Below are 848,088 nucleotides of genomic sequence, written 5' to 3'. Positions count from 1 at the left end.
GGGCGGGCGCGGGCGCGGCGGCCGGCGCGCTGGACTGCGCCTGCTCGGCGAGCGCGCTGCCCCAGTCGTCGAGCTCGGCCGCGGGCTGCGCTTTGCTGTCTTCACTCATGGTCTTTTCCCTTGCTGGAGTCGCTGTCCTGGTGGTGGATCATTTTTTCCACGCGCAGGGCATAGTGGTTGTTGGAGGTGCCGTAGCCGCATTCCATGACGGGCACGCCGTTGACCTTGCCGATGATGGTGTCCGGGATCTCGACGGGCAGCACGTCGCCGGCCTGCAGCTTGAGCAGCTGGCCTATGCTGGACTGCAGGGTCAGGAAGTGGGCGCGCAGCTCGACCTCGGCGCTCTGCACCTGCTGCGACAGCTGCTTGACCCAGCGCTTGTCGATCTCGATCGCGTCCTGCAGCGGGTTGGCCAGCAGGTCGCGTATCGGCTCTATCATGGAATAGGGAATGCAGACGTTGAGCGCCCCGCCCAGGGGGCCGAACTCGATCTGGAAGGTGGTGTTGACCACCACCTCGTTGGGCGCGACGATGTTGGCCAGCTTGGCATGCATCTCGGCGCGCACGTATTCGAACTCCAGCGGGTAGACCGGCTGCCAGGCGCCGCCGTAGCTCTCCAGCGTGAGGTTGAGCAGGCGCTTGATGATGCGCTGCTCGGTCTGCGTGAAGTCGCGCCCCTCGATGCGCACGTGGTAGCGGCCGTCGCTGCCGAACAGGTTGTCCACGACCAGGAAGACCAGCTTGGGGTCGAACACGAACAGGGCCGTGCCGCGCAGCGGCTTCATGTGCATCAGGTTGATGTTGGCCGGCACCGGCAGGTGGCGTATGAAGTCGCCGTATTTCTGGATCTGCACCGAGCCGACCGAGATGTCGGCGCTGCGCCGCATGAAGGTCAGCAGCGCGCCGCGCAAATGGCGCGCGAAACGCTCGTTGATGACCTCCAGCGTGTGCATGCGGCCGCGCACGATGCGCTCGTCCGTGCCGAGCTTGTAGGTCGGCGGGCCGGCGGGCGCGGCCGGCCGCGGGGCCGCCGCGCCGGCGTCGCCGGTGACGCCCTGCAGCAGCGCATCGACCTCGTCCTGCGAGAGCTGTGCTTCATAAGCCATGGGCGGATTCGGGTTGCATCGGCCGCTTTACTGCAGCATGAAGGTGGTGAACATCACGCTGGAGATCTTCAGCGAGGGCAGGTTGGCTACCAGGGGCTGGTTCAGCGCCGCCATGATTTCGGTGGCGAGCTTGGCTTTTTCCTCGGGCGTGATCAGCGCGTCGGAGGCACGGTTGGACAGCACCGTGAGCAGCCGGCTGCGCACTTCAGGCAGGTACTGGGTGACCAGGGCCTGGGATTTGGCGTCAGGCACTTTCAGCGTGACGGCCGCGTGCAAAAAACGGCTGCGGCCGCCGGGCTGCAGGTTGACGGTCATGGGCTCCAGCGCCACAAACAGCGGGGCGGCCGGCAAGGGGTTGGCGGCGGGCGCGGCTTCGGCACTGCGGCGGTTGCTCAGGTAATAGGTGGCGCCCGCGGCCGCGGCGGCGGCCACGACCGACAGGGCGATCAACAGGGCGATAAGCCGGGGTGAGGGTGAGGGCTGGCGCGTGCTCAATGTCTTCGCAGGGAGTGTGCTGGTAGCCATGGCTGTAGGGGAGTGGATGGGTCAATGGATTGTTGGGGAAAAGGCCCGCAGGGCATCGCTGGAGCAGCAGGGGGAAAACGCTTCAACTTCGGCATTTGCCGGGCGCGTCCGCCTGCCTTGCGCGCGCTCAGGCGTAGGTGTCCACCTTGCCGCGGCGGGGCGTGGGCGCCGTGGCTGCGGGGGACTGGGCTTGCGCATCGGCGGCCGGGTAAGCCGGCCGGCCTTGCTGGCCCGACGGCCCGGGTTGGCCGCCCTGGCCCTGGTGGCCCTGCGCAAAGGCCGGCTGCTGCTGGCCGCCGGAATCCACCGAGGTATTGCCCAGGCTGATGCCGCTGTCGGCCAGCGTGCTGCGCAGCTGCGGCAGGGCGGCTTCGACGGCGGCGCGCACCGAGGAATGCGCCGACACAAAAAACGCCTGGACCTGGTTGTCGTTCATGCTGAGCGTGACCTTGAGCGGGCCCAGGCCGGGCGGGTTGAGCTGCAGCTCGGCCACCTGCTCGCCGGCCTTGCCCATGTGCAGCATCTGCCGGCCCAGGGCCTGGCCCCATTCGCCGCTGCCGACTTCGGGTGTGAGCACTGCCTGGCTTGGGGCGGCCGCTGCGGCGGGGCTGGCGGGTACGGCATGGGTGTGGGCCGTGGGGGCTGTGGTGCTGAGGCTGATGCCGGGGCTGGCGGCCTGCGTACCGGTTTCGGGCTGGCTTGCGCCGGGGGCTAAAGCCTGGGTCGCGCTGCCGGTGACTTCAGCGGCTGCGTCCTTGGCCGCTGTGGTGGCGGGCGCTTTGGCGGCTACGGGTTTTTGTTCATCGCGCGTGTCCGTGCCCAGGACTTCGCGCGCTTCATCACCGGGCCGTTGTCCTTGCCCTGAAGATGTTTGCGACGGGTTCTCGTGAGTCGCACCGGCCGGGATGGTCATTGCCCCGGCGGGCAGGGCAAGGGCTGCCTTGTCGCCTGCGGCCGGGGGCGCGGTGGGTTCGGAGGCTTCCCGGCTTCTTGCGGGTCCAGCGGGCATAGCGGGCGCGGTGGGCACATCTGAGGCGATCAGGGTTTGCGGCGTGGGTGTTGGTTCATCGCCGGCGCTGGCGGCCGTGGCCGCTACCGCGGTGGATGCACCGGGGTCCGCGGGCAGTTGCGTCGAAGGCACGGCGCCAAGGGCCGAAGCCGTGGGGGCGGCGGTAGCGCTGTCGGCACCGGCCGCTTTGGCAATACGCGTTTGCAGCGGCACAAAAAGCAGGGCCGCGGTGCTGGCGATGTCAGCCGCTTCGGTTTTGTCCTCGGCAAGGCGTTTGGCGGGACCAGGGGCTGCTGCTTTGCCACCGGGTTTGGCGGGCACTTCGCCCGAAGCCGCAAGCGAGCGCGACAGCACCTCGCCAAAACTTTCGCTATCGCCCTGGCTGCCTTCATCGCCGCGCGCGGAGACTGTGGAAGAAACGCCGCTGCCGGGAGCCGGAGCGGGAGTGGCAGAGGAGAGCGAAGGGGGTAACAGGGACATGGCGGTTTCCAGTCTTGAATCTAGTGGCCCTGCAGGCCGGCGCGCAGGTGGAAAAACTGGCGCGCGCTGCGTTCGTCGCTGTCGCGCTGCTCGCGTTTGTGCTGCACGGCGATTTCCTGCAGGCGCACGCGGCCGGCCAGGGTGTCGAAGGAGTTGAGGCGGCGCTGGCTGCTTTGCCAGTCGCCGCGCCCGGTCGCGAGCCGGGTGTCGGCCTGCGCGGTGATGGCGCGCTGCTGCTCGATGGCGCTGTCCAGCGTGCTGATGAAGTGGTTGAAATTGCGCATTTGCGCCGCCGGCACGCCCTCGCCCATGCGCGCCTGCAGCTGGTCCAGGTATTCCTGGCGGTAGCGCTGCAGCATCTCGAGTTTGTCGGCGGCGCTGGTGCGCGCGGCCTGCAGCTGGCCGAGGCGGCGTGTGGCTTCGTCGGTTTTGTTCTGCGCCAGTTCAATCAGCGTGGCGAGCGGCAGTCTGGTGGCCATGGGGAGATTCCTGGGGTTGGGGTTCTGGAGAAAGACGAGGGGGGCGGCAAGAGGGGGGTCAAGCCTGGAAGATGGCGTTGAGCTGGTCGGTGGCCTCGCCATGGCCCACGCGCTCTTCCATGGTCTGCTGCAAAAAAGCTTCCATGCGCGGATACAGCGCGATGGCCTGGTCCAGCTGCGCGTCGTGGCCGGGAGCGTAAGCGCCCACGCTGATCAGGTCGCGGTTGCGCTGGTAGCGCGAGAGGGCCTGCTTGAAGCTGCGCACGGCCTGGAACTGCGTGGGCGTGATCAGCGCCGTCATGGCGCGGCTGATGGAAGCCTCGATGTCTATCGCCGGGTAGTGGCCCGATTCGGCCAGGCTGCGCGAGAGCACCACATGGCCGTCGAGGATGGCGCGCGCCGAGTCGGCAATCGGGTCCTGCTGGTCGTCGCCCTCGGCCAGCACGGTGTAGAAGGCGGTGATCGATCCGCCGCGGCCCTCGGCGTCGCGCGCGCCGTTGCCGGCGCGCTCCACCAGCGCGGGCAGCTTGGCGAAGACCGAGGGCGGGTAGCCCTTGGTGGCCGGCGGTTCGCCCACGGCCAGCGCGATCTCGCGCTGCGCCATCGCGTAACGCGTCAGCGAGTCCATGATGAGCAGCACGTTTTGGCCCTCGTCGCGGAAATATTCGGCCAGGCAGGTGGCATAGGCCGCGCCTTGCAGGCGCAGCAGCGGCGAGGTGTCGGCCGGCGCCGCGACCAGCACGGCGCGCGCCATGCCTTCCTCGCCCAGGGTGTTTTCGATGAAGTCCTTGACCTCGCGGCCGCGCTCGCCGATCAGGCCGACGACGATGACGTCGGCACTGGTGTAGCGCGCCATCATGCCCAGCAGCACGCTTTTGCCGACGCCGGAGCCGGCGAACAGGCCCATGCGCTGGCCGCGCCCCACGGTCAGCAGCGCGTTGATGGCGCGCACGCCGACGTCGAGCACGCTGTCGATGGGCGCGCGGGTCAGCGGGTTGATGGGCTTGGCGGCCAGCGGCACCTCGCGCGAAAAATCCAGCGGGCCGCGCCCGTCCAGCGGCCGGCCGGCGGCATCGACCACGCGGCCCAGCATGCCGGCGCCCACCGGCAGCCGTTTGGTGCGCGGGCCGAGTCCGCCGGCGTGGCCGGTGGGCGAATCCAGCGCATAGACGCGCGCGCCGGGCAGCAGGCCGTCGACCTCGCTTTGCGGCATCAGGAAAATCCGGTCGCCGGCAAAACCCACGACCTCGGCCTCGGCGGTCTTTTGCGGGTAGCCGGGCGGCAGCTCGATCAGGCAGTCGCTGCCGACCGGCAGGCGCAGGCCGACAGCTTCGAGCACCAGCCCGACGGCGCGCGTGAGCCGGCCGTAGCTGCGTACCGGCACGCTTTGCGCGACCGCGCTGCGCGCCTCGTCCAGCGCACCGTGCCAGGCGCGCAGCGGGCTGGCGGCAGGAGTATCGGCAGGAGCGGCTTGCTCAGGCATGGACCACGGCCGGGCTGTGCATGGCGGTTTTGACCAGGGCCGCGGTGACGCGCTCCCAGCGGCCCGGCAGGCTGGCGTCCTGCTCGCCGCTGGCCGCCAGCACGCGGCAGCCGCCGCGCTGGCAGTTCACGTCGCTACGGATGCGCCAGCCGGCGGCCTGTAAATCTTCGGCCAGGTGCTGCTGCACCAGGGCCGCGTCGTCGGGGTGCAGCACCAGCTGCGGCGAGCCGCTGAGCGCCGGTTCGGCCTGCAGCAGTTCGCGCACCACCGGCAGGATGGCGCCGCTGTCGAGTGCCAGGGCCTGGCCCAGCACCTGGCGCGCGATGTCCAGCGCCAGCGCCAGCAAGTTGTCGGCGATTTCGGCCTGGGCGCCGCGCAGCGCGTCGGGCAAGGTTTGCGCCAGCGCGCGCAGCTGCCGCGCCTCGGCCTGGACTTCGGCGATGGCCTGCTCGCGGCCCTGCGCCTGGCCCTGGGCGAAGCCCTGGCGAAAGCCTTCGGCCTCGCCGCTGCGCAGGGCCTGCAGGCGCAGCTGGGCCAGCTCGACGTCGTTGATCAGCACTTCGGGCTTGAGCGGCGCGACCACGGGCGCGGGTTTGGGTTCGGGGGCAAGGTCGGGCGCGGGGTCTTGCGCGATGGCCGTCATTTCCCAGCGCTCCCAGGCGGTGAGCGCTTCCTTGGCGCCGTTGGCGCGGCGCGCGAAGGGCGGCCCGGCGCGCGGTGTGTTGGCGGGCTTGTTATACATAGGAGTCGTTGCCCTGGCCGCCGAGCACGATCTCGCCGGCATCGGCCAGGCGGCGCACGATCTGCAGGATGCCCTTTTGTTCGGCCTCGACCTGTGAGACGCGCACCGGGCCGCGCATCTCGATGTCCTCGCGCAGCATCTCGGCGGCGCGCTGCGACATGTTCTTGAGGAATTTGTCGCGCAGCTCCAGCGGCGCGCCCTTGAGCGCGATGATCAGCGACTCCGACTCGACCTCCTTGAGCAGCAGCTGCACGCTGCGGTCCTCGAGCTCGAGCAGGTTCTCGAACAGGAACATCTCGTCGATCATCTTCTGCGCCAGCGCCTCGTCGTGCTCGCGCACATGCTTGATGACGCTTTCCTCCTGGGCGCTGCTCATCATGTTGACGATCTCGGCGGCCGCGCGTATGCCGCCCAGGCGGCTGCGCTTGACGCCTTCGCCCGACAGCATGTCGGTGAGCACGTCGGTCAGCTCCTTGAGGGCGGCCGGCTGCACGCCGCCGAAGGTGGCCACGCGCAGCACGGCGTCGTGGCGCACGCGCTCGGGCAGCTGCTCGAGCACGTCGGCGGCCTTGTCGCGGTCCAGGTGCACCAGCAGGGTGGCGATGATCTGCGGGTGTTCGTCGCGTATCAGCTCGACGACCTCGGTCGCCTCCAGCTGGTTCAGGCGGTCTATGCCGCTGGTCGAGCTGTCGGGCTGGGAAATACTCTCCAGCAGGTCGGCCGCGCGGGTGTTGCCCAGGGCCTTGTTGAGCACGGCGCGCAGGTAGCTGCCGGCGTCCACATGCGTGGCCGAGTACTGCTCGGTTTCCTCGCGGAACTCGCGCAGCACCTCGCTGACCTCGTCGCGCCTGACCTGGGCCAGGCCGGCCATGGCCTTGCCCAGGGTTTGCACCACATGCTGGGGCAGGTGCTGCAGCACGCTGCCGGCGCCGGCCTCACCCAGCGACATCAACAGGATGGCGCTTTTGCGCATGCCTTCATCCGCCATTTTTTTCCGTCCAGTGTTTGATCAGCATGGCCACCATGGCCGGCTCCTTGGCCGCCATGTCCTGCGCATACTGGAGGTTGGCCTGGTGCCGCTGCTCGCGGCGTTCGCGCTGTTCCTTCTCCAGGGCCTGCGCCTGCGCGCTGGCCGCTTCAACCGGCTTGGCATCAATGTCCGCGTCCGCAGCGAACGCCGCCGCCGGCGCGGGCTGCAGGTGTTTGCGCAGCAGCGGCCGCAGCACGGCCAGCCACAGATAAAGCGCCAGCAAGCCCAGCAGCAGGTATTTGCCCGAGGACTTGGCGATCTCGATGTTCTCGGGCTGGCGCCACAGCGGCAGCTCGGGGGTTTCGGTGTCGGCGGCAAAGGGGCTGTTGACCACGTTGAGCGAGTCGCCGCGCTCGGCGCTGAAACCCATGGCCTGGCGCGCCAGGTTGCGGATCTGCTCGAGTTCGGCCGCCGTCAGGGCCGCTCGTTTGCCGGCGCCCGTGCCCCCGCGGTAATTGACCACCACCGCGACCGACAGGCGCTTGATGCCGCCCGCGCCCTGCTGTGTGTGGCGTATGGAGCGGTCCACTTCGTAATTGGTGGTGACGTCCCTGCGCGAGTTGCCGCCCGTGCCCGCGGCGCGCGGCGCCGCGCCGGCCGAGCCGAGTTCGGCGCTCATCTTGAGCTGGGCCCCGGGGGCCGTACCGGGTGGCGTGCCGGCGGGTGTGCCCGGCTTGATCTGCGAAGGCGCGGTGATGGGTGCGACCGGGTCCGGCGGCGGCTGGTTGGTCAATGCGCCGGGCACGCCCGTGGCCGGACCGCCGCCCCCCTGGCCGGACTCGCTGGACTGCTGGCTGCGTATGGCGGCGGTGCCGGGTTCCTGGTTGGGGCGGAATTTTTCGTCGGTGTTCTCGACGACTGAAAAGTCGATGTCGGCGGCCACCTGCGCATGCACATTGCCCGCGCCCAGGATGGGCTGCAGGATGGCTTCGATGCGGCGGATGTAGCCCTGCTCGATTTCCTGGGTGTATTTGAGCTGGCTCACGTCCAGGCCGCGCGTGCCGGCGTTGGCCGCCGAGAGCAGGTTGCCGGCCTGGTCGACCACGGTGATGCTTTTGGCCGAGAGCTCGGGCACGCTGCTGGAGATCAGATGCACGATGGCGCTGACCTGGCCTTCGTCGATGCTGCGGCCGCGGTGCAGGCTCAGCACCACGGAGGCGCTGGGTTTTTTCTGGTCGCGCACGAACAGCGAGGGCTTGGGCAGCGCCAGGTGCACGCGCGCCGACTCGACGGCGGAAATGGAATTGATGGAGCGCGCAAGCTCGCCTTCGAGGGCGCGCTGGTAGTTGACCTGCTCGGCGAACTGGCTGGTGCCGAATTTCTGCGCGTCCATCAGTTCAAAGCCGACGGTGCCGCCCTTGGGCAGGCCCTGGGCGGCCAGGCGCAGGCGTGCCTCGGGCACCTTGTTGGCCGCCACCAGCAGCGCGCCGCCGCCCTCGGTGAACTTGTAGGGGATGTTCATCTGCTGCAGCGACGCGATGATGGCGCCGCCGTCGCGGTCGGACAGGTTGCTGTAGAGCACGCCGTAGTCGGGCGCGCGGCTCCACAGCCACAGCGCGGCGACGGCGGCCACCGCGGCGGACGCGCCCAGCATCAGCGGCAGGCGCGGGTTGGCGCGCAGCTGCGCCAGCCATGGCGGTGCTTTGGGCAGGGCCGTGTCGGCGCCCAGTGCGGCGGAGTTCACGCGCTCACCCGGCCGCCGTCAACGCGCCGCGGGAAGGCGCGGCGATGAAGCGGAGGCTGCGTGGTGGCCGTGCGGCCGGAACAACAGTTGGCATACAACAGGTCTTATTCAATGACTGAGGCGATGAAGCGAAGAGGCGACCGGCATCCGCGCACGGGAGGGGTGCCGGGCGGGTCCTTGTGAAGAATTGTCAGAGCCGCTCGGGCTTCCCGATCCGCCGAATAGCCGGGGCTTTTGCCGTCTTTTGGCCTGATGCGCGCGCCGGCCCCGCCGCTACGCTTCATGCCGTCATCCAACCCAGGGGCGCGCACGCGCCTGAAAGAAACACCATGGCTATTTCTTCGATCGAGTCCGTGCTGCAGCAAATGCGCGCGCTGGCCCAGGCTTCGGCCCCTTCAGCGGCGCAAGGCGGCGAGGCCGCTGGCGGCGGCTTCGCGGGCGAGCTCAAAAAATCGCTGGACCGCATCAGCGAGACCCAGCAGAACGCCTACAGCCAGGCCGAGGCCTTCGAGCTGGGCAAGCCCGGCGTGGCGCTCAACGACGTGATGGTCGACATGCAAAAGGCCAACATCGGTTTCCAGATGGGCCTGCAGGTGCGCAACCGCGTGGTCGCGGCCTACCAGGAAATCATGAACATGCCGGCGTGATGAGGGGCGGGCGCGAATTATTTTCGGCCGCCCGCTAAAGGTTTGAATCGGCCCGGCCGATAAGCTGGACAACGGTGGCTTGCAGACTGTCATGGCAGGCAAGGCCAGCGTGACGGCAAGTTAGCCGGAGTCCACAACCTATGTAATCAGGAGTCCCTCATGGCCCAAGTCATCAATACCAACTCGCTTTCCCTGCTCACGCAGAACAACCTCAACAAGTCGCAGTCTTCGCTGAACACGGCGATCCAGCGCCTGTCCTCGGGCCTGCGCATCAACAGCGCCAAGGACGACGCGGCCGGCCAGGCCATCGCCAACCGCTTCACGGCCAACATCAAGGGCCTGGCTGTCGCGCAGCGCAATGCCAACGACGGCATCTCGCTGGCGCAGACCACTGAAGGCGCGTTGACCGAAATCAACAGCAACCTGCAGCGCATCCGCGAACTGGCCGTGCAGTCGGCCAACGGTTCCAACTCGGTGGCCGACAAGGCTTCGATCCAGGCTGAAATCACCCAGCGCCTGGAAGAAATCGACCGCACCTCGGCACAGACCGACTTCAACGGCGTGAAAGTGCTGGCCGCCAACAACAAGCTGAGCATCCAGGTCGGCGCGAACGACGGCGAAACCATCGACATCAACCTCAAGCAGATCGACTCCGCCAGCCTGAAGATGACCGGCTTCTCGGTCGCCAGCAACGCGCTGAACGTCAGCGCGGCAGCCCTCACGGTCGACCCAGGCGCCGGCGCACCCGTTGCCACCGACCTGAGCGCCGTCGCCACGGCCCTGACCGCAGCCACCGGCTCCACGGTCAACGCTGCCGACCTGTCCCTGCACAACGTGCTGACCGCCGCCGGCGCCCCCACGGCGAACTGGGTGGTCAAGAGCGGTGACGACTTCTACGCGGCTTCCGTGGCGCCCGCCACCGGCGCCGTGACGCTGAACACGGCCACGGTCGATTTCACCGATCCCGCCAACGGCGTCGCGGCCGCCGTGACCCTGACGACCCAGCCCGTCAAGGTCGGCACCGATGCCGCCGGCACCGTGACCGCCTTCGTCTCCATCCAGGGCAAGAACTACGGCCTGGCCGGCATCCAGGCCGCGCTGACCGACACCGGCGCAGCCGGCAGCAACACGGTTGACGGCACCGACATCGTGCTGAGCGGCGCAACGCCCACGGCCGAATTCGCCGGCGCCGCCACCGGCAACGCGCTCAAGAAGATCGACGCCGCCCTGAAGGTGGTGGACGACCTGCGCGGTTCTTTGGGCGCGGTGCAAAACCGTTTTGACTCGGTGATCTCCAACCTGGGCACCACGGTGACCAACCTGTCTTCCTCGCGCTCGCGCATCGAAGACGCGGACTACGCGACCGAAGTGTCCAACATGACGCGCGCCAACATCCTGCAACAGGCCGGTACCTCCGTGCTGGCCCAGGCCAACCAGACGACCCAGGGCGTTCTGTCCCTGCTGCGTTAATCGCGCAAGGCGCGCCTTTTTCGGAAGGCGCGCCCTCGCCGTGTGCAAGCCAGGCGGCTTCGGCCGCCTGCGCTACGCACTCCCGCTTGGGGCACCAGGCGGGAGTGCCTAGCGATTTTCCGAGGAGAGCCCCGCATGACTATTTCCGCCAACGCCGCCAATGCCGCCACGACCGCGACGGCCGCCGCGTGGCGCGATGCCGCGCCGCTGCCGCCCGCCCCTTCAGCCCGCGCCGGCGCGGCCCGCGAGCTGCCGGCCGAACCCCCGCCCAAGGCGCAGCCCGAACGCGAACGCAGCGCGCTGGCCGAGATCAACGAGTCCTTGCGCATGTCCTCCATCGGCGTGCAGTTCGAGTTCGACAAGGAGGCCGACACCATGGTCGTCAAGGTGGTCGACGTGGAGAGTGGCGAGCTGATCCGGCAGATGCCTTCGGAAGAGGTGGTGCGGATTTCGCGCGCGCTCGGCAAGCTACAGGGCCTGCTGGTCCACCAGGCCGTTTAGTGCCGCTCAAAAACCCTCCCGGCGTTGTTGCGTCGCCTTGCCGTGCTGCTGCACTGTCTGCGGCGACGCGCCTGGCCAGGACCGCTTCGCTGGGTTGTGTGGGCAGCACTTTCATTCAAGAAGATTGAGGAATATTTCATGGCATCGATTTCAAGCCTGGGCGTCGGGTCCAACCTGAACCTGAACGACCTGCTCACCGACCTCACCAAGGCGGAAAGCCAGCCGCTGGTGCTGCTGCAAAAGCAGCAGATCAGCTACACCGCGAAGCTGTCGGCCTACGGCACGCTCAAGAACGCGCTCAGCACCCTGCAGACAGCGGCGGCCAAGCTGTCCGACGCCAATTTGTTCCAGGGCATCAAGGCCACTTCGAGCGCGAGCGACGTGCTCTCGGCCACGGGCCAGGCCTCGGCCACCGCCGGCATTTACACGGTGGACGTGAGCCGGCTGGCCAGCGCGCAGTCGCTGGCCGCGGCCGGTGTCTCCAGCACCAAGGCCGCGGTGGGCAAGGGCACCGTCACCATTGATTTCGGCAGCATCTCGGGCGGCACGTTCAGTGAGGCCAGCGGCACCTACAGCGGCGCGAGCTTCACGCCGGACGCCGCGCGCGCCGCGAAGTCCATCGTGATCGACGACAGCAATAACTCGCTGGAGGGCTTGCGCGACGCGATCAACAAGAGCACCGACATCGGCGTGACGGCCAGCATCGTCAATGACGGCGGCGCGTCGCCCTACCGCCTGGTGCTGACCTCCAAGGAAACCGGCGAAGCTTCGAGCATGCGCATTTCCGTCGCCGGCGACGCCAGCCTGCAGGGCTTGCTCAATCACGACGCTTCGGGCGCGCAGGCCCTGCGGCAGACGGCGGCGGCCGGCAATGCGGCGCTCAAGGTCAACGGCATCCCGGTGACCTCCAAGACCAACACGGTGGTCGATGCCGCGCCCGGCGTGACCATGACGCTGGCGAAAACCGGCACCAGCACGCTGACGGTGAGCCGGGACACCTCGGCGGTGGAGGCGGCCATCACCGGCTTCGTCACGGCCTACAACAGCCTGCAGACCACGGCGGCGCAGCTGACCAAATACGACACCGAAAAACAGACCGGCGCGGCCCTGGTCGGCGACTCCACGCTGCGCACCATACAGACGCGCATACGCGCGGCGCTCAACACGCCGCAGGCCGGCGAGCTCAAGGTGCTGTCGCGGGTCGGCGTGAGCTTCCAGAAGGACGGCACCCTGGCCTTCGACGCGTCCAAGCTCAAGGCCGCGTTCGCGGACAAGCAGGGCGCGGTGGCCGAGCTGTTCGCCGGCAACGGAACGACGGGCGGCATAGCCAAGCAGGTGTCCTCGCTGCTGGACGGCTTCACCAGCAGCACCGGCATGATCAGCGCGGCCGCGACCGGCGTGGAGACCACGCTGAAGTCGCTGGACAGCCAGTACACCGCGACCCAGAGCCGGGTGGACGCGACGATCGCGCGCTACAAGGCGCAGTTCACCCAGCTGGACCTGCTGGTCTCGCGCATGAACTCCACCGCCAGCTACCTGACCCAGCAATTCGCCAACATGAGCTCGAGCAATTCGAGCAAATAAGCCAGCCGGCCGTTACTCCCGATGCACACCCAGCCCCACACCCAACCCTATAGCTACCACCCGGGCGCCAGCGCCTATGCCAAGGTCGGCACCGAGAGCGCGGCCATGAGCGCCTCGCCGCACCAGCTGATCACCATGCTGTTCGACGGCGCCAAGACGGCCATCGCGATGGCGCGCCACCACATGGCGAACAAGGACATCGGCGCCAAGGGCCAGGCCATTTCCAAGGCCATCAACATCGTCGACAACGGCCTGAAGGCCAGCCTGGATGCGGACGCCGCGGGCGCGGCCGGCGCCCAGCTGGTGGCGGACCTGTCGGCGTTTTACGCCTATGTCACGCAACGCCTGCTGTATGCCAACCTGCGCAACGACCCGGCGCTGCTGGACGAGGCCGACCGGCTGCTGGACAGCGTGAGCTCGGCCTGGCGCGAGATCGATCCGCAGCGGCCGCGGCCGCCGCAGGTGCCGGCCGCGCCCGCGGTGTCGCGTTTTTCCACGGGGGCTTGAGGCATGGGATCACAAAGTGAAGTGATGCACTGCTACGAGCAGATCGCCCCGCTGACCGAGCGCATGCTGGTGCTGGCGCGCGCCAAGCAGTGGGGCGAGCTGCCCCGGCTGGAAGGGCAGTGCAGCAGCATGGTGGAGCGCCTGAAGGACATAGAGCCGCTGAGCACGCTGGACGAGGCGCAGTCGGCGCGCAAATATGTGCTGCTGGGCCGCATCAGCGCCAACTCGAGTGAAATCGTCAACATGATCATGCCCCAGCTGTCCAAGCTGGTCGGCGTCATGAAAAGCCTGGACCGGCAGCGCAGCCTGCACAGGGCCTACGGCCAGCCGGACGACGCCTACCTGCCATGAGCGGCGTGACGCCTCTGGTGGACACCTTGCTGGCCACGCGGCTGGGGCAGCGCGTGGACCTGGTACCGCTGAAGGCGCAGGCAGAAATCGCCGGCCCGGGCGCTGTGGCGAATGTGCAGAAGGTGGACAACGACATCCGCCTGCCTTCGCGCGGGGCATTGCAGCGCGAGCTGGGCGTGGGTCTTGTCGCTCGCAGCGGCATCCCGGCAAGCCCGGCCCCTGCCAGGGCCGAAGCCGCCGTCACCCTAAGCGCGGCCGCGCGCACGGTCAGCGCGCTGCTGGAGCTCCCGGTGGGCAGCACGCCCGCCGTGCGCGGCCAGGCGGCGCTGCAGCCCGACATGCGGGCCTCCGCGGTGCYGGTGCTGGCGGCCGCGCTGGCGCGCACGGTGGCCGAATCCGGCCTTTTTTACGAATCGCATCTGCAGCAATTCACGGCCGGCCAGCGTACGCTGGCGCAGCTGGCACGCGAGCCGCAGGCCGGCCTGGCTTTGCCGGCCGCCGCTGCGCAGCAGGCGGATGTGAGCACCCCCTCACAGCTTGGTGCCGTCGGTTCCACGCTGGTCTCTCTCGCGTTGCTGCTGGAAGAGATGGCGGCGTTGCCGCCCGTCCCGCCTGTTTCACCTGCTACGCCCGATGCCGGGCCGGTGCTGCAAACTCCGGGGACGCTGGAAAAACCGGAAGCGGCCGCACCGCCGGCCACCTCTTTTTTGGCGGCGTCCTTGGGCAAAACCGGCCCGGCCGTGACCTACGGACCCAGCGGCTTGCCGGAGCCGGCGCCGCCCAACCCGCACGATTTTTCACTGCCCGAGGCCGACCTGCCCGTTTCCAGCGTTGCTTCCGTGGACAGCGCGCGCGCCGGCCATCCCGCGGCGGCGATACATCCCGACGCCCTGGGCCTGGTGCGCCAGCAGCTCGAGATGCTGGCGCAGCCGGTGTTCCGCTGGAGCGGCGAGGGCTGGCCCGGCGTACCCATGGACTGGGAGATATGTCAGGAACGCCAGGAGCCCGAGCCAGGCCGCGAGCGCCAGGCCGGCGAAGGCGGCGCGGAAAGCGCGCCAGCCGCCTGGGTCACGCGCATGACGCTCCAGTTGCCCCGGCTGGGAACGCTGGACGTGCGCCTGGGGCTTAACGGCGCAGCGCTGCAGCTGCGCCTGGACGCCTCGCGGGACGGTACGGCGGCCGTGCTCAAGCAGGCCGGCGACCAGCTGTCGCGGCGCCTGCAAGGCGTGGGGCTGGCGCTCACGGACTTGCGCGTAGGCGGCGCGGCCGGTATGGCCGATTCCGCAGATTTGGCGGATTCAGGGGGAAATGGCGATGCCTGACAGGTCGTCCGATGAGGGGGAAGCCGACCGGGCCGGCAGCCCGCGGGGCCCCCGCGCCGAAGCCGTGGCGCTGTCCCTGGGCGCCGCCGGCGAGGCGCCAACCGTGGTGGCCAAGGGCTATGGCGCGGTCGCCGAAGCCATTGTCCAGCGCGCAAAAGACAGCGGCCTTTACGTTCACGCCTCCCTGGAATTGGTGAAATTGTTAATGCATGTAGATCTGGATAGCAGAATTCCGCCAAATTTGTACCTCGCTGTTGCAGAAATGCTCACATGGGTCCATCAATTAGAAAATGAAGAAACGAGTACTTAAACACTAGTCAATCGATTTTCTATCAGCCTGAAATACCCATATTTTCATTAAATTCTTCGGTTCGTTACTAAATTTTCTTGTTTTGACGCTTAAATGTTACTTAATTGATAAATTTGATTTGTTCATGTAATTGTCAGTTTAATGTGTTAAAAATTGCAATTGAGGGGAAGTCGTACGACAAGCCGCTCAATCAATCTGTGACAGGTGACGAAATTGACTGTGATGGATGACTCGTTCACCGCTCTACATGCAAATTTTGAAAGAACAGGAACGCAACGTGATTGACACTGGTACCGCCAACGACATTGGCGACTTGAATTTGGCCTACCTGCTGCTCGCCAAGCGGCTGGTGACGGAGGACATTGCGCTGGCGATGTACCGGCTCGGCATGAGCCGGGAGCTGGCTGACCTGCTGGGCAGCCTGTCGCTTTCCCAGATTGTGAAATTGGCGGGCTCCAGCCTGCTGCTGTGCCGTTTCCGCTTCGACGACCATCCCATGCTGTCGGCGCTGACCCTGGAAGGCAAGAACCCGGCGCTGCAGCAGGCGCATGCCGCGATCCTGCTGTCGGGCCAGCAGCTTGAGGCGGTCCGGTGATGTCCCGCGTTTCGGCTTCAAGCCGCTTTTTGCCCGGAAACCGCCATGGCCGGTAAAAGCGTCATCGTGGAGGCCAGGGAAATCCACCTGGCCATGGACCTGATCAAGCTGGGCGCCCGCCTGCAGTTCCTGGAGGCCGAAACCAGCCTGAGCCGGGACCGCCTGATCAAGCTCTACAAGGAGCTCAAGGGGACCTCGCCGCCCAAGGGCCTGCTGCCCTTTTCCACGGACTGGTTCATGACCTGGCTGTCCAACATCCACTCGTCGATGTTCTACAACATCTACCGCTTCATGGTGGTCCATGGCGGCTGCACGCGCATCAACGCCATCATCAAGAGCTACCGCCTGTACATCGAGCAGGTGCAGCAGCAGGGCGGCGAGCCGGTGCTGGACTTCACGCGGGCCTGGACGCTGGTGCGTTTTTTCGACAGCGACATGCTACAGCTGAGCACCTGCACGCGCTGCACGGGCCTGTTTGTCGCCCACGCCCATGACTCGCAGAGCAACTATGTGTGCGTGCTGTGCCGCCCGCCTTCGCGCGCCGGCAAGACCCGCCCCTCGGGCGCCAAGCGCGACGAGGCCGAAGGCGGCAGCCCCGCGGCCGCCGGCGGCACGCCCGCGATCTCCTCGTCGCAGTGGCTCGCCAATGTGATGAACAGTTCGCGCACCGCCTGAGGGCGGGGCGGCTTTTCTTTTTCAGATCCGCAGGAGAACCCCATGCTTGTCATCATCGGCTACCTTGTCGTCGTCGCCTCCGTCTTTGGCGGCTACGCCATGATGGGCGGGCATTTCGGGGTGCTGTACCAGCCGCTGGAGCTGCTCATCATCGGCGGGGCCGCCGTGGGCGCCTTCGTCGCGGGCAACGACGGCCGCACCATACGCGCCACCCTCAAGGAATTGCCCAAGCTGCTGGCCAGCTCGAAAAAACACGACAAGGCGCTCTACATGGAGCTGCTGGCCCTGCTCTACGTGCTGCTGTCCAAGGGCCGCAAGGACGGCATGATGGCGCTGGAGTCCGAGATCGACGACCCGCACAACAGCCCGCTGTTCGCGCCCTACACCGTGATCCTGGGTGACGCGCGGGTGCTGGAGTTCCTGACCGACTACCTGCGCCTGATCGTGAGCGGCAACACCGACCCCTTCGAGATCGAGCAGCTCATGGAGCACGAACTCGAAACCTACAAGCACGAGGCGGAGGTCCCGGCCCACAGCCTGGCGCGCGTGGGTGACGCGCTGCCGGCCCTGGGCATCGTGGCGGCCGTGCTGGGCGTGGTGCACGCGCTGGCCTCGGCCGACCTGCCGCCGGCCGAGATGGGCCAGCTGATCGCGCATGCCATGGTCGGCACCTTCCTGGGCATCCTGCTGGCCTACGGTTTTGTGTCGCCGCTGGCCACGCTCATCGAGCACAAGGTGGCGGAGTCGCTCAAGGCCTACCAGTGCATCAAGGTCACGCTGATGGCCAGCCTCAACGGCTATGCGCCGCAGCTCGCGGTGGAGTTCGGCCGCAAGATTTTGTACTCGACCGAGCGGCCGTCCTTCACCGAGCTGGACGGCCATGTGCGCGAGGTCAAGGCGCGCTGAGGCGGCCGGCCAACGCAATCCGGCGACATTGCCATGAGCGAGACCGCGCGAAGAATCATCGTCATACGGCGCCCCGTGAAAGCGGCCGCCCACCATGGCGGCGCCTGGAAGATCGCCTTCGCCGATTTCATGACGGCCATGTTCGCCTTCTTCCTGGTGCTGTGGATTTTGAGCATCTCCTCGCCCAGGCAGCTCGAGGGCATCGCCGACCAGTTCAAGATGCCGCTGCGGGTCGCCCTGGCCGGGGGCAAAAAAAGCAGCACCAGCACCAACGTGATTCCCGGCGGCGGCGCCGACCCCAGCCATGCGGACGGCGAAGTCCGGCAGGCGGCCGCTGACAGCGGCAAGGACCCGGACGACGGCCAGCGCCTGGAAGCGCTCAAGGAGCGGCTGGACAACATGATCGAGTCCAGCCCGGTGCTCAGGCAGTTCCGGCCCCAGCTGCTGATCGACATCACGCCCGAGGGCTTGCGCATCCAGATCGTGGACAGCAACAACCGGCCCATGTTCGACCGCTCCAGCGCCGTGGTGGTGAGCTATATGCGCAGCATCCTGCGCGAGATAGGCCCGGTGCTCAACGAGCAGCCCAACAAGCTCACGCTGTCCGGCCACACCGACGCCACCGTGTACTCGCAGGGCGGCAAGTCCTACAGCAACTGGGAGCTGTCGGCCGACCGGGCCAATGCCTCGCGGCGCGAGCTGGTGGCCGGCGGCATGCAGGACGGCAAGATCCTGCGCGTCATGGGCGTCTCGTCCAGCGTGCACCTGAACAACGACGATCCTTACGCGGCGGTCAACCGGCGCATCAGCATCCTGGTGCTCAACAAGCGCGCGCAGGCCGACATCGAAAACGGCAATGCCGCGACCGCCAGCGCGCCTTTCCTGGCGGCCGGCAAGGGCGCGCGGGCCGCCAACAGCGCCGGTGCCGGGATCAAGCCGGCCGGCGCGCCGCGGGCGCTGAACCCCGGCCCCGCCCAACCTGAAAGCCGGACCTGATGCACAAAAAAACCATCCTGGTGGTCGACGACTCGGCCGTGATGCGCCACCTTAATTCCGCCGTCCTCGAAGAGGGCGGCTACCAGGTGCTGCTGGCCGGCGACGGCCAGGCCGCGCTGGAGCGGATTGTGGACACCCCCGTGGACCTGGTGCTGACCGACTGGACCATGGTCCCCATGGACGGCTGCGAGCTCACGCGCCGGCTGCGCGCGCGGCCGGCCTCCGCGGCCCTACCCATCCTGGTGCTCAGCACCCTGAGCAACGAGGCCAGCAAGGCCGACGCGCGGCAGGCCGGCGCCACCGGCTGGCTGTGCAAACCGATAGAGCCCGACACGCTGCTGGCCGTGGTGGGCAGCCTGATGAACCCGGCGCGGGCCTGAGGCCGGCGCGGCAGCCAACAAGAGAAACCTTTCCCCTATGGACATCACCCAGTTCTACCAGACATTTTTTGAAGAAGCCGACGAGTTGCTGGCCGAGATGGAACAGCTGTTCCTGGGCCTGGACCTGGAGGCGCCCGACGGCGAACACCTCAACGCGGTGTTTCGCGCCGCGCATTCCATCAAGGGCGGTGCGGCCACCTTCGGTTTTGTCGCGCTGACCGACACCACCCACCTGCTGGAAAACCTGCTGGACCGGGCGCGCCACGGCGAGCTCAAACTCAATACCAAGATGATGGATGCCTTTCTGGAGACCAAGGACGTGTTGCAAAAACAATTGAGCGCCTACAGGGCCGGCACCGAGCCCGAAGCCGGCATGGTGGCCGAGATCTGCGCGGTGCTGCAGCAGCTCGCGCTGGAAGCCGGTGGAACGCCGCCCGCGCCGCCCGTTGTGGCCGCGCCGCCGGCGCCGGCACCCGTGGCCCAGCCGCAGGCAGAGCCCGTGGCTGCGGCCGAGCGGACCCTGAAGGTGCGCTTTTCCAAGGTGTCGGAGAACGACTGCAAGCTGCTCAGCGAAGAGATGGCCAACCTGGGCCAGGTGACGGCGCAGACCCAGGAAGAAGGCAGCCTGACGATCTGGCTCAAGACCGGCTGCGACGGCAACGACGTGATTGCGGTCTGCTGTTTCATCATCGAGGCCGAGCAGATCGATATCCGCGAGGAGGGCGCGCCCGCTGCGCCAGCCCAGCCGGTGGAGGCGCAGCAAGTTGAAGCGGCCGCGCCGCAGCCTGCAAGCCAGTCCGCGCCCGCCGCCGCAAACGCGCCGGCCGCCGCCGCGGTGCAGAACAAGGAATCGAGCTCGATACGCGTGGACGTCGAAAAAGTCGACCAGATCATCAACCTGGTCGGCGAGCTGGTGATCACCCAGTCCATGCTGACGCAGACCGCCTCCCTGCTGGACCCGGTGGTGCATGAGCGCCTGCTCAGCGGCATGGGCCACCTGGAGCGCAATGCGCGCGACCTGCAGGAGTCCGTCATGTCCATACGCATGATGCCCATGGACTATGTGTTCAGCCGCTTCCCGCGCCTGATCCGCGACCTCTCGGCCAAGCTCGGCAAGCAGGTGCAGCTGGTCACGGTCGGCAAGGAAACCGAACTCGACAAAAGCCTGATCGAGCGCATCATCGACCCCATCACCCACCTGGTGCGCAACAGCCTGGACCACGGCATCGAAGGCCCGGAGCGCCGCGCCTATGCCGGCAAGGACCCGGTGGGCCGGCTGACGCTGTCGGCCCAGCACCAGGGCGGCAGCATCGTGATCGAGGTCAAGGACGACGGCGGCGGCCTGGTGCGCGAAAAAATCCTGGCCAAGGCGCTGCAGCAGGGCATGCCGGTCAGCGAATCCATGCCGGACGAGGACGTCTGGCAGCTGATCTTCGCGCCGGGTTTTTCCACCGCCGAGGCGGTTACCGACGTGTCGGGCCGCGGCGTCGGCATGGACGTGGTCAAGCGCAACATCCATGAAATGGGCGGCCATGTGGAGATCGCCTCCGTCCAGGGCAAGGGCACGACGATTCGCATCGTGCTGCCGCTGACGCTGGCCATCCTCAATGGCATGTCGGTCAAGGTCGGCGAGGAGGTCTACATCCTGCCGCTGAACTACGTCATCGAGTCGCTGCAGCCGCTGGACAAGGACGTGCACTCCATCACCGCCGACGAGCACGTCATGCATGTGCGCGGCGAATACCTGGCCCTGCTCGAACTGCACAAACTCTTCGACGTGGCCGGCGCGGTGCGTGTGCCCACCCAGGGCATCGCTGTCATTGTGCAGGCCGAGGGCACGCGCTTCGCGCTGCTGGTCGACCAGCTCGTGGGCCAGCACCAGGTCGTGGTGAAAAACCTGGAGACCAATTACCGCAAGGTGCCCGGCATTTCGGGCGCGACCATCCTGGGCGACGGCAATGTTGCGCTCATCATCGACGTGGCGGCAGTGCAACGCGCCAACCGCGACAAGGCGGCCCAGCGCGGCCAGGCGCGCCCGGCGCTGGTGGCGGCCGCGGCCGCCGCCGCGTCGCGCGCGCTGGAGGTGGCGATGGCGGCCTGAAGCCCCCGGTGGTGCCCGGGCCACGCCGGACGCCGGGATGGTCAAATTTTGGGCATCCGGCGGCGCGCCAATGCCGGCGCGGCTCCGCGGGCCTGTGCAAAGGTTTATCCACAGGGTAGCCCACAGCAACTGAGGGTAAGTTTTGTGTGCCGTGGGGCGGCCGCTGCAGGCGCGCCAGGCGGGACCGGCCACGGTTTTGTATGCCTGTGTATCCGCGCCGGCCGCGGATACAGCCGCATGCCATGAGGCGGTGCGGGCGACACAGCGCGGATACGCAAAGGCGGTTCAATCACGGGGTGCCCACTCCTGAAACCGCCCAGCCATGAGCTTTCTCATCCTTGCCTTTGCCGCCGGTGTGCTGACCATCGTCAGCCCCTGCATTCTTCCGGTCCTGCCTTTTGTGCTGGCGCGCGCCGGTAAGCCTTTCCTGCGCAACGGCCTGCCCATGCTGCTGGGCATGGCGCTGGCCTTTACCTCGGTGGCCACGCTGGCCGCCGTGGGCGGCGGCTGGGCGGTACAGGCCAATGAATACGGGCGCATCGCGGCGCTGGGACTGCTGGCCGTGTTTGCGCTGACCTTGCTGTTTCCGCAACTGGCCGACCGCCTGGCCCGGCCGCTGGTGGCGCTGGGCGCGCGCATCGCCTCTTCCGGTGAAGGCGGCGAAGGCGGGAACCCTTCGCTGCTGTCTTCGCTGGTGCTGGGCGTGGCCACCGGTTTGCTGTGGGCGCCCTGCGCGGGGCCGGTGCTGGGCCTGATCCTCACGGGCGCGGCGATCCAGGGCGCGAACGCGGGCACCTCCTTGCTGCTGTTGGCCTATGCCGGCGGCGCGGCGACTTCACTGGCGCTGTCGCTGCTGGTGGGTGGGCGCGTGTATGCGCTGCTGCGGCGTTCCCTGGGCATCAGTCAATGGGCCAGGCGCGCCATGGGCGCGGCAGTGCTGGCCGGTGTGGCGCTGATCGCCACGGGGCTGGATACCGGGCTCTTGAGCCGGCTGTCATTGGGCAGCACCTCAAGGATTGAGCAAACGCTGATCAATGTCTTTCAGGCGCAGGCGCCGCGCGATGGGCAAATGACGGTGGCCGATGCCATCCCGCTCGCCGCCGCAAAAGCCGAAACTGCGCCCGTACCTGCATCCATACCCACAGCCTGGCAGGACAGCACCTTCGCGCCGCTGGCCGGCGCCACCGGCTGGATCAACACGACGCCGCTGGCCGGCGCCGACCTGCGCGGCAAGGTGGTGCTGGTTGATTTCTGGACTTACTCGTGCATCAACTGCCTGCGCACGCTGCCCTATATCCGCGCCTGGGCCGACAAATACCGCGAGGCCGGCCTGGTCGTGCTCGGCGTGCATTCGCCGGAGTTCGCGTTTGAAAAAAACGAGGGCAATGTACGCAGGGCCGTCAAGGACCTGGGCATCCAATACCCCGTCGCCATCGACAGCCGGCATGCGATCTGGCGCGGCTTCGAGAACCAGGCCTGGCCGGCGCTGTATTTTGTCGATGCCCAGGGCAGGGTGCGCCACCAGGTGTTTGGCGAAGGGCAGTACGAAGCCTCCGAGCGCCTGATCCAGAAACTGCTGGCCGAAAGAAGCGGCCAGGGCATGCGCGATGCCGGCCTGGTCGCCGTGCGGGGCGAGGGCGTGCAGGCCGCACCCGGCGAGCGGGTGCTGTCGGGCGAGACCTATGTGGGCCATGAGCGCGCGGTGAACTTTGTGCCCGCCGGCGGCCTGCAGGCCGACCGCGCGCAGCGTTACGAAGCGGCCGCGAGCGTGGCGCTGAACCACTGGACCTTGGGCGGGCAATGGCTGGTGGAAGCCGAACGCGCCGTCGCGCTACAGGCCGGCGCGCGCCTGGCTTACCGCTTTCGCGCACGCGACCTGCACCTGGTGCTGGGCCGTGATGCCGGCGCGGCGCCGGTGCGCTTTCGTGTGCTTGTCGACGGCAAGCCGCCGGCCCAAAGCCACGGCAGCGACATCGCGGCGGACGGCAGCGGCGTGATTGACGCGCATCGGCTCTACCAGCTGGTCAGGCTGCCGGCCTCGGCCGGCGACCATTTGTTCGAGATCGAGTTCCTGGACCCTGGTGCGCAGGTGTATGCCTTCACCTTTGGCTGAGCATCATGAAAAAACTCTGGATGGCCTTGACGTTTTTGGTGGGCGGCTTTGCGCATGAGCTGCGCAACCCGCTCACTTGCCAGTGCATCAGTTCCCGGCCTGCGGTCGTGTGGCGTGCGCGCCGCGGGCCAGGCTGATCGCCGCGCAACGGGTGCGGGAGATTTGTACCGCAGAGTGTCCAGCGGCCGCGTGCGTACACAACATTGCGCTTCTGAGATATCGACGATACGAGAAAACCTTTTAATCCACAGATGACGCAGATTTACGCAGATTAAGAAAGGCATTTGCATTCAGGGCCTCGCCTCCTCAAACGCCGGCGCCATGACTGCGCATCACGATTTTTGTCTGCATTCATCTGTGTAAATCTGCGAAATCTGCGGATAAGAATTTCTTCAACCCTCCAAAAGGAAAACACCATGACCACCATCAACCATCTCGACAAAGTCCTGTACACGGGCAAGACCCACACCACCGGCGGGCGCAACGGGGAATCCCGCAGCGCCGACGGCCGCCTGGACATCAAGCTCTCTCCACCCGGCAGCGCCGGCCAGGGCACCAACCCCGAGCAGCTGTTCGCCGCGGGCTGGTCGGCCTGCTTTATAGGCGCCATGGGCCGTGCCGCCGCCGCGCAAAAAGTCAGCCTGCCGGCCGGCGTGGCCGTCGATGCCGAGGTGGACCTGGGTACGGCCGGCGAGGCCTTCTTCCTGCAGGCACGCCTGAACGTCCTCCTGCCGGGCCTGGACAGCGCGACGGCGCGCGCCATTGTGGATGCGGCCCACCAGCTGTGCCCTTACTCCAAGGCCACGCGCGGCAATATCGATGTGGAGATCAACCTGGTCTAAGAGCCGCTCTAAGCCTGCAGACCGCGCACGGCCAAGCCGGCCTGCCCGAGTGATCGGGCAGGCCGGCTTTTTTGATGTCAGGGTTCAGCGGGCGAAGAAGCGGGCAGCACCAGCCTCGCCGCCAGCCCGCCGCCACTGCGGTTGGCCAGGCTCAGGCGGGCACCTATGGATGCGGCCAGCTGCTGCGCGATGGCCAGGCCCAGGCCGGTGCCGCCGGTATCGCGGTTCCTGGAGCTTTCCACGCGGTAAAAGGGCTGCAGCACCGCCTCGAGTTCGGCTTCGGGAATGCCGGGCCCGCGGTCCAGCACCGAGATCTCTATGGCCTGGCCGGCATTGACTTGCACGGCCAGCTCGACCTCCTTGCCGAACTTGAGCGCGTTGTCGCTGAGGTTGCTCAGGATGCGGCGCAGTGCCAGCGGCCGGCTCATCACGGGGCTGCCGACCCGCCCGCTCACCGTGACTTGCTTGCCGGCGTCCTCGTAGTCGCAGCGCAAGGTGTCCAGCAGGGCGTCGAGGTCCACCCTGCGCGGCGCCTCGTCGGCGCCGTGCAGGCTGCGCGCATAGGCCAGCGCCTCGCGCACCAGGGCCACCATTTCATCAAGGTCGTGCTGCAGCTTGCCGCGCTGTTCTTCGTCGTCCATCAGGTCGGTGCGCAGCCGCATGCGCGTGATGGGCGTCTGCAGGTCGTGCGAAATGGCGGCCAGGATTTGCGTGCGCTCGGCCAGGTAGCCGGCAATGCGCCGCTGCATGGCGTTGAAGGCGCTGGAGGCGCGCGCCACCTCGGTCGGCCCGCCTTCGGGCAGCGCCGTGCCCTTGAGGTCGGGGCCCAGCGCGTCGGCCGCATGGGCCAGGCGCCGCAGCGGCTGGGTCGCGATGCGCACCGCAAAAAAAGCGCAGACGGCCAGCAGCGACAGCTGCAGCAGCAGCAGCGCCGGCAGCCAGGGCGAGATCGGCGTGGCCGCGGCCCAGAGGTTGATGGTCACCGGCGAACCGTCGCTCAGAAGCAGGTGGATGTGCACACGCTTGGGGTCGCCGGGAATCGCATTGACCGTGACCTGGTAGCGCTTGTCCACCGCGTGGGCGATCGATGCGCTGACGCGCGCGGCGATCTCGTTGTCGCCGCCCTGATCGGTGATGCCGCCGTCCAGCTGGTAGCGGTAATTCTTGCGGTCTATCAGCGGCAGCCAGTTGGGGCGCTCGGCCGGCGGCACGCGGTCCAGGATGGCGACGGAACTCGTGATGTCTTTTTCGAGGTTGTCCAGCATCAGGTCGCGGCCCACCAGGCCGCGCTCATACATCACCAGCAGGTAAGACATGGCCTGGGCCGCCAGTATGCCCAGCAGCAGGATCAGCATCAGCCGCGCGAACAGGCTGTGCGGCCAGCCGCGCGGACGTGTCGCCGTCATGCGGCCTCCGGCCGGCCCTGCACCGCGGCGCTGAACACATAACCCTCGCTGCGCACCGTCTTGATGTAGCGCGGCTCGCGCGCCTCGTCACCCAGGCGCTGGCGCAGCCGGCTCACCAGCAGGTCGATGGAGCGCTCGAACAATTCGGCGTCGCGCCCCTGCGTGAGGTTGAGCAGCTGGTCGCGATTCAGCACGCGCTGCGGGTGGTCCAGGAAGACGCGCAGCAGCCGGTACTCGGCGCCGCTGAGCGGCACCAGCGTGCCGCTGGCGTCCAGCAGGTGGCGGCCCGTGGTGTCGAGCTGCCAGTCGCCGAAGCTCAGCAGGTGGGAGCTTTCCTCCACCTGCAGATTCGGCGGCAGCATGCGCGTGCGGCGCAGCACCGAGCGTATGCGCGCCAGCAGCTCGCGCGCCGCGAAAGGCTTGGCCAGGTAGTCGTCCGCGCCCATCTCCAGGCCCAGGATGCGGTCGGCCTCCTCGTTGCGCGCGGTCAGCATCAGGATGGGAATGGCCTTGTGCTTGCCGGCGCGCAGGTCGCGGCACAAGGTCAGGCCGTCCTCGCCGGGCAGCATCAGGTCCAGCACGATGAGGTCCACCGCCGCGTTCTCCAGCGCCGCGCGCATGTGCCGGCCCGATTCCACCTTGGTCACGCGCAAGCCATTTTTCTCGAGGTAGCTGCCCAGCAGCTCCCGGATCTCGCGGTCGTCGTCAACAATGAGGATGTGGTCGGGCTGCTGCTGCATGGCTGTCCTGGAAAAATGCGTGACCCCGGCATTTTGCCCCGGGGCCGGCCTTATTGGGCCAGCAAAGCCTGTAGGGCCTTCTCGGTCTCGGCGTAGCGCCCCTCGCCGAAGTGGCTGTAGACAATCATGCCCTTCTTGTCGACCAGGTAAATCGCGGGCCAGTAGTTGTTGCTGAAGGCGCGCCAGGTGGCATAGCTGTTGTCCTGGGCCACGGCATGCTGTATGCCCAGGCGCTCCATCGCGGCCTTGACGTTCTTCGTCGATTTTTCATACGCGAACTCCGGCGTGTGCACACCCACCGTCACCAGGCCCTGGCTTTTGTACTTCTCATGCCAGGACTTCACGGCCGGCAGGTGGTTCAGGCAGTTGATGCAGGTATAGGTCCAGAAATCGACCAGCACCACCTTGCCCTGAAGATCCGCCATGCGCAGCGGCGCCGAGTTGAGCCAGGTCTCTATGCCCGCGAACTCAGGTGCGGCCGTGGGCGCGCGGCCCAGCGAAAAAAAAGCCGAGGCATCAGGCATGGCAAAGGCGGCGGCTGTGGCGGCGGCAGCGGTGGCCAGGAATTGGCGGCGAGCGGTCATGGTCGGGTCCTTGTGGTGAGGGGATGAAACGCGGCGCCGGGGAAAGCAGCCGCCCATGCAGGCATTGGAAGGCCGCGAGGTATCCCGGGTGTGTCCTGCCAAGGGCGATGCGTATGGGCTGGTATCGCAGGAGTGCGTGGACACAGTGGCATACAAAAAACCGCTCACCCACCCGGTTGCGCTGTATTTTGCTGAGCCCTCTTACTAATTAAGTGTGGTTTCCCGATAAAACCAACACCAACCGCTCGGAAAAAGACGAAGTTACAGCTTTCTTGTTACTAAAAAATTACACTTGCTTGCATGTCCGGCAAAGGGCCCGGCAATAAAAAAACGGAATCAGGGAGAGCGTGATTGGCCAAGCCACACGATGACTTGGGTAGATCACTCGAGGCGGTGCCGCAGCGCACCCAACAATCTGTCAAACCACACAGCGGCGCGCGCAAACTCTGCGCCGGCCTGGCCATGGCCGTCCTGGCCGGCCATGCCTGGGCCCAGCCCGCGCCGCTCAGCAGCGCCGACCAGGAACAGCGCCGTGCCCAGGAACGTGAGCGCTTGCTGCGCGAGCAGCAGGAGAGGGCGCCCGATGTGCGCCTTCCCCCCGCGCCGCAGGCCGAAGCCGACAGGCTGCCGTCCGCCGAGTCGCCCTGCCTGCCGATTCGCGAGCTGAAACTGCGAAGCGTTTCGGGCGAGCCGGCCGCACTGGCTTCGCAATTCGCCTGGGCGCTGGATGCGGCGGCCGGCCCCGATGCCGGCGATGCGCCGCTGGGCCGTTGCCTGGGCACCCAGGGCATCGCCATCGTGATGAAGCGCCTGCAGAACGCCGTGATCGCCCGCGGCTATGTGACCACCCGCATCCTGGCCGAACCGCAGGACCTGAACACCGGCGTGCTCACGCTCACGCTGCTTCCGGGCCGCATACGCGCGATACGGTTTTCAGAAGGCAGCGACGCGCGCGGTAACGCCTGGACGGCCATGCCCGTCAAGCCGGGCGAGTTGCTGAACCTGCGCGACATTGAGCAGGCCCTGGAAAACTTCAAGCGCGTGCCCACGGCCGAGGCCGACATCCAGATCGAAGAGGCCAAGGGCAACGACGCCAAACCCGGCCAGAGCGACCTGGTCATCAGCTACCGCCAGGGTTTCCCTTTGCGCGTTTCCGTCTTCGCAGACGACAGCGGCTCCAAAGCCACCGGCAAATACCAGGGCGGCATCACGCTGTCTTACGACAACTGGTGGACGCTCAACGACCTGTTTTATGTCTCGCTCAACACCGACCTGGGCGGCGGCGAGCCCGGCAGCCGCGGCACACGCGGCAGCACCGTGCATTACTCGCTGCCCCTGGGCTACTGGACGCTGGGCGCCACCGTCAGCGACAGCCGCTACTTCCAGAGCGTGGCCGGCGCCACCCAGGACTATGTCTACCGCGGCACCAGCAGCAATGCCGAGCTCAAGCTCTCGCGCCTGGTGTATCGCGACGCCAGCCGCAAGAGCACCGTCAGCCTGAAGGCCTTCCAGCGCCGCTCGAACAACTTCATCGACGACACCGAGGTCGAGGTGCAGCGCCGCGTGGTCGGCGGCTGGGAATTCGGCATCGGCCACAAGGAGTTCATAGGCCAGGCCACACTCGAAGGCAACCTCGCCTACAAGCGCGGCACCGGCGCTTTCGGCTCGCTGCCCGCGCCCGAGGAAGCTTTTGGCGAGGGCACTTCGCGTTTTGCGCTCATCAACGCCGATGCCAACCTGCAGCTGCCCTTCAAGCTGGCCGGCATAGGCCTGCGCTACAACGCCGCCTGGCGCCTGCAGCTCAACCGCACGCCGCTGACGCCGCAAGACCGCTTCTCCATCGCCGGGCGCTACACCGTGCGCGGCTTTGACGGCGAATCCTCGCTGAGCGCCGAGCGCGGCTGGCTGCTGCGCAATGAACTCAGCACGCTGCTGGGCGAGACCGGCCAGGAGCTCTACATCGGCCTGGACCACGGCGAAGTCGGCGGCCCCGGCAGCGAGCTGCTGGTCGGCAAGCGCCTGACGGGCGCCGTCATCGGCCTGCGCGGCAGCTTCAAGAAGCTGCAGTACGACTTCTTCATAGGCGCGCCCGTCAAAAAGCCCGAACTCTTCCGCACCGCCGGCAGCACTTTGGGCGTGAGCCTGAGCGCCAGTTTTTAGTCATTCGTTTTTATTTCAATCGGAGTCTTCTTTATGCCCGTTTTTTCCAAGACCAGTACCTGCGCAGTTGTCATCGCCAACCTCATGGCTTGGGGTCCCGGCGCATTCGCGCAGCAGGCTGCAGCGCCGGACGCGGCCGCACCCACGGCCACACCGGCAACTGCGTCCCAGGCGGCGGAAGTACGCACACCCTCACCGGATGCATCCGTGGCGGCCGTTCCGCCGGCCCTGCCGGCGGTCGGCACGTCCACATCCGGCGACGCCGTTGCGCCTGTCGCCACCACCACGCCGCTGCCTGGAACAGCGGCTACACCCGTGGCAACGGCCCCGACACAGTTGGCGGTGAGCTACTCCCGTTTTGGACCCGACAACGTGGCCGTCAAGGAGGTGATGGATGAGTTGCGCGTGGTGCGTCCGCAGGCCACCCACAACGCCGTCGGCCAGCAGGTCGTCCTCAATGTGGCGATGATGCTTCTGAGCGGCGGTCGTGCGCTCAGCTTCCAGGGCGTCAGCAAGGACAACTTTGCCGGCATCTCGCCCGAAGGCGCCGTGAACACCGCACGGCTGACCAATCCGGCACGCACTTTGCTGCCCGGAGAACTGCAGCAGCGTGTGAGTGCCTGGCTTGCCGGCCAGGACAAGACCCGCGACATGAAATTCGCCGGCAACCTGGTCGTCAATTCCGCGACCTGGCGGCTGGTCTACAACAGCCTTGACCCCGCCGACACAAGCTATCGCTTGCGCCTGGAAACCGAGATATTCAAGGTGCGCGAGTCTTCCGCCTTCTTCATGCCCAAAGTCCGCGCCGGGAAGTCCTGCAAATACGAAAGCGACGCTCGTCCCATGAGCGAGTGGCAGGCAGGCGATTACCAGGCCGTGGTGGACCTCGCGCCCGTGGCGGTAAACCAATGCGCCACGGAGTTTGCGGCGCAGCTTGCCGACCTGCTCGAACTCAACTGATCCGCCACGTCGCTCCACGCCCCGCCTTTGGGGCCTGCATTGTCCCGTTCCATTTCTTTTTCCCTGTGAGTCTGTCGTGAACAAAAACCGTCACCGCATTGTTTTCAACGCCAAACGCGGCCAGTTGATGGCTGTCAGCGAGACCGCCAGCGCACAGGGTAAAACGGCGGACGGCCAAGGCACGGGGCCGGGCAGCACAAGCATCACCTTCACGGCGCAGTTGCGCCCGCTGCGCTTTGCCATGCTGGCCGCGCTGGGCATGGTCCTGTGTTGGCAGCCAGGCCTGCACGCGCAGATCGTTGCAGCCCCCGGCGCGCCCGCCAGCCAGCGCCCCACGGTGCTGCAAACCGCCAACGGCCTGCCGCAGGTCAACATCCAGACGCCGTCGGCCGCCGGCGTGAGCCGCAACACCTACCAGCAGTTCGACGTCCAGCCAAACGGCGCCATCCTCAACAACAGCCGCACCAATGTGCAAACGCAGCTGGGCGGTTTTGTGGGCGCCAACCCCTGGCTGGCCACCGGCCCGGCGCGTGTCATCCTCAATGAGGTGAACTCCGGCAACCCCAGCCAGCTGCGCGGCTATGTCGAGGTCGCCGGCCAGCGCGCCGAAGTCATCATTGCCAACCCGGCCGGCATCAACGTCAACGGCGGCGGTTTCCTCAACGCCAACCGCGTCACGCTGACCACCGGCACGCCGGTGCTCAACGGCGGCGCGCTCGAAGGCTTTCGGGTGCAGGGCGGCAGCGTCAGCGTGGGCGGCGCCGGCCTGGACACCAGCACGGCCGACTACACCGCCATCCTGGCGCGCGCGGTGCAGCTCAATGCCGGCGTCTGGGCCAGGGAGCTGCGCGTGGCCACGGGTGCCAACGAGATCAGTGCGGACCACACCAGCACCACGCCCATCGCCGGCACGGGCCCCGCGCCCAGCTACGCCGTCGACGTCGCCCAACTGGGCGGCATGTATGCCGGCAAGATTTACCTGATAGGCACGGAAACCGGCCTGGGCGTGCGCAACGCCGGTGTCATAGGCGCCAGCGGCGGCGACCTGGTGTTGCAGGCCAACGGCTGGCTGACCAACACCGGCAGCATCCAGGCTGCGGGTCATGTGCAGCTCACCACAACCGGCGCCATTACCAACAGCGGCGCCGGCGCGGTCATCAGCGCCCAGGGCAACAGCAGCCTCACCACGGGCGCCGGCCTCGCCAACGAAGCGGGTGCCATGATCGTGGCCACCGGCACCCTGGCCATCAACGCCGCAGGCGCGCTGCAAAACACGCAAGCCACGCTGGCGGGCAACGGCGCGGTCACCGTCAATGCCGCCAGCCTGTCGAATGCGTCCGGCACCATCGCCTCGGTGGGCGGTGACCTTGCCGTCACGACCCCAGGCGTCACCAGCAACACCGTGGCCGGCGGCGCCGCGCAGGGCGGGCGCCTGAGCGCCGGCGGCAATGTCACCTTGAGCAACACGGGCCTGGTCAACACCGGCAGCAGCCTTACCGGCGCTGCCATCACCGTTGACACCCACCTGCAGGCTTTCAACAACACCGGCGGCACCGTCTCCGCCAGCGGTGCCACCACCCTCAACAGCGGCGCGCTGACCAACACCGCCGGCCTGATTCAATCCACCGGCGCTTTGACACTGGACACCCACGGCCAGACGCTGACCAACACAAATGCCGCGGGCTACAGCGGCGGCGCGGGCGGCGTCACGTCCCAGGGCGCCGTCACGCTGTTGACCGGTGACCTGAACAACACAGCGGGCTCCATCGGCGCAAAGGGTGCGTTGACCGCCAGCGCGGCCAACGTCAGCAACGCAGGCGGGCAGATCGTCAGCGAATCCACCGCGGGCTTGACCACCACCGGCTTCAACAACAGCGGCGGCCAGCTGCAAGCCGTGGGCAATGTCTCTGTGGCCGCAGGGCCTGGCGCCATCAGCAACACAGGCGGCCTGGTCCGCAGCGGCGAGACCGTCACCCTGGCCGCTGCCAGCGTCGTCAACAGCAACACCTCCGGCGCCAGCCAGGGCCTGGAGGGCAAGAACATCGCCATCACAGCCGCCACAGTCGCCAACGATTCGGGCGCGATACGCACCAGCAACAACGCCACCCTCACCAGCTCCGGCAGCATCAATAACGATGCCGGCCTGATCAGCGCGGGCAACACGGCCACCTTACAAGACACCGCCGTTGCCAAGACGCTGGCCGTCACCAATGCGGGCGGCACCGTCATTGCCGGCCTCTCGCTGGCGGCCACCGCGGCCAGCCTGGGCGGCAACGGGAGTTTGCTGTCGCAGCAGGATGTGTCTCTCACGCTGACCAGCGACTTCAGCAACACCGGTGAGCTCATCGCCAACCGCGACGTCACGCTTTCGACCACCGGCAACCTCAGCAACAGTGGCAAGCTGCAGGCCGGGCGCAGCCTGGCCGCTTCGGCCGCCAACGTGAACAATGCCGCCACCGGCGTCATCAGCGGCGTCAATACCACGGTGAGCGCCGCCAACACGCTGACCAACCGCGGCCTGATCGATGGTACCGAGACCCGCTTGAACGCCGCCACGCTGACCAACATCGGCACCGGCCGCATCTACGGCGACCATGTCGCCATTGCCGCTACCACCGTCAACAACAGCACCGAGACCGTGAACGGCACGCGCGCTGACGCCGTCATCGCCGCCAGAGCGCGGCTTGACATCGGCACGCAGACCTTGAACAACGGCGAAGGCGCGCTGCTCTTCAGCGGCGGCACTGCGGCTGACGCGCTCAATATAGGCGGCAGCCTGGACGCCGGCGGCCGTGCCACCGGCCAGGCTTTGGCCGTCAACAACAGCGGCGGCACCATCGAGTCCCTGGGCGGCCTGGCGATCACCGCCGGGCAGATCAACAACACCAATCCCAATTTCGCCTACACCGTACAGACGGGCAGCGCCAGCGGCGGCAGCGTCAGGGAGTACATCACGGCGCAAGGCAATTACTCGCCGAACGACGTGGGTTGGGTGGTCAGTGCCGAGACTTACAAGGCGGGTGTCGGCGGCGGCTACGCCTACTGGGACACGACGGGCCTGCAGCAAATTTACGGCGGTCCCGGACGCTGGGCGTCGGAAGACGGCATACCGCCCTACACCGGCCACCTTAATGTTGACGGCAAGGGCCGTCTGCTTCTGAAGGGCGCCCCTTATTCGGACCCCAAGTACGCACCGTACTTCCTCGGCCCCAACGCCTACGTTCAAGCGCATTACCTGTTGACGGGCGCCCGGGACGGCCTGGTGTCAACGCCCGTCGCGGCGTTTTTCGGCTATGACGCCAGCAGCCCGGTGTGGGATGTTTTTGGGGTGGCCCGGCCGCAGGCCTCGTCGGATGTGGACCCCGCTCCCTGGATCGCGCTGCAGGCGCAGATTGACGCGATGCGCATGACCGTCGTTGCCAACGCCGTCGCCGTCGAGGGCTTTCGCGACTACACCTCGTCGCCGCAAACGCCCGTCGTCACCCAAAGCGCCCCAGGCCGGATACTGAGCGCCGGCGCCATGACGCTGCATGCGGCGACCGCTCTCGTCAACGACCAGAGCCAGATCATCGCGGGCGGCGCCCTCAACATCACCGGCCAGGCCGTCGACAACCGGGGCCGCACCGTCAGCGTGAACGCCCAGCGCAATGGCACTGCCTATTTCTGGAGCAACTACAACGAAGGCTGCGGCGGCTTTGACGGCTGCGACTACAACTACAACGCCTATCGCGACGGTCCCTACACACAGGACGTGCCGCAAACCGTCACGCTCAATGCCTTCCAAAGCCGCAGCTTCAGCGCACCCGCCGGCACCGGCACACGGGTGGCCGCAGCCACCGGCGCCAGCATCGGCGGCAGCCCCAGCGCGCCCGGCGCGCTCAGCGCGGCCGGCGTGCGCACCGTGCCCGTCAACCTCAGCGTCCCCACCACCAGCCTGTTTCGTCTCAATCCCAATCCGGCCGGCGGCTTCCTGATTGAGACCGACCCGCGTTTTGCCAACTACCGAAACTGGCTGGGCAGCGACTACATGCTGGGCCAGCTCGCGCTGGATCCCAGCGTCACGCAAAAGCGGCTGGGCGATGGTTTTTACGAGCAGCGCCTGATCAACGAACAAGTGGCCCAGCTTACCGGCCAACGCTTCCTGGGCAACTACACCAGCGACGAAGCCCAGTACAAAGCCTTGATGGACGCCGGCATCGCCTATGCCCGGCAATACCAGCTGCGCCCCGGTATCGCCCTGAGCGCCATCCAGATGGCCCAGCTCACCAGCGACATCGTCTGGCTGGTCGAGCAGGAAATCACGCTGGCCGATGGCAGCAAAACCCGCGCCCTGGTGCCCCAGGTCTATGTGCAGGTCAAGGACGGCGACCTCGCGCCCACAGGCGCCTTGCTGGCCGGCAAGAGTGTCAACATCAACCTGGCCGGCGACATGGGCAACACCGGCACCGTGGCCGGCCGCACCGTCGTCAACCTGACTGCCGAGAACGTGCAGAACCTGGGCGGGCGCATCACCGGTGATGCGCTCACCGTGGCCGCCCGCAATGATTTGAACAACATCGGCGGGCAAATCATCGCCGCCGCCAGCCTCAACGCCAGTGCCGGGCGGGACCTGAATGTGGTCACCACCACCAGCAGCGCCGGCAACCAGACCGGCGGCACCAGTTCCAACAGCTTCAGCCTGACGGGGATAGACCGTGTGGCGGGCCTCTATGTCAGCAACCCGGGCGGCACCCTGGTGGCCAGTGCCGGGCGCGACGCCAATATCATCGCGGGCGTCATCTCCAACAGCGGCGCCAACGGCAGCACCGTGATCAGCGCCGGCAACAGCATCAACCTGGGAACCGTCGCCACCGCCAGCAGCAGCCTGCAGTCGCGCGGTGAAGACCACTTCCTGCGCGACAGCCAGACCGCCGACGTGGGCAGCCAGCTGCAAACCACCGGCAACCTGAGCCTGATTGCCGGCAAGGACCTCAACGCCAAAGCCGCCAACGTGCAGGCCGGCGGCGACCTGACCGCCAGCGCGGGCAACAACGTCAATATCACCGAAGGCCGGAAGACCAACAGCTTCGGCTTTGCGTTGACCACCGCCGAAAGCGACCTCTTCAGCTCCAGCAGTACCACGGAGCGCCGCAGCAGCGAGCAGGACAAGGCCGTGGGCTCCAGCCTGGGCGGTAAAACGGTCACCATCGTCAGCGGCAAAGACATCAACGTCAAAGGCTCCAGCATCGTCAGCGACGCGGGTACCACACTGGCCGCCGGCCGCAATATCGCCATCGAGGCTGCGCAGAACACCAGCAGCTCCACCTCCTTCTACGAAAAGAAAGAGTCCGGCCTGCTCGATGGCGAAGGTGCCGGCATCACCGTCGGCACGCGCGAACAATCCACCGACCAGAAGAACCGCGGCACCACCGCCGCCGCCAGCACTGTGGGCAGCATCGCCGGCAACGTCACCCTGGTGGCTAACGAGGCTTACAAACAGGTCGGCAGCGACGTGATGGCCCCGGGCGGAGACGTCACCATCGTCGCCAAAAAGGTTGACATCGTCGAAGCCCGCGAGACCAGTCGCAGCGAGACCGAGCAGAAGTTCAAGCAGACTGGCCTGACGCTGGAAATCACCTCGCCTGTCATCAGCGCCATGCAAACCATCGACAAGATGAGCGACGCGGCCGGCGACACCAAAGACAGCCGCATGCAAGGCCTGGCAGTCGCCAACGCGGCCTTCGCCGCCAAAAACGCCTACAACGCCGTCCAGGCCGGGCAACTCCCCAAACCGACCGGCGGCAACAACCCCAGCGCCAACACCGATGCAGAGCCCAGTGCCGCAGACAAAGCCGGCGGCATCAACATCGCCATCAGCATAGGCAGCAGCGAAAGCCAGAGCAACTCGGTCAGCCAAAGCAACACAGCCAATGGCAGCATAGTCACCGCTGGCGGCACCATCACCATCGCCGCTACCGGCGCAGGGCAGGACAGCAACCTGACCATACAGGGCAGCAACGTGGAAGCCGGCCGTGCCGTGCAGCTGCTGGCCGACAACCAGGTCAAGCTGCTGGCCGCGCAGAACACCGCAAGCCAGAACAGCAGCAACAGCAACAGCTCCGGCAGCCTGGGTGTCAGCTTCGGCACCGACGGCCTGCTATTCAACGCCAGCGCCAGCGGCGGCAAAGGCAAGGCCGACGGCACGGACACGGCCTACACCAACACCCAGGTCAAGGCCGGCCAGCAGGTCAGCATCACCAGCGGCGGCGATACCACGCTGCAAGGCGCTGTGGTTAAGGCCGAGCAAGTCAAGGCCGACGTGGGCGGCAACCTCAATATTGCCTCGCTGCAAGACACCAGCACCTACACCAGCGAACAAAAAAGCATGGGCGGCTCACTGAGCGTTGGCTTCGGCAAGATGAGCGGCAGCTTCAACGCCAGCAAAAGCAACATCGACAGCAACTTCAACAGCGTCGGCCAGCAAAGCGGCATCAAGGCCGGCGACGGCGGCTTCCAGGTCAATGTGGGTGGTAACACCACCCTCAACGGCAGCGTGATTGCGAGCAACCAGACTGCGGTAGAGCAGGGCAAGAACAGCTTCCAGACCGGCGGAACGCTCAATATCAGCGACATTCAGAACAGCGCGAGCTATGACGCCAAGTCGGTCAGCATCAGCGTGGGGACAAGCCAGCAGCCGACGGGGAAAATCGGCATGAGCGGCCTGGGCTTGGGCCTTGGCAGTGAGAAAGGCAATGCCAGCAGCACCAGTAGCGCGGGTATCAGCGGCATTGCGGGCAATACCGCCGTCAGAAGCACGGATGCGGAAACCGGGCTGGCGAAAATCTTTGATGCCGACAAGGTGCAGCGTGAGATCAATGCGCAGATGCAGATCACGCAGGCGTTTACGAGGGAGGCACCGAAGGCGGTAGCGAGCTTCGCCGCTAGTCAGGCGGCTGAACTGCGGAGTCAAAACAACGAAACCGAAGCCAAAAAATGGGATGAGGGCGGCATCTACCGGATCGCGCTTCATACCGTCGTTGGTGCTTTGGGTGGAGGCTTTGACGGCGCGGCGGGAGCGGCAGCCAGTGCCAGCTCCGCAAACCTGATGAACGCCTTGCAAGATGGAATTCAACAAGGACTGGTAGATGCGGGTCTGAGCGATAGCGCGGCCAAGGCGCTGGCGCAAACCGTGGCGACACTCACTGCGGCGGGCATTGGTGCTGCCGTGGGTGGCGCGCAAGGAGCGGCTACTGCTGCGACTGTGGATGCCAATAACCGGCAGCTGCATTACACCGAAACCCAAAAACTTGCTGTGGCAAAAGCAGGAAAGACGGTTGAAGAGAAGCGTCGACTGGATGCGGCGGCGTGCGCTTTGGTCAGGTGTGCGGACGGCATTCCCGACAGCGATCCAAACTGGATCAAACTCAATGACATGCAGCGTCAGGGAGACACCTACACAGCCGAGAAGGCCATTCTTCAGAAAACGGGTGAATTCGTTTATGAGTCTTTGGACTCGGTACGAGACGGGCTAACTCGAAACGGGGAGGCGGTCACTCGAGTGGGTGGTGCCATCAATATGGGAGCTGGCGCTGTGGGAGTGGTGGGTGGAGGCGTGATTGCCACAGGGGGCGCGGTGTCATGCGCTGAAACATTAGGCCTTGGCTGCCTGGCCGTGCCGATTGGGGCTGGCATTGCCGGTGTGTCGAACCAGCAAATGCAACAAGGAAATTCGGCATTTTCGGGACCCTATCAATCCAGTGAAGGCCAGCGCGTGCTGGATTCATTTAATCTGGCGACGTACCCTGGCGAGCGTGATCCGCTTATGCTGATTGGTATTGACGCCGCCAAGCTTGGACTTGCCTACCTGGGAGGGAAATACATTCCCAAGGCGCTGGCTAAGGCCGAGGGGTTGGGGCCGAGCACGGGAGGAAGGGGAACGGTTGCAGGAAATGGTGAAGGAGCAAATGGAGGCGGTGTGACAACGGTCATCACGCCAGAGATGGAGGCCAAAATCCTATTTGGTGAACGAGTCACTAATGCAAGTGGAGTGCCGACAAATCGATTAATTGGCGCACACGGCGGCGAAATCTCCAATTCCAATACGAAATACGCTGTCGAGGTGCTTTCCGTGAATGCAGACGGAACACGAAACGCGAAGTTAGTAACGCAGTTCAGTGATGGCAATGTTTCAAATATCAAATCAAGTACGTTGTTTCCAGAGGGCTGGACATCCACTCAAAGTATTGGTGCTGTTAAGCAAGTCGGAGATACGTTGCCGGTTGCTACGCGTGCTGATGGAGCGACTCTTTATCAGTCGACCATAAACGGGGTCAAGATTGAGGTCATTAAGATGGGCAACAATGTGACCGCTGGCTACCCTGTCGGATCACGTGGATTTCAAACCACGACATATTTTTTAACGGGCAAGAACTGACATGTTTGCAAAATATGAAGAGTATTTGGATGGAGTCAAAGAATTCGATAATTACTGGTCAGATATCGGCATTTCGGAAGCAGTTGCAATGCTCGAAGGTTTTTCTGCCAATGACTGGAGAATTTTTGACGAAAAAATCCCGACCAAATCGAAACTATGGCTTGTATCGTGTGCGGAGACTCTAGGCGATGATGCCGGCGGAGTTGCTTCATTTAATCTCCTTCTCAAATTGCTTTCTTCAGAAAATGATGAAGTCAAGATTGCTGCTCTCGATTCGTTAAATAGCCGGCTGTCCTTGGGCTATGTAGTCGGTGAGAGTGCTGAGAGAATCCGTTCTGCTATCGATTCAGCCAGAGGATCGGCGGGGACCGTGGTTTCTATGATGCTAGATTCTTTAGAGAAAAAACTGCCGTAATTGACACGGATTCGCTCGCCAGCAACCGAGCTGGTGGCATCAATAGTGGCGACGTTTGGCAGGCGTGGGCTCGACAGTTTCGCCGGCATAGATTGCGTGGCCGGGCTCTACATCACCAATGCCGGCGGCACCCTGGTCGCCAGCGCCGGGCTCGACGCCAATATCGTGGCCGGCGTTATCCAGAGCCAGGGCAGCGCCCAGCTACAGGCCGGCAACAACATCAACCTGAACACGGCCACCAAAACCGACAGCGTGGACGCCACCCGCGACGAGCGCAACTACACCCGCTTCTCTCAGACCCAAGACGTGGGCAGCCAGGTCAGCGCCACCGGCAATGTCAGCCTGACGGCCGGCAAAGACATCAACGCCACGGCTGCCAGCGTGACGAGCCAGCAGGGAGCACTCACAGCCAGCGCCGGTAGCTAGCGAGCAAGTTAAAGGATTGGTGAATTATTTGACTTCCAGCGGTTCTCACCCAGTCATGACATTGCTTCAAAGTCCAGGCTCCTCCGTGACGAAAGTGGGACACTGGGTAATGGTCGAAGGAATCAATTCTGCTGGCAACGTCATTATTCGAGATCCAGCAGGATGGTGTTGAGTTCCGTCGAAATCTGACCCGGTTAGGACAGTCATTTCCACCCTAGCGGGATCCACGTAGGCCCCACCCACTCCCTCACGTTGAGTACGGGTCAAAATTTGATAGAAAAACTGGGTCAGGCTTCGGCGAAATTCAACACCACGTAGGCCCACCCACTCCTTCACCTGGAGCACGGGTCAAAATTTGATGGAAAAAACTGGGTCGAGCTTCGGCGAAATTCAACAGCGACAGCACCAATAGCACCAAGGCAATAAATATGCTGCTAAAAATTCAATTTCCGGACAACCTGGTTGTGCAGGATTTGCTTGAGCAAAAGGACATCCCATGCTTCTGTCGAGTTAACGGCCTTTCGTTTCAGCTGCTGTTTCAGGACCCCTTGCCGCAAGCTACGGGAGATGTGGAGGGCTGGACTCAAAAAATGATTGATGAACGCGCACCGGCAGGCGCAGGCGGCGCATACACGCATTACTCCTTCGGCATGGTCACGCTTAGGAGAGCGGGAGAGCATGTTTTTGATATTGTGGATTTATCTTTTTTCGAAAGTACGATTGGCTGGTGCCCAATCATGGCGGGTGGCGAATTGTGTGAGGTCAGGCAATGGAATACGCCAGAAGAGCTTGAATTTGAGGCAAGCTTCAAGAATAAGAAGCGGAATAAAAAGCAGCAAAGAGTCATGGATGCACTTGCTCAGGCCGGATTTGCCGATAGGTCTAATGATTGAGTTTCGTCGCTGAAAGGTTAGATGGATGTCTGCAGGACAATAAGATCTATAACAAAGTCCTGGATCCTGTTCCCATCCACAGCCGCTCATTGGCGACTGAATGTTTAACGCGATATCTGCGCACCAAGGCGCGGGGATTTGTGACATTAAGTTAGCGCACCTGCTCCAAGTGAAGCGCCGATTGAGGTCCTTCAATATGGCTCTGTCCTGAAGCTCCGCCCCAGTTCAAGCCAGCATACGCCGCACAAAGGCCGGTTCATGATGGCCCCTACCCCTCTATTTGGAGGAGACACCCCGGCGCCCCACCCACCTGACAAACGTCACAAACTGTTCAAGCCTGGCCGCGGCCCCCAAAGCCAGTATCAATCACCTTGTCAAAGCCATTAGCGTGGCGTATCTTGCAAAGCAAACAAGCACCGCAGGGGGACATCGGTGATCAAGATACCGAGCTTTCACGCCAGGTCGATTCGCGCCCACCTGTTCTGGACCTATGCCGCGCTGGTGACGGTGCTGGTGGTCGCGCTGATGGCGCTGGCGGAGCTGGCGGCCAGCCGCATCGTTTTTGACGGCGCGCAGCGCGAGCTCGAACAGCTGGGCCGGCGCACGCAGGAGCAGCTGCTGCGCTTCCAGGAGCCGGCGCGTGCCTGGCTGGAGGCGACCGCCAACGACCCGCACGCGGGGCTGGAGGGCGACAACGACATTTCGGTGCTGCGCATGCAGATGTCCATGCAGCAGCGCTATCCGCAGATCGGCTCGCTGGTGTTCGGCTACCCGGACGGCAGCTTCGTGCAAAACATGGTGCTGCGCAGCGCGCGCGACCGGGCCTGGGCCAAGTCGCTGCCGGAGGCGCGTTACGCGCAGCAGATCATCCGGGTGGACGAGCGGCAAAAGCGTGTCGAAGAATGGGTGTTTTACGACCAGCAGATGACGGCGATCGCGAGCCAGCGGCGGCCCTGGGGCGAGCGCTACGACCCGCGCGAACGCCCGTGGTACCAGGGCGCGAGCGACCTGAACCTGGGCACTTTCCAGGCGACCGATCCCTTTGTGCTGAAGGTGCCGGAGGAGTTCGGTATGGCGCTGTCGCGCCCGCTCAGCGGCGCGCGGGGCGGGGTCGCGGCGGCGATGTTCACGGTGGGCGGCCTGTCGGATTTCTTGCATGCGCGCGGCGAGGAAAGCCATGCCGAGCTGATTTTGTTCGACGCGCAGGGCCGTGTCTGGGGATGGTCGCAGGCGGACAGGCTGCGCCGCCTGCTGGGTTCAGGCACGCCGCTCAGCCTTTCTTCCCTGAGCGATCCGCTGTACGGCTCGCTGCACAAGCTGGTGGAACAGGGGGCGGCGCAGGAGATGCCCATCCACTCGGTCGAGGGCGCGGGGGGCCAGCGCTTCGCGGCGGTGGTGATGCCGATGGAGGGGGTGTTCAGCCACAAGGCTTATGTGGCGCTGGTGTCGGACCAGAACCTGTTGCTGGCGCAGGTGCGGCGCATGCGCTGGATGCTGCTGGGGGTGGGCGTGGCCGGGCTGCTGATGCTGCTGCCCATGCTGTTCTGGATGGCCAACCGGCTGGCGACGCCTTTGAAGAACCTGGTGCGTTCGGCCAAGCACATCCGCGAGTTTGAGTTCGACAGCGACATTCCGCAGGACAGCGATATTTCGGAAGTGCGGCGCCTGCAGGAGTCGCTGGCGATGGCGCGCATCGCGCTGCAGGGTTTCTCGCGTTATGTGCCGCGGCCGCTGGTGAAACATTTCATCGCCAACCGGCTGACGCCGCAGGCCGGCGTGGAGCAGCGCGAGCTGGCGGTGCTGTGCGCCGCGCTGGACGAGCAGCACGCCACGGCGGTGAGCTGGTCGCCGCATGCCGATCACTACTTGCAGATATTCGCGGTGGAAGTTGCTCAGGGCAAGGGCATGATGGACCGCTATGAAAGCTGCACGGCGGTGGCGCTGTGGAACACGCCGCTGAATGTCTCCAACCCCGCGGGTTATGCCTGCGAGGCGGCGCTGCGCGCGGTGGACGCGATGCAGGCGCTGGCCCAGGGGCTGAACACATCCGTGAAGCCGCCGTGCTTCGGCCTGGATTTCGGCGGCGCCACGGTGGGCAATTTCGGCACCTGGGACCACCTGACCTTCACCGCGGTGGGCGCGCCGCTGGACAATGCGCGCGCGCTGGCGCGGCAGGCGAACGCGCTGGGGCTGAACGTCGCGGCCAGCCGCTCGGTGGCGCTGGCGGCGGCGCGTTACTTCCGCTTCCGGCTGGCGGCCACGGTGCCGCTGGGCCCGCGCGGCGAGCTGCATGAGGTGTATGAACTGGTGGAGCGGATCGTGCACGAAGCCGATGCGAAACACGTCCGGGCGAGCGAGCCGGCGACGGTGGGCTAGGCTTCACAGCCGGTCCTCACCAGGCTGAAAGAGAGGTTGTCATGAACAGCGTACCGATATTGACACGCAGGCGCTGGCTGCGCCGGGGCGCGGGCCTGGCCGCCTCGCTCGGGCTTGCCGGTATGGCGCGCGCGCAGGCCGGCAGGCCCTTCACCATGTCCTACGGCTGGGTTCCGTGGGCGGCGGGCAATTCGCCGGTCACGCAACACATGATCAGCAAGCGGCTGATTGAGAAGCACGCGGCGGAGTTCGGCTACGACCTGACCATGGACTACCGGACTTACCCCGCGGCCGCGCCGCAGGTGGAGGCCCTGGCCGCGGGCCAGCTCGACATGGCGATGTGGGGCAACACGCCGACGATACGCGCCATCGTGGCGCAGCATCCTTTCAGCCTGGTGTCGGTGGCGGAAGGGCGGCTGCGCTTTTTGCTGTGCACGCGCAAGGATTCGACTATCCGCAACGTGCAGGACCTCAAGGGCAAGACGGTGGGCACGCTGATGGGCGCGGACCCGTACAACGCGTTCACGCAAATCCTGCGTTATGAGCTGGGCAACCCGGACCCGGCCGCCCACGGCATACGCATGGTGCACCTGCCGACCCTGCCCGAGGCGGCGCAGGTGCCGGCCGGCATGGATGCCACGCTGGCCGTCTACCCGGCCTTCCTGAAGGCGCAGGCGACCGGCACGGTGGCCATCATGAATTCCTACGGCTACACGGAGGGCCATTACGACGGGCCGGAAGGCAAGGGCGCGGGCATCCTGCTGCCCTCGGTGAAGAACTCGCCTTTTTATCCGGACGGCTACTACCTGCACCGGTCTTTTCGCATCGTGCACAACAGCCTGGTGGAAAAGCACCCCAACCTGGTGCTGGCCTTTCTGCTGGCGCAGCAGGAAGCCGTGGCCGTGCTCAGCGAGTCGGACCCCGGCGTGGTGTCGCAGCTGGTCAAGTCCTATTGGGGCCTGTCACCGGCGGAGGGCGCCAAGGTGGTGCGCGACGAGGTGGTGTTTCGCCGCGGCTGGGCCTGGTCGACCGAAGGCGACGCGCTGTCCCTGCTCGCGACCTCCAAAATGATTGCCGGCGCCAGGATCATTCCCGAGCCGCTCAACTGGGCGCAGGTCAAAAGTGTGTTCGTCAAGACCGCACCCGTGGTCAAGCTGGCCTATGACAGGCTGGGCGCGAAACCGGCGCTCGCGGAATTCCAGAGCGCCCGGGTCGGCGACTTGCGCGGCCTGCCCTCGTGGGAAATGCAGCGCTGGAAGGACAGGGCCTAGCCGGGCCGCTGTTCGGCCGCTGGTTCATTCAGGCGCCCAAAAAAAAGCCCCTGCAGTAGAGGTCACTGCAGGGGGCTTGAACTGCTTGACAGCAGCCTTGTCTGGGATGAGAACAAGGAACGCCGGAGCGTCGTGGCCATTGTAAAAATCGTGCCGGCATGGGAAAGCCGACAATGTGTTTCTGCGGACATTTGTTGTTGATCAGCGGAAATTCTTGCGGACACCCGGCCCCCGAAAGCCCGCAGTGCGCACATAAATAGTTGTTTTTTCCGGCAAGCATTGCCCGTGCACAGACAAAGTCCCCTGTACATCCCGGCGTTCTCGCAGACACTGCGGCGACGCTGACCGGGTGGTGCCGCCCAGATCCTCTTAGTAAATCCGCACCAGGCCTCGGGAAGCAGGGGATGCTTATGAGTGCCAGAGACTCTTTTGAATTCAATACCTTGCGCAAAGGCATGGGGGTTCGCGTGCTGCTGGTGGAGTTCCACGAACTCGCCGTCGAGGATTTCCAAAGCCGCCTGCAAATGTTGTCCGCCTCGAGGCTGATCACGCGCATAGACGCCACGCCGCTGACGGGCGCGCCATGGATGTTCGAGACCTTCCGGCATTGTGTGGTGTTTGTGCGCCTGCGCGAGCAGCATATGCGCGGCGACCGCAGCCCGGCGATGAAGGCCTTCCTGGCGCAGCTGGCGGCGTCTCGCGCCGTCACCGTCATACCCGTCACTTGCCGGCGCGCGCTCATCGAGCACTTCCATCGCCATCTCTGCGGCGTCAGCCCGATGTACCTGGGCACGTCCTTTGTGCAGGAAGACCTTCTGCATATCCTGGGCGCCTGCGTTTTCTCCAAACCGGTCCGGCGCAGGATCGACAGGGTGGACGCTCCCGCGGAGCCGAGCATCGCGGGGCTCTGAGGCCAGGGCGCGGCCGCGCCCAGGTCCGCCCCCACCGGCGGACATTCCGGCGATTCCGCAAATTCACCTTCCAAGCGCAAAAAAGGCGGCTTGGCAAGCTGCTTGATACCCTGTAAAGTCAATTTAAATATCTCTTTAATATATTTAAATGCAACAAAATTTAATTCCTTTGTTTTAGGAATCATCCTTGATTCCTTCCCGCGCCCGGGGTCTTGCCGGGCCGTCATCCACCCGGCGCCAGGCGTCCGCCACGGCTTGCGGTGCCGGTGCTTTGCCCGGCTGAAGAAGTAAGCTCAGCACCGAACCCACCCTCAGACTTGCACCATGAAGCGAATCAAAATAATCGACTCCCACACCGGCGGCGAACCGACGCGCCTTGTGATTGATGGTTTTCCCGATCTGGGCCATGGCAGCATGGCCGAGCGCCGCGCGCTGCTGGCGCGGGAGCACGACGACTGGCGGGCCGCCGCCGTGCTGGAGCCGCGCGGCAGCGACGTGGTGGTGGGCGCCTTGCTGTGCAAGCCGGTGGACCCGGCCAGCGCCGCGGGCGTGATCTTTTTCAACAACACCGGCTACCTGGGCATGTGCGGGCACGGCACCATAGGGCTGGTGGCCTCGCTGGCCTATATGGGTTTGGTCAGGCCCGGCGAACACCGCATCGAGACCCCGGTCGGCACCGTCACGGCCACGCTGCACGGCGACGGTTCGGTGAGCGTGCGCAATGTGCCCGCCTGGCGGCACCTGCACCAGGTGGCCGTCGAGGTGCCGGGTTACGGCACGGTACGCGGCGACGTGGCCTGGGGCGGCAACTGGTTTTTCCTGGCGAGCGAGCACGGCCAGCGCGTGGCCAGCGACAAGCTGGAGGCCCTGACCGCGTATAGCGTGTCGCTGCGTGAGGCACTGGCCGCCCAGGGCATCACCGGCGCCGGCGGCGCGGAGATAGACCATATCGAGCTCTTCGCGGACGACGACGGTGGCGCGGACAGCCGCAACTTCGTGCTGTGCCCCGGCAAGGCCTACGACCGCTCGCCTTGCGGCACCGGCACCAGCGCCAAGATCGCCTGCCTGGCCGCCGACGGCAAGCTTGCGCCCGGCGAGGTCTGGCACCAGGCGAGCATCATCGGCAGCCGCTTCGAGGCCAGCTATGCCGTGGAGGAAGGCCAGGTCATCCCGACCTTGCGCGGGCGCGCCCACATGAGCGCCGAGGCGACCTTGCTGATCGAGGAGGGCGATCCCTTCGCCTGGGGCATACGCCTGTGAATGCCGACGTGATCGTGATAGGCGCCGGCATCGTGGGCGCGGCCTGCGCGCATGAACTCGCGCGCGCGGGGCTCGACGTGCTGGTGCTGGACGCCGGCCTGGGCGGCGCCACGCAGGCCGGCATGGGCCACCTGGTGGTGATGGACGACAACCCGGCGGAGCTGACGCTCAGCCATGAATCGCTGAAGATCTGGCATGACTGGGCGCCGCGCATGAATGCCGATTGCGCCTTCGCCGCCTGTGGCACGCTGTGGCTGGCCGCCAATGACGCCGAAATGGCGGTCGCCGAAGACAAGCGGCGCTGCCTGCAGGCCCATGGCGTCGCCTGCGAACTGCTGGGTGCCGCAGCGCTGGCCGCGGCGGAGCCGGTGCTGCGCCCGGGCCTGGCGGGGGCGCTCAAGGTCAGCGGCGACAGCGTGGTGTATGCGCCCAATGTTGCGCGCTGGCTGCTTGCGCAGGCGCCGCGCGCCATCGCTTTTGAGCAGGCTGAGGTGGCCGCCATCGAGGGATCGCGCGTGCGCCTGGCGGACGGCAGCTGGCGCAGCGCCGGCGCCGTGCTGCTGGCCGCGGGCATAGAGGCCAGCCGCCTTTGTCCCGACTTGCCGATACGTCCCAAGAAGGGCCACCTCGCGATCACCGACCGCTACCCCGGCACGGTGCACCACCAGCTGGTCGAGCTCGGCTACATCAGCAGCGCGCATCACAGCGACGGCGCGTCGGTGGCCTTCAATGTGCAGCCGCGCCCGACCGGCCAGCTGCTGATAGGCTCCTCGCGCCAGTTCGACACCACCGACCCGGCGGTGGAGGCGCCCATGCTCGCGCGCATGCTGCGCCGCGCGCTGGACTACCTGCCGGCGCTGGCCGGCCTCAACACCGTGCGCACCTGGACGGGATTTCGCGCCGCCACGCCGGATGGCCTGCCCATCATCGGCCGCCATCCGCGCCAGCCTGGCCTGTGGCTGGCCGTGGGCCATGAAGGCCTGGGCGTGACCACGGCCCCGGCCACGGCGCGTTTGCTGGCGGCGCAGCTCACCGGCGGGGCGCTGCCCTTCGAGGCTGCGCCCTACGGCATGCAGCGCTTTCCGGCGGCCGCATGATGGCGGCATCGAGCCGGCCCGCAAGCTGCCGCGTATCGTCGTGATGGCCGCACATTCGCCAGAGCCTCGACCCGGCATGTCGACGGCCAGTTCCGCGACACCAGCCCATGGATCGCGCCGTCGCGTGTCTGCTCCGCGGCACCGGCGATGCCTTGGGCCGCATGCCAATTTTCAAAAAAGCACCGAGATTGCCTTCGTGCGGACAATGTTGCGCCCAATTGCTCTTGAGCGGCCTATGCTTGGTTCATCGCTTCCCGGCGACCGCCATCGATGCCCATCGATGGCAGGACATGAACCTGCTCAGCCATTCAAGGGGACAACCATCATGATGTACTTTATCGAACTCAGCCAGTTCCTGGCGGAGGATGACGCGGTGCTGCAGTCATTCAGGGCGCAGATGGGGCGCGACAAAGGCAAAGCCGTGCATTGGGCCGAGTGGCGGGCCGATGGCTCCAACGGCCGGTCCTGCCCCGACGTGACGCTCATCAACGCGGCACGCCTGGACTGGAGGCAACTGAAGTCCCTGGTCGACGGATGCGGCGCCGAGACCATTGTGCTCACGGGGCGGCGGGATTCCGTGCTTTCCTTGCCGGTGCTGCCTGATGCAGCCGCGTTGAATGATCTGCTGCGCTTCATGCCCGGCCGGCCGACGGCACTGCCGCAAAAAGACCGCAACTCCCCGTACCGGCCAGGTGTGTGGGTCGACACGACGCCCATGCCTTTCATGCCGGTCAAGGCTTTGTCCTGATCCGCGTTCCGTGTGAAATCAAAAAAAACGGAAGTGCTTGCCAGTGCTTTCCGATGTTAAGGGGATAGGGATGTCTGGCGCATACATTTATCAGTTGCTGACGGGTTTGGGAATCGGCGAGCGCTCGGCGCTGCAAATGCTGTCCCGCGTGAAGATGACGGCCTTCGATGCCGGCGACGTCATCTGGCCCAAGGGCGGCCAGGTGGCCGCCTGGACCTACATCGTCTCCGGCCTGGTGGGCGCCAGCGTGCCCCTGCAAGAGGGCGGCTGCATCCAGGTCAACATCTACGGCCCGCGCACCTGGTTTGGCGAAGAGCCCTTGCTCAATCGTTATCCCTCATGCCTGGACTATGTGTGCCTGGCCCCCGTCCGCGCGGTGTGTGTGCCGGCCACCGACGCGCTGGCGGCATTCCAGGATGAGCCGGAATTTTCCCGCTACATCGCCCTGCTGATGGCCTGGCGCAGCCGGCAGCATTCGGAAATGATCGTGCTCATGAAGCAGGGCAGCCCGCCGCTGCGGGTGGTCATGGGCCTGGCGCTGTTCGCCGAGGCGCTCTACTACAACTCATCGCGGCCGCCCACGCACGGGCTCGAAGGCACGTCCGTGGAGATTCCCGTCAAACAAACCGTCATCGCGTCCGTCTGCGGGGTGTCGCGCAGTGTTTTCTCGGAGGCCGTGCATCACCTCGTTGCGGCCGGCTGGTTGCGCGTGAACTACGGCATGCTGGAATTGCGCTCGCTGGAAACCTGGCTGCGCTTTTCCCGCAAACACCGGCAAGCCCGCATGAATATCACCAAGCCCACGCTGGAAGAACTCATCGTGCTGATGCAGGACGCCGCGCTGCCTTGACGCCGGCCGGGGCGGTGTCCAGATAAATCGCCCACACATTGTCTGCACAAAGACAAAGTCCTTCGCTGCGCCCCGTCCGCAAACCTATGCTCGATCCCCATGTCGTGTACTGCCAAAGTGGTGCCGCATAAAAGCGCCTTATCGGCTTGCCGTAGACAACACACGGCACGCTCGTAAGGCAGAAGTGCTGCATGCGGGTACACCGGGGCGTTTGCCGCCGCGGACCTGCATGGAAGAGGCGGCGTAAGGGGGAGGGAGTAGCGGATGGTCATGAATACAGTGGTGCCGGTCTTGCCGCGGGGCAATTCGCGCGCCCAATCCTCGGCAGCACAGCCGGCGCCCGACGCGGTGCCGGACAGCGGGCTCGCCTGCCTTGTGATGCTCTCGCAGTTCCACGCGGTTGCCGCGGACCCTGAAAAGCTGCGGCACGAATTCAGCCGTGACGGCCAGGCCATGGATGTCATCGACATCCTCAATGCCGCCAAAAGCCTGGGACTGGTGGCCGCGCGCAGACGGCCGTCGCGCGCGCGGCTGGCGCTGGCGGCGCTGCCGGCCATTGCCCTCGGCACGGACGGCGGGTTTTTTATCCTCGCGCGGGTTGACCAGGACAAGGCCCTGGTCCAGGAGCCGGGTGTATCGGGCCCGCAGGTGCTGGAGCTGGCGGCGTTTCATGAGCGCTGGTCGGGTGAGCTGATCCAGATCACCTCGCGCGCGTCGCTGGCGGGCGACATGGCCAGGTTCGACTTCAGCTGGTTCATCCCCGCAGTCGTCAAGTACCGCCGGCCCCTGGTCGAGGTATTGCTGGTATCCCTCGTGCTCCAGTTCTTCATGCTGGTCACGCCGCTGTTCTTCCAGGTCGTGATGGACAAGGTGCTGGTGCACAACGGCCTCACCACGCTGCACGTCGTCTGCATAGGCCTGCTGGTCATCTCGGTGTTCGACGTGGTGCTCACCGGCCTGCGCAGCTACGTCTTTGCCCACACCTCCAGCCGTATCGACGTGGAACTGGGCGCGCGGCTGTTTCGCCACCTGCTGGGCCTTCCCATGGCCTACTTCACGGCGCGGCGCGTGGGCGATTCGGTGGCCCGCATCCGCGAACTGGAGACCATACGTTCTTTCCTGACCGGCAACGCCATCACCGTGGTGCTTGACCTGCTGTTTTCCGTGGTCTTCCTCGCGGTGATGCTTTATTACAGCGTCTGGCTGACGCTGATCGTGGTGGTGTCGCTGCCCTGCTATGCGCTGCTCTCGGTGCTGTTCACGCCGGTCCTGCGCGCGCGGCTCAACGAAAAATTCAACCGCGGCGCCGAAAACCAGGCTTTCCTGGTCGAAACCATAGGCGGCATAGACACCGTCAAGTCGATGGCGGTGCAACCGCAATGGGCGCAGAAGTGGGACAACCAGCTTGCCGCCTATGTCGCCGCCGGCTTTCGCACCACCACGCTGGGCACCCTGGCCAACAACGGCGTCTCGCTGGTCAGCAAGCTGGTCACTGTGGCCACCATCTGGCTGGGCGCTCAATTGGTGGTCGAAGGCAAGTTGTCCGTGGGGCAGCTGATCGCCTTCAATATGCTCGCCGGCTACGTCGCGGCCCCCGTGATCCGCCTGGCGCAGCTGTGGACGGAGTTCCAGCAGGTCGGCATTTCCATGCAGCGCCTGGGCGACATCCTGAACACCCGGCCCGAGATCGCCGGCAACAAGAGCGCCATGCCCCAGATCGAGGGCCGCATCGAGTTTGACGCGGTGAACTTCCGCTACCGGCCCGACGCACCGCAGGTCTTGCGCGGCATCAGTTTTGAGGTCGCCGCGGGTGAGGTCATCGGCATCGTGGGCCGGTCCGGCTCCGGCAAGAGCACGCTGACCAAGCTGGTGCAGCGCATGTACATCCCCGACCAGGGACGCGTGCTGATAGACGGCGTCGACCTTGCCACCACCGACGCCACCACGGTGCGGCGCCAGCTCGGCGTGGTGCTGCAGGAGAACATGCTGTTCAACCGCAGCATCCGCGACAACATCGCGCTGGTCAATACCGCAATGCCGCTGGAGGCGGTCATCGCCGCCGCCAAGCTGGCCGGCGCCCATGAATTCATCATCGAACTTCCCGAGGCCTATGACACCCTGGTGGGTGAACACGGCGCCACCCTGTCGGGCGGCCAGCGCCAGCGCATCGCCATCGCGCGCGCGCTGATCGGCAATCCGCGCATCCTGATATTCGATGAGGCCACGAGCGCGCTGGACTACGAGTCCGAGCGCATCCTCAAGGACAACATGAAGTCCATCTGCGCCGGGCGCACGGTCCTCATCATCGCGCACCGGCTCTCCACGGTCAGGGATGCGAACCGCATCGTGGTTGTCGACAAGGGCCAGATTGTCGAGCAGGGCACACACGAGGAACTGCTGGGCCTGCCGGGCGGGCAGTACGCGCACCTGTATGCGATGCAGGGAGCATGACGATGGACAGCTTCAAACAACGCCTGGGCGCGATGCGCGAACTGCTGGAGCGCTACAAGGCCGTCTTCACCCTGGCCTGGGACAGCCGCCGGCACACCGACACGCGCGGCTACAAGGCCGCCGAGGCACAATTTTTGCCCGCCGTGCTCGCGGTGCAGGAGACGCCCGTGCCTGCCGCGCCCCGCGTCTTCATGTGGCTGCTTATCGTGTTCGCCCTCATCGCCGTCACCTGGAGCGTGTTTGGAAAGATCGATATCGTCGCGGTTGCCAGCGGCAAAATTGTTCCCAGCGGCTATACCAAGGTGGTGCAGCCGCTGGGCGCGGCGGTGGTCAAGGCCATCCATGTGAGAGACGGGCAAGCCGTCAAGGCCGGCGACCTGCTGGTGGAACTCGACGCCACCACCGAGGCTGCCGACATCGAGCGCTCACGCGCCGAACTTGAAGCCGCCCTGCTGCAGGCCGCGCGCGCGGGCGCCCTGCTGGATGCAATGGCCCGCGCAAAGGCCCCGGTTCTGCCGCAGCTGTCCCAGGTCTCGGCTGAGCAGCACCGCGAAGCGGCGCGCATGCTCGACGGGCAGTACGGCGAGTACCTTGCCAAGCTCGCGCGCAGCGAGGCGGAAATCACCACCCGCCAGGCCGAGCTGCGCGCCAGCCGGGAACAGGTGGCCAAACTGCAAGCCACTTTGCCCATGATGCGGCAGCGTGCCTCCGACCTGGACAAGCTGGCCGGGGACGGCTATGTGGCCCAGCACACTTTTCTGGAGCGCCAGCAGGCCTATCTTGAGCAGTCAGGCGAGTTGTCGGTGCAGCGCGAGCGCGTTCAGCAGCTGCAGGCCTCCGTCGCCGAGAGCCGCCGCCAAAGCGAGGCTTTCAAGGCGGAGATCCGCCGCGCAACCCTCGACAGCCTCAAGGAAGGCCAGCAGCGTGCGGCCACGCTGGAGCAGGAACTGAGCAAGGCCCAGGGGCGCGGCAGCCTGACCCGGCTGGTTGCGCCGGTGGCCGGCAGCGTGCAGCAACTGGCGTTGCATACCGTGGGTGGCGTCGTCACACCGGCACAGCAGTTGATGGTCATCGTGCCCGGGGAACATCCGCTCGAAGTGGAGGCCATGCTGGAAAACAAGGACATCGGTTTTGTGCGCGCCGGCCAGGAAGTCGCCGTCAAGCTCGAAACCTTTCCCTACACCACCTACGGCGCCATACCCGGCGTGGTGCTTGACGTCTCGCGCGATGCCATTGCCGACGAGAAGCGCGGCCTGCTCTATGCCGTGCGCGTGCAGCTGGCGCGCACCCGCATCGCCGTCGACGGCGCCGACGTGCCGCTGGGCTTTGGCATGGTGGCCCATGTCGAGATCAAGACCGGGCAGCGCCGGGTGATCTCATTCTTCCTCAGCCCGTTGGTGCAGGCCGCGCAGGAAGGCTTGCGCGAGCGCTAGCCGGGCCGCCCGGCCCTGTTGATGTATCAGGTAGCCGGTCGACGGCCCGCCAGTCAGGGGGCCGGCAATGACCGTTGCGCGCCAGGATGCGCTGCCCCAGCCCTACCTCGCCCGCGGGCTTCTGTTTCAAATGAAAAGTGGAACCCGACAAACATTGTCCGCAGAAAGACTATCTCTAAAAAACCGCGTAACAGATATCGATAAGCTGAAACCAGCTCTTTCCTTCGCTCCAGCGGTCTTCAACACTACACGTTTTTTCATGGCCAGACTCATTCATTCCTGTCTTGCAACCGCGCACGGAAGCAAAGAGATTGCGGCTCGTGAACTGGTGCGTGCCGCGCCCGCCAAGGCCTTCAACGTCCCTCGCCAACACGGCCGCGCCGGGCAGGGTTCACGCCGTGCGCGTCCCGTGCCAAGCCGTTAACCAGCGGCACCGCGTCCCCATGAAAGCATTGATCGTTCTCGCGCTGCTGTTTTTAGGCCCCTGCGGCGCTGCACAGGCACAAAGCGAAAACGGGGCCTCGGCATCCGCCTCGGGTGAGTTTGCCGGCGTGCGGCTTGCCCTGACAGCGCAATGCGTGACCTGCAGTGCGCTGCACGCCCAGGCCGGCCAGGCGGCCCCTGGTCCCCAAGCCAGTACGAGCCTGGGCCTGCGGCAGCTGCTGCAGATGGCCGTCGAGACCCACCCCACCATCGCCAGCGCGCGGTTCGACCAGCAGTCCGCGCAAAGCATGATCGAAGCCGCGCGCATGCAGTTCTGGCCCGCTCCCGGCGTGCAGACCGATTCGCTGCACGGGCGCAGCGCCACCGTTTTTCGCCTGACCCAGCCGCTCTGGACAGGCGGCAGGCTGACCGCCGACCTGCGCCTGTCCGAACTGCGCGAGTTGCGCGCCCGCGAGGCTATTTCAGACACGCAGATCACGTTGGCGACGCGCGTGGCCACCACCGCCCAGTCCTACCTGCTGAACGCCGGCCGCCGCATCGCCCAGGAGCGCAACGTCGCGACGTTGCGCGAATTGCTGCGCATGATCGAACGGCGCAGCCAGGCGGAGGTGTCCGCCACGGCTGACGTCAATATGGTGCGGACACGGCTCGCGCAGGCCCAGGCCGACCTCGAGGCCTTCCGCGCGCTCGAGCACTCCGCCCTGGCACAGCTGGGCAGTGCGATTGGCCGGCCCCTGCAGCCCGGCGAGCTCGAGCTGCCCGCCTCCCCGCCGCGTCCTCCCATGCTCGCGCGCCTGCTCGAGCGCGCGATGGAGGACAACCCCCACCTGCGCCTTGCCGAAATCGACGCACGGCTGGCCGCCGTCGAAATCGACCGCACGCGTGCCGCCATGTGGCCCACCGTCTCCTTGCGGCTGGAGCGCCAGGTCGGCGAGTTCCTGGGTTCCGCCGCGGCCGGCAACCGGGTCTATGTGTCCATGCAGTACGCGCCGGGTTCGGGCCTGTCGCTGGCCTCCCAGATCGAAGCCGCTGAGCGGCACCTGTCGGCGACCCAACGCACGGCGGAGGCCGGCCGCCGCGATGTCAGCGAGCGTGTCGAGTCCGAATGGCGTGACCTGGAGTCCGCACTGCGGCGCCTGCCCGAATTGCAGCGCAGCAGCGAAGGCGCCGCCGAGGTGCTGGCCTCCAACCGGCGCCTTTTTGTCAGCGGCCGCCGCAGCTGGATTGACCTGCTCAATTCCGTGCGCGAGATCTCCCAGGCCGAGCAGGCCGAGGCCGAGGCCCGCGCCGGCAGTGTCGGCGCCTATTACCGCCTGGGCCTGCTCCTCGGCATACCCATGTGGTCTCCAGAAAGCGAGCTTCCGTGAACAATTCCCCCGCCCAGAACGCGCCGTCCTCCGTCACGCTCAGCGTGCTGTGGCTGGCCCGCCGCCTGCCCGACATCGTCAAGGACTTGCGGCCCATGCAGTCCCACATGATGGCCGAACTCGAAGGCCGGCTGGCGGCCTTGCAGGAAAAGAGTGTCACCCGGGATGGCCTGCGGGACTGTGTCGACCACGCATTCCGCTCCATGGGCGTGCGCTCGCAATCCTGGGTTGAAGGCCACGCGGCGGCCAAGCTGCCCGCCGCGGCCATTCACCCCGAGACCGGCGCCTTCATCCTGCACCAGCACACACCGGCCGGAGGCTGGCTGCTGGAAGACGCCTCCGGCCGCAGGCACGTCACCGTGCTGCCCCAGGGCGCGCTTTATACCGAGATCCACGCAACCCAGGCCGAAAGCCTCAGCTTCTACCGGACGGCGGGCGAGCTGTTCCGCGGCGCGCTGCGCGACAACCGGCGCTACTTTGTCCATGCGGCCATTGCTTCGATCGTGATCAACCTGTTCGGTTTGCTGACCTCCCTCTACAGCATGCAGGTCTACGACCGCGTGATCCCCACGCAAGGCCTGTCCACCCTCTACGCACTGACGGCCGGTATCGCCGTCGGCATCCTGCTCGAGCTGATCGCCAAGTTCGCGCGCGCCGCCATCACCGAGCATTCGATCCGGTCCATGGACCTTGAGCTCTCGCACAACATCTTCGAGCGCCTGCTGCGTGTGCGCATGGACCAGTTCCCCGCCAGCGTCGGCACCTTGTCGGCCCAGTTGCGCAGCTACGAAATGATCCGTTCCTTCGCCTCGTCGGTCACGCTCTACCTGCTGGTCGACACGCCGTTCGCGCTGATCTTCCTGGCGGTCATCTACCTCTTGGGAGGACCCGTGGTTGCGGCGGTTCCGGTCGCGTTTTTCATCGTCGCGCTGGGGGTCGGTTTCCTTTTTCGCAGCGGCATGGAGCGCCACGCGCTCTCCGGCCAGGCCGCCGCCAACCGCAAGCTGGGCCTGCTGGTCGAGGCGGTGGAGGGCGCCGAATCCATCAAGGCCAGCGGCGCCGGCTGGCAATTCCTGGCGCGCTGGAACGGCCTGACCCGCACCAACGTCGACGAAGACATGCGCCTGCGGCACCTGGGCGAATCGGCCAGCTATTACGCCGGTTTCCTGCAGCAGATCAGCTACGTGCTGCTGGTTGCCACAGGCGCTTACGTCGCCTCCACCTCCACCTCGCTCACGGCTGGCGGCATCATCGCCTGCTCCATCATCTCCGGCCGCGTCCTCACGCCGGCCGGCATGCTGCCCGGCCTCATGGTCCAGTGGGCCAACGCCAAATCGGCGATGCGCAGCCTCTCGCATATCTTCACGCTTGAGCAGGACAACCATGCCGTCGAGCGCCCGCTGGTCATCGACCGCCTGCGCGGCGAGGTGGCGGTGCAGAAACTCGAGTTCGGTTACCGCGGCCACGCCACGGTACTGCAGGTGGAAAACCTGCACATCACCGCCGGAGAAAAAGTCGGCCTGCTTGGCCCGGTCGGCAGCGGAAAAAGCACCCTGCTCAAGCTGCTGTCCGGCATGTACATGCCCTCCAAAGGCCGTGTGTCGCTGGACGGCATCGACATGCAACACATCTCGCGCGCCCACCTGAGCGACCGCCTGGGCTATCTTCCCCAGGACGTGCGCCTGTTCGCCGGCACCTTGCGCGACAACCTCACGACCGGCGTCGTCGGAAAAACCGAGCAGAACCTGCTCGCCGCCTGCGAGCTCACCGGCCTGAGGCAGGTTATTGCCGCGCACCCCAAGGGCCTGGACATGCCCATCGCCGAGGGCGGCACTGGCGTATCGGGCGGCCAAAAGCAGCTGATCGCCCTGACGCGGATGGTGCTGGCCGCGCCCGACGTGTGGCTGCTCGACGAACCCACGGCGTCCATGGACGAGCCTCTCGAAAATCGCACCATCGCCGCGTTGCGTGCCAGCGTGCAGGTCGACCAGACGCTGATCCTGGTCACGCACAAACCCGCTTTGCTGCAGCTGGTGGACCGGCTGGTCATCCTGTCGCCCACCGGTGTCGTGCTGGACGGACCCAAGGCGCAAGTGCTGCAGCAGCTTGCCGCCCGGTCCCGCCCGGCATCCGCCGCGCGTCCCGGCGCCCCCCTGGAGGCCGTCGCATGAAGAAATCCCTGTCCTCCACACCGCCGGCCTTGCGCTCGGCACAACGCATCATCGCCTTGCTCATCCTCATCATCGGGTGTTTTGTAGGGTGGAGCCTGTGGTTCGACGTCGAGCAGATCGCACGCAGCACCGGCCAGGTGATTGCCAGTTCGCGCACCCAGCTGGTACAGGCCGCCAACGACGGTGTCAATGAAAAATTCCTGGTGCGTGAAGGCAGCCGTGTCAAGAAAGGCGAAGTTCTTGTCATGCTTGAACGCGAGCAGGGACAGGCTTCGCTCAGCGACAGCCGTGCCAAGGTCGCCGCGCTCAAGGCCGCGCTGGTACGCCTGCATGCCGAAGTCCTGGGCCGGCCATTGGTGTTTCCTCCCGAGGTTCAGCAGTTCCCGGCTTTCGTCAGCAACCAGACGGAGCTGTTTCAACGCCGCCAGCGTGCCGTCAACCAGGAGGCCGCCGCGCTACAGTCCATGCTGGCGTCCACACGCGATGAGCTTTCCATCAGCGAGCCGCTTCTCAAGAGCGGCGACATCTCCCGCGTCGAAATCATCCGCCTGCAAAAGCAGGTCGCTGAGCTCGAAGGCCAGATCACCAACCGGCGCAACAAATATTTCCAGGACGCGCAGGCCGAGATGACCAAGGCCGAGGAAGACCTGGCCACGCAGGAGCAGGTGCTGGCCGACCGGATCACGACCTTTGAGCGTACCGAAATCCGCGCCCCCGCCGACGCCACCGTGCGCAACATCCGCTTCACCACCCTCGGCTCCCGCGTCAAGGCCGGTGATGTGGTCATGGAGCTCACGCCCGCCGGCAGCGACCTTGTGGTCGAAGGCAAATTCAAACCCGCCGACATCGCCAGCATCCGTGTGGGCCAGCCCGCGGCCGTCAAGCTCGACGCCTACGACTATTCCATCTACGGCGTGCTGTCGGGCACCGTGAAGTACGTCAGCGCCGACGCCCTCACGGAAGACACACGCGCGGGTGAAAACATCTATTACCGCGTGCAGGTGCAGCTTGACCCGGTGCAGCAACGTCACGCCGCCGGACACAAGCCGATCGAGATCCAGCCCGGTATGACGGCCAGCATAGACATCCGCGGTGTGAGCCACTCCATTTTCCGTTACCTCACCAAGCCCATCACCAAAACTTTTTCCGAAGCCTTTTCCGAGCGTTGAGTTTTCCGATTTTCTTTTCTTTTTAATCCAGGAGATTTGCAATGAACCAGCTGCCCCACCAAGCCGATACCTCCAACGTCATCCGTGCAGTTCCGGCGCATGCAGAATTACCGGTGGTCGTCGCCGCCGCGCAGCCGATTCCTGTCCAGGCTGCCGCCGACAAAGCACCCATTGCCTCCAAGCCCGCGATAGCCGCCAAGCCGCCCATGGCCGCCGCCGCGATCCAGATGGAACAGGAGGCCGCCTCCAGCCAGGCCCGCCAGGCTGCCGACAAGCTCTTGCGCAAGAAGCACCTGGGCGAATCCGAGGGTGAGCCCAGCGCCGAGTCTGCGCTTGATAGCGCATATGAAGTTGCCGCCGCCAACACCAGCGAGCCTGCTGCGCCTGCGCAGCCTGCAGCCGAAACGGCCGGCGGTTCCACGACCGCCGCTTCGGGCGGCGGCCTGCCCTGGCTTCCCGTCGCCGGCGCGGGGCTGGGCCTGGCGGCCGTTGGTGGCGGCGGCGGCACCGCTGCTGCCGCTGCCGCAGTGGCTGCCCCAAGCACCTTTGCCGTCAGTATTGGCGCGGTGGCCGGCCCGGTGACGGCGTCCCTCAACTACAAAATCTACGACGCACAAGGCAACCTGGTGGCCTCGGGCGTTACCGACGCCACCGGCAAGGTCACCGTCAATCTGGCCGCTACCTACGCCGGCCAGGCTTTGCTGATCACCATCGCCGATGCCAACGGCAGCGCCGCCGACTTCCGCGACGAAGCCAGCAATGGGGCGGCAAACCTGGGCAGCACCGTGTTGCGTGCCGCCTTTGTCGCCACGGGTGGCAGCCAAAGTATCTCCGTCACGCCCGTTACCGAAGTGGCCGTGCAAAAAATGGGTATCACCACCAATGCCGCCACCGCCTCCGCCGCAACCGTGGCCGCGACCAATGCCTCCGTCGGTACCGATGTCGGCGTGAGCGACATCCTGGGCCCCGTCACCACCGTGCTGAGCGCCGACTACAACGAGGCCAACGGCCTCAGCGCCGCCGAAGTCTACGCGCGGGTGCTGGCCAAGCTTTCCGGCCTGGACCAGGCCAACGGCAGCATGAGCGCCACCTTCACCGCCCTGCTGAACGCCTTGAACGTCAGCAATTCCACGCTCAAGGCTTCCACCCTGCTCACCCTGCTTAACGAAGGCGCGGCCAGTTTCGAGGCCGGCCCCAACGCCGCGAACGCGACCCTGGCCCTGACCCCCACGCTGACCATCACCGACAGCATTGCCGCGGTTTCAGGCATCGCCGCAGGGCCGGTCACCTACACCTTCACGTTCAGCGAGGCCGTCAGCGGATTCGACGCGGCCGACATCACGGTGACCAATGGCACCAAGGGCACCTTCACCGCGACCAGCGCAACCCAGTACACCCTGGAAGTGACCCCCACCAGCAATGCCCAAGGCGCGGACATAGGCGTGAGCGTCAATTCCGGGACGGGAGGCATTACCTACCAGTCCACCTTGACGACCACCATCGTCAAGTCCGCGGCTGCCCAGGCCTATGACACAGCGGCCCCCACGGCCACCATCGCTTCGGCCAGCTTCTCGAACGACATCGGCAGCTCCAACAGCGACTTCGTCACCGCCACAGCCGCGCAGAACATCTCCGGCACGCTGAGCGCCAACATGGTGGCCGGTGAGCTTGTGGAAGTTTCCCTGGACAACGGCGCAACCTGGGCCACGGCCAGCGCCCCGGTGGGAGGCAATGCCTGGACTTTGGCCGCCACACTCGCCGCCAGCAACACCCTGAAAGTGCGCGTCAGCGACCTCGCGGGCAACCATGGGGCTGTGTTTTCCCAGGCCTATGTGCTGGACACCACGGTGCCCACGGTGGCCAGCGTGGCGCTGACCAGCGCCACCTTGATCCAGAACAGCACCCTGAACGCGGGTGACACCGTGACGGCCAGACCTATGACGTCTACCAGTACCAGCACGGCGGGCACAGCATCAACCTGCTGATCAATACCTTGCTGACGACCACGGTGGTGTGAGATGGGTGAAGCGCGGCAGCTTGTTTCCCCGGTGCCGGACACGCCGCTGCGCGCGGCCAACCGTGCTTATGCCGACAAGCGCTGGGACGATTGCGAGCGCCTGCTGCGGCAGGTGCTGGCGGCGCAGCCCGAGTCGGTGCAGGCCTGGCGGCTGATGGGGGCGCTGGCCTTTCAGGCCGGCCGGCTGGCAGAGGCCCAGGCGGCGTTTGAAAAAGTGCTGGCACTGGTGCAGGCGTCCGGCGGTGAAGGCGGCGCGGACGACTGGTTCAACCTGGGTTCCGCGCTGGACCAGCCGCGGCGGCCCGAGCTGGCCGGTCGGACAGAAGCGGCTTACCGCAAGGCGCTGGCGCTGGGGCCTACGGACAAGGAAGCCGTGCTGCGCCAGCTGGCGGCCTTGCTGCGTGCGCAATACCGCTTTGCCGAGGCGCGCATGCTGTGGCAGCCCGAACTCGACATCGCCCTGGCCACCGGCGATCGCGCGGCGCAGGCGCGGGCCTACACCGCGCTGGGGGCGGTGGCACTGGAGCAGTCGCGCTGGCCCGCCGCCAAACCTTTGGTGGAGGCGGCCTGCGAGGTGGACCCGGGCTATGCCGAGGCGCAGTTCAACCGCGCGCTGGGCTTGCTGGCCGAAGGCGATTTTGAAGCCGGCTGGCCCGCGCACGAATGGCGCTGGAAAGTGTCGCAGGCCCAGGGCAGCTGGCGCGACTACGGCCCGGCCTGGACGGGTGATGCATTGGGCGAGCGCATTTTGCTGGTCTGGGCCGAGCAGGGCCTGGGCGACGCCATGCAGTTCGCGCGCTTTCTGCCGCGGCTGCGGGCCGCGCACCCGCAAGCGGGCTTGCTGCTGGTGTGCCGCCGCGCCTTGCACCCGGTGCTGGCCGGCATGGCCGCGCGTGAGCGCATCACGCTGATGCCGGCGGAAGACGCCCTGCCGGGCCGCGTGCAGGGCCACGATGTGCATGTGCCCTTGCTGAGCCTGCCGCTGCACCTGGGCTGCACGCTGGCGCAGCTGCCGCCGCCGGCCCCGCTGTCGGCCAGCCCGCAGAGCATCGCGCTCTGGCATGAACGCATGAGGCGCTTTTGTTATGCGGCCATGCCGCGCTCCGCCAAGGGCGTTGTCCGGGGCCGCGCGATGCGGCAGCTGGGCCTGGTCTGGAGCGGCTCCGGCGCGCAAACCATGGCGCAGCGCCGCAATATGTGCCTGGCCGAGCTTGAGCCCCTGCTGTCGGTGCGCGGCGTGCAATGGCACAGCCTGCAGCTGGGGCCGGCCGCAGCCGACATCGCCACCTCGGCCTGGCAGGGCGGCATCGTCGACTGGAGCCACCACCTCGCCGATTTCGGCGACACGGCCGCCTTGATGAGCTGCCTGGACGGCGTGGTCAGCGTGGACACGGCCTGTGTTCACCTGGCGGCCAGCCTGGGCCGCCCGACCTGGATGCTGTCGCGCTTCGATGCCTGCTGGCGCTGGATGGCGCCGCGCGAGGACAGCCCCTGGTACCCGGGCCTGAAAATCTTCAGCCAGAAGACTCCGGGCGAGTGGTCGCCGGTGGTGCGGGCCCTGGGCGCCGATTTGAGCGCGGCAGGCTGAAGGAGGCTGTGTGAGGGAGGCGAGCAAGGCCTTGATGCGGCGCCTGGGTGACGCCAGGTTCGCCACCCGTTATTTTGTGGGCAATGGCATAGACATCGGTTGCGGCCCCGACCCTGTGTCCCTGTACGCCGAGCTGTTCCCGCGCATGGAGCAGGTCAGGCAGTGGGACCTGCCCGACGGCGACGCGCAGTACCTGCACGGGGTGCCCGATGCCAGTTTCGGCTTTGTGCATTCTTCCCATTGCCTGGAACACATGCAGGACCCGCAAGAGGCGCTGCGCCACTGGTTCCGTGTGTTGAAGCCGGGCGGGCACCTGGTGTGCGTGGTGCCGGACGAGGACCTGTATGAACAGGGCTGTTTCCCGTCCACCTTCAACAGCGACCACAAATGGACCTTTACCTTGTGGAAGGACAAGTCCTGGAGCGGGCGCTCCCTCAATGTCATGGATCTTTTGCGCACCCTGGGCGGGGCCGCCCAGCCGCTCAAGGTGGAGCTGCTGGACGCCAGCTTTCGCTACGGCTTGCCGCGTTTCGACCAGACCCTGACGCCGGTCGGCGAATCGGCGATCGAGTTTGTGCTTCGCAAGCGCACGGAGGCGGAACTGGGCAAGGGCGGCCGCCTGCCGGACCCGCAAAAGCAACTGACGGCCCAGGGCTTCACCCTGCTGACGGGTTTGTCCGCCGATGGCCGCTGAACCAGGCCCGCCGGGTCAGGGCATCGATTTTTTGAGACCCGGACCTGAGGACTTATGACGCGCGCGCAAGCCTTGCCTTTTCATGTCGACGTTTTCCAGTCCGCCCTTGCCGCCCACACCCAAGGGCGGCTCGACGATGCCAAAGCCGGCTACCTGCGGGTGCTGCAGGCGGACGGCGGCCATGTGGATGCCTTGCATATGCTGGGTGTGGTGCACCTGCAGAAAAGAGAGCTTGCCGAGGCCGAGGAGCGGATCCGCCAGGCGCTGGCGCTGGAGGAAAGAGCCGCTTTTTTCGCCAACCTGGGCAATGTGCTGAAGGGCAAGCGGCGCCCGGGCGAGGCGGAGGCGGCGTTTCGCCGCGCGCTGGCGCTGGACCCGGCCGATGCGGCAAGCCATAACAACTTCGGCATCTTCCTGAAGGAGCGCGGCCGGCCTGAGGAGGCCGAAGCGGCCTACCGGCGCGCGCTGGAGATCCGGCCGGACTATCCGCAAGCGCTCAACAACATCGGCAACCTGCTGAAAAAACGCGGGCAACTGGACGAGGCGGAGGCGGCCTTCCGCCGTGCGCTGGAACTCAGGCCCGGTTATGCCGAGGCGCTGAACAACCTCGGCGCGCTGCTGAAAAGCAGCCGGCGCCCGCGTGAAGCAATGGCGGCGCAGCGCGGCGCGCCAAGTTCCGCACCCGCCGATGCCAGGGTCCTCAATGAGCTGGGCAACCGGCACCAGCACCAGCGGCGCAGCGCCGAGGCCGAAGCGGCCTACCGGCGCGCGCTGGCGCTGTGCCCGGACTACGCCGAGGCGCACAACAACCTGGGGGTGCTGCTCAAGAGCGAGGGGCGCCTGGCCGACGCGGAGGCGGCCTATCGCCGCGCACTGTCGCTGCGGCCCGGTTATGTGGACGCCCATAACAACCTGGGCAACCTGCTGCAGCTGGCCCGGCGCCTGCCGGAGGCGGAGGCGTCTTACCGGCAGGCCCTGGCGCTCAAGCCGGAGCACGCCGAGGCCTGGAACAACCTGGGCATGCTGCTGCGGGCCGGCCAGCGTCCGGGCGAGGCGGAGGCGGCTTACCGGCGCGCCACGGACCTCCGGCCGGATTACGCCGACGCCCACCACAACCTGGGCAACCTGCTCAAGGAAAGCGAGCGCCCCGTCGAGGCGGAAGCGGCGTACCGCCGCGCGCTGGCGCTCAAGCCCGACTATGCCGAGGCGCACAACAACCTCGGCATATTGCTCAAGCGCGACGGCCGCCTGGCCGAGGCGGAAGCGACCTACCGGCGGGCGCTGGCGCTCCAGCCTGACCGCGCGGAGATTCAGAACAACCTGGGCATCATGCTGAAGGCCAACCAGCGGCTGGGGGAGGCAGAGGCGGCGCACAGGCGTGCGCTGGAACTCATGCCCGATTACGTGGAGGCCCGCCTCAGCCTGTGCCTGCTGCTGCTGACGCAGGGGCGCTACGCCGAAGCCTGGCCCTTGTATGAATCGCGTTATGCGCCCGAGCGCAAGACCATCGCGGTTCCCCTGCCTTCGCTGCCCTGGCCGCAGTGGCAGGGCGAATCGCTGGCGGGCAAGTCCTTGCTGATCTGGCCTGAGCAGGGTTTTGGCGACTACATCCAGTTTGTGCGTTATGCCCCCCTGCTCAAGGCGCGTGGTGTTGCCCGCCTGACCCTGTTGTGCCGCGCGCCGCTGGTTCCGCTGCTGGAAACCGTGGAAGGGGTGGATGCGGTGGTCACCGACGAGGATGCCCTGGCCGCGCATGACCGCTGGTGTTTTGTGCTGAGCCTGCCGCTGCATTTTTCGGTGACGGCAGAAACCATAGGCGAGGCGGCCCTGCCCTATGTGCGCGCATTGCCGGCGCGCGTGGCGCGCTGGCGTGAGCGCCTGCCTGCCGCGGGGCGCAAGGTCGGCCTGGTCTGGCGGGGCAGCCCGGGGCACGGCAACGACGGCAACCGCTCGCTGCCCGGGCTGGCCAGCCTGGCGCCACTCTGGGCTGTGCCTGGCGTGGCCTTTGTGAGCCTGCAAAAAGGCCAGGGTGAGGAAGAAGCCGAGGAGCCGCCGGCCGGCCAGCCGCTGCTGGCCCTGGGGACTCAGATGGAGGACTTCGCGGACACGGCCGCCATCGTGAACCAGCTGGACCTCGTCATTTGCGTGGACACCGCCATCGCCCACCTCGCCGGCGCCCTGGGCAAACCCTGCTGGGTGCTGCTGCCCGCCATAGACACGGACTGGCGCTGGCTGCTTGAGCGGACGGACTCACCCTGGTACCCCAGCCTGCGGCTGTTCAGGCAGGCCGAAGGGGAAGACTGGGGCCGCGTGATCGACGAGGTGGCGGCCGCGCTGGCCGCCTGGACACGCCCGCCTGCAAAGCAGCCGCCCCGCAAGGCGCGCGCTTCGCGGCCTTCGGCCAACAAAAACCAGCCATCAAAAAGGGGGTAGTCATGGGCAAGGTCGACAGCGAGGACAGCTGGCTTCTTTTTGTGGCCGTGGTGGCGCTGGCCGCTTTTGTCGCCTGGAAATTTTCAGCCTACCTGGGCCTGGACATGGCTGCGGGAGGTTCTGTGCTGGCGCGCCTGGCCGTGCTGGTCGTGCTCACGGGGCTTTCATGGAAGATGAGGGATGATTTTCCCCGGCTGGCTCCGCGGGCGGTCTGGCCCGTCCTGCTGTCGCTGCTGTGGCTGTGCTGGTGGCCGGCCCTGGACTTCTGGGCCGCCGAAGACCTGCCGCCATCCCCGCTTGGCGAGGGCATCCCGCCCTGGTGGGCCGCCTGGTACACCAAATGGGGCGTTCTGCTGGGCATTGCCGCCCTCGGCTACCTGGGCAAGAAGATGTTTGGCCGCAACTGAGGCCCAGGGCGCGGCCGGCCGCGATGGCCGGCATGGGCTTGAGCCCGGGCTTACCGTTTGAGGAACATCTCGTCAAACCTTTTTTTGTGCAGGGCCCGTTGCTCCCGCTTCCAGCGCAGGCGGATTTTCTCGGCCTGGATCTCGAACTCGGCGGCCCGCAGGCGGTGGGACCTGGCGAGGCTGTCCAGCTTGATGTAGCAGGCTTGCCAGTAAACGGCTCTCTGGGCCTTGCATTTGCGCTGCCATTTCATCAGCCGCCAGCCGATGACGGCGACAACGACATACAGCGCGAGAGGCAGATAAATTGACATTGCATGGCTTGCATTGATGGCTTCCATGTCATTCACCCTGTTGTGGTTTCCCTGGCGCCGTGACTGCCGGCGGCGGGGGTTGACTTTCGCCTGGTTTGTGCATCGAAGCGGGTAGCGGCGATACACATGGGGTCCACATGGTTTGGGACGCCGCAAGAGGCCCATGCGCCACGGGTTTTGCCCTCAAATTCGCACGCACGGCTTTGGCTTGCTGTAACTTGAATGATCTCGCAATGTCGCCAGAAAGACATTGTTTTAGCCATGCTTTTTTTGCATTGCTTGTTTTGTTGCTTGCATTTCCCCGTCAGGGCGGCCCGGACATCGCCGCGTCACAAAGCCCGGTGAAGCTGTTTTTCTCCTCCTATTGGAGGATTGATCAGGTCAATCCGGCTGCGCACAATGCCTGCTGGCCTGAGCCTCACCACACGGAGGAATTCCATGGACATCCTGAGCAGCCAGAACAGCTACAGCAGCCTTTCCGTGCGCGACCTGCTGGACGCGCGCAACCAGTTCCACGTGCACATGCTCAACAAGCGCAACGTGGTGGGCACGGCGGTGGGTTTGTACCTGATACGGCGCAGCGATCCCTGGCCCGACGCAAAAAACCCGGTCAAAAAATCCACAGGCAAAAAAAAGGTGGAACGCACTTTCGCCAATTCCGAGGTGCGGCCCTATTCCTGGCCCTGCATGCTGGTGATGGTCGATGAATGGGTGGAGGAAAAATCCTTTGCCAGCAGCAAGCTGCACCCGCAGGACATGGTGCCCAAGATGCTTTATCTGCCCGACGGCCGCGTGGTGCCGGTCTGTGTCGTCAAGGTCGAGCCGCAGGCCCCGGCCCGCAAGCCGCTGCCCTCCTGGATCTGGCCCGAGGCGGCCATAGGCGGCGGCTTTCCGCTGCTGATCCGCAACCAGGGCCTGCTGCGCAGTGCCAGCGCCGGCTGCCTGGTCAGCGACGGCCACACGATTTATGCGCTGACCAACCGCCATGTCTGCGGCGAACCCGGCGAGCCCGTCCATGCGCGGCTGCGCGGCGAGGAGGTCGAAATCGGCCATGCCTCAGAGCGCCAGCTCACGCGTCTACCCTTTACGGAGGTCTATCCCTCTTTTGCCGGCAAGCAGACCTATCTGAACCTGGACGTCGGCCTGGTCGAGGTCGACGACGCCCGGGACTGGACCAGCAGCGTCTACGGCATAGGCGAGGTCGGCGCGCTGGCCGACCTTAACGAGCAGAACCTGGGGCTGCAGCTGATAGACCACCCGGTGTCGGCCTTCGGCGCGGCCTCCGGCCACCTGGAGGGGCGCATCAAGGCGCTGTTTTACCGCTACAAATCGGTGGGTGGCTATGACTACGTGGCCGATCTGCTGATCGCGCCGCAGGACCCGGCCCACCAGACCCAGCCCGGCGACTCCGGCACGGTCTGGCACCTCAAGGTCGAAGAGAGTAAAGACAGCAAGGAGCCGAGCGGCAAGCCCAGCTACCGCCCGCTCGCGGTGGAATGGGGCGCGCAGACCTTCAGCGTAGCCGGCGGCGCCTACAACTTCGCGCTGGCGACCAACCTCAGCAACGTCTGCAAGCTGCTGGACGTGGAACTGGTCTCGGCCCACAACACGGCGGCCCAGCCCTATTGGGGCGCGACCGGCCACTACAGCATAGGCAATGTCGCGGTCGGCCAGGTCAAGGACAAAAAACTCGCCAAGCTGCTGGCGGCCAATGCGCTGCGCATCAGCTTTGACCGCGCCGACATCGCGCCCGGCAAGATCAACGAGGCGCTCAAGGACACGACGGGTTTTATCGCCCTGGCCGACGTGCCCGACGTGATCTGGAAAAAGCAGCCCGGCAAGGTCAAGGGAGGGCGCGACACCGGCTTTAACAGCGGGCCGGAACACCCCACGCACTATGCCGACATCGACGTGCCCGGCCCCGGCGACGGGCCCAGCCTGCGCGAGCTGTGCATGCAGGACACGGACAGGGTAGCGGTGGAATACTGGCAGGGTTTTTACGACAGCGTGGGCTCCACGGCCTCCAAGTCGCGCGGCTGCCTGCCTTTTCGGGTCTGGCAGTTCTACGAGGCCATGGTCGGCTACGTCGAAAAGAAGGACTATGCGAGTTATGTGGCCGCGGCGGGCCTGCTGGCGCACTATGTGGGCGACGCCTGCCAGCCGCTGCACGGCTCCTTCCTGGCCGACGGCTACCAGGACCAGGCCACCGAAGGCGTCACCAGCACCGGCAAGCCGAAGAAAGACTGGCCGGCCAAGGGCGTGCATTCCATCTACGAAACCAAGATGATTGACGCCAAGGCCGAAGAGCTGTTCGAGGCCATCGACAAGCTGCTGGCCAAGCCGGCCGCCGCGCTGGCCAAGATTGACGAAGGCCGCAAGGCCGCGGTCGCCACCGTCAAGCTCATGGACGACGTCGCCCGGCTGATCCCGCCCACGGAAATCTGCGATGCCTACATCGAGCTCGGCGAAGGCGCCTCGCGCGCGGTGATAGACGGGCTGTGGGAGCAGTTCGGCGGCAACACCGCCAAGGTCATGGCCCTGGGCATACGCAACCTGGCCCATATCTGGGAAAGCGCCTGGATCGCCGGCGGCGGCGACAGCGCCAAAAGCGCGGACATGGTGGAGTTCTCCGAAGCCGACATCCGCAAGCGCTATATCAATCCCAAGTTTGTTCCTTCGCTGGACCTGGACCAGCTGGCCGCGGTGCTCTAGCGATCAAGCAGCCGAAAGCCGCGGCTCCTGCGTCAGGCTGTAGCAGGTGAACACGCGATTCAGCGCCGGCAGGGGCGCGACTTCCATCTCGCCGGCGGCGGGCTCCATGATGACCATGGCCACCGAGGCCGAGAGGTTGTCATGGCTGCCCAGGCGCGGCGGGCGGCAGACGGAATAAGGCAGGCCGAAGTCGTCAAAAAAGGCGTTCTTCAAATCCTGGCGGCTCAGCTTGTCCTTGGCATTGAGCAATTTGCGCACGCGCCAGTCGCGGTAATGGCTGTCGGGCGACTGGGAGATGCCCATATCCACGAGTTTGCTGAGCGCGACCGGGCTCATCCAGTGGTTGGCGTGCACGATGAGGTTGTCGGCGCCGGGGTAAATCGGAAACGATTCGTTGGTCGTGCATTCGAAGTCGATGCCGAAACCCTGCGCCATGCCCAGCATGAGGTTGTTGGAGCAGGACTTGGGCGTGGCCGCCACGGCCTTCATGGCCAGCGAAAAAATCTCCTGCTCCAGTACCTTGCGGCGTATCAGCGACAGCGGCACGCCCAGCTGGGTGAAGTCGCGGTCCGACTCGAGGTAGTTGGCGGTGATGGACACACCCGCGCTGTTAAAGCCGCTGCGGGCCAGCCCGCCGGCCTCGACAAAGGTCAGGAAGTCGGGGCCGTGGTCGTTGCGCACGCGCAGCACGACGGCGGTTTCGACGCATTCGGCGCGCCAGTCCCAGTTCTGGCCGTGCAGCAGGTTGCCGTTGGCCGAACGCTCGGGCAGTATCAGCGCGCCGGTGCAGCCGTCGCCGGGCTCCTTGTCGGCCTGCTGGACTTTCTCGGCGCGCGCCTTGGCCAGCACTTCGGTGCGGGCATTGATCATCACGATGTCCTGGAAGTCCACGCCCGCGCCCTCGGCGATGCCGCGCATCTCGTCGATGTAGTGCGGCGCGAAATCGCCGATCTCCTTGGCGAAGAAGTCGATCAGCCGCGTGCGTGCCTGCTCGCTATAGCCCAGGTTGACCAGGGTCTGGCCGTAGAGGCGGGCGCTGCCGCGCACCCGGCTGGCGGCCTGGCGGCCGTATTGCAGGCCGCGTTCGCGCGGGCTGCCGGAAACCGAGATAAAGGGAAATTGTTCGATGTTTGCCATGTTGTGCTGCCGAAAAAAAGACCTGACAGGGGAATGACGGCCGCCGCAAGGCGTGCCTGTCCCTGCCTTGTGCGCTGCCCGCGCATCAAGGCGATGGAGAAATGGGGAATACTGGAACGCTTACTTGGCGGCCAGCTTGGTGTTCCAGAGCAGCGGCTTGCCTTCCCACACCGTGAAGCCGGACACGCGCTTGCGCACGGCCCAGGAGTCGGTCACGTTGTAGAGGATGACCAGCGGCGTCTTGGCGAGCATCATGGTGTGCAGCTGGTCGAACAAAGCTTGGCGCTTTTTCGGGTCGGCTTCGGCAAAGCTCTGGTCTATGAGTTTTTGCGCGGCCGGGTCGTCCCAGACCTTGCGCGGCTGCTTGGCCTTGTTGCCCGAGAACTGCTCATAGCTCAGGGCCGGGTCCAGGCGCGAGGAATAGGTGAAGGAGCTCAGCTGGTAGTTGCCGCTGTTGTAGCGGTCCAGCTGGGTCGCCCATTCGAGCACCTCGATCTGCGCATTGATGCCCACGGCCTGCATCATGGCCTGGCTCATCACCGCCACCGAGAAGCTGGGCACATGGGCGCGCTTGTTGGCCTGGATCACGATGGGCTGGCCCTTGTAGCCGGCCTCCTTCAGCAGCTGTTTGGCCCTGGCCGGGTCGTAGCGGTAGCCTTTTTTCTGGGCCGCGCTGTAGAAGGCCGAAGTTCCCTGGATGGCCGAGTTGTTGACCTTGGCCAGGCCTTCGGACGAGGCCGCGACCAGCTGGTTCATGTCCAGCGACAGCGCAATCGCCTGGCGTATGCGTTCGTCCTTGAGCAGCGGGTCGTTGGTCTGCATCAGCAGCGTGTTCTTGCCGGCATCGACGGCGCCGACCACCGTGAGGTTTTTATTCGCCTTGAGTTCCTGCACGTCGGAAGAGGTGATCTGGCCGGCGTCTATGGCGCCGGACTGCAGGCCGGCCTTGGAGGTCGACATATCGGGCACGGTCAGGAACTTGACCTGCTCGACCAGCGGCTTCTTCAGGCCCAGGTAGCCGTCGGGTTTGGTTCCGGGCGGCGACTGGTAGTCGGCAAAGGCGCTCAGGGTCACGTATTCGCCGCGCTTCCATTCCTCGAATTTGAAGGGGCCGGTGCCTATGGGTTTGTCCCAGCTGCCGTCTTCCTTGACGGATTTTTTGTTCAGCACGGCCGTCATGCCGCAGTCGGTGCGCGCCAGGTTGTCCAGGAAGACGGCCGAGGGTTTGTCCAGCTGCATGACCACGGTCTGCGCGTCGGGCGCCGTGACCGAGGTGACTTTGACACCGGAGCGGCCGTCGAACTCGCTGAGGCAGCGCCAGTCGGTTTTCGGATCCATGTAGCGCTTCCAGCTCCACAGCACGTCGGCCGAGCTCATGGGCTCGCCATTGTGAAACTTCACGTTGGTGCGCAGCTTGAAGATATAGGTCAGGCCGTCGGGGCTGGTGACGATGGAGCGCGCCAGCAGCGGGCCTATGGTGCCGTTCTCGTGGTGGGCGACCAGGCCTTCAACGATGTTGAGCACCACGCCGTCGGTGGTGTTGTCGCGGTTCACGCCGGGGTTGGTCGAGCGTATATCGGCCGGCTGCGCGACCACGATTTGCGCGGGCGCCTGGGCCTGGGCCGCGGCGCAGGCCGCCAGCACGGCGGCGCCCAGAAAATTCAATCGCAGGGAAAGCATCAAAAGCTCCTTAAAAATCAGGCCGGAAGGGGATGGGGGTGTAGGGGGGCAGTCGCATCGGCGTCATCAAAACGCCACCTGAGCTGCATGCCGCCCTGGCCGGTGGGTGTCAGCGCGGGAATCGCGGAAAGCAGCTTGCGGGTGTAGGCATGCTGCGGATGGTCGAAGACCTCGTCGCGGCTGCCTTGCTCGATGATGCGGCCGGCCTGCATCACGACCACGCGGTCGGCCACCTGCTCGACCACGCCCAGGTCGTGGCTGATAAACAGGCAGGCAAAGCCGTGGCGCTCCTGCAGCTCGGCCAGCAGCGCCAGCACCTGGGCGCGCACCGTGACGTCCAGCGCCGACACCGGCTCGTCGGCGATCACAAAAGCCGGCTCGCGTATCAGCGCGCGGGCTATCGCCACGCGCTGGCGCTGGCCGCCCGAGAGTTCATGCGCATAGCGCGCCGCATGCTGCGGCTGCAGCCCGACTTCATCGAGCATCTTGGCGACGCGTGCCTGCTTCTCGGCTGAGGACAGGCCGGGCACCAGGCGCAGGCCTTCGCCGACCAGCTGGCCTATGTTCATGCGCGGGTTGAGGGACGAGTACGGGTCCTGGAACACCATCTGGCAATTGAGCCGGTAGTCCAGCCAGCCCGCGTCGCGGCGGGTGATGCCATGGCCGCGGAAACGGATGTCGCCCTCGGTGGGCTTGAGCAGGCCGGCAATCGCGCGGCCCAAGGTGGTCTTGCCCGAGCCCGAGCCGCCCACCACCGCGACGATCTCGCGCGGGCGCACCACCAGGTCTATGCCGTGCAGCACCCGCTTGGCGGCCGACCTGGCGAACAGGCTGCGCTTGCCGGGATAGTCGATGACAAGACTGCGTACCTCGATGACGGGCTGTTCATCGGCAATCGTGCGCGCGGCCTGCCGGCGCGGAATGGCTTCGAGCAGCTTGCGCGTGTAGTCCTGTTGCGGGCCGGCCAGCATGGCGGCCGTGTCGCCGGCTTCAACGACTTCACCCTGCTGCATGACGATCATGCGCTGGGTGTAGCGCGCCACCATGGGCAGGTCGTGGCTGATCAGCAGCACGGCGGTGTTGTGTTCGCGCGTGAGCCCGACCATGAGCTCCAGCACGTCGCGCTGCACCAGCGCGTCCAGCGCCGTGGTCGGCTCGTCGGCAATCAGCAGCGCGGGCTCCAGCAGCATGACCGAGGCCAGCATCATGCGCTGGCGCATGCCGCCCGAAAATTCATGCGGCCAGGCGCTGAGTGCGGCCTGCGGGTCGCCGATGCCGACGCGCGCGAGCATGGCCAGCGCTTTTTCGCGTCGCGCGGCCGGCGACAGCTCGGGCCGGTGCAGGGCCAGGCCTTCGTCGAGCTGGCGGCCAATCGTCATCGAGGGGTTGAGCGAGGTCATGGGTTCCTGGAACACCATGCCTATGCGCGCGCCGCGCAGCTTGCGCAAACGCGCGTCGCCCACAGCTGCCATGTCTTCGCCTTCAAAAAGAATGCGGCCCGCACTGCGCACCAGGGGCGGTGGCGTCAGGCCCATGATGGCGCGCGCCGCCTGGGTTTTGCCGCTGCCTGATTCACCGACGATGCCGACGATTTCGCCGGGCGCGACGGTGAACGACACATTGCGCACGATTTCGCGGCCGCCCTTGCCCACGGACAAGCTCAGGCCGGAGACATCCACCAGCTGCGTCATTCGATGCCCCTCATGCGCGGGTCCAGCAGGTCGCGCACCGCGTCGCCCAGGAAATTGATGCCCAGCAGCGTGAGCGCGATGCACAGGCCCGGGAAGATGGAAAGGTAAGTCGCCTGCGCCATGAAGGGCCGGGCCGCGGCCAGCATATTGCCCCAGGTCGGCGCTGGCGGCGGCACGCCCAGGCCCAGGAAGGACAGCGCGCTTTCCGCGAGGATGACCCAGCCGAACATCGAGGTGGCCAGCACCGTGAGCGGCGCCACGCAGTTGGGCAGCACGTGGCGGAACATGGTGTAGAGCTCCGAGTTGCCGAGCACGCGCGAGGATTCGATGAACTCTTTTTCGCGCAGCGACATCACCGTGCCGCGCACGATGCGCGTGACGGAGGGCGTGTAGGCCAGGCCCAGCGCCAGGATGATGCCGTACTTGTTGGCGCCGAACACCGCCAGCAGCGCCAGCGCCAGCAGCAGGCCGGGGAAGGCCAGCAGGGCGTTGATGAAGGCCATGATGATGCGGTCGGTCCAGCCGCGCACAAAGCCGGTCAGAACGCCGATGGCCGTGCCCACGGTGATGGAAAACAGCACCGTGAGAAAGCTGATCCACATGCTGTTGGAGGCGCCTGCCATCAGGCGCGAGAGCTCGTCGCGGCCGAACTCGTCGGTGCCCAGCCAGTAAGTGCCGCTGGGCGGCTTCAGGCGCGCCATGAAATTGATCTTGAGCGGCTCATGCGGCGTCCAGAAGAAGGCCAGCACGGCCGCCGCGAGGATCAGCCCGATGATGAGCAAACCGATCAGGGCCTGCGGGGTGAGAAACTTTTTCATTCCGCGAGCACCCTGGGGTCGAAGATCGGATAGCAGAGGTCAATCACCAGGTTGGTGACCACATAGATCACGGCCACCAGCAGCAGGCAGCCCTGGATCACCGGGTAGTCGCGCGCGAAGATCGCGTCGACCAGCAGGCGGCCCAGGCCGGGAATCGTGAAGACGGTCTCGACCACGGCCACGCCGCCCAGCAGGTTGCCCAGCACCAGGCCTATCAAGGTCCAGGTCGGGCCGAAGGAGTTGCGAAAAGCGTGGTGCACCAGCACGGCGCGCTCGGACAGGCCCTTGGCGCGCGCATGGGTGATGTAGTCCAGCCGCAGCACTTCCAGCGTGCTGGCCCTGGCCATGCGGATCAGCACGCCGATTTCATGCAGGAACAGCGTGAGGATGGGCATCAAGAGGTAAAGCAGGCCGGACTTCCAGTCGTTCATGACCGAGACATAACCGACCACCGGCAGCCATTCGAGCTTGAGGCCGAAAAACAGCAGCAGCAACAGGCCCAGCCAGAAGGTGGGGATAGACACCAGCAGCGTCGCCGCGCCGACCAGCACCAGGTCGGGCAGGCGGTTTTGTTTCCAGGCGGCGATCATGCCGGCCGGCACCGCGACCAGGGTGGCGAAGAACACCGCCACCAGCACGATTTGCGCACTGACCACAAAGCGGCTCAGCACCAGCTGCAGCACCGGCTCGCCGGTGGTGATGGACACGCCCAGGTCGCCGCCCAGCACATGGCGGCCCCAGATGCCGAACTGCACCGGCCAGCTTTTGTCCAGGCCGAGCTGGGCGCGCAGGTCGGCCAGGCGCACCGGGTCGGCCAGGTCGCCCAGCAGCAGCTGGGCCGGGTCGCCGGGAATCAGCCGTATCAGCACAAAGACCGCGACCGCCACGATCAGCAGGGTCGGTATCGCCATCACCAGGCGGGCCAGCGCAAAACGTAGCATGGTCAGGCCTTGGGCGCCTTGCTGCGCATGTTGCTGAGCACGCCTGCGAAGAAGTCCTGCACCGTGTCTACGCAGGCAAGGCCATTGTGGGGAACGTTGTCGACCAGGTCCAGGGTGACGTTCACACCGGCCTTCGCGAAGGACTGGCGCAAAGTCTCCAGCCGTTCGGGGCGTGTACGCCCCGCGGCGTTGGCGCCGGCCATGAAGAATTTGCCGCCTTCGCGGTGGGTGATCTCCCAGGTCTCCATGTCGGCCTTGCCGACCACCATGTGCACCGGCAATGCCTTGAGCGCGGCCAGGTTCAGGGCTTTGCCGAAGCGTTTTTCAAAGTCGCGCACGCCGACCCACCAATCCTGGTCAGGGTCTATCAGCGTGACCGAGCCCGGTGCGCCTATGGACAGGGCCCAGAGGCGTTCGGGGTGCAGCAGGCCGAAGCGGTTGACGAACTGGCCGCCGCCGGAATAACCGAAGAGCGCGAATTTGGAGAAATCACAGCCGAACTTCACCGCCACCTCGTCGACCATGCTCAGCAGGATCTGGTCGTAGCGGATGTCGGCCTCGCGCAGGTGCTTGAAGCCGTCGCGGTTGCCGTCGCCCTGCGGGCCGGCCGGGAACAGCGGGCACAGCACGATGCAGTCGTTCCACTTGGCGAAAGCGGCAAAGGCGTCGCGGTACTCGGTGAAGGCGCGGCCCGTGCCGTGCACCACCACCACCAGCTGCATGGGCTGCTTGGCCTCGTGCAGATGCGGCGGCGCATAGGTGCAATAGGAAAAGCGCGGGTCGGTGCGCGACGCAAAAATCGTGCTGTGGCCCAGGTCGTAGATCGCCGCCGCCCGTTTTTCACCGAAGGACAGGGTTGAAGCCGTTGCGGCATTCGCTGGGAGCACTTCAGGCATACGCATCATCACCCACAAATAGGACTCGAAAGCGGCCGGTTGCAGGCCGCGCTGCAAGCGTGGGTGGGTAAGACATCGGTCCGTCACACAAGCCTGTTAAGGCGGATTGTTCTCCATCCAGTTTAAAAAATATATCTATATTATGTTTTGAGATGCTAAAGTTATTCTTTTGTATTGAAGCCCATTCCGCGTGAGCACCATACGTTTCCTGAGGACCTTTCTGGTCGTGGCGCACGGCGGCTCTTTCGCCGCGGCGGCCGACCGGGTCGCGCTGACGCAGGCGGCGGTCGGGGTGCAGATGCGCGCGCTGGAGACCGAGCTCAAGACCGTGCTGTTCGAGCGTTCCGGGCGCGGCGTGGTGCTCTCGGACGCCGGCCGCGCGCTGGTCGCGCATGCCGAAAAAATCATCGGCTACTACGACCAGATGCGCGAGGGCCTGGAGGGCGAGGGCGAGATCGCCGGCACGGTGACGGTGGGCTCCATCGTCACGGCCATGGGGCTGCTGTCCAACACCGTGGTGCGCATGAAACCGCTGTATCCGCGCCTCAATGTGCGCCTGGTCATGCAGGAGTCCAGCGGCCTGGCGCGCAGCGTGCAAAGCGGCGAGCTCGACGCCGCCATCTTTGTCGACGACTCGCCGCTGGAGCGCAAGGGCATGCGCTGGACGCCGCTGTACACCGAGCCGCTGACGGTGGTCGCGAGTTCGCAGGTCGCGCCGCCGGGCAGCGACTTCAAGAAACTGCTGCGCGAGCAACCCTTTTTGCGCTTTGACAGGCGCACCCCCAGCGGCATTCGCATAGAGCAGACCTTGCGCAAGCTGGGCCTGGCCCCGCAGGATTTCCTGGAACTCAGCTCGCTGTCGGCCATCATCGAGCTGGTGCGCCAGAACGTGGGCGTCACCATCGTGCCGCATGTCAAGAACGCCGACTGGGCCAATGACGCGCTGCTGCGTGTGCTGCCGCTGCCGGGCCGGCCCCCGACGCGGCTGATCGGCATGCTGGAGCAGGGCAAGCGCGAGCACATCACTTCGGTGATACGCCAGCACCTGGTGCAGCTGCTGGCCGAAAAAAGCGCGGTGCCCGCCGCACGCTGAGGCGGCTGGGAACTTTCTGACTCGCCCGCTGAACTTTTTCACCGCGCCCCCGTCACACATCCTTTTAACGGAGGATTCCCATGGCGTTTGCCAACAACAACCCACAACTCACGTCGCGCGCGCTGTCGGTGCTTCGCATTGTTTCGGCTTATTTGCTTATTCAGCATGGCACGGCCAAGCTGCTGGGCTTTCCCCACGTGGCCTATTTCGACGGGCTGCAGGTGCTGTCGCTGATCGGCTTTGCCGGCATCCTGGAACTCTTTGGCGGCGCGCTGCTGTTGGTCGGCCTGTTCACGCGGCCCGTGGCCTTTGTCTTGTCGGGCCTGCTGGCCTTTGCCTATTTCATCGGCCATGCATCCAAGGGTTTTGTGCTCTCGCCCATGCTCAACGGCGGCGAGTCGGCCGTGCTGTTCTGCTTTGTCTTCCTGTTCATGGCCGCTGCGGGCGGCGGCGCATGGGGCCTTGACGCGCTGCGCGGCAAAAAATAGGCGGCCTTTTTGATGCCAGCGGGTGGGCTGTCTGGGGCGCAGCCGCGGCACGTGTTGTTACAGCGCCGGGCCGGAGCCGGCGTAGTCGCCGCGGCCTGCTGAGGCGTTGTGCAGGGATGGGCTGCCGTTGTTGGCCGCTATGACAAGACCCGTGACCTATGACCCAGCACCCCCTCTACCGATTTTCCCCCCGCAGCCTGGCCTGCCTGGCTCTGGCCCTGACGCTGGCCGGTTGCGCGGCGCCCGGCGCGGATACATCGGATAAAGGCCGGCAAGTTGCCACAGCTGACGGCTACCTGTGGGTCAACCGCGTGACCTGGGGGGCCTCTCCTTCGTCGGTGGAGCAGATCGCCCCCAAAGGGTTTGACGCCTACCTGGCTGAGCAGCTTCATCCCGGCGCGGCGAAGCTGCCCGAGGCGGTGGCGGCGCAGATCGGCGCCATGACGATCAGCCAGCGGCCCGTGGTCGCGCTGGTGCAGGAGCTGGAGCAGCGCAACAAGGAGGCCAATGCGCTGGCCAATGATGAGGAAAAAAAAGCGGCCCAGCAGGGCTTCCAGGTCGAGATGAACCGCCTGGGGCGTGAGGCCGCCACGCGGCATGTGCTGCGGGCCTTGTATTCCAGCAACCAGGTGCAGGAGCAGATGACCTGGTTCTGGATGAACCACTTCAGCGTTCACCTTTACAAGAGCAACATCCGTCCCATGCTGGGCGACTACGAGGAGACGGCGGTGCGGCCCAGGGCGCTGGGCAAGTTCAGCGAACTGCTGCGCGCGGTGGTGTACCACCCGGTGATGCTGCGCTACCTGGACAATGAGCAGAACGCCGCCGGCCGCATCAACGAAAACTTCGCGCGCGAGCTGATGGAGCTGCACACACTGGGTGTGGACGGGGGGTACAGCCAGCACGACGTGCAGGAGCTGGCCCGCGTGCTGACGGGGGTGGGCATCAACCTGCAGGCAAACAACCCAACGCTGAAACCCGAACTGCAGGCGTTTTATGTACGCCGCGGGCTGTTCGAGTTCAACCCGGCGCGGCATGATTTCGGCGCCAAGCAGTTGCTGGGAAAGCCCATCACCGCCAAAGGCCTGCCAGAGGTGGACGAAGCCATCGACCGCCTCGCCCGCAGCCCGGCCACGGCCCGCTACATCAGCCGCAAGCTGGCGCAGTACTGGCTGGCGGATGTGCCGCCGCCGGCGCTGGTGGATCGCATGAGCCAGACCTTCCAGCGCAGCGACGGGGACATCGCCGCCACGCTCAAAACGCTGCTGGGCTCCAGCGAGTTCGCGCAGGGCGCCGGCCGCAAGTTCAAAGACCCCATGCATTACGTGATTTCCGCCGTGCGCATGGCCTATGACGACAAGCCCATCCTCAATGCCGGGCCCATCATGAACTGGCTCAATCGCATGGGCGAGCCGCTGTATGGCCGCCAGACCCCCGACGGCTACTCCCTGGCTGAATCGGCCTGGGCCAGCCCGGGCCAGATGGCCACGCGCTTTGAGATTGCCAAGGCGATCGGCTCGGGCAACGCCGGGCTCTTCAAGACCGAGGGGCCGCAGCCGGTGGAGCGCGCGGCCTTTCCGCAGCTTGCCAATGCGTTGTATTACCAGTCGGTGGCCAAAACCCTGAGCCCGGCCACACGCAAGGCGCTGGAGCAGGCCGCTTCGCCGCAGGAATGGAACACTTTTTTGCTGTCGTCTCCCGAGATGATGAACCGCTGAAAGGAATTGCCCCATGAACAGACGCGATCTTGTCAAAGCCGCGGGCGCCGGCGCCATGTCGCTGGCGGGCGGCCGCCTGTTTGCCGCGGGCAGCGGCCAGCCGCGCTTTCTGCTGGTGTTTTTGCGCGGCGGCTATGACGCGGCCAGCCTGCTGGTGCCGGTAAGCAGCAGCTTTTATTACGAGGCGCGGCGTGACATCGCGATCCCCAAGCCGTCGGCCGAGCAGAACACCGCGTTGCCCCTTGACGGCGACTGGGGCCTGCATCCGGCCTTGCGTGAGAGCATTTACCCGATGTTCCAGAAAGGCGAGGCGGCGTTCATCCCGTTTGCCGGCACGCCCGACACCTCTCGCAGCCACTTTGAAACACAGGACAGCATAGAGCTGGGCCAGCCGCTGGACCAGAGCAGGAACTACCGCTCGGGTTTCCTGAACCGGCTGGCCGCCACCTTGCGCGGCGCCGAACCCATGGCTTTTACCGACCAGTTGCCGCTGGTGTTCCAGGGCACGGCGCGCGTGCCCAACACGGCGCTCAAGGCCATCGCCAGGCCCTCACTCGATGTGCGCCAAAGCCAGATCATTTCCGCCATGTACCAGAACACCGCGCTGGCGTCGGCGGTGAACGAAGGATTCACGGTGCGCGACGAGGTGATGCGCGAGATGTCCGTTGAAATGGACGCGGCCAACCGCAACGCGATCTCCGCCAAGGGGTTTGAGCTGGAGTCCCGGCGCATCGCGCGGCTGATGAAAGAGCGCTACAGCATCGGCTTTGTCGACGTGGGCGGCTGGGACACGCATGTAAACCAGGGCGCGGGCACCGGTTACCTGGCCGGGCGTTTTGACGAACTCGGCCGCGGCCTGGCGGCCTATGCCAGTGAAATGGGTGCGATGTGGAAAGACACGACGGTGGTGGTGCTCAGCGAGTTCGGCCGCACCTTCCGCCAGAACGGCAACCGCGGCACCGACCACGGCCATGGCACGGTGTACTGGGTTCTGGGCGGCGGCCTGCGCGGCGGCAAGATCGCCGGCGAACAGCTCAAGGTTGATGCGCCTTCGCTGTTTCAGAACCGCGACTTCCAGGTGCTGAACGACTACCGTGCGGTGCTGGGAGGGCTGATGGCGCGCCTGTACGGGCTGGGTCCGGCGCAGACCGAGCAGATCTTTTCCGGCATCAAGTCCAGGGACCTGGGGCTGGTTTGACGCGCCCGGCCGTGGGCACCCTAGGCCACGGCCTCGGGCCCGAAGGCCAGGCCGTCGAGCTTGTCGGGGTTGCGCATGATGTAGATGTTGGTGGCCTTGCCTTCCTCGTTGTAGGCGAAGGTGATGGCCGCGGCGATCTCGCCGTTGTTCGCGCGCAGCAGGATGGCGTGGCCGCCGTTGATCTCGCAGGGCAGCCATTCGTAGGCGGCCCAGTAGCGCGCCAGCTGGGTGCTGATGAGCGTGAGCACACTGCCCTTGCCCTGAAAAACGCCTTCGATGGAGCTGACCTTGCCGCCGCTGTCGGCGCAGACGGCGATGTCGTCCGAGAGCAGGCTGGCGAGCGCCTCGGTGCTGCCCGCGGTGATGGCCTCGCGAAAGGCGTTGAGCAGGCCGTCCTGCACCTGGGGCGGCGTCACGTGCCGCACCTTGCCCTGAGCGATGTTGACGCTGGCGCGCGAGACCAGCTTGCGGCAGGCGGCCTCTTCCATGTCCAGCATCTCCGCGATCTGCGGGTAGGGCGTGTCAAAAATCTCGTAGAGCAGGTAGGCGGCGCGCTCCTTGGGCGTGAGCCGCTCCAGCAGCAGCAAAAAAGCCATGCTCAGGGATGAAGCCAGCAGCGCATGCGTTTCCGGCGTTTCGTCGGTGCGGGTCTGGATCGGTTCGGGCAGCCAGGTGCCCACATAGTCGACCCGGCTGCGCTGGGCGTCGCGCAGCATGTCTATGCAGTGCCGCGTGCAGAGGGTGGTGAGCCAGGCGGCCGGCGTCGCGATGCTGGCATGGTCGGCCGCCAGCCATTTGATGAAAACGTCTTGCACGGCGTCTTCGGCATCGGCCCGCGAACCGAGGATGCGGTAGGCCAGGCCGAACAAATGCCTGCGCCTTTCTTCAAACACGGCGGTCGGGTCGATGTGAGAAGCCATGATGAACCTTAGTGAGCCGAAACCTGGATGCGGTTCCAGAGGTTGATCATGCCAATGGTAGCGGTCAGCGCGCCGATTTCCCTGTCGCTGAAGAAGGCGCGCAGGCGGCCGCGCAGGCTGGCGTAGTCGGTCTTGTGGTCGAGCTCGGTCAGCGCTTCGGTCCAGGCCAGCGCGGCTTTTTCGGCTTCGCTGAAGTCGCTCACATGGGCCCAGACGACGAGGCGGTCCAGCCTGTCCTGGGTTTCGCCGTCTTCACGGGCTTCGCGCAGGTGCATCTTCACGCAGAAGGCGCAGCCGTTGATCTGCGAGGCGCGCAGGTGGATCAGGTGGTGCAGCTTTTTGTCCAGGCCCAGGCTGCCTATGGTTTCACTGGCCTTGAGCAGGGCGGGGAAAACCTCGGGAATGGCGAGGTCGATACGGACGGGGGCGGTGTTGGCGGTGGTGGTTGCAGTGGTGGCAGTCATGGTGTTTTCCTTTAAAGAAGTTTAAAAATTGGGTGTCACACCGTATTGACGATCCTGCCTTGCCGTTTGTGACGCCTGGCCCTCAAAAAAAAGCCCCCTCAATGAAAAATCGCCTGAACCCCGGGGGATTCAGGCGATGGCGGTGGGGATGGCGCCTGGAATCAGCGGTCGGTCGCCAGCAGGGCGTTCATCGCCGAATAGTCGAGCTTGGGGCCCAGCAGCGGCGACAGGTCTTGTTTAAGCAAGGCCTCGACGCTGGTTTTGGCATGTTCATACGCCACCTGGAAGGGGCTCGGGCCCACGCTGAGGCGCCGCACGCCGGCCGCCTGCAGCGCGGCAATCGTAGGCAGGCCGGGCATGGCCATCACATTCAGCGGCATGTTGACGGCCGCGCTGATCTCCTGCGCTTCGGGCAGGGCTGTGAGGCCGGGCACAAAAGCGCCGTCGGCGCCGGCAGCCTGGTAAAGCTTGAGGCGCTCAATACTGGCCTGGGCCGGGCTGCCTTCGACCTTGAGCCGGCGCAGGTAGACGTCGGTGCGCGCGTTGATGAACAGCGGTTTGCCTTTGAGTGCGGCGCGTATGGCGCCTATCTTGCCCGCCAGCAGCGCGGGTGCATCGCTGCCGTCCTCGATGTTGATGCCCACGGCGCCTTTGCCCGCAAGTTCGGCGGCCAGCCGGCCCACTTCAGCCGGGTCGGCGCTGTAGCCGTCTTCCATGTCCACGGTCAGCGGCACTTTCAGCACGCGTGTGATGTTGCCGACGGCGTGCAGCAATTCTTCAGGCGGCAGCGCGCCGCCGTCGGCATAACCGCTGGCCCAGGCCAGCGAGGCGCTGCTGGTCGCGACGGCGCTGGCGCCGGATGCCTCAAAAATCTTCGCGCTGGCGGCATCCCAGGCATTGGGCAACAGCAGCAAGCTGCCGGCCTGGTGGAGTTGGAGGAATTGCTGGTGATGTTGGGCTTGCATGGGCGGTCTCCGCTGGAAAAGAGTAAACCGCCAGCTTAGCAAGGCGCAGCGTCCAGGCCGGCCATTTCCTGCCCTATATACCCAGCACCTTGGGGAAAGCGCTTAGCCCCTGCGGAATTCCAGCTCAAAACGGGCCAGGCCCGCGTAGTCGAACTTCAGGGGTTGGCCGACCGGCACCGTGAGCACACCGGCATAGGAACCGGTGATGACGGCCTGGCCGGCCTGCAAGCCCAGGCCGCGTTCGCGCAGAAAATTCGCCAGCCAGTAAAGCGGCGCGCGCGGGTCGCCGTTGGGGTGCCGGGCCTGGGCGGTTTGCCGGGGCTCATCGCCGGCCTGCCAGCCCAGTTCAAAGGCCGCGGCCTCGGGTGCCACCAGCTCAGGCCCTAGCCACAGGCCGTTGTTGACCAGGCCGTCGGCCAGCATTTCAGGAAAGGGCAAGCCTGCCGAATCGGCATAGCGGCTCGCGCAGATCTCGAGCGCGGCATGCACGCTGCCCACAGCCGCGTCGATGTCGGCCTCGGTGTAAGGCTGCTCACGTGCGGGCAGATCTTTCGCCAGCACAAAGGCCAGCTCGGGTTCGACCTTCACGCTGCCCAGGTCTCGGTCCGCCGGAAAAACCACGCTGCACAGCGCGGCGCGGCTGATGGCGGGCTGGTAAATCGGCGCCACCACCAGCTTGCCGGGGCTGGGCGGCGAGGCCTTCCAGCTGCCCACGGCCTGGCCCAGGCTGCGGGTGACGGCAAGCTGCACCTGCCAGGCGTCTTCGAGTTCCAGCGGGCGGCAGCTTTCGGGCAGGCGGGCGCCGGGTTTGCCGCTGTTGCGCCGGGCGGCCAGTTCCGTGGCGGCTTGCGTGATCTGTTCAGGGGTGAGGGGCATGGCTGTCGGGTAGAGGAGGGAGTGGGCGGCCTGCGGCGGCACGGGCATTTCAGTGTAGCGGCGCCGGCGGCTGCCCATCTCTTTGCAGTCCCTGTAGTATTGGCGGCTTCAGCCCGGTTTTTGGGCGCACTTCTTCTCTTACCACCATGAAAAACTCCCTGAGCCTTGCTTCCGCCTTGCCTGTTGATGCCGCCGGCGCCTTGCTGGTGGGGCGCGTATGGGTGGAGGGCACGGGGCCGGTGCTGGCACTGGTCACGCCCGAGTCCGTGTTCGACCTGTCCAGCGTGGCGCCCACGGCCAGCCAGTTGCTCGAACTGCCCGGCGTGGCCAAGGCCGTGCGCGCAGCCGCACCTTCGCTCCCGCGCCTGGCAGGCACGGCCGAGGTCCTGGCCAATTCGGCGGCCGATGCGCGCAAGCCCGTGCTGCCCTGGTTGCTGGCGCCCTGCGACCTGCAGGCGCTCAAGGCGGCCGGCGTGACCTTTGTGGCGTCGATGCTGGAACGTGTGATCGAGGAGCAGGCGCGCGGCGACGCCAGCAAGGCCGAGGCGGTGCGCAAGGCGGTGGTCGGCGTGATCGGCGACAACCTCAGCAGCATCAGGCCCGGCTCGCCCGAAGCCGACAAGCTCAAGGAGGTGCTGATCGCCCAGGGCGTGTGGTCGCAGTACCTGGAAGTGGGCATAGGCCCCGACGCCGAAATTTTCACCAAGAGCCAGCCGCTGAGCGCGGTGGGCACGGGCGCCGAAGTGGGCATACACCCGCACAGCCACTGGAACAACCCCGAACCCGAGATCGTGCTGGCCGTCAATTCGCGCGGCGAGACGGTGGGCGCGGCGCTGGGCAATGACGTCAACCTGCGCGACTTCGAGGGCCGCAGCGCCTTGCTGCTGGGCAAGGCCAAGGACAACAACGCCTCCTGCGCCATAGGCCCTTTCATCCGCCTGTTCGACGACAAATTCAACATTGAGCATGTGCGCCGCAGCGACCTGAACATGACGGTCACCGGCACCGAGGGCTTTGAGATGAAAGGCGGCAGCTCGCTGAGCAAGATCAGCCGCGACCCGCTGGACCTGGTGGCCCAGGCCATAGGCGCCAACCACCAGTACCCCGACGGCTTCATGCTCTTTTTGGGCACCATGTTCGCGCCCACGCAGGACCGCCACGGCCCCGGCCAGGGCTTTACCCATGTGGTGGGCGACCTGGTGACGGTGGCCACGCCGCAGCTGGGCAGCCTGGTCAACCGCGTGACCACCTCCGACAAGGCCGCACCCTGGACCTTCGGCATCTCGGCGCTGATGCAAAGCCTGGCGAAGCGAAAACTGATCTAAGCGCGGCAAGGAGGTAACCAGCATGCATACATCCGCACTTGTGCTGTTTTCCGGCGGGCAGGATTCCACCACCTGCCTGGCCCTGGCGCTGTCCAAATACGAACGTGTCGAAACCGTGGCTTTTGACTACGGCCAGCGCCACAAGGTGGAGCTGGAGGCGCGCCTGAATGTGCTGCGTGAAATCAAGGCGCAGTTTCCGCAGTGGGCCCACAAGCTTGGCGAAGACCATTTGCTGGACCTGGCGGTGCTGGGCCAGGTCAGCGACACCTCGCTGACCCGCGACGTGGCCTTCAAGATGGAAAGCTCGGGCCTGCCCAACACCTTTGTGCCGGGGCGCAATCTGCTGTTCCTCACGCTGGCGGCGGCGCTGGCCTACCGGCGCGACTTGCAGGTGCTGGTCACCGGCGTCTGCGAAACCGATTTTTCGGGCTACCCCGATTGCCGCGACGACACCATCAAGGCCATGCAGCTGGCGCTGTCGCTGGGCATGGACAAGCGCTTCCTGATCGAAACCCCGCTGATGTGGATAGACAAGGCCGACACCTGGCGGCTGGCGCACGACATCGGCGAAAAGTCAGGCCAGCCGCAAGGCGGCGAGGCGCTGGTGAAGCTGATCGTGGAGCACACCCACACCTGCTACCTGGGCGACCGGGTGCACCGGCATGCCTGGGGTTATGGCTGTGGGACTTGCCCGGCCTGTGAGCTCCGCGCCCGTGGGTTTGACCGCTACGTAGCGGCTGGCTGAATTGTTTTGCTCCTTCCCCCTCTGGGGGAAGGCTGGGCTGGGGGCTCTTTGATCTGGCTGAGACGGTGATATGCGCACGCCGCCGGCTCCCATCCCCACCTTCCCCCAAAGGGGGAAGGAGTCAGATCCTCAGAGGCTGTCTATCACGCAGCGTGTGACTACCGGCGGCTCCTCGCCGATATGAAAAGCCAGCTTGCGCTCCCGCAGCACCACGTCGCTGGCGGTAACGCGGTCGAAGCGGCGCAGGTGCTCGGTCCATGATTCGTCGACGATCTGCTCGACAAAGCGTCCCGGCTTGTTCACGTCGCGCAGCAATTCCCATTCGAGCGCGCCCTGGCGCAAACGGCTGCGCCGGCTTTCCTGCATCAGCGCGCGGAAGTCGTCGGCGCGCGCCGGGTCTATCAGGTATTCAATCGTCACCACCACATTGCCCACGCCGGGCGGCTCCTCGGCCACGGGCGCCTTGAACTGGCGCGAGGGCGTCATGTCCTCCTCGATGCTGAGGTCGGACACCAGGCGCTGCGCCACCAGCATCACCACCGTGCCGCTGGCGGCGGCGATCAGCAGGCCGGTGGAGACGCTGCTCAGGGTGGACACATGGCCCCACAGCGCGGCGCCGGCGGCGCTGGCACCCATGATGGCCATCTGGTACATGGACATGCCGCGAGCGCGCACCCAGTCAGGCAGGGCGAGCTGGGCCGACACGCTGAGCGAATTCGCGCAGGTGATCCAGGCCATGCCGTTGAGCACCATGGCCGGTACCGCCACCCAGGCATTGGGCGCAAACGCCATGGCGGCCATGGAGGCCGACTGCAGCAGCGTGGCGCGCATCACCAGCACGTCGCGCGGCATCATCTGGCGCAGCCGCGGCAGGTTGAGCGCGGCCACGATGGCACCCGCGCCCATGGAGGCCAGCAGCAAGGTGAAGGTGCCGGCGTCGCCGCCGTGCAGGCCGCGCGCCACCAGCGGCAGCAGCGCCAGCAGGGCGGTGGAATGGAAAAAGAAAATGGCGATGCGCAGCAGCACCGAACGCAGGCGCGCCGACTGGCCGACGAACTGCAGGCCCACGCGCATCGCGCTGACCAGGCGCTCGCGCCCCAGCGGGCTGGGCGCGTGGTCGCGCCGCCAGCGCATGATGACAAAACCCGAGATCACCGACAGCACGGCGTTGAGCACAAAGACGTATTCGGTGCCGGCGCCGGCGATCAGCGCGCCGGCCACCAGCGGGCCGACGATGCGCGAGGCGTTCATGGACACGCCGTTGAGCGCCAGCGCGGCGGGCAGCTGCACGCGCGGCACGAGTTCGGGCACGATGGCGGCGAACACCGGCCAGCGCATCGCCAGGCCCACGCCGTTGGCAAAAGTCAGCGCCAGCAGCAGCGGCGGTGTCATCACGCCCGAGATCACGGTGATGGACAGCAGCGTGGCCACCACGGCCACCCAGAACTGCGTCATGATGAAGTAGCGCCGCCTGTCCAGGATGTCGGCCAGCGCGCCGCTGGGCAGGCCCAGCAGGAACACCGGCAAGGTGGAGGCCGACTGCACCAGCGCCACCCAGATCGGTGAGGTGGTCATGGAAGTCATCATCCAGGCGGCCGCAACGTCGTTCATCCACATGCAGATGTTGGCGACCAGCCAGGTGCTCCACAGCATGCGGAACACCGGGCGCTTGATGGGCGCCCAGGCGGAGAGGTCGGCGGGCTCCGGCGCGGGCGGCCTGGACATTTCCTCAGGCATGCGCGGCGCTTCCTTGGGGGAGCTGGCTGGCCGTCAGGGTGTACAGGGCATTTGAACCCGGCGGCTGTTTCTCCAGCGTCCACTGCCTGTCGTGGAAGGCCGCCACGTTGGGCCGGTGGGCAATGGAGATGATGGCGCCGCCCGACGATTTGACGAGCGCGAGCAAACGTTCATACAGCGTCTTTTCGGCGGCTTCGTCGAGTGCGCTGGTGGCTTCATCGGCGAAGATCCATTTGGGCTTTTTCAGCAGCACGCGTGCGATCGCCAGGCGCTGCTGCTCGCCGCCGGAAAGCTTCTGGCTCCAGGCGTCTTCCTGGTCAAGCCGCGCCGCCAGGTCGGGCAGCAGGGCCTCCTCAAGCGCCTGCCTGAGGGCGTCATCGCTGTAGGCTGTGGCGGGTTCCGGATAAGCCAGCGCATCGCGCAGCGAGCCATTGGGGAAATAGGGGCGCTGCGGGATGAACATGGCGTTGCCGGGTTTGGCGATGTTGCCGCTGGCAAAAGGCCAGATGCCGGCGAAGGCGCGGAACAAGGTGGACTTGCCGCTGCCCGAGGGGCCTTTCAGAAGGATGTGGTCGCCGGTGTGCGCCTTCAACGAGGTCTGCGCCAGCAGCACGGCGCCTGTGGGCAGCGCCAGTTTGAGGCCTGTGGACTCAAGCTCGGTGGATGGGGTGGTGACCAGCGCCTCATTGTCCTGTGTCTGCGCGATCATGCTGTCTTCGAAACTGGTCAGGCGATCTGTTGTCGCACGCCAGCTGGCGAGGTTGTCGTAGTTGTCCACAAACCAGCTGAGCGAGTCCTGAACCTTGCCGAATGTCGAGGAAATCTGAATCAGCTGGCCGAGCTGGATCGCGCCGCTGAAGAAGCGGGGTGCCGCGACCAGGAAGGGAAAGATCAGAGCCGCCTGGCCGAAGAAGCTCTGGAACCAGATGAGTTTTTTGTTGGCGCGTATCAGGTTCAGGTAGTTCGCAAGGACTGTCGTGAAGCGCCCGTCGAGCTGGCCGCGCTCCACCGCCTCGCCGTGGTCGAGCGCGATGGATTCGCTGTACTCGCGCACCCGCACCAGGTGGTGGCGAAGGTTGGCCTCGTAGCGCTGCTGCATGAAGTTGAGTTTGATCAGTGGCCGCCCGACGTAATGCGCCAGCACGCTGCCGACCAGGCAGTAGGCCACTGCGGCCCAGACCATGTAACCCGGGATGGAGTAGCTGCTACCGCCCAGGCTGAAGGCCAGCGGGCCCGACTGAACCCAGAGGAGGCCGACAAAACTGACCAGCGTCACGACCGCATTGAGCAGGCCCATGCTCAGTGTGATCGTGGAGGTGGTGAACGAGTGCACGTCTTCCTGGATACGCTGGTCCGGGTTGTCGGGACTGGCGTTGATGTCGGTGGCCGCGGAATAGCGCGCCAGTTCCATCTTGTAGAAGGCATGGTGAGACAGCCAGCGGCGCAGGTAGTCGCGTGTCATCCAGGCGCGCCAGCGCATTTGCAGCAACTGGGTCAGGTAGAACTTGTAGACGGCGATGATGATCGCTCCGAAAGCGAGATAGGTGAACCGGCCCATCTGCTGCCAGAAGACAAGCTGGTCGCGCTTTTCAAGTGCGTCGTAAAACACGCGGTACCAGTCATTGAACTGCACTGCCATATAGACCGTGCCCAAATTGAGCAGCACGATGGCCACCAGCAGCAGGCGAGCCTTCCATTTTTCTTCGGACCGGAAATAGGGCGCGGCGAGTGCACCTATGCGGCCTGCAAAACGCCAGAAATTGTTGAATTTGGCAAAAAGGCTGGATGGATTCATGAAGGCTCTTTCGCGGCTCAGGAAATCTGGTTGGACACACCGCTGGCCACATGGCCCGAGGGCACATGCTGGGCGGCGGAATTCACGTGGCCGGTCTGGTCGTCAAAGAAGAAGTCGGGCTCGAATTCGCGAAGGAATTCGCCCTTGGCCAGGCCGCCCAGGAACATGGCCTCGTCGACCTCGATGTTCCATTCCATCAGCGTGCGGATGGCGCGCTCGTGCGCCGGGGCGCTGCGCGCGGTGACCAGCGCGGTGCGTATGCGCATGCGCGAGGTGCCGGCCTGCTGCAGCCGATGCAGCGCTTCGAGCAGGGGCTTGAAGGGGCCAGCCAGCAGCGGCTGGGAAGCCTTGTCGCGCTCGTGTTGCTGGAAGGCGGACAGGCCCTGGGCCTGGAACACACGCTCGGCTTCGTCCGAGAACAGCACCGCGTCGCCGTCGAAGGCAATGCGCACTTCGTTGGGATGGGCATCGCTGGCGCGCACCGAATGCGGGTAGACCTGCGCGGCCGGCACGCCCGCGGCCAGCGCGTCGCGCACGTCGCTCAGGTGGGCCGACAAAAACAGGTTGGCGTGCAGCGGCTTGAGGTAGCGCCAGGGCGCCTCGCCGCGGTTGAAGGTACCGCGCTCAATCTTGAGGCCGTAGTGCTGGGCCGAGCGGAACACGCGCATGCCGGATACCGGGTCGTTGCGCGAGAGGATCACGACTTCCACACGCTGCGCGGGCGCCGCCGGGCTGGCGGCCTCCCCGGCGCTTTCGGGCGCGTCGTTGAAGGCCAGCAGCTTCTTGACCAGCGAGAAGGCCACGCCGGGCTTGGCCGGCACGTCCAGGCGCTCGAGCTGCAGCTTCATATAGGCCGCGTCTTTTTTGACGCCGGGGGGTGGCGCGGCCGCCATGCCGCTTTCAAAGACCTGGTTTTCTTCCTCAAAATCAAACAGCGCGCGTGACGAGATCGCCACCACGAGCTGACCATCCAGGGTTGCTGCCATTTTTTGTGCCTTGTCTGGGTTTTAGGAAGGGGGTGTTAGTTCGAGTGTGCACCATTGGCCGTAGGCCGGTGCTTCTACTGGCCAATCGCTGGCTTGCTTGATCTGACGCACACCACGCGCAATCAGTTCCGCAGCGCGTATGACACCGGCGTGGGTGATCCATAGCGTGTCGGGCCGGCCCTGCAATTCGTCAAAGGCGGAGGCGACACGCGCCATGAACTGGCTGGTGCTTTCGCCGCTGCCGCCCGCGGCGTAGTTGGCAAAGCCGTCGGTCCAGGCCTGCAGTTCGGCGGGGGCAATGTCATTCCAGGCGCGGCCTTCCCAGGCGCCGAAGTCCATCTCCTGCAGCCGCGGGTCGCTGGTGCAGGCCAGGTCGGGCCGCAGTCCAGACAAGGCTTGCGCCAGTTGCGCGCAGCGCTGCAAAGGGGAATGGACGACGCGGATGCCGGCTGGAAGCAACTGTGCCAGCGCCTGCGCGCATTCGGCGGTCGCCGCGGTGTCGGCCGCCACGTCCCGCCTGCCGTAGCAGATGCCGGCGTCAACCAGCGGCGTTGCGTGGCGGGCCAGCCAGAGCTTCATGGCTTGCTGGCTGCCTTGGTCATGGAGGGAAGTGATGCGGTGGTCATGGAAAGGGGCTGCTGCTATGGCTGGGGCGTGAGGCAGTGCGTGCCGTGCGATGGGGCCCGCCATGCCCCATGGCCTATTCTAGAGCGGCACTGGCACGGCAAGCCCCCCGCGCCGCTGCGAGGCCAGCCGTGGACTGCCATCCCTCGCAGAACCGGCCGTGCTGTTCAAGCGCTAAGCCGCGTGCTGCAGCATCAGGTCAAGGTTTTGCACGGCCGCACCCGAGGCGCCTTTGCCCAGGTTGTCGAACACGGCGGCCAGCAGTACCTGGCCATGCTGCGGGTTGGCGAAAACGGCCAGCCGTAGCTGGTTGGTGCCGTTGAGCGCCTGCGGGTCCAGGTGCTGCGTGGCTTCAGCATCTTTTTGCGCCATCACCTCCACGTGCACGGCGCCTTCGTAGTGCTGCCGCAGGCAGGCTTGCAGCTGGTCGGCGGTAACGCCCGCCGACAACTGCCGCAGCAGCAAGGGGATGGTGAGCACGATGCCCTGGCGAAACGAGCCGTAGGCCGGCAGGAAGAAAGGCCGCTGTGCCAGGCCTGCGTGCTCCTGGATCTCGGGGACGTGCTTGTGGGCCAGCTCCAGGCCGTAGACCTGGAACATGGCCGCATGCGACGCACCCGTGCCTTCATGCGCGTCCACCCGCGCGCGGCCGCCGCCGGAATAGCCCGACACCGCGTGGATCGCCAGCGGATGGTCGGCGGGCACCAGGCCGGCCTTCACCAGCGGCAGCAGCAGGGCGATGGCGCCCGTGGGGTAGCAGCCGGGGTTGCTGACGCGCCGCGCGCTGGCGATGAGCCGGGACTGCTCCGTGCTCATTTCCGGGAACCCATAGACCCACTGCGGATCGGTGCGGTGCGCGGAGCTGGCATCAATCACACGCACGGCCGGGTTCACGATGGAGGCCGCCGCTTCGCGCGCGGGCCCGTCGGGCAGGCACAGCAGCGCGATGTCGCAGGCATTGATGGCCTGCGCACGGCGCGCGGGGTTCTTGCGGTCCTGCTCGGGCAGCGTGAGCAGGCTCAGGTCGTTTCGGCCCTGCAGGCGTTCATGGATCTGCAGGCCGGTGGTGCCTTGGTCGCCGTCGATGAAAACAAGGGGTGCGCCCATGTGTTGCTCCTGGTGGGGTGGATGGCTCAAGCCAAAGAAAGAAGGCGAATCTTCCGCGACCCCGTAGAATTTGAAAAGTTGAATTTCACAAACACCAACATCAGATTTACTGAACATCATGCGCGAACTCAACCTGGACCGGCTGCGCACGCTGGTCACCATCGCAGAACTGGGCTCGTTCGCCGAAGCCGCGCGTGTGCTGCACCTGGCCGCGCCCACGGTGAGCCTGCACATCGCCGACCTGGAAGCGCTGTGCGGCGCGCCCCTGCTGGTGCGCAAGCGCGGCGAAGTGCGCCCCTCGGGCGTGGGCGAGGCGCTGGTCGAGCGGGCGCGGCGCCTGCTGGCCGATGCGGACGAGGCCATGGAGGTGGTGCAGCGGCAGGTGCAGGGGCTGGCGGGCCGGGTACGGCTGGGCGCCTCCACGGGGGCGATTGCCCACTTGCTGCCGCAGGCCCTGGAGGGGCTGGGAGGGAACCATCCCGGCATCGACGTGCAGGTGGCCGTGCTTACTTCGCAGGACACCATGGCGCGGCTGGCGAACGGGTCGCTAGACGTGGGCCTGGTGGCGCTGCCGCAGGCGACGGTGCAAGGGGTGAAGGTAGTGCCCTGGCGGCGGGATCCGGTGATGGCCTTCGTGCCGTCGTCCTGGGCGGCACCCCAGCGCGCCACGCCGAAGTGGCTGGCGGCCCAGCCGCTGATCCTCAACGATGTGGGCACCAGCCTGTCGCGGCTGGGCGCTGAGTGGTTCGCGCTGGCGGGGGAGAACCCCAAGGCGCGCATCCAGCTCAACTACAACGACGCGATCAAGAGCCTGGTGGCTGCCGGCTACGGCGCCACGCTGCTGCCGCACGAGGCATCTTCCACCACGCCGCTGGACCCGCGCGTGCGCATGCTGCCCTTGCGCCCCGCGCTGTGGCGGTCGCTGGGCATTGCGCACCGGGCCGGCCCGGTGGAACGCGCGACGCAGCACGTGCTGGACGTGCTGTGGCAGCAGCGCCAGTCAGGGTCATAGGCTGATGGCCAGGCCGAAATAAAAAGCGATCTCGCAGACCTGCTGGGTCGCGCCCAGGCAGTCGCCGGTAAAACCCTGCAGCCGGCGCTTGAACATCCGCCCCATCCACAGCAAGGCCAGGAGGGCAAAGCTGCAGGCGACGATGAGGTTCAGGGCGTCCAATGCCAGGGCGGCCAGGGCCAGCGCGACGAAACACCAGGCAAAGCCGATCAGCAAGGCGCCCGGCGCAATCTGGTCGGCCAGCGGCTTGGATTTGGAGGCGGCGGTATCGCCCACATGCGGCAGCAGGTAAATCAGCAGCAGCGGCAGGCCGCGCGAGACGACGTGGCCCGTCCACAGCGCGGCGCAGATGTACCAGCCGGCAAAGGGCGCTTCCTCCCAGCCGGTGGGCGCGCCTTCGACCGAGCCGAGTATGGCCAGCAGGGACACCTTGGCGAACACGGCCAGCACCAGCGCCATGGCGCCGAAAGCGCCCACGCGCGAGTCTTTCATGATCTGCAGCGCGTGCTCCCGGTCGTGGCCGCCACCCAGGCCGTCGGCCGTGTCGGCCAGGCCGTCCTCATGAAAGCCCCCGGTCAGCAGCACGGTGGCGGCGGTGGACAGCACGGCGGCCACCAGCGGCGTGAAGGTGGTGTCGGGCAACAGGGCCTGCACCAGGGCGTACACGGCCGCGGCCACGGCGCCGGCGAGTATGCCTATGCCCGGGAAGTGCCCCGCGCTGGCGCGCAGCATCTCAGGGCTGTAGCCCACCCATTCGGCCAGCCGCCCGGTGATGGGGATGCGGGTGAAGAACTGCACGGCGAGCAAGTACTCGCGCACGAACTGGGCAATGGCGGTCATACGGCGCCCATGGCGGTTTACGCGCCTTCCTTGCCGCTCACGCCGGCGGACTCAAAGCTGGCCATCTCGCCCAGGAAGTTGCCCGCCGACTGCAGCAGCGGCCAGGCCAGCAGCGCGCCCGTGCCTTCGCCCAGGCGCAGGCCCAGGTCCAGCAGCGGGCTGGCCTTCAGGTGGGCCAGCAGCAGGCGGTGGCCGTGTTCGTCCCCGCGGTGGCAAAACACCATGTAGTCCTGCGCGGCGGGCGCCAGGGTTCGGGCCGCCAGCGCGGCGGCGCCGGCGATAAAACCGTCAACCAGCACCACGCGGCGCTCGCTCGCGGCCTTCAGCATGGCGCCGGCCATCATGGCGATTTCAAAGCCGCCCAGGGCGGCCAGCGCGGCCAGAGGATCGGTGGCGCCGGCGTGGCAGGCCAGGACATCCGCCAACACCCGGCGTTTGTGCGCGAGCTGGGCGTCGTCAAGCCCGGTGCCGCGGCCCGTGGCGTCTTCAATGCCGACGCCCGCCAGGCGTGCGAACAGCAGGGCAGCGGCAGAGGTGTTGGCAATGCCCATCTCACCGAAGGCGACGACATTGCCGGGCAGCTGGCCCACGATGTCCATGCCGGCCTGCAGGGCGGCGCGCACCTGCGCGGCCGTCATGGCGGGTTCCTGGCGGCTGTTGCGCGTGCCGTGCGCGATCTTGCGCGGCAGCAGCTGCGGGTGCGGTGCGAGTTCGGCCGCGACGCCGGCGTCCACCACCCGCAGGGCAAAACCATGCTGGCGGGCGAAGACATTGATGGCGGCGCCGCCGGCCAGCATGTTGCCGACCATCTGCACGGTGACGGCCTGCGGGTAGGCCGAAACGCCTTCGGCGGCGATGCCGTGGTCGGCCGCGAACACCACCATTTGCGGTTCGCGCAGTGTGATGTTTTCACTTTGCTGGATCAGCCCCAACTGCAGCGCCAGGTCTTCAAGCCGGCCAAGGGCGCCCAGCGGCTTGGTCTTGTGGGCTATCTTGTGCCGCAGCCTGGCCTCGAGCGAGGCGTCGGCGACGGGCTCAATCGCGGGCAGGGGCAGGATTGGAGAGTCGGGTGCGTTCATCGGTGATCAGCTTGAGGCAGGCGGGGCAGTAGCAGGATGGCGCGCTGCCTTCGGGTGACGGGGCGCGTTCGCCGGGAACCGGCATGACATGGGGCAGCTTGACGCACCAGCATTCGGCGTCTCCGGCCACCATGCCGCAGCGCAGGCCGGCGCCGCAGCGCGGGCACACCGAGGTGTTGGCCGATGCGGGCCTTGCCGAGGGTGCGCCTTGCGGGTTCATGGCGGCGTGGCCTAGCTTTGCAGGAAGAGCCGGTAAACCGGGTTGGCGGTTTCTTCGACGTGGGGGTAGCCCAGGGTGTCGAGGAATTCCTTGAAGGCCTTGTTGTCGGCCTTGGGCACCTGCAGGCCCACCAGGATGCGGCCGTAGTCGGCGCCCTGGTTGCGGTAGTGGAACAGGCTGATGTTCCAGCCCGGCCGCATGCTGGAGAGAAACTTCATCAGCGCGCCGGGCCGCTCGGGAAAGATGAAGCGCAGCAGGCGTTCGTCCTTGGAGAGGGCACTGTGCCCGCCCACCATGTGGCGGATGTGCTCCTTGGCGAGATCGTCGTGCGTGAGGTCCAGGGTCTTGAAGCCGTGGCGCGAGAAATTGGCGGCGATCCTGCCGCTCTCGCCCTTGGCCGAGGTGGTCAGGCCCACGAAGACATGGGCCTTGGCGTCGTCGCTGATGCGGTAGTTGAACTCGGTCACGCTGCGCGGCCCGCCGGGCAGCTCGCCTATGACCTCGCAAAAGCGGCGGAAGCTGCCGCGCTCTTCGGGAATGGTTACGGCGAACAGGGCTTCGCGCTCTTCGCCGACCTCGGCGCGCTCGGCGACAAAGCGCAGGCGGTCGAAGTTCATGTTGGCGCCGCACAGGATCGCCGCGTAGGTCTCGCCCTTGGTCTTGTGGGTGGCCACGTACTGCTTGACGGCGGCCACGGCCATCGCCCCCGAGGGCTCGACGATGCTGCGCGTGTCGACAAACACGTCCTTGATGGCGGCGCAGACCGCGTCGGTGTCGACGGTGATGAATTCATCGACCAGATCGCGGCTGATGCGGAAGGTTTCTTCGCCCACCAGCTTGACGGCCGTGCCGTCGGCGAACAGGCCGACATCGCTGAGGGTGACGCGTTTTTTCGCGTCGACGGACTGCCGCATGGCATCGGAGTCGTTGGTCTGCACGCCTATGACCTTGATCTCGGGGCGCACGGCCTTGATGTAATTGGCCACGCCGGAGATCAACCCGCCGCCGCCTATGGCCACGAACACGGCATCCAGCCGGCTGGAGCCCAGGCTTTGCAGCTGCATGAGGATTTCCATCGCGATCGTGCCCTGGCCGGCGATGACGTCGGGGTCGTCGAAAGGATGGACAAAGGTCAGGCCCTGCTTTTTCTCCAGCACCACGGCGTGGCCGTAGGCGTCCGAATAGCTGTCGCCGTGCAGCACGACCTCGCCGCCCCAGGCCCTGACCGCGTCGACCTTGAGCTGCGGCGTGGTGGTGGGCATGACAATGACCGCGCGCGTGCCCAGCTTTTGCGCGCTGAGGGCCACGCCCTGCGCGTGGTTGCCGGCCGAGGCGCAGATCACGCCTTTCTTGAGCTGCGCCGGGCTCAGGTGGGCCATCTTGTTGTAGGCGCCGCGCAGCTTGAAGCTGAACACCGGCTGCTGGTCCTCGCGCTTGAGCAGCACGGTGTTTTTCAGGCGCAGGCCCAGGTTCCTGGCGGGCTCGAGGCTGGACTCCACGGCCACGTCGTAGACGCGCGCCGTGAGAATCTTTTTCAGGTAGTCGGCGGGGCTGAGCGGCTTGCCGGGCTTGGCAGACGGGGCGGTTTTGGAGCGGGATGAGGCGGGTTTGGTCGGGGTGGGCATGTTTTTCTCGCAGCCTGACATCATAGTGGGGCGAGAAACCAGCGAAGAAGCGCCGCAAGAAGCCGTGCCGGCAAGAAAAAAGGCCCAGACCTTGCGGTCTGGGCCTGTAAATCCACCCTTAGAGGAGGTGGAGGAGACAACCAGTGCACAAAATACCTTGTGATGCCCGGGGCATCGGTATTGGTGCGATGATTTCAGTATAGCGGAGCAATGTTGCGCTGCACAATCTCTTGTGGCACAAACTCCACATTTTTCACGGTTTCAGTTATAAATTTTATGCATAAGGAGCGGGGTTTATGGAATGCACGGTGAGCTGGACGGGCAACAGCACTATCACGGGGTCTCGCTCCAACATGAGCTTTCTCGCCGAAACCGGCAGCGGCCACACCCTGGTGATGGACGGCGCGCCCGACGCGGACAAGCCCGAAAACGGCGGCGCCAACCTGGCGCCCCGGCCCATGGAAACGGTGCTGGCCGGCACCGGCGGCTGCACGGCCTATGACGTGGTGCTGATCCTCAAGCGCGGCCGCCAGGACGTGCGCGGCTGCTCGGTCAAGCTCAGCGCTGACAGGGCGCCGGTGGACCCCAAGGTGTTCACCAAGATCCACATGCACTTCGTGGTGACGGGTAAAGGCCTGTCCGCCAGCGCCGTGGAGCGCGCCGTGGCCATGAGCCACGACAAATACTGCTCGGCCACCATCATGCTGGCGAAAACCGCGGAGATCACCACCAGCTTCGAAGTGCTGGAGGTTTAAGCAAGCCGGACGGGGCGCTGCCGTTTCAGAGGTAGTGCGCCGTCGTGGTCATGACGCGCGCGGCCGAGCGCATCAGCGCCTTGACCGGCTCGGGCAGCTGCAGGGCGCCGGCCTGTTCGGCCTCAAGCGCATGCAGGGCCTCGTCGTCCTTCATCTGCGCCACGATGGCGCGAGACTCATGGTCGCCTTGCGGCAGGCGTTCCAGGTGGCCGGCCAGGTGGGCTTCGACCTGGCGTTCGGTCTCGACGACAAAACCCAGGCTCAGGCGGTCGCCCAGCCGGCTGGCGACCAGCCCCAGGCCGAAGGCGCCGGCATACCAGAGGGGGTTGAGCAGGGAGGGACGCGCGCCCAGTTCGTCCAAGCGAGCCTTGGTCCAGGCCAGGTGGTCGCCTTCCTCGCGGCTGGCCTGCAGAAAATGCTCACGCAGCGCCGGGTCGCGGGTGCCCAGCGCCTGCGCCGCGTACAGGGCCTGCGCGCAGACCTCTCCCACATGGTTGACCCGCATCAGCGCGCCCGACAAGGCCTTGTCCTGCAGCGCCAGCTCGGTTTTTTCACCGGGCACGGTGGGACAGGCGCGGCTGGCGCGGGGGGCGGCGAAAAGGGTGCGCAATGCGCCGTCGGCGGCATTCAGCGCGGTGTCGAGTGCGGTGGTCATGGCGCCATGTTAGCGCCGGGCCCCGGCTATGGCGAATGCCCATAAAAAAAGCCTCCGTGAGGAGGCTTTTTTGCGTAACCGGCCCGGTTTGAATCGGGCAGCGGGGTTCGGTTTAGAACGTGTGGCGGATGCCCAGGGCGATGTTGGTGGAGCCCACGCCGGCCGACGAGGTCACGCCGCCGAGGAAGCCGTTGCCGCCGGGTGCAACCTGGCCCTGGCCCTTGTTGTTGAAGCGGGTCAGCACGGCATTCAGGTTGGTGCGCTTGGACAGTGCGTAGGTGTAGGTGAAACCGTAGGAATCGGTATCGGCATTGACCGTGCGCTTGTCATCCAGGCGGTTGAAGGCCACCACCCAGGTGTGTGGGCCGGTGGTAAGGCGATAGCCGATGTGCATCAGACGGGCGTCCTGGCGGAAAGCGGCGTTGTAGGCATTCTGGAATGCCGAGCCGACGACCGCGCTGCCCGTGGAGGCTGTGACCGAAGCGCCAATTGTGGAGATGCCGGTTGGGTTGTCGTCCTTGATGGTGGCGTACTGGCCGTACAAGGTGCCGGGGCCAACGTCGACCGTGGCGCCGATGAGGTCGTTGGTCAGGGACTTCTGGCCCAGCTCGTTGTTCTTGCCGTTGTGGCCATAGCCCACCGAGAAGCCGTCGCCCTTGTAAGTGACCATGCCACCCCAGAACCGGCCTGCGGAGTTGCTTCCGGCAACTTCACCCGCACCGTACATCAGCAATGCGGTGACGCCGCCGGTCTGGATCGCGTATTGCAGGGTGTTGCTCAGGCGGATGTCAAATGCGGCGGGCAGGCTGGCGACCTGGCCGGCGGCCAGGCTGGACTGGGTTTGCGAAGCGTCAAACTGTGCGGCCACCAAATAACCGGGCGTGTACTGGCGGCCCAGCGTGAAGGCGCCGATGGGGGTCACCATGCCGACATAGGCCTGGCGGTCAAACAGGTTGCCGGCCAGGTTCACGCCGAATGCGCCGGTCGCGAGCGTGGTGTTCACGCTGGTGATGATCGCGTCGCGGGTTGCGACAGGAATCGGAAGGCCCGCGACACCGGCGGCCACCGAGGTGGCGACGCGGTCAGGCATCTGGGTGCCGGAGTTCGGGCGGTTCGTCACGGAACCGGTGTCCAGTTCCAGGCGGTTTTCGAGGGTGAAGATGGCCTTGTAGCCGCCGCCGATGTCTTCCGAGCCGCGAAGGCCGAAGCGCGAACCTTCCATGATGCCGCTGGCAATCGTGCTGACGGAGCCTTGGCGCAGGCCGCTCACGTGGTTATAGCCTGCGTCAAGAATGCCGTAGACGGTCACGGTGCTTTGCGCCATGGCGGCCGAGGTGGACAAAAGTCCCATGATCGCAGTTGCAACGAGGGTCAGTTTTTTCATGGAGTCTCCAGGAGTTTTATTGAATAAAAAATCGGTGATTGGCGGGAAAATCTTGACGCCCGTCCTTACCCTGCAGGCCGTCTTTGTGAAGGAAAGATTAATGGCGATGGGGTGAACCGTAAAGAGTGCCACTACGGGGGGTATCACTTTCGCGACAGGGGAAAACCCGAGGTTTTTGCCGGCCCGGCAAAGCTCAAAAAAAAGCCGGGCAACGCCCTCATTTCCGGTTCATTCCCTCTGTGGCTGCGGCTTCCGCGTCCGGCCGGGGGCTGGTTCGGCGCCCTGTCGGCGGATGCCCCGAATGCGGCTTAGGGCGTGGGCTCTATTTTGGCCGGCCCGTGGTAAGTGAGCCACATTCCGGCGAATCACCGCGGCGGTTCGGCGAGAACCGCTTGCCGCGGTGTCTTCGGGATTGCTATGGAAGACCGGAAATCGAACGCAAGCTGTTGCTTGCTGCCGGGCTTTCACCAAAACGATGCATGCCGCGAAAAAAGCGCCATTTTGGTGTGTTCGCGCAGCATCAAAAGGCATATCGAGCCAAAGTGACGCCCTGCTGAAAGGCGCAACACCCGATGTGTCGCGAGACACCAACAATCGGGCGTGAAAGTTGCTAATAGAGCGACAAGGGCTTTGTGTGATTTGTGACAGATCGATTTAAATCGACCTGGGGTAGTCAGAAAGCCCTTTAAATGTTCGCAATTTTTATGTGTTCATGTGTTCCCCACCTTTTTGGAGATTTTTAATGATGAAGAAAAGCCTAGTCGCCTTGGCAGTGCTGGCCGTTTCCGGCGTGGCATCCGCCCAGTCCACCGTGACCATCTACGGTCTGGTGGACGCATGGGTCGGTACCGTGAAGGACAACAACATCAGCCAGTCCGGCGTGAACGTCCCACATCCTTTCTCCGGCAGCGGCGGTGGTCTGCAGACCAGCCGTTTCGGCCTGAAGGGCTCTGAAGACCTCGGTGGCGGCCTGAAAGCCAACTTCCTGCTGGAAGCCGGCTTCGACCCCAGCACCGGTGCTGCCAACAACTACACCAACCCCTACACCAACGCAGTTTCCACCGCGGTCTTCGGCCGTCAGGCATGGGTTGGCGTTTCCGGCGGCTTCGGTGAACTGAAGCTCGGCAAGATGTGGACCCCTTACGACATGGTCAAGGGTTCTGGCGCCGCTGGCTTTGACTCGCTGCTGTTCGCACCTTCCACCAGCGTGTGGGCCAGCAACAACTACTCGGACCGTCCCGGCAACTCGATCTACTACCAGACCCCGGACATCAGCGGTTTCTCCGCCGCCGGTATGTACAGCTTCGGTGAAAACAAGACCGCCGCTGTCGGCGCCGGCAAAATCATCAGCTTTAACGTTGCTTACGCAAACGGCCCCATCGGCGCTTCGCTGGCTTACCAGAGCGAAAAAGCCAATGCCGCTGCCACCGCAGTCAAGTACACGCAGTTGAACGGTTCCTATGACTTCGGCGTGGTCAAGCTGCTCGGCGCTTACGGCAACGTGAAGAACGGCGTCAGCCCCGTGACCGCCCTGGCAACGGACAAGACCAAGGAATACCAGATCGGCCTGGATTTCCCTGTTTCCAGCACCTTCACGCTGTCCGGCGGTTATGCCCGCTCCAAGAGCACCCGCCTGGCTGGCGCTCCTGACCTGAAGCGCACCGGCTACGGTGTGGCAGGCCTGTATGCACTGTCCAAGCGTTCGAACCTGTACGCTGGCGTGCAGACCGGCAAGGAAACCAATTCCGGCGTGGCTGATCGCAAGACCACCACCTACGGCGTTGGCATCCGCCACACGTTCTGATCCAGGTTTGACCTGAGCCTTAAGCTCAACCCCGCCCTGGCGCGGGGTTGCGTGGAAAGCCGCTTCCTTGAAGCGGCTTTTTTTGTTGGTTTGGCCGAAGCCAGCCAAAAAACCGGGTTTTGGCGGGCCGGAATCCCCGGTTTGCGCGGGCGTTGTTTCTTTTCCACTGTCAGCCCTTTGTTTGTGGTTTGAGCACAACGGCTTGCCTGTTTTTTCGGGCATTCCTTTGCGAATTGAAGCCCAGTCTGGTGCAATAGAGCCAACTTCCCGAAAGGGGGTTGGCCCGGGTCTCTGGTGGAGCCATGAAGACGCAAGTCCGAAATGGTCCCCGTGCCGGAGCCCTATGTTTAACCTTGGAGAAACTCTCAATGAAAAAGACCCTTATCGCTTTGGCCGCACTCGGCGCGATGGCTGGTGCAGCACAAGCTCAGTCGACCGTGACCATCTATGGTCTGCTCGACGCCAACATCGGCAGCTACAAGACCAACCAGGTCAACGGCGCCGCAATCTCCGGCCTGAGCCAGGCCAAAATTGACTCCGGCGGCCTGAACGGTTCGCGTTGGGGCATTCGCGTCAGCGAAGACATCGGCGGCGGCATGGCTGTCATCGGTAACCTCGAAAGCGGCTTCAACATCGACGCCGGCTCTTCCGCTCAAGGCGGCCTGCTGTTCGGCCGTCGCGCCAACGTGGGTATCTCCAGCGGCTTCGGTACCGTGACCATCGGTCGCAACTCCAGCTCCTACGACGACGTGTCTGGTGACCACGCCATGATGGGCGCTACGCTGTTCGATCCTTCGAACACCAACAACGGCTTCAGCACCGCTCAAGCTGCTGCCATCGGTACCCTGGCTGGCAATGCTGTTCTGCTGAACCACGGCGGCAACGGCTCTGGCGCTCACGTGACCTGGGTTGGTTACAACACCCGCTTCAACAACAGCGTCAAGTACGTTTCGCCTAACTTCGGTGGCTTCACCGGCTCGTTCATGTACGCCTTCGGCGAAGACAAGACCGCAGCTGTCAGCGCAAGCAACACGGTTTCCGCTTACCTGAAGTACGCAAATGGTCCTCTGCTGATTTCCGGCGGCTACCAGTCTGAAGGCGCTGCTCGCACCGCCACGACCAAGCCTGCTCTGACCAACACGCTGCTGAACGTTTCCTATGACTTCGGCGTCGCTAAAGTCGGCTTCGGTGCCAACCGCGCCAAGTTCAAGGACGTCATCACCACGTTCAGCCCAACTGGCGTTGCAGTTGCTGCCCACGAACTGGCTGCACAGAAGGAATACAGCCTGAGCGTTGCAGTGCCTCTGGGCGCAACGACCCTGAGCGCTGGCTATGCACGTTCCAAGGGTGACGATCTGGGTTCCAGCACCGGCTGGGGCGTCCAAGCTCTGTACTCTTTGAGCAAGCGCACCACCCTGTACACGGGTGCCGTCAGCACGAAGAACTACTCGAACGTTGCTGCCAACACGATGATCATTGCTCCTACCAGCAGCATCACCCGTACCACCACGTACGCAGCTGGCATTCGCCACACGTTCTAATTTGAAGCTGGCGTAAGCCAGTTTCTTATGAGAATCCAAAAGCCGCCTCGGGGAAACCCGAGGCGGCTTTTTTTATGGAAAAAGCCGTACGGGTTTTTGAAACTTTTCCACGCCCGCCGCGTTGAGTTATCTGGTTCCTTGCTTTTTCATGTGCATCAAGGCCGCAAGCCTGGCAGCCTCCCCGATTGCCCGCCATTTTTTTCATGACCACATCGCCGCCTTTTTTCTTCTTGAGCACGCTGCGCACCCTTATGGTCATCAGCTGCCTGTTTTTGCTGGCCGCCTGCGCGGGAATAGAAACAAGCGTGCCCGCAACCAGCCAGGATGTGCAGTGGACCTCGGCGTCGCCCTTGAATTCCAATGCAAGCCCTCTTTTAAACCCCGAAACGGTGAAATGGCAGCACTGCGCATTTCCGGGTAAAAAATCCACGCGTTACCGGGCGGTTCGCCTGGACGGACGCGATGCCGTCCTCAGTGAGTCAGACAGCGCCGCCAGCATGCTGCGGCAACATTTGCGGGTCGAGCCTTCGGAGCTGGGCAAACTGGGCTTCTCCTGGAAGGTGCCCACGATGATTTCCGGCGCCGACATGACGCAGCGCGACAGCGACGACTCTCCGGTGCGTGTGCTGCTGGCCTTCGAGGGCGACCGTTCCAAGTTCTCCGCCAAAAACGCCATGCTGTCCGAGCTGGCATTGGCCTTGACCGGTGAGCCTATGCCCTATGCGACCCTCATGTATGTGTGGGGTACCCACAGCGCGCCGGAAAGCGTGCTCATCAATCCGCGTACCGACCGCATCCGCAAGCTGGTGCTGGAGTCCGGGCCCGCGCGGCTGGGCCGCTGGCTCGACTACGAGCGCGACATCCGCGCCGATTATGAGAAAGCCTTCGGCGAAGCACCGGGTGCGCTGGTCGGCATTGCCATCATGACGGACAGCGACAACACGCGGCAAAAGGCCTCGGCATGGTATGGCCCTGTCAGATTGATGAGCAAGCCCTTGAACGCCACAGCCGTCCCCGGCATGACTGCCGCATCGGCCAGGGCTTCACAAAACCCTGTGTTTGCACCGCCATCCCTTCAAGACTAGTATTCAAACCGCTGAACTCGGAACCTCACTGACATGCGCGCTCCGGCCACCCTTCCAAGCCTTCCAGCTGCCTCCTCCCTCCCATCCACCGCGGCAGACAGCCCCGATAACGCTGATAGTTCCGACCGGCCGCCCCAACTGCGCGCCAGCGGCCGTGCCTTCGCGCAGATCGTGCAGTACCACCCCGAACTGACGGCCTTCCGGCGCGACCTGCATGCCCATCCCGAACTCGGCTTCGAAGAGGTCTATACCTCCAGCCGCGTTGTGCATGCGCTCAAGCTGTGCGGGGTTGACGAGGTGCACACCGGCATCGGCAAGACCGGTGTGGTGGCTGTCATCAAGGGCCAGCAGCCCGCCAAGGCTGGCGCAAGGCCCATGGTGGGCCTGCGCGCCGACATGGACGCGCTGCCCATGACCGAGCACAACGAGTTCGGCTGGAAGTCTTCCAAGGCCGGCCTGATGCACGGCTGCGGCCACGACGGCCACACCACCATGCTGGTGGGTGCCGCCCGCTACCTGGCTGAGACGCGCAACTTCGCTGGCGACGCCGTGCTGGTGTTCCAGCCCGCGGAAGAGGGGCGCGGCGGGGCCGACGCGATGATCAAGGACGGCCTGTTCGAGCGCTTTCCGGTGCAAGCGATCTACGCCATGCACAACTGGCCCGCGATGCGGCCCGGCACCATAGGCATCAACCCCGGTCCCATGATGGCCGCGGCCGACCGCATCACCATCGAGGTCACCGGCAAGGGCGGCCACGGTGCACACGCTTACCTGACGGTGGATCCGGTGCTGGTGGCCGCTCACATCATCACAGCGGTGCAAAGCATTGTGTCGCGCAACGTCAAGGCCATGGACAACGCCGTGATCAGCATTTGCGCCGTGCAGGCGGGCGACCTGGGCGCCATGAGCGTGGTGCCCGAAACGGCCATGCTGGTGGGCACGGTGCGCACTTTCAAGCCCGAGGTGCAGAACCTGGTCGAGCGCCGCCTCAAGGAATTGTGCGCGGCCGTGGCCCAGGGCTTCGGCGCCACGGCTACCGTGAAGTACGAACGCATTTACCCGGCCACCATCAATTCGCCGGCCGAGTACGCGCTGGCCACCGCCGTGGCGGACCAGCTTGTGGGTGCCGAAAACGTGGTGAGCAATCTTGAACCCAGCATGGGCTCGGAGGACTTTTCCTTCATGCTGCGCGTCAAGCCCGGCGCCTACCTGCGCCTGGGCCAGGGCGAACAGCTGCCCGACGGCAAGGGCGGCACCACCGGCGGCGTGGGCAGCCGCTTTCTGCACAACAGCTGCTATGACTTCAACGACAGCGTGCTGCCGCTGGGCTCGGCGCTGTTCGCGGGCATTGTGGAGCGTTCGCTGCCGCTGGCCTGAGCTCAGGCGTAGCGCTTGTTGCGCAGGTTGTTCTTCATTTCCTTGAGCAGTGGTTGCAGTTTGCTGCCTATGCGCAGCGCCACGCAGGTCGCCAGGATGTCGACGATCATCAGGTGCATGAGGCGCGACACCATGGGGCTGTAGCGGTCATAACCCTCGGGGTGGTCGGCCGCCAGGTGGATGTTGCCGGCCGCCGCCAGCGGTGAACCGGTGACGGTGATGACGATGGTGGTGGCGCCGTTTTTCCGCGCGATGTCGCAGGCGTCCATCAGGTCGCGCGTGCGGCCCGAGTTGGAAATCACCACCACGCAGTCGCCCGGGCCCAGCAGCGAGGCGCTCATGACCTGCATGTGGCCGTCGCTGTAGGCGATGCTGGTGATGCCCAGGCGAAAGAACTTGTGCTGCGCATCCTGCGCCACGATGCCCGAGTTGCCCACGCCGAAAAACTCGATGCGTTTGCCGGTGTTGTAGGTCGCCAGCAAGGCGTCGGCGGCCCTTTCCACGGCCACCGAACTCGCATCGTTGCGGTACTTCAAAAACGCCGCCACGGTGTTGTCTATCACCTTGACCATCACGTCGGCGGTCTTGTCGTCGGCGTCCACGCTCCGGTGGATGAAGGGTACGCCCTCACTCACACTGCCAGCCAGCTTGAGCTTGAAGTCCGACAGGCCGTCATAACCCATGCTGCGGCAAAAGCGCACCACGGTGGGCTTGCTCACATGCGAGCGGCCGGCCAGCTCGGTGATCGGCAGGTTGGCAAAGGCCCGCGGGTCGGACAGCACAAGGCGGCCCACGCGTTGTTCGGCGGGGGCTAAGGAGGAAAGAGACGCCTTGATTCGGTCGAGCATGCTCAGCACTCCTCAGACCAGCAATATCCGTCTCTGGCGATCATCGCGCTCGCCGCGCTAGGCCCCCAGCTGCCGGCGGCATAGGGCCTCGGCGCGCCGGAATCGTTGCTCCAGCTGTCCAGGATGGGCTCCACCCAGCGCCAGGCTTCTTCCTGTTCGTCGCTGCGCACAAAAAGGTTGAGCCGCCCGTCGATCACATCCAGCAACAGCCGCTCATAGGCGCCCACGCGTTCGGAGCCGAAACGTTTGTCGAAATCCAGGTCCAGCTGCACAGGCGCCAGCGAGGGCGTGCCACGGCGCTGGTCGGCACCCTGGGCCAGCAGGTGCAGCTCCAGGCCGTCCTTGGGCTGCAGGTTGATGACCAGCCGGTTGGCCACGTTGGAGCCGGAGGTGGAGGCCTTGAAAATCGCGTGCGGTGCCGGCCGGAAGTTGACCTCGATGTGCGCATCGCGTCCGGCCAGGCGCTTGCCGGTGCGGATGTAAAAGGGCACGCCGGCCCAGCGCCAGTTGGCGATCTCGGTGCGCAGGGCGACAAAGGTTTCGGTCCGGCTATCGGGGGGTACGCCTTTTTCGTCGCGGTAGCCCGGCACGGCCTCGCCGTCGATGTTGCCGGCCGCGTACTGGCCGCGCACCACGTGCTGGCCCAGTGTTTCCGGCGTCCAGGGCTTGAGCGAGCGCAGCACCTTGAGCTTTTCGTCGCGGATGGCGTCGGCGTGCGAGTTGATGGGTGGCTCCATGCCGATGGCGCACAGCAGCTGCAGCGCGTGGTTTTGCACCATGTCGCGCAGCGCGCCCGTGCTGTCGTAGAAGGCCCCGCGTTTTTCCACGCCCAGGTCCTCGGCGATCGTGATCTGGATGTTGGCGATGGTCTCGCGGCGCCACAGCGGCTCGAACAGCGAATTGCCGAAGCGCAGTGCGAACAGGTTTTGCACCGAGGGCTTGCCCAGGTAGTGGTCAATGCGAAAGATCTGTTGCTCGCTGAGCACGCCGCGTACCGTCTTGTTGATGGCGCGGTTCGAGGCCAGGTCATGGCCCAGCGGTTTTTCCAGCACCACGCGGGTCTGCGGGCCGTTCAGGCCGGCGGCGGCGATCTGCTCGCACACCGTGGTGAACAGGCTGGGCGCCGTCGCCACATACATCACCACCACATCGGCCGGCCGCTGCTGCAGCCTGGCGGCCAGCCCCGCGTAATCCGCCGGGTTGGACAAATCCATGCGCAGGTAGCCCAGCAGCGCGGCAAAGCGCGAGAATTCCTCCTCGCTGGGGCGCTTGGCCAGCTCGACGTTGTCAAAGCGGGACTTGATCAGCGCCCGGTACTGGTCGTCGGACAGATCGTCGCGCGCCACACCCACAATGCGCCCGCCGGCCGGCAGTGAGCCATGGCGAAAGGCCTGGAACAGGGCCGGCATGATCTTGCGCCACACCAGGTCGCCGGTGCCGCCGAAAAGGATGAGGTCAAAACTCATGGTAAAAAAGTGTCTTGGTAATTAAGTTTCATATTCTATGGGCATAATGGTAACTCGACCCTGAACCCGCGCGATGCACGCCTCCAGGTGCTCCCGCGGTGTTTCATCCGGACCACTTTCGCGTTTTTGCCCAGCATCCCTGCCATGACCCAACTTGACGCCCTCAAACAGTTCACCACCGTGGTTGCCGACACCGGTGATTTCAAGCAACTGGGGCAGTTCAAGCCGCAGGACGCCACCACCAACCCCTCGCTGATCCTCAAGGCGGTGCAAAAGGCCGACTACCAGCCCTTGCTCAAGGACACCGTGGCCCGCTTCAAGGGGCGCGCGCTCGACGAAACCATGGACCGCCTGCTGGTGCGCTTCGGCTGCGAAATCCTCTCCATCATTCCGGGCCGCGTCTCGACCGAAGTCGATGCGCGCCTGAGCTTTGACGCCAATGCCACCTACACGCGAGGCGAGCGCATCGTCGAGCTCTACCAGGCCGAGGGCGTACACATAGACCGCGTGCTGATCAAGGTCGCCGCCACCTGGGAGGGTATACAGGCGGCCGAAAAGCTCGAACAGCGCGGCATCCACACCAACCTCACCCTGCTGTTCTCATTCGCCCAGGCGGTGGCCTGCGGCCAGGCCAAGGTGCAGCTGATCTCGCCCTTCGTCGGCCGCATCTACGACTGGTACAAAAAATCCGCCGGCGCGGCCTGGGACGAGGCTGCGATGGCCGGCGCCAATGACCCCGGCGTCAAGTCGGTGCGCGAGATCTACAACCATTACAAACACTTCGGCATCGCCACCGAGGTGATGGGCGCGAGTTTTCGCAACGTGGGCCAGATCACCGCGCTGGCCGGCTGCGACCTGCTGACCATCAGCCCCGAGCTGCTGGGCCAATTGGCGGCTTCCGACGCGCTGCTGCCCTGCGCGCTGGACGCCAAGGCGGCCGCCGCGCTGGACCTGCCCGCCGTCAACTACGACGAAGCGGGTTTTCGCTACGCGCTCAATGAAGACGCCATGGCCACCGAAAAGCTGGCCGAGGGCATACGCGCCTTCGCGGTCGACGCCGTGAAGCTCGAACAGCTGATGCTGGCGGCCTGAGGCATGGCCGTGCAGCCAAGACCCCGCTGCGACCGCACGCCGGCCTGGGCCGCGCTGCAGGGCTGCTTCGACACCCAGGGAAAATCCTTTGACCTGCGCCGGGCCTTCGCGGCCGACGCGGGGCGCTTTGCGCATTTCAGCCAGGAAGCGCCGCATGTTTTTGCCGATCTCTCCAAAAACCTGATCGACACGACCAGCGAGACTCTGCTTCTGGATCTGGCCGCGCAATGCCGGCTCGAGCAGCACCGCGATGCCATGTTTGCCGGCGAGCTGATCAATGGCACCGAGCAGCGCGCCGTCAAGCATTTTTTATTGCGGAGCCCGGCCGCCGCCGGCATGGACGGCGACCTCGCGCGGGTGCATGAAACCCTGGACGCCATGCTGGCCTATGCCGAGCAACTGCGCGCCGACGCGGCCATCACCGACATCGTCAACATCGGCATAGGCGGCTCCGACCTCGGCCCGCAGATGGCGGTGCTGGCGCTGGCTGAATTCGCCATCCCCGGCAAGCGGTTGCACTTTGTCTCCAACGTCGACGGCGGTGAGCTGGCCGGCGTGCTGCAGGGGCTCAAGCCGCAAAACACGCTGTTCCTGGTGGCGTCCAAGACCTTCACCACCACCGAGACCATGACCAATGCGCATTCGGCCAGGCGCTGGTTTGAATCGCAGGGCGGCACGGATGTTGGCCGGCATTTCGCGGCCCTCACGACCAATGTCGCGGCGGCCCATGCTTTCGGCATCAAGACTAGCTTCGGCTTCTGGGACTGGGTGGGCGGGCGCTATTCGCTCTGGTCGGCCATAGGTTTGCCGATTGCCATCGCCATAGGCGCGGCCGGCTTTCGCGAGCTGCTGGCCGGCGCGCATGCCATGGACGAACACTTCCGCACGGCGCCGCTGGCGCGCAACCTGCCGGTGCGCCTGGGCTTGCTCGACGTCTGGTATCGCAATTTCTACGGCTTCAGCAGCCGCAGCATCGCGCCCTACAGCAGTGCCTTGCGGCGCCTGCCGGCCTATTTGCAGCAGCTTGAAATGGAAAGCAACGGCAAGCGTGTCGATGCCGACGGTCGGGCCTTGCCTTTTGCCACCTCGCCCGTGCTGTGGGGCGAGCCCGGCACCAACGGCCAGCACGCTTATTTCCAGATGCTGCACCAGGGCAGCTCGGTGGTGCCGGTGGAATTCGTCGCCGTCAAACAGGCCGGCCATAGCCTGCCCGGCCATCACGCCACTTTGCTGGCCAATGTGCTGGCCCAGGCGCAGGCCTTGATGCAGGGAAAGGACGATGTGGGTGGCCACAAACATTTTCCCGGCAACCGGCCCAGCACCTTCTTGCTGCTGGAGCGGCTCACGCCCGCCAGCCTGGGGGCGCTGGTCGCGCTGCAGGAGCACCGCGTGTTTGTCAGCGGCGCGATCTGGGGCATCAACAGCTTCGACCAGTGGGGCGTCGAGCTCGGCAAGGTGCTGGCCAGGGACATAGAGCCGCGCCTGCAAAGCGGTGACCTGTCCGGCCTTGACGGCTCGACGGCGGGCCTGTTGCGCAAGATTTCCGGCTGATTCGCGCAAAACCGTGCTTTTTTCCCTGACGGGAGCGCGCGGTTTCGTGGTCAACTTGCCGCTTCGCTGATTTTTTCGATGATTTCGCATGATGTCTTTACCCGTCACGCCTTGCCGAGTTTTTCCCCGTTTTTCGATGTTCGCCGCGGCGCTGCTCACGGCAGCGCTGGCCGCCGGCTGCGCGACGCGCGCCCTTGATGCTGAGGACGCCGACACCGACGAGCCCGTCAGCCAGGGCGGCACCGTGGGTGTGGCCGAAGGGGTGACCGGCACGGCCTGGGCCGAGATGTCGGCACCGCCCAAAGCCGGGGAGCTCAAGCCCGACGACCTTCGGTGGGAGATCTTCCGCGTGCCCGGCAAGCAGCCGGCCAGCTACAGCTATGTGCGCCATGAAGGCCGCGACGCGGTGCTCGCGAAGGCCGAGGCCTCCGGCAGCATCCTGCGCCATCGCCACCGCATTGAGCCGGACCAGCTGGGCCTTGTGCGCTTTTCCTGGAACGTGCCCAACGCGGGCGCGGGTGCCAACGCCGCGCTGCCGCAGCTCGAGGATGTGCCGGTGCGGGTGGTGCTCGCTTTCGAAGGCGACCGCTCGCGGCTGTCGATGAAAAACGCCATGCTGTCGGAGCTGAGCCGCCTGCTGACCGGCGAGGAAATGCCGTTCGCGACCCTGGTCTATTCGTGGTCGCGGGTCAAGCAGCCCGGTGAGGTCGTCGTCAATGATCGCACCGACCGCATCCGCAAGATCGTGGTCGATTCGGGTGACCACGGTTACAACGAATGGCGCAGCTACGAGCGCGACATCCGCGCCGACTACCGCAAGGCTTTTGGCGAAGACCCGGGCGCCTTGCTGAGCTTCGCGGTCTTTACCGAAGGTGAAAGGGACGAAGGCCAGCTGCAGGCCTTCTACGGGCCGCTCAAGCTCATACCCGCTTCGGCTTCGGCCGTCGCGAGCAAGTAGCGCCGCGTCAGCGCCCGCTCAACGCGGGGCGGCGGCCCTGCTCAAAACTTGTAGCCCAGTTGCAGGGTGAAGCAGTTGGGATCGAGCACCACGTCAATCGTCTGGCCCGTGCTCAGCGTGCCGCGGGTTTTCAGCAGCGTCTTGGTGTAGCTGCCTTCCACAAACCATTTGTCATTGAGGTTGTAGACGCCTCCGACCTGGAAGGAGGGGGCCAGCTTGGATTTGAAGGACACGCCGGTGGGCGGGCCGCCGGGGTTGGTCAGCGCGGTCAGCAGGGCGCTACCCTGCTCCTTGTAAAAGCGTACATACGACAGGCCGGCGCCCAGGTAGGGCCGGAACCGGGCTTCGGCCTCGAAAAAGCGGTACTGGCCTATCAGCGTGACCGGCAGCGCCCGGGTGTCGGCCACCTTGCCGAAACCCGCGAGCGTGCCGTCGCCGGTGACGTCATGCCGGAAACCCAAGCCCAGCGGCAGGTGCAGGTTGAGGTGCTCGGTGGCCATGTAGTTGATCGCGCCCGTCACCCGGGTGTCGTTGCTGACGCCCACACGCACGTTGGGTATGTTGCCCGTCAGGGTGCCGCTGTCCACGGAAGGCCTGATGCGCGTGACGCCGGCCGACAAAGACCAGGTGCCGGCCTGTTGCGCGAAAGCGGGGAATGTGGACGAGGCCATGATGGCCGCGGCAATCAGGTGTTGTCTGGAAAAGGGCATGGCGAGTCCGGTGATGTGGCTGGGTGACTGTTTTAAGGTGTTGGAGGTTCATCCAGGGGATCGGTGTCAATGTCATGGTAGCGGCAAGCGCCGGTGCGCGCTGGCTTGCATGGGGGTTTTGTCCCGGCGATGAAGCGCAGACGCAACGGCTTTTGTCGATTGAAAACGTTCTTCGTACAAGGTTTATACGGATGCGTGCAATGTGGTTTTGTCCCGCCAAATCGACTGCAGCGCCAGCCCCCGGCCGTCGCGGTAGCCCCGCGAGGCGCGCCGCATTATCATGCGGCAGGGAATTCACCCTGTTAACACCTTGCGAGGAGGACTACTGTCATGAATTTTGGCCAAGCCATCTCTACCTGTTTTTCCAAGTACGTCACGTTTACCGGACGGGCATCGCGTCCGGAATTCTGGTGGTTTTTCCTGTTCCAGATCATCGTCCTGATCGTCACCGGCATGATCAGCAACATCCTGTACGGCATCGCCGCCCTGGCCATGCTGCTGCCGGGAATCGCGGTGGGTGTGCGCCGCCTGCATGACATCGGCAAGACCGGCTGGTTGCTGCTGATCGGCCTGATCCCGTTGGTCAACCTGTTGCTGCTGTACTGGTGCGTTCAGCCTTCGGAAGGTCCCAACCAGTATGACGAAGGCGCCGCGCCGGCTGTGCCTGCCGCCGGCCCGACGGGCGAGCAATAGAAAGCAAGCATAAAAAAAGGGCCGCGAAAGCGGCCCTTTTTGATGGAGCGAGAAGCTCAGGCGGGCATTACATGCCCATGTCGCCCATGCCGCCCATACCACCCATGCCGCCTGGCATGCCGCCGCCGGCAGCTGCTTCGTCCTTTGGAGACTCGGCCACCATGGCTTCGGTCGTCAGCATCAGCGATGCCACGGAAGCGGCGTTCTGCAGTGCGGTGCGGGTGACCTTGGTGGGATCCAGGATACCCATTTCGATCATGTCGCCGTAGGTGTCGTTGGCCGCATTGAAGCCGTAATTGCCCTTGCCGCCGAGAACCGCATTGACCACCACGGAGGCTTCGCCGCCTGCGTTGTAGACGATTTCGCGCAGGGGGGCTTCAATGGCGCGCAGCACCAGCTTGATACCGGCGTCCTGGTCGGCGTTGTCGCCCTTGATGGCGCCAGCAGCCTGCTTGGCGCGCAGCAGCGCGACGCCGCCGCCGGCCACAATGCCTTCTTCCACGGCAGCGCGGGTGGCGTGCAGCGCGTCTTCCACGCGAGCCTTCTTTTCCTTCATTTCGACTTCGGTGGCTGCGCCGACCTTGATCACGGCAACACCGCCGGCCAGCTTGGCCACGCGCTCTTGCAGTTTTTCGCGGTCGTAGTCGCTGGTCGCTTCCTCGATCTGGACGCGCACTTGCTTGACGCGTGCTTCGATGTCGGCGGCGGCGCCGGCGCCGTCGATGATGATGGTGTTTTCCTTGCCCACTTCGATGCGCTTGGCCTGGCCGAGGTCGGCCAGCGTCACTTTTTCGAGCGACATGCCGACTTCTTCAGCGATGACCTTGCCGCCGGTCAGGACAGCGATGTCTTCCAGCATGGCCTTGCGGCGGTCGCCGAAGCCGGGAGCCTTGACAGCCACGACCTTCAGGATGCCGCGCAGGGTGTTCACCACCAGGGTTGCCAGGGCTTCGCCCTCGACTTCTTCGGCGATGATCAGCAGTGGACGGCCGGCCTTGGCGACTTGCTCCAGGGTGGGCAGCAGGTCGCGGATGTTGCTGATCTTCTTGTCGTAGAGCAGCACAAAGGGGTTGTCCAGCAGCGCGGACTGCTTTTCAGGGTTGTTGATGAAGTAAGGGGAGAGGTAGCCGCGGTCGAACTGCATGCCTTCGACGACGTCGAGTTCGTTTTGCAGGGACTTGCCGTCTTCCACGGTGATCACGCCTTCCTTGCCAACCTTGTCCATCGCGTCGGCAATGATCTTGCCGATGGATTCGTCGGAGTTGGCGGAAATCGAGCCGACCTGGGCGATTTCCTTGGAGGTGGTGGTGGGCTTGGAGGCCTTCTTGAGCTCTTCGGTCAGGGCCAGCACGGCCTTGTCGATACCGCGCTTCAAGTCCATGGGGTTCATGCCGGCGGCAACGTACTTCATGCCTTCGCGGACGATGGCTTGTGCCAGGACGGTGGCGGTGGTGGTGCCGTCGCCGGCGTTGTCGGAGGTCTTGGAAGCGACTTCCTTGACCATCTGCGCGCCCATGTTCTGCAGCTTGTCCTTCAGTTCGATTTCCTTGGCGACGGACACACCGTCCTTGGTCACCGTGGGGGCGCCGAACGAGCGCTCCAGAACCACGTTACGGCCTTTGGGGCCCAGGGTTACCTTGACGGCGTTGGCCAGGATGTTCACACCCTCGACCATGCGTGCGCGGGCTTCGCCGCCGAAAATGACGTCTTTTGCTGCCATGTTTAATTCTCCAGAATTCAGTTAATAAGGGGTTTGTGGTGAAGATTTACTTTTGTCTCCGGCCGGGCCTTTCGGCCCTTAACTTCGCTTCGCAAAGTTAGCCTCGACGAAAATAATTCGCATTGCGAATTATTTTTCAACCACTGCAAACAGGTCTTCTTCTTTCATGACGAGCAGTTCGTCGCCGTCGACCTTGACGGTCTGGCCGCTGTATTTGCCGAACAGCACGCGGTCGCCCACTTTGACGCCCACGGGGCTCAGTTCGCCCTTGTCGTTCTTTTTGCCGGGGCCAACGGCCAGCACTTCGCCTTGATCAGGCTTTTCAGCGGCGCTGTCGGGAATGACGATGCCGGAAGCGGTTTTGGTTTCGTTTTCCACGCGTTTGACGATCACGCGGTCGTGCAAAGGACGAAGTTTCATGAGAGCTCCTTGTTTGAGAACACTGGGTTTGGGGAATCAAAAAGCACCCGCGTAAAGTGGGTGCTTGTTAACTTTGGTGGATTGATGAGGCCTTGTTAGCACTCAATACCATCGAGTGCTAATCATAGGGGCAATTCGGGGCGTTTTCAAGGCGACGCGCTGGAAAATCCTGTTTTCAAGTGTGCAGCGGGACGCTGTGGCGTGGGCTGGGCCCCCGTTGCCACCCGGCGCCAAGGGATTGGCCTGGATGCCGGGCGTGCGCCCGATCCGAGCTTGTCCTACACCGAATTCCTCTGCCGCTGACGACCTGCCACCCATGCCGGCCCCTAAAGTCAAATCCTCTTCATTCAGGGGCCGGACCCGGCATCACCATGTTTTTAGACAGTTTTCCACGCGAAGAAGCCCAGGACAGCCGCGCCATGCGCCCGGCGCGGGAGCCTGCGGCCGAGCCGGTCCGCTCGCGCCATCCCTGGCCTTTTCCGGTGTCCGGCAAGGATTTCGGCCTGCCGGTGGTATCGGCAAAGCCTCAGGCGGCGGGTGGGCCCGGCTGCGCCACAAGCTGCAGCAGTTTTGTCACCTGATGGATTCCGGCGGACGGGCGATGAAATCTAAAACCAGCGCCACGCCGGAAAGCCCTCGTGCCGGCGGCACAAAAATTCCCGCGAGCCGGCCCAAAAAGACCCCCTCCGATGACTTCGGCCGGGAAGGCACCAACAAAACCATCCCCGAACCCAAGGCCGATGGCCAGCCCTCCGAGGAACTGGGCCATACCCCGCATGTCGGGAAGACGCCTTACACGCGCGGCTGAGGCGGGCCTTCAGTCGCGCCGCCCGCCACATGCGCCGCCGCGGTCCGGCGCACCAGCAGCGGCAGCGTGGCCGAAATGGTCGTGCCCTGGGTTGTGTTGATCTCCAGGTGGCCGCCCGAGGCCTCCACCCGGTGGCGCATGCCCTGCAGGCCGTGGCTGGATGCCTGCACGGCTTGCGGATCGAAGCCCCGGCCGTCGTCGTGCACGGTCACGATGATGTAGTCCTTGTAGCTCAGCAGGTTGATTTCCACGTTCTGCGCCTGCGCATAGCGGGCAATATTGGTCAGGGCCTCCTGGGCCAGCCGGTAGACCGTCAGCTGTACGGTTTCGTCCAGTTCCGCCGGCTCCAGGTTGGTGACGATGCTCAAGCCCGAACGTTGGGCGAACTCGCGCGTCAGGATTTCCAGGGCCGGCAGCAGCCCGAGGTTGGACAGCGAGGAAGGGCGAAGGTCCTCGATGATGCGCCGCTTCAGGGCGATGCCGCTGTTGAGCGTTTCAATCAGGTGCTCGATGCGGGCCGGCAAGTCGCCGTTTTCGCCGGACAGCCTGGCTTTGATGCGCGTGATGTCGAGCTTCGCGGCCGTGAGCAGCGCGCCGAGCTCGTCGTGGAGTTCGCGCGCCAGGTGCTCTCTTTCCTGTTCCCGCACCTGCTGCAGGTGGGTGGCCAGCTCGGCCAGCCGACTGGTGCGCTCCTTGACCTGGACGTTCAGCAGGTCGCGCTCGGCCTGCAATGCCAGTTGCTGGCGCTGCCCAGCCTGGTCCAGGGCGGCGGTCTGGCGCAAATACAGCCAGAAGGCCACAAAGGCGACGGTCGCCACCAGGGTGATGCCTATGCGCGTGAGCAGCAGCGAACGCCGGACCTCCGCGTAGCCCCTGGCGGTGTCCTGGTTGGTTTCTTCGATGAGCCGGCCGGCGCTGTTGCGTATGGCGTCCATTTGCTCCTTGCCCACCTCCGTGGTCAGGACAAAACGCCAGGCCTCGTCCTTGCCTTCGTTCTTCATGCGGATGGACAGGTCCATCTCCGCCAGCTTGCGCTGCACCGTGCGTCCCAGCAGCGACAGCGTGCCGGCCAGATCCTGGCGGGTGGCGAGCAGCTCGCGCAGCTGGTCCTGCGTCTGGCCGATGTCCGCGATGGCGGCCTTGTAGGGCTCCAGGTACATGGTGTCGCCGGTCAGCAGGTAGCCGCGCTGCCCGGTCTCCGCATCGAGCACGTCGCGCAGCAGCCGCTGGACATGGCTGCGTGTGAGGTGGGCCTGCGCCACCTCGTCCATCGCATCCATGGATTTGTCATACGACAGCTCGCTGATGCCGATCAGGGTGAGCACGGCGATCAAGGCGCAGGCGACGTTGACGGCCATTTTGTGGAGGGTGCTTCGCATCGGAGCTTTCGTGATGGCGTTCTCGAAATGGTGCCGCCGGCCGGGCGCAACCTGCCCGAAATTCTAGAAACCGGCCCTTCGGCCAGGCATGAAAAAGCCACCCGAAGGTGGCTCTATGTTGCTGGCGTTTGGTCAGCTGCAGCGTAGGACGCCGCCTTGCCCGGCGGCCTTACAGGCCGGCTGCAGCGCGAAGCGCAGCAGCTTTATCGGTTCTTTAGCTTCGGCACGGGCCTTTGGCCCTTAACTTCGCTGCGCGAAGTGAGCCTGCGCTGAAAGCCGGACAAGCTCGCTTCGCTCGGGGCCTTACAGGCCCGCAGCTGCGCGAAGCGCAGCGGCCTTGTCCGTCTTTTCCCACGTGAATTCCGGTTCGTCGCGGCCGAAGTGGCCGTAGGCTGCCGTCTTTTCGTAGATGGGGCGCAGCAGGTCCAGCATCTGGATGATGCCCTTGGGGCGCAGGTCGAAGTGTTCGTTGACCAGGGCCGAGAGCTTTTCGTCGGAGATCACGCCCGTGCCTTCGGTATAGACCGTGACGTTCATGGGCTTGGCGACGCCGATGGCGTAAGCCACCTGGATCTGGCATTGGCGGGCCAGGCCGGCCGCCACGATGTTCTTGGCGACGTAGCGGGCGGCGTAGGCGGCCGAGCGGTCCACCTTGCTGGGGTCCTTGCCGCTGAAGGCGCCGCCGCCATGCGGGCAGGCGCCGCCGTAGGTGTCGACGATGATCTTGCGGCCGGTCAGGCCGCAGTCGCCTTGCGGGCCGCCGATGACGAAGCGGCCGGTCGGGTTGATCAGGTAACGGGTGTCCTTGGTCAGCATGCCCTTGGGCAGCACCGGCTTGATGATTTCCTCGATGATGGCTTCGTTGAAAGAGGCCTTCATCTTGTGCGGGGTTTCGCTCTGGTCGGGGCTGTGCTGGGTGGACAGCACCACGGTGTCAATGCTGTGCGGCTTGCCGTCCACGTAGCGCATGGTCACCTGGCTTTTTGCGTCGGGGCGCAGGAACGGCAGGCGGCCGTCCTTGCGCAGCTGGGCCTGGCGCTCGACCAGGCGGTGCGCGTAGTAAATCGGCGCGGGCATCAGTTCGGGCGTTTCATCGCAGGCATAACCGAACATCAGACCCTGGTCGCCGGCGCCTATGTTCAGGTGGTCGTCGGAGGCGTGGTCCACGCCCTGGGCGATGTCGTTGGACTGCTTGTCGTAGCAGACCATGACGGCGCAACCCTTGTAGTCGATGCCGTATTCGGTGTTGTCGTAGCCGATGCGCTTGATGGTGTCGCGTGCGACCTGGATGTAGTCAACGTGGGCGTTGGTGGTGATCTCGCCGGCCAGCACGACCAGGCCGGTATTGGTCAGTGTTTCGGCGGCGACGCGGCTGCGCGGGTCCTGCTTGAAGATCGCATCGAGAATCGCGTCGGAAATCTGGTCGGCGACCTTGTCGGGATGGCCTTCGGAGACGGATTCGGATGTAAAGAGAAAATCGTTCGCCATTGCGTACACTCCATGAAGTTTGTCGGCGCGTTGCCGGCTGGGGTGCTTCGGCGAACGCTTTAGCAGTTTGGTTTAATGTCGCCCTGCAAGTTGTTCAATAACTCGGCGACAGCACTCATTATAAGACAGCCCTTTTTCGGCTGGATTGACCCATCAATACCCCTTTTGCCTGATCAATGCCCTGGTTGTTCCGATTTTTCGCCCTCTGGCCGCTGGCCGCCCTGCATGCGTTGGGCGCCGGGCTGGGCTGGCTGGTCTGGGCGCTGAGCCCGCGCTACCGCGCGCAGTTCCGCGCCCATGTGGCGCAGGCCGGCCTGCCCTTTGAGCTGGCCCGCCCGGCGATCGCCGAGGCCGGGCGCTTTATCGCCGAACTGCCCAAGCTGTGGATGCGGCCCGCCACGGAATCCTGCCTGGGCAATGTGCGCGTGGAGGGTCAGGCCCATGCCGAAAGCGCTTTCGCGCAAGGCCGCGGTGTGATTTTTTTCGGCCCGCACTGCGGCAGCTTTGAGCTGGGCCCGCAGGCGCTGGCCGAGCTGTACGGCCCCATCACCGCGATCTACCGGCCCGCGCGCAAGGCCTGGCTGGCGCGGCTGGAGCGCCTGGCGCGCGACCGCGCCAACCTCACGGTGGTCCCGGCCTCCCTGAGCGGCATACGCCTGATGCACAAAACCCTCAAGGCCAACCAGGCTGTCGCGCTGCTGACCGACCAGGTGCCGCCGGAGGGCTTGGGTGTCTGGGCGCCTTTTTTCGGCAGGCCGGCTTACACCATGACCCTGGCGGCGCGGCTGGCGCTGCAAAGCGGGGCGGTGCTGCTGCCGGTGAGCTGCGAGCGCCTGCCGCATGGCAGCGGCTACTTCCTCAAGATATGGCCGGCGGTCCAAGGGGTTCAACCCGACGATGCCGGCAAGCCGCGCGCTGAGCTGCTGCAGGCCGTGACGCAGATCAACCGCGCGATTGAAGCCATCGTGCTGAGCCAGCCCGGCCAGTACCTGTGGGGCTATGCGCGCTACAAGACTCCACGCAAGGAAGCACCGCTGTGAAGACTGTCCGCCAGATGGCCAGCCGGCTCGTAACCCGCGGCGGCATTCTTTTTATGCAGCTGCTGGCCCTGGTGCCGCTTTCCTGGACACGCGGCCTGGGCGTGCTGCTCGGCTGGGTGTTGTATGCCGCGGTGGGCGCGCGCCGGCGTGTGGTGGACACCAACTTGGCCCTGTGTTTCCCGGCGCTTTCCACCGAAGAGCGGCGCCGCCTGAATGTGCGGACCTTTGTGTACTTCGCCCAGGCCTGGCTGGACCGCGCCTGGCTGTGGCACGCACCCAAAGCCTGGGTGCAGCGCCGCGTGCACCTGACGGGCGCGGTTGAGGAACTCGCGGGCAACGCGCCCACGGTGATTTTCCTGCCGCATTTTGTGGGCCTGGACGCGGCCTGGACCGCGGTGGCGCTGCAGATGCCGCGGCCTTCCACCACGATTTACACCGACCAGTCCAACAAGCTGGTGGACCGCTGGATACTGCGCGGGCGCCGGCGCTTCGGCAACCTGCGGCTGTTCGGCCGCGCGGCCGGTGTCAAGCCCATCGTCGCGGCGTTGCGCGAAGGCCAGCCCCTCTATTTGCTGCCGGACATGGATTTCGGTGCCGACGATTCGGTGTTTGTGCCGTTTTTCGGCGTGCCCACCGCCACCGTGCCTTCGCTCTCGCGCTTTGCCAGGCTGGGCCGCGCCAAGGTGTTGCCGCTGCTGCCACGCATCACCGCCACAGGTTACGAGGTGCAGGTGCTGCCGGCTTGGGGCGATTTCCCTAGCGAAGACCCGGTGGCCGACACTGCGCTCATGAACGCGCGGCTGCGCGACTACATCGAAACCATGCCGGCACAGTATTACTGGGTGCACAAGCGCTTCAAGACCCGGCCCGAGGGCGACCCTTCGATGTATTGAGCTGGCGGGCCCGCGGCCGCTAGCGCAAAAAATCCCGCAGATAGGCCGTCACCAAGGCCGGTTGCTCGTGGAGGATCCAGTGGGTCGCGCCAGCGATGCGCTGCAATGTCATTTGCGGCACGTAGTCTTCGAGGCCGTCCAGCAGGGCCGCCGGCAGGGCGATGTCGTCCATGGCCCAGAGCACCAGGGTGGGCAGGTGAACTTCCAGCATCTCGCGCGGAATCGTCACGGCGGCCGCGGCCGGGTCGTTGTGCGGCGGGCCCGGCCGGGGAGGGCGCAGCGGCGAGGCGCGGTAGTAGTTGCAGGGGCCGGTCAGGCCCTGGCGCCAGATGCCTCGGTATTGTTCGCGCAGCGCAGCGGTGAGCCAGGCGTGCGGGCCGTCGGCCGCGCCCATGTGGGTGAAAAACTCCCAGAGGCGGCGAAAGTCGTCCTCGGCCAGCAGCGCCTCGGCATCAGGGCGGATCAGGAAATTCATGTAGGCGCTGGCGGCCTGCTGCGCCGGCGAATGCTGCAGCTCGCGCAAAAAAGTGCCGGGATGCGGCGAGTTGATGATGGCCAGTTTTTTCATCAGGGCCGGATGGCCGGCCGCCAGGTTCCAGGCCACGGCGCCACCCCAGTCATGGGCCACCAGGCATTCGAGCTGGCCACCCTCCAGTGCGATCAGTGCCGCGATGTCCTGCACCAGGTGCTTGGGCCGGTAGGCGGCGGCCTCGGCGGGCGCGCTGGATTGTTCAAAGCCGCGCAGATTGGGCGCGATGCAGCGAAAGCCGCCGTTTTCAGGCCGGGCAAAGTGTTCGAGCAAGCCGTCCCAGACAAAAGCGGCTTCGGGAAAGCCGTGCAGGAACATCAGCACGGGCCGGCCTTTGGCGCCGCTGGTGCGGCAGGACAGGGTGATGCCGTGGGGCAGGGCCTGCAAACGGGTTTCAATCATGGCGCTAGGCTTTCTATCCGTGGGCCGAAAGCGCCGGCCGGCCTCAATCGTTGATTTCAGGCAAGTCGTCGGGCGCATCCTTGGCGGGCCTGCCCGGTTTTTCATGGTCGGCCGGGTGCGCCCAGTCCCACAAATGCTGGGCGACTTCCTCGACGCCCTGGCGCTTCAGCGAAGAAAAGAGTTTGACGTCTCCGCCGCCGGCCTGCAGTCGCACAATGGACAGCGCCTTGGCCGCCTCGGTCTTGTTGAGCTTGTCCGACTTGGTCAGCAGCACCAGGAATTTCAGGCCTTCCTCGACGCGCGGCCGGATCACGTCAAGCAGGATTTCGTCGAGCTCGGTCAAGCCCAGGCGCGGGTCGCACAGCAGCACCACGGCCTTGAGGTTGTCGCGCGTCTGCAAATAGTTGCCCATCACCTGCTGCCAGCGGTACTTGGCTTCCTTGGGCACGGCCGCGTAGCCGTAACCCGGCAGGTCGGCCAGCACCGCGTCCATCACGCCCTGCTTGCCCAGGCTGAACAGGTTGATGCTTTGTGTGCGCCCGGGTGTCTTGGAGGCAAAAGCCAGCCTGTGCTGCTGCGTCAGCGTGTTGATGCAGGTGGATTTGCCCGCGTTGGAGCGGCCCACAAAAGCGATTTCGGGCACGTCGACGCGCGGCAGGTGCTTGAGTTCGGGCGCGGTGGTGAGGAACTTGGCCGTGTGCAGCCAGCCCATGGCGATCTTGGGATCGGGGGCGCCAGGTGCGGCGGGAGCTGGTTTGGGCGGCGGTGCGGAGGTCATGGTCGGGCGGTCCCTGAAGGTCGTTTGCATGCCGGCGGCATGCGTTGAAAGGGGCCAAAGCCCCTGTGGGCGGGGCTTGGGAGGCCGTCAACCGGCAGGGAACTCCTGGCGGCTTGCCGCGGCAAGACCCCGAATAATCGGGGGTGCCCTGAAGCCATTGTAAAATCAGAAAGTTATACGTTTTGTGCGCCAACCAATTAAAACCCCCGATATGAAGCTGTTCGTTACTTCCCTCCTGGCCGCTTTGCTGGCCGTGCCCGCCGTATCGTCCTTCGCCGCCGGCGAAGCCGCCGCACCCGCGCACGATGCCGCCCCGGCCGCCGCAGCGGCTCCGGCCAAGGTTGCCAAACCCGACCTGGTCAAGGGCGAGGCCAGCTTCACCGCCGTGTGCGCGAGCTGCCACGGCGCCGACGGCAATTCCGGTACGCCGGCCAACCCCAAGCTGGCGCAGCAGCACCCCGAATACCTGGTCAAGCAGCTGCAGGAGTTCAAATCCGGCAAGCGCAAAAACCCCATCATGCAGGGCTTCGCCTCGGCGCTGTCCGACGATGACATGAAAAACATCGCCTACTGGGCCACCTCGAAAAAAGCCAAGACCGGCTTCGCCAAGGACAAGGAACTGGTCGCCCTCGGTGAGCGCATCTACCGCGGCGGCGTGCAGGACCGCCAGATCGCCGCCTGCGCGGGCTGCCACAGCCCGACCGGCGCCGGCATCCCTTCGCAGTACCCGCGCCTGAGCGGCCAGCACTCCGACTACACCGTGACACAGCTGACGGCTTTCCGTGACGGCGGCCGCAAGAACAGCATCCCCATGACCCAGGTCGCCGCCAAGCTCAACGACCGCGAAATCCGCGCGCTGGCCGACTACATTGCCGGCTTGCGCTGAGCCGGTGCCCGCCAGGAGGCGGGCTTTTTTGCCGAAAATACACGCAGGCCGACTGCAGTATTGAACCCAAGCCGCTAAAACCAATCACACCAAGGCGGGTCTTTCTAATGAAGGCCCGCCTTTTTCTTTTTCCCTTGCAGGCTGCCGCCAGCCGATCCGGTTCCACTTAAAGCATGACAGTTTCCACCCAGGGTTTGAAGGTCAATTGGGGCTCCCGCAGCTTGCGGGCGTCGGTGGAACTGTTGTCGTCCATGCGGTTTTCCATTTCGCTGCTGACGGTGATTTGCATCGCGTCCATCATCGGCACGGTGCTCAAGCAGGCGGAGCCGCTGGGCAACTACGTGAACCAGTTCGGCCCGTTCTGGGCCCAGGCCTTCAGCCTGCTGAGCCTGAACACCGTCTACAGCGCCTGGTGGTTTTTGCTGATCCTGGCCTTTCTGGTCATTTCCACCTCGCTGTGCATCGCGCGCAACACGCCCAAAATCCTGGCGGACCTGAGCCAGCTCAAGGAGAACGTCCGCGAGCAAAGCCTCAAGGCCTTCGGCCACCGCGCCGAAGCCGCGCTGGCCGAAGCGCCCGAAGCCGCCGCGCGCCGCATCGGCCAGACGCTGGTGCAAAGCGGCTGGAAGGTCAAGCTGCAGCAGCGCCGCACGCCCGAAGGCGGCGGCTGGATGGTGGCCGCCAAGAAGGGCGCGGCCAACAAGCTGGGCTACATCGCGGCGCACAGCGCCATCGTGCTGGTGTGCGTGGGCGGCCTGCTGGACGGCGACATGATCGTGCGCGCGCAGATGTGGCTCAACGGAAAGTCCATCTACACCGGCGGCGGCCTGATCGCCGACGTGCCGGCGAAATACCGCCTGAGCGACAGCAACCCGACCTTTCGCGCCAACCTGCTGGTGGCCGAGGGCACGCAGTCCGGCACCGCCATCCTGAACCAGCCCGGCGGCGTGCTGCTGCAGGAGCTGCCGTTTTCCATCGAGCTGAAAAAATTCATCGTCGAGTACTACTCGACCGGCATGCCCAAGCTGTTCGCCAGCGACATCATCATCCACGACAAGGAAACCGGCGAGAAGATTCCGGCGCGCGTGGAAGTCAACCACCCGGCGCGCCATCGCGGCATCGAGATTTACCAGTCCAGCTTTGACGACGGCGGCTCCAGCGTCACGCTCAAGGCCATTCCCATGGCGGCGGCCACCAAGCCGTTTGAAATCCAGGGCACGATAGGCGGCACCAGCAGCCTGAGCAACGGCCAGGGCGAGGGCGCCGAAAAACTGACGCTCGAGTACACCGCGCTGCGCGTCATCAACGTCGAAAACTTCGCCTCGGGCGGCAGCATGGCCGGCTCGGGCGCCGACGTGCGCAAGGTCGACCTGCACCAGGCCATCGATTCGCGGCTGGGCGCGGCCAACAAGACGGTCACGCAAAAAGAGCTGCGCAACGTCGGGCCCAGCGTGAGCTACAAGCTGCGCGACGCCGCCGGCCAGGCCCGCGAGTTCCACAACTACATGCTGCCGGTCAAGACCGACCCCGGCGAAAACAGCCCGGCGGTCTACCTGCTGGGCGTGCGCGAGACGCCCTCGGCCCCCTTCCAGTACCTGCGCATCCCGGTCGATGCCGAAGGCGGCATGGACACCTTCTTGCGCCTGCGCGCCGCGCTGGCCAATCCGGCCCAGCGCGAGCTGGCCGTCAAGCGCTATGCCAGCCAGGCCATAGGCCGTGATCGGCCCGAACTGGCGCAGCAGCTTGCGGCCTCGGCTTCGCGCGCGCTGGCGCTGTTTGCCGGCAGCGGCCCCGATGCGGCCAACGGCAATGGAAAGACCACGGCCGGCCTGCAGGCGATTTCCGATTTCATGGAAGCCAATGTGCCCGAGGCCGAGCGCAACCGCGCCGGCGAGGTCCTGGTGCGCATCCTCAACGGCGCGCTGTTCGAGCTGGCCCAGATGACGCGCGAGCAGGCCGGGCTCAAGCCCATGGCGCAGGACGAAAAAACCCTGGGCTTTATGTCGCAGATGGTGCTGAGCCTGTCGGACGCCCATTTCTATCCCGCGCCCATGGCTTTTGAGCTCAAGGATTTCACCCAGGTCCAGGCCAGCGTGTTCCAGGTGGCGCGCGCCCCGGGCAAAACCATTGTCTACCTGGGCTGCGCCTTGCTCATCCTGGGCGTGTTCGCCATGCTCTATGTGCGCGAGCGCCGCGTCTGGGTCTGGCTGGCGCCGGGCGGCAAAGACGGTGCCCAGGTCGAGGGTGGCAATGGCGTGGGTTCAGTGCCAGAATCAGCTGTAAGCAGCCAGGCCACCATGGCCTTGTCCACCAACCGCAAAACGATGGATGGCGACAAGGAGTTCGAGATGTTGAAAACGAAACTGTTGCAGGCTCCCCAATGAATACCTCCACCATCAACACCACGGCGGTGAACACCACCACGCTGAAGGCCGGCGGCGACAACACGCTCAGCCTCAACGAAGGCTATTTCGCCCGGCGCAATGTGCTGGACTGGGTGTTCGCCGCGCTGGTTGCCGGGGGTTTTCTCTACGCCTTCGCGCGCTACGGCGCGTTCATGGACGTCTACGAAAAAGGCATCCTGCTGGCGGCCATTCCGGCGGCCGTCGCGATGGGCTGGTTCTGGCGGCCGCTGCGGGTGCTCATGGTGGTGGTGAGCGCTTTCGCCCTGCTGGGCATTGCGTCCTACCAGGGCGATCTCGCGCGGGCCGACCAGGTGTTCTGGCTCAAGTACTTCCTCTCCAGCCAGTCGGCCATCCTGTGGATGAGCGTGCTGTTTTTCATGAGCACGATTTTTTACTGGCTGGGGATGTTCGCCAAAGGCCAAAGCGGCACGCTGGAGTCGCTGGGTTCCAAAATCGCCTGGGTGGCCGTCGGCATGGCGCTGATCGGCACGCTGGTGCGCTGGTATGAGAGCTACCTGATCGGTGCCGACGTCGGGCACATTCCCGTGAGCAACCTGTATGAAGTCTTCGTGCTGTTTTGCTGGATGACGGCGGCCTTCTACCTCTACTTTGAGTCGCAGTACAACACGCGCGCGCTGGGCGCGTTCGTGATGCTGGTGGTCAGCGCCGCGGTCGGCTTTCTGCTCTGGTACACCGTGGTGCGCGAAGCCCATGAAATCCAGCCGCTGGTGCCCGCCCTCAAAAGCTGGTGGATGAAGCTGCATGTGCCGGCCAACTTCATCGGCTACGGCATGTTCTCGCTGGCCGCCATGGTGTCGCTGTCTTACCTGATCAAGCAGCAGGCCGACGAAAAGCAGTGGTACCGGCTTACGCCGCTGTGGCTGCTGGGTGTCGTGCTGTGTTTTGTGCCCATCGTGTTTCGCAGCAAGTCGCCGGCCGAAGTGGGCGGCAGCTACTACTGGGTTGGTTACCTGGCGGTGTCGGGGCTGATCGCCGCCGGCATCCTGCTGGGCCGCAAGCGCATCGCCGCGCGCCTGCCCAGCTTTGAGATTCTGGACGACGTGATGTACAAGGCGATTGCCGTCGGCTTTGCCTTCTTCACCATCGCCACGGTGCTGGGCGCCCTGTGGGCCGCCGAGGCCTGGGGCGGCTACTGGAGCTGGGACCCCAAGGAAACCTGGGCGCTGATTGTGTGGCTCAACTACGCGGCCTGGCTGCACATGCGGCTCATGAAGGGCTTGCGCGGCACGGTTGCCGCCTGGTGGGCCCTGGTGGGGCTGGCGGTCACCTCGTTTGCCTTCCTGGGCGTCAATATGTTCCTCTCGGGCCTGCACAGCTACGGAACCTTGTAGCCGGTCGGGAGTCTTTGATAAAGCCCCGGCTGAATCCGTGTAAGAACCTGACGCGTATTCAGACTAAGCCATAACGGATCTATCAAGGACGCTCCATGCTCATCAAAACCCACGCCAGCGGCTTCGACCACCCTGTTCCCAGCGAGATCACGCCGCAGGGCATTTACCACGGCCGCCGCGACCTGATCAAGCTCATGGCCACGGGCGCCGCGGGTGCGGCCATGGCCAGCTGGGCGGGGCGCCAGGCGATGGCGCAGACGGTGCAAAAACCCGGCAAGCTCGCGGCCTTGCCCGGCGGCAAGTCGGCGGTGGCCGGCGCGGTGACCCTGGAAAAAATCACCGACTACAAGGACGCCTCCAGCTACAACAATTACTACGAGTTCGGCACCGACAAGGCCGACCCGGCCCGAAACGCCCACACGCTGGTGACCAAACCCTGGTCGGTGGCCGTCGAAGGCCTGGTCAAGCAGCCCAAGACCTTCACACTGGAAGACCTGATCAAGCTGGCCCCGCAGGAAGAGCGTATTTACCGCCTGCGCTGCGTCGAGGGCTGGTCCATGGTGATTCCCTGGGTCGGCTATTCGTTGTCCGAGCTGATCAAGAAGGTCGAACCCCTGGGCAGCGCCAAATACGTCGAGTTCATCACCCTGGCCGATCCCAAGACCATGCCTTTTGTGGGCTCGCGCGTGCTCGACTGGCCTTATGTGGAAGCCCTGCGCATGGATGAAGCCATGCACCCGCTGGCGCTGCTGGCCTTCGGCATGTACGGTGAAGTGCTGCCCAACCAGAACGGCGCGCCGGTGCGCATGGTGCTGCCCTGGAAGTACGGTTTCAAGAGCGGCAAAAGCATCGTCAAGATCCGCTTTACCGACAAGGAGCCGCGCACGGCCTGGAACAAGGCCGCGGCGCAGGAGTACGGCTTTTACTCGAACGTGAACCCCGACGTGGATCACCCGCGCTGGAGCCAGGCCACCGAACGCCGCATCGGTGAAGACGGCCTGTTCGCCAAGAAGCGCAAAACACTCATGTTCAACGGCTACGAAGCCCAGGTGGGCCAGCTGTATGCCGGCATGGACCTCAAGAAGAATTTCTGATGGCCACCCTGTTGGCATCGCGGCAAAAATGGTTGCTGCATCCTGCCGCAAAACCCATTCTCTTCGTCGCCTGCCTGCTGCCTTTTGCCTGGCTGTTCTACGGCGCCTTTACCAACCAGCTGGGCGCCAACCCGGCCGAAGCGCTGATACGCGCCACCGGCGACTGGACGCTGCGGTTTATCTGCATCGTCCTGGCGGTCACGCCGCTTCGGGTCATCAGCGGCACGCCGGCGCTGGCGCGTTTCAGGCGCATGCTGGGGCTGTTCGCCTACTTCTATGTCGTCGTTCACCTGCTGAGCTACAGCTGGTTCGACATGGGCTTTGACTTTGCCGACATCGCCAAGGACATCGCCAAGCGGCCTTTCATCCTGGTGGGCTTTTCGGCCTTTGTGTTGCTGACACCGCTGGCGGCCACGTCTTTCAACGCCGCCATCAAGGCCATGGGTGCCAAGCGCTGGCAGTGGCTGCACAAGCTGGTTTACCTGATAGCCGGCCTGGGGCTGCTGCATTTCTTCTGGATGCGCGCGGGCAAGAACAATTTCGCCGAGGTGTTTGTCTACGCCGCGATCATCGCGGTACTGCTGGGCTGGCGCGTGCAGCAGTTCCTCAGGAAAAAGAAGCCGCAGCCCGCCTACGGCGTGCGCGGCAAGCTGTCCTAGCGACAGCTGCCCTAGCCGCCGGCCTTCAGCCGGCCACCAGCTGTTCCTGCCGCATCTGGTCTTGCACGCTTTCGCGGCGGCGTATCAGGTGTGCCTTGTCGCCATCCACCAGCAGCTCGGCCGCGCGGCCCCGCGTGTTGTAGTTGCTGGCCATGCTCATGCAGTAGGCGCCGGCCGACATCACGGCCAGCGGGTCGCCCGCCGTCACGGCGAGCGCGCGGTCCCGGCCTATCCAGTCGCCGCTTTCGCAGACCGGCCCGACCACGTCGTACGTCATTTCGGGTGCGCCTTGGGCGGCGGCCGATAGCGGGACGATGGCGTGGAAAGCCTGGTACATGGCGGGGCGCGGCAGGTCGTTCATGGCCGCGTCGATGATGCAGAAGTTTTTGTGCTCGCCGGGCTTGAGGTACAGCACCTGCGTCAGGCACACGCCGGCATTGCCGACCAGCGAACGGCCGGGTTCGATCATGAGTTTTTTGCCGCCGTAGCCGCGCGCGTCGAGCCTGGCCAGCAACTGCCGCCACAAGGTATCTGCCTCGGGCGGGGTGTCGTTGTTGTAGTTGATGCCCAGGCCGCCGCCGAAATCGATGTGTTCCAGCGGGATGCCGGCGGCTTCGATGGAGGCCACCAGGTCCAGCACCCGGTCCATGGCGTCGAGGTAGGGCGTGGCCTCGGTGATCTGCGAGCCGATGTGGCAGTCGATGCCGACCACGCGCAGGCCCTTGAGCGAAGCCGCATGCCGGTAGATGCGCAGCGCCTCTTCATGCGCCACGCCGAATTTGTTGTCTTTCAGGCCGGTGGAAATATAGGGATGGGTCTTGGGGTCCACATTGGGATTGACGCGTATGCTGACGGGCGCGCGCAGGCCCTGGGCCAGCGCCACCTCGGACAGCACGTCCAGTTCGGCCTCGCTCTCGACATTGAAGCAGCCTATGCCGGCGGCCAGCGCCTGGCGCATCTCGGCGCGGGTTTTGCCGACGCCCGAAAAAATGATCTTGCCGGCCTCGCCGCCGGCGGCCAGCACGCGGTCCAGTTCGCCGCCCGAGACGATGTCGAAGCCGCAGCCGGCGCGGGCGAAGACCTGCAGCACGCCCAGCGAGGAGTTGGCCTTCATGGCGTAGCAGATCTGCGCATCGCGGCCGGCAAAACCGCGCTGGTAGGCGGCCAGCGCCGACAGCATGGCGGCCTTGGAATACACGAAGAGCGGTGTGCCGTGCGCGGCGGCAAGCTCTCGCAGGCTGAGGTTTTCGACAAAAAGCTCGCCTTCGCGGTAGGCGAAATGCGGATGGCCGGGGAGGGATGGACGGGTCATGGGAGTGGGTGGACTGTGAGGGTTCGGGGTATCTTAAGGAGAGCGCGGCCTGCGCGCCATGACCGATTCAAGGTGAATTTCAGCCGCCGCCTTGGATTTGAAGGTTCAGGCCGGTGGCGGCCTGGAGCCTGGCGGCGCGGGCGGGCCAATACGGGCGGGTGGCTTAGCGGGCGGCGGAAGCCGGCAAGGCCGGTGTAGTCGCCGTGACCGGCGCCTCGGGAAGCGTTGTGGTGGACTGGGGCTGGACAGGACGGGCTGCGGCCGGAACCTTGGGCGGCACCGGGAGGTACAGCGGGCCTTTCTGGCCGCAACCGGCCAGCAGGGCGGCGCCGGCCACAATGGCGGCAAGGCCATACCGTAAGGCGGGATTGCGGCGGCGACCTAAAATTTGAGCTGAAGAAACCATGACGGGATTGTAATGACGGACCTTGAATACCAGGATATGGCCGAACGCGCGCTCCAGGCGGTGGAAGCGGCCTGCGACCGGATCAACGATGAAACCAATGCGGACATCGACAACCAGCGCACCGGCGGCATGGTCACGCTGACCTTTTCCAACCGCAGCCAGATCGTGATCAACCTGCAAAAGCCCCTGCAGGAAATCTGGATGGCGGCCAAGGCCGGCGGGTTTCACTATAAATACAGGGAAGGGCGCTGGGCCGATACCAAGGATTCCAGCGAATTCTTCGCCAATTTGTCGCGTTATGCCAGCGAGCAGGCGGGCCAGCCGCTGGTGTTCAGGGCACAGGACTGAGGTTCCGGAAGTTTCGCCGGAAATAAAAAACGGCCCCATGAGGGCCGCTTTTTCATGCGGGCCGCGCCGCCTGCTTAGTTCTTGAACAGATCCAGGATGCGCTTTTTCTCGTCCGAAGGCGGCAAGACCTGGATCGGGCCGCCCGGCGCACCCGGGGCGGCCGGCTGGCCGGCATTGGCGGCCGCCGGGTCCTGCTGGACGCCCACGGTGCTGACGCCCGAGCCCCGGGCGTACTCGCTGTAATACCACTCGTTGCCCACATTGACGACGCCTTCGGGCGGCGGGTATTCGGCGACCGGCACGCCCTTGAGGGCGTATTCCATGTAATTGATCCAGATCGGCAGGCTCAGGCCGCCGCCGGTTTCCCGGTCGCCCAGCTTTTTGGGCGTGTCGTAGCCCATCCAGACCGCCGCCGCCAGCGTGGGCTGGAAACCCACGAACCAGGTGTCTATGGAGTCGTTGGTCGTGCCGGTTTTGCCGTAGAGGTCGGGCCGCTTGAGTGTGGCTTGCGCCCTGGCTGCCGTGCCCGAGCGTGCGACTTCCTGCAGCAGGCTGTCCATGATGAAGGCATTGCGCGCGTCTATGCCGCGGGCCGACTCGTCCAGCGCGGGAGGCTTGGTCTCCAGCAGCACCTTGCCGCGCTGGTCGGTGATCTTGGTGACCAGGTAGGGATTGATGCGGTAGCCGCCATTGGCGAACACGGAGTAGGCGGTCACCATCTGCATGGGTGTGACCGAGCCGGCGCCCAGTGCCATGGTCAGGTAGGCCGGGTGTTTTTCCGCCTCAAAGCCGAAATGGGTGATCCAGTCCTGGGCGTAGGGCGCGCCTATGGCCTGCAGGATGCGGATGGAAATCATGTTCTTGGATTTTTTCAGGCCGGTGCGCAGGCTCATGGGGCCGTCGAAGGTGCCGTCGTAGTTTTTCGGCTCCCAGGGCTGGCCGCCGGTCACGCCGGCATCGAAGAACAGGGGGGCATCATTGACCACGGTGGCCGGGGTGAAGCCTTTTTCCAGCGCGGCCGAGTAGATAAAGGGCTTGAAGCTGGAGCCGGGCTGGCGCCAGGCCTGGGTGACGTGGTTGAACTTGTTTTTCTCGAAGTCAAAGCCGCCCACCAGCGCGCGTATGGAGCCGTCGCGCGGGTCCAGCGCCACGAATGCGCCCTCGACCTCGGGCAGCTGGGTGATTTCCCAGGTGTTTTTCGGCGTTTTCGCCACGCGGATCAGGGCGCCGCGGCGTATCTTGATATTCGGGCCGGCCTTCTCGGCCAGGCCGGACTGCGCGGGTTTGAGGCCGTCGCCGGTGATTTCGACGGTTTCGCTGTTCTGGCGCATGGCCAGGATGCGCTTGGGATTGGCCTCCAGCACCACGGCCGACATCACGTCGCCGTTGTCGGGGTTGTCGGTCAGCGCGTCGTCAATGGCGTCCTCGGTTTCCTGGGGATTGACGGGCAGGTCTATGAATTTCTCGGGGCCGCGGTAGATCTGGCGGCGCTCGTAATCCATGATGCCTTTGCGCAGCGCCTTGTAGGCCACGGTCTGGTCGGTGGCGCGCAGCGTGGTGTAGACGTTCAGGCCGCGGGTGTAGGTTTCGTCGCCGTACTGGTTGTAGACCAGCTGGCGCACGGTCTCGGCCACGTACTCGGCATGCACCCGGCCGGCGTCGGGCCCGGTCCTGACCTTCAGGGGCTCTTCCTTGGCGACTTTGGCCTGCTCGGCCGTGATGAAGCCGTTTTCCTCCATGCGCTCGATGATGTAGAGCTGGCGAGCCCGGGCGCGTTTGGGGTTGATGATGGGGTTGTAGGCCGACGGCGCCTTGGGCAGGCCGGCCAGCATGGCCGCTTCGGAAATGGAAATGTTCTTGAGCGGCTTGCCGAAATAGGCCTCCGAGGCCGCGGCAAAGCCGTAAGCCCGGTTGCCCAGGAAGATCTGGTTCATATAGATCTCAAGGATCTGGTCCTTGCTCAGCATGTGCTCCAGCTTGAAGGTCAGCAGGATTTCATAGATCTTGCGGGTATAGCTTTTTTCCGCCGAGAGGTAGACATTGCGGGCCACCTGCATGGTGATGGTGGAGGCGCCTTGGGCTTTAGCACGGCCGACGTTCGCAAGTCCTGCCCGGATCACGCCGAGGTAGTCGACGCCGCCGTGGGAGAAAAAGCGCGCGTCCTCGATGGCCAGCACGGCATCCTTCATGACCTGGGGGATGTCCTGGATGGGGGTCAGGCTGCGCCGTTCCTCGCCGAACTCGCCGATCACCACGCCGTCGGCGGAATAAACGCGCAGCGGCAGCTTGGGCCGGTAGTCCACCAGGTCCGAGATGTCGGGCAGGTTGGGGTAGGCGACCGACAGGGCCACGGCCACGAACAGCAGGACGCTGACGACGCCCGCCAGCAACAGGCCCGTGCTCCACAACAGGAACTTGACCAGCCAGCGCGGCAGCCAGGACTTGCCGGAGGAGCTTGGTTTGGCCGGGCCGGAGTTTGAATCAGGAGAGGTGGGCGTGGAGGGCATGTAGGCAATCGTAAAGTCGCGTCACTATTATAAAAATCCTGGAAACCGGGGTATATCGGGCTGCTTGCGAAGCGTCACACTTTTACGTTTGCAGACATCGTTTTGGCCCCGCCGACGAGCTTGCACTCAGTTACAAGCGTCGGCTTTTGACAACGTTCTGGATGCGCAGAACAGGAAAAATCCTTACTGCACAAAGAGCTTACTGCTACTATTCAAGTGATTTCTTAAGTATGCAGGGCTACATATTAGCCGTCATTTGGGGACTGCCTTGATCTCTCTGGGATCGTTATTCAACCGCCAACAACCCGCTTTGCTGGGTTTGGATATCAGTTCGTCCAGCGTCAAGCTGGTGGAGTTGAGCCGTGACAAGGCCGGTAACCTGGTGCTGGATCGCTGCGCGATCGAGCCCCTGGAGCGCGGCTGGATCACGGACGGCAACGTCGAGAAATTCGACGAAGTCGCCGACGCCGTGCGCCGCCTGGTCAAAAAGAGCGGAACCCGCACCAAAAACGTCGCCATGGCGCTGCCCGCTTCCGCGGTCATCACCAAAAAAATCATCCTCCCCGGAGGCATGACGGACGCGGAGCTCGAAACCCAGGTCGAGTCCGAAGCCAACCAATATATTCCCTTCTCCCTGGATGAGGTCAGCCTGGACTTCTGCGTGGTGGGGCCCAGCGCCACCTCCACCGGCGACGTCGAGGTGCTGATTGCCGCTTCCCGCAAGGAAAAGGTCCAGGACCGGGAAGGCCTGGCGGAAGCCGCGGGCCTCAAGCCCATCGTGGTCGACGTTGAGTCCTACGCCTCGCGCCTGGCAACCGCCCGCCTGATCGAAAACCTGCCTAACAAGGGGGTGGACACCATGGTCGCCCTGTTTGAGGTCGGCGCCCTGACCACCAGCATGCAGGTCATCAAGAACGACGAAGTCCTGTACGAGCGCGACCAGGCCTTCGGCGGCGCCCAGCTGACGCAGCTGATCGTGCGCCAGTACGGGTTTTCGCCTGAAGAGGCCGAAAGCAAGAAGCGCAGCGGCGATTTGCCTGAAGACTACGGCTCCGGCGTCCTGAAACCCTTTGTGGAAAGCATGGCCCAGGAAATCGGCCGCGCCCTGCAGTTCTTCTTTACCAGCACCCCGCACAACAAGGTGGACTACGTCATGCTGGCCGGCGGCTCCTCCGCCCTGCCCGGCTTGACCGATTCCGTCACGCAGCAGACCTCGTTCGCCTGCCTCCTGGCCAACCCCTTTGAGGGCATGGAACTCGGCGATGGCGTGCGGGAGAAGAAAATGCGCCGCGAGGCATCGTCTTACCTGACCTCCTGCGGTCTGGCTTTGCGGAGGTTCCTGCAGTGATTCTGGTCAATCTGCTCCCGCACCGCGAAGCCGCGCGCAAGCGCAGGCGCGAAACCTTTTTCGCAACCCTTGGCGTCGCTGCCTTGATCGGCGGCCTGATTTGCGGCGCCGTGTACTCCTGGTACCTGGCCCAGATCGAAAGCCAGCGCAGCAAGAACAACTTCCTGAAAACCGAGATCACGCGCCTGGAAAACCAGATCAAGGAAATTTCCACCCTGCAGGCGGAAATCGCCGCCCTGAGGGCGCGCCAGAACGCGGTGGAAGACCTGCAAGGCAACCGCAACCTGCCGGTCTACCTGCTCAGCGAGCTGGTCAAGCAGCTGCCTGACGGTGTGTACATCAACAGCATGAAGCAGGACAACCAGACGGTGTTCATCACCGGCGTGGCCCAGTCCAACGAGCGGGTTTCCGAACTGCTGCGCAACCTGGCCAACAACAGCCCCTGGCTGACCCGGCCGGAACTGGTTGAAATCACCGCCAGCACGGTGTCGCTGACCCCGCGCGACGTGCGGCGTGTGTCCAATTTCTCCATGCGTGTCGGGCTCAAGCGCGCCAACGCGCCCAAGGCGCCCGGTTCCGCGCCGGCCGGCTCGGCGCCTGGCGCCGCACCGGCGGCCGCGGCGATCCCGGCCAAGGCCTGAAGCAGGTTGAACGATCATGGCAAAAACTCCAAAAATCTCCGTCGATTTCTCGGCGATCCAAAACAGCCTGAAGGCGCAGTTCTCCGGGCTTGATCCCAATGACCCGCCTTCATGGCCGGCGTTGCCGCGCTACCTCCTCTGCATCGGCGTCACGGTCCTTGTGGTGGTCGCGCTGTGGTTTGTCTGGTTGAGCTCCTCTGACGAGGAACTGACGGCCGAGCAGGCCAAGGAAGTCCAGCTCAGGGAAGACTACAAGAAGAAGCTGGTGCAGGCGGTGAATCTTGATGCACTGAAAAAGCAGCGCGAACAGGTGCAGCAGTATGTGACCCAGCTGGAAAAGCAACTGCCCAGCAAGGCTGAAATGGATGCCTTGCTGTCCGACATCAACCAGGCGGGCCTGGGCCGCAGCCTGCAGTTCGAGCTGTTCCGGCCGGGGCAAGTGAGTGTCAAGGAGTACTACGCCGAATTGCCCATCGCGGTGCGCGTCACGGGCCGTTACCACGATATCGGCGCTTTTGCCGCGGACATCGCCAATCTCTCCCGTATCGTGACTTTGAACAACCTGGCCCTGTTGCCCACCAAGGACGGCAACCTCGTCATGGACACCACGGCCAAAACATTCCGCTACCTCGATCCCGAGGAAGTGGCCCTGCAGCGCAAGAGCGCCCCGGGAGCCAAAAAATGAGACTTAACCGCTATGTGCTGACAGGCAGTTTGGTGTTGACGCTGCTGGCCCTGGCCGGTTGCGGTTCGTCCGAGCAGGAAGAGTTGCAGCAATGGATGACGGAGCAGCGCAACGCCACCCGGCCCAAGGTCGATCCGCTGCCCGAGCCCACCAAGTTCTCGCCGCAGGCCTATAACCAGGAAGGCTCCACCGAGCCTTTCAGCAACCAGAAATTGACACAGGCGCTCAAGCGCGACGCCAACCAGGCGACGGCCAATGCGGGCCTGATCGCGCCGGAGTTGAGCCGGCGCAAGGAACCCCTGGAGGCCTACCCCCTGGACGCGACCTTCATGGTCGGAAGCCTGATCAAGGTAGGCCAGCCGGTGGCGCTGGTCAAGGTCGACAACCTGATTTACCAGGTCCGGGTCGGCAACTACCTTGGGCAGAACTACGGCCGCATCACGCAGGTGGGTGAAACAAGCCTTTCCCTGCGTGAGATCGTGCAGGACGCTGCGGGCGAATGGATTGAGCGGACGGCGACTTTACAGCTATTAGAGGGATCAAAATGAACAAGCAAACATGGGCATTAGAGGCAGAAGGTATGGGAGGCGGCCTGAAGCGTTTGCTTGAACGTGTGTTGCGCGGCGCTTCGTTCGGCATTGCCTTGTCGCTGATGGTGGCAACGCTGCCGCAGGCCGCACAGGCCCAGAATTCGATTCAATCGGTGACCGGTTCGGTCCAGGGCAGCTCCGAAATCATCCGCATAGATCTGGCCGAGCCACTGACCGCCATTCCGACCGGCTTCACCATCCAGTCGCCCGCCCGCATCGCCCTGGACTTCCCCGGCGTCAGCAATGGCATGGGACGGTCCGCGGTGGACATGAACCTGGGAAACCTGCGTTCGGCGAACGTGGTGCAGGCCGGCGAGCGGACCCGCGTGGTACTCAACCTCAAGGCACCGTCGACCTACAAGGCTGATATCCAGGGCAAGTCGCTGGTGATCACGCTGGATTCCACTGCCGCCAGCGCGGCGGCGGCCGCCGCACCGGCACAGGTATTTGCGGAAAGCCGCAACCGTGACATCCTTCCGCTCAAGGACGTGGACTTCCGCCGTGGAACCGACAGCGCCGGCCGCATCGTCGTGGGCCTGTCCAACAACGAGGTGGGCGTTGACATACGCCAGCAGGGCCAGACCCTGGTGGTCGAGTTCCTGAAGACAACCCTGCCCGAAGGCTTGCGCCGCCGGCTGGACGTGGGCGATTTCGGCACGCCGGTGCAAACCGTCACGACCTTCCAGACCGGCGACAAGGTCCGGATGGTGGTGGAACCCAAAGGCGCCTGGGAGCACAGCGCTTACCAGAGCGACAACCAGTTTGTGCTGGAAGTCCGCCCCCAAAAGGTCGACCCGACCAAATTGACGCAGGGCCCGGGCTATACCGGCGAGAAGCTTTCCCTGAACTTCCAGAACATTGAAATCCGCTCTCTGTTGCAGGTGATCGCCGACTTCACGAACTTCAACATCGTCACCTCCGATTCCGTGACGGGCAGCGTCACGCTGAGGCTCAAGGACGTGCCTTGGGACCAGGCGCTGGACATCATTCTCCAGTCCAAGGGCCTGGGCATGCGCAAAAACGGCAACGTGCTGGTGATTGCACCCAAGGACGAGCTGGCGGCCAAGGACAAACTCGACCTGGAATCGCGAAATGCCATCCAGAGCCTGGAGCCTGTCCGCACCCAGTCCTTCCAGATCAATTACGCCAAGGCCGCGGATCTCGCGACGCAGATCACCGCCGGCGGCAGCGGTCCGGCCAGTGCCCGTATCCTGTCCCAGCGCGGCAGTGTCATTGCCGAACCCCGGACCAACCTGCTGTTCGTGACCGACATCCCCTCCAGGCTGGAGGCGGTCCAGGCCCTGATCACCAAGCTGGACGTGGCGGTTCGCCAGGTGCTGATCGAGGCGCGCATCGTCGAGGCTTCGGATACCTTCGGGAAGTCGCTGGGCGTGCGGCTGGGCGGCCAGCCCTTCAACCAGAATACCAACACGGCATTCGGCGGCACCTACAGCGCGACGACGGCCGGCACCAACGCCGGTGAGTTCCTGAGCCTGCCGGCTGTGGGCCAGAACGGTTTCTCGGCCGCGACCTTCGCCGTCTCCCTGTTCAATGCCGCAAAAACGCGATTCTTGAACCTCGAGATTTCCGCTTCCGAAGCCGACGGCAAGACCAAGATCGTCTCCAGCCCCAGGGTTGTCACGGCCGACCAGGTCAAGGCGCTGATTGAACAGGGTACGGAACTCCCCTACCAGCAGGCGACTTCCAGCGGTGCCACGTCCATCAGCTTCCGCAAAGCCAACCTGAAGCTCGAGGTCACGCCGCAGATCACGCCCGAGGGCAACATCATCCTGAACGTCGACGTGAACAAGGACAGCGTGGGCCGCGAAACGGCCAACGGCTTTGCGATCGACACCAAGCACATCCAGACGCAGGTGCTGGTGGAAAACGGCGGAACCGTGGTGATAGGCGGTATTTTTGAGCAGAACGACCGCGACAACGAGACCAAGGTTCCCTTCCTGGGCGACCTGCCAGGCGTCGGCAATCTCTTCAAACAGAAGACGCGCTCGGCCACGAAATCCGAATTGCTGGTGTTCATCACCCCCAAGATGCTGACCAACGGCTCAGCGCTGCGCTGAGCCCCGCGGAGCCGGCTGCCGCGAGGCGGGGCCGGTTTGGTGGGAAAATGCAGGTAACGGCGGGCCCTTTGGGGCCTGTCGCGTTTGTGAAACCGGCCCATTTTCCACCCTGTCTCTATTCACGCATCCCGGGGCGAACGCCTCCAGACTCCATTGAATGCAAACCCGTTGAGAATCGCCTGCGTGGGCCTGCCGGGTTCGGGGAAGTCCACTGTCGGCCGGCACCTGGCCCGCAAGATGGGGCTGCGCTTCATTGATTCGGACCAGGTGATCGAGCAGCGCATCGGCTGCTCGATCCGGGAGTTTTTCGAACGCGAGGGCGAGAATGCCTTCCGCGACATAGAGCAGCAGGTCATCGACGAGCTGACCCAGGGCCAATCCTGCGTGCTGTCCAGCGGCGGCGGGACCGTGCTGCGTCCCGCCAACCGCCGGCACCTTCGCGAGCGCGCGCAGGTGGTGTACCTGCATTCCATTCCCGAAGAAGTGTTTCGCCGCTTGCGGCACGACCAGAACCGGCCCCTGCTCCAGGTCGCCGACCCGCTGGCCAGGCTCAGGGACCTCTACACGGCCCGCGATCCCCTGTACCGGGAAACCGCTCACTTCGTCATCGAGACAGGGCGCCCCTCGGTGTCTACCCTGGTCAACATGATCCTTATGCAACTGGAGCTGGCGGGATTGCTGCCCGCGCCCTGAGCGCTTGCGTCGTTTTGCCTTGCAAGCCGCCGCACCCAAGGCGGGCGAGTGCCTCTACACTCCCACTTATGCACGCAAATTCCCCTTCCGCGGCGGCGCGGGTCCAGATCGAGCTGGGCGAACGCAGCTACCCGATCGCCATCGGCAACAGCCTTCTCGGCAATGCGCTGACTTACCAGGATCTCCCGAAAGCCGCCACCGCGCTGGTGGTGTCGAACACCACGGTGGCTCCCCTGTATGCGGCGCAATTGAGCCAGGCGCTGCGCCAGCGTTATGGCAAGGTGCTGCTGGTGACCTTGCCCGACGGCGAAGCCCACAAGGACTGGCCTACGCTGCAGCTGATTTTTGACGCCTTGCTCGAGAACGGCTGCGACCGCAAGACGGTGATGTTCGCGCTGGGCGGCGGCGTGGTGGGCGACATGACCGGCTTTGCCGCGGCCAGCTATATGCGCGGCGTGCCCTTTGTGCAGGTGCCCACGACCTTGCTGGCGCAAGTGGACTCCTCGGTGGGCGGCAAGACCGCGATCAACCACCCGCTGGGCAAGAACATGATAGGCGCCTTCTACCAGCCCCTGCTGGTGGTCTGCGACCTCGATGCGCTGCAGACCTTGCCCGCGCGCGAGCTCAGCGCGGGCCTGGCCGAAATCATCAAATACGGCCCGATTGCCGACATGGCCTTCCTGGAATGGATAGAGGCCAATCTTGAAGGCCTGCTGGCCAGGGAGCCCGCGGCCATGGCCCACGCCATCAAGCGCAGCTGCGAGATCAAGGCCTGGGTGGTGGGGCAGGACGAACGTGAGGCCGGGCTGCGGGCCATCCTGAATTTCGGCCATACCTTCGGCCACGCGATTGAATCCGGCCTCGGTTACGGCGAATGGCTGCACGGCGAAGGCGTGGGCTGCGGCATGGTGATGGCCGCGCATTTGTCCGCTCGCCTGGGCCTGGTTGACATGCCTTTTGTCGAGCGGCTGACGCGGCTTATCCAGCGTGCCGGCTTGCCGGTCAAGGCGCCGGTGCTGTCGGCCGCGGACAATGCGGGCCGCTACCTGGAACTGATGCGTGTCGACAAAAAATCAGAGGCCGGCGAAATCCGCTTTATCGTGATCGACGGCCCGGGCAAAGCGGCGCTTCGCAGCGCGCCCGACGCGCTGGTGCGCGAAGTGATAGACCTGTGCTGCGCTTAACGCCTGGAGAGCGTGAACCATGACCCTGGCGCCCTATGCCTGTGATCCCGCGCTGTCGCGCGGCCGCCGCTACACGGAGCCGGTGGCGCCTACGCGCTCCGACTTCCAGCGCGACCGCGACCGCATCGTGCATTCAACAGCCTTTCGCCGCCTGGTCTACAAGACCCAGGTGTTCCTCAACCACGAGGGCGACCTGTTCCGCACCCGCCTGACCCACTCGCTGGAAGTCGCGCAGCTGGGGCGCTCCATCGCCCGCACGCTGCAGCTCAACGAGGACCTCGTGGAAGCCATCGCGCTGGCGCACGACCTGGGCCACACGCCTTTCGGCCACGCCGGCCAGGATGCCCTGAACGCCTGCCTCAAGGCCGGCCACCCCGAGAGCGCGGGCTTCGAGCACAACCTGCAAAGCCTGCGCGTCGTGGATGTGCTGGAAGAGCGCTACCCGGCCTACAACGGCCTGAACCTCAGCTTCGAGACGCGCGAGGGCATCCTCAAGCATTGCTCAAAGCGCAATGCGCGGCGCATCGAGTCGCGCGAGCCGGGCGGGGTGGCGCGCCGTTTTGTGGACCAGCCCGCCGAAGGCCCGCGCTGGCAGCAGCCCAGCCTGGAAGCGCAGCTCGCCAACCTGGCCGACGAGATCGCCTACAACGCGCACGACATCGACGACGGTGTGCGCTCGGGCCTGCTGACGCTGGAGCAGCTCGAGGACGTGGAGCTCTTCAGCCAGTACTGCCGCGAGACGCGGCTGGCCCATCCCGGTCTGCAAGGGCGCCGGCTGCTGTTTGAAACCATACGCCGCATGCTCAGCGCCCAGGTCTACAACGTGATGGACGCGACGTGGGCGGCCATCCACAAGGCGGCGCCCGCCAGTGCCGACGAGGTGCGCCAGCAGCCGGCGCTGGTCTGCTTTACGCCGGAGATGGCGCAGCAGTCCGCGTCGCTCAAGCGCTTCCTGCTGAAAAACCTCTACCGCCACCCCAAGGTGGTGGAAACCACGCAGGCGGCCAAGCAGGTGGTCGGCGAGCTGTTCGAGGCCTATATGGCCGACCCGGCGCAGATGCCGCAGGCCCACAGCGAGCGTTTTGACGGCGTCGACGCGCCGCATGCCGCGGGCGCCAAGCCCGAGCGGGTCGTGGCCGACTACATCGCCGGCATGACCGACCGCTTCGCCGCCAAAGAGCATGAGCGCCTCAAGGGACGGGCCGCTTTCGCGGCTTGACCCGCCTCTTTTGCTTCGCGCCGTGTGACTGAGGCCAAGCCGGATACCGCCGCCAGCGCGCGCGCCGCCTGGTGCGTGATCGCGGCCGGCGTGGTGGCCGCGCTGCATGTGGGCAAGCTTCCGCCGGCCTTGCCCGTGCTGGGCCAGGTGCTCGGCGTTTCGCTGCTGCAGGCCGGCTTCCTGCTCTCGCTCGTCCAGCTGGCCGGTATGACCCTGGGCCTGGTGACCGGGCTGGCCGTGCAGCGCGTGGGGCTCAAGCGCAGCATGCTGGCCGGCCTATGGGTGCTGGCGTCGGCCAGCGCCCTGGGCGCCATGGCGCCCGGCGTTCATGGCTTGCTGGCGACACGCGTCCTGGAGGGTTTGGGGTTTTTGTGGGTGGTGTTGCCGGCGCCGGCCCTGGTACGCCGCCTGGTGCCGCCGGAAAAATTGAGCGGCATGCTCGGTATGTGGGGCGCCTACATGCCTTTGGGGGCATCGCTGGCCTTGCTGGCCGGGCCTCTTGTCATCGCCTGGGCCGGCCCGCAGTGGGGCTGGCGCATCTTGTGGTGGCTGCTGGCCGCGCTGGCCGCGGCGCTGGCCCTGCTGCTTGCGTGGCGTGTGCCGGGGGAGCCGCCTGAGGCTGCTGCGCCCGTGGGCCGGCCGCGCAACCGCCAGCTCATCGCGACGACCTTGCGTTCGCGCGCCGCCTGGCTTATGGCCCTGGCTTTTGCGACCTATTCCGGGCAATGGCTCGCCGTGGTGGGTTTCCTGCCGTCCATCTATGCGCAGGCCGGTGTGGCTGGCGGCTGGGCTGGGCCGCTGACGGCGCTGGCCGCGGCCGTCAACATCATCGGCAACGTTGCCGCCGGGCGGCTGCTGGGCCGCGGCCTGCCGCCGCTGGCCTTGCTGGCTGCGGGTTTCCTGGCGATGGCGGGCGGCGCCTTGCTGTCGTTTTCGGGCGTGCCGCCCGCGCTGCAATACGCGGCGATCCTGGGTTTTTCCATGCTGGGCGGCCTGGTTCCCGCCACCCTGTTCAGCTTGGCCATCCGGCTGGCGCCCAGCACCGATACCGTGTCCTCCACGGTGGGCTGGATGCAGCAGTGGTCGGCGCTGGGCCAGTTCGCCGGGCCTCCGCTGGTGGCCTGGGTGGCGGCCGAAGCAGGGGGCTGGCAATGGACGGGCTGGGTCACGGCGGCCAGCTCCGCTCTGGGCCTGGTTCTGGCGCTACGGCTGCACCGTTTGGTGGTTTTGCGCACGCCCCGGCCCTAGTTCGAGACGCGAAACCAGGCGAAGCCGTCATCGGCAGCCTCAAGGGCGGCGCATAGGCTTATGACGTGTCGGCATTTTTCCTGCTGTCTTTTCGGTCCCGCACGGATTACGCTTGGGACTTGCGCACACTTTGTGACGTTTTTTTGGAACAGTAAGCGCATGCTGCAGTTGCGGGCATCAAACCTGCTTTGGCTATTCGTATCTCAAAAGGTGTTGTCATGGGCTTCAATCGGCGTCAGTTAATTCTCGGTGGTGTATCCGCAGGCGCCGTGGTGGCAAGCCCCGCGCTGTGGGCGCAGGGCAGGGCCGGGCGAAAAATCGTCGTCGGGCAATCCGTTCCGCTGACCGGCGCCGCCGACCAGATCGGCCTGGCCTACCTCAACGGCGCCAAGATTTATTTTGACGCGATCAACGCAAAAAACGGCGCGGGCGGTTACAAGATCGAAGTCAAAGCCCTCGATGACGGCTACGTTCCGGCGAAGGCCGCCGGCAACGCCAAGCAGTTGATCGACGACGACGTGGACGCGCTTTTCGGTTTTACCGGCACCGCCAGCTGCGACGCGGCCTTCGCCGCGGCAAAAGCTTCCAACACCCTGTTCTTCGCGCCGTTTGCCGCGTCGGACGCGCTGCATGATCCCTCGCTCAGCAATGTGTTCCACGTGCGTCCCGCGCTGGCCGATGAAGCCTACAAAATCGCGCGCCACTGCGCGACGCTGAACCAGGACCGCATCGCGGTGTTTGCCGAAGACGATGCCATGGGGCGCGGCGGCCTGGCGGCCGTCAACCAGGCCCTGGTCGACCTGAAGCGGCCGGCCATCGTCGGCAGCGCCCTGTCGCCGGTCAACAGCGACAAGGTTGACGCGGCCGTGGCCTCCCTGATGAAGGTGCAGCCCCAGGCGGTTATCCAGGTCAGCCTGTTCAATTCATCGGCTGCCTTCATCCGCAAGATGCGCCAGGCCGGCTATGGCGGGCAATTCCTGAATTTTTCCGTCGTCGGTATTGACCCGCTTTTCAGCGCCCTGGGCAAGGAAATCGGCGGCGTCGTGATTTCCCAGGTCGTGCCCTCGCCGCGCAGCACCGGCATGCCGATCATCAAGGAATACCTTGATGTGCTGAACCAGACCGACCAGACGCCCAGCTATGAAAGCGTGGAAGGCTATATCGCCGCCAAGACCTTTGCCGAGGGCGTGCGCCGCAGCGCGGCAGGCAGCGGAAAGCCCGACCGGGCCGGCCTGCAAAAAGCCTTTGAAGCCATGACGGACTATGACGTGGGCGGCTTTCGCGTCAACCTGCGGGCCAAGAAATACGAATCGGTGCGTGCGATCGACCTCGTCACCATCACGCCTGACGGCAAAGTCGTTCGCTGAGCAACAGCGGCTCCATGCTTCTTCAAAGAGGCGAGGGGGATCGCGGGAAATTAGGGTCGGATTCCAATATCATGGTGCCAACTCCAGGTATTGCATCCCATGGCCCGCCTTCCTCGTCTGACGCTTCCCGGTTTCCCCCATCACATCATCCAGCGCGGCAATAACCGGCAAGCCGTCTTTTCTAGCGCCGCCGATCACCAGATGCTGCTGCGGCTGCTCGATGAAAGCGCGCGCAAATTCGGCGTGGCCCTGCATGCTTATGTGCTGATGGACAACCACTTCCACCTGCTGGCCACGCCCAGCACGGCGGACGGCCTGCCGCAGATGATGCAGGCTGCCGGACGGCGTTATGTGCGCTACTTCAACGACAGCCAGGGGCGTTCCGGCACCCTCTGGGAAGGGCGTTACCGCGCCACCGTGATCGAAGCCGAGCGCTATTTGCTGGCCTGCATGGCCTATATCGACCTGAACCCGGTTCGCGCGGGGCTGGTGGCTGAGGCCAGGGACTATCCGTGGTCCAGCCACGGCCACTATGCGGGTTTGCGGGTCGACAGCCTGCTGACGCCGCATCCCCTGGTCTGGGCGCTGGGCAACACCCCCTTTGCCCGCGAGGCGGCCTACGCCTCATTGGTGCGCGCCGGCATCACACTGGAGCAGCAGGAGCTGCTGACCCGCTCGGCCCTCAGCGGCTGGGCGCTGGGTGGGGATGAATTCCTGGCCGAGCTGCAAAAGCGCACCGAGCGCCGTGTGACCAAAAACCAGGCGGGTCGGCCGGCCATGGCCGCCAAAGAGGACTTGCCACCGGCTTGAACCATGCCGTTCATGGCTTTTTGCGTTTGAATTTAATATGTCCCCAATTAAATGTTGATTAAATTTATCGATTTTTAATTGGAATCTGACCCTATTTAAACTTCTTGGCATTGTTGTTGCACTGCACTATGCTCCCCATTCCCTGCGAAAAATCATGAAACTGCGGATGGGTGCGTTGCGGTCCTTTCCAACAGGACGCGTTCAGCGCCCCCATCCCACCCCCGACGAGGAATTGCCATGACCACGGCTGCTGAAATCAAGCATTTTGAAGAAAACGGTTTGTACGCCGGAGCCAACGAACACGATGCCTGCGGCGTCGGTTTCGTGGCGCACATCAAGGGGCATAAAAGCCACGCCATCGTCCAGCAAGGCCTCAAGATCCTCGAAAACCTGGACCACCGGGGCGCAGTGGGCGCAGACAAGCTCATGGGCGACGGCGCCGGCATCCTGATCCAGCTACCCGACGCCTTGTACCGTGAAGAAATGGCCGCGCAGGGCGTGCAGCTGCCGCCGCCCGGCGAATACGGCGTCGGCATGGTGTTTTTGCCCAAGGAGCACGCCTCCCGCCTGGCCTGCGAGCAGGCGCTGGAACGCGCCGTCAAGGCCGAGGGCCAGGTGCTGCTGGGCTGGCGCGACGTGCCGGTCAACCGCGACATGCCCATGTCGCCCACCGTGCGCAAAAAAGAACCCATCCTGCGGCAGATCTTTATCGGCCGCGGCAACGACGTGATCGTGCAGGACGCGCTGGAACGCAAGCTCTACGTGATCCGCAAGACCGCCAGCGCGGCCATCCAGAACCTGCGCCTGACGCACAGCAAAGAATATTACGTGCCCAGCATGTCCAGCCGCACGGTGGTCTACAAAGGCCTGCTGCTGGCCGACCAGGTGGGCACTTACTACCGCGACCTGACCGACACGCGCTGCGTCTCGGCGCTGGGCCTGGTGCACCAGCGTTTTTCCACCAACACCTTCCCCGAGTGGCCGCTGGCCCACCCCTACCGTTATGTCGCGCACAACGGCGAGATCAACACCGTCAAGGGCAACTACAACTGGATGAAGGCGCGCGAAGGCGTGATGTCCTCGCCGGTGCTGGGCGCCGACCTGCAAAAGCTCTACCCGATCAGCTTTGCCAGCCAGTCCGACACCGCCACCTTCGACAACTGCCTGGAACTGCTGACGATGGCCGGCTATCCCATCAGCCAGGCCGTGATGATGATGATTCCCGAACCCTGGGAACAGCACACCACCATGGACGAGCGCCGCAAGGCCTTTTATGAATACCATGCCGCCATGCTGGAGCCCTGGGACGGCCCGGCCTCCATCGTCTTCACCGACGGCCGCCAGATAGGCGCCACGCTGGACCGCAACGGCCTGCGCCCCTCGCGCTACTGCGTCACCGACGACGACCTGGTCATCATGGCCTCGGAATCGGGCGTGCTGCCCATCCCCGAGCACAAGATCGTGCGCAAATGGCGCCTTCAGCCCGGCAAGATGTTCCTGATCGACCTGGAACAGGGGCGCATGGTCGATGACGAGGAAATCAAGGCCACGCTGGCGCACAGCAAGCCCTACAAGCAGTGGATTGAAAACCTGCGCATCAAGCTCGACGACGTGGCCGGCAAAACCGCGAAAACGGCCAAGCCCGCCGCGACCGCCGCGCCTGTCTCCGACATTCCGCTGCTCGATCGCCAGCAGGCTTTCGGCTACACCCAGGAAGACATCAAGTTCCTGATGTCCCCCATGGCCGCCAACGGCGAGGAAGCCACAGGCTCCATGGGCAACGACAGCCCGCTGGCCGTGCTGTCCAACAAGGACAAGCCGCTCTACAACTACTTCAAGCAGCTGTTCGCGCAGGTGACCAACCCGCCTATCGACCCGATACGCGAAGCCATCGTGATGTCGCTGGTGTCCTTCATCGGCCCCAAGCCCAACCTGCTGGACATCAACCAGGTCAACCCGCCCATGCGGCTGGAAGTCAGCCAGCCGGTGCTCAACGTGGCCGACATGCAAAAGCTGCGCGACATCGAGGCGCACACCCAGGGCAAGTTCAAGAGCTACACGCTGGACATCACCTACCCGCTGGCCTGGGGCCACGAAGGCGTGGAGGCCAAGCTGGCCTCGCTGTGCGCCGAGGCGGTTGACGCGATCAAGGACGGCAAAAACATCCTGATCGTCAGCGACCGCGGCATCAGCGCCACGCAGGTCGCCATCCCGGCCCTGCTGGCCCTGTCGGCCATCCACCAGCACCTGGTCAAGGAAGGCCTGCGCACCACGGCCGGCCTGGTGGTGGAAACCGGCTCAGCCCGCGAGGTGCACCACTTCGCCGTGCTGGCCGGCTACGGCGCCGAGGCCGTCCACCCCTACCTCGCCATGGAAACCCTGGCCGAACTGTCCAAAGGCTTGCCGGGCGATCTCAGCACCGACAAGGCCGTGTACAACTACACCAAGGCCATCGGCAAAGGCCTGTCCAAGATCATGTCCAAGATGGGCGTATCGACCTATATGAGCTACTGCGGCGCCCAGCTGTTCGAGGCCATAGGCCTGAACCGCGACACCGTGGCCAAGTTCTTCACCGGCACGGCCAGCCAGGTCGAGGGCATGGGCGTCTTCGAGATCGCCGAGGAAGCGCTGCGCATGCACCGCGCCGCTTTCGGCAACGACCCGGTGCTGGCCAACATGCTGGATGCCGGCGGTGAATACGCCTGGCGTGTGCGCGGCGAAGACCATATGTGGACGCCCGACGCCATCGCCAAGCTGCAGCATTCCACGCGCTCCAACAACTGGAACACCTACAAGGAATACGCCCAGCTGATCAACGACCAGAACCGCCGCCACATGACGCTGCGCGGCCTGTTCGAGTTCAAGATCGACCCGTCCAAGGCGATTCCCATCGACGAGGTCGAGCCGGCCAAGGACATCGTCAAGCGTTTTGCCACCGGCGCCATGTCGCTGGGCTCCATCAGCACCGAGGCCCACGCCACCCTGGCCGTGGCCATGAACCGCATAGGCGGCAAGAGCAACACGGGCGAGGGCGGTGAAGACCCGAACCGTTACCGGCAAGAGCTCAAGGGCATCCCGATCAAGAAAGGCGAGACGCTGAAAAGCGTGATCGGCCCGAAACAGGTCGAGGTTGACCTGCCGCTGCAGGACGGCGACTCGCTGCGCTCGCGCATCAAGCAGGTCGCGTCGGGCCGCTTCGGCGTCACGGCCGAATACCTGGTGTCGGCCGACCAGATCCAGATCAAGATGGCGCAGGGCGCCAAGCCCGGCGAGGGCGGCCAGCTGCCCGGCGGCAAGGTCAGCGAATACATCGGCCAGCTGCGCTACTCGGTGCCGGGCGTGGGCCTGATCTCGCCGCCGCCGCACCACGATATTTATTCGATCGAAGACCTGGCCCAGCTGATCCACGACCTGAAGAACGTGAACCCGCGCGCCAGCATCAGCGTCAAGCTGGTCAGCGAAGTCGGTGTCGGCACCATCGCGGCCGGCGTGGCCAAGGCCAAGTCCGACCACGTGGTGATCGCCGGCCATGACGGCGGCACGGGCGCTTCGCCCTGGTCGTCCATCAAGCATGCCGGCTCGCCCTGGGAAATTGGTCTCGCCGAAACCCAGCAGACCCTGGTGCTCAACCGCCTGCGCGGCCGCATCCGTGTGCAGGCCGACGGCCAGATGAAAACCGGCCGCGACGTCATCATAGGCGCGCTGCTGGGCGCCGACGAGTTCGGCTTCGCCACCGCGCCGCTGGTGGTGGAGGGCTGCATCATGATGCGCAAATGCCACCTCAACACCTGCCCCGTCGGCGTGGCCACGCAGGACCCGGTGCTGCGCCAGAAATTCAGCGGCAAGCCTGAGCATGTCGTCAATTACTTCTTCTTCGTCGCCGAAGAGGCGCGCCAGCTCATGGCGCAGCTCGGCGTGCGCAAGTTCGACGACCTGATCGGCCGCGCCGACCTGCTGGACACGCAAAAAGGCATTGAACACTGGAAGGCCCGCGGCCTGGATTTCAGCCGCCTGTTCTACCAGCCCAATGTGCCCGCCGACGTGCCGCGCCTGCACGTGATGGAGCAGGACCACGCGCTGGAAAAAGCGCTGGACGTGCGCCTGATCGAAAAATCCAAGGCCGCGATTGAAAAGGGCGAAAAAGTCCAGTTCATCGAAGTCGCGCGCAACGTCAACCGCACCGTGGGTGCCATGCTGTCGGGCGAGCTGACGCGCCACCACCCGCAGGGCCTGCCTGACGACACGCTGCGCATACAGCTTGAAGGCACGGGCGGCCAGTCCTTCGGCGCCTTCCTGGCCAAGGGCATCACCATGTACCTGATCGGTGACGCCAACGACTACACCGGCAAGGGCCTGTCGGGCGGGCGCATCGTGGTGCGCCCCAGCATAGACTTCCGCGGCGACGCGGTGAAGAACACCATCGTCGGCAACACCGTGCTCTACGGCGCGACCACCGGCGAGGCCTTCTTCAGCGGCGTGGCCGGCGAACGTTTTGCCGTGCGCCTGTCGGGCGCCACGGCGGTCGTCGAAGGCACGGGCGACCACGGCTGCGAATACATGACGGGCGGCACCGTCGCGGTGCTGGGCAAGACCGGCCGCAACTTCGCCGCCGGCATGAGCGGCGGCGTGGCCTATGTATACGACGAAGATGGTCTCTTCGCCACGCGCTGCAACACCTCCATGGTCTCCATGGACCGCATCGTCACCACGACCGAACAGCACACCCACGACAAGGCCGACTGGCACGCCGGCGAAAGCGATGAGGAACTGCTCAAGCGCCTGCTGCAGGACCACAACCGCTGGACCGGCAGCAAGCGCGCGCGCGAACTGCTGGACAACTGGAGCGAGTCGCGCCTGAAGTTCGTCAAGGTCTTCCCGAATGAGTACAAGCGGGCCCTGATCGAGCGCAAGGAGCGCCGGCTCGAGGCCGCGACGGAAACCACCCGGGCCCAGGTCGCCACCAACCAGGAAGCGGTGGCCGCCAAGTAGGCCGCCCACCCCACGCTTGCATTGAACCGGAACTGCCAGCGCCCGTGATGACGGGCCGGCAGCCGGAAAAGCTTAAAAAAGAATCGCACAGGACCTCATCATGGGAAAAATCACCGGCTTCATGGAATACGAGCGCATCGAGGAGGGCTACAAGCCCGTGCCGGAGCGCCTGAAGAACTACCGCGAATTTGTCATCGGGCTGGACGACGCGCAGGCCAACAAGCAGGCGGCGCGCTGCATGGACTGCGGCACGCCGTTCTGCAACAACGGCTGCCCGGTCAACAACATCATTCCCGACTTCAACGACATGGTGTTTCGCGCCGACTGGAAAAACGCGATCGACACGCTGCACAGCACCAACAACTTCCCCGAGTTCACCGGCCGCATCTGCCCGGCGCCCTGTGAGGCCGCCTGCACGCTGAACGTGAACGACGACGCCGTCGGCATCAAGTCCATCGAGCACGCCATCATCGACCGCGCCTGGTCCGAAGGCTGGGTCAAGCCGGTCATGCCCAAACACAAGACCGGCAAGAAGGTCGCCGTCGTCGGCTCCGGCCCCGCCGGTATGGCCGCGGCCCAGCAGCTGGCGCGCGCCGGCCACGAGGTCACCCTGTTCGAGAAGAACGACCGCATTGGCGGCCTGCTGCGCTACGGCATCCCTGACTTCAAGATGGAAAAAGTCCACATCGACCGCCGCGTCGAGCAGATGAAGGCCGAAGGCGTGATATTCCGCACCGGCGTGATGGTGGGCAGCTTGCCCAAGGACTCCAAGGTCACCAACTGGGCCAAGGAAAGCATCAGCCCCGAGCAGCTGCAAAAAGACTTTGATGCCGTGATGCTGACCGGCGGCGCCGAGCAGTCGCGCGACCTGCCCGTGCCCGGCCGCGACCTGGACGGCGTGCATTTCGCGATGGAATTTTTGCCCCAGCAGAACAAGGTCAACGCCGGCGACAAGGTCAAAGGCCAGCTGCGCGCCGACGGCAAGCACGTCATCGTGATAGGCGGCGGCGACACCGGCTCCGACTGCGTGGGTACCAGCAACCGCCACGGCGCCGTCAGCGTCACGCAGTTTGAACTGATGCCCCAGCCGCCCGAAGAGGAAAACCGCCCCCTGACCTGGCCTTACTGGCCCATCAAGCTGCGCACCTCTTCCTCGCACGAGGAAGGCTGCGAGCGCGAGTTCGCCATCTCCACCAAGGAACTGATCGGTGAAAAAGGCAAGGTCACGGGCCTGAAGACCGTTCGCGTCGAGTGGAAAGACGGCAAGATGGCCGAGGTGCCCGGCTCCGAGCAGACCCTCAAGGCCGACCTGGTGCTGCTGGCCATGGGCTTTGTCTCGCCGGTGGCTTCCGTGCTGGATGCTTTCGGCGTTGAAAAAGACAACCGCGGCAACGCCAAGGCGGGCACCGACTTCACCGGCGGCTATGCCACCAATGTGCCCAAGGTGTTTGCCGCCGGCGACATCCGCCGCGGCCAAAGCCTGGTCGTATGGGCGATTCGCGAAGGCCGCCAAGCTGCGCGTGCCGTCGACGAATTTTTGATGGGCTATAGCGACCTGCCTCGCTAGCGCCGCCAGGCCGCGCGCGCGGTCGACGAGCTTTTGATGGGTTACAGCGACCTGCCTTGCTGAACCAGACGACTGAGGAAACCCCAGGCTGTGCCTGGGTGCGACGGCCTGCGCTGCAAGCGGCGTGACGGAAACCCCACGGTATTACTGCCTGGTATTACTTCCCGGGATGGGTGCGGCCAAACCCCGTATCATTAGGGCATTCCCCTAGTTCGCCGGCGCGCTTGTCGGCCCTTCTTTTTCTCCATGGCCGACACCCTCGCTTCTTCACTGGTTGAATTCAAGGATGTGACCTTCTCCTACCCGGGTTCCGCGGGCGACCGCGTCATTCTGGACCGGGTCACCCTGTCCGTGCCGCGCGGCAAGGTCACCGCGTTGATGGGTGCCTCGGGCGGCGGCAAGACCACCGTGCTGCGCCTGATAGGCGGCCAGCAAAAAGCCACCGGCGGCGCCGTGCTGTTTGACGGCCAGGACGTGGGCCGGCTGGTGCAGCAGGAGCTGTACGCCGCACGCCGGCGCATGGGCATGCTGTTCCAGTTCGGCGCGCTGTTCACCGACTTGAGCGTGTTCGACAACGTCGCCTTCCCGCTGCGCGAGCACACCGCGCTGAATGAACGCCTGATCCGCGACATCGTGCTGATGAAACTCAACGCCGTGGGCCTGCGCGGCGCGCGCGACCTGATGCCCAGTGAAATCTCCGGCGGCATGGCCAGGCGCGTGGCGCTGGCCCGCGCCATCGTGCTGGACCCCGAACTCATCATGTACGACGAGCCCTTTTCCGGGCTGGACCCTATCTCGCTGGGCACCGCCGCGCAGCTCATACGTCAGCTCAATGACACGCTGGGCATCACCAGCATCGTCGTCTCGCACGACCTCGAGGAAACCTTCCGCATCGCCGACAAAGTCATCATCCTGGCCAACGGCAGCATCGCGGCCCAGGGAACGCCCGATGAAGTCAGGCGCTCCACCGACCCGCTGGTGCACCAGTTCGTCAATGCCGAGAGCGAGGGCCCGGTGAAATTCCATTACCCCGGGCCGGGCGTGGAGGCCGATTTCGGCAACGCGGACGCCGCCAAAAAGGAGCGCGCATGAGCCGCTACAGTCCCGTCACCCTGGTGTCCGACCTCGGTTTTGCGGTGCGCAGGCAGCTGGCCGACGTTGGCTATGCCGCGCGGCTCATGTCGCGCCTGGTCGCCCTGAGCGGGCCGGCCCTGGCCCGTTTTGGCCTGGTGCGCGACCAGATTTTCTTTTTGGGCAACTATTCGCTGGCCATCATCGCGGTATCCGGCCTCTTTGTGGGCTTTGTGCTGGGCCTGCAGGGCTACTACACGCTGCAGCGCTACGGTTCGGCCGAGGCGCTGGGCCTGCTGGTGGCTCTCAGCCTGGTGCGCGAGCTCGGGCCGGTGGTCACGGCGCTGCTGTTCGCCGGCCGCGCCGGCACGGCCCTGACCGCCGAAATCGGCCTGATGAAAGCCGGCGAGCAGCTGTCGGCCATGGAGATGATGGCGGTGGACCCGATACGCCGCATCCTGGCGCCGCGTTTTTGGGGCGGCATCATCGCCATGCCCTTGCTGGCCGCGGTGTTCAGCGCCGTGGGCATCCTGGGCGGCTGGCTGGTCGGCGTGGTCATGATAGGCATAGACGCCGGCTCCTTCTGGAGCCAGATGCAGTCCGGCGTGGATGTCTGGCGCGACGTGGGCAACGGCATCATCAAGAGTTTTGTGTTCGGCGTGACCGTCACCTTTGTCGCCCTGCACCAGGGCTTTGAAGCCCAGCCCACGCCCGAGGGCGTCTCGCGCGCCACCACGCGCACCGTGGTGGTGGCCTCGCTGGCCGTGCTGGGGCTGGACTTCCTGCTGACCGCGTCCATGTTCAGCCTGTAGCTTGTAGCCGTATAACCGCCTTCAAACATTTTTAATTTGTCCATGAGAAAATCCGCCATTCCAGTGTCTGCCTTGAAGGGATGGCGCAAGGCCCAAGCCGCGGCTTCCTTGCCGGGCCACTGAAAGAAAACAATGCAACGCTCCAAAAATGATCTCTGGGTTGGCCTGTTTGTCCTGATCGGGGGCCTGGCCATCCTGTTCCTGGCGCTGAAGTCCGCCAACCTTCTCTCACTGAATTTCGACACTTCTTACAGGATCACGGCGAAATTCGACAATATTGGCGGCCTGAAGCCGCGTGCCGCGGTCAAAAGCGCGGGTGTGGTGGTCGGGCGGGTTGAAAACATCACTTTCGACGACAAGTCCTACCAGGCCAGCGTGAGCCTGGCCATGGAGAGCCGTTATGTGTTTCCCAAGGACAGCTCGCTGAAGATATTGACCAGCGGCCTGCTCGGCGAGCAGTACATCGGCGTGGAGGCCGGCGGGGACGAGAAAAATTTCGCCGCGGGGGATGTGACCAAAAACACGCAGTCCGCCGTGGTGCTTGAGAATCTGATCAGCCAGTTTTTATACAGTAAAGCGGCGGACAGCAGTTCCGGATCAGGGTCTGCGCCGCCACCAGCGACGACAGAAAAAAAATGACGAACAACAACACAATGAAAAAATCAACAGGGTGGGCCGGTGCCGTTCTCGCAGTGGCGCTGCTCCAGGGATGCGCAACCGGCCCGGGCGCCAATCCGTCCGATCCGCTGGAGCCGTTTAACCGGGCCATGTTCGGCTTCAACGAGGGCCTGGACCGCGCCGTCCTCAAGCCCGTGGCCACCGCTTACCGCGACGTCACGCCCCAGCCGGTGCGCACCGGCGTCACCAGCTTCTTCGGCAACATTTCCGACGTCTGGTCCATGGTCAACAACCTGCTGCAGGGCAAGGGCGAAGCCGCCGCCGACAGCCTGTTCCGCGTCACCACCAACACCCTCTGGGGCCTGGGCGGCATTTTTGACGTGGCCAGTGAAATGAAAATCCAGAAGCACTCGGAAGACTTCGGCCAGACCCTGGGTGTCTGGGGCGTGGGCTCGGGTCCTTACCTGGTGCTGCCGGTGTTGGGCCCTTCCTCGGTGCGCGACACAGCCGGCCTGGTGGTGGATTACCAGCTGGACGCGGTCAGCCAGGCCAAGAACGTCCGTGTCCGCAACAGCCTGACGACACTGCGCGCGGTCAATGTGCGCGCCAACCTGCTGGGCGCCGGCGATGTGCTGGACCAGGCGGCCCTGGACAAATACAGCTTTACCCGCGATATCTACCAGCAGCGCCGCAACAGCCTGATCGGCAACACGCCGGTGGAAAAGGAAGAACGCTTCGACCTGCCTGAAGGCGCGCAGCCTAAGCCGGCAGCCAAGTAAGCAGTTGAAACAGGCTTTTACAGGGGCAAACCCGGTCTTGTGAGAGCCCGGCAGTGCCAATATTTACAAGACTGCCGAATAACTTCATCCCCAGTCCGGAAACCATCCCGCAAAATACCCTCGAAGCACCGGTTTTCAGCGCGCCGTGCATCAACCCGATGCCCGCGACACTGAGCCCCATGTTTCGATATGAAGGAGCATCATGAAACGCAGAACCCTTGGCCACTTGTTGACCGCCACCCTCAGCCTCGCCTTGCTGGGCGCCGCGCCTTTTGTGCGCGCCGCCGATGAGGCCCCCGACGCCCTGATCAAACGCGTGTCGGCCGAAGTGCTGGACAACATCAAGACCGACAAGGCGGTGAAAGCCGGCGACCTGACCAAAGTGCTGTCCCTGGTCGACAGCAAAATCATGCCCAATGTGAACTTCACGCGCATGACGGCTGCCGCCGTGGGCCGCAACTGGCGCCAGGCCACGCCCGAGCAGCAAAAGAAGCTGCAGGAAGAATTCAAGATCCTGCTGATCCGCACCTATTCCGGTGCCCTGGCGCAGGTCAGCGACCAGACGGTCAGCGTCAAGCCGCTGCGCGCGGAGGCCGCCGACACCGAAGTGGTGGTGCGCACCGAAGTCCTGGGCCGGGGTGACCCCGTCCAGCTGGATTACCGCATGGAAAAAACCCCCTCGGGCTGGAAGATTTATGACCTCAATGTGCTGGGCGTGTGGCTGGTGGAAACCTACCGCACCCAGTTTGCCCAGGAAATCAGCGCCAAGGGCGTGGACGGCCTGATCGCCTCGCTGGTGCAGCGCAACCAGTCCAACAGCGGCTCGGTGGCCAAGAAGTCCTGAGCGGGCGAGTTGCCGGTGCTCACGCTTCCCCCCGTCCTCACGCACGCCGAGGCCGCAGGTTTTGCGCTCGGCCTGAAGCAGGCCGTGCTGTCCCAGCCCGCTGGCGTGGTGGCGGACGCCGGCGCGCTCAGGGAGTTTGATTCCTCCGCCCTGGCGGTGCTGCTGGAGTGCCGGCGTGAAGCGCTGGCCGCCGGCAAGGAGTTTGCCGTGGCGGGCTTGCCGCCCCGGCTACGCCAGCTGGCGGGCCTGTACGGCGTGGCGGAATTGATTCCGGCCGCCGCAGCCTGAGCCGCCGCCACGGGGCATTCCACGGCCCGGCCCGGCCAAAGCGGCATCCGCCCTTAAAATGGCGGGCTCATGCCAGCGATCTCATTCCAGTCCGTCTCCAAAACCTATTCCTCCGCGCGAAATCAAACGGGTCCGGTCGTCAAGGCGCTTGACGACGTCAGTTTCGATATCCGGCAGGGCGAATTTTTTGGCCTGCTGGGCCCCAACGGCGCTGGAAAAACCACCCTCATCAGCATACTGGCCGGCCTCTCGCGCGCCAGCAGCGGCACCGTCAAGGTCCACGGTAGCGACGTGTTGGCCGACTACGCCAGCGCCCGCCGAAAGCTCGGCGTGGTGCCGCAGGAGCTGGTGTTCGATCCCTTTTTCTCGGTGCGCGAGGCGCTGCGCATCCAGTCCGGCTATTTCGGCATCAAGCGCAATGACGACTGGATAGACGAACTGCTGGTCAGCCTGGGCTTGGCCGACAAAGCCAACGCCAATATGCGCCAGCTCTCCGGGGGCATGAAGCGCCGCGTGCTGGTGGCGCAGGCCCTGGTGCACAAGCCGCAGGTCATCGTGCTGGACGAGCCCACCGCCGGTGTCGACGTGGAGCTGCGCCAGACCCTCTGGCAGTTCATCGCCAAACTCAACAAGCAGGGCAGCACGGTGTTGCTGACCACGCATTACCTCGAAGAAGCCGAAGCCCTGTGCAGCCGCATCGCCATGCTCAAGCAGGGGCGGGTGGTGGCGCTGGCGCAAACCTCCGAGCTGCTCAAGGCGGCGTCTTCCAACGTGCTGCGCTTCAAGATCGACAGCGAACTGCCCGTGCACCTGGCGGTGCAGGCCCGCATCACCGGCCGCATCGTGCAGTTCCCGGCGCACAACGCCCATGAGATCGAGCAATACCTCGCGGCGATCCGCGAGGCGGGCCTGGTGGCCGAGGACGTTGAAATCCGCAAGGCCGACCTCGAAGACGTCTTTCTCGACGTCATGAACAAAAAGCCCGCCGGCGAAACCCCGGCCGTGGCGGTAGATCTCGCGAAAGTAGCAACATGACAGGCTGGCAAACCCTTTTGTACAAGGAAACCCTGCGCTTCTGGAAGGTAGGCTTCCAGACCGTGGGCGCGCCGGTGCTGACCGCCGTGCTCTACATGCTGATCTTCGGCCATGTGCTGCAGGACCAGGTCAAGGTATACGACCAGGTCAGCTACACCGCCTTCCTGGTGCCCGGCCTGGTGATGATGAGCGTGCTGCAGAACGCTTTTGCCAACAGCTCCTCCTCGCTGATCCAGAGCAAGATCATGGGCAGCCTGGTGTTTGTGCTGCTCACGCCGCTGTCGCACTGGCACTGGTTCTTCGCCTATGTCGGCTCCTCGGTCGCGCGCGGCCTGCTGGTGGGCGTGGGCGTGTTTGCCGTCACCGCGTTTTTCGGTCAACCCTCATTCATGGCACCGTTGTGGATTGTGCTGTTCGCGGTGCTGGGCGCCGCCATGCTGGGCGCGCTGGGCGTGATCGCAGGGCTGTGGTCCGAGAAATTCGACCAGATGGCGGCCTTCCAGAACTTCGTCATCATGCCCATGACGTTTCTGAGCGGCGTGTTTTACTCCATCCACTCGCTGCCGCCCTTCTGGCAGAAGGTCAGCCACCTGAACCCCTTTTTCTACATGATCGACGGTTTCCGCTACGGCTTTTTCGGCGTCAGCGACGTCTCGCCCTGGCTGAGCCTGGGCATTGTCGCGACGGCCTTGCTGGCCGTCAGCGCGGTGGCCGTCAACCTGCTGCGCACCGGCTACAAAATAAGACACTAGACATGACCAGCGAAGAACTGCAATCCATCATCGCCGCGGGCCTGCCCTGCGAGCACATCGAGCTGTCGGGCGACGGCCGGCACTGGTATGCCACCGTGGTGTCCAGCGCCTTTGAAGGCCAGCGCCTGATCCAGCGCCACCAGAAGGTCTACGCCACGCTGGGCGGCCGCATGCAGACCGACGAGGTGCATGCGCTGTCGATGAAAACCTACACGCCCACCGAATGGGCCACTACCAACAACGGCAACGCGAACTGAAAAGAACATGGACAAACTACTCATCAAGGGCGGCAAGCCGCTGGCCGGCACGGTCGAAATTTCCGGCGCCAAGAATGCCGCGCTGCCCGAGCTCTGTGCCGCGCTGCTGACAGCCGACGAGGTGACGCTGCGTAATGTCCCGCGCCTGCAGGACGTGGCCACCATGCTCAAGCTGATCCGCAACATGGGCGTGGAAGCCGAGCGCGGCGACGACGGCACGGTGCGCATCAATGCCGGGCCGCTGAGCTCGCCCGAGGCGCCCTACGAGCTGGTCAAGACCATGCGAGCTTCCGTACTGGCCCTGGGCCCATTGCTGGCGCGCTTCGGCGAGGCCACGGTGTCGCTGCCGGGCGGCTGCGCCATCGGTTCGCGCCCGGTGGACCAGCACATCAAGGGACTGCAGGCCATGGGCGCCGAGATCGTGGTCGAGCACGGCTACATGATCGCCAAGCTGCCGGCCGGCCAGAAGAGGCTCAAGGGCGCCAGCATCACCACCGACATGGTGACCGTCACCGGCACCGAAAACTTCCTGATGGCCGCCAGCCTGGCCGAAGGCGAGACCATCCTGGAAAACGCCGCCCAGGAACCCGAGATCGGCGACCTGGCTGAAATGCTCATCAAGATGGGCGCGAAGATTGAAGGCCACGGCACGCGCCGCATCCGCATCCAGGGCGTGGACCGCTTGCACGGCTGCACCCACCAGGTGGTGGCCGACCGCATAGAGACCGGCACCTTTTTGTGCGCGGTCGCCGCCGCCGGCGGCGATGTGGTGCTCAAGCACGGCCGCGCCGACCACCTCGACGCCGTGATCGACAAGCTGCGCGAAGCCGGCGCGGTGGTGACGGCTGGCGAGGGCTTTATCCGCATCCAGGCCAGCGGCCGCATGAAGGCGCAATCCTTCCGCACCACCGAGTACCCCGGCTTCCCGACCGACATGCAAGCCCAGTTCATGGCGCTCAATGCCATCGCGCTGGGCAGCAGCACCGTGACCGAGACGATTTTTGAGAACCGCTTCATGCACGTCAACGAGATGGTGCGCCTGGGCGCCAAGATCCAGATCGACGGCAAGATCGCCGTCATGGAAGGCGTCGAAAAGTTGTCTGGCGCCACCGTCATGGCCACCGACTTGCGCGCCTCCGCCAGCCTGGTGATCGCCGGCCTGGTGGCCGAAGGCGAAACCCTGGTGGACCGCATCTACCACCTGGACCGCGGCTACGACCAGATGGAGGCCAAGCTGCGCGGAATCGGCGCCGATATCGAACGGGTGAAAGCATGATCACGCTCGCACTCTCCAAGGGCCGCATCTTCGACGACATCCTGCCGCTGCTCAAAAGCGCCGGCATCGAGGTGCTGGACGATCCCGAAAAATCCCGCAAGCTGATCCTGGACACCAACCAGCCCGGCGTGCGCGTGGTGCTGGTGCGCGCCACCGATGTGCCCACCTATGTGCAGTATGGCGGCGCCGACCTCGGCGTGGTCGGCAAGGACACCTTGCTCGAATCCGGCAGCCAGGGCCTCTACCAGCCGCTCGATTTGCAGATCGCCAAATGCCGCATCAGCGTGGCCGTGCGCGAAGGCTTTGACTACGCCGCAGCCGTGCGCCAGGGCTCGCGCCTGAAAGTCGCCACCAAGTACGTGGCCATCGCGCGCGACTTTTTCGCCACCAAGGGCGTGCACGTCGACCTGATCAAGCTCTACGGCAGCATGGAGCTCGCGCCGCTCACCGGCCTGGCCGACGCCATCGTCGACCTGGTATCCACCGGCAGCACGCTCAGGGCCAACCACCTGGTCGAAGTCGAGCGCATCATGGACATCAGCTCGCACCTGGTGGTGAACCAGACCGCGCTCAAGCTCAAGCAGGCGCCCATACGCCAATTAATAGATGCCCTTTCGGCCGCCACGGCCTCCTCGCGAAAATCCTGAGCCATGAAACTGACCGCCGCGCCCGCCCGCCTATCCACGGTTTCCGCCGCATTTGAGGCCGAATTCAAGGCGCGCCTGCATTGGTCCGCCGACACCGACGCAGCCATCGAGCAGCGCGTGGCCGACATCCTCGCTGATGTGCAGCAGCGCGGCGATGCGGCGGTGCTCGAATACACGGCGCGCTTTGACGGGCTCAACGTTGCCGCCATGGGGGAGCTGGAGCTCACCCAGGCCGAGTTGAAGGCCGCGTTTGACACCATTCCCGCGGCCCAGCGCGATGCGCTCGAAGCCGCCGCGCGCCGCGTGCGCAGCTACCACGAGGCCCAGAAGAAGGCCAGCGGCGAAAGCTGGAGCTACCGCGACGAGGACGGCACCCTGCTGGGCCAGAAGGTCACGCCGCTGGACCGCGTCGGCATCTATGTGCCCGGCGGCAAGGCGGCCTACCCGTCTTCGGTGTTGATGAACGCCATCCCCGCCCATGTGGCAGGTGTCGGCGAAATCATCATGGTCGTGCCCACGCCCAAAGGCGAAAAAAACGCCCTGGTGCTGGCCGCCGCCTATGTGGCCGGCGTGACCCGCGCCTTCACGATTGGCGGCGCTCAGGCCGTGGCCGCGCTGGCCTACGGCACGCAGACCGTGCCCAAGGTCGACAAGATCACCGGCCCCGGCAATGCCTATGTCGCCAGCGCCAAGAAGCGCGTTTTCGGCACGGTGGGCATAGACATGATCGCCGGCCCCTCGGAAATCCTGGTGCTGGCCGACGGCAGCACACCGGCCGACTGGGTGGCCATGGATTTGTTCAGCCAGGCCGAGCACGACGAACTCGCGCAAAGCATTTTGCTGTGTCCCGACGCCGCCTATATCGACCAGGTGCAGGCCGCCATAGACCGCCTGCTGCCCGACATGCCGCGCGCCGAGATTATCGCCAAATCCCTGAGCGGCCGCGGCGCGCTGATCCACACGCGCAGCATGGAAGAAGCCTGCGAGATCAGCAACCGCATCGCGCCCGAACACCTGGAAGTCTCCAGCCGCGAGCCGCACAAGTGGGAGCCGCTGCTCAAGCACGCCGGCGCCATCTTCCTGGGCGCCTACACCAGCGAATCGCTGGGCGACTACTGCGCCGGCCCCAACCACGTGCTGCCCACCAGCGGCACGGCACGCTTTTCGAGCCCGCTGGGCGTCTACGACTTCCAGAAGCGCTCCAGCCTGATCGAGGTCAGCGAAGCCGGCGCCCAGGTGCTGGGCAAGATTGCCGCTGAACTGGCTTATGGCGAGGGTTTGCAGGCGCATGCGCGGGCGGCCGAGATGCGGCTGAAATAAGGCCTTAAATCACACGAATTTCGTGCAACACGAAATTCGTGTAAACTTCAGGCCATGAAGAACGTGACCATCACCATGGACGATGCCGCCCTGGAATGGGTGCGCATCGAGGCGGCGCGGCGCAATACCAGCGTCTCGCGCCTGGTGGGCGAGATGCTGGCCGAGAAGATGCAGCGCACCGATGCCTACCAGCGCGCCCTGCACGACTGGCAAAACAAGGACAGGCTCTGGGTGTCCAACGGGCAGCCCTATCCCACACGCCTTGAACTCGACGAGCGCGGCGCATGAGCGAGGCTTCTACCGGCGTTTTTGTGGACGCCAGCATCCTGCTGCATAGCGAAGACGGTGCTGACCGGGCCAAACAGCAGGCCGCCCTGGCCTGGCTGACCGTGCTGTGGCGGCGCGGGCTGGGCCGCACCAGCACCCAGGTGCTCAATGAGTTTTACCTGCTGGCCACGCGCAAGATCCAGCCGCCCATGCCGGCCGGCGATGCGCGCGCCGAGGTGCGCCGCTATGAGCTCTGGCAGCCCTGGTTAACCGACCACGCGACCGTCGAATCCGCCTGGGCGGTGGAAAGCCGCTACGGCCTGCACTACCGCGACAGCCTGGTCGTCGCCGCGGCCCAGCACCTGGGCTGCCGTTACCTGCTCAGCGAAGGCCTGGCGCATGAGCAGCACTACGGCGGTGTCCAGGTGATCAACCCTTTTAAAACCGGCATTGAACTGCTGGAGAACCTTCCATGACCCTGCCTGCCCCCTCTCTGGATCCCAAATTCAAAAAGCTGATACGCCAGGACGTGCAGTCCATGCACGCCTATGCCATCCAGGACTCGGCCGGCATGGTCAAGCTCGATGCCATGGAGAACCCGCACCGCCTGCCCATGGCGCTGCAGGCCAAGCTGGGCCAGCGCCTGGGCGCGCTGGCGCTGAACCGTTACCCTGACGGCCGGGTCAATGAGCTGCGCCGTGCGCTGGCCGACTATGCGCAGATGCCCGAAGGCTTCGACATCATGCTGGGCAACGGCTCGGACGAGCTGATTTCGTTGTTGGCCATGGCTTGTGACGTGGAGGGCGGCTCCATCCTGGCGCCGCTGCCGGGTTTTGTGATGTACGCCATGAGCGCGCAGCTGCAGGGCCTCAAATTCATCGGCGTGCCGCTGACGGCCGACTTTGAACTCGACGAAGCCGCCATGCTGTCCGCGATCGAAGAGCACCAGCCTTCCATCATCTACCTTGCCTACCCCAACAACCCCACGGCCAACCTGTGGGACGACGCGGTGATCGAAAAAATCATCGAGGCGGCGCCCGGGCTGGTGGTGATGGACGAGGCCTACCAGCCGTTTTCAAGCAAAAGTTATATAGACCGCATTGCCAGGCACGGCCATGTGCTGCTGATGCGCACCCTGAGCAAGTTCGGCCTGGCCGGTGTGCGCCTCGGTTACATGATGGGCCCCAGGGCCTTGATCGCCGAGGTCGACAAGGTGCGCCCGCCCTACAACATCAGCGTGCTCAATTACGAGTGCGCGCTGTTCGCGCTGGAGCACCAGGCCGAATTCGCCGCCCAGGCCGGCGAGCTGGTGGCCCAGCGTGCCGTGCTGATGGACGCGCTGGCCGGCATGGCGGCCAAGGGCGTCAAGGCCTGGAAAAGCGATGCCAACATGATCCTGGTGCGCGTGCCCGATGCGGCCAAAACCTTTGAGGGCATGAAATCCCACAAGGTGCTGGTCAAAAACGTTTCTAAAATGCATCCATTGCTGGCCAATTGTTTGCGCCTGACGGTCGGCACCGCGGACGAGAACGCGCAAATGCTGGCGGCGCTTGAAAAATCCCTATGACTACCCCAACCCTCGCTCCCCGCATCGCCGAGGTCTCGCGCAACACCGCCGAGACCCAGATCACCGTCAAGCTCAACCTCGACGGCACCGGCAAGGCCAGCCTGTCCACGGGCATAGGCTTTTTCGACCACATGCTGGACCAGATCGCCCGCCACGGGCTGATAGACCTGGACATCCAGGCCAAGGGCGACCTGCACATCGACGGCCACCACACGGTGGAAGATGTGGGCATCACGCTGGGCCAGGCCGTGGCCAAGGCCGTGGGCGACAAAAAAGGCCTGCGCCGCTACGGCCATGCCTATGTGCCGCTGGACGAAGCGCTGTCGCGCGTGGTGGTCGACTTCTCGGGCCGCCCGGGGCTGGAAATGCATGTGCCCTTCAAGAGCGGCATGATCGGTACCTTCGACAGCCAGCTCGCCTACGAATTCTTTCAGGGCTTTGTAAATCACGCCTTCGTGACCTTGCACATCGACAACCTCAAGGGTGAAAACGCCCACCACCAGGCCGAGACCGTGTTCAAGGCTTTTGCCCGCGCGCTGCGCATGGCGCTGGAGATAGACCCGCGCGCGGCCGGCGTGATTCCCTCGACCAAAGGCTCGCTCTAAGCCACCCTCCAAAAGTTGCCGCGCCGGGTTCCACCCCGTTTTTCTGGCGTAGCCCCCTACAAATGGGCGCCGGCAGCCCCTAAATTCACAGTCAACCCTTCTTGAACCCCTGATGGCAAAACCCAAAACAGTGGCCGTGGTCGACTACGGCATGGGCAACCTGCATTCCGTGTCGCAGGCTGTGCGCCATGTGGCGGCGGGCAGCGGCTTTGAAGTGCTCGTGACCTCCAAGGCCGAGGACGTCATGCAGGCCGAGCGCATCGTGTTGCCCGGCCAGGGCGCGATTGCCGACTGCATGCGCGAACTGGCCGATTCCGGCATGCTGGAATCGGTGCTGCACGCGGCGGCCCACAAGCCGCTGTTCGGCGTCTGCGTGGGCATGCAGATGCTGCTGAGCCACAGCGACGAAGGCCAGCCCGGCGACGGCGGCGCCGGCACCAACGGCCTGGGGCTGATTCCCGGCGAGGTCGTCAAGTTCGAACTGGCGGGCAGGACGCAGCCCGACGGCAGCCGCTACAAGGTGCCGCAGATGGGCTGGAACCAGGTCTACCAAAATGGTGCGGGCACGGCGAAAGCCCACCCGGTCTGGGACGGCGTGCCCGACGGCGCGTACTTTTATTTTGTGCACAGCTTTTATGCCCACCCGTCGGACGCGCGCCACATCGCCGGCGAAGCCGACTACGGCGCGCGCTTTGCGGCGGCGATTGCACGCGATAATATTTTTGCCACCCAGTTCCATCCCGAGAAAAGCGCCGAGCACGGACTGGCCCTGTACCGCAACTTCCTGCACTGGAATCCCTAGCAGCCGGCAGCGCCTTGGGTCAGACCCGGTACCGGGACACCGGACTTTTTGTTACCCTGAGCACCCGTTTTCTTTTTTTACCGTCTTTTTTACCGCCACATGCTACTTATCCCCGCGATTGACCTGAAAGACGGTCACTGCGTTCGCCTCAAACAGGGCGACATGGATCAATCCACCATCTTCAGCGAAGACCCGGCCGCCATGGCGCGCAACTGGGTCGACAAGGGCGCGCGCCGCCTGCACCTGGTGGACTTGAACGGCGCCTTCGCGGGCAAGCCCCGCAACGAGCAGGCCATCAAGCAGATCCTGGCCGAAGTGGGCAGTGAAATCGACGTGCAACTGGGCGGCGGCATCCGCGACCTGGACACGATTGAGCGCTACCTGGATGCCGGCCTGCGCTACGTCATCATCGGCACCGCCGCCGTGAAGAACCCCGGCTTCCTGCAGGACGCCTGCACGGCCTTCGGCGGCCACATCATCGTCGGCCTGGACGCCAAGGACGGCAAGGTCGCCACCGACGGCTGGAGCAAGATGACGGGGCACGAGGTCATAGACCTGGGCAAGAAATTCCAGGACTACGGCGTCGAGTCCATCATCTACACCGACATTGGCCGCGACGGCATGCTGACCGGCATCAACATCGACGCCACCGTCAAGCTGGCCCAGGCCCTGACCATTCCCGTGATCGCCTCCGGCGGCCTCTCGAACATGGCCGACATCGAAAAGCTCTGCGAAGTCGAGGAAGAGGGCGTGGAAGGCGTGATCTGCGGCCGCTCTATCTACAGCGGCGACCTGGATTTTGAGAAGGCTCAGGCCAGGGCAGATGAGTTGAATGGATAAAAAGGGTCAGAAGAAAGACCTGGGCCCCTCTTGGCCATATCTTTTAGGCTTGTTTTGGCTGATTGCCTGGTTTGGTGTTCTGATCCACTACTGCAATCTGCCTCCTGGTGAATACCTTGGCTTCTTCGCCTGGTTTATTCTTTCCGTGCCGGTGATTGCGTTTATAGCTTTCTTCTTTTCCTAACCATGCTCGCCAAACGAATCATTCCCTGCCTTGACGTCACCGGCGGCCGCGTCGTGAAGGGCGTTAACTTCACCCAGCTGCGTGATGCCGGCGACCCGGTGGAAATCGCCGCTCGCTACAACGAGCAGGGCGCCGATGAGCTCACCTTCCTCGACATCACTGCCACCAGCGACGGTCGCGACCTGATCCTGCCCATCATCGAGGCGGTAGCTTCGCAAGTCTTCATCCCCCTCACGGTGGGTGGTGGTGTTCGCACGGTGGAGGACGTTCGCCGCCTGCTCAATTCCGGGGCCGACAAGACCAGCTTCAACTCGGCCGCCATTGCTAATCCGCAGGTGATCGCCGATGCGTCCGCCAAATACGGCTCGCAGTGCATCGTGGTGGCGATAGACGCCAAGCGCCGCAGCGAGGAAGACGCCAAAACCCGCGGCCCGGGCTGGGACGTCTACAGCCACGGCGGGCGCAAAAACACCGGCATGGACGCCGTGGCCTGGGCCGCCGAAATGGCGCGGCGCGGCGCCGGCGAGATTTTGCTGACCAGCATGGACCGCGACGGCACCAAGTCGGGTTTTGACCTGGCCCTGACCCGCGCGGTGAGCGACGCCGTCAGCGTGCCGGTGATCGCCTCGGGCGGCGTCGGCAATCTTGAGCACCTTGCCGACGGCATACAGACCGGCGGCGCCGATGCGGTGCTGGCCGCCAGCATCTTCCATTACGGCGAATACACGGTGCAGCAGGCCAAGCAGCATATGGCCGAACGAGGCATCCCCGTTCGAATGACGTAACCCCCGTCGGCTTCGCTGCGCTACGCCTTCCCCCCTGCTGGGGCGGCATCTGCGGCCCGGCAAAGCCGGTTCCGCGATACCCTTGGTTTTAAGAGCTTCTGTAACCGAACCCAAATCCCGGACAATACACACCATGAACTGGTTAGACGAGATTAGCTGGGACGACAAGGGCCTGATCCCCGTCATTGCGCAGGAAGCCTCCAGCGGCGATGTGCTCATGTTCGCCTGGATGAACCGCGAGGCGCTGCAAAAAACCGCCGAGCTGGGCCAGGCGGTTTACTACAGCCGCTCGCGCGGCCGCCTCTGGCACAAGGGCGAGGAATCCGGAAACCAGCAAACGGTGCATGAAATCCGCCTGGATTGCGACAACGATGTGATCCTGCTCAAGGTGACGCAGTTGGGCCACACGCCGGGCATCGCCTGCCACACGGGCCGCCACAGCTGCTTTTTCAGTGTGTATAAAGACGGCCAGTGGGTAGTGACCGAGCCGGTCCTGAAAGACCCGACAAGCATGTACAAACAGACTCCCGGCAAACATGACCACGAATGACTCCCTCCAGCGCCTGGCGCAAATCATCGAAAGCCGCAAGGCGGCCAATGGTGGCGACCCGGACACAAGTTATGTGGCGCGCCTGCTGCACAAGGGCCCGGACGCCTTCCTGAAAAAAATCGGCGAGGAGGCCACCGAAACCGTGATGGCCGCCAAGGACATTGATTGCGCGCTGGCCCAGGGCGGCGCGACGGCCGGGCTCAAGGGCAAGCTGGTCGGCGAGGTCGCCGACCTGTGGTTCCACAGCCTGATCGCACTGGCGCATTACGGCCTGAGCCCGGCCGACGTGATTGCCGAGCTGGAGCGCCGCGAAGGCACCAGCGGCATCGAGGAAAAAGCGCTGCGCAAGGCCCAGCACCGCGACGCAGCCGAAAAACCGTGAGCGCGCCGGCCATCGATTTCATTTTGACTTGACTGTGACAGGAAGCTGACCCCCCATGGAAACCGATCTGGCCGAATTCGAGGGCAAAAACCCCAACGACCGTCTTGTGATGCACGTGCTGTACGCACTGCACACGCTGGCCTGGTTCAGCGGCGGCGTGTTCGCGGTGATTGCCGTGATCGTCAACTACATACGCCGTGCCGACGAATCCGACGCGCTTTACATCGACCACCACAACTACATGATCCGCACCTTCTGGTGGACGCTGGGCTGGCTGGTGCTGCTGTCGCCGCTGTGGCTGCTGTTTGTGCTCCCGGGCTTTGTCGCCTACGGTATCGTGTGGCTCTGGTATTTGTATCGCTGCGTGCGCGGCTGGATGCGTTTTAACAGCCACCGCCCGACCTAAGCTCCCTCAAACCGACCAAGCCATGAGCCATTCCGACAACTGCATTTTCTGCAAGATCGCCGCGGGCGCCATTCCGAGCCGCAAGGTGTATGAGGACGACGAATTGTTCGCCTTCCACGACATCAATCCCTGGGCGCCGGTGCATTTTTTGATCATCCCCAAGGCACATATCCCGTCCATGGCACAGGTGGGCCCCGAGCACGCCGCGCTGATGGGCCGCATGATGGTGCTGGCGCCCAAGCTGGCGATGGAGCAGGGCTGCAACCCCTACCCGGCGGGCGGTTACCGCATCGTGACCAACACCGGCGCCGAAGGCGGGCAGGAAGTGCATCACCTGCACTTTCACGTGATCGGCGGGCCGCGGCCCTGGTTGAAGGGTTAGCAAGGCGCCGGGAACCCCGGGCTGCGCTGGCACACTAACCCGGTAGGCCAATGTGTGTAATCGGCGCCCCGGCGGGTACTGGCCTTTAGAATCAAGGCAATTGCGTGCAAGCCGACCCAAAACCGGCAATAGTGCATTTACAGCGGTATTTACAGATTAGGAGCAAATCATGGGTTCATTTTCCATTTGGCACTGGCTGATCGTGCTGTTGATCGTGGTCATGGTGTTCGGCACCAAAAAGCTCAAGAACATGGGCAGCGACCTCGGCAGCGCGGTCAAAGGCTTCAAGGACGGCATGAAGGACGGCGGACAGCCTCCCGCCGACACGCCTGTGCCGCCTGCCAGCGTCACGAACGCACAAGCTTCGGACAAAACGACGATCGACGTCGAAGCCCGCCAGAAGTCGTAATTCAGGCCTGACTCAGTGATTGACCTCGGCATTTCCAAAATGGCGCTGATAGGCGCCGTGGCGCTGATCGTGATCGGCCCGGAAAAGCTGCCGCGCGTGGCGCGCACCGTGGGCACCTTGCTGGGCAAGGCGCAGCGCTATGTGGCCGACGTCAAAAATGAGGTCAACCGCTCCATGGAGCTGGACGAACTCAAGAAGATGAAGGAATCCGTCGAGGGCGCGGCCCGCGACGTCGAGAATTCCATCCAGACCAACGCCAGCGATTTTGAAAAATCCTGGGCCGAGGCCACCGGCGAGTCGTCCTCTGGCGCCTTGCCGGGCATGGAAATCTTCCCCGAATACAAGCACCCGAAAAAGAAGTGGCGCCTCAAGCAGGGCGCAACGCCCCAGTGGTACAAGGCCCGTACCGGCGTGCGCACCCGCGCGCAGTCGGGGGCCGCCCGTGTGGCACGCTTCCGTCCGCAGCCGGGCCGCCTGTCTTGAGCCTTGCTGCCGATCTCCTGTTTTTTGCGCATCTTCCGGCGCCACCCCTACAGCGCAAACTTCCTTCATGAGCGATCCCAACACCGACAAGCCCGACGAACTCGCGGGCACTGAGCAGCCTTTTGTGCAGCACCTCATGGAGCTGCGCGACCGGATGATCAAGGCGGTGATCGCCATTGGCATCGCGGCAGCCGTGCTGGCTTTTTATCCGGGCGCCAGTGCCCTGTATGACCTGATGGCCGCGCCGCTGGTGGCAACCCTGCCCCAGGGCTCCAAACTGATCGCCATCAGCGTGATCACCCCTTTTGTGGTGCCGATCAAGATACTGTTCATGGCGGCCTTCATGATCGCGCTGCCGGTGGTGCTTTACCAGGTCTGGGCTTTTGTCGCGCCGGGCCTGTATTCGCACGAGAAAAAACTCGTCATGCCGCTGGTGGTCTCCAGCACCGTGCTGTTTTTTGTCGGCGTGGCTTTCTGCTATTTCGTGGTGTTCGGCCAGGTGTTTCATTTCATCCAGAGCTTTGCGCCCAAGTCCATCATCGCCACGCCGGATATCGAGGAATACCTGAGTTTCGTGCTTGGCATGTTCCTGGCCTTCGGGCTGGCCTTTGAGGTGCCGATCGCGGTGATCCTGCTGGTGCGCATGGGCGTGCTCAGCGTGGCCCAGCTGCGCGAATACCGCGGCTACTTCTGGGTGGCCGCGGCCGTCGGCACCGCATTGGTGACGCCGCCCGACGCGGGCTCCATGATCATGCTGCTGGGTGTTGTCGGCGGCCTCTATGAGGTGGGCATCGTCGCCGCGCAGCTGTTCGTCAAGCACACCAAAAAGCCCGAAGACGACAGCGAGGCCGAAGCGGCCAAGCCCTGAGCCCCGGCTGCCCGGCTCCTAGCGCTGCTGTGCCTTGGGCCGCTGGCGCTTGCCGGGTGTGACGGCGATCTCGGTCTGCTTGTCCTTGCGCAGCACCGTCAGCGGTGCGGGGGTGCCGGGCTTGAGGGCCGCCACGGCGGTCAGCAACTGGCTCACATTGCGCACGCCCTTGCCGTCCACCGCGGTGATCACGTCGCCGGGCTGTATGCCGGCCTGCGCGGCCGGACCGTTTTGCAGCACGCCGGTGATGATGACGCCGCCGTCCTTGGCCGCGGCGGGCTTGAGGCCGAAGGTTTCGGCCAGTTCGGGATTCAAGTCCTGCGGCTCCACGCCTATCCAGCCGCGCGTGACCTGGCCGTCCTTCACGATGCCTTCAAGCACCTGCTTGGCCGTGGACACCGGAATCGCGAAACCTATGCCCATGGAGCCGCCCGAGCGCGAGTAGATCGCGGTGTTGATGCCCATCAGGTGGCCGTTCACGTCGACCAGGGCGCCGCCCGAGTTGCCGGGGTTGATGGCCGCGTCGGTCTGGATGAAGTTTTCAAAGGTGTTGATGCCCAGCTGGTTGCGTCCCAGCGCGCTGACGATGCCGCCGGTGACGGTCTGGCCCACGCCGAAAGGGTTGCCGATGGCCATCACCGGGTCGCCCACCTGCAGCGCGTCGGAATTGCCCAGCACGATGACGGGCAGCTTGTCCAGGTCGATCTTGAGAATGGCCAGGTCGGTATCGGGGTCCGTGCCTATGACCTGGGCCTTGGCCTTGCGCGTGTCGTTGAGGATGACCTCGATGTCGTCGGCGCCCTCGACCACATGGTTGTTGGTCAGGATGTAGCCGCTGGCGCTGATGATGACGCCGCTGCCCAACCCGCCCTGCGGTTCGTTGGGGCTCTGGTCGCCGAAGAAAAACTTGAACCAGGGGTCTTCTGCATGCGGGTTCCTGGCGGCGGCCTTGCTGGTGTTGATGCTGACAACGGCCGCGGAAGCCAGCTTGGCGGCCGAGGCAAAACCGCCGGCGGCGCCCGGGCTGCGCGGCGCGCTGCCCGCCGGCGCCTCGATCACGGAGACGCCGGGCGCGTTGCCGCGGTCCAGCCATTGGGGCTTGAGCGTGGCCACGACGAAGTAAGCCGCCAGCAGGACGGTGACGGCTTGGGAAAACAGGAGCCAGGTACGCTTCATGAATGAGGGGGTGTCAGCAAAAAATGTCAAAAACCGCGCGGGAGCTTGCGCCGCAAGCCCCTATTGTCCCTCAGCTCCCCCGGGTGCCCAAGGCAAGGGCTTTTACCCCGGGTGCCCGCCTGAGACAATCCCCCCATGAGCACCACACGACAGGACTTGCTGCAGGCCTTTGACGCGCTTTTGCAGCCCGCGCGCTTCAAGGACTACGGCCCCAACGGCCTGCAGGTCGAGGGCCGGCCCGAGGTTCGCAAAATCGTCTCCGGCGTCACCGCCAGCCTGGCCCTGATTGAGGCGGCGGTTGCCGCCCGGGCCGACGCCATTTTTGTGCACCACGGCCTGTTCTGGCGCGGCCAGGACGGCCGCGTCACGGGCTGGATGAAGCAGCGCCTGGCGCTGCTGCTGGCGCAGGACATCAACCTCTTCGCCTACCACCTGCCGCTGGACGCGCATCCCGAGCTGGGCAACAACGCGCAGCTGGGCCTGCAGCTGGGCCTGGTTGCCGGCGCGCGTTTTGGCGAGCAGGACCTGGGCTTTATCGGCGGGCGCAGCGATGGCGGCGGTTTCGCCGACGCCGGCGTGCTGGCGGCCCATGTGCAGCAGGTGCTGAAGCGGCCCGTGGTCCAGGCCGGTCCGTCGCAAAAGCCCATCCGGAACATCGCCTGGTGCACGGGCGGTGCGCAGGGCTACTTCGAGTCGGCGATCGCCGCCGGCGCCGATGCCTTCATCACGGGTGAGATTTCCGAGCCGCAAGCCCATTACGCGCGCGAGATGGGTGTGGCCTTTATCGCCTGCGGCCACCATGCTTCCGAGCGCTACGGCGCGCCGGCGGTGGCGGGGCAGATCGCGGCCCAGCTGGGCCTGGCCCACGAATTCATCGACATCGACAACCCGGCCTGAGGCGAGCTGACCCTGGTGGGCCGCACCGGTTCAGGCCGGCTTGTGGCGCGGCCGGCCCGTGCGGGGCGTTTTGCCGGCGCTTTTCGGGGTTTTCGGATTTTTGGACCGCGAAGGTGCTTCCGGCACGGCGTCGCGCAGTGCGCGCCAGCTGGAGCCCAGGTCCGCATGCTCGACCGGCACGGCGGTGTGGCTTTCCGGGTCCAGCATCGCCGCGCGGGAGCGCATCGCGCGCGCGGCTTGCGCCACCGACTGCGCCTCATGCAGCAGCTGGTCCACGTCCTTGCCCGCGGCCGACAGGTGGACGATGCCGACGGCGATGTCGGGCGTGACCCGTATGCGCCGTCCGTCCAGTGAGCGCAAATCCAGCGGCCGGCGCAGGCTGGAGGCCACACGCAGGCCCAGTGTGCGTATCCAGCGCGGCGAATGCATGGTTTCCAGCAGCACCATAAAACAGCGGTCGTAATAGCGGCCGGCCGGGTTGACGGCGCCGGTGTGGCGCTGCATGCGGCGCGCCAGCTGGATGTAGAGGTCGTTGAGGCCGGCCTGGCCGATCAGCGGCAAAAGGCGTTCGGGTTCGAACAGCAGCACGGCCATCAGCGCGCCGTCGCGCCGGGTGCGCTGGCGGCGCTGCTGCGCCCCTATGATTTTCCGCACCATGGCCACGCCGTCGTAGAGCTGGGTGATGGGGTCGCGGCGCGAGACCTCGCCCTGCCGCATCTGCCGGATGTGGTGGTTGCGCAGCCACAGCATCGCGGCGGTGATGACCACACTGAGCAGCGCCGCCAGCGCCACGCCGGCCTGCAGCAGCAGCGGCGGCCGGCTGGTGTTCAGCGCCAGCCCGTAGAGGCCGATCTGCGCCGGCAGGGTCAGCAGGCAGCCCAGGGCCAGGCCCCAGGCCATCCTGTCGCCCAGCTGCGTGGCGCGCACCGAAAGCCACAGCACCACCGACAGGTTGGCGATGGCCAGCGCCCCGGAAACCGGCAGGCGCCATTCAGGGGCGAGCAGCAGGCACAGCGGCACGCCCGCCAGGCACACCAGGGTCATCGCCAGCAGGCTGACTTGCATCAGGTGGTCGCGCTGGTGGGCCGACAACCATTTGCTGGCGCCGTAGCTGCCCATGGCCGCGCACAGCGGCCCGGCCAGAAACTGCGCCGTGGCCAGCTCGTCACTCGCGCCCGGCCAGACGGCGGCGGGCAGCCCGCTCAGCAGCAGCACCACCGCCCAGCACAGCGTCAAGTAGGCCAGTGTTTGCGAAGCGGCGCGCGTGCGGCTGTAAAAGGCGTCGGCCAGGGCCAGCAGGACCACCAATCCCAGCGCGCCGGCGGCCGCGCTCCACAGCATCATGTCCGCGTCGGGCATCAGGGGGTGGAGGATATTCATGGCTGGCTCAGCGCTGCGCAAGGGCCCGCCGGCCGCCACGCTGTGGTTTGCGCCAAAATACCCCAAGAATGCATCTGCCCGAACCCCTCGTGTTTTTTGCCCTGTCGCGGTCTCATGCCGAGCGCGGGCCTACCCATTTTTTCGCGATTATGGTCCCACCGTCCGCAAAATGCACTTTGCCGCTTGAATTTGCCCTGTTGCGGCGAGGGCTGCGTTGTGGCTAAGCCGCTGCTCATCACCATGGGCGATGCGGCCGGCATAGGTCCGGAAATCATCGCCAGGGCTTTTCGCGAAGCGCCCGCCGAGCTGGCCGGCTGCGCCGTGGTGGGGGATGTGGCCACCTTGCGCCGCGCCGCCGCGCTGGTGGCTTCCCCGCCGGCATTGCCGGTGGCGCAACTGGCCAGCCTGGCCGGGCTGCACGGCGTGCCCCCGCGGTGCATTCCGGTGCTGCAGCAATGCGCGCTGCCGGGCCTGGTGCCTTATGGACAGGTCAGCGGCGTTGCCGGCCAGGCCGCGGCCGATTGCATCGTCTGGGCGGCCCGCCACGTGCTGGCCGGCGAGGCCGCCGCGCTGGTGACCGCGCCCATCCACAAGGAGGCCCTGGCCGCCGCCGGCGGCTGGGCGGCCCAATTTCCGGGCCACACGGAAATGCTGCAGGCCGAAGCGGCCGCTTTTCTGGGCAAGCCCGCGGGCGAAGTGCCGGTGCGAATGATGCTGGCCAATGAGGAGCTACGCACCGTGCTGGTGAGCATTCACATGTCGCTCAGGCAGGCCATCGAGGCCGTGACTTTCGACAACGTGCTGCAAACCCTGCGCATCACGCACGCCGCCGTGGGCGCCGGCTTGGGACGCACGCCGCGCATCGCGGTGGCGGGGCTCAATCCCCATGCCGGCGAAGGCGGGCTGTTCGGCAGCGAAGAGCAGGCCATCATCGCGCCGGCCATTGCCGCGGGCCGTGCGGAAGGTCTGGATGTGAGCGGCCCCTTCGCGCCCGATACGGTGTTCATGCGGGCGCGCCAGGCCGCCGGCAAGCCCGGCGAGTTTGACGTTGTGGTCGCGATGTACCACGACCAGGGGCTGATCCCGGTCAAGTACCTGGGTGTGGAGCATGGCGTGAACGTCACGCTGGGCTTGCCGCTGGTGCGCACCAGCCCCGACCACGGGACGGCCTTCGACATCGCCGGCAGCGGGCGCGCCGACGCTTCAAGCCTGCTGGCCGCCGTGCGCATGGCGCGCCGGCTTGCGGCGCGGTGAAGGGCGCGAGAATTTAAGCGAAATCGGCCCTGGCTGCTATTAATTAAATAGCAATCGGCCATGCGTTTGCAAGCGGGGGCCGCGGTCTGGCTTTGCCAGCCGCCAGGCGCCGTCCCCTGCAGGGGAGAGGCCTGCTACACGAAGTGAGCGGGCAACAGGGGGGTGCTTATTTCTTGAGGCTGTCGCGGATCTCGCGCAGCAGCGCGATGTCCTCAGGCGGCGCGGCCGGGGCGGGCGCCGGCTGGTCGCGCTTGAGCCGGTTGATCTGCTTGACCATCAGGAAAATGATGAAAGCCAGGATGATGAAGTTGACCGCGACGGTGATGAAGTTGCCGTAGGCGAAGACCGGCACGCCCGCCTTCTTCAGCGCGTCCAGCGTGGTGGCCGTGCCCGGCGGCACTGTCCCCAACACTACAAAGAGGTTGGAAAAATCCAGCTTGCCGAAGAGGGCGCCGACCAGGGGAAGGATCAGGTCGCTGACGACCGAGTCCACGATCTTGCCGAAAGCCGCGCCAATGATCACGCCGACCGCCAGGTCGATCACATTGCCCTTGACGGCGAATTCCTTGAATTCCTGCATCATTCCCATGAAGTTTCTCCTCTTGTTTTGGACAAAACATTATCAAGGCTGGGCCTGCCGGCGCGGCCCGCGTGCGGGTCCGGCTTGAAACAAAGTATGTGCAATCCGGCTTGTGCTTAAAAAACAGGCAAGTCCCCGGCCTTGGGGATGGCCCGGGCCACCCGGATGCGGCCCCTCGCCTTGAAAAACGACGTTGCGCTCCGCTACAATCGCGGGTTGACCCCACTATGCCTATTTCAAGCCAGTTCTTGAAGGACTCTCATGACCCAAGCAAGCGAAGCAAGCGTGAATGGCGCGCCCCACGGCGCTCCCGTAGATAAAGATAAAAGAAACTGGCTGGTGACCACCTGCGCGGTGGGCGGCGCAGGCGCCATCGCCACCGCTGTTCCCTTTGTCAGCACCTTCCAACCCTCCGAAAAAGCGAAAGCCGCCGGCGCCGCCGTCGAAGTCGATATTTCCGACGTCAAGCCCGGCGAGAAAATCACGGTGGAATGGCGCGGCAAGCCGGTCTGGATCATCAAGCGCACGCCCGCGCAGCTCGCCGAGCTCCCCAAGGTCGATGCCCTGCTGGCCGACCCCAAGTCCGAGCGCAAGCCCGACGAACTGACCCCTGTTTACGCCCGCAACGAAAACCGCTCCATCAAGCCCGAAACGCTGGTGGTGGTCGGCATCTGCTCGCACCTGGGCTGCTCGCCTTCCGACAAGTTCCAGCCTGGCGCGCAGCCTTCGCTGCCCGACAACTGGGCCGGCGGTTTCCTGTGCCCCTGCCACGGCTCGACCTTCGACATGGCCGGCCGCGTTTACAAGAACAAGCCAGCACCCGACAACCTCGAAGTTCCGCCGCACATGTACCTGTCAGACACCCGGTTGCTGATTGGTGAAGACAAGAAGGCCTGAAGGCGCTTCAAACCCCGAGCTCCTTCACAAGACCCTGTAGCCAGCGCCAGATACAAGCCGTTCAGACGCACGTATCCGGCGCTTGCCAAAGAACCCCACCGAACCAGGATCAGTTATGGCTGAATTCAAAGAAATTTCCCCCGATGCCCCGATCGCCGCCAAGGCGATGAACTGGGTCGACAACCGGTTTCCCGCCAGCAAGCTCTACAAAGAGCACATGAGCGAGTACTACGCACCGAAGAACTTCAACTTCTGGTACATCTTCGGCTCGCTGGCCATGCTGGTGCTGGTCATCCAGATCGTGACCGGTATTTTCCTGACGATGAACTACAAGCCCGATGCCGCCCTGGCTTTCGGCTCCGTTGAGTACATCATGCGCGACGTGCCCTGGGGCTGGCTGATCCGCTACATGCACTCCACCGGCGCCTCGGCCTTCTTCGTCGTGGTCTACCTGCACATGTTCCGCGGCCTGCTCTACGGCAGCTACCGCAAGCCGCGCGAGCTGGTCTGGATTTTCGGCTGCGCGATTTTCCTGTGCCTGATGGCCGAGGCCTTCATGGGCTACCTGCTGCCATGGGGCCAGATGAGCTACTGGGGCGCCCAGGTGATCGTCAACCTGTTCGCGGCGATTCCCTTCATCGGCCCCGACCTGGCGCTGCTGATTCGCGGCGACTACGTGGTGGGCGACGCCACGCTGAACCGCTTCTTCGCCTTCCACGTGATCGCCGTGCCGCTGGTGCTGCTGGGCCTGGTGGCCGCGCACATCATCGCGCTGCATGAAGTCGGCTCCAACAACCCCGACGGCGTCGAGATCAAGGGCCCGAACGCGCCCAAGGATGCGCAAGGCCACCCGCTGGACGGCATTCCCTTCCACCCGTACTACACGGTGCATGACATTTTCGGCGTGAGCGTCTTCCTGATGATCTTCTCGGCGATCATCTTCTTCGCTCCCGAGTTCGGCGGCTACTTCCTCGAATACAACAACTTCATCCCGGCCGATCCGCTGAAGACGCCGGCGCACATCGCCCCGGTCTGGTACTTCACGCCTTACTACTCGATGCTGCGCGCCATCACCAGCGAGATGATCTATGCGCTGATCGCCTGCGTGGTCGGTGCCGCGGCCTTCAGCGTCTGGAAGTTCCGCATGCCGGTGCTGCTGAAGGCCGCCATCGTCGGCGCCGCCGTCGTGGGCTCGGCTCTGCTGCTGTCCATCGACGCCAAGTTCTGGGGTGTGGTCGTGATGGGCGGCGCCGTGATCATCCTGTTCTTCCTGCCCTGGCTGGACCTCAGCCCGGTCAAGTCGATCCGCTACCGCCCCGATTGGCACAAATACCTCTACGGCATTTTTGTCATCAACTTCCTGGTGCTGGGCTACCTTGGCGTACAGCCGCCGTCGCCCATCGGTGAGCGCGTCTCCCAGGTCGGCACGCTGTTTTACTTTGGCTTCTTCATCCTGATGCCGTGGTGGAGCCGCGTGGGCACCCCCAAAACACCGCCTGACCGCCCTGTTTTCCACGGTCACTGAGAGTTGGAGATAAAAACGATGAAAAAAATTATTTTTGCCCTGATTACCGCCTTTGGCCTCGCGGCCGGCGCACAGGCCTCCGAAGGCGGCATTGCCTGGGACAAAGCTCCCGACCGGACCAACGACCTGGGCTCCCTGCAAAACGGCGCCAAGCTGTTCGTCAACTATTGCCTGAACTGCCATTCCGCTTCCTTCATGCGCTTCAACCGCCTGAAAGACATCGGCCTGACTGAAAAGGAAATCAAGGACAACCTGCTGTTCACCACTGAAAAAGTGGGCGACACCATGAAAGCCGCGATCGACCCCAAACAGGCCAAGGAATGGTTCGGCGGCAATCCCCCCGACCTCACCGTGATCGCGCGCTCGCGCTCCGGCCACGGCGGCACCGGTGCCGACTACCTCTACACCTACCTGCGCACCTACTACCGCGACGAAACCAAGGCAACGGGCTGGAACAACCTGGCTTTCCCCAGCGTTGCCATGCCGCACGTGCTCTGGGAACTGCAGGGCACGCGCACGCCGGTGTACGAGGAAAAGGAAGAGCACGGCCACAAGGTCGCGGTCTTCAAGGGCTGGCAGCAGCTCACGCCCGGCGCCATGACGCCGCTGCAGTACGACCAGGCCATCGGTGACCTCGTGGGTTACCTGCAGTGGATGGGCGAGCCGGCCCAGAACACCCGCATCCGTGTCGGCGTCTGGGTGCTGATTTTCCTTCTCGGCTTGACTTTCGTCGCCTGGCGCCTGAATGCGGCGTTCTGGAAAGACGTCAAGTAATTTTTTCGCCGGGGCCTTGTTCCCGGCACCTTCTGGAGTGGATGCTTTTTATATGTATCCACTCCTTTGCATTTAGGAGTTCCGCACCATGATGGTCCTTTATTCAGGCACAACCTGCCCCTTCTCGCACCGCTGCCGCTTTGTGCTGTTTGAAAAAGGTATGGACTTCGAAATCCGCGACGTCGACCTGTACAACAAGCCCGAAGACATCAATGTGATGAATCCCTACGGCCAGGTGCCCATCCTGGTCGAGCGCGACCTGATCCTGTATGAGTCGAACATCATCAACGAGTACATCGACGAGCGCTTTCCGCACCCGCAACTGATGCCCGGCGACCCGGTCGACCGCGCGCGCGTTCGCCTGTTTTTGCTGAACTTCGAAAAAGAACTGTTCGTCCATGTCAGCACGCTGGAATCGCGCGCGTCCAAGGGCAATGAAAAGGCGCTGGAAAAGGCCCGCTCGCACATCCGTGACCGCCTGACGCAGCTCGCGCCCATCTTCCTGAAGAACAAGTTCATGCTGGGCGACAACTTCTCCATGCTGGACGTGGCGATCGCTCCCTTGCTGTGGCGCCTGGATTACTACGACATCGACCTGTCGAAGAATGCCGCGCCGCTGCTCAAGTACGCGGAACGCATTTTCTCGCGCCCGGCCTATATCGAAGCGCTGACGCCGTCCGAAAAAGTGATGCGCAAATAATATGGCCCCCACGCTTGTCGCTTCGCGTACTGCGCTGCCCCCCGAGGGGGCCGCTGCGCCTGCGGCCCGGCAAAGCCGGTTCCGCGGCCCCTGCTGGAGCGGAGCGCCTCGCCTCACCTCGCATGGCTGAATTCATGAATGCCCTGGACGCCACGTCGACGCGACCCTACCTGATAAGGGCGCTCTATGAATGGTGCACCGACAACGGCTTCACGCCTTACGTGGCCGTGTCGGTGGATGAGACCGTACAGGTGCCGCGCGAGTACGTGAAAAACAATGAGATCGTGCTCAACATCAGCTTTGACGCGACCTCGTCGCTCAAGCTGGGCAATGATTTCATTGAGTTCAAGGCCCGTTTTGCCGGCAGCGCCCGGGAAATCATGGTGCCCATCAGCCATGTGATCGCCATCTATGCCCGTGAAAACGGGCAGGGTATGGCGTTTCCCATGGCCGCGCCCGCTACAGGCCCCGTTTCCGGCGCCGAAGGGGGCAGTGACGCCGGCCTGACGGCTCCCGCCGTGTCGCCGGCTCCCGCTCCGGCGCAGCACAACCCGGCGGACGGACCCGAAAGCAAGATCATGCAACTGGTGCCGGACAGCGCGCCCGATGCGCAAGATGGCGGCCCCGACAACCCTGAACCCCCCAAGCCTCCGCGTGCGCGGCCTTCGCTGAAACGGGTCAAGTAAAATCCCCTTGTGCCGCTTTAGCTCAGTTGGTAGAGCAACCGCCTTGTAAGCGGTAGGTCGTCAGTTCGATTCCGACAAGCGGCACCATTTTTCCGGCATCCTTGCCTTCCCCATGCAACATGGGTACCATACGCTACCAATTTTGTAGCGAGCCATCAGGCAGGGCTTTATCTTGCATGCCTTCCTGCCGTTATGTGAAGAGGCTGGTTTACTACTTTTTGCTTATTAGGATCTTGAGTCGGATTGAGGTAACCTTCCAACCTTTGCCTATAAGGCGGGCTTGGATCAAGGGGAGTAACTGGCGGATCTTGGCGGCGGCGGCGTTGCCGCTGACCAGCAGGCACCAGGTTTCGCCGTCTATGGGGCCGGCCTGAACCGCGGGGCGCAGGGCTTCGGGCAGCAGCGGCTCAATGGCCTTGAGCCTGTCGCTGGATTCCCGGACGAGTTCGGTCAGCCGCGCCAGGGAGGGCGAATTCCCGGCGGCCTGGTAAGCGGAGAGCGCCTGCGGAAGGCGCCGGTCGGAAGTCATGATGAACGGTGCGCGGCCTGATGAGCGCAAGCTTTTAAAGAGGTAGACAAGTGCATTTGATTATCACGGATGCGTGGCTGGCGAAAAGCCGGGCCATTTACTTAAGCGGGACAAAACTGGTTCTTGCGGGTTTTGTCGCCGCGCTGGCGCTGATGCTTGTGGCCGCGGGCCTCTACCACTGGGTGTTTCTCAAGGGGGCCCGCGAAGGCTGGCCGGTCGTCGGCTCGCTGGTCAAGCTCATGGTCAAGGACGAATTCGACCAGCGCGACCGCTTTATGCGCGAAAACCTCGACGTGATGGCCAAGCGGGTCGGCGAAATGCAGGCCAAGATGATGCAGCTCGAGGCGCTCGGCGAGCGGGTGTCGGGCCTGGCCGGCGTCAATCCCAACGACATCAAGGTCACGCCCGGCCGCGGCGGCGCGCTGGTGGCCGGCCCTTCGCTCACCATGCAGGAGCTGCAGGCCACGCTGGCGGACCTGGACAAACTCACCGACCAGCGGGTCGACCTCATGACCGTGATGGAGTCGCGCCTGTTCGACCAGAAGATCAAAAAAATGATGGTTCCCACCCAGGAGCCGGTCGCCGGGGGCAACCTCGGTTCGCCTTTCGGCTGGCGCATAGACCCGATGAACGGCCGCTCCGCGCTGCACACCGGGCTCGATTTCCCCTCCGAACCGGGCACGGCCATCCTGGCCGCCGCGGGTGGTGTTGTCGTCACGCAGGAGTACCACCCGGCCTACGGCAATATGGTGGAAGTCGACCACGGCAATGAGCTCGTCACGCGTTATGCCCACGCTTCGCGCGTGCTGGTCAAAAAGGGCGACCTGGTCAAACGCGGCCAGAAGATCGCCGAAGTCGGCACCACCGGCCGGTCCACAGGCCCGCACCTGCATTTCGAGGTACTGGTGCAGGGCGTTTTCCAGGATCCGCAGAAATTCCTGACCGCGGGGCAAAAACTGCCCGGGCCCATGGTGGCATCGGCCGGCGCACGGTCTCCGCTCCCGGCGCCTGCACAGCTGCCACGCCCTCACTAGGCGGCGCGCGCCTGCCGCGCGTGCGGGCATGGCTTTTCATTCCTGATGACGGTTTTCTCCCGGACGGCCGTGCGGCTCCCTTGGCGGCGCTAAAATCAGAGGTTTGGGCCCAGTTGAACTCACTGATGGCGCCCACACCTAGGTTCCGTACTCAATAAGGGATTTCGGCCGCATTGCCAGCTCATGGGGAGCGGTCAAGGCGGCCTCGCATTTATGGCTTCCAACATCCTGACCAAAATTTTCGGCAGCCGCAACGACAGGCTGCTCAAAACCTACCGCAAAACCGTAGAACGCATCAATGCGCTGGAGACCCAGTACGAAAAGCTTGACGACGACCAGCTTCGCGCCAAAACCCAGGAGTTCAAGGACCGGGTAGCCGCCGGCGAAGAGCTCGATGCGATTCTTCCCGAGGCTTTCGCGGTAGTGCGGGAAGGCAGCAAGCGTGTCATGAAGATGCGCCACTTCGACGTGCAGATGCTGGGCGGCATGTCGCTGCACAACGGCAAGATTTCCGAAATGCGCACCGGCGAGGGCAAGACCCTGACCGCCACGCTGCCGGTCTACCTCAATGCCTTGACCGGCAAGGGCGTCCACGTGGTGACGGTCAATGACTACCTGGCCAGCCGCGACGCGCGCTGGATGGGCAAGCTCTACAACTTCCTGGGTCTGACGGTGGGCATCAACCTGCCCAACATGTCGCGCGAGGAAAAGCAGGCCGCCTACGGTTCCGACATCACCTACGGCACCAACAACGAATACGGTTTCGACTACCTGCGCGACAACATGGTCTACGAGGTGGCGGACCGCGTGCAGCGCGGCCTGAACTACGCCATCGTCGACGAGGTGGACTCCATCCTGATCGACGAGGCGCGCACGCCGCTCATCATCAGCGGCCAGGCTGAAGACCACACCGAGATGTACCTGGCGATGAACAAGGTCGTCCCGATGCTGACGCGCCAGGAGGGCGAAGCCGATCCGCGCACCGGCGAGGGCGTGACCAAGCCGGGCGACTTCACCATCGACGAGAAGAGCCACCAGGTGTTCCTGACCGAGCAGGGCCACGAGAACGCCGAGCGCCTGCTGTTCAACCTGGGCCTGATCCCCGAAGGCGCCACGTTGTACGACCCGGCCAACATCTCGCTGATGCACCACCTGTATGCGGCGCTGCGCGCCAACCTGCTGTACCACCGCGACCAGCATTACGTGGTGCAGGACGGCGAAGTCGTGATCGTCGATGAGTTCACCGGCCGCCTGATGTCGGGCCGCCGCTGGAGCGACGGGCTGCACCAGGCCGTCGAAGCCAAGGAAGGCGTGCAAATCCAGGCCGAGAACCAGACCCTGGCGTCCATCACCTTCCAGAACTATTTCCGCCTTTACACCAAGCTGGCCGGCATGACCGGAACCGCCGACACCGAGGCCTACGAATTCCAGGAGATTTACGGCCTCGAAACCACGGTGATTCCGCCCAACCGCGTGAGCCGCCGTGACGACCAGCTCGACCGCGTTTACAAAACAACGCGCGAAAAATACGAAGCCGCTATCAAGGACATCCGCGAGTGCTATGAGCGCGGCCAGCCCGTGCTGGTCGGTACGACCTCGATCGAAAACTCCGAGATCATCGACCAGTTGCTGGTCAAGGAAGACCTGCCGCACCAGGTGCTCAATGCCAAGCAGCATGCCCGCGAGGCCGACATCATCGCGCAGGCGGGGCGCCCGAAGATGATCACCATCGCCACCAACATGGCCGGCCGCGGCACCGACATCGTGCTGGGCGGCAATGTTGAAAAGCTGATCGAAGCGGTTGAAGCGGACGAAGCCATGGATGCTGCCGCCAAAGAAGCGGAAATTTCCCGCCTGCGCGCGGTGTGGAAGCAGGAGCACGAACAGGTCACCGGATTGGGCGGCCTGCGCATCATCGCGACCGAGCGCCACGAGTCGCGCCGTATCGACAACCAGTTGCGCGGCCGCTCCGGCCGCCAGGGCGACCCCGGCTCGTCGCGCTTCTACCTGAGCCTGGACGACCCGCTGATGCGCATCTTCGCGGGCGACCGTGTCAAGGCCATCATGGAGCGCTTGAAGATGCCCGACGGCGAGGCCATCGAGGCGGGCATCGTCACCCGCAGCATCGAGTCGGCCCAGCGCAAGGTCGAGGCGCGCAACTTCGACATCCGCAAACAGCTGCTCGAATACGACGACGTCGCCAACGACCAGCGCAAGGTGATCTACCAGCAGCGCAACGACATCATGGACGCCGGTAGCCTGCAGGCGCAGATCGCCTCGCTGCGCGAAGGCTGCTTCACCGACCTGGCACGGCAGTATGTGCCGGCTGAAAGCGTCGAGGAACAATGGGACGTGGCGGGCCTTGAAAATGTGCTGCGCGAGGAGTGGCAGATCGAGCTGCCGCTGCGCCAGGAACTGGAATCCGCCACCGCCATCACCGATGAAGAGGTGGTCGAAAAAGTCATAGCGGCCGCCAATGCCGCCTTTGCCGACAAGGTCCAGAAAATCGGTGAAGAAAACTTCACGCAGTTCGAGCGCGTGGTCCTGCTGCAAAGCATAGACAGCCACTGGCGCGAGCACCTGAGCGCCCTCGACTACCTGCGCCAGGGCATACACCTGCGCGGCTATGCGCAAAAGCAACCCAAGCAGGAGTACAAGCGCGAAGCCTTTGAACTGTTCGGCCAGCTGCTCGACAGCGTGAAGAACGAAGTCACCAAAGTCCTGATGACGGTCAAGATCCAGTCGGGCGAGCAGCTCGAACAGGCGGCCGAGGAAATGGAGAGCCGCGCTGAAAACATCGCCAACGTCACCTACACCGCGCCCACCGAAACCGGCGGGGTGGAAACCACGGTGGACGAGGAATCGCAGCGCCGCGCGCCGGCCGTGCCGGCCGGCGATGTGCCCCGCGTGGGCCGCAACGACCCTTGCCCTTGCGGCTCGGGGAAAAAATACAAGAACTGCCACGGCCAGCTGAACTGAGCGCCGGCGCCGGCTGAACGTCTTCCAACCCCCACTGGTTTTCCGGAGTCAACCATGCCCGTCAATCTGGTCGCCACGCCCGCTGCGGACCTTTACCCCGTGCCCGGCGTACGCTGGGGCATCACCGAAGCAGGCATACGCAAAGCCAACCGCAAGGACCTTTCCGTGCTGCTGCTCGATGAGGGTGCCTCGGTAGGCGCGGTCTTCACGCAAAACCGCTTTTGCGCCGCGCCCGTGCAGATCTGCCGTGAGCACCTCGCAAAAAATGGCGGCAAGACGGCGGGCATACGCGCAATGGTCATCAACACCGGCAACGCCAATGCCGGCACCGGCGACGACGGCCTGAGCCGTGCCCATGCCAGCTGCATCGCGCTGGCTCGCCTGCTGGATATCGCGCCCGAACAGGTGTTGCCGTTTTCCACCGGGGTCATCATGGAGTCCCTGCCCAACGACCGCATCGCGGCGGGCCTGCCGGCCGCGCTGGCCGACGCGAAGGAAAACAACTGGGGCAACGCGGCCGAAGCCATCATGACCACCGACACCGTGGCCAAGGCATTTTCCAAACGCATCAAGATCGCGGGTGCCGACGTCACCATCACCGGCATCAGCAAGGGCGCCGGCATGATACGGCCGAATATGGCCACCATGCTGGGTTTCCTGGCAACGGATGCCTGTGTGGCCCAGCCGCTCATGGCCCAGCTGGCCCGGGAACTGGCCGAGGGATCGTTCAACCGCGTGACGGTGGACGGCGACACCTCGACCAACGACTCCTTTGTGGTGGTCGCCACCAACAAGGCCGCCCACGCGCCCGTGGCTTCGCTGGACAGCGCTGAAGGCCAGGCCTTGCGCGCCGCCATGCTGGACATCGCCCGGCAGCTGGCGCAGGCCATCGTGCGCGACGGCGAGGGCGCCACCAAGTTCATGACCATCCAGGTCGAAGGCGGCAAGACCGGCGAGGAATGCCGCAAGGTGGCTTACGCGATCGCTCATTCGCCCCTGGTCAAAACCGCCTTCTTTGCCAGTGACCCCAACCTCGGCCGCATCCTGGCGGCCGTAGGTTATGCCGGCATCGAGGACCTGGACCAGACCAGGATTGACCTGTACCTTGATGAGGTACTGGTGGCCAAAAACGGCGGCCGCCATCCCGGCTACGTCGAGGCCGACGGCCAGCGCGTGATGAAACAAAGCGAGATCACGGTGCGCGTGGTGCTGGGCCGCGGCACGGCGAGCGACACCGTCTGGACCTGTGATTTTTCCTACGACTACGTCAAGATCAACGCCGACTACAGAAGTTGAGCCCGTATGAACGAGCAGTTTGAGCGCCTGATCGCCCGCGTCGAATCCCTGATGGCGCGGATCGAGTCCGTGCTGCCGCAGCCATTGGCCCCGCCGGACTGGACTGCCTCGATCGCCTACCGCTACCGCAAGCGCAGTTCCGGCCACGGCTCGCTGGAGCCGGTGCGGCACATCGGCAATATGCGCCTGGGTGACCTCAAGGAAATCGAGGACCAGAAGGAAAAGATCAAGCGCAACACCGAGCAGTTCGTGCTGGGCAAGCCCGCCAATAACGTGCTGCTGACGGGCGCGCGCGGCACCGGCAAGTCTTCGCTGATCAAGGCCTGCCTCAATGAATATTCCTCGCGCGGCCTGCGCCTGATTGAAGTAGACAAGACCGACCTAACCGACTTGCCGGACATCGTCGACGTGGTGTCCGGCCTGCCTGAAAAATTCATTGTCTTTTGCGACGACCTGAGTTTTGAGGAAGGCGAGCCGGGCTACAAGGCGCTCAAGTCCATCCTGGACGGATCCGTCGCGGCGGCTACGCCCAATGTGCTGATCTACGCCACCAGCAACCGGCGCCACCTGCTGCCCGAGTACATGACGGAGAACCTCACCTATACCCACGGGGACGACGGTGAAGTACATCCCGGAGAGGTGGTCGAAGAGAAGATTTCGCTGTCAGAACGCTTCGGTCTCTGGGTCAGCTTTTATCCCTTTAGCCAGGACGAATACCTGAGCATCGTCGCGCAGTGGCTGTCGTCCTTCGGCGTGGGCCAGGATGCGATTGCCGCGGCAAAACCGGCGTCCCTGGTCTGGGCGCTGGAGCGCGGCTCGCGCAGCGGCCGGGTGGCCTACCAGTTTGCCCGCGATTACGCCGGCCGCGACACGGCCAGCCGGCCTGTGGCGGCGGCGCCTATCGCGGCCTACGAGCGGCCGGGCGCTGCCGCCACCGCGTCGCCTGAGCAGGCCGACCAAGCGCCTGACCATTCGACATGAGCGTGCTGGTTGCCGACGGTGAAAGGCCACGCGAGGGCGGCGCGGACCGCAAGGTGGTCGATGTCGCGGTGGGCGTTTTGATCCGCCCCGATGGCGACTTCTTGCTGACCTCCCGCCCGCCGGGCAAGGTCTACGAAGGCTACTGGGAATTTCCGGGCGGCAAGCTGGAGCGGGGCGAAAGCGTCGAAGCCGCGCTGCGCCGCGAGCTGCAGGAAGAAATCGGTGTGACCATAGGCGCGGTCCATCCCTGGAAGGTCGAGATGGTCGACTACCCGCACGCGCTGGTGCGCCTGAATTTTTGCAAGGTGTTCGAATGGGCCGGCGAGCTGCAGATGCATGAGGGCCAGTCTTTCGCCTGGCAGTCGCTGCCGGTCAGTGTGGAGCCTGTCTTGCCCGGTACGGTGCCGGTGCTCGCCTGGTTTGCCGAAGAGCGGGGCTTTGCCGGCGCGACCTGCTGAGCTTTTTCTGCGCTTCGTCAGGGCCGCTCAGCGGCAAACACCCAATTCTTGCTGGCACCCAGCACCGCATCGGGGTAAGGTGATTTGCCGCGTGAGCCGTTGTAGCGTCCCAACCCCATGAAGAGGTCGCCGCGCTCCCTGTCCAGGTAGTGGCGCAGGATCACGCAGCCAAAGCGCAGGTTGGTCTGCATGTGAAAGAGCTTGCCTGGGTCGCCGTCCCCGATTACGCGTGTCCAGAAGGGCATGACCTGCATGTAGCCGCGCGCGCCCACATTGCTGACCGCGAACTTGCGAAAGTTGCTCTCGACCTGGATCAGGCCCAACACCAGCGTGGTGTCCAGCCCGGCACGTTTGCTTTCGTACCAGACGGTTTGCAAAAATTCCTTGCGGACCTGAAATTCGGGTTTTTTCTTCTTGAGCCGGTCGCTCATGGCGCCCAGCCAGCGCAGGTAGGCCAGGCGGCTTTCCGTGTCCTTGAATTCGGGCACGGGAGGCGCCTGGTTGGCGATGGCTGAGCTCAGCGCGGTGCGCACCGAGTCGACCAGCGGCTCTTCAACTTGCGCGCCGGCATGCGCCCGTCCGGCCAACAGCAGGGGGCTGCAGGCCAGGGGCAAAGCCAGGCAGTTTCGCCGGGAGAGCCCTTGCGCCTTTGCCGGGGCACCGCCGGATGCGGACATGGTCAATGGGCGCACGGGAACCATGGAAAACTCAAAGCGCCAGCTTTCCCTTGAGGAAGTCGAAGGCGGTTGCCACGTCGATCTTGCTGGAAGCCGCATCGCGGCGGTGCTGGTACTCAAGCTGGCCGTCCTTGAGGCCGCGGTCGCCTATGGTGACGCGGTGCGGCACGCCTATCAATTCCCAGTCGGCGAACATGGCGCCGGGCCGCTCGCCGCGGTCATCCAGGATCACGTCCACGCCGGCCGCGAGCAACTCGCCATACAGTTTGTTCGCGGCGGCTTCGACCTCGGGGAAGCGGTCGGGGCTGATGGGGCACAGCACCACGGTGAAAGGCGCGATGGCGTCGGGCCAGATGATGCCGCGCTCGTCGTGGTTCTGCTCGATGGCCGCGGCCGGCAGGCGCGTGATGCCTATGCCGTAGCAGCCCATCTCCATGAACTGGGGCTTGCCGTTCTCGCCCAGGAAGGTGGCGTTCATGGCCCGGCTGTATTTGGTGCCGAGGTAGAACACATGGCCGATCTCGATGCCGCGCTCTATGGCCAGTGCGCCTTTGCCGTCCGGCGACGGGTCGCCGGCCACCACGTTTCGCAGGTCCAACACCAGCTCGGGTTCGGGTAGGTCGCGGCCCCAGTTGACGCCAGTCATGTGGAAATCGACTTCATTGGCGCCGCACACCCAGTCGGCGAGTGCCGCGGCTTCGCGGTCCACCACCAGCTTGACGGGCTTTTTCAGGTTCAGCGGGCCGAGGTAACCCGGCTTGCAGCCGAAATGGTCCTCGATCTCGGGCAGGGTCGCGAAGCGGAAATCCGCCAGGCCCGGCACCTTTCCGACCTTGACTTCGTTCATGTCGTGGTCGCCGCGCAGCAGCAGCAGCCAGACCTGTGATTTGACGGGCTTGCCCGCCTCGTCGAGTTCGTCGGTGGCCAGCACCAGCGACTTGACGGTGGTGTTCAGCGGGATGCCCAGCAGCTCGGCCACGTCGGCGCAGGTGGCCTTGCCCGGGGTCGGTGTTTTGGCCATGGCCTGCGATGCCGGCTTGCGCGCGCCCTGGGGCGGCAACGCCTCGGCTTTTTCCATGTTGGCGGCATAGTCGCTGCCGGGGCAGTAGACGATGGCGTCCTCGCCTGTCGCGGCGATCACCTGGAATTCCTCGCTGAGGTCGCCGCCTATGGCGCCGCTGTCGGCGGCCACCGCCCGGTAGCTCAGGCCGAAGCGGTCAAAAATCCTGCGGTAGGCGGCCGCCATGGCCTGGTAGCTGGCCTTGGCGCCGGCCTGGTCGCGGTCGAAGCTGTAGGCGTCCTTCATGATGAACTCGCGCCCGCGCATCAGGCCAAAGCGCGGCCGGCGTTCGTCGCGGAACTTGGTCTGGATCTGGTACAGGTTCTTGGGCAGCTGCTTGTAGCTCTTGATGTCCTGGCGCATCACGTCGGTGACGACTTCTTCGCTGGTCGGCTGGACCACGAAGTCGCGGCCGTGGCGGTCCTTGATGCGTAGCAGCTCGGGGCCCATTTTTTCAAAACGGCCGGTTTCCTGCCAGAGCTCGGCCGGCTGGATCACCGGCATGGTCATTTCCACGGCGCCGGCGCGGTTCATTTCCTCACGCACGATGGCTTCGACCTTGCGGATTACGCGCAGGCCCATGGGCATGTAGTTGTAAACGCCGGCGCCCAGTTTCTTGATCATGCCGGCCCGCATCATGAGCTGGTGGCTGACGACTTCCGCGTCGGCAGGGGCTTCCTTGAGGGTGGAAATGAAGAACTGGGAGGCTTTCATGGGCGGTTTTCGGGGATTCCGGGGTTGGAAATGGGGGAAAAGGTGCTGCAGCCCGCCGTGCGCTTGGCGCTGGGGCCTTCGCTGTGCATAATGGACTCAGTTTAAAAAATTTGAGGTTTGATTATGCTTGACCGGGACGGCTTTAGGCCCAACGTCGGCATCATCTTGCTCAACCAGAGAAGTCAGGTATTTTGGGGCAAACGTATCCGTACCCACTCGTGGCAGTTTCCGCAGGGTGGCATTGATCGGGGCGAAAATCCCGAGCAGGCCATGTACCGCGAGTTGCATGAAGAAGTGGGGCTGTTGCCGCAGCATGTGAATGTGCTGGCCCGAACCCGAGACTGGTTGCGCTATGAGGTGCCTGACCGGTTCATCCGCCGGGATGCGCGCGGACATTACAAAGGCCAGAAGCAAATCTGGTTTCTCCTTCAACTGGTTGGCCACGACTGGGACTTGAACCTGCGCGCCACCGACCATCCCGAATTCGATGCCTGGCGCTGGAACGACTACTGGGTGCCGCTGGACGTGGTGGTCGAATTCAAGCGCGGTGTCTATGAAATGGCGTTGACTGAGCTCGCCAGGTTTGTCCCGCGCGTGGACAACCGGGCCGAGCCGCGTCCCGATCATCGCAACCGCTACCTGCGCGGCGGCCTGCACCAGCGCGACCACGCGGGCCCGTCCGGCGACGCCGGATTCCACGCCCCGGGCGAGTCTTTTCACGCCCAGATCAGGCCGGGCGCCTCTTTTGAATTGCCGCCGGGCGCCACCTTTGAACCTGATCCGCAAACCAGCCTGGGCGCGGATCCCACCAACACAAAACCATGAAATTCAAATCGGCCTTTCTGGCCACGTTCTTCCTGATGGCGCTTAACGCCTCGGGTCCGGCGCAAGCCCAGGTATACGCGTTCGAGGACCCCGCCGACTGGAAGGAAATCGAGACGCCGCCGCCACCGGCGTTCGACGTCAAGAAGCTGATCACACTCGAGGTCTCGCCCAATTCCCAGCTGGTCTATGGCGTGGACCCGGCGACCATCAGCATCTCCCAGAAAGACGGGATCGTGCGCTATGTCATGGTGGCTTCAAATGCCAGCGGAGCCAGCAATGTGATGTACGAAGGCATACGCTGCACGACCGGCGAATTCAAGACCTATGCCCGCTATTCATCGGACGGAAAGTGGACCCATGTGAGCAAGCCGGAATGGCGTTCAATGTTTGAAAACATGCCGTCCAAACATGCACTGCGCTTCGCCCGGGCCGGCGCCTGCGACAGCGCGGCGCCCGCGACTTCGGTTGATACGCTGGTCAGGCGCCTGAAGAACCAGAACTTCAGGATGGTTGAATAAGCCGGCCGGCCCCCGCTGAACACCCAAGAGGGATTAGCGGGTCAATACGAGGTTGGTGCGGTGAACCATTTCGGGTTCACCCGTATACCCCAGCAGCCTCTCGAATTCGGTAGAGGCCTTGCGGCAGATCAGCCGGGCTTCGGCGCTGGAGTAGTTGGCGAGTCCGCGCGCGATCTCCGTGCCTTCGGGGCTACGTATGGCGATGACGTCGCCGCGCGAAAACTCACCCTGGACCGCCGTCATGCCTATGGGCAGCAGGCTTTTGCCCTCGCCCTGTACCTTGACCACCGCGCCCGCGTCCACGGTGACCGAGCCGCGCATCTGAAGGTGATCGGCCATCCATTGCTTGCGCGCCTGCAGTTTCTGGGTCTGCGCCACCAGCAGGGTGCCTATGGGCTCGCCCTGTACCAGCCGGATCAGCGCCTGCGGCTCACGGCCCCAGGCAATCACGGTGGAGGCGCCCGATCCCGCCGCTCGCTTGGCGGCCAGTATCTTGGTGATCATGCCGCCCTTGCCGATGCTGGAGCCAGCGCCCCCCGCCATGGCTTCCAGCGCCGGGTCGCCGGCTTTGGCTTCGTGCACAAACTGCGCCGCCGGGTCCTTGCGCGGGTCGGCGGTGTACAGGCCCTTCTGGTCCGTGAGGATGACCAGTGCGTCGGCTTCCACCAGATTGGCCACCAATGCGCCCAGCGTGTCGTTGTCGCCGAACTTGATTTCGTCGTTGACCACCGTGTCGTTTTCGTTGATGACGGGCACGACGCCCAGCTGCAGCAGGGCCAGCAGGGTAGAGCGGGCGTTGATGTAGCGCTCGCGGTCGGCCAGGTCGGCATGCGTGAGCAGGACCTGTGCGCTGCCTATGCCGTTTTCGCGCAGTTTGGTCTCGTAGACCTGGACCAGGCCCATCTGGCCCACCGCGGCTGCCGCCTGCAGTTCATGGATGGCCTTGGGGCGGCTGCTCCAGTTCAGGCGTTTCATGCCCTCGGCAATGGCGCCGCTGCTCACCATGATCACCTCGCGCCCGTCCTTGACGAGGGCCGCCAGCTGTTCGCACCATTGGCCGATAGCGGTCGCATCCAGCCCGCGGCCCTCATTGGTGACCAGGCTGGAACCCACCTTGACCACAATGCGTCTGGCGTTGCGCAGGACGGTGGAGCCGGGTTTGTCTTGCATGTTCTGTACTTCTCGGGCTGCGGTCCCGTCGATACGGGCGTCAGCAGCGATTGTTGTTGGGTGGCAAGTGCAGCCCTGCACCTGCCTGGGTGCCGGAAACGAGGGGTCAGGACGATTCCGGCGGTTCAGGGGGCAGCGGGGCAAAGCGCGGGTCGATTTCTTCCACGGGTTGTTCGCTTTTCTGAACCTGCTTGACGTGCTGGTAGATCGTCTTGATCAGGTGCTCGCAGCCCTCGCGCGTCAGCGCCGAAATCTCGAACACCGGGCCCTTGAATTTGAAACGCTTGACGAAATCCTTGACGATGGCGGCGCGCTTGTCGCCGTCCACCATGTCCAGTTTGTTGAGAACCAGCCAGCGTGGCTTTTCATACAGCGCTTCGTCGTATTTCTTGAGCTCGCCGACGATGGCCTTGGCCTGCGCCACCGGGTCCACGCCCTCGTCGAAGGGCGCCAGGTCCACGATGTGCAGCAGCAGGCGGGTGCGCTGCAGGTGCCGCAGGAAGAGATGGCCCAGGCCCGCGCCTTCGGAAGCGCCTTCGATCAGGCCGGGCAGGTCGGCCACCACAAAACTTTGCTCGGGGCCCACCCGCACCACGCCCAGGTTGGGGTGAAGTGTGGTGAAAGGGTAGTCGGCGATGCGGGGGCGGGCATTGGAGACCGCCGAGATGAAGGTGGACTTGCCGGCATTGGGCATGCCGAGCAGGCCGACGTCCGCCAGAACCTTGAGTTCCAGCTTGAGGCTTTTGCGCTCGCCGGGCCAGCCGGGCGTCTTGCTGCGCGGCGCGCGGTTGGTCGAGCTCTTGAAACGCAGGTTGCCGAAACCGCCGTCGCCGCCTTTGGCGATCAGGACCTGTTCGCCGGGAACCAGCAGCTCAAAGAGAACCTCGCCGGTCTCGGCGTCGGTCAGGATGGTGCCCACCGGCATCTTGAGGATGATGTCGTCGCCCTTGGCGCCGAACATGTCCGAGCCCATGCCGTGCTGTCCGTTGCGGGCCTCGTGGCGGCGCGAAAACCGGAAGTCCACCAGGGTGTTCAGGTTGATGTCGGCCACCGCGTACACATGGCCGCCGCGCCCGCCGTCGCCACCGTTGGGGCCGCCGAATTCTTTGTATTTTTCGTGGCTGAACGAGACGCAGCCACTCCCGCCATCGCCTGCGGCAATGTCAATAAAGGCTTCGTCAACAAATTTCATGATGGGAGTGCCGCGGTTAAAACAGGGACGGTGGGAGCCGGATCAAGTTTACAAACAAAAAAGCCCCGACAGGTCGGGGCTTCGTTTCAGTCGAAGTGACTTATCGAAGTGATCAGCTTACGCCGGGGTCACGTCCACGGTGTGCTTGTTCAGCGCGCCCTTGACGGAAAACGAGACCGAACCGTCGACCAGTGCAAACAGGGTGTGGTCCTTGCCGATGCCGACATTGACGCCTGGATGGAACTTGGTGCCGCGCTGGCGCACGATGATGCTGCCTGCGTTGATGACTTCACCGCCAAATTTCTTGACGCCCAGCATTTTGGGCTGTGAATCACGCCCGTTTCGCGTAGAGCCGCCGCCTTTTTTCTGTGCCATTTTTCGTTACTCCTGGTACGTCCCTGCTCAGCCGGCGATGGCGCCGATTTGCAGTTCCGTGTAGTTTTGCCGGTGGCCCTGGCGCTTTTGGTAGTGCTTGCGACGGCGCATTTTGAAAATGCGAACCTTGTCGTGCCTACCTTGCGAAAGGACAGTGACTGTAACAGTGGCGCCGGACACCAAGGGCGTACCAACCGTGATCGAGCTGCCGGTGCCGACAGCCAATACCTGGTCAATAACGATCTCTTGGCCTACGTCCGCAGCAATCTGTTCTACTTTAATTTTTTCTCCGGTAGCAACCTTGTATTGTTTGCCACCGGTTTTTATGACCGCGTACATGTAAGACCTCGTAAATTGAGTTCTGCAGACGGATTTCCGCAGAGCCGGCTATTCTAGCATGGCAGGCCGGAATTGGCCAGCGGGGCGGTTTTGCGGGTTTTTAGGCTGGTTTACCGGGCCGGCCGGGCCGGGGCGGGTAGGGCGGCTTCCTATAATCGGCCAAACTTAACGTCTGGATCGCCTTTTGTCTGCCAATTCTTCAAGCACCGCCGCCGCCCTCGCCCTGATTGCCGACGACATGCGCGGGATGGACATGGTGATCGAGCGCCGACTGAAGTCCGAGGTGCCGCTGGTCAGCCAGGTTTCCAGCTACATCGTGGCGGCCGGCGGAAAGCGGCTACGCCCCGCCCTTTTGCTGCTGATGTGCGGCGCGCTGGGCTACCAGGGGGACCAGCGTTACAACCTCGCGGCTGTCGTGGAGTTCATCCACACGGCGACCCTGCTGCATGACGACGTGGTGGATGAATCCACCTTGCGCCGCGGCCGCGCGACCGCCAACGAGGCCTTTGGCAACCCGGCGAGCGTGCTGGTCGGCGATTTTCTGTACTCCCGGGCTTTTCAGATGATGGTGGAGGCCGGGGACATGCGCGTCATGCAAACCCTGGCCGAAGCCACCAATGTGATTGCGGAAGGCGAGGTGCTGCAGCTCATGAATATGCATGACGCGGCGCTGTCCGAGGAGGGCTATCTCAGGGTGATCCGCTCCAAAACGGCCAAGCTGTTCGAGGCAAGCGCCCGCCTGGCAGCCTTGCTGGCGCAGTCGTCGCCCGCTATCGAGCAAAGCTGCGCCGACTACGGGCAGGCGCTGGGTACGGCATTCCAGGTGATCGACGACGTGCTTGATTACGACGGCGATGTGTCGGAAATGGGGAAAAATCTGGGAGATGACCTGCGGGAAGGCAAGGCAACCCTTCCCTTGATCATTGCGATGCAGCGCGGCAGCGAGGCGGAGCGAGCCACCATCCGGCGGGCCATTGAAACCGGCGGGACCGATCAGATGGCGCGGATCATCGAGATCGTGCACCATACGGGCGCCTTAACGGCAACCCGGGATGCCGCGGCCCTGGAGGCCCAGCGTGCGCTGAATGCCTTGCAGATGTTGCCGCAAAACATTTACAGTAATGCCTTGACGCAGCTGGCCTCCCAATTGCTGGAGAGGCGTTCCTGATTGTTTGTATGACGGCGGGGTGTAGCTTAGCCTGGTAGAGCGCTACGTTCGGGACGTAGAGGCCGGAGGTTCGAATCCTCTCACCCCGACCAGGCCTGTGTTCTTTCTTCTTAAGTGTGCGTTTCTTCGCATAGTTCCAACGCCGCCCGGGGCGGTCAGGGTGTTTTCGATTTACACCCGGGAATCTATAAGCGATGATACATATTTGAGCTAAACCCGAGAACCATGGCCGCTGTCGACACCGCAATCAACCAATCGCCTTCCATGGCCTTGCCCGGCCTGGGGCGGGCCCTGGTGGTGGCGGGAAAACTGGGTCAAAAGGCCGCCGAAGACATTTTTCGCAAGGCCCAAAGCGGACGCACCAGCTTTATCGCCGAGTTGACGGGGTCTGGCGCAGTTTCCGCGTTCGACCTGGCTCATACCATGTCCACGGCTTTTGCCGCGCCCTTGCTGGATCTGGAAGCCATTGACGCCCAGCGTTTGCCCAAGGGCCTGCTTGATCCCAAGATCTGCACCACCTACCGCATTGTTGTCCTGAGCAAGCGCAACAACCGTTTGATCGTCGCGACGGCCGACCCGTCCGATCAGGAGGCTGCGGAAAAAATCAAGTTCTCCACCCAGATGGGGGTGGACTGGGTGATCGCCGAATACGACAAGCTTTCCAAGCTGGTGGAGGCTTCCAACACCTCCGCGACCGAGGCAATGGAAAGCATCATCGGCGACGATTTCGAGTTTGACGAATCCAGCACCGACGCGACGGCCGAGGACAGCGAGGCCAGCGTCTCCGAGGTCGAAGATGCCCCGGTTGTCAAATTCCTGCAGAAAATGCTGCTCGATGCCTTCAGCATGCGGGCTTCCGATCTGCATTTCGAGCCGTTTGAGCACACTTATCGCGTGCGTTTTCGTGTTGACGGCGAATTGCGCGAAATCGCCTCGCCGCCCGTGGCCATCAAGGAGAAGCTGGCTGCGCGCATCAAGGTCATCTCCAAGCTCGACATCTCCGAAAAGCGTGTGCCGCAAGACGGCAAGATGAAGCTCAAAATCGGCCCGGACCGCGTCATCGACTTCCGGGTCAGCACCCTGCCCACCATGTATGGCGAAAAAATCGTCATCCGTATTCTTGACCCGAGCAGCGCCAAGCTGGGCATTGATGCCCTGGGCTATGAGCCCGCGGAGAAGGAGCGCCTGCTGCACGCCATCCAGAGGCCGTACGGCATGGTTCTCGTGACCGGTCCCACCGGTTCGGGCAAGACCGTTTCGCTCTACACCTGCCTGAACATCCTCAACAAGCCCGGTGTCAACATCGCGACGGCCGAAGATCCCGCCGAAATCACCTTGCCGGGCGTCAACCAGGTCAGCATGAACGACAAGGCGGGCATGACCTTTTCGGTCGCGCTCAAGGCATTCCTGCGGCAGGATCCCGACATCATCATGGTCGGTGAGATCCGGGACCTCGAAACCGCCGATATCGCGATCAAGGCCGCGCAGACCGGCCACATGGTCATGTCGACGCTGCACACCAACGATGCGCCGACCACACTGACGCGTATGCGCAACATGGGCATTGCACCCTTCAACATCGCTTCCAGCGTGATTCTGATCACCGCGCAGCGGCTGGCGCGGCGCCTGTGCCCCAACTGCAAAGCCCCTGCGGACATCCCGCGCGAGACCCTGCTGGACGCGGGTTTCACCGAAGACGATGTGGACGGCTCCTGGACGCCTTACCGGCCGGTCGGTTGCTCCATGTGTACGAATGGTTACAAAGGCCGCGTCGGTGTTTATCAGGTTATGCCCATTTCCGAAGAGATTCAGCGTATCGTCCTTCGCGACGGCAGCGCCCTGGAAATCGCGGCCCAGGCGGAGGCGGAGGGAGTCAAAAGCTTGCGCGCGTCGGGGTTGTCCAAAGTCAAGCTCGGCATGACTTCGCTGGAAGAAATTCTGGGCTGCACCAATGTTTAAGCAGCTGCGTTCAAACGCCGCCACCCGGCGGTGTGACCGTGGCGACAGGGCGGTCTGAGACTGTCGATACAACGAGAAAGCATCATGGCAACTGCAGTATCCAAGGGCATCAAGGAATTTGTCTTCGAATGGGAAGGCAAGGACCGTGGCGGCAAGCAGGTCCGCGGAGAAATCCGGGCCGCTGGCGAAAATCAGGTCAAGTCCTCGCTGCGCCGCCAGGGCGTCTTGCCCACCAAAATCAAGAAGCGCAAGATGCGCTCAGGCAAGGCCATTGCCCCCAAGGACATTGCCATTTTTACCCGCCAGCTGGCCACCATGATGAAGGCCGGCGTACCACTGCTGCAGTCGTTTGACATCGTGGGCCGCGGCAATCCCAACGCCAGCGTCACCAAGCTGCTCAATGATGTGCGCACAGACGTGGAAACGGGCACCTCCCTGAGCGCCGCGTTTCGCAAATACCCGCTGTATTTCAATGCGCTCTATTGCAACCTGGTCGAGGCCGGCGAGGCCGCCGGTATCCTGGAATCCCTGCTGGACCGCCTTGCGACCTACATGGAAAAAACCGAGGCCATCAAGTCCAAGATCAAGTCGGCCCTGATGTACCCCATCTCCGTGGTGGTGGTGGCCTTTGTGGTGGTGGCCGTCATCATGATTTTTGTGATTCCGGCGTTCAAAACCGTGTTTTCCTCATTCGGCGCGGATTTGCCGGCGCCCACGCTGATCGTTATTGCGATCAGCGAGTTTTTTGTGGCTTACTGGTGGCTGATTTTCGGCGGCATAGGCGGTGGGCTTTACTTCTTCTTCCAGGCCTGGAAGCGTAACGAGAAAATGCAGAAGTTCATGGACAGGGTTTTGCTCAAGATTCCCGTCTTCGGCGCCCTGATCGAAAAATCCTGTATCGCCCGCTGGACCCGCACGCTTTCGACCATGTTCGCCGCAGGCGTGCCGCTGGTGGAGGCGCTGGATTCCGTCGGCGGTGCTTCCGGCAATTCGCTGTTTGCCGATGCCACCGAGAAAATCCAGCAGGAAGTTTCCACCGGTACCAGCCTGACGGCGGCCATGACGAATGCCAATTTGTTTCCGTCCATGGTGCTGCAGATGTGCTCGATCGGCGAAGAATCCGGCTCCATCGACCACATGCTGGGCAAGGCCGCCGACTTTTACGAGGCTGAGGTCGATGAAATGGTGGCGGGCCTTTCCAGCCTGATGGAGCCCATCATCATTGTGTTCCTGGGCACCCTGATTGGCGGCATTGTGGTCTCCATGTATCTGCCTATTTTCAAGCTGGGTCAAGTCGTTTGATGGGGATCGGTCTGGGGCCGGCGTTCGATGCTTTGCTGGCCGGTTTTCTGGGCCTTCTGATCGGCAGTTTTCTCAACGTCGTCATCTACCGCCTGCCCAAAATCATGGAGCGGCAGTGGGCACGGGAATGCGCCGAACTGAGCGAAACGCCCCAGGAGCCCACCGAAAAATTCAATTTGCTGGTGCCGCGTTCGCGCTGCTCCAGCTGCGGCCATGTCATACGCTGGTATGAAAACATTCCGGTCGCCAGTTACCTGTTCCTTCGAGGCAAATGCTCGGTGTGCGGCACGCCCTACGGCTTGCGCTATCCCATGGTGGAAGCGGTGACGGGCGCGCTCTTCTTCTTTTGCGTGTCGCGCTGGGGCTGGTCGCTGACCGCCCTGGCCTGGTGCGGTTTTTCCGCCGCGCTGCTGACCCTTGCCGTCATCGACTGGGACACCACACTGCTGCCGGACGACATCACCTTGCCTTTGCTATGGGCCGGCCTGATCGCCGCCGCCCTGCAGTGGAACCCGTCGGTCAACCTGCCGACGGCCTTGTGGGGAGCTGTGGCCGGGTATCTCAGTCTGTGGCTGGTGTACTGGGCCTTCAAACTTGCGACCGGCAAGGAAGGCATGGGCTACGGCGACTTCAAGCTTTTCGCCGCGCTCGGCGCCTGGTTCGGTTGGCCGGCGCTGGTGCCCATGATCCTGATGGCTTCCGTGATTGGCGCTGTCGTTGGCATCGTGATGAAGTTTTCCAGCGGATTGCGTGAAGGCGGCTATGTGCCTTTCGGCCCGTTCCTGGCTGGGGCGGGCTTCACGGCCATGCTCTTCGGGCCCCAATCCATCCTGCGGTTTATCGGCCTGTGATGCCATGCGCCGTGCAGCTTTGCGCATCGGACTGACCGGCGGCATAGGCAGCGGAAAAAGCACGGTTGCCCGCACCCTGGTAGCTTGCGGTGCGGCGCTGGTGGATGCCGACGCAATCTCCCGCGCGGTCACGGCGGCCGGCGGCGCTGCCGTCAAGGAGATCGCCGCGCAGTTCGGCGCCCAGATGGTCACGGCCGAAGGCGCCATGGACCGGGACCGGATGCGCCAGCTGGCCTTTGACGATCCGTCCGCCAGGCGGCGGCTGGAGTCCATTGTCCACCCCCTGGTCAGCCGGGAGACCTTGCGGCAATACGAGCAGGCCGCCGCCGCCGGCTGCGCCTGCGTGGTGTTCGACGTCCCCCTGTTAGTCGAATCCGGCCGCTGGCGGCAGCAGTTGGACCGGGTGCTGGTCGTGGACTGCGGCGAAACCACGCAGGTCAGCCGGGTGATGTCCCGCAACGGCTGGCCCCGGGAGGCGGTGGAAAAAGTCATTGCCGGCCAGGCCAGCCGCGCGCAGCGCCTGTCGGCCGCCGACATATGCCTGCACAATGATGGCTTGCCGCTGGAGGCCCTGGACGCCGAGGTGCGGCGGCTTGCCGCGCGCTTCGGGCTATGATGCGCAAACAAACCTCCTCATTGATGCCGACGAAAACATAGCGCTGTGATCCTTTACGAGTACCCTTTTCACGAACGCATACGCACGTATTTGCGACTTGAACACCTGTTCCGCCGCCTTGGCGAACTGGTGGAACGGGACAGCCCGACGGACCACCACTACGCCATCACGACCATCTTTGAAATCATGGACGTGGGCGCCCGGGCCGACCTCAAGACCGATGTGCTTAAGGACCTTGAGAAACAGAAACACGTACTCAACGGCTATCGCGGCAACCCTGCCATTTCGGAGGCCGTTCTTGACGAGGTGACCGGCCAGCTCGAAAGCTGCTTTTCCGCCCTGAACAGCCTGCCCGGCAAGGCCGGCCAATCGCTGACCGAAAACGACTGGCTCATGAGCATCCGCAGCCGCGTCGGCATTCCGGGCGGCACCTGCGAATTTGACCTGCCGGCCTATTACGCATGGCAGCACCTGCAGACCGAGGTACGCAAGCAGGACTTGCAGCGCTGGATCACCCCGCTGGTGCCCCTGGCCGAGTCCATACGCGTGCTGCTGACCTTGCTGCGCGACTCCGGGGCGCCGCAAAAAGTGGTGGCGCCGGGCGGCCAATACCAACAGACGCTGCCGCAAGGGCGCACCTTCCAGCTCCTGCGCCTGCGGATAGATCCCACCCTAGGGCTGATCCCCGAAATCAGCGGCAATCGCCTGATTGTGTCGGTGCGCCTCATGCGCCACGGTGACGACGACCGGCTGCACGCCAGCACCGAAGATTCGGCGTTTGAACTGACGCTCTGTTCCTGACCCGGGGCCTTGCCAACCATAGGCCGCATTGCCCGATGGTTCCCCAGACTTGTCCTGAAACATGCCTGCGATGAAAAAAGAATCCCCACCCGTCAAACTGGTCGTATGCCCCGGCTGCGGCGGTGAAAGTGTTTATGCGCCCAGCAACCCGTTTCGCCCCTTTTGCAGCGAGCGCTGCAAAAACATAGACTTGGGCGCCTGGGCCAGCGAGGGTTTCCGCCTGCCGGCTGATACACCGCCCGATGACGAAGTTTTCGGTGATCCCAAGCTGCAATAAAATTTGCCGAGGCACGCGGTGTCACCCGCGTTTCGTGAGAGAGCAAAAAAGCAAAAAAAGAGAGGGAGCGAAAAATGAGCAAGAAGTCTTTGATGGCGCCATTCCTGGCCGCGATCATGGTGGCCGCCCTGGCGGCAAGCCAGGCCCGGGCGCAAACCCAGCCGGCGCCGGAGGGCGACAAGCCCGCCAAGTCCAAATCCAAAAAAGCCGCGGCCAAATCCGCGACGGGCGGCAAGGCCAAATTCATCAATGGCTCCGGCGAAACGCCCGCCCAGCGCACCGCCCGCCTCAAGCGCGAATGCAAGGGCGGTGTGGACGCGGGCGCCTGCTCGGGCTACACGCGCTGACCGGTATTTGACCCGGTAGGGGAGGCGGCCCGCAGGGGGCTGCCTATGCCTTCAGGCTGCCGGCGTGCCCAGCACCTGCTGGAGTTCGCCGCTCTGGTACATCTCCATCATGATGTCCGAGCCGCCTATGAACTCGCCCTTCACATACAGCTGGGGGATGGTGGGCCAGTTGCTGAATTCCTTGATGCCCTGGCGAATTTCCTCGTCCTCCAGCACATTCACCGTGGCGGGCTTGTTCACGCCGCAGGCCTTGAGGACCTGGATGGCGCGGCCGGAGAAACCGCACATGGGGAACTGGGCCGTGCCCTTCATGAAAAGGACCACATCGCTGGATTTGACGATTTCGGCGATGCGTTGCTGGGTGGGGTCTGTGCTGCTCATGGTGAAAATCCTTTGGGAATCCTTGGGAGGGCCTGGCGCCCGTGCCCGGCCCCGGATCGGGGACAGGCAATGTTAGTTAGATGGAATCTGGCAAGCAGAATTCAACAGCCCGATTATCCCGCCGTTTGGCATCCCGCGTAGCCGGCTCACCCGCCAGCCCACAATCCACCCGAGCAGCGCGCGATGCCGGCCAGGTCCAGCCGGCTTTGAACCTGGTCAAAACCGGCCTGGGCCAGCAGGGCGCACACCGCCTCGGCCTGGTCGTAACCATGCTCCAGCAGCAGCCAGCCGCCCGGCAGCAGGTGGCCGGGCGCCTGCTGGACGATCTCGCGGATGTCGTCCAGCCCGTCCGCGCCGGCGGCCAGCGCAGCCAGGGGTTCGTGGGCCAGGGCCTCCAGGTGGTGGTCCGTGCTGGCGATATACGGCGGATTGCTGACGATCAAATGAAAGTGTCCGCCAACTTCCTCAAGCCAGTGGCTTTGGATGAAGTCCAGCTTCAGCCCCAGGCGCGCGGCATTGCCACGGGCCACCTCCAGCGCATCGGCGCTGGCATCCACGGCCGCGACCTTGCCCTGGCGGCCGTCGGCCTGCAGGCTGTGCGCGATGGCCAGCGCGATCGCGCCGCTGCCCGTGCCCAGGTCCAGCACAGAGGGGGCCGCCGGCACGCCGGGTGCCCGCAGGCGTTCGAGCGCCCACTCCACCAGGGTTTCGGTGTCGGGCCGTGGCACCAGCACACGGGCATCCACCCGCAGCGCCAGGCCGAAAAACTCCTTTTCCCCGACGATGTAGGCCAGGGGCTCTCCGGCGACCCGGCGCAGGCACATGGCACGGAAATCTTGCGCCGCCTGCTCCGGCAGCACGTCGGTGTCGTGCGCCAGCAGCCAGGCCCGCGCGTCGCCGGGCTTGCCCAGGGCGTGCAGCAGCAGCAGCTGGGCGTCCAGCCGGTCCAGCCCCAGGGTCTGGGCGGCGGCCAGGGCCTGGGCGCAGTTGGGCGCGTTCATGGCGGGGATGCCTCAGAGCGCGCTGTTGGCGGTTTCGAGTTCGGCCAGCTGCTCGGCGCCGCGCGCCACCTGCAGCGCGGTGATCACGTCGCCCAGGTCGCCTTCCATGATGGCCAGCAGCTTGTACAGCGTCAGGTTGATCCGGTGGTCGGTCAGCCGCCCCTGCGGGAAGTTGTAGGTGCGGATGCGGTCGCTGCGGTCGCCCGTGCCGACCAGGCCCTTGCGCAGGGCCGCGTCCTTGGCGGCGCGCTCCGCGCGGTCTTTTTCATGGATGCGCGCTGTCAGCACCTTGAGCGCCTGGGCCTTGTTGCTGTGCTGGCTGCGGCCCTCCTGGCATTCGGCGACGATGCCGGTCGGGATGTGCGTGATGCGCACCGCCGAGTCGGTTTTGTTGATGTGCTGGCCGCCGGCGCCGCTGGCGCGGTAGGTGTCTATGCGCAGGTCGGCCGGGTTGATCTGGATGGCCACGGCCTCGTCGGGTTCGGGCATCACGGCCACGGTGCAGGCGCTGGTGTGGATGCGGCCCTGGGTTTCGGTGGCGGGCACGCGTTGCACGCGGTGGCCGCCTGATTCAAAGCGCAGCTTGCCGTAGACGCCCACGCCCATGGCGTCGGCGGCGCCCTCGATGCGCAGCACCACCTCCTTGTAGCCCCCCAGCTCGCTCGGCGACTCGCTGATGATTTCGACCTGCCAGCGGTTGCGCTCGGCAAAGCGGGTGTACATGCGGAACAGGTCGCCCGCAAACAGCGCCGACTCGTCGCCGCCCGTGCCCGCGCGGATTTCCACAAAGGCCGGCCGCACGTCGTCCGGGTCCTTGGGAATCAGCATCAGCTGCAGGGCTTCGTCGATCTGCGCGATGTCGGCCTTGGCCGCGGCGATCTCTTCCTCGGCCATGGCGGCCATCTCGGGATCGTCTTTGGCTTCGGCCAGCATGCTTTCGGCGCCGGCCAGGTCGGCCTCGCGGCCGGTCAGCCGCATGTACTGCTCGGCCACCACGCTGGCCTCGGCATGTTCGCGGGTCAGGGCGCGAAAACGGTCCAGGTCGCTGACCACGTCGCTGGCGGACAGCAGCGCGTCCAGCTCGTGCAGCCGCAAAAGCTGGCGGTCCAGGGTTTGGCGAAGAAAGGGTTTCATGGATGTGGGGGCGGGAAAGCCGAAAGAGCCGAAGAGGAGGCCGCAAGGCCGTCAATAAAGCTGCCGGCTGGCAGCCGGCGCGAGGCATTAGCGCAGGGACGTGCGCTAACGCTCTTTGTCGTCGGGCTGGATTTTGGGCAGCTGGCCGCGCAAAAACAGCCTGGAGACGGCCTGCGCCGTGGCTTCACGGCTGCTGGCGTCGCCCGCATGCAGCTCGGCCAGCGTGCCGTGCAGCATTTTCTGGGTCAGGCCGCGGGTCAAGGCTTCCAGCACCGTGTCTATGGGCTCGCCCTTGGCCAACAGCTTTTTGGCCCGCACGATTTCGGCGGCGCGCCATTCGTCGGTCTGCGCATTGAGCTGCTGGATCAGCGGCACGCTGCGGCGCTGGCCCAGCCAGTGCATGAAATTCTGCACGCCGGCGTCGATGATGACCTCGGCCTGCGCCACGGCGGCCTTGCGGCTGTCCTTGCCGGTCTGCACCACGTGCGCCAGGTCGTCCACCGTGTAGAGGTAGATGTCGGGCAGGGCCTTGACTTCGGGCTCGATGTCGCGCGGCACGGCCAGGTCGACCATGAACATGGGGCGGTGCTTGCGCAGCTTGACGGCGCGCTCCACGGCGCCCAGGCCGATGATGGGCAGCGTGCTGGCGGTGCAGCTGATCACCGCGTCGAATTCGTGCAGGCGGCTGGGCAAATCGGCCAGGCGCATGACTTCGGCACCAAAGCGGCCAGCCAGCTTTTCGCCGCGCTCCAGCGTGCGGTTGGCAATCGCCATGGCCTTGGGGTTTTTGGCGGCAAAGTGGGTGGCCGCCAGGTCGATCATCTCGCCGGCGCCGACAAACAGCACCTTGATATCACTCAGGTTCTCAAACAGCTGGCCCGCCAGGCGCACGCTGGCCGCCGCCATGCTGATGCTGTGCGCGCCGATTTCGGTGCTGCTGCGCACTTCCTTGGCCACGGCGAAGGAACGCTGGAACAGCTGGTGCAGTGTGGTGCCCATGGCGCCGGCATCTTCGGCGGCGCGCACCGCGTCTTTCATCTGCCCCAGGATTTGTGGCTCGCCCAGCACCATGGAATCCAGGCCGCTGGCCACGCGAAAGGCATGGCGCGCGACCTGGTCGCCCTGCAACGTGTAGGCATGCGAGCGCAGCAGGGCGGGCGAGACGCCGCCGTTGTGCGCCAGCCACTCCAGCGTGTGGTCAAGGTCGGTCTTGTCGCCGGCGCAGTAGATTTCGGTGCGGTTGCAGGTCGAGAGCAGCGTCGCCTCGGGCTGGCGCGCCAGCGAGGCGCGCAGGCCGCGCAAAGTGGGCGCTATCTGGTCCAGGGCGTAGGCGAATCGCCCGCGCAAATCGAGCGGTGCGGTGTTATGGTTTAGCCCAAGGGCCCAGACTGACATTCCTGGATTATAAAATTGAAGCGGCCGGGCCGGCGGGAAGCCCTGACAATCGCCCTGATAGCCCTTTTGAGGGCCTGTTTTGGTGCCTTCCCGGCATCTCCAACCATCGCAAGCGCATGACTTTCTACCTGCTGGCCAATCACCTGCTCAATTTTGTCCTGCCGGCCGCCGCCGTCGCGCTGTTGCTGGTGCTGTCCAGCCGTGTCTTTGGCGGCGTATTCCGGTCAAGCCGGCCCGTGGCCGCCACCTGGTGGGCGCAGACGGCGATTGTTTTCGCCGCGAATGTGGCGGTGCTGGTCGCCGGCCTGGTGTTTTTCGGCCGCGACGGGAAGATGATGACCTACGCGGCCATGGTGGCCAGCGCTGCCGTCTGCCAGTGGATATTGCTAGGTGCCTGGCGGGCCTGAAAGCCTAGTCGGGCTTGAACACGTCCACCGCGTCCGTGATGATGCCGTCGGTGCCCAGGGCCAGCAGCCGCTGCACGTTTGCCTCGTCGTTCACCGTGTAACTCAGCAGCCTGAAGCCGGCTTTTTTGGCCTGCGCCACGGTGTCGGCGTTCCAGAGCTTGTGGTTGCAGACAATGGCCACGCAGCCCAGCCGGGCCGCTGTATCCAGCCAGTCGGCGGGCAGTTCGTCGAGCAGCAGGCCGCGCGGCAGCTGCGGCTGGGCGGCGCGGGCTGCCTCCAGCGACGCCGGCTGGAAGGACGTCAGCAGCGGCGGAACCGCCGTTCCCTGCCACAGCCGGGCCGCTTCGTTGGCCACGACGGTGCCGGTACGCGCCTCCGCGCCCGGCGTGGGCTTGATCTCGATATTCAGGAAATAGGCCTTGTCCAGGCAAAAGCGGGCGATGCGCTCAAAGCTGGCCAGGCCTTCGGCGGCAAAGGCTGGCGAATGCCAGCTCCCCGCGTCCAGCTTTGCCAGCGCTTCCCAGCTCAACTCGCCGGCCACGCCCTTGCCGTTGCTGGTGCGCTCCAGCGTCGCGTCGTGCAGCAAAAACGGGATGCCGTCGGCGCTGAGCTTCACATCGCACTCGAACATGCGGTAGCCGTGGCGGGCGCCCAGCATGAAGGAGGCCAGGGTGTTTTCAGGCGCCAGCTTGCCGGCACCGCGGTGCGCCACCCAGCGGGGATAAGGCCAATTGGCGGCGGTCACGGGATTCGTCATGGTCTTCTCGGGAACTGCTAAATCTGCGGAAACTGAAAGATTACAGGCGTTTTCCGGTGTCGGCGTCAAACCAGTGCAGGCGGTCGGCGCGCGGCGTGACGTGGATGGTCGCGCCGATTTCGGGCGCCGTCGACAGGCTTTCATCGGTGCGCACGATGAGGGCTTCGCCGCCCATGCGGCAATACACTAGCCGCTCGGCGCCCAGCATTTCAATCGTGTCGACCTGCACGGCCCAGCCGGTGGCGCCTACCGTCAGGTGCTCGGGCCGTATGCCCAGGATGGCGCCCGGCTTGCCGCCGAAATCGGCATTCGGCGCCTGCTTGAGCAGGTTCATGGGCGGCGAGCCCATGAAACTCGCCACAAAGGTGGTGGCGGGGCGGTTGTAGACCTCTTCGGGCGTGCCGAACTGCTCCATGCGGCCCGCGTTCATCACCATCATGCGCTGCGCCAGCGTCATGGCCTCGACCTGGTCGTGGGTGACGAAGAGCGAGGTGATGCCGAGCTCGCGGTGCAGCTTCTGGATTTCCAGGCGCGTCTGCACGCGCAGCTTGGCGTCCAGGTTGGACAGCGGCTCGTCGAACAGAAACACCTGCGGCTGGCGCACGATGGCCCGGCCCATGGCTACGCGCTGGCGTTGGCCGCCCGAAAGCGCACGGGGCTTGCGGTCCAGCAGGTGGCCCAGTTCCAGGATCTTGGCGGCCTTGTCGACGCGGGTCTTGATCTCGTCCTTGGGCACCTTGGCGATCTTCAGGCCGTAGGCCATGTTGTCGAAGACGCTCATGTGCGGGTAAAGCGCGTAGTTCTGGAACACCATGGCGATGTCCCGCTCGGAGGGTTCGAGCTGGTTGACGACCTTGCCCCCTATGGAGATTTGCCCGTCGCTGACCTCTTCCAGGCCGGCCACCATGCGCAGCAGGGTGGATTTTCCGCAGCCCGAGGGCCCGACGATGACGATGAATTCGTGGTCGGCGATGTCGGCGTTCACGCCGTGCAGCACCTGCAGCGCGTCCTTGCCGGAGCCGTAGCGCTTGATGACGTTGTTGAATGAAAGGGATGCCATAGTGATGTTCCGTCTTGTCTTGTAGGTTTCTTTTATTTCTCGGTGTCGACCAGGCCCTTGACGAACCATTTCTGCATCAGCACCACCACCAGGGCGGGCGGCAGCATCGCCAGGATGGCGGTCGCCATGACCACGTTCCATTCGTTCTGGCCGTCGCCGCCGGCGATCATGCGCTTGATGCCCACAACCACCGGGTACATGTCTTCACTGGTCGTGGCCAGCAGCGGCCAGAGGTACTGGTTCCAGCCGTAGATGAACTGGATGACAAACAGCGCCGCGATCGAGGTCTTGGACAGCGGCAGCAGCACGTCGAAGAAAAAGCGCATCGGGCTGGCGCCGTCCATGCGCGAGGCCTCGGTCAGTTCTTCGGGCACCGTCAGGAAGAACTGGCGGAACAGGAAAGTCGCCGTCGCCGAGGCGATCAGCGGCACGGTGAGGCCCGCGTAGGTGTTGAGCATGTTCAGGTCCGACAGCACCTTGTAGGTGGGCAGGATGCGCACCTCCACCGGCAGCATCAGGGTGATGAAGATGGCCCAGAAGCAGGTCTTCTTGAAGGGGAAGCGGAAGTACACGATGGCAAAGGCCGACAGCAGCGAGATGGCGATCTTGCCGATGGCGATCACCAGCGCCGTGACCAGGCTGACCCACATCATGTGCGCCACCGGCGCGTTGGAGCCGGCCGCGGACTCGCGCCCGAACAGCGCCGCCTTGTAGCTGTCGAGCATATTGGTGCCCGGCAGCAGCGGCATGGGCGCCTGCACGATTTCCTGCGCCGTGTGGGTTGAGGCCACGAAAGCGAGATAGAGCGGGAAGGCGACGATGAAGACACCCAGTATGACCACCACATGGGCCAGGATGCCGTGGGTGCCGCGTTTTTCAACCATGGTGGGCTCCCGTCGTATTTTTCGTTTTCATCAGTATTGAACTTTCTTCTCGACGTAACGGAACTGGATGACCGTCAAGGCCACCACGATCACCATCAAGACGACGGACTGCGCGGCCGAGCCGCCCAGGTCCATGGCCTTGAAGCCGTCGTAATACACCTTGTAGACCAGGATAGCCGTGTCCTTGCCGGGCCCGCCCTGGGTGGCGGCGTCGACGATGGCGAAGGTGTCGAAGAAGGCGTAGACCACGTTGATGACCAGCAGGAAGAAGGTGGTGGGCGACAGCAGCGGGAACTGGATGGTCCAGAAACGGCGCCATGGGCGGGCGCCGTCGATCGCAGCCGCCTCGATCAATGATTTGGGAATCGACTGCAGGCCCGCCAGGAAGAACAGGAAGTTGTAGGAAATCTGCTTCCAGACCGAGGCCATCACGATCAGCGTCATGGCGTGGCCGGAGTCCAGCAGGTGGTTCCAGTTGATGCCGATCTTGCCCAGGGCATAGGCCACCACGCCCAGCGAGGGCGAGAACATGAAGACCCACAGCACGGCCGCCACGGCGGGCGCCACCGCGTAGGGCAGCACCAGCATGGTCTTGTAGAACATGCCGCCGCGTGTGATGCGGTCGGCGAAAACCGCCAGCACCAGCGACAGGCTGATGCCTATGCCGGCCACCATCACCGAGAAAAACGCGGTCGTCTTGAAGGACTCCACATAGCTCGGGTCGTCCAGCAGCTGGCGGAAATTGGCCAGGCCGACGAATTCGATGGAAGTGCCGAAGGGGTCCTGCTGCTGCAGCGACTGCAGCAGGGCCTGGCCCGCGGGCCAGAAGAAGAACACCAGGATGACCGCCATTTGCGGCAGCAGCAGCAGCCAGGGCAGCCAGCTGGATCGGAAGACAACGCGTTTTTCCATAAGGCCTTCTAGTGGGCAGAAACTTGGGAGCGCTTAAACAATAAAACCCGCCTGGCCTTCCCTTATTCGGGGAGAGGGGATCAGGCGGGCCGAGTGTAGCCCGGCTGGCGGGCTTGCTCTGTCTCTTGCGTGATCAGCCTTTGTTGGCTTTCTGGAAGCGCTCAAGCTGCTCATTGCCGCGCTTGACGATGGAGTCCAGCGCTTCCTTGGCCGTCTTTTTGCCGTTCCAGACCTGTTCGAGTTCTTCGTCCTCGATCGCGCGCACCTGCACGTAGTTGCCCAGGCGGATGCCGCGGCTCTTGTCGGTCACCTTGCGGATCATCTGCGTCACGGCAACGTCGGTGCCCGGGTTCTGCGTGTAGAAGCCCGATTTTTCGGTCAGTTGGTAAGCCGCGGTGGTCACCGGCAGGTAGCCCGTGCGCTTGTGGCTGGCCGACTGCACCTCAGGCGTGGAGATGAAGCTGAAGAACTTGGCCACGCCCTTGTATTCGGCGGGTTTTTTGCCCGACATGACCCAGAGGCTGGCGCCGCCTATCACGGTGTTCTGCGGCGCGCCGGGAACGTCCTGGTAATAAGGCAGCGGGGCCAGGCCGTAGGCGAACTTGGCATTCTTGGCCACATTGCCGTAAAAGCCCGACGAGGTGTTGATCATGGCGCACTCACCCGACACAAAGCTGGCTTCCGGCACATTGCCGCGGCCCTTGTAGACGAAGAGGCCCTGCTTGGCCATGTTGGCCAGGTTCTCGATATGGCGTTGGTGCAGCGGCGAGTTGATCTTCATGCGCGCATCAAGCCCGGCCAGGCCATTGCTTTTGGTCGCGAATTCGACGTTGTGCCAGGCCGAGAAACTCTCCAGCTGGGTCCAGCCCTGCCAGGCCGTGGTGAAGGGGCATTTGTGGCCCGCGGCCTTGAGCTTGGCGGCGGCGTTCACCACTTCGGGCCAGGTCACCGGGGCCTTGTCGGTGGGCAGGCCGGCGGCCTTGAAGGCGTCCTTGTTGAAGTAGAAGATGGTGGTCGAGCTGTTGAAGGGGAAGCTCAGCATCTGGCCGTTGGGCGCCGTGTAGTAACCGGCCACGGCCGAAATGTAGGCGCTGGGGTCGAATTTCTCGCCGGCGTCCTTCATGAGCTGGCCGACGGGAATGGCCGCTCCCTTGCTGGCCATCATGGTGGCGGTGCCGACTTCGAACACCTGCAGGATGTGGGGCGCGTTGCCGGCGCGGAAGGCTGCGATGGAGGCGGTCATGGATTCGTCGTAGGTGCCCTTGAAGGTGGGCACCACCTTGTATTCCTTCTGGCTTTCATTGAACTGCTTGGCCAGGTCATTGACCCATTCGCCGTTGACGGCCGTCATGGAGTGCCACCACTGGATCTCGGTCTGCGCCTGGCCGGCCAAAGGCACGCAAAGGCCTAAGGCCGCAAAAGCGAAGGCGGAAAGACGGTTTTTCATTAAAACTCCTGGGATTGGGCGCGAACAGGCGCGCCAAGTTAAACGGGACAGTCTAGAAACTGTTTATGACACACGGATTTAAGCGATTTGGGAGACGCCCGACAAGCGGGATTTCCATAAGACGACTTAGGACCGGTGCGGGCAGGGCCCCAAATGGTGCGCTGCGGTAATATAGGGCAACAGCGCTGGACACGGGTCTGAAGCCGCTGGCTTTTCACGATGAACGCCCCTACTACACTCCAAGAACTCCATGTCTTTGCCGGCGACGCAAAGGCCGGCGAAGCCCGCATCCGCGAAATTCCCTATAACTACACCTCGTTTTCCGACCGCGAGGTGGTGATACGCCTGCTCGGCGAACGTGCCTGGGACCTGCTGAACCGGCTTCGCGACGAGCGCCGCACAGGCCGCTCCGCGCGCATGCTGTATGAAGTGCTGGGCGACATCTGGGTGGTCCAGCGCAACCCCTATTTACAGGACGACCTGCTGGACAACCCCAAGCGCCGCAAGCTGTTGGTCGATGCGCTGCAGCACCGGCTGGCCGAGGTGGAAAAGCGCCGCACGCCGGACGCCGACCCGCAGCGCGACGCCATCGTGGGCGAGCTGCTGGACGCCGCCCGCGCGGCGGTCACCCGTTTTTACACCTCCTTCAGCGAGATCTACGACCTGCGCCGGCTGGCTGAACGCAAGCTGCGCAAGCTGACCCGCCACGACAACATCAAGTTTGACGGCCTCTCCCGGGTCTCGCACGTCACCGACGCGACCGACTGGCGCGTCGAATACCCCTTTGTGGTCCTCACGCCCGACACCGAAGTGGAAATGGCCGGGCTGGTCAAGGCCTGCATCGAGCTGGGCCTGACCATAGTCCCGCGCGGCGGCGGCACCGGCTACACCGGCGGGGCGATCCCGCTGACCTGGAAGTCGGCCGTCATCAACACCGAAAAACTCGAGGCCATGACCGAGGTCGAAATGGTCGCGCTGCCCGGCCTTGAGCAGCCGGTCGCCACCATCTGGACGGAAGCCGGCGTGGTCACCCAGCGTGTGGCCGATGCGGCCGAGCGCGGCGGCTTTGTGTTCGCGGTCGACCCGACCTCGGCCGAAGCCTCCTGCATAGGCGGCAACATCGCGATGAATGCGGGCGGCAAAAAGGCCGTGCTCTGGGGCACCGCCCTGGACAACCTGGCCTCCTGGCGCATGGTCACGCCCGAAGCGACCTGGCTGGAGGTCACGCGCGTGGGCCACAACCTGGGCAAGATCCACGACGCCGACATGGCCAGCTTCGAGCTGCAGTATTTCGAGGCTGACGGCAAGACGCCGCTGCGCCGCGAGCGGCTGGACATTCCCGGCAAGTCCTTTCGCAAGGAAGGCCTGGGCAAGGACGTCACCGACAAGTTCCTCAGCGGCCTGCCGGGCATCCAGAAAGAAGGCTGTGACGGCCTGATCACCAGCGCGCGCTGGATCGTGCACCGCATGCCGGCGCACACGCGCACCGTCTGCATGGAATTCTTCGGCAACGCCAAGGACGCGGTGCCCAGCATCGTCGAGATCAAGGACTTCATGTTCGCCGAGCAAAAGCGCGGCGGCGCCATCCTGGCCGGCCTGGAGCACCTGGACGACCGCTACCTGCGCGCCGTCGGCTATGCCACCAAGTCCAAGCGCGGCGGCCTGCCCAAGATGGTGCTGATCGGCGACATCGCCGGCGACGACGCCGACGTGGTGGCCCGCGCCACCAGCGAGATCGTGCGCATCGCCAACTCGCGCAGCGGCGAAGGTTTTATCGCCATCAGCGCCGAAGCGCGCAAGAAGTTCTGGCTGGACCGCAAGCGCACGGCGGCCATTTCCAAACACACCAACGCCTTCAAGATCAACGAGGACGTCGTCATTCCGCTGCCGCGCATGGCCGAGTACACCGACGGCATCGAGCAGATCAACATTGAGCTGAGCCTGCGCAACAAGATCAAGCTGTGCGACGAGCTCGAGGCCTTTTTCCTCCAGGGCAGCCTGCCCCTGGGCAAATCGGACGACGCCAACGACATTCCGTCGGCCGAACTGCTCGAAGACCGCGTCGCCCAGGCGCTGGCGCTGGTGGCCGAGGTGCGCGCGCTCTGGTCCGGCTGGCTGGAGGGCGTGGCCACCTTGTTCCCGCAGCTGCAGGACCATTCGCTGCGCGCCAGCTGGAAAACCCAGATTCGCGCTCCGCTGCAGGCGATCTTTTCGGGCGGCGCGTTCCTGCCCATCCTGGAAGAATGCACGGCCATCCACAAGCGCGTGCTCAAGGGCCGCGTCTGGGCGGCGCTGCACATGCACGCCGGCGACGGCAATGTGCACACCAATCTGCCGGTCAACAGCGACGACTACGAGATGCTGCAGACCGCGCACGAAGCCGTGGCGCGCATCATGGTGCTGGCCCGCTCGCTGGACGGCGTGATTTCCGGCGAGCACGGCATAGGCATCACCAAGCTCGAGTTCCTGACCGACGAGGAACTGCGGCCCTTCACCGAATACAAGCAGAAGGTCGACCCGCAAGGGCGCTTCAACAAGGGCAAGCTGCTACGGGACCAAGGGCACCTCGGCAACGAAGGGCAAGCGCTCCAGGCCAACCTGACCAACGCCTACACGCCCAGCTTCGGCCTGATGGGGCACGAGTCGCTGATCATGCAGCAGTCCGACATAGGCGCTATCGCCGACAGCGTGAAGGACTGCCTGCGCTGCGGCAAATGCAAGCCGGTGTGCGCCACCCACGTGCCGCGCGCCAACCTGCTCTACAGCCCGCGCAACAAGATCCTGGCGACCTCGCTGCTGGTGGAGGCCTTCCTGTATGAAGAGCAGACCCGGCGCGGCGTGAGCATCAAGCACTGGGAAGAGTTCGAGGACGTGGCCGACCACTGCACGGTCTGCCACAAGTGCCTGACCCCCTGCCCGGTGGACATCGACTTCGGCGAAGTGTCGATGAACATGCGCAACCTGCTGCGCAAGATGGGGCAGAAGTCCTTCCGGCCCGGGAACGCCGCCGCCATGTTCTTCCTGAACGCGACCAACCCGCAGACCATCAAATTCATGCGCGGCGCCATGGTGGACGTGGGCTTCAAGGCCCAGCGCCTGGCCAACGACCTGCTGCGCCGGCTGGCGCGCAAGCAGACGGCGCTGCCGCCGGCCACGGTCGGCAAGGCGCCCGTGAAAGAGCAGGTGATCCATTTCATCAACAAGAAGATGCCGGGCGGCCTGCCCAAGAAGACCGCGCGCGCGCTGCTGGACATCGAGGACAAGGACTACGTCCCCATCATCCGCAACCCGAAAAGCACCACCTCCGAAACCGAAGCCGTGTTCTATTTCCCGGGTTGCGGCTCCGAGCGGCTGTTCAGCCAGGTGGGCCTGGCGACGCAGGCCATGCTCTGGCACGCGGGCGTGCAGACCGTGCTGCCGCCGGGTTACCTGTGCTGCGGCTACCCGCAGCGCGGCAGCGGCCAGTTCGACAAGGCCGAAAAAATCATCACCGACAACCGGGTGCTGTTCCACCGCGTGGCCAACACGCTGAACTACCTGGACATCAAGACCGTGGTGGTCAGCTGCGGCACCTGCTATGACCAGCTGCAGGGCTATGAGTTCGAGAAAATCTTCCCGGGCTGCCGCATCATCGACATCCACGAGTACCTGCTCGAAAAAGGCATCACCCTGCGCACCGGCCAGCCCGGTGCGGGTTACCTTTACCACGACCCCTGCCACAGCCCCATGAAGCTGCAGGAGCCCATGAAAACCGTCAAGGCGCTGATGGGCGACAACGTGCTCAAGAACGAGCGTTGCTGCGGTGAGTCGGGCACCTTGGGCGTCACCCGCCCCGACATCTCCACGCAGATCCGCTTTCGCAAGGAAGAGGAATTGCGCAAGGGTGAAGCCGCCCTGCGGGCGTCCGGCGCGGTCGCTGAAAGCGCCAATGTGAAGATACTCACCAGCTGCCCGAGCTGCCTGCAGGGGCTCTCGCGCTACGGCGATGACCTGCAGAACGGCCTGCTCGAGGCGGACTACATCGTCGTCGAAATGGCCAACCAGATCCTGGGCAAGGAGTGGCTGCCGGCCTATGTGGAGGCGGCCAACCACGGCGGCATCGAGCGCGTGCTGGTCTAGTACCGCCCCGCCCGGATGTCAACAGAGATATTGCCAAAACCATGACGGCCGGCCAATCCGGCCCGTCCCTTTCAGAAAGCAGTTCCCCATGGCAGGCCTTCAACCCGGCTCCCCGACGCCCACGGCGCTGACGGTTCACAGCCAGTCGCGCGTGCTTGAAATCGCGTTTTCCGATGGCGCCGAGTTCCGGATTCCGTTTGAACTCATGCGCATCTATTCCCCGTCCGCCGAGGTGCAGGGCCATGGCCCGGGCCAGGAGATCTTGCAGACCGGCAAACGCGAGGTGACGGTGGTCGAGCTCGAGCCCATAGGCAACTACGCGGTCAAGCCGGTGTTTTCGGACGGCCATGAGAGCGGGATTTTTTCCTGGGACTACCTCTACCACCTGGGCGCCGAGCAAAACCGCCTCTGGGACGACTACCAGCGTCGCCTGCAAGCCGCCGGTGTGGACCGCGATGCGCCCATGCCCCAGGCCGGCGGGCACGGCTGCGCCAGCCACTGATGGCGCGAGCCGCGCGAGGCCCTTCGCCGCGCCGCGCCGGGTGGTCAAAGCCCGCATCGCGGCACTGTTGTTTTTCCAGCATAAAAGCCTGCAATAAGCCCGCAATGTCCCGCGTCAGCCCAGGGTTGTCGCGGCCATTGCCCGCTTTGCCCTCTAGCATTGACCTATGAGCAGTACCCATTTCGGTTTTGAATCCGTCGACGAGCAGGACAAGGCGCGCCGCGTGCGCGGCGTTTTTGATTCCGTGGCGCCCAAATACGACGTGATGAACGACCTGATGTCCATGGGCCTGCACCGCGCCTGGAAGGCATACACCGTGCTGGTGGCCAACGTCAAGGAGGGCTACCAGGTGCTGGACATCGCCGGCGGCACGGGCGACCTGGCGCTGGCCTTTGCCCCCAAGGTGGGCAGTACCGGGCGTGTGGTGCACACCGACATCAACGAGGCCATGCTGCGCGAGGGCCGCAACCGGCTGCTGGACGCCGGCGTGAACCTGCCGACGCTGGTCTGCGACGCCGAACACCTGCCTTTCCCCGATGCGAGTTTCGACGTGGTGACCGTGGCCTTCGGCCTGCGCAACATGACGCACAAGGAAGACGCGCTGCGCGAGATGAACCGCGTGCTCAAGCCCGGCGGCAAGCTGCTGGTGCTCGAATTCTCCAAAGTGGCCAGGCCGCTGGAAAAAATCTACGACTGGTATTCCTTCAAGGTCCTGCCCCGGCTGGGCAAGCTGGTGGCCAATGACGACTCAAGCTACCAGTACCTCGCCGAGTCCATTCGCATGCACCCGGGCCAGGAAGAACTTAAAGCCCTGATGCGTAAAGGTGGTTTCGGCCATGTGGACTATCACAACATGACCGGCGGCGTAGTGGCATTGCATGTTGGAATCAAGTGCTGAAGTGTTGAAGTGTGATTAAGGAGACGATATGAAGATCTGGTCCGCAATTCTTTCCACCGTGCTGGTCACGGCCATGGCCCTGGCAGGCACGTCGGCCGAGGCCAAGCGCCTGGGCGGCGGCAAGTCGTTCGGCAAGCAGTCGTCCAATGTCACGCAACGCGAGGCGGCGCCCGCCGGCGCCGGCTCCGCCACGAATTCCGCCGCCAAGCCGGCAACGCCCGCCGCGGCGCCCGCGCAGGCGCCCAAGCGTCCCTGGGGCGCGATGCTGGGCGGCCTGGCCGCCGGCCTGGGCCTGGCCTGGCTGGCTTCCTCGCTGGGCCTGGGTGGCGCCTTCGGCCAGATCATGCTGTTCGCCCTGCTGGCGCTGGTGGTCATGCTGGTGATCGGCTTTGTCATGCGCAGGCTCAAGGGCGGGGCGGCCAATGCGCCCGGCGCGGCCTCCGGCCAGGCGCCTTTCGCCTTCCAGGGTGCGGGCAATGCCACCACCCCCAAGAACTACAGCCCCGAAAACGTCGGCAACGACGCCTCCGCGCGCCCCTGGGAGCGCAGCAGCATGGCTTTCGACGCCAACAAATACGACGCGGCCGCGCCCGCCGCGGGCGGCTCCATGATCGGCTCGGCCCTGCTGGGCTCGCAGTCCTGGGGTGTTCCGGCCGGCTTTGACGCCGAAGGCTTCCTCAAGGCCAGCAAGGCCAACTTCGTGACGCTGCAGGATGCCTGGGACCGCTCCGACATCCAGAGCCTGCGCGCCATGATGACCGACGACATGCTCGAGCAGATCAAGACCCAGCTTGCCGACCGCGAATCGCACACCGGCGGCCAGGTCAACAAGACCGAGGTCGTAATGCTGGACGCCCAGCTGCTGGGCATCGAGGAACTCAGCGACGTCTACATGGCCAGCGTGGAGTTCTCCGGCATGATCCGCGAAGACGCCTCCGCCGGCGCCAGCCCCTTCCGCGAAGTCTGGAACATGACCAAACCCCGTAATGGCGGCAGCGGCTGGCTGGTGGCCGGCGTCCAAGCACTTCAGTAAACACCCCCGTCCGGGCTCACTTCGTGTAGCCCGTTCCCCCCTCAAGGGGGCGGCGCCTGCGGTCTGGCAAAGCCAGTCCCGCGGCGCCTGCTGGTAGATAAATGGGTTGCTTACCTTGTTGGGTGTTTTATCCTGCAAAATCGGGGACGTATGAATACCAACACGTCCCCTTTTTCATTCCTGGAATCCATCGCCACCCGCTTTCAGCCTCCCGCCTGGGTGGTGGACGAGGGGCAGCAGCGGCTGGTGCTGTTCCTGAACCATGTCCTGATGCAGGAAAAGCAGGCCCAGGACCGTCTGTTGCGGCAAAAGGGGCGCGTGGTGCACCTGCGCTGGGGGCTTTTTTCGATTGACCTGGTGGTCACGCCCGCGGGCTTGGTGGACCGGGCGGCGCCCGGCGCCAGGCCGGACCTCACACTGGCCGTCGCCACCGAATCTCCCCTTACCGTCGTGCAATCCGTCCTGGCCGGCAAGCCGCCGCCGGTGAAGATCGAAGGCGACGTGCAACTGGCCGCCGAGCTGGGCTGGCTGGCCGAAAACCTGCGCTGGGATGCCGAGGAAGACCTGTCGCGCCTGATTGGCGACGCACCCGCCCACGCGGTGGCCGACGCCGGGCGTCGGCTGTTTGAAGGACTCAAGCAGTTCCTCGCCAGGACACCGCTGGCTCCGGCGCCCGCTTCATCCGGGGTTGCCACGCAGGCGGCGCCCGCAAGCCCCGCGGCGGGTGAGGGCGCCCCGACCGCGAAGGCTTCTGCATGACCCGGCTTTTCCGGGGCGTCTTCATCGTCTGGACCGTGCTGCGGTTCGGGCTGGATGAGCTGGTGCTCTCCAGTTTCCAGCGCCCGGGCGTGCGCCTGCTGACGCGCATCGTTTCCGTCGGCCGCAACCTCAAGGCGCCGCGCGGCGAGCGCCTGCGTGAAGCCCTCGAAAGCCTGGGCCCCATCTTCGTCAAGTTCGGCCAGGTGATGTCCACCCGCCGCGACCTGCTGCCGCCCGACATCGCCGACGAGCTGGCCCGCCTGCAGGACAGGGTGCCGCCGTTTGACTCCGCCGTGGCCGTCGCCATCATCGAAAAAGCCTTCGGCCGGCCGCTGGACCGTATTTTTGCAAGCTTCGAGCACACGCCGGTCGCCAGCGCCTCCATCGCCCAGGTGCACTTCGCCACCCTGCCGAATGGGCGCGAGGTGGCCGTCAAGGTGCTCAGGCCCAATATGCTGCCCGCCATCGAGAAAGACCTGGCGCTGATGCACATGATGGCCGGCTGGGTGGAGGGCGCCTCGGCCGACGGCAAGCGCCTCAAACCGCGCGAGGTGGTTGCCGAGTTCGACAAATACCTGCACGACGAGCTGGACCTGCTGCGCGAGGCGGCCAATGCGGCCCAGCTGCGCCGCAACATGCAGGACCTCGACCTGGTCATGATTCCCGAAATGGTCTGGGACTTCTGCATGCCCGACGTGATGGTGATGGAGCGCATGAAGGGCGTTCCCATCAGCCAGGTGCAGCGCCTGCTGGATGCCGGCGTGGACATGAAAAAACTGGCACGGGACGGCGTCACCATCTTCTTCACCCAGGTCTTTCGCGACGGTTTTTTCCACGCCGACATGCACCCGGGCAATATCCAGGTGAGCCTGGCGCCGGAAACTTTCGGCCGTTACATCTCGCTGGACTTCGGCATCGTGGGCACGCTGACCGAGGTCGACAAGGAATACCTGGCGCAGAACTTCAGCGCCTTTTTCCAGCGCGACTACAAGCGGGTGGCCGAGCTGCACCTCGAATCCGGCTGGGTGCCCCCCGAAACCCGCGTCGACGAGCTGGAGGCCGCCATACGCGCCTGCTGCGAACCCTATTTCGACCGGCCGCTGCGGGAAATCTCGCTGGGACTGGTGCTGATGCGGCTGTTCCAGACATCGCGGCGCTTTCACGTCGAAATCCAGCCCCAGCTGGTGCTGCTGCAAAAAACCCTGCTCAACATCGAAGGCCTGGGGCGGGAACTGGACCCCGACCTGGACCTCTGGAGTACCGCCAAGCCCTTTCTCGAGAAATGGATGCTGGAGCAGGTGGGGCCCGAAAAACTGCTGGCGCAGCTCAAGGCCGAGGCCCCGGCCTATGCCAAGCTGCTGCCGGGCCTGCCGCGCCTCTTGTCCCAGTACCTGAAATCTCCCCCCGGCATCAGCCGGCGCGAGCTTGAAGAATTGCTGCAGGAACAAAAACACACCAACAAGCTGTTGCAAGGCCTGATTTATGGCGGCCTGGGCTTTGTTTTGGGACTGATCGTGGTGCAGGTCATCCTGCGCGTGCGGCTCTTCTAAAGCCGCCGGGAAGGGCCTCAACGGCCTATAATTGAAGGCTTTGCACCCGGGTTACCTTTCCCGGGCAAATTCCCCGGGTATTCCTGGGAATACCCCCTCAAAGCCTTAAGCACTATGCCAATCTACGCCTACAAATGCGAGTCCTGCGGGCATGCCAAGGACGTTCTGCAAAAAATCTCCGATGCGCCGCTCACCGTGTGCCCGAACTGCGGCGCGCCCGCGTTCAAAAAGCAGGTCACGGCCGCGGGTTTCCAGCTCAAGGGTTCGGGCTGGTATGTGACGGATTTTCGCGGCGGCAACAGCACGGGCGTGGCCGCCCCCAAGACTGAGGGCGGCGATGCCGGCACGGCCAACGGCAAGGGCGCGGACAGCAAGCCGGCCGATTCCACTGCCGCCGCGCCGGCAAGCACCGCGGCCGCTCCGGCCCCCGCAGCAGCCACACCCGCCAAGGCTTCGGCCGGCGATGCTTCTTCCAAGTCTTCCTCGTGATGGCTTCCATTCGCCGATGGCTTCTGGCCGGACTGCTGGTGCTGGTGCCCCTGGCGATCACGCTGTGGGTGCTCGACTGGATCGTCGGCACGCTGGACCAGACGCTGTTGATCCTGCCGGGCGCCTGGCACCCCGACAAGCTGCTGGGTTTTCACATCCCCGGTTTCGGCGTGCTGCTCATGCTGTTGATCGTGCTGCTGATGGGCGCCTTTGCCAGCAATTTTTTCGGCAAGAAACTGGTGCGCTGGGGCAATTCATTCCTGAGCCGCATCCCCATCGTCCGCTCCATCTATTCGAGCGTGAAGCAGGTCTCCGATACGGTGTTCTCGGAAAACGGCAACGCTTTTCGCAAGGCCCTGCTGGTGCAATGGCCGCGTGAGGGCGTCTGGACCATAGGCTTTCTCACCGGCACGCCCGGCGGCGACGTGGTCAACCACCTGCAGGGCGACTACCTGAGCGTTTACGTCCCGACCACGCCCAACCCCACCGGCGGCTACTTCGTGATGCTGAAAAAAAGCGACTGCATCGAGCTCAAGATGAGCGTCGATGAAGCCCTGACCTACGTGATTTCCATGGGTGTTGTGGTGCCCGCCGCCAAGCCCGCGCCCCTGCCCGCGACCCTGCCCCTGACCCCTCCCCTTTAAACGGCGACAACTGCCCCAAAAGCGCTGAAAGTTCGAGTATTTTTATGGCCATCGTTTCCCAAATGCGTTCCAACTATTGCGGTCTGGTGACCGAGAGCCTCATGGGCCAGACCGTGAGCCTGTGCGGCTGGGTCAACCGCCGGCGCGACCACGGCGGCGTGATCTTCATCGACCTGCGCGACCGCGAAGGCTATGTGCAGGTGGTCTGCGACCCGGACCGCGCCGACATGTTCAAGACCGCCGAAGGCGTGCGCAACGAGTTCTGCGTCCAGGTCAAAGGCGTGGTGCGGGCCCGTCCCGAGGGCACGACCAACGACAACCTCAAGAGCGGCAAGATCGAGGTGCTGTGCCACGAGCTGATCGTGCTGAACCCCAGCGTGACGCCGCCCTTCCAGCTCGACGACGACAACCTGTCGGAGACGACGCGCCTCACGCACCGCGTGCTGGACCTGCGCCGCCCCTACATGCAGAACAACCTGATGCTGCGCTACCGCGTGGCCATGGAAACGCGCAAGTTCCTCGACGCCAACGGCTTCATCGACATCGAAACGCCGATGCTGACCAAAAGCACGCCCGAAGGCGCGCGCGACTACCTGGTGCCCAGCCGCGTCAATGAAGGCATGTTCTTCGCACTGCCGCAAAGCCCGCAGCTGTTCAAGCAGCTGCTCATGGTGTCCGGCTTCGACCGCTACTACCAGATCACCAAGTGCTTCCGCGACGAAGACCTGCGCGCCGACCGCCAGCCCGAATTCACGCAGATCGATATTGAGACCTCCTTCATGGGCGAGCAGGACATCCGCGACCTGTTCCAGGGCATGATCAGCAGCATCTTCAAGACCGTGCTGAACACCGACCTCGGCGAGTTCCCCGTCATGGCCTATGCCGACGCCATGCACCGCTTCGGCTCCGACAAGCCCGACCTGCGCGTGAACCTCGAGTTCACCGAACTGACCGACGTCATGGCCGACGTGGACTTCAAGGTCTTCAGCGCGCCGGCCACGACGGCGGGCGGCCGCGTGGTGGCCCTGCGCGTGCCCGGCGGCTCCGAGATGAGCCGCGGCGAAATCGACGGCTACACCGAATTCGTCAAGATCTATGGCGCCAAGGGCCTGGCCTGGATCAAGGTCAACGACGCCGCCAAGGGCCGCGAGGGCCTGCAAAGCCCCATCGTCAAGAACATCCACGATGCCGCCATTGCCGAAATCCTCAAGCGCACGGGCGCGCAGAACGGCGACATCATTTTCTTCGGAGCCGACAAGGCCAAGATCGTCAACGACAGCATAGGCGCGTTGCGCCTGAAGATCGGCCACAGCGACTTCGGCAAAAAGACCGGCCTGTTCACCAAGGGCTGGAAGCCGCTGTGGGTGGTGGACTTCCCGATGTTCGAATTCGACGAGGACGGCCAGCGCTGGAGCGCCGTGCACCACCCCTTCACCGCGCCCAAGGACGGCCATGAAGACTGGATGGACACCGACCCGGGCCGCTGCATCGCCAAGGCCTACGACATGGTGCTCAACGGCTGGGAACTGGGCGGCGGCTCGGTGCGTATCCACCGCGCCGAGGTGCAGAGCAAGGTGTTCAGCGCGCTGAAGATCGGCCCTGAAGAAGCCCAGCAGAAGTTCGGCTTCCTGCTGGACGCGCTGCAGTACGGCGCGCCGCCGCACGGCGGCCTGGCCTTCGGCCTGGACCGCATCGTCACCATGATGACCGGCGCCGAGTCGATCCGCGACGTGATCGCCTTCCCGAAAACCCAGCGCGCGCAGGACTTGCTCACGCATGCGCCCAGCCCGGTGGACGAAAAGCAGTTGCGCGAGCTGCACATCCGCCTGCGCAACCCGGTCTAAACGGCGCGCCGCACGGCCAGCGCGAAAGGGGATGCCTTGAAGCCGTTCAAGATCCCCGAGTCGGTGCTGGTCGTCATCCACACGCCGCAGCGCGAGGTGCTGCTGATAGAGCGCGCCGGCAATCCCGGCTTCTGGCAAAGCGTGACGGGGTCCAAGGACAGGGTGGACGAACCCTTGCTGGAGACCGCCATGCGCGAGGTGCTTGAGGAGACGGGCATTGCGGCCCTGCCGGCGCAGTTTCGCGACTGGGGCCTTGCCAACGTCTACGAGATCTACCCGGTCTGGCGCCATCGTTATGCGCCCGGCGTGACCCGCAATACCGAGCACGTTTTCAGCCTGTGCCTGCCCGAGGCCTGCGATGTCAGGCTCAACCCGAAAGAGCACACCGCCTGGCAATGGCTGCCGCTCCACGCGGCGGCCGACCTGTGCTTTTCGCCCTCGAATGCCGAGGCGGTGCTGTTGCTGCCGCAATTCATGGCCTGAGCCGTGAGGGCCGCGCGCAGGCGCAACACTTTGTGAGTTGGCGTTTCACGGGATTGGCAAACACCGGCCGCTCGGTTTAAATGGGACGGACCCCACGCCCATCTCCTCATTCGCACAGGGACGAACGCCACCGCCCATGCTGTATCCCCTCCACAAGACCGGCGCGCTGCAGCTGCTCCAGGGCGGGCGGGACTTTTTCCCCGCCTTGGTCCAGGCGCTGGACGCGGCGCATAGCTGGGTCCAGCTGGAGTCCTATATTTTCGATTTCCATGGTGCCGGGGCGCAGGTGGCCGAGGCGCTGGTGCGCGCCGCCGGCCGCGGCGTGACGGTGCAGGTGCTGGTGGACGGCATAGGCACCAGCCCGCTGCCGGCCGAATGGCGCGAAAAATTCGTGCAGGCCAAAGTCGACTGGTGCGTCTATTCTCCCCTGGGCACGGGTCTGAGCGGCCTGGGCCTGCTGGTGCCGGAGCGCTGGCGCCGCCTGCACCGCAAGCTGTGCGTCGTCGACCAGCACACGGTGTTTTGCGGCGGTATCAATGTGCTCGACGATTTTTACGATCCCAACCATGGCGAGCTCCAGGCGCCGCGCCTCGATTTCGCCGTGGCCGCCACCGGGCCGCTGGCGCTGGAAGCCGCCGATGCCATGGCGCTGCTGTGGTGGCGCGTGCAGGCGGGCTACAGCGCGCGGCAGCGGCACATGAACGCGGCGTGGGAGAAGTTCAAGGCGGCGGGTTACGGCGGGCGCACCGGCGCCACGCCGCCGGCCGCGGGCAGCGGCGCTGGCCCCAGGGCGGCGCTGGTGCTGCGCGACAACCTGCGCAACCGCAGCAGCATAGAGCGCGCCTACCGCAAGGCCATAGGCAAGGCGCACCGCGAGATCATCATTGCCAATGCCTACTTCCTGCCGGGGCGCAAGCTGCGGCGCGCCCTGATAGCGGCCGCGCGGCGCGGCGTGCGCGTCACCTTGCTGCTGCAGGGCCGCTACGAGTACTTCATGCAGTACCACGCGGCCCGGCCCGTCTACGGCGTCCTGCTGGCGGCGGGTGTGGAGATCCATGAATACGAGGCCGGCTTTCTGCATGCCAAGGTGGCCGTGGTGGACGGGCACTGGGCCACCGTGGGCTCGTCCAACCTGGATCCCTTGAGCCTGCTGCTGGCCCGTGAAGCCAATGTGGTGGTCGAGGACAAGGCCTTCGCCGAAGGCCTGGCGGGCATTTTGCGCGATGCCATGGCCAAGCAGGGACGGCGCATGGACCCGGCCGCCCACAGCCACCGTCCCCTGGGCCAGCGCCTGCGGGGCTGGGGGGCTTATGCCCTGGTGCGGCTGGCGCTGCTGGTGGCGGGCCAGCGCTATTGAGGCCCCGAAGCCCCAATTTGATCAGGTCGCTATTAAATTAATAGCGGCTTGCGCCCGTGCGGAAAGGGTAAAAGACCAAAGACCCTGTCAAATTCCGGACAAGACGGCGCCGGGGCGGGCTGGTAATATCTGGCATGCTTATGAAATCCGACACGCCCCCCCAGGACGCGACCGGCGAGGGTACGCCCGTTTCCGTCAAGATCCGCGAACGGCTGGCCCTGGCGCGCAAGCGCTTTCACGCCAATGACAACATCGCCCAGTTCATCCAGCCCGGAGAGCTCGAAAAGCTGCTGGACGAAGTCGAGGGCAAGATGCAAGGCGTGCTCGACAGCCTGGTGATAGACACCGCCGGCGACCACAACACCAACAACACCGCGCGCCGCGTGGCCAAGATGTACCTCAACGAGGTATTCAAGGGCCGCTACGTGGCCTCGCCCACCATCACCGAATTCCCCAACGCCGAGCACCTCAACGAGCTCATGATCGTCGGGCCCATCACGGTGCGCAGCGCCTGTTCCCACCATTTCTGCCCGGTCATTGGCAAGATCTGGATAGGCGTGCTGCCCAATGAGCACACCAATGTGATCGGCCTGTCCAAATACGCGCGCCTGGCCGAATGGGTCATGGGCCGCCCGCAAATCCAGGAAGAGGCCGTGGTGCAGCTGGCCGACCTCATCATGGAAAAAACCCAGCCCGACGGCCTGGCCATCGTGATGGAGGCCAGCCACTACTGCATGGCCTGGCGCGGCGTGAAAGACATGGACAGCAAGATGATCAACTCGGTAATGCGCGGCGTGTTCCTGAAAGACTCGACCTTGCGCCGCGAATTCCTCGCACTGATTCCGCAAAAAGGCTAAGCATGCTCGTACGTTTACTTTACGCAAGCCGCGCGGTCGACACCAGCCCCGAAGCCATCGAGGGCATCCTGTCGCAGTCGCGCCAGCACAACCCGGCCACCGGCATCACCGGCATCCTCTGCTACGGCGGCGGCATCTTCCTGCAGGCCATCGAAGGCGGGCGCATGGCGGTCAGCGACCTGTTCGGCCACATCCAGCAGGACGCCCGCCACAAGGACGTGGTGCTGCTGCACTTCGAGGAAATCTCCGAGCGGCGCTTCGGCGGCTGGACCATGGGGCAGGTCAACCTCTCCAAGCTCAACCATTCCATCCTGCTGAAGTATTCCGAGAAGGCCGAGCTCGATCCCTATTCCGTCTCCGGCAAGGTGTCCTACGCGCTGCTCGAAGACCTGATGGCCACCGCCTCCATCTGCGGGCGCGTTTGAATAGATGACCCCCACGCTCCGGCGCTTCGAGCCTGCGGCAGTCGTTGCCCCTGGCTTCGAGGAAGAGGGGCCGCTGCGCCTTGCGGCGTGCTTTTATACGCCAGCTTGACCGGTGCCGCTTTCCGCCCTTGCCCTGATTGTTCTCGCCGGCCTGATTCACGCCAGCTGGAACATTGCCGCCAAAAAGGCGGGAGGCGATGCCCGTTTTGCCTTTTTCACCAGCGTGATGATGATGTTGATCTGGGCGCCGGTTGGCCTGTGGGCCAGCTGGGGGGTGTTGCCCCGCTGGGGCTGGACCGAGTGGATCGTTGTTGCGGTCAGCGGTGTGCTGCACGTGCTGTATTACGTGGTTTTGCTGCGCGGCTACCGAAAAGCCGATCTGACTGTGGTTTACCCGCTGGCGCGCGGCTCCGGGCCCCTGTTGTCCTCGCTGGTGGCCATCACCTTGTTGGGCGAGCAGATTTCCGCCGTAGGCGTGGCCGGCATTGTCGGTGTGGTGGGCGGCGTGTTCCTGATTGCGGGCGGGCCTGGCCTGCTGCGTGCGGCGCATGACCCGGCGCAGCGCCGCCGCGTGCACAAAGGCATGGTTTACGGCCTGCTCACAGGCGCCTTCATTGCCAGCTACACCGTGGTGGATGGGTACGGCGTGAGGTTCTTGCTGATGTCGCCCATCCTGATTGATTATCTGGGCAATTTTGTGCGGGTGGCTGTGCTCGCGCCTGCTGTGCTGCGTGACCGGCCAGCTGCAGCCACGCTGTGGCGCCGGCAGTGGAAGTACGCGCTGATGGTCGGCGCCATCAGCCCGGTCTCTTATGTGCTGGTGCTGTATGCCATGCAGGTGGCGCCGCTGTCGCATGTGGCGCCGGCGCGTGAAGTTTCCATGCTGTTTGCCGCACTGATCGGCGGGCATTTGCTCGGCGAAGGCGACCGCCTGCAGCGGCTGCTGGGTGCTGCCCTGATTGCCGCGGGCGTGATGGCACTTGCGTTGGGTTGACAGCAAAATACCGCCATGCCGCTTGAGACGCCGTTACTGGTTGGGTGCGACTTTTCCAGCGTTCCGACGCGCAGGAAACCCATTGTCCTGGCCTGCGGAACCAGTGCAAACGGGCGCGTCCAGCTGGCGAAACTGGAGCGCTTTGAATCGCTGGACGCTTTTGAGGTTTGGCTGCGCCAGACTGCCGGCTGGCTGGGCGCTTTCGATTTTCCCTTCGGCCTGCCGCGTGAACTGGTGGCGCATCTCGGCTGGCCCCTTGCCTGGCCCGCGCTGATGGCGCATTACGCCGTGCTGAGCCGCGCCGATATCCGGCAAGCCTTTGCCGCGTTTTGTGATGCGCGCCCCGCCGGCGCGAAGTTTGCCCATCGCGCCACCGACGGGCCGGCCGGCTCCAGCCCCTCGATGAAATGGGTCAACCCGCCGGTGGCCTATATGCTGCATGCGGGTGTGCCGCGGCTGCTGGCGGCCGGCGTGCACCTGCCCGGCCTGCACGACGGCGACATTCGCCGCGTCGCGCTCGAGGGCTACCCGGGGCTGCTGGCGCGCGAAGTGCTAGGCGGCCGCTCTTACAAAAGCGACGACAAGGCCAAGCAGACGCCGGAACGGCTGATCGCGCGCAAGGACCTGATCACCGCGCTGGAAAACGGGCAAACCCGGCTGGGGCTGCGCCTCAAAGTCAGCCATGCCCAGCGCGACGCGCTGGCCGACGACGCCAGCGGCGACAGCCTGGATGCCGTGCTGTGCCTGATGCAGGCGGCCTGGGCGCAGCGGCAGGGCGCGCCGCGCTACGGTCTGCCGCTGGAGATGGACCCGCTGGAAGGCTGGATTGTCACGGCCTGACCGCTCTCTTTACGCGATGGTTTTCTTTTCCAGAACTCTCGTGATGGCCGCGCTGCTGGGCGCGTGGCTTCCCGTGCAGGCATCTTCCCAAGCCAAGTCCACACCAAGCGCCTGGTCCGGCGTGGTGACTTATGTGGTCGACGGCGACACCGTGAGGGTGCGGCCGCCCGGCGGCGGCAAGCCGATCAGCGTTCGCATCAGCGGCATAGACGCGCCTGAAATCTGCCAGGCCGGCGGCACCGCCTCGCGCGACGCGCTGATGCGCAAGCTGCTGGGCCAGCGTGTGGCTGTGCACGGGCGGCAGCATGACGACTATGGCCGCCTGCTGGCGAAGATCAGCTTCAAAGGCGAAGACACGGGCCGCTGGATGGTGGCGCAGGGCCTGGCCTGGTCTTACCGCAACCGGGGCAACGCCGGCCCCTACGCCGCGCAGCAGCGGCAGGCCAGGGCCGCGGGGCTGGGAATTTTCTCGCCGTCGCACGCCGCGCCGCCGGTGTATCCCGCGCAATTCCGCAAACGGCACGGCAGCTGCCGCTAACAAGGGCGCTGCCCCTTGTCCTACGGCTGTTTCAGCCGGTACCGATGTGCGGCAACGGGCCATCTGGCTAGAGTGAATGTGCGCGAACGCCGCTTCGCCGCTTTCTTGCGCCCGGCCGTTCAGGCCGGGCCCCTCACATCCCGATAAGGAGCCACCATGATTTCCATCCTTCTGAATCCCTCGCATGCGAGCCATGCCCTGCGGCCGCTGGCCGTCCTGGTCGCGGCATCCCTGGCGCTGGCCTTGTCGGCCTGCAACAAGCAGGACGAGGGAAAAACCGCCGGCCAGCAACTCGACTCGGCCATTGCGAAAACCGAAGATGCCGCCGCCCGGGCCAAAGCCAAGGCCGAGAGCGAGATGGCCAGTGTCGGCGCCGCGGTGAAAAACGCGACCCAGAGCGCCGAGTCTTCCGGCAAGGACATGGCCGCCAAGGCCGGTGAGAAAATCGACGACCTCACCATCACCACCACCGTCACCGCGGGCTTCGCGAAAGATCCCGATCTGAGCGTGCTCAAGATCAATGTGGACACCCGTGACGGCGCCGTGACCCTCAAGGGCTCCGCGCCCACGTCGGCCGCCCGCGACAAGGCCGCCGACCTGGCCAAGGCGGTCAAGGGCGTCAAATCGGTGGACAACAAACTCGAGGTCAAGGCTGCCGGCTAGAGGCCGTAGAGGCCGCGAGCCCGGACGTGAAAAAGGCAGGCCATGGGAAATCCCATGCCTGCCTTTTTGCAGCCACCTTGCGGTGGCATAGGGGCTACCCGTTTACGGGCGAACGACGATGTCGTTGCGAACGGCCTTGACGTTCTTCACGTTGCGGGCGATGTTTTCAGCCTGGGCTTTTTCCGCGGCGGATTTGGCGAAGCCGGACAGCTGGACGGTGCCGTTGAGCGTTTCCACCTTGATGGAGGATGCCGCCACGGTTTTGTCCTCGACGAATTTCGCCTTCACGGACGTCGTGATGGCGGCATCGTCGACATAGGCGCCGGCAGTTTCCTGGCCACGCCCGACAGCGCAGCCGCTGCCAATGATGGTGATGCCTGCCAGGGCGGCGAATGCAATTGCGCGAGCGTATTTCATATTGTTTCCTCTTGTGTTGGTTTCATGGTTTTGGTGCAAGGTTGAAAAAGCCTGCCTGTGGACGGCACCACGCCCACAGGCCTGCGGTCATCGTTTATTTTTCGAGCCAGTCCTTGAGCTCGTCGGCATGTTCTTCCTCGTCGGCAAGAACGTCCTCGAGCATGCGCCGCGTCGTCGGGTCCTTGTCGCCGATCAGCGCGATCATCTGGCGGTAGGTCTCCACCGCGATGCGCTCGGCGACCAGGTTGACGCGCACCATGGTCTTGAGGTCGTTCGACTCGTCGTAGTCGGCATGGCTGCGCTGCTGCAGCGTGCCGGGCGAAAAATCAGGCTCGCCGCCCAGTTGCACGATGCGCCGGGCGATGCGGTCCGCATGCCCGGATTCTTCGTTCGCGTGCACCAGGAATTCATCCGCGATGGCGGGTGAGGACAGGCCGCTGGCCATGAAATAGTGGCGTTTGTAGCGCAGCACGCAGACCAGCTCGGTGGCCAACGCGTCGTTGAGCAGCTTGACGATGGCATCGCGGTGCGGCCCGTAGGCCGGTGTGATGGCGCCGTCGGCCAGGCTCTTGCGGGCCGCGTCCAGGCCGGTTTCGTCAAGCACCAGTTCGCCGGAGGTTGCGGTGGGGCGTTTGGAAATGGCGGGGGTGTTCATGGTGTCCTCTGTGTCTGTTCGTTGTCCTGCGCCGGGTGGGAAAGCATGGACAGCAGGGCGCCGGAGATCTCCGACGACTTGAGCGTGGCCAGCAGCACACTGCCCAGGGACACCAGCCGCCAGGGCTTGAAGGCCACGGCCGCGGCGCCCGCCACGGCGGCGATGCCCAGCAGCTGCAGCGGTTTTTCCCTGGCGTATTGGTCCAGGACCGGCCGCGCCAGGCTGAACGCGGCGCTCACGGGGTGGTGCTGCCACCAGGCGCCCAGCGCGTGCTTGATGAAGCTCCAGGTTCCGCCCTCGGCATGCTGCGGGCCTTCTTCACCATGCCGCGCGGACTGTTCCTGCTCATCATGGGACAGCTTGTCGCGGTTCATATGCCTGACGATGGCCTTGCGGCTGCTGGCCAGCCTTTCCTGCGGCGTGGGCTGGGTGAGTTGGGAGAGAGCGGTCATGGTGTGGTCTGGGTGGCGCTGTTCAGGCGGCCATGCGCAAGGCATTGGCGTCACTGTCGATCTGCGCCTTCAGTTCGGGAAAGCGCTCCGAGGAAAGAGGCTTGCGCGCCCGCAGCATGGCAATGGCCAGGATGGCCAGCGCAATGCCCGGCACCACCACCAGTGCCCAGTGAAACTGGTTATGCAGCATCCCCAGCATCACGGCCGTGCCCGCCAGGCCCAGGAAGACGGCGGCCGCCACGACGGCCACCGCCCAAGCCACGGCACGCGCCAGCAATTCGGAGCCGGCCTCGGAAGCTTCTTCCTGGAACAGCGCCGCATAGGCCGACAAGTGGTCCACGACCAGGTCGGGCCGCTGCACGATGGTGGAGAAAAGGGGATGGAGCATGGCGGGGTGCTTGTGTTGGCCTGTGTCGCGGTGGCTCAGTAGCGGTTCTGCTGGCGGTGGTGGCGTGCCGAGGAAATCAGCAGCGCGACGCCCGCGCCTACCGCCGCGGCGATCAGCACCGAGCGCAGGGGCTGGTCGGCGACATAGCGCGAGGTTGCGCCCGCGGCGTTGGACAGTGAGCGCTGTGCGCGGTCCTTGGCTTCGGCTGCGATGTCCAGGCTCTGGCGTGCCAGGTGCTGGGCCTTGGAGGCCAGCATGTCGACCACGGGGTCGACGCTGCCCCGCAGGTCGCGCACCTTGCTTTCTGCTTTGTCGAGGGCTTCGTTGGCATAGCTGCGGGTGCTGCCCACGGCTTTCTCGGCGGTCTGCAGCAGTTCATCGGAGGCTTGGCGTGCGGTGTTGGCGGCGGTCTGGGGGGTCATGGCGGTCCTTGGTGGGTTGAGGGGAAGCGTTGAAAAGAAGAGGGGAAAACAAAAGCCGGGTCACCGGGTGACGCGGCTCATGCGGGAGGCCTTCGGAGAAACGCGAGGCCGTCAGTTCTTGCGCAACAGGCTGATGACAAAACTCACGACGGCCATCACGGCAAAAATGAAGAACAGGATCTTGGCGATCTCGACGGCGCCGGCCGCGATGCCGCCGAAACCGAACACGGCGGCGATCAGCGCGATCACGAGAAAAACGACGGAATAGTGCAACATCTGAGGCTCCTTGCTCCGGGGTGGATGGCCCTTGCTTCGATTGAAGCGGCCTTGAGCCAAGCTTAGAGAGCGTCCCGGGATGGCCTCATCGGCTGCGGACGTGTGCCTGTGTCAGTTCGAATGGCCACGCCCTGTAGGAGGGGGCCGACATTTTGTTACGCCGCTCGCGAGGCGCACGCGCATCTCAGCGCGTCTTCGGCAGCACGGCGGAAATGCGCGTGCCCTCGCCCTCGGCGCTGGTGACCGTGAGGCGGCCGCCCGCGGCTTCCACGCGGTGCCGCATGCCGGCCAGCCCATGGCTGCCCGCGCCCACGCTGCCGACCTTGAAACCCTTGCCGTCGTCCTTGACCTCGACGGTGATGTAGCTGTCGAAGTTATGCAGGCTGATCTCGGCCTGCTTGGCTTCCGCGTATTTGCCGATGTTGGTCAGCGACTCCTGCACCAGGCGGTAGACGGTCAGTTGCGCGGAGCCGCCGATTTCGACGGGCTCCAGGTCGGTGGTGATGGTCAGGCCCGAGCGTTCCTCGAACTCGCGCCCCAGGATTTCCAGCGAGGCCACCAGGCCCAGGTGCGACAGCGAGGACGGGCGCAGGTCTTCCACGATGCGCCGCTTGAGCGCGATGCCGCTGTTGAGCGTGTTGGTCAGGTGCGTGAGCCTCTCCACCGCTTCCGGCATGCTGCCCGCCAGGCGCGACTTCAAACGCGCCACGTCGAGTTTGGCCGCGGTCAGCAGCGCGCCCAGCTCGTCGTGCAGTTCGCGCGCCAGGTGGCCGCGTTCGTCCTCGCGCACATTCTGCAGGTGGGTGGCCAGCTCGGCCAGGTTGGCGGTGCGCTCACGCACCTGCACCTCGAGGAAGTCCCGCTCGCGCTGCAGGGATTCCTGCTCGCGCCGGCCGGAAGCCAGCAAGGCCTTGGTCTGCAGCAGGTACATGTAGAAGGCCAGCAAACCCGCCAGCGCCACGGTGGCCACCCCGATGCGCGACAGCTGCAGCGAGCGCCGGATCTGGTCCTGCCCCTGCTCCATTTTGCTGACGCTGCTGGCAGCCAGCCTGGCGGACTGCTCGCGGATGGCCTCCATGTGCTCCTTGCCGACGTCCGTGGTCAGCACGAACTTCCAGGCATCCTCATTGCCCTCCTTGCGCATGCGAACGCTCAGGTCCATTTCGGCCAGCTTGCGGGAAACGTGCCGCGACATCTGGCCGAACTCCGCGAGCTGCTCCCGATAAGGCGTGAACAGCTGGCGCAGCGTGTCCAGGTTGTGGTCGATGTCGGCCAGCGCGGCGTTGTAGGGCTCCAGGTAGCGCGCGTCGCCCGTCAGCAGGTAGCCCCGCTGGCCGGTTTCCGCGTCCAGCATGTGCTGCAGCAGCTTGTTGATGGCGCCGCGGGTCTGCTGCGCCTCTTCAATGCTGGCCGCCGCTTCGGTAGACTTGCGGAAACTCGCCTCATTGATGAAGATGAGGAAGGCGGCGGCCAGCACCGCCAAAGGCAGGCTGATGGCCATTCTGGGTATCGCAAATGCTTTCACGGCAAACTCCGTTTGGTACTTCGGTGAAGAATTCGTCAATAATGGGTGCTGAAAATTAAAGCAGGCGCCAGTTCAAGGCTTCTCTTTTCACGGCGTTGCCGGCTTGCAGCTTTATAGGAAGACAGCGACATGATCAAAATCGGAATTGTGGACGACCACGCCATTGTGCGTTCGGGGCTCAAGCAGTTTTTCTCGGACCAGGTCGACTTGCGCGTCGTCGGCGAGGCCGGCAGCGGCCGCGAGGCCATTGACCTGGTTCGCAATGTCGAACTCGACATCCTCGTCATGGATTTGTCCATGCCGGGCCAAAGCGGCATCGACGCGCTGGCCATGATCCGCGCGAAGGCGCCCGATGTCGGCATTCTCATTCTCAGCGGCTACCCCGAGGAGCACTATGCCGTCAACCTGATCCGCCAGGGCGCCAGCGGCTACCTCAACAAGGAGTGCGACCCTTCCGAGATTGTCGACGCGATCCGCGTGATCTCGCTGGGCAAGCGCTACATCACCCCGGCGGTGGCGGAGCTGCTGGCGCAGCAACTGAACCGGCCCAACGACGTGGCTTCGCACGAGCAGTTGTCCGAGCGGGAGTTCCAGGTTTTCCTGAAACTGGCCAAGGGCGAGACGGCGGGCGACATTGCCAAGGCGCTGTCGCTGAGCGTGAAAACGGTGAGCACCTACCGCACCCGCGTGATGGAAAAGATGAGCCTTTCCTCGAATAGCGACCTGACCTACTACGCGCTCAAGAACAAGCTGATTGATTGAGTTCAATCGGCGGCGGCGCTCTGCTGGATGCAATAGTCCACCAGGGCGTCGATCTCGTTGGATTTGTCGAACACCGCGTCGACGCCGAGTTGCGTGCAGCGCTGGCGGATGTCGGCGGTGGCATAGTTGCTCAGGACTACGACTTTCTGCCGTGAAGGGCGGTCCCTGCAGGCGGCCAGCACGCCCAGCCCGCTTCCTTGTTTGAGAAACAGGTCAACAATCGCCAGGTCCCAGTCCTCGCTGTTTTCCGCCAGCCAGGCCTTGCCTTCGTTTTCGGTTTCTGCGGTTCCCACGGCATCAATGCGTGCCAACTCCTCCAGCGTTCCGATCAGATTTTCGCGAATGGTCGGATTGTCTTCTACGATGTACGTTTTCAGTCTCACTGCTCAGGTCCAGGTGGGAGGCCGCGTGGCTTTCGAAGTATTACGAAAGTCCCAAAAATGCGAATGTCTCTTGTTTCCTAATGTATCTTCAACCCAGGCCCATTCTGCCAGCGGCCAAGGCCAGCACTTGTAGGAGGCCGCCTACGGCTGCATTGCATGTGCGCCGCAGCCACACTACGCGGGCTGTAGGCACATGCCCACAGTGTGTCATGGTGCCTGCCGACTGCCCGATGCGGCGATCCGGCCGATAGTGGAATGCAGGGCTAAACGGAGCCCCGCGCCCTTGCAGGCGCAAGCATGACGCCATAACGCAGGGAGACACATGCATGCTAGCCAGTGCTTCCAGCGCCTTCCCGGCCATTGCGCGGCCAACCTGGTGCCTTGCGCTTTCTTGACGCGGGCCTGATCTTCCATGCCATCCATGAACACACCCCAGTCCGCGCCGGTTCTCTGGCGACGGTGGCTTGCCGGTATCGCCGCCGTGCTGCTGGCCCTGGTGCTGGTACTGGTGTTTTTCCCATGGGATATGCTGCGCGGCCCCATCAACCGCCATATTTCCGACCAGTTGGGACGGCGCTTTGAAATCACCCGGCATCTGTCGGTGCACCTGGGGCGCACCGTCACGGTCAGGGCCGACGGTGTGGAGTTTGCCAACCCCGAGTGGGCCAGCAAACCTTACCTGGTCAAGGCGGAGGCGGCCGAATTCGACATCAGGCTGCTGCCGCTGTTGCTGGGCAAGGTCGTGTTGCCGCGCATCGCGCTGACGGCACCGGAAATAGGGCTGCAGATGGAGCCCGATGGGCGCCGGACCTGGGCGCTTGCGCGCGACACCTCCGATGAGGGGGCCATTCCGCGCATCGATGCCTTGCTGATCGACGGCGGCAGCGTGGACTACCGGGCGGCGGCGCAGGGCGCCAACATCCACGTGGATTTTTCACTCGCCCAGGAAAGCACCGGCCAGCTGCCTCTCAGCTACAAGGCGACAGGCAAATGGCAAAACGAAGCCTTCAGCGCCAATGGGCGCACCGGCGGCGTGCTGCAGCTGAGCAAGGACCTTGAAGCGCCTTTTCCCATCGAGGTCAATGCGGTGGCCGGCAAGACCAGCCTGAAGGCCAAGGGCAGCATCGCCAACCTCGCGGACCTTGCCGGGGTGGATGCCAGCTTTGACCTGCAGGGCCGCAACCTCGAGGAACTCTACAAGCTGCTGGGCGTGGTGCTGCCGTCCACGCCGCCTTACAAATTGCGCGGCAAACTCGCCAAGCACGGCAAGGTCTGGGCCGCCAGCCAGATTCAGGGCCGCCTGGGCAGCTCGGACCTCAGCGGCGCGCTCAGTTTTGACCCCTCCGCGCCGGTGCCCTTGCTGACCGGCAAGGTGCAGTCAAAACTGCTGGACTTCGCTGACCTGGCGCCGGTGATCGGGCTGGCCCCGCCGGCAGGGCCCACTCCCACCAATGCCGTGACCGCCAAGGCCGAGCCCGCGCCGGTCAAGACAGGCAAAACGGGCAACGCCTCGCGCAAAGTTTTGCCCGTCGCGACACTGGACATTACCCGGCTTAAAGCCATGAATGCCGACGTCGTGTATTCCGCAGCCGACATCCGGCACGTGCAGGTGCTGCCGCTGGACAAGGGCAGCGTGCACGTCAAGCTGACGGGCGGCGTCCTGCAACTCGAGCCTATATCGCTGGGCATCGCGGGCGGCACGGTGGCCGGCGGCATACGCATAGATTCGAATGAGGTACCGGCGCTTTTTGCGGCGCGGCTGGACCTGCGTGGTGTGCAACTCAACCAGCTTTTCCCCGCGGTGCAAACCACCAAAAGCAGCCTGGGCAAAATCAGCGGCCAGTTCGACTTGAAGGGGCGCGGCAATTCGCTGGCGCAGATGCTGGGCACGTCTTCCGGTGATGTGGCCGTCCTGATGGGCAAAGGCGAGATCAGCAACATCCTGCTCGAATTCATGGGCCTGGATGGCGGCGAGATCATCAAGTTCCTGGTGCGCGGCGACCGCAATGTGCAGCTGCGCTGCGCGGCTGTCGCCTTTGAGGTCAAGCAGGGGCTGATGAGCAGCAAAACCATCGTGCTGGACACTTCCGACACGGTGATCAACGGACACGGCAACATCAGCCTGGCCGATGAAACCCTGGACCTGGTCCTGGAGCCGGCTCCCAAGGACCACAGCATCCTGAGCTTGCGGTCGCCCTTGAAAATCGGCGGCACTTTCGCGGCCCCGTCGGCCGGTCCCGACAAGGGCGCGCTGGTCGGGCGGGCCGGCATCGCGCTCGCGCTGGGTGTGATCAATCCTTTGCTGGCCCTGGCCGCCACCATAGAAACCGGGCCGGGCCAGGACGAAAACTGCGCGGCAATCCTGAAACAGGCCGCCGCATCGAGCGCCGGCTCGCGCATTCCGGCGGCCGCCGTCAAATAAAAGATCAGCGGTGAAGGCCGCCGCAGACCGCGCAAGCGGTATTGCGCGTCAGTTTCATCTCGCTCCACTCCATGCGCCTGCCGTCCAGCATCAACAGGCGCCCGGTGAGCGCCTCGCCCACGCCGCATATCAGCTTCAGGGCTTCGGCCGCCTGCGTGCTGCCGATGATGCCGACCAGCGGCGCGAACACGCCCATGGTGGCGCACAAGGCTTCTTCCATCAGCTCCGATTCGGGGAACACGCAGGCATAGCAGGGCGACCGCGCATTGCGCGTGTCGAACACCGCGACCTGGCCGTCAAAGCGGATGGCCGCGCCTGAAACCAGCGGCTTGCGGTGTCTCACGCAGGCGCGGTTGATCGCGTGGCGGGTCGCGAAGTTGTCGGTGCAGTCGAGCACCAGGTCGGCCTGGGCTACCAGGTCATCCAGCAACGCGCCCTCGGCCCGCTGCGTGACGGGCGTGACCGTCACGTCGGGATTGATCGCCGCGATGGCCTGCCGGGCGGATTCGGCCTTGAATTGGCCGATGCGGCCCAGGGTGTGGGCGACTTGCCGCTGCAGGTTGGTGGCCTCGACGCGGTCATGGTCGGCGATGGTGATGTGGCCGACGCCGGCGCTGCCCAGGTAAAGCGCGACCGGCGAGCCCAGGCCGCCGGCCCCGACGATCAGCACATGCGCCTTCAGGAGCTTGTCCTGGCCTTCGATGCCGATGTCGTCGAGCAGGATGTGCCGGGAATAACGAAGCAGCTGGTCGTCGTTCATGGAAAGAAAGGAGTCCGCCGCAGGGGGAGGGCGGCCTCGGTGGAACAGGGGCGCGGGAAAGCAGCCTGGAAGACCGGGAAAGGCCGGTGATCCCGGCGCTATCCCGTCACGGCCTCAGTTTTCCTTTTTCTCGTTCTTGGGTTCCACCACGGCGGTCTTGCTGACCAGCACGGGACGGCCCTTGAGCTGGTTGATCGCCTGGGCCAGCTGGAAGTCCTTGTCGCTGCCCAGTTCGGGCGGGCGGCGCTGCTCCGGCGTCTTCTTGGCTTCTTCCTCGAGGCGTTTGAGTGCTATCTCACGGGCTTTTTCGCGGTTGGCATCCTTGACCTCGGCGCCCTGGCCGCTGTTGAGGTGTTTCTCCAGGTCGGCTTCGCGGGTGCGCAGGGCGGCAAACGGGCTGCCTTCGGCGGTTTCGTCCACCATCACGTCGGGCACGATGCCGCGTGCCTGGATGGATTTGCCGCTGGGGGTGTAGTAGCGCGCCGTGGTGAGCTTCAGGCCCGTGTCAGGGCCCAGCGGCCGCACGGTTTGCACCGAGCCCTTGCCGAAGGTCTGCGTGCCCATGATGGTGGCGCGCTTGTAGTCCTGCAGCGCACCGGCGACGATTTCGCTGGCCGAGGCCGAGCCTTCATTGACCAGCACCACGAGCGGCACGTTCTTGAGGGCCGCGGGCAGGCGCTTGAGCGGGTCGGCGCCGTTGCGGCGCTGGTAGAACTCGGGCGAGGCCTTGTAGGTGAACTTGCTTTCGGCGAGCTGGCCGTTGGTCGACACCACGGTGACGTTGTCAGGCAGGAAAACGGCCGACACGGCGACGGCAGCGTCCAGCAGGCCGCCCGGGTCGTTGCGCAAATCGAGCACCAGGCCCTTGAGGTTGGGTTCCTGCTTGTAGATCTGCTCGAGCTTGGTCACGAAGTCCTCGACCGTGCGCTCCTGGAACTGGCTCAGGCGTACCCAGGCATAACCGGGCTCCACCACCTTGCTGCGAACCGACTGGGTGCGGATTTCCTCGCGCGTGATGGTGACCGGGAAGGTGCGGTTTTCGTCCTTGCGGAAGATCGTCAGCAACACCTTGGTCTTGGGCTCGCCGCGCATCTTCTTGACGGCTTCATTGAGCGTCAGGCCCTTGACGGCGGTGTCGTCGATGCGGGTGATCAGGTCGTTGGGCTTGAGGCCGGCGCGGTCGGCGGGTGAGCCTTCGATGGGCGAGACCACCTTGACCAGGCCGTCTTCCTGGCTGATTTCGATGCCGACACCGACAAAGCGGCCCGTCGTGCCTTCGCGGAATTCCTTGTAGGACTTCTTGTCGAAGTAGACCGAGTGCGGGTCCAGGCTGCCCACCATGCCGGAGATGGCGTCGGTGATGAGCTTTTTCTCGTCCACCGGCTCGACGTAATCGCTCTTGACCATGCCGAAAACCGCGGCCAGCTGCTGCAGCTCCTCGAGTGGCAGGGGGGCGATGCCCGCGCGGGCCACCGCCTGCAGCTGTACCGTGGTGAGAGCCCCCGCCACGGCGCCGATTGAAATCCAGCCTGCTATCTTGAGCTTTTGACCCATAAAAAATACCTTCGTAAGCCGTTGGGAAACCCTTGTTCCCCCCGTGGGAAGCAATATACACCTTGGAGAAAGGCCGGGGCCCCCGGTTCCCCCCTAGTCAAGGCGCGGCGCGAAAAAAGAAGCGAAACGGGCGGCTATTTACAGGACTTTTACAAAATCCGGGCGGCTAAGCCCTTGCGCGGGATCAGGCTTTTCCCTGAGCGCCCACCGCAGCGGCGGCCCTGGCCGCGGCCTCGCTGTCGCCCAGGTAGTAGTGGCGCAGGGGTTTGAGCCCGGCGTCCAGCTCATAGACCAGCGGAATGCCATTGGGGATGTTGAGCCCCACGATGTCGCTGTCGGAGATGTTGTCCAGGTATTTCACCAGCGCGCGTATGGAATTGCCGTGCGCCGCGACCACGATGCGCTTGCCGGCCTTGATGGCGGGCGCCATGGACTCATTCCAGAAGGGCAGCACGCGCTCCACGGTGTCCTTGAGGCATTCGGTCAGCGGCACCTGGCCGGGCTGCAGCCTGGCGTAGCGCGGGTCATCGCGTTCGCCGCGCGGGTCGTTCGCCTCCAGCGGCGGCGGCGGGGTGTCGTAGCTGCGGCGCCAGACCAGCACCTGCTCGTCACCGAATTTTTTCGCGGTTTCGGCCTTGTTCAGCCCCTGCAGGGCGCCATAGTGCCGCTCGTTGAGGCGCCAGCTGTGCACCACGGGCAGCCAGGTGCGGTCCATTTCGTCCAGCGTGTGCCAGAGCGTGCGGGTCGCCCGCTTGAGCACGCTGGTGTAGGCCAGGTCGAACTCGTAGCCCTCGCTTTTGAGCAGCCTGCCGGCGTTTTTGGCCTGTTCGATGCCGGTTGCCGTGAGGTCCACGTCGGTCCAGCCGGTAAAGCGGTTTTCAAGGTTCCAGGTCGATTCGCCGTGGCGTATGAGTACGAGTTTGTACATGGTCAGGAAGGGTGGGGAGTGGAAAAAAGGGGAAATAAAGGGAATTGGGAGGCTGCCCGGCGGGGCGCTTTCTCCCTCCATTCTAAAATCACGGGTTAGCTGAAAAATACACAAAGGGTTTACCGTGAAATTTCTGATCGATAACTGGATGCTGATTTCGATAGCACTCGCCTCGGGCGGCATGCTGGTTTGGCCCATGATTTCCGGCGCGATGAACGCTGGCGCGCTGACCGCCAGCGGCGCGGTGCAGCTGATCAACCGCGAAAAGGCGGTGGTCGTGGATGTCAGCGAAGCCGATGAATTTGCCGCCGGTCACGTCACAGGCGCCAAAAACGTGCCTTTCAGCGAACTGGAAGAGAAATTGCCCCTGGCGGTCAAGAACAAAGGCCTGCCCCTGATCCTGGTGTGCGCCACCGGCGCGCGCGCCGGCCGTGCCGTCGCCGTGGCCAAAAAGCTCGGTTACGAGCAAGCCCAATCGCTGGGCGGCGGGCTCAAAGCCTGGAAAGAGGCTAACCTTCCGCTGGAAAAGGCCTGAACGGGGCTGGGCCGGGCAAAGCAGGCATGAAACCTGCCTTACCCGGCAAGTCCTGATTCATCCACTTTTCCCGCGCCGCGCCCCCGCCGGCGCGATCCGGAGACACCATGCAAACCGTCAAGATCTATACCACCGGCACCTGCCCTTACTGCATCCAGGCCAAACAGCTGCTCAAACAGCGCGGCGTCACCGAACTCGATGAAATCCGCGTCGACATGGTGCCCGGCGAACGCCAGAAGATGATGGACATCACCGGCCGGCGCACGGTGCCGCAGATTTTCATCGGCGAGACCCATGTGGGCGGCTGTGACGACCTGATGGCTCTCGACGGCCGCGGCGGCCTGATGCCTCTCTTGAATAATCCAGCCTGAATTTTTGAGGCAGGAATTGCCTGAGATAATGCGCGCTGGCCGCCGGCCCGCCGGCGCATCGATTCCCTCCCAGCACCCGAAAGAACACCATGGCTGAAGCCAATCTTGACCCCGTATTCCAGATCCAGCGCGTTTACCTCAAGGACGTGTCGCTGGAGCAGCCCAACTCCCCCGAAATCCTGCTGAACCAGGAACAGCCCAGCGTGGACATCCAGCTGGGCGTGGGTGCCACCCCTATCGCCGAAGGCCTGTTCGAAGTCGCCGTGACGGCCACCGTGCAGACCAAGATCGCCGACAAGACGGTGTTCCTGGTGGAGGCCAAGCAGGCCGGCATCTTTGAAATCCGCAACGTGCCGCCCGAACAGCTGGGCGCCATCCTGGGCATCGCCTGCCCGCAAATCGTTTACCCCTACCTGCGCGGCAACGTGGCCGACGTGATCCAGCGCGGCGGTTTCCCGCCCGTGCACATGGCCGAAATCAACTTCCAGGCCATGTACGAGCAGCAGCAGGCGGAAGCCGCTGCGGCCACGCCGGCCCCGTCCCAGATCATCGTCTGAGGGCCCGCCGGGATGCTCCCGGCCGCCTCATGATGTCCGCGTGACACCCTCATGAAAATACTGGTCATAGGCGCGGGCGCCTGGGGCACGGCGCTGGCCGTTAGCAGCGCCTCGCGCCACCAGGTCACCCTGTGGGCGCGCGATGCCGCCCAGCTTGCCGGCCTGCGGTCCGGGCGCGTCAATGCCCGTTACCTGCCCGGCATCGCCTTGCCGCCTGCCCTGGCGTTGCAGGGCGGCGACGCGCCGCTGTCCCAGGCCCTGGCCGGGCAAGACCTCATCATCCTCGCGACGCCGGTGTCGGCCGCCCGCGGCATGCTGCACAGCCTGCGGGATGCCGGCGCGCCCGTGGCCTGGCTTAGCAAGGGCTTTGAAGCACCGGTAGAGGCGGCGGCTTCGCCCTTTGGGCTGATGGTCCACGAAATACGCGCGCAGGCCGCCCCCGGTTTAAGGGCCGGCGTGCTCAGCGGCCCCAGCTTTGCGCTCGAAGTCGCGCGCGGCCAGCCGACGGCGCTGGTTGCGGCCAGCGAACATGCCGAGGTGCGCGACGCGCTGGTCGCCGCCTTCCACGGTGCCACGCTGCGCGTTTACGCCAATGACGACGTTGTGGGCGTGGAAGTGGGCGGCGCCGTCAAGAACGTGCTGGCCATCGCCACCGGCCTGTGTGACGGCCTGCAGCTGGGCCTCAACGCCCGCGCGGCCCTCATCACGCGAGGCCTGGCCGAAATGACACGCCTGGGCGTGTCCCTGGGCGCGCGCGCCGAAACCTTTACCGGCCTGTCGGGCCTGGGCGACCTGGTGCTCACGGCCACCGGCGATTTGAGCCGCAACCGCAAGGTCGGCCTGCTGCTGGCCCAGGGCCAGACCCTGGCGCAGGCAGTAGCCTCGCTGGGCCATGTCGCCGAAGGCGTGTACTGCGCCCGCACCGTGGTGCAGCGCGCCGCCGGCCTGGGCGTGGAGATGCCGATCGCCCAGAGCGTGGTGGCTTTGCTGGATGGCAAGCTCCAGCCCGCCGAGGCGGTGGCGATGCTGATGGGCCGCGGGCCTACGGCCGAGCTGGCCTGAATTCCCGCGTCGCGCCGGGGCGCGCTACTTGCGTAAATGCAGCGTCACCAGCAGCGACGAGTCCCGCACCGCCGTGAGCCCATGCGGCACGCCGCCGGCCAGCCAGAGCAACTGGCCGGCTTTCATGGGCTGGGTCTGGCCGTTCGCGGTGAAAGCCACCTCGCCTTCCAGGCACTGTACGGTGATCTCGCCCTTGACCTGGTGCGAAGGCACGCTCTTGCCGGCCGGCACGATAAGGCGCATGACCTCCAGCTCCTCGCTCTTGAACAGCGCGACGGTGCGGCCCTCGGAGAGCTTGCCCGCCAGCGGCTGGACGTCAACGAGCTGCCCGGATGCGGCGTGGGGAATGGCCATGGCGGAACTCCTGGGAACGTGGGGGACTGTGGAACTTTATACCCCAAGGCGGGCCTTGCCCGTCCGCGCGTTTGACCTGATCAGGCCGGCACAACCGTCCCGGGAATTGCCTTGTTGTAGTACAGAAAGACCTCGTCGCGCACCCAGCCCAGGGATTCATACAAGGCCTGCGCCTTGTGGTTGGTCCTGGCGGTGCTGAGGTCCAGCCGCGCGAAGCCGTTTTGCTGCGCGTGCGCATGGGCCGCCTGCATCAGCGCGCGGCCGGCGCCGGTCTGGCGCGCTTGGGGCGCCACATAGAGGTCGTAAAGCGTGCAGATCGGCTGGGCGATCACCGAGCAGAAACTGGGGTAGAGCTGGCAGAAACCCACGAGGGTGCCCGCGGCTTGCGCGACCAGGATCACCGATTCCTGCCTGCGCATGCGCTCGCCTATGAAGTGCAGCGCCAGCCCAGCATCGGCGGGCTGTTCGTAAAACTGCCGGTAGGCGTCAAACAACGCGGCCACCGCCGCCAGGTCTGGCAAAGCGGCCAGGCGAATAGAGACCCCGCTCACGTCAGCGGCTTTTCCATAAAAACGCTCAGGGGGTCGGGCGCATAGGCGCCAAACGGTTCCCGCGCCACATAACCGAGCTTGGCATAAAGGCCCAGCGCTTCGGGCTGGTGGATGCCGGTTTCCAGCCGGGCCAGGCCCACGCCGCCGGCCTTGAGGTGGGATTCCAGTGTCTGCATGATGGCTTTGGACAGTCCCTTGCCGCGGTGCGCATCCAGCACAAAGACGCGCTTGATTTCGCCGTAGGTCCCGTCGTCGTCCAGCGTCTTGACCGCGCCGCAGCCCACCAGCGCGCCGTCGAGGTGGGCGCCCACAAACAGCACATGGGGCCGGCGCAGCGCCTGCGCGCTTTCCAGGTGGTTGCTTTCGGCCGGGTAGAGCGCCGCCATATAGGCGTCGGATTGCGCGATCAGCGCTTGCGCTTCGGGCGACAGCGGGTCTATGGGTTTGATCTGCATCGACGGCCTAGATTTCGAGGTTGTCGATCAGCCGCGTGCTGCCCAGCTTGGCGGCACCCAGCACCACCAGCTGCTCACCGGCCAGCGGGCCTTGCGGCGCCAGCAGGTCGGCGCGGCGGCGCACGGTGAGGTAGTCGGGTTTCCAGCCGCGGCGCGCCAGCGCCTGCATGGCCTGGGCCTCCAGCGCGGGCAGGTCGGGCGTGCCGGCGGCGCGGGCGGCTTCGCCCAGCGCGCGTATGGCCTTGGACAGCTCCACGGCCTCGGCGCGTTCGGCCGCACTCAGGTAGCCGTTGCGCGAGGACAGCGCCAGGCCGTCCTCGGCGCGCTGGGTTTCGCCGGCCAGGATTTCGATGGGCAGCGCGAACTGCTGCACCATGCGGCGCACCACCATGACCTGCTGGTAGTCCTTCTTGCCGAAAGCCGCCACGCCCGTGGGCATGCCCGCGAACACGCAGGAAAACAGCTTGAGCACCACGGTGCTGACACCGATGAAAAAGCCGGGCCGGAAGTGGCCTTCCAGGATGTCGCTCAAGTCCGTGGCCGGGTGCACCTTGTAGGTCTGCGGCTCGGGGTACAGGTGTTTTTCGAGCGGCGCGAACAGCACGTTGCAGCCGGCGGCTTTCAGGCGTTCGGCGTCGGCGTCCAGGGTGCGCGGGTAGCTGTCGAAATCCTCATGCGGGGCGAACTGCAGGCGGTTCACGAAGATGCTGGAGACGCTCACGTCGCCCAGCGGCTTGGCCTGCCTGACGAGCGCGATGTGGCCGTCGTGCAGGTTGCCCATGGTGGGCACAAAGGCCGGGCGCTTGTAGGGGCTCAGGGCCTCGCGCAGTTCGGGGATGGTGTGGACGATCTGCATCATGTCTCCAGAAAGGGGGGCGCAAGGACGAGGGGCTCACCAGGCGTGGGTGGCGTTCACCGGAAAACTGCCGTCCTTGACGGCGCGCACATAGGCTTCCATGGCGCCGCGCACGCTGGCGGTCTTGTTGTCGGCGCCTTCCATGAAGTTGCGCACGAACTTCGGCATCTTGCCCAGGTTCATGCCCAGCATGTCGTGCAGCACCAGCACCTGGCCGGCCGTGCCGCTGCCCGCGCCTATGCCTATGGTGGCGCAGTGCGTCAGCTCTTTTGTCAGTTCGGCCGACAGGGCCGCGGGCACCATCTCCAGCACCATCATCGCGGCGCCGGCGTCCTGCAGCTCGTGGGCCTGGCGCTTGAGCGTGGCGGCGGCTTCCTCGCCCTTGCCTTGCACGCGGTAACCGCCCAGGGCATGCACGGTCTGCGGTGTGAGGCCCAGGTGGGCGCAGACGGGAATGCCGCGCTCGACCAGGAAGCGCACGGTCTCGGCCGTCCAGCCGCCGCCCTCGAGCTTGACCATGTGGGCGCCGGCCTGCATCAGCACCACGGCGCTGCGCAGCGCCTGCTCTTTCGATTCGTGGTAGCTGCCGAAGGGCAGGTCGCCGATCAGCCAGGCCGTGGCCTGCGAACGGCGCAGGCCGTTGGCCACACATTCGGTGTGGTGGCGCATGGTTTCCAGCGTCACGCCGACGGTGCTGGTCAGGCCCTGGCAGACCATGCCCAGCGAATCGCCCACCAGTATGCATTCCACACCCGCCGCGTCGGCCACGGCCGCGAAGGTCGCGTCGTAGGCGGTCAGCATGGTGATTTTTTCGCCATGCGCCTGCATCTCGCGCAGGCGCGGCAGGCTGATCGGCTTGCGCGTTGAGGGCGTGGAGGAGGGCGGCAGCGTGCCGTAGGGCGTGACCGAGGTATTGGCAGGAGATGTCATGGGTGCATCCGGAATTTAGCGAGAGTCTAACCAGCTTCACCGTGCTTTTGGGGCCACGGATTAGAGAACCCAGACAAGGCGTGCGGTTAGCGTGTTTCAGGCGCGGATCGGCTCATGCCCAGGCGCTCCAGCAGCTTCACGTCGGCCTCGGTGTCGGGGTTGCCGGTGGTCAGCAGCTTGTCGCCGTAGAAGATCGAATTGGCGCCGGCCAGGAAACACAGGGCCTGCACGCCGTCGCCCATTTGCTGGCGGCCGGCCGACAGGCGCACGCGCGCGGTCGGCATGGTGATGCGCGCCACGGCAATCGTGCGCACGAACTCAAACGGGTCCAGGTCGGCCTGGTTCGCCAGCGGCGTGCCTTCGACCTTCACCAGGTTGTTGATGGGCACCGACTCCGGGTAGGGCGTGAGGTTGGCGAGTTCGGCCACCAGGCCGGCGCGCTGGCGGCGCGTCTCGCCCATGCCGACAATGCCGCCGCAGCAGACCTTGACGCCCGCGCTGCGCACCCGTGCCAGCGTGTCCAGGCGGTCCTGGTAGTCGCGCGTGGTGATGATGTCGCCGTAAAAATCGGGCGCGCTGTCCAGGTTGTGGTTGTAGTAGTCCAGGCCCGCGCTTTGCAGGGTCTGCGCATGGCCGTCTTCCAGCATGCCCAGGGTGGCGCAGGTTTCCAGGCCCAGCGCCTTCACCGTGCGCACCAGTTCGGCGACTTTTTCGATGTCGCGGTCCTTGGGCGAGCGCCAGGCCGCGCCCATGCAAAAGCGCGTGGCGCCCGCCGCCTGGGCCCGCTGCGCGGCGGCCAGCACTTCGGCCGGCTCCATGAGCTTGCTGGCTTCCACACCGGTGTCGTAGCGGGCGGCCTGCGGGCAATAGCCGCAGTCTTCAGCGCAGCCGCCGGTCTTGACCGACAGCAGGGTGGCGAACTCGACGCGCGTGGGGTCGAAGTTTTCACGGTGCACGGTTTGCGCGCGGTGCATCAATTCCGGGAAGGGCAGGTTGAACAGCGCCTCGATGGCGTCCACGCTCCATCGCTGGTCACTGGCGGGGGCCGGCTCAGCCTTGGGCCGGGGGCGGTGCAAGGTAACGGTTTGTTCTGCAACGTGGGACATGGTTCTTCCTTCCAGGGGATGGTTTTGGAGTCTAGCTGAAGAGATTTTGGAGTGATTAAGCGGCCTGCCTGGCCAGCGCGGCCAGGGCCACAAGCAGCTGGTCGACGTCGGCTTCGCTGTGCGCGACTGACAGCGCGATGCGCAGTCTCGCCGTGCCTTCGGGCACGGTGGGCGGGCGTATCGCCGGCACCCAGATGCCGCGCGCGCGCAGGCCTTCCATCACGGCCAGGGCCTGGTCGTTGGCGCCTATCAGCAGCGGCTGGATGGCGGTCTGCGAGGCGGATAGCTGCCAGCCGCTGCCCTCAAGGCCTGTTGCCAGGCCGCTGCGCAGGCGCGCGATCAGGCGCTGCAGGTGCGCACGCCGCCACTCGTCCTGCTCAATGACCATCAGGCTGGCGCGTAACGCACTGGCCAGCAGCGCGGGCGCGGCGGTGGCAAAAATATAGCTGCGGGTTTTTTGCAGCAGCCATTCGACCAGCGCCTCGTCGCCCGCCACAAAGGCGCCGGCCACGCCGGCGGCCTTGCCCAGCGTGGCCATGTAGAGCACGCGGCGCGAGGCCTGCGCGCCAGACAGGCCGGCCGCGGCCAGGCTGCCGCGGCCCTGCGGCCCCAGCACGCCGAAGCCATGGGCGTCGTCCAGCAGCAGCAGGGCGTCGTGGCGTTCGCACAGCGCCAGCAGCGCGGGGATGTCGGCGCTGTCGCCGTCCATGCTGAAGACGGCGTCGCTGATCACCAGCTTGCGCGGCGCCTCGCTGCGCGCGAGTTCGTTTTCTAGCGCGTTGAGGTCGGCATGGGCGTAGCGGTGTATCTGCGCGCGCGACAGCCGCGCGCCGTCTATCAGGCAGGCGTGGTTGAGTGCATCCGAAAAAATCGCGTCGCCGGCACCCACCAGGGCCGGCACGATGCCGATATTGGTGGCGTAGCCCGCATAAAAATACAGCGCGCGCGGCAGGCCCACAAAGGCGGCGAGTTCACGCTCCAGCGCCGCGTTGGCCTCGCTGTGGCCGCTGACCAGCGGTGAGGCGCCGGCCCCCACGCCATACGTTTGCGCGCCTTCGCAGGCGGCCTGCACCAGGACCGGGTGCGTGGCCAGGCCCAGGTAGTCGTTGCTGCAAAAAGCCAGCATGCTCCGGCCGTCCACCGCCAGGCGCGCGCCGCTTTCGGGCCGCACCGCGCGGCGCTGGCGGCGCAGGTGGGCATCATCCAGTTCGGCCAGGCGCGCCGGGAATTCATCAAGCCAGGAAGCGGTCATTGTCATTGCCATGTGGAGGGGAGCTCAAAGTGGATGGCGCGCGGGTCGGGCGCGGCCTGGTAGGGGATGGTGGCCAGCAGCGGCGCCTGCAGTTTTTTCCGCAGGAAGGCGATGTTGTCCTCTTGTGCCAGCATGCCGGCATCAACGTGGTTGGCCACCCAGCCGGCCAGCGTGAGGCCGCGCGCGCGTATCGCCTCGGCACTGAGCAGCGCATGGTTCAGGCAGCCCAGGCGCAGGCCCACCACCAGCAGCACCGGCAGGTCCAGGGCCTGGGCCAGGTCGGCGCCGGTTTCGCTGTCCGACAGCGGCACCAGGAAACCGCCCGCGCCTTCCACCACCACGGCGTCGGCCAACTGCGCGAGGCGGCGCTGGCAGGCCACCAAGTGGGCGATGTCAATCCGTGTATTGGCGCGCGCCGCCGCGATGTGCGGCGACACCGGGTCGGGCAGCAGCACCGGGTTGTCGAGATCGGGCGGCACGCGGTAATTGGAGGCGGCGCGCAGCGCAAGCACGTCCTCATTGACATCTTCGCCATCGACCTGGACGGTGCCCGCCGCCACCGGCTTCATGCCGATCACGCGCACATGGTGGCGCGCCAGCGCATGCAGCAGCCCGGCGCTGGCCAGGGTCTTGCCCACACCGGTGTCGGTGCCGGTCACAAACAGCGAGAGCTTGCGTGTGGCCTCAGCCATGGGCGCCGCCTTCCTCGGCCAGCGTGGCCTCCAGCGCCGCCAGCGCGCCGCGCGCCAGGTGCTGGGCGGATTCCGCATCCATCACGTAGGGCGGCATGGCGTAAATTGTCTGGCCTATGGGGCGCAGCAGCACGCCGTTGGCCATGGCGTGCTGCGTGTAGCGGCGCGCGAAATGGGGAAGGCTGCCGGGCTCCACATCCCAGGCCCAGATCATGCCCAGCCGGCGCGCGTTCCGAACGGCGCGGTGCTGCGTGAGGGGCGCGAAGGCCGCATCCAGCAGCCGGGCTGTTTCGGTGTTGCGCGCAAGGGCATCGGTCTGCTCAAACAGCTCCAGCGTGGCCAGCGCCGCGCGGCAGGCCAGCGGGTTGCCGGTATAGGAATGTGAATGCAAAAAACCGCGCGCCACCTCGTCGTCGTAAAAGGCCTCGTAGACCGCGTCGGTGGCCAGCACGGCCGACAGCGGCAGCGTGCCGCCGGTCAGCCCTTTCGAGAGGCAGATGAAGTCCGGCCGTATGCCGGCCTGCTGGTGGGCGAACATGGTGCCGGTGCGGCCGAAGCCGGTGGCGATCTCGTCGGCGATCAAATGCACCTGATAGCGGTCGCACAGCGCGCGCGCTTCCTGCAGGTAGGCCGCGTCGTGCATGGCCATGCCGGCGGCGCACTGCACCAGGGGCTCGACGATGAGCGCGGCGGTTTGCGCATGATGCTGTTCTAGCCAGGCCTGCAGTCCCGCGGCGGCGCGGCGCGCCGTGTCCGCCGGGCTTTCGCCGGCCTGGGCGCCGCGCGCGTCGGGGCTGGGCACGGTGGCGGCCAGGCGCACCAGCGGCGCATAGGCTTCGCGAAAGAGTGCGATGTCGGTCACCGCCAGCGCGCCCACGGTTTCGCCGTGGTAGCCGCCGGCGAGACCAATGAAGTGGCTTTTTTCGGGCCGGCCGCTGTTGCGCCAGTAGTGCGCACTCATCTTGAGCGCGATCTCGGTGGCGCTGGCGCCGTCGCTGCCGTAAAAGGCATGGCCCAGGCCGGTCAGCGCGCCCAGGCGTTCGGAGAGTTCCACGACGGGCTGGTGGGTAAAGCCGGCCAGCATGACGTGGTCCAGCGTGTCGAGCTGATCCCGCAGCGCCGCCTTGATGTGCGGATGGCCGTGGCCGAACAGGTTGACCCACCAGGAGCTCACGCCGTCCAGGTAGCGCCTGCCTTCAAAGTCGTAAAGCCAGACGCCTTCGGCACGCGCGATGGGCACGGGCGGCTGGGCCTCATGCAGCTTCATCTGCGTGCAGGGGTGCCACACGTGGCGCAGGCTGCGCCGGATCATCGCTGCGTTGTCCATGGAGCCTTGTGTGAAGGAGGCGGGGAAAGGCCTGAAACGGCTCAGGGCTGCTGCACCGGGATGGTGGAGCGCTCTTCCTTGATGCGGTTGTCGGGGTTCACGAACACCAGCTTGGGGCGGAAGCCCGCGACGTGGTCTTCGTGCACCTGCGCGAAGGCGGCGATGATGACCAGGTCGCCCACGGCGGCGCGGCGCGCGGCCGAGCCGTTGACCGAGATGATGCGGCTGCCGCGTTCGGCGCGTATCGCATAGGTGATGAAGCGCTCGCCGTTGTTGATGTTCCAGATATGCACCTGCTCGTTCTCGGCCAGGTTGGCGGCGTCCAGCAGGTCTTCGTCGATGGCGCAGGAGCCCTCGTAGTTGAGTTCGCAGTGCGTCACCGCGGCGCGGTGGATTTTCGATTTAAGCAGGGTTCTGAACATGGTGATGGGCGTGGATGAAAATGGGGGCAAGGGGAAGGCGTTATGGTGGGCGGGCAGCTCGCGGCCTTCAGGCCTCTGGCCGGTCGCTGTAACATTCGCGACAGTTTTTGGCTCTATTTAATAGTTTAGTGCACGGTATGCAGAGGTTTCTTTCTTAGATTGCTCATGAAAAAGTCATTTGATTTCTCCCGCCAGGCGCTCGCCGACCTGGCCCAGGCCGACGCGGCGCGCGCGCTGGCCGAGGACATTGGCGCCGGCGACCTGACCGCCGGCCTGATCGATGCGGCCCGCCAGGCGCGGGCCCAGGTGCTGGCGCGCGAAAGTGCCGTGGTCTGCGGCAGCGCCTGGGTGGAGGCCACGGTGCGGCAACTCGACCCGCAGGCCCAGTTGCTCTGGCATGTGAAGGACGGTGAGCGCTGCGAAGCCGGCCAGGTGGTGTTCGAGGTGCGCGGCCACGCCCGCGCCCTGCTGTCGGCCGAACGCACGGCGCTCAATTTTCTGCAGCTGCTCAGCGCCGTGGCCACCAAGACGGCGGTCTATGTCGATATCGTGAAGGGCACGCGCGCGCAGATTGTGGACACGCGCAAGACCCTGCCCGGCCTGCGGCTCGCGCAGAAATACGCCGTGGTCACGGGCGGCGGCACCAACCACCGGGTCGGTTTGTACGACGCGGTGCTGATCAAGGAAAACCATATCGCGGCGGCCGGCGGCATCGCGCAGGTGCTGGCGCGCGCGGCCGAGGTCGCCGCGCAGGCCGATTTTGTGCAGATTGAAGTCGAGAACCTGGGCGAGCTGGCCCAGGCCCTGGATGCCGGCGCGCGCATGATCCTGCTGGACAACATGAGCCTGCCCGACCTGAAAGAGGCCGTGCGCATCAACGCCGGGCGCGCCGTGCTGGAGATTTCCGGCGGTGTCACCCTGGACGGCCTGCGCACCCTGGCCGAAACCGGCGTGGACCGTATTTCCATAGGCACGCTGACCAAGGACGTGCGGGCGATTGATTTTTCCATGCGCTTTGACGCGCAGGCGGTGTGAACATGCAAACAGCCGTGCCGATCCGCGTCGATTACGAGCAGCCCGAGGCGGCCGGCGCCTGCAGCACGCACCAGGCCTGGGCCCGCGTGCCGGCCGAGCCCACGCAGGCCGAGCGCGCGGGGCTCAAAACCCGCATCCGCGAACTGCTCAAGGCGCGCAACGCCGTCATGGTGTCGCACTATTACGTGCATCCCGATTTGCAGGACCTGGCCGAAGAAACCGGCGGCCTGGTCTCGGACTCGCTGGAGATGGCGCGTTTCGGCCGCGACCACGCGGCGCAGACCCTGGTGGTGTCCGGCGTGCGCTTCATGGGCGAGACGGCCAAAATCCTGTCGCCCGAAAAGCGCGTGCTCATGCCCGACCTGGACGCGACCTGCTCGCTGGACCTGGGCTGCCCGGCCGCTGAATTCAGCGCCTTTTGCGATGCCCACCCGGACCGCACGGTCGTGGTCTACGCCAACACCAGCGCCGCCGTGAAGGCGCGCGCCGACTGGCTGGTGACCTCGAGCTGCGCGCTGGATATCGTGCGTGCGCTCAAAGACCGGGGCCAGAAAATCCTCTGGGCACCCGACCGCCACCTGGGCGGCTACATCCAGCGCGAGACCGGTGCCGACATGGTGTTCTGGAACGGCGCCTGCATCGTGCATGACGAGTTCAAGGCCTTTGAGCTGCAGGCCCTGAAGGCCGAACACCCCGGTGCCAAAGTGCTGGTGCATCCCGAATCGCCCGCCGACGTGGTGGCGCTGGCCGATGCCGTGGGCTCCACCTCCGGCATCCTGAAAGCCGCGCGCGAGATGGATGCCAAAGAATTTATCGTCGCCACCGACAACGGCATGATGCACAAGCTGCGCACGCTGAACCCGGGCAAGGTGTTTATCGAGGCGCCTACCGCCGGCAACAGCGCCACCTGCAAGAGCTGCGCCCACTGCCCCTGGATGGCCATGAACGGCCTGGCCGGGCTGGCGCAGGTGCTGGAAACCGGAACGAACGAAATCAAGGTCGATGCGGCGCTGGGCCAACGCGCGCGTTTGCCCATAGACCGCATGCTGGCCTTCACCGAAGCCTTGAAGGCAGGGCGGCCGGTCACGGGCCTGGTGCCTAACATAGGCGCGGCCTGACGGGCGCCCAGCACGTGGCGCACGCGGTTTCAGCGCTCATCGATTTCACCGACCCCCACCAGCCCGAGGGGCCGCGTTTGCGCCAGGCCTTTGGCACAGCCCGCGAAGTACTGGTGGCGCGGCGGCCCGAGGAGGTGCGCGCGGTGCTGGATGCCGCGCAGGCCGCGGCACGGCAGGGCGCCTGGTGCGTGGGCTATTTGCGTTATGAGGCCGCGCCTGCTTTTGATGCCGCGCTGGCCGTGCACCCGGCTGATGGGCCTTTGGCCTGGTTTGCCGTGCATGACGCGGCGCTGCCCTGGCCTGGTCCCGTACAAGAAGCATCACCGCAGCTTCAGTGGCAGGAGGCGATGACGCGCACCGCGTTTGAGGCCGCGCTGGCCGAATTGCAACGCGCGATTGCCGATGGCGAGTACTACCAGGTCAATTTCACGGCGCAGATGCGGGCCGCGCTGGACGGCGATTCGCACAGCGCGCCGGCCCTGTTCCAGGCCCTGCAGCGCGCCCAACCGGGCGGCTATGCGGCTTTTCTGGACACGGGCGAGGAGCAACTGCTGTCGGTGTCGCCCGAGCTGTTCTTCGACTGGCACGAAGGTTTGCTCCTTACGCGGCCCATGAAAGGCACGGCGCCGCGCGGCGCCAATCCCGGGGACGATGCCGCGCAAGCCGAGGCCCTGCGCAACTCGCCCAAGGAGCGCGCCGAAAACGTGATGATCGTGGACCTGCTGCGCAACGACCTGTCGCGCATCGCCCAACCCTTCAGCGTGCGCGTGCCGCGCCTGTTCCACACCGAGGCCCTGCCCGCGGTCTGGCAGATGACCTCGGACGTGGAGGCGCGCACGCGGCCCGGCTGCAGCCTGGCCGATGTGTTTGCCGCGCTGTTTCCCTGCGGCTCCATCACCGGCGCGCCCAAGGTGCGCGCCATGCGGGCGATTCGCGCGCTGGAGCCGGAGCCGCGCGGTGTGTATTGCGGGGCCATGGGTGTGCTACGGCCCGGCGGCGCGGCGACTTTTAATGTGCCGATTCGCACCGTGAGCCTGCGCGGCAAGGAAGCCCGCTGCGGCATCGGCAGCGGTATCACCTCGGGTGCGACGGCCGATGGCGAGTGGCGTGAATGGGGCCTTAAGCAGGCCTTTGTGCAACGCGCCAGCGCGCCCTTCGAGTTGCTGGAAACGCTGGGTCTGGCAGACGGTCAATTACGCGACGACTATGCCCACCTGGCGCGCATGGCCCAAGCCGCGCAGCACTTTGGCTACCCGTGGGATGCGCGGCATGTGCAGGGCGCATTGCAGTCAGTGGCCGATGCACACACCCAGGGCGCGTGGCGGGTCCGTTTGTTGCTGGACGCACGGGGTCGTGCGCGCGCCGAGGCCTATGCCTTACCGGCTTCACTTGCGCGTGTGCGCTTGCAACTGGCGAATCGTGCGTTGGATGAAGCACACGGCGAATTCGTCCGCTGCAAGACCACCCGGCGCGCCCATTACGACGCCTTCACGCCCGCGCAGCCCGATGTGTTCGACACGCTGCTCTGGAACGCCGACGGCGAACTGACGGAATGCACGCGCGGCAATGTGGCTTTTCTGCTGGACGGCCGCTGGGTCACGCCGCCGCTGCGCTGCGGCTTGCTGGCCGGTGTGGGGCGCGCCCGTGCGTTGCAGGACGGCCACATTCAGGAAGAAGCCGTGGTGCGTGTGGAGGACCTGCCGCGCGTGGAGGCGCTGGCTTTTGTTAACAGCCTGCGGGGCTGGATACCGGCGGATCTGGAGCAGCTTGCCTAGGTAAAGGTAAAGCCCTCAGGGCTTGGCAATCGCCAGGACGGGGAGACAATGTGCCACGATGGCGTGAACATTGGATTGAGAGGCAAGCCGTGCTGGAAGAACTGAAAATCTTGTTGGGCGGGGAACCCCCCGCAGGGCCCCAGGAAGTAGCCGCCAAAAGGCAAGGCGACCAGCACCTGAACCTGGGCCAATTCGACGAGGCCGTTGCGTGCTACCAGCAGGCGGTGTCGCTCAACCCGCGCTTTGCCGCTGCCTGTGTCGGCCTGGGATTTGCTTTGGTTGAACAGCAGAAGTTCGCGGAAGCTGCCGTGGCACTCGAACGTGCCCTGGCGATAGACACTTCGCTTGCCGACGCGCACTATCTGCTGGGCAAGGCGGCAAAGGCTCTTGACGACCACCCTGAATCAGTCCGGCATTTCACACAAGCGCTGGCACTCAAGCCGGACTTTGAATTTGCGTATCGCGATCTCTTCGATCTTTTGCTTGGAGCCGGCAAGACCGAGGACGCCAAAGCCGTCGTCAGAAGAGCCATTCTTGCCTTGCCCAACTCAGCGGAATTCCGCTTTTTGCTGGGTAACCTGCTGTTCCACGAGCGGGATTTTGCAGGCGCCATTTCCTGCCATGGCAAGGCGGTGGCGCTGGAGCCCACTGCGGTGGTCTCTCACAAGATGATGGGCGACGCCTATGGGTATCTCGGCCAACACACAAAGGCCGCCGAGTGTTATGAAAAGGCGATTGCCATAGCCCCCGACAACGCCGACATCCATGCAGCCCTTGGCAATGTCATGAGTGCGTCGGGACAAGGCGAGAAAGCCATGGCGTGTTATCGGCGCGCGATTGAGCTCACGCCTGAACATGTCGCCGCGCATCGACTCCTTGGAAACATTCTTCTGGAGCGCGGGGATAAAGAAGGTGCGATCGCCTGCTACCGGCGGGTTGTCGAACTACAGCCCGACAGCCCGGTGACGCATCTGGTGGCCGCTCTGTCAGGAGAGCACCGGGACAGCACGCCCAGCGGCTACGTTGCACAGCTGTTTGATGAGTATGCGCAAACTTTTGACTCGCATCTGGTTCAAACACTGCATTACGACGCGCCGGAAAAACTGATGGATCTTGTCCGCGAGGTCTCCACTCCGGCGGCGAGGCAATGGTCTGTGCTGGATCTGGGTTGCGGCACAGGCTTGTCGGGCCTGGCCATTTCCCCTTATGCCAAAGAGCTGGTGGGGGTTGACCTCTCCGCCAACATGCTGGTGAAGGCTGAGGCGCGGGGCATTTACTCCCGGCTTGAACACATGGATTTGCTCGCCATGATGCGAAAGGAGGCGGCCTCCAGCTATGACGTCCTGATCTCCACGGATGTCTTTATCTATGTCGGAAGGCTGGACGGATTGTTCAGCGATGCGCAAAGATTGCTGCGCGCGGGCGGACTGTTCGCGTTTTCCGTGGAATCGCTTGACGCAGCCAACGAGGAGGCGCCGGACTCGCCGGATGCTCGCGATTTTCGCCTGAATACCACGGGCCGCTACACGCATTCCCTCGATTATTTGACCCGCATCGCTTTGCACAATGGTTTCGAGATGCTGCGCATGAAGGAAATACAGGTCCGTGTGGAGGGCGCCAAGGCTGTGCCGGGCTATCTGATGCTGTGGCGCCAGCGGGACGGCGGGGCGCCACTGCTGGCTTAAAGCTTTTCCTTGACGTAGGACGCGCGGTCCATGTTCACCATCTCCACGCTCAGCTGCACCATCAAACCCGCCGGCCGCGGCGTCAGGCGGCGCAGCACCTGGGCGATGCGCTCGCCCAGGTCCTTCTTGGCTTCGGGTGTGCGGCCCGACAGCAGGCGCAGCTGGGCATGCACAAAAGCGCGTGAGGCCGGCGCGGTACCGATTTCAAAACTGTCCAGCGCGACCAGCCGGGTTTTCAGGTCGGCTTCGTCCTTGATTTCAGGGCTGGCGGTGAGAGTCTTGTTCAGCGCCTGCAGCACTTCGGCTTTGGGGAAGCCGGTGAGATTGTTCGAATATTCAACGATCAAATGAGGCATAGGGGCTCCAGATAAAGATGGCGGGGGAAAGAATGGGGAGGAATCAGCTTGCGGGCGGCACCAGCACGGTGGGAACGGCCTGTTCGGCGATGCCGGGGTAGTCGCGGCTGAAGTGCAGGCCGCGGCTTTCATGCCGGCCGTGGGCCGAACGCACGATCAGGTCGGCCACCTGCACCAGGTTGCGCAGCTCCAGCAGGTCGCGTGTGACGCGGAAGTTGGCATAAAACTCCTGGATCTCGGCGTCGAGCAGGGCGATGCGGTGCGCCGCGCGCTCCAGCCGCTTGGTGGTGCGCACAATGCCCACGTAGTTCCACATAAAGCGGCGCAGCTCGTCCCAGTTGTGCGAGATCACCACGGTCTCGTCGGCATCGGTGACCTGGCTTTCGTCCCAGGCCGGCAGGGCCGGTGTTTCGGCGGCGGCCTCGGCAGCGATGGCGGTTGCGGCGGCGCGCGCCAGCACCACACATTCGACCAGCGAGTTGCTGGCCAGGCGGTTGGCGCCGTGCAGGCCGGTGCAGGCGGTCTCGCCTATCGCATACAGGCCGGCGACGTCGCTGCGGCCCTGCAGGTCGGTCATCACACCGCCGCAGGTGTAGTGCGCGGCCGGCACCACCGGGATCGGCTGGCGCGTGATGTCTATGCCGAGCTCCAGGCAGCGCTGGAGGATGTTGGGGAAGTGTTCCCGCAAAAACGCCGGGCTTTGGTGCGAGATGTCCAGGTAGACGCAGTCCAGCCCGTGCTTTTTCATTTCAAAGTCGATGGCGCGCGCCACCACGTCGCGCGGCGCAAGCTCGGCGCGTTCGTCGTGTGCCGGCATAAAGCGCCCGCCGCCGGCCGAGGGCGGCAGCAGCAGCTTGCCGCCTTCGCCGCGCACCGCCTCGGTGATCAAGAATGATTTGGCTTCGGGGTGGTAGAGGCAGGTCGGGTGGAACTGGATGAACTCCATATTGCCGACGCGGCAGCCCGCACGCCAGGCGGCGGCAATGCCGTCGCCGGTGGCGGTGTCGGGGTTGGTGGAATACAGATAGACCTTGCCGGCACCGCCGGTCGCCAGGATGGTCTGGCCGGCGCTGAAGGTCAGCACCTGGCCGCTCAGGGTGTCCAGCACATAGGCGCCGTGGCAGCGCTTGCCGGGCCGCTTGAGTCGCCGGTCGGTGATCAGGTCGACCAGCATATGGTGCTCGAACAGCGTGATGCCCGGCGTGGCGCGCACCTTTTCGATCAGCGTGCGCTGCACGGCGGCGCCGGTGGCATCGGCCGCGTGCACGATGCGGCGCTGGCTGTGGCCGCCTTCGCGGGTCAGGTGCAGCTCGCCCGGGTGTTCGCCGTCTTCCGAAAACGCCACGCCCAATTGGCGCAGCCAGGCGATGGCCTCGGGTGCGCCCTGCACCACGGCCTGCGTGGCCGGCAGGTCGCACAGGCCCGCGCCCGCGACCAGGGTGTCCGCCACGTGCTGCGCCAGCGTGTCGCCCTCGGCCAGCACGGCGGCCATGCCGCCCTGGGCCCAGGCGCTGGAGCCGTCGTTGAGTTCACGTTTGGTGACCACCGCCACGCGCCGGCCCGGGGCGAGCAGCAACGCGGAGGCCAGGCCCGCCAGGCCGCTGCCGATGATGAGGACGTCAAAGGCGTGCTCGTGGTGGGGATGGGAAATAGGGTTCATGCGAAGACGGGGCGCCTTTTGCCCGGTCGATGGACGCGGAATCTGCTGCGCACACAGCCGATTATCAGGCAGGCCTGCGGCGGGCCGGGTACCGGCTAACCCGCGCCCTGTGCCGGCGCCGGCCCATCCACGTCGTAGGACTTGAAGACCTCGCGTGCCGGGCGTGTTTCCGGCAGTATGTAGACGATGCCGTTGGTGCCGGTGAAGGCCGGGCTGACCACCTTGTCGTAGAACTTCGCGGGCACATTGATGCAGCCGTAGGAAATCCGGTTGTCCGCGCTGGTGGCGCTTTCCAGGCGCTGGGCGCGTCGTTCACCCGCCACGGTCACGACGCGGTGAAGCGAGATGGCGGTGTCGTAGTCGACCCAGAGCATTTCCACGCCATGGAGGTCGTGGTCCAGCGATGCCACGAAGCGGCCCGCTGGCGTGGTGCGCTCTTCGGGGCGTATGGTGGACAGCTTGCGTTCGCCGATGCCGGGTGTGGAGTCGTCGCCGTGCGCCAGGCCCAGCAGGACAGGCGCGGCGCCGCTCAGGTTTCCCAGGGCATCAAAGACAAAAACCCTGGCGTTCACCTTGTCGATGATGAGGAAAGGCAGGCCCTGGTTGTCCCCGGAGGCGACAACCCAGTGGGCGACGTGCAGGGTCTCCTTTGATGCGTGTTCACGGCCGAAGTCGGCGTGGCGAGGCCGTTTTCCATCAACGGCGCTTGTGCTGCCGGGCCCCGCGGGCGCCGGGTTGGCATCATCTGTTGCCGCCGCGGTCGCGGCGTGTACGGCAAGACCGGCTGCCAGCAGAACGAGGCCCAGGCCCAGAACCTTGACGATGGCCGCCTTGCGGCGGCGATGCGGGATTTCCCCCGGGAAGTGGAACATGACGGTGACTTCCTGTACCTGTCAGTTGCGCGGCTGCCTGGGCAAATAGCGCGGAGCAACATATTTCCTGCGCGGTATCTCGATGGGCTCCACAACTTCAGCCATCCGCTCTCCCGGCACAAAAATATCGCCTTCGGAGGTCGCATAGGTGGCGGGCATGAAGCCCTCTGAATAAGCGGCAAAACTCGCGAATGCCGCGACGCTGGCGTATGAAGGCAGCCGGGTTTCCGGTGTGATGTTTGCGGTGGTTTTTCCCGCGATGGGCCCGCAGCATGAGGAGGCCAGGGCATATTGGGCGGCGTTCGGGCCGCCGAGTCGGTAACCGGTGAATGACACGGTCTTGCCTGTGCCCGGATCCATACTGTCGAAGGTGGCGGTACTGCCGGGGTCGGCGATCAGCGTGACGCCGGCGGGGTTGCCTTTCAGGCCCGTGAGGACGGCACTGGCCGTGCCGTCGTAGGATTTGCTTGCCTCGGGAAACACCAGCATGTGTTGCGTCAGCGTGGCGCCTCCAGTCAAGGTGAAGCGGGGCGAATAGTCGGTGGGCACGGTGTAGGAAACGGGGTTGTAGAAGATGTCGACCGGCGCGTTGGGCCCGGTCACCGTCACCATGGGCGCCAGCGGGTTGATGACCACCGTGCCGCCGATCCGGCCGGGTCCGGTTCCGTCACTGTCGGCGCGCAGCGTCAGGCCCGGCGCCAGGCCCAGGCTGCGCGTCGGGTCGGAACTGCCGCGCGTCAGCGTGATGGCGCTGTTGATGCTGACATCGTTGGCCGCGCACATGGCGAGGTTGCCGTCGGTGACCGTGATGGCCGCATTCTGGTTCAGGTTGCGTCCGGCGCCGAGCAGCACGCTGCCGCGGGTCGCCGTGACGGCCGCGTTCACATTGATGTCCCGGCCGCAGCAGACCGAAAAATTCGCGTCGACAGCCGTGACCGCTGCGTTGATGTTCACGTCACGTGCACCGTTCAGGGTCAAGGTGGTGGGCGCTCCGGCGGCCGTCCAGCTCACTGCATCGTTCACGAAGATATCGCCGTTGCCGGCGCTGGGTGCGTTGACGATGGTGATGTTGTTGGTCACCAGCTGGGCGGACAGCGTGGCGCCGGAGATGTTGCCGCCGACGCCGATGATGAAGTCCTGCGGGTCTATGAGCCAGTGGCCTGTCAGGCCCGCCGCGGCTGCGGTGGTGACGCGCGCGCCGTCCAGCACGTTGACGCGCGCCGCCGAGGTCTCGATGAAACCGCCGTTGCCGCCGTTGGGCGCGCTGGCGTCCAGCGTGCCGGCCACGTTCAGGGTGCCGGTCTCCATGTCGCCGAGCAGCATGATTTTTCCGTTGCGGCTGGCAATGGTTTGCGCCTGGATCACGCCGGTGTTGTTCACCACGGTCTGCAGCAGGTGGCCCGCGCCCTGGGCCGTCAGCAGCACGCTGCCGCCGGCGGCGCTGATCATGCCGCCGTTTTCAATCAGCGCGTTCACGCTGCCCTGCGCCACCGACACGTTGAGCAGGCCGTCGCCCGCCACGTCCAGCGTGATGGCGCTGCCCGCGGCCAGGACCACGGTGCCCAGCCTGGCTGAAATCACGCCCTGGTTGCTGACGTTGCGGCCCAACAGGGCGACATAACCGCCGTCGGCGGCGGTGATCGTTCCCTGGTTGACGACCGCACCGCCGCCGGGATTGGACAAGGCGTATTGCCCGGCCATGAAGTTCGCGTCGCTGATGCCGAGCGTGGAAGCGACCAGCCCGCCCACGTTGACCGATGCACCGCTGCCGAACAGGATGCCGTTGGGGTTGAGCAGGAACACCTTGCCGTTCGACGACAGGCTTCCCATGATGCTGGAGGGGTCCGCGCCCAGCACGCGGTTCAGCGCCACCGAGCCCGTGCCGGGCTGCACGAACTGCACGCTCTGGCCGGCACCTATGCCGAAGCTCTGCCAGTTGATCACGGCGCTCTGGCTGGACTGCGTGATGGTCGTGCTCGCCGCGCCGCTGGCGATGCTGGCGCTGCCGGCCGCCACCACGCCGCCCTGGGGCAGGGCGTGGGCGGAAATCCCGAAGGCCAGCAGCAGGCAAGCCGGCAGCGCCCTGAGCGCAAAGCGCGTGTTGCCGGCGCTTGCCGTGTCATTCTTCAAAGAGGGGGCTATGCGGTTCATGGTGAATCCTTGTGGGTTGCAATACCTGTTCGGCCTGTGTTTGCCGTTCGCCGCGTCAGAAATATTTCACCGCCTGTATCCAGAACCGGCCTGATTTGTCCGGGGCGGAGGTGGCTGTTTCGCTTCCGATCTTGCGGGCGTAGTAAGCCCGCACCATGAAGTTGCCGGTTTCGCTCCAGGTCAGGCCCACGCCGGCGGCGCTCAGGCTTCTGTGGTTTTGTCCGGCCGCCCAGGGGTTTTTGTTGATGGTGACGCTGCCGTGGTCGACAAAGCCGATCAGGTGCACCTGTCCCGGCAGGTTCTCGGGAAATTTGGGCAGCAGCAGCCGTGCTTCCAGCGTCATCAGGTAACCCTGGTCGGCGGGTGCTTCGCCTTGGGGGTAGGCGCGCACGCCGTTCATGCCGCCCAGCTCCATCTTTTCCGAGGAATCGAGATTTTTAGAGGCAAGCTGGCCGCTGACCGCCCCATAGAGCGACACCGTATCGGTGACGCGCTGCAGCCGCATCAGGTTGAAGCCGAGCTTGCCGTAGCTGCCGTTGCTGCGCGCGCTGGCCGCGTCTGCGGCGAGCGCCGCGGGTGTCTGTATGTCCAGCTTGCCCGCCGAGAAGGACAGCGCATAGGCGCTGACGCCCCCGCCGCCCAGGTTGTCGCGGTGGTTGCCATAGAGGCTGGTGGTCAGGACGCCGGCCTTTTTGTCCGTCACGGAAGGAATGGCGTCCACCCTGTCCTGGAAGGTTTTGGCGTCGTAGCCCAGGCGGATGTAGAGATTGTTGTCGCGCGAACGGATCAGCGGGTAGCTGCCGAAAATGCTGGCCACCTCGGCCGTGCCGTTGGCGCGCAGGCTGGCAAATTCCTCGCCCAGGACGTAGTGGAGCTTGCTGTAGGAGACGCCGGCGCGTCCCTTGCCGACCTGCAACTGGTAGGACGCGATCACGTAGTTCAGGCCCGAGCCGGAAGTCACCGCGCGCAGGCTGGCGACGTCGCCCAGGCCCAGGGGGTTGTTGAGGTTCACCGTGGCGCCCAGGCGATATTCGCCGGTGTAATGGTTGCCGGCGTTGTCGGCGTCGACGCTGCCGCTGACGCGCGGAGCCGGCGTGATGTCCACCAGCAGGTCCGAACTGCCCGCCGCGGCGCCTGGAACCAGCGTCGAATGGACCTTGACGCCGGGGACGTCCGACAGCAGCAGCAGCCGGCTTTCCAGCGGCGCGGCGGTGATGGCGTCGCCGCTGTTGAGCCCGGACAGGAGGCTGTCGGCGATGCCGCCGGAGAGATTGGTCTGGTTGCGCACAACGATCTGGCCGTATTCGCCCTCGCGCACGGCGATGGTGACGGTCTTGTCGGCGATCTCCTGCGCGGGCAGGTAGGCCTGGGCCACGAAGTAGCCGTTTTTCGCGTAGTGCGCCGTGATTCTCGCCGCCATGGCGCGCAGTTCGGCCAGCGTCAATTCCTTGCCCGGCGTGAAGCCGGCCACGGCCAGCAACTGGGCTTCCGTGTATGCCCGGGCGCCGGTGATACGCAGGCTGTCGACGGGGATCTTCGCTTCCTCGGTCACGCGGACCGGCACCGGCTTGCCCGGCTCGACGCGAATTTCAGGCGGTGCGGGTTGCGGCGCCGGGACCGAGGGGAGCTGCTGCAACTGGCTGCCCGCGCCGGGCAGGGTCTGGGCCTGCAGATGGGGGCCCACGGCCAGCAGTGCCAGCGGGAGTAGTTTGAGGTTCACGGAAGCCCTTTCGGCATGAATGACATTGCTTCCGGCCGCATGGATGCGGTTGCGGGCAGCGGGGTGCAGGAGACCCCTTCATGCGCGCGGGCCTCGAAATCACAGGGGGGAAATCGGGTGCGTGCACGCTTTCATGTCCGATAGGCCTTGAGTCCTGCCCTGAGCATGGGTGTAAAAACGGTAAAGAGGTGTAGGACGTCGCGCTGACGCAGGCGTGTCGTTGTCGCGCGCGGGCGCAGGCCGGGGAGGCGCCGCGCCAGGGCGCTTGCAAGGCGAAGGTCCGTGGTGCGGCGCTTGCCGCCCGGGCGCCGCGGCGCGCTCAGGCCGGCGTGTAAGCCAGGCGCACGTAAATAGGCGCGAAGGCCTCGGCCTGCGTGACTTCCAGCAGGCCTTCCTTGGAAAGCTCAAGCAGCGCGATAAAGGTCACGACCAGCACCGGCATGCCGCGCGCGGCGTCGAACAGCTCCTCAAACTCCAGGAACTTGCGGCCCTGCAGCTTGCGCAGCACGATGCTCATGTGCTCGCGCACCGAGAGCTCTTCGCGGCTGATGACGTGGTGCTGCACCAGGCGGGCGCGCTTGACGATGTCGCGCCAGGCTTCCTGCAGGTCGACCACGTTGACGTCCGGGAAACGCGGCTGCAGCGACTGCTCGACATAGACCTGGGCGCGCAGGAAGTCGCGGCCGAACTGCGGCACCTCGTTGAGCTTGTGGGCGGCCAGCTTGATCTGCTCGTACTCGAGCAGGCGGCGCACCAGTTCGGCGCGCGGGTCCTCGGGCTCCTGGCCCTCGGCCACCTTCTTGGGCGGCAGCAGCATGCGCGACTTGATCTCGATCAGCATGGCCGCCATCAGCAGGTATTCGGCCGCCAGCTCCAGGTTGGTGGCGCGGATCTCGTCGACATAAGTCAGGTACTGGCGCGTGACCGCCGCCATCGGGATGTCGAGGATGTTGAAGTTCTGCTTGCGGATCAGGTAGAGCAGCAAGTCCAGCGGGCCTTCAAAGGCCTCGAGGAAGACCTGCAGCGCATCGGGCGGGATGTACAGGTCGTGCGGCATCGCGAACAGCGGCTCGCCGTACAGGCGCGCCAGCGCGACCTGGTCTATCACTTCGGGCATGTCCGTGCCCACCACGGGCTGCGCCTGGCCGGCGGCCGGTGGCAGTTCCTGGGGTTCGGGCGGGAAATGGGGCTGGGACATGAAAAAAGCAGCGGCTGCGGGTGTCGCGAAGGGCTGGGGCCCTTATTTGCCGTTGGGGTGGCTGCTGGTGCCGTAGACGTAGGGCTGCTGGGGCACGCGGGCTTCGCTGTACTCGGCCTGCTCGCTGCGGTTCAGGTTTTTATCCCACAACAGGGCGCGCCCGGCGCGCTGCTCGGCTTCCAGCGTGGGCTTTTTGGCCTTGAGCTGGTCGATGAACTGCGTCGTGTCGGAGGTGTAGTCGGAGCGGCGGAAGATGTTGAGGAGGGCCATGGGGTCTAAACTGCCTGAAACGTATAGTGGGCTGATTTTACCGGGGTCTGCCATGCCTTCCTTGTTTTCACCCTTTTCGCCCTCTTTGCCGGCCCAAAAGGGGTTGTCGCCCGCTTTTTCATCAAGAAGGATGTTTGCCTGTATGGGTCTGCTCTCATTTGTCCTGGGCCTGGTGGGCTGCGACCCGCAGCGCATCGCCGAGCTTGAAGAAGGCGTGGCCACCGAAGCCGATGTGCGCGCCCGCTTCGGCGAACCCGAAAAAATCTGGGATGCCACTGACATGGCCGACACGCCCCTGCCCGGCGCGGCCGCGGCGCCCGGCGCCCGCACCTTTGAATACAACCGCCAACCGCAGGGCCAGGCCAACTACATGATCACCATAGGCGCGGACGGCAAGATGAGCGCGCTCCGGCAAGTGCTGACGCCGCAGAACTTCGAGAAAGTGCTGCCCGGCATGCGCATGGAACAGGTGCGCAAGATGCTCGGCAAGCCCATGAAGGTCACGCCTTATGCGCTCAGGCAGGAAACCCACTACGACTGGCGCTACCTGAACCCGCCCAGTACCGCGCGCATTTTCACGGTGGTGTTCGACGCCGACCTCAAGGTCAAGGGCACGGGATCGGTCGACGAAGAGAGCATCAGCCCCAGCGGTGGTACCCGCTAGACCGTCTCCACCTTTGCCAGGAAGCCCGAGCGCTCCATCACGGCCAGCGGCTGGGCATTGAGCCCGGCCACCACCAGCCGGCCGCCGCGCAGCACGATGGCCTTGTGCAGTTGCTCCAGCACGTCCAGCCCCGAGGTGTCCAGCGATTGCAGCGACTGAACGTCCAGCCGCACCACCAGGCCCTTGGGCGCGCTTTCCACCACGTTCAGGATGGGATCGAGCTTGGCCACCGCGCCGAAGAACAGCGAGCCATAGAGCTGGAAACTCGCCGAGTCCGCATCGCGCGAGACCTCGACCACCTGGAACAGGCTGCTCATGCGCCGCACGAAGAGCACACAGGCCAGGATCAGCCCGACCTGCAGCGCCACCGTGAGGTCAAACACCACCGTCAGGAAAAACGTGCCCAGCATGATGAGGCGGTAATGGCTGCTGGCCTGGGGCAGGCGGGCGAACTCGCGCCATTCGCCCATGTTCCAGGCCACGTAAAGCAAGATGCCCGAGAGCACGGCCAGCGGCACGTGCACCGCCAGCGGCGCGGCCGCCAGCACGATGAGGACCAGCGTGAGCGCATGCACCAGGCCCGAGATTGGCGAGCTGGCGCCGGAGCGCACATTGGTCACGGTGCGGGCGATGGTGCCGGTGGCCGGCATGCCGCCGAAAAAGGGCACGACGAAGTTGGCCACGCCCTGGGCCATCAGTTCCTGGTTGGGGTCGTGGCGCGGCAGGCCCGAGACCTGGTCGGCCACGCGCGCGCACAGCAGCGACTCCACCGCGCCCAGCATCGCGATGGTGATGGTGGGCGCCACCAGCAGGCGCACTGTCTCCCATGAAAAATCAGGCAGGGCAAACGCGGGCAGGGCGCGCGGAATGCCGTGAAAGCGCGTGCCTATGGTTTCCACCGGCAGGGCCAGGAAATAGGCAAAAGCCGTCAGCGTGACCAGCGCCACGATGGGGCCGGGCATGCGCGAGGCCATGCGCGTGGCGCGCTTGAGCTGCACGCCCTCGACCGCCTGCATGAGCCGGATCAGGCGCATGGTGAAAAAACCGCCCGCGGCGCGCGCCTGCGTGTCGAACAGCCGGGGCCAGACGAACAGGCCCAGCAGGCAGATCAGGCCCAGGCCCAGCGCATAAGGGTTGAAGCTGTCCAGGTGGCTGCCCAGGACCTTGATCTGCGAGAAAAAGTCGGCCGGCATCTTGGGCACGACCAGGCCCAGCAAGTCCTTGGCCTGCGACAGCGCGATCAGCACCGCGATGCCGTTGGTAAAGCCCACCACGATGCTGACCGGCACATAACGCACCAGCGTGCCCAGCTTGAACAGGCCCAGCAGGAACAGCAGCACGCCCGCGCAGGCGGTGGCGATCAGCAGGTTGGCCAGGCCGTAGCGCTCCAGGATGCCGTAGACAATCACGATGAAGGCGCCGGCGGGGCCGCCTATCTGCACCGCCGAGCCGCCCAGCGCCGAGATCAGCGCGCCGGCGATGATGGCGGTCCAGATGCCGGCCTCGGGTTTCAGGCCGGAGGCGATGGCAAAGGCCATGGCCAGCGGCAAGGCCACGATGCCGACGGTGACGCCTGCTCCGGCGTCTTTCAAGAACCGTTCACGCGTGTAGCCGGCGAGTGCTGAAAACAGGCGGGGGCGAAACGGCGCAAGGTAAGCGGGCAGGTGCATGGGCTTTGATTGTGGTGCCAGGCATGTGCCGGCGAGAAGTCCTGGACGTGACATTTTTCCATTGCCGGCCATGGAGAGGCTGGTTAAAGTGAATAGATCTATTAGGTCAAAATACTTACTTTTACAGCCTTTCGCGGACTGGATAAGCTTTGGGGCTTCACGGCGCCTGGTTCCGGACTGTCCCAGCGTGCTTTTCCTGGAGAAGTGATTGCCCGGTTTTTTCGGTTTTTCGTGGATGCCCGGATGGCGCCTGCCGCGGCGGGCGGCCGCTTTGGCGGCGCTGTTGCTGGCACACGCCATGGCTGTGGCGCAAGAACTCCCTGCTTCCCCGGCGGGGGAGCTTTCCCCCGTCGAGAATTTCGCCGCAAGCCCTGCGGCCGTGGTGCCAGCCCCCTTCAAGGCCGGGCGCGGCGTGCTGGGCGAGGGCCAGGTGCTGGTCGACAGCGCGGGCACCCTCACTTTCGAGCAGGTACGCAGCAAGTTTGATGCCGGCGAAGGGCGTGCCGTGCAGCCCAGCGAGATCATGCCCACCGGGGGCGGGGCGGCACTGTGGTACCGCCTGGCCCTGCCGGCGGTCGCCGCGCCCACGCCGCTGATGCTCACCATTCCCCATCCCAATATGGACAGCGTGGACCTGTACCGCCCGGCGCCCGGCGGCCTGTGGCAAATGGAGCGCTCCGGCGACGCGGTACCTGTCGCGCAGTGGCCGGTACGCCACCTGACCCCGGCCTTCGAGCTCCTGCTGCAGCCCGGCGAAAGGCCCAGCTACCTGCGGGTGGCGCACAACTATCCCATCAGCGTGCCCTGGGAACTGTCCGACCCGGCCAGCTTTCATGAGCAGTCCAAGGAGTCGCATTTGCTGCTGGGCGTGTACATCGGGCTGGTCCTGCTGATCGCGCTGATGAGCACGCTGCACGCCGCGTCCGGGCGCGACAGCATCCATCTTTTTTTCGCCGGCTACGTGCTGGTGGTGGCCGCGGGCCAGCTGTCGCTGACCGGGCTGGCCGGTGAGTTTCTCTGGCCGGGCAACGCCTGGTGGAATGATTGCGCGCCGGTGGCCCTGACGCTGGCCACCGCCGCGCTGCTGCACCTGTTTTTGCGCCAGATGGTGGTCGACCGCGACGCGCCCTGGCTGTCGCGCGGCCTGCTGCTGATGACCGTGCTGGGCGCGGGCATCCTGACGGCTTTCCTGGTGATGGGCAACAAGTCTTCCTTCAACCTGGCCACCCCTTATTACCTGGGCAGCATGGCCGTCTACCTCAGCGTGGCCGGCTGGTATGTCTGGCGCCGGCCCATGGTCGGCCTGTGGGTGCTGGCCGCCATGGTCTGCCTGACGGTGGGTTCGATTTTCCCCATCCTGCGCACCCAGGCCATGCTGCCGCTGGGCACCGCCACGCAGTACGGCGCACAGATAGGCGCGGCCTTCGAGATCCTGCTGCTGCTTGTGGCCCTGTACCTGCGCAGCCGCGAAAAGCGCGACAACCAGGCCCGCGTCGGCGCCCTCACACGTGTCGACCCCTTGACCGGGCTGGGCAACCACCGCGTGCTGCTGCAGCGGCTGGACGCCCTGCTGGTGCGCCAGCGGCGCGACCCCGGTGCGGGTGCGGTGATGCGCGTGCGGCTGGGCAATGCCATCGACATCCGCCAGGACTACGGCATGGAAGCGGCGCAAAGCGCGGTGGTGCAGGCCGGGTCCTGCGTGGCCGGCGTGGCGAGCGACGGCGACACCGTCGCGCGCCACCGCGACGGCGATTTTTTGCTGATACTGCAGGGCCACCTCACGCGCGACGAGCTCACGCAGATCGCGCAGCGCCTGATCGCCCGGGGCCTGGCCGACAGCCCCAGCCTGCCGCCCGGCACCATGATGCAGTTCAGGATCGCCGTGGCCGAGGCGCCCTTCAACGCGCCCGATGCCGAGCAGCTGCTGCACGCCATGGGCCATGTGCTCAGGGAGCTGTCGGGCCGCTCCGGCACCGGCCTGCGTTTTATCAACGCGGCGGCCGGCTGAGGCCGGGTGGCGGCCAGGCCTGCCGTATGTGGCTCAGTGGATGCGCATGCCCGGCGTGGCGCCCGGCAGGGGTTCCAGCACATAAATGCCGGGCTGGGTTTTTTCATCGGCATGGCTGGCGGCCAGCACCATGCCCTCGCTGATGCCGAACTTCATTTTTCGCGGTGCCAGGTTGGCCACCAGCACCGTCAGCTTGCCGACCAGGTCCTCGGGTTTGTAGGCCGAGGCGATGCCGCTGAACACATTGCGCATGCGGCCCTCGCCGGCATCCAGCGTCAGGCGCAGCAGCTTGGTCGAGCCCTCCACCGCTTCGCAGCTGACGATCTTGGCAATGCGCAGATCGACCTTGGCGAAGTCGTCGATCGTGATGGCGGGGGCGATCGCCTCGCCGCCCGGCAGGTCCGCGGGCGCGGTCGGCGCGGTTTCGGCCTGGGGCGGCGGCTCGAACAGCGCCTCGAGCTGCTTGACGTCAACGCGCTGCATCAGGTGTTTGTAGTCGCCGATCACATGGCCCTTGCCCAGCATGGCACCGGCGTGCGTAAAGTTCAGCGCTTCCACTTTCAGGAAGTCCTCGACCTGCGCGGCCAGGGCGGGCAGCACGGGCTTCAAATAAATCGTCAGCAGGCGGAAGGCCTCGATGCAGACCGTGCAGACGTCCTGCAGGCGTGCGTCCATGCCGGCCTGCTTGGCGAGCTCCCAGGGCTTGTTCTGGTCCACATAGGCGTTGACGCGGTCCGTCAGCAGCATGGTTTCGCGCAAGGCCTTGGCGAATTCGCGGCTTTCATAGAGCGGCGCGATCACGTCCCTGGCCGCGCGCAGCGCCTCCAGCAGCGCCGCGCCGTCGGCCGATACCTCGCCGAGCTGGCCGGCAAAACGTTTGCTGATAAAGCCCGCGGCGCGGCTCGCGATATTGATGTACTTGCCCACCAGGTCGCTGTTGACGCGCGCCATGAAGTCGTCGGCGTTGAAGTCGATGTCCTCGTTGCGCGCATTGAGCTTGGCGGCCAGGTAGTAGCGCAGCCATTCGGGGTTCATGCCCAGGCTCAGGTACTTGAGCGGATCCAGGCCGGTGCCGCGGCTCTTGCTCATCTTCTCGCCGTTGTTCACCGTCAGGAAGCCGTGCACAAACACGTTGTCGGGCGTCTTGCGGCCGCTGAAGTGCAACATGGCCGGCCAGAACAGGGTGTGGAAGGTGACGATGTCCTTGCCGATGAAGTGGTACTGCTCCAGCCCGGGCGTGGCCATGTAGGCGTCGTAGTTCTCGCCGCGCTTTTCAAGCAGGTTTTTCAGCGAAGCCAGGTAGCCGACCGGCGCGTCCAGCCAGACATAAAAATACTTGCCCGGCGCATCGGGGATTTCAATGCCGAAGTAGGGCGCGTCTCTGGAGATGTCCCAGTCGCCCAGGCCTTCGCTCTTGGTGCCGTCGGCGTTCTCGCGCACCGAGAACCATTCCTTGACCTTGTTGGCCACCTCGGGCTGCAGCTTGCCGTCCTGCGTCCATTTTTCGAGGAACTCCACGCAGCGCGGGTCGGACAGCGTGAAGAAAAAATGCTCGGAGCTTTTGAGCACCGGCTTGGCGCCCGACAGGGCCGAGTAGGGGTTGATCAGGTCGGTGGGCGCATACACCGCGCCGCAGACCTCGCAGTTGTCGCCGTACTGGTCTTTCGAGTGGCAATTCGGGCATTCGCCCTTGATGAAGCGGTCTGGCAGGAACATGCTCTTCTCGGCGTCGAAGAACTGCTCAATCGTCTTGGTCGCGATCAGCCCGGCCTTTTTGAGGTCCAGGTAGATCTGCTGCGCGAGCTGGTGGTTTTCCGGGCCGTCGGTCGAATGCCAGTTGTCAAAGCTGATGTGAAAGCCGTCCAGGTAGGGCTTGCGGCCCGCGGCGATGTCGGCCACGAACTGCTGCGGTGTCTTGCCGGCCTTTTCGGCGGCGATCATGATGGGCGCGCCGTGGGCGTCGTCGGCGCCCACAAAATTCACCGCATGGCCCTGCATGCGCTGGAAACGCACCCAGATGTCGGCCTGGATGTATTCCATGATGTGGCCGATATGGAAATTGCCGTTGGCATAGGGCAGGGCGGTGGTGACAAACAGGCGGCGCTGGGACATAGGGATCTTTTTGGCTTAATGAGGGTAGAACCTGTGCACGGTCTAAACGGGGCCGCGCAAGCACCTTCTCGGGATGGGATGCAAGGCGCGGTGCGCTGCCCATAGCATAGCTATGGGTTAGCGCCGCAACGCCGCAGACCGCCCGAGAAGGCGCTTGCCCTCCGGGTTGGGGTGAAATCGGGCGATTGAGCCACCCGGTCTCTTGCATGGGCATTAGCCCATGCGGCACGCCCGGTCGGCCCACTCATCCCGATTGCACCCCAACGCGGCCCCGTTTAGACCGTGCACAGGTTCGAACCCGCGATTTTAAGTCGCCCGGGCTGAGGCTTGCCCCGCCAAGTCCCCATGACCCCAGTGGGCGCCGCCACAGCGTTAGACTTCAGCCCAACCCCCGCCGCCGCCAGAGCGCCGCCCCATTTGACAGATTCAACGGAGTATTTCCCCATGTCCCTGGACCAACAGGCCGTCCTGAACGCCGTGCAAGCCGTGCTGGATCCCAATACCGGCAAAGACTTTGTCAGCACCAAGGCCCTGAAAAACCTGCAGATCAGCGGCAGCGACGTGTCTTTCGACATTGAACTCGGCTACCCGGCCAAAAGCCAGGTCGCCGGCCTGCGCAAAAGCCTGATCGCCGCCGTCAAGGCCGTGCCCGGCGCCGGCAACGTCTCGGTCAATGTCGCGGTCAAGATCGCCAGCCATGCCGTGCAGCGCGGCGTGCAGCTGCTGCCCAACGTCAAAAACATCATCGCCGTCGCCTCCGGCAAGGGCGGCGTGGGCAAAAGCACCACGGCTGTCAACCTGGCCCTGGCCCTGGCGGCTGAAGGCGCCAGCGTGGGCCTGCTCGACGCCGACATCTACGGCCCCAGCCAGCCCATGATGATGGGCATAGAGGGCCGGCCTGAGAGCGTGGACGGCAAGAACATGGAGCCCATGGAGAACTACGGCATCCAGGTGATGTCCATAGGCTTCCTGGTGGCCCAGGACGAAGCCATGATCTGGCGCGGCCCCATGGCCACCCAGGCGCTGGAGCAGCTGCTGCGCCAGACCAACTGGAAAGACCTGGACTACCTGATCGTCGACATGCCGCCCGGTACCGGCGACATCCAGCTCACGCTGTCCCAGCGCGTGCCCATGACGGGCGCCGTCATCGTCACCACGCCGCAGGACATCGCGCTGCTGGACGCCAAAAAGGGCATCAAGATGTTCGAGAAGGTCGGCGTGCCCATCCTGGGCATTGTCGAAAACATGGCGGTGCACATCTGCAGCAACTGCGGCCATGCCGAGCACATCTTCGGCGAGGGCGGCGGCAAAAAAATGGCGGCCGACTACAAGATGGACTACCTGGGCGCGCTGCCGCTGGACATGCAGATACGCCTGCAGGCCGACAACGGCCGGCCCACCGTGGTGGCCGACCCGGACGGCGAGGTCGCAGGCATCTACAAGGCCGTGGCGCGCAAGATGGCCGTCACCGTGGCGGCCAAGTCCAAGGACTTCTCCGCCAAGTTCCCGACCATCACCATCAGCAAGAACACCTGAAACAGCCCAGGCGCGGCGCCCCATGAACCTGCTGGCATCCCTGCGTTACCTGGCCGCGCTCGACGAGCACAAACATTTCGGCCGCGCGGCCCAGGCCTGCCACATCACGCAGCCGGCGCTGTCCAATGCGCTGCGCGCGCTGGAGCGGGAGTTCGGCACCGTCATCGTGCGGCGCGGGCGCAACTTTGAAGGCTTCACGCCTGAAGGCGAGCGCGTGCTGCTCAGCGCCCAGCGCATGCTGCATGAGCGCGAGCTGCTGCAGCAGGAGCTCGACAGCGGCATCGGCAAACCGCAGGGCAGCCTGGCCATAGGGGCCGTGCCCACCGCCATGCCGGTGGCCGCGCGCTTTTGCGCGCTGCTGCAGGCGCGCTACCCGGGCATCTCGCCGACGGTGCGCTCCATGAGCTCCAACGAGCTGGAGGCCGGCCTGGAAAGCCTGGCGCTGGACATGGGCCTGGGCTACACCGACCGGCTGCGCGCCAACGGGCCCAGCCTGCGCCAGATCAAGCAGTACACCGAGCACTATTTTTTCGTACGCCGCGCCGCCAAGGCCAGCCAGGACGTCATGCAAATCGGCCCCAAGATCAGCTGGGCCGAAGCCGCGAAACACCCGCTGTGCCTGCTCACGCGCGACATGCACAACCGCACCATTGTCGACAAGGCCTTCCAGGAAGCCGGCGAGGCCTGCGAGCCCGTCATCCAGACCAACTCCATCCTCACGCTGGCGCTCTCGGTGGCCGAGGGCAATGTCTGCACCGTCATGCCAGGCGCGCTGGTCGGCGCGGTGCGCGGCTACCGCGAACTCGAAGCCCTGCCCCTGGTCAGCCCCGAGGTGCGCACCACCATAGGCTTTATGGCCCAGGGCGGCGACCCCTCGCGGACCCTGGAAGCCGCCCTGGCCCTGGCCCAGGACGCAGGCTGGCTGCGCCACGCAGCAGCCCATAGCGGCTTGCTGAGCGTCTAGCTCCACACCCCAGCGGAGTCCTTCCTAGACCAGCCGGGGCCGCGGAACCGGCTTTGCCGGGCCGCAGGCGCAGCACCCCCTTGGGGGGCAGCGTATTACACGAAGTGAAAAGCGTGGGGGCTCTATTGATTTAGTTTTTGAATCGATGCATGTCTCGATTCAATTTGACCGTGTTGCTGTGCGGCCGCGACACTTCGCGCACTCGTTCAGGGTGGGAAATACCAATAAGCCATAACACGGAGATAAGAAGACATGTCTGGATTCCTCGATAAAGAGCGCATCATTGCCGGCCCCGGCTTCAACCGCTGGCTGGTGCCTCCCGCCGCCCTGGCGATCCACCTGTGCATAGGCATGGCCTATGGTTTTTCGGTGTTCTGGCTGCCGTTGTCCAAGGCGCTGGGCATCAAGGAATCCATCAAGTGCGGCCCTGAGGTCGGCTTTATCGCCGAGCTGTTCACCACCAGCTGCGACTGGAAAATCTCCACCCTGGGCTGGATGTACACCCTGTTCTTTGTGCTGCTGGGTATTTCCGCGGCCACCTGGGGCGGCTGGCTGGAGCGTGCCGGCCCGCGCAAGGCCGGCGTGGTGTCGGCCGTCTGCTGGTGCGGCGGCATGTTGATCTCGGCACTGGGCATTTATTTGCACCAGTTCTGGTTGATGATCCTGGGCTCCGGCGTGATTGGCGGCATAGGCCTGGGCCTGGGCTATATCTCCCCGGTCTCCACGCTGATCAAATGGTTCCCGGACCGCCGCGGCATGGCCACCGGCATGGCCATCATGGGCTTTGGCGGCGGCGCGATGATTGGTTCGCCCCTCGCCGCCGACCTCATGAAATATTTCGCCTCGCCGACCAGCGTGGGTGTGATGCAGACCTTTGTGGTCATGGCCGTCGTGTACTTCGTCTTCATGATGGCCGGCGCCTTCGGCTACCGCGTGCCTGAAACTGGCTGGAAACCCGAAGGCTGGACGCCGCCGCCCGCCGCCACCAACACCATGATCACGCAGCGCCATGTGCACGTGAAAAAAGTCTGGGGCATTCCCCAGTTCTGGCTGATCTGGATGGTGCTGTGCATGAACGTGAGCGCCGGCATCGGCGTGATCGGCATGGCCTCGCCCATGCTGCAGGAAGTCTTTGGCGGCCACCTGATCGGCCTGAACCAGAAATTCGGCGAGCTCGACAAGGCCCAGCTGGCGGCCATCGCCACCGTGGCGGCCGGCTTTACCGCGCTGCTGAGCCTGTTCAACATCGGCGGCCGCTTCTTCTGGGCCAGCCTTTCCGACAAGCTGGGCCGCAAGCTGACCTATGTGGTCTTCTTCGTGCTGGGCGGCATTCTGTACGCCAGCATTCCGGGCAGCGCGGCAGCCGGCAGCATCGTGCTGTTTGTGGGAGCCGTCTGCGTCATCCTGAGCATGTACGGCGGCGGCTTTGCCACCGTGCCGGCTTACCTGGCCGACATCTTCGGCACCCAGATGGTGGGCGCCATCCACGGCCGCCTGCTGACGGCCTGGGCCACGGCGGGCATCCTGGGCCCGGTGGTGGTGAACTACATGCGCGAATACCAGCTCGGCCTTGGCATCCCCCGTGAACAGGTCTATAACCAGACCATGTACATCCTGGTGGGCATGCTGGTGGTGGGCCTGGTCTGCAACCTGCTGGTGCGCCCGCTGAACCCCAAGTGGTTCATGACCGACAGCGAGCTCGCGGAAGAAAAACGCCTGGCTCACGAAAAAGCCGCGGCCTCGGAGCTGCACCGCACCAATGGCGGCAACGGCGGCACGGTCAGCCCGGCCGTGGTGGTGCTGGCCTGGCTCGCGGTCGGCATCCCCCTGGCCTGGGGCATTTACCGCACGCTGCAAAGCGTGGCCAAGTTTTTCGCCTGATTCATTGTTGTTATTGATTCATTGACCTTTCCGTTTCAAGCCAAGCCGTTCCCGCGCCGTGCGCGGGGACGCCGGCCCAGCCACTCATGAACCATCCTGGTCGCAGTCCCGAAGTCAAGGCCGTTGCCGTCGCCACGGTTGACGAAATGCGCGAGCGCATACGCCGCAAGAGCAAACTCAAGGGGCGCCAGGCCGACGATGCATCGCTGGACGAGGTGCGCGCCCTGATAGGCGCTAGGCCCGAGGCGGGCCACAGGCGCGACCTGCTGATCGAGCACCTGCACGCGCTCAACGACGCGTACCGCTGCCTGCACGACAGGCACCTGGTGGCGCTGGCCAAGGAGATGAACATCCCCATGGCCGAGGTCTATGAGGTCGCGACTTTTTATCACCACTTTGAAGTGATTCGCGGCGACGGCAAAGCCCCCGGCCTCACGGTGCGGGTCTGCGACGGGCTGGCCTGCGAGCTGGCCGGCGCACAGGACTTGCTGGCGCGCTTGCCGGCGCTGCTGGGCGCGCAGGATGTGCGTGTGGTCGCCGCGCCCTGCATAGGGCGCTGCGAGCAGGCGCCCGCCGTCGCGGTGCACCAGCAGGCTGTGCCTTTTGCGACGGTGGAGGCCGTGGTCTCGGCGGTTGGAGAGGCATCGGCCTCGGCAGGTACGGCGCAGGCTGTAGCTCCTTTTGTCGCCGCCGATTTCGCGGAGCACAGCGTGACCGGTGCCGGCACGGGCGCCGTGCCGGCTTACACCGGCTATGCGCTGTACCGCGAACACGGCGGTTATGCGCTGGCTGCCGCGGTGGTCAACGGCGAGGAAGACGCCGAACGCATCATCAAGGCCATGGAAGACTCCGGCCTGCGCGGCCTGGGCGGCGCGGGTTTCCCGGCCGGCCGCAAATGGCGCATCGTGCGCGAACAGCCGGCGCCGCGCCTGATGGCCGTCAACATCGACGAAGGCGAGCCCGGCACCTTCAAGGACCGCACTTATCTTGAGCGCGACCCGCATCGCTTCCTCGAAGGCCTGCTCATCGCGGCCCAGGTGGTGGGCGTGGAAGCCTGCTACATCTACCTGCGCGACGAATACCACGACTGCCGCGCCATCCTGCAGACCGAACTCGACAAGCTGCGCGCCGATCCGCCCTGCGAGCTGCCGCTGATTGAGCTGCGGCGCGGTGCGGGCGCCTACATCTGCGGCGAAGAGTCGGCCATGATCGAAAGCATAGAAGGCAAACGCGGCGAGCCCCGCATGCGCCCGCCCTACATCGCGCAGGTGGGCCTCTTTGGCCGGCCCACGCTGGAGCACAACTTCGAGACGCTGTACTGGGTGCGCGACATCGTCGAAAAAGGCCCGCAGTGGTTCAGCGGCTTCGGCCGCAACGGCCGCAAGGGCCTGCGCAGCTTCAGCGTGAGCGGGCGTGTGAAGCATCCCGGCGTCAAGCTGGCGCCGGCCGGCATCACGGTGCGCGAACTGATAGCCGAATACTGCGGCGGCATGGCTGAGGGCCATGAGTTCTATGCCTATCTGCCGGGCGGCGCCTCGGGCGGGATTTTGCCGGCCGCTATGGGTGACATTCCGCTGGACTTCGACACCCTGCAGCCTTATGGCTGTTTCATCGGCTCGGCCGCCGTCATGGTGCTGGGCCACCAGGATCGCGCGCGCGACGCCGCCCTCAACATGATGAAGTTCTTTGAACACGAAAGCTGCGGCCAGTGCACGCCCTGCCGCGTCGGCACGGCCAAGGCCGCGCAGCTGATGCAGGCCGAGCACTGGGACGGCGACACGCTGGAAGACCTCAACATCGTGATGACCGACGCCTCCATCTGCGGCCTGGGCCAGGCTGCGCCCAACCCGGTGCGCAGCATCCAGAAATATTTCCCGCATGAGATCGGAGCCACAGCATGAACGCCCCCGCCAAACTCGCCGAGGTCATGCCGCAAACCGTCGAGTTCAAGCTCGACGGCAAGACCGTCCACGCTTACGAAGGCGAAACCATCTTCAAGACCGCCGCGCGCCACGGTGTGGACATTCCCCACCTTTGCTACAAGGACGGGCTGCGGCCCGACGGCAACTGCCGCGCCTGCGTGGTGGAGGTCAAGGGCGAGCGCACGCTGGCCCCCAGTTGCTGCCGCAGCGCCACGGCCGGCATGGAGGTGCAGGCGCACAGCGAACGCGCGCTCAAGAGCCAGAAGATGGTGCTGGAAATGCTGCTGTCGGACATGCCTGACGTCGGCTACAAGTGGAATGAAAAAGACGAGTCGCTGCAGCACGGCGAACTCAGCGAATGGGCGGGCCGCATGGCGGTGCAGGTGCGCCCGGCACTCAAGGCCCTGCGCCGCGAGCAGCCAAAGGCCGACGTCTCGCACCCCGCCATGGCGGTCAACCTCGATGCCTGCATCCAGTGCAACCGCTGCGTGCGCGCCTGCCGCGAAGAGCAGGTCAACGACGTGATCGGCTACGCCATGCGCGGCTCGCACAGCGAGATCGTGTTCGACCTGGACGACCCCATGGGCGACAGCACCTGCGTGGCCTGCGGCGAATGTGTGCAGGCCTGCCCCACGGGCGCGCTCATGCCCAAATCGCAGGTCGGCTCGCAAGTGGTCGACAAAAAGGTCGACTCGGTCTGCCCCTTCTGCGGCGTCGGCTGCCTGCTGACCTACAACGTCAAGGACAACAAGATCGTCAGCGTGGACGGGCGCGACGGCCCGGCCAACCATTCGCGCCTGTGCGTCAAGGGCCGCTTCGGTTTTGACTATGCGCACAGCCCGCAGCGCCTGACGGTGCCGCTGATACGCAAGGCCGGCGTGGGCAAAGACCCTGAGGCGCTGCAAAACCTCAACCGCGACAGCGCCGACTGGTCCGAGGTGTTCCGCGAGGCCACATGGGAAGAAGCGCTGGCGCTCTCCGCCGGCAGTCTCAAGGGCCTGCGCGACACGCACGGTAAAAAAGCCCTGGCCGGTTTCGGCTCGGCCAAGGGCAGCAATGAAGAGGCCTATTTGTTCCAGAAGCTGGTGCGCACCGGCTTTGGTTCCAACAATGTGGACCACTGCACACGCCTGTGCCATGCCTCCAGCGTCGCGGCCCTGCTTGAGGGCGTGGGCTCGGGCGCGGTCAGCAACCAGGTCAACGACGTGGAGCATTCGGACCTGATATTTGTGATCGGCTCCAACCCCACCGCCAACCATCCGGTGGCCGCCACCTGGATGAAGAACGCCGCCAAGAACGGCGCAAAAATCGTGCTGGCCGACCCGCGCGTCACCGACATCGGCAAGCACGCCTGGCGCACCTTGCAGTTCAAGGCCGACACCGACGTGGCCATGCTCAATGCACTGATCCACACCGTGATCGACGAAGGCCTGGCCGACCAGGACTTCATCAGCAAACGCGCCAGCAACTACGAAGCGCTCAAGGAAAACGTCAAGGGCTACAGCCCCGAGGCCATGGAGCCCATCTGCGGCATCCCGGCGCAAACCCTGCGTGAGGTGGCGCGCGAATTCGCCAAGGCCAAGGGTGCGATGATTTTGTGGGGCATGGGCATCAGCCAGCACGTGCACGGCACCGACAACGCGCGCTGCCTGATCGCGCTGGTCACGGTGACCGGCCAGATCGGCAAGCCCGGCTCAGGCCTGCACCCGCTGCGCGGCCAGAACAATGTGCAGGGCGCCAGCGACGCGGGCCTGATCCCCATGATGTTCCCCAACTACCAGCGCGTGGACAACGCCGGCGCGCATGCCTGGTTCGAGAAATTCTGGGACACCCCGCTGGACGAAAAGCCCGGCTACACCGTGGTCGAGATCATGCACAAGGCGCTCGCCCCCGACAGCGATCCGCACAAGATACGCGGCATGTACATCATGGGCGAGAACCCGGCCATGAGCGACCCCGACCTCAACCACGCGCGCCATGCGCTGGCCAGCCTGGAACACCTGGTGGTGCAGGACATCTTCATGACCGAAACCGCCTGGCTGGCCGACGTGGTGCTGCCGGCCACCGCCTGGCCCGAAAAAACCGGCACGGTCAGCAACACCGACCGCATGGTGCAGCTGGGCAAGCAGGCCATCACACCGCCCGGCGAGGCCAAACCCGACCTCTGGATCATCCAGCAGATCGCGCAGCGCATGGGCCTCAACTGGAACTATGCCGGCGAGCACTCGGGCGTGGCGGCCGTTTATGAGGAAATGCGCCAGGCCATGCACGCGGCGATCTCGGGCATCAGCTGGGAGCGCCTGCAGCGCGAGTCCAGCGTGACCTATCCCTGCCTCACCGAAGACGATCCCGGCGCGCCCACCGTCTTCATAGACCGCTTCGCCACCAATGACGGGCGCGTGCACCTGGTGCCCGCCGACATCATCCCGGCCAATGAACGGCCCGACGCGGACTTCCCCTTTGTGCTGATCACCGGGCGGCAGCTCGAGCATTGGCACACCGGCAGCATGACGCGGCGCGCCACGGTGCTCGATGCGATCGAACCCATGGCCACGGCCTCGCTGTGCGGCGACGACCTCGCGGAACTCGGGCTGCAGGCCGGCGACGTGATCACCGTGCAGTCGCGGCGCGGCCAGGTCGCCATCCATGTGCGGCGCGACGACGGCACGCCACACGGCGCGGTTTTCATCCCCTTTGCCTATTACGAGGCGGCCGCCAACCTGATGACCAATGCCGCGCTGGACCCCTTCGGCAAGATCCCGGAGTTCAAGTACTGCGCCGTCGCGATACGCCGCGGCGGCCAGGTGTCGGCCACCCAGGGCTATGGCGAAGGGGCAGGCGCGCGCTAGGGTCTTTCCTCCTCCGGCGGAAGCCCGCCGTACACTGCGGGCATGCCCGACTTCCAGCTGCGTTCCCCCGAAACAGACGCCGGCGTGCAGCGGCCCTGCACGGCGGCGGCCGTTGTCATGCGCCGCGAACACATCAACAACCGCTGGCAGCCCTGGCGCTGGGTGCTGGCCGACGTGGTGCCCCATGAAGACGGCTTTGGCGCCGCGCCGCGGCTGCTGCTCAAAGACGAGCGCGAGGAGCGCTGGCTGCACCCGGGCTTTGCGGTCGAGCTGTTCACCGACGACGCCGAAGGTTATTACCTCAACGCCAGCACCGCCCAGCCCTGCTTCTGGGTGCTGTGGCGCATGGAGGAAGAGGCCTTGCTGGCCGACGAGCCGGTTGCCGTGCCCCAGACCGTGACCCTGAGCTACCACGATGCCGGCCGCTGGCTGGACGCGCAGGAAACCGTGGAGCAGGTGCCCGCGCCGCCCGAGGTCGTGGCCTGGCTGCGCGAGTTCGTCGACAAACACCATGTGGCTGAGCCCAAGCGGCGGCAGCGCCCGCAAAGCTTCAAGTCCCTGACCGACCGCTTCGGCAACCCCGCCAGCGTGAGCACGGGCAAAAAAACCGGTGGGGGCGGCGATGGCGGATGAACCCACGGGCTTCCTGGGCCGCTGGGCGCGCCGCAAGGAAGAGGCGCGCCAGGGCAAGGTTCTGGACGAGCCGGCGGCGGCTCCTGTCCCCGGCTCGGCCGCACCCCTTGCGCCAGTGGCACCCACACAGGCGGAGCCGGTAGCGCAAGCGCCTTTGCCTGATGCCGCGCCGCCCAAAGCGCTGACACTGGACGACGCCAGGCTGCTGACCCGCGATTCCGACTTCAAGCCTTTTATGGCCGGCAATGTGAGCCCCGAGGTGCGCAACGCGGCCATGAAAAAACTCTTTGCCGACCCGCACTTCAATGTGATGGATGGGCTGGACACGTACATCGACGACTATTCCAAGTTCGAGCCGATTCCCGAGTCCATGCTGCGGCAGATGGCCAGCGCGAAGTTCCTCAAGCTGTTTGACGAAGAGGAAGAAAAGGAAAAGAACGAAGACAAGAAGGGCGCCGCGCAGGACGCCGCGGCCCCGCCACGGGAAAGCGCGAATAACCCCACGGATGAAACCGTGGCACAGTCCTCCTATGAAAACCCGGACATAGCTCCTCCCGAGCCGGCCGGGCCCGCACAGACCAGCCAAGCCGAGCCACCCGCGGCCGGTAGCCAACCAGACCATGCCCACACTGATTTGCGACTGCAACCAGACCATGCCGCTCCAGCCCCAGGCGCTGGGCGAGGCCCTCAATGAGAGCCTGACGCTGCATTCGGCGCTGTGCCGGCGCGAAGCCGGGGCTTTCCAGAAGGCCGTGCAATCGGGCGACGACGTGGTTGTGGCCTGCACCCAGGAAAAACGCCTGTTCGCCGAGGTCGGCGCGCAAACCCAGGGCGCGACATCGGTCGTCAAGTTCGTCAATATCCGCGAGACCGGCGGCTGGAGCAAGGACGCTTCCAGCGCCGGCCCCAAGATCGCGGCGCTGCTGGCCGCGGCCCAGCTGCCCGATGCCGAACCCGTGGCCACCGTGACATACAAGAGCGCCGGCCGACTGCTGATCGTCGGCTCGGTGGACCATGCCGAGCAGGTGGCCGCATTGCTGGCCGACACGCTGGAAGTCACGATTTTCGCGCAGGGTGTTTCCGCTGGCGCGCAGGCCGGCCTTCCTGGCAGTCTTCCCGCGCAGGAGCGCCAATACCCGGTGATCAGCGGCGAGCGGCTCGCGCTCAAGGGCTGGCTGGGCGCGTTTGAAGCGAGCTGGGATAAAACCAATCCCATAGACCTGGACCTGTGCACACGCTGCAATGCCTGTGTGGCCGTGTGCCCCGAAGGCGCCATAGACCTGAGCTACCAGGTCGACAGCGCCAAATGCACATCGCACCGCGACTGCACGGCCGTTTGCAAGGTGGCCGGCGCGATCGACTTCAACCGCGCGCCGCAAAGCCTGACCGAAGCCTTTGACCTGGTGCTGGACCTGGGCGCCAAACCGCTGTTCACGTTGCATGCACCGCCGCAAGGCTATTTCGCGCAGGACGCCTCCGCCGGCCTGGCCTCGCCCGGCCTGCCGGCCACCGTGCTCAAGCTGCGCGACATGGTGGGTGAATTTGAAAAGCCCAAGTTTTTTGCCTACAAACAAAAACTCTGCGCCCACAGCCGCAATGACACCGTGGGCTGCAATGCCTGCGTGGACATCTGTTCGGCCGGCGCCGTCAGCAGCGAGAAAAAGCGCCAGCAGATCGTCGTCAATCCCAACCTCTGCGTCGGCTGCGGCGCCTGCACCACGGTGTGCCCGACGGGGGCGCTCACTTACGCTTATCCGCGTGCGAGCGAGCAGGGTGTGCGCTTCAAGACCTTGCTGTCGGCCTATGCAAAAGCCGGTGGTACGCAGCCGGTCTTGCTGTTCCACAGCCAGGGCAGCGGCCAGCAGGCCGTCGAGGCCCTGGGCCGCGCCGCACGCCTGCAAAAAAACGTGCGCGGCGTGCCGGCCAATGTCATCCCGCAGGCGCTGTGGCACACGGCCAGCCTGGGCCTGGACCTCTGGCTCAGTGCCGTCGCCTTTGGCGCCTCGCAGGTCGCGGTGCTGGTGACAGATGAAGAAGCGCCGGCTTATCTCGAAGGACTCACGCAGCAGATGCGCGTGGCACAAGCGCTTTTAAATGGCCTGGGCTATGCGGGTGTTCACTTCCATTTGCTGCGCGCGCAAGCCGGCGACGTCGCCGGCCTGGACAACGGCCTGCAGGCCCTGGCCCGCAACCGGCCCGCCGTGCCCGCCGCCCCGGCGCGCTTTGCCGTCGCCCAGGAAAAGCGCAGCACGCTGGACATGGCGCTGGACCACCTGATCCAGCAGGCGCCCGCTGTGCCGCCCGAGGCGATTGCGCTGCCCGCCCAGGGCTCGCCCTTTGGCAGCCTGGTGGTCAATGCCGACAGCTGCACCCTGTGCCTGAGCTGCGTGAGCGCCTGCCCGGCCAGCGCGCTGCAGGACAACCCGGATCGCCCGCAGCTCAAGTTCATCGAGAAAAACTGCGTGCAGTGCGGCCTGTGCGCCACCACCTGCCCCGAGGACGCGATCACGCTGCAGCCGCGATTGCTGCTGGGCCCGCAGCGCAAGGAGGCCAGGGTGCTCAACGAAAGCCCGCCCTTCCACTGCATACGCTGCGCCAAGCCCTTCGGCACGCTCAAGGCCATAGAGTCCATGCTGGGCAAGCTGGCCGGCCATGCGATGTTCCAGGGCGCCGCGGCCGACCGCCTCAAGATGTGCGGCGACTGCCGCGTGATCGACCTGTATTCCGCCGAGAACGAAGTCAAGATCACCGACATCCGCTAGAACAAGACATAAGACGCCACGCATGACGCCAGCCTCCCTCACCGCCACCACCCTGGACGAAGAAACCGCGCGCGCCGAGGTCTACGGCCTGCTGGCCGCGCTGTACTACGCCGCGCCCTCGGCCGAGCTTTATGACAACCTGCGCGTCGCCGTGACGGCCGCGCCCGCCGAAGGCGCGCTGCTCGAAAGTTCCTGGGGTGAACTGGTGGCCGCGGCGCGTGCGCAAAGCCGGGAGGCTACCGCCCAGGAGCACGACGCGCTGTTCGGCGGCGTGGGCAAGCCCGAGCTGTACCTCTTTGGTTCTCATTACCTCAGCGGTTTCCTCAATGAAAAACCGCTGGCCGCCCTGCGCACCGAACTCGCGGCGCTGGGCCTGGCGCGCGACGAGGCCATGCCCGAGACCGAAGACCATGTGGCCTACCTTTGCGAAGTCATGCGCTACCTGATCGCCGGCGACGACGTGGCCGTGGCCAACCTCACGCGGCAGCGCGAGTTTTTCGCGCGCCACCTGCAGCCCTGGCTGCCGCTGATGTGCGAGGCCATCACGCAACACCCCAAGGCGCGCTTTTACGCGGCGCTGGCGGCCTTCACGCAGGTTTTCATGAGCGTCGAGGCACAAGGCTTCGACATGCTGGCCTGAAGGTGTGCCGCTCGCAGGGGCGAATGTTTTCTCAATATGAGACAGCCCGTGGCGGCGCGATCATAAGATAGCCTATCGTTTTCCCTAGCCCCCCGGATTGAGTCGGACAATCCATTGTGGCGCGGGGCCCTCTGACGTACAGTACTATGCAAACGGTTGCATACCGAGCAAGCCTTCCCCTGGAGAACACCATGCAGGACAGCCAGCCAAAACCCTCGCGACGGGGATTCTTTTTCGGTGCCGCCGCCACGGGCGCGGCCGCAGCGGCCGTCGTGGCCCTGCCTGGCGCGCCAGCCCTTCAAGCCGAGCTCCCGGCGCCCAAGCCGGCCCCTGAAAAAGGCGGCGGCTACAGCCTCTCGGAACACGTCCAGCGCTACTACAAGACCACCCGCGTCTAGCCCGTTCGACCGCCAGCGCCTCGCCCGGTTTCACTTTCCCACGGAGAGCTTCATGCTGCTCACGAAAAAAACTTCCGAAGTCCATCCCGCGCACCGCGCCTCCACGCGTTTTGTGCACAGTCTGTCGCGGGGCCTGTCCAACGCCCTGCCCACCATGGACCGCCGCGCCTTTTTGCGCCGCTCCGGCCTGGGTGTCGGCGTGGGCCTGGCCGCGACGCAGCTGAGCCTGGTCAAAAAAGCCGAGGCCGCCACGCCCGGCGCCACCGAGGCCGGCGGCAAGATAGAAGTCAAGCGCACGGTGTGCGGCCATTGCTCGGTCGGCTGCGCGGTCGATGCCGTGGTCGAAAACGGCGTCTGGGTGCGCCAGGAGCCGGTGTTCGACTCGCCCATCAACCTGGGCGCCCACTGCGCCAAGGGCGCCGCGCTGCGCGAGCACGGCCACGGCGAGTACCGCCTGCGCTACCCCATGAAGCTGGTGAACGGCAAGTACGAGCGCATCAGCTGGGACACGGCGCTGAACGAAATCAGCGCCAGGCTGCTCGAGCTGCGCAAGGAAAGCGGCCCCGACTCGGTCTACTGGGTGGGCTCGTCGAAGCACAACAACGAGCAGGCCTATTTGATGCGCAAGTTCGTGAGTTTCTGGGGCAGCAACAACTGCGACCACCAGGCCCGTATCTGCCACTCGACCACGGTGGCCGGCGTCGCCAACACCTGGGGCTACGGCGCCATGACCAATTCCTACAACGACATGCAGAACAGCAAGTGCGCGTTGTACATAGGCTCGAATGCGGCCGAGGCCCATCCGGTCAGCATGCTGCACATGCTGCACGCCAAGGAAACCGGCTGCAAGCTGATCGTGGTGGACCCGCGCTTCACGCGCACGGCCGCCAAAGCCGACGACTACGTGCGCATACGCTCGGGCTCGGACATTCCCTTTCTCTTCGGCGTGCTGTACCACATCTTCAAGAACGGCTGGGAAGACAAGAAGTACATCAACGACCGCGTCTACGGCATGGACAAGGTCAAGGCCGACGTGATGGCCAAGTGGACGCCCGACAAGGTGCTGGAAGCCTGCGGCGTGGACGAGGCCACCACGCTCAAGGTGGCCACCATGATGAGCCAGAACCGCCCCAGCACCATCGTCTGGTGCATGGGCCAGACCCAGCACACCATAGGCAACGCCATCGTGCGCGCCTCCTGCATCCTGCAGCTGGCGCTGGGCAATGTCGGCAAGTCCGGCGGCGGAACGAATATTTTCCGCGGCCACGACAACGTGCAGGGCGCGACCGACGTCGGCCCCAACCCCGACTCGCTGCCCGGCTATTACGGCCTGGCTGAGGGCTCGTGGAAGCATTTCGCCAAGATCTGGGGCGTGGACTTCGACTGGATCAAGGGCCGCTACGCCTCGGCCGCCATGATGGGCAAGCCCGGCATCACGGTGTCGCGCTGGATAGACGGCGTGCTCGAGAAAAACGAGCTGATAGACCAGGAGTCCAACCTGCGCGGCGTGTTTTTCTGGGGCCATGCGCCCAACTCGCAGACGCGCGGGCTCGAGATGAAGCGGGCCATGGACAAGCTGGACCTGCTGGTGGTGGTGGACCCGTACCCCTCGGCCACCGCGGCCATGGCCGCCATGCCCGGCAAGGCCGAAGACCAGAACCCCAAGCGCGCGGTCTACCTGCTGCCGGCCGCCACGCAGTTCGAGACCAGCGGCTCGGTGACCGCCTCCAACCGCTCGCTGCAATGGCGCGAGAAAGTCATAGAGCCGCTGTGGGAAAGCCGCAGCGACCACATGATCATGCACCAGTTCGCTGAAAAACTCGGCTTCGCCAAGGAGCTGTCCAAGAACTACAAGATGCAAAAGGTCAAGGGCATGGACGAGCCCGTGCCCGAGGACATCCTGCGCGAGATCAACAAGACCTGCTGGACCATAGGCTATACCGGCCAGAGCCCGGAGCGCCTGAAAGCGCACATGCGCAATATGCACCTGTTCGACGTCAAGACCCTCAAGTCCAAAGGCGGCAAGGACAAGGAGACCGGCTACGACACCACGGGCGACTATTTCGGCCTGCCCTGGCCGTGCTACGGCACCCCGGAGCTCAAGCACCCGGGCTCGCCCAATCTTTATGACACCTCCAAACACGTCATGGACGGCGGCGGCAACTTCCGCGCCAACTTCGGCGTCGAAAAAGACGGCGTCAACCTGCTGGCCGAAGACGGTTCGTGCTCCCTGGGCGCCGAGATCAACACAGGCTACCCCGAGTTCGACCACCTGCTGCTCAAAAAACTCGGCTGGTGGGACGACCTGACCGACGCCGAAAAAACCGCGGCCGAAGGCAAGAACTGGAAGACCGACTCTTCCGGCGGCATCATCCGCGTCACCATGAAGCTGCACGGCTGCCATGTGTTCGGCAACGCCAAGGCGCGCGCCGTGGTCTGGAACTTCCCCGACGCGATCCCGCAGCACCGCGAGCCGCTGTACGGCAACCGCGCCGACCTGCAGGCCAAGTACCCCACGCATGATGACAAGAAAGCCTTCTGGCGCATGCCCACGCTGTACAAGACCATCCAGCAGAAAAACATCGCCGACAAGGTGCACGAGAAATTCCCGCTGGTCATGACCTCGGGCCGGCTCGTCGAATACGAAGGCGGCGGCGAGGAAACCCGCTCCAACCCCTGGCTGGCCGAGCTGCAGCAGGAGATGTTCATCGAGATCAATCCCAAGGTGGCCGCCGAAAAAGGCATACGCAACGGCGAACGCGCCTGGGTCAGCACCCCCACGGGCGCGCGCCTGAACGTGCAGGCCATGGTGACCGAGCGCGTGGGCCCCGACACGGTGTTCATGCCCTTCCACTTCTCGGGCCGCTGGCAGGGCGCCGACATGCTGGCCTACTACCCCAACGGCGCGGCGCCCGTGGTGCGCGGCGAAGCTATCAACACGGCGACGACTTACGGTTACGACAGCGTCACGATGATGCAAGAGACAAAAACAACCGTCTGCAACGTCGAACGAGCATAAGGAATCACCATGGCACGCATGAAATTTGTCTGTGACGCCGAGCGCTGCATCGAATGCAACGGCTGCGTCACCGCCTGCAAGAACGAAAACGAGGTCCCCTGGGGCGTGAACCGCCGCCGCGTGGTGACGCTCAATGACGGTGTTCCCGGCGAAAAATCCATCTCGGTGGCCTGCATGCACTGCAGCGATGCGCCCTGCATGGCTGTCTGCCCGGTCAACTGCTTTTACCGCACCGACGAGGGCGTGGTGCTGCACGACAAGGACATCTGCATAGGCTGCGGCTACTGTTCCTATGCCTGCCCCTTCGGCGCGCCGCAGTTCCCGGCGGCGGGCACTTTTGGCGTGCGCGGCAAGATGGACAAGTGCACCTTCTGCGCCGGCGGCCCGGAAGTCAACGGCAGCCAGGCCGAGTTTGAGAAATACGGCCGCAACCGCCTGGCCGAAGGCAAGCTGCCGGCCTGCGCCGAAATGTGCTCGACCAAGGCCTTGCTGGCCGGCGATGGCGATGTGGTCGCCGACATCTTCCGCAACCGCGTGGTGCAGCGCGGCAAGGGCGCCGAGGTCTGGGGCTGGGGCACGGCCTATGGGTCCAAACAAGCGGGCCAGCCGCCCGCGGGAGCCAAATCATGAAGCGCCTCGCGATACTGGTTTGCGTCACGGCGGCTTTCACCGTCTTGAGCGCTTGCGGCGAAAAACCGCAAACCCTGGGTAGCGGCGCGCGAAGCGACACCGCGGCCTTCCAGGGCACCGACAATGCCTTCGCGGCGCCCGGCTGGACCAAGGGCGACAAGGCCAGCTGGGAGCAGGGCCTCAAGGCCCGGGCCCAGAACAGCCAGAACGAATACACCAAGACGGGCACGTCGAAATAGCGAGCGGAGGCCTTATGTTTCTTGCGCGACCCGTTCTCTTTCTGCTGGCAGCCGGCCTGGCCGGGCTGGCGGCCGCGCAGGCCCCCGCGCCGGCAGCCGCACCGCAGGCCCAGGGCGTTGTCGCTCCTGCCGCCGCGCCGGCGGCCACCAGCGGCATCCAGGGCCAGAACATTTTTGAGGTCAAGCCCGACGCCAGCGCCGACCCCAATTACGCCAAGCAAAGCAACGGCGAACGCGCCAAGGTCCAGCCCGGCAACAACGCGCCCATGTGGCGCCAGGTGGGCGAGGGCGTCACCGGCTACAGCAGCCTGCCCAAAAGCGAAGCGCCCGAAGCCGGCAACCTGATCCAGCCCTTTGTGCAGTACCCCGGCTCGCGCCTGACCAATGCCGGCGAGGCCTGGCGCCAGGTGCGCAACAACTGGATCATTCCCTACGGCGGTTCCCTGTTCCTGATCGTGCTGCTGGCGATCGCGATTTTTTACTTCAGCAAGGGTTCCATCAAGACCCATGGCGCCGACACCGGCCGCAAGATAGAGCGCTTCACGCCTTTTGAGCGTGCCGCGCACTGGTCCAACGCGATCGCGTTTTCCATCCTGGCGATCTCCGGCCTGGTGATGGCCTTCGGCAAGTTCTTCCTGCAGCCTGTCATTGGCGGGGCGCTCTTCGGCTGGCTGACCTGGGTGCTCAAGACGATGCACAACTTCGCCGGCCCGCTGTTCGCGGTGTCGCTGGTGATCGTGTTCTTCACCTTTTTGCGCGACAACTGGCCGCAAAAGGGCGACCTGCGCTGGCTGGCCAAGGGCGGTGGTTTGATCACAGGCGGCGAGCCGCCGTCCAACCGCTTTAACGCGGGCGAAAAACTCATCTTCTGGGGTGGCGTGTTCCTGCTCGGCATCGTGGTCGTGTCCTCGGGTTTTGTGCTCGACAAGCTGCTGCCCGGCCTGGTTTACGAGCGCGCCACCATGCAGGTCGCGCACATGGTGCATGCCGTGGCCACCGTGCTCATGATGTGCCTGTTCCTCGGCCACATTTACCTGGGCACCATCGGCATGCAGGGCGCCTACCAGGCCATGCGAACCGGTTATGTCGACGAGACCTGGGCCAGGGAGCACCATGAATACTGGTACGACGAGGTCAAGGCCGGCAACATCCCGGCCCAGCGCAGCACGCCGCCGGCTGAGCCGCCGGGCCAGATCGCACAAGCTTGAACACGTAGTGAGGACGCCATGAAAAAACTCCTGACCCTGGGCCTGCTGGCCGCCGCGTCGGCCGCGGTGCTGGCCAAGCTGCCGCCGCTGAGCGACGAAGCCAAGGCCAAGGCCGCGGAAGCCGCCGCCAAGACGGCCTGGACCGGCAAGCTCGAGGCCTACCAGTTGTGCAAAGCGCAGGACAAGGTGGTGGCCGCTTACTACAAATCGGCCAAGGCGGCTGGCAAAGAGACCAAGCCGCCGACGCCTGCGCCGGCCTGCGCCGACCCCGGCCCCTTTGCCTACACCCCGCCTGAAGCCAAGCCGCTGGAAGCCGCCGGCGCGCATTCACCGGCCGGCAATGCCACCAGCCCGCCCAGCACCAAACAACCGGACGCGGTCGGCAACCCCGCCAAGAAGTCCTGATTCCTTCCCGCTCTTCAAAAAGCCGACTCTGAAGAACCTGTTCGCGGCCTAAACGGGGCCGCGCAAGCACCTTCTCGGGATGGGATGCAAGGCGCGGTGCGCCAGCCCATAGCACAGCTATGGGCCAGCGCCGCAACGCCGCAGACCGCCCGAGAAGGCGCTTGCCCTCCGGGTTGGGGTGAAATCGGGCGAGTGAACCACCCGGGCCCTTGCATGGGCATGAGCCCATGCGGCGTGCCCGGGCGGCCCACTCATCCCGATTGCACCCCAACGCGGCCCCGTTTAGACCGTGAACAGGTTCTAAGGGCCGGCTTTTTTGTTGTAGTCTTGCCGCATGCCTTCGCCATCACCTTTGCCCCGCCTGACAAACGCCAGGGCGCCCCTGACCTGCGAGGTCCAGACCGTCAACGAATACGGCGAAACGCAGCAGGTCTCCATCCCGGCCGAGCGTGCGCTCACGGTGTATGTCGACAAGCGTGAACTCGTGACCTTGATGACGCTGGGCGCCCATCCCGAGTTGCTGGTGCTGGGCTATTTGCGCAACCAGCGCCTGGTCAAGGATGTGGCCGACATTGACTCCATCACCGTGGACTGGGAGGTGGGCGCTGCCGCCGTCAAGACCCGCCACGGCATTGAGGACATCGAGGAAAAAACCGCGCGCCGCGTGGTCACCACGGGCTGCGGCCAGGGCAGCGTGTTCGGCGGCCTGATGGACGAGGTGGACGGCATCGTGCTGCCCGCCGATGCGCGCATCAGCCAGGGCCAGCTCTACGCCCTGGTCAACACCATACGGCTCAAGGAAACGACTTACAAATCCGCCGGCTCGGTCCATGCCTGCGCGCTGTTCGCGATGACGGACGGCGACCCCGAGATGCTGCTGTTTGTCGAAGACGTGGGTCGCCACAACGCCATAGACACCATCGCCGGCTGGATCTGGATGCAGGACAGCCCTGTCGTGAGCAAATCGGACAAGGTGTTTTATACGACGGGCCGCCTCACCAGCGAAATGGTCATCAAGTCCGCGCAGATGGGTGTGCCCATTGTGGTCTCGCGCAGCGGCATCACGCAGATGGGCCACCAGGTGGCGCAGACGGTCGGCCTGTGCGCCATTGGCCGCGCCACCCACAAACGTTTTGTCTGCTATGCCCATCCGCAGCGGCTTACGCTGCAGCCCGAGCTCGCGGGCGCCAGGCCGCCTGCTGTTTCATCTTCTCCCACGGCCGCTTCATGACCGACACTTCCCCCAGCGCCGGCCCCGACACGGCGATCCACCCCGCGGTACCGCCGGAAGAGGCCGCAGCCCCGGCCGCGCGTCTTTCCCTTTGGCGCTGGTGCGTCGAAGGCCTGCGCGCTGGCATTTTTCTGAAGCCCCGGGTCGCCGGCCGCACACCGACGCCGCCGCAGGCGCTTGTGCTGACCGCGCTGGTGATGGCCATTGAAGCCGCCCTGTTCCGGCTCGAGATCGCGGGCCCCGCGCGCCTGGACGTCCAGGCCTGGCTGTCGGCCTGGTGGACGGCCGGACTGTTTATCGGCCTGGCCTGGTGGGCCTTTCCTGCAGCAGGGGCAGCGCTGACCGGCGGTGAAGCCGCCCGGCGCCCCGCGGGTGTGGGTGCCGCTTTTGTGCTGTGGGTGCTTGCTTCGCTTCCGAATACGCTGGTGTACCAGTGCCTGATAGGCGCGATCTCGCATGGCTGGCTCGCGGGTGCGGTGTTTTCGCAGGCCTGGCTTTACTGGGTGTTTTATGCGGTGTTCACCGCCTGGTCTTTGGGCGCGGCCATTGTGCTGGTGCTGCGCTTCACCGGCCTGACGGCGCGGGCCGCGGTGTTTGCCTCCGCCCTGGCGGCCGCGACCGGCCTCGCTGCCTGGCAGTTCGATGCCCGCGCCTGGCAGCAGGACTATGAACGCGATGCCGTGGCGGACAGCAAACCCCGACTGCAGCTGAGCCAGCAGACCTTTGAGGAGCAGCAGGCGCTGTGGGAAAAAACCATGGCCGCCATCGCGCACGAGCGGCCTGGCGTGACCGACGTCTACGCCCTGGTGTTCGCCCCCTATGCCGCGGAAGACGTCTTCCTGCGCGAAAGCTCCATGGTCAGCCGGGTGCTGGCCGAGCGCTTTGACGCCGAGGGCCGTGTGGTGCACCTGGTCAACCACGCCAGCACCGCGCAGACCCACCTCTGGGCCACCGCGATCAACATGGAGCGCGCCATCGACGCGATCGCCCAGCGCATGGACCGCAACAACGACCTGCTGGTGGTCTACATGACCTCGCACGGCGCCAGCGACTTCAAGCTGGCCGCCGCCCACTGGCCGCTGCAGGTGCCGCCCGTGAGCCCCGATGAACTGCGCGAGGCGCTGGACAGGTCGGGCATACGCCACCGCGTGATCGCGATCTCGGCCTGTTATTCGGGCGGCTGGGCCGACGCGCTGGCCGGCGACACCACCCTGGTCATGACGGCGGCCGACGCCACTCACACCTCTTACGGCTGCGGCCGCCGCTCCGAGCTGACCTTTTTCGGCCGGGCCCTGTTTGACGAGCAGCTGCGCAAGACCCACTCCTTCGAGCAGGCTTTTGCGCGGGCCGTGCCGCTGATCAAGCAGCGCGAGATCGACGCCGGCAAGGAAGACGGCTTTTCCAACCCGCAGATCCGCGTGGGCGCCGGCATCGCACCGGTGCTGCGCGCACTCGAAAAACGCCTGGACGCGCTGCCGCCGGCCGCCGCCGTGCCCGTGGCCGCCGCCAGCGCCGCCAGGCCATAACACCCGATACCCCGGCTCCAAACCCGGCCATCGCGCGGAGCCCCGGACTTTGCGTTATGGTCTGCGCATGAACACCCTTTTCCTCAAGCTCGGCTGGAAAACCATGCTGCGCGACCTGCGCGCGGGCGAGTTGCGCCTGCTGATCGTGGCCGTCACCCTGGCCGTCGCGGCGCTCACCGCCGTCGGCTTTTTTGCCGACCGCCTCAAGGGCGGCCTGCAGCGCGATGCGCGGCAGCTGCTGGGCGGCGACGCCGTGATCCGCAGCGACGGCCTGACGCCGGCCGCCTTTATCGCCAAGGCGCGAGAACTGGGCCTGCAGGGCATTTCCACCGTCACCTTTCCTACCATGGGCCGCGCCGGCGAGGCCGACGGCGGCGCCAGCAAGCTGGTGGCCTTCAAGGCCGTGCCCCAGGGCTATCCCTTGCGCGGCAGCATGAAGGTGGCCGCCGGCCTGGATGAGCCCGGCGCGGACACGCGCGAGGTGCCGGCCCCCGGCACGGCCTGGGCCGATGCCTCGCTGCTCGACGCGCTGGGCCTCAAGCTGGGCCAGACCCTGCTGCTGGGCGACGCCGGTTTCAAGCTCACGCGCATCATCGTGCAGGAGCCGGACCGCGGCGCGGGCTTCATCAGCTTTTCGCCGCGCGTGATGGTCAACCAGGCCGATGTGGCGGCCACCAACCTGATACAGCCCGCCAGCCGCACCAACTACCGTTTTGCCGTCGCCGGTGATGACAAGGCGGTCAAGGCCTATGTGAAATGGGCCGATGCTGAAATCAAAAAACCTTTCGAACAATCGGGCGTGCGCGGCGTGCGCCTGGAGTCGCTCGAATCGGGCAGCCCCGAGATGCGCCAGACCCTGGACCGCGCCGAGAAATTCCTGAACCTGGTGGCGCTGCTGGCGGCGCTGCTGAGCGCCGTGGCGGTGGCGATTGTGGCGCGCGGCTTCGCGGCCAAGCACCTGGACGACTGTGCCATGCTGCGCGTGCTGGGCCAGCCGCAGCGCACCATCGCGCTGGCCTACACCTTTGAGTTTGTGCTGGCGGGCCTGTTCGCCAGCGCCCTGGGCGTGGCCCTGGGTTTTGCCGTGCATTACGGTTTTGTGCTGCTGCTGGCCGGTTTGGTGGAAACCGCGTTGCCGGCCGCCACCTTCTGGCCCGTGCTGTTCGGCATGGGCATGGGCCTCACGCTGCTGCTGGCCTTCGGCCTGCCGCCCGTGCTGCAGCTGGCCCAGGTGCCGCCGCTGCGCGTGATACGCCGCGACGTCGGCAACCTCAAACCCGCCTCGCTCGCGGTGCTGGGCGTGGGCGTGGCCGGTTTCGCGGCCTTGCTGGTGGCCGCCAGCAGCGACCTGAAGCTGGGCCTGATCGCCGTGGGCGGCTTTGCCGGCGCGGTGGCGGTGTTTGCGGTCGCCAGTTTTGCCGCCGTCAAGCTGCTGCGCGCCAGCGTGCATGAGGCGACCGCGCCGCGCTGGCTGGTGCTGGCCACGCGCCAGCTCTCGGCCCGGCCGGTGTACGCCGTGGTGCAGACCAGCGCGCTGGCCGTGGGCCTGCTGGCGCTGATGCTGCTGGTGCTGCTGCGCACCGACCTCATCAGCAGCTGGCGCAGGGCCACGCCGCCCGACGCGCCCAACCGTTTTGTCATCAACGTGCAGCCCGAGCAGGGCGAGGCCTTCCAGCAGGCCCTGCGCGACGGCGGCGTGAAAAAATTCGACTGGTACCCCATGATCCGCGGCCGCCTGATTGCGGTCAACGGCAAGCCCGTCACGCCCGACGACTTTGAGGACGACCGCGCCAAGCGCCTGGTGGACCGCGAGTTCAACCTCTCCAACAGCGCGGACATGCCCTCGCACAACCAGCTCAGCGGCGGGCGCTGGACGGCCGGCGAACAAGACGCCGTCAGCGTCGAGGACGGCCTGGCCAAGACCCTGGGCCTCAAGCTCGGCGACAGCCTGCGCTTTGACATAGGCGGGCAGGCCAGCGAAGCCAAAATCACCAGCCTGCGCAAGGTCGACTGGGGTTCCATGCGCGTCAACTTTTTTGTGATGTACCCGGTCGCCAAACTGCCGGCCGACGTGCCTGTCTCTTTTATCAGCGCCTTCCGCGCGCCCGAACCCGTGGCCGCCGTGGCCGGCCAGCCGCGCCCGCAAAGCTTTGACAACACCCTGGTCAAGGCTTTTCCCAACATCACGAATGTCGACATGAGCAGCACGCTGGCCCAGGTGCAGCGCGTGCTCGACCAGGTGATACGCGCGGTGGAGTTCTTGTTCGGCTTCACGCTCGCGGCCGGCCTGGTCGTGCTGTTCGCCGCCATCACCGCCACCCGCGAAGAACGCGCCAAGGAATTCGCCATCATGCGGGCGGTAGGGGCGCGAGCGTCCTTGCTGCGCCAGGTGCAACGCGCCGAGCTGGCCGGCGTCGGCCTGCTGGCCGGCTTCCTCGCGTCCATCGTTGCTTTGGCGGTGGGCTGGGGCTTGGCGCGGTTTGTGTTTGATTTCAGCTGGAGTGGGTCTTGGACTGTGCCTTTGCTGGGCAGCCTGGCGGGGGCTGTGCTCGCTTTGGCTGCGGGGTGGTGGGGGTTGAGGTCGGTTTTGAATACGCCTGTAGTGGAGACCTTGCGGAAGGCGCAGTGACGGGCGCCTTCCTAACGCCGTTTGGGATGGGTTTGTTGTTGTTCTTAGTGCGTGCTGTTTGCTCAGTTCTGCTGGCCGGGGTTGCCCGGCGGCAAGTAACTTTCTTTTGCTTCGCCAAAAGAAAGTCACCAAAGAAAAGGCGACCCTGGTTCCTGCGTCCCTTCGCTTCGCTACGGGCAACCTGCGGTGCTCGGTCCAGCCGGGGTCAAAAACAACTCGCTTCGCTCAAACAAGTTTTTGCCCTTATCCGTCTGGCCCTGCGCTCCTCGGCGCATCCACAAGGGTTGGGAGAAGGAATACCGAACAGCCAAATACCGAACGGCCGAAGACAGGAGACTTTTGGATTAGCCCTAAGTCCGAATCAGATTGCCACTCCTTCGATAATCAGCCCATGCAGATAGAAGAGCGCCCACCCGGAAATCCCCCTTTCGAAACTCCCTTTGCCTGGATAGGCGGCGAGGAGCGCGTCAAGGCGCTGGTTGAGCGCTTTTATGACTTGATGGACCTGGAGCCGGGTTACACAGCCCTGCGTGCCGCGCATGGCAGCACGCTGGACAATGCGCGCCAGCGGCTGTTCTGGTTTTTGTGCGGCTGGCTGGGCGGGCCGCAGTACTACACCGACCGTTTCGGCCATCCGCGCCTGCGCATGCGCCACATGCCGCAGCAGACCGGCGGCGGCTCCATCGGGATTGCCGAGCGTGACCAGTGGCTGGCCTGTATGGACCAGGCCATGCGCGAAACCGGTGTGGACGAGGGCTTGCGCGTTCGGCTCAATGCGTCGTTTTTCCAGACTGCGGACTGGATGCGTAACCGGGGCGAATGACGCTTTTTGAGCGCTACTTCTCCGTGGGCCTGGAGCATCCAGATGCGCAGGGGACCAAATCCGGGGTTCGCTTGATTCCCACTGCGCCGATGTAATCCGACTTGAGCCCTCTTGTATAGGTGATGTGCATTTCCTTGCCATGAGGCGGCTCGCCGAAGTCCCAGGCCCAGTAGGTCCTGTCGTTGGTGTTAAACAAAAAGAACTGACCCACGCCGGGTAGCGAAATGTCTTTGTTGAGCTGCTGGCCCAGCACCTGGCTTTGCTGCGCCAGTGCGCGCCTTAAGCGGTCGTGCTGCTGGCCTGGAAGCACTTGAGGGTTCTTTCTGTCTTCGCTCGTCGCCCTTTGCCCAGCCGGTACAAGGGGCGCCTCGTCTCCCAGCCCCAGCACGTTCCAGTAGATGTGCTGGTTCGCGTAGCCTTCGCGGCCGAATTTCCAGATACGCGCCGGCAGCTTGGTGTTGTCAAAGTCACTCGCTTCACCGTTTTCATCAAAGAACACGGAAAGGCCTGCCGGGGAAAAGTATTTGTGCGGCCATTCAACTTGAACAAACGGGGCGTTCGTGCTGGGGTTAGCGATCTCGGCCGCCAGGGCCTTGCAGGCAGGGTGGCGGCATTTGGTGATCGGGGCCAGACGAACCGTTGTGCTGCAGACAGTCCGCAGGTCATAGCGGCCTGAAGCGACTTTCTCCAGGCGCTGGACTACCAGGCTTTCCAGGTCGCCCTCGTCCGCAACCAGGTAATTCACGCCTGCGTATTTGACAAACCGTGGGTCGCTCAAGGTGCCAATATTGCCCAGGTTCGCTTTCAGCCGCAGTTTGTCTGATGGTCGACTGGCCGCCATGTTGATGTCGTAGACCTCGGCATAGGTAAATCGCCCCGAGCCTTGAATATTCCAGACAAAGAGATCATCAACGCCGTCGTTATCAGCATCAACAATTTGGCTTCCCTGCGAATAATCATTAAAGCCAAGAATTTCCAGTTTTGCATCGTCAAGGGCCGTGGTCTCAGCCTTCGTCAGCGATCGGGCGGGGTTGACGAAGCGGCCGGCAGCCTTGGCGTCAACCAGGCCGGAAAGTCCGGCGCACACCTCGTTGGCGGGAGCCGCCAACGTTCCTGTATGAAAGGACGCCAGCAAGCTCAAGGTGAGGCAGATTCTTAACCGAAGCATTTTTAGTCTCTCCATCCGTTCGACGCTGTGCCTCAGCCCTGCGCCAGCAACACCACCAGCGCCCCGGCGCCGCCCTCGGCTGGCCTGGCCTGCACAAAGGCCAGCACTTCCTGCTTCTGAATCAGCCAGCTCTGTACCTTGCCCTTGAGCACCGGCGTCTTGCCCGGTGAGCCCAAACCTTTGCCGTGCACCACGCGCACGCAGCGCCAGCCCATCTTGTGGGCGTCCTTGATGAAATCCGCCAGCGCCTCGCGCGCGTCCTCGCGGCGCAGGCCGTGCAGGTCGAGCTGGCCCTGTATGCTCCAGCCGCCGCGGCGCAGCTTGCGCACCACGTCGGGCCCCATGCCGGGCCGCCTGAAACTCAGCGCCTCGTCGGTGTCCAGCAGGGTTTCCACGTCAAACTCGTCGGAGATCGCCTCGCGCATCACCGCGAGTTCGTCGCGCTGCTGCTGCACCGGGATGGGCGCGGCCTGTTGCACCGGCAGCGCGGCCTTGTGGCCGGGCAGGTGTTTGGCGGGCAGGGACTTGACGGCGCCGACGGCGCGCGAAAACAGTTCTTTTTCGGCCTTGGCTCTGGCCGCGGCGGCGGCCTTCGCGGCGGCGGCTTCTTTCTCCAGCCGGGCCCGGGTTTCGATCGCCTGCTTGACGGCCTTGAGGTCCTGCAGGCTTTTGAGGGCGGGGGATTTCATGGACTTACCTTACAGCATTCCCAGCTCGGCCATGGACACCGCCTGGGTGCTGGTCACCACGAAGTGGTCCAGCACGCGCACGTCCACCAGCGCCAGCGCCGCCTTGAGGTTGTGCGTGAGCGCCTCGTCGGCGCGCGAGGGCTGGGCCCAGCCGCTGGGGTGGTTGTGGGCCAGCACCACGCTGGCGGCGTTCAGGGCCAGGGCGCGTATGACGACCTCGCGCGGGTAGACCGAGGTCTGGGTCAGCGTGCCGCGAAACAGCTCCTCGAGCACGATCAGCCGGTTCTGGCTGTCCAGGAACAGCATGGCGAAGACCTCGTGCGGCCGGCTGCCCAGCTGCAGCTGCAGGTAGTCGCGCACGGCCTGGGGCGTGTCGAACAGGGTTTTCTGGCTGAGGTTTTCGGCCAGCGCGCGGCGGGCCAGTTCCAGCACGGCGACCAGCTGCGAGCGCTTGGCGCCGCCCAGTCCCTTGATGCGCTGCAGGTCCGCGGCCGTGGCGTGCAGCAGGCCGGCCACGCCGCCGAAGGTATCCAGCAGTTCCTGGCCCATCTGCAGCACGTTTTTGCCGGGGATGCCGGTGCGCAGCAGCAGGGCCAGCAGTTCGGCGTTGCTGAGCGCGCCGGGGCCGCGGGCCAGCAGTTTTTCGCGGGGGCGGCTGTCTTGGGGCAGGTCTTTCAGGATCATGGATCGATCTCTTGTTGTGGGCTGGCAGGGAGCGGCCAGGGAGGCCACCGCGCAAAAAAGGCCAAAAAACCGGGTTTGGCCCGGCCGGGCCGTCCTTTCTACAATAGAGGCAGTTTACAAACACTGGCCCGCCGTTCCGGCCGGCCCCGAAAGCCCCAGCCTTATGTCCACCGTGGAACTCTCCGCAGCCCCCCTGATCCAGCAGGGCTCCTTCCTGACCCTGCACTACCGCATGGCCGGGCCTTCGGTGGACGGCAAGCCGGGCGCCGACATCATCAACACCTTTGAAGGCAAACCCGCCACGCTGAGCCTGGGCACGGGCGAGCTGTCGCCGGCCATAGAGCAGCGCCTGCTGGGCCTGCCCGAAGGCACGCGCACCACCTTCGAGCTGCCGGCCGGCGAGGCCTTCGGCGAGCGCAACCCCGAGCTCGTGCAGTGGGTGGCACGCAAGCTGCTCAATGAACTGGGCGACCCGGACGAGCAGTACAAGGTCGGCGACGTGGTGCAGTTCCCCACGCCCGACGGCATGGGCCAGTACGCCGGCGCGGTGCAGCAGGTCAAAGAGGGCGGCGATGCGGTGCAGTTCGACTTCAACCACCCGCTGGCCGGCCAGCCCGTGGTGTTTGAAGTGCAAGTGATCGGCATCCTATGACTGAATCGAAAAAACTCCCGCAAGAAATCCTGCTGGCCGAGCCGCGCGGCTTTTGCGCCGGCGTCGACCGCGCCATTGAAATCGTCGAGCGTGCGCTGACGAAATTCGGCGCGCCGATTTATGTGCGCCATGAAATCGTGCACAACACCTACGTCGTCAACGACCTCAAGGAAAAAGGCGCGATCTTTATTGAAGAGCTGGACGACGTGCCGCCGGGCGCCACGCTGGTGTTCAGCGCCCATGGCGTGAGCCAGGCCATCCAGAAGGAGGCCGAGCGCCGCGGCTTCCAGATTTTCGACGCCACCTGCCCGTTGGTGACCAAGGTGCATGTGGAAGTCGCCAAGCTGCACAAGGAAGGCTACGAGTTCATCATGATCGGCCACAAGGGCCATCCCGAGGTCGAAGGCACCATGGGCCAGCTTGAGAGCGGCATCCACCTGGTGGAGGACGCGGCCGACGTCTGGCGCATCACCCCGGCCCAGACCGAGCGCCTGGCCGTGGTCACGCAGACCACGCTGAGCGTGGACGACGCGGCCGAGATCAGCGCCGCCGTGAAACAGCGTTTTCCGCAGGTGCGCGAGCCCAAGCAGCAGGACATCTGCTACGCCACGCAGAACCGGCAGGACGCCGTCAAGGTGCTGAGCCCGCAGGTCGACATCCTCATCGTGGTCGGCAGCCCGACCAGCTCCAACAGCAACCGCCTGCGCGAACTGGCCGCCAAGCTGGGCACCGAAGCCTATATGGTCGACGATGCCAGCGAACTCAAGGAGTCCTGGTTCGAGGGCAAGGGCCGGGTGGGCCTGACGGCCGGCGCCTCGGCCCCCGAAATCCTCGTCAAGCAGGTGATAGACCGCATCAAGGCGCTGGGCGCGGTGTCGGTGCGCAAGATGGACGGCATCGAGGAAACCATCAAGTTCCCGCTGCCCAAGGGCCTGAAGCTGGACGCGCAGGGCCACATGCTGGAAGTCAACGACAGCCAGCTCCACCAACTCACCTGATCCCCTTACTCATGACCGATCGCGATCACATCGAGCGCTGCCTGCGCGCGTTCAAGGCCGGCTACAGCCACTTCATCCGCCAGACCCCGCTGTGGCAGCTGCCCGGCAAGGCGCTGGGCGTGGAGTGCGGCGAGGTCTGGCTCAAGCTGGAGCACCTGCAGACCGGCGGCAGCTTCAAGGCGCGCGGCATGCTCAATCGCCTGCTGTCCAATCCCATCCCGGCGAGCGGCGTGATCGTCGCCTCGGGCGGCAATGCCGGCATCGCCACCGCGGCCGCGGCCCGTGAGCTGGGTGTGCGCTGCGAGGTGTTTGTGCCCGAGGTCTCGCCCCCCGCCAAGCGCGCCAAGCTGGCCGCGCTGGGCGCCGAGGTGGTGGTGACGGGCGCGGCCTACGCCGATGCGCTCAAGGCCTGCCTGGCGCGCCAGCAGGAAAGCGGCGCGCTGCTCACCCATGCCTACGACCAGCCCGAAGTGCTGGCCGGCGCCGGCACCATGGCCGCGGAAATCGAGCAGCAGGGCGGTGTGCCCGACTCGGTGCTGGTCAGCGTGGGCGGCGGCGGCCTGATAGGCGGCGTGGCCGGCTGGTTCGGGCAGCGCAGCCGCGTGGTCGCCCTGGAGCCCGAACTCGCGCCCACACTCTTCAAGGCCCGCGAGGCCGGCGAACCGGTGGATGTCGCCGTCGGCGGCATCGCCGCCGATTCGCTGGGCGCCCGGCGAATCGGCAGCCTGGCCTGGGAAGTCACCCAGGCCCATGTGCGCGACGCGCTGCTGCTGACGGACGAATCCATACGCGCGGCGCAGCTCTGGCTCTGGAAAGAGCTCAAACTGGCCGTCGAGCCCGCCGCGGCCCTGCCGCTGGCCGCGCTGCAAAGCGGCCGCTACCGCCCGCGCGCCGACGAAAAAATCTGCCTCATCATCTGCGGCGCCAACCTGGACCCGGCCAGCCTGAACTGAAGAATCAGGCGGGCGGGCCGCACAAAATACAATGGCCCCATGCTAGACATCAACCTGCTCCGCAAAGACCTGCCGTCGGCTATTGCCCGGCTGGAAACCCGCAAGACCCCGCAAACCTTCCTCAATGTGGAGGCCTTCCAGGCCCTGGAGGCCGAACGCAAGGCCCTGCAGATCCGCACCGAAGAGCTGCAGAACCAGCGCAACACCCTGTCCAAGCAGATCGGCCAGCTCAAGTCCAAGGGCGAAGACGCCAGCGCCGTCATGGCGCAGGTGAGCGCCTCCAAGGCCGAACTTGAATCCTCTGCCACCCGGCTGGAGCAGATCCAGGCCGACATGCAGTCCCTGCTGCTGGCCGTGCCCAACCTGCCGCACGAAAGCGTGCCCCAGGGCGCGGGCGAAGCCGGCAATGTCGAGGTGCGCAAATGGAGCCCCATCGAAGGCCCGGGCGGCGAACCGGCCGCGTTTGCCTTTGAGGTCAAGGACCACGTCGACGTGGGCCAGCCCCTGGGCCTGGATTTTGAGCTCGGCAGCAAGCTCACGGGCGCGCGTTTTACCGTCATGAAGGGCCAGCTGGCGCGCCTGCACCGGGCGCTCGCGCAGTTCATGCTCGACGTGCAAACCCAGGAGCACGGCTACACCGAGTGCTACACGCCCTACATCGTCAACGGCGATTCGCTGCGCGGCACCGGCCAGCTGCCCAAGTTTGAAGAGGACCTGTTCGCCGTCAAGAAGGGCGGGCAGGAGGGCGCGGCCGAAGCTGAAAGCGTTTCGCTGTACCTGATCCCGACCTCGGAGGTCTCGCTGACCAATTTCGTGCGCGATGAAATCGTCGCCGAGGCGGACCTGCCGCTGCAGTTCACCGCGCACACGCCGTGCTTCCGTTCGGAGGCCGGCAGCTACGGCCGCGACACGCGCGGCATGATCCGCCAGCACCAGTTCGACAAGGTCGAGATGGTGCAGGTCACCCATCCCGACAAAAGCTACGAGGCGCTGGAGGCCATGACCGGCCATGCCGAAGCCATCCTGCAAAAGCTGGGCCTGCCTTACCGCGTCATGCTGCTGTGCACCGGCGACATGGGCTTCGGCGCCAGCAAGACCTACGACCTGGAAGTCTGGCTGCCCGCGCAGAACACCTACCGCGAGATCAGCTCGGTCTCCAACTGCGAAGCCTTCCAGGCGCGCCGCCTGCAGGCCCGCTTCAAGAACGCGCAAGGCAAGAACGAGTTCCTCCACACCCTCAACGGCTCGGGCCTGGCCGTGGGCCGCACCCTGGTGGCCGTGCTCGAGAACTACCAGCTGGCCGACGGCTCGGTCGCCGTGCCGGCTGCATTGCAGCCCTATATGGGTGGCATCAAGGTGCTGACCCCCGCCGGAAAATAGGCGGCCAGGGCCTGCTAGAATTGCGGGTTCACTCTTGGAGAGGTGGCAGAGTGGCCGAATGTACCTGACTCGAAATCAGGCGTACCGCAAGGTACCGTGGGTTCGAATCCCACCCTCTCCGCCAAATTTGCATCCGGAACAACCCAGGTTGGTCTGAGAAATGCCTTAAAAGCCCCGTAAATCGGGGCTTTTTCGTTTCCGGTGGTTCAGGTGGCTTGGGCCTTGCGCCGGGCATCATCAGCGCCCCGCAAATGCGCAAACAGCAAGCCCCACAGGAAATAGGCGAATATGCCGGGATAGGGTTGCCTGAGCGTCACTTTGAAATTGCTGTCGACCAGCACCATGAAGGCGGCCATGCCCGCCAGCCACCAGATTTCAGCGGGCAGGGATCTTCGCTGCTGCCAGAGCTTGCGCGCGGTCAATGCTATGAGGGCCGCCACGGGCAGCAGCCCGACCAGGCCAAGGTTGTAGACGAGGTCCAGGTACCAGTTGTGCGCGCTCGTGATGACCTCGCGCGAGGGTGGCTTGGTGTGGCCGAACAGCAGGCTGCGCGGGCTTTCGCTGATCCAGCCGCCGTAGAGCTTCCAGTCGCTGAGGCGCTGGGCCATGTTGCCGGGCAGCTTCCCCTCTGCCACGTCCCGGAACTTTTGCACGTAGGTATTGGCGTTGCCGAACCGGTCCGTATCGCCCTTGACCTTGCCGTAGTACAGGCTGCCCAGGAGCACTGCCGCCGCGATGCCGGCGGCGATGGCCAGAAGGCCTTTCGCATGGCCGTGCGAGCGCTTCAGTACCGCCACGCCGAAAAACAGCAACAGGAATCCTGCGTAAAAGCCGATGGCCAGAAAAGCGCCGCTGGCGAGCACATAAATCCCGGTGACGGCCGCCAGGACGCGCATCAGGTTTTTTTGGCGCTCCCACTGGTGCACCATGACAAAGCCGAATGCCACGGCCAGAACGATGGGCACGAACTGGATGTGCTGGTAAATGCTGAAGACATACAAATAATTCGTCAGCATCAAGCCGCCCTGGAGCCACCCGGCCAGCAGTTGCAAGGGCAAGAGCACCAGCAGCACCCAGAAAAAGGCACTGGCAATCGTTTTGCGCTCGGCGGCCAGAAACAGCCCGAGCATGAAACCCATGGTGGGCAGCAGGGTTTGCGCGGCGTACAGCAGCTTTGCCGTCTGGCCGTCCGGTGTGCCCTGCGCAAAGGCGAAGGATGCCGCCATGGCGCCCACAAAGGCGGCGATGAAGGCCATGGCCGGCCTTGCCGTGCCAAGGCTGCGCGCATGCGCGAGGATGCCGGCCACGCAGGCCGCGATGGAGATCGGCAGGGGCAGCGACCCCAGGATGCCGCGTGAGTCGTAGATCGGGTCCAGGTCGCGGTAAATGCCGCGGGAGAGCTGGATAAACAAGGGAAACAAAATGGCTGCGGCGGCCAGCCAGGTCCAGGCGGGGATTGCTTTTTTTGTCATTGCCTATTGTTGCAGGACGTCGCGGCCATCTGCCGCCGGCATCGGGTCCGTGTCGGCTGGCACGCGCGCTCACAAGTCCCCATGGCAAAAAAAAGCCCGGGACAAACCGGGCGTGGAAGCTGGCAAGGCCAGCGAGGGAGGGAGCGGCTCATGACAAGCCGCCAGATGAATATAGCTTCTCGTTTCTTTGGGCCTTGTAGGAGAATGCCCAAAATGCATCCCCTGATGGTTTCCAATCCCGATTCCGTCGTGGCTGAGCTGATAGGCCGCATCGCGGCCATCGTGATGCGGACCTATGAGGTGGAGCAGTTGTTGCCGCGGGGTTGCGAGCACCGGCTCTCGCTGGCGGGCCATGAACTGGTCAGCGCGATCTCGACGGATGCCGGGAGCATCGATTTTTCGTGCGAGCTGACACTGGAGGCCCGGGAGCGCGGCAGTTCCTTTCTGGTCAAGGTGCGGGGTCAGGCCGCCTATGAAAGCCCGGTCTGGCGCATCAATGAAATCTACGAAGTGGTGGTGGATCCGCTGGACCGGGGGGCGACCGGGCATGGGGATTTGCGATAAGAAGCCAGGGTCGCGACTGTCGGCTTATGGCGCTGAATAAGTCCTAAGTACCAGCTTTTCCCGTGATGATCGTGCCGGTTAGGCCAAAGAAGGTGTTTTCCTACAGAGCCTGACCCGCCTTGAGGTCTAAAGTGGGCACTGAGCAATCTGGTGCCTCCCCGCCGCAGTGGGGGCGGACGCCATGGCCAATCAAGGAGGACAACAAAGATGCTCGCGCTGCTCAAGGTGAAGCTTCAGCCATCGGGGGAATACATCCTCAAGGAAGCCGGTCAGGACATGACCTTCAATCAAACCATAGGACCCTTGGCGGATGCGGGCGAGTTCTACCGGCGTGTCGCTTCGCGCATCGCCGAGCTGGCCCGGGCTGGCATGCAGATCAAGTACATAGACCACGGCGAGTACGACTCGCATCCCGGCGCACTCTGAGGCCCCGGGGGTGGCCGCGCGCCCTCAGGCCAGCTCGAAATGCAGCAGCCGGATGGGATGAAGCTGCTCTTCGGCGAACTGGGTCTTGCCGATGGCGGCTTTTTCGAGGTCTTCCCGCTCCAGCTCAACCAGAACCAGCTCGTCTTCACGGGTGCGCAGGTAGATGCGCAGCTTGATGTCCTTGCTGGAAAGCAGCATGGGGCTTCCTTTGATGTCAGGGCTTGCGGGTGCGGCTGGGCCGGCCGCCGGCCGGCGCCCCAGGCGCCGCCGCTCTGTCGCGGGCGCCGGGCATGGTCACCGTGATCTTGCGGGTTTGCCGGAAAGCCAGGGTTCTTGCCGCGGGGTCGCGGTAGCGGGAGGGCCACAAGGCCTGGGGCGTGGTATCCAAGGCTTTGGCCACCAGCTGTTCGGCCGCCAGCCAGGGGCTGGTGAGCACGCGCTGGATGTGGCTGTAGCCGTTGTCGTGGGCGATCTTGCGAAGGCTGGTGCCGCGCTTGCGCAAGGCAGCAATGACGTCGGCGGGGTGCATATCTTCCTGTGAGATTGTTGTTTTATTTATGCTCATGTCCACTATTTTGAGCTTGCAAGGCCTGAAGTCAAGCGCGGACGGGCCCATAGTTATGAGTATTGCTTATATTTTTATGCATATTGGGTAAATCAAGGGGGTTGAGGTTTGCATGTCTGTGTTCATTGACACAAAATAGTGTTCATGAGCACAAAAGACGCGGCACCTTCCGACCAGGCGCCTACGGAAAAAGCGCCTGGCGCGCAGAACGCCAACCAGCCCTATCCCCTGGCCTCGGTGTCGCCCGTCAAGGCGGATGAGCCGGTGGCCTGGTACCGCTACCACGCCGCGGCGGCCGCCAGCAAGGAGGAGGTCAAAACCGTCAGGACCGAGGCGCGCAATGTTTTTATGCAGCAGTTCGGCCAGCGCTGCCGGGCCGCGCGCGGCGCCCGCGAGATCAACGACGTGGCGGCAGCGGTCGGTGTCCACCGCAACACCATCTGGAACGTCGAGCGCGGCGACAGCCTGCCCGATGCCTTCGAGCTGGAAGTGCTGGCCCGCGAATACAACACCACGCCGACGCAGCTGCTGGGCGGCCAGGCGCAGGACGCGGGCCGGTCCGCGGCTGTGCCCCACGGCGTGCGCGCGGTACAGCTCGATGAGCTGATCTACGTCCCGCTGTTCGACCTGCGCGAGCAGGCGGAGGGAGCCGCCTTCACCGACGCCGACTCGGTGCTGGCCATGCGGCCTTTCGATGCGCAGTTCATACGCTACGACCTGGGCATCGCGCACGACGACCTGGCGATGTTCGGCGTGGTGGGCGCGTCCATGGAGCCGTGGCTGCATGCCAGGGATGCGGTGCTGGCGGACCTGCGCGACCGCGATGCGCTGACCGAGGGCGTGCACCTGATACGGCTGGACGGCGCGCTGCTGATGAAAAGGCTGCAGCGCCTGCCCGGAAAAATCCTGCGGGTCAGCAGCTACAACCCGGCCTACGAGCCTTTCGACATCCAGGGCCACGAGTCGGCCGACCGCGACTTCGCGGTGCTGGGCCGGGTGCGCTGGGCCGGCGTCACCTTCAACTGAGGGGTTGCGCCGCGGCGCGCCGCAGCGCGCGGTGTTGCGGTGTTGCGGTTTTGCCGCGCCGCGCGCCGGCAAATATTTCCATCGCGGCGCTTGCAGCGCCGCGGCCTAGGGTTGTTCCTATGCCCCGCCGGCGGGCAAGGCGGGACACTGTGGCGCCTCGCATCGCTATGCCGTGGTGCCGATGATTTTTGTCGCACAAACGTGCTACAGGTATATGGCTCGGCCCGGCTCATTTTGCCGCATGCTTTTCGCGGCCCACGCCCCCTGCTTTCCCCCCGTATTACGGCTGAAACATGGCTGTTTAAATCAAAGGATATCGAGTACTATCGTTTTCGACTTGTTACAGGTGTTTAACAGCTGTGACCTCCACTCAACCCTCACGAATCGAAGGAAACCACCATGGCAACCGATGGGTCAGTAGCACCAAAAGAGCGTGTCAATATTGTTTATCGTCCCGCCACGGGGGACGCCAAGGCCGAGGTTGAGCTGCCGCTCAAGCTGCTGGTCATGGGCGACTACACCTTGCGTGAAGACGAGACGCCGCTGGAGGAAATGAAGCCGATCAACATCGACAAGGACAACTTCAACGAAGTCCTGAAGGCGCAAAAGCTGTCGCTGAGCATGTCGGTGCCCAACAAGCTGGATCCCAAGGCCGACAAGGACGCGGTGCTGGCCATGAACATCGACTTCAGCTCGATCAACGACTTCTCGCCCGACGCCATCGTCGACAAGGTGCCCGAGCTCAAGCAGATGATCGAGTTGCGCGACGCCCTGAAGGCGCTCAAAGGGCCGCTGGGCAACATTCCGGACTTCCGCAAGAAGGTCCAGGAGCTGGTGCAGGACGAAGGCGTGCGCGCGCGGCTGATGTCCGAACTCGGCGTCAAAGACCAATAAAAGAACCGCACCGAAGGAACCATCATGGCTGAAACCAACAAGCAAACAGAAGCGGCGCCAGGCGCGGCCGAAGACGCGGGCGGCTCGCTGCTCGACCAGCTGGTCAACTCCGCGCGCATCAAGCAGGGCGACGACGCCTATTCCATCACCCGCCACGGCATCCAGGCCTTTGTCTCGCAGCTGCTGGAGCCCCAGCGTTCGGTCGAGCGCGTCACGCAGGCCACGGTCGACGACATGATCGCCGACCTGGACAAAAAGCTCTGCGCGCAGGTCGACTCCATCCTGCACCATCCCGACTACCAGAAGCTGGAATCGGCCTGGCGCTCGCTGAAATTCCTGGTCGACCGCACCAACTTCCGCGAGAACGTCAAGATCCAGATGCTCAGCGTGAGCAAGAGCAAGCTGCTCGACGACTTCCAGGACGCGGCCGACATCACCAAGTCCGGCCTCTACAAAAACCTCTACACGGCCGAATACGGCCAGTTCGGCGGCCAGCCCTTCGGCGCCATGATCGGCAACTACGAGTTCGGCCCCGGCGGCCAGGACATCAAGCTGCTGCAGTACATGGCCAGCGTCGCGGCCATGGGCCATGCGCCCTTCATCGCCGCCACCGCGCCCGAGTTCTTCGGCGTCGAGTCCTATGAACAGCTGCCCAACCTCAAGGACCTGGCCTCGGTCTTCGAGGGCCCGCAGTTCGTCAAGTGGAACGCCTTCCGCGAGACCGAGGACGCGCGCTACGTGGGCCTGACGCTGCCGCACTTCCTGCTGCGCGTGCCCTACAGCGCCGACACGGTGCCGACCAAGAAGTTCAACTACAAGGAAGACGTCTCCGGCGGCAACAACAGCTTCCTCTGGGGCAACGCGGCCTTCGCCTTCGCCTCGCGCCTGACCGGCAGCTTCGCCGACTACCGCTGGTGCGCCAACGTCATCGGCCCGCAGGGCGGCGGCGCGGTGGAAGACCTGCCGGTCTACACCTACGAGTCCATGGGCGAGCTGCAGAACAAGATCCCCGCCGAGGTGCTGATCTCCGAGCGCCGCGAGTTCGAGCTCGCCGAGCAGGGCTTCATCGCGCTCACCATGCGCAAGAACAGCGACAACGCGGCCTTCTTCTCAGCCAACTCGGCGCAAAAGCCCAAGTTCTTCGGCAACAGCAAGGAAGGCAAGGAAGCCGAGCTCAACTACAAGCTCAGCACCCAGCTGCCTTACATGTTCGTGGTGAGCCGCCTGGCCCACTACATCAAGGTGATCCAGCGCGAGAACATCGGCACCTGGAAAGAGCGTGCCGACCTCGAAAGCGAGTTGAACATGTGGATACGCCAGTACGTGGCCGACATGGACAACCCGGGCGAGGGCGTGCGCAGCCGCAGGCCCCTGCGCCAGGCGGAGATCACCGTGGCTGACGTCGAAGGCGATCCAGGCTGGTACCGCGTCGACCTCAAGGTTCGTCCGCACTTCAAGTACATGGGCGCGTCCTTCAGCCTGTCTCTCGTTGGGAAGCTCGAGAAAAAGTGACGCCGGGCGGGCGGTTTCCCGAGGGGGAAACGCCTGTATTTCGGTTGTAACTTTGCCGCCTGGCTTCTGACATGGACCCGAAACAGGGGCCTTCCAGAATACAGGTCATGCACAGAGCAGATGTTTAAGAGATGTGCAGATCACCCGGGTAGCCAAGGGGCGGGGTGGTAAAGAGGTTCAAGCCCCGCTGATTGTTGCGGGGGCCTTGAGCGAATCTGAAACAGTTTTACGACAGTACCAACTTAAAGGAAATCATCATGCCAATGCCATGCTACCTCATCCTCGAAGGCGAAAAACAAGGGAAGATCGAAGGCTCCGTCAAGGTCAAGGGCCACGAAGGCAAGATCCTCGTGCAAGCCGTGGACCACGTCATCGAGATCCCCAAGAGCCCGCAGACCGGCCTGCCCACCGGCAAGCGCGTGCACTGCCCCATGACGGTCACCAAGGAAATCGACAAGGCTTCGCCCAAGCTGTTCCAGGCCCTGACCTCGGGCGAGCAGCTCAAGAGCGTGAGCCTGGAGTTCTACCGTATCTCCCCCAAGGGCACGGAAGAAAAGTACTACACGGTCAAGCTGTCCTCGGCCATCCTGACCAACGCCAGGTCCTGGACGCCCAACTGCCTGAACCCCGACAACAAGCAGATGGGCCACATGGAAGACATCTCCTTCACCTACGAGAAGATCACCTGGACCTTCGAGCCGGACGGCATCGAGGCAGAAGATTCCTGGCTCGCTCCGAAGTAATGACGGGCAAGCGGCACGCCGACCCGGCTGAGTAGAGAGACAACAACGGTGAAGGAGCGGCGACTGCTGGAAAGAATAGCGGCCTGGGAAGATGGTGGACAACGCACCAACCAGACGCAGGTCGATATTCTTGTCCGGTCGGTCACCAACCACCTTCTTCGCCTGCTCAATACCCGGCAAGGCAGCGTGCAGCTCGATCCCCTCTTCGGCGTGCCCGACTTCACCAATATCGCCGGCGGGCTCACCGCGGGTTCCACCGGCGATATTGAAGAAGAGATCCGCCGCATGGTGCTGAAGTACGAACCCCGCATCAAGTCGCCCCGCGTGGTGATGAGCCGGGAGTCTACCGACGTGCTGTCCATCCGGTTCGCGCTGGAAGGCCGGCTTGAAGTGGATGACCGCGAGATTCCGCTTCAGCTCTCCACCACGGTTGGCGCAAACGGCAAGGTCAACATCAACTGATTTCAACGGCCCTTTAACAGTCCCCCGAGCGAGTGAAAGAACCCCATGTTCAATCGGTACTATGAAGATGAATTGAACAAGCTCAAGGGACTGGCCGTCGAGTTCTCGCAGGCCAACCCCGCGCTGGCGCCCATGCTGGCCGGTTCCTCGGCCGACCCCGACGTGGAGCGCCTGCTCGAAGGCGTCGCTTTCCTCACGGGCCTGACGCGCCAGAAGCTGGACGACGAATTCCCCGAGTTCGTGCAGGAGCTGGCCAACCTGCTGTTCCCCCACTACCTGCGCCCGATTCCCGCCAGCACCCTGGTCAGCTTCGAGCCCAAGGGCATGCTGGCCGAAAGCGTGCGCGTCGCCGCCGGCACCAAGATCGATTCCGTGCCGGTGGACGGCACGCCCTGCCGCTTTCGCACCTGCACCGAGCTGCAGGTCCATCCGGTCGCGCTCGAAAGCGCGCGCCTGGCCAGCGGCGCCGGCCAGGCGCCGCGGCTGGTCCTGAAGTTCGCGCTGCAAGGCGGGCTGGACGTCGCGCAATGGACCACGCCCTCGCTGCGCCTTTTCCTGGGCGGCGGCTACACCGAGGCCTCCAAGCTGCTGCTGCTGCTGGCCAACCACGTCAAGGCGGTGAGCCTGACGCGCGGCGACGGCACGGTGGCCGAACTCGGCCCCAAGGCCCTGCGCCAGGCCGGCTTCGACAGCGAGCTGCTGCCTTATCCCAGCCATGCCTTCCAGGGCTACCGCAGCCTGCAGGAATTTTTTGTCCTGCCCGAGAAATTCCTCTTCATCGACATCGTGGGCCTGGACAGGGCGCTGGCCGGCGGCAGCGGCCCCTTGTTCGAGGTCTCCGTGCTGCTGGACCAGATCCCCGACTGGATGCCGGAGATACGCGGCGACAGCTTCATGCTCAACATCGTGCCCGTGGTCAACCTGTTCGAGCACGCGGCCGACCCGGTCAACCACGAGCACCGCGCCAGCGAATACCGCCTCATGCCCGAGGCCGCGAACCGCCAGCACTACCAGATCTACTCGGTGGACCAGGTCGTCGGCTACCAGCAGGGGGCTTCGCGCGAGCGCAGCTACGTGCCCTTCGGCATGCTGCGCCATGACGGCAGCAACACCCTGAGCTACCGCACCACGCTGCGCCAGGCCACGGTGGGGCGGGGCAGCGAGGTTTTCCTGTCGGTGGCCTACCCGCCGGGCGACCTGCCCCTGCCCGAGACCCTGTCGGTGCGCATCACCTGCACCAACCGCCAGCTGCCGGAAAGCCTCAAGCTCGGCGACCTGAGCCGGCCCACCAGCAGTTCCCCCGACCGCATGAGCTTTCGCAACATCCGGCCCATGACCGCGCCGCTGAACCCGCCCTCGGGCGAGGCCTTGCTCTGGCGCCTGATTTCGCATGTCTCGCTGAACTTCCTGTCCGTCGCCAGCGCCGAAAACCTGCGCGAGCTGCTGAACCTCTATGTGTTTTCCGAGCGCCAGGAGCAGGGCCCGGAAACCGCCAACCGCCGGCGCATCGACGGCATCCAGGAAGTCACCGCCACGCCCGAGACGCGGCTGGTCGGGCGCGGCAGCCTGCTGCGCGGCCAGCAGATCCGCATCAAGTGCCGGCTCGATTTTTTCGCCGGCATCGGCGACATGTATTTGTTCGGCTGCGTCCTGGACCGTTTCATCGGGGACTACGCCGGCATCAATTCCTACACCCGCGTCGAGCTTGAAGACGCTTTCACAGGAGCAGTCTTCAAATGGCCGCCAAGATTGGGTCAGCAGCCGCTGCTGTAGAGGAGCAACTCCTCGCCCACGGCGAGAGGTTCTCCTACTTCCAGGCCATACGCCTGCTGCGCCTGTTCGGCAAGGCGCGCGGCATGCCCACCGACAGCCTGCGCATACGGCCGCGGCTGAGCCTGGGCTTTCCCGAAAACGACATCGAGCGCATAGAGCCGCGCGACGCCGGCGGCTACCGCATCACGGCCAACTTCTTCGGCCTCTACGGCGTGGCCTCGCCGCTGCCCACGTATTACACCGAAGACCTGTTCGAGGAAGAACGCGAAGGCCGCCACGCCACGCGCGACTTCCTGGACGTCATCCACCATGCGATGTACCCGCTGCTGTTCGACGCCTGGCGCAAGCACCGGCTGCAGGACCGCGTGGTGGAAGACGGCGATGCCGGCGTGCTGGACCAGCTCTATGCCTTCATCGGCCTGCGCGACGGCGACTTGCGCGCGGGCCTGCCCGCCGCCGACGGGCTGCTGCGCTACGCCGGCCTCTTCAACATGCACCCGCGCTCGGCCTCGGGCCTGCATACCCTGCTGGCCGATGCCTTCAGGCCGGCCAAGGTCTGGGTCGAGTGCTGCACGCTGCAGCACGTGCCCATCCCGGCCGACCAGCGCCTGCGCCTGGGCCAGCAGGCCCATGAGCTCGGCGAGACGACTTACCTGGGCAGCCAGATCGACGACTACAGCGGCAGCATCACCATCACCCTGAGCGACCTGCCCGAGGACTCCTTCCACCAGCTGCTGCCCGGCACGCCCGGCCATGAGCGGCTGGAGTTCCTGGTGCGTTTTTACCTGATTGACCCGCTGGAGGTGCGCATCGTGCTCGAGCTGCGGCACGAGGACGCCCGCGCTGCGCGCACGCTGGACGTGCTTGATGCCGCGCCGGAATCGGCCGCCACCAACTGGACGCGCCTGGGGCTGGACACCTGGCTCACACCCGAGCGCGTGCGCCAGCCCACCCGCGTGCAGTTCACCCTTTAATTTTCGGCATCCCTTCTTCATACACCGCAAGAAAGAGAAACATCATGCTGCTGGTCGAACTAAAACCCCTGGTCGGACGCCTCAATGCCTTCACCAAGCAGGCGCTGGAAGACGGCGTGGGCCTGTGCGTCTCGCGCAGCCACTATGAGATCACCGTCGAACACCTGCTGGTCAAGCTGTTTGACAACGTGCAGGCCGACGTCGCGCTGCTGCTGCGCCAGAACGGCGTGGACGCGGCGCTGGTCAAGCGCGGCATAGACCGCGCCCTGGAGGACATGCGCACCGGCAACGCCGGCAAGCCGGCCTTCTCGCCGCTGCTGCTCGAGCTCATGCAGGACGCCTGGCTGATCGCCTCGGTCAACCTCGGCGAGGCCCGCATACGCTCCGGCGCCGTGCTGCTGGCCTTCCTGGCGCGCGCCAGCTACTACGCCACCGGCGACTACGCCGAGCCGCTGCGCGCGCTCAACCGCGAGAGCCTGCTGAGCGGCTTCGGCGCGACCTGCGGCGCCTCGATTGAGGAAACCCCGGGCGCCGCGGAAGGCGGCACGCCCGGCGGCCAGGCGGCGGCCGGCGGCGAAGGCAGCGCCATCGCGCGCTTTTGCGAAAACTTCACCGACAAGGCGCGCAACGGCAAGATAGACCCGGTGTTCGGGCGCGACAAGGAAATCCGCCAGATGGTGGACATCCTGGCGCGGCGCCGCAAGAACAACCCGATCTGCGTCGGCGACCCCGGCGTCGGCAAGACCGCGGTGGTCGAAGGCCTGGCGCTGCGCATCGTCGACGGCGACGTGCCCGATTCGCTCAAGGACGTGACCATCCTGGGCCTGGACATGGGCCTGCTGCAGGCCGGCGCCAGCGTCAAGGGCGAGTTCGAGAACCGACTCAAGGGCGTGATCACCGAGGTCAAGGGCTCGGCCAAACCCATCATCCTGTTCATCGACGAAGCCCACACGCTGATAGGCGCGGGCGGCCAGGCCGGCACCTCCGACGCGGCCAACCTGCTCAAACCGGCGCTGGCGCGCGGCGAGCTGCGCACCATCGCCGCCACCACCTGGGCCGAGTACAAAAAGTATTTCGAAAAAGACCCGGCGCTGGCCCGCCGCTTCCAGCCTGTCAAGCTCGACGAGCCCGACCTTGCCACCGCCGTCATCATCCTGCGCGGCCTGAAGGAAAAATACGAGGACGTGCACCGCGTCGTGATGCGCGACGACGCCATCGTCGCGGCGGCCGAGCTCTCCAGCCGCTACATCACCGGCCGCCAGCTGCCCGACAAGGCCGTGGACCTGCTGGACACCGCCTGCGCGCGCGTCAAGGTGCTGCAAAGCGCCAAGCCCGACGTGCTCGAGGACAAGGAACGCCAGATGCAGGCCCTGGCGCGCGAGCAGCGCGGCCTGGAGCGCGACCGCGACAACCACCAGCCGGTCGACGGCGAGCGCCTGGACGCCATCGCCGGCCTGGTGGCCACGCTGGCCGCCGAGGCCGAGGTGCTCAAGGCCGAGTGGGACAAACAAAAAGGCGCGGCCGACGCGCTGCTGGCCGCGCGCGCCGCCAGCCTGGCCGCCAAGGCCGCGAATGCCACGCCGGCCGAACTCGAGGCGCTGTCGCAAAAAGTCGCCGAGGCCGGCAAGGCCTTCGAGACGGCGCAGGGCACCAACCCGCTGGTGCGCGTCGACGTGGACCCGGACGTGGTCGCCAAGGTGGTGTCGGACTGGACCGGCATTCCGGTCGGCAAGATGCTGCGCGACCAGGCCGAGAGCGTCATGCGCATGGAGTCCGTGCTGTGCGGCCGCATACGCGGCCAGGACCACGCCATGCACCAGATCGCCGAAGTGCTCAAGACCGCCAAGTCCGGCCTGCGCGACCCGCAGCAGCCGCTGGGCGTGTTCCTGCTGGCCGGCCCCTCGGGCGTCGGCAAGACCGAGACCGCGCTGTCGGTGGCCGACATCCTGTTCGGCGACGAAAAGTCCACCGTCATCGTCAACATGAGCGAGTTCCAGGAAAAGCACAACGTCAGCCGACTGATAGGCTCGCCCCCCGGCTATGTGGGCTACGGCGAGGGCGGCGTGCTGACCGAGGCGGTGCGCCAGCGCCCGTATTCGGTGGTGCTGCTCGACGAGGTCGAAAAAGCCCACCTTGATGTGCTCAACCTGTTCTACCAGGTCTTCGACAAGGGCATGCTCTCCGACGGCGAAGGCAAGGACATCGATTTTTCCAACACGGTGATCTTCCTGACCTCCAACCTGGCCACCGACGTCATCACCGAAATGACGGCCGGCGAGGACAAGCCCGACGCCGCGACCTTGCTCTCGGCGATCCGGCCCATCCTGTCGGCGCACTTCAAGCCGGCGCTGCTGGCGCGCATGACGGTGATTCCTTACTTCACGCTGGCGCAGGACGCGCTGGCCGGCATCGTGCGGCTCAAGCTGGACAAGATCGTCAAGCGCCTGGCGCACAACAACAAGATGCGCTTTACCTACAGCGACGCGGTGGTCGCGCAGATCGCCGCGCGCTGCACCGAGGTCGAGACCGGCGCGCGCAACGTCGACTTCATCCTGCGCAGCACCATCATGCCCCTGATGTCCCAGGAAATCCTGGCGCGCATGAGCACCGGCGTGCAGGCCGGCGAGGTCGCGCTGGGCCTGGATGCCGACGCCGGCTTCACGGTCGTGTTTTCCGACGCGCCCCTTGCCGCCGCGGCCTGACTGACGCAAGGCAGAAAGAAAAAAGAGGGAATTTATGACTTCGCTTGATAAAAACCTGACAGCGGCGAACAAACGCTTCGCCTTCAAGTCCGGCGGATTTGCCGACGACACCTTCGCGGTCGTCAACATGAAGGGCTTCGAGGCGATCTCGCAGAACTTTTCGTTCGAGCTCACGCTGCTGTCCAACGACGCCGGCATCGAGTTCGACAAGATGCTGTCGAACCCGGCGACCTTCACGATTTTTTCGCGCGACCAGGACATGGCCACGCCCTACCACGGCGTCATCGCCGAATTCGACCAGCTGCACCAGGTGGGCGACCTGGTGTTCTACCGCGCCGTGCTGGCGCCGCGCCTGCATCGCCTGGGCCAGTTCCGCACCTCCGACGTCCACCTGGACGGCCAGCGCATTCCGGACATTCTCGAGACGGTGCTCAAGGACAGCGGGCTGTCTTCCGCCGACTACCAGAAGGGCCTGGCCGGGGAGTACCGCGAGCGCGACTTCGTTTGCCAGTACCAGGAAACCAACCTGGACTTCATCACGCGCTGGATGGAAAAGGAAGGCATCTACTACTGCTTCGACCACAGCGGCGACAAGGAAAAACTGCTGCTGGTCGACGCCTCGATCAAGCAGCCCGCGGACGTGCGCGCGGTGACCTACCGGCCGGTCGAGAACCTCGCCAGCGGCGAAGCCAAGGACTCGGTGCAGGATTTCGCCTGCCGGCAAAAACCCCTGCCGAAACAGGTGGTGCTGCAGGGCTTTAACTACCTGAACGCCGCGGTCCCGCTCAAGCAGTCCGCGCCGGTGTCGGACGCCGGCATGGGCGACGTGATGCTGTACGGCGAAAACTTCCTCACGCAGGATGAAGGCCTGCGTTACGCCAAGCTGCGGGCCCAGGAAATCCTCTGCGAGGGAAAAATCTTCACCGGCAGCGCCACCGCCACCGGCATACGCAGCGGTTATTTCATCCGCATGGCCGGGCACTACCGCAGCGACTTCAACGGCAAATACCTGGTCACCGAGATCGAGCACCAGGGCTCGCAGGCCGGCGTGCTGCTGGCCGGCATCAAGACGGCTTACGAGGACGCGGCGGGCGAAACCCGCTACAGCTCGAAGTTCCGCGCCATCCCGGCCGACGTGCAGTTCCGCCCCAAGCGCTCCATGATCCGGCCGCATGTGGCCGGCACGATCAGCGCGATCGTTGACGCCGAGGGCAGCGGCCAGTATGCCGAGATGGACGAACTCGGCCAGTACAAGGTGCAGCTGCCCTTCAGCCGCACCGGCAAGGGCCCGAACAAGGGATCGGCGCGCATACGCATGGCCACCCCGTACGCGGGCCACGGCCACGGCATCCATTTCCCCCTGCACAAGGGCGCGGAAGTCCTGCTTTCCTTTGTGGACGGCGACCCCGACCAGCCGGTGATCGTCAACGCGGTGCCCAACTCGGAAAACCCGAGCATGGTGAACAACAAGAACCCGGCGCAGAGCCTGGTCACGACCGCCGGCGGCAACCAGATCCTGATGGATGACACCCAGGGCAAGGAGGTGGTCTACATCACCTCGCCGTTCAACAACAGCGCGCTGGTGATCGGCAATCCGGAAGGCCGCCGCAGCACCGTGGGCAAGGACGGGAAAGACGGCAAGGATGGCGCCGCGGGCGCCAAGGGCGACACGGGTGCCGCCGGCGCGACGGGTGCCACCGGCGCTACTGGCGCTACTGGCGCCACTGGCGCTACTGGTGCGACCGGCGCCAAAGGTGATAAGGGCGATAAAGGTGACAAAGCGGATTCCGGCGGCACCAAGGAATATCCGGGTATTTTTGCGTCCACCGGCGGCAGCTCCGAGAGCATCACCGTGGGTACCAGCAATGCGATCAAGCTGGGCTTTAACAACTCCATCGGGCTGTCGGTGGACAACTCGGTGGCGGCCTCGATCGCCAACAAGATCACCGTGGGCACCAGCACGGCCATGTCCTATGGCGCTGACATGTCCTGGAAATTCGGCCGCAGCATCAGCCTGGACGACTCGGAAAGCATTTCCCTGAAGGACGTGGCGCGCCTGCAGGGCAACGAGGGTGTGGAAATTTCCGGCGGGCAGGCGGCCTTGCTGTCGGCGGCCGTGGCTTCGGCAAAGACCACCATCAAGACGGCCTTGGCCCTGACCGTGGGTTTTAACCTGGCCAGCGCTGTGGCCGCGGGTGTGGCCATGAACCGCGCCTCGAAAATGGACGACAAGGGCAAACTTGCCTTTAACGACACCAGCGGTGGTCATTGGGCGGCGCGGGGCCTGGGTATTGCGTCCGGTGTCGGCACCGCGGTCACGGTCAACCGGGTGCTGTCCAGCCTGGCGACTTCACTGGCTGAATTGACCAAGCCGAAAGCGGCTTACACCAGCCAAATGAAGCTCAACAACCAGGGCATCGAACTCACGGCGATACCGTTCACGCAAACCTCGCAGGGCCGGGTGTATCTGTCTACCGACAGTGTCACCATCAATGCAGGTCTTCCGAATCCCAATCCCGCGGGTGGGATTGGGCCTACCTTTCCCTCCAATACCGTTGGCGCGGCAATTGAAGTCAAGGGCTCCGGCATCAATCTGACGACCAACATCACAACACTTCCTACCTCGCTGGACCTGACATCGGCGGCAGGCACACTGGCCACCTTGAATCCGGCCGGCGAGATCAGCCTGACGCAGCCTGCTGGCGGCAGCGTCAAGCTTGCCGCTGCCGGGATGACCGCCACATCGGGCGCCGCAAAGCTGGAACTCAAGGTGGTCGGCGGCGCGACTTTGACAGGCTCTCCGGCCGTCACGATGGATTTGACCCCTACGCACCTGAAGGCCAATGCCAGCGGTTCCTCGCTCACCATGGGCGCCAATGGATGCGGGCTGTCCTCGCCTGGCGCCAGCCTGTTTGTCACCCCTGCGCGGGTGGCGGTGACCGGCACCTTGATCCAGCTGGGTTGAGCGCACAGCCATGAAAGTTTTCAAACCAGACTCGCTGGGCCTGCTGCATCGCGGCATCCGCTTTGCGCGCCAGAACCAGCTTTCAGTGGGCATGATGGCCTTCTTCGCGCTCGACGAAACGCCGGGCGCGGCGTTGCTGCCCGAAGCCCAGATGTGGCAAGTCGCGGCCGAGGCGATAGGCAGCGACGCCATCATGGACGAGGGCCTGCCCAAGCCGGCCGGCGAGTTCCTGGTGTTCGGCGCCGCGCATGCGCCTTCGGGCGTGGCCGCGCCCGAGGTGGCCGTCAGCGTGCAGCTCGGCAGCCTGTCCAAAACGCTGCGTGTCAGCGGCGACCGGCATTTCAACGCGCTGGGCATCGCCAGCACGCCGAAACCGTTCACGCAGATGGCGATCAGCCCGCAGACGGCTTTTGGCGGCCCGGCTTCCCTGGACAACCCTTTGGGCAAGGGTTTGGTCAAACTGAAGAACGCCGACGGCAGCGAGGGCCTGCCCTTGCCGAATGTGGAGCACATGGCCAAGCTCGTGCTGCGCCCCGGTGATGAAGCGCCCGCCGCCGGTTTCTGGTCGCTGCCGCCCGATTCGCCGCTGCGCAAGCGGCAGCTCGGCAGTTTCAACGACGCCTGGCTCGCAAAAACCTGGCCGCACCTGCCCGACGACACCCAGCCTGCCTATTTCAACGTGGCGCCACCCGACCAGCGCCTGGCCGGCTTCTTCCGCGGCGATGAAAAAATCGTGGTCCACAACATGCATCCGCAACGCGCCGTGCTCAGCTCGGCCCTGCCGCAGGTCCGTGCGCGCTGCTTCATCAACCGGCGCGCGGCCGGTGGTGAAGAGTTCGTCGAAGTCACGGCGCGCGCCGAAACCGTCTGGCTGTTTCCGGGGCAGGGCTGCGGCATCGTGCTGTTCCGCGCGCTGGCCACCGTGGCCGACGAAGACGCCGACGATGTGCTGCATTTGTTGGCCGATTGGGAAGACCTGCGCAGCGCGCCGCTGCCGCTGGCGCATTACCACGACATGTTCCTCAAGCAGCTGGCCCCCCAGGCCGCGGTCCCGGCGGAACTTGCGCCGCCTGCCGAAGTACCGCAAGCGGCCGCGCCTGCCGCGGCAGCGGCCGCCGCCATGCCGGCCCTTGGGGCCGTGGCCGTGCCTGCCGTGGCCATGCCCGCGATGGACCCGGCGCTGGTGCAGGTCAGGGAAGAGGCCGTGGCGCTGGAGCGCCAGGTGCGTGACCTGATGCGCCAGCACGGCATCACCGAAGCCGACATGGCTCCCCACCTGCAGCCGCCGGTCGAAGGGCCGGCCCCTTCGCTCGCCGAGGTCGAGAAAATGGCCCAGGACCTGCAAGGCGAGGTCCGCGAGCTGATGAAACAGCACAACATCAGCGACGCCGACATTGCCGCCGCGACACCGCCGCCTTCGACGCCTCCTTCGGGAGATATTGCGGAGCTGGAAGGTGCCGTCAAGGACCTTGAAGCGCAGACGCGGGACGCGATGCGCAAGAGCGGTATCACCGAGCAGGACGTGCAAAAGCAGCTCGATGCCCGGCCGGAGCTTGCCGCGCCAGGCGCCGGCAGCATCCATGGGCCTGCGAACACCGGCCCGGTGTTTGCGGCGCTCGCCGCCGCGGGTGCGGCGGTCAAGTCCGCGTCGGCGCCCGTGAAGCTGCCCTCCCTGCCCGAGATGCCAAAAATGCCCGAGACAGCGGCTGCCGTGGCGCAAAAACTGACGCGCGAGGAAGTGGTGGCGCGCCATGCGGCCGGCAAGGGCTTTGCCTCGTACGACCTTTCGGGGCTGGACCTTTCGGCGCTGGACCTCGCCGCCGCCGATTTTTCGGGCGCCTTGCTCGAAAGCACCAGTTTCGCGGGCAGCAAGCTGGCCGGCGCCGACTTCAGCCAGGCCCTGCTGCAAGGCGGCGATTTCAGCGAGGCGGACCTGCAGGGGGCCAAGCTGGCCGGTGCCGGCGCGGGCCAGGCGATGTTCAAGCAGGCGCGCCTGGACGGCAGCGACCTGTCGCAGGCCGACTTCACCGGCGCCGACTTTTCCGCGGCCAGCGTGGCAGGCGCCAAACTCAGCGATGCGGTCTTTGACGGCGCCAAAATGGCCGGCCTGAAAGCCGCGGGCTGCACGGCTTTGCGCACCAGTTTTGCCGACGGCGACCTGGCCGGCGCGGACTTTGCCCGCGCCACCCTGACGAGCGCCGCTTTCGCTGGCGCCAAGGTGGGCAAGGCGAGTTTTGCCGGCGCGAACGGCGACAACGCCGATTTTCAGCGGGCCGACGCGAGCGGCGCAAACTTCGCCGGCGCCAGCCTGCGCGCCTCGCGTGCCGATGGCGGCAGCCAGTTTGCCGGGGCGCAACTGCCGGGTGCCCAGCTTGAGCGTGCCGCCTGGGGCGGCGCCATGCTGGCCGGCGCGGCTTTCGGCGGCGCCGTGCTCGACAACGCCGACTTCAGCGGCACCCAGGCGGCGGGCGCCAACTTCGGCCGCGCATCGGCCAAGGGCGCTCGCTTTGACAAGGCCGACCTGAGCGGCGCCGACTTCACCGGCGTGAACCTGCACAAGGGCTCGCTGCGCAAGGCCACGACCGAACGCGCGCTGCTGCGCAAGGCCAACCTCTACGGCGTGGACTTTTATGACACCACGCCGACCATCGCCAGCCTGGAAGGCTCCAACATCGACCAGACCATTCTCCTGGTCAGAAAGCCGGTGGTTTGAATGGCCGCAGCAGGGGAAACACCATGGATGTAAAAGACGCGCTGGCCCGGCTGGCCCAAGGCCGCCACCTGGCCGGCGCCGACCTGTCGGGCGCCGATCTGTCGGGTGTGGATTTCACCGGCTGCCACCTGGAGAAGGTGCGGCTGGCCAACGCCGACCTGTCGGGAAGCAAGCTCGCCGGCAGTGTCTGGCAAGGCTGCGACCTCTCGGGGGCGAACCTCTCGGGCGCCGACTTGTCGGCCACCCAGATGCAGGACACGGCCCTGGCGGGCGCCAGGCTGGAGGCGGCCAATGCCTCGCACGCGAGCTGGGCGAAGGCCGACATGAGCGGCGCCAAGGCCAAGGGCGCCGATTTCAGCCACGCATCGCTGGATGCCGCCAACCTCAGCGCCGCGCAATTTGCCGGCGCGAAGTTTTTCAAGGCGGCGTGCGACGGCTGCACGCTGGCCGGCACCGACTTCACGGGCGCCGACCTCACACGCTGGGTGGCGATGGCTGCCGACCTGCGCAGCGTGCGTTTTGAACGGACACAACTGGTGCAGGCCTATTTGAAGGATTGCAACCTGGAGGGCCAGCGCTTCACCGGGTGCGACCTGACCATGGCCATCCTCAACGGCTGCAATCTCCAGGCCGCCGATTTTTCGGGACTGGCGCTGGACCGGACCAGCTTCATGGGCGCCCAGCTGCAAAAAGCCCAGCTCGCCGGTGTGCAGGGCACCTACACAGCCTTGATGGGGGCCAGCCTGGCGGGCGCCAACCTGGGTGCCGCGGTTTTTGAGATGGCCGACGCCAGCGACGCCGACTTCAGCGGCGCGCGCTGCGACGGCTCACGCTGGCACATGTCGGTGATGCAGCGCATCAAGGCCGCCGATGCCAGCTTTGCCGGCGCGGGCCTGGTGTACTGCGACCTGTCGCATGCCGACCTGTCCAACGCCGACTTCAGCCGCGCGGATATGAGCCACGCCAACCTGCACGCCATGCTCGACAAGGGCACGCGCTGGGACGGCGCCAACCGTAGCGGCGCACGTGAGACCGATGAGAAACTTTTGCGCGCCGAGCGCTGGCAAGCCGCCTGAACTTTTTTGAGAAAGAGAACGCCATGTCCAATGCTTCCCTGCCTTCCGCTTCCCCCCTGCCGCAAACCGTCCCCGGCCTGATGGCCGCCGTCGTGACCGGCCGGGCCGACAAATGGTTTTTTCTGGGTACAGCCCCCGGCACCGCCGGTGCCGACCGCGCGCTGCGCGCCGAGAGCTGCCTGGTCGAGCCCGAATGCGGCGACACCGTGCTGGTGTGCCAGGGCGTTGCCGTGGGCCTGACCTGCGTGCCCTACATCCTGGCCGTGCTCTCGCGTGCCGATGCGCAGCATGGCGTGCTGGCGCTGCCGGGCGGCGCGCGCATACGCGCCGATGCGGGCGCGCTGGCCTTTTTCGCCAGCGACATCGGCCTGGAAGGCTCGCGCAGCGTGTCCATGAAGGCGCCGCAGCTTGATGTGACGGCGGCGCAAGGGGAGCTGAAGTTCAACCGCCTCGTGTCGACGGTCGGCGAGCTCAGCGCCAGCCTGGGCAGCGTGCGCACGGTCGCGCAGGCCGTCACCTCCACCGTGGGCCGCCTGGTGCAGAAGGCGACCAACAGCTTTCGCTGGACGGAAAATCTCGACGAGTCCCGCGCCGGCCGCATGCGCCTGCAGGTGGCCGAGCGCTTTCACCTGAAGTCGCGCCACGCCAGCGTGGTCGCCGAAGGCCAGGTCAAGATAGACGCCGAAAAAATCGACCTCGGCTGAGCCGGCCGAAAAGGACAACAAACATGTTCGCAGTCACCAAACAGAACGGCCAGTGCATGGCCATGCCCGACGTCTGCAAGACGCCCGCGCCGCCCGCGCCGCCGGTTCCCATTCCCTACCCGAACATCGCCATGCCCATGATGGGCAATCCCTGCACCATGAAGGTCTTGATAGGCGGCATGCCGGCGCTGACCAAGGCGTCAAAGATCCCGATGAGCAACGGCGACCAGGGGGGCGTGGCCGGCGGTGTGGTGTCGGGAAAGATGATGGGGGAGACCGAGTTCATCATGGGCAGCATGAAGGTCAAGCTGGAGGGCAACCCGGCCGTCAAGCTTGGCGACCCCACCAAGCAGAATGCCGGCAATGGGGTGGGCGCGGTGCTGGCGCCCAGCCAGGCGATTGTCATGATCATGGGCTGACTGCCTGCAAGCAAAGGACAAGAGAATGAAAACCGTCTGGATCACCGCCCTCAAGGAAGACCAGCCCCGCGTGGCCGCCGTGACCGCGGTGCTCAAACGTTACGGCCTGCAATGCAAGGGCCATTTCTGGGTGGACCAGCCCGACAAGATGGCCTGGCGCGTCGCGCTGGAGGCCTTGCTCGAGGCCAAGGCCGACGCCTGGCTGGTGCTGGCCGACGCGGACGAGATCAAAAAACCCTCGGTGCGCTATGGCCTGTCGCTGATGGCCTCGGCGCTGCGCAGCGCGCGCGGCGGCTTTCCCATGCTCACGCTCTGGAATTCGCCCCCACCGGAGCAGGCCGCGCTGCCGCCGCTGATGGCGCAGGCCGAAGTGCTGCTCGAGTCGGGCGCAAGCTGGCCCGCCAAGATCGTGGCCAAGGCCAATGTGCCGCCCAAGCCAGCGCCGGCCGAATTCCGGCTCGACGTGCTGGGCAACGAGCGCCTGGGCCAGTGGTTCGAGATAGGCCCGGTGGCCGGCGTCTGGTCGGGCGTGGTCTTCGGCGTGACGGGCGGCGCCGCCGAGATCCAGTTCCAGGCCGTGGGCCCCAAGGCCATGCTGCCGGAAAAAACCACGCTGGAGTTTGCGCAGGAGGGCATGAAGCTGGAAGTCGGGGGGAATGAATACACCGCATGGGCGGTGCGCAACCAGGTCGATGACAACACGTCCTACTTCGTCAAGGTCAAGGGTTGCCCCGACTCGATTCTTTTTATGCCCTATGCCGAGGAAACGGATGCGGAAGCCACCCTCCTGAGGCTGGTGTGAACCAGCGGGTTCTTCCGGGTTCAGGAGAGCCGCTCTCAGTCGAGCCGCTTGCGCGCTGGGCCGGTGACCTCGCCGCTGGCACTGACCAGCAGGGCTTCGCCCGGGTCGTAGGGCAGTTCGGCGACGCGCTCCTCGTCGTTGAAGCGGTAGCCGACGCGGTAGACCGACTGGCTGTGCGCGGTCTGCAGCCGCGTGCCGCACTGCTGGTCGCGCAGAAAGACCTCCACCGGGATGTCGTCGTCGGGCCCGTTGCCGGGTTCGGGCGGCACGGCGGGCGGAAACACCATGTCCCACAGCGCCTTGCCGGCCAGCGCGCCGCCTATCATGCCGACGGCGATGGGGGCGGGTTTGTGCTTGCCGAGCTTGTCGCCGATGGCGCCGCCCACGACGGCGCCGGTCACGCCGCCCGGGCCCAGCACAAAGCCGGCGCCGGCGCTGCCGACGATGACCGGCACGGCCCAGCGCTTGTAGACGGCGGCCGAGGCATGGCGCTTGAGCAGGAAACCGCCCGTGAATCCGCCCATGGCCGCGCCTATCAGGGGCACGGCGTTGCGCAGCAGCCAGGGCTTGGCGTTTTCCTGGCGCACCAGGTATTGGCGTTCGGGAATCAGCACCTGCCAGCAGCTTTGCTCGACGCTGCGGGTGCTTGCCAGCGTGGCATAGGCGTACAGCACGGGCGCCACCACGGGCGGGGGCGGGGGTTCGAGATCGGCCACGGGAGCGGGTGCGCTGTCCTGGCCCAGGGCGGGCAAGGCCGGCAGCGCCAGCGCGATGCAGATAAGCCCCGGGTAAATTGCCGCTCCAATTTGCATGGCTTATTATCTTCATTCCCGAATGAATTCACCAAAATTACCTTTAATTACGAGCAGGCAAAACTTGGTTGAACAAAGGTTTCATGGGGGGTGGGCATGGCGGGTGGCCGGGGCCTGCCTGGCCGCGGCCGCGCTGGGGGCACTGGGCGGCTGCGCCACGGCCAACTCCATGATGGGCGGCAACACGCGCAAGGAAGCCGTGGCCGAAATCGCCTGGAGTTTCGCGCGCAACGCCATCCTGGTGGAAGTCGAGGCCGACAACCGGCTCAATGAATACAGTGGTGAAGCGCATACGCTGGTACTCGGTGTTTACCAGATGGAAGACTCCGCGGCCTTCTATAAATTGATTGCGGACGCGGCGCTGGTGGGAAAATCGCTGGAAACCGGCAAGGGCGGCGAGGGGTTTGTGCATTTCGCGCGCTATGTCGTGACGCCGGGCCAGCACAGCATCCTGCAGCTGGACCGGGCGCAGAAGGCCAAGTTCGTGGGCATCGCGGCCGGGTATTACCAGATGGATGCGGCCCGCAGCGCGCGCCTGTTCGAGGTGCCGCTGACGGTCGAGAGCGAGGGGATGGTCAGCAAAACCTACAAGGCCGCGCCCGCGACCCTGGCGCTGCGCCTGAACTTCGGCCCGGACGAGCTGCTCAATGCCGAGCGCCTGAACCGGGAGCTGGGGAAAAAAGCCGGCGAGGCGGTTCCGCTCGACGGCGGGGGCCGGGAGATCAAGCTGACGCCGGACACGCTCAAGGATGCGATGAACGCCAACAGCGCGGTGAAGAAACTGGACAAATAAGGACAGCAGGCAGCACATGGAAGAAAAACAAGGCATTTACTGGCACCAGGGCATGTTCCTGCAGTCCCAGCATTTCCAGATGGCTGACCTGCACAACCAGTTCCAGCACAAGCCCATGCAGGAGTCGGGCCTTCCGCATTTCTGGGGCGTGGGCGAACTCGAGCTGGTCGCCGCGGCGGCCGGCAACCGCACGGTGGAAGTGCAGGCCGCGCGCCTGCTGTTCCAGGACCGCACTTATATAGAGTACCCGGGCAATGCCGTCATCAAGGCCAGGCCCTTCGACGTGGACTGGGTGGAGGGCGACAAGCCCTTCACGGTCTACCTGGGCCTGAAAAAACTCAGCGCCACCGAAAACAATGTGACCATCGCGGCCGACCTGACGGCTGCCGGCGGCGCCGCCACGCGCTACGCCACGCTGGCCAACCCGCCCGAGGTCGCCGACCTGTATTCCGACGGCCCGGCGGCCCAGGTGCGCACGCTGCTGCATGTGGTCAAGGTGTTTTTCGAGGGCGAGATCGACAAGCTGCAGGACTACAGCCTGATCCCCATCGCGCGCCTGGTGCGCGACGGCGACGCCATCAAGCTGTCCGAAAGTTTCATCCCGCCCTGCTACGCGATCTCCGGCTCCAACGTGCTGCTGCGCCTGGTCAAGGACATCCGCGACGAACTGACCGGGCGCGCCCGCCAGCTGCAGGAATACAAAAGCCCGCGCGAGATGCAAAAGGCCGAGTTCGACGCGAGCTATATGGTGTTCCTGCTGGCCCTGCGCTCGCTGAACCGCGCCAGCCCCTACCTGTTCCACCTGACCGAGACGCGCCAGGTCCATCCCTGGCTGGCCTACGGCGCCATGCGCCAGCTGATCGGCGAGCTGAGCTCGTTTTCCGAGCGCTTCAACATGCTGGGCGAGGCCGAGGACGGCACGCCGGGCCTGCCGCCCTACGACCACGCCGACCTCGGCAAGTGTTTCGACCGCGTGCGCACCATGGTCAGCCACCTGCTCAATGAAATCACCGTGGGGCCGGAGTTCCTGGCCATCCTGCAGCCCCAGGGCGACTACCACGTCGGCCAGCTGCCGCGCAACTTCTTCGGCCAGCGCAACCGCTTCTACCTGGTGATACGCACCGAAAAAGACATGGAGTGGGTGGTGGACGCGGTGCAGCGCGACGCGCGCCTGGCCGCCACCGACGAGATGCCGGGCCTGATCGCGCACGCGCTGCCGGGGCTGGAGCTGATCCACATGGCGGCCGCGCCGCAGGGCCTGCCGCGCCGCTCATACTCCTACTATTTCCGCATCGAGCAGATGAGCCAGCAGTGGGAGATGGTGGAGCGCGAAGGCTCCGTCGCGCTGTACTGGATGGATGCGCCGGCCGACCTCAAGGCCGAAATTGTTGTGTTGCGGAGATAACGCGTGCGCCTTGTTGACTGTTTCATCCCCTTCATGGCCTATGTGCGCCACTTCCAGGGCCAGCCCTCGGCAAGCGCGGCGTCGGTCAAGGACCAGCTCGACAGCCTGCTTTCCGACGCCCGCCGCAAGGCCCAGGAAGCCGGCATCGCCGAGTCCGACACCTTGGGCGCCATGTTCGCCGTGGCCGCCTGGGCCGATGAGCTCCTGCTGGCCACCGCCTGGCCGGGCGCCGAGGAATGGAAGCGCCACCTGCTGCAAAAACGCTATTTCAACGTGTCCAGCGCCGGGGTCGAGTTTTTCACCCGCCTGGAGGCCCTGGGCCCGCAGCAGCTGGCGGTGCGCGAGGTGTATTTCTTTTGCCTGGCCATGGGCTTTGCCGGTCGCTACGGCCATGACCGCAATCCCAAGACCCTGGAAGACATCAAGCAGGCCAGTCTGGCGCAGCTGGTGCAAGGCGACGGCCTGTACGGCGATTCGGGCAAGGTGCTGTTTCCGCAGGCCTATGCCAGCGTGGGGCGCAAGGGCGGCAAGCAGCCGGGCGAGGGCCGCTGGCGCTGGCGCGTTTCCTCGCTCACGCTCAGCGTGCTGCTGGCGCCGCTGGCCGTGCTGGCCGTGCTCTACGGCATCTACCACCTGATCATCTGGCAGACGGCCAGCTCCATCATGGCGCAGATCAAATGAAGGCGCTGGGTAGCATCGTCCTCTGGCTGCTGGCCCTCACGGTGCTGGCGCTGCTGAGCTGGGGCCTGGCCCTTTACATGGAGTGGCCGCTGTGGGCGGCCGTGGCGGTGTTCTTCGGGGTGCTGGGGCTGTACCTGCTGGTGCGCTTCATCATCCGCCTGGTGCAGGTCTACCGCTCGCGCAGCCGCATGGCGCAGCTGTCCTCGGCCGGCCAGGACAAGGCGGCCAAGCAGGCGTCGCCGCGCGCGGTGCTGATCCGCAAATGGAAGACCGCCGCCGCCACGCTGCGCGCCTCCAGCCTCAAGCGCTTCGGCAACCCGCTTTATGTGCTGCCCTGGTACATGGTGGTGGGCCGCTCCGGCACCGGCAAGACCACGGCGCTGACGCGCACGCGCCTGTCTTCGTCGATCCAGAAGGTCAGCCAGAGCGCACGCATCGAGCAGACCTCGAACTACGACTGGTGGTATTTCGACCGCGCCGTGGTCATCGACTGCGCCGGGCGCTATGTGGAGGCGGCCGACCTCGAGCAGGACCGCAGCGAATGGGAGCTGGGCCTGGACCTGCTGGCCAAGTACCGCGGCAAGGAAGGGCTCAACGGCCTGGTGCTGGCCATCAGCACCGAGCGCCTGTCCCATCCCGACAAGGACGCGCTGCTGGAAGAAGGCCGCGTGGTGCGCGAGCGCATCGAGCAGCTGATACGCCTGTTCGGCAAGCGTTTCCCGGTCTACGTGATGGTCACGCAGTGCGACCGCATTTACGGCATGGAAGAGTGGGCCCGCCAGCTCAGCGAAAACTCGCTGGAGCAGGCCATGGGCTACCTGGCCGAGCCGGACACCGGCGAGCCCGGCGAGAACTCTTTTCTCGACAAGGCCTTCGGCAACATCCATGAGCGGCTGCAGGTGCTGCGCACCGTGCTGGTGGCGCGCGGCACCCCGGTCGCGCCCGAGCTGCTGATGTTTCCCAACGAGCTGGGCCAGCTCAAGCCCGGCCTGGAAGTGTTCCTGCGCGCCTGCTTCGGCGACAGCGCCTACCTTGAAACGCCCTTCCTGCGCGGCCTGTTCTTCAGCAGCGGCCTGCAGCAGGGCGGCGCCGTCTCCAGCCTGCTGGGCCAGGTGCTGCCGCCGGTGCCGCCGCATCCCAGCGCCAACGCCGGGCTGTTCCTGCATGATTTTTTCGGGCGGGTGCTGCCGCAGGACCGCAGCATTTCGCTGCCGGCCTCGCTGCGCAACCCCTGGCGCACCGCCACGCAGAACCTCGGCATGCTGGCCTGGGTGCTGCTCAGCGTCGCGGCGGCGATCTTTATCACCATCGGTTTCCTGGACAACATGCAGACGCTGTCGCTGCTGCAGGAAAAAGACCGCCTGAGCATACGCTTCACCGGCAACCTGGACGAGGACGCGACCACGCTGGAGCGCCTGAGCGACACCATTTCCCTGGTCGAGCGCCGCAACGACAGCTGGAAAAGCCAGTGGATGGTGGAAACCACCAACATGGACGACCTCGAGGATCGCCTCAAAAGCAGCTACACCGGCAATTTCCGCCGCTACATCCTGCCGACCACCGACGCCAACTACCAGGAAGACTCGGAGCGCATCCTCAAGGACGACCCGAACCACGAGTTCGCGCGCATGATGCGCAACCTGGTGCGCTACATCAACCTGCTGCAGGCGCACGAGCGCGGCGCCGACCGCCAGACGCTGCTGGCCATGCCGCAGCGCCAGCACATCTCGCGCTACACCCCCGAGCTCTACACGCGCCTGAACGACCTCTACATCTCCAACATAGCCTGGTCGGCGCCCACCGATCCCTATGTGCCGGTGCGCCTGCGTTATGAGCAGCAGCTGCTCAACCGCCTGGCTTTCCACGACCCCAACCTCAGCTGGCTGGCCGACCTGCCCGACACCAACCCGCTGCACAAGCCCGTCACGGTGCAGGATTTCTGGGTCGGCACCAGCCAGGCCCGCGCGCCCGCGGCCGGGCAGGCGCTGCCGGTGGTGTCCGCGGCCTTCACCAACCCGGGCAAGAAGGAAATCGACAGCTTCCTCGCGGAGATGGAAAAAAGCATAGACGACGGCCCCAAGTTCCTTGCGCAGCGCGGCGCCTTCGAAGCCTGGTACAAGGAAAACCGCATCCAGGCCTGGCAGAAATTCGCCACCGGTTTTTCAGGCACCGAGCGCACGCTGTCGGGCGAGGCTGAGTGGCGCGCCGCCATGGGCCTGATCACCAGCGCGCGCAGCCCTTACTTCCGCGTGATGGACAGGCTCAATGAAGAGTTCGGCGACCTGCCCGCCGCCCAGCTGCCGAGCTGGCTGCGGTTGTCGCGCGAGCTGGCCGAGCTGCGCCGGCAGGCCGCGCGCTCCGGCACCGCGGGCGAGGCCCTCAACGTGGTGGGAGCCATCAACAACGTGGGCGGCAAGGCCATGAAGGAAGTCCTGGGCGGCGCGCCCAAGCTGGGCCAGGACACCCTCAAGAACAACCTGGACGCGGCGGCCACGCTGCAGAAATTCTTCAAGGACCTCAACGCCGTGGCCACCGACGTGGTGGTGGGGCCGGCCAAGGCCTACCAGGCGGCGGTGGAGTTCCACGGCTTTTCCACCGACCCGGCCGTCAAGGCCTCGGCCCTGCAGTCCACGGCCGACAGCCTGGTCCAGCTGCGCAGGCAGGTGGGCTACAACAGCCCCAGCGACGAAATCGTCTGGCAGCTCATGGGCGGGCCGCTGCGCTTCGTGCTGGCCTACACCGAAGAGCAGGCCTCCTGCAGCCTGCAGAGCGAATGGGCCTCCAAGGTCGACTGGCCGCTGCAGACCGCGCCCAACATGGCGGCCATGGTGGACCAGCTCTACGGCGCCAAGGGCACCGTCTGGGCCTTCGCCGACGGCCCGGCCAAGCCCTTTTTGCAGCGCGACGCCAACCGCTTCACCATCGTGCAGACCCTGGGCTACAGCGTGCCCTTCACGCGCCAGTTCCTGCCCATGCTGAACGACGCGGCGGGCAAGCGCGTCGAGCAGCTCGTGACGCAGCAGCGCGCCGAACTGCAGGACCAGACCGACAAGCTCGCGGTGCAGAAGGAACAGCTGCAGGCCCAGCAGGCCATGGCCCAGATAGACCGCGCGCTGGCCGACATCAAGCAGAAGGTCGAGGCCATCAAGGCCCAGGCCCAGCAGCTCACCATCACCGCGCAACCCACCAGCGTCAACCCCGGCGCCAAGGCCAAGCCCTTTGTGACGGTGCTGGCCATCCAGTGCGCTTCCGGCGCGCGCGTGCTCAACAACTACAACTTCCCGGTCAGCGACAGCTTCCCGCTGGGCGACCGCCAGTGCGGCGACGTCACGCTGCAGATCAAGATCGAGGACGTGGTGCTCACCAAGAAATACCCCGGCTCCAGCGGCGTTGTGCGTTTCCTGCAGGACTTCCGCGACGGCGCGCGCCAGTTCAACGTCGACGAGTTCCCGGCGGCGCGCGCGCGGCTGGACGCGCTGGGCGTGCGCCAGGTCGGCCTGCGCTACAACTTCGAGGGCCAGGACGCCATCCTCAAGGCGGCGCAGCAACTCGAGCAGCTCGAGCGCCAGGAAAAAGACAAGACGGCCGAGAAGCAGCGCCTGCAGGACGCCCAGTTCGCGCGCGAGGAGCGCGGCATCCAGGCCAAACTCTCCAACGCCACCGCCGTGCCGGCCATCGAAGTCTCGCTGCCCAAGCAGATCGGCGTGTGCTGGGATACGCGCATGACGCCGCACAAGCCGCAGGACACCCAGGCCTTGTTCAAGGAACTGGCCGCGGCGCAGCTGCAGCAGGGCGCGCCGGCGGCAACGACGCCGCCGGCCACCCCCGCCCGCTAAGAGGGTGGGGGCGACAGCCGGTTGGAGCCTGCCCGGTGTCGTTTTTTCCTCAATGCCAATTAGCCGCCAGTACAGGCGCGAGCGCGGTTTGCTGCGAAGCCGACAAACTTGTCTGGCCCATGGGCGGCGGTGTGAAAGCGGCCATGGCCTGCACCAGCGCTTCGACCTGGGTGTCCAGCAGCACCTTGCCGTCGCTGAGCTTGATCTGCTCGACGTGGTACTGATTGCCCAGGTACCAGTTCTGTACCGTCATCTTGTCCGACGTGCCGATGATGCTGATCGCCAGGTCGTTGCCCGTGTGGCTGAACCACAACTGGTTGGTGGCGATGCCTGAACTGAAAGACAGGAGATCCACATTGCCTGGTTTGGCATCGCTTTCCTGCACGGTGTCTGTGCCATAGCCGCGACTCATCTGATAGGTATCGCTGCCGCTGCCGCCTATCATCAAATCGTCGCCGGCCTGCCCATCCAGCACATCATTGCCCGCGATGCCTTGCAGCGTATCGTTGCCGTCGCCCCCATACAGAACGTCGTTGCCATAAGCCATGCTGGAGAGCTTGGCGATGACTTCGGTGCTGCCAAATCCCACAAGGTCGGCCTGGCCGTCTCCATTGATGTCGGCGAGGCGGCGCGGAGACAAATCGTTGCTGGTCCAGCCCTGTGCCGCGGTGTAAAGCCCCAGCATGGACTGCGGCGTATCGAAGTAGCCATTGGCTTGGCCCAACGCCACCGAAAGCCCATTGCTGCCAAAGCCCACAATGTCGGCCCGCCCATCGCCATTGACGTCGGCCAGCTCCCGGGGCGCGGTGGTCTGGGATGCCCAGCCGCCCGCTGATGGGCCTGATCCAAATGCTCCCAGCGCTTTGTACATCGTGCCGAAAGTGCCGTTGCTGTTGGCCAGCGCCACGTAAGTGCCGTCGCCGGTGAATCCGACAATGTCGGCCCGGCCGTCGCCATTGACGTCGGCGAGCTTGCGAGGGGTCTGGTCGTTGTGGGTCCATCCGCCTGCGTCGCTGAAGCTGTAGGTCGCCGAGAAGAATTGCTGGAATGTCCCGTTGGCGTTGCCGAGGGAAGTGAACACCTGGTCGCCGCCGAAACCCACGATGTCCGCCCGTCCGTCGCCGTTCACATCTGCCAGTTCCCGCGCGTACCGCGTTTGGGTTTTCCAACTGCCGCCATCTTCCCCGGCTCCAAATCGGCTTAGCGCCAGGCGCGAAGCGCCAAAACCCCCGCTGCCATTCGCCAGAGCGACGTAGGTGCCGGAACCCCCGAATCCCACAATATCCGCCTTGCCGTCGCCATTGACATCGGCCAGCTTGCGCAAATAAACGTCGTTGTTCGTCCAGCCGCTGTTGAGGGCAAACTCGGTGCTCCCCCTGGATGCCACCGTATAAGTGCCGTTGGCCTGCGCCAGGCTCACGTACACCCCGTCGTTGGCAAAGCCCACGATATCCGCTCGCCCATCGCCATTCACGTCGGCCAGTTCGCGAACGTAGGACACGGAATTATTCCAGCCCGAACTGGCCGAATAGTTGGTGGACAGCGACAGTCCGGTATCAAAAATCACCCCGGCATCGTCGCCCTGCAGCAGGTCGCTGCCGGCACCGCCGTCAAGGCGGTCGTCACCGGCACCACCTTTGAGCATATTGTTGCCGCCGTTGCCCGTCACGGCGTTGCTCAGGGCATTGCCCGTGCCGTTCAGAGCCAGGCTGCCCGACAGGACAAGTTTCTCGACATTGGCCGTGAGGGCATAGCCGCCCAGGCACCTTTCATTGCCACCCTTGGCATGGGCGGGAAGCGGCGGGATCGCCCACAGGGCACCGCCGTAATTGATGCGGATCTCCGACACCATGGTGTCTTCCATGTTGCAGAAGTACACCTTGTACTGGGCCTGCGATTTTGTTGCGCAGCCCTGGAGCCACGCGGCGCAAGCGCCGGCCAGCAGCAAGAGAAAAGCAAGGCGCTGGCTCGACGCCTCCGGTCGTTTGCTCATGGCGTTTCCTCGCAAGAGCTGGGTGCCGGTATGCGAGTGCACTGCCCAGGCACCACCCGCAGCCACCCGTTGGCATCCAGCGCCAGGCAGTCGTCTTGCGGGACCAGGATGCTGACGTCTATGGAGAAGCGATTGACAGGCGCCTCCGCCGGCGATGCCTGCGGGCGGCGCAATTCGTAGCAAAGCTTGAATTGCTCCAGGCGCTGGCCTGGGGGAATGGCTGGAGTGCCGCTGGTGGCTTGTGGGTTGGGCTGGCCGTTGGAGGGGGCGTTTACCAGGATGGCGGCGGCGCAAGCGGCCAGGGTCACCGTGATGCCTGTTTGCAGAGCGCCCAGCACGGTGCGGCTCACCAAGGTCTTGCGCATGCTCATCATCAGGCTCTCTCCCCCAAGCTACGCACCGGACCGGGCATCGGGCAACCGGCCAGCGTTAAATCCAGCTCGGTGGCCAGGGTGCTGGCGGGTGTAAAGCCCGGATATCTGGCTTTCACATCGCTTAGGACGCGAGCCAGTGCCTCGTCAGTGCTCTTGCCGGGCAGCCAGCCGTTGACCAGCAGAGTGTCCAGGTCCTTGGCGCTGCCGTTGCTCATCGCGGCAGAGACGATGTAAAGAGTGGGGCCGGGCTTTCTGGGGCTGCCCGGCTTGCCGGCGGTGCATGTGCCCGGCGGCAGGACGATGTCGGTCACCGTGGTTTGTGCGATCGCGTAGCCCGGGTATTTCTCCAGCACCAGGCGTGTGAAGAGGCCGGTGGCTTCGTCCACGCTGGTGGCCGATTGCACGGAGTGGACCAGCCTGAAGGTGAAGTCCTGCACGCCTTCGCGCAGGATGGCCGAAACCAGGTAGTGGGTTTTGGGTGCGGTTTTTGTGGCAGGCCTTTTTTTGTTGGGCTCTGCCGCCCAGCTTGCGCGAAGCTGCAGCACGCCGATGCCAAAACAGCCGGCCTGCGCCAGCCAGGCTCGCCGGGAACTGGCGGCTGGCTTTCCGTTTGTGTGTGTCCTCATCGCTCCCCTTCGCTACAGAAACCTCCCGTCGCTTTGCCTGCTGAGCAAAGCTCTTGGCGATCACGCTGGATGGGGAGGTGTTTTGATGTGCCGCCGCCGGCTGCTTGCCATGGATTGGCTGAGCTTTTTTGGGGCAAGGCTGAACGGTATGCGAGCCCGCGAGGAGGGGCGGGGCGGATTGTCCGTGCGCGGCTAATCTTTGTTGGATTTATCGACGCCGGATCGTTAAAACCGGGAAGTCCGGGCGTGGCTTACCGCAAGGGGTCTTCTATGTGCCCTGCGTGAAACTCGCCAGGCGTCGCCCGCAAAAATCCGACGAAGCGGTTCCGGCGCGGCAAGGCGGCGCAACAAGCAGGGCGTTGTGCGAGCGCCTCCCGCTCAGGTCACCAGCTTGACGGCCGTGGCCGCATCCAGCGCCACAATGCGCGCCAGTAGCGCATCGGCCGCGTCCCGGTCTTCCTCGTTGCGTGTCATCACGCCGTAGGCGACCTGCAGGCCGTCCAGTGCCATGGCCGGGTCCCAGGCGCCTAGCTGGTGGCGGTCTATGGCTTGCACCACGGCTTGGGCGAAGGCCTTGAGGGCTGCGCCGGGGCGGTGCTGCAGCAGCAGTTCGCACAAGCGGATCTGCAGCAGCAGCTGGTCGCGCGCCGTGGGCTGCAGCGCGAGCTGCTCCTGCAGGCAGGCCGCGGCGCTCGCGAGGTCGTCGTTGGCCGCCAGCGCGCGCGCATTGCCGATGGCGGCCGTGACCGCGTCGCTGGCGCGGCCGCCGGCCGCGGGCCCGCCGCCGGCCGCCACGCCGGGCAGCAGGGTGGCCAGCCAGTCCAGGGTGTCGCTCGCGGCAAAAGGCATGCCGCTGGAAAACGAGAGTTTTTCCAGGCCGGGCAGGCGCGCGAGCAGGCGTGCCGTCTCGTTGCAGACTTCCTGGCGCGCGGCCGCGTAGCCGCTGCCCATGCGCCCCAGCGCCGCGGCGCAGACGCCGTTGAGGTCCAGCCAGAAGGGGAAGGCCGCCAGCTGGGCTTCGGCGAAGGCCACGAGTTCGGCATCCGACTGGCTGTCCTTGAGCCGGGCCAGCGCGTCGCTGACCTGCGAAATCGGCGGCGCGATGCGGGTCTGGCCGCCGTCGGCCGGCGGCAGGGCCTCCAGGGTGGACCAGGCCGCCGTGCGGTTCAGGCGGTAAGACAGGGGGTTGCTGCTGTCGTTGGCGAGAAACCATTCGGCCAGGCTGCCCAGGCGCGAGCAGGCTTCCTCGAGCGCGCGTTCGACGTTGTCGGCCGAGTCCAGCAGCAGCGTGGCCGGCGGCGGGCCGGCGGCCGCCGCGGTCGAAGGCGCGGGCGCCGCGGCCGCTGCCTCCACGGGGGCCGGTTCTTTTACGGGTTTTTCCTCGATCACGGTCAGGCTGCCGACCAGGGTCAGCAGCGCGCGCATGGAGGGGGCCTCGCTGTCCTTGTCGGCCAGCAGCGCGTCCATGGCCTGCAGGCTGGCCGTCAGGCGCGCCACGAGTTCGGCCTCCTGCGGCGGCAGCGCGCCCCAGTCGGTTTCGGTGGCGCGCTGCTGCACGCGGTCTATCAGCCACTGCAGCGCGTTGCGGCGTCCGCGCATGCGCTTGAGCCCCGGGTACAGCGTGTCCCAGTAGCTTTGCAGCATGTCGGCCAGCACCTTGAGGCCGTCGGCCAGGCCGTAGAGGCCGCGCGTCTCGAGCAGGCCGCCGGCCAGGTAGCAGGCCACCAGCATGTCCTTGCCCTTGGTCGACAACAGCTCGACCGACCACTGGTTGACCTTGTTCCAGTCCATGGTCACGCTGTGCACCGGGCTGGCCAGCTTGGCGACCTCGGCCTCCAGCAGCTCGAAGGCGGGTTCTTCGCGCACTTCGTTGCCGGCGGGCCGCGGCCCGGCGATGGGCTGTGTGCCGAGTTCGGTGATCAGGTCAGTGCTCATAAAAATTCACAAGAGGTCACAAAAGAGGCCATGGAGAAGAAAGGAGAAGGGACCGGCAGGCTCATTCCCACAGCGCTTCCACCTCGGCATTGAGGAAGTAGCCCACGCCGCGCTCGGTGCACAGCAGCTTGGGGTTTTTTGCGTCGGCCTCGAGCTTGCGGCGCAGCCGCAGTATCTGCACGTCGATGGCGCGGTCGTAGATGTCGTCGAAGGCGCGCGTGCGCTCGAGCAGCTGCTCGCGCGAGATGATGCGCCCGGGCGTGCCGAGGAAGACCGCCAGCAGGTTGAACTCGGCATTGGTCAGCGACACCGGCTTGCCCTCGGGCGAGGTCAGGCGGCGCGTGTTGAGGTTCAGGCCCCAGGCCGCGAAGCGGTAGGCGCGCGGGTGCTTGCCGCGCGTGACGGGCACCTGCACGCCGCTGTGGCTGGGGCGCTCGCCGGCCGGCTCACCCGCCGCGGCCGCGCCGCCGGCGCGGCGCGTCACCGCGCGTATGCGGGCCAGCACTTCGCGCAGCGAAAACGGCTTGGTGATGTAGTCGTCGGCGCCCAGCTCCAGGCCCATGACGCGGTCGGCTTCTTCAAGCCTGCCGGTCAGGCAGATGATGGCGATGTTGGCCTCGGCGCGCCATTTGCGCGCCAGGTCTATGCCGTCGCCGTCGGGCAGGTTCAGGTCCAGCAGCACCAGGCTGTAGTCCTGCCTGGCGACGGCCTGCACGGCTTCCGTCGCCGTACCCACGCCGGTCACCGAAAGGCCGTGGCCCGTCAGGTAGTCGATCAGGAGCTTGCGCAGGGCGTCGTCATCGTCGACGACCAGGATGGACAGGGCTTGTTTGGGCTGCGTCATGGCTGGAGCTTGTCTTCTTCTTCGTCAACATCGCCGTCACGCCGGGCAGGCGGGGCATCGGAGCGGCCGGTCGCCATTTTGACGGCCTGGCGCAGGGCCGCGCCGTCAAAGGGCCCGCTTATGGTAACCACGCCGGCTTCCTGCGTGATGAGGGCTTCGCCGCCCGAGTCCTGCGCGCCGCCGCAGCGCAGCAGCGGCAGGCCGGTGGACTGGCGCAGCGCGGCCAGCTGGCTGTCGCCCGCGGCCGGCGAATCCAGCCATACCAGCAGCTCGGCATGTTCATCCAGGCCCTGCAGGCCTTGCAGGCCGTGGAGCCCGCCGGCGAGGTCGGCCGGGTCGTAGCCGGCCGGCTCAAAACCCAGGGCGGCCAGCGCGTCCTCGGTGCGCTCGCGCGCCTGGGCATCCTGCGCGACGACCAGCACCGTCTCGCCCTGGCCGAGCGGCGGTGGCGGGGCGACCAGGGGGAGTTGCAGGACTTCCTGCCCGGCCAGCAGCGGCAGCATCAGGCAAAAACGCGTGCGCTCGCCGCGGCCGGTCCAGACCGCCACGCCGCCGGCATGGTCGGCGGCCACGCCCGCGACGATGGCCAGGCCCAGCCCGGTGCCGTGGCCTTTGCCATGGCCCTTGCCGCCCTGCGAGGAGCGCGACGAAAAAAACGGGTCGAACAGCTGGTGCACATGCGCCGGCGCGACGCCGCTGCCGTCGTCCAGCACGTCCAGCCAGGCGCAGTCCCGCTCCAGCGTGTCGCCAACGCCGGTGTCCGCCTCGCGCGCATAGCCGGGCGGCAACTCCCTGGCCGAGATTGTCAGGCGCAGCTCGACCCGGCCCGCCGCGGCCTGCGAGGCGTTGCGCAGCAGGTTCAGGATGGCGCGGGTCAGCTGGCCGCGGTGCACCCGCACCGGCACCGGCGCCAGCGGCACGCGCACCGCCAGCCGCACACCGGGCGGCAGCAAGGGGGTGGCCAGCGCCACCGCTTCCGAGACCAGGTCGCGCAGGTCGCTGGCCTGGCGCGTGCGCGCGCCGCGCCGCCCGGCCAGCAGGATCTGCTCCGTCAGGTCCTTGCCGCGCGCCACGGCCGCCGCCACCTCGCCCAGCGGGGCGCGCACCGGCAGGCCGGCCTGTTCGCGTTCCATCGCGAGCTCGGCATAACCGCCGACCGCGCCCAGGATGTTGTTGAAATCGTGCGCGATGCCGCCGGTCAGAAAGCCCATGGTTTCAAAGCGCCGGGCGCGCTCCAGGCGCAGGTTGAGTTTTTGCCGCTCGTTGACCGCGATGCCCACGAAGAAGGACAGCACCGCCATGCCGGCCAGGTCCACCTGCAGCTCCCAGGTGCCTTCCTCGCCGCCGCGGGCCGGGCTGTAGGGCCCGTAGCCCGCCACGGCCAGGCCTATGCCGACAGCCGCCGCCGCCAGCACACCGAGCGAGGCCGAGCGCAGGCCGCCGGCGATGGCCGCCCAGACCAGCACCAGCGACAGCAGGGCGCGCAGCACTTCTTCCGGAAAGCGCGGCAGCAGGGCCGCGGCGGCCATCAAGGCGGCGGCCAGCACGGCGGCTGCCACGGCCACCGGCTTGTCGCCGGGCGAAGCGTCGGCGCTGGCCTGGCGCGAGCACCAGGCCAGCAGGGCCGGCAGCAGCACCAGCACGGCCAGGCCGTTGCCGACCAGCAGGACACGCCATTCCTCCAGCCACTCGGTGTGTTTGGTCACCGCGCCTATGGTGGCGCCCAGGGCCGCCACCAGGCTGGTGGCCAGCAGCGGCAGCAGGAACATGAAGCGCGCGAGCTTGCGGGTGCTGTCGATGTCGCCTTTTTCGCAAACCAGGCGCCGCCCCAGGAAGGCAAACAGCGCCACCTCGAACACATTGAGCAGCGCGAAGGCCGCGTCGGCGCCCACGGACAGGGGGTCGGCGTCGCCGACCAGCATCATGGACAGGAATACCGCGAGCAGGAACACCGGCCAGCGCCGGTAGGGCAGGTTCCACAGCAGGGCCGCGGCCACCGCCGGCGCGGGCCAGATGATGGCGGCCAGCGTGTCGGGGCGCGAAGTGTAGGCGGCCGGCGTGGACAGGATGGCGTAGACAAAGGCCAGCAGCACGGCCAGCAGCGCCAGCCGGAAGGGATTGGCCGGGTCGTCCAGGGCCGGCATGGCGAGCATGCCGGCCGGGCTCCCTTTCGCCGGGCTCACGGGGGCGAGCTCGGCGTGCGCGTTGCGTTGCATCTGCGGGTCCTGCATTTTTTGGTGCCTGTGCATGGATGCCGCCGCGGGTGTCCGGCGTCCAGGCACGGGTGTCGCCCTCCGGGGAAGCGTCCAGTGTACGCAATTGGCGCTAGGGCCTGTTAATGCTATTTATGCAAGATGCGTTGCGAGTCAAAAAGGCCTTGGGCAAGGCGCAAAACGCAGTCGGGGTTGGCCCCCGTCAAGGCGTTTGCAACGCCGCGCAGGGCCTTTTTGATCGCAACCCGCAGGGAATGGGGTGAAAACGGCGCCACTCGGCGTTGCACTCCTAGCCCAGACACCCGGTCTGAGCGTCGTCGCGCGCCTTGATTGGCACCGTTTTCACCCCATTCGCATTGGCATCAATAGCGTTAACAGGCCCTAACCGGGCACCCGATTTCGTCAGCCCCGCGCAACATTCGCGCCATGGCCCCGGGGCGCGTGTGCGCGGCGGCCGCCGGGGCGTGTTAACTGGCCCTAAACTCGGCTCCATGGACTCTCCCCCAACGACACGGCCGGCCCAGAGCGTCGCCGACCTCTCGCGCGAGGAGTGGGTGGAGATGCGGCTGATCCACACCTTCATGCGTTATGCCCGCCCGGCATTGCATTCCGCGCTGGTGCTGATCGTGGTCATGGTGGCCATTCTTTACCACCGCGTCGACATGCTGTCCCTGGGCCTGTGGGCGGCGGCCGCGGCGGCCGTGACCGTGGTGCGCTACGGCGTCATCAGCATTTACCAGCGCAGCCTGGCGGGCGTCAGCGGCCCGCCCCTGCGGGCCTTCATGGCCAAATACGGCTGGACCTGGTCGGCCAGCGCCCTGGTCTGGGGGGCGTCCATGTTCGTCTACTTCCTGCGCGCGCCGGTGTACGACCAGTTCCTCTGCATGGTCGTGCTGGTGGGCATGGCCGGTTTCGCGGTGGGCACGTTTTCGTCCTGGCTGCCCTGCTTCAAGAATTATGTGAACGGCCTGGGGGTGTCGGTCGTGGCCGCGCTGCTCTACGAGCTGGTCATGGAGCGCGGGCTGCCCTCCAGCTTCAACACCTACGGCATGCTGGCGCTGGTGCTTATTTATTGGGCCGTGATCCGCATCTCGGGCCAGCGCTTTCACGAGGTGCAGCGCATCAACCTCGAGCTGCAGTACGACAACTCCATGCTGATCAAGTCCCTGACCGAGCAGAGCCGGGCGGCCCTGGAGGCGGTGGAGATCAAGAACCGCTTCATCGCCAGCGCCGCCCACGACCTGCGCCAGCCGGTGCATGCCCTGGACCTGTACGCCGGCTGGCTGGCCGCCGAGCCCGAATTCGTCGAACAGATCACGCCCAAGATCGTGCGCTCCACCAAGGCCGTCAACGACCTGTTCAATTCGCTGTTCGACCTGGCCGGGCTGGAAACCGACCCGCTCAGGGTCAACCTGCAGGACGTGGAACTGGCCGGGCTGCTGCAGGACCTGGAGGCGCAGTATGCACCCTTCGCGCGCGAGCGCGGCCTGCGGCTCAGGGTACGCGCGGCGCCCGGCAAGGTCAGGTCCGACCCGGTGCTGCTGCAGCGCCTGGTCGGCAACCTGCTGTCCAACGCGCTGCGCAACACCCACAGCGGCGGCGTGCTGATGGCCGTGCGCCACAGGGGCGGCGTGCCCCGCATCGAGATCTGGGACACCGGCGTGGGCATCGCCAGGGAACACCAGCAGGCGATCTTCCAGGAGTTCTACCGGATCCCGCTGCAAGGCACCGAGGAGGGCTTCGGCCTGGGGCTGGCCATCGTGTCCCGCCTCAGCGCGGCGCTGGGGCATCCGGTGGGCTTGGCTTCCCGGGCTGGGCGGGGGAGTGTTTTTTGGGTTGAGCTTAGGGGGTAGGGACGGGTCTTGCGCCGGCCTTGCGCGCTCTAGTTCTCTTTGCTGAGGGCGGCTGGCCGGGGTTGCCCGGCGGCAACTCACTTTCTTTTGCTTCGCCAAAAGAAAGTAAGCAAAGAAAAGGCGACCCTGGCTCCTGCGTCCCCTTCGCTTCGCTACGGGGCAACCTGCGGTGCTCGGTCCAGACGGGGTCTGGCTAAACTCGCTTCGCTCAGACAACGCCAGCCCTGATCCGTCTGGACCTGCGCTCCTCGGCGCATCCACAAGGGGGTGGGGAGAGGAATACCGAACAGCCAACAACCGGATACCAATATCCAATACCGGCTGCATGAAGAAAAAAGGACACGCTTGCGTGTCCTTTTTGTTTAGAGCAGGCCCTGGGTTCTGGCCAGGTGGCTCGCCTGGGAGCGGCTCTTGACGTTGAGGCGGCGGAACAGGCGCCACAGGTGCACTTTCACCGTGTGCTCGCTGATCTGCAGTTCTTCGGCGATGTCGCGGTTGCTCATGCCCTTGTCCAGCATCACCAGCAGCTGTTTTTGCCGCTTGGAGAGCTTTTCGGTCGGGGTGCTGGGTTCCGGGTCCAGGTCTTCGCTGAGGAAGACGCGCAGCACGTTGGAGATCTCGGTGGCGCCGGCGGACTTCTGGATGTAGGCATCCGCGCCCGCCTCGATGGAGAGGTCCTCGTAGTCCTGGGCCGGGGCGGCCGACAGCACCACCAGGGGGACGCTGGGGAATTGCTGCTTGAGCTCGCGCACGCCGGAGACACCGTTGGTGTCGGGCAGGCGCAGGTCCAGGCAGATGAGTTCGGGAATGCCCTGTTCCTGCACGGCGGGCATCACGGCGGCGAGCCGGTCCAGCTCGGTCACGGTGGCCTTGCTGCTCAGGCGGCGGATCAACATGACAACCGCTTCCCGCATGAGCGGATGGTCATCTATTACGAAAATACTCATTAAGTCAAATGTGAAGAATTGTTCCTATTAGCCAGTGAGCATAACTGCTGTATGTCAACTTTGGGGCATAAATAAACAGGCAGTTGCGGTATTTTTTCAGAACGCTGCTCCAAAAAAACAACAACACGCTCAGTCGGCGAAAAACCGCAAAACCGCCGTCAGCTCGTCCTCGGTGACGCCCGGCAAGGCCTGGGCCTGCCCCGGCAGCGCCTCCAGGCCGTCTTTTTGCAGTGCGGCAATGGCCAGCGCGGCCTCGCGGGGCGACTCGAAACCCCGGCTTTGCAGCAGCAGCCGGGCCTCGGCGTCCTGCAGCTTGAAATAAAAGAGGCCGTCCTTTTCGCGGTACTGCTTGAAGGCCGGGGTGGCGCTTTTGGCCGCCTTGGCCTTGCCGGCGGCGGCCGGGAGGCTGTCCAGCTTGCGCAGGCCCACGGCGCGCCGCAGCTCGGCCATGAAGGGCGTGGCCTCGGCGCGGGCCTTGCGGGCGCCGGCCTGCAGGATGGCCTCTATCCGGCCCGGGTCGGCCATCAGCGCGTGGTAGCGCTCGCGCATGGGGGCGATTTCGCGGTCTATGCGCTCGAACAGCGTCTGCTTGGCGTCGCCCCAGGCGATGCCCGCGGCATAAGCCTTGCGTAACGCTTCGGTTTCCTCGGCGCTGGCAAAAGCCTGGTAGATCTGGAACAGGGCCGAGCCCTCGACCTCCTTGGGCTCGCCCGGCGCGCGCGAGTCGGTGACGATGCCGGCGATCAGCTTGCGCATCTGCTCGCGCGGCGTGAACAGCGGGATGGTGTTGTCGTAGCTCTTGCTCATCTTGCGCCCGTCCAGGCCGGGCAGCAGGGCGACCGATTCCTCGATCACCGCCTCGGGCAGCACCAGGTGCTCGCCGTAAAGGTGGTTGTAGCGCTGGGCCATGTCGCGCGCCATCTCCAGGTGCTGGGCCTGGTCGCGCCCCACCGGCACCTTGTGGGTCTTGAACAGCAGGATGTCCGCGCCCATGAGCACCGGGTACATAAAGAGCCCGGCGGTCACGTCGGCGTCAGGGTCGCTGCCGGCCGCCTCGTTCTTGTCGACCGCGGCCTTGTAGGCATGGGCGCGGTTGAGTACGCCCTTGCCGGTCACGCAGGTCAGCAGCCAGGTCAGCTCGGGGATCTCGGGGATGTCGGACTGGCGGTAAAAGGTCACGCGCTCCGGGTCCAGCCCGGCGGCCAGCCAGCTCGCCGCGATTTCAAGCGTGGACTGCTGGATGCGGGCCGGCTCGTCGCACTTGATCAGCGCGTGGTAGTCGGCCAGGAAATAAAAGCTGCGCACGTCGTCGCGAAAGCTGGCCTGCACCGAGGGCCGGATGGAGCCGACAAAATTGCCCAGGTGGGGCGTGCCGGTGGTGGTGATGCCGGTCAGGAAGCGGGTGGGGGAGGTGCCGGCGTCGGCGTGTTTGTTGTTGCTCATCATTTCACCAGCATGGCCAGCGGCGTCAAAACGGTTTGGATTACGAAATAGGTCGCGTCCATCAGGGGACGCATCCAGAGGTTGCTGATGATGCCGGAAATCACCAGCGCCATCACGATGAAAAATCCCCAGGGCTCCACGCGCGAGACCAGCAAGGCCTGTTTATAGGGCAGCAGGCCGACCAGCACGCGGCCGCCGTCCAGCGGCGGCAGCGGAAACAGGTTGAAGACAAACATCACGACGTTGACCAGGATGCCGGCCTGGCACATCTTGATGAAAAACGGCTCGCTCACGCCGGCGCCCGCGAGGAAGTAAAACAGCACGCCCCACAGCAGGGCCTGCGCCAGGTTGGCGCCCGGGCCGGCCAGCGCCACCCAGATCATGTCGCGCTTGGGGTTGCGCAGATTGCCGAACTGCACCGGCACCGGCTTGGCGTAACCGAACAGGAAAGTGCCCGAGGTCGCGAAGTACAGCAGCAAGGGCATCAGGATGGTGCCCACGGGGTCTATGTGCTTGATGGGGTTCAGCGTCACGCGGCCCATCATCCAGGCCGTGTTGTCACCAAAGTGACGCGCGACATAGCCATGTGCGGCCTCATGCACCGTGATGGCGAACAGCACCGGCAGCGCATAGATGGCGACGGTTTGAATCAGGTTGGCGATATCCATGCCGGGATTGTCTCAGACCTGTCAAGAGGCCCGGCAAGGGGGCGCGGTCAAAGCCCCAGTGCCGCCAGCTCACCGCGCCCCTGCCGCACGACCACCGGATCGCCGCCTTCGCCCATGGGCGTCAGGTCTATCACCGTGGTGGCTTCCTGGTGGCAGGCGCCGGCGTCTATCACGGCGGCCAGTTCATGCTCGAGCAGGCCGCGTATCTCGTGCGCGTCGTTGAGCGGCTCGCCGCCGCCGCGCGGGATCAGGGTGGTGGCCAGCAGCGGCGCGCCGTGCAGCTCCAGCAGCGCCTGCAGCACCTTGTGCTCGGGCACGCGCAGGCCTATGGTCTTGCGCGAAGGATGGCTCACGCGGCGCGGCACTTCCTTGCTGGCTTCCAGGATGAAGGTGTAAGGCCCCGGCGTCGCGGTCTTCAGCAGGCGGAACTGCTTGTTGTCCACCCGCGCGTAATTGGCCAGCTCGCTGAGGTCGCGGCACAGCAGGGTCAGGTGGTGCTTGTCGTCCACCCCGCGTATGCGGCGCAGGCTGTCGGCCGCGGCCTTGTCGTCGAGGTGGCAGACCAGCGCATAACTCGAATCGGTGGGCACGGCCGCGATGCCGCCGCGCTCCAGCAGCGCCACCGCCTGCTTGAGCAGCCGGGTATGCGGGTTCTCGGGGTGGACTTCAAAAAACTGGGCCATGGTGCGCTGCTTTCGCCTTTCGGGTTCAGGATTCGACAGGCTCGATCAGCACGCGGCTCTGGCGCACCGCGAGCCAGGCGCCCGTCGCGCCGCAGACGGCGATCATCACCATGCCCAGCATGGACCAGCGGTCCGGCACATGCGAGAACGCGATCCAGCCGCCCAGCATCGCAAAGCCGATCTGCGCATAAAGGAAGGGCGTGAGCGTGGACACCGGCGCGCGGCCGTAGGCCAGGATCATCATGAAATGGCCGACCGTGCCCATCAGGCCCATCAGCGCCAGGCCGGCCCACAGCGTCCAGGCGTCGAGCGTGGCCCAGACAAAGGGCAGGGCCAGCGAGGCGGCCAGCGTGCCGACCCAGCCGGTGTAGAAATGCATGGTGAGAGGGTCTTCGGTGCGCGCCAGCCGGCTGGTCAGGATCTGGAACCAGGCATTGCAGATCACCAGGCCCAGCGGCAGCAGCATGGCCCAGTTGAAGTCGTCGCCGTCGGGCCGGATGATGATCAGCGTGCCGGCAAAGCCGCCTACCACCAGCGCCCAGCGCAGCCAGGACACGCGCTCGCCCAGGGTCAGCGAGGCCAGCAGGGTGATGACCAGCGGCGTGATCATCACGATGGCGGTGAACTCGCCCACCGGCATGTGCCTCAGGCTGTAGAACGCAAAAAGGCTGGTGAGCAGCAGCAGCAGGCCGCGCAGCAGCTGGAATTTCGGGTGCGCGGTGCGCAGCACCGACAGCCCGCGCGAGGGCAGCACCGCCAGCGTGGTGGCCACGGCCTGGAAGGCATAACGGAACCACAACGCCATCAGCAGCGGCACGCTGGTGGAAATGACCTTGGTGGTGGTGTCCAGCACCGCGAAGCAGGCGACGGCGCCCACCAGGAGTGCGATGCCGGCCGGGGCGCGGGAGGTGTTGCTCGCGGGGCCGGCCATCACTGGATGCGGTCCGCCAGCAGCTCCCACACCGGCGTCAGCTCGCCCGGCAGAAAGGGCAGGGTGCCCAGGTCGGTGTGGCTTTCGTCGGGGCTGTGGAAGTCGCTGCCGCGCGAGGCGGCCAGGCCGAACTCCTTGGCCGTTTCGGCGTACTTGAGGTATTCCTGGGGCGTGTGGCTGCCGGTGACGACCTCCACGCCGCGCCCGCCGTGGGACTTGAACTCGGTGAACAAGGCGTATTCCTCGTTGGGGGTGAACTTGTAGCGGCCCGGGTGGGCGATCACCGCGACGCCTTGGGCCTGGGTGATCCAGGTCACGGCGTCGCGCAGCGTGGCCCAGCGGTGCGGCACATAGCCGGGCTTGCCTTCGGTCAGGTATTTGCGGAAGACTTCATTGGTTTCGCGGCACACGCCGCTTTCGACCAGAAAGCGCGCGAAGTGCGTGCGCGAGATCAGCTCGGGGTTGCCGACGAACTTCAGTGCGCCCTCGTAAGCGCCCTTGATGCCGACCTTGGCCAGCGAGTCCGACATTTCCATGGCGCGCTGCTCGCGCCCGCCGCGCGTGTTGCGCAGGCCCTGCATGATCTCGGGATTGCCGGCGTCAAAACCCAGGCCCACGATGTGCACCGTCTGCCCGGCGAAGGTGACCGAGACCTCGGTGCCCGTCAGGTAGTGCATGCCCTGGGCCTTGGCGGCCGCCGCGGCGCGCTGCTGGCCGCCGATTTCGTCGTGGTCGGTCAGGGCCCAGAGCTCCACCCCGTTGGCCTTGGCCCGTTCCGCCAGCGCCTCCGGCGTGAGCGTGCCGTCCGACACCACAGAGTGGCAATGCAGGTCGGCATTCAGGATGTTTTGGGGGGTCACAGGCCCATTTTAGGCCTTCTGCTTATGGAGTGCAGTGCGTACTCACATATCCTTGCCCGCCGGGCTACAAACCCAAAGCCGTCAGCTCCGGCGAAAGCTTGTCCCAGGGCACATCAAAGCCCGGCTTGCCGCGCTGCGGCGGCGGCGCGTGGCTGCGCAAGGCCCAGTGCGCGCCAGCCAGCACGCTGTCGATGAGGGGCACGCCCAGCCCGGGCTGCAGGGCCGCGGCCATGCCGGCCAGGCCCGCGCCGCCCAGGATCACCGCCTGCGCGCCCAGCTGGCGCACCGCGTCGCGGCAGGCCTGGGCCAGCAGGGTGCGCGCGGCGGCCGGGTCGGCGGCCAGCTGCGCGCCGGTGGGCGCGACGGTGTGGATGCCGGCCAGTGAAGGCGCGTGGCCCAGGGCCTGGGCCAGGCGCTGCAGCATGGGCCCCCAGCGCTCACCCCCGGTGACGATGGCAAAGCGGCCGTGGCGCGCCGCCTCGATAAAGGCCGCCTCGGCCAGGCCGGTGACCGGCACCGGGCTGCTCTCGCGCAGCGCCAGCAGGCCGGGGTCGCCGAAGCAGCCTATCAGCACCGCGTCGGGCGCCGCGCCGGGCACCGCGAGCGCAGCCGCCCAGGCGTCCAGCGCGGCATGCGCGGCCACCGCGTAGCTGGCCTCGTCCGAAATATAGGGCGCGCCGAAACGCGCGGTGACGGTGCTGACCTGCACATGCAGCCCGGCGGCGGCCTGCACATGGGTTTGCAGCAGCGCGCTGACCGAGGCTGATGTATTGGGGTTGATAACCAGCAGCTTGCGCATGGCACTCCCGTCCAGGCTCAGGAGAACAGCGCCGACAGGTCGGGCGCCTCGCCCGCCGGCGGCGTGAACTGCAGCTGCGACTCCAGGCGCGTCAGGTGCTCGCGCATGTGGCGCGCCGCTTCCCGCGCGTCGCGCAGGCGGATCGCGTCCAGCAGCACGCGGTGTTCACGGCAGCGGCAGGCAGCCGCGCCATCACGGTCCTCGCGGATGTCGCCGAGAGCCGTGCCGTAGGTCATCAGGATCAGCGAGGTGCGCGAGGTGAGCTCGCGCAGGATGCGCCCCAGGGTCTGGTGGCCGGCGCGCTCGGCGATCTGCAGGTGGAAGTCGCCCGACAGCCGTATCGCGCGGTGCATGTCGCCGGCCAGCCGCGCGGCTTCCTCGTCGTCGATGCAGCGCTTGAGCTGCCGCATGTCGGCCTCGTCGGCCTTGGCGATGAACAGTTCCACCAGCGTGGGTTCTATCAGCCGGCGCACCTCGAAGACCTCGCGCGCTTCCTGCTCGGTCGGCTGGGCCACGGTGGCGCCGCGGTTGGGCACCAGCGTGACCACCTGCTCATTGGCCAGGCGCAGCAGCACCGGGCGTATGCGCGTGCGCGACACGCCGAAGGCGCCGGCCAGCTTGTCTTCGCCGAGCTTGGTGCCCGGCGGCAGGCGGTGGTCCAGGATGGCCGAGACCACGCGTTCATACATCTCGGTGTCGGTCGGGGGCGCGGCGGGCGCCGCCGTGGTTGTCGGTGTCATCGCTGTCCTTTTTTCTGCCGCTTGCCCAGCCACCAGGCCAGGCCCATGGCCAGGGCCACCACCCCCAGCGACACCACGGTGGTGACCGTGCCCAGCGCGTAGATGGCCGGCGTGGTGACGGTGGTCGTCAGGCCCTGCAGTTCCAGCGGCAGTGTATTCACATCGCCTATGGCCTGCGAGGTGCGGGCGATTTCGTCCCAGCTCAGGGTGAAGCCGAACATGCCTATGCCCACCACCGACGGCGCGATCAGCGGCAGCACCACGTGGCGAAAGCCCTGCCAGGGCGTGGCGCCCAGGTCGCGCGCGGCTTCCTCATAGGCCGGGTTGAAGCGGTTGAACACCGCGAACATGATGAGCAGGCCGAAAGGCAGCGTCCAGGTCAGGTGCGCGCCCAGCGCCGAGGTAAACAGGCCCAGCGCCGTGCCGTAGTCCTCCAGCGCGCCGGCCATGCCCAGCAGCTCCAGCAGCTTCTTGATGCCGCCATCCAGCAGGCGGAACTCCAGGCCTATGCCCAGCGACACGATGATGGAGGGCATGATCAGGCTGGCCACCACCACAAAGAACAGGGTGTTGCCGCCCGCGAGTTTTTTGCGAAAAGCCAGGCCCGCGAGTACCGAGAACAGCACCGTGAAGGCCGTCACCGCCAGGCCCAGGCCCAGCGAGCGCTTGAGCGCCGAGCCTATGTCGACCACGCCCAGCCCCTCGGCCAGCTTGTGGAACCAGTGCAGCGAGACGCCGCGCAGCGGAAAGGTGAGCCCGCCTTCCGGGCCCTGGAAGCTCAGCAGCACGATGATGAACATCGGCCCGTAGAGAAACAGCACAAACAGCGCGAAGAACGCGGCGAGGAGCCAGAAGCCGGCAGAGCGTTTATCGGACATAGCTTAGAACCTCCGCAGGAGGGGCCGCAGCGCCGGGCCGCCCCAAGCAAGGCCAGCCCCCTCGGGGGGCAGCGTAGTACACGAAGTGACAAGCGTGGGGGTCATAGTTCTTTGCGGATATCGACCAGCCGCGTCAAGGCCCAGATGATCATCAGCACCACGGCCAGCAGGATCACCGCATTGGCCGCCGCCAGCGGGAACTGCAGGTAAGAGGTCTGCACCTGGATGACCTTGCCGATGGAGGCGATCTGCTGGCCACCCATCACGCCTATGGTCACGAAGTCGCCCATCACGATGGTGAGCACAAAGATGGAGCCGATGATGATGCCGGTGCGCGACAGCGGCACGATGACGTTCCACAGTGTCTGCCAGGCCGAGGCGCCGCTGTCATTGGCCGCCTCGATCAGGCTGCGGTCTATGCGCATCATGGAGTTGAAGATGGGCACGATCATGAACATGGTGTACAGGTGCACAAAGGCCAGCACCACCGAAAAATCCGAGAACAGCAGCCACTCGACCGGCTGGCTCACCACGCCCATGCCCAGCAGGCCCTGGTTGACCAGGCCGTTGCGGCCCAGCAGCGGCACCCAGGAGATCATGCGGATCACGTTCGACGTCCAGAACGGGATGGTGCACAGCACAAAGAGCAGCGTCTGCGCGCCCTGCGAACGCACGTGAAAGGCCAAAAAGTAGGACACGGTGAAACCGGTCACCAGCGTGATCAGCCAGACCAGCAGGCTGAACTTGAAAGTCGACAGATAGGTCTTGAAGGTCACGCACAGGTCCGCGCCGCTGCCGCAGCCCGCAAAAATGGCGGAGTAATTCTTCAGCGTGAAGCCGGGCAGCAGCTCGTATTCATTGAAGTCCCAAAAGCTCACCGTCAGCACCAGCGCCAGCGGGATCAGGAAGAACAGCACAAACACCGACGCCAGCGGCAGCGCCTGCCACCAGGCGGCAAGCGCACGCCCCGGCGCCTTGGCCGGAGCGGAATGTGCAGTGATTGCCGGTGTACTCATGACGACCCGAAGTTAAAAAAGAACCACCAGAGCAAGCGAAGCCCCTTCCAGCGACAGCGCGGAACTGGCTTCGCCAGGCCGCAGCTGTCGTCCCCTGCAGGGGAGAGGCCGCTACACGAAGTGAGCGGCAACAGGGGGGTGCTTATGCAGCTACGAACTCATTCCACTTCTGGACCATGTAATTGTTCTCATCCATCACCGCATTCCAGCACGCGATGCCGCCCATGCGCGCCTCGTAGCTGCCGCCGTCGCGCACCGCGCCGGCCTTGGCCAGCACGTCGCCGTTGGGGCTCTTGATGTCCTGCGAGGCGGGCTTGCCTTCCATCCAGTAGGCCCATTCGTAGGCTTCCATCTTGGCCTTGGCGGTTTCCAGCACGGCGCTGTAATAGCCCTGGCGGTTCAGGTAGGCACCGGCCCAGCCGTCGAGGAACCAGTTGATGAATTCATAGGCGCCGTCCAGCTTCTTGCCCGAGAGCGTGGCCGGCAGGCCGAAGCCGGCGGCCCAGGCGCGGTAGCCTTCCTTGAGCGGCTGGAAGTTGCAGGCGATGCCCTTGGTGCGCACGGCCGTCACGGCGGGGCTCCACATGGACTGGATCACCACCTCGCCCGAGGCCATCAGGTTGACCGACTCGTTGAAGTCCTTCCACAGCGCGCGGAACTGGCCGGCCTTCTTGGCCTCGATCAGCGTGGCGATCGTGAGGTCGATCTCCTTCTTGGTCATATTGCCCTTGTCCGGGTATTTGTAGATGCCCTTGGCTTCCACCACCATGGCCGCGTCCATGATGCCGATGGACGGGATGTTCAGGATCGCGGCCTTGCCCTTGAACTCGGGGTTCAGCAGCTCGGCCCAGGAATTGATGGGGCGCTTGATCAGGTCGGGGCGTATGCCCAGCGTGTCGGCGTTGTACACCGTGGGGATCAGCGACATGAACTGCGTCGGGCTCTTGGCGAAGACCTTGCTCTTTTCGCCCTCGAGGTAAATCACCTTCTTGGGCGCCGTGCCCTGGTCGCCCACGGCTTTGCCGGCCACGGTGCCGGTGGTGAACAGCGTGGTGATCTTGTCGGCGTTCTTGATCTTTTTGGTGTCTATGCCCTTCAGGTTGCCGGTGGGCACGATCTTCTTGAGCGAGAAGTACTCGGTGTCTATCAGGTCGAAGCTGTTGGGCGCGGTCACCGCGCGTTTGGTCACGTCGTCGGTGGTGACGGCCACGTACTGGATGGTGATGCCGGTGTCGGCCTTGAACTTCTCGGCAATCGCCTTGTCCTGGTTCACCGCGGTGCCCAGGTAGCGCAGCACGATTTTTTCCTGCGCATGCACGGCCGGGAACATGCCCGTGGCCAGGATGCCCGCCGTGCCCTTGAGCAGGGCGCGGCGCGGCAGGCCGCCCGCAGGGGTGCCGTCGGCGATATCTTGCGGGTTCTTTTGATCAGGAAAGGCGTCGGACATGGTGAAACTCCTGTGCTGGGGTGGAAATCTTCTTGCGAAGGGGCGGTTGGAAAACGGTGGGCAAAACAAAAGCGGTGTCAGGCCGGAGCCGCGGCGCGCAGCGTGTGCGCCGCCTCGGGCGCCCACGACAGCTGCACCGCGTCGCCGGGCGCATAAGGCCGCGCCGCGAACGCCGCCTCGGGCAGCATCACCGACAGCTCGGCCGTGCTGCTGGCGCTCAGCGACACGCCCGGGTTCTGCAGGCCCAGCAGCACATAAGTGCCCTGGTATTCGACGTCGGTGACCACGGCGCGCCGGTTGTGCGGCGCATCGGGCGCGGCCTCGCCGGCCGGCGTGATCCGCATCTGGTCGGTGCGCACGCCTATGCGGCCCGCCGGCGTGTCCAGCACGTTGTGCCCGCCCATGAAGCGCGCCACGAATTCGCTGGCCGGGCGGTTGTAGATCTCATGGGGCGAGCCCTGCTGCTCGATGCGGCCGTGGTTCATCACCACCATGGTGTCGGCCAGCGCCATCGCCTCTTCCTGCGAATGGGTGACGTGGATAAAGGTCAGGCCCAGCTCTTTCTGCCAGCGGCGCAGCTCGGCGCGCATCTGGATGCGCAAAAACGGGTCCAGCGCCGACAGCGGTTCATCCAGCAGCAGCACGCGCGGCTGCGTGATCAGCGCGCGCGCCAGCGCCACGCGCTGCTGCTGCCCGCCCGAGAGCTCGGCCGGCTTGCGTTCGGCCAGGTGGCCCATGGCCACCCGCTCCAGCAGTTCCTGGGCCTGGCGCCGCCGCGCCGCCTTGTCCACCCCTTTCATCTTGAGGCTGAAGGCCACGTTGTCCAGCGCCGACAGGTGCGGGAACAGCGCGAAGCTCTGGAACATCATGGCCGTGCCCCGGCCGGCGGCCGGCAGGTCGGTGATATTGCGGTTTTCCAGCAGGATGTCGCCGCTGGTGACCGACTCATGGCCCGCCATCATGCGCAGCGTCGTGCTTTTGCCGCAGCCCGAGGGCCCCAGCAGGCAGCAGTAGCTGCCGCCGGCAATGCGCAGGTGGATGCCGTCCACCGCCGGCCTGTCCTGCTGCGCATAACGTTTGGTCAGCGCAATGGCTTCAATGGCGGCGGGCGCGGGGCTGGCAAGGGCGTTCATGCCGCCCTTGTGTGCAAGGCCTGTGCCAGCTTTGTATGCGATTTTTCAGAAGATTGTGTACAAAATGCCTGTTTCTGGTGCCCGGCCGCCCCCGCGGGGTGCAAAGCGGCCGGCCGCGGTGCGCGCCGTGGCGGCTTCAGGGCGGTGCGGCATGGCCTACCATGCCTTCATCGCATCGCTGATGTCCAACGGAGCCACCTCTTGATCACCCTGCACCACCTGAACAACTCACGCTCGCAACGCATCCTCTGGCTCATGGAGGAGCTGGGCCTGCCCTATGAGATCCAGCGCTACCAGCGCGACCCCAAAACCATGCTGGCCCCGCCCTCGCTGCGCGCGGTGCACCCGCTCGGTAAATCGCCGGTCATTACCGACGGCGAACTCACCCTGGCCGAATCGGGCGCCATCATCGACTACCTGGTCAGTCGCTACGGCGCCGGGCGGCTGGCACCCCCAGCCGGCACGCCCGAGCACCTGCGCTACACCTACTGGCTGCACTACGCCGAAGGCTCGGCCATGCCGCCGCTCTTGCTCAAGCTGGTCTTCGACAAGATCGAGAACTCGCCCATGCCGTTTTTTGTGAAGCCCATCGCGCGCGGCATCACCGGCAAGGTCAAAAAGACCTTTATCGAGCCGCAGCTCAGGCAACACCTGGACTTTCTTGAAATGTCGCTGCCCCAGGGCGGCTGGTTTGCCGGCAAGGAGTTCAGCGGTGCCGACATCCAGATGAGCTTCCCGCTGGAAGCCGCCGCCGCGCGCGGCGGGCTCAACGAAAGCCGGCCGAACCTGATGGACTTCCTCGCGCGCATACACGCCAGGCCCGCTTACCAGCGCGCGATAGAGCGCGGCGGGGAGTTTGAACTGCAGTGAGGTCCTCTTGCGCCTTTCCCCGGAGGGGGAGGGGGCGCTCCACCGGCAACACTCAGATCTCCGCGCCCTCGACCAGAAAGCGCACGCGCTTCACGCCCTGCCATTCGTCGGCGTCCAGCCGGAAGGCCAGCTTGACCCGGGCCGGCAGCGCTTCGGTATGGCCGAACCAGATGCCGTCCACCGGCTGGCCCTGGTGTTTGAGTTTGAGCGCCAGGTGTTTTTCGCCGACCAAACGCTGCGACACCACTTCCACCACCTCGCTAAAGGTGGGCGCCGCAAAACCCTGGCCCCAGACTTCCTTGTGCAAGGTGTCGACCAGGTCGGCGCGCCGGTATTCGGGCGCCAGCGGGCCGTCGGTGTCCATGCGGCGCGTCAGCGTGGCCGCGTCCAGCCATTCATGCGCGACCTGCTGCAGCGCCTGCTCGAAGAGCTCGAAATTTTCCTCGGCGATGGTGCAGCCGGCTGCCATCGCATGGCCGCCAAAACGCAGCAGCACGCCCGGGTGGCGCTTGGTCACCAAATCAAGCGCGTCGCGCAGGTGAAACCCGGGGATGGACCGGCCCGAGCCCTTGAGTTCATGCTCCTTGCCCGGCGCCTGGCTGGCGGCAAACACAAAGGTCGGCCTGTGCAGCTTGTCTTTCACGCGCGAGGCCACGATGCCGACCACGCCCTCATGGAATTCCGGGTCGAAGATCGCGATCGCCGGCGGCGGCTCCTCGTCTTCATCGATCATCGCGTCGGCCGCCAGCTGCGCCTGCTCGCGCATGCCGGCCTCGATGTCGCGGCGCTCGCGGTTGATGCCGTCCAGCGTCCTGGCGAGCTCTTCGCCGCGCGCCGCGTCGTCGGTCAGCAGGCATTCAATGCCCAGCGTCATGTCGCTGAGCCGGCCCGCCGCATTGATGCGCGGGCCCAGCGCAAAGGCAAAGTCAAAGGTGGTGGCCGCGCCCGCCTGGCGGCCCGCGGCGCTGAACAAAGCGGCCAGGCCGGCCGGCAAATGGCCCGCGCGTATGCGCTTCAAGCCTTGCGCCACCAGGCGGCGGTTATTGGCGTCCAGTTTCACCACGTCGGCGACGGTGCCCAAGGCCACCAGTGGCAGCAGCGTATCCAGCTTCGGTTGATTCGCCGCATCAAAAGCGCCGCGCACGCGCAGCTCGGCGCGCAGCGCCAGCAGCACATAAAACATCACACCCACACCGGCAATCGACTTGCTCTCGAATGTGCACCCAGGCTGGTTGGGGTTCACGATCACATCGGCCTCGGGCAGCACCACCTGGCCGTCTTTGAGCGCCGGCAGGTGGTGGTCGGTCACCAGCACCTGCATGCCCAGGGCGCGGGCGCGCGCCACGCCCTCCATGCTGGCGATGCCGTTGTCCACCGTCACCAGCAGGTCGGCGCCGCCGGCTTTCACGCGCTCGGCAATCGGCGGCGTCAGGCCGTAGCCGTCGGTCACGCGGTCGGGCACCAGATAGCCCACATCGCGCGCGCCCAGCAGCCTGAGGCCGCGCAGCGCCACGGCGCAGGCGGTGGCACCGTCGCAGTCGTAATCGGCCACCACACAGATCTTTTTGCCGGCGGCCATCACATCGGCCAGCAGCCTGGCGGCCTCCAGCGCGCCGCGCAGCGAAGAAGGCGGCAGCAGCCGGCCCAGGCCGTCGTCCAGCTCGTCAGCCGAATGCACGCCCCGCGCCGCGTAAAGCTGCGCCAGCAGCGGGTGTATACCGGCCTGCTGCAGCGCCCAGACGCTGCGCGGCGGGACTTCTCGTACCTGGATTTTCATGAGGGGGTTTTCAAACTCTCTATATATATGAGGGGGTACCGGGCGCTGGGGCTTACAGCCGCTCCAGCGCCGCCAGCAAAGGGGTGGGGGCCAGGCTGGCCGCGATCCTGGCAAAAAAGCCTTGGTGCGCTGTCTCAAAGGTGGCCGCGCCGCGCTCACCACACAGCGTCAGCCGCACGGCCTCGCCCGCGCGCTGGCGCGCCAGCAGGGCGGCAATCTCGTTCGCATCCAATGCGGCCCAGGCCTGGGCATAAGCCGCCCAGTCGTCGGCAAACACCGCCTGCGCCAGGCTGCGCGGCATGGCCGGCACTGGCGCTTTGCCGGCCGCGTAGCCCGCAGCCAGCGCACCCGTGCCGCTGGGCCAGAAAGAATTGACCGGCAGCTGGCGCCGTGCCGCGCGCTCGTCATTGAGTGCATGGGTGTACAGCAGCATCTGCATCTCGTTCTGCAAAAGCTTGACCTTGCGCGCCGTGCCCTTGGGGTCTTGTTTGTCCTGCTTGGGCAGCCAGGGGTCTACATTGCGGCCCAGCACCCGGTCCAGCGAGGCGGTGGGCAGGCTGCGAAACAGCTCGCCCTCGGCCAGCCAGCGCGCCGGCCCCAGGGCTGGCACATAGTGCAGCGTGATGCCGTCGCCGTCGAAATAAGGCTGCATGGCCGCCAGCAGGGCGCGTGATTCGCCCTCCTGCAGGCCCAGCGCGGCCGGGTCGGTCAGGGTTGCATGCTCGCGGCCCATGGCCCAGTGGCAGGGCGTGATCCAGGCCCAGGCCTTGCCCGTGCTGCCGGGCAGGTGCAGCGCCGCATCGCGCGCGGCCCAGGGAATCAGGCCGTCGGCTGTGTTGGAGTTCGCCATGCCCAGCGCCCGGGCCAAAGCCCGTTCATGCGGCGGCGACAGCGTGTGGGCATCGGCTTCATCAGTGTGCACTGACTTCATGCCCTTGAGCAGCTGGGCCAGATTGCGTGTGCTGTCGGCCGGCAGCGCCTTCATCGCCGGCAGCCAGGCCTCCGCGCCGCAGGCCGCGAAGGGCAGCAGCAGTTGCGGCCCGGTGAAAGGGGTGGGGGAATTGGCTGACATGGGGCTATTGTCCGGGATGCAACAATACCCGGATGCAAATTCCGTATGAACTGATATTAGGCTGGCGCTACACCCGCGCCGGCCGCGCCACCCGGCGCAACGGTTTTATCTCTTTTATCTCGGGTGTCTCCATGCTGGGCATCGCGCTCGGCGTCGCCGCCCTCATCATCGTGCTCAGTGTGATGAACGGCTTCCAGAAGGAAGTGCGCGACCGCATGCTGGGCGTGATCTCGCACATCGAGGTCTTCGCCCCGGGCGGCGTCGCGCTGCCCGACCCGGCCAAAACCCTCGCTGAAATCAAGGCCAACCCCCAGGTCACGGGCGCCGCCACCTTTGTCGCGGCCCAGGCCCTGCTGGCGCGCGGTGAAGACATGAAGGGCACCCTCGTGCGCGGCATAGACCCGGCCCTCGAAGGCCAGGTCACCGACCTCGCCGTGACCTCGGCGCCCGCACTCCAGAAACTGGTGCCCGGCAATTTCGGCGTGGTGCTGGGCGGCGAGCTGGCCCGCGCCATGGGCGTGCGCGAGGGCGACACCGTCACCCTGATCGCGCCCAGCGGCCAGGTCACCCCGGCCGGCGTGGTGCCGCGCTTGAAGCAGATGACGGTGGTCGGCACCTTTGACTCCGGCCACTATGAATACGACTCGGCCCTGGTCATGATGCACCAGGACGACGCCGCCAAAATCTTCAGGCTCGAAGGCCCGACCGGCATACGCATACGCCTGAAAGACTTGCACCAGGCGCGCGAAGTGGCGCTGGAGCTGTCGCGCACGCTGAGCGGCGACCTCTTGATACGCGACTGGACGCGCCAGAACAAGACCTGGTTCGCCGCCGTGCAGCTCGAAAAACGCATGATGTTCATCATCCTCACGCTCATCGTCGCGGTGGCCGCCTTCAACCTGGTCAGCACCCTGGTCATGACGGTGACCGACAAGCGCGCCGACATCGCGATTTTGCGCACCCTGGGTTCCAGCCCGAAAAGCATCATGAAAATCTTCATGGTGCAGGGCGCGCTGGTCGGCGTGATAGGCACACTCTCGGGCCTGGTCCTGGGCCTGGGCATTGCCTTCAACATCGACGTCATCGTGCCTGCCATAGAGCGCGCGCTCAACGCCAGTTTTTTACCCAAAGACATCTACCTGATCAGCCGCATGCCCAGCGAACCGCAATACGCCGACATCATGCCCATCGTCGTCATCTCCCTGCTGCTGTCCTTTTTGGCCACCATCTACCCGAGCTGGCGCGCCAGCCGGGTCAATCCCGCGGAGGCCCTGCGTTATGAGTGAGCTCAAGAACGACATGACCGCCACGCTGCAAACCGGCAAGGCCAATGGCGAAGTGGTCCTCAAGGCCAGCGCCCTCACCAAACGCTTCCACGAAGGGTTAATAGACCTCACGGTGCTGCACGGCGTGGACCTGCAAGTCCACGCCGGCGAAACCCTGGCCATCGTCGGCGCTTCGGGATCCGGCAAAAGCACGCTGCTGCATTTGATGGGCGGCCTGGACGCGCCCACCAGCGGCCAGGTGGAACTCAAGGGCAAAGTGCTGTCGGCCTTGTCGCCCCAGCAGCAGGGTGACTTGCGCAACCAGCATTTAGGTTTTGTTTACCAGTTCCACCACCTGCTGCCCGAATTCAGCGCCCTCGACAACGTCGCCATGCCGCTGTGGATACGCCGCCAGGCGCCCGCCGAGTCCTCACGCATCGCCACCGAGATGCTGGCCGCCGTCGGCCTCAAGGACCGCATCCACCATAGGCCCGCGGAGCTCTCAGGCGGCGAACGCCAGCGCGTCGCGATTGCCCGCGCCCTGGTCACCCAGCCGGCTTGCGTGCTGGCCGACGAGCCCACCGGCAACCTCGACCGTTCCACGGCCGACGGCGTGTTTGAGCTGATGCTGAAGCTTGCGCGTGATTTCGGCACGGCTTTTGTGCTGGTCACGCATGATGAAACGCTGGCCTCGCGTTGCGGGCGGCGGTTCAGGTTGGTATCGGGGAGGCTATCGGAGTGGGGCTGAGCGCGTCTGAACGACGGGGACCCGTCGAGCGCAAGGATACCGATGTGTACGTCGGTGCTGCTGTGCTGGCGCTGGGCCTAGGGCTTCTTTTTGCGCTCTTTTTCTTCAAGATCACGATTGTGTTTGTCCTGATGGGCGCGATAGGCTGGATGGCTGTGGCATTGCGCTGTTGGTTCAGCAACGTGAGTTTCGCGCGGATTCTCGCCGTGTGTATCTTCCCGCCAGTCCTGTTGTTGCTGTTGGTCGGGCCTTCCATCAAAAGAGCCCAAAAGGTTCGCCCCAGCTAGAAGATTGGCTACCAACCATCGGGGCTGCGCTGTGCGTGTCGGAGTGGGCTTGAGGCCCGGCGGGGTTTAATCCTTCTTGCCGCCACGTGGCTTGACCCGCGACCGTGTACGGCTGTCCTCGCCGAGTGAATCCCGCCAGTGCTTGAGCTCGTCACTCGCAAGCGGCCGGCCGGGTTGTTCCGTGCCGTGTGGGGTTAGCTTTTCCTGCAAGTCCCTGATCCGCAAAAACTGCCTCAGCGACGCCCGAATCTGATCGAGCGCGGTACCGCCTTTTTCACGCTTGTCTTTGGGAACCATGCGCTCCGAGCATATTCGCCGCTATGTCAAAAGACATCCATGAATGTCATCTTTGGATGTAGGACAAGGCTGACACGGTAGGGCCACGAGGGACCTGTACCACTCGATCATCTCCGCCACCGCAGGACGGTTTTGCAATAACCACAAGACTTCGGATTGAAATTTCCAGGCGGAGTACGGTTGCAGACGGGGCATCGGTACTTTGTTTCACCAATGGCTAAAAGCGTGAAGGCAATACCGAATATTGCAAGCTGCAGCCATGCAGAGGCGGCCATCACAAGGGAAACAATTGCCGCAAGCAAGGCAGCCATGCCGGGCACAAGGTAGCAGGCAAGCAGCCTGGCACGCAATTTCTGAAAGCGGATGGCCCGCTTTTTGACGTAGTCGTTGCGTGAACGCGCCATAAGGTTTGATGCCGGGGGGTGTGTGAGTTTTCGAAAGGTTCGCTCAATGGAGGGGCTTGTATGCGGGGACTGTTCGTGACTCGAGCCTACAGCCAATCCTCAACATAAAAATACCGGTCCGCATTAAGTTTGTCGACCAACAGCACTTTCTCGCGAACATCTTTGCCTGATGTGCAATTGGGGCATTCGGTTGAGGGCATTGCTTTGTTGATAGATGATTATTCGATTAGGGCGCTACCCCGTAAAGCACATCAGAACGCAGAACATACTTTGTTCCTTCCTCGACAGTTGCACCCTCGTGCCAGGTGTCATGGATAAAAAGCAGGGCACGGCCGGTTCGGGGCAGGATCTTGAAGTCGCGGAAATCGGTTTCCCCACCAACGAAGTTTTCGTTGAGGTAGACCAGGAAGGTCAGTCGACTCGTGAAGCCGCCCTCCGTCCACGGGCCGTCCTTGTGCATCTTGAAGCGCTGCCCCGGCGAATACCTGTAGAACCGAAGGTCCTTGGGCAGCCCCACGGCCTTTTGCCCTTGCAAGGCCGGTAGCGCGGCTCCCGCCAGGCCCTCCCATAGGCGCATCACCCAGCGAGGAGACTCAAACAAGGCACGCTCATTGTTGCGTACCGTGGGCATGGATCGCTGGCCCTCGGCAGTGCGCACGCCCGCCGCTTCGAATCCATGTTCATCGGCCAAACCCATCAGTTCAGCACAGTCCGCCGAAGCAAGAAAATGATCAATGCTGAAAACTCGTTCTGAATGGGTAGTCAGAGACGACGGTGTCATTCCGTTCATGCCCGAAGTATGCACTGTGGATTCAACAGTGATTTGGTTTGCTGTCTGGCGGGCGGCGGTTCAGCCATCCTTGCGCCTGAAGAAAAAGCCGATGGCCGTGCCAAGCAGCGCAAAAACCAAGGTGTTTACCGCTGCGCCAAGATAGCCGGCCGGGCGCCCGGACCCTATCAAGTGCACACCGAGTCCAAGAACCGAGATGGCCAGGTAGAGCGCGCCGGCTCGGGCGATGGGCTTGTGATAACGGCTTGAATAGCGCGCAAAGAACAGCGTTGTGAGGACAGGAACCAGCATGACGGGGGATGTGGCCATTCCCTCCGCCGCCGTCCGGAAGCCGCCGCGCAACAGCATATGCGCCATCAGGGTGGTGGCCACGCCCAGCAGCATCGCGCAAAGCAAGTAGCCGACCGCCCATTTAAGCAGGACGGCGAAATCGGACTCGGCGCGCTTCCCGGAACCTGGAGCGTCCGGTTCAGTGAAGATGCCGCAACCACAGGCGGAACAGGCCAGCAGCGCATCCGGCGCAGGCGACTTGCATTCGGCGCAAATTTTCATCTTGAGGCCTAGGCTCGTGTATCCAGCAAGGTCTAGTTGTCGCTCACGGTGAGCGCCCGAATACATTTTTGATCCGGCGCGGTCAGCCTGACGACAACATCGCGATTTCCCTCCTTGGGGCACATCATCCCTTGCAGGCTCAAGGTCTGGGGAGACCCCGGCATGGTGATTCCAGGCGCCATATAGGGTTTCGCGAATGTGCACCGGGGCGATGAGACGGCTGCCTGCAGAGGGACACACGGTCCATTGCTGCTGAACATGACGTGCAGCACCCTTTGCGGCTTGTTGGAGCCCGCTTGCGTCTGGATCAATTGTGTCCCGGCGGTGTCCAGAAACTGCGGCACGGAAGCCGCGCCGGCCAAATTGATCGTTCCCTCAGGACCCTTGAGCTCCATGGCTTGCCGAAAAGTCACGTGGAGTTTGGACTCGAGAGACTTTGCCGGAAATCCATCCCGGATATCGCCTGCAGTGACCCACAAGATGCGATCTTGCAGGTATTTCACCGGGTCATTCACAGGTTCCACAGCATGCGCCGCGCAGGAGCAAACAAGCAGCAGGCCTGCAAAGGTCGCATTCGACAGGTAATTCATGATCTGGCCCCTTGATTTATGGTTGATGAGGCCAGCGGCAGCCTTCTCTCCATGACCTTACATGACCTTATCGTAAGTGCTGTCATGACGGTTTACGGCAGTGGGCCCATTCATTTTCAGAGGGCTTTCACGGGTGTTCCCTGCGCAAAACCCCGCTCTGAAGAATCAAACCGGAGTCTCCCTCCGGCTCTCCCGCCTTGATTTCCTCACTCACCTGCCAATGCAGGGAATCGCCGCGGACCTTTGCCGATCCGAGCACGATCTGGCCGTTTCTTGCGCTTGTCACCGTGAGCACGGCGCTCCCGCCAAGCACAAGGCCTTTGACGCTGGCTTCGCCTCCCTCGTTCATGCGCCCGCAGCCAGGCGTTGCCATGGCGTGATCGCCAACGATTTTGGCGCCTGTTTGCGACAGCTTAAAAACCGCCGTGCCGCACTCGACCTTGTCTTTCTTTTCAGCCGGTGTCCTGAGGTCTATGGACCATGTTCCGGTGAAGGGTGCGGAGCGGCCCTGTGCTTTGGCCGGCGCGCAAAGCGCGAGCCCGAGGCAGGCCAGGATTTGAAGGAAGTGAATCCGCATGGGCAGTTTTTGGGGATAGGGGCTTAGACCGGTCCTGCCACTTTCTTCTTCCGGCGCAACCACCCCAGGGGCCAGGCAACACCAAAGGCAATGGGCAAAGCAAGGCCCAGCGAAAGAACCCCCGATACGAACAAGGCACTTCCGACACTTTCCCGCTTGTCCCGCAAGTCGTAATAGCGCCGCATGGTGGCGACCGAGGGCTTTCGTGTGTCGTAGGCCACCTCCACAACAGGCTCGTCAATGTACCAGCGGGCACCGGCTTCGTCTGTGGAGGTGGTTGTGGTGCGGTAGGCCACGCCATCGACCACATATTTGAAGTGGACCCGGTACGAGTCCCCGTGCTTGCCTGATACCTTGGTCATGCCGTCCGGTGTGGCGCGGACAAAGCCCGGTGACCTGGCGACCGAAGCCATGGTTTCAGCGCGCTCCTTCTCTTCGGAGCCAAAGAGATAAAACAAGCCGGAGAAGATCACTAAAAGCAGCGCGAGGAATTTCATGACGGATCTGCCGCCTTTTCCTGGTCGCCGCCAAAAAAGACCAGCAGCAAGGAAAGCACCGGAAGCAGGAAAAGATTGAGATACCCGGGAATCCACGCAGTGAAGCCCGTATTGGTGGGAACAAAGGCCGACAGCAGGAACAGCGGGGTTAAAAAATCGGACTGGACACGCGCTGCAAAAAGCAGAAAAGTGAAAATGTTCAGCAGGTGCAGCGACGCGAGCAGCACGATGGGGATGGCGAGGGCTCTGGGAAGCTTTCCGCCGGAGAACAGGCAATAAGCCGCCGCTAAACAAAGGGCGGCCATCGCGATGTTCAATGCGGCCGGAATGGTGCGCCCGGTGTGGGCTATCCACTGCACGCCGCCTATGGTCGATCCCAAAAAGAAGAAGGCCGCCAGCCAGCCCAGGCCTGCTGCGGTCCATGCCATCGCGCGTATATGTTTCATGTGTTTTCCGGTGGTTTGCCGGAACCATACCGCACCCGGCGCGCAAAACCCGGGATATTTTGATCCCATGCACTCATGCGGTGGGCTGCCGGCACTCAAGCCTCGATGTAGAAGTAACGGTCCGCGTGTTCGCAAAGATGCCTGACCAGGCGCGGAATGCGCTCCCAGTCGTCCTGGTAGGGATTGTCCACGGCCTCGTACGCGGCCTCGATGCTGTCGTAATCCAACGGTGTTTGAACATACTGCGCCAGCATGCGCTCCAGCGCCGCGGCTTCTTCCGGCATGCCCGCTTCGGCATAGGCTTTTGCCGCGGCCTGCACCAGCGCCAACCCCGAGTTGTCGGTGCCCGTCTTGAATCCCTCGCCGGCGCGGCTGGCTTCCCACAGGAAAATTGAATACACCATCCTGTAGCCGGGCGGGAGCTGGGCCAGCAGCTGGTCGGCGTTCTCGACGTCCAGCTCGGATGCCAGCTGGTACATGCCTTCTTCCGGCGTGCCCTCGCTGTCTGATAGCCAGAAGGGGGAAACGTCAGAGCCGGCGGAGCTGGAGGCTTCTTCGACCATCTCGAGGACCAGGGGTGGAATCATGCGTGCCATGTTGAGCGACCTGTTGATGCTGTATTGAAATGTGTGCTGCTGTGGTTGATTCCGCCGCGGCTCACAATGGACTGCCGCTCAAAAGACATGGGTTGCCCGGGGACTTCAGCCATCACGGCTGGCCGTCAAAAGCTTCCAGTTCCGCCGGAAACGTCACCCATGAAAGACAACGCTGCGTCCAGATTTGCCGCTGCGGGGCGCCCAATTCATGCCGCTGTTTCAGCGTGCCGATGCGCAGCGAGTAGGCCTGTGGGTTCTCCGCGGCGCAGGCATACAGGGGACTGCCGCAGACCTCGCAAAACGCGAGAACGCGCCTGGAGCCGCTGGCCGCCGTCTTGATGTAGGTCCGGGGTGTGCCCTTCACCAGCCGGAAAGTGCTCGCGGGCGCGGGGATGTTGGCCCGAAATACGGAGCCGGACTGCGTCTGGCAGTCGGTGCAATGGCAGACCGTGATGGTGCCCGGCTGGACTTGCGCTTCGTACTCAATCGCGCCGCAATGGCATTGGCCTTGAACTTTCAATGACAGCTCCTGAGGATCGCAATGGCTGATTCTGACCCAGGCCGCCATCTTACCGGCGCTTGCAATGGGGCCGGCCGGTCATCGGTACGGCCCCTACCAGCGCGCCACCACCCCCAAAGACGCATTCACAGATGCGCTATCTGGTTCGCCGCGTCAGGCCGCGCTGGTGATACGCCACACGACGGCGCCGAAGACGAGAAGAATGACCACCAGTGCGGCAAGGCCGCCGAAGCGCTTCCCGATATAGAGCGTAGTGGCAACAAATGCGGCCATGCCGACGAACCAGATGGCACCGTACCAGCTGGTGAACCACTTCGAAAACAGCAGGAGCGCAAGGCCCAGGGCGGACGTGGCGGCCGACAGCCACCAAGCGCTGCGAGGTAAGCGATGCGCCGAGGACCAGAGCAGCAGGGATGCGCTGATGACGACGGGCGCGACAAATCGCGGCCAGCCCCTGATCCAGGGGACGAGTTCCCTGGCGGTTTCGGTGCGCCCAACGCTGATGACCAGAACTTGCCCGGTGGACGCAGCCGACACGATGGCGCTGAAGAGCGACCACAAGGCCGGCAGCAGCAAAACCCCGGCGAGCGCCAGGGAAAACCTCGCGTATGCCGACAAGGGCGGCGACGGTGCTTCGCTCATGTGTCTGGTGAAAAAGATTGTTGTGGCTCCGGATGGACAGCAAACAAGCTCATGCTCCGCCGGACACCCCGAACAGGAGCCAGGACATGTGTACGCCCGATTTCTGGATCGCAGGGCCGCCCATAAGCCACCAGGCAGCCAGGCATGTGACCAGGCCGGCCACGATGCATGTGAGCCACAGCCGCGGTCTTGGCGGCCCGGCTCGCATGGACATGATGCCGGCGGCAAACAGGATGACGAAGCCCAGTGCAAGCGCGGAGAGCAGGAAAGCGGGGACGATACCCAATGGCCTCGACGAAAACGACCGAAGCTCGGCAACAAACTCGCCGCCGAAAAGAAGCAGGAAGAGGACCCAGACAAGCCCCGCGGCCAGTGAGACAAGGCCGCACACAATGCGAAAAATGTCACTTCGCATAAGACGCCTGGTTTTGGCAAATGAAGGCAAAGGCATGGGCATGGAGCGGCATAGCGGGCTACTCTACTGCATCTCAAGGGACTGTGCGCTCCGGCTGGGGTAGCACCGACGGGATGGCGCGTGGTGCCGCGACCTGCGACCCGCGTGCGAAATGACGCCGCCCCGGATCGGACTCGGTCCTCAGCGATACGGCATTTCGTCCTACACCCCTGAAGAGCCGGCGGCCTAGCATGAATAAACCAGCAATGAAAAGTTCATCGCCCTGGCTTGTTGGCAGGCACGAACGATGAACCGTTCATTCAGGTGAAGGCGGATTGATGGCGTAACCAGTCAAGCGGCATTTATCGCTCTTCAAATTTCATCCACTTCAAGGAGATAAAAATGATCAGCATCAAACACAGCGCAATTTGCGCGGCTGCGATTTCACTGGCCGCCCTGACGGGCTGCAGCGGCATGTCGACCCAGGACCGCAACACCCTGATCGGCGCCGGTGTCGGCGGTGTGGCCGGCTCGGCGCTGACCGGCGGCAGTGCCTTGGGCACCGTGGGCGGTGCCGCCGTCGGCGGTGTGATCGGCCACGAGGTCACCAAGCCGCGACGCTAAACCCACGCTTGCAAAGCCGGGCCCGTTCACGCATGAAGTATCCCGGAAGGTGCTTCATGCCGGCGGGCCCTGACCTGGCATGCGCACGGACACCATCGCCCATGAGGGCCTGACCCTGGGCCTGCTCGCGGCCGGCGACCCAGCCCGGCCCGCCCTCGTGCTGCTGCACGGCTGGCCCCACGACAAACAACTTTATGCCCCGGTGGTCGACACACTCGCCGCCGGGCATTTTGTGCTGGCTTTTGACTTGCCGGCCATAGGCGAGTCGCGCGGCGCGCCGCCTTCGGCCGAAAAAACCGTGCTGGCCGATATCCTGATTGGCGCGGCGGAGCGCGCCGGTGCGCGCGCCATGGTGGTGGCCGGCCTCGACGTGGGCGGCATGATCGCCTATGCGGCGGCGCGTGACTATGGGCCACGCATCGCGGGCGCCGTGGTCATGAATACCGTGGTCCCCGGCATAGACCCTTGGGACAAGGTGCTGGCCGACCCGCGCATCTGGCACTTCGCCTTCCATGCCCTGCCCGAATTGCCCGAGCTGCTGGTCGCGGGCCACCAGCGCGCCTACTTTGATTTTTTTACCAACTTCCTGGCCGGCAAAAAAGAGGCCGTGACGGAAGACCATCGCGCCGCCTTTGCGCGCGCCTATGAACGCCCCGAGGCGCTCAAGGCGGGCTTTGACTGGTACCGCGCGCTGCAGGCCGATGCCAGGCACAACAGCCGGCACAAGGCCATCGAAACGCCCCTGCTGTATCTGCGGGGCGACGCCGACGGCCGTTCACCCGAAGACTACCTCCCGGGCCTCAAGGCCATGGGCGCAAAACACCTCAAGGGCGAGGTGTTGCGCGGCAGCGGCGAGTTCGCGCCGCTGGAGGTGCCCGAGGCCTTTACGCGGGCCATAGCCTCTTTCGCAAAAGAGTGCCAGGCTGGGTAAATAGCTTCAGGCCGCCTGCGGCAGGTAGCTGGGCCGGGGCGCCGTCAGGCCGCGCTTGACCTGCTGGGTCATTTCATCGCCCAGTACTTCATCGGCACCCGCCTCCAGGCCGTCCAGCGCGCGTTTGACGATGTCTTCGGGGCTGCTCTTGGGCACGTCGAAATCACGGATCAAATCGGTGTCCACATAACCCATGTGCAGGCCCAGCACCTGCGTCTTTTGTGCGGCGAGTTCATGGCGCAGCGAATTGGTCAGCGACCAGGCCGCGGACTTGCTGGCCGCATAGGCCGCGAGTTCACCGCCGTTCACCCACGACACAATCGACAGCACATTGAGCAAACCGCCACCGCCGTTGGCCTTGAGCACGGGCGCAAAAGCCTTGCTCATGCGCAGCACACCAAAGAAGTTGGTTTCCAGCATGCGATGCGAGGTCTCTTCGCTGTCGGCCGCGAGGAAGCCGCCCGGCTTGCCCACGCCGGCATTGTTGATCACCAGCGTGACATCCGACGCCAGCGCCGCGGCGGCCGCCACTTCGTCCGGCTTGGTCACGTCCAGCTTCAGGGCCTGCACGCCGGGCAGGGTGATGGTGGCCGGGTCGCGGGCGGCCGCATACACCTTGCGCGCGCCGCGCGCCAGCAGCTCGCGCGCAAAAGCCAGGCCTATGCCGCGGTTGGCACCGGTGACGAGGACGACGGAATCTTTGATCTTCATAAACTTCTCCAGAAAAATAAATAAGTGGGAAACACACAATCCGGTTGCCGGCTTCCACCCGAACCGGCACGAACAAAAACTCAGCGAAGCTTGATGACCACCTTGCCTTTGGCGCGGCCGGTTTCCACATAGGCCATGGCCTCGTTGGTCGCTTCAAAGGGAAAGACACGGTCCACCACGGGGCGTATCACGCCGGCGTCGATGAGGCCGGTGATCTCGCGCAGCTGGCTGCCGTTGGCCCGCATAAACAGGAAGGAATAGCCCACACCGCGGCCCCTGGCCTTGCGCCGTATGCCGGCGCTCAGCAGCCGCATCACCAGCCTCACAAATGCCGGGGCCTTGATCTCTTGGCCGAAGTCCGGATCAGGCGGCCCCGAGATCGAAATCAGCTTGCCGCCGGGCTTGAGCACGCGCAGCGACTTGGCCAGCGTCTTGCCGTCCTGGCTGTTGAGCACCACGTCGTAGCCCTGCAGCACATCTTCAAAGTCCTGCGTCCGGTAGTCGATCACCACGTCGGCGCCCAGGCGCTTCACCAGCTGGGCATTGGCTGCGCTGGTGGTTGTGGCAACGGTCGCGCCCAGGTGCTTGGCCAGCTGGATCGCAAATGTGCCCACGCCGCCCGAGCCGGCCTGGATAAAGACTTTCTGGCCTTTTTTGAGCTGGGCTTTCTCGACCAGCGCCTGCCAGGCCGTCAAGGCCACCAGCGGAATCGAGGCGGCTTCCTCCATCGTGAGGCTCGCGGGTTTGTGCGCCAGCGAGGTTTCCTTCACGGGGACAAACTCCGCAAACGTGCCGATGCGGAAATCATCGGGCCGTGCATAGACCTCGTCGCCAACCCTGAACTGCCGCACGCGCGGGCCGACCTTGGCGACCACACCTGCCACGTCATGGCCCAGCACCAGCGGCAGGCGATAGGGCAGGATGAGCTTGAACTCGCCATTACGGAGTTTGGAATCCAGCAGGTTCACGGCCGCGGCGTGGACTTGCACCAGGACTTCGTCCTCGCGCAGTTCCGGCTCAGGCAGTTCAGCCAGTCGCAGCGCGGCTTGTTTGCCGTAGCGGTCCAGGACAAATGCTTTCATGTGTTTTCCTTGAGGGGCTTAGTTGCCGAGGGCCGGCGTGCGCGGCAGCGGCGCCACGGCCGCATCCAGCTGCAGGTTTTTGCGGATACCGGCATCGACCAACCCGGCCGGTGCAAAGCGGCGCAGCCATTGCAGGCCGCCCGCGCGGGCGCCTGCCGTGTAGCGCAGCTTGGGGTTAGGCGCAAGGGCGGCTTTTAAGACGGTGTCGGCCACCACCGCCGGGCTGTCGCCCTGTTCAACGAGTTTGTTCATTTTTTGCGTCACGGCCGCGCGGGCCTCGCGGTAGGCCTCGAGCTTTTCGTCGGGCTCCAGCAGGTTGGTGTCGAACTGCGTATTGGTGTTCGCCGGCTCTATGACCGACACACGTATGCCGCGTGTGCGCAGCTCATGGTCCAGCGACTCGGAATAGCCTTCCACCGCGTGTTTGGTCGCGGCATACAGCGCCATATAGGGCATGGGCAAAAAGCCGAACACCGAGCTCATGTTGAGGATGCGCCCGCTGCCCTGGCGCCGCATATGCGGCAGCACGGCCCGGGTCATGCGCAGCAGCCCGAAAAAATTGGTGTCAAAAATCGCCTGGGCCTGTGCGATGGAGCTTTCTTCCGCGCCGGCCGGCGCAACGCCAAAACCCGCGTTGTTGACCAGCAGGTCTATGCGGCCTTCGCGCGCGATCAGCGTCCGCACCGCGGCCTCAGCCGATTCATCCTGGGTCACGTCCAGGGCCAGCATTTCAAACGGTTGGGCCTGGCCCGCCTGCGCGCCGCGCCGGCTGGTGCCGTAGACCTTGTAGCCGGCCTTCACCAGCCGCAGCGCGGTCGCTTCGCCTATGCCCGAGGAGGCGCCTGTGACGAGGGCAATCTTGTTGGGTGTGTTCATGGTGTTTCTCTTTCGGTGTGAACTGTATTTGGCATGATGCTTGTCATATATAAGGGCGAAGAAAAAAAGCGGGCGTACTTCAAGGCGAATCAAACGGGGGCGGGTGTCAGCTGCTTGATCGCAGCCTCGCGCAGGCTGTCCGCCAGAGCGGGTTCGTCGACCGCGCGGGCCAGCAGCAGGGTGCCGACCATGGTGGACACCGTCACGAGTGCGCGTTCATGGGCGCCGGGCTGGCCCCAGTCGGGCGACTGGCGCGCAACCAGGTCAATCATTTCCTTGATGTGGCGTGTGGTGGCGCGGCGCACCTCGGGCGCCTGGCGCGGCGTCTCGGAGCCCAGGGCGGCCAGCGGGCAGCCCATTTCCACCTGGGCCACATGCTCGGGCGAAAGGTAAGCACTCACCATGGTCGCCAAGGCCTCATCGGGCGGCGTGGCGGCCGCCACACCCGCCACCAGGGCGGCAGCCTCGGCACAGGCCCGCGTCGCGGCTTCGGCCAGCATGGCCTCGCGCGAGGCGAAATGCGCATAAAACGCCCCATGGGTCAGCCCGGCCTCTTTCATGATGTCGGCCACGCCCGTGCCGTCGTAACCGCTGCGCCGTATCGCCCGCGCGGCTACCGACACGATGCGTTCGTGCGAGGCCTCCTTGGCAGCGGTCCTGGCATTGATTTTGGGGTGTTTTGCGTTTCGCATGATGTGCATCATACATGTTTTGGCGAAAGCGTGCAACGGGGTGGTTTTGGGCCATGCCGCCAGGCGGACGGCGTCCCTGGCTAATCAGCCACAGCCAGAACCAGCCAGGGCACGCCAAAGCGGTCCACCAGCTGGCCAAAACGCGCGGCCCAGGCCACCCGCGTGAGCGGCGCCTTGACTTCGCCGCCTTCGGCCAGGCCGTCAAAGATGCGCGTGGCCTCGGCCACGCTGCGGCAGTGCAGGGCAATGTTAAAGCCGCGCATGGACTTGAATTCGTCGGGCGGCACATCGTTGCCCAACAAGGCCCAGTCGCCGACCTCCAGCTGCGCAAAACGGATGTGCTCGGGCGCCGAAGGTTTGGAGCCTGGCGGCAGCGGAACATCCTGGGTCTCGCCCAAGGCATTCATGGTGGTGATCTTGCCCCTGAGCAGCTTTTCGTAATGCTCAAAGGCCTGGCGGCAGTTGCCGTTAAAGGCCAGTTGCGGCATGAGTTTCATGGCAAGTCCTCCTGGGCCGGCGGCACCTGGCATGGTGCGGCCGGCTGGCTGATGTCTCTCAGGCTAGGCTTGTGGGGACCAGGCGTCAGCTCTGGGTTTCAGCTTTGGGTGTAGGACTTGGCTGACTGGCTGACTGGCTGATTGGTCCGCTGCCGGAAAGCTAGCGAAATCCGGTATCGGCCGCCACGCCTTTCAAAATCGTGTACTTGAGGACTTTGGGCGATGGCTTCGGCAACTGTCAGCGCGGCATAGGCACACGCTGCGCTTTCAGCTACGGGCAGGAGAGCGGCCACAGAAACTCTGCTGATGCGGAGTGTTTCGTGTGTCCAGTGAAGCTTAATGAGCTGTTCAAGGGCATTGCGAGTGTTCAGACGCCCGGAGAGCGACTAGCTCAGTCAGTAACTGCATTTGCGACTTCACCAACTACAGCCTGAATCTGCTCAAAAACATCGTCTGATAGCTCGTGAATGACATTTTCCATAGCACGCATCATTCTCAGACGATCAATGATTACGCAATCCTGGCTATACATATCATTGACCCACGTACCGGAAGCGTTGCGATACAGAACGGGTGTGTAGAGAATGGTTATTGGATCGTGCCCCATCGAGAAAAAAGCGCCACTACGCTGAGCTTCCAGCGTCTTTTTGGGCCAGCCATTTTGTTGGGCCGCGCACTGCGCAAAGTAGGCGAGGATTCCTCTTGCGCTGTCACCCATTCTGTTAATAGCTACTAAGTCTATTCCCGCATCTCCCGAAGTGGATTGCTGATCAATCACATCCTGTACAGGGAGTGCATTGAGCAAAACTGCAAGCTTATTCAATGCCAATCGAAGGTTGCTATCGAAATGTTGTGCCCGATCTGTTGATCCGGCATCGAATATGTATACATCCGCAGAATGTTTTAACGAGGCCCGAAGAGCCGCACTGGAAAGCTCCGTGAACACCTTCGCACACCGCTGCGGAAACCCAATCTGTCCGGAGAAAGAGGCTAGCCGTGAACAAACAAGACAGAACAGGTACACATATCCCGCTTTGGTCATCTCCGGCTTGGCGGTCAACAACGAATCTTGAAGATGAAATGGATAATTGTTATCCAGCGCGCCTGATCGATAACTAAACTGCTTAAAGCAGTCCTCAGCATTTCTGGAGTGAATCGTGGCAATGTCGATAGGCTGATCAGAACCGTCATTTTCGGTATCTGGGTCTGAGTCATGTGCACCCATACCAATCAGCCCATCCAGATCAGCCTTGCTTACCTGAGTAGTCCGTCCGACCAAAATTGTGAGTTCGGCAAGATCTGCGAACTGAAATGCTTTAGTTCTGGGAACTTCCCCCACGGTAAATTTCAGAGGCATGTTCAGCGACGAGCGGGACGTTTCTTGACTTTGCGTTCCAGTGTTGCCGTCAGGCTCTCTACTAGATCGTAAAGCTCGTCTGCCATTTTCGTGTGAGAACTATTGGGTGTGCAGCTAGGGGCCACTCCATTAGCAGCTCTGAGATGCTTCCTCGCAGACTGGAGATGCGCCATCAAATCATCGTTAATCCCCGTTGTATAGCTATAGGCTATTTCAAGACTTGCCCCGTCTTCCAATTGTTTGCGCGCATCAGGGGAGGCCAAGACTTTGGCGAGCATGGGCAACTTACGCGACTCAGCGACCGTGGTCTCACCGTCAGAGTTTTCTTTGTACAGCCACTCCGTTAGACGCCTTATCTTGTCAGCTTTAAGAACCGCAGGGGTGTGTATCGGTTCAAGTCGCTGATATTCTCCCGACCTAGAGTCTTTTTTGGCCGCTCCAACGTATTCCGCAATTGGGTCATACCCCACCGCTGTGTAGAGGGTACCGAAATCAATGGTCTCTTCTGAAAGATTTGGGATTCCAAAAAAACCTTTCTGATCCATTACTTCGTAAACAGCCAGCCCATCCAAATTACTCTTTATGTAATCCGTACGTTTGTAGCTGCCAATCTGTTCGGCTACGGCTCGATATCCGTCGCGGGGTGGTTTTCCCTTGTGGTGCACTACATCAAACAACTGGCGCATGTATCGCGCCTTAGCCAACGGTTCCCATTGCCGTACGCCGACTATATGTCTTGACCCTAGGTATGGCAGAACCTCTTCACGCGTATTAAAGACAACAACCGGCAGCTGGCGCAACCTTGCCTTGTTTTTTGCACCTTTTGCCAGCTCGGCAATGGAGGGACGTTGCGGATATAAAGTGGGATCAAGAATAAGTCTGACTGCTGTAAGGCGACGATTGCCTTCAATTACTCGCAACTGGCCGGGCTTGTCTGCCTTGTTGTGATATGCGACTAGGGCCTCTCCGAGAAAGAACCCATTCTTTCCGATGGAAGACATTAAGTCTTCAATGGCACCTTTGCTCGCGATGTACGCGACCATCTTTTCCTGCGTCCGAGGAATCAGATCTTCTGGAAGTCGCGGATTGTCCTTGTCTAGCAACAGCCGGTCAATGTCTACGAATTCGATGGACTTGTCTGCCATTGTTAATTCCAAATTTCTGCGGGCAATGCACGTGCGACGGCTTCGAATAGTGGCGGCGGCACCGCGTTGCCAGCTACTTTGTATCGCATATCTAAACTGCCATGCTCAGTATCGGGAAACTTGAAGTCACGCGCAAAGCCTTGCAAGCGCGCTGCCTCTCTGTAGCTGAATCGACGAGCACGGTCATCGGATACGAATCTCCAAACGTTGTGCTCCACTTTTTCCAGGGCGGGACTAATCGGGTGAAGCGGCATATGGCGCGGATTAGCCACTATGGTCTTGGAAGCTTCATTCCAACCTCGCCGACGATCACGCGACAAATAGTACCAGTGGAACTCCCTATCGTAGAACTCGCCTTCAGGCCAGTGGCGCATGTATTTCAATGCCTCGCGAATAGTTACTAGAGGCTCGCTCCGACCTTCGCCATGAGTCGGCGTTGGAAAGGCATACTCGTAGTCCAAGTCCTCTCTGATACCGACAATGAAAATTCTTTTCCGTTCTTGTGCAACTCCATAGTCAGCCGCATTCAAGACTTCGGTTTTTACTTTGTAGCCTGCTTCCGTGAAAATCTTCACTTGGCTTTGCAGAAGATGGCGGTAGTTCTGTCGCACCATGCCGGAGACGTTTTCGACAATGAATGCTTTGGGCTTGATTTGCCTCAAGGCCCGGGCAAACTCCAGGTAGAGCTTGTTTATCTTTCTGGACGGATCACGCACCCCTCCTTGGCTAAACCCCTGGCAGGGGTAGCACCCAACCAGCAAATCGGCATTGGGGAAGACCTTGATTTTGGAAACATCACCCAAAACGTAGTCCGTGGCCGCGTGATTTGCTTCATAGACGTCTTTTGCATAGGCAAGGACATCATTTGCCATAACCACCTCAAAGCCAGCACTAATGACGCCAGCGTCCGACCCGCCACAACCAGAGAAGAGAGAAACGGCTTTCATAGCATAAATTCCTGAATTTGGGGGAGTGTAGCTGGATCGAGCTTTCATGGCCAGCCCCACGTGACAGGAGGCTCCAGCAATACTCCAAGCCATGTTCGGCCCTTTTTTACCAGATGAGCTACTGGCCTCTGAGCTTGACGCGTGGATAGCAGGGGTGCTAGCCTAGTTGACCTCCTTTGGTGCCGACCACTTGCTACGGATCTACATAGATTCTGATGGAGAGGAATTACGACGCTAATAGCCGAAACTCACGATATCTTCTGGGCAGTTCAAGTATCAAACCGGCGATGGTGTATCTGGGCTGTCGAGGGGAAATTTATTGGGCTCCTAGCTATTCATAAAAGATTCGAGTTTTTCAGTCAAGCCATCCAGCTTACGTATTTCGCACTCCCATAACTCCAGTACTGTCCAGCCGCTTTGCGTTAAAGCATCTAAAGTTCGTGCATCGCGGCTCCGATTCGCATGAATCTTGGCATTCCAGTAGCCTTGATTTGACTTTGGTTTTGATGCGAGCTTGCATGTGTGCCCATGCCAAAAGCATCCTTGCACCAGAACGATTTTCTTATGCCTAGGCAAAACAATGTCGGGTCGGCCCGGCAAATCTTTCCGATGCAGGCGGAAGCGGTAACCCAGGCGATGCAGAATAGATCTCACGACAAGTTCGGGCTGCGTGTTCTTGCTGCGGATTCGGCTCATCAATGCGGATCGCTTTTCGGGAGAGATTGTGTCCATAAGCTTTGGCTAGCGAATAGCAAAACAATCATTCTCGACAAGGAGCTATAAGATTCAATTTGACTAACTACCGAATCCGCCGAAGGACCGTACCCCACCGTAGAGGCCCCAATTGAGTGAGTAGATCGGCGGCTTTTCTCGCCTGAATACCAGCGTCGCCTCGCTTGTCATTCGGGGGAAGGCGTTATGCCTTCCTCAAAGAATCCGATTAAACCAAAGCAGCGACAAACTAGCCGACACCAAGGCCAACGCAGCCGCCAGCAGCGCCAGCAGCCCGGAAATCTCAGTCTCTTTTTTCTCAATCGCCAGCCGCGAACTCAGCGTCTCATAAACCTTCTTCAAGTCCGCTGCGGTCCCCGCATAAAAGTACTCAGCCTGCGTGGTGCGGGCAATGCCCTTGAGTGTTTCTTCGTCGAGCTTGACGCGCATGGACCAGCCTTCAAAACCAATCGTCTCCCCATCCACCGTGCCCACGCCCACGGTGTAGACACGCACACCGCGGTCGGCGGCGGCTTTGGCGGCGTCCAGCGAGTCCACGCCTGTGGTGCGCTGGCCGTCGGTCAAGAGGATGATGGCGCCCGAGGTGTAGGAGCCGGGGGCGACGGGGACAAACTCTTTTTTGGCGGCGGCGTTTTTGTCGGGATTGAGGGCCTGGTCGATTGAGGTGCCGCGCGGTTTTTCGCGGCCGTATTGCATGGAGGCCAAATCAATGCCGGCATCGGGAAACAATTCGGCCAGCGAGACGACGATGCCGTTGCCGATGGCCGTGCCGCGCTGCAGCTGGAATTTGTCGATGGCGACGACCAGGTCTTCGCGGCTTAGCGTGGGTTGCTGCACGACGGAGGCGGTGCCGGCAAACGCGACTATGCCCACTCGCACATTGCGCGGCAGATCGGCGAGAAAGGCCTTGGCGGCGTTTTGCGCGGCGACCAGGCGATTCGGCAACACATCGGCGGCGCGCATGCTGCCCGAGACGTCCATGGCCAGGATGATGGTTTCGCGCTGCGAGGGCAGGCTGATGACGGCAAAGGGGCGCGAGGCCGCGACCAGCATGGCGGCGATGGACAGCAAAAACAGCAGCGGCGGCACATGGCGCCTGAAGCCCTGGCCGCGGCCCATGGCTTCGCGCACGATGGAGAGGCTGGCATAGCGCAATGCCATTTTTTTCTTGCGGCGCAGCAGCCAGATATAGACCAGCACCAGCAGCGGAATGACGAGCAGCAGCCACAAAAATTCCGGCCACAAAAAGGTCGGCCAAGGCAGTTTGGTAAAAAAGGAGGTGAACCCGCTGAAGTTCATGATGGGAGGTCCTTGGGTCGGCTTCAGGCAGCGCGCTTGAGGTGGGCCGGCAACGCATTGCCGCCCGCGCCGGTGCTGCGGCTGCGGCGCTTGCGCAGTTCGGTGAAGCGCATGATGGCGTCGACCAGGTTGTCGTCGGTGGACAGCTCCAGCGCGTCGACGCCGGCGCGCGCCAGGGCTTGCCTTAACTCGGCCTCGCGCTGGGCCGCGATGCGCGCAAACCGTTTGCGGAAACCCGCGTCATGGGTGTCGACCAGCAATTGTTCGCCGGTTTCGGCATCGCGTATCGGGATCAGGCCCAGGTCGGGCAGGTCCAGCTCCAGCGGGTCCAGCAGGCGGACGGCCACGACCTCGTGGCGGCGAGCCAGCTGGCCCAAAGGTTTTTCCCAGCCGGGTTCGCTGATGAAGTCGGACACGACGAACACGGTGGAGCGCCGGCGCAGCAGGTTGGCGGCGGATTCAAGCAGCTCATGCAGGCGGGTGGTGCCCAACTGGGTGATTTCAGGTCGGGTCTGCAGGGTGTGCAGCAAATGCAGCACATGGTGGCGGCCGCCGCGCGCGGGGATCACGGCGTCGACGCCGGAGCCGTAGAGCATGGCGCCCACGCGGTTGCCGTGGCGGGTCAGCATGCGGGCCAGCACGGCGACAAATTCGGCCGAGACATTGCGCTTGCGCTGCTCGCTGGAGCCGAAGTCCATGGAGGGGCTCAAGTCCAGCAAAAAACAGGCGCTCATCTCGCGGTCTTCGGTGAAGACGCGCACATGGGGTTGTTCCAGGCGCGCGGTGACGTTCCAGTCGATGTGGCGCACGTCGTCATGGTGCTGGTATTCACGCAGGTCGGCTAAATCCATGCCGGTGCCGCGCAGCAGGGTGCGGTAGTCGCCCTGCAGCAGGCCGTCGAGGCGGCGCAGCACCGTCCACTCGAGCCGGCGCAGCAGCTGGTCGGCGCTGGCGGCGGGTTTGGTGGGTTCAGGCGGCGAGTTTTTCATGCTCGAGGGGTTTTGCGGGCGGGGGGATCTTGGCCATGATTTTTGCAATCAGGCCGTCGGCCGACAGGCCTTCAGACAAGGCCTCATACGACAGCACCAGCCGGTGCCTGAACACATCGGGCACTAGGTCCGTCATGTCTTCGGGCAGGGCATAGCTGCGGCCGCGCAGCAGGGCCAGGGCGCGTGCGCCTTCGGTCAGGTTGATGGTGGCGCGAGGGCTGGCGCCGAAAGTGATAAAGCGCTGCAAGTCTTTCAGCCCATGCTTGACGGGCGTGCGTGTGGCCGAGACCAGGCGCACCGCGTACTGCACCAGCGAAGGGTCGACGTAAATGCGCCGGCATTCGGCCTGCAGGGCGGCGAGCTGCTCGGTGGTGGCGACGGCGCTCACGGCCACGGCCGGGCCGGTCACGCGCTGGACGATGACAAACTCTTCCTCGTCGGTGGGGTAGTCGACCAGCACCTTCATCATGAAGCGGTCCACCTGGGCTTCGGGCAGCGGGTAGGTGCCTTCGGTTTCTATGGGGTTTTGCGTGGCCATGACCAGGAAGGGCTCGGGCACCTTGTGGGTGGTGCCGGCAATCGTGACCTGACGCTCCTGCATGACTTCGAGCAGCGCGCTTTGCACCTTGGCGGGCGCGCGGTTGATTTCGTCGGCCAGCAGCAGGTTGGTGAAGACCGGGCCCAGCGAGGTGCTGAACTCGCCGGTTTTCTGGTTGTAGATGCGGGTGCCCACCAGGTCGGCCGGCACCAGGTCGGGCGTGAACTGGATGCGCTTGAACTGGCCCTGCACGGTGTTGGCCAGGGTCTTGATGGTCAGGGTCTTGGCCAGGCCCGGTACACCCTCGACCAGCAGATGGCCCTGGGCCAGGATGGCGACCATGACGCGCTCGAGAAAGCGGTCCTGCCCGACGACCACACGCTTGACCTCGTAAAGAATCTGCTCCATGAGCTGGGCGGTATCGTGGTTGGCGTTTTCTGGGGTCGTGTGGTCCATGCGTCAGTCCTTGGGAGGGGTGAGGTCGGGGATGTTCAGAACGGCGGCATGCCGGCGGCCGAGGCGGCGTTTTCAATCGGCACCGCAAAGCCTATGCCGACAAAGGTGCGCTGCTGGTTGGGGTTGAAGATGGCGGTGACGATGCCGACCACCTCGCCGTCCATGGTGACCAGCGGGCCGCCCGAGTTGCCGGGGTTGGCCGCGGCATCGAACTGGATCAGGTTGCTCATCATCTGCTTGCCTTCGGGCGAGCGGAAGTTGCGCTTGAGGCCGGAAATGACGCCCTGCGAGGCCGAAGGCCCTATGCCGAAGGGATAGCCCACGGCCATGACCTGGTCGCCGGGCGCCAGGTCGGCGGTGGAGCGCATGGTGGCGGCGATCAGGTCGTCGGGGATTTTGTGGGCCTGCAGCACGGCCAGGTCGTTCTCGGGCTGCACGCCGGTGATGCTGGCGGTGGACTCGAGACCGTCGGCAAAGGTGACCTTGATGATCTGGGCGTTCTGCACCACGTGCAGGTTGGTCAGGATGATGCCTTTGTCGACAATCACCACGCCGGTGCCCACGCTGCGCTGCTCGCTGTCTTCCTTGCCGTCCTTGTCCTTGCCCAGGCCGGTGATGCGCACCACCGAGGGGATGATGGTCTCGTAAGCCTTGGTGCCGGGCGAGGGCAGCACCGTGGTCTCCAGGGTCTTGAGCACGGCCGCGTTGATGTCTTCCTGGGTCAGCTTGCGCGCCGGGTGGCGCAGCGGCGAGGAAAAGCTGATCGCCAGCAGCAGGGCCAGCAGGCCGACCACGGACCACAGCAGGTAGAGCTGGTGGCGCGCCAGATAGCCGGCCAGGCGGGCGGCGCGGGGGAAGCGGGAGGGGGGAGGGGGTGCGGGGGAGAGGGTGGGGTCGTCGGCGGCCTCGCCGGCCGGCTGCGCCTGGGCGTCAGCCGCGCCTTGCGCCGGGCGGTTTGAACTGCTGTAAAGGGCTGGCCTGCGCATCCGTTCACCTCTGGGGTTCAAAGTGTCAAAACCGGGCTGGTACGGGAGCGAACGCCCCGTATTCACAGCTGCACCGTATCACGATTTGTGCATCCATGCACGGGATTTGGCTATAGGCGAGGGGGGGCTTTGTAAAGCGCCGTTGCGGCGGCCGGCTCCGAGGTGATCCCGGCGAAGCGGTCTTGGTTTTAACCCCCTCTCCCCCTGGGAGAGGGTTGGGGTGAGGGCCAGCGGCGGTCAATACGCCACCTTTCATGCACAGGCCGCGGCCCTCACCCCCGCCCTCTCCCAGAGGGAGAGGGAGCAAGACCAGGAAGTTTTGTGAGCGGCTGTTAACGCCCGGAGGCGTCCGGGGGGCTGCGCAGCAGCGTCAGCGCCAGCGCGGCCGAGGCCAGCATCAGGAACAGGCTGACCGCATTGAGCGCCGGCGTCGCGCCTTCGCGCATGCGGCCGTACATCATGACGGTCAGGGGCGCGTCGGAGCCGACCAGCATCAGCGTGGTGTTGAAGTTCTCAAACGACATCAAAAACGAGATAGCCGCAGCGCCGACCAGCGCGGGTTTCAGGTAGGGCAGGGTGATGGTGGTGAAGACCGCCGCGCGCGAGGCGCCCAGGTTGTAGGCGGCTTCTTCCAGGGTGATGTCAAAACGTTTCAGGCGCGCGGTGATGATCAGGGTGGCGATGGAGACGATGTAGGAAAACTGGCCTATCACCACCAGCGGCAGGCCGGGGCGCAAAAAGTCCAGCTCCAGGCCCCACCAGCTGTCGGCCAGCTGCGCCAGCCGGCTGGCAAAGGCCAGGATGGAGATGCCCAAAATCACGCCCGGGATCACCAGCGGCGCCAGCATCAGGAAGGACAAGGCCTGTTTGCCCGGGAAGCGGGCGCGTTCGATCAAAAAGGCATTGGTGGTGCCGACCAGCACGGCCAGCACGGTGACCCAGGCGGCCACCACCACGCTGGTCCAGAGGCTGGACAGCAGCGGGCCGTCGGCAAACAGGCCGGTGCGGCCGGGCTTGCCGCCGAAAAACCAGTCCAGGGTGAAACCGCGCCAGGGCGGCGCCGGGTAGGGCGCGTCGTTAAAGGCGAACACCGCCACCACCAGCAGCGGCAAAAACAAAAAGGCAAAAAACACCAGGGCATAGGCCACCGTGCCGGCGCGCAGCCAGGCGGGGCGGGGCAGGGAGGCGATCATTTAAGACGCCCCTCTAATCTTCGCCAGTGACGGCGCGGAACCGGCTTTGCCGGGCCGCAGCGGTCGCCCCCTGCAAGGGGGGAGGGAGCTACACGCAGTGAGATCCAACGGGGGTGTGTCATGTTTTCCTCATCACTTCGCCGAACTTCTGGCCTGTGAGCTTTAAGCCCAGCCAGACGATGGCGGTCGACAAGCCCAGCAGCAAAAAGCCAAAGGCCGCGCCCTGTTCCCAGTTAAAGCGCGTGATGAACTGGGTGTAGATCTGCTCGGTGAACCACAGCGAGTTTTTGCCGCCCAGCAGGGTGGGCGTGAGGTAGTTGCCCAGGGTCAGCATAAAGACCACGATGCAGCCGGCCAGTATGCCGGGCGCGGCATGCGGGATGACGATTTGCCACAGGATGGAGGGGCCGTTGCCGCCCAGGTCGTAGGCGGCTTCCACCAGCGAGTCGTCCAGGCTTTCGAGCGCGCTGATCAAGGGCACCACCATAAAAAGCATGGAGGTATAGACCAGGCCGACCAGGATGGTGGCGTCGCGGTAGAGCAGCTCCACGGGCGCACCGGTGATGCCCAGCTGCACCAGCACGGCCGGCAGCACGCCGGATTCGCGCAGCAAAATCATCCAGCCCAGGGTGCGCACGGTTTCGCTGACCCAGAAGGGGATCAGACACATCACCAGCAGCAGCGACTTGGCGCGCCCGCGCACCAGCTTGGCGATGGTCCAGGCAATCGGGAAGGCCAGCAGCAGCGTGATGCCGGTGGCCAGGATGGACATCAGGGCCGTGCGCACAAAGGTGTGCCAGTACAGCGGCTCTTCGACAAAGGTGCGGTATTGCGCCAGGCTGGGCGCGTATTCGCGCGGGGCGACGCGCACGCGCAGCGACAGCACGGCGAGGTCGATGTGCGGCAGCACGATCAGGCCCAGCAGCCAGACCAGGGCCGGCGCCAGCAGCAGGAACAGCACCAGCCTGGCCTGGGCCCGGCCGCCTGAACCGGGCGCGGAGGGCAGGACGGCCGCGGCTTGCATGGCGGCCTCAGGTGTTGCCGAAGCAGACGGCCTGCTCGGGGTCAAAGCTGAAGGCGACGGTCTCGCCTATGCGCAGGTCGGCGAAGCGGCCGGTCTGCGGCAGGGCGATGCGGAACTCGGTGCGGCTGGCGGTTTCGCGCAGCAGCACGGCCGAGTTGGCGCCGTCGAACAGCAGGCTTTCCACCTGGCCGGCGTAGACCGTGTGGTTGGACGGCAGCTCGGTGGCGTCGCGCGCCAGGCTGATGGCCTCGGGCCGCACAAAAGCCTGCACCGCCTGGTTGGGCTGCAGCCGGCCGGCGGCGCGCGCGCGCAGGGCCAGGCCTTCGCCGCTGGTGAGCTTGACCACGCTGCCGGCTTCCGCGCCGGCGGCGCCGGTGCTGCCCGCGAGCTTGTTGTTGGCGCCCACAAAACCCGCGACAAACGGGGTTTGCGGCTGGTAATACAGCTGCTGCGGTGTGCCCAGCTGCTCGAAGCTGCCGGCGTTCATCACGGCCACATGGTCGGACAGCACCAGGGCCTCGGACTGGTCGTGCGTGATGTAGACAAAGGTGGTGCCGAAGGCGGCTTGCAGCTGCTTGAGCTCGACCTTCATGTGCTCGCGCAGTTTCAGGTCCAGCGCGCCCAGCGGTTCGTCGAGCAGCAGCAGCGTGGGCTCCAGCACCAGGCTGCGCGCGATGGCCACGCGCTGGCGCTGCCCGCCCGAAAGCTGGTCGACGCGTTTGTCCTGCATGCCGGGCAGGCTCACGCGTTCGAGCATGGCGCCCACCTTGGCCGCGATGTCGATGCGCGACAGGCCGCGCCGCGCCAGGCCGTAGCCGACGTTCTCGCCGACCGACATCATGGGAAACAGCGCCAGGTGCTGGAACACCATGTTGACCGGCCGCTGGTTGGGCGGTACGCCGTTCATGGGCTTGCCGCCTATGTGGATCTGGCCCGCGTCGGGCGACAGAAAGCCGGCGATCATGCGCAGCAGCGTGGTCTTGCCGCAGCCCGAGGGGCCGAGGATGGAGAAAAAGCTGCCGCGCTCCACCGTGAAGGACAGGTCCTTCACGGCGGGCTGGCCGGCGTAGGTTTTACCGACGTGCTCGGCTTGCAGGTCTGCGTGCACCGCTGGTGGGCCGCTTGCCGTTTACTGGGCAGCTTTAATGCGGTCGAGTACCCGGCCTTCGATGTCCTCGATGCCGGCGGGAACAGCGGGATACCACTTGACGTTTTTGAGCGCGGCTTCGGGGAAGCTGGCGGCGAACTGGGCCTTGAGCTTGGGGTCGGCCAGCTGGTCGGCGCCCTTGGAGGCGGTGAAGTTGCCGGCCGAGCCCGCGACCTTGGCGGCGATTTCAGGGCGCATGTTGAAGTTGATCCAGGCGTAGGCGGCGGCATCGTTGCGGCCCTTGGCGGGGATGGCGAAGGTGTCTATCCAGCCCAGCGCGCCGGACTTGGGCGCGATGTACTGGATCTCGGGTTTTTCGGCATTGAGCTTCCAGCCGCCGGTGTCCCACATCATGGCGCCCACGACCTCGCCGGCGCGCATGCCGTTGAGCAGCTGGTCCTTGTTGTCCCAGTAGAACTTGATGTTGCTCTTGCAGGCGACCATGGTCTTGCCGACTTCGTCCATCAGCGCGCCGTAGGCTTTCGGGTCCTTGTAGAGCGCGAAGGGATCCTTGCCCGAAGCGAAGGCAAAGGCCAGCAGCGTGGGGCGCTTCAGGCGCACGGCGGTCTTGCCCTTGACGTCGGCCTTGCAGAGGTCGGGGTAGTCCGTCATCTTGGCCAGCTTGGTATTGACGACCAGGCCGTCGGTGCCCCAGATGTGCGGCAGGCCGTAGACCTTGCCGTCCAGCGTGGTGTTCTTTTTGGTGGCCTCCAGCATGGAGGGGATAAAGAGCTCGGACTTGATCTTGCTGAGGTCCATGGGCTTGTAGATGCCGAACTCCTGCTGCGGGCCGGTGATGCGGTCCTGCGAGGGCTGGGCCAGGTCAAAGCCGGCGCCGCCGGTGGCGCGCAGCTTGGAGATCATCTCTTCGTTGTTCGAGAGGGTCAGCTCGACGTCTATGCCGGTTTCCTTCTTGAACTGCGCCACGACGTCGGCCGGCACGTAGTCGGCCCAGGTGATCAGCCGCAGCTTCTGGTCTTGCGCCCAGGCGGCGCCGCTGAGGCTGGAGGCGAGCAGGCCGGTGCCGAGAATCTGGCTCATCAGGCGGGATAATTTCATTTGGCTTTCCTTTGTTATGTCGAGAGGGACGGGTTGACGAAAGGGGATCAGCTGAAAAGAAACCGGGGCGAAAACCGGGCCCCATGAAGGGCTGTTCCGCCTGAAAAAAAGCATAGGGTGTCCCGATTTCATTTCTGTGTCAACATCTTCATCAGGGGCTTTGCTCTTTTTCTCGTAGCTTCCCTCTCTTGATCGCACCCCCTTTGCACCCCTTTAGCGCATGACTTTCTGGATAGACACGCATTGCCACCTGGACGCCGGGGAACTGGCCGCCGATGTGGACGCGGTGCGCGCGCGCGCCGCGGCGAACGGGGTGGCGCACTGCGTGATCCCGGCCGTGGGCGTCTTTAACTTCGAGGCGGTGCGGCTGCTGGCGCACCGCTTTGCGGACAGTTATGCGCTGGGCATACACCCGCTGTGCGTGCCGCAGGCGCGTGATGAAGACCTGCAGGCGCTGGATGCGGAACTGGCCCTCAGGCGCGGCGACCCGCGCCTGGTGGCGGTCGGGGAAATCGGCCTCGATTATTTTGTGCCGGCGCTCACGGAAAGCCCGATGCGCGAGCGCCAGGAGTTTTTCTACCGCGAGCAGCTCAAGCTGGCGCGCAAACACGGCCTGCCGGTGATCCTGCATGTGCGGCGCTCGGCCGACAAGCTGCTCAAACATTTGCGCGAGCTGGTGCCCGAGGGCGGCTGGCACGGCATAGGCCATGCTTTTAACGGCAGCGAGCAGCAGGCCGGTGAATTCCTCAAGCTGGGTTTCAAGCTGGGTTTTGGTGGCGCGGTGACCTTTGAGCCGGCGCGCCAGCTCAGGCGCCTGGCGGTGGAGCTGCCGCTGGATTCGCTGGTGATGGAAACCGACTCGCCCGACATCCCGCCGCACTGGGTGTACACCACGGCGGCCGAGCGCGAGGCCGGCAAGCCGCAGGGCCGCAACGAGCCGGGCGAGCTGCCGCGCATTGCGCAGCAGGTGGCCGAACTGCGCGGCATCAGCGTGGAGGCACTGGCGGCCGCCACCACGGCCAATGCCCAGCAGGCCTTGCCGGGCCTCAAGGCGCTGCTCGCATGAAGGCTGTGCCACTGACCGGCCTGGCGCCGCTGGTGTCGGACCGCACGCGGCTGCTGGTGCTGGGCAGCTTTCCGGGCGCGGCCTCGCTGGCGGCGCAGCAGTATTACGGCCACCCGCAAAACCATTTCTGGAAAATCCTCAAGGCGCTGTGGCCGCCCGGCCCGGCGGACACCGGCCCGGATGCCTACCGGGCGCGCAGCGAGTGGCTGCTGTCCAGGGGCCTGGGCCTGTGGGATGTGTACGCGGCCTGCGAGCGCGAAGGCAGCCTGGACAGCGCGATCCGCAATGCCGAGGTCAACGACCTGGCCGGCCTGCGCCGCCTGTGCCCGGCGCTGGAAGCGATTGCCCACAACGGCGGGGAAAGCTTCAAGCATTCCAGGCACACCCTGGCGCTGGGCCTGCCGGTCTACAAGTTACCCTCGACCAGCCCGGCGAATGCCTCCTGGAGTTTTGAGCGCAAACTCGCGGCCTGGCGGGAAGTTTTTGAAAAACACGGACTGGTTTGATGCAAAGAAAAGAAACGGCCAAAGAAATGGCTAAAGAGAGTGCGGCAATGGAATTGCCCGAGGTCAACTTCTCGGACTACGGCGATGTGCGTTTTCTGCACCTGGGCACCGAATGGGTGCAGGGCTCCATGCTGCGCGACGCGCCCTATGACATCGAGCTCGAGTATGTGCAGCGCATGATGGCGGGGCTGCTGTTCATGGACGCGGCGGCCGTGCCCAAAAAGCATGCCATGCAGCTGGGCCTGGGCTCGGCCGCGCTGACCAAGTTCTGCTACAAAAAACTGCGCATGAAGACCACGGCGATTGAAATCAACCCGCAGGTGGTCACGGCCTGCCGGGTCTGGTTCAAGCTGCCGCGCGACGACCTGAGGCTGCATGTGATCGAGGCCGATGCCGCGGCCGAAATCAAGAAGCCGGCGCACCAGGGCACGGTGGACTTGCTGCATGTGGACCTCTACGACCATGAGGCGGCCGCGCCGGTGCTGGACAGCGCGGAGTTTTATGAAGACTGCCGCGGCCTGCTGGCCGAAAACGGCGTGATGACGGTGAACCTCTTCGGCCGCGATTCCAGCTATGTGCAGTCGCTGACGAAGATCGCCGAGGCCTTCGGCCCCGAGGCGGTGTGGGCCTTCACGCCGACGCGCGAAGGCAATACCGTGGTGCTGGCCCAGCAGGAGCCCACGCGGCCCGAGCGCGCCGCGCTCTTGCAGCAGGCCGGCGTGATCGAATCGCGCTGGGACCTGCCGGCCAAGAAGTGGCTGCGGCTGTTCAAGCCGGTGGCTTGAGGCGGGTAACAAAAGCCTTGATGGATGGGGTACAGTGCCACCCATGAGCGCCGTGACCCATCCCAAGCCCCATCGTGATGCGCATGCGAAAAAAGGCCACGCCGGCCCGCTGGACTGGCGCATCCTGGTGGAGTGGCTGGGCGAGGACGGCGTGATCAGCGCCACCGAGGCGCAGCGCACCATCGCGCGCTGCTCGCAGGTGCAGAGCGCGCAGCCGCCGCTGATGCGGCTGGCCAGCGTGGGCATGACGCGGCTGGCCGACGGCAAGCCGCTGGACATCGAAACCATGTCGCAGTGGCTGGCGGGCCGGGCGGGCCTGGGCTACCTGCGCATAGACCCGCTCAAGGTCGACGTGGGCAAGGTGGCCGAGACCATGTCGGCCATGTATGCCGAGCGCCACAAGGTGCTGCCGGTGCAGGTCACGCCCAGCGAGGTGGTGATCGCGACCTCCGAGCCTTTCATCACCGACTGGGTGCAGGAAGTCGAGCGCCAGGCCAGGCGCAGCGTGCGCCTGGTGGTCTCCAGCCCGCTGGACATCACCAAGTTCACGGCCGAGTTTTTCGCTTTGGCCAAATCGGTCAAGGCCGCGGTCAAGTCGGGCAGCGCCTCGGGCTCGGCGAGTTTCGAGCAACTGGTGGAGCTCAACAAGAGCAACAAGCAGCTCGACGCCAACGACCAGGGCGTGGTGCAGGTGGTGGACTGGCTCTGGCAGTACGCCTTCGACCAGCGCGCCAGCGACATCCACCTGGAGCCGCGCCGCGAACAGGGCGTGATCCGTTTTCGCATCGACGGCGTGCTGCACCCGGTGTACCAGCTGCCCATGGGCGTGCACAACGCGATGACGGCGCGCATCAAGCTGCTGGGCCGCATGGACGTGGTGGAAAAACGCCGCCCGCAGGACGGCCGCATCAAGACGCGCAACCCGCGCGGCGACGAAATCGAAATGCGCCTGTCGACGCTGCCCACGGCCTTCGGCGAAAAAATGGTGATGCGGATTTTCGATCCGGACACCACGGTCAAGAACCTGGACGCGCTGGGCTTTTCGCAGCACGACGGCGACCGCTGGGAGGCCCTGGTCAAGCGGCCCCACGGCATCATCCTGGTCACCGGGCCGACCGGCTCCGGCAAGACCACCACCCTGTATTCCACGCTCAAGCGCCTGGCCACCGAGGAGGTCAACGTCAGCACGATCGAGGACCCGATCGAAATGATTGAGGCCTCCTTCAACCAGACGCAGGTGCAGGCGCACCTGGACTTTGATTTTCCCGAAGGCCTGCGCGCGCTGATGCGGCAGGACCCGGACATCATCATGGTGGGCGAAATCCGCGACCTGCAGACCGCCGAGATGGCGGTGCAGGCGGCGCTCACGGGCCACCTGGTCTTCAGCACGCTGCACACCAACGATGCGCCCTCGGCGGTCTCGCGCATGATGGAGCTGGGCGTGCCGTCCTACCTGATCAATGCCACCATGCTGGGCGTGCTGGCCCAGCGGCTGGTGCGCACCCTGTGCCCCAGCTGCCGCGAGCCCGATGAGGACGCCGCGCGCGAGACCCTGGCCGAGCTGGTCAAACCCTGGCAGATCAGCGGTGGCTACCGGCCCTACAAGCCGGTGGGCTGCGTGGACTGCCGCATGACGGGTTTCCGCGGGCGCATGGGGCTGTATGAACTGCTCACGGTCACCGAGGGCTTCAAGGAAAAGGTTTCCAAGGAGCCGAATATCGACGCGCTGCGGCGCCAGGCGGTCAGCGAAGGTATGCGCCCGCTTCGGCTGGCAGGCGCGCTGAAAGTGGCCGAGGGCCTGACCACCATCGAGGAAATCCTGGCCTCCACGCCGCCCCTGTCTTGAGGGCGCGCCCGCGGCCTTAACAAGGCCCCTGTTTCGGCCGTAAACAAATGTTCGAGAGGGCGATACCGAGGGTTTTCACGGCTTTTCACGGCGCCCAGCCTTCCTGTAAGTGAGGGGTAAGCCAAAGATAAACGAAAGGTAAGTGAAAGCCACATGTCGGGGCAGGGGGATTGAATGCACAATCCAGCGATTCTTTCTTTTACTTTTATGTATGTATTGAGGAGACAGCCGTGAATATCAAGAGTCAAAAAGACTTTTTCTCCGGCCTCATGTTCATGGGCGTCGGCGTGGCGTTCGCATGGGGGGCTACGACCTACAACGTGGGCGAGGGCGCCCGCATGGGTCCCGGCTACTTCCCGCTGATGCTGGGCGTGCTGATGGCCATCCTGGGCGCGGCCATCACCTTCAAGGCGCTGGTGGTGGAAGCCGTGGGCGGCGACAAGATCGGCAAGTGGGCCTGGAAGCCGCTGGCCTTCATCATCCTGGCCAACCTGATCTTCGGCGTGCTGCTGGGCGGCCTGCCCAGCATCAAGCTGCCCCCCATGGGCATGATCGTGGCCATCTACGCGCTGACCTTTATTTCCAGCATGGCCGAAGAAGGCTGGAAAGTGAAAAACACCTTCATCCTTGCGACCGTGTTGGCCATCGGCAGCTACCTCGCCTTTGTTGTCCTGCTCAAGCTGCAGTTCCCGGTGTGGCCTTTCTTCATCGGCTAAGGAGATATCAAAAATGGATCTGATTGCAAATCTCTCGCTGGGTTTTGGCGTGGCGTTCACGCCCATCAACCTGGTGTATGCCTTTATCGGCTGCCTGCTGGGCACCCTGATCGGCGTGCTGCCCGGCATCGGCCCCGTGGCCACCATCGCCATGCTGCTGCCGGCGACCTACGCCCTGCCGCCCGTTTCGGCGCTGATCATGCTGGCCGGTATTTACTACGGCGCCCAGTACGGCGGCTCCACCACCGCCATCCTGGTGAACCTGCCGGGCGAGTCCTCGTCCGTGGTGACCTGTATTGACGGCTACCAGATGGCGAGAAAAGGGCGGGCCGGGCCCGCGCTGGCCGCGGCCGGGCTGGGGTCCTTCTTCGCCGGCTGCGTGGGCACGCTGATCCTGGCGGCTTTCGCGCCGCCGCTGACCGAGCTGGCCTTCAAGTTCGGCCCCGCCGAATACTTCGCGCTGATGGTGCTGGGCCTGATCGGCGCCGTGGTGCTGGCCTCGGGTTCGCTGCTCAAGGCCATCGCGATGATCGTGATGGGCCTGCTGCTGGGCCTGGTGGGCACCGACGTGAACTCCGGCGTCGCGCGCTTCAGCTTCGACGTTCCCGAACTGACCGACGGCATCGGCTTTGTGACCATTGCCATGGGCGTGTTCGGCTACGGTGAAATCATCAGCAACCTGGCGCAACCCGAGCATGAGCGCGAGGTGTTCACCGCCAAGGTGTCCGGCCTCTTCCCCACCAAGCAGGATTTCAAGGACATGACGCCGGCCGTGCTGCGCGGCACCTTCCTGGGCTCGGCGCTCGGCATCCTGCCCGGCGGCGGCGCCTTGCTGGCGGCCTTCGCGGCCTACGCGCTGGAAAAGAAGATCCGCATGAAAAAGGGCGAAGTGCCCTTCGGCCAGGGCAATATCCGCGGCGTGGCCGCGCCCGAATCGGCCAACAACGCCGGCGCGCAGACCTCCTTCATTCCGCTGCTGACGCTGGGCATTCCGCCCAACGCCGTGATGGCCCTGATGGTGGGCGCGATGACGATCCACAACATCCAGCCCGGCCCGCAGGTCATGACCAGCAACCCCGAACTGTTCTGGGGCCTGATCGCCTCGATGTGGATCGGCAATGCCATGCTGATCATCCTGAACCTGCCGCTGATCGGCATGTGGATCAAGCTGCTGACCGTACCTTACCGCTACCTGTTCCCGGCCATTGTGCTGTTCTGCGCGATCGGCGTGTACTCGACCAACAACAACACCTTCGACGTCTGGATGGTCGGCATCTTCGGTGTGATCGGCTACCTTTTCGTCAAGCTGGGCTGCGAACCCGCGCCGCTGCTGCTGGGCTTCATCCTGGGCCCCATGATGGAAGAAAACCTGCGCCGGGCCCTGCTGCTGTCGCGCGGCGACTGGAGCGTGTTCGTCACGCGTCCGCTGTCGGCCGGCCTGCTGGGCGCCGCCCTGCTGCTCCTGATCATCGTGCTGCTGCCCTCGGTCAAGAACAAACGCGAAGAGGCCTTCGTCGAGGACTGATCGCGAACCCCGGGGCCCCGGCCCCATTCGGTACAAAAGGCACCTTGAGTGCCTTTTGTTTTGCCTATTTGCGACGTAGTCGGTCTGGAAAATCGTTGCACAATGGTGAAATGAAACGTAAACATATCATTCACCTGGCGGCGGTTTTTTCGGCAGCTTTTTCCGGGGTTTTGACGGGCCCCGCCCTGGCCCAGAGCTACCCCTCCAAGCCTATCCGCATGATCGTGCCTTTCCCCGCGGGCGGCGCGACCGACATCCTGGCGCGCGCGCTGTCGCAAAAACTGGGCGAAAAAATCGGCCAGTCGGTGATCGTCGACAACCGGCCGGGCGCGGGCGGCACCATAGGCGCGGACACCGCCTCGAAGTCGCCGGCGGACGGCTACACCTTGCTGCTGGCCACCTCGAGCACGCACAGCATAGGCCCGGCCATCAACCCGAAAATTCCCTACAACGCCGAGACCGACTTCACACCCATCGCCTATGTGGCGAGCTCGCCCAACGTGGTACTGGTGCCCAATTCCTCGCCGTCGAAAAACATGCGGGAGTTCATAGAGCATGCGCGCAAGAACCCGGGGCGGCTGAACTATGCCTCCAGCGGCAACGGCACCATCGTTCACCTGACCAGCGAGTACTTCAAGGCCCAGTCGGGCACCTTCATCCTGCACATTCCCTACCGCGGCACGGCGCTGGCCATGCCGGACCTGATCAGCGGCAAGGTCGACGTGCTCTTCGACTCCTTCGTGACCGGCATGCCCCATGTGCGGGACGGCAAGCTGCGCGTGCTCGCGGTCACCACACTCAAGCGCACGTCACTCGCGCCCGAGCTGCCGACGGTGGCGGAAACCCTGCCGGGCTTCGAGTCGGTCACCTGGTTCGGCCTGTACGGCCCCAAGGGCATGCCGCCGGACCTGGCCGGCAAGGTCAACCAGGCCGTCAACGCCGCGCTGGCCGATGCCGACGTGAAAGACCGTTTCGCCCGGCTGGGCGCGGAGCCCACGGGCGGCACGCCGGCGGCTTTCGCGGCCATGGTCAAAGCCGATACCGCGAAGTGGAAAAAAATCATTGCCGAGCGGAAAATCACGGCTGATTGATTTATCCGCAGAGATTGGTTCATCCGCAGATTTACGCAGATGAACGCAGATGAAAAACCAGGCCGCGCGCCGCGTTTGTCTTTATCTGTGTTCATCTGCGTCATCCGCGGATATGAATTTCTCACCTTGAACAGCCAGCCCAATCATGAACTTCAATTTCAGCAATCCCTATACCTCCACCCGCCTGCCGCTGTTCGCGCGCAACGTCGTTTCGACCTCGCACCCGCTGGGCGCGCAGGCCGGGCTGCGCATGATGCTCAAGGGCGGCAATGCGGTGGACGCCGCGATCGCGGCCGCGGCCGCCATGGCCATCGTCGAGCCCGTGAGCAACGGCCTGGGCAGCGACGCCTTCTGCATCCTGTGGGACGGCAAGGAGCTGCACGGCCTCAACGGTTCAGGCCGTGCGCCGCAAAGCTGGACGCCGGACTACTTCAAGCGCAAATACGGCGCGGACGCGGCCGCGCCGCCCAAGCGCGGCCTGGATGCCGTGACCGTGCCGGGCGCGGTCGCGAGCTGGGTGGCGATGAGCGGGCGTTTCGGCAAGCTGCCTTTCGCCGACCTCATGGAGCCGGCCATCGAGATCGCGGAGCGCGGCTACCTGCTGCCCACCGTGGTGCAGCAGAAGTGGGCGGCCGCGACCGCCGAGCTGAAGTCGCAGCCCGGCTTTGCGCAGTCCTTCCTGCCCTGGGGCCGCGCGCCGAATGTCGGCGAGCTGTTCCAGTTCAAGGCCGCGGCAAGGGCCTTGCGCGCCATCGCCGAGACCAGGGGCGCGGCCTACTACGGCGGCGCCATTGCCGGCGCGATTGAAAAGTTCTCCGCGCAAAACGGCGGCAGCATCACGGCGAAAGATTTCGAAAGCTACCAGCCCGAATGGGTCAAGCCCATCGCCAAGGACTACCGGGGCTACACCCTGCACGAGATCCCGCCCAACGGCCAGGGCATTGCCGCGCTGATCGCGCTGGGCATCCTGGACAAGTTCGATGTGGCGGGCCTGGCGGTGGACGGCGTGGATTCCCAGCATTTGCAGATCGAGGCCATGAAGCTGGCCTTCGCCGACGTCTACAAGTATGTGGCCGAGCCTTCGTCAATGGCGGTGACGGCCGAGCAAATGCTCGATGACGCCTACCTCGCATCCCGTGCCAAACTCATCAACATGAAAAAGGCACAGGACTTTGGCGCGGGCAACCCGGTCAAGGGCGGCACGATTTACCTCACGGCGGCCGACGAGGACGGCATGATGGTGAGCTTCATCCAGAGCAACTACATGGGCTTCGGCTCGGGCTGCGTGGAGCCGGAGTTCGGCATCAGCCTGCAAAACCGCGGCCACGGCTTCAGCCTGCAGCCGGGCGCCAACCAGGTCGCGCCGGGCAAGCGGCCTTTCCACACCATCATCCCGGCCTTCCTGAGCAAGGACGGCCAGCCGGTGATGAGTTACGGCGTGATGGGCGCCAACATGCAGCCGCAGGGCCATATGCAGACGCTGGTGCGCATGCTGGATTACGGCCAGAACCCGCAGGCCGCCTGCGACGCGCCGCGCTGGCGCTACAACGCGGGCATGGAGATCAATGTCGAGGCGGCGATGGACGCGCGCATCGTGCAGGGCCTGACGGAACGCGGCCACCGCGTGGAAGTCATCAACGACTCCTACCAGGACTTCGGCGCCGGCCAGTTCATCTGGCGCGCCGGCAACCCCAAGACCGAAGGTTATGTGGCGGCCAGCGATGCGCGGCGCGACGGCCAGGCCGTGGGTTTTTAAGCGACCGTTTTGAGCAGCCCACCTCACACCGCCGCCAAAAGCCTCGCGCCCGGCCTGCTGCTGGCCACCTTCGGCGCCATCGCCTTCAGCGGCAAGGCCATCATCGTCAAGCTGGCCTACCGCTACGGCGTGGACGCGGTCACGCTGATCATGTACCGCATGCTGTTTGCGCTGCCCATCTTCGCCGTGATGGCCTGGTGGGCCAGCCGCGGCAAGGCGCCGCTTACGCGCAAGGACTGGCTGGGCGTGCTGTGGCTGGGTTTCACGGGCTATTACCTCGCGAGCTTCCTGGACTTCGCCGGCCTGGCCTATATCAGCGCCTCGCTGGAGCGGCTGATCCTGTACCTCAACCCGACCCTGGTACTGCTGTTGGGCCTGGTGATGTACAAGCGCCGCGTCGGCGCGCCGCAGCTGATAGGCATGGCCATCAGCTACTGCGGCGTGGTGCTGGTGTTCGGCCACGAGATCACCTTGCAGGGCGCGGACGCGGCCTGGGGCGCGCTGCTGGTGTTCCTGAGCGCGGTCAGTTATGCGCTCTACCTGGTCTACAGCGGCGAGATGGTCAGGCGCCTGGGCTCGCTGCGCCTGGTGGGGCTGGCCACGACGGTGGCGTGCCTGTGCTGCCTGCTGCAGTTCGTGCTGCTGCGGCCCCTGAGTGCCGCCGCCGTGGCGCCCGAGGTGATCTGGCTGTCGGTGCTCAACGCCACGCTGTGCACCGCGGCGCCCGTGCTCATGGTGATGATGGCGATTGAGCGCATAGGCGCGGGCATGGCCGCGCAGACCGGCATGGTGGGCCCCATGTCCACCATCCTGATGGGCGTGCTGATCCTGGGCGAGCCGTTTACCGCCTGGGTGGCGGCGGGGACGGTGCTGGTGATCGCCGGCATCTTTGTTTTCACAAGAGGGCGCTAGCCGCGCCGTCCTGCCTTCAATCCGCGGGAATCCGATCAAGTTTTAGGCGCACGGACTATCTTCGCCGGGTAGCTCGCCAGCACGACGGCCGTCGACACAGCGCCAAGCTTCGCGAGCGCGTCAATCGTGTGCTCCAGATCCGGCATTTCCGAGGCCACCACGCGCACGACGAAGCAGTCTTCCCCGGTGATCCGGTGTGCATCGATGACCTCCGGCATGGCCGCAAAAGCCTGCAGGCAGAGTGGAATTTGAGCGTGCGTGGTGCGTATGCGGATGACGGCCGAGGTCGGGTAGCCTGCCTGGCGAAGGTTGATCTTCGCCCCATATCCTTCGATCACGCCCGCTTCTTCAAGGCGCCGGATGCGTGCGGTGACGGCCGGCTGTGACAAGCCGACCTGCATTCCGAGATCGGTGTTCGTGATGCGCGCATTGAGCTGCAATGCCTCGAGAATTTTCCAGTCGAGCTTGTCAAGATCGGCCTGCTTTGATTTCATTTGCATGGGATTGAAAATTCAAATGATTTAAAGAATGGACGCACCCAATTCCTCGAACTCTCCATGGTGCGGATTCTCATTCATTTTTAGACTGGACCTCTTTTTTCATAGGTGGTCAAGAAATGATGTCTCCTGTTCTGATCGTGCCCGGCATTGGGAATTCAGGTCCTTCACACTGGCAGAGCCTTTGGCAGGCGCGGGGTCCTGAGTGGCATCGACTGCAAGTCAAGAATTGGGATCACGTTGTCTGCGATGACTGGGTATCGGCCATCAGCCGGCATATCGCGTCGCTTGGGCCTGACACCCTCATCGTGGCGCACAGCCTGGGTTGCCTGGCGGTCATTCACTGGGCGGCCCGGGAAGGAAAGAAAATCAGGGGCGCCATGTTGGTCGCCGTACCTGACCCTGCCTCGGCGGCCTTTCCAGCTTCTTCAGCGATCGCCTTCTCACCCGTGCCACTCAAAAAGCTGGAGTTCCCCTGCACTGTCGTCGCCAGCACGGACGATCCCTACGGGAGTGCGTCGTATGCCCGCTCCTGTTCGAAGGCTTGGGGAGGCCGCTATGTCGAGGTCGGGCCGCGCGGGCACCTGAATTCGGAAAGCGGCCTTGGAAACTGGCCCTTCGGGATCGAGCTGCTCGAACAATTTTCAGCGACTTGATCCCTGCCTGGCCTGCGCGCCAGCCTCAGGCGGGTTCTCTGCCCGAGGCTGGCTTGCCGGTTTTCTCAGTTCGTCTTTTTGGCCGGTGGACGTGCTGGCACCTGTGCGGTTGGCCGGCGGTTCGAGCCGCTGATGCGCTGCGCCACCGTGACGGCCGGCTGGCCGGCATAGGCGTCGAGGCGCGTGCCCATGGCCAGCTCGAGCTGGTTCAGGCGGGTCTGTGCCGGCGGGTGGGTGCTCAGCGAGAGCGCGAACAGCGCGTCGTCGGGCGCGGCGGTGCGCAATTGCTGCAGCACCGCGACCAGGCCGTAGGGATCGAAACCGGCGCGTGTGGCCAGGGCCACGCCGCTGCGGTCGGCGTCGAATTCATCCTGCTGGTCCAGGCCCTTGGTGTACATATTGCGGCCCAGCGCCAGCAGCTGCTGGGACACCATGCCGCCCAGATCGTTCTTGAGCTGCGAGCCTATGACCTGGGTCAGCAGGCCGGCACGCGCGCTTTTGTTCAAGGCAATCAGGTGGTGCTTGGCGGTGACGTGGGTGATCTCGTGGGCCAGGATGCCGGCCAGCTCGCCCTCGTCGGCCACGCGGTCTATCAGGCCCTTGGTGACGAAGACATAACCGCCCGGCGTGGCGAAGGCATTGAAGCCGGGGTCGTCGAGGATGGCGAAGGTCCAGGGCAGGTCGGGGCGCGAGGACTGCAGGCTGATCCAGCGGCCCAGCTGGTTGATGTAACGCTGCATGGCCACGTCGGGATAAAGCGGCTTGCTGCCCAGCAGCACGGCGGCCAGCTGCTGGCCGATCTGGATTTCGCGCGGCTCGTCGATCTGGTCCAGCGACTGCGACAACAGCTTGAACAGGTCGCCGCCCTGGGCGGCCTGCTGGCCGCCCGGCGTGAGGCCGGCGCCCAGCAGCGCGCCGGCCAGGCCCGAGGCGGTGTTGGGTTGCGCGGGCGCCGGCTGCGCGGGCTGGTTGGGGCGTATCAACGACTGGAACAGGCCGCCCAGCGCCTTGCCGGCGTCCTGGGCCTGGGCGCCCAAGGGCAGCACGGCCAGCAGGGCCAGTGCAAAGGCCGCCTGGCGCGCCGGCTTGGGAAAGTGGTGAAAATTCATGGCGATGCCTCTTGTCTCTTGTGTGTTTTATGTCTCAGCGGCTGTACGTTTCGGGTGCGGTGCCGCTGGGCGAGGCGGCCGGTGGTGGGGCCGGCGTGGGCAGCGGGTCGACCTGGCGGCTGTTCAATGAGGCACTGCCGGCGAACTGGCGGGCCTGCGCGGCATTCACGCGGTTGGCGTCGGCCTGCGCCACGGCCGCGAGGTTGGGCTGCGCATTGGCCAGGTCTTCGGCGCCCAGGCCGCGTATGCCGACGGTGGAGGTGGACACCGTGCTGGACGGCGCTTGCGCGCTGCCCTTGTTGAAAAAGCTCGAGAGGCTGCGCAGCGCGCCGCCGGCAGCGCCGCCCGAGGGGGCGCTGGCCGAGGTGATGTCGAACATATGGACCCAGCCGCTGGTGCCGTCGGCCATGCGCACCTTGATCCAGGCGCCCTGGCGTTCGCTGAGCCGTGTGACCGAGGTCTGGACGGGAAGCGGCGCCAGGCTGCGGGCCGAGTCGCCGGGCGCGTCGCGCAGCTGTGATTCGCGTTTGATGAGGACCGCTTCGCCCTGGGGCTGGGCTTGCGCCGGGGCGCTGAAGGCCAGCAGCCCTATGAGCAGGGGAGCGATAACCATCCCCGCCTGTGTTTTGTATTTACTCAGTATCATGAGCCGCTCTCCCCCGTGGTTGTAATGAGGAATTATTATGGATTTGGGTATTGCAGGCAAATGGGCGCTGGTCTGCGGCGCCAGCAAAGGTTTGGGCCTGGGTTGCGCGCAGGCGCTGGTGCGCGAAGGCGTGCATGTGCTGATCGTGGCGCGCGGCGAGGACACGCTGAAGGCCGCCGCTGAAAAACTCACGGCGGACAAGGCCAAACCCGCCGGCACCAGCGTTCAATATGTTGCCGCCGACATCACCACCGTGCAAGGCCGCGCGGCCGTGTTCGCGGTGCGCAAGGACTTCGACATCGTCGTGACCAATGCCGGCGGCCCGCCGCCCGGCGACTTCCGCGACTGGGACCGCGATGCCTGGATCAAGGCGGTGGATGCCAACATGCTGACCCCCATCGAACTGATCAAGGCCACGGTCGACGGCATGGCCGCGCGCGGCTTCGGCCGCATCGTCAACATCACCTCGAGCTCGGTCAAGTCACCCATCGACGTGCTGGGCCTGTCCAACGGCGCGCGCAGCGGCCTGACCGGCTTTGTGGCCGGCGTGGCGCGCAGCAAGCTCGCGGCCCAGGGCGTGACCATCAACAACCTGCTGCCCGGCGCTTTTGACACCGACCGCCTGCGCGGCACCATGAGCGGCGCCGCGCAAAAAAGCGGCCAGCCGCTGGAAGCCGTCATGGATGCGCGCCGCAAGAACATCCCGGCCCAGCGCTTCGGCACGCCCGAGGAGTTCGGCGGCATTTGCGCCTTCCTCTGCAGCACGCATGCCGCCTATATGACGGGGCAGAACGTGCTGGCCGACGGCGGGGCCTATCCAGGTACCTACTGAGCTCCGTGTTGAGCCTGGACTACCTCCACTTCGATTACGCGGAAGGCGATGAGGGCGCGGGCACGCTGGAGGCCATGGCCTCCACCTGGCCCGAGCAGGTGCCCTCCGTGCATGCCGAGGTCGTGCGGGTGCTGGCCTGGGCCCATGCGGAATTCCCGGGCCGGCGCGGCCCGCTCGAGGATGGCTTTGACTGGGACTACAACCTGCACGGCATGCGCGAGCTGACGGCGCCCGAGGCGCTGCTGTATGACGAGGCGGCGGGGCGACTGGCGGTGCAGCCTGGCGCACCCGGCAAGGCCCGGCACACCCTGACCCTGACGCTGAGCGGCAGCGCCGGCTTTTGCGAGGCCTTCCGGCAACAGTTCGGCCTGGATTGAGTACGATGGGTGCCAAGTTAGCGTTAACATCTGGGCATGAAATCACCCTCTGAGACGCTGCGCAAGGCCAAGCGCGCCCCGCGCCCCGGAACCGGCGGCATCACCCTGAGCGACGTGGCCAGCCTGGCCGGCGTGTCGGCCATCACGGTGTCGCGCGCGCTCAACACGCCGGCGGCGGTCTCGCCCGAAACCCTGGAGCGCGTGCGCGGCGCGATTTCGCGCAGCGGCTATGTGCCCAACCTGGTCGCCGGCGGCCTGGCCTCCAACCGCAGCCGGCTGGTCGCGGCCCTGGTGCCCACCATCGCCGGCCCGGTGTTCCTGGAAACCATACAGGCGCTGACCGATGCGCTGGCCGAGGCCGGCTGCCAGCTGATCCTGGGGCAAAGCGGCTACAGCGGCGCGCGCGAGGACGCGCTGATAGACGCCATCGTGGGCCGGCGGCCCGACGGCATCGTGCTGACCGGCATCATGCATTCACCCGAAGGGCGCAAGCGCCTGCTGGCCTCGGGCATTCCCATCGTCGAGACCTGGGACATCACGCCAACGCCCATCGACATGATCGTGGGGTTTTCCCACGAGAAAGTCGGTGCGGCGGTAGCCGACTACCTGTACGGCCAGGGCTTTCGCCGGCCCGGCGTGGTCATCGCGGAAGACCAGCGCGCCTTGCGCCGCCGCGCCGGGTTTGAGGCGCGGCTGGCCGAGCTGGGCGTGCATGGCATCCCGGTCTGCACCGTGCCTGCGCCTTCATCGCTGGCCAACGGCAGAGCCGGTTTCGCCGACCTGCGCGCGCGTCATCCTGATATTGATGTGGTTTTTTGTGGCTCCGATGTCATTGCCCACGGCGTCATCACCGAGGCCCAGGCGTTGGGCCTGTCCATTCCGGGTGATGTGGCGGTCATGGGTTTTGGCGACCTCCCGTTTGCTGCTTTTACCCATCCGTCCCTGAGCACGGTGCGTATCGACGGCACATCCATAGGCCGTCAGGCGGCCCGGTTCATCCTCGACGTCGCTGAAAATCGCGACGTCGGCGCACGGGTGCGAGACCTAGGGTTTCTCATAGTAAAAAGAGCCAGTGCCTGACTTGACGCAAGGCTGGCCCTTACTCTACCATTAATTTGTTAGCGCTAACAAATTGGTTGAGACCGCAGTAGATTTGATTTCCTGTTGTCACACGGCCCCAGCCCTTGTTTTTCGAATTCAATGCAGGCCGCCGACCTCGCCGTCGGCAAATAAAAAAGGAGACAAGCATGAGTCAAGTCACTATGCGCGCGCCGGAGCTTTCTCAAAACCATTGCCGGTACCGGGGCCGCGATGGCCTGACCCGGGCTGGAAAAGAAACAACCAGGAAAGTGCTTTGCGCCGCGCTTGTGTGCGTGGCTGCAGCCGCCGGCCTGCTGGCCCTTCCGGTTCAGGCCCAGACCGACTACCCGACGAGGGCGATCAAGCTCATTGTTCCGTTTCCCGCGGGCGGCACCAGCGACGTAATGGGACGCATGATTGCGGATGAATTGACCAAAGCCCTGAAGCAGCCCGTGGTCGTTGAGAACCTCGGGGGCGCCGGCGGGGTCATCGGCACGGAGAAGGGCGCCAGAGCGGCGCCCGATGGCTATACGCTGATACAAACTGGTGTCGGCCAGAATGCGGTGGCGCACGGCCTCAACCCCAAGCTCGGCTACGACTCCCTCAAGGACTTCGTCCACATCACGCAAGTCCACTCGGGGCCCAACGTGCTGGTGGTCCATCCCTCTACGCCTTTCACCACCTTCCAGGAGCTCATCACCTACGGGAAAGCGAATCCCGGAAAACTGAGCTATGGCTATGTCCCTGCGGCCTCCGGTCACATGGCCATGGAGCTGCTCAAGCAAACCGTTGGCACCTGCTCGGGCGTGAAAAAAGAAAACTGCAAGCCCCTGTTCATGGTGGGCATTCCCTACCGGGGCGGCGGCCCCATGATGACGGACCTTCTCGGCGGACAGATTCCCTTCATGTTCATCAACCAGGACGTGGCGCTGCCGCATATCAAGGCGGGCAAGCTCCGGGCCCTGGCTGTGACCAGCCTGGCGCGCAATCCCCTGTATCCGGACGTGCCCACCATTCACGAATCGGGCTACCCCGGTTTCTCCGCCTTGTCATGGTCAGGCCTGTCGCTCCCCAAAGGCACGCCCAAGCCCATTGTGGACAAAATAGAAGCCGCCGCCGTCCAGGCGATGCAGTCCCCCGCCATCCGCGCGCGGATGGAGGCCAACGGTTTTGTGGTGCCGGCCCAGGGCAGTGCGGAATACACGCGGTTCGTGGCACGGGAGCTGGACCGCTGGACGCGGGTCATCAAGATTGCCGGAATCAAGGCTGAATAGTGGTGGGACGGATGAAAGATATCAAAATCAGCGCAGTTCGAATCACGCCCATCGCGTTTCGCGATGCGCCGCTGCTCAATGCCAGCGGTATCCACGAGCCCTGGGCCCTGCGCAGCATTGTCGAGCTGGAAACTTCGGACGGACGCCTTGGCATCTCTGAAACCTACGGCGACGAGCCCATGGTGAAAGTGCTGGAGCAGGCCCGTACCTTGATCCTCGGCCTGTCCCCGTTTGAGCTGAACGCCATGGAAGAGCGCGTACGCGCAGCCATCAAGCCCGGACACGCCGCCGACGGCAGCGTGCAGTTCGAGCTTGCGCCGGGCTCGCACACCGCCAAAAATGCCGACAAGGTCATCAGTGCGATGGAAGTCGCCATGCTCGACCTGCAAGGGCAGATCCTGGGCATGCCCGTGTGCGACTTGCTGGGCGGTGCCGTGCGCGCGGAAGTGCCTTACAGCGCCTATCTGTTCTACAAATACGCGGAGCACGCTGACAGGCCTTATGCACCTGACGCCTGGGGCGAAGCCGTCACGCCCGAGCAGGTTGTGAAGCAAGCGCAGCGCATGGTGAGCCTTTACGGCTTCAAGAGCATCAAGCTCAAGGGCGGCGTGTTCCCGCCGGCTGAAGAAATCGCGGCCATGAAGGCGCTGTCCAAAGCCTTCCCCGGTGTGCCCTTGCGGCTGGACCCGAATGCCAACTGGACGCTGGAGACCAGCATCGCCGCCGCAAAAGAACTCGACGACTTGCTGGAATATTACGAAGACCCGGCACCCGGCCAAGAGGCCATGGCCGAGCTGGCCCGGCACTGCCGCATGCCGCTGGCGACCAATATGTGCGTCACCACGATGGAGGAGTTCAAGCGCAATGCCTCCACGCATGCGGTGAAAATTTTGCTGTCCGATCACCATTACTGGGGCGGCTTACGTGCCACGGCCTCGCTGGCGCGCATGTGCGAAGTCTTCGGCATGGGCATGTCCATGCACTCAAATTCTCACCTGGGCATCAGCCTGATGGCCATGACGCATGCGGCGGCGGCCATTCCCAACCTGACCTACGCCTGCGACACGCACTATCCGTGGCAGGAGGAAGAAGTCATCAAGGGCGGCCGCATCAAATTTGAGCAGGGGGCCGTCAGGGTGCCGACAGCCCCGGGCCTGGGTGTGGAACTCGACCCGGCCAAACTGGTCGAACTGCACCAGCAGTACCTGGCTTGCGGCATACGCAACCGCAACGACCTGGCGCAGATGCGCAAGTACCAGCCGGGGTTTTCCGGCGCCAGCCCGCGTTTTTAAGAGGCCGCCACGAGCCTCGTGTTTTCAGTCCACAGCAACAACGAAGGAGACAAGACCATGACGAAGTTCAAACATTTGATGTCCCGCCTGGGAGGGGGCCTGCGGGCCGCCGGTATCCTGGCAGCGCTCGCGGGCGCGGCCCATGCGGAGCCCGTGACGCTCAACGTCGTTGACGTGGCCGGCAACCTGGCGCTCACGCAGGAGGCGCTGGAGAGTTTCGCGGCGAAAAACCCCAACCTGGTCTCGCGCATCACCTTCACCAAGGCGCCCGCGCCCGAGCTGCCCGGAAAAATCCGCGCCATGCAGGCGGCAGGCCGCACCGACATCGACCTGGTGCTGACCGGCACCGATGCGCTGGCCGCCGGCATGGCGCTGAACCTCTGGGAGCCCATGCTGCCCGCGCATGCCGCCAAGTTTCCCAACCTGATGGACAACTACCTGCCCAGCGCCCGCAAGATGCAGGACCTGGCCAACGGCCAGGCCGTCATGGTGACTTATATGCCCGCGGGCCCGCTGCTTGAGTACAACCCCGACAAGGTCAAGGCGCCGCCCAAGACGCCGGCCGAACTGCTGGCCTGGTGCAAGGCCAACCCCAACAAGCTGATTTACGCGCGCCCCGCCAACTCGGGCCCGGGCCGCACCTTTTTGATGGGCCTGCCCTACCTGCTGGGCGACAAGGACCCCAAGGAACCGCTGGCCGGCTGGGACAAAACCTGGGCTTACCTGAAGGAACTCAACAGCTGCATCGAGTACTACCCCACGGGCACCGGCGCTGTCATGAAGGAACTCGGCGAAGGCTCGCGCGATATGACGGTCACCGTGACCGGCTGGGACATCAACCCGCGCGCGCTGGGCGTGGTGCCCAAGCAGTTCAAGGTGGCGGCGCTCAATGGCTTCACCTGGATCAACGACGCCCACTACATGGCCGTGCCCAAGGGCTTGCCGCCCGCCCGCCAGGCGGCCGTGATGGAGCTGATGGCCTACCTGCTCAAGCCCGAACAGCAGGCGCTCACCTATGACTCCGGCTACTTCTACCCCGGCCCGGCCGTGAAGAACGTGCCGCTGAGCGCGGCGCCGCAAAAGAGCCAGGACATCATCAAGGAATACGGCCGCCCTGAGTATGCCGACTGGATCGCCAAGCAGCCGCACACCCAGCCGCTGGATGACAAGGCCATGGTTGCCGCTTTCAAGAAGTGGGATCAGGAAATCGGCTCGGGTAAAGGCAAATAAAAGGATATTGCTCCCTCTCCCTCTGGGAGAGGGCGGGGGTGAGGGCCGCGGCCTGTGCACGAAAGCGTGGTGTTATTGCCGCCGCTGGCCCTCACCCCAACCCTCTCCCAGGGGGAGAGGGAGTAGATATAACAAAAGGTTTTCGACATGGTGATGCCAAACACCACGGGACGGCCCGTGGAAAAAAACGAGTTCAAGCAGCTGCGCCTGGAGGGGGTGAGCCGCCAGTTCGGCGGGGCCAACGCGCTGGACCAGCTGTCGCTGACCATAGAGCGCGGTGAGTTCATCGCGCTGCTGGGCCCTTCTGGCTGCGGCAAGTCCACCGCGCTCAACTGCATGGCGGGCCTGCTGCCGCTGTCGGGCGGCAGCATCTGGCTGGACCAGCAGCGCATAGACACGCTGCCGCCGGAAAAACGCGGCTTCGGCATGGTGTTCCAGAACTACGCGCTGTTCCCCCACCTCACTGTCAGCCGCAATGTGGGCTTCGGCCTGAAGATGCGCGGCGTGCCGGCGGCCGAGATCGACAAACGTGTGGCCGCGGCGCTGGACACCGTGCAGCTGCAAGGCCATGCCGACAAGCTGCCCGGCCAGCTCTCGGGCGGCCAGCAGCAGCGCGTGGCGATCGCGCGCGCCATCGTCATCGAGCCGCCGCTGATCCTGATGGACGAGCCGCTGTCCAACCTGGACGCCAAGCTGCGCATTGAAATGCGTTCGGAGATACGCCGCATACACCGCGCCCAGGGTTGCTCCACCATCTACGTGACGCATGACCAGGACGAGGCGCTGGCCATGGCCGACCGCGTGGTGGTGATGAAGCTCGGGGTGGTGCAGCAGGTCGGCACGCCCCAGGAGGTGTTCGCGCGGCCGGCCACGCTGGATGTGGCACGCTTCATGGGCTACCGCAATGTGCTGCCGGCCCGGGTGCTGCGCTCCGACGGCGCCAGCGTCACGGTTGAAGGCGCGGGCGGCGTGCGCCTGGCGGGCACGGCCATGCAGGCCCTGGCCGCGGGCGCCAACGTGATGGTGGCTGTGCGGCCCGACGAGATCGCGATTGCCGAAGGCGAACATGCTTTCCCCGGCACGGTGGAAACCGCGGAATACGGCGGCCGTGAATGGCTGCTGCAGGTCAGGACGGCTTTTGAGGACCTGCTCTATGTGCGTTCGTCGCGCGCCGTCACGCCGGGTGACAGCGTGATGCTGGCCGCTGCGCCCGATCGGGTGCTGGTCTATGCGGGAGAGTCCTGAGATGGCCGGGCTCGCCACGCCAACCCCCGCCGCCCAGCATGCGCGGCCGCCGCTGGACCCGGCCGTGATGCTGGTTGCGCCGGCGGCCGCGGTGATGGTCATGTTTTTTGTCTACCCCTTTGCCTACGGCCTGCTGCTGTCCTTCCAGCCGGCGCAGGGCGGGGTGCTGCAGAACTACATCCATTTTTTCCAGACACGCGACCTGTGGCAGACCATAGGCAACACCATGCAGCTGGCGTTGCCGGCCACGCTGATCAACGTCGGCTTTGCGCTGGCCATTGCTTACGCCACCCGCGTCAAAAGCCCTTACCAGCGCCTGCTGTCCACCCTGCTGGTGGTGCCGCTGACCCTGGGCACGGTGTTGATCGCCGAGGGCATGCTGACCTACTTCGGCCCGCGCGGCTGGCTGGCGCAGGCGCTGCACTGGCTGAACCTCTATGAAGGCTCGATACGCCTGACGCACAACTACTGGGGTGTGCTGATCTCGCTGGTCATCACCGGTTTCCCGTTTGCCTACCTGCTGATCCTCTCCTACATCACCGGCATAGACCCGGCGCTGCCGCGCGCCGCGGCCACGCTGGGCGCCGACGGCTGGAACCGCTTTCGCTACATTTATTTGCCGCTGCTCACGCCGGGCCTGGTCATGGCCTTCTGCCTGAGTTTTGTGCAGGCCTTCTCGGTCTTTCCCTCGGCGGTGCTGCTGGGTTCGCCGGCCGGCACCACGCGCGTGATTGCGATTGCGGCCTACGAAGCGGCTTTTGAACAGTACGACTACTCGCTGGCCTCGGCCGTCGCCATGATCATGGGCCTGGCCCAGCTGGCCATCGTTGCCGCCGCGCTGGGCCTGCGCCGGCTGTTCTACCGCGGCCCTGTCACCGGAGGCAAGGGATGAGCGCCGCGGCACAACACCATCCCCACCCGCTGCGCGACCGTGCCTGGCGCGCGCTGGTCTGGGGGGTCATTGCTTTTTTCCTGGTCAACGTCGGCCTGCTGATCCTCGCGGTCGCCACCAATTCGGTGGCCACACGCTGGCTGGGCACCTGGCTGCCCGAGGCCTACACCACGGCCTGGTATGTGTCGGCCTGGAAGGAATTCCAGCTCAGCCATGTGCTGGTGGTCACCGTGGTGGTGGTGTTCTCGGTGGTCTTTTTGTCGCTGCTGATCGGCGTGCCGGCCGCCTACACGCTGGCGCGCAAGGACTTTCGCGGCAAGAAGCTGCTCACCCTGCTGTTTTTGCTGCCGCTCATGGTGCCGCCCATCACCTACGGCATTCCGCTGGCCACGGTGATGTACCAGCTGCACCTGGCCGGCACCTTGCCGGGCGTGATCATCGCCAACATGATCCCGGCCCTGCCTTTTGTGATCCTGGTGATGACGCCCTTCGTCGAGCAGGTGGACACCAACATCGAATCGGCCGCGCGCGTCTTCGGCGCCAATACGCGGCAGATGTTTCTCTACACCCTGGTGCCGCTGCTGGCGCCCGGCGTGCTGGCGGCCGGCCTGCTGGTGCTGGTGCGCACGGTGGCCATGTTCGAGCTGACCTTTCTGGTGGCCGGCCCCGACACCCAGACCCTGGTGGTTGCGCTGTATTACGCGGTCTTCGCCGCGGGCGTGCGCGCCGGGCAGTCGGTGGATGCCATGGCCATGATTTACATGGCGATCACGGTGCTGTGGCTGCTGATCGCGCTGCGTTTTGTGAACCCGACGCAGCTGGTCAGCCGCGTCAAGGAGCATCCGGTCAAGGCTTGAGTACGGCAGTCAAAAATTTCCGTTGGTGGAAATTGGGCACGGAAAGCAGCACGGGCTGTTCTCCGTGCTTTTTTTTTGCCGCAACCGCTTAGCGCCGCGATGACACCACGATGCCGCCCACGATCAGCACAAAGGCCAGCGCGTGGTAGAGATGCGGCAGCTCGCCGAGGAAGGCGGCCGAGAGCAGGGCGGCGAACAGCGGCGTGAGGTTGGAGAAAAAACCGGCGATGGCCGGCCCGACGCGCTGCACGCCCATGCCCCAGCAGCGGTAGGCGATCACCGCGGGCCCGATGGCCACGTAGAGCAGGGCCGCGGCCAGCGGCCAGCCCCAGGCGATGTGCGCGTCGGTCAGCGCCCATTCACCGGCGGCGAAAGCCCCCGACCAGCCCAGGCCGAACACGATTTGCGCCAGCAAAAAAGCCGCCCAGTCGCCGCGAATCTCTTTGGGCTCCCTGGGTTGCGACAGCAGCCAGCTGTAAAACGCCCAGGCCAGCGTGGCCAGCAGCACATAGAGGTCGCCGGGCACCAGTTGCACCTGCATCAACAATTCCCATTGGCCGCGCGAGAGCACCACCAGCACGCCGGCAATCGACAGCACGGCGCCGGCGAGCTGGCGCCGCGACACGGGCTGGCCGAAGCACAGCGCGCCCACCACCAGCATCCAGATGGGCACGCTGGAGGCCACCAGCGTGACGTTGAGCGGTGTCGAGGTCTTGAGCGCCAGGTATTGCAGCGCGTTGTAGCAGCCCACGCCCAGCAGGCCCAGCACGGCGAAGCGCTTCCAGTGGGGCCAGAGGCTGCTGCCGGGCTTGAGCAGGCGCCAGGCCAGCGGCAGCAGGATCACAAAGGCCAGGGCCCAGCGCAGGAAGTTGAGCGTCATGGGCGGCACCAGGCCGGTGACCAGGCGGCCCACCACGGCATTGCCGGCCCAGAGCATGGGGGGAAGCACCAGCAACGAGGCGGTGGCGGGAGTCAGGCGCTGAGTCATGGCGGCGACTTTAGCAAGCGCTGTCCTTGCCCGTAGTCCGGCTGGGATTCAACCCTCGGCCCGAGCGGCCCATTTCGATTCATGGCACCATGGCAGCCACGCTTTTTTGTCTTTATTTTGCTTTTACTTTCCCCGTTTGCAAGGAACACGCCCATGGCCTCATACCCCTCCAAAGCCGTCCACATCAACCAGCACGGCGGCCCCGAAGAACTCAGGCTGGTGGACGTCACGGTGGGCGAGCCCGGCCCGGGTGAGATACGCATACGCCACAAGGCCGTGGGCCTCAATTACATCGACGTCTACCAGCGCAGCGGCGTCTACCCCTTTGCCATGCCGCTGCAACTGGGCATGGAGGCCTCGGGTGTCATCGAGGCCGTGGGCGAGGGCGTCAGCCACCTCAAGGTGGGCGACCGCGCGGCCTATGCCAGCCAGCCGCCCGGCAGCTATTGCGAGCTGCGCGTGATGCCGGCCAAGTGCGTGTGCAAGCTGTCCGACGCGATCTCCTTCGAGACCGGCGCGGCCATGATGCTCAAGGGCCTGACCACGCAGTACCTGCTGCGCCGCACCCAGCCGCAGGGCGGCCTGCAGGCGGGCGACTATGTGCTGTTCCACGCGGCGGCCGGCGGCGTGGGCCTGATCGCCTGCCAGTGGGCCAAGGCCATGGGCCTGCAGCTCATAGGCACGGCGGGCTCCGACGAAAAATGCGCGCTGGCCTTGTCGCAGGGCGCGGCCTTCGCGATCAACTATACGAAGGAGGACTTTGTGGCCCGCGTCAAGGACATCACCGGCGGCAAGGGCGTGAAGGTGGTGTATGACTCGGTGGGCAAGGACACCTTCATGAAGTCGCTGGACTGCCTGCGCCCCTTCGGCCTGCTGGCCAACTTCGGCAATGCCTCGGGCAAGACGCCGCCGCTGGACATAGGTGTGCTGGCGGCCAAGGGTTCGCTCTATGTGTCAAGGCCCACGCTGTTCACCCACATCGCCACACGTGAAGTCACGCAGGAAATGGCCGACGAGCTGTTTGCCATGGTGACCAGCGGCAAGGTCCATATCCCTATTGACCAGCGGTTTGCCCTGGCCGATGTGGCCGAGGCGCACCGCGCGCTGGAAGCCCGCAAGACCACGGGCTGCACCATTCTGACTTTGTAAACCGGGGCGAAATGGCCGGCCTCTGGGCCTAGGCTGTGTAAAGCTGCGGGAGGGGATTCAACGCAAGCCGGGGGGTGTGCGTTAGAAGGGATCGCAGGAGAAAAACATGCCCACAGCGAAACCCGTGGCCGCACTGCTGGCGGCCTTGCTGGCCGGCCCCGCGGCGCAGGCCGAAGGACAAACCGAAGCCATACCCCCCACGGCCAATCTTTCGGCCACCTGGCGCGCGGCCTCGCGCCTGGGTTATGCACCCACGCCGGCCTGGCCCCAGGCCGCCGCCTCGCCCCGCGCCTGGGCGCTGCAGCAGCTTGACGCGGCCTATGCCGCGAGCAAGCGCCCGCCCAACCTCCCGGCCGAACTTGCGGGCATCAACGCGCCGCTGGGTGACATCGCGCGCAGCTTCCAGGCCGAGCGCGAGACGCGCCGCAACGCGCGCCAGACGCCCAAGCCCGGCATGGCAGCCGCCGCCGATGCGGTAGCGGGCAATGAAAAATTCAGCCGCGAGATGGCCCAGGGCGCGGCCGCCTGGCGGCTGATGTCCTGCAGCGACCCCGCACTCGAAAACCCGCTGCTCGCGCGCATGACCGAGTTCTGGTTCAACCACCTCAATGTGTTTGTCGGCAAGGGCCCGGTGCGCCCCTTTGTCGGCCACTATGAGATCAACGTGATACGCGCGAACGCCTTGGGCCGGTTTGAAGACCTGCTGCTGGCCAGCGCCAAACACCCGGCCATGCTGTTTTACCTGGACCAGGCGCAAAGCAACAGCCGCGGCCTCAATGAAAACTACGCGCGCGAGCTCATGGAGCTGCACACCCTGGGCGTGAACAGCGGCTACACGCAAAAAGACGTGCGCGAGCTGGCCCGCATCCTGACCGGCTGGACGGTCAACCTCAAGGACGGCGAAGGCTTTCGTTTTGCCGAGCGCCTGCACGACAAGGACGGCAAGGTCCTGCTGGGCCGCACCTTCGGCAACGGGAGCGTGGCCGAGGGCGAGGAAGCCATACGCTACCTGGCGCGCCGGCCCGAGACGGCACGCCGCATCGCCACCCGGTTGGCGAGCTTTTTTGTGGCCGACAAACCACCGCCCGCGCTGGTGGCCCGGCTGGCCGCTGTGTTTACCGATACCCAGGGCGACCTGCGCGCGGTGATGCGCAGCCTGATCGAATCGCCCGAGTTCTGGGCCAAGGACAACCAGCTGTTCAAGACCCCGCTGGACTTTGCCTGCTCGGCGCTCGCCGCAGCCGGCGGCGTCAGGGACAGGCGCGACATAGGCCAGACTCTGGGCTTTCTCGCGCAGGCCGGCCAGCCCATGCACGGCTGGCAGACGCCCGACGGCTACAAGACCGACGCCAACACCTGGCTCGCGCCCGAGGCGCTGACGCGGCGCGCCGACTACGCCATGGGCCTGGCCCAGCGCACGGCCGAGCCGGCCTACCTCAATGCTTTTTTCAGCGTCGCGACGCGCGAGCGCATCGCCCAGGAGCCCGCGCAGATGCGCGCCGGCCTGATGCTGGCGAGTCCTGATTTCATGCGTAAATAAAAACGGCAGCGGGGATTTCATGAGCTCGAACAATTCTTCATCGCCACATTCACTGCAGCGCCGAAGCTTGCTTGGTATGGGCGCCTTGTCCGCCCTGTCGCTGGCCGCGCCCGGCGTGTGGGCGCAAGCCGCGCCCGGCCTGAACAACGGGCGCCTGGTGGTGGTTTTTTTGCGCGGCGCTTATGACGGCCTGTCGGCCTTTGTGCCTTATGCGGACAAGGACTACTACGCGCTGCGCCCCAGCATCGCGATCGCCGCGCCCGACGGCACGGCGCAAACCGCGATCAAGCTCGACAAAACCTTTGCCCTGCATCCAGCCCTCGCTCCGCTGCTGCCGCTGTGGCAGCAAGGCGTGCTCGGTTTTGTGCCCGCGGCCGGCCTGCCCGCGCCGAACCGTTCGCACTTTGATGCGCAGTACCAGATGGAAATCGCGCAAAGCGGCAAGACCAGCAGCGCGCCCGGCTGGCTCAACACCACGGCGGGCATAGGCCGGGCCGGGGCGGGCGGCGCGGTTGCGCTCGGTGTGGGCGAGGCCAACCCCGCCATCCTGGCCGGCCAGGCCGCCGCCGTGCGTTTGATTCCGCGCGGCCAGTCGGCCGAGCGCACCGGCGTGCTGGCCAACGACAAGACCCGCCAGGCGCTGATGGATTTGTATGGCGGCGACGACAAACTCAGCGAAGCCTTTCGCCAGGGCGCGGGCAGCCGCATGCAGAGCGCGCAGGAATTGACTGAACAAAAAAGCGCCAGGGCCGAAAAGATGGCGCAGGACAGCAGGCGCATGGCCGACAGAACGCTGGACCGCGACGGCACGCCCGCCAACCTGCAGGCCCTGAACGCACAAATGCTGGCCGCCAGCAACGGTGCGGCCGACCCGGTGGGCTTGCAGCTGGATGCGCAGCACCTGGGCACGCTGATGCGCAACGACCGCAAGCTGCGCCTGGGCTTTTTATCGGCCGGCGGCTGGGACACCCATGCCAACCAGGGTGCGGCCACCGGCCAATTGGCCAACAACTTAGGCAACCTTGCGCGCGGCATCGCGCAGCTGCGCCAGGATTTTGCGGAGCCCGGCGACGTGGTCGTGGTGATGAGCGAGTTCGGCCGCACCAGCGCGGAAAACGGCACCCGCGGCACCGACCACGGGTTTGGGAACGCCATGTGGCTGATGGGGAACCGGGTTGCCGGCGGGCGCTGGCATGGGGTTTGGACGGGTCTCGGCCAACTTAATGAAGGCCGCGACCTGCCGGCCCACCACGACTATCGGGCCGTGCTGGCCCAGGTGCTTCGTGGCGCCTTTGCGTTTGGGGATTCGCAGTTGGCGGAGGTGTTGCCTGGGGTTAAGTGGGATAAGAGGTTGGATGGGGTTTTTAATAAGGCCTGAATGAGGTCGGGTCTTGCTCCGGCTGAGCGCGCTCATTCTCCTCCTTCCTCTTCTTAGTTCAGCTGGCCGGGTCTCGCCCCGGCGGGCGACTTACTTTCTTTTGCTTCGCCAAAAGAACGTAAGCAAAGAAAAGGCGACCCGCAGTCTGGGTCCCTCCGCTGCGCTACGGGCAACCTGCGGTGCTCGAGCCAAGCGGGGTCTGGCTAAACTCGCTACGTTTCACTTCGCTCAGACAACGCCAGCCCTTATCCGCTTGTCTCTGCGCTCCTCGGCCCAGCCAGGACGGGGAAGTCCGAAATACCAAACAGCCGGGCTCCAAATACAAACAAGACACGCCACGGCGTGTCCTTGTTTCTTCAGGTATTCGGTATTGGTTTTCGGCTGTTTGGTATTTCTGTCCCCACCCCCTTGTGGATGCGCCGAGGAGCGCAGGGCCAGACGGATAAGGGCAAAAACTTGTTTGAGCGAAGCGAGTTGTTTTTGACCCCGGCTGGACCGAGCACCGCAGGTTGCCCGTAGCGAAGCGAAGGGACGCAGGAACCAGGGTCGCCTTTCTTTTGGGTACTTTTCTTTGGCGAAGCAAAGAAAAGTGCCTCGCCCGCCGGGGCGAGACCCGGCCAGCAAAACCAAGCAAAACACATCCCCAAAACAAAACCCAAGAAGTAAACTGACAGCCTCAAAAACCATGACCAACCCGAACCACAATCCAGACTGGTTGCGCGACCTGCGAGCAGGCGCAATCGTCCCACCCTTGCACCCGCGCGTGCCGCTATGGGCCGGCGAATCCGTGATCGGTTCGGTGGAACCGGGTTTCTTCCACAAGCTCGCCCTGCACACCATGACCGATGGCGACCATCCCCTCCTCAAGGAAGAGCGCCCCGGAACCCTGGGCTGGCGCGTGATGGGTGACGTCACGACCAGCTTGAACAAGATCGCGGTCGCGCTGCACGAGGCTGGCCTGGCCGGTGCCTGGCGCGATGAGCAGCTCGCGGTGCCTGACCAGTTCGGCCACCGCAAGGGCACGGTGGAGCGGGCGGCCGTGCGGCCGCTGGGCATCACCACGCTGGCGGTGCATTTGGTGGGGCAGTCGCCTGACGGGCGCTTCTGGGTGCAGCAGCGCGCCTTCAACAAGTCCAACGACCCGGGCCTGTGGGACACGCTGATGGGGGGCATGGTGTCGGCTGCCGACACGGTGGAAACCGCGCTCACGCGCGAGACCTGGGAAGAGGCCGGCCTGCATGTGAAGCAGTTGCTGGCCATGCGTTATGGCGGCCGGCTGATGGCGCGGCGTCCGTCCACTGACGGCAAGGGCGCGGGCTACGTGGTGGAAGACATAGACTGGTATGTCTGCACCGTGCCCGAGGGCATGGTGCCGGACAACCAGGACGGCGAGGTCGAGCAGTTCCGTTTGATGGACGCCGCGGAATTGCTGGACGCCATGCAGCGCGGCGAGTTCACGCCTGAGGCGGCCTTGATCCTCTCGGACGCCATGGGCCTGGCCTGAGGCCTTCCCTGCCGGCTCAGGTCTGGTCCGTGAGCGCGGAAGCGCGCAGCCGGTTGGGCGCCAGCGCGCCGGCCGAGTCAAGAATCGGGTAGGCAATCGAGCAGATGTGCGAGTTGATGCGCTTGAGTTCGCTGATCAAATCGATGTGCAGCGAGCTGGTTTCCAGGCTTTGCACCGTGTTGGCCGAGAGCCGGCCCAGGTGGGTGGTGGCGTAGGCGCGCTCCAGGTCGCGGAAACGCGCTTTTTCTTCCAGCAGTTTTTGCGCGTCGCGCACCGTGCCGTTCAGGAACACGCTCATGCCCAGGCGCAGGTTGTCGACCAGGCGCTCGTGCAGCTCGACGATTTCGGCCATGCCGGCTTCCGAGAAACTGCGGCCCGGCTTGATTTTTTTGTCCTCGATGTCGATCAGCACGCGCTCGATGATGTCGCCTATCTGCTCCATGTTGATGGTGAAGCTGATGATGTCGGTCCAGCGGCGGCTTTCTTCTTCGGCCAGGGCCTCGCGCGAGATCTTGGTCAGGTAGTACTTGATCGAGGAATACAGCTCGTCGACGATGTCGTCCATCTTGCGCAGGTCTTCGGCCAGCTTGAGGTCGTTGTTGCGTATGACCTGCAGCACGCCCAGAAGCATGCTCTCCACCACGTCGGCCTGGTGCAGCGCCTCGCGCGCGGCGCAGGAAATCGCCAGCGAGGGTGTGGCCAGGGCCGAAGGGTCCAGGTGGTGCGGGCGCCCGCCGGCCTTGTTTTTCTCGGGCTTGGGCAGCAGCTTTTCCACCCAGCGCGCGATCACCTGCGTCCAGCCTATGAAGACCGCGCCCACCAGCATGTTGAAGGCCAGGTGGAACAGCACGACCACCGTGGCGGCCTCGCCGAGGTAGGGCCGCACGTGGCGTATCCACAAGCCCACAAAAGGCGCGGCGACCACAATGCCCAGCAGCTTGAACACCAGGTTGCCCAACGGCACCTGCCGCACTTGCACGGGCGAGCGCAGCGTGGTCAGCACGGCCAGCAGGCCGCTGCCCAGGTTGGCGCCCAGCACCAGGCCCAGCGCCACGTCGAGAGGGATCACGCCTGAGGCGGCCAGCGTGGCCGTGAGCAGCACGATGGCCAGGCTGGAATACGAGACCACGGCCAGGAAGGCGCCGGCGGTGATTTCAAGCAGCAGGTCGCTGCTCAGCGAGGCCAGCAAGGCCTTGACGGCCGGCGCCTGGGTCAGCACCTCGGTGGAGGCCGTGACCAGGCGCAGCGCCAGCAGCATCAGACCCAGGCCTATCAACACGCGGCCCACGCGGCCGACATTGGTGTCCTGGCGCGAGATGAACAGCACCACGCCGGCGAAGATAAAAAGCGGCGACAGCCAGGACAGGTCGAAGGAGAACACCACGGCCATCAGGCTGGTGCCTATGTCCGCGCCCAGCATCACGGCCAGCGCCAGCGGCAAGGTGACCAGGCCCTGGCCGACAAAGGAAGAGACGATGAGCGAGGTGGCGGTGCTGGACTGCACCAGTGCCGTGACGCCTATGCCCGAGACCGCGGCGGCCAGCCGGTTGCTGATGCTGACGGCCAGCACATGGCGCAGGTTGGCGCCGAAGACGCGCAGGATGCCGGTGCGTACCAGGTGGGTGCCCCAGACCAGCAGCGCGATCGCCGCCAGGAGATTCAACAAATGCTTCATGCGGTGATTGTCCGTTCAACAATGCCCGCGCGGTGTGCCGCGGGCGTCAGGGGAGCAAAGGCCGACAGGCCTTCGAGGCCGGTCATCAGATGGTAAAGCGAGGAGGCCGGCGAGGGCGCGAGATCAAAACCGCCGTCCTCGCGCTGCCACTCATGCCACAAGCCTGGCACGCCAGTGGCCAGGAAACGCATCAGGCCCGAGAAACTGCCGGCCACGGCGGCCTGGAAAGCCGGGGTGCTGGCCGCATCGCCCAGGCCCTGGGTGGCGAACAGCAGCGAGGTCCTGAGCCTTTCGGTCTGCGCCCACAGCCGCGCCCTGCGGTCGGTGGGCTTGCCCGCCTCATCGACGGCAAACAGCGCGACCTGGCGCTCGCTGTCTATGCCGAAGGAGCGGCCGAAGTTTTCGAGCGCAATGGCTTCGCTGCGTGCCTTGATGCCCAGCAGGCCCTCGGCCTGCAGCAACAGGTAAGCCCATTCAAACTGGTGGCCGGGTTCATACAGGCGCTCCTGGGGCTGGCCCAGCGGCGCCCAGCCGGTGGTGAAGAGTTCGCCGATGGCGCCGTTGGCCGGGTTGATCAGGCGCGTGGCCGCCAGTTCGCACAGCGCCAGGGCCGCCGCGCGGAAGCGGCCTTCCACCCCCATGGCCACCCAGGCCAGCAGGGCTTCGAGCAAATGCATGAGCGGGTTGGACTTGAGAATGGGCTGCCGCGGCAGGCCGTCGTAATAGCCGCCCTCGCTCAGCGCCAGCGCGGCTTCAATCTGCCGCAGCAGGACCTGCGCGGTGTCCAGTAATTCTGGCGGCCGGCCCTCGGCTTCATAGGCATGCGCCAGCGCGAACAGCACAAAGGCCTGGTCGTAGAGGTCTATGCTTTCGTCGTGGGTGTCCAGCGTGCTGCGGAACAGGCCGTCGGGCCGGGGGTAACGCGAGAGCATGAAGGACAGCCCATGCCGCATGGCCGCCTGCCAGGGGCCGCTCCAGCCCAGGGCGCCGGCCCGGGCATACACATAGGTCTGCCGCGCCTGCACCCGCACGCGCACCGGCTTGCCGATGGGCTGGCCGTCCTGGCCCAGCTTTTCATGGAAACCGCCACCTGCGTGGTCCGCGCCGCGCTCCCACCACAGGGGCAGGGCTGACTCGAACAGCCAGTGCCTGGCATGCCGGCCTGTGTCGGCAAGAAAAGCAGGGAAGGACTCTGGGGGCATCAAGCGTGGCAAAAGCGGGTTGGGCGTGAGTTGTTATTCGTCAGGCGGCCGCTACGCGGCCAGAACCTGATTTTGCACCCCAAATCGCTGTTTTTCCCGGAATCGGGCGATGCCTTGCCCGAAGTTGTGGAAACCCTGGCACAGGCCCTAACTGGTTTTGCGCACCCGCAACAGCTCGTCCAGGATCAGGCAGATCGCGCCCACGGTGATGGCGCTGTCGGCGATGTTGAAGGACGGGAAATACCAGCCGGCCCAGTGGAACTGCAGGAAGTCCACGACATAGCCGTGCATGGCGCGGTCAATCACGTTGCCCAGGGCGCCGCCCAGGATGCAGGCCAGTGCGAAGCAGAACAGCTTTTGCCCCGCATGCGAGCGCAGCATCCACAGGATGAACAGCGCCGCCGCGACGCCGATGGCGGTGAAGAACCAGCGCTGCCAGCCCGAGGCTTCGGCCAGGAAGGAAAAGGCCGCGCCGGTGTTGTGCACCCGCACCACGTTGAAGAAGCTGGTCACGTAGGTGGAGTCGCCCAGGTGGTAATAACCCAGGATCAGCACCTTGGTGAACTGGTCGACGATCAGGATGATCAGCGCCAGGCCCAGCCAGGGAAGCAGCGAACTGGGGGAGCGCGTGAAGGTGGTTTTTGCCATTACGCGAACTTCCGCGCTTCACCGGCGCCGAACAAATTGCTGGTGCAGCGGCCGCAAATCGTCGGGTGGGCCGGGTCATGGCCCACGTCGGCGCGGTAGTGCCAGCAGCGTTCGCATTTGGCGTCGGTGCTGGGCGTCACCTGGGTGGCAACCACGTTGGCGGCGGCCACTTCGATGGCGGAGGTGATAAAGACGAACTTCAGGTCTTCACCCAGGCCGGCCAGCAGCGCGTGGTCCTCGGCCGGCACTTCGAGCATCACATTGGCCTGCAGCGAGGAACCCACCTTGCCGTCGGCGCGCAGGGTTTCGATGTCCTTGTTGACCGCGTCGCGCAGCTCGCGGATGCGCGACCACTTGGCCAGCAGCGCGGCGTCGGGCGCGGGGAACTCGGCATAGGTTTCCATGAAGATGGATTCGGACGAGCCGAACACCTTCCAGGCCTCCTCGGCCGTGAAGCTCAGGAAGGGCGCCATCCAGCGCAGCATGGCGTGCGTGATCTGCCAGAGCGCGGTCTGCGCGCTGCGGCGGGCCAGCGATTTGGGGCCGGTGGTGTAGAGCCGGTCTTTCAGGATGTCGAGGTAGAAGGAGCCCAGGTCTTCGCTGCAATAGATCTGCAGCTTGGAGACCACCGGGTGGAATTCATAGACCTCGTAATGCGCCAGGATGTCGGCCTGCAGCTGCGAAGCGCGGCTCAGCGCGTAGCGGTCGATTTCCAGCATCTGGTCAAACGGCACGGCGTCCTTGGCCGGGTCGAAGTCGCTGACGTTGGCCATCAGGAAGCGCAGCGTGTTGCGGATGCGGCGGTAGGCATCGACCACGCGGGCCAGGATCTTGTCGTCTATGCCCAGGTCGCCCGAATAGTCGGTCGAGGCGCACCAGAGGCGGATGATCTCGGCGCCCAGCTTGTCGCTGACTTCCTGCGGCACCACGACGTTGCCCTCGCTCTTGCTCATCTTGCGGCCCTTGCCGTCCACGGTGAAACCGTGCGTGAGCAGGCCCTTGTAGGGCGCGCGGTCGTACATCGCGCAGGCGGTGAGCAGCGAGGAATGGAACCAGCCGCGGTGCTGGTCGTGGCCTTCGAGGTAAAGGTCGGCCGGCCAGGTCGATTGCGCGGCGTGGCTGTGGCGCAGCACGTGGTCGTGCGTGGTGCCGGAGTCGAACCAGACGTCGAGGATGTCGGTGCTCTTGATGTAGTCGGCGGCCTCGGCGCCCAGGATGGATTCGGCGCTGGCCTTGCTCCAGGCCTCGATGCCGCCGGCTTCCACCATGCGGGCGGCCTGGTCCATGATTTCCATGGTGCGCGGGTGCAGCTCGCCGGTGGCGGTGTGGATGAAAAAGGGCAGGGGCACACCCCAGTTGCGCTGGCGGCTGATGCACCAGTCGGGCCGCCCGGCGATCATGTCGCGCAGCCGGGCCTTGCCGTTTTCGGGGTAGAAGCTGGTTTCCTCGATGGCGGCCAGGGCCAGTTCGCGCAGGGTCTTGCCGGCCTTGTCGCTGGCGAACACGCCCTGGGTGCCGGCGGTTTCGCCGTCCATGCGGATGAACCACTGGGCCGCCGCGCGGTAGATCACCGGCGTCTTGTGGCGCCAGCAGTGCGGGTAGCTGTGCTGGATATCTTGCGTGGCGAAGAGGCGGCCGTGCTCGCGCAGCTTGTCGATGACCAGCGGCGCGGCCTTCCAGATGTTGAGGCCGCCGAAAAACGGCATCTCGTCGACGTAGCGGCCGTTGCCCTGTACCGGGTTGAGGATGTCCTCATGGGCGATGCCGTTGGAGACGCAGGAGTTAAAGTCTTCCACGCCGTAGGCGGGCGAGGAGTGCACGATGCCGGTGCCGTCGTCGGCGGTGGCGTAGTCGGCCAGAAACACCGGGCTGAAGCGGCGATAGCCCGGGTCGGCGTCGTAAAACGGGTGCTCAAAGTTGATCTTGGCGAGGTTTTCGCCCTTGGTGACGGCGATGACGCGGCCTTCCAGCTGGAAGCGTTCCAGGCATTTTTCGACCAGCACCGAGGCCAGCACCAGCAGGCCGCGCTCGGTGTCCACCAGCGAATACTCGAGCTCGGGGTTCAGGTTCAGCGCCTGGTTGGCGGGGATGGTCCAGGCGGTCGTGGTCCAGATGACGGCGAAGGCATCCTTGCTGAGCGTGGCCTGGCCGAAGGCCAGCGCCAGCTTTTGCGGCTCGGCGCACTTGAAGCCGACGTCCAGCGTGCTGGACTTTTTGTCGGCGTATTCGATCTCAAACTCGGCCAGCGACGAGCCGCAGTCAAAACACCAGTAGACGGGCTTCAGGCCGCGGTAGACAAAACCGCGCTCCATGATGCGTTTGAGCGCGCGGATTTCATTGGCCTCGTTGCCGAAGTCCATGGTGCGGTAGGGGTTGTCCCACTCGCCGAGCACGCCCAGGCGCTTGAAGTCGGCCCGCTGGCCCTCGATCTGCTCGGCGGCGAAGGCGCGGCTCTTGGCCTGCACCTCGTCGCGCGGCAGGTTGCGGCCGTGCAGCTTTTCGATGGCGTTTTCGATCGGCAGGCCGTGGCAGTCCCAGCCGGGCACGTAGATCGCGTCCAGGCCTTTGAGCTGGCGCGCCTTGACGATCATGTCTTTCAGGACCTTGTTGACGGCGTGGCCGATGTGGATCTTGCCGTTGGCATAGGGCGGGCCGTCGTGCAGCACGAATTTGGGCTTGCCGGCGCGCACGTCGCGCAGCTTTTTGTAAATGCCTTTGTCGTCCCACTCCTTGGCCCAGCCCGCTTCGCGCTTGGGCAGGTCGCCGCGCATGGGAAACGGGGTGTCTGGCAGGTTCAGGGTGCTGCGGTAATCGGTTTTGGTTTCGGACATGGGATGCTCTTGTTAGGGCGGCCCGGGAAAGCGGGGCGCCGGCCATACGGTGGGGAGGAAAGCCATCCGCCGTGAAAGCAGGGCGGGGCCAGGGCGACGAGATCGTCTAAATTCGGTCGCGCGTGGTCTGGCGGCTGGTTTCCGTGTGCATGGCGGCTGAAAACGACTGGGGCAGGGCAAAAAACGCCCGCGCCTCGTCGCAGTCCTTGGCGATGCCTGTTTTCAGGCTCTCCAGGCTGTCGTATTTCAGTTCGTCGTGCAGTTTGTGCAGCAGTTCCACGCGGATGATTTTACCGTATGCCCCCTCGGGGCCTAGGCCGGCGGGCCATTCGAGGCAATGGGTCTCCAGCAGCACCCGCCCGCCGTTGACGTCGGCCGGGTCCAGCGAGGGCCGTATGCCCAGGTTGGCCACGCCCGGGATGGCTTTGTCGGCCAGGCCGTGCACCTGCACCGCAAAAATCCCGCCGGCGGCCGGTTTCCAGTGCGAAAAGCGCAGGTTGAGGGTGCGAAAACCGAGGTCGCGCCCCAGCTTTCGGCCGTGCACCACGTGGCCGGAGACGCTGTAGGGCCGGCCCAGCAGGCCGGCGACGCGGTCCATGCGGCCCTGGGCCAGGGCCTCGCGCACGGCGGAGCTGGAGACCCGGGTGCCGTGCACCTCGTAGCTGTTCATGCGGGCCACGTCAAAACCCAGGCCTTCGCCGGCGGCGTCCAGCATGGCGTAGTCGCCCACCCGTTTGGCGCCGAAGCGGAAGTCGTCGCCCACCAGCACGTATTTCACCCCCAGGCCGCGCACCAGCACGTCCTGGATAAAGGCCTCGGCCGGCTGGGAGGCCAGCGCGGCGTTGAAAGGCAGCACCACGCACTGGTCTATGCCGCAGCGCGCCAGTTCGGTGAGCTTGTCGCGCAGTGTGGCGATGCGCGCCGGCGCGAGCTCGGGCTTGCGCGCCACGGCCGCGAAATAGTCGCGCGGGTGGGGTTCAAAGCTCATCACGCAGCTGGGCACCCCGCGGTGCTGGGCTTCGTTTTTCAGCAGCGCCAGCATGGCCTGGTGGCCGCGGTGCACGCCGTCGAAGTTGCCTATGGTCAGGGCGCAGTGTTCGGCCAGCTGGGGATGGTGGTAGCCACGGAAAACTTTCATGGGGGCAATTATCGTTTTTGTAGCGCCGGAGCCCGGTTGAACGGGGCTTGAACGTGGTTAATGGGGGATTTGGGGGCGTTTTTCACAATTTCACTGTATATTGATACACAGTACCGTGTCTCATGCGTCGTCCACCTTGATGGAGGTCCGTTTTGAAGGTCTTGAAGCTCTCAGCCCAGGGATTGCCACAGTCGTGGATCAGCCTTGAACAAGCCGTGCTGCATTACGCGGCCGACGAGGTGCGCTGGGAGATGGGCGCGCGGGTGGTGGTCTTCCACGGCGGCCACAACGCGATCACGGGCCAGCAGTCCATCATCACGGTCAACAGCATCATAGGCACCAAGGGCGTGCCCAACATCAACCCCTTCGACCTCAAGCCGGGCCTGACCAACGGCAAGCTGTTTGCCCGCGACCGCAATGTGTGCGCCTACTGCGGCGGGCATTTCCACGAGGAAGACCTGACGCGCGAGCACATCATCCCCTTTGCCCAGAACGGGGTGGACACCTGGATGAACGTGGTGACGGCCTGCCGCGCCTGCAACCACCGCAAGAGCAGCCGCACGCCCGAGCAGGCCCACATGCCGCTGCTGTACACGCCTTATGTGCCCAGCCTCTGGGAAGACTTCATCCTGCGCAACCGCCGCATCCTGGCGGACCAGATGGAGTTTTTGATGGCGCACATTCCCAAAACCTCACGCCTGCACGCCTAGCGCCCGGGGCATGGGGAGGCGCCTCGGCATCCTGGCCTGCATCGTGGCAATGGCGGCTTCCGCCGTAGCCGCGGCGCCCGACGAGGACGCACTGGGCAAGCCGCGCGGCTACCCGGTCCCGTCTTTCGGCCCCAACTTCAGCCTGTTCGACGAAACCCACAAGGTAGGCACTTTCAGCCACATGGACGAGATCCTGTGGCCGCGCCGCGTGAAGTCGGGCGCCGCCTCGCCCTTGCCGCCCCTGCCGTCAGCAGCGGCGCAGGCCCTGGCGATCAGCTATCCCTTTGAGGGCAAGACCTACACCCTGGAGGACTTCCTGGCGCGTCAGCGCATCACGGGGCTGCTGGTGATCAAGGATGGCGCCGTCGTCATCGAGCGCTACCAGTACGAGCGCACCGCGCAGATGAAGCTGGCCTCGTTTTCCATGGCCAAGACCGTGACGGCCTTGCTCACGGGCATTGCGCTGCGCGACGGGCTGATCGCCTCGCTCGACGACCCCGCGGAAAAGTACGCGCCCGGCCTCAAGGGCTCGGCCTGGGGGCCGGTCTCCATCCGCAACCTCCTGCGCATGTCCTCGGGGGTGAAGTGGAACGACAAGGTCATGCCCGGCGTGACGACGGACGGCGCGCGGCTGGCGGCGGAATCGTTCTACCAGCGCGGGCAGGGCGGCGCGGCCGCCGTCGCGTGGGTCAAGGACAGCGATTACCCGCAGGGCACACGTTTTAACTACAACTCCGCGGAAACCTTCGCCCTCGGCGTGGCCTTGCGCGGCGCCGTCCAGCGGGACTTGAGCGGCTACCTCGCGGAAAAGATCTGGCAGCCCATGGGGGCGGAGGCGGATGCCTCCTGGCTGGTCGACCGCTCAGGCCTGGAGGCCGCCAACTGCTGCCTGAACGCCCGCCTGCGCGACTATGGGCGGCTGGGTGTTTTGCTCGCCAACGACGGCATGGTGGACGGCCGCGAGCTCATCCCCCGCGAGTTTTTGCTGGACGCGACCGACGCCGGCCGCCAGCCCGACCACCTCAAGCCGCGCAAGGCCACCCCGTTCTTCGGCTATGGCTACCAGACCTGGCTGTATCCGTACCACACGCGCACCTTCCAGGCGCGCGGCCTGTTCGGCCAGGAATTGATCGTGCAGCCGGAAGCCAAGGTGGTGATCGTGATGACTTCGGTGCTCAAGTCGGCCGATGTCCCCGGCGACATCTTTGTCGAGCGCAACTACTTCACCGGCGCCCTTCTCAAGGCGCTGGGGGGAAAGACCGACCTCTACCAGCGCTGAGGGCCGCGGGGCTTCAGGCAAAAACCCCGGCGGTGTCCTGCATGCGGCTGGACACCTCGCCCAGGTGGTGCAGCGTGTCGCCAAAGCTCATTTCGAGCTGGGTCAGCTTCTTGAAGTAGTGGCTCACGATGTATTCGTCGGTCACGCCTATGCCGCCGTGCAACTGCACGGCCTGCTGGCCGACAAAACGCATGGACACGCCGAGCTGGTACTTGGCGCGGGCCAGGGCCCGGCGGCGCTCGTCGGCCGGGGCATTGAGCTTGAGCGAGGCGTAATAACTCATGGAGCGGGCCAGCTCCAGCTGCATCTTCATGTCGGCCACGCGGTGGCGCAGGGCCTGGAAGCTGCTGATGGCCACGCCGAACTGCTTGCGGGTGTTCATGTACTCGACGGTGATGGCCAGGGTCTTGTCCATCACACCCACGGCTTCGGCGCAGGTGGCGGCAATGCCGATGTCGACGGCATGGGCCAGGGCCGTGAGGCCGTCCAGCGTGAGCAGCGCGGCGGATGCGTTCTTCAGCGTGAGTTCGGCGGCGCGGCCGCCGTCCTGCGTGCCGTAGCCGCGCGTCGCCACGCCGGCTGCCGTGCGTTCGACCAGGAACAGCGCGAGCTTGCCTTTGGCCATGGCGGGCACGATCAAGGCCTCGGCCTGGTCGCCGGCCGGGACTATGCTTTTGCTACCGTCCAGCGTCCAGGCGTCGCCGGCCGCCGTTGCCGTGGCCTGGCATTTTTCAAAGTCGTAGCGTGCCGCACGCTCCTGGTGGGCCAGCACCACCAGGGCCTCGCCTGAGGCGATTTTCGGCAGCCAGGCGGCCTTGAGCGCGGCGGGCGCATAACCGGAGAGCAGCGCGCCGGCGATCAGGGCCTGGGCAAAAGGCTCCAGCACAATGCCGCGGCCCAGTTCCTCCATCACCACCATGCCCTCGACCGGGCCCATGCCCAGGCCGCCATCGGCCTCGGGGATGTAAAGGCCGGTCAGGCCCAGTTCGGCGATCTGGCCGTAGGCCTCGCGCGAGAAGCCGCCTGCTTTGGCAATGCCGCGGCGGCGCTCGAAGCCGTAGCCCTTGTCCACCCATTTGCGCACGGCGTCGCGCAGCTGTTCCTGGTCGTCGGTGAAATCGAAATCCATGATGCTTTCCTTTAAACCGGTTTAGCCGAGAACGACTTGCGAGACGATGTTTCGTTGCACTTCGTTGGAGCCGCCGTAAATCGTGGTCTTGCGCAGATTGAAATAGGTGGACGCCAGTGGCGCGTCGCCAGCCAGGCCGCCGGGGAAGTCGCCCTGCCAGCCGGCCTCCATGGCTTCCTCGATCAGGGGCAGGCTGAAGGGGCCGGCGGCCAGCATCATGAGTTCGCTGTAGCGCTGCTGGATCTCGCTGCCGCGTATCTTGAGCAGGCCGGCGATGTCCAGCGAGTTCTTGCCCGATTTTTCGGCCGAGAGCACGCGCAGCACCAGCATTTCGAGTGCCACCACGTCGACTTCCAGCTTGGCGATCTCGTCGCGAAAACGCGGGTCGTCGTACACGCCTTCGGCCTTGGCAATGCGCTTCAAGCGCTCGAGTTCGCGCTTGGCGCGGTTGACGTCGGCGATGTTGGTGCGCTCATGGCTCAGCAGGTGCTTGGCGTAGGTCCAGCCCTTGTTCTCTTCGCCGATCAGGTTCTCGGCCGGCACCTCGACGTTGTCGAACCAGACTTCATTGACCTCGGCCTCGCCGTCCAGCAGCACGATGGGGCGCACCGTGACGCCGGGCGACTTCATGTCGACCAGCAAAAAGGAAATGCCGGTCTGCGGCTTGCCTTCGTTGCTGGTGCGCACCAGGCAGAAAATCCACTCGCCGTATTGGCCCAGCGTGGTCCAGGTCTTCTGGCCGTTGACGATGTATTTGTTGCCCTGGCGTTCGGCCCGGCACTTGACCGAGGCGAGGTCGGAGCCCGAACCGGGTTCGCTATAACCCTGGCTCCACCAGACTTCGCCGCTGGCGATGCCGGGCAGGAAGCGCTTTTGCTGTTCGGGCGTGCCGAAGGCCATGATCACGGGCGCCACCATCACCGGGCCGAAGGGCACGACGCGCGGCGCGCCGGCCAGGGCGCACTCTTCTTCAAACAGGTGCTTTTGCACCGCGTTCCAGCCCGGGCCGCCGAACTCCTTGGGCCAGCCGTGGCCCAGCCAGCCTTTTTTGCCGAGTATCTTGGCCCAGCGCTGCATATCGTCACGCGTCAGCCGCAGGGCGTTGTGCACCTTGTGCGAAATGTCGGCCGGCAGGTTGGCGCGGACCCAGGCGCGAATCTCTTCGCGGAAGGCCTGTTCTTCAGGGGTGAAAGCTAAATCCATGGCGGGATGTCTCCGGGGTTGTCGGGCTGCCGCAGCGGTTTGCCTGCGGTGGATTTCTTATTTTTAGCACGGTCGTTCGCAATTTTATGTCTCAGGTGGGACATGGGGCAGGGGGCGGGCCGGCCAGCGGTCTGCGCCCCTCTAAACTAGGGGGTTATGTCCAGCGCGAACAAAAACATCGTCATCCTGATTTCCGGCAGCGGCTCCAACATGGCCGCCATCGCCCGCGCCGCGGACAAGGAAGGCTGGCGCGGGCTTTTCGGCGCCCAGGTAGTGGCCGTCATCAGCAACCGGGCCGACGCCGCGGGGCTGGAAGTGGCCCGCGGCCTGGGCATCGCCACCGCCGTGGTGCCGCACAAGGAGTTTGCGTCGCGCGAGGCCTTTGATGCGGAGTTGATGGCGCGCATAGACGGCTACGCGCCGGCGCTGGTGGTGCTGGCCGGTTTCATGCGCATCCTGACACCAGGCTTTGTGCAGCACTACGCGGGGCGGCTCATCAATATCCACCCTTCGCTGCTGCCGGCATTCACCGGACTCAACACCCACCAGCGCGCCATAGACGCCGGCTGCACGGTGGCGGGCGCCACGGTGCATCAGGTGACGGCCGAACTCGACCACGGCGCCACCCTGGCCCAGGCCGTGGTGCCGGTGTTGCCGGGCGACACGGCGCAGAGCCTGGCCGCGCGCGTGCTGACTCAGGAGCATTTGATTTATCCGCGGGCCGTGCGCGGGTTTTTCGAGCGCGGCGGCTGAAGCCTGCGGGCTTCTTGCGGCCGTGATGGCCTTGAAAGTGTTGAAACCGAAGCTGTTTTGAATCCAGCGGGCCGCGCGCCCCGTATTCATCACAGCCGCTTGAATCATGGTGATTTCGGCTTCTGGTTCAACTTCTTTCATCAAAGGACTTCCTATGCAGACTCAACACAAACTCGCTTCCCTGGGTGTCGCGCTGGCCCTGTCGTTTGCGGCCCTTCCCTCGTTCGCGCAAGTCATGGTGGGCGGCGCACCCATGCTGGCCAGCAAGGACATCATCGACAACGCGGTCAACTCCAAGGATCACACCACGCTGGTCGCGGCGGTCAAAGCCGCCGGCCTGGTCGATACGCTCAAGGGCCCGGGTCCGTTCACGGTGTTCGCGCCCACCAACGCGGCCTTCGCGATGCTGCCCGCCGGCACGGTGGACAGCCTGCTCAAGCCCGAGAACAAGGGCATGCTGACCGGCGTGCTGACCTACCACGTGGTGCCCGGCAAATGGGATGCCGCGGCCATCAGCAAGATGATTGCCGACGGCAAGGGCATGGCCTCCATCAAAACAGTGGCCGGCGGCACGCTGGTGGCCAAGTCGGTCGGCGGCAAGGTCACGGTGACCGATGAAAAAGGCGGCGTGGCCACCGTGAGCATCGCCGACGTCTACCAGTCCAACGGCGTGATCCACGTGGTGGACAAGGTGCTGCTGCCCAAGTAAAAAAGCAGCGCTTTGAGGCCCGCGCGCGGCGCGGCTGTGCGCGGGCCGTGTTGCGCCCGCTGCCGGCCGGTATCAGCTGGCTGGGGATGATGCCTCAAGCGGCGCCTGCTGGGCCGCTTTCACCACCGATAGATACGCCTCTTCCATGCCACCCGGCCCGTGTTGTACCAGCCATTCGTCGACAGTACCGATGAAACGCAGGCTGCCCGCATGCAGGATGGCGACGCGGTCGGCCAGGTCTTCCACATCCGCGAGCGAATGGGTGCTCATCAGCACCGCGCAGCCGGCGCCGCGCTGCAGGCGCAGCTGTTCGCGCACGCGTATGCGCGAGAGCGGGTCCAGGCCGCTCATGGGTTCGTCCAGCACCAGCAGGCGGCGCCGCGCCAGAAAGGCCGCCGCCAGGCCGATTTTTTGCGCCATGCCTTTGGAGCATTCGCGGATAGGCCTGTCCAGCACGCTTTCCTCCAGGTCAAGCTCGGCCAACATGCCGGACAGCCCCAGTTGCGGAAACGGCAGGCCATGCAGACGGGCCGCGAGCCGGAAATAGTCGCGCGCATGCAGCCAGCCCGGCGGCGAGAAACGCTCGGGCACATAGGCGAGCTGTTCACGCGCCAGCGGCCGGCGATGGTCCTGCCCGAAGAGGGTCAGCGTGCCCGAGGTCGGCGCGGCCAGGTCCAGCAGGCATTTGATCAAGGTGGTCTTGCCCGCGCCGTTCATGCCCAGCAAGGCCAGGCATTCGCCGGGATGCACTTCGAGCGAAACACCGGCCAGCGCCGCGCGCGCCCTGGATGTGCCATAACGTTTGTGCACCTCGCCGGCCTGCAGCGCCGGATGTGGTTGTTGCGGGGCCTTCATTTCTGCTCCAGCTCCTTCAAGGTTTGCGTCAGAAAGCGCAGCTCGTTGTCGTCGTGGATCTGCCCGCTGGCCAGCAGCGCGCCCAGCAGTGCCCTGGCGGTTTCGAGGTCGTTCTGGCCCATGCGCAGAAAGATTTCCATCTGCCGCGCCCAGGCCGGCACCTGCGGCAAACCCTCGGCGTACTGCCGCAGCTCGGCGGCATAACGCACGGCCAGCTCCGGGTCTTTCATCTGCACCTTGGCCACATAGGCCACATGCGCCATCCAGCGCCAGCGATGCAAAGGGTCTTGCGGGTACTGGCCGGCGACGAAGTCGGTCATCAGGCGCTGGCGCTGCGTATCGGACACCTGGGTGTAGAGCCGCGCGGCGGCCAGCAGCGGGTACTGCCCCTGCGAGTCGAGCTGCAGGATGTGCTCCAGCCAGGCGACGACTTCGCCGTAGTCGAGCTCGCGCCAGGGCAGGCTCAGGCCCGGCTGCACGTCGTGGGCTTGCAGGTATAAGTCCAGCATCTTGGCCAGCGGCACGGGATCGTCAAGCGAGGCGAGGCGCGATGCGGTGAGGCTGGGCGGGCGGCCCAGCGGCTGCGCGCCGGCCTCGGGCACGCCGCGCCACAGCGCCAGCGCCACCTGGCCGGCCAGCAGCAGCGAGAACACGGCCACCACACGCGTGGGCGCGCGGCGCGTAGTGCCGGTGCGGCGTAATTCAAACTTCACGGCGGTACAGGTCTATCAAGGAGGCGCCCGCGCACAGTGCCGCATACCAGAGCGCCCAGCCGAACTGCAGCGCGAGCAGTGCGCCCTGCACAGGCCCGCCCAGCGCCCAGGGCGAGGGCGCAAAACCCGCCAGCGGCGGCAGCAGCCAGCCCAGCAGGTCAAAGACGGCCCGGCCCGCCAGCACGTCCCATGACCCGGCATCCTGCCCGATCGGGTGCGCGGCCATAAAGCGCGCCACGTCCAGCAGTCGCGCCCACAGGTAAAAAGCGCAGCAGCCCGCATAAGCGGGCAGCACACGGCGCAGGCCCAATGAAAAGAACAAGGCGGCCGCTACGACGATGCTGAGCTCCAGCGCCAGCGAGGCACCCCAGGCCAGCACCCCGGCGCGGCCGCCCGGCACGGCCATGCCCAGCATCACCATCGTGGCCCCCGCCGCCGCGAGCCAGGCCAACAGCATGTAGCCGGCCTGGCGCCCCATCACAAACTGCGCGCGCGACAAGGGAAAAGCCAGCAGCACCTGGAAGAAGCCGCCCTCCATGTCGCGCACCGTGCTGGAGACCACAATGAGCGCGAGCGCCAGCACGAGGCCCAGGCGGTAAAGATGCGCGGCCAGTGCGAGCCGGGTTTCCTGGCCCTCGGTGACCGCCATGGACGCCGCAAAGGCGCCCAGCGCATACACCGCCGCGAGGAAAAGCAGCAACAGCCGCGCGCTGCGGCCGCGCCAGGCTTCGATGAGGGTGAGGCGGGTGAGGGCGGAGAGGGGGGAGAGCTGGCGCGGAAGCCTGGAGAGCGTGAATGTTGTCATGAGGGGGACCACCTTCCGGCGGCGAACAGTTTGGCGGTCAGTAGGGCGGAAGGCATCCAGACCATGAGGTCGTCGAATTCACCGGCGGTGCTGTTGGTGTCGGTTTGGGATCGGGAGATGAAGATGCCCCCGGTACCGGATTGGTTCTGTACTTCATCCACGGTGCTCGGAGGGGTGGCGCTGCTGGCTGTTCCATCCGGTCGAATTGCGCCCAAGCCGTTCTTGCCATGCGAATAGACAACAAAGCTTGTTGACGTCGAGGGTTTGACCACGGCGCCTCCTGTTGTGAGGCAAGCTGGAATGCCCCCAGGAATCCCCGTCAACGTCATTTTTGTGCACCAGATTTCCAGATTGCTTGCCGTCACCGTGGAGACGTCCTTACCCAGAGGTGCATAGACGGCATAATCCAGCCGGTTACCCCAACCATCAACGCCTTGGACACCCAGCGTGGCCCAGGGCAGGCGACCGACGCTTGCGGTGGTGCATCCACTTGCGTCGGCGGCCGAGGCTAATCCTTGAGTACCCGTATCGGGGCATGGCAGGCGCCCATTGATGAGCGCGTATCCCAGCAAGGCCTGCTGGGCCGCTTCAAGGGATGCCTGCGTGTTGGCCACCGCTTTTTGCTCGATGGAGCGGCTCAGTGGAACCAGCAAGCCTCCGAGCAATATCGCCACGATGCCGACCACCAAGGCTAGCTCCACCAGGGTAAATCCGCGCTGGCGTGGGCTGCTGCATCGCCTGAGGGGGGTCATGGAAAATCCTTCAAGATGTCATTGGAGGTAGGCCACTTGTCGGGTGCGACAAAGGTTCTTGCCTGTGAAGCCGAGTCGAGCAGCGCGTCCCGATTGGCCTGGTTCTCAATGCAAGGCAACCATTTGTTGAGATCGGTGATGGTTTCTGTGGCTGAGGTCAATGGACAGGCCTGATTCACTTGCGGCCTGCCGCGTATGAGCAGCACCGCCTTGGCTGTGCGGTTGCCGGGCAAATTCAATGCAGCAACGCAGCCAGGGGAGTTGCAACCCGGCGAGAGCGCGTAGAAGGTCAGTTTTCGCCAATCATCGGAATCGGCCAAGGTGAATGTGCGTGTCACCTCCATGCTGCTCGTGGTGTCGAAATAGGTATAGGAGCAGCTCCCCGGCAGGAAGCCGCTATATTGGTCCTGCTTGCACGGGCCACCGGGCGTGTCAGAGGCAAAAGGCAATCGTCCATCGGCGGCAGAAGCCACGACGGCCGATGAAAATGCTTTTATCAGTGCCTTGGCGTTGCGCTGGGTGGCGGGGGCCGCGTAGTCGTCCGCTGTAATCCAGGCGAGCTGGTCATTGAGCAGCGATTGCTTGTCAACGGTCCCTGTCATTTGAGTAAAAGTGACGGGATCCCCGGCTGCAGTCGAAGGCCGTTCGTTGCCGCGCTCCAGGTAGCCGTCAGCATTGGTGACCGCGCTGCCGGTAAGCGTGGCGCACGGTTTGTCCGCGCTGAGCATCGCGGGGTCGGCGCGCACCTGGGATCCCAGCTTCGCGCCTGGCGCGAAAACCACCGCGACAAGTTTTGTTGCCAGGCTGCTTCCGGCTTCATCGGCCACCGTGATCACCCCGTCGGTATCGGCATTGACGGCTGTTGTCGCCGCCGGGTCCGCGGCATCCTTGAAGTCACCACTGACCGCATACCAGAGGCATTCGCCATCGGCATCACGCAGCGGTGGCAAGCCAAGCGTTTTCCACGGCAGAAGTCCGAGTGCGGTTTGCCGCGCGACGCCGCAATTGCTGGTGTCCGCGGCCGTATTGGCTGCACCATCGCCGTCCATGTCTGGGCAGGGGAGCCGTGTTTTTAGCGTTAGCGCATTGGTGGCGTCACTGCTTAACGCAACATACGCCAGCAGCGCCTCCCTCGCCTGCATCAAGACCTTCTGGTTGATCGCTTGTTTTGATGGCGGCGGCTCACTCGCCACCCAGGCCGCCATCGCGCCAAAAACACCGACCGCGATCAGCACGATCATCAGCAGCGCCACAAAGCCCCGCTGCCGCTTCATTTCACCGTCTCCGGTTTCGCCTTGCCCGCCGACGGCGCCGAAGCCGCGGCGGCCGCGCTGCTGAGCGGCCGCATCAGGGTCTCGCCAATCGCCGCGCGCTCAAGGTCGCCGTCCTGCAGCGGCATTTCGACGCCCAGCACGCGGCCCTTCGAATCACGGCGCACGCGCAGGCCGTAGGGCAGGTCGCGCTCCAGGTAGGGTGTGCCGTTGATCCAGACAGTGGTTTTGTCCTGCGGGCGGACCGCGATGCCGTCTATGCGCAACATGGAGGCCAGCGCGCGCGCGGCCGCTTCCTGCGGCGCGGGCTGGCCGTGGCGCCTGGCTTCCATCTCGGCGCGCTCGGCCGCGGTGTAGAACAGCCGCCCCAAGCCGTCCGGCGCGGCGGCGGCAAACAGCGGGAGCATGCAGCCGCCCAGCATGAGGGCCTTGGCGAGCGCCTTCATGTCCGGGCCCCTGTTGCGCGTGCCGGCGGATCGTAAGCGCGCAGCGTGTTCCAGAGCAGGCTGCATTCGGCCTTGATGGCCGCACCGTTGGCGCGGTTCATCTCGCAGCGCTCCACGCTGACACGGCCCAGCTGCGCGCCGGCCAGGTCGTCCAGCACACGCAGCATGTCTTCCTCGTGCACCAGGGTCATGGTCAGGCGCATGCGGGTGGCGAACAGCTCTATGCGCCGGCCGCCTCCCGCCGCACCAAGCGGGGACAGGGCGGCGGGGCCGGCCGCGCCGGCTTTTTCGGTGGGCTGCACGGCCTGGGCTTCAATCGTGTATTGCAGCTTGAGGCCGGGCCAGCGCCTTTCCATGCCGCGCAGGCGTTCTATCCATTCAAGCCGCTTCTCTTCGCCGTAAAGGCCTTGCGACTGCAGGTTTCGCAGCAGCGGCAGCAGCCGCTCGATGTCGTTCCTTTCGCGTCCGCTGTTTTGAAAACGCTGGCGGCTGGCCTGTTCCAGTTTGAGCTGGCGCTCCAGCTGACCGGACAGGTCGCCGCGCCACCAGTGGAAAACGCCCGCCAGCAGCAGACCCAGCACCACCAGGGCGCTGGCCTGCTGCGCGGCGCGGCGCAAAGGCCGCGGCCATGTGCCGGGGCGCCAGGCCTGGCGCAGGCCTACTTGCTCCATACCTTGACCTCGAAACCCAGCTCGGCCTTGTCCTGCTGGCCCGAGCCGTTGATGCTGGCGCTGCTTTGCAGGTCCAGCGGCACCTTGATGGCCTCCGCCGCCAGGCCCGCGGAAACCAGGCTGGCGGTGAAGCGCGCCATGGCATCGCGCGCGCCGCGCAGGTCGTCGGGCTGCAGGCCTTGCACCGCGCCGCGTATCTGCAGTGTGGGTGGGCCCGCGCGTCCCGCGTTGTCGCGCTCCCAGCGCAACTGGTCCAGTTGCAGCTCGGTATGTTTTGCCAGCACGCCGCCCGCTGCGGCGAGCAGCGCGCGCGGGCCCGGCGGTGAGATTTCCAGGGCCTTGGCTTTCTGCTCCAGCGCGAGCAGTTCGTCCGCCTTCAGCGGGGACTCGGGAAAGGTGGCCGCTTCGCGCTGGTAGCGGGCATCGAATTTTCGGGTGCTGGCGGCGGCTTCATTGAGCTGGCCGGCCAGCGGCCACAGCGAGGCGGCCACACCGGCCGCATAAAGCAGGCAGGCGCCGCAAATGCCATAAGCCGCGCGCCGGGTGTTTTGCGCCATGCGCGCCACCCAGTCGATGCGCAGCAGCGCGGGCGGCGCCAGCTGGTCGGGCGGTGTGCCGCGGGCGAGGGCCAACACGAACAGCAGCCGGGACAGCTCGGGCGAATCGGCCCAGGCCGGCGGCAGCTTGAGCGCCCGGGCGACGGCGTCAGCCCGCAGCAGGTGATGGATGTTGTGCGCGCCATCAGGGCCGGACGCGGCCTGGCTGTCCATGCCGGGAGGGCCGACACTCACCACGTGCAGCGGGGTCTTGTCGCGCATGAGGATGCCGTTTTCGAACAGGTATTCCTTCAGGCGCTCGGTTTCCTCGCGCACGGCTGGCAGCCAGCCCGCGCCGGCGGCGTCGGCGCGCAGTGCAAGGCGCGAGAAGCAGGGCCGGCCGTCTATCACCACACATTGCCGCAGCCCGGACGGATGGGCCGTGACCAGCACCACCGGCCCGCGGCGGGGCAGCTTGAGCCGGCGCAGCAGCGGTGCCGCCAGCATGATGGGGGTGTAGACGCCGCCCAGCCGGGCCTGCGCGCCTTCCAGCGCCTCCAGCCAGGGCATCACGCGGCCGGCATTGCCCAGGCTGTAGCCCAGCACCCGCAGCTTGCCGGGGCGGGAGCGGCTTGCGCCCTGCAGGGATATCCAGCGAAACGGCGACTCCATCGCAAAACGCTGCTGCATGCGCACCAGCCAGGCCTTGCGCGCCGCGCCGCGCAGGGGCGGCATCACGTCGCCCCAGAATTCTTCTTCGGCGTAGTCGGCCAGCACCAGCCAGCGGCAGGCAGGGGCGCTTCGCGCATGGTCGGCCAGCGCTTCGGGCTGCGACCATCCCTGTTGTGGGCCTGTTTCTTCCTCCAGGCCGTGGCGTGCCACGGCATAGACGCGCGGCTGCTCGCCCTCGAGGTGCAGGATGCGCAGCGGCGCGGGGACGGCTTCAGAACTTCGCATTGGTGATCACCGAGTCGTACAAGGGGCCCAGCGTGCAGAAGATCACGGCGCCCAGCATCAGCCCCAGCACGACGGTGAGTACGGGCTGCAGCGTGGCCTGCAGGTTTTCGACGGATTCGCGGGCCTGCCGGGTGTAGAAATAGCTGACGTTTTCAAGCGCCGCGTCGAGTGAGCCGGTGGCTTCGCCCACGCGCAGCATGCTGACCACCATGGGCGGAAACATGGTCATCCCGGAAAACGCGGCGCTCAGGCCCCGGCCCTGCACGATGCTGCCGTGCGCCACGGCCACGGCCTGCGCCACGGCGCGGTTGCCGACGGCGATCTCCACCACCTTGAGCGCTTCCACCACCGTGATGCCGGCCGCGTACAGCAGCGCCAGCACATAGGCAAAGCGCGCCAGCGCGATCTGGCGCAGCACCGGTCCCACGACGGGCAGCTTGAGCTTGATGCCGTCGACCACGCCGCGCAGGGGGCCGGGTATGCGCGCGAGCGTGGGCAGCAACACGGCCGACAACACCAGCCCCGCCACGATCTTGCCCACATGGGCTTCGACGACCTCCGAGATCTTGATCATGAGCACCGTCTGCCAGGGCAGCTCTATGCGCATGACCTTGAGCAGGCTGGCGACCTGGGGCACCAGGTAGCTCATGAGGAACAGCGTGACGGCGGTGATGATGACCAGCGCGGCGCAGGGGTAGATCAGCGCCTTGCGCGTCTGCGAGGCGATTTCATGCTGCCACTTGAGCGTCTCGGTGAGTTTGGCGAAGACCTCGGGCAACTGGCCGCTGCTCTCGCCCGCGCGCACCAGGCTCACATACACCTCGTCGAAGGCCAGCGGATGATCGGCCATGGCCTGCGACAGCGTCTTGCCCGAACTCAGGCCCTCGGCCAGCCCGCTGATCACCTGGCGCAGCGCCGGGTTGCCTTCGGCGCTTTCCATGTCATGCAGGGCTTCCATGAGCGGCACGCCGGCGCGCAGCATCATGGTCGCCTGGAAGCTGAAGTTGACGAGGTCCAGCAGGCGGATGCGGGCGCGCATCAGGCGCAGCGAGCCGCCCTGCGCGCGCGCCTTGACCAGCAGCAGGCCTGACTGCTCCAGCTGCGCGGCCAGCGCGCCTTCGTCCGCCGCGGCGGTCTGGCCGCTGACGCGCGCGCCGTCGGCGGCCAGGGCGGTCCATTTGTATCGCGGCATGACGGTCCCTGTCCTCTTCCTTCTTTGTCGCTGTCCGTCAATGCGCCGCGAGGTTGACCACGCGGCTGACCTCTTCGACCGTGGTGTGGCCCGCCAGCACGTAGCGGATCGCGTCGTCGCGCAGCGAGGTGAAGCCCTCGGCGCGCGCATGGCGCGCCAGTTCGATGTGGCTGGCATGCTTGGCCACCAGGTGGTCCAGGGCTTCGTCGAAGCACAGCACTTCCATGAGCAGCACCCGGCCCAGAAAGCCGCGCTGGCTGCAGTGCGCGCAGCCCACGGCCTGGTACAGCGGGTGTTCGTCGTCGGGCAGCTCGAGCAGGATTTTTTCGTGCGCGGTGGGCGGGCGGCGCACCTTGCAGTGCGGGCACAGGCGCCGCGCCAGGCGCTGGCCTATCACGCCTATCATGTTGCCCGCCAGGATCTCGGCCGACACACCGATGTCACGCAAGCGCTGCACCGCGCCCAGGGCCGAGTTGGTATGCAAGGTGGCGAACACCTGGTGCCCCGTCATGGCGGCGCGAAAAGCCATTTCGGCGGTTTCGGAGTCGCGGATCTCGCCGACCAGGATCACGTCCGGGTCTTGCCGCATCAGGGCGCGCACGCCTTCAGCGAAACCGATCTTGTCGGTCACCTGGGTCTGGCGTATCAGCGGCAGTGGATATTCGATGGGGTCTTCCAGCGTCATGACGTTCACCGCTTCGGTGCTGATCTCGGCCAGCATGGAATACAGCGTGGTGGTCTTGCCGCTGCCGGTGGGGCCGGTGACCAGCACAATGCCCTCGGGCCGGCTCATCAGCGCGTGCAGCCTGTCCATGATGGTCTGGGTGAGCTGCAGGCGTTCCAGCGGGACTATGCTGCGGCGCCGGTCCAGCAGGCGCAGCACGATGTTTTCGCCATGGGCCGTCGGCAGGCAGGCGGCGCGGAAGTCGATCTGGCTCGCGCCCAGTTCCATGGCAAAACGCCCGTCCTGGGCGGCGCGGCTTTCGGCGATGTTCATGCCGGCCATGACCTTGAGCTTGACCGCCAGGGCCGGCCACATCGAGGCGTGCAGCAGGTGCGCCTGGATCAGCACACCGTCGACGCGTATGCGCACGCGCAGCAAATGCTCTTCGGGTTCGAAGTGGATGTCCGATGCAAGGCTGTCGTAGGCATTGTGGACGATGGCCTCGATCAGCTTGTCCACGGGCGGCTCCTTGCCGCTGGCGGCGAGCAGGGCGTCCACGCTGGGGCGCTCGCCGTAGACCCGGTCGATCTCGCGTATCAGTTCGTCCGGTGTCGCCAGTGCCAGGCGCACACGGGGAATGCCCTTGGCGCGCAGGTGGGCGCTGATCTGGTCCAGCGCCACCAGGTTGTCGGTCTCGTCGACGGCCAGCAGCAGCTCGCCCTGGGCCGTCATCTCCACGGGCAGGACGCCGTGCTTGCGCGCCAGGGGCGCGGCCAGCAGCTGCAGCAGGGTCGGGTCGGGCCGGCGGGTCAGCAGGTCGACTTCGGGCAGCTGGTGCAGCTGCGCGCGCAAGGCGCGCAGCTCGAGCTCGCCCACAAAACCCAAACCGGCCAGCTGCGCATGCAGGCTGCCGCCGCGCAGCCGCTTTTCGGCCAGGGCGATGGCCAGCTGGGAGGAGGTGAGCCGCCGCTGCTGGAGCAGGGCTTCGGCCAGTTCGCGCTCCGCCTTGCGCATGGCCACCGGCGGGTCCTGCAGATGGGGAGGTGGTGCCAGGGACATGGGCGGCTATCGTCCTGAGGTCAAGAGGCCGGCGCGGCCAGCGCGCGCAGGCGGTTGCGCACGGCTTCCTGGTTGAAGGCCGCAGGCTGGCGGAAAGAGAGGTTCAAGGCCTTGACGTACTGGCGCATGGCTTCGGGCCCCTGGCCCAGGCGGTCCAGCGACAGCGCGAAGTTGTAGAGGTAGTCGGGTTGGCCGGGCTCCAGCGCCGCCGCGCGCTCAAAGGCCAGCCGCGCCTCGGCCCAGCGGCCTTGTTCGGCATGGATCACGCCCAGCGTGTAATGCAGGGGCGCGTTGCGCTCACTGCGCTCGGCCAGCTGCTTGAAGCGGGCCGCGGCATCGCCGGGGATGCCGCCGCCTACCAGGTACTGCGCGGCCAGCGCCTCGGCGTCGCGCGGATAAAGCTCCAGCAGGCGGCGCAGCGCGGCCTGCGCGCCTTGGTGGTCTTCCAGCCCGTCCAGGCACCAGGCCAGGCCTATCAGCGCGTCGCGCAGGGCGCCGTCGCGCTTCAAGGCCTGCTCATAAGCGCTGCGCGCCTCGCCGTAGCGCCCGGCCTGCAGGGCTTCGTAGCCGCGTTTGACATCCACGTCCACCACGGGCGCGGGCTTGCGGCGGGTGATGCGGATGTCGGGATCGCGCGCCGCGGCCTGGGCCGGCACGGCGGCGCCTGGTTTGGCCTGGCCCCATGCCAGGGAGGCTGCGCAGAGCAGCAAGGGTAGAACGCTAAGGAGGGGCTTCATGGGTTTCCGTCGGATTAGCGGGTTGGCGAGGCATCAAGCGGTTTTCGGCCCAGGGCCTCCGGTGCCGCATCCTTGAAGAAGCTGGATGTAGGCAGCAGCGGCTTGTAGGCCTTGTAGTCGCCGTTGAGCGAAGCATCGCCCACCACCACAGGCCGCAAAAACACCACCAGCTCGGTTTTGCTGCGGGTTTGCTGCTTCTGCTTGAAGGCTTCGCCCAGCAGCGGGATGCGGCTGACACCCGGCACCGCGTCTTCGCCGTCGTTGCTGGCGTCCTGCATCAGGCCGCCCAGCACGGCGATCTCGCCGCTTTGCACGCGCAGCACGGACTCGAGTTCGCGCGACTGCACCACGGGAATGCGGTTGATGATGGGCGGCGTCGCGCCCAGCAACTGCGGGTTGGGGTCTATGATTTCGCGCACCACGCGGCTGATCGTTGGCCGCACATTGAGCGTCACTTCGCCGCTCTCGGCCACCTGCGGCGTCACGGTCATCACAAAACCCACGGGCACTGAATTGAGGTTGGTTGTGTAGCTGTCGAGCGAGGCCCGCATCAACTGACCAGCGGCATTGGGTGCGAATGTGCCTGGCGTGAAAGTAATGGTGGCATACACATAGTTGTCCACTACCTTGAGGGCCGCCGTCTGGTTGTTGAGCACCGAGACCTTGGGGCTGGACAGCACCCGCGCCTGGCCAAAGGATTCGAGCAAGGTGAGGATGCCGCTCCAGTCGCCGCTGCCGCTGGTGTAGCTCATGCGCAGCAGCGCGGCGTCCTGAGTTCCCGAAAACGCGCCCGTGCCCGAGGGCAGCATCTGGAAGCTCAAGCCGCGCAGCAGCCCGCCCTGCACCACTTTTTGCCAGTTGACGCCTTGCTGGGAGGCGTTGGACAGCGTCACTTCGACAATCGTGGCTTCTATCAACACCTGGCGCCGCGCGCTGGCGCTGATGCGGTCCAGGAACTGCCTGAACTGCTCATGGCCGCGTGAGGTGGTGTAGACAGCCAGCTGGCCGGTTTCGCGGTTCACCACGATGTTATTGGCACTGGAACCAGAGCTGGATGTAGAGGAACTTGTGGCCGAGCCCGATGAAGCGCTGCCGCATTCAACCTTGTCCACGGCATCCTTGGTGGCCAGGACCTGTTTCAGCAGGTCCGGGGTCCCGGCATTGGTCATAAAGGGTGTTGAAGCCGCCGTGCCGCTGGCGCTGGCCGGTGCCGCGCGGGACAGCTCCATGGCGATGCGCAGCCTGTCATCGCGCTCGCGCTCGCGGTCCTGCTTTTGGGCGATGTCGTCTTTTTGCTTGAATTCCAGGTTGGCCGCGCCGACGATCAGGCAGGCGTTGTTGATCAGCGTGTCCCAGAACTGGTTGTCGGTGGCATTGCTGATATTGGCATTCGAGGAGCCTGCCGTGTTGCCGGTGCCGAGCTGCGAGGACACGGAAGTCTGGCTGGACGATTGCCGTTTCAGGTTGACATAGTCCACCGCATAGTGCGCCAGGTAGGGCGTGTCGCGCTGCAGGCGCACCGTGTTGCCCGTCATTTCGTAGCGAAGGTCCGCCTGCTGCGCGATGCGGTCCAGCAACTGTGGCAGGGTCTGGTCGGTGGCATTGAGCGTGACCTGGCCGGCGATGGAGGGATGGACGTCCACATTGAGCCGGTTGTCGCGCGCCAGCGCGAACAGCAGGGTTTTGACAGGCACATCGCTGACCACCACGCTGAACAATTCCTGCTGCGCTTGCGGCTGCGGCGCCGCCGGCAGGGCCGGCAGCCGCACTGGCCGCAAGGTCGTGGGGGCCGGCGCCTTCGCCGGTTCGGCCATGCCTATGTGTTGTGTGCTGGGGGCCGGCGGTGCCACGGTGCAGCCGGCCAGCAGCGCAGCGGCCAAGCTGGCGGTTGTGATGCGGGCGACTGTCATGGCGAATCTGTCCCGATGCTCAGAACAGCCAGGTGCCCTGGCAATTGGCCTGGCTTGGGTTGGCCCAGCCTGTTGTGGTCGGGGTTCCGACCATTCCGGGCGCGCAAGTTGCATCTGTGCCTGCATTAACGGCTCCGCCAGCGCCCATGCCAAAACGAAGTTGGCCGGTGCCGGGAAGTCCATCGTCGGCCTTGCGGTCCAGTTCCGCCAGCACCTGCGAAGGAATGGTTCCTCCGGTGTGTATCACCATGCGGGTGATGCCGGGGGCGGGGGCTGGATCAAACCAGCGTGCAGCTGCGGTTGGGTCGCTGTTCACATGGCCGGCCGTGAGAAAGTCGCCATAGACGTTGCTCGGGCTGTTGCCGATATTTGCTCCTGCGGGAGCTACCACGGTCATGCAAGCACCACATGAAATAAAGCCCGCGGCCGTGAGGTTCTGAAAGAACACCGTGGAGTCGGCACCGATCGCAATCAGTCCGTTACCTCCAACCGTAGCCGCCACCACATTGTTTCCGACGACGATGGCTTGGGCCGCTGTCAAGTCACCCGGTAGCATGCGGTAACGGTCCAGGAAGCCGATGTGGGCGGTCTGAATAGCCGATTTTTGGTCGACAAGGTTGCGTACACGCGCTGACTGGATCAATTCTTGGCCGCGCAGGATGCCGCCAATGAGCAGGCCGACAATCATCAGCACAATGGCGATTTCGACGAGGGTGAAGCCGCGCTGGCGGTGGATATTTGAATTGGATTTCATGATTCTGGGCTCCTTGTTGATTGATATATCCATGACGAAGGCGGTCAATGGGGCGGCAGGGCCATTCCGGCGCCCACATCTCCCGAATGTTCAGTGCGGATCTTCTGAGGATCAGAACAGCCAGGAGCCCTGGCAATTGCTCTGGCTAGGATTGGCCCAGGTATTGACGGTGCCACCCGTAGGAATAGGGGCGCAGGTGGCAAGGTTCGCTGTTTGATTAGCTGAAACAGAAAACCGGAGCTGGCCAGTTCCAGGCGATCCATCGTCGGCCTTGCGATCAACTTCAGCCAAAACCTGCGAAGGAACGGTGCCTCCTGTGGTCATCACCAATCGGTTAAGGCCGCCAGTTGTTGGGTCGAACCAGGAAGTACCGTTGCCTGCGATGGTGCTGGCCTGAAACCCAATATTGAGAAAGTCACCATATACGTTGGTAGGACTGTTGGTGACGTTTGCGGCGCCGTTTCCTGTCGCAGCCGTCACCGTCATGCAAGCACCACAGGAAAGAAACCCTGCTGCCGTGAGATTCTGAAAAAACAATATTCCCTCGCTGTCCCAGGTGATGATTCCATCACCTACAGGGTTCAGGGTCGTGGGCACCGCATTGTTTCCGACGACCGCAGCTTGATTCGCCGATAAATCTCCTGGCTGCATGCGATAGCGGTCTAAAAAGCCGATATAAGCCGTCTGGACGGCCGACTTCTGGTCAACGATGTTGCGTACGCGCGCCGACTGGATCAACTCCTGCCCGCGCAGGATGCCGCCAATGAGCAGGCCGACAATCATCAGCACAATGGCGATTTCGACGAGGGTAAAGCCGCGTTGGCGGCGGGTATTGGCGTGATGTCTCATGATGCTTGGCTCCTATAAATATTTGCCTAGAAAGGGGCTGACGGGAAAACCAGAGACTGGAAAATGCTCAGGCGGCGGCAAACCGGGCCGCGCGCCCGATGCGGACAGGGAGGAGGGGCGCGGTTCATGCCGGGCGTGCTCCATAAGCCGTGGCGATGCGCAGTGCGTCGTCGACAGCGCTGCTGGCGGTGGATGGCGTGGGTGGTTTGTGAATGCCTGGTGGCGACGGCTGCGTTGCGGGTGCCGCGGGATGTTCTGGCGCTTGCTGGAGCAGGGCCGCCTGATAGAGCGGATTGCCGGGGTCGAGTTCGTGGCCCAGCACCAGCACGCGCTCCCACAGCTCGCCGGTTGCGCCGGTCAGTTCGTGCAGCTGGGGCATGCGCCGCGCAAGGCCGGCGCTGTCGCCCTGGGCGCACAGCACGCGTGCCAGCAGGAACCAGGCCTCGTGGCTGCGGGGGTTCTCGTTGAGTAATGTGCCCAGCAGCTGCTGCGCATCGGCGAATTGGCCGAGGGTAAACAGGGCGCGGGCATCTTCCACATTCGGCGCATCCGACCGCGCCGGCACCTGCCGATGTTGCATATAGCTGGTGTAGGCCTGCTCGGCCTCCGCCGGGCTGAGTTCAAAGACCGATGCCGCTGCGCCCATGCTGTCGGTGAACTCAGGGCGGCGGCGGGCCAGCCAAAATCGCAGGGCCCAGACGATAAACAGCGGCACGGTGATCCCTGCAAGCAGCCAGAGCCAGACGGAGCTTCGCTTGTCATGGGGCGTGGGGATTTTGGGTGGCGGGCTTGCGGTTTTGGGTGCAGTCGTCACGGCCGATGGGCTTGCTGCGACTGATGCGGGTGGGGTTGGTGCGGGTTCCGCGGCGGATGCCGTGGCTTTCGGCGCTGCGGCCGTGACCTGGTCGGCCAGTTCGCGCATTTGCCGCGCGTTGAGTTCCAGCTCCCGCAAGCGCGCCTGCCGGTCGGCCTCACGGCGCTCCTGCGCGATGCGGTCGGCCTGGGCGGATTTGGCTTTTTCGAGCCGCAGCCGGTCTTGTTTTGGCTGGGAAGAGGATGGTTTGCCGTTGCGCGCCGAGACTACGCCGGCATGCTCGCGATTTCTGAAGGGAAAGCGCAGCGCCGTTTCGAACGTCATGCCTTTGGGCAGGCCGGGCCGCCCTGCATCGGCAGCCGGAGTGGATTCAGCGCTGTCGGGAACAGGTCCGGCGGTGTTGTCCGCCAGTGCGGCGGTGACTGCGGTGACCGGTACGTCGGCAACTTCTTTTTTGTCCCTCGACGGGGCCGGGGCGTCCAGCATCAGCACGTAAAGTTGCTGGCTGCTGCCGGCAGGCCAGGAAAATTCCAGCACCAGTTCGACCAGTTGCGCTTGCACTGCCTGTGGGGCTTGCAGCAGCAGCGCGGCGCGCCGGCGCAAGCCCTGCGCCTGCAGCAGGGAGACTTGTGCATTGCCTAGCCAGGCCGGGTAGGCGATGCCGTTTTCACGAAAGGCCTGCTCGGAGGCCAGCCTGACCTGAAAGCCGGACTGGATGTCGGACGCCAGTTCAATTTCCACGCGCAGCGGCTGGGCCGGGCCGGACAGCAGCGTGGCGTCGCCGAGGCTGACCGCGCCGCAAGGCAGCGAGCAACCCATCAGCGCGACAAGCATCATGCGGATGATCTGGCGGGAGCGATGGGCGAGGCGGGCCTGGCTGGGGTTGTCGAACCCTGAACGGCAGGGCCAGCGCCGGGACACCATCAGGACGGTCATCATGGCGGCGGAGCATTCAAACCCGATGGCGGCGCCGTGGCTGTAGCTGATGTTGCCGGCGATCATGGTTCAGGCCCTGTTGCCAGCCGCCGTCAGCGTGATGGTTTGGGAAAGTGCCATCTTGGGTGGCGTGGCTCGGGGGCAATTCATGTTGCGGTGATGAGGGAGATCAGCAGCCAGTAGTAGTTCGCGATACAGAATGTTTTGAAGCTTACTGAGCACCTCCTTCGAAGAGGGGAGAGATAGTCTTTGTGCGGACAATCTTTGTGTGATGTTCTTACTTCTTTTGTTTGTATCCATGAACCCTATGCGAGGCGCAAGCATTCGTTGCGGGCAGGCTTAAGCCCGCGCGAAGTCGCGAAGAAGGGTGGATGCGTGAAAGCGTGCCCGCAAGCATGCGGGGGCGGCCGCTATGGCCCGGCCGCCCGGCTGTCCGGCGAAGAGCCTCAGGCCGGCTTGAGCAGGTGCAGCGCGGCCTTGGCGATGCTTTGCGCATCGACGCTGAAAAACGCGCGCAGCGCGGCGCGCGTGTCGCTGCGGCCGAAGCCGTCGGTGCCCAGGGTCAGGTAGCGCCGGCCTTCGGGCAGGAAGGCGCGGATGCTTTCGGGCACGGCGCGCACATAGTCGGTGGCGGCGATGATGGGGCCGGTGCTGGCCTTCAGCTGCTGCGCGACGAAGGCTTCAGCATGCGCTTCAGCGTTGAGCGCCGCTTGCTGGCAGGCCGCGCCGTCGCGCGTGAGTTCGCTCCAGCTGGTCACGCTGTAGACAGTGGCGGCGATGCCCTGCTGGGCGAGCTGCCGCGCGGCCTTGATGACTTCGGTGAGGATGGCGCCCGAGCCCATCAGGGTCACTTCGCCCTCGGCCTTCCTGCCGTCGGGCAGGAAACTGTCAAAGCGGTAGCAGCCGCGGATGATGTCGGCCTCGGCGCCGGGCCGCAGGTCGGGCTGGGCGTAGTTTTCGTTCATCAGCGTGACGTAATAGAAGACGTCTTTCTGCTCGACCATCATTTCCCGCATGCCATGGTCCAGGATCACGGCGAGTTCGCCGGCGAAGGCCGGGTCATAGGCCTTGCAGTTGGGAATGGTGGCGGCGACCAGGTGGCTGGTTCCGTCCTGGTGCTGCAGGCCCTCGCCGCCCAGGGTGGTGCGGCCGGAGGTGGCGCCCAGCAAGAATCCGCGTGCGCGCTGGTCGGCGGCGGCCCAGATCTGGTCGCCCACGCGCTGGAAGCCGAACATGGAGTAATAGATATAGAAGGGCAGCATGGCCAGGCCGTGCACGCTGTAACTGGTGGCGGCGGCCGTCCAGCTGGCCAGGGCGCCGGCCTCGCTGATGCCTTCCTCGAGGATCTGGCCGTCCAGCGCCTCGCGGTAGCTCAGCACCGAGCCTATGTCTTCGGGCGCGTAGCGCTGGCCCACGCTGGAATAAATGCCGACCTGCTTGAAAAGGTTGGCCATGCCGAAGGTGCGCGCCTCGTCGGCGACGATGGGCACGATCTTCGGGCCCAGCGCAGTGTCCTTGAGCAGCCCGCCCAGCATGCGCACAAAAGCCATGGTGGTGCTCATCTCCTTGCCGTCGGCCGCCAGCGCGAACTGGGCGTAGGAGGGCAGGGCGGGGATGGCCACGGCATCGGCCGCGGTTTCGCGGCGCGGCAAATAGCCGCCCAGCGCCGCGCGCCTGGCGTGCATGTACTGCATCTCGGCGCTGTCGGCGGCGGGTTTGTAGAAGGCCAGGTTTTTGGCCTGCTCGTCGGACAGTGGCAGGTTGAAGCGGTTGCGGAATTCGATGAGGTCCTCGCCGTCGAACTTCTTTTGCGAGTGCGTGGTCATGCGGCCCTGGCCGGCGCTGCCCATGCCATAGCCTTTTTTGGTGTGCGCCAGGATCACGGTGGGCTGGCCCTGGTGGTTCGCCGCCGCGGCGTAGGCGGCATGGATTTTCACGAGGTCGTGGCCGCCGCGTTTGAGGCGGTCTATCTGCTCGTCGGTCATGCCCTGGGCCAGGCGCGCGAGTTCGGCGTTCTGGCCGAAGAAGTTGTCGCGGTTAAAGCGCCCGTCCTTGGCGGCAAAGGTCTGCATCTGGCCGTCCACCGTCTGGGCAAAGGCCTGTGTCAGCGCGCCGGTGAGGTCGCGCGCGAACAGGCCGTCCCAGTCGCTGCCCCAGACCAGCTTGATGACATTCCAGCCGGCGCCGGCGAACAGCTTTTCGAGCTCGTCGATGATGCGGCCGTTGCCGCGCACCGGGCCGTCCAGGCGCTGCAGGTTGCAGTTGACGACCCAGACCAGGTTGTCCAGGCCTTCGCGTGCGGCCAGGGTCAGCGCGCTCATGGATTCGGGCTCGTCCATCTCGCCGTCGCCGAACACCCCCCAGACCTTGCGTCCCGCGCAGTCGAGCAAGCGCCGGTGCGTGAGGTAGCGCATGAAGCGTGCGTGGTAGATGGAGCTGATGGGGCCTATGCCCATGGAGCCGGTCGGGAACTGCCAGAAATCCGGCATCAAATAGGGATGCGGGTAGCTGCACAGGCCTTGCGCGCCCTGGCCGGGCGCGCTGAGTTCCTGGCGGTAAAAGCCCAGGTCTTTTTCGCTGAGCCGGCCTTCGAGGTAGGCGCGCGCATAGACGCCGGGCGCGCTGTGCGGCTGGAAGAACACCAGGTCGCCGCGGTGCTGGCCTTCAGCCACACCTTCGCGCGCGTGAAAGAAATGGTTGAAGCCGGTCTCAAACAGGTCGGCCGCGCTGGCGTAGCTGGCGATATGGCCGCCGAGTTCGGCCGAGCCGCCGGTTTCGGCCTGGTTGGCGCGCACCACCATGGCCAGCGCGTTCCAGCGCATCAGCGAGGCCAGGCGCTCTTCCAGCGCGAGGTCGCCGGGGAACACGGGCTGCTCGTCCACCGCGATGGTATTCATATAGGGCGTGGCCAGCTCGGGCAGCCAGCCTATGCGCTGCTTGCGCGCAACGCGGCTCAATTCGCCCAGCATGTGGCGTGCGCGGGCCGGGCCGTGGGTCAGGGCCAGGGCTTCGAACGCTTCACGCCATTCAGCGGTTTCCTGCGGATCGGTATCGGCGGGCATGTCGGCCTGCGCCAGCAAATGATGGGGGGTGGAATGGTTCATGGCAAAAATGACTGTACGCAGGTTTGTCCAGAAGTTGTAGCCTCAATATCGTGGTATTTGGCCGTTAAGAGGCATAAAATTCTGTGAAAACCGGTTTTTACAGATGATGCAGCTTGATGCCCTCGATTTAAAGATCCTCGACGAACTGCAGCGCGACGGCTCGCTGTCCAATGTGGAGCTGTCGCGGCGTGTGCACCTGAGCCCTTCGCCCTGCCTGGCCCGCGTCAAGGCGCTGGAGGCCGGCGGCGTGATTGACCGTTATGTGGCGATTGCCAATGCCGCGGCCCTGGGCCTGGGCCTCAATGTGTTTATCTCCATCAGCCTGCGCACGCAAAGCAAGGAGTCGCTGGCCGATTTTGAGCGGCGCATCGCCGAGCACGACCAGGTGATGGAGTGTTATTTGATGTCGGGCGACAGCGACTACCTGATACGCGTGGCGGTGGCCGACATAGGCGCGCTGGAAAAATTCATCCTCGAGCAGCTGTCACCGATATCGGGGATCGAAAAAATCCGCTCGAGTTTTGCGCTCAAGCAGGTCCGGTACAAGACAGCCTTGCCCTTGCCTTTGCCCGGCCGCTGACCGGCGCGGCGCCTCAACGAGGGCTGCCGTCACCCCAGCGTGGGATGCGAGGTCTCGATCGCGTTGATCTTGGCCAGCAGGTCTTCGCGCCGGCTGGCTTCTTCGGCCGCGGCGCTGCCCGGCTCCAGCGGCGAGTCGACAAACTGCACGGGCCGTTTGGTGCCGGAGGCCATGTGGTGCAGGCGTATCTTGAGCAGGTCGGTCACCTCCGCGGCGGTTTGCGCGCGGGGCGTGTCGTGCCATATGGCGATGTGCAGGGTGAAAGCGTCGCCCTCGCCCTGCTTTTCGGAGGCGCGTATGCAGTCCGCCAGGATCTTGGTGGAAATTTCGGAAAGCACGGCGCGGCTGACGGGGCCTTCGACCAGCACCATGAAATGGTTTTCGTCGCAGCGTGCCACGGTGTCCACGTCGCGCGCGGCGCGGCGCAGGATCTCGCCGATGCGCGACAGCGCGGCGCCGCGTTTCAGGTCGCCCACCTCGTCATGGCTGGGCGCCTGGTTGAGCCAGTGCAGCATCATCGCGCCGCAGGCCAGCTTTTGCCGGCGGCCACGCAGCAGCATGGCCGGCAGCCTGGCCTCAATGATGCGCGGCAGCATCAGGCCGCTGGCCGCATCGTAGGTCGAGAGGGCCGCGCCGCGGTGGTTGGAAAACAGCGCCGCCCGGCTGCGCCAGGCGAGCACCCCGAAAATCCACAGCAGGCCGACCATGGCCGACAGCACGCCCGCGGCCTGCGCCGATTCCACATTGAGCACCCAGCCGGCGTTATAGGAAAGCCGGGCCAGCGCGGCTCCGCCTATGGGCGCGGCGCCTATCAATAAAAGAAGGTTCCAGGCCTGGCCGCGCAGCGATATCCAGACCAGGCTCGCGAGTATCGCCACGGTGGCCAGCGCCAGCCACAGGTTGCGCAGGTCGCGCGGCACAAAGTCCAGGCGGACCATGAACGCGCAGGCCATGAGCAGGCTGCCCGCCGTGACGCCGGCCAGCAGCCGGTACACGCGCGGATGGCCGTCGCGCGCATAGCTGGCCTGGGCGCAGAACCAGGCGGCCGCGGCCATGGTCACCGTGGCCGACACCCAGCCCATGACCTGGTTCAGGTGCATGCTGTAGGGCCAGATGCGCCAGCCGCCGTAGCCGATCAGCACCAGTTGCGTGAACATCAGCGTGACCACCACGGCGCCGAACCAGAGGAAGACCTTGCTGCGCGACATGCTGAAAGCGGCCAGGCACAGCACGGCCAGCACGCTGAACATGCCCCACATCAGGCCTATCACCACGCCGACCCGCGAGGCGCCGTCGATGTACTCGACGGGCGTGAGCAGCATGGGCCGCTCGGTGATGGGCCGGCGGTGTTCGAAGCGCAGGTAGTAGGTCTGCGGCTGGTCGGTGTGCGATTGCAGCTCAAAGCTCGGGACGCGGGTGCGCAGCGCCCAGTAGGCGGGGGCGATCGCCTCGCCGGCGGAATGGACCTGCCAGCCGCCTTGCGCGTCGCGCGAGTAAAGGCTTACCTTGTAGACCGCCTGGCCCGCCAGCCGGATGTACCAGGTCTGCAGGGTTTCCGTGGTGGGCAGGGCGAAGCTGGCCCAGACTTCCTGCGTATCGGAAGTGGGAAGAATGGTGTCGTCGGTGTAAGGCTGGAAGGCGCGTTTTGCGGTGGCCGCGAATTCGCCCGTGGCGAAAGCATCGGGCGATGCGATGGAATCCCTGGGCACCGCGATCCATTGCAGCGGCTGGGCCAGGGTGATCTGGGCGCTGCTTTCATACAGGCGATCAAACACCTGTGCGTGGCCTGCGCCGCAGAAGGCGCACAGCAGCATCAGGAAGAAACGGCGACACAGGCTGGCTTTGGGCGACATGCGCATAGCTTATTGCAAAAGCCCGGCCTAAACCGGAATCACCGTGGTCTCGAACACCTCCTTGAGGCAGACAAAGGTGCGGATCTGCCGCACCCCGGGCAGGCCTATGAGCTGCGCCGCATGCAGTTCGTTGAAGGAGTCGATGCTCTGGATGCGCAGCTTCACGAAGTAGTCGAACTCGCCGGTCACCAGCTGCACTTCCAGGCAGCCGCTGAGGCCGGCTGCGGCTTTTTCAAACGCCGCGAAGGAGTCGGTGGTGGAGCGGTCCAGCACCACGCCGATGATGACCAGCCCGTTGTAGCCCAGCGCGCGCGGGTTCACCAGCGCCACCGTCTTGCGGATCAGGCCGGCCTCTTTGAGCCTGGCTACCCGCCGCGAGCAGGCGGGCGGGCTCAGGCTGGTCTTTTCGGCCAGCTCGATATTGGGCAGGGAGGCGTCCTGCTGCAGCAGCTTCAGGAGCTTGCGGTCAATGCGGTCCAGCGTGTGTTCCATGGGAGGATTCTACAAATATTGCTTAAAAAGGCGAATTTATGGAATTAATTACATAAATTCATGAAAGGAAGATTTTTGAGTCCGTTTGATGGGGTGTTTAAGCAACTCATTGCGGGAGGGCCTGGCTACGATTTGATTCATCGTCGCTTCAAGCTTCAGTTTCACTTTCAACCGGGAACCCCCTTCATGTCCACTTCGCTCAAGCATCCTCTTCAACACCCGCTGCAGCTCCAGAAGTTCGCCAGGCATTCGCTGACCTTCGGCCCCACGCCCATCCAGCCGCTCAAACGCCTGAGCGCCCACCTGGGCGGCAAGGTCGAACTCTTTGCCAAACGCGAAGACTGCAACAGCGGCCTGGCCTTCGGCGGCAACAAGACCCGCAAGATGGAATACCTGATTCCCGAGGCCCTGGCCCAGGGCTGCGACACGCTGGTGTCCATAGGCGGCATCCAGTCCAACCAGACGCGCCAGGTGGCGGCGGTGGCCGCGCACCTGGGCATGAAGTGCGTGCTGGTGCAGGAGAACTGGGTCAATTATTCCGACGCGGTGTATGACCGTGTGGGCAATATCGAGATGTCGCGCATCATGGGCGCCGATGTGCGCCTGGACGCGGCCGGTTTTGACATCGGCATACGCCCCAGCTGGGAACAGGCCATGGACGACGTGCGCAAGGCCGGCGGCAAGCCCTTCCCGATTCCGGCGGGCTGCTCGGAGCATCCCTATGGCGGCCTGGGCTTTGTCGGTTTTGCCGAAGAGGTGCGCGCGCAGGAGGCCGAACTCGGCTTCCAGTTCGACTACATCGTGGTCTGCTCGGTCACGGGCAGCACGCAGGCCGGCATGGTGGTGGGCTTTGCCGCCGACGGCCGGGCCGACCGCGTGATCGGCATCGATGCGTCGGCCAAGCCCGAGAAAACCCATGCGCAGATTCTGCGCATCGCGCAGAACACCGCCAAGCTGGTTGAGCTGGGCCGCCCCATCACCGCAAAAGACGTGGTGCTGGACACCGGCTACGGCGGCCCCGAGTACGGCCTGCCGAATGAAGGCACGCTGGAGGCGATCCGCCTGTGCGCGCGGCAGGAGGGCATGCTGACCGACCCGGTGTACGAGGGCAAGTCCATGCACGGAATGATTGAAAAGGTCAGGCGCGGCGAGTTTCCGGCCGGCTCGCGCGTGCTGTACGCGCACCTGGGTGGCGTGCCGGCGCTCAATGCCTACAGCTTCCTGTTTCGCAACGGTTGATCAACGCGGCTCGCGCTGCAACAAAGAGGGAACTACGATGATGAAACCAAGGTATGAGAAGCGCTTCTTCCTGGCCATGGCGCTGGCCTTGTTGGCGCCCTGGACCGGCGTCCATGCGCAGGGCTATCCGTCCAAGCCGGTCCAGCTGGTCATCCCGTTTCCGCCGGGTGGCGCCACCGACATCGCCGGGCGGCTGGTCGCCAAGAAACTGGCCGAGCGCCTGGGGCAGCCGATCGTCATCGACAACCGCCCGGGCGCCGGCACCGTCGTCGGTGCGGCCTTTGTCGCCAAGGCCGCGCCGGACGGCTACACGCTGCTGATCAGCTCTGGTTCCACCTTCACGGTGAATCCAGCGCTCATGCCCAAACTGCCCTACGACCCGATCAAGAGTTTTGAGCCTGTCGGGATGGTGGCACGCGTTCCCCTTGTTTTGCTGGCCAACGTCGATGTCCCGATCAACGACCTGAAGCAACTCATCACGGCAGTGCGCGCCGCACCGGACAAATACATGTATGGCTCGTTCGGTAACGGCACCACAGGGCACTTCGCAGGCGAAATGCTGTGGAGCACCACGGGCATCAAGCTGCAGCACATCGCCTACAAGGGCAGCGCGCCGGCGATGAATGACTTGATGGCCGGGCAAATCCCTTTCACCATTGACACCGTCGCGGCGGCGCTACCGCAGCTGAAGGCGGCCAAGCCGAGGATCAAGGCCATCGCCGTCACCGGCGAGAGCCGCGCGACGCAAATGCCCACGGTGGCGACCGTGGCGGAGAGCGGCTTCAAAGGTTTCTCGGCCGATTCCTGGCTGGCCATTGCCACGCCCAAGGGGGTGCCGGCGGATGTCAAAGCCAAGCTGCAGAAGGCGCTGGCTGACACCATGAAGGACCCGGAAATTCGCGAAAAACTCGTCGCGAACGGACTCGAGTCCGCCTGGGAGCCCGCTGCCGCGGTCGCCGCGCGCATCGAAAACGAGCTGCCCCGCATGCGCGTGATCGCCCTGCGTTCCAACATCCGGATTGATTGACGGTGGCGAGCCGCAAGGAACTGGTAGCTCTCTCGGCGGTGGAGCTGCGGCGACTGATAGAGGCCAGGCAGGTATCGCCCGTCGAACTGCTGGAAGCCTGCATCGAGCGCATCGAGGCGGTCAACCCTTTCGTCAACGCCGTGACGGCCACCTGCTTTGAACGCGCGCGCGCCGAGGCCAAGGACGCCGAGCGCGCGGTGATGCAGGGCCGCCCGCTGGGCTTGCTGCACGGCCTGCCCATGGGCGTGAAAGACCTGGAGGCCACCGAGGGCCTGCTGACCACCCTGGGCTCGGCGCTGTACCGCGACCATGTGCCCGCGGCCGATAACGTGCTCGTGGCGAGGCTGCGCGCCGCCGGTGCCATCGTGGTCGGCAAGACCAATGTGCCCGAGCTGGGGGCCGGCGCAAACACTCGCAATGCGGTCTGGGGTGCCACCGGCAACCCCTTTGACCCCCGGCTCAATGCCGGCGGCTCGTCGGGCGGCTCGGCGGCGGCGCTGGCCTGCGACATGCTTCCGGTGTGCACCGGCTCAGACACCGGTGGGTCGCTGCGCATACCGGCGGCCCTGTGCGGCGTGGTGGGTTTTCGGCCCTCGCCGGGCCTGGTGCCCAGTTCGCGCAAGCCGCTGGGCTGGACGCCGATCTCCGTGGTGGGCCCCATGGGCCGCACCGTCGCCGACACCTGCCAGCAACTGGCCGCCTCGGCCGGCGCCGCCGTGGGCGACCCGCTCAGCTATCCAGTGGATGCGGCCGGTTTTCTGAATCCGCCGCCGCTGGACCTCGGTAGCCTGCGCGTAGGCTGGACCGAGGACTTCGGCGCCTGCGATGTCGATCCCCTGATACGGGAAACCTTCGGCCGCAAGGTCCGCGCCATGTCCCACCTGTTCCGCAGCTGCGAAAAGGTGGAGTTCGACCTGGGCGATGTGCACCGCTGCTTTGACGTGCTGCGCGCGGAGGCCTTTGTGGCCGCGACCCGCGACGCCTACGCGCGCGACCCCGCCAGCCTGGGGCCCAACACGCGGGCCAACTACGAGATAGGTGCGGCAATGAGCCTGCTGGACAGCGCCTGGGCCCAGGCCGAGCAGACACGCATCCTGGCCCGCTTCAACGCCACGATGGCGGGTTATGACGTGATCCTGGCGCCGACCACGCCGCTGTCGCCCTTCCCTTGGACGACGCTGCACGCGGACACCATCGCCGGCAAGCCGCAAGCCAACTACTACCGCTGGCTGGCCCTGACCTATGTCGTGACGCTGGCCACCTTGCCGGCGCTCAGCCTGCCTTGCGGAGTCGACTACGCGGGCATGCCCTTCGGCCTGCAAATCGTCGGCCACTTCCGCGCGGACCAGCATGTGCTTGGCGTGGCGGCGGCCCTGGAGCAGGCTTTTGCCGGCTCTGATGAATTGCGGCGGCCGCGTCCCGCGCTGGACCGCCTGCGGGCCGTCGAGCCGGCGCTGACATCGATCGTCTCGGCCCCGCCGCACCACGTCGGCTCGCCAACGACGGCAGGCGGCGCCGGACATCGCATCAGTGCCGGTGCGTGAACAAAGAAAAATCAATGGCCGGTCCAGGCGATTTGGATGTCGTTGAGGACCGAGGATAACAACGAAGATAAGAACGAGGATGAGGGCGAAGATGAGAAAAAATCAATGGATCGGCCGCCTGGCCGGCCTGGCTATCGCAAGCGGTATCACGTCATCCGTACTGGCCGCGCAGCTTGTGGTCGGCCAGGTGGCGCCCTTGACCGGTATCGACGCGAGCCAGGGCCGCGCCTACGCGGCGGGGATGCAGTTGCATTTCAACGCCGTGAACAAGGCGGGCGGCGTGAATGGAAACACCTTCATCCTGGCGCGCCGCGACGACGCCGGGCGACCCGATGAAACACTCACCCAAACGCGCGCGCTTCTGGCCGAGGACAAACCCGTGGTGCTTGCCGGCTACTTTGGAGGCCGCAATATCTCCCAGCTGGTCAGTGCGGGCGTATTGGAACGCGAGCGCATCGCACTGGTCGGCTTCCGCGCGACCGAACTGAATCTGGAAGCCCCGCAGCTTTACGGCGTACGCGCCACGCTGCGGGACGAGCTGGCGAGAATCACGGCGCACCTGGCGACGGTCGGAATCACCAGGCTCGGCTTGTTTTACGAAAATGGCCCCGGCGCCGCGCCGCTCATCGCCGCGGCACAGGAAGCGGCGGCGAACGCCAAGGCCAGGATCATCCAAACGGCGGGTTATGACGCTGGAACCAGCCGCGTGAGCGCCGCCGCCGACGCCATGCTGCAGGCATCACCGCAGGCGATCATCATGATTGCGAGCGGGGGCGCTGCTTCCAGCTTTATTGAGAAATACCGTTCAGGCGGAGGAACGGCCCAACTGTTTGCGCATTCAGGCGCGGACATCGAGCAGATGGCGAAACGGCTTTCTGAAGAGCAGATGCAAGGCATCGCGATCGCCCAGGTCACGCCCAGCCCCTACAAACTGACAAACCGGCTTTCCAAGGAGTTCAACGACATCGCGGCAGCGGCCGGAGCGCAGGACGTTCCGATCAGCTACGCCATGATGGAAGGCTTCATCGCGGCAAAGGTGATTGTTGAAGCCGCCCGGCGGCAGGGCCCGCGTGTGACCCGTGAAGGTTTTGCCACGGCTTTGGATGGACTGGACAGTTTTGACCTGGGAGGCTATGTCGTCGGATTTCGCCCGGGGATGCGCAATGGTTCGCGCTTCGTGGAGATGACCATCGTCAGCGGGAACGGAAGAATCCGGCAATAGGGCAAAGCAGGGGCGATTTCCCGCTTGCCGAGGCCGGGGGGCGAGCACCCTGTGTCATCGCGGCGTCACACCCGGTGGCGACCATGCGTCTTCCTTTAACCACGGATGACACATGTTCTTATCTGATTCTGGCGCCACTGCCTGTTCCTTGCCAAAGCGCCCGACCGGCCTTCTTTCCTCCCTGATGCTGGTACTGCTGGCTTCTCCCTTGTGCGCGCTGGCGCAGTCGCCCGCGGCATTTCCGGCCACGCTGGCAGGCCATGCGGTGCTGCCCGCCCAATCCTTTATCCCCGCGCCCAAGGATGCGCCGCAGGACCTGCAGGTCAGCGGCAAGTTCACCAACGGCCAGCGCACCGAGGCACTGGGCACGGTGCCGGGCCTGTCGGCGGGCCGCCCCACCGGCATGTCGCTGCCTTTCAAGGGCCAGCCGCTGCAAGGCCATTCCGGCATCAAAAAAATGGCCGACGGCACCTTCTGGATCATCACGGACAACGGTTTTGGCGCCAAGGCGAACTCGCCCGATGCCATGCTGTACCTGAACCGCTACAAGGTGGACTTCAAAGGCGGCAGCATGAAGCGGCTGGAAACCATCTTCCTGCATGACCCCGACAAAAAAGTGCCGTTTCGCATCGTCCACGAAGGCAGCAAAAAACGCTACCTGACCGGCAGCGACTTCGACACCGAGAGCTTCCAGTTCGCCGGCGGCGCGCTGTGGATTGGCGACGAGTTCGGCCCTTTCCTGATCAAGGCCGACCTCAAGGGCAAGGTGCTGGCGGTGTTTGAAACCCTGGTGGACGGCAAGGTCGTGCGCTCGCCCGACCACCCGGCCGTCACCACGCCAGCCGCGCCAGGCGGCACGGTCGACTTCCAGGTCAAGCGCTCCAAGGGCTTTGAAGGCATGGCTTCGTCGAAAGACGGCAGCAAGCTTTATGCGCTGCTCGAAGGCCCAGTGTGGAATGCCGAGGCCAAAGACTATGAGCGTGTAGCCGGCAAGGAGGCCCTGCGTGTGCTGGAGTTCGACGTGCAGGCCGGCAAGTGGAGCGGCCGCTCGTGGATGTACCCGCTGGAAGCCAACGGCAATGCCATCGGCGACTTCAACATGATCGACGGTACGACCGGCCTGATCATCGAACGCGACAACGGCGAAGGCACGGCCGACAAGGCCTGTCCCGAAGGCCAGAAACGCACAGACTGCTTCCATGACATCGCCAAATTCAAGCGCGTCTACAAAATTGAAATGACGGATGCCAATGTGGGCGGGCCGGTGCGCAAGATTGGCTATATCGACCTGCTCAACATCGCCGACCCGCACAAGCTGGCACGCAAGCCGCTCAACGACGGCGTGCTCAAGTTCCCATTCTTCACGATTGAAAACGTGGACGTGGTGGACGCGACCCACATCGTGGTCGGCAACGACAACAACCTGCCGTTTTCGAGCAGCCGCGAGCCGAATAAGGCCGACGACAACGAATTGATATTGCTCGAAGTCGGCGAGCTTCTGAACGCCAAATAAGCCTGCGCACAGGACTACGGGCGCCAGCCGCTATCCACCGGATAGCTTCTGGCGCCCGTTTTGCGTCTGGGGCAGGTGAGCGGAAAAGCGCTTACATCTTGGACTGGAACACCAGCCCGGCGTGCTCGCGCAGTGCATGGAACTTGATCTTGGGCCATTGCTGCTCCACGGCGCGCAGGGTGGCGCTGTGGTCCACCAGCAGGGTGGGCGCATCAACGGCGTCCAGTGCCACGCGGTGGGCGTTGGCGTCCATGAATTTTTTGAGTTCGTTGGCGTCGTCGCTGGTGACCCAGCGCGCCAGGTTGAAGTTGCTGCCCATGATGCGGGCCTTGACGCCGTATTCGTGCTCCAGGCGGTGGGCGACCACTTCAAACTGCAGCTGGCCGACCGCGCCCAGCAGCAGCAATGAGCCGGCAATCGGCCGGAACACCTGGATCGCGCCTTCCTCGCCGAGCTGGGTGAGGCCGGCGCGCAGCTGCTTGCTGCGCAGCGGGTCGGCCACCTCGACGGCGCGGAACATTTCGGGCGCGAAGAAGGGCAGGCCGGTGAACTGCAGGGCCTCGCCTTCGGTCAGCGTGTCGCCCAGCTGCAGCACGCCGTGGTTGGGGATGCCGATGATGTCGCCGGCGAAGGCGGTGTCCAGCAATTCACGGCGCTGGCTCATGAAGCTCACCACGGTGTTGGGCCGCAGTTCCTTGCCGCTGCGCACCACTTTCAGGCGCATGCCGCGCGTGAATTCGCCGCTGGCCACGCGCAGGAAGGCGATGCGGTCGCGGTGGGCCGGGTCCATATTGGCCTGGATCTTGAACACCACGCCGGAGAATTTTTTCTCCTCGGGGTGCACCACGCGCTGGATGGCTCCGCGCTCGGCAGGCGCGGGCGCCAGGTCGACCAGCGCGTCCAGCACTTCCTGCACGCCGAAGTTGTTGATGGCCGAGCCGAAAAACATGGGCGTCTGCCTGCCGGCCAGGAATTCGGCGCGGTCGAACTCGGGCGTGGCGCCGGCCACCAGTTCGATCTCGCCCTGGGCCTGGGCGTATTCGGCGCCGAAGCGTTTGGCGGCCTCGGCGTTGTCCAGGCCGGCCAGGATTTCGTCGTCGCCGCCGGCTTTTTCCTCGCCGGGGCTGAAGACGCGCATGCGGTCTTCGCGCCTGTCATAGACGCCGTGAAACAGCTTGCCCATGCCGACCGGCCAGGTGAAGGGAATCACCGTCATGCCGAGTTCGCGCTCGATCTCGTCCATCACGCTCATCGGGTCCTGCACCTCGCGGTCCATCTTGTTGACGAAGGTCAGGATAGGCGTGTTGCGCGCGCGGCAGACCTGCAGCAGGCGGCGCGTCTGCGGCTCGACGCCGTTGGCCGCGTCGATCACCATCAGCGCCGCGTCCACGGCGGTCAGCACGCGGTAGGTGTCTTCCGAGAAGTCCTGGTGGCCCGGGGTGTCCAGCAGGTTGATGACACAGTCGCGGTATTCCATCTGCATGACCGAGCTGGCCACGGAGATGCCGCGCTGCTTTTCGATTTCCATCCAGTCGGAAGTGGCGTGGCGCGCGGCCTTGCGGGCCTTGACGCTGCCGGCGATCTGGATCGCGCCCGAGAACAGCAGCAGCTTTTCGGTCAGCGTGGTTTTACCCGCGTCGGGGTGGGAGATGATGGCAAACGTGCGGCGGCGTTTGACCTGTTTTTCGATTTCGGTGGATTCGGACATAACCCACGATTATCGGTGACGGCGCTTATTCGGGCGCCGGGCCGGGTTGAAGCGCGAAACGCGGCTGCCTGACGCCGTCTATCACCACCTCTTCATTGAACATGGCGGCGGGCCGCACCCACAGGCCTTTTTCGCCGTAAAGCGCGCGGTACAACGTCATGGGCTCCAGGCTTTCGCTGTGGCGTACGGTGCCGACCACCTCGTAAAGCATGCCTTTGTAGTGGCGGTACAGGCCCGGCGGGGTTTCAATCAGGGGCGGCAGGTTGGGGTCTGGGTTCATGGGTAAGATTGTCGCCAACAAAAATGGGAGGGCTGATGGAGCGGGCAGATTTCATCCATTTGGTGCGCCTGAGCGAGCATGCCAGCGCCGACGACAGCAAAGCCTACCGCCGCAGCGTGGCGGCTTTCGCGGCGCTCGGTTATGCCTGGGTCGTCGCTTGCCTGCTGCTGTCCGCCGGCATCCTGGCCTGGGTCGCCAGCGCCATGATGCATGGGCGCATCAAGGGCTTTTATGTCGCCCTGGTCGTCGCGGCCGGGGGATTGCTCTGGACCTGCCTGCGGGCGCTGTGGTGCCGTTTTGACGAGCCGGAAGGCGTGGTGCTGCAGCCGGCCGACGCGCCGGCCCTGTTCGAGGCGCTGGAGCGCATCCGCAGGAAGATCAAGGGCCCGCCCATACACCGCGTGCGGCTGGACGCGGACTTCAACGCCAGCATCCGGCAGCATCCGCGCTTTGGCCTGTTCGGCGGCGGCGTCAACTACCTCAATATCGGTTTGCCGCTGCTGATGGCGCTGGACCGGCCGCGCTTTCTGGCCGTGCTGGCCCATGAGTACGGCCATTTGCGCGGCGACCACGGCCGCTTCGCCGCCTGGATTTACCGCACGCGCCTGAGCTGGGCCATGCTCAACCACGGCCTGCGCAACGACGAAGGCCCGGTGGCGGCGGCCACCCAGGCCTTTCTGCGCTGGTACTTTCCGCGGTTTTCGGCCAAGACCTTTGCGCTGGCCCGCCAGGACGAATACGAGGCCGACCGCATCTCCGGAAAGCTGCTGGGCAAGGACGTCGCCGCCGCCGCGCTGACCGAACTGGCCGTCAAGGGCGACTGGGTCGCCAGGGAGTTCTGGCCCGAGCACTGGAGCGCCGCCGCCGCCCAGGCCCTGCCGGTGGGGCCCTATGCGGCCATGCGGCCTCTGTTGGGACTGGCGCCGCCCGGGGATTTCGCCCGCGAATCGCTGCGGCAGGCCCTGCGCCGCATCAGCGATGTGGACGACACCCACCCGGGCCTGCGCGACCGGCTGGAGGCGCTGAAAGCCGCCAAAAACCTGCCGGCATGGTCTGTTTCTTCGCGCTCCGCGCTGGCGCTGCTAGGCGACGGCGGCGCTAAATGGATTGCGCATTTCGACAAGCAATGGTGCAGGGAGAACGCCAGCGACTGGAAGCAGCACCACGCCTACCTGGGGCGGGTGCGGGCCCGTGCCGATGCCTTGGCCTCCAGCGAAAAGCGCAACAACGCCGAGGAAATGGTCGAACTGGGCAACCTGCGGCGCCGCCTGGACGCACGGGCCGACGTGCGTGGCCACTATGAGCGCGCACTGCAGATGACGCCCGGCCATGCCGGGGCCTTGCGCGGCCTGGCGCAATGCCTGCCGGCCGCGGAACGCGCGCTGCGCATGGATTGCCTGGGGCAACTGTTCGAGCACAGCGCGGCCAACCGCTGGTGGGCTTGCCGGGTGGCGGTGGCCGAGATGGAGCAGCCCGCGGCCGACGGCAGCTTTGACGAAAAGGCCCTGGCCCTGTGGCGCGAGCGGCTCAAGCAGGCCGAAGAGGCCGAGGGGCGCGCCTGGGAGGAATTGACGGAGACGCCGTTCTTTCAGGCCATTGCCCGCCACGACCTCAGCACTTTCGAACAGGGCGAATTGCAGGCGCAGCTCGCGCGCTGCAAGCCGGTGGCGCGGGCCTGGCTGGTGCGCAAAAACCTCAAGGAGTTTGCGCACAGGCGCTGCTACCTGCTGTTCCTGGAGTTGCCGGGGCTGGACGATGAGTCGCGCTATGCGCTGTGCCGCGACCTGGAGCGCTCGCTGGACCTGCCCGGGCCCGTGCTGGCCCTGTGGGCCGGTTATTCGCCCATGCTGGGCGACATCGAACGCAACGCTTTTGAGGCCGTCTACCTGCGCACCATGGACTGAACCGGATTGAGCCGCGCGGCAAGGGTGGGACAATGGGGCCATGCACCCCAAAGCCTTACTCGACAGTTGTTCCGAGCTTCTCAAGCAGGTCCTCAAATTTGATCATCCCGCCGACATGGTGGTTTCGCGCTACTTCCGCGACTACCGGCTCGGCCCGCGCGAGCGCGCCACCGTGGCGGAAACCATTTACGGTGTGCTGCGCAAAAAAAATCTCTATACCTACCTGGCCCAGCACGGCAGCGGCCCACTGGAGCGGCGCCTGGCGATCCTGGGTTTTGCCGCCGAGCGCGACTTTTTGCTGGGCGCGCTGACCGAGCAGGAGAAAGACTGGCTGGCCCGCTGCGACCAGGTGAAGCCGGGCGACCTGATGGAATTGCATCGCCACAACCTGCCCCAGTGGCTGGTGGAGCCGCTCAAGGAGCAACTGGGTGACGATTTCTGGCCGCTGGTCGAAAGCCTCAATGCGCCGGCCGGACTGGATTTGCGCGTCAATACGCTGAAGGACAAGCGCGCCGAAACCCAGAAAGAGCTCTCCAAGGCGGGTATCAAGACCGTTGCCACGCCGTATTCGCCCTGGGGCCTGCGCATAGACGGCAAGCCCCAGCTGGCCAAGCTGGACGCCTTCACGCGCGGTGCCATCGAGGTGCAGGACGAGGGCTCGCAGCTGCTGGCCCTGCTGGTGGATGCCAAACGCGGCGAGATGGTGGTCGATTTTTGCGCCGGCGCCGGCGGCAAGACGCTGGCCCTGGGTGCATCCATGCGCAACACCGGGCGCCTGTACGCCTTTGACACCTCCGGCCACCGGCTGGATGCGCTCAAGCCCCGGCTGGCGCGCAGCGGGCTGTCGAATGTGCACCCCGTGGCCATCGCCCATGAGCGCGATGACCGCATCAAGCGCCTGGCCGGCAAGATAGACCGGGTGCTGGTCGACGCGCCATGCTCGGGCCTGGGTACTTTGCGGCGCAACCCCGACCTCAAATGGCGGCAGACACCCAAGGCCATCGAAGAGCTCCAGGCCAAACAAACCGCGATTTTGCAGAGCGCCGCGCGGCTTTTAAAGCCCGGCGGCCGGCTGGTTTATGCCACCTGCAGCGTTCTGCGCGAAGAAAACGAGGCGATTGCCGAAGCCTTCAGCGCGGCCAATACAGGGTTTAACGTCCTTGAAACCGGGCCCTTGTTGACCCATCTGGGGGTGGAACATGCCGAAAAACTCTGCCGCGGCCCCTACCTTCGCCTCTGGCCCTACTTGCACCAGACTGACGGGTTTTTCGCCGCAGTATGGCAAAAGTCCTGATATTTTTGCCAGCAAAAGACGACAGATAGGCTGATGTTACATATTTATTCGTGATTTTTCGCACTGATTTGCCCCTTCGCCTGTACCTCTGGTGACTTGGTGTTTGCAGGGCTTCGCCTTACAATAAGACCTTGTCTGGTGCAGCGCCTGGAGACAAATTTGGATGGGCGGCTGGTGCAGGTTGTTTAAAGGATTTTTATGATTTTGTTTGATGCCGCCCTCGACTGGCTGGCAAATGGCCTGCTCGCCGCCAGCTGGTGGCAAATCGTGTTGTACGCCCTGGTGACCACCCACATCACCATCGCCAGCGTGACGATTTACCTGCACCGCCACCAGGCGCACCGCGCCATGGACTTGCACGCGATCCCCTCGCATTTTTTCCGCTTCTGGCTCTGGTTGGGTACCGGCCAGGTGACCAAGGAATGGGTGTCCATTCACCGCAAGCACCACGCCAAGTGCGAAACCCTGGAAGATCCGCATAGCCCGCAAGCCCACGGCATCAAGAAGGTGTTCTGGGAAGGCGCCGAGCTGTACCGCGCCGAAAGCAAGAACAAGGAAACCATGACCAAGTACGGCCATGGCACGCCCAACGACTGGCTGGAACGCAATGTCTACACCCGCTACAGCTGGCAGGGCGTGGGCCTGATGATGATCATCGACCTGGCCTTCTTCGGCGCGGCAGGCCTGGCGGTCTGGGCGGTTCAGATGGCCTGGATTCCCGTGACGGCGGCCGGCATCATCAATGGTATCGGCCACTACTGGGGCTACCGCAACTTTGAGGCGCCCGACGCCAGCACCAATATCTCGCCCTGGGGCATCATGATCGGCGGCGAGGAACTGCACAACAACCACCACACCTACCCGACCTCGGCCAAGTTCTCGGTCAAGCCCTATGAGTTCGACATCGGCTGGATTTACATCCGCGCCCTCGAAAAAATGGGCCTGGCCGCCGTGAAAAAGGTTCCGCCCAAGCTCCAGCTGGGCTCCATCCAGCCCGTGGCTGACGAGAAAACGCTGGAAGCCCTGATCGCCCACCGCTACGAAGTGATGGCCGGTTTTGCGCGCGAACTGCGCCGTGCCGGCAAGGCCGAAATCGAAGTGCTGAAGGCCAAAAAAGCCGACGTGTCCGTGCTGCGCGCGGCCAACCGCTGGCTGCACCGCGACGACGACAAGGTGCCTGCGGCCGCCAAGCCGCAACTGGCCCAGGCCCGCGCCGAGCATCCCGTGCTCGACAAGATGGTCACCATGCGTGAAGAACTGCGCCAGATGTGGATGAGCACCTCGGCCTCCCGCGAACAGCTCGCGACCGACCTGCAGGCCTGGTGCCACCGCGCGGAAGAAAGCGGCATTGCCGCGCTGCGCGAATTCTCGCTGAAGCTGCGCGCCGCCCGCGCCTGATCACCCCTGCCGCTGGCTTGAGCCGGCGTGCCGCCCCCTTTCAAGCCGCCTCCGTGTTGATTCACGGGGGCGGTTTTGTTTTGTGGGCGTATCACCCTGGGCTGGCGACTGGCAGGAGAGGGCGGCGGGAAAATCGCCGGCCATAAAAAAACCCGCCGGGATGCGGCGGGTTTTTTGTGGAAAGAGCCGAATTACTTCAGCTTGATTTCCTTGTATTCCACGTGCTTGCGTGCCTTGGGATCAAACTTCATGATCAGCATCTTGTCGGGCGTGGTCTTCTTGTTCTTGGTGGTCGTGTAGAAGTGACCGGTGCCGGCGGTGGATTCCAGCTTGATTTTTTCGCGTGCGCCTTTTGCCATGATGGTGCTCCTTAAGCTTGGCCGCGTGCGCGCAGGTCTGCGAGCACGGTATCAATGCCCTTCTTGTCGATCAGGCGCAGTGCAGCGCTCGAAACGCGCAGGCGGACCCAGCGGTTTTCGCTCTCGACCCAGAAACGACGGTATTGCAGGTTCACGAGGAACCGGCGCTTGGTTTTGTTGTTGGCGTGGGAAACGTTGTTTCCGACCATTGGGCCTTTGCCCGTTACTTCACATACGCGTGCCATATGCACTCCAGTACTTTTCAACAGCAGTCATGTCGCAAGGCACTTGCTGCCTGTCGTCATTCCTGCCTCACCTCGCCAGAATAGGGTGGCGGTAACCCGAGACTGCCAAACCGGCCCTTTTGGGGTCAAATTTAGCAAAGCCTTGAATTATAAGGGATTTTTTGCTTACTCTGCTTGTTCGAGGAAACGCTGGGCGTCCAGGGCCGCCATGCAGCCGGTTCCGGCGCTGGTGATAGCCTGGCGGTAGACATGGTCCTGCACGTCGCCGGCGGCGAAAACGCCGGGCACGCTGGTCATGGTGGCAAAGCCCTGCAGCCCGGTTTTGGTGATGATGTAGCCGTCCTTCATCTCCAGCTGGCCGGCAAAGATGTCGGTATTGGGCTGGTGGCCGATCGCGATAAAGCAACCCTTGAGCGTGAGATCCTGCGTGGCGTCGCTTTGGGTGCTTTTGAGGCGCACGCCGGTCACGCCCGAGGCGTCGCCCAGCACCTGGTCCAGCGTGTGGTGCAGCTTGAGCTCGATCTTGCCGGCCTTGACCTTCTCGTGCAGCTTGTCGATCAGGATGGCTTCGGCCTTGAATTTGTCGCGGCGGTGCACCAGCGTGACCTTGCTGGCGATGTTGGACAGGTATAGCGCCTCTTCCACGGCGGTATTGCCGCCGCCCACCACGCAGACTTCCTGGCCGCGGTAGAAGAAGCCGTCGCAGGTGGCGCAGCCGGAAACGCCGCGGCCCATGAAGGCGCTTTCCGACTCCAGCCCCAGGTATTTGGCGGAGGCGCCGGTGGCGATGATCAGCGTGTCGCAGGTGTAGGTCCCGCTGTCCCCGGTGAGGGTGAAGGGGCGCTTGCTGAAATCGACCTTGTTGATGTGGTCAAAAATAATCTCGGTCTTGAAGCGTTCCGCGTGCTCGAGAAAGCGCTGCATCAGATCCGGCCCCTGCACGCCATGCACGTCGGCCGGCCAGTTGTCGACCTCGGTGGTGGTCATGAGCTGGCCGCCCTGCGCGATGCCGGTGATCAGCACCGGGTTGAGGTTGGCGCGTGCCGCGTAGACGGCCGCGGTGTAGCCGGCAGGCCCCGAACCGAGGATTAAGACGCTTGAATGTTTCATGTTGAAAAACTGATTGGGAAAGTGTAAGAACTCGGGTAGAGTCGTGCCGCATAAGCGCAGCGCAAGGTAAAACCGTCGAGGTAGTACTTTTGCGGCATTTGGTTTTATAAATTACGTGCCATTGTAAGAACTCACGCGACGTCCCGTTGTTTGTGAGGTTGGGAGATATCAGATATGACGACGATGGTGTCCAACCTGGAATTGATTCGCCGGGTACCCCTTTTCTCCGTTTTGACGGCCGCCCAGGCCGCCTCCGTCGCCGATACGGTGGTCAAGCGCCGCTTCAAGCGCGGCGAGCCCATCGTCGAGCAGGGCAAGAAGTCCAACGCGCTGTCCATCATCCTGACGGGCCGGGCCCGCGTCGTCACCACCGATGCCCGCGGGCGCGAGGTCATCCTGGCCACCATGCACCCCGGCGACTACGTCGGCGAGATGAGCTTGATCGACAACGAACCGCATTCGGCCACGGTGCGCGCCGAGATCCAGACCGACGCCCTGATCCTGGGCCGCCTCGAATTCGCGCGTTGCCTGCCCGAGAACAGCTCCATGGCCTATGCCGTGCTCAAGGGCCTGGTGCAGCGCCTGCGCCACGCCGACCGGCAGATCGAATCGCTGGCCCTGATGGACGTGTACGGCCGTGTGGCCAGGGCCTTGCTGGAGTTCGCCAGCGACGACGGCACCGGCAACACCGTGATCCGCGACAAGGTCTCGCGCCAGGACCTGGCCAAGATGGTCGGCGCCTCGCGCGAGATGGTCAGCCGGGTCATGAAAGACCTGGAAGAGCGCGGCTTCATCGAAACCCGGGACGACGGCTCCGTCCTCGTGAAAGAGCGCCTGCATACCCTGGGTTAACACGCCCGGCCGATCGCCCGCCACCCATTTGGCGCCCGTGGCGCTCCTTCAAGGCTTGCACTCAACTGCGGTAAGCTTCAAGTGAGCCATGACTTACTCACTCGATACCCTGAACTCCAGAAACTCCCCCGCCACGGGCGCGCCCGGCGGCATCAAACGCTTTGCCCATGAAGTCAGCCTGATCCTGGGCCTGCTCGGCCTGGTTTTCTGGCTGGCCGCCTTGCTCAGCTATTCGCCGCAGGATGCGGCCTGGTCGACCTCCGGCACCGCGCAAGCCGTGGCCGGCGGCCATGCCGCGACCCTCAACTGGGGCGGGCGCGTGGGCGCCTGGCTGGCCGACGCCAGTTATTACCTGCTGGGCTTTTCGGTCTGGTGGGCGCTGGCCGCGGGCGGCCAGGCCTGGCTGAGGTCGCTGGCGCGCTGGCTGCGCGGCGAACCCCTGGCGGCCGGGGAGTCCCACCGCATCCGCTTCTGGCTCAGCCTGCTGCTGCTGCTGCTGGCCAGCGCGGCGCTGGAGTGGTCGCGGCTTTACCGCTTTGAATTCAAGCTGCCCGGCCATGCCGGCGGGGTGCTGGGCTACCTGGCCGGTGCCCAGGGCGAGAAGTGGCTGGGATTTGCCGGCTCCGGCCTGGTGTTTATCGCGCTGGGTGTCATTGCCGTGTCGGCGGTCTTCGGTTTTTCGTGGGCCCATGTGGCGCTTCGTGTAGGCGCCTGGATAGACAACCTGATCGATTCGCGCCGCGAAAAGCGCGAAATCGCCCAGGACCTGGCCTTCGGCAAGCTGGCCGCCCGCGAGCGCGAGGAGACCCTGATCGACGAACGCATCGAAATCGAGGAACACCACCCGGTGCCGGTGCTGATCGAGCCCGTGCTGGTCGACATTCCCAAAAGCGAGCGCGTGGCCAAGGAGCGGCAAAAGCCGCTTTTCAGCGAAATGCCCGACTCCAAGCTGCCGCAGGTCGACCTGCTGGACGGCGCGCTGAGCCGCCAGGAGACCGTGGCTCCCGAAACCCTGGAGATGACCTCGCGCTTGATCGAGAAAAAACTCAAGGACTTCGGCGTCGAGGTGCGTGTGGTTGCCGCCGCGCCAGGCCCGGTCATCACGCGCTACGAGATTGAGCCCGCCACCGGCGTCAAGGGCTCGCAGGTCGTCAACCTGGCCAAGGACCTGGCGCGCGCATTGAGTTTGGTGTCGATCCGCGTGATCGAAACCATTCCGGGCAAGAACTACATGGCACTGGAGCTGCCCAACGCCAAGCGCCAGTCCATCAAGCTCAGCGAAATCCTGGGCTCGCAGGTGTACAACGAGGCCAAGTCCCTGCTCACCATAGGCCTGGGCAAGGACATCAGCGGCGCCGCCGTGGTGGCAGACCTGGCCAAGATGCCGCACTGCCTGGTGGCCGGCACCACCGGCTCGGGCAAATCGGTCGGCATTAACGCCATGATCCTGAGCCTGCTTTACAAGGCTGATGCGCGCGACGTGCGCCTGCTGCTGATAGACCCCAAGATGCTGGAAATGAGCGTCTACGAGGGCATTCCGCACCTGCTGGCCCCGGTGGTCACCGACATGCGACAGGCCGCCCACGGCCTGAACTGGTGTGTGGCCGAGATGGAAAAGCGCTACAAGCTCATGAGCAAGCTGGGCGTGCGCAACCTGGCCGGTTTCAACGCCAAGATCGACGAAGCCAAGGCCAAGGGCGAATTCATCTACAACCCCTTCAGCCTCACGCCCGAACAGCCCGAACCCCTGGAACGCCTGCCTTACATCGTGGTGGTGATCGACGAGCTGGCCGACCTGATGATGGTGGTCGGCAAGAAGATCGAAGAACTGATCGCCCGCCTGGCGCAAAAAGCCCGGGCCGCCGGCATCCACCTGGTGCTGGCCACGCAGCGCCCCAGCGTGGATGTGATCACCGGCCTGATCAAGGCCAACATCCCGACCCGCCTGTCCTTCCAGGTCAGCAGCAAGATCGACAGCCGCACCATCCTGGACCAGATGGGCGCCGAGGCTTTGTTAGGAATGGGTGACATGCTTTACATGCCGAGTGGTACAGGCTTTCCAATCCGGGTGCATGGTGCGTTTGTGAGTGATGACGAAGTGCACCGCGTGGTGGCCTACCTCAAGCAGCAGGGCGAACCCAATTACATCGACGGCGTGCTCGAAGGCGGCACGGTCGACGGGGAAGACGGCGACCTGCTGGGCGAGGGTGGCAACGGCGGCAGCGGCGAGAAAGACCCGATGTACGACCAGGCCGTGGAGGTCGTGCTGAAGAACCGCAAGGCCAGCATTTCGCTGGTGCAGCGTCACCTCAAGATCGGCTACAACCGCGCCGCGCGGCTGGTCGAAGACATGGAAAAAGCCGGGCTGGTCAGCGCCATGAGCGGCAGCGGCCAGCGCGACATCCTGGTGCCCGCAAGGGCGGAGTGACGATCATGAAGAAATACCTTGCAATGATGCTGGTGGCGGCTTGCGCCCACCCCGCCTGGGCCGACGGCCTGGACAGCCTGGAGGCTTTCGTCAAGACCGTCAGCAGCGGCCGCGCTGAATTCACCCAGGTCGTCACCGCGCCGGCCAGGGACGGGCAGGCCGCGCGCAGCAAGACCTCCACCGGCACGTTCGAGTTTTCCCGGCCCAACCGCTTTCGCTTCATTTACAAGAAGCCCTTTGAGCAAAGCATCGTGGCCGACGGCCAGACCTTGTGGCTGCACGACGTGGACCTGAACCAGGTCACCTCGCGCAAGCAGTCCAGCGTGCTGGGCTCCACCCCCGCAGCGCTGATTGCCGCGGCGCCCGACCTGCGCGCCCTGCAGGCCGATTTCACGCTGGCCGCCGCGCCCGATGCCGACGGCCTGCAATGGGTGGTGGCCACGCCCAAGAGCAAGGACGGCCAGCTGCAGTCCGTGCGCGTGGGCTTTCGCCCCGGTGAAAAATCCTCCGGCCTGGCCGCGCTCGAGATCACCGACAGCTTCGGCCAGCGCTCGGTGCTGAGTTTCAGCAAGGTCGAGGTCAACCCCAGCCTGCCCGCGGACACCTTCCGCTTCACGCCGCCCAAGGGCGCGGACGTGATCCGGCAGTAAACCAGGCCGGGGCTCAGGCCACCGGGGGTTTGGGAAGGCGCTGCGCGGGATCGTAGAAAAACGTTTCCTCCGCGATGCGCTCGCCCTCCCAGCGCTGCCAGGCGAGTTCTTCCATCTCGGTGCGGCTGCCGTCCTGCCATTCAAAGCGGAAGATCCAGCGGATCACCACGTGGTCGCCGTTGAGCAGGGCGGGGCGCACGCAGGTCGAGGTCAATGACTTCGCCCTTTCCATGACCTTGCGCTCGCCGGTGACCAGGTTGGCACGCCCCACGCGCGGCGCGGCCTGGTTTTCCTGCATGGACGCGTTCTCGGTGTAGAACTCTTCAATGGCCTGGGCATGGGCGTTTTCTTCAACGCGGGCGATAAATCGTTCCAGGGTTTCGCGGCTTGGCATGGGGTTTCCTTTGAAAGGGTGTGATGGGGTTGTACACGAGTTACCCCAAGCCTGCAGCCGGTCCCGCGCGTGGCTTAGACTCATGGCATCCCAGTTCCCCACCCCCTGATCTCCCGTTTCCCACCTGCCCGTGAAAGCCGCGTCCTCCACCCACCAGCCCCTGGCCGAGCGCCTGCGCCCGCAAAACCTGGGCGAAGTCATAGGCCAGCAGCATCTGCTGGGCGAAGGCATGCCGCTGCGCATCGCGTTCGAGTCCGGCCAGCCGCACAGCTGCATCCTCTGGGGCCCGCCCGGCGTGGGCAAGACCACCATCGCGCGCCTGATGGCCAGCAGCTTTGACGCGCACTTCATCACCATTTCGGCCGTGCTGGGCGGCGTCAAGGACATCCGCGAAGCGGTGGAGCAGGCCAGTATCTGGCAGGCCCAGGGCGGGCGGCGCACCATCGTGTTTGTCGACGAGGTGCACCGCTTCAACAAAAGCCAGCAGGATGCCTTCCTGCCGCACGTGGAGAGCGGCCTTTTCACCTTCATAGGCGCCACCACCGAAAACCCCTCGTTCGAGGTCAACTCGGCCCTGCTGTCGCGCGCCGTGGTTTATGTGCTGCAGCCGCTGGGGGAGGCCGACCTGAAGCAGATCGTGGACAAGGTGCTGGCCGAAAACGCGCTGCCGGCCATCACCGCCATCGATGCGCAGGCCGTGGACCGCCTCGTGGCCTATGCCGACGGCGATGCGCGCCGCCTGCTCAATACGCTGGAGTCGCTCAGCGTGGCGGCCAAGGCCGAGAAGGTCACCGAAGTCACCGACGCCTGGCTGCTCAAGGTGCTGGGCGAGCGCCTGCGCCGCTACGACAAGGGCGGCGAGCAGTTCTACGACACCATCTCGGCCCTGCACAAGTCGGTGCGCGGCTCGGACCCCGACGCCGCGCTCTACTGGTTCATGCGCATGCTCGACGGCGGCGCCGAGCCGCGCTACATGGCGCGCCGGCTGGTGCGCATGGCCAGCGAGGACATAGGGCTGGCCGACCCGCGCGCGCTGCGCCTGGCACTGGACGCGGCCGAGGTCTATGAGCGCCTGGGCTCCCCCGAAGGCGAGCTGGCCCTGGCCCAGTGCGTGATCTACCTGGCGGTGGCGCCCAAGTCCAACGCGGTCTACAAGGCCTTCAACGAAGCCAAGGCGTTTATCAGCAAGGACGGCACCCGCCCGGTGCCCCTGCATTTGCGCAATGCACCAACAAAGCTCATGAAGCAGCTCGACTACGGCAAAAACTACCGTTACGCCCACGACGAGGAAGACGGCTTCGCCGCCGGCGAAAACTACTTTCCCGACGGCATGCAGGCCCCTGGCTTTTACCGGCCGGTCAACAGGGGGCTGGAAATGAAAATCGCTGAAAAGCTCGAGCAGCTGCGGGCAAGGAACGACGCTAAGAAATAAGCCGCGCGCGGCGGGTTGAGGTGGAGGATTGCCGGCGGGCAGCGAGGTGCGGCTCAGCCGATGCGGATCAGCGCTCCCCAAAACAGCGCATACGCTTTCTGCATGGCGTGCCTCGTCTGCGCATGCGTGAGGAGAAATCCCCGTTTGATACTACCAACTCATCAATTCATCAGGAGTCGGTATGTCGTCAGGTTCTTGCATAAAAAGCATTCTTTCGGTGCTGGCAGTTGTTTCGGCAACTTCGGCCTTCGCCCAGGAAAAAATCAAAATTGCCATCGTCGGACCTTTGTCCGGCCAGGCGGCGAACTACGGAAAAGACAACGAGCGTGGCGCGCAGCTGGCCATTGACGACCTCAACGCCAGCCAGTTCAAGATCGGCGGCAAGGCCGTAAAGTTTGAACTGGTGTCCGAAGACGACCAGGCCGACCCGAAGCAGGGAACCGCCGTTGCACAAAAACTGGTGGACAGCGGCGTCAACGGTGTTGTGGGGCACAACAACAGCGGCACCACGATTCCCGCCGCCCGCATCTACAGCGAAGCGGGCCTTCCGCATATCACCCCGGCGGCCTCCAACCCGAAGCTCACCCAGCTGGGCTACAAAACCACCTTCCGCACCATTGCCCATGACGGGATGATCGGTAGCGCCCTGGCTGTGTTTGCGTCGACCAAACTCAAGCTTCAAAAAGTCGCGTTGATTGACGACCGCACGGCATATGGCCAGGGCCTGGCGGATGAGTTTGAAAAAACCTTCAAATCGCTGGGCGGTGAAGTCGTCACGCGTGAATTTACCAATGACAAGGCAAGCGATTTCTCGCCCATCCTGACGACGATCAAAGGCAAGAAAGCCCAGGCTGTTTTTTTTGGCGGGCTTGATGGGCAGGCCGGGTCCATGCTTCGCCAGATGGCCCAGTTGGGAATGGGGCAACTTCCTTTCATGGGCGGTGACGGCGTCTGCACCGGCGATCTGCCCAAGCTGGGTGCGCAGGCTGTCGGGAAGAACGTTATTTGCGGCGACGGCGGCGAGGCCTTGATGGATATGAAAGGCGGCCCCGGTTTTGCAAAACGCTACAAGGCTGCTTACGGTGCCGAGGTCGTGGTGTATGCGCCTTATGCCTATGACAACGTCATGATATTGGCCAATGCCATGCGTGCGGCCGGTTCGGCGGAGCCCGCGAAATACCTGGCGTATGTCGGCAAGACAAAGCACGAGGGCATCACCGGGCATATCGAGTTTGACGGAACCGGCCAGCGCAAGAATGCCGCCGTCACCTTGTCTACCTACCCCCAGGGCATCAAGACCACGCTTGTCACGATGAAGTGACGCGCCTGCGCCCGGAAAGTCCCCGCACCCCTGAAAGACTGCGGCGCCGATTTCGCCGCCGTCTTCCTGGTGCGCCTAACGCAATTGCTGAACATTGATGCCAAAAATAAAAATTGCCGTTCTGGGAACTGGGGGCACCATCGCGGGCGAAGCCGATTCCGCGGCGGACGTACTCAATTACCAGGATTCACAGCTCTCCGCGGCCGACACGCTGGCGCCTTTGAGGCCTTATTTGCCCGGGAACGTCGAGCTGCTCGTGATCCAGATCAGCCAGCTGGGCAGCGAAAACTTCTCCACCGATACATGGCTCGGCCTGGCTGACGCGATGACCCGGCTGGAGGAAACCGAAGCTCCCGATGGCTTTGTGCTGACGCAAGGGACCGATACGCTGGAGGAGACCGCCTACTTTCTGCACCTGGCGATCAAGACGCCCAAGCCGGTCGTGGTGGTGGGGGCCATGCGGCCGGCAACGGCCCTCAGTGCGGATGGTCCTCTGAATCTCTTGCGAGCGGTGCAACTGGCCGCCAACCCTCTTGCGCGAGGCCTGGGTGTGATGGTGGTTGCAAACGAGCGGATCTTTTCGGCCCGTGAAGTGACCAAGTCCCACACCTCCTCGATTGACAGTTTTGGGAGCCCGGAATTTGGTTGCGTCGGCTATATGCAAAACGGCGAGGTCAAGCTGCACCGGATGCCGTCGCGTCAGCACACGGTGGATTCGCCTTTCAGCGTGGCCGGCCTGCGCAGCCTGCCGAAGGTGGATATTGTTTATGCCTACGCCGGCGCCGGCTGTGAAAGTATTCGCGCATTCCTGAACCACGGCGCGCGCGGCCTGGTGCATGCGGGCACTGGAAATGGTTCCATCTCCAGTGTTCACCAGGCGGCTTATCGCGAGGCGATTCTCCGGGGCATACCTGTGGTACGGAGCTCCCGCACCGGGAGCGGCCTTGTCTCGCGCAATGGCGCGATGAACGACGATGCCTTTGGCAGCGTTGGCGCCGACACGCTCAGCCCGCAAAAAGCCCGCGTGCTGCTCTGCCTGGCATTGACCTTGACGCAGGATGCGGTGCAGCTGCAGCGCTATTTCGACAGCTACTGACCCGCCCCGATGTCGGCAACCATCTCAGCTCATTCAGCTACCGTGAATCAGACTCGCCTGGGCCTTGAAGTGTTCCATAAACTTTCTTTCATGCAGGCCAGCCTGGTGTGTGACCAGTCGCATCGCGGCGACCCTGATGGGTACTTCAGGCGCAAAGGGCAAAACCTGCGCTCCGAGCACCTTGCCCAGCGCACCGGTCAGGGAGTCGACCAATGCCACCCCCAAGCCTTGCATGGCCAGGTGCATGGCGACCACGCTGGTTTCGACCGAAACATTGCGGGTGAGCGCAATGTCGGCCATCCCGTCCGTCTGGGCAATCAGCGAGGCCACGAGGTCATCCTTGCTCAATCCAATGATGTTGCAGGAGCCGAGGTCCTGGATGGAGATGGATTTTTTGGATTTGGAAAAATAACCCGATGTGGAGACTGAACAAAAGTGGGCCTGGAGCAGGTCCGTGGTGTCGAGCGCCGCGTGCGCGACCGGTTCATAAACAAACCCGATATCGACCTGGCCGGCCAGAAGCGCCTCGACAAGAGAGTCGTAGTGGTAGGTTTCCAGCGTCAGCTTGCATTTGGGATATTGCTCGATGAAGGACCTCACGGCGCTGGGCAAGACGGCTGTGGCCAGCGAGGGCACGGCTGCGATCCTCAACTGCTTGATGCCTCCGTTGCGCAGCCCGGCTGCCAGCGAGGAGGCATGGCTCATGCATTCCATGATTTTCAGGATCGCCGGGCGCAGCTGCTGGGCTTCGTCGGTCGGCGCCATGCGTCCTTGCTGGCGGTGAAACAGAAGAAAGCCGAGTTCAGTTTCCGCGCTGGAAATCAGGCGGGATACGGCCGGCTGGGAGAGATTGAGCATCTTTGCCGCGCCGGTGACGGTGCCGCAAAGAAATACCGCGTTGATGGCCTCGTATTTATGGAATCGCATGTCGGATTTTAAAAATGGACGGCTTGCGGGGCATCAGGGGTTTGCCGCAATGGGGCGCGGCTCGATGTCGCATTAGGTGGGATTTTCAAAGAGTAACCAACATAAGACTGACTAATGAAAAGTTAAAAATCGATGTTTCACCAAATGTTAAGGGTAAACCCCGCGAAAACCGCCTGCTTGGCCCGATTCTCGCTTAACACCGATGGCTACAATTTGCGGATTAGCTCGCCATTCAGCAGCCAACCGGCTTTGATGGGCGGGCTTTTTGTTAACTCGCGCCAGCCACCGGTGATCCCGGCGGCAGGTGCCGCCAGACTGAGTTGGCATTTCATTTACATGGGAGAGTGAGTTATGGAAGTATTGCTACAGCAGATCATCAACGGTCTGGTCCTGGGCAGCATGTATGCCCTGATCGCGCTGGGCTACACGATGGTGTACGGCATCATCAACCTGATCAATTTCGCGCACGGCGAGGTTTTGATGGTGGGGGCGCTGACCAGCTGGACCATCATCCGCTGGATGCAGGAGGCCATGCCGGGCGCGCCGGGCTGGCTGATTTTGCTGATATCGCTGCTGATCGCCTTTGTCGTCTGCGGAGCCCTGAACTTCGCGATTGAAAAAATCGCCTACCGGCCGCTGCGAAACTCCCCCAAACTGGCCCCGCTGATCACCGCCATCGGCATGTCGCTGCTGCTGCAGACGCTGGCCATGATCATCTGGAAACCCAACTACAAACCCTATCCCACCCTGCTGCCCACCGAGCCCTTCCAGGTCGGCGGCGCTGTCATCACGGTGACCCAGCTCTTCATCCTGGGCGCCACCGCCGTCTCCCTCTCCGTGCTGATGTGGCTGGTGCACTACACCAAGCTGGGCCGCGCCATGCGGGCCACCGCCGAGAACCCGCGCGTGGCGGCGCTCATGGGCGTCAAGCCCGACACCGTCATCTCCGCCACCTTCATCATCGGCGCCGTCCTGGCGGCGCTGGCCGGTGTGATGTACGCCTCCAACTATGGCACGGTGCAGCACACCATGGGTTTCTTGCCCGGCCTCAAGGCCTTCACGGCCGCCGTGTTCGGCGGCATCGGCAACCTCGGCGGCGCGGTGCTGGGCGGCATCCTGCTGGGCCTGATCGAGTCGATTGGCGCGGGTTATATCGGGCCGCTGACCGGCGGCGTGCTGGGCAGCCAGTACTCCGACATCTTCGCTTTTATCGTGCTGATTTTTGTCCTCACGCTGCGGCCTTCGGGCTTGCTCGGTGAGCGTGTGGCGGACCGGGCCTGAAGGCCCTGCCATCCGGTACACAAGGAGAATATTGATGAATTCCACACAATCGAAAAAACTGGTGACCTTCCTGGTCGTCGCGGCGGCGCTGCTGGTGCTGCCCCTGATCCTGCAGCAGGGCGGCAATGCCTGGGTGCGCATTGTCGACATGGCACTGCTCTATGTACTGCTGGCGCTGGGCCTGAACATCGTGGTCGGCTACGCCGGCCTGCTGGACCTGGGCTATGTCGCCTTCTTCGCCGTCGGCGCCTATCTGTTCGCGCTGCTCGGTTCACCCCACCTGGCCGATGCCTTCCCCTGGATCGCGGCGCAGTTCCCGAACGGGCTGCATTTGCCGATCTGGGCCATCATCCCGGCCGCCGCGGCGCTTGCCGGTTTCTTTGGCGTGGTGCTGGGCGCCCCGACCCTCAAGCTGCGCGGCGACTACCTGGCCATCGTGACGCTGGGCTTTGGTGAAATCATCCGGGTGTTCCTGAACAACCTGGACCGCCCCATCAACCTGACCAACGGTCCCAAGGGCATCAACCAGATCGACTCGATGAAGTTCTTCGGCTTCGACCTGGGCAAGCCGCATGAGTTCTTCGGCATCGAGGTCAACTCGGTATCCATGTACTACTACCTGTTCCTGGTGCTGGTGATCGTCTCGGTCGTCATCTGCCACCGCCTGGAAAACTCCCGCATAGGCCGCGCCTGGATGGCCATCCGCGAAGACGAGATCGCCGCCAAGGCCATGGGCATCAACACCCGCAACATGAAGCTGCTGGCTTTCGGCATGGGCGCCACCTTCGGCGGCGTGTCCGGCTCGATGTTCGCGGCCTTCCAGGGCTTTGTGTCGCCCGAATCCTTCAGCCTGATGGAATCCGTCATGATCGTCGCCATGGTGGTGCTGGGCGGCATAGGCCACCTGCCCGGCGTCATTCTGGGCGCCTTGCTGCTGGCCGCCCTGCCCGAAGTGCTGCGCCATGTGGCCGGCCCGCTGCAGGCCATGACCGACGGCCGCCTCGACTCCGCCATCCTGCGCCAGCTGCTGATCGCGCTGGCCATGATCACCATCATGCTGATGCGTCCGCGCGGCCTCTGGCCCTCCGCCGAACACGGCAAGTCGCTGAACAAGGTCGTCGGCAAAGACCCCATCCAGTCAATCAACCCCTAAGGAGAATGGACATGAGCGAAACCATTCTTAAAGTCTCCGGTGTCTCCAAGCGCTTTGGCGGCTTGCAAGCCCTGAGCGATGTCGGTATCCACATCCAGCGCGGCCAGGTTTACGGCCTGATCGGCCCCAACGGCGCCGGCAAGACCACTTTCTTCAACGTGCTGACCGGCCTTTACACGCCCGACAGCGGCACTTTTGAACTTGCCGGCAAGGCCTACAAGCCCACGGCCGTGCATGAAGTCGCCAAGGCCGGCATCGCCCGCACCTTCCAGAACATCCGGCTCTTCGCCGACATGACGGCCCTGGAAAACGTGATGGTTGGCCGGCATATCCGCACGCAGTCCGGCCTCATGGGCGCGGTGTTCCGCACGCCCGGCTTCAAGCACGAGGAAGCCGCCATCGCCAAGCGCTCGCAGGAACTGCTCGACTACGTGGGCATCGGCAAATATGCCGACTTCAAGGCCCGCACGCTGAGCTACGGCGACCAGCGCCGCCTGGAAATCGCCCGGGCGCTGGCCACCGACCCGCAACTGATCGCGCTCGACGAGCCGGCCGCCGGCATGAACGCCACCGAAAAAGTGCAGCTGCGCGAACTGATAGACCGTATCCGCAAGGACAACCGCACCATCCTGCTGATCGAGCATGACGTCAAGCTGGTCATGGGCCTGTGCGACCGCGTCACCGTGCTCGACTACGGCAAGCAGATTGCCGAAGGCGCGCCCGCCGAAGTGCAAAAAGACGAAAAAGTGATCACCGCCTATCTGGGCACCGGTCATTGAAGGAAAACAACAACATGGCAGCTAACACACTCCTCAAAGTGACCGGCCTGAAAGTCGCCTACGGCGGCATCCAGGCGGTTAAGGGCGTGGACTTCGAAGTCCACGACGGCGAACTGGTCACGCTGATCGGCTCCAACGGCGCCGGCAAGACCACCACCATGAAAGCCATCACCGGCACCCTGCCGATGCTGGACGGTGACATCGAATACCTGGGTAAAAGCATCAAGGGCCGCGGCGCCTGGGACCTGGTCAAGGAAGGCCTGGCCATGGTGCCGGAGGGCCGCGGCGTGTTCACCCGCATGACCATCACCGAAAACCTGCAGATGGGTGCCTACATCCGCAGCGACAAGGCCGGTATCGCCGAAGACATCGAAAAGATGTTCGTGCTGTTCCCGCGCCTGCGCGAGCGCAAGGACCAGCTGGCCGGCACCATGTCCGGCGGCGAACAGCAGATGCTGGCCATGGGCCGCGCGCTGATGAGCCGGCCCAAGGTGCTGCTGCTCGATGAGCCCTCCATGGGTCTGTCGCCCATCATGGTCGACAAGATCTTCGAGGTCGTGAAGGACGTCTCTTCGCGCGGCGTGACGGTGCTGCTGGTCGAGCAGAATGCCAGCCGCGCGCTGGGCATCGCCAACCGCGGTTACGTCATGGAGTCCGGCAACGTCACCATGAACGGCGACGCCAAGCAGCTGCTCAGCGACCCGCGCGTGCGCGCCGCCTACCTCGGCGAGTAAGCCGTTGTTTTGCGCCAGCCCGCGCGCCGCAAGGCGCCGCGGGACGCGCATTACAGCCGTAACACCGGCAGGCCGGCCCGGGGCCACAAATGCCTTGCGGCGCCAAATCTTTGCGCATAAAGTTCAAAGGGTGCGCCGCACGCGCATCTTTACTGAACCCTGGGAAACAAAAAATGAATCCAATCATTGTCCGCGCCGCCGCCTTCACCCTGGCTTTCCTGGCTTCGTCCGCATTCACCGGCGTCTCTGCCCAATCGCTGCGCTGCAAGGGCGACCTTGCGCAGATCGGCAACTCCAAGGGCACCATTTTGCAAAAATGCGGTGAGCCCGTCATGAAAGACAGCTTCTGCAAGCCCGTGCAGGAAACCGTCTCCAGCGCACCCGTCACCACGCCGACGGTGCCCAGCACCTCCGGCAGCGCAACGGCCAGCGCCACCGCCAACGTCACGGTCAACACCTGCCAGCAGGTTGAGGAATGGACTTACAACCCCGGTTATGGGCAGTTCATGACCATGCTGTTGTTTGAGGGCGGCTCCCTCAAAAGCATCCGCTACGGTGATCGTGTGACCCGATAACGTGGCCCCCACGGTCGCTCACTGCGTGTAGCTTTCGAGGCCTTGCAGGCCGCGGCTCGCGAGACGCTTCACCTCTGTCGCCCGTCCAAGCCTGCGCGGGCAGGCTTGGAGCCGCGGGCTCCAGCCCCTCGGGGGCCGCTGCGCCTACGGCCCGGCAAAGCCGGTTCCGTGGCCCCTGCTGGTTTAAGAGTCCGTAGCGAAGGCAATTAAAAAAGGCCGGCTCCCTTTCTGGGAGCTGGCCTTTTTCATAGGCGCTGGATTGCTCAACGCCTCGGATCAATCCACCTTGGCGCCGGAGGCCTTCACCACTTTTTCATACTTGGCCAGCTCGCTTTTCATGAAGGCGCCGAACTGCTCGGGCGTGCTGCCCACGGGTTCGGCCATCAGCGTGGCGAAGCGAGACTTGGCTTCGGGGGAGTTCAGCGCGGCGACAAAGGCATGGTTGAGTTTGGTCACCACGTCCTTGGGTGTGCCCGCGGGCGCCACCAGGCCCCACCAGGTGTCGATCTCAAACCCCTTGAGCGTCTCGGCCACCGCCGGCACTTCGGGCAGCATGGCGCTGCGCTTGGCCGTGGTCACGGCCAGGGCCTTGAGCTTGCCGGCCTTGATGTTGGCCGAGGCGGTGGCAAGGTTGTCGAAGTTGTAGTCGACCTGGCCGCTGAGCAGCGCCAGCTGGGCCGGGTTGCCGCCGTTGTAGGGGATGTGCAGCGCGAAGATGCCGGCCTGGGCCTTGAACATCTCGCCGGCCAGGTGGCCCGCGCTGCCGTTGCCGCCGCTGGCGTAGTTGAGCTTGGCCGGGTTGGCCTTGGCGTATTTGATCAGGTCGGCCAGCGTATTGATATTGAGGCGCCGCGCGGTGTCGGCGTTCATTACCAGCACATTGGGCACACGCACCATCTGCGTGATGGGCGCGAAATCGGTGGCCGCGTTGTACGGCATCTTGCTGTAAAGCCAGGGGTTGATGGCATGCGTGGCCACCGCCGAGATGCCGACCGTGAGGCCGTCGGGTTGGGCCTTGGCGATCGCGTCGACGCCGATGTTGCCGCCGCCGCCCGGCTTGTTTTCAATGATCACGGTGCCCAGCGAGTCTTTCACGCGCTCGGCCATCAGGCGGGCGGTTGCGTCGATGGGGCCGCCGGCCGCATAGGGCACGATGATGCGCATGATCTTGGCCTGGGCCAGTGCCGCGGCGGGCGACAGGGCCGCGCCGGCCATGAAAACAACGGCCAGGCTTTTGGCCAGCAAGGAGGGGAGGGTGAGGGGTCGAATATTCATTGCCCTATTGTTGCAAAAAAGTTTGACGCGCCACGCCCCCGGTCTGGAACATCACGGTTACAGCATCTTTACCTGCGAGACATGGACGCCCGGCGGCCGCGCCGCGTTGGGGGGTCATGAGGCGCCCGCTTCATGTTTTCTCAACCTCAACCTCAAACTCAAGGAAACCCCATGAAGATTCACACCCTTGTCGCCGCCCTTGCAATGGCTACCGGTGGCCTTGCCTTTGCCCAGGCGCCCGCCGCCCCCGCGGCGCCCAAAGACCCGCTGGCCACGCCCCGCATCGACCAGCGCCAGGCCAACCAGGAAAAGCGCATTGACCAGGGCGTCAGCTCGGGCGCGCTGACTGCCAAGGAAACGGCCAAGCTCGACAAGCGCGAGACCAAAATCGAAGCTGACAAGCTGGCCGCCAAATCCGACGGCAAGGTCACCAAGGCCGAACGCCGCAAACTCAAACACGAAGAAAACCGCGCCAGCGCCGCCATCCGCCGCCAGAAGCACGACCGGCAGGTCGCGCCCGCACCCGCCAAAGCCGGCTGAACTTCGCCGCCCTTGGCCCGCGCATAAAAAAAGCCCCGGCTGATGCATCAGCCGGGGCGTTTCTTTTTCTTCTTCTTTTATTCTTCTTGTTTGTTGGGGGGGCAAGAACCTGTTTAGGCCATAAACAGGTTCTTAGGCTTGCGCGGGAACGGTCGCCTGGGATTTTTCCTTTTCAGTCACAAAAGAGTCGGCATAAAACTCGTCTTCCGGCAGGCCGGCTGCGGTGTAGGCGGCCTGGGCCGAGTCCACCACGATGGGCGCGCCGCAGGCATACACCTGGTGGCCCGACAGGTCGGCGAAATCCTCCAGCACGGCCTGGTGGACAAAGCCGGTGCGGCCGGTCCAGTTGTCCTCGGGCAGGGCATTGGACACCACCGGAACGTAACGCAAATTCGGCATTTCCGCGGTCTTGGTTTTCACCCATTCGTCCATGTACAGGTCGGCCGGGCGGCGGCCGCCCCAGTAGAGCACGGCCGGGCGCGTGATGCCCTTGAACTGCAGGTGCTCGATCAGCGCCTTGATAGGCGCAAAACCGGTGCCCGAAGCCAGCAGCACCATGGGCTTGTCGCTGTCTTCGCGCAGGTAGAAGCTGCCGAAAGGGCCTTCGATGCGCAGGATTTCCTTTTCCTTCATGGGGCCGAACACATGCTCGGTGAACTTGCCGCCCGGCATGTGGCGGATGTGCAGTTCCACGCCCGGGTTCTCGGCCTGGGTGTGCGGCGCATTGCCCATGGAATAGGCACGGCGGTCGCCGTCGCGCAACAAAAACTCCACGTACTGGCCGGCGTGGTACTTGAACACGTCGCTGGCCGGCAGCTGCAGGCGCACCACCATCACGTCGTGCGAGGCCTTGGCCAGGCTGTTGATGCGCACCGGCATCTTCTTGACCGGAAAGGCGCTTTCGTCGGTCACGTGGCGCGACTCGATGACCACGTCGGAATGGGCCGTGGCGCAGCAGGTGAGGATGAACCCGGCGGCTTCTTCCTCGGGCGACAGGGCCTTGGCCTGGTGCGCGCCGTGGGTCACCGTGCCTTCGAGTTTTTTGGATTTGCAGGAACCGCAGGCGCCGTCCTTGCAGCCGTAGGGCAGGCCTATGCCCTGGCGTATGGCGGCGGCCAGCAGGGCTTCGTCCACCTGGGCGATGAAAGTCCGGCCGCTGGGCTGCACGGTCACGTTAAAGCTCATATTCGGTATCCTTGCGGTAACTGTTCTCGACTTGGCCGGTTTTCCCGGCAACCCCCAATTTTGCCCTCAAACTTAAGTCCTTTAGGTGCACTGCCTTCCCGCTTCCGCAGGGAGCGCATTTTGATCATCGGTTGCGGCGACGTGGGCCTGCGCGCGGCCCGGCAGCTGCCGCGCAACGCCAGGCTCATGGCACTCACCTCGTCGGCCGTGCGCGTGCCCGAACTCCGGTCCCGGGGCATCACGCCGCTGCGGGGCAACCTGGACGACGGCGCCTCGCTGCGCCGCCTGGCGGGCCTGGCCACCCGGGTGCTGCACCTGGCGCCGCCCCCGAACGACAAAGCCGAGCTGCGCAGCGACCCGCGCACACTGGCCCTGCTGCGCGCCCTGCGGCTGCGCGGCCTGCCGCGCTCCCTGGTCTATGCCTCCACCAGCGGGGTTTACGGTGACTGCGGCGGCGAATGGGTGCGTGAAACCCGGCCGCTGAACGCCCTCACGCCGCGCGCCGAGCGCCGCGTGCATGCCGAGGCGCATGTGCGGCTGTTCGGCCGGGCCACCGGCACCCGGGTGCACCTGCTGCGCATTCCGGGCATTTACGCACCCGACCGCGAAGGCGGCACGCCGCGCGGCCGGCTGCTCAAGGGCACGCCGGTGCTGCGCGCCGAGGACGACGTCTACACCAACCATATCCACGCCGACGACCTGGCCCGCGCCTGCCTCGCGGCGCTGTGGCGCGGCAAGCCGCAACGCGCCAGCAATGCCAGCGATGACACCCAGCTCAAGATGGGCGACTACTTTGACCTGGCCGCCGGCCTTTACGGCCTGCCGCGGCCGCCGCGCCTGGCACGCGGCAGCGCCCAGCAAGAGCTGCCCGGGGTGCTCCTGAGTTTCATGAGTGAATCGCGCCGGCTGGACAACAGCCGCCTCAAGCGCGAATTGCGGCTTCGCCTGCGCTACCCGACGGTGGAAATCGGCCTGCGCGATCGCTGAAAAACGCCGGGTTGAAGCAATGTGGCCCGCTTTCGCGCCACTTCGCCTTTTGTAACTGTATGTTTTTTGCAACGACGTGGCGGTCAAATGTTACAACCAAAGAGGTAACCATTTGAAACAAAAGGCTCCGACCCGGAACCGTTTCTATTAACCGTAAAAAGATCTTTTTTTGAGCTGATCTGCTGCGATTCCTTTCTGCATACCATCACTTCGACCGACCCTTCTCTTTCAATCGACTGACAAAGGGGGTCTTGCGGAGTGTGAAAAATGCACAAAAAAAATTCGAGGGGCAGCGCAAAAGCTGCAGGAGTTGTAACAAGAATTGGCCAGCAGGCCCTCGCGGCTCCGCCATTTCTTGACGCGCTGGGCCGGGCCGCCGGCCGCACGGCAGGCCGATGGGCGCTGCGCAAACCCGCAACGGCGGTTTTGCTGCTCGGGGCGGCCACCGCCCAGGCCGGGCCGTTGGACGGCCAGGTCACCTCGGGCGCGGCCAGCATCTCCCAGAGCGGGGCCAACACCACCATCACCCAGTCCAGCCAAAACGCCTCCCTGAACTGGAAGAGCTTTAACGTCGGCGCGCAGGAAAGCGTCAAGTTCGTGCAGCCCTCGGCCAGCGCGATCGCGGTGAACCGCATCCTGGACACCCAGGGCAGCCAGATCATGGGCCAGCTCAATGCCAACGGGCAGGTCTACCTGATCAACCCCAACGGCGTGCTCTTCGGCGCTGGCGCCCAGGTCAATGTGGGCGGGCTGGTCGCCTCCACGCTGGACGTCAAGGATGCGGACCTGGGCAGTGCCCAGCGCACTTTCAGCGGCAGCGGCCCGGGCAGCGTGGTCAACCTGGGCACCCTCAATGCGGCCCCGGGCGGCTATATCGCCCTGATCGGCAACACGGTGCGCAACCAGGGCAGCATCAACGCCCCCAAGGGCAGCGTGGCGCTGGCGGCCGGCAGCGCGGCCACCCTGACCCTGCAGGACAACCAGTTGCTCAAGGTCGTCGTCGACCAGAGCGTGCTCAACAGCCTGGCCGAGAACGGCGGGCTGATCCGGGCCGACGGCGGCCAGGTGTTCCTGAGCGCCGGCGCGCGGGATTCGCTGCTGGCCAGCGTGGTCAACAACAGCGGCGTGATCCAGGCGCGCACGGTGGAAAACCGCAACGGCACCATCATCCTGCTGGGTGGCATGGCCGCCGGCACCGCCAAGGTTGCGGGCACGCTGGACGCCTCGGCGCCCAATGGCGGCAACGGTGGTTTCATCGAGACCTCGGGCGCGCAGGTGAAGATTGCGGATGACGCCAGAATCACCACGGCGGCCCCCACCGGCAGCAGCGGCACCTGGCTGATCGACCCGGTGAACTTCACCGTCGCCGCCTCGGGCGGGGACATCACGGGCGCGGCGCTGGGCACCAATCTGGGCGCGGGCAACGTCGTCATCCAGAGCAGCAGCGGCGCCGCGGGCACGGCGGGCGACGTCAACGTCAACGACGCGGTGGGCTGGAGCGCCAACCAGCTGACGCTCAACGCGCAGAACAACATCAACATCAACGCCAACCTCAACGCCTCGGGCACGGGCAAGCTGGCGCTGGAATACGGCCAGGGTACGACAAACGGCACCGGCAGCTCTTACAACGTCAACAACGGCGCGAAGGTCAACCTGCCGGCAGGCAACAACTTCAGCACCAAACGAGGCAGCACCGGCGCCACCCTCGCGTATACCGTCATCACCGACCTGGGCGCCGCGGGCAGCAGCACCACCACCGATCTGCAGGGCATTAGCGGCAATCTCGGCGGGCGCTATGTGTTGGGGGCCGACATCAATGCCGCGCCCACCAGCGCCTGGAACGGCGGTGCGGGCTTCGCGCCTATCGGAACAGGCAACAGCGGCTGCACCCCCAATTGTTTTTACGGTACTTTTGACGGCCTGGGCCACACCATCACCGGCCTCACCATAGACCGAACGACGCGGTTCACCGGCCTGTTCGGTTCCACCTCTTCGGCCAGCGTTATCCGCAATGTCGGCCTGGTGGGCGGTTCAGTCAGGAGTACCAACAACGATACCGGTGCACTGGCGGGATGGAACGACGGCATCATCAGCAACAGCTACGCCAGCACCACCGTGACCGGAGGCGCCGATTCCGGTGGGCTGGTGGGGGGGACCAGCGGCAACTCAAAAATCGACCACAGTTACGCGACAGGCAATGTGAATGGATCGGTTTTCACCGGTGGGCTGGCGGGCTACAACCAAGGTGACATCAGCAACAGCTATTCCACCGGTACCGTAACCAGCGGTCAGGCTGCCGGTGGACTCGTTGGCTACATGCTCCATGTCGGCAACATCAGCAGCAGTTATTCCAGTGCCACCGTCAACAGCTCCGGCGATACCAACGGCGGCCTGGTTGGCTTGTGGAGCGGCAGCGGCGGAAGCATCAGCAACAGCTATGCCACGGGCGCCGTCACCGGCACCACCAAGACAGGCGGGCTGGTGGGAGACATGAGCAACAGCGGCGGCACGATCACCAACAGCTATGCCGCCGGACAGGTGACGGGCACCGCCGGCAGCGTGGGCGGCTTGGTAGGGAGCCAGACGGCCGGAACGATCAGCGGCAGTTTTTGGGATACCACGACGACCGGGCAGGCCACCAGCGCGGGCGGCGGCACCGGCATGACCACGGCCCAGATGCAGCAACAGGCCAATTTCAACTCAGCCACGGCCGCCAACGGCAACGTCAACCCGAACTGGGATTTGGCCAACGTCTGGCGGATTTATGACGGGCACAGCCGTCCGCTCCTCAAATCATTGATGACGCCGGTCACGGTTACCGTCGGCAATACCAGCAAGACCTACGACAAGCTGGCCTGGAATGGCGGGACCGGCATCAGTTGCTCCAACGTGGCCTGCGGCAGTCTGTCGGGGAGCGTCAGCTTCGGCGGAAACGCCCAGGGAGCGGTCAATGCCGGCAGCTATGCGGTGACAGGGTCGGGCCTGTATTCCAACCAGCAGGGCTACGACATCAGTTACGCCAATGGCACTCTGACCGTGAATCCCGCCAACCTGGTGGTCACGGGCGTCAGCGCAGCCAACAAGGTGTACGACGCCGGCGTGGGCGCCACCTTGAACGGAACAGCAAGCGTTACGGCCATTGCCGGTGACACGGTGAGCGTGACCGGTGTGGGCAGCGGCACCTTCGCCGACAAGAACGCGGGCAATGGCAAGGCCGTGACTGTCACCGGCTACACGTTGAGCGGAGCCGACGCCGGCAACTATGCCGTGGTGCAGCCCACGGGGCTGACGGCAAATATCACACCGGCCAGCCTCGCTGTCACCGGCGTGAGCGCGGCCGGCAAGGTGTATGACGGCACCCGTGCCACCACGTTCAATGGCACCGCGACCGTTACGCCCCTGGGCACTGATGTGGTGCTTGTGGGCGGCGGCAACGTCGGCATGTTCATCGACAAGAACGTGGGCAACGGCAAGACCGTCACCGGCACCAACTACTTCCTCGGCGGCGCCGACGCCAACAACTATGTCATCGTCCAGCCAACGGGGACGGCGAACATCACACCAGCCAGCTTGACAGTCACCGGTGTGGGCGCGGACAGCAAGGTATACAACGCCAGTGACGCAGCCACACTCAATGGCGTAGCCAGCGTCACGGCAATCGCCGGTGACACGGTGACAGTGGGCGGCGGCAGCGGCCGGTTTGTCGACAAAAACGTGGGCAACAACAAGGTGGTCAATGTCACTGGCTTTACGCTGGGCGGTGCCGATGCCGGCAACTACACCGTGGTGCAGCCCACCGGTGTCAGGGCCAACATCACACCGGCCAGCCTGACGGTCACGGGCGTTGGTGCGGATAACAAGGTGTACAACGCGAGCGCCGCAGCCACACTCAATGGCACGGCCAGCGTTGCAGCCTTGGGCGGCGATGTTGTGACCGTGGGCGGGACGGGCAGCGGCACTTTCGCCAACAAGAATGTGGGCAATGGCAAGGCTGTGACCGTCACGGGCTATACGCTGGGCGGCGCCGACGCGGGCAACTACACAGTCGTGCAGCCCACGGGTGTGACCGCCAACATCACGCCTGCCAGCCTGACGGTCACGGGCGTGAGCGCAAACAACAAGGTCTACGACACCACGGCCGCTGCCACGCTTGGCGGTACGGCCGCCGTCGCGGCCCTGGGCGGCGACGTGGTGACTGTTGGCGGCGGTAGCGCCACTTTCGCCGACAAAAATGTGGGCAACGGCAAGGCGGTCACTGTTACCGGCTACACGCTGGGTGGTGCTGACGCCGGCAACTACACCGTGGTGCAACCCACCGGGCTGGCGGCGAACATCACGCCCGCCAGCCTCACGGTCACGGGTGTGGGCGCGAACAACAAGGTGTACGACACCACGACCACAGCCACGCTCAATGGCACGGCCAGCGTTGCAGCCTTGGGCGGCGATGTCGTCACCTTGGGCGGGACTGGCAGCGGGACGTTCGCCAACAAGAACGTGGGCAACGGCAAGGCTGTGACCGTCTCGGGCTACACGCTGGGCGGCGCCGATGCGGGCAACTACACCGTGGTGCAACCCACGGCAGTGACCGCCAACATCACGCCTGCCAACTTGACGGTCACAGGTGTGAGCGCCAACAACAAGGTCTACGACGCCACGACCGCCGCCACGCTGGGCGGAACCGCGGCCGTCACGGCCCTGGCCGGTGATGTGGTGACCGTTGGCGGCGGCACCGGCACCTTCGCCAACAAGAATGTGGGCAACGGCAAATTCGTGACCGCCACGGGCTACACGCTGGGCGGGGCCGACGCAGGCAACTACACCGTGGTCCTGCCCACGGGGCTGACCGCCAACATCACGCCCGCCAGCCTCACGGTCACGGGTGTGGGCGCGAACAACAAGGTGTACGACACCACGACCGCCGCCACGCTCACTGGCACGGCCAGCGTTGCCGCTCTGGGTGGCGATACCGTCACTGTAGGCGGCACCGGCAACGGAACTTTTGCCAACAAGAATGTGGGCAATGGCAAGACCGTGACCGTGACCGGCTACACGCTGGGCGGGGCCGACGCCGGCAACTACACCATAGCTCAGCCCACGGGCGTCATGGCCAACATCACGCCGGCCAACCTGGCCGTCACGGGTGTGGGTGCCAGCAACAAGGTCTATGACGCCACCACCACGGCCACGCTTAACGGCGCGGCCAGCGTCACGGCCTTGGGCGGCGACAGTGTGACGGTGGGTGGAACGGGCAGCGGCAACTTCACCAACAAGAATGTGGGCAATGGCAAGGCTGTCACCGTCACCGGTTACACGCTGAGTGGCGCAGACGCCGGCAACTACACCGTGGTCCAGCCCACAGGGCTCACCGCGAATATCACGCCCGCCAGCCTCACGGTCACAGGTGTGAGCGCCAATAACAAGGTCTATGACACCACGACCGCCGCCACCCTCGGCGGCACGGCCAGCGTTGCGGCCCTGGGTACCGATGTGGTGACGATTGGCGGCGGCAGCGGTGCTTTCGCCAACAAGAATGTGGGCAATGGCAAGGCCGTGACTGTTACCGGGTACACGCTGGGCGGCGCCGACGCCGGTAACTACACCGTCGTGCAACCCACGGGGCTGACGGCAAACATCACGCCGGCCAGCATCACCGTTACAGGCGTGAGCGCCAACAACAAGGTCTATGACACCACCACCACCGCCGCGCTGAGCGGCACGGCGGCGGTCACGGCTTTGGGCGGCGACGTGGTGGCCGTGGGCGGCACCGGCAGCGGCAATTTCGCCAACAAGAATGTGGGCAATGGCAAGGCCGTGACCGTCACCGGCTATACGCTGAGCGGTGCCGACGCCGGCAACTACACCATAGCTCAGCCCGCGGGCGTCACGGCCAACATCACACCGGCCAGCCTGGCCGTCACGGGTGTGGGTGCCAACAACAAGGTCTATGACGCCACCACCACGGCCACGCTCAATGGCACGGCCAGTGTTGCGGCCCTGGGCGGCGATGTGGTGACGGTTGGCGGCGGCAGCGGCACGTTCGCCAACAAGAATGTGGGCAATGGCAAGACTGTGACGGTCACCGGCTACATCCTGGGCGGTGCCGACGCCGGCAATTACACCGTCGTGCAGCCGACCGGCGTCACGGCCAACATCACGCCTGCCACTCTGGCCGTCACCGGCGTAGGCGCCAACAACAAAGTCTACGACACCACCACCACCGCGACCCTGAACGGCACGGCCAGCATCACCGCCCTGGGCGCCGATGTTGTGGCCGTGGGCGGCACCGGCAGCGGCAATTTCGCCAACAAGAATGTGGGCAATGGCAAGGCCGTGACCGTCACCGGCTATACGCTGAGCGGTGCCGACGCCGGCAACTACGTCATTGCGCAGCCCAGCGGTGTCACCGCCAACATCACGCCCGCCACCCTGACCATCACCGGGGTGAATGCCCAGAACAAGGTGTTTGACGGCACGACCGCCGCCACCTTGGGCGGCACCGCCGCCGTCACGGCCCTGGCCGGCGATGTGGTCAGCGTCGGTGGCGGCCACGGGGCTTTTGCCGACCCGAACGTGGGTAACGGCAAGGCCGTGACCGTGACCGGTTTTACCCTGAGCGGCGCCGATGCCGGCAATTACGCGGTGGTGCAGCCCACCGGGCTGACTGCGGCCATCACGCCTTTGCCGGCGGCGCCAGCGCCCGCGACGCCGACGCCGACACCGACACCGACGACGACGACGTCCGGGCGGGGATTGGGAGCGGATGGTGAAGGCATTCGTTCCGCCACGCAAGAGGCCCTGGATACGGAGCGCTCTCTATTCAACTCCAGCGCCAGCTCGAGTTCCAATGCCAAATCCAATCCCAACGCCAACTCGACCGAGGCATCGTCAACCCTGCGCGTGACGCACAGCGCAAGCGCCGATGCATCATCGGGCGGCGAAGCGCCGGAGCCTTCCAGCCAGTTCACCGAGGGGGTGGCGGACGCGCCCCTTGCCATGGCAAGAAAAGACCCACGCCTGCATATCGTTGACGGTGGCGTGCAGTTGCTGAACGCCGTGCCGGCAGGCCGGAAATGACCCGGCCGTCCCAGGGAAGCTATTTCATGAAATGCTACGTATCCGCGAAGCACGCAGCACTGCTGCTGGCCGCCGCGCCCCTGTTCACGGCTCACGCGGCTGATCCGCTGCCGGTCGATATCGGCACCATCCTGCAGCAGGTCCAGCCGTCCCAGCCTTTCGCGCCGCCGCCCCGCGGGGAAGCGCCGACCCTCAACAACCAGGAAAATGCCCCGGCACCGCCCGTACGTCCACCGGTTTCAGTGGACGTCAAATCGATCCAGATCCTCGGCAACACCCTGGTCGAGACGGACACCCTGCATGGACTGGTGGCCGACGCGGAAGGCAAAACCCTCACGCTCGACCAACTCGATGAAATGGCGACACGCATCAGCAGGTACTACCGCGGCCGGGGCCAAAGCTTCGCGCGAGCCGTGGTGCCCGCGCAGGTGATCTCGTCGGGCGTTGTGCGCTTTCTGGTGATAGAGGCGCGCTACGGCAAGGTCGGCATAGACAACCAGACGCGCGTGAACGACCTCCTGCTGCAGGCGACGGCCGCGCCGCTGCAGGGCGGACAGCCGGTGGAGCAGGCCTTGCTCGACAGGTCACTGCTGTTGATGTCGGACATACCCGGCGTGATGGTGCAGGCCACCTTAAGGCCCGGCGAAGGGCTGGGCAGCTCTGATCTGGTGATCCAGGCCACGCCCGGCCCGGGGACTTCCGGAAGCCTGGTACTGGACGACTACGGCAACAGCTATACCGGCAGGGGCCGGCTCGGCGGCACGGTGTTCTTCAACAATCCCTTGCGGCGTGGCGATGTCCTGGGTGTGAGTGGCCTGAGTTCAGGCGCCGGGGTCAACTACGGCCGCGTGAGCTACGAATCCCTGTTGAACGGGCAGGGCACGCGCGGCGGGGCCGCCTATTCCATGCTGAACTACAAAATCGGCGGATCGCTGCAGGAGCTGGGCGCGCATGGCTCGGCCGAAACCGAAAGCCTTTGGGGCAGGCACCCGCTGCTGCGCAGCCAGGCGGCCAATGTTTACGGCCAGGTCCAGTACGACAACCTGCAGCTGCGCGAGCGCATCGACATGGCGGGCATGAAGACGGACCGGCACCTGGGCAGCTGGACTTCGAGCCTGAGCGGAGACTGGCGCGACACCCTGCTGTCCGGCGGCATCAACATCTGGAGCCTGGCATGGACCCGCGGCCGGCTGGGCTTCGACGTCGCGGAAGCCCGGCTGAGCGATGCGGCCAGCGCCAGAACAGAAGGCTGGTTCTCCAAGACCAACCTGAATTTCTCCCGCCTGCAGCGCTGGGGCGACAGGGGCTCGCTGTATGTGTCCTGGGCCGGCCAGTGGGCCAACACCAACCTCGACTCCTCGCAAAAAATGTCGGTGGGCGGGCCTTATTCCGTGCGTGCCTACGACGTCAGCGCGCTGTCGGGCGATGCGGGTTACCGCGGCAGCATAGAGCTGCGCTACGACCTGGGCGCGGTCGGCGGCGGAAGGCTGCAGGCACTGGCCTTCTGGGACGGGGCCTACCTCAAGGTCAACCAGCGCCCCTGGACCCCCGGCACCAACACCGCGACCTTCAGCGGCGCCGGCGTCGGCCTCGACTGGAGCGGCTACAACCAGTGGCGGGCCCGGGCCTACCTGGCTTCACCGTTGGGCACCGCGCCCGAGTTGGTCAAGGCGCCCGACGCTATGCGGATGTGGACGGAGCTGGCTTACCGGTTCTGAGGTTCTTGCGGCCGGGTCTTGCTCCGGCCTTGCGCGCTCTCCCTCTTCATCCTCTTCTTTCCTCTTCTTGGTTCTGCTGGCCGGGTCTCGCCCCGGCGGGCGACTTACTTTTCTTTGCTTCGCCAAAGAAAAGTAAGCAAAAGAAAGGCGACCCGCAGTCTGGGTCCCCTCCGCTGCGCTGCGGGGCAACCTGCGGTGCTCGACTACGGCGGGGTCTCGCGCAAACTCGCCTTCGGCTCAGACAAGCGCGATCCCTGATCCGCCTACGTCTGCGCTCCTCGGCCCAGCCAGGACGGGGCAATCGGGAGCGGGAACCAAATACCGAAAGACAAAGAAAACAAATACAAACAAGGACACGCCAAGGCGTGTCCTTGTGGGTTTAGGTATTTGGCTGTTTGGTATTCCTGTCCCCACCCCTTGTGGATGCGCCGAGGAGCGCAGGGCCAGACGGATCAGGGCAAAAACTTGTTTGAGCCGAAGGCGAGTTGTTTTTGACCCCGGCTGGACCGAGCACCGCAGGTTGCCCGTAGCGAAGCGGAGGGACGCAGGAACCAGGGTCGCCTTTTCTTTTGCTTACTTTTCTTTTGGCGAAGCAAAAGAAAAGTGAGTAGCTGCCGGGCTACCCCCGGCCAGCAAGCCTCAGCAGAGTAAGCAGAAAGACGAAGAGAGGAGAAGGAGAGAAGGGGGGGAGCGCGCCCGCCGGCGCAAGACCCGGCCAGCAACTCCGACCAATCAATTCAACAAACAAAGCCCTGTTTCACGCCCTGTTCGGGCGCAGACAGGGCAGCCTTTCTTGATACCGTCCATGAGCAAGCCCTCTCTCGCCGCTTCAGGCGGAAGCGGCTTGCAGGAGACACACCATGCAACTGGACAATCTGAAAATCAGCACGCGGCTGGGCGCGGGCTTTGGGCTGGTATTGCTGCTGGCGGGCGGCTTGATGGCGGTGGGGCTGGGCCAGCTGGCCGGCGCCGGTGCCTTCAGCCGCGAGCTGAGCGGCGACGCCTGGTCGCGGGCCGGCGCCGCGGCGGCGCTGGGCAACTGGTCGCAATCCAATGCGCGCGCCGCCCTGGAACTGTCCCTCGCGGCTGATCCCGCGCAGGCGGGTGCCGCGCGCCGGCAAATCGCCGTGGGCGACAAGACTATGACGGATGCCCTGGCGGCACTGGAAGCCGGCACGCCGCCGGCGGAAGAAAAGGCCTTGCTGGCAAGCGTGCGCGCCGCGCAGGCCTCTTATGCGCAGGCGCTGGCCAAAGTGGCAAGACAGATCGAAACCGGCGACCGCGAGGGCGCTGTCCGGGCCTGGACGGGCGAGGCCGCGCCGTCGCTGGGCAAGCTGCAGCAGGAACTGGCCGCGCTGGCCGAAACGCAGGCTAAGCAGGCCAGGGCTGGCGGCCAAGCCGTTGAGGCTGACATTGCATCGGCGCGGCGCTGGATGCTGGGCCTGGCGCTGGCGGCTCTGCTGGTGGGCACCGCCGTGGCCTGGCGCCTCGCCCGCGGCATCGCGCAGCCGCTCAATGAAGCGATTTACATCGCCGAAACCGTGGCTGCCGGTGACCTGAGCCAGGAGTTTTCCACCGAACGCGGTGGTGATTTCGGCCGCCTGCTGGGCGCCCTGGGCGACATGGAAGACACGCTGACCGACCTGGTCAGCCGCATCAAGGCTTCCACCGATTCCATCACCCTGGCCTCCGGCGACATCGCCGCCGGCAACGCCGACCTGTCGCGCCGCACCGAGGAACAAGCCGCCTCGCTGGAAGAAACCGTCTCCAGCATGGAAGAGCTGACTTCCACCGTCAGGCTCAACGCCGAGCATGCGCGTTCGGCCAGCGGCCTGGCGGCCAGCGCCTCGGGCACCGCGGAACAAGGCGGCGCGGTGGTGGCCCAGGTGGTGGACACCATGGCGGCCATCAGCGGCAGCTCCCGAAAAATCGTGGACATCATCGCCGTCATCGAAGGCATCGCCTTCCAGACCAACATCCTGGCGCTCAACGCCGCCGTGGAAGCCGCGCGCGCCGGCGAGCAGGGCCGCGGTTTTGCCGTGGTGGCCAGCGAGGTGCGCGGCCTGGCGCAGCGCAGCGCCGGGGCGGCGCGCGAAATCAAGGCGCTGATCGCGGACTCCGTCGCGCATGTCGAGAGCGGCTCCGAACTGGTCGGCCAGGCCGGCCGCACCATGCAGGACATCGTGCAGGCCGTCAAGCGCGTGAGCAGCCTGCTCGAGCAGATCTCCGCCGCCTCGGTCGAGCAGAGCAACGGCATCGCGCATGTGAACCAGGCCATGGTGCTGATGGACAAGGCGACGCAGCAAAACGCCGCGCTGGTCGAGCAGGCCTCCACCGCGGCCGCCTCGCTGGCCGAGCAGACCTTGCAGCTGCAGGCGGCGGTCGATGAATTTAAATTGGACGCAGAGCCTGAAGCCGCGCCGTCGGCTGCGCTGCACTTCCAGGCGATAGGCCGGGACTTGCACCGTACAGCGCCGCTCCCAGCCTAGCCTGATTCAGATGCCCGGTGGCTTTTTGAGCGTCAGCATGCGGTCCTGGGCGCGCAGCACGATAGTCTTGACCTCGGCGCCCTGCAGCACCGTGAGCCGGATTTCCGCGTCGGGCGCGGCATGGTCCCAGAGTTTTTTGTAAAAGGCCTCCAGCGTCGCGACCTTCGCGTCGTCCACCGCCAGCACCACATCGCCCGCCGACAGCCCGGCCAGCTCCGCCGGGCTTTCCTTGCTCACGCGCAATATCTGTATGCGCCCGCCCTGGTCGTTGGAGGTGATGCCCAGCCAGGGCCTGCGGCTCTTGGCGCTGTAACCCGAACGCTGCAGCTCCGCGAGTATGGGGCGCAGCAAATCCACCGGCACAAACATATTGCCCGGCAGGCGGCGGTTTTCATTGGTTGCATCCGACACGAACAGCGAGCCTATGCCTATCAGTTCGCCGCGCTGGTTGAAGAGCGGCGCGCCACTGTGGTTGCCGCCGCTGGCCAGCACCGGCGGGCTGGTGAAGAGGGCCGATTCGATGTGGTATTCCCAGCTGCCCGAGAACGCGCGCCGGCTGACCAGCCGCGTCATGCTCACGTCGCCGTCGTCATCGGGCTGCGGGCCGGTCACGGCCATCAGCGGCTCGCCCGGCTGCAGGTCCCTGCCGCTGCCCAGCGTCGCCACCGCCACATTGCGCAGCGGCAGTAGCGGGCGCAGCAGGCCGAAACCCGTGGCCAGGTCGTAGGCCACGGCGCGGGCCGGCAGTGTCCGGTTGTCCTGGGTCACGACCTCGATCTGCTCGGCCTCCAGCATCAGGTAGCCAATCGTCAGGATCAGCCCGTCCTGGCTGATCAGCACACCCGAGCCCGCGCGCCGCAGGCCCAGGGTTTCGGCGGAGCGCGCGTCCTCCATCGCCGTGACCTTGACGCCCACCACCGCCGCCGTGGCCCGGTTCAGCGCATCGATCATGGCCTGCGCCGCAGGTGGCGGTGCCGTGGCCGCGTGGGCCGTGCCCAGCAGCAAAGTGCTGGAGAGAAGGAGACAGAGCCAATGACGCAAGCTGCACATGATGGACTCCAGACGCGGCGAGAGGGCTGGGGGCACACGAAAAAAAGGGGCCGACCGCGTTTGAAGAATGCGCCTTATTAAATGGCGTTGCAAGCGGCAGGGTCAAAAATCCGGCTGCGGAAAATGACAACGTGGTGTTGCCCGCCGCCGTGGATGAAAAAACAAAAAAACCGTCCATGAACGAGGGTCATGAGACGGCTTTCGGGATGTGGTGCCCGGGGCCGGAATCGAACCGGCACGCCTTGCGGCGGGGGATTTTGAGTCCCCTGCGTCTACCAATTTCACCACCCGGGCTGGAATGAGCGAAGCCTCAAATTATGGCACAGTGTGGTCATGAACTATCCCACCATTGAAGACGCGATTGGCAAGACGCCCCTGGTCGCGCTGCAACGTATTTACGCCGCCGAGAACGCCGCACGCGGCAATGTGATCCTCGGCAAGCTTGAAGGCAACAATCCCGCCGGTTCGGTCAAGGACAGGCCGGCGCTCTCGATGATCAAGCGCGCCGAGGAGCGCGGCGACATCAAGCCGGGCGACACGCTGATCGAAGCCACTTCGGGCAATACGGGTATTGCCCTGGCCATGGCGGCTGCGATCAAGGGCTACAAGATGGTCCTGATCATGCCCGAGGACCTGAGCATCGAGCGGGCCCAGACCATGAAGGCTTTTGGCGCCGAACTGATCCTCACGCCCAAAAGCGCGGGCATCGAATACTCGCGCGACCTGGCCGACCAGATGCAGAAAGAAGGCAAGGGAAGGGTGCTGGACCAGTTCGCGAATGCCGACAACCCGCGCATCCATTACGAGACCACGGGCCCCGAAATATGGACAGATACGTCAGGCAAGGTGACACATTTTGTCAGTGCCATGGGTACGACGGGCACGATTACCGGGGTTTCGCGCTACCTGAAAGAGAAAAATCCGGCCATCAAGGTGATTGGCGCCCAACCCAGCGAGGGTTCGCGCATCCCCGGCATCCGCAAGTGGCCGCAGGAGTACCTGCCCAAGATTTACGACCCGCGCCAGGTCGATGAACTGGTGCTGGTCAGCCAGGCCGATGCCGAAGACATGTGCCGGCGCCTGGCGCGCGAGGAAGGCATATTTGCCGGAATCTCGGCCGCCGGCGCTCTCTGGGTGGCGCAGGAAATCGCCAAAACCGTGAAAAACGCGGTGATCGTGTTTGTGGTCTGCGACCGCGGCGACCGTTACCTGTCTACCGGCGTGTTTCCGGCTTGACGCCCAACTGACGAGGGCCTGCCGCTATTGAAAAAATAGCGGTGGCCGCGTTTTCTTTCTTTTATTTTCCCTTCTGATCGCCTGCCATGACCCATGAATTCCGGTTTTGCCCGAACTGCGCGACGCCTCTGGCCATGGTGTCGCAGATGGAGGACGGCGGTGAAAAGGCGCGCCTGCGCTGCCCGGCCTGCGGGTTCACCCACTGGAACAACCCCACGCCGGTGCTGGCCGCAGTGATCGAATACCACGGCCAGGTGCTGCTGGCGCGCAATGCGGCCTGGCCGGGCAAGATGTATGCGCTGATCACGGGGTTTATGGAGGCGGGCGAGACGCCGCAGGGCGGCATTGAGCGCGAAATCAAGGAAGAAACCAACCTGGAAACCAGCTCGCTGGACCTGATAGGCGTTTACGACTTCCAGCGCATGAACCAGGTCATCATCGCCTACCACGCGGTTTGCACCGGGGAGGTCAGCCTGTCGCCCGAGCTGGTGGATTACCGGCTGTACGACCTGGACAAGCTCAAATGCTGGCCCGCCGGCACCGGCTATGCGCTGGCTGACTGGCTGCGCACGCGGGGCCATGAGCCGGAGTTTGTGGATTGGGCCACCGTGCTGAGCAAGGTCGAGCCGGAGGCGGGTAGGGGTGAATGAAGCCGAATGAGGCCGAATGAGGCCGGGTATAACCGGGCAAAAGGGCCTTTACGCTTTGCTTAAAATCGCGGCAACCCAAGGATTTTCATGAACATCGACAAAGAACTCGACACCCGCGGCCTGAACTGCCCGCTGCCCATCCTGAAAGCCAAAAAAGCGCTGACGGAAATGCTGAGCGGCCAGCTGCTGCGGGTGGTGTCCACCGATGCCGGCTCGACCCGCGATTTCCAGGCCTTTGCCAAGCAGACCGGCAACGAGCTGGTCGAGCAGCAGGTCGCCGGCAGCGACTTTATCCACGTCCTGAAACGGCGTTAAGTACCGTTGAGGCGCCGCCGGGCGCCCAGGTTTTCAGGCCTGTTTGCGGCGTTCCCGGCCCGACCAGCCTATCTGCAGGTTGTCCAGGTAATTGCGGAAGTGCACGCCCACCTCGGGGTGCTGCAGCGCCAGCTCGACGGTGGCTTCCAGAAAGCCTTCCTTGCTGCCGCAGTCATAACGTTTGCCCTCGTACTGCAGGGCGTAAACGGTTTCCTTGTCGAGCAGGCTGGAGATCCCGTCGGTCAGCTGCAGTTCACCGCCCACGCCGGCCTTCTGGCTGCGGATGTGCTCAAAAATCGCCGGCGTCAGGATGTAACGGCCGGCCACGCCCATGCGTGAGGGGGCCACTTCGGGCGCCGGTTTTTCGACGATTTTTTTCACTTTCATGAGGCCGGCGCTGGCGCCGCCGTCGGTTTCGACGATGCCGTAGCGGCGGGTCTGGTCCTGGGGCACTTCCTGCACCGCCAGGATGGACTGCTGCAGCTCTTTGAACTGCTCGGCCATCTGGGCCAGTACCGGTTTACCGCCCTTGGGGCCGACCATCAGGTCGTCGGCCAGCAGCACGGCGAAAGCCTCCTGGCCGACCAGGTGTTCGGCGCACAGCACGGCATGGCCCAGGCCCAGGGAGCGGGGCTGGCGCACATAGGAAAAGTTCATGTCTTCGGGCTGGACGGAGCGCACCAAATCCAGCAAAGCGAGCTTTTGAGCTACCTCCAGCTCGTTTTCGAGCTCGTAAGCAGTATCAAAGTGGTCCTCTATGGCCCGTTTATTGCGTCCTGTCACAAAAATCATGTGACGGATGCCTGCCGCGTAAGCCTCTTCCACCGCGTATTGGATCAGCGGCTTGTCGACAACGGGGAGCATTTCCTTGGGCTGGGCCTTGGTGGCCGGGAGAAACCGGGTGCCAAGGCCGGCAACCGGGAATACAGCTTTGTGTAATGTAAATTTTTGCATCGACTTTGATCGGGGAAAAGACTAGAGTGTTGCGTTGTTGATACATGACTCAGGTCGGACAAAGGCTCGACTTGACGTGGTCAAACCGCGCGAATTGCGGTCTGCGGGAAAAAAGGACTCACTGGGTGGACATCTTACTTCTTGACGCGCTGGTGCCCGAGGCAATGGCTTGGCTGGAAACCCGCCACAGCGTGGGTTACCACCCCGAGCTCGCCGACGACCTGACTTCGCTGCGCAAGATCGCCTACAAGACCAAGGGCATTGTGTTCCCGCGGCAGACCGTGGTGACACGCGAGTTCCTCGACTTCCTGCCCAAGATCAGGGCCGTGGGCCGCCTGCATGTGGGCACGGACAACACCGACCTCGAGGCCTGCAAGGAGCGCGACATCAAGGTCGTGCACGCCAGCAGCGCCAACGTGCGCTCCAATGCCGAATACCTGCTGAGCAGCCTGCTGCTGCTGTATCGCCGCGGCCTGGTCTCGGCCCTGATGGGGCGGCGCCACCCGACGACGCAGATGGGGCGCGAGCTGCACGGCAGCACCGTGGGCATCCTGGGTCTGGCACCGACGGCGCACACGCTGGCCGGCATGCTCAACGGCCTGGGCGTGCGCCTCATAGGCTACGACCCGGCGGTGCACCACACGGCGCCCATCTGGGAGCGCCTGCGCATACAGCCGGTGTCCCTGTCTGAGCTTGTCAGCCAGGCCGACGCGGTCTCGGTGCAGATGCTGTACGCCACGCGTTTTCGCGGTTTTGTGAATGAAAAACTGCTGGCCGCCTGCAGGCGCAACCAGCTGTGGGTGGGCATCAGCCGCAGCGAGCTGTTTGACGAAGCCGCGCTGGCCGCGGCGCTGTGCGACGGCCGCATCGAGGCCTGCATCCTGGACGGCGCCGAAGCCAGCTTCCTGGGCGACACTTCGCCGCTCAAGGGCCTGAAGAACCTGTTCGTCACGCCGCGCCTGGGCTCGCACACACGCGAGGCGCGCCTGCGCTCGAGCTGGTATGTGGCGCACCGCATGCATGAAGCCATCAGCACGCAGCACAGCGGGATGGACCAGTTGCCGAGTGCGCCCATGGACCTGGAGATGCCGGGGAGCGTTCCGCCCTCGCAATGGTCAGAGCCCGAAACCGTCCGCTGATGACGGGACACCCGCTGATAAAAAAGCCCCGGTAAGCGGGGCTTTTTTGTGGGCGGCGTTCGCGCTTATTTAAGCCGTGCCAGCTGCTCGCGGATTTTGGCCAGTGCCGCCTGGTTGTCGGCCAGGCGTTTGCGTTCCTGCTCCAGCACGGCCGGCGGCACTTTGTTGACGAAGGCTTCGTTGGCGAGCTTGGTCTCGGACTTGGCGATCTCGCCCACCAGGCGGGTCTCTTCCTTTTGCAGGCGAATTTTTTCGGCGGCGAGGTCGACCTCCATGTAGAGGCAAAGACGCGCTTCACCGACGATGGCGACGGGCGCTGACTGTGCCGCGGCGACCCAGCTGGCTTCGTCTTCAAACACTTTCACTTCGCTGAGCTTGGCCAGCGACTTGAGCACCGGCGCCACGCTGTTCATGAAGGCTGCATCGCCGAGCACAAACAGCGGCAGGCGCGTGGCCGGTGACACTTTCATCTCGCCGCGCAGGTTGCGGCAGGCGTCCACCAGGGTCTTGAGCTTGGCGACATGGGCCTCGGCCTTTTCGTCGATCTTCTCGGGCTGGCTTTGCGGGTAAGGCGCGGTGCCTATGAACTTGCCGCTCTTGCCGGCAATGGGTGCCACGGTTTGCCACAACTCTTCGGTGATGAAAGGAATCACCGGGTGCGCCAGTCGCAGTATGGCTTCGAGCAGGCGTATCAGCGTGCGGCGTGTGGCGCGCTTTTGCGCGTCGTTGCCGGTCTGTATCTGCACCTTGGCGATTTCCAGGTACCAGTCGCAGAACTCGTCCCAGACAAACTGGTAGATGCTGCCGGCCACGTTGTCCAGGCGGTAGTCGGCAAAGCCCTTGGCCACGTCGGCTTCCACGCGCTGCATGGTCGACGAAATCCAGCGGTCGGCCTGCGAGAAGCTCAGGTAGTTGTGGAACTCGCCGCCGGGCGCGCATTGTTCTTTCGTGTGTTCCTCGAGGCCGCAGTCCTGGCCCTCGCAGTTCATCAAGGTGAAGCGCGTGGCGTTCCAGAGCTTGTTGCAGAAGTTGCGGTAGCCCTCGCAGCGCTTGCTGTCGAAGTTGATGCTGCGGCCCAGGCTGGCCAGCGAGGCGAAGGTAAAGCGCAGCGCGTCGGCGCCGTAGCCCGGGATGCCCGCGGGGAATTCCTTTTCGGTGTTCTTGCGCACCTGCGGCGCGGTCTCGGGCTTGCGCAGGCCTTGCGAGCGTTTTTCGAGCAGGGGCGCGAGCTCGATGCCGTCTATCAGGTCGACCGGGTCCAGCACATTGCCTTCGGACTTGCTCATCTTCTTGCCCTGGGCATCCTTCACCAGGCCGTGGATGTACACGTCCCTGAACGGCACCTGGCCGGTGAAGTGCGTGGTCATCATGATCATGCGGGCGACCCAGAAGAAGATGATGTCGTAGCCGGTGACCAGCACGCTGGAGGGCAGGAAGAGGTCCAGCTCCTTGGTCTTCTCGGGCCAGCCCAAGGAAGAGAAGGGCACCAGGGCCGACGAGTACCAGGTGTCCAGCACATCCTCGTCGCGCGTGAGCTTTTTGCCGGGCGCCTGCTTCTGCGCTTCTTCCTCGCTGGTGGCGACATAGACCTTGCCGTCTTCGTCATACCAGGCCGGGATCTGGTGGCCCCACCAGAGCTGGCGCGAGATGCACCAGTCCTGGATGTTGTTCATCCACTGGTTGTAGGTGTTGACCCACTGCTCGGGCACAAACTTGACCTGTCCACTGCTCACGGCGTCGCGCGCCTTTTGCGCGATCGATTTGCCGGTCGGGTCCTGCTCGCTGACCTTGCTGAGCGCGACAAACCACTGGTCGGTCAGCATGGGCTCGACCACCGCGCCGGTGCGCGCGCAGACCGGCACCATGTTTTTGTGCGGCACGGCTTTTTCGAGGAAGCCCTGTTCCTCGAGGTCCTTGAGCACGGCCTTGCGGCAGTCGTAGCGGTCCAGGCCCTGGTACTGCTTAGGCCCGTTTTCGTTGATCTTCGCGTCCAGCGTGAAGATGGTGATCAGCGGCAGGTCGTGGCGCAGGGCCACCTGGTAGTCGTTGAAGTCGTGCGCGCCGGTGATCTTCACCACGCCGCTGCCGAAAGCCGGGTCCACGTAGTCGTCGGTGATCACCGGGATTTGGCGGTCGCACAGCGGCAGGTCGACCATCTTGCCGACCAGGTGCCTGTAGCGCTCGTCGTCCGGGTGCACCGCCAGCGCACCGTCGGCCAGCATGGTTTCGGGCCTCGTGGTGGCGATGTGCATGCCGCGCAGCGGCGTGCCGTCGGCGGCTTTTTGCGGGCCGTCGCTGAAGGGGTACTCGATGTGCCACATGAAGCTGTCGCGCTCTTCATTCTCGACTTCCAGGTCGGACACGGCGGACTTGAGGATCGGGTCCCAGTTCACCAGGCGCTTGCCGCGGTAGATCAGGCCCTGCTCATAGAGCTTCACAAAGGTCGAGGTGACCACCATGGACATCTTCGGGTCCATGGTGAAGTATTCGTGCTTCCAGGCCACCGAGTCGCCCATGCGGCGCATCTGGCGCGTGATGGTGGTGCCGGATTCTTCCTTCCACTCCCAGACCTTGGCGACGAAGTTCTTGCGGCCCAGGTCGTGGCGGCTCTTGCCTTCGCCCTGCAGCTTGCGCTCCACCACGATCTGCGTGGCGATGCCGGCGTGGTCGGTGCCGGGCACCCACAGCGTGTTGTGGCCGCGCATGCGGTGGTAGCGCGTGAGCGAATCCATGATGGTCTGGTTGAAGGCGTGGCCCATGTGCAGCGTGCCCGTCACGTTGGGCGGCGGCAGCTGGATGGAGAACGAAGGCTTGGCCGCGTCCAGCGTGGGTTCGTACTGGCCGCTTTGCTCCCATTCGGGGCCCCAGCGGCTTTCAATGGCGGCTGGCTCGAAGGATTTGGCCAGGCTGTCCAGCCCCGGTGTGGGGACTTTGACGGCCTCCGCGGCGGGAGTGGCGGTATCGGCAGGGGCGGGGGCGGCAGCGTTGGTCATGGGGGCAATGAAAAACGGCATCGAGGGGATGCCGCCTTGGGGTTGGGGGAAACTGCCCCGATTTTATTCGACTGGGCGGCCCGCGGCCGCTGGGCCTCGCCTATCCCGGCGCGGGCGCGGTTTTTGCGGCTGCCGCCACGCAGGCCCGCAGCACGGCGGTGTCGCCCAGCTGGTTGGCCATCAGCAGGATCAGCCGGGCATTGAGCAGCTCGGATTCCTCGCGGCTCAGGCCCCGGTGGGCGTCCAGCAGGCACTCGTAAAAGGCATCGGCGTCCTGAAAATGCAGGCGGGTGCTCAGGGGGCTGTCGGTTTTCATGGGGTTTCCTTTCCGCTGGTGCCGGCGCCCAGCGCGGCGGCCACCGCATGGACCAGCGAGGCGTCCACGCTCTCGCCGGTGGCGGCCACATGGCCGTCGGGCCGCAGCAGCGCCCAAGCATGGCCGAAGACATGGCAGGTCGCCTGCAGGTGGCCGTGCTCGTCGATGACATGCTCCACGGCCGCGGCTTTCTCGCCGGGGCTGACCACTTGCACGCAGCGCAGGCCGGCCTCCACCGACAGCGCCGCCAGGCGCACCAGCGCGGCGGCGGAGACATCGCCAAAGCTCAGCAGCAGCAAACGGCCGTGGGCCCAGCCCAGCAGGTCCAGCAGTTCGCCGGGGCGGCCGTCGGCCCAGGCAAAACCCACGTTCTGTGTCGCGCGCCCGCCGGCCGGCCCGCAGGCGCTGGAGTGCGTGTAGTGGCTGGGCGTGGACATGCGGCCGGTGTTGACGAGCTGTCTGGCAAATACATGCTCGCGCGCCAGGCCCAGCGCCGCGCTGCGAAACAGCCGCTCAGCGCCGTCGGCCGGCCGCAAAAAGCGCGCCGTGCGGTTGGTGACCCGTACGTTGTGCGTGGCCGCCTCATGGCGTTCGTGGTGGTAGCTGTCCAGCAGGGCGGGCGCGGCGCGGCCCTGCAGCACGGCGGCCAGCTTCCAGGCCAGGTTGTCGGCGTCCTGCACGCCCGAATTGCCGCCGCGCGCGCCGAAGGGGCTCATCACATGGGCGGCATCGCCGGCGAAAAACACGCGGCCGTGGCGCAGGCTGTCCAGGCATTCGCTGCGGTAGGCATAGGGGCCGACCCAGACGATCTCGTAGTCGCTGTCGTCCAAAGCCTGGCCCGACTGGCTCTTGAACTGCGCTTTGAGGCGGGCGCGCACCACGTCCTCTCGGCTGACCTCCTCGGGCTTGGCCTGCGGCGGCATCTGGTAGTCGATGCGCCAGACGCCGTCGGCCATCAGGTGCTGCCAGACGGCGCGGCCCTCGTTGAAGGGCGCTTCTATCCATGTGTGGCGCTCCGCCGGCGGCGGATTCTTGAAGCGCACGTCGGCAATGCACCAGCGGTCGTCACCCTGCTGCGCCGTCACCGTCGCGCCGCACCAGGCACGAAACGGGCTGCGCGAGCCGCTGCAGTCGATCACATGTTCGGCTTCCAGGACGTAGGCGCCGGCCGGCGTTTCGAGTTGCAGCGTCGCGAAGTCCGCGTTCTGCTCAAAGCCGGTGACACGGTGGCTCCAGCGGATGTCGACCGGGCGGTCTTCGGGCGCGGGACTGTTGTAGAGCTGCTCGACCAGAAAGCCCTCGACATAAAACTGCTGGATATTGATAAAGGGCGGCTGCCGGCTCAGCGAATGGCTTTGCTGCTGGCGCAGGTCGAAGGCGTAGACCTCGTCCTTGCCCGCGAAGGTGCGGCCCACGCTCCACTGCACGCCCCTGGCCGCGATGCGCTCGTAAATACCCAGGCGCTTGAAGATCTCCAGGCTTTTTTGCGCATAGCAGATGCCGCGCGAGGACGCCCCCTTCACACCCACGGTGTTGTCCTCGTCCAGCAGCACGGCGCGCACGCCGTACTGCGCCAGCGCGCAGGCCAGCGTGAGCCCGGTAATGCCGCCGCCCACGATGGCGACGGCGTGGCGTTTGATTTCGCCCGTGCGCAGCTCAGGCGGCTCCACAAAAGGGTATTCGGGCAGGGCATAACCCGCGCCCTGGGCGAATTCATAGCCGTTGGTGAAGGTGGCGGCCAGCGCGGCGGGCATCTTGTCGGGCATTTGCATTGTCTCCGGCATGGGTCTGCGCCTCTTGTTCTGTTTACCTATTCGTAATCAATCTACCATAACGTAATTAATGCGCGGGCCTGGCCGCTCTCGGGGAGCGGGTGCCATGGCGGCATGTTTTGTAATTAAAAATAATTATTAATGACTTTATGCGGATAGTTTTTATCAATTCCATGCATTGATTCCGGCAATTAGACGAAGCGGCTGAACGGGTCTAAGGTGTCCTGGTCTTCGGTCTTCGCACCTGGACTTTGGCGACGGGGGCTTGAAGCATTGGCGATTTGTTCATCCATCAACCCACGAAGGAGATTTCCATGGCTGCTCTCAAAGGCTCCAGGACGGAAGAGAACCTGAAAGCCGCATTTGCCGGCGAATCGCAGGCCAACCGCCGCTACCTGTATTTCGCGAACAAGGCCGACGTTGAAGGCCAGCCCGATGTGGCCGCGCTGTTCCGTTCCACCGCGGAAGGTGAAACCGGCCATGCCCACGGCCACCTCGAATGGCTGGAGCAGTGCGGCGACCCCGCCACCGGCCTGCCCTTCGGCGGCACGCGCGACAACCTCAAATCCGCCGTCGCCGGCGAAACCCACGAGTACACCGACATGTACCCCGGCATGGCCAAGACCGCGCGCGACGAAGGCCATGATGAGGTGGCTGACTGGTTTGAGACCCTGGCCAAGGCCGAGCGCTCACACGCCAATCGCTATTCAAAAGCGCTGGCCGAACTGGTCGATTAAGCCGTCCCTCGCTGCGCCGCAAGGCGTGGCGGGTTTTGGAAAAGGCTACGCGCGAGAGCCTTTCCCCAAACCCCACGAGAAACCGAAAAGAAGAGGCAAGCATGGCCACAGAAGGCAACCTCCAGGCGCCCACGCGCCACGCGATCGACTGGAAAAACCCGGACTTCTATCACGAAGAAGCGGCCCTGCACGAGATGGAGCGCATCTTCGATATCTGCCATGGCTGCCGCCGTTGCGTGAGCCTGTGCGGCGCTTTCCCCACCTTGTTTGACCTGGTCGACGAAAGCAAGACCGGCGAGGTCGACGGCGTGGACAAGAAGGACTACATGAAAGTGGTCGACCAGTGCTATATGTGCGACCTCTGCTACATGACCAAGTGCCCTTATGTGCCGCCGCACGAGTTCAACCTCGACTTTCCCCACACCATGCTGCGCGCCAAGGCCATCAAGTTCAAGAAGGGCGAGGTCGGCGCCGGTGAAAGGTTTTTGTCGTCCACCGACGTGCACGGCCAGTTCGCCGGCATTCCCATCGTGGTCCAGGTGGCCAACGCGGTCAACAAGACCAAACCGGCGCGCGCCGTGATGGAAAAAGTGCTGGGCGTGGACAAAAACGCCTGGCTGCCGGACCTGGCGACGAAGAAATTCCGCTCGGGCGCGCCCGAATCGCCGCCGCATGCCGTCAAGGACGGGGCCAAGACGCCCGGCAAGGTGGTCATTTATTCAACCTGCTACATCAACTACAACGAGCCCGGCATAGGCCACGACCTGCTCAAGGTGCTGGACCACAACGAAGTGCCCTATGTGCTGGTGGAAAAGGAAAAATGCTGCGGCATGCCCAAGCTGGAGCTCGGCGACCTGGCCTCGGTCAACGCCAGCAAGGAGGCCAACATCCCCGTGCTGGTGAAATACGCAAAAGAGGGCTACGCCATCCTGAGCGCCGTGCCCAGCTGCACCCTGATGTTCAAGCAGGAGCTGCCGCTGATGTACCCCGACGATGCCGAGGTGCAGCTCGTCAAGGAACATATGTGGGACCCGTTCGAATACCTGATGGCGCGCAGGCGCGACGGCCTGCTCAAGACGGAATTTCCCACGCCGCTGGGCAAAATCAGCTACCAGATCCCCTGTCACGGCCGCGTGCAGAACATCGGCAAGAAGACCGAGGAGATGCTCAAGATGGTGCCCGGCACCAGCGTGCACACGCATGAGCGCTGCTCCGGCCATGCCGGCACCTTTGGCGTGAAAGTGCCCTACCACCAGCAGGCCATGAAAATCGGCAAGCCGCTGTTCAAGGCCATGGCCAGCCACAAGGACGGCGGCCTGCCCGACGTCATCAGCAGCGACTGCCCGCTGGGCGGCCACCACATCGCCCAGGGCTTTGAGGTCAACAGCCTGGGCGCGCCGCAGCAAAAACACCCGCTCACCTTGATACGCACGGCCTACGGCCTGAAATAAGCCCCGACCAGCAGGACGCCGCCATGAAGACCATCGGAAAAATCACCCGCGAATCCCTGATGACGCTGGAGGCCTACAGCAAATACCGCAAGGAGAACAAGCCCGCCATCATCGCCCACCGCAAGCTGCGCAGCGTGCGCCTGGGCGAGCATGTCAACCTGCAGTTTGAAAGCGAGACCAGCATCCGCTACCAGATCCAGGAGATGCTGCGCATAGAAAAAATCTTTGAAGAGGAAGGCATAGAGCAGGAGATAGAGGCCTACGCCCCCCTGATGCCCGACGGGACCAACTGGAAGGGCACGCTGATGCTGGAGTACCCCGACGTCAGCGAGCGAAAACGTGAATTGGCCCGGCTGATCGGTGTGGAAGACCGCATGTTCATCGAGGTCGAAGGCCATGCCCGTGTCTATGCCATCGCCGACGAAGACATGGACCGCGAGAACGACGAAAAAACCTCGGCCGTGCACTTTGTGCGTTTCGAGCTGGACCCGGCCATGCGCGCGGCGGTCAAAGCCGGCGCCGGCGTCAAGCTCGGATGCGACCATACGCATTACCCGGCGCATGTGAGCATTCCCGCGGAGACCTTGGCTTCATTGGCCAGCGATCTGCATTAGCCGGGGACTTTGCCGTTCGCGGCCGGAAGTGCAACCCGGCTGTCGTAAAGTGGGGGTTTCGCCTTAATAACTCAAAGCATGCTGTTTCTTATTTCGCCGGCCAAGTCGCTGGACTACGACACGCCGCCGCACGTAGACACCCACACCCAAGCCCTGTTCACGCGCCAGTCGGCGCAATTGATTGAAGTGCTCAAGACCAAGACCCCGCAGCAGATCAGCAGCCTGATGAAGCTGTCGGACGCGCTCGCGGGCCTGAACGTGGCGCGCTACCAGGCCTGGTCGCCCAGATTCACCGCCAAAAACTCCAAGCAGGCCGCGCTGGCCTTTGACGGCGATGTGTATGGCGGCCTCGCCGCCAGGACTTTGAGCGCCGCGCAACTCGACTGGGCGCAGGACCACGTCTGCATCCTGAGCGGCCTTTACGGCGTGCTGCGGCCGCTGGACCGCATGCAGCCCTACCGGCTGGAGATGGGCACGGCGCTGGCCACGCCCCAGGGCAAAAACCTCTACCAGTTCTGGGGCTCGTTAATCTCCGACTACCTCAATGAACGCGCCGCCGCCGACACCACGCCCGTGGTCATCAACCTGGCCAGCGAGGAATACTTCAAGGCTGTGGACCGCAAGGTGCTCAAAGCGCGCGTGGTGAGCTGCGTGTTCGAGGAGTTCAAGGGCGGCAAGTACAAAATCATCAGCTTTAACGCCAAACGCGCGCGCGGCCTGATGCTGCGTTATGCGATCGAGAAAAAAATCGCCACGGTCAAAAAGCTTGAGAGCTTTGACGCCGAGGGTTACCGCTTCGACCCCAAGGCCTCGGAACCCGACCGGCTGGTGTTCCGGCGCAAACAGGCCGCCTGAGGCCACGCCCCCCAGCCCGCCACCATGCAAACCCAGGCCATCACGCGCGAGATGCAGGACTGGGTGGCGCAGCAGCTCGCGGCCGGGCATGGGCAGCACGAGGTTTTCCAGGCGCTGCTGGACGCCGGCTGGCATGCCGCCGCCGCCAACCGGGCCTTGGGCTTGCAGGCCGCCGGCGAAGCAGCGCTGCCGCAGCCCGCGCAGGCCGTGCCCCGTGTCCGGGCCGACGCCGCAGGCGCCATGGTGGACGCGGGCGACAAGTGGGTGACGGTGCGCGAACACCGCAGCGCGCCCGAACTCTGGGTGTTCGACAACCTGCTCAGCGCCGCAGAATGCGAGGCGCTCATCGCGGCGGCCGAATCGCGCCTGGCACGCTCGCTGACCGTGGACATACGCACCGGCGGCGAAGAGCTCAACCACGACCGCACCAGCCACGGCATGTTTTACACGCGCGGCGAGAACGAGGCGATTCGCCGCATCGAGGCCCGCATCGCGAGGCTGTTGAACTGGCCGGTGCGAAACGGCGAAGGGCTGCAGGTGCTGCGTTACCGGCGCGGCGCCGAGTACAAGCCGCATTACGACTACTTCGACCCCGGCGAGCCCGGCACCGCGGCCATACTGCGGCGCGGCGGCCAGCGCGTGGCCAGCCTCATCATGTATTTGCGCGAGCCCGAGGAGGGCGGCGCCACGGTATTCCCCGACATAGGCCTGCGTGTGCGGCCTCAGCAGGGCAGCGCGGTGTTTTTCAGTTATGCCTTGGCGCATCCCACCAGCCTCACGCTGCATGGCGGCGAGCCGGTGAAAGCGGGCGAAAAATGGATTGCCACCAAGTGGCTGCGCGAGCGGGAATTCATTTAACACCCCCATCCAGGCTCACTGCGTGTAGCCTGTTCCCCCCTTGCAGGGGGCGGCGCCTGCGGCTGGCGAAGCCGGACCCGCGGCCCTTGCTGGCGGGGACGTGTCCGTGACGCGTGGGCGACGCTGCAATTGGCACGCTTTGAGAGGCGGAGACCATAATCCTTTATGAAGATCAAAGCCAACCAGATAGACATCGAGATTGAAGACACCCACCCCGGCGACTCCACCGGCCGGCCCGTGGTGCTGCTCATCATGGGCCTGGGCATGCAGCTGATCGCCTGGCCGCCGGCCATGGTGCAGGCGATTGCCGATGCGGGTTTTCGGGTGCTGCGCTTTGACAACCGCGACATAGGCCTGTCGCAGCACTTCGATCACCTGGGCTCGCCCAGCCTGCTCTGGGAAGGGCTCAAGTTCCGCCTGGGCTGGCGCATACGCCCGCCCTATAGCGTGCAGGACATGGCCACCGACACCGTGGGTGTGCTCGATGCGCTGCACATCGCCAAGGCCCATGTGGTGGGCGTCAGCATGGGCGGCATGGTCGCGCAGCGCGTGGCGGTGCTGGCGCCCTCGCGCCTGCTCAGCCTGACCAGCATCATGAGCTCCAGCGGCGCGCGCGGCCTGCCCGAAGCCAGCCCGGCCGTCACGCGTGTGTTGCTCAGCCGCCCGGGCAAGGGCGTGCAGGCTGCGGTGGACCACACCGCGCGGCTGCTCAAGGCCATAAGCAGCCCCGGCTTTCCCACGCCCGATGCCGAGCTGCGCGAAAAAGTCGCCGCCGCGGCGCGGCGCAGCTTTCACCCGCAGGGCCTTGTGCGCCAGATGGTGGCGATTGCCGCCGACAGCAGCCGCGCGGCGGCGCTGGCCCAGGTGAGGGCGCCCACGCTGGTGGTGCACGGCTGCGCCGACCCGCTGGTGCCCATGGCCTGCGGCCAGGACACGGCCAGGCGCATTCCCGGCGCGCGCTTTGAAAGCATTGAAGGCATGGGCCATGATTTGCCGCCCGGGGTGGTGGAGCGTTTATTGGCCCTCTTGATTCCCCACTTCAGGGCCACAACTGCGGGTTAGAAGACAATCGAGTCCACATGAACACCCCTGAACAATCCCAGCTGGGCAAGACCTCGGCCTATATCGACCAGTACGACGCTTCGCTGCTCTTCCCTATCCCGCGCGAAGGCAAGCGCGCCGAAATCGGCGTCACCGGCACGCCGCCGTTTTTCGGCGCCGACCTGTGGACGGCGTTTGAGCTGAGCTGGCTCAACCTGCGCGGCAAGCCGCAAGTGGCGCTGGCCCACATCACCGTGCCCTGCGAGTCGCCCAACATCGTCGAGAGCAAGTCCTTCAAGCTCTACCTCAACAGCTTTAACAACACGCGTTTTGCCGACGCGCGCGAGGTGCGCGAACGCATACGCGCCGACCTCAATGCCGTGGTCGGCACCGGCGTAGGCATCACCACCCTGGGCCCCGAGCTGTTCGACCGCGAACCCGTGCATGAACTCGACGGCCTGAACCTGGACCGCCTCGACGTGGAGTGCATCCATTACCAGCCCGCGCCCGAACTGCTGTTCGCCGAGTTCGACGAGCCGCCCGTCGAGGAAACCCTGACCAGCAACCTGCTCAAAAGCAACTGCCTGGTCACCGGCCAGCCCGACTGGGGCAGCGTGCAGATACGCTACGCGGGACCGCAGATCAACCAGGAAGGCCTGCTGCAGTACCTGGTGAGCTTTCGCAACCACAACGAATTCCATGAGCAGTGCGTGGAGCGCATCTTCATGGACATCTGGACGCGCTGCAAACCGCTCAAGCTCTCGGTCTATGCGCGCTACACGCGCCGCGGCGGGCTGGACATCAATCCCTTCCGCACCAGCCACCCGCAGGCGCTGCCGTCCAGCGTGCGCACGGCGCGGCAGTAAAGATTTCTGCGCTTACTGACCGAACTCGCTGAAGTTTTTCAGCGGCGTCAACCCCGGGAACTGCCCCGCGCGCTTTTCCTTCATGGCCGTCACGGATTCGCGCACATGCGCGTTGCTCCAGATCGCGCCCTGCAGCCAGCCCATCTGTTTGAGCGCGTCGTCCACTGAATGGTCGCGCGCATAGTGCACGGCCTGCTTGGTGCCCCAGACCGCCACCGGCGGCTTGGCGGCGATTTCGTTCGCGCACTGCATGGCCGCCGCCAGCATGGCTTCGCTGGACTCAAACACCTCGTTGACCAGGCCGTAGCCCTGCGCCCTGGCGGCGGGCAGGCGGCGCCCGGTGTAGGCCAGCTCCTTGACGACGGCCAGCGGCAGCAGCTTGGGCAGGCGCTGCAAGGTGCCCACGTCGGCCACCATGCCGATGTTGATTTCCTGGATGCAGAAAAACGCGTCGGCCGTGGCGTAGCGCAGGCAGCAGGCCGTCACCATGTCGACCGCGCCGCCTATGCAGCCGCCCTGGATGGCCGCGATCACCGGGATGCGCAGGCTCTCGAGCTTGCTGAAGGTGGCTTGCATGCCGGCAAGCAGGTCGAAGATGGCGGCACGGCCTTCGGGGCTGCTGTCGTCCAAGGCGATCTCGCTGCCAAAGGTCTCCAGCGCCATGCCCGCGCTGAAATGTTTGCCGGTGCTCGAGATCACCAATACACGCGCCTCGCCGCTTTGGTGGATATGCGTGAGCGCCGCGTCCAGCTCGCGCCAGAACATCGGGTGCATGGTGTTCATCGCCTCGGGGCGGTTGAGCACCAGGTGGGCGATGTGATGGCTGGTGTTGAGGGTGAAGCAGGTCAGGGAGGGTGGGGTAGGAGCATTCATCCCACCACTCTAGTTCAGACGACCAATTCCAGCCAGTCACACCTGAGACGCCGCGCAAGGTGCGCGCGCGCCCTGGCATACACATACAGGCGCGGCGCCAGTATGCCCAGCACGCACAGCGGGTAAGCCCAGGCCGCCTCAAAAGCGTAGGCCGGCAGCCAGCCCGTCCAGCCCATGAGCCAGGCGGTCAGCACCGCTTCCCAGATCTGGCATTCAAGGGGGTGCGCCCCCCGCTGCGCCTCGCGCCAGTCTTTGACACGCTGCAGCTGGGCCAGCGTGATGTGGTGCCAGTACAGCGACCGGACTGGTGTTGAAGAAGGGTTGGAAGGATCAGAGGGATCAAACATAAAGCCTCCGTGCGAGGCTTCAATGTAAGTTTCGTGAAAGCTTCTGTCAACGGCCGAACTCCGGCGAGTTAGTCCAAACGCCGGACTTCGGCATCAAGAACGACTATCCGGCCCGCGATGAATACGCCGGGATTCTGCCGATCTGCAATTGACGAATTAGGATGACCGTCCTAGAATTCCGCGAAATTCAGATTCATTGCCTTATTCATGGCCACACCGACCCGCGACAGCATCGTCCAAGCTGCAGACACCTTGTTCTATGAGCAAGGGTTCGAACACACATCCTTCTCGAACATTGCGGATGCCGTGAAGATTTCGCGGGGCAACTTCTACCATCACTTCAAGACCAAGGATGAAATCCTGGCGGCAGTTATTGCCGAGCGGCTCAAGCGCACGCGCGCGATGCTGGCGCAATGGGAGGCCGATGGCCAAAGCGCGCAGGGTCGCATCCAGCTCTTCGTTACCCTGCTGATACGCAATCAGTCCAAGATCATGCGCCACGGCTGTCCGGTCGGCACCCTGTGCATGGAACTGGCAAAGCTCGGGCATCCGGGGCAGGGTGACGCCGATGCCATCCTGGATATCTTCCGGGTGTGGCTGCGAGGCCAGTTCCAGGAAATGGGCCGCGGCAAAGACGCGGATGCCCTTGCCCTGCATCTCCTGGCGCGCAGCCAGGGTGTGGCTGTGCTGGCGCAGTCTCTGCACGACGAAGACTTCGTGCGGCATGAGGTGGACCTCATGACAGCCTGGGTCCGGTCTTGTGCCACCGCAAAAAAGGCCGTCTCAAGCGGTTCGCGCTAGTCATCACTTCAAGAGGGTTGTTCATGTTCTGTATTTTTCTCAGGTTTTCAAGCAACAAGGGCCAGGCGGCGCAGCACATGGCGGAGCACAAGCGCTGGATAGGCCAAGGGTTCGACGATGAGGTCTTTCTTGCGACGGGTAGCCTCGCAGGTAATCAGGGCGGTATGGTTCTGGCGCACAACACCACACGCGAAGCGCTGCAAGCGCGTGTGGCGCTCGATCCCTTTGTGGCGGAAAACGTGGTCGAGGCCGAAATTGCGGAAATAGCCCTCAACAGGACCGACGAACGTCTGCAGTTCCTGCTGGGTCACGCTTGACATGGATGCGATCTTTCCAGGGCCCGATGGACAGCCACGTTGCCGTTGGTGTGCCGCCGCCCCGGAGTTCCTCCATTACCACGATACTGAATGGGGCTTTCCGGTCACCGATGACCTGCGCCTGTTCGAGAAGCTGTGCCTGGAGGGCTTCCAGTCAGGCCTGAGCTGGCGCACCATTCTCGCCAAGCGCGAGAATTTCCGAGCGGCCTTCCTGAACTTTGACTACCGGCGTGTTGCCCGCTTTGATGAACGTGATGTCAAGCGATTGCTCGCCGACAGCGGAATCGTGCGTCATCGCGGGAAGATCGAGGCAGTGATTCATAACGCCCGCATGGCCGAGGCGTTGGTGGATCGCGAAGGCTCGCTGGCATCCTTTTTCTGGAGCCGCGAGCCGAAGGCCACGCAGCTTGCGGAGCCGCAAACCATTTCGACTTCGGCGGCGTCACAGGCGTTGTCCAAGGAGTTGAAAAAACTGGGCTGGAAGTTCGTGGGGCCGACTACCGTATACGCCTTCATGCAAGCCGTGGGGCTGATCAATGACCACGCGAAGGAATGTGTCACGCGAACCCAGGTAAAGCGAGCGCGCCGGGCGCTCCTATTGCCCACTCCATGAATTGAGCGCACACCGGCATCTCGCAATTCAAGGGGGGCAAATCCCGGCAAGCCGGCTCAGGCCGTGCCCAAGGCCTTCAAGGCCGAGACCAGGCGGTCCAGGTCGGCCTCGGTGGTGTAGAGCGCCGGCGACACGCGTATGCAAGGCCCCCTGGCCACGCCGGTGCGGCGCACCGTCAGCACGCCGTAGCTGTCGCGCAGCTGCGCCACCAGCGCCTTGTAGTCGTCCGGAGTGCTCCTGCCGGCCAGGCGGAAGGAGGTGATGCCCGCGGCCATGCCGGGCTGGTCCGGCGTCAGGATGTCCACGCCCTTGAATTCACGGGCGCGGCTGACCCAGTAGTCGCGCAGGTAGCGCAGGCGCAGCTCCTTGGCCTTGGGGCCGATTTCCGCATGCAGGGCCAGCGCCCGGGGCAGGGTCAGCAGGGCCGCGAAATTGGAGGTGCCGCTGTGCACGCGCGAGCGGATGTCGTCGGCCGGCCAGTCCTCGTCGGCCATCGCGCGGTCTATGTCGGCCAGGCGCCCTTTGGCGATGTACATAAAACCCAGGCCGACGGGCGCGCCTATCCATTTGTGCAGGTTGAAGCCGACAAAGTCCACGCCGAGGTCCGCCACCTTGAAGTCGATCTGCCCCCAGGAATGCGCGGCGTCCAGCACCACGTCCACGCCGCGCGCCCTGGCCATGGCGGCGATCTCGGCCACCGGCATCACCAGCCCGGTGCGGTGGCTCACATGCGTGAGCAGCAACAGCTTGGTTTTGGGGTTGTTCGCCAGGGCGTCCCGATAGGCCTGCAGCACGGCTTCGCGCGTGGCGGGTTCGGGGATGTTGAACTTCACCACATTCACGCCGCGCCTGTCCTTGAGCCAGTTCATCGCGTACTGCATGGAGTCGTAGTCCAGGTCGCTAAACAGCACGCTGTCGCCGGGGCTGAGCTTGTTGTAGCCGCCTATCAGCAGCTGCAGGGCTTCGGTGGCGCCGCGTGTGAAGGCGATTTCGCCGGGGGCGGCGCCCACGGCGGCGGCCAGCAGCTTGCGGGCCTCGCCCGCGTCGCCGTCGAACTGCGAACGCGCGTAGTAGGAGTTCTCGCGGTTCACCATGTCGGTCTTGGCCTGGTACTCGCTGCGCACCGGGTCGGCCATGATGCCCCAGTAGCCGTTTTCCAGGTTCACTGTTTTGGGTGTCACGGTGTAGAGCGAACGCACGGCCGCCCAGTAGCCACGGTCGGTGGCGATGGCCTGCGCTTCGCCCGCGGGCAGGGGCGGCAGGCTGCGGGCGGCGGCTGGGGTTTGGGTTTGGGCCTTGACGGCAGTGATCGAGGCGGTGGCCATGAGGCCCATGACAAAACCGCGGCGATTGGCATGCAGCATGAGACGAATCCTTGCGAGTGACTGGTGCCAGCGGTTGTATCCGCCGGACATGTCAGGCATGTGTCGCCATGGCTGCGGCCTGTTGGCCGGCTGGGGGCGGGTGTGCGCCCGCTTCCCTCAGATCCGGCGGCGGCGCGGCACCACGCTGAGCTGCAGCGTGAGCTTGCCCGGCGAGGCCGTCACGGTATGGGCTTGCGGCGCGATGTCTATCAGCTGGTCGGCGTGCCAGACTTTGATCTGCGCTGCGCCTTCGGGCAATTGCTCGATCTGTGCCACGCCCTCGGCATTCGTCAGCACGGCCCAGGGCGAATCGCTCACATACACATGGCCGCGCATGGAGCCGTGGATGTGGCAGCCCAGCAGCACGGCGCCGGCCTTGGTGAAAGTGGCATCGGCGGTTTTGGCCGGCTTGCCTTCGGGCTTGCCGTCCAGGCGCAGCTCAAAGCCTTCGCCCGCTGCCGTATTAAATTGCGCCGCGCCGGCGGCCGAGGCGCGCACATGGTGTTCCCAGGGGTCGTTGTTGACGAACTGGGCCTTGGCCCCCACGCCCACCACGCTGACGGCCGGCACAAAACGCATTTTCTCCTGGTAAATCGTCACCTGGTCGGGCAGGGGCTTGGGCGGTGCACCGGTTTTGGCCGAGGGCACGACCACCACAACCGCATCGGGCGCCGGTTTGCCCTCCTTGTCGAGCACCAGGACGGAAAGGCTTGCGGCGCCGGCCCCCGCGGAAAAGGCCAGGCCGGCCAGCAACCAGAGGGTGGATGCCAGCATCCGCGATGAAAAAGCGTGTGTCATGGAATTTCTTTCGTCTCAGGCTTGGCGAGGTGTCAATACGGCCAGCACGGCCGCCACCACAAACAGCGCCAGCACATCGCCCCAGAGGTGGCCCATGGTGTGCTGGCCGCTGAAGGACTGCACCGCCATGATCCCGCCGTGCACGATGCTGGACCAGACGGTGAACCAGATCAGGCTGAGGTGGGCCAGGGGATTGCGCGACGCCAGCAGCAGGAAGACGCCCAGCGTCGCGTAGAGGCCGAGGATCATCTCCAGGTAGTAGGAGCGCCCCTCGGCATGCCAGGACCAGCCCGAAGGCCAGACCATGGTGAGCGGCCACAGCGCGAAGATAAAGGTCAGCCCCATCAGCAGCAGCGCGATGCGCAGGTATTTGAGGCGGTTGGTGTCGGTCATGGTTTTTCTCTTTCGAATCGGCTCAGGCCGCGCATGTCAAACCGCTGGCAAAACCCTCCCGGCGGCACGGCGGCGCCGGGAGGGTTTTGGGTGCTTCTTTATTTGGCGGCCGGCTTGTAGTCAGCCACGGCCTTGGCCAGGTCGCGGGTTTCTTCGCAGTTGGCGCAGATGGACTGCAGCTTGGCCAGCTGGGCGTCGGCCTGGGCCTTCTGGTTGGTCTTGAGGTAGGCGATGCCCGAGTATTCGAGCGCGCCCTTGTGGTTGGGGTCCAGCGCCAGGGCCTTGCCGTAGGCGGCAAAAGCCTCGTCGTACTTGCCCAGCCAGCGGTTGGAATAACCGAGGTAGTTGTAGGCGTCGGCATTCTTCGGGTTCTTGGCCACAACCTTGTTGAAGCTGCTCACGGCTTCGGACCAGTTCTTGGCGTCTATGGCCTTTTTGCCGGCCGCGAAGTCGTCGATCTGCGCGTTCTGCACCGGCGTGGTCTGGATATCGGCTGCGACGGCAGCACCGGCCAGGGCCAGGGCGACAACGGGCAGGGCAATGAAGTTGCGGATGGAAAAAGCGTTCATGTCGGGCTCCTTGAAATGTGGGTCAATGGGATGCGCTGCAAATCAGCACCTTATACAAACGACGTGAAAAGGAAATCGGATGCGGGGGAATTCGTATTTATTTGTAATGGGCTTAAGCCAGCTCGTGCATGATGCGCGCCGTCCCGGAAACCTTGATCGAGGCTCCCGGGGCAGGCGGAATCTGGGCATGCAAGCGCGAACGCATACCCATGTCCTCACCCTGCACGATGTTGATCGCGCCTCCGTGCGGCCAATCCAGGTCACGCAGGTAACCCGCAAAAGCGGCGGTGGCCGCGCCTGTCGCCGGGTCTTCGTACACACCGCCCGACGCAAAGGGGTTGCGCGTGTGAAAAAGCCGGGGCGTTTCCGCGTAAGCCAGGAGGATGGTCACCAAACCCGCCTTGTTCATCAGTTCGCGTCCCGCATCCAGGTCGTATTGCATGGCCGCCAGCTTTTCGCGGCTGTTCAGGGCCAGCACCAGGTGATCCGCGCCACCATGGGCCAATGCCGGCGCAATGCGCGGGTCCAGGTCGGGCGGCCCGTAGCCGAACAGCTCCAGGGTGGCCTGCACCAGCGTTTCCGGCGCAGCCTGGCTGCGCGTGGGCGGCGATTGCAGCGCGGCGGCAATGGTGTCTCCGTTGCGCCGGCCTTCAACCGTGATGTCGGCCTTGTTCAGGCTCAGGGCAAACACGCCATCGCCGTGTTGAAGAGCCAGCGCCGCGCCCAGGGCAATCGTTGCGTGGCCGCAGAAGGGCACTTCGGATTCCGGCGAGAAATAGCGCGCCCGCCAGCCAGCGCCTGCCGGGACGGCAAAAACCGTTTCCGAAAAACCCACTTCCGCGGCGATCCGCTGCATTTCCGCGTCGGCGGGAAAGAAGCCGGTGATCATCACGCCGGCGGGGTTGCCGCCTGTGCTTCCATCAGAAAACGCTGCGATCTTCAAAACGTTCATTTTTTCTTTCCCTTTTCTCTTCCATTTGACAGACGGAGGTGGCCCCCTCCCTTGAACGCCGGTTCAAAGCGCCTGTTGCCAGTGAAGGCCACATGGCAGTATGCGCGGACCGAATAAAAAGTGCAGCACCCTTGGCCGGCTGGACGCGGCGCTCACAGCATCGATTGAAACAAGGGCAGGTACTGCGGGTGCTGCGAAACCGTGTTGTGCGAGGTTCCGGGCAGCACCTTGAGCGCGGCCGTCCCCTTCTTGAACTGCGCATACAGCTTTTCGGTGCTGGCCGCCGGGATGAGCTCGTCCTGCCCGGCCGCAATCAGCAGCGTGGGCGCCGTGACCTGGGGCGCGTACTTCCAGGACTCAAACTTGTCGACCAGCAGCCAGGAGATGGGAAACCAGGGAAAACGTTGCGCGGCCAGTTCCTGGATGCTGTTGTAAGGCGTCACCAGGATCAGGCGCGACACTGGCCGCTGGCTGGCCACCCAGACAGCCACACCCGAACCCAGGCTTCTTCCGACCACGGTGACCTCCGCATGGGCTTTGCCGACGTGGTCGAACAAGGCCAGGGCATCGCTTTGCAATGCCGCCTCGCTGGGGCTTCCGCTGCTGCCGCCGTAGCCGCGGTAATGGAGCAGGTAAATGGAATGGCCCGGAAAGGCCTGCGCGAAAGACGGCAGATTGGCCGAAACATCTTCGGCATTGCCGCCGAAGTAGACGATGGCCTTGGGCCCGGTGGTTTGCCGCGTGGTGAGCACCAGTTCAGCATCCTTGACCTGGAACTGCTGTGTCGTGGCCGGGCCGCCCCAGGATTTGGGCTGGGGAAAATAAATCAGCGAGCGTTGGTACACAAACAGCGCCGCGCAAAGGGCCAGGTAAGCCAGCAGCAGGACCGCTACAAAAATCGTCACCGCGCGCGCCATGGGTGGGGGTGTTGGCCGTGGGGGCTCACCACAGCTTGGCGCAATTGCCGCTGAAGACCACGGTCTCGCCGGGCTTGGCCGGGTTGGCGTCCGCCTCCAGCGTCACCACCAGCTTGCCGACCTTGGACAGCAGTTTCTCCGAGGTGTCGGGCAGTATGGACACCGCCGAACCGCTGGTCGGGACCGTACCCAGTGAGAAGGCCGGGCCGTTGGCCGGCACGGCCCAGAGCACCAGCTTGCCGGCAGCGGGCGGTGTGATGGGGCCTATGACCTTGACCGTCATGGTCTTGCCGTGGCGCAGCGAGCTGACCAGCAGCTTGCCGTTGCCCTGGGCGTCGGTCAGCAGGCCCACATAGCTCTGCGGCAGCTTCTCGCCCGAGCGCATGGCGAGCTGGTCGCTGGACATGAACAGGGTGGGCATGGCCATAAAAAATACGCTGGCCGCGACCACACCGGCCGCCAGGCCGCCAACACCAAAACCCGCAGGCTTGAGCCAGCCCTGCCAGGAGCTTTTGCCCCGCGGCGCCTGCCGCGCACCCGCGGGCTGCGTGCGCGCCGCGATCGCGGCCCACACCCGGGGTGAAGGCTTGTGCGCCGGCACCGGCAGGGCCAGCTGGCCCAGGCGCGCCTCCCACTGTGTGACGCGCACACGCACGTCGATGCGGTCGCGCTGCAGGCGTTCAAAGCGGCGGCGCGCACCGCCGGCCAGCGTGCCCAGCACATAGGCCGATGCCAGGTGTTCGAGCAATTCGGGGTTGGTGTATCTCATGACGCCACCACCCCCTGCGCGGCCAGGCAGCCCTTGAGTTTTTCCAGGCCGCGCCGTATCCAGGCTTTCACCGAACCCAGCGGCGCGCCCATTTGCGCGGCGACCTCGGTGTGCGACAGGCCCTGGTAATAGGCCAGCGCCAGGCTTTGCCGGTGGCTGCCCTCGAGCGCGTTCATGCAGCCTTCTATATGCAGGGCCTCGGTGGCCTGCTCCAGCAGCTGCATGGCGCTGGGGGCGGGCGCGGCGCTGCTTTCGATGGCGTCCTCGTCCAGCTCATCCGATTCGGGCAGCTCGCTTTCCTTGCGGCGCGCGCGTGCCCGGAAGGCGTCCAGCGCCTTGTTGCGAACGATGGCGATCAGCCACGTCATGGGTTGAATGGCTTGGCCGTCCACCTCGCTTCGGTAGCCGGCCGCGCTTTTCCAGATACTCACATACGCCTCTTGCAGCACATCCTCGGCCGCCTGTCCTTGTCCCAATATACGAACGGCGACGCCAAACAGATGCGTGTGGGTGCGTTCATAAATATCGGCAAAGCAGGCGTGGTCGCCTTGCGCCGCGCCGGCGATCAGGGCTTGCAGGCTGCGGGTGTCCGTGTCGGCCAATTTCATGCGGCTGAGTATAGGGAGTTCCGCCTGGGCGGCAAAAGCCGGCGGGAATGGGCATTTTTTGCGGAAAAACGCATCCGATTTGCGCCGGCCGGCGTTTGTCCCCGGTAGGCCGGGCGCCGCGCCGGCCCACACCCCTTCCGCCCGTGGGGTTGTTGGGGCATTTTTACCCGTCATTTTTCTTTTCTTTAACCCGGAGACCTGTCAATATGGGCAGGACTCCTTCCAGGAGATCGCCATGACATCGATTGCAACTGCTGTCGCCCAACCCAGGCTCAACGCGGGCCTTGTGGCCGCCGCCCTGTGCGCGGGCCTCTTGAGCGCCTGCGCCGGCGGCCCGGCCGCACAGGCCTACGCCGGCAAGCCGGCGCCCGCCGCGCTCAAGCCGGCCGACAACGAGCACGCGGCCTTCACCTGGCATGCGGTGGGCTCGCAAATCTATGAATGCCGCGCCAGCGACAAGGGCGGCTGGGCCTGGGTGTTTGTCGCGCCTGAGGCGGACCTGTTCAACCAGAAGGATGAAAAAGTCGGCACGCATGGCGCCGGCCCGCACTGGACCGCGCTGGACGGCAGCAAGACCGTGGGCACGGTGAAGGCCAGGGCCGACGGCGAACGCCCCGCCGACATCCCGCTGCTTTTGCTGACGGCCAAATCCGCCGGCATGCCCGGCAAGATGGCTGCCGTCACCAGCGTGCAGCGCCTGAACACCGAGGGCGGCAATGCACCGGCCAGGGGCTGCGCCACGCAGGCCGACGCCGGCAAACGCGTCAAGGAAGGCTATACCGCCGACTACGTGTTCTTTGCCGCCAAAAACACCTGAAGCGAGTGCAGCATGTCCGTGCTCAAGAACCTCTTTAGCGCCAGCAAAAGCCCCAAGCCCGGGGCCACGGGGCCTGAGACAGGCCCGGTCAAGATGAACCTTGACGAGCGCATGGAGTTCAGGCGCGAGCTGCTGTATGAAGCGATACGGGTGACCATGCAGGCCCACGGGATCCTGTCGGCCAGCTACAAATTCCGCGTGGTGCGCAACGACAAGCGGGGCCACCAGTACCTGGTGCTGGTGGACCTTTCCACCGACTTTCTGGACAGCCGGGAGGGCGCGCCCGCCCGGCTGGCCGAGGTCGGTGCGGCTATCGCCAAAAATGCCGTCGCGCGCTACAACCTGCTGGTCAGCGGCGTGTACTGGCAGGTCAATGAGCAGATCCAGGGCTTCTCGGCCAGCCGTCCCGCCGTGCTCCGCGCGGGCCAGGACGCGGGCGATTCGCGGCCGCCGGTGCGGCGCCATGAGCGCGCCACCGCGGAAGAGCTCGCGGCCTTTGAGGCTGCCTGGGAGAAGGGCCGGGCCATGCAAATTGGCGACCGGGTTTATTCATCCGACCTGGCGCCGCTGGAGCCGGACTCCCAGAAGGACGACAGCCAGCGTTAAGGGGGACTTCAGGGCCTGCGCCGCCGCGGCACCACCGTGAGCTGCATGACGTTTTTGGCCTGCACCGTGCCCACCGTCACCTGCTGCGGCGCGATGTCTATCAGCTGGTCGGCCTGCCAGACCTTCACCTGGGCCGTGCCCTCGGGCAGGTCCTCGAAGGTGGCAATGCCTTCCGCACTGGTCTTGCCGGCCCAGGGCGATTCGCTGGCATAGATGTAGCCACGCATGGAGCCGTGGATAAAACAGCCCAGCAGGGTCGCGCCCAGCGCGCCGGCCTTGTCCAGTGTGACTTCGCCGGACTTGGCGGGCTTGCCCTCGGTTTTGCCTTCCAGGCGCAGCTCGAAGCCGGCATTCGCCGCGTTGAACTGGCCCATGCCCGCGGGTGAGCTGCGCACATGGTGGTCCCAGGGGTCGTTGTTGACGAACTGCAGCTTCGCGCCCACGGGCAGCACCGTCACCGCCGGGATGAACTGCATTTTTTCCTGGCTGATGGTGGCTTGCGGCGGCAGCGGGTTTTTGGGTTTGGCGTTTTTGTTGGCCGGCGTCACCACCACCACCGCGTCCTGCACCGGCTTGCCCTCCTTGTCGAGCACCGACACCACCAGGGTGCCGGCCTGCGCCGCCGCACTGAGCGCCAGCAATGCAGCAAAGCTGATGGCGTGTAGACGCGCGTTCATGGTTTGGCCGCGCTTTCCGCCGGCGTGATGATGTCGCGGTTCATGGGCGCCAGCAGCGCCAGCATTTCATTTTGTTTGCGAAACGGAATGCCTTTGGCGTCCATGCTTTGCTGCAGCACCTCCACCAGCGCGTGGAAGTCGGATTTTTTGATGTCCAGGTTGGCATGCGCGCTTTTCATGTCCGCGCCCTTGTAGACGCAGGGGCCGCCGCTCAGCGCGCAAAGCTGCTCCACCAGCTGCTCCTTCACGCGCTGCTGGTTGGCCGGCTGGAAGTGCGGCCCGGTGCGCGGGTCGGCCAGCAGCCGCACCATGAAGTCGTCCATCAGCGCGACCAGGCCGGGCTTTTCACCAAAGGCTTTGTAGAGCTGGTCGCCAGGGGCGGCGGTTTGCGCCAGCGAGGCGCCGGATGACAGCAGGCTGCCGGCCGCAAGCGCCAGGCAGATCAGGGTTTTGTTCATGGCGTGTCCTTCAATGGTGGGGAGGGATTTAGAAAGCTACCTGGGCCGAGAGGTAATAACCGGTCTGCTTGCGATTGCCGGTGGTGGCGGGCACGATCATGCCCAGGTCCACATAGGCCAGCGTCAGCGAGAGGTTTTTGCTGGGCGCCCAGGCAATAAAGATGTCCTTCCAGTCTTCCGAGCGCAAGCCATTGCCCAGGCCCGCGGCGCGGCCCGCGCCCTCGAGCTTGTTGCGCATGAAGCGGTATTCGGCGCCGATGGCGACGTTTTTGCTGAGCAGGTAAGCGACGGAAAACTCCGGCTGCAGGGTGTAGCGGTTTTCATTGCCGCCCAGCGTCGCGCCATAGCCCAGCAAGCCGTTCTGGTTGGCCTTGGTCGCGCGCAGCGTGCCGTTGACCAACAAGCTCTGGCCCAGGAAAAGTTTGGTGGCGCTCACATACAGGTCCACACCCGAACGTTTGGCGCCCAGCGCGTCCAAGGTGCCATCCAGCCCGGTCGAGCCCAGCTTCTTGTATTGCACACCCACCGCCACTTGCGGCACCAGCGTGTCGCTGTCGAGCACGGCATCGCCCAGCACACGCCACTTGGCGCCCACGATGGTTTGTTTCAGGTGCAAACCGGGCAGGCCCAGTGCCACACCGGTATCCCGCGTGTTGAAGTCCTGCCGCGCGATGGACAGCTCATAACGGTCATCAATGCCCAGCGCCGCACCATAGATATTCAGGCCGTAGTCGCGCGTACCAACATGGGTCAGGTAGGCCGAGCCGCCCGTCTCCCCCGCCGTGGCATTGCTGCCGATGACAGCCCAGGGCGTCAACCCGCCGCCGGCCGCACCTTCAATGCTGCTGACACCGCCGGTCAGGAGGAGTTTGCCGGTGTCGGCTTGCGCGCCGACGCACAGGAAGAGGATGGCGAGTAGCGGGAGGGGGTAAAGAAGGATTTTTTGCATGATGTGGGGATGGTTGGGTTTGTTGTTTTGGAATACGGATGGGAAGGTGGGTTGGATTCAGCTTTTTTCGAAATTGCTATGGAGCCGGGTTTTGCTCCGGCGGGCGCGCTCCCTCCCTCTCCTCCTTCCTCCCTTCACCGCCCTCTGCGTTGGCTTGCTGGCCGGGGGTAGCCCGGCAGCTACTCACTTTTCTTTTGCTTCGCCAAAAGAAAAGTAAGCAAAAGAAAAGGCGACCCTGGTGTCTGCGTCCCTTCGCTTCGCTACGGGCAACCTGCGGTGCTCGGTTCAGGCGGGGTCTCGCTAAACTCGCTTCGCTCAGACAACGCGATCCCTTATCCGCCTGAACCTCCGCTCCTCGGCGCATACACAAGGGGGTGGGAGAAAAATACCGGATACCTGAAGAAAAAAGGACACGCCATGGCGTGTCCTTTTTTTGTATTGATTTTTCTTTGGTATTTGTCTTCTGTCCCCGCTCCCGATTGCCCCGTCCTGGCTGGGCCGAGGAGCGCAGAGGCAAGCGGATCAGGGCTGGCGTTGTTTGAGCGGAGTGAAACGCAGCGAGTTTAGCCAGACCCCGCTTGGCTCGAGCACCGCAGGTTGCCCGCAGCGAAGCGGAGGGACCCAGACTGCGGGTCGCCTTTCTTTTGGGTACTTTTCTTTGGCGAAGCAAAGAAAAGTACCTCGCCCGCCGGGGCGAGACCCGGCCAGCCGCTCTCAGCAGAGGAAGGAGAGGTAAGAGAAGGCAGAGAGCGCGCTCAGCCGGAGCAAGACCCGGCAACCAGTCACCTGGGGAACACGCAGTCGCCCCCTCGACTGCTAGCATTCCACCAATGAACCGCCGCCACTTCCTAGCCGCCGCAACGGCAACCTTGACCGGAGATTTCGCCATGGCCGACCTCCCCAAAGTAGGCTCACTCGATGACGCCCTGCGCTGGCTGGACAGCCTGGACAAGGCGGCCGGCGTCAAAACCACGGGCCAGTGGCCCATGGTCTCGGTGCTGGAGCATATGGCGCAAAGCGTGGAGATGAGCCTGGACGGCTTTCCGCAGCCCAAAAGCGCTTTTTTCCAGAACACCGCCGGCGCGGCCGCGTTTGCTTTTTTCAAATGGCGCGGGCAGATGAGCCATAGCCTCAGCGAACCCATTCCCGGCGCGGCGGCCTTGCGGCGTGAAGGTGACTGGCGGCCCGCATCGGCCCGCTTGCGTGCCGCGATTGAGCGCTTCACGCGCCATCAAGGCCCGCTCAAGCCGCACTTTGCCTATGGCGCGCTCGGCAAGGCCGACTTCGCGCTGGCCCATGCCTTCCACATCGCCAACCACCAGGACGAAATCGTCGTACAGACCCGTTAGAACAACTGGTCGGTGGTGTTTGATTCGGCGCGTTCCGGATCTCTTTTCTCGTCAGCAAGCGGCACCTCGCCGGCGCGCGCCAGGGTAGATGCGCGCACGCCCAGCAGGCGCAGCTTTCTCTCCAGCGGCACGCGCTTGAGGCACTGGCCGGCCAGTCGCCGAATCGTGGCGCCGTCATCGGTGTAGCTGTCAGCGGTCTGGTCGCGTGTGGCGATCTTGAAGTCGTCGTAGCGCAGCTTGATGCCTATGGTCTTGGCGACGTAGCCCTTGCGCTGCAGGTCCTCGCCCAGGCGCAGGCACAGGTCGGTGAAGATGGCGCCCAGCTCGGCCTTGTTGCGCACCGCGTGCAGGTCGCGGTCGAAGGTGGTCTCGCGGCTCATGCTGACCGGCTCGCTTTCGGTCACCACCGGGCGGTCGTCGCGGCCCCAGGCGGCTTCGTGCATCCACGCGCCCGTGGCCTTGCCGAAGTTGTCCACCAGCCAGCCCGGGTCCTGCGCGGCGAGCTCGCCAATCGTGTGGACGTGCAGCTTCGCGAGCTTTTCGCCGGCCTTGGGGCCTATGCCGTTGATCTTGCGCACATGCAGCGGCCAGATCTTTTCCTGCAGGTCGGATTCGTAAATGACGGAAATCCCGTTGGGCTTGTTGAACTCGCTGGCCATCTTGGCCAGCAGCTTGTTGGGCGCCACGCCCACCGAGCAGGTCAGACCCGTCTTTTCAAAAATCGCCTTCTGGATCAGCCGCGCCAGCACGCGCCCGCCTTCGCGCTGGCCGCCGGGCACGTCGGTGAAGTCGATGTACACCTCGTCCACGCCGCGGTCCTGCATCAGCGGCGCGATGTCGGTAATGGTGCTCTTGAAGAGCTGCGAATACTTGCGGATTTCCGAAAAATCCACCGGCAGCACAATCGCCTGCGGGCAGAGTTTGGCAGCCTTCATCATGCCCATGGCTGAACCCACGCCGAACTGCCGCGCCGCATAGGTGGCCGTGGTGATGACGCCGCGGCCCACATAGTCCTTGAGCAGTGGAAAACTTTCGACCGGGATAAAAGGCAGCGGGCGCTCGCCCTGCGCGGCACGCAGTTCCTCATCGACCTTGCGCCAGCCGCCGCCTATGACCACCGGCAAGCCCTTGAGCTGCGGGTAGCGCAGCAGCTCGACGGACGCAAAAAACGCGTCCATGTCGAGGTGGGCAATGCGGCGAATCTTGGCGGCAGGGGAAGGGGACGGGTCGCTCACCCGGCAAGCATAGCAATTCGGGCTAGCCGGCACCGCCGGTTCGACACGATTCGGCCCTATTTGGTCCGTGCAGCCGCGGGCCGAACGGGTATCCGGCTGTGGCATGCCAGCGCGCGCAAGCCCAGCGCAGGCAAATATTTCCGCTGTTATTTCCTTAGGGGACTTCTAAAATCCCGCCTTTGCCCAAAACAGCACAAGCGGCCCATGAAGCGACCCAGCCTGCACCCCACAACAAGACCCGGAAAAAACACGATGAAACGATGGATCAAATGGAGCGCCGGCATTGCCGGCGCCGTGGTGCTGTTGCTGGCCGGCACGGCCGTGGTCGGCAGCCAGATGGCTGACAGCAAAAGCCAGCGCCAGGTCAAGGTGGCTGTGCAGCCCGTGGCCATCGCCGCCACGGCCCAGGCGCTGGAGCGCGGCGCCTACCTCTACAACTCGCGCGGCTGCGCCGATTGCCACGGCGCCAACGGCGCGGGCCGTGAATTCATGAACGACGGCAAGGGCATGCGCCTGGCCGGCCCCAACATCACGCCCGGCGAAGGCAATGTGGTGGCGCGCTACACGGCCGAAGACTGGGTGCGTACCGTGCGCCACGGCGTCAAGCCCGACGGCCGGCCGGTGTTTGTCATGCCCAGCGAAGACTACAACCGCCTGACCGACGAAGACCTGGGCGCGCTGGTCGCCTACGTCAAGGCCATGCCGCCCAAGGTGGGTAGCGCCGCCGTGCTGGACCTGCCCCTGCCGGTGCGCGTGCTCTATGCCTTTGATGTCATCAAGGACGCCGCGCAAAAAATCGACCATACGCTGCCGCCCGCCAAACCGATCGCCGAAGGCGTGACCGCGGCCCACGGCGCCTACGTCGCCAATATGTGCATAGGCTGCCACGGCGCGGGCTTGGCCGGCGGCAAGATCCCCGGCGCCCCGCCCGACTGGGCGCCCGCCGCCAACCTGACACCGGGCGAGGGCAGCGCCATGCCGCGCTACAAGGACGCCGGCGCCTTTGTCGCCATGCTGCGCAGCGGCAAGCGCCCCGACGGCACGGCCATTTCCGTCATGCCCTTTGAGTCGCTGCGCGCGCTCAACGACGTTGACGCGCAGGCGCTGTATGCCTATCTGCAGACGGTGCCGGCAAAGCCTTTCGGCCAGCGCTAAGCGGGCGCCGCCAGCAGGCAGGGCGGCCGGCGCTCTGGCATCATGGCCGGCATTGCCACCTCTTCCTGAAAGCCAATGCCATGCCCCAAGCCACCGGAACCTTTGAAGTCAAGCTCGCGCCGCAAGCACTCGCGAACCCGGACGCCGGTCCGCTGATGGGACGCCTCTCCATCAACAAGACTTTCAGCGGCGACCTGCAAGCCACCAGCCAGGGCGAGATGCTCAGCGCCGGCACCGCCGTCAAAGGCTCGGCCGGTTACGTCGCGATCGAGCGCGTGACGGGCATGCTGCACGGCAAAAGCGGCAGCTTTGTGCTGCAGCACAGCGGCACCATGAACCGCGGCGCGCCGCAGCTGAGCGTCAGCGTGGTGCCCGATTCAGGGACCGGCGAACTCACGGGCCTGAGCGGCACGCTGGGCATACAGATTGCCGACGGCAGGCATTCGTATGTGATGGACTATGAGATTGCGCCGCAGGCCTGAGATGGCGGGATAGCTTTGACCCTGCTTCACCGATTCTGGTTTTCTTTCGAAGGCCTTCCGCCGTTTTCCATATTGAGGGTCGGTTGCGGCGTAACAGCCTATAGCTATAACGACGCCGTTCAGATCCTCAAGGACCAGGTGTTTGCGCAATCCTTGCCGGCCTGCACGGTGGTTGAGGATGTTGACGTCAGCACGCTGGATGAGAACCACGTCCGGCCGAACATGGGTCTGACGACGCAACGCAGCGTCTGGTTTCCGCTGGGCTATTGAGCCTTGTGGCTGCGTTTGATACACGCACTAAAAAATATTCTTTGGCAACCCGGCTTGCCGTGATGCGCGCGCTGATACGCAAATTATTTCTTCGTAACTTCGCGCATGCAGCTACTGAGAAGGTACTCAATTTAGATTGAAGTTGAATTGAAATCGCCCTCGGCATCGCATATGGCGGCGGGATTCTGCCAGAAGCCTGTGAAATTGATAAGCGCGAAATTTTCAAGGCGAGAGATTTTGTTGCCTCATACGCACACTCAAGATGTTCCTCATGCAGATGGAGGGTGACAGGCGCAATACCCCTCACTAGACTGCCTGCTCTTGCGCAGCTTGCGCGCGATAAAAATAAATTACCGAGGGATTCCATGGGATTGTTTCGATGGCTTGAGCCGGGTGAGGAGCGTGTGAATTGTTTGTGTTCACCAGACGCCATGTCACCAGGAAACCTGCAAAGAAACATCACGCGGGTGTGCGACGCCCTGAATCGAGTTCAGCAAACAACCGGTGCAAGCAATTGAGCACCATTGCAACTATTCACACGGCCATGTTTCCAGGCGCCGTGCTTCTCGCCGTGTTGCAGTCAAACTGCGCCGCTTTGTTCTTGCGCGCATGGATGCGTGCTCTCTCCCACCCTGATTCGCCCACTCTGCCTTTTTGTGTTGCTGGCTGTGCCAGCGCTGGGCTATTCCGCCAATTCACCCCTTTTATGGTCTACTCCCCTGACGGGTGCTTCCACATACCCCTCCACCGAGGCCGCTTGTGCTGCTGCATGGCAAGTCAACGTCACGCCGTGCCATTGCCCGGCTGGCGAAAACTATTGCTGGACCCCTGGCGGCCCCAATCCAAGCAATACGAAATGCACCTCCGTTTGCACCGGATCGGCTTGTGCTGGATACAGTTTTTGCTCCTCTGCCGCAGCCGAGTGCGGTTATGAAGGCGATACCTTGATAGCTACGTGTCCAGGCGGCCACGCGCCGGACAAGCTCACCGGACTTTGCATAGCCCCTTCCCTGGCGAAATCCAACGGCGGGACTTGTTGCGGATGCCGACGTGTCTGATCGGCTGTGCCGTGAAACTACTGCCGGCTATCGCCTTGAGAGCAACAACCGGATCGAGCGCTACGACAACACCGGCCGCTTGACCGGCCTTACGGACAGCCAAGGCAGGAATCACACCTTCACTTATGACGTCCAGAAGCGGTTGGCGACCATCGTCGATCACGTCGACCGCCAATCGGTGCAGATCGACTTGAAATCAACAAGCCAACAAAAAAACCAGATGCGATCAATTCAAGAATGACCGAGCCGTTATCACCGCGCGCCGAGTTTCCTCAACCCTCGGAAAAAAAACTCATCACCGCAGGCGCCTCGACGGGAACCCCCCCTTTCTCTTCCGGTGCGTTGCCTGAGGAAACTTCAACACTCAGCCATTCGTCATATCGGCCTGATATCGACGGTTTGCGTGCGATTGCCATACTCGCGGTTGTTATTTTTCATGCCTTTCCCGGCGCATTGCCTGGTGGATTTGTGGGTGTGGACATCTTCTTTGTTATCTCAGGCTTCCTCATCTCCAGCATTATTTTCAGAGGCATCCACCAGGGAAATTTCAGCTTCTCCCTGTTCTATGCGCATCGGATCAAGCGAATCTTGCCTGCCTTGGTGCTTGTACTGGCGGCATCGTATCTATTTGGCTGGTTTACGCTTGTTCCAGATGAGTTCAGTCAACTAGGCAGGCATATTGCCGCAAGTCTCGGTTTCATTCAGAACTTCGCCCTCTGGGGAGAAATGGGATATTTCGACACGGCGGCGGAGTTCAAGCCCTTGATTCATCTGTGGTCGCTGGCTGTCGAGGAGCAGTTCTATCTGGTCTATCCGCTGGCAATCTGGTGCGTATGGAAGGCACGGAGGAACGTTTTTGCGTTCGTCCTTGTTCTGGGCGCACTTTCTTTTGCATTGAACCTGCTGGATCCGGCCGGATCCTTCTTTTTGCCTCAAACAAGATTCTGGGAAATATTGGCGGGGTCTGTACTGGCCTATGTCCAGTTATTTAAAAAGCAGCAGTTGATGGCGTACCTGAGGCGCTGGGCCCCAAGGTTGGCCTCTACAGACACGACGGGCTTGCAGCTTGATCCGACAGTCCTGAATTCCCTGTCTGTAGCTGCCTTGCTCTTGGTGGCTGCAGCCGTTTTCTGGCTGGACAGTACGAGAGATTTCCCAGGATGGTGGGCCTTGGCGCCCGTGACGGGGGCTTTTTTTCTGATTGGCGTGGGGCCCGATGCATGGGTGAACAAGGTAGTTTTGGCCAATCGGGGAATGGTGTTTGTGGGCCTTATCAGTTATCCCCTTTATCTGTGGCACTGGCCTCTTTTGTCGTTCCTGCAAATTCTGGTGCGCGGAGATCTACCCCAAAATGCTCGCCTGGCCGCGCTTGCGTTGAGCTTTCTGCTGGCATGGCTGACGTACAGGCTGGTGGAGGTATCCATACGCGGTGGTTCGAGCAGCCGTATCAAAGTAGGCCTGATTTGCCTGCTCGCCGCAGTGGTGTGGTGTGCCGGATATCAGTTGGTCCTTTCGAAAGGTATGCCATCCAGGCGTGTTGTTGAAATGAATGCCGTGATTTCAGGCAGGATGCTTTCCCCTTATCCGCACAATACAGTCACCCGCTGCGGACTGGATGCGGATGTCGCGAAGAAATTTCCAGATTGCCGAAGTGACGTTCGTGGTGTTGTGCGATTTGCGTTATTGGGTGACAGCAAGGCTGCCGCGCTGGCACCTGGAATTTTTTGGGAGTCAAGCTCCAGAGGCTACTGGTTATTTATTGGTGGAACGGACCAGTGGGGTGCGACTCTTGTACCGGTATTGAGCGACGCCGCGCAGTACTCTGGCTTTCAAGAGCGCACGAGAATTGCGCTTGAAGGAGTAGCCGCAAACCGCGAAATTAAAGTGGTTGTAATCACAACTGCAACCCGCAAGCTTTTTGGGTTGAATAATGACTACTCGATTGACGATCTGCCCGCGAGCAAAAACTTCAACCTCGTGCTGGATGGGCTGGACCGAACGGTGGATCGGCTGGTCAAAGCGGGGAAGAAAGTCGTCATTACGGTGGACAACCCGACGCTGAAAGAGCGAAAAAAATGCTTTTCAAGGGTCAGTGGGCTTGATTTTGTGAATGACTTTTTGCATTTGATTCCGAATCGGTCCCCTTGCTATATCACCTTTGACCGGCATATGGAACTGTCGAAGCAATACCGCGAAGTGCTTGAAATTCTGCAGGCGAAATACGCGGGAAAGCTTCGTATTTTTGATCCCTTGAATTTGCTCTGCGATATGAAGAATCGGGTATGCGGTTCAGCCCTGAATGGTGTTCCTCTTTATAGCTATTCAGACCATATTTCCGAGCGTGCCAGCGTGCTTGTTGCGAGCAAGCTGGTTCCATTTGTGGAAAGCTTTGCTCAAGAGCAAAGCAATAGCGGGAGCTTGCCGTTGCATTGACACGCGGCTGTTAGTAAGTCCCCGGCACAAAAATGCTTTGGTTCACCGCCTTGATATCGGTGCGCCCACAAAACGCCATCGTTAAATCAAGCTCCTTGTGGATGATCTCCAGCGCCTTGGTCACGCCTTGCTCGCCCATGGCGCCCAGGCCGTAGAGGAAGGCGCGGCCTATGTAAGTGCCTTTGGCGCCCAGGGCTACAGCCTTGAGCACGTCCTGGCCGGAGCGTATGCCGCCGTCCATATGCACTTCGATCTGGTTGCCGACGGCCGCGATGATCTCGGGCAGGCAGGAAATGGAGGACATCGCGCCGTCCAGCTGGCGGCCGCCGTGGTTGGAGACGATGAGTGCATCGGCGCCTGAATTGACGGCCAGTTTGGCGTCCTCGACGTCCTGGATGCCTTTGAGGATGAGCTTGCCGCCCCAGCGTTTTTTGATCCACTCCACGTCGCCCCAGTTCAGGGCCGGGTCGAACTGCTTGGCCGTCCATTCCGAGAGCGATCCCATGTTCTCCACGCCTTTGACATGGCCCACGATGTTGCCGAAGCCGTGGCGTTTGGTGCCCAGCATGCCCAGGCCCCAGCGCGGCTTGGTCATGAGGTTGAGGATGGTGGAGAGTGTGGGTTTGGGCGGGGCGCTCAGGCCGTTCTTGAGGTCTTTGTGGCGCTGGCCGAGGATTTGCAAATCCAGCGTGAGCACCAGCGCCGAGCAATTGGCGGCCTTGGCGCGGTCTATCAGGCTTTCGATAAAGGCGCGGTCCTTCATCACATAGAGCTGGAACCAGAAGGGGTGGCGGTCGGTGCCGGCCGCCACGTCCTCGATGGAGCAGATGCTCATGGTCGAGAGCGTGAAAGGGATGCCGAATTTTTTGGCGGCGCGGGCGCCCAGGATTTCACCGTCGGCATGCTGCATGCCGGTGAGGCCCGTGGGCGCGATGGCGACCGGCATGGCGACCGGCTGGCCTATCATGGTGGTGGCCGTGCTGCGGTTTTCCATGTTGACGGCCACGCGCTGGCGCAGCTTGATCTTCTGGAAGTCGCTTTCGTTGGCGCGGTAGGTGCTTTCGGTCCACGAGCCGGAATCGGCGTAGTCGTAGAACATGCGGGGCACGCGTTTTTGGGCCAGGACGCGCAGGTCTTCAATATTGGTGATCACGGGCACGGTGATAGTCTCCTCAGTCGCTCAATGCTAAAGCCTGGCGCCGGCCGGTGATTGAATAAATTTCGGTGGCCCTCAAATTATTTCAATACGGGGCCCCGACCCCGGCCCAGGCAGTCCTTCTACCAGCTGCCGGAGGCGCCGCCCCCGCTGCTGGAGCCGCCCGACGAGCTCCGGCTGCTGGAACTGGAACTGGAGCTCGAACTGCTGCCCGATGAACTGCCGCCCCCGCTGCTGGTGCTGACGCTGCCCGGGAAGAAGCCAAACAGCATGGCCAGGCCGGCCGCGATCCCGGTGGGCAGCCAGGATTCCAAGTCTATAAAAAGCAGGTCGGGTGGATTCTGGAAGGCCACATAACCCACGATGCCGGCCACTAGCGCGCAGCGCACGCCGAACTCCAGCAGGCTGCGCTTGAAGGCCATGTAAGCACCCGCACCGATGATGCCCAGCAGCAGGCAGGCAACAGCGCCCCCTGCGACGTAGAGCAGACCCAGGCCGAAGCTGTTGGCGCCCACCGCATAGGCCATGCCGGCCATCAGGCAGATCACCAATGCGATACCGCCCACCACCCTGCGCAAGGTGCGCGAGCGGCCACAGCCGAAACCCAGCGCAAACGCCAGCGGCACCGGGAAAGTCAGCAAGACGACCGCCAGGCCGGGCGCCTTCAGGGCGGCGGCCGCCACCAGCGGCAGGGCGGCGGCCACGCCCATCGTCACCGGCCACTTCCATTTCCACTTGCGGTGCGCGCGAGCCGCACCTATGGCGAAACCCCACAGCAAGGAGGCCAAAAAAGCCCAGCCAAAGGGCGTGACGCCGCGGCCCGTGTCTTCCACGGGCTGCGCGTCGCCGCGTACCGCTGCGCCTATGTGGTCGATGGCCGCTTGCAGCCCGCCCGCGTAGTCCCTGGCCTGAAAACGCGGCTTCATCTGCTCGTCGATGATGCGGCCCGCCAGCACGTCGGGCACGCTGCCCTCCAGGCCCTGGCCGACCTCGATGCGCATGCGCCTGTCCTCTGTGGCGACCAGGATCAGGATGCCGTCATCGCGCTTCGTGTCACCGAGTTTCCATTTCTCGAACACGCGCATGGCGTATTCCTCTATGGCTTCTACGCCCGTGGTCGGCAGCATGAACACGACCACGGCCGCCCGGGTGTCGGCCTCCAGCGCCAGGATTTGTTCGTTCAAGGCCGCGACCTGCGCGGTGTTCAGCGTGCCGCTGGTGTCGAGTACGCGCGCGCTGTAGGGCGGAACGGGCACCTGCACGGCATCGGTCGGCGCGGCCATCTGCGCGGCGTCAGCCGACACGGCTGTCTGCGCGGCATCGACCGGCGGGGCTGTCTGCCCGGCACCGGCCGTCAGCACACACAGCGCCGCCCAGAGCACCAGCAGGGTTTGAAAGAGGCGCCGTGTGGTCGGCAGTGGCAGGGAGGGCAGGGCGGTTTGGAGTTGGGGCATGCGGATGGCTGAGGGTCAACGTTTGGCGGCCGCGCCGCCACGTGCGCTGGCTTCGCGCACCCCGGCGCCGCGCACTTCGAATTTGATCTCGTCGGCGACCTTGCCGCCGGCATCGAGCAGCTGCACCACATGCCGGCCCGGCCAGGGCAGCCACTGGGCTTGCGGGCCGCGCGCGAACTCCTTGCCGTCCATCAGCCAGCGTGTGCCGCGGCCTTCGGCGCTGAAGCTGATGCGCTGGTGTTTGGGCGGGATGTCCGGGTCCAGCGCGATGATGGTGCCCGAGGCCGGGGCGGTGATGCGGGGCGGGGCGTCGGGCTCGGCCGCGGGTTTTTTGCCTGGCCTGGAGGCCTTGGCCGGGCCGAAATCGCCGTTGCCGGAATTCGCGGCAAACACTGCCTGTTCCGTGCCCTGGATAAACCATTCGCTGCGTGCCGCCTCCAGCGGCGTTCCGCCCTGATTGCCGAACTGCGTGCGGCTTTGCACCAGGCCGGCGGGCGGTGTGGGCGCGCGGCTGCGTTCTGTCCTGTGCAGGTAATTCATGAGCGCCGCCCAGATGGGCGCCGCGCCGCTGGTGCCGCTCACGTCCCACATGGGCGCGCCGCTGGCATTGCCCACCCACACGCCCACGGTGTAGCGCTGCGAAAAGCCCATGGCCCAGTTGTCGCGCATGTCCTTGCTGGTGCCGGTTTTGACGGCCGTCCAGAAACGCGTGGCCAGCACGCTGTCGGTGCCGAAGGTGCGCGCGCGCGCCAGCGGGTCGGCCATGATGTCGGTGGCGATAAAGGCGGCGCGCGCGTCCAGCGCCGGTTTGAAGACGGGTTTGGGATTCTTCGCGAGCGAAGGCGCGCTGTAGCGCCCGCCGTTGGCCAGCGTGCGGTAGGCATTGGTGAGCGACAGCAGCGAAACCTCGCTGCTGCCCAGCGCCAGGCTGTAGCCGTAGTAGTCGCCCGATTCTTTCAGCGGCAGGCCGACTGCCCTGAGCTGCTTGTGGAAGGCGTCGGGCGAGACCATCACCAGCGTGCGCACGGCCGGCACATTGAGCGAGGCGCCCAGCGCGGTGCGCGCCGACACCAGGCCCTTGAACTGCCGGTCGTAGTTTTGCGGGATGTAAAGGCCGCCCGAGGTCTGTATCTGCGAGGACGAGTCTTCGAGCAGCGAGGCCGCGGTGATGCGGCGTTCGGCCATCGCCTGCGCGTACAAAAAGGGCTTGAGCGTGGAGCCCGGCTGGCGCAGCGCCAACACGCCGTCGACTTCGGCCGCGTCGCTCAGCTCGCCCGAGGAGCCCACCCAGGCCAGCACCTCGCCCGTGGCATTGTCCAGCACCACGATGGCGCCGTCTTCCACATGGCGGCCGCGCAGCTCGCGCAGCTGCTGGGTGAGAGTTTGCACGGCGAAGCGTTGCAGCGGGGCGCGAACGGTGGAGGCCAATGCCCGGGGCGTGTTAGCCCGGCCCTGGGTGTTGCCGGCCTGGGCGGCTACCAGCCTGCGCGCCAGATGCGGCGCCACGCCCTCACTCGCGTCAAAAGCCTTGCGCTGCAGCGCGGCGCTGGCAAACAAATCCAGGCCCGTGCAATCCACCTTGGCGGGTGCTTGCATGACCTTGAGCACGCCGCAGGCGCGCTGTGAGACCTGCGCGGCCTTGGCATTGGGCGCGCGCACCAGCGCGGCCGCAATCGCCGCCTCGCGTTCGTCCAGGCCATGCGCGGCCTTGCCGAACAGCGTGCGGCTCAGCGCGTCTATGCCCACCATCTCGCCGCGAAAGGGCACGAGATTCAGGTAAGCCTCCAGGATCTGGTCCTTGCGCCAGCGCGCTTCCAGCATTTGCGCCGAGACGGTCTGGCCGACCTTTTGCGTGAGGCTGCGCCCGCCCGCGCCGGCGCGCCAGTCTTCATCGAGCAGCCCGGCCAGCTGCATGCTGATGGTGGAGGCGCCGCGGGTCTTGGTGTTCCACAAATTGCCCCAGGCCGCGGCCGAGACGGCGCGCCAGTCCACGCCGCTGTGTTCGTAAAACCGTTTGTCCTCGCTGAGCACCAGCGCTGTGCGCAGGGCCGGCGATACATCGGGCAAGGCAACCCACTGGCCGCGCCGCACAGCTTTGTCGGTGCGCAGGCGCTGCAGCAGTTCACCGTTGCGGTCCAGCACCAGGGTCTCGGAGGGCTTGAAGCCGCGTTTGACTTCGTCGAAGGTGGCGGCGGCGCGGGCGATGCCTGTGGTGCACGCCGCCAGCAGCAGCGCCGCCGCGATGTGGTGCCTGATCCTGCTCATGCCACCAACCCCACCTTGGTCGCCGCACTAAAAAGCTGCAGCAGCTGCGCCTGCCAGGGCCCCTCGGCCTCCACGGCGGTCTGCACCAGCACGGTCTGGGTCACGCGGTCCACCAGCACGCGCTGGCCGTGGTGGCCGTTCATCATCATCCAGCTGCCGTCGGCCTTGGGGTGCCAGAAGAAATTCTTGTAGCCGAAATAGCGCATGGCCGTTCCGTGCCGGCCCTGGGCGTCGGCGGCCGACCAGGAGGAACATTCGTCTATCCATTTTTTGCTGACGACCTGGCGGCCTTCAATGGCGCCGTTCTGCGCGATCAGCTGGCCCAGCCGGGCCCAGTCGCGCAGCCGCGCGCCAAAGCCTATGCAGTTGAACTCCTTGCCCTTGCTGTCGCACAGCCAGCTGGCGCCGCCCTCGGCGCCCAGGGGCTGCCACAGGGCCTGCTCACAAAAGGAGGCCAGGGGCTGGCCGGTGACCTGGCGAATCACCATGCCTATGGTCAGCGGGCACAGCTCGTTGTAGTTGTAGCGGGTGCCGGGCGGCTCCTGCACGGTATTCCAGCCGCGCACCACGGCTTCCAGGTCGGTGTTGCCGCCGGAGAAGGCGCGCGGGTAGATGGTGGGGTTGTCGCGGTCGTGCAGTATGGCCGCGCCGCTGGACATATTCGCCAGGTGGCGCAGGGCGATGCCGCCGTGCAGCGTGCCCTTGAGTTCCTCGACATACATCTGCGGCGTGTCGTCCATGGAGCGGATCAGGCCGCGGTCCAGGCAGATGCCCAGCAGCAAGGATGTCACGCTCTTGGCCATGGACCAGCTGGTCATACGCATCTCGGGCTTGCGATCGAACTGGTAGGACTCCAGCAGCACCTGGCCCTTGCGCGCCACCAGCAGGCCGGTCACCGGCCAGGCCTTGAGGTAGTCCGCCGCCGATTCCGCAACCGGCGTAAAGGCCTTGAGGCTTTCAGCCGAAGCGGCCACCAGTGGAGAGGCCTGTGCCGGCGCGGCGATGGGCCGCGCGCGGAACATGGCCTCGTAGCCGCCCGAATAATTGCCGATGCGGTAGTCCTTGTCGGTCCAGCTGCGGTTGGGCCCCCAGCCCGTGGGGTAGCCCAGGCTGCGCTGCCAGTCAGCCGCGGCCGCGGCCGCCACGCGCGGCAGGGCCATGCCCGCGGCGAGTGCGGCGGCTACGGCGCGGCGCTGGATCATTTCGCGGCTTCCACCTTGACCCGCGCATTCGGGAATTCACCGAACATCTCGGGCGCGTACATGGCCTCCACGCGGCTGGGCGGCAGCGCGAAATCGCCGACATTGTTCAGGCGCACGGTGTATTCCATCTTCACCACGCCTTTGGGCAGGTATTCGTAATAGCTGCGGAAGGCTTCGAAGCTGCGTTCTTCAAACGCGGGCCAGCCGGTGCCGGTCTTTTTCTCGCCGCTGGTGGCGATTTCCGAATCACGGCCCAGGCCGCCGCCGAGGATGGTCGCGCCGCCGGGCACCGGGTCGCTGATCACCACCCAGGTCATGTCGGCGCTCGCGTTGACTTCCAGCGAGATGCGCACCACGTCGCCGCGGGTGTAGACACCCTTGACGGCCTGCTCCACCGGCGTGATGGTCTTCTTGATCTGGTAACCGGCGTTAAACGGTTCCTTGAGCTGGATGGCTGCGATGGACTGCAGGGTGAGCCAGGGCTTGCCCGGGCCCTGGTGCGTCACCGTCAGCGTGTCTTTCGCGGCGCTGCCCCAGGGCAGGAACATGCTGTTGTTGCGCAGGTTGCCGGGCGAAGCGGGTGCGCCGAAGAAGGTGGTCTGGTTGGGCGCCCCGGCCGCGTCGGTGGTCTTGACACGGTCAACCTTGGCCCACTCCACACTGGCCGCACTCGCGGCGGCCGCGGCCAGCGTGGCCTTGGTCACACCGGCCACCGGCGTGGCTTCAAACTTGGCCGAGAACTTGTCGAGCGCCAGGCCGCCCCAGAGGTTGGCCGTGGTGGTGTGCCAGGCGCCTTTTTGCTGGCGCGCGATAAAGCCGTTGGCCAGGCGCCCCATGTCGTCCTTCCAGGCCGGGTCGTCCATCACGGCCAGCATCAGGCGCGCGGTGTTGACGTCGCCGTTGGTCATCAGCCACCACCAGTAGTCGTCCTTCTCGGTGCTGAAGATGAGTTTGGTGCCCTGGAAGGACAGGCGTGAGCGCAGCACCTGGTTGGCCTCGGCAATGCGCTGCTCGCGCTGCGGCGCGTCGGCCACACGTTTCAAGATGTTGAGCCAGTCGATCACCGCATGCGTGGGCCACTGGTTGGGCGCGACGGTGATGCTGCCCAGCATGCGGCCCTGGGCCTTGCCGTAGCGCGACAGCGCCTCCAGCGCGGCCAGCTTGCGCACGTCCAGGTCCTTGCGCGGGCTCCAGAAATCGCGCTGGATACGGCCTTCCACGAATGCGATCAGGCCGCGTTCCATGGGTGCGCGGGCCTCGTCGGGCAGGGCAAAGGCCGGGTTGAGGCCGGAGGCCTCATGCGTGGCGGCCAGCAAATAGGCCGTCAGCGCATCACTGCCGCGGTTGGCTTCGCCGTCGCGCGGCGGGAAGTAGTTGGCCAGGCCGTCGCTGTCGAGGTAGGTGGGCAGTTGCGCCAGCACGGTCTGCCAAAGCTTGCCGTCGCGCAGGCCCACGGCCTTGCTGGTTTTCTGCTCCAGGCAGATAAAGGGGTACATCGCAAAATAATCGCGCACGCCGTCCATGCCTTCGGCCAACTTGGGCTGCAGCGACATCTTCAGGCCGCCACGGCCGGGCAGGGCGTCGGCCGGTGGGTTCACGTCCAGCGTGAAGCTTCCGTCGACCTGCACCAGCGTGGCCTGCTGCACCGTCAGCGGCACGGCCGGGATGATGCGCTGGCGCGCCTTGAGGCCGTCGCGCGCACCGGTGATCGTGTCCTTGGCTTCAATCTCCCACAGGATGGCTTCGGCGCGTGTGAGCGCCAGCTGCGCGGGCGCGGTGACCATCCAGGCCACCTCGCGCGCCTCGCCGGCGGGGATGTCCACGGTCTGCGGCTTCAGGTCGAGCAGGGTGGCGCGCGGGCTCACTTCGACCTTCATCGCGGCTTTGGTGGTGTTGCGCAAGGTCAGCTGCGCGCGGAACTGGTCGTCCTCGCGCACCAGCGGCGGCAGGCCGCTGATGATCTGCAGGTCCTGCGTGGCGCGTATGGATGTCTGGCCGGTGCCGAAGAGGCCGGTGCCGGCATCGGCCACCGCGACGATCTTGAAGGTGGTCAGCGCGTCATTGAGGGGTACCGTCACCACGGCCTGGCCCTTGGCGTCCAGCACCACATTCGGGTTCCACAGCAGCAGGGTTTCCAGCAGTTCGCGCGTGTTGCTGCGCCCGCCGCCGCCGCCGGCCGCCACGGCTTTGCGCCCGTAGTGCCTGCGGCCTATGATTTCCATTTGCGCGGTTGAGGTCTCCACGCCCCAGGAGCGGCGCTGCAGCATGGCGCCCAGCAGGTCCCAGCTGTCGTTGGGCATCAGTTCCAGCAGCGCCTGGTCCACCGCGGCCAGCGCCACTTCGGCATTGGCGGCCGGCTGGCCGTTGGGCAGTTTGGCGGTGATGGTGACCTTGGCCTGGCCGCGCACCGCGTAGCTTTCCTTGTCGGCCTTCACGCTCACCTCAAGCTGGTGGGCCTTGGTGCCCACGCGAATCTCGGCCACGCCCAGGCGGAAGGCCGGCTTGCTCAAATCAACCAGCGCGGTGGGCGCCACGTATTCGCGGCCTTCGTACCAGAAGGAGGTCCACCATTCGCGCGGCGCCTTGTAGCCCCAGGTGAAGAAGCTGTACCAGGGCACCTCGCGCAGCCGGCCGCGCAGGGCCAGCACGCTGACATACACATTCGGGCCCCAGCCGTCCTTGATCTGCAGGTTGACGGTCGGGTCCTGGCCGTTGAGCTGCACCACCTGGGTTTCGATCACGCCTTCGCGCTCAATCGCGACCAGGGCCGTGGCAAAACGGAAAGGCATGCGCACCTGGAACTTGGCGGTCTCGCCGGGCTGGTAGCTTTTCTTTTCGGGCAGCACGTCCATGCGGTCGTGGTCCTCGCCGCCGAACCAGAGCTCGCCCTGGCGCGTGACGTAGACATTGCTGGCGGCCTGGATGCTGTTGCCGTCCTTGTCTTTCGCCGTCACGATGAGTTCGACCTCGCCCGGCTCGCCGAGCTTGGTCTCACACAGCAGCAGGCCGCGCGAGTCGCTCTTGCCGCTGCAGACGCTGCCGAGGTCCTTGGTCTCGGTCTTGTTGTCATAGGTGTAGAAGCCGCCCACCATGCGCTTGCGGCTGGTGGTGGTGATGCGCGCCACGGCTTTCACCTCGAGCGATACGCCCGGGGCGACCTTGCCTGTGAGGTCCAGCGCCAGCGCCTGGAATTTGATTTTCTGGCTGGAGGAAACCCAGCCTTCGGTTTTGATACCGGCCACCACGGCGGCGGGCCAGACGGTGGAGACGCTGCGAATCGTCTGCACCTCGCCGTTGGGGTCGGCATAGCTGGCTTCCAGCAGCAGCTCCTGCGGCTGCCTGTGCGCGGGGATGTCGTTGATCGTGAGCTTGCCCGCGCCGTTGCGGTCCAGCGTGAGCGGCAGCTTGTCGGCGATCACGCGCTGGTCCTGCGAGGCCGTGCGTTCCTCGTTGTCCTGGTTGCCGCCGCTGTCGCGGTTGTTGCGCGGCGGCATGAAGTTGAATTCTTCATAGTCGCCGTAGCTCAGACTCTTGGCGCGCACCAGCGCCGACACGCGCACCGGCAGGTTGACGGCGCCGCCGCCCGAGACGTAGTTGATCTGCACGTCGGTGGGCACGGACTTCACGTTGATGAGCGCCTTCTTCTCGGAAGGGTTGATGCGGCCCTCGAGCACCGGCAGGCGGAACTCTTCGACGCGGAACTGGCCGCTGGTGAAGCTGCGGGCGCGGTTGCCGCGGCCCTTGCCGCTGTCGTTCGGGGCCTTGAGCTGGACTTCGTAAATACCCAGCTTGGCGGCCGGCGGGATCGCGAAGGTGTTCTCGGCGCTCAGGCCGCCTGTGGCCGTCTTGCGCCAGCTGATGGGCTGGGTGAATTGCTGGCCGCTGCCCACATGGGTGACGACCAGGGTGGCCGGCGTGCCCTCGGGCAGGCCGAAGCCCTTGCTGGTTTCGGTGCGCAGCACATGCTTCATGGACACGGTCTCGCCGGCGCGCAGCAAGGTGCGGTCAAAAATCGTGTGGGCCCGCTCGTCGGGCATGGGGTCGCGGCTGGTCGGCACGTTGAAGCGCCAGGGCTCTATGCCCTTGTGCCAGTCGCTCCAGGTAAAGGCCAGGTCTTCGACACCCGCTACCGTGCTGCGCGCGCTGACGAAATAGGCGTTGCGGTAGTCGTCGTTGTTGCTGCCCGAGCAACGCGGCGGCTCGGACGACAGCTCGCTGAAATTCGCGATGCCTTGCGCGTTGGTGACGGCTTTCGCGATCTCGGTGCCGTTGCAGCCCGAGACGCGCACTGTGGCGCCCGCCACCGGCGTGCCCTTGTCGAGTGTGGTGACCCAGGCCAGCGAGTTCTCGCGGCCCAGCTTGAAATGCACGCCCAGGTTGGTCACCAGGGCCGAGGTGCGCACATACATGGTCCGGCTCGCGCCGTGGCGCTCGTCCAGCAGCGAGGTACCGAGTTTCTGCGAGGCGATCTCGACCACATGGAAACCAGGCGCCAGCGGGATGCCGACGACTTCAAAGGGGCGTGGGTCGCCGCCCACGGGTTTGGGCAGGTCCAGCGTCTTCACGCCGGCCTGGCCGCCCAGCAAAGACAGCATGCGCGACTGCACATAGTCCTTGTCGCGCGTTTCCAGCGGCTTGGGCAGCGGGCCCTTGACGTCGGCGGCCGCCGCCTTGCGCGGGACCTCGTACTCGTCATAGCGCTGCACCTTGCGGAACCAGGCAATGATGTCGGCATCGGTGCGCGGCTGCAGGTCGCTGACCTTGCCGGCGCCCGGGGCCAGGCCCTTGACCTGCAGGGCCGCTTCCACATTGCGCAGCGTGACCGGCAGCAGGGCCGGGTCGCCGGGTTTGGTATTGGGTTCGGCAAAACGCTCGACGATGCCGAAGGGCGAGGCGGCGAATTTTGCCAGCGGCGGCATCGCGCCCGTGGCCACCTTCAGCGGAAAGCTGTCGGCATTGCGCAGCGTGCGGCCCGAGGCGTCCTTGAAGTTGCTGGGCAGTTCCAGCGAGAACTGGGCCTGTTCCGGAAACAGCGGCTTGAAGGTGATGTTGGTGACCACGTTGTCGCCGTCGCTGTTGCCTTCTTCAAAAGAGGGCTTGAGCGTGTCCTTATCGCCTTTGAGGCGTATGCCCTCGGCCAGCTTGCGCGGCACAGGCGCGTTGAAAGACAGGCTCATGGGCCGCATGGGCAGGCAGGCCGACTGGGCGTTCTCGCGCTCACAGCTGAAGGACGCCGAGAAGGGCTCGCGCACCTGGAAGTTGTAGCGTTTTTCGACCGAGTTGGGCACGCCGCTGGGCGTGCTCACGCCCTTGCCGTAAACCAGCTGGACCTTGCTGGCAGAGCTCAGGCGCCGGTTGCAGGCCAGCGTGACGTAACGCAGCGGCTCGCCGGCCGCGGCCTTGTCCAGGCCCTGGGACTTGAGCAGCTCCTCGCGCTCCTTGCCCTCGATCAGCTTGACAGGCACGCGTTCGCCCAGGCCTTCGACGGCGCACCAGACGTTCTCGCGAACGCTTTGCAAGGTGGCCGGGCCGTTGAGCTGCAGCAGGAAGTACTGCTCTTCGTCGATGCGCTGGTAGGTGCCGGGGCGCAGGTTCTGGATAAACGGGCCGCCGGTGTTGAACTTGTAGGAAGAGGGGCCGGCCACCGGCAGGCCCTTGGGTGACTTGAAGGTGCCGACCAGGTTCACCGTGCAGCTGACGCCGGGCGGCAGGTCGTTCTCGAATTCAAACGCCCATTCGCGCTCGTTGATCCAGCGGCCCGAGCCCTTGGTGGCCTGGGCGTCGCTGCAGCTCAGTGACAGCGGGGCGGGCGCTTTCGGGTCGCCGAAATTGACGGCGCCTTCATCGAACTTGGCGACGATCTGCCGCACACGCGCGACCTCGCCCTGGGGCGAGAGGCTGGTGACTTGCAGGGCATGGACATGCAGCGAAGCCGCCGCGATCAGTGCCAGGGCGGCTTTTTTCATTATTTGGCTCACGTTTCCTTCTCCTTCGGGAAGCCAGAGCGTAGCTGATTTGTATGTAACAAAATGCAGCGGCGACCGGGAAAAATGCCCCAAGCCGTGGCTTGGGTGCTGGCCGGCACGCCGGCCCTCCGGAGAGCGCGCCAGCGCAGGGGATTGTTGGGTCGCGGCTATAGTGGCCGCAAATACAACAAACGGGAAGCTTCAATGCGGACACGTTCACAAATCGCAGGGTGCTGGATAGCCGCCGGGATGGCGGCATGCGCATTTCTCGCTGCACCGGCTTTCGGCCAGATCAGGCAGACAAGCCCTGAGGCACAGCTTGCCTGCCAGGTGTTTGATCAGGCCAACGGAATGCGGCCGGTACTCACCTCTGCGCGGGCCGGCGACGCTGAAGCCGTTCCGAAACTCGGACAGCACATGGACGCTCTGCGAACACTGATGCGTGGCAATCTGCCGCCGTCTCTCGACCGTTTTGCGCCTCTCGTAGGCGGTATGGAGTATTCGGCGAAAATTCTTCTTCAGAAGCCCCATGTCCTGCCGACAGTGCAGAACGGCCTGCACGATGTGATTCGCGAGTCACTGGTCTTGGTCAGCCAGGCCCAGGAAGTGGCGGTGAATGAACGCAAGGGTCGCCAGGTGCCTGCGCGCGTTGCGGCTGCGCAGCAATTGCCGATACTGCTCGACAGCCTCGCCAGGAATGCCGGAAGGGTTGCCGCCGCAGAAATGTCCCAGGATGCCGTTTTCGATCTCGGGCGCAACCTCAATGACCTCAGAACATTGACGCATGCGCTGACAGTTGGAAACGCCGAGCTCAAAATACCCGCGGTCAGCAACGCGCAACAGCGCGTCCGACTGCAGAAGCTCACGGAGGATTTCGCTCCGATCTGGGCGAGTGCAGGTCAAGCGCTGGGCAATTTGCAGGAGTACGTCACGGCGGACATTGCCATCAACCACCTCCAGAAGGCGTCGTCCGAGCTGGTAGCCGGTGTGCTGCGCGTTTGCTACGCACCGGGAATCCGTGTCGAGCCGCGCAGCTAGGGGCCGCGAGAGGCACACAGACACAGGAATCAGTGATGAATAAATATCGAACCCTTGCGAGTGTTTGCTTGTCCCTTGTGCGCGGCGCATGCGCGGCATGCCTGCTGATGCCCGTGCTCTCCTGGGCCGGCGGTGCGGAATTCGCGCTGCGCTGGAGCAGCGGCGGGCCGGTGTCCGCCGAGGAGGCCGTGGCGGTGATGGGCCTGGAAGGCAGCCGCAAGGTCACGGAATACGAGGTGGAGTACTTCACGGTGTCGGCGCCGCCGGTGTCCACCGAGCCGCCGGCAATCGGCCGCAGGCGGACCCGGTCCGACGGCAAGGTCGAGCTGACGCTGAAGTACCGCAGCCCGCAACCCTTCGGCAGCGGCTTTGACACGGACGCTGCCTGCGCCCTGGGAAAAAACACCAGCATCAAGCGCGAGACCGATGTTTCGGTGCTGCAGACGCTGGAACCCGGCCGGGCCTATTCGATTTCCTGCGAGCGTGAAGCGAAGAAGACGCTTGATTTTCCCGAAGCCATGCGCGCGAAGGCCATGGGCTGCAAGAACCGCATGAAACGTGTGGCCGTCGGCGGGTTCAAGGTGGAGGAATGGCAACTCCCCCAGGGCCGGCTTCTGGAAGTGTCCATGCCGGGGAGTGACACACCGCAAGACCTCGCGCTCTTTATGGCCAAGGTCAAGCCCTTGCTGGACAAGGGTGTGGTGGTCGTGGACCGCAGCAAGACCCAGGCGGGAAGCGGCTGCAGCTAGCCACTCCCGCAAGGCGGTGTAGCCTACGCCCATGGATTCCCTGATCACCGCCTCCTCGCGCGCGCTGGCCGCCGGCGATGCGCTGGGCGCGCTCAAGCGGGTGGCGCTGCGCGACGATCCGCCGGCGCTGGCCTTGCGCGGCATTGCCATGGCCCAGCTCGGTGAGCACCCGCGCGCGCGTGAACTGCTGCGGCGCGCGGCGCGCGGCTTCGGCGCGCATGAGGCCTTGTCGCGTGCCCGCTGTGTGGTGGCCGAGGCCGAGGTGGCGCTGGCCATGCGCGACTTCACGGGCTCGCCGCGCGCGCTGGCGGCGGCCTCCGCCACGCTGGACGCGCATGCCGACCATGCCAATGCGCTGCAGGCCTGGCTGGTCACGGCGCGCCGGTTTTTATTGCTGGGCCGGCTTGAGGAGGCCAGGGCCGCGCTGGCGCGGCTTGATGCGCGGGGCCTGCGGCCCTCGCTGAGGGCGGTGGCTGAAATGACCGCGGCCGAGCTGGCGCTGCGTTCGCTGCAGGTCGGCGAGGCGCGCCTGGCACTGGCGCGCGCGCAGGCGGCGGCCGAACGCGCGCAGGTGCCTGCGCTACAGGCCGAAGTGGCCGAGGCACGGGCTGCGCTCGACAGGCCCGCGGCCCGGCGGCTCACACCGGGTGGCGAGCAGGCGCTGCGCCTGGACGAGGTGTCGGCGCTGCTGGCCTCGGACGCGCTGGTGGTCGATGCCTGCCGGCATGGGGTTGGCGCCGGCGGGCAGTGGCGGCCGCTGGCGCGCCGGCCCGTGCTGTTTGCGCTGGCCCGGGCGCTGGCCGAAGCCTGGCCCGGCGATGTGGAGCGCGAGGCCTTGATTGCGAAGGTGTTTCGCACCAGGCATCCCGACGAGACGCACAGGGCGCGCCTCAGGGTTGAAATAGGCCGGCTGCGCGCGCTGGTCAAGCCGCTCGCGGCGATTGAGGCGACCGGCCGGGGTTTTATCCTGAAACCGCTGGGCGGGCGCGACGTGGCCGTGCTGGCGCCGCCGCTGGACGGCGACCAGGCCTCGCTGCTGGCGCTGCTGTCGGATGGTGCGGCCTGGTCCACCTCGGCCCTGGCGCTGGCCCTGGGCGCCAGCCAGCGCACGGTGCAGCGCGCCCTGGCCGAGCTGGAAGGCGAGGGGCGGGTGCGCTCCATAGGGCGGGCAAGGGCCCAGCGCTGGCTGGCGCCGCCGCTTGCGGGATTCACGACGATCTTGTTACTCCCCGCTGCGCTGCCGATTGGATAGAGTTGTCTCCATGGCGTCGATGAACGGCGCGACAAGGAAGCACGATGACAAGCAAGACCCTCAGCAAGACACCCGAGCCCAAGGCGCGCCCCGCCGAGATCGTGCGCGAATACGGCTTCCCCGGCATCAACGACATCGCCGGCGTCACCCACGACGGCCAGCGCGTCTGGGCCGCCGCGGGCAGCCAGCTGATCGCTTTCGACCCGGCCAGCGGTGAGCAGACACGCACACTGGACTGCTCGGGCGACGCCGGCACCGCCTTTGACGGCAAGTACCTGTACCAGATCGCCGAGTCGCGCATCGCCAAGATAGACCCGGCCAGCGGCAAGGTGCTGGCCACCATCCCGGCGCCCGGCGGCGGTGGCGATTCGGGCCTGACCTGGGCCGAAGGCAGCCTGTGGGTGGGTCAGTACCGCGACCGCAAAATCCACCAGATCGACCCCAAGACGGGCGCCATCCAGCGCACGATTGAATCGAACCGCTTCGTCACCGGCGTGACCTGGGTGGACGGCGAACTCTGGCACGGCACCTGGGAGGGCGACGAGAGCGAGATACGCCGCATAGACCCCCAGAGCGGCGCCGTGATCACGCGGCTCGAAATGCCGCAGGGCGTGGGCGTCAGCGGGCTGGAGTCCGACGGCGCCGGCCTGTTTTACGCGGGCGGCGGCAAGAGCGGCAAGGTCCGCGCCGTGCGGCGGCCCAAGGCTGCGTAAAGCCGCATAGAACGCAGCGCTCAAGGCAGCTAGAGCCCTTGCGCTGAGAGTTTCCCCGGCCTTAGGGCCACAACGAGCGCACCCGGAACCAGCACGGGTCGGGCAGCGCATTGACTGACGCAAACCGCATCGCACACCAAGGAGATCACCATGAAGTTGTATTACAGCCCCTCAGCCTGCTCGCTGTCGCCGCACATCGTGGCCCATGAGCTGGGCCTGCCCATCGAGCTTGTGAAGGTCGACGTGGTCGCCAAACGCACCGAGCACGATGAAGACTACCTCGCCATCAACCCCAAGGGCCTGGTGCCCGCGCTGCGCCTGGACGACGGCAGCGTGCTGACGGAAGGCCCGGCCGTCGTGCAATACCTGGCCGACCTCAAGCCTGAGGCGCAGCTGGTGCCCGCCCACGGCAGCATGGCGCGCTATCGCCTGCAGGAGATGCTGGGCTACCTCAATTCCGAGCTGCACCAGGGCTATATGCCGCTGTTCAACCCGGCCTGCAGCGAGGAGGTGCGCGGCGCGCGCATGGCCCACCTGCGCAAACACTACGGCCTGCTGGAAGCCGCGCTGGGCCGCGCGCCCTTCCTGCTGGGCGAGCGCTTCACCGTGGCCGATGCCTACCTGTTTGTGATGACCCGCTGGGCGGAGTTCGTCAAGCTGGACCTGTCGGCCTTCCCCAGGCTGCTGGCCTTCCAGGCGCGCATCGCCGCCCGGCCCGCCGTGCAGGCAGCCATGCGCCGCGAACAGCTCACCAGCGCCTGAGCAAAAACTTTTCCGTCACCACCCCCACTCATCACCAAGGAGCACAGCATGAACAGCACCATGACCGAAACATCCACCACCCAGCACAGCATCGTGCCCAGGGACCAATGGCTGGCCGAGCGCAAAACCCTGCTCGCGCAGGAGAAAGAACTGACACGCCTGCGCGACCAGGTTGCCCGCGAGCGCCGCGCCTTGCCCTGGGTCCAGATCGAGAAGAACTACGTCTTCGACACGCCCCAAGGCAAACGTTCGCTGGCCGAGCTGTTTGAAGGCCGGCGCCAACTCATGGTGCAGCACTTTATGTTCGGCCCGGGCTGGGAGCAGGGCTGCCCGAGCTGCTCCTACATGGCCGACCACACGGCCGGCATGCAGGTCCACCTGGAGCACCGCGACGTGACGTTTGTGGCCGTCTCGCGCGCGACCCTGCCCGAGATTGAGCGCTTTCGCCGGCGCATGGGCTGGCAGTTCGCCTGGGTGTCGTCCAACGGCGGCGACTTCAACTACGACTTCCATGTGAGCTTCAGGCCGCAGGACCGCGTCGACGGCACCGTCAACTACAACTACGGCATGACGGAATTCCCGGCCGAAGAGGCGCCCGGCATCAGCCTGTTTTACAAGGACGGCGAGGGCCGGGTCTTTCACACCTATTCGACCTACGGCCGCGGCGTGGAAGTGATGATGGGCACCTACAACATGCTGGACCTCACGCCCAAGGGCCGCGATGAGCATGATGGCTTTTACAAGATGGACTGGGTGCGCCACCATGACCGCTACGAGTCCCAGGCCGTGTTTACGCCCGCGCCTGAAGCGGTTTCGTGCTGCGGCGCAAAAGCCTGAGCGGGCCGGGCGGGCGAAAACATCATGGCAAGCCTTTGGCCCTGGCTGGTGGTGGCGGGTGTTGGCGCCCTGCATGGGCTGAACCCGGCCAATGGCTGGGCTTGCGCCGCCGCCTGGGGCCTGCGCTCGCGCGACCGCGCGCAGGCCTTGCGGGCCTTGTGGCCTGTCGCCGTGGGGCATGCCGCCTCGATTGCGCTGGTGGCGGGCGCTGTGGTGTGGGGCTTGGCCGTGGACCGCTTTGCACTGCAGATGCTCGCGGGCGGTCTGCTGGCGGCCTGTGTCGTGCTTCACCTGTGGGGCCGTGCGCCCAGGTCGGCACGCGCACCCGCGGGCCATGCCGGCCTGGCGCTGTGGTCCTTCATGATGGGCGGCGCGCAGGGCGCGGGCCTGATGCTGGTGCCTTCGCTGGTGCCGCTATGCGCGGGAGAAGCATCGCTGGCCGGGATGGACGGCTTGGGTTCACTGGCGCTGGCGTTCGCGGCCTTGGTGCTTCACACCGCAGCCATGCTGGCCGTCACCGGCCTGGTGGCCAGCGAGGTGTGCCGTGGTGTGGAGGCCGCTGCCCCTTGGCTGGACGGCCTCAGGGATTTAACCGAGCAGGCGAAACAGGCCGTAAAGCGACAGCAGGGCCGTCAACACCAGCATGCCGGTCTTGACGCCGCGGCCACCGACCAAAGTTCCGATCACGCTGCAGGCCAGGATGGCGCCGAGGATGTAAGTTGTTTTCATGCGGCAATGGTAAAGCCTTGTGCGCCGTAATTCGGCCCGAAAAGAACGGCTGTGGCTGGAAACCTACGCGCGTGAAAGCCGCCGTGTGGCCTGCGAGCTGCCGCGCGGCAGGCTGGCGCTGAGCAGCGCGGCAGCCAGCGTGACCAGCCACGAGTAATACACCCACAGCAGGAAAGCCAGCAGCGGCGCGAAGGCGCCGTAAATCGTGCGGTAGGTCGGCACATTGGCGAGGTAGATCGCAAAGCCCTGCTTGCCGAGCTCGAAGGCGACACCGGCCAGCAGGCCGCCCGCGATCGCATCGCGCCAGCGCACCACGGTGTGCGGCACAAAGCGGAACAAACAGGCAAAGCCCGCGGCGCTGAGCGCCATGGGCCCGATGTTCAGCGCGTGCGGCAGCCAGCCGGGCCGTGCCACCGGCAGCCCGCTGGAGGCGGTCGCCAAGTAAGACGCGGCCCACAGGCTGGCGCCTATCAATACCGGCCCGGTCAGCAGCATGCCGAGGTACAGGCCCAGCCGGCGCAGCAGCGGGCGCGGCTTTTTGACCTGCCAGATCCGGTTCAGCGTGGTCTCCACACTCATGAGCAGCGCCAGCGCCGACACCAGCAGCAGTGCAAAGCCGACTTGCGTGAGGCCGCCCGTATTGCCCGCGAACTGCGCGAGATACTTGAGCACCGTACGCGCGATGCCGTCCGGCAGCAGCCCGCGCAGCAAGTGCTCACGTATCGCATCCCCGGCCGCATGCAGGGCCGGTATGCGCGCGAACAAGGCAAAGCTCAGCGCCAGCAAGGGCACCATGGACATCACCATGGTGAAGGTCAGCCCACCTGCCGCCTGCGGCAAGCGCTCCTCCCGGCCACGCCGCAGCAGCCGGCTGATCAGGCCGCCGGGGTTTCTGCTACTGGTACTCGTCGTCGTTGCCATGCGGGGAATATAGCGGGGGCTGTGGGGTTTTATGCTGGGGGCTTGAGAAATGCGGGGATCTGGAGGAATGAACGCGGCGTTTGCGCGACAAAGTAGGGCTGGGCGCGCTGCGGCGTAGCGGTCAGGCCTTCATGCAAGGGAGCACAAACATCTTGTTTTCAATCTGCGTAAATCTGCGAAATCGGCGGATTCATCCGCTAAAAACCTGAACCCGCCCTAGTACCATCGCCCCTATGAAAATCCTCGGATGCTCGAGCCGCACCTCGCGCCACGCTAGAAAATAACGTGGCGACAAAATCAGAAAAACTCCTTGCGGCCTATGCACGCTTTGCGCAGGCCATTACCGCCATTCCGGATGAAAAGGCCTGGGAACTCGCGCTGGTCGCCACCGGGGTTCCAACCTTTGTTGCCGAGGCCCGTCCACAGGGTGCCAAGCCCACAAGTTCACAGGTCGTCTCCGGCCTGGAGCAGGGCTTGAAGGACATGCCCAACCTTATTAGCGAAGTGGATAGCCAGTGGCGTGGGGCGGTGTCAAAAGCGCTGCACGATGCGCTGGCGGCGGAGTACCCCGAATTTCTGCTGCTTGAAGCTGCGCGTCTCGAGAAGGTGATGGCGCGGGGGGAAATCAGGACCGAGGCCGAGTTCCATCTTGTGAGGTACAGGATGGATGTTCTGGAGGCAGAGCCGGAGTTGCCTGAGGCTTTGGGGCGGCTTTATGCTTTGGTTGAGGCGTTTAAATCCCGTGGTCAGGCTGAAACATGAAACTCGGAACACTCAAGGCCATTGGCCACAACATCATCCCCCCAGGCACCCAAGGTTACGCCGAGCAAGCCGAGGCCTTGATTCCCCAGTACGAGTCCATTCCCTTTGACAAACGCCACGAGGTCGCGCTGCATCTGTTGCCAAAGACGCCAAGCCGTATCCTGGATATAGGGGCGGGGACCGGCGTCGATGCGGCCTGGTTTGCGGAGCAGGGGCATAGTGTCCTGGCCGTGGAGCCGACGACGGAGTTTCGGACGGCGGCCATGCGGCTTCACCCCTCGCCCTTGATCGAATGGCTGGACGATGTCTTGCCCGGGCTGGAGGCTGTGCTGTCGCGTGGGCAGCGCTTTGATGTTGTGATGCTGAGCGCGGTGTGGATGCATCTTGACGAGGCGGAGCGCCGCGCCGGCATGCCCAGGCTGGTGTCGCTGCTGGCGCCGGGCGGGCTGATCCTGCTGTCGCTCAGGCACGGGCCTGTTCCCGCCGGGCGGCGCATGTTTGAGGTGTCGGGTGAGGAGACGATGGCGCTTGCGCGCCGGCACGGGCTCAGGGCCGTGCTGAATACCCAGACCGGGTCATTGCTGCCGGGCAATGTTGCCGCCGATGTCACCTGGACCCGGCTCGCCTTCAGGCAGGAAGGCTAGCGGCCCCGGGCAACACGCCGGGAGCCGCAGTTTCATTTAGCCCAGGTTGACCGGCACAAAAATCTTGCTGTCGCCGCGCTGTATCAGCAGGGCCACGGATTTTTCGGACTTGGCCACGGTGGCGCGCACCTGGTCTATGTTTTTCACGGGCACGCCGTTGATGGACAGCAGCACGTCGCCGGGCTGCACGCCGGCCAGGGCCGAGGGGCCGCTGGCTTGTTCGACGACCAGGCCGTTGTCGATGCCGGTTTCATTCTTTTCATCGGGCTGCAGCGGGCGCAGGGCCAGGCCCAGCTTGCCGTGGTTGGGGCTGTCCTTCTTCGCCACGACCTGGCCGGTTTTGTCGTCGGCGCTGCCGAGTTTGGCGCTGATTTCCTTGGCCGAGCCCTGGCGCCAGACGTCGAGCTTGAGGCTGTCGCCGGGCGCCGCCAGGCTGATGAGGGCGGGCAGGTCGCCGGAGGAGACGATGGGCTGGCCGTTGACGCGACGGATCACGTCGCCGCTTTGCAGGCCGGCCTTGTCGGCGGGGCCGCCTTTTTCAACGCTGGAGACCAGCGCGCCTTCGGGCTTGTCGAGCTTGAAGGAGTCGGCAAAAGCCTGGTTGACCTCCTGCACCGCCACGCCCAGGCGCGCATGCTCGACCTTGCCGGTGGCCACGAGCTGGTTCTTGATCTTGGCCGCCACGTCGATGGGAATCGCGAAGGACACGCCCTGGTAGCCGCCGCTGCGGGTGTAGATCTGCGAGTTGATGCCCACCACTTCGCCGCGCGTGTTGAACAGCGGCCCGCCGGAGTTGCCGGGGTTGACGGCCACGTCGGTCTGGATAAAGGGGACGGCGCTGTCGTCGGGCAGGGATCGGCCCTTGGCGCTCACGACGCCGGCGGTGACGGTGTTTTCAAAACCGAAGGGCGAGCCTATGGCCAGCACCCATTCGCCGACCTTGAGCTCGCTGACCTTGCCCAGGGTGACCACGGGCAGGTTTTTGGCTTCGATGCGCAGCACGGCGACATCGGTCTTGGGGTCGGCGCCCAGCACCTTGGCGCGGTATTCACGGCGGTCGGTGAGCTTGACGGTGACTTCTTTCGCGTCACGCACCACATGGGCGTTGGTCAGGATGATGCCGTCGGCGCTGACGATAAAACCCGAGCCCTGGCCGCGTGTGGGCATTTCCTGTTGCGGCGCGCCGTTGCGGGCGCCGGGGCGGCCCTGGCCCTGCTGGAAGCGCTTGAAGAACTCGAAGAAGGGGTCGCCGGAGAAAGGCGAATCGTCATCATCGTCACCCTGGGCGACTTCATTGCGGACCTTGGTGGTGCCGGTCACGCTGATGTTGACCACGGCCGGGCCGTAGCGCTCGGTGATCTGCGAGAAGTCGGGCAGGGCCATGGGGACGGGGGCCGCGCCGGTCGTGGCGGCGGGCGCCGTGATGGCGGGCGGCGTGGCGGCCGTGGCGGCGGAATGCAGGATGTTGATCGCGCCGACGCCGGCGCCGCCAATGGCGCCCGCGGCCAGCAATGCGGCGACAAGCCGGGTGTTCTTCAATGCAGTGGATGACATGGCGTGCTTCCTTGGGTTGGGTTACGGCACTCCGCGGTGCCGATGGACCTAACTATGGGGACACTGCCTTAGACGGGGCTTAAGCGGAGCCAGTATCCGGCGCAACCGGAAAACGCACCTCGACCCTGAGCCCGCCTAGGCGTTCGGAGCGGCCCAGCTCCAGCGTGGCGCCGTGCCGTCCGGCAATCGCCTTGACGATGGCCAGGCCCAGGCCGCTGCCGGTGGGCGGGGCGGCATCGGCGCCGTCCCCCTCCTGGGCCGCGCGGAAGAAGCGGTCGAACACACGTTCGCGGTCCTGCTCGTCTATGCCGGGGCCGCTGTCTTCCACCGCGAGCACGGTCTCGCCCTCCTGCGGGGCCAGCGACACGTCGACCCGGCCGCCGGCCGGTGTGTACTTGACGGCGTTGTCCAGCAGGTTGCGCAGCAGCACGCGCAGGGCCTCGGCCTGGCCCGTGACCTGTGGCGGCCGCGGCAAGGCGGTGCCCGCCACCATGCCCAGGTCTATCTGCTTGTGCAGGGCGTGCGGCAGCACATCGGCCACGGCAAGCTTGATGACGTCCTGCAGGTCCACGGGCACGGCGGCCGCGGCCTGGCCTGAGCCGCTTGCCCCGGCGGTTTCGCCGGCTTCTTCGCGGGCCAGCACCAGTAGCTGCTCGACCAGGCGTATCGCCCGGTCTATGCCCTGGTTGAGCCGGGCGATGCCGGCTTCGTGTTCGGCGGGCGTGCCGCCATTGCGGCGCAGGGCCTGGGCCTGCAGCTTGAGCGCGGTCAGCGGCGAGCGCAGCTCGTGCGCCGCGTCGGCCACAAAATGTTTTTGTGCCTCGAAAGCGCCGCGCACGCGGCCGAACAGCAGGTTGAGTTCGTCCACCAGGGGGCGCACCTCGTCGGGCAGGCCTTCGGCGGCCAGCGGCGACAAGTCGTCGGCGCGCCGGCCCGCCACCTGGCGCCGGGCGCGTTCAATGGGCGCCAGCGAGCGGCTGATGACCCACCAGACGGCCAGCATCAGCAGCGGCGTCAGGAACACAAAAGGCAGCACGGCGCGCACCGCCAGCGCGCGCGCGCGGGCCGAGCGCGCGTCCAGGTCCTGGGCGATCTGCACCGTCTGCAGCGCGGTCTGCAGGGTGTAGACGCGGTAGCGGTTGCCGTGGGCCTCCACGTCGGAAAAGCCCAGCACCGCGCGCGGCGGCAGCGCCGAGCGCGTGGAGCGGAAGATCTGTGTGCCGTCCTGGCCCCAGATCTGCACATAAACCTCGAAACGGTCGTCGGCGTCGGCCTCGTCCAGCGGCAGGTTGAAGGGCACGCCGCTGCGCAGCGAGCGCGCCATCTGCCGCAGGTGCTCGTCGAACATCGAATCGGCCTGCTGCAGCGCGCCGCGGTAGGCGGTGGCCGCCTGCAGCAGGGCCGCCAGGAAGATCGCGGCAAGCACAAACCAGAGCAGCCTGCGTCTTAACGAGTGCGGCGCCGGATTCTTCATTGCTTGGGCACCAGGTAGCCCAGGCCGCGCACCGTCTGGATGATGTCGTTGCCCAGTTTTTTGCGCACGCCGTGGATATAGACCTCGACGGCATTGCTGCTGACGTCGTCCTTCCAACTGAAGAGTTTTTCCTCGAGCTGGGCGCGCGAGAGCACCACGCCGGGGCGGGCCAGCAGGGGTTCCAGCACCGCCCACTCGCGCGCCGACAAAGTCACGGGCTGGCCGTTGAGGCTGGCTTCGCGCGTGGCCGGGTTCAGGCTCACGCCCTTGTGTTCAAAGGCCGGCTCGGCGCGGCCGGCGCTGCGGCGCAGCAATGCGCGTATGCGCGCCAGCATCTCGTCGGTGTCATAGGGTTTGACGACGTAGTCGTCGGCACCGGCATCCAGCCCGGCGATGCGGTCGCCGACCGCGTCGCGCGCGGTGGCCACCAGCACCGGCGTGGTGTCGCGGCGCGCGCGCAGTGCGCGCAGCACCTCAAGGCCGTCGCGCTGGGGCAGGCCCAGGTCCAGCAGCACCAGGTCGTAATGTTCGCTGCGCAGGACCTCATCGGCCATGCGGCCGTCGCGCACCCAGTCGACCGCGTAATGCTCGGCGCGCAGCACCTGCAAAACCGTCTCTCCGATCATGGCGTCGTCTTCGACCAGCAGTAAACGCATGGGGGAACCCTACTTAGAAGGTGCAAGTATGCACGCACTGACTTAGGTGGGCCTTAAAAACCGGCATCCAGTGTGCTTCCGGTTTGGCTCCTTCTCCCTCGGGGAAAAGGTTGGGATGAGGGCCTGGAGCAACACAGGGGCCCGTCTAGAATCACCGCACAACAACGGGGAGTTGAGATGGGAGCGTTGATGCAGGTGAAGCGGTCCGGTGCAACACATGGGGTGCGTTAGGCATGGCGGCCGGCAAATCTGCGGTCAAGCCGTTCTGGCACCGCCTCAACAAATTCTTTGCATTCCCGTTCCAGGCCACGCCATTGGCCTATGCCGCGTTCCTGGCGCTGTGCAGCCTTTTGCCGGGAGTGTTCTTTTTTCTCCCCAGCTTGTTCATGTGGGTGATTGTCGAGCTTGGAATTCTTCTGGCAGCCAGCCGCTACGGTTTCAAGGTCGCCGTACTCGGCTCCCGCGGCATCGCTCGCGCCAGGGACTTTCCGTCGCGGCTCGATGACGAATGGAGCAGCCTCCCCTGGAAGCTGTTTGCTGTCTTTGTCGTGCAAGGGGTCGTTCTGGGCCTCGTGGCTTCGGTCAACAGCAAGCTGGCCACCGCCGCGACTTTTGTGCTTTCCTTCCTGCTTCCGGCGACGATCATTGTGCTGGTGCAGTCGGGCAGTGCGATGCGTTCGCTGAACCCAGCCGAGATCTTGCGCGTCGTGCGTGTGATCGGTGCGCCTTATCTTGCGCTGTGTCTGTTCCTGTTTTTGCTGAGCAGTGGTGCGCAGGTCGCGCTGGCGCTGCTCCTGCCTTTGGTCAGCCTCTGGCTGCTGGTGCCGCTGTTCAACTTTGCATTTATCTATTTCGGCTGGGTCATGGCCAGCCTGCTCGGGTATGTGATGTACCAGCATCATGAGGGCCTGGACATTGACTTGCTGCCGGGCGCCGGCGCGGACGAGCTGCCGGTCGATCGCCGCAGCCCGGAACAGGTCGCGCGCCAGGAAACCGACGCGTTGGTCGCAGAGTTGGTGACCGACGGCGATATTCCCGCTGCGCTGAACATCGCCTACGAGGACCAGCGCATGCGCCCCAACGACATCGCCGCGCTGCGGCGCTATCACCGCGTGTTGCTGATGACCGATAAGACGCCGACGCTGGTCGGCCATGCAAAGCGCCTGATCGCGTTGTTGCTGCAGCAGGAGCTGGGGGCCGAAGCGGTCAGGGCCTGGCAGGATTGCCGTGCCCGCGATCCGGGGTTTGTGCTCGAAGACGCCGGACAGACGCTGGCCCTGGCACGCGCCGCCTGGCGCGCCGGCGACGCGCAGGCGGCGCTTGCCATGCTGCGCAGTTTCGACAAGCGATTTCGCGGCCACGACGCGATTCCGCAGGCCTACGAGCTGATCGCGCGGGTACTGACGCAGGGCATGCACCGCGCCGACCTGGCCCGGCCGGTGCTGGCAGTGCTCGAGGAGCGCTACCCCGACAGCGACCCGACGCGCGAAGTGCGCTGGCTGCTGCGCGACCAGCCCGCCGCGTGAACAGGTTCTCAGGCCTGCGCCAGTGCGCGTGTGGCCATATCGTTGGGCGCGAGCCGCTGCAGATGCGGCAGCCAGTAAAGGGCGCGCTCGCGCTGTCCCGCGCGCAGCCAGCCGTGCGCGCAAACACCCAGCGTGTCGGCGAGTCCCGAGTGCTCCGGCGCGCTCTTGAGCAGCGCGCGGCACAGCGTGTCGGCGTCGTCGAATTGGCGGGCGCGCGTGAAGCGGCGCGCCAGCCGTGCCATGTCGTCGGGTTTGAGCCGCGCGCCGGGTTTGGCCTGATCGAGGTAGGTCCGGTAGCTGGCATGCTGCAGCTCCAGCGTGGCGTCGTCGCTGGGGCCGAGGCGGAAGATGCGGTGGGCGGCACCGTGGAAGTCTTCGCCGGCCGGCTGCAGCCGCGCGGTGTTGAACCAGGCTCGCAGCACTTCGCCGTCGGTGGGCCGTAGCTTCGCCGCGGCGCGCCATTGCGCGCAGGCCGCGTCGAATTTCATCTCGCCCGCCAGCCGTTTGGCCTCGGCCACATGCCGTTCGAAGCCGTCGTCGGCCCGCTCTGCCGCCACGGGCGGCGGCGTGAGTTTGCGCCAGCGCATCGCCGCGGCCATCAGCAGCGCGCCCGTGAGCAGCCCGCCCAGATGCGCCATGTAGGCCACACCCTTGCCGCCTATCAGGTGCTGCAGCATCTCGTTGGCGATCCAGGCTGGCAGCAACAGCAGCGCGGGCGCCGTGACGTAATTGAAATAGAAAAACAGCTGGTAAAAAAACCGGATGCGGCGCAGGCGGTACATCACGGCATACATGCCCATCAGGGCCGAAATCGCACCGGACGCGCCCAGGCCGTAACCGCCTTGGCCGGCATAGGCCCAGCCCGCCAGCAGCGCGGCACCGAGCGCCCCCGCGAGGTAAAACGCCAGGTAAAGGCCGCGGCCCAGCGCGAGTTCGACGGAAAAGCCGAACAGGAAGAGGAACACCATGTTGCCGATCAGGTGGCTGGTGTCGGCGTGCAGGAAGGCCGAGGTGATCCAGGTCGCGGGTCGAAACGGCGCGTCCTTGGTGTTGTCCTGGGCCCAGCGGGCGGTGAATGGAGCCGGCTGCAAGGCTTCGTAGCGCCGGCGGTCCTGCTCCCACTGCGGGTGGGCAGGGTTCCCGGGCCGGATGACGAGGCCGCCGTGCAGGCGCGCCAGGAAGGGCTTTTCATATTCCAGGCCGTCGAGCAGTGCGTCGTAGCGGCGCTGCTCCAGCATGCGCCTGGCCGCCGGTGCGTGCGGGGAAGCGGTCTCTTCCAGCCAGCCGACGAAGGCGGGCAACTCCAGCTGCGGCAGGCTGCTTGAAAGATAGAAGGCTGCGGCCTTTTGCTGGGCATTTTCTTCGGCGCGCTGCGGGCCCCAGAACACCGCCATGTTCACGAGGATCAGCAGAATCGTGAGCCATGGCGGGTTACGCCAGGTCGGCCGGTTTTCCAGCGGAATTGCGTAAAACATGCCTCCGCCGGTGCTTCAGTCAGCCCAGCCGCGCACGGTGGCGCGCGATCTGCGCCTTGACCTGTGCCGGCGCCGTGCCGCCCAGGATGTTGCGGGCGTTGAGCGAGCCGCGCAGACTCAGGCAGTCGTAGACGTCTTTTTCGATTTTTGGGTTGAATTCCTGCAGCACGGCCAGCGGCAGCTCGGACAGGTCCACCGCATGGGTGGTGGCGGCCTTCACGGCATGGGCCACGGTTTCGTGGGCGTCGCGGAAGGGAATGCCTTTTTTCACCAGGTAGTCGGCCAGGTCGGTGGCGGTGGCGTAGCCGCGCAGCGCGGCCTGCTCCATGGCTTCGGGTTTGACAGTGATGCCGGCCACCATCTCGGCGAAGATGCGCAGCGTGTCTTTGAGCGTGTCGACGGTGTCGAACAGCGGCTCCTTGTCTTCCTGGTTGTCCTTGTTGTAGGCCAGGGGCTGGCCTTTCATCAGGGTGATCAGGCCCATCAGGTGGCCGACCACGCGGCCGGTCTTGCCGCGCGCGAGTTCGGGCACGTCGGGGTTTTTCTTCTGCGGCATGATGGACGAGCCGGTGGTGAAGCGGTCGGGGATGTGGATAAAGCCGAAGTTCTGGCTCATCCACAAAATCAGCTCCTCGCTCATGCGGCTGATGTGCACCATGGCCAGCGAGGCGGCGGCCGTGAACTCGATGGCGAAGTCGCGGTCGCTCACCGCGTCCAGGCTGTTCTGGCAGACCTGGGGCTTGCCGTCCTCGTCGACCATGCCCAGGGTCTTGGCGGCGCGCTCGCGGTCCAGCGGGTAGCTGGTGCCGGCCAGCGCGGCGGCGCCCAGCGGCAGGCGGTTCACGCGTTTCCTGATCTCGCGCATGCGCTCGGCATCGCGGCTGAACATTTCGACATAAGCCAGCATGTGGTGGCCGAAGCTCACGGGCTGGGCCACCTGCAGGTGGGTGAAGCCGGGCAGTATGACCTCGGCGTTTTTCTCGGCGATGTCGACCAGGGCTTTTTGCAGGTCGGTCAGCAGTCCGCCTATCAGGTCGATCTCGCCGCGCAGCCACAGGCGCACGTCGGTGGCGACCTGGTCGTTGCGGCTGCGGCCGGTGTGCAGGCGCTTGCCGGCATCGCCGACCAGCTGGGTCAGGCGCGCCTCGATGTTGAAGTGCACGTCCTCCAGGTCCAGCTTCCACTCAAAGGCGCCGGACTCGATTTCCGACGTGATCTGCGCCATGCCCTTCTGGATGTCGGCATAGTCGGCCGCGGGGATGATTTTTTGCGCGGCCAGCATCTCGGCGTGGGCCAGCGAGCCGGCGATGTCGGCCTGCCACAGGCGCTTGTCGAAGAACACGCTGGACGTGTAGCGCTTGACCAGGTCGCTCATGGGCTCGGAAAAGAGGGCAGACCAGGCTTGGGACTTTTTGTCGAATTGGTTCACGTCAGGCTTTCTTTGGGTGGCGGTCAGGGTGCCGGCCGTCCCGGGCCGTGGATTCAGGGCGCCGGATGCGCTATTCTGGGCAGCCACGGGCCGGCGACGGCCTTAATTGTCTTCCAGGCCGCCGCCGCGGGGGCGCGACCGGTGCAATACTCGGCATCACGGTGATTTTATCCATGTGCCTAAGAACCTGTTTGCGGCCTCGTTTAGGCCGCAAACAGGTTCTAATCCTCGATATCCATGCATGCACGCCATGAAGCCTTCGCTTGATCCGCAGACCTTCGGGGAATCCACCTTGCTGGGCAGCGTCATCTCTGTTGACGAGGAGCCGGCGCGGCGAAGCAGCGCGCGCGCCGGCATGTTTGACGCCTGCCAGGTCGGGGTGGTGCTGCGCGCCGTGCTGTTCGCGGAGGCCATGGTGGGCGTCACCGCCATGTTCGACGCCGACACCGCCGTCCAGTGGCTGCTGCGTTTTGCCTTGCTGACCGGCGGGGTGCTGCCGGCCACGCTGGCCTGGCTGATCGTGGCTTGCGCCCTCAAGTCACGGCTGAACCGGCTCAGGTCCTGGCTGCAGTGGACGGCCGGCGTGCTGCTGGGCGCGGGCGCGGGCCTCTACGGCTGCGGCCTGCTGTCGGTGATGGGGCTGCTGGTGCGGCCGCCCTGGTGGGCCAGCGCGGCGGCGGGTGCCCTGCTGTCGGCCATGCTGCTGGCGGGCCTGTACTGGCGCGCCAAGGCGCGCACACCGGCGGCCACGGCGGCGCGCCTGGCCGAGCTGCAGTCGCGCATACGCCCGCATTTTTTGTTCAACACCCTCAACAGCGCCATCGCGCTGGTGCGCGCCGAGCCGGCCAAGGCCGAGGCGGTGCTGGAAGACTTGAGCGAGCTGTTCCGCCACGCGCTGGCCGACCCCGCGGAATCGGTCACCCTGGGCCAGGAAATCGCGCTGGCCCAGCGCTACCTGGCCATAGAGCAGGTGCGCTTCGGCGAGCGCCTGCAGGTGCAGTGGAGCCTGGACGCCGAGGCCGACCAGGCCAAGCTGCCGCCGCTGCTGCTGCAGCCGCTGGTGGAGAATGCCGTCAAGCACGGCGTGGAGCCCAGCGCCACCGGCGCGCAGCTCAGGATTTCCACGCTCAAGCGCGGCGGCACGGTGGTGATCAAGGTCACCAACTCGACGCCGGCGGGCGCTGGCGAGCGCGGCCACGGCCTGGCGCTGGCCAATGTGCGGGAGCGGCTGGCCTTGCTGCATGATGTCGAGGCGAAATTCAGGACTGTGTTCAAGGACGGCATATTTCAGGTACGCATGGAGATTCCCGCATGAAACTCAAGGTACTGGTGGTGGACGACGAAGCGCTGGCCCGGTCGCGCCTGCGCACCCTGCTGGGCGACTGCACGGCGCCGGCCGCGGTGGTGGGTGCGGAAGCGGCCGATGCCGCGGAGGCCATGGGGGCCCTGCAGCGCGAAGCCTTTGACGCCGTGCTGCTGGACATCCGCATGCCGGGCGCCGACGGCATCGCGCTGGCCCAGATGATCGCCACGCTGCCGCGCAGGCCCGCCGTGGTGTTTGTCACGGCCCATGCCGAGCATGCGGTGCAGGCCTTCGAGCTGGAAGCCATCGACTACCTGACCAAACCGGTGCGCCTGGAACGCCTGCAGCAGGCGCTGCAGAAGGTGGAGCGCCTGGCGCAGGCCGCGCGCCCCGGCCAGCCGGCCGCCGAGGAAATGCTCATCATCCAGGACCGGGGCCGCACCGAGCGCGTGCCGCTGGCCGAGGTGATTTATTTCAAGGCCGAGCTCAAGTACATCACCGTGCGCACGGCCAGCCGCAGCTACATCCTGGACGGCTCGCTGAGCGAGCTGGAGGAGCGCCACGCGGCGCGCTTCATGCGCATACACCGCAACGCGCTGATCGCGCGGCATGCGGTGCGCGCGCTCGAAAAACATTTCGATCCCGAGGAGGGCGAGGGCTGGGCGGTGCGGCTCAACGGCATCGACGAGCTGCTGGCGGTCTCGCGCCGCCAGCTCAGCGCGGTGCGCGAGGCCATCACGACCTGACGCGCCCGGCGCCCGTCCCACTGCATTCCCCGGTTCTATTTTTTCCGTTTCCTGTTTTCCCTCTCCACATGCCCCCACACGCCGATTTCACCCAGCGCCACATCCACCGCTTCAGCAACCAGCCCGCCGTCGAGCAGCAGCTGGTGCGCGACTTTTTTGCCGGCAAACCCGGTTTTTACGTGGATGTGGGCGCCAACGACCCGGTGCTGGACTCCCAGTCCCAGCACCTGGAGGCGCTGGGCTGGACCGGCCTGCTGGTCGAACCCGACCCGGATTGCTGCGCGCTGCTGCGCCAAAGCCGCAAAGGCACGGTGATCGAAATGGCCTGCTCCAGCCCCGAGAACGCCGGCAAGCTGCTGCAGCTGAACCGCGCGGGCCCGCACTCGACGCTGGAAGACCGGCCCATCGCGCTGGGCGCGGTGGTGCGCTCCACCGTGGCGGTGCGCTGCGAAACCCTGGACACCATGCTGCGCGAGCACGGCGCGCCCGTGGGCTTTGATTTGCTGTCCATCGACATCGAGGGGCATGAGCTGGTCGCCCTGTCGGGCTTTGACTTCGCGCACTGGCAGCCCCGGCTGGTGCTGATCGAGGACCACGTCACCCACCACCACAAACATGCGCTGATGCAGCGCAACGGCTACCAGCTGCTGCTGCGAACCGGCCTCAACAGCTGGTACGTTCCGGCGAAAGCGTCCTACACGTTTTCCTGGGCCGCCCGGTTTGAATATCTGCGTAAGTACTACCTGGGGCTTCCATCGCGGAAGTTTCGCTATTCGCGCCAGGCGACTTGAACGGACACGGGGGACACATGACACAGGAAGAAGCCGACTCGACGAGGCCGGCCGACGCGGCCCTGGCCGCCGAAACGCAGCGTGTGCTTCTTCACATGCCGGTCGATATCCGCAACATGTCGCTGGTGGTGCTGGCCGGCCTGGCTTTCCTGTTCGTGCTGCACTGGGCCAAGGCCGTTTTTATCCCGGTGATGCTGGGCGTGCTGTTCAGCTATGCGTTTTCGCCGGTGGTCAACTGGTTTGAAGCCAGGCGGGTGCCGCGTTGGCTCAGCGCGGCCGTGCTGCTGCTGGCGATTCTGGGCGGCCTGGGCGGCGCCGCCTGGTCGCTCGGTGACGAGGCGACGCAGCTGGTGGAGGCGCTGCCGGCGGCGGCGCAGAAGTTCCGCCAGGCCGTGAAGGCGCGCAGCGGCCGCTCCGACAGCGCGCTGGAAACCGTGCAGAAAGCCGCATCGCAGATAGAGCAGGCCGCGCAGGAGAGCTCGGCACCCGGCACCACGCGCGGCGCCATGCGTGTGGTGGTCGAGCCCGCGCGCTTCGACATCAGGCACTACCTGTGGTCGGGCACCGTCGGCCTGATCGCGCTGATAGGCCAGGCCACGGTGGTGGTCTTCCTCACCTACTTCCTGATGATCTCGGGCGACACCTTCAGGCGCAAGCTGCTCAAGCTGGCGGGCGACAGCCTGAGCAGCAAGAAGATCACGCTGCAGGCGCTCAATGAAATCACCGGCCAGATCCAGCGCTACCTGCAGGTGCAGCTGCTGACCAGCGCGCTGGTGGGCCTCATGACCTGGCTGGCCTTGCTGGCCCTGGGCCTGGACAACGCCGCGGTCTGGGGTGTTGCGGCGGCCGTGCTGAACCTGGTGCCCTACGTCGGCTCGCTGGTCACGGCGGCCGGCTCGGCGCTGGTCGGATTTTTGCAGTTCGGCTCGCTCAACATGGCGCTGGCCGTGGGCGGCGCCTCGCTGCTGATCCACACCCTGGTCGGCAATCTGCTCACGCCCTGGTTGACCAGCCGCGCCAGCCGCATGAACCCGGTGGCGGTCTTTATCGGGCTGTTGGCCTGGGGCTGGCTGTGGGGTGTGTGGGGCCTGCTGCTGGGTATTCCCATCCTGATGATTGTCAAGGCGATTTGCGACCGGGTGGAAGACCTGAAACCCATCGGTGAATTTCTCGGGTCTTGAAGGCCCCCACGCCGGGATAGGGCCCCCACGGTCGTTCGCTTCGCGTAGCTTTCAGCTTCTCCCTGCCCCTTTCATCACGAAAGGGGCCGCCCGCCCTGCGGCCCGGCAAAGCCGGTTCCGCGGCTCATGCTGGTATAAGAATTCGGCGAACGCTTAATAATCTCGACGCGTTAAAAGAAAGAGGTAATGCCATGATGGAACTGCTGACCGACCCGCAAGCCTGGATTGCCTTTGCCACCCTGACCGCGCTGGAGCTGGTGCTGGGCATAGACAACATCATCTTCATCTCCATCCTGGTCGACAAGCTGCCCAAGGCCAAGCAGGAGCTGGCGCGGCGCCTGGGCCTGTTCATGGCCATGTTCATGCGCATAGGCCTGCTGCTGGTGCTGTCGTGGATCATCGGGCTGGTCGAGCCGCTGTTCACCGTGTTCAAGCAGGAAATCTCGGGTCGCGACCTGATCCTGATCGCGGGCGGCCTGTTCCTGATCTGGAAGAGCACCGGTGAAATCCACCAGTCCATGGAAGGCGAGGAAGGCCATGCCTCGAGCGCCGTCAAGGCCACTTTTGCCGCCGTGATCGTGCAGATCATGATCGTCGACATGATTTTTTCGCTGGACTCCATCATCACCGCGGTCGGCATGGTCGACAGCATCGCGGTCATGATCGCCGCGGTTATCGCCTCGGTCGGCCTGATGATGCTGTTCGCGCCGGCCATAGGCCGCTTTGTCTCCACCCATCCGACCATCAAGATGCTGGCCCTGTCCTTCCTGGTGGTGGTGGGCGTGGTGCTGATCGCCGAAGGCCTGGACCACCATGTGCCCAAGGGTTATGTTTACTTCGCCATGGCCTTCTCGGTGGCGGTGGAAATGCTCAATATCCGCATGCGGCGCAAGACCGCCCAGCCTGTGCACCTGAGGAACGCCTATTCGGCGGAGGGTGATAAGGCGGCGGACAGCCCCCGTGACTGAGCCGGCGGGTCGCGCGGCCTGCGGCGTCTGCCTGCGGCCGCAAAGCGCCTGCACCTGCCCTTGGATCACGCCGGTGGCGCATGAAGCCGAGGTGCTGGTCCTGCAGCACCCCATGGAAGCGGACCATGCCAAGAACACCGGCCGCCTGCTGCACCTGAGTTTGCCGCGCAGCCGCATGCTGATGGGGGAAACGTTTGAAGAAGCCGTCCTGCACGCGGCGATGGCCGAAACGCCTGCCTATACAGTGCTGCTGTACCCGCCCACGCCGCAGGACAATGAAGCGCCTGCCCTGGACACCGAACAGCTTAAGGACCCGTCGCGTGTCCGCCTGGTGGTGCTGGACGCGACCTGGCGCAAGAGCCGCAAGATGCTGCACCTCAACCCGCTGTTGCGGCGGCTGCCGCGCCTGTCGCTGGAGAATGTGCCCGCGTCGGCTTACCTGATCCGCAAGGCCCACAAGCCGGGGCAGCTGTCGACACTGGAGGCGGCTTGCGCGGCACTCGCGCAGCTTGAAGGGGACGCTGGTCGCTACCGGCCATTGCTCCAGGCCTTTGACGGCTTTGTGGCGCAGCAACAGGCTTTTATTCCGAAGTAGTTCAGTCGCCCAGGTCGATCACGCCGGTCAGCGGAACACCGCTTGGGGCCGCATAGTCCGCGACCACTGCCGCGCGGCCAGCTTGTGTCGACATAGCCTGAAGCTGTTCTTTGACAAAGGCAATCGAAGGCGCATCCAGCGCGGCGAAGGGTTCATCAAGCAGCAACAGCGCCGCGCCCGAGGCAAACGCCGCAGCCAGCCAGACCTTGCGTTTTGATCCGGTGGACAGCATGAAGAGCTGCTTGTGCAGGTGCGATTCCAGGCCCAGGCCTTCGACCAAGGGGGCCAGCACCATCTCATCAAAGCCGGGATAACGGTCGCCCAGGGATGCAAAAAATTGCGGCGGCGTGAGCTGGTCGAAGTCGGTGCTGCGCGGCTCCATCCAGAACAGCAGCCGGCGATAGGCCTCAGGCTGCTCTTTCAGCGACACGCCGTTCAGCTGCAACTGCCCCGCATCGGCAGCCAGGGCGCCCGCCATCAGGCGAAGCAGCGTGCTTTTGCCGCGCCCATCGCCGCCTTGCACCAGCGTGACGCCGGGTGGAATGGTGGCGGACAGGTGGTCGAAGAGTTCCACCGTGGGATTGGGGTAGCGAAAGCTGAGGTTTTTAATGATGAGCACGGCGGGGTGTCTGGTAGGCGCTACCTGGTGAGGCGGAAGCAAGCGCTGATGTTAATCTGCGAATTTTCTGACTGTACCCCGCAACCTGCCAGGAAATAGCCATGCCAGATCGCACCATCCCCAGCCTTTATGAATGGTTAGGCGGCATAGACGCCCTGACCCGCCTGACCACGCGCTTTTATGAACATGTGAAGAAGGATGATGTGCTCGGACCCGTCTTTGCGCACATGGGCGGCGAGCATCCGGCCCATGTCGCCGCTTTTCTGGGTGAAGTGCTGGGCGGGCCGGCCACGTATTCGGAACAGCACGGCGGCCATCCGCATATGATCCGCCAGCATTTGAACCGGCACCTTGACCAGGCACAGCGCCGCCGCTGGGTCGGCCTGCTGCTGGAGACGGCGGACGAGCTGGGCATGCCCGATGACCCCGAGTTCCGCTCGGCCCTGGTGGGCTACCTGGAGTGGGGCTCACGGCTGGCGGTCATCAATTCGCAGCCTGGGGCCACTGTCGATCCCGACGCGCCCATGCCGCGTTGGGGCTGGGGCGAGGTCAAGGGTCCGTATCTCGGCTGATTGCTTCGTTCAAGCAAGAAACCATCCCCGAGCAATGAAAAAAATACGTTTCACGCTATTGGCGCTGATTTTTTTATCGCTGCGGTGCGCCTTCCGTGGACCTACTGGGAACTTGCACGGCTTGTGATGCGAGGCGAGGCACCGCCGAATTTGGCGTGGCTCGTTCCGAAAAACTACGCCGATCTGGTGGGGTGGTTAATGGGAATGACAGTCTATTTTTGGGCTCCGATGGCCGTGGGAATGGGTGGGCTCGGGGGAGGCTTTCTTCTTGTCATGGGATTTAGAAGGCCCGAGTCCGAGAGAAACAGGCCCTGGGCCGCAACCCGGCCTGACTGACACGGGCGACAGCGGCACCACCAGTGCCCCCGGCTTGGAATACAACCGCGATGCTGTCCGCAGGCGCGCGAACTCTCCACGCGGCGCCGGGCTTCAATGTCACGGGAGCGTCGAGAGCACTCGTGTGTTGCAGATGCAACTGCTTTGCTAAAAAGCTAGATGAGTTGAATCATGGATAGATTATTTTTCGAACTCATCCATGGGACAAACAATTTCATCCATGACTTCTTTCAGGTTTGCATTCTTTAGAAAAAAGTAGAACGTAGAGTCAACGACCTTGAGTTGTCTGGAGTTTGAGTCATAAGCTATGACCGGTGGGCTAATGCCCTTGCTGGATTGAACTTCCGTCAGGCCCTTGAGTACGGCGGTGAGTTGTGAGCCCTTCAGGTCGTCTTTTCGATGGTGAATTTGCTTGATGGAGTGCATGAGTGCCTCCTTGCTAATTCCGCCATTAAATCCCTCGAAACCGATTCCAAGGATGTGCATCACTATGTAGTACTGCAAAAAATATGGCAGAGGCGCGTCTTTTTGTATGAGTGCGCCATTGCCCGATGCGATTGCCTCAAGATTCCTCAGGTGACGGCCGGAATATTCCTCTGTTTTTCTTGCCACAGCTCTTTGAAATGCCGATGGATCATCAATGCTTTTTTTGTCAAAGGAACTCTTCGACACGCCGCTTTCCTGGCATGTTGTTTTGAGTAATTCTTGAAATACCCCTACGCTGTGAAAAGCGTTGCTGATGCAGTCCGAGATGATTGAATCAGCAAAGGATATGTTCAGAATTGACGCTCCTTTGTCGGCAATCCGTTTGAAATCTTCGTCGCTCCAGGGTTCAACTGGAACCTCCAGTATTCTGTCCTGCAGCTCTCCGTTGTATTGCGCAAGCCTGTTTGCCTCTTTCCATATTCCAAGAATGATGAATCTTATTTTGAGGTCTTGAAAAGTGCGCAAATCATAGGAAAAAGCTCGTTGTAAATCTTCCGGCAAATAATGAAAATTTTCCAGGATGACTACCTTCTTGTTTCCAACTCGGGTAATTAAATCCGCAACGTCATCAGGCAACTCAAGGTTGAATTCAATTTCCTCGTACTTGTCTTCTAGTTTCGTATTTCTTTCTTTTTCTATCCCCGCTTCAACTTCCCCTTTGAGGATAAGTGCCACTGCACCCTGTATGGATGCTTTCCCTTTCACCTTGCTGGCATCGCCCGTACCTTCGGAGTAAGACGTTTTTAGCGATACGTCTGATTTTCGGAGAATGGATTGGTATATGTCTTTTAGAGTCGTGCGCGGAGACAGGCTTATTACTATGTTGTTGTCGTAGTCAATATATTTCTTGACCAGCGCCGTTTTCCCTTGCTTTGACGCGCCGTACACAATTATTTGTTTATCAGTGCGGAGCGCGTCATTGAAGTTATCGTCAACATGCGGCCTTTCTATATAGCTCGCTACAAGTTTCCCGCTGACTCCGAATACATCTTCCAGATTACCCATTCTTATCTTTCATATTCATTGCGGGGATACCGACCACGGTACCAATTGAATGGCATTTCGCCCTGATCTCGGGTGAAATTTTTGTCGGGCTTGCGGACGGGCCAATCGCCCTTGTGCATCGGACAATTCTAGGTGGCTCTTTCTTCAAGGTACATCCTCTAAGTGGAGGGCGCACGATAGCGAGCGTTCAAGAGGCGGGCAATCGAATTGGAGGGCAAGGGGTTTTGATGAATATGTTCATCAGCGACCCATTTGGCAACTGGCTGATGTTTACGAACGCCATCAGCAGCTGATCGCGTCGCGGATCAGGTCGCCGCTTGCACCAGCAACCGTGTGTGTTCCGGTAACTCCGCCAGCTGCAACACTTGGCCTGGCGCCACCACGCGGTCAGCCTGAAAGTCGTCTTGAGCCGCAGCGCCTTCACGCTGCCAGCGAACCGTCAGCGCATGGCCCTGCACATTGAGGGCGATCTCAAACGACGGCCAGTGCGCCGGCACACAGGGGGCCAGCGAGAGTTCGCCCTGCTGCACACGCAGGCCCAGGATGTTTTCCAGCGCGGCGCGGTGCAGCCAGGCGGCCGAGCCGGTGTACCAGCTCCAGCCGCCGCGGCCCACATAGGGCGCGGTGCCGTAGATGTCGCCGGCCATCACATAGGGCTCAAGCTCGTAGGCCGGGCCGCGCTGCGGGTGCGCGCCGCGGTGGGCGGGGCTCAGGGCCTGGAAGCTCTCCCACGCGGCCTCGGCGTCGCCGGTGGCGGCCTGGGCCATCATGGCCCAGACGGCGGCGTGTGAATACTGGCCGCCGTTCTCGCGGACACCGGGCGGGTAAGCCTGGATGTAGCCGGGGTTGTTGGCCGAGTGTTGCAGCGGCGGCGTGAGCAGGTGCAAGAGGCCGGCCTCGTGGTCGACCAGCTGATCATTCATGGCCTGCATCGCAGGTACCGTGAATTCGTCGCTGGAGGCGCCGGAGAGCACGGCCCAGGCCTGGGCGATCAGGTCGATGCGGCATTCGCTGTTGGCGGCCGAGCCCAGCGGCGCGCCGTTGTCGAAAAACGCGCGGCGGAACCAGGCGCCGTCCCAGCCGTCCTTGTGCAGTGCGCCGATCCAGCCCTGGCGCGCGGCCAGCCAGCTGTCGGCGCGGCGGGTGTCGCCGCGCGCGCGGGCCAGCGGCTCGAAGTCCTGCACCACGCGGCATAAAAACCAGGCCAGCCACACCGATTCGCCGCGGCCCTCATGGCCCACGCGGTTCATGCCGTCGTTCCAGTCGCCGGTGCCCATCAGGGGCAGGCCGTGGGCGCCGATGGACAGGCTGCGGTCCAGCGTGCGCGCGCAGTGTTCGAACAGCGTGGCGCTTTGCGCGCTGGCTTGCGGCGCGTAATAGGCATCTTCCGCGCCTTCGGGAATCGCCGGGCCGTCGATAAAGGCGATCTGCTCGTCGAGGATGGCCGCGTCGCCGGTGACCGCGACATACCAGGCGCAGGCATAGGGCAGCCACAGCAGGTCGTCGGAAAAATGCGTGCGCACGCCTTCGCCGCCGGGGGCGTGCCACCAGTGCTGCACGTCACCCTCGGGGAACTGACGCGAGGCGTTGAGCAGGATCTGCCGGCGCAGGCGGCCGGGGTCGGTGAGGGCAAAGGCCATGGCGTCCTGCAACTGGTCGCGAAAACCGAAGGCCCCGCCGGCCTGGTAGAAGCCGGCCTTGGACCACAGGCGGGACGCCAGGGTCTGGTACAGCAGCCAGCGGTTGACCAGCGCGTCGAACAGCGGGTCGGGCGTGCGCACCTGGACCTTGCCCAGCAGGCCGGCCCACCAGGCCTTGACCTCTTGCAGCGCCGCCTGCGTGTCGCGGCCTTGCCAGGCGCGGGCCAGATCCCCGGCCTGGGCCGCATCGCCGGCGTGGCCCAGCACGAAGCTCAGCGTGAGGCTTTGGCCCGGCTGCAGGCTGAAGTCGCCGGCCAGCGCGGCGCAGGGGTCTATGCCGCCGGCGGCGTTGCGGCCCAGGGTGGCGGGCGGCGCGAGCCGGCCGGCCGCGTCAAAAAACTCGCTGCGGTCGCAAGTCCATTGCGGCGCTTGCGGCAAACCGGCCAGCGCCAGGAAGGCGGTGCTGCCACCGAAGCCGGCGCGGCTTTCGCGCTGCTGGCCGAAGACGGCATGGAGTTCGGCGTCTTTGGCCCGCCAGGTGTGTACGGTGCGGCGTTCATGGCGTGCCGCACCCATCTGCCACTCCACCATGGCCAGGGCGCGCAGGCGGCGCACGTCGCTTCCCTGGTTGTGCAGCTGCACCTGCACGCATTTGACGGCGTCCTTGAGGTCGGCGAACCAGGTGGCCTGCACCTTGAGCGTGCCGTGCAGGCGCTCCAACACGCTGTAGCCCTGGCCGTGGCGCACGCGGCAGGATGCCCCGGGCTCGGTGGAGGCGCCCAGCGGCAACAGTTGCTGGGTGTCCAGGTCCTGCAGCAGGTAGTGCTCGAAGCTGGGGTCGGTGACCGGGTCGTTGGACCAGGGCGTGAGCTGGTGCAGCCGGCTGTTGCCGGCCCAGGTGTAGCCGGTGCCGGTTTCTGAAACCTGGAAACCGAAGGAGGCGTTGGCGATCACGTTGACCCAGGGCCGCGGCGGGCGGTGCAGGGCATCGGCCTCGAACTGGAATTCGCCGCTGGCCGGGTCAAAGCGGCCTTGCGGCGTTTGCGGGAGCTGCGCCGCCCGCGGGCTCGGCGGTATTGGGGCCGCGCCGGCGCGGCTGGGCGCGCCGCCCAAGGCTTGCAGGGCGCCGGCCTGCTGCTCCAGCGGCCGGCCGTCGGCCGCGAGGATGAGGCGGGCCAGGCCGGTCAGCGCGGCTTTTTCGGAGGGCACGATCTCCTGCTCGCGCAGCAGGAAAAAGCCGCCCGCGTCGCTGCGCGGGAAACTGTTCTCGGCCTGCTGCAGCGTGCGGTCGCGCAGCGCGAGGATGTCGCGCTGCAGCGGCATCAAATAGGCGTTGGCCTCGCTGTTGAGGATGACCACATCGGCGGCCAGGCCGCAAAAACTCCACCAGGGCTGGGCCCGCAGCAGCGCCTGGACCAGCGCCATGCCGTCGCTCGAGTGGATCAGCACCAGCACGATGGGCTTGTCGCCGGACAGGCCGAAGCGCCAGAGCTGGCGCTGGTCGATCAGGCCGCGCCCGGCCGCCGGCCGGGCACAGCTGTACATCAGCGCGGTGTTGATGTCCTGCAGCGCGGCGTTTTCGCCGGGGCCCACGCCCAGGTCGCGCAGCCGCACCTGGGCCAGGGTGGCGGCCATGCGGGTGGCGCGCTCCACGTGCATGGGCTGCAGGTATTTGTCGATGCGTGCCGCCAGCTCGTCCTTGTCGGCCGCGGCGGCGGTGGCAAAGCTGAGCCGGGCCAGGCCGCCGGCGGGAATGCGTATGCGCACGCGCAGGCCGGCCACCGGGTCCAGTCCGTTGATGGGCGCGCCGCCCTCGCCGTGGGCTTCGGCCAGCAGGGCCGGCTCGCCGGCCCCCCGGTTGCGGCCCAGGAAGGCGCGCCGGTCCGAGATGAAGTCGATGGCGCGCACGTTGGCCTCGGAGTCGGCCAGGAAATGCGCCACCGCCATGGCCGGGTCGCCCTGCAGCCGGGCTTTGCGCGACAGCAGCAGGGCGCGCCATTCGGAATGCCACTCGGTTTGCACGAAGAGGTTGGAAAACGCCGGGTGCGCTTCGTCGGCGCGCGGGTCGGTCAACACGGCCTCAAAGCAGGAAACGAGCTCCAGCGTCAGCTCGGCATCCGAGACGTTGCGCAAGCTGACGGTGCGCAGTTCGGTGTCGTCCTCGGGGCTGACCAGCACGGTGAGCGTCGCCTCCAGCGTGCTTGACGCCATCTCGAACTGCACGCGGTCGGCCAGGAAGGTGGCCTGGTAGCGCCAGTCCGGGTGCGGCGCCGGGTGCTGCGTGAGCGAGGAGACGCGGTCCTGGCCGGCGAGCCGCAGGTAGATGAAGCTGCCGCAGGCGTCGCGCAGCGGGTCGTCGCGCCAGCGCGTGATGTTGTAGGTCCTGTTGCCGGCACGCCAGCGGCTGACGCCGGCGCCGTTGGCGCGCAGCGCCACGCTGTAGCGGCCGTTGGACAGCAGCTGCGTGGGTTGCCAGCCGGGCGCGGCGGGATCGACCGCGCGCGAATGGTAGAGCCGGGCTTCGGCGGCGTCCTCGGGCTCGGGCAGCGCGCGCGGGTCGGCGCTTTCGATGATCTGGCGCGGGGTTTTTTCGTGCAGCAGCGAGTCAAAGGACTGCACCAGCGGCGCCGAGGCGAACCAGCGGCGCGGCGCCTCGTCGCACAGCAGGTTGCACAGCGCCACCAGCGACATGCCCTGGTGGTGCGCCATGAAGGTGTTGACCAGGCTCAGGGCCTGCGCGCCGGGCTGGCGCGCGACGGTGAAATCCAGCGCGTCGATAAAACCGTACTCGCCGCGCGCGCCCCGCTGCTCGAGCCGGCGCAGGTTGGCCGCGGCCTGGCGCGGCATGAACTGGGCGGCCATGATGCTGGCATAGGGCGCGACCACGCGGTCTGTGGGCGGCGTGCGGCGCAGGGCCAGGCGCGGCACGCCGAAGGGCGAGTACTGGAAGGCCAGCGTGTGGTCCTGCGCGAAATAGGCCGATTCCGACACCCCCCAGGGCAGGCCCTGGGATTCACCATAGGCCTGCTGCTCCCTGATTGCGGCCAGGCCGCAGACATGCAGCAAGCCTTCATCGGGTTCGCTCATGACCAGCGAGGGCATCAGGTATTCGAACATGGAGCCCGACCAGGATTTGAGGCCCGGCGTCACGCCCACCGTGAGGAAGGCGCGGCCCAGCGCCTGCCAGTGGCGGCGCGGCACGTCGCCCTTGGCGATGGCCAGGAAGCTGGTCAGTCGCGCCTCGGAGGCGATCAGGTCGTAATAGCTCGCGTCCAGCGCCTGCTCGTGCACGCGCAGGCCGATGTGGAACAGGTGGCGCTTGGCGCTGTAAAGGCCGCTGAAGTCCATGGCCATGCACAGGCGCTCGCAGCGCCCGGCCAGCTGCATGAGCGTTGCGGATTCGGCCCCGGCGGTGTCCGGCTGCCCGGCCAGCAGCCGGCAGTTCTGCGCCACCGCCAGCAGGTGGCCCGCGAGGTTGCCGCTGTCGACCGTGGAGACATAGGCCGGCGGCAGCACCTGCAGCGTGCGGGTTTCATACCAGTTGAGCAAATGGCCCTTGTGTTTGGGCAGGGCCTCCACGGTGTCCAGCGTGGCGGCCAGGCGCGCGGCCATCTCGGCGGTGGAGATCCAGCCGAACTCGCGCGCGCAGGCCGCGGCCATCAGGTACAGGCCTATGTTGGTGGGCGAGGTACGGTGGGCCAGCGTGGGCTCGGGCTCCATCTGCAGGTTGTCGGGCGGCAAGTGATGGTCCTCGGGGCCGACGACGCGCTCAAAAAAGCCCCAGGTCTGGCGCGCCAGTTTGAGCAGGTAGTCGCGGTCCTGGTCGCTGGGCACGGTGCCCGGGTCCGGCGCCTTGGGTTTGCTGCCCCACCACGCGGCCAGCGGCGCCAGGGCCCAGAGCACAAACAGCGCGGGGCCCATGAGCGGGTGCGGGCTCCAGCAGGCGGCCGCGGCAAGCGCCAGGCACAGCGCGGATACGCCGGCATGGCCGCGCACAAAAGCGCCCGGCGTATAGCGCGCCGAGGCCTGGGCCTGGGCCGCGGTGGTCCACTGCAGCAGGCGGCGCCGGCTGGCGGCCATGCGCCAGAGCGCGCGCGTGATCGCGTCCAGCAGCAGCGCGGCCTGCACCGCCAGCTGGCTGAACTGCCACAGGGCCTGCGCCAGGGCGCGCCCCACGTCGCGCATGCCGATGTCGAAGAAATGCAGCCAGGCGATGCCGCGCCGTGTGGGCACCAGCCCGGCGAGCGCGCCCGTCAATGGGCCGACCAGGAAGGCGAGGAAGGTGAAGGCGATCGCCGTTCCCGGCGGCAGCGCGCCGGTGAAAACCACCCAGGCCAGCAGCGCGAAGCCGGCCGGCACCACCAGCGAGCGGCGCAGGTTGTCGGCCATGCGCCACAGGCCCAGGGCATCTATGCCGAAGCTTGGGGCGCGCAGCATCAGCGGCAGCAACTGCCAGTCGCCGCGCGTCCAGCGGTGCACGCGCGAGGCGGCCACGCCGGCATGGTGCGGCTGCTCCTCCATGAGCACCACGTCGCCGGCATAACCGCAGCGCGCGATGCTGCCCTCGAGCAGGTCGTGGCTCAGGACGGCGCCTTCGGGCAGGCGCTGGTCCAGCACGGCGTGCACGGCTTGCACATGCAGCAGCCCCTTGCCGGTGAAGCTGCCCATGCCGAACACATCCTGGTAGAGGTCGGAGGTACCGCTGCTGTAGGGGTCCAGGCCGCGCTGGCCGGCGAACAGGGTGTGAAAGGGCGAGCGCTCGCGGCGCGCCGGCAAGGGCGTGGCCACGCGCGGCTGCAGGATGCCGTAGCCGGCGATGACGCGCCGGCTCTTGCGGTCCACCTGCGGCGTGTTGAGCGGGTGGGCGGCAATCGCCACCAGCTCGCGCAGGGCGCCGGCGGGCAGGCCGGTGTCGCTGTCCAGGGTCAGCACATAGGGCGTGCCTTCGGCCAGCCGCATCTCGGTGCCCGCCGGCGTGAAGGGGGAGGCCGCGCGTTCGGCCAGGTGCCGCAGCAGCATCTCGAGCTTGCCGCGCTTGCGCTCCCAGCCTATCCAGCAGCGCTCCGTGGCCGACCAGCTGCGCGGCCGGTGCAGCAGCACAAAGCGCGCGGGCTGGCCCTGGGCCGCGGGGTAGCTGGCGTTGAGGGCGCGCAGCCGGGCCAGCGCGTCGTCGAACAGCGCCTGGTCGCCGGGTGCGCGCTCGGTGTCGGCATCGGCCCAATCGCTCAGCAGCGCGAACTGCGCGTTCGCTTCGCGGCTGGCCAGCCAGTGCAGCTGCAGCCGGCGCACCAGTTCTGCGTTGGCCGCTGCCGACGTGAGCATGCAGGGAATCACCACCAGCACGCGGTGCTCGGGCGGGATGCCGGCGCCGAAGTCCAGGCGGGCCAGCGGCTGTATGCGGGTCGACTCGGCGATCAGCCGGTGCATCAGCGCGACCACGGCTTCCGAGGCCGGCAAGGCCATGAGCAGTACCGCCACCCAGCCGGTCCAGTGCAGGGCGGCCAGCGGATGCGCGGCCCAGGCCAGCAGCGCGGCGGTGCCGGCGAACCACGCCGCGGCGAACAGCGGCAAACGCCAGGCGCGCGGTGTCTGGGCGGGCGGCAGGGGCTTGCGCGGGCCGGCGGACGGGCGCAGCGCGGCTTCGAGCAGCGGGCGGCCCGGCCCTATCAGGTAGTAGCCGGCGGTGCGCGCCACCATGGAGTTGTTGGGCTGGCGTGCGGCGGCCAGCACGGCTTCGGCGACGGCGCGTTCGGACTTGCCGGCCTGCTGCGCCAGCCTTTCCATGGCGCGCGTGATCTGCTGGCGCGTGACCTCGCTTTCGCGCGAAAAACTCGGCAGGCGGCGCAGCACCTGCAGCGAGTGGCTCACGGGCTCTATCAGCTCCGCCCATTCGACCTGGCCTATGAGCCGCAGCGTGGTGATGATGTTGCCGACCGTGAGGTTGGCGGCCACCTGCACGGTCTGGCCTTCACCTATCATGCCCAGGCCGTCGGTGCAGTGCTGCGCGGCCCAGCGCACCAGCGGCAGGGGTGGCGGCGCGTCGGGCTCGGGGTGGCCGGCCGGCATGCGCTGCCAGAGCTGGGTCAGGTAGCTGCGCTCCAGGCCGTGGGCCTGCATCAAGGCCAGCAGCTCGTCGAGCTCGCGCAGGCTCAGCGCTTCGGCCTTGTCCCAGGCGGCGTGGGCCACCTCGCGCGCGACCTTGCTCCAGGCGATGCGGTCGGCCATGCGGCGCAGGTTTTCCAGCAGCACCACGCGCAGGGTGGTGGGCAGGGCCCAGAGTTCGCCGAGGTTGAGCTCGCTGACTTCCTGGTAGGCGTGCAGGAAGGCGGTGAACAGGACGGGGTCGAGCACGCTGTCGGTGTGGGCCACATAAGCCCAGGCGATGCCGTAGACGCGCGACAGGCCCTGCAGCGGTTTGTCGGCCAGCTTGGGCAGATCGGCGTAGTAACGGTGCGGCACGCCGTCCTGGATCTGCTGCAGCTGCGCCTCGACCAGGTGGAAGTTGTCGAGCAGCCATTCGGCCGCCGGCGTGACGTAATGGCCGCTGCGGGACGTCAGCGCGATGTAGTCGTAGGCCAGGCGTATGGCGGCGATGTTTTCCTGCACGCGCGGGAAAAACGGCGGGCCGGCGCCGGCGCTGCCGGCGGGCAGCACGCTTTGCGCCGCGGCCAGGCTGCGGCCGTGTTCCTCAAAACGCTGGGCGCCGAACAGTTCGGCGCGTATGGGTTGCTGTATGTCGCCGCGGGGGGAGGCGAGAAGGTGCCGGGCGTAGGCGCTTAAGGTGTCCAGCCGCTCGATGACCGGCGTAGTCACACGCTCAGGCTAAGGCAAGCAAGCCGACACAGATCGCCATGATGAGCGCGACCGTCACGATGCGCGGCGAGACCACCGAATGCGCGGACTGCAGCCCGCTCTGGAGCGTAAAGAAACGGCCGCGCGAATGCGCGCACTGGTCCATGTGCGACGCCAGGTCGGCGGCGTCGGTGGAAACAAAATCGTTATGAATGGCCGACGGTGTGTCGGCCATGATCTCCAAAGTGGTCATGATTTTGCGCTCCGGGCTGGGGTGGGCAATGCGTGCGGAATGCGGCATTGCTCCGAGTTCAAGAAGCTGCTCACGATCCAGACGGAGCCATGAACAGCTTCTAGCACCATGCTAAGACCCGGCACCGCAAGGTGCCATCGGAAGACGCTGGAGTTTGTCTAGGACAAAGCCTACACAACAGGGGGAGTATGCGCTTCTCGAATACCCCTACCGTTTGCTAACCCGGCGCGGGTGGCGTCGTTGATGCCGATGCGACCTCTTTTGAGGCCTGCTGGCCGGGGGTTGCCCGGCGGCAACTCACTTTCTTTTGGCGAAGCAAAAGAAAGTTACTGGCCGCCGGGCCACTCCCGGCCAGCAGAACTAAGAAGAGGAAGGAGGAGGATGAGGAGGCAGAGAGCGCCCCCGCCGGAGCAAGACCCGGCCCCTAACCCGTATTCCGAAGCCCGGCCGCGATCCCGTTGATCGAAATATGAATACCCGTCTGCACCCGCTGGTCCGCCTGACCAGCCCGGTAGCGCCGCACCAGCTCGACCTGCAGGTGATGCAGCGGGTCGATATAGGGAAAGCGGTGGCGTATGGAGCGCTGCAGCGCGGCGTTGCCGGCCAGGCGCTGTTTTTCGCCGGTGATCAGGGCCAGGGCGTCGGCCGTGAGGTGCCATTCGGCCTCGATGGCGCTGAAGATTTTTTTGCGCAGGCGCGCGTCGCCGACCAGGTCGGAATAGCGCGAGGCCAGGGCCAGGTCGCTCTTGGCGAGCACCATGTCCATGTTGCTGAGCAGGGTGCGGAAGAAGGGCCACTGCTTGTACATTTTCTGCAGCAGCGCCAGCGCCTCTTTGCGCGCGGCGGGTGTGCCGCCCTGGCCCAGCATGTGTGCGATGGCCGAGCCGAAGCCGTACCAGCCGGGCAGGGTGAGGCGGCACTGGCCCCAGCTGAAGCCCCAGGGAATGGCGCGCAGGTCTTCGATTTTTTGCGAGGCCTTGCGCGAAGCCGGGCGCGAGCCGATATTGAGTTCGGCGATTTCGCGTATCGGCGTGGCGCTGAAAAAATATTCGGTGAAGCCCGGGGTGTCGTAGACCAGCGTGCGGTAGGCCGCCATGCTGGCCTGCGAGAGTTCGGCCGCGGCCTGCAAAAAGGCCTTGGTCGCGGGTTTTGTCGGCTGCAGCAGCGTGGCTTCCAGCGTGGCGGCGACCAGGGTTTCCAGGTTGCGCCGGCCGATCTCGGGATTGGCGTATTTGGAGCCTATGACCTCGCCCTGCTCGGTCAGGCGTATCTGCCCGCGCACCGTGCCCGGGGGCTGGGCCAGGATGGCCTGGTAGCTGGGGCCGCCGCCGCGGCCCACGGTGCCGCCGCGGCCGTGGAACATGCGCAACTGGATGTTGTGCGAGTTGGCGAGCACGTCGAACAGCTCGACCAGCGCGATCTCGGCGCGGTAAAGCTCCCAGTTGCTGGTGAAGATGCCGCCGTCCTTGTTGCTGTCGGAGTAGCCGAGCATGATGTCCTGCTCGGCACCGCTGCGCTTGACCAGCTGGGCGATGCCGGGCAGGGCGTAGAACTCGCGCATGATGGGCGCGGCATTGCGCAGGTCTTCTATGGTCTCGAAGAGCGGCACCACGATCAAATCGTTCGTCGCGTTGCTGTCCAGCGTGCCGTGCATCAGGCCGACCTCTTTTTGCAGCAGCAAGACTTCGAGCAAATCGCTGACGGTTTCGGTGTGGCTGATGATGTAGTGGCGTATCGCTTCCTTGCCGAAGCGCGCGCGCGCCGTGCGGGCGGCCTCAAAAATCGCGAGTTCGCTTTGCGCATGGGCCGAGTAGGCGCTGCCGACCACACGCAGCGGCCGCGCGTCGTTGAGCAGGCCCACCAGCAGCGCGCGCTTGGCGGCTTCGTCGAGTTTGCCGTAGTGGGGCTCTATGCGCGCGGCGGCCAGCAGCTCGGCCACCACTTCCTCATGCTTGTCGGAGCTCTGGCGCAGGTCGACCGTGGCCAGGTGAAAGCCGAAGACCTCGACCGCGCGTATCAGCGGGTGCAGGCGCTGGGCGATCAGGGCCTCGCCGTGGTGGGCCTTGAGCGAGGCTTCAATGGTGCGCAGGTCGGCCAGGAAGTCCTCGGACTTCAGGTAGGCGTTCTGCGGCGCGACGGCGTGGCGCGCGGCATCGCCGCCGGTCAGCTCCTTGAGCGTGGCGGCCAGGCGGGCATAGACGCCGGTCAGGGCGCGGCGGTAGGGCTCGTCCTTGCGGTGCTCGCTGGTGTCGGGCGAGCTTTCGGCCAGGGCGCGCATCTCGGGGCTGAAATCGACCAGCATGGCCGACAGCGAAAGCTCGCCGCCCAGGAAGTGGACCTCGGTCAGGTAGTGGCGCAGCGCCACCTCGGCCTGCCGGCTCAGCGCGTAGTTGAGGGTCTCGGCGCTGACGTTGGGGTTGCCGTCGCGGTCGCCGCCTATCCACTGGCCCATGCGCAAAAAGCTGTGCACCGGCTGGTTGCCGAGTTCACGCTCGAGGTTGGCGTACAGCTTGGGGATTTCGCGCAGAAAGGTGGCTTCGTAATAACTGAGCGCGTTCTCGATCTCGTCGGCCACGGTGAGCTTGGAAAAGCGCAGCAGCCGGGTCTGCCACAGCTGCATGACGCGGGCGCGCAGCTGGGCCTCGTTGGCGGCCAGTTCGCGCGGCGTGAGGGCGTCCTTGGCGGCGTTGTGGGCCAGGGCCAGCGCCTTGATGTCGTCGCGCGCGGTCAGCAGCTGGGCGATGTCGCGTTCGGCGTCCAGGATGCTTTTGCGCTGCACCTCGGTGGGGTGGGCGGTGAGCACGGGCGAGACAAAGCTGTGCGCCAGCGTATTGGAGATGGTGCGGGTCGAGATGCCGGCCCAGCGCAGGCGGGCCAGCGCCACTTCGATGCTGCCTTCCTGGGTGTCGCCCGCGCGCTCATGCACGGCGCGGCGGCGTATGTGGTGGCGGTCTTCGGCCAGGTTGGCCAGGTGGCTGAAATAGGTGAAGGCGCGTATCACGCTGACCGTCTGGTCGCCCGACAGGCCCTTGAGCAGCTTTTTGAGGGCCTTGTCGGCTTCGGGGTCGGCGTCGCGCCGGAAGCTGACGGAGAGCTTGCGCACCTGCTCGATCAGCTCATAGGCGGCCACGCCTTCCTGTTCGCGGATCACGTCGCCCAGGATGCGGCCCAGCAGGCGGATGTCTTCCACCAGAGGACGTTCGTTGTCTCTGGAACGTGTGGAGGTTTTGGTGGCAACGGCTGCGGCAGCGTCTTTGGCGCCTTCGCTGACGTTGTGTTTAACCTTCTTGGCGCGCGCGGAAGTGACCATTTCTACCCTCTAGTTCTGAGTCTTGTCTTGAGCCTTGCATGCTAGCATTCACTTCCCCCAGTTATTACAAGCAGGTTACGAGTGTCAGCAGCGATTCAGCCATCCAACCCCCCTGATATGAAGAAGGTGGTCATCGCCACACGCGAGAGCCGCCTGGCGATGTGGCAGGCCGAACATGTCAAGGCCTTGCTTGAGTCGCGCCTGGGCTGGCAGGTCGAGCTGCTGGGCATGACCACCCAGGGCGACCAGATCCTGGACCGCTCGCTGAGCAAGGTCGGCGGCAAGGGCCTGTTCGTCAAGGAACTCGAAGTGGCGCTCAGCGAAGGCCGGGCCGACCTGGCCGTGCATTCGCTCAAGGACGTGCCCATGGACCTGCCCGAGGGCTTCGCGCTGGCCTGCGTGCTGGAACGCGAGGATCCGCGCGATGCTTTTGTGTCTAATCAATTCGCCGGCCTGGCCGATTTGCCGCAGGGCGCGGTGGTGGGCACCTCCAGCCTGCGCCGGCTGGTGCTGCTCAAGGCCTTGCGGCCCGACCTGGTGATACAGCCGCTGCGCGGCAACCTGGACACGCGTTTGCGCAAGCTCGATGAAGGCCAGTACCAGGCCATCGTGCTGGCGGCCGCGGGCCTGAAGCGCCTGGGGCTGGAGTCGCGCATACGCGCCACCTTTGAGCCGGCCCAGATGCTGCCTGCCGCGGGGCAGGGCGCATTGGGCATTGAAGTGCGCGCCGATCGTGCGGACCTGCTGGCCGCGCTGGCCACGCTGGCGCACCAGCCGACCTGGCTGGCCGTGACGGCCGAGCGCACGGTCTCGCGCGCCATGGGCGGCAGTTGCTCCATGCCGCTGGCGGCCTTCACGCAGGGCGCGGCGGCGGGCGGCAGCATGCAGCTGAGCGCCGCCTGGGGCGACCCGGCCACGGCCGAGGCGCCGTCCGGCAGCGCCGCCCCGTTGGCGCCCCTGGTGCAGGTCAAACAAAGCGCCCCGGTGCGCAATTTCGCCGAGGCCGAAGCCCTGGGCGAAGCCGTGGCGGCGCAACTGCGCGCCGGCGGCGCGGTCTGGGCCGGCAAGGGCCAGGCCTGATGCAGCCCATGCCGGCGCCTGCGGCCGGTGCGGCCCCCATTATCGTGACGCGTCCCGCGGCGGATGCGCAGCACTGGGTGCACGAGTTGCGGCAGGCCGGCTTCGCGGCCGAAGCGCTGCCTTTGATCGATATCGCGGCCGCGCTTGACACCGGCGCGCTGGCGCGGGCCTGGCAAACGCTGGACCGCTATGCGGCCTGCATGTTTGTCAGCGGCAATGCGGTGGCGTTTTTTTTCGAATCTCCTTCGGCGGGTGGCTTGCCGCCCACCCTGCGCCTGATGGCGCCCGGGCCCGGCACCGTGGCGGCCTTGCTGGCCGCGGGTGTGCCTGCCGCACAGGTCGATGCGCCGGCCGCCGACGCCGGGCAATTTGACTCCGAGGCGCTGTGGGCCGTGGTCGGGCAGCGTGACTGGCGAGGCAAACGCGTGCTGGTGCTGCGCGGTGAAAGCCCGGACGCCGCGGGCGGCGCGGTGTCCTCGGGGCGCGACTGGATTGCCCGCCAGTGGGAAAGCGCAGGCGCCCAGGTGGATTTTGTCGGCGTGTACCAGCGCCGCGCGCCCCGGTTCAGCGAAGCGCAGCTGGCCCGCGCGCGCGCCGCCAGCGCGGACGGTTCGGTCTGGCTGTTCAGCAGTTCGGAAGCGCTGGCCAACCTCCTGCGCGAGTCGGCACTGGCCGGTGTGGACTGGCGCGGCGCCCGCGCGGTGGCGACGCACCCGCGTATCGTGGACGCGGTGCGTGCCGCGGGCTGGGGTGTTGTTGTGGCGTCACGCCCCGCCCTGACGGACATCAGGGAGACATTGGCCTCGATAGAATCTCTTTATCCATGAGCGATCCCCATATAGCCCAGCCCACGCCTTCCACGCCCGACAAGGAGCCTGTGCTGGAGCGCGCTCTGGTGGTGGCCGAACCGCTGGTCCCCACGCCTGATGCCTGGCTGGTGCCGCGCAAATGGGCACTGGGGGTGGCCGCGCTGGCGGCCGGCGGCCTGCTGGCCAGCGGCCTGCTGTGGCAAAAACTGGCCACCATCCAGGAAGAACTGGCTCGCCGCAGCCTGGATTCCGGCGCGCAGGCCATCGAAGCGCGCGCGCTGGCGCGCCAGGCCCAGGAAGCCACGCGCGAACTCTCGGCGCGGCTGGCCATCCAGGAAACCCGCATCAGCGAAGTCAGCCTGCAGCGCACCCAGCTTGAAGAACTGATGCAAAGCCTGTCGCGTTCGCGCGATGAAAACCTGGTGGTGGACGTGGAGTCCGCGCTGCGCCTGGCGCAGCAGCAGGCCCAGCTCACCGGCAGCGCCGAACCGCTGCTGGCCGCGCTCAAGTCGGCCGACCAGCGCCTGGCACGCGCCGCCCAGCCGCGCCTGAACCCGCTGCAGCGCGCCATCGCCCGCGACATGGACCGCATCAAGGCCGCGACCCTGACCGACGTGCCGGTGCTGATGCTCAAACTTGACGAACTGGCCCGCCTGGCCGACGACCTGCCGGTGGCCAATGCCATGGTGGCCAACAGCCCCTTGCGCGCGGCGCCCGCCCTGGCCGTGCACGCACCGGCCGCGCGCGCCAGCGCGCCGGCGGCCGACAAGCCCGCGGAGGGGATGTTTGACAAACTTTCGCTGAGCGCCTGGTCGCAGCGCACGCTGGACAACCTGCGCGAGGAAGCCCGCAAGCTGCTGCGCGTGAGCCGTATCGAGCAGCCCGAGGCGGCCCTGCTGTCGCCCGAGCAGTCCTTCTTCCTGCGCGAAAACCTGAAGCTGCGCCTGCTCAATGCGCGCCTGGCCCTGCTGTCGCGCCAGACCGATTCGGTGCGCGCCGACCTCGCCAGCGCCAGCGCCTGGCTGGGCAAGTATTTTGACCCATCCTCGCGCAAGACCCAGGCCGCGGCCCAGCTGCTGGCCCAGGTGCAAGGCCAGCTCAAGACCAGCGAGCTGCCGCGCCTTGACGAAACCATGGCCGCGCTGGCCACGGCGGCCGCGGGCCGCTGATTCTTCGCAAAGGCAGGACACACGCATGCGCGCCGCCCTCTGGCTACTGGCCCTTTTTGGCGTGGCGGTTGCCGTGGCGCTGTTCGCGGGCAACAACCAGGCCGTGGTGACCGTTTTCTGGCCGCCGCACCGGGTCGATATTTCCTTCAACCTGGCGGTGATGCTGCTGGCCGGGCTGTTCTTTGTGCTCTACCTGGCGCTGCGCGCGGTGTCTGCGGTGTTTTCGCTGCCGGCCGAGGCGCGGCGCTGGCGCGCCCAGCAAAAAGAGCGCGCCATGTACGGTGCCCTCATGGATTCGCTGGCCCACCTGCTGGCCGGGCGCTACATACGCTCGACCAAGTCGGCGCAGAACGCGCTGGCGCAGGAAAAAAGCCTGCGCCCGCTGGCCGACCACTACAGCCACGTGACCGGCCACAGTTCCAGCCGCGGCGCCCAGCTGCGCGCGCTGGCCCACCTGCTGGTGGCCGAGGCCGCGCAGTCGCTGCAGAACAAGGGCCTGCGCGACCAGCACCTGCACCAGGCGCTGAAAAGCTCGGCGCCGCGCCATGCGCAGGAAGTGCGCGAGGGTGTGCAGTTCCGCGCGGCGCGCTGGGCGCTGGACGACCGCGACGCTAGCGCCGCGCTTGACTGGCTGGCCCAGCTGCCGCAGGGTGCCTCGCGCCGCACGCTGGCGCTGCGCATGAAGCTGCGCGCCTCGCGCCATGCGCGGCAGACTTCGCAGGCGCTGGAAACCGCGCGCCTGCTGGCCAAGCACCGCGCGTTTTCGCAGGCGGCGGCGCAAAGCATCATCCGCGGCCTGGCGCTGGAGCTGCTCAACGACGCGCATGACCCGGTGCAGCTGCAGCAGGCCTGGTTTTCACTCGACCAGAGCGAGCGCGCCATGCCCGAGCTGGTGGTGCATGCCGCGTCGCGCCTGATGGCCTTGCACGGCGAGCCGGAGCTCGCGCGCAGCTGGCTGCTTCAGGTCTGGGACGCGATGATGCAGCCGCGCTCGGACATCGGCGACAACCTGCGCATCAAGCTGATCGGCGTGCTGGAAGCCGGCCTGGATTCGCTGGATGCCGCCTGGCTGGCGCGCATTGAAACGGCCCAGCTGAGCCGGCCGCGCGACGCCAACCTGCAGTACCTGGCGGGCATGGCCTGCCTGAACCGCCAGCTCTGGGGCAAGGCCCGCCAGCTGCTGTCGCAGGCCGCGCCGGCCCTGCAGGACGTGGCGCTGCACCGCAATGCCTGGCGCGCGCTGGCCGTGCTGGCCGAGCAGCGCGAGGACGAAGCCGCCGCCGCGCAGGCCTACAAGCGCGCCGCGCAGATCTAAAACCGGTTGACGGTTTAAGGCTTGACCACCTGGGCCGCCTTGGCCCGTTGCGTATAACCCTGGTAAGCCGGCAAGGCGATGGCGGCGATGATGCCGACGACCATGATGACGGGGAAGGCCAGGCCGCCTATCTTGACCAGCGTGGTGTTGGGCGGCGGAGGCGCACCGAAGCGGTTGCCGCCCTTGGTGCCCGGGTTGAACAGCCAGACCAGGCCCACCAGCGGGATCAGGGCCAGCAGTATGGTCCAGCCGGACCATCCCATGTCGTGGCTGCGCTGTATGCTCAGCAGCACAATGAAGATAAAGTAGGGGATGGTCGCCAGCATGCCGAGCACGCCGGCCGCTTTGCCGAAACCGAGGGCGCCGGCAATAAGGCCCAGCACGACGGCCGCTGCCAGCATCAGCAGGTAGCCGCCCAGGTTGTAGGCCAGGTAGCGCAGCCGGCCGACCCGGCCCCTGGCCGAAAACAGCTTGACGGGCTGCACGCCCGCCTCATTGTCAAAAACATCGTCCACCACGGCCTTGGGCGCTGCATACGGGTTCATTGCTTCGGACATCGCATCCCTCCTGTTGTTGAGACCCGAAGGATAACCGTTGCCGGGGCGCCTGTGGACCCCTCTTTGAACCGCTCTTACAGCAGCCCGGCGCGCTTGACCGCATGGTAGCGGTTGACCAGCGAGACGGCCAGTTGCGCGGGCTCCACGTCCATGGAGAGCGGGTCCGCGCCGACCACGCGCGCGAAGGCGTCGCGCCGCGACTGCGTGAACAGGTGGGCGGCGGCCACGTCGACCGCGTCCGCGGGGGTGGACAGGGCCTGGCCGGCGATGCGGCCCAGCACGCGCTCGCGCAGGCTGGCCACCAGCACCAGGTGCTGGCGGCGCAGCAGCTTGATCGCCGGGCGCAGCTCTGCGGCGTCCTCGTCGCGGAAATTGGTCAGCACGATCACCAGCGCGCGCCGGCGCTGCACGCGCAGCAATTCCTGGGCGGCCAGCAGGTAGTCCGAATGCATGGCGCCGGGCTGGATGTCGTGCAGGCGATTCATCAGGGCGTTGAGCGTGGCCGCGCCCTTGCGCGGCGCGAAATCGCGGCGCTGCCCCGGCAGGACTCCGAAGGTCATGGCGCCGACCTCGTCGCCCTCTTTCAGGGCGACGTAGCTCAGCAGCATCAGCGCGTTGAGGGCTTCGTCGAAATGGCTGCTGCCTGGGGCCCCGTCCTGCTCCGGCCCGCCTTCGTCGGCGCGCATGCGGCGGCCGCAGTCAAGCAGGAAGAACACGCACTGGTCGCGGTCGTCCTGGAATTCGCGCACGATGGGCCGCTGGTGGCGCAGCGTGGCCTTCCAGTCGATGTGGCGCAGCGAATCGCCGGTCCGGTAGTCGGCCAGCTGGCGGAAGTCGGTGCCCTGGCCGCGCTGCACATAGGTCTTGATGCCGATCTGCGCCAGCCGCCGGTCGCCGGACAGCCAGGCGTAGCGCGCCAGCGCGGCGAAGTTGGGGTACACGCGCAGCTTGCCGGGCTGGCCCAGCGACTGCTGCACTTCGAAGCAGCCGCCGCGGCTGCGCCAGCGCAGCTGGGTGCTGCCGAAAAGCGCCACGCCGCGCTCGCGCGCCGTCACCGTGTAGCGCAATTCGGCGCGCGAGGCCGGCGGCACGGTCAGGGATTGCGGCAGGCCCTCGAAGGCAAAGCGCGGGTCCACTTCGTCGAACACGGTCACGGACCAGGCCAGCGGGCCTTCGTTGACCAGCACCAGCGTGAGCACGGTGGGCACGCCCAGCGAAAAGGCGCCGGGCAGCGTGCGCTCCATGCGCAGCGGCGCCTGGCGCCACAGGCGCCGGCTGCGCCAGAGATCCAGCAGCGCGGCGGCCAGCGCCGCCAGCAGCACGGCGCCGGCCAGCAGGGCCAGCGTGCCTACCGGCAGGCCCGCGAGCAGGGCCAGGCAAGCGGCCACGGCGGCGCCGGCCAGCGCCTGGACCGTGCCTGCCGTGGGAATCACCAGCCAGCGCATGCGGGCCGGCCTCAGAGACGCGGCGCCTGCACGCTGCCCTGGGCGCTGCGCAGCAGTTCGTCCACGCCCAGGCCCTCGAGCTGCGCGTCGGGCGAAATCATCACGCGGTGGCGCAGGGCCGGCAGGGTCTGGCGCGCCACGTCGTCGGGGGTGATGAAGTCGCGCCCGTCCATCAGCGCGCCGGCGCGCGCGGCGCGCACCAGCGCCATGGTGCCGCGCGGCCCCGCGCCGGATGAGAGGCCGGGCCAGTCGCGCGTGGCGCGCGCGATGCGCACCGCGTAGTCGATGACCTGTTCATGCGCCTGCACCAGGCTGGCCAGGCGCTGCAGCTCCAGCACCTGGGTGTCGTCCAGGCAGGGCCTGACCGCGTCCAGCGGCAGCTGGTTGCCGGCGCGCTGGCCGGTGGTCAGCTGCACCACCGCCTTTTCCTCCGCGTGGCTGGGGAAGGCGATGTTGATCTTGAGCAGGAAGCGGTCCAGCTGCGCCTCGGGCAGGGGGTAGGTGCCTTCGGTGTCTATCGGGTTTTGCGTGGCCATCACCATGAAGGGGCGCGGCAGCGGCATGGCCCGGCCTTCCAGCGTGACCTGGTATTCCTGCATCACCTCGAGCAGGGCGCTCTGGGTCTTGGCCGGCGCGCGGTTGATTTCATCGGCCAGCAGCAAATGCGTGAAGACCGGCCCCTGGTGCACGCGCAGCGTGCCTATGCCGGATTCGCCGCGGGTGGACGGGTCCAGCACCGAGTGGCCGGTGATGTCCGAGGGCATCAGGTCGGGCGTGAACTGCACGCGCGCGTAGCGCAGGCTCATGGCCTGTGCCAACGCCCGCGCCAGCAGCGTTTTGCCGAGGCCGGGCACGCCCTCGATCAGCACATGGCCGGACGCGACCAGCGCCACCAGGGTCTGGTCGACGGCTTCCTTCTGGCCGACCACGGCCTTGCCGACTTCGTGGCGCAGGGTCTGCAGCCATTCGGCCGCGCGTATCAGTTCGTCGTTGGGAATCGATGACATGGTGGTTTCTCGGTTTCAGGATGAGGAAGGGGATGAAGCGGTGGAGGAGGCAGGCGGCTGGACGGGCTCGCGCGCGTCCAGCCGCCGGCGCGCGGTTTCCAGCAGCTCGAGGTCGGCGGCCAGCGCGGCGCGGTTGCGCGCCCTGTCGGCCTGCGCGCGTTCGAGCAGTTGCGCGTCCAGGCCGGTGGCGCTGGCGATTTCGCGGGTGCGCCGCCCCGGCTCGAGTTGCGAAAACCGGGGCAGCTGCCGCGCGGCCGATGCGTGCAGGGCGCGAAGCTGGGCCGTGTGCAGCGCTTTCGGCCCGTGCATGTGCAGAAAGCGCGCGGTGCCGCGCACCTGCTCGGCCATGGAGCGCCGGTGCGAGGGAGCGGACGGCGCCAGCGGCCCGAAGCGCACGCCGGCGCGCCACAGGGCCAGCGCCAGCGCCAGCAGGCCCAGCAGCAGCGCCGCCCAGGCCTGGTGCCAGAGCCAGGGCGCGAAAGGCTCCCTGGCCTCTTCGGCGACAAACCAGAACTCGGCGCCGGCGCGCGCCTGCAGCGCCGCGGCCACCACCTGCGCGTTGTCGGCGCGCAGCAGGTTGCTGTTGTTCAGCAGGCCCCAGCCGCCGAGCACGGTGACCGTGCCCTGGCCGACCTGCACGCGCACGGCCTCGGTGCCGGCCGTGCCGCGCAGCGACCACAGCGGCGCGGCCAGGCGGTTCACCGGCAGGTACTGCGGGCTGAAGTAGGCGCCGCAGACGCGAAAGACGCGGCTGTCGCCGTAGCTGGCCGCCACCTCGGCGGGTTCTTCCAGTGCGCGGCAGTCCAGGTCCTTGGCGGCCCTGTCGAAAGGCCGGGCCGGCGTGATCTTCTGCGGGCTGATCGCATTTTCCTCGGTGACGGGCAGCCAGCCCGCGAGCGATTTGTGCCGGGCCAGGAAGCCCGGGATGACCAGGTGCCCGCCCTGCGCCACCCAGGCGCGCAGGCGCTGCGCGCGCTCGGGGAACAGGTCCCAGTTGCGCGACACCAGCACCAGGCGCGCCTGCTGCGGCGGCATGGCGTCCAGGCTTTTGTGCTTCACGACTTTCGCGCCCAGGGCGGCCAGCAGTTTTTCGGTTGCGTACAGCGGGTTGGTCAGGGCTTCACCCTTGGCCGGCGTGGGGACGTCGACGTCCACCCATTCGGTGGCCGACACCAGCCAGATGCCGCCCGCCAGCAGCAACACGCCCAGCAGCACCATGATCAACCGGTCTTTCATGGCGCCGCCTTCCCTGGTGTGACCGCTGCGGCCGGCGCGCCCAGGCGCGCGTCAAATTCGGCGCACAGCGCCAGCACGCCGGCCGTGGGCGGCAGGCGCCCGCCATAGGCCGCCAGCTGCCAGGCGGCCACCAGGCGCGCGAAAAAATCGAGCGAGGGCGGTGCCAGCCGGCCTTCGCTGAGCGCCACGCATTCGCCTTCGGTGCTGGCGTTGCGTATGGGCACCGCATGCAGGTGCACCAGGCGCGAGAGCGCGCCGCGGTAGAGCAGCGACAGCGCGGGCCGGCGCTGACCGCGCTGCCACAGCGAGGCGACCTCGGAGCCCACGTCGTCGGGCAGGCTTTCGGGGCGTATGTCCAGGCTGCCGATGTGGCTGGGCAGGGGCGCCATGCGGTGCCGGCCGCCGCCGGCGCGCACCAGCGCCCAGCGCCGTATGCGGATCACCAGCCAGGCCAGGGCCAGCGCGCCCAGCGCCCACACCAACAGGCGCGCGGCTTCGGAGACCCTGGTCACAAAGTCCCTGAGCCAGCCGAAACCGTCGCTGTCCTTCTTTTTGTCCTCGGGTTTTTTGTCCTGGTTTTTCAGGCGCAGGCTTTTTTCGCTCTTGCTGCCGGGCAGGTTGGGGTCGGCGCGCACCCGTTCGGCGGCCGACTGCACCTGCTGGCGCGAGGGCGGCTCGCCGGGTGCCGCGGCGGCCGCGCCGGCCGCGCAAGCCGCGACCAGCGCGCAGGCCAGGGCCTGCCGCCATCGGGCATCACGGCGCGCGGCCCTCATGCGCCGGCCTTTGCCGGCGCGGGCGTGAAGGCGCGGCGAAATTCCTGCTCGATGTCCCAGGCTTCGAGCTCGACGCGGCGGTTCAGGTACATGGCGAAGCCGGCCGCCACAAAAAAGGGCTCGACCAGCCCGACGGCGAAGGCGTAGACCACGGCAAGGCACAGGCTTTGCATCGTCGACTCCGTGGCGATGAGCCAGCGCCAGAGTTCCGACAGGCTGCCCTCGGGCGCGAACCAGAACAGCACCGAGAGAATGGCGAACTCCAGCGCGATCTCGACGTTGGAAAAAATCAGCTGCATGCCCGCGCCCGCGCCGCGCCGCCCGCGCAGCAGCTGCTCGCGCCGCTTGCGCCTGGCGCCGCCGCGCTGGCCTTCGAGCTGGTCTATGGCCTGGGTGTAGGAGCGCCAGGGCGACAGCCGCCGCCACAGCAGCGTGCGCAGCAATTGCCCGCCCCACACCTGGGCGCGATGCTCCCAGAGGTCTTTCCAGTGTGTGGACTGGCCGAACACCGCGCGCGACAGGATGAACAGCAGGCTGCGGTCAAACCAGGGCTTGAGGCAAAAGATCAGCAGGCCGGGCAGCCAGTAGGCGAGCTCGATGGTGCACAGCAGCAGCGCGATGACCACCACATACATGGGCAGGAAAGTGCGCCAGATGGAAGCGGCATGGCGGCGCACCAGCGCGACGCCCAGGTCGGCGGCTTCGGCCATGGGCCGCGGGCGCAGCGCGACGGCCAGCGCGTCAACCTGCATGGCGCTGTCCTTCGCCGGCGGGCGCCTGGCCGGCGCGCGGCCGTCCCTGCCAGCCCAGGTAGGTCAGCACCAGAGCCCAGCAGGCCGCGCCGGCGCCGTATTTCACGGCGGGCGTGACCCAGCGCGCCGAGGACCAGAAGGCTTCGACGGCGGCGGCGATCAGCAGCAGGCCGATGACGCCGTAGACCACCACGATGGCGTGGCGCGCCGCCAGGCGCAGCGCCTCCAGGCGTGTGTGCCGGCCCGGCGCGATCAGGGCGTAGCCCAGGCGCAGCCCGGCCGCGCCCGCCAGCACGATGGCCGTCAGTTCGAAGGCACCGTGGGTGACGACAAAGGAGCAGAAGTTCTGCCCGTGGCCCGAGGCGATCAGGTAGCCGCCCACGGCGCCTATCTGCACGCCGTTGAACAGCAGCACGCCGGCGCTGCCGATGCCGCCGAAAATGCCGGCGGCGAAGCAGCGAAAGCCGATGCCGATGTTGTGCATGACGTAAAAGCCGAACATCTGCCAGTCGCCGCTGGCGTCGCGGTTGCGCCCGAAGGACTTGGCGCTGTCGCTGTACATGCTGTCGAACTGCTGCACCTGCCCCGCGTCCAGCAGGTGCAGGATGAAACCCGGGTCGCGGTAAGTAGCCAGGCCCGCGGCCAGCAGCGGCACCACGAACAGCAGGGCCGCCACCAGCAGGTAGGCGCGGTGCGCGCGCACGGCCTGCGGGAAGTCGACCAGCACCAGCAGGCCCAGGCGCGCCAGGCCGTAGTCGTGGCGCCGGTAGATCAGCCGGTGGGCGCTTTGTGTCAGGGCTTCCAGCCGCTGCGTCAGGTGCACCGGGTAGGCGCGGGCCTGCGCCAGCGCCAGGTGCTCGCAGACGCGGCGGTACAGCGTGGCCATCCGCGCGCCGTCGAACTTGCGCTCTGTTTCGGCGACGCCTATGACCTTCTCGAGCTCGTTCCACAGCGGCGCATAGGCCGCTTCAAACTGCAGGGGCGTCATGGCCGGGCCTCTCCCTCGCGCCGGCCCATCAGCCACTGCGCCACGCCCAGCAGGCGTTGGGTGGGGCTGCTGCCCGGCGCGCCCGCGCCCAGCACCGGTTCGGCCAGGGCGGCGAGTTCGCCCAGGCGCTCGGGCGTGAGCCGCGTGGCCCGGCCGGCCCAAGCCAGTACCGAGGCCTGCTCGGCGGCCGACAAAGGCCGCGCCGGAGCCAGCGGGGCCGACAGGGGCACCTCGCCGTGCAGCTTGACGGCATCGGTGAACACCACCAGCGTGCCGGCGGCCAGGTCGCCCAGGCGTTTGCTGTCGCGCCGCCAGAGCATGGACACCAGCCCGGCGCCGAACAGCGCGGGCATGAAATCGGCGGCGCGCAACAGGTTGCGGGTCAGCGAAGCGGCGGGCGTCACCGGCAGGCCGGAATCCATCACCACGCGCAGGCCCATGGCCCGCTTGCCGGGCGTGGCGGCCGCGCGGGTCAGCTCGAACACCACGGGGTAAAACCATTCGAGGGCGAAATAGGCAAGCAGCAGCACGGCCATGCCGGCCTTGCCCATCAGCCCGACCACAATGGCCACGGCGATGAACACGCAGACGCGTATGGCCAGGTCTATCAGGTAGGCGAGCCCGCGCGCGACGATGCCGGCGGGCCGCAGGGACAGGGTGATGCCTTCGGGCGTTTCAGCCGTGTAAATCGTGTCCAGGCGCGCGTTGGCCACAGGCTGGGGCCTCAGGCCTTGACGACGATGGTGTCCGCGATCTCGTCGTGCAGGCAGCGGCGGGATTTGCGAAAGATCATCAGGCAGTCGATCAGGGAATAAACCCAGACCACGGCCATGACGAGGCCGGCCACAAAGCCCGCGCCGTAGCGCAAGGCCAGGCGCGTGGGGGAAACGGCTTCGCCCGAGGGCCGGACAATGCGCAGCTTGAGCAGGACCTTGCCAATCGTCTGGCCCCGCGTCGCGAGCAGGTAGCCGTTGAGCAGCACGAAGATCAAGGCGCCGACGGCCATGCCCAGCGGGTTGAAGGACCACGCGCCTGTTCCTTGCGAGGCCCAGGGGTTGTAGGGAGTGAGCACCGACACCAGCCAGAGCACCAGGCTCTGGAAAACCGTGTCAAGGATGGCGGCACCCAGCCGCTCGACGCGGCCGGCCAGCTGCGGGCCGTCATTGACATCGGCCACATCCGCCACCGTGGCTTGCGGCGGCGCGTAGCGCGCATCGTGCGTGGGCTGGTCCATCGTCCTCTTCCCCTGTCGGTTTTGTTGGCCTGATTCTAGGGCTTGTTTTGCGGCATAAAAAAAGGCCCGCATGGGCGGGCCTTTTTGGGGGGGCGGGGCGTTTACTGGCCTGGCGATTTCTCAAAGGGCAGGGACATGGCACCCAGGTCGCGCCGGGTTTCGACCAGCACCAGCGGGCCTTCGTCGGCCACGACCAGCGGCGGGCGCTCGCGCGGCACGTGCACCGGCTTGACCTCGGCGGCGATGGCGGCCTTGGCCTCGGCGATTTTGGCCGCGTCGGAGTTCACCCACTGCAGGCCCGAGGACTGGGCCACCTGGGCCAGTTCATCGAGGGGCAGCGCGTAGGACTGGACCTTGGGCAGGCTGATGGCCGCGGCGGCCGGTGCGGGCTGCACTGCCGCCACGGGTGCGGGTGCCGGTGCGGACACAACCATGGGGGCTACGTAGGCGGGCGCCGGCGCTGCTTCAGGCACAAAAGGCGCGGCGGGCGTCACTGCGGCCGCGGGTGCCGCGTAGCTGGCGACGGCTTCCGGTGCGCGTTCTTCGCGGGCTTGCGGCTGCGGCTGGGATTCCGCGAAACCGGCCTGGCCGGCGTCAACGCCTTCGGCGGGCTGCTGCTCGCCGCGTTCGCCGTTCTCACCGCGTTCGCGGCGGTCGCGGCCGTAGCGGTCGCGGCTGCGGCGCTCGCGCGGCTGGCGCTGCTCATCACCTTGGGCGCCCTGGCCGTTCTGCACGGGAGCGACGGGATTGCCGGCTTCGTCGAGCACGGGTGCCGCTGCGGCCTCGGGGTTGAAGCCCGCGCCGGCATTCTGGCCTTCGGCGGCGCCTTCAGGGCGGTCAGCACCGCGGCGCTCGCCTCGGCGGCCGTTGCGGTCTCCGCGTTCACGGCGGCCTTCGCCGCGCTCGCCGCGTGCTTCGCGGTTGCCCTGGCGTTCGCCGTCCTGGGGTGCGCGTTCCTGGCGCGGTTCTGCGGCCTCGCCACCCATGGCGGCTGCCATGGCGGCCTGGTTGGCCAGCGCGAGGTCCTGCTCGACGGCGTCGCGCTGTATGCGTTCACCGCGCTCGCCACCGCGTTCACCGCGTTCACGGCGGTTGCGGCCGCCTTCGCGGCCTTCACGGTTGGGCGTCTCGCCGCGCGGCTGCTCGCCCGCGCCTTCGGGGCGGGCTTCACCGGCCTGGCGTTCCTGGCGGCCGTCGGCGCTGCGCTCACGGCGCTCGCCGCCGCGGCCTTCACCGCGTTCACCACGGCCTTCGGGGCGTGCTTCGCGGCCTTCGCTGCGGCCTTCGGTACCACGGCCCTCGCCGCCACGGCCTTCGCTGCGGCCACGGCCGCCGCGCCGGCCGTCACGGCCGCCGCGCTCACCACCGCGATCGGAGCGCTCGCCACGCTCGCCGCCACGGCCTTCACCGCGGCCTTCGCGCCGGCCTTCGCCGCGCTCGTCTTTTTTCACTTCCTTGGCGGCGGGCGCCGGGGCCGGCGCTTCGGCGCCGCCGAACAGGCTCTTGATCCAGCCGAAGAAGCCTTTTTCAGCGGGTGCCGCCACCGCCGGTGCGGGGCGGGCAGCCGGCTTGTGCGCCGCCGCATGCGGAACGGGTTCCGGCTTGGGCGGTGCCACCGGGGCGGGCGCATCGGGCAGCACACCCTTGATGACGGGCTCCTGCTTGTTGTGCTTTTCCTGGCTGCGGCGCGTGACGGTGGTCGGGTCCTCGACTTCCTCGGCCATCTTGTAGCTGGCGGCGATGTTGTCCAGGCGCGGGTCGTCGTGTTTCAGGCGTTCCAGGCGGTAGTTGGGGGTTTCCAGCGTCTTGTTGGGCACCAGCAGCACGTTGATGCGCTGCTTGACTTCGATCTTGGCGATCTCGGAGCGCTTTTCATTGAGCAGGAAGGAGGCCACGTCGACCGGAACCTGGCACAGCACCGAGGCCGTGCTGTCCTTGAGGGACTCTTCCTGGATGATGCGCAGGATCTGCAGCGCCGAGCTTTCGGTGTCGCGGATATGGCCGGAACCGCCGCAGCGCGGGCAGGGAATCGACGCGCCTTCGGACAGAGCCGGGCGCAGGCGCTGGCGGCTCATTTCCATGAGGCCGAACTTGCTGATGGTGCCGAACTGCACGCGGGCGCGGTCCTGGCGCAGCGCGTCGCGCAGGCGGTTTTCCACGTCGCGGCGGTTGCGCGACTCTTCCATGTCGATGAAGTCGATGACGATCAGGCCGCCCAGGTCGCGCAAACGCATCTGGCGCGCAACTTCGTCGGCGGCTTCCAGGTTGGTGCGGGTGGCGGTTTCCTCGATGTCGCCGCCCTTGATGGCGCGGGCCGAGTTGACGTCGACCGAGACCAGGGCCTCGGTGTGGTCGATCACGATGGCGCCGCCGGAAGGCAGCTGCACGGTGCGCGCGTAGGCCGACTCGATCTGGTGCTCGATCTGGAAGCGGCTGAACAGCGGCGCGTCGTCGCGGTAGCGCTTGACGCGGTGCTCGTGCTCGGGCATCACGTGGGCCATGAACTGCTTGGCCTGCTCGTAGACGTCGTCGGTGTCGAACAGGATGTCGCCGATGTCGCTGTTGAAGTAGTCGCGGATGGCGCGTATCACCAGGCTGGATTCCTGGTAAATCAGGAAAGCGCCCTTGCCGCCCTTGCCGGCGCCGTCGATGGCGGTCCAGAGCTTGAGCAGGTAGTTCAGGTCCCACTGCAGCTCAGGGGCGCTGCGGCCTATGCCGGCGGTGCGCGCGATGATGCTCATGCCATTGGGGTACTCAAGCTGGTCCATCGCCTCTTTGAGTTCGGCCCGGTCGTCGCCCTCGATGCGCCGGCTCACGCCGCCGCCGCGCGGGTTGTTGGGCATCAGGACCACGTAGCGGCCGGCCAGGGAGACGAAGGTGGTGAGGGCCGCGCCCTTGTTGCCGCGTTCTTCCTTTTCGACCTGGACCAGCAGTTCCTGGCCTTCCTTGATGACGTCGTTGATGCGCGCCTGGCTGACCGGCACGCCCTGGGCAAAGTACTGCTTGGAGATTTCCTTGAACGGCAGGAAGCCGTGGCGGTCTTCGCCGTAGTCGACGAAGCAGGCTTCCAGCGAGGGCTCGACGCGCGTGACGACGGCCTTGTAGATGTTGCCCTTGCGCTGTTCGCGCCCTTCGATTTCAATTTCGTAGTCGAGGAGTTTTTGTCCGTCGACGATCGCCAGGCGGCGTTCTTCAGCCTGAGTGGCGTTTACCAGCATCCGTTTCATGGGTAGCCTTCCTTATCGTTCTTCGTTTTGATGTCATGTCTCGAACATCAATCACATGCCCAAAATGGGCCAACGACGCCGGAGGGACGCAGTGCGAACGTGGAGGAATTGCCGGAGAGCTTTTGACGGCGCGCGGCCGACCGAAATGAATCGGTCAGCGACGTGGTCTGGGCGTAGGCGCGTGGATGGAGCGAGCAGGGGTCAAACGGGTGGGTGCCGCGCAAAGCGCGGCTGCTGGCGCCCACTGCACAAAGGCTGGCGGCTGATTCATGCCGAATGCGGGGCCCACGAATGTCGTGAGGCGCCGCAGGCATATATAAATCAGACTGACCAGTGTTGTCATCAGAGGGCTACCCGTTAAAGGACTTGATCTCGGCTGGATCCGCGTGCAGCCTGTTGTTCGTGACTTGGGCTGCACACATGGTATTCCGTAGTTGTGTTCGCAAAACGTCGACTCGTCTACCGTGCAAGACGCTCGCCGCGAGGTGCCTGGCACTCGTCGCTTGCGGGCAATTGCCGGCGTGGGCATCGACCTTCCAGCGAGGCTGCTTGTTCGCCTTTTCAGGGCCGGGGACGTGTGTGGACTAAACTCCAGACAAATCAACCACTTACAGCGCATCGCTAGTGAAACACATTATAGGGTCAGCCAGGGGCTTGGCAAGGAAACCCGGGAAAACACCGGGTCGCCCACCCGTGGCCGCCGCCAGGCCCAAACCTCAAGCCGCCTCAACTCCGCCCATTTCCCAGGCGCCGGCCCCGGCGGCGCCCCAGGCCACGCTGGTGACGGTGGACGAGGACTACGCCGGCCAGCGGCTGGACAATTTTTTGATCCGCCAGCTCAAGGGCGTGCCCAAAACCCATGTTTACCGCATCATCCGCAGCGGCGAGGTCAGGGTGAACAAGGGCAGGGCGCAGGCCGACACCCGTGTGGAGGCCGGCGACGTGGTGCGCCTGCCGCCGGTGCGCACTTCCGAGCGGGCCGGCCAGAAGGCCGAGGCCATGGCCCAGGAAATCGCCCGCCACGGCGCGAGTTCCACCACCGGCGGCTATGCGCCCTCGCGTGAATTCCCCATCCTGTTTGAAGACGATTTCGTGCTGGCCATCGACAAACCGGCCGGCGTGGCCGTGCACGGCGGCAGCGGCGTGAGCTTTGGCGTGATCGAGCAATTGCGCATGGCGCGGCCGGAGGCCGATTTCCTGGAGCTGGTGCACCGGCTGGACCGCGAAACCAGCGGCATTTTGCTGATCGCCAAGCGGCGCATGGCGCTCAAACTGCTGCAGGAGCAGTTTCGCGAGCGCGAAACCGACAAGGTCTACCTGGCGCTGGTCGGCGGCGACTGGCCGGCCAAACACCGCGTGATCGACAAGGCGCTGCACAAGTATCTGCTGCCCGACGGCGAGCGGCGCGTCAAGGTGGTCGACAACGACCATCCCGACGGCATGCGTTCGGTGACGCTGGTGAAGGTCAGGGCGGCCGTGCCCGCCAGCCCGCTGGCGCCGGCGACGCCTTTTACCTTGCTGGAAGTCACCATCAAGACGGGCCGCACGCACCAGATCCGCGTGCACCTGGCCAATGAAGGCCACCCGATTGCCGGCGACGACAAATACGGCGATTTCGAGCTGAACCGGGCGCTGCAGAAAACCGCGGCCGGCGCGGTGCCGCTCAAGCGCATGTTTTTGCATGCCTGGAGCCTGAAGTTCAACCATCCCAAGCTGCGCAAGGTGGTGCACCTGCAGGCGCCGCTGCCGCCCGAGCTGCAGCAGTTTTTGCCGGCATAGGTATTCAAATGGTTCATGACCTTCCTGAGGCGCCTGATTCCAGGAGCGCAGTCGGGCCGATTCGGGGAAAGCTCGGCGGCCTGGGCGCGACGGTGCTGATGTTCGTCTTTGCCGGTCCCGCGCTGTACGGTGTGGCGTATTACCTGGTGGCGGGTGACTTCGGGCGCGGCGAATTCCGCGGGAGCCAGCTGCCTTCAGTGGTGTTCTGGCCGCTTCTGATGGAGTTTTTGTTCTGGGTGTCGTTGGGCAGCCTTGACGCGGTGCTTCAGGTTTCGCTGCCTACCGTTTTGGCTGCGGTGGTTTTCTGGCTCTTGAACAAGAGGGTGATGCCTTCTGTGGGCGCCATGTCCCCCTTTCGTCTTGTTTTGTCCAGGTCGGTGGCCGGCCTGCTGGTGTGCGTGTGCGCTTTTGTGGCCTTGAATCCGGCGACAGTGACGCAGGGATGGGACGCGCTGTATTTTTACAATCCCCACATTCGGGCTTCATACGACGACTCGGCGTGGGGATTCCTTGAGAAATACGGGCAACTTTTCCACCTTGTTGTACTTGGCCTGGCCGGCGCCTTGTTGGGGGCGGCGTACGGGCTCTCATCGTGGTGGTTCAATCAACGCCGGAACAACTGACGTGCGCATTGCGGCTTTTGTCCCTATGCGCCAATATGCGGGCCGTCCCTAAGACAATATCCCCATGCAAACCCGAAATTTCGACCTGATCGCCTTTGACTGGGACGGCACGCTGTTTGATTCGACCGGCATCATCGTGCGCTGCATCCAGGCTGCGGTGCGCGACGTGGGCGGCACGGTGCCTACCGACAAGGAGGCCGGCTATGTCATAGGCCTGGGCCTGATGCAGGCCCTGGCCCATGCCGCGCCCGACGTGCCGCCTGAAAAATATCCCCAGCTCGGCGAGCGCTACCGCCACCACTACGCCGCGCACTACGACGACCTGAGCCTGTTTGACGGCGTGCTGCCCCTGCTCGACGCCTTGAAGGCGCGCGGCCACCTGCTCGCGGTGGCCACCGGCAAGTCGCGCCGCGGCCTCGACGAGGTGCTGCGCACCGTGGAGCTCAAGGGCATGTTCGACGGCTCGCGCACCGCCGACGAGACGGCCGGCAAACCCGACCCGCGCATGCTGCACGAGCTGATGGCCGAGTTCGACGTCGCGCCCGAGCGCGTGCTGATGGTGGGCGATACCACGCACGACCTGCAGATGGCGCTCAATGCCGGCTGCCCCAGCGTGGGCGTGAGCTACGGCGCGCACGAACCCGATACCTTCGCCGTGCTGGCGCCGCGCCACGTCGCGCATTCGGTGCCGGAACTGCAGGACTGGCTGTTGGCCCATGGCTGAAGTTCGGCATTAAGAGGCACCAAAGGCCATGGACGAACGGCAAGCCCTCTGCAACAGCCGCGACCTGCTCGAAGGCGGGCTGGCCGTGCCGTTTGACGTGGTCTATGCCGGCCAGACCTGCCGCGCCTTCGCCGTGCGTTTCGAGGGCGTGGTCCATGCCTACCTCAATCGCTGCAGCCACGTCGCGATGGAACTCGACTGGCAGCCCAACCGGGTGTTTGACGACCAGGGCCAGTGGCTGCTGTGCGCCAGCCATGGCGCCGCCTACCGTCCCGACACCGGCCAGTGCGCGGGCGGGCCCTGCCAGGGCGGCCTGATCAAAATCACGCTTTCCGAAGCTGAGGGGGTTGTTTATTGGCATTCTGCTTACAACCTTAAACCGCTACAGTTCTAATACCTCTCTAAACTAGTGACCATGAACGATCCCCAACGCCCTGATCCCTCCACCGATCCCGATTTGCTGCGCGAATCGGACTTCCGGCCCAACCAGCCGGAATCCCTTCCGCCCTATAACAACCCGGTGAACCAGGCGAAAAAATCCGCGGCAGACCCGACCAACGCCCCCGGCTGGGAGCGCGCGACGCTGGAAAAGCTGGCCTTCGCCGCGCTCAATGAACAAAAGGCCACGCGCCGCTGGAAGACTTTTGTGCGCCTGGCCTGGCTGGCGTTTTTCGTGGCCCTGGTCTGGATGCTGCTGCACCGTGGCACGCCCGCCAGCGACGCGACCGTGCCGCATACCGCCGTGGTGGAAATCAAGGGCGAGATCGCGGCGGGCGCCGATGCCAGCGCCGAGTTCGTCAATGCGGCCCTGCGCGCGGCCTTTGAGGACGACGGCGCCAAGGCCGTCGTGCTTTTGATCAACTCGCCCGGCGGCAGCCCCGTGCAGGCCGGCATGATGAACGACGAGATCCTGCGCCTGAAGGCCAAACACAAAAAGCCGGTCTACGCCGTGGTTGAGGAAACCTGCGCCTCCGCCGCTTATTACATCGCCGTCTCGGCCGACAAGATTTATGTCGACAAGGCCAGCATCGTGGGCAGCATAGGCGTGCTGATGGACGGCTTCGGCTTCACCGGCCTGATGGACAAGCTGGGCGTGGAGCGCCGCCTGCTGACAGCCGGCGAGAACAAGGGCTTTCTGGACCCCTTCAGCCCGCAAAACGAAAAGCAGCGCGTGTTCGCGCAGGCCATGCTGGACCAGATCCACCAGCAATTTATCGCGGTGGTGAAAGCCGGCCGCGGCAAGCGCCTGAAGGAAACACCCGAGATGTTCAGCGGCCTGTTCTGGAGCGGCCAGCAGGCCGTGGAACTGGGCCTGGCCGACCAGCTCGGCAACCTCGACTACGTCGCGCGCGAAGTCGTCAAGACCGACGAGATCATCGACTACACGCGCCGCGACAACGTGGCCGAGCGCCTGGCCAAGAAGTTCGGCGCCGCCATGGGTGAAGGCGCGATGAAGGCGTTCAAGGCGATTCCCGCGCTGCGTTAAACCTCCGATGGCCCCGTTAAAAAGCCCGCATGACGCGGGCTTTTTTGTGGGCGCTGTGGCGGCTTTTTTAACGGCCTATGGCAAACACGGTCGGCAAGTCCAGCGGTGCCTGGGGCTTGTCGCGCCTCCAGCCGCTCACCTGCGCGCTGTGCGACCAGGCTGCGCCCAGGGTCAGGCCGCAGCTCAGCGCCAGCCGGGTGTTGCCCTGCAGTGTTTGCAGCAGCGACTGGAGCAGGGCGGCGTTGCGGTAGGGCGTTTCGATAAAAAGCTGGGTCTGGCCGGATTTCAACGCCAGCGATTCCAGCTCGCGCAGGCGCTGCGCGCGCTCGGCCGGCGTTTGCGGCACATAGCCGGCAAAGGCGAAGCTCTGGCCGTTGAGGCCGCTGGCGGCCAGCGCCAGCATCAGCGACATCGGGCCCGTGAGCGGCACGACGTCCAGCCCCAGGTCGTGCGCCGCGCGCACCACGGAGGAACCCGGGTCGGCAATCGCCGGCATGCCGGCTTCGCTGACCAGGCCCATGTCGCGGCCTTCCAGGGCGGCCGAGAGCAGGGGGCGCGCGTCGAAGTTGCCGCCGTGGTCGCCTTTTTTATGGACTTCGCGCGGCAGCTCCTGGATCTGCAGCGACTGCAGCGGCGCGGCCAGCGGCTGCAGCGCGTCTATGCGCTTGAGGTAGGCGCGCGTGCTTTTGGCGTTCTCGCAAATCCAGCAGGACAGCCGCGATGCGAGCTGCAGGGTTTGCAGCGGCATGACGTCCTGCAGCGGCGCCTGCGTGTCGCAGCCGAAATCCAGCGGCGCGGGCACCAGGTAGAGCTTGCCTTTCACGGCGGCGCTCATGGCCGGCCCCCCGACAGCAGTCGTATGCCCGCGGCCTGGATCAACCGGCAGGTGCGTATCAGCGGCAGGCCGACCAGCGCGGTCGGGTCGTCGTTGTCTATGGATTCCAGCAGCGCGATGCCCAGGCCTTCGCTTTTGGCGCTGCCCGCGCAGTCGTAAGGCTGCTCGATGCGCAAATAGTGTTCGATTTCATCGTCGCTGAGCTCGCGGAATTTCACCTTGACCGGCGCCAGGCTTTGCGCCTCGTAGCCGCTTTCCAGGCACACCACGGCCACGGCGGTCTGGAAAATAACGGTGCGACCACGCATGCGGCGCAATTGCGCAACGGCTTTTTCATGGCTGCCGGGCTTGCCCAGCGGCTCGCCGTCCAGGTCGGCCACCTGGTCGGAGCCTATGACGACCGCGCCCGGAAAGGCGGCGGCCACCGCGCGGGCTTTGGCCAGAGCCAGGCGTTCGGCCAGGGCTTGCGGGGCTTCTCCGGGCTGCGGGGTTTCGTCCACTTCGGGCGCGGCGACCTCAAACGGGATGTGCAGCCGCTGCAGCAATTCGCGGCGGTAGCGTGAGGTCGAACCCAGGACGAGAGGGCGGTTTGTGGCGGGAGGGGAAACAAGGGTCATGGCCCCGATTCTCTTACACTGCATCCATGTCCAGACCCCTTCAGCCCAGCCGGCTCAACATGAAAGCGTTTGCCCAGGAGGGCGTGGCGCTCGCTGAAACCACTCCGCTACAAAATCTGGAGCGCCTTGCCGAGGAAACGCAGGGGCTGCAGGCCGATTCAGCCGTTCAATGGAAGGCGCGCGGCGAGTTGCGCCCGCGCACCGGCGCCGATGACGAGGTGTGGCTTCACTTGCAGGCCCAGGCAAGCGTTCCGCTGACCTGCCAGCGCTGCATGGGCGTGGTCGAAACGCCCGTGGAGGTGGACCAGTGGTACCGTTTTGTGGTCAGCGAAGACATCGCCATGGCCGAGGACGACCAGTCCGAAGAAGACTTGCTGGTGATGGAGCCCCAGTTCAACCTGCTCGCCGTGCTGGAAGATGAACTGCTGATGGCCTTGCCCCTGGTGCCCATGCACGAGGAATGCCCGGTCGCGCCCAAGCTTCAGGCCGGTGATGTGGAGGAGCCGGGTGCGGCGGGTGAGCCTGCCGGAAAAACCAATCCCTTTGCCGTGCTGGCGCAGCTGAAGAATAAAAAGTAGTAATTTAGTTTTACTAAATTCATGCGAAAAACCACTGGATTCATGGACATTTCGCCCGTCTGAGGCCGGGGTGATGAAAATGCCCCCGCATCAAGCTATAATCAAAGGCTTCGCGTACCAATGCGGTGGATACGGTGACATGGCGCCTAGGCGGTCATGGACCGATATTCAGGTCCAGCTGTCTGAACTCGGAATTTGGTGCGTAATTTACCAACCTAACACCCCATCAGGAGCGGATCATGGCCGTCCAGCAAAACAAAAAGTCACCTTCGAAGCGCGGTATGCACCGTTCGCACAACGCACTCACCGTGCCAGGCATTGCCGTGGAATCCACCACCGGCGAAACCCACCTGCGCCACCACATCAGCCCCACCGGTTTCTACCGTGGCCGCAAGGTGCTGAAAACCAAATCCGAAGCGTAATTCCACGCTTTGAGCATGGGCCCGCACTCATCCTGCGGGCCTTTCTTTTGCCTGAATTCCACATCTTGACTGCACCGGTCGCCCCATGATCAGGATTGCTGTCGATGCCATGGGCGGCGATATCGGCCCTGCCGTGACGCTGCCCGCCAGCCTGGCCTTCCTGGACGGCCACCCCGATGCCGCCGTGGTGCTGGTGGGCCAGCCCGAAGTGCTGGCGACGCATCCCCTGCACGCGCGGCTCCAGGCCCATCCGCGCTGCCAGATCGTTGCGGCCAGCGAGATCGTCACCATGGACGATCCCATCGAGATCGCGCTGCGGCGCAAGAAAAATTCCTCGATGCGGGTTGCGATGAACCAAGTCAAGGACGGCGTGGCCCAGGCGGCCGTGTCGGCCGGCAATACCGGCGCCCTCATGGCCATCGCCCGCTACGTGCTCAAAACCCTGGAAGGCATAGACCGTCCGGCCATTGCTACCCAATTGCCCAATGCCCTGGGGGGGGCCACCACCGTGCTGGACCTGGGTGCCAATGTCGATTGCACCGAAGACCACCTGCTGCAGTTCGCTGTGATGGGGTCCGCCCTGGTGGCCGCCATCACCACCAATCCCACGCCCAGCGTCGGCCTGCTCAATATCGGAGAAGAGGCGATAAAAGGCAGCGAAATGATCAAAAAAGCCGGTGAACTGCTGCGATCTGCTTCCAATTCCGGCGATTTGAACTTTTATGGAAATGTCGAAGGCAACGATATTTTCAAGGGGACGACAGACATCGTGGTCTGCGACGGCTTTGTGGGCAATGTGGCGCTCAAGGCCAGCGAGGGCCTTGCCAGCATGATTGGCGGGTTCATCAAAACCGAATTTTCTCGTAATATTTTCACAAAAATTTCCGCCATTATTGCCTATCCGGTGCTAAATGCATTTAAAAACCGGGTTGATCACAGGCGCTACAACGGTGCGGCCTTGCTGGGCCTGCAGGGCCTGGTCTTCAAGAGCCATGGCTCGGCGGACGCCTTTGCTTTTGAGAGGGCGCTGAATCGGGCTTATGATGCGGCTCGGAACAATTTGCTTGAGAGAGTCCGCGAACGCATCGCCCATGCGGCCCCTTTGCTGGTTGCGGCGCAGGCGGCCCCCCCCGCCGATGCGCCCGCCGAAGCCCTCCTCAATGCCAGTTGACTCAGCAGTTTCAACACCGGCCACTCATTAATGACCCGTTATTCACGCATTGCCGGCACCGGTAGTTATTTGCCGCCGCGCCGACTGACCAACGCCGAACTGGCGGCCGAGCTGGCCACCCGAGGCGTGGAAACCTCCGACGAATGGATTGTGGAGCGCACCGGCATCCGGGCCCGCCACTTTGCCGCGCCCGACGTGACCAGCAGCGACCTGGGCGTGGAAGCCGCCAAAAATGCCCTGCAAGCCGCGGGCCTGCAGGCATCCGATATCGACCTCATCATCGTGGCGACCTCGACACCCGACATGGTGTTCCCGTCGGCCGCCTGCATCTTGCAAAACAAGCTGGGCATCGCCGGCTGCGCGGCCTTTGACGTGCAGGCCGTGTGCAGCGGTTTCGTCTACGCGCTGACCGTGGCCGACGCCATGATACGTACTGGTTCGGCCAGCAAGGCGCTGGTGATCGGTGCGGAAGTGTTCTCGCGCATCCTGGATTTTTCGGACCGAACCACCTGCGTGCTTTTCGGCGACGGCGCCGGCGCCGTGGTGCTCGAGGCTTCGGAGACGCCCGGCATCCTCGCCAGCGACCTGCATGCCGACGGCAAGCATGTCGGCATCCTCTGCGTGCCGGGCAATGTTTCGGGCGGCCAGATCCTGGGTGACCCGCTGCTCAAGATGGACGGCCAGGCCGTGTTCAAGCTGGCCGTGGGCGTGCTTGAAAGCGCCGCGCGCGCCACGCTGGCAAAAGCCAACCTGACCGACGCCGACATCGACTGGCTGATCCCGCACCAGGCGAATATCCGCATCATGCAGAGCACGGCCAAAAAACTGAAGATGCCGCTGGAAAAACTGATCGTGACCGTCGACCAGCACGGCAACACTTCCGCCGCCTCCATCCCGCTCGCGCTGGATTCGGCCGTGCGCAGCGGCAAGATCCAAAAAGGCGACACCCTCATGCTCGAAGGCGTGGGCGGCGGCTTTACCTGGGGTGCGGTGCTTCTCAAATACTGAGCGGCTCCCTACCCATCCGCCAGGCTTTCACAGACAGGTGGGCACTTGAATTTCAAACCGTCCGGTGCGCTGGAGCGCCTTGCAGCTGCCTTGCTGGTGCTGGCCTTCGCCCTGGCCGGATGGAAGGTCCTGCAGCGGCAGCCGGCTTCCCCATTTGTGGTGCCGTCCGCTGATGCGCCCCAAGGCTCGCCTCGCGCGCATCCACCGGCACAGCAACGCTCACCCGACAGCCGCTTTCGTTTTGACGCGCAGTTTGTGTCGTCCTCTCCCGGCCAGGCCGTGCATGCCGCGTCGCTGGTGGAGCTGCGCGACGGGCGTTTGCGGGCGGTCTGGTTTTCGGGCTCGCGCGAAGGCGCAGGCGACGTCACCATCCAGAGCGCCGTGACGGATGCCACCGGCTTGCGCTGGGGCGCGGAAAGCACGCTGTTCGACCGGCAAACGCTTCAGCAAGGCCTGTGGCGCTATGTCAAGAAACTCGGCAACCCGGTGATTGCCCGCGCGCCCGATGGCTCGCTGAACCTGTGGATGGTCAATGTTTCGCTGGGCGGGTGGGCGGGCAGTTCCATCACCTGGGCGCGCTCTACCGACGAAGGCACAAGCTGGAGCGCGCCGCGCCGGCTGGTGACTTCGCCCTTCCTGAACATCAGCACCCTGGTCAAGGGCACACCCGTCATCTTCGAGAATGGTGAAACCGGCTTGCCGGTGTACCACGAGTTCGTCGCCAAGTTCGGTGAAGTCCTGCGCATCAGCCCCCAGGGGCAGGTTGTCGACAAAATTCGCATTCCCGGCAGCCGCACCAGCCTGCAGCCGGTGGTCCTGGCGTCGGGGCCGGAGAAGGCGCAGGTCTATATGCGCTCGGGCAATGCCACGGCACTGATGGCCTCCAGCACCACCGATGCCGGCAAGACCTGGTTGCCGGCCCATGCAAGCGCCTGGCCCAACCCGGATTCCGCCCTGGCCGGCACCATGACGAACAGCGGCACGCAATGGCTGGCCTTGAACCCGGCGCCCCGCAACCGCGAAACACTGGCCTTGCTGCAGACCGCCGCGGGTGGCTCATTTGACGGCGTGACGCCATGGATCGTGGAGTCCTCCGCCAATCCGCAGGCGCGCACATCCATGGGCGACTATGAACGCCTGCTGACCCAGGAACTCAAGGCCCGCGGTGCCAGCGATGGCGAGGCCCAGGCCTATGTGGCCAGCGCCCGGCGCCAGTTGTGCGGCGGCCAGAGCTGCTCCCAGGAGTTTTCCTACCCTTACCTGCTGCAAAGCCGCGACGGCTACCTGCACCTTGTCTATACCTGGCATCGCACGCGCATCAAGCATGTGCGGCTGGATCCCCTACAGAACTTAGAGGCCGCGCAAGCGGCGCCCGGCCATGTTTCCTCCGGCAAATGACCTGATCGCCCTGCTCGGCATCAACCTGGTGCTCAGCGCCGGCTGCCTGCGCCTGCTGAGCTGGCGGCGCGGCCTCACGCCGTGGGGCAAGTGGGCCGGTGCCGCGGTGTTTGTGCTGCTGTGGTGCCCGGTGGGTCCTGCCCGTTTGCCGCTGGTCGCGTATGTGCGCGGCATCAGCTCGGACCTGAGCATTTCCCTGGTGGCCATCGCCTGCCTGGGCATGTACCGCCGCCTGCGCGGCCTGGCCCCCGTGGCGCCGCGTGAGCGCATGGCGCTGAGCCTTGCCTTCGCGGCTGGCGCCTTGTTCCTGTATCCGTTGGCCCTGGGCTGGGGCGATTGGGATGCCTACAGGCTGGGCTGGGGCTCGCCGGCTTTCTGGGCGGCACTTCTGGCGTTGTCGCTGGCGTGCTGGGGCGCGGGCTTGCGCCTGCTGCCCATGCTGGTGGTCTTGGCTTTGCTGGCCTGGGTGGCCGGCGCGCTGGAGTCCACCAATCTATGGGATTACCTCATAGACCCCTGGCTCGCGCTTGCGGCGATTTTTCAGTGCATCAAATCGGCCATCGTCTGGGGGTTTGCGCGGTTGCGGGCTGCTCGCCATGGCGCCATGCCGTCTTCGGCTTGAGAGGCCGCGCGTCAAAAATGGCTGTTCATCTTCTTAAAATGCATGCGGGCGCCTTTGGGCGATCCAAGAATTCGATCCATGGAGTAATCATTTGAAATCGTTTGCCATTGTTTTTCCCGGCCAGGGCTCGCAGTCGGTCGGCATGCTGGACGCCTGGGGCGACCATCCCGTGGTTGCACAGGCGCTGGCCGAGGCCTCGGAGGCGCTCGGCGAGGATGTCGGCCGCCTGATCAAGGAAGGCCCCAAGGAGGCGCTGGCCCTGACCACCAACACCCAGCCTGTGATGCTGGTCGCCGGCGTGGCGGCCTACCGCGCCTGGATGGCCGAGACCGGGGCGGCGCCGGCTGCCGTGGCGGGCCATTCGCTGGGCGAATATTCCGCGCTGGTGGCGTCCGGCGTGCTGACGCTTGCGCAGGCCGCGCCGCTGGTGCGCTTTCGCGCGCAGGCCATGCAGGATGCGGTGCCGGTCGGCGTCGGCGCGATGGCGGCCATCCTGGGCATGGAAGCCTCCAAGGTGATTGAAGGCTGCGCCGAGGCCGCGCGCAGCTTCGGCGGCAACAGCGCCGAAGTGGTGGAGGCCGTCAATTTCAACGACCCGATGCAGACAGTCATCGCGGGCAGCAAGGCTGCCGTCGAGAAAGCCTGCGAAGTGCTCAAGGCCAACGGCGCCAAGCGCGCCTTGCCGCTGCCGGTATCGGCACCCTTTCACTCCAGCCTCATGAAGCCCGCGGCCGAGAAGCTGCGCGAAAAGCTGGCCGCCGTCGATTTCGCGGCACCGATAATCCCGGTCGTCAACAACATCGATGTGGCCGTGGAGACAGACGCGGACCGCATTCGCGCGGCGCTGTACCGCCAGGCTTTCGGTCCCGTGCGCTGGGTGGAGTGCGTGCAGGCCATCAAGGCGCGCGGCCTCACGACGCTCATCGAGTGCGGGCCGGGCAAGGTGCTGGCCGGCATGGCCAAAAGAATCGATCCCGAATTGACGGGCATCCCCCTGTTTGATCCCGCCTCGCTGGCGGAAGTGAAGGAGTTACTGGCATGAGCGAAGTGAAGTTTGAAGGCCAGGTTGCGCTGGTCACCGGCGCATCGCGCGGTATAGGCGCGGCCATTGCACTCGAGCTGGCCCAGAAGGGCCTCAAGGTCATAGGCACGGCGACCAGCGACGAGGGCGCGGCCAAAATCGGCCAGGCCCTCGCGGCTTTCCCGGGCTGCGCCGGCAAGAACCTGAACGTGAACGATGCCGCCGCAGCCGAAGCGCTGATCGAGGCCATCGTCAAGGAGCACGGCGGCCTGCAGGTGCTGGTCAACAACGCGGGTATCACGCGCGACATGCTGGCGATGCGCCTGAAAGACGAAGACTGGGACGCGGTGCTGGACACCAACCTCAAGGCCGTGTTCCGCATGAGCCGCGCGGTGATGCGCACCATGATGAAGCAGCGCTACGGCCGCATCATCAGCATCACCTCGGTGGTCGGCGCCTCGGGCAACGCGGGCCAGTCCAATTACGCGGCCGCCAAGGCCGGCGTGGCCGGCATGACGCGCGCGCTGGCGCGCGAGCTCGGTTCGCGCAATATCACGGTCAATTGCGTGGCGCCCGGCTTTATCGAGACCGACATGACGGCCGGTTTGCCCGAAGAGCAGCAAAAAGCGCTGCTGGGGCAGATACCGCTGGGCCACCTGGGCAAGCCGCAAGACATTGCGCACGCCGTGGCCTTTGTGGCCAGCCCGCAGGCGGCTTACATCACCGGCCAGGAGATTCACGTCAACGGCGGCATGTATATGTAGGCCGTGGGGCCGTCAGGCAGCGGTTTCATGAAAACCGCGGCTTGACAGTGGTAAAACACGGGAAATCGAAGCCGGTTTTTATCCGTCCGGCGCGGTGCTTAGGGAAACGACTCTAACGCGGTAAAATCACGGATTAATTTACAACCCTCAGAGGGAACTATGAGCGATATCGAAGCACGTGTTAAGAAAATCATTGCCGAACAACTCGGCGTGGAAGAAGGCCAGGTCACCAATGAAAAAGCCTTTGTGGCCGATCTGGGCGCTGACTCCCTTGACACCGTAGAACTGGTTATGGCTCTGGAAGACGAGTTCGGCATTGAGATTCCCGACGAAGACGCCGAGAAGATCACCACCGTCCAGAACGCGATTGACTACGCGAACACCCATCAAAAGGCCTGAGGCCGCAGGTTTGCGCCTGTGACTCTGCCGTCACCAAGCCTGAAAAGCCACAGGGCCTTTTCAGGTTCTTTTCAGGATTTCTGAATGAGCCGTCGTCGTGTCGTCGTGACAGGTCTGGGTTGCGTCAGCCCGGTAGGTAATACCGTGGCCGAGTCCTGGGCCAATCTTCTTGCCGGCAAGCCCGGGATTGATCTTGTCACCGGGTTTGATGCCAGCAACCTCGCCTGCAAATTCGCCGGCGAGGTCAAGGGTTTCAACATCGCGGACTACATCCCCGAAAAAGAAGCCCGGCACATGGACCGGTTCATCCACCTGGGCTTGGCCGCGGCCTTCCAGGCGGTTGCCGACAGCGGCTTGCCGACCGGCGAGGCGCTGGGTGGTGAGATGGCCACGCGCATTGGCTGCAACATCGGCTCGGGCATAGGCGGTTTGCCGATGATCGAGCAGATGCACACCGAGCTGGTCAATCGCGGCCCGCGCCGGATCTCCCCGTTTTTTGTGCCTGCCTCGATCATCAACATGATCTCGGGGCATGTGTCCATCAAGTTCGGCTTCAAAGGCCCCAACATCGCGGTCGTCACGGCCTGCACCACCGGCCTTCATGCCATAGGCCTCTCGGCCCGCATGATCGAGTACGGTGATTGCGACGTGATGGTGGCCGGCGGCGCGGAGTCCTGCGTGTCTCCCCTGGGCATAGGCGGCTTCGCGGCGGCCCGTGCCTTGTCCACCCGCAACGACGACCCGAAAACGGCCTCGCGCCCCTGGGACAAGGACCGCGACGGTTTTGTGCTGGGCGAGGGCGGCGGTGTGCTGGTGCTCGAAGAGTACGAGCACGCCAAGGCCCGCGGCGCGAAAATTTATGCCGAGCTGACCGGCTTCGGCATGAGCGCCGACGCGTTCCACATGACCGCGCCCGACATCGACGGCCCGCGCCGCTCCATGGTGATGGCCCTGCAGAACGCCGGTGTCAATGCCGACGAGGTCCAGTACCTCAATGCGCACGGCACGTCCACGCCGCTGGGCGACCTCAACGAGACCAATGCCATCAAGGCGGCTTTCGGCGACCATGCCAAAAAGCTGATGGTCAGCTCCACCAAATCCATGACCGGCCACCTGCTGGGCGGGGCCGGCGGCATCGAATCGGTGTTTACCGTGCTCTCGCTGCACCACCAGAAGATTCCGCCGACCATCAATATCTTCAACCAGGACCCCGAGTGCGACCTCGATTACTGCGCCAATACCGCGCGTGACGCCAGGATCGAAGTTGCCGTGAAAAACAACTTCGGCTTCGGCGGCACCAACGGCACGCTGGTTTTCAAGCGCGCCTGATTTCTACCCGCGCTCCGCAGCCCTTGGCCACGCACAACGCCCCTCCGGTTGTTTATCCGTTGGGGCGTTCGCCTTTTCTGGGCGCGCTCTTGCTGGGCCTGTGGCTTTGCGGCTTGCTGCTGACCCTGCTGTGGTTGTTCCAGGGCACCGGGCGGCTCGACTGGCGTATCGCGCTGGCGCTTGTCTGTGTTGCCGCAGCCGGCGCGGCGGCCTATGTCGGCTGGCGAAACGCCCCGGCAGGCCAGCTCGCCTGGGACGGCGAAGTCTGGCGCTGGGAGAGCCCGGGCTACCAGGCCGGGGTTGCCGAATACGGCCTGTCGGTCCTGGCCGATTTCCAGAATATCCTGCTGCTTCGGCTTGAAAACCAGGCCCATGCCTGTTTATGGCTCTGGATGGAGCGGCGCAGCATGCCCGATCGCTGGCTGGACCTTCGCAGGGCGGTTTATTCGCCGCACAAAGCAGCTGTGGCAGTATCGGGGGCTATGCACTCCCTAGACGGCGGGCCAAACCCTTTATGAGCGCCGACCTGCCACTTTTGCCGCTGGAAAAAGCCACCGACAGCGATGCCATGCTGGTCGAGCGCACGGTCGCGGGCGACCAGAAAGCCTATGAGCTCCTGGTCATCAAGTACCAGCGGCGCATCCAGCGCCTGATAGGCCGCATGGTCCGCGACGTGGACCTGGTGGAGGACATCGCCCAGGAGACGTTTATCCGGGCCTACCGGGCCCTGGCGCAGTTCAGGGGCGAGGCCCAGTTTTACACCTGGTTGTACCGGATCGCCGTGAATACCGCGAAAAAGGCCCTGATGGACCTCAAACGGGACCCGACCGTCTCAGAAAATGCCTTCAAATCGGGCCAAAGCGAGGAAAGCGATGAAACTTCCCCGCTGGAAAACGAACTAACAAGCTCGGAAACGCCGGATGCCGTGCTGGCCAGCAAGGAAATCGCGGAGATCATCAATGCCGCCATGGAAGCCTTGCCGGAGGAGCTCCGACAGGCCATCACCCTGCGTGAAATCGAAGGGTTGAGCTATGAGGAGATCTCGGAGGCCATGGATTGCCCCATAGGCACGGTGCGCTCCCGGATTTTCAGGGCGCGTGAAGCGATTTCGCAGAAGGTAAAGCCTTTGCTGGAGAACCAGAGCGGCAAGCGCTGGTAAGGCCGCGGCACCCAGGAGCCATCCATGAACCCCACGAACAGCAAGAACATCATGAAACCGTCTATGCAAACCAGCGAACTCATGTCCGCCCTGGCCGATGGCCAGCTGGACGGGGAAGACTTTGCGGCCGCGCTTCACGCCAGCCGGCACGATGATTCGGCGGTGGCGTGCTGGGATACCTACCACCTGATCGGCGATGCGCTGCGTTCCGCCCATGGCGCGCGCGGCGCGGACCCGGCATTCCTGAGCCGCCTGAACCAGCGCCTGGCACAGGAGGCCTCGCCGGCCGCCGTCCCTCGCCCCGTCCAGCCGGCCGTCCAGGATTTGCCCGCGGCCCTGCCTGATCACCGCGGCCAGGCTGCCAACGACGGCGAGTTCCGCTGGAAGCTGGTGGCGGGCTTTGCCTCGCTCGCGGCGGTGTCCGCCATTGCATGGAATGCCGCTGGCCTGCTGACGCCCGCCGCCGCACCGCAGCTGGCCCAGGCGCCCACTCCTTCCACTTCTGCCCAGCAGGTGGTGGTCGCCTCGCCGCAAGGCCCGGTGGTGCGCGATGCGCGGCTTGAGGAACTGCTGGCCGCGCACAAACAGCTGGGCGGCACCTCGGCGCTGCAGGAGCCGTCGGGCTTTCTGCGCAATGCCACCTTTGAGACGCCTCGCAATGCAGCGCGCTGAGCGCAGGCTGCACCGCGACCGGGCCCTGGCGACACCATGAACCTCAAGCTACTCCGTCTTCTCGCGCTGGCAGGGTGCACCTTGCCCGCCGTGGGCCATGTGGCGGCGCAGGCCACGCCTGCCCCCGCGGCATCGGCCGTGGAATCCCGCAGCATCAACGACTGGCTGATGCGCATGCATGAGGCCTCCCGAAAACGCTCCTACATCGGCACCTTTGTGGTCTCCTCAGGCGGCGCCATGTCCAGCGCCAAGATCTGGCATGTCTGCGAGGGCGACCAGCAGATGGAGCGGGTCGAAACGCTCACGGGCGCGCCGCGCTCCATCTTCCGCCACAACGACCAGGTGGTCACTTTCATGCCCGACCACAAGGTGGTCCGCAGTGAAAAGCGCGAGTCGCTGGGCATGTTCCCGCAATTGCTGCAGTCGGCCGACGGCCGTATCGCCGATTACTACAAGGTCAAGCAGGAGGGCGCCGAGCGCGTGGCCGGCGTCGAAGCCGACATCGTGCTGCTGGTGCCCAAGGACAGCATGCGCTTTGGCTACCGCGTCTGGACCGAGCAGAAAAAAGGCCTGGTCGTGAAGCTGCAGACGCTGGACACCGACGGCAAGGTGCTGGAGCAGGCGGCGTTTTCCGAGCTGCAGCTCGATGCCCCGGTCAAGATGGACAAGCTGCTGCAGATGATGGGCAAGGTCGACGGCTACCGGGTCGAAAAACCGGTCCTGGTGAAAACCACCGCCAGCGCCGAAGGCTGGGTCCTGAAGGCGCCGGTGGCGGGCTTCAAGCCCATGAGCTGCTACAAGCGGCCGGCGACGGCCAACCCGGCGCCCGGCGAGGAACCCCTGCAATGGATTTTTTCGGACGGCCTGGCCTCGGTGTCCATCTTTGTGGAGCCCTTCGACCGGCAACGCCACGACAGGGAGTCCAGCCTGTCGATGGGCGCCACGCAGACCATCACGCGGCAGCTCGACGCCTATTGGGTCACCGTCATGGGCGAAGTTCCCATGGCCACCCTCAAGCTCTTTGCCAACGGCCTGGAGCGCAAGAAATAATATGCCCCTGGCGTTCCGGCGATGGACCGGATTGCCTGACGACCCCTATTTTTGACGAGGCTGACGATGCTTGAATTGAACTGGAAACCCCTGCGCTCCTGCCTGACCGCCGGTCTGGTGGCGGCTGCCGCAGTCGCCACGCTGGTGCCGGTGGCGCCCGCATGGGCGCAAACCCGCACCTTGCCCGATTTCACGGATCTGGTGGAGCAGGTGGGCCCGTCGGTGGTCAATATCCGCACCCTGGAAAAAGCCAAACCCTCGGCCGGCGGAAGCGCCGACGAGCAGATGCTGGAGTTCTTCAAGCGCTTTGGCATCCCGGTCCCGCCCAATATGCCGCGCGTGCCGCGGCCCGACCGCGGGCAGCCCGACGAAGACCAGCCGCGCGGCGTGGGCTCCGGTTTCATCCTGACGGCCGACGGCTTTGTGATGACCAACGCCCACGTGGTGGAGGGCGCCGATGAGGTTCTCGTCACCCTGGCGGACAAGCGCGAGTTCAAGGCCAAGATCATCGGCGCCGACAAGCGCAGCGACGTGGCCGTGGTGAAGATCGAGGCAACCGGCCTGCCGGCCGTCAAGATCGGCGACATCAACCGCCTCAAGGTGGGCGAATGGGTGATGGCCATAGGTTCGCCCTTCGGCCTTGAGAATACCGTGACGGCGGGCATCGTGAGCGCCAAGCAGCGCGACACCGGCGACTACCTGCCTTTCATCCAGACCGACGTGGCCATCAACCCAGGCAACTCGGGCGGCCCGCTGATCAATATGCGCGGCGAAGTGGTCGGCATCAACAGCCAGATCTACTCGCGCTCGGGCGGCTTCCAGGGCATCTCCTTTGCCATCCCCATCGATGAGGCCGCACGCGTATCCGACCAGCTGCGCAGCAGCGGCAGGGTCACGCGCGGCCGCATCGGCGTGCAGATCGACCAGGTCACCAAGGACGTGGCCGAATCCATAGGCCTGGGCAAGGCGCAGGGTGCCTTGGTGCGCGGCGTTGAAAGCGGCGCGCCCGCCGAAAAAGCCGGTATCGAGGCCGGCGACATCATCATCAAGTTCGACGGCAAGCCCATTGAAAAATCCAGCGACCTGCCGCGCATGGTCGGCAACGTGAAACCCGGCACCAAGGCCGTGGTGACCGTCTTCAGGCGCGGCGCGAGCAAGGACCTCTCGGTCACCATCGGCGAGGTCGAGCCCGAAAAACCGGCGCGCAAGGCTTCGGGTCCCGAACCCAAGGCGCCGGCCGTGGGCGCGGCCCAGGCGCTGGGCCTGGTGGTCAGCGAAGTGAGCGACGCGCAGAAGAAGGAACTCAAGATCAAGGGCGGCGTCAAGGTGGATACGGCCGAAGCCGCGGCTTCGCGCGCCGGGCTTCGTGAAGGCGACGTGATTGTGGCGATCGCCAACTCGGAAGTCACCAGCGTCAAGGAGTTCGAAGCGGCCCTTGCCAAGATCGACAAGACCAAGGCCATCAACGTGCTGTTCCGCCGCGGCGAATGGGCGCAGTACGCGCTGATCCGGCCCGCGCGCTAAACCGGCATCGCAGGGCGGGCCCAGGCTGGATCGCCGGGCCTGTTCTCTTGAGGCCCTCCCCGCGCCCCGGCGCCGGGAGCCGCCAACGGGCTGGAAGGCCCCCATACCCTGCTGGGGTTTATGGGTTTTGCCGGCATCCAGGCCTTTTTAAGCCCCCTCAAAAATATATTTTTCAGCGGCCCGGTACTTGCTTTTTGTTAGTGACTGCTCACAACAAAATCGGGTCACGGACGGATTTCGGTAGAATAGGGGCTTGCCTCTGTGTCTTTTGGATATATCGGGGACCCCAAAATCCCGCTTTCCAACTTGATTTTGGGTAATACACACTGATCCACAGATCACCCACAAGTTGTTCAGAGACATGCAGTTTAAAAATGTGAATAAGTTGTGCATAAGATTCCTGTTGCTAGCCTGCAACGACAAAAATATGGCAATTTCGGGACTGTTCGGCTCTGGCTTTTTGCCTACAATGAAGTTCCAACTATCGCAGTTGCCATAGATTGTTGGTTCAGGGCGCGTCGCTAATCGACGCGCCCTTTTTTATGGCCCCTCGCGAATCGCACCCAATCTCTTCGCAATACTTTCAAGTACTTAGGCGTTCTCGTTGATGAATCACATCAGAAATTTTTCGATCATTGCGCACATTGATCACGGCAAATCCACCTTGGCCGATCGACTCATCCAGCGCTGCGGTGGTTTGCAGGACCGCGAGATGAGCGCGCAGGTTCTGGATTCGATGGACATCGAAAAAGAGCGTGGGATAACCATCAAGGCGCAGACCGCTGCGCTCAAATACAAGGCACTCAACGGCGAGGTTTACAACCTCAATCTGATCGACACGCCGGGCCACGTCGACTTCTCTTATGAGGTCAGCCGCTCGCTGTCCGCATGCGAGGGCGCGCTGCTGGTGGTGGACGCGAGCCAGGGCGTGGAGGCACAGACCGTCGCCAACTGCTACACCGCGCTGGACCTCGGCGTCGAGGTCGTGCCGGTGCTCAACAAGATGGACTTGCCGCAGGCCGACCCCGAGAACGCCAAGCAGGAAATCGAGGAGGTCATCGGCATCGACGCGACCGACGCGATTCCCTGCAGCGCCAAGACCGGCATGGGCATCGATGAAATCCTGGAGGCCATCGTCGCCCGGATCCCCTCGCCCAAGGGCAACCCGGACGGCCCGCTGCGCGCCATGATCATCGACAGCTGGTACGACGCCTATGTTGGCGTGGTCATGCTGGTGCGGGTGGTCGACGGCCGGCTCGCCAGGGGCGACCGCATCAAGCTGATGGCCAGCGAGGCGATGTACAACGCCGAGCAGCTGGGCGTCTTCACCCCGCATACCGAGCCGCGCCAGTCGCTGGAGCCCGGCGAAGTGGGTTTTGTGATCGCCGGCATCAAGGAGCTGCAAGCCGCCCGCGTGGGCGACACCGTCACGCTGGTCAAGCCCGGCACGGGCGGCGCGGCCTTCACCGCCACCGAGGCGCTGCCCGGCTTCAAGGAAATCCAGCCGGCCGTTTTTGCCGGCCTTTACCCTTCCGAGGCCAGCGAGTACGAGTCCCTGCGGGATGCGCTGGAAAAGCTCAAGCTCAACGACGCCTCGCTGCACTATGAGCCCGAGGTCAGCGAAGCCCTGGGTTTCGGCTTTCGCTGCGGCTTCCTGGGCCTGCTGCACATGGAAATCGTCCAGGAGCGGCTGGAGCGGGAGTTCGACCAGGACCTGATCACGACGGCGCCCAGCGTCGTTTATGAGGTGCTCAAGTCCGACGGCGAGACCATCATGGTCGAGAACCCGTCCAAAATCCCGGACGCCGGGCGCGTCAACGAGATCCGCGAGCCCATCGTGACCGTGCACTTGTATATGCCGCAGGACTACGTGGGCGCCGTCATGACGCTGGCCAACCAGAAGCGCGGCATCCAGCTGAACATGGCCTACCACGGCAAGCAGGTCATGCTGACCTATGAGATGCCGCTGGGCGAGATCGTGCTGGACTTCTTCGACAAGCTCAAGTCCGTCTCGCGCGGCTATGCGTCCATGGACTACGAGTTCAAGGAATTCCGGGCTTCGGACGTGGTGAAGGTCGACATCCTGCTCAACGGCGAGAAGGTGGACGCGCTGTCCATCATCGTCCACCGCAGCCAGTCGGCCTACCGCGGGCGGGCGGTGGTCGCCAAGATGCGCGAGATCATCTCGCGCCAGCAATTCGACGTCGCGATCCAGGCTGCCATCGGGGCCAACATTATTGCGCGTGAGACAATCAAGGCGCTTCGCAAAAACGTGATCGCCAAATGCTACGGCGGCGATATTTCACGCAAGCGCAAGCTCCTAGAGAAACAAAAAGCGGGTAAAAAACGCATGAAACAAATCGGTTCCGTTGAAGTACCCCAGGAAGCTTTCCTGGCCATTTTGCAGGTGGAAGACTGATGCGCGGCGCAATGAGCACGATCACGGCCGCGGTGCTGGCGGCCTTTGTGGGTTACGGCGCCGCCTGGTACTTCGGCGCCGTTGAAGGCAATTTCTCCCTGCTGCTGTTCCTGGCATCGCTGGTCACCGGCATCTACTGGCTGGCCGAACGCTTTTATTTCCTGCCGCAGCGCTACAAGGCCGCCGCGGCGCTCGAGGAAAGCGCCGCCAGGCGCCAGGCCGAGCTGGCCCAAAAGGGCATCACCCAGGTCGACAACAACAACCTCGGTGAAGCCCGCGCCCGGCTCATCATGCAGCCCTGGTGGCTGGATTGGACCGCCGGCCTGTTCCCGGTGATCGTGGTGGTTTTCCTGCTGCGCTCCTTCCTGTTCGAGCCTTTCAAGATCCCCTCCGGCTCGATGATCCCGACCCTGCTGATCAACGACCTGATCCTGGTCAACAAATTCCACTACGGCGTGCGCCTGCCCGTGCTGAACATCAAGGTCATCAACAACCAGAGCCCGCAGCGCGGCGACGTGATGGTGTTCCGCTACCCGCCCAAACCCAGCCTGGACTACATCAAGCGCGTGGTCGGCGTGCCCGGCGACGAGGTGGCCTACATCAACAAGAAGCTGACCATCAACGGCAAACCCCTGCCCAAGACGCCGCTGCCGGACTTCTTCGACGAGGACGTGCTGCGCTACGCCAAGCAGTTCGAAGAGGTCAACGGCGGCAAGAAATACCGCCTGCTCAATGACGACACACGGCGCGCCGGGCTGGATGAGCGTGAGGTCATGGACTTTCCTTTCAAGCAAAATTGCCGTTACAGTAGCGAGGGCATGGTCTGCAAGGTGCCAGAGGGGCAGTACTTCATGATGGGCGACAACCGCGATAATTCGCAGGATTCGCGCTATTGGGGCTTTGTCCCGGAGGCCAATATCGTGGGCAAGGCCTTTTTTGTCTGGATGAATTTCGGCAACCTCAAACGTATCGGCTCTTTTGAATAGCAATATGGGCGGCAGCGCCGTCCGAGGCGGCGGGCCGGAGGGTTTTCTAGTCAGAGCAGGAGAAAAAATGAAACATCAGCAACGCGGCATTTCCTTCATCGGCCTTCTGTTTTTCTGCGTCATCCTGGTTTGCGCGGGGATTCTGGCCGCCCAGGTTTTCCCCACGCTGGTTGAGCTCCAGGCCATCACCAAGGCCGTCAACAAGGCCAGGGACGGCAATACCGTCGTTGAAGTCCGGACCATCTTCGACAAGGCGGCTCAGATTGACGACATCAAGTCCATCAGCGGCAAGGACCTGGAAGTGACCAAGGAAGGCGACAGAACCGTGGTGTCCTTCGCCTACAACAAGGAAATCCACATGGCCGGCCCCGCCTTCTTGCTGCTCAAGTACAGCGGCAAATCCAAATAAGTGCGAGCCAGCGCCACCTCGAGCCCGGGCCTGCCGGCGCTGCAAAAGCGCCTGGAGCATGAGTTCTCCAACCCCAAGCTGCTGCTGCAGGCACTGACGCACCGCAGCTTTTCGTCCGACCACAACGAGCGCATCGAGTTTCTGGGCGACTCCGTCCTGAACCTGGCGGTGGCCGGCCTGCTCTATGAACAACTGAGCGAGCTGCCCGAAGGCGACCTGTCCCGCGTGCGCGCCAATCTGGTCAAGCAGGATACCCTGCACAAGCTGGCGGTCGGGCTGGGCCTGCCCGAGATGGTGCGTCTGGGCGAGGGCGAGGCCAAGTCCGGCGGCCACAAGCGGCCCTCCATCCTTGCCGACGCGCTGGAGGCCGTGATAGGCGCGGTCTACCTCGACGCGGGCTTTGACACCGCCGCCCGGCTGGTGCACCGCCTCTTCAAGGATGTCGAGATCAACCCTCAGATGCAGGCCATCGGCAAGGATCCCAAGACCGAATTGCAGGAGTGGCTGCAAGGGCGCAAAATGAACCTGCCCATCTACCGCGTGGTGGGCACCATGGGTGCCGCCCACAAGCAGACATTCGACGTCGAGTGTGAAATCGCGGAGTTTGGGCGGGCCGAGCGCGGCATAGGCGGTTCGCGCCGGGCCGGCGAACAGGCCGCCGCGGCGGCCATGCTGATGTTTGTCAAGACGCTGGAATCCTGACTCCGCGCCCGCCGCTGCCCAGAGGCTGCGGGCCAACACCCCAAAATTATGAGTACAGGTAAAAAAGAAGCCAAAAAACCGGCTACTGCCACAGCAGCGCCCGCCACCAAGCCCAAGACGCGGCAGGCCAAGCCGCTGGAGGCAGCGCAGCCGCCCGATGCGCTCGAAGCCATGCTGGCGCAGGCACTGTCCTCGCGCGGCGCGGCCGTGCCGGCCGCCACCACGCCGCCTGCCGGCGAGCAGCGCTGCGGCCTGATCGCCATTGTGGGCAAGCCCAATGTAGGCAAGTCCACCCTGCTCAATGCCCTGGTGGGGCAAAAAATCAGCATCACCTCGCGCAAGGCCCAGACCACGCGCCACCGCATCACCGGCATGCGCACGGTCAAGGCGACGCAATATGTGTTCGTCGACACGCCGGGTTTCCAGACCCGGCACGGCAACGCGCTGAACCGCTCGCTGAACCGCACCGTGGTCGGCGCCGTCAATGACGTGGACCTGATCGTGTTTGTCGTCGAAGCCGGCCAGTTCAACCAGGCCGATGCCAAGGTGCTGGCCCTGCTGCCCGAAAAGACGCCCGCGATCCTGCTGGCCAACAAATTCGACTTGATACACCGGCGCGCCGAGATCGCGCCCTGGCTCAGGGAGATGCAGGAGCGGCACAATTTTGCCGAGTTCGTGCCCATGTCGGCCAACAACGCCAGGGACATCGAGCGCCTGTTCGGCATCTGCGAAAAATACCTGCCGGTCCAGCCCTGGATGTACGGCGCCGACGAGCTGACCGACCGCAGCGACCGCTTCATGGCCGCCGAGATCATCCGCGAAAAGCTGTTCCGCTTGACCGGCGACGAGCTGCCCTACACCTCCACCGTGGTTATCGACCAGTACGAGGAAGAGGGCACCCTGCGCAAGATCGCCGCCACCATCATTGTCGAGCGCGACGGCCACAAGGGCATGATCATTGGCGAGAAGGGCGAAAAGCTCAAACGCATAGGCACCGAAGCCCGGCATGAGCTCGAGACCCTTACGGGCGGCAAGGTGTTCCTGGAGATCTGGGTCAAGGTCCGCTCGGGCTGGGCCGATGATGAAGCGAGAGTTAAAACCTTTGGCTACGAGTAATGTGGCCCCCACGGTCGCTCACTTCGTGTAGCTTCCTGCCCCCCGAGGGGGCCGCTGCGCCTGCGGCCCGGCAAAGCCGGTTCCGCGGCCCCGGCTTGAAAGGGGAGGCCGCAAAGTGCTCGCAGCTCATTTCCTGTACGACCTCCTGAACCATGGCCACCAAACGCATCGGCGATGAACCCGCTTATGTCCTGCACCGCTACGACTGGAGCGAGTCCAGCCTGATCCTGGAGGTATTCACCCGCAAGTACGGGCGGGTGGCGCTGGTGGCGCGCGGGGCCAAGAAGCCGAGTTCGAGTTTCCGGCCGATTTTGCTGCCGCTGCAGCCGCTGCATATTGCCTTCGGCGGTGACGCCGAAATCCGCACCCTCAAGAGTGCCGAATGGCAGGGCGGGCACGTCATGCCGACCGGCGATGCCTTGCTGTCGGGCTATTACCTCAATGAACTCCTGATGCGCCTGATGGCCCGCGACGACCCGCACCCCGTGCTGTTTGACGCCTACGCAGCCACGGTGCAGTTGCTCGCCGCGCAGAGCGCCGAGACCCTGCAGCTGGCCTTGCGCGCCTTCGAGCTGCGGCTGCTGCGCGATATCGGCCTTTTGCCGTTGCTGGACGCCGAAACCGCCACGCTGGCGCCGCTGGACCCGGACACCCGCTATGTGCTGGTGCCCGAGGCGGGACTGCGGCAGGCGCATGACGACGACCGCGTCAGCCTGCCCGGCGCGCAGTGGCAGGCGCTGCAGCAGGCGCTGGGCGAAGAGTCCCTGTTTTCCGACACCGTGCGGGCCTGTATTCCCGGCTTCAATGAGCTTAAAACCCAGCTGCGCGGCCTGCTGCACTACCATTGTGGCGTCAAGGTCCTGAAAACCCGGCAAATGATGATGGACCTGCAAGCTTTTTAACGAGCCACCGCCATGAAAATCCTTTCGCCTGTTCCCGTCGTTTCCCATGCGCACGACAAGACCGCGTTGTCGGTCAATGTCAACAAGGTTGCCTTGCTGCGCAATTCCCGGCACCTGGACATTCCCAGCGTGCTCCGCGCCGCCGAACTGTGCCTGGAGGCCGGCGCCCAGGGCATCACGGTGCATCCGCGGCCGGACGAGCGCCACATCCGTCCCGACGACGTCTTTGAGCTCGCGGCGCTGATGAAGGACTGGCCCGACCGTGAATTCAACATCGAAGGCAATCCTTTCCAGAACCTCATGGGTTTTGTGCACGACCTGGCCGCCCGCGGCCTGCCGCTGCACCAGTGCACCTTTGTGCCCGACAGCGAAGACCAGTTCACCAGCGATCACGGCTGGAGCTTTCCTGAGGACGCCGAGCGCCTGCGCCCTTTGATCCAGCAGGCGCACGACCGCCGCGTGCGCGTCAGCCTCTTCATGGACCCGGTCCCCGAAGCCATGGCGGCCGCCAAAGCCGTGGGCGCCGACCGCGTGGAGTTTTATACGGAAACCTATGCCCGCGCCTGGCCCACCCCCGAAAAAGCGCAGGTGCTGGCCCGCTTTACTGCGGCGGCGCAGGCTGCGGCGGCCGCCGGCCTGGGCATCAATGCCGGCCACGACCTGAACCGCGACAATCTCACGGAGTTTGTGCGCGAAGTGCCGGGCGTGCTGGAGGTGTCCATAGGCCACGCCCTGATCGCCGACGCGCTGGAGCTGGGCTACGCCGCCACCGTCAGGAGCTATCTGGCCAGCATAGACCGGGCGTTTGTACCCGCATGATTTCCTGCTGCCGTGAAACTACCCTGAAGTACCAGCCTGAGCCGCGGAACCGGCTTCGCCGGGCCGCAGGCGGGCGGCCCCCTCGGGGGGCAGGAAGCCACACGCAGTGGGCGACCGTGGGGGCTCCATGATTTACGGCATCGGCACTGATATCTGCGATGTGCGCCGCATTCGCGCCAGCCTTGAAAGGCACGGCGAGCGCTTTGCCAGGAGGATTCTGGCCGACGGCGAACTGGCCACCTGGAAGGCCCGCAGCGCGCGCTGGCCGGACCGCGGCGTCAGCTACCTGGCTACCCGCTTTTCCGCCAAGGAGGCCTTTAGCAAGGCGATAGGCATGGGCATGCGCATGCCCATGACCTGGCGCTCCTGCGAAATCGCCAAGGCCGCCAGCGGCAAGCCCGAAATCGTGCTGCACGGCACGCTCAAAGCCTGGTTCGAGGCGCGCCAGCTCACTGCCCATGTCACCGTGACCGACGAGACCGACTACGCCGCCAGTTTCTGCGTGGTGGAAAAGCTCTCCTGACCCCTCAACGGAAGCCCCCAACTCCGGATTTTTTATGACCCAGCACGCCCCCCTCATCATCGATATCGCCGGCCATGCGCTGACCAAGGCCGACCGCCGGCGCCTGAAACACCCGCTGACCGGCGGCATCATCCTGTTTGCCCGCAACTGGAAGGATCGCCGGCAGCTGTCCGACCTGTGCGCCGAGATCAAGGACATCCGCGAGGATTTGCTGATCTGCGTGGACCACGAGGGCGGCCGCGTGCAGCGCTTCAAGACCGACGGCTTCACCCACCTGCCGCCCATGCGCGAGCTGGGCCTGCTGTGGATGAAAGACCAGCTGGCCGCCACCAATGCCGCCACCGCCTGCGGTTATGTGCTGGGTGCCGAGCTGCGCGCCTGTGGCGTCGACTTCAGCTTCACGCCGGTGCTGGACCTCGATTACGGTGAAAGCGGCGTGATCGGCGACCGCGCCTTCGGCCGCGATCCGCGCGTCGTCACCCTGCTGGCCAAGAGCCTGATGCACGGCCTGCTGCAGGCTGGCGTCGCCAACTGCGGCAAGCATTTCCCCGGCCACGGTTTTGTCAAGGCCGATTCCCACACCGACATCCCCGTCGACAAGCGCAGCCTCAAAGCCATACTGGCCGACGATGCCGCGCCTTACGGCTGGCTCAACACCACGCTCAGCAGCGTGATGCCCGCGCATGTGATTTATCCCAAGGTCGATGCCAGGCCGGCCGGTTTTTCCAGCCAGTGGCTCAACTTCATCCTGCGCAGCCAGCTCGGCTTCGGCGGCGCGATTTTCAGCGACGACCTCAGCATGGCCGGTGCCCGCCTGATCGACGGCAAGGAAGTGAGCTACACCGAGGCAGCCGTCACGGCGCTCAACGCCGGCTGCGACATGGTGCTGCTGTGCAACCAGTCCGTGGGCGAGGGCCAGCCCGTCGACGAACTGCTTGACGGCATGTCCGAGGCCCTGCTCAAGGGCCAGTGGGAGGCCATGGAAGCCAGCGAGTTGCGGCGCCAGGCGCTGCTGCCGCAGGGCAGGGCGTTTGGCTGGGATGAGTTGATGGTGCAGCCGGCGTATATGCACGCGCTGGGGTTGATTCCTTAGGCCGGGTCTTGCGCCGGCGGGCGCGCTCTTCAGTGTTTTTATCTCCTCGGTTCTCTTGCTGTGGGCGGCTGGCCGGGGGTTGCCCGGCGGCAACTCACTTTTCTTTTGCTTCGCCAAAAGAAAAGTAAGCAAAAGAAAAGGCGACCCTGGTGTCTGCGTCCCTTCGCTTCGCTACGGGCAGCCTGCGGTGCTCGATCCAGACGGGGTCAAAAACAACTCGCTTCGCTCAAACAAGTTTTTGCCCTGATCCGTCTGGACCTCCGCTCCTCGGCGCATCCACAAGGGGTGGGGAGAGAAATACCAAACAGCCTGCCGGCGCAAGACCCGGCTCAGGGAGCGACCTGCCCCGCGGGCCAGGCCAGCTTGCCCACCGCGTCTATGTGCGTGAGGTAGACCCGCAAATCAAATTCATACTGGTGATACTGCGGCTCCATGTGCGTGCACAGCTGGTAGAAAGCCTTGTCATGGGCTCGCTCCTTGATGTGGGCCAGCTCATGTACCGTGATCATGCGCAGAAACTCCCCGGGCACGTCCTTGAACAAGGTGGCGACGCGGATTTCGCGTTTGGCCTTGAGTTTGCTGCCCTGCACGCGTGAGACGGTGGTGTGCGTGCCCAGCGCGTGGGCGATCACGTGGAGCTTGCTGTCGAACGCCACCTTGGACAAAGGCTCGGAACTGCGCAGGAAATCGTTCTTGAGATCCATCACGTAGTCGTACAGCGCCTTGTCGGTCCGCACGCCGTGGCCCTGGGGGTATTTGGTGAGCAGCACTTCACCCAGCCGGCCCTGATCCAGCAATTGCTGAACTTGGACCCGCAGGTTTTCCGGATAACCGGCGAGATATTTCAAAGGGGCGGCACTGGCCATCAGGAATTGAGGCCGGGCGCCTCACCGCTTGCGCTTCAGACCTCGCGGCGGAGGGCAGGGAACAAGATCACGTCGCGAATGCTGGGGCTGTCCGTCAGCAGCATCATCAGGCGGTCAATGCCCACGCCGCAGCCGCCGGTAGGGGGCATGCCGTATTCGAGGGCGCGCACGAAGTCGTGGTCGTAGAACATGGCTTCGTCGTCGCCGCTGTCCTTGGCCGCGACTTGCGCGTTGAAGCGGGCGGCCTGTTCTTCGGCGTCGTTGAGCTCGCTGAAGCCGTTGCCGAATTCGCGGCCGGTGATGTAGAGCTCAAAGCGCTCGGTGACTTCGGGCCGGCTGTCGTTGGCGCGCGCCAGCGGCGAGATTTCCGTCGGGTGCTCCATGATGAAGGTAGGCTGCCAGAGCTTTTCCTCGACCAGCTCCTCGAAATACAGCACCTGCAGGCCGGCGAGCGATCGCGTCGAGAGGCGGTCTTTTTCCTCGTTCATGCCCAGCTTTTTGAGGGCATTGGTGAGCCAGGCGGCGTCGTCGACATGGTCACCGGCTTCGGTGTGCTTGAGGATGGCTTCGCGGATTGTCAGGCGGGCAAAGGGTCTGGCGAGGTCGACTTTTTCTTCCTTGCCGCCGTAGCTCAGCTGCAGCGTGCCCACGGCCTTTTGCGCAGCGTCGCGGATCAGCGCCTCGGTGAAGTCCATCAGGTCGTTGTAGTCCCAGTAGGCCGCATAGAACTCCATCATGGTGAATTCGGGGTTGTGCCGCACCGAGATGCCTTCGTTGCGGTAGCTGCGGTTGATTTCGAAGACGCGGTCAAAACCACCGACGATCAGGCGCTTGAGGTAAAGCTCGGGCGCGATGCGCAGGAACATCTCCTGGTCCAGCGCATTGTGGTGCGTTTTGAAGGGTTTGGCATTGGCACCGCCCGGGATGGGATGCAGCATGGGCGTCTCGACCTCGAGAAAATCGTGCTTGACCATGAATTCGCGGATCGAGCTGACGGCCTTGCTGCGCGCGGTGAAGCGCTTGCGTGCCTGTTCGTCGGTGATCAGGTCCACATAGCGCTGGCGGTATTTCTGTTCCTGGTCGGCCATGCCGTAAAAATCGCCGGGCAGGGGGCGCAGGCTTTTGGTCAGCAGGCGCACGCTGGTGGCATGGATGGACAGCTCGCCGGTTTTGGTCTTGAAGACCTTGCCTTCGGCCGCCACGATATCGCCCAGGTCCCAGTGCTTGAAGGCGGCATACAGTTCTTCGCCGATCTCGTCGCGCGTGAGGAAAATCTGGATGCGCCCGGTGCTGTCTTGCAGGGTGGCAAAACTCGCCTTGCCCATCACGCGCTTGAGCATCATGCGGCCGGCGACCTTGGCGGGAATGGCTTCGGCGGCCAGCGCCTCGCCGTCCTTGCCGCCGTGCGCGGCGTGCAGCTTGCCCGCATGGTCGGTCGGCTTGAAGTCGTTCGGGAAGGCCACGCCTTTGCCGTCCGCCTGGTCTTTGCGCAAGGCCTTGAGCTTTTCGCGGCGCTCGACGATCAGCTTGTTCTCGTCTTGTGGCGCGGGGGTGGCGGTGGGCGTGTTCGGCTGGTTGGACATAAGGTCAAGGTTTCCGGAAAGAGGTCGAAAGGTGCCGGGCGCCCGGCCCACGCGAGGTGGGCCCGAAAAGCGCCGAATTGTCGATTTTAAGTTTTTACAGGGGCGTTTTGGCCCGGCCGCCTGAAAAGGCTTTGGGATCGTCCACAGGACCCTAGAGCGCGATGCCGGTGCGCTCCAGGATGTCGCTGACCAGTTCCAGCCGCATCAGGGGGTTGTCCAGCTGCATGAGGCGCTGCTTGAGCTCCAGGGGGATGGGCAGCAGTTCGCACCAGCGGTTGGAAACCCAGCCGCAGTCGTCCAGCCGGTAGGGCGACTGCAGCGGCATCTGGGCCTGCGGTATGTCGCGCACCTGCAGGCTTTTGATCAGCCTGCCCAGCGCGTCGGCCGCGGCTTGCAGGTCGGGTGGAATGGCGACAGGCTGGTCGTCTTCCAGCCGGGTGACGTCGGCGATCCACAAGCCGTGCTTGAGTTTTTCGCGTCGGGAGATTTCAAAGCGCTGCGCGCCGGTGCAGCGTATGGCCATCAGGCCCGGCTGGGGAATGGAGAACTCGGTGATGGTGGCCAGGGTGCCCACGCTGCTGAAGGTCTCCTGCGCAAAGCCGTCGCCGGTCGGGGCGCCGGCATCGGCGGGGCGGCGAACCTCGGATCCTTCGATGAGCGACACCACGCCGAAGGGCGCGCCGGCCTTGTGGCACTTGCCAATCATGTCGAGGTAGCGGACCTCAAAAATGCGCAGCGGCAGGACACCGCCGGGGTACAGCACCGCACCCAGCGGAAACAGGGGAAGGGAGCTCAGGGTCAAGGCTTCTGACATGGTCTCATCGTGCTCTGGGGTGCCGTGAACCACATCATCCCATGTGACCCGCGCTGCGAACTTTTCGTGCGGCTAATACGCCTTGCTTGAGGGGCTTTTCGGGGGGAGGGGGAGGCAGGGCTTGCCGGTCTCTCAGCTGACGGCATCCGCAGGCTGGCGCAGCAGCATGGCCAGCGAGTTGGCCACGGTCTTGCGCAGTTCCCTGCGGTCGCAAATGAAGTCGATCGCGCCCTTGGTCTGCAGGAACTCGGCGCGCTGGAAACCTTCCGGCAGCGTCACGCGCACGGTCGATTCAATCACGCGCGGGCCGGCAAAACCAATCAGGGCCTTGGGTTCGGCAATGACCACGTCGCCGACAAACGCGAAGCCGGCGCTCACCCCGCCCATGGTCGGGTCGGTCAGCACGCTGATGTAAGGCAGGCCTTTTTTGGCCAGGCGCGTCAGGGCGGCATTGGTTTTGGCCATTTGCATGAGGCTGAGCAGGCCTTCCTGCATGCGCGCGCCGCCGGTGGCGGTAAAGCAGATGAAGGGGACTTTTTGCTCGATGGCCGCGTGCACGCCGCGCACAAAGCGCTCGCCGACCACGCTGCCCATGCTGCCGCCCATGAAGTCGAACTCAAAGCAGGCCACCACCACGCCTATGCTGTGCACCGCGCCGCCCATGACGACGAGCGCATCGGTTTCCTGGGTGTTTTCCAGGGCTTCTTTCAGGCGTTCGGGGTATTTGCGGCTGTCCTTGAATTTCAGGGCGTCGACCGGCAGAACTTCCTGGCCCAGCTCGTAACGGCCTTCCGGATCCAGGAAGGCGTCCAGCCGGGCACGGGCGCCTATGCGGTGGTGGTGGCTGCACTGCGGGCAGACATTCTGGTTTTTTTCCAGGTCGGTTTTGTAAAGCACCGCCTCGCAGCTCGGGCACTTGATCCACAGGCCCTCGGGCACCTGGCGGCGTTCCGTCGGGTCGGTGGGGCTGATTTTGGGGGGGAGAAGTTTTTCTAGCCAAGACATGAAGTCAGTCCTTGTAGTGTCGGGCGGCGCCTGGGGCTTGCCGGGCGAAAAGCGCAATTATGCGCCGGTTTGCCCGGTGTCCGGCCCCAGGCCGGCCCGCTTGAAAGTCAGTCCAAAGCAGTACGGATTTCCTGCAAAAACGCCTGCGCGGTGGCGGCCACCTTGTCGCGCGGCTGGTTTTCGATCAGCTGGATGATTTTGCTGCCTATGACCACGGCATCGGCCACCTTGCCGATGGCCTTGGCCGTGGCCGCATCGCGTATGCCGAAGCCCACGCCCACGGGTACGTTCACATGCTTGCGTATGCGCGGCAGCGTGGCTTCGACGGCCCCCACGTCCAGCGTGCCGGCGCCGGTCACGCCTTTGAGCGAGACGTAGTAGACATAACCGCTGGCGACTTCAGCCACCTGGGCCATGCGCGCGTCGGTGCTGGTGGGCGCCAGCAAAAAGATCAAATCCATGTTGTGCGCGCGCAGCCGGGCGGCGAACTCCACGCATTCCTCAGGCGGGTAGTCGACGATGAGCACACCATCCACGCCGGCCTGGGCCGCATCGCGGATGAAGGCGCTTTCCGTCTTGCCCCCGCCGTGCTTGATGTCGTAGCGCTCCACCGGGTTGGCGTAGCCCATCAGGACCACCGGCGTGCTGCTGTCTTTGCTGCGGAACTGGCGCACCATGTCCAGCACCTGGGCCAGGCCTATGCCGAAGGACAGGGCCTTGTCGCCGGCTTTCTGGATCACCGGGCCGTCGGCGCTGGGGTCGGAAAACGGCACGCCCAGCTCGATCACGTCGGCCCCGCCGGCCACCATGGCATGCATCAGCTCCGGCGTGACGTCGGCAAAGGGAAAGCCCGCTGTGACGTAGGGGATCAGGGCTTTGCGGCCCTGGCTTTTCAGCGTGGAGAAAGTGGTGGCGATGCGGCTCATGATGTTTCCTTGGTGCCGCCCTTGACGGAGAGGCCGCGCATCGAAGGCCGGTCATAAAAATCGGCGCCCGAGAGGTCGGCCACCGTGCCTATGTCCTTGTCGCCCCGGCCTGAAAGGCAGACGAGCAGGCTCTGGTCGCTGCGCATGCTGCGGGCCATCTTCATGGCGCAGGCCACGGCATGGCTGGATTCGAGCGCGGGAATGATGCCTTCGGTGCGGCACAGGTAGTGAAAAGCCTCCAGGGCTTCCTTGTCGGTGATGCCGACGTATTCGGCGCGGCCTATGTCCTTGAGGAAGGCGTGTTCCGGGCCCACGCCGGGGTAGTCGAGCCCGGCGCTGATGCTGTGGGTCTCGGTGACCTGGCCGTCCTCGTTTTGCAGCACATAGGTGCGGTTGCCGTGCAGCACGCCCGGCAGGCCGCGCTGCAGCGAGGCCGAATGCTTGCCGCTTTCCAGGCCCTCGCCGGCGGCCTCGACGCCGATCAGCCGGGTTTTGGCATGCTGGATATAGGGGTGGAAGATGCCCATGGCATTGCTGCCGCCGCCCACGCAGGCGATCACCGCGTCGGGTTGTTTGCTGCCGATGAATTCCGGCATCTGCTGCAGGCATTCGGCGCCTATCACGCTCTGGAAGTCGCGCACCATCATGGGGTAGGGATGCGGGCCGGCCACCGTACCAATGATGTAAAAGGTGTTGTCCACATTGGCGACCCAGTCGCGCATGGCCTCGTTGAGCGCGTCTTTCAGCGTCTTGCTGCCGCTTTCGACCGGCACCACCGTGGCGCCCAGCAGGTTCATGCGGTAGACATTGGGGCTTTGGCGCTTGACGTCTTCGCTGCCCATGTAAACCACACATTCCAGGCCGTAGCGCGCGCAGATGGTGGCGGTGGCCACGCCGTGCTGGCCGGCGCCGGTCTCGGCGATGACGCGCGGCTTGCCCATGCGGCGCGCCAGCATGGCCTGGCCTATGGTGTTGTTGATCTTGTGCGCGCCGGTGTGGTTGAGGTCTTCGCGCTTCAAGTAAATCTGCGCGCCGCCCTGTTCGCGGCTCATGCGCGCGGCATGGTAGATCGGGGAGGGGCGGCCCACGAAATGCGCCAGCTCGGAATGGAATTCGGCGATGAACTCCGGGTCGTGCTGGTATTTGGCGTAGGCGGCCTTGAGCTCGTTGATCGCGTGGGTCAGCGTTTCCGAAACAAAACTGCCGCCGTAAATTCCGAAATGGCCTGAAGCGTCAGGCTGGTGGTACTCGTACATGATGGGGACTCTTTGCAAGTAACTCGTCGGCGGCGCGCACGGCCGCGACGAACTGGTTGATTTTGTCGGCGCTTTTGATTCCCTTGGAAACCTCTACGCCGGAACTGACATCAACGGCCAGCGTTGTGCAACGCGGCCTGACTTGCGAAATGCCATCGATCACGTTTGCAGGCGTCAATCCACCAGACAAAACGAGGTGAGCGTTGACGTTTGGAGGAAGAAGTGACCAATTGAATGTTTTCCCGCCGCCGCCATAACCTTCGACATGGGCGTCGAGGAGGATGGCTTGTGCGGCCTTGAAGTCCTGGGCGTATTTTACGAGATCAAAGCCGCCCGGGTTGCCCGGGGTGTTTTCGGCGGCTTTTTCATCCAGCGGAATGCGCGCGGCGCGCATAAAGGGCCGGCCTGCCTGCAGGCAGGTTTCGGGCGTTTCGTCGCCGTGGAATTGCAGGAAAGCCGCGGGCATGAGGGCGCAGGCGGCGCTGATTCGGGCCGCGGGCGCGTTGACGAAGAGCAGCACCGGGGTCACAAAAGGCGGCAGGCGGCGGGCCAGTTCGGCGGCGCGTTCGGCCGTCACATGGCGCGGGCTGGCCTCATACATCACAAAGCCGACCGCGTCGGCCCCGGCCGCCACGGCGGCATCCACGTCTTCCTCGCGGGTCAGGCCGCAAATCTTGATGCGGGTACGGGTGGGGGGGATGGGTGTCATGGCAGCCAATCATAGGCCGCCGCGTGGGCCGGCAGGCCATAGTGGTCTTCATACACCGGCCCCAGGAAATACAGGCCGTCCGGCGAAAACGTCGGCGCGGCGGCATCGCGGCTGCGCGCGGCCATCACGCTGGCCAGCCAGTCCGGCGGGTAGCTGCCCTGGCCTATGGCGACCAGGCAGCCCATGATGTTGCGGATCATGTGGTGCAAAAAGGCGTTGGCTTCGAACTCGAAGCGCCAGTAGCGGGCGCCCGGCTCCCCACGGTGCGAGATTGTGATGCGCTTGATGGTTTTGACCGGGGACTTGGCCTGGCATTGCGCGGCCCGGAAGGAGCTGAAATCATGCTCGCCGACCAGATGGGCGGCGGCCTGGCGCATGGCTGCCTCGTCCAGCGGCCGGTAGACCCAGCCGACGCGCCCGGCTTCCACGCTGGGGCGCACCGGCGACTCCAGCACTACGTAGGCATAGCGGCGCGCAATGGCGCTGCCGCGGCAATGGAATTCGTCCGGGACTTCGCGCGCCCACTGCACCGCGATGTCGGCCGGCAAAAAGGCATTGGTGCCGCGCACCCAGGAGGCGATGTCGCGCTGCAGCAGGGTGTCGAAGTGCACGACCTGCATGAGGCCGTGCACGCCGGCGTCGGTGCGGCCGGCGCACAGGGTGCGTATCGGCTGGGCGGCGAATTTGCCGAGCGCCAGCTCCAGCTTGTCCTGGACCGTGTTGCCCGAAAGCTGGCTCTGCCAGCCTTCGTAGCCGCTGCCGCTGTAGCTGATGCCGAGTGCGATCCTCACAGGCGGGCACGCAGTGAACGCAGCGCGTTCAGGCTGCGCTCACGACAGGGCGTTCAGGAAGGCCTGTGCCTTGACCTTTAGCGGGCCCTTGGCTTCGGCCATCACTTCTTCGGCCAGGGACCTGGCGCCATCGGAATCGCCGAGCGAACGGAATTCCTCGGCCAGCAGGAATTTGGTTTCCAGCGGGTCTCCGGACATGGACAGGGCTTCCTCGGGATGGGCGGGGCTTTCCGTGGTGGGGCCGTTCAGGTCCAGCGACAACGAACCGAGGTCGAACTCCAGCATGCCGTTGTCGGCCGCCGGTGCCGGTGCTGCTACTGGCGCAGGGGCCGGCGCGGGCGCGGGCGCCGCCGCTTTCACGGGGGCGGGTGCCGCTGCCGGTTTGGGGGCCGGTGTGAACGGTTCGGGCGTGAAGTTCAGGCCTTCGTCGAGGAAAGATGCGTCGGCCGCGGCCGGAGCGGGCTTGGCGGCCGGCGGCGTGGCCGTCGGGAGTGCCACCGTGGCGCTGCTGAAATCCATGTTCAGGGGAGCGGGTTCCGGCGCCTTCATGGCCACCGTGGGCTCGACACGCACCGGTGCCGGCGGCGGAGGCGGCGGGGCCGAGATGGCCGCTGGCGTGGTCGGCTCACTGGGTTCGTCTCCGAGCGAGAAGTCCAGGTCGAGGTCGACATCCACCGAAGGCGTGGGCGCGGGGACATGCGCCGGCTGTGCCACCATGGCCACGGTGCCGCCCGGGCTGAAGGCCGAGGTGCTGCCGCCATGGCCGGCGCCGGCGGGTTGCCCGCCCGGCTGGTACATCGGGTTGGCGGGGTCGAGTTCTCGGCCCATTTCGGTGATGTAGGCCCATTCGGGACCGCTGCCATGGGTGAGGTTGAAAGCCTCGATGGCGACGGTCTCAAACGCCTTGCTGTCGCGGCGCTTGGCGTAGATTTCCATCAGCTTGGCATGGATGGCCACGCGCATCGGGCTGGTGCGCATGGCTTCCTTGAGGATTTCCTCGGCCTGCAGGTCGCGTCCATAGGCCAGGTACACATCGGCTTCGGCTACGGGGTCGACGTCGCCAGCGGCATCCAATTGACTGGGCGAATACACCAGGGACGAGCCCGTGGCGTTGCCTTCATTCGTGTCAATTCTTTGGCCGCCGCTGGCGCCGAAAAAAGAATCGGGCTGCAGCCTGCTTTCGAGGAAGGAGCTGTCGACCTGGGCCGCGCCGCCGCGCTGGCGGTAGCGGTAAAAGCCGAAACCGGCGAGCAGCAGCAGCAGGCCGCCGGCGATGGGCAGTATCAGCGGGTTGTCGAGCAGTTCGTCGAGCAGGCTGGGTTCAGGTGGCGGTGGTGGCGCGGCCACGGGTTTTTTCGCAGCGGCCACAGGCGGCGTTGCCGCAACGCTGGCGGCGGGCGCGGGCTGGGAAGCGGCGGCCACCGGGGCTGCGCTGGTGGCTGCCTCGGAGGCTGCCGATGCGGGCGCTGACGCGGCGGCTGCCGGCGCGCTGCTGGCGGCGGGTGCCGGTGGTGTGGCGGCGGCAACAGCCGGGGCCGGGGCCGGCGTGATGGCCGGGGTGGATGCGGGTGCGGCAGGGGTGGTTGCCGCGGCAGGCGCCGGTGCGGCCGCTGGGGCTGGCATGCTGGCGGGCGCGGGAACGGCGACGCCGGGGGCTTTGGCCGCGCTGGCTGCGGGCGCTGCCGCGGGAGCGGCGCCCAGCTTGTTCAGTTCGCTGATGTTCTTGGACAGTTCGGCCACCCGCGTGGAGGCTTCCTTGGCCTGGCGTTCCTTGGCGATCTTGTCTTCGGCCGCCGTCGGAGCCGCCTTGCCCTGGACCGCGCCCTTGGAGAGGGTCAGCTTGTCGGGTGTGCTGCTGGCGGGCGCGCGGTCTTCGACCTTGGCCTGCACCTTGCCGCCGGCCTGGCGGTCGGCGCTGGCCACCTGGGTGGCCGGCACGCCTTCGGCCAGTTTGCGGCGGAAGCTGTTGAAGTCCTTGCTTTGCGCGACGATGGTCTGGCTGGCTTCACCAGCGGCAACCGCGCCGGCGGTTTCGGCGCTCGGGATGTCCAGCACGGCGCCGGATTTGATGCGGTTCACGTTGCCGCCGATGAAAGCGTCCGGGTTGCTGCGCAGCAGGGCCACCAGCATCTGGTCCAGCGACACACTGGCGGGCTTGTTCTGGGCGGCGATCTTGCCGGCGGTGTCGCCGGTCTTGACGGTGACTTGTTTGTCACCGCCGGCGGGCACTTTCTCGAGGGGCGCGGCGGGGGCCTTGGCGACCGGCGCGGGCCGGCTGCTGGGGCCGGCAGGCGGCGAGTAGGGAATGGAGGCAATGCCCTTGGCGGGCGGCGCCGCGGGGCGGGACGACAGGACCGGCGCGGTGGGCGCGGCTGCGGAGCTGCCGGAGCGCAGGACCGGCGGGTCGAACAGCATGGTGTAGTCACGCGTGATGCGGCCGTTGGCCCAGCTGGCTTCCAGGATCAGGTCGACAAACGGCTCGGTGACGGGGCGGTTGCTGCTCAGGCGCAGAAAGGAGCGGCCGTCGGAGCGCTTCTGCAGGCTGACCTCGACGCCGGAAACCACGCTGCCGTATTCAAGCCCCGCGGCCTTGAAGGTGTCGGGCGGGGCCACGCCGGCCTTGAGGCTGGACGCTTCTTCGGGCCTGATGTCGGCGATCTCGATTTCAGCGCGAAGGGGCTCGCCCAATGCCGACTGAACTGTGATCCGGCCCAGCGCGAGCGCGTGGGCTTCCAGACTTGCCAGGCTGCCAAGCAGTGCAATGGCACTTGCCAGGGCGCCTATGCGCCAACGACCGCGATTATTCATGGGGTTGTGAGCCTCCAGTGCTCGGTCTGCATGTAACTTTATTCTGCTTATGCGCACAAAAACCTCGATGCGAATTTTCGAAAAACAACCTTAACATCAAGGCATTAGGCTGACAAGCTAAGACACCACTTAAGTTTTGACACAGCGAGTTAGCAGCAACTTACAAGTTTCGGATGTTGTCTGACGACAACGTCCTGTGACATGTAGTTACTGATGAGCGGCTGTATGTTGGCAGCCGCTCACCTCCATTATTTCAGGCCTGCAGCAGGATGCGCAGCATGCGGCGCAGCGGCTCGGCGGCGCCCCACAGCAGCTGGTCGCCCACCGTGAACGCACCCAGGTAGTCGGGGCCCATGGCCAGCTTGCGCAGGCGGCCCACCGGGATCTGCATGGTGCCGGTGACGGCCACGGGCGTGAGGTCCTTGATGGAGGCTTCGCGCGTGTTGGGCACGACTTTGACCCACTCGTTGTCGGCCGCGATCATGGCCTCGATGTCGGCCAGCGGCACGTCCTTCTTGAGCTTGAAGGTCAGCGCCTGGCTGTGGCAGCGCATCGCGCCTATGCGCACGCAAAAGCCGTCCACAGGGGTTTCGGCCGTGCCGAAGCTGGCACCCTGGCCCAGGATCTTGTTGGTCTCGGCGCCGCCCTTCCATTCTTCCTTGCTCATGCCGTTGCCCAGGTCCTTGTCGATCCAGGGGATCAGCGAGCCGCCCAGCGGCACGCCGAAGTTGGCGGTCTCACTGGTGCTCAAGCCCTGTTGTTTGGCCAGGATGCGGCGGTCGATTTCAAGGATGGCGGACTTGGGGTCGTCCAGCAGCGAGCGGACTTCGCTGTTGAGCGTGCCGAACTGCGTCAGCAATTCGCGCATGTGCTGCGCGCCGCCGCCCGAAGCCGCCTGGTAGGTCATGCTGGTCATCCACTCGACCAGGCCGGCCTTGTACAGCGCGCCCACGCCCATCAGCATGCAACTGACCGTGCAATTGCCGCCGATCCAGTTGTTGCCGCCCTTGGCCAGCGCGTTCTGGATCACCGGCAGGTTGACAGGGTCCAGGATGATGACGGCGTCGTCGTTCATGCGCAGCGTGGAGGCCGCGTCTATCCAGTGGCCCTTCCAGCCGGCCGCGCGCAGCTTGGGGAAGACTTCGGAGGTGTAATCGCCGCCCTGGGCCGTGATGATGACGTCGCACTTCTTGAGCGCTTCAATGTCAAAGGCGTTTTTGAGGGTGGTCTCGTTCTTCGCCTGGGCGGGGGCTTTGCCGCCCGCGTTGGAGGTCGAGAAGAACACCGGCTCGATCAGGTCGAAATCGCCCTCGGCCTGCATGCGGTCGATCAGCACCGAGCCGACCATGCCGCGCCAGCCGACGAGCCCTGTGAGATTGCCTTTGAGTTTCATTGGAACTGCCTCTTCAAAAAGTCAAAAATATGGCTTTTGGGCCCGGCTCATCGAGCCGGCAGGGCACGACGAACCAGGCTTGCTAGCTTTTAATGGTGGTCGTTTTGGTGGTCTGGGCAAAAACCGGCGCGCCATGACCCGCGCGCAGGGCGGCGGGGCAGTGGGTGAACGCGGGGTTTTTGCGCATAGGTGTCGATTGTAGCCAGGCTTGGCTTTGCCGAGGCTGACAGCCGCCTCAAACCTGGGTTTTGCTGCTGGTTTGAGGCAATTTGCGGCAAAAAAACGTCAGGCCAAGGCTTTGACCACGGCATCACCCATCTGCACCGTGCCGACCTTGGTCGTGCCTTCGCTGTAGATGTCGGGCGTGCGCAGGCCCTGGCTCAGCACGGCATCCACGGCTTTTTCGATGCGGGCGGCGGCTTCGGGCTGGTTCAGGCTGAAGCGCAGCATCATGGCCGCGCTCAAAATCGTTGCCAGCGGATTCGCCACGCCCTTGCCGGCGATGTCGGGCGCGCTGCCGTGGCTGGGCTCGTACAGACCCTGGTTTTTGTCGTTGAGGCTGGCCGAGGGCAGCATGCCGATGGAGCCGGTCAGCATGGCGGCGGCGTCGCTGAGGATGTCGCCGAACATATTGCCGGTGACGACCACGTCGAACTTCTTGGGCGCCTTGACCAGCTGCATGGCGGCGTTGTCCACATACATATGGTCCAGCGCGACGTCGGGGTATTGCGTGCCGACTTCGGTGACCACGTCTTTCCAGAGCTGGAAGGTCTCCAGCACATTGGCCTTGTCGACGCTGGTCACGCGCTTGCCGCGCTTGCGGGCGGCCTGGAAGGCGACATGGGCGATGCGCTCGATCTCGGGGCGCGAATAGCGCATGGTGTCGAAAGCCTCTTCCGAGCCGGGGAAGTGGCCGTCGGGCGAGACGCGGCGGCCGCGCGGCTGGCCGAAGTAGATGTCACCGGTCAGCTCACGGATGATGAGGATGTCCAGGCCGGACACCAGTTCGCGCTTGAGGCTGGAGGCATCCACCAGTTGCGCGTAGCAGATCGCCGGGCGGAAGTTGGCGAACAGGCCAAGGTTTTTGCGCAGGCCCAGGATGGCCTGTTCGGGCCGCAGCGGCCGGTCCAGCTTGTCGTATTTCCAGTCGCCCACCGCGCCGAAGAGCACGGCGTCGGCCTCCTTGGCGAGCTTGAGCGTGGCCTCAGGCAGCGGGTGGCCGTGGGCCTCATAGGCGGCGCCGCCGACCAGCGCGCTCTCGGTTTCAAACTTCAGGTCCAGGGCCTTCAGGACCTTGACGGCCTCGGCGACGATTTCGGTGCCAATGCCGTCACCCGGCAGGATTGCGATTTTCATGGTGCTGTCTTTGGATGGCTGCGCGCCCCGCAGGGGGCGGCTCGCAGCGTATGCGTGAAAAGGAAAGGGAAAGGGCGTTCAGCCCGCGATGGTGTGGTTCAGCCAGGGTTTGGTCGCCAGGCGCTCGGCTTCAAAGGCCTTGATCTTGTCGCTCTGGCGCAGGGTCAGGCCGATGTCGTCCAGGCCGTTGAGCAGGCAGTATTTGCGGAAGGCCTGTACCTCGAAGGGGAGTTCCCCGCCCTGCGGCTTGACGATCACCTGGCGCTCCAGGTCCACCGTCAGCTGGTAGCCGGGAAAGGCCAGCGCCTCGTCGAACAGCTGGGCCACCTGCGCTTCGGGCAGCACGATGGGCAGCAGGCCGTTCTTGAAGCTGTTGTTGAAGAAGATGTCGGCGTAGCTGGGCGCGATGATGGCGCGAAAGCCGTATTGGTCCAGCGCCCAGGGCGCGTGTTCGCGCGAGGAGCCGCAGCCGAAATTCTTGCGCGCCAGCAGGATGGAGGCGCCCGCGTAGCGGGGCTGGTTCAGCACGAAGTCGGGGTTGGGCTTGCGCGTGGCCGGGTCCTGGCCGGGAAAGCCCGCATCCAGGTAGCGCCATTCGTCAAACAGATTGGGGCCGAAACCGGTCTTGCGTATCGACTTGAGGAACTGCTTGGGAATGATGGCGTCGGTGTCGACGTTCTCGCGGTCCATGGGGGCCACCAGGCCCTTGTGTATGGTGAAATTTTTCATTTACTTCTTCGCCGCGTTTTCGATTTTCTCGCCGACTTTCTGGACGTCCTGGCCGACACCGCGGAAGGTGTTGCAGCCGGCCAGCAGCAGGGTCGCGCACGCCAGCGACAGTGCGAGCAGGGTGGTGATTTTTTTCATGGGAAGTTCCTCCTGTGGCTCGGGTTAGACAAACTTGCGGATATCGACAAAGTGGCCGTGCACGGCCGCCGCCGCTGCCATGGCGGGGCTGACCAGGTGGGTGCGCCCGCCGGCGCCCTGGCGGCCTTCGAAGTTGCGGTTGCTGGTGGAGGCGCAGCGCTCGCCCGGCTCCAGCCGGTCGGCGTTCATGGCCAGGCACATGGAGCAGCCCGGTTCGCGCCACTCAAAGCCGGCGGCGACAAAAATCTTGTCCAGGCCTTCGCGCTCGGCCTGCTCCTTGACCAGGCCGGAGCCCGGCACTACCAGCGCGAGCTTGACGTTTTTCGCGACCTTCTGGCCGATCTTCTTGATCACGGCGGCGGCTTCGCGCATGTCCTCGATGCGGCTGTTGGTGCAGGAGCCTATGAACACCTTGTCAATGTAGAGGTCGTTCAGCGCCTTGCCGGGCTCCAGGCCCATGTATTTCAGGGCGCGTTCGATGGCATCGCGCTTGTTGGCGTCTTTTTCCTTGTCGGGGTCGGGCACGCGGTCGTCAATCGACAGCACCATTTCGGGCGAGGTGCCCCAGGTGACCTGAGGCAGGATCTGGCCGGCGTCGAGCTCGACCATGGCATCGAACTTCGCATCGGCATCGGAGTGCAGCGTGTTCCAGTATTTGACGGCCATGTCCCATTCGACACCGGTGGGCGACAGCAGGCGGCCCTTGACGTAGTCGATGGTTTTCTGGTCGACGGCGACCAGGCCGGCGCGCGCGCCGGCTTCAATCGCCATGTTGCAGACCGTCATGCGGCCTTCCATGCTGAGTGCGCGTATCGCCGAGCCGGCGAATTCAATCGTGTAGCCGGTGCCGCCGGCCGTGCCGATCTTGCCGATGATGGCCAGCACGATGTCCTTGCCGGTCAGGCCGGGGGCGAGCTTGCCCTCCACCTTCACCAGCATATTCTTGGCTTTTTTGGCCAGCAGGGTCTGTGTGGCCATCACGTGCTCGACCTCGCTGGTGCCTATGCCGTGCGCCAGCGCGCCGAAGGCGCCGTGGGTGGAGGTATGCGAGTCGCCGCAGACCACCGTCATGCCGGGCAGGGTGGCGCCGTTTTCGGGGCCGATGACGTGCACGATGCCCTGGCGTTTGGAGAGGAAGGGGAAGAAGGCGGCCGCGCCGAATTCCTTGATGTTGCTGTCAAGCGTGGTGATCTGTTCCTTGCTGACCTGGTCGGTGATGCCGTCGTAGCCCAGTTCCCAGCCGGTGGTGGGCGTGTTGTGGTCGGCGGTGGCGACGATGGAGCTGATGCGCCAGACCTTGCGGCCGGCCTCGCGCAGGCCTTCAAAGGCCTGCGGGCTGGTGACTTCGTGCACCAGGTGGCGGTCTATGTAGAGGATGGACGTGCCGTCGTCTTCGGTATGAACGACGTGCTCGTCCCAGATCTTGTCGTAGAGGGTGCGTCCCATGGTTTTCCTTCGTGGTCTCTCGTTGCCGTGTGTGTTTGTCGTTGGGGTGATTTTAGGCGGCCGCACCGGCGGGGGCGGCCCCGGTGTGGGCCGGCCTGGCGCGGGCGGCCGGCGCCGCGGGCTGCGTCAGGTGCTCCACCAGCAGCCGCGCTGTCAGCGGCAGCGTGGAAAAGTCGCGGGCGACGAGCTGGATCTGGCGCTCCGCCCAGCTGTCCAGCAGCGGTATGGATTCAAGCTCGCCGACGCCATGCGTCAGCTCAAAGGCGCGCTGCGGCATCACACCCACGCCCAGGCCGTTGTGGATCATGCGGCACATGGCGTCCAGGCCGGTCACGTGGATGCGCAGCTTGATGGTACGGCCCAGCCTGGCCGCGGCTTCGCGCATGGCCAGGTAGATCGAGCTGTTGGAGTGCAGGCCGACCTGGTCGTAGTCGAGCGCCGCTTCGAAGCGGATGGCGCCTTGCGCGCGTAGCGGGTGGCCCCGGGGGACGATGAGCACCAGCTTGTCGCTGCGGTAGGGCAGGGTCTGCAGGTCGCCCGCGCCGTCGGCGGTGTTGCAGATGCCCAGGTCGGCCGCGCCTTCCTGCACGGCGCGCACGACCTCGGTGCTCAGGTGCTCTTCGAGGTCTATCTTGATGCCGGAATGCTCGCGCGTGAAAGCGCCCAGGTCTTCGGGCAAAAACTGCACGATGGCCGAGATACTGGCGTGCACGCGCACATGGCCGCGCACGCCATCAGCGTACTCGCTGAGTTCGCTCTGCATTTTTTCGAGGCTGAACAGCACCGAGCGCGCATGGTGCAGCAGGCTTTCGCCGGCCGGCGTGAGGTCGACACCGCGGGTGTGGCGGTACAGCAGCGGGGTGTCCAGCGTGGCTTCGAGGTCGGACAGGCGCTTGCTCACAGCCGAGGCGGCGATGAATTCGCGCTCGGCGGCCTTGCCTATGCTGCCCAGCTCGCAGACGGCCACAAAGAGCTGAAGCGAGGTCAGGTCTATGCGGCGGGCGAAGTTGCGTTCTGAGCTTTTCATGGGCGTAGGGCGTGTCGTCATCGCGTTAGACGACGGTGAATCGCTATTTTGCCGCTAAGAACCGGGTTTTGTCATCGCAATACGCGATGACCCGCTTGCCGACGGGCGCTTTCCGGGCGGGGCGTAAAAAAGCCCGCCGATGCTGCCATCAGGCGGGCTTTGCACGAGGTGCGGGGCGGGGCTTGGCTTAGCGCTTGGCCAGCGGCAGGACCTGGCGCGTCGTGGAGCCGGTGAACAGCTGGCGCGGACGGCCGATCTTGTACTCGGGGTCGCCGATCATTTCATTGAGCTGGGCGATCCAGCCGACGGTGCGGGCCAGCGCGAACACGGCCGTGAACAGCGGCACAGGGATGCCGATGGCGCGCTGCACGATGCCGGAGTAGAAGTCGACGTTGGGGTAGAGCTTGCGCGAGACGAAGTAGTCGTCTTCGAGGGCAATCTTTTCCAGGGCCATGGCCAGCTTGAACAGCGGGTCGTTTTCCAGGCCCATTTCCTTGAGCACTTCCTTGCAGGTTTCCTGCATGAGCTTGGCGCGCGGGTCGTAGTTTTTGTAGACGCGGTGGCCGAAGCCCATGAGCTTGACGCCGGAACTCTTGTCCTTGACCTGCTTGATGAATTCGCCGATTTTCTCGACGCCGCCCTGCTTCTGGATGTCGCCCAGCATGTTGAGGGCCGCTTCGTTGGCGCCGCCGTGGGCCGGGCCCCAGAGGCAGGCCACGCCGGCCGCGATGGCGGCAAACGGGTTGGTGCCGGAGGAGCCGCACAGGCGCACGGTGGAGGTGGAGGCGTTCTGCTCGTGGTCGGCGTGCAGGATGAAGATGCGGTCCAGCGCGCGTTCGAGCACCGGGTTGACCTTGTATTCCTCGCACGGCGTGGCGAACATCATGTGCAGGAAGTTGCCGGCGTAGCTCAGGTTGTTCTTGGGGTACATGTAGGGCTGGCCCACGGTGTACTTGTAGGCCATGGCGACCAGGGTCGGCATCTTGGCGATCAGGCGGATCGCGGCGATTTCGCGGTGTTCCGGGTTGTTGATGTCGGTGCTGTCATGGTAGAAGGCCGACAGCGCGCCGACCAGGCCGGTCATGATGGCCATGGGGTGCGCGTCGCGTCGGAAGCCGCGCAGGAAGAACTGCATCTGCTCGTTGACCATGGTGTGGTTGGTCACGCGGTGCACGAAGTCGGCTTTCTGCGCCACATTGGGCAGCTCTCCGTACAGCAGCAGGTGGCAGGTTTCCATGTAGTCGCAGTTGGTGGCCAGCTGCTCGATGGGGTAGCCGCGGTACAGCAGCTCGCCCTTGTCGCCGTCGATGTAGGTGATGGCCGACTGGCAGGAGGCGGTCGACAGGAAACCGGGGTCATAGGTGAACATGCCGGTCTGGGCATACAGCTTGCGGATGTCGACGACGTCCGGGCCGACATTGCCCTGGTACACCGGCAGTTCAATGCTGGGGCTGCCGTTGCTGAAGGACAGGGTGGCTTTGTTGTCAGCTAGCTTCATTTCTTGCTTCTTTCTTTCGTATCAGTGTCAAATTGGGACGGGCTGGGAATTACGGAGCCGGGGTCGAGGGCTGCAGCAACTTTAAAACGTCATGGGCTTCAGAAGTAGAGGCGCTTGCCTTGGCCGATTCGTCCGCCAGCTGGCCGGCGTCCTTCCGTTTTAGCAGCAGGTCGAGCAGGTCGTTGTCGGACAAATCCATTAAATCACTCAACCCTTTAGCCTGCCTGACGGTCAGGGTGGCTTCGTGGCCCTGGAAGAAGCGCGCTATCAGCAGGTCGTTTTCCAGCAGGCCGCGCCGGCAGCGCCACTTGAGCTTGCTCAGGGCGCGCTCATCGAGCAGGGCGTCGGCGGTTTCCATATCGTCGGGTCGGTCAGCGAACGGTCAGACTGTCCTCAAGACCATCATTTCCTTGATCTTGCCGATGGCTTTCGTCGGGTTCAGGCCCTTGGGGCAGACGTCGACGCAGTTCATGATGGTGTGGCAGCGGAACAGGCGGTAGGGGTCTTCCAGGTTGTCCAGGCGCTCGGCGGTGGCTTCGTCGCGGCTGTCGGCGATGAAGCGGTAGGCCTGCAGCAGGCCGGCCGGGCCGACGAACTTGTCGGGGTTCCACCAGAAGCTGGGGCAGGAGGTCGAGCAGCTGGCGCACAGGATGCACTCGTAGAGGCCGTTGAGCTCGTCGCGCTCTTCGGGGCTCTGCAGGCGCTCTTTTTCGGGCGGCACGTTGTCGTTGATCAGGTAGGGCTTGATCGAGTTGTACTGCTTGAAGAACTGCGTCATGTCGACGATCAGGTCGCGCACCACGGGCAGGCCCGGCAGCGGCTTGAGCACGATGACTTCAGGCAGCGTGCGCATATTGGTCAGGCAGGCCAGGCCGTTCTTGCCGTTGATGTTCATCGCGTCGGAGCCGCAGACGCCTTCACGGCAGGAACGGCGAAAGCTGATGGACGGGTCCTGCGCCTTGAGCTTCATCAGCGCGTCCAGCAGCATGCGCTCATGGCCGTCGAGTTCCACCTCGATGGTCTGCATGTAGGGCTTGGCGTCGGTGTCCGGGTCGTAGCGGTAGATCTTGAAGGTGCGTTTGGTCATGGGGTTCTCGCTTCTTGTGGGGTCGCAGGCCGGCTGTGCGTCGGTGGTGTCAGAACGTGCGCGTCTTCAGCGGCACGGAATCGACGGTCAGGGGTTTCATCTGCACCGGCTTGTAGGCCAGGCGGCTGCCTTCGCTGTACCACAGCGTGTGCTTGTGCCATTCGGTGTCGTTGCGGCCGTTCGGGTGCTCCGGCGTGTCGCCGTAGTCGTCCACCGAGTGCGCGCCGCGGCTTTCCTTGCGGGCGGCGGCCGACACGATGGTGGCTTGCGCGGCCTCGATCAGGTTCTCCACTTCCAGCGCCTCGATGCGCGCGGTGTTGAAGATCTTCGACTTGTCTTTGAGGCCTATGCGGTTGACGCGCTCGCGCAGGGCGGCGATCTTGGTCACGCCCTCGTCCATGATGGCCTGGGTGCGGAACACGCCGGCGTGCTGCTGCATGGCGGCGCGCAGGTCGTTGGCCACGTCCTGCGCGTATTCGCCGTCGGTCGCGTTGTCCAGGCGCGCGATGCGGGCCAGGGTCTTGTCGGCCGCGTCGGTCGGCAGCGGCTTGTGCGTGGTGGTCTTGGCGAACTCGACGATGTGGTTGCCGGCGGCCTTGCCGAAGACCAGCAGGTCCAGCAGCGAGTTGGTGCCCAGGCGGTTGGCGCCGTGCACGCTGACGCAGGAGCATTCGCCCACTGCGTAGAGGCCGTTGACGACCTGGCTCTGGTTGTTGGCGTCCTGGGTGACGACCTGGCCGTGGATGTTGGTCGGGATGCCGCCCATCTGGTAGTGGATGGTGGGCACCACGGGAATCGGCTCTTTGGTGATGTCGACGTTGGCGAAGTTGTGGCCGATCTCGAACACCGAGGGCAGGCGCTTCATGATGGCGTCCACGCCCAGGTGGGTCATGTCCAGCAGGATGTAGTCCTTGTTGGGGCCGCAGCCGCGGCCTTCCTTGATTTCCTGGTCCATGGAGCGCGAGACGAAGTCGCGCGGCGCCAGGTCCTTCAGCGTGGGCGCGTAGCGCTCCATGAAGCGCTCGCCGTTGCTGTTGCGCAGGATGGCGCCCTCGCCGCGACAGCCTTCGGTCAGCAGCACGCCGGCGCCGGCCACGCCGGTCGGGTGGAACTGCCAGAACTCCATGTCTTCCAGCGGGATGCCGGCGCGCGCCGCCATGCCCAGGCCGTCGCCGGTGTTGATGAAGGCGTTGGTCGAGGCTGCAAAGATGCGACCTGCGCCGCCGGTGGCCAGCAGCGTGGTCTTGGCTTCAAAAATGTGGACGTCGCCGGTTTCCATTTCGAGGGCGGTCACGCCCACCACGTCGCCCGCGGCGTCGCGGATCAGGTCCAGCGCCATCCATTCGACGAAGAAGCTGGTTTTTTCCTTGACGTTCTGCTGGTACAGCGTGTGCAGCATGGCGTGGCCGGTGCGGTCGGCCGCGGCGCAGGCGCGCTGCACGGGCTTTTCACCGTAGTTGGCGGTGTGGCCGCCGAAGGGGCGCTGGTAAATCGTGCCGTCGGGGTTGCGGTCGAAGGGCATGCCCATGTGCTCGAGGTCATAGACGACCTTGGGCGCTTCGCGGCACATGTATTCGATCGCGTCCTGGTCGCCGAGCCAGTCGGAGCCCTTGACGGTGTCGTAGAAGTGGTAGTGCCAGTTGTCTTCGCTCATATTGCCGAGCGAGGCGCCTATGCCGCCCTGGGCCGCGACGGTGTGCGAACGCGTGGGGAACACTTTGGAGAGCACGGCTACGTTGAGGCCGGCGCGCGCCAGCTGCAGCGATGCGCGCATGCCGGAGCCACCGGCACCGACGATGACGACGTCAAATTTGCGCTTGGGGAGTTGGGAAGTTGCGGTCATGATTTTTGTGGGTGTCGGTCTTCTTGTCGGATCTGCGGGGCGGCGGCCTAGAGGCGCCAGAGAACCTGGATGCCCCAGCCGGCGCAAGCCACCAGCCAGACGATGGTGAACACATTCAGGACCAGCTTGATGGAGGCCGGCTTGATGTAGTCCATCCAGATGTCGCGCATGCCGACCCACACGTGGTAGAGCAGGGCGATGATGACGGTGAAGGTCAGCACCTTCATCCATTGCGCCGAGAAAATGCCGGCCCATTTGTCGTAGCCGATGGGGCCCTTGCTGAAGATGACCTGGGCCAGCAGCAGCACGGTGAAGAGGGCCATCAGGGCGGCCGTGACGCGCTGCGCGAGCCAGTCGCGCAAACCGTAGTGCGCGCCGACAACGATGCGCTTGGAGCCGTAGTTAACTGCCATTTTTGATGCTCCTTGTGATCAGTAAAGGCCGAACAGCTTGGCGCCGAGCACCAGCGTCAGGGCGATGCTCAGGGCCAGCGTGAAGATGGCCGAGGACTTGCCGAACTCCTTGCTGACGGCGGCGTGGCTCACGTCCATCCAGAGATGGCGCAGGCCGGCGATGAAGTGGTGCAGGTAGGCCCAGATCAGGGCCAGGGCAGCGAGCTTCCAGAGGAAGCCGGGCAGGCCCAGCATGCCGATGTTGAAGGCGGCCTTGAATTTTTCGAAGGAGATCTCAGAGGAGATCGAGGTGTCGAACATCCAGATGATGAAGGGCATCAGCAGGAACATGATGAAACCGCTGATACGGTGAAGAATGGACACCCAGCCAGCAGGCGGCAGACGGTAGGAAGGAAGGTCGGAAAGGGCGTTGATGTTGCGGAACTCGGGCCGCTTGGGACGCTGTTTGGAGGCCAGCTCTGTCATTTTTAGGCTTTCGTGGGGTGTAACTGGTTGGTAACCGGGCGTGCAATTACAGCTAAACAGCCGAATTCTATTGCAACGCAACAATAAGCTTACAAACGTTTGCAGCTTCTTGATGAATCCCGTCAACTAAGGTCGTTTTTGTAGTGATGGGTGTCGGTGCGGTACAGGCCCCGGCGCAATTCCATGGGCAGGTCGTTGTAGGTAAAGGCGGTGCGTTCCACGCTGAGCAGCGGCCCGCCCACCGGCACACCGAGCAGCGTTGCGGATGCTTCATCGGCCGCGACGGCGCGGATTTTTTCCTCGGCGCGCACCATGCGCACGCCAAACTCGGTTTCAAATAATGCGTACATCGGACCGCGGTGGGTGGCCAGCCGCTCGGCGGTCAGCCCCTTGAAGGGGCCGCCGGGCAGCCAGACGTCTTCGAGAATGGTCGGCGTGCCCTGGAAGGCCAGCACGCGGCGCAGCTGCAGCACGGCGTCGCCGGTGCGCAGCGACAGCGGGCGCGCGATGTCGGCGGGCGCGCGCAGGCGCTTGCAATCGATGATCTGCCGCTCGGCCGGGCCTTCGCTGTTGGCGTCGCCGCTGTCGGGCATGAGGCGAAGGAAGCGGTACTGCACATGCTGCTCGGCATGCGTGGCCACAAAGGTGCCCTTGCCCTGGCGGCGCACCACCAGGTTTTCGGCGGCCAATTCGTCGATCGCCTTACGCACCGTGCCCTGGCTCACGCGAAAGCGCGCGGCCAGGTCCATCTCGCTGGGGATGGCCTCGCCGGGCTTCCATTCGCCGGCCTGCAGGCTTTGCAGGATCAGCACCTTGATCTGCTGGTACAGCGGGCTGAAGGCCGGCGCCACGCCCGCCGCCGCGCCTGCATCGCCAGCGAGGGCGGCGGGATCGGTCAATGAGGACGTATTGATGGCCATGGCAGCAGTTTGGCGGCGGTTAACAGCAGGTTGCGGCGACGCCGCGGCGGGCGCGCGGCATCCCGGGAAATAAACTCCGAATCAAGCCCGAATCATATCTTATATAAGACATAAGACAAATTGACGCCTGTCACTTTTCAAGCGTAAAATCTTGGGCTGAGCCAGTGCATGGCCTGCCGTTTTGCGGTGATTTTGAGGGGTGAGACCCCGCCAAACCATCCCTGAATATCCCAGGCTCGCGCCAGACATCTCACATCACACCCCTCATCAACCGATTCTTAACTTTCCTGGAGCCCTCGATCATGAGCAAAAAACCCGTCCGTGTTGCAGTCACCGGTGCAGCTGGCCAAATCGGTTACGCACTGCTGTTTCGCATTGCCTCCGGCGAAATGCTCGGCAAGGACCAGCCCGTCATTCTGCAACTGCTCGAAGTGCCTGTTGAAGGCCCGCAAAAAGCGCTCAAGGGCGTGATGATGGAACTCGACGACTGCGCCTTCCCGCTGCTCGTCGGCATGGAAGCCCACAGCGACCCGATGACGGCCTTCAAGGATGCCGACTACGCGCTGCTGGTCGGTTCGCGCCCGCGCGGCCCCGGCATGGAACGCGCCGAACTGCTGGCCGTCAATGGCGCCATCTTCACGGCGCAGGGCAAGGCCCTCAATGCCGTCGCCAGCCGCAACGTCAAGGTGCTGGTGGTCGGCAACCCCGCCAACACCAACGCCTACATCGCCATGAAGAGCGCGCCCGACCTGCCGCGCAAGAACTTCACCGCCATGCTGCGCCTGGACCACAACCGCGCCGCCAGCCAGATCGCCGCCAAGACCGGCAAGCCCGTGGCCGACATTGAAAAACTCACCGTCTGGGGCAACCACTCGCCCACGATGTACGCCGACTACCGCTTCGCCACCATCAAGGGCGAAAGCGTCGCCAAGATGATCAACGACCAGGAATGGAACGCCAACGTGTTCCTGCCCACCGTCGGCAAGCGCGGTGCCGCGATCATTGAGGCGCGCGGCCTGTCCTCGGCCGCATCGGCCGCCAACGCCGCGATCGACCACATGCGCGACTGGGCGCTGGGCACCAACGGCAAGTGGGTCACCATGGGCATCCCCTCGGATGGCCAGTACGGCATTCCCAAGGACATCATGTTCGGCTTCCCCGTGACCTGCGAGAACGGCGAGTACAAGCTGGTCGAAGGCCTGGAAATCGACGCCTTCAGCCAGGAACGCATCACCAAGACCCTGGACGAACTCAAGGGCGAGCAGGACGGCGTCAAGCACCTGCTGTAAACCAGTACTGAGGCCGCCCAGCACCTTGCCCGCACGCCACCGCCGCCCCTCATGAGCGACTGGAACCCCGCACTCTACAGCCGCTATGAGGACGAGCGCACGCGCCCGGCCCAGGAGCTGCTGGCGCGGGTTCCGCTGGCGCAGGCGGTCACGGTGTTCGACCTGGGCTGCGGGCCGGGCAACTCCACCGAGTTGCTGGTCCGCCGCTTTCCGGGCGCCACGGTCACGGGCACCGACAATTCCGAAGCCATGCTGGCCAGCGCGCGCAAGCGTTTGCCGGCCGCGCGTTTTGAGTTGAGTGATATCGCCGATTGGCAGCCTGCTTCCGGCGATGCCGCGCCCCAGCTGATTTACGCGAATGCGGCCCTGCAATGGGTGCCCGACCACGCCACACTGATCCCGCGGCTGTTCGCGGCGCTGGCGCCCGGCGGCGCGCTGGCCATCCAGATGCCCGACAACCGCGACGAGCCCACGCACCGCCTGATGCGCGAGCTGGCGGCCGAGGCGCCCTGGGCCGAAGCCATAGGCGACTATTCCAAGCTGCGCACCGATCTCTTTTCCATAGACCGCTACTACGACCTGCTGGCCGACAAAGCCGCGCATGTCGATGTCTGGCGCACGGCCTACCAGCACCCCATGGCTTCGGCCGCGGCGATCGTGGAATGGGTGCGCGCAACCGGCCTCAAGCCATTTGTCGACCGCCTTCCGCCTGAATTACAAGCGAGTTACCTCGCCGAGTACGAGCGGCGCGTTGCCAAGGCTTACCCTGCGCGCATCGATGGCAAGCTGCTTTTAGCTTTCCCGCGCATGTTTATCGTCGCGCAGCGCAAACCATGAGCGCCACCGCCGTTCATCCCGCGCAAGTGCTGCTGGGCGCCCAGGCCGGCGCCATGATTTTGCCGGTCTGCGACCACTACAGCGGCGTGGAAGTGCGCATGCGCAAAAGCTTGCAGCTGCAGGCCGAGATGATCGAGGAGTTCGGCGCCTGCGTGTTCGACGTGACGCTGGACTGTGAAGACGGCGCCCCCGTGGGCGGCGAGGCCGAGCACGCGGCCATGGTGGTGGCGCTGGCGGCCCTGGCCGGCGACAAGGCCCGCGTCGCTGTGCGCGTGCATGCGGTCGGCCACCCGGCTTTTGAGGCCGACATGGCGGTGATCGCCGGCAAGCTGGCGCGCCATCTCTCGCACATCATGGTGCCCAAGGTCGAATCGCTGGCCGACGTGCTGCGCGCCGAAGAGGCGCTGCTGGCCGCCGGCGCCGGCAACCTGCCCCTGCATGTGCTGATCGAGTCGCCGCTGGCGGTGCGTAACGCCTTTGACATTGCGGCGCACCCGCGCGTGCAGTCGCTGAGCTTCGGGCTCATGGATTTTGTGTCGGCCCATGCGGGCGCGATTCCTGCGGCCGGCATGAGCAGCCGGGGCCAGTTCACGCATCCGCTGGTGCTGCGCGCCAAGCTGGAGATCGCCGCGGCCTGCCATGCCCACGGCAAAGTGCCTTCGCATTGTGTTGTCACGGAATTCAACGATATTGAAGCCATGACCGCCGCCGCACGCCATGCCGCCCGCGAACTGGGCTACACCCGGATGTGGAGCATCCATCCGAACCAGATCCGTCCCATCCTGGAGGCCTTCGCGCCGGGCGAAGGCGAGATTGAGGACGCCGCCAAAATCATCACCGCCGCCGCCCGCGCCGACTGGGCACCCACCAGCTTTGAAGGCAAGCTGCACGACCGCGCGAGTTACCGTTACTTCTGGCAGGTCCTGGAGCGCGCGCACCAGACCGGCCGGGCGCTTCCCCCCGAGGCGCAAGCTTATTTCAAGACCGCGTTTCACTGAACGTTCACCCCCTCATCACTGTACGAAAGCCCCATGCAAAAACTCCATACCCCCTCTGTTGTCCACGCACTGGCCGCCGCTGTTTTGCTGGCCGCTTCCGGTTTTTCCCTGGCCCAGACTGACGCGGCCGCCAAGCCCGCAGCAAAACCCGCCGCCAAGAAGCAGCCCGTCGTCAACCCGTCCAGCCGCACCAACCTCAAGAGCGCCGCCAAGAACGTGGCCGCCGGCATTGAGGCCGCCGAAGCCGCGCTGACGCCGGCCGAACTGGCCATCGCCGAGCGTGTGCATGTGGGCAAGCTGCCCTGCGAACTGGGTGCGGCGGTCGACCTCACGGCCGATCCGAAGGCGCCCGGCTATTTCAATGTCAGCGGCAAGAACTTCAAGTACCGCATGTTCCCCGTGGCCACCACCACCGGCGCGATCCGCCTGGAAGACCAGAAGGCCGGCGCCGTCTGGCTGCAACTGGCGAATAAATCCATGCTGATGAACCAGAAGCTGGGCGTGCGCCTGGCCGACGAGTGCATGAGCCCGGCGCAGCTGGCGGTGGCCGAAGCCATCAAGCTGAACCCGCCCGCCAGCGTGCTGGATGCGCCCAAGCCGGCCGTCGCCGCGGCCTCTGCCGCCGCCGCACCTGTTGTTTCCGATGCGCCGGCCGCCGCCGCTGCGCAAGCCGCCTCGGCCGCCAAATAAACAAACCCGCTCTTTACACACCACGATTTCGATTACAGGAGAAACCAGCATGTCATCCGAGTTCTTGCAAACCTACCGCAACCACGTCGCCGAGCGCGCGGCCATCGGCATCCCGCCGCTGCCGCTGTCCGCCAAGCAGACCGGCGAAGTCATCGAACTGCTGAAGAACCCGCCCAAGGGCGAAGAAGCTTTCCTGGTCGAACTCATCACCCACCGCGTGCCGGCAGGTGTCGACGACGCCGCCAAGGTCAAGGCCAGCTACCTGGCGGCCGTGGCCCACGGCACGGAAAAATGCGCGCTGATCTCGCGTGAAAAAGCCACGCAGCTGCTGGGCACCATGCTGGGCGGCTACAACATCAGCCCCATGGTCGCGCTGCTCGACGATGCCGAGGACAGCGTCGCCACCCAGGCCGCCAGCGGCCTGAAAAACACCTTGCTGATGTTCGACCAGTTCCACGACGTGCAGGAAAAGGCCGAGAAGGGCAACAAATACGCCAAGGCCGTGCTGCAAAGCTGGGCCGATGCCGAATGGTTCACCAGCCGCCCCGAAGTGCCTCAGTCCATCAAGCTGACCGTCTTCAAGGTGGCCGGCGAGATCAACACCGACGACCTCTCGCCCGCGCCCGACGCCTGGAGCCGTCCCGACATCCCGCTGCACGCCCTGGCGATGCACAAGAACGCGCGGCCCGGCGTCACGCCCGAGGAAGACGGCAAGCGCGGCCCGGTCAAGTTCATTGAAGAACTCAAGGGCAAGGGCAATCTCGTGGCCTACGTCGGCGATGTGGTCGGCACCGGCTCCTCGCGCAAGTCCGCGACCAACTCCGTGCTCTGGTGGACCGGCGAAGACATTCCCTACGTGCCCAACAAGCGCTTCGGCGGCGTCTGCCTGGGCGGCAAGATCGCCCCGATTTTTTACAACACCATGGAAGACTCCGGCGCGCTGCCGATTGAGCTCGACGTGAGCCAGATGGAGATGGGCGACGTGATCGAGCTGCGTCCCTACGAAGGCAAGGCGCTCAAAGACGGCAAGGTGATCGCCGAGTTCAAGCTCAAGAGCGACGTGCTGTTCGACGAAGTGCGCGCCGGTGGCCGCATTCCGCTGATCGTCGGCCGCGGCCTCACGGCCAAGGCGCGCTTCGCGCTGGGCCTGCCGCTGTCCACGCAGTTCCGCCTGCCCGTCAGCCCCGAAGACAACGGCCGCGGCTTCACGCTGGCGCAAAAAATGGTCGGCCGTGCGGTCGGCCTGCCGGAAGGCCAGGGCGTGCGCCCCGGCACCTACTGCGAGCCCAAGATGACTTCGGTCGGCTCGCAGGACACCACCGGCCCCATGACCCGCGACGAACTGAAAGACCTGGCCTGCCTGGGCTTCAGCTCCGACCTGGTCATGCAGTCCTTCTGCCACACGGCGGCTTATCCCAAGCCCGTCGACGTGAAGATGCACCACGAGTTGCCCGAGTTCATCAGCACGCGCGGCGGCATTTCGCTGCGTCCCGGCGACGGCATCATCCACAGCTGGCTCAACCGCATGCTGCTGCCCGACACCGTGGGCACCGGCGGCGACAGCCACACGCGCTTCCCCATCGGCATCAGCTTCCCCGCGGGCTCCGGCCTGGTGGCTTTCGGCGCCGCCACCGGCGTCATGCCGCTGGACATGCCTGAATCCGTGCTGGTGCGCTTCAAGGGCAAGATGCAGCCCGGCATCACGCTGCGCGACCTGGTCAACGCGATCCCGCTCTACGCCATCAAGGCCGGCCTGCTCACGGTCGCCAAGCAGGGCAAGAAGAACATCTTCTCGGGCCGCATCCTGGAAATCGAAGGACTGCCCGACCTCAAGGTGGAGCAGGCCTTCGAGCTCAGCGACGCCTCGGCCGAGCGCTCCGCCGGCGGCTGCACGGTGCACCTGAACAAGGAACCCATCATCGAGTACATCAACAGCAACATCACGATGCTGAAGTGGATGATCGCCACGGGTTATTCGGATGTGCGCACCATCAAGCGCCGCATCGCCGCCATGGAAGCCTGGCTGGCCGACCCGCAGCTGCTCAAGGCCGATGCGGACGCCGAATACGCCGCCGTCATCGAGATCGACCTGGCCGACATCCACGAACCCATCGTGGCTTGCCCCAACGACCCCGACGACGTGAAGAGCCTGGCCGACGTGGCCGGCAGCAAGATTGATGAAGTCTTCATCGGCAGCTGCATGACCAACATCGGCCACTTCCGGGCGGCTTCCAAGCTGCTGGAAAACAAGCGCGACATCCCGGTCAAGCTGTGGATGGCGCCGCCGACCAAGATGGATGCCAAGCAGCTCACGGAAGAAGGCCATTACGGCGTGCTGGGCTCTGCCGGCGCGCGCATGGAAATGCCGGGCTGCAGCCTGTGCATGGGCAACCAGGCGCAGGTGAAGGAGGGCGCGACGGTGTTCTCCACCTCCACCCGCAACTTCCCGAACCGCCTGGGCAAGAACTCCAACGTCTACCTCGGCTCCGCCGAGCTGGCCGCGATCTGCTCCAAGCTGGGCCGCATCCCCACCAAGGCCGAGTACATGGCCGACATGGGCGTGCTGACGGCTGCCAGCGCGCAGGTCTACCAGTACCTCAACTTCGACCAGGTCAAGGACTACACCGACATGGCCGATACCGTGAAGGACGGCGTCACCGCCTGAGCTTGACACCCGCAAGCTGAAATGGAAGGATGAAGTGATGATGAAACCGTCACTTCTTTCCTTCCTTTTTTTTGCGCTTTCGTCGGCCACGGGTGCGGGCGCCCAGGAGGCACGCACCAACGCCTTCAACGACCCCTTTGTGCAGGTCACCTCGGCCATCGCCCAGTGCCCGGTGCCTGAGGGGCCGCTCTACACCGAGCAGGAAGTGCGCGATGTGGCGCATGTGCGGGCGCAGCACGGCGGCAGCTGCTACCGTGTGGGCCGCTGCCGCCTGGCCAACTCGTATTGGTACGACCAGGAGATCATTCCGCGCGTCTCGCAATACATCAAGCTCGACGGCCGTTTTGACGACACCAGCGTCTGGGTGCAGGGCGAGCGGCGGCTGGTGTTTCTCAAAGGCTGCGTCAAGACGCGCGAGCAGTCTGAGGCGCTGGAGAAAGCTGTCTGGCTGGTCGACGACGTGATGGGGGTTGTGAACTATCTGCGTGTGGGCGATGAGCCCGTGCGCTATGTACCGGTGCAGGCTGAAAAGAAGTGAAGTGCGATTGCCCCGTGCGCATGCAAAAAAGCCCCGCGGTTTCTTGCGGGGCTTTTTTCATTGAGGGAGGCTATAGCCCCGGCGGCAGCGGGTCCGCCACCCGCAATTCCGAACCATCGACAAATTTCAAGTACCAGAACTCTGGCGCCAGCGGCAGGTTGGGGCGCGTGTGGCTGACATTGGCCGGCAACACATAGACCGTGCTTGCACCGTCGTCGGGCGGGGGCGCCAGGTAATGGCGTTTGACCGCCACCAGCCCGCCTATGGAAGAGACCACCGTGCCTATCGACTCGGTGACGGCATTGACCGTGGTGCCTTGGCCCAGCATGTGGATGGTGGTCTGGCCGACCAGGTCGGGACGAGAGGCCTCCACATACAGCACGGCGGCGGTGTTGATGCGCAGGTCGTCCGGGGCGGTCGGTTCGGTGGCTTTATTGAAGGAGATAAAGGACATGGTGTGGGCCGGTGGGGGTAGCTGTTTTGAGAGGGCTTGGAAAGAGATTCTCAGGAAATGTGCAGTTCTTTGTGCTCGCCCAGCTTGCGCGGCAGCTCGCCCGTGATGGCCGCCTTGGCCATCTTGTACAACTGCACCATCTTGCTTTCCTTCACGTCCCAGTATTCGGCGTGGTGGACGCGCACTTCGAGCAAAGCCAGGTCCGGGTCGTAGACGCCGGCGGGAAACCAGCTGCGGGCCAGCGGTGACCAGAGCTCCTCTTTTTTGTCCTGGTCCTCGGCGATCAGCGCCTGGCCCGACAGCGACACATAGCTGTCCTCGCCGGGGTCGGCATAAGACACATTGACATTGCCGTCCTGCTGCAGGCGCTGCGTCAGTTCGCTTTTGCGCGAGATGAAGAAATACAGCCGCGCATCCTCATCCAGCGACTGGTTCTGGGTGGTCAGCGGATGGGCGTGCAGCATGCCGTTGGCGTGGCGGTGCGTCAGCATGCCGAAGCGTATGCCCTGGATCAGCTCCCACAGGGTGTCGTGGTCGGATTTGGGTGTGGTCATGGGAATTCCCTCCAAAATGCGGGTATCTGGCTGATGCTAGGCCCGCATGCGGGGCTGGCGCATCAGCCTCGGTCGCGGCCGCCTGTCAGCGCGGGCCCACAGCCTCACAGTACGCGCAGGTTTACCCGCCAGACATGCCCGGGGCTGTGGAAGCGGTTACCATACAGATGCAAGTAATTCGCATTTGTATTACGGTAGGCTTACAGGCGTGGCTCGCCCGCAGCGCTTGCCGTTTTCCATCCCTAAAGGTGTTTCATGAAATTGTCCCTCCCATCCCTTGCCGCCGCCGCCACGCTGGCCGCCGGCCTGCTGGCAGCGCCCCTGGCCGCCACCGCCCAGGGCGTCAAGCCCACGCCGGAAGGCATCGTGGTCTACAACGCGCAGCACGCCAGCCTGACCAAGGCCTGGGCCGATGCCTTCAGCAAGGAAACCGGCATCAAGGTCACGCTGCGCAACGGCAGCGACACCGAGCTGGGCAACCAGATCGTGCAGGAGGGCGCCGCATCGCCCGCCGACGTGTTCCTGACCGAGAACTCGCCCGCCATGGCGCTGGTCGACAGCGTCGGGCTGTTTGCCCCGCTGGACGCGGCCACCTTGTCTGAAGTGCCCGCCAACTTTCGCCCCGCGCACGGCCGCTGGATAGGCATCGCCGCGCGCAGCACCGTGTTTGTCTACAACAAGGCCAAACTCACGCCGGCCCAGTTGCCCAAGTCCATGCTGGACCTGGCCACGCCCGCGTGGAAGGGCCGCTGGGCCGCGTCGCCCTCGGGCGCCGACTTCCAGGCCATCGTGAGCGCGTTGCTTGAGCTCAAGGGCGAGGCCGCCACCGCCGCCTGGCTCAAGGCCATGAAGGAAAACGCCACGCCTTACAAGGGCAACGGCACGGTGCTCAAGGCCGTCAATGCCGGCCAGATCGAGGGCGGCGTCATTTACCACTATTACTACTACGGCGACCAGGCCAAGACCGGCGAGAACAGCAACAACACCCAGCTGCACTATTTCCGCAACCAGGATGCCGGCGCTTTTGTGAGCATTTCCGGCGGCGGCGTGCTGGCCTCGAGCAAGCACCAGCCCGAAGCCCAGGCCTTTGTGAAATGGATCGCCGGCAAGGGCGGCCAGGACATCCTGAAGACCGGCGATGCCTATGAGTACGCCGTCGGCACGGGCGCGCAGTCCAACCCCAAGCTGGTGCCGCTGGCCGAGCTGCAGGCGCCCAAGGTCGAGCCCTCCAAGCTCAACAGCAAAAAAGTCACCGACCTGATGACCCAGGCCGGCCTGCTGTAAACCGTTTTTGAGTCCGCCGACCGGACACTTCCCGTGAGTGCCTTGCCCCTTGATGCCGGCGCCGATGCCGCCCTGAAGCCGGCGGTTGCGGTGCTGCTGCCCGCGCCGGCGGCCGGCCGCGGCGGCTGGCGCCTGTCCTGGGTGGGCGGCGCGGCCCTGGTGGTGTCGCTGCTGGCCTTGCTGCCGCTGGGTTTTGTGCTCTGGGTCGGTGTCCAGACCGGCTGGGAGACGGCCTCGGCCCTGATCTTCCGGCCCCGCGTCGGTGAGCTGCTGGTCAATACCGCGCTGCTGGTGGTGCTCACGGTGCCGCTGTGCGCGGTGCTGGCGGTGGCGCTGGCCTGGCTCACCGAGCGCAGCGACCTGCCCGGCGCGCGCACCTGGGCCTGGCTGCTGGTCGCGCCGCTGGCGGTCCCGGCGTTTGTGCACAGCTACGCCTGGATGACGGTGGCGCCCGGCCTGCACGGCCTGCCAGCCGGTGTGATGGTTTCCTTGATTGCCTATTTCCCGTTTCTGTATTTGCCGGTGGCCGCGGCCCTGCGGCGGCTGGACCCGGGCATGGAAGACAGCGCCGCCTCGCTGGGCCTGGGCCCCTGGGCCGTGTTCTTTCGTGTGGTGCTGCCGCAGCTGCGCCTTGCGGTGTGCGGCGGTTCGCTGCTGGTGGGGCTGCACTTGCTGGCCGAGTACGGCCTGTACGTGATGATCCGCTTCGACACCTTCACCACCGCCATCGTCGACCAGTTCCAGTCCACCTACAACGGGCCCGCGGCCAACATGCTTTCGGGCGTGCTGGTGGTCTGCTGTTTCGCGCTGCTGGGGCTGGAAGCGGCCGCGCGCGGCAAGGAGCGTTATGCGCGTGTGGGCACGGGCGCGGCGCGCATGCCATCCAAGCGCAAGCTGGGCCGCTTGGCCGGCTTGAGCCTGCTGCTGCCCGCGCTGCTCAGCCTGCTGGCCCTGGGCGTGCCGCTGTTCACGCTGGGGCGCTGGCTGCTGGCGGGCGGCGCGGCCGTCTGGCGTTTCGATGAACTCGGTCCGTCGCTGTTGCAAACCCTGGGCCTTGCGTTGGCCGGCGCACTGCTGACCACCGTGGCCGCCGTGCCCATGGCCTGGCTGTCGATACGCTCGCCGGGCCGGCTGCAGCGCGTGCTGGAGGCCTGCAATTACATGGTAGGCTCGCTGCCCGGCGTGGTGGTGGCGCTGGCGCTGGTCACCGTGACCGTGCGCCTGCCGATTTACCAGACGGCGCTGACGGTGCTGCTGGCCTATTTGCTGATGTTTTTGCCGCGCGCCCTGATCAGCCTGCGCGCCGGCATCGCGCAGGCACCGGTGGAGCTCGAGCAGGCCGCGCGCAGCCTGGGCCGCACGCCCGCGCAGGCGCTGTGGGCCGTCACCCTGCGGCTGGCCGCGCCCAGTGCCGCGGCCGGCGCGGCGCTGGTGGGCCTGGGCATCACCAACGAACTCACCGCCACACTGATGCTCGCGCCCAACGGCACGCGCACGCTGGCGACCTCCTTCTGGGCCTACAGCAGCGAGATCGACTATGCGGCCGCCGCGCCCTATGCGCTCATCATGGTGCTGCTCTCCTTGCCCATGACCTGGCTGCTTTACCAACAATCCAAACGCACGGCGGGACGATGACGCGATGACGACTTCCCTGGAATTGCAAGCCATACGCAAACACTACGGCGCCGTGCAGGCGCTGGGTGGCGTGGACCTGAGCGTCGCGCCCGGCAGCCGCACCGCCATCGTCGGCCCCTCGGGCTCGGGCAAGACCACGCTGCTGCGCATCATCGCCGGCTTTGAAGCGCCCGACGCGGGCCGTGTCACCCTGGGCGGCCGGCAACTGGCCAATGGGCCTGAGGCCGTGCCCGCGCACGAGCGCGGCATAGGTTATGTGCCGCAGGACGGCGCGCTGTTTCCGCATCTCACGATTGAGGGCAATGTCGGCTTCGGCCTGCCGCGCAATACACCCAGGCGCGCCGAACGCATTGCCGAGCTGATGGACATGGTCGCGCTGGACAGCGCCATGCTGGCGCGCCGCCCGCACGAGCTCTCGGGCGGCCAGCAGCAGCGCGTGGCGCTGGCGCGCGCGCTGGCGCAGCGGCCGCGGTTGATGCTGCTGGACGAGCCTTTCTCGGCACTCGACACCGGCCTGCGCGCCAGCACCCGCAAGGCGGTGGCGCAGCTGCTGGGCGCGGCGGGCATCACCACCATCCTCGTCACGCACGACCAGGCGGAGGCGCTCTCGTTTGCCGACCAGGTGGCGGTAATGCGCGGGGGGCTGCTGGTGCAGGCCGGCCGTCCGCTTGATTTGTATTTGCGGCCGCGCGATGCGGCCGTGGCCGGCTTCCTGGGTGACAGCATCGTGCTGCCCGCGCAACTGGCCGGCGGCTGGGCCGACTGCGCGCTGGGGCGCGTCGCCGTCAACGACAGCGGTCGCCGGGGCACGGCGCAAATCATGCTGCGGCCCGAGCAACTGCAGGTGGCCGAAGTGCCCGCCGAAGCGGCGGCGCGTGGGGATGCCTGCTACGGCGCGGTCACTGACACCGATTTCGGCGGCTCGGTGTGCGTGCTGTCGGTACGCCTGGTGCGCGGCACCGGCCCGGCCGCCACGGCGCCGGCACCCTCGGCCGCCTGGGATGAACCGCTGCTGGTGCACAGCGCGAGCATGCATGCGCCGGCGCTGGGCGCCATGGTGCGCATCACGGTGGCCGGCCAGGCCCATGTTTTCGGCGCCTGAGGCCGGCGCCGAGGGCGCCCACCCGCCGGGGCCAACAAGCTTTGTTACTTTTTCCGCAGAGGGAATGCCTGTTTTTGGCTATATTGTGTACGGCGTACACAATATGTCAGCAAGCCCTTTAACCAGGAGATTTCCCCATGGCCCGTTATGTTGATGGATTCATTGTTGCCGTCCCCGCCAAGAAAGTGGAGGACTACCGCAAGCTGTCCCGCAAGGCCGGCAAGATCTGGAAGGAGTACGGCGCGATCGAATACACCGAGTGCCTCGCCGACGATGTGCAGCCCGGCAAGCTCACGTCCTTCCCGCAAAGCGTCAAGCTCAAGGCCGGCGAGGTGGTGGTGTTTTCCTGGATCACCTACAAGTCACGCAAGCACCGCGACAGCGTCAATAAAAAAGTCATGTCCGACCCGCGCCTGGAAGCCATGATGGACCCGAAGAACCTGCCCTTCGACGGCAAACGCATGATCTGGGGCGGCTTCAAAACCATCGTCGAACTCTGACCGTCGCTAGGCCTGCGCGGCCAGCGCCAGCAACGCCTGGCGCGTGAAATCGTCCGCCGGGAAAAAAGTCTCCATCGCGAGTTCCTGCAGCGTCACGTCCACGGGTGTGCCGAAGATGGTGGTGGTGCTGATGAAGCTCAGCATGCCGGCGGGTGTGCGGAACAAAAAGGGCATGACCACGCCCGGGTGCTCGCCTTCGAGGTGTTCGCTTTTCGCTTCCTCAGGCATGGGATAGGCCTTGAGCTCTTCCAGCAAGGCCTCCAGCAACGGGTCTGCAGTCGCCGCAATCTGCTGGCGCAGGCGCTCAAAGATATGCGTGCGCCACTGCGGCAGGTTGGCGATGCGCGGCGCCAGGCCCTTGGGGTGCAGGCTCAGCCTGAGCACATTCACCGGTCCCTCCAGCAGCGAGGCGTCGGCGCCCTCCATCAGGTGCGGCACCATGCGGTTGGCGGCCACCAGGTTCCAGTGCCTGTCCACCGCCAGGGCCGGGTAGGGTTCGTGGCTTTTGAGCAGCAGCTCCACGGCCTGCCGGGCCGAGGCCAGGGCAGGGTCGTCCAGCGGGCGCTCGCGGTACATGGGCGCATAACCGGCCGCCACCAGCAGCGCATTGCGTTCGCGCAGCGGAATGTCCAGCCGCTCCGACAGCCGCAGCACCATCTCGCGGCTGGGCACCGAGCGGCCGGTTTCCACAAAACTCAGGTGGCGCGTCGAGATGTCGGCCTCATGGGCCAGGTCCAGCTGGCTCAGGCGCCGGTGCTGGCGCCAGTGGCGCAGGTGGTCGCCAAAGGGCTGGGGCGCGCTGCGCGGCGCCTGGCGGCTTGGGGAGTGGGTGCTGGCGGTCATGGCCCTCATCGTAAAGGCAGGTGGCCGGTTTTCCATTACCTGCCAGGTTATCGACGGTCGGCCGGGGTCCGGGAATGATGGCCTCCATGCGCACCGACCCGGCGGCCCGGCGCGCTGATTCACATCACCGGCTGCCGCATCAGGAGTTTTGCCATGTTTTCGAGTTCCATGCTGTCTTCCCCCAACTTCCTGCGCAACGTGCTGCGTGTGGACGCGCTGTCCTGCATTGCCTGCGGCGTATTGCAGGTCGCCTTTCCGGCGGCGATGGCCCGTTTGCTGAACCTGCCCGAGGGTTTGCTGGCCTACACCGGCGAATTCCTGCTGGTCTACGCCGCGGTCGTCGTTTTTGTTTCAACGCGTAAGCCCTTGCCGCGGCCCATCGTCTGGGTATTGGTGGCGGGCAATATGGGCTGGGCGTTGGGCTGCGTGCTGCTGCTGGCCAGTGGCCGGGTGTCGCCTTCCATGCTGGGCGCGGCTTATGTGGTGGTCCAGGCGCTGACGGTGGCGGTGCTGGCCGAGCTGCAGTACTTCGGCCTGCGCCGCGCGGCGCCGCAACCGGCCTGGTAAGAAAAAGAAGAAGGCGCAAGACTGGGCAGGCGGGCAGGATATGCGGGCTCGGCCCCCCACGGGGCCGCAGTGCCTGCCAGAATGGGGGCTGCCGTCAATAAAAAGGAGTCCGCCATGGCCAAACCGCCTCCCCACGCTTTTCCCTCCACGCTCAAAAGCTTCAAGACCGCCTCCGGCAAGACCGGCAAGTTCTACTCCCTGCCGGAACTGGCCAAACAATTTCCCAAAGTCACCCGCCTGCCGGTGTCCATGCGCATCGTGCTCGAATCGGTGCTGCGCAACTGCGACGGCAAAAAAGTCACGGCTGAGCACGTGGGCCAGCTCGCCAACTGGCTGCCCAGGGCCGAGCGCAGCGAGGAAATCCCTTTTGTAGTCTCGCGCGTGGTGCTGCAGGATTTCACCGGCGTGCCGCTGCTGGCCGACTTGGCCGCCATGCGCAGCGTGGCGCTCAAGCTGGGCAAGAACCCGAAAGCCATAGAGCCGCTGGTGCCGGTGGACCTGGTGGTGGACCACTCCATCATGGTCGACTACTACGGCAAGAAAAATTCGCTGGACCTCAACATGAAGCTCGAGTTCCAGCGCAACCGCGAGCGCTACGAGTTCATGAAGTGGGGCATGCAGGCCTTCGACACCTTCGGCGTCGTGCCGCCGGGCTTCGGCATCGTGCACCAGGTCAACCTCGAATACCTGGCGCGCGGCGTGCATAAGACGGCGGGCGGCGTTTATTACCCCGACTCGCTGGTGGGCACCGACAGCCACACCACCATGATCAACGGCATTGGCGTGGTCGCCTGGGGCGTGGGCGGCATCGAGGCCGAGGCCGCCATGCTGGGCCAGCCGGTCTACTTCCTCACGCCCGACGTGGTCGGCTTTGAGCTGACCGGCCGCCTGCGCGAAGGCGTCACTGCCACCGACCTGGTGCTGCGCGTGACGGAGCAGCTGCGCAAGGAAAAGGTGGTCGGCAAGTTTGTTGAGTTCTTCGGCGAAGGCACACGCACGCTGGCCTTGCCCGACCGCGCCACCATAGGCAATATGGCGCCCGAATACGGCGCCACAATGGGCTTCTTTCCGGTCGACGAAAAAACCATTGACTACTTCAAGGGCACGGGCCGCACCAAGGAAGAGATCGAAGCCTTCGAGGCCTACTTCAAGGCCCAGGGCCTGTTCGGCGTGGCGAAAGCCGGCGAGATCGACTACTCGCATGTGGTCAAGCTGGACCTGGGCGACGTCACGCCCAGCCTGGCCGGCCCCAAGCGCCCGCAGGACCGCATCGAGCTCGGCAACGTCGCCGGCCAGTTCAAGTCGCTGTTCAGCAAGCCGATTGCCGAGAATGGTTTCAACCAGCCGCCGGCCATGCTGAACACACGCCACCTGGTGCGCCGCACCGATGAAGGCCGCCAGGACACCCTGCCGGCCGCGCCGCCCACACCGGCGGGCGCCGCGCGCGCCGTGGTCGAGATGGAAGGCAACCGGCCCACGCTGGCCCACGCCCGCGCCAGCAACACCACCGACGCACCGGCCACGGCACAGACCGAGGTGGTGCATTCGCCGCCTGGCGTCACGGTGGGCAACGGCGACGTGTTGATCGCCGCCATCACCAGTTGCACCAACACCTCCAACCCCAGCGTGCTGCTGGCCGCCGGCCTGCTGGCCAAGAAGGCGGTGGAGGCGGGCCTCAAGGTGCAGCCGCACATCAAGACCTCGCTGGCGCCCGGCTCGCGCATCGTGACCGAGTACCTCACGGAAACCGGTTTGCTGCCCTACCTTGAAAAGCTGGGCTTTGCATTGGCCGGCTACGGCTGCACCACTTGCATAGGCAATGCCGGCGACCTGACGCCCGAACTCAACGAAGCCATCACCAAAAGCGACCTGGTTTGCGCGGCCGTGCTCTCGGGTAACCGCAACTTCGAGGCGCGCATACACCCCAACCTCAAGGCCAACTTCCTGGCCAGCCCGCCGCTGGTGGTGGCGTACGCGATTGCCGGCACGGTGATGCGCGACCTGATGACCGAGCCCGTCGGCAAGGGCAAGGGGGGCAAGGACGTCTACCTCGGCGACATCTGGCCGAGCAGCGATGAGATCTACAAGCTCATGAAGTACGCGATGAACGGCAAGGCCTTCCGCGCCAATTACGCCAAGGTGAAAACCGAGCCCGGCAAGCTCTGGGAAAACATCAAGGGCGTCAAGGGCACGTCCTACACCTGGCCCGCCAGCACCTATATCGCCGAGCCGCCTTTCTTCAAGGACTTCGCGATGGATGCCGGCAAGGCCGGTAGCGTCGACGTCAAGGGCGCGCGCATCATGGCGCTGTTTGCCGACTCCATCACGACCGACCATATCTCTCCGGCCGGCTCCATCAAGGCCAGTTCGCCTGCAGGCCTGTGGCTGCAGGCCAACGGCGTGCAGAAGGCTGACTTCAACAGCTACGGCGCGCGCCGCGGCAACCACGACGTGATGATGCGCGGCACGTTTGCCAATGTGCGCATCAAGAACCTGATGATCCCGCCCGGCGCCGACGGCTCGCGCGAAGAGGGCGGCGTGACGCTGTTCCAGCCCGGCGGCGAGAAGATGTTTATTTATGACGCCGCCATGAAGTACATGGCGCAGGGCACGCCCACGGTGATTTTTGCCGGCGAGGAATACGGCACCGGCTCGTCGCGCGACTGGGCCGCCAAGGGCACGCAGTTGCTGGGTATCAAGGCCGTGGTCGCGCGCAGCTTCGAGCGCATACACCGCAGCAACCTGGTGGGCATGGGCGTGCTGCCCCTGCAGTTCAAGCCGGGCGAATCGTGGCAAACCCTCAAGCTCACCGGCACCGAAGTCATAGACGTGATCCCGCACCCCGAGCTCAAGCCGCAAAGCGAGGCCAAGCTGGTCATCACGCGCGCCGACGGCTCGCGCGAGGAGGTCACCGTGATCCTGCGCGTGGACACGCCCATCGAGGTCGACTACTACCGCAACGGCGGCATCCTGCCTTTTGTGTTGCGGCAGTTGCTGGCTTGATGTTCAGGCAAGCCCTGATAGCCGGCGGCGGCATCGGCGGACTGGCGGCGGCGCTCGCGGCCTCGCGTGCCGGCTGGGATGTGCGCCTGTTTGAACGCGCCAACGCGTTCAGTGAAGTCGGCGCCGGCATCCAGCTGGGTCCCAATGTGGTCAAGGTGCTGCAGGGCTGGGGCTTGGCCGGCGCCCTGCAGATCGTGGCCGCGTTTCCTGAACGCCTGCAGGTGCGCAGCGCCATTTCAGGCCAGGTGCTGGGCGAGTTGCCGCTGGGTGCCACCATTGCCCAGCGCTATGGTGCGCCCTATGCCACCTTGCACCGCGCCGATCTGCACCGCCTGCTGCTGGAGGCCGTGCAGCAAAACGCCGACGTCAGGCTGCACCTGAGCCGGCCGCTGCAATCCTTCAGCCAGACCGCGCAAGCCGTCACGGTGCAGGCCGACGACGGCCCCGGCATTGAGGGCGACGCCCTCATAGGCGCCGACGGCCTGTGGAGCACGGTGCGCCAGGAATTGCTGGGTGACGGCCTGCCGCGCCGCACCGGCCACCTGGCCTATCGCGCACTGGTGCGGCAGGCGGACCTGCCCGAGCTGCTCAGGAGCCAGCAGGTCACCGCCTGGCTCGGGCCGCGCATGCACGTGGTGCAGTACCCGGTGCGCGGCGGCGAATCACTCAACGTGGTGGCCATCGTGCACGGCGAGGTCGCGGCTGAAGCCGACCTCTGGGACCACAGCGCCAACGCCGCCGACCTGGCCGCCGCGACGGCCGGCTGTTGCGCCGCCCTGCGCGAAGTGATGGGCGCGATTGAAGGCTGGCGCCTCTGGGTGCTGCACGACCGCGCGCCCATGCAGGGCGCCCACCAGCACGCCGTGGGCCGTGTGGCCTTGCTGGGCGATGCTGCCCATCCCATGCGCCCCTACCTGGCCCAAGGCGCCGGCATGGCGATTGAAGACGCCGCTGAACTGGGCCGCGCCCTGGCCCAGGCATTGGACCCGGCCCTGGACGTGCCCACCATGCTGCAGCGCTATGCGCTTAACCGCTGGCAGCGCAATGCGCGCGTGCAGGCGAGGGCGCTGCGCAACGGGCAGATCTTCCATGCCGATGGCGTGGTTCGGTGGGGGCGGGATTTGGCGATGAAGATGCTGGGGGAGAAGCTGCTGGATTTGCCCTGGTTGTATGGAGCCGCAAGCGCGCAGTCCTGACGGCCTTAGGGCCTGTTAACGCTATTTATGCAAATGCGAATGGGGTGAAAACGGCGCCAATCAAGGCGTGCGACGACGCCCAGACCGGGCGTCTGCGCTAGGAGCACAACGCAGAGTGGCGCCGTTTTCACCCCATTCCCTCCGGGTTGCGATCAAAAAGGCCTTGCGCGGCGCTGCAAAGCCTTGACGGGGTCTGCCCCGCCTGCGTTTTGCGCCTTGCTCAAGGCCTTTTTGACTCGCAACGCATCTTGCATAAATAGCGTTAACAGGCCCTAGTCCGCGTAGGCCCCTGCCGCCTTGATCACCGGCGTCCAGCGGGCAATTTCACTGCGCAGGTATTCGCGATGGCCCGCTGGCGTGTTGCGTGCGTCTCGAACCACATCGATTCCTGAAGCGAGTTGCGCCTTTTTGAAGGCGTCCGTCTGGATTGCGGCCAGCAATGCGCTGTTGACCCTGGTTTGCACCGCCTGAGGCGTGTTCTTCGGCGCATACAAGCCGTACCAGACACCCACCCGGACGGAGGGAATCCCGAATTTCTCGAGTGTCGGGATCGCCGAGGCGCCGGGAACGTTGAGCGGCTTGGCCGATGTCACGCCGACGGGCCTGGTCTTTCCGCTAAATACATGGGGAAGCACATTGGCCGTCAGATCGCACATCAGGTCTACATGGCCTCCCAGCAAATCCGCCAATGCCGGGGCGGTCCCGCGATACGGAACGGTGGTCATGCCGATGCCCAGCGAAGACTGCAGCAGCAGGCCGCACAGGTGCGATGCCGACCCGATGCCGCCGTTGGCCAGCTTGACCTGTGGTTGCGTGGCTATCCACCGCACCAGTTCAACCGCTGAGCCCGCGGCGATCTGTGGGCGCGTAACCAGCATCAGCGGCGATTCAGCCATGATGCCCAAAGGTTCGAAATCCGTTTCCGGGCTGAAACCGAGGCGGCGGTACAGCGCGGGGGCTGTCGCCATCCCGATATGGTTCAGCAGCAGGGTATAGCCGTCCGCAGGCGCACGCAAGGCAACGACACTGCCCAGGTTGCCTCCGGCGCCCGACAGGTTCTGGATGATGACGGGCTGCCCCAGCTGCTTTTCCAGCGGCAAGGCAAGCTCCCGCGCGAGCTTGTCCATGGGACCTCCCGCGGGATAGGGAACAATCAATGTCACCGGTTTCGAGGGATAAACACCTTGTGCCTGCGCGCCCATACCGCATGCCAGCAAGGCCCACACAAGCAGTGAAAACATTTTTTTGCTCATAGGTTTCTCCAGGGTTAGCGATGCTTTTCAAGCTGGCATGCGCAGGGCCGCATAGCCGACGGCCGAGGCCCGCAGGGCCCGCCGCGCCTGCGTCGCCGCCAGGCATTTTTCAACGATGGCCGGCTCCGATGTCAAGGGTGTGCCACCTGGAAAGGGCGGCTTGGGGTCGTATTCGATCTGGAGCTGGATTTGCTTGGCCGCTTCGTCTCCCCTCAGCATGGCGACGACCTTCAAGGCCATGTCGATGCCGGATGTCACGCCGCCCGCGGTGAAGATATTCCCGTCCACACACATACGCTCCCGGGTGACGATGGCGCCGAACGCCGGCAGAAAATCAATGGCCTGCCAGTGGCAGGTGCTTCGCTTGCCCTTGAGAAGGCCCGCGGCGCCGAGCAGCAGCGAGCCCGTGCAGATGCCGAAGATGTACTTCGCCGACTGTGCCTGCCTGCGGGTGAAACCAACCCACTCGGCATCCAGTAGGGCGTCGTCGGTTCCAGGCCCCCCCGGCACCACCAGCAGGTCGCAGGGCGCTGCGTTTGCGATGGTCGTGGTGGGTACCAGCGTGAGGCCGCGGTCCGAGCGGACCGGCTCCAGTGACTTCCCCACGAGCTCGACCTGCACTCCCGGCACACGTGCCAGGACTTCAAAAGGCCCTGTCAAATCAAGTTGTGTCAGGGCATTGAAGAGAATAATATTAACTTTCATGAACACGCTCCTTAAGACGCTGAAGGTAAGGCCGAGTGCCGCGGGGACAGCGCCAAAAGCGGGCGAATGTGCGCCAAAATGCGTGGCCTTTCTTTTGTTCGACGGCTTCCAGCCCATTGACCTGGCCGGACCGTGGCAGGCATTTGCCACGGCCAATGAAGAGGTGGGCGTTCCCGTGTATCGCCTGGCCACCGTGGCACAGAAGGACGCCGTCACGAGCGCCGATGGCGCACTGAAAATCCATGTGGACCATGCTCTGGGGGCTGCCGCGGCATTGACTATCGATGCGCTGGTGGTGCCGGGTGGCGGCGGTGTCCATGCCGCATGTGCCGATCTTCAACTGGTCAACTGGCTGCGGGAAAGAGACCCGTCCACGCGCAGAACCTGCAGCGTTTGCACGGGGGCCTTTCTGCTCGCCGCCGCCGGGCTGTTGAGCGGCCGGGAGGTCACCACCCACTGGCGATCTGCCGGGAGGTTGCAGCGGGACTTCCCGGACCTTAAGGTCAATGACGACAAGATTTACTGCGAAAGCGGCAAGTACTGGACCACGGCGGGTGTTACGGCCGGCATCGACCTCGCGCTGGCCCTGATCGAGCGCGACCATAGCGCCGATATCTCGCAGCGTGTCGCGCGGCGGCTGCTTGTCTATTTACGCAGGGACGGCGATCAGCGCCAGTACAGCCAGGCCCTGAGGATTCAGGATAGGGCCGCTGCGCCCTTCCGCCAGTTGATCGAGTTGTTGCAGGCCCGGCTCGACCACGACTGGTCCGTCGACGCGATGGCGGATATATGCAATATGTCCCGGCGCACTTTTCAGCGCAAGTTTGCGGAAAGCTTCGGCATGGGCCCCATCGCCGCACTCAACAGCCTGCGGCGTGAACAGGCGGAAATCCTCGCCAGCTCGGGGCGCCTGTCGGGCAAGGAAGTCCAAAGGCATACCAGACCGACCCGGGGTATTTCCGGGACGGCGGCCGCAGTGCGCAACCGCGCCAGCGGCGCTTGCTGATCACCAAAGCCCCGTTGCCTACCGTTCGGACCACGGTGCGCTTATAAGTCAGTGCGTAGTTTCCAGATTTCCGGAAACAAAACCACGTCCAGCATCTTGCGCAGGTAGCTCACTCCACCCGTCCCACCCGTGCCACGCTTGAACCCGATCACGCGCTCCACGGTCGTGACGTGCCGGAAGCGCCAGAGCCTGAAAGCATCCTCCAGGTCGGTGAGCTCTTCGCCCAGCTGGTAAAGGTCCCAGTATTTTTTCGGGTCGCGGTACACCACCAGCCAGGCTTGCTCGACGGCCTCGCTTTCCGCGTAGCCCTGGGTCCAGTCGCGCTGCGTGTGGCTGGCCGGCACGGCCAGGCCGCGGCGGGCCAGCAGGCGCAGGGCTTCGTCGTAGAGCGAAGGGGCTTCGTAAGCCGCTTGCACTTGCGCCAGCAGGTCGGGCCTGTGGGCATGGGGCTTGAGCATGGCTGCGTTTTTGTTGCCGAGGGCGAATTCGATGCAGCGGTACTGCGCACTCTGGAAGCCGCTGGAGTTGGCGAGGTAGGGGCGTATGGCGCTGTACTCGGGCGGGGTCATGGTGGCCAGCACGTCCCAGGCATGCACCAGCTGCTCCATGATGCGGCTCACGCGCGCCAGCATCTTGAAGGCGCCGCCCAGCTCGTCGTTCGCGACGTTGGCGATCGCGGCGCGCAGCTCGTGCAGCATCAGCTTCATCCAGAGTTCGCTGGTCTGGTGCTGGATGATGAACAGCATCTCGTTGTGGTCGGGCGAGAGCGGTTTCTGCGCGCCCAGGATGGCGTCCAGCTGCAAATAGTCGCCGTAGCTCATGGACTTGCTGAAGTCGAGCTGCGCTTTTTCGTCGCGCACGATGTCTTCAGGGGCTTGGGGTTTGCTGTGGGTATTCATCATGTGACCGCGTGCTTCTGGTTGAACTCGGCTTTTTTCCATTCGCTGGTTTCGAGCACCTGCTTCAAATGCTCAACGGCGTTCCACACGTCTTCAAAACCGATGTAGAGCGGGGTGAAGCCGAAGCGCAGGATGTCCAGGTGCTTGCTGGCGCCGCTGTCACCGGCGCGGAAGTCGCCGATCACGCCGCGTGCAATCAGCGCTTGCACGATGGCATACGCGCCCTCAGTTCTTGTGAGGCAGACTTGCGAGCCGCGCTGGGCATGTTCGCGCGGCGTGGCCAGGCCCAGGCCGTGGCCTGCGCAGCGTTCTTCGACGAGCCGGATAAACAGGTCGGTGAGCGCCAGCGATTTTTTGCGCAGGGCCTGCATGCCGCCCAGCGCTTCGGCAGCCAGCACGGTGTCCAGGCCGCATTCCAGCGCGGTCATGCTCAGGATGGGCTGGGTGCCGCAGAGGTAGCGCGAGATGCCTGCCGCGGGCCGGTAATCGGGCGTGAATTCAAACGGCGCGGCATGGCCCCACCAGCCGGCCAGCGGCTGCCAGAAGCGGTCGGCATGCTTGGGGTTGACCCAGACAAAGGCCGGCGCGCCGGGGCCGCCGTTGAGGTATTTGTAGCCGCAGCCTATCGAGAAGTCGGCGTTTGCCGCATTCAGGTCCACCGGCACGGCGCCTGCGCTGTGCGCCAGGTCCCAGACGGTGAGCGCGCCGGCGGCATGGGCCGCGGCGGTTACGGCGGCCATGTCATGCATGGCGCCGGTACGGTAGTTCACATGGGTCAGCATCAGCACGGCCACTTCGCGGGTGAGGGCGGCCGCGATCTCCTCAGGCTCGACGAGCTGCAGGCGAAAGCCGCGCTCGCGGCACAGGGCTTCGGCGATGTAGAGGTCGGTCGGGAAGTTGCTGCGCTCGCTGACGATCACTTTGCGCCCGGGCGCGTCCTGGGCCGCGATATGCAGCGCGGCGCTGAGCACCTTGTAGAGGTTGATGGAGGTGCTGTCGGTGGCCACCACCTCGCCGGGGGCTGCGCCTACCAGTCGGGCGATCTTGTTGCCCAGTCGCTGCGGCAGCTCGAACCAGCCGGCGCTGTTCCAGGAGCGGATCAGGCCCTGGCCCCATTCGGCCGTGACGGCCTCGGCGACGCGGGCGGCCGCCGTCACGGGCAGCACGCCCAGCGAGTTGCCGTCGAGGTAGATCACGCCTTCGGGCAGCGTGAATTGTTGGCGCAGCGTGCGCAGCGGGTCTTGCGCGTCAAGGGCGCGGCAGTCCTGGAGTGTGGTCATAGCTAAAGTTTTTGGGTTTCAGGGAAGTTCGCGCAGCACGGCGCGCACGGGGGACGCATCGGCCCGGGTCAGTTTGAGCGGCAGGGCGATCAGTTCGTAATCGCCCTCGGCCACCTCGTCGAGCACCAGGTTTTCCAGCACGCGCAGGCCGTGCGCCAGCAACTGGTGATGGCTGGGCAGGTCCTGGCTGGTGGCCGGGTCCACGCTGGGCGTGTCTATGCCGATCAGGCAGATGTTTTTGCGTGCCAGCAATGCCAGCGTTTCAGGCGCGATGGCGGTGAAAGCTTCCCAGGCCTGGCTGGCGCTGTGCGAAGTGCGCAGCAGCACACGCGGCGGCAGGCCGTCCAGCGCGTGGGCGACGTGTTCGGGCAAGACCAGCGGGCCGCAGTCCAGGCAATGGATCACGCGGCAGGGCCCGAGGTAGGGGGCAAGGTCCAGCTCGCCGGCGCTGGCCGCGCCGTTGGCATAGTGCAGCGGCGCATCGGCGTGGGCGCCGGTGTGCGGCGACAGCGTGATGCTGTTGACGTTGACCGGGCAGCCCGGTGCCAGGGAGAAATGCAGTGTCTGGGAGTAGGCCGTGTCACCGGGGAACACGGCGGCGTTCTCATCGACCGGCGGTGAGATGTCCCAGAGTTTGCGCGGTGCTGATGGGGTAAAGGCAGGCATGGATCCAAAGGTAGCACCGGCAAAAAAGCCGTGGTGTCGGTTATTTCCAACAATCTCAAAAATACTTGAGACTTAAAGTATCTGGCGATGATGGCCCGCCCAGGCTCATGCGGCCTTGGCGAGGCTGGGGCACAATCCAGACCTGTGGCCCATCGCTGCATCGATTTACCAATCAGCAATACCTCCCTCCAACCTTTCAAGAGAGACAAGGCAGACCATGAATTCCGAGAACAAGTCCAACGGCAAAGTCGCACTCGTCACCGGCGCGGGCACAGGCATCGGCAAGGCCGTGGCCCTGGCCCTGCTGCGTGAAGGCTACAGCGTGGCGCTGGTGGGGCGCCGTGTGGAGCCGCTCAACGAAGTCGCCAAGGAGTCCGGCACGGACCGCGCGCTGGCGCTGCCCACCGACGTGAGCAAGCCCGAGTCCGTGGCGGCGGCCTTTGCCAAGGTCAAGGAAAAGTTCGGCCGCCTCGACCTGCTGTTCAACAACGCCGGCGTGGGCGCGCCGCCGGTGAACATCGAGGACATCACGTTTGAGCAATGGACCAATGTGGTCGACATCAATCTCACGGGTTCTTTCCTTTGCGCGCAGGGCGCCATCAGGCTGATGAAAGACCAATCGCCCCAGGGCGGCCGCATCATCAACAACGGCTCGATCTCGGCCCATGCGCCGCGTCCCAACTCGGCGCCCTATACCTCCACCAAACATGCGATCACAGGCCTGACCAAATCGATCTCGCTGGACGGCCGCAAGTACAACATCGCCTGCGGCCAGATCGACATCGGCAATGCGATGACGGAGCTTGCCGCGCGCATGGCCAAGGGCGTGCCCCAGGCCAATGGCGAAATCGCCATTGAACCGATGATGGATGCGAAGGAAGTGGCCGAGGCGGTGGTGCACATGGCGTCGCTGCCGCTGTCGACCAATGTGCAGTTCATGACCATCATGGCCACGAAGATGCCGTTTGTGGGGCGCGGTTGATGCGGCCCTGATTGACGCTGCCGCTTGAGCCGCGGATCAGCGTGGGCGGCGCCAGCAAAATGTGTTGTATTGTATGTATATGAACAATACGGCCTCCGACCTGGAACAGTACCTGGACGAGCTTGCGAACAATGCCCGTCCCGGCGATCGCCTGCCACCGATACGTGATTTGATGCGCCGCTTCGGTGTATCGCAAATGCTGGTCCAGCGCGCCTTTCAAGGCCTCAAAACCAAGGGACTGATCGATTCACAGGTGGGGCGTGGGACCTACTTTCGGGGGGATGGCGAGCCTGCGCTGGCTAACACCGGCTCCCGGTTGCAGGCAACGAGGTCGGTGCTTCTGCTGCGGCGCTCCATCAGCATCACCCGCGGCCGCGTTTTGGTGGAAGGCCTGCAGCGCCGGTTCACCGCCGACGGGCATCGGGTGCTGGAAGTTTCATACACCGACCCGGCCCATGCGCGCACCGTATTGAAAGGCTCGCCCCGTTTTGACGCCTGCGTGGTTCAGTCGACTTACAAGACCATCACCATCGATTTGCTCGCCGCGCTGAGGGATAAATGCGATGTGCTGGCGGTGGATGGCGCGACGCTCGCCGGCACGGACGTCGAGGCGGTCGGCATGGAGTGGGGCGAACCCCTGGCCAAGGCGATTGCCCTTTTACGGCAGCAAGGCCATGGCCGCATCGCGTACGCGGCAACGTCGTCCCCCGTTCTGGCAACGCAGATGGGCCGCCGGCGGTTTGAATACCTGCAGAGCACCCTGGCGGACACCGAGTTCCACGAGATCACTGTGCCGCACCTGCCTGACGACAATTACGAAGCGGCGCTTGCAGACCTGATCAAGGCCAGCCTTGATGCCTCAGGGCGGCTGCCGTTCACTGCCCTGGTGGCATGGGGCGTTGAAGATGGCGCCAAATTCCGGCAACTGCTGTCGGATGCCGGCGTCGGCATCCCATCGGCGCTGAGCGTGGTGCTGCTGGGGCGTACGGATCTGGCGAACGAACACGCCAACTTTTTTGACACCATGGGGTGCAGCGTTGCCGACCAGATCGAGTCGCTGTACCAGGCGATCAATGCGCGCTGGGCCGACCCCTCCTTGCCCTACGGCGTGCGCCTGATCCCGGTGACGAGCAAGGCGGGTCAGTCCATTGCGGCGCCGCTGCCGGCCACGCGTTCCACAGTTTCGCGCGTGAGCACCACCGATTCGCCGACATAGCTGCTGGCGACGAGCGCCTGCACCAGGTCGGGCGGAAGCTCGCGTTTTGCAAACAGGGGATGCTCGCCGATCGTCGTCATGAAAGGCATGCCCTCGGACTGGGACCGCTGCGCCGCTTCATAGAGCAATTGATGCGCTTCATGCCGCCCCATCAGCCTGGTCAACCGCATCATCACGGCTTCCGACGCGATCAGGCCGTTTGATAAATCGAGGTTGCGGCGCATCGCCTCGGGGTGTACGACGAGGCCCTGGGCCAGGGTCGCGAGGGTTTCGGCAATCGACGCCGCAATGATGGCAATTTCCGGCAACAGCGTATCGGTCACATTGGTCGCGGACGAGTCACCCTCATCCATGCGAACCATCGCTTCGAGCGCCACCGGTACCCGGGCCCGCATCATGCGCGCCAGACTGGCCAGCAACAGCGCGGTCGACGGGTTGCGCTTTTGCGCCATGGTCGAGCTGCCCACCTTTCCCATGTGAAATGCCTCTGCAACCTCGCCGATCTCGGTGCGCTGCATGAACACGACATCCTGCGCGATTTTTTGCGCAGTGCCGGCCAGCAGCCCCAGCGCAGAGATGTAGTCGCAGACACGGTCGTAGGACGAACGCATGGGCAGCCCCGCCGGCTCAAGTCCCAACTGCGCGGCCATCCGCACCTCGACCTCGCGCCCCGCGCTGCCCATGGCCGCGAAAGTGCCTATGGCCCCGCCCAGGCTCGCCACGAATGACGATGGCAATCGCTGCTTGAGCCGATCGCGGTCCCGGTCGAGTTCGTCCAGCCAGCCGGCGAGCTTGAAGCCAAAAGTCATGGGCAAGGCGTGCTGGCCGTGCGTGCGGCCGGGCATCACGGTGGCTTGGTGCGCCAGCGCAAGTTGGCCGAAGGCGGCGATGGCCGCATCCAGATGGTTCGCCAGCAGCTGATGCGTTTCGAACATCTGCAATGAGCTCGCGGTATCGAAGATGTTCTGCGTTGTCGCACCCCAATGGATGAAACCGGCGGCAGGCTCGCCACACAGCTCTTCGAACTGGTAAAGCACGGGAACGAGCGGGTGCTGGGCGAAGGCAATGTCGCTCGAAAGGCGCTCCAGGTTGAACAGCCGGGCATCTGCTTTCTGCGCAATGGTGGTTGCGGCCTCCGCAGGAATGACACCCAGTTCAGCCTGGGCGCTGGCCAGGGCGGCTTCGACGGTGAGCCAGGCCTGCAGCGTGGCGACATCGCTCCAGATGCGTTTGGCCTCAGCGCTGAACCAGTGGCCGGTGATGAAGGATTCAAACATTCCGATGTTCATGGGGTTCCCGTCAGGAGGAAACGCTTTGCACGGGGGGTGGCAGTGGCGGAGAAAAACCCGATAAGCGGAGCCGTTCTTGCATATTGTATGAATTGCATTGATTTGTGAAATTGGCGAAATTCTGAGGCTGGGCATGCGCACTGGGTTTTGGGGTGGTGCGATGGGGATTTTGATCAATACAATATTAATTGTACTGTAATACAATAAATACATATATACTGCCCCCGCCGGCTGATGGAGCCGGCGCATAACAAGGAGACAAGCTTGAAGACATTCCTCTTTCCACCTATGGGCCCCTGCAGAGCCCGGAGCGCTGCCATGCGCAGCGCATTGCTGGCCGCAAGCGCACTGGCCCCGGCTTTTTCAGTACACGCCCAGTCATCACTGACGATTTACGGCATCGTTGACCAAGGGCTGACAAAAGCGACCAGCGGCACCACGCCAGCCGGGATGCTGCCCGGTAGGGCTCCCAATGATGACTGGAACGTGAAAGCCGGCAACACCTCCCGCCTGGGTTTTCGTGGCGAGGAAGACATGGGCGGCGGCATGTACACGCGCTTTCAGATCGAGACCCGCTTTGCCACCGACACGGGGGCGCTGAGCAACGCCAATGTTTTCTGGCTGGGCCGTTCGGTGCTTGCCATAGGCAGCAAGGACTGGGGCGAGATTTATTCCGGCCGTGAATACTCGGCAGCGTACACGGTTGCGCTCAATACCGATCCCACGCTCTGGAGCTATGTCAGCCAGACCGGCTCCACTTACACCTACGCAAACTACCTCCCGGTCGCTGCGACGGTCGAGGCTTCCAACATTCGCTGGAGCAACACCATAGGCTACAAATCCCCGGCGCTGGGCGCCGTGAGCTTCGAGCTGGCAACCGGCCTGGGTGAAGGCACGCGCCAGCGGAGCACCTCCGCCAACATCCAGTACAAAGACGGCCCGGTCTGGCTCGGCGCAGCCTACGATGGCCTGGACAACAGGACCAACCTCAAGCTCATTGCGGGGGGCTATGACTTTGGTGTGGTCCGCCCCACCGCCAGTTATTCACGCGCCAAGGGCGGCCTCAACGGTGACGCCACTTCGTTCACCGTGTCTGCGCTGGTGCCCCTGAGTTTTGGGCGCACCTATGTCTCTTACGGCAACCTGCGCCCGGCAACCCATCTCAATTCGAAAATGGTGGGGGCGGGGGTTCAGTACGACCTGAGCAAGCGCACCTTGCTGTATACGAATGTAGGCTCCGCCAAGCAGGTCGGCCAGAGCCGCGCGACGGCGTTCGATCTTGGCATCAAGCACACCTTCTGAAAGGAGCCCGGCATGAAACGCAGACTGTTGAATCAACTTGCCTTGTTGGGCGCCGGCGCGTTGTTGTCGGGTGTTGTCCATGCGCAATCCGACAAACCCATCTCGCTGGTGGTCGGCTACTCCGCGGGTGGCAGTGCCGACCTGGTCGCGCGTGTTGTCGGCACCGAGCTGTCCAAGCGCCTGGGGCGACAGGTCATTGTCGAGAACGTGGCTGGCGCCAGCGGCATGATCGCCGCGCAGAAAGTGCTCAATGCGCCGGCCGATGGCAACCTCGTCTATATGGGTGGCACCGACACGGTGCTTGTGCCCATGGTCAATCCCAAGACCCGCCTTGACTGGGATAAAGATCTTTTGCCCGTGGGGCGCATGACCACGGTGCCGATGATTTTTGCCGTTCCCGCGGGCTCCCCTTATGCAACGCTGTCCGACCTGCTCGTTGCGCAGCGCAAAAGCGGCAAGGCTGGCTTCAATTACGCCACCCCCGGCATTGGGACGATGCAGCATATCTATGGTGCGCTCATCAACAAGCAGGCGAAGGTGGAAATGCTGCACATCCCCTACCGCGGCGGTGCCCAGATCGTGAATGACCTCGTCGGCGGCCAGGTGGACAGCGCGATGCTGGTGCTGTCGACGGCCATGCCTTTTCTCAAGGACGGCAAGATCAAGGCTTTGTCGGTGTCGGATGGCGCGCGTGTCGCCCAGTTGCCGAATGTCAGGCGCATTGGCGAGGAAGAGGGGTTTAACGGCATTTCGCTGCCGCTGTGGCAAGGCTTGTTCCTGAAGGCCGGAACGCCTCCCGCCATCGTGGTCGCTTATGAGAAGGCCTTGCTCGAAGCCCTTGCTCAGCCTGAGGTGCGCAGCAAGTTGGCGGAGGCCGGCATCACGGTCGCCCCAATGCCCGGGCGCGAGATGCGCGCGTTCATCGGTCCCCAGGCCGCGCTGTACCGCGATATCGTGAAGACCGCAAAAATCACGATGGAGTGATGGGGGCGGCGTTTTCTGCCAGGGCCGACCGTCGTGAGCCGGTCGCCGGGTGGCATTCTCCGGCCCCGGCCGCGATCAACACCGAGGAATTGATGGCTGCAGTTCCCACCAGTCCTCACGGCAATGCGCGGCTTTTGGCCGACATTGGCGGAACCAACGCACGTTTCGCGTGGCAGAACGGTGCCGGGGAGCCCATCAATCGCCTTGTGATCTTGCCCTGTGCCGGATACCCGGAACTTGCGGATGCGATTCGGCATTACCTGTCGATCCTGGGACGTAACGCGCCCGCGAATTGCGCAATCGCCATCGCCAATCCCGTGTTTGGCGACCAGGTGCAGATGACCAACCATCACTGGGCTTTTTCCATTCGCGCGTTAAAAGTGCAGTTCGGTTTCACGACCTTGCGTGTGCTGAATGACTTCACCGCCCTGGCACTGGCCTTGCCGGCCCTCGGTCCCGCGGAACTGCGTCAGGTGCTGGGTGGGCAAGCGGCTCCTCTCGCCGCAAAGGCTTTGATCGGCCCCGGTACCGGCTTGGGTGTGTCCGGATTGTTGCCTGACGGCCGCGGTGGATGGGTAGCGATCGAGGGCGAGGGCGGCCACGTCACTCTGGCGGCCTGCACGGCGCGAGAGCAGCAGCTGCTTCAGTGGTTCGCCTCCCGGTATGGCCACCCTTCGGCCGAGCGCGCTGTGTGTGGCCAGGGGCTGGCCGATCTTCACCGCGCTGTGCAGGAGATCGACGGGGCGAAGGTTGTTGCCGAATTCGGTGCCGCGGGTGTGGTGGCAGCGGCCATGGAGCACGGCGATTCGCAGGCGCTTGAGGCGCTCGAACTTTTCTGCGCGTTTCTCGGAACGGTTGCCGGCAATCTGGCGCTTACGCTGGGTGCGCGTGGCGGGGTATACATAGGCGGCGGCATTGTTCCGCGTCTGGGTGAGGTGTTCAATCGCTCCGCATTCAGGCAGCGCTTCGAGGCGAAAGGCCGTTTCGCGCGACAGCTGTCGGAAATACCTGTTTATGTGATTCAGGCAGGGCAGTCACCGGCGCTTCGTGGCGCTGCGGCGGCGCTGGAAATTGACCGTCCGCAGTGATCCATGCTTTCTGGAAAGGCTGCTGGCTATGCCGGTTCGACCTTCTCGCCCTGATGAGCAAGTTGCCCAGGGTCTTAGCTAAGCTGCCCGAGCAAAAGGAACTCCATGAACGCCTTCTGCGCGTGCATCCTGTTTTGGCTTCGGCACGCGGCCTGTGGCCGCTTCACGTGCGCTTTGCGCACATGAGCCTGCGCTGAAACAGCATGCCGGCGCTGCGCGCCTTCAGCTCGCGTGTTACGCGAGCTGCCCGAGCAGAAGGAACTCCATGAGCGCCTTCTGCGCGTGCATCCTGTTTTGGCTTCGGCACGCGGCCTGTGGCCGCTTCACGTGCGCTTTGCGCACATGAGCCTGCGCCGAAACAGCATGCCGGCGCTGCGCGCCTTCAGCTCGCGTGTTACGCGAGCTGCCCGAGCAGAAGGAACTCCATGAGCGCCTTCTGCGCGTGCATCCTGTTTTCAGCCTCGTCCCAGACCACCGACTGCGGGCCGTCTATGACTTCGGCTTCGACTTCCTCGCCGCGGTGGGCGGGCAGGCAGTGCATGAAGAGTGCATCGGGCTTGGCGGCGCGCATCATCTCGGTGTCCACGCACCAGTCGGCAAAAGCCTTTTTGCGTGCTTCGTTTTCGGCTTCGTAGCCCATGCTGGTCCAGACGTCGGTGGTGACCAGGTCGGCGCCGGCGCAGGCCTGCATCGGGTCCTTGAAGACCTTGTAGCTTTCGGCCGAGCGTATGCCGGCGATGGACTGGTCCACCTCGTAGCCGCCCGGCGTGCTGACGTGCACCTTGAAGCCCAGGATTTCACTGGCCTGCAGCCAGGTGTTGGCCATGTTGTTGCCGTCACCCACCCAGGCCACCGTCTTGCCCTTGATGGAGCCGCGGTGCTCGATGTAGGTGAAGATGTCGGCCAGGATCTGGCAGGGATGGAATTCGTTGGTCAGGCCGTTGATGACGGGCACGCGCGAATGCTCGGCGAAGCGGTCTATCTTGGTCTGCTCGAAGGTGCGGATCATCACCAGGTCGACCATGCGGCTGATGACCTTGGCGCTGTCCTCGATGGGTTCGGCCCGGCCCAGCTGGCTGTCGCCGGTGGTCAGGTGCACCACGCTGCCGCCCAGCTGGTACATGCCGGCCTCGAAGCTCACGCGGGTGCGGGTCGAGGCTTTCTCGAAAATCATGGCCAGCGTGCGGTCGACCAGCGGCTGGTGTTTTTCGTAGGTCTTGAACTTCTTCTTGATGATGGCGGCGCGCTCGAACAGGTAGGTGTATTCCGCCGCATTCAGGTCGCTGAACTGCAGGTAATGCCGCACGGGGGCGGGCTTGGAGGGGATCGCAGAGGTCACGCGTTTTTCTCTTTCAACAGCTGCTTGATCAGCGGAACCAGGATGGCCACCGCCTCGTCGGCCTCGGCCGTGGTCATGATGAGCGAGGGCACCATGCGGATCACGGTGTCGGCGGTCACGCTCAGCAGCAGGCCGTTTTCGGCGGCGCGGCCCAGCAGTTCACCGCAGGGCACGGCCAGCTCAATGCCCAGCATCAGGCCGCGGCCGCGGATTTCCTTCACGCCTTTTTCGCCGGCCAATTCGCGCGCCAGTGCCGCGCGCAGGTGCTCGCCCACCTTCACGGCATTGGCCAGCAGGCCTTCTTCTTCCATGATGCGCAGGGTTTCCACACCGGCCCGCATGGCCAGCGGGTTGCCGCCGAAGGTGCTGCCGTGGTTGCCGGGGCTGAAGATGTGGGCGGCCTTGGGGCCGGTGACGACGGCGCCAACCGGCACGCCCGAGCCCAGGCCCTTGGCCAGCGGCATCACGTCGGGCTTGATACCGGCCCACTGGTGGGCAAACCACTTGCCGGTGCGGCCCATGCCGCACTGCACTTCGTCGATCATCAGCAGCCAGTCGCGTTCGTCGCAGAGCGCCCGCACCTCGCGCAGGTACTCGTCCTTCATGCTGTTGATGCCGCCTTCGCCCTGGATGGCCTCAAAGAACACGGCGACCACATTGGGGTTGTTGGCGGTGGCGGCTTTGAGCGCGTCCATATTGTTGAGCGGCACGCGGATAAAACCCTCGACCAGCGGGCCGAAGCCGGCCTGCACCTTGGGGTTGCCGGTGGCGCTCAGGGTGGCGATGCTGCGGCCGTGGAAGGCTTTTTCATAAACCACGATTTCCGGGCGTTCAATGCCTTTGTCGTGGCCGAACTTGCGCGCCAGCTTGAGCGCGGCCTCGTTGGCTTCCAGGCCGGTGGAGCAGAAAAACACGTTTTCCAGGCCCGACAGCTCCACCAGCTTGGCCGCCAGGGCTTCCTGCAGCGGCACATGGTAGTAGTTGGAGGTGTGGATCAGCTTGGCGATCTGCTCCTGCAGGGCCGGCACCAGCTTGGGGTGGTTGTGGCCCAGGGTGTTGACGGCGATGCCGCCCAGCGCATCGAGGTAGGCCTTGCCGTTGACGTCCCAGACGCGGCAGCCCTGGCCGTGGTCCAGCGCGATGGGCAGGCGGCCGTAGGTGTTCATCACGTGGGGGGAGGCGGCTTCGATGTGCTTGGGCAGGGCTGCGGTCATGGAAAACTCCGGAACAAGGGCTGTGACAGTGCGGAAAATTCGAGGCCCGCAGCAGTTGATGCGGGCCTGGGCTGATTTTAGGCGCAGACTTTGCGGCCTTTTGTGACGTTCCTGCATCACTGCGATGCAAGCGCCCGGGCGCCGCCCACTATCGTTGCCATTGAAAATTTGTCTTCCAAGTCTTATATAAGAGTCAGAGTTACGCTAGAATTGTTGTGCGCTGCAGCATGGGCCGAAATCCCATCCTTTTCCCATGCCGGGCAGCGCAAAAAACCCTCCACCCGATGGTCTCCAACACCGCCAAAGAAGTCTTTATCCAGGGTATTACCCGCGACGGCAAAACCTTCCGGCCCAGCGACTGGGCCGACAGGCTGTGCGGTGTGATGAGCCATTTCCGCCCGGGCGGCCCCCAGCCCGGCAGCCACCTGACCTACTCCCCCTGGTGTGTGCCCACGGTCATCAACGGCGTGAAGTGTGTGGTCGTCAACGCGGAGCTGCGCGAGGCCGAGCCCATGGCCTGGGATTTCGCCATCAATTTCGCGAAAGACAACGACTTGCAGATGGCCGAAGCCTGTTTACTCCCCGACCAGCCGCCCAAGGGCTGACTGAGGTTTTTGAAGCGCCAACAAAAAAGCCGTCTTTCGACGGCTTTTTTGCTTTGCTGCAGCGCACCCTACAAAACGGCGGACGGTATTTTCGTTAAGAAGATGCCGTCCGGGCGATTTGCCTAATTGCTTAGGCGGCCTTTGCGGGGGCCAGTGCCAGGGCTTTCACCTTGGCGGACAGGCGGCTCTTGTCGCGCGCTGCCTTGTTCTTGTGGAAGATGCCCTTGTCGGCAACCGTGTCCACAATGCTCTGGGCCTTGGCGAACAGGTCCTTGGCTTTGTCTTTGTCACCGGCTGCAACGGCTTTTTCGACGTTTTTCACAGCGGTGCGGTATTTGGAGCGCAGCGAGGTGTTCGCGGCGTTGAGTTTGACGTCCTGGCGGACGCGTTTGCGGCCCGACGCAAGGCGCGGGTTCTTTTTCTTGGGTTTGGCGGTAGCCATATATGTATTCCTTTAATCCTGGGGAGGAGTCTGTGGATGTTGCAGCAAACCTAGCATTATATACCCCCACGGTCGCTCACTGCGAGCCTGCGGCGGCTCCCTGCCCCTTGCACTGAGGAAGGGGCCGCCCGCCTGCGGCCCGGCAAAGCCGGTTCCGCGGCCCCTGCTGGTGAAGAGCCCCAAATACGGCCGTATGAAACACCGGTCGCGCGCCGTCGTGACAGCTAAACTCCCTCGGTGTCACTTTTTAAAGCCGCCTCCACCGTTTCCCTGCTGACCCTGGCCTCGCGCGTCACGGGCCTGGTCCGGGACCTGCTGATGGCCTCGGTGTTTGGCGTCAGCGCCATGACCGACGCCTTTAACGTCGCCTTTCGCATCCCCAACCTGTTCCGGCGGGTGCTCGGCGAGGGCGCTTTCAGCCAGGCTTTTGTGCCGGTGCTGGCGGCCTGCAAGGCGGAGCAGGGGGAAGAGGGCGCCAAACAGCTGATTGACCATGTCGCGACCCTGCTGACCTGGACGCTGGTCCTGCTGTGTGTGGCGGGCGTGCTGGCCGCGCCGCTGATGGTCTGGGCCATGGCCAGCGGCCTGAAACCGCAGGGCTATCACGCCGCCGTGGTGATGACCCGCTGGATGTTCCCTTACATCGGCTTTATGTCGTTGGTCGCGCTGGCCGGCGGCATCCTCAACACCTGGCGCCGCTTTGCCGTGCCCGCCGCCTCGCCCGTGCTGCTGAATCTGGCGCTGATAGGCTCCATCACCCTGGGGGCTCCCTGGTTTGCCAGGCACGGCATCGAGCCGATCTATGCCCAATGCGTGGGGGTGATGGTGGGCGGCATCCTGCAACTGGGCCTGCAACTGCCGGCGCTGCGTCGCCTGGGCCTGCTGCCGCGCATAGGCGCCAGCTTCGCGGCCCTGCGCCAGTCCTGGAACGATCCGGGCACACGCAAGGTGCTGTCCCTGATGCTGCCGGCCCTGCTGGGTGTCAGCGTGGCGCAGATATCGCTGCTCATCAACACCCAGATCGCCTCGCACCTGGCCACCGGCAGCGTGAGCTGGATCACCTATGCCGACCGCCTGATGGAGTTTCCCACCGCCATGCTGGGCGTCGCCCTGGGCGTGGTGCTGATGCCGCAACTGGCCGCGGCGCGCGGCAGCCAGGACGAAGAGCGCTATTCCTCCATGCTCGACTGGGGCCTGCGCCTGGTGGTGCTGCTGTCGGTGCCCTGTGCCGTGGCCCTGCTGGTTTTCTCGCAGCCGCTGGTCGCGGTGCTGTACCACTATGGCGCGTTCAGCGACCTCGACGTCCAGCGCACAACAGCCGCCTTGACCAGCTATGGCGTGGGGCTGATGGGCATCGTGGCCGTCAAGGTGTTGGCGCCGGGTTTTTATGCCCGGCACGACATGCGCACACCCATGCGTATCGCCGTCTGCGTGCTGGTGTTCACCCAGGTACTGAATTATTTCCTGGTGCCCTTGCTGCAGCATGCGGCCCTGACCCTGTCGATCGCCATTGGCGCGCTGGTCAACGCCCTGTGGCTGCTGCTGGGGCTTTTGAAGCGCGGAAGTTACAAACCGATGCCGGGCTGGGGCAAGTTCGCGCTGCAGGTGGGCGGCGCCAGCGCCTTGCTCGCGGCCTTTTTGCTGTGGGCCGCCGGGGCGGTGAGCTGGGTCGCGCTGAAAAGCCATTCCCTGGAGCGCATCGGCTGGCTGGCGCTGGTGTTGCTGGCCTCGGCGCTGCTGTATTTCACGGCGTTGTGGGTGTCCGGCCTCAAGGTGACAAAGCTGCTGAGACATTGACGGGCGGCATGCTCCAGGCCCCGAGCGGCATTTTCCGCATGCCTTTTTGCGCCGGTTTATGAGAAAGTAGGGGCCATGCAATTAAATCTGGCTGTACCGTCACCATTGCAATATTTCTCCAGCCTGGTGGAAAGCGACGAGCATTTCCCCCTTCTGGAAGCCGCCATCAGCCTGGCGCAGGACGAATACCCCGACCTGGACGTGCAGCAGGTATTGGGCGACGTCGACCAGCTGCTGGCCCGGCTCAAGCGCCGCCTGCCGGCCGACGCGCCGGCGCTGCAGCGGCTGCGCGCGCTGAACCAGTTCTTTTTCCACGACCTGAACTTCGGCGGCAACGTCAACGACTACTACGACCCCGACAACAGCTACCTGAATGCGGTGTTGCGCACGCGCCGCGGTATTCCCATCACGCTGGCCGTGCTCTGGCTGGAATTGGCCCTGGGCCTGGGCCTCAATGCGCGCGGCGTGGCCTTTCCGGGGCACTTCATGGTCAAGGTCAACCTGCCCAAGGGCCAGGTGGTGATAGACCCGTTCAGCGGCCAGTCGCTGAGCCGCGAAGAGCTGTCCGAGCGGCTGGAGCCTTTCCGCCAGCACGGCGGCAGCCCGGGCGATGAGTTCGAGGTGCCCATGGGCCTGTACCTGCAGTCGGCGCCGCCGCGCGAGATCATCAGCCGCATGCTGCGCAATCTCAAGGAAATCCACAAGACCCAGGAAGACTGGCAGCGCCTGATCCCGGTGCAGGATCGGCTCATCGTGCTGCAGCCCGAAGCCTGGACCGAATACCGCGACCGCGGCCTGGCCTGGGCCGCCCATGGCGAGCCGGACCGCGCAATGGCCGACCTGGAAATCTACCTGGCCAACGCCGAGGACGCGCTCGACATCGACGCCATGGCCGAGCGCCTGGCCCAGCTGCGCCAGGGCCGGCACTGAGCTTTGCCTTAAAGCAGCTCGATCTCGCTGAGCGTGAGAAAGCAGCTCTCGCGCGTGATCGCCACAAAGTCGGCCAGCCAGGGCCGGCCTGAGGTGGCTTCTGTGCACGCCACATAAAGCCGCCCGGTCAAGCCCTTCTTGCCTATGGGCCTGGCGCTCACATAACCGCGGTCCAGGTAGCTTTGCACCGCCCACTTGGGCAGCGCGGCGACTCCGCGGCCGCTGGCCACCAGCTGCAGCATGGCAATCGTCAGTTCGGTGGTGCGGCGCGCGGGCTTGACGCCGGCCGGCTCCAGCACCTGGCGCACCACGTCCAGCATTTCGTCGGGCACCGGGTAGGTGATCAGGGTTTCGCCCGCGAAATCCTTGGCCGTGAGGTGCGTCTTGGCCGCCAGCGCATGGTGGTTGGCCAGCAGTGCCACGATTTCAAAGCGGAACAGCGGGTGGAAGTCCACGGTTTCATCGGCGTCGGCCTCCGACACGATGGCGATGTCGGCGCGGTCCTGCAGCACCAGCGCGATCGGGTCGGGATGAAAGCCCGAGACGATGTCCAGTTCCACCTCGGGCCAGCGCGTGCGGAAGGCGTCCATGGCCGGCATCAGCCAGTCAAAACAGGTGTGGCATTCAACCGCGATGCGCAACTGGCCGGAGCGCCCCGTCGCCAGGCGCGCCACGTCGCGTTCGGCCTCCTCGACCTGCGGCAGCACCGCATCGGCCAGCGCCAGCAGGCGCAGGCCCGTGGTGCTGAACTGCGGCGGCACGGATTTGCGCTCGAACAGCGGCGCGGCATAGCGGTCTTCAAGCAGTTTGACCTGGTGCGACAGTGCCGACTGCGTCAGATTGAGCAGCTGCGCCGCACGTACCAGGCTGCCACTGTCGCGCAGGGCCGTCAGTGTGCGCAGGTGGCGCAGTTCAAGAATCGATGGCGTCATACTGAATTGTGTGAATCAATAATTTTCATGTTGAAAGACAATATCTTTCGTTTGAATAATAGTTGAATCTGGCCGACCATGGCGTTCTTTGTTGATTCGCAAACGGGAGATAGCCTGCATGGTCCATACACACACCCTGGGTTTTCCGCGCATGGGCGCGCACCGGGAACTGAAATTCGCGCTTGAAAAACACTGGCGCGGCGAGATAGACCTGGCCGCGCTGCAAGCCGCCGGCGCCGAGCTGCGCGAGCGCCATTGGGCGGTGCAAAAAGAAGCGGGCCTGGATTTTGTGACGGTGGGTGACTTCGCTTTTTATGATCACGTGGCCAACCACATCCAGATGCTGGGCTGCGAGCCGGCGCGCTTTGGGTTCACAGGGCAGGAGCCCGCGCTCGGCCGTTACTTCGCGATGGCGCGCGGTGTGAATGCCGAAGCCGGCCACAGCCACAGCGCGGACTGCGGCTGCGCTGAAGGCGGCGCCGGCGGCGGCAGCTTCGCGCTGGAGATGACCAAGTGGTTTGATACCAATTACCACTACCTGGTGCCGGAGTTCAGTCCGAACACCGAGTTCAGCCTGGCCTGCGAACGCCTGTTTGACGAAGTCGCGCAGGCCCAGGAGGCCGGCCATGCCGTCAAGGTGGTGCTGCTGGGGCCACTGAGTTTCCTCTGGCTGGGCAAGGAAAAGACGCCGGGTTTCGACCGCTTCAGCTTGCTGGGCAAGCTGCTGCCGGTGTACGAAAAAATCCTGGCCCGCCTCAAGGCCCAGGGCGTGGAATGGGTGCAGATGGACGAACCCATCCTGGGCCTGGACTTGCCGCCCGCCTGGAGCCAGGCTTATGAATCCAGTTACTGGCGGCTGGCGCGCGGCGGCCCCAAGCTATTGCTCGCTACTTATTTTTCACCCTTGCAGGAGAACCTGCGCATGGCCTGCCAACTGCCGGTGGCGGGCCTGCATGTGGATGCGGTGCGTGCACCCGAAGAGCTCGTCGGTGTGGCCGACTGGCTGCCCAGCCACAAGGTGCTGTCGGTGGGCATCGTCGACGGCCGCAACATCTGGCGCACCGACCCTGATGCCGCCCTGGCAAGGCTGCGGCCGGTGGCCGAAAAGCACCGGGGCGAGCTCTGGCTGGCGCCTTCGTGTTCGCTGCTGCACGTGCCTTACAGCCTGCAGGCCGAGGACACGCTGGATGCCGAACTCAAGTCCTGGCTGGCCTTCGCGGTGGAAAAACTGTTTGAGCTGCGCATGCTCAAAGCCGCGCTGGAAGGCCGCGAAAAATCCGTGGAAGCTGAGCTGGCCGCCGCCCGCCTGGCCGCCCAGGCGCGCCGCAACAGCCCGCGCGTGCACCGCGCCACCGTGGCGGCGCGGCTGGCCCGGGCCGCGGCGGGCGCCGATCAGCGGCTTTCGCCCTTCAGCCGGCGCCAGCAGGTGCAGCGCCAGCGTTTTGCGCTGCCGCTGTTTCCGACCACCTCGATAGGCTCGTTCCCGCAAACCGCCGAGATACGCGCCGCGCGCGCGGCCTTCAAGCGCGGCGAGATCGGCAAATCGCAGTACGCCGAAAAAATGCAGGCCGAGATCCGCCTCGCCGTGCGCAAGCAGGAAGAATTGGGCCTGGATGTGCTGGTGCACGGCGAGGCCGAGCGCAACGACATGGTCGAGTATTTCGGCGAGCAGCTCGACGGTTTTGCCTTCACGGCAAACGGCTGGGTACAGTCCTACGGCTCGCGCTGCGTGAAGCCGCCGGTGATTTACGGCGATGTGGCGCGCCCCGCGGCGATGACGGTGGCCTGGACGGTGTATGCGCAAAGCCTCACCAAGCGGCCCATGAAAGGCATGCTGACCGGCCCCATCACCATCCTGCAATGGTCTTTTGTGCGCGACGACCAGCCGCGCAGCCTGACCGCCGGGCAGATCGCCTGGGCGATACGCGACGAGGTGGCGGACCTGGAGGGCGCGGGCATAGGCATCATCCAGATCGACGAGCCGGCGATACGCGAAGGCCTGCCGCTGCGCCGCGCCAGCTGGAAGCCCTACCTGGAATGGGCCACGCGCGCCTTCCGCATCAGCGCCAGCGGCGTGGCCGATGAAACCCAGATCCACACCCATATGTGCTATTCGGAGTTCAACGACATCCTGCCGGAAATCGCGGCCATGGACGCCGACGTGATCACGATTGAAACCAGCCGCTCCGACATGGAGCTGCTGCGCGGCTTCGGCGACTTCAAGTACCCCAACGAGATAGGCCCGGGCGTCTACGACATCCATTCGCCGCGCGTGCCCACGGTGGACGAGATGGTACGGCTGCTGCGTAAAGCGGCCGCGGTGATCCCGGCGGAAAACCTCTGGATCAACCCCGACTGCGGCCTTAAAACCCGTGGCTGGCCCGAGACCGAGGCGGCGCTGGGCAATATGGTGCGGGCAGCGCGCGAAGTCCGCGAAGAACTCGCCGCAGCCTGACGGCGGGGCCGGCGCGGCGCCTCAGGTGGCGCGTTTGAGGAACTGCGGGATCTGCAGGCCGTCGGGCGAATTCATGTTGCGCGACATGGCCGGTGTGCCGGCGGCCTGGACGGGCCGGACCACGGCGCGGGCTGTGCTCTGGGCGGACATCCGGGCGCCGTGCAGCAGCGATTCCTGCGCCGGCATCAGGCTGCCGGGCAGGGAACTGCCCAGGCGCGGCGCCGCCGCCGCGTTTTGCGCGGGCGCCGGATTGAGCGGCCTGGCGCCCAGTGTCGCAGCGACCGAAGGCCGGGGCGCAATCACCCGGGCCGGGGCCTTGGCCACTGTCCTGGCCTGCGCGTGTTCGGGGGCGTCGTTGGCCGCCTGCGGCGGGTACAGCGTGGGCCTGAGCCAGTTCAGTATGGGCTGCCACTGCGCGAGGTCCGGCGCGGCGGCGCTGGCCGGCAAGTCGAACATCGTCATGCCGCGCTCCAGGCTGCGCACATAGAGCTGGGTTTCGCGCAGCGCGCCCAGGAAAGGCATGCCCAGGCCTTCCGACCATTCCTCCAGGACCTTTGCCGCGCTGGTGCGCCCGTCAATGCGCATGCCCACGGTGGCGAGGCGGCAGCGGCCGCTGGCCACACGCGGCAGGGCCATCAGGTCGGCATGGCATTGCGCGGCCGACTCGCGGTCGAACATGGAATTGCACACCGGCATGACGATGGCGTCGGCAAACATCACGACGCGAGCGAGTTCAAAGCCGTGCATGCCGCCCGGCGTGTCCAGCACCACGTGCGTGATGCCCGTGGGCACGCGCAGCATGTTTTTCTGGTCCACAGCCCAGGGAGCAATGGCGGGGAGGTCGGCGCCGCGGCGTTTGAGCCAGCTGCGTGCCGACTGCTGGCGGTCCACGTCGCCCAGCATGACCGAGCTGCCATTGCGCGCGCACCAGGCGGCGATGTGCGCGGCCAGTGTGCTTTTGCCACTGCCTCCCTTGCGGTTGACGACTGCGATGACCGGCATGTGTGCTCCAAAGACGGACCAGTAGAACAGTTTGATACAGAAATAACAAAAAGTCCAGCGCAAGCCAGTCGGCATCGGTCCCCGCAGCTAGTGTTTTTGTAGCGCGGCCGCCGGGCCGTCCTGTGCCTGCCTGAACCATCCCTTGAGCCAGCGGCAGAACACCCGGGCGGTTTCCGGGGCCATGCTGCGCGGGTTGATATAGGCCGAATAGCTGGCGTCGCCGCGCACCACCACGGGGGATGCCCGCAGCAGGTGGCCGCGGCGCAGCGGCTCGGCCACCAGCAGTTCGGGCACCACCAGGTGGCCCATGCCGCCCGTCGCCGCGGCGATCGCCAGGAAGTAGTGGTCGAAGCTGGCACTGACATGGATGCCGGCCGCCTGAACGCCCAGTTGCGCGGACCAGGCGGCCAGCACATCGGGCCGCGACTGCGCCGCGAGAAACTGCCACTGGCTGACGGGCTGGTCTGCGAACTCGCGGCAACGCGCCGGGGAAGCCACGCACACGATGTTTTCGGCGGCCAGCAGCCAGTGTTCGGCGCCGGCGATGGCCAGGTCGCGCGTGATCAGCACGTCGTAGCTGTCGCCAGGATCCGGCGGGGAAAGCGAGGTCACCAGGTCCACCGCCACCGGAGCCGCGGGCTGGAAGCCGGGCAGGGCAGGAATCAGCGTGGTCATCGCAAAAGTAGGCAGCGAGGTGCGCACGATGAGGCGGGCACCGGCCTGGCTTTGCGCCAGCTGGCGGGTGGCCAGTTCTATGGTCGACAGGGCTTCCTGCACCGTGTCGAAGTACAGGCGCCCCGCATCGGTCAGGCGCACCGAAGTGCCGCTGCGCGTGAACAGCGGCTGTCCGAAGTAGCGCTCCAGTGTGGCGACATGGCGGCTGACGCCGCCCTGGCTCATGCCCAACACGCGGCCGGCGCGGCTGAAATTGAGCTGGCGCGCGGCTTCCACAAACACCCGCACCGCGTTGAGCGGCAGTGTCTGGAGGGTTGAGTCATCTGTTTTACTCATCATTGGAGGCCGCTTTTCTCATGGTTTTGAGTGCAATACAGAAGAAATTCAAGGATTATGGCGATTGACCAGCGTATTGGTTGATCATATTTACTCATTACTCACTGTCAAAGGTTTTCCCTCCATGCCCCTTGTTTTGCACAGCTGCCCCGGCGGTACCCTGCTTCTGCCTGATGCCCTTTTGTGCGACCGCCGTGACGGCGGCCACCTGGTGGTCAATCCGCCGCGGCCGGTCTGGGAGCGCAGCGAACTGGCGCCGCTGGAACTGGCCCATTGGTCCTGCCTGGTGGCCGCCACCGGCCGCGCCATGCTGGACGTGCTGCCCGCCCTGCGTGAGGGCTGCCTCAATTACTGGGAGGCGGGAAACTGGGCGCTCAACGACCAGGCCCCGCCCGCCGGGCCCAAGAACGTGCAGGCGAACCGCCGGGTGCACCTGCATGTGCTGGGGCGCAACCGGCAGGCGGCGCATCCCGACTGGCGCTGGGGCGAGTCACCCAAATTCCCGCGCTGGGAAGACATGGCGGCCTGGGCATCGGGGTTCGCGCCGCTCAGCGCGCAGGAATGCGAGGCCGTGGCGGCGCGCGTCAAAACCTTGCTGGACAGCCGTTTTCGCTTGCCCGGAATTGGCACGCCGGCATGAGCGCCCAGACGCTGGCGCTGGTGCTCGCGGGGGCGGTGTGCCACGCGCTCTGGAATATCGTGGCCAAGCGCGCGGCCGGCGGCCTGCTCTTTATCTGGCTGTTCGGTTGCGTCAGCATGGCGGCCGCGGTGCCGGTGGCCTTGCTCGCCTGGCACCAACACCCCCAGGCCTTCAATGGCTGGATGTGGCTGGCGGCATTGGCCAGCGCGCTGCTGCACCTGGTGTATTCGCTGGTGCTGCAAAAAGGCTACCGCGTGGCCGATTTTGCCGTGGTCTATCCCATGGCCAGGGGCACCGGGCCGCTGCTCGCGGTGCTGGGAGCCGTGGCCTTGCTCGGCGAGCTGCCCAGTGTGCTGGGCTGGCTGGGTGTGGCCCTGGTGCTGGCGGGCGTTTTCATGACATCCGGTGGTGCCGCGGGCATTGCCGGCAGCGGGGATGCGCGGCGGCGGCGCGGAGTGCTCTGGGGCGGGCTCACCGGCCTTTGCATTGCCGGCTACACCGTGGTCGACGGCTGGGCGGTGAAGTCCCTGGGCATGGCGCCGGTGCTGTTTTACGCCGCGGGCCTGGGTTTTCGCACGGTGCTGCTTGCACCCTGGGTGATCCCGCGGCGTGCCTTGCTGTCCGCGCAATGGCGGCAGCACCGCACGGCCATCATGCTGATAGGCCTGCTGTCGCCGCTGGCCTACTGCCTGGTGTTGTTCGCCGTGCAGTCCGCACCGCTCAGCTACGTGGCCCCGGTGCGCGAGATGTCCATGCTGATAGGCACGCTGGTGGGCGCCCGGCTGCTCAAGGAATCCCTCAAGCCTTCGCAGGTGCTGGGTGCGGCGCTGATGCTGCTGGGCGTGGCGGGGCTGGCGCTGGCTTGATCTGCCTGCTTAGTTGACCGTGACGGCGGCGCCGTCGCCCTTGGCGGCGATCACGCCGATCTCATACACCTGCTCGCCCGCATCGCGCAGGGTCTTGGCTGTGGCCTGGGCGTTGGCGGCGTCCACCACCACCACCATGCCGATGCCGTTGTTGAAGGTGCGGTTCATCTCGAAGTCGTCAATGCCCGCGGTTTTTTGCAGCCAGGCAAACAGCTCGGTTTGCGGCCAACTGCCCTTTTTGAGGTGGGCGGCCGTGCCTTCGGGCAGCACGCGGGGAATGTTCTCCAGCAGGCCGCCGCCGGTGATGTGGGCCAGCGCCTTGATCGGGTGGGCGGCCAGGGCGGCCAGCACGTTCTTGACGTAAAGGCGGGTGGGCTCCATCAGGGCCTGCTTGAAGGGCTTGCCGTCCAAGGTGGCGGGCGTATTGCCGGCCGCGCGTTCAATGCATTTGCGCACCAGGCTGAAACCGTTGGAGTGAACGCCGCTGCTGGCCAGGCCCAGCACCACGTCGCCGGGTTTGACGTCCTTGCCGGTCAGGATTTTCGATTTTTCGACCGCACCGACGGCAAAACCGGCCAGGTCGTATTCGCCAGCGGGGTACATGCCGGGCATTTCGGCGGTTTCGCCGCCTATCAATGCGCAGCCGCTGAGCTCGCAGCCCTTGGCGATGCCGCCGACCACGCTTGCCGCCGTGTCCACGTCGAGCTTGCCGCAGGCGAAGTAGTCAAGGAAAAACAGCGGCTCGGCACCCTGCACCAGCACGTCGTTGACGCTCATGGCCACCAGGTCTATGCCCACGGTGTCGTGCATATTCCATTCAAAGGCCAGCTTGAGCTTGGTGCCCACGCCGTCGGTGCCGCTGACCAGCACGGGCTCCTTGTAGCGCTTGGGCACTTCGAACAGCGCGCCGAAGCCGCCTATGCCGGCCAGCACGCCTTCGCGCATGGTTTTTTTGGCCAGGGGCTTGATGCGCTCGACCAGCGCGTCGCCCGCGTCGATGTCAACGCCCGCGTCTTTGTAGCTCAGGGGGGAAGAGGAGGAGGTGGTCATGGTGTCGGCTTTGCTACGGGTAAGGGCGGTATGGGGGCGAATGAGGGGCTGGAAGCCGGGTTTGTGGCGCTGGAGGGGCCTGCAAGCCCGATAGAATTCAGCCTGAGATTCTAAAGGCTACCCATCCGGCCGCTTTCAGGCCCCATCCGGCCTTGTTCCGGCAAGCTCAACCCAAGGCTTTATGCAATTCACCACCGCCCAAAAACGCGCCGCCGCCTGGTGCCTGATCGCTGCCCTGGTCGTCCTCGCGCTGTGGCTGCTGGGGCCGGTGCTCACGCCCTTTGTGGTGGCCGCCGTGCTGGCCTATGCGCTGACGCCCCTGGTCAACCGGCTGGACGACATGGGCAAGGGCCGGTTGCCGCGCGTGGTGGCGGTGGTGCTGGTCGAATTCCTCTTTATCGTGGTGCTGCTGAGCCTGTTTTTGCTGATCGTGCCCATCATGGCCAAGGAACTGCCGGTGCTGCGCGAGCAGGTGCCGCTGCTGGCGGACAGGCTCAACAGCAGCCTTTCCCCCTGGCTGGCGCAGTTCGGCATCCACGTGGCGCTGGACGTGGGCAGCATCAAGGCCTTTGTGCTCAAGTACCTCAATGCCAACTTCGAGGACCTGTTCGGTTCGCTGATGTCCTCGCTCAAGCTGGGCGGCAGCGTGGCGCTGGCCGTGGTCGGCAACGCCGTGCTGATCCCGGTGGCGCTGTTTTACCTGCTGATGGACTGGGACAAGTTTGTCGCCCGCGTGCTCGAACTGGTGCCGCCCCACCTGCGCGGCGGCTTCGACAGCTTTACCGAAGAGGCCGACGCCGTGCTGGGCCAGTACCTGCGCGGCCAGTTGCTGGTCATGTTGATCATGGCGGTGTTTTATGCCGTGGGCCTGGCCCTGTTCGGCCTGGACCTGGCCATGCCTATCGGCGTCTTCACCGGCCTGGCGATGTTCATCCCCTACCTCGGCTTCGGCCTGGGCCTGTTGCTGGCCGTGCTGGCAGGCCTGCTGGAATTCGCCTCGCTCAAGGCGCTGGTCATGGTGGCCGTGGTGTATGGCGTGGGGCAGTTGCTGGAAAGCCTGTACCTTACGCCGCGCCTGGTGGGCGAGCGCATAGGCCTGCATCCGCTGGCGGTGATTTTTGCCCTGCTGGCTTTCGGCCAGATATTCGGCTTTGTTGGCGTGCTGGTGGCGTTGCCGGCCAGCGCCGTTCTGCTGGTGGGCATACGCCGCCTCAAGGCCAGCTATATGGGCAGCCGGCTTTACAAGGCCGGTCCGGGATAAACACATGGCGGGCATGAAACAGATTGCGCTGGACATCGGGCTGGCTTCGGCCCCCTCGTTCGCCAATTTTTTCGGCGGGCCGAACGAGGCCGCGCTCAAGCACCTGGAGCTGTGGGCCGGCAACACGCTGCGCTCGCCCGTGCCCACCTACCTCTGGGGTGAGGCCGCCAGCGGCAAGACCCATTTGCTCAAGGCCGTGCGCGAGGCACTGCGCGAGCAGGGCGCCTCCAGCGGCTGGATGGATGCCTCGCTGCTGGAGCCGCCCGAGTTCAATGAATCCTGGTCCGCCGTCATCCTTGACGAATGCCACCTCTACACCGCGGTGCAGCAGCAGGCGGCCTTCAACTGGTTTGTCAATGCGCTCAGCGCGTCCGACGGCCGGCCGCGCTGGGTGCTGGCCGCCGGCAACGTGCCGCCCGCCGACCTGGCGCTGCGCGAGGATTTGCGCACCCGCCTGGGCTGGGGCCATGTGTTCGCCCTGCAGGCCCTGACCGAGCCCGAGCGGCGCGCCGTGCTGCGGCGCGAGGCTGACGCGCGCGGCGTGTTCCTGAGCGACGAAGCCATGGACTTCATGCTGACCCGCTTTTCGCGCGACCTCGGCAGCCTGATGCAGCTGCTGGACCAGCTCGACGGCTACGCCCTGCAAACCAAGCGCGCCATCACCATCCCCCTGATCAAGTCCATGCTGGAGAGTGAATGACGGGCCCGAAAAAGATTGCGCTGTTTGACCTGGATCACACGCTGATTCCTATCGATTCCGACTACGAGTGGGGCGAATTCACGATCGCGCTGGGCTGGTGCGACAGCACCGAGTTCAAGCGGCGCAATGCGGAATTCTTCGAGCACTACCGCGCCGGCACGCTGGACATCCACGACTACGTGCGTTTCGCCACCCAGGCGATCCGCGAGCAGGGCGCCGCCAACTCGGCCGCCGCCCATGCCCGCTTCATGCGGGAAGTTGTGCAAAAAGCCATCACCCCCCAGGCGCAGGCGCTGGTGGACAGGCACCGCGCAGCCGGCGATGAACTGGTCATCGTCACCGCCACCAATGAATTTGTGACGCGGCCGATTGCCGAGGTTTTCGGCGTCAAGGAACTGATCGCCGTGGAGCTGGAACGCGACGCCCAGGGCTGGCTGACCGGTGAAATCCTGGGCACGCCCTCGGCCCGTGAAGGCAAGGTCACCCGCGTGGAACAATGGCTGGCGGCCCGCAAGCTCGGCTGGGACGACGTGGAAACCACGTTTTACACCGATTCCCTGAACGACCTGGCCCTGATGGAGAAGGCGACCCACCCCGTCGCCACCAATCCCGACGCGCGCCTGCGGGCGCTCGCGGTGGAGCGCGGATGGCGCATACTTGAGCTGTTTATCTAGTTATCCATGATCAAAAAATTTATCGACAAGCTGTTCGGCAAATCGGACAGCGCGGAGCCCGGCGCCAAGCGGGTCAAAAAATCCCCCTTCGGCCAGCGCCAGGATGTAGGCGTCAAGGAACACGGCATCGACGTCAAGCTGGTGGACGACCGCGCCATGGACGTGGTGCGCACCCTCAAGGATGCCGGCTATGAGGCCTACATCGTCGGCGGCGCGGTGCGCGACCTGCTGGTGGGCCTGCGCCCCAAGGACTTCGACGTCGCCACCGACGCCACGCCCGAGCAGGTCAAGTCGCTGTTCCGCCGCGCTTTCATCATAGGCCGGCGCTTTCGCATCGTGCACGTCATCTACGGCCGCGGGCGCGAGCATGAAGTCATCGAGGTCTCGACCTTCCGCGCCCACCTGGACAGCAGCCTGGCCGAACAGGTCGGCGGCAACGAGCGCACCAGCAAGAGCGAGCTCGCCGGCATGAAGCACGCGGTCGATGCCTCCGGCCGGGTGCTGCGCGACAACGTCTGGGGCCCTATCGAGCAGGACGCCGCGCGCCGCGACTTCACCATCAACGCGATGTACTACGACCCTGAAACGCAGGTGGTGGTCGATTACCACAACGGCATCAAGGACGCCAAGAAGAAGATCATCCGCATGATAGGCAACCCGGCCGTGCGCTACCGCGAAGACCCGGTGCGCATCATCCGCGCCGTGCGTTTTGCGGCCAAGCTCAGCGCGCTGGGCTTCAAGTTTGAAGACAAGACCGTGGCCCCGCTGCGCGAAATGAAGGGCCTGCTGGCCGACGTGCCGCAGTCCCGCCTCTTCGACGAAATGCTCAAGCTGCTGCAGACCGGCCACGCGCTGGCCAGCATCGCGCAGCTCAAGTTCCTGGGCTTGGGCACCGGCATCTACCCGCTGCTTGACGTGGTGGTCGAAAACGCCGATGAACCCTTCCTGAAGCTCGCTTTGCAGGACACCGACCGCCGCGTCGGCGAAGGCAAGCCGGTGGCGCCCAGCTTTTTGCTGTCCTGCGTGCTGTGGTCCGACGTGCGCGAGGGCTGGGAGCAGCGCAAAAAGCGCGGCGAGCACCTCATGCCCGCGCTGCAGGATGCGATCGACGATGCCTTCAATGCCAAGATCGGCGACGTGTCGGGCCGCGGCAAGCTGGGCACCGACATGCGCGAGATCTGGACCATGCAGCCGCGCTTTGAAAAGCGCACCGGCAGCGCCCCCTACTCACTGCTGGACCAGCCGCGTTTCCGTGCCGGCTTCGACTTCCTGCGCCTGCGCGCGCAGACCGGCGAGATCGACATGGAACTGGCCGAGTGGTGGGAAAAATTCAGCACCGCCTACGACGACGAACGCCACGCCATGATCGAGGAAGCGCGCCGCGAGCTGCAAAGCAAGCCGCAGGCGCCGCGGGTTCGCGTGAAACGCCCCGATGCCCCAGCCCCTCTCGCCCCGCGCAACCAGGAAGACCGCGATCCGGATGACCAAGGCGCGGATGATGAAGAGCGCATGGGCACAGACGCGCAGGGCGACATGCCTCCCGCCAAAAAGCGCCGCCGCCGCCGCAAGCCCCGCGCGGGCGGTGCCGGGGCCGCGGCCGCCGATGGTGGCGCCCCCGGCGGCGACGCACAATCCTGAGCCATGGCGACCGTCAGCGCCTACATCGCGCTGGGCGCCAATCTGGGGGATGCGGCGGCCGCCTTGCGGCTGGCTGCCAAAGCGATTGCACAGTTGCCGCAGACCCAATTGGTGAAGGCCTCGAGCATCTACAAAACCGCGCCGCTCGTGTCAGGCGGCGATCAGCCTTCAGCGATTGACTCCGCCCCGCTCGGCGGCGACTACCTCAACGCGGTGGTGGAAGTTGAAACTGGCCTGAGCGCTCCCGCATTGCTGCAAAGCCTGCAACACATAGAGCAAGCTGCGGGCCGCGAAAGGCCGTACCCGAATGCACCACGCACACTGGATCTTGACTTGCTGCTGTACGGCAGCGCCAGCATTGACTCAGCGCAGCTGACGGTGCCCCATCCACGCATGTGGGAGCGTGCTTTTGTGTTGGTGCCGTTGGCTGAGATCGCGCCTGGGTTTGTGGATGATTTGCGTCTGCAGGCGGTTCGGCACCAGCAAATAGCCGTTTCTGAAGTGACCTTGGGGTTGTAGTTCAATCCAAGCCGAAGCCCTCGCGATGCGTCCTGGTTCAGTCGAGGGCGTCAAACTGGGAGACCGCATGACCGAGACCAGTCCATTGGATCCATTGCCGCAGCAGGTTGTCTTGGCCTACATCGATGAGCCTCCTTTTGGAAGGCTGGGACGGGACGCGAAAGGGACGGGATGCGACGTGGAGCTTGCGCGGTTTGTGTTGCGCGAGATCGGCATCAAAGATGTCGTGACTCATCTAACGACGTTCGCGGAGTTGCTTCCCGGGGTCGCTGCCGGTCGGTGGGCGCTCAATGTCCCGCTGTTTGTCACGCCGGAGCGCGCGGCAATGGTCTCCTTCAGCCGCCCCGTGTGGGCGCTGCAAGACGGGTTCATCGTTCGAGCCGGTAATCCCAAGGGGCTCGACAGCTATGGCGCTTTGGCGGCAGTGGAAGGTGCCCGATTGGGTGTTGTCACGGGACAGGTCCAGCATGAGGCTGCCGTACGCGCGGGAGTGCCGTCCATCAGAATCAGTCTGTTTTCGACCCAGGAGGCTGTTGTGCAGGCATTGGTTGCGGGCAGTATTGATGCCTACGCCAGCACGGCGCTGGGGAATCGGGTGTTTCTTCGCGCACTCAACAATCCTGCCTTGCTCGCGGTTGATCTGGTCAATAGCGCATCGCTTCCGCCGGCAACCATTCCGGTCGGTGCGTTTTCGTTTGCCCGCGAGAATACCGCGCTACGCCATCGCTTCGATGCCTACCTTGCACACTATCTCGGCAGCCCGGGGCATCGCGAATTAATGGCGCGGCACGGCTTGTCAGCGAGGGAAATCGACCCGATTGTCGGGTTCGAGGAGCGGCGTCCTTAGTTTCCCCGTCTTGCACTCGGCCTCACATTGGAGTCGGTGGCACAAAGCCTCCAACTCAGATTTTCGCAGCCCGCGTGGTGACCTCGAGCTTGCCGGTTCGGGGGTTGCAAAGCCGCTGTGAACGTGAAGCATTTGCTCGCGTTGCCCCAAACCAGGTTGGCAGCCGGGCCCTAAGGCGCCAACCGCTCCCGCAACCACCCCCCATCACCTTGCAAGGTATACCGCAGCCGGTCATGCAGCCGGCTTTTGCGCCCCTGCCAGAACTGCCAGTTGTCGGGCTTGAGGCGGTAGCCGCCCCAGTGCGGTGGGCGCGGGGGCTGCAGCAAAAATTTCGCGCCGTATTTGGCCGCATTGGCTACCAGCACACTGCGCCCGGCAATCACCTCGCTTTGCGGGCTGGCCCAGGCGCCTATGCGGGAATCCAGCGGCCGGGTGTTGAAGTAGGCGTCGCTTTCCTCGGCGGAGACTTTTTCGACCACGCCTTCGATGCGCACCACACGCTCAAGCTCGACCCAGTGGAACTGCAACGCGGCGTAGGGGTTGCCGGCCAGTTCCTGGCCCTTGCGGCTGTCGTAGTTGGTAAACCAGGTGATGCCGCGCTCGTCATAGCCCTTGATCAGCACGATGCGGGTGGAGGGGCGCAGGTTGCTGGCCACGGTGGCCAGCGTCATGGCGTTGGGCTCTGGCACCTCGGCCGCGATGGCTTCCTGCAGCCATTGCTCGAATTGTTTGAGCGGGTCCGCCTGCGAGGCGTCTTCGTTGAGTTCGGCGCGTTCATAGCTTTTGCGCAGGTCGGCAATGGAGGGGGTGGGCTGGCTCATGCCCTTGATTGTGCCCGCTGGCGCCATGTCCCTGCCTGCCGCCGGCCCTTGCCGGGCGTGTTTCCATGGACGCGCTTGCTGCCGAATTAATATTCGCTTATATTTCCAGCTTCCCCATGAAGCCCAAAGACGACGAAAAGCAGCGCGCGATCGCCGAGGCCACCTTCAACCTGGTGGCCCAGACCGGCTTGAGCGGCCTGACCATGGCCGATATCGCCCGCACGGCCGGCATCGCCACCAGCACGCTGTACGTCTACTACCCGTCCAAGGACGAGCTGATCAGCCAGCTTTATGAAGAGGCCAAGACCGCGACCATGCTTCGCCTGATGGACGGCGTGGTTCCCGGCACCCCTTTGCGCAGCCGGGTGCGCCGCATCTGGGGCAACCTGCTGCGGCACCGGCTGGAGCGCTATGCCGAGGTGGTGTTCCAGGAGCAGTACTACAACTCCCCCTGGTTCACGCAGGGCAACCGCGAGCTGTCGACCCGCCTGGCGGCGAGCTTTCTGGCACTGATGGAAGAGGGCCAGCAGCAGGAGATTTTTAAACCCGTACCGCTGCCCTTGCTGACGGCCAGCGTCGTGGGTTCGGTGCGGGAAACCGCCAACCTGATACGCACCCAGGTGCTGCCCGACGATGAGGCCGTGCACCAGGCGGCCTTCAGCCTGTGCTGGGACGCCATCAAGGCTTGATCGCCCGAATCGCCTGAACCCGCCCCGAAAAGGCAATACCCCCTGATATCAGTAGGCCAAGTTATTTTGATAAAAACCCTTTTTTAAGCGAATATATATTCGACAAGTAGTTTTCTCACTTCTCCGCTGACCGTTTTTCCAGCTTCTTTCCCCCCAACAACAACCTCAAGGAGTTCCACGATGCCCACCCTCAACATCAACGGCAAGGACACCGCCGTCAACGCCGATGAGTCCACGCCCATACTCTGGGCCCTGCGCGACACGCTGGGCATGACCGGCACCAAGTTCGGCTGCGGCGCGGCGCTGTGCGGCGCCTGCACCGTGCACCTCAACGGCGCGCCGATACGCTCGTGCATCACGCCCATCTCGGCCGCCGCCGGCCAGAAAATCACCACCATTGAGGCCGTGGCCAGCGACCGCGTCGGCAAGGCGGTGCAGGACGCCTGGGTCAAGCATGACGTGGCGCAGTGCGGCTATTGCCAGAGCGGCCAGGTGATGAGCGCCACCGCCTTGCTCAAGGCCAACGCAAAACCCAGCGATGCCGACATCGACGGTGCCATGGCCGGCAACATCTGCCGCTGCGGCACCTATGTGCGCATACGCGCCGCCATCAAAGACGCCGCCCAAACCCTGGCTTGAAGGAGAACACCATGTATTCCAATTCCACAGACACCCTCGATATCGCCAGCCAGTTGCCCAAAGGCCTGCAGGCCCTGATGCACAAGGCGCAGGACGCCGCGCAAAGCATCGCCGACGCCGCCCTGCAGCGCCGCAGCTTCCTCAAGGTCACGACCGCCGGCGGTTTTGCGCTGGGGGCCTTTCCCCTGCTCGCGCAGGCGCAGACCATGGCGACAGCGGGTGCGCCCGCGGCATCCAGCCTCAAGCCGACCCAGCAGCCCTCGGCCTTTGTGCGCATCGACAAGGACGGCACGGTGACCGTCACCATCAATCGCCTGGACTTCGGCCAGGGCGTGCAGACCGGCCTGCCCATGATCCTGGCCGAGGAGCTGGACGCCGACTGGGCCCTGGTCAAAAGCCAGCACGGCAATGCCGACCCGGCCTATGTGGACCCGGCCTTCGGCATGCACCTCACGGGCGGTTCGGGCTCGATCAAGAATTCCTACACGCAGTACCGCGAGCTCGGCGCGCGCACCCGCGCCATGCTGGTGTCGGCCGCCGCCGCGCAATGGGGCGTGGACGCCAGCAGCCTGCGCACCCAGCAGGGTGTGGTGATTGGCCCCGGCGGCAAGCGCCTGAGCTATGGCGAACTCGCCGAAGCCGCCATGAAGCAGCCGGTGCCCGAGGCGGTCACGCTGAAAGACCCGAAACAGTTCCGCATCATCGGCAAGCCCACGGGCCGGCTGGACGCGCGCGCCAAATCCAGCGGCGGCCAGAGCTATGGCATCGACGTGCGCCTGCCCGGCATGCTGACGGCGGTGGTGGCGCACCCGCCGGTGTTTGCCGGCAAGGTCAAAACGCTGGATGACGCGGCGGCCAAGGCCGTTCCCGGCGTGAAGGCAGTGCTGCGCATGCCGCTGGATCGCGGCGGCGAAGGCGTTGCGGTGGTGGCTGAGGGCTATTGGGCCGCCAAGCAGGGCCGCGATGCGCTCAAGGTCGAGTGGGACAGCAGCGGCGTCGAGAAAGTCGACAGCGCCCAGCAGCTCGCGAGCTACCGCTCACTGGCGCAGAAAACCGGTGCGCTCAAGTACAACGGCGACATCAGCAAGCTGGCAACGGCACCCAAAAAGATCAGCGCCGAGTTTGCCTTCCCCTACCTGGCCCATGCGCCCATGGAACCCCTCAATTGCACGGTGCAACTGAGCGGCCAGGGCGCGGACGCCAAGGCCGAGCTCTGGCTGGGCACGCAGATGCCGGGCCTGGACACCTTGGCGGCTTCCAAGGCCCTCGGCGTGGCGCCACAAAACGTCAAGATGAATGTGCAGATGGCCGGCGGCGGTTTCGGCCGCCGTGCGATTCCGACCAGCGACTACGTGGTCGAAGCCTGCAACGTCGCAAAAGCTGCGCGCAGCGCCGGCCTGACGGCTGCGGTGCGCACGCTGTGGAGCCGCGAGGACGACATCAAGGGCGGCTACTACCGTCCCATGCATGTGCACCGCGCCGAAATCGGCTTTGACGAAAAGGGCGAAATCCTGGGCTGGGACCACGTCATCGTCGGCCAGTCCATTCTCGCCGGCTCGCCGTTTGAAGCCTTCATGGTCAAGGACGGCGTGGACGGCACCATGGTCGAAGGCATGAAAGAGCCTTACGACATCCCGATGCGCCTGTCGGTGCACCATCCCAAGCTCAATGTGCCGGTGCTGTGGTGGCGCAGCGTGGGCTCCACCCATACCGCCTACGTGATGGAAACCTTGATCGACGAGGTCGCGCGCGGCAGTGGTCAGGACCCAGTGGCTTACCGCCTCAAGCAGTTCGGCAGCAAGCACCCGCGCCACGCGGCCGCGCTGCAGCTGGCGGTCGACAAGTCCGGCTACGGCAAGCGCACGCTGGCCGCCGGCCGTGCCTGGGGCGTGGCGGTGCATGAGTCCTTCAATACCGTGGTGGCCTATGTGGTCGAAGCCTCGGTCAAGGACAACACGCCGGTGCTGCACGCCATCACCGCGGGTGTGCACTGCAACCTGGCGATCAACCCGACCAGCGTGGAGGCGCAGATCCAGGGCGCGGCGCTCATGGGGCTTTCGATGTGCCTGCCGGGCGCTGCCATCACGCTGAAAGACGGCGTGGTGGAGCAAAGCAACTTTGGCGACTTCCCGGTGCCGCGCATCACCGACATGCCCACGGTGGCGGTGTTCATCGTGCCCAGCGCCGATGCGCCCACCGGCCTGGGCGAGCCCGGCCTGCCGCCGCTGGCTCCGGCTTTTGCCAATGCCATCGCCAAGCTCACGGGCAAGCCGGCGCCACGCGAGCTGCCTTTTAAACTGGCGTGATGGAAAAGGGCGTGCCCACGGTGCTGGTGCTGGCCTCGGGCCGGGGCGAGCGCTTTGCCGCCTCCGGCGGCGGCACGCACAAGCTGCAGGCCTTGCTGGCCGGCAAGCCGGTGCTGGCGCGCACGCTGGGGGCCGTGGCCGCCAGCGGCCTGCCCTGGCACCTTGAAGACGCGGGCCACCCCGGCATGGGCGACAGCATCGCGGCCGCCGTGCGGGCCGCACCTGAAGCCTCGGGCTGGCTGGTGTTGCCGGGTGATTTGCCTCTGGTGCAGGCCGCCACGCTGCTGGCGGTGGCCGATGCGCTGGTTCGGCATGCGGTGGTGGTGCCCATGTTCAAGGGCGCGCGCGGCCATCCGGTCGGGTTTTCGGCCGCCTGCCGTGATGCCTTGCTGGCGTTGACGGGGAGCCGGGGTGCGTCCCCGGTGGTCCAGGCGCAGGCCGCGCTGAATGCCGTCGGCTTTATCGAGGTTGCCGATGAGGGGACGGTTATCGACATCGACACGCTGCTGGACTTGCAGCGCGCCGAAGCCTTGCTGGCCCAGCGCTTTTAGCTCAGCGCAATGACGGCGCAGGCCAGCCGCGGGCCGGAATTGCCGGTGGGCTGGGTCTTGAAGTCGTCCGGGTCGCGGTGCACGATCAGGCCCTTGCCCACGATGTTGTTCATGCCGCTGCCGATGGCAATGGTCTTGGATTCAAAGCTGAACTTTGCGACGCCACTGGCATCGGCCTTGAGGCTGGGCAGGTCGCCGGCATGGTGGGCCATGTCCGAGTGGCTGCCGTGCGGCTGGCCGCTTGGGTTGAAGTGGCCGCCGGCGCTCATGCCGTCGCCGCTGGAGCAATCACCTTTTTCATGCACATGAAAGCCGTGCTCGGCATTGGGCTTGAGGCCGCGGATCTCGCCCGAGACCAGCACCTTGTCGCCGCTCTGGCTGAAGTTCACGGTGCCGGCGGCGGTATTGCCGGTGGTGCTTTGCAGCTGGGCCACGGCGCGCGGGCCGCTCATGGTCGATGCGCAGGCGCTGAGCACAAGGGCCGCGGCAAGCGGCGCGAGAAGCTGGTTCATGAAGCTGTCTCCTGACAGGTTGGTTGGTGGGATAGTGAGAAAAAAGCCCACTGTAGGCCGCATGGCCCGCGATGGCAAGTTCGGGCCGCGGCCGCTCAGGTGTTGACCAGCGCCAGCAGCTTGCCCAGCGCATGGTCGTGGATACCCAGGGTCTTCAGCTTGTCATAGGTGAGCTGCGCGTATTCCCGCGTGGTGCCGTAGCGCCCGCAGGAGTCTGAAAAAATTCGCCGGTAAACATCCTCGCTGAGCACGCCGGTGTGGCTGGGGCTGCGCTTGGACAAGGTGAAGGCCAGCGCCCGCAGGTCGCCCCCAGCGGTCTGGCAGCGCAGCCACTTGGGGTCGTACACGCCGTTGGGCATCTCGCGCTTCCACAGGGCGGGCAGGGCGCCTTCCACCTGCGCCCGCGGGATGCGAAAAGCCATGCCCTTGCAGCTGCCGCCGTGCAGCAGGCCGAAGACCAGGCCCGGGCATTCCGGTGTGCCGCGGTTCACGCGGCTCCACATCTTGAGCGCGCGGTGGTAGCCGTGGATGGTGGCGAAGCGCTCTTCCGCATGCTCGAACTCCGGCCGCCAGATCAGCGAGGCATAGGCAAATATCCAGAGGTCGTCCTTGCCGCCCCATTCGCGCAGGACGGTCTCCAGCATGTGGTCGGGGTTGCGGGAAACGGAAAGGCCCATTGCGGCTGTTTGCTTGGCTGAATTTTCCACAGCCGCACTTTACAATGGGCCGAGTTTTTGTGACGGGAGTCGGGCAATGTTTTCTCAGGACGATGAAGGCCAGCAGGGCCTGGTGTTGGCGCTCGTTCTGGGCCTGATTGTTTTTGTCACCACCTTGGTCATAGGCATCAGCCTGTATCGGCTGCATCGCGGCGAGCCCGCCGGACCGCCCGCAGTTCCCGCCCTTGCGGCCGCCGCGCAAGCTCCGGCACCGGTCGCTTCCGCACCGCCGCCAGCCGCAATCCTTCCCGATGTCAGCCAGGCGATACAAGCTTCGCAGGCCGCGGCCGATGCCGCCAGCGTGAAAGTCGAGCAGGGCGTGGTGCGCTTTTATTTCGCTTCCGGCCAGGCCGAGCTCGCCGCCGGCGCGGTGGATGCCATGACCGACCTGGTCAAGGCGGCCAAGGGCGGCCGCACGCTGGTCATCTCGGGCTTTCATGACGCCACGGGCGACGCCGTCAAAAACGCGGCCCTGGCCCGGCAGCGTGCGGTGGCCGTGCGTGACGCGCTCAAGGCCGCGGGCGTTCCTGAGCGGCAAATCGAGCTCAAGAAACCCGAACAGCTGGCCGGCGGCAACGACGCCGAGGCGCGCCGCGTCGAGATTTCGCTGCAATAAGCTGTCAGGTGCTCTTCGGCGTAGCGGGCCGCTGACAAGCGCAAAGGCGCAGGGCTGACGCCCGGCGCCCCGCCTCGTGGGCAGAGTGTTTGGTAACCGTACCGTAACCACACTGGCGTGAAATGGCCGGTAACCCGTTACCATAGAGTCAGTAATAAAGTTACGGCGACCCGGTGCCCCGCCACCCAAACTTCATAAAGCCCCCACCATGGCCCTTCATCCCAAAGTCTCAGACATCACCGCGCGTATCGCCGCGCGCAGCCGTCCCACGCGCGAGGCCTACCTCGCGCAGCTGCACGCGGCCTCCAGCCGCGACCCCGGCATGGACCGCATGGGTTGTGCCAACGTGGCCCATGCCTTCGCTGGCATGCCACTGGACGACCGTTTCAAGGTGGTGACGCAGCGCGCACCCAACATCGGCATCGTCACCGCCTACAACGACATGCTGTCGGCGCACACGCCTTTGCAGGCCTATCCGGCTTTCATCAAGGACGAAGCCCGCAAGCTGGGCGCCACGGCCCAGGTGGCCGGCGGCGTGCCTGCCATGTGCGACGGCGTGACCCAGGGCACCAGCGGCATGGAGCTGAGCCTGTTCAGCCGCGACGTGATTGCCATGGGCACGGCGATAGCGCTCTCGCACGACATGTTCGACGCGGCGCTGATGCTGGGCGTGTGCGACAAGATCGTGCCCGGCCTCTTGATAGGGGCGCTGCAGTTCGGCCACCTGCCCACGGTCTTTGTGCCGGCCGGGCCCATGACTTCCGGCATCCCCAACAAGGAAAAAGCCCATGTGCGTGAGCAGGCCGCGCAGGGCCTGGTTGGCCGTGATGCCTTGCTGGATTCCGAGTTCAAGTCCTACCACAGCCCCGGCACCTGCACCTTCTACGGCACGGCCAACAGCAACCAGCTGCTGCTCGAAGCCATGGGCCTGCATGTGCCCGGCACCGCCTTTGTGAACCCGGGCAACGCCCTGCGCGAGGAACTCACGCGCGAGGCGGCGCGCACCGTGCTGGGCATCGTCAAGGCCAAACGTTTTGCGCCCATAGGCCTGATCGTTGATGAAAAAGCCATCGTCAATGCCATGGTCGCCTTGCTGGCCACGGGAGGCTCCACCAACCATTTGATCCATTGGGTGGCGGTGGCGCATTCGGCCGGCATCGTGATCGACTGGAATGATTTTTCCGACCTCTCCGACGTGGTGCCCACGCTGGCCCATGTCTACCCCAACGGCAGCGCCGACGTGAACCAGTTCCAGGCCGCGGGCGGCCCGGGGCTGATCATCCGCGAGCTGCTGGACGCCGGCTTCATGCATGAAGACGTGCTCACGGTGCGCGCGGGCGGCATCCGCGAATACACGCGCGAGCCGGCACTGGCCGGCGCGGCCCTGGCCTGGCATGAGCTTGGCAACTCCAAGGACGAAACCATCGTGCGGCCCGTTGCCAAACCTTTCAGCGCCACCGGCGGTCTCAAGCTGCTGCAGGGCAACCTGGGCCGCAGCGTGATCAAGGTCTCGGCCGTGCCCGACGACCGCCATGTGATCGAGGCGCCCGCCCGGGTATTTGATTCGCAGGAAGCCCTGCACCTGGCCTTCAACGCCGGCGACCTCAACCGCGACGTGGTCTGCGTGGTGCGCTGGCAGGGCCCGCAGGCCAACGGCATGCCCGAGCTGCACAAGCTCACGCCGCCGCTGGCCGTGCTGCAGGGCAAGGGCTTCAAGGTCGCGCTGGTCACCGACGGCCGCATGAGCGGCGCCTCCGGCAAGGTGCCGGCCGCCATCCACGTGTCGCCAGAAGCGGCCGCCGGCGGCCCGCTGGCCAAGGTGCGTGACGGCGACCTGGTCCGTGTCGACGCCATCACCGGCGAACTCAAGGTTTTGGTGGCGGAGGCGGAATGGGCTGCCAGGTCCGTGGAAACCATGCCCGCCGAATTGCGCGCAGGCAATGCCGTCGGCATGGGCCGTGAATTGTTTACCGGCATGCGCCGCCACGCGCTGACCGCCGAAGAAGGAGCTTTATCGTGGATGTGAACATCAAACCCGGCGGCAAGCTGACCGCCCTGCAGGTGATGCAGGATGCGCCGGTGATACCCGTCATCGTGCTGACCGACGTGAAACAGGCGGTGCTGCTGGCGCGCGCGCTGGTGGCCGGCGGCATCCGCATGCTGGAAGTCACGCTGCGCACGCCGCAGGCCCTGGCCTGCATCGAAGCCATCGCGCGCGATGTGCCCGAGGCCGTCGCCGGCGCCGGCACGGTGCGCAGCGCCGCCGACGCCCAGGCCTGTGCCATGGCCGGCGCGCGTTTTGCCGTGAGCCCGGGCTACACCCACGCCGTGGGCCAGGCCTGCCGCGATGCCGGACTGCCCCTGCTGCCCGGCGTGGCCACCGGCAGCGAAATCATGATGGCCCAGGAAGATGGCCTGACCGAACTGAAGTTTTTCCCGGCCATGCAAGCGGGCGGCCCGGCCATGCTCAAGGCCTGGAGCGGCCCCTTCGGCGACGTGCGCTTTTGCCCCACGGGCGGCGTCTCCACGGCCAATGCCGCGGAATTTTTAAGCCTGCCCAATGTGGTCTGCGTGGGCGGCTCCTGGCTCACGCCGGCCGACGTGCTGGCACGCGGCGACTGGGCGCAGGTGACGGCGCTGGCGCAGCAGGCTTGCCGTTTGCAGCGCGAGTAAGGCCTAACGCAGGCCCGCGCCGGTTGCGTATTCAGTGCGCTGGATCAACTCGATCTTGTAGCCGTCCGGGTCCGTCACGAAGGCAATCACGGTAGTGCCGCCCTTGACCGGGCCGGCCTCGCGCGTGACATTGCCGCCCGCGGCCTTGATCTTTTCGCAGGCCGCATACACATCCGGCACGCCCAGCGCGATATGGCCGAAGGCCGTGCCCATGTCGTAGCTGTCGGTGCCCCAGTTGTAGGTCAGCTCGATTTCGGCATGCTCGGGGTTGTTGCCGTAGCCGACAAAAGCCAGGCTGTATTTGTACTCGGGGTTTTCCGAAGTGCGCAGCAGCTTCATGCCGAGCACCTGGGTGTAAAAATCAATGGAGCGCTGGAGATTGCCAACGCGCAGCATGGTGTGTAGGAGTCGCATAAGACGATGGCCTGGTGAGTCGTGGTTCGCCCATTGTCGCCAATCCTGGATTCCCTTGCAGGCTGCTCCCTGTGCAAGGGCTACGGCGACGTATGCCTCGGGCATCCCGCTGTAAGAGGCTTCACCGTGCTGAATATTTTGCCGGCTACTGTGTTGCGGCCAGCGCCTCCAGCATTTTCCCCTGCAGCAACTTCATGTCGCCATTTTTCAGGACGTAGCCGTTCATGCCCGCGCCGAGGGCGGTTTTGACATCAAGCTCATTGGAGTTTCCGCTGAGTGCAAGGATAAAAATTCCCTGATGTTCCCAGTCCCGTGAACGGATCGCTTGTGTCGTTTGCACGCCATTCAAGCCGGGCATATTCATGTCCATCAAGATCAGGTCGACGCCCGGCGTATTGTCCAAATGGGCCAGAACCTGGCGTCCTCCTTCGGCCTCCAGCACTGTCAGGCCCCAGCTTTTCAGGCAGTCGCCGACCATCAAACGGTTCAGTTCGTCGTCTTCGGCCAGTATCACGGTTCTGCCTTCCAGCACATCACCGGGGATGACCGGTCTGGCGGCGGGCGGCGTGGGCGCCTGCAGGGTTTCGGGCACCTTGCTTATCCCGGCTTGCGGCGCCATTGGGAAGCTGAGCGTGAATTGTGTGAATTCGCCCTGCACGGACTCGCAATGGATGTCACCCCCAAAGCTTTGCATGGTCCGTTTGCAATAAGAGAGACCAAGGCCCGTCCCTCCGGCTTTTCCCGAAGTCATGAAGGACTCGAACAGGTGAGCCAGAACCTCCTTGGAGATACCGGGGCCCGTGTCCCTGACGATCACCTTGTGATCGGCCACCGTCAGCACGATGATCCCGTCCGGCCTTTGCTCAAGGTAATAAAGCGCGTTTTTGATCAGATTGAAGAGCACAAAAACGTAGGGAGTCTCATCGCCATAAAAAACGAAATCCTTGACGACACGCACCGTGACTCTGTCGCGCAGATTGCCAGAATCATCGCGGACGTTTCGCTCGATAAAACTGTATTCATCCACCGCTTTTTGCGTCGCCTTCGCGGCGGATAGGTATTCAAACTTGCTGCGGTCCACCGCGCTGGGCTTGAGCGACCCAAGAATCAGGTCAATCACCTGGTGGCCCCTGTGCACCGCAATTTCCCCCATGTCGACGTACTGGCGCATACGGGAAACGTGCTCGGCGGGGATGGCGGTGTCCGCGGCAGGCAGCATCTCCCCGATGCTTTCCAGGCTCATCCTGGCTTGTCCCAGTGGATTGCGCATTTCGTGGGCAATCGAGCCGGCCAGGGAGTTCGCAATGCGCAGCTTTTCGGCATCGATCTGCCTTTCCGAGAGCTTGAATGCCGCGCCGCCTATGAGAATCAGCAGGTACGCGGGAAGTTGAGCCACCATGTCCATGGGCACCGCCGGATGAGGCGTGATGGCGGTGTAAAGCAGCGTTGCCGCGCCTCCCCCGATCAAGAGCATGACAATCGTATTGCGCCAGTCGGTCAGCATGACCAGGAAACTCAGCGCGATAAAACAATTGGAGATTGACGGGATGCCTCCGTGCCGCATCAGCGACAGAAATACATTGGCAAACGGCAGGCAAAAAATCAGTGCCCAGTAAGAGTAGGCAAAGTAGTATTTTTTAAATTTTTCGGGCCAATGGCTTCTCAAGGCCAGCACGGTAAACAGGACAACAACCGGCAGCCGGATTGCAAGATCGTCGTAAGGGCGGGGATTCGGTTTCGTGAACCGTATCAGGTAAAACACCACATAGGTCAGCGCACCGATGATGCCGATGTATTTGAGCAGCGGCCTGCCGTGCGCATGGTAGGCCTCGTAGTAGCCAAAGAGCTTTTTGAACCAACCCATGTTTTTTCCAACTCCCCAGGTGCACAAAGCCCTTTGAGCCAGGTGCCGGTTTTTTCGGTGCCATGCGAAAGAGCGCCGTTCCTTATAACAGCAGCCCCCGGAGCTTGAGTATCAGCATGCCGATGCTTTCAGAACATCCGAGACCCGTCCACGCATCAGAACATACGATCCGTCCGTTCCATCCACCCGCAAATTGTTGACGATGGTGGAAAGCCCGAAACGCCTGTACAGGCGGCTCAGCACGGGCGAGCAAGAGGCAAAGAGGTATTGCCCATCGGTATGCTGGGCGAAATACGAAACGCCTAGAAATACGCATTTCTTCACGAGATCGGGGCCACCCCTGTAGTCGGGATTTAATACAAGGCGCCCGATTTCCCAGCTGCTTTGGCAGGTTGCCGGGTCGATCAATTGTCTCTGCGCCAGCAGCTTTTCAAGTGATGTCAGTCCCTTGTGCATGGGAACCAGTCTTAAGGTGCCGATTACGGCCCGACGGACCTCGAACGCAAACACCAAACCCAATTCGTCTCTTTTTTTTCTTGTTCAAAGAACTGCTCGTTACGGCATCCGGACGGCAGCTTGATGTGGTCGCGGAGCCCCTGCACTTTTTCCAGTTTTGATGCGGTGTCCAGATGGGACAGCGTGATTTCCTCGATGAAATTTTCCTGCTGGGGTGACACAAAGGGGTATCCCCCGTTGGGAAAAATGGCCCCCGGAGCATCCAGGGGCTGGCGCAGAGCTTGAAAGGCGGCCGGTGCGTGGTGGTTCATGGAGGTCGTCATTGCATCACTTCTTTTTTTGATGTTCGCGCAGTCTATGCGCCGTGCAAGCTTGAATCAAGCTTTACCCTGCCAGATATGACAGGGGTCCCCACCTATTTCGCTTGAATAAGGGGTCGAGCCAAAAAAAAGAGGCTCAATTGTCCGCATGCGGACAGTCAATCGGGTGCCTGGCCCAGGCGGTGTAGCTGCACACCGCGGGCTACGGCCGTCGCCTTTCGATCAGCTCGAAGATCGCCATGCCGGCCAGCATGGCCAGTACAAACACCGCGGCTTTGGGTTCGCCCATGCCCAGGGCCACGAGGCCCGGGCCTGGGCAGAATCCGGCCAGCCCCCAGCCCGCGCCGAACAGCAGGCTGCCGGCTACCAGCCTGCGGTCGATGCGGCCCGCGGCTGGCAGCTTCATCTCGGCACCCAGCAGCGACAGGCGCCTTTTTTTGGCCTGAAGGAAGGCGAAGAAACCCACGGCGACGGCGCCGGCCATGACAAAGGCCAGCGAGGGGTCCCAGGGGCCGGCAAGGTCCAGGAAGCCCAGCACCTTGGCCGGATTGGCCATGCCCGAGACGATCAGGCCCAGGCCAAACACCACGCCGGCCAGCAGGGAAAAGAGCATCAGCATGGTCTTTCTCCTAAAACTTGAACAGGTGGCGCACCAGGAACACCACCGCAAAACCGGCGGCCATGAAAGCCGCCGTGGCCGCCAGCGAACGCAGCGACAGCCTTGAAAGCCCGCACACGCCATGGCCGCTGGTGCAACCCGCGCCGTAGCGTGTGCCTATGCCCACCAGCAATCCGGCGGCGACGAGCACGCCATAGCCGGCATCCACCTGCACACGCGGCAAGGCCGAGAACGCGGCGTAGGCCCATGGCGCGCCTATGAGCCCGGCGACAAAAGCCACGCGCCAGCCGGCGTCGCCGCGCACCGGTTTGAGCAGCCCGCCCAGAATTCCGCTGATGCCGGCGATGCGCCCGTTGAGCAGCACGAACATTGCCGCGGCCAGGCCTATGAGCAGGCCGCCCGCCAGCGCGGGCCAGGGTGTGAAGGCGTTCCAGTCCAGAGTCATCGTTGACCTCCTTGAGGGCAATAGAGGCGATAGAGCAGCGCCAGGATTTCCAACGTCCCGGTGTCGGCCACGCTGTAGTAGATGTTCTTGCCTTCACGGCGCGGAGTGATCATGCCTTCATTGCGCAGCACACTGAGCTGCTGGGACAGGGTGGGCTGGCGTATGCCCAGGTCCTGCTCCAGCTCGCTCACGCAGCGCGCGCCCTGCGAGAGCTGGCAGAGCAGCAGCAGCCGGTCTTCATTGGCCAGCGCCTTCAGCGCGCCCACGGCTTGCGCGGCAGCGTTGCGAAGTTGCCCGGTGTCTAAAACTGGAGAGGATGATTTCATGGCCATGCGCAGGGATGTGTTCAATATTATATAAAAAGATATAATGTAGGGGTGCGCGCCTTGAATGAAAGAACCCGGTCCATGCAAACCCCGCTCAATCCCCAGGCTTTTTTTGATACCGTGACCGGGACTGTCACCTATGTCGTGGCGGATCGCGGCGCGGGGCAGGCGGCCATCATCGACCCGGTGCTCGGTTATGACTTCAAGTCGGGGCGCACCAGCACGGAGCTGGCTGACCATGTGTTGGCCTATGTGGAGCAACAAGGCCTTCACGTTGAGTGGATTCTGGAAACCCATGCACACGCCGACCATCTGTCGGCAGCCCATTACCTGAAGGCGCGCACCGGCGGCAAGATTGCCATTGGCGAACACATACGCGCCGTGCAGTCCACGTTCAAGAAAATCTTCAACCTGGAGCCTCTATTCGCACCGGACGGCAGCCAGTTCGACCACCTGTTCAAGGACGGCGAGACATTCGCGATAGGCGAGGTGGAGATGAGCGCGCTGCACGTGCCCGGGCACACGCCCGCGGACATGGCCTACCTGGCGGGTGACGCGGTGTTTGTGGGTGACACGCTCTTCATGCCCGACGTGGGAACAGCACGCGCGGACTTCCCGGGTGGCGATGCCCGCCAGTTGTACCGCTCCATCCACAAGCTGCTGCAGTTGCCGGCGCAAACCCGGATTTTTGTCTGCCACGACTACCCGCCCGGCGAGCGCATGCCGCAATGGGAAAGCACCGTGGGTGAGCAGCGCAAGGCCAACATCCACGTGCGTGACGGTATTTCTGAGGATGCTTTTGCGGCCATGCGCGCGGCAAGGGATGCCACGCTCGGCGTGCCCACGCTGATTCTTCCCTCCATCCAGGTCAATATCCGCGCGGGCGGCTTGCCGCCGCCTGAGGAAAACGGTGTCAGCTATCTCAAGATTCCGGTCAACGCGTTGGGGGTTGCCTAGTTCCTCATCGATGCGCTGGTACGCTCTGGGCTTTTATTTTTCGGCGGATGCCAGAGCGCCTATGAGGCCAGGATGGCCCAGCGCTCGTGGTCTCGCCAGCGGCCGCCGATCTTCAGGTAGCGCGGTGAGTACCCTTCTTGCGTGAACCCGCAGGAGGCGACCAGGGCAATGGAGGCCGTGTTCGCCGGCTGGATATTCGCTTCCAGGCGGTGGAGCTTGAGTGACTTGAACGCGTGGCCCACGACGGCCCGCAGCCCCTGGCGCATGAGGCCTTGGCGCTCATGCCCCGCGAAGGCGTAGTAGCCGAGGTAGCCGCTGCGAAACAGGCCCAGCACGACATTCGTGATGTTGATGACACCCACCAAAGCGTGGGTGTCGCGGCGGCAGACAAGAAAAGCGCAGTTGGCCGGCAAGCCCATGCGTTCGATGTAGGCGCGAAACAGGATCGGTGTGTCGGGCGGAGCCGTCCATGGATGATGAAGCCTGCGGCTGGCGCGTACCGCGGAAAGAAATGCGCGCTCATCGGCAAGGGCGGGGTGGCGAATGTAAATGGCGGCGCTCAATGCAGGTGTATTCATGGGGTGTTGTTGGGATCCGGGTTGTGAATTGGGAAGCGGCATACCTGAAGAATGATGTTGTTCTTGGGTTGGAGCAGGCTGGGACCTCCGTTTCCCCCGGCATTTGCCTCAGTTCGATCTCCAGCAGCCCGCGGATCTGCGCCATTGGAACGTCGTGGCTCGCAGCCTGAGGTCAAAGACGCAGGGAACAAGCGGCGGGCTTGCTGGGCCTATCGTGCGGTTTTCATCTCTTCCATGAGCCATTGCACAAAGCATTCCGTCTCGGGTGTTGCACCCGGTGCGAGGCCAAAGTAGTGGCGGCTCAGCGCCATCCGCAACTCGGGCAAAGGGCAGGTCAACCGTCCCGAAGCGATGTCATGGGCGATCAAGGTGGTCGGCGCCAGCGCGAAACCCAGCCCGTCGACGGCTGCCTGAAGGACAAAATGCAGGTGTTCGAACTGCAGACAACTGGCGGGTTCCAGCTCGGGCGCATTCACGTGCTTTTTCCAGTCGCCCCAATCATTGCCGCGTGATTTCGACAGCAGCAAGACGTGCGAGGCCAAGGATTGCGGATCGGTGACCGGACGACGGGCGAACAATGCGGGAGATCCAACGACAAGGACCTCGTCCTCCAGGAATGGGCGAATCGGCATCGCCTGCGGCCATCCCTTGGTGCTCCGCCGGATGGCAAGATCGAATGCCTCAGGCGCCTGATCCGGCGCCAGCGTGCTGGTCATCATCTGCAGTTCGATGTCCGGGTGCTTTGCCACGAACCCCGGCAGCCTCGGAATCAGCCAGCGCACGGCGAAAGTAGGCCTGACGTTGACCCTCACTGCGCGCGATGGTGCCCGCGCCCTGAGCGATTGGGCCGCTTCGCCAATTTGATCGAGCGCGGGTCCGGCCTGCGCATGGAACTGATGGCCGGCCGCCGTGAGGTGGACTTGCCGGGTTTTTCGTTCGAACAGGTCCACGCCCAGAAAAGCTTCCAGCGTCTTGATCTGGCGACTGATGGCGCCGTGCGTGACGTGCAATTCAAGGGCCGCACGGGTGAAGCTCAGATGCCGCGCCGCCGCCGCGAAAGCACGGACCGCATTCAACGGAGGTAAGCGGGGCGACATGCGTGTCATTTTCTCACACGTACTGCGCATGAATATCGTTTGTCGGGAGCGGTGGCGTCGCGCACCATGCGGTCCATGAAACAGCCCATTGCCTCTGACCCGGACCGCAACTCACGCCATGCCGCCATGGCGCTCGGGCTGTCACTTCCGGGAGACACGGTGCTCTACCTGCTCTTGCCGATGTTCGCGCCCGCGTTTGGCGTCACCTTGCCCGAAGCGGGCATTCTCCTGGCCGCGAACCGCCTCGTGCGCATTGCCGGTTACGGGATGGTGGCGAAGTTTTATGCCCGTAAGGGCGAGAGGCTCACCTGCTCCCTGGCGGTGATGGCGGCCGCGGTATGCGCGCTGGGTTACGCCACATTCGCGGGATTCGTCGCTTTGCTGCTCCTGCGGCTCTTGTGGGGCCTGGCTTTTGCAGCGCTTAACCTGGCCACCCAGGCATTGGCCACCGCCGAACCGGCGGGTGCCGCGCGCCGGGCGGGGCGATCCCGTGCGTTTACGGCCTTGGGGCCCATGCTTGCATTGCCTTTGGGCGGTGCGTGTGCGCTCTGGTTTGGCCCAAGAGTCATATTTTTTGTGTTCGCGGCTGTCGCGGTGGCCGGGCTGCTGGTCACGCGGCAGCTCCCGACCATCCCCCATGGCGAGCCGCCGGCAACAAAAAGGGCCAGGTTCCCGGGCAGCCTCGATACCTGGTCGTTCATTGAAGGCCTGGTGCTGGACGGCCTGTTCATCATCGGTTTGTCTTATCTGGGCCGTGACCTCTTGCCGGGCAATCCGGTCATCGTGGCAGGCCTGCTGCTGTCGGTCCGCTACCTGGCGGAAATTCTCCTGGGTTCTGCCGGCGGCCGCATGGCCGAGAAATACGGCATCGAGGTTCTGCTGGTGGCGCTTTCCGTGCTGACCTCCGCGGCCCTTGTGGGTTTTGGCTTCGGCTGGCTGTGGACGTGTGCACTGGTTATCGTGATTTTGCGTGCCTTGCTGTTGCCGCTATTGCCGGCGCTTGTGGCTCTTCGTACACCGGGACCCGGACGCATACAAGCCCTCGCCACACGCTCGGTCTGGCGCGACATGGGCGCGGGCATTGGCCCCGTGCTTGCCGGCCTGTTGTTACCGGTCGCGCCGGCTGAATGGATTTACGGTGTCTGCGCACTTCTTCTGTCATGCGCGGCCATTGCCTGCCTGAGACCGGGCCGTGACTGAAGACACATCGGATATCGCGCCCTGTTTTCAATCCGCCCGGCCTGGCCCGGCGCGCACTTCGCTGGTGCTATTTCTGAGTCACCTCAAACACCAGGCAGGTGGTGGTCGCATGCGCATACAGCTTGCCGTCCGGGCCCACGATGCGGCCCTCGGCGGTGGCCAGCTGGCGGCCGCAGTGGATCACCGTGCCTATGGCGCGCAGCGGCCCGGTCTTGTGCGAGGCGGCGCGCACGATGTTGATGCTCAGTTCGGCCGTGGTGTAGGCTCGGCCCGCGGGCATCATGGTGTGCACGGCGCAGCCCACGGCGGAATCCAGCATCGTGGCGTACCAGCCGCCGTGCACCGTGCCCAGCGGGTTGTAGTGCTTGAGCTGCGGCGTACCCTGGAACACGGCCTTGCCGGGTTCGACCTCGATGAGCGCGAAATCCAGCGTGTCGGCGATGTGGGGGTAGGGCAGCTTGCCGGCCAGCATGGCGCTCATGACTTCCATGCCGGTTTTGCCGGCCATGTCTTCGGGCCGTGCCAGGCCCGGCCTGCCGCCGCCGCCTTCCATGCGGGCGCGCACCGCGGCGCTTTGTTCCATCCATTGAGTCAATGTGTCTTGTGGGGTCATGGTGTCCATAAGTGTTGCATATGCAATAGTTGTAGATACAATTAAATTATGAACGGGAAAACCCGCCTGTCAACCCAGGCCGAGCTCAAGGTGCAGGGCTGCACCAATCTGAAACTGCGCCAGCTGATGCGCCGCGTGGCGCATCACTACGACCTCGAAATGGCCAAGGTGGGGTTGAAGACCACACAGTATTCCCTGCTGACCTATGTGCTCAAACTCGGTCCCATGCGGCCCGGTGAGCTGGCGCGCGGCATGAAGGTCAGCGCATCGACCCTTACACGCAATCTCAAGCCCTTGATCGACGCGGGCTGGATTGAGCTCACCGCAGGCACCGATGCACGCAGCCGCACCGTGGTGTTGACCGACGCGGGCCGCGCCAAGCGCGAGGAGGCCCGCACGCACTGGAGGGCCGCGCAGGAGCAGCTCAATGCGCTGCTGGGCACCGGGCGCGTGCTGGCCCTGCACAACCTGATCAATGAATCTTTAGAGCTTTTGTCCCCCATCGAATCTGGAGCTGATGATGAGTAATCCCGAGCCTTCCAATCCCGCCGCGACACCGGCTCTGCCACCTGCCGCGCGCCGCATCGCGATGTGGCTGGTGCTGCTGGCCGCCGGCGGCACCTTCGCCCTCACCATGGGCGTGCGCCAGACCATGGGCTTGTTCCTCTCGGCCCTCAACACCTCGACCGCGCTGGGCATAGGCAGCATCAGCCTGGCCTTCGCCTTCGGCCAGCTCTGGTGGGGGTTGACGCAGCCCTTTGCCGGCGCGGTGGCCGACCGCATCGGCACGGGCCGTGTGATCTTTCTGGGTGTGGTACTGGTGGCGATTGGCACCATCATCACGCCACTCATGAGCAGTACAGCGGGCTTGATCTTTGCCATCGGCGTGCTCGCCGCGGGCGGTGCGGGCATGGCCGGGCCCTCGGTGCTGATGGCCGCCAGCACGCGCCTGGTGCCGCCGGAAAAGCGCGGCCTGGCGACCGGTATCGTCAATGCGGGAGGCTCTTTCGGCCAGTTCGCGATGGCGCCGATTGCCATTGGCCTTACCGCCGCTGTCGGCTGGGCCAGTGCCATGCAATGGCTGGGCGCGTTGGTGCTGCTGGCGGTGCCGGCGGTGCTGGTACTCAAGGGCAACTCAAATGCACTGGCGGCGCAAGCTGCGGCAGCGTCGGGCACAAAAGCGCTGAGCGCACGCCAGGCCATCAGCCAGGCCATCGCCACGCCCAGTTATCGTTACCTGGCTGCGGGTTTCCTGGTGTGCGGCTTTCATGTGGCGTTTCTTGCCACGCATTTGCCAGGGGTGGTCGCAGCCTGCGGTCTGCCGCCTGAAATCGGCGGCTGGTCGCTGGCGATGATCGGTCTCTTCAACATCGTCGGCAGCCTGGCCATGGGCTGGGCCGTGGGGAAGTGGCGCATGAAGTCTTTGCTGGCCCTGCTGTACGCAACGCGCGGCCTGGCGGTGCTCATCTTCCTGCTCGCGCCCAAGACGCCGGCCGTGATGCTGGTCTTCGCCGCCGTGATGGGCGTGACCTTTCTCTCGACGGTGCCGCCCACGGTGGGCCTGGTCGCCAAGATGTTCGGCACGGCCAATATGGCCATGCTGTTCGGCGTGGTCATGCTGTCGCACCAGGTGGGCGGATTCCTGGGGGCTTACCTGGGAGGTTATGTGTTCCAGGCCACGGGCAGCTACGATTGGGTCTGGTACATGGACATCGTGCTGGCCGCGGGTGCCGCGCTGGTGAACCTGCCGATACGCGAGGCCTTGCTGCCGCGGCAGATAGCGGCCAAGGCCTCGGCCTGAGTACCGCCTCAAAAAAGAGAGGAGTGCATGAGCAATATTTCTGAAACAGGCGTTCCGGAACTCCGTTATCTCGACGACCTGAAGGCTGGTGACCGCTTCGTCAGTGGCGAGCATGCTCTCGATGAGGCGCAGATCACCTCGTTCGCCGCGCAGTTTGATCCCCAGCCGTTTCACCTCAGTGATGAAGCCGCCAGGGCCACGTTGTTTGGCGGCCTGGCGGCCAGCGGCTGGCACACGGCGGCCGTCACGATGCGCCTTCTGGTCGGCGGTGGCCTACCGCTGGCCGGCGGCATCATAGGCGCGGGTGGCGAAATCAGCTGGCCCAAGCCTACGCGTCCCGGCAATGTGCTGCATGTCGAGACCGAAGTGGTGAGCGTGACGCCCTCTGCCTCACGGCCGGACCGTGGCCGGGTCGTGGTGCGCAGCCAGACGATCAACCAGCACGGCGAGGTGCTGCAGCAATCCGTCTACAACCTGGTGGTTCCGCGCCGGCCTGCCTGACGGGGCAAGGGGATACCGCGGCGAGGGCGCAGTTGCGCTTCAGAGCCGCTGTGCCAGAATCCACGCAGGCAGCCAACTTGCGGGAAACATCAGATGCTTATCAATTGTGTGGTCTACCAGAACGGCACCAAGCTCGCCGACATCCCGGTCAGCGAGATCAGCGACTACATCTGCCGGCCCGATGCCTTTGTCTGGGTGGCGCTGCAGGACGCGACGCCGGAAGAGCTCGAGGAAATGCAGCACGAGTTCAGCCTGCATGAACTGGCGGTCGAGGACGCCCGGCACGGCCACCAGAGACCCAAGATAGAGGAGTACGGCGCCTCGCTGTTTTCGGTGCTGCACCTGGTGGAGCGCTCCACCGACAAGCCGGGCGAGCTTCACGTCGGCGAGGTCGACGTGTTCACCGGAAAAAATTATGTGCTCTCCGTGCGCAACCGCAGCAACAAGGGTTTCCTGGGCGTGCGCGAACGCTGCGAGCGCGAGCCCGAGCTGCTGCGCCACGGTTCGGGTTTTGTGCTGTATGCCCTGATGGATGCGGTGGTTGACCGCTACTTTCCCATCCTCGACGACCTCGAGACCGAGCTGGAGCTGATCGAGAAGGAAATCTTCACGCCCGGCGCCGCGCGCAAGAACATCGAGCGGCTCTACGAACTCAAAGGCAGCGTGATGATCCTCAAGCATGCGGTCGCGCCGTTGCTCGAAGGCGCCAGCAAGCTCCACGGCGGCCGGGTGCCGCAGATCTGCAACGGCGTGCAGGATTATTTCCGCGATGTGGTCGACCATTTGTCGCGCATCAATGCGCTGATCGAAAACATGCGCGACACGATAGGCACCGCCATCCAGGTCAATCTGGCGATGGTCACCATCGAGGAAAGCGAAGTGACCAAGAAGCTCGCGGCCTGGGCCAGTATTTTTGCGGTCTGCACCGCCTTTGCCGGCATCTGGGGCATGAACTTTGAAGCCATGCCCGAGCTCAAGTGGCGCTACGGCTACCCCATGGCCATCAGCATGATTGTGGTGGCCTGCTCGTTGCTCTACTGGCGCTTCAAGCGCGCACGCTGGCTGTAGAGCCACTCAAAAATCCTCCTGGCGTTGTTGCGTCGCCTTGCCGTGCTGGTGCACTGTCTGCGGCGACGCGCCTAGCCAGGACCGCTTCGCTGGATTTGTGAGCGGCTCTAAGTTACAACACGCGCGGCGGGGTAAAAACCTTGCGCGCCGCCAGCGCGGCCTTGCGGCTGGCGCAACCCTCAAGGTGATCGTTGACCAGTCCCATGGCCTGCATAAAGGCATACATGGTGGTCGGCCCCACAAAAGTCCAGCCGCGTTTTTTGAGGTCCTTGGACAGTGCGGTGGAGGCCGGCGAGGTCGGCATGGCCTTGACGGCCTCATGCGTGATGCGCGCGGGCCGGCTCTTGGCCTCGGGCTCCAGCCGCCAGACAAAAGCGCCCAGTGAACCGAACTCTTTTCGCAGCTCGATCACACGCTGCGCATTGTTGATGGTCGAGGCGATCTTGCCCGCATGGCGGACTATGCCCGCGTCGTTGAGCAGGCGCTTGATATCGCGCGCGCCGAAGCGCGCCACCTGCTCGGCGTCGAAGTGGGCGAATGCGCTGCGAAAGGCTTCGCGCTTGTTCAAAATCGTCAGCCAGCTCAGGCCGGCCTGGAAGCCCTCGAGGCAGATTTTTTCAAACAGCCGGCGTTCATCGTCCACCGGGAAACCCCATTCGCTGTCGTGGTAGTTGCGGTAGAGAGGCGTTGCCTGGCACCAGGCGCAACGCGTGGTGCGGCTGTCGTCGGTGAAAAGGCCCGCGGCGGGCGATGCGGAAACCGGGGAGGGCGTGGGTGGGGTAGCGGAAGGCATGGGCGATTTTAGGCAGATGCGGCCGGCCGGCGCTATCATGAAACCCAATCCCTTCATTGACCCGCCACTTCGGAAACACCCATCATGTCCCTCCAGCTCTGGCTTGCATTCGTCGCTGCAACCGCCGTCCTGCTCATCATCCCGGGCCCCACCATCCTCACCGTCGTCAGCTACTCCATGGCGCACGGCAAGCGGGCCAATATTCCGCTGGTCGCCGCCGTGGCGCTCGGTGATTCCACGGCACTGGTGGTCTCGCTGTTCGGCCTGGGCGCTTTGCTCGCGGCCTCGGCTTTCTGGTTCACCGTGGTCAAATTGGCGGGCGGCCTCTACCTGCTGTACCTGGGCATCAAGCTGTTGCGTGCCGGCATCTCGCCCATGCAGGCGACAGCACCCGAGGCGCCGGGCTCCTTGTGGAAGCTGTTCGGCAACACCTACCTGGTCACAGCGCTTAACCCCAAGGGCATTGTGTTTTTTGTGGCCTTTTTGCCCCAGTTCATCAACCCGGGCGCCGACGTGGCGCGCCAGCTCTGGATACTGGCCACCACCTTCGTGGTGATGGCCGGCCTCAATGCCACGCTGTATGCGGTGTTTGCCGCCTCGGCGCGCACGCTGCTGGCTTCGCCGCGCGCGCAGCGGCGGTTTCATTTCGCGGGTGGCTCGTTGCTGTCCGCAGCCGGTGTCTGGGCCTTGCTGGCCAAACGGCCAGCCTGACGCCGGGACCTTGGGCCCAGCAGGTCTCGTCGGCAATCACCTCGGCCGGCGCAGCTTTAATGCCAGGCAGCTGCCAGCACAGGCGCAAGCACCCTCTGGTAGTCCGGCGGAAGCGTGGTTTCCCCCGGGTTCGGCGGCGCAAAGGCTGCCATGGCTTGTACCAGTTGGTCGACATGGCTGTCCTGCAAGGTCAGGAAGAAAGGACGGGTGTCGCCGCCTTGCCTTGGGACGGTTGGATCTTCCGGGGCGGGTGTGTTTGCGGCCTGGATTTTTTCAACGTGACGGGCGTTGTCAAGATACCAGCCGTCAACCAATACGATATTCCTGGCACCAAGGACGCGCAGTTCCAGGTCGTCGCCGACCCGGCGCAACCATATTTGGTCGTACCTGATCCCGCCGGAGAATTTCAGCGTATCCACATCTCCCGGCGCCGCATCGTCTTGCACGATATGGTCTGTCTTCTCCATAAATTTATACGCGTAAAAGATGACGTAGGTATCCCGACCTTCACCTCCCCTTAGGTAGTTGGTGCCATCGTCACCATCCAGGGTGTCGCTTCCATCGCCGCCATTGAGCGTGTCGTTGCCGGTTCCGCCGACCAGCACGTCCATGCCATCGTCACCCTGCAGGATGTCGTTGCCGTTTTCGCCATAAAGAAAGTCGTTGTCCGCCTGGCCGTACAAGGTGTCGTTGTTCTCACCGCCCCCCAGAATGTCGCTTCCATCGCCGCCATTGAGCRYGTCGTTRCCGTTCTGGCCCTCCAGSCKGTCATTGCCGGCCTCKCCYTTGAGGTCRTCGTTGCCGTTGTCGCCATAGAGCCTGTCGGCGCCGATGCCGCCCCACAGGACGTCGTCACCCTCATTCCCTCCCAGGCTGTCATCGCCATCGCCTCCCCACAGGGTGTCGCTTCCATCGCCGCCATTGAGCACGTCATTACCCTTCTGGCCCTCCAGCCGGTCATTGCCGGCCTCTCCCTTGAGGTCATCGTTGCCGTTGTCGCCATAGAGCCTGTCGGCCCCTTCGCCGCCCGACACGGTATCGTCGCCTTCGTTTCCACCCAGGCTGTCATCACCATTGCCGCCCAGCAGGGTGTCGTTGCCATCGCCGCCATTGAGCACGTCGTTACCGTTCTGGCCCTCCAGCCGGTCGTTGCCGACCCCTCCCTTGAGGTCATCGTTGCCATTGCCGCCTAGCAGGGTGTCATTGCCGGCCCCACCGTCCAGGCTGTCCATGCCGTCGTCGCCCTGCAGGTAGTCATTGCCGTTTTCGCCGTACAGCTTGTCATTGCCCACCTGGCCGAACAGGCTGTCGTTGTTATCACCACCCCACAGGGTGCCGTTTTCGCCGTAAAGCTTGTCGTTGCCGGCCTGGCCGAACAGGCTGTCGTTGTTATCACCGCCCCACACAGTGTCGTCGCCCGCGTCGCCATTGATCGTGTCATTGCCCGCCAGTCCCCAGACGGTGTCCTTGCCGGCAAGTCCGGACACGGAGTCGTCACCGTCGGTGCCCATCAGGCTGTCGTCGCCGTCCGTGCCCATCAGGCGGTTGACGGGCGCGCTGGCGATGCTGGCCAGGCTTTCCCGGGTGCCGCCGCCATCGGTATAACTGACGGCCAGGCGCACACTCCGGCCGGCAAGCTGGGGCGTGAGGGTGAGGCTGGCGGCCGTGGCCCCGGCAATGGCGCTCCAGCCGCGGCCATCGGCCGATGCCTGCCACTGGTAGCTCACGCGGCCCAGGCCGTCCACATCGGTCACCGTGCCGGTCAGGCTATTGCCTTGGCGCATTGTCGTCGTGCCCGTGATGGGCGTTGTGCCGCCCTGCAGCCTGAGCTCGACCTTGGGCGCGTCGTTGACGGCCGTGATATTGAAGCTCAGGGTGTTGGGCGCGGAGTCGAACAGGCCATCCTGGCTCTGGACCGAAAGCAGCATGCTGGCATAGTTGTCGCCGTTGGCATTGGCCATCGGGCTGAAGGTCAGGCGGCCGGCGGCCAGGTCGGCGGCGCTGATGATTTGCTCCAGCGCGACGTTGGCGCCCCTCAGGCTCAGGCGGCCGGCGTCCGGCAGGCTGTCTATGCGCAGGCCGGTAAAGCTGTCGCGAGCATCGGCGTCGGTAAAGGCCAGGTCCGCGGCCGTGATCGCATAGCTGCCGTCTCCGAGGTTAAAAAGGTAGCTGTCGCTGCCGGCGCCGCCGTTCGTGGCATCCGCGCCGTGGCCGCCGCACATGGTGTCGTTGTCGGCAGGTAGCTCGCGCTTTAGCTGATCAATCCCCCTCTGTGACCAAAAGATGTAGGAGTAGGTTTCAGGCGTGTTTTGGGGGTATGGGTACGAACGTATGAGCTTGTTTGCGGCTTGATCGACGGTCCAGTTGAGCAGTCCGTTTGGCATGGTGTGCGCTCCCTCGGGTTTTGGTGGATTTTGAAGAGGTTTAGCATCCGGCGCCTTGCTGTGGGCTGTGTTGGCGGCATGGGGCTGCCTCCAGAACTTTCCAAGCTACCCGGGTGCGAAGGCAAGCCTAGCCGCCCACACCTTCCGGCCCACAATAAATTGCCTTTCCAAAGACATTCTTTGTGAATTGGTGGTGATATTTTTCAAAGGGAGCGTTCGGCTTGACCGGGCCTGGCCTCAGGCCGGAGCCCTGTCCGTGGACCCGCACCGTGGTCTTGGCCCGGCGGCTGGCCGTGCCGCAAGTTTTATCGCCGGTAGTGGCGTTTAGCGCATGGGGGCTTAAAAACGGCTTGAGAGGGCCTGCTGCATGACCGCCGCGCCCTGGGTCATCATCGAATCAATGTAGCCCTCCAGCGCATCTGGCAGCACGTCGGTGATCCAGGCAAAACGCGTGCGCTTGTCGCCCTCGGCAAACAGCTGGGCGGAGGCCATGTGGTGGCTGGCCTTGCCGCCGACCACGGTGTAGCTGAGGCGATGCGCTTCCTCATGGAGGCCCACCAGCAATTCATGCGCCACCGCGCCGTTGGCAAAGGTCACGGTGCGGCTGCCGTCGCCGGGTTGGCAGTCCACCACAAAGCCGGGCGCCAGGCGCCGGTGCACAGCGTTGAAGTCGCGCAGTGCATCCCAGACACTGTCTATGTCGGCGTCGACGATGAATTCCTTGTAGATCGTGGCCATGGTGTCTCCAGTCTGGCTGGCGCCGGGCGGGCGCCCTGTCATCGCAGCATAGCCATCAAACCGGACGGAGACAGCCCTGATTAGGCGGCGTTTACAAACGTTTTCCACGCAGCCTCAACGCATTGCTGATCACCGACACCGAACTCAGGCTCATCGCCAGAGCCGCGATCATGGGCGACAGCAGCCAGCCGGTGAGGGGAAAGAGCAGGCCCGCGGCCAGCGGTACACCGAGCGCGTTGTAGACAAAGGCAAAGCCGAGGTTCTGCTTCATATTGGCGATCGTCGCTTCCGAGATTCTCCGGGCCTGCGCGATGCCGCGCAAATCACCCTTGACCAGCGTGATCTGGGCGCTGTTCATGGCCACGTCGGTGCCCGTGCCCATGGCGATGCCCACATTGGCCTGCGCCAGAGCCGGGGCGTCGTTGATGCCGTCGCCGGCCATGGCGACGGTATGGCCTTCATCTTGCAGGCGCTTGACCAGCGCCAGCTTGTCGGCCGGCTGCACGCCGCCATGCACCTCGTCAATGCCCAGCCGGCCGGCGATGGCCTTGGCGGTGGTCAGGCCGTCGCCGGTAGCCATGATCACGCGCAGGCCGGCGGCTTTGAGCGCCGCCAGGGCTTCGGGCGTACTGGCTTTGACCGGGTCGGCCACGGCGAGCAGGCCGGCAAGCCGGCCGTCGACCGCGAGGTGCATCACGCTGGCGCCCTCGGCACGCAAGGCTTCCGCTTGGGGCAGCAGCGCATCCACCGCCACACCGGCCTGTGCCATCAACGCGGTATTGCCGAGCGCGAGCAGCCGGCCGGCCACACGCCCGCTGACGCCTATGCCGCTGGCCGACTCGAAGTTCTCGGCCGGGTCCAGGGGCAGACCGCGTTCGCGCGCCGCCGCCACAACGGCGTCGGCCAGCGGGTGTTCGCTGCCCTGGTCCAGGCTGGCGGCCAGCCGCAACACTTCGTCGGCGCTGAACCCGGCGGCGGGAACCGCGCGGTCGAACGCCGGCTTGCCGGCCGTCAGCGTGCCGGTCTTGTCGACGATCAGCACGTCGACGGTGCGCAGGTGTTCAATTGCCGCCGCGTCGCGAAAAAGAATGCCCTGGCCGGCCGCCTTGCCGGTGGCGACCATGATGGACATCGGCGTGGCCAGGCCCAGAGCGCAGGGGCAGGCGATGATGAGCACCGCCACCGCGTTGATCAGGCCGTAGACCCAGCTCGGCTGTGGGCCGAAAAATCCCCAGCCCAGAAAAGTCAGCACGGCCACGGCCACCACGGCCAGCACAAACCAGCCGGCCACCTGGTCGGCCATGCGCTGCAGGGGCGCCTTGGAGCGTTGGGCCTGCGCCACCATCTGCACGATTTGCGACAGCATGGTTTGCGCGCCGACGCGCTCGGAGCGCATCACCAGGGCGCCGCTGGTGTTGAGCGTGGCGCCTATCAGCTTGTCGCCGGGGCGTTTGCTCACGGGCAGAGGCTCGCCGGTCAGCATGGATTCATCGACCGCGCTGCCGCCTTCGGTGACGACGCCGTCGACCGGCACCTTCTCACCGGGGCGCACGCGCAGGCTGTCGCCCACGTGCACATGGGTCAGCGGCACGTCTTCCTCGCTGCCGTCGGCCTTGATGCGCCGCGCGGTTTTGGGCGCCAGGCCTAAAAGCGATTTGATCGCAGCGGAGGTCTGCGAACGCGCCTTCAGCTCCAGCATCTGGCCGAGCAGCGTCAGCGAGATGATCACGTCCGCGGCTTCAAAGTAGACCGCCACACGGCCCATGGAAACAAACGAATCCGGGAACACCCCGGGCGCGAGAGCGGCAACCACGCTGTAGGCAAAAGCGGCGCCCGTGCCCAGGCTGATCAGGGTCCACATATTGGGGCTGCGGTGGGCCACCGATTGCGCGCCGCGCACAAAGAAGGGCCAGCCTGCCCACAGCACGACCGGCAGGCTCAGCACCAGCTCTATCCAGCTCTGCACGGCCATGTTGAACCAGCCGAGCTGGTGGCCGAACATGGCCAGTACCGTGACCACCACGCTGAGCGGCAAGGTCCACCAGAAACGGCGGGTGAAGGATTTGAGCTCCGGATTCTCATCGTCATCCAGACTGGGCATGACGGGCTCCAGTGTCATACCGCAGATCGGGCAGTTACCTGGATGGTCCTGCCGGATTTCCGGGTGCATGGGGCAGGTGTAAAGGGTTTCGCCACCCTGGCCCATATCAGGCTCGCGCGCCGCAGCGGGCGTGGGTGCCGCCTTGGGCGCACCGGCGTAGGCCGCCGGGTCGGCTGAGAATTTGGCCAGGCAGCCGGCGCTGCAGAAGTAGTAAGGCCTTCCCTCGTGCTCAAGGTGGTGCGCGGACGCCGTGCTGACGTTCATGCCGCAGACGGGATCCTTCAGCCCGGCTGGTGCCGCGGGCGGCATGTGGCCTGTGCCGTGTACGCCTCCCGGCGCGGCGTGGTGTGTGTGATTCATGGCGGGTTTCCTTTTCCATTCTGCAGACCTGGACCAGGCCCACGGACAAGCGTAGACCTTCCCCCCGTGGGAAGGTCAAGCCTCATGGATGTGAGGGGTATTTGCCATGGGCGGCGAGAGGGATCTTCAAGGCCTGCCGTGGTGGAGGACCTGATCCATATCAACCGAAGGCGTAAAACCGGCACGCCTGCGCGTGCATGCCGGGCTACACGGGCACGGTGTAGTTCAAAGTCATGCGTCCACCGTCCACCACCACGATCTCGCCGGTGATGTAGCTGGACGCATCGCTGGCCAGGTAGGCCACGGTGTCGGCGATCTCTGAGGGTTCGCCCAGGCGCTTCATGGGTGTGCGGCTCATGATCTTGGCCTTGGCCTCGTCGCTGGTCAGCACGGCCCTGGCGGCCAGCTCGGTGGCGATGGTGCCGGGCGCGACGGCATTGACGCGCACGCCCTGGCCAGCCAGTGACAGTGCCATCACGCGCGTGAGCTGGTTGATGCCGCCCTTGCTGACGTTGTAGCTGGCGATCGTGGGAATCGCGAGCACGCCGTTGACCGAACTCATGTTGACGATGCTGCCCTTGCCGGCGGCCGCCATCACGCGCGCCACGGCCTGGCCCACCAGGAAAGAGCCCTTGAGGTTGATGCGCAGCACGGCGTCGAAGTCGGCTTCCGTCACCTCGAGGAATTCGGCCGCCCTGAAGATGCCGGCGTTGTTGACGAGCACGTCGATGCGGCCGTGTGCGGCCACGGTTTGCGCGACCAGCGCATCGACCTGGGCCTTGTCGCCCACGTCGCAATGCACATAGAGGCCGCCCAGCTCCTTGGCCAGCGCCGCGCCGCGCGCGTCGTCTATGTCGGCAATCACCACATGGGCGGCCTCACGCGCAAAGCGACGCGCGCAGGCCTCGCCTATGCCTTGGGCACCGCCGGTGACGATGCAGACGCGGCCGGCCAGGCCAAAGGAGATGGTGGATGCAGGCGCGGACGTGGGGATGTTCATGCCCGCATGCTACCCGTGTAGGCTGCGATGAAGTTTTTTGCGCTGTCGGCCACCTGGGCGGCCGTCATGCCGGGTTTGTACAGTGCCGAGCCTATGCCGAAGCCGCTGGCGCCTGCCGCGAGGTAGGCGCCCATATTGGCCGGCGTGACGCCGCCCACCGGCATGACAGGGACCGTCGCCGGCAGCACGGCGCGCAAGGCCTTCACCACGGCCGGCGTGATCATCTCGGCCGGGAACAGCTTGAGGCCGGTGGCGCCGGCTTCAAGCGCGCCAAAGGCCTCGCTGGGAGTGATCACGCCGGGCAGGCAGACCATGCCCAGGCGCGCGGCTTCGCGCACGACCGCCGGGTTGAAGTTGGGCGAGACGATGAGCTGGCCGCCCGCGGCCTGCACATTGCGCACGTCTTCGGGCGTCAGCACCGTGCCTGCGCCTATCAAGGCCTCGGGGTAGGCGCTCGCCATGGCGGCGATGCTCTCCAGCGGCTGCGGCGAGTTGAGCGGGATCTCGATCAGCGTCCAGCCCGTGGAGACCAGCGCCTGGCCCACGGGCAGGGCCTCTGCCGGCGTGAGCCCGCGCAAGATGGCGACCAGGGGGAGGGTGGCCAGGGCTTGGGAAAATTTGAGGTGTGCGGTGTTCATGGTGTTCTATCAATGGGTTCGCGGAGTCAGCCCAGCGTGTCGGCAATCGCGCGCAGGCCGCGCCAGGTGGCGCCCGCGCCCACGCGGTGGACGGGCACACCGAGCTGGGCCAGCGCCTGTTCGTAGCGGGCCGTGAGCGCTTCGGCGCCCATGACCACCACGGGCTCGCCGCGCGGCAGCGTTTGCGACTTGAGTTCTTCGCCTATGACCAGGCCCGAGAGGTAGCTGGGCAGGGCTGCGGTATCCATGCGGTTGAACAGCGACAGCGTGCGCGTGCTGAAAGCCGTGTTCAGCAGGCCGGGGCCGGCCAGCGCATGGGCCACGCCCCGGTCAAAGGCGGCGCTGTCCAGCGCGGGTTCGTCCTCCGGCAGCATGCGCGCGAGTATGGAATGGCGGCGCAGCAGGGCATACAGCTCGCCGGTCATCCAGGTCGAAAAATCCTTCACCTTGCGGTCCGTCACGCTCACCCATTTGCTGTGCGTGCCGGGCAGCACCAGCCGGGCATGGTTGAGGCCCAGCAACTGCAGGGCGCCGAAGACCTGCGTTTCCTCGCCGCGCATCACGTCGGGCACGCCGGCCTTGTCAATGCTCAGGCCGGGCACGATGGCGATGCGGCCCGGCTCCACCCACTCAAGCGCGGCGGCAATCGCGTCAAAGCCCGCGGGGCAGGCGCAGTAGGGCGCTTCGCGCCAGCCCTGCTTGCTGCCGGCCATGCCGGAGATCAGGCACAGCGTGCCGGGCGTCATCCAGTCGCCGAAGCAGCCTTGAAAAACCTCGGGAAAACTGCCGGCCTCCACTGTCAGGATGCCGCGCGGGAAGGCGCGTTCTTCCAGCGCCGCGCCATCCGCGCCCAGCAGCGCGCCGCGCAGCGACGAGCTGCCCCAGTCGACGGCCAGCAGGCGGCTCACAGCAGGGCCCTGACCTGTTCGGGGCGCGGCAGCGGCGCCACGGCGCCATAGCCCTGCACCGTGAGGGCGGCCGCCGCATTGGCGTAGCGTGTGGCGTCGAACACCGTGTCGCCCTGGGCGATGCGTGCCAGCAGGTTGCCGCAAAAGCAGTCGCCCGCGCCGGTGGCATCCACCAGCTTGACGCGGTGCACGGGCACGCGTTCGCGCCGCGTGCCGTCGCTGACCAGCGCGCCCTCGCCGCCCAGCTTGAGCACCACGGTTTTGGCGCCCAGGCCGTGGCCCCAGTCCACCACCTGGTCGGGGTCCGTCATGCCGTTGAGGGTGGTGATGTCTTCCAGGCTGGGCAGGAAGATGTCGCACAGCGACACGGCGTGGCGGGTGCATGCCAGCGCGCGGTCCAGCGGCCAGAGCTTGAGCCGCAGGTTGGAGTCAAACGAGACAAGCGTGCCGGCCTCTTTGGCGATCTTCATCGCGGCGAAGGCCGTGTCGCAGGCGCTTGCGGAAATCGCCAGCGAGATGCCCGAGACATGCAGCACCCTGGCCTGGCGCACCGCCTCGGCCGCGCCGGCCTCCCGCAGCCAGGCCGGTGTCATGCGGCTGGCGGCGGAGCCCGCGCGCAGGTAGCTGAACTCATGCCCCTTGGGGCCGTGGGTGACGAAGTAAAGGCCGGTGCTGGCCTCGCTGTCCTGCTGGACGGCTTGCGTGGAGACGTTTTCGGCGGCCCACAAGGCCATCAGCGACTGGCCGAAAGTGTCGCCGCCCAGGCGGGTCAGGTAGGCGGTGCTGGCGCCGGCGCGCGCGGCGGCGATCACGGCATTGCTGGTGTCGCCGCCAAAGCCCTGCAGGTAGTTGGGCTGGCCGGCGCTGGTCTGGTTGAACTCCACCATGGCTTCGCCGAGCGCGACGACATCGAATTTTCTGGCTTGCATTGGGTTTCCTGGCTTCTTGCGCCGTCTTCGGGCATCCCGGCGCGGGGCTTTTCAGGGAAGAAAAACCGGGAAAAGCAGGCCGCGCCTCAAACCACTATGGTACCCGCCGCCTGCGCGCGGCCCGGTACCCGCCTTGTACCCGGCTCAGTGGTTATCGCGCGGCACAAAAGCGCCGCGCTTGCCGACCAGGAAATCCAGGTCCACGCCTTCATCGGCCTGCAGCACATGGTCGATGTAGAGCTTCCAGTAGCCCGAATTCAGCGGTGGCTGGGGCGGCGTCCAGCCGGCCATGCGTTTTGCCAGCTCCTCGTCGCTCACATGCAGGTGCAGGCGGCGATTCGGCACGTCGAGCTCGATGATGTCGCCGTTCTGCACCAGGGCTAGCGGGCCGCCGGCGGCGGCTTCGGGCGCGGTGTGCAGCACCACGGTGCCGTAGGCCGTGCCGCTCATGCGCGCATCGCTGATGCGCACCATGTCGGTAATGCCCTTGCGCAGCACCTTGGGCGGCAGCGGCATGTTGCCGACCTCGGCCATGCCGGGATAGCCCTTGGGCCCGCAGTTCTTGAGCACCATCACGCAGTTTTCATCGATGTCCAGATTCTCGTCGTCAATGCGCGCGTGGAAGTCTTCAATGGTTTCAAACACCACGGCCCGGCCCTTGTGCACCATGAGCGCGGGCGTAGCCGCGCTGGGCTTGATGACGGCGCCGCGCGGCGACAGGTTGCCGCGCAGCACGGCGATGCCGGCCTTGTCCTTGAAGGGCGCGGACAGCGGCTTGATCACCTCGGTGTTGAAGTTTTCCGCGTCGGCGATGTTTTCACCAATGGTCTTGCCGTTGGCGGTGATGGCGCCGGTATGCAGGTGCTGCGCGATTTCCTTCATGACCACCGGCAGGCCGCCGGCGTAGCAGAAGTCTTCCATCAGGTATTTTCCCGAGGGCTGCAGGTTGACCAGGCAGGGCAGCTCGCTGGCGAGACGGTCGAAGTCGTCCACCGTGAGCTCCACGCCTATGCGCCTGGCGATCGCGATCAGGTGGATGACCGCGTTGGTCGAGCCGCCAATCGCCGCCAATGTCTTGATGGCGTTTTCAAACGCCTGGCGCGTGAGGATTTTCGACAGCGTGAGGTCTTCATGCACCATCTCGACGGCGCGGCGGCCGGCCATGCGGGCCAGCACATTGCGCCTGCCGTCGACCGCGGGGTAGGCGGCGTTGCCCGGCAGGCCTATGCCCAGCGCTTCGACCATGCTGGCCATGGTCGAGGCCGTGCCCATGGTCATGCAGTGGCCGTGGCTGCGGTGCATGCAGCTCTCGGCTTCGAAAAATTCCTGGAGTTTCAGGGTGCCGGCGCGCACCTGCTCGCTCATGCTCCAGACGCCGGTGCCCGAGCCCAGCTCCTGGCCGCGCCATTTGCCGCTCAGCATGGGGCCGCCGCTGACGCCCACCGTGGGCAGGTCCACGCTGGAGGCGCCCATGACGAGGGCGGGGGTGGTCTTGTCGCAGCCCATCAGCAGCACCACGCCGTCGATCGGGTTGCCGCGTATGCTTTCTTCCACGTCCATGCTGGCCAGGTTGCGGTACAGCATGGCGGTGGGGCGCAGCAGGGTTTCACCCAGCGACATCACCGGGAACTCGAGCGGGAAGCCGCCGGCCTCGTAGACGCCTATCTTGACCTGCTCGGCAATCGTGCGGAAATGCGAGTTGCAGGGCGTCAGTTCGCTGAAGGTGTTGCAGATGCCGATGACCGGCCGGCCGTCGAACTGGTCGTGCGGAACGCCCTTGCCCTTGACCCAGCTGCGGTAGGCAAAGCCGTCGCGGTCCTGGCGGCCGAACCACTGCTGGCTGCGGAGTTCGTGGGCGGGTTTTTTCTTGGGTGGTGTGCTCATGCGGGAAAGTCCTTAATTCGTCAAACATATTATCGTCATACCATTGACCTGACTATCTTAGTGAAAACCATGACCGCAGGAGCCCGCCCCGTGTCCGTCCCGTCCAGCCGCCCGCACATCCTCACCGTCGCCAAGCTCCCGCCCTTCCTGATGGAGCCGCTGCAGGCGGCTTATGAGGTCCATGACAGGCTGCATGAGAGCGATCCCGCGGCCTTTGCCAAGGTCGCGCCGCTGGTGCGCGGCATCGCCGGGGGTGGGGAGTCCAAGGTTCCGCGCTCGTTGATGGACCAGTTGCCCGCGCTGGAAATCGTTTCCATCATGGGGGTGGGTTATGACGGCGTGGACGTCGCCGCCGCGCTGCAGCGGCGCGTTCCGGTTACCCACACGCCCGGCGTGCTCAACGACGAGGTGGCGGACCTGGCCATTGGCCTGATGCTGTCGGTGGCGCGGCGCATCCCGCTGGCGGACCGTTATGTGCGTGCCGGGCGCTGGGCCAAGGAAGGGCCCATGCCGCTGGCGCGCAAGGTCTCGGGCGCGCGCCTGGGCATCGTCGGCCTGGGCCGCATAGGCCAGGCCATCGCGAGCCGGGCCGAGGCCTTCGGCATGTCGATTGCGTACACCGGCCGCAGCGCCAAGGCGGAACTCGCTTACACCTTTTACCCCACGGCACAGGCGCTGGCCGCGCAGGTGGATTTCCTCATCGTGATCACGCCGGGCGGCGCCGGCACGCACCACCTGATCAATGCCGAAGTGCTCAAGGCCCTGGGGCCTGAGGGCTACCTGATCAATGTGGCGCGCGGTTCGGTGGTCGACGAGGCGGCTTTGGTTGATGCGCTGCAGCGGGGCGTGATCGCCGGCGCGGCGCTCGATGTGTTCGAAAAAGAGCCGCACCCCAGCGAGGCGCTCTGGTCCATGGAGAACGTGGTGCTGACGCCGCACATGGCCAGCGGCACGGTGCAGACGCGCCACGCCATGGCCAAACTGGCTGTCGACAACCTGCGCGCGCATTTTGCCGGGCAAGCCCTCTTTACCCCGGTGCCGGAATGGCATTGAATCCATCCTGGGCTTGGTTCCGGGGCAGGAATGCTCCGGGTTTTCCATAAAAGACCAGGGGGTTAATCATCATATGATAACAATGCGTCCAAGAGCGCATGGCGACGAGTTTTTGCAGTTCAACAACCCACCCGCAGAGGAGACAAGACAAATGAGACTCAAGACAATCCTGGCCGCCGCGATGGTCGCGGCCGGCCTCATATCGGCGGGGCAGGCCTCCGCCCAGGAAAAGCTCACCGTCTGGTGGGTCAAGGGCTTTTACAAAGCCGAAGACGATGCGCTCTTCGCCGCGATCAAGAAGTACGAGGAAAAACACAAGGGCGTGAAGGTCGAGCTTTCGCAGTACCCGGTGCAGGACATGATCCCGAAAACCGTCGCGGCGCTCGACTCCGGCAGCCCGCCCGACGTGGCCTATGCCGACGTCTATGACTTCCAGGTCGCCGGCAAGTGGGCCTTCGACGGCAAGCTTGAAGACATCAGCAGCGTGATCAACCCCATGCGCGCGCGTTTTGCGCCCAACACGGTGGAGACCGCCTTCCTCTACAACGACGCCACCAAGACCCGGGCCTATTACGCCTTCCCGATGAAGCAGCAGACCATGCACATCGAGTACTGGGTGGACATGCTCAATGAGGCCGGCTTCAAGGAATCCGACATTCCCACGGCCTGGAAGGACTACTGGTCCTTCTGGTGCGACAAGGTGCAGCCCGCGCACCGCCAGAAAACCGGCAACCGTACTTTCGGCATAGGCCAGCCGCTGGGCGTGGATTCCAGCGACTCCTTCTATTCCTTCCTGACCTTTATGGACGCCTACAACGTCAAGCTGGTGAGCGATAGCGGCAAGCTGCTGGTCGACGATCCGCAGGTGCGTGCGGGCCTGATCAGCGCACTGACGGACTACACCCAGCCCTACGCCAAGGGCTGCACGCCGCCTTCGTCCACCAGCTGGAAGGACCCGGACAACAACGTCGCCTTCCACAACAAGACCACCATCCTGACCCATAACGCGACGATCTCCATCGCCGCGAAATGGCTGGACGACATGAACAACGCGTCGCTCAAGCCGGAGGACCGCGAGACCGCGAAAAAGAACTACACCGAGCGCATTCGCACGGCGGGCTTCCCGAACAAGCCCGACGGCAGCAAGATGGTGTACCGCGCCGCTGTCAAGGTGGGTGTGGTGTTCAACCAGGCCAAGAACAAGGCCCGCGCCAAGGAGTTCGTGTCCTTCCTGATGCAGGAAGAGAACCTCACGCCTTATGTGGAAGGCTCGCTGGGCCGCTGGTTCCCGGTGACCAAGACCGCGCAGCAGCGTCCGTTCTGGAAAGCCGACGCGCACAGGCTGTCGGTCTACAACCAGTTCACCGCCGGAACCGTCAACTTCGAGTTCACCAAGAACTACAAGTTCACCATCCTGAACAACGAGAACGTCTGGGCCAAGGCGGCCAACCGCGTGATCAATGAAAAGATGCCGGTGGACAAGGCCGTTGACGAAATGATCGCCCGCATCAAGACCGTGGCGAACTGAGCGCTGACCGACTGAAGAAAGCCGCGCCGCCCGCCCCGATTTCCGGGGTGGCGGCGCGCGTCAACAAAGCAAAGCATGAGCACTGCAACCATCCAACAGGCCGCCCCTTCGGTGCGCGCCGAGCGCGCCGCCATGACTTCGTGGGAGAAGTGGGGACTCGCGCTGGTCGTTCCCTACCTGCTGATCTTCCTGGTTTTCGTGATCTACCCCGTGGGCTACGGCCTGTGGCTGGCACGCCATCCGGACAGCTATGTCAGGCTGTTTGCCGACCCGATCTTTTTCCGCTCGCTGATCAACACGGTGGTGTTCATCGTCGTGGCGGTGAACCTCAAGATGGTGGTGGCGCTGTTCCTGTCGGGATTTTTCCTGAACACACGCTGGTGGATCAAGGCGCTGTCGGTGATTTTTATCCTGCCCTGGGCCGTGCCCTCGATCCCGACCATTCTGTCGATGCGCTTCATGCTCAACCCCGAGTGGGGCGTCATCAACACCCTGATTTTCAAGGCCACGGGCATAGACGGCCCCAACTGGCTCAATGACCCGACGCTGGCGCTGTCTTTCTCTATGCTGGCGCACATCTGGAAGTCCTTGCCCTTCTGGACGCTGATCCTGCTGGCAGGACGCATGGCCATACCGGCCGAGCAGTATGAAGCGGCCTCGGTGGACGGCGCCACGGTCTGGCAGAAATTCCGCTTCATCACCTGGCCGTCCATGCGCTCGCTGTACCTGACCTCGACCATCCTGTCCATGATCTGGACGCTGGGCGACTTCAACAGCGTCTACCTGCTGACAGGCGGCGGGCCGGCCGACCTCACGCACGTGCTGGCCACGCTGGGCATCCGCTACCTGCGCCTGGACCAGGTCGACCTGTCCCTGGCCTCCATCGTCGTGGCCCTGCCCCTGGTGCTGCCGCTGGTGTATTTCATGATGAAAAGGTTGTCCAAATGAGCCGCGTCACACTGCGTTCAGTCACCCGGGAGGCCAGGCTGCTGCTGGTCGGCATCCCGGTCTTGCTGTGGACGCTGATCCCGATCTACCACATGGTGCTGTTCGCGATCTCGCCGCGCAACGAAGCCACGACGGGGCGGCTCTGGCCCAAAAAACCCACACTGGACAATTTCGAGACGGTGTTCTGGCAAAAGCATTTTTACCTCGACCACTTCTGGGTGCAACTGGGCAACTCGCTGGTGATCGCGCTGTCGGTGGGGGTGCTGACACTGGTGGTTTCCACCACCGCGGCCTTTGCCATCAGCCGGCTCAAGGTGCGCGGCGGCCGCACGGTGATGAACATGGCGCTGTTCACCTACTTCATCCCCGCCGCGTTCCTGGCCGTTCCCATGTACAAGACCATGGGCAACTACGGCATGCTGAACCACCAGTGGTCGCTGATCCTGGCCATGGTGACCATCGCTTCGCCCTATTGCATCTGGGTGCTCAAGCAGGCCTCCGACAAGCTGCCTTACGAGCTTGATGAGGCAGCCCGCATGGACGGCGCCACGGCCATGCAGCTGTTCCGGCTGGTCTACCTGCCGCTGATGGTGCCCTCGCTGGTGGCGGTCGGCACCTATGCGCTGCTGCTGGCCTGGAACGAATACCTCTACGCCTTCCTGCTGCTGTCCAGGGACACCAGCGTGACGCTGGCGGTGGCACTGGGCAATTTCCTCGCCGCCGACGACTCGCCGTGGGAACTGCTGATGGCCACCGGCCTGATTTACGCGCTGCCTCCGGCGGCAATTTATTACGCTTTCAAACGCTATATGGTGTCGGGCCTCACAGCCGGTGCCGTGAAGAGCTGACCCGGGAAATACCACATGGCTTCTGTATCGTTTCGCAATATTGAAAAGGCCTTCGGCAAGGTCAAGATCATTCACGGCATCAGCTTTGACATCTCCGACGGCGAATTTGTCGTGCTGGTGGGGCCCTCGGGTTGCGGCAAGTCCACGCTGCTGCGCATGCTGGCCGGGCTGGAGGAAATCAGCGGTGGCGAGATGTCGATCGACGGCAAGGTCATCAACGAACTCGACTCCAAGGACCGCGACATCGCGATGGTGTTCCAGAGCTATGCGCTTTATCCGCACATGACGGTGCGCGACAACATGGCTTTCAGCCTGAAGCTGCGCAAGGCCGATGCCGAACTCACCAACAAGCGCGTGGGCGACGCCGCCCGCATCCTGAACCTGGACCCTCTACTGGACCGCTTCCCGCGTGAGCTCTCGGGCGGGCAGCGCCAGCGCGTGGCCATGGGGCGGGCCATCGTGCGCGACCCCAAGGTCTTCCTGTTCGACGAGCCGCTGTCCAACCTGGACGCCAAGCTGCGCGTGGCCATGCGCGCCGAAATCAAGGCCCTGCACCAGCGCCTGAAAACCACCACGGTCTACGTCACGCACGACCAGATCGAGGCCATGACCATGGCCGACCGCATCGTGGTCATGCACGACGGCATCATCGAGCAGATAGGCACGCCGCTGGAGCTGTTTGACCGGCCCGGCAACCTGTTTGTCGCGCAATTCATAGGTTCGCCCGCCATGAACGTCCTCAAGGGCGTTTTGCGCAAGGAGGGCGGCCGTGCCTGGGTTGAAGCCGAGGGCCACCAGTGGCCCATAGGCCAGATTGCCCAGGCGCAGGACGGCCAGCCCGTGCACTACGGCGTGCGGCCCGGCGATCTGTCGCTGTCCGCCACGGGGCAGGGCATTCCGGCCAAGGTCATTGTGGTCGAGCCCACCGGCGCCGAGACCGAGTTGCTGCTCGAGGTGGGGGGCGCCAAGGTCATCGTGGTGATGCATGGCCGCACGGCGGTGCGCCCCGACGACATCGTGCACCTGGACATCGCGGCCGGCAAGACCCATGTGTTTGACGATGCCAGCGGCGTTCGCCTGGATTGAGTCCATCCATGGTTGTGAACTCTTTCAGGCTTGACGGGCGCCTTGCGCTGGTGACCGGCTCTTCGGGCGGCATCGGTTTCGCGTTGGCGCGCGGCCTGGGGCAGGCGGGAGCCACCCTGGTGCTCAACGGCCGCGATGGCGCCAAGCTGGAGCGCGCAGCCGGCGTGCTGCGCGAGGAGGGCCTCACCGTCCACACACGCGGTTTTGATGTCACCGATGCCGCTTCGGTGCAGGCGGCGGTGGAGGACATCGAAGGCACGCTGGGCGGCATAGACATCCTCGTCAACAACGCCGGCATGCAAAAGCGCATGGCCCTGCAGGATTTCCCCGCGCAGGACTGGCATGAGCTGATGCGTACCAATGTCGACAGCGTCTTTTTTGTCGGGCAGGCGGTCGCCCGGAAAATGATCACGCGCGGCAAGGGCAAGATCATCAACATCTGCTCGGTGCAGAGCGAGTTGGGGCGTCCCAACATCGCGCCCTATATGGCCAGCAAGGGCGCGGTCAAGATGCTGACCAAGGGCATGGCGATCGACTGGGGGCCCTACGGCATCCAGGTCAACGGCCTCGGGCCCGGCTACTTCAAGACCGAACTCACGGAAAAACTGGTGGTCGACGAACAGTTCAGCGCCTGGCTCACGGGGCGCACGCCCAGCAGGCGCTGGGGCGAGGTGGCCGAGCTGGCCGGCGCGGCCGTGTTTCTGGCCAGCGATGCCTCCAGCTTTGTCAATGGCCATGTTTTATATGTCGACGGCGGGGTGACGGCGACTTTGTGACGCCGCCGTCCCGCGCAACCAGGGAGAAACATCATGCGTGGACTTGTCTGTCATGCGCCCTTAGACCTGCGCCTTGACGCGCTGGATACCGAAACCCTGGGCCCGCAGCAGCTGCGTGTGCGGGTGGCCTACGGCGGCATTTGCGGCTCCGACCTGCATTATTTTCAGCACGGCGGCTTCGGCACGGTGCGTATCAAGGAGCCCATGGTGCTGGGCCATGAGGTGTCGGGCGTGGTCGAGGCCGTGGGCAGCGAGGTCAGCGGCCTGCGCGCCGGCCAGCGCATCGCGATTTCGCCCTCGCGGCCTTGCGGCGCCTGCCGCTTCTGCCAGCAGGGCCTGCACAACCACTGCATGGACATGCGGTTTTACGGCAGCGCGATGCGCTTTCCGCACATCCAGGGCGCTTTCCGCGAAACCCTGGTTATCGAGGCCGCCCAGGCGCATCCCGTGGCCGACGACCTGCCGCTGTCCGAGGCCGCGTTGGCCGAGCCTTTGTCGGTGGGCCTGCACGCGATTTCGCGGGCCGGCTCGGTGTTCGGCAAACAGGTGCTGGTCACCGGCTGCGGCCCCATAGGCGCCTTGCTGATCGCCGGCCTGCGCCGCGCGGGCGCGGCCCGCATCGTGGCGGCCGATATCGCCGAGCTTCCCCTGGCCTGCGCCAAAAAAATGGGCGCCGACCAGACCATCAACCTGGCCCAGGAGCCGGACGGCCTGGCGGCCTTTGCCGCCGGCAAGGGGCAGTTCGACGTGATGTTCGAGGCCTCGGGCAATGAAAAAGCCCTGGTCGCCGGCCTGGATGTGGTGGCGCCGCGCGGCGTCATCGTGACGGTGGGCCTGGGCGGCCATGTCTCGCTGCCGCTCAACACCCTGGTCGCCAAGGAGCTGGAGCTGCGCGGCACCTTCCGCTTTCACCCCGAATTCGCCGTGGCGGTGGCTTTCCTGAACCAGCGCCTGATAGACGGCCGGCCCGTCATCACCGACATCGTCGCCTTCGAGCAGGCCACGCATGCCTTTACACTCGCCGGCGACAAGCGCCAATCCATGAAGGTGCAGATCGCCTTTGGCGGCGAAACTTCATGAGGCGCCCGCTTTTCACAGCCATTCACCGGAGTCCTTTGTGACCGTTTTTTCCAAAGTCATTCTTTACACCGATACCGACGGCCGGGCCAGATTCCGCGAAGAGGCCGTCCCGCTGGGTGAAGGTTCACCGCAGGCCATGCTGTCCGAAGTGTTCGCTTCGGGCGGCTACCAGTTGCGCCACAGCCCTTTGGGCTTTCGCAGCCAGTTCCATTGCACGCCGAATCCGCAGTGGGTGTTCATCCTGGGCGGCGAGATGGAAATCGGCCTGCAGGGCGGGGTCTCGCGCATCTTCAAGCCGGGCCAGCATTTCTACTCGGCCGACGTGCTGCCGGCCGGCGCCACCTTCGACCCGGCCCTGCACGGCCACTGGAGCCGCCAGGTGGGGCCGGACCCGCTGGTCACGCTGTTTGTGCGGGGCTGAAAGCACGCCATGGCCACCATGAAAAACGTCCACGGCAACACGGTAGACCATATCGGTGAAGCCATCGTCGCGGGCCGTTATGCCGCCGGCATGTCCATGCCGCCGGAGCCGGTGCTCTGCGAGGAACTGGGCGTGAGCCGCACGGTGGTGCGCGAAGCGGTCAAGTCGTTGATCGCCAAGGGCCTTGTCACCACCGGCCCCAAGGTCGGTACCCGCGTGCTGACCGAGGAGCACTGGAACTGGTTCGACCCCGACGTCATCGCCTGGAAGGCCAAGGCCGGCATCACACCCGAATTTTTGCGTGACTTGCTGGAGCTGCGGCGCCTGGTGGAGCCCGCCGCCGTGCGCATGGCCGCCGAGCGCGCCACCGCGCAAGAGATTGCCGAGATCGAGGACGCCTATGCCGGCATGAAGCGCGCCGTGGAAGGAGGCGGCGACTACGTCACCTACGACCTGCGTTTTCACCAGGGCCTGCTGCGCTCCGCGCACAACCGCATGCTGATCCAGATGAGCAAGGCGCTGAGTGCCTTGCTGCGCACCAGCTTTGAAATTTCCACCATCCGCAAGGACGGCCCCAAACGCTCTTTGCCGCTGCACCGGGCGGTGCTGGACGCGGTGATCGCCCGCAACCCGGCCAAGGCCGAAAAAGCGATTCTGGTGCTGATCGACGGCGCGCACGAGGACATCGAGCTGGTGCTCGGCTCGCGGCGGCGTTTGCCGAAACTGAGCAATCCGGCCAAGCAGCTTAAAGCGGCGGCCTGAGACGCTCACAAAACCCTCCTGGCGTTGTTGCGCCGCCTTGCCGTGCTTGGTGCACTGTCTGCGGCGACACGCCTAGCCAGGACCGCTTCGCTGGGTTTTGTGAGCGTCTTTTCTTAGCGTCTTAGCGTCTTAGCGGCGCTGCATGTCGCCGGACAGGACCACGTGGTGTCCCTGGCGAACAGCCACTTCCTCGACCAGCGTGCGCGCGACGCTGTCCGCCGAAATGGACTGGTAGTTCAGCGGTATCACGCGGCTGAGGCGTTTTGAAAGATTGATCGCCAGTTCTTCACCGCCGCGCAAGGGCTGGCCCAGCGACTCCCGGTCGCCCGCCAGAAAAGACGGCCGCACCACCACCAGCGTGGAGAAGCCCAATTGCGAGAGCGCTTGCTCGGCTTCGCCTTTGACGCGGGTGTAAAAGAGCATGGAATGCGGGTCGGCGCCCATGGCGCTGACCAGGCCCAGGCGCGTGGCGCCGGCATCGCGGCCGGCACGGGCCACGGCCAGCACGGCGTCGAAATCCACCGCCCTGAAGGCCGCGCGGCTGCCTGCCGTCTTGATGGTGGTTCCCAGCGCGATGAAAACATCGTCCACCGGCGGGGCCTTGAAACCGGCAAAAGAATCGACCAGGTGCACGGCCAGCCGGCTGCCCTGCCGGGCCGGTGCGCGGCGGCCCACGCAGTGGACCGCCGAATAGCGCTTATCGGCCAGTAAAAGGTCCAGGACCGCCCGGCCGACGAGGCCCGTTGCCCCGGCCACCAGAGCCACCCGCGCCGCCGCCGGAGCGGTTGCCGCGGTAGTTGCCCCGGTTGCCGCCCGTGGGCTGGCCGGAGGAGGGGAAGCCTGAGGAGGCGTGGCTGGCGGGTTGGCGGTCGTCGAAGTCATTGCGTGGCTCCCTGGACTCGTTGCGGGGGGCGCGCGGCTGCTGCTCGTCGCGCTGGCGTGGCGCCTGGGCCTGCCGCGGCGGCTGGCCGTTCTGAGAATAACCTGAAGCCTGGCGTGGCTGGCCGGGGTTGGGGGTGCGCGGGCCGCGGCCGCTGCCATTGCCGCCACCACCGTTGCCACCGCCGGCGGGGCCGCGACTGCGGCCGCCACCGTTGTTGCCGCCGCCGTTGCCGCCGCGCGCGGGCTGGGCGCCCTTGCTGTCGCGGATGCGCTGCATCATCTCGGTGCGGGCAGCCTTGGCGGCGGCCTGCATCACTTCGCGGCTGGGCGGCTTGCCCAGGCCGCCCCAGATGGTCTGGCGGCCCATGGCCAGTGGCTCGGCGCGTTCGCCGGGCTCGGCTTCAAAACCGGGGACGATGATTTTTTCGATGCTCTGCTTGGTGAAGCGCTCGATGTCCTGCATGAAGCCTTCCTCATCGAGGCAGACCAGGCTGACGGCTTCGCCGCTGTTGCCCGCGCGGCCGGTGCGGCCAATACGGTGCACATAGTCTTCGCTGACGTTGGGGATTTCGTAGTTGACCACGTGCGGCAGCTCGTCGATGTCGATGCCGCGGGCGGCGATGTCGGTGGCCACCAGCGCGCGAATCGTGCCGCTCTTGAAGTCGGCCAGCGCCTGCGTGCGGGCGGTCTGGCTCTTGTTGCCGTGCAGCGCCATCGCGGGGATGCCGTGCTTGGTCAGGTGCTCGGCCACGTTGTTGGCGCCGAACTTGGTGCGCGTGAACACCAGCACCTGGCTCCAGTTGTGTTCGTTGATGATGTGGGTCAGCAGCGCTTTCTTCTTGCTGCGGCCCACGGGGTGTATGGTCTGCGTGATGCGCTGCACCGTGGTGTTGCGCGGCGTGACCTGGATGGATTCGGGGTTTTTGAGCAGGCCGTTGGCCAGTTCGCGGATTTCATCGCTGAAGGTCGCGCTGAACAGCAGCGACTGCTTTTGTTTGGGCACCAGGGCCAGCACCTTCTTGATGTCGTGGATGAAGCCCATGTCGAGCATGCGGTCGGCTTCGTCCAGCACCAGGATCTGCACCTGGCTCAGGTCCAGCGTGCCCTGGCTCGCGTGGTCCAGCAGGCGGCCGGGGGTGGCGACCAGGATGTCCACGCCGCGGCGCAGTTTTTCAATCTGGGCGCCCATGCCGACGCCACCGAACATCACCATGGAGGTGAGGTCGGTGTATTTGCCGTAGGTGCGCACGCTTTCCTCGACCTGGGCCGCGAGTTCGCGGGTGGGGGTCATGATCAGGGCGCGCACGGCGTTGACGCCGCGGCGGTTGGTCAGGCGCGCTTCGGTGGACAGGCGCTGCAGCAGGGGCAGCGTGAAAGCCGCGGTTTTGCCGGTGCCGGTCTGGGCGCCGCCCAGCAGGTCCACACCCTTGAGCACGGCGGGGATCGCCTGGGCCTGGATGGGGGTGGGGGTGTCGTAGCCCTGCTCGAGCACGGCCTTCAGAATGGCCGGGGCCAGGTTCAATTCTTCAAATGTCATGATGTGGCGCCGTGGGGCGCTTTGGATCGGCCTGTTGGGCGCCCTGTTGGAAGGCAACCCGCCAGTCAAAGGCAGATGGGGTCAGAAAGTCGGGCCGAAAACATCGAAATAGCCACTTGAAGCGGTACCCGGATGTGCCCAAATGTTGAAGGCAACTGGAGCCAGCAACCCCTGTATTGTCGCACAGCAACGATAATGGGGCATTCACGCAGAAAAACACGCCCCTTCAAAAGGCGTTGGCGCCCCGGCGCGGCGTGTCGTTCCAGCTCGCAGGAAACTGCCGGCGGCCCGTAAAAATAGCGTTTACAGGCCGCAGGCAGCCCGTTTCCCGCAATGTTTTTTTCATTTTTATCAAAGTAAATCCCGATGGCTCAGTACGTATTTACCATGAACAAGGTCGGCAAAATCGTGCCGCCCAAGCGCCATATCCTCAAGGAGGTGTCGCTCAGCTTCTTCCCGGGCGCCAAGATCGGCGTGCTGGGCACCAACGGTTCCGGCAAGTCCACGCTGCTCAAGATCATGGCCGGCCTGGACAAGGAAATCGAGGGTGAAGCCACCCCCATGCCGGGCCTGAACATCGGCTACCTGCCGCAGGAGCCCAAGCTGGACCCCGAGCACACGGTGCGCGAGAGCGTGGAAGCCGGCATGGGCGCGGTGTTTGCCGCCAAGGCGCAGCTCGAAGCCGTGTACACGGCCTACGGCGAGCCCGATGCCGATTTCGACGCACTGGCGGCCGAGCAGGCCCGCCTGGAAGCCATCATCGCCACCGCCGGCACCGATTCGGAGCACCAGCTCGAGATCGCCGCCGATGCGCTGCGCCTGCCGCCCTGGGACGCCAAGATCGGTGTGCTCTCGGGTGGTGAAAAACGCCGCGTGGCCCTGTGCAGCCTGCTGCTGTCCAAGCCCGACATGCTGCTGCTCGACGAACCGACCAACCACCTGGACGCCGAATCGGTGGACTGGCTGGAGCAGTTCCTGCAGCGCTTTTCGGGCACCGTGGTGGCCATCACCCACGACCGCTACTTCCTGGACAACGCCGCCGAGTGGATCCTGGAACTGGACCGCGGCCACGGCATTCCCTGGAAGGGCAACTACAGCAGCTGGCTGGACCAGAAGGGCGAGCGCCTGGCGCAGGAGCAAAAGGGCGAGGAAGCCCGCGCCAAGGCCCTGAAGAAGGAACTCGAATGGTCGCGCCAGAACCCGAAAGCGCGCCAGGCCAAGAGCAAGTCGCGCCTGGCCCGTTTCGAGGAACTGTCCGACTACGAATACCAGCAGCGCAACGAAACCCAGGAAATCTTCATTCCCGTGGCCGAGCGCCTGGGCAACGAGGTCATCGAGTTCAAGAACGTCAGCAAGTCCTTCGGCGACCGCCTGCTGATCGACAACCTGAGCTTTCAGGTGCCCGCGGGCGCCATCGTCGGCATCATCGGCCCCAACGGCGCGGGCAAGTCCACGCTGTTCAAGCTGATCGCCGGCAAGGAGCAGCCCGACAGCGGCGAAGTCGCCATCGGCAAGACCGCGCGCATGGCCTTCGTCGACCAGCACCGCGACGACCTGGCCAATGACAAAACCGTCTGGGAAGACATTTCCGGCGGCCTGGACATGCTGACCGTCGGCAAGTTCACCATGCCCAGCCGCGCCTACGCCGGCCGTTTCAACTTCAACGGCGCCGACCAGCAAAAACGCGTCGGCATGCTGTCGGGCGGCGAGCGCGGGCGTCTGCACCTGGCCAAAACCCTGATCGCGGGCGGCAACGTGCTGATGCTGGACGAACCCTCGAACGACCTGGACGTGGAAACCCTGCGCGCGCTCGAAGACGCCTTGCTCGAATTCGCCGGCTCGGTGCTGGTGATCAGCCATGACCGCTGGTTCCTGGACCGCATCGCGACCCACATCCTGGCCGCCGAAGGCGACAGCCAGTGGACCTTCTTCAACGGCAACTACCAGGAATACGAAGCCGACAAGAAGAAGCGCCTCGGTGAAGAGGGTGCGAAACCCAAACGCGTGCGCTTCAAGGCTCTGCACTAGGCTTGGGGAGCGTGGCCATGACAGACCAGGAGGTTCTGGACAAAACCCGCTTGTGGCTCGAAAAAGCCGTGATCGGGCTCAACCTGTGCCCGTTTGCCAAGGCGGTCTACGTCAAGAACCAGGTGCGCCTGGTGGTCAGCCATGCCCGGCATGCGGATGACCTGCTGGAAGAACTGGACCGCGAGCTGGACCTGCTGGCCGCCACGCCGGCCGAAGAGGTCGACACCACGCTGCTGATCCATCCCACGCTGTTCGAGGACTTCCTGGACTTCAACGACTTCCTGGAGATTGCCGAGGGCGTGGTGGACGAGCATGGCCTGGAGGGCGTGATCCAGCTGGCCAGCTTTCACCCGCGCTTCCAGTTTGAGGGCACCGAGCCCGACGATATCGGCAACTACACCAACCGCGCGCCTTTTGCCATCCTGCATTTGCTGCGCGAGGAGAGCGTGGAACGGGCCGTGGAGGCCTTTCCCGAAGCCGAAGCGATTTTCGAGCAGAACATCGCGGTGCTCGAAAAACTGGGCCACCCGGGCTGGAAGGCGCTGGGCCTTTAGCCTTGCGGGAACAGCCGGCTATTTGGGCAGGTACTGCTTGAGCACCGCCTGCAACTGGGCGAAATTAAAGGGCTTGGTCACATAGGCGCTGGCGCCCAGGCGCAGGGCTTCCTCGAGCCGCTCCGACTCGGCACTGGCCGACAGGAACACCAGAGGCACCTGGCTGAGCGCGGGTTCCGCCTGCAGCGCGGCCAGCACCTCAATGCCGCTCATCTGCGGCATCATCACATCGCAGAAAATCAGGTCCGGCCGCTGCTCGCGGGCCAGCTGCAGGCCGGCGCCGCCGTCTGCCGCTCCCAGGCCTTCGTGGCCCTCGAGCCGGACGAAGCGCAGCAGGTTATCCCGGATATGGGACTCGTCTTCAATCACCAGAATGCGCGCCATTGTTCTTTCGTAGCGAAGGCCCCGGCTGTCATTGTTAGGGGGCGGATTTCCCTGAGCCGCCAGGCTGCGGGCTGCACCGCTGGCCTGGCCTGATGCCCATCTTATAGCCTTGCCCCGGCTTTGGGCCGGTTTTTGCCGCCTTAAATCGTGACGGTGAAGCGCGTGCCCTGGCCCACGACGCTGGCAACCTCGATGCGGCCGCCGTGCAGGTCGACGGAGTTTTTCACGATGGCCAGCCCCAGGCCCGTGCCCTGGATCTCCCCGACATTGCTGGCCCGGTGGAACCACTCGAACAGGTGGGGAAGCTCTTCGGCCGGAATGCCTATGCCCTGGTCCGACACCTCGAAGGCCACCCGTCCCTGCGACGAAGAGACCCGAAACAGGATTTTCCCGCCTTGTGGCGAGTATTTGATGGCGTTGGACAGCAGGTTGCCGAAAATATGGCGCAGCAGCTTTTCGTCAAAAAGCCCGACCGCCGGCCAGGCCTCGAATTCCAGGGCCAGCTCGCAGCCCGCCTCCGAATGCTGGATGCGGGCGTCCTCGACCAGGTCCTGGCACAGTACCTGGAGGTTGACTTGGGCCGGCTGGAACTCCAGCATCTGCGCCTCCACCTTGCCCAGCAGCAGCACGCGGTCCAGCATCTGGGTCATGCGCCGCACGCCGGTTTCTATGGTGGCGATGACATCGGCTTTTTCGGGCCCGGGCAGGCGGTCGCCGTAGTGCTTGAGCAGCTCCGCCGACGACAGGATGAAGGCCAGCGGCGTGCGGAATTCATGCGAGGCCACCGAAATGAAGCGCGATTTCATGTCGTTGAGTTCGGTCTGCCGCTGCAGGGTCTGGCGCTGCGTGAGTTCAGCCTGCAGGCGGGCCGTGGCGTCCACCACGAAGATCAGCGTCGCCTCGCGCTTGCCCCATTCGATCTTCACGGCGGAAAGCTCCAGCGAGCGCACCTCGCCGGACTGGGTGATGACGCGAAAGCTGTACATCGAGTCCACCTCGTCGCCGCGCAGGCGCCGTTCATGGCGCTCGCGCATCACCGGCAAGTCCTCGGGGTGGACCGTCGCCGTGTAGGGCTGGGACAGCAGGTACTCGCGCGGGTGGCCCACGATGCGCTCCAGGCTGGGGTTGACGAACACCATGCGGTCGTCCTGCACCACCACCACGCCGACACCGACGTTTTCAATCACCGTGCGGTAGCGCTCTTCGGATTTGCGCAGCTCGTCCAGCGCCTGGTAGCGCTCGATCGCGCTGCTCACATGGTTGGCGACAAAGGAAAGGATGTCGGCGTCCGTGTCGCTGTAAGCCACGCCCGGTTCATAGCCCTGCACCGCCAGCACGCCGCCTATGGCGCCGCGTATGTGCATGGGCACGCCCAGCCAGGAACTGAAGGTCATGTCGCCGCTGCCTTCGGTCACCTGGCCGCCGGCTTCCAGCAGCTTGAGCCGCGCGGCGTCGATGATCTGCGGCCGGCCGGTGCTCAGCACGAACTCGGTCAGCCCGCGCCGGTAGGGCACATTGCTGCGCTGCAGCGTGTCGCCGTCGCGTTCGTCCACGTAATAGGGAAAATCCTTGCGCTGCTTTTGCGCGTCGTAAAGGCACACGTAGCAGTTCTTCGCGTACAGCAGCTCGCCCAGCAGGCCGTGCACCGACTGCAGGAAATCGTAGAAGGAGAGGTCCGCCGCCGCCCGTTCGGCGATGCGGTAAAACACCCGCTGCAGGGTTTCGGCTTTTTTCTGCTCCCGTGCTTCGGCCTGCAGCTCGCGGGTGCGCTGCTCCAGCCACAGGGTGGCCGAGGTTTCCTGCTTCTGCTTTTCAAGCTGCAGGTCCCGGTAGTCGGCCTGCAGCGCCTGGTATTGCTGTTGCAGCTGCTGGAGCTGGCGGTGCAGGTCGGCGTCAGACGGCATGGCGCGGCTTTCGTGCTCGGGTGGAAAGACGGCCGCCCGGGCCGGGGCCGCCACGCCTCATTATGTGGCCTTCAGGCCGAGCCCAGCCCGTCCACCGTCTGGAACATCGCCTGGCGCGCCTGCGCGATGATCTGCGTGCGCCATTCATCGGTATCGACATAAAAGGCGTTCATCATCTGGCGCTTGATGGCCGCTTGCACTTCGGGCTGCGTCTCGGGGTGTTTGTGTAGCCAGTGGTCGGCGCGCAGGGCGGCGATCATGTCGAGGATGGGCAGGGTGCCGTATTCCATGGCCATGCCGGTGTACTCGGCCTGCGGGCATTCGTCGTACACGGCGCTCCACAGCAGGCCCGTCAGGCGGGCCGAGCTGGACGAGCCGTCGTAGAAGGAAGTCACGGGCGTGGCGCCATCGCCGTCCCACCAGGCGCGTGCGCGGGCCAGGGCCTTGGCGTCGTCTTCGCAGGCAAAAATGCGCTCGCCCAGGCCGCTGGGCCCCAGGCCCGTGTGCAGGTCCATCCAGGCGATGCGGCGGGCCCGCTGCCCGAAGGTGCGCAGCACCTCGCGCAGGGTCTGGTTGCTCCAGCTCGGCGCGGTGCCGCCGAAAAACATGCCGTCGGCGTATTCATGCTGCCCTTGCGACACCGCCGCCTGGTAGCGGGTCACGCCGTGGGTGTCGATGTAGGCCGCGATGGCGGCGTGGTTGTCGTCCGTGGGCGGCCACTGCGCGGGCAGCAGCAGGTCGTGGACCTCACGGTAAGCCTCGTTGACGGGCAGGGGCCGGCTGAAGTCGTGGAAGTTGCGGTTCAGGTCCACGTTTTCGTGGGTGGTGCGCCGCGTGTACGAGAAGCCGTGGGGATTGAGCGCATGGATGTAGAGCACCGCCACGCCGCCGGCGCGCGCCTTGGCGCGCCACTCGGCGTCGCGCGCGGCATACACCTGCACGCCCGAGCCGCAATAGCCTTCGACGCCGTGGCAGGCGCTGCTGACGATGAAGAGGTGCTCGGCGTCGGGCGAACCGTCCAGGGCCACGTCCATGGCCAGGGTTTCGCCGTCGCGGCCTTTGAGCGGGTGTTCGTAGGCGCGAAGCGCCATGCCTGCGGCGCCGGCCGCCTCGAGGAATTTGGCGCGCGCAGCCGCGTAGCTGGCCGAAAAAGCCGCGTGTGGATTCATGGTGATATTGACGTGGTCAGGATTCAGGCCCCGGCGGCCGTGCCCAGCCAGCGTGTGGCCAGCTGGACCCAGTAGGTACCGCCCAGGGGAATGAGGTCGTCGTTGAAGTCGTAGCTCGGGTTGTGCAGTGTGCAGGGGCCCTCGCCGTGGCCCATGTCCCGGTGCGCGCCGTCGCCGTTGGAGATAAAGCAGTAGGCGCCGGGCTTGGCCTGCAGCATGTAGGCGAAGTCTTCGGCGCCCATGGTGGGCTCCTGCGCCAGCACGTTGGCCGGCCCCACGATGTCGCTCATGACCCGGCGCGCGAAATCGGCCTCGGCGGCGCTGTTCACGGTGGGCGGGTAATTGCGATGGAATTTGAACTCGCAGCGCGCCTCGAAGGCGGCGCAGGTGTGTTCGGCGACTTCCTTCATGCGTCTTTCAATCAGGTCCAGCACTTCGATGCTGAAGGTGCGTACCGTGCCCTGCAGTTCGCAGGAGTCGGGTACCACGTTGGTGGCTTCGCCGGCGTGGATCATGGTCACCGAGATGACGCCCGCGTCCACGGGTTTTTTGTTGCGGCTGATGATGTTCTGGAAGCCCTGCACCATCTGGCAGGCCACAGGCACCGGGTCTATGCCGTTGTGCGGCATGGCGGCGTGGCTGCCCTTGCCGCGTATGGTGATCTTGAATTCGTTGCTCGACGCCATCACCGGCCCCGCGCTGACCGCGAAGGTGCCTACCGGCGCGCCGGGCCAGTTGTGCATGCCGAAGACGGCTTCCATGGGGAATTTCTCGAAGAGGCCGTCCTTGATCATCTCGCGCGCGCCGCCGCCGCCTTCTTCGGCCGGCTGGAAGATCAGGTAGACCGTGCCGTCAAAATCGCGGTTCTGCGAGAAGTGGCGCGCCGCGGCCAGCAGCATGGCGGTGTGGCCGTCATGGCCGCAGGCGTGCATCTTGCCCGGCTGCGTGCTGGCGTGGGCGAAGGTGTTGAATTCCTGCATGGGCAGGGCGTCCATGTCGGCGCGCAGGCCCACGGCGCGGCCCGAGGCGCCGCCGTCGCGCCCATGCACGATGCCCACCACGCCGGTGGTGCCCATGCCGCGGTGGATGGGGATGCCCCAGGATTCGAGTTTTTTCGCGACCACGTCGGCGGTGCGCACTTCCTGGAAACACAGTTCAGGGTGGGCGTGGATGTCGCGGCGCACGGCCGCGATGTCGGCCGCCCCGGCCAGGATGGATTCAATGATTTTCACGGCGTTCTCCGTTAAAGGTTCATGGTAACCAAGCTCGCCCCGATTTGCAGGCGCCGCGTGATCTTCAAATTCCGAAATATTCACAATCCCGCAAACAGATTCCTAGATCCGGCCTTCTTCGACCGCATGGCAGGCCACGCGAACGCCTTGAAACTGAAGGAACTCGGGCCGCTCGGTCCTGCAGCGCTCATTGGCATGCGGGCAGCGCGGGTGGAAGGTGCAGCCGCCGGGCGGGTTCAGCGGATTGGGCACCTCACCCGAGACCGGCGTGCGGGCACGGCCGGTGTCGTGCATCTTGGGGATGGCGTCCAGCAGCATGCGCGTGTAGGGGTGGCGCGGCCTGTCGAACAGGCTGTGCTTGTCGGCCAGCTCCACCAGGCGCCCCAGGTACATCACGCCGACCTGGTCGCTGACATGGCGCACCACCGCCAGGTTGTGCGAGATGAAGAGGTAGGTCAGGCCCCGCGTGCGCTGCAGGTCCTTCATGATGTTGAGCACCTGCGCCTGCACGCTCACGTCGAGCGCCGAGGTGGGCTCGTCGCAGACCAGGAATTCGGGTTCGGTGGCCAGCGCGCGCGCGATGGAGATGCGCTGGCGCTGCCCGCCCGAGAACTGGTGCGGGTACTTGACCATGTCCAGCGGTGACAGGCCCACCGACTTGAGCAGTTCGCCCACGCGTTCCTTGAGCGCGGGGCCGCCCTCCAGGATGCCGTGCTCACGCAGCGGTTCGGCGATGATGTCCTCAATCGTCCAGCGCGGGTTGAGGCTGGCATAAGGATCCTGGAAGATCATCTGGATGCGGCTGCGCAGCTGCCGGCCGGCCGGCGTCTTGAACACCGCGTGCGCGTCCTGGCCGTCGAAGGTCAGGCCGCCGCGCGTGGGCTCATACAGGCCCACCAGCAGGCGGGCCACGGTGCTTTTGCCGCAACCCGATTCGCCGACCAGCGCCAGTGTCTTGCCTTTTTCGATCTCGAAACTCACGCCGTCGACGGCTTTGAGCAGCAGCCGGGGCTTGCGCTCCAGCACGCGGTTCAGCCAGGGCGGCGACACGTCAAAGGTCTTGGCCAGGTCATGCGCCCGGACCAATGGAGCCTCCACTTTTTTTTCGGTGCCGCTCATGCCGCCACCCCTGCATGCGCATCATGCAGCCAGCAGGCGGCCCGCGTGGCGCCGGCCGGCATCAGGTCCGGCCTGTCCTGGCGGCAGCGGTCAAAAGCCTTGGGGCAGCGCGGGTTGAAGGCGCAGCCCTGCGGGATGGCGTTCAGGCGCGGCATGGCGCCGTCGATCTGGTAGAGGCGCTCGCGCTCCACCGTGATGTCGGGAATCGCAGCCATCAGGCCCGCGGTATAGGGGTGCGAGGGGTGGTTGATCACCTGGTGCACCGGGCCGATTTCAGCGATGCGCCCGGCATACATCACGGCCACGCGGTCGCAGGTCTCGGCGATCACGCCCATATCGTGGGTGATCAGCATCACGGCGGCACCGCGCTGTTTGCAGATGTTTTTGAGCAAGGTGATGATCTGCGCCTGGATGGACACGTCGAGCGCGGTCGTCGGCTCATCGGCCACGATCAGCTTGGGCTCGGCCGCCAGCGCCAGGGCGATCACCACGCGCTGGCGCATGCCGCCCGAGAACTGGTGCGGGTAATGGTCTATGCGCTGCGCGGCCGCCGGTATGCCGGTGTCGCTGAGCAGCTCGATGGCGCGCAGGCGGGCCTCATGGGCCGTCACCGGCAGGTGGGCCCTGATGGTTTCCACCAGCTGCCGGCCTATGGTGTAAAGCGGGTTCAGCGAGGTCAGCGGATCCTGGAAGATTGCGCCTATCTTGCGCCCGCGGATGTGGCGCATGCGCTCATGGGGCAGGTTGTCGATGCGCTCGCCCTCGAGCAGGATCTGGCCGCCGGCCACGCGCCCGGGCGGCTCCAGCAGGCCGATGATGGCCGCGCCGGTCAGCGACTTGCCTGCGCCCGATTCGCCCACTACGCCGAGAATTTCACCGGGCGCGATGTCAAGGGAAATGTCGTCCAGCGCGCGCAGCGTGCCGCGCCGGCCGGGGAACTCGACCACCAGGTTCTTGATTTGCAGAAGACTCATTTTCTAACTCGTCCTTACCTGAGGCGCGGGTTGAGCGCATCACGCAGCCAGTCGCCCAGCAGGTTCACGCTCAAGGCAATCAGCACCAGCATCAGGCCCGGGAACACGGTGATCCACCATTCGCCCGAAAACAGGTAGTCGTTGCCCACGCGGATCAGCGTGCCCAGCGAGGGCGAGGTCGGCGGCGCGCCCACACCCAGGAAGGACAGCGTGGCTTCGGTGATGATGGCGGTGGCCACCTGGATGGTCGCCAGCACCAGCACCGGTCCCATCACATTGGGCAGCACATGGCGGCGCATGATGCGCAGCGGCGCCACGCCGGTGACGCGGGCGGCCTGCACATATTCTTTGCCGCGTTCCACCATGGTGGAGCCGCGCACCGTGCGCGCGTACTGCACCCAGCCCGACTGCCCCATGGAGATCGACAGGATCAGCACGCCCATGGCCAGCAGTTGGCTGGCATTGGGAAACACCGCGCGGCCCACGCCCGCGATCAGCAGCGCGACCAGGATGGGCGGGAACGAGGACATCACGTCGCAAACCCGCATCAGGGCCGAGTCGATCCAGCCGCCCCTGAACCCCGCAATCAAGCCCAGCGACACACCGGCCAGCATGGACAGGATGACCGAGGCCAGGCCCACCACCAGTGAGATGCGCGCGCCATACATCAGCGCCGACAGGATGTCGCGCCCCTGGTCGTCGGTGCCCAGCAGGTATTTGGAGCTGCCCTGCGCATACCAGGCCGGCGGCAGCCGCGCGTCGCCTAGCTCCAGCGTGCTCAAGTTGAAGGGGTCGTGCGGCGCCACCCAGCCGGCGAACACCGAGCAAAAAATGCAGACCAGGGCAATGGCAGCCGCCACCATCGCCACCGGCGAAGTGCGAAAGCTGTGGCCCACATCACTGTCAAGCCAGCGCGCAAGAGTTCTTTTCATCGGGAGAAAGTGGAGTCCGTGTTATCCAGAGCGAGCGCAGCAAAGCTTGTGCCAGCAACAGCGCAGAACCGGCTTTGCCGGGCTGCAGCTGTTGTCCCCCTGGGGGGAGAGGCCGCTACGCGAAGCGAGAAGGCAACAGGGGGGTCACTTTTTTATTGTCATCCACTTGAAGAACATGAAGTTGTCGGCCAGCTGGACCAGCTCGATCTTTTTGCTCGTGCCCCAGGCCAGCGACTGCTGGTGCAGCGGCAGGTGGCCGATGTCTGCGCCATGGATGTCGAAGGCTTCCTTGATCAGCGCGTTGCGCTTGGTCTTGTCGGTTTCCGACTGGATCTTTTTGGTCAGCTCGTCGACCTTGGGGTTGCAATACGCGCCCAGGTTGAACTGGCCAGCGCCCTTGTCGTCCACGCAGGCGACCAGCGCATTGAGGGCGTTGTGGGCGTCGTAGGTGGCCGGCGTCCAGCCCAGCATGTAAAAGCTGGTGTCGCGGCGCAGGATTTTGGGGAAGTAGGTGCCCTTGGTTTCGGCCTGCAGGTTGATCTTCACGTTGATGCGCGAGAGGTTGGCCGCCACCGCCTGGCAGATGCGGCTGTCGTTCACATAGCGGTCATTCGGGCAGTTCATGGACACTTCAAAGCCGTTCGGGTAGCCGGCGTCGGCCATCAGCTTTTTCGCGGCTTCCGGGTCATAGGGCAGGCGTTTGTTCTGCTCTTGCTGGAAACCGTTGATGCCGGGGCCTATCAGCAGCGCTGTCGGGCTGGAAGCGCCGCGCATCACGGTTTTCTTGATGCCGTCGATGTCGATGGCCTGGTAGAAGGCCTGGCGCACGCGCTTGTCCTTGAAGGGGTTCTTGCCCTTGATGTTCGAGTACAGCAGCTCGTCGCGTTTCTGGTCCATGCCCAGGAAGATGGTGCGCAGCTCGGCCCCGACCAGCACCTTGGTGCCGGCGTTGCCGTTGACGCGGTCTATGTCCTGCACCGGCACGGGTTCCATCACGTCGACCTCGCCCGACAGCAGGGCGGCGACCCGGGTCGCGTCATTGCCGATGGGCGTGTAGATCACTTCCTGGACGTTGCCTTCGATCTTGCCCCAGTAGTTGCCGTTGCGGACAAAGGTGGTGCGGACATTGGGCTGGCGCTCGCGCACGCGGTAAGGGCCGGTGCCGTTGGCTCGGAAGGAGGCCGCGTTCTCTATGCCCTTGCGGCGGTCCACCGGCCGGGTCGCCTGGTTGGTTTCGCACCATTTCTTGCTCATCATGTAGACCAGCGAAATCACGTCGGGCAGGATGGGGAAGGGTGTCTTGGTTTCGATCTCGACCACGTGGTCGTTGATCTTGCGTACTTCCTTGAAGTCATTGGTGTAGCTCTTCATGTCCGAGCCCTCGGCCTGCGTGCGCTGGAAGCTGAAGACCACGTCGTCGGCCGTGAACGGCGTGCCGTCATGGAACTGCACGCCCTTGCGCAGCTCGAAGCGCCACACGGTCGGCGAGGTCTGTTTCCACGAGGTGGCCAGGCCGGGCGCCAGGCTCAGGTCCTTGTTGCGGATGACCAGGCCCTCATAGGCGTTGCCGGTCACGCTGAGCTGCAGCGATTCATTGAGCGAGTGCGGGTCCATGGACAGCGAGTCGCCCTGGTTGGCGACCCTCAGGGTCTGCGCGGACGCGACAAAAGGGGTGGCCGCGAAGGCGCACAGGATACTGGCCGAGAGCAGGGTGGACTTGAATTTCATCAAAAGCTCCTTGTGGAAGGGATGAGGGCTGGCTGGGTAAAAAGGAAGAAAACAGGAGAAAAAAAAGGAAAAGGGGACCTCAGTGGCCCGCGCCGTTGCCTACGCGCAGCCTGGGGTCCACCGCGAAGTACAGCAGGTCGACCACCAGGTTGATCACGACAAAAATCAGCGCGATCAGGCACAGGTAGGCCGCCATCACCGGGATGTCGGCGAAGGTCACGGCCTGGATGAACAGCAGGCCCATGCCGGGCCACTGGAACACGGTCTCGGTGATGATGGCGAAGGCGATCAGCCCGCCCAGCTGCAGGCCGGTGATGGTCATCACCGGCACCAGCGTGTTCTTGAGTGCGTGGCCGAAGTGGATGGCGCGGTCGGGCAGGCCGCGGGCGCGCGCGAACTTGATGTAGTCGGTGCGCAGCACTTCCAGCATTTCGGCGCGCACCAGCCGCATGATCAGCGTGAGCTGGAACACCGCCAGCGTCACGGCCGGCAGCACGATGTGGTGCCAGCCGTCGGCCTTGAAGAGGCCGGTGCTCCACCAGCCTATTTGCACCGTCTCGCCGCGGCCGAAGCTCGGGAACCAGCCCAGGCCCACGGCGAATACCAGGATCAGCAGGATGCCGATCAGGAAGGTCGGCAGCGACACGCCCAGCAGCGAGAGGGTCATGAACACCTGGCTCAGGAAGGTGCCGCGGCGCAGCGCCGAATACACGCCCATGGGGATGCCGACCAGCAGCGCCATGAAAGCTGCCACCAGGGCCAGCTCCAGCGTGGCCGGAAAGCGCTCGGCGATCAGGCGCGAGACCTTGGCGCCCTGGCGCAGGCTCAAGCCGAACTCACCTTGCACGGCGTTCATGAGGAAGTGCCAGAACTGCACGATGAAGGGCTTGTCCAGGCCCAGGTCGGCGCGCAGCTGGGTAATTTGAGCGGGCGAGGCGTCTTGCCCCAGCAGGAATACCACCGGGTCACCGACATACTGGAACAGCATGAAGGCGATCAGGGCGACCACGACCATCACGATCACGGCCTGGATCAGGCGGCGCAGAATAAAAGCAAGCATCGGCCAAAGAAAAAAGTATCGGGCGATACTAGCAGAGCAAATGATATGCCGACACAGGGGTTTACTTTAGGGTTAAAGAAACAACTGAGGGCCTGGAAATGCTTTCCTCGACCCGGTTACCGCCCCAAATAGGGCCCCAGTGCGCCCTTTTTAGGTGCTGCCCGCCCCGCAACGGCGGGCCGGCCGTTAAAGCCGCTGCAGCTTCTTGCGCACCAGGTGAATATTGCCGCGCAGCGCGTACAGCTCGTCGGTATAGGACAGCGGCACCGTGATTTTTTCGGCCCGGCGTTCCAGGTCGTTGAGTTCTTCTAACAGCGCCTTGTTTTTTTCGCTGTTGCGGTCGCTGTCGCCGCTGTTTTCCACACGGTTCTCGATGTCGCGCAGCCGGCCGTACCAGCGGAAGATGCGCGAGCGCACGCGAAAGGCATACAGCGGCGGGATGATGCGCGACAGCGGCAGCATGATGGCGATGATGATGCCCATCACCAGCCACATGCGCTCCACCAGGTTGGCCACCCAGAAGCGCAGGTAGCGCTGCAGCACCGGCGTGCCGTTCTTGATGGCGCGTTCGGCCTCCTTGGCGATGGGCAGCTCGCTGTTGTCGCGATTCGGGTATTCGCGGGCGCTCTTGAACCAGCCGGCCCCGCCGTGGATCTCGTTGCCGGCCTGGGCCAGCAACTGCTGCAGGGCGGGGTGGGTGGTGGTGCGTGTGATCAGCGAGGTGGTGGAGGCCACCAGCCGCACGTCGTCGGGCGGGACGTTGGCGGCCAGGTCCACCACGCCGCGCGGCAGGCGCGTGGGCGTCAGGAAGGCGAAGCGCCTGGAATAGGCCTCGCTCTGGGCGAAGTTCATCAGCTTGACGCCCGGAGTCTGCAGCAACATCTGCACCATCAGCGATTCGGGCGCGGAGGCGAACACGATGGCGTCCAGCTCGCCGCCCAGGAAGGCCACGGTGGCGGGCGTCTGCTCCAGCCGGGATATCTTCAGCGACGCCGGGTCAACATGGTTGCTTTCCAGCAGTTTGGCCATCAGGCTGGGAACCCCGCTGCCGGGCGTGCCGGTGTTGACGCGCAGGCCCTGCAGCTGCGTGAGCGAGTCCAGGCTGGCGTCTTGCGCAGGGTCGGCCTTGCCGGCCGGTTTTTTGGCGGTCCGTGCCGCTGCGGCCACCTTGCGCGCGGCGTCCTCGCGGTAAAACAGCCAGAGCGGCTCCACAAAAAGGCTGCCGAGCGAGGCCAGGTCCTCTTCGTCCTGCTCGGTGTAGTCGCTGGTGCCGCCCTGGACAAAACCCACGTCGACCTTGCCTTCGCGCAGCAGCTGCAGATTGGCGGCCGAGCCTTCGGAGGGCTGCAGCACCACCTCTATGCCCTCGGCCGCCAGCGCCTTGGCGTAGCGTTTGCCAAACTCCTCATACGCGCTTTGCGCCGGGCCGGTGGCCAGCGTCACGCGCTTGGGCGGGTTCGGGTCCAGCCACCAGTAGGCCAGCGCCAGCAAGGCAAAGGCCAGCACAATAAAAGGCCCGGCCGAGGCGGCCAGGTCGCGCAGCGACAGCAGGGTGTAGCGTATGGCTTTGGGCATGCGCCAACCTTAGCATGCGCCGCGGGCGTTTTGTTATGGCGCTTTTTTGTCGATCGCCGTCACCGTGAACTGGCCGTCCACCTTCTCGGCCTGGAAGGCTATCTTGTCCCCCGCGCTGAGCGACTCCAGCAGCTTGGGGTCGCTGACACGGAACACCATGGTCATGGGCGGCATTTCCAGGTTTTTGATCTCGCCGTGCTTGATGGTGAGCTTGCCGGCTTCCTTGTCGATCTTGCGGATTTCACCTTCGGTCAGCGGCGCCGCGGCCTGCGCCAGGGCCGCCGAGGCGGCCAGCGCGGTGAAGAGAGTCGTGAGTGCCTGTTTCAAATGTTTCATGGGGATTCCTTTTCAGCTGCGGTGGTAGCTTTGGTAAACACGGCTGCTGCCGTCCTGCAGGACCAGCAGCACGTCATACGGGTCTTTGCGCCCGCCATAGAGCGGCGCGTCCATGCCCGGCGAACCCACCGGCATGCCGGGCACGGCCAGGCCGATGGCTTGCGGCGCCTCCTTGAGCAGGCGCTTCACCTCACGGGCCGGCACATGGCCTTCGAGCGCGTAGGGCTTGCCCTTGATGCTGACTTCCGCCGTATGGCAGGAGCCCAGCTTGTCGGGAATGCCCAGGCGCTTGCGCGCGGCCGTGTTGCCGCTGTCGTGTACCCGAACCTGAAAACCGTTGGCCTCGAGGTGGGCCACCCAGTCCTTGCAGCAGCCGCATTCGGGGTCTTTCCAGACCTCGACCTGAGGCCGGGTTTGGGCCAGCAATCCGGCGGCCGGCGCCGCTGCGGTCATGGCCATCAGGGTCTGTATCAGATGTCGTCTTTGCATGGTGTGCTCCTTGTATAAAAAATGCCTGGCTCCGCTCAGCGCGCCACGCTGATCTTGCCGACCATGCCGGCCTGGTAGTGGCCGGCGATCAGGCAGGCGAAGTCGAATTCGCCTGCGCGGTTAAAGGTCCAGACCAGCTCGCCCGACTTGCCGGCGGGTATGTGCGACATATAAGGTTCATCGTGCTCCATGCCGGGGAATTTCACCATCATGGCGGCATGCGCGTCGAGTTCCAGTTTCGTGCCGATCACGAGTTCGTGCAAAAGTTTTCCCTGGTTGCGGATCACGAAGCGCACGGTCTCGCCCTGCTTGAAGGCCAGTTTGTCGGGCGTGAAGCGCATGTTGTCGTCCATGGCCAGCGTTACGGTGCGCGTGGCTGATTTGGCGTCGCCGGCAATGCCCCAGTCCTTTTGTTCCTTCCTGACGGCGGCGGGCTTGCCGGCATGGTCTTCACTGCCATGGGCAAAGGCGGCGGGAGCCGCCAAGCTGATGGCGCAAGCGGCAACGAGGGTGAGTGCGGAGGAAAATTTCATGAGGATCCTTAAATGGTGTTGGATGTGAAGAGGGAGTGTCAATGGCTGCCGTGGCCCGAAGGCTTGCGGACCTGGACTTCGGCGGAGGGTGTGGCGGCTGTGCCGCCGGCTTCGGCGCGCGTGGGCTCGGGCAGGGAGCCCGTCCATTCAAAGGCCCGGGTGCCGGGCGGCTGGCGGTACCAGCCCGGGTCCTTGTAGTCGCCGGGTTTCTGGCCGCCGCGCACCTTGAGCATGCTGAACATGCCGCCCATTTCGACGTCGCCATAGGGTCCCGTGCCCGTCATCATGGGCGCGGTGTTGTCGGGAATCGGCATTTCCATGCTTCCCATGTCGGCCATGCCGCGCTCGCCCATGACCATGTAGTCGGGCGCCGCTTTCTGGATTTTCCCGACCAGGCCGCGGTGGTCCACACCCAGCATGGTGGGCACGCTGTGGCCCATGGCGTTCATGGTGTGGTGGCTTTTGTGGCAATGAAAAGCCCAGTCGCCTTCCTCGTCGGCCAGGAACTCCAGCTGCCGCATCTGCCCTACGGCCACGTCGGCCGTCACCTCCGGCCAGCGCGATGCCGGCGGCGTGGGCCCGCCGTCGGTGCCGGTCACTGTGAACTCGTGGCCGTGCAGGTGTATCGGGTGGTTGGTCATGGTGAGGTTGCCCACGCGTATGCGCACCTTGTCGTTCCTGCGCACCACCAGCGGGTCTATGCCGGGGAAGATGCGGCTGTTCCAGCTCCAGAGGTTGAAATCCAGCATGGTCATGATCTTGGGTGTCATGCTGCCGGGTTCTATGTCGTAGGCGTTGAGCAGGAAGACGAAGTCGCGATCCACCTCGGCAATCAGCGGATGCTTCTCCTTGGGATGCGTCACCCAGAAGCCCATCATGCCCATGGCCATCTGCGTCATCTCGTCGGCATGCGGGTGGTACATAAAGGTGCCGGGCCGCCGCGCGACGAACTCATAGACAAAGGTTTTGCCCACCGGGATGGCCGGCTGGTTCAGGCCGGCCACGCCGTCCATGCCGTTGGGCAGGCGCTGGCCGTGCCAGTGGATGGAGGTGTGCTCGGGCAGCTTGTTGCTCACGAAGATGCGCACCCGGTCGCCTTCCACCACCTCGATGGTCGGGCCGGGGCTCTGGCCGTTGTAGCCCCACATATGGGCTTTGAAGCCGGGCGCCATTTCGCGCACCACGGGCTCGGCCACCAGGTGGAATTCCTTGACGCCGTTGTTCATGCGCCAGGGCAGGGTCCAGCCGTTGAGGGTGAGGACCGGCTTGTAAGGCCGGCCGTTGGGCGGCGCAAGCGGTGCTGCGGTGTTGGCATGCGCCATGGTCACAGGCTCGGGCAGCGCGGCCATGGCCACCTTGCTGACCGAGGCGGCGGCCACGGCGCTCATGCCTGCCGTCGCCGCGCGGTTGAAAAAATGTCGTCGGTTCATGAAATGTCCTTGAAGATTCAGTGATGAGGGTTTTGCCTCAGTGCGCGGCCGCGGCTGCGCCGGCCGAAGGGCGTTCCGCGGATGCGCCGGATGCCGCGTCGTAAGGTGCGCCGGCCAGCACGGTGCGCAGGTCGGCGTCGGCGAGCCAGAAGTCGCGGCTGGCCTGGACCGCTTCGCCCGCAGCCTGGGTTTGCGCGCGTGATTCGGCCAGCAACTCGAAGACGCTGGCCAGCATGCCGTTGTAGCGCAGCAGGGTCTCGTCCTTGATGAAGCGCGACAGGGGCAGCACTTGCTTCTCGTAGTGCTGCGCCAGGTCCCAGGCCGTGCGGTAGCCGTGGTAGGCCTCGCGGGCTTCGCTGCGGGCTTTCACCGCCAGTTCGCGCACACGGGCCGCATTGCCCATCGCGTCCCACAGCGCCTCGGCGCCCGGTTCGCGCCGGGCCCTGCGTTGCTGCGCCCACTGCGTAGTCGCCAGTTGCAGGTCCAGTCGCTGTTGCAGCACGCGGCTTTCCACGTCGGGCAATTCCTGGGGCTGTTTTGGCAGTTCGGGCAGGCGGTCCGGCAGCTCAAAGCCGGTTTGCGCGCCCCACAGGCCCAGCACCACGATGAGCTTTTCACGCTCGCTGGACGCAGCCTGCCGGGCGCGCGCGAGTTGCGCCGCCGCATCGGCCAGCAGCAGTTGTTCGCGCGCCTGCTGCAGCTTGCTCCAGTTGCCGGCGCGCGCCATGCGGCGGGCCAGCTCCCCGCCGGCCTCGGCGCTGTCTTTGGCCTCGGCCGCCAGGCGGGCTATCTGCGCGGCCGCCACGGCGCGCGTCCAGGCTTTGCGTGCCTGGGCTGCCAGCAGAACAATGTCCTGGCCCGCTTTGCGCCTAGTCGGGCTGGCGGCCAGAGCGGCGTCCGAAATATTGACGCCGTCCGCCGCCAGCGAAACCTGCAGGCCGGGGTTGTTGAGCAGGGCAATGCGCACCGCCGTGTCGGCGCTGAGCGGGCCGGCGGCCAGCAAGGGCGCGATGGCCGCGCCGGAATCCATGCCCGGCCGCGCGATGGCGACAGGGCCGGAGGCCTGGCCCTGGGCCAGCGCCTCCAGGCTGCTCACGCCGCCGTCGAAGGGTACGGCCGCGCGCGCCGTCAGTGCCAGACACAGCAAGGCCAGCGTGCCCAGTTGCCGCGGGCCGGCCCGGTCGCGAATAAAGAAAGGGATCATGTCCGGCCTCATGGTTTTTTGGCGGCGGGTGCTGCGGGCTGGGCGCCTTGGGCCTGCTCCCACTTCAGCAGGTCGGCATGGCCGCGCGGGAACTGGCCCACGGCGGCATTGGCTTTTTTCCAGTCGTCAAGGGCCGGCTCCACGCCGCCGGGCAGGCCGGCAAAGGCCGATGTGTACAAGGCAGGCGGCACCGGCGCGGCCGGATCGGCAGCCTGTTCGGTGGGCCGGGGGTCGAGCCGCGGATAGGGTGTGGGGGCCTGCGCATGGGCGGCGGCCCCCGCGGGCAGCAGCACGGCCAGCAGCCATGCGCGCGGGTTTAAAAAATAGACGCGGATGTTCACAAAAATCTCCTGAGACAAGCGGGTGCGATGGCGGGCATCGCGTGCTCCGGCTCTATCGACCGCAAGGAGTCGAGCCGGAGGGCAAGTACAGACCCACTACGGGCCTGGAGATCAGGAAATGGGTGGTTTTTGGCGCAGTGCGGTATCGGCACTGGCAAAGGGGTCTGCCGCCGAACGGGGCAGGGTGGGTGCGCTGAAATGCGGCATCAGGCCGGGTGCCGGGAGCGACAGGGCCACCGTGTGGCAAGCCTGGCAGGCGGCGCAGGTTTCGCAATGGCCTTCGCCTGAATGGCTGGCGTCATTTGCAGCCTGGTCCATGCAATCGTGCAGCGCCTGGGTCTGCGTGTGGTGGTCGGCATGGGCCGCATCCATGGCCTCATGCACATGATCCGCCTGGATCGCAGCTTGCGTTTGTTGACGATGCTGAAGCTGGCCGGCCGCCATCTGCGTGGCCATCGCGTCGCCCATCCAGCCGCGCAGGGGCAGCAGGGCGATCAGGATGGCGAACAGAAAATGGCGCATGGGTGAATGATAGGGCAGGACCCGGATAAGTTCCTGCGAGTTCAGTTTTTTGCTTCGTTTTTTTGCAGCTGCAGCCGCGCCTTGTCCAGCCACAGTTGCAGGCTGTCCAGCAAATCCTGCTGGCTGAAGGAGCAGCTTTCCTCGGTGAACAGCGCGCTCGACTCGAGCCGGTTCAGCAGCTGCGAGAGCACCTCGTTAAATCGCTCGGGTAGGGCCGCCGCCAGGCTTTGCTGCTGTATCGCGGCTTGCGAAAAAGCCGCCACGCTGAGTGTGTCGTCGCGCAACTGCTGGAGAGCGGTTTGCAGGCTGTCGAGCTGGTCTTGTGTCGTCATGGTGTGGTGTCAAGCTTATGCGGCGGCCGAGGCCGGTATGCGCGTGGTCCTGCGGTCAAACACCAGGGTCAGCATGGCCAGCAGTCCGAAGGGAACACCCACCCAGCCCAGCTGCGCGAAGCCCACCTGGTCCAGCAACGCGCCGCTGATCACCGCGCCCAGTGCCGTGCCCACATACAGCATGGAGCCGTTGAGGCTCAGCAGCAAGGGTGCCTGTGCCGGCGAGAGGCTGGCCAGCCGGCTTTGCTGCGGCGCCATCAGGCCGAAGCCGGCGATGCCCCACAGCACCAGTACGGCCATGGTGGCCGGCACGCTGCCGCGCGTGAGCGGCAGCAGGCACATCATTGCGACCAGCACGGCCAGCTGCACGCGCAGGGTGCGCAGCGCGCCGAAGCGGTCGGTAGCCCAGCCACCCATCAGCGTGCCGCCCACGCCGGCCAGGCCGAAGACGGCCAGCGTGGCCGAAAGCTGCGCCGAATTCATGGGGTTGAGTGCGTGCAGCACCGGCCCGACATAGGCAAAGACGCTGAAGATGGCGATGAAATACAGCAGGGTGCGGCCCCATACGCGCAGCACCGCGCCCTGGCGCGCGGCCGCCTGAAAGCCCGCGAAGCTGGTGCCGGCGCTGGCCATGTTGGCGGGAATCAGCCAGCTGGCCGCGACCAGCGCCGCGCCGCTGGCGGCCGCCGACAGCCACACCGGCACGCGCCAGCCGAATTCAAAACCCAGCCAGGCACCTATGGGCAGGCCCACGGCATAGCTGATGCTCATGCCCAGGAAGGTGATGGACAGCGCCCGGCCGCGCAGCGCGGGCACCACCATGCTGACGGCCAGCGCCGAGGCCGCCGCGGTGAACATCGCGCCCGCGCCCATCAGCACGCGGCCCAGCAGCAGCAGCGGCAGGTTTGGCGCGAGGGCGCACACCAGGCAACCCATGGTGAACAGCGCCAGCGCCAGCTGCACGGCGCGCTTGCGCGGCCAGCGGGCCGTGAGGATGATGAGTAGCGGCGCCAGCAAGGCGGTGGCCACCGCATAGGCCGTCATGGCCTGGCCGGCCGCCGCCACGCTGATGCCCAGCGACGCGCTCATGGGTTGCAGGATGCCGCCCAGCACAAAGGCGCCGCTGCCTATGACCAGGTTGCACAGCGCGAAGAAATACAGGATGGGAGGCATGGTGTTCATGAAGGCGGCGTCGGGTAGCGGGGACGGCGCAAGCCGCCCAGGGGCGGGCGGCGGCAGCTATCCCATCAAGAGCGGGGCAGGTTCAACTCCGCCATTGTGCGGGAAGCCGTGCGCCCCTGCAGGTCCGGGGGGCAAGCCGGCGCCAAAAAAAAGCCAGGCCCGGGCCGGCCACAGCCTATGGATGCGCAGCTTTGGTGCGTTTTGCGCAATCCCTGGACCGGCCGGGACGCGCTTGCCGCCCGCGCTTACTGGATCATGCCGAGGAACTGCTTGAGCTCGGCGGTCTGCGGATTCGAGAACACTTCGTCGGGTGGGCCGATTTCGTGCACGCGGCCCTGGTGCATAAAGACCACGCGGTCGCAGACCTTGCGGGCGAAGCTCATCTCGTGCGTGACCATCAGCAAGGTCATGCCTTCGGCGGCCAGGCTTTCCACCACCTGCAGCACCTCGCCCACCAGTTCCGGGTCCAGCGCCGAGGTGATTTCATCGCACAGCAACACCGAAGGCTGCATGGCCAGCGCGCGCGCGATCGCCACGCGCTGCTGCTGCCCGCCGGAGAGCTGGTCGGGCCAGGCATCGAATTTCTCGGCCAGGCCCACGCGCTGCAGCAGCGCGCGTGCATGCTCGGCCGCGGGCGCGCCGGCCGTCTTCTTGACCAGGGTGGGAGCCAGCATGATGTTCTTGCCGACGGTCAGGTGCGGGAACAGGTTGAAGCTCTGGAAGATCATGCCCACGCGCTGGCGCAGCTCGCGCATGACCTGCGGGTTGTCGTGCAGCAGGTGTTTGCCGTCCACGCGCAGCGTGCCGCTCTGGAATACTTCCAGGCCGTTGATGCAGCGCAGCAGCGTGCTTTTGCCCGAACCGCTTTTGCCGATGATGGCGATCACTTCGCCGGCCTTGACCTCCAGGTCTATGCCTTTGAGCACCTCGTTGGCGCCGAAGCTCTTGCGCAGCTGGTTGATCTCGACCAAAGTCCTGTCGGCCGTTGCGGGGGATGGGGTGACGTTAACGTCCATGGCGGGCTTTCCTCTCAAGCTTGCGGGCATACAGGGACACGGGGAAACACAGCGCGAAGTACATCAGCGCCACACAGCTGTAGACCACAAAGGGTTTGAAGGTGGCGTTGGTGATCATGGTGCCGGCCTTGGTCAGCTCGATAAAGCCGATCACCGAGGCCAGCGCCGTGCCCTTGATGACCTGCACCAGGAAACCCACGGTGGGCGGCACGGCGATGCGCACCGCCTGGGGCAGCACGATGTAGCGCAGCTGTTCGCCGAAATTGAGCGCCAGGCTTTGCGCGGCCTCCCACTGGCCCTTGGGGATCGCGTCGACGCAGCCGCGCCAGATCTCGGCCAGGTAGGCGCTGGTGTACAGCGTGAGCGCCACCCCGGCCGCCACCCAGGCCGGCACATTGATGCCGAAAAGCGCCAGGCCGAAGTAGGCCAGAAAAAGCTGCATCAGCAGCGGCGTGCCCTGGAACAGCAGCACATAGCCGTCCAGCGCGCGGCGCACCATGCGGGCGGCTTTTTGCGCGCCCGGCGCCGAACGCGCGGCCGACAGCCGGCCCACCAGCAGCAGCGCGCCGACCAGGCCGCCGCCTATGAAGGCGACCAGCGAGAGCACGACGGTCCAGCGCGCCGCGAGCAGCAGGTTGCGGAAGATGTCCCAGATGGAAAATTCAATCATGGTGTTGCCCGGCCTTTCCTGTTACCGACCGAAGAGAAATTTCGGGCCGGCCCAGTTCAGCAGCTTGCGCACGGCAACGGACAGCACCAGGTAAATCAACGTCGCAACGATGAAGGCCTCAAAGGCGCGGAAGTTGCGGCCCTGGATCAGGTTGGCGGCGTAAGACAGCTCCTGCGTCGAGATCTGGCCGCAAACGGCCGAGCCCAGCATCACGATGATGATCTGGCTCACCATGGCGGGCCAGACTTTCTTGAGCGCGGGCGGCAGCACCACGCGGGTGTAGATCTGCACGCGGTTGAGCGCCAGGCTTTCGGCCGCTTCGATCTGCCCGCGCGGCGTGGCTTCAACGCCGGCACGGATGATCTCGGTGGCATAGGCCGCGAGGTTGATCACCATGGCCAGCACCGAGGCCATCTCGGGCGAGAGCTTGAAGCCCAGGGCCGGCAGGCCGAAAAAGATGAAAAACAGCTGCACGATAAAAGGCGTGTTGCGTATCAGCTCGACGTAAGTGCCCACCACCCAACGCAGCCAGCTGGGGCCGCTCGCGCGCGCCCAGGCAAAGCCCATGCCCACAAACACGCCGGCCACAGACGAGATTGCCGTCAGGCCCAGCGTCCACACGACGCCGGTGGCCAACAGCGGCCACTGCGACAGCACGGCCATGAAATCAAGCTCGACACGCATCTGATTCACTTCCTGTTATTGAGGGCTGCTTGCAGGCCAGCGGCCGCAGCGGAACCGGCTTTGCCGGGCCGCAAGCGGCGCCCCCTGCAAGGGGGGAGGCGCTTACGCGAAGCGAAGCGCAACGGGGGTGTGCAACGTTTATTGCGGCAAATCGCCAGCGGGGCGGCCCAGCCACTTGAGGGCCAGTTTGTCGAGGTCGCCGTTTTTCTTGGCTTCGGCAATCACTTCATTGACCTTGGCGCGCAGCTTGTCTTCGCCCTTGGCCACGCCGATGAAGTTGGGGGAGTCTTTGAGCAGCAGCTTGTACTCGGTGTTGAGTTGCGGGTTCTTGGCCATCATGTTGCCGGCCACCGAGGCGCCCGTGGCGATCAGCTGCACCTGGCCGGCGGTGTAGGCCGAGACCGTGGTGTTGTTGTCTTCAAAGCGCTTGATGTCCGTGCCGGCCGGGGCGACCTTGGTGAGTTCCTGGTCTTCCAGGGCGGCGCGCGTCACGCTGATGGTTTTGCCGCTGAGGTCGGCGAAGGACTTCACGTTCACGCTCTTGGGGCCGAACACGGCCTGGAAGAAGGGGGTGTAGGCGGCGGTGAAGTCGATGACTTTTTCGCGCTCCGCGGTTTTACCCAGCGTGGAGATCACCAGGTCGGCCTTTTTGGTTTGCAGGTAGGCGATGCGGTTGGCGCTGGTCACGGGAACCAGTTCCACCTTGACGCCGAGTTTTTGCGCGATGTAGCCGGCCATCTCGACATCCAGGCCCTGGGGCTTCAGGTCGGTGCCGACCATGCCGTAGGGCGGGAAGTCGGTCGGGATCGCGATCTTGATTTCCTTGGCCTTCATGATGTCGTCCAGCGCGGTTTGCGCATGGGCGCCGGTGGCGGCCAGCACCGCGGCTGCGGCGAGGGCGAGAGAAAAAACGCGTTTGCTGGACTTCATAGCAGGGCTCCAAGGTAGGTTGAGGAATCGTCAGAGGGTTTGGCCGCGGTGCGGCCGGTTTTGCGAACACGGGATGGCGCGGAAGACGCCGGTTTGCTGTCCTGCGCGGCCAGCGGGCTCAGCGCGCTGCGCAGTTGCGCCAGCGGATCGCCGGCGCCGGCCTGCAGCTTGAGCGCGGCCTGCACGCTGCCGATATGCGCCTGCATGAGTTTTTCGGCTTTGGCCAGGTCGCCTTTTTCGAGTGCCTGCACGATGAGCACATGCTCCTCGCAGGACTGCGCCGCGTCGTGCGAGGACTGGTACAGCATGGCGATCAGCGTGGTGCGCGCGGTGAAGTCGCGCAGGGTGTCGGCCAGCAGGTTGTTGCCCAGGCATTCGGCCAGGCAGACATGGAAGTCACCCAGCAAAAAGCTGCGCAGGCCCACGTCGTCGCCCTTGATGGCGGCTTTTTCGCGGGTCAGGTGGCTCTTGAGCTGCTTGATGGCGGCCTTGCTGACGTCGGTGGTGCAGCGGATCAGGCCCATCTCGATCACGCGGCGCGCCTCGAAGGCCTCGCGCGCTTCCTCCTGGGAGGGTTCTATGACATACCAGCCGCGCCGGCTGCTGACGGTGACGATGCCGCGCACCGCCAGCCGGGTCAGGGCTTCGCGGACGATGGTGCGGCTGCAGTCAAACAGCAGGGCCAGCTGCTGCTCACCCAGGCGCGAGCCGGGTGCGAGCTTTTGCGCCATCACGGCTTCGATGATGCGGTTGCTGATGTCGGGGGCGGTGGCCATGGTGCAAATGTAGAGGAGTTAACTCAATATTTGTATACAAGATTGGTGTGTCACATCGGGATTTTCTCGGGAGGGGGCTACCCTCCCGGCTGCATCCATTTATTGCGGCAAATCGCCCGCGGGGCGTCCCAGCCATTTAAGCGAAATCTTGTCCAGGTCGCCGTTTTTCTTGGCTTCCGCAAGGATGCCGTTGACGGTCAGGCGAAGCGTGTCTTCCCCTTTGGGCACGCCGATAAAGTTGGGGCTTTCCTTGAGCAGCAGCTTGTACTCGGTGCGCAGCTGCGGGCTCTTGCTCATGATGTTGCCGGCCACGGAAGCGCCCGTGGCGATGAGCTGCACCTGGCCGGCGGTGAAGGCGTTCACCGTCTTGAAGTTGTCGTCAAAGCGGCGGATATCGGTGCCCGAGGGGGCCAGCTTGTTGAGTTCCTCGTCCTCGACCGAGCCGCGCGTCACCCCGATGGTTTTTCCCGCCAGGTCGGTGAAGCTCTTGATATTGAGTGTTCTTGGGCCAAAGACGGCCTGGAAGAAGGGCGAATACGCGCCGGCGAAGTCAATCTGCTTTTCCCGGTCGGGGTTTTTGCCCAGGGTCGCGATCACCAGCGACGCCTTTTTCGTCTGCAGGTAGGGAATGCGGTTGGCACTGCTGACGGGAATCACATCGACCGTCACGCCCAATTTGGCGCCAATGTAGTTGGCCATGTCGACGTCGAGGCCCTGGATCTTGAAGTCCGCCCCCATGGAGCCATAAGGCGGAAAGTCGGGCGGAACCGCGATGGTGATTTTTTTGTTCTTGAGGATGGTGTCCAGGGCGCTTTGCGCATGGACGCCAAAGCTCGACAGGAGTGAAAGAACCGTCAGGCTCAGCGAAAGCAGGAATTTACTTGAGGTCATGGCACGCTCCGTAGGTTGAAAAAGTCATACCGATTTGCGCCGATGCGACCTGAATCCGGAATCTTGCGTGCAAGTCTTGTGCCAATCTTTGGCCAAAAAACGGGAGTCCAATTTCCGGCGCAAAAAGAAGGGCTGGCGGGCCTGCACGGTTTCCTGATGGGCGTATCCGGCCTGAACCGTTGACCTTGTCAGCCTATACCTTCTTCTTATTTTTTGGGCCCGGCATTTACCCTTTTGGGGGATGATTTCGTTGAATTTGTCACTATTTGGTATACAAGATATGTGCACCCGTCTGGCGTGCTTATGCACCAGCATGCGGCTTTTCAGGTAACCGCCCGCACCAGAAAGGGGATTGCCCTTCCCGCGGCCCCTCAGTCCATCTTGGCACCGGAAGCCTTGACGGCCTGGGCCCAGCGCGGCATTTCAGCGGCCAGGAACTGCGTGAACTCCTCGCTGCCCATAAAGGCCGGGTCGGCGCCCTGGGCCACCATGCGGTTGCGGATGTCCGGGTTGTTCATGACCTGCTTGAAGGCGTCGCTCAGCTTGGCGGTCACGTCCCTGGGCAGGCCGGCCGGTGCGAGGAAGCCGTAAAACCCGACCACTTCAAAACCTTTGATGCCCGATTCGATGACGGTCGGGATGTCGGGCAGGGCCGGGTTGCGCTCCTTGCTGGTCACGGCCAGGGCGCGCACCTTGCCCTGCTTGTGGTAGTTGGCGGCCTGCGGAATGGATTCGCCCATGAACTGCACCTGGCCGGCCATCAGGTCGGTAAAGGCCGGCGCGCTTCCGCGGTAGGGAATATGGACCATGAACAGCCCGGTGGCGTTTTTGAACATCTCGGGTACGAGATGGCTGATGCCGCCGTTGCCGGCCGAGCCGTAGTTGACCTGGCCGGGCCTGGCCTTGGTGTAGGCGATGAATTCCTGCAGGTTGTTGACCGGCAGCTTGGGGTTGACCAGCAGGGCCAGCGGCTGCATGGCGGTGCGCGCGATCGGCGTGAAGTCTTTGAGCGTGTTGTAGGGCAGCTTGCTGTACAGCGCGGGGTTGATCACCATCACGCCGGTGTTGGCCAGCATCAGGGTGTAGCCGTCGGGCGGGGCCTTCATGACATCCTGGGCGCCCACGGTTCCGCCGGCGCCCGACTTGTAGTCGATCACGATGGGCTGGCCCAGCACCGCTTGCAGGCGCTCGGTCAGCAGGCGTGCATGCTGGTCCAGCGGGCCGCCGGCCGGAAAGCCGATGACGACGCGTATGGGCTTGTCGGGAAATGCCGCCATGGCGGTGGAGCAAGCCAGTGCGGCGACGGCCAGCAGTGTGAGCGCTTTGCGGGGCAAGGCGAGAATGCGATTCATGAAGTCTCCTGTTGTGCTTGTTTCCGCGTGTAAGCGACGCCCGGGCCGCGCGGTGCTGTTTGATCATAGTGAGCAGCGGTCGCTCAAGTGACAGTGTTTTATCGGGGGCTTCCCGGATGTGGGCGCCGCGGACTCGGGGTAGGCTGAAGCCCCCAAGTCAGCACTTGCCTGGAGCCCTTCTTGTCCCTTGAATCCGATACCGGCCAGGCCGTCCCCGCCGCGACCTCGCATACCTTGCACCACCAGGTCTGGCCCAAGCGCCTGCCGCACAGCATCACGCCACCGGCCACCTCCTTGTGGCACAACCTCGCGGTCAGCGCGCTGCGTTTTCCCGACAAACCCGCGCTGGTGTTCTTCAATCGCGTGCTCAGCTACGCCGAGGTCATGCGCCAGGCCGAGCGCCTGGCCGCCACCCTGCACAGCCTGGGTGTGCGCAGCGGCGACCGCGTGCTGCTCGACATGCAGAACTGCCCGCAGTGGGTGATCGCGCACTTTGCCATCCTGCGCGCCAACGCGGTGGTGGTGCCGGTCAATCCCATGAACCGGGCCGAGGAGCTCAAGCACTACATCACCGACCCCGATGTGAAAGTCGCCATCACGGCGGCCGACCTGGCGGCCGAACTCGCCAGGGCCAATGCGCAGCTGGCGTCCGGCGAGCGGCTCTCGCACATGGTGGTCACCCATTACAGCGACGCCTTCGACCTGGCCGGGGAAGGCGAGGGCGAGGGCGACGCCGCCATGCCGCCGGCCTGGCGCGAATGGCTGGGCACGCGCCATGCGCTGCCGGCGCTCGAAGGCGGCGGCGGCGTGATCGACTGGGCCGACGCAACGTCGGGTAAAGCGCTGGAGGCGGGCGAGCTGCCGCCGCACACCGCCACGCCGCAAGACCTGGCCGTGCTGCCCTATACCAGTGGCACCACCGGCCTGCCCAAGGGCTGCATGCACACCCACGCCAGCATCATGCACAACGCGGTGGCCAGCTGTTTATGGGGCGGCAGCACTTTCGAAAACGTGACGCTGTCGGTGGTGCCCATGTTCCATATCACCGGTATGGTGTCGGTGATGCACGCATCCATTTACGGTAGCGCGACGCTGGTCATCATGCCGCGCTGGGACCGCGAGCTGGCCGGGCGGCTGATCTCGCACTGGCGCGTGACGCACTGGACCAACATCCCCACCATGGTGATAGACCTGCTGGCCAGCCCCAACTTCGCTGCCTTCGACCTGAGCAGCCTCGTCTACATCGGCGGCGGCGGCGCGGCCATGCCGCAGGCCGTGGCACAGCGCCTGTGGGAGCAGTACGGCCTGCGCTTTGCCGAAGGTTACGGCCTTACGGAAACCGCCGCACCCTCGCACAGCAATCCCTATGACGCCACCAAGCAGCAATGCCTGGGCGTGCCCTTCATGAGCTGCGACGCGCGCGTGATAGACCCGCTCACGCTCAAGGAAGTGCCCCAGGGCGAGCAGGGCGAAATCATCATGAGCGGGCCGCAGGTATTCCAGGGCTACTGGAAGCGCCCGGACGCGACGGAGCAGGCTTTTATCGAACTCGACGGCAAGCGCTTTTTCCGCTCGGGTGACCTGGGCCGCATGGACGAGGAGGGCTACTTTTTCATCACCGACAGGCTCAAGCGCATGATCAACGCCTCGGGCTTCAAGGTCTGGCCGGCGGAGGTCGAGGCGCTGATGTTCAAGCACCCGGCCATCCAGGAAGCCTGCATCATCTCGACCCGTGACGCCTACCGCGGCGAAACCGTGAAAGCCGTGGTAGTGCTGCGTCCCGCCGCCAAAGGCAATACCAGCGAGGAAGAGATCATCAACTGGTGCCGGGATAACATGGCGGCTTACAAATACCCGCGCGTGGTGCAGTTTGTCGACGCGCTGCCCAAGAGCGGCTCGGGCAAGGTCATGTGGCGCGCGCTGCAGGAAGCCGAGCAGCGCGGGTCCTGAGCGTGCCGGCCGCCGCGGCCCTGTTTTCTGGAGACCCGTTTGAAAATCACCTCGGTCAAGCCCTTCATCCTGCATGTGCCCGTGACGGGCTCCCAGATCGCCGACAGCACACACACCATCTCGCACTGGGGGGTGGTGGGCGCGCAGATAGACACCGACACGGGGCTGAGCGGTTACGGGTTTACCGGCACCCATGCCCATCTGCCCAGCGACCAGCTGATCACGCGTTGCATAGAAACCTGCCACGCCCCACTGCTGGTCGGAGAGGACGCGCTGGATACCAACCGCCTGTGGCTCAAGCTCGCGCGCAACCCGGCCCTGCAGTGGGTGGGGCGCGCCGGCATCACCACGCTGTCCCAGGCGGCGATCGACATCGCGCTGTGGGACCTCAAGGCGAAAGCCGCTGGCGTTCCGCTGTGGAAGCTGCTGGGCGGCCAGGTGCGCGAAAAAGTGCGGGCCTACAACACCGACATAGGCTGGCTCAGCATCCCCGACGAGCAACTGGTGGCCGGCGCGAAGCGCGCCGTCGACGAGGGTTTTACCGGCATCAAGGTCAAGATAGGCTCCAGCGTGGACCGCGACTTGAAACGCCTGGAGGCCGTGCGCCGTGCCATAGGCCCGTCCATCACCTTGGCCACGGACGGCAACGGCAAATGGGACCTGCCCACCTGCCAGCGTTTTTGCCGGGCGGCCGAAGCCTTTGACCTGTACTGGATTGAAGAGCCGCTCTGGTATGACGATGTGAAAGGCCATGCCCAGCTCGCGCGCAGCACCCGCATTCCTGTCGCGCTGGGCGAGCAGCTCTATACCCACGACGCCTTCGCTGAATTTTTCCACCAGGAGGCGATTCACTGGGTGCAGCCCGATGTGACCCGCATGGGCGGCATCACGGAGGTGCTGCGCGTCTGCGACACCGCGCATTCCTTCCGGCTGCCGGTGGCGCCGCATGCGGGCGACATGAGCCAGGTGCACGTGCACCTGAACCACGCGCACCCGGCCTGCGCGGTGCTGGAATACATTCCCTGGATCAAGGATTGCTTTCTTGAACCGGCCCAGGTGGTGGACGGCCACTTCAGCCTGCCGCAGCAGCCGGGCGCCAGCACCACGCCAACGCCGGCCGCCTGGGCAAAGTTCCGCCAGGCCACGGCCTGATTGCCGGTGCCGCAACTGCAACCCATCCATGGCCAAACCCACTCCGCCCACACTGGATGACTTTGGCGGCAAGCCGCTGGCCGGCTGGCGGCTGCGGCTTTACACCATCATCTTCGAGGCCGACACCCGCGCGGGCCGGCTGTTCGACAAGGCGCTGATCGCCCTGATCCTGGTCAGCATTGCCGTGGTGATGGCCGACAGCGTGCAGTCCGTGCATGCCGCGCACGGGAAGCTGTTCTCGGTGGTCGAATGGGTCTTCACGCTGCTGTTCACCGCCGAGTACCTCGCGCGCCTGGCCTGCGTGCGCAAGCCGCTGCAGTACGCGACCAGCTTTTTCGGCATCATCGACCTGGTCGCGGTGCTGCCGACCTATTTGGCGCTGTTCTTTCCCGAGCTGCACGCCCTCATCGACGTGCGTGTGCTGCGGCTCTTGCGCGTGTTCCGCATCTTCAAGCTCGCGGCCTATGTGGCCGAATACCAGTCCCTGGGGCGGGCGCTGGCCGCCAGCGGGCGCAAGATTTTGGTGTTCCTGTCGGCCGTGGTGATGATGGTTCTGGTCATGGGCACGGTGATGTATGTGGTCGAAGGGCCGTCCAACGGCTTTACCAGCATCCCGACCTCGGTCTACTGGGCCATCAGCACCGTCACCACCGTGGGCTTCGGCGACATCACTCCCAAGACCGACCTGGGCCGGCTGATCTCGTCTTTCATGATGCTGCTGGGCTGGGGCATCCTGGCCGTGCCCACCGGCATCGTCACGGCCGAGATGGCGGCCGAGCGGCGCCTGCAACACCTGCCCTTGCCGACCACACGCAGCTGCCACGAATGCCTGACCGAAGGCCATTTGCCGGAAGCGGATTTCTGCTTTCACTGCGGCGCCAGGCTGCCGCTTTACCAGCGCCAGGAGGCGAAGGCTGAAGCTTCCTAGCCGGCCCTGGTTTTATTCGCCGGCCGTCAGCCGCCGCGGCGTGATCTCCACCGAGCCCAGCGCCGTGCTCATCCAGACCGTGCCGTCCTGCACCGTCACCTGCAGTTGCATGCTGCGCTCGGCGAGTCTGGCCAGCGCCTGGCTCTCGGCCGCGTCGATTTGCCAGACCACCAGGTTGGCGGCACGTGTGAGTTTGCTTTCGATGTTCTTCCACCAGACCGGCGTGCTGCTGGCAAAGCTGTAGACACTGACGCGCTCAGCCCGGCCCGCGGCCTTCATCAGGCGCTTGTCGTCGGGCTGGCCCACGTCTATCCAGTGCAGGATCTGCTCGGTGTAGTCCTTGTGCCAGAGCGCGGCCTCGTCCACGTCCCAGAGGTCCTTGGCGAACTCCAGGTTGCCCTTTTTGTCGTCGGCCGGCACATTGAGCGCGAAGGCCAGCAGGCGGATCATCATGCGCTCATCGGCCTCCGACGGGTGGCGCGCAATCGTCACGCTGTGGTCGGCGTAGATATTGCGGTCCATGTCGGACAGGGCCAGCTGGGCTTTGTAAATGGTGGCTTTGAGTGCCATAGGGTGTGCTTCTTTATCTCGGGTCTGGACGGGAACTAACCCTCTATTGGAACAGAGCGCGCGAGCTTGCCGGCGAAACCCCCGGCAAGCGCGGTTTATCGCTGCTGGCTATAGTGGCCCGACCATGCAACTGTCCGTCCTCGACCAGTCCGTCGCCGTCACCGGCCGCACGGAAGACGCCTCCATCCGTGAAACCCTGACCCTGGCCCGCCATTGCGAGGCCCTGGGCTACCGCCGCTTCTGGGTCAGCGAGCACCACAGCCACCCGACCATCGTCGGCTCCGCGCCCGAAGTGCTGATGGCCGCGATCGCCGCGACCACCAGCCGCATACGCGTGGGCAGCGCCGGCGTCATGCTGCCGCACTATGCGGCGCTCAAGGTGGCGGAGCAGTTCCGCGTGCTCGAGGCCCTCGCGCCGGGCCGCATAGATCTGGGCGTGGGGCGCGCGCCGGGCTCGGACATGCGCACGGCGCGGCTGCTCAGCAGCGACCCGCGCCAGTCGGCCGAGAATTTTCCGATCCAGGTGCGCGAGCTGCAGGCCTGGCTGGCCGGCGTCGACCTGCCAGAAGGCCACCCGGGCCGCGGCGTGACGGCCAATCCCATGGGCCCGAGCACGCCCGAGATGTGGATGCTGGGCAGTTCGGACTACGGCGCGCAGCTGGCGGCGCATTATGGCCTGCCTTATGCGTTCGCTTATTTCATCACCGACGGCCAGGGCGCTGACCAGGCGCTGGAACTCTACCGCGCCAATTACCGGCCCAGCCCGCGCCATCCCGCGCCGCAGGCCGTGCTCTGCGTCTGGGCGCTGGCGGCCGACACCGAGGCCGAAGCCTGGCACCATTTTTCGGGCCGGGAGCGCTGGAAGATAGACCGCAACCGCGGCGCGCTCGCGGCCCTGCCGTCGCCCGAAGAGGTGGCGCAGCGCCCCTACACGCCGGCCGAACAGCTGGAGGCCGACAAACTCAGGGCCCATGCATTTGTCGGCAGCGGCCCGCAGGTCGCCGCCAAACTGCGGGCCCTGGCTAATACACTGGAGGTTGAGGAATTGGTGGTGATCACCTGGGCCCACGACCCGGCCGCCCGACGCCGCTCCTACGAACTGCTGGCCCGCGAGTTTTTCTAAACGCAGGCCGTGAACAAGAAATGATCGAGACAAGGAAACAAGCCCCCATGACGACACCCTCCGCAAGCCCGCTTTTCAGCGCCACCATCGCCGGCAGCCTGCCCAAACCGGCCTGGCTGTCTGAAACCAAAAAACTCTGGCCGCAATGGAAGGCCGAGGGCGAGGAGCTCAAGCAGGCCAAGGCCGACGCCACGCTGCTGTGGATCAAGGCACAGGAAGACGCGGGCCTGGACGTGATAGGCGACGGTGAGCAGTCGCGCCAGCATTTTGTGCACGGCTTTCTCGAGCAGGTCGAAGGCATTGATTTCGAGCACAAGGTCAAGATGGGCATACGCGACAACCGCTACGACGCCATGGTGCCGCAGGTGGTGGCCGCGCTCCGGCTCAAGGGCCGCGTGCATGCGGCCGAGGCCCGGCTGCTGCGCGCCCACACCGGCAAGAAGATCAAGTTCACCCTGCCCGGCCCCATGACGATTGTCGACACCGTGGCCGACCGGTTTTACGGCGACAAGGTCAAGATGGCCATGGCTTTTGCCGAGCTGCTGAACCAGGAAGCACTGGCCTTGCAGGCCGACGGCGTGGACATCATCCAGTTCGACGAGCCGGCCTTCAATGTCTATATGAAGGACGCCGCCGACTGGGGCGTGAAAGCGCTGGAAGTCGCGGCCCGGGGCCTGACCTGCACGACGGCCGTACACATCTGCTACGGCTACGGCATCAAGGCCAACACCGACTGGAAGGCCTCGCTGGGCGAGGAATGGCGGCAGTACGAAACCGTGTTCCCGGCGCTGGCCAAAAGCAGCATCCAGCAGGTGAGCCTGGAGTGCTACCACTCCCATGTGCCGCCGCACCTGATGGCACTGCTGGAAGGCAAGGACGTGATGGTCGGCGTGATCGACGTGGCCAGCGACGAGATCGAAACACCCGAACAGGTGGCCGACACCATAGGCAAGGCGCTGCAGTATGTGCCCAAGAACCGCCTGCTGCCTTGCACCAACTGCGGCCTGGCGCCCATGGACCGCGATGTGGCGCTTAAAAAACTGCAGGCACTGGCCCAGGGTGCGGCGCTGGCGCGCGAGCGCTACAAATAAACCTTATTCAGGTTTGATGAGCGCCAGGCACAGCCGTTCCATCTCCCGCGCCCATGCGGCGCTTTCGATGTCACCAAGGCCAATCAGCAGGCTGTAGCGGCGCCCACCCCAGACCGCCAGGTGCATGGCCTGGATGGTTTCGGCCGGCGGCCGCTGCGGCAGGTCGGTGCAGGCGTCGACCACCCGCGTCCAGGCGGCCAGCAGTTCCTCGTGCACGCGCCTGTGGTGTTTGCCCTCGGCAATGCCAGCTTCCAGCGCCAGCATGCCGGCGTCGAACCAGGGCAGCTCGGGCGTCTTCACACCGCAGGCCAGGCGGACCAGCGTGCGCAATCTTTGTTCCGTGCTGAGCCCGGGCGGCGTGACCGCCTGCTGCTCTATCGCCAGCAGCAATTGCTCCATGCAGTGCCGCACATAACCCGACAGCAGTGCGGCCTTGTTGGGGAAATAGTCGTACAGCGTGCCGACGGAAATGCCGGTTTCCAGGGCCACCGCGCGCGTGCTCACGCCGTCCCAGCCGTCGCGACGCCAAATCCGAACAAAGGCGTCATAAATGGCCTGCACGGTGAATACCGCGCGCGCCTGCGTGGGGCGTTTCAGGGGCTTGGCGGCCGGCGGTTTTCCGAACCCGGGAGGAGGGCGGCGGCTATACATTGGTCATCACTCACCGATCAGGAATGAAAGAGGCACCATGAACAATCCGGCCCCGCTGACGCGGCTGCTCACGCGCAAAAATGCATTGAATCACACCCGGGTGGACCAGCAACAGCCCGCAGGCGACACCCCGGGCGAAGCCGTCCTGAAAATCCGCCGTGTGGCCGTCACCACCAACAACATCACCTATGCGGCCTTTGGCGACGCCATGCAGTACTGGGATTTTTTCCCGACCGGCGAGGCGGACTGGGGCCATATGCCGGTGTGGGGTTTTGCCGATGTGGAAAGCTCCAGCGTGCCGGGCGTGGAAGTGGGTGAGCGCTTTTACGGCTACTTTCCGCTTGCGAGCCATTTGCGTGTGCGGCCCGAGCGCGTCACCCAGCGCGGCTTTTACGACGGCACCGCCCACCGCAAGGCCCTGACCTCGGCTTACAACCAGTACATGCGCTGCAGCGCCGACGCCGCTTACCGCCCCGAGGACGAAAACTACCAGATGCTGGTGCGCCCGCTGTTCATCACCTCCTTCATGCTGGCGGATTTTTTGCAGGACAACGCCTTCTTCGGCGCGCGGCAGCTGGTGTTTTCCAGCGCATCGAGCAAGACCGCCTACGGCACGGCTTTTTGCCTGGAAGCCTTTGCGCAGGTCAAGCGGGTCGCGCTGACCTCGGCGCGCAACAGGGGTTTTGTCGAGGCGCTGGGCTGCTACGGCGAAGTGGCGAGCTACGAGGAATTGCCGAATCTGGACCGCAGCACGCCCACGCTGTATGTGGATTTTTCGGGCGACGAGGGCTTGCGCATGGCGGTGCACATGCATTTCGGCGAATCGCTGGTCTACGACTGCTATGCGGGCTCGGCGCAGAACACGCAGTTCCTGCGTCCGCTGGACATGCCGGGCCCCGAGCCGAAGTTTTACTTCGCGCCGGTGCAGATACGCAAACGCAATGCCGACTGGGGCCATGCCGTGGTCAACCAGCGCTTCAATGAAGCACAGCTGGCCTTTATCCGCCGCGTCAGCGATACGCGGGATCCCTGGATGCTGGTGCGTGAGCACCGCGGGTTTGAGGCCGCGCAAACCTTGATCGACGACATGCACGGCGGGCGCATGGACCCGCTGGAAGGACATGTGGTGGTGCTGGACTGAATGCCGGGCGCTGGTGTACGCTGGCGGCATGAGTACCGACCCCACGCTGCCGCACCACCCGCATGACCACGATCACTCCCATGGCCCCGGGCATACACATCCCCATGCCCAGGGCCAGGCCGACCCGCCGTGGAAACATGACGGCGTGCGTGTGATCGCGGGCAACCAGCTCGACGGCAACACCGCGCAGACACCGGGCATGGACAGGCGCGCCGCCATCAACTTCGCCCGCGTGGGCGCGCAAAAGCTGTGGGCCGGCACCGTCACCATCCATGCCGACGCCAAGACCGGTGCCCACCACCACGGCCACCTGGAAAGCGTGATCTACGTGATACGCGGAAAGGCCCGCATGCGCTGGGGTGAACGCCTGGAATTCACCGCCGAGGCGGGCCCGGGCGACTTTATTTACGTGCCGCCTTATGTTCCGCACCAGGAAATCAACGCCAGCCCGACCGAGGTGCTGGAGTGTGTGCTGTGCCGCAGCGACGGCGAGGCGGTGGCCGTCAACCTGGAGATCGAGCCGGTCGAGAAACCCGACACCGTGCTCTGGGTGGACCCGACCCACCCCCACGGAGGCGTCTAAAAAGGCGTGTAAAGCGCGGGTCAAGGCTTTGTGAGGGCGGCATAAAGGCGGTTGAATGTGCGCATAAACGCACACTTTCAGCGGGATGCGGAAAGCTTTCCTTACGAATGTCACTTCGTCCTACAGGATGTATCCAAGGGCGTGGTTACAACTGGGACTCCCCCTACAAAGGAGTTCCACCATGGATACCCAAAACCAAGTTGTTTCCGCTTCCCAACCGGGCTTTGCCCAGCGCCTGCAGCACAGCAAGGCCCTCGTCGCCCTCGTCGCCGTGCTAGGCGTGACCGTCATGGCGCTGGCCGCCGCACTGGTCGTCAACCGCTCCGACGCGCAGCCCGGCGTATCGGCTTACGCCCCCGCCAATGAACCCGCGACAGCCGCCAAGCTCGCGGCGGACACGTCCAAACCACATACCACCAAGCCGCACACCACGCCTACCGTGGTGGCCCAGGCTTCGCCGCGCGCCAATGCCTGCGCCACCTGCGGCACGGTGGAAGCCGTGACCCCGGTGCAGCGCCAGGGCAAGGTCAATGGCGTTGACGTCGGCAACACCACCATAGGCCTGGGCACCGTCGCCGGCGGCGTGGTCGGCGGCCTGCTGGGCAACCAGGTGGGCGGCGGCAACGGCAAGACGGCCATGACCGTGCTGGGCGTGGCCGGCGGCGCTTTTGCCGGCAACCAGATCGAAAAGAACATGAAGAAGGTCACCGTGTACGAAGTGCGCGTGCGCATGGATGACGGCTCGGTGCGCAATATGGAGCTGTCCAGCGCGGTGGCCGTGGGCGCCAAGGTAATTGTTGAAGGCAAGAACCTTCGCCTCGCCGCCTAAAAGCCCCCACGGTCGCTCACTGCGTGTAGCTCCCTGCCCCCCGAGGGGGCCGCCCGCCTGCGGTCTGGCAAAGCCAGTCCCGCGGCTCATGCTGGATTGAGCGTGGCGTCGTTCACGACCTGTCCATCACAAGAAAGAAGACACCCCATGAAAACACTCAAACCGCTCCTGATGGCCGGTTTTGCCCTGACTGCGGCCTTGTCGGCCGGCACGGCCATGGCCACCGGCCCCTACGCGACCGCCACGGTCGAAGGCGCGCTGTCGCCCGGCGTTTACGGCCGCATTGAAATTGGCAACGCGCCGCCGCCGCCCGTGATTTACACGCAGCCCGTCATCATCCAGCGCCCGGCGGTGGTGGTGCAGCAGCCGCCCCTGTACCTGCATGTGCCTCCCGGCCATGCGAAGAAGTGGTCCAAGCACTGCGCGAAGTACAACGCCTGCGGCCAGCCGGTTTATTTTGTGAGAGTCCAGGGCGATGAGGACTATGAACGCGGCAAGCACAAGAAGCACAAGCACAAGGGCGGGGACGGCGATGACCAGGGCCGTGGCGGGAAGCACGGCCATGGCCACGACTGAGGGCCGGGCCTTTCCCGGCCTCCGCTAAAAAAGCCGGTGCCTGCCACCGGCTTTTTTCTGCGCGCCGGGCGGGCATAAACCCCGGGGTTCGCGGGCCCGCCGCGGGGAGCGTAGCATTGGGGCCCTGTTGACCCCGACCCGCATCCGCAGAAAGACATTCCCATGAAAGCCATCTGGAACGGCGCAGTGATTGCGCAAAGCGACGACACCGTGGTGGTGGAAGGCAACCACTACTTCCCCGAGAGCTCGCTCAACCGCGACTACATCACCTTCAGCAACCACCACACCATGTGCTCCTGGAAAGGGCAGGCCAGCTATTACTCGCTGCTGGTCAACGGCGAGATGAACACCGACGCCGCCTGGTATTACCCCGATCCCAAACCCGAGGCCGACAACATCAAGGGCCACGTCGCCTTCTGGAAGGGCGTCAAGATCGAGCCTTGAGAACCTGTTCTTAGGCGCAGCCACAGCCGGGATGCCGGCGATTCATGGAGGAGACCGGGTTTACCCTTTGTTCTCCGCCATTTGCCTGGAACGTTCTGAATGTAATATGTATGCTTATTAAAAGCGACCTCCCCGGCCGCTGCTGATAAGGAGACTCCATGACGCTTTCCGCTCCCGATCCCACGCTCGTCGAAAAACTTGTGGTTGCCAACCGCATCCTCTACGGCCAGGGCGTGGTGGACGGTTTCGGCCATGTGAGCGTGCGCCACGACAAGTCGCCGGAGCACTTCCTGCTGTCATGCAACCGCGCGCCCGGCCTGGTCAAAAAAGCCGACATCCTGGTGTATGACCTCAACGGCGACCTGGTGGTCCCGTCCACGCTGCGCTCATACCTCGAGCGTTTCATCCACGGCGAGATCTACCGCGCGCGGCCCGACGTCATGGCGGTGGTGCACAGCCATTCGCCCAGCGTGATTCCCTTCGGCGTGACCGGCCAGCGCCTGCGTCCCATCTTCCACATGAGCGGTTTCCTGGGCAGCGGCTCCTCCTTGTATGAAATCCGCGAGTCCAACGGCAACACCGACCTGCTGATCCGCGACATGGGCCTGGGCAAGGACCTGGCCAAGGCGCTGGGCCAGCATAGCTGCGTGCTGATGCGCGGCCACGGCTCCACCGTGGTGGCGCCTTCGCTGGAACGCGCGGTTTACCGCGCCGTCTATGCCGAGGAAAACGCCAAGCTGCAGCTCAGCGCCAGCGCGCTGGGCCCGATTGAATTCCTGACGCCCGAAGAAGCCGACAAGGCCATGAACACCAACGAGGGCCAGGTCATGCGGCCCTGGGAGCTGTGGAGCCGGGCCGTCGGGGCCGTTGAGTAATCCCTTCATCACCGCAACACCACCCGTCAACGAAAAGGCACACCATGAAATTCCCCCGACTGCTGGCGCTGGCCGCCCTGATGTCCCTGAGCTGCCTGGGCGCCGGCCAGGCCCTGGCACAGGACTACCCGTCGCGCGCCGTGCGCGTCATCGTGCCCTACGGCACGGGCGGCGGCTCCGACATCCTGGCGCGGCAGATAGGCGCGCGCCTGCAGGCCATGTGGGGGCAGGGCGTCGCGGTGGACAACCGCGCGGGCGCCTCCGGCAACATAGGCACCGAGGCCGTGGTGCATGCGCCGCCGGACGGCTACACGCTGCTGCTGCAGAACAGCACCATGGTGGTCAACCCGGCCGTCAACGGCAAGCTCAACTACGACCCCGAAAAAGACCTGACGCCCATCATGCTGCTGGGCCTCACGCCGATCGCGCTGGTCTCGCACCAGAGCACCAACATCACCAACCTCAAGGAACTGGTCGCCTATTCCAAGGCCAACCCGACGGGGCTGAGCTACGGCTCCTGCGGTGTCGGAACGCCCCAGCATTTTGTGATGGAGCTGGTCAAGCAGAAGTCCGGTGTCGCCGCCACCAATGTGGGTTACAAGGGCTGCGCCCCGGCCCTGACCGACGTGGTGGGCGGCCAGGTGCAACTGGCCATCCTGAGCGCCAACCTCGCCGCGCCGCACCTCAAGACCGGCAAGCTCAATGCCATCGGCGTGTCGACCGCCACACGCTACCAGCTGATGCCGCAGGTGCCGACGTTTGAAGAGCAGGGCCTCAAGCCGCTGGATTTTTCCATCTGGTACGCGCTCATGGGCCCGGCCAAGATGAAACCCGAAGTGGTCGCCAGGATTTACGCCGACGTGCAGAAGGTGCTGGCCGAACCCGCCGTGAAAGAAAACCTCTCGGGCGCCGGTGTCGAGCCGCTGTCGGGCAACGGCGCGGCATTGTCCAGGCTGATCAAAGCCGACCTCGCGCGTTACGCGCAACTGGCCAAGTCGGCCAACATCAAGGCCGAGTAAGCCGGGGCCGCCGGTTTTCGGCGCCTTGTCTGACGGCGCCCGCGGGCGCCCTGATCTATAAATGATGCAAGGCTGGCCTTTCAAGGGGCCGGCCGGACCGGCATTGACCCGGGAGGGGCTGCGGCCTGAGAATCTTTCCAGCTTCAAGGAGATTCCGTCATGTACAAACACATTCTGGTTCCGGTGGATGGCTCGGCCACCTCGCAAAAAGCCATAGGCAACGCGCTGGCGATCGCGCAGGCCTTCAAGGCCGAGGTGACCATCATCTACGTCATAGACCCCTATGCCTTCACCGGGGTGGGCACCGACTTCGCCTACGGCCAGGCCGAATACCTGGGCGCGGCCACGGCCGAGGCCAACGAGGCCATCAAGGCCGCCAAGCAGGCTTTCGCGGGCGTGGGCATCGCCGCCACCGGCTCGGTCGTCGAAGGCCATGCGATCTACCGCGGCATCCTGGACACCGCCGAGTCGGTCAACGCCGACCTCATCGTCATGGGCTCGCACGGCCGGCGCGGCCTTGAAAAGCTGGTGCTGGGCAGCGTCACGGCCCAGGTGCTGTCGCATGCCCACTTGCCGGTGCTGGTGGTTAGGGACTAAGCTGTTCGTTCCCTCCCCGCGAGAATCCCGCGGCAATCACCGGCCAAACAAGGAGCTTTCCCATGGACTTGCTGAATCACGACCTGGCGCACGAGTTTCCGGAATACCTGCAGAAAATGCGCAGCCTCAAGGTGTCCGACCCGCACTTTGCCAGCCTCTTCACCCAGTACGACACCGACAACCACGCCATCGCCCGCTATGAGCAGGGCGTGGGCGCCATCACCGACGAGGCCCTGGAAGACCTCAAGAAAAGGCGGCTCAAGGTCAAGGACGAGATTTACCAGATCCTCAAGAAGTCCTGAGACTGGCCCTTCGCGGGCTCCGCGCAAAGCCCTCAGGGCTTTTCATCAAACTGCCACGGAAGCCCGCTACGCTGGCGTGTTGCCGGTTTTCGGTTTTTGCGGGAGAGACCCTTGAATTCAAGCGACGAAGAGTTGATGCGGCGTATCCGCAATGACCTGCTCGACAGCCTCGACGAAGAGCTGGAGATGGAGATCGAAGACCGCACGGTGGACGAGCTGGCGGGCGAGGACCGCGGCCGCAGCACCAAGGACGCGGCCAGGGACAAGGAATACCGCCGCCAGTATTTCCGCGAGCTGTTTCGCCTGCAGGCCGAGCTGGTGAAACTGCAGGACTGGGTGGTCGCCACCGGCCACAAGGTCGTGATTTTGTTTGAAGGCCGCGATGCGGCCGGCAAGGGCGGCGTCATCAAACGCATCACCCAGCGGCTCAACCCGCGCGTGTGCCGCGTGGCGGCGCTGCCGGCCCCCAATGACCGCGAACGCACGCAGTGGTACTTCCAGCGTTATGTCTCGCACCTGCCGGCGGCCGGCGAGATCGTGCTGTTCGACCGCAGCTGGTACAACCGCGCCGGCGTGGAGCGCGTCATGGGCTTTTGCACCGACGAGCAGTACGAGGAATTTTTCCGCACCGTGCCCGAATTTGAAAAAATGCTGGGGCGATCGGGCATACAGCTGATCAAGTACTGGTTCTCCATCTCCGACGAAGAGCAGCACCTGCGCTTCCTGGGCCGCATCCACGACCCGCTCAAGCAGTGGAAGCTCAGCCCCATGGACCTCGAGTCGCGCCGGCGCTGGGAGGAATACACCAAGGCCAAGGAAATCATGCTGGAGCGCACCCACATTCCCGAGGCCCCCTGGTGGGTGGTGCAGGCCGTCGACAAGAAAAAGGCGCGCCTGAACTGCATACACCACCTGCTGCAGCAAATGCCCTACCAGGAAACCGAACACCCGGCCATCGTGCTGCCGGAGCGGGTGCGGCACGAGGACTATGTGCGCAATCCGGTCCCGCAGGACATCGTAGTCCCCGAGATTTACTGAGCGTTTTTGCTCAGTCCCGGACGTCAGCTACAGGGGTGGTGCCGAAGTCTGGGCGAGCCAGGTAAGCAATAATGCGCGCCGCCGCATCATCCGGCGAGGTCAGCGATCCGCCGGTCTTGAGGCCCACAAACGAAGCCCGGTCGGGAAAGGCCTCGGCCGGCGCGGCGCGCAGCTGTTCCTGCATGCCGGTGTCTATGACGCCCGGCGCCAGCGAGCAGACTTTCGCGCCCAGCGGCTTCAGGGCTTCATCCATGGCGAGGCTGCGCGTGAAGTGGTCCATACCGGCCTTGGCGGCGCAATAGGCAGCCTGCGAGGCCATGGCGCGTCGCCCCAGCCCCGACGAAATATTCAGTACCTTGCGCGGCGCTTTCCAGTCTTCGGTGGCACGCAGGAAGGCGGCCGTGATTTGCATGGGCGCTTCCAGCCCGACACGCAGCGCGCGCGCCAGGTCGTCGGCGCCTATGGCGCTCAGCGGGGCGATCTGCGGAATCACGCCCGCGTTGTTGATCAGCGTGGCACTGGCCCAGGTTTGCTCGGCTTGCGAATCCTTGAGCCAGCTTTCGAGCTTGCCGGCCAGAGAGCCGCTGTCGGCCAGGTCATGCTCCCATTGCAGCGCCGTGGCGCCCACATGCCTGGCATGCGCGCCCAGCTCGGGCACCGACGTGCGGGAGATGCAAAGCACTGTGTGGCCGGCGGAGAGCAACTGGCGCGCCATGGACAGGCCCATGCCGCGCGACGCGCCTGTGAGGAGGGTGAGATGTTTCATGGCCCCATGTTAGCGCCGGCCAGCCTGGGCTGCCGGCACCGCTAAAAGCCGGGAGCGCTTTCAAACGACAAGGGGAGGCCGCTGGCCGGATGCGTGAAGCGCAAGGCCGCGGCATGCAGCAGCAGGCGCGGTGCCTTGGCCTGCACTTCGGCGGGGGCGTACAAGGCGTCACCCAGGATGGGATGGCCCAGGGCTTTCAGGTGCACACGCAGCTGGTGCGAGCGGCCGGTGACGGGTTCGAGTTCCACACGCGTGGTGTTCGCCGCCGCGTCAAAGCCCAGCACGCGCCAGCGCGTCCGGCTGGGCTTGCCGTTTTCGGCGTCGATGATGCGCAGCGGGCGGTTCGGCCAGTCCACGATGATGGGCAGGTCTATCAGGCCCCAGCCGTCGTCACTGCCTGATGAGGGCAGGCGGCCCTCCACCACAGCCACGTAGCGCTTGCCGACCTCGCGGCTTTCAAAGGCGCGGCTCAATGCGCGCTGCACAGCCGCGCCGCGCGCCATCAGCATCAGGCCCGAGGTGGCCTGGTCCAGCCTGTGCACGACCAGCGCATCGGGGTAAACCGCCTGCACGCGCGCGCTCAGGCAGTCCTGCTTGCCTTCGCCGCGCCCCGGCACGGCGAGCAGGCCCGCGGGCTTGTCCAGCACCAGCAGGTGGTCGTCGGCATGCAGCAGGACCAGGCCGGCGGCTGCGGCGCCATTACCTGCGAGGTCATTGTTTGGCGGCGTGCCGGCCTTCATGATTCAGCCATCAACAAAGTTTTTAACCAAGGAGAGAAAGCATGACCGACGCAGGTGCCATTGCCATTGCATGTGGATTGATCATAGGCCTGGGTGCCATAGGCGCCTGCCTGGGCATAGGCGCGATGGGTGGGCGCTTCCTGGAAGGCGCCGTGCGCCAGCCCGAGATGATGGAGCCGCTGCAGGTCAAGATGTTTTTGCTGGCGGGCCTGATAGATGCCAACTTCCTGATCGGCGTGGGTATTGCCATGATGCTGCTCTTCGCCAACCCGCTTTGAGCTACTCATAAAGCCCTCCTGGCGTTGTTGCGTCGCCTTGCCGTGCCGGTGCACTGTCTGCGGCGATGCGCCTAGCCAGGACCGCTTCGCTGGGTTTTCTGAGTAGCTCTTTGAGCAGCTCTGTGAAGCGGGGTCAGCCCTTGGGCTTGGGTGGCGGAAAGTTATGAACCGTGGGGCCGCTGCGCTTGGCTTCCCGCAGCATGAAGAGGTAAAGGCTTTCGACCTTCTCGCGCGCCCAGGGCGTCTTGCGCAGGAACTTGAGGCTGGAAGCCACGCTGGGATCGCTGGTGAAGCAGCGTATGTTGATGCGCCGCCCCAGCTCTTCCCAGCCGTAGTGGCCTGAAAGCGCGGTGACCATGGCCTCCAGCGTCACGCCATGCAGCAGATTGCCCGGCTGCACGGGTGCTACCGGGGAATTCGCAGGCAGGTCGCCGGTGCCGGCTGCCACGGCTTATTTGTCCTTGATCTTGCCGCGCGGGATCACCTGCGTGACGATGGTCGGGCGCACCGCGTCGGGCGAGACCGGCTTGGGCGGCGAGCTGTCCTTCTTGGGCTTTTTGACCATCTTGTTGTTGTTTTGCTGTCCTTTTGCCATGGTTTTCTCCGTCAGGTTGATAAGAGGGGATGCTGTGATTATCAATGCAACTTGATGCGCGGGCGGTGGGTGCGGTCCAGCATTTCAGACAGCGTGATCAAGGCCGTTTTCTTGAAGCCGCCCAGGGCCAGCTGGTGCTGCTTGTGCAGGCCCCAGTACATGAACTTGGCCAGCTGGCCTTCGATAAAAAAGCTGCCCTTGGTCAGGCTGCCCATCAGGCTGCCGACCGAGGAATACTCGGACAGCGACACCAGCGAGCCCTGGTCCTTGAACACAAAGGGCGCGACCGGCTTGCCGGCGATCAGGTCTTGCAGCGAGCGCGCCAGGTACATGGCCTGCTGGTAGGCGGCCTGCGCGCGCGGGGGCACCCAGGTGCCGTCAGGCTGCTGGCAGGCCGCGCAGTCGCCGAAGGCGTAAATGCTGGTGTCGCGCGTAGTCTGCAGGTTGCCGTTGACCATCAGCTGGTTGAGCTTGCTGGTCTCCAGCGCCTGGCCGCCTTCGGGCGTGCCGCCCAGGCTGCGCAAAAAATCGGCCGCTTTCACACCGGCGGCCCATACTGTGATGCTGGCGGGCACCACCTTGCCGCTGGCCATTTTCAGGCTGTCGGCGGTCACTTCGACCACTTTTTCATTGGTGTGCACCTCGATGGCCAGCTTGCGCAGCTCGCGCATGGCCGATTCGCTGAGGCGCTCGGGCAACTGGGCCAAGAGGCGCGGCGAGGCTTCCACCAGCACGATCTGCAGGTCTTTTTCGGGGTGGATGTGGTCGAAGCCGTAATTGGCCAGCACCCGCGCCGCGGCATGCAGCTCGGCGGCCAGCTCGACGCCGGTGGCGCCGCCGCCCACGATGGCCACTGTCAGGCGGCCGCTGCCGGCCACGCGCGGCACGGTCTGCGCGCGCAGGCAGGCGTTGATCAGCCTGTCGTTAAAACGCTTGGCGGCCTGCGGGCTGTCCAGCTTGATGGTGTGCTCGGCCGCGCCGGGCGTGCCGAAATCATTGGTCTGGCTGCCCACGGCAATCACCAGGGTGTCGTAGGCCAGCTGCTGGGCCGGCGTGATCTCGCGGCCGGCCTCGTCATGGCTGGCGGCCAACTGCACCGTCTTGTTCTGCCGGTCCACGCCGGTGAGGCTGCCCAGGCGGAACTTGAAGTGGTTCCAGCGCGCCTGCGCCAGGTATTCGATTTCCTCGGCGTGCGTGTCGAAGCTGCCGGCGGCCAGCTGGTGCAGCAGCGGTTTCCAGACATGGGTGCGGGCGGCGTCCACCAGGGTGATTTCGGCCAGGCCTTTTTTGCCCAGGCGCTTGCCCAGCTGCGTAGCCAGCGCCAGCCCTCCGGCGCCCCCTCCAACGATGACGATGCGGTGCATAAAACCTCCTGGGGTGTTGCTCTGTAGTTATGCCTCCATGTTAACTGGCGGGCGGGGGCGTCTGGAGCCGCTCAAAAACCCTCCTGGCGTTGTTGCGCCGCCTTGCCGTGCCTTCAGCACTGTCTGCGGCGGCGCGCCTAGCCAGGACCGCTTCGCTGGGTTTTGTGAGCAGCTCTTGAGCAGATCGTTCTATCCACCCTTTCTAATATCCCCTGGGGCGCCGCCTTCACCTGGCGCTGTTAAGCTTCACGCCCGCATGACGACACACACTTTCAAGGATTTGACCCGCCAGCGCGCTTATATGCGCATGTGGTTCGCGCGGATTTTCGGCACCACGGGCAACCAGATGCTGATGGTGGCCGTGGGCTGGCAGATGTATGAGCTGACCGGCAGCGCCTGGGACCTGGGCCTGGTGGGCCTGTACCAGTTCATGCCGGCGCTGCTGCTCACGCTGGTGGCGGGCCATGTGGCGGACAGGGTGCACCGCGGCCGCATCATCGCCGGCTGCCTGGTCACGCAGGCCACGGTGGCGATGATCCTGGTGGCGGCCACGCAGGGCTGGGGCGCGACTCATGCCTGGGCTTCGCGCGAATTGCTGCTCGCGGTATCGGTCCTGCTGGGTGTGGCCCGCGCCTTCCAGATGCCGGCGCAGCAGGCGCTCACCCCGGTGCTGGTGCCGCCCGCCATGCTGCCGCGCGCCATGGCCTTCAGCTCGGCCGGCATGCAGGCAGCGGTGATAGGCGGGCCGGCGCTGGGCGGCGTGATTTTTGTGGCCGGCGCCACGGCGGTGTATGCCACCTGCGCCTGCCTGTTCGCCACCGGTTGCGGCTTGATTGCCGTGCTGCGCTACGACCACGCACCGCCGCCGCGCGAGCCCGTGACCTTGCGCACGCTGCTGGCCGGCGTGGAGTTCGTCTGGCAGCGCAAGGCCCTGCTGGGCGCCGTCTCGCTGGACCTGTTTGCCGTGCTGCTGGGCGGCGCCACCGCGCTGCTGCCCATGTTCGCCAAGGACATCCTGCACGTCGGCCCCTGGGGCCTGGGCCTGCTGCGCGGCGCACCCGCCGCGGGCGCTTTGCTGATGTCGGCGCTGCTCACGCGCTGGCCGCTGGAGCGCCGCGTCGGGCCGACCATGCTGTCGGCGGTGGCGGTTTACGGCCTGTGCATGGTGGTGTTCGGCCTGTCGACCAGCTTTGTGCTGTCGCTGCTGGTGCTGGCCGTCTCGGGTGGTGCCGACATGGTCAGCGTGGTGGTGCGCCAGACCCTGGTGCAGATAGAAACCCCCAACGAGATGCGCGGCCGCGTCAGCGCCGTGAATTCGGTGTTCATAGGCGCTTCCAACCAGCTGGGCGAGTTTGAGTCCGGCGCCACGGCGGCACTGCTGGGGCCTGTGGGCTCGGTGGTGGCCGGCGGGGTGGGCACGCTGCTGGTGGCGGCGGCCTGGTTCAGGATGTTTCCGTCGCTGTCGCGGCGGGACAAGATGGTCACACCGGCACCCGGTTCTTGAGGCCCTCAGGCCGTGCGGCGACCGCCCGCAAACAAACGGTGGCAGCCCCATACCACTACCGCACCCGCAGGGCCGATCACAAGAAGGTTCCAGATCGGCATGAACAGAAGCCCCAAAGCCGCGGTTGACCCTTTTGGCGCCACGAAGACAGAGTAGTGCATATAGAGGTCGGCAAGCAGCGATGCGATGGCCCAGCCGAGGCCGAGCAGGCTGGCGCGGCGAGCGCGCGTGAGAGCCACCGCCACCCCGTAGGGAAGGCAGGACAGCAGCACCAGGCCGAGGAGAAACCAGCTCAATCCGCCATCGGCCCGAAAGACGGCGGTGTACAGGTGCAGCAGCACGCCCGCCGCACTTAGCGTGAGTGTCAGCTTTTCGGGTGTGGAAGCTGCGGCAGGCATATGGCACTCAGTCTCTCAGGTCCATTCTGGTCAAAAATCCGGCTTGGCGCTCAATCGCGAGCAGGTGCGAACTCTTTCGGAACAAGCTGGAACGACAACTGGTCGAAGCTGACGTGCAGCGGGGTGCGGTACTTCTTCGTGTAGTAATTGGCCTGCGCGGATGTATAGGGATGAATGGCCACGCCCTCTTTTGATGTCGTGATTTTTTGGGCCAGGAATGGTCCGTCATTCCAGTTCTCCAGTGAAACCAGGCAAAGCTCCGCATGGCGGCCATTTGCCAGGTCTGTGACTTCCAGCCAAAGGCGCGAGGTCTCATGAAGGGGGCGAACCTCGCCCGCAACCACGAAGCTGTAGCCGCGCGCGACCTTCTCGGCATACCGGACGCGAAGCAGGCTGCCCTGCTGCCGGTATTTGTCTTCCATGTCTTGCAGGCCGGCAAGAAAGTCAGGCGCCAGGAAGCGCAGCGCCGCGAAAGTGGCTGTGCGCACCAGCGAGGACTGCTCTTGCGGGCCGAGCTTATTGAATGATTCATTCAGCCCGTACGCCAGCCATGTCTGCCATGCCTCAGTGGTGTACGCGAGTCGCTGCATTTCCCCTTGAGCTATGACGGGGGTGAAGAGAATGTACAGGGCGCTCCCGCCCCGGATCGTCAGCTTTGCTTCTAAGCATTTCCCGCCAATCAACTGGCCGAACGCAACAGACGACGCTGGCTGGACAAAAAAATCACCCATGTAACGAGGCGTGGGCAATTCATGTGAGGGCAGAGACGGCGACTCAAAATAGCGGATGTCATTGAGCATTCTGTCACGCTTGATCTTGGTGTCCGGCATAAAGGAGGGCTTCACCCGCCGAATCGGCCGAATGCCGGGGCGCCGGTACTGGACAGAGCTGCTCTTGTTGCAAATTCAAGGGGAAGCACCTGGGCCTGTGAGAGGCCCAGGCGTTTGAGCGCTGTGCGGGTTTCCGCGGGCGAGTCGCTCTTGTGCAAAAGCACCCGTCCCCGCGTCGTGAGGAGTGCGATGCCGTCGACCGCCACACCGCCGGAGCTATCCCCAAAAAGGATGGCCGGATAGACCAGGCCGCAAGGAAGCCGCGCTGCCGCGGCCATGCATAAGGCCATGCCGTTGGTCGGTATTACAGGCGACGCGACAGGCTGGACCCATGTCTCATCCTCATCGTCGTTTTCGTTGCCGTCATCCTCCACAAATCGCCAAACGGGGAAAAGCTCAAGGTCGGCGGTGTTCAGGTCTTCAACTGGTTTACGCGTATCGGCTGTGATTTTCATTGGGGCGCCCTTGCAAGCTGGTTCGGATCTTCCACGGATTGACGAAGTATGCATTGATCGCCACCCCAAGCGCGGCTGGAACCACGGAAATGAAACCTTGAAAAACGGTGCTTGATCCGATGAGCGCTTCCCCCAAGGAGCACCCGCATGACCATGAACCTGCGCCTAGCGCCCCGTACTCGCCCGTATCCGGTTCACTTCCAGCGGCGTGATCTCGCTCGCCCGGTTGCCCCAGGACTGGCGTATGTGTGTGAGCACCAGCGCCATGTCGGCGTCATTGAGCACCAGCACAAAGGGCGGCATGCCGAAGGGACGCGGGTTGCCCTCGGTGGCCGGCGCGTAGCCGCCGTTGAGCACGATCTGCACGAGGTTGGAGGCCTGGCCCATGGTGACGGCGCGGTTGCCGGCCAGTGCCGGGTAGGCATTGGCGATGCCTTCGCCTTTGGCGCCGTGGCACTGGGCGCAGTGCTGCTCGTAGAGCTTGGCGGCGCGCGTCACCGACTCGCCCTGCGTCTTGATGGCGGCCGGTTCGGGGGGCGCTGTGTGCGAAGGGGGCAGCTCTTTCAGGAATTGCGCCATCGCGCCCAGGTCGGCGTCGCTCAAATACTGGGTGCTGCGCTGCACGACTTCGGCCATGGGGCCGGTGACCGAGGCACGCGGCGACACGCCGTTTTTCAAGAGGCTCACGATGTGCTGTTTGTCCCAGTCGCCCACACCGGCCTCATAAGGCGAAGCCAGCGAGGGCGCATACCAGTTCTGCATGGGGATCAGGCCGCCGGCCAGGTCCAGGCCCTGCTCGCTGCCGCCCAGCGCGTTGCGCGCCGTGTGGCAGGCCGCGCAGTGGCCCAGGCCTTTGACCAGGTAGGCGCCGCGGTTCCACTCGGCGCTGCGCGCCGTGTCGGGCTCATACACGCCGGGGCTGAAGAACAGCGCGCGCCAGACCGCCAGCGCGGCCTGCGACTGGTAGGGAAAACGCAGCGCGTGCGGCAGGTTGGGCGCCGCCACCGGGGGCAGGCTGCGCAGGTAGGCATACAGCGCGTCCGAGTCCTCGCGCTTGACCTGGGTGTAGCTGGTATAGGGAAAGGCCGGGTAGAGCAGCCGGCCGTCTTTGGAGCGGCCGTTGTGCATGGCACGCCAGAAATGGGCGGCCGACCATCCGCCCAGGCCGGTCTTGTCGTCGGGCGTGAGGTTGGAGGTGAAGACCGTGCCAAAGGGCGTGGCGATGCCGCGCCCGCCCGCAAAGGCCTGGCCGCCCTGGGCGGTGTGGCAGGCCTGGCAGTTGCCGGCCCGCGCCAGGTAGGCGCCACGCGCGACCAGGCCCTCGCTGGGCGCCGCGGCGGCCACCGGCGCTTTCACGTCGACTTCGTCGCGCACGTTAAGGGCCCATACGAGGGCGGTGGCGCCGACGGCGAGCACCACCAGCGCGAGCAGGAATTTCAGGGTCTTCTTCATTTCTGCGCCTTTGTGGACGCAGGCGGGGTCGCGCTGCCGCAGGTGATGGCGCTCGCACCCGGGGGGAGTGGGGGCAGGCTGGCGGCCGGTTTGGTGCTGGCGGGCAGAGGCTGCGCGGCCGCCCAGCTGGCCACGGCATTGATGTCTTCCAGGGTCAGGCGGCTCACCACGTCCTTCATGCAGTCGGGCGCATGCGCGCGGCGCTGGCCGGCCTTCCAGGCGCCCAGCTGTGCATTGAGGTAGTCGCGCGGCAGGCCCAGCAGTCCCGGGATGCCGGGCGCCACGCCGGTCATGGCCTGGCCGTGGCATTGCACGCAGGCCGGCAGCTGGCGCGCGGCGTCGCCTTCGAGCACCAGTTGGCGGCCGTGGCGCAACACCTCGGGCGCGGCGGCGGCGGGCAGTGGTGCCGGGTAGGGCACTTCGAGCTGCGAGAAATAGGTGGCGATCTCCATCAGATAGGCGTCGCTCAGCGGTTCAATCAGCTGCGTCATGAGGCCGTAGTGGCGGCGCCCGTCGCGGAAATTGAGCAGCTGGTTGTAGAGGTAGCCGGCCGGCTTGCCGGCCAGGCGCGGGTAGTAGCCGTCGGGCGCGGCGCGGCCCTGCGGCCCATGGCAGGCGGTGCAGGCCATGGCGCGCTGGGCGATGCTGTCTTCAAAAGGGGGCGGTGCCGCCACAACGGCGCCGGCTGCCGCCCAGGCCAGGGCGGCCGGCAGCGCATGCCGGGCCAGCGCACGCAGCCAGGAATATCCAGAACAGGTCTCATGCATGAAGGGATCATGCCCCACATGGGCAGTCCGCGTAAGCATCAGTTGCCGACGAAAAAAGCGTATCAGATGAAAAACAGCGGAAAATTGCAATATCAGATTGGGCGCTGGCCGGGCCCAAGCCGGGCGCACCCACTACACACTTCATGAAACGCTACGAACAACTGGTCGAACTGCTGGCGACCGACATCCGCAGCGGGCGCCTGGCCCCCGGCACGCGCTTGCCGTCTATACGCAGCATCACCGCGCAGCACGGCCTGAGCGCCTCCACCGCTTTCAAGGCCTATTACCGGCTGGAAGAAAAAGGCCTGGTGCGCGCACAGCCGCGTTCGGGTTATTACGTGACGGCCTCGTCCATGCAGCAGCTCGCGGCACCGGCGCGCGGCGCGGCCGACAGCAGGACCGGCAAGACAGCCCGGGTGGCGCCCCGGCCGGACGTCAGTGAGCTGGTGTTTTCGGTGTTGGGCGCGGCGCAGGACCCGGCCATCGTGCCCCTGGGCTCGGCTTTCCCGGCGCCTGGGCTGTTTCCGCTGCAGCGGCTGGGCAAGTCGCTGGCCCGCAGCGCGCGGTTTATCCAGGGGGCGGACACCGTGGCCAGCCTGCCGCGCGGCGATGAGGGCCTGCGCCGGCAGATCGCGCTGCGCTACCTGGGCCAGGGGCTGGCGCAGCCGGCCGATGAGCTCATCGTCACGCACGGCGCGCTGGAGGCGCTCAACCTGTGCCTGACGGCCGTGGCCCAGCCCGGCGACTTGGTCGCGGTCGAGTCGCCGGGCTTTTACGCCAGCCTGCAGGCGCTGGAGCGGCTCAAGATGAAAGCGCTGGAAATCCCGGTGCACCCGCAGGACGGGTTGGACCTGGCGGCGCTGGCCGACGCGCTGCAGCGCCACCCGGTCAAGGCCTGCTGGTTCATGACTTCCTTCCAGAACCCCACGGGCGCCAGCCTGTCGCTGGAGAAAAAGAAAGCACTGGTCGCGCTGCTGGCAGCGCGCGACATTCCGCTGATCGAGGACGACGTGTACGCCGAGCTGTATTTCGGCCACCGCGGCCTGCTGCCGGCCAAGGCCTTTGACCGCAAGGGCCTGGTGATGCACTGCGGCTCTTTCAGCAAGACGCTGGCACCCGGCTACCGCGTGGGCTGGGTGTCGCCGGGGCGCTTCGGCCAGCAGATAGAGCGGCTCAGGCTGATGACCACGCTGTCGGCCAGCCTGCCCGCGCAGCTGGCGATCGCCGACTATCTGCAGCACGGCGGCTACGACAAACACCTGCGCAAGCTGCGGCATGCGATGGAGTCGCAGCTCTGCAGCCTGCTGGCCGCCATCGCCCGCCATTTCCCGGCGGACGCGCGTGTGTCGCGCCCCGCGGGCGGCTATTTTGTGTGGGTGGAATTCGCCGAGGGTTTTGATGCGCTGGCCCTGCACCAGGCGGCGCTGGAGCTGGGCATAGGCGTGGCGCCGGGCCCGGTGTTTTCAGCGCGGCGCAACTTCCGGCACTGCCTGCGGCTCAATTACGGCCATCCGTGGAGCGAGCGTTTTGAGGCGGCGATGCAAGGCCTGGGAAGGCTGGCGCGGCGGCAGAGTCCCTACGCGCAGGTCGCAAACTGAGCTTTGGCGGCTTGCCTAGCGGTGCTTGTCCGGCAAGGCGCGCACGCAGGCCACAAAATGGTCCCAGCTGGCCTGCACTTCCTTGACGCGCACGCCTTTGTCGAGCACCGCGCCGCAGGCGGCTTCGGCGCGCCGCACCACCTTGGTCAGGGCGCTGGCCGGCAAGGGAGGGATCTGCGCGCGCAGGCTGTCTGCCTTGCTGCGCATCTGGGCGATGGCGTCCTTGGCCAGGGTCTTGTTGCCGGCGCAGGCGATCATGCCAATCATCTCGGCCATTTCGCCAAAGGCCGGGTCGAGGTTCCAGAGCGCCGCCGTGCCCAGCGCCAGCACCCACAGGCGCTTGTTGCGCGTCGGCGCGGCGGCAGCCTGGCCGCCGTCGCCTGGCTGCGGGCCGGCGGGTTGGGTTTCGGGAGGGGAGGGATTCTTCATGGACGGCATGTCTTGTATAGACAAGGCAATATTCTGCCCGAGTCGCCTGGCCGCGCCGGCCCGGGCCGGCAAAACCCGGTTTTGCGCCAAGGAAAGCGTTGACAGCCGAATAAAGAGGGGCGATTCAGCCGCCATCGACCCAGCCGGCAATGCGCCTGCAGACCCAGTCCGCATCATCATGCGGCAGGTCGTGGCCGGCCCAGGGGTGCACGTGGTGGGCGGCCTGCCAGGCCTGGGCCAGCCGGGCCGAGCAGCGCGGGTGCACCAGGTGGTCGGCCGCCGACGACAGCACCAGGGCCGGGCAGGCGGGCGGTGCGGCCATGCTGGAGGCGGCCGCAGCCTTGAGCTGGCGCCAGGCGTTGGCGATGCTCACGGGTGCATCCTGGCGGATGCGGGTCCATGCGGCGATGTCCTGCTCCAGCGAGGCCGCGCGGTTGCAGGTGATGCGGTGGATCACGCGCTCGGCATGCTCCGCGTCGCCCCAGCGCACCGCTACCAGCGCCAGCGGCAGCCAGTTGCCGGGGCGCAGGCGTTCGCTCGCGCGGCCCAGCGGCCGCATGCTGGTGTTGACCAGCACCAGCCGCTCGATTTCCTGCGGATAACGCTGTGCCCAGTCGGCGGCCACCATGGCGCCCAGCGACATCGCCACCAGGCTGTAGGGCGGCGCAATCCCGCGCTGGCGCAGCTGTTCGCGCGCGAAGCCGGCCATGGCGCCCACCGTGGCCGGCGAGGCTTCGCGGCAGAACGCGCCGTTGCCCGGCAAGTCCAGCGCCAGCACGCGGGTGGCGGCGCTGGCCGAGCCCGGCAAGGCGCGCGCCAGCCGCTCGGCGAAATCGCCCCAATGCCGCGCCTCGCGGGTCAGGCCCCTGAGCAGCACCCAGCTCATGCGAGCACCCGCCTGGGCCGCCAGTGCGCCGTGGCCAGCCGTGCGAGCTGAGTGCGCCGCTCGTCCGAGGGCAGCCAGTTCGGCGCGGCAAAGGCGGCGCGCGTGAGGAAGTCCAGCAAGTCCGCATGGCGGCGCAGCACGCGTTTGGTGCGGTGCGCCTTCATGGGGTTGAAGATGCCGTGCCGCGAAAACAGCTGGCGCGGGTTCTTGCGTATCCACAGCCAGGAGCCCAGCTCCAGCGTCATCGGCAGGAACACATGGCGCGGCGGCGAGTGGTCGTAAGCATGGTCCCAGAGGTCGCCGTGCAGCAGGTACTGGTTGCTCTGCGGCTCGAAGCTGTAGGCGTGGTGCGGGTGCGACTGCTCCAGCATGGTCCGCAGCGCGAACATCTCGGGCAGGTGCGCCATCAGCCGGCGCGTCTTGGCATAGGGAAACCACAGGCTGTCGTCAAAACCGTAGCCCGAATGGCAGTCCAGCGCCAGGCTGAAGGGGCGGCTGGCCAGCTGCTCGCTCACCACCCGCAGCAAGGCCGCGCTTTCGGCCTCCATGGGCGCGCCGGGCCGGCCGCAGTACCAGGGCAGCAGGGGGCTGATGGTCTGTCCGCCGGCGAGAAAGGGTACATGGCTTTCGGCTCGCTGCGGCGCGTTGCGCATCAGGTCCACGCCCTGCGGATTGGCGCGCTTGTGCGCCCACATGCCGCCCGGGTTCACGATGGGCATGAAGACCAGCCGGATTTTTTCGAGCTGGCGGTGCAGCAGCTCGTCCCACTCCAGGCGAAACAGCAGCGCGCGCAGGTAGTGCAGGATCAGCTGAGTGCCTATGCGCTCCAGCCCGTGGATGCCGCCGAAAAAACCGACGGCCGGCGCCTGCGGGTCGGCCGAGCCTATGCTGGCCGTGTAGAGCGGAAACGAGGGCCCGGCCGTGTGCGCCTCGGCCACCACCGCCACGTCGAAGTGGGCGCTGCCCGCCAGCAGGATGGCCTTGAGTTCCTCGAGCTCCGCAAAACTCGCGGCCGCGTCGCGCGCCGGCGTCAGGCTGTAGGGGCTGTGCAGGCTGCGGGGGCTCTGCACGGCGGCGGTCGGCGGCGGGATTTCCATCCCTGACATGCTGGCACAGTTGTTTGACAGTGCGCTACATGCCGGCCGGGTTTTTTGTATCGAATGCCCTTCAGCTTCCGGTTCGCTGCTCGATCGCGGAAATCACCTGGCGCATGGCCTTGTTGACCGGCTTATCGCCGCGCATGACCAGCGCCAGCGTTCTTTGCAGCCGCGGGTAGAGCGGGTGCACGGCCAGTTCGGGGTGCTGGCCCGGACCGGTCACCGCCATGGCCGGCAGGATGCTGCAGCCCAGGCCGGCGGCCACCATCTCCTTGATGGCCTCCACGCTGCCCAGTTCCATCACGGGCCTGGGCGCATGGCCGGCATCGCGAAACCACTGGTCGATGATCACGCGGGTATTGGCCGCCGGCTCGAACAGCACCAGTTCGCGTTTGGCCAGGAAGGCCGGTGTGATCCTGGCGGGCAAGCCCGTCTCGCGCCTGGGAATGACCGCCACAAACTCGTCGTTCAGCATCGGCGTGGTGACCAGCGCGCGGCGCTTGACGGGCAGGGTCACCAGCGCCATGTCCATGGTGTTGCCTTCCACCGCCTTGACGAAGTCGGCGGTATTGCCGGTGCTGACCAGCACGCTGAGATTGGGGAAACGTACACGCAAGGAGCGCAGGATGTGCGGCAGCAGGTAGAGGCAGGCCGTCGCGCCGGTGCCCAGCGTCACGCGGCCGGTGACGTCGGCCGAATGCGCGGCCATGGCCGTCATCACGCCTTCCACCGCCGAATCCACATGCCGGATCTGCGCCAGCAAGTCCAGCCCCGCCGGCGTGGGCGCGGCCCGGCGCGCCACGCGCTCGACCAGGCGCACGCCCAGCCGCTGCTCCAGCTGCCGCACCTGCAGGCTGATGGCCGGCTGCGACAGGCCCAGCCTTTCGGCCGCGCCCGAAAAGCTGCCGGTTTCGATGATGAGCGCGTAGGTACGCAGGTGGTCAAGGTTGAGCATACAAAGAAATTCTAATGAAAATCATAAGTTTCCACATATTTACTTATGCTGGACCTTGCGCAACCATGGCGGCATGCAGCATCTTTCTTCACAGACTCTTCTTGCGCCCTCCGCCAGTCCCGGGGCCGGCGCGCTGTCCATACGACCCTGCGCCGAGAGCGACATGGCGGCGGTCCAGGCCATCTATGCCCACTATGTGGCGACCAACCTGGCCACCTTCGAACTCGAGCCGCCCGGCCTGGAGCAGATGCGTGTGCGCCGCGCCGACATCCTGCGCGGCGCTTATCCCTACCTGGTGGCGCTACGCGATGGCGAGGTCGTGGGTTATGCCTATGGCAGTGCTTACCGTTCGCGGCCGGCCTACCGGCATACGGTGGAGGATTCGATTTATGTCGCACCCGGCATGCGCCAGGCCGGCGTCGGCAGCGCCTTGCTGCGCGAACTGATCCGCGAGTGCGAGCAGCGCGGTTTCCGGCAGATGGTGGCCGTGGTCGGCAACAGCGCCAACACCGGCTCGCTGCGGGTGCATGAGGCGCAGGGTTTTGTCCGTGTCGGCACGCTGGGCTGCGTGGGCTACAAGTTCGGCCAGTGGGTGGACACGGTGTTGATGCAGCGCGCGCTGGGCGACGGCGCGGCCTCGCCCGGTGGCCTGCCACCGCCCCAGGCGCTTCAGTCGGCCGGCGCGATCACCACGTCCGACAGCGGATACGCCACGCAGGGCAGGATATAGCCCGCTTTTTTTTCCTCGGCGCTCAGGCCCGGCCATTCGATGCGGTAGTGCACGCTGCCGGCGGCCAGCCGGCGTATGCAGGTGCGGCAGGTGCCGTTGCGGCAGGAACTGGCCGGCGCCAGCCCCGCCAGCTCGGCGGCCTCCAGCAGCGGCAGCATGGCCGGCGCCTCAAACACAGGGCCGTCCGGCGCCATGCGTGCGCTGAAGATCCGGCTTTGTTCTTCTTTTGGGCCGCTGGTGGGCATGGGAGATGAAACCTGGGGGGTGAAAACGGGCGGAAAAGGGCGGGAGTAGCGCGGGAGTAGTGCTGAATTTACCCCAGAAGCGCCCTGAGGCCCGCAGGGAGAGCGGCACAGGCCGCGATTTGCGCGACAATTCCGCTCCCCCCGAATATTTTCCGTACCGATTCACCAGCAAGCGATTTTTCATGTCCAGTTATTCCATCCGTCCTGCCACGTCCCGCGACGCCAAAGCCATCGCCGAAATCCATGTCGCCACCTGGCAAGCCGCCTATAAGGATCTCCTGCCCGAGGATTACCTCGCCAAGATCACCGTCGAAAAACGCCAGGCCTACTGGCGCGAAGCCATCGAATTCAGCGAACCCCAACTGCTGGTGGCCACCGAAGGCGAACAGGTCGTGGGTTTTGTCGGCTTCGACCGCTCCCGCGACGCCGGCACCAAATCCACCGTAGGCGAAATCTGGGCCTTGTATGTGCAGCCCGAACACTGGCGCAAAGGCGCAGGCCTGGCCCTCTGGGACGGCGCGCGCGAAGGACTGAAGGACGAGGGCTGCACGCAGGTCACGCTGTGGGTGCTGTTGCGTAATGAACGTGCTTTGGCGTTTTACGAGCACGCCGCGGGGTTCAAGAGGGAGATGCCCTCCCTCAAGACTGTGGCGTTTGGGAGTGCGAAGCTTGAGGAGATTCGCCTCAAACGTACAGTGGATTGAGGCCGGGTCTCGCCCCGGCGGGCGACTTACTTTCTTTTGCTTCGCCAAAAGAACGTAAGCAAAGAAAAGGCGACCCGCAGTCTGGGTCCCCTCCGCTGCGCTGCGGGGCAACCTGCGGTGCTCGACTACGGCGGGGTCTCGCGCAAACTCGCCTTCGGCTCAAACAAGCGCGATCCCTGATCCGCCTACGTCTGCGCTCCTCGGCCCAGCCAGGACGGGGCAATCGAGAGCGGGAACCGAATACCAAAAGACAAAGAAGACCAATACAAACAAGGACACGCCATGGCGTGTCCTTGTTTCTTCAGGTATTCGGTATTGGTATTTGTATTTTTCTCCCACCCCTTGTGTATGCGCCGAGGAGCGCAGGGCCAGACGGATCAGGGCTGGCGTTGTCTGAGCGAAGCGCAGCGTAGCGAGTTTAGCCAGACCCCGGCTGGACCGAGCACCGCAGGTTGCCCGTAGCGAAGCGAAGGGACGCAGACACCAGGGTCGCCTTTTCTTTTGCTTACTTTTCTTTGGCGAAGCAAAGAAAAGTGAGTTGCCGCCGGGCAACCCCGGCCAGCAAGCCTCAGCAGAGAAAACAGAAAGACGAAGAGAGGAGAAGGAGAGACGGGGGAGAGCGCGCTCGGCCGGAGCAAGACCCGGCCTCAAGAAGGAACATTCACAACCCGCTCATCATCCGGAATGAGCGGCGTCCCCTCATCGGGCTCCACCGGCAACTCCAGGCCTTCATCGTCTTCCGCGGCTTCTTCGGGTGGGCCGTAGCGGGGCTGGCCGTTGTCGCTCAGGCGGGATTTTGGGGTGCGTTTTGCATTCCTGGACATGAAACTCTCCTTGGGTCCGGATGAGGTTTTGGTCAGGCCTTGATGATGGAGGTCTGTGCGGCGCGGCCTGCCAAGCCAAGTGACCGTTCTCCTGTCAGTCCGGTCCGACAGCCGGCCGGGCCTTGCAACACTCTCTTGTCCTACATGCAGCCAGTCCGGCCGCGCACAGCCCGCTGTCTGGGTTGTGCCTACAGTGGTCGGACTTGCCGGATGATCTTTCGATGGCCTTTGGCACCGGCAACGCGACATCCGTATTTTGTGGAATTTTTTTGAAAGAAGCACCATGGACAAAACCACAGCATCGCCCGCCGGCGGCAATCCCATCCAGCGCGGCGTCGAGTCCGCCGGCGCGGCGCTTCACAGCGGCATCGACAAGGTGGCCGATCCGGCGCGCAGCGCGGTGGACCGCGCTTCCTCGGCGGCGCACCAGGGCGTCGATAAATTGGCCGGCACCGCCAGCCATGTGGCCGACCGTTTCGCCGACCAGACGCGCCGCATCAGCGAAGCACCGGCGCACGCGCTGGAAGTCTCGAAATCCTGGGTGCAGGAAAGGCCGCTGGAAGCCGTGGGTGCAGCCCTGGCCCTGGGCTTTATCCTGGGACGATTGACCGCGCGCTGAGTCTGCGCCCCCTGCCCGGAAAAGCCGCCTGCGGGCGGCTTTTCTTTTGCCGCCATGGAAGTTAGGTAAAGTGGCGGCTCTTCCTCGGTGCGCCATAAGTACAACGCCATGCGCCGGATGCCTTTCCCACACTGCTGCGGCCTGACGCCGCGGCCCTGACGAAAAAGAACACCATGGCCAGCAGCCTGCTTGCATTGATTGACGACATTGCCACCGTGCTCGACGACGTGGCGCTGCTCTCCAAAGTCGCCGCCAAAAAAACCGCCGGCGTACTCGGCGACGACCTGGCGCTCAATGCCCAGCAGGTTGCCGGCGTCAGGGCCGATCGCGAACTGCCGGTGGTCTGGGCCGTAGCCAAGGGCTCCTTCATCAACAAGGCCATCCTGGTGCCGGCGGCGCTGGCCATCAGTGCCTTTGCGCCCTGGGCGGTGACGCCGTTGCTGATGGTGGGTGGTGCCTTTCTTTGCTACGAGGGTTTTGAAAAACTCGCGCACAAATTTCTACACAGCGCACATGAGCAGGCGGCCGAGCACGAGGCGCTGGCCGCCGCGCTGTCCAATCCCGCCGTCGACCTGGTGGCGCTGGAAAAGGACAAGATCAAGGGCGCAGTGCGCACCGACTTCATCCTGTCGGCCGAGATCATCGCGATCACGCTGGGCACGGTGCAGGCCAGCCCCTTTGTGACCCAGGTCGCGGTGCTTTGCGGCATTGCCGTGGCCATGACGGTCGGTGTTTACGGCCTGGTGGCGGGCATCGTCAAGCTCGACGACGGCGGGCTTTACCTGAGCCGGCGCACGGGCGAGGGCGCCTGGCCGCGCCTGCAGCGCAGCGGGGGCGAGGCCATCCTGTGGGCCGCGCCCTGGCTCATGAAGGGGTTGTCGCTGGCCGGCACGGCCGCGATGTTCCTGGTGGGCGGCGGCATACTCACGCACGGCTTCGCGCCCCTGCACCACCTGATTGAAACGCTCACACAGCAAGTGGCAACCGGTGCCGGCGCATTCCTGGCCGCGCTCACGCCGCTGCTGATGGATGCGCTGGTCGGCCTGGTGGCGGGTGCGCTGGTGCTGCTGCTGGTCGGCCTGGCCAAACGCCTGCGGCCGCGCGCCTAGGCTACTGGTCCCCGGATTTGCGGGCCGGTTTGTCGTCCGGCGATTCGCGCTGGCCGTCGCCGGCTTCGCCCGCGGGCTGTTCGTCGTTCACCGGAAAAGGCCAGCGCCCTTTTTGCCGGGGCGGCGTAGGCAGCACGGCTTCCCGTGCCCGCTGCTCCAGGGCCTTGCGGCTTTCGGCATCGGGCGCGGGGGCTTTTAATCTTGGCATGTGAGGTCTTTCGCAGGCAGTACAGGACGAATCCAGGAGGACGGATCGGACAGGCCTTCACCTTAATCGGCGAATGCCGCTCGCCCTGTAGGCTGTCAGTGACGCCGGCTGTAGGAGATGCCGGGCCGGTGGCGGCTACTCGACCAGTGCTTCGGCAAGGAGCTGCGCGCGAACGGCGCGGCCCGGCAGGCTGCTTTTGCGCTGGATCAGGTCGTGCCGGGCGAACAGGTCGGCGATCCAGTCGACAAAGACGCGCACCTTGTTGCTCAGGTGGCGGTTCGGCGGGTAGACCACGTGAATCGGCTTGGCCGCGGAGCACCAGCCGTTGAACAGCGGCTCCAGCGCGCCGCTGCTGATGTGCTGCTGTACCAGGAAGGTGACCGTCTGCAGGATGCCCAGCCCGGCCAGCGCCGCCGCCACGCCGGCGTTCGAGTCGTTGACAGAGAGCTGGTGGTAGCCCTCGACCTCCACACTTTCGCCGTCCTTGTGCAGCGTCACGCCGTAGAGCTTGCCGTCGCGCGGCGAAACATAGCGGATCAGCCTGTGCCCATGCGCGAGTTCCTGCGGATGTTGCGGTGTTCCATGGCGCTTGAGGTAAGCCGGCGAGGCGCAGGACATCAAATAGAACTCGCCGATGCGGCGAGCCACCAGCGACTGGTCGGTGATCTCGCCTCCGCGTATCACGCAGTCCACGTTTTCGGCCAGGATGTCTATGGGCCGGTCGCTCACGCCCAGCTCCAGCTGGATGTCGGGGTAGCGCGCATAAAAATCCGGCAGGGCCGGGATCACCACCGCCATACCCAGGGAAGAGGGGATGTCCACCTTGAGCCGGCCGCGCGGGCTGGCCTTGGCGCGCGACATGCTCGATTCGAGTTCTTCCATCTCGCCGAGCAGGCGGCCGGCGCGTTCGTAATACGCCGCGCCGTCAGCCGTGACCGTGACCTTGCGTGTGGTGCGGTTGAGCAGCTTGGTGTCCAGCGACTGCTCCAGCGTCTGGATCAGCCGGGTCACGGTCGGCTTGGGCATGCCCATGGAATCGGCGGCCTTGGTGAAGGTGCCGGCTTCCACGACCCGTACAAAGGCCTGCATTGCGGAAAACTTGTCCATGAAAAGTCCTGTCCTGTGGTCCTGGTAAGGGTCTGTCAATGCACCTGAGGCGCCGCGGGCCGGTGGGCCTGCTGCCTCATCCCCTGTCGGCGGGTGGCCGCGGGGGTCCTGGGGAAAGCCGGGGAGATCCGCGAAGGGAAGTTCGCGGAGAAACTGCGAGGGGCGATTGTGACCATCATGGCGGCTTCCCGTGACGGCCGCCAAATAGCCCTTGGTCCTGTCCGGGTTTTCCCGGAGTCTGTGGACCCTGCCATGGGGGCAAGGCCCACACTTCGCGTCCCAAGCCGTGGCGATGAAGGGGGCAGGGGCTTGCGCGGCAAACAGCCCGGTATGACAGCGTGGGGAGCTCAGGCATACCCCCGATTGTTGCACTGGTGAAATAAAGAATAAACGGAAAGGCTATTTATTAAGTGACACCCCGGGCGTATCTTCTGCTGCATTGCAACAAACCGGAGGCCCTACGCGGTCACGACGATGAAAAGCCAGCAGCCCGCCACGACAGGCGCCGACAAAACCAGCCCCCCGTGGGTCGAAAAGCAGATCCAGCTTGCGCTGAAAAAGCCGCTGGACGTGCGTTTCTACGGCCGCCGCGGCAGCGCGGGCGTGTCGCCACTGGTGCTGCATTTCCACGCGGGTGCCTTTGTGGGCGGCTCGCTGGAAGGCGGCTCCTGCGTGGCCGGGCTGCTGGCCGATGCCGGCGCCGTGGTGATGTCGCTGGACTATCCGCTGGCGCCCGAGCATCCGTTTCCCAGTGCTGTTGAAATGGGCTACGCCGCCCTGGAGTGGGCTTTCAAGGCCCGCCACAAGCTGGCCGGCGCCGGTGCGCCGGTGTTTGTGGCCGGCGAGGAAGCCGGCGGCAATATCGCCGCGGCCGTGGCGCTGATGGCGCGCGACCTGCAGGAGCCGGCCCTGGCCGGGCAGATATTGCTGTCGCCCATGCTGGACCCTTGCCTGGCCACGGCTTCGCTGCGCGACGCCGAAGCCGGCCCGGTCGGCTGCACCTGGGCCGACGGCTGGCACAACTACCTGCCGCGCCTGGAAGACGCCAGCCATCCCTATGCCGCGCCCGGTTCGGCCTTTCGCCTGGCCGGCCTGCCGCCCACGCTGCTGATCACGGCGCAGGACGACCCGCTGCGCGACGAGACGCTGGCCTATGCCGCGCGCCTGCGCGCCGCCGGCCTGGTCGCGCTCGACACGGTGTTGCCGGTTCCCACCGGCTGGCCCTGCAGCTACCTGGAACCGGCCGACCCCAAAAAGGCCTGGGGGCCGCTGCTGCGTGAGCGCTTTGGCCGATTTTTTGCCACCGCGCTGGATGCGCGGACCGCCGCACACGGCGCGGTGGCCTGAGTTTTATCGCCTGTTTTATCGCTTCAATTTTTTCTTTGAGGGAGTTCACCATGCCATTGATTCATCCGGATACCGATCAGCGCCGCGCGCAAGGCCGCGGCGGCTTGATGCCCCTGCACGGGCAGCGTGTTAGGCGCCGCGCGCTTGACCTCAACTTAAGTTGAGGTTTTAGAGTCGCCGGTTTGCCCGACCCTCTTGTTTCCCGATCACTTTTCCATTTATCCGTTTTCTTCATCCATCCCATCTTCGAGAGAATTGACATGCCATCCATACAACTGCATACCCCCAAGCGCCGCCTGCTGGCCGTGGCCCTCGCCGTGCTGGCCGTGACCGGCATTTCCGCCGCCGTGTTCGGCGTCTCCGGCACCCGCGCCCAGTCCGGTCCCGCTGCACCGCAAGCCACCCCCGTCTCGGTCGCCACCGTGGTGCAGAGCGATGTGTCCGCCTGGGACGAGTTCTCGGGCCGGCTGGAGGCGGTCGAGCGCGTGGACGTCCGTTCGCGCGTGGCAGGCACCATCCAGTCCGTGCACTTTCGCGAAGGCGCGCTGGTCAAAAAGGGCGACCTGCTGCTGACCATAGACCCGGCGCCTTATGCCGCCGACGTGGAACGCGCCGATGCGCAGGTCGCCGCCGCCCAGGCCCGGGTCACCCAGGCCAAGGGCGAGCAGGAGCGTTCGCAGCGCCTGTGGAGCGAACAGGCGATTTCCAAGCGTGAATTCGACGAACGCACCAACGGCAAGGGCGAGGCCGAGGCCAATCTGCGCGCCGCGCAGGCGGCCCTGCAGACGGCGCAGCTGAGCCTGGGTTACACCCAGGTGCGCGCGCCGGTCTCGGGCCGCGTCGGCAAGCTCGAAGTGACCGTGGGCAACCTGGTCGCCGCCGGCCCGGGCGCTCCCGTGCTGACCACGCTGGTGTCGGTGAGCCCGATCTATGCGAGTTTTGATGCCGACGAGCAGGTCGTCACCAAGGCCTTGAAGGACGTGGGCGGCAATGGTGGCCCGGCCAGCCGCAACCTCGAGCGCATTCCCGTGCAGATGGGCACCGCCGCCAGCACCGACACGCCCTTCGAAGGCAAGCTGCAACTGGTCGACAACCAGGTCGATGCCAAGAGCGGCACCGTGCGCGCCCGCGCCGTCTTCGACAACAAGGACGGCCAGCTGATGCCCGGCCAGTTCGCGCGCATCCGCATGGGCCAGGCCACCAAGGGCACGGCCTTGCTGATCAACGAACGCGCCGTCGGCACCGACCAGAACAAGAAGTTTGTGCTGGTGGTGGGCGCCGACAACAAGGCGGTCTACCGCGAGGTCACGCTGGGCGCCGCCGTCAACGGCCTGCGCGTGGTCAAGGGTGGGCTCGCCGCCAACGAACGCATCGTCGTCAACGGCCTGCAGCGCATACGCCCCGGCGCGCTGGTCGCGCCGCAAACGGTGGAAATGTCCGCCAAGGCCGAACTCACCGAAAAAGCCGTCAAGGTCGCGGCCAAGTCCTGAGCCGCCCCTTCACCTGAACAAGAAGAATCGCCATGAATCTATCCAAGTTTTTTATTGACCGGCCCATCTTTGCCGGCGTGCTGTCGCTGCTGATGTTCATCGCCGGACTGATCGCGCTGCGCTCGCTGCCGATCGCCGAGTACCCCGACGTGGTGCCGCCCACGGTGGTGGTGCGCGCCAACTACCCGGGCGCCAACCCCAAGGTGATCGCCGAAACCGTGGCCACGCCGCTGGAGGAATCCATCAACGGCGTGGACGGCATGCTCTACATGAGCAGCCAGGCCACCACTGACGGCCTGATGACGCTCAACGTCACCTTCAAGCTGGGCACCGATCCGGACAAGGCGCAGCAGCTGGTGCAGAACCGCGTCTCGCAGGCCGAGCCGCGCCTGCCCGAGGAGGTGCGCCGACTGGGCATCACCACCATCAAGAGCTCGCCTGACCTCACCATGGTGGTGCATTTGCTCTCGCCCAACGACCGCTACGACATGACCTACCTGCGCAACTACGCGGTGCTCAACGTCAAGGACCGCCTGGCGCGCATCAACGGCGTGGGCCAGGTGCAGCTCTTCGGTTCGGGCGACTACTCGATGCGCGTCTGGCTGGACCCGCAGAAGGTGGCCGAGCGGGGTCTTTCCGCCGGCGACGTGGTGCGCGCCATCCGCGAGCAGAACATCCAGGCCGCCGCCGGCGTGGTGGGTGCTTCGCCCGGCCTGCCTGGCGTGGACATGCAGCTGTCCATCAACGCCCAGGGCCGCCTGCAAAGTGAAGAGGAGTTCGGCGACATCATCGTCAAGACCGACAGGAACGGCGCCGTGACGCGCCTGCGCGATATTTCCCGCCTGGAACTGGGCGCTTCCGATTACGCGCTGCGTTCGCTACTGGACAACAAGCAGGCCGTGGCCGTGCCGGTGTTCGCCGCGCCGGGCTCCAACGCCATCCAGATTTCGGATGACGTGCAGGCCGTGATGAAAGAGCTCAAGAAGAACATGCCCGAAGGCGTGGACTACGAGATCGTCTACGACACCACGCAGTTCGTGCGTTCCTCCATCGAAGCCGTGGTGCACACGCTGCTTGAGGCCGTGGCCCTGGTGGTGCTGGTCGTGATCATCTTCCTGCAGACCTGGCGCGCTTCGGTCATTCCGCTGCTGGCCGTGCCCATTTCCGTCATCGGCACCTTCGCGGTGATGCATCTCTTCGGTTTCTCGATCAACGCGCTCAGCCTGTTCGGGCTGGTGTTGGCCATCGGCATTGTGGTGGACGACGCCATCGTGGTGGTGGAGAACGTGGAGCGCAACATCGAGGCGGGGCTGAGTCCGCGCGACGCCACCTACCGCGCCATGCGCGAGGTGTCCGGGCCCATCATCGCGATTGCCCTGGTGCTGATCGCCGTGTTCGTGCCGTTGGCTTTCATCACCGGCCTGTCGGGCCAGTTTTACAAGCAGTTCGCGCTCACCATCGCCATCTCGACCGTGATTTCGGCCGTCAACTCGCTGACCCTGTCGCCCGCGCTGGCCGCCATGCTGCTCAAGGGCCACGACGCGCCCAAGGACGCGCTGACCCGCGGTATGGACAAGGTCTTCGGCCGCTTCTTCGGCGCCTTCAACAAGGCCTTCAGCCGCGGTTCCGAGAACTACAGCCGCGGCGTCAAGGGCGCGATCTCGCGCAAGGCCATCATGCTGGGCGTCTACCTGGTGCTGGTGCTGGCGACCACGGGCCTGTTCAAGGCCGTGCCCAGCGGCTTTGTGCCCGGCCAGGACAAGCAGTACCTGATCGGCTTCGCGCAGCTGCCCGACGGCGCCACGCTGGACCGTACCGAAGACGTGATCCGCCGCATCAGCGACATCGCGATGAAGCAGCCCGGCGTGGAGCACGCGATTGCCTTCCCGGGCCTGTCGATCAACGGCTTTACCAACAGCTCCAACTCGGGCATCGTGTTTCTGTCCTTGAAGCCCTTTGACCAGCGCAAGAGCGCTGACTTGAGCGCGGGCGCCATCGCCGGGCAGCTCAACGGCAAGTTCAGCGGTATTCAGGAAGCGTTTATCGCGATGTTCCCGCCGCCGCCCGTGCAGGGCCTGGGCACCACCGGCGGCTTCAAGCTGCAGCTGGAAGACCGCGGCTCGCTCGGCTACGCCGCGCTGGACAAGGCCACCAAGGACTTCATGGCCAAGGCCTACCAGACGCCCGAACTGGCCGGCCTGTTCTCGAGCTTCCAGGTCAACGTGCCGCAGCTGTATGCCGACATCGACCGCACCAAGGCGCGCCAGCTCGGCGTGCCGGTGACCGACGTGTTCGACACCATGCAGATCTACCTGGGCAGCCTGTACGCCAACGACTTCAACAAGTTCGGCCGCACCTATTCCGTGCGGGTCCAGGCCGATGCGCCTTACCGCGCCCGCGCCGAAGACATCGGCCTGCTCAAGGTGCGCTCGGCCACCGGCGAGATGGTGCCGCTGTCGGCGCTGATGAAGGTCACGCCCAGCTTCGGCCCGGAACGCGCCATGCGCTACAACGGCTTCCTGTCGGCCGACATCAACGGCGGCGCCGCCCCCGGCTATTCGTCGGGCCAGGCGCAGGATGCGGTTGCCCGCATCGCGGCCGAAACCCTGCCGCCCGGCATCAGCTACGAGTGGACCGACCTGACCTACCAGGAAATCATCGCCGGCAACTCGGCCATGTGGGTGTTCCCGCTGGCGCTGCTGCTGGTCTTCCTGGTGCTGGCCGCGCAGTATGAAAGCCTGACCCTGCCGATCGCCATCGTGCTGATCGTGCCCATGGGCCTGCTGGCCGCCATGCTGGGCGTGAAGCTGACCGGCGGTGACAACAACATCTTCACGCAGATCGGCTTGATCGTGCTGGTGGGGCTGTCGGCGAAGAACGCCATCCTGATCGTGGAGTTCGCACGCGAACTGGAGTTTGCCGGGCGCACGCCGCTGCAGGCCGCGATTGAAGCCAGCCGCCTGCGCCTGCGCCCCATCCTGATGACCTCGCTGGCCTTCATCATGGGCGTGCTGCCCCTGGTGCTGTCGACCGGCGCCGGCGCCGAAATGCGCCATGCCATGGGTGTCGCGGTGTTCTCGGGAATGATTGGCGTGACGGCCTTCGGCCTCTTCCTCACGCCGGTGTTCTATGTCACGCTGCGCCGCCTCACGGGCAACCGGCCGCTCAAGCTGCACGGTGAAGTGCCGCACCTCGAGGCCTTCGCGGGCGCAGGCGGTGCAGGCACGCAGGCACAACCCGCAGCGCCCCTCAAGTTGCACGAATAACAACAAGCATCAAGTACAGGAGTTCATCATGAACCGCACATCGACAAAATTGGGCAGCGCGCTGCTGCCCCTGCTGGCCGCCCTGCTGCTGGCGGGCTGCGCCACCAGCGCCTCGGTAGACCCGGCCAGCATTCCCGCCGCGCCCGCGGCCTACAAGGAAAACGCCGGTGCGGCGGCTGTTGCCACGGCAACGGCCCCGCAATCACAAGGCGCCTGGTGGAAGGTGTTTGCCGACCCGGTGTTGGACCGGCTGGTCGAGCAGGCCGGCCAGAACAACAACAGCGTCAAGGTGGCCGCGGGCCGCCTGGCGCAGGCCCGCGCGATTTTGCGCAACACCGACGCCGACCGCCTGCCGCAAGTGGGTTTGAGCGGCGGCGCGGTGCGCCAGAGCAACATCACCACGAATCGCGTGGCGCAAACCACAGTCACGGCCGCCGCCAATTTTTCGTATGAAGTCGACCTGATCGGCAAGTTGTCGCTCAACTCCGACGCCGCCTCGCTGGACGCGAAGTCCCGCGAAGCCCTGCTGCGCAGCACGCAACTGCTGGTGCAGGCCGATGTGGCGCAAACCTACCTCAACCTGCGTTCGCTCGATACCGAGCGCACCCTGGTGCGCGACACGCTGCAGGCCTACCGCAACACGCTGCGCCTGACGGAAGTGCGCTTCAAGGAAGGCGACGTGGCCGAGCTGGACGTGGCCCGTGTGCGCACCGAGGTGGCCGCCACTGAATCGGAAGCGCTGGCGCTGGACCGCCGCCGCGCCGAACTGGAGCATGCGCTGGCCGTGCTGGTCGGTGAGGTGGCTTCGAATTTTGCCGTCGCGCCCACGGAGTGGTCGACGGCGCTGCCGGTCATCCCGGCTGGCGTGCCCAGCACGGTGCTGGAGCGCCGCCCCGACGTTGCCGCCGCGCAAAGCAGCATGCAGGCCGCGCAGGCCCGCGTGGGCGTTGCCAAGGCCGCCTGGTTCCCGACCTTCTCGCTGACCGGCAACGCCGGTTATGCCGCGCCCGAAATCAAGGACCTGTTCAAGGTCTCAAGCCAGGCCTGGGGTGTGGGCGCTTTGCTGTCGCTGCCGATCTTTGACGGCGGCCGCCGCCAGGCGGGCGTGCAAAACGCGAATGCCGAACTCGACATCGCTCTGGCCAACTACCGCGAGCAGATCCTCGTCGCCTTCAAGGACGTGGAAGACCAGCTCGTGGCCATACGCCTGCTGGCCGAGCAATCCGAAGCGCAGTCGCGCTCCGTGGCCTCGGCCACGCGCGCCACAGTGCTGTCGGATTCACGCTACCGCAACGGCTTTGTCAGCCAGCTCGAGCTGCTGGACGCCCAGCGCAGCGAGCTGCGCAACCGGCGCCAGGCGCTGCAGGTGAAAACCTCGCAGTACCTGGCGACGGTGGGGCTCATCCGGGCTTTGGGCGGCGGCTGGAATACTTGAAAAATAAGCACACCCCTATTGGCGCTCACTTCGTGTAGCGCCCTTTCCCCTTGCTGGGGACGGCGCCTGCGGCCTGGCAATGCCAGTTCCGCGGCCCCTGCTTGTAAAAGCAGGCGCGCCGGGGCGGCCGTGCTCAATTGACCTTGTGTGTTTTGCGCGGGATGAATTCCGCGTGGGGGACGGCGTTGATATTGGGCAGGTTCATGCCGAAGCCGGGCGGCAGGTTGTAGCAGCCATCGAGGAAGACCCCGCCCACGCGCAGCGCTTGCGCCACCAGGCTTTCGGCTTCCTCAGGCCGCCAGGCAAAGCCCGGGGAGAGCCTCACGAAGGAGTAGCGGCAGTGGCCTTCCGACTCGACCAGGGCGAACTCCCTGCCTTGGATCAGCAGGTAGCTGAAGGACCAGTCCTTGCCGTTGATGAGGCTGACCTCCAGAAAATAGGCGTCGCGGCCCGGGTCCACGGCCCAGCTGCGGCGGCTCAGGTCAAACCGGTCCCGTGTGGGGTGGACAAAACCCATCAGCTGCTGCGTGAGTTCCGGTGTGTAGACCGCGTCAAAAGCCTCCTGGTTGATGGGCTTGATTTCAAATGGCATGGTGTTTTTTGACAGGCCTGACAGCGGCCTGTCCTCTCCAGAAGCCGCACCATAGGAGCTTTCGCGGCTGGCGTTGGCCTTGAATGTCCGTGCGTGGAACATTGACGCCGGATTTTTGAAAATAGATGCCGTATGCCGGTTTGGGACACTGCATGCACGACAGCTGGCGCGACCTGAACTTTTACGGAAGTTCGACCCGAAAAGCGGCGATTTTCAGCATTGGCGGGCGGTTTTAAGGCCATTCCGTCCAAACAGGCGGCCGCATCTGTTAAAACACTTGGCTCCCTTTGCTGTGTTTGCCCCTGATGCCTGTTTCAACTCCCGTTTCTGTCTCATCGTCCGAACCCGTTCTGATCCACTGGACGGAGAGCGGCGAGGCGTGTTCCGCGCGCTGGCGCTCCGAGCGCGGCGCGGCGCCGCCCAAGCGCGTGGTGCTGGCCGACGACAGCATGAGCGCCGACGCGGCCTACCGCCTAGCCTGCGAGGGCACGGGGCTGCTGTGGCGCGGCGATTTCCAGAATGCCCGCATGCTGGTGCAGGCGCTGGCGCGCCGTGTCGACAAACCGGCCAAGCCCAAGCGCGACAAGCGCGTCAAAGCCCAAAAGGCCGGGGAGCCCGTAGAGGCCGGCACGCCGGCCCCGGCAACAGTGCCGGTATTTCCGCAAGCGTTTCACCTGCACCGCCAGGCCCAGGCGCAGCGTGCCCGCGTGCTGGGCATGGTGCTGGTTCCGTTTGACGCGGATTACGGCATTCCATTGCGCCGCGCGCCCGATGCAAAAAAAGCGTGCGCCGAAGCCTGGGGTCCCGCCAAGGAAGGAGCGGATTCTTCCGTGGCATCGCTGCGTGAACTCATGGGCTTTATCAGCGCGCATGAATGGCGGCGCAAGGGCGTGCCGATTCCCGCGCTTGGCGAAGACGGGCCGCACAACCGCATCCATCCGCATTACGGCGTGTTCTCGCCGGTGCGCGGCGAATACATAGACCTGGTGGCCCAGGCACCCGTGCCCGAGGGCACGGCCGATCTGCTGGGTTTTGACATAGGCACGGGCACCGGCGTGCTGGCCGCCGTGCTGGCTTTGCGCAGCGGCGTGCAGCGCGTGGTCGCCACCGACCTGGATCCGCGCGCGCTGGCCTGCGCGCGCGACAACCTCAAGCGCCTGGGCTTTCCGCAGGTCGAGGTGCGCGAGGCCGACCTGTTTCCCGAAGGCCGTGCCCACATCGTCGTCTGCAACCCGCCCTGGCTGCCCGCGCGCCCCGGATCGCCGGTCGAGCATGCGGTGTACGACGAAGACAGCCGCATGCTGCTGGGCTTCCTCAAGGGCCTGGCCGCGCACCTGGAACCCGGGGGCGAGGGCTGGCTGATCCTGTCGGACCTGGCCGAGCACCTGGGCCTGCGCACACGCGCCTGGCTGCTGGAGGCGATAGACGCCGCGGGCCTCAAGGTCATAGGCCACCTTGACGCCCAGCCGCAGCATCCCAAGGCCTCCGACGCGGATGACGCGCTGCATGCGGCGCGCGCGGCCGAAGTGACCTCGCTGTGGCGATTGGGCGCCAAACCGCACTGAGGCGCGATGAAGGCTCAAGCGCACGCCACCGTCCTGCTGGCTCCCATGGAGGGGCTGCTGGACTTTGTGCTGCGCGACATCCTCACGCGGGTGGGCGGCATAGACCGCTGCGTCTCCGAATTCATCCGCATCACCGACCAGTTGCTGCCCGAGCGCGTGTTCTTTCGCATCGTGCCCGAACTGCATCACGGCGGCCGCACCTTGGCCGGCGTGCCGGTGCGCGCGCAGCTGCTGGGCTCGGACCCGGGCTGCATGGCCGAGAATGCCGCGCGGCTCGCGGGCCTGGGGCCGGACGGCATAGACCTTAACTTCGGCTGTCCGGCCGCAGTCGTCAACCGACATGGCGGCGGCGCTTCGCTGCTCAGGGAGCCCGAAACCCTGACGGCGGTGGTCGCTGCGGTGCGCCGCGCGGTGCCGGCCCACATGCCGGTGTCTGCCAAGATGCGCCTGGGCTATGAAGACGACACGCGCGCCGTCGAATGTGCGCTCGCGATCGAAGCGGGCGGCGCGGGCGAATTGGTGGTGCACGGCCGCACCAAGGCCCAGGCCTACAGGCCGCCGGCTTACTGGGAACGTATTGCCGACATACGCGCCGCGGTGAAGATTCCGGTGGTGGCCAACGGCGAAATCTGGACGGTGGAGGATGCGCGGCGCTGCCGCGAACTCTCGGGCTGCGACACCCTGATGATTGGCCGCGGCGCGGTGCGCGACCCCGGCCTGGGCCTGGCGATCAAGGCGGACCGGCTGGGCATGCAGGCCGCCGTGGGCTGGCCGGCTTTGTTGCCGCTGGTCGCCGATTTCTGGCGCATCGTCTGCTCACGGATTGAACCGCGCGCGCGGGCGGGGCGGCTCAAGCAGTGGCTGAATTTTTTGCGGCGGCGCTTCCCGGAAGCCGAGGCCGCTTACCAGGCGATCAAGACGGTCAATGACCCGGTGCTGGTCGAGGCCTGGCTGGCCCAGGCGCTGCGGAGCAGAGGGCTTGATGAGCCTGCTGTGTGCCCGCGCGTGCCTGAAACCGTCTAGGTGCGGTCCAAGCACCTGCACGCTGCACGCATGAGCGCAGCCGCTATGCCGCCATCGCCGCGGGGGCCTTGTGCATCAGGCGTACGCGGATTTCAGCCAAGGGCAGGACCTGCGCACCCTGCGCATCAAAATTGTCGGGCGAAAGCCAGCTGTCGAAGGCCTTCTTCAAGAGCGGCCACTCCCCGTCGATGATGGAGAACCAGGCCGTGTCGCGGGTCCTGCTTTTGTAGACGCGGAGCTGCCGGAAAACGCCTTCGAAGCTGAAACCGAGCCGGGTGGCCGCGCTGCGCGACGGTGCATTGAGGTTGTCGCAATTCCATTCATAACGGCGGTAGCCGAGTGTTTCGAAAACCAGCTTCATCAGCAGGTACTGGGCTTCGGTGGAGGCGCGGCTGCGCTGCAGCAGTGGCGAGAAGGTGACGTGCCCGACCTCGATCACGCCGTTGGCGGTATCCATGCGCATCAGCGACAGCGTTCCGACCGCGCGCTGGGTGTCGGTGTCCACAACCGTGTAATGCAAAGGATCGGCGCTGGCCGCGTTGCGCTCGAGGTAGCTGTCGAAATCGCTGCGCCGGGTAAATGGTTCGGGGGCGAGGTAGGTCCAGGCCCGGCCGTCGGGTGCGGCAGCGTAGGCCGTGAACAGGTCGTCGCCATGACGCTTTGGATCCAGCGGTTCAAGGCGGCAGTACCGGCCTTCGAGCGTGATGCTCGGCGGTCTTTGCCTTTCCGTCCAGCCTTGCATGGCCTCACCAATGGGTTGCCCGTAGGCGTTTGTGCGTGTGCTCATCGATGCTCCTGTGAATTTGAGCATTCAGGTTAAGATTTTCGTGGCTCTTCATAAAGTGCCATCAAAACGTTATTTCATAGTGCCACGATCCAGGCCGGCCTGGCTGGTCCGGGCTGACTCCCGTCATTCACATAAGCTTTGCGCCATGCCCTCCACCAAGTCCGCTTCCACGCATTCCGCCCGCCAGGGTTTCCTGAAAGCCCCGCTGGAAAAGGCCCACGCCGAGCCTTTGCAGCGCCAGCTCTACCGCAGGCTCAAAGAGGCCATCCTCAAAGGCCAGCTTGCCGCGGGCAGCCGCCTGCCCGGCTCGCGCGCATTGGCGCAAACCCTGTCGGTCTCGCGCAATACCGTGGTGATTGCCTACGAACATCTTGTTTCCGAGGGTTATCTCCGAGCCGGCCGGCAGGGAAGCACCGTGGCAGCCCTGATGCAGCCGGTCCCGCGGGAAGCGCAGCCCGACGCCGGCGCGCCGTCCCGCGTGGCGCTGCGCTTGTCCCGCATCCGCTCGGGCCCCGCGCGCCTTGATAGCAGAACGGCCTTGCGGCCCGGTGTGCCGGCGCTTTCCCAGTTTCCGCTGGGCGTCTGGCGCAGGATGCTGGACCGCGCAGTGCGTGAGGCCTTGCCGGCAGCGCTGCACTACGGCGACCCTTTCGGCCAGGCCGAACTGCGCACGGCCATTGCGCATCACCTGGCGATCACACGCGGCGTGCATTGCGAGCCGGCGCAAATCATCGTGACCGAAGGCGCGCAGGAGGCGCTTACCTTGTGCGTGCGCCTGCTGAGCAACCCGGGCGACACGGCCTGGGTGGAAGACCCGGGCTACCGCGGCGCCAAGGCCGCCATGCATGCGGGTGACCTGCGTATCGTGCCCAAACGCATGGACGGCGAGGGACTGCAGCTCAGCGCCGCGGACTGGCGTTCGCGCACACCGCGGCTCATCTACACCACGCCCTCACACCAGTACCCCACCGGCGCGGTGATGTCGGTGGCGCGGCGCCTGGCGCTGATTTCTGCCGCACGCCAGCACGGCGCCTGGATTATTGAGGACGACTACGACAGCGAGTTCCGCCACTCCGGTGAGCCCATAGGTGCGATGCAGGGCCTGGTTGCCGATGCGCCGGTGCTCTACGTCGGCACATTTGCTAAAACCATGTTTCCCTCGCTGCGGCTGGGCTTTGTGGTGATGCCCCAGCGCTTGCTGGTCTCGGCGCAGGATGCCCTGCGAGAGATGCTTCGCGGCGGGCACAGCCATGAGCAGCTTGCCATGGCTGCTTTCATCGAATCCGGGCAGTTTGCGCGGCACCTGGGCCGGATGCGAAGGCTGTACCGCGAGCGCCAGCAAGCCCTGCGGGACGCGCTGACGAAGCACCTTCGCGTTCCCCACGTCATTGACGGGGGGTATGGCGGCCTTCACCTGGCAGTCCGTTTGCCACAGGACTTTGCGGACGCAGGCATTGCGGAAGCTGCGTGGCGCCACGGGATGGCCCCCATGCCGCTTTCCTCGTTTGCCATGGCGCCGCAGCCTGAAGACAACGGCCTCGTGCTGGGTTATGGCAATACCGCGATCGAGCTGCTGGATCCCCTTGTCAAACGGCTGTCGCAGCTGGTGCAGATGGCGGGACGCTGAGCCCGGTGCTGGCAGATGCTAGTGCGCTGCCGGGGCAGTGGTGGCGCGTTTGCCGCCCAGCGTCACGTGCGCCGTGGCATAAGCCAGCACGGCGCATCCGGCAATGCCCGCCACCATGGGGCGGGCGCTGCCGTCCGCAAAAAGGCCTACCACCGCCATCACCAGCGCACCGGTCACGAATTGCAGGGTGCCCATCAGGGCCGAGGCTGTGCCGGCGATCGCGCCGTGTTCTTCAAGCGCGAGCACGGCGGTGGTCGGCACCACCAGGCCCAGGAAGCCGTAGCCCACCAGCAGCAGGGCGATCATCACGTCCAGCCGCTCAATGCCGGCCAGGTTGACGAGCAGCAGCAGCGCCATCACGGCCGCATAGCCGGTTACCGCCACCTTCACGATGGGCGCCAGGCCGAAGCGCGCCGCGAGCTTGCCGGTGAACTGCGACGCCCCGATGAAGGAGGCCGCGTTGACCGCGAAGGCGATGCTGTATTGGCGCGGCGTGAGGCCGTAGTGGTCTATCAGCACAAAGGATGAGTTGGCCAGGTAGGCGAAGAAACTCGAGATGCCGAAAGCGCCTATGAAGACCAGGCCCATGAAATGGCGGTCGCGCAGCAGCACGCCGTAGGCCTTGATCGCGCTGCCGAAGCTGCTGTCCACGCGCTGCTCGGGCGGGCGTGTCTCGGGCAGGGTGAAGCCCACCAGCAGCAGGCCGGCGGCGGCGGCCACGGTGACGGCCCAGAACACGCTGCGCCAGCCGAATGATTCGATCAGCAGGCTGCCGGCCAGCGGCGCCAGGATGGGCGAGACGCTGAAGACCAGCATCAGCAGCGACATCAGCCGCGCCGCGTCATGGCCGGTGTGCAGGTCGCGCACGATGGCGCGCGGCACCACCATGCCGGCGCAGGCGCCCAGGCCCTGGATGAAACGCAGCACCACCAGCGTGTGGATGTCCGGCGCCAGCGCACAGCCTATGCTGCCCGCGGCAAACAGCAGCAGGCCGAAGTACAGCGGCGCCTTGCGGCCCACCATGTCGGACACCGGGCCGTAAACAATCTGGCCTATGCCCAGCGAAATGAAGAAAGCCATCAGGCTGGCCTGCACCGCGCCCATGGAGGCGCCCAGGGTCTGCCCTATGGAGGGCAGGGCGGGCAAATACATGTCAATGGCGAAGGGGCCGATGGCGGACAGCAAACCCAGCACCAGGGCTGCCCGGTAGAAACTTTTGGTCATGAATGGAAGTGGATCAGGCCGCCCGTGCGTTAAAAAACCAAGGGTCTGGCCCTTGCACGAAAGCGGTTTTGTGAAAGCCACCAGGGCCGCTGCCGTGGCTGCAAAAAAATACTTGGCGCTATTGTCGCCGACCTCGGGCAGTCGCGCTGGCGGGTGGCCCGGATGTGACCCAAGCGGGTGCCCTGTCAGGCCTGACAGGGCCGAACGGACCTGAAATGTAAGCAGCCCCTAGGTGCTGCGTCAAACTGTAATGAAGCGCTGAATTGGGCCTTAACCTGAATACTTCAGGAAAGGGTTTTCATGCAAAGACGCGAATTTTCACAGGCCGCCCTGGCCGCGGGCGCCCTTGCGGCCCTGGGCCCCCTCACCGTGAGCCGCCAGGCGCAGGCCGCCGTGGCGCGCGCCGCGGCCGGCATGCCCGCCATGGGCACCAACCTCTCGGGCATGGAATGGGCCAAGCCCGGCCTGCGGGCCAATACCAGTTCGGCGCCCAACCTGCATTTCACCGTGCCGCGCAAGGCCGACGTGGCCTACCTGGCGGCCTGCGGCTTTATCAAGAACCGGCTGCCCATCCAGTGGGAGCTGCTGCAGCCCATGCTGCACGACACGGTGGCCAACGCGGCCGCGAAAGCGGCCATAGGCAACCCGGGCGCCTTCCATGCGGGTTATGAGGCCTTTATCACCGGCGTGCTCGATGCCCATGCCGCGGCAGGCACGCGCTGCATCATCGACAACCACAACTACGGCCGCTACCAGGACTTCCGTTTCCAGCCCGACGGTTCCGTGATCGGCCTGACCGTGCCGCCCAGCCCCTTGCGGCCTTACACCACGGATGCGGTGCAGATCCAGTCGCGGATATTTGCGCTGGCACCGGGCGCCACGCTCAAGATTGCAAACTTCACCGACTTCTGGACGCGCGCGGCCACCAAGTGGAAAGACCACCCGGGCTTTGGCGGCTACGGCCTCATGAACGAGCCGCACGACATGCCCAAGCCCGGCGGCGTCATCGCATCGAACGAAGAGGCGGTGAAGGGCGGCGAGGACCTGACCATATGGCCCACCTTCGCGCAAGCCGCCATCCAGGCCATACGCGCGGTCGATACCGTCAATCCCATTTACGTGGCCGGCAACCAGTACGACTCGGCCATGTACATAGGCACCAAGAACCCCGGCTTTCCGCTGTCGGGCGCCAACCTGGTCTATGAAGTCCATATGTACCTGGACGCCTTCAGCAACGGCGCTTTTTTTGACTACGACACCGAGGTCGCCAAGAACTACAGCGCCGGTTTCGGCACGGGCGCCATCCAGGTTTCCACCGGCGCGGACCGCCTCAAGATCGCGGTCGACTGGGCCAAGGCCAAGGGCGTGAAGCTGGCGCTCACCGAGGTCGGCATGCCCATAGACGACCCGCGCTGGGAGGCCATGTTCGCGCAGGCGGCGGTCTATGCTGCGCAGTCGGGCTGCGAGGTCTACACCTGGATGGGCGGCAACCACTGGCCCATCCGCAACTACGCCATCAACCACGTGCCCGGCTGGCACCAGAACAAGACACTGGAGCCTTCGGTCTCGGGCGTGCTCAAGGCCGCGTCGGGCATTGTGCAAGCGACGCTGTACGACGACGGGCCGGGTTATGCGCCGGCGGGCACGCCGCTCACCATCACCGTCTATGCGCGCGGTAACCTGGCCCAGCCGGTGGTGCTCACGGTGGCCTCCAACAAGGGCGGCACGCTGAGCAAGTCGCGCCTGACGATTCCGGCCGGCGCCAACGGGCAGGACAGCTTCACCTACACACCGGCGGCCAACCAGGTCGCCACGCTGAGCTACACCAGCGACGGGCAGCTCTCAGGGCAGGTGCCGCCGCCGCGCAAGGTGTTTTCGCTCACCGACCCGGTGGCCTATGCCGTGACCAGCCTTGCCGATGCCGCGCTGGCCATCATCGCCAAATACGGCGCCTGCAAATGGGAGCTGGCCGACGGCTACACCGACTACCTGCTGGGCGCGCCGGCCGCGGCCGGCCAGCCGGTGCGCGCGGTGTCGGATTCGGGCTATGGATCGAGCCCGGGCAATGCCATGGAGATGATCAACTGGATGAACAAGGACGGCGGCGCCGCCGGGCCCATGTCGGTGCCGGTGATGCGCGTGACTAACGGCAAAAAGAACGCCGACCACAGCGTGCCCGAGTCCTTCGGCTTCTGGTGCAAAAAATCCGGCCGCGTGGCCGGCGTGCAACCGAATCCGCGCAACCGCGTACCCTACAACCTGGAGGACGCGCATTTCGCCATCGCGGCCCTCAGCGTTCCCGCGGCTACCAACACCGGCGTGGTGTTCCAGGCCTCCAAGACGGAAGACCTGCAGACCTCGGAGCTGGGTTTTCTCAACGGCCAGCCGCGCGCCAGGTGGATTGATTCAAAAGGCCAGACGGTGCAGTTGCTGGCCCCGGCCAAACTCGCGGTCAACACGCCGGCGGTGCTGGCGCTGGCATCAGTGCCGGGTGCGCAAAAGCTGCGCCTCAATTCCGCCGAAATCGGCAGCGCCGCCGCGACCTTCGCGCCCAGCGCCTTTACCCAGATGCTGATGGGCTGCGGTTACATCAGCTACTACCCGCGCGAGGGCTTTCGCGGCAACCTGTATGCGGTCATCGCGGGCAAGGGGGCGCCCACGGTGGCCGAGCTGGCGGTGCTGGAGCGCTACCTGGCCAGCACGGCCGGTATGACGCTCCCGTGAGCGCCGGGGGCTTTACCAGGCCGCGATGGCGCCGTCTGCCCGCGGTTCAGTGCCGCCGCACAGCACGCCGTCGGCATTGCGCCAGATGATCTGCCCGCGGCCGAAGCCCATGCGGTTGCCCGACCACACCACCTCATGGCCCAGGCCCGCGAGGCCGTGGAACAGGTGCTCGGGCGTGGAGCGCTCTATGCTCACGCGCTTGCCGCTTTCCCATTCCCAGCGCGGCGCGTCCAGCGAGGCCTGCGGGTTCAGGCCGAAGTCCACGGTGTTCATCACCATCTGCACATGGCCTTGCGGCTGCATGAAGCCGCCCATCACGCCGAAGGGGCCGACCGCTTTGCCGTCCCTGGTCAAAAACCCGGGGATGATGGTGTGGTAGGGCCGCTTGCCCGGCGCCAGGCAGTTGGGGTGTTTGGCGTCCAGCGAAAAATTGTTGCCGCGGTTGTGCAGCGCGATGCCGGTGCCCGGCACCACCATGCCCGAGCCGAAGCCCATGTAGTTGCTCTGGATCAGCGAGACCATATTGCCTTCGCCGTCGACCGTGCTCAGGTAGACCGTGCCGCCGCGTGAGGGTTCGCCCGGCATGGGCTGCAGGGCGCGCTCGCCTATCAGCGCGCGGCGTTCGGCCGCATAGCCATCCGACAGCAGGTCAGCCACCGAGACACGCATGTGCGCCGGGTCGGCGATGTGTGCCAGGCCGTCGGCAAAAGCCAGCTTCATGGCCTCGATCTGCAGGTGGTGGGTGCGCAGGCTGTCGCGCTCGCTGAAGTCAAAGCCCTTGAGGATGTTGAGCGCCATCAAGGCCACCAGGCCGTGGCCGTTGGGCGGAATTTCCCAGACATCGTAGCCGCGGTAATTGACGCTGATCGGGTCGCACCAGTCGACCTGGAAGGCGGCCAGGTCTTCCTTCGCCAGGTAACCACCGGCCGACTGCACAAAGGCCGCGATGCGTTCGGCCAGCGGGCCGCGGTAAAAACTCCCGGCGGCCGTGTCGGCAATCGACTGCAGGGTGTCGGCATGCGCGGCGGAGCGCCAGAGCTCGCCGGGCCGCGGTGCGCGTTCGGGCGCGAAGGTGTCGAACCAGGATTTGAAATACGGCTCCTTGAATTTTTCACGGAACAGTACCGTGGCCTGCTGCCAGGCGGATGCCACCGTGGGCGAAACCGGAAAGCCTTCGCGTGCCAGCTCCACGGCGCCTGCCATCGAAGTCGTGAGCGGCAGTTTTCCGAAGCGCTGCGCCAGTGCGGCCCAGGCGGCGGGCGTGCCGGGCACCGTCACGGGCAGTGGGCCGTACTTGGGCACTTGCGTCAATCCCTGGCTGGTCAGTTTGTCGAGCGTGATGGCGCGCGGCGCCGGGCCGCTGGCGTTCAGGCCGTGCAGCTTGCCGCCGTGCCAGACCAGCGCGAAGGCGTCGCCGCCTATGCCGTTGGCATTCGGTTCCACCACCGTGAGCGCTGCGGCCGTGGCGATCGCCGCATCGATGGCGTTGCCGCCGGCCTGCAGCACTTGCAGGCCCGCCTGCGCGGCCAGCGGCTGCGAGGTGGCGACCATGCCCTTGTTGGCATAGACCACGTTGCGGCGGGAGGCATAAGGGTAGTGGAGGGCGTCGAAAGTCGGCATGGTGAATAGGAGGGTGGGCGCCTTGCGGCGCGAATTATTTGTGCTTGGGGTCCAGCGCGTCGCGCAGTCCGTCGCCCAGCAGGTTGAAGGACAACACCAGCAAAAAGATGGAAAGGCCCGGCCAGATCGCCATCCAGGGTGCATTGTCCACGTAATTCTTGGCGGTGTTAAGCATGCTGCCCCAGCTGGGCGCCGGCGGCTGCTGACCCAGGCCCAGGAAGGACAGGCTGGCCTCGGCGATGATGGCCGCGGCAATGGCCAGCGAGGCCTGCACGATCAGCGGCGGCAGCACATTGGGCAGGATGTGGCGCAGCGCGATGCGCCAGTGCGGGTTGCCCACGGCGCGCGCCGCCTCGACAAAATCTTCCACCTTCATGGCCAGCACCTGGGCGCGCGTCAGGCGTATGAAGATGGGCGTGGCCGACACGCCGATGGCGATCATCGCGTTGCTCAGGCTCGGGCCCAGGAAGGCCGCCAGCGCGATGGCCAGGATCAAAAAGGGCACGGCCAGCATGGCGTCGGTAAAGCGCGAGATCAGGCTGTCCGTCCAGCCGCCAACGTAAGCCGCCAGCAGGCCTATGGGCACGCCCAGCGCCATCGATATGCAGACCGACACCAGGCCCGCCAGCAGCGAGGCGCGCGCGCCCCACACCACGCGCGAGAGCACGTCGCGGCCTATCTCGTCGGTGCCGAACAGGTATTGCAGGCTGGGCGGCTTGCGCACGGCGCTCCAGCTGGTGGCGATGGGGTCGTAGGGCGCGATCCACGGGGCGAACAGCGCCAGCAGCACAAAAATCAGCACGATGGCCAGGCCCAGCATGGCGCCGCGGCGCCGCATCAGGCGGCGCAGCGCGCGCCGCGCCGGCGTGGCCTCGCGCGGAACGGCGGCGGGAAGGACTGCGCTCATGCCTTAGCCCCTGAGCCGCGGGTTGACCACGAAGTAGGCCAGGTCGGCCAGCAGGTTGAGCAGGATGTAGACGCTGGAGGTGAACAGCACCACGCCCTGCACGACCGCGTAGTCGCGGTTGAACACCGCGTCCACGATCAGCTTGCCGAAACCGGGGATCGAAAACACCTGCTCGGTCAGCACCGCGCCCGACAGCAGCGTGCCGAACTCGAGCGCGCCCAGCGTGATGATGGGCGTGAGCGCATTGCGCAGCGCGTGCTTGAGCACCACGCGGCGCTCGTTCAGGCCCTTGGCGCGCGCGGTGCGCACATAGTCGGCATTGAGCACCTGCAGCATGGCGCTGCGCGTGTGGCGCATGAGAACGGCCGCGATGGCATTGCCCAGCACAAAAGCCGGCATGATCATGGCCGCCAGGTTGGCCCCGAGGTCCTCAAAAGGGCTGACGTAGCCCGAGGCCGGCAGCCAGCCCAGCTGCACCGAGAACACCAGGATCATCAAAATGCCCAGCCAGAAGTTGGGCGTGGACAGCCCCCACAGCGCGATCACATTGGCCAGGTAGTCCCAGGCCGAGTCCTTGCCCACGGCCGAGACGATGCCGGCCGGTATGCCGATCAGCAGCGCGATGAGCATGGCCATGGCCGCCAGCTGCAGCGTGACCGGCAGCTTTTCCTTGATCAGGTCCAGCACCGGCTGCTGGATGCGCATGGATTCGCCCAGGTCGCCGTGGAACACACCGGAGATCCAGTAGGCGTAGCGCACCGGCAGCGGCTCATCGAGGTGCATCTTTTTTTGCAGGTAGGCGATCACCTCCGGGTCCTGGTTTTCGCCGGCCAGGACCGACGCGGCATCACCGGGCAGCAGTTGCTGCAGCCCGAAGATGATGACGGTGACAAAAAAGACCGTCGGGATGATCGCGGCAAGCCGCTTGAGAAAGTACTGGAGCATGAAAGGTGGTGGCTGCCTGCTTGACTCGTTACGTCTTTACGTCTTCAGGCCCTGGGGCCGCACCAGGCCGTCGGGCACGGCGCGCATGCCGGTGATCTTCTTGTTGTAGGCCCACAGCCAGTTGCGGTGGAACAGGTAGATCACGGGCTTGACTTTCTCGGCCTCGGCGGCCAGGGTGGCGAAGACCTTGATGCGGCCGGCGGTGTCCAGCGTGTTGCGCGAGCGGTTCAGCAAATCGTCCCACTGCGGCCGGCATTCGCCGCTGTAATTCAGCGGCTGCTTGCAGCCGTAGAAGCTGAACAGGTTGCCGTCCGGGTCGGCGCGGCCGCTCCAGGCCAGCACATAGGCGTCGAACTGCCCTTTGTCGGCCAGGTTCAGCGAGGTCGCGAACTCGGTGGACTGGATCTTCACGTCAAAGCCGGCCTCCTTGGCCATGGCCTGCACCACCTGGGCCACGCGCTGGGCATCGGAAGTGGTGGGCGTCATCAGCGTGAAGCTCGGGTTGGGCACACCCGCTTCTTTCAGCAGCTGTTTGGCGCGCGCGATGTCGCGCTTGGGAATGGGGACATTCCTGGCGTAGAAGCTGTTGGCGGGCGGCACCCACTGGTTGCCCGGCGTGGCTTCGCCGTCCATCGCGACCTGCACGATGCCAGCGCGGTCCAGCGACAGCTCAAAAGCCTCGCGCACGCGCGGGTCGCGGCCCAGCGGGTTTTTCTGCGCCTGGTCGCTCTTGCCGGTGTTGATGGTGATGCCCTGATAGCCCAGCTCGGTGATGCGCGTGAAGGCGAGTTTTTTGTCGGCCTTGATGGAGGCGATGTCCGAAGGCGCTACGCGCTCGATGAAGTCCAGCTGGCCGGAGCGCAGGTTGGCCAGGCGCACGGTGGCGTCGACGATGGGCTGGAACACGACCTTGTCGAAATGGATGTTGGCCTTGTCCCAGTAGCCGGCATAGCGCTCCAGCACGATGCGGTCCTGCGCCACGCGTTCGGTGAATTTGAAGGGGCCCGAGCACACCGGCCTGGTGCCGAAGTTGGTGGGCGCGGCCTGCGCGGCCTTGGGCGAAACCATCATGCCGGCGCGGTCGGCCAGCACGCTGAGCAGCGGCGAGAAGGGCGCGCTGAGGTTGATCTTCACGGTGAGCTCGTCGATCACGTCCACCGTGGTGACGGGGGCCAGCTCGCCGCGGCGATTCGAGCCCGCGAGGTTTTTGTGGCGGTCTATGTTGAACTTCACCGCGGCGGCGTCGAACTTCTCGCCGTCATGGAAGGTCACGCCGCTGCGCAGTTTCATGGTGAGCGATTTGTTGTCGGCCGCCCACTGGTAGGAGGTGGCCAGCTGCGGCACGATGTTGAGTTTTTCATCGATGTCGACGAGCTTGTCGCACAGGGAGGAAAACACAATGCGGCTCACGAAGCTGCGCGCCAGCGTCGGGTCCAGCACGTCCGGGTCTTCGGCCAGGCCTATGCGCAGGGTTTGGGCCTGCGCCACGCAGGCGGTGGCGGCCAGCGCCAGGGCCAGCAGGATTTTCTTGCTCATGGTTATTCCTTCACGGTTGTCGGTTGCGGTTGTCGGTGGTTTGGATGGCTGCCTTGCGCCGAGGATTGGTGAGCCAGGGGTGAGCATCGTGGTCTCCATCAGGCCGCTTGCGCATGAAAAGCCGCCTGGAGCCGGAGCAGCCTCTCGTTCACGACGGCGCCGCCCGTGATGCCGGCCGGCGCTTTGATCTCTTCCCAGAAATGGCAGGCCACGGCGTGGCCGCCCTGCGAACGCAACGCGGGCACTTCCTCGGCGCAGCGTTCGCGCGCATGCGGGCAGCGCGTCCTGAAGCGGCAGCCCGAGGGCGGGGTGATGGGGTTGGGCACGTCGCCCTGCAGCAGCGTGCGTTCGCGCTTGAGGCCAGGTTCGGGCACGGGAATCGCCGACAGCAGGGCCTGTGTGTACGGGTGGCGGGGTTGCGCGAACAGGCTTTGCTTGTCGGCGTATTCGACGATTTGCCCGAGGTACATCACGGCCACGTGCGAGGCGATGTGCTTGACCACCGCGAGGTCGTGCGCGATGAACACATAAGCCAGGCCCAGGCGCCGCTGCAGGTCCTGCAGCAGGTTGACCACCTGCGCCTGGATGGACACGTCCAGCGCCGACACCGCCTCATCGCAGACGATGAGCCGCGGCTCGACCGCTAGTGCGCGGGCAATGCCTATGCGCTGGCGCTGCCCGCCGGAAAACTCATGCGGGTAGCGCTGCAGGTATTGCGGTGCCAGGCCGACCAGGTCCAGCAGTTCGGCGGCGCGTTCGCGGTGCCGCCCGCGCGCCAGGCCGTGCAGGGCCAGCGGCTCGGCCAGGGCCTGCTCCACCGTCATGCGCGGGTTCAGCGAGGAATACGGGTCCTGGAAAATCATCTGCAACTCGCGGCGCTTGGCGCGCAGGCGGCCGGCCGGCAGCGCCATCAGGTCCTCGCCGTCAAACCAGACCTGGCCCGAGGTCGCGTCCAGCAGCCGCAGCACCAGCCGGCCCACGGTGGACTTGCCGCAGCCCGACTCGCCCACCAATGCCATGGTCTCGCCGGCGTTCAGCTCGAAGTTCAGCCCGTCGACCGCATGCACGACCGCCCTGGAGCGGCTGAACAGGTGCGGGCGCACCGGGAAATGCTTGACCAGGTTTTCGACTTTCAGCAGCGCGCTCATGGCGTCACCTCGCTGGACACGGCATGCGTGCCGCGCCGGGTTGAGGTGTCCGCATCCAGCGGCGCGCGCCAGCAGGCGGCCTCGTGGCCCTCGCCCATGTCCATCAAAGGCGGCACCTCCTGCAAACACTTGTCGACGGCAAAAGGGCATCGCGGCGCGAAGCGGCAGCCGTCCATGCGTGTCATGGGCGTGGGCACCTGGCCTTCGATCGCGTTGAGCCGCTCCTGCGCCAGGTGCAGCTTGGGGATGGAGCCGAGCAGCCCTATGGTGTAAGGGTGCTGCGGCTCGGCGAACAGCCGGGCCACGGGCGCGCGCTCCACGATCCTGCCGGAATACATCACGGCGACGTCGTCGGCCAGTTCGGCGATCACGCCCAGGTCGTGGGTGATCAGGATGATGGCGGTGCCGGTTTCCTCGCGCAGCGTGCGCATCAGGTCCAGCACCTGCGCCTGGATGGTGACGTCCAGCGCGGTGGTCGGCTCGTCGGCGATCAGCAGCTGCGGCTCGCAGGCCAGCGCCATGGCGATCATCACGCGCTGGCGCATGCCGCCCGAGAGCTTGTGCGGGTATTCGTCGATGCGCTGCTCGGGCGAGGGGATGCGCACGCGGCGCAGCATGTCTATGGCGTGGGTCCTGGCCTCGGCCGCGCTGATGTTGCGGTGGCAGCGTATACCCTCGATGAGCTGGTCGCCAATCGTGAAGGCCGGGTTCAGCGAGGTCATGGGCTCCTGGAAGATCATGGCCATGCGGTTGCCGCGCAGCGCGCGCATGGCGTCCGGCCCCAGTGTGGCCAGGTCGGTGCCTTCAAAGCGGATGGAGCCTGCCGAGACGCGGCCCTGGCCCTTGGGCAGCAGGCCCATGATGGACAGCGAGGTCACGCTTTTGCCGCAGCCCGATTCACCGACGATGCCCAGCGTGCGGCCGGAGTCCACCGAAAAACTGATGCCGTCCACCGCGGCGAATTCACCGCCGCCTTCGAGCTTGAAGCTGGTGCGCAGGCCGCTCACTTCCAGCAAAGCCGTCATTCGGCGGCTCCGTTGCGCCTGGCGTGAAAGCGCGAGATCTCGGCCTCGATCAGCGCGCGGTCGGTGACGCCGGCCGGGCTGCGGCGCGAAGGCAGGCAGGCGCTGAAAGGCTGGTAGCGCTCCAGGCTTTTGTCGTAGAGGCGGCGCAGTTCCTGCAGGGGCTCGGTGTGGTCGTCCACGCGCAGGTCCAGCGCGCAGTAGTCCTCGGTGGTGAAGATAAGGAGTGCCGCGGCCTGCTTGCCGCGCTTGTCGCCGCCCGCGGCTTCGCCGGCGGCGAGCGCGGCGATCAGGCGTTCGGCAAACGGGAGTTGGGCATTGGCTTCATAGGCGAGAGCCGTGGCTTCGATCACCTGCGGGCCGGCCAGCATGTTGCCGGCGACCGAATAGCCGGCGCCCGCCCTGTGGCCGCACCAGTCTATGCAGGCGCTGCCGGTATAGCCGGCGGCCTGGCCGTTTGCGCCTATCAGGTGCAGCTGGCGGTGGTCACGGCCTTCGTCGGCCGAGGTCAGGCGCTTGATGATGTAGTCGGGAGATTGGCCGAAGGCCAGGCCGTCCAGCGCCGGCGCGGCATACAGAGGGTTGACCAGTGCCTGCGTGGCCAATGCGCCCACGCCGCTGCGGGCGTGCGGGCACAGAGCGCCCACGGCAAAAAATTTGCTGGCAACCGCCACGCCAAACGCGCCCGATGAATCGCGCGCGATGAGGGACCATGTCATGTATCAGACTTTCATCGCAACTGCGCCCTTGGTCGGGCGTCTCGTGCTCCCCGCAAACAAAAAGCCGCATGAAGCGACTTTCAAACAGCGAACGGATGACGCATTTATCATGCCACGCTTCGGCGGACTGTGCCTGGCGCCAGGGGCGCCACTTCGCTGTCTATTCGACTTTGGCGCCGGAGGCCCTTACAACTTCCGCCATGCGTTTGTAGTCGACCGCCAGCAGCTTCGCGAAGTCGGCATTGCTCATGGCCAGCGGTTCAATCCCCTGCTTGTCCAGGCGCTCCAGCACCACGGGATCCTTGAGGACCTTGGCCATGGCCGCGTTGACGCGGTTGACCTCGGCCGCCGGCGTGGCGGCGGGGCCCAGCAGGCCGAACCAGGAGTCGAACTGGTAACCGGGCAGGCCGCTTTCGGCGATGGTCGGCACCTCGGGCAGGTACTTGGAGCGCTTGGGCGAGGTCACGCCTATCAGGCGTATGCGGCTGTCCCTGGCGAATGCCAGCGCGCCTATGCTGGCGGCGATCACGGCCTGCGCGCGGCCCGAGATCACTTCGTTGATCGCCTCGCCCGTGGCCTTGAGCGGAACATGCACCACATCGATGCCGGCCAGGCCGTTGAAGTAGGCCATGGACAGGTGGGTGGCGCTGCCGATGCCGGCGGTCGCGTAGTTGAGCTTGCCGGGGTTGGCCTTGGCATAGCGTATGTACTCGGCCGCGGTCTTGGCGGGCACGTCGGGATGGATCATCAGCACGTAATCGGCCGTGCCTATGTGCGCCATGGGTGCGAAGTCTTTTTGCGGGTCGTAGCTGAGCTTGGTGTACAGCGAGCCGGCGATGTTGTGGCTGGCCGCGCCCAGCACCATGGCGCCGCTGTCGGGCGCCGACTTGGCGACATAACCTGTGCCCACGGTGCCGCCCGCGCCCGGCCGGTTCTCGATGATGACGGTCTGGCCCAGCGCCGTTCCCAGCTCGGTGGACATGGCGCGCGCCAGCAAGTCCTGCACGCCGCCCGCCGCGAAGGGCACCACGATGCGCACGATTTTGTTATTGGACTGGGCGAGGGCGCTGCCCGCGGCCAGGGCCAGGCCGGTGCCCAGGAAATCTCGGCGTTGCATCATGGAATGTTTTCTTTCGGTGAGGGGTGCTTGTGCTTGCTTTTGCGGGTCGGATTTTCAGTTCACGCAGATCTCGTCGGCCAGGCGGCGCATAAAGCGCTCGCACCAGGCGAGTTGGTCCAGCGTGACCCATTCGTTGGGCTGGTGCGCCTGCGCGATGTGGCCGGGGCCGCACACGATGGTCGGTACACCGGCCTGGTGAAACAATGCAGCTTCCGTGCCAAAGGAGACCTTGCCGGCGCCCGAGTTGGCATCCACGTCCGCGCATTTGAAGCACAGCCGGGCGATCTCGCTGCCGGCGTCCGTCGCGAAACCGGGCAGCACCGAATTGAGTTTATGGCTGATGCCGGTATCGGCAGCCACGGCCTGCATGGCCGGCACCAGGCTGTCGGCAAAGGCCTTGGCTTCGTTGAACAGCTCGACCGGCGAATTCATGTGGTGGTGGCGAATCTCCCAGGTCACGTCGCAGTCGCGCGGGATGATGTTGAGCGCGGTGCCGCCGGCGATCACGCCGGTGTGTATGGTGGTGTGGGGCACGTCGTAGATCGGGTCGAAGGGGCCCTGCGCCACCAGGCGGCGGTGCATGGACTTGAGGTGGGCGACGAACTCGCAGGCGATCTCCACCGCGTTGACGCCCAGCGGTGTCAGCGAGGAGTGCGCCTCGAAGCCGCGCACCGAGGTTTTGTAGGCGTGCTTGCCCTTGTGCGCGATCACCACCTGCATGCCGGTGGGCTCGCCGACGATGCAGCCGGCGGGTTGGTAGCCCTGCTCCACCATGTCGGCGATCAGGCGGCGCACGCCTATGCAGCCGACCTCCTCGTCGTAGCTGAAAGCCAGGTGCACCGGGCGCTTGAGTCTTCGCTTGAGGAGCTCGGGCACCATCATGAGGGCGGTCGCGCCGTAGCTTTTCATGTCGGTCACGCCGCGGCCGTAGAGCTTGTCGCCTATGACCTGCGCGGCGAAGGGGTCGGTGTCCCAGGGCTGGCCGTCCACCGGCACGACGTCGGTATGGCCCGAGAGCACCAGGCCGCCCAGCCTGGTTTCGCCGTTTTCCGCGGGCAGGGTGGCCCAGAGGTTGGCCTTCTTGCCGCTGTCGTCATAGGTGCGGCGGCATTCAATGCCCAGGGCTTCCAGCCGCGCCTGGGTCCAGTCGAGGAGCGGCAGGTTGCTGTCGCGCGAGACGGAGGCAAAGGACACCCATTTTTCAATCAGCGGCAGGGCGGCGAGGTCGGCGGCCTGGATGGACTGGCGGGCGGAGCTGGGGAGGGGGGCGTTCATGGCAAGACCTTTGAAGGACGGGCGGGGCGGCAAAAATTGTATGACAGCATACTATTTTGCGGTGGGCCGGGCCATTGCCGGCCTGCCGCGCGTTCAAGCCGCAATCCGGCGAGAATGCAGGGCGTCGCGCGCAGACTGCGGCTCCCCATCTTCATTTCTCTACCGAAAGCATTCCATGACCAGCACCATGTACACCACCTCCATTCCCGTCTTCAAGCAGATGCTGGGCGGCCTGAAGGGCGTCCTGACCAAGGCTGAAGCCCATGCGGCCGCCAAAAACATAGACCCCAATGCCTTGCTGCAGGCGCGCCTTTATCCCGACATGTTCCCCCTGCTGCGCCAGGTGCAGGTGGCCAGCGACTTCGCCAAGAGCGTGTCGGCCCGGCTGGCCGGCGTCGAAGTGCCCAAGATCGAAGACAAGGAAACCACGTTTGCCGAGCTGCAGGCGCGCATAGACACCATACTGGCCTTTATCGAGGGGCTGGGCGCGGCGAAGTTCGACGATGCCGCCGTGCGCGAGATCGTCACGCAGGCCGGCACGCCCAAGGAAAAGCGCTTCACGGGCCAGTCCTACCTGCTCAATTACGGCCTGCCGCACTTCTTCTTCCACACCACCACGGCCTACGCCATCCTGCGCCACAACGGCGTGGAAGTGGGCAAGAAGGATTACATCGGCAGTTATTGAGTCGCGAGGGGCCTGAGCCGCCGGCCGCCGGGCCGCCGCGGCTCAGTGCCTGTGCAGGCTCTGCGGTAGCGTCTTGTCGTAAGTGCCGGGGGGATAGGCGGCGTCCGCGCCGCGCACCAGCATGTCGGCATCGCGGATCGCGAAGATGTGCGCGATGTCCTGTTTGATATCGCCGCCCGCCGCCATCGGGTGCGCCGTGGGGCTTTCCCACACATGGCGATCGGGCAGCGAGGTGTAGGGGCAGCTGTCGCCGCAGTCCAGCTGCCACGAAATCCCGTACAGCCACTGGTCGGCGTGCGGCTCGAAGCGGGTGATGTCGACCATCAAGGATTTCTGGAAGGCCAGCGCGTAGGTCAGCAGGCGTATGTCCCAGTGCTTGATGATGATGCGCAGGTACATGCCTTCGCCGCGGCTGCGGCTGGACACCAGCAGCATCTGGCAATCCAGCCATCCGGCCGGAATGCCGTGCCGGCGCATGGAGTCTTTCAGCAAGACCTGGATCAGCTGGCGGCGCAAGGCATTCGCGGAGCCGTCCTCAATCGTGGAGGGGCCCTCATGCGCGGGCCGGGTGCTGACGGGGGCTGTTTTTGCGTGGCCGTTGAGGCCGAATAAGTGCCGTATGTTCATGTTGCTTCCCCTCATCCCGCTCAAGCCGAAATCGTCTTGTTTGTTCCATTCACCCGCGGGAATGGTAAATGTTACAAAGTGTTTTATATGCTCCTCTTGTGGCTTTGACAAGTCAAGCGAGCAGCTTCTCAAAAGCGGAACTTTTTCATGAAAGAGTCTTGTAAAAAAATCTATTTACGTGGATTTAAGAATGAAAAAGCATGCAACTCGCCTAAAGGCAGCTTGAAGAGGGTAAATGTAAATACTTGTAATTTGACCGGTAAAGGCACAGGTCCCTGCCGCAGCACGCCGCGCGAGGGCGGCAGGCGGTACGCGAGCCGCTCCTAGGCCCGCACAAAGTACACAAAGGTGGTGCGCGGAAAAATATGCCGGTACACCGGCCTGGCAATCGCGCGTGCCAGGTTCCTGGCCTGCAGCAGGCCCGAGGCGCTGTTGTACAGCCGGTAAAGGCTGGGCCGCAGCGGCTTGAGGCCAAACTCTTTTCCGAAGGCGACCAGCGAGTCGTGGCTGAAGGCGTTGATGTGCTCCAGCGGGGCAATCGGCATCTGCTCATTGGCAGACAGCGCGCCGAAATTTTTTCCCCGGCCGATTTTTTTCAGCGCGGCCGCCGCGTTGGGTACGCTGATCTTGATGACGCCGTCACCCGACAGCGCGTCGCGCAGCTTTTCGAGCACCTTCCGGGGTTCGGTCAGGTGTTCAAAGACCTGTTCGGTGTTGATGAAACGAAAGCGCCTGGGCGGCAGGTCGGCCAGGCCGACGACGCGCAAGCCCACGGACCTCCCGTACTCGGCGCGCTCTTCGGACAGCTCCACGCCCCACACATTGCAGCCGAAGCCCATGGCCATCCTGGACCAGTGCGCCCAGCCAAAACCGAAGTCCAGCGCATCCAGCTCGCCGGGCGGCAGGCCGAAGTACTGGATCATGAACTGCACCTGTTCGGCAAGGTAGCGGTATTCGTCCAGGCTGTAGTTGCGGTGTTCGCGCTCCAGCTCGGTGCCCGGAACCCAGTCGTTGTAGATCTCGCCCAGCAAGGCGTCGTCGGGCACCTGCTGCTGGAAGACCATGCCGCAGTCCTCGCAGCGCGCGAGGGCATAGACGCCCGCCTCGGCCGTCCTGGACGCATGGCCTTCATAGTGCCTTGCCAGATAGGCCTGCATGCTTGCGCCGGTGTAGGGCTCCTGGTAGACCACGGCCAGCGCGCTTGAAAGGCAGGCGGGGCAGCAGGTCCTGGTCTTCAAGGACGATTCGCGCGGCGCCGTGGCGCCTTCAAACGCGCGCGCCTGGCGCGGTGCCGGCAGGTCTTGCCTGCGGGACGGGGAAGCCGGTTCAACCGGCAGGCGCGGGAATTCCAGCGAAGGGCTGGCAGGCATCATGTTCATGGGTGGGTTCCGAAGCGCCGCAACGCAGCAGTACCAGCCACCTTAGCCGCTGGTGGCGCGCGCGCGGTAACCCGCTGTAATCCATGTATCGGCTTCCTGCCTTGGGGCCGCTGCCCGTGGCGCCGGTTTCTTCGCGTGCGGCAGCCTTGGCTGGCAAGGCCTTGCCGCGACTTTCCCCCGGAGCGGGGAGCGGGGCACCCAGTCGGCGCCCATGCCTCAGGCCATGCGGCCCCTGTTTTCGACCACCACGCAGCCCGTGATGCGCCACGCTTTGTTGCTTTGCCGTTCCAGGCTGTAAACCGCGAGCCATGAAACACCGCTGCTGTCGGCCATCTGCACGCGCTGGACCGCCTGGTCGTCCTTGCCGTCGGGTTTGAGGAAGGCGACCGATGCCGGGCGGTAGACCACCGGGTAGTCGCGGCGCACCATGGCCATGAAGGCCTGGGCCGTTCCCAGGGTTTTGCGGACATTGGGCGCGGCAAATGAAAACGCCTTGGCCGCGTCATCTTTGGCAAAGGCCGCTAGCTGCCCCTCCACGGCGGCGCGCACGCCTTTCTCGTCGGCGGGCGCCAGCGGGTCGGCATGGGCCGCGCCGCACAGCAGCACGGCCGCCGCGAATGCGGCCAGCAGGCGGCGCCATTGCGCCAGGGCCGGGTGTGAATGCGTCTTCATGCTTGCTCCTCTGTTGCCGACGGCGTGCGACCGCCGCGCAAAAAACCAACGCCTTGCCGCATCATGCCGCAAGCAGCCTTGCAGCGGGTACGCGGCCGGCGCTGCCGCGGATGCGCGGCGCTAAACCAGTTCGCCGCGCGCCAGCACCACGACGCCGCCGCTGACCATGATGTCGCCGGCCGCATCGGCCTGCACCATGATCTTGCTGGGGCGTCCGACAAAGCGCCCCTGCTTCAGCGTGATGAGCTCGCCGGCCGCCGCCGCGCCATGCTGCATCAAATAGGCGCCCACGGGGCCGGCCGCGCTGCCGGTCGCGATGTCTTCGACCAGCCCGGCGTTGTCCCAGGTGCGGCCTTCGCGCGCCGCGACGTCGAACACGTAGGCGAACTTGGCGCCCACCGTGGCCAGCAGCGCCTCGAAGGCCGGGTGCACGACGCGCGCCCGGTCCAGGCCGCCGGCCGCGGGCACCAGCAGGTAGGGCAGGCCGGTGGACACCACCTGCAGCGGAAAGCGGATGTCCAGCTGGGAGGCGTCGAGGTTGAGCGCCGCCAGAAAGGCCTGGCTTTCGGCGCGGCCCAGCGGCGGCTGCAAGGAGGCTTTGCCCTGGTTCATGCGGGCGTCGTAGGTGGCCGTCGTGCCTTCCAGCCGCGTGGTGGACAGCGCGACCGCGCGCGTGCCCAGCATCAGGGTCCAGTCGGCGGACGGCTGCCCGGCGGCATGCAGGTGGTGCAGCAGGCCGGCCGCGCCCAGCAGCGGGTGGCCCGCGAAATCGAGCTCTTCCTCCATCGTGAAGATGCGCGCCTCAAAGCGGCGGCCGGGGCCGGCGGGTGTGAGGAAAATGCTTTCAAACTGCCGCATCTCCACCGTCAGGCGCTGCATGGTGCGCGCCGGCAGCGGGCTCTCGGGCAGGAAGACCGACAGGCCGTTGCCGGCCAGCGCTTCATGGGTGAACACGTCGACCTGGTAGTAGCCCAGGCCCGTCAAGGAAGTCATGCTGTTTCTCCTGGAGGCCGCGCGTGACGGCGGCCTGCAGGGGAATTATCGCGGGGCCAGGAACAGGATCTTAGATGCCGAGAATCTTCTTGGCGCTGCCCAGCGCCTTCATCGAGTCGTCGTGTTTTCCTTCCTTGTGGAATTTTTCGCCGTCGGCGCGCAGTTCCTTGACCTTGCTCATGTCGGCGGGCGACAGCTTGGGGTTGGTCATCAGCTTGGCGTCTATGGCTTTCATTTCGTTGGGGCAGTTATGGGCCAAAGCCAGTGAGGATGTGGCAAGCGCCACGGCGGCAATGATGAGCTTCATGGGAATCTCCACCTTCGTCAGAAAATGCTGACGGGAAATACTAGCAAGCCGCGGGGCTGCTCACAAGGGCGCTTGCCCGTAGGGCCTAACCAATCTGCAGCTGGGAATCGCCGATGAACTGGTAGGGCGGAATCTCCAGGTTGGTTGGCGCCGGCACGTTTTTCACCACGCGGCCGGCCAGGTCGAAGCGGGAACCGTGGCAGGGGCAAAAAAATCCGCCGGGCGCGTGCAGCTCGGCATTGAGGGCGCTGTCGTCCAGGCGCAGGGACGGTGAGCAGCCCAGGTGGGTGCACACCCCCACCGCCACCAGGATTGCAGGGCGCTCGGAACGGGTCGCGTTGGCGCAGGATTTGGGCTGCTCGGAGCGCCTGGACTGCGGGTCCGCCAGCGCCGGGTTGGCCTGTTGCAGCGCGCGCACCATCTCGTCGCTGCGGCGCATCAGCCAGACGGGTTTGCCGCGCCAGGCCACCGTGCGCAGCTCGCCCGTCGCCAGCGTGGAAATATCCGCGAGCACCGGGCCGCCTTCGGCGCGCGCCGCTTCAGAAGGCGCCAGGCTGGCGGCAAAGGGATAGGCGGCGGCCAGCAGGCCGGCGCCGGCGGCAATGCCGGTCGCGGCTGTGAGCAGGCTTCGCCTGTCGGCGTCCTGCAGGGTCCCTTCGTCAATCGTGTGGATCAGTTCGGTGACGGTCAGCATGGTTGGGCTTTTTCAGGGTGGCAAGTGGACGCACTGTTTCATGTTGCCATCACACCGTAGCAGGCTTCAGGCGCCAGGTGTTCAGTGCGGCTGGAAACCATTGTTCGCGGGTCAGCTTAGGCTGGACTTAAACGAAAAGAGGGTGGGCGGGCGGACGCGCCTAAAATTCCCGGCAGCTGTTACTTGAACCTTGAACCACCTGGATCCATCACCCCATGCCACTCGAAGTCCTTGAAGCCCAGACGGGCGACAACCCCGTCGCCACCATCCTCATCATGCACGGCCTGGGGGCGGACGGGCGCGACTTTGTGCCGATCGCCGAGCAGCTCAATCTCTCCAGCGTGGGCCCTGTGCGCTTCCTGTTCCCGAGCGCGCCGTCGATTCCCGTGACCATCAACGGCGGCTACGTTATGCCGGCCTGGTACGACCTGCTGGGCGCCGATCTGGTGAGCCGGCAGGACGAGGCCGGGCTGCGCAAGTCGCAGGCCGATATCGAGGCGCTGATCGCCCATGAAACATCGCGCGGCATTCCCGCCAGCCGCATCGTGGTCGCGGGTTTCTCGCAGGGCTGCGCCATGGCGCTGATGACGGGCCTGCGCCACGGCGAGCGGCTGGCCGGCATCGCGGGGCTGTCGGGTTATTTGCCGCTGGCCGACAAGACCGCTGGTGAGCGCAGTGCCGCCAACCGGGATGTGCCCATCTTCCTGGCCCATGGCAGCTATGACGGCGTGGTCGTGCTGCCGCGCGCCAGCGCCACGCGTGATGCGCTCACGGCCATGGGCTACCCGGTCGAGTGGCATGAGTACCCGATGGAGCACTCGGTGTGCCCGCAGGAGATTGTCGACCTCGAAAAGTGGCTGTTAAAGGTCCTGGCCTGAGGCAGTGGCTCAAGCCGGCTGGGCCGTCCGCGCATCGCGCGCCATGCGCCGCGCGCGCCACAGCAGGAAAAACGCGATGCTGAAGTTCAGCAGGTTCCAGGCCACGCCATTGAGAAACGCCGCGTGGTAGGAGCCGGTCAGGTCAAACACCTTGCCTGACATCCAGCCGCCCAGCGCCATGCCCAGCAGGGACGCCATGATGACCGTGCCCACGCGCGCGCCGGCCTCGGCCGGCTCGAAGTATTCGCGCACGATGATGGCGTAGGCCGGCACGAGGCCACCCTGGAACAGGCCGAACAGCGCGGCGATGACGTACAGCGACACCAGCCCGTCAAAAGGCAAAAACAGCAGCAGCGCGATGCCCTGCAGCACCGAGCCCAGTATCAAGGTGCGTAGCCCGCCTATGCGGTCGCAGATCGCGCCAGACACCAGGCGGCTGACCACGCCGCAGGCCAGCATCAGTGACAGCATTTCGGCGCCGCGCGCCGCGCCGTAGCCCAGGTCGGTGCAGTAAGACACGATGTGCACCTGGGGCATGGCCATGGCCACGCAGCAGGCCACGCTGGCCACGCACAGTAGCGTCTGCGCCGCGCCCGGGCTCAAGCCGAAAGGCATGCTGCTGGCGGTGGCCGGCAGGCCGCTGCTGCCGACACTGGAGGCCACGGCCACCGGCGGGCGTTTGCGCATCAGCAGCGCCAGCCCGGCCATGGCCACAAAGCTGAAAATGCCCAGGCCCAGGTAGGTCTGCCGCCAGCCCACGCTTTCCACAAAATGCTGCACGATGGGCGGCCAGATCGCGCCACCCACGTAGTTGCCGCTGGCGCATACCGCCACGGCGAAACCGCGCCGGCGCACAAACCACAGGGATGTGTCGGCCAGCAGCGGCGCGAAGGTGGCGGCCGACCCGAGAAAGCCGATCAGCAGCCCATGCGCCAGCGAGAACATCCACACATTGCCGGCCATGGCCGCCAGCGCGAAACCCAGGCCCAGGCCCGTCGCGCCTATCAGCAGCGGCACCATCACGCCGAAGCGGTCGGCCAGCCGGCCCATCATCACGCCGCCCACGCCGAAACCTATCATCAGCAAGGTGTAGGGAATGGAGGCATCGGCGCGCGTGACGCCGAATTCGGCCTGCACCGCCGGCAGCACCACGGCCACCCCATACATGCCGCAGGCGCCCACGGTCATCAGGGCCAGCGTGACCATCAGCCGCATCACGGCATAACGCGAGTCAACGAGTGACGAGGAATCCTGGGGGTGGGCTTGTGTGGAGGCGGTGGATGCAGGTGGAGGGCTCATTGGCCCCAAGCGTACACCAGCCGCCGGCGCGCTGCAGGGCCGTGGCGGGCTAGGCGCAGGAGGCCTCGCCGACCTGCACGCGCACCCGGCCCACCATATTCATGCACAGGGTGCGGGTGTAGCTGCTGTTGCTGGCCAAGGCGCCCGCCGCCTGCACCAGCCAGCGGCTTTGCAGGCCCACGGCGCGGCCGTTGGCGTCAAAGCTGATGTGGTTGCGGTTGTTGACGGGGCTGCCCGCGTTGTTGACCGCCAGAAAACTCCCGGTGTGCGCGAAAGCGTCCTGGATGCGCACCACGCTGTCGGCGCCACTGTCGAAGGCGCCGTCGCCGCCCTCGTCGGTAAAAACAAACCAGCCCTCGCGCCAGCCGCCGACGGCCGCGCCGTTGCCGCTGGAGCATTTGGGCGGGTTCGCCGCCGGATCGGCGCTTCGGCAGATGGTGACGGTTTTTCCGCGCCGCATGGCTTCGCCGCGGGCATAGCGGGTGTCCAGCACAAAGGCGTTGACGGTCCAGGAGATACGGGTGCTCGCGACCAGTCCCAGGAAGGAAGGAATTGCAAAGCCCGCAACAATCGCGATGATGGCCAGGGCCACCAGCAGTTCGATCAAGGTGATTCCGCGCGGCCGCGGTCGGACTGGCAGGCGGCGCGCGCCGGCCGGTGGGGTGGTTTGTGAGGGGGTGTTGTGAAGGCGCTTGGGCTTGGTCGCGGCAGGGGCGGCTGCGGCCTGGTGCTGCAAATTCATGGCGGCTGGTCCGGATGTTTGGGGAGAACATCCGGACCGTACTGGAGGCCGCCGCGCCGGCGAGGGTCAATTGTCCGCTGCCGGACTTTGATTGCTGGAAATCGTGCGCGATGTCATGCGGCGCGAAGCGAGGGCGGCTTCGCGCGGGCGGCCACAGGGCGTGGCAGCCGTGTTTTTATCAGGAGCGGCCTGGCAGCCTTACAGCGGCGAAGGCTGGGTGGCTTCGTAGCCGACAGGGCCGATGGCGCCATCGGCCTTGATGCCCAGTTCCTGGTCGCGGATGCGAAACAGGCGTTCCAGGTCCTTCATGGCATCGCCGTCGGGAGCCGTGGGTGCGGCCGCGACCAGCGCGGCTTGTTCCGCTTGCGGCGTCTGCGGCGTTTGCGGCGGCTGGGCCTGGGCCAGCGACGCGAGGATGGGCGCGGCGGCGGCTGCCGCGGCGGCCGCGCTCATCGGCGCACTGGCCGCGGCGACGGGCTGGATCAGGGGCTGGCCGGCACGCGGCGGCGCCACGCGGGGAGCGGGCTTGGCGGCGACCGGGTCGGCCCAGTAGGATTTGTCGGGCATGCTGCGGTAAGGGCAGGTGTCCGCGATGTCCAGCTGCCATGAAATGCCGTGCAGCCAATGGGCCGCCTGGGGTTCAAAACGGGTGATCTCGACCATGAGCGCATTCTGGAAGGCGTAGGCATAGTCCATCAGGCGCTCGTCCCATTCGCGCACGACCAGGCGCACATACATGCCCTGGCCCTTGCTGCGGCTGTTCACCAGCAGCATCTGGCAGTCGATCCAGCGCGGCGGTATGCCGTATTTGCGCAGCGCATCGCGCAGCAGCACCTGCACCAGCTGGCGGCGCGTGGCGTTGTCCGAACCGTCCTCAATGGTCAGCGGGTTGTCCCGGCTCGAGGCGGGTGTGTGTTTGGCCGCATTCCCATGGCGTGATCCGCCAAACAGCGAAGTTATCAATTTTTTCATTTTGGCGCGCACTCGTCGCAGTTTCAGGAGAATTTCCCTCGAAGAATCAAAGATTTTTAGAGGTTTGTGATCTGAAACATAGGTGTTACTGAATGTTTTTTATCGTCGTCCAGCTTGACCAACAAGTCAAGGAAGTTTCGACAGCCAAGCCTGGCCGCGTCGCTCGCTTTCCACATTCAAATGGCTAAAGTGTGTATTTGTGCCGCAAACGCGCAGCGTGCCTGTCTGAAATCCGGCCGGCCTGCCGGCCAGGCCGCCAGACCCCACCCGGCCTGTGCTGGCAAGCCCGCGCGGGCCAGCGCAAAGCGGCGGGCTGTGATAACTTCCAGCCAGTTTCAAGAACCTGGGGGAATGACGATATGACCAAGTTGCAGGCGCCCGCGGGCGCGCTACAGGGCCGCCTGAAAGCGCTGACCCCGGACCGGCTCAAGGGCATGCGCCGCGGCATCGAAAAGGAAAGCCTGCGCGCCCAGCCCGGCGGCGGCCTGGCCCTGACGCCGCATCCTGTCGCCCTGGGTTCGGCCCTCACGCACCCGACCATCACCACCGACTTCAGCGAGTCACAGGTGGAACTGGTCACGGGCGCGCACAAAAACCCCGAAGCCGCGCTGCAGGAGCTTACGCGGCTGCACCAGTTCACCTACCGCACCATGAAGGCGCTGGGCGACGAAATGCTCTGGGTCTCCAGCATGCCCTGCGGCCTGCCGACCGACGAAACCATTCCCATCGCGCGTTTCGGCTCGTCCAATGTGGGGCGCGCCAAAAGCGTCTACCGCATGGGCCTGTCGCACCGCTACGGCCGGCGCATGCAGACGATCTCGGGCATCCACTACAACTGGTCGCTGCCCGACGTGAGCAGCGAGCAGTATTTCGCGCTGATCCGCAACTTCCGCCGCCAGGCGTTTTTGCTGCTTTACCTGTTCGGCGCCTCGCCCGCCGTGTGTTCGAGCTTTGTCGAGGGCCGCCAGCATGAGCTGCAGACCCTGAGCGGCAGCACCATGTACATGCCCCACGGCACCTCGCTGCGCATGGGGCGCCTGGGCTACCAGAGCGATGCGCAGGCCTCGCTGGCCGTGAGCTACAACAGCCTGGACGGCTACGGCGCCTCGCTGCAGGACGCGCTGACCCGGCCTTACCCGGCTTACGAAGCAGTCGGCATCCGCAACCCCGGCGGCGACTACAACCAGCTGGCCACCACGCTGCTGCAGATCGAAAACGAGTTCTACGGCACCATACGCCCCAAGCGCGTGATTTACCCCGGCGAGCGCCCGCTGCATGCGCTGCGCGAGCGCGGCGTCGAGTACATCGAGGTGCGCCTGATGGACCTGGATCCTTTCGAGCCGGTCGGCATCAATGCGCAGACCATGCGCTTTCTCGACGTGTTTTTGCTGCACTGCCTGCTCAGCGACAGCCCGAACGACACGCCGCAGGAAATCGCCGAACTCAAGCACAACCAGCACCAGACGGCGGCGCGCGGCCGCGAGCCCGGCCTCAAGCTCAAGCGCGGCGGGCAGGACGTTCTGTTGACAGGCTGGGGCGCCGAGGTGCTGGCGCAATGCGGGCCCATTGCCGCCGCGCTGGACGCCGCGCACGGCGGCACGCAGTACAGCGATACGCTGACGGCCGCCAGCGCCGCCTTGCTCGACCCGTCCACCTTGCCCTCGGCCCGGGTGCTGGCGGCCATGGCCGGCGAGCACGGCAACTCTTTCGTCGGATTCGCGCGCGCGCAGTCCCAGAAAACCCAGGCCCTGCTGCAGGCGCTGCCCCTGGGCGCGGACGAGCTCGCGCACTTCGCGGCGCTGACCGAGGAGTCCATCCAGGCGCAAAAGAAAATCGAAGCCTCGGACACCATGCCCTTCGAGATTTACCGCCAGCAATATGTGTCAGCCGAACGCCTGGGCATGCCTGGCCGCGAGGCCGTGGCGATCTGATACCCCCTGGCCGCGGCCTGGCGCCTTGCGCTCAGTCCGCGAGCTTGAGCAGCGCCTCTTCGCGCCAGTAGTCCACCGCCTCATACCAGCCTTCCCAGACGCAGCCGTTGCAGCCGCGGCCGCAGCAGCTGTCGGGCTCGGAAGGCGGTTGCCGCAGCGTGATGCCGGCGGCGGCCGCCTGCCGCTGCAAGTCGGCAAACATCGCCAGCGCGGCGTCGCGGTCGGTGTTGTCCGGCATGGGCCCGGGGAAGCGCCGTGTCAGGCCTTGACGGGCGTCGCCATCCGTCGGCGCAGATACAGGCCCACAAAGGCACAGCCCAGCACCAACGCGAACCAGCCGACCAGCGAGGATTTGGCGACGATGCCCTGCATGCCCGGCGAGGTGATGAAGTAGGGCGAGACCAGCACGCCCAAACCTATCAGCGTGCAGAGAATGCCTTTGATCAACACCTCGTTGTTGGCCTTGAGGTCGGCGGCGGCCTGGCGGCGGGCGGGAACCACGGGTTTTTGTTCAGGGGCGGCGGGTAAGGGCATGGGGACTCGATGTGTGGGTGGGGTTGCGGGGCGGCTTGCTCGCGGCCCCGGTGCGCGTTGCTGCGTTCCGGTGGGCCCGCAGCCGCGATACCCCGATTGTCCTCCATCGCGCCGCGCCGTACCCCTCTATAGCCACGCAGGCGCAAGTGGCTTGCCACGCGAATATCCCGTGCTTAACGATTTCTTAATACCGCTAACAAGTCCTTAAATCCGCATCGCCATCATTCGCTCAGTCCATGGCGGAACGTTTTCGCCATCGCAAAAAAACGCTGAAAGGGCGCTGATGCTGGATTGGGTACATACACCGGGATTGCCGCCGGTTTCGGTGCGCGCATGATGCAGGGCCTGCAGACGCTTGCCGTCCTGTCGGCGGTACTCCTGCTCCTGCTCGCCGGCAGCCTGGCTTTTTTCTGGCTGCATGCGCCTGTGGGTGCGCCGCTTGACGCGGTCTTCGACACCCGCGCGCGCACCGTGCAGGTCGGCGGGCATGAGCGTTCCTACCTGCTTCACGCGCCGCAATACCTGCAGCCGCATTCGCCGCTGGTGATCGTGCTGCACGGCTCGGGCCAGACCGCCGCGGCCATGCAAAAGAGCACAGGCTTCGCCTTTGAACGGCTGGCGGGCCAGCGCCGCTTCACGCTGGTCTATCCCAAGGCCTTCGGTAGGCACTGGAACGACGGCCGCAAGGCGGCCTCCCACCCCGCGCGGGCCCGGGGCATAGACGACAAGGCTTTCATCGCCGCACTGATCGACAGCGTGGCGGCCGAGCGAAGCATAGACACCGCGCGTGTATTCGTCTTCGGCTATTCGGGCGGCGGCCACATGGCCTTCCGGCTGGCGCAGGAGATGCCCGGGCGCATCGCGGCCATCGCCGTGGTCGCGGCCAATATGCCGACGCCGGGCAGCTCCATCGCCGAAGCACTTGGCCAGCCCGTGCCTGCCATGATCGTCAACGGCACCGACGATCCCATCAACCCTTATGACGGCGGGCGCGTCACGCTGTTCGGTTTCGGCAACCGCGGTGAAGTGCTGTCCTCGCGCGCCTCGGCGGACTACTTTGCCCGGCTCAATGGCGCCCACCTGGCCCAGACCGTGGAACTCGCGCCCGGGCAGCCCACCGACCGCACGCGCGTGGTCAGGCAGACCTGGACCGCGGGCCGGCAGCAGCAGGTGGTCCTGTACTCGGTGCGCGGCGGCGGTCACGTCATTCCGCACCCCCATGGCCGCAACGCGCGGCTGCTGGGGCGCAAGACCACTGCGTTGGACGCGCCAAAGGCTGCCTGTGAATTTTTCGGGCTTTGACGCCCCACCGCTTTTCAACTGTTTTTTAACCTGGAGAACCTGAAGATGATCTCTCGCCCATCGCAACCCGCCGCCAAGCCGGCTTCGCGCGCCCCCCGATCCACCGCCCCGAAAGCGGCGGGCCGGCCGGGCGGCGCAGCCGCCAAGGCCTCGCTGCCGCTCATTTCGCTGTTTCTGATGGCGGCCTTCGCGCAGCCGGCCGGCGCGCAGTCCAAGCCCGCACAGGCCGAGGGCGAATCCTCCTGGGGCCTGGGCCTGGGGGTCGGCATGGAGCGCAAACCCTATCGCGACTTTGACAACAAGACCAGGCTGCTCCCGCTGCTCAGCTACGAAAACAAATGGATCAGCGTCGCCGGCCTTGGCCTGGATGTGAAGCTGCCCTCGGCCGGCCCGGTGTCCTTCCGCCTGCGCGCGCGCTACTCGATGGACGGCTACGATGCCTCGGACTCGCCTTTCCTGGCCGGCATGGATGAGCGCAAGGACGGCATCTGGCTGGGCGGCGCCGCTGTCTGGCGCAACGACATCGCCAATCTCTCGGCCGAGCTGCTGGGCGACGCCTCGGGCAACAGCAAGGGCACGAAGTTGAGGCTGATGGTGGACCGCCGCTTCCAGGCGGGCAGCTTCGACATCACGCCGCGCCTGGCCGCGACCCGGCTCGACGACAAATACGTCTCTTATTACTACGGCGTGAACGCCTCCGAGGTGCGCGCCGGCCGGCCCTTTTACCAGGGCGGTTCGGCCGTCAACCTGGAAGCCGGGCTGCGTGTGGGCTATGCGCTGGCACCGAACCAGAGCCTGTTCCTGGACCTGAGCACCACCAGGCTCGGTTCCAGCATCAAGGACAGCCCGCTGGTCGACCGCTCCAGCCAGAGTGGTGTGCGTGTCGGCTACCTCTACCGCTTCTAAGGCGCGGCGAAACCTTGCGGGGCCCATACCGGGCCGCGGCCCCGCATGTCAATCCCTGGCGGCCCGGACAAGCAGAAGGAGCCATGAGCCATGCAAACCGCAGAATCCACCGACGTGGGCTACCTGATCCGGAAAATCGTCTGGCGCAGCTGGATACGAGGCTTAAGCTGGCTGCGCAGGCATCACGTCCTGCACGCCTGAGGCCGGCTCCGCGCCTGCCGCGGGCAGCGGAAACAGCACCCGCACGCTGAAACCCTTGCCGTCCAGGCCGGTCCCGGTCTCGATGGCGGCCTCGTGCAACTGCGCGATGCCGGCCACCAGGGACAGGCCTATGCCGCTGCCGCGCCCGCCGTTGCCCGCGACGCGGTGAAAGCGCCGGAAGATAGCCTGGTGCTCGGCCTCGGGCACGCCCGGGCCGTCGTCGGCCACTTCCAGGCAGACGCGGCGCGTGCCGGCCCCCTCAGCATCCTCGCGGTAGCCGCAGCTGAGCTTCACGCGCCCGCCCTCGGTGGTGTAGCGCAGTGCGTTGTCCAGCAGGTTGCGCAGCAGGATGCCGATTTCGTCCACGTCGCATTCGATAGGGCAGGGCGTGAGCGCCAGGATGATGGCGCGGCGCTGCTGCTGCGCCTGCATGTCGAACTCCTGGCTCACGTGCAGGATCAGCTCGCTGAGCTCGGCCAGGCTTTTTTGCGGCGCGTGCACGCCCGCGTCCATGCGCGCCAGGTCCAGCAGCTGGTCCGACAGGCGCGTGCTGCGTTCGGCCACGGCCAGCAGCTTGACCAGGGCGGCGTCCTTGCCCTCCAGCGTGGTGGCGCGCAAGGCGACCTGGGCCTGCGCCTGCAGCGCCGACAAGGGCGTGCGCAGCTCATGGGCCGCGTCGCCGATAAAACGCCGCTCGCCCTGCATGGCCTGGTCCAGCTGGTCCAGCAGGTGGTTGAAGGACTCGACCAGCGGCCTGATCTCGGCGGGCAGCTGCGCCACCGGCAGCGGCGTGAGGTCGAACTTGCGCCGCCGGCGCACCGCCGCCTGGATCGCCGTCAGGGGCTGCAGCGACTTGCCCATGGCAAACCACATCAGCAGGCCGGCGACGCCCAGCAAGGCGGTCACGAAGCCCAGCGCGCCGAAGATCTTGTGGCGTATTTCCTGGTCGATCACGCTGTGGCGCATGGCCACCTGCACGCTGACCTCGCCCGTGCTGTCGGACACCGAGAAGATGCGCCAGCGCTCGCCGTCGACGGTGGCGCTGGTAAAACCGTCGGTGAAGGACGGCAGTAGCGGGACACGCGGCGAATCCGGGGCCCGCACGATCAGGTTCTTGCGCTCCGTCCACACCTGGAAGGTCAGGTTGACGTCGCGCGAAATGGAGTCGTCGCGCAATTGCAGGCTGTGGCTGAAGGAGGGCTTGAGCTTCGCGCCGCTGGGGATGGCCAGCAGTATCTTGGTGCCTATGGCCTGCAGCTTGCTGTCCCAGTGGCTGCTCTGGCCGCTCAGGGTGTACACCACCAGCACGGTGAGCGCACCGGCCCAGCACAGCGTGATGGTGATGCCCAGCACCAGCAGCACGCGGCCCTTGAGCGACCTGACGAACCGGCAGCTCACGGCTTGGCCTCGCCGATCATGTAGCCCTGGCCGTGCACCGTGGTGATCAGGTGCTCGCCCAGCTTGCGCCGCAGCTGGTGGATGAACACCGCGATGGTGTTGCTCTCGATGGCCGTGGTGTTGCCGTAGACCACGTCCTCCAGGTGGTCGCGCGTGACCACATGGCCGGGCCGCTCCAGCAGCGCCAGCAGCGTGCGGTATTCATGCGCGCTCAGGGCCACGCGCACGCCGGCGCGCGTCACCGCGCGCTTGCTGCGGTCCAGGCTGATGTCGCCATAGGTGTGCACCGGCACCACCTTGCCCTGGCTGCGGCGCATCACGGCGCGCACCCGCGCCCAGAGTTCGTCGACCTGGAAGGGTTTCACGAGGTAATCGTCGGCGCCCGCATCCAGCCCCTGGATGCGCTCGCTGAGCTGGCCGCGCGCCGTCAGGATCAGCACCGGCGTCACGTCGTAGCGCCCGCGCAGGGCCCGCAGCACCGTCAGCCCCGAATCGCCGGGCAGCCCCAGGTCCAGCAGCACGGCCTCATACACATGGTCGGCCAGCGCCAGCCGGGCGGAGGGGGCGTCGCCCACATGGTCCACCGTCCAGGCGATCTGGCGCGCGGCGTCGCACACCGCTTCGGCCAGCATGGTGTCGTCTTCTACCAGCAGCAGGTGCACAGGAATAGCCTCTTTCGGTCGCTGTTGTTGTGGCTGGCCTGGTTGCCCCTGGCCCGCTTGTCCCAAGCAGCTATCGTGCCGGGAGCTGATTAAGCAGTTATTAACAAGCACCCCCGTCCAGGCTCACTGCGTGTAGCCTGTTCCCCCCTCGAGGGGACGGCGCCTGCGGTCTGGCAAAGCCAGTCCCGCGGCCCCCACTGATTTTTAAATGGAGGGGTGGAGGCCGCCTATTTTGCGGCACGGCGGCCTCCGGGGCCGCAGCGGCGACAATTGGGGGATCGCAGGGGCCTGGAGGCCCCTGGCCCTGAACCCGCAACAAGCAAGCAAAAAGAGAGATTCCCGATGGCCATCCAGTGGTTTCCCGGTCACATGCATCTGACCAAAAAAGCCATTCAAGAGCGCATCAAGGAAATTGATGTGGTCATTGAGCTGCTGGACGCGCGCCTGCCCGGCTCCAGCGCCAATCCCATGCTGGCCGAACTCACCAGTGGCAAGCCCGCGCTCAAGGTGCTCAACAAGCGCGACCTGGCCGACCCCGCGCGCACGCCGCTGTGGCTGGAGCACTACAACAGCCTGCCCAACACCCGCGCCATCGAGCTCGACGCCAGCGAAACCACGCCCGCGCGCCGCCTCATCGACGCCTGCCACGCGCTCGCGCCCACGCGCGGCAGCATGGTCAAGCCCATGCGCGTGCTGATTTGCGGCATTCCCAACGTCGGCAAGTCCACACTCATCAACACCCTGACCGGCAAGCGCGCCACCAAGACCGGCGACGAGGCCGGCATCACCAAGGTCGAGCAGCGCCTGGTGCTGGCCGACGGCTTTTATTTGTGGGACACGCCCGGCATGCTGTGGCCGCGCATCATCGTCGCCAAAAGCGGCTACAACCTCGCCGCCAGCGGCGCCATAGGCCGCAACGCCTTTGACGAGGAAGAGGTTGGGCTGGAGCTGCTCGACTACCTGATCAAGCACTACCCCGGCCTGCTGGAGGCGCGTTACAAAGTGGAAGTGGCGCCCGGCATCACCGACGAGCAACTGCTGGAGGCGATAGGCCGCAAGCGCGGCGCGGTGCTGGCCAAGGGCCGCGTCAACCTGCAAAAAGCCGCCGAAATAGTGATCCACGAATTCCGCGCCGCCACCCTGGGCCGCATCACGCTGGAGACGCCCGCCGAGTTCGCCGAATGGCTGGCGGCGGGCCGCCTGCTGGACGCCGAACGGCAAGTGAAAAAAGACAAGATAGAGACCAACCGGCTCATCAAGTTCAAGAAAATCCCGCGGCCCGACAAAAACCGCGAGCCCGGCGAATCCTGAGATTCACCGGCGGCATGCGCTGGGCTTGATCTTCGTCAAGGCCGGCGGCGGTGCCGGCAGGCATGCTTGGCGGTAATCACCCACCGGAGGCCGCCATTCACAAACATGCCTGCGTGCAAATCATCCTCGATGAGCACGCCTCCCTTTCCGCCATGCTGCGTTCCATGCCCATGATGGTGGCGCGCGGCCCGGGCGACCATGCGCAGAAGTTTTTTGACGTGCTGCGGGCCATGCTGTTTTACATCGACGAGTTCCCCGAGCGCCTGCACCACCCCAAAGAATCGAACCTGCTGTTTCCGCGCGTGGTCCGCCTGGCGCCTAGAGTCATGCCTGTTGTGGAGCGGCTCGAGCGCGACCACATGAACGGCGAGAAGGCCGTGCGTGAACTGCAACACCTGCTGCTGGCCTGGGAACTGCTGGGCGAGCCGCGCAAATCCGACTTTGAGCTGCATTGCAAACGGTATGTGGACTTCTACCTGGAACACATGCGTCTGGAAGAATCGGTCATCCTGCCGGAAGCGGAAAAGGTGCTCAGTGAGGCCGACTGGAAGGAACTGGACGCGGCCTTCCTGGAAAACCGCGACCCGCTCGGCGGCCGGCATGGGGTGGATCCGGTGTATGACCGGCTCTTCTCGCGCATCGTCATGGAGGCGCCGGCGCCGATAGGGCTGGGTGAGGCCTGAGGCCGTCCGGCGCCTGTCCGCGCTCGCGGACGCGACATCCGTACCGGTTAAATGTTCGATTGCCTTACACGGTGCGCCCCTGCGCGGATGAACACTTTGTGCACTGGATCGCATAACAGCCCTTGAAAGGCAGCGCTTCAGCAGAGCAGCTCCGGGAGCCGCTTGCCCGACCCTGGGATGGCACTTCGGCCACCGCAAGCAGCCCTCAGGGTTGCTGGCCATTCCACCAGAAAGCAGGAGAACCCCATGACATCAAAACTGTTGAACGCCTCTTTATTGGCGAGCGCCTTGCTGGCCGGCCTGGGCATGGCCCCGACCGTGGCCATGGCGCAAAGCACCAACACACCGGGTATTGACAACACCCAGCAGGCCATCAGCGCGCGCATCCAGCAAGGCATGCAGGCCGGCCGCATCACGCCGTCCGAGGCGCAGGAGCTGTACGCGCGCGACCGCGACATTTCCATGCGCGAGAGCCGCTACAAGTCCGACGGCAATGCCACGCCCCAGGAGCGCCAGCAACTGCGGGCCGACCTGGAAGGCCTGAAAGCCGAAGTCGAGCGCAAGATCGCCAACAACGTGGTCGTCGGCCAGCCGGGCTACAACCCAAACACTCCCGGCGTGGACAACAGCCAGCTCAACATCAGCCAGCGCATTGACGAAGGCGTGCGCACCGGTCGCATCAGCGAGCGCGAGGCGCGCAGGCTGCACGGCCGTGAACGCATGATTGAGCGCCACGAAGCCAATTTCAAGTCCGACGGCGTGGTGACCAGACAGGAACGCCGCCAGCTGCGCAATGAGGTGGCCGCTTTGCGCGACCAGGTGGAGCGGATGATGCGGGGTGATCGCCGAGGGCGCGGCTAAGGGCCGGGTCTTGCTCCGGCTGGCGCGCTCTGCCTCCTCATCCTCCTCTTTCCTCTGCTGAGGGCGGCTGGCCGGGGTTGCCCGGCGGCAACTCACTTTCTTTTGCTTCGCCAAAAGAAAGTAAGCAAAGAAAAGGCGACCCTGGTGTCTGCGTCCCCTGCGCTTCGCTCCGGGGCAACCTGCGGTGCTCGGTTCAGGCGGGGTCTCGCTAAACTCGCTACGCTGCGCTTCGCTCAGACAACGCGATCCCTGATCCGCCTGAACCTCCGCTCCTCGGCGCATACACAAGGGGTGAGAGAAAAAAATACCAATACCCAAAACCACAAGGACACGCCACGGCGTGTCCTTGTTTGTCTTGGTTTGTTTCTTTGTCTTTTGTCCCCGCTCCCGATTGCCCCGTCCTGGCTGGGCCGAGGAGCGCAGAGACAAGCGGATCAGGGCCGGCGTTGTCTGAGCCGAAGGCGAGTTTAGCCGGACCCCGCTTGGCTCGAGCACCGCA

At 65.1% G+C, this 848,088-nt stretch carries 796 protein-coding genes, 4 tRNA genes and 1 pseudogene; 431 read left to right on the top strand and 370 right to left on the bottom strand.

Going from position 1 to position 848,088, the window contains the following annotated elements; genetic code table 11:
- Positions 1-101 precede the first annotated feature (101 nt).
- The 8 genes from fliM to fliF all read right to left on the bottom strand — a co-directional run bounded on the left by fliM (position 102) and on the right by fliF (position 8,538).
- Complete coding sequence (gene fliM / locus AC1D09_RS16010; protein WP_477701129.1) at positions 102-1,106, bottom strand: flagellar motor switch protein FliM; 1,005 nt, start codon at positions 1,104-1,106, stop codon at positions 102-104.
- A gap of 27 nt (positions 1,107-1,133) precedes the next feature.
- A complete protein-coding gene (fliL, locus tag AC1D09_RS16005; protein WP_477660933.1) occupies positions 1,134-1,631 on the bottom strand; it encodes a flagellar basal body-associated protein FliL in 498 nt (165 codons plus the stop codon).
- Between the two features lie 127 nt (positions 1,632-1,758).
- Positions 1,759-3,120: a flagellar hook-length control protein FliK gene (locus AC1D09_RS16000; RefSeq protein WP_477660934.1), complete on the bottom strand. Its 1,362-nt coding sequence runs from the start codon at positions 3,118-3,120 to the stop codon at positions 1,759-1,761.
- Between the two features lie 20 nt (positions 3,121-3,140).
- The gene (fliJ, locus tag AC1D09_RS15995) at positions 3,141-3,599 is read right to left on the bottom strand and encodes a flagellar export protein FliJ (protein WP_477660935.1); all 459 of its coding nucleotides are present in this window, start codon (positions 3,597-3,599) and stop codon (positions 3,141-3,143) included.
- Between the two features lie 58 nt (positions 3,600-3,657).
- A complete protein-coding gene (gene fliI / locus AC1D09_RS15990; protein ID WP_477660936.1) occupies positions 3,658-5,082 on the bottom strand; it encodes a flagellar protein export ATPase FliI in 1,425 nt (474 codons plus the stop codon).
- Entirely contained in the window at positions 5,075-5,824 is a 750-nt protein-coding gene (locus tag AC1D09_RS15985; RefSeq protein ID WP_477660937.1) for a flagellar assembly protein FliH, read from the bottom strand. Before AC1D09_RS15985 ends, fliI begins: the two co-directional genes overlap by 8 nt.
- Positions 5,817-6,812: a flagellar motor switch protein FliG gene (gene fliG, locus AC1D09_RS15980; RefSeq protein ID WP_477701128.1), complete on the bottom strand. Its 996-nt coding sequence runs from the start codon at positions 6,810-6,812 to the stop codon at positions 5,817-5,819. Before fliG ends, AC1D09_RS15985 begins: the two co-directional genes overlap by 8 nt.
- Positions 6,802-8,538, bottom strand: coding sequence for a flagellar basal-body MS-ring/collar protein FliF (gene fliF / locus AC1D09_RS15975; RefSeq protein ID WP_477660939.1), 1,737 nt, complete (start codon positions 8,536-8,538; stop codon positions 6,802-6,804). Before fliF ends, fliG begins: the two co-directional genes overlap by 11 nt.
- A gap of 329 nt (positions 8,539-8,867) precedes the next feature.
- On the opposite strand from fliF, the gene fliE reads away from it, so the two are divergent.
- From fliE to AC1D09_RS15895, 16 genes are all read left to right on the top strand, one after another.
- A complete protein-coding gene (gene fliE, locus AC1D09_RS15970; protein ID WP_477660940.1) occupies positions 8,868-9,185 on the top strand; it encodes a flagellar hook-basal body complex protein FliE in 318 nt (105 codons plus the stop codon).
- A gap of 159 nt (positions 9,186-9,344) precedes the next feature.
- On the top strand, positions 9,345-10,655 hold the full coding sequence (locus AC1D09_RS15965) for a FliC/FljB family flagellin (protein WP_477660941.1): 1,311 nt from the start codon (positions 9,345-9,347) through the stop codon (positions 10,653-10,655).
- A 135-nt stretch (positions 10,656-10,790) separates the two neighbouring features.
- Positions 10,791-11,156, top strand: coding sequence for a flagellar protein FlaG (locus AC1D09_RS15960; protein WP_477660942.1), 366 nt, complete (start codon positions 10,791-10,793; stop codon positions 11,154-11,156).
- Positions 11,157-11,294: 138 nt separating this feature from the next.
- On the top strand, positions 11,295-12,740 hold the full coding sequence (gene fliD / locus AC1D09_RS15955; protein ID WP_477660943.1) for a flagellar filament capping protein FliD: 1,446 nt from the start codon (positions 11,295-11,297) through the stop codon (positions 12,738-12,740).
- A 21-nt stretch (positions 12,741-12,761) separates the two neighbouring features.
- Entirely contained in the window at positions 12,762-13,247 is a 486-nt protein-coding gene (gene fliS / locus AC1D09_RS15950) for a flagellar export chaperone FliS (RefSeq protein WP_477660944.1), read from the top strand.
- A gap of 3 nt (positions 13,248-13,250) precedes the next feature.
- A complete protein-coding gene (locus tag AC1D09_RS15945; RefSeq protein ID WP_477660945.1) occupies positions 13,251-13,598 on the top strand; it encodes a flagellar protein FliT in 348 nt (115 codons plus the stop codon).
- Positions 13,595-14,920, top strand: a complete 1,326-nt coding sequence (gene fliK / locus AC1D09_RS15940; RefSeq protein WP_477701127.1) for a flagellar hook-length control protein FliK — start codon at positions 13,595-13,597, stop codon at positions 14,918-14,920. The genes AC1D09_RS15945 and fliK overlap by 4 nt, the downstream gene beginning before the upstream one ends.
- Positions 14,913-15,230 carry an EscU/YscU/HrcU family type III secretion system export apparatus switch protein gene (locus tag AC1D09_RS15935; protein ID WP_477661163.1) on the top strand — a complete coding sequence of 106 codons (318 nt, stop codon included), beginning with the start codon at positions 14,913-14,915 and terminating at the stop codon, positions 15,228-15,230. Before fliK ends, AC1D09_RS15935 begins: the two co-directional genes overlap by 8 nt.
- A gap of 247 nt (positions 15,231-15,477) precedes the next feature.
- Complete coding sequence (gene flhD, locus AC1D09_RS15930) at positions 15,478-15,825, top strand: flagellar transcriptional regulator FlhD (protein WP_007862628.1); 348 nt, start codon at positions 15,478-15,480, stop codon at positions 15,823-15,825.
- A 45-nt stretch (positions 15,826-15,870) separates the two neighbouring features.
- Positions 15,871-16,500 carry a flagellar transcriptional regulator FlhC gene (flhC, locus tag AC1D09_RS15925; RefSeq protein WP_074577821.1) on the top strand — a complete coding sequence of 210 codons (630 nt, stop codon included), beginning with the start codon at positions 15,871-15,873 and terminating at the stop codon, positions 16,498-16,500.
- A gap of 42 nt (positions 16,501-16,542) precedes the next feature.
- Positions 16,543-17,406, top strand: a complete 864-nt coding sequence (gene motA / locus AC1D09_RS15920) for a flagellar motor stator protein MotA (protein ID WP_074577822.1) — start codon at positions 16,543-16,545, stop codon at positions 17,404-17,406.
- Positions 17,407-17,439: 33 nt separating this feature from the next.
- The gene (gene motB, locus AC1D09_RS15915; protein ID WP_477660947.1) at positions 17,440-18,402 is read left to right on the top strand and encodes a flagellar motor protein MotB; all 963 of its coding nucleotides are present in this window, start codon (positions 17,440-17,442) and stop codon (positions 18,400-18,402) included.
- Entirely contained in the window at positions 18,402-18,782 is a 381-nt protein-coding gene (locus AC1D09_RS15910) for a response regulator (protein WP_477660948.1), read from the top strand. The genes motB and AC1D09_RS15910 overlap by 1 nt, the downstream gene beginning before the upstream one ends.
- A gap of 37 nt (positions 18,783-18,819) precedes the next feature.
- A complete protein-coding gene (gene cheA, locus AC1D09_RS15905; RefSeq protein WP_477660949.1) occupies positions 18,820-20,883 on the top strand; it encodes a chemotaxis protein CheA in 2,064 nt (687 codons plus the stop codon).
- A gap of 322 nt (positions 20,884-21,205) precedes the next feature.
- Positions 21,206-22,996 (top strand): cytochrome c biogenesis protein DipZ, encoded by a 1,791-nt coding sequence (locus tag AC1D09_RS15900; RefSeq protein ID WP_477660950.1) that lies wholly within the window; start codon positions 21,206-21,208, stop codon positions 22,994-22,996.
- A gap of 416 nt (positions 22,997-23,412) precedes the next feature.
- Complete coding sequence (locus tag AC1D09_RS15895; RefSeq protein WP_477660951.1) at positions 23,413-23,838, top strand: organic hydroperoxide resistance protein; 426 nt, start codon at positions 23,413-23,415, stop codon at positions 23,836-23,838.
- 77 nt (positions 23,839-23,915) lie between these two features.
- Here the strand turns inward: AC1D09_RS15895 and AC1D09_RS15890 are convergent, their stop codons facing one another.
- The 3 genes from AC1D09_RS15890 to AC1D09_RS15880 are packed head-to-tail and all read right to left on the bottom strand — an operon-like array spanning position 23,916 to position 26,568.
- Positions 23,916-25,244 (bottom strand): ATP-binding protein, encoded by a 1,329-nt coding sequence (locus AC1D09_RS15890; protein ID WP_477660952.1) that lies wholly within the window; start codon positions 25,242-25,244, stop codon positions 23,916-23,918.
- A complete protein-coding gene (locus AC1D09_RS15885; RefSeq protein ID WP_477660953.1) occupies positions 25,241-25,984 on the bottom strand; it encodes a response regulator in 744 nt (247 codons plus the stop codon). The genes AC1D09_RS15890 and AC1D09_RS15885 overlap by 4 nt, the downstream gene beginning before the upstream one ends.
- Before the next feature lie 50 nt (positions 25,985-26,034).
- Positions 26,035-26,568, bottom strand: coding sequence for a thioredoxin family protein (locus AC1D09_RS15880; protein WP_477660954.1), 534 nt, complete (start codon positions 26,566-26,568; stop codon positions 26,035-26,037).
- Positions 26,569-27,030: 462 nt separating this feature from the next.
- Between AC1D09_RS15880 and AC1D09_RS15875 the strand changes: the two genes are divergently transcribed.
- The 24 genes from AC1D09_RS15875 (at position 27,031) to AC1D09_RS15760 (ending at position 64,522) form a co-directional block, all read left to right on the top strand.
- On the top strand, positions 27,031-28,728 hold the full coding sequence (locus tag AC1D09_RS15875) for a ShlB/FhaC/HecB family hemolysin secretion/activation protein (RefSeq protein WP_477661164.1): 1,698 nt from the start codon (positions 27,031-27,033) through the stop codon (positions 28,726-28,728).
- 33 nt (positions 28,729-28,761) lie between these two features.
- On the top strand, positions 28,762-29,688 hold the full coding sequence (locus AC1D09_RS15870; protein WP_477660955.1) for a hypothetical protein: 927 nt from the start codon (positions 28,762-28,764) through the stop codon (positions 29,686-29,688).
- A gap of 76 nt (positions 29,689-29,764) precedes the next feature.
- Positions 29,765-38,101: a hemagglutinin repeat-containing protein gene (locus AC1D09_RS15865; protein ID WP_477660956.1), complete on the top strand. Its 8,337-nt coding sequence runs from the start codon at positions 29,765-29,767 to the stop codon at positions 38,099-38,101.
- A 1-nt stretch (position 38,102) separates the two neighbouring features.
- Positions 38,103-38,516, top strand: coding sequence for a hypothetical protein (locus AC1D09_RS15860; RefSeq protein ID WP_477660957.1), 414 nt, complete (start codon positions 38,103-38,105; stop codon positions 38,514-38,516).
- Between the two features lie 33 nt (positions 38,517-38,549).
- Positions 38,550-38,942: a hemagglutinin repeat-containing protein gene (locus AC1D09_RS15855; protein WP_477660958.1), complete on the top strand. Its 393-nt coding sequence runs from the start codon at positions 38,550-38,552 to the stop codon at positions 38,940-38,942.
- A gap of 428 nt (positions 38,943-39,370) precedes the next feature.
- On the top strand, positions 39,371-39,835 hold the full coding sequence (locus AC1D09_RS15850) for a hypothetical protein (RefSeq protein WP_477660959.1): 465 nt from the start codon (positions 39,371-39,373) through the stop codon (positions 39,833-39,835).
- Positions 39,836-40,267: 432 nt separating this feature from the next.
- Positions 40,268-42,211 (top strand): hypothetical protein, encoded by a 1,944-nt coding sequence (locus tag AC1D09_RS15845; protein WP_477660960.1) that lies wholly within the window; start codon positions 40,268-40,270, stop codon positions 42,209-42,211.
- A gap of 41 nt (positions 42,212-42,252) precedes the next feature.
- Positions 42,253-43,482, top strand: a complete 1,230-nt coding sequence (locus AC1D09_RS15840; RefSeq protein ID WP_477660961.1) for an ABC transporter substrate-binding protein — start codon at positions 42,253-42,255, stop codon at positions 43,480-43,482.
- A 410-nt stretch (positions 43,483-43,892) separates the two neighbouring features.
- A complete protein-coding gene (locus AC1D09_RS15835; protein ID WP_477660962.1) occupies positions 43,893-44,393 on the top strand; it encodes a hypothetical protein in 501 nt (166 codons plus the stop codon).
- A gap of 324 nt (positions 44,394-44,717) precedes the next feature.
- Positions 44,718-45,653 carry a 4-hydroxyproline epimerase gene (locus tag AC1D09_RS15830; protein WP_477660963.1) on the top strand — a complete coding sequence of 312 codons (936 nt, stop codon included), beginning with the start codon at positions 44,718-44,720 and terminating at the stop codon, positions 45,651-45,653.
- Positions 45,650-46,750, top strand: coding sequence for an NAD(P)/FAD-dependent oxidoreductase (locus tag AC1D09_RS15825; protein WP_477660964.1), 1,101 nt, complete (start codon positions 45,650-45,652; stop codon positions 46,748-46,750). The genes AC1D09_RS15830 and AC1D09_RS15825 overlap by 4 nt, the downstream gene beginning before the upstream one ends.
- Before the next feature lie 325 nt (positions 46,751-47,075).
- Positions 47,076-47,498: a hypothetical protein gene (locus tag AC1D09_RS15820; RefSeq protein ID WP_477660965.1), complete on the top strand. Its 423-nt coding sequence runs from the start codon at positions 47,076-47,078 to the stop codon at positions 47,496-47,498.
- Between the two features lie 70 nt (positions 47,499-47,568).
- Positions 47,569-48,348 (top strand): Crp/Fnr family transcriptional regulator, encoded by a 780-nt coding sequence (locus tag AC1D09_RS15815; protein WP_477660966.1) that lies wholly within the window; start codon positions 47,569-47,571, stop codon positions 48,346-48,348.
- 264 nt (positions 48,349-48,612) lie between these two features.
- On the top strand, positions 48,613-50,799 hold the full coding sequence (locus AC1D09_RS15810) for a type I secretion system permease/ATPase (protein WP_477701126.1): 2,187 nt from the start codon (positions 48,613-48,615) through the stop codon (positions 50,797-50,799).
- Positions 50,800-50,801: 2 nt separating this feature from the next.
- A complete protein-coding gene (locus tag AC1D09_RS15805) occupies positions 50,802-52,232 on the top strand; it encodes an HlyD family type I secretion periplasmic adaptor subunit (protein WP_477660968.1) in 1,431 nt (476 codons plus the stop codon).
- 67 nt (positions 52,233-52,299) lie between these two features.
- The gene (locus tag AC1D09_RS15800) at positions 52,300-52,656 is read left to right on the top strand and encodes a hypothetical protein (RefSeq protein WP_477660969.1); all 357 of its coding nucleotides are present in this window, start codon (positions 52,300-52,302) and stop codon (positions 52,654-52,656) included.
- A gap of 19 nt (positions 52,657-52,675) precedes the next feature.
- The gene (locus AC1D09_RS15795) at positions 52,676-54,043 is read left to right on the top strand and encodes a TolC family protein (RefSeq protein WP_477660970.1); all 1,368 of its coding nucleotides are present in this window, start codon (positions 52,676-52,678) and stop codon (positions 54,041-54,043) included.
- Complete coding sequence (locus AC1D09_RS15790) at positions 54,040-56,214, top strand: ATP-binding cassette domain-containing protein (RefSeq protein WP_477660971.1); 2,175 nt, start codon at positions 54,040-54,042, stop codon at positions 56,212-56,214. Before AC1D09_RS15795 ends, AC1D09_RS15790 begins: the two co-directional genes overlap by 4 nt.
- Complete coding sequence (locus tag AC1D09_RS15785) at positions 56,211-57,383, top strand: beta-barrel domain-containing protein (RefSeq protein ID WP_477660972.1); 1,173 nt, start codon at positions 56,211-56,213, stop codon at positions 57,381-57,383. Before AC1D09_RS15790 ends, AC1D09_RS15785 begins: the two co-directional genes overlap by 4 nt.
- Positions 57,384-57,424: 41 nt before the next feature.
- Positions 57,425-59,368 carry an Ig-like domain-containing protein gene (locus AC1D09_RS15780; protein WP_477660973.1) on the top strand — a complete coding sequence of 648 codons (1,944 nt, stop codon included), beginning with the start codon at positions 57,425-57,427 and terminating at the stop codon, positions 59,366-59,368.
- A gap of 33 nt (positions 59,369-59,401) precedes the next feature.
- Positions 59,402-60,988: a tetratricopeptide repeat protein gene (locus AC1D09_RS15775; protein ID WP_477660974.1), complete on the top strand. Its 1,587-nt coding sequence runs from the start codon at positions 59,402-59,404 to the stop codon at positions 60,986-60,988.
- A gap of 10 nt (positions 60,989-60,998) precedes the next feature.
- Positions 60,999-61,682 carry a methyltransferase domain-containing protein gene (locus AC1D09_RS15770; protein ID WP_477660975.1) on the top strand — a complete coding sequence of 228 codons (684 nt, stop codon included), beginning with the start codon at positions 60,999-61,001 and terminating at the stop codon, positions 61,680-61,682.
- 54 nt (positions 61,683-61,736) lie between these two features.
- Entirely contained in the window at positions 61,737-64,115 is a 2,379-nt protein-coding gene (locus tag AC1D09_RS15765) for a tetratricopeptide repeat protein (protein WP_477660976.1), read from the top strand.
- Positions 64,116-64,117: 2 nt separating this feature from the next.
- Positions 64,118-64,522, top strand: coding sequence for a hypothetical protein (locus AC1D09_RS15760; protein ID WP_477660977.1), 405 nt, complete (start codon positions 64,118-64,120; stop codon positions 64,520-64,522).
- A gap of 50 nt (positions 64,523-64,572) precedes the next feature.
- Here the strand turns inward: AC1D09_RS15760 and AC1D09_RS15755 are convergent, their stop codons facing one another.
- Positions 64,573-64,860 (bottom strand): hypothetical protein, encoded by a 288-nt coding sequence (locus AC1D09_RS15755; RefSeq protein ID WP_477660978.1) that lies wholly within the window; start codon positions 64,858-64,860, stop codon positions 64,573-64,575.
- A 411-nt stretch (positions 64,861-65,271) separates the two neighbouring features.
- Here AC1D09_RS15755 and AC1D09_RS15750 point away from each other — a divergent pair, with 411 nt between their 5' ends.
- On the top strand, positions 65,272-67,545 hold the full coding sequence (locus AC1D09_RS15750) for a Nal1-like putative serine protease (protein ID WP_477660979.1): 2,274 nt from the start codon (positions 65,272-65,274) through the stop codon (positions 67,543-67,545).
- Positions 67,546-67,548: 3 nt separating this feature from the next.
- On the opposite strand, the gene AC1D09_RS15745 is transcribed toward AC1D09_RS15750, so the two are convergent.
- From AC1D09_RS15745 to AC1D09_RS15720, 6 genes are all read right to left on the bottom strand, one after another.
- Positions 67,549-68,682: a C45 family autoproteolytic acyltransferase/hydolase gene (locus AC1D09_RS15745; protein ID WP_477660980.1), complete on the bottom strand. Its 1,134-nt coding sequence runs from the start codon at positions 68,680-68,682 to the stop codon at positions 67,549-67,551.
- 120 nt (positions 68,683-68,802) lie between these two features.
- The gene (locus AC1D09_RS15740; protein ID WP_477660981.1) at positions 68,803-70,362 is read right to left on the bottom strand and encodes an ABC transporter substrate-binding protein; all 1,560 of its coding nucleotides are present in this window, start codon (positions 70,360-70,362) and stop codon (positions 68,803-68,805) included.
- A 17-nt stretch (positions 70,363-70,379) separates the two neighbouring features.
- Positions 70,380-72,053: an ABC transporter ATP-binding protein gene (locus AC1D09_RS15735; RefSeq protein ID WP_477660982.1), complete on the bottom strand. Its 1,674-nt coding sequence runs from the start codon at positions 72,051-72,053 to the stop codon at positions 70,380-70,382.
- The gene (locus AC1D09_RS15730) at positions 72,050-72,871 is read right to left on the bottom strand and encodes an ABC transporter permease (RefSeq protein WP_477660983.1); all 822 of its coding nucleotides are present in this window, start codon (positions 72,869-72,871) and stop codon (positions 72,050-72,052) included. Before AC1D09_RS15730 ends, AC1D09_RS15735 begins: the two co-directional genes overlap by 4 nt.
- Complete coding sequence (locus AC1D09_RS15725) at positions 72,868-73,812, bottom strand: ABC transporter permease (RefSeq protein WP_477660984.1); 945 nt, start codon at positions 73,810-73,812, stop codon at positions 72,868-72,870. The genes AC1D09_RS15730 and AC1D09_RS15725 overlap by 4 nt, the downstream gene beginning before the upstream one ends.
- Positions 73,813-73,814: 2 nt before the next feature.
- A complete protein-coding gene (locus AC1D09_RS15720; protein WP_477660985.1) occupies positions 73,815-74,708 on the bottom strand; it encodes an alpha/beta hydrolase in 894 nt (297 codons plus the stop codon).
- Positions 74,709-74,898: 190 nt separating this feature from the next.
- Here AC1D09_RS15720 and AC1D09_RS15715 point away from each other — a divergent pair, with 190 nt between their 5' ends.
- The 4 genes from AC1D09_RS15715 (at position 74,899) to AC1D09_RS15700 (ending at position 79,205) form a co-directional block, all read left to right on the top strand.
- Complete coding sequence (locus AC1D09_RS15715) at positions 74,899-75,801, top strand: LysR family transcriptional regulator (protein ID WP_477660986.1); 903 nt, start codon at positions 74,899-74,901, stop codon at positions 75,799-75,801.
- A gap of 80 nt (positions 75,802-75,881) precedes the next feature.
- Positions 75,882-76,289 carry a DoxX family protein gene (locus tag AC1D09_RS15710; protein WP_477660987.1) on the top strand — a complete coding sequence of 136 codons (408 nt, stop codon included), beginning with the start codon at positions 75,882-75,884 and terminating at the stop codon, positions 76,287-76,289.
- Positions 76,290-76,447: 158 nt separating this feature from the next.
- Positions 76,448-78,007, top strand: coding sequence for a DUF1800 domain-containing protein (locus AC1D09_RS15705; RefSeq protein ID WP_477660988.1), 1,560 nt, complete (start codon positions 76,448-76,450; stop codon positions 78,005-78,007).
- Between the two features lie 13 nt (positions 78,008-78,020).
- Positions 78,021-79,205, top strand: a complete 1,185-nt coding sequence (locus AC1D09_RS15700; RefSeq protein ID WP_477660989.1) for a DUF1501 domain-containing protein — start codon at positions 78,021-78,023, stop codon at positions 79,203-79,205.
- Between the two features lie 20 nt (positions 79,206-79,225).
- Here the strand turns inward: AC1D09_RS15700 and AC1D09_RS15695 are convergent, their stop codons facing one another.
- The 4 genes from AC1D09_RS15695 to AC1D09_RS15680 form a co-directional block, all read right to left on the bottom strand.
- On the bottom strand, positions 79,226-80,125 hold the full coding sequence (locus AC1D09_RS15695) for a sigma-70 family RNA polymerase sigma factor (RefSeq protein ID WP_477660990.1): 900 nt from the start codon (positions 80,123-80,125) through the stop codon (positions 79,226-79,228).
- Between the two features lie 8 nt (positions 80,126-80,133).
- Positions 80,134-80,589, bottom strand: coding sequence for a carboxymuconolactone decarboxylase family protein (locus AC1D09_RS15690; RefSeq protein ID WP_477660991.1), 456 nt, complete (start codon positions 80,587-80,589; stop codon positions 80,134-80,136).
- 161 nt (positions 80,590-80,750) lie between these two features.
- Positions 80,751-81,554, bottom strand: a complete 804-nt coding sequence (locus tag AC1D09_RS15685) for an isocitrate lyase/PEP mutase family protein (protein ID WP_477660992.1) — start codon at positions 81,552-81,554, stop codon at positions 80,751-80,753.
- A gap of 102 nt (positions 81,555-81,656) precedes the next feature.
- Positions 81,657-82,430, bottom strand: a complete 774-nt coding sequence (locus AC1D09_RS15680) for a 2-keto-4-pentenoate hydratase (protein WP_477660993.1) — start codon at positions 82,428-82,430, stop codon at positions 81,657-81,659.
- A gap of 146 nt (positions 82,431-82,576) precedes the next feature.
- On the opposite strand from AC1D09_RS15680, the gene AC1D09_RS15675 reads away from it, so the two are divergent.
- Together AC1D09_RS15675 and queC are read left to right on the top strand one after the other, a co-directional pair.
- Entirely contained in the window at positions 82,577-83,755 is a 1,179-nt protein-coding gene (locus AC1D09_RS15675; protein WP_477660994.1) for a fumarylacetoacetate hydrolase family protein, read from the top strand.
- Positions 83,756-83,777: 22 nt separating this feature from the next.
- Entirely contained in the window at positions 83,778-84,500 is a 723-nt protein-coding gene (queC, locus tag AC1D09_RS15670; RefSeq protein ID WP_477660995.1) for a 7-cyano-7-deazaguanine synthase QueC, read from the top strand.
- 129 nt (positions 84,501-84,629) lie between these two features.
- Here queC and AC1D09_RS15665 read toward each other — a convergent pair whose 3' ends face one another.
- The 5 genes from AC1D09_RS15665 to argC all read right to left on the bottom strand — a co-directional run bounded on the left by AC1D09_RS15665 (position 84,630) and on the right by argC (position 90,749).
- Positions 84,630-86,237, bottom strand: coding sequence for an MFS transporter (locus AC1D09_RS15665; protein ID WP_477660996.1), 1,608 nt, complete (start codon positions 86,235-86,237; stop codon positions 84,630-84,632).
- Entirely contained in the window at positions 86,230-88,032 is a 1,803-nt protein-coding gene (locus tag AC1D09_RS15660; protein WP_477660997.1) for an ABC transporter ATP-binding protein/permease, read from the bottom strand. The genes AC1D09_RS15665 and AC1D09_RS15660 overlap by 8 nt, the downstream gene beginning before the upstream one ends.
- Positions 88,033-88,049: 17 nt before the next feature.
- Positions 88,050-89,018 (bottom strand): 5'-nucleotidase, encoded by a 969-nt coding sequence (locus AC1D09_RS15655; RefSeq protein ID WP_477660998.1) that lies wholly within the window; start codon positions 89,016-89,018, stop codon positions 88,050-88,052.
- A gap of 21 nt (positions 89,019-89,039) precedes the next feature.
- Positions 89,040-89,597 carry a histidine phosphatase family protein gene (locus AC1D09_RS15650; RefSeq protein WP_477660999.1) on the bottom strand — a complete coding sequence of 186 codons (558 nt, stop codon included), beginning with the start codon at positions 89,595-89,597 and terminating at the stop codon, positions 89,040-89,042.
- A 219-nt stretch (positions 89,598-89,816) separates the two neighbouring features.
- On the bottom strand, positions 89,817-90,749 hold the full coding sequence (gene argC, locus AC1D09_RS15645; RefSeq protein ID WP_477661000.1) for an N-acetyl-gamma-glutamyl-phosphate reductase: 933 nt from the start codon (positions 90,747-90,749) through the stop codon (positions 89,817-89,819).
- A gap of 118 nt (positions 90,750-90,867) precedes the next feature.
- On the opposite strand from argC, the gene AC1D09_RS15640 reads away from it, so the two are divergent.
- A complete protein-coding gene (locus tag AC1D09_RS15640) occupies positions 90,868-91,761 on the top strand; it encodes a LysR family transcriptional regulator (RefSeq protein WP_477661001.1) in 894 nt (297 codons plus the stop codon).
- Here the strand turns inward: AC1D09_RS15640 and AC1D09_RS15635 are convergent.
- Genes AC1D09_RS15635 through ilvA form a run of 4 tightly spaced genes read right to left on the bottom strand, consistent with a single transcriptional unit; the run spans position 91,756 to position 95,525 of the window.
- Positions 91,756-92,601 (bottom strand): adenosylcobinamide-GDP ribazoletransferase, encoded by an 846-nt coding sequence (locus tag AC1D09_RS15635; protein ID WP_477661002.1) that lies wholly within the window; start codon positions 92,599-92,601, stop codon positions 91,756-91,758. The genes AC1D09_RS15640 and AC1D09_RS15635 overlap by 6 nt on opposite strands.
- Positions 92,602-92,618: 17 nt before the next feature.
- A complete protein-coding gene (gene cobT / locus AC1D09_RS15630) occupies positions 92,619-93,680 on the bottom strand; it encodes a nicotinate-nucleotide--dimethylbenzimidazole phosphoribosyltransferase (protein WP_477661003.1) in 1,062 nt (353 codons plus the stop codon).
- Complete coding sequence (locus AC1D09_RS15625) at positions 93,637-93,900, bottom strand: cysteine-rich CWC family protein (RefSeq protein WP_477661004.1); 264 nt, start codon at positions 93,898-93,900, stop codon at positions 93,637-93,639. The genes cobT and AC1D09_RS15625 overlap by 44 nt, the downstream gene beginning before the upstream one ends.
- 11 nt (positions 93,901-93,911) lie before the next feature.
- Positions 93,912-95,525: a threonine ammonia-lyase, biosynthetic gene (gene ilvA, locus AC1D09_RS15620; RefSeq protein ID WP_477661005.1), complete on the bottom strand. Its 1,614-nt coding sequence runs from the start codon at positions 95,523-95,525 to the stop codon at positions 93,912-93,914.
- Positions 95,526-95,821: 296 nt separating this feature from the next.
- Between ilvA and AC1D09_RS15615 the strand changes: the two genes are divergently transcribed.
- Positions 95,822-96,280, top strand: a complete 459-nt coding sequence (locus tag AC1D09_RS15615) for an OsmC family protein (RefSeq protein ID WP_477661006.1) — start codon at positions 95,822-95,824, stop codon at positions 96,278-96,280.
- 25 nt (positions 96,281-96,305) lie between these two features.
- On the opposite strand, the gene coq7 is transcribed toward AC1D09_RS15615, so the two are convergent.
- Both coq7 and AC1D09_RS15605 read right to left on the bottom strand, forming a co-directional pair.
- Positions 96,306-96,935, bottom strand: coding sequence for a 2-polyprenyl-3-methyl-6-methoxy-1,4-benzoquinone monooxygenase (gene coq7, locus AC1D09_RS15610; protein WP_477661007.1), 630 nt, complete (start codon positions 96,933-96,935; stop codon positions 96,306-96,308).
- Positions 96,936-97,047: 112 nt separating this feature from the next.
- Entirely contained in the window at positions 97,048-98,319 is a 1,272-nt protein-coding gene (locus tag AC1D09_RS15605) for a porin (RefSeq protein ID WP_477661008.1), read from the bottom strand.
- A gap of 742 nt (positions 98,320-99,061) precedes the next feature.
- On the opposite strand from AC1D09_RS15605, the gene AC1D09_RS15600 reads away from it, so the two are divergent.
- Positions 99,062-100,123: a porin gene (locus tag AC1D09_RS15600; RefSeq protein ID WP_477661009.1), complete on the top strand. Its 1,062-nt coding sequence runs from the start codon at positions 99,062-99,064 to the stop codon at positions 100,121-100,123.
- Positions 100,124-100,491: 368 nt separating this feature from the next.
- Positions 100,492-101,664 (top strand): porin, encoded by a 1,173-nt coding sequence (locus AC1D09_RS15595; protein WP_477661010.1) that lies wholly within the window; start codon positions 100,492-100,494, stop codon positions 101,662-101,664.
- Between the two features lie 25 nt (positions 101,665-101,689).
- On the opposite strand, the gene AC1D09_RS15590 is transcribed toward AC1D09_RS15595, so the two are convergent.
- Positions 101,690-102,094 (bottom strand): hypothetical protein, encoded by a 405-nt coding sequence (locus AC1D09_RS15590; RefSeq protein ID WP_477661166.1) that lies wholly within the window; start codon positions 102,092-102,094, stop codon positions 101,690-101,692.
- Between AC1D09_RS15590 and AC1D09_RS15585 the strand changes: the two genes are divergently transcribed.
- Together AC1D09_RS15585 and AC1D09_RS15580 are read left to right on the top strand one after the other, a co-directional pair.
- On the top strand, positions 101,991-102,749 hold the full coding sequence (locus AC1D09_RS15585; protein WP_477701132.1) for a DUF3047 domain-containing protein: 759 nt from the start codon (positions 101,991-101,993) through the stop codon (positions 102,747-102,749). The genes AC1D09_RS15590 and AC1D09_RS15585 overlap by 104 nt on opposite strands.
- A 33-nt stretch (positions 102,750-102,782) precedes the next feature.
- On the top strand, positions 102,783-104,126 hold the full coding sequence (locus AC1D09_RS15580; protein WP_477661012.1) for a M20 aminoacylase family protein: 1,344 nt from the start codon (positions 102,783-102,785) through the stop codon (positions 104,124-104,126).
- Positions 104,127-104,128: 2 nt separating this feature from the next.
- Here the strand turns inward: AC1D09_RS15580 and AC1D09_RS15575 are convergent, their stop codons facing one another.
- A complete protein-coding gene (locus tag AC1D09_RS15575; RefSeq protein ID WP_074577870.1) occupies positions 104,129-104,974 on the bottom strand; it encodes a MurR/RpiR family transcriptional regulator in 846 nt (281 codons plus the stop codon).
- 2 nt (positions 104,975-104,976) lie between these two features.
- Positions 104,977-106,440 (bottom strand): glucose-6-phosphate dehydrogenase, encoded by a 1,464-nt coding sequence (gene zwf / locus AC1D09_RS15570; RefSeq protein WP_477701125.1) that lies wholly within the window; start codon positions 106,438-106,440, stop codon positions 104,977-104,979.
- 144 nt (positions 106,441-106,584) lie between these two features.
- On the opposite strand from zwf, the gene tal reads away from it, so the two are divergent.
- The 3 genes from tal (at position 106,585) to AC1D09_RS15555 (ending at position 110,041) form a co-directional block, all read left to right on the top strand.
- On the top strand, positions 106,585-107,532 hold the full coding sequence (gene tal, locus AC1D09_RS15565; RefSeq protein WP_477661014.1) for a transaldolase: 948 nt from the start codon (positions 106,585-106,587) through the stop codon (positions 107,530-107,532).
- A gap of 3 nt (positions 107,533-107,535) precedes the next feature.
- The gene (gene pgi / locus AC1D09_RS15560; protein ID WP_477661015.1) at positions 107,536-109,083 is read left to right on the top strand and encodes a glucose-6-phosphate isomerase; all 1,548 of its coding nucleotides are present in this window, start codon (positions 107,536-107,538) and stop codon (positions 109,081-109,083) included.
- A 136-nt stretch (positions 109,084-109,219) separates the two neighbouring features.
- Positions 109,220-110,041: a DUF3047 domain-containing protein gene (locus AC1D09_RS15555; protein ID WP_477701124.1), complete on the top strand. Its 822-nt coding sequence runs from the start codon at positions 109,220-109,222 to the stop codon at positions 110,039-110,041.
- 41 nt (positions 110,042-110,082) lie between these two features.
- Here the strand turns inward: AC1D09_RS15555 and AC1D09_RS15550 are convergent, their stop codons facing one another.
- Positions 110,083-110,751 (bottom strand): OmpW/AlkL family protein, encoded by a 669-nt coding sequence (locus tag AC1D09_RS15550; protein ID WP_477661017.1) that lies wholly within the window; start codon positions 110,749-110,751, stop codon positions 110,083-110,085.
- A gap of 330 nt (positions 110,752-111,081) precedes the next feature.
- Between AC1D09_RS15550 and AC1D09_RS15545 the strand changes: the two genes are divergently transcribed.
- Positions 111,082-111,444: a DUF805 domain-containing protein gene (locus AC1D09_RS15545; RefSeq protein ID WP_477661018.1), complete on the top strand. Its 363-nt coding sequence runs from the start codon at positions 111,082-111,084 to the stop codon at positions 111,442-111,444.
- Positions 111,445-111,511: 67 nt separating this feature from the next.
- On the opposite strand, the gene groL is transcribed toward AC1D09_RS15545, so the two are convergent.
- Both groL and AC1D09_RS15535 read right to left on the bottom strand, forming a co-directional pair.
- Positions 111,512-113,164 (bottom strand): chaperonin GroEL, encoded by a 1,653-nt coding sequence (groL, locus tag AC1D09_RS15540; RefSeq protein WP_477661019.1) that lies wholly within the window; start codon positions 113,162-113,164, stop codon positions 111,512-111,514.
- Positions 113,165-113,293: 129 nt separating this feature from the next.
- Entirely contained in the window at positions 113,294-113,584 is a 291-nt protein-coding gene (locus tag AC1D09_RS15535) for a co-chaperone GroES (RefSeq protein ID WP_007872916.1), read from the bottom strand.
- Between the two features lie 371 nt (positions 113,585-113,955).
- On the opposite strand from AC1D09_RS15535, the gene AC1D09_RS15530 reads away from it, so the two are divergent.
- Positions 113,956-114,165: a hypothetical protein gene (locus AC1D09_RS15530; protein ID WP_477661020.1), complete on the top strand. Its 210-nt coding sequence runs from the start codon at positions 113,956-113,958 to the stop codon at positions 114,163-114,165.
- 20 nt (positions 114,166-114,185) lie between these two features.
- A complete protein-coding gene (locus tag AC1D09_RS15525) occupies positions 114,186-114,392 on the top strand; it encodes a hypothetical protein (protein ID WP_477661021.1) in 207 nt (68 codons plus the stop codon).
- Here AC1D09_RS15525 and AC1D09_RS15520 read toward each other — a convergent pair.
- Both AC1D09_RS15520 and metK read right to left on the bottom strand, forming a co-directional pair.
- On the bottom strand, positions 114,377-115,771 hold the full coding sequence (locus tag AC1D09_RS15520) for a CHASE3 domain-containing protein (protein WP_477661022.1): 1,395 nt from the start codon (positions 115,769-115,771) through the stop codon (positions 114,377-114,379). The two genes, AC1D09_RS15525 and AC1D09_RS15520, sit on opposite strands and share 16 nt — an antisense overlap.
- A gap of 303 nt (positions 115,772-116,074) precedes the next feature.
- Entirely contained in the window at positions 116,075-117,259 is a 1,185-nt protein-coding gene (gene metK / locus AC1D09_RS15515; protein WP_477661023.1) for a methionine adenosyltransferase, read from the bottom strand.
- A 176-nt stretch (positions 117,260-117,435) separates the two neighbouring features.
- Between metK and AC1D09_RS15510 the strand changes: the two genes are divergently transcribed.
- Complete coding sequence (locus AC1D09_RS15510; protein ID WP_477661024.1) at positions 117,436-118,299, top strand: lysophospholipid acyltransferase family protein; 864 nt, start codon at positions 117,436-117,438, stop codon at positions 118,297-118,299.
- Positions 118,296-119,192 (top strand): lysophospholipid acyltransferase family protein, encoded by an 897-nt coding sequence (locus AC1D09_RS15505; protein ID WP_477661025.1) that lies wholly within the window; start codon positions 118,296-118,298, stop codon positions 119,190-119,192. The genes AC1D09_RS15510 and AC1D09_RS15505 overlap by 4 nt, the downstream gene beginning before the upstream one ends.
- A 19-nt stretch (positions 119,193-119,211) precedes the next feature.
- On the opposite strand, the gene AC1D09_RS15500 is transcribed toward AC1D09_RS15505, so the two are convergent.
- Both AC1D09_RS15500 and yihA read right to left on the bottom strand, forming a co-directional pair.
- Positions 119,212-120,123, bottom strand: a complete 912-nt coding sequence (locus tag AC1D09_RS15500; protein WP_477661026.1) for an alpha/beta fold hydrolase — start codon at positions 120,121-120,123, stop codon at positions 119,212-119,214.
- Between the two features lie 43 nt (positions 120,124-120,166).
- On the bottom strand, positions 120,167-120,901 hold the full coding sequence (gene yihA / locus AC1D09_RS15495) for a ribosome biogenesis GTP-binding protein YihA/YsxC (protein ID WP_477661027.1): 735 nt from the start codon (positions 120,899-120,901) through the stop codon (positions 120,167-120,169).
- Positions 120,902-121,112: 211 nt separating this feature from the next.
- On the opposite strand from yihA, the gene AC1D09_RS15490 reads away from it, so the two are divergent.
- The 5 genes from AC1D09_RS15490 (at position 121,113) to AC1D09_RS15470 (ending at position 127,297) form a co-directional block, all read left to right on the top strand.
- Positions 121,113-121,787 carry a c-type cytochrome gene (locus AC1D09_RS15490; protein WP_477661028.1) on the top strand — a complete coding sequence of 225 codons (675 nt, stop codon included), beginning with the start codon at positions 121,113-121,115 and terminating at the stop codon, positions 121,785-121,787.
- Positions 121,788-121,960: 173 nt separating this feature from the next.
- Positions 121,961-124,171, top strand: a complete 2,211-nt coding sequence (locus AC1D09_RS15485) for a cytochrome c biogenesis protein ResB (RefSeq protein ID WP_477661029.1) — start codon at positions 121,961-121,963, stop codon at positions 124,169-124,171.
- Positions 124,168-125,544: a c-type cytochrome biogenesis protein CcsB gene (gene ccsB / locus AC1D09_RS15480; protein ID WP_477661030.1), complete on the top strand. Its 1,377-nt coding sequence runs from the start codon at positions 124,168-124,170 to the stop codon at positions 125,542-125,544. The genes AC1D09_RS15485 and ccsB overlap by 4 nt, the downstream gene beginning before the upstream one ends.
- Before the next feature lie 95 nt (positions 125,545-125,639).
- On the top strand, positions 125,640-126,638 hold the full coding sequence (gene msrP / locus AC1D09_RS15475) for a protein-methionine-sulfoxide reductase catalytic subunit MsrP (RefSeq protein ID WP_477661031.1): 999 nt from the start codon (positions 125,640-125,642) through the stop codon (positions 126,636-126,638).
- On the top strand, positions 126,638-127,297 hold the full coding sequence (locus AC1D09_RS15470) for a protein-methionine-sulfoxide reductase heme-binding subunit MsrQ (RefSeq protein ID WP_477661032.1): 660 nt from the start codon (positions 126,638-126,640) through the stop codon (positions 127,295-127,297). Before msrP ends, AC1D09_RS15470 begins: the two co-directional genes overlap by 1 nt.
- A 25-nt stretch (positions 127,298-127,322) precedes the next feature.
- Here AC1D09_RS15470 and lysA read toward each other — a convergent pair whose 3' ends face one another.
- Both lysA and lptM read right to left on the bottom strand, forming a co-directional pair.
- Positions 127,323-128,609, bottom strand: coding sequence for a diaminopimelate decarboxylase (gene lysA / locus AC1D09_RS15465; protein WP_477661033.1), 1,287 nt, complete (start codon positions 128,607-128,609; stop codon positions 127,323-127,325).
- 163 nt (positions 128,610-128,772) lie between these two features.
- A complete protein-coding gene (gene lptM, locus AC1D09_RS15460; RefSeq protein WP_477661034.1) occupies positions 128,773-129,015 on the bottom strand; it encodes an LPS translocon maturation chaperone LptM in 243 nt (80 codons plus the stop codon).
- Positions 129,016-129,027: 12 nt separating this feature from the next.
- On the opposite strand from lptM, the gene cyaY reads away from it, so the two are divergent.
- Positions 129,028-129,363 (top strand): iron donor protein CyaY, encoded by a 336-nt coding sequence (gene cyaY / locus AC1D09_RS15455; protein ID WP_477661035.1) that lies wholly within the window; start codon positions 129,028-129,030, stop codon positions 129,361-129,363.
- A 74-nt stretch (positions 129,364-129,437) separates the two neighbouring features.
- Here the strand turns inward: cyaY and AC1D09_RS15450 are convergent, their stop codons facing one another.
- Positions 129,438-131,870 (bottom strand): penicillin-binding protein 1A, encoded by a 2,433-nt coding sequence (locus tag AC1D09_RS15450; RefSeq protein ID WP_477701123.1) that lies wholly within the window; start codon positions 131,868-131,870, stop codon positions 129,438-129,440.
- 268 nt (positions 131,871-132,138) lie between these two features.
- Here AC1D09_RS15450 and AC1D09_RS15445 point away from each other — a divergent pair, with 268 nt between their 5' ends.
- The 40 genes from AC1D09_RS15445 (at position 132,139) to tatC (ending at position 168,518) form a co-directional block, all read left to right on the top strand.
- Positions 132,139-133,218 carry a pilus assembly protein PilM gene (locus AC1D09_RS15445; RefSeq protein ID WP_477661037.1) on the top strand — a complete coding sequence of 360 codons (1,080 nt, stop codon included), beginning with the start codon at positions 132,139-132,141 and terminating at the stop codon, positions 133,216-133,218.
- Positions 133,215-133,859 (top strand): PilN domain-containing protein, encoded by a 645-nt coding sequence (locus AC1D09_RS15440; protein ID WP_477661038.1) that lies wholly within the window; start codon positions 133,215-133,217, stop codon positions 133,857-133,859. Before AC1D09_RS15445 ends, AC1D09_RS15440 begins: the two co-directional genes overlap by 4 nt.
- Positions 133,860-133,875: 16 nt before the next feature.
- The gene (locus AC1D09_RS15435; protein WP_477661039.1) at positions 133,876-134,544 is read left to right on the top strand and encodes a type IV pilus inner membrane component PilO; all 669 of its coding nucleotides are present in this window, start codon (positions 133,876-133,878) and stop codon (positions 134,542-134,544) included.
- On the top strand, positions 134,541-135,092 hold the full coding sequence (locus AC1D09_RS15430; protein ID WP_477661040.1) for a pilus assembly protein PilP: 552 nt from the start codon (positions 134,541-134,543) through the stop codon (positions 135,090-135,092). The genes AC1D09_RS15435 and AC1D09_RS15430 overlap by 4 nt, the downstream gene beginning before the upstream one ends.
- Positions 135,089-137,212, top strand: a complete 2,124-nt coding sequence (locus tag AC1D09_RS15425; RefSeq protein ID WP_477661041.1) for a type IV pilus secretin PilQ — start codon at positions 135,089-135,091, stop codon at positions 137,210-137,212. Before AC1D09_RS15430 ends, AC1D09_RS15425 begins: the two co-directional genes overlap by 4 nt.
- Before the next feature lie 168 nt (positions 137,213-137,380).
- A complete protein-coding gene (locus AC1D09_RS15420; protein ID WP_477661042.1) occupies positions 137,381-137,905 on the top strand; it encodes a shikimate kinase in 525 nt (174 codons plus the stop codon).
- A gap of 68 nt (positions 137,906-137,973) precedes the next feature.
- Positions 137,974-139,089: a 3-dehydroquinate synthase gene (aroB, locus tag AC1D09_RS15415; protein ID WP_477661043.1), complete on the top strand. Its 1,116-nt coding sequence runs from the start codon at positions 137,974-137,976 to the stop codon at positions 139,087-139,089.
- Between the two features lie 19 nt (positions 139,090-139,108).
- Positions 139,109-140,308 carry a deoxyguanosinetriphosphate triphosphohydrolase gene (locus AC1D09_RS15410; protein WP_477661044.1) on the top strand — a complete coding sequence of 400 codons (1,200 nt, stop codon included), beginning with the start codon at positions 139,109-139,111 and terminating at the stop codon, positions 140,306-140,308.
- 24 nt (positions 140,309-140,332) lie between these two features.
- Positions 140,333-141,556 (top strand): MFS transporter, encoded by a 1,224-nt coding sequence (locus tag AC1D09_RS15405; protein ID WP_477661045.1) that lies wholly within the window; start codon positions 140,333-140,335, stop codon positions 141,554-141,556.
- Positions 141,557-141,774: 218 nt separating this feature from the next.
- Positions 141,775-142,923 carry an ABC transporter substrate-binding protein gene (locus tag AC1D09_RS15400; protein ID WP_477661046.1) on the top strand — a complete coding sequence of 383 codons (1,149 nt, stop codon included), beginning with the start codon at positions 141,775-141,777 and terminating at the stop codon, positions 142,921-142,923.
- 99 nt (positions 142,924-143,022) lie between these two features.
- Positions 143,023-143,733 (top strand): transposase, encoded by a 711-nt coding sequence (locus AC1D09_RS15395; protein ID WP_477661047.1) that lies wholly within the window; start codon positions 143,023-143,025, stop codon positions 143,731-143,733.
- A 237-nt stretch (positions 143,734-143,970) separates the two neighbouring features.
- On the top strand, positions 143,971-148,722 hold the full coding sequence (locus AC1D09_RS15390; RefSeq protein ID WP_477661048.1) for a glutamate synthase-related protein: 4,752 nt from the start codon (positions 143,971-143,973) through the stop codon (positions 148,720-148,722).
- 100 nt (positions 148,723-148,822) lie between these two features.
- On the top strand, positions 148,823-150,289 hold the full coding sequence (locus AC1D09_RS15385) for a glutamate synthase subunit beta (protein WP_477701122.1): 1,467 nt from the start codon (positions 148,823-148,825) through the stop codon (positions 150,287-150,289).
- Between the two features lie 246 nt (positions 150,290-150,535).
- Positions 150,536-151,381, top strand: coding sequence for an ABC transporter ATP-binding protein (locus AC1D09_RS15380; protein WP_477661050.1), 846 nt, complete (start codon positions 150,536-150,538; stop codon positions 151,379-151,381).
- The gene (gene mlaE, locus AC1D09_RS15375) at positions 151,378-152,172 is read left to right on the top strand and encodes a lipid asymmetry maintenance ABC transporter permease subunit MlaE (protein WP_477701121.1); all 795 of its coding nucleotides are present in this window, start codon (positions 151,378-151,380) and stop codon (positions 152,170-152,172) included. Before AC1D09_RS15380 ends, mlaE begins: the two co-directional genes overlap by 4 nt.
- A gap of 132 nt (positions 152,173-152,304) precedes the next feature.
- The gene (gene mlaD, locus AC1D09_RS15370; RefSeq protein WP_477661052.1) at positions 152,305-152,811 is read left to right on the top strand and encodes an outer membrane lipid asymmetry maintenance protein MlaD; all 507 of its coding nucleotides are present in this window, start codon (positions 152,305-152,307) and stop codon (positions 152,809-152,811) included.
- On the top strand, positions 152,808-153,569 hold the full coding sequence (locus tag AC1D09_RS15365; protein WP_477701120.1) for an MlaA family lipoprotein: 762 nt from the start codon (positions 152,808-152,810) through the stop codon (positions 153,567-153,569). Before mlaD ends, AC1D09_RS15365 begins: the two co-directional genes overlap by 4 nt.
- A 202-nt stretch (positions 153,570-153,771) precedes the next feature.
- Positions 153,772-154,413 (top strand): MlaC/ttg2D family ABC transporter substrate-binding protein, encoded by a 642-nt coding sequence (locus AC1D09_RS15360; RefSeq protein WP_477661054.1) that lies wholly within the window; start codon positions 153,772-153,774, stop codon positions 154,411-154,413.
- Positions 154,414-154,428: 15 nt separating this feature from the next.
- Positions 154,429-154,701, top strand: coding sequence for an STAS domain-containing protein (locus AC1D09_RS15355; protein ID WP_477661055.1), 273 nt, complete (start codon positions 154,429-154,431; stop codon positions 154,699-154,701).
- Between the two features lie 69 nt (positions 154,702-154,770).
- Entirely contained in the window at positions 154,771-155,736 is a 966-nt protein-coding gene (locus AC1D09_RS15350) for an ABC transporter ATP-binding protein (RefSeq protein WP_477661056.1), read from the top strand.
- Positions 155,733-156,488: an ABC transporter permease gene (locus AC1D09_RS15345; protein ID WP_477661057.1), complete on the top strand. Its 756-nt coding sequence runs from the start codon at positions 155,733-155,735 to the stop codon at positions 156,486-156,488. Before AC1D09_RS15350 ends, AC1D09_RS15345 begins: the two co-directional genes overlap by 4 nt.
- Before the next feature lie 2 nt (positions 156,489-156,490).
- Positions 156,491-156,745: a BolA family protein gene (locus AC1D09_RS15340; protein WP_477661058.1), complete on the top strand. Its 255-nt coding sequence runs from the start codon at positions 156,491-156,493 to the stop codon at positions 156,743-156,745.
- 7 nt (positions 156,746-156,752) lie between these two features.
- Positions 156,753-158,021, top strand: coding sequence for a UDP-N-acetylglucosamine 1-carboxyvinyltransferase (gene murA / locus AC1D09_RS15335; RefSeq protein ID WP_477661059.1), 1,269 nt, complete (start codon positions 156,753-156,755; stop codon positions 158,019-158,021).
- Positions 158,018-158,668 carry an ATP phosphoribosyltransferase gene (gene hisG / locus AC1D09_RS15330; RefSeq protein WP_074577912.1) on the top strand — a complete coding sequence of 217 codons (651 nt, stop codon included), beginning with the start codon at positions 158,018-158,020 and terminating at the stop codon, positions 158,666-158,668. The genes murA and hisG overlap by 4 nt, the downstream gene beginning before the upstream one ends.
- 3 nt (positions 158,669-158,671) lie before the next feature.
- Positions 158,672-159,988 (top strand): histidinol dehydrogenase, encoded by a 1,317-nt coding sequence (gene hisD / locus AC1D09_RS15325; RefSeq protein ID WP_477661060.1) that lies wholly within the window; start codon positions 158,672-158,674, stop codon positions 159,986-159,988.
- 54 nt (positions 159,989-160,042) lie between these two features.
- A complete protein-coding gene (locus tag AC1D09_RS15320) occupies positions 160,043-160,276 on the top strand; it encodes a CopG family transcriptional regulator (RefSeq protein WP_477661061.1) in 234 nt (77 codons plus the stop codon).
- Complete coding sequence (locus tag AC1D09_RS15315) at positions 160,273-160,731, top strand: PIN domain-containing protein (protein ID WP_477661062.1); 459 nt, start codon at positions 160,273-160,275, stop codon at positions 160,729-160,731. Before AC1D09_RS15320 ends, AC1D09_RS15315 begins: the two co-directional genes overlap by 4 nt.
- The gene (hisC, locus tag AC1D09_RS15310) at positions 160,728-161,822 is read left to right on the top strand and encodes a histidinol-phosphate transaminase (protein ID WP_477661063.1); all 1,095 of its coding nucleotides are present in this window, start codon (positions 160,728-160,730) and stop codon (positions 161,820-161,822) included. The genes AC1D09_RS15315 and hisC overlap by 4 nt, the downstream gene beginning before the upstream one ends.
- The gene (hisB, locus tag AC1D09_RS15305; RefSeq protein ID WP_007868125.1) at positions 161,819-162,427 is read left to right on the top strand and encodes an imidazoleglycerol-phosphate dehydratase HisB; all 609 of its coding nucleotides are present in this window, start codon (positions 161,819-161,821) and stop codon (positions 162,425-162,427) included. The genes hisC and hisB overlap by 4 nt, the downstream gene beginning before the upstream one ends.
- A gap of 112 nt (positions 162,428-162,539) precedes the next feature.
- On the top strand, positions 162,540-163,229 hold the full coding sequence (gene hisH / locus AC1D09_RS15300; RefSeq protein ID WP_477661064.1) for an imidazole glycerol phosphate synthase subunit HisH: 690 nt from the start codon (positions 162,540-162,542) through the stop codon (positions 163,227-163,229).
- Between the two features lie 99 nt (positions 163,230-163,328).
- Positions 163,329-164,069, top strand: coding sequence for a 1-(5-phosphoribosyl)-5-[(5-phosphoribosylamino)methylideneamino]imidazole-4-carboxamide isomerase (gene hisA / locus AC1D09_RS15295; RefSeq protein ID WP_007868120.1), 741 nt, complete (start codon positions 163,329-163,331; stop codon positions 164,067-164,069).
- Entirely contained in the window at positions 164,062-164,253 is a 192-nt protein-coding gene (locus AC1D09_RS15290; protein ID WP_074577918.1) for a hypothetical protein, read from the top strand. The genes hisA and AC1D09_RS15290 overlap by 8 nt, the downstream gene beginning before the upstream one ends.
- Positions 164,254-164,255: 2 nt before the next feature.
- Positions 164,256-165,038 (top strand): imidazole glycerol phosphate synthase subunit HisF, encoded by a 783-nt coding sequence (gene hisF / locus AC1D09_RS15285; RefSeq protein ID WP_477661065.1) that lies wholly within the window; start codon positions 164,256-164,258, stop codon positions 165,036-165,038.
- Positions 165,039-165,171: 133 nt separating this feature from the next.
- Complete coding sequence (hisI, locus tag AC1D09_RS15280) at positions 165,172-165,588, top strand: phosphoribosyl-AMP cyclohydrolase (RefSeq protein ID WP_477661066.1); 417 nt, start codon at positions 165,172-165,174, stop codon at positions 165,586-165,588.
- The gene (locus tag AC1D09_RS15275; RefSeq protein WP_477661067.1) at positions 165,575-165,970 is read left to right on the top strand and encodes a phosphoribosyl-ATP diphosphatase; all 396 of its coding nucleotides are present in this window, start codon (positions 165,575-165,577) and stop codon (positions 165,968-165,970) included. The genes hisI and AC1D09_RS15275 overlap by 14 nt, the downstream gene beginning before the upstream one ends.
- 55 nt (positions 165,971-166,025) lie before the next feature.
- On the top strand, positions 166,026-166,376 hold the full coding sequence (locus tag AC1D09_RS15270; RefSeq protein WP_477661068.1) for a DUF4870 family protein: 351 nt from the start codon (positions 166,026-166,028) through the stop codon (positions 166,374-166,376).
- A gap of 22 nt (positions 166,377-166,398) precedes the next feature.
- Positions 166,399-166,758, top strand: coding sequence for a histidine triad nucleotide-binding protein (locus AC1D09_RS15265; protein WP_413327479.1), 360 nt, complete (start codon positions 166,399-166,401; stop codon positions 166,756-166,758).
- 169 nt (positions 166,759-166,927) lie between these two features.
- Positions 166,928-167,167: a Sec-independent protein translocase subunit TatA gene (gene tatA / locus AC1D09_RS15260; protein ID WP_074577924.1), complete on the top strand. Its 240-nt coding sequence runs from the start codon at positions 166,928-166,930 to the stop codon at positions 167,165-167,167.
- Positions 167,168-167,182: 15 nt separating this feature from the next.
- Complete coding sequence (gene tatB / locus AC1D09_RS15255; protein WP_477661069.1) at positions 167,183-167,650, top strand: Sec-independent protein translocase protein TatB; 468 nt, start codon at positions 167,183-167,185, stop codon at positions 167,648-167,650.
- Between the two features lie 67 nt (positions 167,651-167,717).
- A complete protein-coding gene (gene tatC, locus AC1D09_RS15250; protein WP_477661070.1) occupies positions 167,718-168,518 on the top strand; it encodes a twin-arginine translocase subunit TatC in 801 nt (266 codons plus the stop codon).
- 18 nt (positions 168,519-168,536) lie between these two features.
- On the opposite strand, the gene AC1D09_RS15245 is transcribed toward tatC, so the two are convergent.
- The gene (locus AC1D09_RS15245; protein WP_477661071.1) at positions 168,537-169,694 is read right to left on the bottom strand and encodes a S1C family serine protease; all 1,158 of its coding nucleotides are present in this window, start codon (positions 169,692-169,694) and stop codon (positions 168,537-168,539) included.
- 135 nt (positions 169,695-169,829) lie between these two features.
- Here AC1D09_RS15245 and AC1D09_RS15240 point away from each other — a divergent pair, with 135 nt between their 5' ends.
- On the top strand, positions 169,830-170,591 hold the full coding sequence (locus AC1D09_RS15240) for a Nif3-like dinuclear metal center hexameric protein (protein WP_477661072.1): 762 nt from the start codon (positions 169,830-169,832) through the stop codon (positions 170,589-170,591).
- 30 nt (positions 170,592-170,621) lie between these two features.
- On the opposite strand, the gene AC1D09_RS15235 is transcribed toward AC1D09_RS15240, so the two are convergent.
- Positions 170,622-171,971 (bottom strand): hypothetical protein, encoded by a 1,350-nt coding sequence (locus tag AC1D09_RS15235; protein WP_477661073.1) that lies wholly within the window; start codon positions 171,969-171,971, stop codon positions 170,622-170,624.
- A 216-nt stretch (positions 171,972-172,187) separates the two neighbouring features.
- Between AC1D09_RS15235 and pdxA the strand changes: the two genes are divergently transcribed.
- Positions 172,188-173,225 carry a 4-hydroxythreonine-4-phosphate dehydrogenase PdxA gene (gene pdxA / locus AC1D09_RS15230; RefSeq protein WP_477661074.1) on the top strand — a complete coding sequence of 346 codons (1,038 nt, stop codon included), beginning with the start codon at positions 172,188-172,190 and terminating at the stop codon, positions 173,223-173,225.
- A 166-nt stretch (positions 173,226-173,391) separates the two neighbouring features.
- On the opposite strand, the gene mscL is transcribed toward pdxA, so the two are convergent.
- Positions 173,392-173,814 carry a large conductance mechanosensitive channel protein MscL gene (gene mscL / locus AC1D09_RS15225; protein WP_007868086.1) on the bottom strand — a complete coding sequence of 141 codons (423 nt, stop codon included), beginning with the start codon at positions 173,812-173,814 and terminating at the stop codon, positions 173,392-173,394.
- A gap of 252 nt (positions 173,815-174,066) precedes the next feature.
- Between mscL and petA (AC1D09_RS15220) the strand changes: the two genes are divergently transcribed.
- The 6 genes from petA (AC1D09_RS15220) (at position 174,067) to AC1D09_RS15195 (ending at position 178,474) form a co-directional block, all read left to right on the top strand.
- Positions 174,067-174,702: a ubiquinol-cytochrome c reductase iron-sulfur subunit gene (gene petA, locus AC1D09_RS15220; protein WP_477661075.1), complete on the top strand. Its 636-nt coding sequence runs from the start codon at positions 174,067-174,069 to the stop codon at positions 174,700-174,702.
- A 115-nt stretch (positions 174,703-174,817) separates the two neighbouring features.
- Positions 174,818-176,227 (top strand): cytochrome b, encoded by a 1,410-nt coding sequence (locus tag AC1D09_RS15215; protein WP_477701119.1) that lies wholly within the window; start codon positions 174,818-174,820, stop codon positions 176,225-176,227.
- Positions 176,228-176,245: 18 nt separating this feature from the next.
- On the top strand, positions 176,246-177,001 hold the full coding sequence (locus AC1D09_RS15210) for a cytochrome c1 (RefSeq protein WP_477661077.1): 756 nt from the start codon (positions 176,246-176,248) through the stop codon (positions 176,999-177,001).
- A gap of 88 nt (positions 177,002-177,089) precedes the next feature.
- Positions 177,090-177,701, top strand: coding sequence for a glutathione S-transferase N-terminal domain-containing protein (locus tag AC1D09_RS15205; protein WP_007868077.1), 612 nt, complete (start codon positions 177,090-177,092; stop codon positions 177,699-177,701).
- A 134-nt stretch (positions 177,702-177,835) separates the two neighbouring features.
- Positions 177,836-178,387 carry a ClpXP protease specificity-enhancing factor gene (locus AC1D09_RS15200; protein WP_477661165.1) on the top strand — a complete coding sequence of 184 codons (552 nt, stop codon included), beginning with the start codon at positions 177,836-177,838 and terminating at the stop codon, positions 178,385-178,387.
- 11 nt (positions 178,388-178,398) lie between these two features.
- A tRNA-Thr gene (locus AC1D09_RS15195) sits at positions 178,399-178,474 on the top strand.
- A gap of 124 nt (positions 178,475-178,598) precedes the next feature.
- Here the strand turns inward: AC1D09_RS15195 and AC1D09_RS15190 are convergent.
- Positions 178,599-178,916, bottom strand: a complete 318-nt coding sequence (locus AC1D09_RS15190; RefSeq protein WP_413327491.1) for a hypothetical protein — start codon at positions 178,914-178,916, stop codon at positions 178,599-178,601.
- Positions 178,917-178,966: 50 nt separating this feature from the next.
- On the opposite strand from AC1D09_RS15190, the gene AC1D09_RS15185 reads away from it, so the two are divergent.
- The 5 genes from AC1D09_RS15185 (at position 178,967) to AC1D09_RS15165 (ending at position 185,664) form a co-directional block, all read left to right on the top strand.
- The gene (locus AC1D09_RS15185; RefSeq protein WP_477661078.1) at positions 178,967-179,950 is read left to right on the top strand and encodes a M23 family metallopeptidase; all 984 of its coding nucleotides are present in this window, start codon (positions 178,967-178,969) and stop codon (positions 179,948-179,950) included.
- Positions 179,951-180,163: 213 nt separating this feature from the next.
- Positions 180,164-182,929: a preprotein translocase subunit SecA gene (secA, locus tag AC1D09_RS15180; protein ID WP_477661079.1), complete on the top strand. Its 2,766-nt coding sequence runs from the start codon at positions 180,164-180,166 to the stop codon at positions 182,927-182,929.
- Between the two features lie 54 nt (positions 182,930-182,983).
- Positions 182,984-184,225: a bifunctional glutamate N-acetyltransferase/amino-acid acetyltransferase ArgJ gene (argJ, locus tag AC1D09_RS15175; RefSeq protein ID WP_477661080.1), complete on the top strand. Its 1,242-nt coding sequence runs from the start codon at positions 182,984-182,986 to the stop codon at positions 184,223-184,225.
- Positions 184,226-184,231: 6 nt separating this feature from the next.
- On the top strand, positions 184,232-185,206 hold the full coding sequence (locus AC1D09_RS15170) for an ATP-binding protein (protein WP_477661081.1): 975 nt from the start codon (positions 184,232-184,234) through the stop codon (positions 185,204-185,206).
- Positions 185,203-185,664, top strand: a complete 462-nt coding sequence (locus tag AC1D09_RS15165) for an NUDIX domain-containing protein (protein ID WP_477661082.1) — start codon at positions 185,203-185,205, stop codon at positions 185,662-185,664. Before AC1D09_RS15170 ends, AC1D09_RS15165 begins: the two co-directional genes overlap by 4 nt.
- Positions 185,665-185,681: 17 nt before the next feature.
- Here the strand turns inward: AC1D09_RS15165 and AC1D09_RS15160 are convergent, their stop codons facing one another.
- Positions 185,682-186,341 (bottom strand): lytic transglycosylase domain-containing protein, encoded by a 660-nt coding sequence (locus AC1D09_RS15160; RefSeq protein WP_477701131.1) that lies wholly within the window; start codon positions 186,339-186,341, stop codon positions 185,682-185,684.
- A 31-nt stretch (positions 186,342-186,372) separates the two neighbouring features.
- Positions 186,373-188,115, bottom strand: a complete 1,743-nt coding sequence (locus AC1D09_RS15155; protein ID WP_477661084.1) for a proline--tRNA ligase — start codon at positions 188,113-188,115, stop codon at positions 186,373-186,375.
- Between the two features lie 123 nt (positions 188,116-188,238).
- Here AC1D09_RS15155 and AC1D09_RS15150 point away from each other — a divergent pair, with 123 nt between their 5' ends.
- Together AC1D09_RS15150 and AC1D09_RS15145 are read left to right on the top strand one after the other, a co-directional pair.
- Positions 188,239-188,940 (top strand): RNA pyrophosphohydrolase, encoded by a 702-nt coding sequence (locus tag AC1D09_RS15150; protein WP_477661085.1) that lies wholly within the window; start codon positions 188,239-188,241, stop codon positions 188,938-188,940.
- Positions 188,937-189,458: a CNP1-like family protein gene (locus AC1D09_RS15145; RefSeq protein WP_477661086.1), complete on the top strand. Its 522-nt coding sequence runs from the start codon at positions 188,937-188,939 to the stop codon at positions 189,456-189,458. The genes AC1D09_RS15150 and AC1D09_RS15145 overlap by 4 nt, the downstream gene beginning before the upstream one ends.
- Before the next feature lie 33 nt (positions 189,459-189,491).
- Here AC1D09_RS15145 and proB read toward each other — a convergent pair whose 3' ends face one another.
- From proB to rplU, 4 genes are all read right to left on the bottom strand, one after another.
- Positions 189,492-190,628, bottom strand: a complete 1,137-nt coding sequence (proB, locus tag AC1D09_RS15140) for a glutamate 5-kinase (protein WP_477661087.1) — start codon at positions 190,626-190,628, stop codon at positions 189,492-189,494.
- 106 nt (positions 190,629-190,734) lie between these two features.
- Entirely contained in the window at positions 190,735-191,820 is a 1,086-nt protein-coding gene (gene cgtA / locus AC1D09_RS15135) for an Obg family GTPase CgtA (protein ID WP_477661088.1), read from the bottom strand.
- Between the two features lie 117 nt (positions 191,821-191,937).
- Positions 191,938-192,195: a 50S ribosomal protein L27 gene (rpmA, locus tag AC1D09_RS15130; RefSeq protein WP_007868030.1), complete on the bottom strand. Its 258-nt coding sequence runs from the start codon at positions 192,193-192,195 to the stop codon at positions 191,938-191,940.
- A 27-nt stretch (positions 192,196-192,222) separates the two neighbouring features.
- Complete coding sequence (gene rplU, locus AC1D09_RS15125) at positions 192,223-192,534, bottom strand: 50S ribosomal protein L21 (protein WP_007868028.1); 312 nt, start codon at positions 192,532-192,534, stop codon at positions 192,223-192,225.
- Positions 192,535-192,718: 184 nt separating this feature from the next.
- Between rplU and AC1D09_RS15120 the strand changes: the two genes are divergently transcribed.
- The 9 genes from AC1D09_RS15120 (at position 192,719) to AC1D09_RS15080 (ending at position 199,855) form a co-directional block, all read left to right on the top strand.
- Positions 192,719-193,702 (top strand): polyprenyl synthetase family protein, encoded by a 984-nt coding sequence (locus tag AC1D09_RS15120; RefSeq protein WP_477661089.1) that lies wholly within the window; start codon positions 192,719-192,721, stop codon positions 193,700-193,702.
- 15 nt (positions 193,703-193,717) lie between these two features.
- Positions 193,718-193,794: transfer RNA gene (locus AC1D09_RS15115), tRNA-Pro, on the top strand.
- Positions 193,795-193,927: 133 nt separating this feature from the next.
- Positions 193,928-195,661: a type IV-A pilus assembly ATPase PilB gene (gene pilB / locus AC1D09_RS15110; RefSeq protein WP_477661090.1), complete on the top strand. Its 1,734-nt coding sequence runs from the start codon at positions 193,928-193,930 to the stop codon at positions 195,659-195,661.
- A gap of 84 nt (positions 195,662-195,745) precedes the next feature.
- Positions 195,746-196,963, top strand: a complete 1,218-nt coding sequence (locus AC1D09_RS15105; RefSeq protein ID WP_007868021.1) for a type II secretion system F family protein — start codon at positions 195,746-195,748, stop codon at positions 196,961-196,963.
- Positions 196,963-197,814, top strand: a complete 852-nt coding sequence (locus AC1D09_RS15100) for a prepilin peptidase (RefSeq protein WP_477661091.1) — start codon at positions 196,963-196,965, stop codon at positions 197,812-197,814. The genes AC1D09_RS15105 and AC1D09_RS15100 overlap by 1 nt, the downstream gene beginning before the upstream one ends.
- A gap of 4 nt (positions 197,815-197,818) precedes the next feature.
- A complete protein-coding gene (coaE, locus tag AC1D09_RS15095; protein WP_477661092.1) occupies positions 197,819-198,430 on the top strand; it encodes a dephospho-CoA kinase in 612 nt (203 codons plus the stop codon).
- A 45-nt stretch (positions 198,431-198,475) separates the two neighbouring features.
- The gene (zapD, locus tag AC1D09_RS15090; protein WP_477661093.1) at positions 198,476-199,231 is read left to right on the top strand and encodes a cell division protein ZapD; all 756 of its coding nucleotides are present in this window, start codon (positions 198,476-198,478) and stop codon (positions 199,229-199,231) included.
- Positions 199,232-199,292: 61 nt separating this feature from the next.
- Positions 199,293-199,508 (top strand): DNA gyrase inhibitor YacG, encoded by a 216-nt coding sequence (locus AC1D09_RS15085; protein ID WP_007868011.1) that lies wholly within the window; start codon positions 199,293-199,295, stop codon positions 199,506-199,508.
- 74 nt (positions 199,509-199,582) lie between these two features.
- The gene (locus AC1D09_RS15080) at positions 199,583-199,855 is read left to right on the top strand and encodes a hypothetical protein (protein WP_477661094.1); all 273 of its coding nucleotides are present in this window, start codon (positions 199,583-199,585) and stop codon (positions 199,853-199,855) included.
- 51 nt (positions 199,856-199,906) lie between these two features.
- Here AC1D09_RS15080 and grxD read toward each other — a convergent pair whose 3' ends face one another.
- From grxD to hemA, 4 genes are all read right to left on the bottom strand, one after another.
- Complete coding sequence (gene grxD / locus AC1D09_RS15075; RefSeq protein ID WP_007868007.1) at positions 199,907-200,236, bottom strand: Grx4 family monothiol glutaredoxin; 330 nt, start codon at positions 200,234-200,236, stop codon at positions 199,907-199,909.
- A gap of 146 nt (positions 200,237-200,382) precedes the next feature.
- On the bottom strand, positions 200,383-201,237 hold the full coding sequence (prmC, locus tag AC1D09_RS15070; RefSeq protein WP_477661095.1) for a peptide chain release factor N(5)-glutamine methyltransferase: 855 nt from the start codon (positions 201,235-201,237) through the stop codon (positions 200,383-200,385).
- Between the two features lie 12 nt (positions 201,238-201,249).
- Positions 201,250-202,371, bottom strand: coding sequence for a peptide chain release factor 1 (gene prfA / locus AC1D09_RS15065; protein WP_477661096.1), 1,122 nt, complete (start codon positions 202,369-202,371; stop codon positions 201,250-201,252).
- Positions 202,372-202,476: 105 nt separating this feature from the next.
- Positions 202,477-203,766, bottom strand: a complete 1,290-nt coding sequence (gene hemA / locus AC1D09_RS15060; protein WP_477701118.1) for a glutamyl-tRNA reductase — start codon at positions 203,764-203,766, stop codon at positions 202,477-202,479.
- A 116-nt stretch (positions 203,767-203,882) separates the two neighbouring features.
- Between hemA and AC1D09_RS15055 the strand changes: the two genes are divergently transcribed.
- The gene (locus tag AC1D09_RS15055; protein WP_477661098.1) at positions 203,883-204,173 is read left to right on the top strand and encodes a hypothetical protein; all 291 of its coding nucleotides are present in this window, start codon (positions 203,883-203,885) and stop codon (positions 204,171-204,173) included.
- Between the two features lie 4 nt (positions 204,174-204,177).
- Here AC1D09_RS15055 and ugpQ read toward each other — a convergent pair whose 3' ends face one another.
- The 5 genes from ugpQ to ugpB form a co-directional block, all read right to left on the bottom strand.
- On the bottom strand, positions 204,178-204,930 hold the full coding sequence (gene ugpQ, locus AC1D09_RS15050; protein ID WP_477661099.1) for a glycerophosphodiester phosphodiesterase: 753 nt from the start codon (positions 204,928-204,930) through the stop codon (positions 204,178-204,180).
- Positions 204,931-204,970: 40 nt separating this feature from the next.
- A complete protein-coding gene (locus tag AC1D09_RS15045; protein WP_477661100.1) occupies positions 204,971-205,990 on the bottom strand; it encodes a sn-glycerol-3-phosphate import ATP-binding protein UgpC in 1,020 nt (339 codons plus the stop codon).
- 32 nt (positions 205,991-206,022) lie between these two features.
- Positions 206,023-206,874: a sn-glycerol-3-phosphate ABC transporter permease UgpE gene (ugpE, locus tag AC1D09_RS15040; RefSeq protein WP_477661101.1), complete on the bottom strand. Its 852-nt coding sequence runs from the start codon at positions 206,872-206,874 to the stop codon at positions 206,023-206,025.
- A gap of 30 nt (positions 206,875-206,904) precedes the next feature.
- A complete protein-coding gene (gene ugpA / locus AC1D09_RS15035; RefSeq protein WP_477661102.1) occupies positions 206,905-207,786 on the bottom strand; it encodes a sn-glycerol-3-phosphate ABC transporter permease UgpA in 882 nt (293 codons plus the stop codon).
- A 133-nt stretch (positions 207,787-207,919) separates the two neighbouring features.
- On the bottom strand, positions 207,920-209,233 hold the full coding sequence (ugpB, locus tag AC1D09_RS15030; RefSeq protein WP_477661103.1) for a sn-glycerol-3-phosphate ABC transporter substrate-binding protein UgpB: 1,314 nt from the start codon (positions 209,231-209,233) through the stop codon (positions 207,920-207,922).
- Positions 209,234-209,452: 219 nt separating this feature from the next.
- Here ugpB and AC1D09_RS15025 point away from each other — a divergent pair, with 219 nt between their 5' ends.
- The 17 genes from AC1D09_RS15025 to AC1D09_RS14945 all read left to right on the top strand — a co-directional run bounded on the left by AC1D09_RS15025 (position 209,453) and on the right by AC1D09_RS14945 (position 227,228).
- On the top strand, positions 209,453-213,352 hold the full coding sequence (locus AC1D09_RS15025; RefSeq protein WP_477701117.1) for a DUF3683 domain-containing protein: 3,900 nt from the start codon (positions 209,453-209,455) through the stop codon (positions 213,350-213,352).
- Between the two features lie 88 nt (positions 213,353-213,440).
- Positions 213,441-213,854, top strand: coding sequence for a gamma-butyrobetaine hydroxylase family protein (locus AC1D09_RS15020; protein ID WP_477661105.1), 414 nt, complete (start codon positions 213,441-213,443; stop codon positions 213,852-213,854).
- A gap of 166 nt (positions 213,855-214,020) precedes the next feature.
- Positions 214,021-214,752 carry a bifunctional demethylmenaquinone methyltransferase/2-methoxy-6-polyprenyl-1,4-benzoquinol methylase UbiE gene (ubiE, locus tag AC1D09_RS15015; RefSeq protein ID WP_007867977.1) on the top strand — a complete coding sequence of 244 codons (732 nt, stop codon included), beginning with the start codon at positions 214,021-214,023 and terminating at the stop codon, positions 214,750-214,752.
- Between the two features lie 28 nt (positions 214,753-214,780).
- On the top strand, positions 214,781-215,785 hold the full coding sequence (locus tag AC1D09_RS15010) for a Tim44 domain-containing protein (RefSeq protein WP_413327521.1): 1,005 nt from the start codon (positions 214,781-214,783) through the stop codon (positions 215,783-215,785).
- A 150-nt stretch (positions 215,786-215,935) separates the two neighbouring features.
- Positions 215,936-216,544, top strand: coding sequence for a hypothetical protein (locus AC1D09_RS15005; RefSeq protein ID WP_477661106.1), 609 nt, complete (start codon positions 215,936-215,938; stop codon positions 216,542-216,544).
- Positions 216,541-218,094, top strand: a complete 1,554-nt coding sequence (gene ubiB / locus AC1D09_RS15000; RefSeq protein ID WP_477661107.1) for a ubiquinone biosynthesis regulatory protein kinase UbiB — start codon at positions 216,541-216,543, stop codon at positions 218,092-218,094. Before AC1D09_RS15005 ends, ubiB begins: the two co-directional genes overlap by 4 nt.
- A 114-nt stretch (positions 218,095-218,208) precedes the next feature.
- On the top strand, positions 218,209-218,583 hold the full coding sequence (locus tag AC1D09_RS14995) for an FmdB family zinc ribbon protein (protein WP_477661108.1): 375 nt from the start codon (positions 218,209-218,211) through the stop codon (positions 218,581-218,583).
- On the top strand, positions 218,583-219,227 hold the full coding sequence (locus AC1D09_RS14990) for a DUF502 domain-containing protein (protein ID WP_477661109.1): 645 nt from the start codon (positions 218,583-218,585) through the stop codon (positions 219,225-219,227). Before AC1D09_RS14995 ends, AC1D09_RS14990 begins: the two co-directional genes overlap by 1 nt.
- Positions 219,228-219,271: 44 nt before the next feature.
- Positions 219,272-221,071 carry an aspartate--tRNA ligase gene (aspS, locus tag AC1D09_RS14985; RefSeq protein WP_477661110.1) on the top strand — a complete coding sequence of 600 codons (1,800 nt, stop codon included), beginning with the start codon at positions 219,272-219,274 and terminating at the stop codon, positions 221,069-221,071.
- 36 nt (positions 221,072-221,107) lie between these two features.
- Positions 221,108-221,554: a dihydroneopterin triphosphate diphosphatase gene (gene nudB / locus AC1D09_RS14980; protein WP_477661111.1), complete on the top strand. Its 447-nt coding sequence runs from the start codon at positions 221,108-221,110 to the stop codon at positions 221,552-221,554.
- A 136-nt stretch (positions 221,555-221,690) separates the two neighbouring features.
- Complete coding sequence (gene clsB, locus AC1D09_RS14975) at positions 221,691-222,911, top strand: cardiolipin synthase ClsB (protein WP_477661112.1); 1,221 nt, start codon at positions 221,691-221,693, stop codon at positions 222,909-222,911.
- Positions 222,912-223,045: 134 nt separating this feature from the next.
- A complete protein-coding gene (folE, locus tag AC1D09_RS14970; RefSeq protein ID WP_036838408.1) occupies positions 223,046-223,768 on the top strand; it encodes a GTP cyclohydrolase I in 723 nt (240 codons plus the stop codon).
- A 2-nt stretch (positions 223,769-223,770) separates the two neighbouring features.
- On the top strand, positions 223,771-224,193 hold the full coding sequence (locus AC1D09_RS14965) for a BLUF domain-containing protein (RefSeq protein WP_007867959.1): 423 nt from the start codon (positions 223,771-223,773) through the stop codon (positions 224,191-224,193).
- Between the two features lie 112 nt (positions 224,194-224,305).
- Positions 224,306-225,187 (top strand): EamA family transporter, encoded by an 882-nt coding sequence (locus AC1D09_RS14960; protein WP_477661113.1) that lies wholly within the window; start codon positions 224,306-224,308, stop codon positions 225,185-225,187.
- A gap of 15 nt (positions 225,188-225,202) precedes the next feature.
- Entirely contained in the window at positions 225,203-226,027 is an 825-nt protein-coding gene (locus AC1D09_RS14955) for a DUF429 domain-containing protein (RefSeq protein ID WP_477661114.1), read from the top strand.
- A gap of 43 nt (positions 226,028-226,070) precedes the next feature.
- Positions 226,071-226,565 carry a thermonuclease family protein gene (locus tag AC1D09_RS14950; RefSeq protein WP_477661115.1) on the top strand — a complete coding sequence of 165 codons (495 nt, stop codon included), beginning with the start codon at positions 226,071-226,073 and terminating at the stop codon, positions 226,563-226,565.
- A gap of 156 nt (positions 226,566-226,721) precedes the next feature.
- Positions 226,722-227,228, top strand: a complete 507-nt coding sequence (locus AC1D09_RS14945; RefSeq protein WP_477661116.1) for a BON domain-containing protein — start codon at positions 226,722-226,724, stop codon at positions 227,226-227,228.
- A gap of 102 nt (positions 227,229-227,330) precedes the next feature.
- Here the strand turns inward: AC1D09_RS14945 and AC1D09_RS14940 are convergent, their stop codons facing one another.
- The 7 genes from AC1D09_RS14940 to AC1D09_RS14910 all read right to left on the bottom strand — a co-directional run bounded on the left by AC1D09_RS14940 (position 227,331) and on the right by AC1D09_RS14910 (position 231,363).
- Positions 227,331-227,645, bottom strand: a complete 315-nt coding sequence (locus AC1D09_RS14940; RefSeq protein WP_074577971.1) for a BON domain-containing protein — start codon at positions 227,643-227,645, stop codon at positions 227,331-227,333.
- Between the two features lie 94 nt (positions 227,646-227,739).
- Positions 227,740-228,300 carry a ferritin-like domain-containing protein gene (locus AC1D09_RS14935; protein WP_477661117.1) on the bottom strand — a complete coding sequence of 187 codons (561 nt, stop codon included), beginning with the start codon at positions 228,298-228,300 and terminating at the stop codon, positions 227,740-227,742.
- Positions 228,297-228,752: a hypothetical protein gene (locus AC1D09_RS14930; RefSeq protein WP_477661118.1), complete on the bottom strand. Its 456-nt coding sequence runs from the start codon at positions 228,750-228,752 to the stop codon at positions 228,297-228,299. Before AC1D09_RS14930 ends, AC1D09_RS14935 begins: the two co-directional genes overlap by 4 nt.
- A gap of 22 nt (positions 228,753-228,774) precedes the next feature.
- Entirely contained in the window at positions 228,775-229,140 is a 366-nt protein-coding gene (locus tag AC1D09_RS14925; RefSeq protein WP_477661119.1) for a phage holin family protein, read from the bottom strand.
- 35 nt (positions 229,141-229,175) lie between these two features.
- Entirely contained in the window at positions 229,176-229,562 is a 387-nt protein-coding gene (locus tag AC1D09_RS14920) for a hypothetical protein (RefSeq protein WP_477661120.1), read from the bottom strand.
- Between the two features lie 111 nt (positions 229,563-229,673).
- Entirely contained in the window at positions 229,674-229,838 is a 165-nt protein-coding gene (locus tag AC1D09_RS14915; RefSeq protein ID WP_007867921.1) for a DUF1328 domain-containing protein, read from the bottom strand.
- A gap of 184 nt (positions 229,839-230,022) precedes the next feature.
- On the bottom strand, positions 230,023-231,363 hold the full coding sequence (locus AC1D09_RS14910; RefSeq protein ID WP_477661121.1) for a sensor histidine kinase: 1,341 nt from the start codon (positions 231,361-231,363) through the stop codon (positions 230,023-230,025).
- A gap of 129 nt (positions 231,364-231,492) precedes the next feature.
- Between AC1D09_RS14910 and AC1D09_RS14905 the strand changes: the two genes are divergently transcribed.
- The gene (locus tag AC1D09_RS14905; protein ID WP_007867910.1) at positions 231,493-232,125 is read left to right on the top strand and encodes a response regulator; all 633 of its coding nucleotides are present in this window, start codon (positions 231,493-231,495) and stop codon (positions 232,123-232,125) included.
- 2 nt (positions 232,126-232,127) lie between these two features.
- Here AC1D09_RS14905 and AC1D09_RS14900 read toward each other — a convergent pair whose 3' ends face one another.
- Positions 232,128-232,508 (bottom strand): response regulator, encoded by a 381-nt coding sequence (locus AC1D09_RS14900; RefSeq protein WP_074577977.1) that lies wholly within the window; start codon positions 232,506-232,508, stop codon positions 232,128-232,130.
- 412 nt (positions 232,509-232,920) lie between these two features.
- Here AC1D09_RS14900 and AC1D09_RS14895 point away from each other — a divergent pair, with 412 nt between their 5' ends.
- On the top strand, positions 232,921-234,930 hold the full coding sequence (locus tag AC1D09_RS14895) for an AsmA family protein (protein WP_477661122.1): 2,010 nt from the start codon (positions 232,921-232,923) through the stop codon (positions 234,928-234,930).
- A 4-nt stretch (positions 234,931-234,934) separates the two neighbouring features.
- On the opposite strand, the gene AC1D09_RS14890 is transcribed toward AC1D09_RS14895, so the two are convergent.
- From AC1D09_RS14890 to gpmA, 3 genes are all read right to left on the bottom strand, one after another.
- Entirely contained in the window at positions 234,935-235,690 is a 756-nt protein-coding gene (locus AC1D09_RS14890; protein WP_477661123.1) for a HesA/MoeB/ThiF family protein, read from the bottom strand.
- A gap of 114 nt (positions 235,691-235,804) precedes the next feature.
- Positions 235,805-237,244: a S41 family peptidase gene (locus AC1D09_RS14885; protein WP_477661124.1), complete on the bottom strand. Its 1,440-nt coding sequence runs from the start codon at positions 237,242-237,244 to the stop codon at positions 235,805-235,807.
- A 184-nt stretch (positions 237,245-237,428) separates the two neighbouring features.
- Complete coding sequence (gpmA, locus tag AC1D09_RS14880; RefSeq protein ID WP_477661125.1) at positions 237,429-238,172, bottom strand: 2,3-diphosphoglycerate-dependent phosphoglycerate mutase; 744 nt, start codon at positions 238,170-238,172, stop codon at positions 237,429-237,431.
- A gap of 124 nt (positions 238,173-238,296) precedes the next feature.
- On the opposite strand from gpmA, the gene AC1D09_RS14875 reads away from it, so the two are divergent.
- From AC1D09_RS14875 to AC1D09_RS14860, 4 genes are all read left to right on the top strand, one after another.
- Positions 238,297-238,707 (top strand): rhodanese-like domain-containing protein, encoded by a 411-nt coding sequence (locus AC1D09_RS14875; protein WP_477661126.1) that lies wholly within the window; start codon positions 238,297-238,299, stop codon positions 238,705-238,707.
- Between the two features lie 107 nt (positions 238,708-238,814).
- The gene (grxC, locus tag AC1D09_RS14870; RefSeq protein ID WP_007867884.1) at positions 238,815-239,078 is read left to right on the top strand and encodes a glutaredoxin 3; all 264 of its coding nucleotides are present in this window, start codon (positions 238,815-238,817) and stop codon (positions 239,076-239,078) included.
- 89 nt (positions 239,079-239,167) lie between these two features.
- Positions 239,168-239,635 carry a protein-export chaperone SecB gene (gene secB / locus AC1D09_RS14865; protein ID WP_074577983.1) on the top strand — a complete coding sequence of 156 codons (468 nt, stop codon included), beginning with the start codon at positions 239,168-239,170 and terminating at the stop codon, positions 239,633-239,635.
- A gap of 51 nt (positions 239,636-239,686) precedes the next feature.
- Complete coding sequence (locus AC1D09_RS14860; protein ID WP_477661127.1) at positions 239,687-240,697, top strand: NAD(P)H-dependent glycerol-3-phosphate dehydrogenase; 1,011 nt, start codon at positions 239,687-239,689, stop codon at positions 240,695-240,697.
- Positions 240,698-240,721: 24 nt separating this feature from the next.
- On the opposite strand, the gene AC1D09_RS14855 is transcribed toward AC1D09_RS14860, so the two are convergent.
- From AC1D09_RS14855 to panD, 10 genes are all read right to left on the bottom strand, one after another.
- Positions 240,722-241,051 carry a cupin domain-containing protein gene (locus tag AC1D09_RS14855; RefSeq protein ID WP_477661128.1) on the bottom strand — a complete coding sequence of 110 codons (330 nt, stop codon included), beginning with the start codon at positions 241,049-241,051 and terminating at the stop codon, positions 240,722-240,724.
- 80 nt (positions 241,052-241,131) lie between these two features.
- A complete protein-coding gene (locus AC1D09_RS14850) occupies positions 241,132-241,602 on the bottom strand; it encodes an N-acetyltransferase family protein (RefSeq protein ID WP_477661129.1) in 471 nt (156 codons plus the stop codon).
- Positions 241,599-242,057 (bottom strand): GNAT family N-acetyltransferase, encoded by a 459-nt coding sequence (locus AC1D09_RS14845; RefSeq protein WP_477661130.1) that lies wholly within the window; start codon positions 242,055-242,057, stop codon positions 241,599-241,601. The genes AC1D09_RS14850 and AC1D09_RS14845 overlap by 4 nt, the downstream gene beginning before the upstream one ends.
- A gap of 7 nt (positions 242,058-242,064) precedes the next feature.
- Positions 242,065-242,913 (bottom strand): pantoate--beta-alanine ligase, encoded by an 849-nt coding sequence (gene panC / locus AC1D09_RS14840; protein ID WP_477661131.1) that lies wholly within the window; start codon positions 242,911-242,913, stop codon positions 242,065-242,067.
- Positions 242,914-242,949: 36 nt separating this feature from the next.
- Entirely contained in the window at positions 242,950-243,843 is an 894-nt protein-coding gene (gene panB, locus AC1D09_RS14835; protein ID WP_477661132.1) for a 3-methyl-2-oxobutanoate hydroxymethyltransferase, read from the bottom strand.
- 86 nt (positions 243,844-243,929) lie between these two features.
- Complete coding sequence (gene bioB, locus AC1D09_RS14830; protein ID WP_477701116.1) at positions 243,930-244,949, bottom strand: biotin synthase BioB; 1,020 nt, start codon at positions 244,947-244,949, stop codon at positions 243,930-243,932.
- A gap of 55 nt (positions 244,950-245,004) precedes the next feature.
- On the bottom strand, positions 245,005-246,201 hold the full coding sequence (bioF, locus tag AC1D09_RS14825) for an 8-amino-7-oxononanoate synthase (protein WP_477661134.1): 1,197 nt from the start codon (positions 246,199-246,201) through the stop codon (positions 245,005-245,007).
- Between the two features lie 2 nt (positions 246,202-246,203).
- Positions 246,204-246,893 carry a dethiobiotin synthase gene (gene bioD, locus AC1D09_RS14820; protein WP_477661135.1) on the bottom strand — a complete coding sequence of 230 codons (690 nt, stop codon included), beginning with the start codon at positions 246,891-246,893 and terminating at the stop codon, positions 246,204-246,206.
- Positions 246,886-248,220, bottom strand: coding sequence for an adenosylmethionine--8-amino-7-oxononanoate transaminase (locus AC1D09_RS14815; RefSeq protein ID WP_477661136.1), 1,335 nt, complete (start codon positions 248,218-248,220; stop codon positions 246,886-246,888). The genes bioD and AC1D09_RS14815 overlap by 8 nt, the downstream gene beginning before the upstream one ends.
- Positions 248,221-248,261: 41 nt before the next feature.
- Complete coding sequence (gene panD / locus AC1D09_RS14810; protein WP_477661137.1) at positions 248,262-248,642, bottom strand: aspartate 1-decarboxylase; 381 nt, start codon at positions 248,640-248,642, stop codon at positions 248,262-248,264.
- Between the two features lie 165 nt (positions 248,643-248,807).
- Here panD and nadC point away from each other — a divergent pair, with 165 nt between their 5' ends.
- From nadC to AC1D09_RS14790, 4 genes are all read left to right on the top strand, one after another.
- Entirely contained in the window at positions 248,808-249,677 is an 870-nt protein-coding gene (gene nadC, locus AC1D09_RS14805; protein ID WP_477661138.1) for a carboxylating nicotinate-nucleotide diphosphorylase, read from the top strand.
- Positions 249,678-249,679: 2 nt separating this feature from the next.
- Positions 249,680-250,795, top strand: a complete 1,116-nt coding sequence (gene nadA / locus AC1D09_RS14800) for a quinolinate synthase NadA (RefSeq protein ID WP_477661139.1) — start codon at positions 249,680-249,682, stop codon at positions 250,793-250,795.
- 14 nt (positions 250,796-250,809) lie between these two features.
- Positions 250,810-252,570, top strand: a complete 1,761-nt coding sequence (pabB, locus tag AC1D09_RS14795; RefSeq protein ID WP_477661140.1) for an aminodeoxychorismate synthase component I — start codon at positions 250,810-250,812, stop codon at positions 252,568-252,570.
- Between the two features lie 89 nt (positions 252,571-252,659).
- Positions 252,660-254,255, top strand: coding sequence for a tetratricopeptide repeat protein (locus AC1D09_RS14790; RefSeq protein WP_477661141.1), 1,596 nt, complete (start codon positions 252,660-252,662; stop codon positions 254,253-254,255).
- On the opposite strand, the gene AC1D09_RS14785 is transcribed toward AC1D09_RS14790, so the two are convergent.
- From AC1D09_RS14785 to AC1D09_RS14755, 7 genes are all read right to left on the bottom strand, one after another.
- Positions 254,252-254,611 carry a 5-carboxymethyl-2-hydroxymuconate Delta-isomerase gene (locus AC1D09_RS14785; protein ID WP_477661142.1) on the bottom strand — a complete coding sequence of 120 codons (360 nt, stop codon included), beginning with the start codon at positions 254,609-254,611 and terminating at the stop codon, positions 254,252-254,254. The two genes, AC1D09_RS14790 and AC1D09_RS14785, sit on opposite strands and share 4 nt — an antisense overlap.
- A 43-nt stretch (positions 254,612-254,654) precedes the next feature.
- Positions 254,655-256,271: an L-aspartate oxidase gene (gene nadB, locus AC1D09_RS14780; protein WP_477661143.1), complete on the bottom strand. Its 1,617-nt coding sequence runs from the start codon at positions 256,269-256,271 to the stop codon at positions 254,655-254,657.
- A gap of 95 nt (positions 256,272-256,366) precedes the next feature.
- A complete protein-coding gene (locus AC1D09_RS14775) occupies positions 256,367-257,143 on the bottom strand; it encodes a hypothetical protein (RefSeq protein WP_477661144.1) in 777 nt (258 codons plus the stop codon).
- 21 nt (positions 257,144-257,164) lie between these two features.
- Entirely contained in the window at positions 257,165-259,294 is a 2,130-nt protein-coding gene (locus tag AC1D09_RS14770; protein ID WP_477661145.1) for a two-partner secretion domain-containing protein, read from the bottom strand.
- A gap of 55 nt (positions 259,295-259,349) precedes the next feature.
- Positions 259,350-261,014: a ShlB/FhaC/HecB family hemolysin secretion/activation protein gene (locus tag AC1D09_RS14765; RefSeq protein ID WP_477661146.1), complete on the bottom strand. Its 1,665-nt coding sequence runs from the start codon at positions 261,012-261,014 to the stop codon at positions 259,350-259,352.
- Between the two features lie 319 nt (positions 261,015-261,333).
- Positions 261,334-262,212 (bottom strand): segregation and condensation protein A, encoded by an 879-nt coding sequence (locus tag AC1D09_RS14760; RefSeq protein ID WP_007867820.1) that lies wholly within the window; start codon positions 262,210-262,212, stop codon positions 261,334-261,336.
- Between the two features lie 42 nt (positions 262,213-262,254).
- Positions 262,255-262,482 carry a DUF3460 family protein gene (locus AC1D09_RS14755; protein ID WP_007867807.1) on the bottom strand — a complete coding sequence of 76 codons (228 nt, stop codon included), beginning with the start codon at positions 262,480-262,482 and terminating at the stop codon, positions 262,255-262,257.
- A 142-nt stretch (positions 262,483-262,624) separates the two neighbouring features.
- Between AC1D09_RS14755 and bamE the strand changes: the two genes are divergently transcribed.
- Positions 262,625-263,146, top strand: a complete 522-nt coding sequence (bamE, locus tag AC1D09_RS14750) for an outer membrane protein assembly factor BamE domain-containing protein (RefSeq protein ID WP_477661147.1) — start codon at positions 262,625-262,627, stop codon at positions 263,144-263,146.
- Here the strand turns inward: bamE and AC1D09_RS14745 are convergent.
- Positions 263,143-264,816: a SulP family inorganic anion transporter gene (locus AC1D09_RS14745; RefSeq protein WP_477661148.1), complete on the bottom strand. Its 1,674-nt coding sequence runs from the start codon at positions 264,814-264,816 to the stop codon at positions 263,143-263,145. The genes bamE and AC1D09_RS14745 overlap by 4 nt on opposite strands.
- Positions 264,817-265,114: 298 nt before the next feature.
- Between AC1D09_RS14745 and AC1D09_RS14740 the strand changes: the two genes are divergently transcribed.
- Positions 265,115-266,824 carry a sensor domain-containing diguanylate cyclase gene (locus tag AC1D09_RS14740; protein ID WP_477701115.1) on the top strand — a complete coding sequence of 570 codons (1,710 nt, stop codon included), beginning with the start codon at positions 265,115-265,117 and terminating at the stop codon, positions 266,822-266,824.
- 33 nt (positions 266,825-266,857) lie between these two features.
- On the opposite strand, the gene metG is transcribed toward AC1D09_RS14740, so the two are convergent.
- Positions 266,858-268,936, bottom strand: coding sequence for a methionine--tRNA ligase (metG, locus tag AC1D09_RS14735; protein ID WP_477701114.1), 2,079 nt, complete (start codon positions 268,934-268,936; stop codon positions 266,858-266,860).
- 444 nt (positions 268,937-269,380) lie between these two features.
- On the opposite strand from metG, the gene apbC reads away from it, so the two are divergent.
- From apbC to AC1D09_RS14640, 19 genes are all read left to right on the top strand, one after another.
- Entirely contained in the window at positions 269,381-270,472 is a 1,092-nt protein-coding gene (gene apbC, locus AC1D09_RS14730; protein WP_074578002.1) for an iron-sulfur cluster carrier protein ApbC, read from the top strand.
- Between the two features lie 22 nt (positions 270,473-270,494).
- On the top strand, positions 270,495-271,436 hold the full coding sequence (locus tag AC1D09_RS14725) for a LysR family transcriptional regulator (protein WP_477661151.1): 942 nt from the start codon (positions 270,495-270,497) through the stop codon (positions 271,434-271,436).
- Between the two features lie 252 nt (positions 271,437-271,688).
- Entirely contained in the window at positions 271,689-273,317 is a 1,629-nt protein-coding gene (locus tag AC1D09_RS14720) for an OFA family MFS transporter (RefSeq protein WP_477701113.1), read from the top strand.
- A gap of 86 nt (positions 273,318-273,403) precedes the next feature.
- Positions 273,404-275,218 (top strand): NADH-ubiquinone oxidoreductase-F iron-sulfur binding region domain-containing protein, encoded by a 1,815-nt coding sequence (locus tag AC1D09_RS14715; RefSeq protein WP_477661153.1) that lies wholly within the window; start codon positions 273,404-273,406, stop codon positions 275,216-275,218.
- Positions 275,215-278,088, top strand: coding sequence for a formate dehydrogenase subunit alpha (gene fdhF, locus AC1D09_RS14710; RefSeq protein WP_477661154.1), 2,874 nt, complete (start codon positions 275,215-275,217; stop codon positions 278,086-278,088). The genes AC1D09_RS14715 and fdhF overlap by 4 nt, the downstream gene beginning before the upstream one ends.
- Before the next feature lie 42 nt (positions 278,089-278,130).
- Positions 278,131-278,721 carry a DUF3305 domain-containing protein gene (locus AC1D09_RS14705; protein ID WP_477661155.1) on the top strand — a complete coding sequence of 197 codons (591 nt, stop codon included), beginning with the start codon at positions 278,131-278,133 and terminating at the stop codon, positions 278,719-278,721.
- Positions 278,711-279,415, top strand: a complete 705-nt coding sequence (locus AC1D09_RS14700; protein ID WP_477661156.1) for a DUF3306 domain-containing protein — start codon at positions 278,711-278,713, stop codon at positions 279,413-279,415. Before AC1D09_RS14705 ends, AC1D09_RS14700 begins: the two co-directional genes overlap by 11 nt.
- Positions 279,342-281,483, top strand: a complete 2,142-nt coding sequence (locus tag AC1D09_RS14695; protein WP_477661157.1) for a 4Fe-4S dicluster domain-containing protein — start codon at positions 279,342-279,344, stop codon at positions 281,481-281,483. Before AC1D09_RS14700 ends, AC1D09_RS14695 begins: the two co-directional genes overlap by 74 nt.
- Positions 281,484-281,505: 22 nt before the next feature.
- Positions 281,506-282,123 carry a TorD/DmsD family molecular chaperone gene (locus AC1D09_RS14690; protein WP_477661158.1) on the top strand — a complete coding sequence of 206 codons (618 nt, stop codon included), beginning with the start codon at positions 281,506-281,508 and terminating at the stop codon, positions 282,121-282,123.
- A 191-nt stretch (positions 282,124-282,314) separates the two neighbouring features.
- Positions 282,315-282,521 carry a formate dehydrogenase gene (locus tag AC1D09_RS14685; RefSeq protein ID WP_074578009.1) on the top strand — a complete coding sequence of 69 codons (207 nt, stop codon included), beginning with the start codon at positions 282,315-282,317 and terminating at the stop codon, positions 282,519-282,521.
- Positions 282,522-282,573: 52 nt separating this feature from the next.
- A complete protein-coding gene (locus AC1D09_RS14680) occupies positions 282,574-285,540 on the top strand; it encodes a formate dehydrogenase subunit alpha (RefSeq protein WP_477661159.1) in 2,967 nt (988 codons plus the stop codon).
- 9 nt (positions 285,541-285,549) lie between these two features.
- Complete coding sequence (gene fdh3B / locus AC1D09_RS14675) at positions 285,550-286,170, top strand: formate dehydrogenase FDH3 subunit beta (protein ID WP_007873612.1); 621 nt, start codon at positions 285,550-285,552, stop codon at positions 286,168-286,170.
- Positions 286,167-286,409, top strand: coding sequence for a hypothetical protein (locus AC1D09_RS14670; protein ID WP_477661160.1), 243 nt, complete (start codon positions 286,167-286,169; stop codon positions 286,407-286,409). Before fdh3B ends, AC1D09_RS14670 begins: the two co-directional genes overlap by 4 nt.
- 14 nt (positions 286,410-286,423) lie before the next feature.
- Positions 286,424-287,617 (top strand): formate dehydrogenase subunit gamma, encoded by a 1,194-nt coding sequence (locus AC1D09_RS14665; RefSeq protein WP_477661161.1) that lies wholly within the window; start codon positions 286,424-286,426, stop codon positions 287,615-287,617.
- An 18-nt stretch (positions 287,618-287,635) separates the two neighbouring features.
- Positions 287,636-288,022 (top strand): hypothetical protein, encoded by a 387-nt coding sequence (locus AC1D09_RS14660; protein ID WP_477661162.1) that lies wholly within the window; start codon positions 287,636-287,638, stop codon positions 288,020-288,022.
- Between the two features lie 334 nt (positions 288,023-288,356).
- Positions 288,357-289,253 (top strand): formate dehydrogenase accessory sulfurtransferase FdhD, encoded by an 897-nt coding sequence (locus AC1D09_RS14655; RefSeq protein WP_477664126.1) that lies wholly within the window; start codon positions 288,357-288,359, stop codon positions 289,251-289,253.
- Positions 289,250-290,779, top strand: a complete 1,530-nt coding sequence (locus AC1D09_RS14650; protein ID WP_477664125.1) for a C13 family peptidase — start codon at positions 289,250-289,252, stop codon at positions 290,777-290,779. Before AC1D09_RS14655 ends, AC1D09_RS14650 begins: the two co-directional genes overlap by 4 nt.
- Before the next feature lie 67 nt (positions 290,780-290,846).
- Positions 290,847-293,408: an ABC transporter permease gene (locus tag AC1D09_RS14645; RefSeq protein ID WP_477664124.1), complete on the top strand. Its 2,562-nt coding sequence runs from the start codon at positions 290,847-290,849 to the stop codon at positions 293,406-293,408.
- 391 nt (positions 293,409-293,799) lie between these two features.
- A complete protein-coding gene (locus AC1D09_RS14640; RefSeq protein WP_074578016.1) occupies positions 293,800-294,231 on the top strand; it encodes a group II truncated hemoglobin in 432 nt (143 codons plus the stop codon).
- 13 nt (positions 294,232-294,244) lie between these two features.
- Here AC1D09_RS14640 and AC1D09_RS14635 read toward each other — a convergent pair whose 3' ends face one another.
- The 3 genes from AC1D09_RS14635 to radC are packed head-to-tail and all read right to left on the bottom strand — an operon-like array spanning position 294,245 to position 296,772.
- Positions 294,245-295,372, bottom strand: coding sequence for a hypothetical protein (locus AC1D09_RS14635; RefSeq protein ID WP_477664123.1), 1,128 nt, complete (start codon positions 295,370-295,372; stop codon positions 294,245-294,247).
- Between the two features lie 59 nt (positions 295,373-295,431).
- Complete coding sequence (locus tag AC1D09_RS14630) at positions 295,432-296,088, bottom strand: Smr/MutS family protein (protein ID WP_477701112.1); 657 nt, start codon at positions 296,086-296,088, stop codon at positions 295,432-295,434.
- 9 nt (positions 296,089-296,097) lie between these two features.
- Positions 296,098-296,772, bottom strand: coding sequence for a RadC family protein (gene radC, locus AC1D09_RS14625; protein WP_477664121.1), 675 nt, complete (start codon positions 296,770-296,772; stop codon positions 296,098-296,100).
- Between the two features lie 163 nt (positions 296,773-296,935).
- On the opposite strand from radC, the gene AC1D09_RS14620 reads away from it, so the two are divergent.
- The 5 genes from AC1D09_RS14620 to AC1D09_RS14600 all read left to right on the top strand — a co-directional run bounded on the left by AC1D09_RS14620 (position 296,936) and on the right by AC1D09_RS14600 (position 300,879).
- Positions 296,936-297,424, top strand: coding sequence for an FKBP-type peptidyl-prolyl cis-trans isomerase (locus AC1D09_RS14620; protein WP_477664120.1), 489 nt, complete (start codon positions 296,936-296,938; stop codon positions 297,422-297,424).
- Positions 297,421-298,422 carry a 4-hydroxy-3-methylbut-2-enyl diphosphate reductase gene (ispH, locus tag AC1D09_RS14615; RefSeq protein ID WP_477664119.1) on the top strand — a complete coding sequence of 334 codons (1,002 nt, stop codon included), beginning with the start codon at positions 297,421-297,423 and terminating at the stop codon, positions 298,420-298,422. Before AC1D09_RS14620 ends, ispH begins: the two co-directional genes overlap by 4 nt.
- 11 nt (positions 298,423-298,433) lie before the next feature.
- Entirely contained in the window at positions 298,434-299,375 is a 942-nt protein-coding gene (locus AC1D09_RS14610) for a threonine/serine dehydratase (protein ID WP_477664118.1), read from the top strand.
- A 39-nt stretch (positions 299,376-299,414) separates the two neighbouring features.
- The gene (gene serS / locus AC1D09_RS14605; protein ID WP_477664117.1) at positions 299,415-300,755 is read left to right on the top strand and encodes a serine--tRNA ligase; all 1,341 of its coding nucleotides are present in this window, start codon (positions 299,415-299,417) and stop codon (positions 300,753-300,755) included.
- 36 nt (positions 300,756-300,791) lie between these two features.
- Positions 300,792-300,879, top strand: a tRNA-Ser gene (locus AC1D09_RS14600).
- A gap of 82 nt (positions 300,880-300,961) precedes the next feature.
- On the opposite strand, the gene AC1D09_RS14595 is transcribed toward AC1D09_RS14600, so the two are convergent.
- The gene (locus tag AC1D09_RS14595; RefSeq protein WP_477664116.1) at positions 300,962-302,227 is read right to left on the bottom strand and encodes a hypothetical protein; all 1,266 of its coding nucleotides are present in this window, start codon (positions 302,225-302,227) and stop codon (positions 300,962-300,964) included.
- Between the two features lie 213 nt (positions 302,228-302,440).
- Here AC1D09_RS14595 and AC1D09_RS14590 point away from each other — a divergent pair, with 213 nt between their 5' ends.
- A complete protein-coding gene (locus AC1D09_RS14590) occupies positions 302,441-302,791 on the top strand; it encodes a hypothetical protein (RefSeq protein ID WP_477664115.1) in 351 nt (116 codons plus the stop codon).
- Between the two features lie 207 nt (positions 302,792-302,998).
- A complete protein-coding gene (locus AC1D09_RS14585) occupies positions 302,999-303,217 on the top strand; it encodes a hypothetical protein (protein WP_074578065.1) in 219 nt (72 codons plus the stop codon).
- A 24-nt stretch (positions 303,218-303,241) separates the two neighbouring features.
- On the opposite strand, the gene AC1D09_RS14580 is transcribed toward AC1D09_RS14585, so the two are convergent.
- Positions 303,242-303,415: a hypothetical protein gene (locus AC1D09_RS14580; protein WP_175456127.1), complete on the bottom strand. Its 174-nt coding sequence runs from the start codon at positions 303,413-303,415 to the stop codon at positions 303,242-303,244.
- A gap of 16 nt (positions 303,416-303,431) precedes the next feature.
- Positions 303,432-303,746: a helix-turn-helix domain-containing protein gene (locus AC1D09_RS14575; RefSeq protein ID WP_477664114.1), complete on the bottom strand. Its 315-nt coding sequence runs from the start codon at positions 303,744-303,746 to the stop codon at positions 303,432-303,434.
- 180 nt (positions 303,747-303,926) lie between these two features.
- On the opposite strand from AC1D09_RS14575, the gene AC1D09_RS14570 reads away from it, so the two are divergent.
- The 14 genes from AC1D09_RS14570 to AC1D09_RS14505 all read left to right on the top strand — a co-directional run bounded on the left by AC1D09_RS14570 (position 303,927) and on the right by AC1D09_RS14505 (position 322,547).
- On the top strand, positions 303,927-304,808 hold the full coding sequence (locus AC1D09_RS14570; protein ID WP_477664113.1) for an XRE family transcriptional regulator: 882 nt from the start codon (positions 303,927-303,929) through the stop codon (positions 304,806-304,808).
- Between the two features lie 399 nt (positions 304,809-305,207).
- Positions 305,208-305,702 (top strand): type VI secretion system contractile sheath small subunit, encoded by a 495-nt coding sequence (gene tssB, locus AC1D09_RS14565; protein ID WP_007873560.1) that lies wholly within the window; start codon positions 305,208-305,210, stop codon positions 305,700-305,702.
- Between the two features lie 24 nt (positions 305,703-305,726).
- Positions 305,727-307,214, top strand: coding sequence for a type VI secretion system contractile sheath large subunit (gene tssC / locus AC1D09_RS14560; protein WP_007873559.1), 1,488 nt, complete (start codon positions 305,727-305,729; stop codon positions 307,212-307,214).
- 257 nt (positions 307,215-307,471) lie between these two features.
- Positions 307,472-307,957: an Hcp family type VI secretion system effector gene (locus AC1D09_RS14555; RefSeq protein WP_477664112.1), complete on the top strand. Its 486-nt coding sequence runs from the start codon at positions 307,472-307,474 to the stop codon at positions 307,955-307,957.
- 48 nt (positions 307,958-308,005) lie between these two features.
- On the top strand, positions 308,006-308,419 hold the full coding sequence (gene tssE, locus AC1D09_RS14550) for a type VI secretion system baseplate subunit TssE (RefSeq protein WP_007873556.1): 414 nt from the start codon (positions 308,006-308,008) through the stop codon (positions 308,417-308,419).
- Positions 308,420-308,464: 45 nt separating this feature from the next.
- Entirely contained in the window at positions 308,465-310,192 is a 1,728-nt protein-coding gene (gene tssF / locus AC1D09_RS14545; protein WP_477664111.1) for a type VI secretion system baseplate subunit TssF, read from the top strand.
- On the top strand, positions 310,156-311,166 hold the full coding sequence (gene tssG / locus AC1D09_RS14540; protein ID WP_477664110.1) for a type VI secretion system baseplate subunit TssG: 1,011 nt from the start codon (positions 310,156-310,158) through the stop codon (positions 311,164-311,166). The genes tssF and tssG overlap by 37 nt, the downstream gene beginning before the upstream one ends.
- 44 nt (positions 311,167-311,210) lie before the next feature.
- Positions 311,211-313,868 (top strand): type VI secretion system ATPase TssH, encoded by a 2,658-nt coding sequence (gene tssH, locus AC1D09_RS14535; protein ID WP_477664109.1) that lies wholly within the window; start codon positions 311,211-311,213, stop codon positions 313,866-313,868.
- Between the two features lie 34 nt (positions 313,869-313,902).
- A complete protein-coding gene (locus AC1D09_RS14530) occupies positions 313,903-316,833 on the top strand; it encodes a type VI secretion system Vgr family protein (RefSeq protein WP_477701111.1) in 2,931 nt (976 codons plus the stop codon).
- Between the two features lie 10 nt (positions 316,834-316,843).
- Entirely contained in the window at positions 316,844-319,546 is a 2,703-nt protein-coding gene (locus AC1D09_RS14525) for a DUF2169 family type VI secretion system accessory protein (protein WP_477664107.1), read from the top strand.
- A 23-nt stretch (positions 319,547-319,569) separates the two neighbouring features.
- Complete coding sequence (locus AC1D09_RS14520) at positions 319,570-320,622, top strand: pentapeptide repeat-containing protein (RefSeq protein WP_477664106.1); 1,053 nt, start codon at positions 319,570-319,572, stop codon at positions 320,620-320,622.
- 23 nt (positions 320,623-320,645) lie between these two features.
- The gene (locus AC1D09_RS14515; RefSeq protein ID WP_477664105.1) at positions 320,646-321,326 is read left to right on the top strand and encodes a DUF3540 domain-containing protein; all 681 of its coding nucleotides are present in this window, start codon (positions 320,646-320,648) and stop codon (positions 321,324-321,326) included.
- 23 nt (positions 321,327-321,349) lie between these two features.
- Positions 321,350-321,745, top strand: a complete 396-nt coding sequence (locus AC1D09_RS14510; protein WP_007863891.1) for a PAAR-like domain-containing protein — start codon at positions 321,350-321,352, stop codon at positions 321,743-321,745.
- Positions 321,746-321,770: 25 nt separating this feature from the next.
- Positions 321,771-322,547, top strand: coding sequence for a hypothetical protein (locus tag AC1D09_RS14505; protein WP_477664104.1), 777 nt, complete (start codon positions 321,771-321,773; stop codon positions 322,545-322,547).
- A gap of 35 nt (positions 322,548-322,582) precedes the next feature.
- Here AC1D09_RS14505 and AC1D09_RS14500 read toward each other — a convergent pair whose 3' ends face one another.
- Positions 322,583-323,359 carry a hypothetical protein gene (locus tag AC1D09_RS14500; protein ID WP_477664103.1) on the bottom strand — a complete coding sequence of 259 codons (777 nt, stop codon included), beginning with the start codon at positions 323,357-323,359 and terminating at the stop codon, positions 322,583-322,585.
- A 103-nt stretch (positions 323,360-323,462) separates the two neighbouring features.
- On the opposite strand from AC1D09_RS14500, the gene tssJ reads away from it, so the two are divergent.
- The 4 genes from tssJ to AC1D09_RS14480 are packed head-to-tail and all read left to right on the top strand — an operon-like array spanning position 323,463 to position 330,074.
- Positions 323,463-324,152: a type VI secretion system lipoprotein TssJ gene (gene tssJ, locus AC1D09_RS14495; RefSeq protein ID WP_477664102.1), complete on the top strand. Its 690-nt coding sequence runs from the start codon at positions 323,463-323,465 to the stop codon at positions 324,150-324,152.
- Positions 324,153-324,168: 16 nt separating this feature from the next.
- Positions 324,169-325,557 (top strand): type VI secretion system baseplate subunit TssK, encoded by a 1,389-nt coding sequence (gene tssK / locus AC1D09_RS14490; RefSeq protein ID WP_007863895.1) that lies wholly within the window; start codon positions 324,169-324,171, stop codon positions 325,555-325,557.
- A gap of 3 nt (positions 325,558-325,560) precedes the next feature.
- On the top strand, positions 325,561-326,238 hold the full coding sequence (locus tag AC1D09_RS14485; protein ID WP_477664101.1) for a DotU family type IV/VI secretion system protein: 678 nt from the start codon (positions 325,561-325,563) through the stop codon (positions 326,236-326,238).
- On the top strand, positions 326,235-330,074 hold the full coding sequence (locus AC1D09_RS14480; protein ID WP_477664100.1) for a type VI secretion protein IcmF/TssM N-terminal domain-containing protein: 3,840 nt from the start codon (positions 326,235-326,237) through the stop codon (positions 330,072-330,074). The genes AC1D09_RS14485 and AC1D09_RS14480 overlap by 4 nt, the downstream gene beginning before the upstream one ends.
- 49 nt (positions 330,075-330,123) lie before the next feature.
- Here AC1D09_RS14480 and AC1D09_RS14475 read toward each other — a convergent pair whose 3' ends face one another.
- The 6 genes from AC1D09_RS14475 to AC1D09_RS14450 form a co-directional block, all read right to left on the bottom strand.
- Positions 330,124-332,067, bottom strand: coding sequence for an FG-GAP-like repeat-containing protein (locus AC1D09_RS14475; protein ID WP_477664099.1), 1,944 nt, complete (start codon positions 332,065-332,067; stop codon positions 330,124-330,126).
- A complete protein-coding gene (locus tag AC1D09_RS14470; protein WP_477664098.1) occupies positions 332,064-332,441 on the bottom strand; it encodes a hypothetical protein in 378 nt (125 codons plus the stop codon). Before AC1D09_RS14470 ends, AC1D09_RS14475 begins: the two co-directional genes overlap by 4 nt.
- Positions 332,441-333,067 (bottom strand): hypothetical protein, encoded by a 627-nt coding sequence (locus tag AC1D09_RS14465; RefSeq protein ID WP_477664097.1) that lies wholly within the window; start codon positions 333,065-333,067, stop codon positions 332,441-332,443. Before AC1D09_RS14465 ends, AC1D09_RS14470 begins: the two co-directional genes overlap by 1 nt.
- Before the next feature lie 378 nt (positions 333,068-333,445).
- Entirely contained in the window at positions 333,446-335,002 is a 1,557-nt protein-coding gene (tssA, locus tag AC1D09_RS14460) for a type VI secretion system protein TssA (RefSeq protein ID WP_477701110.1), read from the bottom strand.
- A 61-nt stretch (positions 335,003-335,063) separates the two neighbouring features.
- Positions 335,064-335,846, bottom strand: a complete 783-nt coding sequence (locus AC1D09_RS14455; protein WP_477664858.1) for a response regulator — start codon at positions 335,844-335,846, stop codon at positions 335,064-335,066.
- Complete coding sequence (locus tag AC1D09_RS14450) at positions 335,843-338,062, bottom strand: MASE1 domain-containing protein (protein ID WP_477701109.1); 2,220 nt, start codon at positions 338,060-338,062, stop codon at positions 335,843-335,845. Before AC1D09_RS14450 ends, AC1D09_RS14455 begins: the two co-directional genes overlap by 4 nt.
- Positions 338,063-338,550: 488 nt before the next feature.
- Between AC1D09_RS14450 and AC1D09_RS14445 the strand changes: the two genes are divergently transcribed.
- Positions 338,551-339,912: a sensor histidine kinase gene (locus AC1D09_RS14445; protein ID WP_477701108.1), complete on the top strand. Its 1,362-nt coding sequence runs from the start codon at positions 338,551-338,553 to the stop codon at positions 339,910-339,912.
- A 362-nt stretch (positions 339,913-340,274) separates the two neighbouring features.
- On the opposite strand, the gene AC1D09_RS14440 is transcribed toward AC1D09_RS14445, so the two are convergent.
- The 12 genes from AC1D09_RS14440 to AC1D09_RS14385 form a co-directional block, all read right to left on the bottom strand.
- Positions 340,275-340,859: a response regulator transcription factor gene (locus tag AC1D09_RS14440; protein ID WP_413330407.1), complete on the bottom strand. Its 585-nt coding sequence runs from the start codon at positions 340,857-340,859 to the stop codon at positions 340,275-340,277.
- A gap of 129 nt (positions 340,860-340,988) precedes the next feature.
- A complete protein-coding gene (locus tag AC1D09_RS14435) occupies positions 340,989-342,302 on the bottom strand; it encodes a tryptophan--tRNA ligase (protein WP_477664628.1) in 1,314 nt (437 codons plus the stop codon).
- Complete coding sequence (locus AC1D09_RS14430; protein ID WP_477664627.1) at positions 342,302-342,970, bottom strand: site-2 protease family protein; 669 nt, start codon at positions 342,968-342,970, stop codon at positions 342,302-342,304. Before AC1D09_RS14430 ends, AC1D09_RS14435 begins: the two co-directional genes overlap by 1 nt.
- Positions 342,971-343,017: 47 nt before the next feature.
- Positions 343,018-343,653, bottom strand: coding sequence for an L-threonylcarbamoyladenylate synthase (locus tag AC1D09_RS14425; protein WP_477664626.1), 636 nt, complete (start codon positions 343,651-343,653; stop codon positions 343,018-343,020).
- A gap of 25 nt (positions 343,654-343,678) precedes the next feature.
- Positions 343,679-344,584 carry a DMT family transporter gene (locus AC1D09_RS14420; RefSeq protein ID WP_477701107.1) on the bottom strand — a complete coding sequence of 302 codons (906 nt, stop codon included), beginning with the start codon at positions 344,582-344,584 and terminating at the stop codon, positions 343,679-343,681.
- Positions 344,584-345,444, bottom strand: coding sequence for a 3',5'-nucleoside bisphosphate phosphatase (locus AC1D09_RS14415; protein WP_477664624.1), 861 nt, complete (start codon positions 345,442-345,444; stop codon positions 344,584-344,586). Before AC1D09_RS14415 ends, AC1D09_RS14420 begins: the two co-directional genes overlap by 1 nt.
- A 64-nt stretch (positions 345,445-345,508) precedes the next feature.
- On the bottom strand, positions 345,509-346,243 hold the full coding sequence (locus AC1D09_RS14410) for an aspartate/glutamate racemase family protein (RefSeq protein ID WP_477664623.1): 735 nt from the start codon (positions 346,241-346,243) through the stop codon (positions 345,509-345,511).
- 17 nt (positions 346,244-346,260) lie between these two features.
- The gene (locus AC1D09_RS14405) at positions 346,261-346,983 is read right to left on the bottom strand and encodes a GntR family transcriptional regulator (RefSeq protein WP_477664622.1); all 723 of its coding nucleotides are present in this window, start codon (positions 346,981-346,983) and stop codon (positions 346,261-346,263) included.
- Entirely contained in the window at positions 346,980-347,861 is an 882-nt protein-coding gene (locus AC1D09_RS14400) for an ABC transporter permease (RefSeq protein ID WP_477664621.1), read from the bottom strand. Before AC1D09_RS14400 ends, AC1D09_RS14405 begins: the two co-directional genes overlap by 4 nt.
- A 101-nt stretch (positions 347,862-347,962) precedes the next feature.
- Complete coding sequence (locus AC1D09_RS14395; RefSeq protein ID WP_477701106.1) at positions 347,963-348,877, bottom strand: ABC transporter permease; 915 nt, start codon at positions 348,875-348,877, stop codon at positions 347,963-347,965.
- A 142-nt stretch (positions 348,878-349,019) separates the two neighbouring features.
- Positions 349,020-350,207 carry an ABC transporter substrate-binding protein gene (locus AC1D09_RS14390; RefSeq protein ID WP_477664630.1) on the bottom strand — a complete coding sequence of 396 codons (1,188 nt, stop codon included), beginning with the start codon at positions 350,205-350,207 and terminating at the stop codon, positions 349,020-349,022.
- 194 nt (positions 350,208-350,401) lie between these two features.
- Positions 350,402-351,457 carry an ABC transporter ATP-binding protein gene (locus AC1D09_RS14385; RefSeq protein WP_477664619.1) on the bottom strand — a complete coding sequence of 352 codons (1,056 nt, stop codon included), beginning with the start codon at positions 351,455-351,457 and terminating at the stop codon, positions 350,402-350,404.
- Positions 351,458-351,658: 201 nt separating this feature from the next.
- Between AC1D09_RS14385 and AC1D09_RS14380 the strand changes: the two genes are divergently transcribed.
- Positions 351,659-352,327 carry a glutathione S-transferase gene (locus tag AC1D09_RS14380; protein ID WP_477664618.1) on the top strand — a complete coding sequence of 223 codons (669 nt, stop codon included), beginning with the start codon at positions 351,659-351,661 and terminating at the stop codon, positions 352,325-352,327.
- A 52-nt stretch (positions 352,328-352,379) separates the two neighbouring features.
- On the opposite strand, the gene recJ is transcribed toward AC1D09_RS14380, so the two are convergent.
- Together recJ and AC1D09_RS14370 are read right to left on the bottom strand one after the other, a co-directional pair.
- Positions 352,380-354,104, bottom strand: coding sequence for a single-stranded-DNA-specific exonuclease RecJ (recJ, locus tag AC1D09_RS14375; RefSeq protein ID WP_477664617.1), 1,725 nt, complete (start codon positions 354,102-354,104; stop codon positions 352,380-352,382).
- 52 nt (positions 354,105-354,156) lie between these two features.
- Complete coding sequence (locus tag AC1D09_RS14370) at positions 354,157-355,176, bottom strand: hypothetical protein (RefSeq protein ID WP_477664616.1); 1,020 nt, start codon at positions 355,174-355,176, stop codon at positions 354,157-354,159.
- Between the two features lie 32 nt (positions 355,177-355,208).
- Between AC1D09_RS14370 and AC1D09_RS14365 the strand changes: the two genes are divergently transcribed.
- The 3 genes from AC1D09_RS14365 to AC1D09_RS14355 are packed head-to-tail and all read left to right on the top strand — an operon-like array spanning position 355,209 to position 357,476.
- A complete protein-coding gene (locus AC1D09_RS14365; protein WP_477664615.1) occupies positions 355,209-356,462 on the top strand; it encodes a lipoprotein-releasing ABC transporter permease subunit in 1,254 nt (417 codons plus the stop codon).
- On the top strand, positions 356,455-357,189 hold the full coding sequence (gene lolD / locus AC1D09_RS14360) for a lipoprotein-releasing ABC transporter ATP-binding protein LolD (RefSeq protein ID WP_477664614.1): 735 nt from the start codon (positions 356,455-356,457) through the stop codon (positions 357,187-357,189). The genes AC1D09_RS14365 and lolD overlap by 8 nt, the downstream gene beginning before the upstream one ends.
- Before the next feature lie 44 nt (positions 357,190-357,233).
- The gene (locus tag AC1D09_RS14355; protein WP_477664613.1) at positions 357,234-357,476 is read left to right on the top strand and encodes a hypothetical protein; all 243 of its coding nucleotides are present in this window, start codon (positions 357,234-357,236) and stop codon (positions 357,474-357,476) included.
- 66 nt (positions 357,477-357,542) lie between these two features.
- On the opposite strand, the gene AC1D09_RS14350 is transcribed toward AC1D09_RS14355, so the two are convergent.
- From AC1D09_RS14350 to AC1D09_RS14295, 12 genes are all read right to left on the bottom strand, one after another.
- Entirely contained in the window at positions 357,543-357,773 is a 231-nt protein-coding gene (locus AC1D09_RS14350) for a hypothetical protein (protein ID WP_477664612.1), read from the bottom strand.
- Positions 357,774-357,880: 107 nt separating this feature from the next.
- The gene (locus tag AC1D09_RS14345) at positions 357,881-358,177 is read right to left on the bottom strand and encodes a hypothetical protein (RefSeq protein WP_477664611.1); all 297 of its coding nucleotides are present in this window, start codon (positions 358,175-358,177) and stop codon (positions 357,881-357,883) included.
- Between the two features lie 226 nt (positions 358,178-358,403).
- The gene (locus tag AC1D09_RS14340) at positions 358,404-358,967 is read right to left on the bottom strand and encodes a prolyl hydroxylase family protein (protein WP_477664610.1); all 564 of its coding nucleotides are present in this window, start codon (positions 358,965-358,967) and stop codon (positions 358,404-358,406) included.
- Positions 358,968-359,027: 60 nt separating this feature from the next.
- The gene (locus AC1D09_RS14335; RefSeq protein ID WP_477664609.1) at positions 359,028-359,519 is read right to left on the bottom strand and encodes a hypothetical protein; all 492 of its coding nucleotides are present in this window, start codon (positions 359,517-359,519) and stop codon (positions 359,028-359,030) included.
- 32 nt (positions 359,520-359,551) lie between these two features.
- Positions 359,552-360,109, bottom strand: a complete 558-nt coding sequence (locus tag AC1D09_RS14330) for a hypothetical protein (RefSeq protein WP_477664608.1) — start codon at positions 360,107-360,109, stop codon at positions 359,552-359,554.
- Between the two features lie 127 nt (positions 360,110-360,236).
- Positions 360,237-360,686: a hypothetical protein gene (locus tag AC1D09_RS14325; RefSeq protein ID WP_477664607.1), complete on the bottom strand. Its 450-nt coding sequence runs from the start codon at positions 360,684-360,686 to the stop codon at positions 360,237-360,239.
- A 23-nt stretch (positions 360,687-360,709) separates the two neighbouring features.
- Positions 360,710-361,183, bottom strand: a complete 474-nt coding sequence (locus tag AC1D09_RS14320; RefSeq protein WP_477664606.1) for a DUF3592 domain-containing protein — start codon at positions 361,181-361,183, stop codon at positions 360,710-360,712.
- Positions 361,180-361,629, bottom strand: a complete 450-nt coding sequence (locus AC1D09_RS14315) for a hypothetical protein (protein ID WP_477664605.1) — start codon at positions 361,627-361,629, stop codon at positions 361,180-361,182. The genes AC1D09_RS14320 and AC1D09_RS14315 overlap by 4 nt, the downstream gene beginning before the upstream one ends.
- Before the next feature lie 95 nt (positions 361,630-361,724).
- Positions 361,725-362,225, bottom strand: coding sequence for a DMP19 family protein (locus AC1D09_RS14310; protein WP_477701105.1), 501 nt, complete (start codon positions 362,223-362,225; stop codon positions 361,725-361,727).
- A 112-nt stretch (positions 362,226-362,337) separates the two neighbouring features.
- Positions 362,338-362,745 carry a GFA family protein gene (locus AC1D09_RS14305; protein WP_477664603.1) on the bottom strand — a complete coding sequence of 136 codons (408 nt, stop codon included), beginning with the start codon at positions 362,743-362,745 and terminating at the stop codon, positions 362,338-362,340.
- 153 nt (positions 362,746-362,898) lie between these two features.
- The gene (locus AC1D09_RS14300) at positions 362,899-363,387 is read right to left on the bottom strand and encodes a hypothetical protein (RefSeq protein ID WP_477664602.1); all 489 of its coding nucleotides are present in this window, start codon (positions 363,385-363,387) and stop codon (positions 362,899-362,901) included.
- A gap of 49 nt (positions 363,388-363,436) precedes the next feature.
- The gene (locus tag AC1D09_RS14295) at positions 363,437-363,802 is read right to left on the bottom strand and encodes a hypothetical protein (RefSeq protein WP_477664601.1); all 366 of its coding nucleotides are present in this window, start codon (positions 363,800-363,802) and stop codon (positions 363,437-363,439) included.
- 381 nt (positions 363,803-364,183) lie between these two features.
- On the opposite strand from AC1D09_RS14295, the gene AC1D09_RS14290 reads away from it, so the two are divergent.
- Complete coding sequence (locus tag AC1D09_RS14290) at positions 364,184-364,405, top strand: glycine zipper 2TM domain-containing protein (RefSeq protein WP_477664600.1); 222 nt, start codon at positions 364,184-364,186, stop codon at positions 364,403-364,405.
- Positions 364,406-364,484: 79 nt separating this feature from the next.
- Positions 364,485-365,336 (top strand): alpha/beta fold hydrolase, encoded by an 852-nt coding sequence (locus AC1D09_RS14285; protein ID WP_477664599.1) that lies wholly within the window; start codon positions 364,485-364,487, stop codon positions 365,334-365,336.
- Positions 365,337-365,342: 6 nt separating this feature from the next.
- On the opposite strand, the gene AC1D09_RS14280 is transcribed toward AC1D09_RS14285, so the two are convergent.
- The 17 genes from AC1D09_RS14280 to AC1D09_RS14200 form a co-directional block, all read right to left on the bottom strand.
- Entirely contained in the window at positions 365,343-366,047 is a 705-nt protein-coding gene (locus AC1D09_RS14280) for an SDR family oxidoreductase (protein WP_477664598.1), read from the bottom strand.
- 80 nt (positions 366,048-366,127) lie between these two features.
- Entirely contained in the window at positions 366,128-367,129 is a 1,002-nt protein-coding gene (locus tag AC1D09_RS14275) for an NADP-dependent oxidoreductase (protein ID WP_477664597.1), read from the bottom strand.
- Positions 367,130-367,147: 18 nt separating this feature from the next.
- On the bottom strand, positions 367,148-368,005 hold the full coding sequence (locus AC1D09_RS14270; RefSeq protein ID WP_477701104.1) for an oxidoreductase: 858 nt from the start codon (positions 368,003-368,005) through the stop codon (positions 367,148-367,150).
- Between the two features lie 89 nt (positions 368,006-368,094).
- Positions 368,095-368,709, bottom strand: a complete 615-nt coding sequence (locus tag AC1D09_RS14265) for a TetR/AcrR family transcriptional regulator (protein ID WP_477661325.1) — start codon at positions 368,707-368,709, stop codon at positions 368,095-368,097.
- A 68-nt stretch (positions 368,710-368,777) separates the two neighbouring features.
- Positions 368,778-369,194: a VOC family protein gene (locus AC1D09_RS14260; RefSeq protein WP_477661324.1), complete on the bottom strand. Its 417-nt coding sequence runs from the start codon at positions 369,192-369,194 to the stop codon at positions 368,778-368,780.
- Positions 369,195-369,585: 391 nt separating this feature from the next.
- Complete coding sequence (locus AC1D09_RS14255) at positions 369,586-370,551, bottom strand: hypothetical protein (protein ID WP_477661323.1); 966 nt, start codon at positions 370,549-370,551, stop codon at positions 369,586-369,588.
- A gap of 2 nt (positions 370,552-370,553) precedes the next feature.
- Complete coding sequence (locus tag AC1D09_RS14250) at positions 370,554-371,696, bottom strand: ParB N-terminal domain-containing protein (protein WP_477701103.1); 1,143 nt, start codon at positions 371,694-371,696, stop codon at positions 370,554-370,556.
- A 2-nt stretch (positions 371,697-371,698) separates the two neighbouring features.
- The gene (locus tag AC1D09_RS14245) at positions 371,699-372,643 is read right to left on the bottom strand and encodes a DNA cytosine methyltransferase (RefSeq protein WP_477661321.1); all 945 of its coding nucleotides are present in this window, start codon (positions 372,641-372,643) and stop codon (positions 371,699-371,701) included.
- 327 nt (positions 372,644-372,970) lie between these two features.
- Positions 372,971-373,375, bottom strand: a complete 405-nt coding sequence (locus AC1D09_RS14240) for a very short patch repair endonuclease (RefSeq protein WP_477661320.1) — start codon at positions 373,373-373,375, stop codon at positions 372,971-372,973.
- Positions 373,376-373,570: 195 nt separating this feature from the next.
- Positions 373,571-374,674: a VWA domain-containing protein gene (locus tag AC1D09_RS14235; protein WP_477701102.1), complete on the bottom strand. Its 1,104-nt coding sequence runs from the start codon at positions 374,672-374,674 to the stop codon at positions 373,571-373,573.
- 23 nt (positions 374,675-374,697) lie between these two features.
- A complete protein-coding gene (locus AC1D09_RS14230) occupies positions 374,698-375,663 on the bottom strand; it encodes a DUF58 domain-containing protein (protein ID WP_477661318.1) in 966 nt (321 codons plus the stop codon).
- The gene (locus AC1D09_RS14225; RefSeq protein WP_477661317.1) at positions 375,644-376,657 is read right to left on the bottom strand and encodes an AAA family ATPase; all 1,014 of its coding nucleotides are present in this window, start codon (positions 376,655-376,657) and stop codon (positions 375,644-375,646) included. Before AC1D09_RS14225 ends, AC1D09_RS14230 begins: the two co-directional genes overlap by 20 nt.
- 35 nt (positions 376,658-376,692) lie before the next feature.
- Positions 376,693-377,643: a S1C family serine protease gene (locus tag AC1D09_RS14220; RefSeq protein WP_477661316.1), complete on the bottom strand. Its 951-nt coding sequence runs from the start codon at positions 377,641-377,643 to the stop codon at positions 376,693-376,695.
- A gap of 332 nt (positions 377,644-377,975) precedes the next feature.
- Entirely contained in the window at positions 377,976-378,836 is an 861-nt protein-coding gene (locus AC1D09_RS14215; RefSeq protein WP_477661315.1) for an ABC transporter permease, read from the bottom strand.
- A 118-nt stretch (positions 378,837-378,954) separates the two neighbouring features.
- Positions 378,955-379,860, bottom strand: coding sequence for an ABC transporter permease (locus AC1D09_RS14210; RefSeq protein ID WP_477661314.1), 906 nt, complete (start codon positions 379,858-379,860; stop codon positions 378,955-378,957).
- Positions 379,861-379,867: 7 nt separating this feature from the next.
- Complete coding sequence (locus tag AC1D09_RS14205; protein WP_477661313.1) at positions 379,868-380,968, bottom strand: ABC transporter ATP-binding protein; 1,101 nt, start codon at positions 380,966-380,968, stop codon at positions 379,868-379,870.
- A gap of 21 nt (positions 380,969-380,989) precedes the next feature.
- Positions 380,990-382,066: an extracellular solute-binding protein gene (locus AC1D09_RS14200; RefSeq protein WP_477661312.1), complete on the bottom strand. Its 1,077-nt coding sequence runs from the start codon at positions 382,064-382,066 to the stop codon at positions 380,990-380,992.
- Between the two features lie 220 nt (positions 382,067-382,286).
- On the opposite strand from AC1D09_RS14200, the gene AC1D09_RS14195 reads away from it, so the two are divergent.
- The 9 genes from AC1D09_RS14195 (at position 382,287) to AC1D09_RS14155 (ending at position 392,269) form a co-directional block, all read left to right on the top strand.
- On the top strand, positions 382,287-383,132 hold the full coding sequence (locus AC1D09_RS14195) for a TatD family hydrolase (RefSeq protein WP_477661311.1): 846 nt from the start codon (positions 382,287-382,289) through the stop codon (positions 383,130-383,132).
- Positions 383,129-383,638, top strand: a complete 510-nt coding sequence (locus AC1D09_RS14190) for a DNA-deoxyinosine glycosylase (protein WP_477661310.1) — start codon at positions 383,129-383,131, stop codon at positions 383,636-383,638. Before AC1D09_RS14195 ends, AC1D09_RS14190 begins: the two co-directional genes overlap by 4 nt.
- Positions 383,638-384,423 carry a class I SAM-dependent methyltransferase gene (locus AC1D09_RS14185; RefSeq protein ID WP_477661309.1) on the top strand — a complete coding sequence of 262 codons (786 nt, stop codon included), beginning with the start codon at positions 383,638-383,640 and terminating at the stop codon, positions 384,421-384,423. Before AC1D09_RS14190 ends, AC1D09_RS14185 begins: the two co-directional genes overlap by 1 nt.
- A gap of 43 nt (positions 384,424-384,466) precedes the next feature.
- Positions 384,467-386,269: a type IV pilus assembly ATPase TfpB gene (gene tfpB / locus AC1D09_RS14180; RefSeq protein WP_477661308.1), complete on the top strand. Its 1,803-nt coding sequence runs from the start codon at positions 384,467-384,469 to the stop codon at positions 386,267-386,269.
- Between the two features lie 230 nt (positions 386,270-386,499).
- Positions 386,500-386,985 (top strand): tripartite tricarboxylate transporter TctB family protein, encoded by a 486-nt coding sequence (locus tag AC1D09_RS14175; protein ID WP_477661307.1) that lies wholly within the window; start codon positions 386,500-386,502, stop codon positions 386,983-386,985.
- A 13-nt stretch (positions 386,986-386,998) separates the two neighbouring features.
- Positions 386,999-388,510, top strand: a complete 1,512-nt coding sequence (locus AC1D09_RS14170) for a tripartite tricarboxylate transporter permease (protein WP_413330946.1) — start codon at positions 386,999-387,001, stop codon at positions 388,508-388,510.
- A 110-nt stretch (positions 388,511-388,620) separates the two neighbouring features.
- Positions 388,621-389,601: a Bug family tripartite tricarboxylate transporter substrate binding protein gene (locus AC1D09_RS14165; protein WP_477661306.1), complete on the top strand. Its 981-nt coding sequence runs from the start codon at positions 388,621-388,623 to the stop codon at positions 389,599-389,601.
- 145 nt (positions 389,602-389,746) lie between these two features.
- Positions 389,747-391,357 (top strand): gamma-glutamyltransferase family protein, encoded by a 1,611-nt coding sequence (locus AC1D09_RS14160; RefSeq protein ID WP_477661305.1) that lies wholly within the window; start codon positions 389,747-389,749, stop codon positions 391,355-391,357.
- Positions 391,358-391,366: 9 nt separating this feature from the next.
- Positions 391,367-392,269, top strand: a complete 903-nt coding sequence (locus tag AC1D09_RS14155; protein ID WP_477661304.1) for a DMT family transporter — start codon at positions 391,367-391,369, stop codon at positions 392,267-392,269.
- 35 nt (positions 392,270-392,304) lie between these two features.
- On the opposite strand, the gene AC1D09_RS14150 is transcribed toward AC1D09_RS14155, so the two are convergent.
- Positions 392,305-392,763, bottom strand: coding sequence for an Lrp/AsnC family transcriptional regulator (locus tag AC1D09_RS14150; RefSeq protein WP_477661303.1), 459 nt, complete (start codon positions 392,761-392,763; stop codon positions 392,305-392,307).
- 122 nt (positions 392,764-392,885) lie between these two features.
- Between AC1D09_RS14150 and AC1D09_RS14145 the strand changes: the two genes are divergently transcribed.
- A complete protein-coding gene (locus tag AC1D09_RS14145; protein WP_477661302.1) occupies positions 392,886-393,422 on the top strand; it encodes an RBBP9/YdeN family alpha/beta hydrolase in 537 nt (178 codons plus the stop codon).
- A 65-nt stretch (positions 393,423-393,487) separates the two neighbouring features.
- Here the strand turns inward: AC1D09_RS14145 and AC1D09_RS14140 are convergent, their stop codons facing one another.
- On the bottom strand, positions 393,488-394,531 hold the full coding sequence (locus AC1D09_RS14140; RefSeq protein WP_477661301.1) for a M48 family metalloprotease: 1,044 nt from the start codon (positions 394,529-394,531) through the stop codon (positions 393,488-393,490).
- Between the two features lie 34 nt (positions 394,532-394,565).
- Positions 394,566-395,144, bottom strand: a complete 579-nt coding sequence (locus AC1D09_RS14135) for an SH3 domain-containing protein (RefSeq protein WP_477661300.1) — start codon at positions 395,142-395,144, stop codon at positions 394,566-394,568.
- Positions 395,145-395,214: 70 nt separating this feature from the next.
- Here AC1D09_RS14135 and AC1D09_RS14130 point away from each other — a divergent pair, with 70 nt between their 5' ends.
- The 9 genes from AC1D09_RS14130 (at position 395,215) to AC1D09_RS14090 (ending at position 404,256) form a co-directional block, all read left to right on the top strand.
- Positions 395,215-396,009: an SDR family oxidoreductase gene (locus AC1D09_RS14130; RefSeq protein ID WP_477661299.1), complete on the top strand. Its 795-nt coding sequence runs from the start codon at positions 395,215-395,217 to the stop codon at positions 396,007-396,009.
- An 8-nt stretch (positions 396,010-396,017) separates the two neighbouring features.
- Entirely contained in the window at positions 396,018-396,386 is a 369-nt protein-coding gene (locus AC1D09_RS14125; RefSeq protein ID WP_477661298.1) for a hypothetical protein, read from the top strand.
- Between the two features lie 36 nt (positions 396,387-396,422).
- A complete protein-coding gene (locus AC1D09_RS14120) occupies positions 396,423-397,466 on the top strand; it encodes a LacI family DNA-binding transcriptional regulator (protein ID WP_477661297.1) in 1,044 nt (347 codons plus the stop codon).
- 167 nt (positions 397,467-397,633) lie between these two features.
- On the top strand, positions 397,634-398,740 hold the full coding sequence (locus AC1D09_RS14115) for a Bug family tripartite tricarboxylate transporter substrate binding protein (protein ID WP_477661296.1): 1,107 nt from the start codon (positions 397,634-397,636) through the stop codon (positions 398,738-398,740).
- A gap of 11 nt (positions 398,741-398,751) precedes the next feature.
- The gene (locus AC1D09_RS14110) at positions 398,752-400,032 is read left to right on the top strand and encodes a glucarate dehydratase family protein (RefSeq protein WP_477661295.1); all 1,281 of its coding nucleotides are present in this window, start codon (positions 398,752-398,754) and stop codon (positions 400,030-400,032) included.
- A gap of 78 nt (positions 400,033-400,110) precedes the next feature.
- Positions 400,111-401,262 (top strand): ABC transporter substrate-binding protein, encoded by a 1,152-nt coding sequence (locus AC1D09_RS14105; protein ID WP_477661331.1) that lies wholly within the window; start codon positions 400,111-400,113, stop codon positions 401,260-401,262.
- Between the two features lie 147 nt (positions 401,263-401,409).
- On the top strand, positions 401,410-402,507 hold the full coding sequence (locus tag AC1D09_RS14100; RefSeq protein WP_477661294.1) for an ABC transporter ATP-binding protein: 1,098 nt from the start codon (positions 401,410-401,412) through the stop codon (positions 402,505-402,507).
- A gap of 1 nt (position 402,508) precedes the next feature.
- Entirely contained in the window at positions 402,509-403,399 is an 891-nt protein-coding gene (locus AC1D09_RS14095) for an ABC transporter permease (RefSeq protein WP_477661293.1), read from the top strand.
- Entirely contained in the window at positions 403,396-404,256 is an 861-nt protein-coding gene (locus tag AC1D09_RS14090) for an ABC transporter permease (RefSeq protein WP_477661292.1), read from the top strand. The genes AC1D09_RS14095 and AC1D09_RS14090 overlap by 4 nt, the downstream gene beginning before the upstream one ends.
- 88 nt (positions 404,257-404,344) lie before the next feature.
- On the opposite strand, the gene AC1D09_RS14085 is transcribed toward AC1D09_RS14090, so the two are convergent.
- The gene (locus AC1D09_RS14085) at positions 404,345-405,244 is read right to left on the bottom strand and encodes a DMT family transporter (RefSeq protein WP_477661291.1); all 900 of its coding nucleotides are present in this window, start codon (positions 405,242-405,244) and stop codon (positions 404,345-404,347) included.
- Positions 405,245-405,397: 153 nt separating this feature from the next.
- On the opposite strand from AC1D09_RS14085, the gene AC1D09_RS14080 reads away from it, so the two are divergent.
- The 4 genes from AC1D09_RS14080 to AC1D09_RS14065 all read left to right on the top strand — a co-directional run bounded on the left by AC1D09_RS14080 (position 405,398) and on the right by AC1D09_RS14065 (position 410,815).
- Positions 405,398-406,393 (top strand): quinone oxidoreductase family protein, encoded by a 996-nt coding sequence (locus AC1D09_RS14080; protein WP_477701101.1) that lies wholly within the window; start codon positions 405,398-405,400, stop codon positions 406,391-406,393.
- 106 nt (positions 406,394-406,499) lie between these two features.
- Entirely contained in the window at positions 406,500-407,933 is a 1,434-nt protein-coding gene (locus tag AC1D09_RS14075) for a DUF1800 domain-containing protein (RefSeq protein ID WP_477661289.1), read from the top strand.
- 76 nt (positions 407,934-408,009) lie between these two features.
- A complete protein-coding gene (locus AC1D09_RS14070; RefSeq protein WP_477661288.1) occupies positions 408,010-409,311 on the top strand; it encodes a DUF1501 domain-containing protein in 1,302 nt (433 codons plus the stop codon).
- A gap of 685 nt (positions 409,312-409,996) precedes the next feature.
- Positions 409,997-410,815 carry an NUDIX hydrolase gene (locus AC1D09_RS14065; protein WP_477661287.1) on the top strand — a complete coding sequence of 273 codons (819 nt, stop codon included), beginning with the start codon at positions 409,997-409,999 and terminating at the stop codon, positions 410,813-410,815.
- A 16-nt stretch (positions 410,816-410,831) separates the two neighbouring features.
- Here the strand turns inward: AC1D09_RS14065 and AC1D09_RS14060 are convergent, their stop codons facing one another.
- The 5 genes from AC1D09_RS14060 to AC1D09_RS14040 all read right to left on the bottom strand — a co-directional run bounded on the left by AC1D09_RS14060 (position 410,832) and on the right by AC1D09_RS14040 (position 418,309).
- Positions 410,832-412,490: a Na/Pi cotransporter family protein gene (locus tag AC1D09_RS14060; protein WP_477661286.1), complete on the bottom strand. Its 1,659-nt coding sequence runs from the start codon at positions 412,488-412,490 to the stop codon at positions 410,832-410,834.
- Entirely contained in the window at positions 412,487-413,692 is a 1,206-nt protein-coding gene (locus AC1D09_RS14055) for an AGE family epimerase/isomerase (RefSeq protein WP_477661285.1), read from the bottom strand. The genes AC1D09_RS14060 and AC1D09_RS14055 overlap by 4 nt, the downstream gene beginning before the upstream one ends.
- A gap of 147 nt (positions 413,693-413,839) precedes the next feature.
- Positions 413,840-414,340: a signal peptidase II gene (gene lspA, locus AC1D09_RS14050; RefSeq protein ID WP_477661284.1), complete on the bottom strand. Its 501-nt coding sequence runs from the start codon at positions 414,338-414,340 to the stop codon at positions 413,840-413,842.
- Positions 414,340-417,171 carry an isoleucine--tRNA ligase gene (gene ileS / locus AC1D09_RS14045; protein WP_477661283.1) on the bottom strand — a complete coding sequence of 944 codons (2,832 nt, stop codon included), beginning with the start codon at positions 417,169-417,171 and terminating at the stop codon, positions 414,340-414,342. The genes lspA and ileS overlap by 1 nt, the downstream gene beginning before the upstream one ends.
- A gap of 106 nt (positions 417,172-417,277) precedes the next feature.
- Positions 417,278-418,309 carry a bifunctional riboflavin kinase/FAD synthetase gene (locus tag AC1D09_RS14040; protein WP_477661282.1) on the bottom strand — a complete coding sequence of 344 codons (1,032 nt, stop codon included), beginning with the start codon at positions 418,307-418,309 and terminating at the stop codon, positions 417,278-417,280.
- Between the two features lie 152 nt (positions 418,310-418,461).
- Between AC1D09_RS14040 and AC1D09_RS14035 the strand changes: the two genes are divergently transcribed.
- Complete coding sequence (locus tag AC1D09_RS14035) at positions 418,462-419,019, top strand: HNH endonuclease (protein ID WP_007863332.1); 558 nt, start codon at positions 418,462-418,464, stop codon at positions 419,017-419,019.
- 10 nt (positions 419,020-419,029) lie between these two features.
- Positions 419,030-420,298 (top strand): serine hydrolase domain-containing protein, encoded by a 1,269-nt coding sequence (locus AC1D09_RS14030; protein WP_477661281.1) that lies wholly within the window; start codon positions 419,030-419,032, stop codon positions 420,296-420,298.
- A gap of 13 nt (positions 420,299-420,311) precedes the next feature.
- On the opposite strand, the gene AC1D09_RS14025 is transcribed toward AC1D09_RS14030, so the two are convergent.
- Both AC1D09_RS14025 and AC1D09_RS14020 read right to left on the bottom strand, forming a co-directional pair.
- Entirely contained in the window at positions 420,312-421,427 is a 1,116-nt protein-coding gene (locus AC1D09_RS14025; RefSeq protein ID WP_477661280.1) for an acyl-CoA dehydrogenase family protein, read from the bottom strand.
- Between the two features lie 21 nt (positions 421,428-421,448).
- Entirely contained in the window at positions 421,449-422,630 is a 1,182-nt protein-coding gene (locus AC1D09_RS14020; protein ID WP_477661279.1) for an acyl-CoA dehydrogenase family protein, read from the bottom strand.
- Positions 422,631-422,786: 156 nt separating this feature from the next.
- Between AC1D09_RS14020 and purN the strand changes: the two genes are divergently transcribed.
- On the top strand, positions 422,787-423,383 hold the full coding sequence (gene purN / locus AC1D09_RS14015; RefSeq protein ID WP_477661278.1) for a phosphoribosylglycinamide formyltransferase: 597 nt from the start codon (positions 422,787-422,789) through the stop codon (positions 423,381-423,383).
- A 154-nt stretch (positions 423,384-423,537) separates the two neighbouring features.
- Positions 423,538-424,092, top strand: coding sequence for a fasciclin domain-containing protein (locus AC1D09_RS14010; RefSeq protein WP_477661277.1), 555 nt, complete (start codon positions 423,538-423,540; stop codon positions 424,090-424,092).
- 72 nt (positions 424,093-424,164) lie between these two features.
- Here AC1D09_RS14010 and AC1D09_RS14005 read toward each other — a convergent pair whose 3' ends face one another.
- The 16 genes from AC1D09_RS14005 to mdeB form a co-directional block, all read right to left on the bottom strand.
- Complete coding sequence (locus tag AC1D09_RS14005) at positions 424,165-424,947, bottom strand: ABC transporter ATP-binding protein (RefSeq protein WP_477661276.1); 783 nt, start codon at positions 424,945-424,947, stop codon at positions 424,165-424,167.
- Positions 424,944-425,660 carry a hypothetical protein gene (locus AC1D09_RS14000; protein WP_477661275.1) on the bottom strand — a complete coding sequence of 239 codons (717 nt, stop codon included), beginning with the start codon at positions 425,658-425,660 and terminating at the stop codon, positions 424,944-424,946. The genes AC1D09_RS14005 and AC1D09_RS14000 overlap by 4 nt, the downstream gene beginning before the upstream one ends.
- Positions 425,650-426,465, bottom strand: coding sequence for a hypothetical protein (locus AC1D09_RS13995; protein ID WP_477661274.1), 816 nt, complete (start codon positions 426,463-426,465; stop codon positions 425,650-425,652). The genes AC1D09_RS14000 and AC1D09_RS13995 overlap by 11 nt, the downstream gene beginning before the upstream one ends.
- Positions 426,462-427,217 (bottom strand): type II secretion system protein, encoded by a 756-nt coding sequence (locus tag AC1D09_RS13990; RefSeq protein ID WP_477661273.1) that lies wholly within the window; start codon positions 427,215-427,217, stop codon positions 426,462-426,464. Before AC1D09_RS13990 ends, AC1D09_RS13995 begins: the two co-directional genes overlap by 4 nt.
- Entirely contained in the window at positions 427,214-428,491 is a 1,278-nt protein-coding gene (locus tag AC1D09_RS13985; protein ID WP_477661272.1) for a hypothetical protein, read from the bottom strand. The genes AC1D09_RS13990 and AC1D09_RS13985 overlap by 4 nt, the downstream gene beginning before the upstream one ends.
- Entirely contained in the window at positions 428,488-428,934 is a 447-nt protein-coding gene (locus tag AC1D09_RS13980) for a hypothetical protein (protein WP_477661271.1), read from the bottom strand. Before AC1D09_RS13980 ends, AC1D09_RS13985 begins: the two co-directional genes overlap by 4 nt.
- A complete protein-coding gene (locus tag AC1D09_RS13975; RefSeq protein WP_477661270.1) occupies positions 428,931-429,605 on the bottom strand; it encodes a hypothetical protein in 675 nt (224 codons plus the stop codon). Before AC1D09_RS13975 ends, AC1D09_RS13980 begins: the two co-directional genes overlap by 4 nt.
- A complete protein-coding gene (locus AC1D09_RS13970; protein WP_477661269.1) occupies positions 429,593-431,098 on the bottom strand; it encodes a hypothetical protein in 1,506 nt (501 codons plus the stop codon). Before AC1D09_RS13970 ends, AC1D09_RS13975 begins: the two co-directional genes overlap by 13 nt.
- Entirely contained in the window at positions 431,085-432,290 is a 1,206-nt protein-coding gene (locus AC1D09_RS13965) for a type II secretion system F family protein (RefSeq protein WP_477661268.1), read from the bottom strand. Before AC1D09_RS13965 ends, AC1D09_RS13970 begins: the two co-directional genes overlap by 14 nt.
- Positions 432,291-432,327: 37 nt before the next feature.
- Positions 432,328-434,013 carry a GspE/PulE family protein gene (locus tag AC1D09_RS13960; RefSeq protein WP_477701100.1) on the bottom strand — a complete coding sequence of 562 codons (1,686 nt, stop codon included), beginning with the start codon at positions 434,011-434,013 and terminating at the stop codon, positions 432,328-432,330.
- 20 nt (positions 434,014-434,033) lie between these two features.
- Entirely contained in the window at positions 434,034-434,750 is a 717-nt protein-coding gene (locus AC1D09_RS13955) for a tetratricopeptide repeat protein (protein WP_477661266.1), read from the bottom strand.
- A 14-nt stretch (positions 434,751-434,764) separates the two neighbouring features.
- On the bottom strand, positions 434,765-436,660 hold the full coding sequence (locus AC1D09_RS13950; RefSeq protein ID WP_477661265.1) for a secretin and TonB N-terminal domain-containing protein: 1,896 nt from the start codon (positions 436,658-436,660) through the stop codon (positions 434,765-434,767).
- 19 nt (positions 436,661-436,679) lie between these two features.
- Entirely contained in the window at positions 436,680-437,414 is a 735-nt protein-coding gene (locus AC1D09_RS13945; protein ID WP_477701099.1) for a type II secretion system protein, read from the bottom strand.
- Positions 437,415-437,525: 111 nt separating this feature from the next.
- On the bottom strand, positions 437,526-438,263 hold the full coding sequence (locus AC1D09_RS13940; protein WP_477661263.1) for a type II secretion system protein: 738 nt from the start codon (positions 438,261-438,263) through the stop codon (positions 437,526-437,528).
- Positions 438,264-438,387: 124 nt separating this feature from the next.
- Positions 438,388-440,079: a type IV pilus assembly protein FimV gene (locus tag AC1D09_RS13935; protein WP_477661262.1), complete on the bottom strand. Its 1,692-nt coding sequence runs from the start codon at positions 440,077-440,079 to the stop codon at positions 438,388-438,390.
- 380 nt (positions 440,080-440,459) lie between these two features.
- A complete protein-coding gene (gene mdeB, locus AC1D09_RS13930; RefSeq protein WP_477661261.1) occupies positions 440,460-443,117 on the bottom strand; it encodes an alpha-ketoglutarate dehydrogenase in 2,658 nt (885 codons plus the stop codon).
- A gap of 106 nt (positions 443,118-443,223) precedes the next feature.
- Between mdeB and AC1D09_RS13925 the strand changes: the two genes are divergently transcribed.
- Complete coding sequence (locus AC1D09_RS13925) at positions 443,224-443,697, top strand: Lrp/AsnC family transcriptional regulator (protein ID WP_413329932.1); 474 nt, start codon at positions 443,224-443,226, stop codon at positions 443,695-443,697.
- Positions 443,698-443,726: 29 nt separating this feature from the next.
- Here AC1D09_RS13925 and AC1D09_RS13920 read toward each other — a convergent pair whose 3' ends face one another.
- The gene (locus AC1D09_RS13920) at positions 443,727-445,550 is read right to left on the bottom strand and encodes a sensor domain-containing diguanylate cyclase (protein ID WP_477661260.1); all 1,824 of its coding nucleotides are present in this window, start codon (positions 445,548-445,550) and stop codon (positions 443,727-443,729) included.
- Between the two features lie 27 nt (positions 445,551-445,577).
- On the bottom strand, positions 445,578-446,042 hold the full coding sequence (locus AC1D09_RS13915) for an Lrp/AsnC family transcriptional regulator (RefSeq protein ID WP_477661259.1): 465 nt from the start codon (positions 446,040-446,042) through the stop codon (positions 445,578-445,580).
- Between the two features lie 222 nt (positions 446,043-446,264).
- Between AC1D09_RS13915 and AC1D09_RS13910 the strand changes: the two genes are divergently transcribed.
- The 5 genes from AC1D09_RS13910 to AC1D09_RS13890 all read left to right on the top strand — a co-directional run bounded on the left by AC1D09_RS13910 (position 446,265) and on the right by AC1D09_RS13890 (position 452,587).
- A complete protein-coding gene (locus AC1D09_RS13910; RefSeq protein WP_477661330.1) occupies positions 446,265-447,281 on the top strand; it encodes a 1-aminocyclopropane-1-carboxylate deaminase in 1,017 nt (338 codons plus the stop codon).
- 40 nt (positions 447,282-447,321) lie between these two features.
- Positions 447,322-448,308 (top strand): Bug family tripartite tricarboxylate transporter substrate binding protein, encoded by a 987-nt coding sequence (locus AC1D09_RS13905; protein WP_477661329.1) that lies wholly within the window; start codon positions 447,322-447,324, stop codon positions 448,306-448,308.
- 2 nt (positions 448,309-448,310) lie between these two features.
- A complete protein-coding gene (locus AC1D09_RS13900) occupies positions 448,311-449,852 on the top strand; it encodes an amidase (protein WP_477661258.1) in 1,542 nt (513 codons plus the stop codon).
- A 91-nt stretch (positions 449,853-449,943) separates the two neighbouring features.
- A complete protein-coding gene (locus tag AC1D09_RS13895) occupies positions 449,944-451,074 on the top strand; it encodes an ABC transporter substrate-binding protein (RefSeq protein ID WP_477661257.1) in 1,131 nt (376 codons plus the stop codon).
- Positions 451,075-451,258: 184 nt separating this feature from the next.
- Positions 451,259-452,587, top strand: a complete 1,329-nt coding sequence (locus AC1D09_RS13890) for an esterase-like activity of phytase family protein (RefSeq protein ID WP_477661256.1) — start codon at positions 451,259-451,261, stop codon at positions 452,585-452,587.
- A 91-nt stretch (positions 452,588-452,678) separates the two neighbouring features.
- Here AC1D09_RS13890 and AC1D09_RS13885 read toward each other — a convergent pair whose 3' ends face one another.
- Both AC1D09_RS13885 and AC1D09_RS13880 read right to left on the bottom strand, forming a co-directional pair.
- Complete coding sequence (locus AC1D09_RS13885) at positions 452,679-454,295, bottom strand: peptide chain release factor 3 (RefSeq protein WP_007863198.1); 1,617 nt, start codon at positions 454,293-454,295, stop codon at positions 452,679-452,681.
- Between the two features lie 25 nt (positions 454,296-454,320).
- Positions 454,321-454,575, bottom strand: coding sequence for a DUF1653 domain-containing protein (locus AC1D09_RS13880; protein WP_477661255.1), 255 nt, complete (start codon positions 454,573-454,575; stop codon positions 454,321-454,323).
- Between the two features lie 35 nt (positions 454,576-454,610).
- Here AC1D09_RS13880 and AC1D09_RS13875 point away from each other — a divergent pair, with 35 nt between their 5' ends.
- The 3 genes from AC1D09_RS13875 (at position 454,611) to AC1D09_RS13865 (ending at position 459,171) form a co-directional block, all read left to right on the top strand.
- Positions 454,611-456,479, top strand: a complete 1,869-nt coding sequence (locus tag AC1D09_RS13875) for a M48 family metallopeptidase (protein WP_477661254.1) — start codon at positions 454,611-454,613, stop codon at positions 456,477-456,479.
- A gap of 40 nt (positions 456,480-456,519) precedes the next feature.
- Positions 456,520-457,773: an RsmB/NOP family class I SAM-dependent RNA methyltransferase gene (locus AC1D09_RS13870; RefSeq protein ID WP_477701098.1), complete on the top strand. Its 1,254-nt coding sequence runs from the start codon at positions 456,520-456,522 to the stop codon at positions 457,771-457,773.
- A gap of 198 nt (positions 457,774-457,971) precedes the next feature.
- Positions 457,972-459,171, top strand: a complete 1,200-nt coding sequence (locus AC1D09_RS13865) for a DesA family fatty acid desaturase (protein WP_477661252.1) — start codon at positions 457,972-457,974, stop codon at positions 459,169-459,171.
- Between the two features lie 191 nt (positions 459,172-459,362).
- Here the strand turns inward: AC1D09_RS13865 and rpmG are convergent, their stop codons facing one another.
- The 3 genes from rpmG to trxB all read right to left on the bottom strand — a co-directional run bounded on the left by rpmG (position 459,363) and on the right by trxB (position 460,885).
- Entirely contained in the window at positions 459,363-459,530 is a 168-nt protein-coding gene (gene rpmG / locus AC1D09_RS13860) for a 50S ribosomal protein L33 (protein ID WP_007863188.1), read from the bottom strand.
- 11 nt (positions 459,531-459,541) lie between these two features.
- A complete protein-coding gene (gene rpmB, locus AC1D09_RS13855; RefSeq protein WP_413329935.1) occupies positions 459,542-459,775 on the bottom strand; it encodes a 50S ribosomal protein L28 in 234 nt (77 codons plus the stop codon).
- 165 nt (positions 459,776-459,940) lie between these two features.
- Positions 459,941-460,885, bottom strand: a complete 945-nt coding sequence (gene trxB, locus AC1D09_RS13850; protein WP_477701097.1) for a thioredoxin-disulfide reductase — start codon at positions 460,883-460,885, stop codon at positions 459,941-459,943.
- Between the two features lie 174 nt (positions 460,886-461,059).
- On the opposite strand from trxB, the gene AC1D09_RS13845 reads away from it, so the two are divergent.
- The 3 genes from AC1D09_RS13845 (at position 461,060) to lolA (ending at position 464,815) form a co-directional block, all read left to right on the top strand.
- Complete coding sequence (locus AC1D09_RS13845) at positions 461,060-461,737, top strand: Crp/Fnr family transcriptional regulator (RefSeq protein WP_007863182.1); 678 nt, start codon at positions 461,060-461,062, stop codon at positions 461,735-461,737.
- A gap of 88 nt (positions 461,738-461,825) precedes the next feature.
- The gene (locus AC1D09_RS13840) at positions 461,826-464,165 is read left to right on the top strand and encodes a DNA translocase FtsK (protein WP_477661250.1); all 2,340 of its coding nucleotides are present in this window, start codon (positions 461,826-461,828) and stop codon (positions 464,163-464,165) included.
- 5 nt (positions 464,166-464,170) lie between these two features.
- Positions 464,171-464,815 (top strand): outer membrane lipoprotein periplasmic chaperone LolA, encoded by a 645-nt coding sequence (lolA, locus tag AC1D09_RS13835; RefSeq protein ID WP_477661249.1) that lies wholly within the window; start codon positions 464,171-464,173, stop codon positions 464,813-464,815.
- Positions 464,816-464,828: 13 nt separating this feature from the next.
- Here lolA and AC1D09_RS13830 read toward each other — a convergent pair whose 3' ends face one another.
- Complete coding sequence (locus tag AC1D09_RS13830) at positions 464,829-465,209, bottom strand: nuclear transport factor 2 family protein (protein ID WP_477661248.1); 381 nt, start codon at positions 465,207-465,209, stop codon at positions 464,829-464,831.
- 130 nt (positions 465,210-465,339) lie between these two features.
- On the opposite strand from AC1D09_RS13830, the gene AC1D09_RS13825 reads away from it, so the two are divergent.
- From AC1D09_RS13825 to AC1D09_RS13815, 3 genes are all read left to right on the top strand, one after another.
- Positions 465,340-466,641 (top strand): replication-associated recombination protein A, encoded by a 1,302-nt coding sequence (locus AC1D09_RS13825; protein WP_477661247.1) that lies wholly within the window; start codon positions 465,340-465,342, stop codon positions 466,639-466,641.
- Positions 466,642-466,822: 181 nt separating this feature from the next.
- Positions 466,823-467,962, top strand: a complete 1,140-nt coding sequence (locus tag AC1D09_RS13820; protein ID WP_477661246.1) for a branched-chain amino acid ABC transporter substrate-binding protein — start codon at positions 466,823-466,825, stop codon at positions 467,960-467,962.
- Positions 467,963-468,059: 97 nt separating this feature from the next.
- Positions 468,060-469,058, top strand: a complete 999-nt coding sequence (locus AC1D09_RS13815) for an asparaginase (protein WP_477661245.1) — start codon at positions 468,060-468,062, stop codon at positions 469,056-469,058.
- Positions 469,059-469,091: 33 nt separating this feature from the next.
- Here AC1D09_RS13815 and AC1D09_RS13810 read toward each other — a convergent pair whose 3' ends face one another.
- On the bottom strand, positions 469,092-469,985 hold the full coding sequence (locus AC1D09_RS13810) for a LysR family transcriptional regulator (RefSeq protein WP_477661244.1): 894 nt from the start codon (positions 469,983-469,985) through the stop codon (positions 469,092-469,094).
- Positions 469,986-470,336: 351 nt separating this feature from the next.
- Here AC1D09_RS13810 and AC1D09_RS13805 point away from each other — a divergent pair, with 351 nt between their 5' ends.
- From AC1D09_RS13805 to AC1D09_RS13785, 5 genes are all read left to right on the top strand, one after another.
- Complete coding sequence (locus AC1D09_RS13805; protein ID WP_413329891.1) at positions 470,337-471,266, top strand: branched-chain amino acid ABC transporter permease; 930 nt, start codon at positions 470,337-470,339, stop codon at positions 471,264-471,266.
- 34 nt (positions 471,267-471,300) lie between these two features.
- Positions 471,301-472,419, top strand: a complete 1,119-nt coding sequence (locus AC1D09_RS13800; RefSeq protein WP_007863161.1) for an ABC transporter permease subunit — start codon at positions 471,301-471,303, stop codon at positions 472,417-472,419.
- An 11-nt stretch (positions 472,420-472,430) separates the two neighbouring features.
- Complete coding sequence (locus AC1D09_RS13795) at positions 472,431-473,198, top strand: ABC transporter ATP-binding protein (RefSeq protein WP_477661243.1); 768 nt, start codon at positions 472,431-472,433, stop codon at positions 473,196-473,198.
- 14 nt (positions 473,199-473,212) lie between these two features.
- Complete coding sequence (locus AC1D09_RS13790) at positions 473,213-473,932, top strand: ABC transporter ATP-binding protein (protein WP_074578237.1); 720 nt, start codon at positions 473,213-473,215, stop codon at positions 473,930-473,932.
- 173 nt (positions 473,933-474,105) lie between these two features.
- Positions 474,106-474,507, top strand: a complete 402-nt coding sequence (locus tag AC1D09_RS13785) for a DUF2845 domain-containing protein (RefSeq protein ID WP_477661242.1) — start codon at positions 474,106-474,108, stop codon at positions 474,505-474,507.
- 276 nt (positions 474,508-474,783) lie between these two features.
- Here the strand turns inward: AC1D09_RS13785 and AC1D09_RS13780 are convergent, their stop codons facing one another.
- Complete coding sequence (locus AC1D09_RS13780; RefSeq protein WP_477661241.1) at positions 474,784-475,782, bottom strand: Bug family tripartite tricarboxylate transporter substrate binding protein; 999 nt, start codon at positions 475,780-475,782, stop codon at positions 474,784-474,786.
- Between the two features lie 171 nt (positions 475,783-475,953).
- Here AC1D09_RS13780 and AC1D09_RS13775 point away from each other — a divergent pair, with 171 nt between their 5' ends.
- The gene (locus AC1D09_RS13775) at positions 475,954-476,322 is read left to right on the top strand and encodes a hypothetical protein (RefSeq protein WP_477661240.1); all 369 of its coding nucleotides are present in this window, start codon (positions 475,954-475,956) and stop codon (positions 476,320-476,322) included.
- Positions 476,323-476,454: 132 nt separating this feature from the next.
- On the opposite strand, the gene AC1D09_RS13770 is transcribed toward AC1D09_RS13775, so the two are convergent.
- On the bottom strand, positions 476,455-477,507 hold the full coding sequence (locus AC1D09_RS13770; protein WP_477661239.1) for a CDP-6-deoxy-delta-3,4-glucoseen reductase: 1,053 nt from the start codon (positions 477,505-477,507) through the stop codon (positions 476,455-476,457).
- Between the two features lie 60 nt (positions 477,508-477,567).
- Between AC1D09_RS13770 and AC1D09_RS13765 the strand changes: the two genes are divergently transcribed.
- From AC1D09_RS13765 to AC1D09_RS13750, 4 genes are all read left to right on the top strand, one after another.
- The gene (locus AC1D09_RS13765; protein ID WP_477661238.1) at positions 477,568-478,494 is read left to right on the top strand and encodes an NAD-dependent epimerase/dehydratase family protein; all 927 of its coding nucleotides are present in this window, start codon (positions 477,568-477,570) and stop codon (positions 478,492-478,494) included.
- Positions 478,495-478,920: 426 nt separating this feature from the next.
- Complete coding sequence (locus AC1D09_RS13760) at positions 478,921-485,568, top strand: YDG domain-containing protein (RefSeq protein WP_477661237.1); 6,648 nt, start codon at positions 478,921-478,923, stop codon at positions 485,566-485,568.
- Positions 485,569-485,594: 26 nt separating this feature from the next.
- Entirely contained in the window at positions 485,595-487,286 is a 1,692-nt protein-coding gene (locus AC1D09_RS13755) for a ShlB/FhaC/HecB family hemolysin secretion/activation protein (protein ID WP_477661236.1), read from the top strand.
- Positions 487,287-488,146: 860 nt separating this feature from the next.
- Positions 488,147-489,775, top strand: coding sequence for a methyl-accepting chemotaxis protein (locus AC1D09_RS13750; protein ID WP_477661235.1), 1,629 nt, complete (start codon positions 488,147-488,149; stop codon positions 489,773-489,775).
- A 6-nt stretch (positions 489,776-489,781) separates the two neighbouring features.
- Here the strand turns inward: AC1D09_RS13750 and AC1D09_RS13745 are convergent, their stop codons facing one another.
- Together AC1D09_RS13745 and AC1D09_RS13740 are read right to left on the bottom strand one after the other, a co-directional pair.
- The gene (locus AC1D09_RS13745; protein ID WP_477661234.1) at positions 489,782-490,825 is read right to left on the bottom strand and encodes a S1C family serine protease; all 1,044 of its coding nucleotides are present in this window, start codon (positions 490,823-490,825) and stop codon (positions 489,782-489,784) included.
- Between the two features lie 209 nt (positions 490,826-491,034).
- Positions 491,035-491,119 (bottom strand) — tRNA-Leu (locus AC1D09_RS13740).
- Positions 491,120-491,158: 39 nt separating this feature from the next.
- Here AC1D09_RS13740 and cysM point away from each other — a divergent pair.
- The 3 genes from cysM (at position 491,159) to AC1D09_RS13725 (ending at position 493,026) form a co-directional block, all read left to right on the top strand.
- Positions 491,159-492,061: a cysteine synthase CysM gene (gene cysM, locus AC1D09_RS13735; protein WP_007867183.1), complete on the top strand. Its 903-nt coding sequence runs from the start codon at positions 491,159-491,161 to the stop codon at positions 492,059-492,061.
- Between the two features lie 86 nt (positions 492,062-492,147).
- Positions 492,148-492,711: an NUDIX hydrolase gene (locus AC1D09_RS13730; RefSeq protein ID WP_477661232.1), complete on the top strand. Its 564-nt coding sequence runs from the start codon at positions 492,148-492,150 to the stop codon at positions 492,709-492,711.
- Between the two features lie 87 nt (positions 492,712-492,798).
- Positions 492,799-493,026, top strand: coding sequence for a sulfurtransferase TusA family protein (locus AC1D09_RS13725; RefSeq protein ID WP_007867181.1), 228 nt, complete (start codon positions 492,799-492,801; stop codon positions 493,024-493,026).
- 33 nt (positions 493,027-493,059) lie between these two features.
- Here AC1D09_RS13725 and galU read toward each other — a convergent pair whose 3' ends face one another.
- Positions 493,060-493,980, bottom strand: coding sequence for a UTP--glucose-1-phosphate uridylyltransferase GalU (galU, locus tag AC1D09_RS13720; protein WP_477661231.1), 921 nt, complete (start codon positions 493,978-493,980; stop codon positions 493,060-493,062).
- Between the two features lie 125 nt (positions 493,981-494,105).
- Here galU and AC1D09_RS13715 point away from each other — a divergent pair, with 125 nt between their 5' ends.
- Positions 494,106-495,119: an NAD(P)-dependent oxidoreductase gene (locus tag AC1D09_RS13715; RefSeq protein ID WP_477661230.1), complete on the top strand. Its 1,014-nt coding sequence runs from the start codon at positions 494,106-494,108 to the stop codon at positions 495,117-495,119.
- Positions 495,120-495,184: 65 nt separating this feature from the next.
- Here AC1D09_RS13715 and AC1D09_RS13710 read toward each other — a convergent pair whose 3' ends face one another.
- The 3 genes from AC1D09_RS13710 to AC1D09_RS13700 form a co-directional block, all read right to left on the bottom strand.
- Complete coding sequence (locus AC1D09_RS13710) at positions 495,185-498,133, bottom strand: valine--tRNA ligase (protein WP_477661229.1); 2,949 nt, start codon at positions 498,131-498,133, stop codon at positions 495,185-495,187.
- A gap of 79 nt (positions 498,134-498,212) precedes the next feature.
- Positions 498,213-498,428: a DUF2783 domain-containing protein gene (locus AC1D09_RS13705; protein WP_477661228.1), complete on the bottom strand. Its 216-nt coding sequence runs from the start codon at positions 498,426-498,428 to the stop codon at positions 498,213-498,215.
- Entirely contained in the window at positions 498,425-500,194 is a 1,770-nt protein-coding gene (locus AC1D09_RS13700) for an FAD-dependent oxidoreductase (RefSeq protein WP_477661227.1), read from the bottom strand. The genes AC1D09_RS13705 and AC1D09_RS13700 overlap by 4 nt, the downstream gene beginning before the upstream one ends.
- Before the next feature lie 320 nt (positions 500,195-500,514).
- Between AC1D09_RS13700 and AC1D09_RS13695 the strand changes: the two genes are divergently transcribed.
- The 7 genes from AC1D09_RS13695 (at position 500,515) to queF (ending at position 506,622) form a co-directional block, all read left to right on the top strand.
- A complete protein-coding gene (locus AC1D09_RS13695; protein WP_074580377.1) occupies positions 500,515-500,937 on the top strand; it encodes a rubrerythrin family protein in 423 nt (140 codons plus the stop codon).
- 101 nt (positions 500,938-501,038) lie between these two features.
- Positions 501,039-502,388 (top strand): (Fe-S)-binding protein, encoded by a 1,350-nt coding sequence (locus tag AC1D09_RS13690; RefSeq protein WP_477661226.1) that lies wholly within the window; start codon positions 501,039-501,041, stop codon positions 502,386-502,388.
- A 23-nt stretch (positions 502,389-502,411) separates the two neighbouring features.
- Entirely contained in the window at positions 502,412-503,002 is a 591-nt protein-coding gene (locus tag AC1D09_RS13685; protein WP_477661225.1) for a DUF3501 family protein, read from the top strand.
- A 78-nt stretch (positions 503,003-503,080) separates the two neighbouring features.
- Complete coding sequence (gene yaaA, locus AC1D09_RS13680) at positions 503,081-503,857, top strand: peroxide stress protein YaaA (protein WP_477661224.1); 777 nt, start codon at positions 503,081-503,083, stop codon at positions 503,855-503,857.
- A 24-nt stretch (positions 503,858-503,881) separates the two neighbouring features.
- Positions 503,882-504,715, top strand: a complete 834-nt coding sequence (locus tag AC1D09_RS13675) for a 2OG-Fe(II) oxygenase (RefSeq protein ID WP_477661223.1) — start codon at positions 503,882-503,884, stop codon at positions 504,713-504,715.
- Between the two features lie 165 nt (positions 504,716-504,880).
- Complete coding sequence (locus AC1D09_RS13670) at positions 504,881-505,777, top strand: alpha/beta fold hydrolase (RefSeq protein ID WP_477661222.1); 897 nt, start codon at positions 504,881-504,883, stop codon at positions 505,775-505,777.
- 17 nt (positions 505,778-505,794) lie between these two features.
- Positions 505,795-506,622 (top strand): NADPH-dependent 7-cyano-7-deazaguanine reductase QueF, encoded by an 828-nt coding sequence (gene queF, locus AC1D09_RS13665; RefSeq protein WP_477661221.1) that lies wholly within the window; start codon positions 505,795-505,797, stop codon positions 506,620-506,622.
- A gap of 12 nt (positions 506,623-506,634) precedes the next feature.
- Here queF and AC1D09_RS13660 read toward each other — a convergent pair whose 3' ends face one another.
- The gene (locus AC1D09_RS13660; RefSeq protein ID WP_477661220.1) at positions 506,635-507,495 is read right to left on the bottom strand and encodes an enoyl-CoA hydratase-related protein; all 861 of its coding nucleotides are present in this window, start codon (positions 507,493-507,495) and stop codon (positions 506,635-506,637) included.
- Between the two features lie 14 nt (positions 507,496-507,509).
- Positions 507,510-507,842 carry a hypothetical protein gene (locus tag AC1D09_RS13655; protein ID WP_477661219.1) on the bottom strand — a complete coding sequence of 111 codons (333 nt, stop codon included), beginning with the start codon at positions 507,840-507,842 and terminating at the stop codon, positions 507,510-507,512.
- Positions 507,843-508,049: 207 nt separating this feature from the next.
- Between AC1D09_RS13655 and AC1D09_RS13650 the strand changes: the two genes are divergently transcribed.
- The 3 genes from AC1D09_RS13650 to AC1D09_RS13640 are packed head-to-tail and all read left to right on the top strand — an operon-like array spanning position 508,050 to position 509,573.
- The gene (locus AC1D09_RS13650) at positions 508,050-508,643 is read left to right on the top strand and encodes a TetR/AcrR family transcriptional regulator (protein ID WP_477661218.1); all 594 of its coding nucleotides are present in this window, start codon (positions 508,050-508,052) and stop codon (positions 508,641-508,643) included.
- Positions 508,644-508,666: 23 nt separating this feature from the next.
- Positions 508,667-508,960, top strand: coding sequence for a YciI family protein (locus AC1D09_RS13645; RefSeq protein ID WP_477661217.1), 294 nt, complete (start codon positions 508,667-508,669; stop codon positions 508,958-508,960).
- Position 508,961: 1 nt separating this feature from the next.
- Positions 508,962-509,573 (top strand): DNA-3-methyladenine glycosylase I, encoded by a 612-nt coding sequence (locus tag AC1D09_RS13640; protein WP_477661216.1) that lies wholly within the window; start codon positions 508,962-508,964, stop codon positions 509,571-509,573.
- 56 nt (positions 509,574-509,629) lie between these two features.
- Here the strand turns inward: AC1D09_RS13640 and AC1D09_RS13635 are convergent, their stop codons facing one another.
- The 8 genes from AC1D09_RS13635 to AC1D09_RS13600 form a co-directional block, all read right to left on the bottom strand.
- Complete coding sequence (locus AC1D09_RS13635; RefSeq protein ID WP_477661215.1) at positions 509,630-510,937, bottom strand: aminotransferase class V-fold PLP-dependent enzyme; 1,308 nt, start codon at positions 510,935-510,937, stop codon at positions 509,630-509,632.
- A gap of 117 nt (positions 510,938-511,054) precedes the next feature.
- The gene (locus AC1D09_RS13630; RefSeq protein ID WP_477661214.1) at positions 511,055-511,735 is read right to left on the bottom strand and encodes a cupredoxin domain-containing protein; all 681 of its coding nucleotides are present in this window, start codon (positions 511,733-511,735) and stop codon (positions 511,055-511,057) included.
- A 15-nt stretch (positions 511,736-511,750) separates the two neighbouring features.
- Positions 511,751-512,128: a DUF6632 domain-containing protein gene (locus tag AC1D09_RS13625; protein WP_477661213.1), complete on the bottom strand. Its 378-nt coding sequence runs from the start codon at positions 512,126-512,128 to the stop codon at positions 511,751-511,753.
- 98 nt (positions 512,129-512,226) lie between these two features.
- Positions 512,227-512,697, bottom strand: a complete 471-nt coding sequence (locus tag AC1D09_RS13620) for a tetratricopeptide repeat protein (protein WP_477661212.1) — start codon at positions 512,695-512,697, stop codon at positions 512,227-512,229.
- Positions 512,698-512,809: 112 nt separating this feature from the next.
- Positions 512,810-513,649: a PhzF family phenazine biosynthesis protein gene (locus AC1D09_RS13615; RefSeq protein WP_477661211.1), complete on the bottom strand. Its 840-nt coding sequence runs from the start codon at positions 513,647-513,649 to the stop codon at positions 512,810-512,812.
- 152 nt (positions 513,650-513,801) lie between these two features.
- Positions 513,802-514,566, bottom strand: a complete 765-nt coding sequence (locus AC1D09_RS13610; RefSeq protein ID WP_477661210.1) for an alpha/beta hydrolase — start codon at positions 514,564-514,566, stop codon at positions 513,802-513,804.
- 25 nt (positions 514,567-514,591) lie between these two features.
- Positions 514,592-515,335, bottom strand: coding sequence for an anti-sigma factor (locus AC1D09_RS13605; RefSeq protein WP_477661209.1), 744 nt, complete (start codon positions 515,333-515,335; stop codon positions 514,592-514,594).
- Positions 515,332-515,943, bottom strand: a complete 612-nt coding sequence (locus AC1D09_RS13600; RefSeq protein ID WP_477661208.1) for an RNA polymerase sigma factor — start codon at positions 515,941-515,943, stop codon at positions 515,332-515,334. The genes AC1D09_RS13605 and AC1D09_RS13600 overlap by 4 nt, the downstream gene beginning before the upstream one ends.
- Before the next feature lie 235 nt (positions 515,944-516,178).
- Between AC1D09_RS13600 and AC1D09_RS13595 the strand changes: the two genes are divergently transcribed.
- Together AC1D09_RS13595 and AC1D09_RS13590 are read left to right on the top strand one after the other, a co-directional pair.
- Complete coding sequence (locus AC1D09_RS13595; RefSeq protein WP_477661207.1) at positions 516,179-516,760, top strand: DUF3455 domain-containing protein; 582 nt, start codon at positions 516,179-516,181, stop codon at positions 516,758-516,760.
- A 12-nt stretch (positions 516,761-516,772) separates the two neighbouring features.
- Positions 516,773-517,366 carry a hypothetical protein gene (locus tag AC1D09_RS13590; RefSeq protein ID WP_477661206.1) on the top strand — a complete coding sequence of 198 codons (594 nt, stop codon included), beginning with the start codon at positions 516,773-516,775 and terminating at the stop codon, positions 517,364-517,366.
- Positions 517,367-517,374: 8 nt separating this feature from the next.
- Here the strand turns inward: AC1D09_RS13590 and AC1D09_RS13585 are convergent, their stop codons facing one another.
- From AC1D09_RS13585 to AC1D09_RS13575, 3 genes are read right to left on the bottom strand one after another with little or no spacing between them, the layout of a single operon-like run.
- Positions 517,375-518,043 (bottom strand): cupredoxin domain-containing protein, encoded by a 669-nt coding sequence (locus AC1D09_RS13585; protein WP_477661205.1) that lies wholly within the window; start codon positions 518,041-518,043, stop codon positions 517,375-517,377.
- Positions 518,040-518,501 carry a group I truncated hemoglobin gene (locus AC1D09_RS13580; RefSeq protein ID WP_477661204.1) on the bottom strand — a complete coding sequence of 154 codons (462 nt, stop codon included), beginning with the start codon at positions 518,499-518,501 and terminating at the stop codon, positions 518,040-518,042. Before AC1D09_RS13580 ends, AC1D09_RS13585 begins: the two co-directional genes overlap by 4 nt.
- A 28-nt stretch (positions 518,502-518,529) precedes the next feature.
- Positions 518,530-519,450, bottom strand: a complete 921-nt coding sequence (locus AC1D09_RS13575; protein WP_477661203.1) for a DUF3034 family protein — start codon at positions 519,448-519,450, stop codon at positions 518,530-518,532.
- A gap of 887 nt (positions 519,451-520,337) precedes the next feature.
- On the opposite strand from AC1D09_RS13575, the gene AC1D09_RS13570 reads away from it, so the two are divergent.
- Positions 520,338-520,799: a DUF1569 domain-containing protein gene (locus AC1D09_RS13570; RefSeq protein WP_477661202.1), complete on the top strand. Its 462-nt coding sequence runs from the start codon at positions 520,338-520,340 to the stop codon at positions 520,797-520,799.
- Here the strand turns inward: AC1D09_RS13570 and AC1D09_RS13565 are convergent.
- A complete protein-coding gene (locus AC1D09_RS13565) occupies positions 520,796-521,977 on the bottom strand; it encodes a Y-family DNA polymerase (protein WP_477661328.1) in 1,182 nt (393 codons plus the stop codon). The two genes, AC1D09_RS13570 and AC1D09_RS13565, sit on opposite strands and share 4 nt — an antisense overlap.
- Positions 521,978-522,286: 309 nt before the next feature.
- Between AC1D09_RS13565 and AC1D09_RS13560 the strand changes: the two genes are divergently transcribed.
- The 5 genes from AC1D09_RS13560 to AC1D09_RS13540 all read left to right on the top strand — a co-directional run bounded on the left by AC1D09_RS13560 (position 522,287) and on the right by AC1D09_RS13540 (position 527,432).
- Complete coding sequence (locus AC1D09_RS13560) at positions 522,287-523,189, top strand: c-type cytochrome (RefSeq protein WP_477661201.1); 903 nt, start codon at positions 522,287-522,289, stop codon at positions 523,187-523,189.
- 80 nt (positions 523,190-523,269) lie between these two features.
- Positions 523,270-523,671, top strand: a complete 402-nt coding sequence (locus AC1D09_RS13555) for a DUF3224 domain-containing protein (RefSeq protein ID WP_477661200.1) — start codon at positions 523,270-523,272, stop codon at positions 523,669-523,671.
- 15 nt (positions 523,672-523,686) lie between these two features.
- On the top strand, positions 523,687-523,941 hold the full coding sequence (locus AC1D09_RS13550; protein ID WP_477661199.1) for a hypothetical protein: 255 nt from the start codon (positions 523,687-523,689) through the stop codon (positions 523,939-523,941).
- 1,050 nt (positions 523,942-524,991) lie between these two features.
- Positions 524,992-525,240, top strand: a complete 249-nt coding sequence (locus AC1D09_RS13545) for a hypothetical protein (RefSeq protein ID WP_477661198.1) — start codon at positions 524,992-524,994, stop codon at positions 525,238-525,240.
- Positions 525,237-527,432, top strand: coding sequence for an acyltransferase family protein (locus tag AC1D09_RS13540; protein ID WP_477661197.1), 2,196 nt, complete (start codon positions 525,237-525,239; stop codon positions 527,430-527,432). Before AC1D09_RS13545 ends, AC1D09_RS13540 begins: the two co-directional genes overlap by 4 nt.
- 10 nt (positions 527,433-527,442) lie before the next feature.
- Here AC1D09_RS13540 and AC1D09_RS13535 read toward each other — a convergent pair whose 3' ends face one another.
- The 5 genes from AC1D09_RS13535 to AC1D09_RS13515 form a co-directional block, all read right to left on the bottom strand.
- The gene (locus AC1D09_RS13535) at positions 527,443-528,591 is read right to left on the bottom strand and encodes an alpha-hydroxy acid oxidase (protein WP_477661196.1); all 1,149 of its coding nucleotides are present in this window, start codon (positions 528,589-528,591) and stop codon (positions 527,443-527,445) included.
- Positions 528,592-528,710: 119 nt separating this feature from the next.
- Positions 528,711-530,042: a TPM domain-containing protein gene (locus AC1D09_RS13530; protein WP_477701096.1), complete on the bottom strand. Its 1,332-nt coding sequence runs from the start codon at positions 530,040-530,042 to the stop codon at positions 528,711-528,713.
- A 15-nt stretch (positions 530,043-530,057) separates the two neighbouring features.
- Positions 530,058-532,307, bottom strand: coding sequence for a penicillin-binding protein 1C (pbpC, locus tag AC1D09_RS13525; RefSeq protein WP_477661194.1), 2,250 nt, complete (start codon positions 532,305-532,307; stop codon positions 530,058-530,060).
- Entirely contained in the window at positions 532,304-533,509 is a 1,206-nt protein-coding gene (locus tag AC1D09_RS13520) for a serine hydrolase domain-containing protein (protein ID WP_477661193.1), read from the bottom strand. The genes pbpC and AC1D09_RS13520 overlap by 4 nt, the downstream gene beginning before the upstream one ends.
- On the bottom strand, positions 533,506-539,475 hold the full coding sequence (locus AC1D09_RS13515; RefSeq protein WP_477661327.1) for an alpha-2-macroglobulin family protein: 5,970 nt from the start codon (positions 539,473-539,475) through the stop codon (positions 533,506-533,508). Before AC1D09_RS13515 ends, AC1D09_RS13520 begins: the two co-directional genes overlap by 4 nt.
- Positions 539,476-539,679: 204 nt before the next feature.
- On the opposite strand from AC1D09_RS13515, the gene AC1D09_RS13510 reads away from it, so the two are divergent.
- The 7 genes from AC1D09_RS13510 (at position 539,680) to AC1D09_RS13480 (ending at position 545,585) form a co-directional block, all read left to right on the top strand.
- A complete protein-coding gene (locus tag AC1D09_RS13510; RefSeq protein WP_477661192.1) occupies positions 539,680-540,513 on the top strand; it encodes a hypothetical protein in 834 nt (277 codons plus the stop codon).
- 107 nt (positions 540,514-540,620) lie between these two features.
- Positions 540,621-541,262 carry a hypothetical protein gene (locus tag AC1D09_RS13505; RefSeq protein ID WP_477661191.1) on the top strand — a complete coding sequence of 214 codons (642 nt, stop codon included), beginning with the start codon at positions 540,621-540,623 and terminating at the stop codon, positions 541,260-541,262.
- Between the two features lie 31 nt (positions 541,263-541,293).
- Entirely contained in the window at positions 541,294-542,514 is a 1,221-nt protein-coding gene (locus AC1D09_RS13500; RefSeq protein ID WP_477661190.1) for a helix-turn-helix domain-containing protein, read from the top strand.
- Between the two features lie 44 nt (positions 542,515-542,558).
- The gene (locus AC1D09_RS13495) at positions 542,559-543,227 is read left to right on the top strand and encodes a Vgb family protein (RefSeq protein WP_477661189.1); all 669 of its coding nucleotides are present in this window, start codon (positions 542,559-542,561) and stop codon (positions 543,225-543,227) included.
- Between the two features lie 150 nt (positions 543,228-543,377).
- The gene (gstA, locus tag AC1D09_RS13490; RefSeq protein ID WP_477661188.1) at positions 543,378-543,989 is read left to right on the top strand and encodes a glutathione transferase GstA; all 612 of its coding nucleotides are present in this window, start codon (positions 543,378-543,380) and stop codon (positions 543,987-543,989) included.
- A 48-nt stretch (positions 543,990-544,037) separates the two neighbouring features.
- Positions 544,038-544,826 (top strand): DUF899 domain-containing protein, encoded by a 789-nt coding sequence (locus AC1D09_RS13485; protein WP_477661187.1) that lies wholly within the window; start codon positions 544,038-544,040, stop codon positions 544,824-544,826.
- A 24-nt stretch (positions 544,827-544,850) separates the two neighbouring features.
- On the top strand, positions 544,851-545,585 hold the full coding sequence (locus AC1D09_RS13480; RefSeq protein ID WP_477661186.1) for a hypothetical protein: 735 nt from the start codon (positions 544,851-544,853) through the stop codon (positions 545,583-545,585).
- Positions 545,586-545,618: 33 nt separating this feature from the next.
- Here the strand turns inward: AC1D09_RS13480 and AC1D09_RS13475 are convergent, their stop codons facing one another.
- Positions 545,619-546,476 (bottom strand): YhjD/YihY/BrkB family envelope integrity protein, encoded by an 858-nt coding sequence (locus tag AC1D09_RS13475; RefSeq protein ID WP_477661185.1) that lies wholly within the window; start codon positions 546,474-546,476, stop codon positions 545,619-545,621.
- 285 nt (positions 546,477-546,761) lie between these two features.
- Between AC1D09_RS13475 and AC1D09_RS13470 the strand changes: the two genes are divergently transcribed.
- Complete coding sequence (locus tag AC1D09_RS13470; protein ID WP_477701095.1) at positions 546,762-547,238, top strand: hypothetical protein; 477 nt, start codon at positions 546,762-546,764, stop codon at positions 547,236-547,238.
- A complete protein-coding gene (locus tag AC1D09_RS13465) occupies positions 547,235-547,882 on the top strand; it encodes a class I SAM-dependent methyltransferase (protein WP_477661183.1) in 648 nt (215 codons plus the stop codon). Before AC1D09_RS13470 ends, AC1D09_RS13465 begins: the two co-directional genes overlap by 4 nt.
- A 36-nt stretch (positions 547,883-547,918) precedes the next feature.
- Here AC1D09_RS13465 and AC1D09_RS13460 read toward each other — a convergent pair whose 3' ends face one another.
- The 3 genes from AC1D09_RS13460 to AC1D09_RS13450 form a co-directional block, all read right to left on the bottom strand.
- A complete protein-coding gene (locus tag AC1D09_RS13460; RefSeq protein ID WP_477661182.1) occupies positions 547,919-549,436 on the bottom strand; it encodes a DegQ family serine endoprotease in 1,518 nt (505 codons plus the stop codon).
- 79 nt (positions 549,437-549,515) lie between these two features.
- Positions 549,516-550,910: an ATP-binding protein gene (locus tag AC1D09_RS13455; RefSeq protein WP_477661181.1), complete on the bottom strand. Its 1,395-nt coding sequence runs from the start codon at positions 550,908-550,910 to the stop codon at positions 549,516-549,518.
- Positions 550,907-551,566, bottom strand: coding sequence for a response regulator (locus AC1D09_RS13450; RefSeq protein ID WP_074577708.1), 660 nt, complete (start codon positions 551,564-551,566; stop codon positions 550,907-550,909). Before AC1D09_RS13450 ends, AC1D09_RS13455 begins: the two co-directional genes overlap by 4 nt.
- 233 nt (positions 551,567-551,799) lie before the next feature.
- Between AC1D09_RS13450 and AC1D09_RS13445 the strand changes: the two genes are divergently transcribed.
- Entirely contained in the window at positions 551,800-553,092 is a 1,293-nt protein-coding gene (locus tag AC1D09_RS13445) for a tetratricopeptide repeat protein (RefSeq protein WP_477661180.1), read from the top strand.
- Positions 553,093-553,100: 8 nt separating this feature from the next.
- On the opposite strand, the gene AC1D09_RS13440 is transcribed toward AC1D09_RS13445, so the two are convergent.
- On the bottom strand, positions 553,101-554,567 hold the full coding sequence (locus tag AC1D09_RS13440; RefSeq protein WP_477661179.1) for a rhomboid family intramembrane serine protease: 1,467 nt from the start codon (positions 554,565-554,567) through the stop codon (positions 553,101-553,103).
- 19 nt (positions 554,568-554,586) lie between these two features.
- Entirely contained in the window at positions 554,587-555,996 is a 1,410-nt protein-coding gene (argH, locus tag AC1D09_RS13435; RefSeq protein ID WP_477661178.1) for an argininosuccinate lyase, read from the bottom strand.
- A gap of 250 nt (positions 555,997-556,246) precedes the next feature.
- On the opposite strand from argH, the gene AC1D09_RS13430 reads away from it, so the two are divergent.
- From AC1D09_RS13430 to AC1D09_RS13405, 6 genes are all read left to right on the top strand, one after another.
- Positions 556,247-557,311: a sensor histidine kinase gene (locus AC1D09_RS13430; protein WP_477661177.1), complete on the top strand. Its 1,065-nt coding sequence runs from the start codon at positions 556,247-556,249 to the stop codon at positions 557,309-557,311.
- Positions 557,308-558,045, top strand: coding sequence for a LytR/AlgR family response regulator transcription factor (locus AC1D09_RS13425; protein ID WP_477701094.1), 738 nt, complete (start codon positions 557,308-557,310; stop codon positions 558,043-558,045). The genes AC1D09_RS13430 and AC1D09_RS13425 overlap by 4 nt, the downstream gene beginning before the upstream one ends.
- Positions 558,046-558,113: 68 nt before the next feature.
- A complete protein-coding gene (locus AC1D09_RS13420) occupies positions 558,114-558,836 on the top strand; it encodes an FkbM family methyltransferase (RefSeq protein ID WP_477661175.1) in 723 nt (240 codons plus the stop codon).
- A 17-nt stretch (positions 558,837-558,853) separates the two neighbouring features.
- On the top strand, positions 558,854-560,017 hold the full coding sequence (locus AC1D09_RS13415) for an AI-2E family transporter (protein ID WP_477661174.1): 1,164 nt from the start codon (positions 558,854-558,856) through the stop codon (positions 560,015-560,017).
- A gap of 191 nt (positions 560,018-560,208) precedes the next feature.
- Complete coding sequence (locus tag AC1D09_RS13410; RefSeq protein ID WP_477661173.1) at positions 560,209-560,985, top strand: TerC family protein; 777 nt, start codon at positions 560,209-560,211, stop codon at positions 560,983-560,985.
- Positions 560,978-561,580 (top strand): tRNA-uridine aminocarboxypropyltransferase, encoded by a 603-nt coding sequence (locus AC1D09_RS13405; protein ID WP_477701093.1) that lies wholly within the window; start codon positions 560,978-560,980, stop codon positions 561,578-561,580. Before AC1D09_RS13410 ends, AC1D09_RS13405 begins: the two co-directional genes overlap by 8 nt.
- 1 nt (position 561,581) lies before the next feature.
- Here the strand turns inward: AC1D09_RS13405 and AC1D09_RS13400 are convergent, their stop codons facing one another.
- Positions 561,582-562,199: an ABC transporter ATP-binding protein gene (locus tag AC1D09_RS13400; protein ID WP_477661171.1), complete on the bottom strand. Its 618-nt coding sequence runs from the start codon at positions 562,197-562,199 to the stop codon at positions 561,582-561,584.
- Positions 562,200-562,300: 101 nt separating this feature from the next.
- Here AC1D09_RS13400 and AC1D09_RS13395 point away from each other — a divergent pair, with 101 nt between their 5' ends.
- Positions 562,301-562,771 (top strand): group II truncated hemoglobin, encoded by a 471-nt coding sequence (locus AC1D09_RS13395; RefSeq protein ID WP_477661170.1) that lies wholly within the window; start codon positions 562,301-562,303, stop codon positions 562,769-562,771.
- A 516-nt stretch (positions 562,772-563,287) separates the two neighbouring features.
- Here AC1D09_RS13395 and AC1D09_RS13390 read toward each other — a convergent pair.
- The 4 genes from AC1D09_RS13390 to ppc all read right to left on the bottom strand — a co-directional run bounded on the left by AC1D09_RS13390 (position 563,288) and on the right by ppc (position 576,593).
- A complete protein-coding gene (locus tag AC1D09_RS13390; protein WP_477661169.1) occupies positions 563,288-564,598 on the bottom strand; it encodes a P-loop NTPase family protein in 1,311 nt (436 codons plus the stop codon).
- A gap of 305 nt (positions 564,599-564,903) precedes the next feature.
- Positions 564,904-573,051: a glycoside hydrolase family 94 protein gene (locus AC1D09_RS13385; RefSeq protein WP_477661168.1), complete on the bottom strand. Its 8,148-nt coding sequence runs from the start codon at positions 573,049-573,051 to the stop codon at positions 564,904-564,906.
- Positions 573,052-573,055: 4 nt separating this feature from the next.
- Positions 573,056-573,283 (bottom strand): hypothetical protein, encoded by a 228-nt coding sequence (locus AC1D09_RS13380; RefSeq protein ID WP_477661167.1) that lies wholly within the window; start codon positions 573,281-573,283, stop codon positions 573,056-573,058.
- Between the two features lie 424 nt (positions 573,284-573,707).
- Positions 573,708-576,593 (bottom strand): phosphoenolpyruvate carboxylase, encoded by a 2,886-nt coding sequence (gene ppc, locus AC1D09_RS13375; protein WP_477664094.1) that lies wholly within the window; start codon positions 576,591-576,593, stop codon positions 573,708-573,710.
- 117 nt (positions 576,594-576,710) lie between these two features.
- Between ppc and hemC the strand changes: the two genes are divergently transcribed.
- The 4 genes from hemC to AC1D09_RS13355 are packed head-to-tail and all read left to right on the top strand — an operon-like array spanning position 576,711 to position 580,966.
- Positions 576,711-577,673 (top strand): hydroxymethylbilane synthase, encoded by a 963-nt coding sequence (gene hemC / locus AC1D09_RS13370; RefSeq protein WP_477664093.1) that lies wholly within the window; start codon positions 576,711-576,713, stop codon positions 577,671-577,673.
- Positions 577,673-578,500 carry a uroporphyrinogen-III synthase gene (locus tag AC1D09_RS13365; protein ID WP_477664092.1) on the top strand — a complete coding sequence of 276 codons (828 nt, stop codon included), beginning with the start codon at positions 577,673-577,675 and terminating at the stop codon, positions 578,498-578,500. The genes hemC and AC1D09_RS13365 overlap by 1 nt, the downstream gene beginning before the upstream one ends.
- Positions 578,497-579,651, top strand: coding sequence for a uroporphyrinogen-III C-methyltransferase (locus AC1D09_RS13360; protein ID WP_477664091.1), 1,155 nt, complete (start codon positions 578,497-578,499; stop codon positions 579,649-579,651). The genes AC1D09_RS13365 and AC1D09_RS13360 overlap by 4 nt, the downstream gene beginning before the upstream one ends.
- A 25-nt stretch (positions 579,652-579,676) precedes the next feature.
- Positions 579,677-580,966 carry a heme biosynthesis HemY N-terminal domain-containing protein gene (locus tag AC1D09_RS13355; protein WP_477664090.1) on the top strand — a complete coding sequence of 430 codons (1,290 nt, stop codon included), beginning with the start codon at positions 579,677-579,679 and terminating at the stop codon, positions 580,964-580,966.
- A 14-nt stretch (positions 580,967-580,980) separates the two neighbouring features.
- On the opposite strand, the gene AC1D09_RS13350 is transcribed toward AC1D09_RS13355, so the two are convergent.
- The 10 genes from AC1D09_RS13350 to AC1D09_RS13305 all read right to left on the bottom strand — a co-directional run bounded on the left by AC1D09_RS13350 (position 580,981) and on the right by AC1D09_RS13305 (position 592,185).
- On the bottom strand, positions 580,981-581,523 hold the full coding sequence (locus AC1D09_RS13350; RefSeq protein ID WP_477664089.1) for a DUF805 domain-containing protein: 543 nt from the start codon (positions 581,521-581,523) through the stop codon (positions 580,981-580,983).
- A 74-nt stretch (positions 581,524-581,597) separates the two neighbouring features.
- A complete protein-coding gene (locus AC1D09_RS13345; RefSeq protein WP_477664088.1) occupies positions 581,598-582,968 on the bottom strand; it encodes a DUF58 domain-containing protein in 1,371 nt (456 codons plus the stop codon).
- A gap of 11 nt (positions 582,969-582,979) precedes the next feature.
- Entirely contained in the window at positions 582,980-583,975 is a 996-nt protein-coding gene (locus AC1D09_RS13340) for an AAA family ATPase (protein ID WP_477664087.1), read from the bottom strand.
- 15 nt (positions 583,976-583,990) lie between these two features.
- Positions 583,991-585,211: a DUF4350 domain-containing protein gene (locus tag AC1D09_RS13335; protein ID WP_477664086.1), complete on the bottom strand. Its 1,221-nt coding sequence runs from the start codon at positions 585,209-585,211 to the stop codon at positions 583,991-583,993.
- Positions 585,208-585,984, bottom strand: a complete 777-nt coding sequence (locus AC1D09_RS13330; RefSeq protein ID WP_477664085.1) for a DUF4129 domain-containing protein — start codon at positions 585,982-585,984, stop codon at positions 585,208-585,210. Before AC1D09_RS13330 ends, AC1D09_RS13335 begins: the two co-directional genes overlap by 4 nt.
- Positions 585,981-586,736: a hypothetical protein gene (locus AC1D09_RS13325; protein ID WP_477664084.1), complete on the bottom strand. Its 756-nt coding sequence runs from the start codon at positions 586,734-586,736 to the stop codon at positions 585,981-585,983. The genes AC1D09_RS13330 and AC1D09_RS13325 overlap by 4 nt, the downstream gene beginning before the upstream one ends.
- On the bottom strand, positions 586,726-587,724 hold the full coding sequence (locus AC1D09_RS13320) for a stage II sporulation protein M (RefSeq protein WP_477664083.1): 999 nt from the start codon (positions 587,722-587,724) through the stop codon (positions 586,726-586,728). Before AC1D09_RS13320 ends, AC1D09_RS13325 begins: the two co-directional genes overlap by 11 nt.
- Positions 587,721-588,437 carry an RDD family protein gene (locus AC1D09_RS13315; RefSeq protein WP_477664082.1) on the bottom strand — a complete coding sequence of 239 codons (717 nt, stop codon included), beginning with the start codon at positions 588,435-588,437 and terminating at the stop codon, positions 587,721-587,723. Before AC1D09_RS13315 ends, AC1D09_RS13320 begins: the two co-directional genes overlap by 4 nt.
- Before the next feature lie 11 nt (positions 588,438-588,448).
- Positions 588,449-588,958: an RDD family protein gene (locus tag AC1D09_RS13310; RefSeq protein ID WP_477664081.1), complete on the bottom strand. Its 510-nt coding sequence runs from the start codon at positions 588,956-588,958 to the stop codon at positions 588,449-588,451.
- Between the two features lie 101 nt (positions 588,959-589,059).
- Positions 589,060-592,185 (bottom strand): Rne/Rng family ribonuclease, encoded by a 3,126-nt coding sequence (locus tag AC1D09_RS13305; RefSeq protein WP_477664080.1) that lies wholly within the window; start codon positions 592,183-592,185, stop codon positions 589,060-589,062.
- A 693-nt stretch (positions 592,186-592,878) separates the two neighbouring features.
- On the opposite strand from AC1D09_RS13305, the gene AC1D09_RS13300 reads away from it, so the two are divergent.
- The 5 genes from AC1D09_RS13300 to AC1D09_RS13280 all read left to right on the top strand — a co-directional run bounded on the left by AC1D09_RS13300 (position 592,879) and on the right by AC1D09_RS13280 (position 596,797).
- Positions 592,879-593,964, top strand: coding sequence for an RluA family pseudouridine synthase (locus tag AC1D09_RS13300; protein WP_477664079.1), 1,086 nt, complete (start codon positions 592,879-592,881; stop codon positions 593,962-593,964).
- Positions 593,965-593,972: 8 nt separating this feature from the next.
- The gene (locus AC1D09_RS13295; protein WP_477664078.1) at positions 593,973-594,587 is read left to right on the top strand and encodes a hypothetical protein; all 615 of its coding nucleotides are present in this window, start codon (positions 593,973-593,975) and stop codon (positions 594,585-594,587) included.
- 64 nt (positions 594,588-594,651) lie between these two features.
- The gene (locus tag AC1D09_RS13290; protein WP_477664077.1) at positions 594,652-595,311 is read left to right on the top strand and encodes an HAD family hydrolase; all 660 of its coding nucleotides are present in this window, start codon (positions 594,652-594,654) and stop codon (positions 595,309-595,311) included.
- A 28-nt stretch (positions 595,312-595,339) separates the two neighbouring features.
- Positions 595,340-595,705, top strand: coding sequence for a Rieske (2Fe-2S) protein (locus AC1D09_RS13285; protein ID WP_477664076.1), 366 nt, complete (start codon positions 595,340-595,342; stop codon positions 595,703-595,705).
- Positions 595,706-595,726: 21 nt separating this feature from the next.
- On the top strand, positions 595,727-596,797 hold the full coding sequence (locus tag AC1D09_RS13280) for a S49 family peptidase (RefSeq protein ID WP_477664075.1): 1,071 nt from the start codon (positions 595,727-595,729) through the stop codon (positions 596,795-596,797).
- Between the two features lie 67 nt (positions 596,798-596,864).
- On the opposite strand, the gene AC1D09_RS13275 is transcribed toward AC1D09_RS13280, so the two are convergent.
- Together AC1D09_RS13275 and AC1D09_RS13270 are read right to left on the bottom strand one after the other, a co-directional pair.
- Positions 596,865-597,632 carry an SAM-dependent methyltransferase gene (locus tag AC1D09_RS13275; protein ID WP_477664074.1) on the bottom strand — a complete coding sequence of 256 codons (768 nt, stop codon included), beginning with the start codon at positions 597,630-597,632 and terminating at the stop codon, positions 596,865-596,867.
- Complete coding sequence (locus AC1D09_RS13270; protein ID WP_477664073.1) at positions 597,629-598,249, bottom strand: Maf family nucleotide pyrophosphatase; 621 nt, start codon at positions 598,247-598,249, stop codon at positions 597,629-597,631. The genes AC1D09_RS13275 and AC1D09_RS13270 overlap by 4 nt, the downstream gene beginning before the upstream one ends.
- A gap of 26 nt (positions 598,250-598,275) precedes the next feature.
- Between AC1D09_RS13270 and AC1D09_RS13265 the strand changes: the two genes are divergently transcribed.
- From AC1D09_RS13265 to nagZ, 24 genes are all read left to right on the top strand, one after another.
- A complete protein-coding gene (locus AC1D09_RS13265) occupies positions 598,276-598,827 on the top strand; it encodes a YceD family protein (protein WP_477664072.1) in 552 nt (183 codons plus the stop codon).
- A gap of 239 nt (positions 598,828-599,066) precedes the next feature.
- Positions 599,067-599,249, top strand: coding sequence for a 50S ribosomal protein L32 (rpmF, locus tag AC1D09_RS13260; protein ID WP_007873878.1), 183 nt, complete (start codon positions 599,067-599,069; stop codon positions 599,247-599,249).
- 85 nt (positions 599,250-599,334) lie between these two features.
- The gene (plsX, locus tag AC1D09_RS13255) at positions 599,335-600,420 is read left to right on the top strand and encodes a phosphate acyltransferase PlsX (RefSeq protein WP_477664071.1); all 1,086 of its coding nucleotides are present in this window, start codon (positions 599,335-599,337) and stop codon (positions 600,418-600,420) included.
- Positions 600,421-600,450: 30 nt separating this feature from the next.
- Positions 600,451-601,428: a beta-ketoacyl-ACP synthase III gene (locus AC1D09_RS13250; protein ID WP_477664070.1), complete on the top strand. Its 978-nt coding sequence runs from the start codon at positions 600,451-600,453 to the stop codon at positions 601,426-601,428.
- A gap of 45 nt (positions 601,429-601,473) precedes the next feature.
- Positions 601,474-602,826, top strand: coding sequence for a sialidase family protein (locus AC1D09_RS13245; RefSeq protein ID WP_477664069.1), 1,353 nt, complete (start codon positions 601,474-601,476; stop codon positions 602,824-602,826).
- Entirely contained in the window at positions 602,807-603,448 is a 642-nt protein-coding gene (locus AC1D09_RS13240; RefSeq protein WP_477664068.1) for a hypothetical protein, read from the top strand. The genes AC1D09_RS13245 and AC1D09_RS13240 overlap by 20 nt, the downstream gene beginning before the upstream one ends.
- Before the next feature lie 91 nt (positions 603,449-603,539).
- Positions 603,540-604,490 (top strand): ACP S-malonyltransferase, encoded by a 951-nt coding sequence (gene fabD, locus AC1D09_RS13235; protein ID WP_477664067.1) that lies wholly within the window; start codon positions 603,540-603,542, stop codon positions 604,488-604,490.
- A complete protein-coding gene (gene fabG / locus AC1D09_RS13230; protein ID WP_007873884.1) occupies positions 604,487-605,233 on the top strand; it encodes a 3-oxoacyl-ACP reductase FabG in 747 nt (248 codons plus the stop codon). The genes fabD and fabG overlap by 4 nt, the downstream gene beginning before the upstream one ends.
- A gap of 159 nt (positions 605,234-605,392) precedes the next feature.
- On the top strand, positions 605,393-605,632 hold the full coding sequence (gene acpP, locus AC1D09_RS13225; RefSeq protein ID WP_007873885.1) for an acyl carrier protein: 240 nt from the start codon (positions 605,393-605,395) through the stop codon (positions 605,630-605,632).
- Between the two features lie 84 nt (positions 605,633-605,716).
- Positions 605,717-606,961, top strand: coding sequence for a beta-ketoacyl-ACP synthase II (gene fabF / locus AC1D09_RS13220; RefSeq protein ID WP_477664065.1), 1,245 nt, complete (start codon positions 605,717-605,719; stop codon positions 606,959-606,961).
- A 113-nt stretch (positions 606,962-607,074) separates the two neighbouring features.
- A complete protein-coding gene (locus AC1D09_RS13215) occupies positions 607,075-607,479 on the top strand; it encodes a hypothetical protein (protein ID WP_477664064.1) in 405 nt (134 codons plus the stop codon).
- Positions 607,476-608,120 carry an RNA polymerase sigma factor RpoE gene (rpoE, locus tag AC1D09_RS13210; RefSeq protein ID WP_074577668.1) on the top strand — a complete coding sequence of 215 codons (645 nt, stop codon included), beginning with the start codon at positions 607,476-607,478 and terminating at the stop codon, positions 608,118-608,120. The genes AC1D09_RS13215 and rpoE overlap by 4 nt, the downstream gene beginning before the upstream one ends.
- Positions 608,121-608,144: 24 nt before the next feature.
- Positions 608,145-608,792: a sigma-E factor negative regulatory protein gene (locus AC1D09_RS13205; protein WP_477664063.1), complete on the top strand. Its 648-nt coding sequence runs from the start codon at positions 608,145-608,147 to the stop codon at positions 608,790-608,792.
- A 36-nt stretch (positions 608,793-608,828) separates the two neighbouring features.
- Complete coding sequence (locus AC1D09_RS13200; RefSeq protein WP_477664062.1) at positions 608,829-609,842, top strand: MucB/RseB C-terminal domain-containing protein; 1,014 nt, start codon at positions 608,829-608,831, stop codon at positions 609,840-609,842.
- Positions 609,843-609,908: 66 nt separating this feature from the next.
- A complete protein-coding gene (locus AC1D09_RS13195) occupies positions 609,909-611,366 on the top strand; it encodes a DegQ family serine endoprotease (RefSeq protein ID WP_477664061.1) in 1,458 nt (485 codons plus the stop codon).
- Positions 611,367-611,973: 607 nt separating this feature from the next.
- Positions 611,974-613,785 carry a translation elongation factor 4 gene (gene lepA, locus AC1D09_RS13190; RefSeq protein WP_074577666.1) on the top strand — a complete coding sequence of 604 codons (1,812 nt, stop codon included), beginning with the start codon at positions 611,974-611,976 and terminating at the stop codon, positions 613,783-613,785.
- A gap of 11 nt (positions 613,786-613,796) precedes the next feature.
- Positions 613,797-614,771: a signal peptidase I gene (gene lepB, locus AC1D09_RS13185; protein ID WP_477664060.1), complete on the top strand. Its 975-nt coding sequence runs from the start codon at positions 613,797-613,799 to the stop codon at positions 614,769-614,771.
- 67 nt (positions 614,772-614,838) lie between these two features.
- The gene (locus tag AC1D09_RS13180; protein ID WP_477664059.1) at positions 614,839-615,180 is read left to right on the top strand and encodes a DUF4845 domain-containing protein; all 342 of its coding nucleotides are present in this window, start codon (positions 614,839-614,841) and stop codon (positions 615,178-615,180) included.
- Entirely contained in the window at positions 615,181-615,882 is a 702-nt protein-coding gene (gene rnc, locus AC1D09_RS13175; protein WP_007873895.1) for a ribonuclease III, read from the top strand.
- A gap of 48 nt (positions 615,883-615,930) precedes the next feature.
- Complete coding sequence (gene era, locus AC1D09_RS13170; RefSeq protein ID WP_477701092.1) at positions 615,931-616,998, top strand: GTPase Era; 1,068 nt, start codon at positions 615,931-615,933, stop codon at positions 616,996-616,998.
- Between the two features lie 152 nt (positions 616,999-617,150).
- On the top strand, positions 617,151-617,900 hold the full coding sequence (gene recO, locus AC1D09_RS13165; protein WP_477664057.1) for a DNA repair protein RecO: 750 nt from the start codon (positions 617,151-617,153) through the stop codon (positions 617,898-617,900).
- Positions 617,901-617,912: 12 nt separating this feature from the next.
- Positions 617,913-618,719: a pyridoxine 5'-phosphate synthase gene (locus AC1D09_RS13160; protein ID WP_477664056.1), complete on the top strand. Its 807-nt coding sequence runs from the start codon at positions 617,913-617,915 to the stop codon at positions 618,717-618,719.
- A gap of 127 nt (positions 618,720-618,846) precedes the next feature.
- Positions 618,847-619,242 carry a holo-ACP synthase gene (gene acpS, locus AC1D09_RS13155; protein ID WP_477664095.1) on the top strand — a complete coding sequence of 132 codons (396 nt, stop codon included), beginning with the start codon at positions 618,847-618,849 and terminating at the stop codon, positions 619,240-619,242.
- A 34-nt stretch (positions 619,243-619,276) separates the two neighbouring features.
- A complete protein-coding gene (gene nagZ, locus AC1D09_RS13150) occupies positions 619,277-620,335 on the top strand; it encodes a beta-N-acetylhexosaminidase (RefSeq protein WP_477664055.1) in 1,059 nt (352 codons plus the stop codon).
- A gap of 329 nt (positions 620,336-620,664) precedes the next feature.
- On the opposite strand, the gene AC1D09_RS13145 is transcribed toward nagZ, so the two are convergent.
- The 22 genes from AC1D09_RS13145 to AC1D09_RS13040 all read right to left on the bottom strand — a co-directional run bounded on the left by AC1D09_RS13145 (position 620,665) and on the right by AC1D09_RS13040 (position 643,408).
- Positions 620,665-621,201 carry a YgjP-like metallopeptidase domain-containing protein gene (locus AC1D09_RS13145; protein ID WP_477664834.1) on the bottom strand — a complete coding sequence of 179 codons (537 nt, stop codon included), beginning with the start codon at positions 621,199-621,201 and terminating at the stop codon, positions 620,665-620,667.
- A gap of 35 nt (positions 621,202-621,236) precedes the next feature.
- Complete coding sequence (gene lysS, locus AC1D09_RS13140) at positions 621,237-622,784, bottom strand: lysine--tRNA ligase (protein ID WP_477664835.1); 1,548 nt, start codon at positions 622,782-622,784, stop codon at positions 621,237-621,239.
- 151 nt (positions 622,785-622,935) lie between these two features.
- A complete protein-coding gene (locus AC1D09_RS13135) occupies positions 622,936-623,598 on the bottom strand; it encodes an LON peptidase substrate-binding domain-containing protein (protein ID WP_477664836.1) in 663 nt (220 codons plus the stop codon).
- Between the two features lie 132 nt (positions 623,599-623,730).
- Entirely contained in the window at positions 623,731-624,603 is an 873-nt protein-coding gene (gene accD / locus AC1D09_RS13130; protein WP_007866591.1) for an acetyl-CoA carboxylase, carboxyltransferase subunit beta, read from the bottom strand.
- A 107-nt stretch (positions 624,604-624,710) separates the two neighbouring features.
- Positions 624,711-625,529, bottom strand: coding sequence for a tryptophan synthase subunit alpha (gene trpA / locus AC1D09_RS13125; RefSeq protein WP_477664837.1), 819 nt, complete (start codon positions 625,527-625,529; stop codon positions 624,711-624,713).
- Positions 625,526-626,785 (bottom strand): tryptophan synthase subunit beta, encoded by a 1,260-nt coding sequence (gene trpB, locus AC1D09_RS13120; protein ID WP_477664838.1) that lies wholly within the window; start codon positions 626,783-626,785, stop codon positions 625,526-625,528. The genes trpA and trpB overlap by 4 nt, the downstream gene beginning before the upstream one ends.
- Complete coding sequence (locus AC1D09_RS13115) at positions 626,763-627,494, bottom strand: phosphoribosylanthranilate isomerase (protein WP_477664840.1); 732 nt, start codon at positions 627,492-627,494, stop codon at positions 626,763-626,765. Before AC1D09_RS13115 ends, trpB begins: the two co-directional genes overlap by 23 nt.
- Complete coding sequence (gene truA / locus AC1D09_RS13110) at positions 627,491-628,285, bottom strand: tRNA pseudouridine(38-40) synthase TruA (RefSeq protein ID WP_477664839.1); 795 nt, start codon at positions 628,283-628,285, stop codon at positions 627,491-627,493. Before truA ends, AC1D09_RS13115 begins: the two co-directional genes overlap by 4 nt.
- Before the next feature lie 39 nt (positions 628,286-628,324).
- Positions 628,325-631,093: a FimV/HubP family polar landmark protein gene (locus AC1D09_RS13105; RefSeq protein WP_477701091.1), complete on the bottom strand. Its 2,769-nt coding sequence runs from the start codon at positions 631,091-631,093 to the stop codon at positions 628,325-628,327.
- A 253-nt stretch (positions 631,094-631,346) separates the two neighbouring features.
- The gene (gene asd / locus AC1D09_RS13100; RefSeq protein ID WP_477661921.1) at positions 631,347-632,486 is read right to left on the bottom strand and encodes an aspartate-semialdehyde dehydrogenase; all 1,140 of its coding nucleotides are present in this window, start codon (positions 632,484-632,486) and stop codon (positions 631,347-631,349) included.
- A gap of 285 nt (positions 632,487-632,771) precedes the next feature.
- On the bottom strand, positions 632,772-633,842 hold the full coding sequence (leuB, locus tag AC1D09_RS13095) for a 3-isopropylmalate dehydrogenase (RefSeq protein ID WP_413325865.1): 1,071 nt from the start codon (positions 633,840-633,842) through the stop codon (positions 632,772-632,774).
- A 78-nt stretch (positions 633,843-633,920) separates the two neighbouring features.
- Positions 633,921-634,571, bottom strand: coding sequence for a 3-isopropylmalate dehydratase small subunit (leuD, locus tag AC1D09_RS13090; RefSeq protein ID WP_477661920.1), 651 nt, complete (start codon positions 634,569-634,571; stop codon positions 633,921-633,923).
- Complete coding sequence (locus AC1D09_RS13085) at positions 634,572-634,709, bottom strand: entericidin A/B family lipoprotein (RefSeq protein ID WP_477661919.1); 138 nt, start codon at positions 634,707-634,709, stop codon at positions 634,572-634,574.
- A gap of 24 nt (positions 634,710-634,733) precedes the next feature.
- Positions 634,734-636,155: a 3-isopropylmalate dehydratase large subunit gene (leuC, locus tag AC1D09_RS13080; RefSeq protein WP_477661918.1), complete on the bottom strand. Its 1,422-nt coding sequence runs from the start codon at positions 636,153-636,155 to the stop codon at positions 634,734-634,736.
- 52 nt (positions 636,156-636,207) lie between these two features.
- Positions 636,208-637,182 carry a LysR family transcriptional regulator gene (locus AC1D09_RS13075; RefSeq protein WP_477661917.1) on the bottom strand — a complete coding sequence of 325 codons (975 nt, stop codon included), beginning with the start codon at positions 637,180-637,182 and terminating at the stop codon, positions 636,208-636,210.
- 187 nt (positions 637,183-637,369) lie between these two features.
- Positions 637,370-638,680: a citrate synthase gene (gene gltA, locus AC1D09_RS13070; protein ID WP_477661916.1), complete on the bottom strand. Its 1,311-nt coding sequence runs from the start codon at positions 638,678-638,680 to the stop codon at positions 637,370-637,372.
- 49 nt (positions 638,681-638,729) lie between these two features.
- On the bottom strand, positions 638,730-639,038 hold the full coding sequence (locus tag AC1D09_RS13065) for an FAD assembly factor SdhE (RefSeq protein ID WP_477661915.1): 309 nt from the start codon (positions 639,036-639,038) through the stop codon (positions 638,730-638,732).
- 24 nt (positions 639,039-639,062) lie between these two features.
- The gene (locus tag AC1D09_RS13060; protein WP_007866645.1) at positions 639,063-639,767 is read right to left on the bottom strand and encodes a succinate dehydrogenase iron-sulfur subunit; all 705 of its coding nucleotides are present in this window, start codon (positions 639,765-639,767) and stop codon (positions 639,063-639,065) included.
- A gap of 49 nt (positions 639,768-639,816) precedes the next feature.
- Positions 639,817-641,610, bottom strand: coding sequence for a succinate dehydrogenase flavoprotein subunit (gene sdhA, locus AC1D09_RS13055; RefSeq protein ID WP_477661914.1), 1,794 nt, complete (start codon positions 641,608-641,610; stop codon positions 639,817-639,819).
- Positions 641,611-641,657: 47 nt separating this feature from the next.
- Positions 641,658-642,023 (bottom strand): succinate dehydrogenase, hydrophobic membrane anchor protein, encoded by a 366-nt coding sequence (gene sdhD / locus AC1D09_RS13050; RefSeq protein WP_007866650.1) that lies wholly within the window; start codon positions 642,021-642,023, stop codon positions 641,658-641,660.
- An 18-nt stretch (positions 642,024-642,041) separates the two neighbouring features.
- Complete coding sequence (gene sdhC, locus AC1D09_RS13045) at positions 642,042-642,488, bottom strand: succinate dehydrogenase, cytochrome b556 subunit (protein WP_477661913.1); 447 nt, start codon at positions 642,486-642,488, stop codon at positions 642,042-642,044.
- Positions 642,489-642,610: 122 nt separating this feature from the next.
- The gene (locus tag AC1D09_RS13040) at positions 642,611-643,408 is read right to left on the bottom strand and encodes a GntR family transcriptional regulator (RefSeq protein WP_477661912.1); all 798 of its coding nucleotides are present in this window, start codon (positions 643,406-643,408) and stop codon (positions 642,611-642,613) included.
- A gap of 302 nt (positions 643,409-643,710) precedes the next feature.
- Here AC1D09_RS13040 and AC1D09_RS13035 point away from each other — a divergent pair, with 302 nt between their 5' ends.
- From AC1D09_RS13035 to AC1D09_RS13010, 6 genes are read left to right on the top strand one after another with little or no spacing between them, the layout of a single operon-like run.
- The gene (locus tag AC1D09_RS13035) at positions 643,711-644,697 is read left to right on the top strand and encodes a malate dehydrogenase (RefSeq protein WP_007866656.1); all 987 of its coding nucleotides are present in this window, start codon (positions 643,711-643,713) and stop codon (positions 644,695-644,697) included.
- Positions 644,698-644,748: 51 nt separating this feature from the next.
- A complete protein-coding gene (tam, locus tag AC1D09_RS13030; RefSeq protein ID WP_477661911.1) occupies positions 644,749-645,534 on the top strand; it encodes a trans-aconitate 2-methyltransferase in 786 nt (261 codons plus the stop codon).
- Positions 645,531-646,532, top strand: a complete 1,002-nt coding sequence (locus AC1D09_RS13025; protein WP_477661910.1) for an HpcH/HpaI aldolase/citrate lyase family protein — start codon at positions 645,531-645,533, stop codon at positions 646,530-646,532. The genes tam and AC1D09_RS13025 overlap by 4 nt, the downstream gene beginning before the upstream one ends.
- A gap of 33 nt (positions 646,533-646,565) precedes the next feature.
- Positions 646,566-647,222 carry a hypothetical protein gene (locus AC1D09_RS13020; RefSeq protein ID WP_477661909.1) on the top strand — a complete coding sequence of 219 codons (657 nt, stop codon included), beginning with the start codon at positions 646,566-646,568 and terminating at the stop codon, positions 647,220-647,222.
- A 49-nt stretch (positions 647,223-647,271) separates the two neighbouring features.
- Positions 647,272-649,887 (top strand): bifunctional aconitate hydratase 2/2-methylisocitrate dehydratase, encoded by a 2,616-nt coding sequence (locus AC1D09_RS13015; protein WP_477701090.1) that lies wholly within the window; start codon positions 647,272-647,274, stop codon positions 649,885-649,887.
- Between the two features lie 37 nt (positions 649,888-649,924).
- The gene (locus AC1D09_RS13010; RefSeq protein ID WP_477661907.1) at positions 649,925-650,425 is read left to right on the top strand and encodes a BON domain-containing protein; all 501 of its coding nucleotides are present in this window, start codon (positions 649,925-649,927) and stop codon (positions 650,423-650,425) included.
- Between the two features lie 70 nt (positions 650,426-650,495).
- On the opposite strand, the gene AC1D09_RS13005 is transcribed toward AC1D09_RS13010, so the two are convergent.
- Both AC1D09_RS13005 and AC1D09_RS13000 read right to left on the bottom strand, forming a co-directional pair.
- Entirely contained in the window at positions 650,496-650,879 is a 384-nt protein-coding gene (locus tag AC1D09_RS13005; protein WP_477661906.1) for a hypothetical protein, read from the bottom strand.
- Positions 650,880-650,929: 50 nt separating this feature from the next.
- Complete coding sequence (locus AC1D09_RS13000) at positions 650,930-651,433, bottom strand: pyridoxamine 5'-phosphate oxidase family protein (protein WP_477661905.1); 504 nt, start codon at positions 651,431-651,433, stop codon at positions 650,930-650,932.
- A gap of 255 nt (positions 651,434-651,688) precedes the next feature.
- Between AC1D09_RS13000 and AC1D09_RS12995 the strand changes: the two genes are divergently transcribed.
- The 4 genes from AC1D09_RS12995 to AC1D09_RS12980 all read left to right on the top strand — a co-directional run bounded on the left by AC1D09_RS12995 (position 651,689) and on the right by AC1D09_RS12980 (position 655,954).
- Complete coding sequence (locus AC1D09_RS12995; RefSeq protein ID WP_477661904.1) at positions 651,689-652,717, top strand: iron ABC transporter substrate-binding protein; 1,029 nt, start codon at positions 651,689-651,691, stop codon at positions 652,715-652,717.
- Between the two features lie 33 nt (positions 652,718-652,750).
- Complete coding sequence (locus AC1D09_RS12990; RefSeq protein WP_477661903.1) at positions 652,751-654,352, top strand: ABC transporter permease; 1,602 nt, start codon at positions 652,751-652,753, stop codon at positions 654,350-654,352.
- Between the two features lie 4 nt (positions 654,353-654,356).
- Entirely contained in the window at positions 654,357-655,454 is a 1,098-nt protein-coding gene (locus AC1D09_RS12985) for an ABC transporter ATP-binding protein (protein ID WP_477661902.1), read from the top strand.
- 137 nt (positions 655,455-655,591) lie between these two features.
- Entirely contained in the window at positions 655,592-655,954 is a 363-nt protein-coding gene (locus tag AC1D09_RS12980; RefSeq protein ID WP_074577619.1) for a DUF1428 domain-containing protein, read from the top strand.
- Positions 655,955-655,960: 6 nt separating this feature from the next.
- Here AC1D09_RS12980 and AC1D09_RS12975 read toward each other — a convergent pair whose 3' ends face one another.
- A complete protein-coding gene (locus AC1D09_RS12975; RefSeq protein ID WP_477661901.1) occupies positions 655,961-656,797 on the bottom strand; it encodes a helix-turn-helix domain-containing protein in 837 nt (278 codons plus the stop codon).
- A gap of 153 nt (positions 656,798-656,950) precedes the next feature.
- On the opposite strand from AC1D09_RS12975, the gene AC1D09_RS12970 reads away from it, so the two are divergent.
- The 3 genes from AC1D09_RS12970 (at position 656,951) to AC1D09_RS12960 (ending at position 661,563) form a co-directional block, all read left to right on the top strand.
- The gene (locus tag AC1D09_RS12970; RefSeq protein WP_477661900.1) at positions 656,951-657,364 is read left to right on the top strand and encodes a hypothetical protein; all 414 of its coding nucleotides are present in this window, start codon (positions 656,951-656,953) and stop codon (positions 657,362-657,364) included.
- Positions 657,365-657,478: 114 nt separating this feature from the next.
- Entirely contained in the window at positions 657,479-660,367 is a 2,889-nt protein-coding gene (locus AC1D09_RS12965; RefSeq protein ID WP_477661899.1) for an aconitate hydratase, read from the top strand.
- Entirely contained in the window at positions 660,367-661,563 is a 1,197-nt protein-coding gene (locus AC1D09_RS12960) for an FAD-dependent monooxygenase (protein WP_477701089.1), read from the top strand. The genes AC1D09_RS12965 and AC1D09_RS12960 overlap by 1 nt, the downstream gene beginning before the upstream one ends.
- Before the next feature lie 272 nt (positions 661,564-661,835).
- Here AC1D09_RS12960 and AC1D09_RS12955 read toward each other — a convergent pair whose 3' ends face one another.
- Together AC1D09_RS12955 and AC1D09_RS12950 are read right to left on the bottom strand one after the other, a co-directional pair.
- A complete protein-coding gene (locus tag AC1D09_RS12955) occupies positions 661,836-662,816 on the bottom strand; it encodes a tripartite tricarboxylate transporter substrate-binding protein (RefSeq protein ID WP_477661897.1) in 981 nt (326 codons plus the stop codon).
- A 27-nt stretch (positions 662,817-662,843) separates the two neighbouring features.
- The gene (locus AC1D09_RS12950) at positions 662,844-663,521 is read right to left on the bottom strand and encodes a DJ-1/PfpI family protein (protein ID WP_477661896.1); all 678 of its coding nucleotides are present in this window, start codon (positions 663,519-663,521) and stop codon (positions 662,844-662,846) included.
- Positions 663,522-663,603: 82 nt separating this feature from the next.
- On the opposite strand from AC1D09_RS12950, the gene AC1D09_RS12945 reads away from it, so the two are divergent.
- Positions 663,604-664,527 carry a GlxA family transcriptional regulator gene (locus AC1D09_RS12945; RefSeq protein ID WP_477661926.1) on the top strand — a complete coding sequence of 308 codons (924 nt, stop codon included), beginning with the start codon at positions 663,604-663,606 and terminating at the stop codon, positions 664,525-664,527.
- Positions 664,528-664,568: 41 nt separating this feature from the next.
- On the opposite strand, the gene kynA is transcribed toward AC1D09_RS12945, so the two are convergent.
- Genes kynA through kynB form a run of 3 tightly spaced genes read right to left on the bottom strand, consistent with a single transcriptional unit; the run spans position 664,569 to position 667,372 of the window.
- Complete coding sequence (gene kynA, locus AC1D09_RS12940; protein ID WP_477661925.1) at positions 664,569-665,426, bottom strand: tryptophan 2,3-dioxygenase; 858 nt, start codon at positions 665,424-665,426, stop codon at positions 664,569-664,571.
- Positions 665,426-666,706, bottom strand: a complete 1,281-nt coding sequence (kynU, locus tag AC1D09_RS12935) for a kynureninase (RefSeq protein ID WP_477661895.1) — start codon at positions 666,704-666,706, stop codon at positions 665,426-665,428. Before kynU ends, kynA begins: the two co-directional genes overlap by 1 nt.
- An 18-nt stretch (positions 666,707-666,724) precedes the next feature.
- Entirely contained in the window at positions 666,725-667,372 is a 648-nt protein-coding gene (gene kynB, locus AC1D09_RS12930; protein WP_477661894.1) for an arylformamidase, read from the bottom strand.
- A 217-nt stretch (positions 667,373-667,589) separates the two neighbouring features.
- On the opposite strand from kynB, the gene AC1D09_RS12925 reads away from it, so the two are divergent.
- Positions 667,590-668,354 (top strand): SDR family oxidoreductase, encoded by a 765-nt coding sequence (locus AC1D09_RS12925; RefSeq protein ID WP_477661893.1) that lies wholly within the window; start codon positions 667,590-667,592, stop codon positions 668,352-668,354.
- Between the two features lie 73 nt (positions 668,355-668,427).
- A complete protein-coding gene (locus tag AC1D09_RS12920; protein ID WP_477701088.1) occupies positions 668,428-669,570 on the top strand; it encodes a GntR family transcriptional regulator in 1,143 nt (380 codons plus the stop codon).
- Here the strand turns inward: AC1D09_RS12920 and AC1D09_RS12915 are convergent.
- Positions 669,495-670,859 carry a class-II fumarase/aspartase family protein gene (locus tag AC1D09_RS12915; RefSeq protein ID WP_477661891.1) on the bottom strand — a complete coding sequence of 455 codons (1,365 nt, stop codon included), beginning with the start codon at positions 670,857-670,859 and terminating at the stop codon, positions 669,495-669,497. The genes AC1D09_RS12920 and AC1D09_RS12915 overlap by 76 nt on opposite strands.
- Before the next feature lie 318 nt (positions 670,860-671,177).
- Between AC1D09_RS12915 and AC1D09_RS12910 the strand changes: the two genes are divergently transcribed.
- The 4 genes from AC1D09_RS12910 to AC1D09_RS12895 are packed head-to-tail and all read left to right on the top strand — an operon-like array spanning position 671,178 to position 674,430.
- A complete protein-coding gene (locus AC1D09_RS12910; protein ID WP_477661890.1) occupies positions 671,178-672,161 on the top strand; it encodes a porin in 984 nt (327 codons plus the stop codon).
- A gap of 12 nt (positions 672,162-672,173) precedes the next feature.
- Positions 672,174-673,145, top strand: coding sequence for a Bug family tripartite tricarboxylate transporter substrate binding protein (locus AC1D09_RS12905; protein WP_477661889.1), 972 nt, complete (start codon positions 672,174-672,176; stop codon positions 673,143-673,145).
- Positions 673,145-674,233 carry a glucokinase gene (gene glk / locus AC1D09_RS12900; protein WP_477701087.1) on the top strand — a complete coding sequence of 363 codons (1,089 nt, stop codon included), beginning with the start codon at positions 673,145-673,147 and terminating at the stop codon, positions 674,231-674,233. The genes AC1D09_RS12905 and glk overlap by 1 nt, the downstream gene beginning before the upstream one ends.
- A gap of 53 nt (positions 674,234-674,286) precedes the next feature.
- Positions 674,287-674,430, top strand: a complete 144-nt coding sequence (locus AC1D09_RS12895) for a hypothetical protein (RefSeq protein WP_477701086.1) — start codon at positions 674,287-674,289, stop codon at positions 674,428-674,430.
- Between the two features lie 197 nt (positions 674,431-674,627).
- Here AC1D09_RS12895 and argF read toward each other — a convergent pair whose 3' ends face one another.
- Together argF and AC1D09_RS12885 are read right to left on the bottom strand one after the other, a co-directional pair.
- Complete coding sequence (gene argF, locus AC1D09_RS12890) at positions 674,628-675,539, bottom strand: ornithine carbamoyltransferase (RefSeq protein WP_477701130.1); 912 nt, start codon at positions 675,537-675,539, stop codon at positions 674,628-674,630.
- 29 nt (positions 675,540-675,568) lie between these two features.
- Positions 675,569-676,786 carry an acetylornithine/succinylornithine family transaminase gene (locus AC1D09_RS12885; protein ID WP_477661886.1) on the bottom strand — a complete coding sequence of 406 codons (1,218 nt, stop codon included), beginning with the start codon at positions 676,784-676,786 and terminating at the stop codon, positions 675,569-675,571.
- A gap of 284 nt (positions 676,787-677,070) precedes the next feature.
- On the opposite strand from AC1D09_RS12885, the gene AC1D09_RS12880 reads away from it, so the two are divergent.
- Positions 677,071-677,391: a DUF3579 domain-containing protein gene (locus tag AC1D09_RS12880; protein ID WP_477661885.1), complete on the top strand. Its 321-nt coding sequence runs from the start codon at positions 677,071-677,073 to the stop codon at positions 677,389-677,391.
- Between the two features lie 130 nt (positions 677,392-677,521).
- On the opposite strand, the gene rpsT is transcribed toward AC1D09_RS12880, so the two are convergent.
- Positions 677,522-677,833: a 30S ribosomal protein S20 gene (rpsT, locus tag AC1D09_RS12875; RefSeq protein WP_007864125.1), complete on the bottom strand. Its 312-nt coding sequence runs from the start codon at positions 677,831-677,833 to the stop codon at positions 677,522-677,524.
- A gap of 237 nt (positions 677,834-678,070) precedes the next feature.
- Here rpsT and murJ point away from each other — a divergent pair, with 237 nt between their 5' ends.
- Both murJ and AC1D09_RS12865 read left to right on the top strand, forming a co-directional pair.
- Entirely contained in the window at positions 678,071-679,630 is a 1,560-nt protein-coding gene (gene murJ, locus AC1D09_RS12870; RefSeq protein ID WP_477661884.1) for a murein biosynthesis integral membrane protein MurJ, read from the top strand.
- A 75-nt stretch (positions 679,631-679,705) separates the two neighbouring features.
- Positions 679,706-680,560, top strand: a complete 855-nt coding sequence (locus AC1D09_RS12865; RefSeq protein ID WP_477661883.1) for a SirB1 family protein — start codon at positions 679,706-679,708, stop codon at positions 680,558-680,560.
- An 8-nt stretch (positions 680,561-680,568) separates the two neighbouring features.
- On the opposite strand, the gene AC1D09_RS12860 is transcribed toward AC1D09_RS12865, so the two are convergent.
- On the bottom strand, positions 680,569-681,492 hold the full coding sequence (locus AC1D09_RS12860; protein ID WP_477701085.1) for a LysR family transcriptional regulator: 924 nt from the start codon (positions 681,490-681,492) through the stop codon (positions 680,569-680,571).
- Between the two features lie 118 nt (positions 681,493-681,610).
- Here AC1D09_RS12860 and metE point away from each other — a divergent pair, with 118 nt between their 5' ends.
- Positions 681,611-683,947 carry a 5-methyltetrahydropteroyltriglutamate--homocysteine S-methyltransferase gene (gene metE / locus AC1D09_RS12855; RefSeq protein ID WP_477661881.1) on the top strand — a complete coding sequence of 779 codons (2,337 nt, stop codon included), beginning with the start codon at positions 681,611-681,613 and terminating at the stop codon, positions 683,945-683,947.
- A gap of 21 nt (positions 683,948-683,968) precedes the next feature.
- On the opposite strand, the gene AC1D09_RS12850 is transcribed toward metE, so the two are convergent.
- The gene (locus AC1D09_RS12850) at positions 683,969-684,949 is read right to left on the bottom strand and encodes a ParA family protein (protein ID WP_477701084.1); all 981 of its coding nucleotides are present in this window, start codon (positions 684,947-684,949) and stop codon (positions 683,969-683,971) included.
- A gap of 87 nt (positions 684,950-685,036) precedes the next feature.
- Positions 685,037-685,960: a LysR family transcriptional regulator gene (locus AC1D09_RS12845; RefSeq protein WP_477701083.1), complete on the bottom strand. Its 924-nt coding sequence runs from the start codon at positions 685,958-685,960 to the stop codon at positions 685,037-685,039.
- A gap of 124 nt (positions 685,961-686,084) precedes the next feature.
- Here AC1D09_RS12845 and AC1D09_RS12840 point away from each other — a divergent pair, with 124 nt between their 5' ends.
- Positions 686,085-686,600, top strand: coding sequence for a hypothetical protein (locus AC1D09_RS12840; RefSeq protein ID WP_477701082.1), 516 nt, complete (start codon positions 686,085-686,087; stop codon positions 686,598-686,600).
- Positions 686,597-687,466 (top strand): EamA family transporter, encoded by an 870-nt coding sequence (locus AC1D09_RS12835; RefSeq protein WP_477661877.1) that lies wholly within the window; start codon positions 686,597-686,599, stop codon positions 687,464-687,466. The genes AC1D09_RS12840 and AC1D09_RS12835 overlap by 4 nt, the downstream gene beginning before the upstream one ends.
- A gap of 9 nt (positions 687,467-687,475) precedes the next feature.
- On the opposite strand, the gene purM is transcribed toward AC1D09_RS12835, so the two are convergent.
- Positions 687,476-688,516, bottom strand: coding sequence for a phosphoribosylformylglycinamidine cyclo-ligase (gene purM, locus AC1D09_RS12830; RefSeq protein WP_477661876.1), 1,041 nt, complete (start codon positions 688,514-688,516; stop codon positions 687,476-687,478).
- A 181-nt stretch (positions 688,517-688,697) separates the two neighbouring features.
- On the opposite strand from purM, the gene AC1D09_RS12825 reads away from it, so the two are divergent.
- From AC1D09_RS12825 to AC1D09_RS12800, 6 genes are all read left to right on the top strand, one after another.
- Positions 688,698-689,777: an AI-2E family transporter gene (locus AC1D09_RS12825; protein WP_477661875.1), complete on the top strand. Its 1,080-nt coding sequence runs from the start codon at positions 688,698-688,700 to the stop codon at positions 689,775-689,777.
- A gap of 13 nt (positions 689,778-689,790) precedes the next feature.
- The gene (gene hda, locus AC1D09_RS12820) at positions 689,791-690,477 is read left to right on the top strand and encodes a DnaA regulatory inactivator Hda (RefSeq protein ID WP_477661874.1); all 687 of its coding nucleotides are present in this window, start codon (positions 689,791-689,793) and stop codon (positions 690,475-690,477) included.
- Complete coding sequence (locus AC1D09_RS12815; RefSeq protein WP_477661873.1) at positions 690,474-691,151, top strand: HAD family hydrolase; 678 nt, start codon at positions 690,474-690,476, stop codon at positions 691,149-691,151. The genes hda and AC1D09_RS12815 overlap by 4 nt, the downstream gene beginning before the upstream one ends.
- A gap of 6 nt (positions 691,152-691,157) precedes the next feature.
- Positions 691,158-692,789 (top strand): polynucleotide adenylyltransferase PcnB, encoded by a 1,632-nt coding sequence (pcnB, locus tag AC1D09_RS12810; protein WP_477661872.1) that lies wholly within the window; start codon positions 691,158-691,160, stop codon positions 692,787-692,789.
- A 3-nt stretch (positions 692,790-692,792) separates the two neighbouring features.
- On the top strand, positions 692,793-693,308 hold the full coding sequence (gene folK / locus AC1D09_RS12805) for a 2-amino-4-hydroxy-6-hydroxymethyldihydropteridine diphosphokinase (RefSeq protein ID WP_477661871.1): 516 nt from the start codon (positions 692,793-692,795) through the stop codon (positions 693,306-693,308).
- A 67-nt stretch (positions 693,309-693,375) separates the two neighbouring features.
- The gene (locus AC1D09_RS12800) at positions 693,376-694,155 is read left to right on the top strand and encodes a transporter substrate-binding domain-containing protein (RefSeq protein WP_477661870.1); all 780 of its coding nucleotides are present in this window, start codon (positions 693,376-693,378) and stop codon (positions 694,153-694,155) included.
- Positions 694,156-694,325: 170 nt separating this feature from the next.
- On the opposite strand, the gene pdxH is transcribed toward AC1D09_RS12800, so the two are convergent.
- Positions 694,326-694,976 (bottom strand): pyridoxamine 5'-phosphate oxidase, encoded by a 651-nt coding sequence (gene pdxH, locus AC1D09_RS12795; protein WP_477661869.1) that lies wholly within the window; start codon positions 694,974-694,976, stop codon positions 694,326-694,328.
- A gap of 116 nt (positions 694,977-695,092) precedes the next feature.
- On the opposite strand from pdxH, the gene AC1D09_RS12790 reads away from it, so the two are divergent.
- The 4 genes from AC1D09_RS12790 (at position 695,093) to AC1D09_RS12775 (ending at position 699,161) form a co-directional block, all read left to right on the top strand.
- The gene (locus AC1D09_RS12790) at positions 695,093-695,665 is read left to right on the top strand and encodes a TetR/AcrR family transcriptional regulator (RefSeq protein ID WP_413325987.1); all 573 of its coding nucleotides are present in this window, start codon (positions 695,093-695,095) and stop codon (positions 695,663-695,665) included.
- Between the two features lie 180 nt (positions 695,666-695,845).
- Positions 695,846-696,304: a (2Fe-2S)-binding protein gene (locus AC1D09_RS12785; protein ID WP_413325989.1), complete on the top strand. Its 459-nt coding sequence runs from the start codon at positions 695,846-695,848 to the stop codon at positions 696,302-696,304.
- Between the two features lie 11 nt (positions 696,305-696,315).
- On the top strand, positions 696,316-698,610 hold the full coding sequence (locus tag AC1D09_RS12780) for a xanthine dehydrogenase family protein molybdopterin-binding subunit (protein WP_477661868.1): 2,295 nt from the start codon (positions 696,316-696,318) through the stop codon (positions 698,608-698,610).
- A complete protein-coding gene (locus AC1D09_RS12775) occupies positions 698,610-699,161 on the top strand; it encodes a nucleotidyltransferase family protein (protein WP_477661867.1) in 552 nt (183 codons plus the stop codon). The genes AC1D09_RS12780 and AC1D09_RS12775 overlap by 1 nt, the downstream gene beginning before the upstream one ends.
- On the opposite strand, the gene AC1D09_RS12770 is transcribed toward AC1D09_RS12775, so the two are convergent.
- Together AC1D09_RS12770 and AC1D09_RS12765 are read right to left on the bottom strand one after the other, a co-directional pair.
- Entirely contained in the window at positions 699,158-699,673 is a 516-nt protein-coding gene (locus AC1D09_RS12770; RefSeq protein ID WP_477661866.1) for a superoxide dismutase family protein, read from the bottom strand. The two genes, AC1D09_RS12775 and AC1D09_RS12770, sit on opposite strands and share 4 nt — an antisense overlap.
- A 95-nt stretch (positions 699,674-699,768) precedes the next feature.
- Positions 699,769-700,350, bottom strand: a complete 582-nt coding sequence (locus AC1D09_RS12765; RefSeq protein WP_477661865.1) for a gamma-glutamylcyclotransferase — start codon at positions 700,348-700,350, stop codon at positions 699,769-699,771.
- Between the two features lie 76 nt (positions 700,351-700,426).
- Here AC1D09_RS12765 and AC1D09_RS12760 point away from each other — a divergent pair, with 76 nt between their 5' ends.
- The 3 genes from AC1D09_RS12760 (at position 700,427) to eda (ending at position 703,678) form a co-directional block, all read left to right on the top strand.
- On the top strand, positions 700,427-701,005 hold the full coding sequence (locus AC1D09_RS12760) for an OmpA family protein (protein WP_477661864.1): 579 nt from the start codon (positions 700,427-700,429) through the stop codon (positions 701,003-701,005).
- A 208-nt stretch (positions 701,006-701,213) separates the two neighbouring features.
- On the top strand, positions 701,214-703,031 hold the full coding sequence (edd, locus tag AC1D09_RS12755) for a phosphogluconate dehydratase (RefSeq protein WP_477701081.1): 1,818 nt from the start codon (positions 701,214-701,216) through the stop codon (positions 703,029-703,031).
- Entirely contained in the window at positions 703,022-703,678 is a 657-nt protein-coding gene (gene eda / locus AC1D09_RS12750) for a bifunctional 4-hydroxy-2-oxoglutarate aldolase/2-dehydro-3-deoxy-phosphogluconate aldolase (RefSeq protein ID WP_007864021.1), read from the top strand. The genes edd and eda overlap by 10 nt, the downstream gene beginning before the upstream one ends.
- 3 nt (positions 703,679-703,681) lie before the next feature.
- On the opposite strand, the gene gloA is transcribed toward eda, so the two are convergent.
- The 7 genes from gloA to AC1D09_RS12715 form a co-directional block, all read right to left on the bottom strand.
- Positions 703,682-704,092: a lactoylglutathione lyase gene (gene gloA / locus AC1D09_RS12745; protein ID WP_074577519.1), complete on the bottom strand. Its 411-nt coding sequence runs from the start codon at positions 704,090-704,092 to the stop codon at positions 703,682-703,684.
- 145 nt (positions 704,093-704,237) lie between these two features.
- On the bottom strand, positions 704,238-705,956 hold the full coding sequence (locus AC1D09_RS12740) for an ATP-binding response regulator (protein ID WP_477661862.1): 1,719 nt from the start codon (positions 705,954-705,956) through the stop codon (positions 704,238-704,240).
- Between the two features lie 111 nt (positions 705,957-706,067).
- Positions 706,068-706,412 carry an N-acetyltransferase gene (locus tag AC1D09_RS12735; RefSeq protein ID WP_477661861.1) on the bottom strand — a complete coding sequence of 115 codons (345 nt, stop codon included), beginning with the start codon at positions 706,410-706,412 and terminating at the stop codon, positions 706,068-706,070.
- Between the two features lie 23 nt (positions 706,413-706,435).
- A complete protein-coding gene (locus tag AC1D09_RS12730) occupies positions 706,436-706,735 on the bottom strand; it encodes a hypothetical protein (RefSeq protein ID WP_477661860.1) in 300 nt (99 codons plus the stop codon).
- A gap of 199 nt (positions 706,736-706,934) precedes the next feature.
- On the bottom strand, positions 706,935-707,351 hold the full coding sequence (locus AC1D09_RS12725) for a DUF6691 family protein (RefSeq protein WP_477661859.1): 417 nt from the start codon (positions 707,349-707,351) through the stop codon (positions 706,935-706,937).
- Positions 707,352-707,361: 10 nt separating this feature from the next.
- Positions 707,362-707,796 (bottom strand): YeeE/YedE family protein, encoded by a 435-nt coding sequence (locus AC1D09_RS12720; RefSeq protein ID WP_477661858.1) that lies wholly within the window; start codon positions 707,794-707,796, stop codon positions 707,362-707,364.
- Entirely contained in the window at positions 707,793-708,122 is a 330-nt protein-coding gene (locus AC1D09_RS12715; RefSeq protein WP_477661857.1) for an ArsR/SmtB family transcription factor, read from the bottom strand. Before AC1D09_RS12715 ends, AC1D09_RS12720 begins: the two co-directional genes overlap by 4 nt.
- Before the next feature lie 81 nt (positions 708,123-708,203).
- On the opposite strand from AC1D09_RS12715, the gene AC1D09_RS12710 reads away from it, so the two are divergent.
- Positions 708,204-709,079: an MBL fold metallo-hydrolase gene (locus AC1D09_RS12710; RefSeq protein ID WP_477661856.1), complete on the top strand. Its 876-nt coding sequence runs from the start codon at positions 708,204-708,206 to the stop codon at positions 709,077-709,079.
- A 59-nt stretch (positions 709,080-709,138) separates the two neighbouring features.
- Here the strand turns inward: AC1D09_RS12710 and AC1D09_RS12705 are convergent, their stop codons facing one another.
- Positions 709,139-709,657 carry a GNAT family N-acetyltransferase gene (locus tag AC1D09_RS12705; protein WP_477701080.1) on the bottom strand — a complete coding sequence of 173 codons (519 nt, stop codon included), beginning with the start codon at positions 709,655-709,657 and terminating at the stop codon, positions 709,139-709,141.
- A 209-nt stretch (positions 709,658-709,866) separates the two neighbouring features.
- Entirely contained in the window at positions 709,867-710,754 is an 888-nt protein-coding gene (gcvA, locus tag AC1D09_RS12700) for a transcriptional regulator GcvA (protein ID WP_477661854.1), read from the bottom strand.
- Between the two features lie 66 nt (positions 710,755-710,820).
- Between gcvA and AC1D09_RS12695 the strand changes: the two genes are divergently transcribed.
- Complete coding sequence (locus tag AC1D09_RS12695) at positions 710,821-711,954, top strand: MFS transporter (protein ID WP_477661853.1); 1,134 nt, start codon at positions 710,821-710,823, stop codon at positions 711,952-711,954.
- Between the two features lie 67 nt (positions 711,955-712,021).
- On the opposite strand, the gene AC1D09_RS12690 is transcribed toward AC1D09_RS12695, so the two are convergent.
- The gene (locus tag AC1D09_RS12690) at positions 712,022-712,567 is read right to left on the bottom strand and encodes a PaaI family thioesterase (RefSeq protein WP_477661852.1); all 546 of its coding nucleotides are present in this window, start codon (positions 712,565-712,567) and stop codon (positions 712,022-712,024) included.
- 48 nt (positions 712,568-712,615) lie between these two features.
- Between AC1D09_RS12690 and AC1D09_RS12685 the strand changes: the two genes are divergently transcribed.
- From AC1D09_RS12685 to AC1D09_RS12670, 4 genes are all read left to right on the top strand, one after another.
- On the top strand, positions 712,616-713,095 hold the full coding sequence (locus AC1D09_RS12685) for a MarR family winged helix-turn-helix transcriptional regulator (protein ID WP_477661851.1): 480 nt from the start codon (positions 712,616-712,618) through the stop codon (positions 713,093-713,095).
- Positions 713,088-714,368: an MFS transporter gene (locus tag AC1D09_RS12680; RefSeq protein WP_477661850.1), complete on the top strand. Its 1,281-nt coding sequence runs from the start codon at positions 713,088-713,090 to the stop codon at positions 714,366-714,368. The genes AC1D09_RS12685 and AC1D09_RS12680 overlap by 8 nt, the downstream gene beginning before the upstream one ends.
- A 27-nt stretch (positions 714,369-714,395) precedes the next feature.
- On the top strand, positions 714,396-714,869 hold the full coding sequence (locus tag AC1D09_RS12675; protein ID WP_477661849.1) for a MaoC family dehydratase: 474 nt from the start codon (positions 714,396-714,398) through the stop codon (positions 714,867-714,869).
- 93 nt (positions 714,870-714,962) lie between these two features.
- Positions 714,963-715,937 (top strand): magnesium and cobalt transport protein CorA, encoded by a 975-nt coding sequence (locus tag AC1D09_RS12670; protein WP_477701079.1) that lies wholly within the window; start codon positions 714,963-714,965, stop codon positions 715,935-715,937.
- Positions 715,938-716,049: 112 nt separating this feature from the next.
- Here the strand turns inward: AC1D09_RS12670 and AC1D09_RS12665 are convergent, their stop codons facing one another.
- Entirely contained in the window at positions 716,050-716,730 is a 681-nt protein-coding gene (locus AC1D09_RS12665; protein WP_477661847.1) for a DNA-3-methyladenine glycosylase I, read from the bottom strand.
- An 84-nt stretch (positions 716,731-716,814) separates the two neighbouring features.
- On the opposite strand from AC1D09_RS12665, the gene AC1D09_RS12660 reads away from it, so the two are divergent.
- On the top strand, positions 716,815-717,441 hold the full coding sequence (locus tag AC1D09_RS12660) for a LysE family translocator (protein WP_477661846.1): 627 nt from the start codon (positions 716,815-716,817) through the stop codon (positions 717,439-717,441).
- Positions 717,442-717,497: 56 nt separating this feature from the next.
- On the opposite strand, the gene AC1D09_RS12655 is transcribed toward AC1D09_RS12660, so the two are convergent.
- From AC1D09_RS12655 to AC1D09_RS12620, 8 genes are all read right to left on the bottom strand, one after another.
- Positions 717,498-719,825: a calcium-binding protein gene (locus AC1D09_RS12655; protein ID WP_477701078.1), complete on the bottom strand. Its 2,328-nt coding sequence runs from the start codon at positions 719,823-719,825 to the stop codon at positions 717,498-717,500.
- Positions 719,826-720,164: 339 nt separating this feature from the next.
- Positions 720,165-720,563, bottom strand: a complete 399-nt coding sequence (locus tag AC1D09_RS12650) for an SRPBCC family protein (RefSeq protein WP_477661844.1) — start codon at positions 720,561-720,563, stop codon at positions 720,165-720,167.
- Positions 720,564-720,654: 91 nt separating this feature from the next.
- Entirely contained in the window at positions 720,655-722,973 is a 2,319-nt protein-coding gene (locus AC1D09_RS12645; RefSeq protein WP_477661924.1) for a heavy metal translocating P-type ATPase, read from the bottom strand.
- A gap of 256 nt (positions 722,974-723,229) precedes the next feature.
- Complete coding sequence (locus AC1D09_RS12640) at positions 723,230-724,024, bottom strand: SDR family NAD(P)-dependent oxidoreductase (RefSeq protein WP_477661843.1); 795 nt, start codon at positions 724,022-724,024, stop codon at positions 723,230-723,232.
- Positions 724,021-724,662 carry a 2-dehydro-3-deoxy-6-phosphogalactonate aldolase gene (locus AC1D09_RS12635; RefSeq protein ID WP_477661842.1) on the bottom strand — a complete coding sequence of 214 codons (642 nt, stop codon included), beginning with the start codon at positions 724,660-724,662 and terminating at the stop codon, positions 724,021-724,023. Before AC1D09_RS12635 ends, AC1D09_RS12640 begins: the two co-directional genes overlap by 4 nt.
- 26 nt (positions 724,663-724,688) lie before the next feature.
- A complete protein-coding gene (locus AC1D09_RS12630) occupies positions 724,689-725,570 on the bottom strand; it encodes a 2-dehydro-3-deoxygalactonokinase (RefSeq protein WP_477701077.1) in 882 nt (293 codons plus the stop codon).
- A complete protein-coding gene (locus tag AC1D09_RS12625) occupies positions 725,567-726,499 on the bottom strand; it encodes a sugar kinase (RefSeq protein WP_477661840.1) in 933 nt (310 codons plus the stop codon). Before AC1D09_RS12625 ends, AC1D09_RS12630 begins: the two co-directional genes overlap by 4 nt.
- Positions 726,500-726,643: 144 nt before the next feature.
- Positions 726,644-728,383: an IlvD/Edd family dehydratase gene (locus AC1D09_RS12620; RefSeq protein WP_477661839.1), complete on the bottom strand. Its 1,740-nt coding sequence runs from the start codon at positions 728,381-728,383 to the stop codon at positions 726,644-726,646.
- A gap of 90 nt (positions 728,384-728,473) precedes the next feature.
- On the opposite strand from AC1D09_RS12620, the gene AC1D09_RS12615 reads away from it, so the two are divergent.
- The 9 genes from AC1D09_RS12615 to AC1D09_RS12575 all read left to right on the top strand — a co-directional run bounded on the left by AC1D09_RS12615 (position 728,474) and on the right by AC1D09_RS12575 (position 736,885).
- Complete coding sequence (locus AC1D09_RS12615) at positions 728,474-729,436, top strand: 2-hydroxyacid dehydrogenase (RefSeq protein ID WP_477661838.1); 963 nt, start codon at positions 728,474-728,476, stop codon at positions 729,434-729,436.
- A gap of 151 nt (positions 729,437-729,587) precedes the next feature.
- Positions 729,588-730,964 carry an ABC transporter substrate-binding protein gene (locus AC1D09_RS12610; protein WP_477661837.1) on the top strand — a complete coding sequence of 459 codons (1,377 nt, stop codon included), beginning with the start codon at positions 729,588-729,590 and terminating at the stop codon, positions 730,962-730,964.
- A 75-nt stretch (positions 730,965-731,039) separates the two neighbouring features.
- Positions 731,040-731,912, top strand: a complete 873-nt coding sequence (locus AC1D09_RS12605; RefSeq protein WP_074577463.1) for a carbohydrate ABC transporter permease — start codon at positions 731,040-731,042, stop codon at positions 731,910-731,912.
- Complete coding sequence (locus AC1D09_RS12600) at positions 731,909-732,760, top strand: carbohydrate ABC transporter permease (protein WP_074577461.1); 852 nt, start codon at positions 731,909-731,911, stop codon at positions 732,758-732,760. The genes AC1D09_RS12605 and AC1D09_RS12600 overlap by 4 nt, the downstream gene beginning before the upstream one ends.
- 15 nt (positions 732,761-732,775) lie before the next feature.
- Positions 732,776-733,846: an ABC transporter ATP-binding protein gene (locus AC1D09_RS12595; RefSeq protein ID WP_477661835.1), complete on the top strand. Its 1,071-nt coding sequence runs from the start codon at positions 732,776-732,778 to the stop codon at positions 733,844-733,846.
- An 8-nt stretch (positions 733,847-733,854) separates the two neighbouring features.
- Complete coding sequence (locus AC1D09_RS12590; RefSeq protein WP_477661834.1) at positions 733,855-734,622, top strand: SDR family oxidoreductase; 768 nt, start codon at positions 733,855-733,857, stop codon at positions 734,620-734,622.
- A 33-nt stretch (positions 734,623-734,655) separates the two neighbouring features.
- Positions 734,656-735,702: an L-idonate 5-dehydrogenase gene (locus AC1D09_RS12585; protein ID WP_477661833.1), complete on the top strand. Its 1,047-nt coding sequence runs from the start codon at positions 734,656-734,658 to the stop codon at positions 735,700-735,702.
- Between the two features lie 37 nt (positions 735,703-735,739).
- Positions 735,740-736,123 carry a cupin domain-containing protein gene (locus AC1D09_RS12580; protein WP_413326065.1) on the top strand — a complete coding sequence of 128 codons (384 nt, stop codon included), beginning with the start codon at positions 735,740-735,742 and terminating at the stop codon, positions 736,121-736,123.
- Positions 736,124-736,132: 9 nt separating this feature from the next.
- Entirely contained in the window at positions 736,133-736,885 is a 753-nt protein-coding gene (locus AC1D09_RS12575; RefSeq protein ID WP_477661832.1) for a FadR/GntR family transcriptional regulator, read from the top strand.
- A gap of 129 nt (positions 736,886-737,014) precedes the next feature.
- Here AC1D09_RS12575 and AC1D09_RS12570 read toward each other — a convergent pair whose 3' ends face one another.
- Positions 737,015-737,560: a Rossmann-fold NAD(P)-binding domain-containing protein gene (locus AC1D09_RS12570; RefSeq protein ID WP_477661831.1), complete on the bottom strand. Its 546-nt coding sequence runs from the start codon at positions 737,558-737,560 to the stop codon at positions 737,015-737,017.
- 22 nt (positions 737,561-737,582) lie between these two features.
- Positions 737,583-739,304, bottom strand: a complete 1,722-nt coding sequence (locus AC1D09_RS12565) for a DEAD/DEAH box helicase (RefSeq protein WP_477661830.1) — start codon at positions 739,302-739,304, stop codon at positions 737,583-737,585.
- Between the two features lie 366 nt (positions 739,305-739,670).
- On the opposite strand from AC1D09_RS12565, the gene ettA reads away from it, so the two are divergent.
- A complete protein-coding gene (gene ettA, locus AC1D09_RS12560) occupies positions 739,671-741,332 on the top strand; it encodes an energy-dependent translational throttle protein EttA (protein ID WP_413326071.1) in 1,662 nt (553 codons plus the stop codon).
- A 17-nt stretch (positions 741,333-741,349) separates the two neighbouring features.
- Complete coding sequence (locus tag AC1D09_RS12555; RefSeq protein WP_477661829.1) at positions 741,350-741,886, top strand: DUF1415 domain-containing protein; 537 nt, start codon at positions 741,350-741,352, stop codon at positions 741,884-741,886.
- Between the two features lie 18 nt (positions 741,887-741,904).
- On the opposite strand, the gene AC1D09_RS12550 is transcribed toward AC1D09_RS12555, so the two are convergent.
- The 26 genes from AC1D09_RS12550 to AC1D09_RS12425 all read right to left on the bottom strand — a co-directional run bounded on the left by AC1D09_RS12550 (position 741,905) and on the right by AC1D09_RS12425 (position 766,651).
- Entirely contained in the window at positions 741,905-742,270 is a 366-nt protein-coding gene (locus tag AC1D09_RS12550) for a response regulator (RefSeq protein WP_477661828.1), read from the bottom strand.
- A gap of 140 nt (positions 742,271-742,410) precedes the next feature.
- Positions 742,411-744,174, bottom strand: a complete 1,764-nt coding sequence (locus AC1D09_RS12545) for a sensor histidine kinase (protein WP_477701076.1) — start codon at positions 744,172-744,174, stop codon at positions 742,411-742,413.
- A 71-nt stretch (positions 744,175-744,245) separates the two neighbouring features.
- Positions 744,246-745,343, bottom strand: a complete 1,098-nt coding sequence (locus AC1D09_RS12540) for a M14 family metallopeptidase (protein ID WP_477661826.1) — start codon at positions 745,341-745,343, stop codon at positions 744,246-744,248.
- 23 nt (positions 745,344-745,366) lie between these two features.
- Positions 745,367-746,575: a M20 aminoacylase family protein gene (locus tag AC1D09_RS12535; RefSeq protein WP_477701075.1), complete on the bottom strand. Its 1,209-nt coding sequence runs from the start codon at positions 746,573-746,575 to the stop codon at positions 745,367-745,369.
- Between the two features lie 102 nt (positions 746,576-746,677).
- On the bottom strand, positions 746,678-747,694 hold the full coding sequence (locus tag AC1D09_RS12530) for an ABC transporter ATP-binding protein (RefSeq protein ID WP_477661824.1): 1,017 nt from the start codon (positions 747,692-747,694) through the stop codon (positions 746,678-746,680).
- Positions 747,691-748,668 (bottom strand): ABC transporter ATP-binding protein, encoded by a 978-nt coding sequence (locus AC1D09_RS12525; protein ID WP_477661823.1) that lies wholly within the window; start codon positions 748,666-748,668, stop codon positions 747,691-747,693. The genes AC1D09_RS12530 and AC1D09_RS12525 overlap by 4 nt, the downstream gene beginning before the upstream one ends.
- Positions 748,669-748,682: 14 nt before the next feature.
- Positions 748,683-749,600 carry an ABC transporter permease gene (locus AC1D09_RS12520; RefSeq protein ID WP_477661822.1) on the bottom strand — a complete coding sequence of 306 codons (918 nt, stop codon included), beginning with the start codon at positions 749,598-749,600 and terminating at the stop codon, positions 748,683-748,685.
- 144 nt (positions 749,601-749,744) lie between these two features.
- Positions 749,745-751,328, bottom strand: a complete 1,584-nt coding sequence (locus AC1D09_RS12515) for an ABC transporter substrate-binding protein (RefSeq protein WP_477661821.1) — start codon at positions 751,326-751,328, stop codon at positions 749,745-749,747.
- 79 nt (positions 751,329-751,407) lie between these two features.
- On the bottom strand, positions 751,408-752,388 hold the full coding sequence (locus AC1D09_RS12510) for an ABC transporter permease (protein ID WP_477661820.1): 981 nt from the start codon (positions 752,386-752,388) through the stop codon (positions 751,408-751,410).
- 186 nt (positions 752,389-752,574) lie between these two features.
- Complete coding sequence (locus tag AC1D09_RS12505) at positions 752,575-753,963, bottom strand: TAXI family TRAP transporter solute-binding subunit (RefSeq protein WP_477661819.1); 1,389 nt, start codon at positions 753,961-753,963, stop codon at positions 752,575-752,577.
- 33 nt (positions 753,964-753,996) lie between these two features.
- Positions 753,997-754,299, bottom strand: coding sequence for a copper-binding protein (locus AC1D09_RS12500; RefSeq protein WP_477661818.1), 303 nt, complete (start codon positions 754,297-754,299; stop codon positions 753,997-753,999).
- Positions 754,300-754,311: 12 nt separating this feature from the next.
- The gene (locus tag AC1D09_RS12495) at positions 754,312-754,788 is read right to left on the bottom strand and encodes a DUF411 domain-containing protein (protein WP_477661817.1); all 477 of its coding nucleotides are present in this window, start codon (positions 754,786-754,788) and stop codon (positions 754,312-754,314) included.
- Positions 754,789-754,823: 35 nt separating this feature from the next.
- On the bottom strand, positions 754,824-755,321 hold the full coding sequence (locus tag AC1D09_RS12490) for a cupredoxin domain-containing protein (protein ID WP_477661816.1): 498 nt from the start codon (positions 755,319-755,321) through the stop codon (positions 754,824-754,826).
- 38 nt (positions 755,322-755,359) lie between these two features.
- The gene (locus AC1D09_RS12485; RefSeq protein WP_477661815.1) at positions 755,360-756,751 is read right to left on the bottom strand and encodes a multicopper oxidase family protein; all 1,392 of its coding nucleotides are present in this window, start codon (positions 756,749-756,751) and stop codon (positions 755,360-755,362) included.
- A 37-nt stretch (positions 756,752-756,788) separates the two neighbouring features.
- Positions 756,789-757,955: a TolC family protein gene (locus AC1D09_RS12480; protein ID WP_477661814.1), complete on the bottom strand. Its 1,167-nt coding sequence runs from the start codon at positions 757,953-757,955 to the stop codon at positions 756,789-756,791.
- Between the two features lie 8 nt (positions 757,956-757,963).
- Entirely contained in the window at positions 757,964-758,296 is a 333-nt protein-coding gene (locus AC1D09_RS12475) for a hypothetical protein (RefSeq protein WP_477661813.1), read from the bottom strand.
- A gap of 111 nt (positions 758,297-758,407) precedes the next feature.
- Positions 758,408-758,818 carry a hypothetical protein gene (locus AC1D09_RS12470; RefSeq protein WP_477661812.1) on the bottom strand — a complete coding sequence of 137 codons (411 nt, stop codon included), beginning with the start codon at positions 758,816-758,818 and terminating at the stop codon, positions 758,408-758,410.
- Positions 758,819-758,859: 41 nt separating this feature from the next.
- Positions 758,860-759,150 (bottom strand): hypothetical protein, encoded by a 291-nt coding sequence (locus tag AC1D09_RS12465; RefSeq protein ID WP_477661811.1) that lies wholly within the window; start codon positions 759,148-759,150, stop codon positions 758,860-758,862.
- Between the two features lie 15 nt (positions 759,151-759,165).
- Positions 759,166-760,332: an MFS transporter gene (locus AC1D09_RS12460; protein WP_477661810.1), complete on the bottom strand. Its 1,167-nt coding sequence runs from the start codon at positions 760,330-760,332 to the stop codon at positions 759,166-759,168.
- Between the two features lie 245 nt (positions 760,333-760,577).
- Complete coding sequence (locus AC1D09_RS12455) at positions 760,578-761,348, bottom strand: amino acid ABC transporter ATP-binding protein (protein ID WP_477661809.1); 771 nt, start codon at positions 761,346-761,348, stop codon at positions 760,578-760,580.
- A complete protein-coding gene (locus AC1D09_RS12450; protein ID WP_477661808.1) occupies positions 761,338-762,018 on the bottom strand; it encodes an amino acid ABC transporter permease in 681 nt (226 codons plus the stop codon). The genes AC1D09_RS12455 and AC1D09_RS12450 overlap by 11 nt, the downstream gene beginning before the upstream one ends.
- A gap of 21 nt (positions 762,019-762,039) precedes the next feature.
- Positions 762,040-762,702, bottom strand: coding sequence for an amino acid ABC transporter permease (locus AC1D09_RS12445; RefSeq protein ID WP_477661807.1), 663 nt, complete (start codon positions 762,700-762,702; stop codon positions 762,040-762,042).
- A gap of 138 nt (positions 762,703-762,840) precedes the next feature.
- Positions 762,841-763,632, bottom strand: a complete 792-nt coding sequence (locus AC1D09_RS12440) for a transporter substrate-binding domain-containing protein (RefSeq protein ID WP_477661806.1) — start codon at positions 763,630-763,632, stop codon at positions 762,841-762,843.
- Complete coding sequence (locus AC1D09_RS12435) at positions 763,629-764,408, bottom strand: GntR family transcriptional regulator (RefSeq protein WP_477661805.1); 780 nt, start codon at positions 764,406-764,408, stop codon at positions 763,629-763,631. The genes AC1D09_RS12440 and AC1D09_RS12435 overlap by 4 nt, the downstream gene beginning before the upstream one ends.
- 99 nt (positions 764,409-764,507) lie before the next feature.
- On the bottom strand, positions 764,508-765,299 hold the full coding sequence (locus AC1D09_RS12430; RefSeq protein WP_074577399.1) for a transporter substrate-binding domain-containing protein: 792 nt from the start codon (positions 765,297-765,299) through the stop codon (positions 764,508-764,510).
- Between the two features lie 371 nt (positions 765,300-765,670).
- Positions 765,671-766,651, bottom strand: coding sequence for a Bug family tripartite tricarboxylate transporter substrate binding protein (locus AC1D09_RS12425; protein WP_477661804.1), 981 nt, complete (start codon positions 766,649-766,651; stop codon positions 765,671-765,673).
- A 180-nt stretch (positions 766,652-766,831) separates the two neighbouring features.
- Here AC1D09_RS12425 and AC1D09_RS12420 point away from each other — a divergent pair, with 180 nt between their 5' ends.
- The 3 genes from AC1D09_RS12420 to AC1D09_RS12410 are packed head-to-tail and all read left to right on the top strand — an operon-like array spanning position 766,832 to position 770,681.
- Positions 766,832-768,601 (top strand): long-chain fatty acid--CoA ligase, encoded by a 1,770-nt coding sequence (locus tag AC1D09_RS12420; RefSeq protein WP_477661803.1) that lies wholly within the window; start codon positions 766,832-766,834, stop codon positions 768,599-768,601.
- A gap of 39 nt (positions 768,602-768,640) precedes the next feature.
- Positions 768,641-769,753 carry a mandelate racemase/muconate lactonizing enzyme family protein gene (locus AC1D09_RS12415; protein ID WP_477661802.1) on the top strand — a complete coding sequence of 371 codons (1,113 nt, stop codon included), beginning with the start codon at positions 768,641-768,643 and terminating at the stop codon, positions 769,751-769,753.
- Positions 769,754-769,781: 28 nt separating this feature from the next.
- Complete coding sequence (locus AC1D09_RS12410; RefSeq protein WP_477661801.1) at positions 769,782-770,681, top strand: ion transporter; 900 nt, start codon at positions 769,782-769,784, stop codon at positions 770,679-770,681.
- A gap of 12 nt (positions 770,682-770,693) precedes the next feature.
- On the opposite strand, the gene AC1D09_RS12405 is transcribed toward AC1D09_RS12410, so the two are convergent.
- Positions 770,694-771,251, bottom strand: a complete 558-nt coding sequence (locus AC1D09_RS12405; RefSeq protein WP_477661800.1) for a YaeQ family protein — start codon at positions 771,249-771,251, stop codon at positions 770,694-770,696.
- A gap of 124 nt (positions 771,252-771,375) precedes the next feature.
- On the opposite strand from AC1D09_RS12405, the gene AC1D09_RS12400 reads away from it, so the two are divergent.
- Positions 771,376-772,374 carry an LLM class flavin-dependent oxidoreductase gene (locus AC1D09_RS12400; protein ID WP_477661799.1) on the top strand — a complete coding sequence of 333 codons (999 nt, stop codon included), beginning with the start codon at positions 771,376-771,378 and terminating at the stop codon, positions 772,372-772,374.
- Positions 772,375-772,421: 47 nt separating this feature from the next.
- Positions 772,422-773,465, top strand: a complete 1,044-nt coding sequence (locus AC1D09_RS12395) for a methionine synthase (protein ID WP_477661798.1) — start codon at positions 772,422-772,424, stop codon at positions 773,463-773,465.
- 3 nt (positions 773,466-773,468) lie between these two features.
- Here AC1D09_RS12395 and AC1D09_RS12390 read toward each other — a convergent pair whose 3' ends face one another.
- Positions 773,469-774,116, bottom strand: a complete 648-nt coding sequence (locus AC1D09_RS12390) for a TetR/AcrR family transcriptional regulator (protein WP_477661797.1) — start codon at positions 774,114-774,116, stop codon at positions 773,469-773,471.
- A 37-nt stretch (positions 774,117-774,153) separates the two neighbouring features.
- Here AC1D09_RS12390 and AC1D09_RS12385 point away from each other — a divergent pair, with 37 nt between their 5' ends.
- The 10 genes from AC1D09_RS12385 (at position 774,154) to ppk2 (ending at position 781,520) form a co-directional block, all read left to right on the top strand.
- Positions 774,154-775,257, top strand: a complete 1,104-nt coding sequence (locus AC1D09_RS12385) for a DUF2855 family protein (protein WP_477661796.1) — start codon at positions 774,154-774,156, stop codon at positions 775,255-775,257.
- Positions 775,258-775,285: 28 nt separating this feature from the next.
- The gene (locus tag AC1D09_RS12380) at positions 775,286-775,840 is read left to right on the top strand and encodes a cupin domain-containing protein (protein WP_477661795.1); all 555 of its coding nucleotides are present in this window, start codon (positions 775,286-775,288) and stop codon (positions 775,838-775,840) included.
- 181 nt (positions 775,841-776,021) lie between these two features.
- Complete coding sequence (locus AC1D09_RS12375) at positions 776,022-776,669, top strand: glycine zipper 2TM domain-containing protein (protein ID WP_477661794.1); 648 nt, start codon at positions 776,022-776,024, stop codon at positions 776,667-776,669.
- Between the two features lie 147 nt (positions 776,670-776,816).
- On the top strand, positions 776,817-777,245 hold the full coding sequence (locus AC1D09_RS12370; protein WP_477661793.1) for a hypothetical protein: 429 nt from the start codon (positions 776,817-776,819) through the stop codon (positions 777,243-777,245).
- 162 nt (positions 777,246-777,407) lie between these two features.
- Entirely contained in the window at positions 777,408-777,689 is a 282-nt protein-coding gene (locus AC1D09_RS12365; protein ID WP_477661792.1) for a DUF427 domain-containing protein, read from the top strand.
- 158 nt (positions 777,690-777,847) lie between these two features.
- Positions 777,848-778,564, top strand: coding sequence for a class II aldolase/adducin family protein (locus AC1D09_RS12360; protein ID WP_477661791.1), 717 nt, complete (start codon positions 777,848-777,850; stop codon positions 778,562-778,564).
- A gap of 44 nt (positions 778,565-778,608) precedes the next feature.
- Complete coding sequence (locus AC1D09_RS12355; protein ID WP_477661790.1) at positions 778,609-779,583, top strand: Bug family tripartite tricarboxylate transporter substrate binding protein; 975 nt, start codon at positions 778,609-778,611, stop codon at positions 779,581-779,583.
- 159 nt (positions 779,584-779,742) lie between these two features.
- On the top strand, positions 779,743-780,180 hold the full coding sequence (locus AC1D09_RS12350; protein WP_477661789.1) for a universal stress protein: 438 nt from the start codon (positions 779,743-779,745) through the stop codon (positions 780,178-780,180).
- A 62-nt stretch (positions 780,181-780,242) separates the two neighbouring features.
- Positions 780,243-780,482 carry an HP1242/YdcH family protein gene (locus tag AC1D09_RS12345; protein WP_074577371.1) on the top strand — a complete coding sequence of 80 codons (240 nt, stop codon included), beginning with the start codon at positions 780,243-780,245 and terminating at the stop codon, positions 780,480-780,482.
- A 135-nt stretch (positions 780,483-780,617) separates the two neighbouring features.
- Entirely contained in the window at positions 780,618-781,520 is a 903-nt protein-coding gene (ppk2, locus tag AC1D09_RS12340) for a polyphosphate kinase 2 (RefSeq protein WP_477661923.1), read from the top strand.
- A gap of 10 nt (positions 781,521-781,530) precedes the next feature.
- On the opposite strand, the gene AC1D09_RS12335 is transcribed toward ppk2, so the two are convergent.
- A complete protein-coding gene (locus tag AC1D09_RS12335; protein WP_477661788.1) occupies positions 781,531-782,286 on the bottom strand; it encodes an SDR family NAD(P)-dependent oxidoreductase in 756 nt (251 codons plus the stop codon).
- 41 nt (positions 782,287-782,327) lie between these two features.
- Entirely contained in the window at positions 782,328-783,026 is a 699-nt protein-coding gene (locus tag AC1D09_RS12330) for a pseudouridine synthase (RefSeq protein WP_477701074.1), read from the bottom strand.
- Positions 783,027-783,067: 41 nt separating this feature from the next.
- Here AC1D09_RS12330 and atpE point away from each other — a divergent pair, with 41 nt between their 5' ends.
- On the top strand, positions 783,068-783,304 hold the full coding sequence (gene atpE / locus AC1D09_RS12325; RefSeq protein WP_007868318.1) for a F0F1 ATP synthase subunit C: 237 nt from the start codon (positions 783,068-783,070) through the stop codon (positions 783,302-783,304).
- Between the two features lie 133 nt (positions 783,305-783,437).
- On the opposite strand, the gene AC1D09_RS12320 is transcribed toward atpE, so the two are convergent.
- From AC1D09_RS12320 to AC1D09_RS12310, 3 genes are read right to left on the bottom strand one after another with little or no spacing between them, the layout of a single operon-like run.
- A complete protein-coding gene (locus tag AC1D09_RS12320) occupies positions 783,438-783,752 on the bottom strand; it encodes a VF530 family protein (RefSeq protein ID WP_477661786.1) in 315 nt (104 codons plus the stop codon).
- A 3-nt stretch (positions 783,753-783,755) separates the two neighbouring features.
- Positions 783,756-783,899 (bottom strand): hypothetical protein, encoded by a 144-nt coding sequence (locus tag AC1D09_RS12315; protein WP_175456107.1) that lies wholly within the window; start codon positions 783,897-783,899, stop codon positions 783,756-783,758.
- Positions 783,900-783,940: 41 nt separating this feature from the next.
- The gene (locus AC1D09_RS12310) at positions 783,941-785,263 is read right to left on the bottom strand and encodes an NAD(P)/FAD-dependent oxidoreductase (protein ID WP_477661785.1); all 1,323 of its coding nucleotides are present in this window, start codon (positions 785,261-785,263) and stop codon (positions 783,941-783,943) included.
- A gap of 256 nt (positions 785,264-785,519) precedes the next feature.
- Here AC1D09_RS12310 and AC1D09_RS12305 point away from each other — a divergent pair, with 256 nt between their 5' ends.
- Positions 785,520-786,767, top strand: coding sequence for an MFS transporter (locus AC1D09_RS12305; RefSeq protein ID WP_477661784.1), 1,248 nt, complete (start codon positions 785,520-785,522; stop codon positions 786,765-786,767).
- A 5-nt stretch (positions 786,768-786,772) separates the two neighbouring features.
- Here AC1D09_RS12305 and AC1D09_RS12300 read toward each other — a convergent pair whose 3' ends face one another.
- The 5 genes from AC1D09_RS12300 to AC1D09_RS12280 all read right to left on the bottom strand — a co-directional run bounded on the left by AC1D09_RS12300 (position 786,773) and on the right by AC1D09_RS12280 (position 790,669).
- Positions 786,773-787,165 (bottom strand): hypothetical protein, encoded by a 393-nt coding sequence (locus AC1D09_RS12300; RefSeq protein ID WP_477661783.1) that lies wholly within the window; start codon positions 787,163-787,165, stop codon positions 786,773-786,775.
- A 50-nt stretch (positions 787,166-787,215) separates the two neighbouring features.
- Positions 787,216-787,995: a hypothetical protein gene (locus tag AC1D09_RS12295; RefSeq protein WP_477661782.1), complete on the bottom strand. Its 780-nt coding sequence runs from the start codon at positions 787,993-787,995 to the stop codon at positions 787,216-787,218.
- 11 nt (positions 787,996-788,006) lie between these two features.
- Positions 788,007-788,450, bottom strand: coding sequence for a hypothetical protein (locus AC1D09_RS12290; RefSeq protein ID WP_477661781.1), 444 nt, complete (start codon positions 788,448-788,450; stop codon positions 788,007-788,009).
- A 165-nt stretch (positions 788,451-788,615) separates the two neighbouring features.
- Positions 788,616-789,902, bottom strand: coding sequence for a c-type cytochrome (locus AC1D09_RS12285; protein WP_477661780.1), 1,287 nt, complete (start codon positions 789,900-789,902; stop codon positions 788,616-788,618).
- Positions 789,899-790,669 carry a c-type cytochrome gene (locus AC1D09_RS12280; protein WP_477661779.1) on the bottom strand — a complete coding sequence of 257 codons (771 nt, stop codon included), beginning with the start codon at positions 790,667-790,669 and terminating at the stop codon, positions 789,899-789,901. Before AC1D09_RS12280 ends, AC1D09_RS12285 begins: the two co-directional genes overlap by 4 nt.
- A gap of 143 nt (positions 790,670-790,812) precedes the next feature.
- Here AC1D09_RS12280 and AC1D09_RS12275 point away from each other — a divergent pair, with 143 nt between their 5' ends.
- Positions 790,813-792,267, top strand: coding sequence for an aminotransferase-like domain-containing protein (locus AC1D09_RS12275; RefSeq protein ID WP_477661778.1), 1,455 nt, complete (start codon positions 790,813-790,815; stop codon positions 792,265-792,267).
- 15 nt (positions 792,268-792,282) lie between these two features.
- On the opposite strand, the gene AC1D09_RS12270 is transcribed toward AC1D09_RS12275, so the two are convergent.
- From AC1D09_RS12270 to AC1D09_RS12255, 4 genes are all read right to left on the bottom strand, one after another.
- Positions 792,283-792,696 carry a hypothetical protein gene (locus AC1D09_RS12270; RefSeq protein WP_477661777.1) on the bottom strand — a complete coding sequence of 138 codons (414 nt, stop codon included), beginning with the start codon at positions 792,694-792,696 and terminating at the stop codon, positions 792,283-792,285.
- A gap of 124 nt (positions 792,697-792,820) precedes the next feature.
- Positions 792,821-793,582, bottom strand: a complete 762-nt coding sequence (locus tag AC1D09_RS12265; RefSeq protein WP_477661776.1) for an alpha/beta fold hydrolase — start codon at positions 793,580-793,582, stop codon at positions 792,821-792,823.
- A complete protein-coding gene (locus AC1D09_RS12260) occupies positions 793,579-794,679 on the bottom strand; it encodes a M14 family zinc carboxypeptidase (RefSeq protein ID WP_477661775.1) in 1,101 nt (366 codons plus the stop codon). Before AC1D09_RS12260 ends, AC1D09_RS12265 begins: the two co-directional genes overlap by 4 nt.
- A gap of 70 nt (positions 794,680-794,749) precedes the next feature.
- On the bottom strand, positions 794,750-795,634 hold the full coding sequence (locus AC1D09_RS12255) for a LysR family transcriptional regulator (RefSeq protein ID WP_477661774.1): 885 nt from the start codon (positions 795,632-795,634) through the stop codon (positions 794,750-794,752).
- Between the two features lie 163 nt (positions 795,635-795,797).
- Between AC1D09_RS12255 and AC1D09_RS12250 the strand changes: the two genes are divergently transcribed.
- Positions 795,798-796,364 (top strand): N-acetyltransferase family protein, encoded by a 567-nt coding sequence (locus tag AC1D09_RS12250; protein ID WP_477701073.1) that lies wholly within the window; start codon positions 795,798-795,800, stop codon positions 796,362-796,364.
- Here AC1D09_RS12250 and AC1D09_RS12245 read toward each other — a convergent pair.
- Positions 796,304-796,609, bottom strand: a complete 306-nt coding sequence (locus AC1D09_RS12245) for a 2Fe-2S iron-sulfur cluster-binding protein (protein WP_477661772.1) — start codon at positions 796,607-796,609, stop codon at positions 796,304-796,306. The two genes, AC1D09_RS12250 and AC1D09_RS12245, sit on opposite strands and share 61 nt — an antisense overlap.
- A gap of 182 nt (positions 796,610-796,791) precedes the next feature.
- Here AC1D09_RS12245 and AC1D09_RS12240 point away from each other — a divergent pair, with 182 nt between their 5' ends.
- A complete protein-coding gene (locus tag AC1D09_RS12240; protein ID WP_477661771.1) occupies positions 796,792-797,313 on the top strand; it encodes an N-acetyltransferase family protein in 522 nt (173 codons plus the stop codon).
- A gap of 647 nt (positions 797,314-797,960) precedes the next feature.
- On the opposite strand, the gene AC1D09_RS12235 is transcribed toward AC1D09_RS12240, so the two are convergent.
- The gene (locus AC1D09_RS12235) at positions 797,961-798,137 is read right to left on the bottom strand and encodes a hypothetical protein (protein WP_477663537.1); all 177 of its coding nucleotides are present in this window, start codon (positions 798,135-798,137) and stop codon (positions 797,961-797,963) included.
- Between the two features lie 283 nt (positions 798,138-798,420).
- Here AC1D09_RS12235 and AC1D09_RS12230 point away from each other — a divergent pair, with 283 nt between their 5' ends.
- Together AC1D09_RS12230 and AC1D09_RS12225 are read left to right on the top strand one after the other, a co-directional pair.
- Positions 798,421-798,756, top strand: coding sequence for an ElaB/YgaM/YqjD family protein (locus AC1D09_RS12230; protein WP_074577752.1), 336 nt, complete (start codon positions 798,421-798,423; stop codon positions 798,754-798,756).
- Positions 798,757-798,929: 173 nt separating this feature from the next.
- Positions 798,930-799,865 carry a DUF808 domain-containing protein gene (locus AC1D09_RS12225; protein WP_477663536.1) on the top strand — a complete coding sequence of 312 codons (936 nt, stop codon included), beginning with the start codon at positions 798,930-798,932 and terminating at the stop codon, positions 799,863-799,865.
- Position 799,866: 1 nt separating this feature from the next.
- On the opposite strand, the gene AC1D09_RS12220 is transcribed toward AC1D09_RS12225, so the two are convergent.
- Positions 799,867-800,073 (bottom strand): hypothetical protein, encoded by a 207-nt coding sequence (locus AC1D09_RS12220; RefSeq protein WP_477663535.1) that lies wholly within the window; start codon positions 800,071-800,073, stop codon positions 799,867-799,869.
- 135 nt (positions 800,074-800,208) lie between these two features.
- On the bottom strand, positions 800,209-801,180 hold the full coding sequence (locus AC1D09_RS12215; protein ID WP_477663534.1) for a LysR family transcriptional regulator: 972 nt from the start codon (positions 801,178-801,180) through the stop codon (positions 800,209-800,211).
- Positions 801,181-801,654: 474 nt separating this feature from the next.
- Between AC1D09_RS12215 and AC1D09_RS12210 the strand changes: the two genes are divergently transcribed.
- The 4 genes from AC1D09_RS12210 (at position 801,655) to AC1D09_RS12195 (ending at position 808,718) form a co-directional block, all read left to right on the top strand.
- Positions 801,655-802,527: an alpha/beta hydrolase gene (locus tag AC1D09_RS12210; protein ID WP_477663533.1), complete on the top strand. Its 873-nt coding sequence runs from the start codon at positions 801,655-801,657 to the stop codon at positions 802,525-802,527.
- Between the two features lie 260 nt (positions 802,528-802,787).
- Positions 802,788-804,017, top strand: a complete 1,230-nt coding sequence (locus AC1D09_RS12205; RefSeq protein ID WP_074577332.1) for an efflux RND transporter periplasmic adaptor subunit — start codon at positions 802,788-802,790, stop codon at positions 804,015-804,017.
- Between the two features lie 32 nt (positions 804,018-804,049).
- Positions 804,050-807,283 (top strand): efflux RND transporter permease subunit, encoded by a 3,234-nt coding sequence (locus AC1D09_RS12200; protein ID WP_477663532.1) that lies wholly within the window; start codon positions 804,050-804,052, stop codon positions 807,281-807,283.
- 28 nt (positions 807,284-807,311) lie between these two features.
- Positions 807,312-808,718, top strand: a complete 1,407-nt coding sequence (locus AC1D09_RS12195) for an efflux transporter outer membrane subunit (RefSeq protein ID WP_477663531.1) — start codon at positions 807,312-807,314, stop codon at positions 808,716-808,718.
- Between the two features lie 133 nt (positions 808,719-808,851).
- Here AC1D09_RS12195 and AC1D09_RS12190 read toward each other — a convergent pair whose 3' ends face one another.
- A complete protein-coding gene (locus AC1D09_RS12190) occupies positions 808,852-809,310 on the bottom strand; it encodes a hypothetical protein (RefSeq protein ID WP_477663530.1) in 459 nt (152 codons plus the stop codon).
- A gap of 305 nt (positions 809,311-809,615) precedes the next feature.
- On the opposite strand from AC1D09_RS12190, the gene AC1D09_RS12185 reads away from it, so the two are divergent.
- Both AC1D09_RS12185 and AC1D09_RS12180 read left to right on the top strand, forming a co-directional pair.
- Entirely contained in the window at positions 809,616-810,875 is a 1,260-nt protein-coding gene (locus AC1D09_RS12185) for a methyltransferase (RefSeq protein ID WP_477663529.1), read from the top strand.
- Between the two features lie 6 nt (positions 810,876-810,881).
- A complete protein-coding gene (locus tag AC1D09_RS12180) occupies positions 810,882-811,898 on the top strand; it encodes a tRNA-dihydrouridine synthase (RefSeq protein WP_477663528.1) in 1,017 nt (338 codons plus the stop codon).
- Between the two features lie 85 nt (positions 811,899-811,983).
- On the opposite strand, the pseudogene AC1D09_RS12175 reads toward AC1D09_RS12180, so the two are convergent.
- Positions 811,984-812,685: pseudogene (locus AC1D09_RS12175) on the bottom strand (GNAT family N-acetyltransferase); the annotation flags it as partial.
- A gap of 145 nt (positions 812,686-812,830) precedes the next feature.
- On the opposite strand from AC1D09_RS12175, the gene pdxR reads away from it, so the two are divergent.
- Positions 812,831-814,312 (top strand): MocR-like pyridoxine biosynthesis transcription factor PdxR, encoded by a 1,482-nt coding sequence (pdxR, locus tag AC1D09_RS12170; protein WP_477663527.1) that lies wholly within the window; start codon positions 812,831-812,833, stop codon positions 814,310-814,312.
- An 18-nt stretch (positions 814,313-814,330) separates the two neighbouring features.
- Here pdxR and AC1D09_RS12165 read toward each other — a convergent pair whose 3' ends face one another.
- Entirely contained in the window at positions 814,331-815,536 is a 1,206-nt protein-coding gene (locus AC1D09_RS12165) for a multidrug effflux MFS transporter (RefSeq protein ID WP_477663526.1), read from the bottom strand.
- 300 nt (positions 815,537-815,836) lie between these two features.
- Here AC1D09_RS12165 and AC1D09_RS12160 point away from each other — a divergent pair, with 300 nt between their 5' ends.
- Positions 815,837-818,260, top strand: coding sequence for a cellulase family glycosylhydrolase (locus AC1D09_RS12160; protein WP_477663525.1), 2,424 nt, complete (start codon positions 815,837-815,839; stop codon positions 818,258-818,260).
- 12 nt (positions 818,261-818,272) lie between these two features.
- Here the strand turns inward: AC1D09_RS12160 and AC1D09_RS12155 are convergent, their stop codons facing one another.
- The 9 genes from AC1D09_RS12155 to argE form a co-directional block, all read right to left on the bottom strand.
- Entirely contained in the window at positions 818,273-819,880 is a 1,608-nt protein-coding gene (locus AC1D09_RS12155) for a gamma-glutamyltransferase family protein (RefSeq protein ID WP_477701072.1), read from the bottom strand.
- Between the two features lie 34 nt (positions 819,881-819,914).
- Positions 819,915-820,787: an ABC transporter permease gene (locus AC1D09_RS12150; RefSeq protein WP_477701071.1), complete on the bottom strand. Its 873-nt coding sequence runs from the start codon at positions 820,785-820,787 to the stop codon at positions 819,915-819,917.
- A 3-nt stretch (positions 820,788-820,790) separates the two neighbouring features.
- Positions 820,791-821,732: an ABC transporter permease gene (locus AC1D09_RS12145; RefSeq protein ID WP_477663522.1), complete on the bottom strand. Its 942-nt coding sequence runs from the start codon at positions 821,730-821,732 to the stop codon at positions 820,791-820,793.
- 36 nt (positions 821,733-821,768) lie between these two features.
- Positions 821,769-823,268 (bottom strand): ABC transporter substrate-binding protein, encoded by a 1,500-nt coding sequence (locus tag AC1D09_RS12140; protein ID WP_477663521.1) that lies wholly within the window; start codon positions 823,266-823,268, stop codon positions 821,769-821,771.
- Positions 823,269-823,366: 98 nt separating this feature from the next.
- Positions 823,367-824,416 (bottom strand): ABC transporter ATP-binding protein, encoded by a 1,050-nt coding sequence (locus AC1D09_RS12135; RefSeq protein ID WP_477663520.1) that lies wholly within the window; start codon positions 824,414-824,416, stop codon positions 823,367-823,369.
- On the bottom strand, positions 824,413-825,441 hold the full coding sequence (locus tag AC1D09_RS12130; RefSeq protein ID WP_477663519.1) for an ABC transporter ATP-binding protein: 1,029 nt from the start codon (positions 825,439-825,441) through the stop codon (positions 824,413-824,415). The genes AC1D09_RS12135 and AC1D09_RS12130 overlap by 4 nt, the downstream gene beginning before the upstream one ends.
- A complete protein-coding gene (locus tag AC1D09_RS12125; protein ID WP_477663518.1) occupies positions 825,438-826,157 on the bottom strand; it encodes a DUF1028 domain-containing protein in 720 nt (239 codons plus the stop codon). Before AC1D09_RS12125 ends, AC1D09_RS12130 begins: the two co-directional genes overlap by 4 nt.
- A gap of 160 nt (positions 826,158-826,317) precedes the next feature.
- Positions 826,318-827,277, bottom strand: a complete 960-nt coding sequence (locus tag AC1D09_RS12120) for a tripartite tricarboxylate transporter substrate binding protein (RefSeq protein ID WP_477663517.1) — start codon at positions 827,275-827,277, stop codon at positions 826,318-826,320.
- Positions 827,278-827,331: 54 nt separating this feature from the next.
- The gene (gene argE / locus AC1D09_RS12115; RefSeq protein WP_477663516.1) at positions 827,332-828,552 is read right to left on the bottom strand and encodes an acetylornithine deacetylase; all 1,221 of its coding nucleotides are present in this window, start codon (positions 828,550-828,552) and stop codon (positions 827,332-827,334) included.
- A gap of 175 nt (positions 828,553-828,727) precedes the next feature.
- On the opposite strand from argE, the gene AC1D09_RS12110 reads away from it, so the two are divergent.
- Positions 828,728-829,237, top strand: a complete 510-nt coding sequence (locus tag AC1D09_RS12110; RefSeq protein WP_477663515.1) for a DUF1993 domain-containing protein — start codon at positions 828,728-828,730, stop codon at positions 829,235-829,237.
- Between the two features lie 42 nt (positions 829,238-829,279).
- On the opposite strand, the gene AC1D09_RS12105 is transcribed toward AC1D09_RS12110, so the two are convergent.
- The 6 genes from AC1D09_RS12105 to petA (AC1D09_RS12080) form a co-directional block, all read right to left on the bottom strand.
- Positions 829,280-829,864 carry a hypothetical protein gene (locus tag AC1D09_RS12105; protein WP_477663514.1) on the bottom strand — a complete coding sequence of 195 codons (585 nt, stop codon included), beginning with the start codon at positions 829,862-829,864 and terminating at the stop codon, positions 829,280-829,282.
- Between the two features lie 323 nt (positions 829,865-830,187).
- Positions 830,188-831,243 carry a class I SAM-dependent methyltransferase gene (locus tag AC1D09_RS12100; protein WP_477663513.1) on the bottom strand — a complete coding sequence of 352 codons (1,056 nt, stop codon included), beginning with the start codon at positions 831,241-831,243 and terminating at the stop codon, positions 830,188-830,190.
- Between the two features lie 216 nt (positions 831,244-831,459).
- A complete protein-coding gene (locus AC1D09_RS12095; protein ID WP_477663512.1) occupies positions 831,460-831,915 on the bottom strand; it encodes a DUF4864 domain-containing protein in 456 nt (151 codons plus the stop codon).
- Between the two features lie 120 nt (positions 831,916-832,035).
- The gene (locus tag AC1D09_RS12090) at positions 832,036-832,908 is read right to left on the bottom strand and encodes a PhzF family phenazine biosynthesis protein (protein ID WP_477663511.1); all 873 of its coding nucleotides are present in this window, start codon (positions 832,906-832,908) and stop codon (positions 832,036-832,038) included.
- Between the two features lie 70 nt (positions 832,909-832,978).
- Complete coding sequence (locus AC1D09_RS12085) at positions 832,979-833,215, bottom strand: hypothetical protein (RefSeq protein ID WP_413330853.1); 237 nt, start codon at positions 833,213-833,215, stop codon at positions 832,979-832,981.
- Positions 833,216-833,300: 85 nt separating this feature from the next.
- Positions 833,301-833,909: a ubiquinol-cytochrome c reductase iron-sulfur subunit gene (petA, locus tag AC1D09_RS12080; RefSeq protein ID WP_477663510.1), complete on the bottom strand. Its 609-nt coding sequence runs from the start codon at positions 833,907-833,909 to the stop codon at positions 833,301-833,303.
- A gap of 215 nt (positions 833,910-834,124) precedes the next feature.
- Between petA (AC1D09_RS12080) and AC1D09_RS12075 the strand changes: the two genes are divergently transcribed.
- Entirely contained in the window at positions 834,125-834,787 is a 663-nt protein-coding gene (locus AC1D09_RS12075) for an alpha/beta hydrolase (protein WP_477663509.1), read from the top strand.
- A gap of 9 nt (positions 834,788-834,796) precedes the next feature.
- Here the strand turns inward: AC1D09_RS12075 and AC1D09_RS12070 are convergent, their stop codons facing one another.
- The 3 genes from AC1D09_RS12070 to AC1D09_RS12060 all read right to left on the bottom strand — a co-directional run bounded on the left by AC1D09_RS12070 (position 834,797) and on the right by AC1D09_RS12060 (position 837,800).
- A complete protein-coding gene (locus AC1D09_RS12070) occupies positions 834,797-836,086 on the bottom strand; it encodes an MFS transporter (RefSeq protein WP_477663508.1) in 1,290 nt (429 codons plus the stop codon).
- 49 nt (positions 836,087-836,135) lie between these two features.
- On the bottom strand, positions 836,136-836,828 hold the full coding sequence (locus tag AC1D09_RS12065; RefSeq protein WP_477663507.1) for a GspH/FimT family pseudopilin: 693 nt from the start codon (positions 836,826-836,828) through the stop codon (positions 836,136-836,138).
- 198 nt (positions 836,829-837,026) lie between these two features.
- The gene (locus AC1D09_RS12060; protein WP_477663506.1) at positions 837,027-837,800 is read right to left on the bottom strand and encodes a hypothetical protein; all 774 of its coding nucleotides are present in this window, start codon (positions 837,798-837,800) and stop codon (positions 837,027-837,029) included.
- Positions 837,801-838,159: 359 nt separating this feature from the next.
- On the opposite strand from AC1D09_RS12060, the gene gshA reads away from it, so the two are divergent.
- Positions 838,160-839,731, top strand: a complete 1,572-nt coding sequence (gshA, locus tag AC1D09_RS12055; protein WP_477663505.1) for a glutamate--cysteine ligase — start codon at positions 838,160-838,162, stop codon at positions 839,729-839,731.
- A 31-nt stretch (positions 839,732-839,762) separates the two neighbouring features.
- Here the strand turns inward: gshA and AC1D09_RS12050 are convergent, their stop codons facing one another.
- Together AC1D09_RS12050 and AC1D09_RS12045 are read right to left on the bottom strand one after the other, a co-directional pair.
- On the bottom strand, positions 839,763-839,969 hold the full coding sequence (locus AC1D09_RS12050; protein ID WP_477663504.1) for an oxidoreductase-like domain-containing protein: 207 nt from the start codon (positions 839,967-839,969) through the stop codon (positions 839,763-839,765).
- A gap of 20 nt (positions 839,970-839,989) precedes the next feature.
- Entirely contained in the window at positions 839,990-840,265 is a 276-nt protein-coding gene (locus AC1D09_RS12045; protein WP_477663503.1) for a hypothetical protein, read from the bottom strand.
- Between the two features lie 291 nt (positions 840,266-840,556).
- Between AC1D09_RS12045 and AC1D09_RS12040 the strand changes: the two genes are divergently transcribed.
- Both AC1D09_RS12040 and AC1D09_RS12035 read left to right on the top strand, forming a co-directional pair.
- Positions 840,557-841,567 carry a CE1 family esterase gene (locus AC1D09_RS12040; RefSeq protein ID WP_477663502.1) on the top strand — a complete coding sequence of 337 codons (1,011 nt, stop codon included), beginning with the start codon at positions 840,557-840,559 and terminating at the stop codon, positions 841,565-841,567.
- Positions 841,568-841,612: 45 nt separating this feature from the next.
- Positions 841,613-842,473 (top strand): MipA/OmpV family protein, encoded by an 861-nt coding sequence (locus AC1D09_RS12035; protein WP_477663501.1) that lies wholly within the window; start codon positions 841,613-841,615, stop codon positions 842,471-842,473.
- A gap of 162 nt (positions 842,474-842,635) precedes the next feature.
- On the opposite strand, the gene AC1D09_RS12030 is transcribed toward AC1D09_RS12035, so the two are convergent.
- The gene (locus AC1D09_RS12030; protein WP_477663500.1) at positions 842,636-844,072 is read right to left on the bottom strand and encodes an ATP-binding protein; all 1,437 of its coding nucleotides are present in this window, start codon (positions 844,070-844,072) and stop codon (positions 842,636-842,638) included.
- Positions 844,069-844,734, bottom strand: coding sequence for a response regulator transcription factor (locus AC1D09_RS12025; RefSeq protein ID WP_477663499.1), 666 nt, complete (start codon positions 844,732-844,734; stop codon positions 844,069-844,071). The genes AC1D09_RS12030 and AC1D09_RS12025 overlap by 4 nt, the downstream gene beginning before the upstream one ends.
- A 342-nt stretch (positions 844,735-845,076) precedes the next feature.
- Between AC1D09_RS12025 and ylqF the strand changes: the two genes are divergently transcribed.
- The 3 genes from ylqF (at position 845,077) to AC1D09_RS12010 (ending at position 847,589) form a co-directional block, all read left to right on the top strand.
- On the top strand, positions 845,077-846,045 hold the full coding sequence (gene ylqF, locus AC1D09_RS12020; protein WP_477663498.1) for a ribosome biogenesis GTPase YlqF: 969 nt from the start codon (positions 845,077-845,079) through the stop codon (positions 846,043-846,045).
- Between the two features lie 62 nt (positions 846,046-846,107).
- Complete coding sequence (locus tag AC1D09_RS12015; RefSeq protein ID WP_477663497.1) at positions 846,108-846,728, top strand: hemerythrin domain-containing protein; 621 nt, start codon at positions 846,108-846,110, stop codon at positions 846,726-846,728.
- 246 nt (positions 846,729-846,974) lie between these two features.
- Positions 846,975-847,589 (top strand): hypothetical protein, encoded by a 615-nt coding sequence (locus tag AC1D09_RS12010; protein WP_477663496.1) that lies wholly within the window; start codon positions 846,975-846,977, stop codon positions 847,587-847,589.
- Positions 847,590-848,088 lie beyond the last annotated feature (499 nt).

Source organism: Polaromonas sp. P1_A2, from assembly GCF_056406895.1.
The sequence above is the reverse complement of the archived record's forward strand: the minus strand, read 5'-3'. Positions and strand labels throughout refer to the sequence as shown.

Coding starts and splice junctions, on each gene's coding strand:
- fliM (WP_477701129.1), bottom strand. CDS start 1,106: ATGGCTTATGAAGCACAGCTCTCGCAGGACGAGGTCGATGCGCTGCTG.
- fliL (WP_477660933.1), bottom strand. CDS start 1,631: ATGGCTACCAGCACACTCCCTGCGAAGACATTGAGCACGCGCCAGCCC.
- AC1D09_RS16000 (WP_477660934.1), bottom strand. CDS start 3,120: ATGTCCCTGTTACCCCCTTCGCTCTCCTCTGCCACTCCCGCTCCGGCT.
- fliJ (WP_477660935.1), bottom strand. CDS start 3,599: ATGGCCACCAGACTGCCGCTCGCCACGCTGATTGAACTGGCGCAGAAC.
- fliI (WP_477660936.1), bottom strand. CDS start 5,082: ATGCCTGAGCAAGCCGCTCCTGCCGATACTCCTGCCGCCAGCCCGCTG.
- AC1D09_RS15985 (WP_477660937.1), bottom strand. CDS start 5,824: ATGTATAACAAGCCCGCCAACACACCGCGCGCCGGGCCGCCCTTCGCG.
- fliG (WP_477701128.1), bottom strand. CDS start 6,812: ATGGCGGATGAAGGCATGCGCAAAAGCGCCATCCTGTTGATGTCGCTG.
- fliE (WP_477660940.1), top strand. CDS start 8,868: ATGGCTATTTCTTCGATCGAGTCCGTGCTGCAGCAAATGCGCGCGCTG.
- AC1D09_RS15965 (WP_477660941.1), top strand. CDS start 9,345: ATGGCCCAAGTCATCAATACCAACTCGCTTTCCCTGCTCACGCAGAAC.
- AC1D09_RS15960 (WP_477660942.1), top strand. CDS start 10,791: ATGACTATTTCCGCCAACGCCGCCAATGCCGCCACGACCGCGACGGCC.
- fliD (WP_477660943.1), top strand. CDS start 11,295: ATGGCATCGATTTCAAGCCTGGGCGTCGGGTCCAACCTGAACCTGAAC.
- fliS (WP_477660944.1), top strand. CDS start 12,762: ATGCACACCCAGCCCCACACCCAACCCTATAGCTACCACCCGGGCGCC.
- AC1D09_RS15945 (WP_477660945.1), top strand. CDS start 13,251: ATGGGATCACAAAGTGAAGTGATGCACTGCTACGAGCAGATCGCCCCG.
- AC1D09_RS15935 (WP_477661163.1), top strand. CDS start 14,913: ATGCCTGACAGGTCGTCCGATGAGGGGGAAGCCGACCGGGCCGGCAGC.
- flhD (WP_007862628.1), top strand. CDS start 15,478: ATGCAAATTTTGAAAGAACAGGAACGCAACGTGATTGACACTGGTACC.
- flhC (WP_074577821.1), top strand. CDS start 15,871: ATGGCCGGTAAAAGCGTCATCGTGGAGGCCAGGGAAATCCACCTGGCC.
- motA (WP_074577822.1), top strand. CDS start 16,543: ATGCTTGTCATCATCGGCTACCTTGTCGTCGTCGCCTCCGTCTTTGGC.
- motB (WP_477660947.1), top strand. CDS start 17,440: ATGAGCGAGACCGCGCGAAGAATCATCGTCATACGGCGCCCCGTGAAA.
- AC1D09_RS15910 (WP_477660948.1), top strand. CDS start 18,402: ATGCACAAAAAAACCATCCTGGTGGTCGACGACTCGGCCGTGATGCGC.
- cheA (WP_477660949.1), top strand. CDS start 18,820: ATGGACATCACCCAGTTCTACCAGACATTTTTTGAAGAAGCCGACGAG.
- AC1D09_RS15900 (WP_477660950.1), top strand. CDS start 21,206: ATGAGCTTTCTCATCCTTGCCTTTGCCGCCGGTGTGCTGACCATCGTC.
- AC1D09_RS15895 (WP_477660951.1), top strand. CDS start 23,413: ATGACCACCATCAACCATCTCGACAAAGTCCTGTACACGGGCAAGACC.
- AC1D09_RS15890 (WP_477660952.1), bottom strand. CDS start 25,244: ATGACGGCGACACGTCCGCGCGGCTGGCCGCACAGCCTGTTCGCGCGG.
- AC1D09_RS15885 (WP_477660953.1), bottom strand. CDS start 25,984: ATGCAGCAGCAGCCCGACCACATCCTCATTGTTGACGACGACCGCGAG.
- AC1D09_RS15880 (WP_477660954.1), bottom strand. CDS start 26,568: ATGACCGCTCGCCGCCAATTCCTGGCCACCGCTGCCGCCGCCACAGCC.
- AC1D09_RS15875 (WP_477661164.1), top strand. CDS start 27,031: ATGGCCGTCCTGGCCGGCCATGCCTGGGCCCAGCCCGCGCCGCTCAGC.
- AC1D09_RS15870 (WP_477660955.1), top strand. CDS start 28,762: ATGCCCGTTTTTTCCAAGACCAGTACCTGCGCAGTTGTCATCGCCAAC.
- AC1D09_RS15860 (WP_477660957.1), top strand. CDS start 38,103: ATGTTTGCAAAATATGAAGAGTATTTGGATGGAGTCAAAGAATTCGAT.
- AC1D09_RS15850 (WP_477660959.1), top strand. CDS start 39,371: ATGCTGCTAAAAATTCAATTTCCGGACAACCTGGTTGTGCAGGATTTG.
- AC1D09_RS15840 (WP_477660961.1), top strand. CDS start 42,253: ATGAACAGCGTACCGATATTGACACGCAGGCGCTGGCTGCGCCGGGGC.
- AC1D09_RS15835 (WP_477660962.1), top strand. CDS start 43,893: ATGAGTGCCAGAGACTCTTTTGAATTCAATACCTTGCGCAAAGGCATG.
- AC1D09_RS15830 (WP_477660963.1), top strand. CDS start 44,718: ATGAAGCGAATCAAAATAATCGACTCCCACACCGGCGGCGAACCGACG.
- AC1D09_RS15820 (WP_477660965.1), top strand. CDS start 47,076: ATGATGTACTTTATCGAACTCAGCCAGTTCCTGGCGGAGGATGACGCG.
- AC1D09_RS15815 (WP_477660966.1), top strand. CDS start 47,569: ATGTCTGGCGCATACATTTATCAGTTGCTGACGGGTTTGGGAATCGGC.
- AC1D09_RS15810 (WP_477701126.1), top strand. CDS start 48,613: ATGGTCATGAATACAGTGGTGCCGGTCTTGCCGCGGGGCAATTCGCGC.
- AC1D09_RS15805 (WP_477660968.1), top strand. CDS start 50,802: ATGGACAGCTTCAAACAACGCCTGGGCGCGATGCGCGAACTGCTGGAG.
- AC1D09_RS15800 (WP_477660969.1), top strand. CDS start 52,300: ATGACCGTTGCGCGCCAGGATGCGCTGCCCCAGCCCTACCTCGCCCGC.
- AC1D09_RS15795 (WP_477660970.1), top strand. CDS start 52,676: ATGAAAGCATTGATCGTTCTCGCGCTGCTGTTTTTAGGCCCCTGCGGC.
- AC1D09_RS15785 (WP_477660972.1), top strand. CDS start 56,211: ATGAAGAAATCCCTGTCCTCCACACCGCCGGCCTTGCGCTCGGCACAA.
- AC1D09_RS15780 (WP_477660973.1), top strand. CDS start 57,425: ATGAACCAGCTGCCCCACCAAGCCGATACCTCCAACGTCATCCGTGCA.
- AC1D09_RS15775 (WP_477660974.1), top strand. CDS start 59,402: ATGGGTGAAGCGCGGCAGCTTGTTTCCCCGGTGCCGGACACGCCGCTG.
- AC1D09_RS15765 (WP_477660976.1), top strand. CDS start 61,737: ATGACGCGCGCGCAAGCCTTGCCTTTTCATGTCGACGTTTTCCAGTCC.
- AC1D09_RS15760 (WP_477660977.1), top strand. CDS start 64,118: ATGGGCAAGGTCGACAGCGAGGACAGCTGGCTTCTTTTTGTGGCCGTG.
- AC1D09_RS15755 (WP_477660978.1), bottom strand. CDS start 64,860: ATGGAAGCCATCAATGCAAGCCATGCAATGTCAATTTATCTGCCTCTC.
- AC1D09_RS15750 (WP_477660979.1), top strand. CDS start 65,272: ATGGACATCCTGAGCAGCCAGAACAGCTACAGCAGCCTTTCCGTGCGC.
- AC1D09_RS15745 (WP_477660980.1), bottom strand. CDS start 68,682: ATGGCAAACATCGAACAATTTCCCTTTATCTCGGTTTCCGGCAGCCCG.
- AC1D09_RS15740 (WP_477660981.1), bottom strand. CDS start 70,362: ATGCTTTCCCTGCGATTGAATTTTCTGGGCGCCGCCGTGCTGGCGGCC.
- AC1D09_RS15735 (WP_477660982.1), bottom strand. CDS start 72,053: ATGACGCAGCTGGTGGATGTCTCCGGCCTGAGCTTGTCCGTGGGCAAG.
- AC1D09_RS15730 (WP_477660983.1), bottom strand. CDS start 72,871: ATGAAAAAGTTTCTCACCCCGCAGGCCCTGATCGGTTTGCTCATCATC.
- AC1D09_RS15725 (WP_477660984.1), bottom strand. CDS start 73,812: ATGCTACGTTTTGCGCTGGCCCGCCTGGTGATGGCGATACCGACCCTG.
- AC1D09_RS15720 (WP_477660985.1), bottom strand. CDS start 74,708: ATGCCTGAAGTGCTCCCAGCGAATGCCGCAACGGCTTCAACCCTGTCC.
- AC1D09_RS15710 (WP_477660987.1), top strand. CDS start 75,882: ATGGCGTTTGCCAACAACAACCCACAACTCACGTCGCGCGCGCTGTCG.
- AC1D09_RS15705 (WP_477660988.1), top strand. CDS start 76,448: ATGACCCAGCACCCCCTCTACCGATTTTCCCCCCGCAGCCTGGCCTGC.
- AC1D09_RS15700 (WP_477660989.1), top strand. CDS start 78,021: ATGAACAGACGCGATCTTGTCAAAGCCGCGGGCGCCGGCGCCATGTCG.
- AC1D09_RS15695 (WP_477660990.1), bottom strand. CDS start 80,125: ATGGCTTCTCACATCGACCCGACCGCCGTGTTTGAAGAAAGGCGCAGG.
- AC1D09_RS15690 (WP_477660991.1), bottom strand. CDS start 80,589: ATGACTGCCACCACTGCAACCACCACCGCCAACACCGCCCCCGTCCGT.
- AC1D09_RS15685 (WP_477660992.1), bottom strand. CDS start 81,554: ATGCAAGCCCAACATCACCAGCAATTCCTCCAACTCCACCAGGCCGGC.
- AC1D09_RS15680 (WP_477660993.1), bottom strand. CDS start 82,430: ATGCCCCTCACCCCTGAACAGATCACGCAAGCCGCCACGGAACTGGCC.
- AC1D09_RS15675 (WP_477660994.1), top strand. CDS start 82,577: ATGAAAAACTCCCTGAGCCTTGCTTCCGCCTTGCCTGTTGATGCCGCC.
- queC (WP_477660995.1), top strand. CDS start 83,778: ATGCATACATCCGCACTTGTGCTGTTTTCCGGCGGGCAGGATTCCACC.
- AC1D09_RS15665 (WP_477660996.1), bottom strand. CDS start 86,237: ATGCCTGAGGAAATGTCCAGGCCGCCCGCGCCGGAGCCCGCCGACCTC.
- AC1D09_RS15660 (WP_477660997.1), bottom strand. CDS start 88,032: ATGAATCCATCCAGCCTTTTTGCCAAATTCAACAATTTCTGGCGTTTT.
- AC1D09_RS15655 (WP_477660998.1), bottom strand. CDS start 89,018: ATGGCAGCAACCCTGGATGGTCAGCTCGTGGTGGCGATCTCGTCACGC.
- AC1D09_RS15650 (WP_477660999.1), bottom strand. CDS start 89,597: ATGAAGCTCTGGCTGGCCCGCCACGCAACGCCGCTGGTTGACGCCGGC.
- argC (WP_477661000.1), bottom strand. CDS start 90,749: ATGGGCGCACCCCTTGTTTTCATCGACGGCGACCAAGGCACCACCGGC.
- AC1D09_RS15640 (WP_477661001.1), top strand. CDS start 90,868: ATGCGCGAACTCAACCTGGACCGGCTGCGCACGCTGGTCACCATCGCA.
- AC1D09_RS15635 (WP_477661002.1), bottom strand. CDS start 92,601: ATGACCGCCATTGCCCAGTTCGTGCGCGAGTACTTGCTCGCCGTGCAG.
- cobT (WP_477661003.1), bottom strand. CDS start 93,680: ATGAACGCACCCGACTCTCCAATCCTGCCCCTGCCCGCGATTGAGCCC.
- AC1D09_RS15625 (WP_477661004.1), bottom strand. CDS start 93,900: ATGAACCCGCAAGGCGCACCCTCGGCAAGGCCCGCATCGGCCAACACC.
- ilvA (WP_477661005.1), bottom strand. CDS start 95,525: ATGCCCACCCCGACCAAACCCGCCTCATCCCGCTCCAAAACCGCCCCG.
- AC1D09_RS15615 (WP_477661006.1), top strand. CDS start 95,822: ATGGAATGCACGGTGAGCTGGACGGGCAACAGCACTATCACGGGGTCT.
- coq7 (WP_477661007.1), bottom strand. CDS start 96,935: ATGACCACCGCACTCGACACCGCGCTGAATGCCGCCGACGGCGCATTG.
- AC1D09_RS15605 (WP_477661008.1), bottom strand. CDS start 98,319: ATGAAAAAACTGACCCTCGTTGCAACTGCGATCATGGGACTTTTGTCC.
- AC1D09_RS15600 (WP_477661009.1), top strand. CDS start 99,062: ATGATGAAGAAAAGCCTAGTCGCCTTGGCAGTGCTGGCCGTTTCCGGC.
- AC1D09_RS15595 (WP_477661010.1), top strand. CDS start 100,492: ATGAAAAAGACCCTTATCGCTTTGGCCGCACTCGGCGCGATGGCTGGT.
- AC1D09_RS15580 (WP_477661012.1), top strand. CDS start 102,783: ATGCGCGCTCCGGCCACCCTTCCAAGCCTTCCAGCTGCCTCCTCCCTC.
- AC1D09_RS15575 (WP_074577870.1), bottom strand. CDS start 104,974: ATGCTCGACCGAATCAAGGCGTCTCTTTCCTCCTTAGCCCCCGCCGAA.
- zwf (WP_477701125.1), bottom strand. CDS start 106,440: ATGAGTTTTGACCTCATCCTTTTCGGCGGCACCGGCGACCTGGTGTGG.
- tal (WP_477661014.1), top strand. CDS start 106,585: ATGACCCAACTTGACGCCCTCAAACAGTTCACCACCGTGGTTGCCGAC.
- pgi (WP_477661015.1), top strand. CDS start 107,536: ATGGCCGTGCAGCCAAGACCCCGCTGCGACCGCACGCCGGCCTGGGCC.
- AC1D09_RS15555 (WP_477701124.1), top strand. CDS start 109,220: ATGTTCGCCGCGGCGCTGCTCACGGCAGCGCTGGCCGCCGGCTGCGCG.
- AC1D09_RS15550 (WP_477661017.1), bottom strand. CDS start 110,751: ATGCCCTTTTCCAGACAACACCTGATTGCCGCGGCCATCATGGCCTCG.
- AC1D09_RS15545 (WP_477661018.1), top strand. CDS start 111,082: ATGAATTTTGGCCAAGCCATCTCTACCTGTTTTTCCAAGTACGTCACG.
- groL (WP_477661019.1), bottom strand. CDS start 113,164: ATGGCAGCAAAAGACGTCATTTTCGGCGGCGAAGCCCGCGCACGCATG.
- AC1D09_RS15535 (WP_007872916.1), bottom strand. CDS start 113,584: ATGAAACTTCGTCCTTTGCACGACCGCGTGATCGTCAAACGCGTGGAA.
- AC1D09_RS15530 (WP_477661020.1), top strand. CDS start 113,956: ATGTTTTTAGACAGTTTTCCACGCGAAGAAGCCCAGGACAGCCGCGCC.
- AC1D09_RS15525 (WP_477661021.1), top strand. CDS start 114,186: ATGAAATCTAAAACCAGCGCCACGCCGGAAAGCCCTCGTGCCGGCGGC.
- AC1D09_RS15520 (WP_477661022.1), bottom strand. CDS start 115,771: ATGCGAAGCACCCTCCACAAAATGGCCGTCAACGTCGCCTGCGCCTTG.
- metK (WP_477661023.1), bottom strand. CDS start 117,259: ATGGCGAACGATTTTCTCTTTACATCCGAATCCGTCTCCGAAGGCCAT.
- AC1D09_RS15510 (WP_477661024.1), top strand. CDS start 117,436: ATGCCCTGGTTGTTCCGATTTTTCGCCCTCTGGCCGCTGGCCGCCCTG.
- AC1D09_RS15500 (WP_477661026.1), bottom strand. CDS start 120,123: ATGATTGAAACCCGTTTGCAGGCCCTGCCCCACGGCATCACCCTGTCC.
- yihA (WP_477661027.1), bottom strand. CDS start 120,901: ATGACCTCCGCACCGCCGCCCAAACCAGCTCCCGCCGCACCTGGCGCC.
- AC1D09_RS15490 (WP_477661028.1), top strand. CDS start 121,113: ATGAAGCTGTTCGTTACTTCCCTCCTGGCCGCTTTGCTGGCCGTGCCC.
- AC1D09_RS15485 (WP_477661029.1), top strand. CDS start 121,961: ATGACAGTTTCCACCCAGGGTTTGAAGGTCAATTGGGGCTCCCGCAGC.
- ccsB (WP_477661030.1), top strand. CDS start 124,168: ATGAATACCTCCACCATCAACACCACGGCGGTGAACACCACCACGCTG.
- msrP (WP_477661031.1), top strand. CDS start 125,640: ATGCTCATCAAAACCCACGCCAGCGGCTTCGACCACCCTGTTCCCAGC.
- AC1D09_RS15470 (WP_477661032.1), top strand. CDS start 126,638: ATGGCCACCCTGTTGGCATCGCGGCAAAAATGGTTGCTGCATCCTGCC.
- lysA (WP_477661033.1), bottom strand. CDS start 128,609: ATGACCCGTCCATCCCTCCCCGGCCATCCGCATTTCGCCTACCGCGAA.
- lptM (WP_477661034.1), bottom strand. CDS start 129,015: ATGGTTTCTTCAGCTCAAATTTTAGGTCGCCGCCGCAATCCCGCCTTA.
- cyaY (WP_477661035.1), top strand. CDS start 129,028: ATGACGGACCTTGAATACCAGGATATGGCCGAACGCGCGCTCCAGGCG.
- AC1D09_RS15450 (WP_477701123.1), bottom strand. CDS start 131,870: ATGCCCTCCACGCCCACCTCTCCTGATTCAAACTCCGGCCCGGCCAAA.
- AC1D09_RS15435 (WP_477661039.1), top strand. CDS start 133,876: ATGGCAAAAACTCCAAAAATCTCCGTCGATTTCTCGGCGATCCAAAAC.
- AC1D09_RS15430 (WP_477661040.1), top strand. CDS start 134,541: ATGAGACTTAACCGCTATGTGCTGACAGGCAGTTTGGTGTTGACGCTG.
- AC1D09_RS15425 (WP_477661041.1), top strand. CDS start 135,089: ATGAACAAGCAAACATGGGCATTAGAGGCAGAAGGTATGGGAGGCGGC.
- aroB (WP_477661043.1), top strand. CDS start 137,974: ATGCACGCAAATTCCCCTTCCGCGGCGGCGCGGGTCCAGATCGAGCTG.
- AC1D09_RS15410 (WP_477661044.1), top strand. CDS start 139,109: ATGACCCTGGCGCCCTATGCCTGTGATCCCGCGCTGTCGCGCGGCCGC.
- AC1D09_RS15400 (WP_477661046.1), top strand. CDS start 141,775: ATGGGCTTCAATCGGCGTCAGTTAATTCTCGGTGGTGTATCCGCAGGC.
- AC1D09_RS15395 (WP_477661047.1), top strand. CDS start 143,023: ATGGCCCGCCTTCCTCGTCTGACGCTTCCCGGTTTCCCCCATCACATC.
- AC1D09_RS15390 (WP_477661048.1), top strand. CDS start 143,971: ATGACCACGGCTGCTGAAATCAAGCATTTTGAAGAAAACGGTTTGTAC.
- AC1D09_RS15385 (WP_477701122.1), top strand. CDS start 148,823: ATGGGAAAAATCACCGGCTTCATGGAATACGAGCGCATCGAGGAGGGC.
- AC1D09_RS15380 (WP_477661050.1), top strand. CDS start 150,536: ATGGCCGACACCCTCGCTTCTTCACTGGTTGAATTCAAGGATGTGACC.
- mlaE (WP_477701121.1), top strand. CDS start 151,378: ATGAGCCGCTACAGTCCCGTCACCCTGGTGTCCGACCTCGGTTTTGCG.
- mlaD (WP_477661052.1), top strand. CDS start 152,305: ATGCAACGCTCCAAAAATGATCTCTGGGTTGGCCTGTTTGTCCTGATC.
- AC1D09_RS15365 (WP_477701120.1), top strand. CDS start 152,808: ATGACGAACAACAACACAATGAAAAAATCAACAGGGTGGGCCGGTGCC.
- AC1D09_RS15360 (WP_477661054.1), top strand. CDS start 153,772: ATGAAACGCAGAACCCTTGGCCACTTGTTGACCGCCACCCTCAGCCTC.
- AC1D09_RS15350 (WP_477661056.1), top strand. CDS start 154,771: ATGCCAGCGATCTCATTCCAGTCCGTCTCCAAAACCTATTCCTCCGCG.
- AC1D09_RS15345 (WP_477661057.1), top strand. CDS start 155,733: ATGACAGGCTGGCAAACCCTTTTGTACAAGGAAACCCTGCGCTTCTGG.
- AC1D09_RS15340 (WP_477661058.1), top strand. CDS start 156,491: ATGACCAGCGAAGAACTGCAATCCATCATCGCCGCGGGCCTGCCCTGC.
- murA (WP_477661059.1), top strand. CDS start 156,753: ATGGACAAACTACTCATCAAGGGCGGCAAGCCGCTGGCCGGCACGGTC.
- hisG (WP_074577912.1), top strand. CDS start 158,018: ATGATCACGCTCGCACTCTCCAAGGGCCGCATCTTCGACGACATCCTG.
- hisD (WP_477661060.1), top strand. CDS start 158,672: ATGAAACTGACCGCCGCGCCCGCCCGCCTATCCACGGTTTCCGCCGCA.
- AC1D09_RS15320 (WP_477661061.1), top strand. CDS start 160,043: ATGAAGAACGTGACCATCACCATGGACGATGCCGCCCTGGAATGGGTG.
- AC1D09_RS15315 (WP_477661062.1), top strand. CDS start 160,273: ATGAGCGAGGCTTCTACCGGCGTTTTTGTGGACGCCAGCATCCTGCTG.
- hisC (WP_477661063.1), top strand. CDS start 160,728: ATGACCCTGCCTGCCCCCTCTCTGGATCCCAAATTCAAAAAGCTGATA.
- hisB (WP_007868125.1), top strand. CDS start 161,819: ATGACTACCCCAACCCTCGCTCCCCGCATCGCCGAGGTCTCGCGCAAC.
- hisH (WP_477661064.1), top strand. CDS start 162,540: ATGGCAAAACCCAAAACAGTGGCCGTGGTCGACTACGGCATGGGCAAC.
- hisA (WP_007868120.1), top strand. CDS start 163,329: ATGCTACTTATCCCCGCGATTGACCTGAAAGACGGTCACTGCGTTCGC.
- AC1D09_RS15290 (WP_074577918.1), top strand. CDS start 164,062: ATGGATAAAAAGGGTCAGAAGAAAGACCTGGGCCCCTCTTGGCCATAT.
- hisF (WP_477661065.1), top strand. CDS start 164,256: ATGCTCGCCAAACGAATCATTCCCTGCCTTGACGTCACCGGCGGCCGC.
- hisI (WP_477661066.1), top strand. CDS start 165,172: ATGAACTGGTTAGACGAGATTAGCTGGGACGACAAGGGCCTGATCCCC.
- AC1D09_RS15275 (WP_477661067.1), top strand. CDS start 165,575: ATGACCACGAATGACTCCCTCCAGCGCCTGGCGCAAATCATCGAAAGC.
- AC1D09_RS15270 (WP_477661068.1), top strand. CDS start 166,026: ATGGAAACCGATCTGGCCGAATTCGAGGGCAAAAACCCCAACGACCGT.
- AC1D09_RS15265 (WP_413327479.1), top strand. CDS start 166,399: ATGAGCCATTCCGACAACTGCATTTTCTGCAAGATCGCCGCGGGCGCC.
- tatA (WP_074577924.1), top strand. CDS start 166,928: ATGGGTTCATTTTCCATTTGGCACTGGCTGATCGTGCTGTTGATCGTG.
- tatC (WP_477661070.1), top strand. CDS start 167,718: ATGAGCGATCCCAACACCGACAAGCCCGACGAACTCGCGGGCACTGAG.
- AC1D09_RS15245 (WP_477661071.1), bottom strand. CDS start 169,694: ATGAAGCGTACCTGGCTCCTGTTTTCCCAAGCCGTCACCGTCCTGCTG.
- AC1D09_RS15240 (WP_477661072.1), top strand. CDS start 169,830: ATGAGCACCACACGACAGGACTTGCTGCAGGCCTTTGACGCGCTTTTG.
- AC1D09_RS15235 (WP_477661073.1), bottom strand. CDS start 171,971: ATGAATATCCTCCACCCCCTGATGCCCGACGCGGACATGATGCTGTGG.
- mscL (WP_007868086.1), bottom strand. CDS start 173,814: ATGGGAATGATGCAGGAATTCAAGGAATTCGCCGTCAAGGGCAATGTG.
- petA (WP_477661075.1), top strand. CDS start 174,067: ATGACCCAAGCAAGCGAAGCAAGCGTGAATGGCGCGCCCCACGGCGCT.
- AC1D09_RS15215 (WP_477701119.1), top strand. CDS start 174,818: ATGGCTGAATTCAAAGAAATTTCCCCCGATGCCCCGATCGCCGCCAAG.
- AC1D09_RS15210 (WP_477661077.1), top strand. CDS start 176,246: ATGAAAAAAATTATTTTTGCCCTGATTACCGCCTTTGGCCTCGCGGCC.
- AC1D09_RS15205 (WP_007868077.1), top strand. CDS start 177,090: ATGATGGTCCTTTATTCAGGCACAACCTGCCCCTTCTCGCACCGCTGC.
- AC1D09_RS15200 (WP_477661165.1), top strand. CDS start 177,836: ATGAATGCCCTGGACGCCACGTCGACGCGACCCTACCTGATAAGGGCG.
- AC1D09_RS15190 (WP_413327491.1), bottom strand. CDS start 178,916: ATGACTTCCGACCGGCGCCTTCCGCAGGCGCTCTCCGCTTACCAGGCC.
- secA (WP_477661079.1), top strand. CDS start 180,164: ATGGCTTCCAACATCCTGACCAAAATTTTCGGCAGCCGCAACGACAGG.
- argJ (WP_477661080.1), top strand. CDS start 182,984: ATGCCCGTCAATCTGGTCGCCACGCCCGCTGCGGACCTTTACCCCGTG.
- AC1D09_RS15170 (WP_477661081.1), top strand. CDS start 184,232: ATGAACGAGCAGTTTGAGCGCCTGATCGCCCGCGTCGAATCCCTGATG.
- AC1D09_RS15165 (WP_477661082.1), top strand. CDS start 185,203: ATGAGCGTGCTGGTTGCCGACGGTGAAAGGCCACGCGAGGGCGGCGCG.
- AC1D09_RS15160 (WP_477701131.1), bottom strand. CDS start 186,341: ATGTCCGCATCCGGCGGTGCCCCGGCAAAGGCGCAAGGGCTCTCCCGG.
- AC1D09_RS15155 (WP_477661084.1), bottom strand. CDS start 188,115: ATGAAAGCCTCCCAGTTCTTCATTTCCACCCTCAAGGAAGCCCCTGCC.
- AC1D09_RS15150 (WP_477661085.1), top strand. CDS start 188,239: ATGCTTGACCGGGACGGCTTTAGGCCCAACGTCGGCATCATCTTGCTC.
- AC1D09_RS15145 (WP_477661086.1), top strand. CDS start 188,937: ATGAAATTCAAATCGGCCTTTCTGGCCACGTTCTTCCTGATGGCGCTT.
- proB (WP_477661087.1), bottom strand. CDS start 190,628: ATGCAAGACAAACCCGGCTCCACCGTCCTGCGCAACGCCAGACGCATT.
- cgtA (WP_477661088.1), bottom strand. CDS start 191,820: ATGAAATTTGTTGACGAAGCCTTTATTGACATTGCCGCAGGCGATGGC.
- rpmA (WP_007868030.1), bottom strand. CDS start 192,195: ATGGCACAGAAAAAAGGCGGCGGCTCTACGCGAAACGGGCGTGATTCA.
- rplU (WP_007868028.1), bottom strand. CDS start 192,534: ATGTACGCGGTCATAAAAACCGGTGGCAAACAATACAAGGTTGCTACC.
- pilB (WP_477661090.1), top strand. CDS start 193,928: ATGGCCGCTGTCGACACCGCAATCAACCAATCGCCTTCCATGGCCTTG.
- AC1D09_RS15105 (WP_007868021.1), top strand. CDS start 195,746: ATGGCAACTGCAGTATCCAAGGGCATCAAGGAATTTGTCTTCGAATGG.
- AC1D09_RS15100 (WP_477661091.1), top strand. CDS start 196,963: ATGGGGATCGGTCTGGGGCCGGCGTTCGATGCTTTGCTGGCCGGTTTT.
- coaE (WP_477661092.1), top strand. CDS start 197,819: ATGCGCCGTGCAGCTTTGCGCATCGGACTGACCGGCGGCATAGGCAGC.
- AC1D09_RS15085 (WP_007868011.1), top strand. CDS start 199,293: ATGCCTGCGATGAAAAAAGAATCCCCACCCGTCAAACTGGTCGTATGC.
- AC1D09_RS15080 (WP_477661094.1), top strand. CDS start 199,583: ATGAGCAAGAAGTCTTTGATGGCGCCATTCCTGGCCGCGATCATGGTG.
- grxD (WP_007868007.1), bottom strand. CDS start 200,236: ATGAGCAGCACAGACCCCACCCAGCAACGCATCGCCGAAATCGTCAAA.
- prmC (WP_477661095.1), bottom strand. CDS start 201,237: ATGAACGCGCCCAACTGCGCCCAGGCCCTGGCCGCCGCCCAGACCCTG.
- prfA (WP_477661096.1), bottom strand. CDS start 202,371: ATGAAACCCTTTCTTCGCCAAACCCTGGACCGCCAGCTTTTGCGGCTG.
- hemA (WP_477701118.1), bottom strand. CDS start 203,766: ATGTCAGTCTGGGCCCTTGGGCTAAACCATAACACCGCACCGCTCGAT.
- AC1D09_RS15055 (WP_477661098.1), top strand. CDS start 203,883: ATGACTTTCTACCTGCTGGCCAATCACCTGCTCAATTTTGTCCTGCCG.
- ugpQ (WP_477661099.1), bottom strand. CDS start 204,930: ATGACGAATCCCGTGACCGCCGCCAATTGGCCTTATCCCCGCTGGGTG.
- AC1D09_RS15045 (WP_477661100.1), bottom strand. CDS start 205,990: ATGGCATCCCTTTCATTCAACAACGTCATCAAGCGCTACGGCTCCGGC.
- ugpE (WP_477661101.1), bottom strand. CDS start 206,874: ATGGTTGAAAAACGCGGCACCCACGGCATCCTGGCCCATGTGGTGGTC.
- ugpA (WP_477661102.1), bottom strand. CDS start 207,786: ATGGAAAAACGCGTTGTCTTCCGATCCAGCTGGCTGCCCTGGCTGCTG.
- ugpB (WP_477661103.1), bottom strand. CDS start 209,233: ATGAAAAACCGTCTTTCCGCCTTCGCTTTTGCGGCCTTAGGCCTTTGC.
- AC1D09_RS15025 (WP_477701117.1), top strand. CDS start 209,453: ATGAACGCCCCTACTACACTCCAAGAACTCCATGTCTTTGCCGGCGAC.
- AC1D09_RS15020 (WP_477661105.1), top strand. CDS start 213,441: ATGGCAGGCCTTCAACCCGGCTCCCCGACGCCCACGGCGCTGACGGTT.
- ubiE (WP_007867977.1), top strand. CDS start 214,021: ATGAGCAGTACCCATTTCGGTTTTGAATCCGTCGACGAGCAGGACAAG.
- AC1D09_RS15010 (WP_413327521.1), top strand. CDS start 214,781: ATGAAGATCTGGTCCGCAATTCTTTCCACCGTGCTGGTCACGGCCATG.
- AC1D09_RS15005 (WP_477661106.1), top strand. CDS start 215,936: ATGAATACCAACACGTCCCCTTTTTCATTCCTGGAATCCATCGCCACC.
- ubiB (WP_477661107.1), top strand. CDS start 216,541: ATGACCCGGCTTTTCCGGGGCGTCTTCATCGTCTGGACCGTGCTGCGG.
- AC1D09_RS14995 (WP_477661108.1), top strand. CDS start 218,209: ATGCCAATCTACGCCTACAAATGCGAGTCCTGCGGGCATGCCAAGGAC.
- AC1D09_RS14990 (WP_477661109.1), top strand. CDS start 218,583: ATGGCTTCCATTCGCCGATGGCTTCTGGCCGGACTGCTGGTGCTGGTG.
- aspS (WP_477661110.1), top strand. CDS start 219,272: ATGGCCATCGTTTCCCAAATGCGTTCCAACTATTGCGGTCTGGTGACC.
- clsB (WP_477661112.1), top strand. CDS start 221,691: ATGCTGTATCCCCTCCACAAGACCGGCGCGCTGCAGCTGCTCCAGGGC.
- folE (WP_036838408.1), top strand. CDS start 223,046: ATGCTTATGAAATCCGACACGCCCCCCCAGGACGCGACCGGCGAGGGT.
- AC1D09_RS14965 (WP_007867959.1), top strand. CDS start 223,771: ATGCTCGTACGTTTACTTTACGCAAGCCGCGCGGTCGACACCAGCCCC.
- AC1D09_RS14955 (WP_477661114.1), top strand. CDS start 225,203: ATGCCGCTTGAGACGCCGTTACTGGTTGGGTGCGACTTTTCCAGCGTT.
- AC1D09_RS14950 (WP_477661115.1), top strand. CDS start 226,071: ATGGCCGCGCTGCTGGGCGCGTGGCTTCCCGTGCAGGCATCTTCCCAA.
- AC1D09_RS14945 (WP_477661116.1), top strand. CDS start 226,722: ATGATTTCCATCCTTCTGAATCCCTCGCATGCGAGCCATGCCCTGCGG.
- AC1D09_RS14940 (WP_074577971.1), bottom strand. CDS start 227,645: ATGAAATACGCTCGCGCAATTGCATTCGCCGCCCTGGCAGGCATCACC.
- AC1D09_RS14935 (WP_477661117.1), bottom strand. CDS start 228,300: ATGAACACCCCCGCCATTTCCAAACGCCCCACCGCAACCTCCGGCGAA.
- AC1D09_RS14930 (WP_477661118.1), bottom strand. CDS start 228,752: ATGACCGCTCTCTCCCAACTCACCCAGCCCACGCCGCAGGAAAGGCTG.
- AC1D09_RS14925 (WP_477661119.1), bottom strand. CDS start 229,140: ATGCTCCATCCCCTTTTCTCCACCATCGTGCAGCGGCCCGACCTGGTC.
- AC1D09_RS14920 (WP_477661120.1), bottom strand. CDS start 229,562: ATGACCCCCCAGACCGCCGCCAACACCGCACGCCAAGCCTCCGATGAA.
- AC1D09_RS14915 (WP_007867921.1), bottom strand. CDS start 229,838: ATGTTGCACTATTCCGTCGTTTTTCTCGTGATCGCGCTGATCGCCGCC.
- AC1D09_RS14905 (WP_007867910.1), top strand. CDS start 231,493: ATGATCAAAATCGGAATTGTGGACGACCACGCCATTGTGCGTTCGGGG.
- AC1D09_RS14895 (WP_477661122.1), top strand. CDS start 232,921: ATGCCATCCATGAACACACCCCAGTCCGCGCCGGTTCTCTGGCGACGG.
- AC1D09_RS14890 (WP_477661123.1), bottom strand. CDS start 235,690: ATGAACGACGACCAGCTGCTTCGTTATTCCCGGCACATCCTGCTCGAC.
- AC1D09_RS14885 (WP_477661124.1), bottom strand. CDS start 237,244: ATGGGTCAAAAGCTCAAGATAGCAGGCTGGATTTCAATCGGCGCCGTG.
- gpmA (WP_477661125.1), bottom strand. CDS start 238,172: ATGTACAAACTCGTACTCATACGCCACGGCGAATCGACCTGGAACCTT.
- grxC (WP_007867884.1), top strand. CDS start 238,815: ATGCAAACCGTCAAGATCTATACCACCGGCACCTGCCCTTACTGCATC.
- secB (WP_074577983.1), top strand. CDS start 239,168: ATGGCTGAAGCCAATCTTGACCCCGTATTCCAGATCCAGCGCGTTTAC.
- AC1D09_RS14860 (WP_477661127.1), top strand. CDS start 239,687: ATGAAAATACTGGTCATAGGCGCGGGCGCCTGGGGCACGGCGCTGGCC.
- AC1D09_RS14855 (WP_477661128.1), bottom strand. CDS start 241,051: ATGGCCATTCCCCACGCCGCATCCGGGCAGCTCGTTGACGTCCAGCCG.
- AC1D09_RS14845 (WP_477661130.1), bottom strand. CDS start 242,057: ATGCAGATCAAACCCATAGACCCGCTGTCGCCCGAAGCGCAAGCGCTG.
- panC (WP_477661131.1), bottom strand. CDS start 242,913: ATGCAGATCGTCCACACCATCCCCGAACTGCGCGAGGCCCTGAGCCCC.
- panB (WP_477661132.1), bottom strand. CDS start 243,843: ATGACATCTCCTGCCAATACCTCGGTCACGCCCTACGGCACGCTGCCG.
- bioB (WP_477701116.1), bottom strand. CDS start 244,949: ATGTCCCACGTTGCAGAACAAACCGTTACCTTGCACCGCCCCCGGCCC.
- bioF (WP_477661134.1), bottom strand. CDS start 246,201: ATGACCGCTTCCTGGCTTGATGAATTCCCGGCGCGCCTGGCCGAACTG.
- bioD (WP_477661135.1), bottom strand. CDS start 246,893: ATGGCTGAGGCCACACGCAAGCTCTCGCTGTTTGTGACCGGCACCGAC.
- AC1D09_RS14815 (WP_477661136.1), bottom strand. CDS start 248,220: ATGGACAACGCAGCGATGATCCGGCGCAGCCTGCGCCACGTGTGGCAC.
- panD (WP_477661137.1), bottom strand. CDS start 248,642: ATGTTCAGAACCCTGCTTAAATCGAAAATCCACCGCGCCGCGGTGACG.
- nadC (WP_477661138.1), top strand. CDS start 248,808: ATGAAAAAGTCATTTGATTTCTCCCGCCAGGCGCTCGCCGACCTGGCC.
- nadA (WP_477661139.1), top strand. CDS start 249,680: ATGCAAACAGCCGTGCCGATCCGCGTCGATTACGAGCAGCCCGAGGCG.
- AC1D09_RS14785 (WP_477661142.1), bottom strand. CDS start 254,611: ATGCCTCATTTGATCGTTGAATATTCGAACAATCTCACCGGCTTCCCC.
- nadB (WP_477661143.1), bottom strand. CDS start 256,271: ATGAACCCTATTTCCCATCCCCACCACGAGCACGCCTTTGACGTCCTC.
- AC1D09_RS14775 (WP_477661144.1), bottom strand. CDS start 257,143: ATGTTCCACTTCCCGGGGGAAATCCCGCATCGCCGCCGCAAGGCGGCC.
- AC1D09_RS14770 (WP_477661145.1), bottom strand. CDS start 259,294: ATGAACCGCATAGCCCCCTCTTTGAAGAATGACACGGCAAGCGCCGGC.
- AC1D09_RS14760 (WP_007867820.1), bottom strand. CDS start 262,212: ATGTCCCAGCCCCATTTCCCGCCCGAACCCCAGGAACTGCCACCGGCC.
- AC1D09_RS14755 (WP_007867807.1), bottom strand. CDS start 262,482: ATGGCCCTCCTCAACATCTTCCGCCGCTCCGACTACACCTCCGACACG.
- bamE (WP_477661147.1), top strand. CDS start 262,625: ATGGGTCTGCTCTCATTTGTCCTGGGCCTGGTGGGCTGCGACCCGCAG.
- AC1D09_RS14745 (WP_477661148.1), bottom strand. CDS start 264,816: ATGCACCTGCCCGCTTACCTTGCGCCGTTTCGCCCCCGCCTGTTTTCA.
- AC1D09_RS14740 (WP_477701115.1), top strand. CDS start 265,115: ATGGCTGTGGCGCAAGAACTCCCTGCTTCCCCGGCGGGGGAGCTTTCC.
- metG (WP_477701114.1), bottom strand. CDS start 268,936: ATGTCCCAGCGCCGCCTGTTTGTCACCACCGCCCTGCCCTATGCCAAC.
- apbC (WP_074578002.1), top strand. CDS start 269,381: ATGTCCCTGGACCAACAGGCCGTCCTGAACGCCGTGCAAGCCGTGCTG.
- AC1D09_RS14725 (WP_477661151.1), top strand. CDS start 270,495: ATGAACCTGCTGGCATCCCTGCGTTACCTGGCCGCGCTCGACGAGCAC.
- AC1D09_RS14720 (WP_477701113.1), top strand. CDS start 271,689: ATGTCTGGATTCCTCGATAAAGAGCGCATCATTGCCGGCCCCGGCTTC.
- AC1D09_RS14715 (WP_477661153.1), top strand. CDS start 273,404: ATGAACCATCCTGGTCGCAGTCCCGAAGTCAAGGCCGTTGCCGTCGCC.
- fdhF (WP_477661154.1), top strand. CDS start 275,215: ATGAACGCCCCCGCCAAACTCGCCGAGGTCATGCCGCAAACCGTCGAG.
- AC1D09_RS14705 (WP_477661155.1), top strand. CDS start 278,131: ATGCCCGACTTCCAGCTGCGTTCCCCCGAAACAGACGCCGGCGTGCAG.
- AC1D09_RS14700 (WP_477661156.1), top strand. CDS start 278,711: ATGGCGGATGAACCCACGGGCTTCCTGGGCCGCTGGGCGCGCCGCAAG.
- AC1D09_RS14695 (WP_477661157.1), top strand. CDS start 279,342: ATGCCCACACTGATTTGCGACTGCAACCAGACCATGCCGCTCCAGCCC.
- AC1D09_RS14690 (WP_477661158.1), top strand. CDS start 281,506: ATGACGCCAGCCTCCCTCACCGCCACCACCCTGGACGAAGAAACCGCG.
- AC1D09_RS14685 (WP_074578009.1), top strand. CDS start 282,315: ATGCAGGACAGCCAGCCAAAACCCTCGCGACGGGGATTCTTTTTCGGT.
- AC1D09_RS14680 (WP_477661159.1), top strand. CDS start 282,574: ATGCTGCTCACGAAAAAAACTTCCGAAGTCCATCCCGCGCACCGCGCC.
- fdh3B (WP_007873612.1), top strand. CDS start 285,550: ATGGCACGCATGAAATTTGTCTGTGACGCCGAGCGCTGCATCGAATGC.
- AC1D09_RS14670 (WP_477661160.1), top strand. CDS start 286,167: ATGAAGCGCCTCGCGATACTGGTTTGCGTCACGGCGGCTTTCACCGTC.
- AC1D09_RS14665 (WP_477661161.1), top strand. CDS start 286,424: ATGTTTCTTGCGCGACCCGTTCTCTTTCTGCTGGCAGCCGGCCTGGCC.
- AC1D09_RS14660 (WP_477661162.1), top strand. CDS start 287,636: ATGAAAAAACTCCTGACCCTGGGCCTGCTGGCCGCCGCGTCGGCCGCG.
- AC1D09_RS14655 (WP_477664126.1), top strand. CDS start 288,357: ATGCCTTCGCCATCACCTTTGCCCCGCCTGACAAACGCCAGGGCGCCC.
- AC1D09_RS14650 (WP_477664125.1), top strand. CDS start 289,250: ATGACCGACACTTCCCCCAGCGCCGGCCCCGACACGGCGATCCACCCC.
- AC1D09_RS14645 (WP_477664124.1), top strand. CDS start 290,847: ATGAACACCCTTTTCCTCAAGCTCGGCTGGAAAACCATGCTGCGCGAC.
- AC1D09_RS14640 (WP_074578016.1), top strand. CDS start 293,800: ATGCAGATAGAAGAGCGCCCACCCGGAAATCCCCCTTTCGAAACTCCC.
- AC1D09_RS14630 (WP_477701112.1), bottom strand. CDS start 296,088: ATGAAATCCCCCGCCCTCAAAAGCCTGCAGGACCTCAAGGCCGTCAAG.
- radC (WP_477664121.1), bottom strand. CDS start 296,772: ATGATCCTGAAAGACCTGCCCCAAGACAGCCGCCCCCGCGAAAAACTG.
- AC1D09_RS14620 (WP_477664120.1), top strand. CDS start 296,936: ATGTCCACCGTGGAACTCTCCGCAGCCCCCCTGATCCAGCAGGGCTCC.
- ispH (WP_477664119.1), top strand. CDS start 297,421: ATGACTGAATCGAAAAAACTCCCGCAAGAAATCCTGCTGGCCGAGCCG.
- AC1D09_RS14610 (WP_477664118.1), top strand. CDS start 298,434: ATGACCGATCGCGATCACATCGAGCGCTGCCTGCGCGCGTTCAAGGCC.
- serS (WP_477664117.1), top strand. CDS start 299,415: ATGCTAGACATCAACCTGCTCCGCAAAGACCTGCCGTCGGCTATTGCC.
- AC1D09_RS14595 (WP_477664116.1), bottom strand. CDS start 302,227: ATGACAAAAAAAGCAATCCCCGCCTGGACCTGGCTGGCCGCCGCAGCC.
- AC1D09_RS14590 (WP_477664115.1), top strand. CDS start 302,441: ATGCATCCCCTGATGGTTTCCAATCCCGATTCCGTCGTGGCTGAGCTG.
- AC1D09_RS14585 (WP_074578065.1), top strand. CDS start 302,999: ATGCTCGCGCTGCTCAAGGTGAAGCTTCAGCCATCGGGGGAATACATC.
- AC1D09_RS14580 (WP_175456127.1), bottom strand. CDS start 303,415: ATGCTGCTTTCCAGCAAGGACATCAAGCTGCGCATCTACCTGCGCACC.
- AC1D09_RS14575 (WP_477664114.1), bottom strand. CDS start 303,746: ATGCACCCCGCCGACGTCATTGCTGCCTTGCGCAAGCGCGGCACCAGC.
- AC1D09_RS14570 (WP_477664113.1), top strand. CDS start 303,927: ATGAGCACAAAAGACGCGGCACCTTCCGACCAGGCGCCTACGGAAAAA.
- tssB (WP_007873560.1), top strand. CDS start 305,208: ATGGCAACCGATGGGTCAGTAGCACCAAAAGAGCGTGTCAATATTGTT.
- tssC (WP_007873559.1), top strand. CDS start 305,727: ATGGCTGAAACCAACAAGCAAACAGAAGCGGCGCCAGGCGCGGCCGAA.
- AC1D09_RS14555 (WP_477664112.1), top strand. CDS start 307,472: ATGCCAATGCCATGCTACCTCATCCTCGAAGGCGAAAAACAAGGGAAG.
- tssF (WP_477664111.1), top strand. CDS start 308,465: ATGTTCAATCGGTACTATGAAGATGAATTGAACAAGCTCAAGGGACTG.
- tssG (WP_477664110.1), top strand. CDS start 310,156: ATGGCCGCCAAGATTGGGTCAGCAGCCGCTGCTGTAGAGGAGCAACTC.
- tssH (WP_477664109.1), top strand. CDS start 311,211: ATGCTGCTGGTCGAACTAAAACCCCTGGTCGGACGCCTCAATGCCTTC.
- AC1D09_RS14530 (WP_477701111.1), top strand. CDS start 313,903: ATGACTTCGCTTGATAAAAACCTGACAGCGGCGAACAAACGCTTCGCC.
- AC1D09_RS14525 (WP_477664107.1), top strand. CDS start 316,844: ATGAAAGTTTTCAAACCAGACTCGCTGGGCCTGCTGCATCGCGGCATC.
- AC1D09_RS14520 (WP_477664106.1), top strand. CDS start 319,570: ATGGATGTAAAAGACGCGCTGGCCCGGCTGGCCCAAGGCCGCCACCTG.
- AC1D09_RS14515 (WP_477664105.1), top strand. CDS start 320,646: ATGTCCAATGCTTCCCTGCCTTCCGCTTCCCCCCTGCCGCAAACCGTC.
- AC1D09_RS14510 (WP_007863891.1), top strand. CDS start 321,350: ATGTTCGCAGTCACCAAACAGAACGGCCAGTGCATGGCCATGCCCGAC.
- AC1D09_RS14505 (WP_477664104.1), top strand. CDS start 321,771: ATGAAAACCGTCTGGATCACCGCCCTCAAGGAAGACCAGCCCCGCGTG.
- AC1D09_RS14500 (WP_477664103.1), bottom strand. CDS start 323,359: ATGCAAATTGGAGCGGCAATTTACCCGGGGCTTATCTGCATCGCGCTG.
- tssK (WP_007863895.1), top strand. CDS start 324,169: ATGGAAGAAAAACAAGGCATTTACTGGCACCAGGGCATGTTCCTGCAG.
- AC1D09_RS14480 (WP_477664100.1), top strand. CDS start 326,235: ATGAAGGCGCTGGGTAGCATCGTCCTCTGGCTGCTGGCCCTCACGGTG.
- AC1D09_RS14475 (WP_477664099.1), bottom strand. CDS start 332,067: ATGAGCAAACGACCGGAGGCGTCGAGCCAGCGCCTTGCTTTTCTCTTG.
- AC1D09_RS14470 (WP_477664098.1), bottom strand. CDS start 332,441: ATGATGAGCATGCGCAAGACCTTGGTGAGCCGCACCGTGCTGGGCGCT.
- AC1D09_RS14465 (WP_477664097.1), bottom strand. CDS start 333,067: ATGAGGACACACACAAACGGAAAGCCAGCCGCCAGTTCCCGGCGAGCC.
- tssA (WP_477701110.1), bottom strand. CDS start 335,002: ATGAGCACTGACCTGATCACCGAACTCGGCACACAGCCCATCGCCGGG.
- AC1D09_RS14455 (WP_477664858.1), bottom strand. CDS start 335,846: ATGACGCAGCCCAAACAAGCCCTGTCCATCCTGGTCGTCGACGATGAC.
- AC1D09_RS14450 (WP_477701109.1), bottom strand. CDS start 338,062: ATGCAACGCAACGCGCACGCCGAGCTCGCCCCCGTGAGCCCGGCGAAA.
- AC1D09_RS14445 (WP_477701108.1), top strand. CDS start 338,551: ATGGACTCTCCCCCAACGACACGGCCGGCCCAGAGCGTCGCCGACCTC.
- AC1D09_RS14440 (WP_413330407.1), bottom strand. CDS start 340,859: ATGAGTATTTTCGTAATAGATGACCATCCGCTCATGCGGGAAGCGGTT.
- AC1D09_RS14435 (WP_477664628.1), bottom strand. CDS start 342,302: ATGAGCAACAACAAACACGCCGACGCCGGCACCTCCCCCACCCGCTTC.
- AC1D09_RS14430 (WP_477664627.1), bottom strand. CDS start 342,970: ATGGATATCGCCAACCTGATTCAAACCGTCGCCATCTATGCGCTGCCG.
- AC1D09_RS14425 (WP_477664626.1), bottom strand. CDS start 343,653: ATGGCCCAGTTTTTTGAAGTCCACCCCGAGAACCCGCATACCCGGCTG.
- AC1D09_RS14420 (WP_477701107.1), bottom strand. CDS start 344,584: ATGGCCGGCCCCGCGAGCAACACCTCCCGCGCCCCGGCCGGCATCGCA.
- AC1D09_RS14410 (WP_477664623.1), bottom strand. CDS start 346,243: ATGCGCAAGCTGCTGGTTATCAACCCCAATACATCAGCCTCGGTCAGC.
- AC1D09_RS14405 (WP_477664622.1), bottom strand. CDS start 346,983: ATGACACCGACAACCACGGCGGCGCCCGCCGCGCCCCCGACCGACACC.
- AC1D09_RS14400 (WP_477664621.1), bottom strand. CDS start 347,861: ATGTCCGATAAACGCTCTGCCGGCTTCTGGCTCCTCGCCGCGTTCTTC.
- AC1D09_RS14395 (WP_477701106.1), bottom strand. CDS start 348,877: ATGAGTACACCGGCAATCACTGCACATTCCGCTCCGGCCAAGGCGCCG.
- AC1D09_RS14390 (WP_477664630.1), bottom strand. CDS start 350,207: ATGTTCCCGGCCGTGCATGCGCAGGAAAAAATCGTGCTGCGCTACCTG.
- AC1D09_RS14385 (WP_477664619.1), bottom strand. CDS start 351,457: ATGAACGCCCTTGCCAGCCCCGCGCCCGCCGCCATTGAAGCCATTGCG.
- recJ (WP_477664617.1), bottom strand. CDS start 354,104: ATGAAAATCCAGGTACGAGAAGTCCCGCCGCGCAGCGTCTGGGCGCTG.
- AC1D09_RS14370 (WP_477664616.1), bottom strand. CDS start 355,176: ATGTCAGCCAATTCCCCCACCCCTTTCACCGGGCCGCAACTGCTGCTG.
- AC1D09_RS14365 (WP_477664615.1), top strand. CDS start 355,209: ATGCAAATTCCGTATGAACTGATATTAGGCTGGCGCTACACCCGCGCC.
- lolD (WP_477664614.1), top strand. CDS start 356,455: ATGAGTGAGCTCAAGAACGACATGACCGCCACGCTGCAAACCGGCAAG.
- AC1D09_RS14350 (WP_477664612.1), bottom strand. CDS start 357,773: ATGGTTCCCAAAGACAAGCGTGAAAAAGGCGGTACCGCGCTCGATCAG.
- AC1D09_RS14345 (WP_477664611.1), bottom strand. CDS start 358,177: ATGGCGCGTTCACGCAACGACTACGTCAAAAAGCGGGCCATCCGCTTT.
- AC1D09_RS14340 (WP_477664610.1), bottom strand. CDS start 358,967: ATGAACGGAATGACACCGTCGTCTCTGACTACCCATTCAGAACGAGTT.
- AC1D09_RS14335 (WP_477664609.1), bottom strand. CDS start 359,519: ATGAAAATTTGCGCCGAATGCAAGTCGCCTGCGCCGGATGCGCTGCTG.
- AC1D09_RS14330 (WP_477664608.1), bottom strand. CDS start 360,109: ATGAATTACCTGTCGAATGCGACCTTTGCAGGCCTGCTGCTTGTTTGC.
- AC1D09_RS14325 (WP_477664607.1), bottom strand. CDS start 360,686: ATGCGGATTCACTTCCTTCAAATCCTGGCCTGCCTCGGGCTCGCGCTT.
- AC1D09_RS14320 (WP_477664606.1), bottom strand. CDS start 361,183: ATGAAATTCCTCGCGCTGCTTTTAGTGATCTTCTCCGGCTTGTTTTAT.
- AC1D09_RS14315 (WP_477664605.1), bottom strand. CDS start 361,629: ATGAAACATATACGCGCGATGGCATGGACCGCAGCAGGCCTGGGCTGG.
- AC1D09_RS14310 (WP_477701105.1), bottom strand. CDS start 362,225: ATGGCACGCATGATTCCACCCCTGGTCCTCGAGATGGTCGAAGAAGCC.
- AC1D09_RS14300 (WP_477664602.1), bottom strand. CDS start 363,387: ATGAGCGAAGCACCGTCGCCGCCCTTGTCGGCATACGCGAGGTTTTCC.
- AC1D09_RS14295 (WP_477664601.1), bottom strand. CDS start 363,802: ATGCGAAGTGACATTTTTCGCATTGTGTGCGGCCTTGTCTCACTGGCC.
- AC1D09_RS14290 (WP_477664600.1), top strand. CDS start 364,184: ATGATCAGCATCAAACACAGCGCAATTTGCGCGGCTGCGATTTCACTG.
- AC1D09_RS14285 (WP_477664599.1), top strand. CDS start 364,485: ATGCGCACGGACACCATCGCCCATGAGGGCCTGACCCTGGGCCTGCTC.
- AC1D09_RS14280 (WP_477664598.1), bottom strand. CDS start 366,047: ATGAAGATCAAAGATTCCGTCGTCCTCGTCACCGGTGCCAACCGCGGC.
- AC1D09_RS14275 (WP_477664597.1), bottom strand. CDS start 367,129: ATGAAAGCATTTGTCCTGGACCGCTACGGCAAACAAGCCGCGCTGCGA.
- AC1D09_RS14270 (WP_477701104.1), bottom strand. CDS start 368,005: ATGAACACACCCAACAAGATTGCCCTCGTCACAGGCGCCTCCTCGGGC.
- AC1D09_RS14265 (WP_477661325.1), bottom strand. CDS start 368,709: ATGATGCACATCATGCGAAACGCAAAACACCCCAAAATCAATGCCAGG.
- AC1D09_RS14260 (WP_477661324.1), bottom strand. CDS start 369,194: ATGAAACTCATGCCGCAACTGGCCTTTAACGGCAACTGCCGCCAGGCC.
- AC1D09_RS14255 (WP_477661323.1), bottom strand. CDS start 370,551: ATGCCTCTGAAATTTACCGTGGGGGAAGTTCCCAGAACTAAAGCATTT.
- AC1D09_RS14250 (WP_477701103.1), bottom strand. CDS start 371,696: ATGGCAGACAAGTCCATCGAATTCGTAGACATTGACCGGCTGTTGCTA.
- AC1D09_RS14245 (WP_477661321.1), bottom strand. CDS start 372,643: ATGAAAGCCGTTTCTCTCTTCTCTGGTTGTGGCGGGTCGGACGCTGGC.
- AC1D09_RS14240 (WP_477661320.1), bottom strand. CDS start 373,375: ATGGACACAATCTCTCCCGAAAAGCGATCCGCATTGATGAGCCGAATC.
- AC1D09_RS14235 (WP_477701102.1), bottom strand. CDS start 374,674: ATGAACTTCAGCGGGTTCACCTCCTTTTTTACCAAACTGCCTTGGCCG.
- AC1D09_RS14230 (WP_477661318.1), bottom strand. CDS start 375,663: ATGAAAAACTCGCCGCCTGAACCCACCAAACCCGCCGCCAGCGCCGAC.
- AC1D09_RS14225 (WP_477661317.1), bottom strand. CDS start 376,657: ATGGACCACACGACCCCAGAAAACGCCAACCACGATACCGCCCAGCTC.
- AC1D09_RS14220 (WP_477661316.1), bottom strand. CDS start 377,643: ATGCGCAGGCCAGCCCTTTACAGCAGTTCAAACCGCCCGGCGCAAGGC.
- AC1D09_RS14215 (WP_477661315.1), bottom strand. CDS start 378,836: ATGATCGCCTCCCTGCCCCGCCCCGCCTGGCTGCGCGCCGGCACGGTG.
- AC1D09_RS14210 (WP_477661314.1), bottom strand. CDS start 379,860: ATGCAAGCCGCGGCCGTCCTGCCCTCCGCGCCCGGTTCAGGCGGCCGG.
- AC1D09_RS14200 (WP_477661312.1), bottom strand. CDS start 382,066: ATGAAATTATCCCGCCTGATGAGCCAGATTCTCGGCACCGGCCTGCTC.
- AC1D09_RS14195 (WP_477661311.1), top strand. CDS start 382,287: ATGACTTTCTGGATAGACACGCATTGCCACCTGGACGCCGGGGAACTG.
- AC1D09_RS14190 (WP_477661310.1), top strand. CDS start 383,129: ATGAAGGCTGTGCCACTGACCGGCCTGGCGCCGCTGGTGTCGGACCGC.
- AC1D09_RS14185 (WP_477661309.1), top strand. CDS start 383,638: ATGCAAAGAAAAGAAACGGCCAAAGAAATGGCTAAAGAGAGTGCGGCA.
- tfpB (WP_477661308.1), top strand. CDS start 384,467: ATGAGCGCCGTGACCCATCCCAAGCCCCATCGTGATGCGCATGCGAAA.
- AC1D09_RS14170 (WP_413330946.1), top strand. CDS start 386,999: ATGGATCTGATTGCAAATCTCTCGCTGGGTTTTGGCGTGGCGTTCACG.
- AC1D09_RS14165 (WP_477661306.1), top strand. CDS start 388,621: ATGAAACGTAAACATATCATTCACCTGGCGGCGGTTTTTTCGGCAGCT.
- AC1D09_RS14160 (WP_477661305.1), top strand. CDS start 389,747: ATGAACTTCAATTTCAGCAATCCCTATACCTCCACCCGCCTGCCGCTG.
- AC1D09_RS14150 (WP_477661303.1), bottom strand. CDS start 392,763: ATGAAATCAAAGCAGGCCGATCTTGACAAGCTCGACTGGAAAATTCTC.
- AC1D09_RS14145 (WP_477661302.1), top strand. CDS start 392,886: ATGATGTCTCCTGTTCTGATCGTGCCCGGCATTGGGAATTCAGGTCCT.
- AC1D09_RS14140 (WP_477661301.1), bottom strand. CDS start 394,531: ATGAATTTTCACCACTTTCCCAAGCCGGCGCGCCAGGCGGCCTTTGCA.
- AC1D09_RS14135 (WP_477661300.1), bottom strand. CDS start 395,144: ATGGTTATCGCTCCCCTGCTCATAGGGCTGCTGGCCTTCAGCGCCCCG.
- AC1D09_RS14130 (WP_477661299.1), top strand. CDS start 395,215: ATGGATTTGGGTATTGCAGGCAAATGGGCGCTGGTCTGCGGCGCCAGC.
- AC1D09_RS14120 (WP_477661297.1), top strand. CDS start 396,423: ATGAAATCACCCTCTGAGACGCTGCGCAAGGCCAAGCGCGCCCCGCGC.
- AC1D09_RS14115 (WP_477661296.1), top strand. CDS start 397,634: ATGAGTCAAGTCACTATGCGCGCGCCGGAGCTTTCTCAAAACCATTGC.
- AC1D09_RS14110 (WP_477661295.1), top strand. CDS start 398,752: ATGAAAGATATCAAAATCAGCGCAGTTCGAATCACGCCCATCGCGTTT.
- AC1D09_RS14105 (WP_477661331.1), top strand. CDS start 400,111: ATGTCCCGCCTGGGAGGGGGCCTGCGGGCCGCCGGTATCCTGGCAGCG.
- AC1D09_RS14100 (WP_477661294.1), top strand. CDS start 401,410: ATGGTGATGCCAAACACCACGGGACGGCCCGTGGAAAAAAACGAGTTC.
- AC1D09_RS14095 (WP_477661293.1), top strand. CDS start 402,509: ATGGCCGGGCTCGCCACGCCAACCCCCGCCGCCCAGCATGCGCGGCCG.
- AC1D09_RS14090 (WP_477661292.1), top strand. CDS start 403,396: ATGAGCGCCGCGGCACAACACCATCCCCACCCGCTGCGCGACCGTGCC.
- AC1D09_RS14085 (WP_477661291.1), bottom strand. CDS start 405,244: ATGACTCAGCGCCTGACTCCCGCCACCGCCTCGTTGCTGGTGCTTCCC.
- AC1D09_RS14080 (WP_477701101.1), top strand. CDS start 405,398: ATGGCCTCATACCCCTCCAAAGCCGTCCACATCAACCAGCACGGCGGC.
- AC1D09_RS14075 (WP_477661289.1), top strand. CDS start 406,500: ATGCCCACAGCGAAACCCGTGGCCGCACTGCTGGCGGCCTTGCTGGCC.
- AC1D09_RS14070 (WP_477661288.1), top strand. CDS start 408,010: ATGGGCGCCTTGTCCGCCCTGTCGCTGGCCGCGCCCGGCGTGTGGGCG.
- AC1D09_RS14065 (WP_477661287.1), top strand. CDS start 409,997: ATGACCAACCCGAACCACAATCCAGACTGGTTGCGCGACCTGCGAGCA.
- AC1D09_RS14060 (WP_477661286.1), bottom strand. CDS start 412,490: ATGAAGCATTTGTTGAATCTCCTGGCGGCGATCGCGCTGCTGGTCTGG.
- AC1D09_RS14055 (WP_477661285.1), bottom strand. CDS start 413,692: ATGCCCCCAGAGTCCTTCCCTGCTTTTCTTGCCGACACAGGCCGGCAT.
- lspA (WP_477661284.1), bottom strand. CDS start 414,340: ATGGCAAAAACCACCTTCACGCGCTCCCCCAGTTCGCTGCTTCCCTGG.
- ileS (WP_477661283.1), bottom strand. CDS start 417,171: ATGTCCGAAACCAAAACCGATTACCGCAGCACCCTGAACCTGCCAGAC.
- AC1D09_RS14040 (WP_477661282.1), bottom strand. CDS start 418,309: ATGAAAGTTTTCCGTGGCTACCACCATCCCCAGCTGGCCGAACACTGC.
- AC1D09_RS14030 (WP_477661281.1), top strand. CDS start 419,030: ATGGGGAGGCGCCTCGGCATCCTGGCCTGCATCGTGGCAATGGCGGCT.
- AC1D09_RS14025 (WP_477661280.1), bottom strand. CDS start 421,427: ATGGATTTCGATTTCACCGACGACCAGGAACAGCTGCGCGACGCCGTG.
- AC1D09_RS14020 (WP_477661279.1), bottom strand. CDS start 422,630: ATGGATTTAGCTTTCACCCCTGAAGAACAGGCCTTCCGCGAAGAGATT.
- purN (WP_477661278.1), top strand. CDS start 422,787: ATGTCCAGCGCGAACAAAAACATCGTCATCCTGATTTCCGGCAGCGGC.
- AC1D09_RS14010 (WP_477661277.1), top strand. CDS start 423,538: ATGCAGACTCAACACAAACTCGCTTCCCTGGGTGTCGCGCTGGCCCTG.
- AC1D09_RS14005 (WP_477661276.1), bottom strand. CDS start 424,947: ATGAAGGCCCCGCAACAACCACATCCGGCGCTGCAGGCCGGCGAGGTG.
- AC1D09_RS13995 (WP_477661274.1), bottom strand. CDS start 426,465: ATGACAACATTCACGCTCTCCAGGCTTCCGCGCCAGCTCTCCCCCCTC.
- AC1D09_RS13990 (WP_477661273.1), bottom strand. CDS start 427,217: ATGACCCCCCTCAGGCGATGCAGCAGCCCACGCCAGCGCGGATTTACC.
- AC1D09_RS13985 (WP_477661272.1), bottom strand. CDS start 428,491: ATGAAGCGGCAGCGGGGCTTTGTGGCGCTGCTGATGATCGTGCTGATC.
- AC1D09_RS13980 (WP_477661271.1), bottom strand. CDS start 428,934: ATGAAGGCGCTCGCCAAGGCCCTCATGCTGGGCGGCTGCATGCTCCCG.
- AC1D09_RS13975 (WP_477661270.1), bottom strand. CDS start 429,605: ATGGAGCAAGTAGGCCTGCGCCAGGCCTGGCGCCCCGGCACATGGCCG.
- AC1D09_RS13970 (WP_477661269.1), bottom strand. CDS start 431,098: ATGCGAAGTTCTGAAGCCGTCCCCGCGCCGCTGCGCATCCTGCACCTC.
- AC1D09_RS13965 (WP_477661268.1), bottom strand. CDS start 432,290: ATGCCGCGATACAAATGGACCGCCCTGGCCGCCGACGGCGCGCGCGTC.
- AC1D09_RS13960 (WP_477701100.1), bottom strand. CDS start 434,013: ATGTCCCTGGCACCACCTCCCCATCTGCAGGACCCGCCGGTGGCCATG.
- AC1D09_RS13955 (WP_477661266.1), bottom strand. CDS start 434,750: ATGAAGCCCCTCCTTAGCGTTCTACCCTTGCTGCTCTGCGCAGCCTCC.
- AC1D09_RS13950 (WP_477661265.1), bottom strand. CDS start 436,660: ATGACAGTCGCCCGCATCACAACCGCCAGCTTGGCCGCTGCGCTGCTG.
- AC1D09_RS13945 (WP_477701099.1), bottom strand. CDS start 437,414: ATGAAATCCAATTCAAATATCCACCGCCAGCGCGGCTTCACCCTCGTC.
- AC1D09_RS13940 (WP_477661263.1), bottom strand. CDS start 438,263: ATGAGACATCACGCCAATACCCGCCGCCAACGCGGCTTTACCCTCGTC.
- AC1D09_RS13935 (WP_477661262.1), bottom strand. CDS start 440,079: ATGATCGCCGGCAACATCAGCTACAGCCACGGCGCCGCCATCGGGTTT.
- mdeB (WP_477661261.1), bottom strand. CDS start 443,117: ATGAACCATTCCACCCCCCATCATTTGCTGGCGCAGGCCGACATGCCC.
- AC1D09_RS13925 (WP_413329932.1), top strand. CDS start 443,224: ATGCAGCTTGATGCCCTCGATTTAAAGATCCTCGACGAACTGCAGCGC.
- AC1D09_RS13920 (WP_477661260.1), bottom strand. CDS start 445,550: ATGTCGCCCAAAGCCAGCCTGTGTCGCCGTTTCTTCCTGATGCTGCTG.
- AC1D09_RS13915 (WP_477661259.1), bottom strand. CDS start 446,042: ATGGAACACACGCTGGACCGCATTGACCGCAAGCTCCTGAAGCTGCTG.
- AC1D09_RS13905 (WP_477661329.1), top strand. CDS start 447,322: ATGAAACCAAGGTATGAGAAGCGCTTCTTCCTGGCCATGGCGCTGGCC.
- AC1D09_RS13895 (WP_477661257.1), top strand. CDS start 449,944: ATGAGAAAAAATCAATGGATCGGCCGCCTGGCCGGCCTGGCTATCGCA.
- AC1D09_RS13890 (WP_477661256.1), top strand. CDS start 451,259: ATGCTGGTACTGCTGGCTTCTCCCTTGTGCGCGCTGGCGCAGTCGCCC.
- AC1D09_RS13885 (WP_007863198.1), bottom strand. CDS start 454,295: ATGTCCGAATCCACCGAAATCGAAAAACAGGTCAAACGCCGCCGCACG.
- AC1D09_RS13880 (WP_477661255.1), bottom strand. CDS start 454,575: ATGAACCCAGACCCCAACCTGCCGCCCCTGATTGAAACCCCGCCGGGC.
- AC1D09_RS13875 (WP_477661254.1), top strand. CDS start 454,611: ATGGAGCGGGCAGATTTCATCCATTTGGTGCGCCTGAGCGAGCATGCC.
- AC1D09_RS13870 (WP_477701098.1), top strand. CDS start 456,520: ATGCACCCCAAAGCCTTACTCGACAGTTGTTCCGAGCTTCTCAAGCAG.
- AC1D09_RS13865 (WP_477661252.1), top strand. CDS start 457,972: ATGATTTTGTTTGATGCCGCCCTCGACTGGCTGGCAAATGGCCTGCTC.
- rpmG (WP_007863188.1), bottom strand. CDS start 459,530: ATGGCAAAAGGCGCACGCGAAAAAATCAAGCTGGAATCCACCGCCGGC.
- rpmB (WP_413329935.1), bottom strand. CDS start 459,775: ATGGCACGCGTATGTGAAGTAACGGGCAAAGGCCCAATGGTCGGAAAC.
- trxB (WP_477701097.1), bottom strand. CDS start 460,885: ATGAAACATTCAAGCGTCTTAATCCTCGGTTCGGGGCCTGCCGGCTAC.
- AC1D09_RS13845 (WP_007863182.1), top strand. CDS start 461,060: ATGACGACGATGGTGTCCAACCTGGAATTGATTCGCCGGGTACCCCTT.
- AC1D09_RS13840 (WP_477661250.1), top strand. CDS start 461,826: ATGACTTACTCACTCGATACCCTGAACTCCAGAAACTCCCCCGCCACG.
- lolA (WP_477661249.1), top strand. CDS start 464,171: ATGAAGAAATACCTTGCAATGATGCTGGTGGCGGCTTGCGCCCACCCC.
- AC1D09_RS13830 (WP_477661248.1), bottom strand. CDS start 465,209: ATGCCAAGCCGCGAAACCCTGGAACGATTTATCGCCCGCGTTGAAGAA.
- AC1D09_RS13820 (WP_477661246.1), top strand. CDS start 466,823: ATGTCGTCAGGTTCTTGCATAAAAAGCATTCTTTCGGTGCTGGCAGTT.
- AC1D09_RS13815 (WP_477661245.1), top strand. CDS start 468,060: ATGCCAAAAATAAAAATTGCCGTTCTGGGAACTGGGGGCACCATCGCG.
- AC1D09_RS13810 (WP_477661244.1), bottom strand. CDS start 469,985: ATGCGATTCCATAAATACGAGGCCATCAACGCGGTATTTCTTTGCGGC.
- AC1D09_RS13805 (WP_413329891.1), top strand. CDS start 470,337: ATGGAAGTATTGCTACAGCAGATCATCAACGGTCTGGTCCTGGGCAGC.
- AC1D09_RS13800 (WP_007863161.1), top strand. CDS start 471,301: ATGAATTCCACACAATCGAAAAAACTGGTGACCTTCCTGGTCGTCGCG.
- AC1D09_RS13795 (WP_477661243.1), top strand. CDS start 472,431: ATGAGCGAAACCATTCTTAAAGTCTCCGGTGTCTCCAAGCGCTTTGGC.
- AC1D09_RS13790 (WP_074578237.1), top strand. CDS start 473,213: ATGGCAGCTAACACACTCCTCAAAGTGACCGGCCTGAAAGTCGCCTAC.
- AC1D09_RS13785 (WP_477661242.1), top strand. CDS start 474,106: ATGAATCCAATCATTGTCCGCGCCGCCGCCTTCACCCTGGCTTTCCTG.
- AC1D09_RS13780 (WP_477661241.1), bottom strand. CDS start 475,782: ATGAATATTCGACCCCTCACCCTCCCCTCCTTGCTGGCCAAAAGCCTG.
- AC1D09_RS13775 (WP_477661240.1), top strand. CDS start 475,954: ATGAAGATTCACACCCTTGTCGCCGCCCTTGCAATGGCTACCGGTGGC.
- AC1D09_RS13770 (WP_477661239.1), bottom strand. CDS start 477,507: ATGAGCTTTAACGTGACCGTGCAGCCCAGCGGCCGGACTTTCATCGCC.
- AC1D09_RS13755 (WP_477661236.1), top strand. CDS start 485,595: ATGAAATGCTACGTATCCGCGAAGCACGCAGCACTGCTGCTGGCCGCC.
- AC1D09_RS13750 (WP_477661235.1), top strand. CDS start 488,147: ATGCAACTGGACAATCTGAAAATCAGCACGCGGCTGGGCGCGGGCTTT.
- AC1D09_RS13745 (WP_477661234.1), bottom strand. CDS start 490,825: ATGTGCAGCTTGCGTCATTGGCTCTGTCTCCTTCTCTCCAGCACTTTG.
- cysM (WP_007867183.1), top strand. CDS start 491,159: ATGAACTATCCCACCATTGAAGACGCGATTGGCAAGACGCCCCTGGTC.
- AC1D09_RS13730 (WP_477661232.1), top strand. CDS start 492,148: ATGACCCATGAATTCCGGTTTTGCCCGAACTGCGCGACGCCTCTGGCC.
- AC1D09_RS13725 (WP_007867181.1), top strand. CDS start 492,799: ATGAACATCGACAAAGAACTCGACACCCGCGGCCTGAACTGCCCGCTG.
- galU (WP_477661231.1), bottom strand. CDS start 493,980: ATGCAAAAATTTACATTACACAAAGCTGTATTCCCGGTTGCCGGCCTT.
- AC1D09_RS13710 (WP_477661229.1), bottom strand. CDS start 498,133: ATGCCGTTTTTCATTGCCCCCATGACCAACGCTGCCGCCCCCGCCCCT.
- AC1D09_RS13705 (WP_477661228.1), bottom strand. CDS start 498,428: ATGAAAACCGACAGCCCCCTGAGCACCCGCCTGCATTTTCAGGACGCC.
- AC1D09_RS13700 (WP_477661227.1), bottom strand. CDS start 500,194: ATGCCCGACAAGATGCCCGCCGCGCTGGCCGCCACCTTCACCAACGGC.
- AC1D09_RS13695 (WP_074580377.1), top strand. CDS start 500,515: ATGGCTGCTCTCAAAGGCTCCAGGACGGAAGAGAACCTGAAAGCCGCA.
- AC1D09_RS13690 (WP_477661226.1), top strand. CDS start 501,039: ATGGCCACAGAAGGCAACCTCCAGGCGCCCACGCGCCACGCGATCGAC.
- AC1D09_RS13685 (WP_477661225.1), top strand. CDS start 502,412: ATGAAGACCATCGGAAAAATCACCCGCGAATCCCTGATGACGCTGGAG.
- yaaA (WP_477661224.1), top strand. CDS start 503,081: ATGCTGTTTCTTATTTCGCCGGCCAAGTCGCTGGACTACGACACGCCG.
- AC1D09_RS13675 (WP_477661223.1), top strand. CDS start 503,882: ATGCAAACCCAGGCCATCACGCGCGAGATGCAGGACTGGGTGGCGCAG.
- AC1D09_RS13670 (WP_477661222.1), top strand. CDS start 504,881: ATGAAGATCAAAGCCAACCAGATAGACATCGAGATTGAAGACACCCAC.
- queF (WP_477661221.1), top strand. CDS start 505,795: ATGAACACCCCTGAACAATCCCAGCTGGGCAAGACCTCGGCCTATATC.
- AC1D09_RS13660 (WP_477661220.1), bottom strand. CDS start 507,495: ATGAATGCTCCTACCCCACCCTCCCTGACCTGCTTCACCCTCAACACC.
- AC1D09_RS13655 (WP_477661219.1), bottom strand. CDS start 507,842: ATGTTTGATCCCTCTGATCCTTCCAACCCTTCTTCAACACCAGTCCGG.
- AC1D09_RS13650 (WP_477661218.1), top strand. CDS start 508,050: ATGGCCACACCGACCCGCGACAGCATCGTCCAAGCTGCAGACACCTTG.
- AC1D09_RS13645 (WP_477661217.1), top strand. CDS start 508,667: ATGTTCTGTATTTTTCTCAGGTTTTCAAGCAACAAGGGCCAGGCGGCG.
- AC1D09_RS13640 (WP_477661216.1), top strand. CDS start 508,962: ATGGATGCGATCTTTCCAGGGCCCGATGGACAGCCACGTTGCCGTTGG.
- AC1D09_RS13635 (WP_477661215.1), bottom strand. CDS start 510,937: ATGCTGCATGCCAATCGCCGCGGTTTTGTCATGGGCCTCATGGCCACC.
- AC1D09_RS13630 (WP_477661214.1), bottom strand. CDS start 511,735: ATGACACACGCTTTTTCATCGCGGATGCTGGCATCCACCCTCTGGTTG.
- AC1D09_RS13625 (WP_477661213.1), bottom strand. CDS start 512,128: ATGACCGACACCAACCGCCTCAAATACCTGCGCATCGCGCTGCTGCTG.
- AC1D09_RS13620 (WP_477661212.1), bottom strand. CDS start 512,697: ATGAACGCTTTTTCCATCCGCAACTTCATTGCCCTGCCCGTTGTCGCC.
- AC1D09_RS13615 (WP_477661211.1), bottom strand. CDS start 513,649: ATGAACGTTTTGAAGATCGCAGCGTTTTCTGATGGAAGCACAGGCGGC.
- AC1D09_RS13610 (WP_477661210.1), bottom strand. CDS start 514,566: ATGGCGCGCGCGGTGACGATTTTTGTAGCGGTCCTGCTGCTGGCTTAC.
- AC1D09_RS13605 (WP_477661209.1), bottom strand. CDS start 515,335: ATGAGATACACCAACCCCGAATTGCTCGAACACCTGGCATCGGCCTAT.
- AC1D09_RS13600 (WP_477661208.1), bottom strand. CDS start 515,943: ATGAAATTGGCCGACACGGACACCCGCAGCCTGCAAGCCCTGATCGCC.
- AC1D09_RS13595 (WP_477661207.1), top strand. CDS start 516,179: ATGACATCGATTGCAACTGCTGTCGCCCAACCCAGGCTCAACGCGGGC.
- AC1D09_RS13590 (WP_477661206.1), top strand. CDS start 516,773: ATGTCCGTGCTCAAGAACCTCTTTAGCGCCAGCAAAAGCCCCAAGCCC.
- AC1D09_RS13585 (WP_477661205.1), bottom strand. CDS start 518,043: ATGAACGCGCGTCTACACGCCATCAGCTTTGCTGCATTGCTGGCGCTC.
- AC1D09_RS13580 (WP_477661204.1), bottom strand. CDS start 518,501: ATGAACAAAACCCTGATCTGCCTGGCGCTTGCGGCCGGCAGCCTGCTG.
- AC1D09_RS13575 (WP_477661203.1), bottom strand. CDS start 519,450: ATGCAAAAAATCCTTCTTTACCCCCTCCCGCTACTCGCCATCCTCTTC.
- AC1D09_RS13570 (WP_477661202.1), top strand. CDS start 520,338: ATGGCCGACCTCCCCAAAGTAGGCTCACTCGATGACGCCCTGCGCTGG.
- AC1D09_RS13565 (WP_477661328.1), bottom strand. CDS start 521,977: ATGGACGCGTTTTTTGCGTCCGTCGAGCTGCTGCGCTACCCGCAGCTC.
- AC1D09_RS13560 (WP_477661201.1), top strand. CDS start 522,287: ATGAAACGATGGATCAAATGGAGCGCCGGCATTGCCGGCGCCGTGGTG.
- AC1D09_RS13555 (WP_477661200.1), top strand. CDS start 523,270: ATGCCCCAAGCCACCGGAACCTTTGAAGTCAAGCTCGCGCCGCAAGCA.
- AC1D09_RS13540 (WP_477661197.1), top strand. CDS start 525,237: ATGACCGAGCCGTTATCACCGCGCGCCGAGTTTCCTCAACCCTCGGAA.
- AC1D09_RS13530 (WP_477701096.1), bottom strand. CDS start 530,042: ATGCCCCAACTCCAAACCGCCCTGCCCTCCCTGCCACTGCCGACCACA.
- pbpC (WP_477661194.1), bottom strand. CDS start 532,307: ATGAGCAGGATCAGGCACCACATCGCGGCGGCGCTGCTGCTGGCGGCG.
- AC1D09_RS13520 (WP_477661193.1), bottom strand. CDS start 533,509: ATGATCCAGCGCCGCGCCGTAGCCGCCGCACTCGCCGCGGGCATGGCC.
- AC1D09_RS13515 (WP_477661327.1), bottom strand. CDS start 539,475: ATGAAAAAAGCCGCCCTGGCACTGATCGCGGCGGCTTCGCTGCATGTC.
- AC1D09_RS13510 (WP_477661192.1), top strand. CDS start 539,680: ATGCGGACACGTTCACAAATCGCAGGGTGCTGGATAGCCGCCGGGATG.
- AC1D09_RS13505 (WP_477661191.1), top strand. CDS start 540,621: ATGCCCGTGCTCTCCTGGGCCGGCGGTGCGGAATTCGCGCTGCGCTGG.
- AC1D09_RS13500 (WP_477661190.1), top strand. CDS start 541,294: ATGGATTCCCTGATCACCGCCTCCTCGCGCGCGCTGGCCGCCGGCGAT.
- AC1D09_RS13495 (WP_477661189.1), top strand. CDS start 542,559: ATGACAAGCAAGACCCTCAGCAAGACACCCGAGCCCAAGGCGCGCCCC.
- gstA (WP_477661188.1), top strand. CDS start 543,378: ATGAAGTTGTATTACAGCCCCTCAGCCTGCTCGCTGTCGCCGCACATC.
- AC1D09_RS13485 (WP_477661187.1), top strand. CDS start 544,038: ATGAACAGCACCATGACCGAAACATCCACCACCCAGCACAGCATCGTG.
- AC1D09_RS13480 (WP_477661186.1), top strand. CDS start 544,851: ATGGCAAGCCTTTGGCCCTGGCTGGTGGTGGCGGGTGTTGGCGCCCTG.
- AC1D09_RS13475 (WP_477661185.1), bottom strand. CDS start 546,476: ATGGCAACGACGACGAGTACCAGTAGCAGAAACCCCGGCGGCCTGATC.
- AC1D09_RS13465 (WP_477661183.1), top strand. CDS start 547,235: ATGAAACTCGGAACACTCAAGGCCATTGGCCACAACATCATCCCCCCA.
- AC1D09_RS13460 (WP_477661182.1), bottom strand. CDS start 549,436: ATGTCATCCACTGCATTGAAGAACACCCGGCTTGTCGCCGCATTGCTG.
- AC1D09_RS13455 (WP_477661181.1), bottom strand. CDS start 550,910: ATGAAGAATCCGGCGCCGCACTCGTTAAGACGCAGGCTGCTCTGGTTT.
- AC1D09_RS13450 (WP_074577708.1), bottom strand. CDS start 551,566: ATGCGTTTACTGCTGGTCGAAGACGACGCCATGATCGGAGAGACGGTT.
- AC1D09_RS13445 (WP_477661180.1), top strand. CDS start 551,800: ATGGCGGCCGGCAAATCTGCGGTCAAGCCGTTCTGGCACCGCCTCAAC.
- AC1D09_RS13440 (WP_477661179.1), bottom strand. CDS start 554,567: ATGTTTTACGCAATTCCGCTGGAAAACCGGCCGACCTGGCGTAACCCG.
- AC1D09_RS13430 (WP_477661177.1), top strand. CDS start 556,247: ATGAAGCCTTCGCTTGATCCGCAGACCTTCGGGGAATCCACCTTGCTG.
- AC1D09_RS13425 (WP_477701094.1), top strand. CDS start 557,308: ATGAAACTCAAGGTACTGGTGGTGGACGACGAAGCGCTGGCCCGGTCG.
- AC1D09_RS13420 (WP_477661175.1), top strand. CDS start 558,114: ATGCCCCCACACGCCGATTTCACCCAGCGCCACATCCACCGCTTCAGC.
- AC1D09_RS13415 (WP_477661174.1), top strand. CDS start 558,854: ATGACACAGGAAGAAGCCGACTCGACGAGGCCGGCCGACGCGGCCCTG.
- AC1D09_RS13410 (WP_477661173.1), top strand. CDS start 560,209: ATGATGGAACTGCTGACCGACCCGCAAGCCTGGATTGCCTTTGCCACC.
- AC1D09_RS13395 (WP_477661170.1), top strand. CDS start 562,301: ATGCCAGATCGCACCATCCCCAGCCTTTATGAATGGTTAGGCGGCATA.
- AC1D09_RS13390 (WP_477661169.1), bottom strand. CDS start 564,598: ATGGGTAATCTGGAAGATGTATTCGGAGTCAGCGGGAAACTTGTAGCG.
- AC1D09_RS13380 (WP_477661167.1), bottom strand. CDS start 573,283: ATGACCACTTTGGAGATCATGGCCGACACACCGTCGGCCATTCATAAC.
- ppc (WP_477664094.1), bottom strand. CDS start 576,593: ATGGTCACTTCCGCGCGCGCCAAGAAGGTTAAACACAACGTCAGCGAA.
- hemC (WP_477664093.1), top strand. CDS start 576,711: ATGAAGAAGGTGGTCATCGCCACACGCGAGAGCCGCCTGGCGATGTGG.
- AC1D09_RS13365 (WP_477664092.1), top strand. CDS start 577,673: ATGCAGCCCATGCCGGCGCCTGCGGCCGGTGCGGCCCCCATTATCGTG.
- AC1D09_RS13360 (WP_477664091.1), top strand. CDS start 578,497: ATGAGCGATCCCCATATAGCCCAGCCCACGCCTTCCACGCCCGACAAG.
- AC1D09_RS13355 (WP_477664090.1), top strand. CDS start 579,677: ATGCGCGCCGCCCTCTGGCTACTGGCCCTTTTTGGCGTGGCGGTTGCC.
- AC1D09_RS13350 (WP_477664089.1), bottom strand. CDS start 581,523: ATGTCCGAAGCAATGAACCCGTATGCAGCGCCCAAGGCCGTGGTGGAC.
- AC1D09_RS13345 (WP_477664088.1), bottom strand. CDS start 582,968: ATGCGCTGGCTGGTGATTCCCACGGCAGGCACGGTCCAGGCGCTGGCC.
- AC1D09_RS13340 (WP_477664087.1), bottom strand. CDS start 583,975: ATGTCATCGATTCCCAACGACGAACTGATACGCGCGGCCGAATGGCTG.
- AC1D09_RS13335 (WP_477664086.1), bottom strand. CDS start 585,211: ATGAAAGACCGGTTGATCATGGTGCTGCTGGGCGTGTTGCTGCTGGCG.
- AC1D09_RS13330 (WP_477664085.1), bottom strand. CDS start 585,984: ATGAGGGCCGCGCGCCGTGATGCCCGATGGCGGCAGGCCCTGGCCTGC.
- AC1D09_RS13325 (WP_477664084.1), bottom strand. CDS start 586,736: ATGCAGGTTGACGCGCTGGCCGTCGCGCTGCGCCCGCGGCCCATGGCC.
- AC1D09_RS13320 (WP_477664083.1), bottom strand. CDS start 587,724: ATGACGCCCCTGCAGTTTGAAGCGGCCTATGCGCCGCTGTGGAACGAG.
- AC1D09_RS13310 (WP_477664081.1), bottom strand. CDS start 588,958: ATGGACCAGCCCACGCACGATGCGCGCTACGCGCCGCCGCAAGCCACG.
- AC1D09_RS13305 (WP_477664080.1), bottom strand. CDS start 592,185: ATGAAACGGATGCTGGTAAACGCCACTCAGGCTGAAGAACGCCGCCTG.
- AC1D09_RS13295 (WP_477664078.1), top strand. CDS start 593,973: ATGGTTCATGACCTTCCTGAGGCGCCTGATTCCAGGAGCGCAGTCGGG.
- AC1D09_RS13290 (WP_477664077.1), top strand. CDS start 594,652: ATGCAAACCCGAAATTTCGACCTGATCGCCTTTGACTGGGACGGCACG.
- AC1D09_RS13285 (WP_477664076.1), top strand. CDS start 595,340: ATGGACGAACGGCAAGCCCTCTGCAACAGCCGCGACCTGCTCGAAGGC.
- AC1D09_RS13280 (WP_477664075.1), top strand. CDS start 595,727: ATGAACGATCCCCAACGCCCTGATCCCTCCACCGATCCCGATTTGCTG.
- AC1D09_RS13275 (WP_477664074.1), bottom strand. CDS start 597,632: ATGAGCGCCGCCGTGAAAGGCAAGCTCTACCTGGTGCCCGCGCCGCTG.
- AC1D09_RS13270 (WP_477664073.1), bottom strand. CDS start 598,249: ATGACCCTTGTTTCCCCTCCCGCCACAAACCGCCCTCTCGTCCTGGGT.
- AC1D09_RS13265 (WP_477664072.1), top strand. CDS start 598,276: ATGTCCAGACCCCTTCAGCCCAGCCGGCTCAACATGAAAGCGTTTGCC.
- rpmF (WP_007873878.1), top strand. CDS start 599,067: ATGGCCGTCCAGCAAAACAAAAAGTCACCTTCGAAGCGCGGTATGCAC.
- plsX (WP_477664071.1), top strand. CDS start 599,335: ATGATCAGGATTGCTGTCGATGCCATGGGCGGCGATATCGGCCCTGCC.
- AC1D09_RS13250 (WP_477664070.1), top strand. CDS start 600,451: ATGACCCGTTATTCACGCATTGCCGGCACCGGTAGTTATTTGCCGCCG.
- AC1D09_RS13240 (WP_477664068.1), top strand. CDS start 602,807: ATGTTTCCTCCGGCAAATGACCTGATCGCCCTGCTCGGCATCAACCTG.
- fabG (WP_007873884.1), top strand. CDS start 604,487: ATGAGCGAAGTGAAGTTTGAAGGCCAGGTTGCGCTGGTCACCGGCGCA.
- acpP (WP_007873885.1), top strand. CDS start 605,393: ATGAGCGATATCGAAGCACGTGTTAAGAAAATCATTGCCGAACAACTC.
- fabF (WP_477664065.1), top strand. CDS start 605,717: ATGAGCCGTCGTCGTGTCGTCGTGACAGGTCTGGGTTGCGTCAGCCCG.
- rpoE (WP_074577668.1), top strand. CDS start 607,476: ATGAGCGCCGACCTGCCACTTTTGCCGCTGGAAAAAGCCACCGACAGC.
- AC1D09_RS13205 (WP_477664063.1), top strand. CDS start 608,145: ATGAACCCCACGAACAGCAAGAACATCATGAAACCGTCTATGCAAACC.
- AC1D09_RS13200 (WP_477664062.1), top strand. CDS start 608,829: ATGAACCTCAAGCTACTCCGTCTTCTCGCGCTGGCAGGGTGCACCTTG.
- AC1D09_RS13195 (WP_477664061.1), top strand. CDS start 609,909: ATGCTTGAATTGAACTGGAAACCCCTGCGCTCCTGCCTGACCGCCGGT.
- lepA (WP_074577666.1), top strand. CDS start 611,974: ATGAATCACATCAGAAATTTTTCGATCATTGCGCACATTGATCACGGC.
- lepB (WP_477664060.1), top strand. CDS start 613,797: ATGAGCACGATCACGGCCGCGGTGCTGGCGGCCTTTGTGGGTTACGGC.
- AC1D09_RS13180 (WP_477664059.1), top strand. CDS start 614,839: ATGAAACATCAGCAACGCGGCATTTCCTTCATCGGCCTTCTGTTTTTC.
- era (WP_477701092.1), top strand. CDS start 615,931: ATGAGTACAGGTAAAAAAGAAGCCAAAAAACCGGCTACTGCCACAGCA.
- recO (WP_477664057.1), top strand. CDS start 617,151: ATGGCCACCAAACGCATCGGCGATGAACCCGCTTATGTCCTGCACCGC.
- AC1D09_RS13160 (WP_477664056.1), top strand. CDS start 617,913: ATGAAAATCCTTTCGCCTGTTCCCGTCGTTTCCCATGCGCACGACAAG.
- acpS (WP_477664095.1), top strand. CDS start 618,847: ATGATTTACGGCATCGGCACTGATATCTGCGATGTGCGCCGCATTCGC.
- nagZ (WP_477664055.1), top strand. CDS start 619,277: ATGACCCAGCACGCCCCCCTCATCATCGATATCGCCGGCCATGCGCTG.
- AC1D09_RS13145 (WP_477664834.1), bottom strand. CDS start 621,201: ATGGCCAGTGCCGCCCCTTTGAAATATCTCGCCGGTTATCCGGAAAAC.
- lysS (WP_477664835.1), bottom strand. CDS start 622,784: ATGTCCAACCAGCCGAACACGCCCACCGCCACCCCCGCGCCACAAGAC.
- AC1D09_RS13135 (WP_477664836.1), bottom strand. CDS start 623,598: ATGTCAGAAGCCTTGACCCTGAGCTCCCTTCCCCTGTTTCCGCTGGGT.
- accD (WP_007866591.1), bottom strand. CDS start 624,603: ATGTCTTGGCTAGAAAAACTTCTCCCCCCCAAAATCAGCCCCACCGAC.
- trpA (WP_477664837.1), bottom strand. CDS start 625,529: ATGAGCCGCATCGCCACCACTTTCTCCACGCTGAAAAGCCAGGGCCGC.
- trpB (WP_477664838.1), bottom strand. CDS start 626,785: ATGTACGAGTACCACCAGCCTGACGCTTCAGGCCATTTCGGAATTTAC.
- AC1D09_RS13115 (WP_477664840.1), bottom strand. CDS start 627,494: ATGACACCCATCCCCCCCACCCGTACCCGCATCAAGATTTGCGGCCTG.
- AC1D09_RS13105 (WP_477701091.1), bottom strand. CDS start 631,093: ATGAATAATCGCGGTCGTTGGCGCATAGGCGCCCTGGCAAGTGCCATT.
- asd (WP_477661921.1), bottom strand. CDS start 632,486: ATGAAACTCAAAGGCAATCTCACAGGGCTCGTCGGCTGGCGCGGCATG.
- leuB (WP_413325865.1), bottom strand. CDS start 633,842: ATGAAAATCGCAATCCTGCCGGGTGACGGCATTGGCACCGAAATCGTC.
- leuD (WP_477661920.1), bottom strand. CDS start 634,571: ATGAAAAATTTCACCATACACAAGGGCCTGGTGGCCCCCATGGACCGC.
- AC1D09_RS13085 (WP_477661919.1), bottom strand. CDS start 634,709: ATGAAAAAAATCACCACCCTGCTCGCACTGTCGCTGGCGTGCGCGACC.
- leuC (WP_477661918.1), bottom strand. CDS start 636,155: ATGGGACGCACCCTCTACGACAAGATCTGGGACGAGCACGTCGTTCAT.
- AC1D09_RS13075 (WP_477661917.1), bottom strand. CDS start 637,182: ATGAAAAGCTCAGAACGCAACTTCGCCCGCCGCATAGACCTGACCTCG.
- gltA (WP_477661916.1), bottom strand. CDS start 638,680: ATGAAGCTAGCTGACAACAAAGCCACCCTGTCCTTCAGCAACGGCAGC.
- AC1D09_RS13065 (WP_477661915.1), bottom strand. CDS start 639,038: ATGGAAACCGCCGACGCCCTGCTCGATGAGCGCGCCCTGAGCAAGCTC.
- AC1D09_RS13060 (WP_007866645.1), bottom strand. CDS start 639,767: ATGACCAAACGCACCTTCAAGATCTACCGCTACGACCCGGACACCGAC.
- sdhA (WP_477661914.1), bottom strand. CDS start 641,610: ATGACCGCAACTTCCCAACTCCCCAAGCGCAAATTTGACGTCGTCATC.
- sdhD (WP_007866650.1), bottom strand. CDS start 642,023: ATGGCAGTTAACTACGGCTCCAAGCGCATCGTTGTCGGCGCGCACTAC.
- sdhC (WP_477661913.1), bottom strand. CDS start 642,488: ATGACAGAGCTGGCCTCCAAACAGCGTCCCAAGCGGCCCGAGTTCCGC.
- AC1D09_RS13040 (WP_477661912.1), bottom strand. CDS start 643,408: ATGGCCATCAATACGTCCTCATTGACCGATCCCGCCGCCCTCGCTGGC.
- AC1D09_RS13035 (WP_007866656.1), top strand. CDS start 643,711: ATGAGCAAAAAACCCGTCCGTGTTGCAGTCACCGGTGCAGCTGGCCAA.
- tam (WP_477661911.1), top strand. CDS start 644,749: ATGAGCGACTGGAACCCCGCACTCTACAGCCGCTATGAGGACGAGCGC.
- AC1D09_RS13025 (WP_477661910.1), top strand. CDS start 645,531: ATGAGCGCCACCGCCGTTCATCCCGCGCAAGTGCTGCTGGGCGCCCAG.
- AC1D09_RS13020 (WP_477661909.1), top strand. CDS start 646,566: ATGCAAAAACTCCATACCCCCTCTGTTGTCCACGCACTGGCCGCCGCT.
- AC1D09_RS13015 (WP_477701090.1), top strand. CDS start 647,272: ATGTCATCCGAGTTCTTGCAAACCTACCGCAACCACGTCGCCGAGCGC.
- AC1D09_RS13010 (WP_477661907.1), top strand. CDS start 649,925: ATGATGAAACCGTCACTTCTTTCCTTCCTTTTTTTTGCGCTTTCGTCG.
- AC1D09_RS13005 (WP_477661906.1), bottom strand. CDS start 650,879: ATGTCCTTTATCTCCTTCAATAAAGCCACCGAACCGACCGCCCCGGAC.
- AC1D09_RS13000 (WP_477661905.1), bottom strand. CDS start 651,433: ATGACCACACCCAAATCCGACCACGACACCCTGTGGGAGCTGATCCAG.
- AC1D09_RS12995 (WP_477661904.1), top strand. CDS start 651,689: ATGAAATTGTCCCTCCCATCCCTTGCCGCCGCCGCCACGCTGGCCGCC.
- AC1D09_RS12985 (WP_477661902.1), top strand. CDS start 654,357: ATGACGACTTCCCTGGAATTGCAAGCCATACGCAAACACTACGGCGCC.
- AC1D09_RS12980 (WP_074577619.1), top strand. CDS start 655,592: ATGGCCCGTTATGTTGATGGATTCATTGTTGCCGTCCCCGCCAAGAAA.
- AC1D09_RS12975 (WP_477661901.1), bottom strand. CDS start 656,797: ATGACCGCCAGCACCCACTCCCCAAGCCGCCAGGCGCCGCGCAGCGCG.
- AC1D09_RS12970 (WP_477661900.1), top strand. CDS start 656,951: ATGTTTTCGAGTTCCATGCTGTCTTCCCCCAACTTCCTGCGCAACGTG.
- AC1D09_RS12965 (WP_477661899.1), top strand. CDS start 657,479: ATGGCCAAACCGCCTCCCCACGCTTTTCCCTCCACGCTCAAAAGCTTC.
- AC1D09_RS12960 (WP_477701089.1), top strand. CDS start 660,367: ATGTTCAGGCAAGCCCTGATAGCCGGCGGCGGCATCGGCGGACTGGCG.
- AC1D09_RS12955 (WP_477661897.1), bottom strand. CDS start 662,816: ATGAGCAAAAAAATGTTTTCACTGCTTGTGTGGGCCTTGCTGGCATGC.
- AC1D09_RS12950 (WP_477661896.1), bottom strand. CDS start 663,521: ATGAAAGTTAATATTATTCTCTTCAATGCCCTGACACAACTTGATTTG.
- kynA (WP_477661925.1), bottom strand. CDS start 665,426: ATGAATACCCACAGCAAACCCCAAGCCCCTGAAGACATCGTGCGCGAC.
- kynU (WP_477661895.1), bottom strand. CDS start 666,706: ATGACCACACTCCAGGACTGCCGCGCCCTTGACGCGCAAGACCCGCTG.
- kynB (WP_477661894.1), bottom strand. CDS start 667,372: ATGCCTGCCTTTACCCCATCAGCACCGCGCAAACTCTGGGACATCTCA.
- AC1D09_RS12925 (WP_477661893.1), top strand. CDS start 667,590: ATGAATTCCGAGAACAAGTCCAACGGCAAAGTCGCACTCGTCACCGGC.
- AC1D09_RS12920 (WP_477701088.1), top strand. CDS start 668,428: ATGTATATGAACAATACGGCCTCCGACCTGGAACAGTACCTGGACGAG.
- AC1D09_RS12915 (WP_477661891.1), bottom strand. CDS start 670,859: ATGAACATCGGAATGTTTGAATCCTTCATCACCGGCCACTGGTTCAGC.
- AC1D09_RS12910 (WP_477661890.1), top strand. CDS start 671,178: ATGCGCAGCGCATTGCTGGCCGCAAGCGCACTGGCCCCGGCTTTTTCA.
- AC1D09_RS12905 (WP_477661889.1), top strand. CDS start 672,174: ATGAAACGCAGACTGTTGAATCAACTTGCCTTGTTGGGCGCCGGCGCG.
- glk (WP_477701087.1), top strand. CDS start 673,145: ATGGGGGCGGCGTTTTCTGCCAGGGCCGACCGTCGTGAGCCGGTCGCC.
- AC1D09_RS12895 (WP_477701086.1), top strand. CDS start 674,287: ATGAGCAAGTTGCCCAGGGTCTTAGCTAAGCTGCCCGAGCAAAAGGAA.
- AC1D09_RS12885 (WP_477661886.1), bottom strand. CDS start 676,786: ATGACCGCAGCCCTGCCCAAGCACATCGAAGCCGCCTCCCCCCACGTG.
- AC1D09_RS12880 (WP_477661885.1), top strand. CDS start 677,071: ATGGTCTCCAACACCGCCAAAGAAGTCTTTATCCAGGGTATTACCCGC.
- rpsT (WP_007864125.1), bottom strand. CDS start 677,833: ATGGCTACCGCCAAACCCAAGAAAAAGAACCCGCGCCTTGCGTCGGGC.
- AC1D09_RS12865 (WP_477661883.1), top strand. CDS start 679,706: ATGCAATTAAATCTGGCTGTACCGTCACCATTGCAATATTTCTCCAGC.
- AC1D09_RS12860 (WP_477701085.1), bottom strand. CDS start 681,492: ATGACGCCATCGATTCTTGAACTGCGCCACCTGCGCACACTGACGGCC.
- metE (WP_477661881.1), top strand. CDS start 681,611: ATGGTCCATACACACACCCTGGGTTTTCCGCGCATGGGCGCGCACCGG.
- AC1D09_RS12850 (WP_477701084.1), bottom strand. CDS start 684,949: ATGCCGGTCATCGCAGTCGTCAACCGCAAGGGAGGCAGTGGCAAAAGC.
- AC1D09_RS12845 (WP_477701083.1), bottom strand. CDS start 685,960: ATGAGTAAAACAGATGACTCAACCCTCCAGACACTGCCGCTCAACGCG.
- AC1D09_RS12840 (WP_477701082.1), top strand. CDS start 686,085: ATGCCCCTTGTTTTGCACAGCTGCCCCGGCGGTACCCTGCTTCTGCCT.
- AC1D09_RS12835 (WP_477661877.1), top strand. CDS start 686,597: ATGAGCGCCCAGACGCTGGCGCTGGTGCTCGCGGGGGCGGTGTGCCAC.
- purM (WP_477661876.1), bottom strand. CDS start 688,516: ATGACCACCTCCTCCTCTTCCCCCCTGAGCTACAAAGACGCGGGCGTT.
- AC1D09_RS12825 (WP_477661875.1), top strand. CDS start 688,698: ATGCAATTCACCACCGCCCAAAAACGCGCCGCCGCCTGGTGCCTGATC.
- hda (WP_477661874.1), top strand. CDS start 689,791: ATGAAACAGATTGCGCTGGACATCGGGCTGGCTTCGGCCCCCTCGTTC.
- AC1D09_RS12815 (WP_477661873.1), top strand. CDS start 690,474: ATGACGGGCCCGAAAAAGATTGCGCTGTTTGACCTGGATCACACGCTG.
- pcnB (WP_477661872.1), top strand. CDS start 691,158: ATGATCAAAAAATTTATCGACAAGCTGTTCGGCAAATCGGACAGCGCG.
- folK (WP_477661871.1), top strand. CDS start 692,793: ATGGCGACCGTCAGCGCCTACATCGCGCTGGGCGCCAATCTGGGGGAT.
- AC1D09_RS12800 (WP_477661870.1), top strand. CDS start 693,376: ATGACCGAGACCAGTCCATTGGATCCATTGCCGCAGCAGGTTGTCTTG.
- pdxH (WP_477661869.1), bottom strand. CDS start 694,976: ATGAGCCAGCCCACCCCCTCCATTGCCGACCTGCGCAAAAGCTATGAA.
- AC1D09_RS12790 (WP_413325987.1), top strand. CDS start 695,093: ATGAAGCCCAAAGACGACGAAAAGCAGCGCGCGATCGCCGAGGCCACC.
- AC1D09_RS12785 (WP_413325989.1), top strand. CDS start 695,846: ATGCCCACCCTCAACATCAACGGCAAGGACACCGCCGTCAACGCCGAT.
- AC1D09_RS12780 (WP_477661868.1), top strand. CDS start 696,316: ATGTATTCCAATTCCACAGACACCCTCGATATCGCCAGCCAGTTGCCC.
- AC1D09_RS12775 (WP_477661867.1), top strand. CDS start 698,610: ATGGAAAAGGGCGTGCCCACGGTGCTGGTGCTGGCCTCGGGCCGGGGC.
- AC1D09_RS12770 (WP_477661866.1), bottom strand. CDS start 699,673: ATGAACCAGCTTCTCGCGCCGCTTGCCGCGGCCCTTGTGCTCAGCGCC.
- AC1D09_RS12765 (WP_477661865.1), bottom strand. CDS start 700,350: ATGGGCCTTTCCGTTTCCCGCAACCCCGACCACATGCTGGAGACCGTC.
- AC1D09_RS12760 (WP_477661864.1), top strand. CDS start 700,427: ATGTTTTCTCAGGACGATGAAGGCCAGCAGGGCCTGGTGTTGGCGCTC.
- edd (WP_477701081.1), top strand. CDS start 701,214: ATGGCCCTTCATCCCAAAGTCTCAGACATCACCGCGCGTATCGCCGCG.
- gloA (WP_074577519.1), bottom strand. CDS start 704,092: ATGCGACTCCTACACACCATGCTGCGCGTTGGCAATCTCCAGCGCTCC.
- AC1D09_RS12740 (WP_477661862.1), bottom strand. CDS start 705,956: ATGGGTTGGTTCAAAAAGCTCTTTGGCTACTACGAGGCCTACCATGCG.
- AC1D09_RS12735 (WP_477661861.1), bottom strand. CDS start 706,412: ATGCACAAGGGACTGACATCACTTGAAAAGCTGCTGGCGCAGAGACAA.
- AC1D09_RS12730 (WP_477661860.1), bottom strand. CDS start 706,735: ATGACGACCTCCATGAACCACCACGCACCGGCCGCCTTTCAAGCTCTG.
- AC1D09_RS12725 (WP_477661859.1), bottom strand. CDS start 707,351: ATGCTGATGCTCTTTTCCCTGCTGGCCGGCGTGGTGTTTGGCCTGGGC.
- AC1D09_RS12720 (WP_477661858.1), bottom strand. CDS start 707,796: ATGACTCTGGACTGGAACGCCTTCACACCCTGGCCCGCGCTGGCGGGC.
- AC1D09_RS12715 (WP_477661857.1), bottom strand. CDS start 708,122: ATGAAATCATCCTCTCCAGTTTTAGACACCGGGCAACTTCGCAACGCT.
- AC1D09_RS12710 (WP_477661856.1), top strand. CDS start 708,204: ATGCAAACCCCGCTCAATCCCCAGGCTTTTTTTGATACCGTGACCGGG.
- AC1D09_RS12705 (WP_477701080.1), bottom strand. CDS start 709,657: ATGAATACACCTGCATTGAGCGCCGCCATTTACATTCGCCACCCCGCC.
- gcvA (WP_477661854.1), bottom strand. CDS start 710,754: ATGTCGCCCCGCTTACCTCCGTTGAATGCGGTCCGTGCTTTCGCGGCG.
- AC1D09_RS12695 (WP_477661853.1), top strand. CDS start 710,821: ATGCGGTCCATGAAACAGCCCATTGCCTCTGACCCGGACCGCAACTCA.
- AC1D09_RS12690 (WP_477661852.1), bottom strand. CDS start 712,567: ATGACCCCACAAGACACATTGACTCAATGGATGGAACAAAGCGCCGCG.
- AC1D09_RS12685 (WP_477661851.1), top strand. CDS start 712,616: ATGAACGGGAAAACCCGCCTGTCAACCCAGGCCGAGCTCAAGGTGCAG.
- AC1D09_RS12680 (WP_477661850.1), top strand. CDS start 713,088: ATGAGTAATCCCGAGCCTTCCAATCCCGCCGCGACACCGGCTCTGCCA.
- AC1D09_RS12675 (WP_477661849.1), top strand. CDS start 714,396: ATGAGCAATATTTCTGAAACAGGCGTTCCGGAACTCCGTTATCTCGAC.
- AC1D09_RS12670 (WP_477701079.1), top strand. CDS start 714,963: ATGCTTATCAATTGTGTGGTCTACCAGAACGGCACCAAGCTCGCCGAC.
- AC1D09_RS12665 (WP_477661847.1), bottom strand. CDS start 716,730: ATGCCTTCCGCTACCCCACCCACGCCCTCCCCGGTTTCCGCATCGCCC.
- AC1D09_RS12660 (WP_477661846.1), top strand. CDS start 716,815: ATGTCCCTCCAGCTCTGGCTTGCATTCGTCGCTGCAACCGCCGTCCTG.
- AC1D09_RS12650 (WP_477661844.1), bottom strand. CDS start 720,563: ATGGCCACGATCTACAAGGAATTCATCGTCGACGCCGACATAGACAGT.
- AC1D09_RS12645 (WP_477661924.1), bottom strand. CDS start 722,973: ATGCCGCCCGCGGCACCAGCCGGGCTGAAGGATCCCGTCTGCGGCATG.
- AC1D09_RS12640 (WP_477661843.1), bottom strand. CDS start 724,024: ATGAACATCCCCACGTCCGCGCCTGCATCCACCATCTCCTTTGGCCTG.
- AC1D09_RS12635 (WP_477661842.1), bottom strand. CDS start 724,662: ATGAACACCGCACACCTCAAATTTTCCCAAGCCCTGGCCACCCTCCCC.
- AC1D09_RS12625 (WP_477661840.1), bottom strand. CDS start 726,499: ATGCAAGCCAGAAAATTCGATGTCGTCGCGCTCGGCGAAGCCATGGTG.
- AC1D09_RS12620 (WP_477661839.1), bottom strand. CDS start 728,383: ATGAGCACACCACCCAAGAAAAAACCCGCCCACGAACTCCGCAGCCAG.
- AC1D09_RS12610 (WP_477661837.1), top strand. CDS start 729,588: ATGAGACTCAAGACAATCCTGGCCGCCGCGATGGTCGCGGCCGGCCTC.
- AC1D09_RS12605 (WP_074577463.1), top strand. CDS start 731,040: ATGAGCACTGCAACCATCCAACAGGCCGCCCCTTCGGTGCGCGCCGAG.
- AC1D09_RS12600 (WP_074577461.1), top strand. CDS start 731,909: ATGAGCCGCGTCACACTGCGTTCAGTCACCCGGGAGGCCAGGCTGCTG.
- AC1D09_RS12595 (WP_477661835.1), top strand. CDS start 732,776: ATGGCTTCTGTATCGTTTCGCAATATTGAAAAGGCCTTCGGCAAGGTC.
- AC1D09_RS12590 (WP_477661834.1), top strand. CDS start 733,855: ATGGTTGTGAACTCTTTCAGGCTTGACGGGCGCCTTGCGCTGGTGACC.
- AC1D09_RS12585 (WP_477661833.1), top strand. CDS start 734,656: ATGCGTGGACTTGTCTGTCATGCGCCCTTAGACCTGCGCCTTGACGCG.
- AC1D09_RS12575 (WP_477661832.1), top strand. CDS start 736,133: ATGGCCACCATGAAAAACGTCCACGGCAACACGGTAGACCATATCGGT.
- AC1D09_RS12565 (WP_477661830.1), bottom strand. CDS start 739,304: ATGACATTTGAAGAATTGAACCTGGCCCCGGCCATTCTGAAGGCCGTG.
- ettA (WP_413326071.1), top strand. CDS start 739,671: ATGGCTCAGTACGTATTTACCATGAACAAGGTCGGCAAAATCGTGCCG.
- AC1D09_RS12555 (WP_477661829.1), top strand. CDS start 741,350: ATGACAGACCAGGAGGTTCTGGACAAAACCCGCTTGTGGCTCGAAAAA.
- AC1D09_RS12550 (WP_477661828.1), bottom strand. CDS start 742,270: ATGGCGCGCATTCTGGTGATTGAAGACGAGTCCCATATCCGGGATAAC.
- AC1D09_RS12545 (WP_477701076.1), bottom strand. CDS start 744,174: ATGCCGTCTGACGCCGACCTGCACCGCCAGCTCCAGCAGCTGCAACAG.
- AC1D09_RS12540 (WP_477661826.1), bottom strand. CDS start 745,343: ATGAATCCACACGCGGCTTTTTCGGCCAGCTACGCGGCTGCGCGCGCC.
- AC1D09_RS12530 (WP_477661824.1), bottom strand. CDS start 747,694: ATGAGCGGCACCGAAAAAAAAGTGGAGGCTCCATTGGTCCGGGCGCAT.
- AC1D09_RS12525 (WP_477661823.1), bottom strand. CDS start 748,668: ATGAGTCTTCTGCAAATCAAGAACCTGGTGGTCGAGTTCCCCGGCCGG.
- AC1D09_RS12520 (WP_477661822.1), bottom strand. CDS start 749,600: ATGAAAAGAACTCTTGCGCGCTGGCTTGACAGTGATGTGGGCCACAGC.
- AC1D09_RS12515 (WP_477661821.1), bottom strand. CDS start 751,328: ATGAAATTCAAGTCCACCCTGCTCTCGGCCAGTATCCTGTGCGCCTTC.
- AC1D09_RS12510 (WP_477661820.1), bottom strand. CDS start 752,388: ATGCTTGCTTTTATTCTGCGCCGCCTGATCCAGGCCGTGATCGTGATG.
- AC1D09_RS12505 (WP_477661819.1), bottom strand. CDS start 753,963: ATGCCCAAAGCCATACGCTACACCCTGCTGTCGCTGCGCGACCTGGCC.
- AC1D09_RS12500 (WP_477661818.1), bottom strand. CDS start 754,299: ATGAAACATTTGAAACAGGCACTCACGACTCTCTTCACCGCGCTGGCC.
- AC1D09_RS12495 (WP_477661817.1), bottom strand. CDS start 754,788: ATGCAAAGACGACATCTGATACAGACCCTGATGGCCATGACCGCAGCG.
- AC1D09_RS12490 (WP_477661816.1), bottom strand. CDS start 755,321: ATGAAATTTTCCTCCGCACTCACCCTCGTTGCCGCTTGCGCCATCAGC.
- AC1D09_RS12485 (WP_477661815.1), bottom strand. CDS start 756,751: ATGAACCGACGACATTTTTTCAACCGCGCGGCGACGGCAGGCATGAGC.
- AC1D09_RS12480 (WP_477661814.1), bottom strand. CDS start 757,955: ATGATCCCTTTCTTTATTCGCGACCGGGCCGGCCCGCGGCAACTGGGC.
- AC1D09_RS12470 (WP_477661812.1), bottom strand. CDS start 758,818: ATGCGCCATTTTCTGTTCGCCATCCTGATCGCCCTGCTGCCCCTGCGC.
- AC1D09_RS12465 (WP_477661811.1), bottom strand. CDS start 759,150: ATGACGACACAAGACCAGCTCGACAGCCTGCAAACCGCTCTCCAGCAG.
- AC1D09_RS12460 (WP_477661810.1), bottom strand. CDS start 760,332: ATGAACACCATGCCTCCCATCCTGTATTTCTTCGCGCTGTGCAACCTG.
- AC1D09_RS12455 (WP_477661809.1), bottom strand. CDS start 761,348: ATGGACGTTAACGTCACCCCATCCCCCGCAACGGCCGACAGGACTTTG.
- AC1D09_RS12450 (WP_477661808.1), bottom strand. CDS start 762,018: ATGATTGAATTTTCCATCTGGGACATCTTCCGCAACCTGCTGCTCGCG.
- AC1D09_RS12445 (WP_477661807.1), bottom strand. CDS start 762,702: ATGCGTGTCGAGCTTGATTTCATGGCCGTGCTGTCGCAGTGGCCGCTG.
- AC1D09_RS12440 (WP_477661806.1), bottom strand. CDS start 763,632: ATGAAGTCCAGCAAACGCGTTTTTTCTCTCGCCCTCGCCGCAGCCGCG.
- AC1D09_RS12435 (WP_477661805.1), bottom strand. CDS start 764,408: ATGGCCACCGCCCCCGACATCAGCAACCGCATCATCGAAGCCGTGATG.
- AC1D09_RS12430 (WP_074577399.1), bottom strand. CDS start 765,299: ATGACCTCAAGTAAATTCCTGCTTTCGCTGAGCCTGACGGTTCTTTCA.
- AC1D09_RS12425 (WP_477661804.1), bottom strand. CDS start 766,651: ATGAATCGCATTCTCGCCTTGCCCCGCAAAGCGCTCACACTGCTGGCC.
- AC1D09_RS12410 (WP_477661801.1), top strand. CDS start 769,782: ATGGCCAAACCCACTCCGCCCACACTGGATGACTTTGGCGGCAAGCCG.
- AC1D09_RS12405 (WP_477661800.1), bottom strand. CDS start 771,251: ATGGCACTCAAAGCCACCATTTACAAAGCCCAGCTGGCCCTGTCCGAC.
- AC1D09_RS12400 (WP_477661799.1), top strand. CDS start 771,376: ATGCAACTGTCCGTCCTCGACCAGTCCGTCGCCGTCACCGGCCGCACG.
- AC1D09_RS12395 (WP_477661798.1), top strand. CDS start 772,422: ATGACGACACCCTCCGCAAGCCCGCTTTTCAGCGCCACCATCGCCGGC.
- AC1D09_RS12390 (WP_477661797.1), bottom strand. CDS start 774,116: ATGTATAGCCGCCGCCCTCCTCCCGGGTTCGGAAAACCGCCGGCCGCC.
- AC1D09_RS12385 (WP_477661796.1), top strand. CDS start 774,154: ATGAACAATCCGGCCCCGCTGACGCGGCTGCTCACGCGCAAAAATGCA.
- AC1D09_RS12380 (WP_477661795.1), top strand. CDS start 775,286: ATGAGTACCGACCCCACGCTGCCGCACCACCCGCATGACCACGATCAC.
- AC1D09_RS12375 (WP_477661794.1), top strand. CDS start 776,022: ATGGATACCCAAAACCAAGTTGTTTCCGCTTCCCAACCGGGCTTTGCC.
- AC1D09_RS12370 (WP_477661793.1), top strand. CDS start 776,817: ATGAAAACACTCAAACCGCTCCTGATGGCCGGTTTTGCCCTGACTGCG.
- AC1D09_RS12365 (WP_477661792.1), top strand. CDS start 777,408: ATGAAAGCCATCTGGAACGGCGCAGTGATTGCGCAAAGCGACGACACC.
- AC1D09_RS12360 (WP_477661791.1), top strand. CDS start 777,848: ATGACGCTTTCCGCTCCCGATCCCACGCTCGTCGAAAAACTTGTGGTT.
- AC1D09_RS12355 (WP_477661790.1), top strand. CDS start 778,609: ATGAAATTCCCCCGACTGCTGGCGCTGGCCGCCCTGATGTCCCTGAGC.
- AC1D09_RS12350 (WP_477661789.1), top strand. CDS start 779,743: ATGTACAAACACATTCTGGTTCCGGTGGATGGCTCGGCCACCTCGCAA.
- AC1D09_RS12345 (WP_074577371.1), top strand. CDS start 780,243: ATGGACTTGCTGAATCACGACCTGGCGCACGAGTTTCCGGAATACCTG.
- ppk2 (WP_477661923.1), top strand. CDS start 780,618: ATGCGGCGTATCCGCAATGACCTGCTCGACAGCCTCGACGAAGAGCTG.
- AC1D09_RS12335 (WP_477661788.1), bottom strand. CDS start 782,286: ATGAAACATCTCACCCTCCTCACAGGCGCGTCGCGCGGCATGGGCCTG.
- AC1D09_RS12330 (WP_477701074.1), bottom strand. CDS start 783,026: ATGAAGGCCGGCACGCCGCCAAACAATGACCTCGCAGGTAATGGCGCC.
- atpE (WP_007868318.1), top strand. CDS start 783,068: ATGACCGACGCAGGTGCCATTGCCATTGCATGTGGATTGATCATAGGC.
- AC1D09_RS12315 (WP_175456107.1), bottom strand. CDS start 783,899: ATGGCAAAAGGACAGCAAAACAACAACAAGATGGTCAAAAAGCCCAAG.
- AC1D09_RS12310 (WP_477661785.1), bottom strand. CDS start 785,263: ATGCACCGCATCGTCATCGTTGGAGGGGGCGCCGGAGGGCTGGCGCTG.
- AC1D09_RS12305 (WP_477661784.1), top strand. CDS start 785,520: ATGACGACACACACTTTCAAGGATTTGACCCGCCAGCGCGCTTATATG.
- AC1D09_RS12300 (WP_477661783.1), bottom strand. CDS start 787,165: ATGCCTGCCGCAGCTTCCACACCCGAAAAGCTGACACTCACGCTAAGT.
- AC1D09_RS12295 (WP_477661782.1), bottom strand. CDS start 787,995: ATGCCGGACACCAAGATCAAGCGTGACAGAATGCTCAATGACATCCGC.
- AC1D09_RS12290 (WP_477661781.1), bottom strand. CDS start 788,450: ATGAAAATCACAGCCGATACGCGTAAACCAGTTGAAGACCTGAACACC.
- AC1D09_RS12285 (WP_477661780.1), bottom strand. CDS start 789,902: ATGAAGAAGACCCTGAAATTCCTGCTCGCGCTGGTGGTGCTCGCCGTC.
- AC1D09_RS12280 (WP_477661779.1), bottom strand. CDS start 790,669: ATGCATGAGACCTGTTCTGGATATTCCTGGCTGCGTGCGCTGGCCCGG.
- AC1D09_RS12275 (WP_477661778.1), top strand. CDS start 790,813: ATGAAACGCTACGAACAACTGGTCGAACTGCTGGCGACCGACATCCGC.
- AC1D09_RS12270 (WP_477661777.1), bottom strand. CDS start 792,696: ATGAAGAATCCCTCCCCTCCCGAAACCCAACCCGCCGGCCCGCAGCCA.
- AC1D09_RS12265 (WP_477661776.1), bottom strand. CDS start 793,582: ATGAGCTGGGTGCTGCTCAGGGGCCTGACCCGCGAGGCGCGGCATTGG.
- AC1D09_RS12260 (WP_477661775.1), bottom strand. CDS start 794,679: ATGGAAATCCCGCCGCCGACCGCCGCCGTGCAGAGCCCCCGCAGCCTG.
- AC1D09_RS12255 (WP_477661774.1), bottom strand. CDS start 795,634: ATGCTCAACCTTGACCACCTGCGTACCTACGCGCTCATCATCGAAACC.
- AC1D09_RS12250 (WP_477701073.1), top strand. CDS start 795,798: ATGGCGGCGGTCCAGGCCATCTATGCCCACTATGTGGCGACCAACCTG.
- AC1D09_RS12245 (WP_477661772.1), bottom strand. CDS start 796,609: ATGCCCACCAGCGGCCCAAAAGAAGAACAAAGCCGGATCTTCAGCGCA.
- AC1D09_RS12240 (WP_477661771.1), top strand. CDS start 796,792: ATGTCCAGTTATTCCATCCGTCCTGCCACGTCCCGCGACGCCAAAGCC.
- AC1D09_RS12235 (WP_477663537.1), bottom strand. CDS start 798,137: ATGTCCAGGAATGCAAAACGCACCCCAAAATCCCGCCTGAGCGACAAC.
- AC1D09_RS12230 (WP_074577752.1), top strand. CDS start 798,421: ATGGACAAAACCACAGCATCGCCCGCCGGCGGCAATCCCATCCAGCGC.
- AC1D09_RS12225 (WP_477663536.1), top strand. CDS start 798,930: ATGGCCAGCAGCCTGCTTGCATTGATTGACGACATTGCCACCGTGCTC.
- AC1D09_RS12220 (WP_477663535.1), bottom strand. CDS start 800,073: ATGCCAAGATTAAAAGCCCCCGCGCCCGATGCCGAAAGCCGCAAGGCC.
- AC1D09_RS12215 (WP_477663534.1), bottom strand. CDS start 801,180: ATGGACAAGTTTTCCGCAATGCAGGCCTTTGTACGGGTCGTGGAAGCC.
- AC1D09_RS12210 (WP_477663533.1), top strand. CDS start 801,655: ATGAAAAGCCAGCAGCCCGCCACGACAGGCGCCGACAAAACCAGCCCC.
- AC1D09_RS12205 (WP_074577332.1), top strand. CDS start 802,788: ATGCCATCCATACAACTGCATACCCCCAAGCGCCGCCTGCTGGCCGTG.
- AC1D09_RS12200 (WP_477663532.1), top strand. CDS start 804,050: ATGAATCTATCCAAGTTTTTTATTGACCGGCCCATCTTTGCCGGCGTG.
- AC1D09_RS12195 (WP_477663531.1), top strand. CDS start 807,312: ATGAACCGCACATCGACAAAATTGGGCAGCGCGCTGCTGCCCCTGCTG.
- AC1D09_RS12190 (WP_477663530.1), bottom strand. CDS start 809,310: ATGCCATTTGAAATCAAGCCCATCAACCAGGAGGCTTTTGACGCGGTC.
- AC1D09_RS12185 (WP_477663529.1), top strand. CDS start 809,616: ATGCCTGTTTCAACTCCCGTTTCTGTCTCATCGTCCGAACCCGTTCTG.
- AC1D09_RS12180 (WP_477663528.1), top strand. CDS start 810,882: ATGAAGGCTCAAGCGCACGCCACCGTCCTGCTGGCTCCCATGGAGGGG.
- pdxR (WP_477663527.1), top strand. CDS start 812,831: ATGCCCTCCACCAAGTCCGCTTCCACGCATTCCGCCCGCCAGGGTTTC.
- AC1D09_RS12165 (WP_477663526.1), bottom strand. CDS start 815,536: ATGACCAAAAGTTTCTACCGGGCAGCCCTGGTGCTGGGTTTGCTGTCC.
- AC1D09_RS12160 (WP_477663525.1), top strand. CDS start 815,837: ATGCAAAGACGCGAATTTTCACAGGCCGCCCTGGCCGCGGGCGCCCTT.
- AC1D09_RS12155 (WP_477701072.1), bottom strand. CDS start 819,880: ATGCCGACTTTCGACGCCCTCCACTACCCTTATGCCTCCCGCCGCAAC.
- AC1D09_RS12150 (WP_477701071.1), bottom strand. CDS start 820,787: ATGAGCGCAGTCCTTCCCGCCGCCGTTCCGCGCGAGGCCACGCCGGCG.
- AC1D09_RS12145 (WP_477663522.1), bottom strand. CDS start 821,732: ATGCTCCAGTACTTTCTCAAGCGGCTTGCCGCGATCATCCCGACGGTC.
- AC1D09_RS12140 (WP_477663521.1), bottom strand. CDS start 823,268: ATGAGCAAGAAAATCCTGCTGGCCCTGGCGCTGGCCGCCACCGCCTGC.
- AC1D09_RS12135 (WP_477663520.1), bottom strand. CDS start 824,416: ATGAGCGCGCTGCTGAAAGTCGAAAACCTGGTCAAGCATTTCCCGGTG.
- AC1D09_RS12130 (WP_477663519.1), bottom strand. CDS start 825,441: ATGACGGCTTTGCTGGAAGTGAGCGGCCTGCGCACCAGCTTCAAGCTC.
- AC1D09_RS12125 (WP_477663518.1), bottom strand. CDS start 826,157: ATGACATGGTCCCTCATCGCGCGCGATTCATCGGGCGCGTTTGGCGTG.
- AC1D09_RS12120 (WP_477663517.1), bottom strand. CDS start 827,277: ATGATGCAACGCCGAGATTTCCTGGGCACCGGCCTGGCCCTGGCCGCG.
- argE (WP_477663516.1), bottom strand. CDS start 828,552: ATGAACGCCCCCCTCCCCAGCTCCGCCCGCCAGTCCATCCAGGCCGCC.
- AC1D09_RS12110 (WP_477663515.1), top strand. CDS start 828,728: ATGACCAGCACCATGTACACCACCTCCATTCCCGTCTTCAAGCAGATG.
- AC1D09_RS12105 (WP_477663514.1), bottom strand. CDS start 829,864: ATGAACATACGGCACTTATTCGGCCTCAACGGCCACGCAAAAACAGCC.
- AC1D09_RS12100 (WP_477663513.1), bottom strand. CDS start 831,243: ATGAACATGATGCCTGCCAGCCCTTCGCTGGAATTCCCGCGCCTGCCG.
- AC1D09_RS12095 (WP_477663512.1), bottom strand. CDS start 831,915: ATGAAGACGCATTCACACCCGGCCCTGGCGCAATGGCGCCGCCTGCTG.
- AC1D09_RS12090 (WP_477663511.1), bottom strand. CDS start 832,908: ATGACTTCCTTGACGGGCCTGGGCTACTACCAGGTCGACGTGTTCACC.
- AC1D09_RS12085 (WP_413330853.1), bottom strand. CDS start 833,215: ATGAAGCTCATCATTGCCGCCGTGGCGCTTGCCACATCCTCACTGGCT.
- petA (WP_477663510.1), bottom strand. CDS start 833,909: ATGCTGACCGTCACCGAACTGATCCACACGATTGACGAAGGGACCCTG.
- AC1D09_RS12075 (WP_477663509.1), top strand. CDS start 834,125: ATGCCACTCGAAGTCCTTGAAGCCCAGACGGGCGACAACCCCGTCGCC.
- AC1D09_RS12070 (WP_477663508.1), bottom strand. CDS start 836,086: ATGAGCCCTCCACCTGCATCCACCGCCTCCACACAAGCCCACCCCCAG.
- AC1D09_RS12065 (WP_477663507.1), bottom strand. CDS start 836,828: ATGAATTTGCAGCACCAGGCCGCAGCCGCCCCTGCCGCGACCAAGCCC.
- AC1D09_RS12060 (WP_477663506.1), bottom strand. CDS start 837,800: ATGAAAAAATTGATAACTTCGCTGTTTGGCGGATCACGCCATGGGAAT.
- gshA (WP_477663505.1), top strand. CDS start 838,160: ATGACCAAGTTGCAGGCGCCCGCGGGCGCGCTACAGGGCCGCCTGAAA.
- AC1D09_RS12050 (WP_477663504.1), bottom strand. CDS start 839,969: ATGCCGGACAACACCGACCGCGACGCCGCGCTGGCGATGTTTGCCGAC.
- AC1D09_RS12045 (WP_477663503.1), bottom strand. CDS start 840,265: ATGCCCTTACCCGCCGCCCCTGAACAAAAACCCGTGGTTCCCGCCCGC.
- AC1D09_RS12035 (WP_477663501.1), top strand. CDS start 841,613: ATGATCTCTCGCCCATCGCAACCCGCCGCCAAGCCGGCTTCGCGCGCC.
- ylqF (WP_477663498.1), top strand. CDS start 845,077: ATGGCCATCCAGTGGTTTCCCGGTCACATGCATCTGACCAAAAAAGCC.
- AC1D09_RS12015 (WP_477663497.1), top strand. CDS start 846,108: ATGCTTGGCGGTAATCACCCACCGGAGGCCGCCATTCACAAACATGCC.
- AC1D09_RS12010 (WP_477663496.1), top strand. CDS start 846,975: ATGACATCAAAACTGTTGAACGCCTCTTTATTGGCGAGCGCCTTGCTG.